We start from the raw sequence: 771038 nt of genomic DNA on the forward strand, positions 1-771038 counted from the left end.
CCAGCACTGATCCACCTTGTTGCTCTTTGGCCAGCGGAAGTGCTTCATCCCTATAATAATTCCATGAGTTTCTCCATTTGATGTAGTCTTCACGCATATTTTTATAGGCGGTTTCCAGTTCGATTTTATCCTGATAAAAGTTTTGCTCTGCAATCTGTCTATTTACTTGTGCTTCCTGTGTACGGCCTAATTCCGGCCCAAAAAACAGCGGAATTTGAATTCCTATTTGATATTGGAAGAAACCCGATTGCCCGGCTATTTCCTGCCTACCGTACTGACCCTGAAATTTGGGCAAAAATTCAGATTTTCGTTCTCTGGTAACCGCTTTGGCAACATCTATCCTTTGTTCCGAAACCTGCAGCAACGGATGATTTTCAAGCGACTCTACCAGAAAGTTTAAAGGTTCGTCTAAAGTTTCAACAGGCAAATCTGGTACATCATAGATTGTGTCACTAACGAACCATAGGTTTAAACGCTGTATTGATTTCAGGTAATCTCGGTACGATTGTTCCAGCTGTATTTTAACCTCATTCCCCTGATTTGAAGTAGCAAGATACTCCAGTTTAGAGGTAGCTTCTGTTTCATACCTGATTCGTGCTGCTCTTTCAATGTCTTCAAAAATTGAATCCATTTTCTTATATACCCGATACCTCTTTTTACTTGTATAAACTGAAGCCCAGGCCCTGCTTACTTCACGTTCCACTTCTAAGGTATTTAGTTCTAAAGCATTTTCAGCAAGGGCCACCCTTTCTTTCTGTAATTTCAAACGGGGAGCTATTCCAAAAACATCTATGCCTTGTTGTTGAACACCAATTTGGGTATAGATCCCATCAGAGCCATTTCCTACCTCTTCTTTTCCTGTAAAGATTTGGGTATTCCCAAAATCATAGGCGGTTTTACGCAATACTTCCTCACTTTCAATTTCAAGTTGGGCAGCTTTTAATTGTGGAAAGTTTTGGATTGCCATTTCTTTAGCCTCTTCCAAACTAATAGTTTGTAAAGAATCCTGTATTGGATTTTCCGATGACATTTCATCAGATTGTGCATTTACGGAAAAGGTTCCGCCTAACATCAAGCCAATTATCAAAATTGTGGCTAAAGATCGTGAATTGGAAGAACCAAGCTTGTTCTGTTCCTTTTTCTCTCGTCTCTTCTCTACAAATGTATAAAGGACAGGAAGAACAACCAGCGTAAGTAAGGTAGCTGTAAGCATGCCACCAATAACAACCGTAGCAAGGGGTCGTTGTACTTCAGCTCCTGCTGACGATGAAAAAGCCATCGGCAGAAATCCAAAAATATCTGTTGTTGCTGTTAACATAATGGGACGTATTCGTTCTTTGGTTCCTGTAAAAATTCTATCTTTTATACTGGTTACCCCTTCTTCTTTTAAGGAATTAAACCTGTTAATAAGCACCAGCCCGTTTAAAACGGCAACCCCAAACAATACAATGAAGCCTACACCAGCTGAAATACTAAACGGCATATCTCTTAACCAAAGAGCAAATATTCCTCCAATAGCCGCCAGTGGAATGGCTATATAGATCATAATTGATTGGGAAAAAGATTGGAGTGCAAAGTACAGAAGCACGAATATCAGAAATAGAGCGATGGGCACTACTATTTGTAAACGCCCTTTTGCTCTTTGAAGGTTTTCAAACTCCCCACCATAAGTAATGTAATATCCTGGAGGTAAATCTAACTCTTCATCCAATTTTTGCTGGATGTCATTTACCACAGATTCCACATCCCTCCCGCGGGCATTAACTCCCACATAGGTTCTTCTAAAGGTGTTATCCCTGGAAATTTGCATAGGACCCGGTACATAACTAATATCAGCTACTTCCTTAATCGGAACCTGGGTTCCATCCGGCAGATCTATATAGAGGGTACGTAAATCATCAATGCTTTGGCGGTGCGCCTCATCAAAACGTATTACCATATCAAACCGCTTTTCCCCTTCAAAGATCACTCCGGCCGTTCCTCCGGCAAAAGCTGCACTTATATAATCGTTAATCTTTTCAATGTCCAATCCATATTGCGCAATTTTTTTACGATTAAACCGCACCGTCATTTGTGGAAGACCAGATGTTCGTTCAGGGTTCACATCTCCTACGCCCGGTATAGTCTGTATTATTTCAGCCATTTTATCAGCTTTTTCAGCAAGAAGGTCTAAATCTTCGCCATATAATTTTACCGCAACATCTTCCCTGACCCCGGTAAGCAGTTCATTAAAACGAAGCTCTACAGGCTGGCTAAAAACCAGGTTGACTCCCGTAAGTTCTTCATTAAGTTTCTCTTTGATCTTTTCTATCAATTCCTCTTTAGAACTTGCCGAAGTCCAATTATCCATATCCTTCTCTAATACAATAAACATATCGGCAATATCCATAGGCATTGGATCAGTAGGGATATCGGCAACCCCAATCCTCGCTACGGCGGTTTCTACTTCCGGGAAATTCTCAAGAAGGATATCTTCTATTTTTGTGGAAACATCGATTGTTTCACTCAACCCACTTCCAGGCCTGATTAACGCCTGCATGGCGATATCCCCTTCATCAAGTTGAGGGACAAATTCCCCTCCCATTCTGGAAAAGATAAAACCGGCTACTATAAGTGAGACAACCGCAGACCCCAATACTATGAACTTCAATCTTAAAGCTCCTTTTAATAAAGGCATGTATCCTTTTTGAATCCCTCCAATAATTTTATCACTAACTTTTTCCAGCCAGCGTTCAAACTTTCCAAACCAGTTCTTTTTATTCTGAATTGGTTTCATAAATAAAGCAGACATCATAGGGACATAGGTAAGGCATAAGAAAATAGCACCTATCATGGCAAAACCAAAAGTAAATGCCATTGGCCGAAACATTTTCCCTTCTACCCCCGTTAGAAAAAGAATGGGCGCAAATACGATAAGAATGATAATTTGTCCAAAAAAGGCGGAACCCATCATCGTACTTCCGGCATCATAGGCTACTTCATCCATTTTAGCCTTATTAAATTTTATTTTGCCGGAACGCATCCGTTTTTGTATTTCATATACCGTACCCTCAATGATGATCACAGCACCGTCTATAATAATTCCAAAGTCAATAGCTCCCAAACTCATTAGATTGGCCCAGACATTAAATTGCTTCATTAATATAAAAGCAAAAAGAAGTGATAAAGGAATGGTAGTCGCTGTTATAAGTCCACCTCTTAAGCTACCTAATAGTATCACCAGGGCAAAAATCACGATTAAAGCACCTTCCAGAAGATTCTGGGTCACGGTACTCGTAGTTCTTTCAATTAAAACACTTCTGTCAAGGAAGGGTTCTATTGATAAACCTTCAGGCAAAGATTGTTCTACCGTCTCCATACGATCCTGAACATTTGCAATTACTTTATTAGGATTTGCACCTTTCAACATGAGCACCATACCGCCAACAGCTTCACGGCCGTCCTGGGTAAAAGCACCATAGCGTACCTGGCTACCAAACTGGACCTCTTCAGCTGCATCTCCAATTGTTACAGGTACTCCATTTTCATTCTTGATAACAATAGATTTTATATCATCTAGTGACCTGATTAAACCCTCACCACGGATAAAATTGGCCATATTATTTTTTTCTATATATGCACCGCCTGTATTAACATTATTTTTTTGCAGGGCATCGAAGACTTGGGAAATAGAAACGTTTAACGCATTCAGTTTTTCGGGATTAATGGCAATTTCATATTGTTTTATAGAGCCCCCAAATGAATTTACCTCTACTACACCTTCGACGAGGGTCATTTGACGCTTTACGATCCAATCCTGGATGGTACGCAATTCCGTAGGGGAATAAACAGTGTCATACTCTTTTTGGGGCTTTATCGTATATTGATAAATCTCACCCAAACCTGTAGTAATGGGCCCCATAGCGGGACTTCCAAATTTTTCAGGTATTTGGTCCCTGACTTCGTTCAGTTTTTCCTGAACCAGTTGACGGGGTTTGTAAATGCCCATATCGTCCTCAAAAACAATTGTAACCACGGAAAGGCCAAACCGGGAAACAGATCGTATTTCCGTAACCCCGGGCAGGTTCCCCATTGAGAGTTCTACAGGATAGGTTACAAATTGTTCAATATCTTCTGTTGCAAGATTAGGTGATTGGGTGATCACCTGAACCTGGTTGTTAGTAATATCTGGCACCGATCCCAGGTTGACGGTCATCATGGACCAAATACCCGTCCCTATCAGCGCTAAGGTAAGTAGTCCAATAATAAATTTATTATTAATGGAAAATGCGATTATCTTATTAATCATATAAATAAAAATTTAATTCAGTTAAAATTCTTGATAATAATTTTGTGCCTAACAAAATCTATCAATAGGACCAAGGATCTAGTATGAGAACCAGGATTTGGTCAAAAAAGGATATAATTATCCTTTAAAAAAACTGAATTAAACTTTTGGAGGATCTAAAAAGGAAAGAATAGGTTCTTCCACTGAGCTGTCAAAATGGACAAAGGCTTTTGATGGAATTTCAATAATCAAAGCCTTGAAATTTGAAGAACCGAAATCTACTGTATGCACATGGCAGCAATGGCAACTACAAAAAGGAGGGCATAAATCTGCTACTTTATCATGTGAATAGTCGATATCTAAATTCTGCGTAGCAACCACTGTTACTTCTGAATCAGAAATCACTTGTGAAGTGTCACTATCATTACAGGCTAATAAGTTAAGCCCGAATATATATAGAGATAATATGACAGCGATAATTTTCACACTACAAAGATAAAAAAAAATCAATGCACAGATTGTGCAAAAAGAATAGGAACAGATTTCAAAAGGTTTATCACATAATTTGATAATAATTTCAATTAAAAAATTACCAAGATCTTATACTGAAGAATTAGAACATTGTTTTTTAATAAGCTATTTAATGAAATAGAGAATTATACAAATCCTTCAAATTACTAAGTTACACTTCGAATGAGATAGGAAATATCCCCAAATAATGTTAATTAACATTATTTTCTATTCAAATTTGGCTTTCCAAAAATGTTGTACCTATGTTGTACCCAGTCCATAAAAAAAGGCCTTACATTTCTGTAAAGCCTTGTCATTGCTAGTAGCGGGAACTGGACTCGAACCAGTGACCTTCGGGTTATGAGTTTGATACTTGACACCACTAAAAAAACACAAAACCCTTTATAATCAATTGTTTTAAAGATATTTAATATTTTATAAATTAGAATAAAACCATCCAAAATTAAATTATTCTGTACCTATTCTGTACCCCTTTTTATTTTAATCGTATCTTTATATTATCTTTAAAGAAGGTATTATGGCAAGCATCAAAATTGTTCGACGAAGAAATAAACAAAGGAAAGACGGGACTGCTCCACTAGCACTAAGAATAAGCGAAAATTATAAAACAAATTATAAGTTTCTGGGACAGTATTTACTTGAAAAAGACTGGGACAAAGTTGCTGGAAAAGCCAAAAGATCCCATCCAAATCACAAAAAGCTAAATAACTTCTTGATGAAGAAGTTAACAGAAGCCAATGACCTATATTTTGATTCTAAAGATGATAGCATCACGCCCAAACAAGCTAAACAAAAACTGAAAGGACCTGGAGGCTCTAAATCATTTTTTTTAATTGCTGCTGAACGTGTTAAAAGTAAATATGACCGTGGAACTTTCTCAGTAGCTAAATCTGAGCTTTCTATATTATATAACATTGAAGAGTTTTTAGCGCTTAAATCCTCCTCCCCCAAAAAGAAAGTGATTGCAGATATACAACAAAGAAGAAAGGATAGGGTTAGCAAGTCTCGTAAAGGTGAATATTCCTTTATGGACGGCATTAATCATTTTAAGAAAAGTAAAACCTTAAAATTCCGGGATATAGATCAAGCGTTTATAGAGAAATATAAAACTTTTTGTTCAGTTTATCTCAATCAGAAAACGCGCACTATTACAAATCAATTAATTTTTATAAGAACTCTTTTTAATATTGCCATTAAAGATGGAATTGTTGCTTCTAAATTTTATCCGTTTGCAGGAGAAAAAGAAAAAATACGGATTGGTTCTGGCAACAAAATCGGTCTTACGATTAAAGAAATTGAAAAAATAGAATCATTGGAATTTGAATCTCAATCATCAATCTGGCATACACACAATGTATGGTTAATTGCTTTTTACTTTGCTGGAATACGCATCTCTGATGTGGTAAAATTAAAATGGTCAGATTTTAATGATAGTAGGCTTTACTATATTATGAATAAAAATGAAAAGCCTTTAAGTCTTAAGATTCCGGATAAAGCCAATACCATATTAAATTATTACAAAAAGAACCAAGCAGAAAATAACGGATATGTTTTTCCTTTCTTAAAAGATACAGATCCTAAAAATGAGGAAGATATTTTTCGAAAAACAAGAAATGCAACAAAGTTGTTTAATAAGTACTTGAAACGAATTGCCAGCCAATGTGGTATTAACAAGAATTTATCAAATCATATTGCCCGGCACAGTTTTGGAAATATTGCTGGAGATAAAATTCATCCATTAATGCTACAAAAATTGTATCGACACAGTGACCTAAAAACCACACTAAATTACCAAGCCAATTTTATTCATAAAGATGCTGATGATGCCTTGGATAGTGTAATAAATTTTTAGTTGATTTTTTTATTCTACATTAAGTCCATAAGTCGGCAGTATTCTGGAGAAGCACTAATTATCTCCACAATCTGGTCTGTTTTATTTTTATTTCTTTAAGTTCATTAGAACTTACAAACTAAGATGTGTTTCTTATTTTTATCATAGTATTCAGCTTTCCAATAATGAGGGTCATTAATCTCTCTGTATTCAATAGATTCAATTTTGTGAGTCAGAATGAAGGGACCTTTTAGAAAAATAATTATTGAATTTTTATCTGGCCAACCATTCGAAGTCTCAACCACCTTATTTCCTTTTTCTAATTCCTTATCCAAAATAATCTTTAAGGAATCACTGAATTTCAATATGTCATTTTGGTCTATCATCGTAACAAATTACCGCCAACGCTTTGTGTAAGGTGCCTATCCCAAAGGGTATGCACTATAATCCGTGTGTGGTGTCGTATTTTTTATTTTTTCAATTAGTTCTTTTCCAAAATCGGAACTCAACTCATCTGTCCATCCAGAATAATGGCAGTAATATAATTTGCCTGTTTGCTCCCCTTCTTTAATCGCAATAATTCCATCGTCAAATTCTGCTAGATGGTAGTAGATTCCTTTGCTCTTTACTAAAGAACAGCAGGTAGAATATTCAGATCCTCACAAACCTGAGCTACACTGCCTTTAGCATAACTTAATTCTACCGCTTTTTGCTTAAACTCTAAGGTCTAATGTTTGGCTTTACGTCTCATAATTGCTAAATTAATAACTAGCAATAATATTCATTCAACTTGGTGTCCAATCTAATGTAGTAATTCCATTTATAAATTGGTATGCCCTAAAAACTCAATCTGTATCACTCAATTATCCCCTAGCCTAACGGCCACTATTAAAATGTTCGCCTAAAAATAAACGGTTTAGTCAACAGGATCTTCATGCTAGGTCGTACCAACCACACGAAGACTTAGTTATAGTAAATACTTATTTTTTTCGCGTGTAGATTCTGTAATACCCAACATAATCGTCCATTACTATTGAGTCCTTACTGAAATATAGAATTTTCTCCGTCGTAGGTTTTTGATAATAAAATCCATCTTTTCTTTTCTTAATTGTTTTCATTTTCTTAGCAATCTCGATGTATTTATCATCTGGAGCTATTCTAAATTCCAGTCGAATTGCATTATTCTTTTCGTCATAGTACCAAGTCCCAACAGATTCGTTTAACGGATTAGAACTTTGATAAGTACCATCACCATTTAGAACATAATTGTCCCTATTTACTTTTTCCACACCATTAAATCCAGTTCTTTTTTTTAATCCCTCATGTTTGATTTCCGTAACTTTTTCTCCTGAATCATTTTGTAACTCGATAAAAGTCCATTCGCCAACTAAATCATCTTTTTTGATTTTTTGACTTAATGAGATTGTCGATGTAATTAGTAGTATTACAAGTGGAATTAGTTCCTTCATAATTTTATAAATGTCCTTGTATGTTTATTTCTCTTTTAGAGATAACTAATCTACCGTATTTTTAATTGATTTAAAAGCATTTATAGCGACATATATATAAATTCCAGTAATTTTTTTGGATCGGTTTACCCCTAAAAACTCAACCTATATTACTCTCAAAATCCCTCCTAGCCTAAAGATTACTATTAAAATTCTCCACAAAAAATTAAAAGCCCCATAACTGGAAGTAAAAAGGATCTTCATGTGAGTTCGTACCGACCACACGAAGAATTAGTTATTGGCAAGCGTTTTTATTTTTCTTTTCCATTCATTTAAAATTTCAAAAGTATTGTTGGGATTTAATGTGCTTGTAGAGTTAAGTCTTTGAAAATCAACATCTGGAAATTGATTTATTGAATATTGTTTAAGGAAATATTTCTGTGCCTTTCCTCCGTTAAATAAGACGGTTTTGATATTCATGTTTCTTTGAAAGAAGGAATGAAGGTCGTTCAATACTTCATTTTTAATTTTACTATCGCTGCTACCAGTTCTTTCACAACTTTCGATAATATCCCATAATCCAATTCCATTGTCAAGTAATAACTTGTATTTTTCTGTTTTTGGCTTTGCTCCAACAAGTTCGTAGAAATCGTGATTCGGTTTAAGCGTCCTGTATATTATATCCCAAAAATGATTCTTAGCATTTCCATAGTAGCAGTTTGCCTCAAGAGACTTTTCTCCAGGAATAGTTCCTAATATTAGAATTTCTGATTTTTTGTCCACTAAAGGTTTAAAAGAGTTAATCCGTGTCATTGGGTCTTTTTAAGTGCTTGCCAACATATGTATAAACCTATCGATAAGTTTATTTCTCTTTTAGCGATGACTAATCTAAAGGATTTTTAATTGTTTTAAAAGCATTTGTAGCTACATATTTAAAAATTCCATTAGCTTTTATAAATTGGTATGCCTTTAAAAACTCAACTTATATTACTCTCAACACTTCCCTAACCTAACGCCTACTATTAAAATGCTCCACAAAAAATAAGCTACCGCTTAACGCCAGTAAAAAGGATCTTCATGTGAGTTCGTACAGACCACACGAAGAATTAGTTATTGTATGCAGTTTTTATTCTACATCATATCTAGTTCCATCTTTATATATTATTGCTGATACATTATAAACTCTTTTAGCTCCAGGAATTATTTCTCCTTCCATATCTAATTTCTGACTAGTTTCCAGATCACAAATTATACTAGTTCCATTTGAAAAACTTAGATTTCTAGTTATTACCAGTTCTTGGAAATAATTATCTTTCATTTTAAAACTGAATGAGTTTTCATTATAGATAGCCTTCCAATTTGATCTATTTCTTCTTAGAACAGGAGAAACAATTTCTAACTCGACTTGTTCCAAATACTCATCTTCTATCTCAGCTTCTTCAATTATAAATTTATTAAAGTCTGCTCTAGGGACAATTTTCTCTTGCCCAATTGGTTCTAAATCCCTATCCAATTCTTGTGTTGAAACTTTACTAATTTTTTCTTCATTTAGTAGTGTATTGTAAAAGTTAGATTTAGATATTTTTATCTTATTTGTTTCAGCTAGTACAATTGATAAGTTCTCAATTATTAAAGTATTAGCTTGCGTATTTTCTGGATCATTATCTTCTAATTCTCTTTTTAATTTCTCTATTGACAACCTGAGTTCTTCCTTTTTCAGTTTTTCCAACTCAGCGTCAGTTTTTATAGAATCCCCAACTACATCTGATATTATAGTTGCTGAAATTCCTGCTAAAAACGCGCCTATATATTTTGCTTGTTTTTTATGCTTTAGAACGAACTTGTATATTTCCTTTATTCCACCTTCTTCTAAAGCATAGGCTTCAGTTACAACTTGTATATCTAATATTTTAGATACTTCTCCGATAATTTTTAAGAGCTCATTCTCTGCTTTATTTAAAGTGTAAGCATTCATTGAATGAGATTTATCACTTAAGTAATAATGGATTTGAAGTGCATCCGAATCTTCGTGGAATTCGATCATAAAATTTATGTTATAGTTAGTATTTTCTCAAAAATTGCATACAACGATAGCTATAAAAATAGTGTTTTTTTAGAACATTAGTTTTATAGCCTGTTAAGGGACTTTTTTTTCCAACAATTGGTTTTGGGAGTGCTTGGTAGGGAAAAAATCTCCCGTATTCAAATCGGTAAACAATTAAATAACATTTTTTCCAAGCTGCACACGGGGTATTTATAGCAATATACGTATAAATTCCAGTACTTTTTATAGATTGGTTTGCCCATAAACACTCAACCTCGATTACTCTCAACTCTCCCCTCGCCTAACGGCTACTATTAAAATGTTCGCCTAAAAATTAAAAACCATATGGCAGTAAAAAGGATCTTCATGTTAGGTCCTACCGACCACCCGAGGACTTAGTTATTGGGGCAGTAATATTTGTCTAGTTATTAAAATTCTATAAGGTCTAATTCCTCTAATCTTATTGCCATGGCAGTAGCAGAAACTTTAAATAAGTCTGCTATCGAAATAAAACTGTTATTTCGATATCTTTCCGTTGAAGCTAGTTTTAAAGCTAAACCTCTTAAATTCTTACACTCGCTTCTTAAATCTGATTCTGAGTTCTTGCTAAAATTAAATACAGACTCATCATTAATTATAAATTTGTTAGTCCCGAAAATTTCGTAAAATACTTTTCTTATAATATTTTCTGGCATTAAAAAGTAAGAAGAAAATTTATCCGCTTGATATTCTTGTAAATTCTTTCTCATATCAAATTTACTTCCATCAATGGGTCTATCTCTATGCATAATATTTTGTTTATGTAATAGAGCGTGTCCTAACTCGTGAGCAGCAGTAAAATTTCGGATATTTTGATCAAAGACTTTAGAAACCATAACTACCCTTTCATTTTGATTGATAATACCCGCAATACTTAATTCTAAATTTTCTGGATTTTCGATTTGATCTACTGCCGCAAACTTATATGCTAATGCTTTTTGCAAAATCTTACCTGGGTTTAAAGCTTTAATGGGATGATCGGGAATATTGTCAGGCCAAACTATTTTTCTATTAAGCCAAATCGTATTTTGTAAATCTCTAGCAGCTTTTTCAATATCATTGTCTGATAATTCCTTTTTACTCTTTAGTTTCTTAAGTAAAGTATCAATCTGGTTGTGAAAGTTTTCTTTTTCTCTTACTTCATTTTCTAGTGTTTCAATTTTCTTGTCAGCAATTTTTAAGACTCTGGTATATTCACTTTTGAGTTTTTTTGCTTCTTCATTTTTTTTAGAAGTCCAATCATATTCATCACTACCGAACGAAAGAAAATTTAGTTGTATAATTGATAAGCATCCTGCAATGCCTGCTACAGATCCGCTTAATGCTACTTGAGAATCACCTCTAGCAGATTGAAAACCTTTATCAAATACAAATTTTGCTATATCTGCTAATTCAATGCAGAGTTTACCAATATTTAACGGGATTTCTATTGATTCTTTTAATTCCTTTAATGCTAATCTAGCAAGTTTATGGTTTTCAAACGGATCTTTTTCTCTGTTTCGTTCTTCTCTTGCATTTATTGTTTTTCCGAATTGAATTGCATCCTCATTGAAAAGCCTTGTTAATTCGGGAAAAATCCTTTCCTTTATTCTAGTATCCATTTCCACCAACGTAGGATATGCCTCTTTATATTTTGACCTTCGTTTGATATCAATAGTTAAACTTATAACAGTCACTAATAATTTGGCTGATAACATACCTTGAAACGCTGCTGCACTTCCAGAACCAGGTTTATGACTTCCTGCTCCAAATTTTTCCAAAAGTTCATCTGTGGTTATTTCAAGTAAGTTGATCCGCATCACCCCCGATTATTTAGTTAAAAAACAAAAATAACACAAATTATTCAGTTAAAATACTAATGATTTATTTAAATATAACCACCAATAGTCTTGTTTCGCCAGTTGTTTGAGTAAAGAAAAAGGTTTATCGGTTTAGTATTGGTTTGTTGGTCAAGTTCAATATTTTCTTTCAACGCTGCCGCTTATTGGCGATTAACCGTCTTTGTTAGCCTTCGTATGGTAGTCCATAATTGTATTTGTAATAATTTCTATTTGATTTGGAATTGTATCTCGTTTTCCAAGCTTTTCATCATTTTCAAGTAGATTTTTTATAACCATTTGCTTTAAGCGAGGATACATACTTTGTCCTTTTCCACCCAATTTTTGGTGAAGTTGATCTAATAAGGAGTTTAAGTATTCATATCTTACTTCAGCACCTTTCAATATCATTCTATCAATTACATCTTTCAAATCTTGATCTGAAATTTTTAAAGTTTTTTCCTCATCAAACGGTTTATTGAAAATTGCTTTTGATTTTAATTTTTCAGACCCATAAAAATCTTGGATCATTCCTTTTAAATGCGATTCTTTGAAATAGAAGAAAAGTATTAATTCATCAATTAATATGGAATAGGGTGTTCTATAAAATGGTATACTATGTAAAAATGTATAATTCTCAATTGAATAATTAGCCGCCCTAAGCAATTTATATCCTATATTCTTCAGATCGGAATCATTATTATCCGGTTTTATATCGCCAATTTTGTCTTTTAAATATTTAGATAATATTCTTTGTAATCTATTTTCTTCTTTAGGTTTTAATTTAAAATCACTCTCGGGTTGAAGAGATAGTCTCCATATTACTGATGACCAAAAAACGAAAGCAATGAATCCATCTGAGAAGCTGGTATAATTTTCCTCATCTGTGATTTTTTTCTGGAAAATTTTAGAATATTCACTCTCTAAATTTGCTAATCTTGATTCGCAGTTTTTACAGAAAAAGTAATCAACAATTCCATCTATTTCATTCTCTTCTATCAGTTCATCAGTCACATCACCATAAATTTCCTCCAATTTTTCAGGAAGAATTGATTGTCCAAAATAAGATGTAGTTTCTTTCTCAGTTATTACAAATCCCATTTCTTTATCTCTATCTGTAGATCCTTCTTCATTATCAATTCTTTTCATCAGAAAGTGAGGAACTATGTGAGATCCGGTTTGATCAGCGTCTTTATTACAAATTAAACATTTTTCCATATGAAGGCTAACAGTCTCGGTTCGTATCGCCAATTGGCGGAGTAAGGGACACGGATTTGTCGGCTTAGTATTGGTTTATTGGTTAAGTTAATTATTTTCTTACTAGCGGTGCCGCTCATTGGCGATGAACCGTCTTTGTTACCTGCTTTTTAAATTTATTACGGAATTAATTGGGATTACGGAATCCGTTTACATCAATTTGTTCTCTATCTGCCAATGGTTCTAAATAAATTTCTTCATTCAAATAACATTCGGGTCCTTGTAAAAAGTTTCTATCTTGGTTGTAACCAATGAAATTTTCATTTATTAAATCACCTATATAATTTCCCCTGTGGTTATATAAAATATTATTATTCATTGTTCCACTTCTTCTTCCGTTTGAATTATAGAATGAACCGTTTTCAGATATCCATCCGTAAAATTCTCCTGAGATTTTCCAAAGTCCTGTCATTATTTAGTATTTATAGCGGCTAATATTTCAAATTGAATTCTGTTTTGATTTGTTGTACTTGATGCCTTTGAAGAAGAAGCTCCGGCATTAAAAACTTGAACTACAGTAACTTTACCTCCTAAATCATTTTTGTTCTCTTCATTTGTTGAAATAGCAATATCAAAATTGATTTTGGTGTATTGATCTCTAATTCCTTCAGAAGAATTTGATTTATCTTTTACGTAGGTATTTCCTTCCAGGATACCATCAGTAATTTGCTTTATAGTTTCTGAAATAAAATCTTTTAATTCCATTCTTTTTAAAATTTAAATTGCAGGTAACGGTTTAGGTTATGATCACGTTGCGGAAAAGTCCGCGAGGACTTTTCGGCGTTGGTCACTAATTTAGCAAATATCCTGGAATTTCCGATAGGAAATTCCGCCGCAATGGATTATAACCATTGTTACCTAATGTGCCGACACATTTTGCTTGGAACGTTCTGATTTTTTTCCGTTATGTTTTTTCAATTCCGCTTTGTTTTTGTCCGCTAATTTGAATTATTGTTTTGAAACGAAATTGTCATTTGCAAAAAAGTCAGCGTAATGCATTTTAAAATTCAAGCATCGTGATTTTAAGTCCGATTAGCTTTTTTTTAAATTTTTTCCGTCCTGCTTTTAAATCCACGTTCTGTTTTTCGAATCCATTTTTTTAAACCTGAATTTTGTCAATTGGACTTGAATTGTTTTTAAAAGCAAGATTTCTTAATTTTTTATCCGTTGTGAAATTCAGTCCGTTTTAATTTTCTTGGAAACGAAAAGTTCAAATTCCCTCTGAATTGTCATTTGCAAAAAAGTCAGTTTTATTCCGCCGTGATTTTTTTCGGAGGCATTTTAGGTAACTCGTTATATCCATTTAAAAGTAACCATATATTATAACTATTTTCTGGATATCAACACTATAAATATACTAACCTCGCGTATAGAAAAAATACGTTTTACCGTAAAATGGAGAAAAAAGATAATTATAATCAGGAGAAATCAAACTCGGGTAGATTACTATTTACTCTTATTATTTAGAGCCTCAGCAAATTGATCCATTTCAGTTTTTTTAATTGAATCATATATTTTTGCAAATTCGCTTAATGTGAACCCCATACCTTCAACTATAGAAGTTAAAGTCGAAAACCTGACATCACTCTTAGCGTTAAAATTATCTGAAACTGTTGCTTTTCTTAGATCAGCATTTGCTGAAATCTTACCATAGCTTTTTGCAAATTTAGTAGTATCGTCAAAATCCAAATCCTTAAAAAGTTTACTCTGTAAAAGCAATTTATTTAATGCTAAAGATGCCCTAAGTTTGATATGGTTAATTGCTTTTTCTTCCATAAATGCAATTAACTATAACTTAAAATATTTTTCGGTACGCTTTGGCGTACCGAAAAATTATTCTATATTTATCTCAGTTTATTATATTTGCGAAACTTCTTTAAGTAAAAAATATTAGAAGCATTCGCTTTGAATCTCGTACTAGAAAACTGGTAATTTTTAAGCACACGGGAAGATAAGCACGGATGCTCACGACCCCGGGGCGTGAGTGTCGCTTATTTGTGTGCAGGTATACCAGTACCTCTAGTACAATAAGTGAACCACGCCCTTTTTTATTTTCGCAAATCGGGCAGTTTCTCTTCAAAATTTTCAAAGTGATTTTCTATATTTTTTAAGTCTCGCAATCCCAAAACATACAGTTTTGGTTATCACATCTTATGTCTAATGGTAAGCTTGTTGCGGGACAGGCTAAAATGTATATCATCCCGTGGGTGCTGTTTACCCTATTTTGTACAGCGTGGGTTGGGAAAGCCTAAAAGGCTTTGGGAACATTGTTAGTATTGCAATTTCGGCTATAGGGAGCCGTCAGATCCTAGTCCTTTATCCAGAGGGTGGGAATTAATTTGATTTTAGCTTAGCATAAGCTTTTCCCAGTGAGATTGGCGTCTGGACGGGGAAGGCTTAAGCTTAAATAAAACATTGTTTCATTTAAATCACACGTAAAATTATGAAAAATAATTACCCGTGCCATACATACATGGCACTAATAATTATTGGCGGGCTACTCTTGTGCCTGCCCAAAGCTGCACATGCGGCAAGCCCTACTCCCCTGCTCTTGCTACAACAAGAAATTACCGGAACGGTAACAGATCAAAACGGTCTTCCCATTCCGGGCGTGAGCATTATTTTAAAAGATACCAAACGGGGTGTGGTCACGAACTTAGACGGTGAATATCGTATTACCGCTCCCGCAAACGCTACTTTGGTTTTTTCGTATATCGGCTATAAAACCCGGGAAGTACCCATAGACGGGCGAGAGGTAATCAATATTCAACTCGAAGATGATATCGCCGCCCTGGGCGAAGTGCAAATCAATGCTGGCTATTATAATACCACCAAAAGGGAAAGCACAGGGAATATTGCGAGGGTTACGGCCGAGGAAATCGAAAACCAGCCGGTCATTAGTCCGTTACAAGCCTTGCAGGGCAGAATGGCTGGGGTAGAGATTACCCCCGGGGGCAGCCACCCGGGAATGGCGGCTACTATACGAATTCGCGGAACAAACAGCTTACGACAAGAAGGCAATTACCCGTTATACATCATTGACGGTGTCCCGGTTAATCCTACTCCCATAGAAAGTAGTTCGTTAATGTCAAGCACCGGGATCGATCCCCTTAATAACCTTGACATTAACAATATTAAAAGTATAGAAATCTTAAAAGATGCCGATGCCACGGCCATTTACGGATCACGAGGGGCCAATGGGGTGATCCTAATTACCACAAAAATCGGGTATAACCAGGGCACCGGTTTAGATGTGAGACTGTATCATGGTGGTACTACAGCACCCCAGCGGTATGATTTATTAAATACCCAGCAATACCTCGCCGTAAGAAAAAAGGCTTTCGAAAATGATGGGGTTGAACCAACCGAACGTAATGCCTATGATTTGCTAATCTGGGATCAGGACAGGTATACCGACTGGCAGGATTTTTTATTTGGTGGCACTGCTGAAACCACCAATGCCAACCTTAACTTTTCTGGCGGAAATAACACCACCTCTTTTAGGTTTGGTACCTCCTATTTCTCCCAGGGCACCATCTATCCGGGAGACTATAACTATCATAAGATTACAGGCAATCTAAACCTGAATCACCGATCAGAAAATCAAAAATTCAACCTGAATTTATCATTAAATTATGGGGTGGATACCAATAAAATGGTTGGGAATGTAGGCTTTAATTCCACAACGGCAATCTTGCCCCCCAATGCGCCAGAAATTTTTAATGAAGATGGCTTCTTAGCCTGGGAGCAATGGGAAAGGGCAAATTTAGATAATCCTCTTAAGGGGTATTTTAATGAAAGCAATACACAAACCAATAATTTGATTTCCAATATTAGCTTGTCCTACGAAGTGATTAAGGGATTACAGTTAAAAGCCAATATGGGGTATACCTATTATGATGCCGGTGAGTTACGAAAGCAGCCTAAACGTTCATACAATCCTGCCGATGAAAACATTCATAGTTCATCACATTATAAAACCAATCGAACATCATGGATTATCGAACCGCAACTTATCTATAATACCAATATCAACCAATTAACCATCGAAGCTTTATTGGGAACTACCTTCCAGGAGAATAAAGATCAAATGGAGAACTTTCAGGGCAGGGGCTATGCATCTGAAGCCTTAATAGGAAATCTTGCTGCAGCAGAAAGTATAGTAAACGCAAGAACAGAAAATAACGATTATCGCTATAGCGCTATATTTTCAAGGCTTGGTTTCCATTGGGATAAAAAATACTTCCTGAATTTAACAGGAAGACGGGATGGATCTTCCAGATTTGGCCCGAGTAACCGATTTGCCAATTTTGGAGCCATTGGTATGGCCTGGATTTTTACTGAGGAACCGGTTATTAAAAACAGTCTTCCGTTTTTAAGCTTTGGAAAGTTAAGAGGAAGCTACGGAACTACTGGGAATGATCAAATAGGCGATTACGGATATTTAGATGCCTATGAAGCTACTACGGGAACGGGAGGACTTTATCCTACAGGACTGGCCAATCCAAATTATTCCTGGGAAGTCAATAAAAAGTTAGAAGTAGGCTTAGAACTAAGTTTTATAGAAAACAAGCTACATACCAGCCTGAGCTATTATCAAAATCGATCGTCTAACCAACTGGTAGGATACCCGCTACCGGCCATTACAGGATTTACCACCGTACAGGCAAATTTACCGGCAACCGTAGAAAACAGGGGCTGGGAAGTAGAAATTACAAGTCAAAATCTTGAAACTACCAATTTTAGATGGCAAACTTCCTTCAATATAAGCTTCCCTAAAAATGAACTGATAAGTTATCCAGATATTGAACAATCATCTTATGCCAATACGTATAGGATAGGCTATCCTTTGAATATTTCGCTTCTTTACGAATATACGGGTCTGGATCCAGAAACCGGATTTTATACCGTAAAAGATATTAATGAGGATGGAAGTTTGGATTATCAGGACCGATCAATCATCAAGGATCAAAACCGGAAATTTTATGGAGGGATTAATAATAGCTTTTCATTTAAAAACTTTTCTCTCCAGTTCTTATGGCAATTTGTAAAACAAGAAGGAAGGCAAACCCTATTTTCCGCAGGAAGACCCAGTAATACTTCTGTGGACGTATTATCTGCTTTGGAAGGAGATAGTAAATACCAGAAAATTTCTCAGTCTTCCCGGGCAAGCCAGGCCTATAATTATGTAATCAATACCGGTTTTCCTTTTGAGGATGCTTCTTTTCTTCGTTTAAAAACATTATCCCTTAGCTACAAGATCCCCAAAAAATTACTCAAACAAATTTCCATTAAAAATTGTCGCCTTTTTATGCATGGTCAAAACCTATGGACCTTAACTGATTTTACAGGTTTAGATCCTGAAATACCAAATTCGGGGATTGGAAATTTAAGATCGATTACTGGGGGGCTGGAAATTAACTTTTAAATAAAAATACAATGAAAATCAACACATATATCTTAAGGGGAATCCTAATAATAGGCCTGCTAAACCTTTGCGCCTGCGAAGAATTTGTAGAGGTAGCTCCTCCTAATAATAAACTTGTTAGCGAAGAGGTGTTTAACAGTGATGCCACGGCAAGAAGCGCCATGACCGGTATATATAACCAATTATTCCTTGCGGAATTTTCTAGTGGATCCAGGAGCAGTATTACCGTTTTATCCGGATTATCGGCAGATAACATACAAAATATCAATCCGAATGTGCTTACGCGTATGCAGTTTGAAAATAATGACCTGTTAGCAGATAATGAAAGTAACCTTGCGATATGGTCCAGTGCCTATTCTATCATCTATATGACCAATGCCATGCTGGAGGGGCTTGGAAACTCCTCCAATGTTTCTGCTGAATTGAGCGATCAACTAGAGGGGGAAGCTCGATTTATAAGAGCTTTTACGTATTTCTATCTAGTAAATCTGTATGGAGACCTGCCATTAATACTTAGTACAAATTATAAGGAGAACCAACTGGCTTCCCGTATGTCCAAAAATGACATCTACCTGCAAATCGTTAATGACCTTGAAGTCGCTATGGCTCTTCTACCATCTGAATATACCACTGGTGAACGAACACAGGTTAACAAATATGCAGCAATAGCACTTTCCGCACGTGTTCATCTGTTCCTAAAAGATTGGGAAAAAGCCATAGACCTAAGTGCTATGGTTATTGATGCGTCATCAACTTACGAATTACTCAATAACATAAACGACGTTTTCCTAGCTAACAGTAGAGAAGCTATATGGCAAATATCACCTATTGGAGGCGGGGGAGGATTAACGCAGACCAACGAAGGAAGCTTATTTATTATTCATCCCGTATTTTCATTCCTGGCCAGTATAAAATTAAGACCATCTTTTGCAACAACTTTTGAAGGAGAGGATTTAAGGTTTCAAAACTGGATAGGTTATCATGAAGGTGAAGATGCTTTTTTTGCCTATAAATACAAAATATGGAACAGTAGTGAATTTCCGATTGAAGAATATTCAATGGTCTTACGTTTTGCAGAACAATATCTGATAAGAGCAGAAGCATATGCGCAAACAGGCAATTTAGCTGAAGCCATTAAAGACATTGCTATTATTCAACAAAGAGCAGGGCTTTCTCCTGTATCTGAAACCAAACCCAATATATCCCAGGAGGAGCTCTTGAACCTGATCATGGAAGAACGCAGGAAAGAACTTTTTGCAGAGTGGGGACACCGATGGTTTGATCTAAAAAGAACCGATAACGCCGGTGGTAAGTTGTCTGATATAAAACCGCTTTGGGAGACTACAGATTTCCTATATCCCATTCCCTCAGAAGAAAGAAGAAAAAATCCTAACCTAAGTCAAAATGAAGGGTATTAAATCAAACATTATGGATTTTACATTTAAAATTTCATACTCGACAATACTCCTATTTTTAATTTCATACGGATTGACAGGGCAAACAAAAACAACGTATCAAAATAACCAACTTTCCCTGGATAGCCTTGTTCATTATGGTAAACTTGACAATGGCTTCACCTATTACATCAGGAAAAATCATACCGAAAAAAATCAGGTTGAAATGTACCTGGTCACCAAAGCAGGCATGTTTCATGAAGAAAATGATCAATTAGGCTATGCACATCTTATGGAGCACCTCGTATTTAAGGAGACTACACATTTCCCTAAGGTTAAGGAGTATTTTAGAAAAGTGGGGCGAAAAGCCCATGCGGGGACGCGTTATACGTATACCTATTACAATGTTGGATTAGCCACTGATGATACCATAGCGCTTGCCAATGGATTGCAACTCTTACGGGATTGGGCTCAAGACCTGGAATTTGATCAAAACTCTCTAAAAACCGAGCAGGGAGCCGTATTAGGAGAAATGAGAGTAAACAATCCCTATCGAGAATGGAAGTCTGATAAAATTAAAAGTCTGATCACGGAAGGGACAGGCTATAAGGAACAGGATTTAGATAAAATAAAACAAAGTACTAAAAATCTCCATAAACAGGCCTTTATCCGCTTTCACAATGATTGGTACCAACCGGAATTAGAAGCTGCTATTATTGTGGGTGATATTGATCCGGAAAAAATAGAATCGAGGATAAAAAACCTGTTTTCTAACTTAAAACCTTCCAAAAAGACGAAAAATCCACAAGATTGGGTTAGAAGGCAAAAGGCTAGGCTTTCCGGTAAAAATCGCTTTGCTACCACGATAGATACCATCTCCCCTGGTCTACAATTGGCAATCCTCTTTAACCAACCTAATTTTAGTGATCAAATAACAAGCAAAGAGGATTATCAACTCATGATCCAACAGGAATTTTATTGGCGGCTCGTGCAGGCGAAGCAGGAAGCACTGAAAAATCAGTATGCGCTTCCGTATTCCGATCTTTCAGTAAATTATTTACGTAACCGTATTGCTGCAGGCCAGATCGCATCTTCAAAAATGATGATTGATTTTGAACAAGGCGACCAAAATACAATAGAGGAAAAAATCAAATCTTCATTACTATTTTGGAAACGGTTTAATACTGGTTTTTCAGAAAATGAATTCCAAAAGGTCAAAGCACAATTGCTTAACAAATACACCAATAGGAGCGATAGATCCTCACAGGAATTGATCATGAAGTATCTTAATCATTTTGTGAATGGCACACTCGCACCGAATTCTGTCATAGAATCTCAACTACTATCGCAGATGATAAAAAAAACAAGTCTTGAAGACATTCAAAAATTTGTAAGCACGTATGCAAAGTTTACTGAAAATACCGATTTTCTATTTTTCAGGCATCCCAAGGCTCAAAAACCTAATTTTAATGTCCTGAAGCATCTCATCTCAACAATTGATACCATGAGTATCCCTATACTCCCCCCTGCTCCCGCAACAATAAATTCATTATCCAAATTCTATCCCTTAGATAGTATTTCCAGCGATAAAGAGGTTCAGGTTAAAAAGGACATTCTGGGGGTTTCCAGAATGACGTTAAATAATGGATTACATCTTATCTTAAAACCGACCAACCCCACCTCAGCAGCATTTAAAGATCAAATTAATATCACAGCCTTTAAGATCAATGAAGCTTCCCCCCTTCAGCGCAAAAATTATCTTTCTAATATGGCTTTTATTGATATGTTGAACTTTAGTGGTGCAGGTCCTTATTCCAGGTTTCAATTAGAAAAATTCAAGGATTCCAAAGGAATCAGTCTTCACTATAGGGCAGATAAAGACTGGCAACTTATTTCTGCCAAAAGTAATTCTAAAAATTTTAGTGAATTATTAAGTTTAGTAGTTCTTCAAAATACTCAGCCCAATTTTGTAGACTCAGATATACAATTATGGAAGTCTTCAACGGCAAAAAATCTTAAAGGATTTGGGATAAGGGGATCAACATATTTTATAGACCAGGCCATTGAAACTAAATGGTTTCCTGACATCCCAAAAATGCAATTAAAAGATCTTGCAGTAATTGATAAAAGCACCCTTATGGAAGCTGCTAATACCTGGACAAAAAACCTTACAGATTTTACTTTTATCGTTACCGGAGATTTTGAGGTGGATACGATCATCCCCATACTTAATCAAAAATTATCCGTTATCCCCGCTAGCACTATAAATCAAAATAAAGAAAGAAAAGGTGCCGCATTCCCATTCAAAAAAATGAAGGAAACCTTATACGAGAAGAATATAAATCAGGCTTATGTAAAATTATATTTCCCAGTGAAGATCAAAAATACTACAAAGAATAAAGCCTTGATCAACATAATATCTCAGGCATTATATGAGCGTATTTACGATCGACTTCGGGAAGGATGCTATGCACCCCTTGGCGGTGGGCAGTGGTTAGATGAAGAGAATAATTTATATGCTTTTAAAATTCAATTTGACAGCGAACTGGGAAATGAAACTAAAATGATTAAGGATGCCCTAGAAGAGTTTCAAAAATTAAAACAACAAGGTATTAATAAACAATGGTTAGAATTAGAAATTAAAACTGAGCTTAATCGCTATGAAAAATATTTTGACAGATTCGGATATGTTGATTTTTGGTCGGAATACCTTATGTTAAGCACTAAAGATAAAAAACAATATTTCAATAATATACTACGATATGGAACTTTAATGGAGCATTTTATTAATATTGAAGATGTGAACACAGCTGCTAAAAAATATTTAACTCAGGAAAATTATCAGCAATTCATTATTCTTCCTGAAGCATATCATCAAATGAATTAAAATAAAAAAGGGCATACCTTAATTCAGGTATGCCCTATTCTTCTTTAATTAAAGACCTTTTACAGTTCTATAGGATTGGGATCGGGAGATGCACTACTTTTTGGCTCGTCATCATTCATCTCGTCATAAACCTCGTAAGGCCCATTATCCCCATCCTGTACACGACAGGTAAACTCACCTTCTTCACAGGTCTGTTCGGGAATAGCAACCCAGGAGCCCCCTACCTGAATGTAATCATTTGCCTGAACATTTAGATCAGTCTTTGGACTAACGCTTGCAAAGGTCAATCCTATGGCAAAAATGATTGCCAACATCGGTAAAATTACTTTTAACTTTTTCATGATTTTATAATTTATTAGGTTAATAAATAGTGCCGTTTAACCAGGTAATCGGCTTCAAACCTGGATTATCGCGCAATAATATTTTGGGAGTGTTACTGGGAATGAAGAAAAGCATATACCTTTTTGTTTCTCAACTTCATTCTTCAAAACTCCATTAAATAATATTTTAATTCATTGATCATCAACAGTGTAAATATCATAAAAAATACATAGTCAAAAAGGAGGCAAACATGTCAAATCAGTATAAATTCATCCAAATTCTATGAATTCCGGGTGATTTTTTTATAAAACCTGGGAGTTACATGAGTTTCCTTTTTAAAACTCTTCGAAAAATGGGGGTAAGAACTAAAGCCCATCTTAATCGAAATTTCCTTTAGGGAGAGACTTGTATTTTCAATGAGTAGTTTGCATTGCCGGATGCGCTGCCGATTATAATATTGCATTGGTGTGCATCCAAAAATCTCTTTAAAACCGGTTTTAATTTTATATTCATTGGTATTAAAAAGCATAGCTAATTGATCTAGAGTTTTAGGGGGTTCATCCAAATGCTGTACAATATAGATATGGATTTCGTGAAATAACTTTTGATCCCATTTTGAAAATGTTTTGATTTCGGAATCTCTTGGTAATCCTGAGAAATCCTTCGAGGCATCCATAAGATAAGAAGTTACGATATATTTTCCCTCCTTTACCCTGGCTAACCTCGAGACAACCGTATATAAATTTATTTGTAATAGTTCATCAAAATGATACTCCAGAAGCATATGAAAAGATTGTTTTTTGGAGGCCATGAACTTCTTCATATTTTTCTGCCAGGTTGGCTGAAATTTCCTAACAAGTAGCTTAGAAAATGTGTTACCTAAAATAGTATTTGGATCTACTTCAATAGTATCAAGATGTTCATAGCTAAAATCAATCACCTTTAAATTTTTATCCAGTAGAAAGTTCACCGTGCGAATAAGCATAGCTTCGGTATTTCTATTTAGCCATAAAAATTGATGCCGCTTTCTATAAAGTTCTTCTGAAGTTTGATTGGCATAAGCATTGAGCCCTTCGAGCTCATCTTTGTGATCAGTGCGTTTAATTTGAAAGGCAAAATTACCTTTAGCGATTTCGGTAAGTATACGGTAGATTCCACGTAAATTTACCCTATTAAATTCACGTTCCATAATAGTAGGTTTTAATTAATATTTCATTGGGCGTAGGGTTCTAAAAAGCGTAAAGCATTGTTTTTATGTTTAAATAGCTGAGTTGGTATTTTGTGAGTAAGAGTTCTAAGATAGAACTCGGTAAGCCGAATAGCAATGGGAGATGTAGAATAAAGTGCCAAGGCCTTTATGAGCAGCGTACCTTCATGAACAAGGTAGTGCCGGGCTTCTGAATGCGACCCAATAACACCATCTAGATTACTAAAAACCGGATATTCCTTGTTCTGCTGAAACTCCATCCGGTCCCGAGCAATTCTTTTAGCAACTTTTAGGGTGACTATAAGATCAGGCTTATAATCTACAAAAAGAATACCATCACTAATCCAATATGTGCCGTACTTACCTTCAAACATAATTTGGGGATATTTTTGTTAAGTAGGTATTTTTTAAGGGAATATCTGGCAGAACCAGTTTATCATATCTCAAATATAAAAGATAAAATTCACTAAACACTTATACATTCAGGAAGTAAACTTGTGAATTTTATCAATTTGTGGCATTTTTTATGCTTATAACATCTAAAATCATAGAATTTAAGCTAATTTATTTCCAAATAAGAGTCCCTGGTATAATTTTCTTAAACAAAACCAAACTTGAAAAGAGCCCAACAACGATTTTATATATTTTCATTTACTACCAGCATGTTCCAAAAGGCGATGTCTACATTCAGCGAAAGAGTCGATAGCTTAATTCAATCAGGAAAAACCGATTTGACTAAGGCGGAGAATGGCATTAGCTTATGCATTAAAACTTTATCAAAACTGCAAAAGCAAGTCGATCAGAACGATTTCGATGACTTACAATCAGAGATCGAATTTTTCAGAAATATTAAGCCGCTCCCAATGAGCTATCTTATTTATTTCACCGAGGTAAGGTCTTGTGAATTGATGCTGCCAAAAGCGGGGAAATCTCATAAAATCCGATTCTTAGAGAAAGAGATCAAGAAAATCAATAAGTTCTTTTCGGCTAATAATAGTTTTGTGAATTATATGGAGCAAAACCATAACTACCTGGACTACGATTTCTTTAGTAGGAAAGGCAGAAGGGATTTTTCGTTTAGCCCCACCATTAACTATTATCAAAATCCCGAATTCTCAACCAGTCACGATATGCTTTGGTCGAAGGTACAGGCACTTTACCGTTACATCCATTATATTCGGGAAAAGTTAGAATTAATACAACCCGGAAGCAGTGGAGACTTCAGGGAACGACAACCCAATCTATTAGTTTGGTCCGGCTCAAAGATTTCTTTAGTAGAAATGATATACGCGCTTTATCATGCAGGAGACATTAATCATGGAACTACTGATCTTAAAACACTATGTTCTGCTTTTGAAGATATCTTTAACATTAAACTCGATAATTTTTACAAGACTTACGGTGAAATAAAAGCGAGAAAAGATCCTAGGGCCAAATACCTATATCTAATTGCAAGCAAACTAGAAGCCAAGATGCGAAAAGATGATGAAAAGTAATTTTCGAAGTAAACCGTTACTACGAAATAACTTTGCTGCATTAAATTTACCGAATATTTGTTCTCTCTATCTTCTATCCTACCCACAAATTGCAAAAATTCCTATCAACAATTATTAAATGTTAAATTTTCTCGTACTACGAAGAATATGGGGAACTATTTCCACAAAACAATTTCAACTTTATAGAACAATTATAAACCAGGTCAGGAACAAACAAATGCAATGTTCCAAACCATAAAATTTGTTCTATTATGCCAACAAGTATTATTACCACAGACGATCTTCGAGAATTCAAAATGGAATTACTCGATGATATCAAAAATCTCCTAGCCAAACAATCTTCCGGAAAAATCAAGAAGTATCTCAAATCTTCAGAGGTGATGGATTTACTTCAAATAAGTCCGGGAACACTTCAAAATTTACGGATTAATGGCACCCTACCCTATACCAAGGTAGGTGGCATTATTTATTATGATGTGGAAGAGATCCAAAAGGTGATGGAAGAAAATCGTGTACAGCACGATTTAAGTTCTTAAGTGATGAACTATATCAAGCTATTGAATTCGGCTTTTTCAGCGTTCTATTTTGATGACCGTTTAAATCCTACCCACATCAGCCTCTATATGGCACTGTTTCAGGAATGGAACAGTAGCCGTTTTGCAGATGAGTTTTTTGTGAACCGCAGGGATTTAATGCGCGCAGCTAAGATTGGTTCTAAATCTACTTATCATCGTTGCGTAACTGACCTTGACTCGTGGAATTACCTCACCTATTTCCCATCGAATAATCCCTATAAAGGCAGCAAAATTAAGATGTCCATTATCAGGACAAGTGATGAACCAGCTATGGGACACTACGATCCCAAATTAGAACAACTTGCGGAACAGTACCATCCCATACGTGAACTGGTAGTGAACCAGCACCGTCCCACCAGTGGACAAGCATTGGTATCTACTATAAACAATAACAAACAAGTAAACAATACTAAACAGCCAAAGGACAAGCAGGCAGTTTTGGATTTTTTTATTGAAAAAAATTATGATGCTGATGAAGGAAAAAAATTCTTCGACCATTATCAAACCAACAATTGGAAAACGAGCGATGGAAAACCGATACGTGATTGGCAGGCTCTAGCCAAAAACTGGATGGATCGAACTGAATTGTTTGACCAGAAAAACAAACCAAGCAAAAAACAAGCGTCCCATCCCGATAGCTATCGGGACGAGGACAACTTGCGAACCACTAAAACCAAAGACTATGGACAACCCCTCTAAAATAACCGAAGGTGGCATGGAATATTCGCTTGGTGAATTTGACGGTAAAAACATAATATACGATTTTCCGAAAATCTTGATTTACCTGAATGCAAAGGGGAAACTACTTTTCGGAAAAAGATTCAAGATTTATGAAGAGGATAAAAAGATACTTTTGAAATTATGCTCTTATTTTATCAAAGACCGTGAGTATTGCGACAAATTTAATATCGATTTAGAAAAAGGAATTCTTCTCTCTGGACCAGTGGGTTGTGGCAAAACCAGTTTAATGAAGCTGCTTCGCCATTTAGTTCCTTTCCAACGCCCCTATGAAATGATCCCTTGCCGTAATGTAAGTTTCAGTTTTAATCATTTAGGTTTCAAAACTATTGAAGAATATGGCAATACTAAATTCTTCTGCTTTGACGATCTGGGCGTAGAACCCGCCGGTAGGTTTTACGGAAAAGATTTGAATGTTATGGGAGAAGTGCTTTTATCTCGTTATGATTTATACTTGCAAACCAAACATAAAGTCAAGACTCACGCTACCACCAACCTAAACGCTGATGAACTTGAAGAACGTTACGGAAATCGAGTGCGAAGCCGGATGCGAGAACTATTTAATTTAATTGCTTTTGATAAAAAAAGCAACGACAAAAGAGTATGATAGATTCGAAAAAAATATTGTATTCAAATGGTAAAAACGATGAATGCCATACCCCTGCGTATGGAGTACTTCCAATTTTAGAATATATCCCTAAAGGCAAAATCATTTGGTGTCCTTTTGATACTAAAGATAGTTGGTTTGTCAAACTTATTTCTCTTCAAAGTCCAGTGGTATATTCCCATATTTCAAATGGAGAAAATTTTTATACCTACGAACCTAAGAATTGGGATATCCTTATCTCTAATCCACCCTTTACCAACAAACGTTTAATTTTTGAACGCGCCCTTTACTTCAAAAAACCTTTTGCTCTTTTAATGACCAATACTTGGCTAAATGATGCTGCTCCAAAGCAATTATTTAAAGAGAGGGATTTACAATTATTAATGTTTGATAAGCGCATGAAGTTCGACAACCGTAATAAAATTACTTTTAGCAGTAGTTATTTTTGTTGGAATTTTTTACCGAAGCAGATTGTTATGAAAACATTGAATAAAAACGATCTAAAACCCTAATATGGATTATGGTAATTCATTAAGAACATTAGAAAATCCCAAGAATTTATAGGGATGGGGGCGATTTAAACTATCATCACCAACCTTAATGATGATGAGAAGATGAACGCTACGGAAACAGCGTAAGCAGCCAAATGCAGCAGCTGTTTAAGTTAGTCGCGTTTTATAAAGAAGTAAAGACAAAAGTGTAGTATAAAATCTTAGAAATTACTGGTTTCAGGATGAAAAAAATTCTTTACCATTTTTTGGTCGCTCTCTTTGCCAATAGAATTTAAGGTTTCTCAAACCGGAAACCATACTTGCAATACATATTTAAAACCAGAAACAATGGATGATTGGTATACAAAATCATGCTGTGCAATTTCATTTCTTGAGTTTTTCCAAGGCTTTATTCGTTAACAACTGTCGAATCCTTAATTCTCGGAAATCTGGTTTCAATTTCATCTTGACCAAGGTGTATTCTTTGTCCGTAACTCTTTCCAACCCAATAGAAACAACAATTTAATTTTCTAGAGAGTATAGAAAATATATTCCTTTTATATAGGATTTCTTTTAGAGAGCTCTCAAAAAAAGATTTGTCATATTAGTGTCTTCAAAATATTAGATAAGCCATTGGTAATGAATATCCCTACAGGCATCCCCATAGGAATGTTCATAAAGAATTATTTGTACGTTTATCTTTTCTTTTTTAATCTTAAAAAATATTCTAGAGATTTTTTTTATTAAACAATTCTACGTTCCATCATTATTCCATTAAGTTCTTTATCCAGTTTTTTAAGCACAAAGCTCAGATGCTTAAAAAATCCTTTTGAGGGATGTAGCAAGTGGCTTTGATAAGTTTTTTTTGGATAATTCTGTTTTATTTTTTCAATCAAATATTTTGCTATCCTTTGATATTTGCACTTCTCCAGCAATCTAATAGTATTTTATTATTATTTTATCTTCCCTAACATGAATAGCGGTATACCCCGATGTTAAGACATTTATACTAGCCAGGTAATAAATTTTTGACATCTGTCAAATTTGGAATAATTTCTTCGTGAACCAGATGCGAAAATATTTCACGCTCTATGGCTTTATCCAAATTTATAATAAATTAATTATCGCATCTTTCTATGTTAAACACCCCGGCTGCTTTAAAATTTGGTGTGCTTTTTCATTGAACCTTTCTAATATGGATTTTTCATTCATTCTCGTCTCAAATTCAGTAAGGGAAATAAAGAGGTTATGTGGATTGGTTGTCACTTTAGATAATCATATTATTCATATTTTTTATTTCGATATTATTTTGGTTTTTATCTATAATTAAACATTTTAATTATATTTGTCCAATGAAAGACGATTTAGTTAAAGATCACATTATTAATTCTTCCGTGGCGGTATTTAAAAAATTGGGGTTTGATAAAGTCACAATGGATAATATTGCCAAAGCCGCAAATAAAGGTAGAAGCACACTCTACTATTACTTTAAAAACAAACATGAAGTTTTTGAGCAGGTGGCCGAAATGGAATACTTTTCTATAATAGAACCTGCCAAAGCGAAAATTAAAAAATCTAACACTATTGGAGAAAACCTACGGTTATATAATGAGATTAAACTCAAAAGTCTCATAAATAAAACCAAAGAGTATACTTTTTTGCTAGAAGACATTAAGCAAAACTTCAACATTGCTCATTCCCTATTTATGAAGTTAAGACATATAGAGAATAGTATTTTTCAAGAAATACTCACGTGGGCAATCCATAAAAAAGAAATCGCCCCCATTAGTCAGGAAAATATGCAATTTTTAGCAATGACTATGGTAACCGCCTATAGCGGTTTAGAAAAAGAAATGCTCCTTTACGGTTCCATAGAAAATATGTCAGTAAGGCTCGATTGGCTTGTCAATATTCTTATTAAAGGTTTAAAATACGATCAATAACTAAAATCCTCACAAATTAAAATTATAACATATGCGCAAGTTTCATTTCATCCTTTTGTTTTGTTTGGCAACGTTAACGCTTCAAAGTTGTAAAAAAGAAGAAAAAGAAAGGGAAATTCAACCCATCGAGGTTAAAACCGTAATGGTAGGCAACACTTCTTCTGAAGGTAGTGAAGCCCATTTTTCTGCCACTGGTAGAATTGCTGCCGATAAAAGTGTAAAACTAAGTTTTCAGGTTTCCGGAATCATTGAGCAGTTCCCGGTAAGTATGGGCGATTTTGTGCAAAAAGGAAGCCTAATTGCCAAAATAGATGGCACAGCCTATCAAAAACAGTATGAAGCAAGAAGAGCGCAGGCTGAAATGGCAAAAGACAATTACAATCGTGTAGCAGAAGTTTATAACAAAGGTAGTATTGCTGAAGTAAAAATGGTAGAAGCACGCTCCAATTACAAACAGGCAGAAGCAGCCGCACAAGCCAGCTACCAAAACGTAAAGTTTACCCGCATCACCGCTCCTTTTACCGGTTATATTGGTGAAAAAATGATGGAAACCGGAGATCTGGCATCACCCGGGCAACCCATCGTCGATTTTTTTGATATCGATAAGCTTAAAGCCATTATTCCTATTCCAGACGATCAGGTTAATCAATATCAAACCGGAGATAAAGCCATTGTGAAAATAGAAGTCTTGGATACTGTATATGAAGGTGAAATTACAGAAATATCCGTACAATCAGACAGCAACACCCCTAGCTATACCGCAAAAATTACCATTACTAATCAAAACAAAAAAATAAAACCCGGCATGGCCTGTACCGTTACACTTCCCGAAAAGGAAAAATCTTCAGAAGAAGCCTCTAACACTTTCATTGTTCCTGTAGAAACCGTATCGGTAACCGAAAAGAATGAAAATTTTGTCTATGTAGTCAATGAAAATAAGGCAGAACGACGCATTGTAAAAACCGGAAAACTATACAACAATGGCATCGCCATCACTGAAGGTTTACAGAAAGGAGATCAGCTTATCACATCAGGCTATCATAAGCTTACGCAGGACACTCCGGTTACTATTAAAAACAAACAATAAGTGCTTATTTTATGAAAAAACAAGGTTCTATGATAGAATGGGCAATGAAAAACAAGGCTTTTCCACTGGCATTAACTTTTATTTTTGTGCTGATTGGCTTGTTAGGGCTTTTCAATATGCCCCGTAACGAATTTCCTGAATTTACGATTCGGCAAGGATTGGTAATGGGGTTTTATCCCGGTGCCAATTCACAAGAAGTAGAGGAGCAGCTTACCGCTAAAGTTGAAAAGTTTCTCTTCAGCTATAATGAAGTAGACAAAGAAAAAACCTACTCCTATTCGCGAGAAGGCGAAATGTACATTTATGTAGAAGTAGCCGACCGTATAGGGCACAATGAAACTGAACAATTTTGGAACAAGCTTAAGAATGATCTATTAATCTTTCAGCAACGTAATGTTCCTCCGGGTGTTAAGGGAATTATAGTAAACAGTGATTTTGGAAGTACTGCCGCGATGATCCTGGCCGTAGAATCCAAAACCAGACCTTATAAAGACCTGCAAAAACACGTAGAAGAAATAGAAGATCAACTTCGGCAGCTGAAAGGGATGGCAAAAATTAGCCACTCTGGCGGATTTACCGAGCAAATTGCGGTTTACGTCGATCAAAATAAACTGGCACAATACGGCATTAGCCCGGGCACTTTAATGCAAAGCTTGCAATCGCAGGGAACCATAAGACCCAACGGAACTTTAGAGTCGCCTAGTTTTGACCGTCCTATAAACATGGAGGTGTTCCTTAAAAATGTGACCGATATTTCCAACCACATTGTAAGCACCGATCGGGACGGTCGTGTGATCCGTATAAAAGATATTGCAGAAGTAAAAAAGGAATACGAAGATCCAGACTCCTTTATTACCGCCAACGGAACCAAAGCGATGATCATCACGCTAGAGATGGCTTCCGGTAACAATATTGTACAATTTGGAGACCGAATTGATGAAAAACTCGACACCTTTAAAGAACAACTTCCGCAGGATATTGAGTTAAGAAAAATTGCAAACCAGCCCGAAGTAGTTCATCATTCCATAAGCTACTTCCTTAAAGAATTCGGCTTTGCCCTGGCAGGGGTAATTATTGTAACGCTACTGCTTTTACCTTTTCGTGTAGCTTCAGTTGCCGCAGCAACCATTCCTATTACCATTCTGGCCACCCTTGCTTTAATGTTTATGCTGGGAATGGAGCTGAATACTGTAACCTTAGCCGCCCTAATTATCGTGCTGGGAATTGTCGTAGATGATCCCATTGTGGTGATAGACAACCACGTAGAAAAACTAGATGAAGGGCAATCCGTTTGGAAAGCGGCCTTAAATAGTGCCAAAGAACTTTTTCCATCGGTATTTACAGCAACCCTTGCTATATCGGCCACTTTCCTGCCTTTAGTATTCTTTATGACGGGAACCGCGAAAGACTTTTTAAGTACCTTCCCCTATACCATAATGCTGGCATTATTCCTTTCGCTGGCCATTTCTGTATTATTAGTGCCCTTCTTCAATACCATATTCATTAAAAAAGGATTGCACCATAACAAAAAGGATGAAGACAAAGAGAAGAAAAAATCGATGCTAGAAAAGTTACAGCACTTTTTCGATAAGAGTGTTGAAAGCGCCATGAAGCATTATAAAATTACAGTAGGTATTGGTGTACTTTCTATAGTTGTAGGAGTATTCTTTTTCTCTAACCTATCGCAGGAATTGTTTCCGGTAATTGAAAGGAACCAGTTTGCAGTAGAAGTTTATCTTTCTAAAAACAGCAGTCTCGAGGAAACAGAAAAAGTAGTTAAAGCGTTTGAGAAGGTAATGGAAAAAGATGAGCGTATTCAAGACTATACCAGTTTTATAGGCGAAAGTTCTCCAAGATTTCATATGGTATATGCGCCTAACCTTCCTGCTAAAAACTACGCCCAAATTTTAGTGACCACTACCTCAGACGATGCTACGGAAGAGGTGTTAAAAGAATATGATAAAAAATATTCTGAAATGTTTACCAATGCGTATGTAAGGATGAAACAGCTGAATATGGTTGCCAAACCTGCGCAGGTAGAAGTGCGCCTTTTTGGTGATAATATTGACACCTTGAAAAGCTACGGAGATAAAATCATTGACCTGGCAAGAGAAACTCCGGAAACCATTTGGTCCAGAACCAATTATGGCGAAATGCAGCAAACCCTTACCATTGATATTGATGAAGCCGAAGCCTCACATCTAGGTTTAACCAGCGAAGATATTGCCAACACTATAGCAATGAATATGGAAGGCTTAAATGCCACACAGGTTTGGGATGGGGATTACGCTATTAACGTAAGAATAAAGGCTGAAGATCATAAAGATCAATCGGTTTCCAGCCTAAGGGAATTATCCATTATTTCACCTAACACCGGTAAAACAGTACCGCTACGTCAGGTAGCCAAAATAGCCCCGGGTTGGGAACAAGAACAAATTGTTAGACGTAACGGAATGCGCTGTTTAACGGTACGCGTAGATATCGAAAAAGGAGCCGTAGCTAATGTAGTATTAGGCAAGCTTCGTCCCAAAATAGAAGAAATGATGCTTCCCGATAGCATTACTGTAGACTATGGAGGCGAACACGAAATGAGTCAGGAAAACCTAATGCCTATGGGAATCTCATTATCCATAAGTGTACTTATTATTTTCCTCATCCTGCTTTGGCATTTTAGGGAATTTAAACAAGCCCTATTAAGTTTCATCACAATGCCACTTAGTATATTTGGTGCAGCCTTAGGGCTAATGTTAATGCAATATCCTTTTGGATTTACTTCCTTCTTAGGATTATTGGCACTTTGTGGGATCGTGGTAAGAAACGGTATTATTTTAATCGATTTTGCCAATGAATTAAGAGTCCATCACGACCATTCAGTTTACCAAGCTGCCGCACACGCCGCCAAACGAAGAATGCGTCCTATTTTCCTTACCTCCTCTGCCGCCGCTGTCGGAGTGACCCCAATGATTATTAGTAGGTCAAGTTTATGGGGACCATTAGGAACAGTTATCGCCTTTGGTTTAATGATGTCTATGATACTTACCCTATATGTTTTACCGGTATTATACTGGTTGTTCTTTAGGAACGAAAAAGACGAAGAGGAAAATGACAAAACAAAAGAAAATAATGCAAACGCCTAGAAATAGTATGAAAACGATATTCATAAAAAACAGTACACCCCTTGTCATTTGGTGTATGCTAAGTTTTTTGTCTTGCGGAAGTTTATTTGCGCAACAAAAACTGAATTTAGAAGAAGTTAAGGAAGCCGCATTATCGTACAGCCACGATATTAAAAACGGAAAAATAAGAATAGAACAGGCCGAAGCCGCCAAACAAGAAGCTATTGCCAATTATTTTCCCCAAGTGAGTGCTACAGGAATTGGTCTATATGGGTTTAAGGACTTTGTCCCGCCTATACCTGAAATGTTGCCCGATGGAATCGATAATTTTTATCAGGCCGGGGCAACAGCAACCGAAGTTGTTTATGCCGGTGGAAAAATAAGAAACTATAGCGCTTTGGCAAGTCTTCAGGCAGAAACCCGAACCATACAAGCCGAGCAGGCAACAGATTCGGTAATTCTAAATACCGAACAAAAATACTGGCAACTGGTACAGGTACAAGAACAACTTAAAGCCATACGCGCCAGTAAAATGTACCTGGACGAATTACTGAAGCAACAACAGGATTTGCTTTCAGCTGGACTTATCGCTAAAAATCAATTACTTCGGGTAAGGACCAACCGCAGTAGAGTACTTTTACAACAAAGCAAACTCGGCAATCAGCGTAAACTGGCATTACTTGATTTAGGGCTTTATGTAGGGAAAATTTACGATACAACCACCGTCGTTGCCGATACGTTAAAGCAAGTCACCCCACCCCGACTTAAATATCCTAAGCCCGATCTCGATTTTCAAAACAATAATAATTACAAGCTGCTTGAAAAATCGATAACCGCATCCCAATTGCAAACGAAGATTACAAAAGCCGACTTATTACCACAGGTTTCTGTGGGGGTAAACGCAGGTTATTTCGGGACGTTCAACGATGCGATTGACAGTCAGTTTATGCCGGTGGCCTTTGGGATGGTTAGCATTCCCATCTCCGATTGGTGGGGAGCCGGTCGCCATAAAGTGAAGCAAAAAGCACTGCAGGAAAAAATTGTGCAGAATAATTTTGAAGATCGCAAAGACGAGCTTAAAATAGGCATTATGAAGTCCTGGTACGACCTGATGGACGCCTATAAGCAAATTAATTATGCAAAGGACAATCTGGAGTATGCCAATGAGAACCTAAAGGTACAACGGGATAATTACAACAGCGGACTGAACAACCTTACGGATCTGTTAGACGCGCAACAACAAGAAGAATCGGCAGAAACCGAATACGCCAATGCCTATGCCAATTATAAGATTGCAGAATCAAAGTATTTGTTTGTAACGGATAATTTATAAAGTTAGTAAGGGATTAATGGTTATGCCAGTTTTCATATCATGATAATATTAATAAAATGTCCATCTTAAGCCTTATTTACCGATATTCAATTTTGAGGTTGTTTTTCAGGCAGGTAGTCTTTTGGTTAATAGCCTATTCCGTACTGTTGGTTATCCTTTATTATACGGCACAAATGGTAAACATGCCATTGGGCATCAATTGGAATATTAAATTTTCCAACCTTTTCCTTTTTTTTATGGCCTTTGGCTTTTTAACAGGTTCAGTACTTTCTTTAGTGGAAGGAATACTTAAAATATTACCGTTTAAAAGTAGGTCCCTGGCCTTTGATAGTTTGGTCAGGACCACTTTTTATTTTGTTGCCCTATGGCTTATTGTGATTATCATTAAAAATGTATTGAATAGCTATAGTTACTTATTTATAAGCGGATATCCGGCCACACCTTCAAATACAAGGAATTTTGATATCATTATCCTCACCTATACCTTGTTTATGATTTTTATTGTGAGCTTTATAAATGAAATGGTCAGTAAAAACAATCCCGGGTTTACCATGCCTTTGATTCTTGGCAAATACCGGTTCCCCCGGGAAGAAAACAGGGTTTTTATATTTCTGGATCTCAAAGGTTCTACCCATTTGGCCGAAGAACTTGGGCATCTCAAGTATAGTAGTTTTATCCAGGAAAGCATCATGGATGTCAACCAGATAGCCAAAAAGTTCAAGGCACATATCTATCAGTACGTTGGTGATGAGATCGTCTTGACATGGAAATTGGAACATTTCGATACATTGGATGCTATTAGATTTCTGTTTGCCGTGCATAAAAGACTTGAAAAAAGGGAAGAGCATTATACCTCTATCTATGCAACGGCACCGTTTTTTCGTGCCGGTGTGCACGAGGGGAAAGTTACGGCCATTGAAATTGGGGACCTAAAAAGGGAAATTGCCTTTCACGGTGACACCATGAATGTTTGTTCCAGAATACAGGGGCTCTGCAAGATTTTCAATAAAAAAATACTCATCTCCGGGCAAGTAAACCAAAACAAGGAAATTGCCCAGAATTTTAAAGTTACTCCCTTGGGACCACAAATGCTGGAAGGAAAGGAACATGTTGTAGAAGTATTTGCTGTTGAGGAGCGATAATGAGGAAGCCACCTTTTTATTTAAAATTTCAGAAAACAAAAGAAAGAAATCCATTCAGGCATGAACCCCACAATACCATTAAAATGTTTCCAATTATTGATTTTCAATCCTTCATAATATAACATGTTGCTAATAGTTTCATTAATAAAAAACAGATTGGCTACCTTCTATACAGTTTTGATCCAAATCATATAATGGTTATAGCTAAGGGATCTTTGTTCAAAAAGCACCCTATTTTCCATTTATAAGGATAATAACTGATAACCCAGATTCATCAGTTAATAAGCGTAAACGATGCCGATGACAAATAACATACGCTTTAAAAAGGCGATGCTAGATAAATTGCAATGGGATACTTACTTTTACTTCACCTATATACAAATGATTTTTTGGAAAATTTATATAGATTAAATTCCCTTTAGAACATTAACTCTAATAGTACGCTTACGTAAGGAAAACTGATCTACGGTTAAAAGGAAAAGCAGTCCTACTATAAATATAAGTCTAATTATTTCAAAAGTATTTTATAGGGAAGTTGAAATCGGATTATCCTTTCCTTTATTATAAAATATTAAAGTATACAAAAATAAATTCTGAGTTTTTAAGTAACTAATCTATATAAAAATGGCAACAGCTATATTTTACAGTATACCAGCCTAGAAAAAAATAAACATAGAGTAAATTGAAACGGATAAATTAGAGAATGATTACAGAGTGTAAAAAAACAAATCATTATTCAGTTTTTCTCTTAGATAAGTAAATAAGAGTATGTCTATTGCAAGTTAAGTAAATATATATCGTTTTCTAACTTTATTTGAGCTATAAAGTTTCAAAGGCGATATCAAATATCCCATATTTTTTAATGCAATTTATTCAGATGCACCGTTGTCTTTTCCGACGTGGCCAATATCAATAAGAATACGTTTTCTTGTTGCCGGTTCTTATCCAAAATCACACACATTTCTAGAAGCAAAATCACAAAACTGACGTTTTTGAGCATCTTTTTCCTTTCTACATTTCAAGTTATCAACAACCTACTTTCCAGATTTCATAAAATTTGATATGAAATAACACTATTAAAAATCAATTGATTATAAATGATATTTTATCAACAAATAATTGATTTACAGATATTTAAACAATAAAACCATTACTTTTCTCATAACGAAAACGAATCAAAAATTTAAACCGTTCCGTTATGAAAAAATCTATCTATCTGGCAAGCTTTCTTTCGCTTCTCTCAAATTCTCTTTTCGCACAAATTGGTGGTATTGAAGATTCCGTTGATGATGTATCCAATACCATTAGAACCATTTTCCCCATCATCCTAGGGGTCATTTTCTTGATCGGCTTTCTTTTTAACGCCGGCCATTTCTTCGGGGAAAATGCTGACCTCAAAAAAGGGATCACCCGTGTGCTCGTCTTTGTCCTTATTGCCGGTGCCGTAGTGGGCATTTTCACCTACCTCATTGGAATCGTAGTCTAAGTCGCTAAGCGACATTTGGCAGTTAATGAATCTGTTATGAAGAAGTTCGAGGTCTATAAAAACATCAGGAAAAGGGCAGTTATTTTTGGACTGCCCCTCTCCCTCTTTGCGGTGATGATAATATCCATCATAGCTTCTTTACTCATTATTATTTTCTCGTTCAGTTTTGGAATGATCATCGGCGTATTGGTTCTTAATACAGTCTTATATATCGCCCTGATAAGAATCATCAACAATCCCCAGGTCTTCCAGCTAGCGCGAACCTTCCCAAAAAGCATCAGTAACAAACGAAATTCCGGTCTCGATTATGAACACAATTAATCTTTCTACTTATCAGCCCATTGCGGATATCCAAGACAATATCCTATTTGCCAATAATGGCAATGTTGTGGTATGCTATAAAGGAAACCTACCAGAAATCTATTCCTTGTCTGAAAAGGATTTTGAGGATATGCACGGGGCTTGGTTTCAGGCATTAAAATCATTGCCTGTCGGTACCGTAGTTCACAAGCAAGATGTCTATCTCAAAAAGCAATATACCGCTGAAGAGCTTCCCTATACCACATTTTTGGAAAAAGCCACAAGCGATCATTTTAAAGGCCGAAAATATATCAACCACAACTGTTATCTCTTCTTTACCCTAACCAAAAATAAAGCGCTGAACAACTCTAAATATGTCAACCCTTTCCGCAAGGTCTCAAAAACGATAATTCAGGAATTAGATGACAATGTTCAGCATTTTATAAGTGCCGTAAGTGATTCCGTTTCCTTTATCAACAACAGTCGGAAAATGAAATTTTTTCCGCTTAACCCAAAGGAAATTCAAGCGATAACCAAAGAATATTTTAATGGCTTTAACAAAGGCTTTGACACCGATATTATTCTAGATAAGAAAAACGTCAACATCGGCGAAAACTATTTTGATGCCCTGGCCATCAACAGCGAACTGTGCTTTGGCGAAAGTGTACAGACTAGCAAAACCAATGATAAATTCACTTCAGACGATTTTGTATTTCACCAAGGGTTTATTGATGGCTTAGGGCTTACGCTAAACGAGAACCATATCGTTAACCAAATCCTGTATTTGGATGACAAACATAAATGGCGCAAGCTGCTTGATAAGAAAGTGGTAGAGCTTAACAAAAGCTCGAATTTCGGTTCGCAAAACAAAGTGGTGCTGGGTAAAATCCAGCACATCCTGGATCAGATCAATGCCGATGATAATGCCCGGATTATACGCGGACACTTAAACATCATTTTCTGGGACCGGGATGCCCGGAGCCTTGATAGAATTACCTCCAAAATAAAAACGGAATTTAAGGAACTGGATATTATTCCCTACTATCCACGGGGCGAAGAGCGGAAGAATTATATTCTGAACAGCTACTGCGGTTTTTCTTCTAATTTCTCCAATAACGATTTGTATGTAACGGATCTAAAACACGCGCTTTGCTTATTGATCAATAACAGCAATTACAAATCAGATTCCACCGGAATTATATTCAATGACCGTGAACATAACATTCCCGTGCTTAAAGATGTTTGGGACGAACAAAAAAAACGAATCAAGGCACGGAACTTTGCCATTTTTGCGCCAACCGGTGAGGGAAAATCCTTTTTGGCCAATAACATTCTGCGTCAATATTTTGAAAGCGGAGTACGCCTGGTCATTATCGATTTGGGTGGTTCTTATACTAAATTTGCCAAGCTTTATTCTGAACAATACACCGTACTCCGCTATGAAAGTGGAAAAAACCTGGGTATCAATCCATTTTACATCAGCGATACCAATGACCTGAGCCCGGAACGCTTGGAGGATTTATCGGTATTTCTCTTTGAACTCTTTGCTTCTGATTTAAAAGTAACCAAGGCACAATCGGTTGCCGTAAAAAAGATTCTACGTCATTATTACCATAGTATTTCTGAAAATCACTCGCTGAATGGTTTTTACAATTTTATTGAGAACAATCAAAAAAACCTCTTAAAGCAACTTAAAATCCATCCCGACTATTTCAACGTTACCAGCTTTTTACACGTAATGTCCGAGTACGTCGGCGATGGTCTATATAGCTTCCTTTTTGAAGTCAGTGAAGACCAGACCTATAAAATAGAAGATAAGCGTCTTATTGTATTTGAACTGGACGAAGTCAAGGACAATAAAGAAATCCTCTCCGTAATGCTCAAGCTGATTAAATCGGCCATTCAACGCACCATTTGGAAGAACCGTGCTGAAAAAGGGATTATTCTTTTTGATGAGTTTGCCAAGCAACTGAAGTTTGACAACGTACTGGAAAGCGTAGAATTTTATTATCAAGCCATTCGGAAACAAAATGGTGCAATCGGCATCATTCTGCAATCCATTAACCAGCTCCCGAACAGTTCCACTTCAGCAAGCATCCTTGAAAACACGCAGGTCATTTATAGCCTGAACAACGAGAAAGGCTATGGGGAACTAGTCAAACGGCTCAACCTCTCCAGCCATGATCTGAATCAGTTAAAATCTATCAAAAACAATCTTACCGGCCAAAGGAAATACACTGAAATGTTTATCAAAATTGGAAAAGAAAGCAACATTTTCCGCTTGGAAGTTCCCAAGGAAGTTTATGCCGCTTACTTGACCGACGGTAAGGAAAATGAAACCATAATGGCCACTTATAATAGAACAAATAATATGGAAGCCGCCATAAAAGAATTCATCGCTAAAACATAATACTATGAAGACAAAAATTTTAATCGTTGCAATAGCTCTGACCTTTATGATGCACAGCCGCGCTAAAGCCCAGGGAATGCCCGTCTATGATAACACCAACTTTGTAAGCTTGGTCAAACAACTTGTAGAATCCGGGAAGCAGACTGCTCAACTTATCAAGTCTGTGAAATTCCTGAAAGATGCAAAAGACAGGATTGAAAAGGTTTCCAGTGTAGTACGGCAACTTAGGGCTGTACAAGAGATTGGGCAAAACAATCAACGGCTCATTAACGTAATGCAAAATGATTTACAGGATATTTTAAACTCCCCGTATATCAAGCCGGATGAAATTTCCCGTGTCACAGCATCTTTTGAAAACATTGTCCAGAATTCTTTGGAAACAATGGATTTTATTGATCAAATCTTATCCAGCGATTACCTAAAAATGAGTGATGCCGAACGTGCCACCATATTAAAGCAGAAAGAAATGGAATCAAAGGAAATGGTCTCCGCTATCAGGGTAAAAACAAAACGTTATCGGGAGATTATTTCCTTTCGGAAGATGCAGGATAAAATCAATAACCGCCCACTAAGTGGGATTTAATAATACTTAAATGAAATGATGGGAGCTATAATAACTTTAAGTTTTGGTCTTGAATATGTGGATACTGTTTTTCAAACCATTCAAGACAGTGATTTTTCCCAATATACCATTGGCGGAATGAAAACCCTTGCTGTGCTTTTCTTCCTGATTAATATTTTAAAAAAATATAATGAGGGCGTGGCTAATAAAGACGGTTATACTTGGGGATTGAGCCCAGGGGAACTCGCTAAAAATTTTGCGGTGGTTATCCTCGTTATTTTCTCGACACAGGTATTAGGATTTTTTGACAGTATTCTTGTTTCCATTGAAAGTCAATATCGGGACACCGCTCCTGCTTTGCTCCCCTTGCAGATGCAGGATATTCCTATCGAAGAAGAAGTCAACCTTATAGATGCTGCTAAAAATGCAATGACATTGCTTTATGAAGCTTTAGTCACCCCACTTTATGGATTCAAGATACTCGCCTTTATCGGCGGGGTCATTTTATGGGTTCTTGATTTATTTATCTATCCGTTGTTCTTAGCGGAACGTTTTTTCCTTCTGGGAATAATGCAGGCGTTCTTTCCACTGGTAATTAGCCTGGCCGTATTTGAAAAGTTCCGTCCCCTGGCCTATACCTTTTTTAAACTATATGCTGCCGTTTATATGTTGGTGCCGGCGTTCTTCCTAGTCAATGTTTTTGTTAATGCACTTTATACGGAGATCAATACCAACTTTTGGACAAATCTATTTGGTACCGATACGGGAAGCGGATTTTTTGCCCCGGTGGTACAAATTGGAACCATAGGGTTTATTGTTTTTCTGAAGTTCAAACTGTACCGACGTGCCACCTCTTTCACTTTACGATTATTTACCGCCTAAAACAACTATGATGAAAACACCTTACAAGAATATTTACGCCGTCCTTAAAACAAATCGGTTCATTGTTTTGGCTGTTGTAATATGCTCTTTACTCTCCAGCTGTTTTGCCATTTGGATGGTATTTAACATCAACAAAAAAACCCTAAACAACGCTTTTGCCATCAATACCGATGGCAGTATCATTCCCTTGAAGCTAGTTAGTCAGAAAGAGAATTTTAAAGTAGAGGCTTTGGCGCATTTACAATTGTTCCATAATTATTTTTACAATATTGACGCAAGTAATTATGAAAAGAATTTAGAAAAGGCACTGTGGCTGGGCAATAGCTCAGTCGATAATCTATATCGTCAAAAAAAGGCAGGTGGTGTTTATAATCGACTGCTGCAATATTCCCTGGTTCAAAAAGTATTGAGTATCGATTCCCAAGTCGAAGAACAAAATGGAACTTATTCCTTCAAAACGGTTACTGTCTTTGAGATCAATAGGGGCTCGATCATCGACACGTATCAATTGATTTCTACTGGAAACCTGATGACCGTAGATCGAAACTTTCCCAACAATCCACACGGATTGCTCATCACCGATTATTTCGAAAAATCCCTTAAAAAATTAAATAATAAAAACCCATAATGGGCATTTAAAAGACAATAAATATGAAGCTTGAAAAAAATAAAATAGTCTTTGCGTCAGTACTCGCCGTAATGGTGCTTTTCCTGATCTCCTATTCTATGATGGTAATGGGCGATGATGAAAATGAGCATACTAATTTAAAAGAAACATCGGTTCCCGCACTGGAAGAAAACCAAAAGGAATACGATTCCAAACTGGATGCCATCAACGATCTAAAAGAAGTCCGGGAAACCAATGCACCCAGCATCTATGACGAAAAACTGATCGATTCCCTTGGCTTTTATGATGAAAGTCTACCAGAACGTGAAAAAGAACGTATCGTGGATAGCATCTACTCCGCAAGTGAAATTAAATATTCCGAAAGGGATTATCAGCATATTGGCGCTAGAGAAGCTGATGCCAAAGTGGAAAGGATAATTGATTCTACCGAAATAAAAGCGAAACAAAAAATTGCTGCTAAAGAAATGGGTCTGGAACATCAATTATTCTTTGCCTCAGATCCGAAAGAAAATGAAATTTCAGTTTCCGGCACTACCGATGAACTCATTTATGCGGTAGTGGATGGTGACCAGGTGGTCAAAGCTAATTCCCGTTTACGGATGCGCTTGACCAAAGCGGCGATCATTAGCAGCAAACACCTTCCACAAAATACGCCGGTTTACGGTTTTATTAGTTTTCAGCCCAACCGGGTATTGATCGAAATCGAAAACATCAAGCATTATCCAACCCAATTAAAAGCCTTTGACCTTCAAGATGGCAGTGAGGGGATTTATGTCGAAAACAACTTCCGCGCCCAGGTTTCCACCGAAGTTATTGGTGATATGGTGGATGACATCAATATTTCCGGGGTACCACAGGTCAGTGGTTTCAAAAAGATATTCCAGCGCAATAACCGAAACGTCAAGGTGACCGTAGTTAACAATTACAAACTCATCCTGAAACCTAAACTATAGACTCAAAACAACATTCAAACCTATTCTTATGAGGAATTTTATTTTTATCTCAATATACCTGTTTAGTACAATTCTCACTACAGCACAAACACCTTTTCGCCTTGATACCATTTATGCGAACGATCAAAAAAATGTAGCATTGTTCTTCCCAGAACCAATCCGTCAGGGAATAACAGGATCTGAAAACTTTGTCTTTACCTATAATCGTGAGAAAGGACAATATTTTGGATTGCTCCAGGCAAAACCCGGAAAAGAAAGTAATCTTCTGGTAGTGGGCAAAAACGGGACTGTTTTTTCGTATATTTTAAAGTATAGAAAAAAGCTGGATCGGCTGAATTACTTTATACCAACGTCTCAAAGTATCGGTAATGAAAAGCCCATTGCTCTTGATTCAACTACTATTGTTAAACGTGAAGTCAAAACAGATAATAGCACCTATTATTATAATAAATTTTGTTCTTATCTAATTGATCGAAAACAACGCATTGGTCGACTCAAAAAACGGAACGAAGGGATCGTTTTGAGTATTGAGAATATTGTTTTTGATAAGAAAGAGCTTTATTTCGTGATTCAGATTCAAAACAAATCTTCATTGGATTATGACCTCAACTTTTTGAAATTATCGGTGGAAACCAGAAAAAGGGGCAAAAAGAAGTCTTTACAACGGCTTTATCAAGAACCGGTTTTCAACTATAATTTACCGTCAAAAGTCAAAGAAAACGAAACTGTAAAATTGGTTTATGTACTGCCAAAATTTTCTATAAGTAATGACCGTAGAGCTGTTTTAGAGCTCAATGAGGAGAGTGGGGAACGGAACTTAAAATTAAAGATTTCGCATAGATTTATAAATAACCCAAATTAAACATTGTTATGAAAAAAATAGCAGTTTTTTCGTTAGTAGTCTTATTTCTCTCTTGTGCCGAAAAACAAAATTTATCTCCTTCAGAAACCGCCAAAATCGTAGCTGAAAGTTTTTATCACGGTGATAAGGCAACATTAAAAGAATATACAACAGAATCCGGATATTCAAATCTTTCCAGTGTACAGGAAATGTTTACCGAGGATAAAAATTCTGAACCTCATTTTAAGGTCGTGGATGAACAAAAAGAAGGTGAGGTAACCTGGATTAAATATTCAACATCCTTCGACCCGAAACCCGGTGTTTATAAATTGATCAAGGAAGATGGCTTATGGAAGGTTACACATAATGGGCCAAGGGATAAAGGCCCGTTTTAAATTAAACACGAATAGCTTAACCGTCCATTTAGTCTCCCTTACTTCATCAAATTCTTTTAGGAATTAGCGTGATTTATTAAATTTGTTCATTATATTTGAATGTTCATTGTCACTGAACAAAATTAAATAATGAACACACAGGACTATGTATCGCAATAACGACCTTATCCACGAGGCTGCTTCTAAACTGGAAGAACTAACTCAAGTTTCTATTCAGGTAGATAGCAATAGCACTGAATATGATGCGCTTTTGACTATAAATAACACACAATTTATAGTAGAGAACAAATCTGCTGTTCGGACATCTAACCAAGGATTTATCTTATCTCAACTAGAGGAATTGAAAAATAATAGTAGCAGACCTATTATTTTAATAGCTGAATATATTTCAAAAAAAGCAGCCCAGGAATTGAAGGAACGTGGTATTAATTATATCGATGTTGCCGGAAATGCATTTATAAAGCATAAAGATTTAACGATCTTCGTAGAAGGTCAAAAGAATACAAAGAAAGATAAGACAAATCAATCACGAGCTTTTCAAGAAACAGGGTTAAAAATTATTTTTCATTTATTAAATAAGCCCGAAAACCTCCAAGATTCTTACCGAAGAATTTCAGAAAAAGCTGATGTATCCATAGGATCAGTAAGCAATGTTATGGCCGAACTTGAAGCCTTAAATTACTTATTGAAAACAAGTAATAAACGTGTTCTTAAAAATAAAAGAGAACTATTAGAGCGTTGGGTAGTCGATTTTAATGCAACTCTTAGACCTCGAATTCTCAGAAAACGAATGCGTTTTATAAATGAGGAACAACTAAAAAACTGGCGCGCTATAGATTTACATTCAGAAAATGGTTCTATCCTTTGGGGAGGTGAACCAGGAGGAGCGCTTTATACAGATAATTTAAGACCTGAGCAATTCACCCTATTTACAGATTTAGAACTTTCTCAAGTCGCAAAAACACTACGTTTAATCCCAAGTGAAACCGGTACTGTTGAGATCTTACAAAAATTTTGGAAAGATAGCGACACTAACAACCAAGCAGCCCCCCCACTTTTAGTATATGCAGATTTAATAAACAGTGGCTATGGAAGAAATATCGAGACCGCAAAAAAAATACTAGAGAATGAGCTACAGTATATCTAGCGAGAAATTTACGCATCCACTATTGAAACCTATTCTGGTAGAACTTACAGAGTACTTCAAAGAAGCGGGTATTTCTTTTTTTGTGATCGGTGCTACCGCACGGGATATCATTATGGAACTGCACGATGCGCAGTCCGGTCGCTTAACCTACGATCTTGATATTGCAATTACAGTGGACGATTGGGAACAATGGTTAAATGTTGAACAGGAGCTTGTAAAGCTTGAAAATTTCACCAAAGATAAAGATCAAAAACAACGCTTTATCTACAAAGGCAAATTCCAATTAGATATTGTGCCTTTTGGAGAAATAATGAAAAAAGACCATAAAATATTTTGGCCTCCTAACGAAGAAATAGCAATGTCGGTGTTAGGTTTTACAGCTGCTGATGAAGCTGCACTACCAGTTCGCATAGACGACGAAACCGAAATCAAAATTGCGACTCTCAGCGGTATTTTCATTTTGAAAATAATCGCTTGGAAGGATCGCCACCAGCGTAACAATAAAGATGCAGATGATATAGGTTTTATTTTAGAAAACTACTTATCAATCCACGAAGAAAGAGCTGCGACCCATTATTATGATCCTGTATATAGCCAAGAACCATTCAAGAATACTACCGGAGGAGCGGTTCTTTTAGGAAAGGATAGTAAGGAATTATTAGAAAAACACACAGAAACAGTTGACTCTATTCTTAAAATCTTAAACGAAGAAATCGATAAAAAGGAAGAAAGTAAACTGATTAATCAAATAATAGAAACCCATAAATCCTTAAACTATGACGAAGTGCTACAATGCATTCAAAATATAGTTAATGGATTAAACGAAAAATAAATGACTCAAAATTCGCATTCTAAACTTATAGCTTTTATCTGGTCTATTGCAGACGATTGTTTACGCGATGTGTATGTACGCGGAAAATATCGTGATGTTATCCTACCAATGGTTGTTTTGCGCCGATTGGATGCTTTACTCGAACCATCGAAAAAAGAAGTAATGGACGAAGTCCAGTTTCAAACGGTAGAAGCAGGCTTTACAGAGCTAGAATCTGAAGGACTGAAAACGGCAGCTGGTTATGAGTTTTATAATACTAGCAAATGGACGCTTCAATTACTAAAAGATACTGCTTCCAATAATCAGAGCATTCTCTTGGCTAATTTTGAAGATTATATTCTAGGATTTAGCGATAATGTTAAGGAAATTATTTCAAAATTTAATTTGGTTCGCCAAATTAAACATATGGCCACCAAGGATGTATTACTCGATGTGCTGGAAAAATTCACCTCACCACGAATTAACTTAACTCCATTTGAGAAAGAAGATCCCGATGGTTATAAACTTCCCGCATTATCCAATTTGGGGATGGGATATGTGTTTGAGGAACTCATACGAAAATTCAACGAAGAAAATAACGAAGAAGCCGGAGAACACTTTACACCTCGTGAGGTAATTGAATTAATGACGCATTTGGTATTCGAACCCGTTAAGCACCAACTCCCTCCAGTAATGACTATTTACGACCCCGCCTGTGGCAGTGGCGGAATGCTCACGGAAAGTCAGAATTTCATCAAAGATGAAGCCGGTGCCATTCAAGCCAAAGGAGATGTCTATTTATTTGGAAAGGAAATCAATGACGAGACCTATGCTATTTGTAAAAGTGATATGATGATTAAGGGAAATGACCCTCAAAATATCAGATTAGGATCTACGCTTTCTACCGATGAATTTTCCAGAAAGAATTTCGACTTTATGCTCTCAAATCCGCCTTATGGAAAAAGCTGGGCCAGTGAGCAGAAATACATCAAAGACGGAAAGGATATTATCGACCCACGTTTTACCATTCAACTTTCCAATTATTGGCAAGAAACAGACACCGAAAAAGCTATCCCCAGAAGCAGCGATGGGCAATTATTGTTTTTGATGGAAATGGTGTCCAAAATGAAAAATCTAAAACAAAGTCCATTAGGAAGCCGAATTGCCAGTGTTCACAACGGCAGTAGTCTTTTTACCGGTGATGCAGGCAGTGGGGAAAGCAACATTAGACGTTATTTAATTGAAAATGATTTACTGGAAGCCATTGTGCAACTACCCAATAACCTATTTTACAATACGGGTATTACCACTTATATATGGTTGCTTAGCAATAATAAAACCAAAGAACGGCAAGGTAAAGTACAACTCATCGATGCGCAACCGCTTTACCAAAAACTGAGAAAAAACCTGGGTCAAAAAAATTGTGAATTTACCCCGGAACATATTACAGAAATCACGCAGACTTTTCTCAATTCAGAAGCAAGAGAAAGAGAGGAAGACGACCAATTGGCAAGCAAAATTTTCAACAATACAGATTTTGGGTATTATAAAGTGACTATTGAACGTCCCAAGCGCTTGCGATCTCAATTTACTTTAGAGGCTATTGAAAGTTTACGCTACTACAGCCAATTGCAAGAGCCAATGGAGTATGCATATAAAACCTTTGGTAAAAAGGTTTATACAGAATTGCCCAGTATTAAAACAGAAATCTTGAACTGGTGTGAGGCTAATGATATCAGTTTAAGCTCTAAAAAGAAAGCTCAGCTTACCGCAAAGAAAACTTGGGAAGATGCTAAATTCTTGGTAGATACCGCCACCAAATTATATGAGGCTATTGGAGACGCGGTGTTTATGGACTTTAACCATTTTTCAAAACAGGTCAATAAAGCACTCAAAAAATTGGAAATCAAACTAAGTAACGCTCAGAAAAAAGCCATTTTGGATGCGGTGAGTGTTTACGATCCTGAAGCCGAAAAAGTTATCAAAACCACCAAAATCTTAAAAGGTGAAAAACTGGAAAACCTTTGCGCCCATTTGGATTGCACCCCAGACCAACTCTCGCATTTCGGGTATTTCCCAAGCGGAAACAAAGGCACCTACACCATTTACGAGAGTGAAAGTGATTTACGGGATTATGAAAATGTTCCCTTAGATGAAACCGTTTATGATTACTTTTTACGGGAAGTTTCAACTCACGTGGAGGAAGCTTGGATAGATTTGGATAAAACCAAAATTGGATATGAAATTAGTTTCAACAAGTATTTCTATCAGCATAAAGCCTTACGCCCGCTTGATGAAATTGATAAAGACATACGCGAACTGGAAACCAAAAGTGAAGGCTTGATTATGGATATTTTAAACAGCGTGAACCTATGAAAACCTATCCGGCATATAAAGACAGTGGCGTAGATTGGCTGGGGAAAATTCCTAAACATTGGGAAATTAGAAGATTAGGAAGTCGTTTTAAAGAAAGAATAAAGTATCAGATATTGATTACGCTGCTTTATCAGTAACTAAAAGGGGAATAGTACCTCAGTTAGATACTGCTGCAAAATCAAAGGATAGTGATAATAGAAAACTAGTGAAGGCTGGAGACTTTGTAATTAATAGTAGATCTGATAGAAAAGGTTCTAGTGGTGTTTCTGAAAGTGACGGTTCTGTTTCTTTAATAAATATTGTAATGGAACCGAATGACATATTTGGCTCATTTTGTAATTATTTTTTAAAATCAAAAGCTTTCGTAGAAGAAAACTACCGAATAGGACACGGAATAGTCGCTGATTTATGGACGACTCGCTATGATGAAATGAAGAATATCATAATGGCATTTCCCCCAAAACCCGAACAACAAGCTATCGCCAATTTTTTAGATGAAACTTGCGAAAAATTGGACACCGTCGTAGCGCAAAAGGAAAAAATGATTGCCTTACTGAAAGAGCGTAAGCAAGCACTGATACAAAATGCAGTAACACGAGGTTTAAATAAAAACGTGCCGATGAAAGATTCGGGAGTAGATTGGATCGGTGAGATTCCTAAAAATTGGGAAGTGAAGCGATTGAAGTTTATATGTGTTTTAAATAAAGAGTCATTACCTGAAAACTTGAACAAAAAGCAAGAAATTAATTACGTGGATATTGGTAGTGTAACATTTGAAGATGGTATTCTTTCAACTGAATATTACCTTTTTCAAAATGCCCCTTCAAGAGCCAGAAAAGTTGCTAAAAATGGTGATACTATTGTCTCCACTGTAAGGACATACTTAAAAGCAATTGATTTTATCGATGAGAATAAATCCAAATATGTTTATTCTACAGGGTTTGCTATCTTAAGTCCAAACAAAAATATATTAAATAAATATTTATATAATCAAGTTAGAGCTGACGCATTTACAGAACAAGTTAGTTATAATTCTAAAGGGATGAGTTATCCCGCTATAAATAGTACAGATTTAGGTAGAATATGGGTTTGTGTTCCTTCCAAACAAGAGCAAGAAAAAATTGTCAATTACATAGACGCACAATCCCGAAAACTAGATCAAGCTGTTACCCAGCAAGAACAAGCTATTGTAAAATTAAAAGAATATAAGGCAAGTTTGATAGACAGTTGTGTATTGGGAAAAATTAAAGTGAGTTGAAATCTAAAATATAAAATTTATGACTAAAGTCGAGATCTACACTATTACACTTAGTGACAGCAAAACAAGCACCAAAATAAAACTGGAGCAAGAAATTACCGATAAGTTATACAAAGCTATGTTCTTAAAATTTCCTAATTACATTCACGAAGCTCCTCCAAAAGACACATACGGTGATATAGTGAAAGTATACGCAAAAGAAGAAAAATCTCAATGGAGTGGCAACTCTAAATATGGCCGGGTAAATGGGGTAATAGTAGTAGGTCGTGATAGAGATAAGGAATTGGCATTTAGTAACGCAGATAAATTAAAGACCAATGCAGGAAAAAAGGAAAAAGGCATATCTGTAGATAAAAGGCATTATTTCGATATTATTTTTCCTTTAAACAAATCAACCGCTTTTTTAGTATTAGAAAAAACAGATGGAAAATCTTATAAAAAGCACATCTTCTCATTATTGAAAAAATATATTCCAACGATTCAACCTGGATTAAAGGTCGAATTTGAAAAGTTTGTAGAAAAAGATCTTATCATTAACTTTTTGGGTAATGGTGATTATTCCCGATTAGAGTTTATAAGAAAAGAGGTTCCATCTGATTCGATGACAAGATACTTAGGCGATTACAAGAATAAAGGAAAATATACGGTAAAGACTGCTATTATTTCTGAAGATGACACTGATTTCCCTGATGAGTTAAAACAAGAGTTAGTTGATGCAGTAGAAAATAAACAAACTTACTTTTCCATACCGCAACTTGAACAATTAGGTTTTGAAGAAGGAAATACAAGCCTAAAAATCATAAGCGAATATAAAGGTAATAAACGAACTATAGACCTTTCTGACACTATGAAAATTCAACCTACTTATGAAATTGATTTAGAAGTTGAAGAAGATGGTTTCGTAGATTATTCAAAAATGAGAAAAGAAGTAAACAAACTTATTCAATCTTTCGATTTAGATATATTATAACGTGGAAAGTTTTAGCATCAAAAAATTGTGGAAAGCTTATTTAGCTCTTCTCTATAAAGATTCTAACAATCTGAAAGAGAGAATTGCTACACGTCTAGTTCTACCCTTAGGTGTGAGTTTCATTTTGTTATTTACTATAGAAAGTATTAGCGAGGTAAAAAATACTATTTCTGTCGTTTTATCAATTTTGATCGGTCTTTTGTTCAATTTTGTGAGTAGCTTTTCAGATCGAATTAGATCTGATCATTTAATCCAGAATGCTTCAGAAAAAATAAAAAGATTAAAACTTATTAGAGAAACATCTGATGGAGCATTTGTAACTATTTTTTTATCATTAATGGGATTAGGTATCCTACTGATAATAACTTTGACATCAGGTAATTTTATTCTTAGATATTTGAAAATTGACCAGTGGACAAATCTTTTTTTTAGTGGTATATGCTTAACACTTTTATATCAAATTTTTTTAATGTTGATCTATATGGTAAATAGACTTAGAAAATTAATTAAGGTAGATACAAAGCAAGAAGAACAATACTTAGAATCAAAACAAGAACAGGAAATAAACGATTTTGAAGAGTTTGAAGATTAGATGAACTATTTGGAAAGGATTTCTAATTTGACCTGAACTTCAGAAAACCATTTACAATGAACAACCAAACCAACGAACAAGCTTTAGAAGCTGCTATTCAAAAATGCTTAACCGGGGTTTCACTAGAAACACTCAAAGAAGAAGGCACTTCAGTTGCAGAAGCTAATGCAGTATATAGAACAAGAAACGGGTATTATAATGGAGACCGTTCGCATTTTGATTCAAAATATGCACTAGATACCGAGCGGTTTTGGGATTTTCTAGAAAGCACACAGGAAGAAGAACTCAATAAACTCAAACGTAGTAACGATTGGAAACTTAAAATCTTGCAACGTTTGGATCGCATTGTCAAAAAACAAGGGGTTCTGCACGTACTCAAAAAGGGTTTGGGAGTTGATGATGCACATTTTACCTTATTGTTTCCATTACCTTTAGGAAGTAGCAGTGCAAGAGTTGCTAAAGATTTCGACAGTAACCAATTTAGCGTAACCCGCCAAGTGCCGTATTCAGAAAGTAATCCGCGGGAAGAAATTGATATGGTAATTTTTGTCAATGGTTTACCGCTAATTACCCTTGAACTCAAAAATCAATGGACAGGTCAAAATGCACGCTTACACGGTCAAAACCAATACCGTAAGCAGCGTGATCCCAAAGAACCTTTACTCAATTTTGGACGCTGTCTTGTACATATGACCGCCGATACCGATGAAGTATTTATGACGACCAAGCTCAACAGCACAGATACATTTTTCTTACCTTTTAATCAGGGTTATGAAAATGGTAAAGGCAACCCGCCTAATCCTTTTGGTCATAAAACAGCCTATTTATGGGAAGAGGTATTTAAGCCAAAAAGCATAGCCAATATTATTCAGCACTTTGTGCGCTTAGATGGGAAGTCTAAAGACCCTATAAATAAACGTACTTTATTTTTTCCTAGATACCATCAAATGCGTGTGGTACGAAAAATTATGGCACACGTGAGCGAAAATGGAACGGGCTTCCGTTACCTTATTCAACATTCTGCTGGTTCGGGAAAATCAAATTCTATTACCTGGGCAGCTTACCAGTTGATAGAAGCCTATCCAGAAAACGAACAGGCGGCCGGTAAAAAAGCAATCGACAAACCTATTTTTGATTCTGTTATTGTCGTAACCGATAGACGTTTATTGGATCGACAGATTCGTGAAAACATTCGCAGTTTTTCGGAAGTCAAAAATATTGTAGCCCCTGCTTATTCCAGTCGGGGCCTGAAAGATAGCTTGGAGCAAGGTAAAAAGATCATTATTACTACGATTCAAAAATTCCCTTTTATCGTGGAAGGCATTTCTGATTTAAGTGATAAACGTTTTGCCGTGATTATTGATGAAGCACACAGTTCTCAATCGGGCACCACGGCAGATAACCTAAACCGGGCTATTGGGCAAGAATCAACCGAAGCAGAAGCCGAAGATGTTCAAGATAAAATAGCGCAAGTGATGCAATCCCGAAAGATGCAAACCAATGCTTCTTATTTAGCCTTTACAGCAACACCCAAAAACAGTACATTAGAAAAGTTTGGAATGCCACAAGAAGATGGCAGTTTTGAGCCTTTCGATTTGTATGCAATGAAACAAGCCATAGAAGAAGGTTTTATTTTAGACGTACTGAACAATTATACCACATTTAAAAGCTATTACCGTTTGACGAAGTCGGCAGAAGAAAATCCGATATTCGATACCAAAAAAGCCCAAAAGAAATTAAAAGCCTTTGTGGAAAAAGACCAGCAAACCATAGACACCAAAGCTGAAGTGATGCTGGATCATTTCACTAAGCATTTTGTGCAAAAGAAAAAATTAAAAGGAAAAGCCAAAGCGATGTTCGTGACTCAAAGTATTGAGTCTGCTGTTCGATATTTCAAAGCTATTCAACGTTTGTTGGAAGAGCGGGGAAACCCGTTTGGAGCCATCTGCGCTTTTTCAGGAGAAAAAGAAGTAGACGGCATTTCCTTAACCGAAGAATCCGTCAACAATCTACCTGCACATTTAGATACTGCCAAGTCATCTGATCCTGATTATATTCAGGACAAGATTGCGCGTTATTTTGATATGGACCATTACCGTATTTTGGTAGTCGCCAATAAATACCTCACAGGATTTGACCAACCAAAACTCTGCGCAATGTATGTAGATAAAAAACTGCAAGGCGTACTGGCTGTTCAAGCCTTATCTCGGTTAAACCGTTCTGCTCCAAAACTGGGAAAAAAGACAGAAGATATTTTTGTGTTGGACTTTTTCAATGACAAAGAGGATATAAAAAAAGCTTTTGACCCTTATTATACGGTAGCAACGTTAAGTAGTGCAACAGATGTAAATGTATTGCACGATGCTAAAATGATTCTGGATGAAGAAGGTGTTTACGAATGGTCTGAAGTGGAACTGTTCAACGACTTATTCTTTTCAAATGCAGATACGGAAACCTTGGGAGCCGCTTTGAGCAAACCTCAAGCCCGTTTTGATGTGGAATTGCAGTTAGAGCAAAAGCAAAAGGCGGATTATAAAATCAAAGCGCGGCAGTTTGTTAAAATTTATGGACAAGTGGCAGCACTATTGGATTTCAATAATCCGGAATGGGAAATGCTCTATTGGTTCCTAAAGTTCCTTATCCCTAAAATGATTGTCAAAGACCCCGATGAAGACGACTTGGACAAATTATTGGATGCCGTTGACTTAGCAACGTATGGGTTGGAACAGCGTGATAAAATAGGGGTGAAAATAGGTTTGGATGAAAGTGATTCAGAACTCGATCCGCAGAACTCAAGTATTCGCGGTGCTCACGGAGAAAATGAAGAAGATGAACTAGAAGCAATTATCAAAACTTTTAACGAACGTTATTTTCACGGTTGGGATGCTACCCCCGAGGAGCAAAGAGTTAAAATGCTAAGCTTGCAGAAATTTGTAGAAGCTCATCCAGACTTCGAAGAAAAGGTTAAACAAAACCCAGACGAGCAAAATAGCGATATTGCTTTACGTCGCATTATTCAGGAAGTGTTATCCAGACAAAGAAAAAATGAACTGGAACTCTATAAATTGCACACCCAAGATAGCGCCTTTCAACAAGCGTTTTTCGATACGCTGAAACGGATGGTTCAATTGGATGTACCGACAAATAAATGAAATCTAAAGTAATATCACATATTGGAAAGCGAGAAACCAATCAAGATCGAATATTGGCTGAGAAAATTGGTACTGATTCCTATCTCTATATAGTTGCAGACGGAATGGGAGGATATGATAATGGTGACATCGCTGCGGAAATGATTATTGATAGCTTGACTACTTTCCTATCCAATAGCGATCAATTTAACGTAAATGTCATCCAAAAGGCCATAAACAAAGCAAACTTAGCTTTACGCCAATACCAAGAACAACATCAATCAAAACTTGGATCTACCCTTGGCGGAATACTAATCTCAAAAAAAACCGCTAAGACGTTTTGGGTGGGAGATGTGAAAATTCTTCATTATTCAAAAGGTAAACTTTGCTTTGAAAGCAAATCACATAATCTGAGTAGTGAGCTCTCTGAAACTGACAATTCAAATGGTAGGGTAAATTTATCTAAATATAACCATCTTGTTACCCGTTCTATTCAAGGTGATGTTAAGAAATCTTTGCCTTCCTACCAAGAACTTCTATTGAATAAAGAAGACAAATTGTTTATTTGTTCGGATGGAGTCCACAACATCATCGATTCCCATACCTTACAATTCTTGTTCAATAATGAGGACTCAACCGATTCTCTGATAGATACTATTGAGCAAAGACTTCAAAAAGAAGCGAATGATAATGCTAGTTTAATTTTGATAGAAGGTTTTGATTGAGGTAAATTACATTCCTCAAAAATAAGTTAAAAATTTTCGGGACACAGTGCTTCCCGAATTCAAAAACCCCATAACAATAATTAAATTTACTACTCAAATATAGACCTCGCTTCTTCATAAATCCGCTCAAAATTAGTTTCCAGATCAGTCTGAGAAAACTGCTTTGATTCTTCAGGTAATCCCCTTTTAATCTTGGCTAATTTAAATTGTACTTTTTTGTCTTCTCCATCGGCGTAGGTTATAAATTCCCCTTGTTTTAAACGAAAGAAAACATCCGCCCTGATTTTTGGAATTTCTTTTTCACCAGTAGTAATCCGTGTATCAAAATCAAGGTTATGCCCACGGCTCACACTCTTTGTTGGGTCTTTTATAATCTCAAAAAAACGTTCATAATATTTTGCGGTGTCCGGGTCGTTGACCTTTCCAAAAAATTGATAGGAAAGATTGCTCAATATCGCCTTGCTTGCCTTATCTCCGTACATCATATCGTTCTGGATCTTATCCTGCATCACATAGACCGTAGAAATATTATAGCTCCGCAATGTTGCCGGAATACGATGCATATTCAATAATCGAATGGTAGGCGCTTCTTCCATAAGTAAAAAAGACGGTCTCTGACCGCGCACGCTCATTTGTTTGATGATAGTGTGGACAATAGTAGCAATCACCGGTGAATACGAAGTCTCAAATTTTGGATTGTTCACAATTGAAATTACCGCTGGATTTTCTTCACTATTGATATTGAGTGGGACTTCATCTGCCGACAAGGCCATAAAAATCCGTTGGGTACTGATACGCTTGAGTGCATTGGCCAAGGTACTTTTTACCCCAGCGGTCTGCCGTTCCGAATCCTTACCACTAATAAATGCATCTGCCATAGCCCGTGATGTCGTGTTAGTTTCCAAAAACTTTATCAGGCTATCGGTGTCCAGATACTGATAAATGGCAATTAAATGTGGCAGAGTGCAGAATTGGGGATAGGTCGTTTTGAGTTTCCAAATGAGTCCACCTATCAAACCTTCCGCAGCATCATTGAAAAATTTAGTTGTACCGCTTGTTCCCGATTCCCGTTGCTCCAGTAAGTTCTCGATAATTACCCGGGAAACCTCATTCACGCTTTCCTCATTCTCTAAATAGCGTGGAGCAATGGGATTAACTCGATGGATGATTCTATCAAAGGAAATCACCTTAAATGGAACATCCCCTTCCTTAAAAAGCGGATACGCCATTTCCGTCAGTTCAAAATCCTTATAATCGTGAATAATTCCACAAAAACCTTCTTTCCGGAAATGCTTTAAGAATCCATACACTACACTTTCGGTCTTTCCGCTTCCCGCAGAACCGATGATGGATGCCCCACGTTTAATATTATCCAGTTTGAAATCTCCGTTGGTAGTTTTAAAATCAACTTGGTACCTATGGTTACTATTTTTTGAGTTTTCCCTTTTATGCAAGAAAACATACAATGATGTGTTGATTAGCAAAAGCGGACAGGCCACATTCAACAATACTAAAATCAAATTATTGGAAGCTTGTAAAAAATAAGACAGTGCAAACAACAACAGGTTGTTTACCCAAAATGCATAGTTGGAAATCTTATACCCACCAAAAAACAACGCACTGGTCAGCCCAATGATGGAAAGAACGGTAAAGAGATGATCTACATACATACTATTTGAATTAAATTAAATACCAATGGAACTTGATTTGATGGCTACTTCCACGCCCCGGCGTAGGCGGTTAAAAGCTTTCATTGCCAATTGCGCTTGAGAAACCGGAATACTGGGCAGCATTGGAACACCACTTTCTCTCATCATTTTAAAAGCAATGGCCTTTTCATTGGTGGGCAATTTCATCAGCGTTGCAAAATAGACTTTCGGATTTTTAATGAAATCCTTTCTTGCTTTATAGGTCTCAGCGAAGTTTCGCTGGTAACCGAACGTCCTATCAAAAGTTTTTTCGCCACGTTCAAAAAACTGGTCACGGTCAAAACCACGTTTTACTTTCTTCCCGTGCATCTCGACTTCCGATGCCTTATGTTTACTCCCCGGAGAAAGACTAAACGTATTAGAAGCATCTTTCCGGCTTACAACGATATGGATATGGCTTTGGTTTCCCGCTTTTAGCATTCCCTGAACGATCCGCTTCCCATCCTGTTGATGGGGCGCCTCCCTTTCCAATTTGGAGATCTTTCGTTGTAGGGATTTAATTTCCCCCTCCCTACCCTGTGTTTTCAAGTGCCGGATCTCATTTTTAAGCTGAAGGATTTGAGTAGCATAGGGCTGGTTTTCTTTAATCTGCCAATCGGTTCCTTTAAAACTACGTTGGTGTTCTATTTTTGCGTAATACTTAATATCTTCAATACGAATAGGTCGTCCGTTGATTTCACGATTAAAGGAGGCTACATAATCCTTCATCAGTTCCCGGGTGTATCTTTTTAAATCTTCGCTGCTACTCTGCAATCGACTCAGCTCATATTTAGAAGGGCTGACCGTAATGGAATAAAATTTGGGTTCGGTCTTTTTGAGTTTAGCAGTGTTGCCATCAATTTCTTTGACTACTTCATCTGCGGAAATCTTATCCTCATATTGATTGAAAAAATGTTCCATTTCTGTAGGTTTCAAGCCTTCATTTTCTTTCTCCAGGTAACCGACAAAATCGCCTGAACTTTGTGAATAATTTCCTCCCATTTTTTGAGGTGTGATCGTGATGTACATAGCTCAAAAATTTAGTGTTCGTTATGATGGTTTTGCTTTTCCCGAAACCTTACTTTAGGTTGTTCTTCGGCATATTTCTTTTCCACAATCAAAGGTTTCTTTTTGGGTTCTTCTATTTCAAACAGCGATTGAATCATTGCTACAGTGGGTTTGGTTTGTGTCTTTTCCACGTCTCGCATTATGGCGATAACGGCATTAATTCTTTTTAAAAGTTTCGCTTCGATGGTCCTCCCCGTAGGTCCTAATTTTTCCTTTGGGGAGATCTCGTTATAGAAGAAAAAGTCGAGCATTGTTTCCAATGCTTCGGTGTGTGATTTGAAGTGTGTTTTTGAAAATTCCTGAAAACGTTTTGCCGTTTCATTTTTAAACCTAATGCCGATAAATGAGTCCATAGTTCGCCGATTTGTCGCAAATTATTCCCTAAAAATGGGCGTTTACAGGCCATTTGTCGCAAATTGTAGGAGGTTGGAAATTTTACATTTTTTCAAATTGCTGAATATCAATTATTTGAAAATAAAAAGGAGTGCTTAACATCGCATCGCGTGTTACCCTCTTGCTACTCCTTTTCGTCCCGCCCAGCGGGACAAAATTCCGTACAATCTGGCTCAAAGCCAATTGCCATTTTGAGGAAAATAATTTCCTGTTATGTTAATTTTCGATGGGCAGGGTTATCGGCGAAAGTCAAAAAATGGATAACCCTACGTAAAATTGAATGCTGAATTTCAGCTAACTAAAGATAATGATTTTTATGATATTAGAATTCATTAAATAAAAAAACACCACTAAAATATAGCGGTGTTTTATTCGTAATTTTTAAAATTCAAATGTTGAATACAAAAGTATAGGAATACAAATTCCGTATGGCTTCTTCTTCAATCATCGTTTCAAAACTGGTGTAATTTTCCTTGACGTATTTACGGATTTCATCCCCAAATTTTCGTTCCACATCTTTTTTAGAATCCTCTAAAAGTCGGTTTTGAGTTTCTTCGCTCAAGTCGGTAAAATTTAGATAAATCATAGCTTTCAATTTAAAGGATTCCGTTATCTGCAAAACTGTAGTAATCACCTTCAGGGGAAAGTATCAAATGATCTAAAACTTTGATATCAAACAACTCCCCAGCCTTTTTAATTTTTTGGGTCAGGCGTTTATCCGCTTCACTTGGTTTTAAAGTTCCACTCGGATGGTTATGTAATAAAATTACTGCGGTAGTGAGGCTCTTTAAGAGGACAGCAAATAAAATGCGGACATCCACTAAAGTACCGGTAATCCCCCCGTTGGAAACCTCATAAATCCCTTTGACTTTATTGGCATTATTGAGTAATAGTATTTTAAAGGTTTCGTGTAGTTCGATTGTTTCTTTGTTCCAATGGCTATAGGCTAAATCTGCCGCGCTTTGGGAACAGGTTATTTTGGGAAGTAAATTTGCTTTGGTGCTTCCGCTATAACTTATGGCTATTTCATTAACTTTGCTTTTCATTATTAGCTTATTTAAAGGGTTAATAATTAAAAGAGGGCGAAACTTTCGACGATGACGCCCTCTTTGCTTTTTAGGATTACTTATCGCTTTTGCTTCCTAGCAAAAGGATTTCATTGGCTTCAACCTCGGTTACATAGCGTTGGTTTCCGTCTTCGGTGGTATAGGTACGGGTTCGTAGTTTTCCCGTTAGGGCGATTTCCTTTCCTTTGCCTACATAATTTTCGATAATTTCAGCAGTCTTGCCCCAAGCTACAACCGTGTGCCAGTCGGTGGACTGTACTTTTTCACCCTTGTTGTTTTTGTAGTGTTCATTGGTAGCGATTGATAAACGGGCTACTTTTTTTCCGCTTTCAAGGTTGGTAATGGTCGGTTCTTGCCCAACGTTTCCGATTAACTGTACGTGATTTTTTAAAGTACTCATAACTAAGAAATTTAAAGATTAATAATACTATCTGAACCATTCAGAAAGTTTGCGTTTCTATTTTTTTGAAGTGATTTACTTATTATATCTTGAGCGTTTTCCTTTTTTGTTTTTTTGGTGCCGCCTCCTTTTTGATGTTTTTGTACGATTTCATAAGCTTCATTTTAGATTTACTTCCCATAGCGCCCTCGCTGTTACCTTTTTTTGTTGCTGATACATTTTCAATATTTGGAATTGATAAGGATTTATAAAAAGGAGGCACGACTGGCTTATGCAGTCCGTTCAACTTCCAAATGTTGGTATTTTGCTGTCAAAAAAAGGGAGGGACAGTGAGGGTACGGGAGTAGGTCTAAAGGCTTTTGTGAAGTACCAATACATAGGAAGCGGCACCAAATGATTAAATGGAATTCCAATTTAGCGGACTCCGTTCCCGATTTCGGATTGGAAATGCAGTGCTCCTTTCCAGTCACGATAGCTATTAGGGACGGCAAGAGTTAACAGAGTGGAAAGGAGAAATTGGTGATGGTGTCCAAGACTTTTTAGGGAAGCGCTACTGCCCGGAATGCAGCTTTTCGAGGAATGAAGGGGAATATGCTGAGTGAACTCAATAAAAGAATAATGCTTTATGGGCTAATTATACGCTATAGTGGAAAATATATGTAACAAATTCAATTGTCCTAAAAAAATACTTTTTTTGGCACAAAATTAAGCTCCTTATATTATTTGTTTCAATAACGTAAAATACTATTTACTTTTTTAAATATATTTGTAAAAAATATTTAACGTTATGCCTAGAAATAGCCTTATACTACTACCTAAAAACCAAAAGCTTTTACAAGCAGTAGGAGAAAATATCAAGTTGGCACGCTTACGCAGGAAACTAACGATGGATCAGGTTTCAGAGCGGGCAGGGATTTCCCGTCCTACACTTTCTTCCCTTGAAAAAGGAAGTCCTTCAATTTCTTTAGGTATTATTCTCCAGGTTTTATTAGTATTAGGATTGGAGAAGGATATATTGCTTTTGGCCAAAGATGATACATTGGGTAGAAAAATACAGGATGCCGATCTAACCGTTAAAGAACGTGGTCCAAAAAATACCAAGAAATAATGACACAGGAACGAAAAGAAATATTGGTATATGCGCATTGGGATGGAATTGAAGATCCATTCTTAATGGGGAGTTTATATGCTACGCCATCTAGAGGAAAAGAAATATTTTCCTTTGAATATGCTAAAGAATGGTTACAATCGGATTATGCCCAGATCATAGATCCAGATTTACAATTATTCGAAGGAGCCCAGTACCTGACTGATGAGAAATCCAATTTCGGTATTTTCTTGGATTCCTCACCTGATCGATGGGGTCGAGTTCTAATGATGCGTAAAGAGGCTGCTAAAGCTAGGAAAGAAGAACGCCGGCCTAACACTTTAATGGAATCGGATTACCTACTCGGAGTTTATGATAATAACAGAATGGGAGGACTTCGTTTTAAAACAACGTCCGATGGTGCATTTTTAGATGATGATGAAGCGATGGCAGCACCACCTTTCGCTGCACTTCGGGATCTTGAATTTGCCAGCTTACAACTAGAAAAAGAAGATGCCCCTGACAATCCAGAATACCTAAAATGGCTCAATATGCTAATGGCACCAGGATCTTCTTTGGGAGGTGCAAGACCCAAGGCAAACATTCGGGATACTGAAGGAAATTTATGGATTGCTAAATTCCCAAGTCAAAATGATCGTCAGGATATGGGCGCTTGGGAAATGCTTGCCTATCGGCTTGCCATTCAATCCGGTATTGAAATGGCACCGTCAAGGATACAAAAATTCTCACACCATCAACATACATTTCTAACACAACGATTTGATCGTAACAACGCTGGTACCCGTATTCACTTTGCTTCTGCAATGACCTTATTAGGATATACTGATGGAACGGACTATCAAGATGGGGTTAGTTATTTGGAGCTTGTGGAATTTTTGATGCAGAATGGAACTAACGTTGATAACGATCTCAAAAAATTATGGAGCCGCATTGTTTTTAATATAGCCATATCAAATACCGACGATCATCTTCGCAATCACGGATTCCTTTTGAGGGATTCGGGTTGGATACTTTCGCCGGCTTATGATATTAATCCAACCCCGAACGGTACTGGCTTGAAACTTAATATTTCAGAAACCGATAATGCGTTGGATTTTGACCTTGTACGAGAAGTAGCTCCATATTTTCGGTTAAAAGAAAAAGAGGCCGATGCTATTATCAATACAATTGGTCAGAATATAGCCCAATGGGAACAAATAGCGACGGATCTAGGTATTCCAAGAAACGAAATGGAATTAATGAAAAATGCATTTAAGTATTAAAATAGTTCATCCATACTATTTCTTGCTACAAAATAATATCATTTGAAATCAAGGGAAATGTCAAATTGAAAATGGGCTTATTCTGTACCTATTCTGTACCTATCGTAAAAAAGAAAGGCTTCACATTTCTGTGAAGCCTTGTCATTGCTAGTAGCGGGAACTGGACTCGAACCAGTGACCTTCGGGTTATGAGCCCGACGAGCTACCTACTGCTCTATCCCGCGATATATATTGTATAATATCTTATTTCAGTATGTTTCGATATCGCTTATTGCGTTATCGGGATGCAAATATACAACGCTTTTTTACTTCTCCAAAACTTTTTTTAAAAATTTATTGATCTCTTTTAGCTAAAATAAATTTCGATAGCTAATTTTCTATGGCTTCAAAGAACATCAAAAAAAATAACCTACTGACAGCAAACAAATTAAACAGTCTGATTATTGCTCAATATTTTCTGCTGCAAACTCCAGTAATTCCCCATCTTGAAAAGATACCGTAAACTCTATAGGATTACAGCAATTCTCGCAATCTTCAATATAGGTTTGGCGTCTTATCGAAGGATCTAAAAGTACTGAGATTTCCTCCCAGCAATACGGACATTGAAAAAAGTGCTCAAACATAATTAAAACTCAATATTTAGCAACTGGCCGGTTAATTGTAATAATTGAAGTTCGGCTAACTTTGCATCATATTTCGCTAAATTAAGACTCGTTTTGGCATCCAGCAAATTAATCTGTGCCTGTCTAAATTCAATAGACGAAATTTGCCCTAAGCGATACTGTTCTTCAGATCGGTTAAAATTATCCTGATTAGTGAGCACGTTTTCTTCCTGAACACGATAAATGTAAAGCTTATTCTCATAATTCCCCAAGGCATTAGCTATATCGCGTTCTACTTGTAATGCTATCTGTTTTTTTTGAAGTTGTTGATTTTCTTTATTGATTTTTGCATTCTGAATAGCCACGCTGGTTTGCCCTCCATCAAATAAATCCCAGGATAAATTAATCCCCGCAGAGAGGCCATCTGTAGTCGTGGTCGAACCCGGAAAAAATGCAGTAGCGGCACTAATATTCCTGTTCCAACCATAAGACCCCGTAAGTCCAACCGTAGGAAGATATCCAGATTTGCTTACTTTAATATCATAATCGCTAATAATGATGTTGCTTTGTGCTTGCAGCAAACTCACGTTATTGTAAGCTGATTGTTCTAAAAATGATTCGATTTGCAGCTGCGGAATAAAATCGACTAAAGTATCTACCTGAAATTCACGATTATTGATATCCCGGTTTAAGATCACATTTAAGTCCCTCTTGGTATTTTGTAATTGCTGACGGGTTTCAATAATATTGATACTATCTGTATTTACATCTACCTTCGCATTGAGTACCACCAGATTATTGGATTGCCCATATTCAAATTGATACTGGGCTCTTTTTACTCTCTCCTGGGAAATTTGAAGGGTTTCCTCTAACACCTCCATATTCTGGCTTAACCTGGCAACTTCATAATAAACGGTTAGTAGCTGAAGAATGGTATTTTCTATAGTTTCTCTGGCTTCTAATTGAGAAAGATTATATTGCTCTTTTAAACTTTTATAATTATAAAGCCTACCCAAACCATCAAAAAGAGTATAATCTAAATTTATTGAAGTACTGTAGGCTTCTCCTTCAATCCCCCTTTGATCTACATTTTCACCTCCTTCTGGCTCGGTAAGTCGGTCATTTAGGTCATAACTATATCCTCCTACAGCTCTTAGACTTGGTAAATAGCCAGAATTTAATATACTCTGATTATTTTCTGCAATGTCCACATTATTACTGGCTATTTTAATACCGAAATTACTTTCTAAAGCTCTGGAAATTACCTCTTCTTTAGTAAGCAGGGAATCCTGTAAAGGTTCCTGCGCGTTTGCTGAAAAAGATAGCCACCCGAAGAAAAAGACCGTAACATATATAATCTTAGTATTCATCTCTATTTTTTTCAGCTTCATGTAATTCTTTTATTGTTCGCTCTACAGACTCCCGTTCTACTCTTTCTCCGCTAGCAAGCCACTTAGTCTCTACTTTTATACGATTGGTAATTGATAATAATAAGGGCAGCAGGAAAAGGGTTAATAAAGTAGCAATCGCGATCCCATAACTAATGGAAATCGCCATTGGTTTTAAAAATTGCGCCTGTCTGCTCTTTTCTAAAAGCAAAGGCGCCATACCGGCAATGGTGGTTAAAGAGGTCAAGAAAATAGCTCTAAAGCGTGATTTACCGGCTTCGTAGATTGCCTCTTTAAATTTCAATCCATCCCGTAAATTACCATTGTACCTTCCTATAAGTACAAGTCCGTCATTAACCATAATTCCCACTAAGGCAATAATCCCCAAAGCTGAAAGCATATTGATAGGAAAATCATGAATCCAATGGCCCCATGCCACTCCAATTACACTAAAAGGAATCATAATCATTAAAAGCAAAGGCTGACTGTAACTTCTGAATGTAAATGCAATGGTTGCATAAATAAGAAAAAGAATAACAGGCAACACTGCACTAGCTGAACTTACCAGTTTTCCGGCTTCCCGATTCTGTCCTTCATAGGAAACACTCAAACTAGGATATTTTGCTAATAAATCTGGCATTACATTTTCCTGAATATCTGCCAAAATATCGGTAGAGCTTCCATTAGGATCTTCCATATCAGCACTTACCCTAATTTCACGCATCCCATCAAGGTGGCTTATCGATTCGGTGCCACGGATAATTTCATAATTCGCGATTTCATCAAATGGCACACGATTACCACTAGGAGTTACAATGCGCATATCATCCAAATCGTTTATTGAAGATCGATTTTCAAGATCATAACGCACCCAAACTCTAATCTCATCCTGCCCACGCTGAAAACGCTGTGCCTGTGTACCAAAAAAGCCATTTCTAACCTGTCGCATCACCTCAGCCAGATCCAATCCTAAAGCATACGCGTTCTCTTTTAAATGGATATTAATCTCTTTGATCCCTTTTGGATCACTATCACTAACATCCTTTAATAAAGGATTATTCTCAAAAATCGTTTTCAATTCTTCCTTCGCTGCTTCAAGTTCTTGAAGATTGTTTCCTAATAACGAAACCGAAACCGGAGATCCCCCAAAATTCCCTCCAGACCCAAAGGTTAGATTTTCCACTCCATAAACCGGTCCCACTTCATCACGTATAGCATTGGTGATTTCTGGAGCTCCAAAATCACGCTCTTCCCCTGGCAACAGGTTCACCTGTATAGAAGCTTTATTGTTCCCGGGCCCCACTCTTTTAATGGTGTTTTCAATAACCGATAGATTTCCGGTCTGCCGTTCGGTAAAATCTTTGTTTACGCGCCAGGCTGCTTCTTCAACCATAGTAATAATCGAGTCGGTTCTTTCAGGATTAACACCCTCAGGCATTAAAAGATCAATAGAAATCCTGTCACTGGCTACACTTGGGAATAAGGTAATTCTAATGATATTCCCCCCAATCGCTCCAAAGGTGAGAATTAAAACGGCTAATAAAATGCCAATACTCAGTATTTGCTGTTTAAGCACAAAATCTAAAGTAGGGGCATATAATTTATCACGAAGAAAAATCATGATCCGATCCCCTACTTTATTGATATCCCTCATTTTGCCGAAGAATTTTCCTATCGCTGTTTTAGGCTTAGGTGCATCACGTATTAAAGCCTTAGAATGAGCAATATGTGCTGGCAAAATAATAAGGGCTTCAATTAAAGAAACTACCAAGGTTAACATTACTACCGTTGAAACTTCACCAAAAAACTCTCCTATCCGGCTATCCAGAAAAAGAAAGCTGGCGAAGGCCAATATTGTAGTAATAATTGCTGAAATAATTGGCGGCACCACTTCAATAGTACCATCTAAAGCTGCTTTTATAGGGTTTTTTCCGCTTTCAAAATGCTGATAAATATTTTCTGAAATTACAATCCCATCATCCACCAGTATCCCAATAACGATAATCATCCCAAAAAGCGAAAGAACATTGATCGTTACATCGAATTGCTCTGCAAAAATGAACATTCCAAGAAATGCTACCGGCAAACCAAAAGCTACCCAAAAAGCCAATCGCGTATTTAAAAATAGGGAGAGAAAAAATAATACCAGCACAATGCCCATTATTCCGTTTTCTACCAGTAATTGCGTTCTTTCCTGTAACCGAATAGAGGAATCAAAAATCACATCTAACTGAACGTTACTGCTTTTGCGGTTATAATCTTCTATATATTCATTTACCTGGGCGGCGGCGGCAAGTAAATCTTCAGAATTGGTATTACTTATCGTAATATTTACACTCTGATTACCATTAAAAAAAGAAGCATTTGGTGTTTCTGAAAATTGATCTGAAACCCTGGCCACATCAGATAATCTAATAATTTCTCCGCTGGTTGTGGATTTTAAAACCAGATCCTGTAAATCTTCAGCGTAATAGGCTCGATTATTAGCTCTAATTAAATAATCTTCGCTGCTGGTTTTAATGGTTCCTCCCGTAGTTAATATATTAGCTCCCGAAACAGCTTGAGCCACTTCTTCAAAAGTGAGGTTATAGGCCAGAAGATCGTTTTCCCTAACTGCAATTTCAATCTCTTCTTCAGGGAAACCATCGATTTCAATCTGGGAAATCCCATCCATCATTCGCAAATCGTTTTCAATTTGCTCACTAATTCTTTTTAAGGTGACTAACGGAATTTTCTCTCCACTAATAGCAAAACGAATCGTAGGCCTTATGGACTCTTCTTTAGCTACGATTAAAGGCTCCATACCTGTTGGAAAGGTAGGAACACGATCTACTGCATTTTTCACCTCGGTAAGCATTACATCGATATTCTCGTCGCGCTCGATTTCTACCGTAATGGAGCCACCGCTTTCTCTAGCAACAGAGGTTACCCGTTCTATACCATCTAAACCTTTTAAATTATCTTCTATTTTAAGGATAATCCCTTCTTCAATTTCCTCTGGTGCCGATCCTGGGTAAGTGACATCAATATTTATCATTCGGCTTTCTTCCAATGGAAAAAACGAAGATTTTAAAGTAAAGGCCCCAATGGCTCCAAACAAAAGGAAAGCTATAATTACGATATTTACCGCAACTTCGTACTTAATAAAGTAGCTAATTAGTTTTCTCAAAGCTATTCGGTTTTTGCGGTATCCCTTATTTCTTCAGCATTTACCAGTTGGCCGGCATAAGCTCCAGGAACCGATGCAGCAAGCATCCTAGTACCATCTTCCAGGCCTTTTACCACAACCGTTTCTGTACTAAAATATACCGGATCTACTCTTACAAGATCTAACACACTATCTCTAACAATATAAACCTTAGAACGCTCTACCAGTAATTCCCTGGGGATTTCCAGTGCATTAGGCTCTTCCTTTGCATCAAGCATTGCTTCTAAATACATCCCTTCCTGAATGTCTTGTCCTTCTACACGAATAAATACCTGAATGGTTTGTGTCTCCAGATTTACTCTCCCATTAATTCGGCTTACCATACCGGTGTATTGCTTTGTTCTATCCAGGTTTTGAAGTTTAACCTCTTTCCCCACACTCAGCAAATCACTAAATTTCTTAGCAATAGAAACCTGCAATTCATACACTGAAGGATCGATAAATTCCCCTAATTTTTGCCCAGATCTAATTAGTGTCCCTTCTTTCACTAAAGCCTCGGTAAGAATACCGTCAAAAGGAGCTACATGGGTGTATTTCCTTAAACGCTCTTCCAGGTTTTTAATATTATAATAGGCAGAAACAATCCCACGCCCACTAATAAAATATTTTTCTTTATCGGTTTCAACCTCTGGAAGCGCAGGTACGGATTTATTGATATCGAAATTATTTAAATATTCCTGCCATTTTTCAAAGACCTCAGGATAATCTAAACGCAAATCGGGCATAATAGCAGTAATGCTGTTATACAAATCACTTTTAGCTGATTGTACGCTAGCCGCATATTCCGCAGCATCAATATTCAATAAAACCTGACCTTTTTTATATTGCTGCCCTGGTAAAAAATTATGCCTACTACTTCTAAAAATGCCCTGAACTTCAGAGTAAAGTTCAAGTTTTCGTAGCGCAGATACATTTCCATTAGCGGGAATACTAATGGGCACTGTATCATTTTTTACTGTTTTTACAAATACATTTTTTACAACTTTTTTTATTTTAGGATCTTCTTTTACATTACTATCGATGATCCATTTAGCTGCAAAGATGGCCCCGACGATTAGTAGGAGTCCAAGTGCTGAAAGAATTATTTTGCGTATATCCATAACTTATTTAATTGGACTCCTAAAACTCGTTAAAGTTTAATCGAATATCATAATTTTTTAAGAAATTAGCTAATCTCCTCTATTTCTAGCTGTAATTCTTCCCATTCTTGCATTAAACTTTTAAGATGCTTCTTCTTATCATTATAGCTGTCCAAAAAATTTGACTGAGCAATAGTTTTCTCATAATTGGTTGCTAGCTCCTGATCCTTCTTTTTTAACTCCTTTTCGATTTTGGAGATTTTAGACTCTATTTTACTTAATTTATTATGTAGCCCTTTTAATTTTTTTTGATCTTCATAGGATTGCTTTTCTGTAGCGATTTTTTTGGCTGCGGTTTTTGGAACTTTATCCCTTTTCTCTACTGCACGCATATCCTCAAGTTTACGCTGTTCCAGATAATAATCAATATCCCCTAAATACTCTTTTATTTTTTTATTTCTAAACTCGTAAACTGTACTGGTTAACCCCTGAAGGAAATCCCTGTCGTGAGAAACGATAATCAAAGTACCTTCAAAGTTTTTACAGGCTTCTTTAAGTACATTTTTCGATTTAATATCAAGATGGTTGGTAGGTTCATCCATCACCAAAACATTAAAAGGCTGCAATAGCATTTTACAAAGAGCCAGCCTGTTTCGTTCCCCTCCAGATAACACCTTCACTTTTTTATCCACTTCATCTCCGCGAAATAAAAATGATCCCAACATATCACGAACTTTAGCTCGATTACTCTCATTCGCAGCATCGACCATCGTATCATAAATACTTTTTTCCCCGTCTAAATAATCTGCCTGATTTTGAGCAAAATACCCCAACTGAACATTATGACCTAGTTTTAGATTCCCCGAATGAGAAATCTCATCGATGATAATTTTTGCCAATGTGGTTTTTCCCTGTCCGTTTTGCCCAACAAAAGCAATTTTACTACCTCGTTCTATAAGTAGATTAATATCCTCTAAAACCTGATGTTTCCCATAAGCTTTCCCCACGTGTTCCGCTTCTACCACCACTTTACCAGGTTGCACCGAAACCGGAAAACTGATATTCATTACTGCATTATCATCTTCATCAACTTCAATACGATTAACTTTATCCAACTTCTTTATTAAAGACTGCGCCATGGAGGCTTTAGAGGCCTTTGCTCTAAATTTTTCGATAAGTTTTTCTGTCTGCTCTATTTCTTTTTGCTGATTCTTTTGGGCTGCTAATTGCTGTGCTCTAAGCTCCCCCCTAAGCTCAAGATACTTAGAATAAGGCTTCTTGTAATCGTATATTCTTCCTAAAGAAATTTCTATGGTTCGGTTGGTCACGTTATCTAAAAACATCTTATCGTGAGAAACCAGAATCACACAGCCAGGATAAGAATTCAGAAAACTTTCTAACCAGATAATACTTTCAATATCCAGGTGGTTGGTGGGCTCATCCAGCAATAAAATATCATTATTTTGAAGCAAAAGCTTAGCAAGTTCTATCCTCATTCGCCATCCTCCTGAAAAAGTATCGGTAAGCTTTTCAAAATCCTCTCTTTTAAAACCAAGACCAAGTAAAACTTTTTCAGTATCGCCTTCGTAATTATAACCACCGATAATTTCGTATTGATGGGTCACATCGGTAAGTTCCTGAATTAATTCTGTATACGAATCACTTTCATAATCGGTACGTGTTGCTAATTGATGATTTATATCGTTCATTTTAGCCTCCAGCGACTTAATTTCTTCAAAAGCCTGATAAGCCTCATCCAAAACGTTACGTCCCTGTACAAAATCGATATCCTGCTTAAGGAATCCAATTCTTAAGTCTTTGTCTTTGGCGATTTGTCCGCTATCATATTCCTGTTCGCCAGCAATAATTTTTAGCATGGTAGATTTTCCCGCTCCGTTTTTACCTATAAGACCTATACGATCACCGGCACCTAAACGAAAACTAATTTCCTGAAATAAATATTCTCCTTGAAAAGAGACTGAAAGATTATGAATATTGAGCATTATTGTAACGAATGTAACTTAAGGTTCGTGCAAAGATGATTAAATTTGTAATGCAAAAAAAATATTATGAAATTCTTGAAAGGCACTAAGTTATACAGCATTCTTACAGGCACCTGTCCTGTATGCCAGGAGGAGAGCATGTATAAAGAGAAAAACCCTTTTAAATTGGGGCAAGTATACGAAATGCATGATCGTTGTTCGCACTGCGGAACCAAATATAAAATAGAGCCCTCTTTCTTTTACGGCGCAATGTACGTAAGCTATGCCGTTGGCGTAGCCTTTGCGGTTGCCGCTTTTATCATTGCTCATTATTTTCTAGGCGGTGGACTGCTTACTTCTTTTTTCGCTATTGTGGGAACACTAATTGTCTTTATGCCTATCATTATGCGTCTCTCAAGAAATATCTGGATTAATTTTTTCCTAAATTACGATAAAAATGCTGCTTCTAAAACGAAGCATCAAAATGATGATTTATAAAATTTCTTTTGAAAACGTGTAATATCGACTTCTGGTGGCAACGGAATTTCATCTTCAATAAAATTGAGAAGTTTTTCTGAAATTAAAGGTGCTATTAATACTCCACGGCTACCAAAACCATTGCAAACAAACAGGTGATGATACTCTGGATGATTCCCTACTAAAGGTCTACGATCTGAAGTGGCGGGCCTGATCCCGGCAACCTGATCCACTATTTCGTATTCACAGGTAATCAATTGATCTAAATCTTGCTGTAATTTTTCTTTTGCTTGTAAAGTTGGTTGCTGCGTTTTATCCTGATGATTGTAAGTGGCCCCAACTTTATATAAATTATTTCCCAGCGGAAGAATAAAAATCGATGACTTGACGGCTTGTTTTAATTGGAGAGCTGCTGATTTAATCACCAGATACTCCCCTTTGTTCCCTTGTAAAGGCAAATAATTGAAATAAGGATTGTTTACCATGCCAAATCCTTCGCAAAAAATAATATTTCTGGCCTCAGTACCATCATAAGAAACCGAATTCTCATTCAATTTCAGCTTATCATAATCGAAACGCTTATTTTTTAATAATTGATGTTTCTGAAGATGTTTCTTATAAGCGCTTACGAGTAAATTAGTATCTAAAGTACCCGTTTTCTCTACTTTCCCAAAGGAGAAATCGCCAGGAATAAATGGGTTAACCTGTCTGATAAGTTGTGTATTTAAAAATGGAGAAAGCCGAAAATTATCAGCAGCTTCAAACCAGTTATTTTGTTCTTCAACCGAATGGAATCTACGATAAATATTAAGAGGCTTAAGCAGATCTTTGCCAAGCTTTTTTTCCAGTTTTTCATAAAAGGGCACAGAATAACTTATTTGCTTATCGCCTTCCCACGCAAGGGTAAACCTTTTTAAAATCACTGGATTAAAAATACCTCCTGCTACTTTCGTAGAAGTTTGAGAATCATCTTCAAAAACAACAAAACTCCGTTTTCTTGCTTCCAAATGATTAGACAGTGCTATACCACTAAGTCCTAATCCAACAATAATATAATCCAGCATATATAATTTTTAGCAATGCAAAGTAAGAATAAAAAAAGCGCCCTTAAAAGGCGCTTTTCATATAGTTATTAAGAATCATATTTTAATAATTCCACATATCCTGTTCAAAATTACGGATTTGTTCTTTTATACGCTCAGATTCTAAAAGCTGCATAAAGCTGTTATCAACAATATAATCATTGATTTGTCGGTCTCCCTGCACATTATCCTCTTTATAGATTACAGAGTTAAACCTTCTGGAGTTTAAAAGCTGATCGTAAGAAACCGTAGTATTATTACCAATATAGGCTTTAGCTTTATAAAGTACTTCCCTTGCATCTGGATACCAAACCCAAAAAAGGTCTACAAGGTCATTTAGCTCTGAATCGTCAATAAAGTTAACATCTGGTGCACGAGGAGCTATACCTAAAATTCGGTATTTAAGCTCTGCCTGTCTCTTATCAAAATACCAGATTCCTCGAATCTTATATTCCTGTATATCTGCTGCACTTAAATCCCTGCGATCAATAAATTGCTCATCGACCTCCTGACCCGCGTTGTACTGCTCTATTCCATAATTAGTAGTATCTACCCTGGATAAGGTTGCTTGAATATCCTTTAATGTTCTTTTCTCTGTAAAATAAGAATCTGCATAAATATTCTCGATCTTCCCTTCTTTGATCGCTCTAACTAAAACATCATATAAGGATCTTCTATTAGCAGAAATGTTTAGTGTATCTACCGGATAGTACAAAGGAAAATTAACGCGCTCATCCAAATCAATAATCTCCCAGGTCCCTTTAGACCATAGCACATCACGATCATCTACATAGCCATATTCCAGGGGTTTCTCATCTGCGGCTTCTGTAAGCTCTGCATTTGTTGATTTCCCAATATCTTCTGGCTTTTTTGCATTTAAAATATTAGCTGTTTGCGACAAACCGGAAAAACCGATCAGCAAAAACAAACTATATATTATATATTTCCCTTTCATAATACTTTCCTTTTCTTAATTCGTAAGTTCTATAAAGACCGGAGCGATCTTTTTAAGCTTATAACCACTGTTGGTAGTTAATGAGGCATCAATATCAAATATCTGAACGGTTTCACCTCTACCTGCTCTACGTAATGCTGCTTTTGCAGCATTGTCCAATCTGTTTCCTCTAACTGTAACTGTAGGTTGTCCTGAAACTTTAAAGCTAAAGCCGGTAACTCTTAAACCAATATCAAAATCGAAATCTGGTAGCTCAGCTCCAACTTCAGAACCTTCTAAGCTATTTCGTTGCATTTTAACAGAACCGGTTTCCCTTCTTATTGATCCAACCGGACTTGGAATATCCTTAATCCTAAAAGTTGAACTAGAAGGATAGCTTTTTCCATCTATTGTTCCTGTAACATTAATCTTTACTTCTCTTTGCTGAAGTGTAGTTACATCCATTACATAACTACTTCCAGAAGTTCTGGATAAACCAGGTGCACTAGCTTGAACATTATTATCTGGGACACCAGCCATAGAAATAGTTAATGGGTTTTTAACCCCACGGTATAACACATTCATTTTATCAGCAGAAATTGTTGCTGAATTTGGTTTTGGAATCACTGCAAATTTTTGGTTAACCGGAACCTCTATAGGCTCTTCTCCTTCATTAAATATAAGTTTACCCGTAATGCTATGATCGCCGGCATTTCCCACAGGAACATTCAACACAACTTTCCCTCCCTGTAGCGAATAATCATTATCTGATAGCGTTCTACCATCTAATTTTAACTCTATTTTATTAGGTTTTGTGGTCTCATCACTTCTACCAAGCACAATTGCTCCATCAAAAGTTTCTCCCTGATAATAAGCAGATTTAGGAGCTTCTAATAAGGTGGTGTAATTGGTCATAGAAACTTCTTCTTGTAACTGCCCTGCTAACATTGCTGAAAGCACATCATTCTCTGTAGTTTTAATATCAGATTGTATCTGGGTTAATTGAGTAATAGAAGCTATTAAAGGAAAACCTTCAAAATTATACGTTAACCAGGGCTTTTTAGTCCCTTCGCTATCTTCGCGCTCACCAGTATTGAATTTACGCTCAATTTCATTGTTCAGGGTACTAAAACCCTCACCCAAAGTATTGATTACTCCTTCACGATATTCGTTAATTTTAGCTACAAATTCCTGTCCCTCTGGAGAAATCTTACCACCTTTAAAAAATTTCTCATCCAGAATATCTGTTTTATCCATCGCCTGATAATCCTGAGGATCATCTAAACTTGAGGTTAGATCATTTTTAACGCCTTGGATATAGGTGTCTAAATTCTGAGAAAGTTGATTTATCGTCTCAGCCTTTTGAGCTAACTCTGCATATTTTGCGGCTTGCTCATTAGCTTTAGATTTTAATCCCTGCATAGCAGCGACATTTCTCTGTTCAGTAGTGGCGTTAGATTCCTCTAACTTTTCATTCATAGAGCCAAAGGCTACCAAAACCTCTTTCGACATATTAAGTGCCATCATCGCGATGAACACCAAATACATCAGGTTGATCATTTTCTGCCTTGGGCTTTGTTTTCCTGATGCCATTTATTTTATATTCTAATTAGTTAATTATAAAGTCTAAAGATTATGCTCTTCTTTGACCGTGCATAGCAGTTAGCATACCACCATAAACACCATTCAAAGAAGCCAGGTTTTGGGTTAAAGAATCCATTTCGGCTTTAAGCTTACCAGCATTCTCTGCCACGGCTTTGTTAATTTCAGCCTGTCTGGAAGCCGATTCCACCTGAACTTTATATATACTATTTAGAGTTTCCATTTGAGTAGCAGCAGTAGTTAATTCCTGGCTGTATTTCTTCTGAGAAGCCATTGCATCTACGGTTGGTGCAATACCTTTAGCAGCACCTTCAAAATTTCGTATGCTATCTCCAAGACTTGTCATTAATGCAGCATCTACTTTTGCATCTCGCAACATATCATCTAGCTTTTTAGAAAGCATTCCCTGAGCGTCTTTAGTTTCTTCGATCACTACTTCTTTTTTTCTTGGAGAAGTAATCGCTGCACTTCCCTGGGCTAATTCTGGATAAACAAGGGACCAATCGTAACCTTCATCTACAGGTTCGAAAGCAGAAACGGTAAATACTAAAGCTTCTGTACATAATCCAAGGATTAACATTTCATTACCAAAAGGCCAGTGCATAATTTTAAAAAGCGCTCCAAGGATAACTACAGCCGCACCAAGACCGTATACCATATTCATAACTTTTGCTCTAGTTTTTGATTGTGCCATAATAAATAATTGCTAAGTTTTAAAGGTTTTTATTTAGGGGATATTGATTTATCTTAAAGGAGGTTGTTGGTTTAAAGGAACATCGTTACCTAAATAATCCTGTACCGTTCTAAAACCAATATAACTTCTTGCTGAATCTGCATATTCGTAATCTCTGGAAGAAACTTGTAAAAAGTAAGCTACATCTTTCCATGATCCTCCTCTAACTACTTTTCTTGGGTCTTCATAATTATTTACCGTTGGGTTCATAGAAGACATATAATCGTAAGATGCGGCATCATAAGATGAGTTTACCCATTCTGCAACGTTACCGGCCATATTGTACAATCCGTAACCATTAGGATCAAAAGATTTAGCTTCTACAGTATAAAGAGCCTGGTCTGCGGCATAGTCTCCTCTTAATGGCTTAAAGTTAGCCATAAAACAGCCCCGATCATTTTTTGTATAAGGACCTCCCCAAGGATAAGTCCCACCTTCTAAACCTCCACGAGCAGCATATTCCCATTCTGCTTCAGTAGGTAATCGATAATGGGGTACATTGCTATCCCCTCTGGATTTACGAAAATCATTATTGTATTTTGTTCTCCACTGCGCGAATGCCCTGGCTTGTTTCCAGGTCACTCCTACTACCGGGTAATCATCAAAAGCACTATGCCAAAAATAATCATTGTGCATAGGCTCATTGTAAGAGTAATTAAAATCTTTAATCCAAACAGCTGTATCTGGATATACTTCAACTACCTCGGTTTTCATATAATTACGACGTTCACCTTTTCCCTTTACCGCTGCTTCAACATCCATCCAACTGTACTTAAACTTTAGGTTTTTAACATCAATAGTTCTCGTACCGTTGTAAGCATCCTCCTGCGGAATATATAACTGATCCATCACTCTGGCATATGCCACATCCGGATAATCTTCGGTATCCCAAATAATGTCTACGTCTTTATTAAGTTTACGGTTTTCATAAGCATCCATTTCACTGCCTGTCCCATAAGTTTCAAGCATATACTCCTGATATGGCGTTAAATTCGATTCGTCTGCATCTGCAAAGGCATACTCACCAATTCCACTTGCTCCCGGAGTTGCGCCCTCAAGCTCAGCTTCCATCGCCAGCATTACGCGCACCACAGAATCCTTAACGTAATTTACAAATTGTCGATATTCTGCATTGGTAATTTCGGTTTCATCCATATAGAATGAGTTGACTGTAACCGTTTTTGGTGGGGCATTTAGTTGTCCTGCTATATCATCATCAGATTTCCCCATTATAAATGACCCTCCAGGCACTAAAACCATCCCAAAAGGCTCTTCAGGGTTCCATCTTTTTCCTTTCGCACCTACGAGCTGTCCCCTGTCATTACTTCCACAACTGTAGATTAAAGCAAGAACAGCAACTAGCGAAACAATTTTCTTCATAATACTTTTTAGGTTAAGACATCTCAATTTAAGGCAGTAAACCTATCTAATTATTTTCTAAAAAACAATAGTTTTAAGAAAATTACAATATAACCAGGCCTAGCCAAAATCTATTAAACTTCGTTTTTTCTTTTTGCTTTATACCATCTTTCTGGAATAACCTGATTACAGGCTTCCAAATAATCCTCCTCACTACAAGGTAATAACGTACTCCTTTTTAATTTAGTATTGCGATTAGCTACGTAGGGAATTTCAATCCACCAACGACCGCTAAGCGGACTTTTAAAAAATACAAGTACATCATCATCAACAGGCACCTGATACTTAACAAACTCTTGCTTAGCCGCTACCGTGTTTTCATTATTTCTATAATTTACACCTTCAGCAAAATACCAAATCATCTGTGCTAAAAGCATATTAGATAATTCCCCTAGTGCCGAATTATATTCAAACACACCAAAAGAACTTACCTTATCACTAAGTCCTGCATATCGTGAAATGGCACAAATCTCTTTTCCGTTAAACCCGTTTGGTGATTTAAAAACCGAACTTCCTAAAGAGCCTGCTTCGATACTATTTATATCTATACTCACCAGATTCGCGGCTCTCATTATAGGTTCTATTAAAGAAATATCATTGCTAATCTCACCCAACCGATAAGCATCAAAAAACAGCCTATCCATCAATTCTATTTCTTCCTGAGAATTAAAATAGGTTTGATAACCTATATTGGAATAATTAAAAAGGTTATAAGGCTCATTCACTATAATCTTGGACACATAAGATTTATTGGAGATTACCTGTTCTGCATCACCAAGGTCGAAACGGGCATCTACATTAACAAGGTTCACCATCTCATCTAGAGTATCATAAGCGCGATATTGCGCATAAATAAGATCCTGAGATCCTCCAAGAATCACCGGGATCACCTCCATTTTAACCAATGCAGCTACTGTTTTTTCTACTGCAAAATAGGTGTCTTTTACAGTATCGCCTTGCTGTATATCTCCTAAATCTGCAATATTTAAATGCCAATTCCCCGGAAACAAACCATAAAAGGCTTTTCTAATTCCATCAAAATTCAGCAAACTATCTTCATAAGATTCAGCTAAGCGATTTTCACGAATTCCAATAATAGCGATTTGCACATCACTAAGATCAGGAATCCCATTTAATACCGAATTAAATTTTGCTTTTGCACCTATGCTATGCTGACTTAAATTTTTAGCATAAGCAATCAACTCTTCACTTACAGGACTTAAAAAATCCAATTCCATTCAGTTACTTTTTGGATGTTTTTTTAGTTGTTTTCTTTGTTGTTTTTTTAGCCGCAGTTTTCTTTTTGGTCGTTTTTTTAGCAGCTTTTTTCTTTGGTGCTTTCTTGGCGATTATATCTTTGGCCTCTTCTAAGGTAATTTTTGTGGCATCAACAGTTTTAGGCAATTCTACTTTAGTCTTACCTTTTATCACATTAGATCTTCCCCATCTGGCTTTTTCAACTCTAATACCTTCGTCTTCCCAATGGTGAATTATTTTTTCACGTTCTTTACGTTTCTTATCTTCAATAAGTTCTACAATATCTTCATCAGAAAGATTATCGAAATCGTATTTTTTATTCACATTAATGAAAATACCGTTCCATTTTAGGTAAGGACCAAAACGCCCCACTCCTTTTTGAACCGGCTTATCTTCATATTCGTAAATTGGAGCGTCGGCTTTCTCTTTTTCTTTAATAAGTTCCATGGCCCGGTCAAAATCCACACTCATGGGATCTTCTCCTTTTTCTAAAGAGACATATTTTTTACCAAATCTTACATAAGGACCATAGCGGCCATTATTTACTTCAACTTTTTCTCCTTTATACTCACCGAGTTCTTTTGGAAGTTGAAAAAGATCCATCGCTTCCTCGTAAGTAATTGTATCTAAGGTTTGATCTGGACTTAAACTTGCAAATTTTGGCTTTTCATCATCCTCTACAGATCCTATCTGAACCATTGGCCCAAATTTTCCTAAGCGCACACTTACCGGCTTACCAGTCTCCGGATCTTCTCCTAAAATTCGTTCCCCTACTTCACGATCTGCGTTCTTGGCAACATCCTGAACATGTGGATGAAAATCAGTATAAAAATCCTTCATCATTTTTGTCCATTCCTCATTTCCTTCAGCAATATCATCAAAGCTTTGCTCTACTTTTGCGGTAAAGTTATAATCAAGGATATTTGAAAAATGATTAACTAAAAAGTCGTTTACTACTTTCCCTACTGCGGTTGGCACTAATTTACCTTTATCACTTCCCACGGTTTCTGTTAATTTCTTTTCAGATACTTTTCCGTTTTCCAGGGTAAATTGCGTGTATTCACGTTCTGTTCCATCCACAGAACCTTTTTCAATATAATTTCTATTCTGAATAGTAGAAATTGTAGGCGCGTAAGTAGACGGTCTACCAATTCCCAGTTCTTCTAATTTTTTAACTAAGGAAGCCTCGGTATATCTGTATGGCGGACGTGTAAAACGCTCTGTAGCATTAATAAAGATATTCTGGAGTTGTTCATTAACCTTCATATCAGGTAACATTCCGTTTTGTTCTTCAGAATCTTCGTCGTCACTGCCTTCTAAATAAACTTTTAAAAATCCTTCAAATTTCAGCACTTCTCCATTAGCGGTAAATACTTTATCGTGCTTATTAGCTTCAATCTTAACATTGGTACGTTCTAATTGCGCTTCAGACATTTGCGAGGCGATAGCACGTTTCCAGATCAATTCGTATAAACGTTGTTCATCGCGATCTGCCCTTACGCTGTGACTGGCAAAGTTTGTTGGACGTATTGCTTCGTGAGCTTCTTGCGCTCCCTTTGTTTTACCTTTAAATTGTCTTGATTTTGCATATTCTTCACCGTAAGCCTTTAAGATTTCGCGATGAGCACCTTTACGGGCATCATCAGAAAGATTTACACTATCGGTTCTCATATAAGTAATATGACCAGCTTCATAAAGACGTTGTGCTAAGGTCATGGTTTTACTTACTGAAAAATATAATTTTCTGGATGCCTCCTGTTGTAAGGTAGAAGTAGTAAACGGTGGAGCCGGAGATTTCTTAGCCGGTTTTTTTGTTAGATCGACCACCTTAAAATCGGCTCCTAAATTATCTTTTAAAAAGGCCTCTGCCTCTTCCTTGGTATCAAAGTTCTTAGGCAATTTAGCCCTAAACGTTTTACCCTCAGCGTTAGCAAATTCAGCATCAATCCTATAAGAAGCTTCTGGAGTAAAATCTTCAATCTCACGCTCACGCTCTACGATCAGTCTAACCGAAACACTTTGCACCCTTCCGGCAGAAAGACCTCCTTTTACCTTTCTCCACAATACCGGAGAAAGCTCATATCCCACAAGCCGATCTAAAACACGTCTTGCTTGTTGGGCATTTACAAGGTTATAATTAATCCCTCTTGGGTTTTCGATAGCATTTAAAATGGCAGATTTTGTGATCTCGTGAAAAACAATCCTTTTAGTGCGGTCGTCTTTTAATTTAAGTTCTTCTGCCAGGTGCCAGGCAATAGCTTCTCCTTCGCGATCCTCATCACTCGCTAGCCATACTGTTTCTGCATCCTTTGCTAAACCCTTAAGTTTTCTAACAACATCTTTTTTATCCTTAGATACAATATACTTAGGAGAAAAATCCCCTTCGGTGTCTACACCTAATTCTTTTGTTGGAAGGTCTGCGATGTGCCCAAAGCTAGAAGCCACCTTATAATCTTTCCCCAAAAACTTTTCAATCGTTTTTGCTTTGGCAGGAGACTCCACGATCACTAAATTTTTTGCCATAGTTTACATTTTTGTAAGTGCAAAAGTATATCAATTTTTTTTGAACCTGGTAAATGAAATATTAAATAGGTTTAAAAACAGAAGTATAATAGGCTATTATCCCCTTAATTTGAAAGCATTTTACACTAAAATCACATGCCCGCAACATTGCGGGCATGCAAAAATAAACCAAACATAAATAACAATCGTAATTAAGAAACTTAATAGATTGATTTTATTATCTTTACACCAGATTACAACTAGTGTTTACCCCGATCGACAATAGTCATGATTAGGCAGAGTTATTTCATAGGTGTTATATTCTTTTATTGACATTGTCAATAATGATCGGGGTTTTAAAGTTATTTTCGTTTTTCGAACTTTTAATTATCTTCCTTTTTTCCCAGAAAATCTATAATTTTTATTTCTAAAAAAACCGGATATCAGTTTGTTTACCGTCTTTTAGATACCCGGATTTAAAAAAGGTTGCGTAATTATTCTAAAAAAAATTACTGCCAGTTTGTCACAAGAAGCGTAAAGCTTATCTTTGCCACCTAATTACCTAAGCTTAGTATAGCATTATGGAGAAGATTATTGATGAAAAGCAGCAGGGAAACTCCCTGATTATGGAGCCAAAGACAGAAAATAAGCGAAAGCTTTTTATAGAATCTTATGGTTGCCAGATGAATTTTAGTGATAGTGAAATTGTAGCTTCTATCCTTTCTAAGGAAGGTTACAATACTACCCAACAACTGGAGGAAGCTGATTTGGTTTTGGTAAATACCTGCTCGATCAGGGAAAAGGCAGAACAAACTGTTAGAAAACGTCTTGAGAAGTATAACGCTGTAAAACGTATAAACCCGAATATGAAAGTTGGGGTTTTAGGTTGTATGGCTGAACGTTTAAAAAGTAAATTCCTAGAAGAAGAAAAAATCGTTGATCTTGTTGTTGGTCCTGATGCTTATAAAGACCTTCCTAACCTGATTAACGAAGTTGAAGAAGGTAGAAATGCGGTAAACGTTATTCTTTCTAAAGAAGAAACTTATGGAGATATTTCACCTGTGCGCCTACAAACAAATGGTGTTTCTGCTTTTGTTTCGATCACTCGAGGATGCGATAACATGTGTACCTTTTGTGTAGTGCCTTTTACACGTGGTAGAGAGCGTAGCCGTGATCCACAAAGTATTATCGAAGAAGTAAACGATCTGGCAAGCAGAGGATATAAAGAAATCACCTTACTTGGGCAAAATGTAGATAGTTATCTTTGGTATGGAGGTGGCCTTAAAAAAGATTTTAAAGATGCTACGCCAATGCAAAAAGCTACAGCAACAAGTTTTGCAAGCCTTTTAAAAATGGTTGCTGAAGCCCAGCCAAAAATGAGAATTCGATTTTCTACCTCTAACCCACAGGATATGACTTTAGATGTAATTGAAGTGATGGCCGCTCACCGCAATATCTGTAATTACATTCATTTACCAGTACAAAGCGGTAGCGATAAGATGCTTAAAAAGATGAACCGCCTACATACTCGTGAAGAATACTTTACATTAATTGATAATATCAAAAAACTAATCCCGGATTGTGGAATTTCGCATGATATTATAACCGGCTTTCCAACCGAGACAGAAGAAGATCATAAGGATACACTTTCTTTGATGCAATATGTAAAATATGATTTCGGATTTATGTTTGCGTATTCTGAAAGACCTGGAACCATGGCCGCCAGAAAATTTGAAGATGATGTTCCCGAAGAGACCAAAAAAAGAAGACTTACTGAGATTGTAAATCTTCAGCAGGAACATAGTAAATATAGAACCCAGCAATTTATTGGAAAAACAGTTGAAGTTCTTATCGAAAAGTCATCTAAAAAATCTGATGCTCATTGGAGCGGTAGAAATACGCAAAACACGGTTGTAGTTTTTCCTAAAGAAAACTATGAGGTTGGTGATTTTGTAAATGTAAAAATTAACGACTGTACCAGTGCAACTTTGATAGGAGAGCCGATAGGATACAGTGAGAATAATTAAAAAAGTTTTGTTTCAGTTTTAAGAACTATTCAATAACATTTAATACCGCATAACTTTAAATGGAATCAGTACAGGCCACCAAGCAACGTTTTGGAATTATAGGAGACGATCCAAAACTAAACAGGGCAATAGAAAAAGCAATACAGGTTTCCCCTACAGACATTTCGGTATTAGTAACCGGGGAAAGCGGTGTGGGGAAAGAAAGTATTCCTAAAATCGTACATTCATTATCACATCGCAAACATGGCAAATATATCGCCGTAAACTGCGGAGCTATTCCCGAGGGAACTATAGATAGCGAACTTTTTGGCCATGAGAAAGGCGCCTTTACCGGTGCAACCCAAACCCGTAGTGGTTATTTTGAAGTAGCCGACGGCGGAACCATTTTTCTTGATGAAGTAGGTGAATTGCCTCTCCCTACCCAGGTTAGACTTTTACGAGTTCTGGAAAACGGAGAATTCATTAAAGTAGGTTCATCCAAAGTTCAAAAAACAAACGTTCGGATTGTGGCGGCAACCAACATCAACATGTTCGAATCGATCAAAAAAGAAAAATTCAGGGAAGATCTTTATTATCGTTTAAGCACGGTCGAAATTCACTTACCGCCTTTAAGAGAACGTAAAGGTGATATTCATTTATTATTTAGAAAATTTGCTTCAGATTTTGCTCTAAAATATAAGATGCCAACCATCCGACTAGAAGATGATGCCGTACTTCTAATGCAAAAATATCACTGGGGGGGAAATATTCGTCAACTTAGGAATATTGCCGAACAAATTTCGGTTTTAGAGAAAGAACGCTCTATAAACGCCAAAGAATTAAAGGAGTATCTGCCAGATATGGGCAGCAATTTACCCGCGGTAATTTCAGATAAGAAAAAGGAGGCCGATTTTAGTAATGAACGAGAAATACTTTACAAGGTTCTTTTTGATATGAAAAATGACCTTAACGACCTGAAAAAACTTACCTTAAAATTAATGCAGGAAGGTAATTCTAAAGAAGTTAGGGATGAAAATGAAGGCCTTATCCAAAAAATTTACGGAAATGGAGATGAAGATGCTGAAGATTTTAACGTAGAGGATTTGGATGGTGATAATCTTGAAGTCCTGCAAATCCCGCAGCAGAGCAGCAGAGCTGAAAATGAACCACCAGAAAACCTTTCTGAAAAAGACAAATATCACTTCGCCGAAGAAATCCAGGAAGAAGAAACGCTTTCGCTGCAGGACAAAGAATTAGAACTGATTAAAAAATCGCTGGAACGCCATAACGGCAAACGTAAAGCAGCGGCTGAAGAATTGGGAATTAGCGAAAGAACCCTGTATCGCAAAATCAAACAATACAATTTGTAATTATAGAATTTCGTTTAAAAAAACAGAAATTCACGATCTATAACTATGAAGAAATTAGGCCTTATTTTATCGATTCTTAGCATTTTAACGCTGGCTTCCTGTGGGATTTACTCCTTTACAGGAGCCAGCACGGGAGATGCTAAAAGTTTTCAGGTAAATAATTTCCAAAACACGGCAGATTTAATTGAACCAGGAATTGAAAGAACCTTTAAACTAAACTTACAGGATTTAATTCAGAATCAAACCAACCTTACGTTAACAAATAATAATGCCGACCTCATTTTTGAAGGTGAAATTATCGATTATTACATCGCCCCTATGACGGCGACTGCACAAAACACTGCCGCTCAAAACCGATTAACCATTGCCGTACAGGTTAGGTATTATAATACATTAGAGCCGGAAAAAGATTTCGACAGACGTTTTTCGTTTTATTATGATTATCCGGCAGGACAACAATTGGTAGGCCCCACGCTAAATACGGCGATCGAAGAAATTTACGACAGAATTACCCAGGATATTTTCAATGCTGCTTTAACCGACTGGTAAAATAAGTGATGGATTTAAAAAATTTCACATATTTATTAGAACACCCCGAGGAAGTTTCTCCTCAGGAAACCCGTGAGTTAGAAGATATTCTAATGAATGCACCTTACTTTCAGGCAGCGCGTGCAATTCGGCTAAAAGGCTTAAAAGATGCCGATAGTCCTTCTTATAATTCGGCCTTACGAAAAACTGCAGCATATACTACCGACCGTGAAATTCTTTTTGAATATATAAGCTCTGCCAATTTTAACCAAAATCGCATAGCTCACCAGATAAAAAAACAAGACGAAAAACTGAATAATCTTGAGGTTTATGAACCTATAGAAGTTTTGGGGAGAAAGAGTATGGCCATGGGTGAGGCCATACAAATGAAACAAGACGAATCTGAAAAAGTGATGGATCCTGAACTTTTTGAACGTTTTAAAAACAAAAACAAGGAAGAGGAGAAAGAATTACCAGAGAACCAATTAAAGATAGGACAACCTTTACAATTCAATAATGCTGAGTCACATAGTTTTTCAGAATGGCTTAGGTTAACTTCAGCAAAACCTCTTAAACAACCTGGACAGCAAAAACCTGCTGAAAAAGAAAAGGAAGCTCCTGAAGATATTCAGAAGAAATTTGACATTATTGACCGTTTTATTTCGAAGAACCCGAAAATAAAACCGGCTAAATCTTCGCCTAGAGCCAGTACCCCAGATCTTTCTAACCCAGCTCCTGAAGCTTTGATGACAGAGACTTTAGCACGTGTTTACCTTGAACAAAAAAATTATAAAAAGGCAATTCAGGCCTATAAAATTTTAATTTTGAAAAATCCCGAAAAAAGTGGTTTCTTTGCAGACCAAATTCGGGCAATCGAAAAATTACAGGAAAATAATACAGATAAAGAATGAGCACATTCACAATTTTTTTAGTTTTAATAGTTATCGTAGCATTTTTGCTAGTGGTAGTGATCATGGTGCAAAACCCTAAAGGTGGAGGTTTATCCTCTTCTCTTGGTGGTGGCGGTCAACAAATTGGTGGCGTACAGAAAACAAACGACTTTTTAGACAAAAGTACCTGGACACTGGCAACCGCTTTATTAGTACTTATCCTAATTAGTAATGTTTCTATAATGGATGGTAATAATGGTTTTGGAGATTCTAAAATCTTTGATGAAGACGAAGTAGAAAATGCTTTACCTGAAGCCACTCCAGCTCCAGCACAGCAAAATGAACAAACTCAAACTGCTCCTGCTGCAGATAGCGCTCAGTAAAAAAATAAACCCATTTATAATAAAATGCCAGCTTGTCACAAAGCTGGCATTTTTTATTTATTAATGTCAGCTTTTTTTGAGTGGCATAATTTTCGAAATATTCAACAACGAATATTTAAAATTAATTAATCAAAATAAATTTAAAGAAAATGGGACTAAACATTAAACCGCTTTCAGACAGAGTTCTTATCGAGCCTGTAGCAGCTGAAACCAAGACAGCTTCAGGTATCTACATTCCAGAGACTGCTAAAGAAAAACCTCAAAGAGGAAAAGTTGTGGCAGTTGGCAAAGGAACTAAAGACCATGAGATGACTGTTAGTGTTGGTGACACAGTTCTTTATGGCAAATATGCCGGTACCGAACTTAAACTAGAAGGTACAGATTATCTTATCATGAGAGAAGACGATATTCTAGCAATCGTATAATTTCTTTCTCAAATTCAATTTAATTAAAATTAACCAATTTTTAGCTGAATTTTTCGGCTACTAAAATTTATAATACAATGGCAAAAGATATAAAATTTGACATCGAAGCACGTGACGGTATTAAGCGCGGTGTAGATGCTTTAGCAAACGCAGTAAAAGTAACTTTAGGACCAAAAGGTCGTAACGTAATTATCAGTAAATCTTTTGGTGCTCCAACCGTAACTAAAGATGGTGTTTCTGTAGCTAAGGAAATCGAATTAGAGGACGAGCTGGAGAACATGGGAGCTCAAATGGTAAAAGAAGTGGCTTCAAAAACTAATGATCTTGCCGGTGATGGTACTACTACCGCAACTGTTCTTGCGCAGGCAATCGTTAAGGAAGGCCTTAAAAACGTTGCTGCCGGTGCAAACCCAATGGATCTTAAAAGAGGAATCGATAAAGCAGTTGAAGCTTTAACGAAAAATCTTTCTGAACAAACTCAGGAAGTTGGTGATTCTTCAGAAAAAATTAAGCAGGTTGCTTCTATTTCAGCAAATAACGATGAACTTATTGGAGAATTGATTGCTGAAGCTTTTGGTAAAGTAGGTAAAGAAGGTGTTATTACTGTTGAAGAAGCTAAAGGTACCGATACTTACGTAGACGTAGTAGAAGGGATGCAGTTTGACAGAGGTTATCTTTCTCCTTACTTCGTAACTAACAGTGAGAAAATGACTGCGGACCTGGAAAATCCTTATATCCTTCTTTTCGACAAGAAAATATCTACCATGAAGGATTTAATGCCAATTCTAGAGCCGGTAGCACAATCTGGAAAACCGCTTTTAATCATTGCTGAGGATGTAGACGGGGAAGCATTGGCTACTTTAGTAGTAAACAAATTAAGAGGTTCTCTTAAAATCGCGGCTGTTAAAGCTCCAGGGTTTGGAGATCGTAGAAAAGCAATGTTAGAAGATATCGCTATCCTTACCGGTGGTACTGTAATTTCTGAAGAAAGAGGATTCTCTTTAGAAAATGCAACTATTGATATGCTTGGTACTGCAGAGAAAGTAGCTATCGATAAAGATAACACTACCGTTGTTAATGGTTCTGGTGACGATAACGCTATTAAAGAGCGTGTAAACCAAATCAAAGCACAGATTGAAACTACCACTTCAGATTACGACAAAGAAAAGCTACAAGAGCGTCTTGCTAAATTAGCCGGTGGTGTTGCAGTACTTTATGTAGGTGCAGCTTCAGAAGTCGAAATGAAAGAAAAGAAAGATCGTGTGGATGATGCACTTCATGCAACCCGTGCGGCGGTAGAAGAAGGTATCGTAGCCGGTGGTGGTGTAGCTTTAGTAAGAGCAAAAGCTGTTCTGGAAGCTATCAGCACAGAAAATGCAGATGAAGCAACAGGAATACAAATTGTAGCTCGTGCTATCGAATCTCCACTTAGAACAATAGTTGAAAATGCAGGTGGTGAAGGATCTGTGGTAATAAACAAGGTTCTTGAAGGTGATAAAGACTTTGGTTATGATGCCAAGACTGACACTTATGTAGATATGATGAAAGCTGGTATTATCGATCCTAAGAAAGTTACTCGTGTAGCTTTAGAGAACGCAGCTTCTGTATCAGGAATGATCTTAACTACAGAATGTGCGTTAATCGACATCAAAGAAGATAATGGTGGCGGAGGAATGCCACAAGGAATGGGTGGCGGTATGCCAGGAATGATGTAATCATCACTCATTAAAAAACAAAGCTGTCTTATTCGTTTAAGGCAGCTTTTTTTTATGCATAAATTGCAAAATACATATAAGAGAGACAATGCTTGAGAATCAGAAATCTCAAGATATGCTGCACAGAATTAAAAATAGAAAGATTGCTATTCAGGGAAAACTAAAATTTACCTGATATCTAAAAATAGGGAAACTATGTTAAAGCTTTTCAATGGTGAATCATTTACAGTTACAGTGAAACCGACATAACACACCCACTGAAATTAACGAGTTTCGTAAGGAAGAAATATTAGTATTTTTTAAGACTTTTTATTTAATGCAAAAAAGCACCTAAAAAGCCAGCCTTAAAATCACTCCAATCCATAATTATCTGAAAAACAACGATTGCCAGAATAATTAAAACTGCCGTTCTTAATTTTGCCTCTGGTTTTCCTTTCTGTTCCATATCCATATAAAAAACGTTTGGACTAGCTAAATTATAAAAAAATATTAATACTCACCAACAATTTGGCGTCCATGATAAGCACATGCACCGATACTTTTATGTATTTCGTCTAAATTTCCAATAGTTATCCTTCCGGCAGGCATGATTTCCAGCTTATTACCTGCGACAACTATCATCTTTTTTAAAATTGAAATTCCTTCTTTTGCAGTTGCTTTCCCTCCAGAACTAAGAATAGTTGATATCCCATTAATATGGGTTAATCCTTCAGTAGCTTTTAAAATATCAGGGGTCTCATCGATCGCTTTATGGATTACTATTTTTAACGGACTTGAATGTGCTGCCAGTGCAGCAATTCTTCCTAAATCCAATGTATTGTTTTCCTTTAAAATCCCAAAAACTACTCCCTCTACCCCTATCACTTTACAAAATTTGATATCCTGCATCATCTGATTAACTTCGGAAGCAGTATACACAAAATCGCCTCCGCGCGGACGAATCATTACTCTAATAGGAATTCTAAGTTGTTCTTTAGCTTTTCGTATAACATCCCTTTCCGGGGTAATACCATCCTGCGATAAATCTGCACATAGTTCTATTCGATCTGCACCCTGTTCTTCAGCTTTTAAAGCTTCATCTAAAGATTCTACACAGGCTTCTTTTATGAAACTGGTCATTTTTAAAGGATATAATTTAGTGTAAACCTAAGAAAATTAATCATTGTGTAAGTTGATCGCTAAAGATTCAGCATAAATTATAGTCATTCTGAACTTGTTTTAGGGCTTTATGGAATATTTCTCTGCCTTACCTTAAAGCCTGGAAGTAATTATCTGGATGTAACGCTGGTTTAATAGACACACGTATAAATGATTCTCTAAAAGGTAAATTTTAAAGTTGCTAAAACCTGTGATGGCCGTAATCGATAACTACTTTGTATGTAATAATATTGATTGTTACTGGCGTTTATAAATTGATCGGTATTCAGGATATTTCGCCAACTAATGTTTAAATCCATTTTTGGCTTCTCAAAAGTAAACTGATAGCTCAGGTTCACAAAATAATTATCTCCATTTTCAGATAAAGAATTGCCATAATATTCACTACTTACACTTAAATACTGATTATCCTTAGGATAAAAATAAAGATCTATGGTATGTTGCTGCGTTTCGATTTGCTGAAAATCACGCTCTCCAAAACCCGAAGTATAAGTCGAAAAATTTCCCGAGTAATTCGCAATTAACCAACTGGAAACTTCTGCATCGATGCTCCCTCTCAGATTAAAACTCTGTGTATTCACCTCAGCCAACGTATTGTTTAAAAGTTGCTGGCGTTTTGATAAGTTATAGGAGGCGTTCAATTTAAATGTTGTTTTTAATTTTCTAAAATATTTACTACCGCCAGCTTTAAAGCTATGATTATCGAAGCTATTATCTCGCACCACCGCTTCTAAAATCCTTGTTCCATTTTCACCAATATTAGAACTGTACAACAAGTTATTTTCAGAATAACTATAGGAATAAGACGTGTTTAAAAACAGTTGCTTTAAGGGATTTCGATAAGCTATCCCGCCGCTATAATATTGTCGTGTTTCTTCAGAAATTGGCGCGTTGTACCGATTTAAATTTCGATAATTATTCAATAAGAATCCATAATATAACTGCTGAAGTTCTCCAAAATCATAACTTAATCCTGCTGAAGCATTAGCATCCCAAAAGGCTGAAAGCTTTTTATTCACAGAAAATCTAGGCTCAAAAACCAATCGATCTAAACTTCTTTTTTCTTCAAAATTTCGGTCTTTAAGCTGAAAACTTTTAAATTGAAACGGCGTACTTAAATTTAAATTCCAGGTCTCATCCTTACTTTTAAACCTGAAAGAATTTTTAAAATAGACCGAAGATTCTACAAATTCGGTTCTGTTCTTAAAATCAGCATCTAAAACCTCTTCCCCATCTTCCAAAAAAATATCGGTATCTAATTGCTGATCTTGGATCGAAAACCCAAATTTGGGTGATATGGTAAATTTGCCAAGGGCCTTGGTAAACCCAGCCGAATTATCAGCATACATCTTCCTTGAAGAAACCTGTTGCTGAATTTCACCATAAGGATCACCATTATTAAAGATAGCTTCAAATTGTCCTGGTTGCACCAGTAGATCCTGATTAGTCTCTGTAAAACCGATATTAGAATTAAAAGTGATCAATTGTTTTCCAATAGTTCTAAGCAGGCGCATATCGTTTTTTATTCCGAAAAAAGGATTGTCCAGCCGTTGTTTGATTTTTGCATCGGGGCGATCTATCAAACCACGATTTGTATTCCAGGAACCGTTAAACTCTAATTGATCTTTCAGGTAATTTTTATCGGTATTATTCTCTAAGGTAAGTTGTCCTTCTAACTGGCTTACAAAAATATTATTACTGGTATTTTCGATTATATCGATTGTATCTGTAGGTGTAAAATAACGTGTTTGTGTACTTCCATCCTGCTTCTGATAATCATTCAGATAAGAAATATTTAGTTTTAAATCTATATCTTCTTTAACTCGTTGCAAAATGTTTGCTGAACCTAAATGTACGTTATTATCCAACCAGCGTTCTGCCGAAAATGGGGGTGGTGAGACATTTTGAATTGACAGCCAATCTGTTTTATCAATATTAAATTCATCTCCAAAAAAATTGATCGAAAAATTACGAATCTCGCCAGATACATCGCTTCCGGTATTATTACTTTGGTAGGTGACGATCGCCTGTCGCTTTTTAGTAAAGATCATTGGCGTCACCTTTGTTTGCCACAGCAAAGGCGCAGCACCCATCCCGGCGGTGGCCGTTCCGCTAATGCTAATATCCTTTTTAAGCTTTATATTTATCGAAGCGCGCTCTGAAAACTCAAGACTATCCAAAACTTTTACAGGCTGATGATTTTCCAGGATCTCGACTTTAGAAACTGCATCGGCCGAAAGATTATTATTGGCCAAATTATAACGCCCTTCTAATAAATCCAAACCTTCGATATAATACTTCTGGATTGGCTCATCTTTATAATAGATTTGACCATTTGGTCGAATATCGATTCCAGGTAACTTCTTTAAAATATCAGCAATCACCCGGTCGTTTTTATCTTTAAAAGCGTCTACCGAAAAACTGAGCGTATCGCCACGTTGCTGTAAAATTTCAGATTTCACAATGACTTCTTTCAAGGCTTCTGAAGAAGGCAAAAGTTTCACTTCTAATTGCTGCGCTTTATTCTGAATAGTTTCTTCGAACGTAGCAAAACCAATGTAAGAAACTTTTAAAGACAAGGATTCACCATCACTTTTCACAGCTATCTTAAATTTACCATCGGAGTCTGAAATTCCATAAGCCAGGATCGAAGAAACCGAATCTTTACTGATCATTACCGTTGCACCACTAAGTTTTTCATTATTATCGTCGAAAACCTGTCCGGTAATTTCAGTCTGAGAATAACCTGCAAAAACAACGAATATTGATAGTATTGTAAAGAGTATTTTTTTCATACTATTCCAGCTCTATAGGGTTATTTTCTTTCTCCAGCATTTCAGCAAAAGATTCGATGTATTTTTGGTGAACTTCTGGCGAAATAGTAATGTTTGGATTATTTATATAAGTAAAAGGATCCTTACGGTAACGAAGATTAGTTGCTTTTAACTCTGCCAGACTTGTTTTTATAAGCTGATTAAATTTGAGTTTAAAATCCTGTTTTGGCGATAGTTTTTTTAAACCGAAAAACTCAAAATTCCATTCATTTTCTACGTCAGAAATCTCTAGAATTAATCCCGGCAAGCCATTAAATTTATAAGGCCCGTCTGAAATTGGAACATCTGGAGTAAACCAGGCCACATAATCTCTCCCAGCAAAGTTTGTAATGGCTTTTTGGACTTTATACCCCTTTATTTCTTTGGTCTCAGTTTCTATTTGCCAATTGAAGATATTCTTATCCTGTCCAAAATAAAATCGATCTGAAGCAATTTGATGAACATAAAACAACCTATCGCTTTTTATTTCTTTTAAAATTTGATAATGAAAATTAGTCAAGGCATTTTGGGGTGTACTACCAGAGTTTCCCTTTACTTTTATTTCATCTTCAAAGTTTTGAGCTCTACTTATATAATACGAATAGTCTTTCCCCATATAAAGCATCATATATTCACTTTCTGGGTTAACAAGAGTAGAATCTAATTTAAAAGACAGCTTATATATTACTTCATAATCGAATTTTTCCTTTATGGTTCCCTGCGCTGAGATCCTAAAAGAGAAAAATATTAATATGAATAATAGTTTTAGTTTCATGATGAGTTTTGATTGATGAAGATGGTATTACTGGAGCTCAATAGGATTATTTCGCCTTTTATACTTTTTGGTTAGCTCCTTTCTTTGTTTAGCTTCATCTTCTTCGCTCCAACCAAATCTAATTCCTGCCTTCTGCATTGTTCCAATAGGATCACGATTATAATCGTTACGAACCTGGTCGAGTTCTTTTTGAGAAACTACTTTATAATCATCCAAATTCAATATTCTACTTACCGGTTTTTCTAATTCCTGAAATCTTGTCAAGCTAAAACGATATTGATTTTGTAAATCTGAAATTTCTAAAATAAGTCCCGGTAAACCACTAAACTTATAAGGGCCATCAGAGAATGGTAGCTCTGGCGCGAACCAGGCGATGTAATTTCTACCAGCAAAAGCACCTGTAGCTTTTTGAACCTTAAAGCCCAATATTTCTTTAGTTTCTGACTGAATTTCCCAATCGATCTGGTTTAGATCCTGCTTATATTTAAAACTGTATTGAAAAACCTTTTCGGCTAAAACAAGTTCACTATTCTGGTAATCTTTAAAGATCGTGTATTTAAAATCGGTCATTTGATTATACTGGTCCATCCTTACAACTTCAGGATTGGGCTTATTTTCTAAAGAATCTTTCATCGCTTGGCCTAAGCTGGAATATCTTGATCGCCCATCACCTAAATAAAGCACAACAGTTTCAGACTTTAAAGAATTTTCATCGGTAGAATCTTCCTGATACTCGAGTTGATAGGTGGCTTTATAATTAAACTTTGCTTGTGTTTGCTGCTGTGCTGAAATCTTAAAAGAAAAGAAGAGCAACATTAGACTTATTTTGAATTTCATAATGATTTTCGATTAAAAAATTTATTTTGTTTGAAGTTCAATTGGATTGTTACGATTTTTATGCGCTTCACTCAACTCTCTCTTAGCTTTAGCTTCATCATTCCATTCTATAGTGATGCCAGCATTATTCATTGCAGTAAGTGGATCTCTTTTATAATCATTACGAACCTGATCGAGCTCTTGCTGAGAAACTTCTTTATAATCGTCCAAATTCAATGTTTTAGGCACTAATTTTTCTAATTCCTGAAATGCTGAGAAAGTAAAGTGATAGTGATCCTGAAGATCCGAAATCTCCAAAATAAGTCCAGGCAAACCAGCAAATTTGTATGGCCCATCTGAAAATGGAAGCTCTGGCGAGAACCAGGCTTCATATTCTCTGCCGGCAAAAGAGCCTGAAGCTTTTTGAACTTTATATCCTAAAACTTCTTTAGTTTCCTGCTCTATTTCCCAGTTCATGAGATTTAAAGTCTGTTTATATTTCAGTTTATCCTTAAAAACTTTTTCGGCTAAAATAAGTTCGTTATCATTATGATTTTTGAAGATCTTATAGTGAAAATCGGTTTCTGGAGTTATACTTCTAATTCGATAAAACTCAGCCATACTTTTATTTGAAGGATCTAAAGTTTCGGTTAAAGAATCTTTAACTGCCTTACCCAAACTGGAATATCGAGACACGCCTTCTCCTAAATAAAGTACAACAGTCTCTGATTTTATTGAATTTTGATCGGTAGAATCTTCCTGATATTCGAGATTATAAGTCGCTTTATAGGAATATTGAATATCGGTTTTCTGGGCATAGAATATCACAGAAAAACACAGGAAAAAAGGCATCAGAATAGATTTCATAAAAGAAATTTTATCTAAGATGCCTTAAAAAAACTTACGAAACAATAAATCAACTAGTTTTTTAGTAATAAAACTAGAAAAATAAGTTAATTTACCGGAATTAGCATTCGATCTGTATTCCAGCCTTCTATGGAAATTTGAAGATCGTTCACTTCATTTCCTGCCGCTTCCAAAATGATTTCTCGGGTTGCTCCAGGAACTATGGAGAAATAGTTATCGTCGTAGAAAGTTGGTAAAATGCGTTCGCCCGTTTCCGAATTTTCTAAAGAGATTCGGTTAAAGAAAGAAACTGTATTATTTTCAGGATTAGTGATTTTCAGCATAAATTTATTCTCAGCGACTTTTTCAATTTCGGCTTCAACCTTGGTTTTGGCTAAATTCTGTAAACCAGAATACGTTCCCGAACTGTCCGGAATCCAATAGAAATTTTCATCTAAAACTTCCTGATCCTTGTTTCTGATATCTAATTTTAAAAACAAACCCTTTTCCGCAGCTAGCGTATCGATTTGCTTTTTTAGCGACAATATTTTTTTAGCACTAGAGCCTTCTATATAAGAAAAGACCTGGGTTACCGGCTTTTCATTTCCTTCCATATCGTACAGTTTAATGCCTAACATTAAATCATATTCGGCTTTAAAACCATTATTTACCATATAAACATCGCTACTAACAGGATTATACATGATATGCAATGGCTTGCTTCCTTCTCTAAGTCCAAATAAACAGGCATTAGGATCTAGATAGTAATCATACATCTGTCCGCGAAGTGCCGTCCAGGGATTCTGAGTTTTCCAGATGATCGAACCTGTATACCAATCCCACATATGTGCACTAAAACCTTCTATTAATGCACGATACTGATTGTAATTTACCAGCTGCGCCTTTTCAGCAAAATCAGCCATATCTTCTGGCGTTCCATAAGGTTCTAAAGAGTTTCCATAATCGATATATTTATGATAGGTCCAAACCGGGTCTTTTACGGCTTCAGTCCCATCATATTCTACGGGAACAGTATAATTTTCCTTGGGCAGAAAACGCTTCAAACTAACTTCATCCCCCGTACCTACAGAACCAACTTCAGAATTAAAAGGCCAGGTACGCTCTTCCCAAAAAGTCGAAATATTCTGAATGCCATACGGACCATCACCGTTCCCTCCTTTGAAATTATAAGACATCTCATCTGAATTGGAGTAATCGATAAACCAGCGTGTTCCATCTAACTCTGGCAAGATCGAATCTTTAATGGCAAACAAAATATCCTGCGGTGGCGTAATCTCATTACCACCACACCAAATAGCCAAGGATGCGTGATTTCGCATTAATTTTACCGCATCTGCTGCAGATTCGATAAACAACTCGTGATCATCTGGGTATTGCCTGCGCGTCCACTGATCGTCTTTTTTCTTGGGATCTACCCATCTACCATTACAATCACCAGACATCCAAAAATCCTGAATCACTAGCATCCCATATTTATCACAGACTTCATAAAATTCTGGTCGCTCTGGTAATGCTCCTCCCCAAATTCTTATAAGATTTAAATTCATATCACGGTGAAAGCGAATCTCGGCATCATAACGCTCTTTAGTGAAACGAAGCATCGCATCTGAGATGATCCAGTTTCCTCCCTTTATAAAAATAGGCTGACCGTTAACGAATATCTGCTTACTGCGTGTATGCGAATTCCATTCGGTTTGGATTTCGCGGATTCCTACTTTCAGCTTTTCTTTATCTGAAGTTTTATTTTTTATACTGAATTCAACTTCGGCATCATATAAGTTTTGTGCGCCATAACCTGAAGGCCACCAAAGTTTTGGATCTTCAATTTCGAATTCTGGAAGTGCTACCAGCATTTCTGTATTCGCCGCCAGGCTTACTTCCTTTTCGATAATTTGATCTGCAATTTTAAAAGACAGTGTTCCTTCAACCGTTTTTGAAGTGGGATTTTCAACTTCGGCAGTAAAAGCAATTTTAGCTGGCTTCTGCTTTTCTCCCGGAAGTCGTTTTTCAGGCACTTTGGTCACCACATGCGGATTTTTAAGATTTACTGCACCTGTTTTTTCGATAATTACTTTGTCCCAAATTCCGGTATTACGATCACGAATTGGCTGAATCCAATCCCAACCGGCAACGTATTGATGAGCAACACCACGTGCGATAGTTCCATCACCACCCTGGCCACCATTTGGATTGCCAACATGCGGTGCTGGGTAAACGATCACTGCAAGGCGATTTTGGCTATTTTTAGCAAGAAATTTTGTGATATTAAAACGCTTCCGAAGAAACATTCCTTTGTATTCTTCCTTGTTGACTTTCTTTCCGTTTAGAAAAATATCGACGCTATAATTTATCCCACGGAAATTTAACCAGACCTGCTCGCCTTTCTTTGCTTTCTCTTCGAAATCCTTTACAAACCAATAGGTATAAAAATCGCGGCCTACATCATAGATATCCGGAATTTCTTCGTTGTTCATCCCAAAAAATGGATCGGGAATTTCATCATTATTAAGTTGCGTGGTTAGGATTGTACCGGGTACAGTAGCATCTTTCCAATTATCTACAGCAAAAGATGTATTGGAGATCTCTTCTCCCCTGGCTGCTACTTCTTCCATAGAAATTGTTTTCCAACCCGAATTAAGCTCATAATTTTGCTGAGAAAATCCTGTAAATTGAATAAAACCTAATAAAAAATAGACGAGAATGTACTTTTTGCGCATAAGATTGACAATATTAAACATTGAAAATCTGCAATAAATATCAGCGTACAAATTTTTTTCGACAAACAACAGTCTCGAAGTGCTAAACGATTCTTAATAATTTAAGACAATAGTATTACACATTCTTAAAATAAAATCTAGTCTAGTTCTATGGGGTTATTCTTTTTTGCTAATCGCTCTCTATGTTTTTTGAGGTAATTCTTTTTATCATCACCTTCTAAACCTATCCGTATAACTTTACCACCTTCACCTACATAATTATTGATATAACTAATGGGGTCACTTTCATAGGTTGCGACTAAATCCATAAGTTCCTTCTTTTTAATTTCCTTATATTCCTCCGGAAAAATTTTATACGCTAAAGGAGTAGATAATTCTTCGAAACCTTTAAATTCAAAGACATATTCAGCATCGCTATCCTGTAGCTCCAAAATTAATCCGGGTAATCCTGAAAATTTATAGGGCCCATCTGTAAGCGGAATTTCCGGAGTGAACCACGCCGTATAATCACGCCCTGCAAAACTTATAGTTGCTTTTTGTGCCTGATACCCTGAGATTTCCTTGGTCTCAGCTTGTATCTCCCAATTTAATTGATCCATAGGCTGCGAATAATATAGTTTATCACTTATCAGCTTAATTCCGTACCCCATTTTATTATCTGATTTATCTTTAAACACACGATAATTAAATTCGGTCTTCGCGGCCTCCGTTTTACTTTTCCATCGTTCAGATCCAATATCGGCAAGGTTTACGTTAACAGACATAGAGTCTTTTAAAGCTGCTCCTTTACTTAAAAACAGAGATGATTCATTATTAGCAAAAAGCCACATAGTTTCTGATTTACTGGACTCCAGATCGGTAGAATCCAGTTTAAAAGTAAGCGTGTAGGTCACCCGGTAATTTAGGTCATCTTGAGCCTGAACCTCAAAAAAATTGAAGACTAAAAAACTTAAAGCAATGATAATTTTATTATTCATAAGCATAGTTGATTGATTTCTATCACAATATCTAATATTAAATCTAACCATGCAATTTTTAAACTATTTTTTTAGTAATAAAACTAATTTAATAGTAATAAATAGGATTATCGTCTTGTTCAGAAAATATTTATCTTCCCACCGATAATAAATCAAAAATGAACAGTAGTCTTAAACGCATAATTTTAATTGCCGGTCCATTAATTTTTGCAATATTTCAATTTTTGCAGCCACCCGAAGGAATGACGCCTGAAGCTTTTCATGTATTAGCCATAACGATTTGGATGGCCATTTGGTGGGTTACTGAAATTATCCCTATTGCTGCAAGTGCATTACTACCTATAGTGCTTTTTCCCTTAAGCGGAGCTTTGGATATTGGACTCACTACTGCTTCTTACGGCCATAAATATGTATTTTTATACATGGGTGGTTTTTTTATCGCTGTAGCTATTGAAAAATGGAATTTACACCGCCGAATTGCCCTAAACATCATCAATTTAATTGGTACTAACATCAAGTTTATCATTCTTGGATTTATGGTGGCTACCGCATTTTTATCGATGTGGATCTCGAATACCGCAACCTCTGTAATGATGTTACCAATTGGCACCGCGATAATTTCTCAGCTAAAAGACAATCCCCAAACCAGTGAAAACGAAAATAAGACCTTTGGGAAAGCACTCATGTTAGCTATCGCTTACAGTGCTTCTATTGGAGGAATTGGAACCTTAATCGGCACACCTCCAAACCTTGTTTTCGCTGGGATCGTAGAAGAATTATATGGAATTGAAATTAGCTTTGTTAAATGGGCGCTTTTGGGAATGCCCATCTCCATTCTGCTTTTATTTTTTTGCTGGAAATATATTACCAGCATCGCCTTTACGTTTAAACAAAAGGAATTTCCCGGTGGAAAAACCGAAATTAAAAGATTACTTACCGAATTAGGTAAAATAAGCACACAGGAAAAACGTATTCTTGTCGTTTTTGTATTTACTGCAGTGTGTTGGATTACCCGTTCATTTTTTCTCGAAAAATTTTTACCGAATATAGATGATACAATTATTGCCATGACGGCAGGCATATTATTATTCTTAATTCCGTCTGGAAAAAACAAAGAGAAACAAAAACAGCTGTTAACTTGGGAAGAAGCTGTAAAAATTCCATGGGGAATTATATTGCTTTTTGGCGGCGGGATGGCACTAGCAAAGGCTTTTAGCGATACGGGATTAGCAAACTGGATTGGCGAGCAACTGGTAAATCTTGAAAATTTACCGTTATTTTTACTCATCCTGATCTTAGTAGCATCTGTAAACTTTTTGACTGAAGTGACTTCTAACCTCGCGACAACCGCCATGCTATTACCCATTCTGGCACCCATGGCGCTAGCACTACACCTGCATCCTTATTTTTTAATGGTTGCCGCTACTTTAGCTGCCAGCTGCGCTTTTATGCTCCCTGTTGCCACACCGCCTAATGCGGTGGTATTTGGATCTGGCTACTTAAAAATTGCCGATATGATGAAAACAGGCTTTTGGTTAAATATCTTATCTATTTTAATCATCAGCCTGATCATTTATTTTGCTTTACCATTCATCTGGGACTTTGATCCTTATACCATCCCGAAAATCTTTAAATAGTTAACTAGCACGCTTCAATCTAAAATATTTGATCTTTTCCCTGTCATAGGTATAGGTGATATAAATTTCACCATTTTCCGTCTGAATTATGGCAGGGTAGCTGTATTCTCCTTTTTCTTGATTTTCTAATTTTAATATATCCTGCCAATGTTCACCGTCTTTTGAATAGGCAAGATAAAGCTTACTTCTACCTTCCCACCAATTATCACCACTTGCCATAGGATTATAAACCATCAGGAATCCGCCGTTTATAAGACTTACAGCATCGATACCCGAATTGGGGTTTGCCAATTCAGATTTACTGAAATCACTCCAGGTTTCTCCATTATCTATACTGGTGCTTTCTAAAACTGCATCCTGATCGCTTCTGAAAAAAGCTTTTAAATTTCCGTTTTGAAGCTGAACGATACTAGGCTGAATAACTTTATATGCTGAATTCTCGTTGACCGGAACTTTTCTCCAGGTTTTACCGTAATCATCTGAAATTTCCATATGTGCCTTCCAAATTTCACCATCCTGAAGTTCTTCGCTGGACGGACTTACAATTCGGCCATTTTTAAGCTGAATTGGCTTATTTTTTATAGGTCCAAGAATATCTTCAGGAAGCATTTTTTTCTCACTCCAGGTTTTCCCGTGATCTGTTGAAATTTTATAAGCACCCCACCAGGTTGAAGGAGAAGGGCCTATTTTATAGAATAAAAATAGTTTATTATTTGTTTTAAACAACACGGGATTCCAGGTAGGATAACTTAGTGTATCGCTTTGATAGCCAGTCGCTACTTTTTTAGGAGAGGACCAGCCGGATACTGTTTTTATACTGGTATAAATGCTAACATCGGGATGTCTTTCGTGCGTTCCGCCAAACCAGGCAGCGATTATATCACCGTTTTCCAACTCTTCAATAGTTGATGCATGAGCAGAAGGAAAACTAGCTTTCGTATAAATAAAACCAGAATCCAAAACTTTAAATTTCACGTTTTGCTGCGCACTTATCTTTAGACTAAAAAATACGACTAAAACAACAAATCTCGCTTTCATAATTCAGAAAAAGTAAACTTCCCCAGAACAATGGGGTATTATTATAACATTATTTTTTATTTCGAGGCATCCCGATAGCAGGACGGGAACGCAGTATTTCATCTCGATCATCGAGTAAAAAAAGGGAAGAGGTAAACTACTCCTCTTCCCTAACAATTGAAACAAACTTACACTTACTTAAAATTCAATTTTTATCTAAGCTTTTTTTTAAAAAAAAAGCAGGCATATCTTAAATTCCATTTTTAAAAAAAGGAAGGAGGATGGCGGTCCTCCTTCCACTGTCAAACAAACTATTCACTTTAAGTGAACTTACATGAAGACTTATTGAGACAAGCTGTCCAAAATCGGTTTCTCTAAACCTGAAATTGTCGATTTTGGGTCTTCATTTAGCTGCTCTAAAATTGTAATCGTATTTCCTTTCTCTTTTAACCAGCATCCCGGCAAATAAAGTGTTTGCTGCGGACCAACTTTCCAATAACGACCAAGATGATGACCATTTACGAAAACTATTCCTTTACCCCACTTTTGCATATCCAAAAATGTATCTCCTATTTCTTCTAGATCAAAATTGCCTGAATACAATACCGGTAACCCATTTTTGATTTCCTGCTCATTGCTTAACGCTGGCGCACTATCAAATGGAGCTTTGTACATCTCCCAACCACCAGAAATCTCGTAATCGTTAATACTTACCGCTTTAATAATTCCCTTTTTATTTTTGGTCATTTTTGCTCCATAATTAATACGCCCCATGTTCTCAACCAGGATTTCTAAAGTTCCGTTAAAAGGAATTTTAATATCCATTTCGTATTCATTATACATACGGTTTAGTTTCCCTACATATTTACCGTTCACATAGACTGTGGCATAATCCCGCAACCCGGGAATTTGCAACTTCCCGGTAATGGGCTGTGTAAATTTTTTACGATACAACACATAACCATAGCCCTGATCAAGTGCTTCAAAACTCATCGGCGCATCAGCTATCACAGGTTTCGATGCTTTGATAACATCGAGTGCACTTTGCTTTTTATTTAGTTTAATTTCTGGAATGGATATCACCGGAATTTGTTTTGGAATTTCAGGAATATCATATGCCACATATTCCTTCATCAATTTTCTAATTGCCCTATATTTTGGCGTTGCCCATCCGGCTTCAGAAATTGGTGCATCATAATCATAACTGGTGATATCAGGTTGTATATCATGATCGTCGTTATAATTGGCGCCACTGGTAAACCCAAAATTGGTTCCGCCATGCACCATATAAAAGTTAAAATCTACATCGTTCTTAAGATATACTTCCGTTTGCTTGGCAATTGCTTCGGCACTAATCTTATTAAACGGTTCTGCCCAGTGATCCAGCCATCCAGGATAGAACTCAGCAACCATATAAGGACCTTCTCCGTTGTGATATTCATTTACCGCTTTTTTAAGGTTGGCAACATTATTCTCTCCGTTTGCGGTGGGTAATACCCCGTCTATCGCTCCTCCCTTAAACAACCATGTTCCATCTGAGGTAAAAAAAGGACCGTCCAAACCAGAATCTTTGAGCATGTCAAAGATTTTTTGTTTGTAGGCTTTATGGTCTTCAGTTGAAATATCTTCTCGTTGTGCCACAAAAGACCCAAATTCATTTTCAGCCTGTACCATAATTACATTTCCTCCATTACTAGCCTGAAATGGTTTGACCTGAGTAGCAAACTCGTTAATATATGTACGACAGGAATCCAAAAAAGCCGGGTTATTTTGACGAATTTTAAGATCCGGGTTCTTTTGAAGCCACCACGGATAACCTCCAAATTCCCATTCGGCACACGCATAAGGTCCGGGGCGAAGAATTACGAACAGGCCTTCTTCTTTAGCCATTTTTATAAACTCCGGCAGATTTTTATTTCCTGAGGTCCAATCCCATTTTCCCGGTGCTGTATTATGGTAATTCCAAAAAACATAAGTATTCACAGCATTTAAACCTAAAGCTTTTATCATTTGCAGGCGATGCCGCCAATAAGCCTTTGGAATTCTAGCATAATGCATTTCTCCTGCATAAATGTGTATGGGCTCTCCTTTATACTTAAAATTACCATCTTCAATTTTAAAAACCTCATCTTGCGCCTGCGTCGTATTAACGGCAAGGCAAAAAAGAAGAATGAGTTTTGCTAAAAATCGCATCGACCTTAATAAATTTCAAGATTACTAATTACAGGGGTAGCTTTTGCTGCCTCAAACTCAATTTTAATCGCTGTCGTTTCTACGGAAGGAATTTCAAGTATTCTTTTGTAACCAATCGTAGTGCCTTCAGCAACTTGCTCCCATTCACCATCGATCATTGCTGCAATATGAAACTTTTCTACGCGTTGTCCTAATGCTATATTTTCCTGTAATAGTACAAAATTAACCGTTTTAGCAGAATCAAACATAATCTCTACGGAAGAGTCGATTATTCCCTCATCGGTCACCCAATAGGTATCGGCATTGTCATCAATTAAATTGGACGGAGCGTAAGCTTCTGACTTACCTCTATAATTACTTGCCGAAATTTTTGCATTTTTGGTTAAATTTTCAGCAAAAACACTATCAAGAATTTTTCGCATCCCTAACAAAGAAGCCACATCATTTTCATGAAACTGCCCTCTCTGATCTGGCGGAATATTAAGCAACAAAGTAGAACCTCTTCCTACGGATTGCAGATACGTCGTAAATAACTCTTTTGGCGACTTAACTAAAGAATCTTCTTCCTTATGATAAAACCAACCCGGGCGGATGGAAGTATTCACCTCAGCTGGAATCCAATCTGTACCATCTTCAGAGCCTGTTTGCAAAATATCCCCAATCCCTGGTTTCCCGGCATAAAGGGTATCTGGAGTTATGATATTCCAGTTTGTTGTTCCTCCTACCCCATCTTCGTTACCTACCCAACGCAAATCTGGACCGGCATCACTAAAAAATAATACTGCAGGCTGCATTTCTTCCACCATTGCCAAAGTTGTTGGCCAGTCGTAATAATTTTGTTTATCGATCCTACGTTCCTCATTAGCGCCGCCATAATATCCATCACCACCATTGGCGCCGTCAAACCACATCTCGAAGATATCACCGTAGTTTGTAAACACTTCTTTTAATTGATTGCGGTAATATTCTACATAGGATGCCTCACCATAATCCTCACGATTACGATCCCATGGTGAAAGATAAATACCGAATTTAAGACCATGCACTCTAGCCGATTCTGCAACCTCCTTTACTAAATCTCCCTTACCATCTTTATACGGTGAATTTGCGATATCATGTTCGGTATAATCTGAAGGGAAAAGCGCGAAACCATCATGATGCTTTGCCGTTAAGATCACTCCTTTAAAACCTGCTTTTTGCAATGTCTCCATCCATTGATCTACATCAAGGTCTGTTGGATTGAAAATTTCAGGAGATTCGTCTCCATATCCCCATTCCTTACCGGTAAACGTATTGGTTGTAAAATGAATAAATGCATTCATTTCCATATCATGCCAAGCCAGTTGTTCTTTACTTGGCGTTGGACCAATAGCCTGTGGTGCTTTTACTTCCTGTTTTTCCTGGCAGGCAAATAAAAGACTGGCCATACCAATAGTTGCAATAGTTTTATTTAGATTTTTAATCATATCTTTATTAATTTTCTATTGAAAATGCAATTCCTGAACTATTTTTTCTCGAACGAATTTCCTTCGGAAGGCTAATTTCTACTTTCCCATCTTTAAGTTTAAAATCAACTTTCTTTCCGGTTTCCAGTAACTTGATTTTAGCGTTTTCTGAAGGTAAATTTTTACTAAAACTTATAGTTTTTGGTAGAGATTCTCCATCTTCAAACATTGCTATAGCAAAAGTTTTCTTAGCATTTTGAGTAAAATAAATGTTCCCGTCCTGGTAATCATCAATGGCATGCGTATCATAGATTGCTTCTCCATTTTTATTCAGCCACACACCTATTTCTTCTAATTTTGCTACTACTTCCAGTGGTAAAGTACCGTCTGGTTGGGGGCCTACCCCCAGAAGCATATTTCCGCCCTTAGCTACCACTTCTACAAGATTTTGGATAACTTTGGTAGATGATTTAAAAGGATCGTTAGGCACATAGCCCCAGTTGTTACCTAATGGCAAACAACTTTCCCATGGATTATCTAATTTGGTTTCAGGAATCTTACGCTCTGGTGTTTGGTAATTCTCATAAGGTCCATGAACTGTACGGTCTGCAAAAATAATCCCTGGTTGCTTCTCTCTTGCCATTGCGGCTATTTTAGGCATATCGATCTCCTGACTAAAATCCGGAATTGGTGCTCCCCAGGCTCTAACTTCATCGTTTACGGTTTCTTTTGGTCGCACCCAACCGCCATCCAACCAAAGAATATCTACACTACCATAATCCGTCATTAACTCTTCTATCTGGTTATAAGTAAATTCTTTAAACTTGTTCCAACGCCAATCGTATTTCTCGATATCATAATTTGCGTTTCTATTAGGAGTAGCGTATTTATCCCACCAGAAATATTGCGAATGCCAATCGGGTTTAGAATAGTAAGCTCCAATCATAAAATCTTTTTTTCTAAAGGCTTCAAAAACATATTTTGCCACATTTGCCTTTGGATGATTTTGGAAAGGACCATTAGTGATCTTATAATCAGTTTGCTGGGTATCAAACATATTAAATCCATCGTGATGCTTGGTCGTAAAAACTACATACTTCATTCCGGCTGCTTCTGCAGCATCAGCCCAACTATCAGGATCAAAATTTACCGGATTAAAGATTTTATCTAAATTCCAGTACCATTTCTTATAATCATTATAGGCAATGGTGCTATCACGCTCTATCCAATCTTCAGAGCATAAGTTCCAGCTCTCCATAATTCCTGGCACAGCGTAAACGCCCCAGTGGATTAGCATTCCGAATTTTTGATCGCCCCATTTATCCAATTTCCCCAGAACCTTCGGATCTGAGGGAGCAATATATTCTTCAGAGCGACCATGTACACCGTGCTCGTCCTCTTCCTGTTTTTGCCCTTGCAGCGTCTGTACACTAATAAGAACTACCAGTACTAAAAATGATTTTAAGGTATTGAATTTCGACATTCGTGAGTTTATTTTTTATTTAGAAAGTATAATTGTTTCCGGAATTTTAAAAGTAGTTTCCAGTCGAATATCTTCAGACGAAGCACCGATCATCAACTTAAATTCTCCTGCCTGCACTTTTTGCTTCATTTCAGTATCAAATAGTGATAATTCCTTCGGAAGTAATTCGAATTGAACAGTTTTTGTTTCTCCTGCTTTTATGGAAACACGTTCAAATGCACGTAGCTGTTTTACCGGGCTAAGTACAGTACTCACCATATCACGAATGTAAAGCTGAATGACTTCATCACCATCGACTTTACTTGTATTAGATATTTTTAAACTGATTTCTATTTTAGTATTTCTCCCTTTCCCGGAAGTTGCCACTTTTAAATCTGAATACTTAAATTCTGAATAGCTTAAACCATACCCAAATGGATATAATGGTTTAGCATCGGTCTCTACATAATCTCTTCTATTTGGAAACCAGTAATTATAATACACCGGAATTTGTCCTAAAGACTTTGGTACTGAAACGGGTAATCTGCCTGCCGGGTTAAAATCACCGAAAATTACATCGGCAATAGCACTACCTCCTTCCTGACCTGGATACCAGGCGTCCAAAATTACAGGAACATTTTCTGCTGGCCAGTTAAGTAATAATGGGCGACCTTTTATCAAAACTAAAACGGTTGGCGTACCAGTTGCTACAACTGCCTGAAGCAACTCTAACTGTTTCCCCATTAAGTTAAGGGTAGAACGATCATATCCTTCGCCGCTTTCCATATCACTTAACACCTGATCTTCTTTGGAGGAAATGGTAGCCGCTCCTGTTTCTAAATATTCGGTTTTAAAATCTCTTGCGCTCGAACCTCCTAAAACCACAATAGCCACCTCTGCATTTTTTGCAGCTTCTACTGCAGCCGGAATATTAGTTTGGGTAGTGTCGCGAACGGCAGTTCCTTTTACGTATTCGATATTGGCATTCGGCATTTTATGCTGAATACCTTCTAGCACGGTGATTATATTTTCTTCGGACTGCGGAGCGGTGTAATCTCCTAACTGATTATATTGCATATCTGCATTAGACCCAATTACCGCAATGTTTTGTAATTCTTTATTTAATGGAAGTATATTGTCTTCATTCTTAAGCATTGTAATTGATTGGCGAGCAACTTCTCTAGCCAGCTCTATATGTTCTGAATTTCTAACAATTTTTTCAGCCTGTTTTTCATTGGCATAAGGATTTTCAAAAAGCCCTAATTTGAATTTCACAGTAAGAATTCGTCTTACAGCTTCATCGATTCGTTCTTCAGCAACTTTTCCGGCATTCACGGCATCAATCAAGGCATCATCATAACCATTTCCTCCCAAATCCACATCTACACCGGCATTCATCGCCATAGCTGCGGCATCTTCTTCAGTATCTACAATATGATGATCTCCTAAAAGCCCTTCAATACTTGCCAAATCTGAAATCACAAAACCTTTAAATCCCCATTTTTCCTTAAGAATATTTGTCAATAAATTTTTATGAGCCGTACTGGGAACACCATCAATCGAGCTATAAGCTGTCATTACCGACATCACTCCATTATCCACGGCTTCTTTTACCGGATACATATAATTTTGAAATAGATCACGTTGCCCTATGTGTACTGCAGCCCCATTATGTCCGCCTTCTGAAACTCCATAAGCCGCAAAATGTTTTAAAGTAGCAGCAACATGCTCATTAGACTTTAAATCACTTTCGTGGCTCCCCTGGAATCCTGTTACCATAGACTTTCCCATTTCAGCAATCAGGTAAGGATCTTCTCCAAAAGTTTCTTCTACTCGCGACCATCTGGGTTCTCTGGCAATATCGATAATTGGCCCATAAGCCGTATTACTTCCCTGTGCCCTAATTTCCTTGGCTATAACGTGAGCCATTTTTTTGATCAAATCGGGGTTCCAGGTACTCGCCTGACCTATCGCAGTTGGAAATACCGTAGTCCCTACTGCCATATGCCCATGCATCGCCTCTTCTTCTAATAATAATGGAATTCCTAAACGACTATTTTCAATAGCGTATTTTTGTATTGCATTGGTAATCTTTGCTGCTTCTTTTGGATGTAAACCGGTTTCTAAAGTTTTTTGTGTCCAGGGATCGGCTCTTAACAATCCCCATAAACCACCAATATGCCTGTTTTTGATTTCTTCTTTATAAAGTTCACTTAAGCTCGCCTTACTTCCTGCTTCTTTATTATACATTTTCCAACCAAGGGGCGTGGTTAGCTGACCAATTTTTTCTTCAAGCGTCATTAAAGAAATCAAGTTTTCTACTCTCTCCTTTATGCTAAGTTCACTGTTTTTGTAAGGCGCATTTTTAAGATCCTGAGCACTCAGGAAATTTGAAATCAGTAAAAAACCAAGGCAAAACTTTTTCATCAATTTTAAATTTTAAAAGGAAAACTGGTTGGCTATTCACCAACCAGTTTTCACCTAACTAAACAGAAACAATCGAAACGGTTGTTTTATTTTAATTTCTTTATCTATTCTTTCCAGATAAATTCTCCGTCTTCTATAGACCAGTCATTACCAAAAAAGCCGGAAAATTTCACAGCAGAGAGCCCTTGTTTTGGCATTTTTTCGTTAAATACCATAACATCAGGATAAAAAGTTCCGTTTTCCAGATAATCATTAGCATAAGCAGCATGCATACCTTCTATTCCCGTTGCACTTATAACTCCAATACTTGTGTTAGAATTCCCTTCTTTTGGATAAATAAAGTAAGTTCCATAATTGGATCCCCTTAATGTTTGAGTACCCAATTCTATCTTATTCTTAGAAACCTGAATTGGTGAATTTTTTAGCAATTTTTTCCAGGCAGTATTATTAGAACTATTCCCATAAAGAATAATATTTTGATCTTTAAAATCATTTAATTTAAAATCAGAATCCTTTACTAATTCAACATTCCCATTTGCCCGATACCAAAATTTCTCTGCATCAAACTTAGCACGGTTATAATACCATTCATTTTCTTCGTCGCTTCCTTTACTCGCATATACAAAAACCATGTTATTTCTAAATGCATCTTTGAAACCTCCGTATCGAAGGGGACTTTTTTGAAATGCATCTGGCTTTCCTGTAATTTGCCATTTGTTAGTAGCTTTTGAGAGGTAAACCTTATCTAGCGAAGCTAAAGCGATTGCATCTCCATCTATATAAACTTCAGATAAAGTATCCTGTGCCATTGCTTTTAAATCTATAGAAAGCACTTCTATATTTGAAGTCGCTATTTTAAATCCCTTTGAAGTTCGTTGAAACTTAAAATTACTAAGCTCGAAAGGATGTTCTTGTTGAAGAATACTTACAAAATGAGAACCTTTAGAAACTCCAGGTGAAGCGGTAGTAAAATTGATAGAGTTGATTTCACTGTCTTTTTTTATTTCTCTTCTATTGAAGAAATAAAAGATAGGAGGCCAGTCTACACTTTCGTCTCCAAACCAGTGTTCTCCTCCAGGGTATTCGTAATAGGCAAAGTCATTATGATACTTCCCTAACCTCTCCCGCATATCGCGTGCTAAAAAAGTAGGCACTACATTATCAGAATCACCATGTAAAATATAAACCCCAAAATGCAGGTAATTTTCTTTTAGCTCTAAGGTTCTACTTGTATTACCGGCGCGTTTAATGATATTGTTTAGCTGCTCTTCGGTAGTATTATTAAATTTTGGAGTTATTTTTTGTTTGAAATCGGTCAAGCTCATACCAAATCTTTGTTGAACTTGCTCATCATTTAAACTTCTCGTAAAACTATGTCTATAGTCCAATAAATCTGGATAACCTGCCGCAGGTGCAATGGCTGCAAACTTGTCGGGATAAGTAGCTCCAAGATACCATGTACCATGACCTCCCATTGAATGTCCCGTTAAATAGGTATGTTGCGAATCTGATTTATAGAGATTTGAAGCTTCTTCTAAAACTTCTAAGGCATCTAATCTGCCCCAATCTTCCCAGGCAAAACCAAAGGGTCTGCGATTGGTAGGCGCAACAATATGCCCCCAGTCTTTTTGTTTATATGCATTAGCCTGATTTACGGCTTCTACAGATGCCCCATGAACAGACAAGAACATGGCTTGATTATCTTTATCTCTCGTTAAAGATGGTGCCACGCTATAGTACTGAACGCTGTGATCTATATTGCTTAAAAATGTATTTTTATGATGATTGTATTTTGACTTTACATCTAAACTAATGCTTGTTGTATCAATTACAACATTGTTTTTGTCTTTTAAATAAAGAGTAGCCGTAACTGTTTCTCCTTCTTTTAAAACTGATGGATTTGGAATAAGAAAAGGTATTTTCCTGACATACGTTGGGGCTATAGATGCTATTTTTACCACTTCCGACATTCCTTTTAGCTTTACTTCAATCGAAGCCGAAGTAAAGAAATCATCTTCAGTATTAATAATTCTTATCGCTCCCCAAAGCGTTTTTTGTTCTTCTGAAATTAAATCTGGTAAGGTGAGATCCCTTACCGTAAATTCTACCGGCTTATAGGTTTTTAATATGCGAGCTCTGATTTTTGGAAACCTTCCTCCTGAAAGCAAAAATGTATTTTTGCCTTTCTTTAATGTTATTGGAATCAAATTCCAACCAAAATCGTAATGATCGCCTTCATGGGGCAATCCGTTTATAAGAGCATTTGTATGTCCGGAAGCTTCAAAAAGAACTGTTTTCTCTTCTTCTGAAGTATACTCCAGATATAAATAACCATTACGCCTTAAAAAAGGATCATTAAATTCACCATTTTCAGCAATAGTTATTTTTTCCCACTTTACAGGTTTTTCCTGGAAGCTATCATAAACTTCTTTTCCTTCATAAATATCAATACTGGAAATCCCACTTAAAAAATCTGCGAATACAGGATCATATTCTACTGAAGCATTACTAAAAGGTATCCCTTGTGTCTTTAATAGTAATCCCTCGTTAAATAAATGAATCACCTCTCCCTCACTAACATCATTTACTTTTTCCTTTCCAAAATATTCTACAATATTTCCTTCTCGCTGTTGAGAAAAATTTTTGGTTGTTGTAATAACCAGACATGCAAAAAATAGATTTCTAAAAAAGGTCATTTTGCTAATTAAGAAAGAGGTGATTATTTAAAATAAATCAAATTATTGTTCTACATCCCACCAAACACGTGTTGTTAAAAGGTCTGGACCTTGAGATTGTACCGCTGCATTATAATTTTCTGCATTGGTAGACTGTTCTGATGTCATATACGTTAATCTTCTGGGAATAGTTCCATTAGTTACGTTTCCAGGATAATTAACAGGAGTTAAATCTGGGAATCCACTTCTCCTCCAGTTAGAATAAGATTCTATTTCATTTAAGAAAGTAGCAGCCCAATATTGTGTATTAATTTGTTCTAGAGCATTTGCAGTATTGTAAGGATTTGCGGCAATATATGCATCAATTTCTGCATCAGATATCGTCGCTTCTGGCGAATACAATTCTAAATATTTCATAGCAGCTCTGATACCTGCATTATAATGAGTCTCTGCATCTCCTCCGGCAATTCCCCAACGATAGGCAGCTTCAGCCATCATAAACTCAACTTCCGCATAGGTTTGGAAAAACATCGGAGCCGCTTCACTTGTCATATAAAATCTATTTGGCTCGGAGTAATCATTAGTACTACTTTCACCAGTTAAGTCTTTTAGCAAACTAATATCCAAACCATTAGGAAGACCTCTTTGTGCCGTTGGATCCATTCGTTCTTCCTCAGACCTTGCATTATCATCTGCATCTGTTGCCGGTAAACTAGCATATATTGTTAAACGCGGATCGTTCTGTAAGAATTCGATAAATGTATCACTCATTCTCGGTGTACCATCTGCAGTAAATGTTTCTCCATTACCATTTTGAACTATTCCATTACCCTCTTCGTGCACCACATAGGCAATATCTGCATTAGATTCCATTACCCCACCTTCAATCGCTTTTTGAGCCCACTCCTGTGCAGCAGCCTCATCAACTTTGGTCATTCTCATAGCTAATCGTAACATTAAGCTATTTGCCCATTTTCTCCATTTTTCAATATCTCCTCCATAAAGAATATCTGCACTACCTAAAGAACTGCTTCCTCCAGTTTCAAAAATAGCTACAGATTCCTCAAGCTCATTTAACATATCTGCATAAATATCTTCCTGAGGATCATAAGCAGGTCTTAAGTCTCCATTTATAAAAGCTTTTCCTGCTTCAGAATAAGGAACATCTCCATATAAATCTGTCAGCTTCTGATATTCAAAAACACGTAGTGTCCTTACAATAGCATAATCTACAGAGCTAGAATCTCCAGCTTGTTCTAAGGTATATTTCATATCCTCGATAGACTTTACTGTTTGTGGATATTGCGCCGTCCAAAAAGCTTCCGCATAGGCTGTGTTTAATAAGTATTTATCTCCACTCCAGTACGTTTCAGTGTTCGCTATATGCTGTATCATGGTTGAAGAGTATATCAAGTTTGCTCTCCATGATTCATATCGTTGCCCAGAGGCGTAAAGAACTGCTGATGGAAACTTATAACCTAAATTCATCTCTGTTGCCTTTGTAGGATCTACATTTAACTCCTCAAAGCCCTCGTCGCATGATTGTAATACTAATACTCCAATCAGTAACATAAGTATATATATTCTATTTTTCATCAGTATTATCTTTAAAATTTAACGTTTAGATTAAGACCATAACTTCTACTAGTTGGCAAGCCAAACCTTTCTAAACCTCTTGCTCCTGTACTATTAAAAGATGATTCTGGATCTATATTTTCTGTTTCTCTTTTGATGAAGAATAAGTTTCTTCCTACTACAGAAATATTAGCGCTATTTATAAAGGTACGTTTTAACAAATCTCCTGGTAAACTATAACCTAAACTAAACTCTCTAAACTTAATAAAATCTGCATTCTGAATATGTTCTTCAGCGATTTCATAAAGTTTTTTGTAGTAAGAGTCTACATTACCGGGAGCAATAGTAGTTGAAAAATCTGCTCCTGATGCATCAAATCCTTGAACAGCGATACCATCTTCTCTACCAACAAGTGTATTTTTACTAGCACCATAGTAGTTAGCAAATGCGCTTGTTCCAGAATAAATATCTGCTCCAAACTTCGCATCAATAAGGAATGATAAATTCCAGTTCTTATACCTAAAATTATTGGTTAACCCCATAGTCCATGGCGCTATACCGTTACCAAGCACTTTTCTTGGACCCGTTGTTGGAGTACCATTACTATCATATTGGATTCTTCCTTGATCATCTCTAATATAAGATGTACCAAAAATAGCTCCATAAGGTTCCCCTACAATCGCTCCCGAAGAAACATTTGTTGCCTGAGCATTAGGTGGAAACAATGAATTCCCATCCTCATCAGTTTGTACGACTTCATTCTTATTGTATCCTAAATTATAAGACATATTCCAACTAAAGTTTTCATTTTTAATTGGAGAGCCTGTTAATAGTAGTTCTACACCTTCGTTAGTTAACTCCCCAATATTTATAACTGCAGAACTGTAACCAGAAGTATTAGAAAGACTTATGGGAACTATATCATCTGTAGTTTTATTAAAATAATAAGCAAAATCAATACCTACTCTACTATTAAACATCTTCAAATTAAGACCCACTTCATATTCTTTTTTGGAAAATGGCTTAAGTTCTTGGTTTGGTAATCCATCATTACTTATTCTTCCTAAAGGAACCGAAGATCCTTTGCCATTATAAGTATCAAAAATACCATATACTAAAGAAAGTTGATATGGATTTTGAGCTCCACCTCCGATATCGGAATAACCTGCTCTCAACTTCCCAAAAGTTATCCATTCTGGCATATCAAGTGCATCGCTAAAAACAAAACTAGAATTTACAGAAGGATAGAAATAACTGTTAGAGCTAGATTTTCCTGCAAGTGACAATGTAGAGAACCAGTCTTTTCTACCAGTTACGTTTAAAAATAAATAATCATCATAAGAAAACTCAGCTGTGAAATACAGTGAATTGATCTTATTTTGCTCAAATTTATAATCATAATTCTTATTGGTGACATTGTTAATATCTTCCAAACCAGGTATAACAAACTCTCTACCATTTAATGTTGTTGTTTCAAATTTTCTATCATTACTATTTGCTCCAACAATAACTTCAGTTTTAAACTTTTCAAAAGATTTATTAAATCCGAGCATTACATCTGCATCTACAACCTTCGAGATATAGGTATTCTCACTCATTGCTCCAAGAGGAATATAAGCCGTACCAAAAGGCTCTATTCCAGTAATTCTGGCTGTATATTGGTCTAACCCAGCTCTACCTAAGGCATAAAACCAATCGGTAACATCAAATCTAATAGTAGAAGAACCAATAAACCTGTTTTTTAAACTATTATTACTGAACTCATAAGCTGACCAGTAAGGGTTTTGATGATAGGTGCTACTAGAAATTCGGTTCTCTGTTCCGTCCTCATTAAACCAAGGTTTGTAATCCTCTACATTGATATTGGGAGGGGAAAGTACTACAGTAAAACTGGCATTACCTGGAGAATCTGAAAGTCTAGGTCTATTTTTTACATCTTCTAGGAAATATTTACCACTTACATCAAGGCTTAGTTTTTCAGCTAGTAAAACACCTCCATTAAGAGAAAATGACTTTCTATTCATCCCAGAATTTGGAGTCACATCTTCATTACTTAAATCTGTCGCAGAAAATCTAAAGTTATATCCTTCTCCAGATTTTGTAAGAGCAACAGTGTTTGTAATGGTATGTGCAGTTCTATAGAACCTGTCTAGATTATTTCCTTGGCTTACATAAGGTCTTTCAACTCCATCAAATTGTACAACATTGGAACCATCCAATCGACCACCCCAAGCTTGCATTCCTGCAGAAATAGCTTCTTGAGCGCTTTGAGGTGCTTCGCCATTCAGACCTTGTCCATATTGCTTTTGAAAATCATAAATATCAGACATTACAGTTTCTAATAAAACAGATCCGGTATACTGTACTCCAAATCCTTGTTGTCCTTTACCTGATTTCGTATTTATTAAGATTACACCATTTGATGCTCTAGAACCGTAAAGTGCTGCTGCTGCACCACCTTTTAAAACACTAACAGATTCAACATCATCTGGATTGATACTTGAAATACCATCACCAAAATCAGATCCTCCATATTGACCTGCAGAACCTAAGTTGCTATTATCAATAGGGATACCATCTACTATATATAAAGGTTGGTTATTACCAGCTAAAGTAGAAATACCTCGTATCAATACGTTACTTGTTCCTGCTGGACCCGTAGCAGCACCACTTACATTTAAACCGGCTACCTTACCTTGTAATGAATTAATCGCATTAATCTGCTTAACATCTGATAATTCATCGCCTCCTACTTCAGTTAATGCGTAACCTAAGGCTTTTTCTGAACGTTTAATCCCTAATGCAGTAACAACTACCTCGTCCAAGGCCTCGGTATCTGTTTGCATTTCAATATTCATTTCTCCAGAAGTGACAGCTACCTCCTGACTTGCATACCCCACCATGGAAAAAACCAAAGTGGCACCACTATCTACTGTAATAGAAAAATTTCCATCAAAATCTGTAGATGTCCCATTAGACGTACCTTTTTCCATGACTGTAACCCCCGGCAAAGGCATTCCTGTCTCTGCTTCAGTAATGAAACCTTCCACCTTTTGCTCCTGTGCAATTGCAAATTGAGTTAGTCCCAGTACAAGCAAAAACGAAAAAATAATTCTCTTAACCATACTTGTAATTAAATTTAGTTAGTACCCACAATTAGCAAGTGTAGTTTGCTAATTTTATCTTAAATGTTAGAAATAAGTTAAGTTTCTTAAAATAAAATCGACGGACAACACTTCTCAATAGCTAAACAACTTCTAATGAAAAATCGTTTTCGTTTATTTTATCAACTTTATTTTCACCTAAGTTAAAACAATTGATGAAAAAAATAAGCTATGTATTAAAGAAACTTTATTTTTTTAGGAAAGTTAATTTTACTTAAATCAAATAATGGTTTTGTGAACTTTGCACCATCTACTTCAATCTTAAGTTTTCCTTTAGAAATTGAATCCTTTACGATAATCAGTTCTGGATTCTCATAATAGTCCTGATTAAGGTGTAATATAATTTTATTGAATGTAGGAACCACAAATGTATATACTGGTTCTGCCGGAGTAATTGGATAAATCCCCATCATCGAATAAATCACCCAGGCACTCATGGTACCAGTATCATCATTACCGGGAATTCCATCAGATGCATTTTTATAATAGGTAGCGATTAACTCATGTATTTTTTCTGAAGCCTTATATTCTTTACCCTGAATAAAATTATAAAGATAACCGTAAGCAAAGTCAGGTTCATTAGCCATATCAAACTGATCCTTTTCGAAAAGCTCGTCTAAACGAGCTTCGAATTTCTTATTGCCACCCATCAATTTCTTAAGTCCGTTGATGTCGTGTGGCACCATAAATAAATATTGCCAGGCATTTCCTTCAATATAACCAGGATTGTGAGCAAAATTAGCTCCGGCTAAGGGATCAAATTCAGCAAACCAGCTACCATCACTATTTTTTGGCTGAATAAATTTTGTCTCCGGATTATACAATTTCTTATAAGACAATGAGCGCTTTAAAAATTGCTTATAATCTTCCTTTTTCCCTAATTTTTTAGCCAATTGAGCGATAGCATAATCTGCAATATTATACTCCTGAGTGGTAGATACAGGTCCAGGCACATCGCCGTCAACTCCTAAATAACCATTATCAATATACTCCTTCAAGCCTGGACGCAGCGGATTATTAGTAGTATCCAATGCGCTTTTTAGCATGGCGCCGTAGGCTTTTTCAACATCAAAATCGGTTAAACCACGTAAATACGTATCTGCTAAAACCACTGCAGCCGGATCACCGACCATTGTAAAGGTTTCAGTTGAGTTTAATTCCCATTTTGGCAACCATCCATTTTCATCATACATTTCTAACATCGACCTTACCATATCTAATTGTTCTTCGGGATACAGCAAACTCATTAGCTGGTGATAATTACGATAGGTATCCCATAAAGAAAAAGTGGTATAGCGTGTCCCGTCGGTTTTCCCGATTCTCCCGGTTGCAATTTCAGGATATTCACCGTTGAAATCATTTAAAGTGTTAGGATGAATTTGTGTATGATATAGAGCGGTATAAAAAATCGTTTTCTCATCCTCTGTACCACCTTCAACTTCTACAACCTGTAACTTTTTTTTCCAGGCTTGCTGAGTTTCTGCTAAAACTTCTTCGAAAGTTGCATCGCCAACTTCTTGTTCTAGATTTTCACGAGCATTTTCAATACTTACATAAGACACTCCAATTTTCACTTCAACTTCCTGCGGTGTTGCAAAATCATAAGTCATATATGCTCCAATACTATCCCCAACCACTTCTCTTGTAAAGCCTTTTTTGATTCGGGTTTTACCATTGTAACCCATCCATTGTGATTCTAGACCCTCGTATTTATAAGGCGTCTTCCAAACTCCAAAATCATCGGCCGGTTTAGAGAATTTTGCTACAAAATATACAGGGTATGCAGCTTCAGCATTGTTATAACAGAAACTTCCCACCATTCGCATACCTTCTATTTCATTAGGAGAAACCACACGAACCATAGCACCCTGTTCATTGGTTAAACCTAAACCCAAATTCAGTAACACATTCGATTTTCCCGCCGGAAATGAATACCGACTTACTCCTGCTCTCGTGCTTGCCGTAGCTTCGGCTTTTACATTATATTTATCTAATTTTGCGGAATAATATCCTGCTTCAGCTGTTTCTTCAGAATACGTTGTTCCGTAATCAACATGATTTGTTTTTAGCTCTCCTGTAGTTGGCATGGTAATAATCACACCAAGTTCGGGGCAACCAACTCCACTCATATTTACATGACTAAAACCGGTTAAAAACTGATTCTCATGCACGTATGGATTTGATAACCATTGACTATCTTTTTCCAGTGGGTTTAAATCTATTTTCCCGGCAACATTAAATGGCGATACACTTGCTATCCCTCTTGGGGCAATCGCCCCAGGATTAGTTGCGCCGTAATTTGAAGTTCCTATAAAAGGATTTACATAAGGAAGTGGATCAAAACTGGTTTGTGCCGAAGCCACCTGAACACTAATAAATACAACTACTGCTGAAAAAATATTTCTTACTAAAAACATCGAATATTATTTTATCTGAATTTCATCTAAAAACAACCATGCACCTCCTCCATTGGGAGTTTTTGCTAATGGTTCTACACTTACTCTAACAAACCGGATATTTTCCTGAAGCTCAAATCCCATCTTAAAATTGTCGATTTTTGCTCCCGGATTGGTTTGATAATCTCTTTTTAAGGAAGCTACCTCCTTAAAGTTTTTTCCATCTTTGGACACTTCCACTTTTAATTGCTGCGGAAAATAAATCCCTGTGCCCTGCTCTTCCAAACTTCCCACAATCACTTCACTAACGCTGGTCTCTTTTTCCAGATCAATCGTAATAATTGCAGGATTATTGATCCAACCCTGCCAACGGCCGTCTTTAAAATATTTACTTCCTTTTAAAACGTTTACAAGGGCTGTTTCTCCTGAAGAGGCATAATTTTGATTATAAGGATATTTATAAATAACCGGTTTTGCCACCGCCTTATGAAACTTAAAAGTTTTATCTAAAACCGCCCCCATCACTTTACCATTTTTAAAAACTGCAGCTTTAAGCTGAGTATCGGTATCAACTTTTATTTCATTTTCATATAAGTTCGATTCGGCATTTAATTCTTCTCCGTTTAAAGCATATCGAATTTCAGTATTTGGAAACTCAGATTTTAATTTGATCGTAATTTCTCCGGTTTCCAGATCAATATCAGATTCTGGTTGAACCGCATAAGCACTTTTTGCATAATTGATGCCCATCACTTCAAAACGCTCCATCATTTTACGTATTCTTACCGAGAAATCTTCCCAGTCTAACTTGTTTTCAGGACTCCAAACCACCTCGGCTAAAGCTGCTAATCTTGGAAACAACATATATTCTGAATGAGCCTCAGTCGGCACGTATTCTGCCCAAAGATTCGCCTGGCCTCCTAATACATGCTTCTTTTGTTTCACACTCATCGAATCTAAAACCGGACGAAATTCATACACTCGCTTTAAGGGCGTAAACGCATTAAAAGCAACAGGCTCATTATCCGGGCTTCCCTGATAATAATCAAAGTATAAATGGCTGGTTGGTGTCATAATCACATCGTGACCTGCAGCAGAAGCTTCCCATCCACCTTCAAAACCACGCCAACTCATTACGGTCGCTTCTTCAGGCAAACCTCCTTCTAAAATTTCGTCCCACCCAATAAGTGTTCTATCATTTTTATTTAAAAATTTCTCGATACGCTTCATAAAATAGCTTTGCAACTCATCTTCATCAGCAAGCCCTTCTTCTTTAATTCTGCGTTGGCAATCGGGACAGGTTTTCCAGTTAGTTTTAGTGGCCTCGTCACCACCAACATGAATATATTCTCCCGGAAATAATTGCATCACCTCACTCAGCACGTCTTCCAAAAATTCGAAAGTCGATTCTTTTCCTGCGCAATAAATATCTGTAATTGGCCAAACACCACCAGAAGGAACTGCAATGGGTTCTCCTGTACACGATAACCAAGGATACGAAGCAATAGCGCTCATTACGTGCGCCGGCATCTCGATTTCTGGAATTACCCTGATGCCTCTTTCCTGTGCGTAGGCTACAATTTCTTTAATATCCTCCTGCGTATAAAACCCACCAAACGTAGCTTTGGCATCTGGTTCGTTTTTGGTTCTCGCATTCCAGTGGCTATCTTCCTGATCAACTCTAAAGCCTCCGACTTCAGTTAATTTTGGATATTTTTTGATCTCAATTCTCCAACCCTGATCGTCGACTAAATGAAAATGAAACGTATTCAGTTTTAGAAATGCGAGTCGGTCGATATGTTTTTTAATGTATTCTTTTCCGAAGAAATGGCGGGAAACATCTAACATATTCCCACGATATGAATATTGTGGTGCATCGGTAATTTCAACATTAGGAATATACCACTCAATATCCGATACTTTTGAGCCACTTTCTATTTCCTTTGGAAGTAATTGTCTGATGGTTTCCATTCCATACACAAATCCTAGTTTGGAATTTGCTTCTAAAATCACATTTTCTGAAGTTACCTTAAGCTCATAAGCCTCTTTAGCAATTTCTGAATTTATTTTTAGCTGAATATTGTTTTCTGCATGAGCATCTATTGAAGTTTCCAGTTCAAATCCGGCAGCTCTTTTAAAAAGATCGTTTAAAATTGAAGAAACCGAGGCTAAACTATCTTGCGCAATGATGATTTTGGTACTATTAGTGACTTCAAAGCTTCCCTGATTAAGGTTTAAAGATTTTGGCTGAGGAATCAGCACCAACTCCTCTTTGGTAAATGAAGGATTTTCCTTTTCAGCGCAACCAAATGTTGAAAGCGCTATAAAAAGAAGTAAAATTTTAAACAATTTCATATCAGCAGGATTTTGAAAATAAAACGTATTTAGATTTACCGAATATTAATAGATTGTATTCGGTTTCGGAGTTTTTAAAACTTTATCTACTGGTTTTTTACTCATTTCGAATAACAACTCGCCTCCATCTACAATTTCATCATGCGTAATATAAGCACGATCCAGATCTTCTCCGTTTAACTTCACATTGGCCACAAACAGATTTCCGTCAGTGAAATTGGAGGTCTTGATATTGAATTTTTTACCGCCTGGTAGATTAATTTCAGCCGATTCAAATAACGGTGCACCCAACATATAAGTTCCCTGTGCTGCGTTTACAGGGTAAAAGCCCATCGAACTAAAGATATACCAGGAAGACATTTGCCCACAATCTTCATTCCCGCAGTGCCCGTTTGGTTCATTTTTATATTGTTCATTAAGGATTTGCCTAACCAGTTTCTGCGTTTCAGAAGGTTTACCGATATAATCATATAAATAGGCTACATGATGACTTGGTTCATTTCCATGTGCATACTGTCCAATCATTCCTGTACTAAAAATAGGCAACTTATCGTCTTCCGTAGGATGAAGAGAAAACATCGAATCCAATTTTTGCGTGAAGCGTTCTTCTCCACCGGTAGTTTTGATTAACCCCGGAATATCCTGTGGCACAAACCAGTAATATTGCCAGGCATTACTTTCACTAAAATAATCGGAGTAATCCTTGCTATTAAATCCTGCTATAAACTGACCATTTTTATCTTTTGCTCTAAAGAAGCTTGTCTTACTATCATAAGTGTTCTTCCAGTACCCAGAACGTTTTAAGAAATATTGATAATCGTCTTCTTTCCCCAAATCTTTGGCGAACATTGCAATACACCAATCGTCGTAAGCATATTCCAAAGTTTTAGAAACACTCCAATCGCCTTCCTTTTCTTCAGCGGGCACGTAGCCTTTTTCTGCAAAAACATCGATTTTTCTCGTGCTCGTCATTGCGCTGGCTTTGCAAGCTTCATAAGCCAGATTTGCATCAAAATCAAAACCTTTAAAATAAGCATCTACAATTACCGGAACCGAGTGATATCCTAACATCATATTGGTTTCATTTCCCTGCATCGACCAAACAGGCAATAATCCGGTTTCCTGGTAATGCGCCAACATCGATTTTATAAAATCTGGAACTCTTTCCTGCTGAATAATAGTATAAAGTGGATGTGCCGCCCTAAACGTATCCCAAAGTGAAAAGGTATCATAACGATTAAATCCGTTTGCATGTTCGATACTATCATTCGCACCTTTGTAATTTCCGTTAGGATCACTTAATAAAGTTGGTGCCAACATCGATTGGTACATCATGGTGTAAAACACCGATTTTTGATTGCTATCTGGTGTTTCTATCTTTATCTTCTGGAGTTCTTTTTCCCAAATATCATCCGCATTCTCACGATAGTTTTCAAAATTAAAATCAGGTGCTTCGGTTTCTAAACTGGCGTAAGCACCTTCTATATTTGCTGAAGACACTCCGGTTTTCACAACAATTTGTTCTTCTGAAGTTGTCTCGTAATTCAGGATGATTTTGGTGTTTTTAGCAGTGATTTCATTTGCTGGTACTTCTTCTCCACCTTCTAAAATCTCAAAATCCTTAAAAGCTTTAGAAAACTTCATTACAAAATACACTCGCTGGTCTTTTGCCCATCCCGTAGACTTTCGATAGCCCTCAATAACCGAATCATTGACGACTTTTATATGCGTATTGGTTGCTTTATCCCAGTTTAAAGCGTAACCAAGATCTACATGAATTTGAGACAGGGAATCTTTAGGAAATGTGAACCGCTGAATTCCGGTTCTTGGTGTTGCAGTGAGTTCTGCCTTAATATCATAATCTAAAAGCCGTACCGAATAATATCCCGGGGAAGCTACTTCCTTATCATGACTAAATGCAGAAAATGGTTTATGATTATTCTCTGGAATACGCTCAGAAAACTTACTGTTAGTTGGCATCACCAGAATATCATAAAGATCCCCGGCGCCAGTGCCTGTTAAGTGCATATGCGAAAATCCGGTAATAATAGAATCCTGATAAAAATATCCGGCTATACGATCCCAACCTCCAATACCAATATCAGGACTTAGCTGTACCATTCCGTAAGGTGTAGTGGCTCCCGGATAGGTATTCCCCGGTCCGTCTGTCCCTATAAACGGATTTACAAATGCTGTTAGTTTTTCATCTGATGTTGCACTGACTTTAGTTTCCTCTGTCTTGCAAGAAAAAATCATCAGTAATGCAGCTATTCCTAAGAATTTTAATTTCATTTTTTTAGCGGTTAGCTTTTAGCCTTCAGTTTTATTCTAAGTGATTAACTTTTTATACTTATATCTTAGAACCTAATCGAACTCCTTTCCTTTTTTCCTTAGGCATTCCTCTCCCTGCGGTCGTCGGATGCAATAAAAAGAAACAAAAAAGTCTAGGCTTATAAATCTTGAACTAAATTTATCCCTCAATCCTTAAATTTCAGAAACTCGACTACGTCTCAAACAGCCTGAAATTTTACGGAATTTTCGCTTCAAATTTCACGTTCAATTTTTGATAGGCCAGTTTTCATATCGATAATCCAATAATTCAGCATCAGATTAAACATATCCAAATGTTATCAAATTATCCTTCATCTATAGTATTATACTCGATTTTGTCATTTCGAGCGTAGTGAAACGGAGTCGAGAAATCTAATAATAGCCTGAGATTTCTCCATTACGCTGCGCTTCAGTGGCAATGACAGACCATTTCTATTATCTATAGAGAATTCATTCAAAACCGAATTTAGAAACTACTCTTCACTCGCCGCTTTCACTGCTTCCAGCTTCTCCTTGGTAAATGCCCCTCCATCAAAAAAAGACACTCCTTTAGCGCCGTTTGCTTTTGCCTGATTTATCGCTTCCGTAAGATCTTCAGGAGTCATTTCAGGAATATAAATTCCGGTGTGTAATTCAGTATTCTTGGCTTCTAAATCCTGTACTCCTTGTTTGGTTGCAAATCCAATCCAATCTAATTCTTCATTATAAAAATTGTTATAGATCATTGGTAATACATAATCAATATCCCATTTATCCCAACGCTGGCGCACCATATGATCAGCCATTTCTGGATAAGGGAATACTGCGGCACTAAGCTCTTTATTATTTTCATGAACAATTTTATAAGCATCATTCACAAGATCTCTAATCCTGTTTAATCGAAACTGCTTCCACTCCATATCAATTTGAGGGTCCTCTGTATCCCTAGGATCTTTGTGGTGCATTTCTTTAAACTTTGCAATACAAACATCACAGTAACAAAAATCGTATTCTGGCATTTCTGTAGTCTGCTCTAAATCGTATTTAGGCAATAAACCTATAGGAAGAAAAATATCCGGGAATCGTATATAATCCAAATGTACCGTTTCTACATCCTTAACTTTTGCAAGGCCTTCTACCAGGCTTAAAATATGATTTCTGGACTCTTCTCTGGTTGGACAAAGCCACTGATAATAATCTACGTAAGGACGATGATCAAAACAGGATTCGCCATTACGACTTACCTGGTACCACTCTGGATGTTGTAAGGCTACTTTGTCTCCCGGGCGGTTCACTGCCATAATCCATGCGTGAACTTCTAAACCTTCAGCTTTGGCAAGTGGTGTTAAACGAGAAAGTAATTCAGGATCGGTATCGGTATTAATCAACACGGCATCCAGCCCATTTTCTTTATATTTTTTAAATTCTTCAGTATAGGATTCATCTGTTCGGCTGGCATCTGCAGTAATCCACGTCCAGTATTTAAAATCTGAATCAGCATTAGTTTCGCTTTCAGTTCCTTCGCTAGCTTCGGCAGTATTAGCGTTAGCTTTTTGCATATTATCTAAACACGAAATGGTCGAAAAAGCGACCAATAACGAAAAAAGTAAAAATCTAAATTTCATACGATTAAGGTTTGTCTTGAAATTGCCCGTTTTGGGCAATAATTATTTGGTTAATTGAATAAACGATCCATCTTCTTTAATCAGGTATTTCTTTCCTGAAAAAGGACTTTCAACACTAAGATTATATCCTGAAGAATGGACTTCTATTTTCGGATTTAATTCTTTATTTAAAACAGAAACCGGCAAATCCTGAAGCTTTTCTACGGTATTTGCCCACTTTTGATGTTTTGAGTAATAATCTTTTTGCGCTCTGTATAAAGAATACATCGCCCAACGAATATGTTCGTCTTCCGGAATTTTAAATTCAATATTCTCTGAAGGCTTTTTATCACTAAAAAACACATAGCCCCAATGTTCGGGTTCATGCATATTAATCACACCTTGCGGCGACCAAACCCAGTTATATTCTGGTAGAAACCGGCCATTTTCATCTTTCTTTCTTGAATAATGACCATCTTTAAGATCATGATTCCAGTTTACACGAGAAAAATTAACACGCCAAAAATCATTCTGCGGAATTTTGCCATTGGCACTGGCTTCGGTTAAAACATCCCATGGCATAGCAATTTCTACTTCCCAGTATTGGTCTTTATCTGAAGCATCGTTTAAAGTGCCTTGAATATTCACAGCAGATTTAATTCCGTTAATATCCCAGTGATCAATCGCCGGACCGCCCTCACGATAAGCTTCAATAAGCATTAAATCCCAAACAGTATTCAAGGCATTTACCTCAAACTCTATATATTTTTGGGTATCCCCATCAGGATCAATAAAAACTTCGAAGTCGTTATTATAAAAAATTACCGTATCTCTTTGCTTTAAAGTAGCCCATATATGCGGTTCTTCTAATTTGGCGTAGATATAAAAATACTGATCGTCCCAAAGCATTTTTGCATTGGTTTTATACTTCGGGACTTTATCGCCTTCAATATCAATAAAATCAGCAGTCCATTTCGCCTCTTTCCAGCTAGATTCATCGGCTTTACCATCTATAACAATTTCTTCTGAAGTTTTATAAGATACGTAAGAACGCGGTGGCTCTTGTGCCAAAACATTTAGACAAAAAAGAGATCCGAAAATGGCTAAAATCGATTTCATTTTATAAACTGTTATTTTTTACAAAGTCTACTACTTCGCTAATTTTACCATAAGCAACACCTGTACAGGTATCAGCGGCCCCATAATACAAAGCTAACCTATCTTCTTCATGAGAATGTAATGCTGCACAAGGAAAAACCACATTTGGCACATCTCCGGTCAATTCATAAAGTTCTGCCGGAGCTAATAAATAAGGCTGCGAACGGTATTTTACTTTATCAGGTTCGTTTTCATCCAAAATGGCAGCACCTACCGAATATCTAAATCCATTACAAGTAGCGATAACACCGTGATAAAACAATAACCAACCTTCATCGGTTAAAATCGGCACGGGGCCGGCGCCGATTTTGGTGCATTGCCATGCACTTTTTTCAAACGGAGCTACTTTCATTACGCAACGATGCTCACCCCAGTATTTCATATCCGGGCTATAGCTAATGTAAATATCGCCAAATGGCGTATGCCCATTATCACTTGGGCGACTTAACATGGCATATTTACCATTGATTTTTTTAGGGAATAACACTCCGTTTCGGTTAAAGGGCAAAAAAGCATTTTCACATTGAAAAAATTCTTTAAAATCGAAGGTGTAAGCGATCCCAATAGTAGGGCCGTGATAACCATTACACCAAGTAATCCAGTATCGATCTTCTATAAAAGTTACCCTAGGATCGTATTTATAATCTGAATCGATCATTTGGGTATTCCCAGCCTGCATCTGGATTGGCTCGTGGTTAATATCCCAATTGATCCCATCTTTACTAAAACCGGCAAAAATATTCATTTGCACCGCTTTGTTATCACATCTAAAAACCCCGGCAAATCCATCTTCAAAAGGAACTACAGCACTATTAAAAATACTGTTTGAAGTAGGGATAGCATATCGATCGATAATAGGGTTCTCGCTATGTCTCCAAAGTACATCTTTACAATTTTCAGGTTTCTCCTGCCAAGGTATATTCTTCATCTTCTTCTTTTATTTTTATTCGAAAAATCGAGATTTTAGTGTTTTATCCCAACTATTAATCAGGTTATTTTATTATTTTCAACTATCGTCTGCACTGGTTTCAAGGTGCTTCACCTTATCCAGCCAGGTAAACTTCAATATCAAACTGCTTAACAGAAAAACCGCTAAGGTCACCCATGTTTTATTATAATCTCTCACCACTAAAAATATAGGTAACAGGATCATACTTGATTGCCAGATGATCCCAATAATACAATTGAACATATCCAGCCAAAAATCGTTATTTTTCTCTATCTGTTCTTCTGAATAATAATCCCTAACCGGCTTCCACCATCCCCAGGGATGTACATTGGTATAAAATGACTTTAAGGTGGCCATATCTGTAGGTTTGGTTAAGAATGTTCCCAGCAAAGATCCCAATACAGAAAACACCAAAATAATAGGGAATAAATAAATAGCTGGAATTTCTGAAAGCTCATGCATTAGCGTTCCTGCTTCTAAATTCGCTTTATTCTGATCTAAGAAAAACTGAAGTGTAGCAATGATCAAACCTGCCAACATTCCCCAAAAATATCCCCAGCCATTAAAACGCCACCAAACCCATTTTAAAAAGTTTGCGGCTACATACCCTCCATAAAGGGCACTGGTAATCCACAGGGTAATCGAGTTAATAGAATCTGCAAAAAAACCCATAATCACTCCCAGGGTAACCACTCCAAAAGAAGCGATGTGACTGGCTTTTACATAATGCCTATCTGAAGCCACGGGTTTAAAATATTTCTTATAAATATCATTCACAATATAAGCAGGCCCCGCATTTACAAAAGCTGAAAAAGTAGACATAAACGCGGCTAGCAATCCTGCCAGCAACAAACCTTTAATCCCAACCGGTACCCGGTTATTAATCACTTTTGGTAAAATAACCTCCAGGTCATTACCGGTAACCGCTCCTGCTTCAGCCATTTGTGGTGCGATAAAAGCCAATCCTATTAAAACAATCCCACCAATTAAAAGATAACGTGGAATAAATAGTACCAAATTGGTAAAACCACTCATATAAGCCGCATCTTTTACATTTCTGGTAGAAAGAATTCGTTGCATATCGTAACCCGGAGTTGGTCCGGCTACACTCGAAAAGAAACCTTTAAACAGCGTCATCCCGATAAAAGCACCAAACATTTTATATCCTTGTGTGTCTATAAGTCGGTTAAATTCCTGGTAATCCCCAGACCAAAAACCGGTAAGTTGATTGCCAAAAAACACATTTTTCCATTCTTCAGGGATAAGTTGATTAACCTCAACATCAGTAAATGCATAAAATGTATACCCTGCGACCAATACCCCGGCAAGTACCATAATTAAATATTGTAAAACCTCGGTAGTTACTACAGAGAACATTCCACCTTTAATGGTGTAAATCGTGGTAAAAAATATAATTAGTAAGGCGTAGGTCTGTTCTGAATTTAATAAGGTAGTTTGAGCAATAGTAAGGCTTACATCCCAGGGAAGGATTACCGTCATAAACTTACCGGCACCTTCAAAAAAATAGGCGATAAAACCTATAGATGCGACTACGGCAAAGATCGCTACGATTAAATGGGAAGCCCTGCCTGCTTTATCATCTCCAAAACGGGTAAGAATCCACTCTGATCCCGTCATTACTTTAGAGCGTCTAATCCAAACTGCCAGGAACATCATTACGAAGACCTGATTCCAGATAGGCCACATCCACATAAACATGAAGCTTTTCACCCCATATAAAAAAAGGATTCCTACCATCCAGGCGGTCCCGGAAACATCAAACATCCCTGACCCATTACTTAAGCCCAGGTAATACCACTTTATCGTTTTCCCTCCTAAAAAGTATGAATCCAGACCTGCGCTGGCTTTTTTAGAAACCCAAACTCCAACACCCAGGGTTAAAATAATATAAAGGATAATGATGGCTACATCTACTATATGCATTAATTCTGTTTATTTTTTGGCTACACCCCAGTTTTTATTCGGTTCGCTTCCCATCACAAACTCTAATGTGCCGCCGGCAAGAATCTGCTCGTGAGAAATTGTTGTAGTATTAAATTCTTTTCCGTTAAGCTTAGCTGATTGGATATAGAAATTTTCAGGAGATACATTTTCAGCTTTGATTACAAAAGTTCCACCATCTTGAAGATTAATCGTAGATTTTTCGAAAATAGGTGTGCCAATCTCATAGGTTGCACTTGCAGGACTAAAAGGGTATAATCCCATAGAACTCAAAACATACCATGCCGACATTTGCCCGGCATCCTCGTTTCCAGAAAGTCCGTTTGGTGTGATATTGTATTGCGTATTTAAAATCTCATGAACATAATATTGTGTTCTCCAGGGCTTCCCAGCTTTATTAAACAAGTAAGCGATATGATGACTTGGCTCGTTACCATGAGCATACTGCCCTATTAGTCCTGAAATATCTGCAGAAGTATGCTCTCCGGTAATTTCTGAACTTTCATTAAAAAGCTGCTCTAACTTTTCCGTGAATGGCTCGGTTCCTCCATGAAGTTCAATTAATCCTTGCGGATCATGAAGCACAAACCAGCTGTGTTGCCATGCATTTCCTTCAGTATAATCAGTATTTACACGATGTTGAGAATGCTTAGGATCAAATGGTAAATGCCATTCTCCTTTAGCAGACTTCCCTCTCATAAATCCGGTTTCGGGATCAAAAAGTTTTTTAAAACTTTCAGCTCTTTTAGAAAAATACTCGTAATCTTCCTGTTTACCTAATGCTTTGGCCATTTGTGCAACACACCAGTCATTATAAGCATATTCCAAGGTACTGGTTACCGATTCATTCCCTAAATCAAAAGGAATATACCCATATTCTTTCAATTCTTTAAGGCCACGCTGATCTTGCATCATGGTTGTTTTTAAAGCCTCAAAAGCACGCTCGGCATCAAATCCTTTTACCCCTTTAAAATAAGCTTCAACAATTACAGGAACCGAGTGGTATCCCGTCATAGTATTTGTTTCGTTTCCATAAAGCGTCCAAACCGGTAAAGATCCGCTTTCATCATAATAAGCAAGCATCGAATTGATAATATCTGGAACTTTATCGGGATCTGTAATAGTTAATAAAGGATTTTCTGCCCTAAAAGTATCCCAAAGTGACAGTGTAGAATAAGTTGTTCCATCAGCGCGGGAAATACTATCATTTTGCAATCGAAATTCACCATTTTTGTCACTAAATGTTACCGGTGATAATTTAGTATGATAAAGGGCAGTGTAAAAAATCTCTTTTAAAGAATCGATAGGAGTTTCTACTACAATGTCTGAAAGTGCCCCATTCCAGGTTTCTTTAGATTCTGATTTAATTCCTTCAAAATCGAAATTAGCATCACTGTCTAAATTTTCCTTTGCATTTTCTATGCTTACTGAAGATAATGCGACAGCAACCTGAAGTTTTTTATCTTTTTTATCAAAAAACAACTGTGCTGCAGTTTTTTTCCCATTAACTTCAGAAGCTTCAGAAAGCTTAGCTTCAGCATATAAATTAGAATTTATAACAGGTTTAGAGAATTTAGCTACAAAAAATACTTTCTGATTTTTGGCCCAACCTGTACTATGACGATAACCCGTAATAGTATTCTCGTTTTCTATTTTTATTGATGTTGATGTTGGCTCGTCCCAGTTGATAGCAAAACCAAGATCAATCACTACAGATTGCTCTTCTCCTTCTCCAAAGGTATAGTGGTGATAACCTGTTCTAAGAGATGAAGTAAGTTCTACGTTAATGTCAAAATCTTCTAAAAACAACTGGTAATAACCAGGTTTAGCAGTTTCGTTATCGTGAGAATATTTAGAGAGGTAAGGAATATCGTTCCTTTCTTTTACTGTTTTGGTTAAATCTATTTGTTTATTCACCGGCATAAAAAGAAGATCAGCAAGATCACCAATTCCGGTACCCGATAAATGCAAATGACCAAATCCCGCTACCAGTGAATCTGAATAGTGATATCCCGAACACCAGTCCCAACCACTTGTTCCATTATCGGGACTTACCTGCACCATCCCAAACGGGCGGCTGGCTCCCGGAAACGTGTGACCGTGACCACCGGTTCCTATAAAAGGGTTTACAATACCAACTAAATCTTCATTTTTTGAGGTTTCTTTTAGATTTTCTTCTCCTTCTTTTTTGCAGGATATTAAGAGTAAAAATGATGCAGTTATTATGCAAAATCGTTTTACCATAATCATTGATTTTTCGGATTTATTGTTGAGCCACCCCAACTTCTAAGCTAAATATTTATATATTCATCAACTATTAAAAAGATATTAGACCAATGACATATCTGAAAGGATAAACAACAAAATAGTTAATAAAAATATAAAAATTGGCTAGCACACATTCCATAAAAAATCTGTTTAAACTTTCAAGATTTGCAGATTATGAAATTAAGACTGTACACCATGTAATATTCTGGAGTATTTACTTTATTTTCAACACGTTAAGATGGGGCAGTTATTACGAAGATTATGCATTATCTATTAAAGGAAATCTTTTAGGCTTCCCAATACATATGTTCCTTTGCTATTTTACAATTTACTTCCTAATTCCTTCTTTTATTTATAAACGGCGATTTATTTTGTTTACGCTCTCATTGGTCATTACTATTTTTTGCATGGTAATCCTCAAATTTGAGCTTACTTATATTTTAATTAGTAATAACGTATGGCCAGAAGGTCCGGAAACTCATTCACTTACGGCTAACTACGTAATCCAGATGATGCTGGGGGAACTATATGTAATTTCATTTGTTACCGCTATTAAAATTACGATAGATTATATTTCTACCAACCAAAAAGCGGCAAAACTGGAACAATCCAAATTAGAAACCGAACTGCGTTTTTTACGTTCACAAATTTCACCACATTTTTTCTTCAATACCTTAAATAATATTTATGCGTTAACCTTAGAAAAATCAGACAAAGCTCCAGATGTCGTATTAAAACTCTCTGAGCTTATGCGGTATTTACTTTACGAGACAAAAAACAAACGACAAAGTCTGGAAAAAGAAATATTGTGCATCCAGAACTATCTTGATCTTGAGCGAATTCGCTACGGAGACAATTTGAATGTAGAAATGGAAATTTCTGGCGATATCTTAGGGAAAAAATTATCCCCAATGTTGCTTATCCCTTTTGTTGAAAATGCCTTTAAACATGGTGTAAACGAAAACATAGGAAATGTTTTTGTAAAGATCAAATTAAAAATTGAAGATGATTTTCTTTACTTTGAGGTCGCTAACTCTACGTCCCAAAAGCGAAAAATGAAACTCCCAAAAAAACTAAAGCCTTCTGGCGGAATAGGCATTAACAATGTAAAAAAGCGCCTGGAATTAGGCTACACCAAAGAAGAATACAAACTTGACATTGTTGAAAAAAACGGTCAATTTTTAATTCAATTAAAACTAAAACTAAAATGAGTCTTTCCTGTATCATAATTGATGATGAACCTTTAGCTATAAAGGTGATAAAAAACTATGTAGAACAGATAAAAGAGCTCTGCCTAAAGGAAACATTTACCAATGCGGTAGATAGTATGCATTATTTGCAGGAAAACGAAATCGATTTGCTCTTTTTAGATGTTAATATGCCACTTTTAGATGGATATAGCTTTTTAGAAAGTTTGCCTCATAAACCAAATGTAATAATTACCACTGCCCATGAAGAATATGCCGTAAAAGGATATGAATTAGAAGTACTTGATTTTTTAATAAAACCTATTCCCTTTCCCCGGTTTTTAAAAGCAGTCAATAAGGCTTTAAAATTAAAAAGTGAATTTCAGAATCCTTTAAAATCGACCGCTGAACCAGAACACATTTTTGTAAAAGTCGATAAAAAAAGAATGCGAAAAATCTACCTGAAAGATATCATGGTGATCGAAAGTTTAAAAGATTATATAAAAATTATTACCGCTACAGATAAACTTATCGTACATCAAACTTTAAGTAGCTTTACGGAAAGTTTACCACCGGATCAATTTATCAGAATTCATCGTTCCTACACCATCGCCATACCAAAAGTTGAAGCTATAGAAGGAAACAGCCTGGAGATTGGCGGTAGCCGCTATACTATTGGCCGTAGCTATATTAACGAAGCTAAAGATGCTATTTTAAAAAATGGGGATCAGGATTAATCCTGATCCTGTCTGGAACCCGATTTTAAAAAGTATTTGGGACTAACCCCGTATTTCTCCTTAAAAATTTTAGAAAAATAACTACGGTTATTTAAACCAATGGCCACCACAATCTCAGAGATATTTTTATCGGTATTCATTAGCATTTCTTTGGCAGCCTCCAATTTTCTATGCTGAATGTATTTGTTTACGGTAAGATCGTAAACATACTTAAAGCCTTCCTGAAGTTTATTTACGTTGGTTCCGGCCTCTTTGGCTAAAGCTTCCACGGTAAGATTACTCCCTAAGTCCCCTTCAATTCTTTTGGAAACATAATTCACTTTTTCGATATCCGATTTACGGAGAATTTGTGGCAGCTTATCTTCTGCTTCATCATCCTGATACTGGGCTATTTGAACCACCAACATTTCAAATGCCTTTCCTTCAAGGAAAATTGATCTCAAAAAACCGGTAAACTCTTTTGTTGCGATCTCTTCCATAAGATCAGCAGACTTTAAACTATAGTTGCCCTGATAAAAGAACTCTTTTTCAGAAACCTGATCTCTAAAAACCTCTTTAAGTTCTTCCTCTATCCCCTGAAACTGATAATTATCACGATGTGAAAAAATAGACCTGATAATTTCTAAACTTGAAACATGAGTTGCAACGTCTTTTTTAAAACTCAGTACATGCCCGTTATAACCACTACTGGACACAATAATATTCTGGAAACTGTCGATGGTATTTACCGTATTAGCATCTTCGAAACAATGATTTATACTCCCCTGAGAGCAAAAAATAAATTTTAATGGATGTATGCTATTTAAAGTGAAATGTATATCTATATCTTCATAGAACTTACAGTTATATGTGATAATACCAATACCCGAATCAAAGCTGGCTCCCCTAATATAACCTTCTCCTATACTTGAAGGAATTTTGAGAATAAGCTCTCCGGATCCATCGTTTACAGGAACATCAATACACTTAGAGATGTCTTTAATAATATCATTTACAGGTAAAGTATTAACGTCTATTCTCATAAAGTCTGCAGCGCTTTTAAAAACAAGCAGTTCGTGTAGTTACTAATTAATTGTCTATTTGCAAACGTTTAAATAAGCTTGCGACAGGTAAAATTAATATTTGAAGTTAATTATTTTTAACGATTTTTAAAGTTGTGCCTTATCAACTATTAGTTATGTGAAAAACGTTATTTATAATTAAAAACCAGCAATAATGCGGCATACTCCATAAAAAACAATCTTTATTTAATCTGCTAAACTGAACTTTTGCTTTTTGTTTTTGCCCTAATATACTTAAATTTAATTCAATATTAACATATGTGGTATGCTTTGATGGATGACATTTTAACAATTTTCTATAGATTTGGTTAATCTACACTTTTCACCCGGCTTAATTTCAATATTTTCTAACCCCTTTTCGCTTCGGAATTTTATATAGAAAAGCTATTCTTTAAAAATTAGATGACATAAATTGTATCTTTACATAAAACCTATTTTATGTCTAAAACATATTATGATCCTGCAGATTTAAGAAAGTTTGGTGAAATCACTGAATGGAGCGAAGAGCTTGGAAAAAAATTTTTCGATTATTACGGAAAAGTATTTGAAGAAGGCGCTCTTTCTGCCCGTGAAAAATCTTTGATTGCCCTGGCTGTATCTCATGTGGTTAAATGTCCTTATTGCATTGATGCCTACACCAAAGATGGCTTACAACGTGGTATCACTAAAGAAGAAATGATGGAGGCCGTGCATGCAGGAGCAGCTATAGAAAGTGGCGCGACTCTTGTACATGGTGTACAGATGATGAATAAGTATAAAAAGCTTAGCATGTAAACTTTTTAAGCAATACTGCATTGTTTCATCTGGCACAAATGACAAAACAATTATGATGTCTTTAAAATCCCTAAAAGCAAGAGAAGATGATTTATCCAGCCCACAACGGCAGCTGGAATTATTGAGTGAAGGTATTTTTGAAGAAGGAGAACTACCAACATTTAAAGATAAAATTGCCGAAAGTGGTCATTTTCCGCTTAAACCTAAAAAACTGGAAATCTTGCAACTCAATCTTGGTTACATGTGTAATCAGGTTTGCTCACATTGCCATGTAGATGCCGGGCCGGATCGCAAGGAAATCATGACCAAGGAAACTATGCTGCTGTGTCTGGAGGTGATCAAAAATACAGGAGCACATACTTTGGATCTCACAGGGGGCGCGCCAGAAATGAATCCTAATTTTAGATGGTTTGTAGAAGAAGCTTCAAAGGCAGGCATTAAAGATTTTATTGTACGATCTAATTTAACTATCATTTTAGCAAATAAAAAATTTCACGATCTCCCTAATTTCTTTAAAAAACATAATGTTCATGTAGTTTCTTCCTTACCTTTTTACAAACGGGAAAAAACGGACAAACAACGCGGAAATGGAGTTTTCGACAAATCCATAAAAGCACTTCAGCTCTTAAACGAAGTAGGGTACGCCCAACCGGACAGTGCTCTTAAATTAGATCTTGTCTATAATCCGTCAGGTGCATTTTTACCTACAAACCAGGCCGCAATGGAACATGATTTTAAAAAAGCGCTAAAAGAGGATTTTAATATCGATTTCAATAATTTGTTTGCGATCACCAATCTTCCTATAAGTCGATTTTTAGAATATTTAATCGCTTCAGAGAATTATGAAGATTACATGTATTCTTTGGTTGATGCTTATAATCCCGCTGCAGTAGAAAATGTAATGTGTACCAATACTATTTCGATCAGTTGGGATGGATGGCTTTACGATTGCGATTTTAACCAAATGCTTGATCTTAAAGTCAATTCTAAAGTAAAGCATATTAATGAGTACAACGAGGATCTGCTTAACGATAGAAACATTATCATTTCGCAGCATTGCTACGGATGTACTGCCGGGGCAGGAAGCAGCTGCCAGGGTTCTACTATTTAAGGCTTTTATCCTCAAATCAAGAAAATTATCTATGAGCTAGCCCATGAAGCTTTTCGCAGATTTTTTTTACAGGTCGCCCAATCCGGATAGCTATCTGAAAAACACCGTAGCTTTTATTCCCGATTATCACGTAAAAAAATAGCAATTTTAAATATCACCATTACAATTGCTTCTTTAAAACAGATTAAAAAGTGACAATAGGAGCTCCTATAAATTTCACACAAAATTAAAGGCGATTTTCATATAATCATAGTATCTTGCTGAGACTGTAAAAAAACTGAAGGCTTTTTTTAGCGTATTTATAAATCTAACCTTTATACTTAAAATATTATTTTTTGGGAGAAACAATTACTTCAAAAAATTTACTTTTAATCTTTACCCGCAATCCAGAATTTGGCAAAGTAAAAACCAGACTTGCCAGGGATATTGGCCATCAGGCGGCATTAGATATTTATAAATTTTTACTCGCACATACGGCGAAGATTTGTACTCCGCTAGATACCGAAAAAGCAGTTTATTATTCTGAGGAAATACCTAATAACGATCTTTGGAATGCTACAGTTTTTCAGAAGAAAAAACAGATTGGTGAAGATTTAGGCGAGCGTATGCAAAATGCATTTGCCGAAGGTTTCAATTTAGGATACTCAAAAATTATAATTATAGGATCAGATTTATACGATATCGAGACCAAAGATTTAGAGCAGGCATTTAAAGTATTAAACAATCATGAAATAGTTATTGGCCCAGCCGAAGATGGCGGGTATTATTTACTTGGAATGAAACAACTTCACCCAAAACTCTTTAAAAATAAAAACTGGGGTACCGCAACGGTACTGCAGGATACAATAAACGAACTTAAAAAATCAAATTATAAATTATTAGAAAAGCGGAATGATGTTGACCTGTATTCAGATATCAAGGATCATCCTGCTTTTATTCCATTTTTCAAGGTATGACAATGACAGATGCAATTCAGGAATCCACCGATTATTTAAAATCTAAAGGATTTGAAGCTCCCGAAATCGGAATCATTTTAGGAACCGGACTAGGGAAACTGGTGGATGAAATAGATATCGAGCACGAAGCCAGTTATAACCATATTCCTTATTTCCCTACTGCTACTGTAGAGTTTCATAAAGGAAAATTAATCTACGGTAGTCTGGAAGGAAAAAAAGTAGTGGTAATGCAGGGACGTTTCCACCTTTATGAAGGTTACACCTTACAGGATGTCACTTACCCGGTTAGGGTAATGAAGCGACTTGGAATTAAAAAATTACTGGTTTCTAATGCCGCTGGTTCTATTAATCTTGATTATAAAAAAGGCGAATTAATGTTAATCGACGATCATCTTAATTTCCAGGGAGGATCACCTTTAGCCTTTAAAGGGGTAGAAAAACTGGGAGAGCGTTTTGTAGATATGTCGCAACCTTACGACCCCAAAATGAATGCTACACTAGAAAAGATTGCAAAAAATAACCATATCAATTTACACAAAGGCATCTATGCTTCGGTTTTAGGCCCGCAATTAGAAACCAGAGCTGAATATCGATTCCTAAAAATAGCAGGAGCCGACGCCGTGGGAATGAGCACCGTTCCTGAGATTATTGTAGCCAACCATTTAAATATTCCGGTTTCCGCAGTTTCTGTAATTACAGATGAAGGAAATCCGGACGATTTAAAACCGGTAGATATTAGTGAGATTATAGCCATGGCCGAAAAAGCCGAACCACAAATGATTGTTCTTTTTAAAGAACTTATCAAAACGCTTTAATACATATGAGCAATTATTTAGAAACCACAAAGGATGTTTATAAAGATGCAGCGCTTACACCAGATGTTGGGCTTTGCTGCACTACAAATCCTATTTGGGAGTTACCGGGCTTAAAAATACCGAAGATCATGCAAGAAATGAATTACGGTTGCGGCAGCACGGTTCATGCTCGTGACCTTTCCAATAATCCGCGTATTCTATATGTTGGTGTTGGGGGAGGTATGGAATTATTACAATTCGCTTATTTTTCAAGACAGCCTTACGGAGTTATAGGCGTGGATGCCGTTGATGAAATGTTGGAAGCTTCCAGAAAAAATTTCAAAATTGCTAAAGAACAAAACGAATGGTTTAACCCAGATTTTGTGGATTTAAAAAAGGGAGATGCGCTTCATCTCCCGGTAAAAGATAATTCGGTTGATGTAGCCGCACAAAACTGCTTATTCAATATTTTTAAAGCTGAAGACCTTAAAAGAGCAATAGAAGAAATGTACCGTGTTTTGAAGCCAAATGGTAAACTTGTTATGAGTGATCCTACTTGCGAGCAGCAAATGAATGAAGAGCTACGAAATGATGAACGATTAAGAGCCTTATGTCTTAGCGGAAGTTTACCAATTAAAGACTACGTAAAAGCACTAACCGATGTTGGTTTTGGCACTATAGAGATTAGAGCCAGAAAGCCATACCGGATTCTGGATCCTAAACATTACCCAACTAAGGAATTGATTTATATCGAATCTATAGAAGTAGCGGCTATCAAAGACCCTATGCCAGAAGATGGTCCTTGCATTTTTACAGGAAAAGCAGCAATCTATTACGGAGAGAGCGACCATTTTGATGACAAAAAAGGACATATTCTTTTAAAAAATCAGCCTTTAGCGGTTTGTGACAAAACAGCAAAAGCTTTAAAAGATTTGGAACGAGATGATATTTTTATTAGCGAATCTACTTTTCACTACGATGGTGGAGGTTGTTGCTAAACACAAAATTTAAACTGAAAATTGCGCAGCATGAAAAATTACATTCTACTTAAGCGAATATTGATTATGGCCATTTTCCCTATTGGTTTAAGCAGCTGCGCCTTATTTTCAGCGGCAGGATTTTCCAGTAAAGGATTACCACACACCAATGTAAAAGGCGAATTAATTTCAACAATTTCTAACACTTCAACGAATATTGATCATTCTACCTGGCATAATTTACTACAAAAATATGTGGATGAAAAAGGTATGGTAAATTACAAAGGCTTCAAAAATGATCGAAAGGCATTTGATAAATACATAAAAATGCTTTCAGAAAACCGTCCAGATCATACCTGGTCTGTCCAGGAGCAACTATCGTATTATATCAACGCATACAACGCCAATACGGTAAAACTTGTTTTGGACAATTATCCCCTTAAATCTGTACAGAGTATCGATGGTGCTACCACCAAAGAATTTGTAAGTATGGGAACCAAACAAATTTCACTGGGCGCCTTAGAAAATAGTATTCTAAGAAGAATGAACGAGCCCCGGGTTAATTTTGCCATCTGCAAAGCAGCCATATCCAGCCCAAGACTGTTAAATGAAGCTTATACCGCTGATGCTATTAATGAACAACTGGAATATGCTACCCGGTCTTTTATCAATTCGCCTAAAAATATTATCAAACCAGAATCGGCTCAGCTTTCCAGACTTTTCGATTGGTACAGTGGTGATTTTACCGGTGGTAGTATCACTATTGGTGAATATATTAATCGCTACAGCGAGGTGAAAATGAAAAACTGGAATAACATTTCATTTAAAGAATATAACTGGAATTTGAACGAAAAGCAGTAAAATCTACTCTAACTTTTCGGAGTACTTGCTGTAATTCGACTTTAGGATTTTTTCTGCCATTTTATTTTGTGGGGTAAACTGGTCGTTTTGCTTTCCTCCGGCACGTTCATGATCGTGATGCCATTTCCAAAGAAAACCACCGGCAAACCATTTTTCCGGCCAAAACTCATCATAAATCACCTGTAATGCCTTTACCTGTAATTCTTCGTTTAAATATTCTGGAAGCTCATCTCCTCTTCTTCTAGAGGAAGCCAGCCACGGCTCTTTTGTTGCAAAATCCACATTTCTATACCCATATTCTGTAAACAGCACCTGCTTTTTAGTTGCTGAAGATAAATTTTGCAGCATTTTTTTATGTGATTCCCACCCCTTACTTAACTCAGCCTCTGTAGGATTTTCTTCTTCACTCACCGGAAAATAAGCATCGACACCAATAAAATCGAGTTGATCCCAAAACTGAAATTGGTCAACTTTATCCCAGTTTTCAGCATACGTGATCTTTCCTGAATATACATTGCGCACTTCAGCGATCATCTTTTGCCAAAATTCAGGTCTTTTTTCAGTAAAATTATAAAGCTCGGTTCCAATACAAAAAAGTGAAATTTGTCTTTGTTCGGCCAGTTCGGCATACAATAAGATATATTCCAGGTAGCTATTTTCAAAAGTTTGCCAATCTTTATCTGATGTCATATTAAGATCGCCGGTAAATTCATCATGCCAAATCCATATTTGAGGTTTAATCATCACCTTTAGCCCATTTCTCTGAAGTAACTGAATACTTTGTTGTACACCACCTACCCGTTCTCCCCACCACTGCCGCTTATTATTAAAATGCAACTCTGGACTTTTTAAATCTTCAAGAAAAGCAAAAGGCATCAAGGCTATAGTATTTGCATTTACATTTTTTAGCGGAAGAATATGCTCGATTTTTAGTGAATCCCGGGAGGCTACTAAACTTAATCCGTTATACTTTAGCTTCGGAAAATCTGGCTGGTAGCTACAAAAGATAAAAAGCAAGGAAACAATAGCCAACCAAAGTTTAGATTTCATTCAATTCTTTTTAATTTTCGAGTTATAATATAAAGTATATCAGTACTAATATCAATATTCGACAAAAATCTGGTTTGTTTTTAAATCGGGTTTCTACAATTTTAAGTTAAGATACTTCTTTATTTGCGACTAATTTTAAATATTACCCCGAAATTAGGGCTTGATTAATTAACACCATATTGGTTTTGAACCAAATTAAATTTCATTAAAATTATCAAGTAATATCTAAAGCATGGAGCATATTGTTATTTTAGGTAACGGAATTTCTGGAATTACCACGGCTCGCCACATTCGAAAGCGATCTGATAAAAAAATCACCGTAATTTCTGCAGAAAGTGATTACTTTTTCTCGCGTACCGCACTGATGTATGTATACATGGGTCACATGCAATGGAATCACTTAAAACCATATGAAGATTGGTTTTGGAAGAAAAACCGAATCGATCTAAAAACCGGTTGGGTACAGCAAATCGATTTTGCTCAAAAAACACTTCATTTTAAAAATGGTGAAACGCTTGATTATGATAAACTGGTTTTAGCAACCGGATCTATACCGAACAAATTTGGTTGGGAAGGTGAAAATCTAGAAGGTGCACAAGGATTAGTTTCTAAACAAGATCTAGAGTTACTGGAAAAAAATACCAAAAACTGTAAAAAAGCAGTTGTTGTAGGTGGCGGACTTATAGGTGTTGAGCTTGCTGAAATGCTTCGCACTCGTAATATTGCAGTTACGATGTTGGTTCGTGAAAAAGCTTTCTGGCATTCGGTATTACCTTTTGAAAATGCTAAGATGATTGCTGAACATATCAAATCTCATGGTATTGATTTACGAACAGAAACCGAACTCGATAAAATCATTCCTGATGAAAACGGAAGAGTAAAAGCCATCATGACTAAAAGCGGTGAACAAATCGATTGCCAGCTTGTAGGTTTATGCGCCGGTGTTCGACCAAAAATCGATTTTTTAAAAGATTCTGGTTTAGCAATCAACAAAGGAATTTTAGTAAACTCTTATTTAGAAACTAATATCCCCAATGTTTACGCTATTGGTGATTGTGCCGAGCAGCAGGAAGCGATTGGCCAGCGAAAACCAGTTGAAGCGGTTTGGTATACTGGCAGAATGATGGGCGAAACTCTAGCACTTACACTTACCGGAAAAAAATCTCGATATAATCCGGGAAATTGGTTTAATTCGGCTAAATTTTTTGATATCGAATATCAAACCTACGGTTGGGTATGGCCAAAACCTAAAGAAAACGAGCAGCATTTTCACTGGCAGCATAAAGATGGCACTAAAGCGATTACTATAAGTTTCGATAGATATACGAATCAGTTTTTAGGGATAAATACCTTCGGAATTGGAATGCGACATGAAGTTTTAGACCGTTGGCTTACTGAAAAACGAAAGATCAATTACGTTCTCGCCAATCTAAAACAAGCTAATTTTGATCCTGAATTTTATAATCGGCATGAGGCAACAATTTTCAAAAGTTTTAAATCAGTTTTAATGAAGCAAGAATAAGACTACGCGGCAAACCAAACCTCACAGGTTTCGTAAACCTGTGAGGTTTAAAAAACATCGATAAAAATGAAATATGAGCCATTACAATATAATAAGTTCTACCATATTTATAATAGAGGCAATAATGGTGAAAACATTTTTATTGAAGATAGAAATTACGCATTTTTCCTTTCATTGATTCAAAAATATATTTTACCAATCTCAGAAGTTCATGCATACTGCTTATTAAAAAATCATTTTCATCTATTAATTAAAACTCTAAACTTTGAAAATAAGATTCTTTATAAAAGCTTTTCAAATTTATTTAATGCCTATGCTAAAGCTATAAATAAAGCCTACGATAGAAATGGAAGTCTTTTTCAAGACAGATTTTCTAGAATTCAAATAAAAAATGATGAACACCTAAAACAACTAATTTTATATATTCATCTAAATCCATCACATCATGGGTTTACTACAAACTTTGAAAATTATAATTACTCTTCGTTTAATGCAATGATGTCTAAAGCAAAGACTCTTTTGAAAAGAGATGATGTTTTAGAACTTTTTGATGATAAATCCAATTTCAGATATATGCATTACAAACGACAGCAGGAAATCTTTGAGAAAAAGAGCGAATTATATTTAGAATAAAAACTAAAGGTCTCACGGGTTTTAAAAACCTGTGAAGCCTAAATAATATAAAATGAGCAACATCGAACATAATATGTCTATCACCGGGGATGCTCCAAAAAGCATTTCCACGATTCAAAAAATAGCAAGCGCCATTGGCCTTACCGGTTTATTGATCTTGGTTCTTGCGATCGCAAATTTTAATTTCCCGAATAAAAGCTTATTTCTAAGTTTATCTTTAGGAATGATCACCTTGGGAACGATGATTTTCTCTGTAGATGCCTATTGGGGAAAACATGCCGGGATCAAAAACGACGGCGTTTGGTTTAAATCGTTAAGCGGAAAAGGCTTTTGGGCCTGGATACTCGGCATTGGTCTCACCTTATTTTATGTAGTGTTATATTGGTTTCCGCAGTATTTGGGATTAAACAGCGAAAGTGCGAATACCGGAATCATCGCATTATTTGATCCGCTAAGTAAATTTATAAATGGGGGTCCGGCAAGCCAGTGGTTTGTTTACGGAACTTTATATACCGTTGCGATCTGGATATTCGGATTTAAATTTATACTGAAATATCGACATAATCGCTATGAAATTATAAGAACCTGCTCGGTGATGTTTTTTCAATTGGGATTTGCATTCTTAATTCCTGAAATTCTCGCCCGACTCAACAAACCTTATTTTGCGCCGGCAACGATCTGGCCATTGAATTATGATCTGTTCGCAGGCTATCGATTAGATTCATTTTTATCTGCCGGAAATTTAGGGGTTGCGATGCTAATTTTTGGGATTGTTTCGATCTTCGTCATTACTCCTATTCTCACCTATAAATACGGAAAACGTTGGTATTGTAGCTGGGTTTGTGGTTGTGGCGGTCTCGCTGAAACCGCCGGTGATCCCTTCAGGCAACTTTCTGATAAATCACAAAGAGCCTGGAAGATCGAACGTTGGGTCATTCATAGTGTATTGGTTTTTGTTACCGTAATGACCATCGCCGTAGTCTACTCCTATCTTGGTGAAAATGCCGATCGATTTTGGCTAACTAAAGATATTTTTCTCTGGGGAAGTGCCGGTTTCCTTACGTTATTTTTCGCACTGATCATGATCTTTAAACGCCACCAGTTACAAAAGGATGCGAAATACGGAGCGATTGGATATTTAGTGGTGATATTAGCGATTATTGGCATCAATTATTTTAGTGGAAACTGGAATATCTTTTTCTTCCCGGCCTATAAACTCCGCGAATGGTACGGCTTTTTAATTGGCGCGGCATTTTCTGGAGTCATAGGTGTTGGTTTTTACCCGATTTTTGGTAGCCGGGTATGGTGTCGTTACGGTTGCCCTATGGCCGCGATTCTTGGGATGCAACAAAAACTATTTTCAAAATTTAGAATTACAACCAATGGCGGACAGTGTATTAGCTGCGGAAATTGCTCTACCTATTGCGAAATGGGAATCGATGTTAGAGCCTACGCACAAAAAGGACAAAACATTGTGCGATCCAGTTGTGTAGGATGCGGAATCTGTTCAGCGGTTTGCCCCCGTGGCGTTTTAAAATTAGAAAACGGAAAAACGCAAGGCCGAATTAACGAAGATGAGGTATTGTTAGGTAACGATGTAAATCTATTGGATCTTCTGAATCAGAAAAGTAACTAATGGAAATTGTCGATCTTAGTCAGGAAATTTACGATAGCATGCCGGTTTACAAAGTCTTGCCGCAGGTAAGTATGAAAATGCATGCATCACACGAAGAATGGGAAGGCATCGAAAATCCTGAAAACCCAACCCCCAGCGTTTATTCGCTTAAGATGAGTGAACACACCGGTACGCATGTAGATGCATTAAACCATATGCGTAAAGAGGATAAAGGAAAATCGATCGATACCATGCCATTATCTACTTTTTATACTGAAGGGATTTGCCTGGACTTTTCAGCAAAAGGATTAAAAGAGATCATTACTTCCGAAGAAATAAAAAAGCAGCTTAAACTATCCAATCTCGACCTAAAGAAAGGCTATACTTTGTTGCTTTGTACCAATCATTATCAAAAACATTTTAATACTGAAAATTGGCCAAATGGCCCGGGAATTTCAGCAGAAGCTGCTCGCTGGCTTGGTGAACAAAAGATCGCTGCTTTTGGTGTAGAAACCATGTCGCCCGGCATACCCGGAATTTCCAACAAAGAGGTTCATCATATTTGCGGTGAGTTATCTTTTACGCATTACGAAAATATGATCAATCTGGATAAACTGGTTGGACGTGGGCGTTTCAGATTTATCGCCCTACCTTTGAAGATTCGCGGTGGCACAGGTTCTCCTGTTAGAGCCGTTGCGATTTTTGAATAGACGACAGCCTAGACCTCACAGGTTTCTAAAACCTGTGAGGTCTAAAGTAAAATCTGGAAATACTGTTTATACCCAAAAGACTTGAAGAAAAATTCAATCATAAAAGTTATTATCCCTGCATATAACGAAGCAGATTCGATTGCGAAAGTGATTGCTGAAATCCCCAATATCGTCGATGAAGTTATTGTGGTAAGCAATAATTCGACCGATGATACCGAGAAAAATGCTCAGACTGCCGGGGCGACCGTTCTTCAGGAAAAACGCAAAGGTTATGGTTATGCCTGCTTAAAAGGTATGGATTATATCGCTAATCAAAATTCAACTCCAGATATCATTGTTTTTCTGGATGGCGACTATAGCGATTATCCTTCAGAACTAACCAAAATTATTGCACCTATTCAGCAGAAAAATATCGACATGGTAATTGGAGCTAGAGTAAAAAAATGGAGAGAAGCCGGCTCAATGACTTTTCCTCAGATTTTTGGAAATTGGCTTGCTACTACTTTAATGCATTTATTTTTTGGAGCAAAATTTACTGATCTTGGTCCTTTTAGAGCAATAAAATACGAGAAACTGCTAAAGTTAAATATGCAGGACAAAACCTATGGCTGGACGATAGAAATGCAACTTAAAGCCTTAAAGCAGGATTTTACGTATGTAGAAGTACCGGTGCATTACAAAAACAGGATTGGCGTTTCTAAAGTTTCCGGAACGCTAAAAGGCGCTATCTTTGCAGGCGTAAAGATTTTAGGTTGGATATTCAAATATAGCTTTAAATAGATTGGATTTAGCGATTATCATAATATACACATTAGCCTTGTTGGTGATTTTCTTTTATAGTATTTCAGAATTGCAATTACTACTGAACTACTTAAAAGCAAAGAAAAGTATTGATAATGCTGAAAAATTCGATCTAAATAATCCTGCTGAAATCCCCAAAGTAACTATCCAGTTGCCACTTTACAACGAAATGTATGTGGTAGAACGATTACTACGGAATATCGCAAAAATCGATTATCCAAAGGACAAACTGGAAATTCAGGTATTAGATGATTCTACCGACGAATCGGTTATAAAAACCACTGAAATTATTGCCGAAATAAGACAACGTGGAATTGATATTCAGCATATTCAACGTGAAAATCGCAGCGGATTTAAAGCCGGTGCACTAAAAGAAGGATTGGAAATTGCCAAAGGAGAGTTTATAGCCATTTTCGATTCCGATTTTATGCCGAATCCAGATTGGCTTAAAAACACGGTTCCTTATTTTAAGAATCCTGAAATTGGCGTAGTGCAAACTCGCTGGGCGCATCTAAATCGTGATTATTCGCTGCTTACAAAAATCCAGGCTTTTGCTTTAGATTTTCATTTCATATTAGAACAAACCGGAAGAAATTTTGGGCGGCACTTCATTAATTTTAATGGCACGGCTGGGATCTGGCGCAAAGAATGTATTCTGGATGCCGGTAATTGGAGTGGTGACACCCTTACTGAAGACCTTGATCTAAGTTATCGTGCACAGCTTAAAAAATGGAAATTCAAATACCTGGAAGATGTTGAAACTCCGGCTGAACTTCCGGTAGTGATCAGCGCTGCACGCTCCCAACAATTTCGTTGGAATAAAGGTGCTGCTGAAAATTTCAGAAAAAACTATCGGAAATTGGTTAAAGAGCCTAGTGTTTCTTTCGGAACCAAATTTCATGGTTTTTTCCATTTACTGAATTCTAGTATGTTTTTAATTGTGCTATTACTGGGGATTTTAAGCGTTCCTGTATTATACATTAAAAACAACAATCCTGCATTTAGCTGGTATTTTAATGTACTGGCTGGATTTGGGATTAGCACCATTATTTTCTTTTGCTGCTATTTTGTTCCGTATGCCAAAATCCATGGTAAAAGTTTAAAATCATTCTTCAATTTTATGGGGATGTTCATCACTTTTTTCGCCGTAGCAATGGGGTTTTCGGTTCATAATTCTTTAGCGGTTTTAGAAGGGCATTTTGGTAAAAGATCAGAATTTATACGCACGCCAAAATTTAACGTCAACACATTTAAAGATTCCTGGAAGGGCAATAAATACTTATCGAATAAATTTTCTGAGAACATCCTTATCGAGGCCTTACTCTTTTTCTATTTTGCCTTTGCGATTTATAGTGCGTTTAAACTAAACGATTTTGGATTAGTCCTTTTCCATCTAATGCTTTTCGGTGGCTTTGGTTTTGTAGCTTTTAAGAGTATTTTTTCGAAGACTTAGGTTTTATTTTAGATCACTTTTCTCTTAGTACTTACCATTCATCTTAAACAGCTTAATTTAAATTCTTACCCCGATCTTAAAACCTCCCCAGTCTTCGGGATCACCCGATTTAAATTCTCGGCTCATCGAAGTTTGATAATATTCTATATAAAACAAGCCAGATTTAATCACTAAACCATAATAATATTGCGCTGTTAATCGATTTATATCACTAGTAGAAATGGTGTAAGGACTGTTTCTATTAAAAATTCCCCCTTGCAGTAAAGAATTATACCCAACAAGATTTGTCACCCCTTTACAGAATAAATAAATCTGAAATTTACTGTTTCGAGAATTCTCTTTAAGAGGAGACTTTACCAGTCCTAAAGTGGCACTTGCACCTAAATTCAAGTCTGTAAACAGGGTTCCAAATCTTACTCTAGACTCCCCGTAAAAAGAGAAATAATTATTAAGATTTAAAAGTAATTTTTCAATACCGATATTATAATTAATGATAACATCATCCCTGATTTGGTTATCCCAGCCCTGAGGTTTCCAATTTCCAGTAGCTTCATGTATCCATATTTGCCCAGCTCCTCCTAAGGATGATGGCCCCATAATCCCCAATAAAAAGGAAGATTTTAATCGCATACCTTTATCCTTCCAGTCACTAATCTTCATCGATTTCAAAACTAATGCCGAAGCATAAGGCCTATCCCCATATCTTATCTCCAAGTCACTAATAACATCTGGAGTAAAAGCAGAATGCTCTAATGCCAGTCCAAACTTATCTTTTGTACCTGACGTTCTTAAAAATAGATGATTAATTGGATTTCTTTCCATCCAAGGATGGAAAAACTCAAAATTTAAGCCTTGTGTATAATCGTCATCCGAGTACATGAAAAAATCATTATCATAATTTAGCCTGAAATAGCGATTCCCTTCAAAATCATGAATTACATCTGTTGAATTAATTTCTTGACTATAAAATACAATCGGAAATAGGAGTAATACTATATTCCAAGTATTTCGTATGCTAAACTTTTTTAGATTTCCTGTCAAATCAAAGAGTATGAAAAGTTTTAAAAGTTATAAAATTAAAATTAATTATTCTGTTTTTCTGAAATTTTGTAAGGGGATTAACCTATACATTTTCATTCGCTGGATTCAGAGTCCCCTATAATTTTCCCTATTTTCGCAATCCCTCTATAAATGCTAAGTTATTTTGATTAAATCCCTGAAACTTCATAAAATTCCATTGCTTTTATGTTTAACCGCAGCCGTTTTTTACTGGAGTTTTGCTTATGATCTTAATCGAGAAGATTTCCCAAAATTAATCACCCTTTATGCTGGTTTGTTTTTTCTGAGTTTTAAAGTTATTCAGCTTTTAAAAACACGGTTTTGGTTATTGGCTGGTATCGCTCTAATTTTTAGGTTAATTTTTATCCTAGCACTACCCAATCTTTCGCAGGACTTTTACCGGTTTATTTGGGACGGACGATTACTGGCCAACGGCATTAATCCCTATTTATCAACACCTGATTTATTAATGAAATCTGCTCATTTTGGTAGTATTTCTGAGGCGCAGGAACTGGTAAACGGGATGGGTAATTTAAGTGCTTCCAACTACACTAATTATCCACCACTAAACCAGTTGATTTTTGCAGTTGCCGGATGGATATCAGGAAATAGTATTCTTTTTTCAGTACTTATTTTTCGGTTTTTTATTGTTTTGTCTGAAGTTGGTATCCTTGTCTTCGGAAGAAAACTTTTAAAACAACTCGAGCTACCCGAATATTATATCTTCTGGTTTTTACTGAATCCTTTTGTAATTATTGAATGTACCGGCAACCTACATTTTGAAAGTGTCATGGGCTTTTTTATCCTCCTGAGTTTTTACTTTTTATGGAAACAAAAATGGATCATTTCAGCCATAGTTTTGGGCTTATCGGTTTCCGTAAAATTGCTTCCGCTTATGTTCTTACCCCTTTTTCTAAAGTTTTTCAGTAACAATAAAAACACTTCAGAAAGTAGCGAAAATCGAAGTTTCGCAGCTCAAATATCAGCTAATCTCAACGACCTAAAAACTATAAGATGGACTAATCTACTGAGTTATTATACTATTGTGATGCTTATAGTGATCCTAGGCTTTCTTCCATTTTACAATTCGGCTTTCCTGGCTAACTTTTCAAAAAGTATTGGGCTTTGGTTTCAAAAATTTGAGTTCAATGCGAGTATTTATTACGTCATTCGATGGATTGGTTTCCAAATAAAAGGCTACAACATTATCGCAGATACCGGTAGGATTCTTCCTGTAGCCACTTTTATCATTATCCTTATCATCAGTCTTTTTAGAAAAATAAGAAGCTTAAAATCGCTAATTTCGGGATGTGTTTTTGCGCTGTGCTTTTACTTTTTACTGTCTACCACTGTGCACCCCTGGTATATTTTGACCCCGTTATTGCTTTCGATATTTACAACATATCGATTCCCAATCGTCTGGTCTTTTGTAGCGATGCTAAGTTATTATGCCTACGGAAATGGGGATTTTCAGGAGAACTTATGGCTAATCACATTAGAATATGTTGTAGTTATTGGCTTTGCGATTACTGAAGTTTTCTTTCCGAAGAAATTAAGCTTTAGCCTTTTTTCCTGATTTATGGATAATAAAAAGATTACGGATATATACGATACCCCCAAAGAAATGAGCCGATAACAGCACTGGATCTGTCCTGAAACAGGCATACGTAAAAATAATGACAGAACCCGTTAAACTCATTATCCAGAAACCCCAGGGCAAGCTACTCTCATCATGCTGTTCTGAATACCACCACTGATAAACAAATCTCCCGGTATAAATAATTTGTCCTACCGTCCCCAAAATCACTAACCAAATGGCTATATTCTCTCCTGTAAATAATTTACTCCAATCCAATTCACTGAAAAACAAGAGATAACCTGCAATAACTATTGGAGATAAAATAACTGCGATTTTAAAGAAAATATTAGAAGGTTTCCATTGATCTTGAAGTTGCAAATTCCTAAAATAGATATAGTAAATAAGCGCCTGACCAATCATGATCGATAAATCTTTACGCAAATAACCGTAGACAAAGAAAAGTATAGCACCTAGTAAACTAAGTTGCCAGAAAAGTGTTGGTGTTTGAACTTTATTTTTTTTCTCTGAGAGTAACCATTGATTGACGAGACGGGCAGAAAAGCATAACTGCGCTAAAAAACCAATTCCATAAATTACCCACATGTTCATACACCAAAGGTTAAAACAAAAAGCTGTCCAAAATAAGCCAAATTAGGCTAAAGGACAGCTTTACTATATTGTAAATCTTTGTTAATACTTTTTGCTTGAAAAGTTAAACAAACTACATATCTAACAAATAGGCGAATATTAGTGGTGCTACAATTGTTGCGTCGCTCTCGATTATATGCTTTGGTGTGTTAATATCTAATTTACCCCAGGTAATTTTCTCGTTAGGTACGGCACCAGAGTAGGAACCATAACTTGTGGTAGAGTCTGAGATCTGGCAGAAATAACTCCAAAATGGCGTATCTGTTCTTTCCAGATCCTGATATAACATTGGAACCACACAAATTGGAAAATCTCCTGCGATTCCTCCTCCAATTTGAAAGAAACCAATTCCGTTTTTAGAATTTTCGGTATACCAGTCGGCTAAAAAGGTCATATACTCGATACCGGATTTCATGGTACTGGCTTTTAACTCACCTTTAATTACGTAAGATGCAAAAATGTTCCCCAGTGTACTATCTTCCCAACCCGGCACTACCATAGGCAAATTTTTCTCTGCCGCAGCATACATCCAGGAATCTTTAAGATCGATCTCATAATATTCTTCCAGAACCCCACTTAATAATAATTTATACAAAAACTCATGAGGGAGGTAACGTTCTCCTTTATCGTCTGCCTCTTTCCAGATTTTAAAAATATGTTCCTGAATTCTTCTAAAAGCCTCTTCCTCTGGAATACAGGTATCGGTAACACGGTTTAAGCCGCCTTCCAAAAGTTCCCATTCTTCTTTTGGCGTAAGATCGCGATAATTAGGTACTCGCTTGTAATGAGAGTGCGCCACAAGATTCATCACATCTTCTTCCAGGTTAGCACCGGTACAGGAAACAATCTGTACTTTATCCTGCCTAATCATTTCGGCAAAGATTTTACCAAGCTCAGCCGTACTCATGGCTCCTGCAAGAGAAACCAACATTTTACTACCGCCTTCTAATTGCTTTTCGTAATCTTTCGCCGCGTCAACAAGGGCTGCCGCATTAAAGTGTAAATAATATTTTTCTATGAATTGCGAAATCGCTCCTTTATTCATCGTCGTTTTCTTCGTTATAATTTTGATATTTGAACTTATAGCTTAGCATTTTGTAGTACAGTTTTGCCGCAAGAAAATCTGAAGACTTCTCATTTTTATTTGGACAAAGCTCTACAATATCAAAGCCAACTACATTCTTTTTCTTAAACATTAATTTTAAAAATTCTAAGGTCTCATACCAGAACAAACCTCCCGGCTCTGGTGTACCTGTAGAAGGCAAGATAGAAGGATCAAAAGCATCCAAATCTATGGTGATAAATACATTTGGCGTCATTTGACCAATAGCATCATCCATCCAGTCTTCGTAAAGATCATGACCAAAATACACCTGGTTCTCGTCCATGTGTTCGGTCTCTGAGATATCCATAGATCGAATTCCTACCTGAATAAGATTGGTTTTTTTACTTGCCTCATACATTGCACAGGCGTGATTGCATTTAGAACCTTCATATTCTGGTCTTAAATCGGCATGTGCATCTAATTGAACTACAGTAAGATCTTCAAAACTTTCATTAAAAGCCCTAATACTGCCAATAGAAATACTATGCTCCCCTCCAAAAAGCGTTACAAATTTTTCCTGAGCGATGTAATTTTTAGTGGTTTTATATACCGCCTCTACCATTTTCTCCGGTGATGAATTTTCGGTAACGGCTGGTGCTAAATACACTCCTTTTTTATAAACTTCAGATCTGGTTTCTATGTCATAGACTTCCATATTTTCTGAAGCTTCCAAAAATGCATCTGGACCTTTATCTGCGCCTTTTTGCCAGGTACTGGTACCATCATAAGGAACAGGAATTAATACCACCTTCGCCTCATCTATCCTGGCATATTTATCGGGTATACCGGCATAATTCTTTTTACTCATTTTAATCTAATTGGTTTAATAAGAAATAGTTGATTATTTTAAAGATATAAATTTTAGTTCTCATATTTAGTCATAGCCCAAAATATCTAACATATCTTCGGCTTTTTGCTGTTCACTAAATAATTTAGTGAATATCTTACCATTTTCGTCTTTATCGATGAGCACATGTTTTGGCTGTGGAATTAAACAGTGCTGTAAGCCTCCAAAACCTCCAATGGTTTGCTGGTAGGCTCCTGTATTAAAAAAGCCTATATACAGCGGCTTATCTTTTTTAAACTTAGGGAGATAAATCGCATTGGTATTTTGCTCGCTGTTATAATAATCATCACTATCACAGGTTAATCCCCCCAACAGTACGCGCTCGTACTCATCATTCCAGCGATTAATGGCCAGCATGACAAATTTTTTGCTAATTGCCCAGGTATCTGGTAATGTCGTAATGAAAGAGGAGTTGATCATATTCCATTTTTCACGATCGTTTTGCTGCTTTTGGTATAAGATTTCATAAATGGCACCACCACTTTCTCCTACGGTAAAACTTCCGAATTCGGTAAAAAGATTAGGCACTTCTACATCTGCCTCTTTGCAGGCCAGCTGAATCTGATTAATGATTTCTTCTACCATATACTGATAATCATAATCAAAAGCCAGTGAATTTTTGATAGGAAATCCTCCACCAATATTCAGGCTATCTAATGTAGGGCAAATTCTTTTAAGGTTAATATAAACCTTAAGACACTTATTAAGTTCGTTCCAGTAATAAGCAGTATCTCGAATCCCGGTATTGATAAAAAAGTGAAGCATTTTCAGATTCACCTTATCATTATCTTTTATTGATTGGTTGTAAAACGGTACAATATTTTTGTACCCAATCCCCAATCTAGAGGTATAGAATTCAAATTTCGGTTCTTCTTCAGAAGCAATTCTAATCCCTACTTCAAAATCGTCGTTTATGCGATCTTCTAGCAGGCTTAACTCTTCATAATTGTCAATAATGGGAATACAATTTTTATGTCCATTATTAATTAACCGGCCTATATTGGCCACATATTGATCTCGCTTAAATCCATTACAAATAACATAAGCATCGTCTTTCAGTTTTCCGGAAGCCTTTAATTTCTCAACGATATTAATATCGAAAGCTGACGAAGTTTCAATATGAATATCATTTTTAAGCGCTTCGTTCATTACATATTGAAAGTGCGAACTCTTTGTACAATAACAGTAATTATAAGTTCCCTTATAATCAAGGTTTTTCATGGCGGCTTTAAACCAGCCTTTTGCACGATTGATATTGTCTGAAATTTTTGGTAGATAAGTGAATTTTAATGGTGCGCCGTATTGCTTAACAAGCTCCATTAAATCAATATCATGAAATTGAAGCTCACTACCCTCTAATTTAAATTCCTCCTGAGGAAAGTAGTAAGTCTGATCGATTAAATCCCTGTACTTGGTATTCAATTTTATAAAAGTAGATTGGTTAAAAATTAAAAATTAGTTATTAATATCACAGCCTGAAAATTCAGATTGATAAAATATTGTTAAGAAAATTTATAATATACAAAAATTGAGATTTAGAATTACCTCTAAACCTAATGACTGCCTGAGTTGACAGATACCTGAAGAAAAAAATGTTTTTCAATCTAAAAACACTAAAAAATAAATCTATTAATTAAAAACTTTTGTCGCCGGATGCTTTTTAAATAATAGTTGCTACCACCCGTCACGAAACAGGTGGTAAATGTAAATAAAAAATTAATGGAAAAATTAAAAAACCAACTACAAATTTCCAAGGTTAATTACCTCTTGTTTGGTAAGGGTCCTAAACCTTCCTCGTGGTAAATCTTTTTTAGTTAACCCTCCATAAACCACTCGGTCCAGATTCAATATTTCGTAGCTTAAACTCTTAAATATCTTTTGTACAATATGAGGTTTTGTACTGGTAAGTTCCATTCCCACCTCAGTCTTAGGGCGATCTTTAACGTAACTTACATCCGTCACATTAATCTTTTTACTTTCAATATAAACGCCTTCCCTGATTTTCTCAAGATCATCTTGCGATAATGCATGATCCAATTTTATATGATAAATCTGCCGAATTCCGTTTTTAGGGTTAGCGAGTTTCTTGGCTAAAGCACCATCATTGGTAAATACCAACAAACCGGTTGTTTGGGTATCTAATTTACCAATAGGATCTAATTTAGATTTAGAAGCTTTCGCCATAATATCCATTACAGTTAATCCTCCTTTGTGTACACTTCCGGTTACAAAAACACCTTTAGATTTGTTAAGTACAAAATATTCCGGTTTATCTGGAGTAATACTTCGTCCGTCAAATTTTACCTCATCGGTTAATTGTACTTTATAGCCCATCTCGGTCACTACTTCGCCGTTTACCGAAACATTACCGGAAGCGATATAAATATCGGCATCCCTACGTGAGCAAATACCTGCATTAGCAATATATTTATTTAAACGCATTCCATCTTCACGCTTTTCCAAAGCAGTGTTTTTACGTTTTATGGGTGCATTACCACGAGCATACGATTTCTTACGACTGCTGCCGCCCTGTCTTCCACTAAATTTTTTCCCTGAAGAATTATCACTTCTGCTCATATCGCTAATTTTTTGCAAAGATACTGGTTCGTATCGATGTTAAAAAATGATTATCAAAAGATTTTGATTTATTTTAAAGTCAACTTACTAAAATCTAGGAATTTGCTTTTAGAACACTCTATTTAAAAGGGTATCAGGATCAATAAGTAAGATACTAAAAACCCCGGCTACAATAATAAATTTCAGGATATTGTGGAGTATCAGGTACTGCCACTTTGTTTTGCTGAAATAAAGAATCAACATAAATAATGTTAGTAAAAAAAAGCTGGCATAAAAATAATAATGCATATAGCCCACATTAAACTTTTGGGTAAGTAATAAGGTAGGAATGATAGAAATTAAGAATAAAATCCCTAAAAATAGCTTACTCCATTTTTCTCCATAAACAACAGGAATAGTATGATAATTTAGAGCCAGATCTCCCCTTATGTTTTCAAGGTCTTTTACCAGCTCCCGCATGGCAATCATCAAGAATAAAAATGCAGCGTGAATAAAAATCACCGTTTCAGTATTCCCATAATATACGAACACCGCAAAAAATGGAATGATGGCAATAACGGAAGCAACTAGGTTTCCCACAAAAAGAATTCTCTTTAAACGATGCGAATAAAACCAAATGGAAAAAATATACAGGGAAAAAAAAACAACGGTTTTAAAAGACACATAGCTGGCAAAAAATACCGCAAACATATTTAGTATAAAATATACCGAAAGTTTTGTTCGCTGTCCTACGATCCTGTCCAACATTGTTTTTTTGGGGCGATTTATCAGATCCTTCTCGCTATCGTAAAAGTTATTGATAATATACCCTGAAGCAATTACGCTTGCCGTACTTAAAATCAGGAAAAAAAGATTATCATCAAAAAAAACCTCACGCAACGGAAGATTTGGTGCAAGTATAAAAGCTGAAGCCAGGTATTGGGCAATAACGATCATCAAAATATTATAACCGCGTACCACAGAAAAGAGGCTTAGCATCTTAAGCAAAAAACGCTTATTCATTAGCGAAGCCATAGGCTATAATTTTTCAGATAAAATTAGAAGGTATATACCACCTCCAGATTGTAATCTTTTAGGGACTTTCTGGCTTTCTCGATATCTTCTGTAAATCCTAGAATATATCCTCCGCCTCCAGAACCACAAAGCTTCAGATAATAATCGTTGGTTTCGATACCCTGTTTCCAAAGCTTATGGAATTTAGACGGGATCATAGGTTTAAAGTTATCTAAAACTACGTGAGAAAGACTTTTTACATTTTTAAAAAGCGACTTCACATCTCCTTTTAGGAAATCTTCTACACAGGCATCTGTATGCTTTACGAACTGATTTTTAAGCATTTTCCTAAACGGCTCCTGCTTCATGTTTTCCATAAATATAGAAACCATAGGTGCCGTTTCTCCCGTAGAACCACTATCTAATAAAAACACCGCTCCGGTACCGTTTTCGGTTTGCGAAGGGATTCCAGCCGGCTCAATATTATCTTTGGAATTAATTAAAATAGGGATGCTTAAATAGCTGTTTAAAGGATCTAAACCAGAAGACTCACCATGAAAAAAGCTTTCCATTTTTCCAAAAATCTTCTTCAGCTTTAACAATTTGTCCCTGGTTAGGTTTTCTAAAACCGTAATTTTATCGGTAGCATATTTATCATAAATAGCAGCGACTAGAGCACCACTACTCCCCACACCGTAACCTTGAGGAATACTGGAATCAAAGTACATTCCTTTTTCGATATCTACTTCTAAAGTTACAATATCAAACTGTACCAGTTCAGGATGTTCTTTCTGAAGTGTGTTCAGGTAATTGGAAAAACGCCTTAAGTGCTCGTTAGATTCTTTTGCTTTTGCTGTAGGCTCTGCAGAAACTTTTAAAGCTCCGTTATAAAAATTGTAGGGGATTGATAATCCTTTGGAATCTTTTATAATTCCATATTCCCCAAACAATAAAATTTTCGAATAAAATAAAGGTCCTTTCATATACATTAGCCTTTTAGCATTCAGAAATTAAAAATTTGCATTATAGCCGTTTACTAGATAATCGAGATTAAATACTTCAAGGCTTAGCTCAAAATAAAAAAGTAATTTTCTAAACAATACCTCGTTGACTTACCCTGAGGCACTTAAGTAAATTTACAACTTTTTTGATCCTTTTCCAATTTCGTCACAAATATAGTGTCCATTTTCACAATAGACAACTAACTCGTTCTTAACAAATTCCAAAATTTCTTCTTTAAACTGAGAAGGATATAACATATGCACGTTTGCACCGGCATCTAAAGTGAAACAAACCGGAATTTTGCTTTCCTCACGCTTCTCCCAGATTTTATTAATAATCGCCAGCGTATTGGGTTTCATCAATAAAAAATAGGGATCACTGCTCATCATCATAGCATGCAACGTAAGTGCTTCACGTTCCACTATTTTAATAAATTGCTTTACATCTCCTTTTTCAAAAGCAGGAATCAAAGCACTTAAATGATCATGTGCCTGTTGAAACCTGGCCGCTGCAAAAGCATGCCCGTGCATTAGATCATGACCCACAGTGCTGCTCACTTGTTTTTTACCCTTATCAACAAGCAATATGGTATCCTGATAATCTTTAAAAACATCGGCAATTTTAAATGGATACTGAACGCCATAAGTATCACTACTTAACGGAATTTCCTGATGTTGTCCCCAAACTACAAGATCACCTCTTACACTTCTGCAAGCGCTACCGCTACCCAGCCTTGCCAAAAACGATGCCTTTTTATAAAAGAAATCATCTTCTGTTTCAGGGAATAAGCTTTTTTCCAGACTCATCACACAAAGTGCTAACGCACTCATCCCACTGGCCGACGAAGCAATTCCGCTACTATGTGGAAATGAATTATCAGAAACCACCTCAAACTTAAACTCTTCTAAATAAGAACAATATGGCAAAATTCGTTTAAAAAAAGAGACTATTTTAGGTTTAAAACTCTCTTTCTTAACGCCTTCAAAGATAACATCGAACTCGATTCCTCTCGAAGTAGTAGAATTATCAGAAACTTTAACATAGTTTAATCTGGTGGTGGTTTTACAATTTTTAAGAGTAAAGCTTATAGAGGGATTAGCAGGAATTTGATTTTCCTTTTTCCCCCAATATTTCACCAGAGCTATATTACTTGGGGCTTCCCAGCAAACCGATCCACTTTCTACAGCATTTTTCAAAGGTGCTGAGACAAACTCCTTATCAGGCATTTTTCTTTAGATTTTTAGCAAATATATACTTTTAAATTTTTCCCGATAAAAGATGCAAAATTCATTTTTTTTATTATTTTTAAAGTCAAACCTAACTTAACTAATGAATTCTAAGCTGCTTCTACGCAGCGTAACAGCTACCGCTGTTTGTCTGGTTTTTGGCTTTTTGGGAATAATTGCTCTTCAAAACGGACTGGACTCCTGGTATGCTGCGCTGCAAAAACCATGGTTTACACCGCCAGAATCTTTATTTGGGCCGGTTTGGACAATCATGTATATACTAATTGGAATTTCGGCAGGCCTAGTTTGGAACAAAGGCTTTTATCATAAATGGGTTAAAACTGCTCTTTATCATTTTGGGTTTATTTTGCTGCTTAATGCCTTTTGGTTTTTATTTTTCTTTGGATTACATGAACCCATGATCGCATTAATTGCTATAAGCGCGGTTTTTATAGTATTGCTTATTACTATCAGGTGGTTTAAAGTTGTTAGTGTTCTCTCAGCATATCTTCTTATACCTTATGCCGTTTGGGTCCTTTTCCTTATCGTTTTCACTTTTGAATTTTGGCGAATTAACTAATATCCCCGGCTATCGCTTTTGCCACCATATACCCACCAGTCCATGCATTTTGAAAATTAAATCCACCAGTAAGAGCATCGATATTCAATACCTCTCCGGCCAAATAAAGGCTTTTATATTTTTTACTACGAAAGCTTTTAAAATCGATTTCTTTTAAATCCACACCGCCTGCGGTTACAAATTCATCTTTAAAAGTACTTTTCCCATTTACAGTAAACTCTCCTTTAGTAAGTTGAAAAGCCAACTGATCTAACTGCGTCTTTGATACATTTGCCCAAACCTCATCTCCTGAAATAGCTGCAGCCGTTACCAATTTTACCCAAAGTCGCTTTGGGAGCTCAAATTGTGCATATTTCGATACTTTTTGTTTTGCTGAGGACTTTTTTATACTCCGCAATCCTTCTAAAATCGTATCTGGATTAAAACCCGGCACCCAATTCACAAAAATCGAAAATTGATAATCACAGTCATTTAACTCCCTTGCCCCCCAGGCCGAAAGCTTTAAAATTCCCGGACCGCTCATCCCCCAGTGAGTGATAAGAAGCGGGCCTTCACTTTCTAATCCAGAGTTTGGGATTTTCACTTCAGCAAACGTAGAGATACCAGCCAAATTTTTAATCCTTGTATCTTTGATATTAAAAGTAAACAACGAAGGGACTGCATTCACCATCTTATGCCCTAACTTTTTCAGAATATCCCACATTTTGGGGTTACTGCCCGTTGCAATCACCAGTTTATCGCATGTAAAATTAGTTTTTATACTTTCTATACACCAGTATTCGTTTTCTTTCCAAATATTTTTTACCGGCTGTCCGGTAAGTACTTCAATTCCCAAGCGCCGGGTTTCAGACAAAAAGCAATCAATAATGGTTTCAGAACTATCAGTAACCGGAAACATTCTTCCATCTTCCTCGGTCTTTAATTCTACACTTCGTTCTGCAAACCAGCCAATGGTATCGCCTGTCATAAAATGATGAAACGGTCCTAGCAGCTCTTTTTCTCCTCTTGGATAATTACGCGTTAAATCTTTCGGTATAAATTCGGCATGGGTCACGTTACAGCGCCCTCCTCCTGAAATTTTCACTTTAGATAACACGGTTTTGCCCCGCTCTAAAATGGCAATCTTTAATTCGGGATTAAAATTTGCCAGATTAATCGCGGTAAAAAAACCGGCTGCTCCACCTCCTACTACCAATACATCATAGTGCACCATACGCCTCTTTAAAACTAGTTTTAGTTATAATCGATCTGGAAAATCAGAGAAAATACCATCCACATCAAGACTTTTTAGTTTCTTAATCTTCTCTGGTTTATTTACGGTCCAAACATAAACTTTAATATCGTTTCGATGACAATCTGCGATAAAATCTCTGGTCACCATTTTGTAATAAGGATGTATAGAAAAAGCTTTTAAATGCCTTGCCTGTAAAAATGCCATACTAAGATCATTTTCGGTTAAGACGGCAACCGGAATTTCGGGATTCAAACTACGTAAACTCATTAATTCGTTAAAACTAAAACTGGAGATAAGAATTTTTGATTCCGGAAATTTTTGCAGGCATTTTAAAACCGGCTCGGCCGTCCCCTCTCCTTTTAGTTCGATATTTAAAATCACTTTATCCTGAATCAGTTCCAACACCTCGGATAAGGTTGGGATCTGATATCCCTCTCTGGTCCTAAACGATTTAATTTGCGCCAGGCTTTTATCGCTTACCACTCCATTTCCTGAAGTCGTATTACCAAGTTCCTCATCATGAATTACGACCAGTTCCCCGGTTTTGCAAAGATGCACATCAATCTCGATCATATCGACTTTAAGCAGCATCGCCTTTTTAATACTTTCGAGTGTGTTTTCTGCTACGTGGCCTTTTGCGCCACGATGTCCGATTTTTAAAGTTGCCATTTGTTTAGTCTGTTGTTAGTTAGTTTTATTCAAATAATTTTTAGTTCAAAAAATTAAAATCGGCATCCCTTTAGAAATGCTTAGGACAACTTAACATTTTTTTTGCCTCTACCATGATTAAATTGACTCGATTTCAAACTACTAAAATGCAAATTTTATGAATCAACCAAAAACCTTTCCGCAACAAGATCAAAAACAACCGGGGGATCAGCATAAAATGGATCCCCAACCCGTGGTGATCAGAGACTCTTACAAAGGCAGTGAAAAGCTGAAAGGGAAAAATGCATTAATTACCGGGGGAGATAGTGGTATAGGGCAAAGTGTGGCTGTACATTTTGCTCGCGAAGGTGCTAATATTGCCATTATCTATCTTGAGGAAGATGAAGATGCCCTGGAAACAAAAAAACTTATTGAAGCCGAAGGACAAGAGTGTTTTTTACTGGAAGGAGACATTAAAGACCCAGAATTTTGCAAAAAAGCGGTAAAGCACGTAGTAACAGAGTTTGGTGGTTTAGATATATTAATCAATAATGCGGCAGTTCAATTTCCCAAAGATTCTATTCAGGATATAAGCATTGATCAGTTAAAGGAAACTTTCGAAACCAATATTTATCCGTATTTCTATATTCTAAAAGAAGCACTACACCACTTAAAAGAAAATTCGACTATTGTTAATACCACTTCAGTCACTTCGTATCGTGGTAGTTCTCATTTGTTAGATTACGCCAGTACTAAAGGAGCCATCACCAGTTTCACAAGAAGTTTATCTTCGATGCTGGTTTCAAAAGGAATTAGGGTAAATGCTGTTGCTCCCGGACCAATATGGACACCTTTAATTCCGGCTACATTTGAAGATGTTACTAAATTTGGACAAAAAGTACCTATGGGTCGCGCCGGGCAACCGGGAGAAGTTGCTCCTGCCTATGTTTTCCTCGCCAGTGAAGATAGCAGTTATATCACCGGGCAAACCATTCATGTTAACGGAGGCGAATTAATAGGAGGATAATCATAAATTAAAATCAACAAAATGGAGAAATGGTTTGAAGCATCAGGCACAAGTTTAATTGCAATAGTACTTAGTGCCATAGGAATTTATATTACCGTAATAGTTTACACCAGAATCGCAGGAAAAAGAAGCTTTTCTAAAATGTCAAGCTTCGATTTTGCAATGACTATTGCCAGTGGAAGTATCTTGGCTTCAACCATTCTATTAAAGAATGTAAGTTTAATACAGGGCGCAGTTGGTTTATTGGTGGTTTATATTTTACAAATTGGTACCGCATTTTTAAGACGTTATCCTAAATTTCGAAAAATAACCGACAACGAGCCATTATTGCTTATGGAGGAAGGAAAGATTTTTCATGAAAATTTAAAGAAAGCCAGAGTAACCGAATCTGATCTGCGGGGAAAACTCAGGGAAGCCAACGTGATTCAACTTTCTGAAGTAAGAGCGGTTATTTTTGAAACAACCGGAGATGTCTCTGTACTCCACTCTAACCCGGATAAAAAATTAGAAGAATGGCTTATTAAAGATGTAAATCGAAATTAGTAATTTGCGCGTATAATTTTCATTTCGAAAAAATGTACCAGCCTCAACAGTATAAAAAGGATGACCCAGAATTTATCTTTAAGTTTATTCAAAATCATCCTTTTGCCACCATGGTCAGCCAATCAAATAACCTGATGGCAACGCATATTCCTGTTTTAGTTGAAGGTAGGGCGCAAAACTTTAAGCTCTATGCTCATATCGCTAATCATAATGAGCAACTAAAAACCTTAAAGGATGGTACCGAGATTCTACTGATTTTTCAGGGTACTCAGGGCTATGTAAGTTCTTCCTGGTATACCGAAAAAGACATTAGCACCTGGGATTATTCGGCAGTGCATATAAACGCTCGAATTAAAATTCAAACAACAAAAGAATTAGAAAATTCTTTAAAAAAGCTGGTCAATACTTTCGAAAATAAACAAAATTCACCTCTTTTTTATGACGAAATTCCACAGCAAATGCTGTTGGATCATTTACCGCTAATTACCGGATTTTGGGCTGAACCCTTTAAAATTAAAGGGATTGCAAAATTACACCAGGGCTATAAAAAAGAAGACATAAAATCTTCTATTGATCATTTAGAAAAAGGAGATTGGCAACAAAAATTACTTGCGAAAGATATTAAAGAAGAAAACGACTTATAGAAATCCCGTTATAACGCTTTATATTTCCTTTTTTCAATACTCCACTAATTCTCCATAAAGTTTCTCTTGTTGTCATGTAAACTTCAGATAGAGTTGTCCATCATTATAAAACTCTATATAATTCTCTAGCATCTTTTTCCGAAAAAAGTATATTTTCTGCGTTAAAAATCTTCTTAACTTTTAGATTTCCATTCTGATGAAATTTTTGGATCTGACCAATAGGCTAGTTTTGTCGATCTCCTGAAGACTGAGAAAACCAAATTTTGATGACAGTGCTAAAACTAAATATAAAATCGAATGCAATATACTTTAGAACCTATATAAGATACTCAAAACCAGAACAGCAAAAACTATACATTCTTTTTACGGTAGCGCATATTCAGCATTTCGATTGCCAGCGAAAAAAACACTGAAAAATAGATATAGCCTTTAGGCACATGATAATGCAAAGCTTCTACGATAAGCATTACTCCGATTAAAATTAAAAAACTTAAAGCTAAAATCTGGATTGTGGGATGATTGTTTACAAAATCACTTACCGCTTTAGCAAAAATCATCATTACTAAAATTGAAATAATAACTGCTATAATCATCAAAATCACCTGTGTAGTTAAACCAACCGCAGTTAAAATTGAGTCAAACGAAAAAATAATATCCAGCATTACAATTTGAGCAATAGCCAGATTAAAGGATTTTACTTTTATCTCCTTTTCAGTTTCGTGTTGCCCTTCAACTTTATGATGGATTTCCAATGTACTTTTTACCAAAAGGAAAAGCCCTCCAGCTAACAGAATAATATCTCTCCAACTCAAGTCAAAATCACCAAAAGTTAATACCGGTTTTGTTAATCCAATAATCCACGTAATCCCTAAAAGCAGCAGTACACGCGTAAGCATGGCTAGTGTAAGACCGCCAATTCTGGCTTTCTTTTGCTGGTGTTTTGGTAATTTACCGGCTACCAGCGAAATAAAAATGATATTATCAATACCAAGCACTATCTCCATAAATGTTAAGGTAAGCAAGGCTACCCAGGTATCTGCCTGTAGAAAAATTTCCATCTAAATAAATCAACTTGTTTATTGAAAATTAAATATTAAATCATTAAAAATAGATAAGAAAAGCTTAAAAATTAAGAAGCAATCGTCATACAATTTTATAGTTTGTCTTTCCTTAAAAGCAGGGAAATTTTTGGAACAATCTTAAAATAATTAAGGACTGCCATTACTATTCCCTTTTAACCTGTGATTAATATTTAGTTAATATCAGTAAAATGAATCTTCGCTATTTTTATTGAGTTATGAACCATAATTATGATAACTAACCTAATGAAAAGAAGATCTCTTTTAAAAGGACTTGGCGCAGCAGCTTTAACTCCTTCATTATCATTTATTCCCAAACCTAAAAAAGACACTCCTGTGTTACGCGTAGCACATATTACAGATGTTCATCTTAAAAATGATTTAGGAGCCCCTAAAAAGTTTGAGCGTTGCTTACATCATATTCAGCAACATTCGCCAAAAGTAGATCTTATTCTTAATGGTGGAGACATTGTTTTCGACATGAATAAGGAAAAACGAAGCGATATTGATGCTCAATGGAAATTAATGGAAATGATGATGAAAAATGAAAATGATATTCCGGTAAAATACTGTTTAGGCAATCACGATATTTGGTGGAATGAAGACTCTAAAAATGAGATTTTTTACGGAAAACAATACTCCCTCGATCGATTAGAACTAAAAGAGCCCTATTACAGCTTTAAGCAGAATGGTTGGAAATTCATTATCCTGGATAGCACTCATCAGGATATCGATGATACATGGTACATTGGTAAACTTGGAGATCGGCAAATGCAATGGTTAACAACCGAATTAAAGAATACTCCTAAAAAAACACCCATCGTGATCATGTCACACATCCCTATTTTAACCTCGGTCCTGATGATACAGGACAATGTAGTGAACCGTTGGGAATTTTTAGGAGGTGATATGCATACCGATTGCGCAGAACTAACTAATTTATTTTACGAGTACTCCAACATAAAACTTTGCCTTAGCGGTCATATACATATACGTGACAAAGTGGTATATAATGATGTCACTTATATTTGTGATGGGGCAGTAAGTGGAGCCTGGTGGGATGGTATTCGCCGACAAACCAAACCGGGGTATGGATTAATCGATCTTTATGCCGATGGTAGTTTTAATGAAAGCTATATTACCTATTAAAAAAGGTACCAGGAAATTTACCCTCTCTACTGATAAACCGAAACCAAGAACTTAACTATACAAGAGGTATAGACCGCAAGACCTTTTTTTAATTTCTGGCATTTTAGAAGATGCCGGGATAGGGTATTTTACCTTTTGGAGGCGATAATAAAAAAGCTCCACTTTTAGTGGAGCTTTTTTATTTTATCGATCACCAACGGTTGCGGCTAGATAACCAATGCCTTGCAAGACATCTTCCTTTTCTTCAAAATTCTTAATCATTAAAGTTTTATTGCTGATATCATATTTTTGATCAAATATTAAAAAAGCCTTTTCTAAAAACAGTGCAATGTAAAACTTCGATGGTCTATGTAAAAGTGCTGAGTTTATACTTATACCACTTTTATCAATATAAATAAATCGTTTTGAAAATGGTTTCCAATGAGAAGAAACTTTAATTTCGAAATTAGAATTTTTTAATCGTTTTAAAAATTCGGCTACAACATTCTCATTATAATGCTGATCTAAAAATCCCTTTAAATCTTCATAAAAATGAGCACTATTAATAATTTGATTAGAGCGAGATACCATATTATATACCTTTAGATGCGCTCCGGTATAGATTAGCTTCATAGTCCCTGTGAGTTAGTTTAGTAGATTCAAAATTAAACAGTTACCATAAACTTCTACAAAATTTAACATTAAAATTTCATCAATAAATTGATAATTGCAGATTTCCTATAAAATGCAATCTAAATATTCCGAATTAGAAATACGCCTCATAAAAAAGCTCCTAAAACTAGGAAGCCTGTAATTTATCATTAACTATTTTGTACGAATTTGTACACAATACAAGACGTCAATATAATCTGCTTTTCTAGCATCTACTTTTTGCTCTTCAGTAAAATACTAATCCTGGATTTTAATTTTCATTCCTCTCTGAAGAACTCTAATTTATCCAAATATCGTTAGTATGATCAACTATTCACACTTCAATTATTTTGATAAAAAGCTTTTATACATATTTCGTTTTACCCGGCGTAGGAATAGGATATTCACCATTTTCCATTGGCTGTGTTGGCGGAACACTATCCCAGTTTATTTCTTCAGGCATCAATATATGATTTGAGTTCATTGCCGCTTCCCAGGTGATTACTTGCCCGCTATAGGTCGCCATACGCCCTATTATTGCAGTCATAGTACTCTTAGCCCCATTTTCTGCATCACTTATCACCTCTCCATTTCGAATCGCGGCAAATAGCCGATCGTGCTCTACTTGATAGGGATTTGGATCATTTTCTCCTCTGTAGGTAAAAATATCGCTTCCTTTTATATCCGTAATTCTAGCCACACCGGCATCATTAGTTTCCACCTTTCCTTTGGTTCCCTGAAAAGCTTCCGCTACTTTAGACATCGTTCCCGGTTGGTGCCTACACTGACTTGAAATAACGGCACCACTCGGATAAGTAAATTCAACAAAATGATGATCAAAAATCTCTCCATGTTCAGGACCTTTTCTAACTTCTCTTCCTCCCATACCTTGTGCAGCAATAGGATATTCGCCTATAAACCAATTCGCAACATCGATGTTATGTATATGCTGTTCTAAAATATGATCTCCACACAACCAGTTAAAATAATACCAGTTCCTCATTTGATATTCCATCTCGGTTTGTTCTGGTTTTCTAGGATGTACCCAAACCCCGGCACTATTCCAATATACTTGTCCTGATACAATATCTCCAACCTTATCATCTCTTATTTGACTAGCAATTTCGATATAATTTTTTTGGTAGCGCCTTTGTAAACCTACTACTACATTTTGTTTATTTTCTTTAGCAATTTTCGCCATTTTAAGTACTTTCCTTATACCAGGAACATCGGTAGCTACAGGTTTTTCCATAAAAACATGCTTTCCTGCCTGTATAGCATACTCAAAATGGTGAGGCCTAAATCCAGGAGGTGTAGTTAAAATAACCACGTCTGCCAAATCTATTGCTTTCTTGTACGCATCGAAGCCTATAAACTGATGCTCCCCTTTTACATTAATTTTTGTAGTATCATCAAACTCTTCCTTTAAGGCTGTATAACTACTGTCCAAACGGTCTTTAAAAGCATCTGCCATTGCGACTAATTCTATATTATCATCTGCTTTCAGGGCCTGATTTGCTGCACCTGTTCCACGCCCGCCACAACCTACCAAAGCGAGTTTTAATTTTTTATCATTAAACACATTAAACATTGAATTTATAGTTGTTGAAGGCATCATTATACCTGCTGTTACAAGGGCACTATTCTTACAAAATTCCCTTCTGGAGTTTTTGTTATTTTGGTTATCGTATTTCATCATTTAATATTTTATAGTTTATTCTCCCCAGTATTTTTTTAGCTCCTGGGCTGAAGGAGGGTTAGGATCCCTTACTATTCTAAATCCAACGAATGGGGCGTCGGTATTCCACCATTTGCTTTTTGGAAATTGAGGATCTCTTCTTTTCCATTCTTTACTAGAAAAGAATCTCGCACTACTTCTTAATTTAAAAGCATCATCTTTATAGGACCCTCCTCTTACACTATTGGGATACACTGAAGTGGGGACGTTAAAGGGATTTTTACTAATTTTATCTGCGCTTTTATAATATTTTGGATCATAGGCATCGAGCGTCCACTCTGCAACATTTCCATAAACATCATAAAGCCCCCATGAATTTGGTTGCTTTTCTCCTACTTTGTGATAAGAAGCATCACTATTTGCCGCGTACCATGCGAAGTTTGCTAAAGCCATAGGATCTTCTCCAAAAAAATAAGATGAATTACTACCTGCTCTTGCAGCATACTCCCATTCAGCCTCCGTGGGCAGACGATAAAAATCACCTGTTTTTGCAGAGAGCCATTTACAAAATTGGGATGCTGCTAAATATGTTACATTTCCTACAGGAAGGTCTTTTCCTTTCCCCATACCCAAACTCATATCTACATACGGAATTGTAGCCCCCGACACTGCATCAATATCAACTTTAATGATATCTGATTTCTGAAATTCCTGATCCTCTATACTACGTTCCAAGTACAAATTATACAAATCCCAGGTGGTTTCGTATTTAGCCATCCAAAACTCATCTAATTGTACTTTATGGGGCGGTTTTTCCTCTTCTGGCGATTGTGTATTCCCTCCCATCACAAAAGTTCCGGCAGGAATTGCTATCATTTCTAGCTTAAGACTGGTTCCAGGAAAATCTAAGGTATAATCCTGTAGTTTGCTTTGTCCATAAAGAATGATGGATAAAAAGAAACAGAAAGTAAAAAAACAATATTTCTTCATACCTAAAAATCATCAGATACCTTATAGGCTTCTATAACTGCCAGCTCTCCTTGCTCGCCTTCTCCAGAGTTGCCGTGCTCCATCCCTATAATTCCTTTGTAGCCTTTTTGATGAATATATTTAAAAACATTATTATAATTAATTTCACCTGTAGTAGGCTCATTTCTACCTGGATTATCACCTACTTGAAAATAACCTATTTCATCCCAGCAAGCTTCTATATTGGGAAGTAGATTACCTTCCTGAATTTGCTGATGATAAACATCAAATAGAATCTTGCAGGATGGACTCGCTACCGCCTTACAAATTTGATAAGCCTGGGGGGATTCTGAGAGAAAGAGTCCTGGATGATCTCTAAAATTTAAAGGTTCTAATACCATCGTAATGTCATGAGGCTCTAAAATATCTGCAGCAAATTTTAAACTCTCAATCACATTGGCTGTTTGATATTGCATATGTTGACGAACATTTATATATCCGGGAACCACAGTCATCCATTTAGCATTTACTCGTTTAGCAACTTCTACCGACTCTTTTATTTCTTTTAAAAATTCTTCTCTAAGTGCCTTATCGCCATTCGTTAGATTAGGAGAGGTCCAATAAATTTTATGCGCAACAAAGACCCCCATTTCTATATTTCTCTTTTGCATTGTTGCAGCCATTTTCTCCTGTAATTCTATAGGCCTATCCTTCATTCCATTATCTTCAAAAGCTGTAAAGCCTTGATCTGCCATAAAATTTAGTTGGTCTATAACATCTTTTCCTGCTAAATTTTGAAACATGCCTAAATGGGGCGCATAATTTAAGTTGAATTGATGGGGCTCCTTTTCTTCTCGCAGTATATTGATATCACTCATTATTGTTTTAGGATATACACTTAAACCTCCAATACCTGCTAATGCCGAAATTTTCAAATTTTGCTTTACAAAATTTCTTCTATCCATGATTTATAAATTAATTTTAAGAATACAGCGACATTTAATAACCTGGGTTTTGAACCAGCAGATCGTTTCTATTCATTTCGTCTCTATGAATAGAAATAAAATACATTTTATCTAACCACTGACGATTTTCCACCCCTGGATTTAACTCAGCTGGAGTGTAGTTATAATTATAAGAGTCAGGATCGTAATGATATTGGGTTACGTTGGCTCCTGATTTTAAAGTAGCTCGTACTTCAATCGTTCTAATTTGCTTTCCAAATTTTTCCGGGGCAATCATCCACCGCCTAACATCATGAAACCGATGCTCTTCATAAGCCAATTCTATTCTTCTCTCATTGCGATAACGATTCATTAATTCCTCCCCAGTATCTGTGATTGGCGGCATTCCTGCACGGAATCTAATTTTATTGAGCCATTCTCTCGCCATATCTTCTCTACCTGTTTCTATTGCTGCCTCAATATAATTTAATACTGCCTCTGTATACCTAAACATAGGAAAAGGGATAGTTTGCCTGGTGTTTTGGTCTATAATTGCCGGATCGGGATCTATAAATTTGCGCATAGTATAACCGGTATAACTTCCATTCCAGTCCTCAATATCACTATTTCGGGTATCTAATCCCCAATACGTTACTTTTTCTCCATTATTATTAATGATTTCATACCTCCCTGTTTGTATTTCTCCATAGGGATCACTTCCTGCTACGTCACTTGTTCTTGGTTTCCAATCTGCGCCGTCATATAAAATTGACGCATAAAATCTGGGATCTCGATCCTGATAAGGATTACTTGCATGTTCCTGATTAGACCAACTAAAGGTTTCCCCTTCAATTGTCTCGTATGCATCTACTAAATCCTGGGTAGGGGTATTTCCGGACCAGTTATGGTAGCCATTAGGACCATTATATAGGTTTATATTAGCTCCTCCTTCATTTTTTTCGTCCACAAAATATCTTCCTAGAATGATTTCCTTACTTGCTTCGGCATCCGCAACGGCGCTTCCTCCCGCAAGTGAAGCGGCTATATAATTTGCTTCTCCTACTTCTGGAGATACTTTTTCCGATAGATCTAACTTATATCCTTCTCCCTCCTGAACTACTTCCTGTGCTGCGTTAAAAGCTAACTCCCAACGATTTGACTGACTTCCTGAAGTATACCCTAAATACTCCGGATTAGAGTACCCGGCTATTAATGAAGAATTTAAAGAGGCTGTTGTTATATCGTGTAAATCACTAGCTGCATATAATAAAACCCTTGCTTTCAAAGCTTTTGAAGCAAGACTACTGGTTCTACCATCACCTAAATTAGCTCCTTCTAACAAACTTGCTGCGGTTTCACAATCTTTCACAATAAATGCTATGAGCTCCTCAAAAGTAGCGCGCGGTACTGAATAATCTGCAGTACCTAGTTCGTATACAAAATCAATAATAGGTACTGCTCCATAATATCTCATTAGTTGTTGATAAAAGAAGGCTCTCATAAAATATGTTTCTCCCAGCATTACATCTATTTCATCTTGGGTAACATCACTTCCAAATGAAGGATTCTCCAGGTTCTCAATAGCGATATTAGTTGCTCTTATACGGCTATACATATCGCTCCAATTATAATTGTAGTTTATCCAACCTTGGTCGGCTGGATTACTTCTAGATTCTGTAATAGTGTTTATACCTCTCCCAGGATGTGTAAATAAGGCTTCATCGGTTAAAGATGCTTGCATTTGCTCATCAAAACCTCCTTGTCCAAAACCGTTATAAAGTTCTAACACAAAAGCTCTAGCAAGAGAAGGATCCCTCCATACCTCTCTATCTGTAACCTCATCTAGCGGTTTTGTGTTCACGAAATCATCATTACATCCGGTAAAAGAAACAACTGCTATCAGGGCTATAAGTAAATATTTTTTTATGTATCGTAAATGCTTCATGACTTTCTGAATTTTCTAATTAGAAATTAATACGTGCTCCTAGATTAATAATTTTGGATTGCGGATAATATTGCCCGATAGAATTTACCGCTTCTGGATCGAAAGATTCCATCCCCGTCCAGGTCACTAGGTTATATGCGCTTACATAAAGTCTAAAATTATTTATACCCACCTTATCTGCTAATTGTTGCGGAAGATTATATCCTAATTCAATATTTTTCAATCTTAAATAGTCCGTACTTTGTAACCAGTACGTATTACCAAATGAATAATATTGATTTCCCCGATCTGCTATTCTAGGGTGCGTACTACTTGGGTTATCAATAGTCCATCGGTTATCGTATACTTCTTTCAAATAGTTTCCTATAGATCCAGACTCATCTGCACCTACCCGTAATTCTCCTCCTGCGGCTCCCTGAAACAATACTGACAGATCAAAATCTTTATATTGAAAATTAAAATTTACGCCCCCTTGAAACGTGGGCTGTGTAGTTTTATCTCTTCTTACCTGATCATCTGGAGTAATAGCACCATCGCCATCATAATCTCTGTACTTCATATCACCAGGCCTAAGATTATTAGTTATAGCGCTATAATCGATAGTATTATTATCTATTTCTTCCTGTGTGGCAAACACTCCATCGTACTCATAATATAAGCCGGCATTAATCATTCGTCCAGTAGACCTTTGCCACTGGGGTGCGCCAGGTGCTTCATCCCAAAATACAATCTTGTTTTTAGCATATCCTCCATTAATACTAGCACTAAACATTAAGTCTCCAAATTGATTATTGTAGCCTAATTGAAAATCCCATCCCCGGTTTTCTACTTCTCCAATATTTTCTGCAGGAAGACTCATCCCTGTGGTTTGTGGTACCGAAGCATTTCTCCTCCATAATATACTACTCCGTTTATTAAGGAAGAGGTCTAACGTGAAATTCACTTTCCCCTCCCACATACGACCATCAAAACCAAGATTATAATTATTCGCAACTTCCCATGTTACTGCGGTATTGGGAACGCGAGTTTCAAATAAGGTTTGACTTAGCGCACTGCCTGTTACATAATTACTGAATCCATAAGTGGCGAAGTATTGATATTCTTGCAGCTCGTCATCATAATAAATATTATCATTTCCCATTTGTCCATAAGAAGCTCTTATTTTGAAGAAGTTGATTAGCTTAAGGTTCTCTTTCCAAAAATTCTCTTCAGAGACTCTCCATCCAATCATCACCCCTGGAAAAAAACCATATCTACTGTCCTCAGGAAACATATAACTTCCATCGTATCGCCAAAGAAATTCTGCTAAATATTTTTCTTTATAATTATAGCCAACCCGACCAAAATAATTTAGTCTTGCTCTTTCCCAGGCACGACCATCATTATCTTTTTCTGCATCCCCGCCTGCAAAAAGCTGATCTATTACGGTAGAAATAAAATATCGACGATAAGCACTAAAACTATCATTTCTAATAGTTTCTCTATTTACCCCGGCAAGAACATTAATTTGATGGAATCCAAATTTTCGCTCAAAATTTAAAACTCCTCCTAATAAGATATTGAGCTGATCCTGATTTCCCTGATTTAAATTTGGCTCTGCAGGACCTCTTTTCCCTCTTACAAGTTCTGGGGTACCATCATCGGTATATCCTCCCTGCCATGTATACAGATACCATGGTATTTCCCATCTTTTCGTTTGTTGAATATATTTATCGACAGCAGCTGTACCTGTAAACTTTAAACCTTTTACCCAAGGAATCTCTATATCTAATTGACCATTAGATTGAAAATAATATCTTCTATCTCTATCATAACCTGTTTGATCTGTAGTAATCACAACTGGGTTTTCTCCATACTCTATATCTGGTCCCGGCATGCCATTTGGCCAGTAGGCCGGCTGGGTTGGAGAACTACGCATTAACATTCTAAAAATGCTGGATGCCGGTTTGGTTGGATAATTACGATCTTCCTGCCTTCCCAGCACCCCTATTTTTGCAGTTATATAATCGTTAATTTTAGCATCCATATTTAACCTGATATCGTATTGCTTATAATTGGTAGCCGATTTTTTATAATAGGCATCCTGATTTTGATAACCAATAGTAGATAAGATCTTTAAATCTTCTGTTCCTCCTGTAATTTGTAAAGTATGTCTACTTTGTGTAGACCAGTCTTTTAAAGTTTCTGAGAACCAATCGGTGTCTGGATGAAACCAAGGATCGCTACCATCTTGAAACTGACGTATGTCCTCTGGTGAAAAGGGAGCTGTAACTTCGCCTCCAGATGGTCTTGTATAAACACCATCGCTCATAAAACCTGCATTAGCAGGACTCCATTCGCTCACGGGAAACTTATAAATTTCTAGCTCATTACGCATCATAGCGTATTGTGATGCATTGGCAAGATCAGGGATAACGGTGGGCTTTGAAAAACCTAAATTATAATCATAAGACAGTGATGTTTTCCCTACTTTTCCTCTTTTGGTAGTGACCAGGATAACCCCATTTGCTGCACGAGCTCCATAAATTGCTGCTGATGCATCTTTTAGTACTGAAATATCTTTAATATCTGCAGGGTTAAGTCTGCTAAAACCTCCTTGCCTATCCGGAATTCCATCAATAACTACCAGAGGGCTATTATCTCCAAAAGAATTACTCCCTCGAATACTAATGGTTGATCCATCATAACCAGGCTCACCACTATTCTGGGTGGCAACCACCCCGGGCATTCTTCCTGTTAATGCATTAGAAACGTTTAAAGTGGGGGACTTCGCTAATTCCTCACTACTAACGGTAGCAACAGCACCTGTAATTACTTCTCGCCGCTGTTCGCTATATCCCACTAATACAACTTCATCTAATTGTGCCTGGTCTTCCTCCATAAAAATCTCTATAGAAGTTTTACCCTCTAACCTCCTTTCCATGGTTTTAAAACCTATAAAAGAGAATACCAAAACTGCATCATTGGAAGACACGTTAAGTTTGAAATTTCCATCAAAATCCGTAACCGCTCCATTAGAAGTGCCTTTTTCAACAACACTCACACCGGGCATTGGTAACTGATCAGCCGAAGATTTAACAGTTCCGGTGATTTGAGTTTGAAATAAAGAACTTTCTAACTTGAGCGGTGAGGCAGAGAGTGACGAAAGCGCAAATAAACTGAATACGATAAACGCAAAAGGCTTGTACCTAATGCAAAGTTTTTTTTTCATTCGAAAATCTTTAATTGGTTAGCAATTCAATCGAAAACGTTTTCGTTCATAAATAAAAAACAGTCGGAATGACTATAAGAAAATTTAAAACAAACAACACTTAAAAGTGTGTTATCGAATATATAAATTAATTAACATTTATCAAAGAATTTATTAATTAAATACTAAAATAACACATAAACCTTATTTTCGACAATACTGCGCAACCTTCAAAGATCAGTTTTTTTTTTAAAGAATATGAGGGGACTCCTTCTGGAGATTAAAATTCTTGTTATGCATCTATAGACTATTCATCTTTAACTTTCTCAGATAAGACTTACAGTCTATAGTTATGTAATACAGATGTAATATGAATTGAAAATTTTCATCCAAATTCATATCATTTAGTTCCAAAAATTTGAATGATAAGTTTAAAAAAATACAATTAAATAGCTACTAGAAATATTTTGTGTCATAACTCATAATGTTATGAAAAATCAACCAATTTTCATGGAATCTCCCCATTTCGATAAGTTATATCCTAAAAATTGAAATTTTTTCACCTAAGTGCTTATTAGATTCCAGGTTTAGATTTCTTTTTTATAAGACCGATAAAATCTAAAAAATCTCTTATGCTCCAGTATCAGGCATAAGAGATTATATTATACTGAAAATCGATAAATTACAAATGAAATTTTTAAAGTAAATCTGTGTCTTTTTAGCAAGATTTATTTTAAAAATAATATCGATGCTAAAATTATATACTAGGCAATTCTGTACGAATTCGGTCCCAAAAACCAGGATTAAAGAGATAGGCAGCGCCTATCACCCCAACTTTTTCGGCTTCCGTAACAATTCTAATCTTGGTTTTTAGTTTCCCTTCAGCTATACAATCCTCAAGTATGTCCAGAAAATAAGATGAAGCTTTGGCGATATTTCCACCAATAAATAAAACATCTGTATCAAAAGCTTTAAGGTGTGGGTATAAAAATTCACATAAATTATTAGCAAAATCGGTAAATACCAGTTTCATATTTTCCGGATCACTATCAATAAGTTCTTTGACACCACAACCGGCAGTATCATTGCCGGTTAAACCTCCATAATGATTAATAAGCCAGCGTGTAGAAAAATAATCATCTGCAATACCGTCCTTAAAATCCTTATCCCATAAACAACCATTTTCAGGAACTCCGTTTCCGGTTATTAAAGGCACCTTATTCTTAAGAAAAGTAGCTCCAAATCCTGTACCCAGAGTAATTGCTATAGTATGATCTTCGTTTAAGTTTTCTAAGAGGTCGCTTCCTACTCCAAAAGAAGAAGCGTCGTTTAGAAATCGCAGCTTTATATTACTGTTTTGTATTTCCCTGGCTAGCCCATCGATGATCGAGACATTATAAAGACTTTCATACTTATCATTTCTTTCGTATTTACCAATCCCATTTGCATAGTCAAAAGGCCCGGGGATAGCTATCCCTACCCCAAGGAGATGATTACTGTTAAGATCTACTGCGTTTATCGAATTGTTTAAACAGGATGCCCACTGTTTTAAGATAACTTCTTTTGTAGATTTATTATCTATTTTTTGATTGTAATAACTGTTTTCTATTACCGAAAAAGAATCTAAGTCTATGGCTGCACTGGTGATATGAGTCCCCCCAATATCTGCACCTATGGCTATATTCATTTAATATAAATTTTCAAATTTATGTTCATCACCAATTTATAGAGATTTTCGCTCCTTCAGGATTATTTGCAAATTGTAAAAGTAAGGTTTTACTCTGTTGGTCATATTCGTAATGGATATCTGGTGATTTACGTAATGGATTATTATTTAATAAAATTGATTCTGGTTGCTGCGGAAGCAAAATCCTCATGCTATTGTTGGTATCAAGCGGACTCTTACAAACAAAAGAATATGATTTAGCATTTATTTCTTCATCATAAATCCTACTTGCTGAAGCCAAAACCTGTGGTTTATTTTTATCTTCTACACTATTAATATTGTATAAAAAGCTTTGCTCACCTGGCTTGGTGATCTTCTCTGAAATTACCGGAAGCTCAGGATCAAACAAATTAATATAACTTCCTGTAGTTATTACTGGCACCTTAGAGACACTTTCGTCTAAAGTTGCAATAAGCTCATAAACACCCCTAACCAGTTTAAAATTGTTTTTATATTGAAGCTTCTCCCCATTATTAACTTCCGCATAAGCGGTATTGATCGCATTCAGAAAAGTCTCATCCCCATTTTTATTAATCACAAAATCTTTTGGATTCTGCTTTATAAAATAAATCTTTCCTTTTCCTGCTTTGTAAACTTTATTATTCTCTGGATAATCTACATGCAACAAATCGGTTAAATGCTCTATCGGTTTTTTATAACTAAAATCACCTGTATTCCACCATTCTTCCACTTGCTGGTAAGGATCATTATCGGCACTCGTATACACTAAAACTCCGCCTTCCTTAATCCATTTGGCAAGATATTTATGCTCTTCTGGATTATTGGGCTTCATATTAGAATAACTAAGAATCAATATTTTTTTATTCTGAAGGCTAGATTTATAGCCCAGATTTTCCAGATGAACGGTTTCAACAGGAATCCCTCTTTTTAAAAGCGGAAAAGTCTGACCGTAAAAATTTGAAAAGTTAGGGTCTTCGTATCCGTCGTGATTTGGGAAGGTTTGAAACATTAAAGAATTACTCATTGCCACTGCAATTCCCTGATCTCCGCTTACCTTATTTTCAGAAACCTGGATATCGTTCAACGCATTTATCATAATCTGCATTTGCGTTGCATATGCTTTTGGAATAAGGATTTTCTTTTCTCTTCCTGCTACGCTATATGGCCTGGTATAAATTCGCTCTGGCCAAGGCATTACTTCATAATTGGCATTTCCCGGGTATAATAATTTCGCAACAAATGTCGCCTGATAATTCTTTTTATAGTCTTCCCAACTTTGATTGCGGTCTTCAATAGGATCGGTAAGAAAGAAAATTTTTCTATCGGTAGGTGCCGTCATCGAAACCATAGAACCGTATTCTAAAAAAGCATTTTCAAAGGTTCTTTCTTTCAAAATACCACTAAAATAATTTGGTGTTCTTGAAGTGCCTGTCCACACCTGGGCGATATACCCATCAATTCCTTCCAAAGAAGCCAAACTGGCTTCCGGACTCACAATATGCCATGCCGAATAATTTACCAGAGAATGCGTAGGAATATATACTTTTACATCAATTCCTTTGTCCTCACCATAAGACTTTGCAAACTTAGAAACCTCATCAATAGCATTATAATAAAGTTGATATTTCAATTTATTAGAAAGCCATGTACTTTCTGGTGATTCGTGTTGTGCCTGCCAGGGAAACCCATAATGATTTTCCCATTCTTTTTTAAACTGAGAACTATAACCTGCCCTCGTCCAGAATTCAGGTTCCTCTAAATAAATAGAGCTAATACCTGCGTCAATCACGGTCTTTATAATCGCATTCTTCATATAATCCAGGAAAGACGAATTTGGAACGATATAGGGAACATTTTTACCATGCCAAATAGTATCTCCACTTTGTTCTACCTGTCCTTCACCAAAATGAGTCTTCCCATCCCATTCTCCTAAAAAATAATCCTGATAAGAACCCCATGCTATTCCTGTCATAAAATGAGTAGCATATCCTCTATCCCTCCAGGATTTCACCCTGCTTAAAAATGTAGAAGAAGGATCATGATCTGAAGGATTGCCATTAACGCCATAAACGATAGCAATATCACTTCTAACGTCAATCTGTGGCAACCATTTACTACTGGTTTGAAAAGCGGTTTTAGCCTTAGGCACCACAGATGATTCTGTTTGCGCTATGACAATCGAAGGAAGTAAAATAGCCCAGCAAAAAAATTTTATTTTTAATAATGTTAAGAGCTTTTTCATTAGAAATGATTGATAATTAAGCTTATACTCCAACAGCTTCCGCTTTTAATTCTTACAGATCGTATTCTTTAGTCATAAATAAAATAAAGTTTCGAATATAATAAAACGTTTTAGCAAATTAAAACATTTTCGACGAATTATAGAAGTTGAATGCTTAACAACCTTTCTTAAACCATAAACAACTACGCTTTAATGCTTCTAAAAGAAGAATAGAAAATATTCATAAGAAAACAAAATACACTTAAATATCTATAACAATAACAACACAAGAGTAAATAAAATTTAAACAAAAGGTTAATAAAGTACAAAGTAATGATAATATTAAGTTAAAAATAAACCTGTTTTGTGATTAGATTAGCTGTTATTCCCAACACCTAAAATTTACAATATGCATCAAAAAAACAATTCTCAATCAATCCCCTTAATGTATAAGCAAAGGTTTTACCTTCTCTTTTTGCTATTTTTCATTACAGGAACAAGCATGTTTGCCCAAGATCAAATAATGGGAAAAATTATCGACAATAACGGTATGCCATTACTTGGCGCTACCGTTGTTGAGAAAGGAACCTCTAATGGTACACAATCTGATATGGATGGAAATTTCACCCTTCAGATTACTAATCCACAAAATGCTATTTTAGTGATTTCTTATGTAGGATTCTCTACCCAGGAAGTACCTATTAACGGAAAAAAAACTATTGAAATCACTTTAGAAGAAGATTCTGAAGCGCTTAGTGAGGTAGTCGTAACGGCTTTAGGAATTAAAAGTGAAAAAAGAGCTTTAGGATACGCCACTGCTGAAGTTGACGGTGGTAACTTAAGTTCGGTAAAAGCCACCAATAACTTTGTCAATGCCTTGAGCGGTAAAGTTGCAGGGGTGCAAATTTCCAGTGCTTCCAGCCAGCCTGGTAGCGGCGCTCGTATTGTGATTAGAGGCGGCTCTTCGATTACAGGAAATAACCAACCCCTTCTAGTGGTAAACGGTGTTCCTTTTGATGCGGCTAACGGAAGTAGCTCTTCCGGACTTGCGGATATCGATCCTAATTCGATAGAAAGTTTAAGTGTATTAAAAGGTGCGGCTGCATCAGCTTTATACGGCAGTGAAGCCGCCAATGGTGTAATATTGGTAACCACTAAATCTGGGACTTTCAACATGAAACCAGTTATAAGCCTTAGCAGTTCTATCAGTTTTGATGATATTTATGAAATCCCACTTCAGGACAAATGGTCACAGGGATATTGGCAAAATGACGATTGGGTGTATGTCGATGGAAACTCTTCTTTTACTTCAACCAGTTTTGGCCCTAGAATTTCAGATGTTCCTGGTGCACAATTATATGACCGCTGGGATATCTTTGAAACCGGAATCACGAACGAAAATAGTCTTAGCATTACCGGGGGTGGAGAGAAAGCCTCATACTATATTAGCTATAGTAACTTAAATAATAATGGTATATTATCTCCGCTTGAGTTCAGAAGAAACGCTATAAATGCCAACACTTCTTTTAAATTCACTCCAAAACTTACTGTTTCTTCAAACATCCTTTACACCACTCAAAAGAATGAACGACTTTTTGAGGATAGCTCCAACAGCTCTTTTATGAATACTTTGATGGCCACGCCTAATACTTGGAATCCCTATCCTATTTATGATGAAGATGGAAGCTTAAGATCTTATAGAGGTGGTTCCCGAGATCCTTATACCTGGGTATTGGACAATGTTGGCGCTACCAATGAAAGGGATCGTTTTGCCGGAACTTTTATTATCGAATATGAAATCCTGGACCATTTAAAATTTAGATCTGTAACAGGTATTAGCACCACAAGCGCCTATTCTAATTCCTTTTATAACCTTGGTGGTTATGCCTCTGTACAGGGAAGTTATAGCTCTTCAGAAAGATTTAGCCGTGATATCGAATCGACTGAAACGATAACCTACGACAACGATTTTGGTGATTTTGAAGTAAATGTCATGCTTGGCCATAATATTCAGGAAAATAAATGGAGAGGAAATTACTTTAACGGAAACGGACTGATCCTGCCTGGAATTTACAATTCCACCAATGTTAGTGGATATTCTGCTTATGATGACCGGGGAATGTTTAGATCCTATTCCTTTTTTGGACAGGCTATGCTAGGCTATAAAAAAATGCTTTATTATACTGTGACCGGTAGAAACGACTGGGCCTCCAGTTTAGCAGACAGTTTCTTTTACCCCAGCCACAGTTTAGGTCTCGTATTTACAGAACTTTTACCAAAAAATGATATTTTAAATTTCGGGAAATTTAGAGCCAGTTACGCAAAGGTAGGTTCTCCGGCTAATGCTTATGCAAGAAATAATCCACTGGTTTCTGCAGGTGGAGACGGAGTAATGTGGCCATTTAATGGTCAGAGAAGTTACTTATCGTCATCAAGAATTCCAAACAACAATCTTACAAACGAATTTAAAAGCGAAGTAGAGCTTGGGTTAGAGCTACGATTGCTAAAAAGTCGTTTAAATTTCGATATTTCTTATTATCATAACTGGAGTGAAAACCAAATTCTATCTGAACAATTTTTAGCTTCTACAGGGTATACTTATGGAACCGTAAATATTGGTGGAATTACTCATAAGGGACTTGAAGTTGGTATTAATGCTGTGCCAATCCAAACCGAATTCTTCAACTGGGATTTAAGCCTGAACTGGTCTAAAGATAACTCTAATGTAGATCGATTAGGTAGCAATAATGAGCCGATAAGTGTAGGTTCTTATGGTTACGCCATTGTAGACCAGCCTTACCCAGTTATTTATGGCCTTGGCTTTTTAAGAGACGATGAAGGCAGACTGGTTCTGGACGATACTCCTGGCTTAAGTTATGGCAGACCTCTTGCGGATAATAGCGGTAATCAGATTTTGGGACAAACAGCACCAGAATGGATTGGAAGTTTAAGAAACACTTTAAGCTATAAAAATCTTTCGCTAATGTTTCAATTTGATGTCTCTAAAGGTGGAAATCTGTATAGCCTTAATGATCATTACCTTACATATTACGGCATGGCAGCTCATCAAAATAATCGACCAGATGATAACATGACAACTTTCGATGGTGTTATGGGACATTACGATTCTGCTACTGGAGAAGTAGTGGTTACCAGTGAAACACCGCAGCCTACAAGATATGATCTTTACTATCAAACCGTAGCACAATCGGTTTTAGAAGATAACATCATGCCTAAAGATTACATCAAGCTTAGGGAGGTACAGCTTGCTTATAATCTGCCCAATAAACTGATTGCCAGCGCCGGTTTACAGGATGTGCAAATCGCTTTCTCAGGAAGAAATTTATGGAGAAGCTTTCACGATGACTTTGAAGGCCCAGATCCCGAAATTAATACCGATGGTATTACTAACGGAAATGGCTACCTAAGCTACAGCTTACCTACAACAAAAACATACTCACTTACCCTAACTGCAAAATTTTAAAATGAGAATTATGAACACGATACAACAACTATATAAAATTCGATTTTTAATAATTTTTAGCACCTTTTTTATAACTGGTTGCGAATCCTGGACAGATATCGATACCGATCCCGACAATATTACTGCCGGGCCAGCGATAACTGAAGATATAATGCTTATTGGAATAGAGGCCGAATGGGTTGAAACGGCCAACGAAAAATTCGAGACCTGGTATGGTTATCCAACATGGTTGTCCTGGTTTGCTATAGAAGGTTCTAATGCCATTGTAAATGTAGACCCGGGCTTTGGAAACGAAGTTTGGAACTCCTACTCTTATTCTTTAAAACACGCGGTAGAACTTCATGATTTTGCTGAACAAAACGGTAATACGTATTATCAGGGAATCGCAGGAGTTATTGCTGCACATCATTGGTTTTATATCGCCGATGTTTATGACCAGGCACCCTTAGAACAGGCCATGACCGGTTTAGAAAATCAGCAACCAGAACTGGCGACTCAGGAAGAATTATATGCCCACGCCAGTGCTCTCTTAGATGAAGCTATTAACCTTTTTAAAAATACCGATGGTGGTGAACTTTTACCGGGACAGGATGATTATATGCTAAACGGTGATATTGATCGTTGGGTGCGTTTTGCATATTCTTTAAAAGCCAGACAGGCTATGAGAAGAATTTATGCCCCGGGAGTAGACCAGGATGCGCAAATCTCTGCAATCCTTTCTTATCTGGAAAAAGGAATGACTTCTAATGAAGATAATGTAATGTGGCGACACCTTGAAGATCTGGCAAACGCCAACCCACTCTATAATTATATGACCAGAGCTTATAGTGGTGGTCGTGGATTGACTCCGGGAAACTTTCTTATCGATATGATGAATGCATATGAAGATCCCAGAAGGCCGATCATGTTTACCAATGCAGAGGCCGATCCGAATGGCTATATGGGTCATTTTGCAGGTGCAGCAGTTCAGGCAGGGAATAGACCAAGCCATTACAGATTCGATTACCTTTCTATGTCATACCCAGATCATATCATGCTTTATTCTGAATCTAAATTTTTAGAAGCTGAAGCCTATGCCTTCAGAAACGAATGGGAGTTAGCTGAGATCGCTATGAAAGAAGGAAATCGTGCCGATATGGAATATATGGAAGTACCCCAAGAACAAATTATAAGCTATAATGCACAACCTTCTTTAGATATGCCAACAAATCTTGAAGACGCTCAACAGCTGATCATTCAGCAAAAATACCTATCAAACATCTTTAGAACCGGGGAAACCTATTTTGATTATGTAAGGACCGGTTACCCAGAATTTGATTTTGAATATATGATACAAAATACCAACGCCAGTACCACTTTCGCCAGAAGATTTCCTTATCCATTAAATGAAATAGAGCGAAATCCAAACGTTCGCGCTGTTGGCCAACCCGATTGGTTTAACAAAGGGACCACCTGGGATAACAAAAACTAATTCGAAATTGCTAAATCTTTAAGCATGTACAAATTCAAAAAAACAAAAAGCTTTCTTTATGCTTTAATTATCTCTGTCCTTACACTCTGCTGCCAAAAAGCACTAGCTCAGGACGATAGTTTTGTACCCTGCCAGGTAATGCCCATGCTAATGACCAATCATCAGGCAGACATGGGTGACCTGGTACGCTATTACTCTCCCTCAAACGCTTATCGATGGGGAAGAATTTCAGATTCAGGTGGGTCTCAAGAAAGACGCGATCGCATTATAGTCCTAAATGAAAAATATCTGGCTGAATTAGATAAAATCAACTTTAGTGAACTTCCGCAAGAATGTAAAGTAGATTATATTTTATTTAAACGTGACCTTAAGCATGAGATTAATGAAGCCAAAAAACATGCTAAGATTTATACAGAAGTTAAAAGCTGGTTTCCGTTTTCAGAAAACATCTATCAATATCTAAAACGAAGACGAAGAGGCTATCAATTAGATGCTAAAGAAGTTGCCAAAAACTGGAATGCTTCAGCAAAACAAATAGACTCTTTACTTCCCCTTTTAAAAGAAGAACAATCGTTAGACAAAGACCAGGTTCAGGAAGCCGTTTTAGTCATCGAAGACCTAAAAAATTCAGCGGCAAATGTTTTTTCATTTTATAATAATTACGACCCCATGTTTACCTGGTGGGTTCCTACTACTTACAAAGCTTTAGATTCCAGCTTAGCAACGTTTAAAACTACTTTTGAAGCTAAATTAGAAAACAAACGTCCTGTTGATAAAAGTGGTATTATTGGTTATCCCGTGGGAAGAAATGAACTGGTAAAACAGTTAGAATACGAAATGATCCCATACACTCCTGAAGAACTTATAGAAATTGCTAATAAAGAGTTTGCCTGGTGCGATGCTGCACTTTTAAAAGCGGCAGAAGAAATGGGATTTGGAAAAGACTGGAAAGCTGCACAGGAAAAAGTTAAAAATGCTTATGTAGCTCCAGGACTGCAGCCTGAAGCCATGTTAAAGCTTTACAATGAATCTATTGCATTCTTAAAAGAAAAAGACCTTATTAGCGTACCGCCGTTAGCCGAAGAAACCTGGGGCATGCAAATGATGTCTCCAGAAAGACAATTGGTTAATCCATTTTTTACCGGCGGCACCAACATCACCATTTCTTATCCCACCAGCGGAATGACCTATGAGCAAAAAATGATGAGTATGCGTGGTAACAATCCGCATTTTTCCAAAGCTACTGTTCATCACGAATTAATTGCCGGTCACAATTTAGAAGGCTTTATGAACAACCGCTACAGAACCTATAGAAACTATCGCACCCCATTTTGGACAGAAGGTTGGTCTCTTTATTGGGAATTATTACTTTGGGATGAAGGCTTTCCAAGTGGCCCGGAAGACCGTATTGGAATGCTATTTTGGCATATGCACCGTTGCGCCCGGATTATCTTCTCCTTAAACTATCATTTAGGAAAATGGACTCCCCAGCAATGTATTGATTTTCTGATAGACCGTGTAGGCTTTGAGCCTGCGAATGCTGAAGGAGAAGTACGACGCTCTTTTATTGGAAGTTACCCCCCATTATATCAGTTAGCTTATCTAACCGGTGGCAGACAATTTTATGCCCTTAGAGAAGAGCTGGTAAAAACAGGTAAAATGACCAATAAAGAATTTCACGATAAAATCATGAGACTTAATTCTATGCCAATAGAAATGATAAGAGCGATCTTAACCGATCAGGAGCTTAAGGAAAATTTTAAAACCTCCTGGCAATTCTACGATTCGATCGACTAAGCTATTAATAATCAAAAATGCTTAATTAAACCAACCCGGAATATTGTTTATGTGACCTAAACAATTTTCCGGGTTATTTTTTGTATTAGCCCCTGTACTGAAATCAAACTCGATTTATCTTTAACTGCACATCTTAAAATTAGCGCATAAAAAAAGCCTCTCATTACAAGAGGCTTTTAACCTGTGCGGGCGGAGAGACTCGAACTCTCACACCTCGCGGCACTAGATCCTAAGTCTAGCGTACATTTGCCCAAACAGCACCAAAGCCACTCATTTTCAATTGATTATATAATATGTCATTTTCTTTGATATCATCTAATATCAATTGATTTCAATATTTGTTGTACCTATGTTGTACCCAGAGAAACTAATAAATTTGTATCTTTAGGAAAACTTCTTGGTAAACTAAACATTCAAAATTGAATGTTGTACCTATGTTGTACCTGATTTGGCTTTCGTACGCAAAACTAGGTCAATTATGTCATCAAACGCTAAAATAGTTCTTCGCAAAAAGCCTAATAAAGAAGGCTTGTATCCTCTTGCCATACGTATTACAAAAAATCGTCGCTCAACATACCAATATATAGGTCACTACATTGAATTGGAAGATTGGGATGAAAAGAATATTCGGGTTAAGAAATCACACATAAATTTCAAAACCTTGAACAATTTGTTATCCTTGAAACTTTCTGAATTAAACAATGCTCTTATTACGCTTCAATCCGAACAAAAAGATGCTTCTGCCAATCAAATTAAGAAGGAAATATATTCCTCCGGTATCAATGCTACATTCTTTGAATTAGCACAAGAACATCTTGACGATTTAGAAAGTACAGAAAAGCTAAATCGTTTATCTACTGATAAAGCGTGGTTGAGCTTTATTATAAAATATCACAATTCGAAACAATTGTCTTTTCAAGAAATTGATGAACGTTTTCTTAAAAAATTGATGTTAACTTTAAAAGTTAAGTACTCCCTGTCTGAAACCTCAATAATGAACATTTTGGTATTTGTAAGGCTATTATTTAACAGAGCAATTAAATACAAAATTGTAAGCAGAGAATTATATCCCTTCGGTGGCGATAAAATAAAAATCAAATTTCCTGAAACTACCAAAGTCGGACTAAATATTTTAGAGATTCAACAAATTGAAAATTTGATAAATCTCAAACCTTCTGAAATACATACTAGAAATGTTTGGCTTTTTAGTTTCAATTTTGCTGGTATGAGGGTTTCTGATGTTCTACGAACCAAATGGTCAGATATTTATGATAACAGGCTGCATTATAGAATGCATAAAAACGCAAAACTTCTATCATTAAAAATTCCTGAAAAAGTACTAAAGATTTTAGACCAATATAAAGATGATAAAAGAAGTGATGATGATTTTGTTTTCCCTGAATTGAAAAAGGCAGACCCTGAAAATGCGAAAGATTTATATAACAAGAGAAAAACTGCTACAAAGAGGTTTAATGACAATCTAAAATCAATCTCTAAAAAGGCTAAAATAAATAAGAAAATAACGATGCACATAGCACGGCATAGTTTTGGAAATATTGCTGGGGATGCCATTCATCCGTTAATGCTACAGAAATTATATCGCCATAGTGATTTGAAAACCACCTTGAACTATCAAGCCAATTTCATCCATAAAGAGGCAGATGATGCATTGGATAGTGTTATAAACTTTTGAGGAAATAAATAATTGAAGAGCGTATATTTTATTGCTATAAGTAGTTTAGCATATTCAAAATATCCGCTCTTTACGATTTTCAATTACAGATTTAATCTCTCCTAAATAGAAACTAATTTTTAATTGGATTTGCTAATTTTTGATTGAAGCATTTAACTAACATTTTATAAAGTTCTGGATGTTTCTTTTTGAGCAAATCTGGGCGCTCGAAGAAATATTCTGAAGCTACTGCAAAGAATTCTGCTTGGTTTGTACCACCATATTTTCTGATATCAGAATGGTTGTCGTTTATGGCTTCTATTTCCTTATGAATTAAATTCAGCCAAGGTATTGCATATTGATGTTCTAATAATCGCTCTGGAACGCCATCTGTTCTATCATCCAGCTTATCAATAAGGTGTACAAATTCGTGTATGCCTGTATTGCTTTTATCTGTTGTGTTTCTAAAACCGTGATACAATGCTTTTTTAGATAAAATCATTTGTTTCTCAAAACGTCCGTTCCCGACTATCCCACCAATATTGCGCGAGTTACCCTTACTGCTAAATTGCATATCTTCATTAAAATTATCTGGGTATAAGAGGATTCCACTTAAATTAGTGTAATGCCATTCTTTAAAGCCGAAAACAGGAATTACCGCACTTGCTGCAATTAAAATTTTGTCTAATTCTTCCAATTCAAACTGCACGCCATCTATATAAACCTCACTTAAAAACTGCATCATTTTTTGTTGAAAAACAAGTTGCCTGCCTTTTGAAAGATTTTTATAATAAAGAACATTCTCCATTAATAATTTGTGCCAATGCTCTGGAAATGGCTTTACGCTATGCCGTTTCTCTTTTCGATAAAAATGAATAGCAAACAGAAGAATCACAACCAAAATTAAAATATAAACCATATTATAGCGAGGTATTAATCTACACGTTCCGCTTTAAAGCCTACCTTTTGCAAGGTAGCCTTTACATCTTCTTCTGAAGCACCATCGCTTTCTATGGTTAAAATTTTATCAGGATTAGCGGTATCCACTTCCCAACTTTCGACACCTTCTTGCTTGTTTAAAAAAGGGGTCACTTTTGATACACAACCACCACAATTGATATTTGTTTTAAATTTTAAAGTTTTCATTGTATTTGAATTTATAATTAATATTAAAGTTTTACTCCTTTAAGCCTTAAACTATTTAGAACTACAGACACGCTACTGAAAGCCATTGCCATTCCTGCTATCATTGGGTCTAATAAGAACCCATTTACGGGATACAAAACGCCTGCTGCAATTGGAATACCAATGAGATTATAAATGAATGCCCAAAATAGATTCTGACGTATGCCCAACACCGTTCTTTTTGATAATTCCAGCGCTTTTGGGATGGATCGTAAATCTGATGTTATCAAGGTCATTTTTGCTACGTCCATCGCTATATCTGAACCTTTTCCCATTGCAATACTCACATTGGCTTGCGCCAAAGCCTGGGAATCATTAATACCATCGCCAACCATTGCGACTATCTTTCCGTCCGCCTGCAATTTTTCAACAAAAGCTGCCTTGTCCGAAGGCATTACTTCGCCTTGGTAATTTGTTATTCCGACTTGTTTTGCGACAGCAGATGCGGTTTTATTATTATCTCCTGTAAGCATACAAACCTCAATACCTCTTTCCTGAAGCGTTACTATGGCCTTTTCTGAAGTTTCCTTAATCTTGTCTGCAATGGCGAGTATCGCCAGCAATTGTTTTTCATTACCAAAGAATATGACCGTTTTAGCCTGCTCTTCGAGACTTTCTGCTGTTTGCATTAAAGAAGATTCAATTTCAATATTCTTTTCGACCATTAGTTTATGGTTACCCACATAATATTTTGAACCATTCTCTGATTGCGCCTTTACACCTTTTCCTGTAATACTTTCAAAAGAAGCAATTTCAGCTTGTTCAACCTTTTCATCTTTTAAATGGTTGACTACTGCTTCCGCCAAAGGATGTTCCGATTGTGCTTCTATAGCCAAAAGAATTTGCTTGTATTCATTTTGATTTTCAAGGTTATTCTTCCAAATTATATCAGTTACTAAGGGTTTTCCTTCGGTAATTGTACCCGTTTTATCAAGGATAATAGCATTCACTTTATAACCGAGTTCTAAACTTTCGGCATCCTTTATCAAAATATTATTTTCTGCGCCTTTACCAATTCCCACCATAATTGCGGTAGGTGTTGCCAAGCCCAATGCGCAAGGACAAGCGATAACCAACACGGCTACAGAGGTCAACAAAGCTTGTGAAAATGCGTTATCGCCACCAACTGACATCCAGACAATGAATGTAATGATAGAAATGACTAATACGACAGGAACAAATATTCCGGCAATCTTATCAACCAGCTTTTGAACCGGCGCCTTGCTTCCTTGAGCTTCCTGAACCATTTTAATGATTTGTGATAGTAAGGTTTCTCCACCTACTTTTTCGGCAGTAAATTGAAAGCTCCCTTTTTGATTTACCGTGCCTGCAAATACTTTTTCATCAGTTGATTTTTCTACTGGAACAGGTTCTCCCGTAATCATACTTTCATCTACATACGAGCTTCCCTTGGAAACTTCTCCATCCACAGGAATCTTTTCTCCGGGACGCACCAAAATGGTCTGGCCAACTTGCACGGATGAAATAGGAATTTCCTTTTCTTCTCCATTCTCAATGATTTTAAGGGTTTTAGGCTGAAGACCCATTAATTTTTTGATGGCTGAAGACGTATTGGATTTTGCCTTTTCTTCCAATAGTTTCCCCAAGGAAATAAAGGTTATAATTACCGTAGCCGCTTCATAATAAACGTGAGGTTCAATACCACGACTCAACCAAGATTCTGGAAAAAAGGTATTGAATACACTAAAGATAAAAGCGATTCCTGTGCTCAAAGCTACCAAGGTATCCATATTTGCTTTACCGTGTTTGGCTTGCTTGAAAGCATTGATGAAAAAGCTACGACCGAACCAAAAAAGAATTGGAAAAGTTAACACCAAAGAAATCCACTTACCTGGTTCCCATTGCATAAAAAACATTCCTAATACAAAAATGGGTAGCGTAAGTATAGCCGACCAGATAGTACGGCTTTTTATGTCCTGATAATGTTTTTGCTGAAGTTCTTGTTGTACTTCCGAAGGATTTTCTGTATCTATAATAATATCATAGCCTACCTCGCGAAGTGCATTTTGAAGTTGATTAGGACTCAACGCTTTGTCGTATTCCACAAGAACAGAACTATTAGCGAAATTGACGCTGGCATCAAACACTCCTTCTGTGTGTTTTAAAACAGATTCAACGCTCGCTGCACACGATGCGCAGGTCATTCCCGTAACAGGAAATGATTCTTTTATTCCCTGTTTTTGCTTCTTTTCTTTGGTTTCAAATATGTTGATTGTCTCCATAATCGTATTCATCTTAATACATCACAAATTTTAGGATTTAAAGTTTTTAATATATTACGTTATATGCTGAATGAATTGTAGAATTTGCTTGTTAAGGGTCACCAATATGTAATTTTCCCAAGTTTCCGATACAAACAAGATAACTTATACCCGATTTTTTATAAAACAAAAGACTACAATGTGAGTTGTAGCCTTTCGGAATTTGAGGTTGTTGCACCTCACTATAATGAATTGAGATAAGTTGTATTATTTTAAATATTCGTTACAAGCTTCCTCACATTTTCTACAGGCATCTGCACATTCTTGACAGTGTTTGTGGTCGTGCTTGGCACATACATCAGCGCATTTTTTACAGATATCACGGCATTGTTCTACCATACCTCTAACATCTTTATAATTTGACGCAAGCAAATTTGCTGTTGCACTACAGATTGCAGCACAAGCCCTATCAGTTCTTATACAATCTACCATCATCTTGACGTTTTCTTCGCCAAGACAAGCATCTGCACAGTAATTACAATGTGCTACACAATTGTTTAAAGCTTCGATTAATTTTGAATTTTTCATAAATATATTAGAATTTAAATTGTTAAAAATAGTCCACTACTATAGCGGATATTACTAAAGACAATTTAATGTATGTAATATCGTTTTTTGTTATAAAATATGCCGAATGATTTGTAAAATTTTCGGATTAACAGAATTTAACATCATATTTTATCCAAATATTTACGATTCTGATTTGTGCTTTTTTTAAACTGTGTAGGTGTCATTCCTGTAACCTTTTTAAATTGATTGCTTAAGTATGCAACACTACTATAATGAAGTTTAAATGCTATTTCACTCAAGGTTAATTCATCGTAAACTATAAGTTCTTTAACACGTTCAATTTTCTGGTTTATGATGTACTGCTCGAACGTAATATTTTCTACCGACGAAAAAAGTGAACTTAAATATTTGTAGTCCAAGTGAAGTTCGCCTGTAACAATATCTGCCCATTTGAAATCGAGCTCCTCGGAAGAATGATGGATTTTATCTACAACCAATGTTTTCATTTGTTCAATAAGTTGACTTTTACGGTCGTCAATCAAACTAAAACCTGAATTTTGAAGCGCTTTGGAAAGACTATTTTTTGTGTTGGGACTTAACGATGAAACTAATTTAACCTCCCCCAATTTTATAGAAACATACAGTATTTTAAGTTGTTCCAAAATATTGGAAACTGCTGAGATACATCTTGGGCAGACCATATTTTTAATATGGATAGTCTCATTCATATAGTACTTGTTTCAAAATAATTTTAATCCAGATTTGTATAGAGAATAATAAACGGCAGCTGTTGCAGCAACTACAAAAATCAATACTATCACAACTAAAGCTATAATTTTATCTTTTTTTGGAATATCACTTTTAGGCTGATGTTTCTTTCTGTCATTTTTTCTTCTATTTCTTCTACTCTCACTCATCCTCGTTCTCCTTCAAAAAATCAAGATGACTAATTTAAACTACCCAATTAAGTATAGTTTTAAACTATTGTACGGTTTCTGTTACTTCACCACAGTTTAGCATTGCTTGTCCGTAGTAGGGATTTTGTATTTCTTTTTCCGTGCTCAACCAATATGCGCCTTCATTATTATTTGCCATTGGACAAAAATCTATGTAAATTTCTTGGTTGATGCCAAACGCTTTCATTGCATTTATGAGGTGTGCTGAAAGACTGATAAAATGATTTCTCTGGGTTTTAATATCGGATGTCTGGGCAATTTCATTTGAGGAAGCCTTCAATTCTTTTTCAAGTTGCGCCCAGTGGTTATTCGCATTTTTATCCTTTAGCAAAGCAAGGTCAACTTGTGTTAAACTTTTCTGTAAGGTCTGTGCGGCCGTTTTTGCTTTTTCACTTTGGTCGTTTGTCAATGCTGTTTTAAGCATAATATAATCATCAAAAACTGTTTTGAGCTGCTCTTGGAATTTGGAAGCTACATCCATACGCTTGGCGGCATCAACTGTGTTGTTTAAATTTTCCATTCCCAAATGCCCTTCGTGACCTGTCATTGTTTTACCACCTGATGCATTCATCATAGATTTTTTTCCTTGTAACTGTGCAGCGGCATCTACGGTAAATGTTCCGTTGGTTACCACTTCATCGCCGTTAGAAAGCCCTTCGATAATGGTATAGTTCTCACCATTTTTCGTTCCCAAAGTCACTTCTTGCATTTCAAAAACGGGTTCATTGGGATTGGTCTTTACGTACACCAATGAGCGCTCGCCTGTCCACATTACTGCCGTTGCAGGTATGCTTATCGCAATTTCCATAGTATTGCCTTTTGTCATTGCCACTTTTGCGGTTACGAACATTCCTGGTTTTAATAGATTTTCCTTATTGTTCAATGTGGCGCGCACTGAAACAGTTCTGGACTTTGTATTCAAAGTAGGGTCGATAAATGAAACTGATGCTTCAAATTCTTTATTGGGATAAGCGTTACTAGTGATTGTTACCTTTTGACCTTCCTTTAGTTGCGAGATTTGTCTTTCGTAGGCGTCAAACATTGCCCAAACAGTACCCAAATCACTTACTTTAACAATGGGCTGGCCTTGTTTTACATAGTCGCCTTCTTCTGCCATTTTTTGGGAAACGGTGCCTGAAACAGTTGCATAAATCGGAAAATTTTCCCGCACCTTGCCAGAACTTTCTATTTGGTCTATTTGGCTTTCAGAAAGTTTCCACAATTTTAATTTGTTTCGAACTGCTTTGTATAAACCTGGTTGTGATTCTTTCAGGTCAGAAGCAGTTAAAAGTTCTTGTTGGGCAGCAACGAGCGTTGGTGCATAAATCGTTGCCAACAACTGTCCTTTTCGTACTTCTTCGCCCGTGAAATTGACATTCAACTTTTCAATACGTCCTTCAAAATAGCTTGCCTGTACCGCATTGGCTTCTTCGTTGGCCATTATTTTTCCGGAAAGTGTTATTTTGTTATCGTCGGTTCCTGAAATATTTCCTACAATTGTAGTTTGGATATTCGCCAGTGCCATTGCATTGTCGCTCATTTTTATTTCGTTCATTGCAAGCCCTTCCGCACCAGTTTCGGCGGGAATTAAATCCATACCGCATATTGGGCAGTCGCCAGGTTCTGGTTGCATAATCTGTGGGTGCATTGAACAGGTCCACATTTGATGTTCTTCGGAGTGGTTAACGTCTTCGCTCAAATCTGTTACTTTCTTGCTGTTTACGGAACCTTCCGCAGAAGGGCCAAAAAAGACATAGCCCAAGACCAATCCTATGGCTAAAATTGCGGTATAAATGATGTATTTTTTCATAGTATATTTTTTTATTTCTTTATAAAACCCAACAGATTTTAAGACCAGTTAGGTTTTGGTAATTATTATTATTCTGCTTGCAAACGCTTTATCATTGCTTTCATTTCTCCAATTTCTTTACGTTGTGCTTTGATAATATCATCAGCCAGTTTGCGCACTTCAGGGTCTTTGATATCGGCTCTTTCACTTGTTAAAATTGCAATTGAGTGATGGGGAATCATTGCTTTCATCCACAGAATATCGCCAATGATTGGGCTTTGTGCCCTAACCAAACCAAGTGCGCCTAAAAATAGCACCAAGCTACCTAATAAAATAGCGATGTTCTTTTTCTTGTTTTGATACATTTTCCGCATAAAAAACCACATTATTACTGCCATTGCTGCAATACCCAAACAACTCATATAGAATCTGGTTAAACTAAAATATACGTGGTCTAACGCATAACTATTTAGATACATCGTGATGTACATTGCAATAAAAGATGCGACAAGCATCAAAATAAATTTTGTGTAATTGCCTTTGTTTGTGTGTTGATTTGAATTTTTCATTGTTTTAGAGTTTTTGGTTATGATTTAATTATTTTCTTTTTTAATTTTCTAATGGTTGGCGAGGAGGTGTACCACAGCAGGAATCCGCTTAACACCGTAATCAATCCCAAGAGCGAAAACGCCCTTAATACAATGGTATTGAAATTGTCGCGCGTGTCATAATCCATTGTGTGGGTCATCCATAAAAAGTCGAACCAACGCCACGCTCGATGCCTTACAGTCTGGAATTTTCCGTCTGTTACCGAAACATAAGCATTAAGAGCTTCATCGGTATCATATGAAATAACATAGGCTGGCAATAGCTTTTCCCGATATTCGTGATAGTCGTCCACTTCGGTTATTTTTTCGATGTTGGCGACTTTCAAACCATCTTTCATATAGTTTTTGGCAACAGACAAGGCCTCTTCTTCCGTAATATTTTTTTTTGCTTTCCCAGTTTTTGCACTGTACAATTTTTGATTGTTTATCCAGTAATAAGGCTCGTTGTTGATGTCCCTAATTTCGATACTTCCAATGCCTTCAGGATTGTTTATTTGTGAAGGACTTATTAAATCATCAAAGGCTTTGGGCACGTAATCTAAATTACAGAATTGGTCACCGTGAATGTCGTCTATGTTTGTCCAACTGAAATACATTCCGCTAATGGTCCAAAACAGGAACTGTACCCCCAAAAAGAGCCCCAAATATCTGTGGGTCTTTCGTATTTTTAGTGCGGTTTTCCTTTTCACCATCTTTAAAGTTTTAACGAACGTAACCGCAAAGCGTTCATAATAACGGAAACTGAACTAAAGCTCATTGCCAAAGCCGCTATCATTGGTGATAATAACAACCCGAAAATAGGGAACAAAACACCTGCTGCGATTGGGATTCCTAAAATGTTATATCCTAAAGCCCAAAATAGGTTTTGCTTGATGTTACGCATTACACCGTCGCTCAATTCCCGTGCCTTGACAATACCGTGCAAATCGCCTTTTACCAAGGTTATCATTGCACTTTCAATGGCAACATCTGTTCCTGTTCCCATTGCGATACCAACATCACTTTTTGCCAAGGCTGGCGCATCATTGATGCCGTCGCCTGCCATTGCTACAACTTTTCCGCTGTTCTGTAATTTTTCTACTTCCTGAAGTTTGTTTTCGGGCAACATTCCTGCTTTAAAATCAGCAAGATTTAATTCTTTTGCGACCGCTTGGGCAGTATCGTGATTGTCGCCAGTAAGCATTATTACTGCGATACCTTTGTCTTGAAGTGCTTTGATCGCTTTGGCGCTGGTCGCCTTTATTTTGTCGCCAATGACAACATATCCCACAACTTTTGAATCGATGGATAGGTATGAAACTGTTTTTCCTTGCTTTTGAAAACTTTGTGCTTCGGTTTCCATTTCCGAAGTTAATTCAGCCTTGGCGTATGCCATCATTTTGGAATTCCCTAAATCCACTTTTTTCCCGTTGATGTTTCCTTCAACACCTTTTCCGGTAACTGCGCTAAACTTTTCAGCGCTCAAAAACTCAACATTCTTTTCTTTACCATATTTTACAGTTGCTTCGGCAAGCGGATGCTCGCTTTTGCTGTTTAGGGAAACGATGTATTGAAGCACTTCTTTTTCTGAAAAATTAGTTCCGAAGGCTCCGACTTTTTCAACCGTTGGTTTGCCTTCTGTTATGGTTCCTGTTTTATCGATAATAAGTGTATCCACCTTGTCCATTTTTTCCAAAGCTTCGGCATTTTTTATGAGCACACCATTTTGTGCGCCCTTACCAACACCGACCATAATGGACATTGGTGTTGCCAAGCCCAAGGCACAGGGACAGGCGATAATCAATACTGCAATTGCATTTACAAAGGCATAAACATAGACGGGTTCCGGACCAAAAATAGCCCAAACCACAAATGTGATAATGGAAATAAGGACAACTATGGGTACAAAATATCCCGAGACGGTATCCGCCAATTTTTGGATTGGTGCACGACTGCGACTGGCATTATTGACCATTTGGATAATTTGGGACAGTAGGGTATCTGCACCCACCTTTTCGGCTTTCATCAAAAAAGATTGGTTGCCGTTGATGGTGCCACTGGTAACTTTGTCATTTGCCGCTTTGTTTACGGGAATAGGTTCGCCTGTAATCATAGATTCATCGACCGTTGTACTACCTTCGGAAATCACGCCATCAACTGGAATTTTTTCGCCTGGTTTCACCCGTAGGATATCGCCCAATTTAATGCTATCAATCGTAACCTCTTCTTCCTTGCCATCTTTGACTAGTATGGCCTTGTTTGGCGCGAGCTTTAGCAATTCCTTTATTGCTGAATTGGTTTTGCCGTGGGCACGTGCTTCCAAAACCTGACCCAAGAGCACCAAGGTCAAAATAATAGTGGATACTTCATAATATACGTGAACGGCACCAGATTCTGTTTTGAACTGTGCCGGGAAAAAATCGGGAAAAAGCATACCGAATACGCTGAATAACCACGCTGCGCCAGCACCAATGCCGATTAGGGTAAACATATTGAGGTTCCAGGTTTTGATGCTTTTATAGGCACGTTCAAAGAACATCCACGTAGCATAAAACACCACAGGAATTGAAAGTGCAAGCTGAATCCAGTTCCAGTTTTTTTGCTTCATTACCGTATATAACGGATTATTCGGAATCATATCGCTCATTGCGATTAAGAAAATAGGTAAGGTAAAGGCGACTGCAATCCAGAATTTCTTGAGTAATTTGTTATAGGTCTTTTCTTCGGCTGAACTATCTGCTTCCATTGGGACTAAGTCCATCCCACAGATTGGGCAGGCTCCAGGTTCATCTTTTACAATTTCCGGGTGCATTGGGCAAGTCCATTGTTCAGAAGTTTTTGCAGATAAATTTTGCTCTTCAACTAAATCCATTCCGCAGACAGGACAGTCTCCAGTTTTTTCATATGTTTTGTCTCCCTCACAATGCATCGGACAGTAAAAAGTGCCAGTTCCTTTACCTTTAGGTTTTTCATTTTTTGCTTTCGTACTTCGACTACGCTCAGCATCAACTCCGGCGGTATCGTTTTGATGATGTCGCTCTCCAGATTTGTGGATAGAATAAGTACCACCTTCTTTTTTAAGGGCATCTTGGAATTTCTCAATAGGAATATGTGATTCCATTTCAATGGTAGCTTCAGCTTTTGCTAAATTCACAGTAGCCTTTGAGACACCTTTCACTTTGGAAAGTGTTCCTTCTACGTGATTTCGACAACCATTGCAGGTCATTCCGTGTATTTTATAGGTGTGTTTCATAGTATCTGTTATTTTTACATTTTCATTTGTTCTTTTTCACTGTTTTCCATTCCCATATTCATATTTCCGTCTTTATCTGTATGCGATTTCATAAAAATAAATTGAGAAAGAAAAATGAGGGCAATACCAATTGCAGCAACTATTAGTACAAATGGGTCGTTTACATATTTTAAATAGATAAATGCTGCCAAAATAACAACATCCAACAGTATGGCAATTATTGGAATAATCGGGTTGAATTTTACTTCCTTTTTCAAATATTTAAAAAGTCCCCAATGAATAGCAATGTCCATTATCAAATAGAAAATAGCACCAATGGAAGCTATGCGAGTTAAATCGAACAAAACAGTCAAAAGTATCGCTAAAGAAACAGTAAAAATCAGCGAAGGATTTTTAAGTTGCTTCATTCTGTTCATATCAGGAACTTGTTTCATATTGCTTAACATACCCAACATTCGCGAGGCAGAATATACGCTGGCAATTACACCGGAAACTGTTGCAACAATGGCTAGTAAAATAGTTAGCGTTGAACCCCATTCGCCAAATAGAGGTTTTGCTGCTGCTGCGAGAGCATAATCTTTTGCTATTATAATTTCTTCAATACTCAATCCGCCAGCAACCGATAATGCCAAAACAACATAGATAACCGTACAAACGATTATTGATATAATTATGGAACGCCCTACATTTTTATGAGGATTTTTTATATCGCCACCTTGATTGGTAATGGTCGTAAATCCTTTGTATGCAAGGATAGACAAGGCCAATGCGGCAATAAATCCAAAACCTTCAGGCAGGGATTGGCCATTGGCAGCACTATAAGTACCTGTGATTGTGGGTAAACCAGAAATAACCAATCCTGATATAGCAAGAACTGCAATACCCACTACTTTAATAATTGCAGTAATGGTAGCGGTAGTCTCAATAATCTTGTTACCCGAAATATTGATGATATATGCAGCAACAATAAGCAATACACCCAATGCAGATGCATAACCTTCATATCCTTGCGGAAACAGTCGTAACGCATACGCCCCAAAAGTACCTGCCACTAAACTTTCTGAGACAACCATTGATACATACATCAGCAAAGAAAATGAACCAGCAAGTGTACCTGGTAAATAGGCCTTTGTCAAAAATTTAGCAACACCTCCAGAAGAAGGATAGGCGTTTGAAAATTTAACATACGAATAGGAGCTAAAGCCTACTACAACTGCGCCTGCGATAAAAGCAATAGGAAATAAATCGCCGACTAATTCGGCTATCTGCCCCATTAAAACAAAAATACCTGCACCAATCATTACGCCTGTACCTAAAGATACAGAGCCTAATAATGAGAGCTTTTGGGTATTTATTTTTAATGGTTTCATCTCGAAATTTCTATTTAATCTGATTACAATATTGGTTGCGGGTCACTTTTTATATGTTATATATATGTTTCAAATTACCTTAATTTTTTTCGGATTGCCTCAGAAATATTTTCAGAGTAAACCCCATAAGCATCCACCAATAAGCCTTTTATTCCATTTTTGGAAGAAATGGCATATAGTACACTATTGTCATCTGTGCTACTCATTCCTTCAAAACGATGCATCTCGTCCACCTCAAAATCTTCTGGATGGAATTTCAACTTTAGAGCATTACATTCCAGATGTTTCTCTTTCAAATTGAAATCAACAGTGTAGCCTTTAGCCTGTAAATGAGCCATAGTTTCAGAAAGTGTATCGTAGCTTTTCATATTATAATAGTGCCCGACTTGGGAAGGAGTTTTAACTAATCAACAATGAAAAATTTTCCATTCCCTTCCCACATCAGGACTTATTTTATGTTCTCTTGGCCTGTTTTAAATATCATAAATACTCTTATCATTCTTTTTGAATATAGAAAACACATAGTTATTCCAATTTCAGCACCAATTGTGCAAATTGCACATTTATTGTTTTATCCAAACCTTGCATTAAAGAATCTAACCCCGTATCTGAAACCAAAACCTGTCCCGTTGCACTTATCAGACAAGACATATTTATGCCCTGTTCTATATGGGTAATGGTTGCTTTAAACTGTGATTTATAGGTTTCCCCTTGATATAAAACATCAACCAGCCAATTAAAATTGATAGGGTCGTGCCGTTTTGATAAAAAATCAACGGATGGAATAGTACCTGTAAACCGAAGAATTGCAGGTGCTTCCCCTTCTTGTATAATGGCATTTAATTCAGGAAGGTCTGTTACTAAAGTTTTAAGGTCTAGAACACCATTTACTACTTTAGAATTGTAATCAAGATATAGTGCCAGACTATGGCTTTCTGCCTTGATAGTCTTACCGTCCACCAAAGTCATCATCTCAATATGGCCATCATCGGTTCTATATATTTTTTGAGCCGAAACCTCGAAATATGTTATTAAAAGAACTGCGAACATCAATAGTTTAGTTTTCATAATGTTTATTGTTGCTAATTGTTTTCTATATAAAGTAAGTATAACCATAATCCGCAATTGCCAATTTCAAATCAAACTGATTTTGCTATTTTTTCCATAATTGTAAGGTCTGTACCAAATTTGCAAATCGCATCGCAATGCATCCTCAATTCAGAAAACAAAATATACTTTATATGCATCTTGGAATTTTTGATTACAGGTCGATTCAATTGATGTATGACGTCTTTTTCACGATGGTTTGGAATGATGATATAAAAAACCTCATCGCCATCGGAAATGCTGAAATATAAATCGGACAGTCTTAAAATTCCTGAATAGATACTGGTGCTTTTTTCAACCTCAAAAGCGGCTACTATATTATTGGTTCCCTTTTCAAACCAAAGCACATCAATGAGTTTAATGGTGGTTTGGGTTTCCTTATCGCAAGGAAGCGCTGGAAATGTTTTCATTGAAATGAACGAAAAACTTTGACCGCCAAAAGATTTACTTTTATCGTTGCTGGCAGGTGTAACGTCAAAACCAAGTGAAATGCCGATTTTCAATAAATGGTATTGCATTTCGTCGTGAAGTTTCTCTTCCTGCTTTTCTTCCTGAATTTCCCTTTGCCGTTTTACGATGTTTTTTTCAAATTTGACCCGTTCGGCCTCACTTAAATATTCGTCGTTACCTATGAGCATTTTTTGGGTGCCAATCTCGAAACACAATCCTGCAATTGCGCCTAAATCGTTTGACAGTTCCGTTTTGTTTTTAGTATTGGTTTCTATCAAGATTTCCCTGATTTTCAGATACTCCGTCCAACTTCCCAATTTCTTTTTATCCTTGAACAGAAAATTAAACCCATTTAGTATGGCCGTATTAAATGGTGGAAACCAAGTGGGATGCAAAAAATATAAAATACTTGCTACCGCTGGGCCGAGGCCTTTTACTTTGAGTGCATCCAACTTTACGATTTCCCTTACGACCTGTTCTTCCGTTTTGGCATTAATACAGTTTTCCAAAAATTGACCAAAAGCTATTTTATTGTCCTGATTTTCATAGATATCAGGAATGCGCAGTTTCGGCTTCCAATAAAAAGGATGCGCCACACCCGCAAAAACTTGCTTTTGCTCTGCAATGCTGCCCAACACAAATTCCAGACTGCTTTCCTTAAAATCGTTTGGGAAGGTTTTGTTTTTAATGTCCTCAATCACCTGCAAAACGCCTCTACGGATGGTTCTAAACGCCTTCAATCTCTGGTCATTGTCAACAAACCAAGTATTGTAAACACTTTCCGAGTCGGTTTTATATTGATGGATTATTTGAGGAAAATTGCTCATTGTTGCTGTTATTTCGTGTTTCTTGAAGAGGTATGTGTTTTGATGATTTTCCATTCGCCACCCATCTTTTTTAGGATAGACGTTGCCACGCCTTTTTTGCGAATCGTTCGTGTTTCACCTTTTTCATTTGGGTTAAGCACTATGGTATAAATGTAGGTTTCAGTAGTAAAAGCATAGGGCGCATCTACTTTGGCATCGATTTCATAATCAGAAAAGGTAAAACTTTTAAATTCGCCTAATTCTGGTCCAAGATGATGCTCAATGTAATGTGCATACGTGCCTTCGACTCCACCGGATTCAAATACTTCAGAATCTTCTGCAAATAAATTGAACGTGCCTTCAGTTGTCAAATTTTGAATGGCATCCTTGTAGGTTTTCATCACAGCAATAACCGCTTCCGTATCCGTCTTTGCTTTTGTTTCCTGTGCGTTGGATAAGCTGAAAGTAGCAATGAGAATTGTTACGAGTGCAATTGTTTTAATTGTTTTCATAATTTTAGTTTTTAAAGGTTATTTATTATCAACGTGTATTCTATTAATATTTGCAATGCCAAAGACAAGTACCAAAAAGCTCAAGAAAATTTCCATCATTACCAGCGTTTTTCCCGCAATTGAAATTGGTACAATATCGCCATATCCAACCGAGGAAAAAGTTATCAAGCTGAAATAGATAAATTCAAAAAATTGCAAGAAGAATGAACCATTGAGCGAAGTACTCTCTTTGAAATTTTCAGAATTCAAAATATATAACGCGTGATAATCAGTCGTGAATGAAAAAACAATCAAAACAATCAACACCGCAAATAAAGTTAGGACGTGCGCAAGCTGATGGCTTTCGCCTATTATTTTAGCCAATTGTATGAACGTAAGCCGAACGATAAAAATGGTCTTGATTAGAGCCAAAGCCACAATTAAAATAGGTCGCCATAGGCCATTATCATCTGCTTGTGCCCAAAATATATAACTCAGTGATATAGCGATAACCGCCGTTGCGGTAAGCAATACTTTTTTAAAGAGCTGTCCATAAAACCCATTGCCGTTTGATATATCATTTATAGTTTCTTTCACTATTGATTTTTTTAATACATTAATATTAGTTATATCATTGCAACACCAATAAATAAGTATTGATGCCTTGAAAGGATAGATGAAACTCTAGTGGCCACTCCATAAAAATATACATCCTGAAAATCCAGTATTTACAATAAGATTTTCTTTCACAAAATTTCTAGTGCCTAACAAGGGGGGACTAAAACCAACCATCAACATTGACCCTTCCCTAATTAGGGCTTTTTTTCTTGATATCTTTTTATATCATTTTAAGCTCAGTTTTTTACAGTATTCCCATATTGATATTTTGCAAATATTTTTGCCACCGCCTCCTTAATTTCCTTTTGCTTGTCGGTGGTATTTGCGTGCAGCACATCTGGCGCAAATCCTTGCCAGACTAATTGACGGCGTTTCATATCTATAAGTTCTATGACAACGCCACCTTCTTTGTGTTCTTGAGATGATTGGTAACCGCCATAATATCCATAACCGTAAGACCCGAAATGACCATAACCGTGACCATAAGAAGGAAAATAAGGGTAGCCACCACCTGTGTTTATATCTCTTGTCTGTACAACGATACGGGAATCTACCAATAAATCAGGATTGCTCTTATTCAAGACGTAGCCTTTATTTTCCATTTGTTCCTGAATGGCGCCTTTTAACCGTTTCTTTATCAATGTGTTGAAAAATAACGGTTCGTTTTCCTTGTCGCTGTCCATTTGAAAATCATCGGACCAGTAAAAGGTTTTGTAGGTTCCAAACTGTGCTTCTTGGTCATAATCGGTAACGATGGCCGAAGAAGTGACCGAACAACTTACTGCGGTAATGCTTATTAAAAGGCAGACTGCCAATTTTATTAATGTTCTCATAATCCATTTATTTAATTCAACAATCTATTTTATTTCTTCGTAAGTATTGCATCCACACTCAAGTCGTGCTTGTCATTAACTTTTATAAATACCAAACTTGGGCGTTCCAAATTATAATCGGTAATCAATAAAGACCAAGAAGCTGTTAATTGAATTGTATCTTCTGAAACAAGTTTCAACTCAATAGGAATGGTTATTTCCCGAGTAACTCCGGCAAGGGTGAAATCTCCCTTTGCGTTGAGCGTTTGTGTCGCTTTTTCTTCAAAATTAAAATCGTCCATAAATTTTCCTTCAAAAACAACATTGGGTTTTTTTTCCGCTTTTACCAGATCATACATATGTCCATCCCGTTTTTCATTATCTGTCTTTATGGATTTTACAGGAACCGAAAAGGTCAACGTGCCGTCCTTAAAACCTATGGTGCCCTGTAAATCATCAGATTTGCCGATATAGGAATTAAGTGGCATTTTTGCCTTAAAGGATGCGGTTCCTTCCTTTACTATATAATTTTGGGCCTTTATAGATACATTGCTTGAAAACAACAGTATTATTAACAAATAAATTAAGTTTTTACCCATTACTTTTTATTTTTCGACCATTCAATCCATTTGAGTATAACTCTTGATATGTCTTGGTCTCATTCTCATTGATTCGGCGGACAATATACTTTTTGTCGATACCCTTTCTATTTTCAATACCCATTGATTTTAGCAGTTCCTTAAAACCTTCGATGGTATTTTTATGATAGTTGGCAACTTTGGTTTTTTTATCTTTTACAACAATGGATGCAACTCGGGAAGGCACCATTGTGGTAATTCCCGTAGGGCAGGTATCCAAATTGCATTTTAGCGATTGCACACAGCCCAAGGCAAACATCATCCCTCTTGCGCTATAACAGGCATCTGCGCCGAGCGCCATCATTCTATAGATATCAAAAGCGGATATAATTTTACCAGCTGCCATTACTTTAATTTCATCTCGCAACCCATACTTTTTAAGAATGCCGTTTGCGAAATGGATGGCTTCAATTATTGGCATACCGGCCCAATGTAAGGATTCCATATGGGCAGCACCAGAGCCACCTTCGGCACCGTCAATGGCTATAAAGTCTGGGCAATTTTGCTTTTCGGCAAAGGTTTGAACCATTCTTTCAAACTCATCTTGTTGACCAATGCACAGCTTTATTCCCACAGGTTTTCCTTTAGAGAGTTTTCTCAATTTTCTAATGAAGCGTAGCATTTCAACGTCATTGTCGAATGCCGAATGAAAGGCTGGGGAATGAATTTCCGTTCCCTGCTCCACATCCCTGAATTTGGCAATTTCCTTTGTGTTCTTCTTTGCCGGCAAAATTGCCCCAAAGCCAGGTTTGGCACCTTGCGATATTTTTATTTCAATCATTTTCACTACATCGTTGGTTGCGATATCGGCGAATTTTTTGGCGTCAAAATTTCCTTCTGCATCACGACATCCAAAATAGCCTGTTCCAAACTGAAAGATAATATCTGCACCGTATTCTTGATGATAGGGTGTAAAGCCACCTTCGCCGGTGTTTTGAGCAAAACCTGCTATTTTCGCACCACCGTTAAAAGCAAGGGTAGCATTTTTGCTTATGGAACCAAAACTCATTCCCGCAAGGTTGAGAATGCTGGCAGAGTAAGGTTTTAAGCAGTGGGAACTTCCTATAAGAACTCTAAAGTCGTCATTGATTTGTTTTGCAGGATATGTGGAATGGGTAAACCACTCGCGCCCCACTTTGTCATACGGAATCTGTGTTCCAAAAGGTTGATTTATAAGCGCATCGGCAGCTCTTTTATAGACAATTTCCTTTTGAATTAAAGTAAAGGGTTGCCCTTCGGTACGGTTGAGCAATAATGTTTCCTGAATAACGTGGCGTTGCTCCTCAAGAAGATTTGTGATTCTACCAAGCAAAGGGTAGGTTCTCCTAATATTATTTGATTCTTGAAAATAGTCCACAAGACCGAGAACGAGTAAAGGAAGGATAATCAATCCAATCCACCACAAATGGGGATGCCAAAATACCATAACGATATATGCAGCAACTAAAAATATAGCGGTTATAATAAATCCTTTTCTCATTTTTCAGTATTAATGTGAATGTTCATCACTTTCTCCGTGACCTTCTTCGTTTTCGTTACCAAGATATTTCCCCTGTGGGCCAACTCCTTCAATATGCACGAGCTGTGAACCATAGTGTCCTGCCTGTGCTACTGAATATCCTGCAAAAGCCATAACTACAAATACCCCAATTTCAAAACCTCGCTTTAATTTGTACCAGAAGAGGCTTACTATTTTTAATAGGGCTGCCAAAGCACTTGCCCATAAAGTCCAATCTGCATATTTGTCGTGCAGTTCCAAGACCTTTTTTGCGGTTTCTGTAAGTCCTTCGGTATGTGGGTGCACCAGTGTACCTGCTACGTAAGCTCCGATAAATCCGAATCCTACTGTTAGTAAAATGACCCAATCCAGTGTGCGATTTAAAACGAACAGCTGGATGAGCTGTAACAAAACTGCCAATAAAAGCAGTACAATCGGGAAGTGTACAACTAATGGATGCAGATTAGGGAAATCGTCCAAACCGGCTTCAGTATGGTCTTGTGAGACAGAAATTGGACTGCTTGTTTCAAAAATAGAAAGTGATTTCTCATCCTTGATGTCGGTTTTAGTTTCAGAAACAATAAAATTACTATCAGCAAATACCGTCGAAAAACCTCCAAACAAGGCTAACATCAATACGGTGAAAATTATTTTTTTAGATTTCATTTTATATAGTTTTAAATTAATCACCTGTTAATTGCAAGATCAATACACCTATCACAATAATGGCTATAATGGCATAAATGGTATAATTGAACCATTTTTTGAAGCCACTTCTCTTTTGTTTGGTTTCGCTACCGGTTTTACAACAATCTTTCATCTGTTGATATTTATTTATTTTTAATTATCAGATGTAATTGGCCAATCAACATTTCGCTTGTTATCAACTTTTTTGTATGGCTCATTTCATACTATTTTATTTGTGCCTAATTAAGAGAAAGGGCTTCACTAACCAACCAAAAGTATGTGCCCTCTCTCTTATTAGGACTTAAATTTTTGCCTGACCTGGGAAGGAATTAACACTAACCATCAACATTGTTTTCCTTCCCACGACAGGACTTAATGACTACCCAAGATATCCCAGACATCTTATTTACTTCTGTTAACTAATAAACCAGAGCAACAAAAGATGCTTAGGGAAGGGATTACCTATTGAATAGTCTTTTGTATTTTGCCATATTTAAACTTCCTACTACCATATTATCGGTTTCTTACTTTGTTTATTTACACTCAATTATTTCCTTTTGCAATTAGGCTGTCCAATTCCATATACTTTTCTTTCATTAGGCTTAACGCAAAAGCTCCAGCAGAAGCTGTAAAGACTGAAAAGTCTAATGCTCCTTTTATTCCAGTGGAAAATGTCATTGAAAGCGCAAATAGTAGCAGTAAAAATCCACTCCATTTTGCGAACAATTCTGTTTTAAATCCAATTATCAAGAAGAATGCAAAAATAATTTCAGCTGCGGTTGCAATAATTCCGATTGTTGAAATTAATGAGTCCGGAATCCAAGGATTTATCTGTTGTGTGTAGTTAAGAAAATTATCCCAATTCCCCCACACAGAAACATCTTTGTTCCACAATCCAAATCTATCAGCTACTGCCGATAAAAATCCGATTGATATTGCAAGTCGCAAAAAGAGTTTGATTATTTTAGTCCTCATCTTTGATTATTGTTGGTTGCTTAATTCTCTTGATTTTGGTCAAAAGGATTACAACTTTACTGAATTGTCTTTTGAACTTTCCCACATTTAAGCATTTTGCTGCCATAGTAGGGGTTTTTTACTTCATTACTTGTACTTAACCAAGCACTTCCTTTATCGTACATTGGGCAAAATTGTTCATATAACGTGCTTTTTGTACCCGTAATAGCTACCATATCAGTAATATCCTTACTTAACGTTTTAAAGTGCTCGCGTTGGTGGTCTATCGCACTTTCAGAAATATGTTCTGCGTGCTCGGTAGCATCTTCTATGATATCGGCCAGCTCTTTTTGTTGTTCTTTTGAGTAACTACTCTTATCGAATTTTTTAAGAGAGGCTACCAATTTAGAACCTGATTGTGCCGCTTTCTTGGTGTCATCGCCTACCAAAGCATCTTTCAACATAAAATAATCGGCAAGAACCGTTTCTGCCGCTGGATTCATTTTGTCCATTTTCATTTTACTATGATCCATTTCCATTTCACCGTGCTTGTGGTTCATTTTTTCTTTTTCCTGGGCGTTGGTAAAAGAAACTGCTAACAATAGCATTACTGCTATACTCATTTTTAAATTTTTCATTTTTATTATTTTTAAATTATTGTTTATAAACTATCTTTTAATTGTGTGATAAAATTGATTAATTCTTCTGCCTCCGCTTCAGAAAACTTAGCATCTTTATGTATCAAAGTGTAAGAATCCAAAGGCATTTCTCCGCTTTCTATCTGTTTGATAATTGATCGAAGTTTACTTGATTTTCTTCGGCTTGAAAGCGAATCCCATTCGTTAAAATTAAGTTCGGCCTTGCCTTCTTTAATGTGGTCTTCCAAAAACCAAGCAGCGGGTTGAATCTTATTATACCAAGGATATTGCGTATTGTTACTGTGACAATCATAGCAGGATACCTGTAATTTTTTCTGAATAGTTTCAGGAACATTATGTACCAACATAAAATCAGTTTCGGGAACCGTATAACTTTGATTGCGTTCCGTGGGAATAAATTGAATCCCCACAAACCCTACCAGTGCTATTATTGCTATGATTTTTAAAATTTTCATTTAATTGATTTCCTTTTGCATTTCACCACAGGTCAACATTTTACTTCCATAATAAGGATTCTTAACGTCCTTGCTCATACTTAACCAATTACTACCTCCATCATACATTGGGCAGAATAGTTGATACAAGGTGTTTTCTGTACCGGTTATAGCAACCATATCTGTTACATCCTTACTTATGATTTTAAAATGTTCTCGCTGGTGTGCTATATCACTTTCTGAAATATGTTCTGCGTGTTCTGTGGCATCTTCCATAATATCCTTGAGTTCCTGTTGCTCACTATCTGAATAGCTGGATGCATCAAAATTTCCAAAAGTACTTGCAAGCGTTGCTCCCAATTCTTTTGCCTTATCATTGTCATCGCCTACAAGTGCATCTTTCAAGTTGAAATAATCTTTCAGGATTGCTTCTGCTTTTGCGTCTTGGTTGTCACTCATTGCCATATCATCTTTGTCATCCATAGACTCTTGGTACATCTCATTGCTCATAGGTGCAGCTGGTTCATCTTTTTTTCCGTCCTTACAGGATATAGCCGTAAGGGTTAAGGTCATTACTAAAATACCGACGGTCATTTTTAATTTTTTCATTTTAATTTCGATTTTAATAGTTAATATTTGATTTTAATTTATTGTTATACCTGTTTACACAGCTTAATTTTTTTTTACATAGTGCTATGTCTAACAGATTTTTGGATTGCTTCTTTTTTTTATTTCTTTGAGCCTATAGCCTGCTTAATTTCTTCATACTCCTCTTTGGTTATCTCTCCTTTAGCGTACCTTTCATCAAGGACATCCATAGCCTTTGAACTTTTAGTCCGCTTTATTTTCTTTCCTCCTGCATAGATGAAAACACCTAGAATAATAACACCGAAAATGGTTAAGAAATCCCAATTGTAGTCCATCGTTTTATTTTTTAGTCATTAAAATCTTAGTGATAATCCTCCACCTGCACCAAAACGGTTATCATAACTTCCCATCAATGAGAAATTTTTGGATAAAAGATATTCAACACCCGTACTCCAAGTAATCTCTTTTTTGAAATTATCTCCTTGAGGCAGGTCATCTACCCACCCAAAATCTGCTTGGTACTCGTACATCCCAAAAACAATAGTTCTAGGGAAAATGGTAATAGCACGGCTTAAGCTAATCTGCGGGCGTAGCTTACTATCCATCCTCACATCCAACGTAAATAAGTAGGGCGTAAGGTATCGTATCCCTGCTATAGCTGTTGTTGTTATTTCTTCAAGGCTATCCTCCATTTCGTTCTCGACATTTACACCGCCAAAAACGGTTAGATAATCATAGAGGTATCTATCGTAGGCAGCTTCAACCTCCATATTCCTGTTCCAACCATATTCGCCCCTCAAACTGAATTGGTTTCGGATATTTGAAGATATAAGGTTCAAAGTGGTCATATGTGATGCGGCATCTATCATTCCGTAGGAATAGAACTGGTCGGTCTCGTCAATAAGTTTAGATACGGGATATTCCTTCAACCTTGGATCCCTAGGGGTATCATAACTTACAATACGCGCCATACCTCCCATCATATGGTATAGAATATGACAATGGAAAAACCAATCGCCATATTCATCACCATAAAATTCAATGGTAACTTGTTTCATTGGTGGAACATTGACTGTGTGTTTTAAGGGTGAGTATTCCCCATTTTCGTTAATGACCCTAAAAAAATGACCGTGTAGGTGCATTGGGTGGTGCATCATAGTCAGGTTATTGAAGGTAATCCTAGTTACTTCGTCTCCCTTGATTTTTATTTTATCTGCTTCAGATAGAGGAACCCCATTCAAACTCCAGATATAGCGCTGCATATTCCCGGTAAGGTTTAATAGGATATCCGTTACAGGAACATCTGGGTCATAATTGGTCTTCTCCGGCGATTTCAAGTAGTCATAGTTATACTCTGAAAACATATTCATTCCCTGCATTCCATCTGCTTCGTCCATTTTCATATCATCCATTTGAGAGGCCTTTTTCATTTTGGTATCCATTTTTGTGTCCATCCCTGCCATTTTGGAATGGTCCATCTGCATTGAATCCTTTTTCATATCCATTTGCATTTCGTCCATTTTATGCTTCTTCATTTCCATACCCTTCATATTGGACTTGTCCATATTCATTGTACCCATATCCATATCTTTCATTCCTTCCATCTGCATTCCCCATTTTTCTTTCATCTCGTAACGCTCATCTTTGCCTGGTCGGAACTTTAAAGCGGGTGCACCCATTTTCATTTTCATTTTGGCCATTTGTTGCATCATCCCTATTTTATCAGGTTTGGATACATCGGGTGCAGCAACAATAGGTCCTTGGCCTAGGTATGCCGTTGCGGTACCAGAGCCGTCTTGGGCCATAATTTTATATTCCAGTTTGCCGTTCTCCGGTATGGTTACGATAAAATCATAGGTTTCAGCGACCCCTATAAATGTCTTGTTATGCTTAACCGGTACTACATCTTTACCGTCTGCCGAGACAAGCAAAGGGTCAGGGCCGCCAAAGGCCATCCAGAACGAAGTAGAAGCAGAGCCGTCTATAATGCGAAGGCGCACTTTTTCGCCAGGTTTAAACTCGGGGTACTCCACTTTTTCTTCTCCATTAATTAAGAACGCTGGGTAATACACATCTGCCACATCTGCACTTTCCATACGCTGTCTCCAAAAATTTAATTGCGCCCCAAATGCGCCCCTTGCAATTACTTGGTTAAGCGGCGTAGCTGTTCCTTTTCTTATATTGTACCATTCTGTACCTCGCTTTAAAAACCGAAGTACATCCCGCGGTTTTTCGTTGGTCCAGTCAGATAGTACCAAAACCTGCTCTTTATCATACTCCAAGGTTTTTTCTTTGGGCTGTATTACAATTGAGCCGTAAACACCGCTCTGTTCCTGCAACATTGTATGGGAATGGTACCAATAGGTGCCGTTTTGCTTTATTGCGAATTCATATTTTAGTGTTTTACCGGGTTCTATGGGCGGTGTAGAAAGGTAGGGTACCCCATCATAAAAATTGGGCAACAACAAGCCGTGCCAATGGATGGATGTCTCCACGCTCATTTCATTTTTTACATAGATTACTGCGTACTCCCCTTCGGTAAATTCGAGCGTTGGCCCTGGAATACCTCCGTTGACGGTCATCCCTTTTACTTCTTTACCGGCTTTATTAACCATTTCTTCCTTTAGGGTCAACGTGTATTCGTGAACGGGTAGATTATCGACATTACCTTCCACGGACTGTGCAGATGCTGTATAGGTACACAGTAACAAAAGAATAAATGCATAGCTTATTTTTTTCATAAGATTACTTTTTTTAAAATTAATATTGATTATGAGAAGTTTGTGTCATAATTATGGTTGTTATCTACCTTATTTGATCTAAAGGGTTTCTAATACTTTTTTGATTATTCTTATAATTAGTCAGACTCATACCAGTTTCACTTTTAAACAGCCTACTTAAATGATTTACATTACTGTAATCAAGCAGCTGACTTATCTCCGTAAAATTACCCTCTTGTAATTGAATCAGCTCTTTCACTCTTTCTATCTTGAGTTTTATAAAGTATTTTTCTATGGTAATATGCTCCGTAACAGAAAATATTTTACTGATTTTTGAGTACTCAAGGTTTAATTTACTTTCCAAATGCTTGGACAGCGTTTTATTTAATTGAAGTGGTAATTTTTGTAATAATTTAATAAGTTCAATTTTAACTTGCTCTACTAATTGCTGGTCTTGCGCCAGTAAAATTTCGAAACCATTGTTTTCTAAAACATTTTTTATATTTTCAAAATCATCTATAGATTTCTCTTCGTAAATAATAGAACCCAATTCAATATGCTTTAAGTGAATCCCTAATGTTTCAACATCACTCTGGATTGTTTTAATACAGCGATTACACACCATATTTTTTATAAATAATTTCTTTTCCATCCGGTTAGTTGATTAGGTAATTAACAATTGCAGATTGTGTGTAATACTTCTGTATCGATTCCACTTGATTTAACTGAAATTTGAGCTGTAACTCTTGGATATCCAGCACATCATTAAAATCAATGGTGCCCGTTTCATAGTTTTTAATGAGAATTTCTTCAGCATCTTCTGCTTGTTTCAGATTGTTCTCTTGTGTATTATATGCTATTCGTGCTTGGTTGCGTTGCGATATTGCTTTTGCGAAAGCGGATTCCAAAACATTCAATCGTTGTGCTTTTTGAGTCTCGATTTCTTGTTGGCGCAAGTCATTTTGCCTTGAAATAGATTTATACCGATTATTAAAAATGGGAATGGAAACTGAAACCATAGGCATTAGTATATCCTTTCCATTGTCTATTGGATTCATATCCGCTCGCTCGCTCACTGGTAGATAATCAACCCCAAAACCAAACATAGGTAATGCCTCACGCTGGTTGAGCAATTCAGATTGTGCTATAGATTCGTAGAGTTTATCATATTTAAGCAGTTCAGGATTAAGTGATAGTGCATCTCTACCAGATACGGCGTTTTCACTTGGAATTTCCATTAATGTGACCACATCAACCATCATAGTTCCATCACGATTGAGTAGCTTATTGAAGGTGATTTGTTCTGACCCAAATTCCTCTTCGAGCACCTCTTTTTGCTGTTGCAATTCATTTTGACGAATCTGTAATCTCAAAACGTCAACAGAAGATGCCTTGCCTACTTCAACCGATGTAAGGGCAAGACGCTCATAGGTTTCTAATAATTTAATGTTCTTATCGAGCACCCTTTGCTTTGCTTGTATTTCATACAAACGATAATAGGATTGAGCTACAGAAAGTGCCAGTTTTCTTTTGGCAATTATGATTTCCACATATTCAGCTTCAGCCATTGAGGCTGCATAATTTTCTCTTGCCGTTATGGTCCCGAACCAAGGCAACATTTGCTTAAAGCCAATACGTGCTCTCTGCGCCCCAACACGGGTCTCGGGCTCACTGACAAAGTACCCAGCACTCACTTCAGTATTAGGCAGCCAGTTTGCTTCGTTCACTTTTTCTTCGGCGATGTTATAGCGCAGTTCAAAGGCTTGAATCTCGGGGTTGTTAGATTGTGCCTCTTCAATGTATGATTGTAGTTGTTGCGCTTTCGCGAAAGCGGAAACAAACAAAAGACAGGTAATAATTTTTATATTTTTCATTTGTTTGCTCGTTTAAGTTGGTACTCTTTTTTCCAGCTATATAATACTGGTACTAAAAAGTAGGATGTAATATCTATAATCATCCCACCGAAAATGGGGATTGCCATAGGTATCATAATATCGCTTCCTTTTCCCGTAGAAGTAAGTACAGGTAAGAGTGCAAGCACGGTGGTAACAGTAGTCATCAAACACGGACGAATTCGCTTTCCAGCAGCTTCTAATGTGGCAAGTCGGATTCCTTTTTTATCATTGGGATTCTCTCTGTCAAAAGTTTGTGTGAGGTAGGTAGCCATAACTACACCATCATCTGTTGCGATACCAAAAAGCGCAATAAAGCCAACCCAGACAGCAACACTTAGATTGATGGTTTTCATATTGAACAAATCCCGCATATTCTCACCAAAAAAGCTGAAATTGAAGAACCAATCCTGACCGTAAAGCCAAATCATTATAAAGCCACCTGCAAAGGCAACTGCGATTCCTGTAAATACCATCAACGAGGTGGAAACAGAACGGAACTGGAAATACAGAATCAAGAAAATAATAAGCAATGCCAAAGGCACAACTACGGAAAGTGTTTTTTCTGCGCGCAGCTGATTTTCATACGTACCCGTAAAACGGTAATTAATACCTTGTGGCACAATCAAATCACCATTGTCTATTTTTTGTTGAATGAGCGCTTGGGCATTTTCGACCACATCAACTTCGGCAAAACCATCGAGTTTATCAAACAGTACATACCCTATCAAGAAGGTGTCCTCACTTTTTATGACCTGTGGACCTTGTTCATAACGTATGTCTACCAATTCGCTCAGTGGAACCGGACTTCCTTTCTCAACCGGAACATAAATATCTTTTAAATCTTCTGGGTTTGCACGCAACTCACGCGGATAGCGCACTCTTACTCCATACCGCTCACGACCTTCTACCGTTTGAGTAAGCGGCATACCGCCCACAGCTACCTGAAGTACTTCCTGAACATCCATTATGGAAATTCCATAGCGTGCCAATTGGTCTCGTTTTATATCAATTAGTAAATAGGGCTTGCCCACAATACGGTCTGCAAAGACAGCTTGTTCTTTTACACCTTCAGCTTGTTTTAAAATGTCTTCGAGCTGTAGACCAAAAGCTTCTATTGTTTTCAAGTCTGGCCCTTTAACTTTTATACCCATAGGCGCACGCATACCTGTTTGAAGCATTACGAGCCTTGTCTCGATAGGTTGTAGTTTTGGTGCAGAAGTCACCCCTGGAAATTTGGTCACTTTCACAATCTCATTCCAGATATCGTCTGGGCTGTCGATTTCTGGCCGCCAGTTTCGGTAATATTCACCGCTGCCGTCTTCAATTAAATCGTTATGGGTTGCATTTGTTTTTAGTTGCGAGGCCTCATAATTAGCGTCATCATCGATTTCATTATTTGGATTAATAATGAATTTATCATTTTTCAGAACAAATAAACCATCATCGTTTACGCGGTAGCGTTGTCTCTCGCCATTCTTGTTTCGCATATATTCAGACTTATACTGAATCACATTTTCATACATCGAGAGCGGCGCAGGGTCAAGAGCAGATTCTGTTCTACCCGATTTACCTACTACCGTTTCGATTTCAGGAATACTGGCTACGGCCATATCAAGCTGCTGTAACACACGCTTGTTTTCTTCAACACCTGCGTGTGGCAAGGATGTTGGCATTAACAGGAATGAGCCTTCGTTGAGCGATGGCATAAATTCTTTACCCGTGTTGCGCATTATTATGGCCCCTAAAATCAACACTGTGGTCGGAATTATTAAAAACAGTAATCGGTTTTGAAGTGCCCAACGTAATATAGTGTCGTAATATTTTTGGAAAATTGAAAACGCCCCCAGTAATCCGAAACAGATAATCGCAACAAAAATCAAGTTCATTATAATACCGCGGTCAAAACCTAGTGGTCGCCAGTATTCGGCTAGAAGGAAAACAATAGCAATACAAGAAATAACGATATGTATTAGATTGGCTCTTTTTGCCGTGATAATATCGCGTACACTCAAAATTGCAACGATTCCATAGGCAATTAATATAATACCCAACCAATAACCATAGAAGATGGCTGTGATACCAAGGACGATGAGAACAGCATTAATAATATATTTAGCGTGCTCCCTAATAGTACTCTTTTTGAAAAGGAATGCGGCAAATGGTGGTATCAAGAAAAGGGCGATAACCAAAGACGCCGTGAGCGCCATTGTCTTTGTAAATGCGAGTGGACGAAACAACTTTCCTTCAGCACCTATCATAGTGAATACAGGAATAAAACTGATAATGGTTGTTAATACTGCCGTTAAAATTGCACCAGAAACTTCAGCAGTTGCATTGTAGATGATTTCATTTGTGGTGTACTCGATTCCGCTTTCGCGAAAGCGTAATTTTTCATCTTCCAAATGCCGAATCATATTTTCGGCCAGTATAACGCCCACATCCACCATTGTACCTATAGCAATGGCAATCCCTGACAATGCTACAATATTTGCATCTACATCAAAAAGTTTCATTGCAATGAAAACCATTAATACTGCAACGGGTAACAAACCTGAAATTAAGATGGATGCGCGTAGGTTGAACACCATTACGATAATGACCAGAATGGTTATTAAGATTTCAAGCGTGAGTGCTTCATTAAGCGTGTGTAGGGTCTCTTGAATAAGCTGGGTACGGTCGTAAAAGGGGACAATGGTCACTTGTGAGGTGCGGCCATCTGCCAGAACTTTTGTTGGAAGCCCAGATGACAGTTCAGCGATTTGCTCTTTTACATTATTGATAACTTCCATAGGGTTGGCGCCATATCGCGCTACCACAACACCACCAACAACTTCGGCACCTTCTTTATCTAAAATACCACGACGAGTTTGCGGTCCCAAATGAACAGTTGCGATGTCTTTTATTCGGATAGACGTAAAATTCTCTGAAGTGACCACGGCATTTTCAATATCTGCAACGGATTTTACATAGCCCAAACCACGAACCAGATATTCGGCCTGATTGATTTCCAATGTTTGTGCACCAATATCTTGGTTGCTCTGCTTAACGGCTTTGACAATGGCACTTAATCCAATATTGTATTGGCGCATTTTCTCCGGGTCCACATCTACTTGATATTCCTGAACATAACCGCCGATAGACGCTACTTCGGAAACACCACTTGCCGATGACAATCCGTATTTCACATAATAATCCTGTATACTACGCAGTTCCTGTAAATCCCAACCACCGGTTACATTACCATCCTTGTCACGACCTTCTAGGGTGTACCAGAATATTTGTCCTAAACCTGTGGCATCAGGGCCCAAAGCTGGGTTAACGCCATCTGGCAGCAAGTTGGAAGGAAGCGAATTGAGTTTTTCGAGAATGCGACTACGTGACCAGTAAAACTCCACATCTTCTTCAAAAATGATATAGATACTGGAAAACCCAAACATAGAGGAACTACGAATAGTTTTCACGCCTGGAATACCTAGAAGCGAAGTTGTAAGTGGATACGTAATTTGGTCTTCAATATCCTGTGGCGAGCGCCCTTGCCATTTGGTAAAAACAATTTGTTGGTTTTCACCAATATCGGGAATGGCATCCACAGCTACAGGGTCAGTAGGCAAAATACCGGTCTCCCAATTAAAAGGTGCGTTTACAACGCCCCAACCGACGAACAAAGCTAATAGTAAAACAGCTACTAATTTATTTTCTATTAGAAATTTGATGCTTTTATTCAGCATAGAAATGATTATTAAGTAATTATAAATCTTGTTTAAAAGTGACAAACAAGCAGAAATGTCCAAAACAAATTAATGCAGGACTACAGTTCTAATTACTTAAAAATCAAATAAGGAAAGTCTGGTCTAAAACTTGAATATCCCTGACCAAGGGAGGAGGCGTATAATCTCTGTATGAATTTAAATCTTCTTGAGATTCGAAAAATAAGTGTATATAGGTATGGATAAAAGCAGCAACAAATAGTTGTTGGTCTTTATCTAATTTGTCGAACGATGTTTTTAAAGTATCTTGCCCTTCAACAATCACTTGTTCATCACTACAGCAATCTTTTTTAGAAATATCACACTCTGATGACTGCGATTGCTGTTGAACATCCATACCGCAAGTTTGAGCGTGACCAAATAATGAAGAGTCCACAAAAATATCTCCACAATAATGACTATCTACCGTAAATGATACGGTTGACAACAACACTAACAGTGCCATAGAGAATGTTGATATTTTAAAAAAGATTTTCTTCATTAATTTTACAAAAATACAAAATTTCAAGTAAATTTTCTTTATTTAACAAATAATTTTGATTTCATATGCAACATATTCTCCTAAATCTATATGAAAGATTATCTAATTTCTAGAAAAATGCCGAATACAAACCTGTTTTAAATTTATTATTAAGAATTGTTCTAAATAAGTTTGTTTTTTTAAATTTCATTTCTATTTTTGTCGCTGAAATAATCACTTACTTATATTAAGTCTAAATAAATTTAATGATGAAAAAAATGTTTTTTACCGCAATTATAGGAAGCCTTATTTTTGCTTCGTGTTCTTCTGATGATGAGCCGATTACTGAAACCTCAAACATTGAGGTGCCTTCAAACTACACCTTCGAAAGAGATGGACAATCCACAGTGGATTTTAGTGGCCAGACCACCCGAATTTTAATGGCTGAAGAAATCCTTAATTCCTTTACAGATTTCGAAAACACGACTGTGATATCCTTGCAGGCAATGTATGCACATCAGGAAGGGGACCTAGATTTTTCAGACGCTGCCTTAAATGCGTCAGATAAAAACGTACGCAGTAAAACGGCTGCGTCCCAAGATTATTTTAGCGCAAACACCACAGAAGCGGCAGCTATAAGAAACCTATTCGATAGCTATATTTCCGGTCAGGTCAATGAGGTATTCCCTAACAAGGATGTCCTAGCAGTCGCTGGCAGTGCCGGTCAACTTGCCGATGGGACAAAAACCCGGTATGTTAACGCTAAAGGACTTGTGTACAACCAAATGTTTGCAAAAAGCCTTATTGGGGCGCTGATGGCAGATCAGATGCTTAACAACTATCTCAGCATAGCTGTTCTTGATGCTGATAATAAAGTTGCGGACAACGACAATGGGATTACAGAGGATGGAGAGACCTTTACCACGATGGAACATAATTGGGACGAGGCCTATGGATACCTCTACGGAACATCCGTTGATGCAGCCAACCCGAATGTAACCATTGGGGGCGATGATAGTTTTTTGAATGATTATTTGGGCACAGTAAACGCAGACCCGGATTTTTCTACCATTGCTGCCGATATTTTTGATGCATTCAAATTGGGTCGTGCCGCGATAGTGGCAAAAGATTATACAGTACGGGATACCCAGGCTGCCATTATACGTCAAAAAATATCCGAGGTAATTGCCATACGTGCGGTATACTATTTACAACAAGGAAAAAATTTGCTTGCAAACGGTGATTTTGGCGCCGCATTCCAAAACCTTTCTGAGGGTTATGGGTTTGTTTTTAGCTTGCGTTTTACTAGAAACCAGAGTACAGATACTTCCTTCTTTAGCACAAGCGAAGTTGATGGTTTTACATCTGCTCTCTTGGCGGATGGACTCAATGGTTTTTGGGACCTTGAACCTTCAACACTGGACAGTATTACTGAAGCTATTGCCGCTAAATTTGACTTCACGGTCGAGCAAGCTGCCAGCGCAAATTAAATAAAAATTGAATTAGCCACATCAACCGATTTACCGCCGATGGAAAAATCGGTTGATTTAAAAAAAATAGTTATGAAACACTGGAAACTTTGGAGTTTTATTAGTATCGGACTGCTGATTGTAGCGTGTTCAAAAGATAATGGGAACGAAAACTTGCCACCGGCTAACAATAATTTTGATCGTGGCGCAATGCTTTTAAATTGGGCAGATAATATCATTGTCCCTGCATATACTTCTTTTAAAACAGAGGCCGAAAACCTGAACAATGCCGCAACGGTCTATTCAAATGAGCCTACAGAGGCAAGCCTACAGAGTTTGCGCGCCTCGTGGACAGCGGCCTACATTTCCTTTCAAAAGGTCTCTATGTTCGAAATAGGCAAGGCCGAAGAGTTACGGTACAGAAACCGACTGAATATTTATCCATCAAACACCCAAAAAATTGAAGATTTTGTAGCCACCGGTTCTTACGATCTGGCCTTGCCATCTACAATGGATGTACAGGGTTTCCCTGCTATAGATTATCTGATCAACGGTCTTGGAGCAACAGATACCGAAATTGTAAGTTTCTATACTACCAACGGCAATGCCCTGGGATATAAAAATTATCTCGGCACCCTTACGGAAACTATCCTGCAATTGACCACAACACTCTCGGTCTTTCCACTTCCGGCAGAACCTATTATGGATGCACCTCGTTTGATGTTATCCAGTTTAAAATTTCCTTTCGTGGTGGCAAAATTGACTTGATATTTGGCATTTCCACTTTTAGGCTCGTCCGTTTTATGTAAGAATACATACATTACTATATTAATTAATGTCAGAGGACAAACCAAATAAAGTGCTATTTGAAACAATGGTAATTGTTCATTTAAATAATACACAAAAGCACCAATCAATAGAAAATTGACGACAAATGCATATCTGCTTATCCGAAATATTCCATAAAAAACACTACTGGCCAAACCAATAATAAAAAGTACCGTTACGAGATTGTCCATTTGCATAGTTTTAGATTAGATTCCGATGGAACTCGATTTAATGGCCACTTCCGCACCACGTCGTAGCCTATTAAAAATTTTCATTGCCAATTGTGCTTGCGTGACCGGAATACTCGGCATTATTGGAATATTACTTTCACGCATTAATTTGAACGCAATCGCTTTTTCATTGGTGGGCAGTTTCATTAGTGAAGCAAAATAGATTTTCGGATTCTTGTTGAAATCCTTTCTTGCTTTATAAGTTTCAGCAAAGTTCCTTTGATAGCCAAAAGACTTGTCAAAAGTCTTTTCCGCTTTCTCAAAAAACCCATCCCTATCAAATCCCCGTTTTACCGTTTTACCATTTAATTCAACATCAGAAGCTTTGTATTTACTTCCTGGGGACAAAGAGAATTTATTGGAAGCATCCTTACGGCTCACAATAATATGGATATGACTTTGGTTTCCTGCTTTTGGCATTCCTTGTACGATTCGTTTTCCGTTCTGTTGGTGTGGGGCTTCTCTTTCGAGTTTCCCTATTTCTTTTTCCAATTTTTTCACATTCCCTTCTGCTCGTCCATCTTGCACATTTCGGATTTCAGTTTTTAGTTGAAGTATTTTTGTGGCATACGGTTGGTTTTCTTTTATCTGAAAGTCCGTTCCTTTAAAGGCTCTTTGGTGTTCAATTTTAGCATAGTATTTTATATCATCGATTGTAATGGGTCGCCCATTGATTTCGCGATTAAATGAAGCCACATAATCCTTCATAGTCTCACGGGTGTATTTTTGCAAATCCTCACTATGGTTCTGCAACCGTTTCAGTTCGTATTTAGATGGGCTTACGGTAATGGAATAAAACCGTGGTTCGTGCTTTTCGAGTTTTGCCGTATTGCCATCAATTTCCTTGACCACTTCCTCTGCTGAAATCTCGTCGCCGTATTGGTTAAAAAAATGTTCCATATCCTGCTGTTCCAGTCCTTGGTTTTCCTTCTCCAGATAACCCACAAAATCAGCCGAACTTTTAGAATAATTGCTTCCCATTTTTTGAGGTGTTATTGTTATGTACATAGCTTAAAATTTTAGAGGTCGTTATTAAGATTTTGCTTTTCGCGAAAGCGTACTTTCTTTTTTTCTTCGGCATATTTCTTTTCCACTATCAAAGGTTTTTTGCTTGGCTGTTCTGTCTCAAAAAGGGATTGAATCATTGCAACTGTAGGCTTGGTTTGGGTCTTTTCAACATCCCTCATTATAGCGATTACTGCATTGATTCTTTTCAGTAACTTGGCTTCGATGGTTCGTCCTGTCGGACCTAATTTTTCTTTTGGAGATATCTCATTGTAGAAGAAAAAATCAAGAATGGCTTCCATCGTTTCCGTATGTGTCTTGAAGTGCTTTTTTGAAAATTCCTGAAAACGTTTGGCAGTTTTCCTTTTGAACCTGATGGTGATGAATGAATCCATTTTCTTTCGCTTTTTTTTGTGTTTGACGTAAATCCATCCCTGTTTACAGACTGTGTGGGGGCATTTGACGCAAATCGAAGAAATTTATATAATCCATTAATTTTCAAGTATTTTAAAATCAATGGATTATACGCTAAAAGGAATATGTAACGTGGCTCTGCCCGTTACCCTCTTGCTATTCCTTTTCGTCACGCCAAAGCGTGACAAAAATTTCATACAATCTGGCTAAAAAGCCAATTGCCTTTTAGGAATCCGAAAATTCCTATATGTAAATTATAGATGGATATAGCTATCAGCGAAAGTTAAAAATGGGATAACTATATTAATTTATGTGTGCTGAATTTCAGCGAAATAAAGATACGCTTTTTTCTCGACTTGAAATTAATTGCATACAAAAACACCTCCAAAAATTTAGAGGTGCTTGACTATAAAATTTAGAAAATTAGATGTTAAATACAAACGTATAGGAATATAAATTTCGCAATGCTTCTTCCTCTATCATCGTTTCAAAACAGGTGTAATTTTCTCTTACGTATTTGCGAATATCGTCGCCAAATTTTCGTTCCACATCCTTTTTGGAATCTTCCAAAAGACGGTTTTGAGCCTCCTCGCTCAAGTCTGTAAAATTTAGATAAACCATAGCTTTAAATTTTAGTATTCGCTTGGTAACATCAACGTATCATTTACAAAAAATAACCGCAGTTCATCGAGCGGAAAATCAGTTACCCGATAACCGTGTTTTTCCAAAATATTGTTGTTGCCATCGCTGTATATTATCTCTGCTTCATAGCCTGTAAAATCCTGCTTATCTTCGGGCAATCTTTTGAAGTCTATGGTTACAAATTCGCTTCGGTTCATTAGACTTTTTGCAATTACGGAAGTGTCCGTAATGAGCCAAAAACAATCTGCTACATTGGCAAGATATTTTAGTCCGTCTGTAAAACGTGTTCTTAATAATGGGATTTGGTAGAACATTTCCGTTCCGTGAAAATGTTGCAATCCTTCTTTGATTTCGTTAACTTGTGCTTTCATTGTTATCTATTTTTATTAGTGGATAATTAAAAAGAGGGCGCAATTTTCGACGAGAACGTCCTCTTTAATTTTTATGGTTACTTACCATTTTAGACCCGAGCAAAAGAATTTCCCTTGCTACAACTTCGGTATAGTATCGTTTTTCGCCTTCCTTGGTTTCATAAGAGCGTTGTGCCAATTTGCCTTCAATAGCAATTTGTTTTCCTACTACTGCATATTTTTCAATAATTGTAGCGAGTTTTCCCCAAGCCACAACACTATGCCAATGGGTTTCAGATTGTTTTTCGCCTTTTGCATCCTTGTAATTTTCATTTGTAGCCATTGAGAACTGCGCCACAATTTTTCCATTTTCAAGATTTGTAACCTGTGGGTCTTGCCCAATGTTCCCGATTAACTGAACGTGATTTTTAATAGTTTTCATAATAAAAGTTTTAAAGATTATTAATAAAAAAGGGCGCAACTTTCGAGAGGTACGCCCTCTAAAATTTCAATGATTACTTATCATTCTTGCTTCCAAGCAAAAGGATTTCATTTGCTTCGATTTCGGTAACATATCGTTTGATACCCTCTTTGTCCTCGTAGCTTCGGGATTTCAATTTTCCCGTAACACCTACTTCCTTGCCTTTACCTACAAATTTTTCGATAATTTCGGCAGTCTTGCCCCAAGCCACAACGGTATGCCAATTGGTTTCTGTTTGTTTTTCGCCTTTGGCATCCTTGTAATACTCGTTAGTTGCGAGTGAAAAACGGGCTACTTTTTTACCGCTTTCAAGGTTTGTAATGGTTGGCTCTTGTCCAACGTTTCCGATTAACTGTACGTGATTTTTTAAAGTACTCATAATAAAATATTTAAAGATTAATTAAAATGCTATCTGAACTATTCAGACAGTTTATTGTTATATTTTTTGAAGTGATTTACTTATTATATCTTGAGCGTTTTCCTTTTTTGTTTTTTTTGGTGCCGCTTCCTTTTGTATGTTTTTGTAAGATTTCATAAGTTTTATTTTAGATTTACTTCCCATAGCGCCCTCGCTGTTACCTTTTTTTTGTTGCTGATACAGTTTCAAGATTTTGAATTGATAAGGACTTATAAAAAGTGAAGCGCAGCGTAACGGTTTATGCAGTCTGTTCAAGTTCAAAATGTTGGTATTTTGCTGGCAAAAAAAGGTTAGGGCAGCGAGGGTGCGGAAGTATTTCTAAAGACTTTGTGAAGTACAATAACATAGGAAGTGGCACCAAATGATTAAATGGAATTCCGATTTGGCGGACTCCGTTCACGATTTCGGATTGGGAATGAAGCGTCCCGTTCCAGCGCAGCGGAGCGGGTAAGCGGAATGGAAAGTAGAAATTGGGGATGGTGTCCAAGACTTTTGTAGGGAAGCTCTTTTCCCGGAATGTAGCTTTTCGCGGAATGTAGGGGAATGTGCTGAACGGGTTAAAAAAATTGAATTCGATAAAAGGTTAATATTACTTTGGTGAGTAGTTAACTCACTCTACAAAAAGTTCTTTCTGATTTTTAGATTAAACATTATTTAATAATATCTGGTAGTAAAAGGGATGCTTTTCTCTGTAGTACGCTAAATGACTTTCGCCACTATCGACATTATAATTTTCACTACTTAATTGATAATGTTCTTCTGCTTCTTGCAATGAAATGTCGGATTTTACAGCTGTATTTTTCATAATGTTAAAATTTTTGGTTAAACAATATTTGAGCAGAAACCAAACGGAAGCTAAAATCTTGGCTCAAAAGGAAACGGAATAAATAAGTGATGGAAGAAGCGTTGGCTTTATGCCGTAGTCTTTTGATGGAAGTATTTTACGAGTTTACCTTGCGTGTATATTGTATGATAATTAAGTTCCTTTTTAAAGCGGATTTGATTCTCGATTTTGGCTAGGGAATGTTGTGTTCCTTTCCAGCATAGGAAAGGGTTAACGAAATGGAAAGTCAAAATTGGGGATTGTGTCCAAGACCTGTGTAGGGAAGCTCTTTTCTTGGAATGTAGCTTTTCGCGAAATGCAGGGGAATGGGCTGAACGGATTTTATAAACTTATTCTTCTCTTGAAACAGAATTTAAAGCGGACTTAACTTGAAAGGTGTAGGTTGAAATGGAGTTTGACCACTTCCCGATTTTCTTGGGAATGAGTGGGCAAGTGGAAAGGAAATCGGAAGCTTTGGAGTTGTGTCTAAGACTTGTTTTAATGAAGCGCTTTGCCTGAAATATAGCTTTTTTGCGGAATGTAGGGGAATGGGCTGAATGATACTGGGAATGTAATTCTCTTGTTAAGTAGGGTAGAATTATAAAATTCTATTCATCTTCGGTTGCTAATAATTTACAGGCTCTATCAAGGATTTCTAATAATTCTTTCCAATTAAATATTCTCAATTTATCAAGTTCTTCGTCTTTAAGTATTAAATTATCGATTGATACCTTCAAATGATTTAAACTGTCAAAATCATCTGGAAACATATGTTTTAAACTCGAACTCTTATAGCGCTCTTGCATTGCTTTGGTAAAGTGTACTAATGTGCCATTACTAACTGAAGTTAAAACGATAAAGAGTTGTTCCCCATTTATATACTTTAAAAAATCTTTAGAATATTTCTTTGCCTCAAACAGTTGGTTTAAATTTTCAATATGTTCATTTTCGAGTAATTCCATCAATATATTGCTTTCTGAAGCTTCGGATTCCTCTCTAATGACTTTATGCACAGCAATAATTTTGTCTCGTATTGGTTGCATTTCAGGTATACTAACAGCAAAATGGGCTAAATTTTCAAAAACTCTATCGTTGATTTCCTTGCGCTTTGAAGCTAAATCCAAGCCTTTTGAAAGTATATTGTCGATTTCTTGCGATGTTTTTGCAATTAATCCATTCTGTGAAAAAAAATGATAAAAATTTGAGAGCCTATCATAATCATATATAGAATAAAGACCCTTTTCAGCATTCTGTAATACGTTTGCTACTAATTTTTCAAATTCATTTCCATCAATAGACCTAAAATCATAAGTAACGAGTCTCATAAATTCCAATACTTCTTCGGGATGTTCTTCGGGCTTTCTTTTTTCCAGTTCATCTTTTAAATTTTTAATATCAAGATACCCTGAAAGGATATAAGTGTAAATGCTTCCGTAAAATTGAAACTCGTTGATTCTACTTTCCACATACTTCAAATAGAATTTTTCAGCATAGGTTGGCTCTATCTCCGGTTCTTTTTTATCTTCTGGAAAGAAGCTATTCATTGGAACACTTTTACCTCTATTTTGATACCAAAAATAAGATGTATTTTCCAGTCCGTTGAAATCATTACTCTCATCAGATTTCAAATGACCTCTCTTGAACTCAATTGAAATAAGAGCTGTAAACAGAATAACCTCTTCTTGAAATTCCGAAGCTACATCTTTCAGACTTCCGTAAATTTTAAAAAGACTATCTAAAAAGAACGATATGATTCTCAAATTATATTCTTCATATTCAAAAAATATCCCGTAGATATAGTCTTTATTTTCCTTTAAAAATGTAAAATACTCATCTTCGATAGTATATGTTTTATAGAGAGTCGGAAGGACTTTTTCCAGTTCAGGTTCATAATTAAGTTCTCTGCCTATAACTTTTTCTTTTATCTTTAAATAATTGGCATTGTCATCAATTTTAATTGCATCAGCCAAGATTAGACATTTCAAGTTTTTGTGCTCTACGAAGTCATTAATAAAGCCGAATAATTCTTTTATAGGTATTTGGCATCTTTCAAGGTCATCAAAACAAATAACTTTATCATTAAATTTTAAGCCATCCAAAGTTACACCACTCAAAATATTACTGAAGTCAACCTTGAAAAACTTGGTTACGGTATTCCCTATGTTACCTGTTAGTCTTGCTATATTTTTTAAAGCTTTATTTTCAGGCTTTCCAAAAAAGGGAATTAATTTAATCATCAATTGCTGTTGCAACTGCTCTACGGTTTTCAATCCATTCAACGAAATATATAATGGCTTTAGCTCTTGTTTTTTTACCATTGCGTGCAGCGTTGTTTTCCAAAAAAATGTCTTGCCACTTCCCCAAGTACCATTAATAAGTAAAGCGTATTGTGTTGCTTCTTTCCTTAAATATTCTTTAAAAATCTCTTCAATATGTGCTGTTTGCATATTGTTTTGTGTTTAACTGTTTATTACTAATCTCGAATTTCTCTTGGTTTTTGCCATCCTACTCCTTTTAAACTGGTAACAATTCCACTGCCTTGTACCAGTAATAAAATATAGACTTATCCGGCTGGCGTTTCAATTTGTTCAAGTATGCCCATTCTACATTTTCAATAGTAAGTTCGCTTATACCTTGTCCTTCGTAATATTCAATTTCAGTAATTTCGGGTTGCAATAAAAGTGTATTCAAATAGGCTACTCTGGCCGAAGCTGCAAGAGCTTCCTCTATCCTGAAATTTCCTGTCATCAAAAACGCACTTCCAAAACTGCGTATGCCACGGTTTAATTCGTCAAACTTCTTTTTTGTTTCCTTGGTTGGATTGCGTTCCCTTTTGGCGATGATGGCACAGGTGTTTATGGAATCCCAAAGAACATCTGTTTCTTTGAGGTTTCTTTTGCCGAAATCTTTATCGGAACTACGATAGGATAGTTCCGCTTTCGAGAAAGCGGAAAAACTTGCCTTAACAATAGACATATCTGTAATGTTTTCAAACAACTTCCCTAAATCGAACAATTGCTTACAGATTTCCATTGTAAATAACTGGTCGCCCTTATAATATGGAATACCAATGGTCTCTGGCGCAAAAGCAGTAAGCTTATCGCCACAGATGGAATTTACCGATGGTGTTGTAATCGTCGTTGTAGTTCCAGCGACCGAAAGCCAAGATACTTCTATGGCAGATTCTATAAGTTCTGGATAATGCGGACTGTCAAAAAGAATGTCCAGCAGAATTGTTCCTGAAACATTCGGGTTGTAAACCGAGTCAAATTCAAAAGTATAATGTGCCTTTGGAACACCTTCTTTATAACTTCGACGCTCATTCAAGATGTGGCTTTTAAAATGTGAGTTGGCAACAACCGCATCGAGAATTTTTTTCAATGGGTCGCGTTTTACACTTGAAATGATATCAATGTCGATTGAAAACCGATTGCCTTCTTCAAGTAAGAGTACGAGCGATGTGCCGCCTTTAAAAACAAAATCAAGTCCTTCTATCTTTAGATGTTCTAATAAAGAGAATGCGTGAACCATTTTTTCCAAAATGGTCACATTAATGCCTTTATGTTCTTTTTTTGACCGAAAAATATCCAGCCACTCTTTTGTGAAGCTTTTGTTTTCAATCATTGATTATGTCCTCTAAAATATTCGGTATGTGGTTATTCATAAATTGCTTGATTTCCTGTTCTTTCTTTCGTCTTTTCGCATAGCTAAAGAACTTTGTGAAATTAATACTGTATCGCTCAAGTATTTTTTCATAAATATTTATGAGTTCAGAGCCTTGGTAAAAATGGTACAGGTTTTCATCGGCAAACAAGTCCACCATTATTTTTTCAAGCGTTGCAACTGGAACTACATTTTTTTTGTCTTTCAATTTACTTATCGGTGCTCTGGTGACGAGACGTTTTATGACCACGGGAACAGCACTCTCGGAAATGTAGAATTCAATTTCCTTGTCATCGGGATTCAAGAAAAAATCCATTTTCAAGGAATCATTTAGATAATAGTATAGTGATTCTGTAAATTCCTTTTCCACTTCTACTACAATCATTTGATTGGATACTTGATGCTGCGTAAATTCATTGAGCCATTGGTTTTCCCATATAGCATATTGGATTTCCTCAAATCGTTCATTGGTCTTACTTGCTATTTTTAGAACACTATCAGACAGTACTGGTCTATACTTGGGTTTATAGGATATAACATACAATCCACGACCAATAGTTTTGATGATGTCTTTTTTCTTCAGGTCGTAAATGCGCCAACTAAATGTACTTTCCTTCAAATCTGGTTCAAAGTCCAAATAGAACTGAAATAGCTCGTCCCTGTCAAAAGAACTTCGCTCCTTAAACGCTTCTATAAGCTTGTTTTCTATAATTTTTGGCATAATACAATATCAAAACTTTGCCAAAAATACAAAAAAGTGGCGAATATTTGAAAACTAATTATCGCCACTACATCAATAAAGTGGTAAATATTTGAAATGGTTATTTTTGGCTTTAATTAAATATCAACTAAAGTTGTCGCTTGAGGTAGTCTTAAAAGCGGACTTAACTTTAAAGGTAGATTGGGAATGAAGTGTTTTCCGCTTTTTTGGGGGGGTATAGCGTAGTGGAAATCTAAAATTTTGGAATTGTGTCCAAGACCTTTGTTAGTGAAGCTCTTTTCTCGAAATGTAGAGCAACGGAATGTAGGGGATTGTGCTGATTGGGATTATAAATGTAATGGCATAAAAAAACCTCCCTACCAAAGTAAGAAGGTGTTTTTGTTTTCAATTTAAACCGATTATTTATTTAAAATATGTCTTTTAACGATTGTTCCTAAATCTTTCTCCGAAAACCATATATCCTCTGGATGAAGGTGCATAACGGGTGCTTGTTCGCACTTGTTGTTGCAGTCCATATCGTCGACTTCTATTTTATCTTTTAGTTTATATTTCTTAATATAATAATCTAAAAGCTTTCCCTTTTTCTTTCGGCATTTTACGCCGTCGCATCGATAAATTACTGACTTATTATTTTTAGATTCTGCCATAATTCTATTTTTTGAGCTTAATTTTTTTTGGTCTTAAAAAAATAACCACCAGCACTAATAATACTAATGTTATAATACCACCATATAAAAAACTTTGATTGGGATATGTAGTTCCCAAAAAACCTGCCAATGGATATGCAAATGCCCACCAGAGATGTGAAAATGCAAAATGAGAACCATACACTTTACCTTGTTCTTCAACTGGAACTGTTTCTCCGATAAGTGTTTCGGATGGAATCTCCGCAAGGCTTTGACCAAGTCCCGCAATAATCCATACAATGAATAGCATTGAAAAATCGAGATAATTGGCAAAACTTATGGCCACCCCTAATATCAGAGCTCCAATAATAAGAGAGATACGTCTTGATTTGGATTTATCAATTGCTCCAGAAACAAAGGCTGCTACCATTGCGCCAATAGCGAAAGCTGCCATTATGATTCCATAGTCCTTATCTGTAAGTTCCAATCCACCTTTGACCAATACGATGGTGTTTACCAAAATAAGTGCGCCCGCAATCGCAGATACAAATTCAATGAATAATGCAAAGCGCACGTATTGATTGGAAAATAGTAATTTAATGCCTTTTAAAACATCTTGCCAAGTGGTTGGCTTTATTTTACCCTCGATTTCGTCTGGGACTACATCCAACTTACTTTTCGGAAGGCTTAACAATAAAATACCTGCTATCACAAAAGTAGCAGCATCGACAAAAAATATTTCCCTTGCACCCAACCAGATGGCTAAAATTCCTGCCAAGCCTGGCCCCAAAACTCCTAAAAGCTGATACGTGGCTGCTGATAAACCTATGGCTTGACGGTATATGGATTTATCTACAATCTGCGGAATAATAGCTCGATAGGTCGGACTAAAAAATGCGTTGAAAACATTCATAAGAAAAATGAGAACATAAATTTGCCATTCTTCAGTTACAAAAGGCAAACAGCCAACTATAACCATTCTTACAAAATGTGTGGTGTATAGTATTTTCTTTCGGCTAATCCTATCTGCTAATACGCCTGCAAAAGGCGAAAATATAATGAATGCAGTAACTCGTAAAGTAAGAGCTGTTGCCAATATGACCGCAGCCCTTTCTTCGCCGAACTGATATGCCAAAAGAGCCAACCCGACCCACGTAAAGGCATCGCCCAATAAACTTATGGTCTGTGCCAAATAAAGTTTTGCGAATAAACGATTACGTAAAGCTTGGAATGGTTCTAATAGTTTTGACAGTTTCATTAATTCTCTAAATATTAATTGAGTTCAAAAGTTTAATTTGTGCCTGCTGAATGGAAGGGTATTTCAATTGGGCGTAGAAATTGACCTTCCATTGCAGGACTTTAGGTTATAATGTATACTGACCTTTGAGCCTCAAGTTTACTGTTACATCTTCATTACTGGTATTTCTGAAAAACCAACCGTGTTTTCCTTCATAAGGGGCTAAAAAAGTGCCAACCATATTATGGGAATTTGAAATCGTATAGCTTTCAAAATAAACCTCTTTTACCTCCTCTTTTTGTTTTACCTCGCCGTGAAAATCAAAGTACAGTACTTCATTGTTTGCGGTTGTCCATTCATATTTCATTGTTCCGTATTTGAGCATATCTATTTTAAATTCTATGCCTTTTCCGGCCGGAACTATCACTGTAGTTTCATCCTCGCGTGCAGCTAATTGCTCTTCGGGTGCTGGAAAATCTGCCTCAACGGGTCGAGCGACATCGGGTCCCGACCCAGCTTTTTCGAGTTTTATTAATGGAAGATTTGATGTTGAGACCATCATTCCCAAATCATCAGTTTGATTGCTTTCAGGCACATAGAGTTTGCTAAACCCTAAAACTTTACCTGCTCCTGTTGGGTCTATACCATATTCCGCAGGTAATACTGCTACAACCAAAAGAAGTGCTCCAACAACTAATGCTATGACGGTTGCCTTTATAATTTTACTTTTTTCCAAGATTGGATGTTTCATTTCTGACATAATAATTTTTTTTTAAGATGTAAAATAGCCTGTTAATTGGAAGCCGAGCAATAAAAACCCTGCTGCCATAAGTGCTGTATTTGTAATTGTTGAAAATTTCATAAAACTGGGTTGTCTTCTCCAAATTGTAATAAGGATTAACACAACTGCCAAAGCAATAAATTGTCCTATTTCTACACCTATATTGAAACCAATTAGATTAGTAAAAAGGCCGTCTTTATCAAATTTAAATTCTTGCAGTTTACTGGCAAGACCAAAACCGTGAAACAGACCGAATATCAAAACTGCTGCTTTCGTGTTAGGTTGTTTGCCAAAGAAACGTTTGAAACCTCCCAAATTGTCGAATCCCTTATAAACAATGGATAGCGCAATGATAGCATCTATTAAGTATGCATTAATATTTATATCGGCTAAAACACCTAACAGTAACGTTGTACTATGGCCAATGGTAAAAAAGCTAACATATAAAAGCACTTCTTTCGGTTTATACAGAAAGAAAATAACGCCGACCAAAAATAGCAGATGGTCATAACCTGTAATCATATGTTTTGCTCCTATATAAAGAAAGGAGCCGAATGCCACGCCGCTGTTTCCTAATAAAAATGTTTGCGTGTCTTCATCTACTCCGTGAGCATACGCCATTGAAACAAATGCTCCACATAGAAAAAGAATGAGAAAGGCATATATTTTTTTGATTTTCATAGTTTACTTATTTAAATCCCATTGCACATTGCTGCACAATGGGACTTTGATTATTAATGGGCGTGCCCGTGGGATTTGACTTGTTGTATACTGTCCAATATTCGGTTTTCTTCCCTTACCATATTCAAGCTATCTTCCCTTTGGCTCATTTCTTCTGGGCTTAAGGTTGTTTCAATTTTTTGCTTCTCCATATTTTCAACTTTCTTGTTGTCCCTGCAAGATGCTAATAGGGTTAAGCTAATTGTTGCGATAAAAAGTACTTTTTTCATAATGTTTAATTTTTATTGTTATTGATTTTTAAATTATTCTTCTTCTTCAGAATTTCTTAATGCAGACAAGATGGAATAAGCGTTTTTAACAACAGGTTTAAAATTTTGAACAGTAGCGCCATCGGCAAAAGTTATGGCTGTATATCCTTCCTGCTCAATTCCTTTTTTAACCTGTTCTAACTTGAATGTATACCCATTTTCCGTTTCTTCGGTTTGAAGGATTACATAATCTTTCCCTTCATATTGGACAAGGGCTGCCGACGGAATCGCATTTTGCTTATTTGTACCGCTTTCTACCCAAGCTTTTACGTACATTCCCGGTAATAAGCCTTTTTGGTTTTCTTGTTTAATATGGCAATGAACTGGCGTCATACGGTCACTACCAGTCGCTTTTCCAATTATGAAAATCTCGGCAGTACGATTGAAGGTATTGTCATCAGAAAGCGAAAATTTAACGGTTTGGCCAATCTCCAGCTTTTCTAAATCTCTCTCAAAGGCGTTCAATGCCAAATGAATATCGTTTAAATCCACCAGTTCAAATAGCACATCCTGTGGGGAAACATAATCACCGATATTTACATTACTCGCTTTTATAAAACCTGAAATTGGTGCATAAAGATTTGCGGTTCGTGTTATATTACCATTTTGGACAGAACTTCTAATTATTCCCGCAAGGGCAAGCTGCTGTTCGTATGCCTTCACTCTTCCTTGTGTTATTTTATAATCTGAAGAAACCTGCTGAAATGTTTTTGCAGAATTGATGTCCTCCTCTCTCAATTTCTTTTGTCGATTAAATTCTTCTTCAAGAAATTGAAGTCTGCTCAAACTTTCCAAATAACCCTGTTGGATTTGGATAAATTCAGGATTCTCAATGGTTGCCAAGACTTGCCCTTTTTTAATTGCTTCACCAGGCAATCTGCCAGCCGTTTTTAAATAACCTCCTAAAGGTGCAGATACAGAAGCCATACTTTCAGGCTCTACATCTATGGTACCATTTAGTTTTATGATGTTACTTAAATTTCTCATTTCAATCGCACCGGTTTCAATTTCGGCAAGATTGTATTGGTCTTTGGTAAAAGTGATTTGTTTGATTCCAGTTGCAACGAGTTGTTCTTCTTTCATCGAAGATTCTTCGGAAGATTCCATTTTTTCGGAATCCTTATTGCCACAAGCCACCACCAATAGGGTGGATAAAATGAGCAGCGAAATTTTTGTATTGAATTTTATTTTCATCTTTTTTATGTTTTAATTTGATATCACAAGTTTTTTACAAGCCCAATAAGGCTTCGATTACTATGATGGACTGATTATATTGATATAGTGTGTTTAGATACTCTGTTTGGATACTATTCGCCAAAGTGAGGTTTTGCAAGTATTGCGTATAGGAAACATCACCGCTTTTAAAGCTCTTTTCTGAATTATCAATGATAAGTTCCGCTTGTGGCAGGGCTTCATTTTGATAGTAATCTAAAGTACCCTGAAGTTTGTAATATTCCTGCAATAAATTTTGAAGTTCCCCTTGCAATTGGGTTTTGTTCAACTCAATTTGAGATTGGGCAATATCCTCTTCGATTTTGGCCGCCTGAATTTTGGCTCGATGTCCACCAGGAAAAATGGGAATTGAAAGACCTACTTGAAAGAATGAAAATCGGTCATCGTCATTAAAATTTGAGTTTGCTAAACCGCTATTTTGACCCCCATTAAATGTTTGGCTATTATAACCGAACATAATATCTGGTAACACTTTATTCCTTTCTACATTGGTTTCTCGTTTTCTTACTTCCAACTGTTGTTTTAAATAAACGTAAAACGGGCTTTGCTCCACAGACTGCCTTTCAATATCTAAATCTATTTCACGACGAACCAATTCACTATCTGTAATAGTAATCTCATCGTTTGTGTTCAAAACTACCTGAAGTTGCTTTTCGGCGATTCTCATATCGGCTTCGTTTTGTTGAAGCTTGTTTTTTATTTGCATCGATTGCGTTGCCGAGGTTACACTTTCCAATTTTGTGGATTCGCCAGATTCATAACGCATCGAACTTGAACGGTTGAGATTGCCATATAGACTATCTTGACGCTGCAACAATTGTTTATTCTGCATTAAAAACACAACTCTGAAATAGGCAGCTTTTACATCCGCAATCAGGTCATTTTCTTCTATAACCTTTAGTTGTTTACTGCTACTAACTCTTGCTTTTGCGAGTTTAAACTGACTGGTATAAACCGTAGGAAAATTGATTCGCTGTGTAACTCCGTATTGATTATCCTTTACTTTTGGCGTATTAAATTCGCCATTTTGATATGTAAATTCTGTTCTGGGAATAGTTATAGCACCGTATTTTCCTTTTTCTTCAACCTCTATTTCATATTGAGCGATTTTAATACGGTTATTGTTTTTAAGTGCCATTTCAATAGCCTGCTGCAACGTAATTTCACGTTCTTGCACCATACTTGTTTCTTGTGCTTGTAGCTGCATTGCCGGAAAGAATAGACCAGCAATCACGATTAAAGTGGTAACAATTTTCTTACTTCTAAAATTGAATTTAGCCTTTCTATCAGTAAAATAAATATATAAGACTGGAAGAACGATTAGCGTTAATGCGGTCGCCGTAATCAATCCACCAATAACTACAGTTGCCAATGGGCGCTGTACCTCTGCACCTGATGAATTTGACAATGCCATAGGTAAAAAACCTAAAGCAGCTACGGTAGCTGTCATTAACACAGGTCTCAATCTCACACGAGTTCCTTTAATGACGCGTTCATAAATATCGCTTACACCTTCTTTATCAAGCCTGTTGAATTCAGCCACCAGTACGATTCCATTTAGAACTGCCACACCAAATAGGGCAATAAATCCGATTCCAGCTGAAATACTAAAAGGTAGGTCTCTTATGATTAGTGCAAAGACACCGCCTATCGCTGATAAAGGGATTGCCGTAAAAATGAGCAAACTTTGTTTCATTGAACCGAAAGTAAAAAACAGCAGTACTAAAATCAGCAACAATGCTATTGGTAAAGCAATTATTAACCGTTGATTAGCCTCTTGCAAGTTTTGAAATTGACCACCGTAGGTTACATAATAACCTGCTGGCATATCAACCTTCGAATTCATAATTTGCTTGATGTCCTCAATTATACTTTGTACATCCCTGTCACGTACATTGAAGCCAACAATAATTCGACGTTTGGCGTTGTCACGCTGAATCTGTACAGGTCCTGGTTCAAATGAAATGTTGGCCACCTGACTTAATGGAATTTGATTTCCCTGTGGTGTACTCACATACAAATTTTGTACATCGGTAATATCGGTTCGATAGTTCTTGTCCAACCGTACAACAAGGTCAAATCTACGTTCCCCTTCATAAACGAGTCCTGCCGAAGTACCCGCAAACGCAGTTTCGATAGCATTGTTTACATCCTCAATGTTCATTCCGTATTGAGAAATCTTATCACGGTTCATTTGGATATTAATCTGTGGTAGTCCAGTCACTTCTTCAACATACAAATCTTCAACACCTTCCACCGATTTTATTTTGCTCCCAACATTACCAGCCAAATCTGAAAGTATATTGAGGTCTTCGCCATAAATTTTGATGACAACATCCTGTTTAGCACCTGTTAAAAGTTCGTTGAAACGCATTTGTATGGGTTGTTGAAAACTAAAAGTAGCATTAGGGATAATGGACAGGGATTCTTTCATCACTGCTGCCAGTTCTTCTCTTCCGCTAGCTTTTGTCCATTCCGATTTTGGGCTTAAAATAACCATCATATCTCCTGCTTCAATGGGCATTGGGTCTGTTGGTATTTCCCCCGAACCAATCTTGTTTACAACTTGCTTCACTTCATCTGGATATTCACGTAATAATATGGTCTGCGCCTTTTGAGAAACATCAATCATCTGGTCGATGGAACTTCCAACAGGTACTCGGGTTTCAACCGCAAAATCTCCTTCGTCCAATTGCGGAATAAACTCACCACCCATATTGGCAAAAACTATTAGCGTTATAACAAATAATCCTATTGCCAATCCAAGTACCAATAGTTTTGTGCGTAAGGCAGCTTCTAAAATAGGTTGGTACATACGCTGAAAGAAATCCATCATTTTATCGGAAAAATTCCGTTTATGTTCCGTCTTGCGACCCAGTGCAAGGGCAGACATCATTGGAACGTAGGTAAGCGATAAAATCAGTGCTCCAAGAATAGCGAACATTACCGTTTGAGCCATTGGATGAAACATTTTTCCTGCAACTCCGCTCAAAGCCAAAATAGGCACATAAACTATTAGAATTATGATTTGCCCAAAGGCAGCGGAATTCATCATTTTTCCAGCAGAGTGCCTTACCTCGGTATCCATTTGTTTGGATGATAACTTTTCAACGCCTGCGTACTTCTTTTTACTGGTATGAATTCCAAACATCACAGATTCAACAACTATTACCGCCCCATCTACAATAAGACCAAAATCTATGGCGCCCAAACTCATTAGGTTTCCGGATACTCCAAAAAGGTTCATCATCGCGATTGCAAAAAGCATTGAGAGCGGAATGACCGAAGCAACTATCAAACCACCTCTTAAATTTCCAAGAAAGAGGATTAATACAAAAATTACTATCAATGCACCCTCTGTAAGATTAGTTGTTACAGTCCCTATTGCGCGGTCCACCAAACCTTTCCTATCTAGATAAGGCTCAATGGTTACGCCTTCGGGTAAAGTTTCTTTAATCTGTTCGATTTTAGCTTTTACATCATTGATAACTGCGGAAGAGTTTGCTCCCTTTAGCATCATTACAATTCCTGTAACAACCTCGCCTTCTCCATTTCGAGTCGCCGCTCCATAGCGCACACCGTGACCAAACTGCACTTTTGCAACATCCCTAATAAGTACAGGTGTCCCATTATTCAATTTAACAGCTATTTTCTCCAATTCTTGTAAATTGTTCACAAGTCCTTCGCTCCGAATAAAATAGGCATTAGGACCTTTATCTATATAAGCGCCACCCGTGTTTTGATTGTTTTTTTCCAGAGCGGTAAAAATATCTTCAATAGTAACATTCATACTTTGAAGTTTATCTGGGTCTATGGCAATTTCATATTGTTTCACTAACCCACCGAAACCACTCACTTCTGCAACTCCAGGTGTTCCCAATAGTTGTCTTTTGATAATCCAGTCTTGTATAGTTCTTAATTCGGTAGCATCATACTTATCTTCATATCCTTTTTCGGTATGAATTACATATTGATAAATTTCACCCAACCCTGTAGTTACGGGTCCCATTTCAGGTTTTCCGATGCCTTCAGGAATATCTTTGGCAGCCTGCGTTAATCGCTCTTGAACTTGCTGCCTTGCCCAATATAAGTCTACACTTTCCTCAAAAACAATAGTTACTATAGAAAGCCCGAATCGAGAAAAGGAACGCATCTCCTTAATACCAGGAATACTAACCATTGTTTGCTCTACGGGAAACGTAACTAATTGTTCTACTTCTTGTGCCGCTAAAGTGGGTGATATGGTAATAACCATAACTTGATTGTCTGTGATGTCTGGCACGGCATCTATGGGTAATTGTGTAAGCGAATATGAGCCCCATCCAATAAGTGCCAGCGTAAATAATCCGATAACAAGTTTGTTGTTTATCGAAAATGCAATGATTTTGTCTAACATTATATTTAAAATATTTTTAAGTCGTAAATAATAAAAATGAAAATACCATACAGGCTATCTATGGATTTGAGTTATACAAAACCAAGGATTAATTCTTGAAAAATAAATATGGTAAAATGGTAATTAAAGCGAAGCTTGCTATTACCAAAGCATAATAAATTTGCAGATACTATTAATATATCTGTCTAATTTTATTAAACTAAAGTGGGGTTAACAGGTAGGTGGGCCTCTTGAGTCGAGGGATGAAAGATAAGAATTGAAATAATTATTGGGCGGATAATAAACAGGCTGTTTACTATTTTGCCTATATTCAACTGAAAAAAATCCTTTAGTTTCAACAACACTCTCTAGAACATCCTTGTCAACAACGGTCTTTTTCTCGATTGTATTTCTTTCAAGTAAGACTATATCGCTGGACACCGTGGTATGGGTATGCATATCCATAACGAACCCAAAAAACCCGTAAGGTGAATCTTCTTTCTCTTGGGAACTATCATCGTGATGATTGTCCTCGCCAGTATGGGCAATATCTAAATGTGAATGAGAATCCTCGTGCTGATGGTGTAAATGCGGAAAAACTTGATGTAGCATCATTAGGCTAAACAAGCCTAGAAAGAAAAATGCCGCTATTTTATTTGGTTTTTGCATTAAATACAAAGATACCATTATTTTTTATTTGTGAAAATTAGCGTTCAACTAAGTTAATTAGGAATTTTTAAAACCGCTTTAAAAAAAGAAAAAATCCAGTTTAAGGTACTGGATGAACCTTTTGGCTTTATGCCATTGCATAGACTTCGTCGAACAGTTTTTTATCCAACCGTTCTTGTTGGCCAAAGCTTTTCTTCAAAACATTATGAAGTACTGAATTAAACGCATTGTAACCTAACCAAAGATTTGGTTCTTCATTGAGCAATAAGGCTTCATAGTTTAAGATTTCGATGACCTCACGAGATTTTTTCGACGGGTCGCTGTTCTTGTCGCTACATTCATATCTGAACAATTTCGTTCTGTCAAGAATTGCCTTAACAAATTCCTGTGTATCGATGATTTTAAATTCCTTCATCTTGTCGAATTTCTTGGTAATGGTGTAAAATTCGTTGTCCAGAAATTTATCAAAGAGATTGTTCAGTCGTGGCATAATAAGATGTGTATTGTTCTTACTGTGTTTTATAGAAAACTCGATTTCGGCTTGGGAAACGTGCAAACCATTGGAACATACTTCTCTATAAAATCCGAAGTGTCCAGAAGTCTTTTCACTACCGTCATACGAGTTTTTGAACCGTAGCATTGGCAGTATCACGTCCTTATCGTTCTTGACGGTAAACTGACTTTTATCGTCTATGATAAAGTCGGTAATGAACGACCTATCATTTTTGTTGATGGTGCGCTTGTGAAAGTTCAGTTGTGCATCCATCAACATTTCTTCAGTTTTCTTGAAGAACAATTGGTTTGGAATGTGTCCGTAACTGTTCGATACTACATTAACAATCTTCCCATTTGAAATGATGGCATTTTCAAGCCCTCGTCGGGATTCCATCTGTGTCAGAGTTTTTAAGGATTTCATTTCTGATGGAACAAAGATTTCATCCTGTTGCAAATTTTGTAAATACATAACTTTTGAATTTAGATTAAACAATATTTGAGCTTGACCAAAACGGAAGCTAAAATCTCAGCTCAAAAGGAAACGGAATAAATAAGCGTTGGGCAGTGCGTTGGCTTTATGCCGTAGTCTTTAGATGGGTGTATTTTACGAGTTTACCTTTGCGCTACTATTGATTGATTATTCTCTCTATTCCTTGACCATATTAACCAAGTGTCTATTATAAAAAAAGAAGAAGGACCAGCACGAATGCCAATCCTTCTTCAAACAACAAAAGCTACTGTTTCAATCCTTGAATTTGCTTTTCAAGAACTGTTATTCGCTCTTTCAAACGTTCCTCACGCTTGTTTCTTTTTTCGGCATATTCTTTTTCGATGCCATCAATCTTGGACTTGTAATAACCTTGCATCGCATTGTAGAATGAAATATTAGTCAAATTATTAACGTGATTGCTTTCGCCAAAATGCACTTGCTTTGTTAGGATATACCGTATCAACTTATGAAAGATTTCCTTTTTAAACTTCTTTTTGAAATTCTCAACAATCTCTTCATCTGTCATCTTTGATGTATTGCCCAATAAATTTGAAAAGAATCTTTGTCTTCCAACATAATCTACATTGTTTTCATACAACGTCAATGAGAACGCTACCATTTCATCCACCGAAAGTGTTTTCTTCGTATCAATGTATTTGGTGTCTCTAATCATCTCAACAACTTCTTCAAACTGCTTGTTGTTCTCTATTTGCTTCTTTCGGATTTCCCTTTCGTTGATTTTAATTATCTGTTCTTCAGGGGTGCAATCTGCCATTTTTCTGTTGGCCAATGGTGCGGAATACGTTGTCGATTCATTTTTGGACTGTTCAACAATCTTTATAAAGACTTCTTTGTGTCTGTATGTTTCAGGATGGAACACAATACCTTTTACAAATTCATTTTCTTTAGCTGAATTGTACTTTTCCAATTCTTTTTCGTAGTGCTGTAAGGCTTCATCCAGCTCTGCTTTGAATTCATCTTCAGAATAATCGTAATGTTGGTATTCTTTCTTGATGTCCTCAATTGTTGGCTTTATCGGATTTTCTATGATTTCACAATCATCCAGCAAATAGACTTTCAAACCGTTCTTTTCCAATTGTGAAATAATCAGCTGATTGTTTTCCTCGTCTGCCCAATACTGTCGTATTTCAGGAATTAACAGTATGTTCTCTTGTTTCGATTTTTCAATCAAATTAAAGAACGACTTGCTTTTCTTCGTTTCATAACAAGCTGATTTTGTACAGACCATTTTACCATCGCCGAACAGATTACCTTGATTTGCAGCATTGAACGGACATTCTACACAAGAGCCAGCTTTCAAAACCAATTTTTTATCAGCTACCTCAAAAGGTGCTTTCTCTAAATCATAGGTCTGGTCTTTTATCATCCTGTTTATCTGATGGGCACTAAAATCTTCGCCCATCGTTTCCAACAGCATCTGTTGTTCTTCAGGTTCGAAAAGTGCAACACCCGCACCTAACGAAATCGTCATTTCGCCATTACGGACGAAGTGTTTGAAACCTTCAATCAAACCAGCCAGTTTAAGTCGCTGTCTGATAAAGTTATCGGTTCTTCCCAACCGTTTTGCAATTTCGGTAGGCGCATATCTTTCGCTTAAATAAGCAATCGCCTCTGCTTCTTCGGTTGGCTCAACATCCTGTCTTTGTAGATTTTCGATGATTTGAATTTCCAGAACATCATTGTTCTTGTATTCCCAAACGATACACGGAATTGATTTCTTGTTGGCCAATTTACTGGCTCGATACCTCCGCTCCCCCATTACGATGATAAAATCGTTTCCAGATTTACGGACTGTAATAGGTTGCAGAACACCGTGCTTTTTGATACTTTCTGAAAGCTGCTTTAACGCATCCTCATTAAAAGTCTTCCTGGGCTGCATCGGGTCGGGAATGACCTTTGCAATTGATAGGTTCTCAATCTGAAGCCCAATCGCTTTTTGTGTCAATTTTTCTTTGACTTCTTTCTTGGCGGCCGTAATTTTTTTACCGCTCTTTCTTGTGGTACTCACTTTTGTTGTCATAATACTCAAATTTTAGATTAAACAATATTTGAGCAGAAACCAAACGGAAGATAAAATCTTGGCTCAAAAGGAAACGGAATAAATAAGCGTTGGAAAGAGCATTGGCTTTATGCCGTAGTCTTTTGATGGAAGTATTTTACGAGTTTAAATTGCGGTTATATTGTATGATAATAAACTCCCCCTTACGAAGTAATAAGGTTGCTATTTAGCAGAATTTATTATTTTACCAGAAAATTAATAGGGTTTAATAACAAATAGAAATATTTGACATCAATACAAATGTTGCCCTGAAATTAGCAAAATGTTGTACCTATGTTGTACCTGACATTTTTTTCGACATTTTTTTAAATGGAAAAAGCCGAAGATTTCTCTTCGGCTTTTGTACGGGCGGGGAGACTCGAACTCCCACACCTCGCGGCATCAGATCCTAAGTCTGACGTGTCTACCAATTCCACCACGCCCGCATTTTAATATTTTAACACTTTATATTTCGCTATGTCCTAAGTCTAGCGTGTCTACCAATTCCACCACGCCCGCAGGTTCAATAAAGTGCTTATCCTTTCGGTAAGCGGATGCAAATATAAACAAATCTTTCAATACACAAACAAGGTTCAAAAAAAATTTTGAAATTCTTACCTTTGAGTAATTTCAAAATCTAAACAAAATGGACAACGTTACATCTTATGTTGAAGAGCATAAGGATAGATTTGTCTCCGAACTTATTGATTTACTTAAAATTCCGTCGATAAGTGCCGATTCAAAATTTAAAAATGAAATGATCACCACTGCACAAGCAGTGAAAACACAATTGGAAAAAGCTGGCTGTGATCTCGTCGAAATATGCGATACTCCAGGACATCCTGTGGTTTATGGAGAAAAAATTATCGATAAAAACCTGCCAACCGTATTGGTTTACGGTCATTACGATGTTCAGCCCCCTGATCCTTTAGATCTTTGGAACTCCCCTCCTTTCGAGCCGGTAATCAAAAAAACCGAGCTACATCCAGACGGTGCCATTTTTGCCCGAGGCGCATGCGATGATAAAGGCCAAATGTACATGCATGTTAAGGCGCTGGAATACATGACCAAAACCAATCAGCTTCCATGCAATGTGAAATTTATGATTGAAGGTGAAGAAGAAGTTGGCAGTGAACATTTAGGCTGGTTTATCGAAAATAATATCGAAAAATTGCAAAATGATGTGATTCTGATTTCTGATACCAGTATGATCGCTAAAGATGTGCCTAGTATCACCACAGGATTACGAGGTCTTTCTTATATGGAAGTTGAGGTTACCGGCCCCAACCGTGATTTACATTCAGGATTATATGGCGGAACGGTGGGAAACCCGATCAATATTTTAAGCAAGATGATCGCTTCCCTTACCGATGAGAATAATCATATTACCATTCCTGGATTTTATGATGAGGTTGAAGAACTTTCTAAGAAAGAAAGGGAAAAAATGGCTGAAGCACCATACAATGAAAATGAGTATAAAAAGAAGTTGGATATAAATGATGTGTATGGCGAAGCAGGTTTCTCTACTTTGGAACGCGGTTCTATTCGACCAACACTGGATGTTAACGGAATTTGGGGTGGTTACATTGGCGAAGGTGCTAAAACAGTGTTACCATCTAAAGCCTTTGCTAAAATATCAATGCGTTTAGTACCAAACCAGGATTGGAAAAAAATATCTGAATTGTTTAAAAAGCATTTTGAAAGCCTGGCTCCAAAAGCAGTAACAGTAAAAGTAAATACACACCACGGTGGTTATGCCTACGTCACCCCTATTGATAATGATGCTTACAAAGCTGCTAGTAAAGCCTACGAAACAACTTTTGGAAAAACTCCAATTCCACAACGCAGTGGCGGTAGTATACCAATTGTTTCCCTTTTCGAAAAAGCCTTAAAAAGCAAGATTATTTTAATGGGCTTTGGCCAGGATACCGATGCGATCCATTCCCCAAATGAGCATTTTGGCATCTGGAATTACCTAAAAGGTATTGAAACCATTCCTTATTTCTATCAAAACTTTGCGGAGGCTAAAAAATAATTGCTGAAATCAGTTACGGAAAGAAGGCCGTCTAATTAAGCAGCGAGCTAGATATTAACAATAAACCTCTCTGATTTTCAACTTCTGTGAGGTTTATTGTTTTAAGCGTACTGAACTGAGGAAATTTATTTTACCAAATAAGAGTTTGAATAAAATTCAGCATTCAACTCCAGTAAAAATAGATTTTTCGACTCATACTGTACGTCCTAAATGGAACGAAGAGGTCTATTTTCAAGATATGGTTTACAGTTTACAGACATCAGCGGTCAGCTAAAATTAATTCAAAATTCAGCATTCAAATTTTAACATTTTCAGTCTGCTGAATTCTAACAGCGAAGCGATCTAATATCTAAATACTCAATACCAACCACTATCTAAATCTTCTCGATCAAATCTCCACGAATCGGCGAATAATTTTCGATATATTTTCGATCTACTTTTAAGCGATTGAAATAAGATTTTAATCCTTTTGCACTATTCATTTTTAGCTCATCCTGAATATGCATATGCAAATGAGGTTCACTGGAATTACCCGAATTCCCACATAATCCTAATAATTGTCCTTCTTCAACCCGCTCGCCTTCTTTTACCTGTATGGAATGCTTTTTAAAATGTGCCAGCCATAAATACTCATCCTTTTTTAGTTTGATCACTACCGTATTTCCGGTCACAAAATCCTGATTCATTTCGCCAGGGATATTATCATAAATCCCGTCTACCACCATTACCACTTCCCCGGCTGCAGGCGATAAAATTTCTTTTCCGAAAGCATAATATTGTTCATTACTGCTTCCATCACCTTCATATGTTTTAAGATCGTCGTTAATCATTAAGAAATCAAAAGCTCCGGTTTGTGCAGGATGCTCTACATGGTAATTATCTTCTTTAGTGTCGCCACCCCAAACCACATACCACTCGCCTTCAAAAGGTAAATCGAGCATCGTATCGGCTTCAGCAAGATTTGTTGACTTTCCATAGGGGGTAAATTTAAAACCCGTGATTTGTTTATTTTCTGAAAGTGCCAAACTAAACATAAATGCGCCTCGATCAAATTCTGTTGCATACATGCTATACGGCGGATTAAAACCTAGAAACTCGGAATCGATAATATTTCCTGCGGAACTGTTTAGATTCTTAAAAAATTCCTCAGTCTTTTCTAAGTTCAGCGCTTCTTTCATCTGGGTGGAATAGTTATCAAAAATCGCTTTATAATTATCCGAATTATATGCTGAAATTATTGACTCTTTTATCTCTTCGTAATCATTCTGATTTTGTCCAAAACTTAATTGAAAACCAAGCAAGAAGAATAAGAATAAAACTGCTTTACTCATTTTTTGTCATCTTTATATAGTTATCTACCAAATCTTCCATGAGCGTTAAGGTAACCGTTCCCTGCGATAAAATTATCCTGTGAAATTCTCGAATATCGAATGCTTCTCCTAAAATTTCTTCTGCCTTTTTACGTAATTCTTTAATCTTTAACTCTCCTATTTTGTAGGATAATGCCTGCCCCGGCCAGGAGATATAACGATCGATCTCGGTATTAATTTCATGTAAAGAAAGTGCCGTATTTTTAGTTAAAAATGCCACTGCTTTTTCCCGATTCCAGCCTTTGGCATGCATTCCGGTATCCACCACTAATCGACAGGCTCGCCATTGCTCATACGTTAGCTGTCCGAATTTTTGATACGGCGTCTCATAAATCCCCATTTCTTCACCTAAACTTTCGGCATACAATCCCCAGCCTTCTCCATAAGCCGATAGATAAAATCCGCGTCGAAATGTCGGAATACTATCCCCCAATTCGGCGTTTAAAGATATTTGCAAATGATGCCCAGGAACAGCTTCATGAAGCGCTAAAGCGGGTAATGCATACATTGGCCTACTTTCTAATTTATAGGTATTAATCCAAAAGTATCCAGGCTCGGTTGGGGAAGATGCCCCTTTATAGCGTCCTGCCGTATATTTTGGGGCGATAGCACTTGGAACCGGCGCTACCCCGTATGGTTTTCTGGGTAAAACTTTAAAAAATCGAGGTAGCTGTGCATCGATACGCTTCGTAATATCTCGCCCTTCCTTTAATAATTCCTTTCCGGTTTCGGCATAAAATTGATCGTCGGTTCTTAGAAATTCGATAAATTCATCAAAACTTCCATCAAATTCAACTTCATCAATAATCGCTTTCATTTCAGCGTTAATGCGCGCAACTTCCTTTAATCCGATCTCATGCACCTCATCGGCCGTAAGATCTAGCGTGGTATAATAGCGAATTCTGTTTTGATAATATTCGCGCCCATTAGCAATTTCAGAAACACCTATGCTTTTTCGCGTTTTTGGAAAATATTCGGTTTCAAAAAATTTCTTTATTCGTTTAAATTCTGGAATTACGTTTTCTTCTACCGCAATCTTAGCCGCTTTTAATACGGAATCTTTTTGCGTTTGCGTTAAGTTTTTAGGTAAATGCTGAAACGGACTGTAATAAAAGCTTTCTTTATAATTATCTACAATCTGATCATTATAAGTTGATTCATATCCATCAAAAATCACTAAAGGCTGAGTAATTCCCAGATTTAAACCTTCTCGCAACAATTCCAGGTTTTGATCAACATATTGCGGAATCGCATTGAGCTTTTTTAGATACCGTTTCACCTGTTCGTAATTATTTAACCGTCCAACATGATACGGTAAGCTTACATGAAATCCGGCATCTGAAAGCAAAGGATTTAAATAGGCTTTATATTGATATTGATCGACGCGCTCCTGAAGTTTAAACTTCATTAATTCGGCTGTGATTTTTTCGGTTTGTGAAAGATTTGATCTATCGAGTTTGTATAAATCATCAAGTAGTTTTTGAGCAAAATCGGCCTCGGATTTATAAAGTTCTTCTGTATGTAATCCTAAAGGATATTCAGCATAATCGTAAGCTTGATGTTGACTTTCGGCCTTAAGAATACTATCTAATTGCGCTGATGGGTTTTGTGCAGAAAAAGTATTCGTGAAAAATAAACAACATGAGAATAGCAGGAATTGTAGTTTCATCAATCTGGGATTTTTACAGCACCTAAGATAAGGAAATAAGATTTTAGGAGTTAGAATATAAACAAGACGAGAGAGGAAAGAACCACGAAATTTATTTTGAATTTTGAATGGCATTCCTGCCTTCGATCTCACATCAAATTCCTGATAGCGAAGGAAGCTCGAAATATTGACATTCGTTTCATCTTTCAAAAGTGTACAAATAAACCTCACAGGTTTCGAAAACCTGTGAGGTTTGCTCAATATTTTAAGTACTTAAGGTTAAAAATATTCCAAAAAGGTCTATTTTCTAAGCTCAAATATCCAGGAATCAGGACAAAATTTTGAATTAGATTTCTAATTAAAAATTGGTTATTGCTGATTGCTGAAAGCTAAAGGCTGCCTGCTAATTGATCTCTGTTTATTGAACTTTACCACTGCCTACTGAGACTACATACTGCGACTGCACACTGCTTTTGAAAACTGCCCACTGAAACCTAGTTCCCTCTAATTCTTTCAAACAATCCTTTCATCATTCTAGAAGCATCCCCGTAATCTTTTTTAACTTCGGTAGCGGTAAGTTCGCCATTTTTCACTTCAAGTTTATAGCTAAACACAAACCGGGAATCATTTCCGGTGGGATCTATCGTTCCAAAGCGCAAATCATTAAAGTATAGATCGCCATCCCTTTCAGTAATAGTATACCAACCTTTCGATATTTTTACGAGTCGGGCGAAATTTGGGTATTTTTCAATATCGCCTAATAAGTGATAATTCTTAGGATAGCGACGAAACTCTATGGGTTGGTCATCTAATATCGAATAAGTTCCTACCAAATAAGATTTCTCGGTAGCGACATTCGCTGTCCAGAGAATCGTATTAAACGGCGTAGGTTTCGTTTCTATTTCGTAATACGAAAGGTTTTGTTCTTTTAAAGCATCTTTAAATTCATAAAAAGTATAAAGCTTTAAAGGAATCGTAATACAAAGAAGGTAAAAACAACTTAGCTGTAACCCCATATAGTTCAGTTTTCTTCGGCTGATGGAATCTTTAGACCGAAAAGCCGCCAATACCGTGAAAAATAAAAACGGAAGTGTATAAAAAGGGTCGATCACAAAAATCGTTTTAAAAGCCAAACGAATATCCGCCGGCCAAAAAAGCTGCGTTCCCCAGGTGGTAAACATATCAAGAAGGGGGTGCGTAAAGAGCCCCCAAAACATTAGTTTAGACCATTCTTTCCAATCGACATCAGCTTTTCTTTCAATTTTAGAAATGATCCATCCGAAAATGGGTGCAAAAATCAGCGCAAAAAAGATAGAATGCGTAAATCCCCGGTGGATTTCGTTTGCCGTAATGGTGTCTGTAAAATTACTGGCAATCACATCCAAATCTGGAATAGTCCCTGCAATCGCCCCATAGAGCATTGCTTTGTTTCCTACTTTTCTACCTAAAACCACTTCGCCTACCGAAGCTCCTAACACAATCTGGGTTAATGAATCCATTAAATTAATTTTTCACCAATAATTCCTATTAAAAAACCCAAACTTGCTCCTAAAGAAGCGATATAATTCTTATCTAGTTTACTTTCTGGTATAATTTCCTGAATTAATAAATAAAGAATTCCACCACTGGCAAAGGTCATTAAGTGCGCAGTGAGATTAGGAAAATCACTTAATACAAAATGCCCCAAAAGCGCACCAAAAATCCCGCAAAAACTTAAAAAGAAAAAGATCACCAAGCTCTTTGTTACAGAATAACCGCTTTGCACCATATCACGAAAAGAGTTAAAAGCTTCAGGTAAATTTTGCAGACCTATAAAAACCGCAAGTAATGTGGCCATACTAGGATCAATAGCAAAAACAGCACCCAGAGCAATGGCCTCGGGAACAAAATCCATCATCATCGCTAAAAGTGTAGCAGTTTGACCTCCTTTTTTCGCCAAATATCTATCTATAAATAAAAAAAGTATTGTACCAAGTACAAAAGAAAAAGTCATACCGGACAGGCTCAATCGTTCCATCCCCGTTGGAATTAAAACCAATGCAATAGCAGATAAAATAATTCCTGAACCAAAAGACATAAAAAAATGAGTAATCTCGTATTTTACCGGAGACTCCTTAATGTGATGATTAAAAAAATTAGCCAAGAGACCGCCTAAAAAAACGGTAATTCCTGAAAAGCCTGAGTAAAGAATTAAGCTAGTTAACATACTATAAATCTATTCGTCTACAATCTCCATTTTTCGCAATAAAAACGAAGCATTCATATTTTGGCAAATTCCGTTCTTAAAGCGATAATCAAAATGAAGTTCGTCATTTATAATTTCTGCGTCAAAATAGTGGTTTTTTACCTGAGGTAATTCTGCGGTAATTTCGCAAAGGCTCAAATCGTGGGTAGCGATAATACCTGTAGAATGCGAACGTACCAGCTTACGAACAAACTTTTTAGAACCATTAGCTTTATCGGTACTGTTTGTTCCTTTTAGAATTTCGTCTAAAATTATAAAATATCGGTCTTGTTGTATACGATTTACGATATATTTAAGTCGTTTTAATTCAGAAAAGAAATACGATTCGTCATCGTTTAGCGAATCGCTGGTTCTCATACTGGTAATTAATTTTATAGGAGTATACTGGCAATTTTCAGCACATACAGGCAAACCAATATTACTCATTACAATTTGCAGAGAAACCGTTCTTAAAAACGTACTCTTCCCGGCCATGTTTGCTCCCGTAACAATAAAAAATTCTTTGTCATCGATATGAAAATCATTAGCCACACGTTTTTGTGGATGAAGTAATGGATGTGCTAATTGCGTTGCTGAAATTCCTTTTTCTACAGGATTTATCTTCGGAAAGCTGTACTCTGGATGATTAAACCTAAAATTCCCCAAAGAATTATAAGCATCGGTAATTTCGATTACTCCAAACCAGTTTTCAACCTGAAGTCCATAAGTTGCAATCCAATTTTCCAGTTTTAAGGACTGCCGCAGATCCCAAAGTAAAAATCCATTCCCGAAAATCCCGAACAACATATTATTACGCTGATCCAAAGCATCGATAGCCTTTGAAAATTCCCTAAAAATTTGTGATGCTTTTTTACTCTCCGTTCTAATTGCCTGTTTTTTGGCTGCCATTATTTCTGAAGAAAATTCCTCATTTTCCAGCATTCCCAGCAACTGATGATATTGGTGAAATGTATCCTGAATTTTAGAAACACTACCCGAAAGTAGATTAATCTTTTTCAGGTAAATTCCTGTAATTAAAATTCCAACAATTAACCATAATAATAACTGAAATTCACTTACAAAACCAAGTACATAGCCAATAATCATGGCAATGGATAAAATAGAAAACACCGGAGAAAGCCACTTTATAAATCTGGGAACAAAACGTTTATATTCTTTAAACCAGTTTACAATGGTAGTAGAAGATTCGGTTGTTTTCACCAAACTTGCCGTGGCACTAAATTCTTGTCGCCATTTAACTTTTTCAGCCAGTTCTTGTACTGCTTCCTGTTTTTGCTGGATACTTTCAATATCATTTGCCAATAAAATGCCCACCAGCTTTTTGGTGCCTTCGTAAAGTGCCGTTCTGTTTAAATACTGGAAAAAGGAACCTCTCCCAAATAGATCTATATCCTGTGCATAATCATGATTGGGAACTTCAAACTCACTGCCATCAGGCAAATCTTGAAATTGCCGCGATTGCATCACATCAATTTCGGTTTGATTCAACTTAATTATCGCTTTTTGCTTATCGCTTTTGTACTTAAGATCGCTGTGCCTGGACACCAGAAAAACAAAAAGCGCGATCCCGCCAATAATCGAAGAGATGATAACCTGGGTATTGCCCCAAAAAACATACACCAATAAACAAATCACTAAAAATACTGCCAAACGCAGTAAACTGGAGGCTAGCAATTTTTTAGCGAGTTTATCAGCTGCATGTTGATGAATTTCAATCTGTTTTTTATAAAAGTTGATGTGTTGTGCCATTATAATTGGTCGAATTCTTTTTTTTGTTTTTTCGTTAGGCTATTAACGATAAGATGATACGAATGGTCTGTAAGTTCAAAAATTAATTGGGATGGAATTTCACCATCCAAAATCATGGTGTTCCAATGTTGTTTATTCATGTGATATCCGGCTATGATTTTACCATCGTATTCTTCACGAAGTTCCAAAGCTCTTTCAGGATCACATTTCAAATTCACTCGTAATGGAACAGCGTCTAATGACACCAAAGCAAACATTTTCCCCATCACTTTAAAGACAAGGGTTTCAGGATCAAAAGGTAAATGCTCGGTAACCGCTTTTTTAGCCAGGCAATAATCTCTAAAGGTATCTATATCCATGCTGGTGATATTCGGAATTATTTCTTTTCGATCTTTTTTTGCTCGTCTTCCTCTAAAATCAAGGCCGAATAATCCAGTTTCCAACCTATGGTTTGTACAATATTTTCCATTAACAACACCGTATTTAAAGCATCTTTTCTTGCCTGTTCAAATAATGGAGATTCTGGAATTTTATCTACTATATGTTTTTTTGCATCACGATTTATATCCGTTAAATCTGAAGTTGTAAAAGGATTGGCCCAGCCTTCGCGCTTATCATAATATTTAAAATCGGTTTCTACAGTAAGCAATTCAGGTTCTGGAAAATTGGTAAGGATAATCTGCTTTTTCTCGTTGTCACTTTCCATCTTAATTTTACTAAGATCGAAGCCAACATGTGCCTTCGCGTTAATCAAAATAATTGCTTTCTTTTTTCCGAAAATAAGACTTATATATTTTTCCTTTAGATTTTCATAATGATAGATTTCAGAAAAATCGCCTTCCACCGTTATAAACTTACAAACACTCCTAATTTTTTCCATTAATACCACAGATTGTTCTTTGGTTTTTACCTTAGAACGATCTCTGTTAAACGCCGTAAAAATAAAGTACGCTGCAATGGCACCTGCTGCCAGCCCAATAAAAAGTAATTCCATATCCTACTTTCCGATTTCTCCCAAATGGGTGAATTTAAAACCTTTTTCGTATTTGAGTCCGTATCCTAAAATACAATCAAAAGCCGAATGAGAAAACAAAATTACACCTATTAATTGTAAAACCTGAAGATGAAGATAAAAGCCTATCTACCAAAACAAAATCGCTAAGCCTTGATGATGACATAAATTGTATAAAAACGAACCAATTTTAACATTGAAGACATAACCAATCGCACCGGTATCCGGTGCGAAAAACAAACCGATAAACCACCACCAGGAAAAGTCTAAAAAATAGAACGCAAAATGCCCAAACACAGTTTAGCCAGTTCTTCAAGCTTAAGTGTGGTTTTCATTTATTACTGAATTTTATACAACACAGGCTTAGAAGGCGCGGCATCATTTTCGAACGAAGCAATTTGCAAATTCAGAAAATAATCCCCGTCAGACACATGATTAGGAACATAAATCAGCTCTGTAATCGTAGCCTCAAAACGGGTATTTTTAGGATAGTTCCAAAAGGCTTTATGTGCTAGTAATTTTCCTTCATCTTTTTCTTTATCTACCGATGGCAGATCGATCAATAGATGCTTTATATTTAATTGCCGTATAAAAAGCATGGCTTCTTCAGATAAATATGGCCAGTTGGTATGCGAATATTTCTTGCTTCGTTTTTCGATATAATTTGGCAGTGTTCTTATCACTAAGGCCTCTGGACAGGAATCTTTAATTTGCTCTTTTAGTTTTGCTACGGAAATCACCTGATCCTCACTTTGAAGTTCTGGACTTACAGAGATCAATTTTACTTTAAAAAAGAAGTTTTTTAGGCTTTGGTTTATACTGAAAAACTCTTTACTGATATGTCCAACACATTCGGTATGCGTACCATGTGCATGTGGATTAAACTGAATATTATTAAAATTCACCGAAGCCCCTTCTGAAACTTTCCCTATAAAATCACCATCTCTAAAAGGCGTAATTTTAGGTGAATCCAAATACCATGCAATCGGGTTTTTATCGTCCCCACGCAAACTCAGCGATATATCGATAGGTTTTGAAAAATCGATCGCAAAACTTTCTCCTTCATACTGAATTTGTGCAAGCATAATTTGTAGTCTAAACTTCCTAATGTTTAAGTAAACTACCTCAGGACAAGCCCGTGAGGCATTTGTGTGAAAATCATATTTATTTCGAGGCAAGCCTCGGAGCATTTAATCTCGATTATCGAGTAAAATTAGCGATATTTTTTGAAGTTGGCAGCTGCAGTTTGCAGCTAACAATAAATTTGGCTAATTATTTAAATACGGGTGTTTCAAATATAATAGGCTACAGGAATTCTTCAATTATTTCACCCTATTGCACTTTACCCCTAGTTTACTGCGCGAATAAATGGTGTAACAAACTGTAATAATATTCTACTTACTTCTTACGAAATTCAAACTAAACCAAAAATGAAAACCAGTATCATCATGACTGCAAGTGCCGTTTTCTTAGCAGTTTTAGGACTTTTTATCTCTTTTCTACCAACTAAAATAATTGAATTTTTAAATATTGAACCCAACCTTATCACAGTACTGTTTTTGAAAATACTTAGTGCATTGTACCTGGGATTTGCAATCTTAAATTGGATGGCTAAAGGAACACTTATTGGTGGGATTTACAACAAACCGATTTCTTTTGGAAATTTAATGCATTTTGGTGTTGGTGCAGTTACTTTCTTTAAAATAGCGTTTGATATCGAACAACATCCAGAGATCTTTATTTCACTTACAGTTATCTATATACTTTTTGCGGCTGCTTTTATCTATATTTTTAGAACGAATCCGGCTGCAAGTAAAGAATAAGTGACTTCAAATGATTCAGATATTTTGAATAAAAATGCACCTCTAAAACCAATATTCTCAGATCTAATTTCTAACAGCGAAGCGATCTAAATCTTAATCGATATAAAATAAATCGGCAGCAATGCCGTCACTTAAAAAGGTTCCTTTTTCAGTAATATGCATCACGTTATTTTCAATTCTTAAAAACTCTTTTTCAAATAATACAACCGACTGTTCCTTTAAATATTCCAGATATTCTTTACCGAATTTTGACTCAACTTCAACCAGATCTACACCAAAATACGTTCGTAAGCGGGTCATAATATATTCGTTGTAACGATCGGTAATACTTAATTCTTCAACCTCCAAAGGCAGTTCAGACCTTTCGATAGCTTTTATGTAAAGCGTGTTATTTGCAATGTTCCATTTTCGGCTATTCCCGTCGTAAGAATGTGCAGAAGGACCAATGCCCAAATATGGTTTTCCTAACCAATAGGCGGTATTGTTTTGTGAAAAATAACCGGGTTTTCCATAATTTGAAAACTCATAATGCTCAAAGCCTGCATTTTTTAATACTGTTCTTAGAGTTTCAAAATGTTGTGCCGCAGCAGCATCGTCTACCGGCTTTATTTTTCCTTTTTCAATGAATTTCTGCAAAGCGGTATTAGGCTCGACTGTTAACGAATAGCTGGAAATATGAGGAATATCCAAATCCAGTAATATCTGAATATTCTTTTGCCAACGCTCGTTACTCATTCCGGGGATCCCATAAATTAAATCGACCGAAATATTATCGAATTTTGATCTGGCTAATTTTATAGAATTTAGTGCTTCTTCAGCATTATGGGCACGATTCATTAGTTTGAGATCTTCTTCAAAAAATGATTGCACCCCAATACTTAGTCGGTTGATTTTTGAATTGGCCAACTCATTTATTTTCTCTTCAGAAAGATCATCTGGATTGGCTTCCAGCGTAATTTCCGGATTTTCAGCAATGGTAAATTCAGTATAGATCGTTTTAAAAATGGCGGTTAATTCCTCTAAATTCAGCAAGCTAGGCGTACCACCACCAAAATAAATGGTTTTGATCGGTTCATTTGGCAGCTCGTTTTTACGAAGCACTAATTCATTTTGCAAAGCGCTTACCAGTTCACTTTTCTTCTTTAAAGAAGTTGAAAAATGAAAATCGCAGTAATGACAAGCCTGCTTACAAAATGGGATGTGAATGTAGATTCCGCTCATTTTTTAATTTGAAGATTTGGAAATGTGCTAATGGGATAATTAATTTTCAAATTGTTACATTATCAAATTACCGAATTTTGTCTGGATTTTGCTTGACAAACGCGTCCCAGCCAGTGTAACTTTTACCAATATTTGGTTGTCCAGAATTATAAAAATGGCAAACTGCAGCGGCAAGACCATCGGTAGAATCCAGGTTTTTAGGCAGGGATTTTAACTTCAGCATGCTTTGCAGCATTTTAGCGACCTGTTCTTTACTGGCATTTCCGTTTCCGGTTATGGCCATTTTTATTTTTTTTGGCAAATATTCGGTAATCGGGATTTCACGTGAAAGTCCTGCTGCCATCGCAACTCCCTGTGCTCTACCCAACTTTAGCATGGATTGTACATTTTTCCCAAAGAACGGCGCTTCAATAGCGATTTCATCGGGATGAAACGTATCAATAAGCTGTATGGTTCTTTCAAAGATCAATTTAAGTTTTACGTAGTGATCATCATACTTTTTTAGCTGAAGCTCATTCAGCTGCAAAAACTCCATATTCTTATTCTTCACCTTTATCAATCCAAACCCCATAATGGTGGTTCCAGGGTCGATTCCTAAAATGATCTTTTCGCTCAAATTCGTAAGTTTTTGACAAGGAAATTAAACTATTCCTCTTTTGCAAAGCTACGGAAATCTATCTTTGCGATAAATTACCACTCCGTTACCGAAACCTCACCGGTTCGGGAAAAAGAAAAAATGCTTATGTTGATATTTGTTGTTTTGATTGCACTTTCTTACGCTTCTTTAATGATTGCCTTAAAAAAAGGCTGGAGTAGATTAGAAACACCACTTTATGACTACGAAACTCCAGAAAACAGATTTTCTATCGTCATCCCATTTCGAAATGAAGCCGAAAATCTACCCGAATTACTTGAAAGTTTATTATTGCTGAATTATCCTTTAGAGCTTTTTGAAATTTTTTTGGTGAATGACGATTCTGCAGATGATTCCGAAAAAATTATTTCTGAATTTATCGAAAAGCAACCGCAATTTGATCTAAAAGTTATACAAAACAGTCGTAGTTCTAATTCCCCAAAAAAGGATGCGATAAAAACCGCTATCGAAATTTCTAAATTTGACTATATTCTTACCACCGATGCTGATTGTAAAATACCCCAAAACTGGTTACAAAGTTTTAATACTGAAATTATAAAAAGTAATCCAGCCATGATTGCTGCGCCGGTTACTATTGAAGTCAACACCCCCAAATTTGGTACTGCTTTCGAAGCTCTCGACTTTTTAAGTCTGCAAATTTCCGGGGCCGGGGCATTCGGACTTAATAGGGCATTTATGGCCAATGGCGCTAATCTTTGTTATAAAAAAGAAGTCTTTTTTAACCAAAATGGATTCGATGGAAATTCAGATATTGCCAGTGGTGACGATGTATTTTTACTCCAAAAATTTATAAAGCAACAATTAAAAGTTACTTTTCTTAAAGATAAATTTGTGGTGGTGACCACAAAACCGCTGAATAATTTTAAAAAAATGGTGCAGCAAAGGATTCGCTGGGCTTCAAAAACCTCGGCTTACACCAGTAATTTTGCTAAACTTATCGGCATAATTGTATTTATCATGAATCTGGCTTTTAGTTTAAGTTTACTTTTGGGTATTTTTAAACTGTTTCCTTTTCCATATTTTATGATCCTTTTTTTAGTAAAATTCAATGTAGACTTTGTTTTGCTATATAATGCAAGCCAGTTCTTTAAACAGGAGTCGTTAATGCGACATTATATGATAAGCAGTGTATTGCATCCTTTTTTTTCAGTTTATGTAGCATTTCTTTCGCTTTTCGGTGGTTATCAATGGAAAGGAAGAACGTTTAAGAGGTGAGTTTCACTTAGCAGTCACAGTTTGCATATTTCTATCTTCCGCTGCGCTTCAGTCGAAATTACTCCTTTTTAAATTTCAATATTCAGGATAAAAATTACATTGTCAGATTACTTAAAATCTAAAAACGAAGCGATCTAACTTCTAATACTTATTCCCTATATTTAACGAAAATCAACAATATGAATTATTACATCTTAACCTATCATCTGGTGGATTCTTATTTAGAAGAACGAGGAAAATATCGCGAAGAACATTTAGGAATGGCAAAAAAAGCCCAGGAAGCCGGAGAAATTATAATGGCAGGTGCGTTAGATAATCCTGCTGATAAAGCTGTTTTTATCTTTAAATCTGAATCTGAAGAAACCGCCAAGCATTTTGCTGAAAATGACCCATATTATAAAAACGGTCTCATCAAGCAATATTCGGTAAGAAAATGGAATGTGGTTATTGGTAGTGAGTAGTGAGTAGTGAGTAGTGAGTAGTGAGTAGTGAGTAGTGAGTAGTGAGTAGTGAGTAGTGAGTAGTGAGTAGTGAGTAGTGAAATTAAAAAACCAAATGTGAATCGTATGCTTTATTTAAAAAAAATTTACAGATTTCAACTTTAAAATTTAACCTTCAACACTGCCAACTTTCTACTGTAATTGCGAACTAAAATTACTCCGCTTTAATTACTATCGGCATTTTAAAAGCTGTAGAAACCGGAATTCCTCTTTTACTGGCTGGATAAATTTTAGGTAACGAATCGATACTTTCCCTTAGCCAGTTTTCTATTTTTGGTAATTGATTGGTCACTGTGCTATCTATGGCTGAAATAGAATCGATTTCTGGTTTTCCTTTTTTGGTGATTTCAAGGTAAATATAAATCGTATCGTCAATACTTTTACTAACTACCGGCTGTTGCTTTTCTAAATAAGCATAAATATTGTTGGCCACGGCTGTTTCAAAACAATTTCTGGCGGCAGTCAGTTCAGTTTCCTGCTGGCATTCTTCAAAAGCCGGATATTCATCGACTTCTTTCCAATTTAGAGACTTTGATTCCTGCTCTAAAACTTCTTCTGAAGAGATTTTTTTCGTCTCAAAATTGCAGGAAATAATTAATAATGCTAAAACTGGAAGTACTCTTCTTTTCATCAAATCTTCGGCTTGTAACTTCAAAAATAATCAAATTGCGCTTAACCCCAAGATTAGATGAATTTTATACTATTTTTTCTGGTTTGCCAGGTTTGTAGAATCATTTTCAACTTCTGCTAAAGAATCTTTTGAATTCGCTTTATCCAGTTTATCTTTTGCCATATGCTTTTTTTCTTTTAAATCGCTGATTCTGTTTTTAGTAAGATATAGCATATCTTTAGCTAAATAGTTGGAATCTTCTCCGTAATATTTATCCCAAAAGGTCTGATAATAATTTATTCGGGTATCCACATCTTTAAAATAATTATCGGCCGCGACCGCACGCTCATAAAGCGCTCGGGTATGATCTGGATTTTCTTTTAAGGTTTTTTGAAACCAATCGAATGCTTTTTTATACGCTTCCAGGTACTTATAAGTTAGGGCCAGGGAAAAATACTCGGCATCCATAGGCTGATCTTTGATTTTGATAGCCATTAATAAATGTTGTTCGGAATTCTGATAATCTTTCGTTAATGCATACATTTTTCCTAGTAAAAAGTGCGTAGAAGAGTTTCCCGGCTCATATAATAAGGCTTCTTTATAATTTTCAATGGCCTGATCAAAATTACCATCTTTATAATAGGCGTATGCCAATTTAGTATGAATAAACTCGCTACCCTGCCCTAATTTAATGATCTTCTCGTAATGCGGAATAGCCTCGTAAAAGACGGCCATTGCCGAATAGGTTTGCGCCGTTATTGAAAGTAATGATACATTATTTTCGTTTTTTGCCAGCCCCATTGCTGTATAAGCTAATGCCTGCTGATACTCCTTATTCCTAAGACTTTTTTTGGATAGTTTATATAAGGCATTTTGGTGAAACTGGTCATATTTATGAGTTTTTTTATATAAGTCTAAAGCAATGCTATCATTCCCCAATCGCTCGTTTGCCAAACCTCTTGAATAATAGAATTGCGCATTCTCAGGAAAACGAAGGCTTATTTTTTTATATAAACTATCAGCCTCCTTTAATTGATTTAGACTTAAAAGTGTTTCCCCATAATTTAAAGCCGTAATTACTCGGTTCGAATCCAAATCAAGGATTTTCCTATAGGTTTTTAACGCTTTTTTCTCTTCACTATTGGCTTTGTAATATTTAGCCAGATCTTTTAAAATTTTTACTGAAGAAGTATCTTCTTTTTCCATTAACAAAACCGCTTCCTCATACTTGCCTACGGCATATAAACTATCGGCAATTTTTGTATTGGACTGTGCGTAAATCGAAAGACTTACAAAAACAAAAAAAACAGTAATATTTAAACGCATAAATTATACTTTTAGATAAAACGGAAGCACCTGCTTTCGCTTTTCATATTCTGAAATAAGAGTATCTCGAAATTCCTGATTATTAAACATGAATAAATACATCGCTCCCCGCGCTTCCAAAAGACGCTGTTCCTGGTTTTCTGAAAACTGAATTTTATTTAAGTTTTTCATCCCTCTTACAAATTGGTCATAAAGATTATTTCCCTTCTGAAAATTCTCTAATATAGCAGCTACCGAAAAAGCTTCGATAAAAGGATGTTTAATTGATGGGTTCGCTGAATTACCATTTAAACCACCACAAACTTTTCCTTCATATCGGCCTTGTTCGTCTATTCCCTTGATATAAAAATACTTTGAAGCCACATCCGTTAATTGATCTATAGTAACTGTATCTATAAATTTTCCATTATTTATTTTCTCAGAAATTTTATCCATTAAATCCCCAAACTGGGCATCAGCATTTAAAAAACTGTAAAATTCCTTCTGGAGTGAAATACTATCTTCTATTCCCTTTACTTGTGAAAACTCACGAAAACCTGAATAATCTGTAAAAAGGTTTAATAAAATCACTTTGTTTTTCTCGGTAAGCATGTATAAAGGATCTGATTTCTTTAGTTTTTTGACGGTAGGCTTAGGAAATTTCTGGTTTCCAAATTCCAGCATTTCAACACCAAAGATCTTCTGGTAATTATCTCTAATATCAACCTGTTTACTTTGCGCCGACATGGTTTTTAAACAAAGAATCAGTACGACAAGAAGTAAGCCTCTCATTACATTTCTCCATTTAAAATAATTGGTAGCGAATAAATCACATTTACCTTTTCAGACTTATGTTCTCCCGGGATAAACTGCGGAAGCGCTTCTACAGCCTTAACCGCGGCCATTTCTAAAGCTTCACGATCATTGCCGGCATTAATCGCCCTTGCCCTTGCCGCTTCGACATTTCCTGAAACAGAAATTTTAAACTGAACAACAATTCGTTGCAGCTCTTTATTTTTCAGCTCCTCACTTAGATTTTTATTGATTTCGTCATCAACAAAATCGCTGATCTTTTGCACGGTACAATTTTTTTGGCCTGCTTCAGAAACATCTTCACAACCCTTAAAAAGGGGAATTTGATCTACCACTGCAAAAGGAATATCTATCGGCTGATTTTCGCTATTTTCAGTAATTCTTTCAGTGGTAACTGCTGTACTATTTTTGTTTGCTTTAGAAGTTGATATCGCTTCAGAAACTTTATTCCGAATCGTATTTGCTGAAACATTGGCCACAAAAACCAACATGGCAAAAGTTAACGGAATAGCTATTAAATATTGAAGTTTAGCCAAAGAACGGCTTTGTTTTTTTTGTATCATTTTGATGCGTTTTTTTAATGATGAATTATTAAGAAAATGGCTGGAAAAGATAAGATCTTCACTACCAAAATTTGCATTTAATAAATGCTGAAAATAGTTAGATTTCGAAGTCTTTTTTACCGACTCGTTATCTGCGAGATACTCGTGGATCATCGCAATTTTAGACTGGTAAACGTACACCAACGGATTAAACCAAAAAATAACCTTAAAAACCTCAAAGAACAGCAAATCCAGGCTATGTAATTGTTTGGCATGCACTTTTTCGTGCTCCAGGATCTGATCTCGCTCTGATGCTGAAAGCTCATTTCCCAGAAAAATGGTCTTAAAAAAGGTAAAAGCAGTTTTTGTTTGCGGTAACTCTATAATTCTAAATTGACCTTCAGTACTTTTAAGATTTTGTGTAAAAAGTGACTTCAATTTAAACAATTTCAGGCTTAAAAAGATTGCGCTTATCACAACTCCAATCACATAAGTTACCTCCCACCAGTCTATAAAATTTTGCTTCGAAATTATCGAATTTCGGCTGGCTTCTGATTTTATTTCAGGTGCGGTAATATCTAAAATCTTTTGCGCCCTAAAAGCGCTTAGCCTTTCTGGAGAAACCACATCATAAAAAAGATCGAATTTCAGTAAAGGTAAAATTAGCGACAAACTAAAAGAAAGCAGCAAATACCAGCGATTATAAGCAAAAAAAGTAGTTCGTTTTAAAATAATCTCGTACACCAGCCAGAATAAAAACTGGAACACGATCACCTGAACACAATACTGCAACATCCCTTAATTTTTAAATGAAAACTGCCTGAAAATGGGCAATTTTCTCATTCTTTTTCATATTATTTTGAAGCCTGCGCTTCTGGTGGCGGTGGCGGTGGCAAATCACTTACTGTTTCACCAACTGCTCCTGGAGTATCTCCCCCATTTTGAAACACTATAGGCAAGGAATAAACAACCCCAACAGCTTTTCCTCTTTGTTTACCTGGCTGCATTCTAGGAAGGCTATTTATAACACGTTTTGCTTCCATCTCTAGGTCTGGATGTGGTGCTCGAGCTTTAATTTCAGTAACATCTCCTGATGCATTGATTTTAAACTGTACGATCACACGAGTGATTTCTCCTTCATCTAAAATATCTTTACCTATGCCAGTATCAAAATTATTGACCACGTATTGTGTTATTTTTTCACTCATACAAGACTTACGCTCGTTGTTAGTTTTTAAATCTGCACAGCCGGGAAATACAGGAACTTCTTCGATAACCGCGAATGGAACATCATTGGTATCTGCCCACCCTCTAACTTCATATACTTTATTTTTCTCTTTGAAACTAGTCCCTTCCATTTTTTCTTCGACTGCTTGTAACACCTTTACTAGTTCGATCTTTTCATCTTCAGAAAGATTATCCTTATTTTGAATTTTTGAAATAAGATTATCGATATCTCCTGTTGGATCATCTGAGGATACATCACGTTCATCTGAACAGGATACGTAAATCAACATCATAGCCAGTACCGGTACTACCAGTAAAAACTTGAATTTTGCGATTGTTGTAGATTTATTTTTTTGTAACATAACTATTCGTTTTTTGATTAATGATTGATTAAAAAATTGATTGGTGAATGAGAGATTTTGAGTTTCAAAAGCACTGTTAAGCAACTGATTAAAATAATGCTTTTTAGAGGTTTTTTTTACGACTGCTTCATCGGCTATAAATTCGTGAAGTGCGGCTATTCTATTCTGAAAAAGATAAACTAAAGGATTAAAACAAACCAGCACTTTTAAGATCTCGAAAAACAATAGATCCAGGCTATGTTTTTGCGATACATGAATAAGCTCATGCTCCAAGATATGTTCGCGTTCTTTTGCTGAAATGTCGCTACCTAGAAATACAGTTTTTAAAAATGTAAATGCCATTCTGGAATTGGGAATTTCAACAATTTTAAAGTCTTTTTTATCTTCAGCTTTAAACTGAAATAACTTCCCTATAACTCGCCATCTTTTTAAGAATAAAACAAAGCTAGTAAAGCTACCCAGAGCATAAACTACCAACCACCAATTTACTGCCGCTGTCTTTTCAGCTTTAATATGTACTGTAGGCAATTGCTCTACTGTTGGCTGTTGAGTCCCTATAAAAACTTCGGGTAATTTTATGGTATTATTAATTGCCGTGACGGCAGATGCAGGTACAACTTCAGATAATGCAGTAAAACTTGCAAATGGCAATATTAAGGATAGTACAGGTGTTAGCAAGAGATACCAACGGTTCGCCGTAAAAAAAGTTTCTTTTTTTAGAAAAGATTCGTACACCAGTAAAAATACCAGTTGAAAAACTATAATCTGAATAATATACCGCCACATGATTATTTATCGTCTTTATTGATCTCTTTTAAAATGGCTTCTAGATCCTTAGTATCCATTTCGTTCTTTTTCATAAAAAAGGAAACCATGCTTTTAAAAGATCCATTAAAATAGTTATTGATAAGCTTGGTCATACTCTGGTCGCTATAGGTATCTTTCGCTACAACAGGAAAATAGATGTATCCTTTCCCCTTTTTACGATGATCTACAAATTCTTTGTTTTCCAAAATTCTTACAATGGTTGAAACGGTATTGTAAGCCGGTTTCGGCTCTGGCATCTCCTCGATTATTGTGGCAACATTGGCTTCTTTTAATTGCCAGAGAATTTGCATAATTTCTTCTTCTGCTTTTGTTAACTGCTTCATTCTTTATGTTATTAATAGAATCTCACTCAATTATCGATCCTTAAATACTATGCCTTTTAAGAAATAAAATTGTTGTAAAAAGACCACACTGCACCTGTTTTGATTGAAACTATATTATTGATTGATACTGCTAATATAAACTAATCATTTAGTTTAAACTAACCTATTAGTTGAAAAATTCAAACTTTAACATTTTATCCTTCTCCTTAAAACCAAACAAAGCCTTCTGTAAATTTTATTTTCATTCAACTTTAATAGAAAACTAACATAAATAGCTTGTAAAAGCACTATCTTGAAATTACAAATTATTAGATCTACAAATACCTGATATGAAAACTTTGCAAGACCCGAAGCAATTAGATTCGGCGATAAAAAATTTGGAAGAAATCCAATTAAAATTCAACAAAAATAAACCGCTTATTTTTCTAGACTTTGATGGCACCCTGGCGCCAATTGTAGAGAATCATGAAGATGCAGGGATGGATGATGAAACCAGAGAAATTGTGAAGCAACTTTCTAACAAATACGCTATTGCCGTGGTTAGTGGTCGTGGTTTAAGCGATGTGCGTAATAAAGTTGGACTCTCTGATATTTACTATGCCGGTAGCCACGGATTTGAAATTGCCGGGCCTAATAATTTTGAGAAAGATAATGAAGAGGCTAAAAAAATGCTCCCGGTTTTTACCCAAATCGAGCAAACACTCCGGCAGGAATTAAACAAGATAGACGGTGTTCGCTTTGAGCGGAAAAAGTTCACACTGGCGATCCATTATCGACAAGTAGCGGAAGAAAAGATTTCAGAATTTCACAATATCATAGAAAATGTGGTTGAAAATTATCCAGACTTGCATAAAGGCGATGGTAAAAAAGTGGTCGAAATAAAACCGAATATCGATTGGCATAAAGGCAAAGCAGTTAATTTTCTTCGCAAAGAATTAAGTACACATAAAAATCCATTTTCCATTTATCTGGGAGATGATACGACAGATGAGGATGCTTTTAGGGAAATGGAAAATGGCATTGGAATCCTTGTGGGGGAACATGGCAATGATTCGTACGCCGATTATCGTATTGAAAACATCGAAGAAGTAAAACAATGTTTAAGTGCGCTATTATAAGAATAGGTAATATTCTAAAAACATTTGAACTACACTAAAATTGAACAATTTTATTCATAATTTTTAATCATGACGATCCTTCTTATTAGTCTGTCAGTTATTTGTTTAGTCGTTGGTATTATTGGCAGCGTATTACCGGTTTTGCCAGGCGTACCCATTAGTTGGCTGGGATTGTTATTTTTTTACATTATCCCAGGCATCAGCATTGATTACTGGTTTTTAGGAATTACACTGATTGTTGCTATCGCAATCTACGTACTGCAAATTATGATTCCTGCCATGGGAACCAAAAAATACGGCGGTAGTAAAGCAGGAATGATTGGCACCACCATAGGTTTAATTGTTGGTATTTTCACCCCAATTCCTTTCGCGATTTTAATTGGTCCTTTTGTGGGTGCATTCATTGGTGAAATTGTAAATAAATCTGATTCTAAAACTGCTCTACGGGCAGCTTATGGTAGTTTTATAGGGTTTTTGGCTTCTACCTTTATGGAATTTATGGTAGCACTAATTTTCTTTATTCTTTTTATTTACAAAGGATGGAGCTATAGAGATTTCATTTTTAGTTATTAATCCTTAAATATATCTGGGGATAGCTACCCTAAATGTCGTTCCTTTACTTTCTTCTGAAGTTATTTCCATTTGCCCGCCCATTTCCAGTACCAAATGTCTAACCAGTTTTAACCCCAGTCCATAATGATCTTCACCAACCAAACCTTCTTTAGCCTGCATTGATGAATCCATTATATCGGCAATAGCTTCTGGCTGCAGAAAAGTCGATCCATCCTCAATCTCTACACTAAGCTTTGCCATATCTGAGGTTCCGCTATTTTTTAATCCAATCACTACTTTAATTTCTGAAACTTTACTTGCATAGATAATCGCATTAGAGATAAGATTACCGGAAATTTGGGTAATTTTTTGCCGTGAAAATTTTTGTTTATGATTTCCAGGCAATAAATCTATGCTTAGTGATACATTTTTAGATATTGCCAAACTACTATACAAGGCCAGTAACTTATTCTTTAGTTCGGTTATCGTAATACTTGCTTTTGCAAATTCCAGAAAGTCACTATTGTTTTTCTCTAAAATGCCACTAATAATATCCAGAAGTTCTGTACTACTTTGCCCAGAGAGATGAAGATACTGCTTTAAGACGGCAACTTCATCCTCATCTTCGGCAAGTTTACTTAACCCTAAAACTCCACTTACCGGTCCTCTAAGATCATATCCTAACTCTCGCTGTGCGGCATGCATGTCATGAAAACGGCGATTTACTTCGGCCATTTTTTTAATTCCTTCCAGTTTTTCAACAATTTCAGCGCCTATGAGTTTTAAAGACTGTTGCTGATCTTTATTTAATGTATGCCCAACCTCATCAATAATACAAAGCGCTCCAATCGCATTCCCTTCAGAAGTTCTTAACGGTACTCCAAAATAATATCCATACTTGTCATCCAGTGGTACATTAAACTTATCATTATCTCTAAAATTTTTGACTTCCAAAGACTCTTTCTCTCCGATGGTAAATTGACAAACCGATAATTCTCTACGCATAACTGTGGGATCCATTCCGTTCGCAGCAATGGACCACTGCCAGTAAGAATCTAAAATATTCACTAAAGAAAGTTCTGCTCCTGTGATACCAGAAGCTAGTTCCGTTAAATTTTTAAACATTTCCTGTAGGTTCTGGTAATCCAGATCTAGTTGAGAAACTTCGAGAATTCTTTTAAACTCGGCTTCAGAAGAATCGTTGGGTTCTATCATACATGTGGTTGAAAGTCAAAGTAAATTACGTATTTTCAATCACATAGACAATATAAATCTTTTTCAGCAGTGAAGAGGCTCGCTTTTGCTAAAATCAAAAATAGCATATGCAATCCTAACACTAGACGATATAAAAGTATATGTTAATTCGACTAAAATTAGCTAAGACTATAATTAACAAAGGTTTATACGCCAATATTTAAGATCATAGATTGTGTTCCATACTTTTACTTTAAACCAAAAAGACTATTATTATGAAAAAGAATGTGATTAAATTATCCGCACTGGCTATTGGTCTTACAGGTGTTGTAAGTTTGTCTTCTTGTAAGCATACAGAATCTGATAAAGAGGCTCCGTTAGCTGATAAAAGTGATATGGAAATAGAGCAAAATGAAAATACAGATAACTCTTATCCAGCGAATCCAACCGCAGAATATCTAGCTTATGTAGATCAATCTACGCTTGAACCTGGAGAAGACCTTCATACCAAAGAAGCTATAAATAAGTTAGCAGCAGCCGTTGAAGAAAAATCACAGAACCTTAAAGCGACTCCAAATGATAGCCTAACAGCTATAGTGCCTAATGTGGATGACAATATCGAAACAGATACTACAATTACGACAGATAGTTTTTATTCTAAAGGACATGTAGTTGTAAACGTACTGGAAAATCTACAAAAAGAAAACTTCCCAGAATTATCTGATGATATTAACGAATTAAAAGAAAGTTGGAACAAATTAGAAAAAGTAAAAAAAACAAATTATGGCGAAATGGCCGTAAATTCTTTTTTTAATAAAGCGGCAGATCTTTTAGAGGAAATGAATACAAACACTCCAGATGGGACAGTCTCTGCCAGTTACGTGGGTAGTGATTCCACTCAATACAGCACCAAAGGGGATACCATCAAAATGAAGAAGCAATAATTAACATCAAATAAATTTAAAGTTGTAAGGGTCGTCTTTAGGCGACCTTTTTTAGTGGATAAAAGTAAATAACCAATTTAAAATATACGGTGCTAATAAGGCCGTAATTAAACCATTAAAACACATCGCCAAACCGCTATAGGTTCCTGCAGAAATACTAATTTCAAAAGCTTTCGCCGTACCAATACCGTGAGCTGCTGTGCCTAAAGCGGCACCAATAGCTTTTTTATTTTTCACTCCAAGTTTTTTAAGCACTATAGATCCAAAAGCATTCCCCAGGATTCCGGTAATAATTACGATTCCCGCGGTAATCTCGGGAATACCTTCAAGAATTTTAGTGATTTCTATTGCAATAGGTGTAGTGACTGATTTAGCCACTAACGAGCGACTAATAATGTCTGGAGTACCACAAAGAATTAAAATTAGGATTACTGAAATCATACCAATTAAACCACCAACAAAAACCGCAATAAGAAAAACTTTTAGATCATTTTTCACTTCTTCTAGTTTCTCATATAGAAATACACCTAAAGCCACCACTGAAGGTCCTAAAAAAAAGCTAATGTATTTTGCGCCATTATTATAGGTTTCAAAATCGATATTAAACATCAGTAATACCACAATGATCAGTACCACCGAAACGAAAACCCTGTTGAAAAAGATTCGACCTATTCTCTCCTGCAGTTTCCCTGAAATAAAATAAGCTAAAAGAGTTAGCGTAACTCCGAATATAGGAAGGCAAAAAAAAACTGTCATTTTTTATCGAGTTTTTGATAAACCGCACCTGTCACATATAATGATAACAGTGTACTTAATAGCACTGCAATTGTCACCGGCATCCAGTACTCTGCAATTAGATTGGCGTAAACCATTAAGCCCACTCCGTAAGGTATAAAGAACACAACCAGATATTTCACTAAAAAATCGGAGGCTGGTTTTACATCTTTAAGCTTTATAAGCTTAAAAAATAAGGCAAGAAAAATAAGAAGCATCCCAATAATATTTCCTGCAACAGGAACGTCTAAAAAATAATGGATCAATTCCCCTAAAAATAAAAAGCAAAAAATATAGATTAAAGATTTAAGCATTATTCGTACAAATTGTTGACATCTGCATGATGCAATTCTACAAGAAAATCTGCTATTTTTTTAGTTACCGCTTCTATAAATTTTTGACCTTTTTTAGCTGTTGCATTTTTAGGGTTGCCTACTCCGGTATCTTTAGTAACTGCTCTCCATTGTCGCTGGCTACTTACCCATCCTTCTCTTAATCCCTTTATTTTATAATTTTTAGCACTGCCATCACCAGCTTCTTCTAACGGCAAAACAAGATCTGGTGCCAGATGCATCACTACCGATGTTTCTAGTTCCCCTGCATGATCACCAGGATCATCAAAATAGGCTTTAGCATCTAAAGCCTGAAACCAATTTAATGTACAGGTAAAAATAGTGGGAAATTCTATACTTAGTTCGCGTATCATTTGTTTAAAATGATTCCCGCCGTGGGAATTAAAAATAACCAGCTTATTGATTCCACTTCGATGCAATACCTGGGCTACATCTTTTAAAATCGCATATTGCGTAGAGGGATTTAAGTTCATACAAAAAGGAATGTCCATTTGCCCTGTATTAACACCAAAAGGAATAGTGGGAAGCAACAATACTTTAGCCCCTTGCTCCCAGGCTTTACGGCAGGTTTCTTTGGCCACGCCATGAGCTTCAATATTATCGGTAGCATAGGGTAAATGGTAATTATGAGCCTCTGTCGCTCCCCAGGGTAAAATAGCTATTTCGTAGTGTTCGTCTTTTACATTTTTCCAATTGGTTTCAGCAAGGATATAGGGTTTCATAGATTTCTTTTATTTTAAAAGAATGGGGAATAATCATAGTTTCTTTTATCCAACTTCCCCTTAAGATTGCTATTGAAACCGGATTTAAAACTATACCAGTTTAAAGAATCCTGATTAGACCATAAAACTTCTGATAAGGCAGGCAGTCTTGGTAACAAATGTTTAAAAGCCAATTCTTCTGAAAAAATATAGTCTGACCTTAAAGTTGCCTCTGCTCCTAAAATAGTAGAATGTTTTTGAAATGTCCTATGATAAAGATAAACATCCTTTGTGTTTAAATATCCTCCAAAGGATATTTGATCCTTATCTTTTTTCTTTGTAGGATATTTTGAAAAATCCAAAAAGTTTTGATTATCTAAAATAATAACATTCTTGTGTTTACCTGATTCCTTCTGAATATCCGCCATTAAAACCACTTGTGATCTTGATGTAACTGATACCGATGCTATGTCACCGATAATCATCTTTTTACCCGAGGTTTCACTCCAGTTTTTTAAATTATTAATAAAAAAATCATCCAAATCACTGGTCTTTTGAAAGCCTAGATTTTTTAATTCCTTATCCTCTATGTATTTAGAACGCGCCCCTAAACCCGAAACTTGTATATATTTAGAAGGAAACAAACCTTTTAGCTCATTAAAAACAGATTTAAAAAACAGTAAAGATTCAGAAGTAGGATAAATATAATTATCAAACTCTCCCCACTCTGTTTTCACATTATATTCCTTTTGGCCGCCCAGTCCGGGATAAGCTGCAAGGATTGCCGAAGCATGACCAGGAAAACTAATTTCAGGAATAATTTCTATATGCCTGTCCTTTGCATAATCCACTATTTCACGAATATCCTCCTGCGTATAAAAATGAAAGTATTCTTTACCATCACCTTTAAAAGGATTAAAATTTTTACCTTCGATTGTTTCTGCTCTTCTAGCTCCAATAGCAGTAAGTTCAGGATAGCTTTTTATTTCTATACGCCACCCCTGATCATCTGATAAATGCCAAATAAAATAGTTCATTTTATGCATGGCCAGCACATCGATATACTTCTTAATAAAATCAATAGAAAAAAAATGTCTGGAAACATCTAATTTCATACCGCGAAATAAAAATTTGGGAGAATCATAGATCTCACAGGTCGGCACAGTCATGTTGTTTCCTATTATCCCTCTTTTTACATAGATTATCAGTTTATTCTCTGAACCTGCATTTTCTTCTTCAGCAATATCTGGCATTAATTGCCTTAGCGTCTGAATTCCATAAAAAACGCCTTTTTCATTTTTGGCTACGATTTTTATATAATCCTTAGTAATCTTTAAACTATAACCTTCCTCCTCTTTCATTTTTCTATCTATCATTAAATAAATTCCATACTTATTTAAATGATCCATATCTTCATCTAAACGATATCGTATATTATTTGGTTGCCCTTTAAGAAAAGATAGCAGATAATAGGCCTCTGAAATTGTTTCTACAGCAGTATAAATTTTTGTTTTCGAATTCATTTGAAACTTCCCTTTTTCCATCTTAACGATAGAATCCGGAAGTGGAATTACTGCAAAATTTTTATCAGAATTGGACAAGTCAGCCAATACACGCTTCATGCCTTCATTTGGTTCTTCTTTATTCGCACATGAGGCCAAAACAAAAAGTAACATTATGAAAAAGTAATTTTTCATAGGGGTTTGAGGTAGAAAGATTAGGTTTCGGAAAATTACAACTTTGATATTGTAAAACTCACAAGGATATTTTAAAATTTGACAATTCTTCAGTAGTTTTCATAAGCTAAATTTTAAATTTGCAGCAAAACAAAGCATGTTCGATTTTATAATTATTGGGGCGGCGCAGGCCGGTCTTGCCATGGGCTATTATTTAAAAAAAGCGGGATATAATTTTCTTATTCTTGATAAAGAAGAGGAAATTGGCTCCTCATGGCTTAACCGCTGGGATTCCCTTAAATTATTTACGCCAACAGAGTTTAACCATTTACCCGGTATGGATTTTCCGGCCAAAAAGGGACATTATCCCTCTAAAACAGAAGTTGCGAATTACTTTAAAATCTATGCTGAAAAGTTCGAATTTCCGCTTCGGTTAAATACCCTTGTGACTTCAGTAAAAAAGGATAAATCTATATTCTTTATTGAAACAGAGCAACAACAAATTCAGGCTAAAAATGTAATTATAGCTACCGGGCCTTTTCATATCCCCTACACCCCGCCGTTTTATAAAAAATTAAGCCCTACCATAGTACAAATTCATAGTAATTATTATAAAAATCCAGAACAATTACAAAAAGGAAACACTCTGGTTGTGGGTGCCGGTGACTCTGGCTTCCAGATTCTAGATGAAATTTCAGCATTGGGACAGCAAACCTATTTTTCAGGAGCTACCAATGTAAAAGTACTTCCACAAGAATTTCTTGGTAAAACCTTATGGTGGTGGTTTAGTAAAACCGGATTTTTAAATTTCAGTAAAGATTCATGGATCGGAAAAAAAATAAATAAAAGCAGGCAACCTATTATTGGCACCGATGTAAAAGAAATTTTATCCAGACGAAATGTGGAAGCCGTAGGTAAAACCATCGATGCAGAAGAACAAATTATTTATACTGAAAAAAAAGAACTCACAGATATTAGCAATATTATTTGGGCAACCGGCTACCGACCAAATTTTAGCTGGATAGAGGGATTAGAGCTTACCAAAGAAGGTTATCCTAAACATAAACGTGGTATAAGCAATACCAAAGGTCTTTATTTTATAGGCCTCCCGTGGCTACATACCCGTGGATCTGCAACTTTGGGAGGCATTAAAAATGATGCTAAATATTTAATTGACTTTATAGAAAATTAAACTTCATGACGTTTATAATTTTCTGTAGGCAACACTAAAAATGGTATTTTTACATTGTAAGCTACCTCGTGTACCAGTGAGCTAAACAGCAGTTTTTCTATAAACGTATGTTTGTTTTTAACCATAACCAGCATTTCTACAGGGTTTTCTTTTTGGTATTCCTGCAAAGCATCCATCACGCTATCCCGGTTTATCCTTCCAAAAATATAACCATAATCATCAAAATATTTTTGGAGGGCTTCTTTAGATTTTTGCTGGTTCTCCTCCAGATCTTTACCAAAACTAACATTAAGAATATGAACTTTTGCTTCAAACTGCTCTACGATACTTTTTAAAAACCATAAATCGTACTCAGCAAAGTCTAGTTTCAAATCGTTTGGAAACAAGATGTTTTTTGGTTCTTTATAAGTAGCTCCCGCAGGGATAGCGAGTAAAGGGCACTTAGCCACTTTAATAGCATGAACAGTATTCGTACCAAAAATAAGTTCGCTTCCATCCTGAGCCCCTTCGGTTCCCATGATGATTAAATCTATAGTCTCTTGAGCAACACGATCTTTAATTTCTTCATGTAACATTTTAAAGGTGGAAACTAATTCGAATTCATGGAGCTTATTGGGAAATTCTTCCTCGATTTTCTTTAGAAATCGCGATAAATTTTTAATCGAATTCTCTTTATATACTCCATACAAACTACTATAAATAATAAAATCTGCATTATAAAGCGTATTAAGCAGAATAAATTTGGTTCTGGAATTTTTAAATAGTTGCAATGCGTACTGAATAGCATTGTAAGAATTATCAGAAAAATCAGTGGGTAAAAGCACAGTTCTCATAACGAATAATTTTATATCTAATTTACAAATATTAGCACCACCAAACTATGACATAGATCATAATCCACAGCTATCAAAGTTACCTGCTGAAAGCTGAAAAGCGATTAAAAAATTCGACAATTAACAGGGTATTATGAACAAGCATGGATTTTATCCTTAATTTTTGTAGACGCCAATATTATTTTAATGAAAAGGGAAAATATAGACACTAAAAATAAGCACAATCCTTTTAAGCTTTCAGCCAAAGGCTGGTGGGAAGTTATAAAAGAGGTGAAAAATGAAATTAGCGCAGATAAGGTAAGTATCGTTTCTGCCGGAGTTGCTTTTTACGCATTTTTAGCGGTTTTCCCCGCAATTATGGCATTAATCTCTTTATACGGATTAGCTACAGATCCACAGGAAATTCAGCGACAGATTAACGAACTCTCTGCCATGATGCCTCGCCAGGCCTTTGAAGTTTTACAACAACGAGTAGATGTGTTTTTACAAACCCATGGCGATCAATTAGGCTGGGGAACCGTATTTGGGATTATTTTTAGTATTTGGAGCGCTAATAAAGGTACAAACGGTTTGCTAACCGGTGTAGATATTGCCTACGACACCATAGAAAATCATAATATTTTTAAACAATACTTAATGGCATCAGTATTTACGATAGGCGGGCTTATCATGCTTATTTTAAGTATGATTTTAATCGTAGGATTTCCGGCATTGGTGCATAAAATAGGATTGCCTGCAAAATTAGAAGATTTAATAAGCTGGTCGCGCTGGCTGTTATTGGCTTTTTTGGTAAGTATTTTTTTATGCTTAGTATATAAATTTGCACCGGCCAGGCCAAAACCTACAACAAGATGGGTAATCCCCGGTGCCTTATTTTCTACTATTGTCTGGTTGGCTGCCTCTTACGGATTCTCTTTTTACGTAAGCAACTTTGGTAATTATGGCGAAGTCTATGGTTCTATCTCAGCAGTTGTTGTGCTTTTGCTTTGGTTATATATCACCTGTTTCATCATTTTATTAGGTGCCGAAATAAATACTGAAATCGTTGATTATCTTATCGCCGAGAAATTAGAAAAATGAAAACGATTAATTATATTATAAATAATTAAAGGTGTCAAAAAATAAAATATGTTAAATTAATGGTCACAAAAATAATAATTCATTAAATTACAGTATATTCTTTCTAATCTCAGTAATGATGAAAAATGATGCTTTTAATGAAACCCTCGTTGAATACCGCGTAGCTAATTTTGTTTTTGCAAATCATCTTAAGTATCAAAAAAACAAAAAGGGAAAATTGTTAAGTGATAAAAAACTGGATTGTAGAAGTTTTAAAGCAAAATTTCTGAAATTGAAAAAGTCAAAAGTTCCCAAACATTCCATTAGTGCCATTCCTGAAGTATATACCTGTGGTTATAAAGTGATCAAAAACACTTCCTGCATTTTAAATTAATTATAATTATTTTTGCGTTCAACTTTATCGGATTATCTTTAAACAAAAGTTGAATAATGAAAATTGCTGAAAAATTTAATCTATCTGAAAGACAGATCGATAGAATCATTGCTATGGCCTGGGAAGATCGTACGACTTTTGAGGCTATAGAATATCAATTTGGTCTTACCGAGAAAGATGTCATTAAATTTATGCAGGAGCAAATGCACCCTAAAAACTGGAAAAAATGGCGTGCAAGAGTGCAGGGTAGAAAAACAAAACACCAAAAACTTAGGAATTTTGAAACTGGACGTTTTAAAAGCAGCCGGCAACGCCCGATAACAGGTAACCGAATTTCTAAAAAGAAATATTAATCATCATGGCTCCAGAAAAAGATTATAACCTGTCTTCACTAGACCTTTTTTTAAATGAATCTTCAGAGCTTTTAAGCAATCTGCAGGTACAGCAATTGCATCCGTTGAGTAGTATGGATATTTTTGCTGATTACTCAGATAAAATAAAAGAACAGGCAAGACGTAAAACTGAAATGAAATCATTACAGAATTTTGCCGAAAAATTTAATTGGAATACTCCTTTAAATTTTATGCTGGAAAAGGATTATGAAGCGTTAATACTTACTCAAAAAGACCAGACCATAGTTTGGACAAACAAGGGTTTTAGCAGTATGACAGGATATCCTGCTAATTTTGCCAAAGGGAAAAAACCTAATTTCTTACAGGGTAAAAACACTTCTGCCATAACGAAAAAAAACATTAAAAATCTGGTGACTTCAGGTACTAACTTCTCTGAAGTTTTAGCCAACTATCGTAAAAACGGAGAGGAATATTTATGTAAAATCGATATTTCCCCATTAAAAATATCGAGCAACAAATCACACACTTTCTGGCGCTGGAAAAAGAAATTTATGAATATTGAAGAACGAATAGCAAAATCAACCACCAGTCTTTTTAAAGCGGTTTTTCCGAATACAACCAATCACTACGATACTCTTTTTGGGGGCACCGCCATGCAAATGATGGACGAGGTGGCTTTTATTACCGCAACAAGATTCAGTAGGCAGCGTATGGTAACCGTGAGTAGCGATCGTATAGATTTTAAAAAGCCAATTCCCGAAGGAACATTTGTAGAATTAATAGGAACAGTAACCAATGTAGGTAATTCCAGCTTAAAAGTAAGTGTAGAAATTTATATTGAAGAGATGTACTCTGATCAAAGGGAACAGGCAGTAAAGGGAGAATTTACCTTTGTGGCCATCGACGAGAATAAAAAACCTGTAAGTCTTAATATATAAATGAGGCTGTCCAAAAAATAATTTTAAGACAGCCTCATGATTTGGGACAAAAAAGTACTATTATTCTGTATAAAAATAAACGGCTGAAGCGCCAGATAAACTATTATTAATTTGTGGCGACCTGTTTCCACTTGAGGTGCTTACCTCAGAAAAAGCAAGGACTCTACCTCCACCATTAGCCACTTCAGCAATAAATACCGCATCATAGTTAGCATCGTAAGCAAGATTTACTGGATTTCCAAGATTGGTATTTCCGCCACTTACTCGCATTTGATCACCGATAGAAATCATTCCGCCATCCATCGTTGTATTAAACTTACTGTCAAAATTTGTAATCACATGAAAAGCACCATCAGAATCTGAGGCAGCATCGCCAATATCCGTCATTACCATAGTTCCGTCATCATAATCTAAACCGTGTGTTCTTACAATGCCTTCAACTTCTACAGTTTTTGTTGCTGAAACATTCATGTTGGTCATATAAGCTGAAGAAAAGTTGGTAAAAACCGCCAGTTTATTAGTCGTATCTACCACGGCATACAAATCGTCACCTATAAATTCGATTCCCAAAACTTTAAAATCTACCGTTACCACATTTCTTAATTGAAATCCAGAAGATGTTTTAGTATAAATAAAGAATCTCCCGTCCGCAGTCGTATCGTCTCCATCTACATCTGCATTATCGGCCACAACATAAATATTCCCGTTTACAGCAATATCACGCGGACTTTGCAGATCGGAAGAACTTGATAGATCAATATCTATATTCAGATCTACGCCGGTTTCCAATTTATCAATCCCTATATAACTTTCTAAACTAGTTGAAGAGCGAGAAACTATGGTAAAAGAATCATCTTCACCATCATAATAAATTCCCTCTGCATCGTCTGATGAGGTTTGGTAAGTAGTGGTTTCAGAGGTATTAATATCATAACGGGTTACAGAACCATTATGGCTTGTAGCATAAAGATGTGCCGTACTTGAAGGCCGCACTGGATTTTCACCCATTCCGTCATCATCACTACAGGAAAATATCATCGTTCCTGCTACTAACATAAAAATTGGTTTAATAAAATTTTTCATAATTAATCGAATTTATGTTCTCCCAATATTTACGCAAATATGCTAATTATAGTTTTACAAAAAATTCCACAAAAACCAACAGCAAACAATAAAAAACTAAAAAACAGATAGTTAACCAGCACCTTCCTATAATGTTTAACTTAGATTTATTAAAAGATTAAGATTGTTTTACCTGAGATTCGATAAAAAAATTGCGTCATTCATACTGGATAAAAGAAGTGTAAATCGATTTAAATGAATTGGAAGATTATATGATAGTAAAAGACAAAGTCGCTTTAATTACAGGAGCAAGCAGTGGCATAGGCAGAGCAATTGCAATTAAATTATCTGAAGAAGGATGTAAAATAGTTTTAGCCAGCAGAAATACAGAAAAACTTAAAGAAATTAAGCAGCATTTAGTGTCAGAAAGTATGGTTATAGAAATGGACGTAAGCCAGACCGAGAGTGTTGCCAAAGGCTTTAAAAAAGCAGTTGCAAAATTTAAAACTATAGATATTCTGGTAAATTCAGCCGGGGTAATGCCATTAACCTATTTAAAAAACCGCCATCTGGATGAATGGCTTCAAACCATCGAGGTAAATGTAAAAGGAACCCTTCGCTGTATACATGGCGCTTTACCTTATATGAAGCAAAACGAAGGTGGTCATATTATAAATATTTCTTCGGTAGATGGTAAAGAGGTATATCAAGGCGGTGCGATTTACGGTGCTTCAAAATCTGCCATCATTACTTTATCGAAGGCAATGCGCATGGAACTTTCTCCAGACTATAATATTAGAGTTACCTGTATCGAACCTGGCACAGTAGACACTGCTTTAAGAAATAATATTACAGACGAAGAATTACTGAACGACAAAAATTATAACGATGCTTCTGAACCTAAACTGGAAGCTAAAAATATTGCCGATGCCGTATTATATGCCCTATCCCAGCCCGATAGTGTAAACGTAAACGAGCTCCTTATAAAACCAACAGGTAAATCTTAAAAAAGTAACTCTGGGCAAACAAGCCTCAAGCTTAAAAAACAATTAAATTAAAACAAAAACTATAAATTCTATGAAAAACCAATTGAAAAAAACCGGAAAATGGGCCGTAGGTTATCTTGCAGCAAAAGCAGGAAAAAGAATCGTGGCTAAAAGCGGTATGGTAGGACTGGGTATTGGTGCTGTAGCAGGCTTAGGATATCTGGGCTATAAACTTTTTAAAACTAAAAAAGATCAAAATGATATAAGTCAAAATTATCATGAAATTAAAGGGGAAAAGAAAATTGTGGTTTAAAACTTAAAATTCTAGTAAACTACCTCGGGGCAAGCCCACGAGGCATTCGATAGGCACAAAATTTCAATTCCGAGGCAAGCCTCGGGGTATTAAACCCTTTGGCGGTGCCAATAAACCCGGTTCAATTCGAATCTGGATAAGACTTGATAATTACAAAACATCAATCATAAAAAAAGCCGGAAATTCCGGCTTTTTTTATGATTACTTTTTAAGCAATGATTGTATATTTATTAAAATAATCTGTTATAATGAAAAAAATCATACTGTTATTTGCAGGATTAAGCCTTTTAACGTCCTGCAAAAATACCAGCGAAAACCAGGATTCTAAAAAGGATAATCTCATTGTTTCTACAGAAAATGGTAAAGTTGAAGGTTTCCTAAACGAAGAAAATTCGGTTAGAAAATATTTCGGAATCCCTTTTGCTCAGCCTCCGGTGGGCGATTTACGGTGGAAGGCCCCACAGGATACAAAAAGTTGGAAAGATACCTTATCAACAAAAGAGTTTAAGCATAAACCGGTACAGGCTAATGTTTTTGGGGATATGAAATCCCGTTCCAACGGAATGAGCGAAGATTGTTTATACCTAAACGTATGGACTCCTAAAGAAGCCACTCAAGAAAAACTTCCGGTTCTGGTTTACTTTTATGGTGGCGGATTTGTAGCCGGTGATGCCTCAGAACCTCGCTACGATGGAGAAACCATGGCTAAAAAAGGAATGGTTGTAGTTACCGTAAATTATAGGTTAAACATTTTTGGTTTTATGGCCCATCCCGAACTTAGCGAAGAAGCTTCATATCATGCCTCGGGAAATTACGGATTATTAGATCAGCAAAAATCGCTGGAATGGGTACGCGATAATATTGCTGCTTTTGGAGGTGACCCTAAAAAAGTAACCATTGCGGGAGAATCTGCCGGCTCTATTTCGGTAAGCGCTCAAATGGCATCGCCACTCTCAAAAGATCTTATTCATGGCGCTATTGGTGAAAGTGGTGCTGCTATACACCCTACACTTGCACCGATTGCCTTAGAAGAAGCAGAAAAAACAGGACTTGATTTTGCAGAAAAAATTGGCGCTAAATCTCTGGCCGAGCTGAGAGCGATGAGTACCGATTCTATTTTTATGCTTTACCAGAACTCTGGAAGATATGGTTTTCCCACAGTGATCGATAATTACTTTTTACCAAAATCACTTCCTGAAATATTCGAAGCGAAAGAACAGGCCCAGGTTCCTTTACTTGTTGGCTGGAATTCTGCCGAAATTCCTGGGATGGCATTAATGCAAGGCTTAGAGAATACCCCCGAAAATTTTATAAAAAAGGTAAAAGAAATTTATCCTGAAGATTACAAAGAAGCATTGAATCTTTACCCGCATACTGATAAAGAAGAAGTACGCTACTCAGCAACCAAATTAGCCTCAGACCGTTTTATCGTATATAGTACCTGGAAATGGTTTGACCTACATCGCAAAAATTCTGAAACTTCTGTTTATCGTTATTTATATAGCAAATTAAGACCTAAACTAAAAGACCAGTCCAAACAACCTGGTCTTGCAGGTGGGACTCAGGAAAAAGATAAAAATACACCTGAAGCGCCAAAAGCCATTGGTGCTCCTCATGCCGCAGAAATTGAATATTTTATGGGTAATCTAGACCGGATAGAAGATTATTCCTGGACCGATGAAGACTACAAAGTTTCAGAAACTATTCAGGAATATTTAGCGAATTTTATTAAAACAGGAAGTCCAAATTCCGAAAATTTACCGGAATGGCCAAAGGCTGAGTCCAGTGATAAAACACCTCCCGTCATGATTCTGGATACCGAATCTAAAGCTGAGAATGCCAAAGATGATAATCGATTCCTGTTTTTAGATAAAAAGTACACCGAACAATAATTTTTATAGTCTTTTGTAAAAGTAAAAGCCCTCTATTTTAGAGGGCTTTTAGCATACTAATTATTCTTTCTTCTTTCACGTGCACGTCCTATCATTTTCTTGCGACGCTCTTCCTGTAATTTTTCAAACTTTGCGAATTGTTCCTCTGAAAGTAATTCTCTTAAATCTTCATTACGCTTTTCAGAAAGTTTACGCATCTCAGCAAACTTCTCTGATCGGTCACCATCGGCCTCACGCAACTCTTTTAAACCCTCCATAAAAGTGGTATTGATCACTTTGTACTGCGGCATTTGTTGTTCAGTAAGGCTAAGCGCAGCCATTTCTTCATCCTGCATTTTCTTTAAAGAGGCTTCAGACATTCTCCCCTGAGCAAACATTTGTGTTCCCACGAGCAATAATAAACCTAAAATTACTTTTTTCATGATGTAAACTGTTATTAAGTTCCTACAAATCTTTGACTCTTAAATAATTAATTAGTTTAAACTGATTATCTTAAATTAAGAAGGTTTTATCAATAACTATTGATAACACTTATCACATAATCCTTTAACAACAAGATTAGCATCAGTAGCTTTAAAACCTTTTGGAAGGCTAATATTAGGAATGGTTTGATCTGTTAAACACTGTGTTTCTCCACATTTAGAGCAATGAAAATGCAGATGCAATTTTTCGTTCGCCCCGTTTTCACCCGCTGTTTCTAAAGCAAATTTTGCAATACCGCTACCATCCTCGATTTTATGTACCAATCCTTTCTCTTCAAATAACTTTAAACTTCTAAAGAGCGTAGTGCGCTCTGTCTGGCCAAAAGCAGCTTCTATATCATTTAAACTCATCGCCAAAGATTCTTTTGCCATAAATTTATAAACCAGTAGCCGTACGGCAGTAGGCCGAATTCCCTTTGCTTTTAAAATAGTTTCAATTTCTTTCATAGCATTATTAGTGTGAATGGCCACCTTCTCCTTTATTCATTTCGGCCTGTAAATAATATGCATTATTTAAAGCAAATTTTACGTTTTTATCTTTTGGATTCATAAAGGTAATAGTTATCCAGTTGTTATCCTTTATTCCCGTTTTCACTTCTATAGGCGTAAAATACCACTTACCGTTATTTTCTTCCGTCTTAAAAATAAAATCCCGGTTATTTTCAGTAAAAATAGCTTCAGTTGGAATAGCCTCAATTAGATGATTGGTGGTAATGATTTTTCCGGTAAGGTACATCCCCGGGATTAAATTTTTGGGTTTGTTTTCAATTTCAGCATGAATATGCACTGCTTTCGGATTTTCTTCAAACACCCGTCCTACAGATATAATGTTTGCCATCATTTCTAAACCTGGCCTCGACTTTAAAGTCAATCGTACCTGTTGTCCTATTGCTACATTTTCAATGTCTTTTTCAAAAACCATTAAATCGGCATGAACATCTTCTACATTTAATATTTCAAAAAGTTCTGTTTGGGCAGAAACATATTGTCCGGTTTTCACTTTCACTTTTTCTACCGCACCGGTAATCGGACTCAAAATAGGGATTTTTTGCGCTAATTTTCCCTGCGCTACTTGAGCCGCATTAATATTCAATAAATGTAACTGTGCTTTTAATCCGTTCATCGTCTCTTTTGCATTCTGAAATTCGGTTGCAGTAACCTGAAAATTTTCTCCTGAAGCCACTCCGGCATCATAAAGCTTTTTCTGGCGCTCATATTCTTTTTCCTTAAGCTGAAATTGATTAAAAGCATTTAAAAATTTTGTTTGAATTGCCACAATATCAGGATGCGCAATATATGCCAGCACCTGTCCTTTTTTCACCTGCTGCCCCTCAATAACATTGATACTTTTAATAGTTGCACCATAAACGGTAGTAACCGATGCTTCGTTTTGTGGCGGCACCTCTAATTGCCCATTAGCAGTGAACGTTCCAGCCATATTCCTCTTTTTAACCGTACCCAATTTAATATTTAAAGCATCAAATTGAGATGTACTAATTTCAACGACGTTTAAAGCATGTGAATTTTCTTCAGATTCCTCGTTAATTTGAGTTTCTGCTTTATACTCAACATTATCTTTGGATGTTGTATTTCCGCAAGCTGCTAAAATGCCAAAAAGCAGCAAACTTAAAATTGTATTTAATTTCATTGTATTTTATAATTTCTGATTTTTAAATATCATTCCCCAGGTAAAATTTCATGTCGGCATAAGCCAGTAAATATGATTTCGCAGCTTCAATCGCATCCAGCTCGGTTCGCAAAGCTTCTTCTAGGTTTTGAATAAAAGCTACATAATCCAAAGCTCCTTCTTTATAAGCCAGCAATGCTCCTTTTCGCTGTTCTTTGGCCACCTTTAAAGCAGCTTTCTGATAATACTGCCAATTATCCTTCCAGCTTTCGTAATTTCGTTTTGCTTGTTGCAACTGTACTAAAAATTGCTGCTTTTTAAAATTTGCCTTTCGATTTACAATTTGGGTTTCAATCTTTGCAGCTCTTGCATCACCATAACTTTTACCACTTAAAAACGGAATAGAAACCCCTGCCTGATAGGTATAGAAACCATCCACCCCCTGTACTTCTTGTTTGGCATATTGCAAATTCAACTTTGGTAAAAATGCTGCTTTTTGTTTTTGCAGGTTTGCTGAAGCAACTTCTGTTTCCTGTTTTGCGGCCCTTAACATCGGATGGTTGTCAGCGCTATTCTCTTCGGAATATTGAAATGGTAGCAGCTGTATTGTCAAAGCAACAGTTTTATGATCCTTAGTACCCAGCCATAAGTTGAGCTCGCTTAAAGCATTAACATAAGCTGCTTTAAACTGTTGGGTCTTCATTCGAATTTGATTCCCCTTATTTTGGGCGTTTAATTTCTCTAATCTGGAAATGGCTTCCACTTCATAACGCAGCTCTACCGCTTCATTAAATTTTCCGTACATAGAGTCTAACTCTCTATACAGCAGAAACCTTCTTTTTGCAGCATAGGTTTTAGTCCATAATTTCCGAATTTGCCTGGCCACTTCAATTTTGGATAAATTCAGTTCATTTTCAGCTAATTTTAATTTTTCCTTTTGAAGTTTTAAGGCCGAAGCAATTCCGAAAACATCAATATTTTGTTGATTAACGCCTATTCTGGTATAAATTCCATTCCCATTTTTAAGCTCTTCGCCTCCGGTAAAAATGCTGGTTTTACCAAACTCCCAGGCATTCTTTTTTAAAGCTTCCTGCCTGTCTATTTGTAAGTACTTATTTTTTAATAGCGGATAATTTTGAAGCCCTAGTTCTACGGCTTCCTGCATATTTATTTCAGGAAGTACTTCATTTTGCTGAGCATTGGAAAAATTAGGAATTAAAATAGCTAAAAGCACTCCTACAGCAGTAATTTGGTCCTTTTTGATGCTCAAATTAAAAACACCTTCTTCTACCCACTTATACAAAACAGGTAAAACAAATAGGGTCAATAACGTAGAAGTTATTAAACCTCCAATCACCACCGTAGCTAACGGGCGTTGTACTTCGGCTCCTGCAGAACTGGAAAAAGCCATGGGTAAAAAACCAAGAACATCGGTAAGGGCAGTTAGTAAAATTGGCCGAATCCTTCGTTTTGTTCCCAGTAAAATTCGTTGCTGTAAATTGGCTGTTTTTCTCTCCGCTTTTAATTCATTTAAACTACCAATTAAAACGAGTCCGTTTAAAACGGCAACACCAAAAAGCACAATAAAACCAACGCCTGCCGATATACTAAATGGCATTCCGCGTAACCACAATGAGATAATCCCTCCAATGGCGGCCAGTGGTATCGCCATATAAATCATTAGAGTTTGCCTAAATGACTTTAAAGCAAAGTAGATAAGAATAAAAATAAGTAACAAGGCAATGGGCACTACTATTTGCAATCGCTGGCTTGCTCGCTCTAAATTCTCGAAAGCACCGCCATACCGTATAAAATATCCTGGTGGAAGATCAAAATTTGTCTCTAATTCTTGCTGAATGTCATGAACAACAGATTTTACATCACGGTCTCTGATATTAATCCCCACATAGGTTCTTCGATTGGTGTTATCCCGACTAATTTGCATAGGCCCCGGCTGATAACTGATATTGGCTAATTCTTCTAAAGGAACACTGCTGCCATCCGGTAAATTAATATACAATGCTTCTATATCTGATAACTCCCTGCGGTTTTCCTCGTCCAACCGAAGGACCAAATCAAATTTTCGCTCTCCCTCAAAAACAACTCCCGCTTTAGCCCCTGCAAAAGCCGTTTTTATCATTTTATTTACTTTTTCAATGTTTATTCCATAGCGAGCCATTCGAGCACGATCATAATCTATATTAATTTGCGGTAACCCGGCCGTCGCCTCTACTTTCATATCGGCAACGCCATCTATCCCGGCAATGATACCACCCATTTCCTGAGCCTTTGCTGCGAGAACATCTAAATCTTCACCATAAAGTTTTACGGCAATATCTTCCCTAATTCCGGTAAGCAATTCATTAAAACGCATTTCTACAGGCTGGGTAAATTCGTAGCTTACACCGGGAATTTCACTTATCGTATGCTTCATTTTTTTGATAAGTTCATCTTTATTATCGGCAGATGTCCATTCAGATTTTGGTTTTAAGATCACAAAACTATCGCCTATATCCATTGGCATAGGATCTGTTGGCACTTCAGAAACTCCAAACCGCGTTACTACCTGCTTTACTTCAGGAAAATTATTGAGCAGTAAATTTTCGATTTTTGTTGAAGTAGCAATTCCTTCATTAAGGGAGCTTCCAGGTTTTAAGATCACATGAAAAGCAAGGTCACCTTCATCTAGCTGCGGAATAAACTCGCCGCCCATTCGGCTAAAAAGATAACCAGCAAAAACCAGTAATAACAGTGCACAGGCTACAATACCTTTCGTTCCTTTTAGTGCTTTTTGAAGTAAAGGCTCATATTTTTCCTGGAGCCACAGTACTAATCGATCACCCCATCCTTTTTTATCAGACTTTTTATTTTTAAGAAAGAGTGCAGAGATCATAGGCACATAAGTAAGACAAAGGATCATGGCTCCCAACATGGCAAAGATGAAGGTAAGCGCCATGGGTTTAAACATTTTCCCTTCCACTCCTTCTAAAGCCAAAATGGGTAGAAAAACAATTAAAATAATGGCCTGACCAAAGAAAGCAGCATTCATCATTTTTTTAGATGATTTGCTCACCAGCTTATTTTTCTGGCTTTGATCGAGTTTTTGTTTTAAAGCTTTTTGGCTAAAGACAAAGACGGTACTTTCTACGATGATCACCGCACCGTCTACAATAATTCCAAAATCGATAGCTCCAAGGCTCATCAAATTGGCCCAAACATCAAAAATATTCATTAGGATAAACGCGAAAAACAGGGAAAGCGGAATAGTAGAAGCCACAATAAGACCTCCCCTAAAATTCCCGAGCAGGACCACTAAAACAAAAATCACAATAAGGCCTCCTTCCAGTAAATTATTTTTTACGGTAGCAGTAGTATTCGCTATTAATTCACTCCGGTCTAAAAAAGGTTTAATATGAACCCCTTCGGGTAAGGATTTTTCGATTTGTGAAATACGTTTTTTTACATTCTCAACAACTTCGTTAGAATTTGCTCCTTTCAGCATCAAAATGCTTCCGCCAATGGCTTCGCCTTTCCCGTTTTTAGTAAGTGCGCCATACCTAATGGCATTACCCATTTGCACCTTGGCAACATCACCAATGGTTATTGGGAATTTTTCATTTTTGATAATGATATTCTCGATATCATTTATCGAGGTGACCAGACCTTCTCCTCTAATAAAATTGGCACGGTGATTTTTCTCGATATAGGCTCCCCCAGTATTTTGATTATTCGACGTCAGTGCATTAAAAACTTCAGAAATCGTAACATCCATCGATCGTAAATGATCGGGATCTACAGCTACCTCGTATTGCTTTATTTTCCCCCCAATACTATTCACCTCTACAACACCTGGCACCATGGCAAACTGGCGTTTTACAATCCAATCCTGAATACTACGTAAACGGGTAACTGAATATTCAGCTTTAAATGTGGGATCAACTTCCAAAGTATATTGATAAATTTCACCCAAGCCAGTAGAAATGGGTCCCATAAATGGCTCTCCAAACCCTTCAGGTATTTCTTTTTTTACTTTAGAAAGTTGCTCGGCAACCAGCTGTCGTGGTAAATACGTACCTGCATCATCATTAAAAACAATAGTTACCACTGAAAGTCCGAATCGGGAAACCGACCGAATTTCTGTTACCTCAGGAAGATTCCCCATAGCCACTTCTACCGGATAAGTCACAAACTGTTCGATATCTTCGACCCCTAAACTTGGTGCCTGGGTAATTACCTGTATTTGATTATTGGTGATATCGGGCTGAGCATCTACAGGAACTTCCTGCATACTCCACAAACCGCCGGCAATAAGGACCAGCGTTAGCAACCCGACGATAAATTTATTATTGACAGAGAAGTCAATGATTTTATTAATCATCAGATGATATATTTTAAAATTTAGATATAATAAATGGAAAGAATCTTAACTCTTAAATTTTAAGCTTAGAATCTTCAAAAGATGGATATATAAATCCATGAATCTAAATTAAGCTTGTGGGGGTGGGATATATTTTGTGGTAAACTGTGAAGTTTCTTTATTCAGATAAATAAAAGCAGCATTTATAGTCATGGCCATCGCCTGCTCAAAAACCGGATCATTATTAACCATAATATGATTATGGCAGCAGTGGCACTGGCAAAAAGGAGAACATAAATCTACTGAAGCCTCATGATTGTTATGCTGCTCTACAATAAGATCATCATCTTCAAAATTGGTAGTCGCATCGGCACAAGGCATAAAGCTAAGTGATAAAAAAAGTACAGATAATATGATTCCTATAATTTTCACTTTACAAATATAAATCGCTTCTTATGCAATACCATTGCAATAAAAGAACTTTTTAAAAACAAATCGTTTGTATTAAAAATCATCGCACCTAAAAATCCCAAAATTTTTATAAAATCCTAGGTATACAAATCATATTCTGAGGCCACGCTCATTAATTTCTTTACCTTTAAAAGAAAACATCAACTATGAAATTTTTTATAAATAAACCCGAAAACGTTGTAAACGAATCCATAGAAGGTTTACTTACCGATCCTAAACTTACCAAACTGGATACTTTCCCTGAAGTTAGGGTAGTTACCCGAAAAGAAATTGACACCTCTAAAGTTGCCATTATTTCTGGTGGTGGTTCTGGTCATGAACCTATGCACGCCGGTTTTGTTGCCAAAGGAATGCTTACTGCTGCCGTTTGTGGAGATATTTTTGCATCCCCATCTGTAGATGCTGTACTAGCTGCCATTCTCGCGGTAAGTGGTGAAAAGGGATGTTTGCTAGTTATAAAAAATTATACCGGAGACCGATTAAACTTTGGACTGGCAGCTGAACAGGCCAGAGCGCTTGGCCATAAAGTGGAAACCGTTATTGTTGGTGATGATATAGCTTTAGGAGAAGATACACAACAACGCGGTCTTGCCGGCACTTTGTTGGTTCATAAAGTAGCGGGACAACTGGCCGAAGAAGGAAAATCTTTAGATGAAGTGACCAAAGCTGCAAAAAAAGTAGCAGAGAGTGCTATTTCTATAGGACTTTCACTTTCTGAAGGGCAAAAATTCAATAATCCTGAAGAATCGAGATTAGATAAATCTGAAGCTGAATTAGGTTTGGGTATTCACGGGGAGCCTGGCGTGGATGTCATTAAGATGGATGAGGCTGATGCCCTCGTAAAAAAGGCTGTCGATAAACTGAAAGAATACCTTCCTGATGAAAAACAAGACTATGTTTTGCTTTTTAATAATTTGGGAAGTGTTACCCCGCTCGAAATGAATTTACTGGTTCATAGCTTTGATAAAACCGATATTTCCGGCAGAGTAAAATACCTGGTGGGTCCTACTGCCATGACCACTTCTTTAAATATGAATGGTTTCTCGATAACGCTATTAAAATTAGATGAAGAAATCGAAAAAGCGCTCTTAGAAAAAACCGATACTCCCGAATGGCGAATTAGAGCTTATGGAAAACCGAGCAGCATTAAAAGTCCGGAACTACCTAAAACCATGCAATTTGAGCCTTCTGAAAATAAAAAGCATCAAAAAATTGTAGAAAACATCGCTGATTACCTCATCGAAATGGAAAAAGAGATGAACGATCTGGATGAAAAAGTTGGCGATGGTGATGCAGGGTCTACTTTTGCCGCAGCAGGTAAAAAATTTAAAAAGATCTCTGATGAATTGCCTTATGCTTCTACAGCTGAGTTATTTACCACTATCGGTCGCGTTTTAGCCCGGGAAACCGGGGGATCCAGCGGAGTGTTATTATCAATACTATTTACCAAAGCAGGGAGCAGCCTTGAAGAAGATGAAAATATAGGGAAAGCTTTATTAAACGGACTAGAAAAGATGAAATCTTTTGGTGGCGCTGAAAAAGGAGACCGAACCATGATCGATGCGATGCAACCTGCTTTTGAAGCCTTAAGCGAAGAAAAATCTATAAAAGATGCTGCGGAAGCTGCGCGAAAAGGAGCCGATGAAACCGCCAATATCACTAATACCAGTGCAGGACGTAGTTCTTATTTATCGGAATCCAGCCTAGAAGGAATTCCAGATCCCGGCGCTGAAATGGTAGCACGAGTGTTCGAAAAGCTAGTTGATATCGTATGAGATAAATATCCGGAAATCCTCAACGCCCAAAGGGTATAAAATGAAAAATTTAGCATTTGAAAGTATGCCTTGAGTATCAAATCCTTTGGCAGTGCTATAAAAAATCCGTTAGCAAAACTAACGGATTTTTCACTTTTACATAATATAATAAATCAATCATAATGAGCTCTCGTCTTCCAGTTCCAATAGCTATTGAAATTGATTCGGGGAAAAATAACTTTATTTAAATCTACGTGATAAAATCCTTAAATGAATTCAGAATAAGGTTTTAAACACTTTATACAATATCTTTTTGCTTTTTAAGCACTAAATTCTACTTTTTTAGATCCTGAAAGGAATGTGACTTTAACTTAAAAACATTCTTCTTTTTATCGAATTTCAGTTTAACAATTGCTGTTTTACGCGGGCTCACCTTTTCCTCAGAAAAATGCGTATGAAGTACATAATACAATGTATTTCTATTTTTGAACAGATCACCATGGCCCGGGCCATTCCTCCCGATATCTGCTGTTGATATTAACGGATTTGAGGCTGATTTTTTCCAGGGTCCAAAAGGACTTTTAGCCGTAGCAACACCAACTGAATAATCCGGGTTTCTAAAATCGTTCACCGAGTATAGCATGATATAGGTCTCTGCATTTCTAAAAACTGTTGGTCCTTCGCTTACCGGCCATTCGGCATTCGTGGTATTTTCCCAGGTTTCTTTAGCTGCAATACATTCTTTTAAAGTTTCAGGCTTTATCGCGCTAAGGTCTTCGGTCATTTCAGCAACAAAAATTCTGTTCCCAGCAGTTAATCTTACATGATATAGATATACTTTTCCATCATCAAAAAACACAAAAGGATCGATCTGCTTTACCGTAGCTTCTAAAGTTTTTCCTTTGTTTTTAAACGGGCCTAAAGGGCTATTGGCTGATGCTATGGCAATATTTTCGTTAGCAGTATACGCCATATAATAATGTCCATTTTGCTTAAAGACTTGTGGAGCCCAAAAACCCCTGGTGCCAAATGCATCTCCTTTTTTTAACGCATAGCCATCAGTCTTCCCTAAAGGACCTTCCCAGGTTTTCAGGTTTTTAGAAGTATACACTAGAAAACCTTCTCCGGGAATGCTATGATCTTCTTTTGTCCCGTATAAATAATAGATACCGTTTTCTTCGAATATCGTTGGATCTGCCAAAAGAATTTGTGAATTTTGGGCATATAATTGCAGTGAAAAAACAAAGCTTAAAAACAACCAAAAGCGGTTTATCATTTTATATTTTTTTGATCTGAATATTTCATCCTTAGCTTTTAAAAAAACCTTGATTATCAAATAAAATGGCATCAAAAATTAATTTGATGCCATCTCTCCTAAAAACGCTGCACCCGGAATTTACTCTTATCTAAAACCAACCGGGTACAGGCATCAACAAAAAAACTAACTGTAATGTAGATTACACGGTACTAACTGGGTTACAACTCCAGTATTCGATAAAATATCTTTTTATTTTTTATATAGTTTCCCTCTCATGAGTACTTAAAAGTATTCGTTGCAATGCTTTATTCGTGAACAAAAATATCTTCAGTTTTTAGTGTATTGCCATCTGGATCGATCACTTCAAGATTTAAACCTGAACCTCCTTCTCCCTGAAAATATTCTAATGCCATAGTATGATAACCTGCAGCTAACGGAATTTCAGCTTTTTTAAGTTCCATTCCATGAATACCATCATGATCTATAACCACTTTCCCATCAATACGTAATCGTACACCATCGTCTCCACTTAAACGAAAACCATAAATGCCCTGCTTAGCAACTTTCACAAATCCTTCAAATGTTAACGCATAGAAGTTTTCTCTTTTTCTTAATGCTGAAATTTTCAAAGATTTTGTTTCTCCGGAAGCCACTACTTCTTCCGAAGAAAAATCAGGTAATTTTTGCCATTCCCCTTGATAAAGCGAATAGTTAAGACCAGCTTTCATTGTAGCAGAAAGAGCTTTTGAAGCTTCTTGATAATGATCTACTTTTTCAAATTTCTTGCTGGTGATATAACTTTCTTTATCATCGGCTATAGCCCTGGCTTTTACCTGTGAAGATGCGGAAATTGTAAAGGGACCGGTATATTTTTTAGAAGATGAGTTGGGCTCGCTTCCGTCTAATGTATAATAGATCGCTTCGTCTTTTCTAGAAGTAAGACTTACTTCTAAATGGTCTACAAAAAGACTATGTGCTGCTTGTATACTTACCGGAGAGATCATTTTATCGGTATGAATATCATGCAAATAATCTACCGGGATTTTAATCACTTCTCGATCATAAGTTACCAGTCCGTTGACCTCTCCCTCTACATCCGAAACCTGCGTATAGACTACCGCACTGGCATCTTTATCTTCTTTCATTTCCCAAACTTTATCCCAAAGCTCGGTATAGGATTTTCTGAACTCTAAAGAATCGGCCATATTACGATAGCCCCAGTTAGATTCTTGCCAAAGGTGACCTTTTAACGGCAATCCAAGCCCTCCAAATTCACCAAGAACAGTCGCTCTATCGTCTTCAACTGGATAGACATCCGGGCCGGGATAGCTGTGCATATCTATAATATCACCTACATTATGATCTGTCCAACCACTGGCATTACTTACCAGCCTTGTTTCATCTAAACCTTCTACCCAATTGGTTAAACGTTCGGTATCATACTGGCCCCAGCCTTCGTTAAAAACTACCCACATTACGATACTTGGATAATTGTAAAGATCATTGATCATATTTTGAAATTCTGCCTCAAACTGATCTTTATCCGATTCTGTTAAGCGTTCCAGAAAGTCTGGATGAGGATAGGCCTGCGGCATATCCTGCCAAACCAGCATTCCCATTTTATCACACAGGTAATACCATCTCTGGCTTTCGGTTTTGGCATGCTTTCTAAGTAAATTAAAGCCCATTTTTTTAAAAGTTTCAATATCCCAGACATACGCATCTTCAGTGGGCGGCGTCATTAAACCATCAGGCCAGTATCCCTGGTCGAGTACGCCTACCTGAAAATAAGGCTTGTTATTCAGGAATATCTTCGTTTTATCTTTTTCTTTACCTAAACTAATTTTTCGCATGGCCACATAGCTTTCAAAACTATCGGTGGTTTCTTCGCCGTTTACCAGTTGTACCTTCAGATCGTATAAAAATGGATGCTCAGGACTCCATAGTTTAGCGTCTTTTATTTTTAAAGTAATCGCCTCTCCAGCACTCCCTTCAGCGGTTGCCACTTCAGAAGTTCCATCCATAAGGCTCAGTTTAATCATTCCTTCTACCTTATCTTCTGCAGTAAAACTTACTTCTCCTTTATCGATATCTGGACGGATTTTGAAGTTTTCGATATGGTTTCTGTTTAAGGGTTCCATCCATACACTTTGCCAAATTCCGGTTGTAGAAGTATAAAAAATACCTTCTGGCTCTCTTACCTGTTTCCCTACCGGTTGCAAACCATCGTTAGACGTATCGTGAACTTTCACGACTACTTCCTGTTCTTTCCCTTCTTTTAAGTATGGGGTGATATTAAAAGTAAAATGATCAAAAGCACCTTTGTGATCGCCAACTTTCTCACCATTTACATACACTTCTGTTTCATAATCTACCCCTTCAAAATTCAGCATAATTTCATCTCCCTTCCAGTCTTTTGGAATACTGACAAGCTTTCGATACACCAAATCATCTGAAGTTTTCATAATCCCTGATAAATAAGATTCTACCGCGAAAGGCACCAAAATCGAATCTTCTAAAGCTTCAGAAAAAGTAGTTTTATCGGTCTTTTCTAAACTTACTTCCCAATATCCATTTAGATTTTCCCAGTTTTCACGCTTTTGTATAGGTCTTGGATATTCTGGTAAAACATTTTGCGGATCTACCTTATTGGTCCAACGCGTAGTTAAGATCGCCTCTGGTTTATTCTGGTTATTTTCAGCTGCTTTTTTTTCATCCTTACAGCCTACACTAAGAATGCCTGCAAGTATAAATACAGCCGATTTTTTCAGTAAATTCATGTTATCTTGTTTATTTTTTTATGCTGAAATTCTAAAATTTCGATGTATATTTTTTATAAAATTATTCCCAGTTTTTAGCATTTTCACCTTCTCCAATCACCGGGAAAGCACTAATTCTTAACCTGGCAGCTCCCATTGGGACCAGTTCCACGGTTTCAATTGCTTCAGATGATTTCACAGGACTATCCTGAAGCTCTCCCGCCAAATCATATTGATCGATCGTCCAGTTTGGGATTTGTTTTGCTTTGGTTTTTAAAACCAATGGTGCATTATTTACCGTGAACGGAAAATTATTTGCCGGCCAGGATTTTTTAATCACCTCAAAAGAATCTTCAGGATTTTCGTTTAAGACCAAAGCGTAATTCCAGGGAGAATCCGGGTAAATCTCATACGAGGGCCATTTTGCCTGATCTACGCCTTCCTGCCATTTAGAATCCCAGATTGCGGTTTCATCACTTCGCTTTTCGATATATTTTTCATCGATTTTTAAGCTAAAGGTCAATGGTCCATAATCTACGCTTGCGCTGTTATGGTTTTTTTGCCATCGGCGGACTTTCAATTGCATCGGAAAAACAAGTGTAATTTGGTCCCCATCTTTCCAGTCACGGTTTAGCTTAATGTACTTCCCGGCTTCAGGAGTTGCTTCTATTTCTTCTCCATTCACTTTAACTGAAGCTTTTGTACACCAGCCCGGAATTCTGAAATACAATGGATATTCTTTATGTTCTTGCGAAGAAGTATGTATACTAAACTGCAACTGATCCTCAAATGGATATTTAGTTTCTGAAGTAATGCTGACCTCTTCCCCACCGGCAACTTTTGCCTTTACCGTACCTGGAGAATAAATTACCGCAGCCAAACCATTATCTGGTGTGGCCATCCAGAGATTTTCGATTAAATACGGCCAGCCCTGCCCGTGGTTATGCTGGCAACAACGGGAACTAAATGGATTCATCATTAAAAATGGTCCATCATTCATAATCCCTGGGCGATGATTTTTATCGTCATTTACCACCATATTTGGGCTCGTGATATAGCGTAATGATCTAAAATCGGGCATCATGGTTGCCGGAAAGGTATTAAATGCTACTTCCTCGGTATGATCTGCCCAAAAGGTATCCCCGGTAATTCTTATTAACTGTTCGTTACTGTTCATTTGCTCTACCACACCGCAGGTTTCGATTCCCTGTCTTGGATCATCGTAACCCGGTCTGGCATTTTCATCGGCTCCAAACATTCCGCCGGGAACCTGCCCAAAATGATCACGGATTATTTTAAAATCTTTATAAGTAGCCTCGAGGTCTTTTTTGTCATGGCTTAATTGTGAATACTGTGCCGGTTCTCTAAAAGCCTGCGCTACATTTACATTATGCCAGTCTACAAGATCACCAAACCAGTCTGGCCATTCTTTACCTTCTCGCGTTTCTTTCCAGTTATTTATTTCGTCTAAAGTATTGTCTCGCTTTCCCCAATCTGCTGTATTTCTATGAATTTTTTCTGCGAGTTCTAAAAGGAATTTATCTCCGGTACGATTATAAAGCCACATGACACTATATAAATTATCACCGCCTCGAATACGTTGCCAGTAATGACTTTTGCTTAAAAATTTTTCATCTGGAATTTCCAGCTGAAATTTAAAATAGTTCGTCATTAAATCAATTACTCTTTCATCCTGGCTATATTCATAGTAGGATTGCAAACAATACAACATGATCATGTTCGACCAGAAATCCTGAGTACCATCTTCTCCAAAACGCTTAGGGCCAAAATTTCCATCTTCACGTTGACTGGCAAGTGCTGCTTCTATCCAGGACTTGGTTTCTTCGATCATTTTTTGATCTTCCATGATATAAGCCATATTGCCGTAGCCTTTTAGCCAGTAAGGGACTTCTTCCCATCCCCAGGCGCCAGAGCCATCTTTGGAAAGCCAGGCATTATCTTCTTTTTGCAACCAGGCACTAATCTCACCAAGGTGACCATTTAAACCATCGGTCTGCCTTGATAGACACTCGGCTAACCAGCCTTTAGGTTTTACCGCTCCCACCGGAAGTTTTATAAAAACACTGGATTGTAAAGGCATACGATTGCCCCTATAAAATTGATTGGTTTTAGTAGTATCTGGAATATTTACTACTTCAGCAGTAAAAGAAGATTCAGCTTGCTCATCTTTTTTACAAGATATCAAGCCTGCTATTCCCAGAACAACTACTAAAGTTTTAAAATAGCCTCTCATTGTATGGTGGTGGTTAAATTGTCGGATGATTTTCGGATAAGATAAAAGGGATAGGCGAAGGCCTATTCCCATTTATCTTTTAATAGTTTGATATAATATCCTCCCACAACACTACGTGCCTGGAAACCTCTCTGATCACCGCTACTGGTATAGTGCCAGTCACTCATAGGTACCCGGTTTTTAGTTTCTACAGCGAATTTGTACATGGGATCTCCAAAATATCTAAAGCTTGTATCATCTCCTAAACTTGCCGTCCAGTATACCCAATCTGATTTTGTATAATCTGCACGGTTATCTAAAGGAAGTCCGTATTCATTTTGCTTCTTTTTGTAATAAGCCAGTTCGGTATCAAAAACTTCCTGTGGGAAAATTTCCAGATCCATCACTTTATCCCAAACCAGATTATACTTTTGGCTCCAGGTACTTTTATCATCATAAGTTAAGGCATAATGATCACCGGCATCAGCAAGTTCCATCCATTCTTTAGCCATATTTCTGGCTTTAGTGGTATATTCTTGGGCAACCGCTTTCTCCCCTAATTTGTCGGCCATATATCCATAACTTCCTACTCCCATAATTGCTTTTACCGCTAGATTAGCGTTACGTGCCAGGTGACCTGAAAAATCATCGGTAGATAACTGGTTGGCGGGATCTAAACCGGCTTCGGTTAAATACTTGGTCCACTCGGTTAAGCTCTCCCAGTGTTTTTTAGCATAGGATGCATCATCTTCGGCCATTACGATTGCCGCAGTTAATACTACCATATTCCCAGATTCTTCTACGGGCATATCTTCGCCATACGTTTGCCCGGTGGCAATTGGATATGTTCCTAAATCGTGTGCCGGAAATGGTTTTTTCCATTTTCCACTTTCAGAATAATAGAAAATTCCGTTAAGCATCCCTTTTAAAAGATCTGGATTATAAATTAGAAATAAAGGCGCCGATGGATACGTAACATCTACAGTATTTATCGAGCCATTACTAAAGTTTTCTTTAGAAAGAAAAAGGATTTCCCCGTCTGGACTTTTGGTTAATTTATGGGCAGCAATGGCCTGACGATAGGCAATTTCTAAAACTTCAGCATATTTTTTGCCTCCGGCTTTTACACCGTCCTCATATAGTTTTTCATTGAAATCTTCACACTTATCCAAAACATCATCGTATTCGGTATACGCTTTTTCCAATTCAGCTTCAATTGTATTTTTACCATCGATGTTCCACCATGGTCGTAGTTTATTTCCGAAGTAATTAATTGAGTAAATATCATCGTACCCAAGCATGACCATATATTCTTTTTCTCCGGAAATAGTCTCTTCAGCAAAAACAGTATTCAGCATTAAATTGGTGCCTTTAGCTTTTGTTTTCATATCCTTACCTGAAGCAAAATTTGCAGTAGCCTCTGAAGCTGCGGTAACTGACTGACTTGCATTTGCGGATTTAGGAACTGCGAAGTACATATATCCCCAATCGATCCTTAAATTATCGCCTTTTTTCTCTAATATTGGCTGCTCTACCGTACCGGCTTTTAAGAAATCCAAGTCTTTCGTACTTCCCTTTTCTGAAGTAACTTCCTGGCTGGATTCGTTTACGGCGATCGCTGACGCTGCTCCCAAATACACCTGAACTTTATGCGATTTGCCATCATTAGGCCTGGTTTTTACTGAAATGTAAGAAACCGGACGCGCCATAAGATCCAGATCATCCATGAGTAATGGAGAAGTAAATGTAAGATCTATAGCTATGCCACCGGCTTTTAGCTGATATTCGGTTTGAGTGGCTCGAAGATCAACAGCTGTTTGTTCTGCTACTAAAACCTTAGCTTTAGTTTCCTTAACTTCAACCAAGCCGGCATCAAGGAAACGTCCCCCGGCAGTATTTTTTACATGAATAGCTAAAACATTCCCCTTTTTCTTCAATTTTTGCTGAACAGCTTTGTCGATTTTTATGTAATCAAACTCGTGATTCCAGCCTTCTTTCTTGAAAATTTGTTCCCCGTTTAGATACACCACAACATTATCGTCATGATGAAGTTTTAGATATAATTCATCAAACTTGGTTGATTTTAAATCGAATGCTCTTCGGTACCAAAGATCATCGCTAGACCATTTTGTTTTATACTTACCGTTATCACCAAAAGGTGCTTTTTTAGATTTCCAGCTTTTGTCATTAAAATCTGGTTTCTCCCATCCTGATCCCGGATTGGACTCGCTGATCTTTACAGTATATGATTTATTGTTAGCAGCAGGTACTACCTCTTCGTAGTTTCTGGCCTCGCTACCTAAAAAACGGTAGGTTTTACCATCAACTTTTATAAGACCTACCAGGCTTTGATCGTTGCCAGTCCAGTGAACGGTAGTTGATTCATTAATTTTATCTCCAAAAGACCAGATACTAAAATTAGGGTCATGGGCAATTAAAGGATAGGCTGGTGCCTGTCGTTGCTGAGCGGTTATAAAACCACTAACCAGGAGGCTTAAGGCAAAAAGAAATCTTTGTTTCATCGTTAGGATTTTGATTCGTTTAATTATTTGTGGTGGAAAAATGATATTCGGATATGGTATGGTAGGTATCTCCCGGCTCTAAAATAATCGAGGGGAAATTTTCCTGATTCGGTGCATCTGGAAAATGCTGGGTTTCTAAAGCAAAAGCTGTTCTATAATCGTCCTTTACACCAGATTTAAAAGTGTTTTTACTTTGCATAAAGTTGCCGCTATAAAACTGCACTCCGGGTTCCTGTGTATACACATCCATAACAATTCCCGATTGATCTCCGGTAAAAGTTGCAGCGTGGTTCATCCCTTTATTTTTAGTGGTTTGTTGATCCGCATTTTTATCCTGGATCAATACAAAGTTATGATCATACCCACCGCCATTTTTAAGCTGATCGTTTTCAGTTTCAATTCGCTCGCCTATGGTATGAGCTTGAGTAAAATCAAACGGAGTACCTTTTACATCTTTCGACTCCCCCGAAGGAATTAGACCTGCATCTACCGGGGTAAACTGATTAGCAAAGATCTGTACCTTATGATCCAGAATGGCGCCACTACCCTCCCCATTTAAATTGAAAAAGGCATGGTTGGTGAGATTCACCGGTGTTGCTTTATCTGTCGTAGCTTCATATTCCATTAATATACTTTGATCATCCGTAACAGAATAGGTAACTTTTACCTCTAAATTACCGGGAAAACCCTCTTCCATATCCGGAGAATCATAAGTGAATACCAAGGTTTTATCATCTGGCTGCTTGGCCTCCCAAACGACATACTGAAAACCTTTGTTCCCTCCATGCAATGTATTCCCGTTATTATTTTTGGGAATCGAATATTCTGTTCCGTTTAAAGTAAACTTTCCTTTGGCAATACGGTTTCCTACACGGCCAATGGTCGCTCCAAAATAAGGTTCGGTAGCATTGGCAAAACCAGATACGCTATTCATCCCAACAACAACGTCGGTCATTTTACCCGTTTTATCCGGAACCCAAAGCCCAACAATTCTCCCGCCATAATTGGTAAAAGCAACTGCTATATCATCATTTTTAATCCAATACAGTTTTACTTCTTTTCCGTCGATAATGGTATCGAACTTTTCCTTTTCCAACCCGTAGAAATTCTCTGGATGATCCGCAATTTCGGCTACGCCCTTTTCATCTTCCGAAGGCTTCTCCTTACAAGCCAAAGCCAGTAAAACCAAGAATGTTGCTAAAAATGTATTTTTAACATTTCTCATTATTTAATAACGTTTATTACTTATTTATAAAATAAAAACTATAACCCATAAAAGCTAAATCCTTTTAGGCAATTTAAAATTATTAATTTAATAATGCTAATATTTTTAACGTATTTTTTACGCTTATTAATACTAGGCTGTCGATAAGGCTTGATAATACTGCAAAAAAACCTATTCTTTATTCAATTTCTTAATTAAATCTACTTCATCCTGACGGTAAGGAGTACCATCTTTTCTAAACACATCATGAAACCACTCGTTAGGTTCGCCTTGTTCTATTGGTGTATCCCAGGCAAATATGGTATTGGTCTTGCCATTAACCAGCCCCCAGTTAATTGCGCCAACATTTTCTTCTTTTAGCATGGGCAGGGTATTCGAAAAACGGCTATTTCTTGTTCTGGCCATATATTCAGTACAGATCATAGGCCGCCCATGTGACTTTAAAAGCTCGATTACCCTACGGTGCCATTCCGGACCTTCGTAATCATGATAGGTGATAATATCGGAATGCAGTGCCTGATAAGCATTTAAATCTTTTAATCCCCAGCTCCATAATCCTACAGATACGGGCTGGGAAGGGTTAATTTCCTTGGCCCAGGTAAACACCTTCTTTAGTAAAGCTAATGATTCATTGCCTTTATTATTATTTCCTGGTTCGTTGTATAAGTCCCATAACAGTATACGATCATCATCCGCAAAGGTTTTGATTATATCCTTTACATAGACTTCTAATTCTGCAAAATTGGATTCGTTTTTTGAAGCTGGGTAACCGGGATCCTGCATCCAACCAGAGTTATGGGTTCCTGTTTTTGGTGCGGGTTGCTTACCAATTTTTGGATCAGCCCCCCAAACATCGTCAAAAATCACCAATATCGTCTTGATGTTATGCTTGTCGGCAATTTCTAAATACGCATCTACACGATCTTTAAAGCCTTTTTTATCGGCTTTATAGGCCAGACTATGCAAGTAAACACGCATAGTATTGAATCCTATTCCCTCAGCATACCCTAACTCTCTATCGATGGTTTCAGGATCAAAGGTTTCTTCCTGCCACATCTCCAATTGATTAATGGCGGTACTTGGAATAAAATTAGCACCAGATATCCAATCATGTTTTTTATACCACTCGGCCGCTTTTTCTCGTGACCACCTATTCTTTAATACAATATCTTCCTGTTGGCCAAAGCTGTTTATCCCAATAAGAAGACTGATCAATAAAACTATTCTTTTCATTTGCTGTATATTGTTGTTATTCGAGTTCGTTTGTTATTCTTCGGAAGGAATTTCTAAGATGGTGTTCGTTGAAACCGGAGTCCCCAGATTTGGCGTTCCGTCTTTGTTCCAACTTATCTTTTGCATTCTTGGGGATCTTTTTCCGCCACAGCCATCTCCTGAATTATCATTGGCGTGATATAATATCCAATCTTCTTTCCCGTCTGGCGATTTAAAAAAGGAATTATGACCAGGAGCATACACTCCATTTTCTTTAGACCAGGCAAAAATAGGTTTCTTGTGTTTTTCCCAGTTATCAGGATCCATAAGATCTTCCCCTTTAAGCGCAAGTAATCCCAGAGTATAATAATCGGTCCAACAACCACTGCCGGAAAATACGATAAACACTTCTTCTCCATTGGATAAATATTGAGGACCTTCGTTTACCAGTACATGAGGCCCTCCTTCCCAACGGGTTTCCCAATCGTAAGTGGGGGTAGCGATTTTCTGTCTTTTTCCTTCCATCGTGGTTGGGTTTTTCATTTTTGCAATGAATAAATCCTGACGACCATTTTCATCGCCTTCCCAACCGGACCAGATCATGTATAACTGACCTTGATGCTTAAATACATTTCCATCGATTGCCCATTTATCTGAGGGAGTGGCCAGCTTTCCTTTAAATTTCCAGCTATTGTTCATAGGATTTCCCGAAGTGTTTTCCAGTACGTACATACGATGATTGTTATTATCACCATCGTCTGCAGCAAAATACACATACCAGTTCCCATCGATCATATGCACTTCTGGCGCCCATAATTCTTTAGAATACATGGTATTTTCAGGAGGCGTCCATATTGTTGTTTTTTCTGCTGTTTTTAGATGGGCCAGGTTTTTAGTCTTCCAAAGCACTAAACGGTTTTGTTGGGTATGAATGTAATAATAGTAACCTTCGTGGTAGGTGCTGTAGGGGTCGGCACCAGAGGCCAAGAGTGGATTGGTAAAGGTTTTTTGCTGTGCAAAACTTAGTCCGCAAACAAGTACCATCCACACACAAATAATGATTCTTAAACTTCTTTTCATTGTTGATGTTTAGAGAAGGAGGCTGCAGAGCAATTAAAGTGGCCCCGCAAGCTTCCTTAGGTTAACATGGGATTATAATTCTAATTTCACTGTTGGTGTAAATAAAAGATCTTCTATTCCTAGAATCTTAATCCCAACACGGGCAAAGATATAATCGCGATCATAATTTATTGGATTTGGAAGATTTACAGATAAATTAATATTATTAATATCTGAAAGATCTCCGGGGCCTTCCTGTACAATACCGTAAGATTCGCTATCATTATACCGATCACCATCATTTATATTGTATTCTGCCCAATTAGAAACTAACTCGGTTTTATTAAGATATAGGTTTACATATTCGATTCCCCTTCCATTATCTCCTGTTATGATCTGATCCAGATCTACGGAAGCATTCACTCTTCCTCCATTAAGGCTAATTTCTGAATTTTGAACGATATAATATGGGGTGACCTCAATATCCATCATAGTATCCCCATTTAAAGAAAAGAAAATGGTATCTCCGGCCTGTGCGCTTTGTTGCTGAGCGATCCATGGACCCTGACCGTTTACGAATTTTAGTTTATAATCACCATCAAAAAATCTCCCGCTATAAGAACCGTCCGGAGCAATATTTACATCAAGTGGTGCTAAAGCTCCAAAACCTGGTTGCCATAATTGGAATCTTACCTGGGACGGTCCTACCTCAATAGGCATTCCATCATAAACCACATTTCCCGTAAAGAAAGATTGTGGCTCTTCATAATTGTCAATCTCACAGGAAGCCAGACTTAAAACTAACCCCATGAATAATATATAATACTTCAATTTCATAATATTCGATTTTAGGTTATTGATTAGGGTTTCGAACAATTAGCGGATTATTAGTAAGTATATCCTGATTGATTTCAGAATAATAATTCCCTAATTGAAATCTATCAGCACCGGTTACCCGGTTTGGTTTTACAATCTTAAAGAGCCAGTCTCCATTGTTTGGATCTCCTGGATTAAAATATTTGTAAGGCCATAAACCGTAAGGCTGAGTTCTTCTTTTGGTAGCATCACCAATGTTTGAAAGCAAGTCATCCACTTCCATACTAATTCCATCCAATACCTTATCTGCAATTCTCCACCTTTTAAGATCGAAAAAATGAAGCCCTTCAAAAGCGAATTCTACATAACGCTCGTGTGCTATACGGTTAAAATTGATATCTGTTGCAGTTAATTCAGTAGTGATACCTGCTCTGCTTCTCACCCTGTTTATATAATTTGCAGCAAGCTCGTTTTGGCCAAGTTCAAATGCAGCTTCAGCAGCATTTAAAAGAACTTCAGCAAAACGATAACGTACAAACCAAACATCACTACGCACTCCGCGTTGCCCCGAACCCGCTTTTGGATCCTGATATTTTCTAATATAAAAACCTGTTTGTGCGGTAAACTCTACTCCATCGATTGGCCCATCAAAACCAACTACCTGGATAGGCCCGTCACTGCCCGGTACTTCTTTTTGCTGACCTCTTGAATCTCCACTTATAACCGTACCATCTTTAAGCTGAACGCCAGCCCAAATATCTGTTTCACGATCTTTAAAAGTTGATCCAGGAACAATTACAGTTCCCTCTAATCGCGCATCACGATTAGCAAAAAGGTCCTGGGGATCGTCATATAAAATATAATCACCACTTCCGTCCATTATTGGTAAGGGTTTATATTCTCCCTCTAAAGTTTCGAAAGACTGAACAAGATTTAAAGCAGGGTTTATTCTACCTCCTTCTTCTTCCTCTGCTCCAAATCTTGGCTGATTGGCAATAGTAAAACCGTGCGCTTTGCCACTTTGAAGCATAAAATCCTCTACAAAAATCACTTCAGGATTATTTGATTTATCGTAAAAAAGTGCTGCGAAGTTATTCGATAAATTTGCTTCATCTTTTAGATACAGACTATAATTTCCTGCATTTCCATCGATAATTTGTTGAGCTGCACTTAACGCCTGCTGATAATATCCATCTGCTCTCGAAGCTGGAATTCCTATTTCTCCTCCAGGCAAACTAACACTTGGTGTATTCTGACCATATTTTGCAATCGAACCCGCATAAAGCGCTGCCCTTGCTTTCATTGCTAAAGCAGCAGCTTTTGTTGCTCTAGATTTCACATCTGCACTTGCCGGAAGATCATTCATAACTTCTTCTGCTTCAGCAATTACAAAATCATAAACCTCAGCTTCCGTATTTCTAGGGAATCTTAAATAGGTCGCATCCCCACTAAAATCATAGGTTTTTGATTCTAAAATTATAGGTACACCTCCCATTCTTTTTACCATGGTGAAGTAGTAAGAAGCTCTTAAAAATCTACCTTCAGCCATAAATCGCGCTTGTTCTGAAGCTTCTAACTCGGTCGACTGTTCCAGGCGTTCAAGAAACAGGTTCATTTCCCGTATATATCCATAATCCCAGGTTCCCCAGGCGCCGTAGCCCCAGCCACCGTTCTGAAACTCACCGTATCTCCCGGCCTCAGACCAAAAAGCAACATTAAATTGTGCTAAGGATGACCAGTCTTCTACCGTTCCAAAATCATAATAGCGATTATATAAATCTGCCAATACAGAAAGTACCAGATCTGGTCGATTAAATGTCTCTTCCTGCCCTAAAATGTTAGTGGGCTCTCTATCCAGAAATTCTGAATCTGATGTACAGCTACCCAGTAAAGCAGAAAAACTTAATATGTATAGAAGTTTTTTCATTGTAGTTTGTTTTTTAGATTGAAATGTTAACACCAACGTTCACGAACTTGTTTTGCGGGTATTGCAATCCGTTTTCGTCAGATATTTCGGGATCAATTCCATATTCTTCAAGATTATCTATAGAGAACAGGTTATAAGCATTCACGTAAAATCTTGCTCTTTTTAAATTGATCTTGTCCAGAATGCTTTCTGGTAAGGCATAACCTAACTCCAGTGTACGAGCTCTTAAATAAGTAACATTATGTAGCCAGAAAGTAGAATTTCTATTATTACTATGCCCTCCATCGTTATAACGAATTGCCGGATATTTACCTGGGATCCATTCACTATTAATATCTAATGGATCTGCACGATGCCATCTATCTAGAAAAATAGTATTTAAAGCACCTTCATTTTGATAAGGCCATCTTTGTTCCCAGTTTTGATTCCATGAGTAACCTGAAGCTCCTGAAAAATCTGCAGAAAAATCAAATCCTTTGTAAGCAAGGTTTAAACTAAACCCAAAATTTACCATGGGATTATAGCTGTTATAACCAATTGGTTTTTCATCGTACCAACCAATTCTACCATCTCCATTGATATCCTCGTAAATAATATCTCCAGGTAATAAGGTACTATTCCCCTGTCCATCGATATCTACCGGATAATTATCAATTTCTTCCTGAGACTGGAACTGCCCGATGGCTTGCAAGCCCCAGAAAATATTGTTAAACCGATGTTCTCCTGAAGCTCTATATCTTTGGTACGAATTATCGAATCTTGGCTTGTAAGATTCCAGAAATTTACTCCTGGATAAAGAGGCATTACCAGAAACGGTTAAACTTACTTCTCCAAATTTCTTAGAATACGACAATGCCCCTTCGATACCATATTGTGCATCGCTATTTACGTTCTCATCTGGTAGGCCATAGCCAAGTTCGTTAGGAATAAGAATATCGTATTTTCTACCTCTTAAACCGGTTCTTTTACGGTAGAAGTAATCAAAAGATCCAGACAATTTATTGTTGAAAAGATAAAAGTCAGCTCCAATATCTGTAATTCTACTTTTAAACCAGGTTAGGTTGGTAATAGGCTGTCCTTTATCACGACTAGCGATAACCGCTTCCCCGTCTAAAATGGCCACGCCCTGATTATAATTATACCCAGTGAGATAGTCAAAAGCTCCAATATCAATATTATCATCCCCAAGCTCCCCATAGGAGGCCCTAAACTTTAGGTTATCCAGGACGCTGTTATTACCCATCAGATTTTGGAAGAACGTTTCTTCTGTAATTCGCCAACCTCCTGAAATTGAAGGAAAATAGCCTACCCGCTTATTGGGCGCAAATTTCCAGGAAGCATCTCTACGACCCGAAATATCAAGATAATATTTGTCTTTATAGTTGTAGCTCACTTTGACGATATAACCAATCCTGGCTTCTTCATTTTCTGAATCATCATATTGATCCATATCAGAAAAATAAATCAAAGGAAGAGTATTCGTACTTGGTACTGAGTGTACATACTGTCTTAAAAATCGGTTTTCTAATCGCTCTGCTATAAAAACGGCATCTACGGCATGATCTCCAAAATCCTTTTTATACTGTAATTGTCCCTGATAGGTTTTTCTAAAAACTTTCTCTGCCGTACGTTCTCTAAACGGGTTGGTACTGCCTCCGGTAACCTCGTAAGTATCATCATCTGGATTATAAGTATAGGCTTCGTAGGTATATTCGTGACCATTTTGAAAACGATCTGCGATATAATACGAATACATGCCTTTAAGCTTTAATCCATCTATAAATGGCATATCGTACTCCCCAGTAAAATTAGTTTGTAAAACCCTCCAGGTATCACGATAATATCCACCGGTCTTAAAATTATGAAGCCCCCAGTTGGTTTCGTTATGCCCAATATCATTTAGATATTCTGGATTATCATTGGCATAAGGACGTTCAAAAGGACGGTTCCTTAAAATGGCAAATCTTGGTAACCAGTAATCATCATATCCCGGGATTCCTGGATTTTCTTTCTTCTCTATCCTACCATTGATCTGAACACCTACTTTTAGACGGTCTGTAATATTTGCATCAACATTACTTTGAATATTATCTCGCATAAAGGTAAATTCGTCACCTAAAACAGACTCCTGATCCAAATGCGTTAAAGAGAGGTAATAATTAATATTTTCTGATCCTCCGCTTGCGCTAACATTAATGTTTTGCATAGGCGCATTCTTCTTAATAATAAAATCCTTCCAGTTAAAAGACTGATAGCCTCGTTCTTCACCAATTCTGTATCGTTCTAATTCTTCAGCAGTAATATCTGTAGATCCAAACTGATTAATTTCAGCTGCGGCTCTACCTAACATCCACTGGTAGGAATCATTTACACTTTCGGGAAACCGAGACCAGTTTTGCCAGCCTACGTACGCATTTATATTTACGGCACTCCGCGTTCCTCTTTTTACTTTTTGGTGGTAACCACCACCACTCCGTTTGCCGCCCTAACCCCATAAATAGCGGCCGAGGCATCTTTTAGCACCGTAATACTCGCGATATCATTAGGTGAAAGATTATTAAATTGACCGGCATCCTGTTGCACTCCGTCTATTACATATAATGGATCTCCCATATTACGAATTTGGATGGATGCACTTGCACCGGGACGTCCATCATTCATTCTAAAGCTTACTCCGGGAATTTTACCGGCAAGACCAGAAGAAACGGTCGCTCCTCCATGAACTTTTTCTATATCCTCACTGGTAATGTTTGAAATTGCACCGGTAATCGATTTTTTATCCTGAGAAGTATATCCGGTTATAAGTACTTCGTCCAGCCCCGCAACATCTTCTTCTAACTGGATATTTATTTCGGTACGTCCATCCACCTTAAGCGTTTTTGTCTTATATCCCAGATAACTAAATATAAGGGTGGCATCTGGAGCAACCTCTATACTGTAGTTTCCATCAAAATCGGTTGTGGTTCCTTTATTAGTCCCCTGAACAAGAACATTAATAAAAGGTAATGCTTCCTGCAATTCTCCGGCTGAGGTTATATTTCCTGTAACGGTAATTGTCTCTTGCGCAAAACCTTTTTGAACTACGCCAAACCACAACAGAAAAAATAGCAAAACAGGCTTTTTAAGTGTTTGTAAATTTTTTTTCATCGAATTTTCATTTTAAAAATGATTAAATAGTAGGTAAATAGATCTCTACAAATAGAAATCATGCGAAAACGATTTAGTTTTTTAATTCATTAATAATTATATATTCATATTTAGTATTTAATAAATAATAGAAGTGATTATTGAGATATTCAAAGTAGATTCTTTTTAAATAATTTTTATATGATATTTTGTTTCATTCTTTCATCCAAATTGTTCAAATTTTAAGATTTCCTTATAATTTCACCGAATTTGACACGATATGAAGTGATTTGAAACGAATAGTTGAATGATAATTCTTAATTTTCTCTAAAATTGAATGGGTTTGATGAAGAAAGTTTTATATGGAATAATTTGCAGCCTGTTTTTGACCAATTTGGCCACCACGCAGGAACTTTATTTTAAACACTACCAGGTTGAAAATGGATTAAGCCATAATTCTGTGATCACTATGTTACAGGATAAAAGAGGATTCTTATGGTTTGGTACAAAAGACGGCCTAAATCGCTTTGATGGTTATAACTTTAAATTGTTTCATCATAATAGCAAAGACGATAGAAGTATTGGCAGTAATTATATTCGTTGTCTTTATGAAGGAAAAAATTATTTATGGGTAGGTACCGACAATGGTCTTTTTAGATACGATAACCAAAAAGAAAGTTTTTGTGCCTTGTCCCCTGCTATTACCAAACCCATATTGGACATTGAGGCTGATAAAAACAACAATTTATGGTTTATCGCAGGAGGTACTTTATACTTTAAGCAGCAAGTGACCTTATCCAGCCTTAATCTTAAATCTTATGATGATTTCTATGCCATTTTGCTATCAAAAGATAGCAACCAAAATATTTGGGCGGCTTCAGGCGAAAATGTCTATCAATACTCCGAAGAAAGCAAAAATTTTAAACCAATAACTTTAGGTTTTGGCTCTATAGCGGACGATCTTCCTGTAATCATCACGGCTTTAAAAGGGATAAGTAAATCACATATGATTATTGGCACGCGTCACCATGGGGCATTCGTGTACGACATCAAAATGGGGACTACAAAAAAATTAATCAATAATTATAATGAACAGCTATACGTAAGGGATATCGTAGAAAAAGAAAACGGAACTATCTGGCTGGCCACAGAAAGCGGACTTCTGATCTATGACACCAAATCCAAAACATATTCAAATTTTAAAAAAAGCTATAACGACCCGTATTCATTAACCGATAATGCGCTTTATACGATGACAATAGATAAAGAGGGCGGTACATGGATAGGTAGTTATTTTGGCGGCGTAAATTATCTACCAAAAGAGTTTACACCCTTTAAGAAATATTTCCCTAAAGAGGGCGAAAATAGTATCAGCGGAAATGCCGTAAGAGAAATACACCAGGACAAGAATGGTGATTATTGGATAGGAACAGAAGATGCCGGCTTGAACAAACTAGATGCTAACACCGGTAAATTTCAAACTTTCACTCCTAAAAACTCGAACATTGCCCATTACAATATTCATGGAATTTTACCTTTAGATAATGAACTTTGGGTTGGCACTTTTGAACATGGCCTGGATGTATTCGACATCAATAGTAATCAAATAATTAGGCACTATGAGCAGGAAGAAGGCAACCCTTATAGTATTGGAAATAATTTTATCCTGGATATTTATAAAGGAAGAGACGACAGCGTTTATGTCATGGCTTCCCTGGGCATTTATACCTACAATCGCAAAAAAGATCATTTTAATCCCCTAAAAGGTTTTCCTCAGGATTTTCATTATGCCGCATTTTTAGAAAGTAAAGACGGAACTTTATGGGCCGCAACATATTGGGATGGTCTCTATTATTATAATCCCAAAACACAAAAAAAAGGCTATTTTAGATACGATGGGCAAGATTCTACCAGCATTAGCAGTAATGTGATTAATGGCATTTTTCAGGATTCCAAAGAAAATATTTGGATCACTACAGAAAATGGACTAAACCTCTATCAGCCCACTTCTAATGATTTTAAAAATTATAATACCAGGGATGGTCTTCCCAGCAATGTTAGCTATTCTATTTTAGAAGATGATGATGCCAGTTTATGGATTAGCACTTCAAACGGACTGGTGCATTTTAATCCTTCAAAAGAAAGTTTTAAAACTTACACTAAAGCAAATGGCCTATTAAGTGACCAGTTCAATTATAGTTCAGCTTATAAAAATAACGAAGGCCGAATGTTCTTTGGGAGCGTAAAAGGTTTAGTTAGTTTTCATCCAGATGAATTTATAAAAAACAATTACGATCCGCCGGTTTATATTACCAATCTTAGTATTAATAATGAATCCATAAAAGTAGGAGCTCAAAATTCTCCGCTGGAAAAATCGATTACTGAAACCTCAAAAATCATCTTAACTGCAGATCAATCTACTTTTAGCCTGGATTTTGCGTCACTTAGTTTTACAGCACCAGAAATGACCGAATATGCCTACCGCCTTATAGGGCTTAATGACAAATGGATACCACTAAAAACAAAGCATAGCGTAAATTTCACAGAGTTACCGTCAGGCAATTATATATTTCAGGTAAAAAGTACCAATAGTACAGGGGTAGAAAATAAAGAAACTGCCGCTTTAGAAATTGAAGTTCTTCCTCCCTTTTACTTTAGCAAACTGGCTATTTTCTTATACACTCTAGTATTCATACTACTTTTTGCTCTTTCCCTTAGATATTATCATTATAGGGTACAACGTAAAAATAACCGAAAGATTAAAGCATTTCAGGATGAAAAAGAAAAAGAAATTTATCAGTCTAAAATTGAGTTTTTCACGAACGTAGCCCACGAAATTCGTACCCCGCTAACACTTATCAAAACACCTTTAGAAAAGCTCATTGGCCAAACCAAAGACCAGCCGATAATGCAAAAAAGCCTTTCTATTATGGAAAAAAATACCGAAAGACTTATTAATCTGGTAAATGAATTGTTAGACTTTAGGAAAACAGAAATTGAAAATATAAAACTCACTTTTGTTGAAATTAACATTTCAGAGACGCTTAGGAACACTTATACCAGGTTTAGCGAGCTTATTCAGGAAAAAGCGGTAGATTTTAGGATGAAACTTCCGCAGGAAGAGGTGATGGCTTTTGTTGATGAAGAAGCTATAAAAAAAATTATGAGCAACCTCTTTAATAATGCGATTAAATATGCTAAAAATGAAGTGATCCTGAAGCTGGAAGTCACTGACTCCGAATTTATCTTAAAAGTACAAAACGATGGAAGTTTGATTCCGCAACACCTCAAAAAACGCATATTTGAACCCTTCTTTAGGACGGATGAAGTTTCCAATCAAACCGGTACAGGTATTGGCTTAAGCCTGGCTTACAGTTTAACCGAATTACACAGCGGGCAGCTCATCCTTGCCAATGAAGATACCCATTTAAACACCTTTATCTTAAAATTACCCCTTCGGCAAGAGCAGGAATTTAACTCGTATAAAAAGGAGCCAAAAGTTATCGAACGTCAGCAAGAAGAAATTCCACAGGAAGAAATTATAAACGACACGGCTGAAAACTCAGGAATATTAATCGTGGAAGATAATAGAGAGTTGCTAAAATTTATTGCTGATGATTTTAAAGAAGAATACGCCGTTTTTAAATCTACAAATGCAGAAACAGCTATCGAAATTCTCAAAAAAGAAAATATCTATTTAATCATCAGTGATGTGATGATGAATGGAATGGACGGATTTGAGTTTTGTGAATACGTAAAAACCAATTTAGAAACAAGCCACATACCTGTGATCCTGCTTACTGCCAAAAATGCCATGCAATCAAAAATTCAGGGCTTAGAAGCCGGTGCCGACGCTTATATCGAAAAACCGTTTTCTTTAGAATATCTAAAGGTACAGGTAAGCAATCTTATTGAAAACAGAAGGCATATTATGGAGTTCTATTCCAGCTCCCCGCTTTCGCACATTAAGAGTATTGCTCATACCAAAACCGATGAGAGGTTTATCAATAAACTTGAAAAGTTAATTTACGATAATCTCTCCGATCAAAACCTGAATGTAGACAGCCTTGCCGATATTATGAATATGAGTCGTTCTACCTTATACCGAAAGATCAAAGACCTTTCGAATTTAAGTCCCAATGAACTAATAAACATCGCTCGTTTAAAGAAGGCCGCCGAATTATTACAGTCTGGAGAATATAAGATCTATGAAATTTCTGAAATTGTGGGGTATAAATCACAAACCAGTTTTGGCCGAAATTTCCAAAAACAATTTAAAATGACCCCTAGCGAATATATGAATGGAAAACAGCCTATCGAAGAATAGGCTGTTTTCCACATAACTAAACTACCCCAAGGCAAACCAATGAGGCATTAATTAGAAATTTTTACTTTATCTCCAGGTATTTAATGTTGATTATCAAATAATTGCAACTTCAAAAAGATATTATTGCCAGCCACCGCCAAGACTACGATATAATTCTACATTCGCGATTAGCAATTGATTTTTAATATTGATTAAATTAAGTTCACTTTCCAAAGCGTCACTTTGTGCCGAGATCACTTCCAGATAATTGGCATAACCACCTTTAAAAAGCATTCCGGCATCTTTTAGTCCCTTTTGAGTAACCTCAATACGCTCTTGCGCAATAGCAAATTCTTCCTTTAGCTTCTCCATTTTTGCCAAAGAGTTAGAAACGTCTGCAATCGCTGTAATAAGGTCATCTTTAAAATCTAATTGAGCAATTTCCTTTTGGGATAAGGCGACATTATAATTGGTTTTTAGTTTTCTATTATTAAAAATTGGCTGAAAAATAGCGCCGTTTAACAAAGCAAAACCAGAGCCCACAGGATCAAAAAATTCTTCTAATTTAAACGAATTTAAACCCGCTGAAGCACCAATATTTAATGAAGGATACCGTAACGCATTGGCAACACCGGCATCGGCGTTAGCAGTGATAAGCTCATATTCAGACATGGCCACATCTGGACGGTTTTTAATTAATTCTAAAGGTACTCCTGAAGTATATCTCTCTTGAAATTCTATATCCTCGAAATCGGTATCAATTTGTATTTCTCTAGGGGAGCGTCCTAATAAACGGTTCAGCTTATTTTCCATAATCACATACTGACGCTCTAACTGCGGAATTAAAGTTTTGGCCTTTAACTTTTGTGATTTTGTTTGCTGAATGGCCAGCGAAGTAGACTCTCCTGCATCGTATTGCAACTGTACGATATTTAAAGTACTATCGCTTAGGGCATAGTTTTTCTGGGCAACCTCTATCTGCGATTTAAGCATTACAAGATTAAAATAGGTTGCAGCAACTTCTGAAATTAGCGAAGTTTGCACTGCTTTTTTAAACTCCTTACTCTTCATAAACTGCGCACGGGCCGCTTCTTTTTGCCAACGTAATTTCCCCCATACATCAATTTCCCAGTTGGCCTGCAAAGCAGAGGCATATTCTAAACGCTCGGTATAAAAGCTCTCCGGAGGATTTTCCCCATGGTTTCTTCTGGCACGATTAGAACCATAGTTATTAAAATTTTCAGAGTAATAATCCCTACGGTACTCTGCCGGTCTCGCATTTAAGGAGGGGAAAAAATTTGCCTTAGACTGCGCAAGTTCCTCCATTCCAATTTCCATGTTTTTCATGGCTTTTTGCAAATCGATATTGTTTACTAAAGCCGTATCGATTAGGTTTTGTAATGTCCTATCTGTAATATAATCTTTCCATGGAATTTCAGACATTGGGATGGTATCATTATTCACTTCGTTTGAATTTAGTGAATCTACAGCTAAGGTCTCCTCTTTCTTTCCTCCCGCATAAAATTCTGAGGAAACATCATCACCAAAATCCGGGCGCGTATATTCTTCTCCTACTTTACAACTCACCACAAAGATCATTGCAAAAGCCCCTAGAGCAGCTTTTACAAATCCTGCTGAAAGTTTTGATTTATTGTTTGAATTTATAGTTGAAAGAAAACTCGTTTTCATCTTCGTTTTTTTAATTGATTTTGGTTTACTCGGCATAACGTTCCAGATTCATTTTATCATGAAGTACCTGAAATACATAAGCCAAAACAGGAATTATAAAAATACCCAAAACAATTCCGCTTATCATTCCACCTGCAGTACCAATACTAACCGAGTGATTTCCCTGTGCTGATGAACCTTCGGCAAACATTAACGGTACTAATCCTACGGTAAATGCCAAAGACGTCATAATAATGGGCCTAATCCTTAATGCACTGGCCTCGATCACCGCATCGAAGGCGGTAAAACCTGCCCTTCGCTTTTGAGCTACAAACTCTACAATCAAAATAGAGTTCTTGGCCAGTAAACCAATAAGCATTATAATACCAATTTGGACATAAATATTATTGTCGATCCCTGCGATATTAATAGCTGTAAACACCCCAAAAATACCTACCGGCAATGACAACATTACGGCCAATGGTAATAAGAAGCTTTCGTACTGTGAAGCCAGAATAAAATATACCAGTAAGATGATGATGATAAACACAATAATCGTATCCCCGCCAGAATTCTTTTCTTCTAAACTCATACTCGTCCACTCATAACTTAAAGTAGCCGGAAGTTTCTTGGCGGTAAGATCTTCGATCATATTCATTACATCCCCGGTACTATATCCTTTTGCGGGAGTAACATTTATTTTTGCTGCATTATAAAGATTGTAACGGTTAACAACCTCTGGGCCGTAGGTTTGTTTAAGTTTTACAATCGTATTAACCGGCACCATTTCACCTTCATCATTTTTCACAAAAATACTATTAAATGATTCCGGGGATTCCCTAAACTGAATATCAGATTGCATGTAAACACCGTACTGTCTGCTAAACCGGTTAAAATCTCCCGGCTGAACCCTACCAAAGTAAGACTGGATAGTAAACATCATATCTTTTACGCTTACCCCCATGTTCTTTGCCTTTTCGTAATCTATATCCAAACGATATTGTGGGAAATTAGGATTGAACGACGTAAAGGCATTTTCAACTTCCTTCTGATTATTAAGGGTATTCATAAATTCATTTACAATCTGTCCAAAATCACCTAAATCACCATCAGCCCTATCTTGAAGCATAAACTGCACTCCGTCAAAATTACCAAACCCCTGTACGGTAGGCCTTGGATACATATTAAAATCGGTTTCCGGTATTTCATCTAATTTTGACAATAAATCTTTAATCACTGCCTGAATCTCATGGATTTCGCCACGATCATCTGCGGGGTTTAATTGCACATAAGCTAAACCAGAAGAAGGACTATTAGCATTGTCTACTACATTAAAACCAGATACTGTATTCACTCCTTTTACTGCGGGTTGCTGTTGCAATATCGAATCAGCTTTTCTTAAGGCAACATTTGTTCGATGCAATGAAGATCCCTCTGGCATTTTCATGGATAAAATCAGGAAGTTATCATCCTCTGTAGGAATAAATCCACTGGGCGTAATTTTAGATAAAAATACGGTTAGACCAATAATAACTGCCAAGGCTCCCAGACCAACCCATTTTCTATTTAAAATCCAACGAACGGCATTTAAATATTTTTGTGTAAAACGATCAAAGAAAGTGTCGAATTTCCTAAATCCTTTTCTACGTAACACTTTAGCCTTTCTAAACTGCCTGTAATTCGAAATTGCTCTTGCAATACCTCGTTTATCCTTTTTTCTATCTTTTTTCCCGAAGAAAATTTTACTTAGAACCGGTGTTAAAGTAAGCGCATTGATCGCAGAAATTAATACGGCAAATATAATTGTGTAAGCAAACTCCTGATAAAATACCCCTACAGGACCGCTTAAAAATCCAACCGGCACAAACACCGCTGCAATTACTACCGTAATCGAGATAATAGCTCCGGTAATCTCGTCCATTGCAGAACTTACGGCCTCTTTAACCGGCATTTTATGATGTGTCATTTTTTCGTGTATAGCCTCCATCACCACAATGGCATCATCTACCACAATACCAATAGCCAACACCAGGGAGAACATACTTAAAACATTCATCGAGGCCCCTATGATATTTAAGAAAAAGAAAGTACCTAATAAAGATGCCGGGATAGAAATTGCAGTAATTAAGGTTGCCCTAAAATCCTGAAGGAAAATAAAAACCACCAGGAAAACCAAAATAAAGGCTTCGACAAGGGTGTGTTCCACCTGACTCATCGATTCGTCGATCTGGTTTCTTACACTATAGGTGATTTCGTAATGTACATCATCTGGAAATAAACGTGACTGCTCTTCTAGGATCTCACGAATACGACTATCGATTTCCATTGCGTTGGCTCCATTTTGCTGTACGATATCTATGGTTACCGATGGTTTTCCGTTTAATCTATTCTCACTGGTATAATTAGAAGCACCAAATTCTACTCTTGCAATATCCCTTAAATGTAACGAGGTTTCATCTTTAGTTTTAATTACCAGATTTTCGTAATCTTCGGGCTGGCTAAATCGGCCATCGTGCTTCATGATAATTTCAAAAAGCTCTTCTGAATTTTCTCCGAATTTACCTGGTGCCGCCTCGAAGTTTTGATCTTTAATCTGATTATAAACATCACGTGGCGTTAACTGGTAAGAAGCCATTTTCTGCGGATTCAACCAAATTCTCATAGCGTAATCACGCTGTCTTAAAATAGAAGCTTCAGCAAGCCCGTCTACACGCTTTAATTCCCTACGAATATTAATTCTGGTAAATGCGTTTAAGAAGGTTTCGTCGTAAGTAGGATCATCACTATAAATATTGATCGTCATGATACTCCCTTTCATCCTTTTCGTCACCGATATCCCTGCTTCAGAAACTTCAGTTGGGATCATAGAAGTAATGGTAGAAATTCGGTTTTGAATATCGACAGCAGCCAGATCTGGATCTGTCCCGGGTTTAAAATAAACGGTTACACGCCCTCTACCCGAGTTGGTTGCGGTAGAATTCGCATAAGACATATTTTCTGTCCCGTTAATAGCCTCTTCAATAGGCAATAAAACAGATTTTGCTACAGTTTCAGCGTTACCTCCTGGATAATATACCTGTACACTAACACTGGGCGGAGCAATTTCCGGAAAACGTTCTACCGGTAAAGAGGTGATACTTGCCGCCCCGGCTAAAAGCAATATGATAGTGATAACCAGTGTAAGGACTGGCCTTTTTATTATTTTCTTAAACATGCAATTTTATTTGATTGGGTAGTTAAAGTGAGCTTATTCCTGAACCTGGGATAACAAACGGCCTCTTTCAATAGGCTTTACTTTAATGCCGTTGGCCAACTTATCCAAACCAGAAAGCACGATACGATCGTCTGGGGATAAACTTTTAGAACTTACGATATAATTATCTCCAGATCTTCCTTCAGTTATAATCTCTTTACGTTGTGCTATATTATTTTCATCTAAAACAAAAACGAATTTTTTATCCTGAATAAATGTTGTGGCACTTTGAGGTACTAAAATAGCTTTTGGATAAATTTCTTCCATTAAAATTTTACCAGTATTTCCCGATCTTAACAGAGTATCTGGGTTTTGGAATCTCGCCCTTAAAGTAATAGAACCAGTATTACGGTCGATTTGCCCAGAATTAGCATCTACCTTCCCGGTATGTTCGTAAACAGATCCGTCGGCTAAAACCAACTTTACCTTATTATTCATTTTATTGTAAAGAGTATCGTTTTTTGCTCTTTCGTAATACAAATAATCAGACTCGCTCATAGAGAAATACACATAAATATCATCTACTTTAGATAATATGGTAAGTGGTTTTTCATCTGTTTGCTTAACAACGTTACCTGGAGATTTAGGAATTCTTCCCATAAAGCCGCTTACGGGAGCTTTAATTGTGGTAAAATTGAGATTGATTCTCATATTGGCTGCCTGTGCCTGCGCTCTTTCTAAGGAAGATAAGGCTACCTGATAATCGGCTTCTACAGATTTCTTTCGTACTTCAGAAATCACTTCGTTATCAATTAGTGGTTGTAAACGGTCTAAATCACTTTTTGCTTTTTCGACTTTTGCTCTCTCTAAAGCTACATTGGCCATTGCGTTTTTATAATCTTCCATATAAGGCTGACTATTAACTTTAAATAATGGCTGTCCTTTTTCAACAAAATCACCTTCATCTACATAAATTTCTTCTAAAATCCCATCTACCTGAGGACGAATTTCTACTGTTTCAACTCCTTCTATAGAACCGATATATTCAAAACCTTTAGAGGCATTTTGCTCTTTAAGGGATACCACTGGCAGCGGTAATCCTTCATCCACCTTTTCTTCTTCCTTGCAGGAAGTAAGGCTTAAAAGAGTACATGAAATGAAAAGTATTGCAAATTTGTTCACCATTGAAAATTTATATTTCTTATCCATAAGTAGAGATTATTTCTGTTATGGATGTAACAATTTACATACCTTTTGATTTCAAACGTTCTCGTATATGATTTTTAATACTTTTTTATGAGTTTTTGGGGTATTCCGCACTTAGCACCACCACACAATTTGTTGATTAATGCCACACATTAAAGAGTCAGTACGTCTAACCCAAATTTTAAAATCATAGCCATTGAATACGGAAAGCCTTAAAAACAAAAAAGCCTCTTCCCGAATCAACGGAAAAAAGCTTCTCATTGGTATTCCCAAAGCTAAAAAGCCTTAAAAGGTTTACCTACAAGTTCCAATTTCTTGGAACAAACAACACAACTAAATTTTAAGATTCAAAAAATATTTTTTTTAAATCTACGAGTGACCTAAATCACCTATATTTTTGTTTTCCCTGTTTTAGGAATTTTTTTAACCTCTTATTAATTGTCGAAAATTAAACAATAATTAAAAAAAGGGCTGACAAATCTACAATCTAATTTTAAATTAAACAAATCTGCTATTAATGATAAATTTAGATATAATTAAATTATAGCTATTAACGTTTTATAGAAAACCGCGTCTAATCGTTGATGAAAAATAACCAAAAGATCATTCTAGATTTAAAGAAAGGCAAAACAACAAGCTTTAAAGAGATCTATTTTCTTTATTACGATAAACTTTTTCATATCTGCAAAAAATTCAATTTTAAAGTATTCACCCCACAAGATTTTATTCAGGAAACCTTTTTAAAAATCTACAAAAACAGGCATCAGTTAAAAGAAGATGTGCCGCTAGAAGCACAGATTATAGTGATTTGTAAAAACATTATTTTCAATCATCTTAACCGGGAGAAAAAAATAATTCCGCTTCAACCCGATTTTCTTAACAGTAAAATAGAAAACGACGAGCCGGAAAATGAGACCAACTTCAAAAAAGAAAAGCTACATAAATTAATAGAAGAACTTCCGGTTCAACAAAAAAAGATTTTCAAGTTACACAAAATCGACAATTATTCTTACCAGGAAATTGCTAGCCTTACCCAACTTTCACAAAAAACGATCGCCAACCATATTTACCTGGCAAATAATTTTATCCGAAAAAATATCAAAAAGGCTTAGGAACTTTTACGCACCCAATTGTATTGTATAAAAATGCTCAATATGATTTTCGAGATTTATAAATTAGATATTATCGAACAGGAGCGATTGGTTTATCTTTTAAAGGTACTGGCGTTCAATTTTTCAGATTGTGAAATTCATCCTTTTACTCTAGAAGATGAAATTTTAATTATTGTATCTTCTAAAACAGAAATTAAAGATCACTTTCTCACTAGCATTAAAAGCGAAGGATTTAATTGCGAACTACTTAAAGCTTCCTGATGAAGAAAAGCGAAATCGAAAAAAAATTCGATAAGTACTGGAAAGAAAATTCACCTGAAATTCCTTCCACCGAAAAAGAAAAGTCCTGGGAAAAATTCTCTAGTAATCATTTAAAACATCCTTATCCTAAAACCTCTACTTTCATAAAGTATGCTGCTGCTATTGCGATAATGGTGATTTTAGGAACTGGTTTTTACATCATAAATCGTATCAATCAACCAGTACAGCAAATTGCTTCCGTCATACATATTGAAAATCCAGGAAATAAACTTAAATTGATTTTTTTACCTGATAGTAGTGAAATTAGGCTTCAATCACATTCAAAAATCACTTATTCTAAAGACTATAGCAATAATCGGGAGGTTTCTTTGCAAGGAAATGCCTTTTTTAAAGTTAGAAAAGACAAAAATCATCCTTTTAAAGTGATTAATAACAAAACCATAACTACGGCTTTAGGAACGTCCTTTACCATTGCTGAAAATGAAATCCAGACGCGTGTGAAATTGCATGAAGGCAAAGTAAAAATGACTGTTCAGGGGCAATCTAAAAACTGGATTTTGTTACCGGGAGAAGAATTTATTCTTGAAGATGGAGCGACTAAGATCCAGCATTTCAAAAACCATATAGACTTTGAAAAAGAGAGTGTAAAAAACATCATTAGTTTTCTTGAGCAGGAATATGCATTTAAAATAGCTGTTCCAGAAGCTTTTTTAAGTAAACAAATCACACTGCGGATAAAGAAAGAAGAAGATATTGAGATCCCTCTAAAAATACTTGCAGAAATACACAATCTTAACTACAGCATAGATCGCTTCAATAACAAGGTGATCTTTAGAAAGCAAACGTCTGCACCAACCAATAATATTATTAAGAAATGAAATATTTTTTAATCTGTTTTATATGTATTTATGGCTTCGGCCTTAACTGCCAAAATCTCACCATAAAGATTGAAAAAGGGAATACGATGAATACGCTTAAAGATCAGATCGAAAAACAATCTGATTATAAACTGGCTTATGCCGAAGAAATTAGTTCTCAACTCACTTTTAATATCGAGATGGATTATGAAAACATCAGTATCAGCGATTTAATCAAAGAACTTAACCATAAACTTCCGCACGATTTTAAGGCGTTGGGTAATAATATTACAATAAAACCCCATGGAATCAAGATGGATACTCAGTCACCCCACACTCTTTCGGGAAGTATTTATGACGAGAATAATCAGCCTCTTTTTGGAGCCAGTATTACAGTTCAGAAACTTCAAAAAGGGACGACTACCGATGAGGAAGGCAAATTCTCACTGCAGCTTCCGCAGGGAAGACATGAAGTCACCATTAGCTTTTTAGGATATAATACCATTACTAAAATCATCTTACTTAATCGCGATATGGATTGGAGCCTTCAAATGCAACCTGGCGGTGAAACCTTAGAAGAAGTGATTATTGAACAAAATAATAAGGCGACAAATATTAAAAAACCCCAAATGAGCATGAACAGCCTTAGCATGAAAGAAATTAAGCAAATACCGGTAGCTTTGGGGGAACCCGATCCTTTAAAATCTTTACTTACACTGCCGGGAGTTACTAATGCAGGTGAAGGTTCGTCAGGATTTAATGTTCGTGGTGGCGCAGCAGATCAAAATCTAATCTTATTAGATAATGTTCCTATTTACAGTGACTCCCATCTTTTTGGATTTTTCTCGGTTTTTAACGCCGATGCGGTAAATTCCCTGGATCTTTATAAGGGGGGAATCCCTTCTAAGTACGGCGGCAGGGTTTCTTCTGTTCTAGATATTACCCAGAATAACGGGGATTATAAGGATTTTAAGTTTGAAGGTGGCGTGGGTTTAATTTCAAGTAAACTGAAAGTTGAAGGCCCCTTACAGCAAGACAAAGCTTCCTTTATGCTGGCAGGAAGGACCTCTTATGCTCACTTGTTTTTGCAACTTGCCGATAATGAAAACTCAGCTAAATTTTACGATCTTAATGCTAAACTGAACTATCAACTCAACGAAAATAACAGTCTGCATTTTTCAGGCTATTTAGGAAAAGATGTTTTTGATATTAGTGATAGTTTCTCCAGCAGATATGGAAATACCATGGGAAAGATAAACTGGAAACATCGTTTTACTAAAGATGTCACCAGCGATTTATCGATTTTCTATAGTGACTACCAATTTGGGCTCAATTTAAATACCCTTAGTTTTAATTGGGATAGCGGTATAGCAAGTTATGGATTAAAATATGGCTGGCAACATTACATATCAAAAGACGTTCAGCTTAATTACGGTATAGAGGCTACTTACTACGATTTTAATCCAGGTATATTAATCCCTAACAGTAGTGAATCTACCGTAAATTACAGGGAATTAGATCGTAAATATGCACTAGAACCCTCTGCCTATATTGATGTTAACCAAAAGATCGGAGATCACTTAGAAATACGATACGGTCTTAGATACAGCACATTTTACAGATACGGGCAACAAGAGGTAAATATTTATGAAAACAGCCCAGTAGAATACAATCCTGTTTATAATATTTATCAGGAAGGAACGCCTATAGGAACAAAATTTTATGGGTCTGGTGAAGTGATATCGAGCTTTAATAATTTAGAACCAAGAGCGGCATTATCATATATATTAAATGATGAATCCTCGATTAAAGCAAGTTACAACCGGATGGCGCAATACTTACATATTGTTTCTAACAGCCAGTCACCAACCCCGGTAAACATTTGGACGCCCAGTGGACCATTTATCCAACCTCAGATTTTAGATCAATACGCTTTAGGGTATTTTAGGAATTTTAACAATAATAGATACAGTCTGGAAACGGAAGCTTTTTATAAAAACATAAGTAACCGAATCGACTATGTAGACGGCGCCAATCTTATTGCTAATAATGATATCGAGCAGGTACTGTTAAACGGTAAAGCCAGGGCTTACGGATTAGAAGTATTACTTAGAAAAAACAGTGGTGATTTAACCGGTTGGATTTCTTATACCTTATCCCGTGCTGAACAAAAAACCGAAGGAAGGACTCCAAAAGAACCCGGGATCGCTAACGGTAACTGGTATTTATCTCCTTACGACAAATTGCATAACCTTAGTATTACCGGCAATTACGAGTATACTAAAAAGTGGTCTTTTAGTGCAAACTTTGCGCTACAATCGGGACAGCCGGTAACCTACCCAAACGGCTATTACGAATTTGGAGGCATCCCAGTGCCTAATTATTCTATAAGAAACGAAAATCGATTACCCCTCTATCATCATTTAGACCTTGCGGCAACGCTTACCCCAAAGCCTAACAGGGAGAAAAGTTGGAAAAGCTACTGGGTATTTAGTATTTACAATGTTTATAACAGAAAGAATGCAGCATCTATAAGATTTACTACCAACGATGATACCGGAATAAACGAAGCCAGAAGGTTATCGATTTTCGGTATTTTACCAAGCGTTTCTTATAATTTTAAGTTTTAACTCTATGAAATCTCTAATATCAACATATCCCCTACTTTATATTTTTATACTGCTGTTAATGTTTAGCACTTCTTCCTGCGAAGACGTTGTTGATGTGAATCTGGAACAAGGAGAGCCCAGACTGGTGGTAGATGCAGAAATTCTTTGGCTTTCGGGTGCTACTGGAGAAAATCAAACCATCTATCTTTCCAGACTAACCGATTATTACAATACTGAGGTCACTCGTGTTTCCGGAGCAACTGTAACCATTAAAAATGAAAATAATAAAATTTTCTATTTTACCGAAACCGAAACTCCAGGAAGCTACACCTGTACGAACTTTGATCCTGAAATAGGCGGCAATTATACCTTAAATGTTATTGTAGACGGAGAAGTGTATACAGCTACAGAAAGCTTAATCGCCTCTCCTGAAGTTACCCGAATCGAACAATATGAAGATGGCGGTTTTTTAGGAGAGGATAAGGAGGTTAGGTTTTATTATAATGATCCTGAAGAAGAAACCAATTTTTACCTGGCCGACTTTCAAAGCGATGTGCTTAATTTTCTGGAATATGATCTTTCCAGTGATGATTTTTTTAACGGCAATGAAATGTACCAAAATTTCTCTCATGAGGATCTGGAGCCCGGCAGTGAAATAGATATTACTTTTCGTGCAATTTCAGAGCAGTTTCATGATTATATGGAACTTATCCTGGAAAGCGCGGTGGCCAATCCGTTTGGCACTCCACCTGCAAACATTCGTGGTAATCTTGTAAACGAAACGAATCCTGAGAATTTTGCTTTTGGTTACTTCAGGTTATCACAGGGAATACGTTTTAGATATACCATACAATAGTGATATCGATTAAACATCAAAGGTGTATATTTCACTAAATAATTCCTATCCCGTACGTATTTTTAATTTCAGTCATTACAAAAGTACTGTGCGTACTGCCAATACTTTTTACTCCGCCAAGTTTATTAAATACAAAATCCTGGTAATGCTTCATATTTCTGGCATACACTTTCAGTAAAAAATCAAAATCTCCAGAAGTGTTATAACATTCCACAACCTCATCGATCTCCATAATATCGGCCACAAATTGATTGCCGATAGTCCTATCATGTTTTTTTAGCTTGATATTACAAAAAACAATAAATCCCTGATGCAGCTTTTCTGCATCCAAAATGGCAATATACTTTTTTATATACCCATTTTTCTCCAGTCTTTTTAATCGTTCAAAAACCGGAGAAGCAGATAAGTTTACTTGCTTTGCCAACTCTTTTACGGTAAAATTGGAATTATTGTGAAGTATTTTTAAAAGTTTAAGATCAACCTCATCTAAGTTTTCCATAGGATAATATTCTGTTTAAGATTGCAAATTAGCCAATTAAAAATACAATATTCCTAAAAACCACGCTTAAGAAGTTATTAAAACTGAATTTAAACTAAAGTTTAGATAAAAAAACCTCAATATATAACTTTGACCAATATAAAAACCTAAAAAATCATTATGTGTATTCACTCAACTATCCAAAACAAAACTGATATCGTAGGTAGTTTTTTACGTCCCGACCGCTTAAAGAAAGCCAGGGAACAATTCGCTAAAAAAGAGATTACGGCAGAGGAGCTAAAAAAGGTCGAAGACGAAGAAATTATCAACCTAGTCGAAAATCAAAAAAAAGCAGGACTTACAGCTTTATCTGATGGAGAATTTAGGCAAAGTTACGGGCATCTCGATTTCTTCTGGGGATTTGACGGTATTGAGCATTTTTTAAAAGATCAGGGCTACTTATTTCAGGGAGAAGAAACCAGAAAAGACTCTGCAAGATTATCGGGAAAATTAAAATTTAATCCTGATCATCCTGTATTTGAAAGTTTTTCATTCCTAAAAAAGCACTGTGGTAAAGATCATATCGCCAGGCAAAGCATTCCCGCCCCTGCACAGTTATATGCAGAACTGGTTAGAGGTGATAATGAAGATTATGTAAACAAATTTTATCCAGAAAGGCAAGCATTATTTCAAGATATCGCAGCAGCTTATCATCAAACTATTTTAAAATTATATGATTTGGGATGTCGCGATCTAAAGATTGATGACTGTACCTGGGCTATGCTATGTGATGCCAATTTCTGGAAAACTATGGCCGGTGAAGGTTATAACCGTGATGAGCTTAAAGAAACTTATCTCAAGTTAAACAATCTGGCCCTGGAGAATTTACCAGAAGATCTTCGATTATCAACCCATGTTTGCAGAGGAAATTATCATTCTACCTGGGCGGCTTCAGGTGGATACGAGCCGATAGCTGATACGCTTTTTGCAAAAGAAAACGTAGAAAACTTTTACCTGGAATTTGACGATGAACGTTCTGGAGATTTTAAGCCTTTAAGATTTGTCCCGAAGGATAAAAAAGTTGTTTTAGGATTACTTACCAGTAAAAATGCAACTTTAGAGAATAAGGAAGTAATTATAAATCGAATAAAAGAAGCGGCAGAATATGTAGATTTAGAGCGTTTAAGTTTGAGTCCGCAATGCGGTTTTGCTTCCACTGAAGAAGGAAATATCCTAACAGAGGAAGATCAATGGAAAAAAATAAAATTAATTAAAGAAATCTCTCAGGAAGTCTGGGCATAAGCCTTCAGAAACGGCTCAAAATTAAAGCTTCGTTTGTACTTACAGCGAGGCTTTTTTATTCAGAGAATATACCCTAAAACAAAAAAGATCACCACTAACCTAAATGTTAGTGTTAGTTTTTGATAGCATTAGAGACCATTATACTACAAGAATAAATAAAAAAATAATGAGCTTAATTGACGATTTAAAATGGCGTTATGCCACTAAAAAAATGAACGGGACGAAAGTACCCCAGGAAAAAATAGACTACATTTTAGAAGCTACTCGATTATCACCTTCTTCATCAGGTTTGCAACCTTATAAAGTGTTGGTAATTTCAGATAAAGCCTTATTAGAAAAAATAAAAGACATCGCCTGGAATCAAAATCAGGTTATTGACTGTTCTCATCTTCTTGTTTTTGTTGCATGGGACAAATATACCAACGAGCGTGTTTCTGAAGTTTTTAACTACACCATGGATCAGCGTGGGCTACCGCACAGCAATATGGACGATTACAAAGCTAACATTCTTAGCATTTATGAACCTCTAGGCCAGGAATGGCATGCACATCATGCTTCTAAGCAAAGTTATATTGCTTTTGCCATGGCCATTGCCGCAGCAGCCGAACAAAAAGTAGATACCACACCTATGGAAGGTTTCCTTAATGAGAAGCTGGATGAACTCTTACAACTAGAAGGCACAGGATATAAAAGTACCTTGCTATTACCATTAGGTTATCGTGAAGATGAAAATGACTGGTTAGTAAACATGAAAAAAGTAAGAACTCCTAAAGAGGATTTTATTACTGAAGTTAGCTTAGAAGACCTGAAATAAAAGATTGCTAAAATCCCCAATATTAAATTTAAGATCCTGTCAAAAATTGGCGGGATCTTTTGGTTTAAATCATTTTTTTAATAAAATTATTAAAAATTCAACTTATCTATATTGATGTAGCCACTTAATTTAAAAATTAGTTTTTTTGCATGTTTACCAAAATAAAGTATAAGCTAAAGAGCTATTATTAAAATAATTTATGTTAAAACATAAAAATTTATAATATTTGCCAAAAATTAACATTATTTAGACTACTATACCTAAGGATGATTGCGATGATGAATGTAAATCAGATGCTGATTGTACTAGCGAAGCTGATAAATGTAAGCCTCAAGACACAAGTAAGACATGTCCTGATAAAGGTACAATTAACATGTGTATGGGTATAATTTTTAATTAGAATTGGCAATCAAGTTACCAATACTTGGTAACTTGATTGCTTTTTATTTTAAGTATATTTTTAACAATTAATTATGCGAAAATTAATTCCTTTCATTTCAACATTACTACTAATTATTAATTTTGGCTGTAATATTCCAAAGCATAATCCAATGGATCACCCAGTAGTAGAACTATCATTGGTTCCGCAAACGACCCAAGATAAATTTTCTTTCCCAAAAAAATATTCCACATATCCAGTCTTTTCAACAGCTGAAATTTCAAAAAAATATTATCTCAATAAGCTTAAAAGTTTTAAGGGAATTCCAAAATTAGATACATTTTTATTGCAAACAGAGAGTTTTAAAACCGGTAAATTTTTTTTAGAAATTTCTTATTTTAGTGAAAAAAAAAAGAATTAAGTTTTTATAGAGACTCCTTAGAAATTTTTGATAATGAAAATTTGAATATTATTTCAGGTTTTAAAGGAAATGAACAAATAATTATCGCAGATTTAAATAACAATAAAGATTTTAGCGATGATCATATCTTCGAATTTTCTAAAGAGGAAAAAAAATTGATAAAAAATAAAGACTCGGTAGTTGAATATAAATATAATTCAAAAGGTTCAATATCAAATCAGGTATTTAAAAGGGATATTAAAATATATCCGGATCCAAATAGTTTTTATGCTCAATTTCTTAAAGATTCTTTAAACAAATCGTTAGCTACTTCGTTTGAGCTTATGGATTTAAGGAAAGGCCAATTAAAAATTGATACCTCAATTTATGATGTTGCTATGCAAGGATATGTTAAAAATAGGGTGTCAATTTCTGTGAAACCCATAAGCGTATTATTTTCAGATCAAGATACTGGTTTTAATGAAAATTTTTATTATTCAGTAGGGGATACGTTATTATTAGCAAATGATTTTTACAAAATCGATTCTGTCAGTAATAATCTTTCAAAATTACATTTTAGTTTAATAAAAAATATTGATGAGTATCGGGGTAAAAGATTAGGAGTAAAAATCAAAAATTACAATCTTACATCTTTAACAAATCATACTACTACCATTAAAGAATTTTCAGCTAATAAAAATTTCATCTTACTAGACTTCTGGGGCACTTGGTGTGTGCCATGTTTAAAATCATTACCTAATCTAAAAAAACTTCATCAGGATAATGAGGACGTTGCAGTCATTAGTATTGCATTGGATGAATCTATAGATGTTGTTAAGGATTTTTCCATAAAAAATAACATGGATTGGAATCATGCTTACGTTGACAGCAACAATAGGAAAGGTATAATAACGGATTTGAGGATAAAAGAATACCCAACATTTATTTTACTTGATAACAATCTCAAAATTCTGTACAGAGGTTCAAGTGAAGTTGCGTTAAAGAATATAGAAAAAATGTTGATAAGTAATAGTAGTTCTAAGACCTTAAATCATTAAATGAATATATTCCTTAATCAGAAAATTTCATATTGAAAAAATCATTCCCGTTTTACAAACAACCAGATAGTAAAGATTGTGGCCCTACCTGTTTACGAATAATTGCTAAATATTATGGTAAACTTATCACATTACAGGAGATTCGTTAGAAACCACACGAGTAGGTAGTAACCTACTTAAACTAAGTGATGCAGCTGAAAGCATAGGATTTAAATCCTTAGGGGTAAAATTTGATTTTGATAAACTGAAGGAAGCACCGCTCCCTCTTATAGCCCATTGGAACAAAAATCATTTTGTGGTAGTCTATAAAATAAAAAAGGATAAAATCTATATTTCTGATCCTTCTTATGGCTTAATCACCTGTAACAAAGAAGAATTTATATCTTGTTGGATTGGTAACAATGCTACAGAACATACTAAAGAAGGAATCGCCCCCAGAATCTAACGTTCAAAATAAAAAAATATGAGCTTTATACCATGCTCTAATTCAGTCCATAAAGGACAGTTGTATTTCTAAAGCTTAAAAATTCGTTTCATAGGGATCCATTTTTCGCCCTCATGAGCAAACGGGATGGCCTGTTGATAATTCCACATTAAATTTTCCCATTCCTGCACTTTTGGGTTATCAAGATCCATTTGTTTTTTAACCTCAGGATCAAAATCGGCTGAAGTTTCGGTAATCATAAAAAGGCGGTTTCCACATCGGTAAATTTCCATATCGGCAATGCCTGCCTCAAGAATACTTTTTTCTATTTCTGGCCAAATCTTTTGATGATAAGTTTCATACTCTTCAATAAGCCCGGCATCATTAATAAGATCACAGGCATAACAAAGTCTATTTAATTTCATAAGGTAGTTTCTAAATTATATTTTTTGTAAACATCCCTGCCATAAATACCGATAATTATAAAACAAACCAGCGGCAGAATAAACGAAAAATTGACTTCGGGGACACCTAAAATCTGAACGTCGGTATAGCCTGCGCCCCCCAGATCTAGAATTAATCCCTGCAGGGTAGGCATTAACGCACCTCCCACAATAGCCATCACCAAAAAAGCAGCACCAAATTTAGCATCTTCTCCCTGCCCCTCAAGTGCTATCCCGTAGATTGTGGGAAACATAATCGACATAAAGAAAGAAATAGAAACTAATGCGATTAAACCTATCATTCCCGGTACCAAAATCGTAATCAAGGTTGCGATAGAAGCACCCAGCGCAAAAAACAACAATAATTTACCGGAATCTATATACTTTAGTAAACCGGTTCCTACCCATCTACCAATAAGAAAAACCACAAGAGCGGCTATCCCATAATTGACCGCTTTGGTATTATCAATACCAAATGATTCTGCATACTGGTATAAATAGGTCCAGCACATAATCTGTGCTCCTACATAAAACGCCTGTGCGATAACTCCTCCAGTAAATTTACGTGACTTAAAAAGACGTTTAATTGCCCCCCATATCTTTACCTTGGTTTCCTGATGTGCATTTTGCGGCATATTCACAAGACTGATTACCAATAAAAAGCCTATTACCACAATCCCTAATAAAACATAAGGATCACGTATCACGGCCAGATCAGCTGTACGAACAACAGCCTTAGCTTCTTCCCCCAGCGTAGAATAAACCGTAGTCCCATCAGGTAACAGGTCATCTGATTGCAGGGAAGCTAGAATAAACTTCTGGGCAACAATCAGGCCCAACAGCGCGCCCATAGGATTAAAAGCCTGAGCAAGATTAAGACGTTGGGTCGCGGTTTTTTCGGCTCCCATAGACAGGATATATGGATTTGCCGTGGTTTCTAAAAAAGCCAGGCCAAAGGTTAAAATGTAAAGCGCAGCCAGAAAGAAACCAAACTCCTCATAGGCTGCGGCAGGATAAAAAAGTAATGCTCCTATAGCGTAAAGGCCAAGGCCAAGCAAAACTCCTTTTTTATAAGAAAAGCGGTTTACAAAAATTGCCGCCGGTAGTGCCATGGTAAAATAGCCACCGTAAAATGCAAGCTGTACGAGCGAAGCCTGAAAATTATCAAGCTCCAGTACTTTTTTAAAAGCAGAAACCATGGGGTTTGTGATATCGTTTGCGAAACCCCACAATGCAAATAAAGAAGTGATTAAGATGAATGGCAGTAGTACCGATTTGGCTACCACGGGCACTTTAGATTCTTTTTTTTCCATAAACTAGTTTTTAGCCGGAAGCAGTGCGCGATCCAGATGTACATACCCTCCATCAACAAAAATAAACTGACCGGTAGTATGTGAAGATTTTTCAGAAATGGTAAACAAAACCGTATCTGCAATTTCCTGAGTAGTGGTCATCCTGTTTTCAAAGGGAATGGTTTTCTTTATAGCTTTAAGTTTTTCGGCACCATCATCTAAGGTTTCAATCCAGTTTTCGTAAGCCGGTGTATAACTTTCAGCAATAATAAGCGCATTGCTACGGATGCCGTATTTAATTAAATCTACAGCCCATTCACGCGTTAATCCAAGCACCCCCCCTTTAGCTGCAGCATATCCTGAAGTTCCTCCCTGCCCGGTTATCGCTACTTTGGATCCCACGTTTAGAATATTACCCCTGCTTTTTTTCAATAAAGGCAAAGCATATTTAACAGTAGCGTAAAAGCTTACGAGATTCAGCTTAAGTGAATACATAAAATCTTCTACTGAGTCTTCGAGCGAAACGCCATCGTTCACTCCCACATTATTAATAATAGCATCAATGCGCCCGTAGTGCGCCGAAAGTTTTTCAATCGAAGTTTTAATTTGATCTGCATCAGACAAGTCGGTTTGGTAAAATTTACTATCTAATCCTTGTTCGCGCAGCTGACTTTCATATTCAAAACCGCGGGCATTTCGATCTAACAAAACCGGGATTGCTCCTTCTGACGCTAAAGCGAAAATAATATTATGACCTATGCTTCCTGGCATTCCGGCCGAACCGGTCACTACAATGATTTTATCTTTTAAATTTAAATTCATAACTTATATAGTATAAATGCGCTGGGCATTTTTATAGAAAAAAAGTTCGCGTTCCTCTTTAGAGAGCTGTCCGGCAAAATCCCTGGATACGTTTAAGACCTGGGCATAACTACCGGCAACCAGACATACCGGCCAGTCTGAACCATATACAATTCGTTGCGGACCAAATGCCTCCAATACCACATTTACGTATGGCATAAGATCAATGGTTTTCCAGGTTTTATAATCGGCTTCAGTGATCATTCCTGAAATTTTGCAACTTACATTTTCGTGTTTTGCGATAGCACGCATCAATAACGCCCAGGAGTCTATATACCCCTCCTTGATATAGGGTTTAGCCATATGATCAATTACGAATTGCTGCTCAGGAAATAATTTTATAAATTCAAGTACCGCCGGAAGCTGATGCGAAAAAACTAAAATCTCGTATACAGCACCCGTATTTTTCAATTTAGAAATACCATTTAAAAAAGATTTCCGAAGTAAAAAAGAATTATCCGGCTCTCCCTGTACCACGTGTCGATAGCCTTTCATCAAAGGCATTTCCGCATAATATTCCAACTCATTTTGTACAGAATCACTTTGAAAATCTACCCAACCTATGACTCCTTTTATAAAATCATGCTTATGGGCAAGGTTTAGTAAAAAACTATTTTCCTCAAGAGTTTGATCAGCCTGTACGGCAATACAACCTGTAATATCATGTTCTTTGTAAACCTGTTTTAAATCCTCTGGAAGGAAGTCGCGGCGTATTGCCGCCATCTCATCATCGATCCAGTCATGATTGACAGGATTGTAATACCAAAAATGTTGATGGGTGTCTATGATCATCGTACCAACTTATTCATTAAGTTCAACCAGAGCCTTGATTACATTATTCTCTGGAGCCATTAAAGTTTCAAAATCTGCAGGCAGGTCTTTAAAGTTAATGCGATGCGTGATATACTTCTTTGGGTTGATTTTCCCGCTTTTAATACTTTCGATCACATATTCAAAATCCTCTCGAGTTGCATTACGGCTACTCATAAGGGTTGATTCACGTTTATGGAATTCAGGATGACTAAAGACAAGTTCACCTTTTTGTAAACCTACCAGTACATATCGACCACCGTGTGCAAGATATTGAAAAGCATTATTCATCACCTTACGGTTACCTGTAGCATCAATGACGACGGTAGGCATATCACCATTGGTTAGTGCTGACAATCGCTCTATCACATTCTCATCCAAGGGATTTATCTTGGCCCAAACGCCCAGTTCATTCTTGCAAAAATCAAGACGATGTGTATTCACATCAAGCACGATCACTTGCGCCCCTACTTGTTGTGCAAACTGAATCAAGCCAATACCTATAGGCCCTGCTCCCATAACCAAAACCGTTTCTCCCGCTCTTACTCCTGCCCGGCGTATGCCATGAGCTGCGATTGCTAGTGGTTCTACCAGAGCAAGTTCATCAAAATCAAGACCTTCGCCATGTAACAAATAGGCATCGGGCACTACAACATACTCGGCCATGCCGCCATCTATATGCACCCCAAAAACCTGAATAGAACTACAGCAATTGGTTAATCCATTGCGGCAGGCCACACAAGTTCCGCAATTAAAATACGGAATAAAACTTACAGCATCTCCTTTTTTAAAACCTTTTGCTTTTCCAGACACATATTCTGCTGCAAGCTCGTGTCCTAAAACACGCGGATAATTAAAGTAAGGCTGTGTCCCGCCAAAGGCATGGATATCGGTACCACAAATCCCTATTTTACGAATCCGCAAAAGAGACTCTCCTTCTTTAGGCTGCGGCATATCCCCTTCTTTTAATAAAAATGTACCGGGTTCCTGACAAACAATATAATTCATGATTTTTCTTAAATATTAACTGATCTCCAAAGGGTTCGCATAAGATAGGTCTGACTGTTCCTGCGGAAAATAAACCTCGAGTCCCTCGGTGCTTTGCTTAAACTTTAGGTTTTTACCGCTACTTACCAGTTTTACTTTTTTAACTTGATTCTTGTGATATTGCGAACCTGATTTTAGCGATTTTATAATCACTTTTCCGTCGTCGGGCCAACTCATTACCGTAGCGTAGAGTTTATCTCCTTTAGTAACAAATCTAATATCCTGTGAAGTAAAGGCTTTGCCTTTACCTTCGTTAAAACCCTGAGCTGTTAACGCAGCTGCACTTTCCTGTTGAGGTCCTTCTCCAAAAATTTTCCACGGTCGGGTTCCATAAATGCTATCTCCATTTAAATTCATCCACACTCCTATTTCTTCAACAATAGCCCGCTCTAATTCATCAATACTTCCATCTCCCTTTACAGGGATATTAAGCATCAAATTACCGTTTTTACTTACCACGTCAATAAGACTATGAATAACCTGCTTAGCTGTTTTATAGCGCTTGTCGCGATAAACCCCTTTATCATAATGCCAGCTACCTATACAGGTATCGGTTTGCCAGGGTAAAGGTTCAATAGTATTACTCTGTCCTTTTTCAATATCCCACACCAATGCTTTGCGCTGCTCTTTATCCAGAATTTTACCGGTGATTACACTTTGCGGGTTGCCCTGCCTGTCAAGGCTTTTATTATACAGGTATGCTGCTATCTCAAGACCTACGTTACTCACCGGCCATAAAGGCAAAGCTGTATCATCAAAATATAATAGATCAGGATTAAATTTATCAATAAGCTCAATAGTACGATTGTAAAATTTTTCACAGTATTCATCAGAAGGTGGAGTAACACCATTCCCCCAGTTCCATTGACTGTGTATTTTCCCGTTATCATAACTATCTTCACTTAAAGGATGATTTTGTGCATACAATTCCTGTGGATCTATACCTTCCCACCAGGTTCCTTCCCCGTCCTCTAAGCGCAAATTACCATCATAGGGTACTCCCGCCAGAGGTCCGTTTTTATCTGCACGCTGGGAGGTTTCAAACCAACTCCAGGCATGAGCCGCATGTACACTTAAAGCAAAAGGGAGCCCCTCTTTACGGGCAGCTTTTTCCCAGCCGGCTATTATATCTTTTTGCGGCCCCATTTTAACAGAATTCCATTTAGGCTGATAGGTACTGTCCCACAAGTCAAGATTATCGTGATGATTGGCCATGGCCATAAAGTATTTAGCCCCGGCTTTTTTATAAAGACTCACCAGTTCTTGCGGATCCCAGTTATCTGCTTTCCAAACATTGATCACATCTTTAAAGCCAAATTTTGATGGATGCCCATAGTTTTCAAGATGTGACTTGTATTGCCAAGTTCCCTCCTGGTACATCCCTCTTGCATACCAATCTCCGGCTTCAGGCTCGCACTGAGGTCCCCAATGTGCCCACATCCCAAACTTGGCATCTCTAAACCAAGAGGGGGCTGTATATTTTGATAAAGAATCCCAATTGGGTAAAAAGGGCTCTCGTTCTTCTGTATTAAAAAAATTTGCGCTAGCCAGGTGTGGGCTTAAGTAAAGTCCGGCAGTAGCTAAACCTCCTAATTTGATTGCACTTCTACGTTTCATTTCCTATTTAAAAATTCTAAAATTTCCATTCCTCGAATTCATTCCATTATACATTTACGCTGCATCATCAAGAATTTCGTGACAAATCGCAAATTATTATACATATACACATAGCCTTTTGATAATATCAACAAGCTTATTCATCGAGTTGATCAACTCAAAAAACAAATAAATTCTGAAATCAAACGATTTCGTTAAAAATCTTATTTTTGATTCTAAAATCAAATATAAGTTTACTAAAAAGCAATTGTATTATACAAAAACGACTTATTTTTATTCAATTAAGATGAAGTTAATATTCATTATAATAGTAAAACCTTGAACAGTCAGCTATTTACACATTCATTTTCCCTGCTTAATGTTGATTATGTGCAACTTAACCATCGGTGGAATTATAAAAACATAATAAGCCCCTATTATAGACTATATTATATTGATGACGGTGAAGGAATTGTGTCAAATCCAGATGAAAAAATTAATTTAAAACCAGGTTACCTGTATTTGATACCAAGTTTCACCCTCTGCAATTTAAAATGCACTAACTTTTTGAGTCAGTATTTTTTACAGTTTTTTGAGGAATCCCCAGATGGAATATCCCTGTTTAAAGACAATAGAAGTATTATGGAGATTAAAGCGACTGCTCTGGATGTTTCTATTTTTAATAGAATTCTAAAAATAAATCCGGGTAGAGGCATTAACCGATCAGACAATCCGAAAATATATGAAAAGGAAGCTTATTATAAAGAATACAGAGCACTTAATAACAATATGAAACCTTCTGTTCGCTTTGAAAGTCAGGGGATTATTTTAATGCTGATATCGCGCTTTATTCAGTCTGTACGTTTTAAATCCCCAAAAAGCGAGAAAATCCCCTCTGTAGTACTTGATGCGATTAATTATATACAACTTAATCTCGGAAATTCCATTAGCATTAATGAGCTTGCTAAAAATGCTAACCAAAACAGAGATTACTTCTCAAGGGAATTTTTGAAACATACAGGCCAAAGACCCCTTTCATATATCCACGAAAAACGTATTGAAAGAGCGCAATATCTCATTGTCACCACCAATAAGACTTTACTGGATATTGCTATTGAAACCGGATTTAATAATCTACCTCATCTGACTAAAATTTTTAAAAAATACCTAAAAACCACGCCAGGAGCTTATAGGAAACAAAGCTTGCAGATTACCTGATTATGAAATTATTTAAGATAGATCGCAAAAATTACCAGGACAGTTCGTTTAGCATCAATAAAGTTACGGATGATCATTTTCTAAAAATATGGCACTTCCATCCAGAAATGGAACTGGTTTTAATTTTGGAAAGTACCGGCACCCGCTTTATAGGCGATTCTGTTTCCAAATTTTGTGCTGGTGAGATAATTCTTCTAGGACCAGATCTTCCTCATATGTGGTTAAATGATCCGGAATACTTTAAACCTAACAGCTCTTTAAAAGCCAGGGCCATTGCAATTCATTTTACAAAAGACTTTTTAGGAAAGGATTTTTTTTACAAAACTGAATTTCAAAAAATCAACCAACTTCTTAGAAAAGCAGAACTTGGCCTAAAGTTCAACAATATAAATCAAAAACTTTTAGATCGTCTTAAAACCTTAGATCAATTTTCCTCTTTTGAACGAACCCTCAGGTTTTTGGAAATCTTAAATGCATTATCCTACGAAAGCTTTTCTCAAATTTCAAGTAGCACCTATTTGAAAAATATTCAGTCTTCTAAAAATCAGGAATTAAATAAAGTCTATGAATACATTTTTAAGAATTTTAAAAATCAAATAGCCCTGGAGGATGTTGCTTCCCTAATCCCTATGAACACCTCTGCATTTAGCCGGTTTTTTAGTAAAGTCCATAAAAAAAGCTTTACCCGCTATCTTAATGAAATACGTATAGGATACGCTTGTAAAATGTTAATGGAACAATATTACCCTATTACTATAATCTGTTTTGAAAGTGGATTTAACAGCCTTTCTAATTTCAACAAACAGTTTAAAATTATTACCGGAAAAACCCCATCAGAATATGCCAATTATCACTCATCTAATTTATAAATCCATGAAATTGCAAAAAAAGTAGAAGGCACTGTAAAAAAAAGAGCAGTGGCGACTATGTTGGATCACTACATTTGAGAAAACTATCTTTTAATATACTCTAATGAATACCGATTTGCTTATTACCGGCTATGAAGTTGTAGACGTTCGCTTCCCCACCAGTCAGTTTCTTGACGGCTCAGATGCCATGAATCCCGATCCGGATTACTCTGCCGCTTATGTTATTTTAAAAACTTCACAAGATGATTTAGAGGGACACGGGCTCACCTTTACTATTGGTCGCGGTAACGAGCTTTGCGTAGCCGCCATCGACTCGATAATGCCTCTTATTCTTCATAAATCGCTAGCATCTTTTACTTCAAATATGGGTGCTTTTTGGAAAATGATTACCGGTGATAGTCAACTGCGCTGGTTAGGTCCCGAAAAAGGAGTGATTCATCTGGCCACAGGAGCTGTGGTAAATGCTGTTTGGGATTTATATGCTAAAGCGGAGGGCAAACCACTATGGAAACTGCTGGCCGATATGAGTCCGGAACAATTGGTCTCTTGCGTGGATTTCACTTATATTACTGATGCTATTACTCCTGCTGAAGCTACGGCGATGCTTAAAAAGATGGAAGCTACCAAGCAGGAACGTATAGATTACCTACTACAAAACGGTTATCCAGCCTACACCACCTCTGCTGGCTGGCTGGGGTACAGCGATGAAAAAATGCGCAAATTGTGCCGGGAAGCAAAAGCCGAAGGCTTTAAGCATATGAAGATTAAAGTAGGAAAAGACCTTAAAGATGATATGCGTCGAGCCCAGATTATTCGTGAAGAGATAGGCGACGACCTTAAATTAATGATGGACGCCAACCAGAAATGGGATGTAACCGAAGCCATCGCAAATATGGCTGAACTCAAGAAATTTAATCCCTGGTGGATTGAAGAACCTACCAGCCCTGACGATGTGCTGGGGCACGCCGCCATTGCAAAAGCCGTTGCTCCCATAAAAGTGGCAACTGGTGAGCACTGCCAGAACCGTGTGATCTTCAAACAACTGATGCAAGCAGGTGCCATCGAAATTTGCCAGATAGATAGCTGTAGACTGGCCGGGGTAAATGAAGTACTCGCCGTATTACTAATGGCTGCAAAATTTGAGATTCCCGTATGCCCGCATGCGGGTGGTGTTGGGCTATGTGAGTATGTACAGCATTTGTCTATGATTGATTTTATTGCTATAAGCGGCTCACTTGAAAATCGTATCATTGAATATGTAGATCATTTACATGAGCATTTCTTTGATCCGGTAGTGATTAAAAATGGTGCTTATATGCCCCCAAAAATGCCTGGCTACAGCATTACCATGAAACCTAACTCCTTAAATGATTATCAATTTCCTACAGGTAAAATCTGGCAGGAAATCACTAAAAATAAATAAGATTATGAAGAAACGAGCTTATATCACAACCTTGCTTTTCTTAAATCTCTATACGGCATTAGCCCAGGCTAGCTACAAACCTTCCGAAGCAAATCTGGAAAACAGAGCATGGTTTCAGGATGCCAAATTTGGGTTATTCATTCACTGGGGAGTATACAGCATTTTGGGGGACGGTGAGTGGGTTATGGAACAGCAAAAAATTCAAAAAGACCGGTATGAGCTACTCCCCTCTTTTTTTAACCCTCAGCAATTTGATGCTGAAGAACTGGTAAGTCTTGCCAAAGCTGCCGGCATGAAATACATCACTGTAACCACCAAACATCACGACGGCTTTGCTATGTATGACTCTCAGGTTTCAGACTACAATATTGTAGACGCAACACCTTATACTAAAGACGCGTTTAGATTACTGGAGCAAGCCTGTAAAAAAGCCGGAATTAAACTTTTTGCTTATTATTCGCAGGTTGACTGGCATCATCCCGATTATTTTCCGAGAGGCAAAACCGGTCACGGCTTAGGTAGAGAAGAATCAGGTGACTGGAATACTTATCTAAAGTATCAAAATGCCCAGATTAAAGAACTTGCCGAAAATTATGATATCGCAGGCTTTTGGTTTGACGGATATTGGGATCAAAACGATTTGAAAAAAGCAGATAAACCTTATCAGGAATTTGATTTAGAGAAAACCTATACAATTATTCATGATGTAGATTCGGGGTTACTTATAGGCAACAATCATCACTTATTACCTGTTGCAGGAGAAGACTTTCAGATGTTTGAAAAAGACCTTCCGGGAAAGAATACAGCTGGATTTAGTGAAGGTTCTCAAATAGGTAATCTACCCTTAGAAACTTGTGAAACCATAAATCATTCCTGGGGTTTCAACTTACAGGATGATCATCATAAATCTACAAAAGAACTCATACAGTACCTTATCAAAGCGGCTGGTAATAATGCTAATTTTCTTTTGAATATAGGACCTATGCCCAATGGAGCTATCCAGAAGGAGCATAAAGAACGCTTAAAAGAACTGGGAGCTTGGATGGATATAAATGGTGAAAGCATCTACAACACACGCGGCGGCGAATACCAGAATGAATATATGGTTTCCACTAAAAAGTCTAAAATTCTTTATTTGCATATTTTAGATAAAGAAGTAACATCTGTCTCTATACCTGAATTTAAAGACAAAATAAAAGATGTTGTATATTTTAGTGATGCTACGCCTGTAAATTATACCCTAAGAAAAGGAACGCTAAGTTTCGAAATCGATTCTGACTATCTCAATGACCTAGATACCATTATTAAAATAACTTTAAAATAAAAACATGTCGGCATTTCAATTAACAGGAAAAACAGCAATAATCACCGGAGGTGCCAGCGGTATTGGCCGTGCCATCGCACAGGTGTTCGCACAAAACGGAGCTCGAGTTCACATCTTGGATTTTAATGAGAAACAAGCTCAAGCTACTGTAGAAGCTTTTAAAGCAGAGAACTTAGAAGTTTATTACAATATATGCGATGTTTCAAATGCAGAGGAAGTACAACAAATTGTGGATGAGATTGCTATGCAACGTACGATTGACATTTTGGTGAACAACGCCGGCGTGGCTCATGTGGGAAATATTGAAAATACCACTGAAGCTGACCTGGACCGGATTTACGCCATCAATATAAAAGGTGTATATAATTGTGCCAAAGCAGCAATTAAACACATGAAGGGTAAAAGTGGCGTCATTATCAACATGGCTTCCATCGCTTCATCGGTAGGAATTTCAGATCGTTTTGCTTATTCGATGTCTAAAGGCGCTGTACTCACGATGACCTATTCTATCGCCAAAGATTACGTAGATGAAGGGATTCGCTGTAACAGCATCTCCCCTGCCCGTGTGCATACACCATTTGTGGATGGTTTTATCGAAAAAAATTATCCGGACAACCAGGAAGAGATGTTTGAAAAACTATCAAAAACCCAACCTTTGGGCCGTATGGGCAAACCGGTGGAAATTGCACATCTTGCTCTTTATTTGGCCTCTGATGAAGCTTCCTTCATCACCGGAACCGACTTCCCCATCGATGGAGGATTCATAAAATTAAATGGATAACTTTTTAAATAGAAGATTATGAAATTAATACGCTTCGGCGAAGCCGGAAAAGAAAAACCAGGAATACAATTAGATGCCGGCAAACGCATAGATATATCGGCTTTTGGTGAAGATTACACCGAAGCTTTCTTTGAAACTGATGGTCTTGACCGTCTCAAAGCCTGGTTAGAGAAAGAACAGGAAAATTGCCCTGAAGTTTCTCAGGAAACACGCCTGGGTGCACCTCTGGTAAGGCCCTCTAAAATTGTTTGTATTGGCCTTAACTATATCTCGCATGCAAAAGAAACCGGAATGGACGTGCCAAAAGAACCTATATTATTTTTTAAAGCAACTTCTGCTATTGTAGGTCCCAACGACGATGTCATTATACCCAAAGGAAGCGAAAAAACAGACTGGGAAGTGGAACTTGCTGTGGTCATCGGCAAAAAAGCCTCCTATGTAAGCGAAGAAGATGCCCTGGATTATGTGGCGGGTTATACGCTGCACAACGATTATAGCGAACGAGCCTTTCAAATAGAGCGCGCCGGCCAATGGGTTAAGGGAAAAAGCTGCGACACTTTTGCTCCTTTAGGCCCTTTTATCGCCACCAAAGATGAAATCAAAGATCCCAATAACCTCAACCTTTGGTTAAAACACAATGGCGAACAGCTACAAAACAGCAACACTTCAGACTTTGTATTTAATGTACAACAGGTAGTAAGTTATATCAGTCAGTTTATGAGCCTGCTTCCAGGAGATATCATTTCAACAGGTACGCCTTTTGGTGTGGGTATGGGTTTTAAACCGCCACGTTATTTAAAACCGGGTGATGTGGTTGAATTAGGTATTGAAGGCCTGGGAACTTCCAAACAAACTGCTAAAGCCTATACCTAATCTTTTTTAGATTGGTGTACATACATCAACTTAAAGTATAGATAAATAATCCTCGAGTAGCCATCCAAAAAATACTTGAGGATTATTTTAGATTTTCTTTAAAGAGTCAGCCTTTAAATTGAGTGGCTGTACTGCCAGTTCGTAACTGTAAAAGTTTAAATTCTTTTATAAAGGACTTTTCTTTTTAAAGCTATCATTTTCTCTTTTAGCTTTTATTCTTTAAACAGGCAACACTTTTGCCCATCGATTATAACCTTGTCAAAAAGAAGTCTTACCTTAAATAACCGTTAATAGAAGGATTATCCCGATCTGCTTCATAATCGAAAAAAATATACCCTATATTTTTTAATGAGCCATATACCTCACAAAGTTTACTTCCTGAATAATGGGTTTTATTTACAGTTTGGCTTGTGGCATTAAAAAAATCTTCGGTTATCAAAAAATAAGAATTGCTCTTAATGGGATTCTTTAATAATTGATGAGCTTCTATCACCGGTTTACCATACAATTTCTCAAAACCACCTATGGTATAAGTTGATATTTCCCCATAGTGAGCCACCAGTTTTAATGAAAGCTTAATTTCAAAACCATATTGTAAACTAAGCGTATTGACCTTATCACTAAAGGCTGATAGCATTTGCTCGTATTGCTTTTTAACCTGTTGCAAGGTGAGAGTAGATTTTTTATAAAAAAGGATCGCATCACCTTCTATTTCTGAAATCGTAAGATTTAGAATATTTTGATCGATTATCACCTGAAGCAGCTCAATAGTGATCTCTTTTCCTAAGGAAAAATCCATGGAATTAACAAAACTGGTAAAACCACTAATATCAGGAATAATAATTGTCCCCTCAAATGAATTGGACTTCACTCTAAATTCAGTATTCTTTAATGGCTTTATGATTCCTTTTTTATCCCCTTCCATAGTTAAATTTAGAAATTCTTTCTAGTATATAGGTTATTTTTCCCGGTTATTGCACCAAAGAAATAAACCGATCTTTCACTTCATCGCAAATGATCACCGAATTGTACGTACAGTTTTTAAGGGCTACCGGATCGAAACTGTAAATATTGATTTTATCGGGTTTAAATTCTTTGCACTGTAAGTGGGTATACATATTTAGTGCTGCCTTCGCACATGAATATCCTGTAAGATCATAATTGGAATAACAAAATGTCTCGTCATTCATCTTGGACAGATCTCCCAAGGCACTGGTTACATTTATTATTTTGGGAGCTTCACTTTTTTCCAGTAAAGGTTTCATTAACTGAATGATTCTTAAAATCGAAAAGAAGTTGATTTCAAACAAATATTTTACTTCACTAATATCCAACTGGTCAATTTTATGGCCAAAACCATTCACCGTCTCTGCATTATTGATCAGTAAATCCAGTTGTCCATATTCCTTTTTTATTTTATCTCTTAGATGTAAAAGGCTATGCTCTGAAGTAAAATCAACCAGGATAAGATCAAAATCCCTCACACTATTCCCCTCCTGCGAAAGTTTATTATAGCTTTCTTCGCCTGCTGCAATGATCACTTTATAATTCTGATGTAACAAAAGGTTAGCCATAGCTTTACCTAAGCCATTTCCTGCTTCTGTTAATACTGCAACTCTTTTCCTATCCATATCATACTACCTTTTTAACTTTACAAATTTACGAATGCTCCACAAGTAAAAATATTTTAGTTCCTTAATTATTCTGACTTTATGCTTTACCATTACGACTTTCTAAACTGATTAGGAGTTATTCCACTATGCTTTTTAAAAAAGCGGGTGAAATGAGTGGGCTCCTGAAAATTTAAACGATAAGAAATTTCTGCAATATCAAGCCCCGAATACTTCAGTAAACTTTTACTTTCATTAAATAGGCGTTCACTAATAATGTCCTTGGCCGTCTTACCTGTAAACTGCTTTAATGTAGTGGTTAGATAATTGGGGGTGATATTAAGTTTTTCCGCATAGTCTGTTACATTTTTGGTATCTAAATACATTTTATCAACCAATATTTCAAATTGATTCGTAATGGACTGCGGTCTGGATACATAATTATCTGTTCTGCTATTCTTTTCGAAAATCGCCTTGCAAAAATAAAGTAAAGAGACCAGCATACCTTCCAGCATTTTTTCCTGATAAGGATGTGGATTTCTGGAAACCGAATAAATACGCTCCATATCAAAGGATAAAGAACGGTACTCTTCTGATGATAACATCATAAAGTTATTCTCTGATATTTTTAGAAAAGGAAAATCATTAACCAAATCTGAAAAAGAATTGCCTAAAAACTCTTTTTTAAACATGATAAAATAGCCTTGTAGGTTTTTATCCCGAAACCAGGAAAAAAACTGCCCCGGCACCACAAAAAATAACGGATGTCCCTCCAAATTCAAAATATCGGTATTCAGGTTAAATTCTGTATCTCCAAAATTATTTAAAAGACCAATTTGATAAAAGCCCTGACGATAAGGGGGCATACAACGTCTTGTTGTAGGCTCCAGGCTATCGGCCTTAAAAATATCGAAATAAGGAATCTGACTCCTATGAGGAAAATCAATCGCTTCATAGTAGTCATTAAATGTATCAAAAACAGGGATGTTCCCTTTATCCATGAATTAACAATTCTTATAATTTGGGTAAACTCCGGTAACTATTTACCGTAATTCACAAATAATCAATGCTGATTTTATATGCTGAAATTAGTGTTTCCCGTCAGATTAGCGTTCAATAGTTTAAAAATAATATTTAATAACATTAGTGCTGACTTAATTTCATCTTTTCAAATTTAATTTTCAGTTCTTCATCAGAGATAATCTCCCAACCTCCGCCTAATGCTTTATATATAGCTATAAGCGAAGTTGCCGATGATATCTCACTCATCGCCAACGAATTTTCAGCAATAAGCAACGCATTGTCTGCACTTAGATAATCAATAAAGTTATCAAGGCCTGCATTAAATCTTTTCTGGGCAATTTCTGCAGCTTTAGCACTAGCCATTGAGGAATTTTTTAAAATCTCCCTTCTTTTCAGCTCATGAGAATAATTGCTCATACTGGTTTTTATTTCTTCTAAGCTTTCCAAAACCACTTTCTCATATTGCGCCAGGGCAGCCAGGGTTTCAGCATCATTTTTTCTTATTTGCTGTTTAACCCTGCCCAAATTAAAAGCGGCCCAGCTAATGCTTGGCAGCAGGCTCCAGGTAAAAGATTCCTTACTCCCGAAATTGGCAAAATCTACAGCAGAAAAACCTACAGATCCTCCAAATTCAATTTTTGGGTATAGATCCGCAACAGCGATATTATAGGCCGAGATCTTGACCTGAAGTACTGCTTCGGCTCTTCTTACATCTGGTCTGCGACGCAATAATTCCTTGACATTTCCCAGGTGTACTGATGCCGGTAAATCTGGCAAAGCCTGTTTGCCAATGATATCCCCAGAAAGCTTGCCGGGAATCTCACCGGTCAAAATGCTTAAACTATTTTTAAGTGCTTCTATCCTGGCTTCTAGCCGAGGAATACTTGCCCGGGTGCTTTCTAATTGCGCAAGAGCACGGGAGACATCAAGAGTATTACTGGTTCCCGCATCAGACAGTTTAAGGGTTAGATCGTACGTATCCTGCTGCCCCTTAAGGTTTCGTTGTGCGATATCCAGTAAATATTGTGTTCCCCGTAACTGTAGATAATTTGTAGCCACTTCAGCAAATATACGCAGATAAACGCCGTGCATATCAGCCAGCATCTGCTGATTATAAGCATAAGATCCTTTAACCCTATTGGAAACCCTTCCAAAAATATCTGTCTCCCAGACGGCATCCATACTTCCACTATACGTACTATAAGTAGGGTTCATACCCGGTACAAACACATTTTCTCCTAAACGGGTCCTGTTATAGGATCCATTCATTGTTACCACAGGCCAACGATCAAATTTACGTGCCTTTAATGAAGCTCTGGATGCTTCAAAATTTGCGACAGCAGTATTAATATCTAAATTATTGGTACGTGCTCTTTCAATCAGCGTATCCAAAACAGGGTCTTTAAACGCAGACCACCACCGCGTGATATGCTCCTGATCATTAAATATAGTATCCTGAAGTGCTTTGGTTAAATAATCATTATTCACCTTAACGGGATCAGCAACCTGATACGCTCGTTTTTGAATTCCACAGGAAACTAAAACCAATAAACTTACTATTACTATTAAATTTTTCATATCCTTTTTTACTCTTCCTTTGTTTTTTGATTCTCTAAACCTATTGTTCCATTACGGCGTTTAGTAGTCCATTTTCTGCCCAAATAATAGAATACCGGAGTCAGAAATATTCCAAAAATGGTCACACCTAGCATTCCGCTAAATACCGCAATTCCTAATGACACCCGAAGTTCTGCGCCAGCTCCGGTTGCTAGGGCCAGCGGTACTACCCCCAATATAAAGGCCATTGCGGTCATTAAAATGGGACGTAATCTCAGTTTTGAAGCTTCGATTACTGCTTTCTTTAGCTCCATTCCCTGTTCTTCCAGTTGTTTAGCAAACTCAACGATTAAAATAGCATTCTTACTTGCCAGACCTACCAAAACAACCAAACCTATCTGCACCATGATATTATTATCCAGTCCGGCGAGATCGATTCCCAAAATTGCGAATAACAAGACCATAGGCACTATAAATATGACGGCTAGTGGTAATATCAGGCTCTCAAACTGGGCGGCTAATAGTAAAAAGACGAATACCACAGCAAGGAAAAATGCAACACCTGCAGTATTTCCTGCCTGCTTCTCCTGATAAGCGATCTCAGTCCATTCAAATGAAACTCCATCGGGTAACACCTCGTTGGCTAATTGTTCCATTCGTTCAATAGCCTCTCCAGAGCTATAGCCTGGTGAAAAATCCCCGTTTAGAGAGGCTGAAGGATACAGGTTAAATCTTGGAATTCTTGAAGCTCCGGCAGTATTTTCATGACTGGCAATAGTCCCCATGGGAACCATTTGCCCATCACGGTTTCTGATCCGAATTTTATCAAGATCTTCCGGAGTTAAACGATTAGGGGAATCGGCCTGAGCGGTAACCTGAAATGTTCTTCCCAGATAATTGAACTCATTTACAAAAGCAGAACCCATATAAATTTCCAGAGATTGAAAAATATCCTGTACATTAATTCCCAGTTTTTCTGCTTTTACCCGGTCAATATCCAAAAATAACTGAGGTGTCTGGTTATTAAAAAACGTAAAAACATTACTTAAAACAGGATCCTGGTTAGCGGCCATTGCCAGTGTGTTGGTGGCTTCCAATAATTTTTCGGTTCCCAGATTGGCCCTGTCCTGAACCATCATTTTAAATCCTCCTGCATTCCCGATACCACTTACCGATGGCGGAGGAATCACCAACACCATGGCGTTGTCTATTTGCCCCACTTTTGCGCGAATGCTTCCCATAAGTTCGGTATAATCGATATTCTTATCGTTTCTTATATCGAAATCTTCAAGTACCTGAAAAACTACTGCTGAATTTGATGCTATCGTATTAGAAGTAGGATCAAATCCTGTAAAAGAAATTGCATTCGCTACCCCATCAATTTCCAGTGAGATATCAAGAACATCCTGTACAACAGCATCTGTCCTGGATAAAGATGATCCCGGGGGCAACTGTATCACCGTTATAAAATACTGTTGATCCATCGCAGGAATAAAACCTTTGGCCACTCTATTAAATTCGAATCCCGTAAAAGCTACAAGTCCAAAATAGACAATCATAACCAGCATGGCTGTTCTTACCAGTTTCTGAACCGATTTCCCATAATTATTGGAAAGGGAAATCATAAAATGGTTAAACTTGTCTCCTATAAAAACGAAAGGTCTTAACAAGATAAAAGGTTTTTTATCCGTTTTTTCTTCATGACGCATCAATAATGCAGCCATAGCAGGACTTAAGGTTAAGGATACGAATACAGAGATTGCCGTTGCCACCGCAATCGTCATCCCAAATTGTTTATAAAACTGTCCTGATATTCCTTCCAAAAAGGCCGTAGGTATAAACACCGCAATTAATACCAGACCGATGGCTACAAGTGCGCCTCCAACTTCATCCATGGTTTTTATAGCGGCTTCTTTTGGTGACAGGCCTTTGCTTAAATACCTCTCCATGTTCTCTACCACTACAATGGCATCATCTACTACAATCCCTATGGCAAGTACCAGCCCAAATAAGGTTAACGTATTTAGCGAAAAACCGATGGCCTGCATTACTGCAAAGGTTCCAATTAAGGAAACAGGTATGGCTAATATTGGTATAACGGCGGCCCGCCAAGATTGGAGAAATAGCAAAATAACAAAGATTACCAGTAAAATGGCTTCAAAAATTGTGTGATATACTTCGTCAATAGATTTCTGAATAAACTTTGTAGGGTTATAGGCGATATCATAATTAAGGTCTTCAGGAAAACGTTCTGAAAGTGTCTTCATTTTTTCCTGAATCTCATGAGCTGTTTCCAATGCATTTCCACCCGGTTGTTGAAAAACAGGCATCGCAATAGCAGGCTTTTTCCCCAGATAGCCTCGTGTGGTATAATTTTGGGCGCCCAGCTCTGCTCTCCCTATATCTTTTAGGCGTACAATACGCCCGTCATTATCTTTTATTATAACATCTTCAAATTGCTGTGGCGAAACAAGTTTTCCCTGAGTTTGAATATTAATTTCAAAGGCAGACTGATTTCCCGAAGGTAAAGTGTTCAAAGTTCCTCCTGCTATCTGAACATTCTGAGCTCTTAATGCTGCAACAACTTCAGCCGCAGTAAGATCAAGACTTGCGATTTTATCAGGATCCAGCCAGATGCGCATGGCGTATTCTGCTGCCCCAAAAAGTTGAATATCCCCAATTCCTTTAATACGGGCCAATTCGTCACGAAGCTGTAATACGGCATAATTTGCCATATAAGTTTGATCATAAGTCTCTTCTGGAGAATAAAGGTTGATTACCATAAGCATATCAGGAGAAACTTTTCTGGTGGTCACTCCCAGCCTTCTAACCGACTCCGGCAAACGCGGCTCTGCTATGGCTACACGGTTTTGCACCTGTACCTGTGCTTTATCCAAATCTGTCCCAAGCTTAAATGCTATTTGTACAATAACCCGACCATCTGCAGAAGACTGGGAAGTCATATAGATCATGTCTTCCACCCCATTAATCTCTTTTTCGATTGGAGCAGCAACGGTTTCAGATAAAGTTTTGGCATTGGCGCCGGGATAGCTTGCAACTACTTCAATGGTGGGGGGAGCTACATCCGGAAATTGTGAGGTGGGTAAGGACACATATGCCAAGCCACCAACGATAAGTATAAGCACACTTAGGACAGCGGCAAAAATAGGCCGCTTTATAAATATTTGACTGAATTTCATAGAATTTTAATTTTGGCGAAACACTCCCTTATTCTCTATTTGGTTTATAAAGTTTTAAGGGAATAGCTAATATCCAGCAAAGGATGTGATATGTTCTTAAATCATGCTGTTTCAAATCTTAGCAGTTGATCTAACGTATCGAATACTTACATGATTTGAGAGGTTGATTTATTTTTTTTGATCCGGTAAAGAGATGTCTACCACTTTTGGCGAAACCGGCATTCCAGGCCTTATCTTTTGAAGATTATTAATAATAAGTTGATCCTTTGGCTGAAGACCGCTACGAACAATACGTAAACCATTAGAATGTAATGGTCCTAAAGTAAGGTTTCGACTACTCACTTTATGTTCTTCATCTAACACATATACATATCTAAGGGACTGATTTGTTCCAATAATCTCGTCTGGGATCATAAGCGCCTTATGCTCTTCACTTCCAGAAATCCTGGCTTTTCCAAACATTCCAGGTTCCAGTAAGTGATCATTGTTATCCATAACGGCACGACTTTCTATCGTTCCCGATTGTTCATCTATTTCGTTATCCACAAAGTCTAATAATGCGGTGTGCATAAATTGTTCTTCATCAGAAAGTTTGATCATTACAGGTATCCCTTCAGATCTAGCATTGCCGCGCTTACCTTCTTTGGCCAGACGTACATATTTAAGATATTCCGATTCACTCTCGGTGAAATAAAAATGGATAGGACTGGTCGCGACGATTGTGGTGAGTAGGGTTGAATTTGCACTGCCACCATCGATGATGTTTCCTTCATTCACTTTATCCCTACTTACCAAACCTGAAATAGGCGCTTTTACTTCTGTAAATTCCAGATTTAATTTTGCATGATCCACACTGGCAGCTGCCAATTCTAAACTTGCCCTGGCATGAACAAAAGCTTGCTTACGGCGGTCATATTCTTCAGTGGATAATGCACCGGTTTCTTTTAAAGATTCAACTCTGTTGTAATTATCCTCGGCAGTTTTTAAACTGGCTAAAGCCTGCTCATAACCCGCTTTTGCCCTTTCTAGCTCAATACGAAACGGTCTTTGATCAATAACAAACAAAACCTGCCCTTTTTCTACCATTTGTCCATCACTAAAATTGACCTTTTCTAAAAAGCCACTTACCCTTGCACGAACCTCAACTCGATTACTAGCTTCAAAACGTCCTGAATATTCGTCCCATTCAGTGATTTTATCGTACACAGGCGTAGCAACCTGAACCTCTAGAGCAGAAGAATCAACCTGAGTTATATTTTCCTCCTCTTTTGTTGTAAATGCCAGGATGATCAATAAAACGATGATGCCGGAAATGGCAAAAAATCCAATTTTTTTAGTATTAAAATTTAAATTCATCATGGTGACTTTGATTTATATATTAGAATTTCGAAGCAAAATTAGGACAAGAGGTCACCTGATTAGTAACCAATACTTTTCCTAAAATGACCAAAATCTAATATTGTCTTATAATATGATGAATTATGTCATAACTTCTACCTTGCACTAATAACTGACAGCAGCTATATACTTAATTATTTGGTATCATAAGCAACTTTTTTATCCATTAACCTAAATGATAACTACCCCGGTTTTGGCACCAAAGACTAACATGCTTATTAAAAAAAACAGTATTTGTATATGGATAAACAGGCGCAACATACTCAAAATCAAAGTATATTCGTAAAGAAAGCAGTATATTGCTTTTATTTTGAACTAAAATTTATATGCTTTTTTATATCCGATCCTAAATGGAGGAGTATTGCACAGAAAAGTGCAAAGCCAATACCAATCCATTTGCTCAATGTCATACCCAGCCCAAATCCAAGATCACTATCATAAAAAATATAAGTAATCACTACACTGGTTATAAAGACTGCCGGTACGAGCGGAATCCAGTAATAATTCCCCTGCCTGTAAAGATAAGCCGTACCCGTCCACAGTGCAATAGCAGCCGTAACCTGATTCGCCCAGGAAAAATAACGCCATAACATATCGAAATCGACTACGGTAAGTAACAGAAAAGAAACTGCAAAAATTGGTATCGCAATCATAAACCGATTTTTAAGTTCTTTCTGCGGCCGTTTAATGTATTCTGCGACAATCATACGCGCCGCTCTAAATGAAGTATCCCCAGAGGTAATGGGTAATACGATAATTCCTATCACGGCAATAGTCCCGCCTATAGAACCCAGTATTATTGTAGCCAAATGGTTTACCACTAAACCGGGGCCACCATCTTGTATAAGCTGGTATATTTCCTGCTGGTCTGTTATTGTCATTGCCGCTGCCGCCCAGACCATAGCTATAACCCCTTCGGCGATCATCATCCCATAAAATACGTAACGCCCGTCCTTCTCATTATTAAGTGTTCTGGAAATTATAGGGGATTGTGTTGCATGAAATCCCGAAAGAGCTCCGCAGGATATGGTAAGAAAAATTAACGGATAATAGGGAATATTATCGGGGTGCAAATTTTCAAAATCAATTTCAGGTATGGAATTACTACTAAAAAATATTCCAATCCCAATACCCAGTGCACTTAATAAAAGCATAGCACCCAGAAAAGGGTATATGCGACCTATAATCTTATCAATAGGTAATATCGTAGCAATGGTATAATAAAGAAAAATTGCCGCTGTGATAAGCATTAGGGTTTGCTGGCTACCGTCTAATAATTCACTAATCATCTCTGATGGTGCTACTACAAACACGGTTCCTACCAGTAAAAGTAGCAATAAGGCAAAAAGGTTCACCAGATGACTAAAAGGTTTACCGATATATTTCGCCGCAAGCGCGGGAAGTTGCAAACCTTTGTTCCTTACCGATATCATTCCGGTAAGATAATCATGTACCCCACCCGCAAAAATACATCCCAGTACGATCCATAAAAAGGCTACCGGCCCGTAAAGTGCTCCAAGGATAGGCCCAAAAATGGGTCCCACACCAGCAATATTGAGCAATTGTATAAACGCATTTTTTTGCTTTTTTAGGGGTATAAAATCTACTCCATCGTTTTCGGTATGAGACGGAGTATCTTGCTCGTTGTCCCTAGCTCCAAATATTTTTTCTACGAATTTGCCATAAGTAAAATATCCCAGGATTAGTAAAAGGATAGAAACGATAAATGTGAACATGGATATAGCAGTATTTTAGTGCACAAAATAACCTTATATTTAGTCTCTTGCAAATACATTTAATTTTAAATTCCAGCGATAAAATTTAGAATAATCTCGAAAGAAGAAGATTAGGTAGTCCAAAAAGAGGCTATAGACAAGTTTACGATTTATATTCTTTAAAAATAATCTTATTTTTAAAGAATATTTAGAGTCTTTTAATAAAAAGATAAAGTGATTGATCATACATTGATAGTTTTCCCTATCAAATAGCTACGTATTTTTTGAGCCGAATAGACATTCTAATCGGCTCATGCTCATTATTTATAACTTCTATTTTTCTTTTGAAAGATAAAATATACAGAAAATACATATACTGCACTTAATACCAACAATCCAAAACTTGCTAATATTCCAAATGCACTATTTAATATACCCATTAATGGCGGAATAATCGCTCCCCCAACAACAGCCATAATCATTAATCCTGAAATTTCGTTTGCCCTGTTTGGTATTTGACTTATAGTTAAAGAAAAAACTAAAGGGAAAAGATTTCCAGAACTTAGTCCTATCAAGAAAATACTAACTTTTGTAAACGTAGGATTTGGTGAAAATATGAGGAATACTAAAAATAGTACAGTGCTTAGTGCAGACCATAGTAAGAATTTATAATTATCGATTTTACTAAGTAGCATTGCTCCACCAAAACGACTAATCATTAAAGAGGTAAAGTAAATGCTAATGCCAAGGGACGCATTTTCTAAAGAGACGCCAAACCTTTCTACTAAAAGATTTTGGATGTTTGTATTCATCCCCACATCAAGCCCCACAATTAAAAAAATAGCTAATACCATACTCAAGACAAAAGGATCCTTAAGTAATTTAATAGAGCTGGAAAAAGAAGCTTTGACCATCGACTCACTTTCTTCAATTGAGGTAAGACCAAGACCTATTCCTGTAAGAATTGAGATGATACCATAAACCAGAAAAACAAGCTTCCAATCTCCAAACAGGCTTACCATATATGTAACGATAATTGGACCAAAAAGAGAACTTAGTGCTTTGATAAACTGAGATAAACTCATAAAACTTGCAAACTTCTTATCACTTACCACATCTTTTAAAAGAGGATTAGAAGCAACCTGAATTATAGTATTACCTACTCCTAATAGAATAAAAGACCCTAATAGGGTAATATAGGTATATACGATAAAAGGAATAAACATACCTATACCTGTAAGCGCAATACCCGTTAATAATAATTTTCTTTTTCCGTAATTATGCTGTAGGATACCTATAGGTATAGAGAGAAAAAAGAACCAAATAAATACCATAGAAGGTATTAATTGAGCTGTTTCTGGAGAAAGATCAAAATCCCGTTGTGCATAGCCTGTACTTACTCCAACAATGTCGACAAACCCCATAACGACATAGGTAAATAAAACGGGGAATAAAGCTTTATAATTTAGTGTATTAGTTGCCATTACATCAGTTTTATTATTGGGGTTATCTCTTTGTAATAGTGATCATCTAATAAAATAGCACTACCAATAACAGCCGATTGTTCACCAAATTCCGATATTTCAATATTAATTTGAGGAAGTTGTTTGCTTAACGAGCTTTCAAAATATGGATAAGCTTTTGAGATATTGCCTCCTAAAACTAAAACCTCTGCATTAAACTTTTTCAAAAAAGGCGCTAAAAAAAGCCCCAGATCTTTTCCGAATTGATCCATAGTGTTTTGTGCAAATTCATCTTCTCTAGCCAGTTCAGAAATCCTACGGACATTCGTCACACTCTTACCTGTACGCTCTTTATAATCACGAAGAATCCCCCGAGTAGAAAAAAGCTCATCTGCTACTTTTCCTTTATACAATTGATTATATAAAAAGCCCCCCTTGGGCACCCTATCATCTTCAATTATAGGCTTGCCAGAGGCCAAAAAACTGGCCCCAAGCCCCGTTCCTAATGTAATGGCCACCACCCGCCTATAATCCCTGGCACATCCAATCATCGCTTCTGCAATCGAGAACGCAGTGGCATCATTTATAAATCGAATTTTAGAAGGATCAATTTTTAAGTGTCTTGCAAGTTCATTTCGGATATCCACCTTATAAAGGGCACTTAATTTATCTACATTTTCTATAAGACTTATACCGTTATAATAATCAAAAGGGCCAGGCATAGCAACACCAACACCTTCAACTTTAACATCTACCTTCTTCCTACAGGAATCAATGGCGCTAGCCCATGCCTCGATGATTTCATTTTTTGATCCCCTGGAATTTACTTTTCGGTAGATTAAACTGTCTGTAGCTATGGATTTACTGGTATGGTCATAAATACACGCAGTAATATGACTTCCCCCAATATCAACTCCTATACTATGCATTATTTTTTTAAGATTAATAGTTTAACTTTTACAGTGATACCTCAACTGTTATTTGATAAAGGCTTTTATAAGTTTTATAGGCTTATCGGTTAGATTTTCAATCGTATAGTTTCCTACAATAGCGGGCATTATAAAAGACTCTGCATAACTGAATAAAAAGCTCTTTTCCGAAGTCTTTATTAGCATTTTTTGCCCTTCTACCAGGCTTAAAATATGTGTTTTGTTCTCGGTATCTATATTTACTTTGGTATTTATTGTATAACGATGCACGTCGTATAAATGCTCGGAATGTGTAGCCAGATGTTCTAAGATATAATTCTTATTTTCCTCCAGAATCTCTGGTGATGCAATAAGTTCTTTAGCCACGCTTTCTCCAGAACGTTCGAAAACCAAATTATCCATTCCCCGTTCTATATTGATTGGTCTTGGCTTTCCATCCAGGTCTAACCTAAGCCAATCATACATTTTGAATGTATAAATGTATGGTGTAGAACTAATCTCTAAAACCAGATTATCTGTCCCAGAGCCATGTATTGTTCCCGGTGGGATTAAATAAAGGCCATGCTTTTTGGCATCAAAAGCCTGTACGTATTTAAGAATATCCAATTCTTTATTAAGCCGAACGCTTTCTTCCAAAGCATGTTGAAAACCAGATGGAGTGACCCCTTCCTGAAAACCTAAATAAACCTGTGCATTATTTTTTCTATCCAGTATGTAATAGGTTTCTTCCTGGGTAATATTTTCTCCGAAATGTTCCTTCATATATTGCTTTTGAGGATGACATTGAATGGATAGGTTTCCTCCATCAAAAGTGTCCAGAAAGTCAAAGCGTATAGGGAATTCGTACTGATAAGTTTCGAAATCATCACCAAGGATTTTACTACCTGCATGATACATCAAAAAGTCAAAAGAAAATTCTAGTAAATACCCGGAACTTTCAAAAATAACGCCGTTTTCGGGAACGATAAGTTCAAAGGACCAGGCATAATTGATCACATCTTCCGAAAGGCCTTTAATATGCTTTTCTATCCAGTGTCCTCCCCATGCACCGGGTTCGAACCATGGTCTAACTCTAATTGGATTTTTCACATATTCCTGAATGCCTTTTCTCCAATTATCCCCGGTCATCCAGGTTATTTCTATAGATCGTTGGCCATCGATCATAAAATCAATCCTATCCTTAAGAGCATTTTTATGTTTGTTTAGCACGACCCAATCCACAAAATAAAATCTTTTGTACATCTTTTTAGGATGAAAAGATTTTGAAGCTCCCAGGTTAAGTACTGCCCCCGCTCTAGAGCGGTACTGGATTTCATTCTTACTTACTTCCACAAAAAGATTCACTCCTTCCACTGGTACAAGTGCTGCTCCTGTTCCATAAAAAATAATTGGATTTTTACCCGTAGTTTTACTTAATGCTTCTAATTTAGAAGGATCAAAAAAATCAATCAAATCGAGGGTACTTAGCTTTCCAAATACCGGATCATCTCCACCTAAAAAAGGGGCTACCAGTGTATCGATCTCTTTTTCTTCTTTTAAAGCGTTTTCTACATTTATCCATTGGGCCTGGATATCCAGATTACTAAAGGCTTCGTTAAGTTGGTGCTTTACAGCTTCAAAAATCACCCCCACATAACCGTCTATTTTGAGTACCGGAATACCTACTAGCGACTTGGCTAACGAATCATACCCACAGTTAATGGTGCTATCACCAATATTAAAGGAAGGATAGATATTGTATCCTTCTCTTTCATCCTTGTCTTTAACCGGTAATTCGATTTGACTTGTTTCTCTAATTTCCCTTTTTAAATCAATCATTTTTTATTGGTTTTCGTAAATAGCAATTCTTCCAAAAGCTTCTACCAGGGCCGCCTGATGTAGCAACCAGTAAAATCTCCCTTCGTTGTTTCCAGACCAATCTTCATAAAACTGACCTTCGTTATTCCTGGCATTTTCCCATGCATAATCCATATTATCTTTAAATACCTCTACATAATCTTTAGTTTTGGAATCATATTGCGATAATTGAATATAAGCTGTAAGCAACTCTACATTAAACCATGAATCATTAGGAGGATAAAATATCCTTCCGTTAGTCACCTTTGTAAATTTAGAGTGGGCAGATCTAGCCGTAGTAACGGCTTCATCTAAATATTCCTGATCGTCACTGATTTCGTAAAGATTTACGGCAGACATTATCATCATGGCCGCATTGTATGTCCATTTTGTGGTATTTATTTGCTCAGACCCAATATTGATATCGTTCCAATATAAATTATCAGAAGGATCGCGAAGAGTGGTATACGTCCATTCATAAACCCTCTTGGCAAAAGTTAAATAGGCTTCATTATTGGTTAACTGATACATTTTTGAAGTCACATAAGCAGCATATGCACTGGTGTTGGCTGCTTTCATACAATTAGGACCGTTCGTACAGTTATCTGATTGTCCTTCAAACCAATATAAGCCACCCCCCATTCTGGAATCTTCTCCAGACATAATAAAGTCGGTAACTGTCTTCGCCCGCTCCAGATAAAAAGACTCGTTAGTAAGCTCATAGGCATTAATAAGCTCCATGGCTACGATTGCACTATCATCATAATAATGATCGGTAGCACCCCCAGAAACAGGGTAAGCCTGATAGGTAGGTAGATAATCACGATTGTCGTAATACTCTTCAAGTCCTGTAAATTGTTTATCTAAAATCTCACGATCATAGCCCAACTCATATAGAACGTTTCCTGCTGTGAGCATCCCTACATATGGCCAAAGATAACTATACTCCCGATCTCCGTTTTGTTCTGGAAAATTTTCTTTATATAAATCGCCTTTCTTATATAATTGCTGAATCATCTCGTAAGTGGCAAAAGCTTTTTCTTTGTAGCTCAATTCTTCACCCTCATCGGGATTTTCATTTTGTCCGTCATCACCCGGGTTGTCTACCATTTGGTCTTGTATGGAAGGTTCGCTGTTACAGCTAAAAACACTTAACAACATTAGGTAAATAACCCCTAATACTTTCGTTTTCATATTATTATTGGTTTAATTGAAATTCATGATAATAATGTTCTGCCTTGGGGTCAAAAACTATTCTCACCGTAAAAGCTTGTCCGTTAAATCGATCGGCAAATTTCCATGCCCCTTGCCAGTATTCTGCATCCGGCCCAAGAAAATATACATTATGATAATAGGCTGGTTCTCCTCCATTGGGCCTTGCATTATATGCATCGAGACCTGCTACCAAAGAGCCATTCATATCTGGATTATGAAAACTACCTATATATGATGTTTGATTTTCTCCTAAAGTAAAACTAAAGCGGTAGCGTTCTTCCTCCCATCCAAGCCAGGATGGTGCTTCTGGTGCTCCGGGAGTTAAAAATTCGAAATAGGCGTCATCGGCTTCAAAAGTATGATTCCCTATATAATTCAAATTCGCTTTTACCACCTGATTAGCAATAATATATAATTGAACATTCGATATTGGGGTAAAACTAATGGTGGATTGTGACAAATTCATTCTCACTCTGTACACTCCTTCTTCCAGATCAAAACTTGAAGCCTGGTCTCCTCCTCTAATTTTACCTTCTTCATTAATATAATAATAGCTTAAACCCTCGGCATTAAGCGAGTTGTTGTTTGCTATATGAAACTCGCCAGGGCTAAGCTTCGTAATCGATTCGAATACTCCTGGCTGGATGTTCTGATGCGGCAGCTCACTGGATATTTCTTTAAAGGCGATTGCGTTTTCAATATTCTCAGATTCTGTAGCCGATCCATAGATATACATATATTCCGGGAATATAGCCAATCCTTCCGGCCGGCTAAGTTGAACACTGGCCTGAGTATCAAAACGCAATCTGTTATAACTGCTTAACACTTCTACTGTCCATATAATTTCTCCGGTTTCAAGTTGAGCAATACCGGCCTGAGCAGCCATTACATTTAGGCGCGCAGCACTTGCTGTATAAGAGGAAGCACTACCACCATTATCTGATGTCGCTGCAAACAAAGGTTCGCTAAAATCGCCATCCTTTTCATCAAATAAAATACGGTAGCTCAAAGCTCCCCCATCTGCAGCTTTTGCCGGGGTCCAGGAAAAGCTAATTCGGTCGTCATTTTCAACATCTAATACAATTGTAGCGTTACTTTCGGGAAACACAAGATTTCCCATTTCAACGATCTCGGGATTTAGATCATAATCTTCCTCATCGCATGATGATAATGTACATACCAATAGCAGTACAATCATCATTCTATTTAATAATGCTTTCATTACCAGTTTGGGTTTTGAGTTAAGTTGTTATTGATATCTCTTTCACTTTGTGGAATGGGCCATAGATAGTGCCTGGAAGGATCAAATGTTCTTAAGCTAACTCTTATATATCCGTCATCTGCTGTAGATTCATCGGTTTTTATACCATGCGTCCAGCCTTCCAGAACATCTTCTGCAATTTTCCATCTGCGAATATCAAAGAATCTATGTCCGGCCTCAAAGGCTAATTCAATTCTGCGTTCGTTTCTTACAATTTCTCTTAATACGTCTTGATTAGTGCCCGGAAATTCTAAAGCAGCTCCCTGTAGTCCTGCACGTTCTCGAAGAGCACGGATAGTGGTATTCCAATCCTGCTCATTAAATTCTCCCAGTTCAATTTTAGCTTCGGCATAATTTAATAGTACCTCGGCATAACGAATTAAAATAAGGTTCAATCCCGAATTTGTTTGATTACGCGCCATAGGATCATAAAATTTATGCACATAATATCCGGTTGGAGTAGAATTAGAGGAATAATTTAAACCGTCTGGAGCAACTCCGGGAGCGGTATTGATCGTGACTTGATTTCCGTCGAAACCGGTCATTTGATAACCATCATAAATAATAGTGGCTTTTAATCGCGGATCCCTATTTTGGTAAGGGGCATCTTCATCATAATTTGCCATTGGATCATCGATAGCATACCCGTTAAGGGTAGGATAACTGTCTACCAGTTCCTGTAATGGCGAGAAGTTTGCATATCCTCCCAGACTAGGAGGAATCAATGAATATTGTATATTATGTTCTCTGTCTACCGGCACGTACTGCAAGCTTAAAATAATCTCGTTGGCAGTTTCATTTTCTGTTTTAAAAAGTGCTCCATAATCCGGAAATAAGGTGTATTCTCCTAAAAGTTCTTGAGCCAAACTTGCTGCCTCCTGATACTCTTCATGATATAAATGAATTCGAGATGTTAGCGCTATTGCTGCTCCCCTTGTGATCCTCCCATTCTCTTCGTTAGAATAGGTTCGTGGTAATTCCTCTATAGCCTGATTTAATTCGCTATAGATAAAAGACAATATAGTCGCTTCATCTGTTCTTTCTAAATTCAAAGATTCCTCGATGCTAATTTCATCAGTAATAAAAGGGACATCACCATAGAGTTCTGTCAAATAAAAATAATGTAACGCCCGAATAAATCTGGCCTGTCCTTTAAACGAAACACGTTGTTCTTCGGTAATTTCAGACACGTTATCAATATTATTAAAGAAGATATTCGTTCTGCGGATAGCTTCGTACCTACCAGACCAAACACCGGTCACCACACCATTGGTGGGCCCATAGCTCCCGCTGGCAATATTCCTGTACTCTTCTCTGCCTTTGGTATACGCATCGTCAGAAAGTGAATTCAGGAAAAGGTATTGGTCGGCATTCATGAGATCGGCATAGATTGCGTTTAAATAAACATTTGCATCCTCCTCTGTTTGCCAAAAGGTTAATTCACTTTGAGAATCATAAGGAGTAAGGTCCAGATCTGAACTACAGCTAACTTGCATAGCTATAGCTATAAGTATTATTATTCTTTTCATCATTTACCTTTTTAGAAATTGATATTTAATCCTAGTGAGAAAACTCTGGTTACGGGATATACACGACCGCTGGATCCAACACTTTCTGGATCTACGCCCAAATCATTTAACGGACTAAAAGTTAAGAGGTTTAAACCTGTTAAGTATAAGCGCGTACTTTCCAAACCAATATTATGTACTGCCGCATCGGGTAAAGTATATCCTATCTGAAGATTTTTAATTCTCAGGTATTGCGCGTCGTAGATATAAAAATCAGATTTAGCCGCATTATTTACTGATTCTGCACCTACTGTTAATCTGGGGTAAGAAGCATCTAAATTTTCTGGTGTCCAACGATCTAAATGACGCTCAAAAACGGGACCTTCATTGTTATTATGGAAAGCCTCTACGATTTCGCCACGAAGCCATTGTTGCCGTTTACCTACTCCCTGAATAAATACTGAAAAATCAAAACCATTCCAATCCATGGCATAAGTCGCTCCAAAAGTATATCGGGGAAAAGCATTTCCTAAGATGAATCTATCATTTTCATAATCAATCTCTCCGTCGCCATTACGATCTAAATATTTAATATCTCCCGGTTTTACATTTGATGAAAAAATAGGGGTAGCACTATTATTGATCTCTTCTTCTGAATTAAAAAATCCATCAGCTTTTAGGGCATAATAAGAGTTGATCGCATAGCCTTCCCTTAAAATCGTATTAACATCGAAACCATTGATAAACTCTCGTCCTCTTAGATCTTCTATTTCATTCCTATTATCAGAAATATTGAAATTAAAAGAATGGTTTACAGCACCCGTTTCAAACTGATAGTTCATGCTTAATTCCCATCCCCTGTTTCTCACAGAACCGGCATTTTGAAATGGTTGTCCCAAACCATAGGTTGCCGGAACAGGAAGCTGTAATAAAATATCTTCAGTAAGATTATCAAAAACCTCAAAAGTGACATCAAGCTTTCTTTTAAAAAACGATAAGTCTATCCCCAGGTTTTTCATAGTTGATGTTTCCCAGGTTCTATTTTGATTAGAAACCGAATAATAAGCTCCAGAAACACCTACACCTCCAAAACTATATACATTTCTACCGGTGCCCACTAAACTTTGGTAACCATATAGATCGCTAATATCCTGATTCCCTAATTGTCCCCATGAAGCTCTAATCTTTGCGAAAGAAACCACATCCTCTAAAGGAGTAAAGAAGTTTTCTTCACTTAAAATCCATCCGGCGGAAACCGATGGGAATACTCCCCAACGTTTTGCTTCAGCAAACCTTGAAGAACCATCATATCTTAAATTGGCTTTTAGCAAATACTTATCATCAAAAGTATATCCTATTTTACCAAAAACAGATTGAATAGCCCATTCATTTCCCGATCCATTTGCACTTTGCAAATCTCCTGCGTTATCGATAACTCCAAAATCATTACCAGGGATATCAATTCCTGTTACTCCAAAATATTCTTCTTTATATTTCTCTGATGAACCTCCCAGAAGCAAGTCGAAATCGTGCTTCTCTGCAAAGGTTTTAGTATATGTCGCTGTAATAAAGGGATTAAGATATAGGGACCTGTTATAACTATCTGTTACCGAATTTTGGTTGTTTCCTCCTCCCGGATAGGCAAATTCTATAGCCTTTCGAAACTGATGGGTTTTGTTACTGGTTATATTCCCTCCTAAAACTGCTTTAAGTACCAGATCTTCAATTGGCTTATACTCCAGACTAAAATTACCCAGAAATTCATCGTTTTGCGTATTGGTAACGCCTCCCTGCTCTAATTGCGCCAGTGGATTACTATTACTTCCACTCGATAAGGTGTAGTTTCCGTTTTCATCTACAATATTATAAATAGGCGGCATACGAACGGTTGGCTCTATAATCCACTCTTCAAAATAAGCATGATCTTTTATATCATTTCGGGCGAAAGACATTCGACCACCCATTTTGAATTTATCATTAATTTCTTTTTCTAAATTAATCCTGGCATTGTAACGTTGATAGCCGTAATCAGGACCTTTAAACAAGCTTTCCTGATCTAAGTATCCCAGAGAAACTAAATAATTTAGTCCATTATCAGCTCCGCTCATGGATAGGTTATGATTATTTTGCAAAGCGATATCCTTATAAATTTCCCGGTTCCAGTTTACATCCGGACCGTTTTCCTTAAAATTTAAAATCTGTTCTGGTGTAAAGGCCGGCGCCATACCTGAATTAATTAAAGCCTCATTTCTTAAGGTAGCATATTCCCAGGAGGAAGCAAATTTCGGGAAATTTGTAGGTTCCTGGATTCCAAACATGGTTTGATATGTAAAGCGTGGTTTCCCTTTTTTCCCATTTTTTGTAGTGACTAAAATAACGCCATTAGCCGCCCTGGATCCATATATAGCAGCCGATGCGGCATCTTTTAGTACACTTATGCTCTCAATATTACTGGGATTAATATTGTTTAAAGAACTAATCACTCCATCTACTACAATTAATGGTGTATTCCCGTTGATGGTACTAATTCCACGAATATTAATCTGCGGAATGGATCCCGGCTTAGAAGTAGTATTCTGGATAATCAAGCCCGAAGATTCCCCCTGTAACGCCTGATATGAGTTCGTTACCGGCTTTCCCTCTATAGCCTTTTCATCAATAGTACTTACCGCCCCAGTAAGATTGGCCCTTTTTTCGGTACCATAACCAACAACTACTACGTCGTCCAGTTGATTTAAATCACTTTCAAGCAAAATCTCATAATTTTGTTGATCAGCGCTTATAGCTACTTCCTTTGTCCGGTACCCCACAAAACTTACCACCAACACATTTTGGAGGTTAGGATCAACTCTTAGACTAAACTGGCCCTCAAAATCTGTAGTGGTACCATTATTAGTTCCTTTGATTATGACTGAAGCCCCTGGTAAAGCACCAGATTCATCACTCACTGTTCCTTTTATCTCGATCTCCTGCGAAAACGATTTATAAAAAAGAAGTAAAAAGAAAATCAGAATTACATGCGCATATTTATTTTTCATAATTAGCTACAATTAAGTTCATATGTCTATACATATTTAAATTATTAATTTTTCCAAGAATTATTCTGTCTTAAACAAATTTCGATTAGGTTGGTCTCCCATTACAAATTCCAGTGTTGCACCTTTTTTAAGCGTAGATAGCGGTACGCTATTTTCCTTTAAGGGTTCTCCATTAAGTTTCACTGATTGTACATAATAGTTATTTGGCTTATTATTCTTAGTTTCTATCACTATGCGATGGCCATAACCATTCTCAATCTGGATATTATCAAACATTGGGCTTCCAATTTGAAAAGATGGATTTGTCTCGGTAAGTCCCTTTACGTCAAACAACCCCATTGAAGACATCACATACCATGATCCAAGTTGTCCCTGATCTTCATCCTGACCGTAGCCGTATCCATGAATACCCTCTGTCCCGTAAAACTCATCACAAATTTTTCGCACCCATTTTTGGGTAAGCCAGGGATGATCGGTAAAATTAAACAACCAGGAGATATGTAGATTGGGTTGATTTCCCTGATTATAAAGGTATTTCACTCCTGCAAAGGCATCGATCTCTTCTCCGCCAAATTTTGTTTTTTCAGAAACGCTAAATATAGAATCCAGACGTTTTACAAATTTTTCTTCTCCCATCTTTGCCACTAACTCTTCTGGAGCGTGTGGCACATAAAAAGTATACTGCCAGGCGTTACCTTCCTGAAAACCTGCCCAGGGTTCAAAAGGATCAAATTCTTGCAAAAATTCTCCTGAGGCCAATTTAGGTCGAACAAAATCTATATGATCATCATAGACATTCTTCCAGTTATCTGAAAGTTTCATGAGCTCTTTATACTCCTTGTCTTTCCCTAAAGCTTTGGCAAACTGGGCTACGGCATAGCTACTATAACTATATTCCAAAGCATGAGAAACTGAAAAGCCAGATCCATTGGGATTGGTATCCCAACCTGGAACGTAGTTGATATACCCCTGATTCACAAATTGTCCAAGATCGGTTTTTCCAGCACCTTCATTTCTATTAAGGTATTTAGTTTCGTTTTCATATGCCGCCTTAAATGCCAATTCAACATCGTAATCTCGTATACCGGCCTGATATGCAGAAGCAATCACAAGACCTACAAAATTAGTCCCTACTCCCGAAACAAATTTTGAATTCGCAAGACCATCACCAAGCCATCCGGAATTCTTATAGACCAATAAATGACTCTGTACATAATCATTAAAATATTCTGGCCAGGCCAAAGCCCATAGCTGCGTTAAATTCCAATACGCACCCCAAACCGAATCTGTATTGTAAAATTTAAACTTAGGCTTCCCATTTTCATCCATAGGAATTTGCCCTATACTACCATCATTCTCTGGAAAAGCACCATTGATATCACTGGCAAGACCTCTACCCAAAAGGGCATGATATAAACCGGTATAAAATTTTGTTTTATTTTGCTTGGAGCTATCGGTAATTTTAATTTTACTTAACTCTTCAGCCCATATTTTCTCTGCTCTGTTTTTCGCTGTACTAAAATCAAGATCCTTAGCTTCTTTAGCAAAATTCAATCTTGCATTTTCAATTGAAGTATAAGAAAATCCTGTTTTAATCACGATCTCTTCTTTATCTTCGGTATTGAATTTTAGATATAATCCGGCTCCTTTCCCCTGTATTTCATTTTTATCTTCAACCACCTTTTCTGATTGAAACACGCCCGTTGCTACCGGTTTTTTATTTACCGAACCGGAAAAATACATTCGAACTTCGCCATTTGGCTGGTATTTTTTTACATATTCCGGATAGGTAATTACCCAACCCTCAATCGTATTTGTTGCTTTATCAAACCATACCTTAGCATCTTTTACTTCTCCACTCTCTCCCAGCTTATTACCGATATCAAAAATAAGATATGCACTATCGCTCTTAGGAAAGGTATATTTCTGGAATCCTACCCGCTCTGTAGCAGTAAGGGCTACATCGATATCGTAATCTTTTAATCGTACCTGATATGATCCCGGTCTTGCTATTTCATCATTTTTATCAAATCTTGACCTATAGCCCTCATCGGGATGTTCCAGACTACCCGGTGTGGTTTTTAGCTCTCCGGTCATCGCTGTAAATAAAAATCCTCCAATCTGAAATTCATGAAGATTAGCAAAACCTTCTATACTTTGATGGCGCTCATCATAGCCTACAGCCTCCCATCCCTGCTCGTTCCCATAACTACCGTTAGTAGACGGACCCAATTTTGCCATTCCAAACGGAACTGCAGCAGGAGTATAGAAGAACCAACGGCTATGTGCAGTACCTATATTAGGATCTACATATACGCTAACATCTGCTGTATCCTTTTCGTTCAAATTATTAGAAGTTGGATGCTTTCCACAGCTCATAACAATTAACAGAAGACCTATAAAAGTTATTTTATTCATTTTAGATATTAATTAGAAGTTGGATACCCAAGATATATTAAATAATACATTAATGTTCATATGTACAAACATATTTATAATATTTGAATTAATAAATATAATAAGGCTATTTTTTTCACATCCTACAAATATTAGATGTAAATATTTAACAAAATAGCACTTTAATACGCTTTTTAACGACTACTTTCTACTGTAAAGAAAAAGCTATCTGCTTTATAATAGCCTAAATTATACTCTATAGGACGTTCTCCCTGGTCGAAAACAAAGCGTTTTCTAAACAAGACTGGAGCATTCTCCTTTATCTGAAGTTTTTCACAAATCAAAGCTTTGGCTGCAGTGGCACTTATTTCTTCTTTGGAAATAGTAGCCACTACTGAATAGTCATGTTCCAGCATCTCATAAAGGGGTCGGGTAAAATCTTCTTCTCCGTTTAAACCAATTCTTGGATGAAAATAAGACACAAAATAAACAAAAGGCTCGTCGGGTTTACCTCTCACTCTTTCCATTTTCAATACTTTACGATTAAGGTCGATTTCAAAAAACTCGGCTAACTCATGATCTGCTTCTACCCAACTTAAATGCAGTTCATAGTTTTTAATAGGGATGCCTCTTAAACGCATTTCCTGAGAAAAACTCAGCCAGTTATTAGACTTAGAGCTTACGGGCTTTGGTGCTACTTTGGTTCCGGCTCTCTTTTTTCTTATCAAAAGCCCTTCAAAAACTAATTTTTTAATAGCCTGTCTTACAGTAGACCGTGAAATGGCTAACTTTTTTGAAAGCTCTACCTCGCTAGGGAGTATTTTCCCGTTTTTATATTCCTCTTCTTCAATAAGTTCACGTAACAATTCTTCTACTTGTGCATGAAGTGGTACAGGACTTTTATGGTCGATATTAAATTTCATATTTCTATCCATGGAATCAGAATACAATACTACTAATTTTTAATAAGTAATAATGTTTACACATAATCCAATTACAATAGATCAGTAGAGATCACTCCAATATAGTGTATAAATTAGAATAAAAAGCTTTTTGCCCTTTGCCGGTCTGGACGAGATTATATTTATAAATTCATATGCCTTTACAATTTAATTCAAACATTATAATCTCGTGATAGCAAAAGTTTTGAACTATCGATTAAATTACTCGTTCGGATTTTTTTAATCTCTTTGTCCTAGAGATTTTCTTGTAAGCTTCCTGTACAGACGCTACTGATAGATTCTATCCACCGATGCTCCTGGGTCATGCTCTTCTTCCATCCATTTTTTTAATTTAGTACCATATTCTTTTACCTTATCGGCATAAGCGGGATTTGTAGCAAGATTATTAAGTTCATAGGGGTCTTTTTCGAGATCATAAAATTCTAAAGAAGGTCGTCTTACAATGCGTTCTGACAATATTTTAGCCTGTTCTGAATGATTAGCCTTTTCTTTCCATGAAGCCCATACCACACCTTTTTCATTATCATTCATGGTGTATTTTATCTTGTATTCTCTTTCTGGAGTCAAATTTTCTATAAGCTTATATCTTTTGCTTCTTATACCCCGTATTGGATATGCTGGTCCTTCAGGAATATTATTATGAATCCCATAGGCGAAATCCCTATGAGATGCCGAGGAATTTTCTAAAACATCCAGAAAACTTTTCCCATCAAGCTTTTCAACAGGATCACCTCCAGCGATATCAATCAATGTGGGCAACATATCTTCATACTGTACAATGGCATCGGTCGAGGAATTGGCTTCTACTTTCTTATTCCATTTAACGATCATTGAACTTTTTTGTCCCTGATCCCAAAGTGTCCATTTACCTCCCGGAAATTTGGGGCCCTGTTCTCCTAAAAAGATAACGATAGTATTATCGTATTGCCCTTCATCTTTCAACATTTGCATAACATCTCCTACCTGATTATCAAGCTTGCGCACCTCTGCCAAATATTTAGTGTAATCTTCCCGGGTCTCAGGAGTATCCACATAATTTGGCGGAAGCACTAAACTATCGGCATTAAACTCACCCGGGTTACCCACAGTCCATGGTGCATGTGGGTTAATACTCATCACAAATAAACAAAAAGGGTCTGCCGAATTCCTTACCAGGGATCGAATGCCATTTAAAGAATAGTCATCGCTTAACGACACACAACTGGTTTCAAATCCCTCTATAATCTCAAAAGGATAAATAGATTTTGGCCGGGTACAATCATTTTTACCTGTTAGGGCCACTCTATACCCTAAATCGCCCAAATAATGACCTACACTTTTAATACTATCATACACATTTTTATGATTCTGAAACGCTCCATGACTCATTGGGTAGCGCCCTGTAAATAAGGAGGCCCTGGTAGGCACACACATGGCTTCCGAGCAAATCATATTGTTAAATTTCATTCCTTGATTTGCAAGCTCATCAATATTTTTAGTATTTATATTCTCACCTCCATAACAGCTAAGCTGCCCACTATCAAGGTCATCTGCCATGATAATGACAAAATTAGGCCGTAAATTCCCTTTAGACTGTTTGTTTACCTCCTGTCCTTTTAAATTACCGCCTATAAATAAAACAAAAACGCCTAAAAAAATTAAACTCGTTATTTTTAAAATTTTCGAACTCATAATTCATAATTTAAGCTCCACCTGTTTGGTCTCAGCATAGCCATATAAATGCTCCAATTTACTATTTTATCTTGAGATAAGTTATAGTCTAAAAGAAAGCGCTGTTTATCACTCGATGAGCATTTCCAATATTAGAAATATACCACAGTCTAAGGTATTGAGAAATGTAAAGCACTCCATAAAGCTTAGACTGCCTAAACCGGAGCAATTTAATTTGAATATAGTAGGAATAGAAGTTCTTATTCTTCATATTAAGACAATAAAAAAAGCGAAAGATCGATCTTTCGCTTTTCAATAATAATTGTTTAGGACTGGTTAAAATTTATAACCAATTCTGATATTTAAGGTATTTAAACGAGCTTTTATATCATCAAAATAATCATCACCAGAATAACGGTTTGTAGCTTCGAAAGCATACCTTGCATCAAGGAAAAAATGCTCATCAATATGGTATCCAACTCCAAAAGCAGCATCTAACCCAACAGTATTGATGTTTACATCCTCTAGAATGAAGTTAGCCTGAGGTCCCGCCTGAACAAAAAATCCCGAATCTTCAATATAATACTGTGCTAGTACTGGGACAGTAAGAAAACTGGTTTCTTTTATTCTCATATAATTTGCAGAAGGTCCTATATGCCAATTTCCATCTTTATACTATTTAATGCTAAAATCCAAGCTTAAGATTTATATGAAGTATTGATCCCCTACTCCATACAATTAAATCAACTTTTTAAGCTTTCAAAAAACTCCATTAGATTATCATCATGTTCCAGGTTCAATTTTTTTCGCAACCTGTATCTTGCTGTTTCTACTCCTCTAATAGAAATTCCTAATAATGGAGCAATATCCTTATTGGATAATTCCATTTTGATGAATGCTGATAGCCGTAATTCTTTTTTGGAAAGATTAGGGATTTTTTGTTTCAGGTTTGTAAAGAATTCATGGTGAACACTTTCAAAATTGCTATCAAAAACCTGCAAATATTGCTCATCAATATTGTTTCTGTGCATTTTCTTAAAGATCTCAAGAATCTTTTGATTGGATTGTTTATTTTTTGAAATCTGTTTAAGTTCCTTTAAATCTTCCTGAAGTTGATCGAAAAAATTCTTTTTATTAACTAATAGCATGGTGTAATTAGCTAATTCCTTACTTTTTTCAATAATATCTCGCTGTAGATGTTTTTTATCCCTTTCAATTTTCTCTTTATCCTGCTCTAATTTTAACTGATTAATTTCTAGCTGAAGTAATTTATTTGCTCGTTGTTCTTTAAGTATAGACTTTTGATTTTCTTTCTTTATTTTTCTCGCAAGCAATTGCTGTCCGGTTATAAGGAGTAATAGAAAAATTATTGCATAACCTACATAGGCCATACCACTTTGATACCATTTTGGGCGTATATAAAATTGATAAGAAGCGATTTTTGATTCGTTGCCCAATACGTTTTTACTTTTAACCTTAAACACATAATTACCAGGCGTTAATAAACTATATTCTTTAAAAGCTAAGTGTTGCCAACTCGACCAATCCTTATCTACATCTTCCAGCTTATAGCTAAATTTTATATTTTGATTATTCACCATAGATGGTGTGGCAAAAGAGAATTTTATACTATTTAAATTATTGGGAATTTCGACGATAGAATCTTTATCAACAGGAAGGTTTACAGTATTTTGATCCCTATAATAGGTAATCTTTGTAAAAAAAGTTTTCACCCCCTCTTGCCTAATGGTATTAGATAAATCATATAAGAATAATCCGTTATGGGTACCCACTAATAAGCTATTTTCCGATAAGGGCGTTATAGACTCCATTCCACGATTAAATGTCCCCTTGGTTTGAAGAAAAATATCACTTTGTATTTTGGGATTATTTGAATTTGTTAGAAAAAAACCCAGCTCATCATCCTGAACTACCCAAGTTTTATCTTTAGCATCAATAATTGTTCTGGGATTTCTTGTCGTATCTATGATCTTGTTAATGGGCTTATAAGGCTTAAATCTCTTGTCATACTCATCAAACTTATAAACTCCGTTATTCGTAGAAAATACTGTTTCATCCTGCCATTTAAATACATTAATATTGAATTTTGCAGGTAATCCGTTTTTCTCCGTAAAATGATCAATAGCAATCGCCCTTTCCAGTTGCTTATCCAAAGTTATCCTATACACTCCTTTATAACCATGACATATCCAAAATACATTGGGATTATGAGTTGCTAAAATATCCCTTGAAGATTCGTCGAAACCCTGTACTTTATTTCGAATGATCCAATTGCCATTTTCATTTTTGAGTATATAAATACCTTCATAGGTACACACTAGATATGTATTAGGATAGTTTTTAAGCTTAATAGTTTTCCAAACCCCATTAACACCACCTATTCTTTCAGAAGTAAAATCACGGGTAAGCTTAAACAGACCTTTATCATGATTAATAAAAAGTTCACCATTTAACTCATTAAAACTCCAGGCCTGGCCAGGGATATCATTTAATTTTTTAAATGAATTGGGATTGATGTTTTGATTCAACAAGTCTGAATAATATATCCCTTTATTGGTAGCCACATAAAAATAATCTTTATCCCAGTAGGTATCATAAACAGAAGCCTGATTAAAAATGGTGGTTCTTGGACTGTTATAATTAAGAAATTCCAGTCCGCTATCCAATAAAGCCCATACGTTACCATTACTTGTTTTATACAAGTTTAATACTGTTTTATCATTTGCACTGTTGATGGAACTTATGTGATATCCTGCCTCCTCTTTCTTTAATACTTTGATGCCCTGACTTAAAGTACCTAATAAAACACTGCTAGGATCTAACTTTAAGACTGAAATAATTTGATCATTAGAATCTTCGAAAATCGACTGTTTAAGACTTAAAGATTTTTGATTGGTTTCAAAAATTTTACCGTTTGAGGTAATGAGATCAAAATTATCAGATATATAAACAATGGAGTAATTATCAATAGCTTCTGCAGAAAAATATTCTGAAATCTGGTTTTTGTCCAAGTTTAATTCATAAAGTCCTTCATTAGCATCCTGAACAAAATATCTGTCCCCAACAAGAAAAGATTTTATAAACGAATTTTTAGAAGGAATTTGAGTAACATTCCCATTTTCTAAAACGAATAATTTTTTAAAACTTCTAAAAATAACGCGTTCCTTAATAACATCAATTTGCCAGATATTTTCAAAAGACACATTCTGTAATTGCAAACTTTCTTTTAGTGATATAAAACGATAATCGCCAAATTCGTTATGCTTTATATAACCTAATTCGTTATAACCTCCTGCATAAATAGTCCCATCCGCCCCTTTAGCCAAACTTCGCACCGAAGAAGAATTTGTTAAATGTACGGTCGTCCAGTGGCTACCGTCAAATATTAAAATTCCGTCGTTATTTCCAAAATACATCACCGCTTCGGCATCTTCGGTTACACTCCAAAACTGGGAGTCTGCATTAAAATCCTGCTGGCTATAATAATCGATATTCGGATTTTTAGACAGGTCTATTACTGGAACTGGGGATAAATTATTCTGAGCTGATATTGTATAATGATCACTAAAAACTCCATAAAATAAGAACAGAAATACTGTCAGATAATCAAAAACAAAGTCGTTAATCTTAAAATTTTCAGATTTCATGCATTAAAATTAACAAATACTGAATCAAAATTATATTTACAAAGCCTGCTAATATAGTTTTTACCAATTAAATAACGATAAAAATTAAAAAATAATTTACTGTTTAATAGTTATTTACAATAATTGAAGTAGTAAAAAAGTAATGTTAATTTAATGTGAAGTATTTGAAATGTATTATAAAATTTAAGCTTCAAAACATCGATTTATACTTTTCCATCATCATTTAAAACAAAATCGAAATCGTTATAGTCTATTGGTTTGATAAATTTCACTTGAAATCTATCAATAATGAAAACGATTGAAATCATTAAAATTTATAATATGGGATTAAAGAATTATTTACTTTTTTGTTTTTCCTTAATTGGATTTTATGCCTGGTCACAAAAAGAGATTACAGGAACAGTTAAAGAGGAAGCTACGGGCTTACCTATACCTGGTGTAAATGTTATTGTAAAAGGAACAGCGAACGGCGTGGTCACCGATTTTGACGGAAATTATAGTATTAATGCATCCTCTAACGACATTTTGGCTTTTTCTTATGTTGGTTTTTTATCTCAAGAAATTACGGTAGGTAATAAAACGAGTATAAATGTAAGTTTAGCAGAAAATGCCGAAGCCTTATCCGAAATTATAGTTATTGGCTACGGTGCTCAAAAAAGAGAGGATATTACCGGTGCAGTGGGGGTCATTAATGCTGATGAAACTTTTGAGGATCGGCCTAACAATGATTTGGGATCATTAATACAGGGACAGGCAGCCGGTGTTCAGGTTTTAAAAAGTTCTGGAAAACCTTCTGCAGGTTTTAATATTAGGGTACGTGGAACCAGTTCTATAGATGGTAATAGTGACCCATTATATGTGATTGATGGTGTTCCTACACAGGATACCCGCTCTTTAAACCCATCGGATATTGAAAGCATATCCATATTAAAAGATGCTTCATCTGCCGCTATCTATGGTGCGCAGGGAGCCAACGGTGTGGTTTTAATAACCACAAAACAGGGAAAATCTGAAAAGGCTGCATTTCAGTTTGATTCCTATGTCGGTATTTCTGAAGTATGGAAAACCCAAAAAGTTTTAAATGCAGAACAGTATCGCGATTTAATGACCGAATTAGGCAAAAACACTGATTGGAGCCAGTACAACCAAAATACAGATTGGCAGGATAAAATTTTTGAAGAAGGATTATCTCAAAATTATCAGTTAGCCGTTTCTGGAAATAATAACGGAACGCAATATTATATTTCGGGAGGTTACCTTAGTCAGGAAGGCGCGGTAAGAAGTGCTGAAATGGAACGTTATAGTTTTAAAACCAATTTATCCAAAGAAATAAATAGCTGGATAAAGATTGGTACCAATATCAATTACACCCATTATACAGATGTAGATGTGACCGATAATTCTGCGGTTAATCAAGGTGGGGTTTTATTAGGAGTATTAGCTACCCCTCCAAATATAGGGATATATAGAGAAGACGGTTCTTATACCAGTAACCCATTTCAGGATTGGGAAAATCCGTTTTCAAGCACAGATGCTGCAGATAGGAGATATAAAAACCAAAGATTATTGGGAAATATTTATACCGAAGTGAAATTCTTAAAAGACTTTACTTTTAAAACCAATTTCGGAATCGATTTTAATGCAGACCGTAATGATTATTTCCTGGATCCATTTACCACTAGTTACGGGCGTGCGACCAACGGTATTGGACGTTATAATACAAATATTAATAATTACTTTATATGGGACAATACCCTTAGATATAACCACAGCTTTGGGGATCATAAACTGGAAGCCCTTGTAGGGAGTGTTTTCCAGAAAAACCGATGGGAAAACAGTAGCATCGAAAGAAGAAATTTTGCCAGTGCAGAAATTACTACTCCGGGAGCCGGATCTGAAATCATAAGCGCGAATGCCGGCAAAAGCGAAAAAACAAATGCGTCGTTTATTTCCAGAATAAACTATGACTTCAAAAAAAGATACTTATTAACAGCCAATTTTAGAGCTGATGGCTCTAGTTCTTTTGGGCCTGCTAACAAATGGGGATATTTTCCATCCTTCTCTGCCGGATGGAGAATTTCCAGAGAGGCTTTCCTGGAAGATGTAGAAAATTTATCTGAACTAAAACTAAGAGCCGGCTGGGGGATCGTTGGTAACGACACCGGAGGTTATGCATATCTTGCAAGGGTAGGATCTGGAGGAAATTACCCTATTGGAGGGCAAACAATGCCGGGAACTTACCCCGTCACTATTGCGAATGACGATTTAAAATGGGAAGAATCTGAGCAAACGAATATCGGTATAGATTTAGGTTTATACAATGGGAATATTACCTTTTCTGTAGATGCATATTTAAAAAAGAACTACGACCTTCTTTTAAATAATCCGCTACCAACCGGAACCGGATTTAGTTCTGCCATCCAAAACGTAGGGGAAATTCAAAATAAAGGATTGGAATTTCAATTAAACACGGTAAACATAACTACAGATAATTTCTCGTGGACCACTTCTGCAAATCTTTCCTTAAACCGAAATGAGGCTAAATATATTGTTGGGCAGGTAATTACCCGAGGGGATGTGGCCAGTAGAGGTAATGTAAGTTTAATTAAAGAAGGAAAAGCCTTAGGTACATTTTACGGGTATCAATGGGGCGGTGTAGATCCACAAACAGGAGATGTTTATTACATCGATCAAAATGGCGAAAGTACATTTAATCCTACAGCAGATGATCGACGAATTATTGGCGACCCTAACCCAGATTTTATTTATAGTTTGGGGAATACGCTATCCTATAAAGATTTCAGTTTAAATATTTTCTTACAGGGATCTCAAGGGAATGATGTCTTTAATGCAACCCGTTTACAGATGGAAGCAATGGTAGACTCTAAAAACCAATTAGCTTCTGTAAATAATAGATGGAGACAACCGGGAGATATTACTAATATCCCAAGAGCTTTAGAAGGTGATACCAAAAACTCAAGACTTTCAACACACTATGTTGAGGATGGTTCATATTTAAGATTTAAAGCGGTAAGCTTAAGCTATAATCTTCCCGCACCACTGCTGAATAAATTGAATCTAAGCACATTGAAGCTCTATTTAACAGGCGAGAATTTAATTACGATTACAGATTATTCCGGTTTTGATCCTGAAGTTAATGCCTTTGGAGGCAATACAGCAGTACAGGGGGTAGACTTTGGTACCTATCCGCAAACCAGAAACGTAATTTTAGGAATGAATGTTAGATTTTAAAATTGATTATGATTATGAAAAATATAAAGCAATACATAATGATTTCATTAGTAGCAGGAACTTTGGTTTCCTGTAATGATGAACTGGACATAAAACCAATTTCTGAAGAAACAGCAGCCTCAGCCTACGCTACAGGTCCGCAAATACAGGCGGCATTAACAGGGGTGTATGAATCTTTTCAATCTTCAGATTATTATATCTGGGATAGGGTGATCTATCAGGATGTAAGATCGGATAATCACTATGCAGGTGGTGACAATCCCGAAATTTATCAATTTGACCGTATAGATATCACACCCACAAACGGCAGAATTTACGGGATGTGGGGAAATGTTTATAACGCCATATCCAAAGCCAATGTCGTTTTAGAAAATGCCCCCTTAGTAGAAAATAGAATCACCGAAGAAGAACGTGAACACATTTTAGGGCAGGCTTATTTTTTACGGGCTTATCATTATTTTACCCTTGTAAAAAATTTTGGTGATGTACCATTATACCTGGAGTTTATAAGCACTACCGACCCTTCGATGACTAGAAAACCAAGAGCCTCGGTAGACGAAGTGTATACCCAAATCATGGCCGATTTAGAGGAAGCTTTAACGCGCTTACCCGATGATTATGGTAATGACGCGAGCGTAAATAAAGCCAGAGCCACAAAAGGCGCAGCGAATGCACTTTTAGCCAAAGTTTATGCACAAATGCCAAATCCAGATTACAACAAAGTTTTAGAGCACACCAACGCAGTAATTAACAGCCCTGCAGGGTATACCCTACTCGCTAATTATGCCGAATTATTTGATGGAAATCATTATAATAATTCAGAATCTATTTTAGAAATTCAGTTTTTAGGAGGCGACGAAGGAAACTGGGCGCCACAAATGCAATTACCGCCTTCTATTAGTGGTGACAGCTGGAGAAAATTTGTCACTCCGTCTAAAGATTTAGTGGCGGCTTTTGATGCCGAAGGTGATAACATTCGTAAAAATGCAACCGTACTTTTTGAAAAAGTTTCCTGGATCGATGAGTATTGGGGAAATGCCCCTAACAGTAGTGTTGCTTTTGCATATAAATGGAAAAATGCCAGCGCCTGGGCAAGTGCAGATAACGAATACTTACTTCGCTTAGCCGATATCATATTACTAAAAGCCGAAGCTTTAAACGAATTAGGGCAAACAGACCAAGCTGTAGAACTAGTGAATATCATTAGAAATCGAGCTGAATTAGAGCCGCTAACTGCAGGAGAAACAGCCTCTCAAAATACAATGAGGGAAGCTATTTTAAAAGAGCGGCGATTAGAACTTGCTCAAGAAGCTAAACGTTGGGACGATTTAATTAGATATAACAAAGCTATTGAAGTTATGAATAGTGTAGATGATATCGATTTAAGTACTGGCCAACCGGTAAATTACAGTGTAACCGAAAAAGATCTGTTATTACCAATTCCCCAAAACGAGATCGATAGAAACCCTAATCTTACACAAAATCCTGGATACTAAAATGAAGAAGATATTAATAACTATAGTAATTGCAGCTACATTAATTGGCTGTTCAGATGATGATCAGAAAAGTTACCCGCCACCAACAACCGGTGGTAGCGGTAACGAAGTTGGAACGGCACAAATTTGGGTTACCAGTGGCGATGAGAGCAGGTTGCTTTCAGCACAAGATCATCTAAGTATTATTGATAATAAGGAGACATCATACCCTTCCATCACAATTAATGAAACTGAACAAATGCAGGAAATAGAAGGGTTCGGAGCAGCTTTAACCGGTTCTTCTGCTTATGTGATTAATAATTTAAGTACTGCACAAAAAAACAGTTTGCTTTCCGATTTGTTTGATGTAGAAAGTGGAGCGGGAATGAGTTATTTACGATTAACCATTGGAGCTTCAGATTTTTCCTTGGAAGATTTTACTTACGACGATATGCCGCAAGGACAGGAGGATCCTAACCTGGATAATTTTTCTATTGCCCATGATGAAATGCATGTAATTCCCGTAGCAAATGATATTTTAAGTATTAACCCGGAAGTAAAATTTATGGGAAGTCCTTGGAGTGCTCCTGCTTGGATGAAAGATAATGAAAGTTTATACGGAGGAAAATTAGAAGAACAATGGTATGCAACCTACGCCAATTATTTTGTTGAATACATTCAGGCTTTTGAAAATCATGGAATTCCAATTGATGCGATTACTCCACAAAATGAACCTCTACATACTTCAGGTTATCCAACCATGCGTATGGAAGCTCAGGAGCAAGCTAACTTTATAAAAAATGCATTAGGACCTGCTTTTGAAGGAGCAAATATTTCAACAAAAATTATTGCTTACGATCATAATTTTGATGAAGCAGGTTACCCAATGACCGTCTTAGGCGATGGAGAAGCTAATCCTTACGTCTCAGGCAGTGCATTTCACGCTTATGCCGGAGATGTTAGTGCGATGTCACAAGTTCACAATGCTTACCCAGACAAAGGACTTTATTTTACGGAAATTTCCGGAGGAGAATGGAGTATCGATTTTTCCAGCAACCTAAGATGGTATGTTCAGAATATTTTAATGGGTTCTACCAAAAACTGGTCTAAAAACGCTTTGTTTTGGAATTTGGCCCTCAATGAAAATCATGGACCTACCAATAATGGTTGCCAAGATTGTAGAGGAGTGGTTACCATTAATTCTTCAGGAGAAATAGAAAAAAATGAAGAATACTATGCGATAGCTCATTTTTCAAAATTTGTAAGACCGGGTGCACATCGAATTGGCTCTTCAAATTTTGATGATAATTCAGGCTTAGACGGTATTGCTTTTCAGAATCCTGATGGGAGTAAAGCATTAATAGTACTTAATGAAACTCCAACTTCAAAGACATTTTCTGTGATTATGGGAGAGAATAGATTTGATTATACCCTTTCTTCAGAAAGTGTAGCCACCATCACGTGGGAATAAAACTAAAAATTTAGAAAGATGAAAAAATATTATAGCTATATACTTATTTGTTTATCGGTTTTCGGGCTATTGAGCTGTGAAAATGATGATAACTTAGACCCTATTGGGAATTGGGAATTGTCTCAACCCGAATTAATTTCACCTGAAGAAGGAGAAGAACTATTGCTTCAGGAAGATCGGGCTAATGAAAAATTTTATTTTGAATGGCAAGAAGCGGTTTCTACTGCAGGATTTCAGGTTCGTTATGAACTTCAGATCGATACCTTAGGTAGCGAAGATCATGATTCACCAATTATCAGTGTGAAATCTGATAATAACGGAAAAGCAACTTCAGCAAGCATTCAGGCTTCAGATTTAGATTTAGCGTTATCCTACGCTGGTTATCCAGCTAATGAATCTTCAGAATTAGAATGGACGGTGGTAGCGATTTGTCAAGATACCAAAACTTATGCTACGAGAACCTTAAGTGTTACTCGATTTGAAAATGAATATGTTCCTAATCAATTGTTTATAGCTGGGAGTGCTACAGAAGTAGGGAATGATATTTCAGCAGCGATTCCTATGCGTAATTTACAAAATGCCTCAGGAGCGGCCACTTCTATTTTTGAAGCTTATACTTCTTTAGAAGCAGGGCAAACTTTTAGTATATATAGTCGCCAAGAATTGCCAGCACATATCTATGGAGGTGAAGAAGGAGTTATCGAGAAGAACGGAAACCCTATTGCAGTAGAAGAAAGCGGAGAATACAGAATTACCGTAAACTTAAACGATAATACCTATACGCTTTGGAAAATAGAGCATTGGAGTATTGTAGGAAGCGTTATTCCAAATGCTTGGGATGGTGACGAACCTTTGGAATATATGGGTAATGGTGTTTGGGAAACAACGATGTTTTTAACAGTACCAAATGGAGAAACAACCGGAGCTTTTGTTTTCAGGGCTAACCAAGATTGGGGGTATTTATTGAAGCGAATTCAGGGAACTTCCAATGAACTTTATATGGAGTCTCAAGCCGGTGAGGCAGGAATAAACATCGAAGATATTCCATTGAATAATTCTGGAGAATTTACCGTTACCTTAGATTTATCTGGCGATACCTACACTTATAATTTAGAGAGTAATTTAAGTGCTCCTTCAGAAACCCCTTCAAGTTTGTTTTTATTAGAAAACGGAACTTCGATTGCTCAATTCTCTTTAGAGGGTGATACGTTCACTTCAGCATACCTTCCATTACAAGCCGGAGTAAGTTATTCATTAAATAGTGCGGAAGATGGTACGGGTACTTCTTACTTCACCTCGAATATCATTGGCGCTACCGATAGCCCTGATGGTGATAGTGTTGCTGCCGGAATGTCCTTTGTAGAAGGAGCGGGTGAGTTTAGCGTAGATCATGATCAGGCGTATAAACTAACTTTTAATTTTGCAACAGGAAGTGGAAGTTGGCAATATTACAACCTTAAACTTTTCCATTGGGATCCAAGTAATTGGGATGGTCGTAATGAATTTGCAATGACTTATGTGCATCCTATGCAATTCACGACTACCCAAAATTTAGAAGCAGGATACAACCTAAAATTTAATTCGCCTTGGGACGTACAGTTTGGTACTCCTGAAGGTGGTGATAATTCGTTGATGAGTGGAGCGTTAGTAAATGGTGGTGGCGATTTAAACCCCATCACCCAATCAGGAAGCTATCAAGCTAATATCACTGTAGATACAACATACTCCAATGCAACTTTCGAAATTATAGCCGAATAAAAATTAATTTCCTTAAACTTTCCTAAGCAGATGACTTTAGCCAATCATCTGCTTAGGTATTTTACATAAACGATGAAAAAAATACTTCAACAATATACAGGAGTAGCTTTAGGATTTTTACTAATGGCCAGTATGCATTCTTGTAAAGATTCTAAAACAATTTCCTCAAAAGAAAAAAACAGACCCGTAGGTAAGGTTTATGTTACAACGCTCGATCAATCCCAATTATTAGCCGAAAGTGAACTTTATCAAACCCAAAGTAAAAGTTCAGAACAATTACCGGTCATCCAAATTAATCCAGGGAAAACCTATCAGAAAATGGATGGCTTTGGGTATACCTTAACCGGCGGTAGCGCGATGCATATCCACAACATGAAGGATGATGCACGTCACGCTTTATTAAAAGAATTATTTGGAAGAGATGCTAGTAGTATTGGAGTGAGCTATTTACGTATAAGTATTGGCGCTTCAGATTTAGACGAAGCACCATTTTCCTATGATGATTTAGCGGAAGGTGAAACCGATAAAAACCTCGAACATTTTTCTTTAGCAAACGATACACTTCATTTAATTCCGGTGCTAAAAGAAATTATTAAAATTCAGCCGAATATTAAAATTTTAGGTTCTCCTTGGTCACCACCAAAATGGATGAAAACCAATAACGATACTCGCGGTGGAAGCTTAAAAGAAGAATTTTACGATAGTTATGCCAGGTATTTTGTTAAATATATTGAAGCTATGAAGGCTGAAGGGATTACTATTGATGCAATTACGGTACAAAACGAACCTTTACATCCCGGTAACAATCCGAGTTTGTTAATGGAAGCCGAACAGCAAAAAGAATTTGTAAAAAATCATTTAGGACCGGTTTTCGAAGAAAATAATATCAACACCAAGATTATTGTTTACGACCATAATGCCGATCGTCCCGATTACCCTATCACGATTTTAAACGATTCGGTTGCCGCCCAATACATTGATGGTGCTGCTTTTCATTTATACGGTGGTGAAGTTGATGCCATTTCTAAAGTACACGAAGCGCACCCGGATAAAAATTTGTATTTCACCGAACAATGGGTAGGAGCTCCCGGTGATTTTGCCAAAGAAATGAATTGGCATACCGAAAATTTAATTATTGGGGCTACCAGAAACTGGTGTAAAACAGTTTTGGAGTGGAACCTTGCTGCCGACGAAAATCAAGAGCCCCATACCGATCGGGGTGGTTGTGATCGTTGTTTAGGCGCTATCACTATTAAAGGTGATAAAGTTATAAGAGAACCGGCATATTATATTATAGCTCAGGCTTCAAAATTTGTAACTCCGGGCTCTGTAAGAATTGAATCTAACCTACTCAAAGATTTACCAAATGTAGCTTTTAGGACTCCTAAAGGTACGATTGTAGTGATTGTACAGAATAAAAATAAAAAAGAACAATCGTTTCTGTTTCAATTAGAAAATGAAACCCTCGAAGTGAAATTACCAGCACAATCCGTTGGTACATATGTCATTTAAAAACCCCAAAAACTATAAACTTTATGAAATTAAATTCATTATTTCTAGGAGTATTTTTATGCTTAGGAAATTTAGTCCAAGCACAACTAAACAGTACCGTTCACGATAAAGAAATCGAGTCGTTAATCGATAAGATGACCATCGAAGAAAAAGTAGGGCAGATGACCCAAATTACTCTAGATGTCATCACTAAAGGAGAAGATATTTATTCCAGTTACGAACCTTTTGAATTAGATCAAGATTCGTTAAATAAAGCTTTGGTCGATTATCATATTGGTTCAGTTTTAAATACCGCTAATAACCGTGCCCTCACACCGCAAAAATGGTATTCCTTAATTAGTCAGATTCAAGAAACAGCCTTAAAAGATCGGTTAGAAATTCCCGTGTTATACGGAGTAGATATGATTCACGGTGCCACCTATACCGTGGGTGCAACCATGTTTCCACAGCAAATAGGGCAGGCTGCTACCAGAAATCGGGATTTAGTAAGAAGAGGCGCAGAAGTTACTGCTTACGAAACTAGAGCCAGTAGTATTTCGTGGAATTTTTCTCCGGTATTAGATTTAGGGATGGATCCTCGATTTCCTAGAATTTGGGAATCGTTTGGAGAAGATCCTTATTTAATTTCAGAATTAGGCGTAGAAATGATCAATGGTTATGAAGGGGAAGATAATGACCTTTCAAATCCTGAACACGTAGCTAGTTCACTGAAGCATTTTCTAGGCTATCACGCAGCCACTTCAGGAAAAGATAGAACACCTTCTTACATTCCAACTTCAGCATTACGCGAATATCATTTACCGGCTTTTAAAGCAGCGGTTGACGCCGGAGCACATACAGTAATGGTGAACAGTGGTATTATTAACGGAATTCCGGTACACGCTAATAAAAACTTATTGACTGGTTTGCTGAAAAATGAATTAAACTTTAAAGGTATAGTGGTAACCGATTGGGCAGATATTGAAAATTTAAATCGCCGGGATCGAATTGCTAAAGACGATAAAGAAGCAGTGATGATGGCGATAAATGCCGGAATTGATATGTCGATGGTTCCTTACAAATACGAAGTTTTTTACAATAGTTTGGTAGAATTGGTCAACGAAGGAAAAGTAAAAGAAGAACGAATTAATGATGCGGTACGAAGAATTTTACGGGTAAAATTTGCATTGAATTTATTTGAGCATCCTACCACAAATCCTAAAGATTATCCTGAATTTGGTAGTGAAGCATTTGAAAAAGCAGCTTACCATACCGCAGCAGAGTCGATTACCTTATTAAAAAACGAAGAAAATATTCTTCCTTTAAAAAAGAATACCAAGATTTTAGTCACTGGACCTAATGCTAATACTATGCGAACTTTAAATGGGGCGTGGACGTATTCTTGGCAAGGTGAAAAAACTCCGGAGTATGCGCAGGAATATAACACGATTTTCGAAGCGCTTCAGCAAAAAGGAAAGAAAAAGAATATTACCTATGTTCCCGGAGTTAGTTATAAAATGGACGGAAAATACTATGAGCAAGCTCCAGATCAGTTAGAAAAAGCGGTTGCAGAAGCTAAAAAAGCAGATGTAGTGATTTTATGTTTAGGAGAAAATACCTATACCGAAAAACCCGGAGACCTCAATGATTTATACTTAAACGAACATCAGATAGCATTAGCCAAAAAAGTAGCTGCTACCGGAACTCCTGTAATTTTAGTGTTGAATGAAGGCCGACCACGAATTATTAGTCATATTGAACCAGCTATGCAGGCGGTAGTGCAAACCTATTTGCCAGGAAATTTTGGGGGCGATGCGCTAGCCGATATTTTATATGGTGAGGTAAACCCTTCCGGGAAGTTGCCTTATACCTACCCACGCTATCCCAATGCTACAATTGGTTATATCCATAAACCTTCCGAAGAACAAAAGAAAGCCGAAGGGGTTTATAATTATGAAGCCGATTACAATCCACAATACCGGTTTGGTGATGGCTTAAGCTATACCACTTTTGACTATTCAGATTTAAAAATCAATAAAACCGAAATTGGAGTAGGAGAGGATTTGGAAATTTCTGTTAAAGTGACGAATACTGGAAATCGTAAAGGGAAAGAAGTGGTAGAGCTTTATACCTCAGATTTGTATGCCAGCAAAATCACACCCGATGTAAAACGCTTACGAAGGTTTACCAAAATAGAATTAGCCCCTAAAGAATCCAAAACCATCAACTTTATAATTTCTACCGATGATTTAAAATATGCCGATAACCATGGCGAGAGTATTTTGGAACCCGGAGAATTCAAAATTTTAATTAAAGATTTAGAAGAAAGCTTTTTGGTGAATTAGTTGTACCAAAAAAATCCATTAGAAAACGGGCAGATCTAAGAATCTGCCTCGTTTTATGGGATTGATGGGAATCAATCTCAAAAGTTGGGGTATACAATAAAAAAGCCTTTCATTACTGAAAGGCTTTTTGCAATCTTGCGATCTGGACGAGACTCGAACCAAACTCGTAAATATTTGATTATTAGCTATTTAATCGAAAAGATAATTCTATATACACCGAATTCAGCACCCTTTAACAAACTTTAACATTAATTCAAGTGAATTTTCGCTCATAATGTATAATTCGCCCACCCCCTTGTGGTTTCAAAATTCCTTTAGAAGCCATATCCTGTAATCTCGTGTGCCCGTCATTTAAGAATGATTAACTTCTTATGTTTCAAGACATAGTTTTGCAACACATGCTTTACTTAAAAATGTTCCATTGATGGCAATTTCCTCGATGTTAGGACACTCCAAAATCAATACTACTCAAATTTATTTAAAGTCTTTACCTACCAATATTTTAGATCAGTACCAAGAGGAAATGAATAAGGTTTTTAATTAATTGATGTAATACTACTTTCTCTATTTTTATAGCGATATATTATAAAAACTACAGCAATTATTTGAAGAATACTTGCCAATATCGAGCCTTCAAAACCAAAGTTGCCTCCGTTGAATAGATTAGGGGAATCTCTCGAGATTCTCAGTACTGAATACATACTTTGTCCACTTACATTAAATCCTAATAAACTCTGAAAAAAGTTCCAACTAAAATGTAATGCAATAGGCAACCAAAGATTTTTAGTATAAGCATAAGATATACCTAAAAAAATTCCGGCAATAAAAATATTGATCAATCCTAATAAACTTAAGTTAGGGTTGAAAGCATGTAATAACGAGAATATTAATGCTGTAATCACTAGTGCAAAATACTTACCAAAGGAATCCATTAGGTTTTTTTGAATATATCCTCTGCAAAAAATTTCTTCTTTAAGTGCCACAATAATGAATAATAACATAGCAATTAAAAACTCTTTGAAGTTCCAGTTTATAGTCTCAAGGCTAATCTCTCCCAGTGCTAATAAAATTCCAAAACCTAAAATTATGATCCCTGCTCCTAGAGCAAGACCAATTATAATATCCTTTGCTCTATTTTTTAAATGTAAACCAATGTCTACAAACCTTTCTTTATCCACCCTAAGTACGAAAATCCAGACAACAACTAAAGTACCTAAGAAAGAGAAAAATGAAATAATAAGTTTTTGGCTAGATGTTTTAACGCCTGTTTCAAGGGATTTTAATTCTATACCCAAAATGGAAGCTCCTATAATTTCAAAAACTCCAACTATAAATAAAAATGGAATTATAATTAATAAAATTCTTCCCCATCCAGGAAGTTTGCTATTTTGAGACATATAAAATAATTTAAAATTTATTTTCCTTTAAAAAGATATGCGCTCTTAAGCTTATATTGCTTCGAGGTATCTTTATCTATAATTCTTAATTCTACGATGTTATTATTATATAATAAGGACTGTGCACGACAAAAGTCTATATTGCTTTTTATAATTAATCCATTCACTGCAACAAGTTTCTGGCCGAGTTCAATTCCTATTTTTTGAGCTGGAGAATCTTCAATTAATGTAGATATGTATGCTGATTCATGTTGCGAATCAAATTTTACATGGACACCAAACATCTTATCCATAAAATCAATACTGTCCTTTGGAGATAATATAAGCTTATCATCTTTCCAGCTAATGGTTGTTTTAAATTTTTTAAAAAAACCTAAGCCCAGTAAGTTTAAATCACCCTTGCGAGAACTTGTAGGAAAATTATTTACTTCGAAGCTTGTATTTGAAAATTTCAATGTATCCAGTAAATAAATCTTTTCTTGAGCTACTGTTTTTGATTGCTCACCAAGACCATGTGATCCCTCTCCAAATATAGTTTTCGATCTTAGAATCAAAGAGTCTCTAATAATTAGATTTTCATTCAGACTTAGATGCCCACTATTCCCAAGATCTACAGACACTTCGATATCTTTCGATTTATGAGATATCCTTACCGGAATATGCAATTGATGTCCATAAGAGTTCTGTTCCAAATCGAACTGTAGATCTGAAGAAGAAATTTTTTGATCACTTAGCTCTTTGGTAACTATAAGTACTTGCTTTTCAAAATCAATTTGCCAAACCATATGCCTCATAACGCCAATTCCAATAATACCATAAGCATCCGGGCATTGATTATTAATTGAAGTAACCTGAAAATTAAGGTCGGTAAGTTTTAAGTTGCCTATCTCCAATTGATCGACCTCTTTAATTTCGGACCAAAAAAAGTTACCAGAAGATCCAAAGCTTGGGGTGTAGCCATTATCATTTAAATCGAAATCATCCTCAAAACGCTCGAAAACAACATTAGAAGCTCCGCTGTCTAAAATAAAAGGATAGGTCTTTTTTTCTTTCCCAGAACCTACATCAATGAGAATATGGCCGGAATTGGACAAACGAAATGGAATAGTGTCATGAGTTCCGTGAAATTCAAGTTTAGCATCAGATAACTCCGATAAACCTGAAGTAAAATAGAAAATAGAACCTATGAGTACAATGAGAACTAAAATGGTGGCAAAAAATCCCCATTTTAATATTTTGATTATAAATTTCACCTATCTTTAATTTAATCTATTTTTTATAGGGCATACTGTTCTATTATTGGAAATTGTTGCTTCCATAGTTGATAATATTTATCCCGTTTTTCGAATAAACTTTCATGGTTCCCTTCTTCAATTACTTTCCCTTCTTCCAGAACTACTATTTTGTCAGCATTAACTACGGTGCTCAATCTGTGGGCGATTATAATTATTGTTTTATTTTGTTTACGCAGTTCATCTATGGTATTTTGAATATAATTTTCAGAAGAACTATCTAAAGATGATGTAGCTTCATCTAATACTAATATCTCAGGATTTTTATAAAGGGCTCTGGCAATAGCAATACGTTGTTTTTGACCTCCAGAAAGGCTTGCTCCATTTTCACCGAGATAAGTATTGAATCCATTTGGCAATTTTTCAATAAAATCTATAATACCTATAGACTGACATATATTAATTATGCGTTGCATGTGAGGCTGAAATTCTCCAACCGCAATATTTTCAATAACATTACCCGCAAATAAATCTATTTTTTGAGGTACAACACTAACTAAATTTCTTAAACTTTCATTTTCGATATATTTTAAATCATTTTTTCCTATATAAATATGACCATTTTGTATAGGATAGATATTTTGCAATAATGAAATTAGTGTGCTTTTTCCAGATCCACTTTCTCCAACAATTGCTGTAATCTCGCCTTTTAATATATTTAAATTGAAATTTTTGAAAACATCTACCCGGCTACCATATCTAAAATCAACATTCTTAAACATGATATCACCAATCATATCAGGCTCCAATTTCATTTTATTTTCTGCTTCTTCCCTTTCTAAATCCATAATCTCGAAAAGACGATCTGCTGCTATTAAGGCATTTTGTATTTGTTTATTCGCCCCAATTAATTCGGCGACAGGACCTGTTAAATAGCCTACAATTGCATAAAAGGATAATAACTCTCCTGCGGTAATTTCCTGATTGATGACAAAATAGGAACCTGTCCAAAGCAAGATTATGGTAAAAACACGGGCAATAAACTGAGAGCCCGTAGAAGAGAATATACTATTTAAAGCAGATTTATAGCCTGTTTGGAGTAAACTTACAAAACGAGTTTCCGTTTTTATATTTGAAAAATCTTCAATCCCAAATCTCTTTATTGTACCTACGCTATTTAAGGATTCTACCAGCTGACTTTCTAAATCCGCTGATTTTTCCATAACATTACGTTCTACTTTCTTATTCAATTTATTGGTAATTAAATAAACTATGCCATAGAAAGGAATGATTAAGGTCATTATTAACGCCAGTTTCCAATAAAATGTAAACATTAGCGCAAAAGAAAAAATAACTATTAAAACGTTTACGGTTAAATTAAGCGCAACCCCATTTATAAAGTTTCTGATTTTTACAGCATCATTGATTCTTGAAATAATTTCCCCAACTCTCATGGTATCGAAAAACTGCTGTGGTAATTTTAATAAATGCTTATAATAACCAAGGATTAATCTGACATCAATTTGTTGTCCGGTTTTAACCAAAAAAACGTCTTTAAATATACTTATCACTATTTGCAATGCTAACAGAATAAGCATAATTATGCTTAAAAGATTAAGCAAATTGATATTACCACCTACCAGAACATAATCAGTAATTTTTTGAATATAAATGGATGTTGAAAAACCTAACAAAGTATAGACAAGAGCGCCAAAAAAAGCCTGAACAAGCACAAACTTATGGGGTTTTAATAGAAACCAAAATCGCTTAAAAACCGATACTTTTTCATTCCTCGATGTAAATTCCTCGTTAGGTAGTAGAAGTACTAAAACACCCGTCCACTCTTTTTTAAATTCCTCATGGGATTTTTTATGAAATTTCCCATCCCCGGGATCCATAATTTTCACATAAGATTTAGTGACCTCGTAAATAACCACATAATGCTGTAATCGTTCTTTTACGATTATATGAGCGATGGCAGGTTTGGGAATTTTATACAAACTATCAAAATCACCACGAACACCTTTAGCCTCAAAGCCTAATTTTTTAGCGGCTTCAAGTAACCCCAATACATTAGTTCCTTTTTTATCGGTACTAGCATATTGTCTTATACGGGCAATAGGTGTTTCTAATTTATAATGTGCAGAAATTGAAGCGAGACATGCAGCACCACAATCTGTAATGTCGTGCTGCTTTATAGTAATTTTTGGCATATTTTTTTAAATATTTCGCATAGATAGGAAAGTCCACTGCAGAATGTTTGCAGGGAATTATAAATATTGAATAAATGAATTGCTTAAAATTTCAATGGTATTCCTGAACGAAGTTAACAGGAATTTCCGCCTAATTAAAAAATGGCAATATTTATAAAAATTTTGATTATCCGTAATTTGTAATATTTCGTTTTTTCTTCCTTCCGGACTTGATCCGGAATCTCATACTGTAGTAAGAAACAAGCTATTGTAGTGAGACCGTGAATCAAGTTCAGGGTTACAAAACGTGATTATAATCTATTGCGGACATTCAATAAAAATTTAACACAAATCAGAATAATAAACGGCGGAGGATGAAATTATTTTAAAAAATTTGTAATGGCTATAAATTCAAAGTAAGATAAGGCATTTAGAATAAATTCAAGCACACATAAGATGTATGTCTATGCAAGCTTGGAATCCTAATAATATCATGCAAACGGGACAATATGAAATCCTATTTTTTGAAGTTCATTAAAATCAAGGTTAGTAAGGATTGTATAACTCATTAAGCATATAAAAAGTAAAGATAGAAAACCAGAAGTCACTTTAACCGCAGAGGTGTTGGTAATTTGGAAAGTATTATTATCATCATTAATAAATCTAAAGCCCTAAGATCAAAAAAAATCAAACTTTTGGGATTGAAATAGAAATGCATTATTATTACTTCATATAGCCACACTAATGTCCATCATATTCTCTACAGCACTGAGAATTTCCATCATAAGTGATTCTATTTATTAACTCAAAAGAGTTGTTGAAAAAAATTTGTATTCAAGTGCAGAATTATATCGTAACAGAAGTTCAAAAGTTTCTTTGAAAATAATATTTAGTACCTCTCCCACCACTTCCGTTTCGAAGACAAAGGCTCAGTTTTATATATTAATTTTGAAAAGTGATTTTCTCAGGAATGAAGTTTGCATTAAACTGTTTTAAACAAATTTTGAAAGCTTATTCTTTCTTCTAAATTAAAAGGGACTTATAATACTAGAGGATAAACGCTAAAGATCTTTACAGTATGTACCTGTCTAATTTATTTATTTCGTAAAAAAGAATTCAAACCTGAAAATTTGGTAACAAATAAGAGTATTATAAATATTATAACTCGGGAGTAAAAACTCCAAATTCCTCCTTCAAAACCATATGCTCCACCATTTAAATACTCTAATGAGTGAAAATTAGTGACGAATATACTGTAATAAGCACTCCCACTCATTGGGATACCAAAGAAAATTTGAGTATAGTTCCAACCAAAATGTAAGCCAAAAGGTAACCATATCTCTTTTGTTTTTACAAAAGCATAAGAATAAATAATACCTCCAAGAAAATGAGAAATCAATGCGATTATTGTAATATAAGAATTCCCTAAATGTACCAATGAAAAGATTAGGCTTCCAACCAGAATTGCAAGCCAATTAAGCTTAAATGCTTTAATTAAAAAAGTTAGCAAAACGAATCGAAAGATAACTTCCTCAAAAAAACCAGTTGCTATTGAGCTTAAAAATGGATGAATCAATAATGATATATCCTTACAACCTATAGTATAAATTGAGGCAAGCCCCAGTAATTTTTGCAAGAAAATATTTACTAGAATCGAAGCAAATGCTATAAATGAGCCAGCTAAAAAAAAAAATAATTTAGACTTCACTGTAATCTTTGCTTTCTTATGTACGTTTAGAGTCTTTTCAATTTAAATAAAAATAACAGGAGTCTCCTTAATTTTAACCTACCATTTGAAAAGCTAAAATAAGGAGAATCCTGTTAGAAGTCAATTCCTGACTCGTTTTATAATATACCTGGTCTATAAGGCATTCCACTCTCAATACGACGTGCCTGATCGTCAGCATATGATTGGAAAGCATAGCCTAAAAACTTAAACACGGCTTCAGTTACACCATCTCCCCCATTAATTTCCATTAGATTTTCCTCATTAAGAGTAGTCAAATTCATATCGTTTAATATTTTCATTTTTTGATTATTTAAAATTTTATCTTGCAGCTTTTGCAGCTTCCATTCCTTCTTTAAATGCTTCTACGTTGGCATCCCAATCAGCAACTACATTATATGCAAAAGTAGCCACGGCTGCTTGCCAAAGCCAAGAATAGCCTCCATTTATTTCTTTACTGTGTTCAGTGCTTAAGGATTGAACACCGAAACTTTCTAAATTTTTCATTAAAATTATAGTTTTAAATTAATAGATTTGATAAACATTTTCTGCGCAGAATGTTATTTGTTATAAAAGTAAGGTTGGTCACCGCACAAACCTTGCAGCGAAAAACTTTTTCCAGAAAAATAAGAACCAGCAAAAATTTCTGTCAACTCATTATCACTAATTACAGCAACTGAAATATTTACTTTTAGATCAAAACTATTGCAATAGTAGTAAGTCTTACTTCTTCTACTATAGCAAATATCTGCCTGATAATCTTTAAGCTGCTCTATCAAATTATATACAAGCCTTTCACTCACATTCATCTTATTTGAAATTTCCTTTGGAGAGCCTGTATTTTCCATTTCAATCATTTCATGTAATTGCTGCAAGCGCTCTAAATTTTTGATCGTTTTCATAGGTTAATTATAAGAATTGTGGTTATACATTAGCCGGATTTACCCAGTCATCTACTTTATCATATAATAATTGATATAGAGTCCTTTTTGTAATTAAGAAGCGAGAGGTAAAAGTCATTCCTTTCTTTAGCTCACCTTTTACTCCATTTTTAAGCTTTAAATGTTTCTCCTCAATTTTACACCTAATTTTAAATAATGGGGTATTATCCATAAGCTCAATATCCTTATTAATTTCCAAAATTTCACCATGAGCTAAACCCCATTGATTATAGTTATACGCGTCAATTTGAAATATCACCTGGTTGGTTTTATCAATTAAACCAATATCAGATGGAGATATATAACATTCAGCAATTAAGTCTGAAGAAGGTGAAATCTCAGCTAACTGTGTACCTTGGGATATAAAGCTTCCTTGCGATAAATATCGAGTATTCATCAAAGTACCAGTTACTGGAGCTGTAATAAAATACTGCGATTTATTTTGAAGAAGTTGCTTGGTATTACTTTGAATATCTTCTAACTTGTCATTATAACTTATTAATTGTGATTGCCACTTATTTTTTTGCTGACTTTTTAAAGTCTGTATATTACTCTTAGTTAGATTATACTCAGATTCTATATTTTCGAACTCAGAAGCTGCGATAACTCCCTTATTAAATAGTGTTTTATGACGTATAAACTTTTTCTCTAAACGATCAAGTTTCGTTTGAGCTTCTATAAGTAATTGTTCATATTCCAGAAAATCTGACCGATATTTATTAGATGAAATTCGAGAAAGAATCGGATTATTATAGGCTAAAAGATATCTCAGATCTTTTTGGTATTCTTTAATCTCTACTATTTGATCTCGAGAAAAACTGAGTTGTTCATCAATAATTGTACTTTCAATAAAAAGAAGGGTATCCCCTTTTTTTACAGTCTTATTATTCTCAATATTAGAATAGACAACTCTACCCGAGTTGATTGAACTGACACTACTTCTTTCTAAATTTGGTTTTATAATTCCTTGGCTGGAAGTATAAACATCAACTTTTATAAAAGGTAAGGAAACCAGACCACCAATTATTAAAAGAAGTAATAAACTATAAATTATTTTACTCTTTACAGTATGCCTGAATTTAAAAACCTCAGCAGTATTCTCTATAATTTCTTTCGGAAAAATTTTCACAAGTACCGGGATTTAGATTGATTCAACCTCTTTTTTGTAAGTTTAAACCTTAAAAAAAGGTTAAAAAGCTGATCGCAATCTAAAAAAACACAACACATCTTAAGCTTGATAAAACCACGTTATTAATGTGGTTTTACCACATTTAACAAATGAGTGAATCAAGTAAATAACGGTATACTTTGGTTTTGAGGGAGATATGTTTGTATTAATTTTTTTAGTATAGCTTTTAAAATGCGAGGCGATATATAACCACTCTTCCTAGCTTTTTCAAGCAATGCTTCATCTCCTCCTTGTTTAACGTACATAATCTCCTTTAGTCTTCTTTTTCGATCTTCTACCGCCCTTAGGGAAAGAGGAACATCAAGGGGATATATCTTTGGTTTTGGTACTTAAAATGCATATTTGCTTGCCAAAACTTATTTTAGAGATATACTTAGAATTGACAATATATTTATGGTGAATTCGTACGAAGTTTTCTGACAAGGCATCTTCGAAAGTTTTGAGGGTTTTAAAGGCACTTATACGCCTGTTATCGCACAAAACGAAATCAGTAGTGTTATTATCAGCTTCAAGATAAATGATATCATTAGTTTTTATTAAAGTGTAATCTTTATATGATTTCAAACAAATAGTCTTCTCCGAATTTTCCCGCTCCTTATTTAATAAAATTCCTAAAGCCGTTTTTCGCAATTCAGCTTCCTCTCCAGGTTTCAATAGAAAGTCATAAAATTTATTCTTTATAGCCATATATGCTTTTAGCATCTCTACAGAAAGTGCTACAAAAAGAATTTCTTTTCCGCTAAATTCCTGAACTTCTTTACAAAATGAATAGGGACTTCCATTGCAACATTGTTGATCAACATTTATAAATAAAATATCAGGATGATATTTTAGAATGGGGTTCATTGATTTCTCGAAACTTTCACTTAAACCGACACAGTGGTAATCATCGTACTCTCCAAATACTTCTTGGATCATACGTATCATATTCTTATCAGATTCTATTATATAGTAAGAAAGCAATCAGAAAGTTTTTTACAAAACTAGTCCTCACTTAGAAATGTTTACCTTGGTTTTATACCATAAATTATGTGGTTTTACCACATAATTTATTTAACCGTTCAATTGTAGTTCAGAGGCAATAATCCAATTCATTGATAGAATAGTTCTGCTAACAATAAATTGACTTCAAAATTTGTTAACTTTTAAATTCAGCTCATAATGTACACTTCGTCCACCTCCTTGAGGTTTCAAGATACCTTTAGAAGTCATATCCTGTAAATCTCGGGTGGCGGTGGCTTTTGAAGTTTTGGTTATTGATATATATTTCTTTGCAGTCATTCCTCCTTCAAAACCTTCAACACCTTTTTCGAACATTTTTAAGATCACTTTTAACTGGCGATCATTTAAATTCTCCCGATGTTGATCCAGAAATTTTGCTTTTTTTAGAATAAATCGAATAAATGCTTTAGCATTTTTCTGGGCGGTCAAGATAGTCTTACAGAAATAAACAATCCAATCCGTGATATTCAGAGAGCGCTGAGCCATTTTTAAGGCTTGGTAATACTCTGCTTTATTTTGTTCGATTGCAGTGGATATACTTAATACTAATACTCTACCTAAAGATTCCGAAAGACATTTATCAGCTATGGCTCTACCTATACGTCCATTTCCATCTTCAAAAGGATGTATCGTTTCAAAATACAAATGAGCGATAGCTGTTTTAATCAATGAACTTCTAATATCACTATTTTCAATATCAAATTCCTTGTACCAATGTATGAACTGTTTCATCTCCATAGGAACACGATGAGATGGAGGAGCTTCGTAATGAATTTCTTCTCTCCCGTATCTCCCTGATACTATAAGCATGGGTTCCTCTCCAGATTGATAAGTCCCTGCCTGATTATACCTGGATCTGCTAAATAACATCGCATGCCATCCCTTAATTAATCGCTCGCTTAGAGGTTCGGAAAAGTTTTCTCTTACCTCCACCATTAATTCTGCAATTCCCCTGGCATTGATATCTCTAATAGTAGCACCATCTTCAATACCCAATCGATTTTTGATCGATGACATTACATCCTGACGAATGTAATATTCCCCTTCAATCGCTGAAGTTTTAATGGCCTCATCGATCATAAATTGTATAATCGCATCTTGTCTAAAGTCAGAAGGCAGGCTATCTATAATCCCTTTGACTTCACCCGTCTCTGAAGCGAATTCAATCACAATATCATCGATAGCTTTCGACTTATAGTCAAAAGAAGGCCAATTTTCAAGTTGCCAGTTATACATATGAGCCAAATAAACACATTATTCGAATCAAATATATAGGTTTTTTTGAGCCGAATAATCAGAATAATCGGCTCATACTTCTTTATAAGCAATTGAAATCGATGAAGAACTTTAAACACATTACTATTAAAACCACACTATAATGTGATTTTTAAGAGAAAATTGAATAAGCTCTTCGAAAAAACTAAAAATACCACACTATAATGTGATTTTTTATGTATTTTTATATTGATCAGCAATAACTGGATTGATATCCATTATAAAGTGTGAAAAAAAGGGTATGAAGGAAAATAAAGAAAATTTTTCAAGTAATATGACAGCAATAAAAGACATTGGGCAAGCTTTACAAGAGCGACGTCATCATATGCATATTACCCAAAAACAATTAGCAGATATGGCGGATATTGGGATCAATACCCTTTATAAGATTGAAACGGGCCAGGCTAATCCTACAATTGAAAGTTTACAAAAAATAGCAGATGTTCTAGGTATGGAAATAAGTCTTCAGATCAAGAAAATATAAATCTTAAATGAGAAAGGCAAGGGTATTATACAAAGGCAAAGAGGCAGGAATTTTAACACAACAAGATAATGGTGATTTTAGCTTTCATTATCTCGATAGCTGGTTAGCCGATCCTGCAAATCCGTCCATAAGTCTGACCTTACCACGCACCCAGGAAGAATATCACGCAGAGCATTTATTTCCTTTTTTTTATCATATGCTTCCTGAAGGAGCAAATCGGCAAATGGTATGTACTATGAACCGTTTAGATTCTGATGATTACTTTGGAATCCTGCTAAATACTGCGAGATATGATACCGTAGGAGCCGTCACTATTCATAAAATAACAGCAGAATAATGAAAATTAATCATTGTCCAGGAACCCTGGCACCAGGATATCATACCTACAGCAGGAACTGTTTAAAACGTGTATTTGATGGACGTAAAGTTTCTCATATACTTCCATATGAAGCACCAAATTCCGATCAACCTAGTGATCAATTATTTCAGGATAATCAAAAGAGAATTTCAATATCTGGCGTGCAGGAGAAGTTTTCCGTACTCTTAGAAAAAAATAAATTAAGACTAATTCATGAGGAAGAACAAGGTACTTATATTTTAAAACCCATCCCGATGCATGGGAAAAAACGTGATCAAATGCCAGCAAATGAACACCTGACGATGCAAATTGCCCGGCAGGTATATGGTATTGAGACCGCAGAGAATGCGCTTATATTTTTTAAAAATGAAGCTCCGGCTTATATCACCAGGCGTTTTGATATAAATGCCGATGGTTCAAAAAAAGCAAAAGAAGATTTTGCGACCCTTGCTGGCAAAACACCACAAACTCATGGAGAGCATTATAAATATGAAGGCCATTATCTAGAGCTCTTTGACCTAATGAAAAAATTTTTACCCGCATATCGAGTTGAAGTTCCAAAACTCTTTAAGCTGTTAGTTTTCAATTATCTGTTTTCAAATGGAGACGCTCATTTAAAAAACTTTGCTGTTTTGGAAACACCATTGGGCGATCACCGCTTAAGTCCAGCCTATGATTTACTCAATACACGAATACATGTAGAGGATAGTGACTTTGCATTAGAAGATGGGCTGTTACCCAAACATTTAGCACAAACAACTACAGCCAATCAATTTAAAATACTAGCGCAGCAAGTAGAGCTCACAGATAAGCAATTTCATACGATCACGGAAGAGATGCTCAAAAATTCAGACAAGGTTATTACTTTCACCAAATCATCTCTTCTATCTGAAGCTACGCAAAGAAACTATATTCAAGATTACCAATATAGATTAAAGCAATTACAAAAAATTTACACATAAGAGAAAAACACACCATTATAAAAACTGGTAGTAATGCTGAACTTCATTATAGACCTAACCTCAAATAATAAGGAATGCTTATAAAAAAGAATGGCTTTAATTACTTCTCTTTCCACTTATTTCACTCTTATCATTTATTATTAGCCTCAAACTTGTTCATCTATGGAACACTGCTTTAAAGTTTCACCAGTTTTATTTCAACCGCCAAAAAATTTAAAAAATAAAAAAGTGTCAGTTTTGGATTTTTTTTTTAGTTTTTGCTTCTACCGTACTTCTTTCTTCAAAGTTAGAGCAATAGTGATTTTGAATAATATCTATTTAAAAGCACAGTACCGCTACTTGTCCACTGCCTGTTCATATATGAGACATGTTTAAAAAGGTTTATGTATTGTTTATTATTAACGTTTAATAAAAGAGACCAATTTTTGAACAGCAGCTGTCCAGAATTTGATCATTCCCTGTTCAATTTTTGATCAGCAAGGGTATCAAATCTGAACATGTTCACAACTGAGCCTATTTTTGGGCTACTAGAGGGATGGTATTGGAGATACCCCCAATGTTTAAGCTCTCGAACTAACTTATGATACGTTGTCCGGGAGCGTATTTTAGCCAATCCCCTTACCTGCTGACTATTGATCATCAAATTCCGGGGAAAATGCTTTTGATTCCACAGCTCAAAAAAGGCCAGGTATAAGCTACGATGTGATACGCCGATGCGATCATCTTTTGCAAATCTCCGAAGCACGGCATTAAGATGTCTTATATAATTTACCTCACTCATTTCTTTTGAATTTCTGTGGTAATAATCGTCTTCACTTCCCGGTATATTTTCTGAAAATTCGATTCCAATTCTTCCTGACTTACTTCATGTTTAGGAGTAGGCAGTTCTTTTGACCATTGGGGAGCTGCGAATTTCACTTTTCGATCTTTGCCATCTGAGAAGGTCACAAACTGTCCCGGTTTCAATCGAAAGAAAAGATCTGCCCTGATTTTAGCCACTTCACGTTCACTTTTGGTAGTTCGGGTATCAAAATTCAGATTATCACTTTTACTCACGCTAATACTCTTACGCTTTACAATCTCAAAGAAACTTTCGTAGTATTTCGCGGTTTCCGGATCATTCACCTTTCCGAAAAATTGGTAAGACAGATTACTCAGAATAGCTTTTCCTGCCTCCCTACCGTAGAGGATATCATTCTGGATCTTATCCTGGATCACATAAACGGTCGAAATATTATAGCTTCTTAGGGTGGCGGGAATACGTTGCATATTCAACAGCCGGATCGTAGAAGCCTCTTCCACAAGAATAAAAGATCCCAGGCGATCATGCACACTCATTTGTTTGGTGATACTATGAATAACGGTGGCGATGATGGGCGAATAGGCCGATTCAAATTTTGGATTATTCACTACGGAGATCACTCCCGGATTTTCTGCATTATTAATATCCAGGGGAATTTCATCTTCAGAAAGCACCATAAAGATCCGTTGGGTACTAATCTTTTTAAAAGCATTAGAAAGGGTACTTTTTACCGCTGCGGTCTGGCTTTCCGGCTCTACCCCATTAATAAAGGCATTGGCCATCGCCTTTGATGTAAAATTAGAACTCAACAATTCTATCAGTTCATAGGTGGTACATTGTTGGAATATGGCAATCATATGAGGAAGGGTACAATAATGAGGATAATCGGTTTTTAGTTTCCAGATCAGCCCTCCGATGATTCCTTCCGCAGCATCATTAAAAAACTTGGAACTGCCTGAATAACCACTTTCTTTTTTCTCCAATAAATTTTCCAGAAGCACCCTTGAAATCTCATTGACGCTTTCTTCATCCAGCATATACCGCGGAGCAATAGGATTCACTTTATGAAATACCCGATCAAAAGAAATCAGGTAAAAAGGGAGCTTACTTTCTTTAAATAAAGGATAGGCAATTCTGGAGAGTTCAAAATTTTTATAGTCATGGATAATTCCACTAAAGCTATGACGGCTAAAATGTTTAAGAAATTGCGCCACCACACTTTCAGTCTTTCCACTTCCAGCCGCACCGATAATGGACACCCCGCGACGAATATCTTTTAATTTCATGGAACCAGAAGAAAGAGGCATCCGAAAAGCATATTGTTTTTCCGGTTTTCCTGTCCCAACCTGGAATAATAATTCATATAGGAGTGCATTTATGATCATTAGGGGCATTACTATACGCGAGCCCACCAGCACTAGCATATCAAAATCAAAACCTTTTGAAAAGCTAATTAATAACAGGGTAAAAATATAGCCGAGATTAATCGCATTTCCCCATGGCGTATTTTTAAGCGAGAAGTAGAAGATAATCGCTGATCCAGCGATAAAAAAAATAAGGATATATAAATTAACAACCATAACAGATAGGTTTTAATAGCCGATAGAACTAGCTTTTATACCGGCTTCGATTATTTTTTTAAGTTGTTTATATGCAAACCCCACTTTACTTTGGGGCAGATGCAAAGCAGGCAATTGCATTCCTGCTTGTCGGATCATTTTAAAGGCAATTTTTTTCTCGTTAAGCCTGAGACGCCTTAAGGACAAAAAGTATTGTTTAGGATTTTTACTCAGTAGTTTTCGCGCTGAGTAGCTTTCCACATAATTTCGATTGTACTTAAACATCTTATCAAAAGCCATTTCCGAATGCTGAAAAAACCGATCCCGTTCAAATCCCCGTTTCACCAATTTCCCATGCATCTTTACTTCGGAAGCCTTATACTTACTCCCCGGAGACAAGCTATAGGAGTTGGAGGCATCTTTACGACTTACGATAATATGGATATGGCTTTGCAGGCCTTCCTTTTTCATTCCCGGTTCCACCATCTGTCCCCTAATCTTATAGGGAGCCTCCCGGATCAGCTTTTGAATCTCATTCTCAATTTTTTGAGTATTTCCGGAAATCTCTCCGCGTGCTACTTTTCGAAGCTCATTTTTAAGATGTGCTATTTGTTTTGCATAGGGTTTATTCTCCCGAATGGCAATATCATTAGTCTTGTAAGATCGTTCCTGTTCAATTTTCGCGAAATACTTAATATCATCAATAGAAACCGGGCGACCGTTTATTTCCCGATGAAAAGAACTCGCATATTCTTTCATGGCTTCCCGAACAAAAGCTTTAAGTTTTTCAGGATTGCTGTGAATATGTTGTAATTCATAACGGCTGGGATTAATAGTAATCGAATAATATTTAGGCTCTTTCAACTTTAGTTTATCTGTATTCCCATCAATCTCTTTAATCACCTGGAAAGGTTTGATCCCATCCTCGTGCTGATTAAAGAAAAACTCTTTTTCCGATAGATCTTTTCCCTGGTTTTCTTTTTCCAGATAGTTCACAAAATCCCCTGCACTTTGAGAAAAAGCGCCACCAAGTTTTTGAGGGGAGATGGTGATATACATATCAAAAGCTTCTTAAGATTTCCGTTTAATGGCTATTTTAAATTGTTCAAATTCCGTTCTGGGGATATTTAATTTCAGATAATCCGCTCCAAAGGCGTTGCCTTTAATTTCCACTTGTTGAAGCAGGTATTCCAAATCTTTCTGGGTGGCTTTTAAGGCCTCCTGCAACCGGGAGATTTCCAATTCCAATTGTTCCCGGCTTTGCTCACCCGTTGCAGTTTTTTTATTTTTTTCTTTGATTGATGCTGCTGGTAAGTTGCGACCTTCCAATAATAATTCCAGCATCAGGAATCCCGGTTTTGTTTGGGTCTTTTCAATATTTTTCAGGATAGCGATCACCGCATCAATTCTTTTCTTGATAAGTTGTTCAAGGCTCACTTTGGAGGGCACTAGAGTTTCAAAAGGCGAGAGGTTATTTTTCTCAAAAAAGTCTAGGATCAAATCCAAAGTTTGGGACTGATTCGAGTTATTTTTCTTTGAAAACTCCCGAAACCTATTCGCGGTATGAGCTTTCACTTGAAGTCTGGATTTTGCGGTCATGGCTACTCTTTTTAGTTTTAGTGGCTATCCTCTTCCTGTATTTTCGGGGGTTTTAAGAGTATTGTATCCATTGGGGTGGCTACTTTTCTGCTTTAAAATTTTCCAACACACCGAAAAACGGGCTTTTGACGCCTAATAAATCGAACAACACCGTGAAACGTGTTACCCTCTTGCTATTCGATTTCGTCCCGAACACGGGACAAAATTTTCATACGTATTGGTTTGCACCAAGCGCATTCTTGGAATAGCATTGAAAAATTCCCCGGCCAATTATGATCCGGGGAATACAAAAAAAGTGAAAGTCAAATCTGAAGATTAATGCTGCCGACAAAAAAACAGGATATCAACACTTTAATTTACAAAATATATAAATTCATATAACATGAATTCAACATTTGATTTACTATGAATTGGTGCTATTTGTAGTAAAATCAGGGAAATCTGAGAAATTCAAAAAATTACGGCGGCAGATTTTCAGTGTTCAGCAAGCAATACCCGATCAAAATTGAACATCAATTCAAGAATTTCAATTCATCAAAATACCTCAAAAAGATCAATTGTTTTTTCAAAAAGATTTACTCTTATGTCCAGTACCTTTTACTTTTTTAATGCACCATCTTTTATAACATCCTAATTGATAAAATTTAAAAAGTGAAGGCTTCTGAAGTGCAAGATCTTTTCCAAAGGACTATCAAAATTTCCTATGAAGATCGGATATCTATAAGAAGTAGAATTTTGATCAAGCGGACGTCATCAAAAAATTTCTAATGCAATGTAGCCTTTCGATTTTTCATCGGGGAGCGCAATGGAGGTCTAAATTTCTTCGATGGGGTCCAAGTTTTTTATAGTGAAGCGCTTTTCCCGAAATGAAGCTTTTGCGAAATGTAGTGGGAATGTGCTGCCCCCCTCCAGGTTTATTGTTTTTAATAGATCCGGCATAATAACTAGAAACTTAGTTATTTTAATAGTAAATCTTACGCTTATAAAAACTAAAATTTTAGTTTTGTTGCACCTAATCATTATTTCGTTAATTTGTATTAGCCTACAAAAATGGAATAATTCAAAAAGGGAGCTTTACGGCTCCCTTTATTTTTCTTAAGTAATTTAGTATTATAAAATTCCTTCATCCGCAAAACTCAGGTAATTTCCTTCGCTGTTAATGATCAGGTGATCCAGTAGTTTAATATCCAGAAAATCACAAGCTTTTTGAATTTTGGAGGTCAGTTTTTTATCGACCTGACTGGCCTGTAATTTCCCGGAGGGGTGATTATGGCAAACAATAATCGCGGTGGAAAGACTTTTCAGAATTAGTGCAAACATAATTCGTATATCTACTAAGGTCGCGTTAATTCCCCCGGTGGAGATCTGACAAATCCCTTTAACGATATTAGAATTATTAAGGAGCATTACTTTAAAAGATTCCTGTAGTTGAATTTCATTTTTATCCCAATTCGAATAGTAAATATTCGCTGCATCCTGGCAGCAGGTAATTTTGGGACAGTTAGAAATTGTTATCCGGTCTTTGTAACATAGTTTTATTTCGTTAACTTTCATAATGATAAGTTTTAATATTAGGGGTGTACATTCTGGTTAGGATACACCCCTTTTTTAATGATATTGATTAAATTTATAGATCTAAGCTTTAGGCTTAAGATTATCTCTCATAAAACAAGGATTAGAAAGACTTCTTGTCCTTGTTTTTCTAAGCCTTTTATTAATCCTTACTACCTAAGAGTAGAATTTCACTGACTAAAATTTCGGTCACATAGCGTTTATTACCTTCCTTATCTTCGTAGGATCTGGAAATCAGTTTCCCCTCGATAGCAATTTCCTTTCCTTTTGGCACATAGTTTTCGATAAGCTCGGCCTGTTTATTCCAAGCAACAAGGCTATGCCATTGGGTATCCTGAACGGATTCCCCTTTTTGGTTTCTGTAATGGTCATTGGTAGCAAGACTTAAACGCGCCACTTTTTTGGAGGATTCAAGATTGGTAATTTCAGGAGTGTTTCCCACATTTCCGATGAACTGAACTTTGTTTCTAATAGTACTCATAATAAAAAGATTTAGGAGTCTACCCCAAGGCAGACGGTTACACATAAATTGAACTAGTTTGAAAAAAATGATTTACTTATTATATCCGGAAGCGTTTTTCTTTCTTTTGATTTTTTAGTTTTCTTTCCGAATAGATATGTAGCTGTTGATTTCATATTGAACTTTTTTGATTTACTTCCCATAGTGCCGTATAGCTGTTATCTTTTTTTGATGCTTACACGATTCAATATTTTGGATTGATAAGTACTTATAAAAGCGAGTGTAGTGAGCGGCTTATGCAGTGCGGTTCAACTCCAAAATATTGGTGTTTTGCAACCCAAAAAAAGAACGCTAAGGGCAACTGAAGTGAATTAAAAACCGGGTAGGAAGAAACAGTAACATAGACGGAAGTGAAATTAAATGGAATTGAAGCATTCCTATATTAAATCTCATTACATAATACTAAAATTCTAATCCTGTAAGAATCATCGAAAAAACAGAGATAAGACCGTAAAGAATTGATAATAAAATAAATACTTATCTTTAGAGAAGCACCTCCACTTTTTATAACACTGTAGTCTTAGTCATTGGGTATGGAACTCACTTTCCTTCTTATCATTTTTATGGTCTTTTTCGTAGGTTCTGACTTTGTCATGAATGTGGCCATTCCAAGAATGAAAGGAAATTATGGAGAAAGAAGAGTTGCCGCAAAACTTCGAAGACTTCATAAAAGGGATTATATTGTGCTAAACAATATTCTTCTACAAACTGGGGATAGCAGTTCCCAAATAGACCATATCGTTATTTGTTCTTCAGGTATTTTTGTCATTGAAACAAAACATTATAAAGGTTGGATTCACGGACATCAAAAATCTGATTATTGGAGCCAGACCATTTTCAAGCATCATACCAAGTTTAAAAATCCCATTCGACAAAATTGGACTCATGTATTTGCTTTAAAAAAGTTTCATCCGAACTTTCAGAAACTAAAATACTATCCTATTGTTGTTTTTTCTGGACGTGCCCGTTTGAGAAATGTAACGTCAGAACTGCCTGTATTATATCGGTGGCAACTTATACGATACATTAGAACAGAAAATAATCAGAATCGATTATCACCAGACCAAAGGCTATGGATCGCAGAAACCATTAAATCCAAAAATTTAAAAAGAAGAAAAGATCGGAAAAATCATAACCGCAAGGTTAAAAGGGGGATTAAAGACCGTAAAATCAAGGCACATTTAAACATCTGTCCAAGGTGTCAAGGTGATTTATTGTTAAAAGAAGGGCGCTATGGTAACTTCTACGGGTGTTCTAATTACCCCAACTGCACTTACACCAAAAGCCTTAGATCGTAGTTGATTTTCAATGACCAAGCCTAAATATTTCTGTTCATCATAATTCCAGTTGTCTTCATCCTTCATACCTCAATGCCTAAAAAAAGGGAAGGTTTTTGTTGTATATGCTGCCTGCATTTAGTGAGTGCCATTGAGACCTCACCTTACGGGTGTACAAGCACCCTCATTTTTAATTTTAATCCACGATAAGTTCAATTCCGGCTTTTTCGGCCTTGTATTTTATTTTGGTCATCAGCTCATAATAATTCCAATTCCTTAAAACAAATCCGTCTTCTTTGGCGATTTCCATTTTATCTTCCTGATTTAATAAAATAAGTGTCCCGGCTTCATGTTTAATACAAAAATCAATAAGCTTTCGGCTGTATACATGCAAGCGGTTACTAACATAGTTTTTTTCTTTTTCGTGAAATCTCTCTACTGCTTTTGTTTTGCGTTTACGACCTTTTCCTGATCTACAATAGGCAGTAGCATTTTGCGCCCTTTTTAAAGCAGCCTGTATGGCTAGTCTTCTATATAAAAACTCTTCCCGACTGCCGATACTAAGTGTTGCTTTTCTGGATTTTACTATAATAGGATGTTCAAGGGATAAGGAAGCTTCTGCAATGACTTCTGGTTTTAGGTTATGCTTTTCTTTCGCGACTTCAAATACGGCCAACCAATAAATTTTTCCTTTATTCAACTGAATTTTAGAAGTACATAGCTTTATGTTTCCGGCTACTACCTGTTCCAGCAAGCTTCGTTTATCAGTATAATCCTTTCCTAAATAGGTTTTAAAAGGGATGGAAAATAGACGAAAGCAAAATGCTTTTTTTTCTTTTTTATAGGATAATCCATGAATACCTATCGTTCCAAATGGAAAAGGAATATCCCTTCTAAAATTTGCAAGCGAGCGCTCTCCCCTCCTATATTGTACCAAGTTTTTACTAAAATTATTCATGATATTATAATTCATATTGGCTAAAATGTTGGTTGGGACCTCACCTTTAAAACGATCAGATACCACCCGGTAGGTACAATTGCTCTTTGAACGATTGAGTATGCCGTCTTCAGCTTTTTTTTCATCCACCAGCCTATATCTTATACCTTCCGATAAATAAAAAAAGTCCTTAATCATTTCCTGAATATACTGGTGGGTAACAATAAGGTTACCCGCCCTATAGCTTCGGTTTTGCCAACGGTATAGGGTATCAAGAGCCTCTTTTCTTTCTTCTTTGTTAGGCGCATCCACCAGTAGCTGGATCTTTCGGGTGAGTTTTATAGTTTCTTTTCCCATGATTAAGCAGATTGTTGTTGTTTATGTTTGCTTTGTAAAAGCTTATAAGCAGTCATAAATTCCTTGTGGACTTCCTTTTGGGATAGTTGCAATTCTTCTGCAATAGCCGCAAAAGAATAGTGCATTTCATTCCGTAGCTGTAAGACTTTTTCTTGTTCCCTGGTTATTCTAGTATTTTTCTTTACTTGAATTTGATCAGGTTTTGAACCCAAATTGCTCCCTTGGTGAATAATCTTTTTAATATCGTCAATCGCTCTTTTTACCTCATTGCTGGTATAGGTAGTGCTTGTTCCCATAAGCTCAGCAATATTTTTATACTGAAAACCGTATTTTAAGCAGAGTTCAATTAGATATCTTCTTTCCGGCCTGAGTAAAGGAAAAACACACTTTATTCGGTCAAGAGCTTTTTGGTTGGCTTCCTGATCTTTTAGATGCTCATCTTCTGACTCCGGGTCATAGCCATGTATATATTCCTGGTAGTTCTCGTAATTATCCAAGCTGTTGATGTTCCGGTGAAAATTATTCCTGGGTCGGATATAGTAATAGCTACAATCCCGTTTCATCACATGAAGAAGGAAGTAGAGCATATGTTTAGGATCTTCTATATGATCTCTTTTCTCCCATAATTTTAGGAACGTATCCTGAAGAATGCTCTCAATAACAAATTCATCCTTAATTAACTGCTTCCCCATCCAAAAGAGCTTATGCTGATATCGGGCATAAATAAACTCCATGGCATCAGGATGCCCTTCTTTTAAAAGTTTAAACTCACGTTCCATAGCCAACAGTTTTTAATGTTGGATGGGATTTTCGAATAGGTACTGTACTAATAAATAGTAAGAGTATAGCGGTGTGGAGTATAGTTTTCATAATTTGCTGTGGTTTTGGTTGTCTTTAATTAGTTTATGAAACCATAGGCCTTCCCGAAAAAGCCGTTAAACTTAGGGAAAGGCTTATGCTTGAGGGAAGGCTTTCTGGCTTCTAGCCTAGACTAAATGGCTAATTCATTAAACGGTGGTTTGTTTCTTCTTATAGGTTTGGTTTTAAATCTCAAAGAATTTTACATGATAAATTCAATTATGAAATTATGGTTTAACGTAAAAGGCTGTACTTGTAGTTGTTGGATAAAGATATAAATAATTTCTTTTTTGTTGTAATATACACCAACAATATTTTTGATTTTTTTACTCATCTTAGGTGTAGAAAGGGCTAAGATGCAAAACGAGAAAGATAAAGTTGATTTTTTAATCCAATTTGGTTCTAATTTTGGTAAAATTAGAAAAATGAAAAACTTAAGTTTTAGGGCTCTTTCCCAAAAATGTGATTTAGACTACGCTGATCTTAATAAAATTGAGAAAGGAAAAAGGAATATTACTCTTACTACTATAGCTGAACTAGCAAGAGGACTCAATGTACATCCTAAAGAATTATTCGATTTTGATTTCACGCCTTAATTATGGCATAAAAATTATTGAATAATATTAAAGCAATCTTGAGTAACAATTTTAAAATCCCGCCTACCCCTTCATCTAAAAATCAAAATCTCCTTCTAGTTCTTAAAATATAACTGCTATAAAAAAGGTGACAAAAATGAATCTGCCACCTTGAATGTTTTCACAACGGAATAATCCTTATTGTGAATTGCTTTCAGAATTATAAACCAAATATACAAAACTTTTCTAAAGGCATTTATGGGAAACCGTAATCCAACTAAAAATTTTATTGTTAAATTTAAAATGTTAAAAAATTAAGAGAATGAAAAGAATTCTTGGATTGGATTTGGGTACGAACTCCATTGGCTGGGCATTGGTAAATGAAGCAGAAAACGAAAAAGAAATTTCAAAAATCATAAAGCTTGGGGTACGCGTTAATCCCTTGACAATTGATGAAAAAACCAATTTTGAAAAAGGTCGCCCGTTATCAACCAATGCAGACCGGACATTAAAACGAGGAGCTCGCCGTAATTTGCAACGCTATAAATTAAGAAGAGAAAATCTTATTGAAATTCTAATAGATAATCACATTATTACTAAAGAGACGCCGCTTACCGAAATAGGAAAAGGCACAACATACCAAACACTCTCTTTAAGAGCTAAGGCTGTAAGAGAGCGAATTGATTTAGAAGATTTTGCAAAAGTCCTTTTAGCCATCAATAAAAAAAGGGGGTATAAAAGTAGTAGAAAGGCTAGTAATGATGAAGAAGGACAAGCAATTGATGGAATGGCAATAGCAAAAGAACTCTACGAGCGAGGTATTACACCAGGACAATACGTTCTTGAATTGCTTGAAAATGATAGAAAATATATCCCGGATTTTTATCGCTCAGATTTAAAACAAGAATTCAATAAGATTTGGAACAATCAAAAAACATTTTACCCTGAAATTTTAACGGATGAATTATTTAAAGAATTAGATGGCAAAAATAAATCTCAAACTTGGGCGATTTGCCAAAAACCTTTTAATATAAAGGGAATCAAGCGTATTACAAAAGGAAGAGAAAAAACTATCGAAAACTATCATTGGAGAGTAAAAGGATTGTCGGGTAAGTTAAATTTAGAAAAACTAGCCATTATCTTACAAGAAATCAACAACGATATAAATCAATCAAGTGGTTATTTAGGGGGTATTTCAGATAAAAGTAAAAAGCTATACCTTAATAAAGAAACTGTAGGAGAATTCCTTTATAAACAAATAGCAAAAAATCCGCACACCTCACTCAAAAATCAGGTTTTCTATCGTCATGACTATTTAGATGAATTTGAACAAATTTGGAAAACCCAATCAAATTTCAATGCCAATTTAACAGATGAATTAAAACAAGAAATAAGAGATGTTATTATTTTCTATCAACGCAAAATAAAATCTCAAAAATCACTGATAAGCTTCTGCCAGTTTGAAAGTTGGGAACAAGAATATTTTGATAAAGAAACAGGGAAAACTAAAACAAGAACCGTGGGTAGACGTGTTATCCCTAAATCTTCACCCCTATTTCAAGAATTCAAGATATGGCAGAATCTAAATCATTTAGTATTTACAAATAGTGAAACCGATGAAAAGATTGAAATTAAAGAAGTGGAACAAGAAATACGAAAAGAACTTTTCGAGGAACTGAATCTACGGGGAGACTTAAACCCAAATGATCTCCTTAAAATCTTAAGATCTCAATTCAAAATTGGTAAGCTAAGTAATTGGAAATGCAATTTTGAAAAGATTGAAGGGAATAGAACAAATGCGGCACTTTTCAATATCTATCAAAAAATATCAGATTTTGAAGGCTATGGAATTGATTGGAATAAATCAAACGCAAAAAAAATTAGAAAGGAATTAAAAGCTACTTTTCCCGAAATAGGAATAGATGCTTCTATTTTAGAATTTGATGCTTACAAAAAACAACTTACCAACCAATCCAGCTATGAATTGTGGCATTTATTATATTCGGCTGAAGAAGATTTTAAAATTTCCGAACAGGATAAATTAATATACGGAAATTCTAGTGTTTCATTAAAGAAAAAGCTTCACCTAAAGTTTGGCTTCAATCCAGAATATGCAAAAATGCTGGCTAATTTATCTCTGATGTCGGACTACGGAAACTTATCTGCTAAGGCCATTAAAAAAATTCTCCCTTATTTAGAAGATGGTCATCTATATTCTGAAGCTTGTAGGTTAGCCGGTTATAATCATTCTAAAAGTTTGACAGCAGAAGAGTTAGAAAAATTTGAGCCAAAAGCTAAACTCGATTTACTTAAAAAGAATAGTCTTCGCAATCCTGTTGTCGAGAAAATTTTAAACCAAATGGTGAACGTCGTAAATCAAGTTATTGATACCTATGGAAAACCAGATGGCGTTAGGATAGAATTAGCTAGAGAATTGAAAAAATCAGCAAAAGAAAGAGCTGAAATGACTAAAGGGATTGCAGATGGTACTAGAAGAAATGAGGAAATCAAAAAGATCATAACTCAAAAATTTGGAATCCCAAATCCTACGAAGTCAGATTTAGTACGTTATCGACTATGGCAGGAACTAGAATCTAGAGGGTATAAAGACATATTTACCGACAAATATATAAGCCCAGATAAAATATTTTCAAGCGAAATAGATATAGAGCATATCATTCCAAAAGCATTGCTTTTTGATGACTCATTTTCAAATAAAACATTATCCTTTAGGAATGTTAACCTAAAAAAAGCAAACCGTACTGCTTTAGACTTTATCACACAAGATTATCAGTCAAATGTAGAAGCATACAAAGAACGTGTGGAAACTTGGAATAAGGATAACCATATTTCAAAAGGCAAGAGAAATAAACTACTAATGTCTCTCAAAGATATTCCTGATGGATTTATAGAGCGTGATCTAAGAAATAGCCAATATATAGCCCGCAAAGCGAAAAGGATGCTTTATGAAGTATTCCCAAATGAAGTTTTAGCTACTTCTGGAAGTATTACCGATAAGTTAAGAAGTGACTGGGATTTAATCAATGTAATGAAAGAGTTGAACCTGCCCAAATATAAAGCACTGGGGTTAACGGAATATGAAGAACGGCTTGATAAGGGAACGGAAGAACTATTTAAACACGAAGTAATAAAAGATTGGACAAAACGTAATGACCACAGGCATCACGCTATGGATGCATTAGCAGTTGCTTTCACCACACATAATCATATTCAATATATAAATAACCTCAATGCCAGAAAGGATATTACTCAGGACAATCATCCTATTATAAAAAATATTGAAAATCTTATTACAGAGGTAAATTCAAAAGGAAAACGTGTTTTCAAAGCACCTATGAGTAGTTTTCGTGAAAGCGCAAAAGAACAAATTGAAGCTATACTAGTAAGTTTTAAAAATAAAAATAAGGTTGTAACTAAAAATATAAACCAAACTAAAAAAGAAGGAGGATTTAATTACCAAAATGCCAAAACTCCCAGAGGTCAATTGCACAAAGAGACCATATATGGAAAGTCAAAACAACCACTAGAAAAACCTGTAAAAATAAATAATAGGTTTTGCAAGAAGCAGGTAGGTTTAATAATTAATTTTAAAGAGCAAGAAGCTGTATTGCACCACCTTAAAAAATACGATAATAACGAAAAAATAGCCTTTAGCAATAAAACCCTTAAAAGTGATCCTATCCAAGTTAATGGAAGTCCTCTTAGAGAAGTGAAGATTTTTGAAGAGATCTTCACGATTCGTAAAGATATAAATCCAGATAATTTTAAAACTCAAAAACATCTAGATAAAATTATTGATAAAGGCATTAAAGAGGTAATGAAGAAGCGTTTAGAAGAATACAATGGTGACTTTAAAACAGCTTTTTCAGATTTAGATAAAAATCCTATTTGGTTAAATCAATCTAAAGGCATAACCATCAAAAGAGCTACAATTTCAGGAGTTACCAATGCAGAACCTTTACATCAAGCCAAAGATCATTTAGGAAATATAATTTTGGACGATAACGGAAAAGAAATTCCTATTGATTATGTAAGTACAGGTAATAATCATCATGTAGCCATTTATCAAGATGAGAGTGGTAATCTTCAAGAAGAAGTAGTTTCTTTTTATGAGGCTGTTATACGTAAAAATCAAGACCAGCCAATTATAAAAAAACGGCATCCAAAAGGGTGGAAATTTTTGTTCACGATGAAGCAAAACGAAATGTTTGTTTTTTCTTCAGAAAATTTTAATCCGAGTGAGATTGATCTATTGGATGAAAAAAATGCTGCTATTATAAGCCCTAACTTATTTAGGGTTCAAAAAATTGCAACAAAAAATTATATGTTTAGGCATCACCTAGAAACAGAGGTCACCAATAATTTAGATTTTACGTATAGACATTTCCAAGCAACCGAATGGCTAAGAAATTTGTGTAAAGTTAGAATAGATCATATTGGCAGAATTGTACAAATAGGAGAATATTAAAAAGTAATGATTAAACGCACGTTGTTTTTCGGTAATCCGGCTTATTTAAGTACCAAAAATGAGCAATTAGTAGTTAATTTTCCTGAAGAGGAAAAGCAAGAAAAAACAATCCCTATTGAAGATTTGGGCTTTGTAGTATTAGAAAATCAACAAATTACCCTAACCAGTGGTTTGCTAATGAAGCTTGTGCAAAATAAAACGGCCGTCATCACCTGCGATAAACAACACCTGCCCTGCTCTTTGTTACAACCCTTAGTAGGGCATACCGAACAAACAGTGCGCTACCGGCATCAATTGGATGCCAGCATTCCCCTAAAAAAACAATTGTGGCAACAAACAGTAGCTTCAAAAATTAGCAATCAAGCTGCCCATTTAAAGTTTTTAGGCAAATACAGTCTAAAACTGGAACGCTGGAGTAAAGAGGTAAAAAGCGGAGATACCCAAAATCACGAAGCCATTGCTGCTGCCCATTATTTTCAGAATCTTTTCGATATTAAAGGTTTTAGCCGAAATCAAAAAGGCATTCCTCCTAACAATCTATTAAACTATGGTTATGCTATTTTAAGGGCTGTTGCAGCAAGAGCACTGGTAGCTAGCGGTATGCTTCCTTCGATTGGGATTTTTCATCATAACAAATACAATCCGTTTTCTTTAGCTGATGATGTTATGGAACCTTATCGCCCTTACGTAGATCTTATGGTCAATCAGATCGTAAACACCGGAGCAAATCTTGAAGAATTAAATACGAATATTAAATCTGAGCTTTTAACAATACCTGCTATGGATGTGAGTATCGATGGCAAAAAAAGTCCGTTAATGAATGCGATGAGCCGTACTACTAATAGTTTATACGAATGTTTTTATGGAAGTAGCCGGAAAATATTATACCCCGAGTTCGGTTAGCCGTAGCGGTGGCTGAGTGATTGTGACGAAGGAACAATTGTATCGAAGCCATAGCAGATGAAAAAGCGAAGTTAATGATAAAAGGATATACCTATATTTTATGTTGCAATGATGGAAGTTACTATACTGGTAGTACCAAAGATCTTGAAAAAAGATTAAGTGAGCATAATAATGGAACGGGAGCTAATTATACGGCTAAACGGTTACCGGTTACTTTACTTTATTACGAAGAATATAGCAGAATTGATCAGGCATTTTACAGAGAGAAACAACTACAAGGTTGGAGCAGAAAGAAAAAGGAAGCCTTAATGAGTGGAGCAAGCGAATTGTTACCGGGATTAGCAAAAAAGATTTACATAAAGAAAAATAGTTAACCGGCCGGACACTTCGATACGTTTGCTCAATGCAAACACTCCGTGACCTACATAGCAGCGGCGGCTGAGTGATTGCGACAAAGGAGCAATTATATCGAAGCCAAAGCGAAACCGGACACTTCGATACGATTTTTTCAAAATCACTCAGTGACCTAAGATAGAGTGGCGACTGAGTGAAATTCGGTAGAATCGAAGCCAAAGCGGATTTAAATAAATAATAAATAAACTAAAAACGATGCTTGAAAGCCGTTTTTCCAGATTAAACCAATATCGATGTATGTGGGTTCTTGTTTTTTTTGATCTACCAACTGAAACTCGTAGTGAACGTAAAGCAGCTACACGTTTTAGGAAACAATTATTGGATGATGGCTTTGGGATGTTTCAATTTTCTATTTATTCCAGGTTCTGCGCCAGTCGGGAAAATGCCGCGGTACATATAAAAAGAACAAAAAACAATCTTCCAAAAAAAGGAAAAGTCGCAGTAATGCAGATTACCGATAAACAGTTTGGAATGATAGAACTTTTTCATGGTCAGAAAGAAACTCTTCCAGAGATTCCGGACCAGCAATTAGAACTTTTTTAAATGCTAGGATTCATATTGCTAGAATTTAACCTTATTTAAAAAGATAAAAGACCTGCTTTTTTTAATTCTAAAAAAGCATTTAAAACACAGGATACCAGGTTTTTAAACCTGGTATCCTGTGAATCCAGTACTAAAAGTACAATTCTGAAAGCAATTCACAACCACTAATTTCCGCCAATTCACACAACATCGCCTGTGAATCCAGTACTAAAAGTACAATTCTGAAAGCAATTCACAACTATACCGCCCATTACGGAATCTAATAACATCCTGTGAATCCAGTACTAAAAGTACAATTCTGAAAGCAATTCACAACAGGGTAAAAGATATTAATACAAAAAACTGGCCTGTGAATCCAGTACTAAAAGTACAATTCTGAAAGCAATTCACAACCGGAAGGAGCAAGTAAAACGGCTGCATCAACCTGTGAATCCAGTACTAAAAGTACAATTCTGAAAGCAATTCACAACTTCTTTAGTGATATACATGTTACCAGCAATCCTGTGAATCCAGTACTAAAAGTACAATTCTGAAAGCAATTCACAACACGGGATTTACGAAGTTCAGCTTACCGTGACCTGTGAATCCAGTACTAAAAGTACAATTCTGAAAGCAATTCACAACTAGGCACTCCCATTGCTTTGCATATGTTCCCTGTGAATCCAGTACTAAAAGTACAATTCTGAAAGCAATTCACAACAAGCCCTTTATAAAACTTACCTCCCGAAGCCTGTGAATCCAGTACTAAAAGTACAATTCTGAAAGCAATTCACAACTTTGAGAAAGGTCTTTGTTTAATTCTCTTCCTGTGAATCCAGTACTAAAAGTACAATTCTGAAAGCAATTCACAACTTACTATGAACCGTTCCATAGCATCCGGGACCTGTGAATCCAGTACTAAAAGTACAATTCTGAAAGCAATTCACAACTAGGTTTTCATCCAAACACTTACGAGCATCCTGTGAATCCAGTACTAAAAGTACAATTCTGAAAGCAATTCACAACCAAGCCAGACCAATCCAATGATGATGAGGACCTGTGAATCCAGTACTAAAAGTACAATTCTGAAAGCAATTCACAACAAGGGATGCTGTTGTACAGAAAGCTTTGGTCCTGTGAATCCAGTACTAAAAGTACAATTCTGAAAGCAATTCACAACATTATCATATTCATATTCACCTTTCCTGTGAATCCAGTACTAAAAGTACAATTCTGAAAGCAATTCACAACATTATCATATTCATATTCATATTCACCTTTCCTGTGAATCCAGTACTAAAAGTACAATTCTGAAAGCAATTCACAACTAGAAAGCGTTGAGAAATGGAGAGTGATATCCTGTGAATCCAGTACTAAAAGTACAATTCTGAAAGCAATTCACAACACCTAGAGACCCGATGTTTGAGCGTTTCGGCCTGTGAATCCAGTACTAAAAGTACAATTCTGAAAGCAATTCACAACTTATACTCCTTTTGCTAATATCTCTATCTCCCTGTGAATCCAGTACTAAAAGTACAATTCTGAAAGCAATTCACAACTACTAATTCATCTTAGTGACAGCAATAGCCCCTGTGAATCCAGTACTAAAAGTACAATTCTGAAAGCAATTCACAACTACCCGACCTGAGCCAAAATTCAGATGATCCCTGTGAATCCAGTACTAAAAGTACAATTCTGAAAGCAATTCACAACTAAACTATCGAAGGGCCCGGGATGGACTACCTGTGAATCCAGTACTAAAAGTACAATTCTGAAAGCAATTCACAACCAGATTTTGATAGAAGTCTAAAAATTGTAGCCTGTGAATCCAGTACTAAAAGTACAATTCTGAAAGCAATTCACAACTCAATCCCTTTATCCTTACGCGGGTTTGATCCTGTGAATCCAGTACTAAAAGTACAATTCTGAAAGCAATTCACAACGCAACCTGAGCTGCAAAACCAATAAGTAAACCTGTGAATCCAGTACTAAAAGTACAATTCTGAAAGCAATTCACAACCGGTAAAAAAGCAAAAAGAATATTTCAATGCCTGTGAATCCAGTACTAAAAGTACAATTCTGAAAGCAATTCACAACAGGCAGTCCAACGCCCATCTTAGTAGCATCCCTGTGAATCCAGTACTAAAAGTACAATTCTGAAAGCAATTCACAACCAAAGCTGAATATACTTATCGATGATCGTGCCTGTGAATCCAGTACTAAAAGTACAATTCTGAAAGCAATTCACAACTGTCTCTTAGGGCTAGAGCATGGAAATTCACAACAACATACCACGGATCAATCTCAAAAGTTGGGTGTATAAGTTACAATAAAAAAGCCTTTCATTTCTGAAAGGCTTTTTGCAATCTTGCGGTCTGGACGAGACTCGAACTCGCGACCCCCTGCGTGACAGGCAGGTATTCTAACCAACTGAACTACCAGACCGTTGCGTTATTGCGAGGGCAAATATACTGCAGTTTTTCAATCACACAAACTTTTTTTCTCCTTTTTTTAATCTTTTTTTGACCTTGTTAAGCAAGCTTTTGTCTTTCAACAAAATAGGATTGCAAAATTTGATTAAAATTTTTGTTGATATCTACGGGAACATAACTAATACGGTACTTTGCACATTCCAACTTTAGATTTTTAAAGTAATTTTCGATCGCATTTTTATAATTTTCCTGAATATTTTCTGAATACAAATCGATTTCATCCCCGGTTTCTACATCAAAAAATCGTTTTGGGGTATTCGAAAAACCAAAACCTAACTCTTTTTCACTATCTAAAACATGAAATAAAACCACCTCATGCTTATTATATTTTAAATGACGTAAGGCTTCAAAGAGTGCTGTTTCCTCCTTATCGCTTTGAAACATATCAGTAAATAAAAATACTAAAGACCTTCTGTTTAATTTCTCTGCAATCTGGTGCAGATAAGTGTAAGTCTGCGTTCCTTTTTTTGTTCCCTCAGCATTTACCGCATTTTCTAAGGCATTAAGTAGTAAATGATGATGCCGTTCCCCGGCTCTTTCCGGTGCATAAAATTCAAATTCGTCACTATAAACACTTAAACCCACTGCATCGCGCTGTCGCTTTAGCATATTCATAATACAGGCCGAGGCCAGCGCCGAAAAACCAATTTTATTCAATTTTAAGAGACTTTGTTTCTTAAGGGAAGGGTAATGCATGGAAGCCGAATTATCGATGATTAAATGGCATCTTAAATTGGTTTCCTCTTCATATCGCTTGGTATACAGTTTATCGGTCTTGGCATAAAGCTTCCAATCGATATGCTTGGTACTTTCTCCCTGATTGTAAATTTTATGCTCAGCAAATTCCGCAGAAAAACCGTGAAACGGACTCTTATGCATCCCGGAAATATAGCCTTCTACAATTTGCCGGGCCAGAATTTCAAGATTTAGAAATCCCTCCGTTTGATGTACCTCTTGCTGTAGTTTCAAATTAAAAAGTTTTGTTGCTGGAAGATACGAAAACGAGTTGAAAGTTTATAGCCTACCTTTAGCAATAAGTAGTGAGTAGTGAGCAGTGAGCAGTGAGTAGTGAGTAGTGAATGGTGAACAGAAAAATTTTCAGTGAAAAGCAATTCAGAATTCAACATTTTATAATAATTATCTTGTCTCTTTTCTATATTCTATGTTCTAACAGCCAAGCGATTTCTATACTAACTAATAAATTCAAAAAAGATTTCTCCGCAAGGTCGAAATGACGATAGCGTTCAAAGTTGAAAAGTTTAAGGTTTAAAAGTCGCTGTATCACGAAGTCTGTTTTCAGTATACAGTTTACATCAAAGCTTTCAGCGCAAAAAAATTCAACATTCAACATTAAAATTTCAACACTTTCTCATGGCTCTTGATTCCTGATACTATAATCTATATTCTAACAGCCAAGTGATCTCGATACTAACTAATAAATTCAAAAAAGATCTCTCCGCAGGGTCGAAATGACGATAGCGTTCAAAGTTGAAAAGTTTAAGGTTTAAAAGTTGCTGTGTCAAGAAGTCTGTTTTCAATATACAGCTTATAGTATACAGTTTACATCATGACCTTGCCTGAATAAGGTTGCCTTTTTTCAAGTTAATAATTTATTTTAAATACTGGTCTTTGTTCAGTAGCTAAGCGCTGAACAAAGTTTAAAAATTCTTGTGGTTTCCTATTTTTCAGTGAACCATGTGGCCGCTCAAAATTATATAAATAAATGGCCTCTTCTACCAACTTTTGAGCTTGTTTAAGTGATATATTCATATTTTCGAAATTGATATACTCATTCTTAAGTATCCCATTTATAGACTCTGCATGGGCATTCTCCCAGGCTTTCCCTCCCATGCTAGGGGTGGTTGAATAGTGCTTATGGAGTTGTTCCATTTTGTCTGAACCATACTGGCTGCCCCTGTCTGAATGAAAAATAAGTTTTTTGCGTTCTTGATTGTCTAGACCTGCTACAGCCATCTTAAAGGCTGGAACAACGGTGTCCTCTGTGGTCATGTTGGCCGATAAGCTCCATCCTGTAATCATTCGGCTATAAACATCTAGCACCAGGGTAAGATAGTAATGGCATCCTATATAAACCGATATATAAGTTATGTCACTCACCAAGAGCCTGTTTTCTTTCTTTATTGTAGTGCCACTTATCAGGTTTGGATACCACCGCTTACCTGCATAGGTCGTACGGTGATGGCTTTTTATACGTGCTACCCTAAATCCATTGGCGAGAAGGATTGCTTCAAACCTATCCCTGCCTATCCTCTCGGGCTTGATCTGATCATAAAGCTTGCGACACCCCATATTCCTATGTTTCTTACGGATTTCTTGAGCAGATGCAATTACTTCCTGAGCAATCCCTGACAAGTGAGCCTGTTGTTTAACCCGCTTATAGTGAGCCTGCTTGGTTATCCCTAGCATGTTATATAATGCTGTCATGGAACCATTAAAACTTGACTTGTTCATTCGGAAATATTCTAGGACAGCCGTTTGTTCTTTTTTTCGATATCCTCCCCAGAACGTTCCGAAGCAAATTCAACGACCTTCTCCAGGTAATCAATTCGCATCTGTTTCTGACCAAGGGCTTGCTCAAGTTTCTTGATCTGATCTTGCAGTTCTTTGTTCTTTTTGCTCATACTTTTTTGTTCCACTATAACCCTGGTTTCGCTGCGGTAAAGATCGGAATATTTTCTGAGCCATTTGTAAACGGCGGTACGACTCACTCCGTAAACATTGGTGACATCCAAACCCCGGAGGTCACCCTGTTCGATTTTTTTCACTAAATCAAGTTTTAGCTCAACACTAAAAACCCGGCGTTGTTTACCTTTTTCCATTGTTTAAAAGTTTAAGAAAAAGGGCAACTTATTTCAGTCTTAGTCATCAAAGCTTTTAGCACAAAAAATTCAACATTCAACATTAAAAATTAATAGTTCTGCTTCAATTCCGCTGTCATTTCGAGCGCAATGGAATGAAGCCGAGAAATCTCAACCAAATAAAAGGTTTCTCCAGTTTACCACTATGGCTTCGATACGATTGCTCCTTCGTTGCAATCACTCAGCCGTCGCTAAATACTTCAAGGTTCAAAAGATGTTGTATCGAGAAGCTTTCTTTAGTACATTATACAGTATAAAGCCATTCAACATTCAACATTAAAATTTCAACACTTTCTCATGGTTCTTGAATCCTGATTCTCTACTCTATATTCTAAAAGACAAGTGATCTCGATACTAACCAATAACTACTAAATTCAAAAAACAAAAAACCCGGCAAAAGCCGGGTTCCGTATTATTCAAAAATCGTTTTGATTATAAAAGCTCGTTTAAAGCATCAGCATATGTGTTTTTAGGAGCAACACCTACCTGACGTCCTACTACTTCTCCGTTTTGGAAAATAAGTACGGTAGGGATATTTCTAACTCCGTATTTAGCAGCAAACTCCTGATTGGCATCTACATCAAGTTTTCCTACCACTGCTTTTCCTTCATACTCACCGCTAAGCTCTTCGATTACCGGTCCTACCATTCTACAAGGCCCGCACCATGCTGCCCAAAAATCTACCATTACCGGTTTATCACTTTTTAAAACTGTTTCTTCAAAGTTTGCGTCTGTTATTTCAATAGCCATAATCGTTATTTTTCTAGTAATTTAAAATCAATACGTAAAAGTAGTCATTTATTTTCGGAAACCTTACATCCCCAATATTGGATTTCGTTATACGCTGATTGTCAATAATTATCTGGCGGGCTCTTTCCCTTCGATTACATCTTCGGGAATGACCGGGCTTTTCGCGCTACACGGTAGCTTGCTGCAATCCCTGCCCGATTGTTACAGGCTTGCATTAATTTAACTTATAAACCACCTGCTGCGCTTCCAGGTTTTCCAGTAATTCCGGACAAATTTTTACTTTTTGGCGCTTGCTGGGCATATGTAGCTTTAATTGCTCTTTCATTTCATATACCACAAAATTCAGTTTATGATCCCCGCGATAACTTCTAAAAATATCTTTTAAAACCTCGATTTTCTCGTCCTTGAGTTCGTTGATATCTAATTGAATCGTAAGTTTTTTGGCATAAGTATCCATGATATCATGCAACAACTGGAAACTATTAAACTGAATCCTGGGTTCTCCTTTTTTGCCCGTATCTTTATTGGTCCAGCCTTCTTTGATAAAAGCTTTAATATGCACAAATGAATTAGGCACTAAAAAATGCCGGTTTTTAAGATACTCTTCCCCAAACATTCTAAATTCGTAAGATTCGTTATAATCTTCTACCGTAAACATCGCCCAGCCTTTTCCCATTTTAGACATCCTGTGTTGCACATCACTAATAACCCCACCAAAAGAGATCTCACGATTTACCACTTTTTCAAGCGCTCTAAAATCTGATAAACTACCGTTACAGAAATACTGGATTTCTTTCTTAAAATCATCTAGCGGGTGCCCGGAAATATAAATCCCTACCACTTCTTTCTCTCGTCGTAATTTCTCCATCGTTCCCCATTCTTCACAGGGTGGCACACTGGGCTCCGGAATTTGAACTTCGCTGGCTTCACCAAATAAACTAACCTGAGATGAATTCTCATTTTCCTGAAATTTAGCCGCAAATTTCACCACTTTCTCCAAAAAACTCATACCATCTCCTTCATCATGAAAATATTGCGCCCGGTGGGTTTCTTTAAAACAATCAAAACCTCCTGCCAGGGCAAGGTTTTCAAAAGCTTTTTTATTCGCAGCTCTTAAATCGATACGCTTAGCCATATCGAATATCGAACGGTATGGCCCGGCTTCCCCTTTTCGGTTTTCTACGATTGTGGCTACCGCACCGGCACCAACCCCTTTAATCGCTCCCATTCCAAATCGAACCGCATAATCTTTATTTACCGAGAATTTATAGTAAGATTCATTTACATCTGGACCAAGTACATTAAGCTTCATTCGCTTACATTCTTCCATAAAGAAGGTCACCTGCTTAATATCATTCATATTATTGGATAATACTGCCGCCATATATTCCGCAGGATAATGTGCTTTTAAATAGGCGGTTTGGTAAGCAATCCAGGCATAACAGGTAGAATGCGACTTGTTAAATGCATACGAAGCAAAAGCTTCCCAGTCTTTCCAGATTTTCTCTAAAACTTCAGTAGGGTGTCCTTTAGCTTCCCCACCTCCAATAAATTTCGGTTTTAATTGCGCTAAAAGGGCTACTAATTTTTTACCCATCGCTTTACGAAGCATATCGGCTTCACCTTTGGTAAACCCAGCCAGTTTTTGCGAGAGTAACATCACCTGCTCCTGATAGACCGTAATTCCATACGTCTCTTTTAGATATTCTTCCATATCCGGAAGGTCATAGCTAATCTCCTCGTCCCCATGCTTTCTGGCAATAAAGCTTGGAATATACTCCATTGGCCCAGGGCGATATAATGCATTCATCGCAATTAAATCGTCAAAAACCGTTGGTTTTAAGGCCTGCATGTGTTTCTGCATTCCGGGAGATTCATACTGAAATATCCCTACCGTTTCCCCACGTTGGAAAAGTTTATAGGTCTCTTCATCATCCAGCGGAAACTCATCAGGAACAAGGTCAATATTGTGTCTGCCTTTAACGATTTTGATGGTATCCTTGATCAGGGTTAATGTTTTTAACCCCAGAAAGTCCATTTTTAGCAGTCCGGCACTTTCTACAACCGAGTTATCAAACTGCGTTACATATAAATCGGAATCCTTTGCTACCGAAACCGGCACATAATTGGTAATATCACTGGGCGTAATAATTACCCCACAGGCATGAATCCCGGTATTTCTTACCGATCCTTCTAAAACACGGGCCTGATTTACGGTTTGTGCTTCAAGATCATCCCCTTCGGCAATATTTAAAAGTTCGTTGATACTATCTACTTCTTCACTTCGGAATTTCGCCTTTAGGGCCTTTTCATCCATCCCGAAGATCTTCCCTAACTTGGTATTAGGAATCAGCTTGGCAATCCTATCGGCATCACTAAGCGGCAAATCCAAAACCCTGGCGGTATCCCGAATCGAAGATTTTGCGGCCATGGTGCCATAAGTGATAATCTGCGCCACCTGATTGGCGCCATATTTACCAATTACATAATCCATAACCCGGCTACGCCCTTCATCATCAAAATCGATATCAATATCGGGCATACTCACACGATCCGGATTTAAGAAACGCTCAAAAAGCAAATCGTACTTAATAGGGTCTATATTGGTAATTCCTAAACAATAGGCTACTGCACTACCGGCAGCAGATCCCCTTCCCGGCCCCACCGAAACATCCAAATTCCTGGCTTCCCGAATAAAATCTTCTACAATAAGGAAATACCCCGGATATCCGGTATTTTCAATCACCGATAGCTCAAAGTCCAGTCGTTCTTTAATCGCTGGCGTGATTTCGCCATAACGCTCTTCTGCTCCCTTATAGGTGATATGTTTTAAATACGCATTTTCGCCTCGCTTACCTCCATCTACCTTATCTTCCTCTACCAAAAACTCTTCTGGAATGGTAAACGCAGGAAGAAGTACATCACGGGCCAACTCAAACGGCTCGATTTTATCAACGATCTCTTTGATATTCGATATCGCTTCAGGCAAATCTTTAAAGAGATTTTTCATCTCTTCTGCCGTCTTAAAATAATATTCCTGGTTTGGTAGGCCATAACGATAGCCCCTACCGCGACCAATTGGGGTTGCCTGTTTCTCACCATCTTTTACACACAATAAAATATCGTGCGCATTGGCATCGTCTTTTTTCCAGTAATAAGTATTATTGGTGGCGATTAATTTTATATCATGTTTTTTGGAAAACTCAATCAATACCTGGTTTACGCGATTTTCGTCTTCCTGATTATGGCGCATGATCTCTATATACAAATCATCACCAAACTCTTCTTTCCACCAAAGCAAGGCCTCTTCAGCCTGTTTTTCACCAACATTTAAAATCTTACTCGGCACTTCCCCATACAGGTTACCGGTAAGTACAATCACATCTTCTTTATACTGCTTTACAACCTCTTTATCGATCCTGGGCACATAATAGAATCCATCGGTATAGGCTTTTGACGACATTTTGGCCAGATTGTGATAGCCTTTTTTGTTTTTGGCCAACATCACCACCTGGTAACCGTTGTCTTTTCTGGATTTATCGGTGTGATTTTCACAAACAAAAAACTCACAACCAATAATTGCTTTTAATTCTTTGGCCTGTGCCGGCTCGCCGTTTGCTTCGGCTTCTTCATTTTTAGCCTGAACATTTTTATTATAGGCACCAACTTCTTTTACAAAATGAAAGGCCCCCATCATATTGGCATGATCGGTAAGCGCTACTGCCGGCATATTTTGCTCGCCTGCGGCATTTACAAGATCGGCAATACTTATGGTGGACTGTAATACCGAGAATTGCGAATGATTATGAAGATGAGCAAAAGGAACCTCATCTAATTTTTCAAGGTTTTCCTCAATCTCTTCTGTAGTGATCTCATCGGTTGGTTGTAATTTCTCCAACCTTTTTCGAATTGCTTCAGAAGCTTTCTTTAGATTTATATGTTTTAAACCAATGGGCTGAAACGGCTCTGGATTAGCTTCAATGTAATCTTCAAAATAACCGGGAGCGGCGTTTAATTCCTCTGCAGAATAGGATCTTTTTCTAACCAGTTCCAGAAAGCAGCGTGTTGTAGCCTCAACATCGGCCGTTGCATTGTGTGCTTCGCCAAAAGGCTCATCAAAAAGATATTCGTGTAACTCGGTAAGCGTGGGCAGTTTAAATTTTCCCCCACGACCACCGGGAATTCTACACATCTCGGCCGTTGTTTCTGTACAGGTATCCAAAACGGGAAGTTCCAGTAATTGGCTATCCATCCCGGCACGATGCAGCTCGGCTCCCATAATATTCACATCAAAACCAAGATTTTGCCCAACGATAAATTTGGTTTTCCCCAAAGCTTCGTTGAACTTCTCTAGCATTTCTTCCAGTGAAATCCCTTCTTCCCGGGCCAGGTCTGTTGAAATTCCGTGTACACGCTCAGCATCATAAGGAATATCAAAACCTTCCGGTCTTACCAGGTAATCCTGATGCTCTATAAGATTCCCCATCTCATCATGTAACTGCCATGCGATCTGTATACATCGTGGCCAGTTATCAGAATCGGTTAAAGGCGCATCCCAACGCTTTGGCAATCCGGTGGTTTCGGTATCAAAAATTAAATACATCAGCTTTTAGTTTAGTACCCTGCAATGAAGAAAAAGGGTAGTTCAGCAACATCTTATCTTGCAAAACTAAGCATAATTTAAGCTGAGAAAAAGTCTAATTTTAATCAGTTATTAACCATTGATTTTGCAGTTCACACCGTAGCCTTGCAGTTCGTCTGAAAAGATTTTAAGAATACGAAAGCTAAAAGTTTATTTGCGGTATAAGCCTAACTTTCTAATATTTACAATAATGAAAAAATCACTACTGCTATTTCTTGTTTTTCTAAGCTATATGCAATGCTTATCTCAATCAGATTTTAATCTTTCGCCTGAAGAGGAAAAAGAGGCCTGGAAATTGCTCATTCAAAAATTTTTTCCCGAGGGATTAAGTGATTTTAGGCATCCTGCAAAGTTTTATGACCCAATAGCCTATTATATAGTTAACCCGCAAGAACGTGACAGCCTTTTACTACAAAACATTATCGATCAGATTAACCCATTGATCCCCCAGCAGGTTTTTTACGCAAAGAACAGGGAAGATGCCAACTTTATAATCGAATTAGCAGCCTTACCTGAAAATGATTCTATACCACATATCAATTTAAACAACGTTGTAATCGGTAATCAAAATGGATATTATAACAATGAAATAGTTTCGCTTTATTATAATTTAGAATTGCCTGAAAATCGCCATTTAGAAATTATCAGGAACACTGCATTAGTGGGATTAATTTACCGCCGTTCTGGATATCAGCGCTTATTGACTTTGCAGCAGGAAAGCTTATTCATAAAAGAAAGCTTACATCTGTTTGAAGAAACTATAACCTTTCAATTAAATTCTCTAGATAGGTTTATCCTGAAAAAATTATACGCCAAAGATCTGGACGATCAGATACAGGACTTTCTAATAAAGGAATATGGTTATTGGACCTGGTTAAATTTCTTACTTGACGAAGGTGTATTACAAACTTTAAAATTGATTGTTTTCGTTTTTCTAATAATTGGCATAATGTTACTGCTTTACTGGCCTCTAATGCATATTATAAAAAGCAAGTATCAGATTATAAATTATGTATTTCACGGGATTTTTCTTTCATCTATTACTATAGCCTTGTTTTTACTTTACGGCTATTTAAAAGTTGTACCGCGTTATCAAATCGCTTCTGGCGCATCACTAGAAAAAATTAATTGGACAGTTATTTTTGGTATAATTGGTAACGGTTGTATAGTTTCGGTTTTGTTTTCCTTTACCCTATTTATTTTAGACCATTACATCCTTTCTAAATTCAGCAACCTACTTCATCGTGCGCTTATCAGAACTTTAAATTTTGTAATCGTTATCTCAATTGCCGCATCTTCCACTTTTATTACCACTAAAAATTTTACACTTACCTCTTTAACGATTCTTACAACCGGATCAATCGTACTATTTATTTTTTGTCTTTCACGAAGCATATTTTTCTATTTTAAAGAAAAAAACGAAAACCTGATTTTAGAAAAAGACCTTCAACTAAGCAGTTTATCAGCCTCGAAAGCTGAGGCTGAAGTCGCTTCACTCCATGCTCGTATCAATCCGCATTTTCTTTACAATTCCCTAAATTCTATTGCCGGGCTGGCGCATATTGATGCTGATAAAACCGAAAAAATGGCGCTTTCTTTATCCGATCTTTTTCGGCATAACCTCAACCGAAAAAACGAAGCTTTTTGTACTATTAAAGACGAAGTAGAGGCTGCAATCGCTTATATGGATATCGAACAAATACGTTTTGGGGTGCAACTTCAGTTTAATACTGAATTAGATGAATCGTTATATAATTATTTGATTCCGCGGAATATTATTCAGCCATTATTAGAAAATGCCATAAAACATGGAATTTCAAAATTAAACAAGCCAGGAAAAATTGAGCTCAGAATTATACAAAATGAGGATATGGTTGAGATTGCTGTTTATGATAACGGCCCTGACTTTAAAGAAGGAAGTATTTCGGGTTATGGATTACAAAGTATTTTTGATATTTTAAAGCTTACCTATAATAATGAGGCCACGCTAAACTGGGAAAACACACCTGAAAAAAGCGTCTGGATTAGTATTGATAAAAATGCTTTAATAAAAGAATAATATGAGCTTTAGAACTTTAATTATTGAAGACGAAGAACCGGCAAGATTAAGGCTCAGCAAGCTTTTGCAAAATTATCCTGATAAAATCGAGAATATCGGCTTTGCCAGAAATGGGGAAGACGGACTAGAAAAAATTAATGAATTAAAACCAGATCTTATTTTTTTAGATATTCAAATGCCGGGAATGAATGGTTTTGAAATGCTCTCTAAATTAAAACGCATTCCATTGATTATTTTTTGCACCGCTTACGACGAATATGCATTGCAGGCTTTTGAAACCAATAGTATTGATTATTTACTGAAACCGGTTAAACAAGAACGACTGGCAAAAGCAATATCGAAATTAGACAAATTTGTCCCCCATTTTAATAAAGCTGAAATTTTAGATTTTTTGGAAGCTATCGAAAAAAAAGAAGCTAAACCAAAACTTACCAGCATTAGTATAAAAACGGGAAAAAAGATTATTTTCCTGAAACTTAATAACATTCTATTTTTTAAAGCTAAAGATAAATACGTTAGTGTTTTTCTAAAAAACGGAGAAGAATATCTATGCGAACAAAGTTTGCAGCAACTTAGCGAAGAGTTACCAGAACGTTTTAGAAGAATACATAGAGCTATACTATTAAATTCTGATTATATAAAAGAGGTACATAGTTATTTTAATAGTCGCTTTGCTTTTGTACTGGAAGACAAAAACAGAACCAAATTAATTAGCGGCAGATCGTATCTCAAAGAAATAAAAGACTGGATAAAGGCATAAAAAAACCTCACGGTAATTGAAGCTAAACTCCTTTTCCGTGAGGCTTGTGATACGAACATTAAAACTACTACTACTTCAATCAAACATCTATCCGCATCTTAATCTATTTTCTTTTTCAGGCAATTTTTTAATTAGTCGTATTGATGCTCTAAAGATTTCACTTCATTTAAAGAAGCTACAATCGCATTTTTCTGTTTTAACAGGACATTTTGAGTAGAAGGCGGAATGCTAGTATCCTTTAGAATCTTTTCATATTCTTCCACAGCAATTTTTTCACCTCTTACCGCTTCTTCTAAAACTGCTTCTTCTTTATTGCCGGGCAAGGTGGTTTTCAGATTCATCCATGTACGATGGGCATCTGCTGCAAGGCTACTGCCTTTATCAGGATTTTCACCAAAATTTCGAATTTCAGCTTTTAGCTCATGTCCAAAATCATATCGTTCCTTGGCTCGCTCAGAAAAAAAAGCTTTCAGGTTCTCACTTTTTATATGCTCTGCAGCAAATTTATATCCCTTCTCTGCATCATAGTTTTTTTCTAACAGCTCATTTAGCTTCTCTGCAACCTCTTCTGAATATTTCATAACATTTTCTTTTCTTTCATAACTAGTATAAAATTACGATGCATTTATGGCCGCAACAACCTATTTAACAGGGTTTAGCACTAATTAACTGCTTTTAACTTATCGCCTAAATTGCATCTATATTTATTCCCAATTTTTTAGTATCTCATAAATAAAAATCTCAGTTTTTAATCTACCATAATATTTTTTAGCCAACCTCTTGTAAATTAGAAAAATGTAGTATCTTTGCAGCCTTATTAATAATAGGGGTCGGGAACCCCATAAATTAATTTTTATGCCTGTAAAAATCAGATTACAAAGACACGGTAAAAAAGGAAAACCTTTTTATTGGATCGTAGCCGCAGATGCGCGTGCTAAAAGAGATGGTAAATTCTTAGACAAATTAGGAATCTACAATCCAAACACTAACCCTGCTACTATAGAGTTAGATGTAGATGGAGCCGTAAAATGGTTACAGAATGGTGCACAGCCAACAGATACAGCTCGTGCTATTCTTTCTTACAAAGGTGCTTTATTAAAGAAACACCTTGCCGTTGGAGTTAGAAAAGGCGCTTTAACCGAAGAAGAAGCTGAGAAGAAATTCCAGGCTTGGCTAGAGGAAAAAGAAGGCAAGATCAACGACAAAAAAGAAAACCTTTCTAAAGCAGAGCAAGAAGCAAAAGATAAAGCTTTAGCTGCAGAGAAAGAAGTAAACGCTAAACGTGAAGCTGCCGCTGCAGAAGCTGCTGCTGTTACTGAAGAAGGCGAGCCAGAAGCTAATGTTGAAAAAGAAGTAGACGAAGCAACTGCAGAAGAAGCTAAAACTGAAGAAAAACAAGGTTAATTTCATAGCTGGCGATGACTAAAGAAGAATGTTTCTACTTAGGTAAAATCGTTAGCAAGTTTAGCTTTAAGGGTGAAGTGCTGATCAAATTAGATACAGACGAACCTGAATTGTACACAGAAATGGAATCAGTTTTTGTTGAATATAACAACAATCTGGTTCCATTTTTCTTTGAAAAAACCTCCCTGCACAAAAGTACCTTACTCCGTGCAAAAATTGAAGATATCGACTCTGAAGATGATGCAGAAGATATGATTGGTTGTGAGCTTTATCTTCCACTTACCCTACTCCCCGTATTGGATGACGACCAGTTTTATTACCACGAAATTATTGGCTTTAAAGTGATGGATGCGACTCATGGCGATATTGGAGAAATCACCTCAATAAACGATAGCACAGCCCAGGCGTTGTTCGAAATCAAGAAAGATGATAAAGAGATTCTTATTCCCATGAATGATGAATTTATCGAAGAAATCGACAAGCCCAACAAAACCATCCATCTTATCACTCCTGAAGGACTTATTGACCTGTATTTAGGATAAAGTTTAGACCGGTGCGCTTTTAGAATATAGAAAAGAGACAAAAGAAAAGAGATTCAAGAGTTAAGAATCTGGAATCAAGATTAAATATTTTGAATATAAAACCTTGAATCCTTTTTGATTGAATGGCTGAACGCTGTAAACAGTATACTGAGACCAGAATGCTTCGCTGCTAAATTTTAGAATACAGACTAAAAAATTTGAAGATGCGGTAATTTGATAATAGACTAATTAGTCCTTATTATCAAGAGAAAAATCGCGAAGAAGACCAGAGGAATATTTTGAATGCCGAATGTTATATTTTGAAGTTCCTTTTTAAAAATTTATTGTCACTTCGAGTGATTTCGAGGCACGAGAAATTGTATCGAGAAGTGCTTAGATGTTAGATTTTAAATCACCTCGCTGCTAAAAGTTAGAACATAGACTATTTGGGAATGTGATAATTTAATAATGCTTAAATGTGCTGATTTGGAAACAAAAATGAATAAAGAATCTTGACTTAAAATCTTGAGTTTTGCAACCTTCCTGCTACGGAAAAACAATAGTTATATTTAGATTTCTCGACTTCACTTCGTTGCGCTCGAAATGACTACTATTTACTAATTATTGCTCATCACTCAGCTTTCTAATACAAATTCTATATTTTTTCAACTCAATTATTCAAGAAAACGATTGGTCATTCCGAGCGAGGTACGAGTCGAGAAATCTCCTAAAATTTAACTTCATATCAATAAGAACGCCTCTCAAGAGCTATAGATTAGAGTGTCAAACTTTTAAATGAGACGGAAAAATAAAAAACCTCACAGTCCCGATAGCCATACGGGATAACCTGTGAGGTTTGTATGTATTAATTGATAAGCACTTTAGCTAAAAACTATCCTACAATATTTACAATCTTACCTGGTACCACGATCACTTTTTTAGGTGTTCTACCGTCCAATTGTTTTTGCGTACGCTCGTCTGCCATTACCGTTTTTTCAATGTCATCTTTACTCATATCCATTGGTAACTCCATCGTAAAACGCATTTTACCGTTAAATGAAATGGGATAATTTTTAGTGCTTTCTACTAAAAATTTCTCTTCAAACTCTGGATAGATAGCGGTTGAAATGGATTCGGAATGTCCAAGCTTACTCCATAATTCTTCAGCAATATGTGGAGCATACGGCGCTATTAAAACCGCTAAAGGTTCTAGAACTTCGCGACTATTACATTTTTGCGCGTTCAATTCGTTTACACAAATCATAAACGTAGAAACCGAGGTATTAAAACTGAAATTCTCGATATCTTCGGTTACTTTTTTAATGGTTTTATGCAGTGTTTTTAAAGAATCTGCCGAAGCTTTTTCCTCGGAAACTTCAAATTGGTCGTTGTTGAAATATAACTTCCAAAGTTTCTTCAAAAAGTTATGCACCCCGGTAATTCCGGCAGTATTCCATGGTTTTGCCTGATCGATAGGCCCAAGGAACATTTCGTACATACGTAATGTATCTGCGCCATAATCCTCACAAATATCATCTGGATTCACCACATTGTATTTAGACTTCGACATTTTTTCAACCTCACGACCTACAATATAAGCCCCGCTTTCTTCAGTAAGAAATTCCGCTTCCTTAAATTCCGGCCTCCAGTTTTTAAAAGTTTCAACATCTAATTCATCAGAAGCATTTACATATTCTACCGGAGCGTGAATAGCCTGTACCGATTTTACTTCACTAAGATTTTTAGAAACAAATTTGTTTTCTCCTTCAAGGCGATACACAAAAGCACTCGTCCCCAAAATCATTCCCTGGTTGATCAGCTTTTTAAAAGGTTCTTCAACTTTTAAATATCCGCGATCTTTTAAGAATTTAGTCCAGAATCTGGAATATAATAAATGCCCGGTGGCATGCTCGCTCCCGCCGATGTATAAATCTACATTTTCCCAATAATCCAGTGCAGCTTCCGAGGCAAAAACCTCATCGTTGCCGGCATCCATATAACGGAACAAATACCAGCTACTACCCGCCCAACCCGGCATGGTATTCAGCTCTAAAGGAAATATCGTTTCATCATCAATCTTATCATTACTCACCACTTTATTGGCTGCAGTATCCCAGGCCCAATTGGTAGCATTCCCTAATGGTGGTTCACCTGTTTCGGTTGGCAAATATTTTTCAACTTCAGGTAAATGCAATGGCAAATGCGCTACATCGATGATTTGGGGTAAGCCATTTACATAGTATACCGGGAATGGTTCCCCCCAATACCGCTGACGAGAAAATACGGCATCTCTTAAACGATAATTGGTTTTACCGTAGCCTGCACCTATTTCTTCTAACTTAAGAATGGCTTTTTGTAGCGCTTCTTTATATTCTAATCCGTTTAAAAAATCGGAATTAGCGATTACCGTTCCTTCTTTACCACTATGGGCCTCTTCAGAAATATCGGCGTTTTCAAAAATATCTTTTATAGGGATTTCAAAATGCTTTGCAAAATCATAATCCCGTTGATCTCCACATGGCACTGCCATTACCGCTCCCGTTCCGTAACCTGCCAACACATAATCACCAATCCAAATTGGCACTGGTTCTTTAGTAAACGGATGCTCTGCATACGCACCGGTAAAAGCTCCGGAAATCGTTTTTACATCGGCCATTCGCTCACGCTCACTTCGCTTTGCGGTCGCTTCAATATAAGCCTCTACTTCTTCACGCTGCGCATCGGTAGTTATTTCTTTTACTAACTCATGTTCTGGTGCAAGCGTCATAAACGTCACTCCAAAAATCGTATCTGGTCTAGTGGTGAACACCTTAATCCCCCTAGCCCCCGAAGGGGGAATATTGCTTTCGTTTTCCTGATCTGAATAATCCTTTAATTGTGCTAAATTATTACTGACTTGTTCAAGAATAACATCAATATCACCTAAAACTTCCTCATTTTTAAATCTTAAAACTTCGAAACCTCTGTCTGCAAGAATTTTTGTTCGCTCTTCATCATATTCTTTAGTCTCCTTATGAATTCCGCCATCGACTTCAATCACTAATTTCTTTGAAAGACAAACAAAATCTACAATAAAATCACCTATTAAGTGCTGTTGCCTAAATTTATAGCCGTCCAGTTGCTTATTCCTAAGTTGAGACCATAGCGCAGCTTCTGCTTCGGTTGGATTGTTTCTATTTTCTTTTGCCTTTTCAATTAGAAGATGGGAGTTATTGCCTCCCGTCATATAACCGGGTTTTGCTTTCTCTTCCCCTTTGGGGAAGGATAGGATGAGGAACTCTACTATAGCTCCAACCGATTTCCCGATCCAGTTACGCTGACTTTCTTTTAAACTGTCAGTCCAGTCCAGCTCTTCCAAGCCCTTAAGCAAACGCTCTGCAAAAGCAGAAATTCGCATGCTCCACTGTGTCATTTTCTTACGGATTACCGGATAACCGCCACGTTCTGAAACGCCGTTTACAATCTCGTCGTTCGCTAAAACCGTTCCTAATTGCGGACACCAGTTTACTTCGGTTTCCGCTAAATACGTTAATCTATATTTTAATAAAATTCGTTGTTTTTCTTCGGAAGAAAACTTGTTCCACTCCTCTGAAGAAAAATCTTCGATAGCATCATCACAAGCAGCATTTACCCGTGTATTCCCTTCGGAAGCAAAAATTGCTTCAAGTTCGGAAATCGCTCTTGATTTATTAGCTTCTAAATCGTACCAGGATTCAAATAACTCACTAAAAATCCATTGCGTCCATTTGTAATATTCCGGATTACTGGTACGCACTTCTCTACTCCAATCGAAACTAAACCCAATTTTATCTAATTGCTCACGATATCTCGCAATATTATCTTTGGTCGTGATGGCAGGATGTTGCCCGGTTTGAATGGCATATTGCTCAGCCGGCAGTCCAAAACTATCGTAACCTTGTGGATGTAATACATTAAAACCTTTATGGCGCTTATAGCGAGCATAAATATCACTGGCAATATAACCTAGCGGATGCCCCACATGCAAACCGGCGCCCGATGGATAAGGGAACATATCGAGTACGTAATATTTTGGTTTCTCTGAGGAGTTTAATGCTTTAAAAGTCTGGTTTTCTGCCCAATACTTTTGCCATTTGGCTTCAATGTCGTTGAAGTTGTAGTTCATTTTCTTTCTATTTCTGAACGTCCTAAACGGACTTTATTTTAATCGGAACTCGATAATTGAGATTAAATACTTAAGACCAGCCTCGCAATAAAAAAATCTTCTAATAAAAGTTTTATGGGCTTTTCTTAAGGTAATTTCCTGAATTCCGTAATTATCAATTGTTAACAATCGTGCAAATTTACAATTTTAAACCAGTTGGGAGCAATTAAGAATGGAAATAGGTTGCAGTTTGATTCGCTGTCAGCGCTTAACTATCAGCTTTTAGATTTCTCCATTTCCCTACGTTTCACCTGCCTGCCGGCGAGGCAGGGTCGAAACGAACATAATTTTCCAGAAGTGATTCATTCAAAATTCAGCATTCAACATTCAACATCACCACTCTTTTTTCCTGATTCTTGACTCCTCATTCCAATTCTAAATTCTAACCTCTAAAAGCGAAGCGGTCTAACTCCTTCTGGCTTCCTTTTCCATCGGTAACAATGCGCGATAAATAAATTCGTTCACCGGAGTTTCGATTCCTAATTTCTTGCCTTGTTCTACAATATAGCCGTTGAAATTTTCTAATTCTGAAGGTCGCCCCTCCATAATATCCCGCTGTGTAGAAGCGGTAGTCGTCATTTCCTGACCACTAATAAACTGGAATAATTGCGCTACATCCTCCTCATTAAAATCCACTCCTTTAGCCTGGGCAATCGCTTGAATTTCTAGTCCGGTTTTCTTTAAAATCTCCTGTAAATAATCATCTTGCCACATTTTACCAATACCTACACGGGTTAATCCACCTAAACCACTTACGGTTGCAATAAAGGCAAACTTTTTCCAGATGGCTTTATAAATATCATCTGGAACCATTGCTTTAATCCCCGCATCGTTAAAAATTTCATTCAGCTTTAAAGCTCGATCTGATTTTTCGTTATCCATTTCTCCAAAAATAATCTCGGGTTCCAAATAGAAATGATTAATGAGCCCGGGTTCTTCTTTTTTGCTATAAATTTTACAAAGACCAGCCAAAACATTCTTTTTAGAAATAACTTCCTGGAGCTTTTCCATATTATCGGCGCCATTTTGTAATGGTAATATCATAGTTTCTTCAGTAATAATCGATTTTAGCTTTTTTGCAGCATCTTTTATTTGCCAGGATTTTAGTCCTAAAATCACTAAATCTGGTCTTTCTATTTCGCTAATATCATCAGTTGCTTTTGCGGGTTGTATCACAAAATCACCGTTTATGCTATTCACACGAAGTCCGTTTTCTTTAATCGCCTTTAAATGTGCATTTCTGGCTATAAAAGTTACATCATGTCCTGCCTGTGCTAATCGACCACCAAAATAACCGCCAACTCCACCAGTACCGTAAATAAGAATTTTCATAGTTTCCGTTTTTCTTTTTCTATAGATTAATTAATTCAAAATTTTAATAGCATTTTCACAAAAATTGAATCTTATTCTTTCAAATTTACGCTTATCAGAATAATTCTTAAAGTTTGGGCGTTAAGAAAGTCTGGAAACCGTTTACTTTATTATTTTTACAAAAAATTGGTAGCTGTTTATGAGCACATCGTTTGAACGATATCAAAAGCGACGTTTAATTTCATCTTACTTTTCTGTAGTGCTAAGTATCGCACTGGTACTGTTTCTACTGGGAATGTTGGGTTTACTGGTATTAAATACCAAAAAAGTAGCCGATCATTTTAAGGAACAAATTGCAATCACCGTTTATTTTAATGATGATGCCAAAGAAGAGGCCATGCAGAATCTTACCAAAAGTTTAGACACTGCTTCGTATACAAGATCGGTAACTTTTGTATCTAAGGAAGAAGCTGCAAAGCAAACCAAAGAAGCCATTGGTGAAGATTTTATGGAATTTCTGGATTATAATCCGCTCCAAAACTCTATAGATGTGTATATGAATGCCGATTTTGTTTCTTCAGAAAAAGTAGAAGAAATTGCCGCCAAACTTTCAGAAAATAGTGCCGTAGACGAGGTTTCTTATGATAAGCCTTTAATTTCTTTGCTGAATAACAATCTTAAGAAAATTAGTTTTTGGGTGTTGATCGTTAGCGCTTTATTTACGTTTATAGCGGTTTTACTAATAAACAGCTCTATAAGGCTATCGGTTTACTCTAAGCGATTTACTATAAAAACGATGCAAATGGTGGGCGCCACTAAAGGCTTTATTCGCCGCCCATTTATCTGGAATAGTGTAAAATTAGGAATGATTGGTGCCATAGTAGCCCTTATAGGTATGGCAGCAGTAATTTACTATCTAAACAATAGTTTTGCCGAGCTAAACCTGCTTGCCGATAAAAAGATTATATTAGCTTTGTTTGGCGGTGTTTTTCTAACCGGGATTATTATCACCTGGTTAAGTACATTTTTCGCTACCACCAGATTTCTAAATTTAAAAACAGATGAGCTTTACTATTAAAGCTAAAATCATATAACATGAGCAATAACACCAAACCCCAACAACAGGATAAAAATTTTGTATTCGGTAAAAAGAATTACAAATTCATGTTTATCGGTCTGGCAGTAATCGCTTTAGGATTTATTTTGATGGCAGGTGGCGGTAGCGACGATCCTAATGAATTTAATGAAGCTGTTTATAATTTTCAGCGCATTCGCCTTGCCCCAACCATTGTTTTAATTGGTTTTGGCATTCAGGTTTATGCGATTTTAGTAAACCCACACAAAAAATAGAATTTGGATACTTTAGACGCCATCATCCTGGGAATAATTCAGGGATTAACTGAATTTTTACCCGTTTCTTCCAGCGGACATTTAGAATTAGGAAAAGCTATCTTAGGAGATAGCAGTCTTCCCGAAGAATCTATGATGTTTACCGTTGTACTTCATTTTGCTACGGCTTTAAGTACTATTGTCGTTTTTAGAAAAGATATATTTGATATTTTTAAAGGTCTTTTTCAGTTTAAATGGAACGAAGAAACTCAATTTTCAGCTAAGATTATTATCTCTATGATTCCGGCTGCCCTTATTGGTGTTTTCTTCGAAGATTATTTAGAAGAACTTTTTGGCGGAAGCGTAATTTTTGTTGGTTTTATGCTCATCATTACCGCTCTTTTACTATGGCTGGCAGATAAAGCAAAAGATACTGGTAAACCAGTATCTTTTATGAACGCTTTTGTAATTGGTGTTGCACAAGCCATCGCTATGCTACCGGGAATTTCACGAAGCGGTTCTACCATTTCGACTTCTGTACTTTTAGGCAACGATAAAACCAAAGCAGCACGTTTTTCATTTTTAATGGTAGTGCCGCTAATATTTGGTAAAATCGCTAAAGACCTATTAGATGGCAACATTACTGAAGAATCGGTTGGCGGTTCTCATCTCATTATAGGTTTTGTGGCCGCATTTTTATCCGGCCTTGTTGCCTGCACCTGGATGATCTCTTTAGTACGAAAAAGTAAACTTTCTTATTTCTCCATTTACTGCTTTATCGTAGGAATCTTTGCCATTGCCTTTGGGTATTTTGCTTAATTTATTCTGAACCTATAGCTGAAACGACTTAAATTTTCAACAAAAACTAAAATCATTACCCACGATCCTAAATTTGTATTTAAGTTTGAAGCTTTAAATAGATTTTGATATATGGATCATCCAATTATTACTGCAGAAGAATTTAAAACAGGGCAAATCTTACTTTTTGACAAGCCCTTAAACTGGACGTCTTTTCAGTTAGTGAATAAAGTACGATGGATGATTCGCAAAAGCTGTGATATTAAAAAGATTAAAGTAGGCCATGCAGGAACTTTGGATCCTTTAGCAACAGGACTTTTAATTATTTGCACGGGGAAATTCACTAAAAGAATACCAGAACTTCAGGGCCAAATTAAAGAATATACCGGTACTTTTTGCCTTGGGTCCACTACAGCTTCTTACGACCTGGAAACCGAAATCGACGAAACGTTCCCCATAGATCACATTACCGAAGAAAATATAGCAGAAACTACAAAAAGTTTTATTGGCGATATTGAACAATTGCCTCCGGTATTTTCTGCATTAAAAAAGGACGGAAAACGACTTTATGAATATGCCCGTAAAGGAGAGGAGGTTGAAATAAAACCAAGAACCATAAGTATTGAAGCATTTGAAACTGATGCTTCAGACTTTCCAGATATTAACTTTAGAGTAGTTTGTAGTAAAGGGACTTACATAAGAAGTCTTGCCCACGATTTCGGAAAAAAATTGAATAGCGGTGCGCACCTTTCTTCATTAAGAAGAACAAAAATTGGTGATTTTTCTATAGAAAACAGTTTAGGCCTTGATGATTTTGAAAAGCAATTACCAAGACCTGTTTCAGGTGCTTAAAAACGCTTACCTATAGTAATTCCTACACGCGGGTAAACTTCAATATCGTTACTATCACCAAACAACCTACCGGCACCGGCATAAATTTCACCTATATAATTATTACGGGTTAGTAATTTAAATCCTACAGCCGCCCCTAAACCAAAATTCGTTGTTTTTTTGTCGTACACACTTATGCTGTCTTCCCTATACTCCCCATTGTCATCATAATAATATTCATAGCGATTATAAATATCGCGGTAAGTTGCAATTGCCGAATTAGCCTCGATAAAAAAACCGGCATTCTTTTTCTTTCCAAAAAACAAACGATAATACGGACTCAAAATAAAACGTAATGACATATCCTCTGCGTTTTCCAAACCTATTGCTATCGAAGCACCAACACTACTGTTATCTTCCAAAAAGTATTCATAAGTAAGCTCTGGAACACCAGCAATAGACATGGCTAAATTGAATTTTAATTCCTGCTTGGTTTCATCTGAATCCTGCTCTTGCTGAGCATTAATAATCGAGGAAGTACACACAAAAAATAAGAGTAAAATTTTCTTCATTTTATTGATTGATGAATTGGTTAAATAATACGCAAAATATTAAATTACCAATGCATATCGCTATTATATTTTAAAATTTTATAAAATATGGTTTAATTTACACAAGACCTGCTAAATAAGTTTTACCATAAATACAATTTAAATAAAACTCTTAACTAAGCTATTGGAATATAAACTTTAAAAAATGCTAACTTCCATGCAAAATTACAAATAACGATCACGGTTTATAACACATGCAGTTTATAGAAAAACATAAAGCCTTACTCTTAACCACTTTGGTATTTTTAGTATTGTTTTTAGGGCTATACAACTGGCATTTGGGAAGTAGCGCAAGGAAAAGCCAGGAATTTTTGGTCGACCTGGATTCTTTCACCCAGTCTTTACAACAAGAAGAAGAGCAAACAGAACCTGAAAAAACAGCAAAGCAAACAAATTCTAAACCACAAACACATCGTGCTTTTGATCAAAATAATAAAGCCAGGGAAGCGAATTTCGATAAAAAGTTAAACGATATTTTCCAGAAAAATTCGGCTTCACAAACCGAAACCTCAGACAATAGCGAGAGCAATTCTTCTGGAGATTATGCGGTTGGAAAACCTGGAAAAAAAACACAAAAGCAATCTGATGGGGATAATTCGAACACTGCCACCTCTACTAAGCGTGGTAGCCTAAAGAACAGTTCTATTTCTTTTAATTTAAAGGGAAGAACGGCCGTAAACATTCCTAATCCTATTTATACCTGTAGTATTTCTGGTAAAATAGTCATCAATATCAAAGTGAACGAAAGTGGCCGTGTTATAGCCACATCATTTAATGAAGCCAGTTCTTCTACTGATAACAAATGCTTGGTAGAAAATGCGCTGCTTTATGCTTCTGAAGCGGTTTTTAGTGAACTCGCCGGGAGGGATAATCAGCCGGGAACGATTACTTATCAATTTAAACCTTAAAATTATGACTCAAAAACATAGATGCGGCTGGTGTTTAGGCGACGAATTATATGAAACCTATCATGATGAAGAATGGGGCGTACCGGTACATGATGATCAAAAATTATTTGAATTTCTAATTCTGGAAACTTTTCAGGCTGGCCTAAGCTGGATTACTATCTTAAGAAAACGAGAAAATTTCAGGAAGGCTTTTGATAATTTTGATTATAAAAAAGTAGCTGATTATTCCGAAGCAAAAATTCAGGAATTACTCCAGGATCCGGGGATTATTAGGAATAAATTAAAAGTGAGAAGTGCGGTTACCAATGCGCAGCTTTTTATGAAAATTCAGGATGAATTTGGCAGTTTTGACCAGTATATCTGGAGCTTTGTAGATCACACACCAATACAGAATAAAGTAAAAAATTACAAAGAAGCTCCGGCGACTACAGAAATTAGTGATAAACTAAGTAAAGACCTCAAAAAACGTGGATTCAAATTCGTGGGATCGACCGTAGTTTATGCGCATATGCAAGCTACCGGTATGGTAAATGATCACGAAACTTCCTGCTTCAGATATAAAGAAGTATAAAAAATTACCAAAATAAAGATTTTAACAACACTAATTAATTGATAAATCGTTATACTTGTATGATTTTTTAACAAAAAAGATTAAAAATCAATCATCATGAAATGTCATGGGCATGTAGCTTATCAACTTAATAAATTATTTACCCATCCCTATTTTCAAGCACCAACATTAATCACTCCATATTATCCAAAATAAATACTTCGTAAAAATGAATGTTTATAAAGTATTATTAGGTATCTCTACATTTTTACTATGTTTATTTTTTGGAATGATCATCTTTGGATATACTAGTATTACAGGCCCTGTACTTATTCTTTTCTTTTTAAATACGGCTTTAGCCTTTAGAGGATTTCCCAGCTTAAAAGGTTTCACTTTTACAACGATTATTTTTGCAGCAGTAACTACATCGATGTATTACCCGCAATATTTTATAGCTGTAGGAGATTTTAAATTAACCAATCTTATCACACCGCTTATCCAAATCATCATGTTTGGTATGGGAACTTCTATGAAGGCAAAAGACTTTGCCGCTGTGATAAAGACCCCCAAAGGAGTGGTTATTGGAGTTTTGGCACAGCTGGGCATTATGCCATTTATGGGATATATACTGGCAGTAGTTAGTGATTTTCCTACTGAAATTGCTGCAGGGATTATTCTTATTGGAAGCTCACCAAGTGGGATGGCTTCTAATGTTATGGCTTATCTAGCCAAAGCAAATCTTGCCCTCTCTATTAGTATAACCGCCATAGCCACATTAATGGCACCTTTATTAACCCCTTTATTAATGAAATTATTAGCCGGAGAATTCGTAGAAATTGATCTCTTGGGAATGATGTGGAATATTGTAAAGATGATCATCATACCTATTGGAGCTGGCTTATTATTCAATAAAATTTTTAAAGACAAAACTCGATGGCTTGATAAAGTTATGCCCATAATATCTATGCTAGGCATTGCTTTAATCATTGTAGTAATCACTGCTGCAGGCCGTGATAGCTTAATGGATATTGGGGCATTATTGATTTTGGTGGTTTTAATACACAATCTATTTGGATACCTTTTAGGATACTGGGTAGCAAGAGTATGTAAAATGTCAGAGCGCGATGCAAGGACTATAGCATTAGAAGTAGGAATGCAAAATGGCGGACTGGCATCGGGGATCGCTAATTCTTTAGGAAAAATAGCCACAATTGGACTGGCGCCGGCGGTTTTTGGACCGTTAATGAATATTACCGGTTCCATACTGGCTTCTTACTGGCACAAGAAAAATCCTGAAGAACCTAAAAGCAATACTAAAGAAATCGAAAATGATATCCCATAAAAGAATTTTGGAATGAAAAACCTTATTCTTTTTTATTTTAATTTTTAAAAAGAAAGCAAGAAAAACAATGAAAAAACAACCTGAAACTCATAACTATTGAGAGATACCAGATAGTTATAAATATTCAAGAAATTCCTTTCTGGAAATTTCTTCTGCCCCAAGACTTTCTAAATGATCTGTATGCACCTGGCAATCGATAAGTTTTACTCCGTTTTCCTGAAGTTTCCTTACCATACTTATAAAACCGTATTTAGAGGCATTGCTTACTTTTGCAAACATGCTCTCCCCACAAAAAAGCTTTTTATTTTTTAGATAAATCCCATATAAGCCTCCTACAATCTCCCCATCCTTCCAAACCTCGACAGATTGAGCGATTCCTTTTTTATTTAAACCGATATAAGCGGCCTTCATTTCTGGCGTGATCCAGGTACCCAGCTGTCCTTTTCGTTTGATTTTAGCACAGTTCTCTATTACCGTTTCAAATGCTTCGTTATAGGTAATTTTAAACGCTTTTTTTTTAAACAGCTGTTTCATGCTCTTTGAAACCTTTAATTTATGTGGAAATAAAACCATTCTGGGATCCGGGCACCACCATAAAATAGGCTGAGATTCATCGTACCAGGGAAAAATCCCTTTTGAATACGCTTCCATTAATCGGCTTTCAGTAAGTGATCCTCCAACAGCAAGTAATCCATCATCTGAAGTGTATCTAATATCTGGAAAGGGTTCAAATGGATTTAAAATTTGCAACATACAATGTTTTAGGATTAAGAAATGTACAAAAAGAAAAAAGCTTAGCACCCTAAAGAGGTACTAAGCTTTTCAAAAAAATTATATTCTAGGTTTAGAAAGGAAGATCGTCATAATCTTCATCTTTAAAATCCTGAGCGGGCTCAAAATGATCTTCTGGTGGTGGTACGTTTTGCCCCCCTGGTTGTGATGGCTGTAAATTTTCTATTCTCCATCCCTGGATAGAATTAAAATATTTGGTTTCTCCTTGTGGGCTTACCCATTCTCTACCACGAAGGTTAATCCCAACTTTCACCGGTTGCCCCACCTGATATGTATTTAATAAATCTGTTTTATCCTGAACAAACTCGATCATTAAATCCTGCGGATATTGCTCTTCTGTAGTGACTACCAATTCTCTCTTTCTAAAACCGTTACTTCCAAAAGTTTTGGTGTCTCCAATTAATTTAATCTTTCCTTGTACTTCCATCTTCGTTTAATAATTTGCTAGTAATAATTTCCACGCTTCTATCACCTTTCCTTTATCAAGCAATAATTGCGCCTGTTTATGAATTGCTTCTGTTTCTTTTGCGGCAATAATTTCGGTAAATAAATCGTCTTCAGAAACGTATAATTTCGATTCTTCCAAGCTCGGCAATTCTTCAACATTCCCTAATTTACCAAGATCATTACCGGTTAAAATAACACTCTGTCTAATTTCCTTCGGAATAGCATCTACACCAATCCCTAAAGTAGCAATCGGCTTTGGCACTTCAAACATGCCGTCCTTAGCCCTGGTGTACCAGTTACCGCCCATCCTGGCTACCTGATCGATCTTTACCTGATCTATATAGCCCTCTTCATCTAAAATCTCTTCTTTTATATGTGTTTTTATAACTTCACATACTACCAGATTTCCTGCGCCACCTTCCTGTCCCAGCTCGATAATTTCATTTACTTTACATTCAAACTGAACGGGAGATTCTGCCACCCTAAAAGGTTTTACAAGATCTGATGGCTGCATGCTCAATCCGGATTTCTCAAACTCATTTACACCTTCAGCATAATCAGTGCTGCTTAAGGACATTTGCTGCACCATCTTATAATCAACGATATTAATCACACATTCTTTAACCGTTTTAAGGTTTAAGAGCGTATGTTTAAGACTACCATCTTTCCCCCTTCTCACCGGAGAAAACACCAAAATTGGCGGATTAGCACTAAATACATTAAAAAAACTAAAAGGAGCCAAATTTGGCCTTCCTTCCACATCTAAAGTACTGGCAAAAGCAATAGGTCTTGGTCCTACCGCCCCGCTTAAATACCTGTAAAGAGCGCCAGAAGGCGATTCCTTAGAATCTATACTTAACATGCGTTGATTTTTCACAAAGGTAATAATTAGGAGATGGAATATAAAGATTGACCACACAATAATATTCACATTAAAACGCTTATATTTAACCCCTTTTAAAATAGAGAGGAACTCTTTATGAATTTTAGTGACGAACGAAAGTACAACCGCTGGTTTATCATATTTGCAGGATTAGCCGTAATTGTACTGGTTTTATGGAATACCACCATATTTTTTAACCGCCTTAAAGATGAAGAGCGCACCAAGATGAGTATTTGGGCTGAAGCTCTGCTGGAACTGGATCGCGCCGACAGTAACGAGAATTTGAGTCCGCTGATCCTTAATGTTCTTAATAGCAATACTAGTATTCCCACCTTGCAAACCGACGAGGAAGGAACTATTGTGTCTTCTCACTTTATCGATCCTGAAAAAATAGACACCCCTGAAAAAGCCGAAAATTACCTTAATCGCCTGAAGGCTGAAAACGAGCCTATAATTATGCATCTGGACCGATTTAGGACGCATAAGGTATATTATGGAAATTCCCCTGTATTAAATAGTTTAAAATATTATCCGCTGGGACTGGTTACCATTGGATTTTTGATTATAGGGGTCATTTACTTTTTTTACACCACCACCAAAAACAGCGAGCAAAATAAATTATGGGCAGGAATGGCAAAAGAAACGGCCCATCAGATAGGAACGCCGTTAAGTTCTTTAATTGGGTGGACTGAAATTTTAAAGCAGGAAAAAGTTAATGACGCTTATATTGTTGAGATGGAAAAAGACATACAGCGTTTACAAACCATTACCGAACGTTTTTCTAAAATTGGATCTGCACCGCTTCTGGAAGAAACCGATCTTGTTGAAGCGACCAGGCAAAGTTACCAGTATTTACAATCCAGAAGCTCTAAACTTATCGATTTTAATTTACAGGTTCCCAGAGAAAAAATTATTGTAAATCTAAATACGCAGTTATTCAGCTGGACTATCGAAAACCTGGTAAAAAACGCTATTGATGCGATGCGCGGTAAAGGAAAAATCACCATCGAAATCAGGCAAAATGATAAGCAGGTTTTTGTGTATGTTCATGATACGGGAAAAGGAATCGATAAAAACCGATTCAAAATTATTTTTGAACCCGGACAAACTACCAAAAAACGTGGCTGGGGACTTGGCTTATCCTTAGCGAAACGCATTGTAGAAGAATATCATGATGGCCGTATTAGAGTGGCTAAAAGTGAAATTGGCGAAGGCACTACTTTTGAAATCATGCTTAGAAAAAGCTCAGTACCTGCTTAATATTTCCCGAAGATCTTCTGGAATTGGCAGGGTTTTATTTTCACTAAAATCGTAAAAAACAGAGACATCATTTCCTAAAGCACAAAGCTGGTTTTGGTCATCAAAAATATGATGCTCAATTTTAAAACTTTTATTGCCTACTTCAGCAATCCGGGTCTTAACAATGGCACTCCCCGGGTAATATAAGGCTTTTTTAAAATCGCAATGCGTAGCAACCAGCATAGCTCCTTTGTTTTTTTCAGCATACATTTTATGCAACCCGGTGGCTTCCCATAGGTTCACCCTGCCAGATTGCATAAAACGCATAAAACTTAGGTTATTCACATGGCGATACATATCCAGGTCGCCCCAGTCTATCCTTAGTTTTAATTCAAGCTTAAAGGTTCCCAAACTTACAAGTTTACGTGGATAGATTCTGCCAGTTCCTTAAATTCATCATCAGTCATTTCGTAATGATTGGCAAAATTCATATCACTCATATCATTAAGCGGTATTAAATGTACGTGTGTATGTGGGACCTCAAGCCCTACTACAGCAACGCCTACCCGTTTACATGAAACTGTTTTCTCTAGCGCAAGGGCCACTTTTCTGGAAAAACGCATTAGCTCCATATACATCTGTTCTTCCATATCAAAAATATAATCTACTTCTTTCTTCGGAATACAGAGCGTATGCCCTTTACAATTTGGACGAATATCTAAAAATGCCAGAAACTGGCTATCCTCTGCTACTTTATAGGCAGGAATCTCTCCCTGAACTATCTTCGTAAATAAACTGGCCATAATTGATTGTTTTGATTAGTGCTATAAAATTAAAAATCCTTTTCTCAAATCACCGTTAAAGGATTAAGAAAAGGACTTTTATAAATCATAAAAGCGATTAAGGATAATTACTCCCTCCAAATCTCTAAAACTTCAAATTTCATAGTACCGCTTGGGACTGCAATATCAGCAACCTCACCTACCTTTTTACCCAACAGACCTTTACCAATAGGAGAGTCTACAGATATTTTTCCCGTTTTTAAGTCGGCTTCACTCTGAGCCACCAATTTATATTTAACCTCAGCACCATTATTCTGATTTTTAATTTTCACATGAGAATGAATCAAAACTTTAGAAGTATCTAATTGCGACTCATCAATAACCCGTGCGTTCGCAACCACTTCTTCTAATTTTGCTATTTTCATCTCTAAAAGTCCCTGCGCCTCTTTTGCAGCATCATATTCTGCATTTTCACTTAAGTCTCCTTTATCTCTGGCTTCTGCGATAGCTTCAGAAGCTCTTGGGCGCTCTACATCTTTAAGGTGATTTAATTCATCCCTTAATTTTTTTAGTCCTTCTGCAGTGTAATAAGATACTTTACTCATAACTTCGTCGTTTTTATAATTGGTAAAGGGCCTTTATTAAGAGGCCTTCTTCCAAAAAAATAATATGTTTTTAATGATTGTTTTTAATCTAATGAGCTATTAAAAGGCGATCGAATCAAGAACCTCGAGGCGAGCCCAAGCGGTATCAACCGGTAAACCCTTTTTATTATTTAGAGGCTAGCCATGGAGTATTTTCCTGTTGGCAATACCAATAAATTTTCAACTAAAGGAGATGTATAAAGTCCCGCGGTCTGACTGCGAACTTATTATTTGAAAGTTGCATGATCATTAGATTATTGTTTATTAATAAAAAAAATCCCACCTATAATGGGATTGATTCTAACAAATATAAGAAATTTACGTTTGTGATAAAAAAAGAAATTAAATGAAGCATTTTTTATTTTTTTGCCTGATAAGCATTTTAATTTCAGGCTGTTCCTCTAGTGATGATGGGCGCAATAATAATCCTAACCTGGTTGATATAAATTTTCAATACCGAATTAATATTGAATCCGCGGAATTTAATCAGCTTCAATTTCCGGGAAATCAGGTTCCCATTTACTACGAAGGTGTTGGAATTGGCGGAGTAGTTGTTTATAATGTAAATAATGATCTGTACCTGGCTTACGAACTTAGCGACCCTAATCATGTACCGGATCAAACTTGTCCGGGAATGACGATGAACGGAATAGAAGCCACCTGTAGTTGCGAAGGCAATGTTTATAATATTATTACCGGAGAACAGGTAGAGGGCGAGGGCGACTACGCCATGAAAGCCTATCGGGTTGAAAAAAATGGTAGGTTTCTTACCATTTCTAATTAACTATTTTCTAAAATTCCCAGGGGTAGCATCTGATGCTTTTTTAAAGAACTTGATAAAGTAAGAAGGATCCTCGAAGCCCAGGCACCAGGAAATTTCAGCAATATTCCAATTGGTATGTTTTAAAAGTGCTCTGGCTTCCAAAGAAATGCGTTCATTAAGAAGCAGGGAAGTGGTTTTTCCCGTAGTTTCCTTTAATACCCGGTTTAGATGATTTGCATGGATATTTAAGTGATACGCAAATTCACCGGCACTCTTTAATTTTATTTGTTGAAGTGGATTTTCAATAGGAAACTGCCGTTCTAGTAGTTCCATGAATAATGATGTAATTCTTTCTGAAGCTTTAGATTCGGTTTTATTACTCTCAAGTTTTGCCGGCTGTAATTTTAAGGCTTCATGAATTAGTTCAAAAACCAGATTCCGTAACAAATCATACTTATAATCGTAATCTGCACGAATTTCTAAAAACATTCTATCATATATAGCCAATATTCTATGAAAATCGGCATCTTTTAAAGACAATATTGGCGTACCGCTGCTCTGAAATACCGGATAGTCTTTAAAGTTCCCAAAGCCATTCATAAAATCTTCGGTAAAGACACAAAAAGCGCCTGTTTTTTCCTCAGAAAGTGGTTCCCAGTTATAGGGCACCTGTGGATTAGCCACCAAAAGCATATTTTCTTCTACCTTAAGCGTTTTATCAGCATAATGCACTACATTTTCACCAGAGATCAGGCTAATTTTATAATAATCTTTTCGGCTATAGGGCATTGCTTTAGTGGTTCCAAAATAATCACTTAACCGAAAAACATTAAATTGCCCTGTTTTTTGTAGAATATCGCTAGGAAGTTCCCCTAGTTTTTTCCGGTAAAAATCCTCTAAGCTCATTGTTTTTTCCATCATCCTAAAGATAAAAATTTAGAGAAAGTATTCCGTAGCAAAAGCACTACAGAATACTTTTCCTATATTCCTTATTACCAACTAAATATTCTGGCCGCCAGAAACTTCGATACGTTGGGCGTTTACCCATTTGGCATCTTCTGTACATAAAAAGGCAACAACGCCACCAATATCATCGGCCTGTCCTACGCGATCTAAAGCGATAGATTGTTTTACATGTTGGTTTACCTGTTTGTTATCACGCACCAAACCGCCACCAAAATCGGTTTCAATCGCTCCCGGTGCCACAGTATTTACTCTAATCCCCCGTTTACCAAATTCTTTGGCTTCGTATCTGGTTAAAGAGTCTATCCCTGCTTTCAAGGCCCCATAAACACTATAACCGGGCATGGTAAATCTGGCCAGACCAGAGCTGATATTTACAATGCCGCCACCATCATTTAAAATATCCAGTAATCTTTGCGTTAAAAAGAACACGCCTTTAAAGTGAATATTGGTTAAAAGATCAAAAGTTTCTTCGGAGGTTTCAGCGATTGGCTGATTAATTCCTATCCCGGCATTATTAACCAGAAAATCGATGTTTTCAGCCTTAAATTCAGATTGTAAAACCTGTTGAAGATTTCGTTTAAATTCGTCAAGACCTGAAACATTTGCAGTATCTAACTGAAGTGCCACAGCATGACAGCCAATTTTCTTAATTTCAGCAACAACTCTTTCAGCTTCTTCTTTTTTACTGTGATATGTGATCACGACATCCAGTCCTTTAGCTGCCGTTTTTAAAGCCATATCTTTACCCAGACCACGACTTCCTCCTGTAATCAATGCAATTTTTTTCCCTGTACTCATCATTTTTAATTTTAAATTCAAAGGCAAAATTAAATAAGTACTTCCCTGAATTTTAGAAGCGATCAAACCAAAAATGGTAAAATTCAAACAATAAAAAATGCCTGGAATTTTAGAAAATCCCAGGCATTAGTAACTAAGATAAATCTAACAAATTTAAAATCTTAGGGTAACTCCGGCTAAAAAATTTGTGGTGGCCTGTGGATAATATCCTGCACCGCCTAACGTCTCTACTCCGTTTGGCATCTCTGGATTTTCTATATCATAAGTGTAGAAGTATCCATTAGATACGTATTTTTCGCCAAAAATATTATTAACTAATCCTGTAAACACCACTTCTTTAAATAATGGAGGGGTGTCCCACACGTATCGTATATTAAAATCGTTTACAAAATAAGAATCCAGCTTAGATGTTTCTAACTCCAAATTACTCATATATTGCTCCCCTACATATTTGCTTAATAAATTTAACTGAAGATTTTTAATTGGAGAAAGCCTAATCATATTGCCGGCTACAACATTAGGGGAAAATGAAATTTCAGTATCTCCAAAATTTTGCCGAATGCCATCAAAAACTGCTACGAAGTCCTTATTTCTATTTCGGCTTATTGCAATATTAGGTCTTAAACTTAACCAGTCATTTACCCAGATCGTAGCATCTACCTCTAATCCCAGTCGGTAACTTTCTCCGCTGTTTTTTCTAATCGCAGCACCTTCTTCATCAATTTCCCCGGTTAACACTAATTGATCTTTATAGTTCATAAAATAAAGATTCGTGTTTACCTGAGTTTTTCCCGAATTAAAACGCCAGCCTAACTCGTAATCGACCAATTGTTCTTCGGTTGGAGCGACCTCTTCATTTTGAAAAGCATCTTCGTAATCAGATCGTGAGGGCTCACGATGCGCAACTGCCACAGATCCATATAGCTGACTTTTTTCATTAAACTGATAAGTAAAACCTCCTTTAGGATTAAAGAAATCGAAATTCGCATCGATAGGAAAATTGGCAACTTGCTGAGTGGGTCCATCCCCTTCGTAATTGATGGTTCTTAGCTGCAAATCACCATACACCGCAAACTTAGCGGTAATCGAAACCGTAGCTTTCCCATAGATATTAAAATCTGTTTTTACTGCATTGTTTTTATAAAACGGCTTGTAAGGATCATTGTTACGTGCAAATCTGGTATAAATTACCTCCCCAAAATGATCGCCGTCGTAGCGATTCCAACCACCTCCAACAATGGCATCTACCGTACTATTCTTATAATTTAAACTAAAAGTAGTGCCATAAAAATGATTATCCAGCCAGCTGGTATTCACCAAATCAGATGAAGTAATTTGTGCACCATCTGCGATGAAATTTGGTAATCCAAAATCAATGAGGCTGGCATCTTCTTCATACTCCTCGTAATATCCTCTCCCGTAAGTATAATGCAGTGCAAGATTAGATGACCAGTTTTTATTGAAAGTTTGGTTCCATAGCAACTGGTAATGATCCTGCTGGTAATTATCGGTTTGGTTATCGTAATACTTTACGTTGCCGTCTTCATCGGTATATTCACCAGCAGGATTATAGGTTCTGTCATTTTCTAAAGTTTCAGCATCCATCCCATACCAGGCCTGATACGTTCTTTCTTTCCCGCCAAACATCAATGCTTTTACCAAAGTACCCCCATCAATATAGCTTCCTTGCAAAAAGTAAGATTTAAGTTCTGATTCCGCCCTATCGATATAACCATCACTTTTAATCAATGAAGCTCGACCAGAAAACTCCCAATGATTATTAAATAAACCTGTGCTAAATTTAGCCGTATGCTTATGTGTATTATAAGAACCGTAGCTATTAGCTATTTCGGCCGAGGCTTCTTCATTATATCGATTGGTTAAAATATTGATACTAGCCCCAAATGCGCCGGCACCATTAGTAGAGGTTCCCACACCACGTTGTAACTGAATGTTCTCTGTAGATGATGCAAAATCGCCCAAGTTCACCCAGAAAGTTCCCTGACTTTCAGCATCATTATAAGGCACACCATTAATGGTAACATTTGTTCGTGTAGCATCACTACCTCGTACCCTGATCCCGGTATAACCAATTCCGTTTCCGGCATCTGTGGTCGTTACTACAGAGGGTAAATAATTCATTAATACAGGAATATCCTGCCCAAGATTTCGCTCGCCGATCTCTTCATTGGTTAAATTACTGTAGGTAATGGGCGAATCGGCGTCTACCCTAACAGACTGCAAGAACACTTCACTTAAAGCTTCCTCTAAACCACTAAGATCTACATCTAATACCTGATCTGACTTAAGATCGATCTCAAAAGATTTTCGATTTCCGTACACAAACTGAACTGTGTGTTTCCCTTCCTCTAAAGTAAGCTTGTATTCCCCGGAAGCATCTGTAAGTGTTCCTGATTTTTTGGTGGTGGTGTAGACCGAAACTCCGCTTAAAGGTTTTCCTTCCCGTGTCACTGTCCCTGAAATTTGATACTGCTGCGCCACCACTGCATAGCCAGAGAACAGCAATAAAAAACTGAATAATATATTTTTCATTCGTAAAAAATTTACGAATAAAAGGGGCCATTATTCCATTAAAAATTTGGTTAAAAAATAAATCCTGAATTTCTTCGATTCTAATTCCGAAGCCTATCCAGGAGTGCTGTAGTGCGCTTTGCACTTATCCCTTGGCAGCATTACCCGCCCAGGTTCATTGGGTATAATCTCAGCCCGAAGGGCACCCCTTATGAGATTTGCTGCAAATGTAGAACGCTTTTTTTGATTATGAACAATTATTGCAATTGATTTAAATGGTTTATTTTTGAGAAGCGCTAAAAACTATGCAAAACACTAAAAGATCGATTACCCTAAAAGTTGTTGCCGGCTACCTGCTTATTGCGGTCCTGGTGGTGGTGGCCGTTTGGTTTATTTATAACCGGGTAGTCATCTTTAGCCACATGGCGCAAAGCAATAGCAGTAACAATGAACAGCTTTTTTTAGTTAGTGAGCTTACCAGCGACCTATATGAGACTGAAAATGTGAGTCGAAGATTAATCCAAACCGGCACTAAAGAAGATATCGTTTTATACCAGGCACAACTGGATTCTATTAAAATGAATTTAGTTGAATTAGACGAGCAATATGCCGAAAATCAACTACATACTGAACTTGACAGCATTTATAAGCTTTTAGACCTAAAAACCGAAAACCTGGAAGCTTTAATCAATCTACGGGAAAAAGAACGCAACACCAATTACTACAAACAGGTAATGGAAGAGCTTAACCGGGTTAATGAAAGTTTTGAATCTAATCAGGGCTACGACGACAGATTTAATGATTTAGAACCTTACCAAAAAAGAGTCCTTGTAAAATGGCTGGAATATGCACGTGCAGATAATGCCCGATCATTGACCAATCAAACTGCAGATTCCTTAGTGAATTCTGTAAAAAAGGTATTAAACGATTTTCAAAAAGCTAATATTAAGTTTAGGCAAACCATCATCGAAAAGGAAAATGATTTGCTGGATAATGATATGGTACTTAACCAGCAACTTCGAAAAATCCTAGCCAATATTGAGAAAGACGAGCGGGAGGCTTCTTTAGAACGAACTGAAAAAGCACAGCAAACTTTAGAAGACACCGTTTCTATCATTATGGTTTCCGGAATTGTTTGTGTAATTGTAATCTTGCTGTTTTTAATGCTTATTATTCGTGATGTAAGGCGTAGCCAGCAATATCGTATTGAATTGGAAGAAGCCAAAAACTTCGCAGAAACCCTTCTAAAACGCCGGGAACAGCTTATGGCTGCTATAACGCACGATCTAAGGTCTCCTTTAAATACCGTGATTGGCTATTCTGAATTGATGAACAAAACACAGCTGGGTAATAAACAACGTCACTACCTAAGCCAGATCAATAAATCTTCAGATTTTATTCTCCATTTGGTAAACGATCTGTTGGATTTATCGAAACTTGAAGCCGGTAAAATGCTGGTAGAAAATTTACCATTCAATCCTAAAAAACTTATCAGCGATACCGTTCAGAATAACATCCCCGCAAATTTAAATAAAGACCTTGAGGTTATCATTGATATTTCTGAAGAGGCTGATGGGCAATATTCAAGCGACCCTTTCAGAATAAAACAAATTATTGCTAACCTGGTCACCAACGCCTGTAAGTTTACCGAAAAAGGCAACATAATAGTCTCGGCTGAAATTGAGACCAAAACAAAAGATATACAATACCTTATTATTAAAGTAAAAGATACCGGAATTGGAATTTCTAAAGAAAAGCAGGAAGTTATTTTCGAAGAATTTAGTCAGGAAAACAGCGGTATCGAAAAGAAATATGGTGGTACAGGCCTGGGCCTCACCATCACAAAAAGTCTTACTTCTTTGTTAAAAGGCGAAATTAGTTTACAAAGTGAACAGGGTAAGGGAAGTGAGTTTACCATTACCATCCCGGTCCAGAAATCTAAAAACCAAAAGAAACCAGTCCCAGAAAATCCACATCCTCCTACAGAAAAAACAGATAGTTTAGATTTGGGAAACAAAAAGGTTTTGGTGGTCGATGATGAACCGGCGCAATTGGCGTTAACTTTAGAATTCCTAAAAAATCATCTTTTAAAATTCGACACTGCTGAAAATGGTAAAAAAGCACTTGAGCTTCTCGGCAAAAATCAATATGATTTGATTCTTACCGATATCCAAATGCCAATTATGGATGGTTTTCAGTTAATGAATGCTATTAAAAAAGACAAAAACCTAAATAAAACTCCGGTTATTGCTTTATCCGGCCGTACAGATATGAAAGACGAAGTATACACCCTTACGGGTTTTACTGCTAAGCTTACCAAACCTTTTAAACCAAAGGATCTTCTACTTAGCATTAGTGAAGTTTTTAATGTTGAAACCAAAACTGAAGAAAAACCACTTATTCCAAAAAACGATTTTACACCTAAGCATAACGAGTTTTATAATTTGGAAGATATTTATATGTTTTCTGGCCAGGACAAAGAAGCTATGCATATTATCATTAAGGCGTTTTTAGAAAGTTCTCAAGAAAATATAGCGAAGATAAAATTTCACAAAAAAGACAAGAATTATGATGCTATAGGTCAAATAGCGCATAAAATGCTCCCTATGTTTAAACAAATGAGAATTACCCCTGTAATTCCTGTGTTAGAACGATTGGAAAAGAAAGTAGAGGTATGTGATACCGAAATTGATGAGTTAATACAACAATTACAAACAGTATTGCGAGAACTAGAAAACGAGGTTATAGTTTGATATTATATTGCTTAAGCTTGTTGTAAAGCGTTTTTCGGTCTATAGACAACATTCTGGCCGCCTTACTTTTATTACCTCCTGTTTTTTCTAAAGCTTCCAGGATTAGCTTCTCCTCGTTCTTATTTTTAAAAAGTCCGTAATCCTCTTCCCTTTTTTCAGCAGTCGCAATCTCGTGTGGTAAAACTTTCATTGGGATTAGTTTATCCTGTGTAAGTAATACGGCACGTTTTACCATATTTTTGAGCTCACGTAAATTTCCGGGCCAGGTATAATTTTTAAAAGCTTCAACCGCTTCATCGGTAAAACCAACAACTTCTTTCTCTAACTCGGCATTGGCTTCTTCTAAAAAATGATCTGCAAAAAGCATAAGATCCTCTTTACGATCTTTTAAAGAGGGAACTTTTATGGAAAACTCATTTAGACGATGGTATAAATCTTCTCTAAACTCTCCGTCCTTTACGGCCTGAGATAGATCTTCGTTGGTTGCGGTAACCACCCGAATATCAACTTCTATTTCTTTATTACTTCCCACCGGTTTAATTCGGCGTTCCTGCAGAGCCCTCAATAATTGCACCTGAAGCTCATAGCTAAGATTTCCTATTTCATCAAGGAATAATGTTCCGCCATTTGCTGCTTTAAAATGGCCTGTTTTATCGTTTATTGCCCCAGTAAATGAACCTTTAATATGACCAAAAAACTCACTGGAAGCAATCTCTTTAGGGATCGCTCCACAATCCACTGCGATAAAAGGAGCATCTTTACGCTTGCTTTGATAATGAATACTTTTAGCAACATTCTCTTTTCCGGTACCGCTCTCGCCGGTAATTAAAACCGACATATTGGTAGGTGCCACAAGCTCTATATAATCATTGAGTTTACGTGACGCATCACTAACTCCCTTAATATATTGAACACTGTCATCTACTTTTTTGCTTTTTTCGCTTGCTATTTTTCTTTTAGGTATTCCTTGCTCGACAATCTCGGTATTTAAAGCATTCTCTATAGTTTGTAAAATAGATTCGGGCCTAAATGGCTTACTTACATAATCAAAGGCACCGTCTTTCATTGCCTGCACAGCCATACTAATTTCCGCATAACTGGTCATTACAATTACCTGAGTAGAGGGATTATTGGATTTCACCTCTTTTAATATCTCTAAACCATCGTAATCTGGAAGCCGCACATCGGTAAGTACAAGATTAAATTCTGAATTAGCTATTAGTTTTAATGCATCCCCACCTGAAAAACAAAGCGCTGCTTCGTAACCTCTTTTAGATAGAAATGTTTTGAGCATGGTACCGAAAGGAACGTCGTCTTCTACTATGAGAATCTTTGGCATAATCTAATTTTAATAGAGGTCACAAATTTAGAAAAGATATAACCAAATTCTTACAAATAAAATATAAAAAAAAAAGAGGTCTTGAATAGACCTCTTTTTCATCTAAATTAGAATATAACCTAAAAGTTTACTCCCATTTTAAACGGTAGAACCGATTAGAAAAAATCGCCAAATTTAAGTAGTATTTTTCCAAACATTCCTATATGTGTTAGTTAGTAGTATTAAGATTGCCCTGAAAAATACTCACTAACCGGTTCTTTTTCCGTTGCCGCAAAGTTGGAATCTTTGTTTCTCGGCATCACTTTAACCTCGTAAAAAAATCCTTTTTTAACTGATTTTAAAATTAGTTACCATCAATAACTTCGTCTTCCTTAAGCCACTCTCCATCAGCGGTAGCATATACGGTTTTTACTTCACCATCACTAGCAATATTAAGTTTGTAAATCTTTTTATCATTCTCTAATTTCACCCAGGCTTCAGAAGCTACAGCGTTAAATTCTGTCATTGTAGCATCCTTAACTGGTTGTGGTAGAGCTAATACATCTATCATTTCGAAGCCAACAACTTCAGGAGCTACCTCAGCCTCTATCTCTTCTGTTGTTTCTTCCACAGGCTCTTGCTGTGCCCGCATGGTTTGGCTTGCAAAAAATAATCCTGCAACTGCCATTACTGATAAAATTGATTTTTTCATGAGTATAAGTTTTAGTAATAATTCTGTTTGTTATTTTTTCGTTTTGTTGGTTGTTTATAGTAAAGGAAAAATTATACCCAATTCAAGAGACCACACAAAACAGACTAATTATCAGTTATTTATATTAAAAAAAGATTTTTAAGCCTATGTCATTTTGTAGAAATTATGAGGCTTTAAGAATTAATTATGTAGAAATGATACGCAATCCATAACTACAGGAGAGTACTATCGGATCCTTCTTAAAAGTTTGTCAGAAAATGTTTCAAAAGAGGTATACGAAAATATAATATCAGCTTATGAAATCACCTAAGTGTGATCCATGGGTGTTTCATTTATTCGAAAATTATGTTATTGAAGTATGTAGATCCATAAATGGGATCGGAGGAGTAGTTAATCACGAGGATCGAGTAAAATTACGGGTGACTCAAAATGAAACAATGGGAATTCGCTCTAAAAAAAGAGGCCACCACAGCCTCTTTTTAATCCGAAAATCTAAATTATACAACAGCTATTTACTGCTGCGTTAGTTATTCAAAATCCTTCAATAACCCTAACTAATTAACTATTAGTCAAAACCATGCCATAACCAAAAACTAACAGAATATCCTCTAATCTCCTAAAATCAAATAACTTAAAAACTTTCATTTTTATATTTGATTTCACAAAACCGTAGAATTCTACACTTTTAATTCTACAGGTGTGTAATTTTTCTACAGTTTTATTTTAATGGATTTTTTCTACTCTGCTTTTTCTCTGCCTGAATCTTCTTTGCTCTCAGTCTTTTTAACTTCGCCATTTTACCCGGCTTTGTTTTTTTTCGGACTTTTGGAGCTTTTGTGCCAGTTTTAATCATTTCCAGAAACTGATTGATTACCGCACTTTTATTTTTATGTTGACTTCTGGAATTACCATTTTGAAGAATAAGGATATTGTCCTTAGTAATCCTTGTAGAAAAAGTATTTTGTAATCGCTCTTTCTGAATTTCAGTAAGTACGGAAGATGAGGCTATATTAAAATACAACTCGACTTTAGAGGCGGTTTTATTAACATGCTGCCCACCGGGGCCACTGCTTTTTACCGCTCTAAAATCGAGTTCTTTTATTAACTCTTCCTGATTAATCATTAACCGGTTGATGGCTTTCCTTTAAAAGATCTGCTACGGTTTTTACAGGATTAAAAGTGGTTACCGGTACTTCAACAAAGACCGTATTCCATTTAGCCATTGCCCCATTCCATAAACCTGGACGTTCTAAGGCCTTTAAAGGTTTTCCATCTTTTGTTTTATTCGCTATAAAACTCGTATTCGGATCTACATACTTCTCCAGATCGTAAGTATTTCCTTCGGGTTTTCTAACACTACAAACAATATCTACAGGATTAAAGTGTGTTGATTCTTTAACGAGTTTCACCTGCTCGGGGTTATCATCATCTATTTGCGCACCTTCAATAATTTGTAAAGAAATTTCACCATCTTCATCTTTTACTAGAAAAGGTCCTCCCCCAGGTTCTCCCTCATTTTTAACCATGCCGCAAACACGTAACGGGCGATCAAGTTTTTCAATATATTCTGCTGCCGATTCATCTCCTGAAAGGGATTTTACAAAAAGCTTCTGAGTCAGAAAATCAGAAGCATCCTTTAACACCTCCTCTGAAGGATCATTCTGTAACGCCTTGATTAAATTGAAGGTTTCATCTTTTAACTCGAGTAATTTTCCGGCAAGCATTTTTTTATAATCTGCAACGTCACCAAGGCTTTCCCATATCACAACATTATCTATATTTTTAATAAAAATGATATCTGCATCTTGATGGTTTAAGTTGTCAATCAAAGCTCCATGCCCTCCTGGACGGAAAAACATACTTCCCTCTTCTGTTCTAAATGGAGCGTTCTCTCCATCCACCGCAATAGTATCTGTCTTTGGATCCTGATAGGAATAAGAAACTTCGAATTTGGAACCTGTTTTTTCTTCAACTCTATTCTTAACTTTCTCAAATTCAGCCTCAAATTTATCTTTATCATCCTGGCCTACGGTAAAATGGGATTTTACCACTCCTTTACTTTCCGCATATTTTGCTGCTTCATAAAGATGTTCCTCAAAAGCGGTAACAACTACATTATCATATTTATGAAAAGGAACCAAACCTTTAGGCAGGTCGCTTAATCCAAGCCCCTTGGCATATAACACATTTTCAGCAATTAGCTTATTCTTTTCATCATCGCTAAGATTGTCGAAATCACTATTATCTTTCTTCGCAGCCTTTATCGCTTCAGTATAAAAAGGTAATTTTTCTATATGATTAAAGAATGTTCGAAGACTAGAATCACCTTTTTCATCCAGATACTCACGCAATTCTTGTTTATCTGGATTAAATTCATCTACGAAATTATGAAGTGCTTTAAACATTCTTGTCGCAGCTCCAGAAGCTGGAACAAATTTTAAAATATCCAGCTCTTCCTTCTTATGCTCATAGGCTCTTATATACTCCGTACGCTCTTCATCTGAAATAGCCGAAATACCATTACCAACGGTTGCTGCCTCCTGAATATCTACTTTAATATTTCCTCGCTTAAAAATTTCAACCTGTCGCTTTACCTCTTCAGTGGTTAAGCCCTTATCCTGAATTTGCAGAATGTCTGATTCGTTTAATTTCACGGTTCTGTTAGTTTTATTGTTAGTTGATTAATTGCTATATTCTATTTTGTAGCCTTTTTTTTGGACCACCTTCTAATTCACATAAGGTTTGATTGATTTTAAAGGAACATTAAATTTGAAGATTCTCGCTCCCATTTCACCCATGTTACCATTTTTAATTATAAAAGGCATAAGGAATGTGAATATACATTAAAAAATGCAGATTAACGGGGTCTATTAACGCATATTTAATAATTTTAAAATGAAATAAAGCTTTTCAAATGGCTATTTGACAGCACCTTAGAATAATTTGATTCTTATAAGTAATTAAATAAAAACCTACTCGTATTAACAATTGTTTGTATTTTAAAAAATCAAGGTTCACATTTTATGATGTTAACTTAATAGTTCCAGGTTCTATTATAAGTTCACATGACTCCCCAAGTTTCTTTTCCAAACCAAATATCCCTGAATGGCCAAAATGGTAAATATAATATATTGTAGAGAAAGCATTCCCAACCCTCTATACGCATAGAGCGGGACTGTAATAATATCTGCAAAAATCCAAAGTGTCCAGTTCTCTAATTTTTTAATCGCCATATACCACATTGCCGTAAAAAACACTCCAGAAGTAAAAATATCGATATAATTAACCATTTTTATTTCATAATCGAAGGCTCTATACACTAAATAAGTGACGATCATGGTAAGTAAAAACAGAGCAAATCCCACTAGTTTTTCTTTTGTATTAGTTCGGGTAATTGGCACAACCGGTTCACCATCTTTTTTACGCGCCCAGTTAATCCAGCCATATACGCTCATTACCGAATAATAAAAATTCATCATCATATCCCCGTAATATTCGGCTTTATACAATAAATAAACGGTAATTACAGTTGCAATAAGCCCGGTTGGGTATACCAGGAGATTTTCTTTTTTAGAATAATAAACACTTAAAATCCCAAAAATAAATACAACGGCCTCAAGAATTATATTAAAAGTTGAAGCATCTCTATAAGAATCAAGAAAAAAATCAGAGAGTTGTTCCATAGTTTCAAAAATCTGATTTTATCCAAACAATATTAATTATAGAAAATACTTTTAAAGCAATTTTTATTGGCTTCTTAAAAGACCTCATTAGATCAAAATTCTTTTTTTATTACTCAAATCTATACTTTGCATGATTTTCCAGTAAAATGAAATCTATAAAATAATCTATTCAAATTTAACATTATGATACTAATCAGCCCAACATTTAATAAGGAAAAATATGATGATAAAAAGGAAAAAGAAGAAAATGAAGAGGACAAAAAACTACATTTTACTGACAACCGTAACGAAGAATATCAACAAAAACATGTTAAAATTACGGTTATAAAAGAAACACCTCTTGCGCTAAACAAGAAGAAAACATACCTTTGGAATAAACAAGAACAATATTACAAACAATTATCTGAAAACACAAACAATTGTGAGTTTTTTTCAAAAAATCCCTACTCTTTACTTTAACCATGATTGAACGTTTAGAAATTGTACGCAAAAGAGAAGGCCTAAACAAAGCGGAATTTGAACGAAAGTTATCGAAGTCTAGTGGCTATCTTAATATGCTAAAGCGCCGTAATAGCTATCCAAGTGCAGAAGTAATTGCTAATTTTTCAAGAGCCTTCCCTCGATATAGCCTGGAGTGGCTTTTAACAAATGAAGGGCAAATGCTGCGGAGAATGCATGAATTCCCCAAAAAAAACCTAAAGAAAACTAACTATTATCATAGTAGTGAAGAAAAAATAGATAAGATCAGTAAAAATCAATCTGAGTTATTTCAGACTTTATTAAAAATAGAAAAACTACTTATACATCTTTTACAAAACCAATCATAAAATATCATTCATCATGTTACAGCCCCTAAAACTAATCTTCTTTTCCTTACTAATTACATCTTATTCATTAAGTGCACAATCACAACTTAAATCTGATATTAAAATATATAAAAACATCGGAATTATAAAAAACGCTACTGGCTGGGCATATAACAACCAGGAAAACAGCTGGACAGACCATCCCAATTATATTAAAAAAAATATAGCGGAAGAGGAACCTTCAACTCATAATAAAAGCACTACAATATCTAAAGCTTATCAAAATTTTGATTCTATTAATCTAAAAACGATAAATTATAAAAATCATTTTTATTACCTCTTGATCGTAAAATGTTTGGAAGGTAAATACACCTACCCTACACTCAAAAAAGATTGGAACTATCAATCTGAAACCAAAATTTTTATTTTTGAGGAAACAGATATAAACAATCTAAAAAGTCTAAACGATTATTTATGTATAACGACAAGCCGAAAAATAGTTATCACAAGTAAAATAGAAAATGACGAAGAATTTATCTCAAATATTAAACGGGAATTAATTAGGCTACCCAGTAAATCTTCAAAGAAATATACTTTTGTAATTCGCAAATTAGATAATGAATCTGTACATTTTTTACTCCCGCAGCGTTACGTAGAAGATCCTATAGAAACGATTCAAAATAAATACTTCGAAATTTCCTTGAAAGATTATTATAAATTCTTAGGTTTAAAAACACAGGATAAAAGTCTATACTAGATTGTTTTTCTTTAGCTCGTATTATTTTTATTTACTGAAAGATCGGTTTTTAGTAATTTGATGCATATTTTCATTAGCCCATTTTACCAGACTTTCAAGCTTTGGCAATAAACTTAACCCCAGATCTGTTAAAGAATATTCTACTTTTGGAGGAACCTGAGCATAAACCTTTCGGGTCACTAAACCATCGGTCTCTAGCTTTTTTAGCGTTACAGTAAGCATTTTTTGGGAAATACTCCCAATCATTTTTTGTAATTCATTAAAACGAAGAGTATCATAATTTCCCAAAATTAAAATAACCAAAGTAGACCATTTATCTCCAAAACGATCTAAGATATTTCGAACCGGACAATTTTCAGTTTCTGAAAAATTTATTTCATTTTTCATCATATATAACCTCTTGATTTTCAAAATTAATAACTTTCAGGTAACTAATTTACGTTCCTGAAACCTCTTGTCTAAAAGACAAAGATGCAATATCTTTACTTACCAAAAGTAACTAAATCTCTTTTAGTAATTAAATAAAATGAAATGAAAAAGACATTGATCACCGGTGCAACAGGAAGTTTAGGTCAACTTCTTGTAAGCGTTCTAAAGAGTAAAGCAGATGCAAGCAACATCGCTGTTTTAGTAAGAGATACTGCAAAGGATATTGTAAAAGAGTATGAATCGCAAGGTTTAGATATCAGAGTATCGGACTATGAAAATACTGACAAATTAAAAGTCGCTTTTGAAGGTATAGAGCAGGTCTTTTTAATTTCGGGTAGCGATCTTGATGCCCGCCTGCAACAACACAAAAATGTTATTGAAGCGGCTATAGCGGCCAACGTAAAACATATTTTCTACACCAGTTCAGTAAGAAAAACAGAAAGTAAAGATGCTCCGCTAGATGCTGTGATTAGCGGACATGCACAAACCGAAGAAGCGATTTTAAATTCTGGTTTAGATTACACAATCCTAAGACACAATCTTTATAGTGAAGTCGTGCCCATGTTTATTGGCGACAAAGAGCAGTTACTAAAAACAAAGGCTATTTACTTACCTACCGAAAACGGAAAAGTAGCATTTATCCCCAGAAAAGATTTTGCTGAAGCAGAAGCTAATATTGTTGTTTCTTCTGAAGATTACCGCAATAAAATATATGAGTTTAACGGAAGTACACTGTTTTCTTTCGAAGAAATTAGCGAAATCCTAACTGATATCTTAGGTGAGAAAATTGCTTATGTTTCCCCTAAAGTAGATGAATTTGAATCCCAAATGAAAACTGCCGGTTTACCAGATCCAATCGTTGGAATGTTAAGCATGTTTAGCCAGGGAATAGCCAATGGGGAATTTAATTTTGAAAAAACCGACATTGAAAAAGTACTCGGTAGAAAGTCCCAGTCTCTAAAAGATTTTTTGAGCCAAGTTTACGCTTAAATAACTATAAAATACTGAAAAGACGTCATCCTTTTTTGATAAGGGTGACGTTTTTATCTGATAAGCTTTCAGCTGTCAGCTCAAAACTATTCAAAATTGAAAAAAGTTGACAGTTCACGGCGAACGGTTTACAGCCAATCCAAAATTATCTGGATTCTCGAGTCTTGCGTTTGGATATGTACTTTCTACTTTTCACTTTCCTACTTTACAACGTCTACTTCTAGTCCAGTACTGAATACTAATTACTACTATTTAAATTCTCCATTTTCAAAAGCGGTCCCTATAACCACAAGATCTGCCCCGGCTTTATACGCCTTTTTAAGTTGCGTTGCATTTCGAATTCCTCCACCTACAATAAGCGGAATATTTAAATCCCTTTTCACTTCAGCGATTACTTTTTCTGAAACGGGAATTAAAGCTCCACTCCCAGCTTCCAGATAAACAAGTTGCTTTCCTAACATCGCACCAGCCAAAGCTGTGTTTCTAATTAACTCAATTTCATCTTGCTGAATAGGCTTCGTTTTACTTACTCGTGCCACGGCACTTTGATTGCCGCCGTCTAAGAGCAAATAGCCCGTTGGAATAATTTCCAGGCCTGCATTCAATAATTTAGGCACCGCTTTTATATGTTGTTCGATAAGATACTCAGGATTTCTTCCCGAAATTAAACTCAATAATAAAATCCCGTCTGCCTTTTCAGTAATCTGCTCTTTGTCCCCTGGAAATAAAATAACAGGTAAATTAGTTTTGGTTTTTATAAAATCTACGCAAACTTCAGATTGCGCTGTGGTCGCAGTACTACCTCCTACAAAAATATGGGTAACTGCTTCAGGTAGTTTTTCGATAAAATAGCTATAGTTTTCCGTAGCAAACTTTTCAGGGTCAATTAAAACCGCAAGTAGTTTTTTATTGATTTTCGATGCTTTAATAATGGCATCTAAAATTTTAGGCATCAATTTTAATTTAGCAAAAACGTATAAACACAGGTAAATCCTTCAAATTCCAGGAACTCCAGTTCATACTCGGTTTTTTCGCCTTCAAAAGTAACAGTTCCGCGGGTAACGGCGTCTTCAAAATCAAAATCTTTGATATAAATATGCTCTAAAAAACCCAATCCTGGCTGAGCATGAACTTTATAAATAGATTCCTTACTTCCCCAAACGATGGTTAATTTTCGAATAATTGCTTCTTCATTTGCAAGTGTATGATATTCCCTAAGCGGCGTAAATTTATTGGCGATCTTTATAATTTTATCACGTTGTTTTTCAATATCGATTCCTACCGGCTGGTTGCTCACAATAATTCCGGTAAAATTAAAAGAATGGGTAATCGAAATATACTGACCATCTTTAAGGTGTGGTTTTCCCAAATCATCATACCACAAATCCTGATCTACATAACCGGCTTCCGCCATAAGATGCCGAATACTCATAAAACCACGCCGATGAATTTCAGATTTCATTCCATCGACTCTCTTTGCACAGTGATTAGTTAAACTTATACCCTCACTTAGCCACTCCAAAGACTCTTCCACCTTCCAAATGAAGACTTTAGTTCCTTTTCGTGGTGTTATTGTTTTGAAAAGAGGCATGCCGGTTTATTAAATATTAATTACTTTTGCGCTATTAAATTACAGAATAATCAAATATAATAATATGTCTACGAACACAGTGCCTTATACGGCGTATAAAGTAAAAGATATTTCCCTTGCTGCATGGGGACGTAAAGAAATTGAACTGGCAGAAGCTGAAATGCCGGGATTAATGGCGCTTCGTGAAGAATATAAAGAAGAACAACCTCTTAAAGGTGCACGTATCGCTGGTTGTTTACACATGACAATACAAACTGCGGTACTTATTGAAACCTTAAAGGCCCTTGGTGCAGAAGTTACCTGGAGCTCCTGTAATATTTTCTCTACTCAGGATCAGGCTGCTGCTGCTATTGCAGAAGCTGGAATTCCTGTATACGCCTGGAAAGGAATGACAGAAGAGGAATTTGACTGGTGTATTGAACAGACACTCTTCTTTGGTGAAGATCGTAAACCATTAAATATGATTTTAGATGATGGTGGCGACTTGACCAATATGGTTTTGGATAAATATCCGGAACTGGCGAAAGATGTAAAAGGTCTTTCTGAAGAAACTACTACTGGAGTTCACCGTCTTTACGAGCGTATGAAAAACGGAACACTTCCTATGCCGGCCATTAACGTGAACGACTCGGTTACAAAATCGAAATTTGACAACAAATTTGGATGCCGTGAGAGTGCTGTAGATGCAATTCGTCGTGCTACCGATGTAATGTTAGCTGGTAAACGCGTTGTGGTTTGTGGTTATGGTGATGTTGGAAAAGGAACTGCAGCTTCTTTTAAAGGAACCGGTGCTATTATTACAGTTACTGAAGTGGATCCTATTTGCGCATTACAAGCAGCAATGGATGGTTTTGAAGTAAAACGTCTTGAAACTGTAGTAGAAAAAGCTGATATTGTAATTACTACAACAGGAAATAAAGATATCGTTCGTGGCGAGCACTTCCTAGCAATGAAAGATAAAACTATCGTATGTAATATTGGGCATTTTGATAACGAAATTGATGTTGCCTGGTTAAACAACAATTATGGTGAAACTAAAGATGAAATCAAACCACAGGTAGATAAGTACACTATCGATGGTAAAGATATCATTCTTCTTGCTGAAGGACGTTTAGTGAACTTAGGCTGTGCTACAGGGCATCCAAGTTTTGTAATGAGTAACTCATTTACAAACCAGACTTTAGCACAAATCGAACTTTGGAATAATACCGATAAGTATGAGAACAAAGTTTACATGTTACCTAAACATTTAGATGAAAAAGTAGCGGCTTTACACCTTGAAAAAATTGGTGTAGAATTAACGAAACTTAATGAAGACCAGGCTAAATATATTGGCGTTGAAGTTGAAGGTCCGTTCAAACCTGAATACTATAGATACTAGACTAGAGACTAGAATTATAGAAAAAATCCCGTTCATTGCTGAACGGGATTTTTTCTATAATTCTATAAATTTTTTACTCTACTAACTTATAATAAAGATAAGGTCCATCGCAAACTATCCAGCTATCATTTATCAGTTGGCTATCGGAGAAATGAAGATACTCCAATTTAGATTTTCTATTACAACTTGCTATTAAATCAGACTCTTCCAGATATTCGAGAATTATAAACTCGCGCTCATCAATTGAATAAGTACCTTCCGCAATAATCGTTTCATCTTCGATTTTGGATTTTTTTTGAAAAGTAAAGTCTTCATTAAAAATATAACTCTCAGCCTTACCTTCAACTTTTGTAACTTTAGCATTAGGGATCATTGCCGCTCGTGATGCGACTAATTTCCATTCCTGCGGAAAATTAGTTGCAGAGAAATCTACTACTGTAAACTTTTCCGGTTCCTGTTCATCTTTATCGCAAGAAATTAAAATGAGTGAGAATAGACAAAGCATAATAGTTACGATATTTTTCATAATGTATTTGATTTCTAATTAGATACAAAAAACAGCAAGAGGTTGCGTCTAAAATATGAATTCTTAGAATATTAATACTAACAGGTAATGATTGTTGTAATAAAGTTAATACTAGGTCTTCCTTTAGTTTCCAAATCTGTTTAGAGGCGTTAAAAAACTTTAAAGATTCATAATCTCAGGTTAAACCAGGAATATACACAAAAATTATCCAACCTGTAATCGTAGTTTAGAAGTTCAAAAAAAATAATTATGAAGAATTTTAAACACCTATTTTTAGCGGGCTTAACCACTATTACATTAGCCTCTTGTAGTGACGACGATGATGGAATAATCGACACCGATGACGGAATGGAAGTCGATGCTCCAATGTTATTTGCCACAACCCATTCTGGTAATATTGCTGGATACAATTTGGACACGGGAGATTCATATTCCCTAAGTTCTGATGCTAACGATGCTGAAGGTATCATTTACGATGATGATGCAGATGCATTAATTGTTGCTTCCCGAGATCCTTTAGAAATTCAGTATTATAGCGAAGTAAGCATGTGGGACGATACAGCTGATGAAGCAATGGCAGAATTTAAAAGCTCTAGCGATGTTATGAGCCCTCGTGATATCGCAATCTCAGGAAATATGGTTGTAATTTCTGATAATGCCGATATGAATGGTGACGATGATGATGCTCCAAACGGACGTTTCTTTATTTATACCAAAACGGCTGACGGAATGACCCTCAGAAATACCGTAAGCGTAGATTTTAATGTTTGGGGTATCGAGTTTGATGATGATAGACTTTATGCTGTAGTGGATAATACTAACATGTTAGCAAGTTTCGATAATTTCCTGTCTAATTCTGGCGACGGAATGGTAGAAGCGACTAAAATGATTGCACTAGAAGGTATTGAAAGAACACATGGTTTAGATTATGATGATGGTACGATGATCATGTCTGACATTGGTGATGCTGGCTCAGATGCTGATGGCGCACTACATATAATTAGAGATTTTGACACTAAATTTAATAATACCGAGGACGGAGAAATGCTAGCTGTAGGCAAACAGGTAAGAATTGCCGGCACCACCACAATGCTAGGAAACCCGGTAAACGTTTCTTATGATGAAGATTCTGGAATGATATACGTAGCCGAATTGGCTAACGGAGGCGGAAGAGTTCTTGCTTTTTCCGATGAAGATTCTGGAGATGCTACTCCTACTATCAATAATATGCTCAGCGGAGTTTCTGCCGTATATTTTGAAGACTAATTTTATATAATTCAGTATAAAAAATCTCGCTAATGCGAGGATTTTTTGTTTTATTACTTTATCCCAACCGAATCATACACCTGCACTCGCTTCCATAAATTCTCGGATTCTTCGATAAACTTTAAATGCGCTTTCTCTTTTTGATATTTATCCTGAATTTCTTTTGAGGGAAAACTTAGTATTAAAGAATAGGTAAAGGACCCATCGACCACTTCTCGCGGTGTTCCTGCCGGTTCTCCAATAAATTTGGTCTTCGCATACAAACTATTTTCCATGAATTTGTTTAAAGATTTTAGAAAATCGGCTCGATCCTGCTCGCTGTCTGGATTGTTAAGCCAAAAATAGACCACGTGGGTAAAGTTTTTATCAAATTCTCGTTGTTGATGTTCTTGCGCCTTCATAGTACTAAAAGTTAAGAAGAAAAAAAGTCCCAGCCCTATCTTAAAAATTGTTCTCATACTTATCCAAATTTCATTTTGCTTAAAAATACAATTTTAAAACTGAAAGATAGTCGTCCTTCGGAAAACAAAAAATGCCGGTAAACTAAATTTTACCGACATTTTTATTTAGAATCCAACATTTATTTTTCAGCCTCTACCGGCTTTTTTAATCGGCTTAAATCATGATAAAAGAAATTCTTTTCTCCGTTATCGTTCATAGAAACAAACAAACCATTGGGGAATTTATCTCCCAGGGAAGCCGTGGTTACTTCACAGCCATCGGTTTCTGTAGTTCCTAAATTCAGCGCATATTCAAAACTGTTATCTTCCCTATTAAAGAAATTAAATGTTCCTTGTTGCTGGTTAGAAACTATAATCTGCCCCTTTCCATCAGGATATGTAGAAATAGCAATGCCCTCGATATCATCTTTAAAATGTTCTGCGCCAAAAATGGCTATTTCTTTATTACCCATATCTGGCTCGGCATAATATTTACGAATACCATCGCCTTCATCAGAGCAATATACAAATCCGAGTTCATCGTCTACAGCAATTGCTTCGATTTCCTTTTTCCCACTAAACAATCCAAATTCCCGAACTAACTTTGGTGTAAATCCCTTTTCTGAAGGCACTAATTCGATCTGATGTAAATAGCCTTCTTTAGGCCCGTTTTTACGGCCAACGATAGCATAGGTCTTTCCAGATTGTGGTGATTTATAGATCGAAACCCCCATAGGCAAACTCATTTCGTTCTCCCGAGTATCCTGAAAGACCTTAAAACCACCATTATCAAGGGGCTTCATATCTGGCACCGAGAAAACTCTGATTTGTTCTCTTTCCCTTTCAGTAAAAATCATAATGTCTGTTACGGTACTATCAGAAAGTTTTACATCATACTCCACATCTACATTATTAGGGCGCTTAAAGTTTCTCATGGTTTTAGCTTCGATAACCTTTCCATCAAGATCGAAAGCGTAAATTGCACCATCGGTATCTTTATCGGTTCCAAAAACAATGCTTTCTTCAGGGTTTTCCCTGTTTACCCAAATTGCCGGATCATCGGTGTCATGTAATGTTTTTTCAGTAACCACATCTGGAGCGATTTCTGGTAATTGCTGGCCGCAAGAGGCTAACATTAGGCAAATTAGGATCGATTTTATTCTACTCATTATATTTTGTTTTAATTTCAAGTACCATCTTCAGGCGTACATGCCAATACTTAAAATTGTATATTTTTAAATTATTTTTTTACTGCAACACTTAGGCTCTAGTATAGATCATATTTAAGGCCAAAAGTTAAACGCTGGCTATAGTATTCCATTTGCATGGTACGATTAGAAACTCCCTGATAATAACGTAATGGCTGATTGGTGATATTATTAAGATTGGCGAAGATCCTCAAGTTTTTATTGATTGAATACGACATATTAAAATCTAAGAAGAACTGCTCGTCGTAATAACGATCCTGAAAAGCATTACCTCCTAACTCATCCAAATATGCATCAGAGAAATTAGCTGAAAGTCTTGCACTAAATCGCTTATCAGAATACGAAAGTGATCCGTTAAACATATTTGGCGAAGATCCAGGTAGCGATAATTCATCTTCCCTTAGGTCACCATCTTCGTTTCTAATGCCGTTTGCTTCAGAATGTAAGTACGTATAGTTAAGATAAATTCCAAAATTTTTAGCAAATCCAGGTAGAAAATTTAATTGTCTTTGAAAAGAAACCTCAGCGCCGTAGATATTGGCTTCATCACCGTTTAAAGGCTGAAAAAGATCGTAACCGGTCGCCTCATCTTTACTGATATAGGTGTATACAAAATCTTCGATATCTTTATAGAAAAGCCCTCCTGAAAGAATCCCAACAGACTTGAAATAATACTCAGCCATAAAATCAAAGTTCATCGAGGTTGAAGGATTCAAATCTGTATTCCCAACAGAGATTTCTTCATCCTCGTTATTTACTGCACGATAGGGCACCAGGTCGATATAATTTGGACGCGCTAAAGTATTGGTCCAGGCAAAACGAACTACAGTGTTGTCATTTAAATTATACTTAAAATGCACCCCGGGTAAGATATTTGTATAATTGCTCTCATCCCTTACAGGAGTAGCATCTTCAAAATCTCCATCTTCGTTAAAAATTAATTCGTTTCCTAAACTATTAATGTGAGTAGCTTCTAAACGTACACCTGCTAATATTGAAAGTTTTTCAGATAATTTTTGATTAGCCATTACGTAACCAGCATATACATTCTCTTCGGCTTCAAAATTCTCCTCAAGGTATTCCTCTGGTAAATCTTCACTGCTAAACTGACCTGAATTAAGATCTAAAGAACCTAAATATTCTGGTGACGTAAAGAATCCCGGCCGGTATTGCTGCCCAGCAAGAAAATCGTTTCCATCTTTTACGACAACCTCTGTTTGAGCCATATTTTCAAATCCATTTTCCGGCTCATATTCAAAGAAATTATTATCTCTTCGCTTGTTTTTAAAACGCCCTCTTACTCCAAATTTCACAATTCCAGAACCCTGATCAAACAAGTCGGCCGGCAATTCGATATTCGCGAATACATTAATATCTTCTTCTTCGGTATACTGATATTCTTCTGTTATTTCTTTTAACTCAAAATCTGAAGGAGAAGTAGCATTAACTGGAGTATGTAATGGTTTTTTAGGATTAGTTCCGTTATTTACCATATATTCGGCTTCCCAGCTAATATAGCGCTCGTTAGGCCGCTCTTCTGATGCCTTTGCGTAAGATCCCATCCAATCAAATTTCACATTACCAAATAAATGATCACCCCCCAGGGTATAATTTTGCATCCGCTGATCTTCCAATCTGCGATTCTGGATTCTTCCGCCAGGAATACCACCTTTGGTTTCTCTTTCTGCTTCCGCAGGAAAACGTACCAGATTACCATTAGTGATTGTAAAGTCTCCTTCACTGATATCTTCACCATCTAAAATTTCTGAAGCATAGGCAAAACGATTTTCACGATCGTCACGCCAGTTATACATCGACTTAAAATAAAGACTGTTGTTATCGTTAAAATCGTAATTTAAATTTGCCGAGAAACTTCTCCTAACCCGTTGTACTAAGTATTTTCTAATCTCGAAAGCGCTGGCATAAGGATTCACGTCTACCGATTCCAGAATATCATCTCCCTCTGCATCCTGCATTCCAGTATTGTACTCAAACTCATCAGACCATTCAGCTTCTACGTTATCAGATCCAAAATCATTATCATTAATAGAGGCCGAAACCATAAAACCTAACTTACCATCTTTAGTTCGATCGCCCACCAGAAAAGATCCGCTTAGAATTCGTTTATCGGTAATAAAATTAACACCTGATCCTAGGGTTGCCGCTAGCCTAAAATCCTCTGGCGCTGATCTGGTGACTAAATTTACAGATCCTCCAAGGGCATCGGCATCCATATCTGGGGTAACTGCTTTGCTTACTTCGATTGTCTGGATCATATCAGATGGGATAAGATCCATCTGCACATTACGGTTATCCCCTTCAGCAGAGGGAATACGGCTACCGTTTAGGGTTACTGAGTTAAGCTGCGGCGCCAAACCTCTTACAATAATGTTACGGGCTTCTCCCTGATCTACCTGCATAGTAATTCCGGGAATTCGCTTTACCGCATCCCCAATATTGGCATCCGGGAATTTACCAATTTGCTCTGTAGAAACAATATTGGTGATATTTGGCCTGTTTTTTTGCGCATTTAATGCTCGGGCCTGGGCACTTAAACCTCCTCCTAATAACTGTACTGTTTCTAAAGTTGTGGTAGAAGAATTTAGAACAAGATCAATATCTAAAGTTTGATTTGCAGTAACACTTACTTCTTTATTTAAATCTTTATATCCTAAATATTTTACCACTAAGGTATAAGCTCCTTCCGGTATTTCTACCAGGGTAAAATTACCGTCAAAGTCGGTTGTCGTTCCTTTATTAATCTCTGGAATCATCACTGCAGCACCCGGAACGTAAATTCCTGCTTCATCTGCAATATTTCCCTTAATTACGCCTGTTTGCGCTTGCAAAAAACTATAGTTTAGAGCTACAAAAAGCGTTACAAGTAAAAGTTTAAAGTAGTTTTTTCGATTCATTTTTTTGATTTTAAGAATACCCCAAAACTATATATTTCAACACTTTAGCTCTAAAAATAGGTAGCAACAAAGAGTTAACAAGTTGTTTTTTAACAGCTATATCAAGGCAACAATTAAGATTACTTTACATTACAGTAACTTTTTCTAAAAGGAGACCAGTTTTTCTAAAATTGAAGCATAAAATTCACTAATTCCTGCTTTGGTTCTATAGGTAGTTTTCGTCTTAATCGATACCGCGCCACCCGAACACTATCTGGAGTTACTCTTAAGATTGCCGCAATTTCCTTTGAGGATAAATTAAGCCGAAGCAACATCGCCAAACGTAACTCGGTTGAAGATAGTTTTGCTGTTGCACGTTTTGACAATTCTTTGATAAATTGCGGACGTATTTCCTGAAAGAAACTCATAAACTCCTCCCACTCCTGTTCTTCAGAAAGACTTTTATCCAATTCTTTCGCCAGGCTTTTAATTTTAGGAACCGGATCCATCGAGGAACGGGAGGCTAAATTTTGTAAAGTTGAAGAGGTTTCAGCTATCATTTTATTCTTTTGTGCCATATTCAGACTATATTTTGAAAGCGATGCTGTTTTCAACATAATTTCATCCTGAAGCTTTTTCTCTTCAATTGCTTTTCGATCTAATTCTAATTTCAGTAATTTTTGCTCATAAGCCTGAATTTTTGCCGATTCCTTCCGCTTTCTATTATAGAAGAAAAAAGAAATTCCGCTTAAAAGAATAAATAGAAAAACGCCAAAGATCAGCATATTCTGTTTGGCTTGGCTCACTTTATTTTCCTGTTTTAACAAAGCAATTTCAGATTCTTTTTGCCGCGTATCAAATATGGTTTGTAAGGTATTGAGCTGCTTAAAATTTTGCGAATAAAAGCCTTCTTCTTGCAATTGCTCATATATCACTCTGTGATCGTAAGCACTTTGATAGTCGCCCATTAAAGCATAAGTTTTTGCCAAATCTTTATGTGCACTTTCTAACTGATGACGATCTTCAAAAAGTTCAGCCAGTTTTAAAGCCCTGTTAGTAAACATCATTGCTTTCTCATAATCTCTCGTTTTTCGATATACATCACCAAGATTATTAAGGACATTTATTCGGCCTTTATGATTAAGTTCGCTAAAAATGGTATTCGATATGGTAAAAAACCGAAGGGCTTTTTCAAACTGTTCTAAATCTTCATATATGCTTCCTATATTTTCATTTACTATAGCGATACCCAAACGGTCTTTAGCTTCAGTATATAATTTTAAACTTTTATTTTGATGCTCCAGAGCTTTTAAGTAATTGCCTTCTTTTTCATAAGTGGTCCCCAAAAGACTTTCAGCCAGAGCAAGCTGCTCTTTTAATTTTTTCTTTTTAGAAATATTAATGCTTTCATTTAAGTATTCCCTGGATTTTAAATAGTTTTTTAAATTGATATAAGAAAGACCGATCTTATTCTTAATGCGTGCCTGCAATTCTGAGAAATCCTTATTTAATACCGAAAGTGCCTGATTGTACTGCTCAATAGCTTGCGTATTAATTTCTACTGAATGATAATAATCCCCAAGCTGAACAAATTTTTCAGCAATTTTATAGGTATTGCCCTCAGCTATAGCTTTATCAAGTTCTCCTTTATATTCAAAAAATATGGAGTCGTTTAGATGTGACCCTCCATTTTGAGCAATCCCCGAAACAATAAATAGAAAAAAGAACCACTTCAAAAATAATCTCATGTTTGATTATGGATTTATAAATCGACAAGCTAGCTTCTTAGTTTAAAAGAATGGTTAGGGAGATATTATAAAAAAGTAAACTTAAAAAAAGGAACAAACAGTAAAGTTCTCTGTATACCCAAATCTTTTTCTATCAAGTTTGTTAAGAAGTCACTATTCAATTTTGGCCATCAAGAAACAATCTTACAAAGAAAACTGTGGTAAAACCACAGTTTTTATGTGGTCTTACACAGGACTTATTAATGAGCCGTTTTTTAATTTCAAATTAAAAATTTAAGCTTTTTGCATTCTTATTTTATCATAGAAAACCATCAAACCACGATAAAAATCATTCAGGAAATCCTGGAAGAACAAGGTGAATATTATTGTATAGGAACAAGCGATGACTATGAAGAAGGAATGAACCTTATTTTAAAGCATCATCCGGACATGGTATTTATCAATATCGATCAGGTAGACATCAATACTCCAGATGTTTTTGCTTATTGCCGGGAAATGCAAAATTATATTACAAACAAGATATTTTTTATCGCTTTATCCAACGACGAGAGAAAAGCTTACCAGGCACTTAAAAATAAATTTTACGATTATATCATTAAACCTTTAAGGGAGCTTGATATTCGCAAAACGGCTATGCAGTTCTTAAAAGATCATAATGTATTGCCACCACAAACCTTATGCTTAAAATCCTATAAAGATTACACGATTTTAAAAATGAACGATATCCTCTTCTTAGAAGCCGATAACAATGCTACCGATTTTATTTTGGTTAGCGGAAAAAAGGTAAGTGCTTTTAAGACCCTAAAAACTTTTGAAGCTGTTTTACCCGCTATATTTATTAGAATCCACCATAGCTATATCGTTAACACCGATCATATTTCTAAGATTAGCTTTGGAAAGCTCAAATGCTCTTTACATCATAACAAGATACACCTTCCTTTCTCTAAATCGTATCGACACAACCTCGACTATTTGGAAAATGCATTAGAGCAAAATGCTGTTTCCTATAATTAATAGAGACAACAGTTATATTAAATCTTCAGTTGCTCATAAACCTAAAGTAATAACTCACAGACTTTACATAAAGACTAAATGCAAGTTATAAAATACAATAGAAGAAGGATTAACAGCTAGTTTTACCAAGGTTTACAACAGAAGCTTCTCATGGCAGAAAGGGCCTAACACCCAATCTCCAATCATGCATGATTAAACAAAACCAGGGCAACCTGAAAGTCAGGTTACCATATCGCCTATTGTTTAATTATAACATTTCAATTTATGAGAATCTTTACCAACATTCTAAGTTTAGCTTGCTTAATCGCTATCACATATTCTTGCAACCCCGAAGAACTTTCAACAGACAATATGATAAACGAAAAAGAAGTCCATGCCAATACAGGGCATGATGACGAATACACAGAAGACAGAAATGGTAATTAAAATAAAAAGGGGGTATTTTCATATACCCCCTTTTTTTATTTTATTTTCGTATCTACAAGCTCTATTGATTGATGCGGATATATAATCTATTTATAATTTTTATTTTACTTCTTTTAAATTCTTGTAAACAAGAACAAAAAGCAAATAATGACACATCTAAATTTGAGAACGGAAATATAAAAGAACTTCAAACAAAAAAGGATTTTAGAATAAGTGATACAGATAGCCTAAAAAAAGAAGAATTACTAAAATTGTCCTATAAATATATGCGGGCTCAAGATTCCGTTCAGTTTTTTTCAGTTAATAAAAAGGCCAGAAAGCTTTCCGAAAAACTTAGAGATACCAATGCAATTGCAGCATCCTACTGGGATTTGGGTCAATATTACTATAAAAAAGATATAAGAGATAGTGCCTACTATTATTTTAATGAGGCTAAAAAAAATTACATTAAAATAGGGGATCAAAGCAATGCGGCGAGGCTACTTCTAAATATGTCAGTTATTCAAAAGGATTTTAAGGATTATACAGGTAGTGAAGTGGCGTTAACTGAAGCTATTCAACTTTTAGAACCCTCAAAAAACCATAAACAATTATATGGAGCCTATAATAATCTGGGAATTCTATTTAAAGAACTAGAAGAATTTGATAGATCTCTTTATTATTATAATAAAGCGCTGAATTATTTACAAAAAGTTCAGACTAAAAATAAATTCCCTTCACTATGGAACAATATCGGTAATGTATATCTTGATAAAAAAGACTATAAAACGGCTATTTCTTATTTCAATAAGGGTTTAAATGAAGATGATAGCCTAAGATTCAAAGATCCGAAAATATATTCAATGCTTATTGATAATCGCGCTTTTGCGCAATGGCGAACAGCCGATACTTCTGGAGTTATAGAAGAATATAAATCAGCATTCAGGATACGTAAAGAAAATGACATTAAAGCGGGAATGACCATCAGTCAAATGAGAATCGCAAAATATTATTTAGCCAAAAAAGATTCTTCTACGGCCCTATCTTATGCTAAAGATGCTAGGGACCTTTCCATAAAAATTCAGGCCAATGAAAATTATCTTTCTTCTTTAAAATTATTATCAGAAATAGATGTTGAAAATGCCTTAAATTATACGCAAACCTATATTCAACTAAATGACAGTTTACAAAAAGAAGAAAGGACTGTTAGGAACAAATTTGCACGTATTCGTTTTGAAACCGACGAATATATTTCGGAAACCAAAAAATTAAACCAACGGGTAATACGGATTTCTATAATTGCCGGGATCATTATCATTATTGCTATATTGCTTTATATTATCAAAGACCAGCGTTCTAAAAACAAACTTATTCAGCAAAAACAACAGGCCAACCAGGAAATTTATAACCTTATCCTGGCACAACAAAAATATTACGAAGAAGGCAGGGAAAGAGAAAAACTTCACCTTTCCAGAGAACTGCATGATGGTGTGCTAGGTAAACTTTTTGGATTACGCTTAAGTCTCGATATTCTTAATGAAGAAGACTCCAGAGAGAGCAAGAATAATAGAAAAAAATATATCAATGAAATTGCGACAGTAGCAAAAGAGATAAGGGATATATCCCATAAGCTTAGTGAAAATAATTTTGTTGAAGTCAACTTTAAAGTCGTATTAGAGGAGCTTATAAATCAGCACAAAGTATATCAGTTTAATATTAATTTCGAAATTGATAATACTATAGACTGGAATAAAATTAGCAATAACATTAAAATTCATATCTATAGAATTTTACAGGAAGCTTTAGCCAATATTTATAAACACGCAAAAGCACACCACGTAAAAATTTCAATTTTTCAAAAACAGCACGATTTAAATGTAATTATTAAAGATGATGGAAAAGGCTTTGATAGCAATGAAACCGCAGGCATTGGTGTTAAAAACATGAAATCAAGAAGCAAATCTATAGGCGCAGCTTTTTCTATTGTTTCAAAAATAAACGAGGGGACGACTATTTCTGTTTCAGTCAAAATTTAAAATTATGCGAACTATTAAAATTTTACTTATTGACGATCACCCATTAATATTAGAGGGCTATCAAAATGTATTAAATAGATTGGAAATCGCGGACATTAAATTCGTAATAGAAACTTCAGATAATTGTGACCAGGCCTGGCAAAAAATTGTATCAGAAAATTATGATGTGGTATTTTTAGATATCAATTTCCCGGTAGCTGAAAATTCCAGATTTATTTCAGGAGAAGATTTGGGAGCTGAAATTAAAAAAGAATTTGGTAATAAAATAAAACTAGTAATCTTAACAGTTATAGAGGATCCTTTAAGGGTTCAGAATATTTTACGTAATGTAAATCCAGATGGATTCTTAGTAAAAGGAGAAACGAATTCAGAAGAACTCATTACCTGTCTTAAAAAAGTGATTACCTATCCTCCATTTTACGGAGCGACAATTTCTAAAATTTTACAATCAGGTGTTGTGAATCCTCAGGTTATTGATGAGATCGATCGGCAAATTCTTCATCAGCTTTCTTTGGGTACAAAAACCAAAGATATACCCCTACATGTTCATCTTTCCCTAAGGGCGGTAGAAGATCGAAAAAGAAGACTAAAAGAGATTATGGACGTTCAACAAGGAGGAAATAAAGCATTGCTTGAAAAAGCTAGGAAGAGTGGTTATATCTAGATAAAATTAAAAGAATATATAAAGAAAGTATAATTCGAAATCTGTTTTTGCAACACTACATTTTATAATTACCTATAGATACTAAGATTTTTTTCAAAGAATTATCAGGAGCTTAATAATACATATGAATATTCATAAATATAAAAAAGCCTTTCAGGAAATCCCGAAGGCTTTTTTATATTGTAATTCTACTAAATTTCTTAAGCCTCGAAAGGAACTATAGAAACATAAGACTTATTGTCTTTCTTTTTAGTGAATTTTACTACACCATCAATTTTTGCGTGCAAAGTATGATCTTTACCAGCATAAACATTTTCACCAGGATTGTGAGCAGTACCTCTTTGTCTAACAATGATGTTACCTGCTATCGCAGCCTGACCTCCAAAAATCTTCACTCCAAGACGTTTCGATTCTGATTCTCTACCGTTCTTGGAACTACCAACTCCTTTTTTATGTGCCATGTTATTGGGTTTTTAGTAAGTTAATAATTTAGCTTAAAGCTTCGATTAATTCAGCTTTTTTCATTGAAGAATATCCTTCAATCCCTTTCTCTTTAGCCATCTCTTTAAGCTCTGCTACAGTGTGCTTGCTTAAATCGTTATCGGCTTTTTTCTCTTCTTTCTTTTCAGCTTTGCTTTCAGAAGCTTTTTTACCACCTTTAGCAGTAATACTCTCGATTACAATCTCAGTTAAATACTGGCGGTGACCATTTTTAACTTTGTAACCCTTACGTCTTTTCTTTTTGAAAACAATTACTTTGTCTCCTTTAAGGTGACGATTAATCTTTGCCCCTACTAGAGCACCTTCTATAGCCGGGGCGCCAACAGTAATGTTGTCTCCGTCTCCTGTAAGAAGAACTTTATCAAAAGAAACGCTGTCTCCTTCTTCTCCTTCTAAACGGTGTACAAACACTTTTTGGTCTTTCGCAACTTTAAATTGCTGCCCTGCTATCTCTACAATTGCGTACATAGTGTCCTGTTAATTAATTACTTTCTAATTAAAATAGTCTCGCTTCTTCATAAAGCGGGTGCAAATATACTTCTAAATAATTAATTAGCAAAGGCTTCTGCTAAAATTGAATAATTTTTACTATTCAAGATTATATCCTACATCATAAATAGATAGTTTTTCCGAACTCCATTAACAATTCCTCCTTAAAAATTTAGGCTATTTAATTTAAGAGTTATTTCGCTGTACGTAACGATAGATTTACATGGTATGTTTTTTCCCTTCCGTAGTATTCCAGCTCTTTTTAAACAGTTGCATAAACGCAAGCGTTAGCGCAAAAGTTGTGGCAGCACCCATTGCATACACCGTAAATAGCACTACTCCTAATCCCGCCTGATACTGGCTTCTCCACATCGTAACAAACTGATCTAGAAAATCTGGATTTAGCTCACTGGCATAAATACCAAAGAAAATCGTAAATAAAGTGGTCGCAATGAATCCAGTGATAAGACCTGTTGTAAATCCTTCTCCATATTTAAATAATCCAGCATCATTGTTTCTCTTAGCCTTAATAGCCATCCAAATACCAAATCCCATAATTGCACAATTCAGGAAACTGAACAACGGATTAGTATGCAATCCTACTAGAGACAGTGCTAAAAAATAAACAATTAGACCTACAGCGATCATAATTCCAAACTTTGCGGGTATTCCAATATTTTTCATAATTCTTATTTTATCTCAATTTCACGAAAAACGATGAAAAACTATTCTAACAGGTTGTTAATTAGGATATTTAAAGACTTTATGTTAAAAAATTACCAAAATTTATTATTCTGAAATGTAACAAAATTGTAACTTGAGCCACTAATAACTTGCATAACTATAAACTATACACAATGATTAACAAACTAAAGCTAGCCGCTGGCGCTCTGCTATTAAGTGCTGTTGGCTTTTCCCAGGAGGTTGAATACACCGAGTATGATCTCGACAATGGGCTACACGTTATCTTACACCAGGACAATTCGGCTCCCGTAGTTACTACATCGGTAATGTATCACGTGGGTGGTAAAGATCGTGAAGATGGTCGTACCGGATTTGCACACTTTTTTGAACACCTTTTATTCGAAGGAACCGAAAACATTCCCAAAGGAAAATGGTTTGAAATTGTTAGTTCTCATGGCGGAAATAATAATGCTAACACTTCCAACGACAGAACTTATTATTACGAAACTTTTCCTTCAAATAATCTGGAATTAGGCTTATGGATGGAATCTGAGCGTATGATGCATCCCGTTATTAAACAAGAAGGAGTAGATACCCAGAACGAAGTTGTGAAGGAAGAGCGGAGAATGCGAATGGATAATTCTCCTTATGGTAACATTTTACCTGCTATGCAAAAAAACATGTTTAAAAAGCACCCTTATAAAGATCCTAATATTGGCTATATGGAAGATCTTGATGCAGCAACATTGCAGGAATTTAAAGACTATTTCGCCAAATATTATGTTCCTAACAATGCGGTTCTTGTAGTTGCCGGGGACATTGATATTAAAGAAACTAAAGATATGATCCAGGATTACTTTGGCCCTATTAAGGCAGGTGAAGAAGTAACCAGGGATTACCCAAAAGAAGAACCGATTACTGAAGAAATTCATGCTGAATTCTATGATCCAAATATCCAGATCCCTATGGCGATCACTGGCTATAGAACCCCAGAATTTGGCAACAAAGACTCGTATGTTTTAAATATGATCTCTACCTATTTAAGTGACGGTAAAAGTTCTAAACTCTATAAAAAGCTGGTAGACGAACAAAATATCGCCTTACAGGTAGGGGCTTTTAATCTGGAACAGGAAGACTACGGGATGTACCTTATATATGCCCTACCACAAGGTGAAACCAGCCTGGATAGCATTAACACTGAAATCGAAGACGAAATCACTAAACTTAGGAATGAATTAATTTCTGAGAGTGACTTCGAAAAACTTCAAAACAAAGCTGAAAACAGTTACGTAAATTCCAATTCAAGCATTGCCGGAATCGCAAACTCGCTAGCTAGAAATTATTTGCTTTATAAAGATACCAGTCTTATTAATGAGGAAATCGATATTTACAGAAATATCACCAGAGAGGATATTAAAGAAGTTGCCAACAAATATCTGAAACCAAACCAACGCGTAATCATCGATTACCTACCCGAAGAAAAGGAAGCGGAATAACACCAAATTAGACAAAACAATGAATAAAAATATATTAGCAATTGCAGTATTTCTTTTGGGAGCTGTAGGACTAAACGCTCAGGTTGATCGTAGTACCATGCCAGAGCCTGGCCCCGCCCCAAAAGTAAAAGTAGAAGAACCAGAAACCTTCGAGCTAAAAAACGGATTAACCGTAATGTTGGTAGAAAACCACAAACTACCAAGAGTTTCTATGTCACTAAGATTTGATAACCCTCCACATTCTGAAGGCCAAAAAGCCGGCGTAAGTGGCGTAATGGGAGAACTTTTAGGACAGGGAACCACCACTATGCCTAAAGACGAATTTAACGAACGTGTAGATTATTTAGGAGCAAGACTTAATATTTATTCAGGAGGAGCTTCGGCCAATACGCTTTCCAAGTATTTCCCTGAAATTCTTCACTTGATGGCAGATGGAGTTATAAACCCTAAATTCACAGAAGAAGAATTCGATAAAACTATCGCACGTACAAAAGATTACCTAAAAAGTAATGAAAAAGATGTGGCTTACAATGCCGCCAGAGTACGTTCAGCTTTAGCGTATGGAAAAGATCACCCTTATGGAGAATTCGAAACCCAGGAGAGCATAGGAAATCTTAGCCTTTCAGATGTTAAGAATTATTACCAAACCTGGTTTTCACCAGCAAATGCTTACCTGGTAATTGTAGGGGATGTAGATAAAAAAGAAGTAAAAAGCTTAGTAAAGAAAGAATTTTCAAAATGGAAAAAGACAGCAATTCCAGAAGTTAACATTCCTAAAGTTAAAAATGTAGCTCAAACTGAAATTAACTTTGTAGATATGCCAAACGCAGTACAAAGTGAGATCGCTTTGGTAAATACTGTGAATCTTCAGAAAAACCAGAAGGATTATTTCCCAGTAATGGTGGCCAACAAAATCTTAGGAGGCGGTGGTGAAGCGCGTCTTTTCCTTAACCTAAGAGAAGATAAAGGATATACTTACGGTGCGTACTCAAGAACCGGTAACGATAAATATGCAGCAACTTTCGTAGCAAGCGCTAGTGTTCGTAATGAGGTGACCGATAGCTCTGTTGTTGCATTTTTAGATGAAATCTATAGAATTAGAAACGAAAAAGTTTCTGAAACCGAACTAGCCAATGCTAAAGCAAAACTTACGGGAGATTTTGTGCTTAGCCTGGAGCAGCCTTCTACTATTGCAGGTTTTGCCATGGAAATCGAAACTGAAGATTTGGATAAAGATTTCTATAGAGAGTACCTTGAAAATATCGACGATGTAACCTTGGAAGATGTGCAGAGAGTAGCAAAGAAATATTTCCTTGCCGATCAATCCCGAATTGTAATTGCAGGAAAAGGAAGTGAAGTTGCCAATAAACTGGAAAACATGCAGTATAAAGGCAAATCTTTCCCAGTTAAGTATTACAGTAAATATGGTGAAGAAATTGAAAAGCCAGACTACAACAAAGCTTTAGACCCTTCGGTTACAGTAGAAACTGTTTACTCAGACTATATAGATGCTATTGGTGGCGCAGAAGCTGCTAAAGCCATAAACACTATAGCTTTCACTGCAACTACCTCTATCCAGGGACAGGAGTTAAGTTTAGAACAACGAAAAAGCAATGCTGGCAAATTCTATCAAACTGTTGCCGTTTCTGGAAACGTTATGCAAAAGCAGGTTTACAATGGTGAATCTGGATATATGGAAGTACAGGGGCAAAAAATGCCAATGAACGAAGAACAGATAAAAGCCGTAGCTGTAGAAGCCAATACGTTCCCAGAACTTAATGTAAGCGAAGATGCTAAAGTAACCGGAATTGAAAACATCGATGGTAGTGATGCTTACGCAGTAAAAGTAAGTGAAAGCACCACAAATTATTATGATGTAGAAAGCGGACTAAAAGTTAAAACAGTTACAACTGTTTCGCAAATGGGACAGACCATGAGCATTCCAACAACTTATAGTGATTATCAGGAAGTTGAAGGTATAAAAATGCCATTTACTATTTCCCAAAGCATGGGACCACAGTCTTTTGATCTTAAAGTTCAGGAGTACAAAATTAATGAAGGAGTACAAGATTCGGATTTCGAATAATCACGATTACTTATTATTATAATGTTAGATCAAAGCCGGCTTTTTAGTCGGCTTTTTTATTTCAGGCAAGCTTCCTTTTTCTTTTTATCGAAATTACTTTAGCCCGGTTGACAATCAGAACACCGGCTATCACAAGCATCGCAAAAATTAACTGATTTAAACTAAAAACCTCATCATCTAAAATTCCCCACCCCAGAGCTATAATTGGCATCGTATAAGTAACCGAACTGGTAAAAACAGGATTGGTAATTTGCACCAGCCGATTAAACATAATCATGGCTACACCAGTTCCCAAAAAACCCAAAATCGCTATAAAACCAACCGATTGCTGTAACTGGATATTGGATAGATTTTCATTAAAAAATCCAGACCAGACTAAAATTAATAAGGCAGGAACCAGTAATACCGTAAAACAGCCTGCAGTTACCGCAAGTGCAGAAATATCATTCAAATATCTTTTTAAAAGGTTTACGTTTACCGCATAACAAACAGCTGCCAAAACGCCTAATAATGAATATAGGTAATTTTCACTACCATTAAAACTGGCATTACTAAGGATAAGCCCAGCAGTACCTATTAAGCCTACAAACACACCTATAGCCTTGTTACCATTCATTTTATCCTGAAAAAATAATACTCCTAAAACAAGGGTCATTAACGGGGTAACTGCATTCAAAATTGAAGCGATCCCGCTACTAATCTTAGTTTCAGCAAAAGAAAAAAGAAAAATCGGAAAAAAAGAACCTACAAAACCGGAAACAACGATCCATTTCCATTGCGAGAATTTTAGATTAATGATTTTTTTAAAGCCTGCAAGGATCAAGAATAAAGCCGCAAAAATCACTCTAAAAGCACCAACCTGAAGCGGAGACAAACCTATCAATCCTTTTTTGATAAGAATAAAAGAACTTCCCCAGATTAAAGAGAGAATAAAAAGGTAAATCCATTTGATTTTTCCAGCCGCCATAGTTTTTAAATTTGCGGCAAAAATCAAAATTCTATATTAGAATCAAAATCTAAAATGAGAAAATTTACTGCCACCTAAGTGTTTCCATTAAATGTCTCATATCCTGCTTTATATAATCTGCTGCCGGATAGATAGAATCGTAATTAGGTTGCGTATTAAAATAAACCGCACCTGTTAAAAAATGCGTGGTACTATCGGTGATATAGAATTGCGCCTGTGATGCCGCATCTCCCTCTAGCTCATAAAACATACCGTAGACCTTATGAAGATCGTTGGTATAAATATCGCCTTCTATAGCATCGGCTTTTATAGTGTGTTCCAAAGGTAACTTTTGAGCATCTCTTAATAAGGAATCCAGATTATTCCTTACCGGTTGATAAGTAATAAAAATCGTTCCCTTTAAAAGCGGATAATCCAGGTTTAACCAACAAGCGTTTCTACTTTTAGACGGAGCAATTTCAGCTAATTGATTTTTCTCAAAAGTATAGGGGCAATTTAGGCGTATTGGCTGGTAGGCTGGCTGTGGATAACTTAAGGCCAGCATCGCTTTTGGCTTAGGCTTAACCTCATTCCCGCAGGATAACATCAAACAAAATATAAAAAATATCGCAGTATAGCCTAAATACCTCATACAGGTAAAATCGTCAATTTAATTTGCTTAATACGCCGATCATCAACAGCCTCGACTTTAAAATTATAATTCCCAAAATTAATAATTTCGTTTTGCTGCGGAAAATCGCCTGATATTTCCAGTAAAAAACCAGCTAAAGTTTCGGCTTCGCCTTTATTATCTTCAAATAAAGAAGCATCCTCTAATTTTATAATTTTATAAAAATCTTTAAGCGGGGTTCGACCTTCAAAAACAAAATTAAATTCATCCAATTTCGAATAAATTAAATCCTCATCATCAAACTCATCGCTAATATCCCCTACAATCTCTTCAATAATATCTTCAAGAGTAATCAACCCACTGGTGCCGCCATATTCATCTACAACAATCGCCAGATGGTTTTTCTTTTCCTTAAATTCATTTAAAAGATCATCCAGTTTTTTGTTTTCAGGAACAAAATAAGGTTCTCTTAGAAGGGATGTCCATTCAAAGTCACTGCGGTCCAGATAAGGCAATAAATCTTTGATGTATAAAATACCGGTTACATTATCGATATTTTCCTTATAAACCGGAATCCTGGAATATCCATTTTCAATAATTACGGGAATAATTTCTGCATAAGTATCTTCATCACTTATCGCAAAAACATCCATACGTGGACGCATGACCTGTTTGGTATCGGTATTTCCAAAAGAAACGATGCCTTTTAATATTTTCTGCTCTTCTTTGGTAGTATCCTCTTCACTGGTCAATTCTAAAGCTTGCGAAAGATGGTCTATACTTATAAAAGAACGTTGTTTCCCCAACTTCTCGTGCAAATACAAGGTAACGGCACGCATGGGAACACTTAAAGGAGAAAATAAAGAATCCAGTACATTTACCGGCTGCGCCATAAGATTAGAGAACTGTACATTATTACGGCTGGCATAAACTTTTGGTAGAATTTCACCAAAAAGCAAGATTAAAAAAGTTACCACTCCAACTTCAAAAATAAGCTTTAGGTTTAAGCCAAAAACTACCATATCAAACCCGCTAAACAACTCATCTGAAACCGAATCGAACAATAATACAATAGCGATGTTAATAAAGTTGTTAGCCACCAAAATGGTCGCAAGTAGTTTCTTGGGCTTCTCTAATAACTTTATAACAATCTCCTGAGACTTTGTTCTTTTATGACCATCCTCAGTCATAAAATCTGCCGGAGTTAATGAAAAGAATGCTACCTCTGCACCAGATATCATGGCAGAGCATAACAATAGCAGCAATAAAAAAATGAAGCTTATTACCTGGGTATAATCAAACGCGGCCCATAAAATTATACTGGGGGGTTCTGGATCCAAATGCAATAAATTTAGTTAGACTTAAAATGGTAAATCATCTTCTTCCTCATCATTACCATTAAATGGCTGACTGGCAAAATTATTATTATTTCCCGAAGAACCAGAATTACTGTTAGCATTATTACCCTGGTAATTTGAGGTGTTTTGCGTATTTTGATTGCTTTGCGAGTCGTAATTACCACCATTACTTTCTCCTTTAGGAGTTAAGAACGTAAACTCGGTACATTGAATTTCGGTAGAATAACGTTCCATCCCCTTATCATCTGTCCATTTACGGGTTTTAATCCTACCTTCAATATAAACCTTATCCCCTTTTTAAGGTATTTCTCGCAAACTTCAGCGGCTTTATTTCGCACAACAACATTGTGCCATTCGGTATTGTTTACACGTTCACCGGTGGTCCTATTGGTATATACTTCGTTCGTCGCTAATGGAAAACGGCCAATCGAGCCACCGCCCTCAAAATAATGCATCTTTACATCATCCCCGGTATGTCCTATAAGCATTACTTTGTTTAGCGTCCCTGTCATAAATATTTGTCTTTGATTCGTTTAAAACTTGTCTTTCTAAAATACAGAAAAAATCAATGTGATTGAAACTGAATTATAATAAAATTGAAAAGCTACAAAATTACAAGTTTTCTATGTCAATTTCATTAAGAAAATTCTGAATTAACACCGGCACGGGATATTCTTTTACTTTTTCTGCGGAAATTCCTCCTTTGGGCAGCTTTTGCACATCTACAAGCCAAAAACGTGCGTAAATATGTTGATGTGACAATTTATGGATAATAGGCTGATCGTTATAAAGACTCACTGAAGGATTTTTTGCTTCCATTAAATGCTGAAATTCATTATTCTCTTCAATAATTTTTGCTTCCTGAATATCAGATTTGGTTTCAATTAAAGGAAACTCGTACAAACCATACCATATTCCCTTGCCCTTTCTTTGTTGTAGCAGCGTTTTATTTTCTTCCGAAGAGAAAACCATATAATTAAAATATCGATTTTTAATTTTACCTTTCTTGATCTTAACCGGCAAATCACCAATCTTATCTTCCTTTAATGCTAAACAACTAGTATTAAAAGGACAGGAATCGCAAAGTGGATTTTTAGGCTTACACTGCAGCGCGCCAAACTCCATTAAAGCCTGATTGAAATTCGACGGATCTTTTTTATCCAAAAGCTCCATCGCTAAAGCTTTAAATTCTTTTACACCTTCAGTACTATTAATAGGAGTGTCTATATTAAAATATCGTGAAAGCACTCTATATACATTCCCATCTACCACCGCAACAGGTTCTTTATAACTTATCGAAGCTATGGCACTGGCCGTATAGTCGCCTACTCCCTTTAATTTTAAAAGTCCATTATAATCCTTGGGAAATTCACCGTTAAGTTCATAAGCTACGTGCTTTGCAGTAGCATGAAGGTTTCTTGCCCTGGAATAATACCCCAGTCCCTGCCACAATTTCATCACTTTATCCTGGGAAGCATCAGCAAGATCAAAAACACTTGGAAATTCCGCTATAAATTTGTTATAATAAGGTAACCCCTGCTCTATTCGCGTTTGCTGAAGCATGATTTCACTAAGCCAAATATTATAAGGATTAGTGGTTTCGCGCCAGGGCAGCTCACGTCTGGATTTTAAGTACCAGTTAATCAAAGTTTTAGAAAAATTCATAATTTAAAAAGTCTCTGCGCAATATAAATTCTTTATTCCGTTATTATTTAATGATTTAGGTTTGAAATATTGAATATATAATTCTTATATTTGCCCCCTTGAAAATTAAGAACCCCAATTTATAAATATTAAATAGCACGAAAATGACGAAAGCAGATATCGTAGCGAATATTTCGGAGAAATTAGGAATGGAAAAAGGTGATGTACAAGCTACAATAGAGACCTTTATGGAAGAGGTAAAATCTTCTTTAGAAAGTGGAGACAATGTTTATTTAAGAGGCTTTGGAAGCTTTGTTGTAAAAACAAGAGCTGAAAAAACAGGAAGAAACATTTCTAAAAACACAACTATTAAAATACCAGCTCACAACATTCCAGCGTTTAAGCCGGCGAAAATTTTCGTAGAGGGTGTAAAGAGTAATGTAGATGTAAAATAAGCTATCCAGGAATAAACTTCTGGAATAATGAAATAAATTTATTAATTAAAACGTAACACTATGCCAAGTGGTAAAAAAAGAAAAAGACATAAGGTAGCTACGCACAAGCGTAAGAAAAGAAGAAGAGCTAACCGCCACAAGAAAAAGTAGTTTTCATACTACTTTTTTTATTTAAAAGATTTTGTTTTAACAACAACGTTCTTTGACATCGAAATTTTAAGAAACCCTGATTTTTAATCAGAATGGATTTCTTAAAATTTCTTCAGGCTTCAAACACCTGTGATAAAATAATGTTTAATCCATCCCGAATTTTTCGGGCTTAAAAATCGAAATAGAGTGGACAAAGAATTAATTATACGGTCCGAATCCTCTGCTGTAGATTTTGCCTTATTAAAAGATGGAAAACTTATTGAACTCAACAAGGATGAAGACGACAACAATTTTAATGTTGGCGATATCATGATCGCCAAGATTAGAAAAGCTGTCCCCGGGTTAAATGCCGCATTTGTGAATGTTGGCTATACCAAAGATGGTTTTTTACACTATCACGATCTGGGCCCTCAGGTTTCATCCTTGCTAAAGTTCATAAAACGTGTAAGCACAGGTAAACTAAAAGATTATTCCTTAAAGAATTTTACTTTTGAAAAAGATATAGACAAAAATGGTAGTATTACCGATGTCTTAAAATCAAATCAGTCGCTACTGGTTCAAATCGTAAAAGAGCCAATATCCACCAAAGGTCCACGCATTAGCAGTGAATTATCCTTACCAGGAAGATATATCGTTCTAGTCCCTTTTTCTAACCGAATTTCGGTCTCTCAAAAGATCGAAAGCAAAGAAGAAAAAGATCGCTTAAAACGGCTTGTAAAAAGCATTAAACCTAAAGGTTTTGGCGTTATCGTAAGAACCGTAGCCGAAGGCAAAAAAGTAGCAGAGCTGGACAAAGACCTCCAAAATTTGATGGGTCGTTGGACAGCGATGTGTAAAAAATTGTATAAGCCTCATTATCCTTCAAAAGTTTTAGGAGAATTACATCGTGCATCTTCTTTATTAAGAGATGTATTTAACGACACTTTTACTTCTATTACAGTAGATGATGAGACACTTTACACACAAATTAAAGACTATGTGAGCGAAATCGCTCCTAGCAAAGAATCAATTGTAAAATTACATCAGTCCAATGTTCCAATTTTTGAAAAGTTCGGTATCGAAAGACAAATAAAAACTTCCTTTGGGCGCACTGTATCGATGAGTAAAGGCGCCTACCTGGTTATAGAGCATACAGAGGCCATGCACGTTATAGACGTGAACAGTGGTAATCGTTCTAACAAATCCAAAAACCAGGAAGATACGGCTTTAGAGGTTAATTTAATTAGTGCTACAGAAATCGCGCGCCAGTTAAGACTTCGCGACATGGGCGGCATTATTGTAGTCGATTTTATCGATATGGGGAAAGCTGAAAACCGCAAAACCCTTTTCGATCACCTTAAACAGGAAATGAGTGATGATCGTGCCAAGCACAAGATTCTCCCTCCCAGTAAATTTGGACTTATACAAATTACAAGACAACGCGTACGGCCAGAAATGAATATTAAGACCCGTGAGGAAAACCCAAACGGCGATGGTGAGATTGAGGCACCAATTATCTTAATACAAAAAATTAAAGCCGATTTAGAGCGCCTGATCAAGAAAAATCATAAAAAGATCACGCTATCAACGCACCCATTTATTTCAGCCTTTTTAACTAAAGGCTTTCCATCTCCCAGATCACAGTGGTTTTTTGACCATAAGCGATGGGTTAAAATTATACCAAGAGATGCTTACACGTATTTAGAATACCACTTTCACGATAAAGACGGGAAAGTGATACGATAAAACTAAAACGCCTTGCAATACTTTTTTGCAAGGCGTTTTTTTATACTCAATAAATAAATCTTTTAAGTCTACATTCTTATTAAAAAACATTCAATTATTGGCTAAAGGCTAAGAAATATTTCTTAACTATTTAACTATAGCAGGGATGCTTTTCGTCTAAATTTAATCCATTAACAACCTAATTTAATAAACAATGGAAAATTTACAAGATTTATTCAAACACCAGCTAAAGGACCTATACAGTGCTGAGACGCAACTCATCAAAGCGCTTCCTAAAATGGTTAAAGCGGCTAAAAATGAAAAGCTTAAGAAAGCTTTTCAGGATCATTTAGAAGAAACCAAAGAACATAAGGAGCGCTTATCAGAAATTTGCAAAGAATTAGGTATTAAACCAACCGGTGAAACCTGCAAAGCGATGAAAGGTCTTATTGAAGAGGCTGAAGACTTTCTAAAAGAAAAAACTACAGATGAAGTTAATGATGCCGGCATCATTGCAGATGCACAGCGAATTGAACATTATGAGATTTCTGGCTACGGAACAGTGGTTCGCTACGCCAAGGAATTAGGCTATAAAGAGCTTGCGAGCAAACTCCAGAAAACTCTTGATCAAGAGTACAACGCCGATAATACACTAGATAAACTGGCTGAAAAAAGGTTAAATAAAAAAGCAGTAGAATAAGATTTTCTTTTTAACAACTAACCAATCTACCGCCCCTAAAGGCGGTTTTTTATTTTAATGCAACCGCAAAAAAATTAGATTTGCAATATGAAATCATCTTCAATAAAAACCTACACCGTAAAAGAGGCTACCATAAAGCTCATGCAATTCTGCGCCTATCGGGAGAGGACCCACAATGAAGTTGAAGAGAAGCTGAAAAGCATGAATATGATTCCTGAAGCACAGGAACAAATTATTATGCACTTGATGCAGGAAAACTTTCTTAATGAAGAACGTTTTGCTAAAAGTTTTGCCCGAGGAAAATTCAGGATTAAAAAATGGGGAAAACGCAGAATTATAAATGAACTCAAAATTCGCGGAATTTCACCCAGAAATATTCAAACCGGACTTAAAGAAATTTCCGAAACTGATTATATGGCTACTTTTCACGAAATATCAGAAAAAAAATGGAGAACCTTAAAGGAGACTTCAGTAATTAAAAAGAAAAAAAAGTTAGCCGATTATTTACAATATCGCGGCTGGGAGAATCATTTAATTTTTGAAAAAGCTAATGAACTCGTTAAACCGGACGATTAAAAAAAGCTTTATAAAGCCTGTTAAAAAACATGGAAATTGTAAGGGCAATTAAACAACCCAGCAGCACACAGCCAGCTCTCTGCAAAGCAACAACCCAGGCGGTATCTGCTTTATCCTCATTAATTATTACAATAATAACTGCGGCCAGTGCAGATCGTATAGTGGGTTCTATTTTTAGAAAAATACCCAACGAAATGGTTAACGCCACACCTAAACAGAACATCACAACCTGAGGAATAGGCAAAAAATATACTGCAAGCCCCACAAAACTTCCTAAAAAATTAGCTTTAATCCTATTTAAAGCCAATTCACGGTCATTTTCCTGTGAAAAAACCAGTAAACAGGAAATAATACTCCAATAAAATGGATATTCTGGAAAAGATGCATATAAAGCATAGCAGGTGATCGTCCCAAGAACGCATTTTATAAGGTAAATGACTTCTGAAGCAGAAAGCCTATGATTTAATGGGATTTTCATTGCCCTGGAATTTAAGTTTCACTTCACTAACCAAGAGGGCACAGTATGGTATATACCGGAAATTTTTTACAATTTTGAGGCATTTTAATTCCATCTGCTATAGGAAAGGTACCAGAACATTACAGCTTTTGGAAAAGCCTAAAAAGGCTAAAAAGGCTAAAATACAGTATTACCAATACTTACCTAAACCATATCTTCTTTTAAAATTTAATTCAGAATACTACATTTGCCACCAACCCAGTTCCTAGATAAATTTTTCTGTATTTTCTATGGCCTTCTCATTCTTGTAATCAATCCATTTTTGCCCCCGCCATTTGCGCATATAATTATCAAAATTACGCATAATTACAAGATTATAAACAGCTTTCGAAAAGTTTAAAAAGGTACGTGGCGTCGCCCTTAAACTCATCGAAAAACCAGCCGTTAAATAAGTCATTTGGTGCCAATAGCCTTCTGGCATATACAGCGTTTCCCCGTGATTTAGTTCAGTCACAAAACCTTTAGCCTTTTTCAACGCCGGAAATCTTTCCAAGTCAGGAGCTGTAAAATCTATATCTTCCCTGGATATTAAAGCATGCGGAACTTTATAAAGGTATTTACTTTCTGAAGGTGGGTAAATAATACACTGCTTCTTACCATGAAAATGAAAATGAAGGATATTTGCAAAATCAATATCATAATGCATAAAAACCTTCGAATTTTTACCGCCAAAAAACAACATAGGTAGTTGCTTAATCATGCGTAATCCAAAATCCGGAAACATAAAATCGTTTTGTAAAGCAGGGACTTCTTTCATTAAATGATAAAGAAAAATCCTGTAATTCGTAGGTTTTGATTTAAGCAGATCGATATAATCTGCCATCTTCATCTCAGCGTGCGGTTGGTTAAATTTAAATTCTGAAGTTATAGGACGATCATCGTACAGCGGCACTACTTTTTCTCCGGCGATTTCTTTAATATAATCCAGATTCCATTTTTCAAATGCCGGCCAGTCCTCTATTAAATTTTCAATAACAACTGGCTTTTGTGGCCGAACATAATTTTTCACAAAATCTTCTTTGGAAATTCTCTTTACTCTTGGAATTTCTGCCAACTGCAAACCTCCGTACTTCATTACTCGATATTAGCCCATTTATGGGTATTTTTTATTGCTTTTTTATTCTTATAATCTATCCAGTCCTGCCCCTTAATCTTACGCATTAAATTGTCATAATTGCGCATAAACAAAAGATTATTTAAAACCTCTAAAACCTTACCGGGCGACCTTGGGAACGATCTTAAAGTGAGTGATAAACTTGGCGTTTCATATTTTATAAAGTGCCACCATTTGCTAGGCATAAACAAACCTTCCCCATGCCCAAGAAAAGCCTCTACACCTTTTGCTTTTGCCAGTGCCGGATAGGTATCAAAATCTGGGTTATCCATATTAATAATTTCCATACTCACGATGGAGTGTGGAACTTTATAAAGATATTTAGTTTGATCTGGAGGATATAATAATACCCGCTTTTTCCCCGCAAAATTAAAATGAAAATTATTGGCCAAATCCATATCGTAATGCATTACTACGCTAGAACCTTCTCCTCCTACAAATAAAACCGGCAGCTTTTTAAAGAACTTCACTCCAAGATCTGGATATTCAATATCCTCTAAAAGTTCCGGACAATTTTGTAAAAGATTAAAAAAGAACATCCGTAGATCTGAAGGTCCCTTTTCCAGAATATCAAAATATTCATCAATCGGTAACTTCTTGGCAGCGCCATGTGAATTTTGTCTCCCTTTTGCCGGAGTACTATCATACAGAGGTACTACGATATCGCCGGCTTTCTTTCTAAAATAATCAAAACTCCAGTTTTGATAAGCGGGCCAGGTTTTAGCCAGATCTTCAAAAATTACCGGTCGCTGCGGAATAAAATATTCCTGTTGAAATTCCTCTTTAGAAATTCCCTTCACCCTTGGCACTTCCTGAAGATCAAGTTTCATACTAAAATTAAGCTTTGGCTTTTGCCTTTTGTTTTTCTTCGGTTACTTTGTTTCGCTCTATGATATGCCCCGGTCTGGACCACTTTGGTTTTTCTCCAAGCGAATTATATTTAGAATCTGTAGCTTCTACTGTTTCTGGTTTCGATTTTTTAGTGAATGGTTTTTGAGGATTTAAGCCTAAAGCCTTGAACATTTGCATATCTTCACTAACATCTGGGTTTGGTGTAGTTAATAATTTATCACCGGCAAAAATTGAATTTGCCCCCGCAAAGAAACACATCGCCTGCCCTTCTCTACTCATCTGTGTACGCCCTGCAGATAATCTCACCTGCGTTTCTGGCATTACAATTCTAGTAGTGGCTACCATTCTTACCATTTCCCATATAGAAACCGGCGCTTGTTCTTCCATTGGTGTACCTTCAACCGGTACCAGCGCATTAATTGGTACAGACTCTGGCTGCGGATTTAAAGTTGAAAGCGCTACTAACATCCCGGCACGATCCTCTTCTTTCTCTCCCATCCCAATAATACCACCACTACAAACAGTAACATTGGTTTTTCGAACATTATCTATCGTTTCTAGGCGATCTTCAAAACCACGGGTAGAAATTACTTCTTTATAATACTCTTCTGAGGTATCTAAATTATGATTATAAGCATACAAGCCAGCTTCTGCTAATCGCTGTGCCTGGTTTTCGGTAAGCATTCCCAATGTACAACAAACTTCCATATCAAGTTTATTAATGGTACGTACCATTTCCAGCACATTATCAAACTCTGGCCCGTCTTTTACATTTCTCCAGGCCGCCCCCATACAAACACGGGAACTACCGGCAGATTTTGCACGTAAAGCCTGTGCTTTAACATGACTCACACTCATAAGGTCATTCCCTGCAATATCGGTATGATAACGAGCTGCCTGGGGGCAATAGCCACAATCTTCAGGACAGCCTCCGGTTTTTATAGAAAGTAAGGTAGAAACCTGTACAGTATTAGGATCATGATGTTTCCTATGAACCGTTGCTGCTTCGTAAAGCAGTTCCATTAAAGGTTTATTGTAAATCTCTAAGATTTCTTCTTTGGTCCAGTTATGTCTTGTCGCCATGAAAATAGATTTATTCAAAAATAATCAAACTTCGCTAAAAGATTAGCACGATATATTGCGCCTGTCAATAGGCTGAAAATTAAATTTTACTCGACTATCGAGATTAGATATTGCTACCCCAATAAACATAGGGACGCCTTAAAACAAAACCATTCTAAAAGCTCACCGTTTAGGGTTTACTTATTAAAATAGAAACGGCATTACCGCCAAAACCTACCGCATTTACCAAAATATGCTGTAATCGCATAGGTTTTTTACTAATATCGGAAAAAGGAACCGAAACAAACTCCTGATGCTTCAGCATTAACATTGCCAATTCCAGATTCAGGATTCCCGAAGTTGCAAACGTATGTCCAATTTTCCATTTATTAGAAGTCATCGCCGGTAAATTTTCCCCAAAAACAGCTTTTATCGCATTTACCTCCCCCAAATCTCCTTTTATGGTACCTGGAGCATGCATAACCACCGCATCAACTTCAGTAGGATCTAATTCTCCCATAGCCATTTTCATTGCATTTTGTATACATTTTCCATCTTCAGAAATGGAAACGCTATGCTTTAGTTTTTCTGCAGAATAACCTATCCCGGTAATTTTAGCAAGTGCTTTTGATGAAAATGAAGTTTCCAGACACAGTAATCCGGCACCTTCTCCCAAAACCATAGAGTTTCGATACTTATCTAGATTCAAAGCCTGGCAGGGATATGCTAAATCTTCTATAGCATACGTCTTAAGCGCTTTCATTTGTGCAATTGTAAACGGAGTTAAAGCCGCTTCACTTCCTCCGGCAATAAATTTTTCTGCCAAACCAGATTGCAGCCACGCAACAGCATTCAAAATGGAATGTAAGCCAGTAGAACAGGTTACACTATGTGAAAAATGAATGCCATCATTCTCCAAATCCTGTCCCACCCAGGATGAAATATTCCCTAGCGTCGTTGCCGGCGAAGCCTGTGTAGATGCTACCCTATTTTTGATAAATTCAGCATGAAATTTTTCAAAGAGACCAGTTGCCCCACGGGAGCTTCCGATATTGATGCCGATACTTTTTTCACTCTCCCAACCGGCGCGTTTTATCGCCTGTCTCGACGTATAAATCGCAAATAATACCGAAAGATCGAGCTTTCGATAATGTGTAGATTCGGTTCTTAATTTCTCAATTTCCGCGCTCAATTTTTCTGGCAGAAAAGCCGCAAAAGCTTCTTCGCCTTCAAAATCATACTTTTGTATAAAATGATGATTGCTTTTATAAGCTTCCCAAATTTCCTTATGATCTTCCCCTAAGGGAGAAATAGAAGCTGTGGAAGCGATATAAATTGGATTTTTAATCCCCCTGCCCCCCGAAGGGGGAACATTTTTAGTTGACATAATCATTCGTTAACTGAACAGTTTATAAAATTGATTATCAGTAATTTGTAATATTTCGTTGTTTTCGTCATTCCGGACTCGATCTGGAAACTTATACAATATTGAAAAAACTATTGCGATGAGACCCATGAATCGATTTCAGGATAATTATGATTCATTGCTGTCATTAATTTCAAAAAAAGAAGTTTAAAAATAAACTGATATCCATAAATTTTTAAGATTATTTCGGAAATACTTGGCATTAACGCATCTTCAAATCATCAAATTCTCATCAAGATATTTATTATTTTAATTCTAATAGCAAAGCAGTCTAAGCTCCAACTTCTAACTTAAAATCTGTCAAAAACCCCTTCAATCGTATCGTAAATCTTCTGCATTTCTTTATCTGAAGTGATATAAGGTGCGGTGATATAAATGGTATTTCCAAGGGGACGCAGATAAACGCCATTTTCCATAAAATATTCAAAAAGTTGATTTCTCACATTGCCATAACGTTCCATTTCTACATCAAGATCGAATGCAAAGATGATCCCCAAATGCCTAATATTAGTCACCTTTGGATGCTCTTTTATTTTAGCAGCAAAAATCTGATGTAGATTTTCAATCCGTTTAATATTATTCTGCATCTCTGGAGAGACCAACAATTCAACTCCGGCTAAAGCAGCAGCACAAGCTAAAGGGTTTGCACTATAAGTATGCCCATGAAACAATCCCTTTGCAATATCTTCAGAATAAAAAGCATTATAGATTTTTTGCGTACAGCTGGTCAACCCCATAGGTAACAAACCTGCCGTAAGTGCTTTAGACATGCAAACAATATCAGGCTTGATTTCGATATAATCTGAAGCAAAATATTTTCCTGTCTTTCCAAAACCCGTCATCACCTCATCAGCAACACATACAATATCATTTTCTTTACAAACTTTCAGGATTTGATTTAGCCCATCTGCATCATGAATTTTCATTGCTGCCGCTCCCTGAACTAGAGGTTCATAAATAAATCCTGCGATATTATTTTCTTTAATGAGTTGTTTTAGCAGCTCTAAAACTTCTGCATTATTCTCTCCTTTGGGGACTGGAATGCGTTTCACGGCAATAAAATGGTCCTGGAAAGCACCATTATAAACCGATAGTCCAGAAACAGACATCGCTCCAAAAGTATCGCCATGGAAACCTTCTTCAAAAGCCAGCATCACTTTACGATCATTCCCTAGATTATGATGATATTGCAAGGCCATTTTAATACCGATCTCGGTTGCTGTAGAGCCATTGTCATTAAAGAACATTTTTTGCTGGCCCTCAGGTAAAATCTTTATCAAAGCTTCAGAAAGTTCGACCGCCGGCAGATGCGTAAATCCGCTAAATACCACCTGATCCAAATTCTTCATTTGCATGGCCACGCGATCTGTAATGAAATCGTTGCAATGGCCATAAACACAAGTATACCAGGACGAAATTCCGTCGATATATTCCTTCCCATTTTCATCGTATAACCGGGCTCCTTTGGCTTTTGTAATCCCTAAAGCATCACCGGCAATTTTATGTTGGGTAAGCGGATGCCAAAGGTGCTTTTTATCTCGTTCAGCTAAATTTAACTTATCTTCCATCATTTACTTGTTCAGTTTCTCCCGAAATTTATCTGCATATTTTTTAATAATTTCAGCCGTAAACCCTTTCTCTTCTTCTACCCGGCCAATTACCGGCACTCCACTCATTTTATGGATAATATCTTCAGTGGTTTTATTTTCATTTCCACTGTAAATAATTCCGAAGCAATCTAACCCGCGACTAAACAATGCCTCTAAACTTAACAAGGTATGATTAATACTTCCCAGATAATGGCGTGATACCAAAATCACTTTATCGGTAGGTTGGATTAAATCGGCTATCGTCTGGGTTTCATTAAGGGGGACCAATAAACCACCGGCACCTTCTATCACCAAATTATTGTCGGTATTCGGACGAATTATATTTTTTGAATTAACTTCTACCCCATCGATTTCTGCTGCGGCATGCGGACTCATGGGTGTTTTAAGGGCAAAGGCATTGGGATGAAATTTAGTTTTTTCGTTACTGATTAAATCCTGAATTTTATGCGTATCTGAATATGCCAAATCCCCTGCCTGTATAGGTTTCCAGTAATCAGCTTCCAAAGCTTCAGTCACTATTGCCGAAATCATTGTTTTCCCGACTTCAGTACCTATACCGGTGATAAAATAAGATTCTTTCATTTCAAATTAAATTTCTTTTAGGGCATTCCTTAAAATACCTACAAGTGATTTTATTTCTTCTTTAGAATTGAAACTATGCAGGCAAAAACGAAGTCTTTCTTTTCCTTTTGGAACAGTAGGCGAAAGAATAGGTTTTACCAGATAGTTATATTCCTGAAATTTTGAAGCTATTTTTTTTACATTTTCGTTCCCAGGAATAATCGCACATTGGATAGCCGATTCACTTTCGATAAAATAATGATCAATTTTAGCTGATTTTAATTCGCTTTTAAAACATCTAATATTAGCTTTTAGTATCTCTAAAGCCGAATTTCCCTTCTCTAATTCCTGAAAAACGGCTAAAACCGTAGCTACAGCATGTGGTGGCAAGCCGGTAGTGTATACAAAACTGCGCGCATAGTTAAAAAGATAAGTTTTAAGGTTTTTACTACCAAAAATCACGGCGCCATGGGCGCCAATAGCTTTTCCAAAGGTATGGATCCTGGCAAAAATCTTATCTTGAAGCCGTAATTGGGTAACCAAACCCTGCCCGTGATCACCAAAAACCCCAGTACTATGTGCCTCATCCACTATGAGATAGAAATTATTTTCGTTGCATAAACTAGCTAATTGAAGTAAAGGGGCTAGATCGCCATCCATCGAAAAAACCGCTTCAGTTACGACATAAATCGAAGAATCTTCTTTAAAATCATGTCTTGACACTTTATCCTGTAGATCATCAATATCGTTATGCTTAAATTTATAAGCTTTAGCAGTGCTCATCGAAATGCCATCACGAATACTAGCATGAATCAATTCATCAAAAAAAATAAGATCTCCTTTTTGTGGCACAGAGGAGAAGAAACCAATATTGGCATCGTAACCCGAATTAAACATTAATGCAGCTTCAGTTTGATGAAATACTGCTAAAAAGTCTTCTGTAATTTGATATAATTGATGATTCCCGGAAATAAGTCGGCTACCGGTAGCTCCATTTTGCTTCAGATTATAGGTTTCGCAAAGTTTCTGAGCTTTAGAAAAGATAGCATGAGAACTGGCAAATCCCAGATAATCATTAGAGTAAAAATCAACATCTTCCCCAGCAATTTTTAATTCTCTAAGCGAATTATTCTGCACTCTTTTGTCTAGGCTTTTTATAAGCTTGGAAGGAAATCTTTTCATGTAGGCAAAATTACAAGTTTACCTGAATTTGCCCTTACAGATTGACGAAAATCGAGTTTTAAAGAGAAGGCTTATAACTTTAAAACTTATCAAAGTCTAAGTAAAACTATTACATTTTGGTGTGATCTATATTATCTTCTGGAGTATCGTCGATCTCGCTTTTTAAAACATGGGAATTTCTTTGATACTTTCCTTTAAGATCATCCATTTGTGATTTATCCCAAAGTTTATTGCCTATAAAATAAGAGGCACGCCCAATTAAATGCGCACCCACAGGAGCGGTTAAAAATAAGAATAGTACAATTACAAAAGTTCTGGAAGTTGTACTAAGATCGTAAAAATAAAAAGCCACACCACCCAACAATAAACCTACACCAAGTGTAGCTGCTTTGGTATTTACGGATATTCTTAAATAGGTGTCTGGCATCCGTATTAGACCTACCGCCGCTAATAAAACGAATAATGTTCCTAGTGTAATTACAATGCCTATAAATATATTCATTTCTTTTTGCTTCTTCGTTCTAAATAATAACTAAGGGCTACGGTGCTTAAAAATGCAATAAGCGCCAAAATCATCCCGGTATCCAGTAAAGTAGAACTCCCAGAAGTAATGGTATAAACACCAATAATACCAATTCCGGTAGTGATTAAAAGGTCCAGTGCAACAATCCTATCTGCAATGCTGGGACCTCTAAAGAACCTTACTAAAATAAGAATTACTGAAAAGGCCAGGATCGGCAATATTACTATTCTACAATATTCAGCTAAAGTCATTATTTTAAAATCTCTAAAATTCGTTTTTCAAAACCGTTTTTGATTCCGGCAATGAATTTCTCTTTATCTTTTATGTACATAGCATGTACATAAAGCACCTTCTTATCATTGGAAACATCTAAACTTAATGTCCCGGGAGTTAAGGTAATCATATTTGCCAAAAGTGTTATCCCTACATCACTTTGCACGGTTAACGGAACTTTTACAATACCCGGCGTCATATTAAGTTTTGGTGTCATCACTTCCCAGGCCACCTCTAAATTGGCTTTTACCAGTTCTTTTAGAAAAAACAATACAAAAAAGATAAGCTTTGGAACGATGGTAAAATACTTGGCTTTACCTGAACCTCTAGTGATTACCATTAAAATGATATAACTTACTATAAAGCCAAACAAATAGTTAGCAAAATGGAAATCACCGGTGAGTACTACCCACACAAATGTTAGAAGAATATTAGATAAAAACCTGTTTTTCATTGTTTCCCTCTTAACTATTGTTTAAAACCGTATCAATATACTGCTGACTATTCATTAGCTCATTTGCAATCCTGGAAGATAACACCTGAATATGCTCTGCCCCAAAACCGATATATAGTGATATTAAACTTAAAAATACAATAGGAAGAATAAATTCTGTTTTCCTTGCTTTACTAATATCACTAAAATACTCAAATTTAGGCTTTTCTGGAATCTCTTTTGCATCTTTCCAAAACACCTCTGCCCATAATTTTGCAATAATCACAAGGGTGATAAAACTGGCAAAGACAATAGCTGCCACCGTCCAGTAGTTCTGGGTTTTAAAACCTTCACCTATTAATGATATTTTAGGCCAGAAACCAGATAATGGCGGGATTCCTACCAAAGAAAATAACGGAATAAAAATCAACAAACTCAGCTTAGGGTAATTAGCATAAAAACCACCTAAAGCTCTCATACTGTTTGATGATTTTATTTTAAATATAAGTCCGCTTACCATAAACAGATTCGTTTTCACCATAATATCATGGATCAGGTAGAAAATGACTCCACTTATGGCGATTTCGGTAAACATGCCTAACCCCGCAATCATATAACCAATATGACAAATAATTAAATAGGAAAATACCTTACGAACATTATTCTGCACTAATGCACCTACCCCACCGCTAAAAATGGTTAGTATGGCCAGGACTAATAAAATATCGCCAAGAAAGACATCCCCCACAAAAATTAAGGTAAATACGCGTATTAAAGCATATACCCCAACCTTGGTTAATAAGCCTCCAAAAATAGCTGAAACCGCTGCGGGAGGTGTATGATAAGATGCAGGCAACCAGAAATACAATGGAAATATCGAAGCTTTGGTACCAAAACCAATTAAAAATAAAATGGCTGCAACTTCTACAAGTCCGCGATTTTCTACCGCGGCTACTTTACCGGCAAGATCGGCCATATTTAAAGAGCCGGTTAAACCATAAAGAACTGCGATTGCTGTTAGGAAAATGGTTGAAGCTAAAATATTAAGTGTAAAATATTTTACGGCTCCTTCCAACTGTGCTTTCTCACCACCAATGGTGATTAACACAAAGGAGCTGATAATGATAATTTCAAACCAAACATACAAATTGAATAAATCCCCGGTTAAAAAGGCCCCGGTTAACCCCAACAGTAAAAAATGAAATATTGGGAAATACCCAAATCGCAATCGATCTTTTATTACTGAACCTGCAGAAAATATTGAAACCGCCAACCCAGAAAGAGCCGTTAAAAGTACCAGGGTAACCGCCAGAGTATCGGCCACAAAAACAATCCCAAAAGGTGCATCCCAGTTACCGGCATTCACTTTCTGAGTTCCGTTTTCCCAAACGTAATAAAAAACATAACTTGAAAGTATTACAGCAATAATACTCCCGGTAATGCTTATCACTTTTTGGGCATTAATCTTATTCCAAAAAAACATCAGAACAATGCTTAGGAATAATTGAAATAATAATGGATATATGATTAATTGTTGCATCATGAATCTTCGTCGGTTGCGTTCATTTCGTCCAGATCATCTGTCCTTACCACCTTATGTGCTCTTTTTACCAGAATAATAGCAAAAGACTGTAATCCAAAACTAATTACAATAGCTGTTAATATAAGGGCCTGCGGAACAGGATCTGCATAAGCTTCCAAAAACACTTTAGAATTTTCAGGAATAATAGGCGGCAAACCTTTAGTAATTCTTCCTAACAGAAAGATTAAAAGGTTGGCACCGTTTCCTAATAGAATTATTCCGATAATAAGTTTTACAAAACTACGTCTTAAAATCATATAAATTCCAGACGCATAAAGTAAGCCTACTAAAATAGCTAATAATATCTCCATAATTAAGGCGCTTCAGAAATTGTAAAAATGATCGTTAGCGTTACCCCCACTACAACAAGATAAACCCCCATATCAAAAAACAATGCAGAACCAATACTTCCTAAAACAGGAACATGACCATGGTACCAAAGACCGGTCATAAATGGTTCTCCGGCAAAAATTATCGGGGAAAGACCGCTAAAAAACGACAAGGCCAATCCTACAGGCATTAAAAAGCCGGGATGAAATCTTAATAGGGATTTTGTATTTTTTAATCCTTTTGCAAAAGAATGCAACACAAAGGCAATTGCTGCTATTAATCCACCAACAAACCCACCTCCCGGGAGGTAGTGCCCTCTTAAAAGAATAAAAATGGAGAACAGTAATAATACCGGTAAAAGGTAATTAGATGCTGTTCTTAATATTATGGTTTTCATAAACTCTTAATTACTGAACTCTATCTGTTCTTTTTAATCTTAATTTCAACAATCCAAATACTCCGATGGCCGCAATGGTTAATACTGAAATTTCTATCATAGTATCCGCTCCCCTGAAATCTACCAAAATAACATTTACTACGTTTTTACCATGTGCCATGATATACGAATTTTTAGCATAAAAATCGCCAATTTCTGTATTTACAGGTTCAGAGAGCACTTCTAAAGCCAATACAGCAATCATCCCTCCAAAAAGCAGGGATAAAATACCATCTCGAATGCGCATCTTATGGTCCTGTATTTTAAGATATCTTGGTAAACGGTACAGCACCAGCACAAAGAGAATCACCGTTAAAGTATCTATAGAAAACTGTGTCATCGCTAAATCCGGCGCGCTATAAAACACAAATACAAGGCAAATAGTTAAACCTACAACCCCCATAGCTACAACTGCCGATAAACGACTGCTAGTAAAAACAGTAAATAATATTGCAATACACATGATAATAAAAACAACCAACTCATAAAAGCTAACAGTAGACAACATGGAAGAATCTATATCAAATTTTGTATTGCCTATCATGGTATACCCTACCATCCCGATAAGGAAAAAGATAATAATAAATACATAATTTCTTAAATAGCCGTTCTGAAATACGCGGGTCCAAAAAGAAGAAAGATGGGTAAAGCCGGTATTGAATTTCCCCATAAGGCTTTTAGGACTTGCAAACTCCAGTTTCCCTATAGCTGTTTCTAACTTTGCCGAAGGCTTTATTACAAAATAAAGTATAGTACCTACTGTAATGGTTACCAAACTTAATATAAATACGGTATTAAATCCATGCCATAAGGCTAAATGAATTTCTCCAGATTCCCCTCCTAAAGCAGCGACTACGGGTTTGATTAAAGAGCCTTCGATAATAAAAGGCATTATTCCAAAAACCAAACTCAAAACAGCTAATATAACAGGCGGTACCCACATCAATGCACCGGGCATTTTAGTATCTTTTAAATGATCTGGCAATTTACCCTGAAATGGCTTTATCCCGGCTACGAAACCTGCCCAAAGCAATAACATTTTTGTAATCACAATACCTACCAGCAGTATTGTGGCAATAATAGGGGCATGCATAGTTGCTTCGTAAGTAAGTTCTTTACCTAAGAAACCTATAGTAGGAGGAATCCCAGCACTGGATATTGCGGCAATAATTGCAGCAATTCCTACCGGCATCAAAACTTTACGTAAACCAGAAAGCACGGTTACATCACGTGTTCCTGTTTGATGATCGATAATTCCGGTGGTTAGGAATAAGGTTGCTTTATACAAAGCATGAACTATAATAAACACGGCCGCAGCTGTAAAAGATGCTGTTGTTCCCATACCTATCAGGAACATTAAAATTCCTAAAGCCGATATCGTTGAATATGCCAGTACGCCTTTAAGGTCTGTCCTGAACAGCGAATGTACCGCTGAATAAAGCATGGTCACACCTCCAACGATGATCAATGTGGTATTCCATATTTCCTCACCGCCAAGAACCGGTGTAAAACGCATAACCAAATAAATTCCTGCTTTTACCATGGTTGCAGAGTGCAAATAGGTAGAAACCGGCGTTGGTGCTTTCATAGCTCCGGGCAACCAAAAATGAAACGGGAATTGCGCCGATTTAGTAAAAGCAGCTCCAAATAATAAGATCACAGCAAGGGAATAATATTCATTCCCTTTTATTAATTCAGGAGACATATTTAGCATTTCTGCAATACTAAAAGTCCCCGTTATATTTCCTAAAACAATCACTCCAGCTAATAAAAACATTCCACCCAAACCAGTGATCCCCAGTGCGACTAATGCTGATTTTCTGGAAGCTTCCTGAGTGTTATTAAAACCTATTAAAAAGAACGAACTAATACTTGTAAGTTCCCAAAATATGAATAAACTAATCACATTATCAGAAAGCACCAAACCAAGCATTGCCGCCATAAATACACTTAAATAACCATAAAAGCGATCTAAATATTTATGATGATGTAAATAAGCCGAGGTATAAGCAAAAACCAGGAATCCAATCCCGGTAATCATAAGGCAAAATAACAATGAAAGTCCATCTAAAGTAAAACCAAGATTAACGCCAAAAGAAGGTACCCAGTTATAGCTTTCCCTTATTATATTTCCTCCCATAACTTCTGGAATAAACTGAAGAAAATATACAAAGAGTCCCAAAGGGATTAGGGAAGATAAAACAGCATACTTCCCTTTAAAAAACTTTCCTGCGAAAACTAAAAGTATTGCAAATAAAAATCCTAAAAGTATTGCTGATATCATAATTGGTTAAAAATCCGTTCCTCGCAAATATAATAGTTATTATTTAAGTTTTATGCGAATTATAAGCGTTAAATATAAGGAGTTCTACTGACTTTGCAATTTCTTAATGTTTCAAAGTGAGATATAGTAGTTTAGAAAACTTCTTAATAAGAAATGAAGAAAAATTCAATATAAAAGTTATCGAATAACAATAATTATTTATAATATTGTTATTATTAAACGATAATTATTTTCTCAATGAACCACCAATTCTTCTAAAAACGATTCTTGATATTTGCTTTATTTTTTCGGCTTTTTCCCTAATTGCGTTTTATTAGGACTGATAACCGATCTTTTAGCAGGCTCTGATATATCTTTTATTTCTACAGAAAAAATTCCCGAAAATATGAACGAATTCGCTTTATGGGGACTTATTATTCTAGAGCTCATTAAAACCGGCGCTTACATTTATGGCCTCTACGTGCTACGCAAATTAATTAGAAGCTTCTTCAGAAATAAGCTGTATACAAAATTGCAGATAGCATCTTTAAATCTTAGCGGAAGGTTAATTTGTTTATCTGTAATTCTTGGAGCAGTTTCTGAATTTCTAAAAAAGATGATACTAGATAATCGTATCACCTTAAATTTTGGGATGGAATTTTCTTTTAGTTCTTTTTGGATTATTCTTGCCTTTGGCATCTTTCTAATTTTTCTTGCCAAAGTATTCCAAAACGCGAGACAGCTTAAAAAGGAAAATGAACTTACAATCTAAGCAATGGCGATAATCATTAATCTCGACAAAATTCTGGAGCGCGAAGACATGAGGAGCAATGAACTTGCCAAAAAAATTGGAATTACTACAGCTAATCTTTCCATTCTCAAAACAGGTAAAGCCAAAGCTATACGATTTTCAACCTTAGAAGCGATTTGCGAAATATTGAATTGCCAGCCAGGAGACATTCTTGAGTATCAGGATGAAAAATAATTAATTACCTTTAACACTAAAATATACCTCATGCGTTTACTCTTCATTTTTCTATTCGTTTGTACGATTAGTTTTGCTCAGCAAAATAAATATCAAATCTCCTTTGAAAATGCTGTTCATCATGAAGTTAAAATCAACATCCAGTTTCCAGGAATAAAGACAGATACTTTCACTGTAAGGATGAGCAGATCTTCACCTGGGCGTTATGCGATTCACGAATTTGCTAAAAATGTTTATGGATTTAAAGCTACAGATAGTAAAGGAAAAGAACTAAAAGTCACACGACCAAACCCATATGCCTGGGCAGTAACCGGCCATGATGGAATTGTAAATATTGAATATATATTATTTGCCAATCGCGGTGACGGAACCTACTCCCAAATAGACCCAACACATGCGCATTTAAACATGCCCGCAACTTTTATGTTTGCTGAAGATTTACAGGAGAGACCTATAGAAATCACTTACAATACTGAAGCTATGCCCAACTGGAAAGTCGCCACTCAGTTAAAACATATTGAAGGAAACACCTTCAGCGCTCCAAATCTTCAGTATTTTATGGATAGCCCTACCGAGATTAGTAATTTTAGAATAAAAAGTTTTGAAATTGACGGTAAGAATGTACGCTTCGTTTTACATGATCCCAGCAGTGACGAGCTATTCAATGAATATTTCGAAAGAGTAAAAAAAATCGTCGAACAGGAAATGAAAGTATATGGTGAATTACCCGATTTTGATTATGGGGAGTATACTTTTTTGGCCTGTTACATCCCAAACGTTTCTGGCGATGGCATGGAACATCGTAATAGCACCATCTTAACTGATGTTGAGACTTTAGCCAATGGTGGAATGAAAGGTAATATCGGCACAGTTTCCCACGAATTTTTTCATGCCTGGAATGTAGAGCGCATACGTCCCCAATCATTAGAACCTTTCGATTTCACTGAAGCTAATATGAGTGGTGCGCTTTGGTTTGCGGAAGGATTTACAAGTTATTATACGAATCTTATCCTATGCCGAGCAGGAATTATCTCTGAAAATGATTATATCGATGGCTTAAATGGTAGTTTTAACTATGTTTGGAACTCTCCGGCGTTACAATATTTCAATCCAATTGAAATGAGTTATCAGGCGCCTTTTGTTGATGCCGCGACTTCCCTGGATCCCGTAAATCGAGAAAATACCTTTATTTCATATTATTCCTACGGTAGTGTTTTAGGCTTAGCTTTAGATCTGCATTTGCGAGATAAGGGTCTAAACCTTGATGATTTTATGAAGCTGGTTTGGCACTCTTATGGAAAACCTGAAGTACCATACGAGATTAAAGATATCGAAAACTTGTTAAAGCAATATGCCGGGGAAGACATTGCGAAAAATTTCTTTAACAAGTATATCTACAACAGCAATATGCCGGATTACAAGCAGCTTTTCGCAAATGTGGGAGTTGATTTATCAAGAAAGGCCAATGAGTCATTTTTAGATATTTCCGTAGAAAATTCTGAAAACGGACTGGTGATGACCAATAACCCTAAAATAGGAGCTCCCTCTTATAAAGCTGGCCTGGATAAAGGCGCTAACATTATTTCAATCAATACAATACCGGTAACAAGTGTAGAAGAATTTAATGAAATCACTTCAGAATTAAAACCTGGGCAAAAAATCAGCCTAAAATTCAGCAATTATGGTGAAGAAAAAACTGTTGAAGTTGGTGTGGATAAAAATCCATCTTACCAGATAAATATAGATCCTAAACCAAAGAAAAAAGCACTTAAAAATCGCGAAAATTGGCTTTCAGCAAAGTAAACTACCGTAAAGCGTTTAATCTTTATTATCAAGTAAAGTGGAGCTCATGGTTTACGGTTGGTGGTGTACCAATTTATATTTGAGCAGCCGTCAACTAAAATAAAAAAGCCTGTTGCGAAAACGACAGGCTTTTTTTATAATATTTCAGAATTAAGTTAGTCGGCTAAAATGATCGCTTTATTATCTTTCATTTCGAGCACACCTCCCTTAATAGGATAAAACAATTCTTTTCCTTCCTGTCTAAAATCTGAAGATAACTTTGAAGTTACATCAGTACTTGAAGTCGTTAGATTAATCTTCACCGTCCCGCTTGTTAAAGTAGAGACAATTGGTGCATGATTATTCAGCATCTGGAACTCACCTTCAATCCCAGGAACTTTAACCGCATCAATCTCGGCCTGAAAAACAACTGCTTCCGGAGTTACAATTTCTAAATACATAGTTATTAGTATTGCGTACTGATTATGGAGTAGTTAGTTATAACTTTTCATTATAACTAGCTATTCGATTTCACTACTATTTTATGATTCAGCTAGCATTTTCTCTCCAGCTTCAATAGCTTCTTCGATAGTTCCTTTAAGGTTAAAAGCTGCTTCAGGAAGATGATCTAACTCACCATCCATAATCATATTAAATCCTTTGATTGTGTCTTTAATATCTACCAACACCCCTTTAAGACCCGTAAACTGTTCTGCTACGTGGAATGGCTGAGAAAGGAAACGTTGTACACGTCTTGCACGTGATACCGCAAGTTTATCTTCTTCAGAAAGTTCTTCCATACCAAGAATCGCAATAATATCCTGTAATTCTTTGTAACGTTGTAATAACTCTTTTACGCGTTGCGCACAATCATAATGTTCTTTTCCTAAAATATCTGGAGTAAGAATTCTCGAAGTCGAATCTAAAGGATCTACTGCCGGATAAATACCTAACTCGGCAATCTTACGAGAAAGTACAGTTGTTGCATCCAGGTGAGCAAAAGTTGTTGCCGGAGCTGGATCGGTAAGGTCATCTGCAGGTACATAAACCGCCTGTACAGATGTAATCGAACCTTTTTTAGTTGAGGTAATTCTTTCCTGCATGGCTCCCATCTCTGTTGCCAAAGTTGGCTGATAACCTACCGCTGAAGGCATACGACCAAGAAGTGCCGAAACCTCTGAACCTGCCTGAGTAAAACGGAAAATATTATCTACGAAAAATAGTACATCTTTACCTTGAGCTTCCCCCGCACCATCACGGAAGTATTCTGCAATAGTAAGACCAGATAAGGCTACACGCGCACGTGCTCCCGGCGGCTCATTCATCTGTCCAAATACGAAAGTAGCCTTAGAACCTTTCATCACTTCCTTATCTACTTTTTTAAGATCCCATCCACCATTTTCCATAGAGTGCATAAAATCATCACCGTATTTAATAATACCAGATTCAAGCATCTCTCTAAGAAGGTCGTTACCTTCACGAGTACGCTCACCTACACCGGCAAATACAGAAAGACCACCGTGGCCTTTTGCAATATTGTTAATTAATTCCTGAATAAGTACTGTTTTACCTACCCCGGCACCACCAAACAATCCAATCTTACCACCTTTTGCATAAGGCTCGATAAGATCGATTACTTTAATCCCGGTAAATAAAACTTCAGTAGAAACAGATAGGTCTTCAAATTTTGGAGCTTCACGGTGAATTGGCAATCCAGCCTCACCAGCCTTTGGTAAATTCCCTAAACCATCAATAGCATCCCCAACTACGTTAAATAGACGCCCGTATATATCATTTCCAATTGGCATTTGTATAGGAGCTCCGGTAGATACAACCTCTACACCACGGCTAAGTCCATCTGTAGAATCCATAGAAATAGCTCTAACAGTATCTTCACCAATATGTGTTTGCACCTCTAATACCAAAATAGAACCATCTTTTCTGGTGATTTCCAAAGAGTCGTAAATCTTTGGCAATTCATTTTCTGAATCGAAGGAAACATCGACTACAGGGCCAATAACCTGGGCAACCTTACCTGTTACTTTAGACATTATTAATTTCTTTAATGTTTTTTATTTAAATCTATTTGCAACCTACCTCACTGATTTATAAATCTATAAATAAAAATCGGCCACAAATTTGGCTGCAAAGATAGTTTTTTCTTTATAATTTCATACTTCCAAAGAAATAACTTTTTTTAGAGCCTAAAAAGTCACTTCTTAGCAGGTAAAACCTCTTATAAAAATGAACCTGAGGGCAAGCCCCAGATTATTATTACGCTCTATACACGCTGCAATAAGAAATCATCACCTGGCATTTCCCTTATTCTACAGTTACCGATTTGGCCAGATTCCTTGGCTGATCTACATTTTTACCCAGCAGTACTGCTATATGATAAGAAAGCAACTGCAATGGTATTGTAGTTAATAAAGGCGTAAGAGCCTCGATTGTTTCAGGAATTTCGATCACATGATCTGCAAGTTCCTTAACTTCTACATCTCCTTCAGTAACTACGCTAATAATTTTGCCTTTTCTGGATTTTATCTCCTGGATATTACTCACAACCTTTTCGTAATGTCCTTTTCTAACAGCGATGACCACTACCGGCATTTCCTCATCGATCAGTGCGATTGGACCATGCTTCATTTCGGCTGCAGGATAACCTTCAGCATGGATATACGAAATTTCTTTAAGTTTTAAAGCCCCTTCAAGAGCCACAGGAAAATTATAGCCACGACCTAAGTAAATACAGTTCCTGGCGTCTTTATAAGTAGCAGCGATCTCCTTAATCACTTTATCCGATTGTAATAATTTTGCTACTTTTTTTGGAATAGCTTCCAACGCCTGTAAATGTAATCTAAAATCGGAGTTAGAAATTGTTCCTTTGTACTTCCCAAGCTTTAATGCCATTAAGGTTAATACCGTAATTTGTGTAGTAAAAGCCTTGGTAGAAGCCACACCAATTTCCGGCCCGGCATGAGTATAAGCACCTGCCATAGTCTCCCGAGAAATTGAAGATCCAACCACATTACAAACCCCAAAAACAAAAGCTCCTTTCTCCTTAGCTAACTTTATAGCCGCCATAGTATCTGCAGTTTCCCCACTTTGAGAAATAGCGATCACCACATCGTTTTCGGTAATTACAGGGTTCCTATATCTAAATTCTGAAGCGTATTCAACCTCTACAGGAATACGTGCCATGTCTTCAAAAATATATTCAGCAACTAAACCGGCATGCCAGGAAGTACCACATCCTACAATAAGAATACGATTGGCTTTTGCGATCCTATCAAGGTTATCATCTACCCCCGCCATCTTTATAATACCCTTATCAGCAAGTAAGCGACCCCGATAAGTATCACGAATAGCATTAGGCTGTTCGTAAATTTCTTTAAGCATAAAGTGATCATAACCACCTTTTTCAATCTGCTCTAAATTAAGCTGTAATTCATGAACGTAGGCATCTACTTCAGAGTCATTTAAAATTTTACGAACTTTTACCTCTTTACCTTGTCTTACTACAGCCATTTCTCCATCCTCAAGATAGATGGCATTGTTGGTGTAAGCGATAAACGGAGAAGCATCAGAGGCTATAAAGTATTCATTATCTCCAATACCTATAGCAAGGGGACTCCCTAACCTGGCTACCACTATTTCATCTGGCTTTCTTTTATCAAAAACAGCGATAGCATAGGCTCCAACTGTCTGATTTAAAGCAATTTGTACTGCTTTGCCTAATTTAACCCCTTCGTTCTTTATCACATCTTCTATAAGATTTACAAGAACCTCGGTATCGGTATCACTCTGAAAAGTGTAACCGCGTTTTTTTAATTCCTTTCGAAGGGCATCGTAATTTTCGATTATTCCGTTATGAATGATCGCCAGATTACCAGAATTTGATAAATGGGGATGTGAATTCACATCATTTGGTTCTCCATGGGTTGCCCATCGGGTATGCCCTATTCCTATAGAACCATTTGAGGTTATGGATTCCTGGACTTTTTTCTCCAGATGAACAACTTTTCCTTTGGTCTTACAAACTTTTAGAGCCTCCCCGTCATAAAGCGCTATACCAGCACTGTCATAACCACGGTACTCCAGTCGCTTTAAACCATTAATAACAACATCGTAAGCATTTCTATGCCCAATGTATCCTACTATTCCGCACATATAAGATTTGGGTTATAGGTCTGTCGCTGTATAGTATACCCTTAATTTAAGTCGTGTATCCTCGTTTGAAGCATTAGAACCATAAAAAACCACCCCTTCAGGAGTAATAGTAGAACTGGCAGGAACCATCTCTAAATTATTATCTCCAGAAAGTTCTGGTGTACTTTCCCTTACCGATACATTAGCAAGCTGCTCTATATTTGAAGTTATCACCACCCCAAGTCTTACATTCGTAGTACCATTTTCTATAAGGTTAATAACATGCTGTGTTATCCTTAAAGTGTATTTAGTTTCTCCGGTACTCTCATTTGTTTCAGGTAAAGAAGAAAAAATAGTTCTGGCATTCAGCGGATCATTTGACCTTGAATTAAGATCCCCATAATCAACTAAGACCGAATTATTATTAATATCATAAAGGTAAAGACGCTTTGGAGTAGTAGCACCGTTCATCAAATCCTTATTTATATAGAATTCGAGATTAGCTTCATTAACAATTAAATTCTCGGATTTTAAGTCTTCTAAATCTCCATCATTAAAAAGCTCAATCACTCCTATCATACCTTCACCGCCTTCAAGATAAAGATTTTCTGAATTACTACCAATATTTTCCTGCAATTCAGCAGGATATTCTCCTTCAAAGGTATTTACGATATTAGCACCAAAACGTATTCCCAGACTATCAATCGCTTTTTCAGCTATAGTTTCTCCCTCATCATTCTCTGTTTCGTCCTCATAAGAGTAATATAGCTTGATACCTGCATCACTTCTGGAAAAATCGAATAATATCATATTACCTGTATTGCCTCTAGGCTCAGCCTTAAACATCAATCCTCTAAAATAATCATAGAAATTACTCATACTGGATAGTTCGGCACTTCCCTCTTTATCCATAATTTTTTGCTGAAAATAATCCTTATTTAAATTAACCCTTAAAGCTGGAGCAGTATAAGTAGTATCTGCTTCGCCTTCATCATTTTCACCAATAAAGCGTATTCTATTTGGCGAAGGCACAAAATTTTCGTTCACATATATATTATCATCTGTAAGAAACTGCTCAAAAAGAGATTGTTGATCTGAATAATATTTTTGCGCTCTTTCAAAATCCTCTGAAGGGTCCAGATTATTTAAAAAATATCTTGATTCTCTAATACTCAATCTAAAGCCGCCACTCCCATAAATAGAATCCAACTCATATTCAGTCTCACCATCTTCAACCACTTCTGTACTAAAATAAGGCAGGTTTAGTATTACACTATCTAAAACCGCTCCTTCTGGAAACTCTGGAGAAGTGGTCCCCAATCGTACCTGAGATAAAACATTTGCTGTTTTCTGTCCAAAAACCGGATGATTATAAACCCCTAAAAGCTTCAGGTTTTGCACACTCTGACCAGAGCTAAAAGCAACATTGGTCTGAACAGATTTTAAATCTACCGTATAGGCATTAACATCATATTCCCTTAACTGTACACCTGCAGGATTCTCTATAATTTCCCCTCCAATAGTACTAAAATCTTCATCGCAAGATGCTAAAAGAAAAATAACAACAAATACTGTTGTTATTTTTAAAATCCCTTTATATAAATTCATGTAAATAAGAATTACTATTCCGCTAATATTTTTGTTGTGTAAAAATCCTGATAAGCCTGTGAGAATTCTTCTCTTGTTTTATACGGAAGTAATGGTTTATTAATTTTCTTTAGATAATCCAACAGGTTTTCTGGTAAGTCGTCACTACCAACAATAACAGCGTCTGAATTATCTGCAGCAGTTTTGGCTAAATTCACAAAACTAGGTTCCTTAAGGTGTTTAAGATCCCTTTTCTCCATACCGTCAAACAAGATTTTATCTCTCATCTCTTCATTTAACGTGCCATCAAAGTTTTCATTGTAAATAGAAGTCACAATTTTTGCATCTTTGAAAAGTGGCTCATTTCCGTAATAATGCCTTAAGTATAATGGGAGCATATAGGCTAACCAGCCATGTACGTGAATAATATCTGGAGACCAGTTTAATTTCTTAACTGTTTCAATCACACCTTTAGCAAAAAAGATGGCGCGCTCGTCATTATCGTCAAAGAGGTTTCCATCCTCATCAGATAAGGTTGCCTTTCTTTTAAAATAATCCTCATTATCAATAAAATAAACCTGCATTCTTTCTTTTGGGATAGAAGCAACTTTTATGATTAATGGCATATCTAAATCATTAATCACCATATTCATCCCAGAAAGCCTAATAACCTCATGTAGTTGGTGGCGTCGTTCATTTATATTACCAAATCTTGGCATAAAAATTCGAATTTGCCCTCCAATGTTATTCACCATTTTTGCGGCTTCAAAAGATGTGGATGATATTTCGGTTTCAGGTAAGTAAGGTATAACTTCAGACGAGACGTACAATATCCTCTTATCTTTCATATATTTTTTTCTTTAAAGTGCGGTTGCGAACAAAAAACACGCAAAATTACAAAATTTTATGCAGATTGCCAGAGATATATTAAGTTTGCACGCTGTTAATTTTAAATTACGATGCAGGTTTTTAAAGAAAAAGAACTTTTAAAGCAAAGCTTAGCTACAAAAAAGCGTACCGGTAAAACCATTGGTTTGGTACCAACTATGGGGGCTTTGCACGAAGGCCATTTACACCTTGTAAAAGAAGCCATTAAATCCTGCGATCAGGTTGTGGTAAGCATTTTTGTGAACCCCACACAATTCGATAAGCCTGAGGATCTGGAAAAATACCCCAGAAATTTGGAAAAAGATATTAATTTACTTCGAGAAGTTTCTGAAGAAATTTTTGTCTTTACCCCTAACGCTAATGAATTATATGGTGATTTCATCGTTTCTGAGCATTTTGATTTTGAAGGTCTGGATATCGTAATGGAAGGAAAACACAGGACAGGACATTTTGACGGGGTTGGCACCGTGGTTAAACTGCTCTTTAATACTGTGGAACCCGACAAAGCTTTCTTTGGCGAAAAAGATTATCAGCAATTACAAATTATTAGGAAACTTACAGAAATAGAACATCTCCCTGTAGAGATCATTGGCTGTCCTATCCTAAGAGAAGAATCGGGTCTTGCAAGGAGTAGCCGTAATGAGCGACTAAATGATTTGCAACGCGAAAAGGCTGCCTTTATCTTTGAAACCTTAAAAGAAACAAAAACGCTTTTTGGCACAAAAAGTGCAAATTATATAAATGATTGGGTCGAACAACAATTTAGAAATTATCCATTTTTAGAACTGGAATATTTCGAAATTTCCGATGCCAAAACATTAAAAAAATTAACCGAAAAAAGGGAGGGAGAGACCTATCGCGCCTTTATTGCTGCTTATGCAGGAGATATTAGGCTAATTGACAATCTTGCTCTCAATAACTAAAAATCATGCAAGTTCACGTAGTAAAATCTAAAATTCATCGTGTAAAAGTAACTGGTGCCGATCTAAATTATATTGGCAGCATCACCATCGACGAAGATTTGATGGACGCAGCCAATATCATTGAAGGTGAGAAAGTACAAATTGTTAACAACAATAATGGGGAGCGCTTAGAAACTTATGCCATACCGGGACCAAGAAACTCTGGCGAGATCACATTAAACGGTGCGGCAGCAAGAAAAGTAGCCAAAGGTGATGTACTTATCCTTATTTGTTATGCCATAATGGATTTTGAAGAAGCTAAGAGTTTTAAACCTGCCATTGTTTTCCCTAATGAAGAAAATAATTTGCTTAACTAATATTTGACTTTTTGAATACCAAGCTTAAAAAAATACTTAAAACTATTATTCCCCTTTTATTGGGGATTTTTTTAATCTGGTATAGTTACAACAGTGCAACACCGACTGAAAGAGCAGAACTTATTAGAAATATTAAAAAGGCTGATCCTTTTTGGGTAGGCCTTTCTTTGGTTTTAGGAACTCTTTCTCATCTCTCACGTGCTTACCGATGGAAGTTCATGCTGGAGCCTTTAGGCTACAAGCCTAAGTTTATAAATAGTTTTATGGCTTTAATGGCCGGATATCTGGCTAATTTAGGCATTCCAAGATCCGGGGAGTTCCTTAGGGCTGCTACGCTAAAAACCTATGAAGATATTCCTGTTGAAAAAGGATTTGGAACTATAATTTCTGAGCGACTTGCCGATTTAATTATTCTATTAAGCATTATTTCGCTTGCGGTAATTCTTCAAACCGATAACGTACTTACCTATTTTGCAGAGAATAACATTAATCCCATTTTCACAATAGGAGTTTTTGTAGTCTTAGTCATCCTAGGAACATTTAGCTTAATACTTATTAAAAAATCAAAACTTCCGCTACTTCGTAAAATTAAAGACTTTGCAAAAGGTTTGCTTGAAGGAATGCGCAGCATTTTAAAAATGCGGCAAAAATGGGCTTTTATATTTCATACCCTGTTTATCTGGATCATGTATGTAACGATGTTTTACGTAGCCACTTTTGCAATTCCTGAAACTACTAATGTAGGTTTTGGAGCCATTTTAGCCGCATTCGTGGTAGGTTCTTTTGCCATCTCGGTAACTAATGGCGGTATTGGTGTTTATCCTATTGCAATTGCTGGCGTCTTAACACTTTTTAGTATTTCCAGACAGGGTGGCGAAGCATTTGGCTGGGTTGTCTGGGCTTCCCAAACCTTCTTAAACCTTGTTCTAGGGGGACTTTCATTTATTTTCCTTCCAATCCTTAACAGAAGGAAATAATTATTTATATTGATCCTCGCTAAATAAACACCTATGATTAAAAAACTACTTTTAGCGGTAGTCATTATCTATCCGTGGATAATTTCTGCCCAAACCACCTATGAGACGATCTCTTCTGAAAAGCTTGGTACCAGCCGGGAAATTAAAATTCAGCTACCCAGAAATTACGAAGAAAACAAAGAAAAATTTTATCCCGTAATGCTAGTATTAGATGGCGATTACCTGTTTGAACCGGTTGCCGGGATGATCGATTATTACTCCTACTGGGAAGATGCTCCTGAGATGATTGTAATTGGTGTAAACCAGGGTCGTAGCCGTGAAGCCGACTCATATTATGATGAAGACCGTTATCTACCTAGCGAAAATGGTGCTGCTTTTTTTGAATTCTTGGGAATGGAATTAATGCAGAACATCGCAAACAAATATCGCGTGGCCCCTTTTCATGTAATCGTTGGCCATGATCTTACGGCTAACTTCATGAACTTTTATCTTTTAAAAGACAAACCGATTTTTGACGCCTACATCAATTTAAGTCCGGATTATGCCCCTAAAATGAATGTAAGATTAGGGGAGGTTTTTGAAAAAACCGATAAAAAAATATGGTATTACCTGGCCACGGGATCAGATGATATTCCGCAACTTCAGGAATCAATAAAAGCTTTTGACAGTCAGCTTCAAGAGGTCAATAATACACTTCTAAACTATAATTTTGATAACTTTGAAGGAGCTACCCATTACTCCCTGGTAGGAAAAGCAATTCCTTCAGCAATTGATAATATTTTTGAGATTTACAGGCCAATTTCACAAAAAGAATATCAAACAACATTACTTCAAACCAGTATAAGCCTTTCAGAATATTTACAAGATAAATACAATACGATCAACGAACTTTTTGGTCTTCAGAAACAAATTAGGCTAAATGATTTTTTGGCGATTAATCAGGCAATTGAAAAAACCAAACGTTGGGATGATTTTAAAGATCTAAGTAAAATGGCTGCAGAACATTATCCAAACACGATGCTAGCCACTTATTTTGAAGCCAGATGGGAAGAAGAAACCGGCAACCCGCAACGTGCCATGAAAACCTATCAAAAAGCCTATAGTCAAAAACCCATCTCTTTCTTAACAACAGATTATATGTTGGAAAGAGCCAATGAAATTAAAAAAGCCAACGGGTATTAATTATCTTTGTGGCTATGGCGAAGGTAAAAACAGCATATTATTGCCAAAATTGTGGCGCGCAGTATTCTAAATGGCAGGGACGTTGTAATTCTTGTGGAGACTGGAATACAATAGTTGAAGAGATTGTAGAGAAACCCGTTAAAAAAGACTGGACATCTTCCGCAAAAACCGAAGCGAAAAGAGCCGCTAAACCTTTGCGTTTAAATGAAATTGAAACTGCACCGCAATATCGCTGGAAAACCGGAAATAACGAATTAGATCGTGTTTTAGGAGGCGGACTTGTACCCGGCTCCTTAACACTTCTTGGCGGAGAACCAGGAATTGGAAAAAGCACACTATTACTTCAAATTTCATTAAGCTTTCCGTATAAGGTACTGTACGTTTCTGGAGAAGAAAGTCAGCAGCAAATCAAAATGAGAGCAGAGCGTATTGATCCAAATTCCACCAATTGCTATATTCTCACCGAAACCAAAACACAAAATATATTTAGGCAAATCGAAGAGGTTTCTCCTGAAGTAGTAATCATCGATTCGATACAAACATTGCATAGTGATTATATTGAAAGTGCTCCGGGAAGCATTTCCCAGATTCGTGAAACCACCTCTGAACTAATAAAATTTGCCAAAGAAAGTAATGTCCCTGTAATTTTGATTGGTCACATCACTAAAGAAGGGAGTATCGCAGGGCCAAAAGTTTTAGAGCACATGGTGGATACCGTACTCCAGTTTGAAGGTGATCGCAATCACGTTTACCGAATTTTGCGTTCTCACAAAAACCGATTTGGAAGCACCCATGAACTTGGAATTTATGAAATGCAAGGCAGCGGTTTGCGAGAAGTGAATAATCCTTCAGAAATATTAATCAGCAAAAATGACGAAGACCTAAGCGGCACCGCTATTGCCAGTACTTTAGAAGGGATGCGCCCACTAATGATCGAAATTCAGGCTTTGGTAAGCACCGCCGTATATGGAACTCCGCAACGATCTACTACGGGCTATAATGCCAAGCGATTAAATATGCTTTTAGCTGTTTTAGAGAAACGAGCGGGTTTTAAATTGGGTGCAAAAGATGTGTTCCTTAATATCACTGGCGGAATTAGTGTAGATGACCCTGCGATCGATCTTGCCGTTGTTGCCGCCATTTTGTCCTCCAACGAAGATATTTCGATAGAAAAGGACAGTTGCTTTGCCGCTGAAGTGGGTCTTGCCGGAGAAATTAGACCGGTAACCCGTGTAGACCAGCGAATTTTAGAAGCCGAAAAACTAGGGTTTGCCAGAATCATGATTTCCAAACAAAGTAAACTGCCAAAAGCTTCGTATAACATCCAGGTGATTAAAGTTTCCAAAATTGAAGATGTGGTGAGTCAGCTTTTTGCATAATTATGGCATAATTGCTGCTTTTAAAGATACACAATACGTAGCGAGTAATGCTGAAATTCTTAAACAGTAACACCCCAACTTTTTCTTAATCTCGAATATCGAGGAAAAAAATGAGAATTTGAATTTAAAGAAGAGCATATATTACCTCATTATAGCATTAATTTGCACCTCCTGTTCCCGCTTAAACAAAGCGACCGATTTTATTACAAATCCCAGTGCTAAAGAAATTTATAAACGGGATTACAATATATCAGATCAATTATTCTCGCTGTGGGAAGGACAAATTAAAATTGGTTTGCAGGATAGTTTAAAAATTGAATTGCCTTATGCCGAAAGTGGGAAGTTTATGCCCCGATCTTTTCCCGTATATGCCTACGAAATGAATTTAAATCCGGGAGAGGTTTTTAATTTAGAAATTTTCACCGATTCTGTAAATGATCTTGTTTTTATCGATTTTTACCGGATGACATTAGATAGCATTCAAAGTTTCAATAAAATTGAAAGTGCTGAAATTGACCAGAAAATGTTTCAATATGAAATTAAGGAATCTGGACTTTATAAAATAGTAATTCAGCCTGGGATAGAGACGCAATCCGACTTTGTACTGAAATTCAATAAAAAACCGGCCTATTTTTTCCCGGTAGCCGATGGAAAAAACAGTGCCATTCAGAGTTATTGGGGAGCTAAACGAGATGGCGGAGCCCGAAGTCATGAGGGAATAGATATTTTTGCTGACCGGGGGACTCCTGTACTTGCAGCCACCAACGGCCGTATTGGTTTTACCGGAGAAAAAGGTCTGGGTGGAAAACAGGTATGGTTACGAGATACAAAAAGAGGACAGTCTTTATATTACGCGCATTTGGATAGCATTTCAAAAACCTCTGGAAGTGTAAAAAAAGGAGACACTTTGGGTTTTGTTGGCAATACGGGAAATGCCAGAACCACCCCTCCGCACCTGCATTTTGGTATTTATAAGCGTGGCGCAATAAATCCGCTCTATTTTGTTTACCAGCATGAAAACTTCACACCAGAAATCACAGCATTCGATAAAAATTCGACCAGTTTACTTACAAAAAGTAGTGTCGCAAACCTTCGCAATCAGCCTAACACTTCAACCTCCCAAATTTTAGGACAGGCAAAAAATAAAGATACGCTTCAGCTTTTAGGGAAAACCGGTGATTGGTTTCATGTCCGACCTAAAAACAAAAGCGCATCTTTTGTTCATGAGAGTTTAGTGGCTCCGTTATAATTTAGCTCTTAGCTATTAGCGTTCAGCATATAAATTGTTTATAAACTAAAAATCCATCATTTCGAGAGAGGCCCGATTCGAGATGTTTCGTCTTGACTCTTGTTTCCTGAAGCGAAGCGTCTTTTTACTTTTTAATCGCTGAATATTTAAAATCCATACAGTTATTAAAATCATCTCCACATACCTCACATTTCCAAACTATTACATCGAAAAACTAGGATTAAAAACATCTTTGTTAGCTACTGGCAAAAATTACTAAGACGCCAAATATTCTTTAGCAGTCAATACTGGTAATTTCGAGTTTTTAAAATCTTTTCTATTTCTTGTTATTATTATTTCAATATCATTTTCAATTGCTGAATAATATTGCAATCCATCTTCAAAATCAGGAAAACTCTCGTCACTTAATGCTAATTCAATAATTTTATTATCCAAACTTAAAACTTCAACAAGTACTTTAAACTTTCTGAGAATTTCTCTGGCTTCCTTTAGTGATTTTAACTTGGTTAGAATGTAATTTGTATTTGCAAAAGTTAATGAAGAAATGCTTAGTTTTATTTCTTGTTTATCTGCCTGAGTAAATAGTTTTGCAGCTTCATTGTAAAATCCTTCTCTTTTTGAAAGTAAATCGATCACGATATTAGTATCTATTAATATTCTTTTCATTTATATTTTTCGATCAAATATTCTGTATAATCATCTTTTGGTTCGTAGTTCTCATCAACCGAGATGACACCGCTTAAACTTTTCACAAGTGGAGAAATTTCCAATTCTTTCTTTTCTTCTTTAGTTAAAGATCCAAGATAAGATTCTATTAATTTTGATAAACTAATATTATTGGCTTTTGCATATGTTTTTGCATTTTCTATAATGCCTTCACTGAGGCTTAATGTCAATTTTTTATCCATCATAAATTGCTTTACGTATAAATATATTTAATTATTACGTAAAATTTTAAAAAGATCTTGATTTTTTCCTTGTGCTAACGGCAATATGTCTTAAAACCTATTGTGACATGATTCACACATAGGACTAAAGTCTCCTTCCAGACCATTCCACTAAATAACTAGGATTAAAAATTCAGTATTCAAGCATTATTTGAGGTTCAGGATTTTTTAGACCATTCAATTTAAAAAGTTCCCTCTTTCTGGAGTTAAACCTTGAACTTTCAACTTTTCACTTTCAACTTTTATCTTAAGGTGCCGGATTTGGGTATTTTTCATGTACTTTTTCGATATCCTCCAACACTTCCGCAGAAAGCTCAAGATCGATACTTCCGATATTTTCCTTAAGTTGCTCCATTTTTATAGCACCAATAATATTGCTGGTTACAAAAGGCTGCTGATTCACAAAAGCCAACGCCATTTGGGTCATCGAAAGTTCATGTTTTACCGCAACTTCTTTATAGGCTTTGGTCGCCGCTACAGCTACTTCACCTGAATATCTTTTATACTGCGGAAATAAACTTAACCGTGTATTTTCTACAATTCCGTTAAGGTGTTTTCCAGAGAGCGTACCCATACCTAGTGGTGAATAAGGCAATAATCCAGCATTTTGACGATGAAGCACTTCGGTAAGGCCAATTTCGTCTTTTCGGTTTAATAAGCTATAGGGATTCTGAACCGTGATCATTTTCGGTAAATCATGAAGTCGGCTTTCCTCTAAAAACCTACTTAGTCCATAAGCAGTTTCATTGGATAACCCAATATGACGAATTTTACCTGCTTTCACCAGTTCCTGAAGATTCTCCAGAACTTCTTTAAAATTATCTTGCCATTTTTCATCTTCTTCATGTTTATAACCACGTTTCCCAAAGAAATTAGTATTACGCTCTGGCCAATGTAGTTGATATAAATCCAGATAATCGGTGTTTAAACGCTTTAAACTTTTATTCAAAGCATCGTTCAATGCTTCTTTACTAAAGCCCATATTTTCTCTAATATGAGAAACCATATCAGCAGGTCCGGCAACTTTAGAAGCCAAAACAATATCTTCTCGTCTCCCGGTTTTCTTTAGCCAGCTACCAATTATTTTTTCAGTACTTCCCTGCGTTTCTGGTTTTGCAGGTACCGAGTACATTTCAGCAGTATCTAGAAAATTTACCCCTTGATCCAGTGCGTAATCGATTTGCTCGTGTCCTTCAGCTTCAGTATTTTGTTCTCCCCAGGTCATCGTACCCAGGCAGATCTTACTTACTTTTATATCGGTATTTGGTAATGTAGTGTATTTCATTTTAAAAATTTTTAGAAAAAATAATCGCCGAAAATGGCGAATTTCAAACAAAGATTAAAAAAGAAATGTCCTTCTGAAAACTTCAAAAGGACATTTCAATATTATTAACTTTCTGCAGAAAATTAATTTTGATAAAGAAACATTAGTCTACTTCATTTAAAAGCTTCGTTACCTCATCTAATTTTGGCGTTAAGATTACCTCAATTCTTCGGTTCTTCGCTTTTCCTTCTGCAGTATCATTAGTTGCAACAGGAGCATATTCACCACGACCGGCAGCGGTTAAGTTTTGTGGATCGATATTACTGTTTTCTCTTAAAATCTGTACGATAGCTGTGGCTCTTTTTGTGGAAAGATCCCAGTTATCTTTTAACGGACCGTTACCACCATAAGGCACATTATCCGTATGGCCTTCTATTAATACGCTAATATCCGGATTTTGGGCCAAGACACTTCCTAACTGATTTACCGCCTGGCGACCATCAGCGTTCACCGCCCAGCTACCAGAATTAAAAAGTAACTTATTTTCCATAGAAACATATACTTTCCCATCGCGTTGTTCTACCGTAAGTCCTTTTCCTTCAAAATCGGTTAAAGCTTTTGAAATTGCATCTTTTAAAGCGTTCATTTTAGCATCTTTGGCCGCAATTAAGCCTTCCAGTTCGTCGATGCGTTGCGAACGTGCCGCTAAATCTTTCTGTAACTTTTCTAACCTGGCCTGCTCGGCTGCCAGCGTTTTCTCTTTCTCTTCAAGCTGTGCCAGTAACTCACGATTTTGGCGGGAATTTTCTGCAATTGCTGCTGAAGAATTTTTCTCTAAAGCATCATAAGAACTTTTCAGATTCTCGTAATTAGATTGCAGACTGGCCAGATCATTTTTAAGTTTATCCCTTTCTGCAGTTAAGCTTTCGTGTTCGGCTTTTAATTCCGCAAGCTCTTCATCAACACCTTTTAGTCGATCTAACTCGCTTTTTAATTCGCGGTTATCCCGTTTTAGATCGGCATGACGACTTTCCAGATCTTTATACACTTTTGAAGAAACACAGGAAGTAAGCATTAAAACACTTCCTGAAATGGCCAATAGGGTTCTTTTCATTGTTAATTTATTTAATTATTCAAGCTCTACTAATATAGGACAATGATCGCTATGATAGGCTTCTGGTAATATAACGGCACGTTTTAATTTTTCTTGTAAAGGTGCTGCAACTAAATTATAATCTATTCTCCAACCTTTGTTATTCGCCCTAGCATTGGCTCTATAACTCCACCAAGAATATTGATCGGGTTCATCATTAAAATACCTAAAACTGTCTATAAAACCACTTTTCATGAAATTATCAATCCATTCTCGCTCTACAGGTAAAAAACCAGACACATTTTTAAGTCGAACAGGATCATGAATATCTATTGCTTCGTGACAGATATTATAATCTCCACAAATAATCAGATTTGGAATTTGCTGTTTCAAACTATCAATATACTGCTGAAAATCATCCATATACTGAAGCTTATGCTCCAAACGATTAATATTTGTTCCTGAAGGCAAATATAAACTCATTACAGAAAAATCACCAAAATCGGCTCTTATGTTTCGGCCTTCATCATCCATATAATCGATACCTGTACCGTATTCTACATGATTAGGTTCGGTTTTACTTAAAATCGCTACTCCGCTATATCCTTTTTTCTTCGCGGGATACCAATATTGATAAGGGTAACCAGCATCGGTAAATTCCTCTAAATTTAATTGATCTGGCTGGGCTTTTATCTCCTGCAGGCACACCACATCTGGATTCGCCTGCTGTATCCAATCTAAAAAACCTTTTCTTATTGCCGCCCGTATTCCGTTTACGTTATAGGAAATTATTCTCATTTTTATTGATTTTGGGCAAAAATAAGGCCTTTAATTAGTTTTTCAGAATATCATAAACTATCATTTTACCAGAAGCTTGTTGCATTTCGATACCATAAGTTGTCTTTAATTCTGAATCTATCCCCACCGGGTAGGTTAAGGCTACTTTTTCAGAGAATTCTTCAACTGTTTCTTTATCATCAAATACGATAGCAATAACTCTTATAATAAGGATATTTAGCCTTTATTTGATTGAAATCCGGCGTCGCTATCACACAAGGAGCACAATCACCAACTTTCAAATCTTAGCTAAAAGTAAATACTAGTAAAAAGAACCATTTTTAAACATAAGCATCTATTTATTTTACGATAAACCGCTTCACTTTCCCTACTTTTCGAGTTCCAATACGTACCAGATAAACACCACGCGCAGCGTAAGACATATCTAAATCGTAAACATAACCATCACCAGTGTTTTCAACTTTATTTTCCAGCATTTTCTGCCCGAGTACATTATGCACTGTAATACGTAACGGCTCGGCAAAACTGGTTTCCAAAACAACGCGATAATGCCCCTTATATTCATCTAATACCATCAGTTCGGCATCGTTTAGGATAAAATCTTTGATATCTAAATTACTGTCTATAATATTTACCGAATAATCGTGAGTGGTCCCATACGTCATCACATCACAAGGACTATTTAAATCCCCTTCATATCGGGTATCACCTGCTCTAATCCTTAACAAATGTTGGCCCAAAGGTGCATTATCAGGAAGGTTAAAATCGAAAGCAAAAGAGGTATTTGGCTGAGTTAAGGCTTTTGAAGTAATTAATCGCTCATCATCATCAAACTCGCCATTATCATCTAAATCTATCCACATAGAAAATTTTTCTTCATCAGCTTCTGCCTGAAAATAAGTTTCTACGGTTACTGTAAAAGTCTGCTGAGAACGGTCTAAATTGGTTGAAGAACTTACAAAATCGCCATATCCATTATTACAGGGAATTCTTTCATTCAAAATATCGCCCAACTGAAAATAAGAAATCCCATCACCAAAATCACAGTCTGATCCCTCTGGGATACAATTAAGATTGGCTATGGAAGCTTCCTCTACATCATTAGAAGGATCAAAATCCTCCTGCAGACTGGTTCCCGAACTTAATCTATAACGTCCATCTACAGAAAGATTAGCGGTTTGCTGAAAATTATAAACTATGTTCGTTCCCACTTCAATAGTTCCCTGAAACTTTTCTTCTACCCGATTATTATTCCCTATTTGATACCAAACGGGAATATTGCTTTGCGGTTCACCCCCAAAATTTTCGATGGTTACGGATACCTCTTCATTTCTTCCAAGATTCTCTGAAGTTATTGGTGCATTAATAGAGGTCACCCCAACATCGCGAGGAGGCAGGTTTCTAATCACCCTGGTAATCGTATCGTTAGCCGGGTTTTGATCTCCATCCAAATTGGTTCGTACTGCAATTTCATAAGATCGTCCTATTTCGGAGAGATCGGCAGTTCTCGAAAAAGTAAAGTCTACAGAAGAAGCACCTTCAATACTCTCGGGATAAATTTCTGTAATGGTCTGACCGTTTAAATAATAACTTACAGGAATATCAGATTGAGTTCGTGCTCCAAAGTTTCTTATTTTTACCGTAATCTGCTCATTTGCACCCAGCGTTGCATCAACTGGAGATACAATTTCTGTAATCCCAACATCGCTTAATAAATCTGAAGCTACTCTAAAAACGCCTATATGGTTAAACCTGTCTTCCCCTTTAAAATATTCTGCATTATGCCAAAAAGTAATTCCATCTGCAGGGTCTACCGTTAAATGGGCATAATCCCCATACCTGGAACTGGGATTAGGACTTCGGCCTTCAACAAAACTCTGTTCTTCCAGCGTCATTATTCCCCGCTCATCATTGGCATATCTCCCGGTATACCTTATGGAAGGATAAACAGGATTGGCAGGACTATCATCTAAAACGGTAAAACCTAAACCTATATTTCCCTGGTCATCAATACCAATACTCCCGCTAAACCGGTCACTTTTATCGGGCGCATAAGTTCCTTCCTGATAAACGCTCCATTTACCGCCATCACTATTTTGGCGCAACTCATACCATCTAATCCCTGCATGCTCTGCCAAAGTGGGATCTACATCCACAACAAAATTCATAACTACCGAGTTATGATCTGGAAATCTTCGGTATTGGGTCATATACATCATGGTGGCCTGTAGCGCATCAATCTCTGGCCCATTTCCGGGTTGCGATAAGTTACTAAAAGCACCGCCGTCAAAAGTAGCAGTAAACGGTGACACTCCGCTCGCTAAACCTAATTCCTGCGATTCCTCTATGGTAGAGTTCTCTAAATTTTCCCAGTCTACATTTACCAGCCATATTTTTAAATGATCTTCTGGCACTCCGGCCCAGGCATCATCCTGAAGATAAATTATTGGGGCATTTCCTTTAGGCGGCATGGTGTTTCCCATCGCATTAAAACCAGCGGGACTATAAAAACCATTGGTTTCTATTCCAGGTAACGGAAAAGATACAAACTGAGCGGTTGCCCCCATTAACATTTGGTCACGCTCCATCACATAAATCACCTGATTCTCATCTGCAGTATTCGAATTCTTATTAGTAGTAATATAATACCCATCACTCCACACCGAAATTTTTGGATAATCTGGCAAAACACCATTGGTTGAAAAACGATACGTATACCAGCCATCGTTTACAGGATCAGGTCCGCGCGAAACAGCGATTAAGAAACTCTCTGGAGTATCGCTAAACTGACTTATTAAATAGCGATCTGCAAATTGATCGTAAACCACAATGGGATCACCCAAAGTTTCATTTTCAAACTCTCCACCAATACTCGCCAATGAAGCAGGAGGCATTAATAAATTCCCCTCTTTATCATAAATCGAAAAAGCAGAATTCCAAGCATTTAGATAATGATTTAAGCCGGCTACTCCAGTAGGATCTGAAGGTGTAGAACGTGTCCTTACCGCATCAAAATTTAGAATTGGCGCTTTGGATGGAATGCTTCCTTTTTTGCTTTGTAAGGCCGCATCAACTCCTTTTGGATATCCCTTTCCGGGTACAACTTTATTAATCCCACGATTTCTGGGGTTATAAATTTTATGTTCATCTTTAGGAGGTATCAATCTACTTTCTGAAATAGCTGCAGAAAAAAGCGCTTGAGCCGAATCTCGAAAAACAGGCTTAGCAATATTTCCTTGGGCATAAAAGTTTAGTTTGAAAAACAAAAATAGCAGTAGTAAAAAAAACAGTTTATTGTTCATCAGAGCATTTTAGATCGTCGCATATAATTCAAAATTAACGAATAATGAAGTATATCACCTAAAATAATTCAGCAATTACAGGTGAGTGGTAAAATCAAGCTCCTCGAGGAAAGACTTATGAAGTAAGAATTGGAAGAACTCTTTATAATTTTCCGGAATTCTAATAATCATCGGGTAGGTTACTATAACCTTTTTGACGAAAGAGATTGTCTTAAAAATAGCCAAAAACGACATTTCGAACCTTCCTCGCCAAGAGGCGGGTAGAGCGAAGCGGAACGGAGAAATCTTAATTTTAAAAATAAAATATAAAAGATCTCTCCACTCCAATCGAGGATAACGCCCTTTTCAATCAATATTCAAAATTTAAGATTTAGATCTTGATTTTTGAATGGTCTCGTACGTTGTAAACCATAAACTAATTAAGACAGAGCTGAAATTTCTATTTTGATTGGGATTTCTCCATTCCACTGACCTTCAGTCGAAATGATCTTGAATTAATTTTCCAATTTGGAAAATTAAAATAATAAGGACTTACTTTCTAACTTTAAAATACTCCTTGAAATTAATCTAATCCCGAGATCCCATAAATATTCCAACAAAATATAATAGGGTTGCTAAAGATCCCAAAGCAGCTACCACATAAGTTCTGGCTGCCCATTTAAGAGAATCCTGAGCGGCATCATGCTCCTGCCTTGTAAGCATGTTTTCGGTTTCTAACCAGGTCAAAGCACGGTTACTTGCATCGTATTCTACTGGCAGTGTTATAAAACTAAACAAGGTCCCTAGTCCAAAAAGCACAATCCCGATAAAAAAAATGGTAGGACCTAAAGTACTGGTATAAAGCAATACTAAACCGGCAAGTATTACCCATTGTGACAAATTAGAAGCGACACTTACTACAGGTACCAGTGCACTTCGCATTTTTAACCAACTGTACGATTTTGCATGTTGTACGGCATGCCCACATTCGTGTGCAGCCACTGCAGCCGCTGCAGCATTTCTTTGCGAGTACACCCCTTCACTTAGATTTACTGTTTTCTTATTCGGGTTGTAGTGATCTGAAAGCATCCCTGGAGTAGAGATTACTTTTACATCATAAATACCGTTATCACGTAACATTTTCTCGGCAATTTCTTTCCCACTCATTCCATTTTGCAGGTGCATTTTGGAATAATTCTTAAACTTGCTTTTAAGCTTATTGCTTACATACAGGCTCACGATAAACATGATTCCTGCTATCAAATAATATCCAATCATTTCTTATTTCTTTTTCAACTTTTATTATTTTAAAAATAACAAAAATCCAGCCATTTTAAATACAGACGACACTTTGGCAAGCATTTTAAATACTAAAATACTCTTAAGATTTAGAATTTTAATTGATAAGATTTTTCAAATTAAGATATTAGCTATATTTGCAGCACTCATCTTTAAAACTAGCCATGCAATACAAAAGAGTTCTTTTAAAATTATCTGGAGAAGCACTAATGGGAAACCGCCAATATGGTATCGATCCCGAAAGACTGGCAGAGTATGCCGAGGAAGTTAAATCTGTAACCAACCAGGGAGTAGAAGTAGCGATTGTAATTGGTGGAGGTAACATTTTTAGAGGAGTTGCCGGTGCTAGTCGCGGGATGGATCGTGTACAGGGTGACCACATGGGAATGCTAGCTACGGTAATTAACGGCCTGGCACTACAAAGCGCGCTTGAAGACGCCGGTATCCAAACCAGATTACAATCTGCAATTAAGATTAACGAAGTAGCCGAACCTTTTATACGAAGAAAAGCCATTAGGCACTTAGAAAAAGGGCGTGTTGTGATTTTTGGAGGAGGCACAGGAAATCCCTATTTTACAACAGATTCTGCCGCTGTGCTAAGAGCGATTGAAATAAAAGCCGACGTAATCTTAAAAGGGACACGGGTAGACGGAATTTACACTGCAGATCCCGAAAAAGATAAAAAAGCAACAAAATTTGATTTTATATCGTTTGACGACGTGATTAGAAAAGGGCTTAAGGTAATGGATACCACTGCATTTACCCTTAGCCAGGAAAACGAATTACCAATTATTGTTTTTGACATGAATACTCCTGGGAATTTAATGAAGGTAGTGACCGGGGAGAACGTAGGAACAAAAGTAAATTTATAAAACCAGAAGATACAGTTTAAATAACACACCATGGAAGAGGAAATTGAATTAATCATAGATTCTGCTGAAGAAGGGATGCAAAACGCAATCTCTCATCTTAATAAACAATTGCTAAATATTAGAGCGGGTAAGGCCAGCCCAAGTATGCTAGGAAGTGTAATGGTAGAATACTACGGTTCTTTAACCCCTTTAAATCAGGTTGCCAATGTAAACGCACCAGATGCCAGAACAATTTCTGTTCAGCCTTTCGAAAAAGGGAGTATTCCCAATATCGAAAAAGGAATTTTACAGGCTAACCTTGGCTTTAACCCAATGAATAATGGTGAAAGCGTAATTATTAGCGTACCACCTTTAACAGAAGAACGTCGTAAACAATTGGTAAAACAAGCTAAATCTGAAGCTGAAGATGCCAAAGTAGGGGTAAGAAACGACCGTAAAACTGCTAATAACGAATTAAAGAAAATTGAAGTTTCTGAAGATCTTCAAAAAAATGCAGAAGCAGATATCCAGGAGCTTACTGATAAATATATCGCCAAAATAGACCGCATTTTAGAAGCTAAAGAAAAAGAAATTATGACCATATAACTATGAAATTAATTTCTTTATATATAGTCAAATTGGGCTTACTTTTTACTGTTTGTAAGCAAGCCTAATTTGGCTTTTTTTGTGCATCATTGTTACAAACCATCACCAGGAATAATATATGCGATTAGTTTTCACCTTTGTTTTTATTATTACCGGTTTTCTTGCCAATGCACAACAAATCCCGGGAAAAGTAATCAATGCCATTACGGGAGAGGCTTTAGCCTATGCTAAAATAAGCCTGCCGCAGGATACGCCCATTTTATCCAAAAGAGACGGTAGCTTTCAGCTTAACCTTAATGGAAAGGAATCCTTAAAAATTTCGGTATCCTATCTGGGTTTTTATACCCGCGAGTTTACTATTTCGGAAAAAAATAAAAGCGTACTACTTCAACTTTATCCCGATTACGAAAAATTAAACACGGTTTACATTTCTTCCCCCAGAAATCCGGCAAATAAACTCATTGAAAAAGCTATTGAAAACAGGAAGATAAACGACCCTAAAAAGGCCTTAGAGGGCTTTACACATCAGTCTTATTCTAAGTTTCTTATTGATAATGATAAAAATCCTATCCAACTTGCTACCGACAGCACAAACAGCGAAATCGCAACAATCGTAAATACTGCTCGGGCTTATCTTTCAGAAAAAATCACCCTACATCACTTCAATCAAAAACAAGGTAACAAAGAAGAGGTTTTGGGTTTAAAAACTGCCGGCTTTAAAGAACCTGTTTATGAGGTATTAACCATGGATATTTATCCTACCTCATTTTATGAAGATGAGTACTCCATTTTTAAAACGGAATACGCCGGCCCCCTGGCAAAAAATGCCCTCAAAAATTATGAATATCGCATTTTAGATACTTTAAACACAACGCGTCCTTCATACCTGGTATACTTTAAACCTAAGCGCGAAAAAGTGGTACCTGGCCTGGAAGGAGTAATTTATCTTGATACGGTTAACTACGGTATTCAGAAAACCGAAGCACGGATAATTGGCGAAATCGATCTGGAAATTCATGAAGATTATGAGTTTAATCCTTCAGAAGAAGTTTGGCTGCTTCAAAAAAGAGATATCAAAATCAGACCAGGAAGCGGAGGAAAAGATATTTCGGTTTTTGGTGGAAATATTTCTTTAGGAACCATTCAGCGTAGACTATCCATTTCCAGTATCTTCGATAATGATCCTATCGATACGAACCTATACCTGGATGCCACTACGGTAAACTATAATTACCAACTCAACCTTAGCCCTCAAATAAAAGAAACTTCAGCAAAAATAGTAGTAGAGCCAAAAGCTAATGATCGTGAGCCATCTTTTTGGAGTGATAACCGCAAAGAACCCTATACCGCAAAAGACCAGGCTACTGCTATTTATGTAGATAGTATTATTAAAACCCGCAATATTGAACGAAAGATTCAAGTTAAAAAAGCCATGGCAAATGGCTATTATCCTTTAGCTTTTTGGGACTTGGAGCTAAGTAAGCTTTTTAAGTATAATAATTTTGAAGGTATTAGATTGGGTATCGGAGGAAAAACCAACGATCATATTTCGAACAAATTTAATATTGGCGGTTATTTCGTTTATGGTTTTGGAGACCAGAAAGCAAAATATAATATTAACACCAGCATTTATTTAAACAAATCAACAAACACCAACCTAAAATTAGGTTATACCAGGGATATCAAAGAAGTAGGAAGTTTTGATTATTTAAAAGCACCGCCAAAATTTTACTTGATAGAGCCCAGATTTGTTAATATTAATTTCTTCTATAATTATAAACAATATTATGCCGGTTTGGAGCATCGCATAATCCCACAATTATCTTCGGAAATACGTTTTAGCCAAACCAAAGTTTTTGACGTTAGGGACTATGTTTTTTTATACAACGGTAAACTCTATCCGGAATATACGGTAAGCACTGCGGGTATTTCATTTAGCTGGGAGCCATTTAACAATTATCTAAAAACTCCGGAAAGTGATATTTTAATTGAGCGGAATTATCCTAGAATAACAGCGCAAATTGATAAAGGCTTTGCCGATGTGGCCGAGGGTGATTTTAATTTTTTAAGAACCGGACTAAAATTAGAATATACGATTCGCAGATTAAATCTTTCCAGAACAGAATTTATTTTAGAAGGAAATTATGCTACCGGAACCTTACCATTAACGCACACTTTCCATGCTTATCCAAACTCATCAAGACAGGAAGCAGTTTTAAAACGATTTTCGATTGCAGGGAAAACCAGCTTCGAAACCATGTACTATAACGAATTTTATAGTGACCGTCTTGCTATGTTGCATATGAGACATCAATTAAGGCCTATAAAATTTTCCAGTTTCTTCCAACCTGAAATTGTATTGATAAGCCGCCATGCTATAGGGGATATAGGTCATAAAGACCGCCACCAGAACATCGATTTTAAAAGTCTGGACCAGGGCTACTCTGAAGTTGGACTGGAAATTAACAAAATAATCTCTGGCTTTGGGCTTTCTACCGCCTATCGTTATGGCGGATATCACCTACCTGGCTTTAGCCAAAATTTTGCACTTAAATTCACCTTAAACATTAAGTTTTAAATTAGCCGAGTTTAATTCTCAAAAACCTGATTTTTAGGTTGTCTTTTGTTACCTTTGCGCGCGCTTAAAAATTACGCATGTCTAAGATTTTTACCTTCGGCTTTTGGAATTCTGTTGCCCGCCTTATTTTACGTAACAGAATTATCATTATTTTACTCATTTTGGCCACTACCGTATTTTTTGCTTCACAGTGGAAAAATATGAGATTTTCTTTTACCGAAGCCAACTTACTCCCAGACGATCATGAGGTAAATCAGGAATATAATGCCTTTTTAGAAAAATTTGGTGAAGAAGGGAACCTGATCGTGATGGGAATAAAAGATTCTTCCCTTTTTACTGAAAAAAATTACCAGGCCTGGAAGGCATTAAATGATAGTCTGCAAAAATTCCCAGAGGTAGATTATGCCATTTCCATAGGAAATTTAAAAAAGCTTGAAAAATTTGAAGATCCCAAGCGCTTCCAGATGGTTCCTTTTATTACTGAAGCCAATCCTGATAGTCTTGAGCTGGCGAATTACGAAAACGAACTCTTTACCAAACTCCCGTTCTACGAAAACCTGGTATACAGTGCGCATTCTAATACCATTCAGTCTGCTTTATACCTCAATAAAGCAATTGTAAATTCTAAAGCCAGAAAAGATTTTGTGATCGATAACCTTGATCCTATGATCAAAAACTTCGAATCGCAAACCGGTATCGATGTGCGTGTTTCAGGGATGCCTTACATTCGGACACTGAATTCTCAAAATATAATTGATGAAATCGGACTCTTTATCGTTGCTGCTTTAGGAGTTACTTCTCTTATTTTTTTCTTCTTTTTCAGATCAGTAAGAGCAACGGTAATTTCTATGGTTACCGTATGTATTGGCGTAATGTGGGCTTTTGGAACTATTGGTTTACTACATTATGAAATTACGGTTTTAACGGCGCTTATCCCTCCGTTAATCATTGTAATTGGTATTCCTAACTGTATTTTCCTAATCAACAAATATCAGCAGGAAATACAAAAACACGGAAATCAGGCAAAATCCCTGCAACGTGTTATTGCTAAAGTTGGTAATGCCACCCTGATGACGAATATCACCACAGCTTCAGGATTCGCAACCTTTATTTTAACCGAAAGCAAGCTATTGAAAGAGTTTGGTATTGTTGCTTCCATTAATATCGTGGCCATCTTTATTCTTTCGCTGCTGATTATCCCGGTGATTTATAGCTATATGAAAATTCCAAAGTCTAAACACTTAAAGCACCTTAACAGGCAGTGGATAGGCAGCTTTGTTGGATGGATGGAGAAAATGGTTCGGAATCATCGAATAGCAGTATATTTTACCGCAGTCGGCCTTTTAGCTGTTAGCATTATCGGAATTTACAATATTCGGATTTCAGGAAGTCTTCTGGAAGATATGCCACAACAAGCCGACTTCTTTAAAGATGTAAAATTCTTTGAAGAGGAATTTGACGGAATTATGCCTTTAGAAATCGTAGTAGATACCAAAAGACCCCGTGGTGTATTAAAGTCTTCTACTTTAAAAAAATTAGAGCAACTTGAGGACCTAATTGCGGAAGAGCCTGAACTTTCACAACCCTTATCCATCACCCGACTGGTAAAATACAGTAAACAAGCTTATTATAACGGCAACCCCAAATATTATCAGTTACCCTCTTCACAAGAGCAAAATTTCATTTTACCGTATACCAAAAACATGAAGGGTAATGATAATCTGGTAAACACGTATATCGATTCTACCGGCCGATTTGCCAGGATTACCACTTTTATGAAGGATATAGGTACCGACAAAATGGAAAAAATAGAAGATAAGCTGTGGCCCAACATCCATAAAATTTTCCCTGAAGATCGCTATGAGGTGAGTATGACTGGTAAAGCCCTGGTTTTCCAGAAAGGAACAACCTATTTGGTACACAATCTTGTGCTCTCACTATCCTTGGCCATTGTGCTTATTGCTTTATTGATGGCCTGGATGTTTAGATCCTTCAGAATGATCTTGATTTCCTTAGTACCTAACCTTTTACCATTGCTAATTACGGCAGGAATGATGGGATTCTTAGGCGTACCTATCAAACCTTCTACTATTTTGGTATTTAGTATTGCCTTTGGAATATCTGTTGATGACACCATTCACTTTTTAGCCAAATATCGGCAGGAACTTAAAGCAAACGACTGGAAAATTAAACGCTCGGTTTATGCGGCACTCCGGGAAACCGGTGTAAGTATGTTTTATACATCGATCGTTTTATTCTTTGGATTCTCTGTCTTTATGATTAGTAGCTTTGGAGGTACCGTAGCCCTGGGCGGTCTGGTTTCGGCCACCTTACTTTTTGCCATGCTTTCTAACTTACTGTTATTACCATCCTTACTGCTTTCGCTGGAAAGAAGCATCGCAAACAAAGAAACTCTAAAGGAACCGTCAATGCGAATTATTGCCACGCCAGAAGATGAAGAAGAAATTTCTAAAGACGACGAAGAATACAAAAACCAGAAAAACAAAAACTAAAGCTTAGTCCTTAAAGGGAAAATTTTATATTTGTTTCTTTTCTAAATCTAAAATAAATGATACAGGCTAAAGTTGCTGAAATACTAGAAAGTGACCAGTTTTTACAGGAATTTAAAGTTAGCGGATGGGTACGTTCGTTTAGAAGTAATCGCTTTGTTGCGCTAAATGACGGATCGACCATTAATAACATTCAGTGTGTTATAGATTTTGAAAAATTTAATCCTGAAACATTAAAAAGAATTACCGTTGGTGCGGCCATTAGCGTAAAAGGTATTCTTAAAGAAAGTGAAGGAAAACAGCAACGCGTAGAAATTGATGTGAAAGCAGTAAGCATTCTTGGAGATGCGAATCCTGAAGAAGTGAAACTTACCATACTTTCCCCAAAGCGTCATAGTTTAGAAAAACTTCGAGAGCAGGCACATCTAAGAGTACGCACCAATACTTTTGGCGCTATCATGCGCGTTCGTTCAAAGCTATCTTTTGCAGTACATAGCTATTTTCAGCAAAATAATTTTTACTATGTGAATACCCCAATCATTACGGGTAGCGATGCGGAAGGAGCTGGAGAAATGTTTAAAGTGACCAACTTTGATCTTAAAAATCCACCCAAAAATGAGGATGGAAGCATAGATTACAAAAAAGATTTCTTTGGAAAAGAGACTAATCTTACGGTTTCTGGACAGTTAGAAGGAGAAACTTACGCTCTTGGCTTAGGCCAGATCTATACTTTTGGACCAACTTTTAGGGCTGAAAATTCGAATACCTCTCGTCACCTCGCTGAATTCTGGATGATTGAACCAGAGATCGCCTTTTGTGACCTGGACGGTAATATGGATCTTGCTGAAGATTTTATAAAATATGTGGTTAGCTATGTGCTTGAAAATTGCAAAGACGACCTTGAATTCTTAGAACAGCGCCTGGCCAATGAAGACAAGGCAAAACCTGCAGCCGAGCGAAGTGAAATGGGACTTATAGAGAAATTAAAGTTTGTTTTAGAAAACAACTTTAAACGTGTAAGTTATACCGAAGCTATAGATATTCTTAAAGACTCAAAACCGAATAAAAAGAAGAAATTCAAATATATTATTGAAGAATGGGGTGCAGACCTACAAAGTGAGCACGAACGTTATTTGGTAGAGAAGCATTTTAAATGCCCGGTAATTTTATTTGATTATCCCGCTAAAATCAAGGCATTTTACATGCGCTTAAATGAAGACGGAAAAACTGTTAGAGCTATGGATATCCTTTTCCCTGGAATTGGAGAAATCGTTGGTGGTTCTCAAAGAGAAGAGCGTTTAGATGTACTCAAAGAAAAGATGGCAGAATTAGGAATCGAGGAAAAAGAACTTTGGTGGTATTTAGACACCCGAAAATTTGGAACTTGTGTTCACAGTGGCTTTGGACTTGGTTTTGAACGTTTAGTACAATTTGTTACAGGAATGGGCAATATCAGAGATGTAATTCCTTTCCCAAGAACACCACAAAGCGCCGAATTTTAAAAACATTGTTTTTTTATATAAGATCAAACCTCACAGGCTTCAAAACCTGTGAGGTTTTTTCTTTAGAATACTATTGCTTATTTTACAGCATGAAAGAATCTAAATCATCCATCAAGACAATAAAAGCTTTTAATTTTATGTAAGTTATTGGTTTGATGGCTTCAGTATTTATTCTTTTAAGATTATCATTTTCACCGTTAATGCCGCTATACAAGGCTGGTATAATCCCATATCGTATAATCCTTGAAAATTAAAGAAATACATATTGTTCCACAGCTTTCGGAGAAAATTAGATTACAGGAATATGCTGCAAGCATATTTACATCGATCACTACCAGAAGTGCTGTTAAAAAAGCTATTAAAAAACAACAAATTTTAGTTGACGGCGAAATTGGACAAACCGGAGACTGGATTTTAGAGGGGCAGCAAATCGAATTGCTTCAGCCCCAAAAACAACAAAAAGTTTTCGAATTAAGACTTGAAGTTATTTACGAAGACGATCATATTGCCGTGATCAATAAACCTGCGGGGTATCCCACCAGTGGAAATTACCATAAAACCATAAAAAATGCTCTGCCTTTTAATCTACAAGCTTCAAAAGAAATAGACAAATTAGAAATTCCTCAACCGGCACATCGACTGGATAATCCAACAAGCGGGATTTTACTTTGTGCCAAAACAAACAAGGCTTTAATCGAATTAAACAGGCAATTTCAGGATAAAGAAATTCAAAAAACATATATAGCCATTGTTGAAGGATGCTTTCCAGAAGAACAACAAATATTTAATGACGAGATTGAAGAAAAACAAGCCACAACCGCAGTGAAACTTTTGGGAACAATAATGTTTAAAAGTGCCAAATTAAGCCTTTTAGAAGCAAAACCTTTAACCGGCAGAACGCATCAGATAAGAATACACCTGGCAAAAAACGGGTTCCCTATTTTAGGGGAAAATTTATACGGGTCTCCCGCTATACCCTTCAAAAAAGGTTTGTTTTTAACTTCAATCGCAGTGAATTTCAAACACCCAACAGGTTCTGCACAACAATATTTTAAGATTGATTTTCCGAAGAAATTCAAAAGATTTACAGACAATCTTGAGCATAGTTAACAAAATTTTACCACAATCATCTACTATGCCAAACTGCAATGAGCGAACATTTCCGTATTTTTGTGAGTAAAGGAAAATATTTTTATGCTAAAACAGCAATTAAATTTTAAGTTATCACAAAAGCTATCTCCGCAGCAAATCCAGTTGATGAAGCTTATTCAATTGCCCACACAGGCTTTTGAACAGCGTATTAAGCAGGAAATCGAGGAAAATCCCGCTTTAGAAACCGGGAAGGATGAGCAGCGCGATGAATATGACTATGAGGATGAATATGATAACAGAGATTCTGAAGCTGAATTCGACGATAATAACGAGATCGATGCAGAAGATATTAATGTTGATGAATATTTAAGTGATGATGAAATACCCAGCTATCGCTTACAGGCCAATAACTATAGTGCGGATGACGAAGAGAAACAAGTTCCTTATGCTGCCGGAACTTCGTTCACCCAGCACCTTAGAAATCAGTTAAACACCTTTAGATTTGATGATACCGAGTTTGAGATTGCTGAGTTTTTGGTAGGAAGTATTGATGAAAGCGGCTATATAAGGAGAAACATTCCTGACGTGGTCGATGACCTTGCCTTTACGCAAAATGTTTATACCGACGAACCAACTGTCGAAAAAGTCCTTAAAAAGGTTCAGGAATTAGATCCTGCAGGAGTTGGGGCACGTTCGCTTAAGGAATGTTTGCTAATTCAGCTAAAAAGAAAAGATCCCACCAGAGCAGTAACTTTAGCTTCAGATATCATAGAAGAATCTTTCGATCAGTTCAGTAAAAAACATTATACCAAACTGCTTTCGAAGCACGATATTTCTGAAGATGAACTTAGAGAAGCTATTGAAGTGATAAGTCACCTAAACCCAAAACCGGGTGGTGCTTATTCTGGAAATACTAGAATGGTAGAACATGTTATTCCAGACTTCACTATTAAAATTGTTGATGGGGATCTGGAGCTTAGCTTAAACGGAAGAAATGCTCCAGAGATGCATGTTTCCAGGGATTATAGCAATATGCTTAAAGGCTATAAAGAAAGTAAGAAAAAAACCAAGGAGCAGAAGGATGCCGTAATGTTTATTAAACAGAAGCTGGATGCGGCAAAGTGGTTTATTGAAGCCATAAAACAACGCCAGCAAACACTGATGGTTACCATGAGTTCAATTATGCATTATCAAAAAGAATATTTCTTGACGGGCGACGAGCGTAACCTTAGACCCATGATCTTAAAAGATATTGCTGATGAGATCGAAATGGATGTTTCAACCGTATCCAGAGTTGCCAATAGTAAATATGTGGATACTCCTTACGGCACCAAATTAATAAAAGAATTCTTCTCTGAATCCATGAAAAATGATCAGGGCGAAGACGTTTCTACCAGAGAAATAAAGAAAATCCTTGAAATGTCTATTGAAGAGGAAGATAAAAGAAGACCACTAACAGATGAGAAACTTGCGAAAGTCTTAAAAGACAAAGGTTATCCTATCGCAAGAAGAACAGTAGCCAAATACAGAGAACAATTAGACATTCCAGTAGCGCGCTTACGTAAAGAAATTTAATGAAAGGAATCCTTAAGCTGGCCTCATACGTTTTTCACCCTATTTGGATGCCATTTCTAGGGAGTTTATTATATTTTGAACTTACCCCAAGGTTTTTTCCTGAAGAGGTCATCAAAGCGAAATTATTAGCGATCTCGATTATTACTATTTTTATTCCGATCGTTTTCTTTTTTTTGCTAAAAAACCTGGGAAAGGTTACCAGTATGTCCCTATCCAAAGTAGAAGAGCGAAAATGGCCGCTTTTCTTTTTTGCCATACTTACACTAATGGTACTGAATCAAATTCTGGATCGTTATAATTATCCTGAAATTTACTTTTATTTTCTCGGCATCCTTGGAGCTGATATAATCGCTTATCTTTTTACTCTTTTTCGTATAAAAATAAGTTTACATATGATGGGACTGGCCGGTTTCACCATGTTTTTAATTGCATTTAGCCGCTATTTTCATATCAATTTAATATTGGCCACTTCAGGATTATTAATTGCCCTGGGATTAACCGCAAGCTCACGCTTATACTTTAAAGCGCATACTAACCTGGAATTAATTTTAGGCATTATAGCAGGTATTTTACCACAATTACTATTTTTCTATTACTGGTTATAAAATATAAAACATCAACCCAACCCGCAATGTAGAAACTCCAAAGGTCTCACCATCTACAGCGGCATTATCGAAAAATGGATTTAAGCTATAATAAATCTGAAAATTAAAAGTACTATATCCAAAAGTAAAACTAGTACCTAATCTAAAGCGTTCTAATTCTGGCACATCACTTTGCTTAACCACATTAGCATTCTGCCTAAAAACCGATCTAAAATGATAAATATAGCCTAGTTTTAGGCCCGCATAAATTCGCCAGAATTTGTAGGAGGAAAAAGTAGAAGTTCTCCATCGAAACTGGATAGGTGCCTCTACCAAAAAAGTGCTAAAGCGATTAGAATCATAATCGATATTATCTTGACTAAGATTCCTAAAAATAGTTTCTCCATTTTCATTTTCTCCTATAAAGAGATTTTGGCCAAAACTATCGAAAGCTAGTCCTAATCCCACACCTATACCGATATTTCTATTTTTATTAAAGGGAATATCACGAATAAACCCACCACTCAATCCGGCAGAAAAGCCGTTTTGATCCATAAATTGCGGTCGATCGGTAATAAAATTAAAAGTTAATCCAAAATAAAATTGATCTTCTCGATAACTGCTATCGATAACAGTAGGAATACTGTCTGCAAAAGCAGGGTTGGTTTCCTGCGCTTTGGCCTTACTACCTATGATCAAAATTAGAATTATAAGATACCAGTATCTCATGCTAAGGATAAAATTAAATTAAAACTAAACTACCTAAGGGAAAGCCTATATCGCATTTATTTGAAAATTACTTTTCATTTTGAAGTAGGCTTCAGAGCGTTTATTTAGAATTATAAAGTAAATATAAAAAAACATCCCATCCTGAAATCAGGATGGGATGTTTTTAAATAATTTCTAAACTACACTACTAATCGTTTGCTTTTGTAGCATCACCTTGTACGGTAGTATAGTTAATTTTAAGCGCTTCAGCTTTCCTTAGTTCTTGTTTAATATCTGAAACAAGCCCCATATTGGTTTCTTTATCCACCTTTAAAGCTGTAGTTAAATAAGGTATAAGCTCCTCTCTTTTACTATCTCTTTCAGAATAAATAAAAGATTGCACTTCGCTAACATCCGCAAACTTATCGTTCAATTGGATTCTTGCTTCAGTACCATATTTGTTTTGATATCTCTGGCTTGGTTTACCTGCGTATATATACATCACCAAATCCTTCTTATCAAGTTTTTCAACCTGATCTGCCGTTGGTAATGAATTCTGTACCATTAAGGTTGTTTCACGCATCGTTGTCGCTACCATAAAGAAAAACAGTAACATAAATACAATATCAGGTAACGACGCGGTGCTAATCGCAGGCAACTCTCCAGACTTTTTCTTTTTAAATTTAGACATAATAAATGTTCTATTAATTTATTTTAAAAAGGCTGTTAACCTCTATTTAGGCTCGGCTTCTGAAAGCTTTTGAGGAATCATATCTTTTATAGACTCGATTTTTTCCTTTAAAGATTCCTTTCTTGCGTCACCTGTTTTAGGATCGTTATACTCCGCTTCAAGTTCCACGAAAGTCGAACCATATAAACGTTTAGCTTCACGATTTCTTAATTCATTATAGGCAGCCACTAATTCGTTTTGTACTGCTATATATGTACCATATTCCGTACCTCGGTTATTTACTAAAGAAATTACCGCTTTTTGAGGATTTACCGATAAATCTGGATCTCCAGTTCCCTGGCAAAAGCTACAAGCTTCGCTTCCGCTTCCTCCGCCATTATCAAGAAAATCAAAAGCAGCCTTTCTAAGATCTTTCAGTTCCATTTCCTCTCCCTCTACCAACAAATCGTTGTTAGCATTCACAACTACTTCAAATACGTTACGCATTTTAAGTGTAGGCGGGTCAACTTCTTCTGGCTGCCATGGCGGAAGCTTTCTACTTATCCCCTTATCTGTCTCGATGGTAGTAGTTACCAGGAAGAAGATAAGAAGTAAGAAAGCGATGTCTGCCATAGATCCCGCATTTACTTCTGGTGATGATCTTCTAGCCATAGGTTCTTAACTTATTAATTTTTTAACTCCGGAAAATACCATTGCTAATATTGCCAGTGCAGCAAGAATATAGAAGCAAACTAAACCAGCTCCTACCCAATGTACTGTACCTGCAGATATAATATCTCCCTCTCTAGTGGTTACTTGTGTACCTGTTGTTACCAAATATGATACCAAAACAACTACAGCGAAAGAAACTATTCCAATTATTGTATTTTTAATGTTACCACGGAACAATCCTGCAATAACAAAGATCGCGACAAGTGCAATAACAACCGCTAGTACTAGATATGAAATCCACATCATTGGTTCCAGCACGCTGCTCTGAACATCTGCCGATGCCTCGATTGCATCGTCACCAGCAGCCAGGATTCTTCCTAAGAAGATAAGCCCTAGCACACCTATAACTAATGCAACATATTTTAAAATTTTATGTAAAGTCATAACTTTTATTAGTCAGGTCTTATTATACTCTCTTTTTGTTTTTGTAATCTACAAGCATATCGATTAAAAGAATAGAAGCATCTTCCATATCATTTACGATACTATCAATCTTAGCGATAATGTAATTGTAGAAAATCTGAAGGATAATTGCAACAATAAGTCCAAATACCGTAGTAAGAAGTGCTACTTTAATACCTCCAGCAACAAGAGACGGTTGCATATCACCGGCCGCTTCGATTCTATCAAAAGCTTCGATCATACCAATTACCGTACCCATAAACCCAAGCATAGGCGCAAGAGCGATAAATAAAGATACCCAAGAAACATTTTTTTCTAATTGTCCCATTTGCACACCACCGTAAGCAACTACTGCTTTCTCTGCAGATTCGATGCTTTCGTCAGCACGGTCAAGACCTTGATAATAGATAGAAGCTACAGGTCCTCTTGTATTTCTACATACTTCCTTAGCAGCCTCAATACCTCCGCTGTTTAAAGCTTCTTCTACGTTACGAGCTAATTTTTTCGTGTTTGTAGTGGCAAGGTTTAAATAGATAATTCTCTCAATGGCAATTGCCAAACCAAGAATAAGACATAAAAGTACGATACCCATAAATCCGGCACCACCTTCTATAAAACGTTTTTTTAATTCCTGATGAAAACCAAGTTCTTCGTCTGCATCAGCCGCCGCCGTAGCGCTTTCATCCTCCTGAACGAAAGTTGCTATCGTACCTGGCAATGTGTTTACCATGTTTGCCGCCTTAAGATTACCGGCACCTAACACCATAATCGCAGCGATTACCAAAATAGAAAATAATCTTTTCATTACTGTTTGTCTTAATTTAATTAGTTAAAGGGTTAAAGATATAAAAATAATTTTTTAATAAAAACACAAGCAGAGAGGAAGGGATTCGAACCCTCGATACGCTTTTGGCGTATACACACTTTCCAGGCGTGCGCCTTCGACCACTCGGCCACCTCTCTAGTTTAATGTTTAAAACGGTGCGCCAAATAACAAAAAAAAATGATCTCCGTCAAGTATGATTCGTTAATTTTACGACATTTCACCTCTCAACGAGGTTTCATATATAGTTTTAAAGACTTTATGTGTTAATTTTTTATCTAATAAATACATTAATTTCGCTACTGCAGCTTCGGTGGTGATATCTTTTCCAGATACAACACCTATTTTTTTCATAGCTACACTGGTTTCGTAATTTCCCATAGCGACGCTCCCACCGGCACACTGAGTAACATTTACTACCTTAAGGCCAGCGCTTATTTTTTCTTCCAACAAAGCTAAAAACCAGGCTTGTGTTGGCGCATTACCACTCCCATAAGTCTCTAAAATCAATCCTTTTAGATTTTTAAGACTTAAAATATGTGTTACTACCTCTTGGGTTATACCGGGAAACATCTTTAAAATTACAACATCTGTATTAAAACGAGAATGCAATTTTAACGGCTGTTTTCTACTTTGTTTCCAAAGACTTTTAGTATTTATAGATAAATGTACACCAGATTCTGCTAACGGAGGATAATTTAGCGAGGCAAATGCCTGAAAATGCTCCGCATTTATTTTAGTAGTCCTATTAGCCCGATATAATTTATATTCAAAATACAAACCTACTTCAGCAATCACAGGTTTCCCGTTTTTTTGTAAACCTGCAATTTGTATGCTGGTGATTAAATTTTCTTTGGCATCGGTTCTAAGGTCTCCTATAGGCAATTGGGAACCGGTAAAAATAACCGGCTTACTTAAGTTCTCAAACATAAAACTTAGTGCAGAAGCAGTATAAGACATCGTATCACTGCCATGCAATACTACAAAACCATCGTAAGTTTCATAACGCTCATAAATAATCGATGCTATTTTTCGCCACTCTTCCGGATTCATATCTGAAGAGTCTATGGGGTGCTCAAAACTAAGGGTTTCGATCTCATGCTCCAGGATATTTAATTCTGGAATATTTTGCAGGAGGTCATCAAAATTAAAGGGTTTTAAAGCACCAGTATCATAATCTTTGATCATACCAATAGTACCACCCGTATATAACAAAAGAATCTTAGTCTTCTTTATCATATAATCCTTCTCTGTTAATTACAGGATTTGCATACATTAAAAGGTAACTGTTTAGCTCGAGAGAATTTTTAAAATCCACACGGCGTTTAAGTCGTCTTTCAAAACGTCTTTTCTCCTTAAAAGTATATTTTGAGGCATAACGATCTGTATTATTTAGCAAATCATGAGCGATATAATTTGATGGCCAGAGTTTATAATTTTTATGAATCTCCTGATCTACTTTGCTGGCAATTACCTTTAGCTGCTCATTCACCGATCCAAAATCCTGACCGATTTCAGCAAACAAACTGGCATCCATTAAATCTCCGGCACTCACATGAATCCTGCCTTTAATACCTAAAATTCCCTGAATAATGGATTTAAAATCCTCATCGGGAGCTTTTACGTATTTTTCTTTCATTCTTTTCGAAAGAATTTCAGGCATTTTTAAAACATCCGTAGGATCAAACTCATACGATATCGAAATAGGCACAATCTTAAGTTTTCCAAAATAATCGGTAAGACTAAGATCGTCTTTTCCCATCCCAATCATCTTTAAAACACCTTGCTGCGTATAATCACTGCCATCTTTAGTTCTTCCTTCGCGCTGTGCCATCCATACAGAACGTTTATCTTCTAGAAGCATCTTCCTTATAAACGTTGATAATTCTATAGAACTCTTTAGCATTTCACGAGGACTCAGCTTTCTGCGCACCAGGAAATTCCTATTAAGCTTCGATAGTGCCATCAAAAAAGTTTTCTGCACTAAATTATCGCCTATCGCAGAAGCAGTCATGACGAGGTTGTGATTATACAAAGTGTAATTTAGCAAAGAAGTATCCAAAATAATATCACGGTGCGTAGATAAAAAGAAATAGGACTCCCCAGGTTTCAGTTTATCAAAACCACTATCGGTCACCCCATCGGTACTTTTCTCTATAATTTTCCCAACAGAATGATAGATTATTTTTGTTTGAAAATCGCGAATACTCTTACAGCTAAGAACAATATCCTTTATTTCTTCAGAAGTTTTTTCTGGAAACGTAAAATGAAGGAGCGCCTTCATCATTGGATGCTTGATGTAATGCTGAAGGGATTCCTGAACCTCCTTTTCGTTATAAAATCTTATCTCTTCAAAGTCTTGCACGTGTCTGGCTTATTATAGCAAATGAACAAAAAATTAACTAATTTCAGTTTAAATACCGAATATATCTTTTGAATTCTGCGTTGTGATTTTAGCAATTTCCTCTATAGGCTCGTCATAAATTTCCGCTAATTTTTCAGCAATTTTCGTAAGATAAGAGGATTCATTTCTTTTCCCTCTAAATGGCGTTGGAGCAAGATAAGGTGCATCGGTCTCTAAAACGATATGTTTTAAAGGAATTTGATCTAAAAACTTATCGATCTTGCCATTTTTAAATGTCACTACACCACCTATACCCAACTTAAGATTATAAGAGAGTGCTCTTTTAGCATCTGCTAAAGTACCTGTAAAACAGTGAAAAATCCCGAATAGATCATCGCCCTTCTCCTCTTCTAATATTTCAAAAACCTCCTCAAAAGCTTCACGGCAATGAATGACGATAGGTAATTTATATTTTTTAGCCAGCCTAATTTGATATTTAAAAGCTTCTTGCTGAATTTTAAGTGTACTCTTATCCCAGTACAAATCGATGCCAATTTCTCCTACCGCAATAAAACCTCTTTGCTGAAATTGATTTTCGATGAATTGAAGCTCTTTTTTATAATTCTCTTGTACATGTGTAGGATGCAATCCCATCATTAAGTATACATGATCCGGAAATGATTTTTCTAGATCATACATGCTCTTGGCATAAGTAGAATCGATTGCCGGAATAAAAAAGCGTTTAACCTTAGCATCTATTGCTCTTTGAATCATCTCTTCGCGATCTTCATCAAAAGATTCGCTATATAAATGTGTATGTGTATCTGTTAGTACCATATCTGCAAAAATAATTTATTTTGAAAACCTATCTTTGCTTTAAAACGGAAAAGAATGGCGAGTTTCAAGAAAATCCTGAAAGAAAAAGGATATAAAAGCATTAAATTTAAGTTTACCAAAACCAATCACCTGGAAATTAAGGCGAAAATCAACAATATTGAAGGTAATTTTATTTTGGATACCGGGGCTTCCAGTACCTGTGTAGGAATAGATAGCATATCATATTTTGATCTTTTGCCTGAAGACAGCGATATTAAAGCAGCTGGTGCAGGCGCCTCTAATATGCTCACCCAGATCTCGCAAAAAAACAGAATAGAAATCAGCGGCTGGAAAAAGAAAAAAGCAGACCTGGTTTTATTCGATCTTCGCCATGTAAACGAAGCCCTCTTGCAACACGATGCAGAGAAGGTTCACGGCATCATTGGGGCTGATATTCTAAAAAAAGGAAAGGCAATTATAGATTATAAATCGAAAAATTTATTTCTTAAATAGGGTATTTATCCCCTTTTGTATCTATTCAATTAAACATAGATTTGACCCCATCAATGTTAGATTTTATGTTTTTCCAAAAAAAGGATCATTTAAAAACGCATCCTGCAGCCTATATACTTATAGTTGCTGTGGTAGGCATTATATTTTTAAACATCCTGAATTTGGTTTATTCTTAACCCATTTTTACCCAACCAACCAAAATTTAAAAAGGGAAGCTTACGCTTCCCTTTTTTTATATGATGAACATGGAGAGAGAAATTTAAAGTTCTAAAGCTCTCTTCACATCGTTATCCATAAGTAATTCTTCCGGGTTCTCTACAGCTTCTTTTACAGCTACAAGGAAACCAACAGATTCTTTACCATCTACAATCCTATGATCATAAGAAAGGGCAACATACATCATTGGTCTGATTTCTACATGCCCGTCTATTGCCACAGGACGATCCACGATATTATGCATACCCAAAATACCACTTTGTGGAGGATTAATAATTGGGGTAGACATCATCGATCCAAAAACCCCTCCATTAGTGATAGTAAACGTACCGCCGGTCATTTCGTCCACAGTAATTTTACCGTCACGGGCTTTAAGAGCCAAACGTTTTACTTCCTCTTCTACACCTCTAAAGCTTAAGTTTTCAGCATTTCTAACTACTGGTACCATTAAGCCTTTTGGCCCGGAAACCGCAATACTAATATCTTTATAATCATATTTCACCTGGAAATCTCCATCGATCATAGAGTTAACATCAGGATACATTTCTAAAGCCCTAACCACGGCCAGTGTAAAGAAAGACATAAACCCTAAACTTACACCGTGCTTATCTTTAAACTCTTCTTTATATTTTTTTCTAAGTGCGTAAATAGCACTCATGTCTACTTCGTTAAAAGTAGTAAGCATAGCTGTCTCGCTTTTCGCAGCTACTAGACGCTCTGCAACTTTTCGTCTAAGCATCGACATTTTCTTACGAGATTCTCCTCGCTTTCCAGTTCCCGGAGTTCCCATAGAAGCTTTAGCCTGCACGGCGTCATCTTTTGTCACTCTTCCATCCTTACCGCTACCACTTACAGATTTAGGATCAATCCCTTTTTCATCTAAAATCTTTTTAGCCGCAGGAGAAGGACTTCCTTTTGCATAAGTATCATCCTGTTTTTGTGAAGGTGTCGAAGACTTTGAAGGCTCTTCGGTCTTTGCCGGTGCTTTATCACTATCCTCCTTGGATTCTTTCTTTTCCTGTTGTTCCTTCACCTCTTCTTCAGCAGATTCATCATCACCTCCACCAGGCTTCTCTGCTTCGGTATCGATTAAGCATACTACTTCACCAACAGCTACGGTGTCACCCTCTTCTGCTTTAAGCGTGATAATTCCGCTTGCCTCAGCAGGTAATTCTAAGGTAGCTTTATCACTATCGACTTCGGCAATTGCCTGATCTTTTTCAACGTAGTCCCCATCTTCTACCAACCATTCTGCGATTTCTACTTCGGTTATAGATTCACCGGGGGATGGAACTTTCATTTCTAAGGCCATGTTCTTCTTTTTTATTTTGCTTTCTGGTGGTATCCCAGAAAATTTATCCAAATTTAATTATTCTTCAGTTAATGATTTATCAAAAACACTGTCGATCACTCGCTGATGTCTTTTCTTGAAACGTACTGAACTACCAGCAGCAGGAGATCCATAGAATTTACGACTACAACATCTAAACTGCTTTGCTTCATCAATATGCATTAGCATATGCCCATACGCTCCCATATTTTTAGGTTCTTCCTGAGCCCAAACAACATCATCGGCATTTTTATATTTACTCATAATCGCCTTCATTTTCTCTACCGGAAGCGGGAATAACTGTTCCACTCTTACCAGTGCCACATCCTCACGTTCATTTTCTTCCTTATACTCTAAAAGATCGTAATAAAACTTACCGGTACAGAACACCAAAGTTTTAACTTTCTCTACATTAGCCGCAGGATCATCGATTAGCATCTGGAAAGAACCTTCAGCAAAATCTTCCTTGGTTGAAATCACTTTTGAGTGTCTTAATAAACTCTTAGGAGTAAAGATAATGAGTGGCTTCCTGAAACCAAACTTCATTTGTCTTCTTAGCAAATGAAACATGTTAGCTGGCGTCGTCACATCGGCAACAAACATATTATCTTTTGCACAAAGTTGAAGAAAACGCTCCATTCTTGCTGATGAATGTTCTGCTCCCTGGCCTTCATAGCCATGCGGCAGGAACATTACCAGTCCGTTTTGCAATTTCCACTTATCCTCTGCGGCAGAGATGTATTGATCGATCATAATCTGTGCGCCATTCACAAAATCCCCAAATTGCGCCTCCCAAATGGTTAGGGTATTTGGACTTGCCATAGCATAACCATAATCAAAGCCTACCACTCCGTATTCAGATAATGGAGAGTTATATATAAAGAAATCGCCTTCCCTTCCTTCAATATTGTTATGAAGGATAATTTCTTCTTCGCTATCTTCTACTTTTAGTACCGCATGACGGTGTGAAAACGTACCACGCTCGCTATCCTGACCACTAATTCTTATATTATAACCTTCAGCCATTAGAGTTCCATAGGCCAGATGTTCTCCCATAGACCAATCCAGCCTATTATCTTCAAAATACATTTGTTCACGTAAATTGATGATTTTCTCTATTTTACGTAAGAACTTTTTACCTTCAGGCAATTTAGAAATGGCTTTGGCAACGCGATCTAGCTCTTCCATTTTTACAGTCGTATCAACATCTTCCATCATGCGATCTTCCTGTACATTTTCGTAGCCACCCCATTCATCTTCCATAAAAGGTGTGATTCTGGTTGTGTCTTCCTTTCTGGAATCTTCTAGATCTTCTTCGAGCTTTTGCTTATAATCCTCTTCAAGTTTTTCGATGTAGGATTCATCTATCACCCCTGCTTTTATTAATTTTTCCGCATAAATATCTCTTGCATTTTTATGCTTTGCTATTGCTTTATAAAGTTTAGGCTGTGTAAATCTTGGCTCATCACCTTCATTGTGCCCGTATTTTCTATATCCTAATAGATCTATAAATACATCCCGCTTAAATTCCATTCTAAAATCTAACGCAAAAAGCACCGCATGCACAACAGCTTCTGCATCATCTGCATTTACATGAAGTACAGGAGATAGAGTTACTTTTGCAACATCGGTACAATAAGTAGAAGATCTTGCATCTAAATAATTTGTTGTAAAACCTATTTGATTATTTACAACGATATGAATAGTACCGGCATTCTCGTAACCATCTAACTTAGCCATTTGTACAACTTCGTATACAACACCCTGCGCAGCAACAGCAGCATCACCATGCACCAGGATTGGCAAAACTTTAGAGGGATCGCCGCTATATCTTCGATCTCTTTTAGCTCTGGCAATACCTTCTACTACCGGACCTACCGTTTCTAAATGAGAAGGGTTTGGCGCAATATTGATATTGATTTCCTTTCCGCTTTGGGTTTGGCGACAAGAAGTCCAACCCAAATGGTATTTTACATCACCATCAAAAATATCCTGTTCGTAATCCTTACCATCAAATTCGCTAAAGATATCTTTCGCAGATTTACCAAAGATATTTGTAAGTGTATTCAAACGACCACGGTGAGCCATACCCATTACAAAATCCTTAACGCCTTTTTCAGCAGCACCTTCAATCAAGGCATCTAATGCCGGAATTAAAGTCTCGCCTCCTTCTAAAGAGAATCGCTTTTGACCAACATATTTTCTATGTAAAAAACCTTCAAAAGAGACCGCTTCATTAAGCTTTCTAAGGATTTGTTTTTTCCTTTCCGAATCAAAATCCGGATGGTTTTCATTTACATTCAGTTTTTTCTGAATCCAATCAATTTCTTCAGGCTTTCGAATAAACATATACTCTACTCCAATAGCATCGCAATATATATTCTCCAGGTGCTGAATAATTTCTTTTAGTTTTTTGGGTCCAATACCTAAAATATCACCCGCACTAAAAGTAGTATCTAAATCCTCCTCACTTAAACCAAAATTCTCAATGTCAAGTCTTGGTTCGTAATGTCTTCTCTCCCTTACCGGGTTTGTTTTGGTAAATAAATGTCCGCGAGTACGATAACCATCAATAAGCCTTATAACCTGAAACTCCTTGTAAACATGCTCAGGCATTTCGCCTTCCTCAATCGATACAGGAGCTGATCCTAAAGTTTCTGATGAAACATCATTTTGCTCCATACCAAAATCAAAGCCCTGAAAAAAAGCTCTCCAACTGGGCTCTACACTATCAGGATATTGTAAATATTGATCGTATAATTCAGCAAAATATGCAGTATGCGCGGCATTTAGAAATGAAAATCTGTCCATAAGTGGAAACTAATGTTTCTATAAAGTGTAAAACACAGCAAAAATACAATTTTTACAAAAAACTGCTTGCAGCATTCAATAGTTTTATTTTATACATTAAAATAAATTTAACATAGTGATAAGGCCTCTTGAGCACCAAATCGCATAATCCATTACGAATATGATAATTTAAATTGGAAAGAGAATTAGAAAGAGATTAAAATTTAAATAAAACCAGATAATATAAGATCGTTTTAACTTTAGCAGCTTTTATTTTTAAAATCATCTAAAGATTACGAAATAATAAGCTTTGATATTTAAACTGTACGTTTCATTAACATGTTGCCAAAATCACGCAACGGCTTTTTCTTCTCTTCAGCGATAGAAATGTTTTCTAAAACATCAAAAGCCATAATGGTATATTTTTCGATCTCTTCTTTTGTTAATTTTGCAGCACCGCTTTTTTGAAAAATAGATTTTACGGTTTCGATCTTTCCAGAATTATCTTCGGGGCTTATAGAGTATAAATATTCTAACTGCCTGGCATCATCTTCAGCAGACACCTCTAGTGATTTTAGATATAAAAAGGTTTTCTTATTTTCGATAATATCACCCCCTACCTGTTTCCCAAAAGTTTTTGGATCACCAAAGGCATCCAAAAAGTCGTCCTGAAGCTGAAAAGCGATCCCTAAAAGCCTTCCAAATTGATAAATAGCTTTTTTACATTCTTCATCTACCTCAGCTACAATGGCGCCCATTTGTAAAGAAGCCCCTACCAGTACAGCGGTTTTATATTCGATCATCTTAAGGTAATCGTCTATACTTACATCATCCCTGGTTTCAAAATCTATATCGTATTGCTGCCCTTCACAAACTTCTATGGCTGTCTTGGTAAAAAGCTGTGCTAATTCTTTAAACGTATCTCCTTCATAATTCTCAAAAAGCTGGTAGGCATTTATAAGCATAGCATCCCCAGAAAGTATACCGGTATTCACATCCCATTTTTCGTGAACGGTTGCCTTCCCTCTTCGCAAAGGAGCATCGTCCATGATATCATCGTGAACCAGGGAAAAATTATGAAAAATCTCTATCGCCAGAGAAGCATCTAAGGCTTTTTTATAATCTTTATCAAAAATTTCTGTTGCCATTAAAACGAGTACGGGCCTTAATCTCTTTCCTCCCAACCCAAGAATATAAACCATTGGTTCATAAAGATTAGCAGGTTCTTTAATTGTGATTTTTTCCTTAAGATACTTTAAAAAAACCTCCCTATACTCTGAAATAGCCAGCATTAAAATAATTTTTCTGCTAAAATACCATAATTGGAATAATTTCAAATTTAATACGATTATTAAATATAACATAAACCATGGAAACTTTATTTGTTTTAAAAGTTTCCAGGATATACATTTGCAAAAATTTTAATGATTGAAAGAAACGATTTTACATATGGCAACCGAGATGTTTTTAGAATATGGTTTTAAAAGCGTCACTATGGATGATATTGCAGAAAAACTAGGCATCTCTAAAAAAACTATTTATGCCAACTACGCTACAAAAACCCTTTTAGTACAGGATGTAGCATTTAATATTTTAGAAACCATTCAAAAAAGTATTGCTGAAATAAAGAAGAAAGACCTTAATGCTATTGAGGAATTATTTGAGGTTAAAAAACAGATAAGGATATTTCTAAAAGATGAAAAAACATCTCCACAATTTCAACTCGAAAAATATTACCCTAAGATTTTTGCTAATGTAACCCGCAAAAAATCTGACCTTGTTTCCTGCAGCATAGAAGAAAATGTAACAAGAGGGATAAATGAAGGACTATTCCGTAAAGAAATTGATGTGAAATTTATTGCGAAACTCTATCATGAAGGGACTAACGCGATTAGAGACACCAGTATTTTTCCCGCAGAAAATTACAGCAAAGCAGATTTGTTTCAACTGTATATAGAATATCACGTGAGGGGAATTGCCACCAAAAAAGGATTAGAAATTTTAGAAGACCTATTAAATAACAATGAGACATCTACCCATTAAAAATTTACTAATGCTAATAGGCTTTATAAGCCTTTCATCCTACGCTCAGGAGACGAATGAAATTCCCGAATCCTATTCTTTTTCTTTAGAAGAAGCTATTCGATACGGATTAGCCCATAACGTAGAAGCCTTAAATGCGCAAAGGGACATCGCCATTTCCCTTAAGCAAAAATGGGAAATCATCGCACAGGGACTTCCACAATTAAGCGGCGCCGTAGACTACCAAAACTACATTAAACAACCCGTACAGTTGCTACCTGCCGAGATTACCGGTGGTGAGCCCGGTACGTTTATCCCGGTTACTTTTGGCACACAGCAAAGCATGAATGCCACGGCTACGTGGAACCAGATTATTTTTGATGGTTCCTATCTGGTAGGTATACAATCGGCCAAAACTCTACTTCAGATTACCGAAAATGCAAAAACAAAGACCGATCAGGAAGTTAAAAAAGGCATCATCAATGCCTACGGAAACGTGCTTCTAGCCGAAGAAAATGCAGCCATCCTTAAAAATAATGTGGAAAGCGTACAGCAGACTTACGATGAAACGAAACTAACTTTTGAAAATGGCCTGGCTGAAGAGGAAGATGTAGAACAATTAGAAATCACGCTTCTTACTTTAAAGAATAACCTGAACCGAAGTCAACGCATGGCTGATATCGCTTACGAAATGCTAAACATTACCTTGGGACTGCCGGTCGAGACCAATCTTACATTAACGGAAGAATTGGAAGAACTGGCCATACAATATTTTGATCTTTCGATCTTACAGGAAAACACTCCAGTAGAAGAGAATATCGACTTTAGAATTGCCAAAAACACGGCAGAATCTGCTGAGATTGAAGTGAAATTGGAAAAAGCAAAAGCCTTGCCTTCCCTTACCGGCTATGTAAATTATGGATACCAGGGATTTAGCGAGAAGTTTACTTTTTTAAATGATAATCAGGAATATTTCAATCAGTCCATTTTAGGTATAAGCTTAAATATCCCCATCTTTAGTAGTGGGATGCGTTCGGCAAGAACACAGCAAAAGAAAATTGCTTTAGAGCAGGCACTGGCCGATCTGGAATACACAAAAAACGAGGTGAAACAACAAATAAATTCGGCTAAAACAGAATATGAATATAGTCTCGACAATTATGAAGTTCAGAAAAAAAATCTGGATTTAGCCGAACGTATTGAAAATAAAAACAAAATAAAGTTCAAAGAAGGCGTTGCCAGCAGTTTCGAACTCAATGAGGCACAAAGACAATTATATACAGCACAACAGGACTACCTGCAATCTATGCTTAATGTAATCACTAGCAAAGTTGAGTTAGAGAATTTATTAGACACCACTAAATATGAAGAAAAAGAATAACTACCCCCGCCATATGAAAAAATTAGCAGCAATTTTAAGTGTTTCTCTTTTGTTAGCCGCCTGTGGTAACGAAAACAAAAAATCTGTAGACGACCTCATTGAAGAAGGTAACCTTAAGGAGATAAGAGCCAGAAAATCTGAATTAAGTAAAGAGCAAAGCGCAATAACTTCAGACATTAATAAACTGGATGAAGCTATAAATACATTAGATAAAAACAAAAACCTTAATCTGGTCACTGTAACAACTTTAAAAGACAGCACATTCGAACATTTTGCTGAAGTGCAGGGGAATGTTGCTACCGATGAGAATATTATTATTTATCCAGAATATTCCGGCATTTTAAAAAATGTATATGTCAAAGAAGGTGATCGTGTTAATAAAGGTCAGGTTCTGGCAAAAATCGATGATGGCGGATTATCAAGTCAGGTGGCACAGGCACAGGCACAGGCAACATTAGCCAAAACAACTTATGAACGCCAGAAAAGGCTATGGGAACAGAATATAGGATCTGAAATCCAGTTTTTAGAAGCAAAAACCAACTTTGAAGCTACCCAAAAAGCAGCGGAACAATTACAATCTCAACTTGCTAAAACTACGGTTACCGCCCCTTTTAGCGGTGTGATCGATAATATAATTAGCAATCAGGGAGAAGTTGTAAGCCCGGGACAAAGTCAGCTTTTCAGAATCATAAATCTTAATAATATGTATGTTGAGGCCGCGGTTCCTGAAAATTACCTCCCAAAAATTCAAAAAGGAACCTTTGTGAAGGTAATGATTAGCTCGGTAAACAAAGAATATGATGGCAAAGTTACAGACGTTGGAAGCAATATTAATGCGAACAACCGCACCTTTAGAGTAAAAATAGCCATCCCAAATCCTGATAAGCTTATACGCCCTAACCAAATTGCCACTATACTGCTTAATGATTATACAGCAGCATCTGCAATCACCATTCCTGAAAGCACCATACAAAAAAATGCAATGGGCGAAAGTCTGGTTTATACCTTAGAAAGAAAAACAGACAGCACCGGTGTAGCGCAGAAAAATGTCATCGAAACCGGTTACGTTTATAATAACATGATGGAAGTAACAGAAGGTCTATCGCCGGGTGAAATCCTAATTGTTGAAGGTAGCAAAAGTTTAAGAGACGGACAGGAAGTAAAAATCAGCAAAAAGTAACACATGAGCAATTTAGATAAAGAATTTAAGCTCTCCTCCTGGGCAATCGACAACAAAATGACGGTGTACGTTATTATTGCGATCATTATGCTGGGTGGTTTGCTTTCTTATTACGGGATGCCGCGGGAAGCATTTCCGGAAATCGTAGAAACTAAAATATACGTAAGTTCGGTAAACCCCGGAAACTCGGCTGAAGATGTAGAGAAGTTTATCACAGAACCTTTAGAGGAAGAGTTTAATAATATAGCCGGCATCAAGGAAATTACCTCGACCACCCTTCAGGATTATTCTATTGTTATTGTAGAGTTTGAAGAAGATATTAGTGTAGATGTCGCCAAAACAAAAGTAAAAGATAAGGTAGATTTAGTAAAAGCCGAAACTACCTGGCCTACTTTAGATAATGGAGCTAAAGTAGAACCTAACATTTTCGATCTTAATATTTCAGAAGAAATGCCTATTCTGAATATTAACTTGACCGGTGATTATCCCGTTCAGGAATTAAAGACTTATGCTGAATATCTTCAGGAAAAAATCGAATTACTTCCGCAGATAAAAGAGGCCAGTATTCGTGGTGCTGAGGATATGGAGGTTGAAATTGCCGTAGATGTCTACAAAATGTCTGCATCACAGGTAAGTTTCGATAATATTATAAATGCGGTAAGTATGGAAAACAAAACCATTTCTGCCGGAAATATTATTACCAGTGGTGTTGAAAAGAACATCAGGATCGTAGGAGAAATAAAGGATCCAAAAGAATTAGAAAACGTTATTGTAAAACGTGAAGGAGGAAATATCTTCCTTAAAGATATCGCTGAAATCAATTTTAAAGAGAAGGATCCAACAACATTTGCCAGAGAGTACGGGGAGCCTGTAGTCATGCTGGACATCAAAAAGCGTGGTGGAAAAAACATGATCGAAGCGGTAGAAGATATTAAAAAAATTATCGCTACAGAACAGGAAGATTATCTCCCAGAAAACCTTCATATTTCGTACTCTAACGATCAATCCACTCAAACGCAAACACAGGTAGACGACCTTGTAAATAACATCATCTTTGGGGTGATACTAGTGGTTTTGGTATTAATGTTTTTCTTAGGTTTTAGAAATGCACTTTTTGTTGGTTTAGCCATTCCACTTTCTATGTTCCTATCTTACATTGTACTTTCCAGCCTTGGCTTTACCCTAAACACCATGGTACTTTTCGCTCTGGTTATGGGGCTGGGAATGCTGGTAGATAACGGTATTGTTGTGGTAGAAAACGTATATACTTTAATGGACGAAGGGATGCCCAGAAGACAGGCGGCCAAGCAGGGTCTTGGAGAAATAGCATGGCCTATTATCGCTTCGACCGCAACCACTCTGGCTGCATTTTTCCCATTAGGACTTTGGCCCGGCACCATTGGTAAGTTTATGGTCATCTTTCCAATCACTTTATCTATTGTACTAGGCTCATCGCTGTTTGTAGCATTGATCATCAACTCGATGCTTACCTCAGAATTTATGAAAACCGAAGAGGAAGAGATCACCAAAAAGAAACTTATACGATTATCCCTAATATTGGGAGCATTAGGAATTGTTCTCTTATTAGGTGGTTTTTTACTGGACATAGGGGCTTTTAGAGGCATTGGAAATATTTTAATCCTTTTGGTTATATTACTATGGCTTTATAAGTATGTATTAACAAAAGCGATATCCTATTTTCAGTATACGGCTTTAAAAAAACTGGAAAACCGTTATGAGAATACATTAAAATATGCTCTAAGCGGTAAAAGAGCCTATGCGTTTTTCTTTGGCACCGTGATTATGCTAATCCTTTCTTTTATCCTAATTGGCGCAGTACAACCTAACGTATTGTTTTTTCCGGAAAATGAACCGAAACAGATTATCACTTATATCGAATATCCGGAAGGGACCGATATCCAAAAAACCAATCAACTCACTAAACAGGTTGAAAAAAGAATCTACGATGTCATCCAAAAATATAATGATGACGGCTACAATTATATGGTAGAGTCGGCTATTTCTCAGGTAGGTGAAGGTGCTGGAAACCCGCAGACCGATGGCGGCCAACAAAATGAAATGCCTCATAAGGGTAAAATCACTTTGTCTATGCGTGAATTTAATGAACGTAGAGGCGTAAGAAGTAGTGATGTAATGGAGGAAATCCGCGCAGCCGTTCACGGCTTTCCCGGGGCCTCGATTATCGTTGAGAAAGATGCTGCAGGCCCTCCTGCCGGTTACCCAATTAATATTGAAATTAAGGGCGAAGATTACGAAGAAATGCTGGCTGAAGCCGAAAATATGCGCTCCTATATTCAGAGATTGAGCATAGAAGGAATAGAAGAGCTAAAAATCGATGTTAATAAATCTAAATCTGAACTTGAAGTTATTGTAGACCGCAGAAAAGCAGGTCAACTTGGTGTTTCTACGGTCGCTGTTGGGCAAACCTTACGTAGGGCGATTTATGGGGAAGAAGTTTCTACCTATAAAGAAGGAGACGACGATTATGAAGTAAATGTGCGCTTCAACGAAAAATTTAGATACGATGAAAATGCGCTGTTCAATCAACCCATTACCTTTAGAGATCAAAATAATGGGCAATTGGTACAGGTTCCAATTTCAGCATTGGTAAATACTGAAGTTGCCTCCTCTTTCAGCTCGATCAAAAGAAAAGATCTAAAAAGAGTAATCACTGTTTATTCTAATGTGTTGGGTGATTATAATGCAAACGAAATTGTACAGCAATTAAAAACCGAACTTCAGAATTACGAATTACCAGAAGATATGAGTTTTGCCTTTACGGGCGAGCAGGAAGAACAGGCAGACAATATGGCGTTTTTATTAAAAGCCTTACTTATTGCTATAGGTGGAATTTTGTTGATTTTAGTAGCCCAATTTAACTCGATTTCCAAACCGATAATCATTATTAGTGCGGTAGTATTAAGTTTGGTGGGCGTATTTTTCGGATTAATTATTTTCCAGATGGACTTTGTGATTATCATGACCATGATGGGAATTATATCTCTGGCCGGTATTGTAGTGAATAATGCTATTGTTCTTATAGACTATACCCAAATACTTATAGACCGTAAGAAAAACGAACTTGGTTTAGAAGACGACGAGCTGCTTACAAGAGCACAATATTTTGATTGCATTGTACGTGGCGGTAAATCAAGGTTACGCCCCGTACTTTTAACAGCAATCACTACTGTTCTTGGATTAATACCATTAGCAATAGGATTAAATATTGACTTTTTTGGATTAATGATCGATTATGATCCACGTATTTATATAGGAGGAGATAATGTTATTTTCTGGGGACCTTTAGCCTGGACAGTGATTTTCGGACTGGTTTTCGCGACCTTCCTAACATTGATCGTTGTACCGGTCATGTTCTATCTTGTAAATCGTGCAAAGGTTAAAACCAGAGATAAAAAATTAGCCAGAAAAGAACAAAGACTGGCCAAAAGCTAAATATAAACTATGCCGGCATTTCTGGTATATTCATTATATTTAGAAAGTAAAAAAAGCCTCGATTGTCAAACAATCGAGGCTTTTTTATTAAACTAAAATCAATCTCTATTCTTCGTTTATTGCCAACGAAGATTTAGATGAAATATCATTTACTGATACGATTTGGTTAGACTTATATTCTACCTGCTTAATCTTATCACCTTCCCAAAAAAGCCATCTACCAGTTTTTGCACCATTGTTATATTCCGCGGATGCTGTCTTTTCACCGTTCTCGTTGTAAGAAACCCATTTTCCGTGGAGCTCCCCTTCCTTGTACGTACCTTCCTGCCTAATACTTCCGTCTTCATAATAATATGTTCCTTTTATTAAATCTCCCTGTTTTTCAAAAACAGGTTTTTTAATTCCGTTTTGTGCGATAGCTGCTCCTCCTATCATCATTAGTGCAGCAATCATTGTATTTTTTATCGTCTTCATTATGCTATCTATTAATCTTATAGTAACAAATATAATGCAAAATTTACATTAAAACAATAATTATGTAACATTAAATTAACATTAAACCTACAACACAATGAATTTCAATATTTTAATTAAAATTATTTAGTAACATTAAGTTTACATAGTGATTAATTTTAGTCTGTTTATTTACTCAAACCACATTTACTTATTACTTTTGCCCCACTAAAATTTTACGAAAACAACTATGTACAGAAGTCATACTTGCGGTGAGCTTAATTCTTCCAAAATCGGGAACGAGGTAACGCTTTCAGGATGGGTGCAAAAAATTAGAAATAAAGGTTTTATGGTCTGGGTGGATCTTCGTGATCGCTACGGAATTACCCAGCTTATTTTTGATGAAGAAAGATCTTCAGAAGATTTGATGAAGAAAGCTGCAACCCTGGGCCGCGAGTTTGTAATTCAGGTAAAAGGTGATGTGATAGAAAGGGAATCCAAAAACCCTAATATCGCCACAGGTGAGATTGAAGTTTTGGTAAAAGAACTTGCGATTTTAAACGCATCACTAACGCCACCTTTTACTATTGAAGAGGAGACCGATGGCGGTGAAGATCTAAGAATGAAGTATCGCTATCTTGATATTCGAAGAAATCCGGTGAAAAACAAACTGATTTTTAGACACAAAGTAGGGATGCAGGTTAGAAATTATTTATCTAACCAGGGATTTATTGAGGTTGAGACACCCTATCTTATTAAATCCACTCCTGAAGGTGCTCGTGATTTCGTAGTTCCAAGTAGAATGAATGAAGGGCAGTTTTATGCCTTACCACAGTCGCCACAAACTTTTAAGCAATTGCTTATGGTTGGAGGAATGGATAAATACTTCCAGATCGTAAAGTGTTTTAGAGATGAGGATTTAAGAGCCGATCGACAGCCAGAATTTACACAAATCGACTGTGAAATGGCTTTTGTGGAACAGGAGGACATACTAAATATCTTTGAAGGCTTAACTCGCCATCTGCTAAAAGAAATCAATAATATAACTATTGATGCCTTCCCACGCATGACTTATGATGAAGCAATGCGCAAATATGGTAATGACAAACCAGATATTCGCTTTGGGATGGAGTTTGCCGAGTTAGACGATATTGCAAAGAATAAAGGCTTTAATGTTTTCGATCAGCAAGAACTCGTTGTAGGTATCGCTGTTCCAGGAGCAGCTTCTTATACCCGAAAGCAAATCGATGCTTTGATTAGTTGGGTAAAACGCCCGCAAATTGGGGCAAACGGACTAGTTTGGGCTAAATACAACGATGATGGAAGCTTAAAATCTTCTGTAGATAAATTTTATACGGAAGAAAATCTAAAAGAATGGGCACAGGCCACGGGCGCAAAACCCGGCGATCTGATTTTAGTTATGGCTGGTGATGCCAATAAAACAAGATCTCAATTAAGTGCATTACGTATGCATCTTGGTAACGAACTAGGCCTTAGAAAGCCAGATGAATTTGCTCCGCTTTGGGTAATTGACTTCCCTTTACTAGAATGGGATGAAGAAACAGAACGTTACCATGCCATGCACCACCCATTTACGTCTCCTAAAGCTGAAGATATACCTCTTTTAGCTACCGATCCGGGAAAAGTAAGGGCTAATGCTTATGATCTCGTATTAAATGGTAATGAAATTGGTGGTGGTTCTATAAGAATTCACGATAAAGAAACACAATCTAAAATGTTTTCTCATTTAGGCTTTACTGAAGAAGAAGCTAAAGAGCAATTTGGATTCTTAATGAACGCTTTTCAATACGGTGCGCCACCACATGGTGGAATTGCATTTGGTTTTGATAGACTAACTGCCATTCTTGGTGGCCAGGAAACTATTCGGGACTTTATCGCTTTTCCAAAAAACAATGCCGGCCGCGACGTAATGATTGATGCTCCATCAAAATTAGATGAAAGCCAACTAAAAGAATTAAGCTTAAAACTGAATATTGAATAAAACTGAAATCCTGCTTTAGAGCAGGATTTTTTCGTAATATCCTAAAATTGGAGGTGTAGCAGATGTTTTTAAAAGCGGTTCCTGGATTACAAAAATTTTTACTGTGGAAGACAAAGCATCTTTCGCAACAGCAGTTCATTTTAATTCTTAGTGCTATCATTGGCTTTACGGCGGGTTTGGGTGCGGTTATTATAAAAAACTTAACCCATTTTATCCAAAACCTACTGGAGGGAAATTTAATTGCGAATTATCATCACGCATTCTATTTTATTTTCCCAATTATAGGTCTGGCCTTAACGGTGTTTATTATAAAAAAAATATTACGAAAACCAGTAGGGCATGGCATACCTTCTACACTATATGCCATTTCAAAAAGAAAGGGACTTATGCGTTCGTTCCAGATGTACGGTTCGATTCTAACAGCTCCGATAACCGTTGGTTTTGGTGGATCTGTAGGACTAGAGGGACCTACCGTTGCCACAGGGGCTTCTTTGGGATCTAACATTGCACGTTTATTTAGAATGAACCAAAGTGCCCGTACACTTTTAATAGGTTGTGCAGCCGCAGGAGCGATGTCTTCGATTTTTAAAGCGCCTATTGCCGCTATTATTTTTGCCATAGAAGTTTTTAGCTTAGATCTTACCCTGGTAAGCATGTTGCCATTACTTACAGCATCAGTATCAGCGATCTTAACTTCCTACTTTTTCTTCGGTTCAGATACCATTCTTCCTTTTGAACTTATGGACGATTTTACCATTTCAGAAGTACCATTTTATATGATCCTGGGCTGTATATGTGCATTAGGCTCGATGTACTTTACGGTGATCTATTTTAAAATACATACCATCTTCGGCAAAATTGAAAATAAATTCTTTAGGCTATTACTGGCAGGAGCAGGACTGGGAATTATCATATATTTTATTCCCCCGCTATATGGTGAAGGTTATGGGGTTATAAATAACCTTTTAGCCGAAAACTATATTCAGGCTTTAGGAACTAACTTTTTAAATGATTTTCTCGATAATATCTGGGTTGTGATTTTACTACTTGCAGGACTGGTAGTATTCAAAATCTTCGCAACCTCACTTACTTTCGCGGCAGGTGGTGTTGGCGGAATCTTTGCACCAGTACTTTTTATGGGAAGCGCCCTAGGACATTGTTTCGCTCTAGTAGTAAACCATCTAGGCATTACTAACGAGCCTATCTCCACCAGTAGTTTTACAATGGTAGGGATGGCAGGCTTAATGGCAGGGGTTTTACATGCACCCTTAACAGCTATCTTCCTTATCGCCGAATTAACCGGGGGATACGAACTTTTTGTACCATTAATGATCACTGCCTTAATATCATATATGATTACAAATACGGTGCAACCACATTCCGTCTATACTTTAGAATTGGCTCAACGTGGCGAACTTTTAACTCACGACAAAGATCAAACGGTATTAACCTTGCTTAATATTAACCAGATCATTGAAAAAAACTTTATTCCTTTAAATGTGAATATGAATTTAGGAGATGTTATTCACGAAGGTGTGATTAAGTCTTCACGAAACATTTTTCCTGTAATTGATAAAGAAGAAAATTTTATGGGAATTATTCTTTTAGATGATATACGGCCGATAATGTTTAAACAACATCTTTACGATGAAATTACCGTAAGCGATATTATGCAAAGGGCACCAGACATTATCGATCTGCAAAACGACAGTATGAAAACAATCATGAAAAAATTTCAGCATAGTGCCGCATGGAATCTCCCCGTTGTTAAAGATGACAAGTATGTTGGTTTTATTTCAAAATCAAAAATGCTCACCGCATACCGCCAGAAATTAATCGAGGTAACTGTTTAATAAAAAGAAGAGCGATGAAGATAGTGATGAAAATTTTAGTTATAGCGATTTTAATCGCCATAGCAGTAGGTTTCTATTTTAGAATTGCCGAAGAAGATATTGCAACAGGTGATAAGATTATAGGTATTGCCGTACTAACCGCATCATTTGTTTTAATGCCTATATTTTTAGTGGTACGATGGAGGGGTAAAAAGCTCGAAGACTACACTTTAAGCCCTGAGAATATGAAAAAAATGCGAGATAAAGGTATTGATTAATACCCCCAAAAAAATTGAAAAAATTTCAGAAAGTTTACCTATTATTCAACCAAGGTCTATAATATTATATTATGTTTGTACTTTATTAATTATTATTTTATTACAATGGAAGGTACAGTTAAATTTTTTAATGAGTCCAAAGGTTACGGATTCATAACCAACGACGACACAGGAAGAGACATCTTCGTTCACGTAACAGGGATCGACGGTGAGACTCTAAATGAGGGAGATAAAGTGGAGTACGTTGAGAAAGAAGGACGAAAAGGTCTTAATGCAGATCAGGTTCGTGTTATTGGATAGTGCATATAGATTAGATTATATATAGTATTCAAATGCCAAAGCCGCTCAGTGAGCGGCTTTTTTTATGCTATCTTGTATTTATTTTACCCGATAATGGAAATTAAACGCGCTGTTGCGGATAGTTATCGGGATATCTCGTTTTAAAAATTCTTGTTTAGATTATATGCTTTGTAGACTTGCCCTGAAGATACTTACTTCACTAATTGCGTTTTCACACCGCTAAGCATCGCTTCAGTTAAAGCCGCTATATCAAAATCATTAGACCATCCCCAATCTTCACGGGCTGCGCTATCATCTATCTTCGAAGGCCAGCTATCTGCAATATCCTGTCTAAAATCCGGATCATAAGAAATTTTAAATGCTGGGATATGCTTTTTAATTTCCTCAGCTAAAATTGCCGGTGTAAAGCTCATCGCTGCTAAATTATAAGATGATCTTATTTTAAGAGCTTCCGATGGAGCATTCATGATCGCTACTGTAGCTTTTATAGCATCTTCCATAAACATCATCGGTAAGGATGTTGAAGCATTAAGAAACGAGGTATATTCTCCTTGTTTAATAGCCTCATGAAAAATCTCTACGGCATAATCTGTAGTTCCCCCTCCCGGTAAAGTTTTATAACTAATTATACCTGGATAACGGATGCTACGTACGTCTACTCCATACTTTCTATGGTAATAACTACACCAGCGCTCGCCGGTTTGTTTACTTATACCATAAACGGTGGTAGGTTCCATAACCGTAGTTTGTGGCGTATTTTCTTTTGGAGTTGAAGGACCAAATACCGCTATACTTGAAGGCCAAAATACTTTTTTAATCTTTTTATCTTTTGCCAAATTTAATACATGGAACAATGAATCCATATTTAAAGCCCAGGCTTTCATTGGTGCTTTCTCTCCAGTTGCACTTAACATTGCCGCCATTAAATACACCTCTTGAATCTGGTGCTTTTCCACCAAACCGGCAATTTGCTCATAATTCATTGCATTAGCAATCTCAAAAGGTCCGCTAGCCATAAGCTCTTCACTTCCTTCTCGAATATCACTGGCAATAATTGCATCATTACCATGAATCTCACGGAGTTTTAAGCTAAGTTCGGTTCCTATTTGGCCACTGGCGCCAATAATTAAGATTTTTGCAGGCATACGCTTAAAAATTTTGTGCAAATATATTTATTTATTGCGAATAAAATTTGCTAAATCGTTTAATCTAACCCGATAATTATGTTATTTTTAAGAATGAAGAAAATATATGGCTTTAGTATTTTAATCGTTTACATTTGTAAAATCAAAATTTGATAATGAAGCGAGCAATTTTCGGAATACTATTGATGATTTTGGGCTCCTGCGTTCAGGATTCGGAAAAAGGAAAACCTGAAACTAAACCGCGGGACACCCCAGCTTTTACTCAAAAATTTGCTATAGAAACATCTATTTTACCTTTAGAAGCCTCCGCAAGAAAGCATGCCTCCAAATGGGCCGCTTACATTGTTTTGAATGAGGAGGTGAAACAGCTTCAAAACACATCGGTAAATTATTTAATCGATAATTCTTCTGCATGGGCTCAACTTATGGAAACATTACAAGCTACGCTACCGGATTCTTTAGCATCCAAGCCCGTAAACTCAAGATTAAGGGTACTTACTACAAAAGCTAAAATCCTGGAACAAAAATCCCATTTGCAAAGCATAAAACCGCAAGAGGTAAAAGAAATTGCCATAGAAATCCCTATGGATTTTAATAACCTTAATATTCAGCTTAACGAATTATTTATTGAAAGTATTGAAGATTTCGAGGCCGAATTAGATCGCCTGGTGGAAGAAAACCGCTTAAGACAGCAACAAAAAAGAGATAGCCTGGAAGCCACAACTCAAAATTAAATACTAGAGATTTATCGTATATTCCGCGAAAATACATCTCATGAAAAAACAACTAATCACTCTTATCTTATGCTATTTAGGTTGTGCAGGTTTTTCCCAAACAATGCCCTACCAATCCAACGCGAAACAAGCGAAAACAGAAATTTCTGATGTGATCGATCACTGGCATCAAGCTGCCGCCGAAGCAAATTTTAAAAATTATTTTCATCTAATGACTAAGGATGCCGTTTTTATTGGCACCGACGCTACTGAAAATTGGCAAATAGAAGAATTTAAAGCCTATGCCAAACCCCATTTTGAGAAAGGCAAAGCATGGGATTTCACTTCAGTACAAAGAAATATTTATCTGGCCAATACAAAGGGAATTGCCTGGTTTGACGAATTACTTGATACCCACATGGGCATTTGTAGAGGTTCTGGTGTAATGCAATATATCGATGGCAACTGGAAGATTGCCCACTATGTACTTTCTATTGAAATTCCAAATGAAAATATTGAAGAGATCACAAAGATCAAAAAAGACTTTGACACGAGAATCTTGCAGGCTTTAAAAACAAAAAACTAGGTTCTTTGTATTTTGTAACAAAAAATTCAAAAATGCGTCTGTTTTATTACATTAGCAAGGATTTTACAAACACACAAACATTAAATGAAAAAAATAACAAATGCAGTATGCTTGTCCCTATTAGGTGCCACTATAATTGGTTGTAAAGACGGGGAAAAGTCTACAAACACAGAAAAAGAAGAAATTCACGGGATCAATGTAGCCTATATGGATACTACAACAACACCCAAAAATGATTTTTTTCGCTATGTGAATGGTGCGTGGCTTGATGCTACAGAAATTCCCAGTGACCAGACTACCTGGGGCAGTTTCATGGAACTTCGTGAAACTACAGATGATGATGCCTTAGCATTATTAAATCAAGCTTCTAACAACGAGAACCTGGATGCAAACAGCGATCAGGCTAAAGCGGTAAATCTATACAAAACCATTATGGATACCGTGGCTCGCAACGAGCAAGGCGTTGCGCCAGTATTACCCTATTTAGAAAAAGTAAATAAAATTTCGAATAAAGAAGATTTACAGGCTTACTTAACAGAAATGTCTAAGTACGGCGGTGGTGGTTTCTTCTCTTTTGGGGTTAGTGCAGATGCTAAAAACAGTAACCAGAATGCAGCTTACCTTTACCCAGGCAGCCTGGGACTGCCAGATCGCGATTATTATATTGCAGACGACTCAGATTCTAAAGAGAAAAAAGCAAAGTATGAAGAACATATTGCCCGTATGATGCAGTTTCTAGATTACTCTAAAGAAGATGCTAAAGAATTCGCAAAAACAGTAGTCGAATTTGAGACCAAACTTGCTAAACCAAGATTAGATAAAGTAGAGCGTCGTGACGCACGTAAAACTTATAATCCAATGAGCGTGGCGGCTCTTCAAGAAATGGTACCGGCAATAGACTGGAATACTTATTTTGAAGAAATTGGCGCAGGCAAATTAGATACTATTATTGTTTCTCAGCCAGCCTATATGAAAGCCATGCAAGATCTTCTGGCACAAAATGATGTGGACACCTGGAAGAAGTATCTAACATGGACAGCATTTGATGCCGCTGCCGGAATGTTGTCTACAGATATCGAAACAGCCAACTGGGATTTTTACAGCAAAACTTTAAGAGGTGCTAAAGAACAACGCCCCAGAGACGAAAGAGCTTTAAGTACTGTAAATGGTACAGTAGGGGAAGCTTTAGGAAAACTATATGTAGAAAAACATTTCCCTCCAGAGGCTAAAGAAAAAGCTCAGGAAATGATCGCTAATGTAATTAAGGCTTACGAAAAGCGTATTAACAACCTCAGCTGGATGAGTGAAGACACCAAGAAAAAAGCGATTGAAAAACTAAATACCACCACTATTAAAGTAGGCTATCCAGACGAATGGGAAGATTATGGTGATTTAGAAATCTTAGGATCTAAAGATGGTTCTTATTTTCAAAACGTGATGAACGCCCGTAAATGGAGTACCGCTAAAAATATTGCAAAACTAGGAGAACCTGTAGATAAATCGGAGTGGTTTATGTCGCCGCAAACCGTTAACGCTTATTACAATCCAAGTTACAACGAGATTGTATTCCCAGCGGCTATTTTACAACCACCTTTTTATGATTACAAAGCAGATGCCGCTGTAAATTACGGGGGAATTGGTGCCGTAATTGGTCATGAGATTTCTCATGGGTTTGATGATAGCGGTGCTCGCTTTGATGCTGAAGGAAACCTGAACAACTGGTGGACCGATGAAGATCTTTCGCAGTTTGAAGGTCTTGGGAAAGATCTTGCCGACCAGTACAGTGCTATCGAAGTTTTGGACAGTACCTTTATTAATGGTGAATTTACACTAGGTGAAAATATCGGTGACCTTGGTGGTGTTAACGCTGCTTATGATGGTTTACAAATGCATCTGAAAGAACATGGTGATCCGGGAAAAATTGACGGATTTACACCAGAGCAACGTTTTTTCCTTTCCTGGGCAACCGTTTGGCGTACTAAAATGCGGGACGAAGCTTTAAAAAGCAGAATTAAAACAGATCCCCATTCTCCTGGAATGTATAGAGCTTATGTACCTTTGCAAAATATCGATGCATTTTATGAAGCTTTTGATATTAAAGAAGGAGATTCGATGTATGTTGCACCTGATGACCGCGTAAAAATCTGGTAAAATTTTTAAATCTATATTCAAAGCCTGGAGATATCTTCAGGCTTTTTTTATTTAAATTGTTTAATTTCACAATCTAATATTTAAAACCCTATGAAACGTTTATTTTTAGCTCTTTCCAGTCTGTTACTTTTATTTTCATGCACTAATGATGCAGAGGATTTTGATTGGCTTATTGGAGAATGGAAACGTGTAAATGCCGAAGAAGACTTTAAAACCTACGAAATATGGAAAAAAGATAAAAACTATTATTCGGGATTGGGCTATACGATGTTAGACGACGACACCATTTTTAAAGAAAATCTAAAACTGTTTAAAGAAAATGATGAATGGACACTACAGGTGACCGGCGTGAACGAAGCTCCTACTCCCTTTGTCCTTTCCGAATTAAAACCTGAATATTTTATAGCTGAAAATGACACGAATGAATTTCCAAAGAAAATCATTTATAAACTCCAAAATGATACCCTAAAAGCTAATGTTTCAACCACCGAATTTGATGTGGATTTTGAGTTTGTAGAAATTCAGAAATAGTAAATTGCCTTAAGTAAAAGTCATTTAGTTTTTTTAATTCTTGCAAGCCTCATGGTTAATCTTAATTTTAAATTAAAAGTTTCATTGATTTTAATCTGTCGATAAAATCGCATACTCAAAACTATCAGACCATCCACTTTTAAGAGGTAAAGATTTTCTTTTTCTACCTTCTTTTTTCATCCCCACTTTTTCTAAAACCTTAATACTACCAAAATTCTCAACAGCACAGCCAGCTTCAATTCGATGCAATCTTAACTCTTTGAATCCATATTGCACAATTTTTTTTAAAGCCTCTGTAGCATAGCCCTTATTCCAAAAATCAGGATGCAGTTTATACCAAACCTCGGCTTTTTGAAATTTCGGGCTCCCAGGTTTCAAGGCTATAAGACCAACAAAAGACTTCTCCTTTTTTAATTCAATCTTAAAAATGAGATCATTACCTCGTAACCACATTGCAAAAATTTTTTCTGTTTCTTTCAAATTTTCAGGACTTCCAAGAGTGTTAAACCTATCCACGTTTGGCAGAGAATGTAATTTGTGAATATTCAGAATATCAAAATTTGATATCGATATAAGTGATAATCTATCAGACGTTATTGCTGTCATCGTTAAATTCAGAAATAGTAAAAAGCATCCTCTATAAGTTCGATCCGGGTTCCTGCAACATTTTTGATAATTGCCACGATATCAAATCGAATTTCAGCATCCAGATCCTTTACCTCAGCATAATGATTCATCGCTAAAACCAAACGCTGAATTTGTCCGGTTTTTACAAAATCTTGAGGATTTCCAAAATGCGAAGTACTTCTGGTTTTTACCTCAACACCTACTAGAACTTTATCTTTAAAAGCTATAACATCAACTTCAGCTTTCTGAAATCGATAATTTTTCTCAAGAATTTTATAGCCTTTATCTTTTAAAAAAGCAATGGCCAGCCCTTCCCCCTTTTTCCCAAGTTCATTATGATCAGCCATAGTTTTAAAATTTTCTAAAGATAATGCTACTTCAAGAATACATATAACCAGGCGTTATTTCCTCCCGATAAGAAAATCTAAGATAATTAAAGCTTCTGTATCTTAATCACGGTACATGATTGTGGAAACTTTTAAATTTAAGGCTTTAATCTCCTCAGGAGAAGCATCGATCATTCGGTCTCCATAAAATTTATCGGCAATTCTACCTTCAGGATTTAAAAACACCCGGATATTTGAATCTTCTAATTTTCCGCCGTTCCAATCTACAGCGCCACTATAATCCCAGCCAAATCCGTAGAATTTAACCTCTTTTCCGTTTATTTTAGAAAGCTCATCATAAGTGGTTCCTATTTTAATTCCTGTCGCAGAACTCCATTTTCCGTTTTCAGAATAATTAATATCAAAAATAGATGTTTTAGCATTATCTTTCCAGGTAATTAAAATTTCATCTTTAGTCCCAGGATATAATATGGTATAAGGCCGCTCTACAGTCCCTTCTTCCATCATATCGTTACCATTTTCTGGATCGGCATCGCTGTACATTCCTAAAATCTGCTCGTAATTTTTATGTTGAAGGGATTCTATGGTATACTTATCGCTATTGATAGCTTTTTTACTTCCGCCACAAGCCACAACACTTATGACTACGAATAATAAAAGTATTTTTTTCATTTTTGGTTAGTTTTTACTGAAAATTAGTCTCCAGAAGACGATTTAAATTGCACAGATTGGTTATAAAAAAAGTAAAATAATTACATTGGCAATCGGCCGATCTTTTGAATTACTAAATTAGAAACAAATTGAAGGAGTACATGGTGTTTTGCAAGAATTTAACGCGTATTATAACGCAGTTGCTTACCTTTACGCCCTAAAATTCATCCTTACAAAAATGAAGGTGAGTTTTACAAAAAAATAGCCCATAAAATTGGGAAGATGAATCAAATCCCGGGAGAACCGGGTAAACTACCTCAGGGCAAACCATGAGGTAGTTATTAAAAAATTAATTATTATTTCGAGTTATCCCGATAACCAAAGGGACCGGAATATTTAATCTCGATTATCGAGTAAAAGTTAAAACAGAAAATGAGTAACACGCCAAAAAGATATACAATTACGGCAGCTTTGCCTTACACTAATGGGCCAATACATATTGGGCATCTATCGGGAGTTTACGTTCCGGCAGATATCTATTCCCGATTTTTAAGAATGCAAGGGCACGATGTAGCTTTTGTTTGCGGTAGCGACGAGCATGGAGTACCTATTACTATTAAGGCAAAAAAAGAAGGAGTTACTCCGCAGGATATCGTAGATAAGTATGACGAGATTATTAAGGACTCTTTTAATAACTTCGGAATTTCTTTTGATAACTACTCAAGAACATCTGCTGAAATTCATCATAAAACCGCTTCAGCATTCTTTAAAAAACTGTACGATGATGGGAAGTTTATTGAAGAAACTACCGAGCAACTTTATGATGCTGAGGCAAAGCAATTTCTTGCCGATCGTTTTGTAACCGGCACCTGCCCTAAATGTGGTAACGAAGAAGCTTATGGCGACCAGTGTGAAAGCTGCGGAACGTCGCTAAACGCAACAGATCTTATCAATCCAAAATCGGCAATTACAGGTGCTACGCCAACATTAAAAGAGACCAAACATTGGTTTTTACCCTTAGACCAATATGAAAGCTGGCTAAAAGAATGGATCCTTGAAGGACATAAATCTGATTGGAAACCCAATGTATACGGACAGGTAAAATCCTGGATCGATGATGGTTTACGTGCCCGAGCAGTCACCCGGGATCTGGATTGGGGTATCCCTGTACCAGTTGAAGGCGGCGAAGGAAAAGTATTGTACGTTTGGTTTGACGCACCTATTGGTTATATCTCTTCAACCAAAGAATGGGCTGCACGCGAAGGAAAAGACTGGGAGCCTTATTGGAAAGATCAAGATACCAAAATGGTTCATTTTATAGGAAAAGATAATATCGTTTTTCATTGTATCATCTTTCCAGTGATGCTTAAAGCACATGGCGATTATATTTTACCAGAAAACGTACCGGCTAACGAGTTTTTAAATCTAGAAGGTAAAAAATTATCGACTTCTAAAAACTGGGCGGTTTGGTTACATGAATATCTGGAAGATTTTCCTGGCCAGCAGGATGTATTGCGTTATGCATTAACCGCTAATGCGCCAGAAACAAAAGATAATGATTTTACCTGGAAAGATTTTCAGGCTAGAAATAACAATGAACTGGTAGCTATTTTTGGTAACTTTATTAATCGTGTAGTCGTTTTAACTAATAAATACTATAATGGTGAAGTTCCTACTCCGGCAGAATATTCTAAAGTAGACGAAGAAACTATCGCAGCTTTAAAAGCCTATCCTGCAGTAATCGCCAGCTCTATTGAAAAATACCGATTTAGAGAAGCTCAGGCTGAGTTAATGAATCTTGCCCGCCTAGGAAACAAGTATTTAGCTGACGAAGAACCATGGAAACTGGTAAAAACCGATGAAGAACGCACTAAAACCATTATGTATGTAGCACTACAAATCGCATCGGCACTGGCGACGCTTAGTGAACCATTTTTACCATTTACCTCTAATAAACTGAAAGAGATTTTAAAATTCAGTGCTGAAGAAAGGAATCTTAACGAAGGAGAACTTTCCCAGTGGAATAAAATCACCACTCGAGAAGCACTCCTGCCTTCTGGTCATATAATTGGCAAAGCTGAATTACTTTTCGCCAAAATTGAAGATGAAAAGATTGAAGTACAGCTACAAAAATTAGAAGCCTCTAAAGTGGCTAATGCTAAAGCAAGTGAAAGCGTAGAACCTCAAAAAGATACGGCTACTTTTGAAGATTTTACTAAAATGGATCTTCGAGTAGGAACCATTCTTGAAGCCAGCAAAATGCCTAAAACCAAAAAACTAATGGTTTTAAAAGTAGAGACCGGCTTAGACAAAAGAACTATTGTTTCTGGTATTGCAGAACATTTTAAAGCGGAAGAATTAATTGGTAAAAAGGTGACCGTTTTAGCGAATCTTGCCCCAAGGAAATTACGAGGTGTAGAAAGTGAAGGAATGATCTTACTTACTGAAAATGCTGAAGGCAAACTGGTTTTTGTAAACCCAGATGAAGATGGCGTAATAAATGGAGCGACAATAAACTAATGATATAAAGCGATAGCGCCTAACAGGCAACGCCAAGGATATGGGAAAAACTGCTTATTTTTATAAGGTTGCCCAACGCAATATTAAAGCAGATGCTAAAAACGTAAAAGTTTTACTCTACTCATTGATTATTGGCATTATTGCAGGTCTACTATCCTCTGCCTTTAGAATATGTATCTCTAAAATTGAAAATCTTAGAGAAAAACTGTATGGAAATTTCGATTTTTCTTTATCGCCAATTTTAGAAGGCATAGGACTAATTTTATTAATAATCGGGGCTATTCAAATAGCCCTTTTTTTAGTTAAAAAATTTGCCCCCGAAGCTGGCGGAAGCGGTATTCAGGAAATAGAGGGTGCTTTAGATGAAGTTAGGCCTACCCGTTGGAAACGAGTATTACCTGTAAAATTTATAGCCTCTATTTTCTCTTTGGGTAGTGGCATGCTTCTGGGAAGAGAAGGACCTACTGTTCAAATTGGAGCCAATGTAGGTAAAATGGTAAAAGAGCTCTTTAAACAGGAAGACGAACAAAACAATCCTCTTTTATCGGCAGGAGCGGCTGCAGGACTTGCAGGTGCTTTTAACGCTCCACTTTCAGGAATTGTTTTTGTTATTGAAGAAATGCACGGTCATTTTAAGTTCAATTTTTATTCAGTTGCAGCTATAATGATTGGATCAGGAACGTCAGATCTTATCGCCCGTTATTTAATCGGTGAAGATACAGCACTTTCTATTAAAATATTTAGCTCACCAGACATCAGTGAGATTTGGTTTTTTGGTTTATTAGGACTCCTATTTAGTTTTATAGGATACCTATTTAATAGTGCTTTATTAAAATCACTGGATCTTTTCGGTAAACTTAAAAATCCCATTTTAGTGTTTAGTATAGGTCTGGGAATTATAATCGCCATACTTAGTATTTACTTCCCGGATATGACGGGCGCAGGCTACAATACTATTAAAGATGTATTGGGGCATTCTTTTACCATATGGGTGCTCATAGTTATGTTCGTGGGGCGATTTATCCTTTCTATTTTAAGTTATAGCTCTGGAGTTCCCGGTGGTATTTTTGCACCCCTATTAAGTTTAGGAGCTATTTTAGGAATGATATTCGGATATACCATTCAGCATTTTAATCCACATTTAGTAAATGAAACGGGAGTATATGCTGTAGCCGGTATGGCGGCAATATTTGCTTCTACCGTTAGGGCTCCGCTTACCGGAATCATGCTGGCCATAGAAATCACTTCAAATTATGAGCTTACACTTCCATTGATAATTACAACAGTAACTGCTTCGGTCTTTACCGCATTTTTAGGAAATAAACCTATTTATACTTCTTTGCTAGAAAGAACAATACGTCATGCTAAACAAACGAAAGCTCAAATAGAGCAATCATGATCCTTTTAATTTTAAGGTGAAGTTCATTAGAAAACCTTAGAAATATTTACTAGACAAACCGGATGAAATGTTCAACTCCCGTACGAGATGAAATAAAAAAATAATGCCCTGCCAAGTTTAGCTTTAATAGGAATTTTAACTTGAAATAATATATTTGCAGCTTTTAATTTTAATAGCTTTAAACGTGAAAAAATTTTACACTCTCCTTTCTATTTTAATTTATTTTAGTTTTAATGTCCAAGGTCAAAACAGATATTTCGACCTTCCAAATGAACTAAAAGACAATAATCGTTCTATTGAAGAGGTTTTTACCATAACAAATGATGAAAATGGGAACTTAACCCTTTTTATAGATGATAACAAAACGTTTAATGCCTACATCTACAATAAAGAAGTAAAACAGGTAAACCAACTTAAATCTGATGGTTTACCGAATAAATATGACAACATAATAGGTTACGTTCAGAACGGAGAGGTAACCACATTGTTTCTACAGCATAGAAATAAAAGAAAATATGGAGCCATACAGTTTGATTTTTCAACCAGACAAACCAAAGAAATTGAGTTCGATTTCAAACTCAAAAAAGAAGCCTATATAGAAGCTTTAAGTAAAGACAATAAGCTGTATTTATTGACACTTGAAAAAAATTCATCGAACCTAAATATTTACACTTTTAATGGCCTAAAACAATCAAAGAATAAAATAAATCTAGATTTTGAATATAGAATCAAGGATATTCACTCAAAAGATCTTTATGAGATGCTACTGAGTCCCAATGGGATGAGTTCAAGTATAGAGGTTGAAAAAATTGATAATCAAGTCCCTATTAGTATAGAAATGGCCAGTGCAACTAATAAATTGTATAAAACTTTAAATGGCTTCGATCTTAGCCTGGATAAAAGTATTTTTGAAACCTTTATTATCTCTGTAAATCTAAAAAATTATACTGCCGAAATTAAACAATTTGAGAAACCAAAATATAGCTCACTTAATGATTATCACAGTAATTCTTTTCTATTAGATGATAATATTTATCAGGTAGTAGCGAATTCTAATGAATTATATTTTGAAGTAAAAAATAGAAACTCTAATGAGGTTCTTAAAAACATATTTCTCACTAAGGATGAAGAAATTAATTTTAAGAACACCCCGATTATTCAGGATAAAGAAGGAGATTGGTTTGCTCCGCATCGTGAACTGGAAAAAACGTCTAAATTTTTAAGAAAAATTGATAATGAGAATATAGGCGTTTCAGCTTTTAAAAATGATAATAAAAATATCATAACCATAGGAAGTTATATAGAAATAGCAGGAGGAGGTGCCCCTATGATGATGGGAATGCCAGGAATGGGTGGTATGCCTGGAATGCCATTGTATGTTTCAGGTAATTTTAGTTTATACGCCGGTGCTTACTTTTCATATACCAGAGGTAAATCTGTTCGCATAAAATGTTTGTTTGACCAAAATTTTGAACATATCGACGGGCCCGTTGAAGAAAATGTTTTCGACAAAATTAAGAAATTCACAGAAAAGCTTAAAAATAACGATACCGCAGAGAATGTGTTTAAATGGAATGATCATGTTTACTATGGGTATTACAACAAAGAAAATGAGTCCTACAGAATTACAAAATTCACAAATTAAAATAGTTTGTATCTTCTAATGAAAAATTTAATATTTATTCTTGTAATTATTGGTTCTATATTAAAAGTTAATTCACAAAAGTTACTTAGTGAGTTCCAGATCGATTTCAATAGAGAGGGTAGATACATTTTAGCGAATATGTATGCTTTCCAAAATAAGATTCAGAATCATACTTTATTACTTAGTCAGGAACAGGAATATTTACAATCCTTTATTCTATCTAATGATTTAAAATTGTTGAGTCATTCTTCTAAAGTCAAAATTCCAAATAAATATACAAATCCATTGACTTTTGAAGCTACAAAAGAAGATTACAAGATTCTAATCTCTGATGACAAATTCGAAAACTTCGGAGTCTTTTCAACTAATTTAGAAACTGGCAAAAGTGTATTTAGAGAAATCGACTTCAAGTTAAAAAAAGAAAAGTTTATCGCCTCTATTAACTGGAATGGTATACAATTGATTACAGTTTCAAATAAATCAAATAAACTTAATTTCTACAGTCTCAAAAATCTAAATACTCCTAAAACAATTTATATTCTACAGGAACTATTTAACAACAGAGACAAAAAAGTTTACTTATCAGAACTCATAGAAAATAGTTCGTTTATCGATATGGGTTTGCCTTCAAATATAATAGCTTCATCTAGCAATTTTAAATTGTACGAATCTCCAAACGGACTTTCAATTACACTTGATAATAGAAATTTGAATACAACAAAAATTGATATTAATTTAAATGAGTTAAATTATACTTTAAAGGAGTTCTTTCAACCTAACTTAACTTATGATAGTGGCCCGTCAAACTCTAATAGTTCTCTTTTAGACAATTACCTTTTGCAAATAGCAATGAATTCTGAAAATCTAGCTTTTCATATCAGAGACCTAAATAATTCATCCGCTGTAATCAAATCATACAATTTTAATAGCTCACAAAAAAATATCCCCTTTATTAATAAACCTCTTATACAGGACGGTGGACTTGCTTACCACAAAGAAATAGATTCTCCTGAAAGATTTTTAAAAAAAATTAAAAAAGGTCAAGTTGCAATTTTTGGTCATCTATTAAATAATGAATACCAAATATCTATAGGAGGTGTAACAGAGTTAAAAACTTTTAATACTACACCTCAGTTTGGAGCAGTTCCTATTTCCTTCGGTGAAAAAGAATTACATACCACGGGTGTATTTGATAACAATTTTAATCATCTTGAATCAGAAATAGCTCCCAACATATTAGTTAAAGCTTCTGCAATTCTAAACAACATAAAAACTCCTAAATCACAGGTTATTTTTAAAAATAAAAAATTAGATGTTTTAGGATATTATGATATTAACTCTAAAACTTATAAGCTTTTTAAGATCTAGATTTTACTTATTGTAATTTATGCTCAAAATTGCCTTCCACCCTATTTACAAACATCCATTACCAGAAGGGCATCGTTTTCCCATGGAGAAATACGATTTGCTACCTAAACAGCTTTTACATGAGGGTACTTGTGAACAACAACATTTTTTTGAGCCAAAACCAGCAGATCTGGAAGACATTCTTGCGGTGCATACCAAAGAATATGTCGAAAATTTAACGAACCTTACGCTGGATCGAAGAGCGATTAGAAAAACCGGATTCCCACTTTCTCAGGAACTGGTAGATCGTGAAATCATTATCGCCGGTGGTACTCTTGAAGGCTGTCAGTATGCTCTAGAAAATGGAATTTCAATGAATATTGCCGGTGGTACTCATCACGCTTACAGCGACCATGGCGAAGCCTTTTGCCTGTTGCACGATCAGGCAATTGCGGCAAGATATCTTCAGAAGAAAAAATTAGCTGAAAAAATACTGATTATCGATCTTGATGTCCATCAGGGAAATGGTACGGCTGAAATTTTTCAGAATGATAATTCGGTTTTTACCTTTTCGATGCATGGTAAAGGAAACTACCCTTTTAGAAAAGAAATTTCAGACCTGGATATCGAAGTTCCCGATGGCTCTAAAGATGAGTATTACCTAGAAACTTTAAAAGAAATACTACCCGATCTTATTGAAAAAGTACAACCAGATTTTATTTTTTATCTGTGCGGAGTAGATATTCTGGAAACCGATAAACTTGGCCGACTTGCCTGTAGCATTGAGGGGTGCAAAGAACGTGATCGTTTTGTATTGCAAACCTGTCGCGATCTTAAAATACCGGTACAATGTAGCATGGGTGGTGGCTATTCTCCTGAAATAAAAATAATCATCGAGGCACACGCCAATACCTATCGTTTGGCGCAAAATATCTATTTCTAGCTTGCTTTCAATTTCTTCATAAATTTAGCGAACTCCGCATCTAAATTCTCCCGGCAAAAGAAAAGATGCTTTTTATTATTCAGTAGTACTTCACTAGAAAACGCAAACCTAAGGCAAACTCAGTTCCTGCATTCTCGATTTGCAACAGCAAAAATATTTATACACCTCACAACACAGTGATAGCTGATTTATAATTAAAAACTAATTTTTTTTAAAATATATAAATTTTATTTACTAAATTTTGATGATTTATTTAATATAATGCGATTTTGAATAATAAAAAATCTAAAAAATACTGGCGCGAAAACATTAAATATCTAGTTATACTTTTAAGCATATGGTTTATGGTATCCTTTGGTGCGGGCATTCTATTTAAAGACTTTTTAAATCAATATAAGATTGGAGGTTTTAAACTAGGATTTTGGTTTGCACAACAAGGCTCTATTTATGTTTTTGTGGTCCTCATCTTTATTTACATACGATTGATGAATAAACTGGATAAAAAATATGGATATGCTGAATAATCAAACTTTACAATATTAACCCCCCCCCCTCAACTTAACATTACAAATATGGATGTACAATTATGGACCTGGATCTTGGTAGGTATTAGTTTTACGCTATATTTTGGTATAGCCATCTGGGCCCGGGCTTCTTCCACAAAAGATTTTTATATCGCCGGTGGTGGAGTTTCCCCATTAGCTAACGGAATGGCTACAGCTGCCGATTGGATGAGTGCCGCTTCTTTTATTTCTATGGCCGGACTTATATCTTTTAGCGGTTACGATGGGTCGGTTTATTTGATGGGCTGGACGGGTGGTTATGTTCTCCTTGCACTTTTGCTAGCCCCTTACCTAAGGAAGTTTGGAAAATTTACGGTACCCGATTTTATCGGCGACCGTTATTACTCTAATTCGGCACGAACCATTGCCATTATCTGTGCTTTAATTGTTTCGTTTACCTATGTGGCAGGACAGATGCGCGGCGTGGGAATTGTATTCTCTCAATTCTTACAGGTAGATATTACCAAAGGGGTACTTATTGGTATGGCTGTGGTATTGGTATTTGCTTTTTTAGGAGGAATGAAGGGCATCACTTACACGCAGGTTGCTCAATATTGTGTACTTATTTTTGCCTTTATGGTGCCTGCTATTTTTATTTCTATCCAGATGACGGGCAATCCTTTTCCGCAAATTGGAATGGGTGATAAGGTTGAAGACGGAACCTTTCTATTAGATAAATTAGATCAATTACATACCCAATTAGGATTTAAGGAATATACCAGCGGCACAAAATCTACATGGGATATTTTTGCCATTACCCTGGCTTTGATGGCAGGCACTTCTGGTTTACCCCATGTTATTGTTCGCTTTTTTACGGTTCCAAAAGTTAAAGATGCCCGAAAATCTGCAGGCTATGCTTTACTGCTTATTGCCATTTTATATACCACGGCACCGGCAGTTGCTGTTTTTGCCAGAACCAATTTAATAACAACGGTAAACGAAACAGCGTATAAGGATTTACCCGACTGGTTTAAAAATTGGGAAAATAGCGGCTTAATTTCGTGGACGGATAAAAACAACGACGGAAAGATCCAATATCGAAATTCTGAAGCTGTGGATGGGAAACCGCTTTTTACCGATAAAAGAGGAGCAAACGGTGAACGTATTATTAGCAATCCCAGTGCGGCTGAAAATGAATTATATGTAGATAAGGATATCATGGTTTTAGCCAATCCGGAGATTGCGCAATTGCCTAACTGGGTAATAGGTTTGGTCGCCGCCGGCGGACTTGCTGCTGCTTTATCTACCGCTGCCGGATTATTATTGGTGATTTCTACTTCTGTTTCTCACGATCTGGTAAAAAAACAATTGAAACCCAATATTTCAGATAAGGGCGAACTTATGATTGCGAGAATAAGCATATTAGTGGCTATTATTGTTGCAGGTTTCTTCGGGATTTATCCTCCCGGTTTTGTTGCTGCCGTCGTCGCCTTAGCTTTTGGATTGGCCGCAGCTTCTTTTTTCCCCGCTATTGTTTTAGGCATTTTCGATAAAAGAATGAATCGACAGGGCGCAGTTACCGGAATGATCGCCGGGACCAGCCTAATGCTATTTTATATGATCACTTATAAAACCGGACTTATAGGCATTATGGATCCGCTACCAGAAAGTGAATGGTGGTTTGGTACTTCGCCTGAAGGTTTTGGCATTATTGCCATGCTCCTTAATTTTATCCTGGCCATCGTTATTTCTAGACTTACACCTCCCCCACCAGAAAATGTACAGCAAATTGTTGAGGACATCAGGATTCCCAGCGGTGCCGGCGAGGCACAAATGCATTAAAAATCTAAAAATAAAACTCCGTTTTCTATGATTAAAAAAACGGAGTTTTTGATTTACACTAAAATCAATCCCAATTCGATCTACTTTCCTAACAGCAGGATTTCGTTGCATATAATTTCTGTAATATACCTTTTAGTACCTGTTTTATCTTCATAACTCCTACTGGTAAGTTTACCATCTATTGCGATTTCTTTTCCTTTAGGCACATAATTCTCGACCAAATCTGCCGTTTTCCCCCAGGCCACAAGGTTATGCCATTGGGTTTCAGAAACCTTCTCTCCTTTGGCATTTTTATAATACTCGTTGGTTGCAATAGAAAATTTCGCCAGTTTTTTACCTGATTCTAAATTTACAATTTCGGGCTCTGTGCCTACATGGCCAATCAATTTAACGCTGTTTCGTAAAGTGCTCATAACTATAGAATTTAATTGTAATTGAAAATCATTCGTTCATTTCAACCCTGCAAACATAGATGAGCATTAAAACTATATCCGTCTGTAAACTAATTGTTTTCGTATAGATACGTTTGTAAACGATTGAATTCGTTTGCAAACGACAAAATTTATTGAATATCGCTAGTAAACAATAGCTTAAGAATAAAAGCGTTTTATTTTTATCACTATTAAATTATCAATTGAAATCAAACCTTACTAAAAAGATAATTGGTGTTGTTAAGTATCTGGCCATTTATTATCTATCTATTAAAATGATCTGTTTTGGAATTCCCAAATTGCTGTTTATGCAATTTAGGATCTTGCATTATGAGTCATTTTTACCGCTAGTCGAAATATCTAAATATCAACACATGTGGTCTTTCTTTGGAAGGTCATATAATTACAATATCTTTATTGGTTTAGCTGAGCTATTGATAGGAATTTTAATCGTTTTTAGAAGAACAAGATTAATTGCTTTATTACTTTCCATTGGGATTTGCCTAAACATTCTCATATTAAATATAGAATTTGAAATTTACTTTGCCATTTCACATATAATCTTGGATCTTGTTCTAACTATCTTATTGTTATTTGAATATAGAAAAGATCTTTATAAATTTTTTATCCTTAATAGCGGTAAGTTTAAGACATCATTACTTCCGAAGAAAAAAGGATTCGTACATAAGCTTCCTTTTCTATATGTTTTAATGCTGCCCATTGGTTATGGCATATTTTCGTATAATATTAAATCTAAAGTAGACGACACGATTACTGGAAGTTATACGATTAAGGAGTTTAAGATTAACTATTCAGACATCAATATTACAAAAGGGAAATTAGGATCTGATCCCATGTTATTTTTAGAATATAATCAACAGGCGGTAATCTCTATTAATGATTCTATTTACTATGGCGCATATTCGATCTTTAAAAGAGAAATTAGAATGTATTTTGACCCTCCGGTAGATCAAATCAATTCGATCACAGGGCGCCTGGATAAAGAAAATTTCACCATAAATGGAGTGATGAATGACTCGATACCTGTTATGATCGATTTAAAAAGATTATCGGAAAAAGAAGATTATTTGAACAGCTTATATCATTAGTGACATAGAGGAACAGGTTCAACCGTATATGTTTATTGATTAAGTATTAAGCCACAGTTGGCCATGTACGATGTCACCATACCCTTTTTTACTCTATTAGAATTCTCCACATTTTATTCTAGAATAATAGCTGCTGTATAATTATAATCGTATTTATCCATAGGAGATGGTGTTACCTCATTACCTTCAAATGTTATACGGTAACATTTAGCGGAAGGATTTCTTTCGTTCGGAATTTCCCAATAGGTAACCAATTCATGTACAGCATCATCTCCAAATATATATGGGCACTTTATTTTGTACGTAAGCATTTCCTGTTTGGGACAATCGTCTATTGGTAAACCAAACTGATTTGTAAGGTAAGAATATTCATTATACCGGGACAACCCAAATGTGGGACGGTTAACATCTGGCTCAAAGCCAGGCCGGGCAGGAGCATTATAGATGTCATTATCCCAATTCCAACATGGTTCAGAAATAATAATATCTAAGGTATATAAAGCGTCTTTTACAGATCTTGAAGAGTCATTTAATTCAATTTCTTTAACTAAGTCATTTCCCGCAATATCCTGGAAACTTAAATATAAGTTGTAGCCTACAAACTCTGGTTCACTATGAAATGGGGGATCACAAGATGATAGTAGTATCAAAGTTACAATACTGAGTATTCTTAGCGTTTTCATAGTTTTCGTGATTTAAAAATATTAAAATCTTCACCTATCTATTGAAAATTATCAATCCATTAAGCTACATTATTTTTCTTATTGATGACATTTTTATTCTCGATAATTAAAGGGAATGAATTTCTATACTCTTTATAACTTAAATGAGATTTTTATTCTATCTAAGCCGCATATACAATTTTGAATAGCGATTTTTTTATATTGACATCATTGTTCATCAAAAACATGAATTAAGAATTCACAAAATGGAACTGCACATTCCTTCTGCTAATTTTTAATTTGAAAAAGTATATCCCAAAAATAATATTAAATTTAAAGCAAATACCTTAGAAGTTTAAGGCAATCAGGCGTTACTATTACCTACAATTGTAACATTTGTCTGTATAGCTTTAATATGGCTTGCTACTTTTTGCGCCAAAAAACCTTGGTATTCACAAATTGAAAACTATGAAAATCTCTATTGAAATTCCCGAAGCCTGTGGCGAAAACTGGGAACACATGACGGTTTCTCAGCTCGGGAAATTTTGCCAGGTTTGTGAAAAAGAAGTGATCGATTTCACAAATACTACAGATGACGAATTACTTCAAAAAATAAAAAGCGGACAAAAAATTTGTGGTAGATTTAAACAATCTCAGCTTTTTCGCGATTTAAAACCTAACAACTCTAAAACCAACTGGAAACAACTAGTTGTAGCAGCAGGATTTACTTCAGTTTTAGCAATCGCTGCGCCGGCAAATGCCCAAAAAACTTCAACTAAAACCGAACAACTAGAGAAAACTTCAGAAAAGAATTCCGAAGAAAAACATTCAATTTCAGCTAAAGATAGTATTGTAATTTCTGGCACCGTGACCGATGAAGAGGATCTTCCTATTCCTGGCGTACACATTAAGGTCTTAGATTCTAAAATCTTAACGCAAACCGATTTTGATGGGAATTTTATGATTGTTCTCGCTGCAAAAACTACCGCAAATAATCTTAAATTAGAGTTTACATCACTAGGCTATGAAACACAAGTTATAAATGCTGATTTAAAGTCTGAAAATTTAGATATCAAAATGAATACTTCAGAAACCATAACTACAGGAATTGTTGTTGTTGAAAAAACAAACCTACTTAGAAGAGTTGGCTACTTTTTCAAAAGATTATTTTAGCAGGACTATCTCTCTTTTTTATGAAAAATCTAAACAATTATATTGCCTCTTACCAGGCTCAGCTTCAAAAAGGCGATATTCTTATTGCTTACAAAGAGCTGGTTTCATTCGTTATGAAACTTAGGACAGATCTTAAGCGAGATTCTTCTTTTGATTATTCGGTTACCGGAATTTTGCATGGCTATCTGGATTATACGTATTTCTATTTTTCTAATGATTTTCTGAAAAGCAAAAAACTAAAATTCGGATTGGTCTTAAACCACCTCGAAATGCGATTTGAACTTTGGCTTTTGGGTAATACTGCTGAAATTCAGAAAAAATACTGGACATTCTTGAAGGAAACAAAATGGAATAAAAATCGCAAGGAAATGCCAGATTATTCAGTTTTAGAAGTGGTTTTAATCGAAACGCCCAACTTTGACGATCTCCCACTTTTACAAGAAAACATTGAAATCGAATTGAATAAAAATCTATTGGAAATCTCAACATTCTTGTATAAAAATACTAACTTTTAGACATAAAATAAAACTGAAATATGTCATTCAAAAATCATCATTACCTCATCGCCCTTATTATTCTTCTTTGTGCTTCCTGCAAAAATTCGGATAAAAATTTAGCTGAAAGCGCTTCTTTAGAAGAAGAGACGATTCCTACCCTGCAAAACAAACCAATTGATACCATTAACGCTAAAGCTATTTTAATTGGCAAAACAGATGCTCCCTATAACTTTAAATATTTTAATCTTTTAGTTCATACCGGTCTCTTTAACGAAGTATCAAACATCCAACAAGAAAATCATGGAGATTCGCTTTATGTCGAAATTCAGAAATTGTCTAAACCTCAAATAATCGACCTTATAGCTTTTGAGGAAGGAGGTTTACCTCCACTTTTTTCGCGATTTTTCATTACTCCCGGAGACAGTATTTTTATGGAAATTAAAAATCATAAAATCAGCTTTTCTGGTAAAAATGCGGCTCATTATAATTTCTTTCAGCAATTAGAAGAAACGGCAACCGGAAATTGGGGCGTTTTTAAGGGTGATTTTGATCAATACAAAAACGATAATACCAAGTTTTATAATCAGAAAAAGAAAATACTCGAAAATTATATAAAAGCTCATCCGGAAGTAAGCAAAGATTTTAAACAGCAAACCTATGCGGCATTAAAATACGAATATCTTCTCCATTTAATTTCCCCAAGAGATCATCAACTCTCAAATGGCACCTATCAAGGATCTGACTTGGATGAAGTCATTAATAAAATGCAGTTTGATGGTGAGGTAGCGATGTTCGATGCCAAGGAATATTTTGATACCATAAATTTTGAAGATGATTTTAACAGGCCAGAATTATTGTATAATGATTGTTTTAAAAGAACTCTCCCAAAGTATATCCATAGTGTTTTTGCAAACGCTGAAGTTCCTGGATATTCCATCGATAATTTTATAAACGAACGTGACTTTATAAAAAGCAATCTTGATAATGATCTCGAAAGCTTTGCTATAGCTCGACTTATTTACAACTATCACGAAGCCGGACTGGCGTTTGGACAAAAAGGAAAAACTTTAATTGAAGAACTAATTAACGATTATCGCGAAGAGTTCTCTAAAAAAGAAGATTACGTAAGCAAAATCAATGAAATTATTTTCGATCTAAACAGCATGGATTTTAAATTAAGCGAACAACTACTCGATGAGAAATTGATCAACTTAAAAGGAGATTCGATAAAACTGAAGGATATTTTTAAGAATGATCCTTCAAAATTTAAATTAATAGATAATTGGGCTAGTTGGTGCGCCCCTTGTATTGCTGAAATGCAAAAGTCTGATGAATACAATCCGATGCTAAAGGAAAAGGATATTTCAACCGTGTATATATCGGTCGACGAGGATCTGGAAAAATGGGAAGAAACGGTAAATCAGCTTGAAAATTACACCAATAAAGAACAACATTATCGTTTTGCCGACTTTAAAAAATCAAATTTAGCCCATGTTTTTCTGCAATTAGGGAAAACTAAAAATAGATATTCCATTCCTAAGTATACACTTATCAAGAACGACAGTATTATTCTTTCTACTAATTCCCCACGACCATCTAAACAGGAAGAATTTCTAAGCTTATTAGATTAGCATATGCTTTATTAAATGAATCCAGAAGAAGAAAATAGAAGGAAACGCGCAGAAGCAAATTTAAGCAAAACTGAAAATTTACAGTTCTTCATTTTACCATTTATAACTCCAAGAGCACGACATAAACCTACAGATGATTTTAGCCAATCACAGCTGGAACGTTTTAAAAAATACGGCTACGATACTAAACTAAAACAGGCTAACCAACTCATTATTTACGGAATTATATTTTGGATAGGTCTGGCTGCTTTTATTGGCTATCTTGTAAATAAATTTTCTTAATGCAGCTTTATTATTTAATTACCATAATAGGGATTGGGCTTTTTCTATTATTCAGATTTTTAAAGAAAAGATCTGAAAAGAAACGATTACAACAACTGGTAGAAAATTGGGGAAAAGCGAAAGATGAAAAATTCAATTTTAAAGAAGTTAAACGCTATTTTGATTCTAAGTTGCTTGTAGGCGATTTTCATCAAATCAACGATCAAACCGCAAAAGATCTGGATTTTGCAGCGCTTTTCATTCTTTTAGATCGTACCTCTTCTAAACCCGGGCAACAATATTTTTACAACCATCTACGGAATATTAATTCTGAAAATCAATTGAAGCGATTTTCGACATTTTCAGATACATTTTTAGAAGCTGAAAACGACCGCTTAAAAATTCAGTCGCAATTATCGAAACTGAATCATTATAATGCGTACGATTTTGTGCGGTTAATTACAGATGAACCCATGAAACGCCCAAAATGGATTGTTTGGGTATTTATTCTTAGTTTTTTATCGATTTTTAGCCTGATTGGTGGTTTCTTTTATCCAGTTTTATTCCTAATTATGCTTCCGGTTTTTATGACCAATATGGTTTTGCATTATCGCAATAAAAATAACCTCAACTATTATCTAAATGCTGTCCATCAGCTTAGCATCGCAATAAAAGCTGGCGATAAAATATCGAATTTCGGTAATATTAAAGCCTATTTTAAGGACTTGAGTTTTCTAGGGTCTGTAAAGAAAATTCAGTTTAAAACCTCGCTTATTGGCTTTGAGAATAAGATGAATGATGAGTTCGCTTTTTTGGGCTGGTTTTTCTTTGAGCTGCTAAAAATCACTTTTAATATTGAAATCCTGTTATTTTTCAGCTTTCTTAAGGACATCCAGCATAAAAAAACCGATATCGAAAAACTCTTTCGTTATATAGGAGAGATTGATTCCGCTATTGCTGTGGCTTCGATTAAAACAGAATATCAAGATCGCGTTTGCCAACCTTCTTTTAGTTTTAAAAAAGAGATCAAATTCGAAAAAATTTGGCATCCTCTAGTTAAAAATTGCATTACCAACGATTTAAGACTTTCAGAAAAAAGCATGCTTCTTACCGGTAGCAATATGTCCGGAAAAAGTACTTTTATTCGAACGGTAGCCATAAATACATTACTGGCCCAAACGATAAATATCTGTTTTGCCGAACATTTTACTGCTCCGTTTCTAAAGTTATATTCTTCAATAAGAATTACCGATAACCTAAGTAAAAAAACCAGTTACTACCTTGAGGAGGTACTGCAAATTAAAAAACTACTAGATTGTTCTAAAGAAGATATACCGAAATTATTTGTTTTAGATGAAATTTTTAAAGGAACAAATACTGAAGAGCGCATCGCAGCCGGGAAATCTATTTTATCCTACTTAAACATATCACAAAATATGGTAATGGTTTCTACCCATGATATTGAACTTACCGAAATGCTAACGCAAAACGATTTCGAACTGTATCATTTTAGTGAAAACATCCAAAACCAGACTTTAAACTTTGATCATAAATTAAAAGAAGGGCCGCTTAAAACAAAAAATGCGATCAAGATTTTAGAACTCTATAATTTCCCGGAACAGGTCATTACCGAAGCTACAAGGCTAAAAAACAGGACGAATTAATTTTCGACCCAACTGTAATACTGCCAGTTATCCCAGCTGGTAAGAGCTATCGATACCCCAGAATTCTTTTCGATATGCTGTGAAGAGAAATTATTTAAAACAACTGCTAATTTTTCAAAGTCCGATACCTCTGTATATTTAAAATATTTAGAGAGATGATTTACCCAATGTCCATCTGAAGTTTCTGCATAGGGAATCCTTCCATCTCCTTCAAATTCAAATTCTTCGAATGCCGGATTTTCTCTTAAGATCGACAAGAATTCATCATAAATATGTGTATTATCAGTATTTGTACCACATACAAAGGCAAATGAATGCTTGGGAAGTCTAAAGGTATCCTCGTATAAGGATGTGGTAAAACTTTTGCTTACAGCAGAAAAACTTACTTTTTCTTCATTAATTGATACGTCATATTCATCAAGTTTATTTCCGTTTATAAAAATGATTTTATTTACATCTAAAGGCAAATCGACCATAGTTCTGGCCGGTCCCATAGCTGTTAAACAAATGCCAGGTTCTACAATGGATTCAAACCTAATGATCAATGTTCGCTCATTCTTAAATTGAGATACTTCTACACCAAAATTCAAACAGCCATATATTTCTGTACTCCGTAATTCTAATTTTAATTCGGGTATTTGCACATCGTTACTTGTATAAATTTCCTTCGGCATAAAATCTATATCTGTTTCTATACTTACAGCTAGCATATATTCAGAATACTCAGTACTTCTTGTAGCTTCATCTCCGCTGGTACAACTAAAAAATAAAACAGTGGACCCTATAAAGATCAATTTTCTCATCCCTCTCATTTTTAACTAGATGCCAAATAAAATAATAGGTTGCGTTGAATAATGCGGGAGATATATAACGAAAAATAATTGTTAAAAGGCAAATCACATTAAACCATTTAGCTTTGCCGTAGTCTAATTACCAGATTAACTTCCTGGCATTTTACTTTTTTGTCCTGAATATAAAATTAATTTCTACCCCTAACTATGATAGCCAGGGAGTTAAATCGATTTATTCTTCTTTCTAAAATTGAGGTGATTCAGCATTGATCTGGTTCGCTATTAAAAATTCTTATTAAATTGAGCTCAAAAGCAAAACATACGATGAAAAAAATTTTCTCCCTACTGTGCATCGCCGTCATTTATTTTTCGGGGTTTGCGCAACAAAGCCCTAAAAAACTTACAACTGAAGATTACGAACAGGCCGCTAAATTTCTTGGGTTTAATACCTACAGATTAGTGGATAAAGCTAATGTAAGCCCTAATTGGTTAGCAGACGATAGTTTTTGGTATGAGATTCAGATTAATGGAGAACGCCAATATGTTCTGGTAGATCCAAAGAAAAAATCTAAGCGAACTTCTACTTCGCTTGAAGAATTACTTGGTAAAAAGCCAAAAGAAGAGCAAAGAGGATCATGGACAGAAGTAGCCTCCCCGGATGGATCTAAAGTAGTTTATATAAAAGACTGGAACCTTTGGATGCGCGATACCCAAACGGGTAAGGAAACGCAACTAACCCAAGATGGTGAAAAAAATTATGGCTATGCTACCGATAATGCGGGTTGGAAACATAGCGACAAACCTATTGTGCTTTGGAGCCCTGATTCTAAAAAGATTGCCACTTTTAGACAAGATCAGCGCCATGTAAGTGATATGTATCTGGTAGAGACCAAAGTTGGCGAACCAGAACTTCAGGAATGGAAATATCCAATTCCGCAAGATTCAGCCATCATTAAAATTGAACGCCTGATTATCGATACTGAAGATAACAAGATTACCAAGCTTAATATTCCTGCCGATGCAAGACGTGGTACACTTTGTGACGACATTGCCTGCGATGGCACTTTTGGTGATAACGAATGGGCCCCAGACTCAGAGACTTTAGCTTTTGCCTCGGTTTCCCGTGATCACAAAAAAGTTACGCTTCGTGTTGCCAATGTTGAAACTGGTGAAGTAAGAGATATTTTTACGGAAGAAACAGATACGCAATTCGAATCTGGACAAGGCTCTATAAACTGGCATTATTTACCAGAATCAGACGAAATTATATGGTACTCTGAGCGTGACGACTGGGGACATTTATACCTTTACGATCTTGAAACTGGTGAACTAAAAAACCAAATTACTAAAGGTGATTTTGTGGTAACCAGCCTGACCAAAGTAGACGAAGATAAAAAAATGTTGTACTTCTACGCGCAAGGAAAAGAAGAAGGCCGCGATCCTTATTTTAGACATTTTTACAGTATAAAGTTTAACGGAAAAGGGCTTAAACTTTTAACTCCTGAAAACGGCACACATAGCGTTTCGCTATCTCCTGACAACAAATACTTTGTTGATAATTATTCACAGCCTAACGTTCCCAATGTTGCGGTACTTAGGGATATTAAAGGCCGAAAAATAATGGATCTCGAAAAAGCCGATATTTCCCGCTTAGAAGCCATAGGCTGGCAGGCTCCAACACCGATCAAAGTAAAATCGGCTGATGAGAAATGGGATTTATACGGTTTAATGTTTACGCCTACAGATCTTGATGAATCTAAAAAATATCCGGTAGTAAATTACATTTATCCAGGCCCGCAAGGTGGCGGTGTTGGCAGTCGTTATTTCTCTCCTTCTCGTAGTGATCACCAGTCTTTGGCAGAGCTTGGTTTTATCGTAGTGGTGATCGATGGTAGTTGTAACCCGGGACGATCTAAATCTTTCCACGATGCCTGCTACGGAAATATGGGAAATAATACTTTAGAAGATCAGATAAGCGGATTAAAGCAATTAGCTGAAAAACACCCTTATATGGATTTAGACCGCGTGGGGGTTTGGGGACATTCTGGTGGTGGTTTTGCCACTGCGGATGCCATGTTCTCTTATCCTGAATTTTACAAAGTTGGAATTTCGGAATCAGGAAATCATGATAACAGAAACTATGAAGATGATTGGGGAGAAAGATATATAGGTCTTATTGAAGAAACCGAAAATGGAAAAACCAATTACGAGCTACAGGCCAACCAATATAATGCCGCAAATCTTCAAGGAGATTTGTTAATTGCACATGGTAATTTAGATGATAACGTACCTCCTTACAATTCGTATTTGGTGATCGATGCATTAATCAAAGCAAATAAAGATTTCGATTTGATCATTTTCCCAAATGCACGTCACGGCTACGGAATGGATAGTTACTATATGACCAGAAGAAGATGGGATTATTTTGTTGAAAACCTTATGGGTGCTGAACATCCAAAAGAGTTTAAAATTGAAATGCCAAAAAGAAGATAATTTGTTCTGAATTCAAAAAAATAGAAAAGCCGGTAGATCTAAGATTTACCGGCTTTTTGTATTTTTAAGACTAAGTTTAGTGAAATGAGTAAACTCAAAATCGCGGCTGGTTTTTCGCTGGCAGTAGCCTATATTATATTATTTTTTTACGTATTGTTGGACAGGAATGGTTCTGAACCTAAAGATTATATGTTATATATTTTTTGGTTTTTCGGAATTCTAAATGCAGGCACTAATATTTATTATGCAATTGAAAAGTCTATTAATAAATGGGTTACGATCCTATTTGTAATTACCTCGATAATCTGGATATTCCCATTTCTTCTAATCACTTATTTTGGTATTCCTTTCTTAATTATATACTTATTTATTGGCATTTACATTCAACTAAACCAAGTGACCAAAATTAACTCCTAAAATGAAAACTCATAACTACTCTATTAACCTCAACTGGACGGGAAACACAGGTGTTGGAACCAAAACTTATAAAGAATACGATAGGGATTATACATTTCAGGCAAAAGATAAAGCTTTAATAAAAGGCTCTTCCGATCCGTCTTTTTTAGGCAATCCCGAATTTTATAATCCAGAAGAACTTCTTCTTAGTTCTATCGCTTCCTGCCATATGCTTTGGTATCTTCATCTTTGCGCCAGCAACAATATTATTGTATTAGATTACAAAGATCAGCCTGAAGCTAGTATGATCGAAAATAAGGATGGTAGTGGGAAGTTTACCAAAGTTACTCTTTATCCTGAAATTACTTTAACGGATAAAAACATGCTTAAAAAAGCTGAAAAGCTCCATAAAGAAGCTAATAAATTCTGTTTTATCGCAAATTCATGTAACTTTCCCATTCATCATCAGGCAACTTATCATTTTTGAATATGGAAATAAAAGTCATCAATCAACGTAAATTTCAGCTTCTCGAAAATCACAAAATTATTTTAGAGCTTTACTATCCAAAATGGTGGTCTAATAATGCTGAAATTCGATACTTGGGAAAACGATTTGAAATTAGAGCAAAAGGTTTTTGGCAAACTAATTTTATAATTACCGAAAATCATCGTGAAATAGGATCGATTAAATTGAATTGGAACCAGAATTCAACTATAATTCTAAAAACAAAAGAACACAAAAAGCTAACCTATCATTTATCACAAGAGAGCATGTGGCATTCTAAGTTTGTGGTAAAAGCTAACGAAAGTCCAGTGCTGAAAATTCATGCTAAAAGCAATTGGAAAAAATTTTATCCAGATTTGCTATTGAATATCGAAAACGATCAGAAAACTAACGATTATAAATTGCTCATCGCTATAAGTGTTTATTTAATCAATAACCGTTTAAAATCTGCCGCTGCAGGAGCTTCTATTGCAGCCGTTTCATAATACAAAATCAAAAGGCTAATTATGACAATTTCAGCTTAAATTATTTTAGAAAAAGTCAAGAAATGTAAACCGGAAAACTTTTTTAAAATTTAGAGGCAAATCCTAGTAGCCGTTATCCTCTTTTGGTTTTGTATACAAAAAAATCAAATCTCAGCTACATCATCATAAGCGATGTAAGCTTTATTGATCACTCTAAAATTAGCGCTCTCATCGTTTACATTTTCGAAAGCAGCATAATCGATCCATACAAATCCATCTGAGCCCCAATTCTCTCCCCAGGAGTTTACTACCTTAAACGCATTATATTCATCTGAAAATCCAACCACCAGCATCGCATGGCAATCGCCATTTTCATAATCTACCACATGCTCGCGATAGGCCGTTAGCCCAAAACGATCTATCTTTCCAAATTCTGAAGATAAATACGCTCCAATAACAATAGGTTGTTGCCGCGTGATCAAAACCTTCATTTCGGCAAGCATATTTTCACCACTTAAACTCTTAAAATCTGAAATCCTGGCTGCGGCTGCCTGTGCTATTTGTGTTTCATTTGGTTGATCTGAACATCCGCTATCGTCGTAAGGGAAAAGTTCTAAAGAGCAAACACCAACTTCCTGTACAAGATCTAAAGTTTCTGCAATACTGGTGCCACCACAGTCCCCCATGGTTAATTGATTATAAGTAAAGGAAGGACTAAATGTTGTGGCTAAAGAATAAGATGCTCCACTTTCCTTCATCTCTTGATAAGATTTTAAATAATAGCTTACCGCCCATGAAGAACACGATCCCAACTGTCCCTGATCGCCAACTGGCGGTAAAAATTCAGAAAGATCGTATTCACCAGGCAAATCTTCAGGGATAGCGAGATTTTCTAAAATAGAATGCTCACCGGTAGAGTAATCTCCGGTTCCCTTACATTTCAGGCCTGTAGCAAATACCTCCCCTTCGTTTGTAACAAACTGGTTATCGTCTATTGGATCTGGCGTTTTTTCCTGCCTTGGCAGATTATCGTCCAGATCCTGATAACAGGAGGTTAATAATATTGGCACTACAAATATTAGTAATCTTAGATTTCTCATAAGCTTAAATTTGAGGAATAGAATAATTTGAGAATCACCTCATATCCTTGCGAACCGCTGTAACAAGTTTGGTTAGCTTCGTTAAATAAAATGAAATTCGGGGAAAATCATTTCTAAAATTAGTTAAATAACACACTCTTTAACAACTAATTAAAACTAGTCGATAATAATCATTTCTATTTTTAGCCATGAAATTTTTAGCAATCACAATTTTAAGTATTATGGCTTTAGGAAATATGAACGCACAGGATAATGATTCTTACCTTTGGGAGAACCGATTAGTCTTAATGCTTACCAATTCTATAGAAAATAGCGATTTTAAAGAACAGCTGGGCGAGTTTAGAAATAAAGAAGAAGAATTGGAAGATCGTAAAATTGTGGTGTATCAGGTCACTCCAAAAAAATATGCTACCGGAATTAGTGATACTCCCGACTGGAATAAAGGAGATAATTTCTACGAAAAGTTCAAAAAATCAAATACACCTTTCGAAATTATATTAATAGGTCTGGATGGAGGTACAAAAATGCGAAAAAAAGAGTTTATACCTGCCGATGAAATTTTTGAAAAAATTGATAGTATGCCGTTAAGAAGAGCAGAACTTAATGCACTCAAAAAATCCTGAAGTATTCCGTATAAAAATTTTATGTAAATTTAAAGAATCCGAAAATTTAACTATCCACAGGCTTAAATGTATTTGACTGTTTGGTAATTGGTATAGCAAAAAACAATATCTCAACTAATCATTTAAAATATATAAGAAGGTGGCAGTACGGGAGATAAATTATAAGCGGTTATAATAAAATAAACTGACTTATCCCCAAATAGCAAAAAGTAGAAATTAATTCTCCCCAATCTACTTTAGAGATAGAATAATTAACACGTTAATGTGTAGAAATTATTTAATTTCTTTGATTGCCTAACGACAATTATTGCTAAAACTAATTACTGATATTTATTAAATATAAGAATCAGTATGCTGTAGACAGAATTCACAAATCTAACTCCAAGCTACAGGATAATTTTTAGTAGAAAAATAAAATTTAAATGCTGTATTTTAAAAATTTAGCATCAAGCATTTGATTTTTAATTGATTAAATTTATGTCGATAAAAAAATGGATAAGTACTGTTTAGAATGTGGAGAAAAGCTGATTGGTAGAGTAGATAAAAAATTTTGCAGCGATTATTGCAGGAATTCATATCACAATAAGCTTAATAAAGATACCAAAAATTTAATGCGCAATATTAACAACATACTGCGTAAAAATTATAGAATACTGGAGAAACTCAATCCCGAAGAAAAAACAAAAACCAGCAAAACAAAATTGCTGGCTGAAGGTTTTAATTTTCAATATTTTACCAGTACCTACACCACTCAGGCGGGGAAAACGTATTATTTTATTTATAATCAGGGGTATTTACCTTTAGAAAATGAGGAGTTTTATGCACTGGTAAAACGAAACTAGCAATGCCAGTTTTGTGCCCTCAATTTTAATGCGGCACAAAGTATATCTTTTCTGCTTATCATTCCGATTAACTTTCCATTTTCCACTACCGGAAAACGTCGATAACTATTGTTATAGAACAATTGTGCACAATCAAAAATACTTAGGTTCTTATGAATCACAGCCACATCAGTGCTCATATAATTTTCTATTTTCATATCGCCAATGGGCATATTGAAATATCGGCTTTCTGAGATCTGTTTCATACAATCTGCATCAGAGATGATTCCAACCAGTTCGTAACGATCGTTTACGACCGGCGCACCAGAAATTTTATTTTTGAGCAATGCCTCCATTACCTCTGCGACATACTGATCTCTTTTAAAAGTGATTAATGAGCTTGTCATATAATCCTCTACCATAATTGGTGCGCTCTCTATTTTTACCGGAGCCGCACGCCTTCCCTGAAAACTTTTAATTCCCATAATTGTAAGATTTTGATTACTAACTACTTAAATATAATAAATTTTAATATCTTTTTAAAGTCTTCCGATTTATCTGGTTAGTTTTTAGAAGTATAGTATCTTTAATTTTCTGAAATTAAATGCCAATTAATGTCTAAAAATCTTCAAGCTCTCATTGCTTTACTACTTATAAGTTTTTACTGCTGGTTAAGTTACTATAGTCTTAAACCTTCGGGAATTCCTGAAGAAATTTCAGAAAATGAATTTTCTGTAGGCAAAGCTTTTCAACATGTAGAGAAAATTGGCGACTCGCCTCATTATTTAGGAAGTGCGGCACATAGTTCTGTAAGAAATTATATCGTTAACGAGCTCCAAAAACTAGGCTTAGAAGTACAAACCCAGGAGGATTTCGTGCTAAATGATGCCGCAATTCTTAGCCGACCACAAAATATTTTAACCCGAATCAAAGGGAGTGGAAACGGAGACGCACTCGTTTTAATGACACATTATGACAGTCAGCCACATTCTTCACACGGCGCCAGTGATGCCGGAAGCGGTGTTGCTACTATCCTTGAAGGTTTAAGAGCATTTATAGCTGAAGGGAATCCCCCTAAAAATGATCTTATCGTATTATTTACCGATGCGGAAGAAATCGGGCTTATGGGAGCCGAATTATTTGTAAGACAACCCTCCTGGGCAAAAGATGCAAGACTAGCCTTAAATTTTGAAGCCCGTGGTAGCGGTGGGAGTTCTTTTATGCTGTTAGAAACCAACGCAGGAAACGCTAAACTTATCAAAGCTTTTAAAGAAGCCCACGTTCCATATCCTACCACAAATTCTTTAGCTTACAGTGTTTATAAATTATTACCCAACGACACCGATCTTACGGTCCTAAGGGAGTCTGGAAATATCAACGGATTCAATTTTGCATTTATCGGTGATCATTTCGACTATCATACCGCTAACGACATTCCTGAAAACCTGGATTTAGAAACGCTGGCTCATCAGGGTGATTATCTAATGCCACTACTCCATTATTTCCAGGATGCAGATCTAAATCTGTTAAATTCAGACAACGATCTATTATATTTTAATCTTCCTTTTGGTCAATTTGTAACGTATCCTTTTGGTTGGATTATGCCTATGCTCATCCTGGCATTTATATTATTTTTCACTGTTGTAGGATATGGGATTTTTAAAAAGAAACTTAGTGTTAAGGCTATATTCAAAGGTTTTGTCCCTTATTTTTTAAGCCTGATTATTGGTGGACTTTTGGTATTTGGACTTTGGAAGTTTTGTCTTTACATCTACCCTGAATACTCTGAAATGCTGCATGGCTTTACCTACAATGGCTATAGTTATATTACTGCGGCCGTGTTATTGAGTTTGACCGTTGCCTTTTTTGTTTACCATAAATTTTATAATGAAGATAAAACCGCTTCTCAATTTGTAGCGTCCTTATTTTTATGGATACTCATCTGTGCTTTACTTGCTGTGGGTTTAAAAGGCGCTGCTTATTTTATAATTCCGGCTTATTTTGGTTTTATACAGTTGCTTTTAATGATGCATAAAAAGCAGCCTAATATTATCCTGAACACGATTTTAAGCTTACCGGCTTTATTCATTCTGTTTCCATTTATCCAGATGTTTCCGGTAGCTTTGGGTTTAAAAATGCTATTCCTTGCAGGTATTTTAAGTATCTTGTTATTTACGCTGTTTTTACCTGTTTTTGGCTATTTCGCCAAAAAAGATCTCCTCGCAGTATTGTTGTTCTTAGGCTTTAATGCCTTTATGTTTTATGCACATTTCACATCAGAATTTACTGCAGAAAGGCCAAAACCTAATAGCCTGGTGTATTTGTATGATGCTGATGAGGATAAAGCGAACTGGTACTCATATGATGAAATGCCCGATGAATGGACCAGAAAATATTTTGGAGAAGACCCGGTAATTTTAACGAATGCAGAAACAAAATTTAGCAGTAAGTATAACTCGGGTTTTACCTGGAGAAGCGATGCTCCAAAAATTGATATAAAATCACCAGAAATCATTCTTCAAAAAATTGATAGTTCCAATAACGAATTTCAATATTCGTTGAAAATTGCACCAAATCGTGACGCTAAAAGAATAGAGATTTATACGGAAAATATCACCGATTTTAATGATTTTAAAGTTAACGGATTACAAGCTGAAAACGTTAAATTGGGAGAAGAATCCTTTAATATGTTTACACGCCGATGGAAGAATCGCTTACTTAGCTATTATATTTCCAGTAAAGATACGCTTAGAATGAATTTCAGTTTAGATAAAACAAAGTCGGCCGAATTTATTTTATATGAATCCAGCTACGATCTTTTGGAAAATAAAGAGTTAGATGTTTCAAGGCGATCTGAAACGATGATCCCAAAACCATTTATTTTAAATGATGCAGTGATTTATAAGAAGAGGATTATGCTGAATCAATAGGCAATCGCAGTAAGCAGTTTTAAAATTAAAAACATTGACTGCTGAAAGCTTTACTTTAAAACGTAAGATAAGATACAAGATAAATTGAATTAAAAATGGCCTACCAAAAATTGACGTAAAAATTTGAAGTGAAAAATCCGTAAAATTTCAGGCTGTCTTAGGCGTAGTCGAGTTCCTGAAATTTAGGATTCGATCGATAAATTTCAGACAATTTTTATAAGCCTAGACTTTCCTGCCCGTCCGGCAGGCGGGTTTGTTTCTTTTTCAGTAATAGAAAAAGAAAATAGATAAAAATCTAAATAAATATGCAAATTTCAATATTAGGATGTGGTTGGTTAGGATTACCATTGGCCAAGAAACTGGTATACGATGGATATTCTCTAAAAGGATCAACCACCACACAACATAAAATGCACAAGCTTTCTGCAGAAGGCATTACTCCTTATCATTTAGAACTTTATGAAAGCGGAGTGCAGGGAGATATTCAATCTTTTTTGTCAGGCTCTGATATTCTTCTTATTGATATCCCGCCAGGATTACGAAAAAACCCTGAAATTAATTTCACTAAAAAGATCACTAATATTATTTCAAATATTGAATATTCAGGTATTAAAAAATTAATTTTTACAAGTTCTACCAGTGTTTATGAAGATCAGGAGGAATTCCCGGAATATACTGAAAACTCTAAACCTAATGGAACATCTGAAGCGGCAAAACAGCTGATAAACTGTGAAAATGCTTTGCAAAACAACCCTAATTTTAAAACGACCATCCTAAGGTTTGGTGGCTTAATAAGCGACGATAGGCACCCTATTACGATGCTTTCGGGTAGGACTGACATAAAAAATGGAGAAGCTCCTGTTAATTTAATTCGACGTGATGATTGTATCTCCTTAATTGCTACAATCCTCAAAAATGATGAATTTGGAACGGTATTTAACGCGGCGTATCCCGAGCATCCTAAAAAATCTGAATACTATACCAAAGAAGCAAAATCTAGAAATATAAAAGCCCCAGAATACGACAAAAATCGCCCTTCTAAAGGAAAAATAATTTCTTCAGTAAATTTGGATAAAATTGGGTTTGAGTTTAAATATGAGATTTAATGATTTTAGATGTTAGACCTTAGATATAAGATAAAAAACCTCACAGGTTTATCCCGTATAGCTATCGGGACTGTGAGGTTTGATACAACTTTCTTTATTTTTTTAAATTTCTCGCCTTAAGTCATTTCGACCGTAGCGGAAAAATCTCAATAAAATCCTTTCATTCTAAGCTTCTTCCACTTCTTCCTTCTTCTTTCTAAAATCTAAGGGTTGTAATACTTTTAGTGCTTTTTCTATCGAAGTTATCTTATCGAAGGTTAAGAGCAAACGCAGGCCATTTCTGGTTTTCTTTTCTTTCATCTTACAAGTTGTAGGATGCGACTGTACGTACTGCAATACTTTGGTAAAATTAGCTGTTTGGTAGAAACGCGATTGCTGATCGGCAATAAAATAGCCTATCAGTTTATTCTGCTTCATAATAATGCGTTCTAAGCCTATTTTAGAAGCGATCCACTTAATACGAACACTATTTAATAAATCGACGGCAGAAACCGGTAATTCGCCAAAACGATCGATTAATTCGGTTTCAAACTTTTCTAATTCTTCTTCGGTTTTTAATTCGTTCAGCTTGGTATATAAATTCAAACGCTCGGCGATGTTATTGATATAATCATCCGGGAATAGAATTTCAAAATCAGTATCGATCTGTGTTTCCTTCACAAAATCTTTATCTTCAATATCTTCTTCGTTATACAGCTCTTTAAATTCATTTTCCTTCAGCTCTTCAATAGCTTCCGCTAAAATCTTCTGATAGGTATCAAAACCAATTTCATTGATAAATCCGCTTTGTTCCCCGCCTAATAAATCTCCGGCACCACGAATTTCCAAATCTTTCATCGCGATATTGAATCCGCTTCCCAATTCAGAAAATTGCTCTAGAGCCGTCATTCGTTTACGCGCTTCTTCGGTCATTGCCGAATAAGGTGGCGTGATAAAATAACAGAAGGCTTTTTTATTGCTTCGTCCTACCCGACCTCGCATTTGGTGAAGATCAGACAGTCCGAAATTATTGGCGTTATTAATAAAAATAGTGTTGGCATTGGTCACATCCAATCCACTTTCAATAATCGTGGTAGAAACCAGCACATCAAATTCGCCATTAATAAAACTCAGCATTAATTTCTCCAGCTTCTTCCCTTCCATTTGTCCGTGACCAATGCCTACTTTCGCATCGGGCACCAAACGCTGAATCATGCCGGCAACTTCTTTGATGTTTTCAATGCGGTTATGAATGAAGAACACCTGTCCGCCTCGCTGAATTTCATATAACACCGCATCCCGAATGGTTTCTTCAGAAAAACGAATCACATTCGATTCGATTGGATATCGGTTAGGTGGCGGAGTGGTAATGGTCGATAAATCTCTTGCCGCCATCAAACTAAACTGAAGCGTACGCGGAATTGGGGTTGCCGTGAGTGTCAATGTATCGACATTTTCTTTGATGGTCTTCAGCTTATCTTTTACCGCTACTCCAAACTTTTGTTCTTCATCAACAATCAGCAGTCCAAGATCTTTAAATTTAACCGCCTTGTTTACTAATTGATGTGTTCCAATGATAATATCTACGCGACCGCTTTCCAGATCGGCTAGCGTTTCTCGGCGTTCTTTGGCGGTTCTAAATCTATTTAAGTAATCGACTGTTACGGGTAAATCTTTTAAACGCTCCGAAAAAGTTTGATGATGCTGAAAGGCCAAAATCGTCGTGGGCACTAAAACCGCAACTTGCTTCCCATTATCTACCGCTTTAAAGGCAGCGCGAATGGCTACTTCGGTCTTCCCAAAACCAACATCCCCACAAACCAATCGGTCCATTGGGCGTTCGTTTTCCATATCTTTTTTAACCGCTTCGGTCGCTGTACTTTGGTCTGGTGTATCTTCATAAATAAAAGAAGCTTCCAGTTCGTGTTGCAAATAAGAATCGGGACCGTACGCAAAACCTTTTTGCAAGCGGCGTTTCGCATATAATTCAATTAAATTATAGGCGATATGTTTTACGCGGGCTTTGGTCTTTTTCTTCAGGTTTTTCCAAGCATTACTACCTAACTTGAAGATTTTAGGTTCTTTCCCGTCTTTGCCGTTATATTTCGAGATTTTATGTAGGGAATGAATACTTAAATACAGGATATCGCGCTCTCCATAAATCAGTTTAATGGCTTCCTGTTTTTTGCCTTCTACATCTATTTTTTGCAATCCGCCAAACTTCCCAATTCCGTGATCAATGTGGGTTACATAATCACCTACGGTAAGGTTGGTCAATTCTTTTAGGGTAATTGCCTGCTTTTTGGCGTAGCCATTTTTAAGGCTGAATTTATGGTAACGCTCAAAAATTTGATGATCGGTATAACAAACATTTTTTGCCTGTTCATCAATAAATCCTTGAAATAAGGAAAGGACTACCGTTTTATACTTTACCTCTTTTTCCTGATCTTTAAAAATATCGTGGAAACGTTTGGCTTGCTGCTCGCTTCCGCAGAAAATATAATTGTTATATCCTTTTTCTTGATTTTCGATTAAATTGGCAATCAATAAATCGAATTGTTTGTTGAAGGAAGGTTGCGGCGTTACAAAGAAAACAATCTCTTTTTTCGGGTTTAGCAACGGATAATTGCTTAATTCTACCACCGAAAAATCAAGGATTTGTTTATGAATTAAGGAAGAGGTACAAAAAAGTGCTGCAGGTTCACTTTGCTTTATTTCTCCGGAAAGTTTTTGGAAAGCTTCTTCTGCCTTCTCAAAAAGTTTATCCATTTGCGCTGAAAAAAGATCGAGATTTTTAACGAATATCAAGGTATTTTCAGCGATATATTTTAAAAAGCTTTCTCTTACTTCATCGAGGTGTTTATTCTCGACATTGGGCATAATAGAAATCTTGTTCACCTTATCGGTAGAAAGTTGGGTTTCTACATCAAAACTCCTGATGCTATCTACCTCATCCCCAAAAAATTCGATTCGGTACGGCTCGTCATTACTAAAAGAAAATACATCAATAATCCCTCCTCGTACTGAAAATTCGCCGGGTTCTGTAACAAAATCTACTCGTTTGAACTTGTATTCAAACAAAACTTCATTTACAAAATCGATAGAAAGTTCGTCGTTCACTTTAATCTTCAGTGTACTTCTATCAAGTTCTTTTCGGGTAACTACTTTTTCAAAAAGCGCATCGGGATAAGTAACAATCACCGCCGGTTTCTTGCGCGAATTGATTCGGTTTAAGACCTCGGCACGCAAAAGCACATTGGCATTATCGGTTTCTTCAATTTGATAAGGCCTACGGTAACTGCCAGGATAGAACAACACATTATCCTCTCCGATTAACTGCTCCAAATCATTTAAGTGATATGCAGCCTCCTCTTTATCATTCAGAATTAATAAAAAAGGACGTTTGGCTTCTTTAAAAGCATTGGCCACCACAAAAGAAAGGGATGAGCCAATAAGACCTTTTAAATGAATTTTATCGGTGTTTTTTTCTGAAACGGCAATAGCGTCCCGCAATTCCTGCTGTTGCGGGGATTGTGCAAAACTTTGGGCGATAGTAGATGTACTCATTGGCGCAAAGATAATTGCAAAAGAAAAGCTTCACAACTGACTATGATATTTTTAACGTTGCTTTTAAAGTCATAAGTATTGCGTAGTTATTATGTCGTCAATATCTCTATTTTTTTCTCTATAGTCTATGTTACTATCTGATTCCTAAAAATAAAGCGATCTCAATCTCACTGCTAAATACAAACAAGATTGCAGTTTAATTTTACCATTTCCCTAACAAGCATTGCATTTCAAAATACTTAATTTCAAAAAAAAATCAATGTCTAACCACCAACTCGCTTTTCTATTAGCCAGGATTACTTTGGGAATCAATCTTTTCCTGCACGGATTTGTTCGAATCCCCAAACTGGAAGTCTTTGTAAACGGACTCACACAGGGTTTTGAAGGCACTATGCTTCCGCTCGTATTAGTAACAATCGTGGCCTACGCTATTCCTTTTATTGAGGTAGTACTGGGGATTTTTATTCTCTTAGGTATATATAGTAAAAAAGCACTGGCTGCCGCAGCTATTTTTATAATGCTACTCATTACCGGTTGTGCCTTTAAGGAAGATTGGAGCGCAATTGGTACACAAATGCTTTACGCGTTATTCATATTTTTTCTTTTGAAGAATCTGGAATATGAAGTTTGGACAGTGAAGAAGAGTAGGAATGATTAGTTAGAATTGAGTATTGAGATATGAGACGAGAGAATTTAGAGAAAAGATAGTACACTGACTAATTACTTGTCTATCATCTAAACTCTAAAAGCGAAATGGTCTAAAATCTAAAAACAAAAAAATGGATTATCAGCTAAAAGACAAAAAAGTATTTATTTCAGGATCAACTAAAGGCATTGGGCTGGCTACTGCGAAAACCCTGGCCAAAGAAGGTGCTGAAGTCGTCATTAACGGGCGATCACAAGAAAGTATGGAACAAGCGATCTCAAGCATTACTAGCGAAATCAACAGTGCTAAAATCTCTGGAATTGCCTGCGATTTTTCGAAAAAAGATCAAGTAGATAGCCTCATTGAAAAACTTGGCAAAGTCGATATTCTTATCAATAATGTGGGCATTTTTAATCCGAAAGACTTTTTTGAAATTCCCGATGAAGAATGGAAAGATTTTTATGAAGTAAATGTACTTAGTGGCGTTCGACTTTCGAAAGCTTTACTCCCAAAAATGTTAGCGCAAGATTGGGGAAGAATCATCTTTATTTCCAGTGAAAGTGGGTTGAACATTCCGGTAGAAATGATTCATTATGGAATGACCAAAACCGCACAACTTTCCATTTCTAGAGGAATTGCCGAAATTACCAAAGGCACTAATGTCACCGTCAATAGTGTTTTACCCGGCCCAACCTATTCTGAAGGCGTAAAAGATATGGTAGATGCCGAAAATAATGACAAAAAGGAAATAGAAAATGAGTTTTTTGAAACTCAGCGCCCCAGTTCATTAATCCAACGCTTTGCAGATCCGCAGGAAGTCGCCAATATGATTGCTTATGTTGCAAGTCCACTTTCCTCTGCAACCAATGGAGCAAGTTTACGGGTTGATGGCGGAGTGGTGAAGTATATTTAAGTAGTAATTGGTAATAAGAATTAGGTAGAGAGACAAGAGAAAATAGAGCATAGGTTATAGACTAAGAAATTTTGAAACAAGAATCAGGAACCAAGACAATGTTTAAATTGGCGTATCGAAAGCTTATCGTAAAATTTGAAATTAAGATAGCGTAAAATTTTAGGCTGTTTGAGCGAAGCGAGTTCCTAAAATTTAGCCATCGAATGATAAATTTAGATAAGTGTTCGTAAACCTAGATTTTTTTGTTTCTTTTTATTGCATCCGACGACTGCAGGGAGAGGAATGCATATGGAAAAAAGAAATAATAGAATGGCATCACCTATACTCTAATTTCTAAAAGCGAAGCGATCTATGATCTAACTTCTAATATCTAAAAATAATAACATGGGAATAGAAGAATTTGATGTTTTTGTAATCGGTACCGGAACTGCCGGAAAAGGCGTAGCCAAAGATTGCGCCGAAGCCGGCTGGAAAGTAGCCATAGCCGATAATCGAGAATATGGCGGCACCTGCCCCAATCGAGGTTGCGATCCAAAAAAGGTATTGGTAGGAATTACTGAAATTATCGAGCGTTCCCAGAATATGCTGGGATTGGGAATTTCTAAAATGCCCGAAGTAAACTGGGAAGATTTACAGAAATTCAAGTATAAATTTACAGGTGCTATTCCCGCAGCTACCGAAAAAGATTTGGCTGCTCTTGGCATCAAGATGTATCATCAATCTCCTAAATTTTTAGACGAAAACACGCTTTCGGTAGAAGGGAAAACGGTAAAGACCAAAAAAATCGTAATCGCCACTGGTAATAAACCAATGCCGCTTAAAATTCCGGGAGCAGAATTAATGCTGAATAGCGATGATTTCCTAGAATTGGAAAAGCTTCCTGAATCGATGATTTTTATTGGTGCCGGCTATATTGGGATGGAATTCGCTCATATTGCCGCTAGACTCGGTGTGGAAGTTACCGTGATCGATACCGAACCCAGACCACTTTCAAATTTTGATGAAGATATGGTGGCGCATCTTACCGAAGCTTCCGAAGCTATTGGTATCAAATTTATATTCAATGCGAAAGCTTCAAAAGTAGAAAAACTTAGGAAATACCTTCGGGTGACTGCAGAAACGAAAAACGGAGAAGAAATTTCTGCAAAAGCAGAACTGATTTTTAATACTGCCGGACGTGTCCCTTCCATTGACGAATTAGAATTAGAAAAAGGGAACGTAGCTTTTACCAATAAAGGAATTACCGTAAATGAGCATCTACAAAACACCAGCAATCCAAGTGTTTATGCTTGCGGAGATGTTTCCGATAGTGAAGGATTACCGCTTACACCACTTTCTTCCCAGGAATCGCGGGTGGTTTCAGCGAACCTTTTAGGGAAATATAATAAAACCGAAGCGCATTATCCACCGCAACCTTCTGTAGTGTTTACACTGCCCAACGTGGCCTCCGTAGGACTTTCAGAACAACAAGCTAAAGAAAGAGGATTTGATTATGTAGTAAAGCATAAATCGGTACCCAGCTGGTTCAATTCTAAGCGTATTGCCAATCAGCACTATGCGTTTAAAGTGATTAAAGACAAAGAAACCGAAAAAGTTCTTGGCGCTCATCTGGTAGGTCCAGATGCCGGAGAAATGATTAATATGTTTGTAATGGCAATGTGTGGCGGTCTTTCCTGCCACGACCTAAAAGCGATGATTTTTGCATACCCGACTTGGAGTAATGATATTAAGGGAATGACGTAGTTCAGTAGGCAGTAAACAGTCGCAGTAAGCAGTTTAAATAGAATTTAGATCGCTTCGCTGTTAGAAATTAGATTGCTTACGCTAGTTAGATTTTTTGAAATAAGTCTTTGACAAGAAATGAGGAAATAGAGTAGAGAGACAAGAACCAAGAAGTGTCACTTCGAGTGATTTCTTCTCTCGCCAAAATTCGACATTTCCAATCCTGATTCTTATGTTCTAAAATTAAAACTTATCAGGTTAAGGTCTCGTCAATGCGCAAAACCACTCGTCATGACATTCCACAGAATACATTTATTGATTTTCAAATTGTCTATTCCTAAGAGAATTTGTATCGAGAAGTAAACGGAAAACCTAACAGGAAACTACGTCATTTCGACTGAAGCGTAGCGGAACGGAGAAATCTTAATGTTCAAAAATACGGTACACAAGAGATCTCTCCGCGTAGGTCAAGATGACATCACTTTACACTCAAAATTCAGCATTTAAAATTCGACATTTTAATCCTTATTCCAGACTCTTGTGTCTTGATTCTATGTTCTTATGTTCTAAAAGCAAAACCTATCACATCTAGGTCTCGATACAATTTTGCTTCGTTTTACTGCACAAAACCACTCGACCTGACATTCCAACGAATAAGTTTATTGATTTTCAAATTGTCTATTCCTAAGAGAATTTGTATCGAGAAGTAAACGGAAAACCTAACAGGAAACTACGTCATTTCGACTGAAGCGTAGTGGAACGGAGAAATCTTAATGTTCAAAAATACTGTACACAAGAGATCTCTCCACTTCGGTCGAGATGACATCACTTTAACATTCAAAATTCAGCATTTAAAATTCAACATTTTAATCGTGATTCCTGTTTCTTGTGTCGTGATTCTATGTTCTTATTTTCTAAAAGCAAAACCTATCACATCTAGGTCTCTATACAATTTTGCTTCGTTTCACTGCACAAAACCACTCGACCTGACATTCCAACGAATAAGTTTATTCATTTTCAAATTGTCACATTAACACATCATCAAATTTTTTAACAGGCGAAGCCGTTCTAAAATCTAGCATTTAAGCCACTTCCGCCTGCTGTACAATTTCTAAAATTCGGCTTTCGCAAATCAATAAATCGGTTAAAAATTGGTTTTCTTTAATCAGCTTTTTAGAGAACAAATCCTTATAATAGTCAATGCCTTCTTCCAGATTTTGTGTAAATCGGGTGAACTTTTTTGCTTCCCGTCTATTTGAAAAATCGGTGCTCTCTGCCAATTCTTTTAAGTAATCGATGTACAATTGCAGCTCTTTAATAAACATATGCGGGCGATAGCCACTCAGCACATTTGTTCGCCCATAGATGTGATCGATCAATTCTTGTAGCGAATATTTACCCGAGAAATAGGCCAAATTAGGACCGGGACAAACGGTCACAAAATCCATTTTCTTTACAAAGGTGAAATCGTAGTTTTTAGCGACACTATTACACAAACCGGTACACAAGCACTCTTTTTGAAATAACAAATTGGCTTCCTTTGCCTTTTCAGCACTCGATAAATCGGAATGCTGAATTTGCTTCAGTTTCAATTTTTGGTATTTATGCGAAGCAGTACAAATCGGTTTTTCGGTAAATTCGGTATTCGCTTCTAATAATTTCTCGGGACACGAACTACCGGGTTTATTTCGTAAAAGATTTTTTCTTCGGAAGTCTTCTCCGCTAGCTCCCTTCAGGTAGTTAAACCGAACACCCAAGGGCGAACTGTGGCTCAAAACAATATCTTCTTCTTTTGATTGTTGAAGTTTCCCTAAGGTTTCAGAATCGACATTGGTTGCTTCCGGACACAGTAAAAACGGCGATCCCCAACCAGTCGCATCAGCCTGAAAATAATCTTTTAGCAAGGTATCTTCTTCAAAAGTACCTATCCCACCCTGAACGGTGATCTTTATTTCGGGAAATTCAGAAATTTTAGTTTCTTCACCAACAGCACTTCGGTAAAGTGCCGATAATTCAGAGTGTAATTGGGCTTTGTTCTGCTTAAATTCTTCCATTATCGGCCCTAGCAGATAACCATCGGTTGCAAAGGCGTGACCCCCGCAGTTTAGGCCGGATTCAATTCTGAATTCACTCACCCAGATTCCCCGTTTGGCGAGGTATTTTCCCTGAATTAAAGCCGAACGGTAATCGCTGACTTTTATAGCAATGGCTTTGCTGAAGTTACCGTTGTTATCGGGATGAAAGCTTTTAAAAGAGGATAGATAATTGAACAATCTTGGATTCATCCCAGCCGAAAAAACCAGGGTTGAATGCTCTAAATTGCTTTCTGCATACCCTTTTAAAGCCTGTAAAGCATCAGATCCATTTTCGATAACTTCTTTGTTGTCATCGATTTGATCGCTATCGATTTTTGTCATGATATTGACTTCAATCGCACCGGGTTTTACTTCATTTCGCAGTTCAGACTCCAGACTCTCTTTTTCTGAAGAATCCGTTAGCTGAAGAAATTTAAGGTACTTCTGTTTTAATTCAGACACTTCCGGCAGCATTTCAAAATACTTGGTGATTTCTGAAGTTCCTGAAAAAGCAGCGGTTTTCACCTCTTCTACTTTCTTTTTCACTTCTTCACTTATCAGATTCAGATAATCGGTAATCCGTTTAGCTCTATAATTGGGTTCCTTTTTGCTTATGGGCAGAAAAGGCTCGTTATTCAATTTGTAATAATACGCGCGCATTTTTTCGATAAGGTGATCTTCGATAATTGAAATGGAAGAGTTTATCCCAAAATGCGCCACTTTTACCGGCGTATCAATGGTGTAAGCAATGCCCATCACCGGAATATGAAACTGATGTGGGGATATGGCGTTTTTCATTCGTTTTAAGTTTAATCCCCAAAGATGAAAAGTAGCTAGCGTTTAAAATATGACATTTATCAGGTTTTGGGAGTTTAGTATTTAGAAATGAGATGTGAGATTTTAGAAACTAGCGTGTAGAGTATAGATGCTAGACTTTAGTGAGTAGTGGAAGTTAGTTAAAAGAATTCTACATTTTTAATCTTGGCTCTTGTGTCTGACTCTATATCCTAGGTCCTAAAAGACGAAGAGTATCAGATTGAGGTCTCGATACAATTTTGTTTCGTTTCACTACACAAAATCACTCGACCTGACATTCCAACCACTATATTTATTCGTTTTCAAATTAGCTAATCTCTAACTACAAATCAAATCATAACTTTCAGGTTAAAAAGATCTCTCCGCTTCGGTCGAGATGAACGCGTTTTTCTAATTTAAAACTCATCATTTTTAATCGTAATTCCTGGCTCTCTTGTCTTGATTCTATTTTCTATGCTCTAACAGCGAAGTATATCAGATTGAGGTTTCGGTACAATTTTGTTTCGTTTCACTACACAAAATCACTCGGCCTGACATTCCAACCACTACATTCATTCGTTTTCAAATTAGCTAATCTCTAACTACAAATCAAATCATAACTTCCAGGTTAAAAAGATCTCTCCGCTGCGGTCGAGATGAACGCGTTTTCTAATTTAAAACTCATCATTTTTAATCCTGATTCCTGGCTCTTGAATCTATAGTCTATACTCTAACAGCGAAGTGTATCAGATTGAGATTTCGATACAATTTTGTTTCGTGTCACTATACAAAATCACTCGACCTGACATTCCAACCACTACATTCATTCGTTTTCAAATTAGCTAATCTCCAACTACAAATCAAATCATAACTTCCAAGTTAAAAAGATCTATTCTCCGCTGCGGTCGAGATGAGCTCGTTTTTTCTAATTTAAAACTCAACATTTTTAATCCTGATTCCTGGCTCTTTTTTCTTGGTTCTATTTTATATACTCTAACAGCGAAGCGTATCAGATTGAGGTCTCGATACAATTTTGCTTCGTTTCACTATACAAAATCACTCGGCCTGACATTCCATCCACTACATTCATTCGTTTTCAAATTAGCTAATCTCTAACTACAAATCATAACTTTCAGGTTAAAAAGATCTCTCCGCTGCGGTCGAGATGAGCTCGTTTTTTCTAATTTAAAACTCAACATTTTTAATCCTGATTCCTGGCTCTTTTGTCTTGATTCTATTTTATATACTCTAACAGCGAAGTGTATCAGATTGAGATCTCGATACAATTTTGTTTCGTTTCACTACACAAAATCACTCGACCTGACATTCCAACGAATAAGTTTATCCATTTTCAAATTGTCACATTAACACATCATCAAATTTTCTAACAGCGAAGCGGTCTAAATTCTAATTACTAACTACTTGCTAATCATTCGGTACATTGGGTTTTGCTTTCGGTTAATAAAACCGTGATAAGCAGCGTTAAGACCGATTAAAATAGCGCCACCCAAGGCAACGTAAGCGATTAAAGTTTGGTCTTCAGAATGCCGCATATAAATGGCAAACAACGCCCATATCCCAACGACTGCGAACTCCCGCATACATCGGGTATAAATCATTACAATATTCAAAATCGCAGCGACAACAATCATTATAATCGTCCATTGTACTTCAGAGAAAATGCCTCCCTTCCATCCAATTTTAGCTAAATAGGCGGCGATATTCGCAATAGTCGCCACAGCAATCCATCCTGAATACAAACAAATAGGCCACCAGCTAAAAGCGATGATCTTTAAAGGCGCATCCCAACGTTCCATATTGGTATTTAGGATAATTTTGATGAGCGAAAACAGAATCAACAACATCAAAAAGATGGATAAGCCTGTGTATTCATACAACCAAACAATCACCCATAAAGCATTGGCAAGATTGGCTACAATAAACCAAAACTTTGTTTGTTGAAGAAACTGCAAATCGGTTTTTGGGCCGAAAGCCTGATAAAGCTGGTATCCTGAAAATGCCAGTAATCCTAAATAAATAATTCCCCAAATCGCAAAAGCATAATCGGCCGGCGTAAAAAGGTTGAAATATTCGTGACTTAGGCTTCCCATTGTATTTCCGTTAAGCTTTACGGCCTGCGTATAATAACTCACAAAAAGCGTGTTCATTACAGAAATAAAATTGAGAACAGCGAGCAGTTTTGGTTTCATAGTTTTTTATTATCGTTTTTGCTCTAAGGTTTTAAGCGTGTATATCCTTTTATAAAGCTACTAAAATATACGTTCCCAATTTAATTTATTACTTTCAGCATTTAATAAATTCATAAAATGAAGATCATTAAAGGACAGTTGGTTGATATCGAGAATCAAAGGATTTTTCCTGCAGAAGTTCACCTTAAAAATAAAAAGATCGTCGCAATTAGAGAATGTGAACATAATGAAAAGCAATTTATTATGCCTGGATTTATCGATGCACATATTCATATTGAAAGCTCGATGCTTGTCCCTTCTGAATTTGCTCGTGTAGCCAGTATTCATGGTACGGTAGCGACGGTTTCAGATCCGCACGAAATCGCCAATGTGCTTGGTATTGATGGGGTTAACTTTATGATCGAAAATGCTAAAAAAGTGCCTTTAAAATTCCATTTTGGAGCACCAAGTTGTGTCCCGGCGACTACTTTTGAAACGGCCGGAGCGGTAATCGATGCACAAGCGATTAAAGCGTTAATGCAGTCTCCTGATATATTTTATCTGGCAGAAATGATGAATTATCCCGGAGTTTTACATGACGATCCCGAGGTGTTGGAAAAAATAAAATGGGCGCAGCATTTTAAAAAACCTGTTGATGGGCATGCACCCGGACTTCGCGGAAAAGATGCCGAGAAATATGTAAAAGCAGGAATTAGTACCGATCACGAATGTTTTACCTACGAGGAGGCAAAAGAAAAATTAGAATTAGGAATGAACGTGATTATCAGGGAAGGTAGCGCCGCAAAAAACTTTGAAGCTCTTATCGATCTCTTACCCCACTATTACCATAGTATGATGTTTTGCTCTGACGATAAGCATCCAGACGATTTGGTTTTAGGACATATTAATCAGCTTTGTAAGCGGGCGGTGGCTAAAGGAATTGATATTTTTAAGGTTTTACAAGTAGCCTGTATTAATCCCGTAAAACATTATAACCTAAATGTTGGTTTGCTGAGAGAAGGTGACGCAGCCGACTTTATCGTAGTGAATGATCTCACTAATTTTAAAGTATTAAAAACTTATATCGACGGAGAAATTGTTGCCGAAAACGGCCAATCTCATATCCCATCTGTAGCTTTTAAAACACCCAATAATTTTAATATTACTGAAAAATCACCTAAAGACTTCCAATTAAAAGCCCAAACCGATTTGGTAAGAGTGATCGAAGCATTAGATGGTGAATTAATTTCTAATGAAATTGAAGGCAGCGCCATTTTAGAAGCGGGATCACTTTCCTCGAATATCAAGCATGATATTTTAAAAATTTCAGTGGTAAACCGCTATCAAGAAAAGTCTCCTTCTGTAGCATTTATTAAAAATTTCGGACTTAAAAAAGGAGCCATCGCAAGCTCGGTTGGGCATGATTCTCATAATATAATCGCAGTTGGAACTACTGATAAAGAAATTTGTAATGCCGTAAACCTCATCATTAAAAACAAAGGAGGGATTTGTGCTGTTAACGATGATAACGAAAAATCACTGCCATTACCAGTTGCTGGGATTATGAGCAACAAGGATGCATGGGAAACGGGAAAATTATACCAGGAAATAGACATAATGGCGAAAGATTTAGGAAGTACATTAAAAGCTCCGTTTATGACTTTGTCCTTTATGGCCTTATTAGTAATACCAGATCTTAAATTATCGGATAAAGGTTTATTTAGTGGTAAAAAATTTGAGTTTGTAAAGGTTGTTTTTTAAGCGGTTAGCCTTCAGCTATTTGCTCTTATTTCTAAGTATTGAAAATGTAACATTCAAATTATTTAATCTCGTTTCTTTACTACTTCTAGTTTGGGGTATCGGCAAATCGTAATAAATTGGTGTTAAGGTCGTTCCGTTTCGAGCGCTCTCGAAATTCATCTGAAATTATCGATTCTCAAATCACTGCTTCAAATATTAAAATATTCTTAAAAAAATAGATTTTTATTTTAGATCTGTAACATTTTAGATTTTGAGGCGTCTTTTAGGTAAACAATCATTTATCAATCATTAAATCATTCATCATGAAAAAATCAATTTTTACATTCGCCTTAGCACTTGTTCTTACTTCTGGAATTGCAACTGCATCTGAAGCTCATCCTTCTTTATCAAATTCATCTGAATATCCTGTTGAAAAACTAGCTGCGCTTAATTTAAACTCACTTTGCAAAGCCATAATTGCAGGCAATTATGATATGGTAACCCAGTTAATTCAAATGGGAGAAGACATCAACCAAAAATCTTTAGGAAAAACACCGGCAATGTATGCCGCTCGCTACAATAAAGCCGACATTTTATCGCTCTTGATTGAGAAAGGAGCTGATCTTTCTGTAAAGTCTGATCAGGAAAAGCAAACTGCTGAAGAATTTGCTGTGAACTCGAATGCAAAAGAAACCATCGAAGTCTTAAAAAAAGCAGGTAGAAAATAAGTCTTTTTAGTTAAAAGAAGTCAAAGTGCTATGTATCATAGCACTTTTTTTATTGTAATATTCCAGCAATAAGATGTTGTATTTTGGGAATCATTTCTTTTTCAAACCAGGGATTTTTAATCCGCCAAAACCGGTTTACCGGTGAAGGATGTGGCAATGGCAAGAACTCAGGTAAAAATTCATCAAAATTCGACACTTTTTCGGTTAAATTTTTATATCTGGATTTTGGCAAATAATAGTTAGAAGCATACGAGCCAATTAATATTTTAAGCTGTACACTTTCTAAGTGTTCAAAAACCTGATGATGCCAAAGTGGAGCACATTCTTTTCGTGGCGGTAAATCTCCGGTTTTACCCTTGCCGGGATAGCAAAAACCCATAGGAAGAATGGCAAAATTAGCAGGATTGTAGAAAGTTTCTTCACCTACATCAAGCCATTCTCGTAACTTTTTACCGCTTTGATCTTTCCAGGCAACCCCCGATTGATGTACCACGCGGCCAGGCGCCTGACTAATCAAAATAATCTTCGAATTTTTTACTGCTTCTATAATCGGTCGTGGCCCTAATGGCAAATGCTCCCGGCAAACATCGCAAGCGCGTATTTCCTTTAGCAAATCCTGCATTATTTATTTCCGGCTACAATAACTACAATTTCCCCTTTTGGTGGTTTTTGCGTGTAATGTTTTAAAACTTCTTCTGCAGTACCTCTTATAGTTTCTTCATGAAGTTTGGTGATTTCACGTGATACTGAAACCTGTCTATCAGCACCAAAATATTCTATAAAATGGCTTAATGTTTTTAATAATTTATGGGGCGATTCGTAAAAAATCATCGTTCGATTTTCTTCGGCAAGTAATTTTAATCGCGTTTGCCGCCCTTTTTTTACCGGTAGAAAACCTTCAAAAACAAATTTATCATTAGGCAGTCCACTATTTACCAATGCAGGCACAAAAGCTGTAGCTCCCGGTAAACAATCCACCTGAATCCCTGCTTCTACACAAGCACGCGTTAATAAAAATCCGGGATCCGAGATTGCCGGAGTGCCCGCATCACTTATCAAAGCAAAAGTTTCACCAGCCTGTAACCTACCTACCAGTTGATCTACCGTTTTATGCTCATTGTGCATATGATGGCTAAGCATTGGTGTAGCAATATCAAAATGCTTTAATAATTTACCGCTATTACGAGTATCTTCGGCAAGAATTAAATCCACCTCTTTTAAAACTTTGATAGCTCTAAAAGTAATATCTTCAAGATTGCCTATTGGAGTGGGAACCAAAAAAAGTTTTCCCATAAAATTATTGAAATTTATTAGCGATTATTTCTACAAATCGATCTTCGTACTGCTCTTTTCCTTCCCAGTTATTATAATCTGGTTTCACCACTAACTGAATGAATTTATAGGCTTCATCAAAATCGCTAAAGGTATTTAATTGGGAAAGGACACGATTATAATCGGCCGCATTCCCTGCAAATAAATGTTTTATATAAGCCAGGCGATCGTTTAGTCCTATACTTATTCCACTTTTTAATCGGTCATTAACCGATCTGGGCCTTTGTTCACTTTGGCGATTATTTAAGGGTTCAAAATCTGGAAGGTTATCGTAGTCTACGCCGATTTTCCTAAAATCATCGCTAGAATTTGAAGCTGGTTTAGGAGCTTCCGGATGCTCAATAGGTTTTGATTCCTCTTTTGTTTGTTCTTGTTGTGGAGTTATTTCCGTTTTTTGCTCCAGCTGTTTTTTTTCAGGTTCCGGCTCTGGCTGTTTAGGCTCAAATATTGGTGGTTCCGCAAAATGTTCTTCAGGAATTTCTGGATCCTTTAAAAGTTCAGGTTCATCCTGCTGGGGAGGTTCTGGTTGTTGAAAGGTGCTTTCCGGTGCTTTTGCCTGTTCCTGCTCTGTTTTCAAATGTGACCAGTCTTCATTAAGTGCATCCATTAAACGATCTAAACCTTCTGTCTCTGGTGGCATTTGTGCCACAATATCTTTAATTTTTTCTGTATTAGGCTCAGTTATCGCATCACTGTCATTAAACTCGGTTCCATCTGGCACGTAATAATTGCCTTCTTTATAACTTGTTTGCGATTGTGTTCTGGAAGGCTGGGGTTTAGATGGTGCGTAAGTATCCTCAGCATAACTCACTGTTTCTAAAGCCGGTTGCTCTTCTGTATTTTTATCTTCCAGATGAGCATATGTAAATTGTAATATGGTAAGTTTTTCATAAAGAATTTTAGCTTCTTGCTTAAGCTGATCGATTTGCTTCTCTGCATCTCCTTCTAAAATCTTTTGAGCCAGCTTTTTCAATTCAGCCTCTATAGTCTTCTTCATAACTTTAATAATTAGCCCTACGTACAGGGTTGGATTTTTAATAAATTTGTTCCACCTTTATAAAAAAGAGGTTATTTCCATTTCGATCTGAAAATTACAAAATGTTTCTCGAAAATACAGTAAATCACGAAGAGCAATTTGGCTGGATAGAGGTTATTTGCGGTAGTATGTTCTCTGGAAAGACCGAGGAACTTATCCGCCGACTTAAACGAGCCCAATTTGCTAAACAAAACGTTGAAATCTTTAAACCAGCTGTCGATACCCGATACGACGAGGAAATGGTGGTTTCTCATGATGCTAACGAAATTAGGTCTACCCCTGTACCTTCTGCATCCAATATTAGGCTATTGGCCGATGGTTGTGATGTAGTTGGAATAGACGAAGCTCAGTTTTTTGATGATGAAATTGTAAGCGTTTGTAACGATCTTGCTAATAGGGGAATCCGAGTTGTGGTTGCGGGCCTGGATATGGATTTTAAAGGAAATCCTTTTGGTCCCATGCCCAATCTTATGGCTACGGCAGAATATGTAACCAAAGTACATGCCGTTTGTACCCGTACCGGAAACCTTGCCCAATATAGCTACCGAAAAGCCATAAACGACGATTTGGTTTTTCTTGGCGAAACTGAAGAATACGAGCCTTTAAGCAGAGCAGCTTATTACAAAGCGATGAACCAGGAAAAAGTTAGAAGAATGAATGTGAAAGATGCCGAAGTGATAAAGCCTAACTTAAAAGAAAAAAATGCCTAAAGCCCAGGAAACGGTTCTAGAAATAGACCTTAAATCTTTAGAACACAATTACCAGTATTTACGTTCTAAAGTTGAACCAACGGTAAAAATGATGGCCGTTGTAAAAGCATTTGCCTATGGAAGCGATTCGGTTACCATTGCTGCTAAGCTTGAAAAAGCAGGGATCGATCATTTTGCAGTTGCTTATACTAAAGAAGGTGAAACACTTAGAGCTGGCGGAATAGAAAAGCCGGTTCTGGTTTTACATCCACAACCGCATAACTTAACGCTCCTTATCGATAACTGCCTTACGCCAAGTTTATACAGTAAGCACATTTTAACCGAATTTATTAAAACTGCCGAAGCATTAAAACTTAAGGAGTATCCCGTACACATTAACATCAATACAGGATTAAATCGATTGGGTTTTGGTTTAGAAGAAATTGATCAGGTCATCACCCTTTTTAAAAACACCCTGGCGGTGAGGCTGGTAGGAATATATTCCCATTTAGCAGCTAGCGAAGATCTTGCCGAAAAAGAATTCACTCAGGGCCAGATTGAGACTTTTAAAAAAGCTTCAGGAAAAATCTTAAAAGCTTTTGATCATAAAATCATGCGCCATTTATGCAATACTTCAGGGATTTTAAATTATCCTGAAGCTACTTTCGATATGGTACGTACAGGCATTGGTTTATACGGCTACGGAAATTCTGCTCAAGAAGATAAGAAATTAAAACCCGTAGGAACTTTAAAAACAATAATATCCCAGATTCATAATATCAAAGCCGAAGAAAGTGTTGGTTATAACCGCGCTTTTATAGCCAAAAGAGATACCACTACGGCAACTCTCCCAATTGGTCATGCAGATGGGATAAGCAGGATCTACGGAAAACAAAAAACCGCGGTACTGATTAATGATAAAGAAGCTCCGATAATTGGAAATGTATGTATGGACATGATTATGGTTGATGTAACAGGTATTGAATGTAAAGAAGGAGACCAGGTCATCATTTTTGGTAAAGAAAGGAGTGCCGAAAAATTAGCTAATAATGCAGGAACCATCTCTTATGAGCTCATTACTTCTATCTCACAAAGAGTTAAAAGACTTATAATTGATTAGAATCTAGTCGATTTTTCTGTATTATTATACTTAAATAACATTCAAATCTATTCTATGAGCTTTTATTCAGACTTCAAGAAGTTTATAATGAAAGGAGACATCGTTGCCCTTGCTACAGCTGTAGTGATGGGGGCGGCTTTTAAAACCATTGTAGACTCTGTTGTAAAAGATGTGATTACCCCAATTATTGGTGTACTTACGGGCGGGACCGATTTTACCCGAAAATTTATCGCTTTAGATGGCCAGGCTTATGCCAGCCTTGCAGAAGCACAGGAAGCTAAAGCCGCAGTGATCACCTATGGTAATCTAATACAGGCGATTATCAATTTTCTAATCGTTGCATTATTTATATTTTTGTTCTTAAGAGCATACGAAAAAACAAAGAAAAAAGAAGATCCAAAGCCTGTTGCAGCTCCAAAAGGTCCTACTCAGGAAGAGCTTTTAGCACAAATTAGGGATGAGCTTAAAAAGCAAAACGGCACTGCTACAGAATAATCGCAGGCTCTAAAAACACGTGCACCGCTATACTGCACATTTTATGTTAGCAATATGTTCATTAAACCCCTCTTGAAAAAGAGGGGTCTTCTTTTTAACAAATATCATAAATACGTTTAAAAAGATCATTTTATCTCAAAAAAAAGGATTATTAGATCGATAGATCCTAACAGGTATAATACATTTGTATCATAATTCAATTCAAAATTCTAAAACCATCTGCCAAAGCAGATAAAATTAATTAAAAATGAAAGTAGCAGTTGTTGGCGCTACCGGAATGGTAGGGCAGGTTATGTTAAAAGTACTAGCCGAAAGAGATTTTCCTATAACCGAATTATTACCGGTTGCATCAGAAAAATCTGTTGGAAAGAAAGTAACCTATAAGGATAAAGAGTACACTATTATTAGCCTTGCTGATGCTGTTGCTGCTAAACCAGAAATCGCTATTTTTTCTGCCGGTGGAGGGACATCATTAGAATGGGCACCAAAATTTGCCGAAAATGGAACTACCGTAGTAGATAACTCTTCAGCATGGAGAATGGATCCTACCAAAAAACTAGTTATTCCTGAAATTAACGCTTCTGAATTAACAAAAGAAGATAAGATTATCGCCAACCCTAACTGTTCTACAATTCAGTTATTAATGGCTTTAAAACCGCTACACGATAAATACACTATTAAACGCGCCGTAGTTTCTACTTACCAATCGATCACCGGGACCGGAGTAAAAGCGGTTCAGCAATTGGAAAACGAATACGAAGATAAAGAAGGTGAAATGGCTTATCCTTATCCAATTCATCGTAATGCTCTACCACATTGTGACGTTTTCCAGGATAATGGATACACTAAAGAAGAGATGAAACTTACCAATGAAACTAAAAAAATCTTAGGAGATGATTCTGTTTCGGTAACGGCTACTGCAATCCGCATTCCTGTTGTTGGGGGGCATAGTGAATCTGTAAATCTTGAGTTTGAAAATGATTTTGAAGAAAGTGAGGTTCGTAAAATTTTAAATGATTTCCCAGGTGTTACCGTTCAGGATAATCCAGATACCAACACCTATCCAATGCCAATTTATGCTGAAGGTAAAAATGATGTTTTTGTTGGTAGAATTCGTCGTGATTATTCGCAACCAAATTCACTTAACCTATGGGTTGTTGCAGATAATTTAAGAAAAGGAGCTGCAACTAACGCCGTTCAAATCGCAGAATATCTTATTGAAAATAAACTGGTTTAAGTTAATTTTTACCGGTACTATAATTTACGAGGTTGTTGTTTTCAGCAACCTCGTTTTTTATTTATAAATTTAGCATCTCCACAAAAATCTCACATTATGAAAAAAATCATCATTGGAGTTTTCACATTGGCTGCACTGGCATCCTGTAAAGACTCTGAAGAAAAAAACACAGAAAAAGATACTGCTTTGAATTTAAACTATCCTAAAACCAAAAAAGTAGATACCGTAACCGATTACTTTGGCACCAAAGTAAACGATCCTTACCGCTGGTTAGAAGATGATCGCAGCGAAGAAACCGAAGAATGGGTTAAAGCTGAAAACAAAGTTACCTTTGGATATTTAGATAAGATTCCGTTTAAAGATGACTTAAAAAAACGCCTCTCTGAAATATGGAATTATGAAAAAATCGGTGCCCCTTTTAAAGAAGGGGATTATACCTATTTTTCTAAAAATGACGGTTTACAAAACCAATATGTGATTTACCGTCGTAAAAATGAAAATGATAAACCAGAAGTTTTTCTTGATCCTAATAAATTTAGTGAAGATGGTACAACTTCTTTAAGTGGGTTAAGTTTTTCGGATAATGGAAAAATGGCGGCCTATAGCATTTCTGAAGGAGGAAGCGACTGGAGAAAAGTGATTATTTTGGATACTGAAACCAAAGAAGTTGCTGAAGACACCTTAAAAGACATTAAATTTAGCGGCATTTCATGGAAAGGCAACGAAGGTTTCTTTTATTCAAGTTACGAAAAACCTGAAGGTAGTGAACTTTCAGCCAAAACAGACCAGCACCGTTTATTTTATCACAAAATTGGTACACCGCAATCTGAAGACAAAATGATTTTTGGAGGTACTCCAGAGCAAAAGCATCGTTATGTAGGTGGTAGCGTAAGCGAAGACAATAAATATTTATTTATTTCAGCTCGAAATTCAACGTCTGGTGGGAAGCTTTTTATGATGGATCTTACGAAAAAGAATCCGGAATTAAATACTATTATCGACAATGAAGATACTGATACTTACGTGATCGAAAATGACGGTAGCAAACTTTATATCGTTACCAATCTTGATGCACCAAATCAACGAATAGTAACCGTAGATGCTGCAAATCCATCTCCAGAAAACTGGGAAGATTTTATCCCTGAAACCAAAAATGTACTTAGCCCCTCAACTGGTGGCGGTTATTTCTTCACCGAATATATGGTAGATGCTGTTTCCCAGGTAAAACAGTACGATTACGAAGGGAATCTTGTACGTGAGATCGAATTACCGGGATTAGGTTCGGCTGGCGGTTTTGGCGCTAAAAAAGATGCAGATACCCTATACTATTCATTTACAAATTATGTAACCCCCGGTACCATCTATAAGTACGATATTAAAGAAGGAACTTCCGAGGTGTATAATAAACCCAATATCAACTTCAATCCTGATAATTACGAAAGTCGTCAGGTATTTTACAAATCTAAAGACGGCACTAAAATTCCGATGATCATCACCGCTAAAAAAGACATTGAACTTAACGGTAAAAATCCTACAATACTATACGGATATGGCGGTTTCAACATCAGCTTAACTCCGTCTTTCAGCACCGCAAATGCCGTTTGGTTGGAACAAGGTGGTGTTTACGCTGTACCAAACCTTCGAGGCGGTGGAGAATACGGGCGTGAATGGCACGATGCAGGTACCAAAATGCAAAAGCAAAATGTATTTGACGATTTTATAGCCGCAGCAGAATATTTAATTGAAAACAATTACACTTCTAAGGATTACCTGGCTATTAGAGGTGGATCTAACGGTGGTTTACTGGTGGGTGCAACAATGACGCAGCGTCCAGATCTTATGAAGGTGGCTTTACCCGCTGTGGGGGTAATGGATATGTTACGCTATCATACGTTCACTGCCGGAGCCGGCTGGGCGTATGACTACGGAACTTCTGAGGACAGTAAAGAAATGTTCGATTATCTTTATAATTATTCGCCGGTTCACAATGTAAAAGAAGGCACTAAATATCCCGCAACTTTGATCACTACGGGAGACCATGATGACCGTGTGGTGCCTGCGCATTCTTTTAAGTTTGCAGCAGAACTACAGGAAAAACAAGCAGGAGATGCTCCAGTGCTTATTCGCATAGAAACCAAAGCAGGCCACGGAGCCGGTAAACCTACAAGCATGATCATTGATGAATATGCTGATATTTTTGGTTTCACCCTATACAACATGGGATTTGAGCAGCTCCCAAGTGAAAATACAGAGTTGAAAGATTAAATTTTTGAATCCCGATTAGGCTCATTATCCTGCTCCTACCTAAATACTGAAGGACAGGGATCTAAAAAAAAAGATTATTCCAAATTACGGATAATCAAACTATTACAAATATAAAAAAAGAACCCACCTGATTTTATTGAATTTTAAAATCAGGTGGTTTTTTTGTTTCCCGAAATTACAAATTTGGGTATCTTCAAACTTCCTAAAATAACACCTTATTATGCTGAAGTTAGAAAACGTATCTTTTGCTTACGAGAATGGAGAACAGGTTTTAGAAAACGTTAGTTTTACGGCTAAGCGAGGAGAGAACATCTCGATCATCGGAGAAAGTGGCTGCGGTAAAAGTACACTACTTCAGATTATTTACGGACTTCTGCATACAGAAGGTAAGGTGTTTTGGGGAGAACAAGAATTATTGGGACCTAATTTTAATCTTGTCCCCGGGGAAGATTTTATCAAATACCTGGCGCAGGATTTCGATTTGATGCTACCACTAAGTGTTGCCGATAATGTGGGGAAATATTTAAGCAATATGTATCCTGTAAAAAAGAAAAAGCGTATTCAGGAACTATTGGAAGTGGTAGAAATGGAAGATATGGCCAATAAGAAAACGAAACTCTTAAGTGGTGGCCAACAACAACGAGTTGCTCTTGCAAGGGCCCTTGCCAAAGAACCCGAAATGGTTTTACTGGATGAACCTTTTAGCCATATCGATCATTTCAGAAAAAATAATCTTCGGCGTAAAGTTTTTAAATACCTAAAAGAGCAAAATATTACCTGTATTATTGCCACTCACGATATTACCGATGCCCTGGCTTTTGCCGACACTACGATGGTTTTGAAAGATCATAATATTTATGCAAAAGCGACTCCGGAAGATTTATATAACAATCCGCCAAACAAATATGTTGCCTCTTTGTTTGGCGATGTGAATGAATTGATGTTAAAAGATATTGTTCAAAATGAGACTTCAACTAAAAAGATCATTCTTTATCCTGAAGAACTAAAAGTGAGCCGAAAATCACCAATTAAAGCTACTGTTATTACCTCTTATTTTAAGGGAAGTACGTATTTAATTGAAGCCGATCTTAACGGAAAAACTGTTTTTGCTGAACATCGCTCGGCTATTCCCAGCGGTGCTCACGTGTATTTTGTAATTTCTAAACCGCTAATCGAAAAGCGAAAAATATAATTAAAACGTATACCCTAAGCTTAGCTGAAAATTATTTTCTTTACCTTCAATTGTAAACGGATTTATATTGGGCGGAGTACCCAACTGATATTCTCGATCCAAAACATTAGAAAGGCCTATAACATATCTTGCGCTCACTGTAAAATCAGCAATATCTGCACCTAAATTAATTAAGGCCCCAAAGGCAACATTTTCATATTGACCTTTAATTAATTCAGTATTTGCAAGAAAACCTATTTGAGGACCAACACCAAGATGAACCGGAGCTACAGGATACCATTTTAAAAACACAGGAATATTTATATAATCTGCGTATTGATCTTTTATTCCTTCCCTGGAGTACAAAGCTTCGGTTTGCAATCCAAAAGACGAATTTAAATCAAGACCAGCAAAGGCTCCAAAATGAAAACCCGTCCCGTCGTCGTCACTAAACCGAAAGTCATTTGGATCATCTTCCAAAGTGATTTTAGTAAAATTGACACCAGCTTTTACACCAAAGGAAACTTGTGAAAACCCAGAAAGACAGCACATCAAAAAGAGGGTTAGCACACATTGATTTTTCATGGTAATTGATTGATAAATAACGCACTAATGTAATCTTTTTTTCAATCCACACTTAAAATATTATTCTTAATTCCGTTAAATTCAAACTCTTCTCCCTCAGTTTTCCCCATTAATAATCTGGCCACCGGAGAATTCCCTCCTACCGCATAAAAAGTTTCGTTCTTCAGTTCCATTTTTCCCGCCGGAATACTTATAAAATAATTAGAAGCCGAAGTTTTTACTAAACAGCCTAACTGAATACGTTTAGAAGCCTCCCTGCCTTTGGCCAACTTTAGCGTATCCTTCTGTTGTTTGAATTCTTTAAGCTGACTGGATAATTTATTCCATTCTTCACTCATCATTTCCCGGCCGGTCTCATATTTATCCCCGGCACTGTTTTTTCCTTCGCTCTCCATATCTTCTTCAAGATCTTTAAGTGATCTTAAAATACGCTGAATGCGAGATTCTACATACTCTTCACACATGGTGTACAAATGGTCTTTTGTCGTCAAAATATAGATGTTATTTTTTTACTTTTTTTGGTTTATTTAAATCAAATTCGCCATAAAACTTCATTTGCTGGGTGATCCAACTTTTTCTTTGGCTAATATAATTACTGGGCGGATTTGCGCGGTATGTCCGGGGATTTGGTAAGATTGCTGCAATTGCGGCAGCTTCAGACGGACTTAAATTTAATGCATCCTTACCAAACCAGCTTTGTGCAGCTGCTTGTGCACCATAAACCCCTTTTCCCATTTCAATACTATTTAAATAGACTTCCAGAATACGTTCTTTACTCCATAAAAACTCTATCAAAAAGGTAAAATAAGCCTCTAGCCCTTTACGGATATAATTCCTACCAGGCCATAGAAATGCATTTTTAGCGGTTTGCTGCGATATGGTACTCGCACCGCGAACGCGCTTTCCTTTTTTATTGTTTTCGATAGCTTTTTGAATCGCTTCAAAATCAAAACCATTATGATTTTCGAAATTTTGATCTTCGCTACAGATCACTGCCAGTTGCAGGTTTTTTGAAATCGCTTCAATAGGCACCCATTCATGTTTAATTTCTTCATCTGAATGTTCAAAATAGCGAATAGCCATCAGGGGTGTAAAAGGCAACGGAATCCATTTAAAAAGGAGAACGAGCAAAAAAGTGATTAAAAAAAACCATCCTATAACTTTTGCTATAAACCGAAATATTTTTTTTATCATTCGCTACTTTTTGCCAGTTCTTTTCCTACTAAACTTCCTATCGCTATTCCCATTCCTCCTAATTTTACCCCGTAAAAAACATTAGTCGATAATTGTCCTATTTCAGGTTTTTTATCGGCTCCCATTCCCATAATTCCGCTCCATCGCTGGTCGATCTCAAATTCCTGATTGGGCAAAATAGTCGTCTTTAACAGTGCTTCTAACTGCTGCTGAACAATTTGTGTCTGCCCAAATTGTATAGTTTCCTCTTCTTTTATATCCAAATTCCTACCACCACCAAAAAGCAACCTGTTATTAATATTCCTAAAATAATAAAACCCTTTATCTAAATGAAATGTACCTCTAATCTGGAGGTTCGCGATAGGTTTTGTTACTAAAACCTGAGCTCTTGCAGGTTTTACATCTGTTATCCCAAATTTAGAAGCAAAACCGTTTGTAGCGATAAATAACTTTCTACACTCCACCTCGAAAGTATCTGTTTTCACCACCACTTTATTCCCTAGATCTTCGAAATTTCGGACGGCAATATTATTCAAAATTCGGATACCTTTTTTATAAACTTTTCGTAATAATTCGCTCATCATTTTTCCGGTATCGATCTGCGACTCAAACGGACTAAAAATGAGCTTTTCAGCAGTATTTTTAAATCCGAATTTATTATCAGAAAGCGAAAAACAATTGCTCTCAAAAACTTCATGGAGTAATCGATTAATATTAGCTATTTCAGCCACGCATTCTTCAAAGAGGCTTTTGTCTTTTTCCAGAAAAACCTCATATCCGCCGTGATTTTTAAAACCGATTTCATCATCACCTAAATTCTTCCTCAGCAATTTTAAACCATTTACCCGTTTTTGAATTAGCGAAACAACTTCTTCTTCCGGTAATGTTTTAAGATCCTCTAAAATTTCAGAAAGGCTACCAAAACAGGCAAAACCGGCATTTTTAGTACTGGCGCCTTCAGGTAAAAGTCCTTTTTCAAGAATTAAAATACTAGCCCCAGGGTAGTCTTTATGCAATTGAAGCGCACAGTTTAACCCGGTAATGCCGCTACCTACAATTACAAAATCTACATCAGACAGCCAGCTTTTTTGCTCCCAATACGAAAAATTCATACTAAACATTTATAATCTGAAATTACATAAACTTTTATAATTTAAGTAAGAATTAAAGAAAACCATTCGTTAATTTCTAATAATACTGATAAAAAGATAAAATTAGGCAATAAAAAAAGCCTCGCAAAACGAGGCTTTTTTATATAATATCATTCAAATTATTCTTCTATGGGGTTCATTTTAAACCCTTCCATAAATGCGGTGGTATAATTCCCTGCCACATATCTTGGGTCGTCCATTAACTGTCGGTGAAAAGGAATGGTGGTTTTGATGCCCTCAATCACAAATTCATCTAATGCACGTTTCATTTTATTAATCGCTTCTTCACGGGTTTGTGCCGTAGTGATTAATTTAGCGATCATAGAATCGTAATATGGCGGAATAATGTACCCGCTATATACATGGGTATCCACACGAATCCCATGCCCTCCCGGGGTATGCAGAGTTTCAATTTTTCCCGGTGATGGTCTAAAGCCATTATAAGGATCTTCAGCATTTATTCTACACTCTATAGAATGTAATTGCGGCTCGTAATTCTTTCCTGAAATTGGAACACCTGCCGCTACTAAAATTTGCTCACGAATTAAATCGTAATCAATCACCTGCTCGGTAATTGGATGCTCTACCTGAATACGGGTATTCATCTCCATAAAGTAGAATTTACGATGTTTATCCACCAGGAATTCTACAGTTCCCGCTCCTTCATATTTAATATACTCTGCAGCTTTTACAGCTGCTTCTCCCATTTGTTTACGCAGCTTAGGCGTCATAAACGGAGAAGGAGTTTCTTCGGTTAATTTTTGATGACGACGTTGTACCGAACAATCTCTCTCAGAAAGGTGACAGGCTTTACCTGTTTGATCCCCAATAATCTGAATTTCGATATGGCGAGGCTCTTCGATAAGTTTCTCCATATACATGCCATCATTACCAAAAGCAGCTCCGGCCTCCTGTCTCGCAGAATCCCAGGCAGACTGCAAGTTTTCTTCTTTCCAAACAGCCCGCATTCCTTTACCACCGCCACCGGCAGTAGCTTTAAGCATTACAGGAAATCCTATTTCTTTCGCCAGTTTAAGGCATTCATCATAATCTTTTAAAATACCCTCTGAACCGGGTACGCAAGGTACTCCTGCAGCTTTCATCGTAGCTTTAGCAGTAGCTTTGTCCCCCATTTTGCTAATCATCTCTGCTGAAGCACCGATAAATTTAATATCATGCTCTTCACAAATTTTAGAAAACTTCGCATTTTCTGAAAGGAAACCATATCCTGGATGGATGGCATCAGCATTAGTTATTTCTGCTGCTGAAATAATATTCGCAATCTTTAAATACGATAAATTACTTTGAGGAGGACCTATACATACTGCCTCATCTGCGAATCTTACGTGAAGACTTTCTGCATCTGCAGTAGAATAAACCGCTACCGTTTTTATCCCCATCTCTTTACAAGTACGGATAATACGCATTGCGATCTCTCCCCTATTGGCAATTAATATTTTTTTAAACATACCTGTGGTTTTTATTTACAGGAAAAATATTCCTGTGCAAAAATTGGCAAGAATTAAGAAGGATCTACTAAAAATAAAGGCTGATCGAACTCTACGGGAGACGAATCGTCTACCAGTACTTTTACGATCTTACCAGAAACTTCACTTTCAATCTCGTTGAAAAGTTTCATAGCCTCTATCACACAAAGCACATCTCCTTCCTTGATAGTATCTCCAACTTCTGCAAAAACAGGTTTATCTGGTGAAGGTTTACGGTAAAAAGTTCCGATAATCGGAGATTTTACAGTAACATATTTAGAAGTATCTTCGGTTGGTTTAGCTTCTTCTTTAGGTGCAGCTGTTTCCTGCGGTGCAGGAGCAGGTGCCTGTTGTTGTACAGGCATTTGCGGTTGTACCTGTCCACCCATTGGCACTTGTTGCACAACTGTGGTTTCTTTTTCGTCTGAGCCCGTTCTAATAGTGATTTTCACATCACCGGTTTCCAGTTTTACCTCACTGGCACCAGACTTGGCAACAAACTTTATTAAATTCTGAATTTCTTTTAAATCCATAATAATAAGGGTGTTATTTAAGAATTATAAGCCCATTTAAGATACGTAGCTCCCCAAGTGAAACCACCTCCAAATGAAGCAAATATTAGATTATCTCCTTTTTTAAATTTTTTCTCGTAATCGCTAAGTAATAAAGGTAAGGTTGCGGAAGTTGTATTACCGTACCTTTCTATATTCATTAATACTTTTTCGTCTTCTACGCCCATTCTGTTGGCAGTGGCCCCAATAATTCTTTTATTCGCCTGGTGCGCAATTAACCAGTCTACATCTTGATTTGTTAGATGATTACGTTCCATAATCTGAGCGCTAACTCCAGACATATTAGATACAGCATATTTAAATACTGTTTTACCATCTTGCTTTACGTAATGTAATTTTTTAGCTATGGTTTCTTCAGAAGGAGGCAAAAGTGATCCTCCAGCTTCGATTCTTAAAGAATCCCTGCCAATAGAGTCACTACGCAGAATTTCATCCTGTAGGCCGTAACCTTCTTCGTTTGGTTCCATTAATACTGCGCCGGCACCATCACCAAAAATTATACAGGTCGTACGATCTGTATAATCTATAATCGAAGACATTTTATCTGCCCCTATGACTAATACTTTTTTATATCTACCCGACTCTATATAAGCAGCACCGGTAGACATAGCATATAAAAAGCCTGAACAGGCCGCCTGCAGATCATAAGAAAAGGCATTTATTGCTCCTATTTCTGAAGCTACATGAACTCCTGTTGCTGCCACCGGCATATCCGGAGTTGCTGTAGCAAGAATGACCATGTCGATTTCCTTAGGATCTAAACCTGTTTTATTGATAAGATCTTTAGCTGCCTGAATCCCTAAATATGAAGTTCCTTTATTAGGGTCTTTTAAAATTCTTCTTTCCTTAATTCCAGTTCGGGTAGTAATCCATTCGTCATTGGTTTCTACCATTTCTTCCAACATCTTGTTGGTTAACACATCTTCTGGCACATAGCCACCTACAGCTGTTATGGCTGCTGTGATTTTATTCATAGAATTGAATTTATACACCTTGTTTGCAGCTCGTTAGTGTACAAACAATTTGAGAAATGTACTAAAATTTCTGTAAACAGTGGTGCAAATTAAGGTCTTTTTGGGACTTAATCAACTAAAAACAAAAAACTCCCACGTTGTGAGAGTTTCTGTATATTTCTTTGAAGCCCTAATCAAAATTAAGCTTCTACTTCCTCAGTGTTATCAATTAACACCTGACCACGGTAATATAATTTACCTTCATGCCAGTGAGCTCTGTGATATAAGTGCGCCTCACCAGTAGTAGGATCTATACCTATTTGTGGTGCAGTTGCTTTATAATGAGTTCTCCTTTTATCCCTTCTGGTTTTAGATATCTTTCTCTTTGGATGTGCCATGGCTTACTATTATTTAATCGTTTAGTAAATTTTTTAATTTATCCCATCGGGGATCTATATCGTCCCCATCTTTTTTTTCTTTATTACCTAAGCTTAATTCCTCCAGTTTATCCAGCACATCAGATTTTAAAGTCCCATCTTCAACCCCGGGATGAATCTTTTTTGCTGGTACCGCAAGAACAATAAGTTCGTAAATATATTGTTGTACGTTGATCTCAAACTCTCCATGCGGAATTATAAGTAAATCTTCGTTATCATCATTAAACTCCTCCCCAAATTTGATCACCAAAAACAAACTGCTTTCTATTGGCTGATCATAAGGCTCATTTGTGATATCACAATTTACATTTACCGTTCCGGAAGCTTTAAAAGTAAGCTCCATCATGGTCGTCTTTTTATCGAATAACAGCTCAATTTTTACATCGGCGCTGTTAAACTCATCGTACTCAAAATGCTCAAAGAACTCATTGTCAATCTCGTACTCAAACTGGTGTTTCCCAAGCTTTAACCCCACAAAAGGGATCGTATAGGCTTTCATTTTCCTCATTTCGTCCTCAGTTTTGAGTTTTCGCCCTTTTACAAAGGCGGCTGCAAAGATAAAAAATAAAATCAACTAAAAGCTTTTTATAAACAAATTTTTGTTTATATCTTTTTACTCTGCTTTTTTAGTGGGTTTTTCGTGAGTTTTTTATATTCTTTTCTGCATTTATAAATATCAATTGCCTTAAAAACAGCTTCTTTAAAGGAATTAATATTAGCAGAATTGGTACCTGCAATCTCAAATGCAGTACCATGATCGGGAGAAGTTCTCACCTTGCTTAATCCTGCTGTAAAATTAACTCCCTGGCCAAAGGACAATGTTTTAAATGGGATTAAACCCTGATCGTGATACGAAGCAATCACGGCATCAAAATTCTTATAATTCTTTGACCCGAAAAAACTATCCGCAGAAAATGGCCCAAAAACCAATTCCCCATTTTCACGAATTTCATTTAAAGTCGGTTTTAATATCTCCTCATCCTCTTTCCCTATTACACCATTATCACCACTATGAGGATTAATACCTAACACAGCGATTTTAGGTTTTTGGATCCTAAAATCCTGCCTAAGCGTATGCTGGATAATAGCAATCTTCTTTTTTATTAATTCTGGAGTAATCACATTGGCGATATCTTTTAAGGCCACATGATCCGTTAATAATCCCACTTTAAGGGTATCGGTAATCATAAACATAAGGCTTTCCCCCTGTAGTTCTTTTGCCAGATAATCGGTATGTCCTGGGAAATTAAATTTATCAGACTGGATGGTATGTTTATTAATAGGTGCTGTGACCAAAGCATCAATTTCATCTTTCTTTAAAGCTTCAGTAGCGGCTTCTAATGATTTAAAAGCATACTCACCAACTTTTGAATCCTCTTCTCCAAAATTAATGGTTACACTTTCTTTCCAAACATTTACAATATTTACCTTGCCGTCTATGGCATGTTCTGCACTGTCAATTCCCTGAAAATTAATCGCCAGTTTATATTTTTTCTTTAAAAAAGTGATAATTTTGGTTGAAGCAAAAATTACAGGAGTACAAAAGTCCAGCATTCTGGAATCATCAAAAGTCTTCAGTACAATTTCACTTCCAATTCCGTTCAAATCACCTATACTAATTCCTACTTTTATCTTTTTAGGATGTTTCATACTTCCTTCGAATATATATTTTACTTTTACATACAAATGTAACCAATATTATAGAATCCATGTTTACCGGTATTGTAGAAGAAGTAGGAAAAATCAGGAAATTAGTTAAAGAAAGTACTAATCTTCATATAGAGATAGAAGCCAAAATGACACCTGAGTTAAAAATTGACCAGAGTGTTTCTCATAATGGGGTGTGCCTCACAGTAGTTTCTATTAAAGATCATCAGTATACCGTTACTGCAATTCAGGAAACTTTAAACAAAACCAACCTGAATGGTCTAGTAGAAGGTGATTCTGTGAATCTTGAACGAGGAATGAAACTTGGAGACCGACTTGACGGACACATAGTGCAGGGACATGTAGATCAAACTGCAAAGTGTACCGATGTTCAAGATATTGACGGTAGCTGGCAGTTTACTTTTGAATACGATCCTTCCTTAAATAATATTACGATAGAAAAAGGTTCTATCACCATAAACGGAGTAAGTCTAACCGTTGTTAATTCCGGTAGAAATTCATTCTCGGTTGCAATCATCCCTTATACTTTTGAAAATACTACGTTTAAGCAAATTGAAAAAGGAAGTACTGTAAACCTAGAGTTTGATGTAATAGGAAAATATGTAAAAAGAATTACTGAACTCTCGTAGAGTACGATCTAAATATATAAATTGCTCCAATAAATAATCCTCCGACCAAAAGAAAACTTAGATTGGAATCAATGGGAACATCTAATCCAGGGGGAGGAGGGTTTCCAGAAACACACTCTCCGTTGGTAGTACTGTCACAATATTCACCGGCATTACAAGTAGGAGGGCATTCTTGGGCTTGTGATAAAGCGCAAAAAAACAGAATAAATAATATTAAAAATCTCTTTTTCATATAACTTTTCCTACAGCACAATTTAATTTTTTTAAAAAAAATCTAAAACTTCTTTTCAATAAATTAACGTAAAACGCAAAGTAAAGGTTTTAATTTCTTTGCTAAATTATCTATAATTAATGATTCAATCAGATTTTTTCGTTGAAGATCAATAATTATCGCTTAAAACAAACTATTTCGGGTTCGCAAGCCTATTTATGATGAAAACAAGAAATTATTACAGGTATTTGAAAAAAGAGACCTGTGTTACTAGAAGATGAATCTATCTAAAGGAATGCTTTTTATTTAAAACAACAAACTTATCGCCGTACCTTTGTGCTCTTCACTATGAATTTGGATTTTGCCTTTATGTAACATCATAATTTGCTTACATAAACTTAAGCCAATACCACTACCATTCTTTTTGGTAGTGAAGAAAGGTACAAATATGGTTTCCTGAATTTCTGGCGGAATACCATTCCCATTGTCTATTACTTTTATCACCGTATACCCGTCGGTAGTAGATTTTGCAGTGACATAGATTTCCGGATTTTCAATATCCTGTATAGCATCCCGTGCATTCACAATCAAATTAATCAACACCTGTTCGATAAGATAACTATCAATTTTCACCTGCAATTGTGGATTAGAAAGATCAAAATTCAACGCGATATGCTTAGAAGCTAAAGAGGGCTTCATTAATCGTTCTATAGACGCAAAAAGATTTTCTACATATACATTACTACGGTTAATATGGGTAACCTTATTAAGACTACGATAGGTTTTGGCGAATTTCATTAAACCCTCGCTTCGTTTTTTAATACTCCCTATCGCTTCGTTTAAATCTGAAATATCCAAAGCATTTTCTTCTGGATTTTTTAGGTTCTCCCTTACCTGATATTGCAACGTATCGGCCAATGAAGAAATGGGTGCGATAGAATTCATAATCTCATGCGTCATGACACTCAATAACTTTTTCCAGGCTTCAGATTCATTTTGATTAAGGGTTTCATCGATATTCTGTAGTAAAATGATCTTAAAGGAATGTTCGTTTTCATAAAAAACCGTTTCAGAAACCAAAACTTTTAGCTTTTCGCCATTTACTTTAATACTTATGGAACTACCGGTAAAATGACTCATTTCAAAAATGGTCTCAAATAATTGCGGTTTTCTGCTTTTTAGAAACTTAATATTTTTGAAAGAAGGAATACTCAGCGTGCGCTTTATCGCTTCATTCGCCCAAAGTACGTCGCCGGTTTTTTGATGATAAGAAATAATCCCCACATCAACCATCTCTAATATTTTTTGTAGGTAGAGATATTGCGCCTCCTTATTCGAGTTGATCTCCCGAATCTTATCATTAATCAGGTTAAAGCCCTCATGAAGTCGAGCTAAATCTTCGGGGGCACCTTTGCTTACAAATCGTCTTGAAAAATCGTTGTATTTAACCGATTCAAAAAAATCGTCCATCGCCACAAAACGACGGGTTATAAATTTATACAGCTTATAAAAAATCACTAATGAAAGTATTCCCCCTCCAATAAGCAATACCATTTGATGCCTGCTAACCCCAAAAGCGATAGCTGCTAAACCCAGCGTTAAAAGCACCAATCGCAATAAAAGACCTAAAGTGTATTTTTTATAAGTCATATTTATTAAGTCTGCGATACAAAGCGGCCCTGGTAATTCCTAACTCTTTAGCCGATTTGGAAATGTTCCCTTTATTCTTGTCGATCACCTTCAAAATAGTTTGTTTTTCAACAGATTCGAGGTTGGTCTCCTGAATTCCGTTTGAAGTTGTTATCGATTTTTCTAATCCTGAAAACACTAAATCTTTCGCAGCCAGGGTATCACTATCAGCCATTATCACGGCTCTTTCTAAAACATACTGAAGCTCCCGAACATTTCCGGGAAAAGAATGCGATTTTAACTTACTAAAAAAGTCCTTATCAAAAGAAAATGGCCCTTTAAAATATTTCTCGGCATACATATCGGTAAAATATCTGCTAAGTAATGTGATATCGGCACCTCGATTTCGAAGTGGTGGCACCATAAGATCTACTGTATTAATACGGTAAATTAAATCTTTCCGAAACGTATTTTCATCAGCAAGATCACTCAGCTCTAAATTTGTAGCGCAGATTAACCTTATATCAATAGGAATAGTCTCATTGGATCCAAGCGGAGTTATCATTCGGTTTTGTAACACGGTAAGCAATCTTGCCTGTTGGCGCAAACTAATATTTCCTATTTCATCCAAAAAAAGTGTCCCACCATTAGCGGCTTCAAAACGTCCTTTACGATCCTCCCGCGCATCGGTAAAGGCGCCTTTTTTATATCCAAAAAGCTCACTTTCAAACAAACTTTCCGTCAGCGCACCTACATCTACTTTTACAAACGGCTTATTTTTCCGAAGCGATTGATCGTGGATTGCTCTCGCGACTAGGTCTTTACCGGTACCATTTTCTCCTAAAATCAATATATTGGCATCTGTAGGAGCTACTTTTCTAAGCTTTTCGAACACTGACTGCATTTCTTCGCTTTCACCAATAATTTTATTTCCGGCAGCAGTAGGTCGCGATAATTGAGGTTTTACCGACTTTTTTTCTACCAATGATTTTAAGGCTTCGATCATTTTTTGATTTTTCCATGGCTTTACCAAAAAATCTGAAGCTCCTTTTTTTAACGAACGTATAGCCAGATCGATATCGGCATAAGCGGTAATTAAAATCACATCTACTCTTTTATCGATCTGCTTAATCTTATTTAGCCAAAAAATTCCTTCATTACCAGTATTTACCACTCCGTTAAAATTCATATCCAGGATGATTACATCAAATTTCTCTTGCTCTAAAAGCGCGGTGATGTTATTCGGGTTCTTTTCGGTAACAACATTGCTCACCAAAGATTTCAGCATAATCCGCAACGCCGTTAACACATCGGGATCATCGTCTATAACCAGTATGTTCGCATTCTTCAATTGCATACCTACAATATTACGACTTTCTCTTTCCTATAAATAAAAATGACTTCAGAAATTTAATAGGATTCGAATCTGTTTTGTTATCGAACAGATAGTGTATTAAAACCGAACACTTTCTTTTTCTAAAAAACCATTAAAATACTGTAAATCAATAATCTATATTTTTGGCATCATTTTACCCTATTCTTAAGAGAATGTGAAAATTTCCCAATAATAAAAACAACACAAATAATAACTAATATCAATAGACAACATCAATCAAAATGGATATACCTATAAAAAAGAAACGATTTACTCCTCAAAAAATAGCCATGATAACAGGCGTGACACTTTTAGTAGGACTTATCGTTTTTGTATTACTCTCATCAAGTGGTAGCACCCGACTTAATGTTGAAAAAGAACGCATTAGTATTAACACTGTTAAAAAAGGCATCTTTCAAGAGAATATTCCGGTTAACGGCGTAGTGATGCCTATTACCACTATTTATTTGGATGCCTTAGAAGGTGGTCGCGTAGAGGAAAAATTTGTGGAGGACGGTGCAATGATGAAAAAAGGTGAACCTATTCTTCGATTATCAAATACCGACTTAGAATTAAGTCTGGTAAATCAGGAAACACAGGTTTATAATCTCCTTACTCAAATGCAACGCACACAAAATGCATCTCGGGAGAATACGATTGGCAAGCTTAACCAACTTACCGAAGTAAAAAGCAGCCTAAGAGAAGCCGAGAGAAGATATAAACTGAATAAAAAACTTTTTGAAAAAGGAGCGGTTGCTGAACAGGAATATTTAGAAACTCGTAATAATTACAACTATCAAAAAGACCGTTTAGCATTAACTGAAAGGGTGTTACAGCAAGATTCAATTTCTTCTAAACAAGAAAATGTGCAGGCAAGAGAATCATATGAAAAGACAAGAAAAGCCTTAGAATTAATGCGCAAAAAAGTAGAAGACCTTATCGTAAGAGCTCCGGTAGATGGCCAGCTGACTTCTTTAGACGCTGAAATAGGTCAGTCTAAATCGAAGGGCGAACGCCTGGGACAAATCGATGTGATTAGCGGATACAAAGTTCGCGTAGATGTAGATGAACATTATATTTCCCGAATTTACGCCGGGCAACAGGGAAGCTTTAATTTCGACGGAAAAAATTATACGCTGGAAATCAAAAAAGTCTATACGCAGGTAGCCAACGGAAGATTCCAGGTAGATATGACCTTTTTAGAAGAGGCTCCAGAGAAAATAAGAAGAGGGCAAACCTTGCAAATTAGAGTAGCCTTAAGTCAGGAAAAAGAAGCTGTTCTTATTCCTAAAGGAGGATTTTTTCAGGAAACCGGGGGGAACTGGATCTTTAAGGTAAGTGAAGATGGTAGTATTGCTTATAAAACCGATATCCAATTGGGTAGCCAAAACACAGAATATTACGAAGTACTTTCAGGTTTAGAACCAGGTGATCAGGTGATTACTTCAAGCTACAGCAATTATGAAGATATTCAGGAACTGGTGCTAAAAGACTAAATTCTCTAATTTTAAAACATAATTATTCAGGACTAATATATTCATCATGATAAAAATAACAGATCTCGAAAAGTTTTACCGTACAGACGAAGTACAGACCATTGCTATTAATAAGCTTTCTTTTGAGGTAAAAGAAGGAGAATTCGTCTCGGTTATGGGACCATCCGGTTGCGGAAAATCAACATTGCTTAATATTTTAGGACTTTTAGACGATCCTGATGGCGGTAGCTATATTTTTAATGGGATCGAAGTCGCCGGATTTAACGAGCGCAAAAGAGCTAATCTTAGAAAACACAATATAGGTTTTGTTTTCCAAAGCTTTAACCTGATTGATGAGCTTAGCGTTTTCGAAAATGTAGAACTTCCATTAATTTATACGGGCGTAAAACCTGCGGAGCGTAAAGAACGGGTGCACGAAGTTTTAGAGAAAATGCAAATTATGCACCGCCGTAAGCATTTCCCGCAACAACTATCGGGTGGACAGCAACAACGTGTTGCCGTTGCCCGTGCCGTTGTAAATAACCCCAAGCTGATTCTTGCCGATGAGCCTACCGGAAATCTGGATAGCAGTAACGGTAACGAGGTTATGGATTTACTTACCGAGCTTAACGCTGCCGGAACCACCATCATCATGGTTACCCACAGCGAACACGACGCAAAGTACAGTCATCGAATCATCAGAATGTTAGACGGCCAAAAAGTAACTGAGAACATCCTGGCCGAATATCAAAATTAGACGTTTAACGGGGTCATTCATCAATCCGATACTAATCGGGATCAAAATCATCTAATCTCTTATCATCAAAAGAGAATATTTTAAGCTGGGATCAACATTTTTGAAATATTCTAAGGGTATACATCAATCGTTATTCAAAACAAAAATTATGTTTAAAATTCATCTAAAATCGGCCTGGAGAAACCTTTGGAAATCCAAGTTTTATAATGGACTAAGTTTGCTGGGCTTATCATTGGGGCTTTGTGTGGCCATCTTTATCGCCGTATGGATTAAAGCCGAATTAAGTTATAACAAAATTGGTGATTCATCACATATTTATAGAGTTTCCAGTATCTTAAGCAGTGGCGAAAATTCGCAAACATGGGGCATATCTGTAGGACCTATAGCCTACTATGCCAAAAAAGAAGTGCCAGAAGTCGAAGATGCCGTTAGAATTCGGGATTTTTATGGCTATCGCATTTTTAGTAGTTCTTCTAATAAGTTTGAAGCCAAAGCTGGTGCTCTTACAGATCCCGAATTCTTTTCTTTTTTTGATCTAAAATTTATTGAAGGAAATTCATCCGCTCCTTTTTCAGGAAATAATTCGGTTATCATTACAAAAAAAGCCGCCCTAAAATATTTTGGAACTACAGAAGCTATGGGCAAAACCATCGCTGCCGATTATAAAGATAATTTTACCGTAACCGGAATCATTGAAGATATCCCAAAAAATTCAAGTTTAGATTACGAGCTGTTTTTTCCTTTATCGATTTTTTCTGAACAGTACGATGGCAACAGGTATTGGGAGTCGATGGATAGTGATTGGGGAAATTTCAACTTTCTCACGTTTCTTAAACTCAAAGAAAATGCTTCTCCAGAAAAAGTAGTTCAGAAACTAACCAAAATTCAGAAAGCAAAAGACAGGAATGCAATCCAGTCTGAAACCAAAGATGCCTACTATTTGCAACCTATCCAGCAAATGAACCTTTATAGTTACGGCGGAGAACCAACCCAGATTAAGACAGTACGTATCTTTGGGATCGTCCTGATACTTATACTGTGTATTGCCTGTATTAATTATGTCAATCTAAATACGGCCAGATCGATCCAAAGAGCCAAAGAAGTGAGTCTACGAAAACTCATTGGAGCCGAGAGGAAGCAACTTTTTACACAATTTATTATTGAATCGTGTATTTTCTTTTTATTAGCGATTGTCTTAGCAATGGGGCTAATCTATTTATTAGCCCCTTATTTTAACTCGGTTGCAGGAAAAGATATTGATTTCAATTTTCTTGAGCCAGAATTATGGGGAATGATCGGGATGGTGTTTGTTTCCACCTTAGTCGCCTCTTCCATTTACCCGGCAGTCTTATTATCTTCATTTAAACCGCTGGAAGCTATTAAAGGAAATGTGATCACTGGTGTTGGCGCAGGAACATTTAGAAAGGTATTGGTTTGCCTTCAGTTTTCATTCTCCGTAATTCTAATCATCAGCACCATTATTATCGGGAAGCAACTGGATTTTATCACCAGTAAAAACCCTGGTTACGATCGCTCACAAGTGTTTCATTTTGCCATGCCTCAGGAAATGCGCTCCCATAAAGAAGCCATTGTAAATCAGGTTAAGAATTTACCCAATATTGCTTCGGTTTCCTTTAGCAACAGTAACATCGTAAATAATGGAATGACTACCGGAGATACCAATTGGGATGGCAAAGATCCACAAAGCGATTTTATTGTTAATCCCATTGGTATTGATGAAGATTTTATCCCTATGATGAAAATGCAGCTTTTAGAAGGTGAAAATTTTAAAGGTCGCACAGAAGATTCTTTACATTTTATACTGAATGAAACTGCCGTTAAGCAAGCCGGGATAGAAGATCCTGTTGGTAAAAGCTTTGAACTTTGGGAAACCAAAGGCATCATTGCTGGAGTAGTAAAAGATTTCAATTTTGCTTCGATGAAAAATGAAATTGAACCTGCGGTGATGTATTATGACCCTGACCCTTATCGTATGTACATAAAAACCAAAGATGGTGATATTTCTGGAAGCATGGCGGCTATTGAAGAAATCTGGAATACCTATAACCCTGATTTTCCTTTTAATTACTCCTTTTTAGATAAGCAATACGAAACCATGTATCGCAATGATATTAGAACAGGTAAGCTTTTTAAAATATTTTCAATTTTAGCCATTTTTGTTTCTTGTTTAGGGCTTTTTGGACTAAGCACGTATACCGCTCAATTAAAAAAACGTGAAATAGGCATTCGAAAAGTTTTAGGAGCATCGGTGGCGCAAATTACCTCGTTACTCTCCAAAGACTTTTTAAAACTTATAAGCCTTTCATGCATTATCGCTATTCCAATTGGCTGGTATTTAATGCAATTCTGGCTACAAAACTTTGCTTATAAAACATCGCTAGATTGGTGGATTTTTGCCGGTGCCGGGATGCTAACCTTATTCATTGCACTACTAACAATTAGCTCCCAAGCCATTAAAGCGGCATTGGCAAACCCTGTAAAAAACATCAAAACTGAATAGTTATGCTAAAAAACTATATCAAAATCGCCTGGCGGAATATCTGGAAAAATAAAGGATTCAGCTTTCTTAATATTTTTGGTTTAGCCCTGGGAATGGCAGTCACCATGCTTATTCTTTTAATGGTTAACCATGAAAGAAATATGGATACCTTTCACAAAGATTTAGATCAGCTTTATGTTTTAGGGAACAAAGGCAAGTGGAACGATAAAACCGAAGTCTGGTTCTATACTCCAAAACCACTCGCTACTGCCATACAAAATAACTTCCCTGAAATTGAATTGACTTCAAGATTGTTGAATAGCAATGATTTACTTTTTAGTAAAGGAGAGAATAGTTTAATTCCTTCTGGAGCTTTTATAGATCCCCATTATTTAGAGATGTTTAGCTTTCCTTTAGTTGAAGGAAATTTAGCTACAGCTTTCAGTAACCCAATGAATATTGTCATAACTGAAGCAACGGCTAAAAAACTCTTTGGAAATAAAAAATCAATCGTAGGAGAAACCATTCAGGTAAATAACGATCAGCTTCTAACTGTAGGTGGTGTTTTAAAAAATCTTCCTAAAAACACACAATTTGATTTTGAATACTTACTTCCTTGGTCCTTACTTAAAAGAGTAGGTGGGGACGATAATAACTGGAAAAACAATTCGGTTTTAACCTTCGCGAAATTATCTGAGAAAACAACTCCAGAAAATTTCAGTAATAAAGTTAAAGATATTGCTAAAACCAGTACCAATGGGAATAATGATAACGAGATCATCATTCATAAAATCTCTGACTGGTGGTTGCGATCTAAATTCGAAAATGGAGAAATTGCTGGAGGGCGTATAGATACAGTTATACTCTTTACAGTTATTGCTTTATTTATTCTTCTAATTGCATGCATCAACTTTATGAATTTGAGCACGGCTAGGAGTGAGAAACGAGCAAAAGAAATTGGTGTTAGAAAAGTTGCCGGCGCTAATAGGGGAGCTCTTATATGGCAGTTTATTTCAGAGTCTGTTTTAATAGCAGGAATTGCGGGCATAATCGCCATTGGCATTACAATCATTACCATTCCTTATTTTAACAGCCTTTTAAAGTACCCTATATCAGTAGATATTTTTAATTCTCAATTCTGGATATTTACACTGTGTATCATTTTAATTACTGGTTTTATCGCTGGTAGTTACCCGGCATTTCTTCTTTCTTCTTTTAAGCCAATAGCTATTCTAAAAGGAAAATTACAACAAGACAAATCTGGATTTAATATTCGAAAGTTTTTGGTAGTATTTCAATTTAGTATTGCTATAATTTTAATTATAAGCACTTTAATCATCAACAAGCAAATTCAGTATGGCAAGGATCGGGAGAATGGCTACGATAAAAATAACCTGGTATTTCTTTACGAAGAAGGAGACATTGCTAAGAATATAAATTCGATAAAAAACGATCTTATTTCGGAAAATATAGCACAATCTGTAACTAGAACTTTTTCGCCTTTTACAGAAGGATGGAGTAATTCGTCTAGTATTGGTTGGGAGGGAAAGAGTCCAGATGATAATACGATCATCGATCGTACTTATACCGACGGAAACCTAATAGAAACCGGTGGACTAAAACTTGTGAAAGGACGCGATATTGATCCAAAAAAATACCCAACAGATTCTACTGCCATGTTATTAAATGAAGCCGCAGTTAAAGCAATGGGCTTTGAAGATCCTATCGGAAAAATTATAAAGGATAACAATAAAAATTGGCATGTGGTAGGTGTTGTAAAAGACTTTATAATACGATCCCCTTTTGAACCTATTTCGCCTATGATTATTGGTGGCCCTGCAGGTAATTTAAGCACTATAAATATTAGATACAATTCTAACCTAACTACAACCGATGCTCTTTCTAAGACTAAAGCGATATTTAAAAAATATAATCCAAATTATCCTTTTGAGTATCATTTTGTAGATGAGGATTATGCAAGCAAATTTTCGGAATCACAACGTACCGGAACACTTTCAGCCATATTTGCCTTTTTTACCATATTCATTTCATGTCTTGGTCTTTTAGGCTTAGCCGCATTCTTAGCTGAAAATCGAATTAAAGAGATTGGGATTCGTAAGGTTTTAGGAGCTTCAGTATTTTCTATTGTTCGATTATTATCCAAAGACTTTTTAATATTAATTATTATCTCTTGCGTCGTAGCATTTCCAATTGCTTTTTGGGCTATGGATAACTTCCTTTCAGATTACAATTACAGAGTTAATTTAGGCTTAGATGTATTCGTTATTGCTGGTCTTGGAGCTATCACACTTACATTACTGACGGTAAGCTCCCAAGCCATTAAAGCGGCACTGGCAAACCCTGTAAAAAACATCAAAACTGAATAGTCATGCTAAAAAACTATATCAAAATCGCCTGGCGGAATATCTGGAAGAATAAGCTTTTTTCAGCAATTAATATCATTAGTCTTGCGATAGGGTTCAGCGCCTCGTTTGTGATAGGCTTGATGGTTTATTATGATTTTACCTTTGATAAATTCCATAAGGATGGGGAGCGTACGTATCGCATCACCACACAATTTATAAGTCCTGACGGCACCGATCATTTTAGTGGTGTAAATGCCATGCTGGCCGATGCGTTAAAACAAAATGTGAGTGGTCTGGAAGGCGTGAGCTTTTTTTACACCTATGAGCCTTTAAAAGTGGAGGCACAAAGTGGAGAAAGGCTTTTCAAAAAGCCCAGGCATGTGATTTTTGCCGATAGTGGTTATTTTAACGTGATTGATTACGACTGGCTTGCTGGCGATAAATCAGGGAGTTTGCATGAACCTAACGCAGTGGTACTTACCCAGGAACGGGCCAAAAACTATTTCCCAAACACACCCGTAGAAAGCCTCATTGGCAAAACACTCATCTATAACGACTCCATACCTGCTAAAATAACTGGTGTTGTTGCCAATTTTGAGCAACGCAGTGATTTTGTTTTTCAGGAATTTATCTCCCTTCCTACGGCATTACAGTCAGATATCAAATCAACGGTGACCAATACCAACTGGGGCAGTTACAATTCCAGTGCACAAGTTGTGTTTAAGAGCCTTCCGGATGTTGCAATTGCAACGATTCAAAAGCAGTTGGACGAAATGAGTAAGTCGCATACTGATCAAGAAGATCTTGATGCTGGGGAATGGACGCGTTTTTACCCACAACCTTTAGATGAGCTTCATTTTGATACCCGCTACAGTACGTTTGACTATAGCGTTCCCCAGGCAAGTAAAAAGGTCTTGTCCAATTTAGCGATGGTAGCGCTGTTTCTGTTGCTTTTGGGATGTATTAACTTCATTAATTTAATGACGGCACAGGCTACACAACGAGCCCGTGAAATAGGTATTCGTAAGACTTTAGGAAGTTCAAAAAAACAACTGGTTTTTCAATTTCTAGGCGAGACCTTCCTCCTTACGCTATTAGCTGCATTGGTATCTGTGATTTTAGCTTTTTGGTTGTTGCGTGTTTTTTCAGCATTTATTCCACCTGGATTAAATTTTGAGCTTTTTGCAAACCCGTGGATCATTGCTGCCATGTTTGTGTTGATACTCGTGGTTACGCTGTTGTCTGGTATGTACCCGGCTTTTGTGCTCTCTGGTTTTAAACCGGTTTCCGTGTTGAAAAATCAGTTTGCTTCCCAGACATCTAATGGGGGTTTTAGAAAAGGCCTTACCGTTTTTCAGTTTGTAGTTGCTCAGGTTTTCATCATAGGGACACTTCTCGTGGGCAAGCAGATCAATTACCTGATGCATAAGGATATCGGGATCGCCGTAAACGATATTGCCTGCATTCCGCTTCCCTGGAACGATCCCGCTTTAAGCAAAAAGGAGCTTTTAAAAAACCGGCTGGCGACTATTGCCGAACTTTCCACGATTAGTTTGGCAGGACCTCCACCTGCATCTTTTTATATCAATTCAACAGTTGTGGATTTTATTAAGGATGGCGAAACTATTGAAGTCATACAGGAACAGCGTTTTGGGGATGCGTCCTATTTTGATCTGTATGGGTTAGAACTGCTGGCGGGTCGAAAACCCCTTAATGATACCATTAAAGAATATGTGATCAACGAGACCATGCTACACAAGTTGGGCTTTAAAGAACCTGCAGAAGCAATAGGGCAACGCTTGATGCAGGGAGAGAATGGCTATCCTATTGTGGGCGTCATGCGTGATTTTAACCACAAACCTTTAACCTCCCAGATACAGCCGGTAGTCTTTGTAGGGGACATCAGTCGAAACTGGTTTTCCCAATTTAGGATGATTCATTTTAAAATTCAACCTAAAACATCAGATCTGTCTGCTACCATTGCCAAAGTACAAGACATGTATAAATCGGTTTATCCTGATTCTGATTTTGAAATTCAGTTTATGGACGAGACCATAGCTAATTTTTATAAGTCGCAACAGCGCACCCAGAAACTCCTAAACTGGGCTACAGGCCTGGCTATTTTGATTAGCGTGTTAGGTCTGCTTGCCCTTGTGATTTATAATACAGAGCGGCGCATAAAAGAGATAGGGATTCGTAAAATACTGGGTGCCTCGTTACTTCAACTACAGGTCTTGTTGTGTAGGGACTTCTTAAAGCTTGTAGCCCTGGCTTTTGTTATTGCTACACCTATTGCTTATTGGAGGACCTCCGTTTGGTTAGAAGACTTTGCCTATAAAACCACTTTAAGTTGGTGGGTTTTTGCCTTAAGCGGACTGGGAATGATCGCTTTAGCCCTTGTGATTATTAGTTTTAAAACGATTAGGACTGCAATTCAAAACCCTGTAAACTCTTTAAGAAACGAATAGTCATGATCAGAAATCATATCAAAATCGCCTGGAGGAACCTGCTTAAAAACAGCACCTATTCTCTAATCAATATTATTGGCTTAACCATTGGTTTAGCTGCCTGTCTTGCCGTGACCACTGTAGTGATCGATGAATCTTCTTATGACCGATTTTGGACAAAAAAAGACCAGATTTTTAGACTGAATAGCACTTACAAGCTTAGTGCGGATAAACAGACTAAAACGACAAAGGCCTTTGAAGGATGGAAGATTGCGTTACCCGAAAATTTTCCTGAAGCTGAAAAAGTTTCTGGGATACATGTATTCACTGAAAATTTTAAGATAAGTAAGGACAATAGTATTCCGGTAAATGTATTAGAGACAGATAGTACTGCATGGGATATTTTGGATTTTAAAATAATTGCAGGTAATCCTAAAGAATTTCAGTTTGGTGTAGAGAATTTAGTGGTTTCAGAAAGTTTTAAAAACAAATATTTCCCAAACGAAGATATTGTAGGTAAAGAATTAAAAAATCAGCCTTCATATGGAGTAAAACCTAAATCCTATATCATTACCGGGCTAATCAAAGACATCCCAGATAATTCTATTTTTAAAGCTGATGTACTTCATATCAGTGATAGGCGAGAAGAAACTTTATTCAAAGAAGGCTACGGTACCTTTTCACAACTATTTCTGCTAACCAAAAAGGGAACAGATGCTAAAAAGCTTCAGGAAAAAGTAAACAAGTGGTATATCGAATTTTTCGATTCTAAAAATCCATATTTACTAGATTTTCAACCTGTTTATGATATTTATTTGAATTCAAGTTTCGACGAAAAAAACACAAATACGAGTGAGAAAAAGCTTTTAATCTTAGGTAGTATTGCTATTTTATTGCTATTAATAGCCTGTATTAACTACATCAATTTAACAACGGCAAGAGCTTCTTATCATGCTAGAAACACAGGAATTCGAAAGGTACTGGGTGCTAATAAATCCCATCTCATTCAGCAAAATTTAATCAATTCACTGTTGTTTTTCATTCTTTCGGGATGCCTGGCGCTAATAATATATCAAGTTTCTATTTCGTTGATCGAGAATTTTATAGGCCATTCCCTTACCAAGATATTCACTAAAGATATAAGCCTAATTTCAATTTATAGCTTAGCGATTTTAATATTAGGAATTTTCACAGGCTTGTATCCGGCTATTTTACTTTCTGGAGTGCGAGTAACTTCAGCATTAAAAAACAAAATTATAAAATCTGGTACACATCAAAATTATATTAGAAAAGGACTTGTCATAATCCAGTTTTCAGTCTCTGTTGTGGTCATCATTGCGATGATCGTGGTGGATAGGCAAGTAGAGTTATTGAAAAATAAAGATATAGGTTTTAATAAAAATAACCTTTTAGGAACTCAATATGTATCTTGGGAAGGCAAAGGTGAAAGTTTTAAAAATGAACTCGCCAATAGTCCTTATATCGAAAGTGTAAGCCTAAATGCATGGACTCCCGGAGAAACCGCCGGAAATATGACTAAATCTTTAGATGATCCTTTTAATCCCGGAAATAAAATTGAAATCTGGTATCTTTTTGGAGATGCAGATCTTGCAAAGACTTTAGGCCTGGAACTAAAACAAGGGCGTTTCCTTAATTCTGAATTTCCGGGTGACTTTTTAAATGAGGATTTGCAATTCTCTTCAGATTCTACCGATATCTATAAAATGGCAAATACCCCTGTTTTAATTACTGAAAATACCGCCAAATTATTTCCAGAAAACACGCTTAACCATGTATTTAAAGATCTAAATGCAAAACCGGTTGGTATTGTAAAGAACTTTAATAACGAATCACTTAGAACAGCAGGAAAACCTATAGTTATAAGAGCTATGGAATATGATGATTACGGTTCAATGTTGATGCGTATAAAACCTGGCTCTGAGGAAAAAGTTGTTGCCAAAATCAACGAATTATGGCAAGAATTTTATCCTTACAAACTTTTGGAAATCAATAATGTTTCAGACCTATTACAAAAACAATATGATGCCGAAACCAAACTTTTACAGTTTTTCAGCTTCTTTAGTGCGCTTAGTTTATTTCTGGCTGCCCTGGGTGTTTTTGGTTTGATCGTTCAGGTGACAGAGCAGCGCGTAAAAGAAATAGGGATTCGTAAAGTACTTGGCGCATCGGTACAATCTATCGTGATGCTATTCTCTAAAGACTTTTTAAAAACCATTGCTGTAGCCATTATTATAGCAATTCCAATTGGATGGTACGCCATGTTGCAATGGCTTCAGGATTATGCGTACCGCATAGAAATAAAATGGTGGGTTTTTGGCCTTGCAGCTTCCGTAGTAATAGGTATCGCTATGTTAACCGTTGGAATACAATCCGCAAAAAAAGCAATTATTAATCCTGCAAAAAGTTTAAAAACCGAATAGCCATGATCAGAAATCACATCAAAATAGCCTGGAGGAATCTACTTAAGAATAGCACCTATTCACTAATCAATATTATTGGGTTAACCATTGGTTTAGCTGCCTGCCTTGCCGTAACTACGGTAGTGATCGATGAATCTTCTTATGATCGATTTTGGACAAAAAAAGACCAGATTTTTAGAGTAAATACGATAAATACCCGAGACGGAGAACTTTTAGAAAAAAGAGATTACGCAATATCGGGAACTAATATCGCTTTAAAAGATTTCCCGGAAGTTGAGAGTATTGCTACAATCGATCAATTTGATACCTATTTTAGTTTTAGAAATATAATGGGAGAAGGCACAAAAACCAAAGTGATCCAAACCACTCCTTCGTTTTTGGACATTTTTGATGTTGAGATCACTTCAGGAAGTCCAAATAATTTAGTTGAAGGAACTCCAAACATTGTAATTTCAGAATCATTGGTAAAAAGATTTTTTAATGGTAGCAATCCGGTTGGTGAAATCATCAGAGATCTTCCTTCTTACAGCAATGAGCCTAACGAATATCTTATCACGGGGATTTTTAAGGATATTCCTGAAAACACACATCTAAGAGGGCAGGTGATTTATCTGCGTAAACCAATAAAAGAGGTACTTAATAAGCAGCAATTTGGCTTTGTTCAAAACTATTACGTAAGTCTGAAATACGATGTGGATAAAACAAAGTTTGAGGCGAAATTCAATAACTGGTATTCAAATTATACCGAAGCTGAACATCCAGATAAATTTGAGTTACAGCCTTTACAGGATATTTACCTAAAATCTGATTTTGCTGGTAACCAGACCTATAAAGGAAGTGCCCAAAAACTTTATATTTTGGGTGCGATAGCGATTTTATTATTGGTTATCGCCTGCATCAATTATATTAATCTAACTACTGCCAGAGCTTCTCATAAAATGCAGGAAACTGGTGTTAGGAAGGTTTTAGGAGCAGAACGCTTTCAGCTTATCTCACAATATTTAGCAGAATCTGGATTGTTTTTTCTTATTTCTGGTATTCTTGCTTTTGTGATCTATCAGCTAAGTTTACCGGGTATTGTAAGCTATATCGATCATCCTTTGGCGCTAACTTTCAGCAATTCTGCTTTATTATTTCTTTGTGCCATTTCATCGATTTTCGTCTTAAGCATTCTTACAGGCTTATATCCTGCGCTATTGATTTCAAGAATAAATCCTTTGGCTTCACTGCGTAAAAAATTTAGATCTAGCGGCACGGGCCAAACTCAGTTTGTAAGAAAAGGGCTTGTGATCTTTCAATTTTCAATTTCACTGGTTGTACTCATCGCTATGATTGTGGTAAACCAACAAGTAACACTTTTAAAATCTAAAGATATTGGGTTCGATGCTTCTAATCTTTTAAGCATTAAGTATAATACCTGGCAGAATAAAGGAGAGAGTTTTAAAGACGAATTACTTAAAAGCCCGTTTATAGAAAAAGCAAGTATTACTTCCTGGTTGCCCTCTTTTGGAGGTGGAAGTATGATGCGAAGAGTTGAAAGTCCGGATAATACTGGTATTGAAGTGGAAATCTGCTATATGTTCGCTGATACCGATCTAGCTGAAACACTAGGCCTGGAAATTGAAAAAGGAAGATTTTTAAGCAATGATTTTGGCGGTGATGCCCTGCCACAAAGTTTTTATGTTGAAATGGATTCGGTCAAAAAAGCTGAGTTGGAGAAAAGACCATCTCTAATTACCGCTCAGGCTGCAAAACTTTTAAAAGTTGATCAATTAAATGTTGCCAATAAAGATTTGGAAGCAATGCCTGTAGGCATTGTGAGCAATTTTAATAATGAAAATCTTAGAACCAGCGCAAAACCAATCGTAATTCAGGCTGATAAAAATCCAGATCGCGGAAGCCTACTAATGCGTATAAAACCCGGCTCTGAAGAAAAAGTTATAGCCAAAATCAACGAATTATGGAAAGAATTTTATCCTTACAAACTTTTGGAAATCAATAATGTTTCAGACCTATTACAAAAACAATATGATGCCGAAACCAAACTTTTACAGTTTTTCAGCTTCTTTAGTGCGCTTAGTTTATTTCTGGCTGCCCTGGGTGTTTTTGGTTTGATCGTTCAGGTGACAGAGCAGCGCGTAAAAGAAATAGGGATTCGTAAAGTACTTGGCGCATCGGTACAATCTATCGTGATGCTATTCTCTAAAGACTTTTTAAAAACCATTGCTGTAGCCATTATTATAGCAATTCCAATTGGATGGTATGCAATGCAGGAATGGCTTCAGGATTATGCACATCGCATAGAAATAAAATGGTGGGTTTTTGGCCTTGCAGCTTCCGTAGTAATAGGTATCGCTATGTTAACTGTGGGAATCCAATCTGCAAAAAAAGCATTCATCAATCCCGCAAAAAGCTTAAAAACGGAATAATTCATCACCCCATAATCATCGGGACAAACCTCATCAGTTATGCTTAGAAACTATTTAAAAATCGCCTGGCGGAATCTTCAAAAAGATAAGTCTTTATTCTTTTTAAACAGTTGTGGCCTTGCTATAGGTATTGCCAGTTGTTTATTGATAACTCTTTACGTTTGGGACGAACTTAGCTATGATCGTTATTATGATAATGCCGAGAATATCGCCAGGGTTGTGTTGCGGGGTAATGTAAACGGGGAAGAGCTTAACGAAGCTATGGTGGCAGCTCCTGTAGCCAAAACCTTTAAGGAAGACTTTCCACAAGTGAAGAATGCTACGCGCTTGAGTACGGTGTACAATCCGCAAATTCTGTATAACAATACGACTTTTGAAAATCTACGGGCGGCTTATGTAGATCCTAACTTCTTTGAAGTCTTCAGCTTCAAGTTTATAAAAGGGAACGCCAAAACAGCACTTAAAAACCCCAATAGCGTAGTGCTCACTTCTTCTGAAGCTAAAAAGTATTTTGGTACTGCAAACCCAATAGGAAAACGTATAAAATTTCAGGATATAGAACAAGATCTTGAAGTAACAGCAGTGCTCACAAATACCCCGCATAATACCCACTTGCAGTTTGATGTGTTTATCCCGATGCAGAATAAAAAAAGTAGTACTTCAAACTCCTGGGTGAATTCCGGTTTTGCGACCTACTTAGCCCTAAAGCCCGGTACGGACCTTGCGCAGTTAGAAGCCCAGGTCCCTTCTTGGATGAAGAAGTATATAAGCGACCAGGTACAGCAAGCCATAGGTATATCATACGAGGAGTTTCAAAAGAACAATAAGTTGGGATTGTTTTTACAACCGCTTACGGATATTCATCTGTACTCAGATTTTGCACCGAATACCGAGCTTTCCCCTTCCGGAGATATCAAATACGTGTATATTTTTAGTGCTATAGCACTATTTATGTTGCTTATCGCCTGCATAAATTTTATGAATCTGGCTACTGCAACCGCTACAAAACGCAGTCGGGAAGTAGGAATTAGAAAAGTACTGGGATCTGATAAAAAACAATTGGTAACACAGTTTTTAACCGAATCTTTACTCACAACTTCTTTTGCAACCTTTCTGGCAGCAGGTATTATAGCGCTTCTTTTACCAACATTTAATGACCTGGCGGGTAAAGAACTACAGTTTTTTAGCTTTTTAAATGTTCCAACTGTTCTTTTATTGTTGGCTTTTGTGATTGCGATTAGTTTGCTGGCAGGAGCCTATCCCGCATTTGTACTTTCTTCCTTTAAACCCTTAATGGCCCTTAAAAGTAAGTTTGCAAGTAGCGGAAGAAAAAACAGCTTAAGAAGTGGAATGGTGGTTTTTCAGTTTGTGATTTCGGCCGGGCTAATTCTGGCAACCCTTGTTGTCTACAAGCAAATGCAGTTCATTCAGCATAAAAATTAGGCTATAATAAAGATCAGGTAATCGTGTTGAGAGATGCTTATAAAATGGGTTCAGAAAAGGTGAATTCCTATAAGGATGAACTGCTTAGAAATCCGGGTATAGCCAGTGTAAGCAGGTCTGCTTTTGTTCCTGCGGGAGAAACAGACAATCACGTGCAAGGTATTTTTAAGAATAATGAGTATCTGAGGAAATTCTTTTTTTACGATGTAGATGAGCAATACTTACCTACGTTGGGATTAGAGCTCATTAAGGGGCGGAACTTTTCTGCGGAATTAAAAAATGAATCTAATAAAGCGATTATTAATGAAGAAGCCGCTAAAATTTTAGGCTTAGGAGATAACCCTGTCGGAAAAACATTTAAAAGAGCCGCAGATCCGGAAAATGAAGAATTTACGGTGATTGGTGTTATAAAAAATTTCCATTTTAAATCCTTACATAACGAGATCGATCCTTTGGTACTGGCATACAATCCCTATGGCGGATTAATTATAAAAACCAAAAATGCTGAGGTGAGTAAGATTCTCGATTTTGCTGAAAAAAAATGGTCAAAATTCAACTCGCAACAAGCCTTTACCTATTCTTTTTTAGACGAGTCTTTTGAAGAGACGTATCGCAATGAAAAAAGGATGGGCATCATCTTAAGCGCTTTTACGATGCTCACCATTTTTGTCGCGTGTTTAGGTTTATTCGGGCTAATCACATTCGCAACAGAACAACGCTTTAAAGAAATTGGGATTCGTAAAGTGCTAGGAGCCAATATCGGTGAAATAGTGGGAATGCTTGCCGCAGATTTCATCAAATTGATCTTTGTCGCTTTTTTAATTGCTTTTCCTTTGGGTTATTATGCTATGCAAAAATGGTTGCAGGATTTTGCCTATCGCATCGATTTGAATATATGGCAGTTTATACTGGCTGCTATCATCACATTAGCTATTGCATTAATCACCATCAGTTTTAAAAGTATAAAAGCCGCATTACAAAACCCGGTAAAATCTTTAAGGACGGAATAAATCATCTCCTGATAACTATCAGAACAAAACAATCAGCTATGCTTAGAACTTATATCAAAATCGCCTGGCGGAATATCTTAAAACACAAAGGATATTCAACGATCAACATCTTTGGTTTGTCGCTGGGTATGGCGGTAACGCTTATGATCGGGCTTTGGGTGGCAGACGAGCTCAATTACAACGATTATTATAAAAACAAGAATCAAATTGCGCAGGTTTATCAAAACATAAATTATAACGGTGAAATAGATACCGATAATGCAATTCCGCGTCCGCTTGAATTTGCTTTACGCGAAGAATTTAAAGACAAGTTCAAGAATATAAGCATGGCTTCCTGGGAAGGGGAGCGGTTTATGAAAGCAGATGCTAATACCCTGGTGATGCACGGGTATTCGGTACAACCAGAATTTGGGAATATCATTGATTTACAATTTATAAGTGGTCAATCTGGAGCATTGAATGATAGCAATTCATTATTACTTTCCCAAACCGCAGCAACCACCTTATTTGGTGATGAAGATCCAACAGGTAAAATGCTTACCGTTGACAATGAATATAAAATGATGGTTGCCGGTATTTTTAAAGACATCCCTGAGGGAAATGATTTTGCAGGTTTAGATTATTTAATGCCTTGGTCCCTGTACGCAAACCGAAGCTGGATAAAGAATGCCGCAGATCAATGGGGAAACGATTCTTTTCAGCTATTTGTAGAAGTCGCCGATGGGGTAAAGCTTAGCGAAGTTTCAAAATTAATCGCACCCTTAAAGAAGAATAGAGACCCTGAACAGGTAAAATACAATCCGGAGTTTTTCTTATGGCCTATGAACCGCTGGCATTTGTATACGCATTTTGATAATGGCCAACAAAACGGGGGACCTATAGAAAATGTGTGGCTGTTCGGTTGTATTGGTCTTGTGGTTTTGGTACTGGCGTGTATTAATTTTATGAACCTCAGTACAGCGCGTTCTGAAAAGCGGGCGATGGAAGTAGGCATTCGTAAAGCTATAGGCTCCTCAAAAAATCAACTCGTCAAGCAATTTTTAAGCGAATCCTTTCTGATCGTGATCCTGGCTTTTATACTAGCTGTGGGGCTGGTGCTGCTCTTTTTAAATTCCTTTAATGCAATATCCCACAAAAGCATTGATTTTCCTTGGGATAGCTTGGCTTTTTGGACCTCAACACTCGTGTTTATAAGTGTTACAGCGCTGATTTCAGGCAGCTATCCAGCCCTGTATTTGTCTTCATTTAAACCGGTAAAAGTTATAAAAGGAAGCTTTAAAGCGGGGAAAAGGGCTGCGCTACCTCGAAAAATTCTGGTAATCACACAGTTTAGTGTTTCTATAGCCTTGGTCATCGGCACTTTGATTGTGATGTCGCAGATCGAATTCAGCAAAAATAGACCTATAGGTTATGATACCAGCGGGCTGATACAGATACCGTTGCGGGGTGCTGAATTTTGGGGCAAAAGCGATATGATGCGTAATGCTTTTATAGCCTCTGGGGCAGTAACCGAAATGGCTTCTTCAAGCAGTCCTTCTACAGATGTATGGTCAACACGGTCTGGCATTAGCTGGGTGGGCAAACCTCAAGATTTTCAAGCAGATTTTAGCTACTCGATGGTTTCGTACGAGTATGCAGAAACCTTAGGCCTTGAGGTGATTTCAGGAAGGGGATTCTCCAGGGACTTTCCCTCAGACTCCAGTGCCGTACTCATTAACGAGTCTGCCGCCCGATATATGAATATGCAAAATCCTGTAGGTAAAATTTTAGCCACAGGTGAAAAGGGGGTTGACTATACCGAATATAAAATAGTAGGGGTTGTAAAGGATGTAATTGCACAGTCGCCGTATAATTTGGTAAAGCAGGCTGTCTATGCCTTTGATAAGTATCAAAGTGCGAGTTACTGGAGTTTAAGACTCAATCAAAACCAAAGTATGAGTAAAAACCTGGCTACCGTAGAAGCGGTTTACAAAAATTATTTTCCCGATGCTGCATTTTCCTATGATTTTGTAGATAAAGAGTATGCTAAAAAGTTTGCCACGGAAGAACGTATTGCGAGCCTGGCCAAAGTGTTTACGCTTCTTGCGATGCTTATTAGCTGCTTGGGCTTGTTTGGGTTAGCCTCTTTTGTAGCCGAACAGCGCACCAAAGAAATAGGAGTGCGAAAAGTGCTTGGTGCTTCAGTGCCTAATCTATGGCTCTTACTGTCTAAAGATTTTGTGGTGCTGGTAATTATCGCATTGCTCATCGCATCACCTATTGCTTTTTACCTGATGCAACAGTGGATTCAAAAATTTGCGTATAGAACCAATATTTCAATATGGGTTTTTGTAGCTGCAGGCGCAGGAGCCTTAGTGGTTACCCTATGTACGGTGAGCTTTCAGGCCATTAAAGCCGCAGTAGCTAATCCTGTAAAATCCCTAAGAACTGAATAAATCATCTCCCGATAACTATCGGGACAAAACAAAGAGTCATGTTTAAAAACTATATCAAAATAGCCTGGAGGAATATCTTAAGATACAAGACCAACAGCGTTCTCAATATCTTGGGGTTAACCATTGGTTTGGTATCGGTGATACTCATTGCCCTATATATTCAAAATGAACTGGATTACGATACGCAGTTTGATGCGGCTGCGCAGGTCTACCGGGTGAATATGAAAGGCAAAATGGGGGATAATGCGTTTTATGCGGGATACACGCCACCACCTGCGGGGGAAGCCTTGGTCGATCAATTTCCGGAAATTGAAAGTGCAACACGCATCTATCAACCTGATAATACCCAATTAGCCTATGAAAGTACTGCGGGTTCAAAAGTGTTTAATGAATCTGAAATCCTTGCCGTTGATCCCAATTTTCTCGAAGTCCTAAGCTATCCTTTACAAAAAGGGGATGCTGCAACCTGTTTACAAGAGCCCAATAGTATTGTGATTACGCCGCAAATCGCAAAGAAATATTTTGGGGATGCAAATCCTATGGGTAAAACATTAGAATACGGCGAGGAGAAGAAACCACTGAAAGTTACCGGTGTTTTTGAAGATTTAACCAGCTATCCGGCTTCGGTAAAATTTGATATACTGATGCCGGTGACTAATTTTAAAGATGTCACCTATTTCAATTGGAGTTGGGTATGGCTCAATATGGCTACCTATGTAAAACTCACGCCACAAGCCAGCCAAAATCCGGCAAGCCCCGCGCATCTGGAATCCCGATTTCCCGAGATGCTTAAGGTACAAGCAGCACCCGCCTTTGAGCGTATAGGACAACCTTTTGAGGAGTTTATAAAAAAGGGGAATTACTGGGAGTTGCACTTACAAGCCTTGTCAGATATTCATCTGTATTCTCAGGGAATTACCTCTTCCATAACCGAGCAGCACGATGTTAAAAACCTATACATATTGGGCATTATCGCCTTCTTTATTATCATTCTGGCCTGTGTGAATTTTATGAACCTATCTACTGTTCAAGCTGTAAAGCGTAGCAAGGAAGTAGGTATTCGTAAAGTGTTGGGTTCTCAGCGAAAACAGCTGATTAAGCAGTTTATGGCTGAAGTAGTTTGTTATACGTTTTGTGCTACACTACTGGCTTTTATCACGGTATTATTGATTCTGCCACTGTTTAACGGGTTGATTGGAAAAGAGCTTCAGGTTCAGGCATTTTTTAATGGAAATCTAATCTTGCTGATAACAGGTGTTGTGGTGCTTACTACGCTTTTAGCCGGAATATATCCTGCATTTTTTCTAACCTCCTTCAATCCTATACGGGCTTTAAAAGGAAAAGTAGGTAAAACCCCGCAATCTGGTTTTATTCGTAATGGGTTGGTTGTTTTTCAATTCTCCATAGCGATTACCTTGATCATTTGCACCCTAGTGGTGTTTAGTCAGTTGCGTTATACGCAGCAAAAAGATTTGGGTTTTGAGCACGATCAGGTTTTGGTCATCAATAATGCCGAAAGTTTGGGTAACAATCTGGCTAGTTTCAAAAAAGAACTTATCGCACTGGCCGGTGTAGAAGCAGCAAGCAGTTCGAGCGGGATGCTCACCCGTGGAAACTTCGGAGATTTTTACACACCCAAACCCACAGCAGATGAACCCAATATTGCAACTGATATTTCCCTGAGTTCGTATCTGGTAGACGATGCATTTATACCAACGCTGGATCTGGAAATCGTTGACGGGCGAGGCTTTGACAAACGCTTTAAAGATTCACTATCGGTTATACTTAATGAAACAGCAGCGGCTCAAATAGGTTGGGAGAACCCTATAGGAAAGCAAATACGCTATCCCGGTGGAAACATGGAATATTATACGGTAGTAGGTATTTTAAAAGATTTTAATCTGGAATCCCTACATACACCCATTCAGCCATTTGCCCTTTTTGCAGAAGAATCAAAGAGTTACGATACACGCACCACATTTATCAGTCTTAAAATATCCGGGGAGCATACCAGGCAGGTAATCGGTCAAGTGCAGGATTTATGGGAAGCTTACGTAGAAAGTAATCCGTTTGAATATTCGTTTCTGGATGAAGATTTAGCCTATGCCTATCAGGAAGATAAGCGGCTGGCTTCTTTATTTACGGTTTTTACCATATTGGCCATTTTTGTCGCTTGTCTGGGATTATTTGGGCTTATAGCCTTTACAGCGCAACAACGTAACAAAGAAATAGGGGTACGCAAAGTCTTAGGGGCAAATGTAAGCAGTATCGTAAAACTTTTGGCTACTAACTTTTTAAAGTTGGTTATGCTGTCATTAATCCTGGCTGCACCGGTAGCCTGGTTGGCAATGGATCGTTGGCTTCAGAATTTTGCGTATCGTATAGACATACCCATCTGGGCATTTTTAGCAGCAGGAGCTTTATCCTTGACTATTGCCCTATGTACCGTAAGCTTTCAGGCCATTAAAGCCGCAGTAGCTAACCCGGTAAAATCATTACGAATGGAATAAGCCCCCTAGCCCCCAAAGGGGGAATTAATAGCAGTAAGAATAGCAATAACAATAACACTAGATCATGTTTAAGAACTACATCAAAATCGCATGGCGGAATATCTGGAAAAGCAAGCTTTTTTCGGCAATCAACATCATCAGCCTCGCCATTGGCTTCAGCGCTTCATTTGTAATCGGCCTGATGGTGTATTATGATTTTACCTTTGATGATTTTCATAAGGATAGTGATCGCATATTTAGGATCACGACAACATTTAAAAGTCCAGAAGGCACTTTTGGAAATGCCGGTGTCACTGTCCCGCTCTATCAGGTGCTAAAGGAGGAAATCCCAGAGGTTGAAACAACTGCGGCTCTTTATACAGGTGGTTTTACGAATGTGATGAATCCTGGTAGTGGAAGCGTATTTAAAGACCCGGAATATACTGTTTTTACAAATCCTGAATATTTTAAAATATTCAACTATACGTGGATTGCAGGCTCTGCAGAAAATGCGCTACATAATCCAAATGAAGTGGTGCTTACCCAAAAAAGAGCACGTCAATATTTTCCTAAAACCAAACCTGAAAATATACTGGGGAAAGAGTTGGTTTATAATGATTCTATAGTGGCTAAAGTAACTGGAGTTGTAGCAAATTTAGATAAGCGAACAGATTTGATCTTTGAAGAATTTCTTTCAAGAGAAACGGCCAAAAAAACAGATATGGTAACCAGTGCATTTAGTGAGGAATGGGGTAGCACCTCAAACAGTGCGCAAATATTTGTAAAACTGGTATCCCCAAATGCAGCAACTGTACAGACTCAGTTAGATCAAATTGCCAAGAATCATCAATCAGAATACGATAAAAAATTTGATATAAGCCGAAGGTTTAATTTGCAAGCTTTAAAAGACCTGCATTTTGATACCGATTATGGTATTTTTAGTTTCAATAATTATACAGCAGACCGCTCTGTATTAATGGGCTTAGGTTTTATTGCCGGTTTTCTTCTTTTACTGGGGTGCGTCAATTTCATCAATCTTAATACTGCTCAGGCTTATCAACGGGCAAAAGAAATAGGCATTCGTAAGACCTTGGGAAGTTCAAAAAAACAACTAATCTCCCAATTTTTAGGTGAGACTTTTTTACTTACAGTTATAGCTGCGGTTATTTCGCTGGTTTTAGCTAGTTATTTGCTTAAGGTTTTTTCAGATTTCATTCCAGATGGTCTTGCATTCTCGCTGTTTAAGGAACCTGTAATTCTTCTATGCTGTATACTGCTACTCCTTGTGGTGACTTTATTATCTGGATTGTACCCGGCCTTTGTGCTTACGAGATTTAAGCCCTACCGCGTAATAAGGAGTACAGCTTCCTCTAATTCAGGAAAATCAAATTTGAGAAAATTCTTAACCGTCTTTCAATTTACCATAGCCCAGGTCTTTTTAATTGCGACTTTATTGGTAGGGAAGCAAATACGGTTTTTGATGAATGCAGATATGGGGTTTAAAACAGATGCTGTTGCGTATGTATCGCGTCCCTGGCAGTATAAAAGCGTTGATAAAAACGAACTCTTATTACAGAAGTTTGAGCATATACCGGGTATTGAAAAAAGCAGTTTAGGTGGAATGCCACCAGCTTCTTTTAGCACACATTCTTCTGGGGTAACTTTTCAAAATGAAGACCGGGAAATAAAGGTAGATCTTGAAATTTTATATGGAGACCTGTCTTATCTTGATGTTTATGGAATCCCCTTGATTGCCGGCAGAATACCGCTCAATGATACGATCAACGAATATGTGGTCAATGAGACTGCTTTAGAAGCTTTAGGATTTAAAGACCCAAAGGAGATCTTAGATAAGAATCTTAATATAAACAAAGAGAACTACCGCATTGTAGGGGTGATGCAAGATTTTAAGCAACGCTCGCTTAAGACTGGTGTTGAGCCTATGGTATTTGGAGGGGACACCGACAGGGGTTTTTGGAGTCAATTTAGAAATATTCATGTGACCTTACCAACACATGATTCCCAGTTGCTCAAGCAAACCTTAGCGCGCATAGAAGATGCTTATCAAGAGGTTTATCCCGGGGAAACTTTCGAAATCAAATTTATAGACGATACCATCGCGCGATTTTATGAGCGGGAAAAACGCCTTTCTACCTTATTAAATTGGGCTACGGGACTTTCTATTTTGATAAGTATTTTGGGCTTGTTGGGCTTGGTGATTCATACCGTTACGAGGCGCACCAAAGAAATAGGGGTTCGTAAAGTGCTGGGTGCAACAGTCGCTCAGCTCAATATGTTGCTATGCAAAGATTTTTTAAAATTAATAGCCCTTGCTTTCTTAATAGCCGTTCCGTTTGCGTGGTGGGGAATTCAAAATTGGCTTCAGGATTATGTCTTTAGAACCGAAATGAGCTGGTGGGTTTTTGCCTTAAGCGGACTAGGAATGATTACTCTGGCTCTTGTAATTATAAGTCTTAAAACGATTAGGACTGCTTCTAAAAACCCAGTAAAATCCTTAGGAACTGAATAAATCATCTCCCGATAACTATCGGGACAAAATAATTAATCATGTTTAAAAACTATATCAAAATCGCCTGGCGAAATCTCATCAAAGATAAAACCTTTACGGGCCTAAACATTTTTGGCTTATCCATCGCCTTTGCTGCTGCCATACTACTCAGTATCGCTTCAGTTTACGAACTTTCTTTTGATAATTTTCATGAGAATAAGGATCGTTTATTTATCTCTTATTTTATTTCACAAAACCCAGAGGGCGCAAAAGCTACTATAACGCAGCCGCTCGCCATGGCACCTACACTTAAAGAAGAAGTTCCTGGGATTAAATATACTAGCCGATACCGTGAAGCTTATAATCTGGTAAAAAAGGGAGAGAAAGAATTGCTATTAGATGTGGCTTTTTTGGACAACGATTATTTTAAGATGTTTTCTTTTCCCATTCGCTACGGAACAAAAAATAATTTGCTCGAACATCAAAACTCGGTGGTAGTCACTGCTGAAAGTGCTAAGAAAATCTTTGGAGAAATAAGTGTTATCGGCAAGACATTAGATATTCAGATGGGCGGTCAATTAAAACCATTTGTAGTTAGTGCTGTACTAAAAGACCTGCCTAAAAACACTAATGATAAGTTTAATATTGCTGTTTCTATCGAAAACATGCCGGATTATCAGGAAAATTTAAGCGAATGGGGAAATAGAAATCATCATGTATACGTACAATTAGAAAATGGTGTTGCCGTAACCAATTTTGAAAAAAATGCTCAAAAATTCACTAACCTTCACTTTAAAGGAGATATCGAAGATGCCGAGCGTGATGGCGCGCAACCAAATACCGAAGGAAACTTTAAAAAACTAAAGTTAATGCCGATTACCGATTGGCATTTTGTAAAAATTAAAAATCATCTTTTTGAAGTTTCCAGAAATTACCCTTACCTGATCTTTGGGATAGGAATGCTTATTATTCTAATTGCCAGCGTAAATTTCATTAATATGAGCATTGCCCGAAGCACAAAACGACTAAAAGAAATTGGCATGCGTAAAACACTAGGCGCTGCAAAAGCCCAGCTATTTATTCAATTTTGGGCAGAAAGCGTGTTTATTTTTCTTACTTCAGCAATTATTGGTTTACTGATAAGTCTTTTGGTCGCCGATCCTTTTCAGTCTTTATTTAGAGTTCCAGCTGAGTTCAGTAGTATCATAAATCCATCGATGATTCTGGGCTTTTTACTTATCCTGGCGATAATCACTTTAATCGCCGGTGGGTATCCTGCATTATTACTTTCAAAATTAAAAACTATTCAGTCACTAAAAGGAAAACTGGATATGAGTGGTAAAAATAGATTGCGAAACGTGCTGATGGTCTTTCAGTTTAGTATTGCCATTCTTTTGGTTACAGGAACTTTGGTGTTGTGGCAGCAATTACATTATATGCAGAATAAAAATTTAGGTTTCAATAAAGAACAAGTGATCGCATTTCCGCTTAACGGTAAAAAATCGGCCAGAGAATCTTTAAAATTACTACGGAATGAACTTCAGGATAATCCTAGTATTGTAAGCATTAGTGGTGCCGATAATATTTTGGGAATCGATGCTACGGGTTCCCGTTTTGAAAGTCAGATAGGATTTGAATATCAGGGTAGAAATATTAATACTAATGTACTAGCTGTAGATTATGATTATATAAAAACCTTAGACCTGAAACTGAAAGAAGGACGTGATTTTAACCGAAATTTTGCCACAGATAGTCTTAGCCTGATTATTAACGAATCAATGGCAAAACTGCTTCAGGAAGAAGAGCCTTTAAATAAAATGATCCCAATTGATGACAACAGGAATTATAAAATTATCGGGGTACTTAAAGATTATAACTTTCAGGATTTAAATAGAGAAATCGCTCCACTTACCATCTCTGTAGATCCAAACTGGGATCTTTATTATGCTTATATAAAAGTAGCTCCAAATACCGCTTCACAAACTTATGATGTGATAAAAGATGCCTGGGCTAACATAGAACCAAATGCCGAATTTGCTGCTTCTTTTCTTGATGAAAATATCGATCGCACCTTTAGAAATGAAAAACGATTAACTCGCATGATTACAAGCGGATCGATAATCGCTATTATTTTAAGTTGTATTGGGCTTTTTGCCATGTCCATCTTAGTAGTAACCCAACGTACGAAAGAAATTGGTGTTCGAAAAATTGTTGGCGCAGGAGTCACCAATATCACCTTGTTATTAACCAAAGATTTTTTAATCCTGGTGGGAATTGCTTTTGTGATCGCCACACCAATTGCCTGGTATTTTACCAACGAATGGCTACAAAATTATGTATTTAGAATTGAATTAAGCCTATGGTTTTTTATCGCGGCAGGTGTATTATCACTTTTAATTGCTGTTGCCACCATAAGTTTTAGAACTGTAAAAGCCGCGTTACAAAATCCGGTAAAATCATTACGAACAGAGTAAATTATCTTAAGTAAGCCCGCAAGGCATTTATTAGAAAATCATTTTTTATTTCGAGGCAAGACTCGGAGCATTTAATCTCGATTATCGAGTAAAATTTCATCATCATGTTCAGAAATTATATAAGACTAGCTTGGAGAAAAATTAAAGCCGATAGGCTCTTCTCTACTCTTAACATTCTTGGTCTTTCTATCGGGCTGGGAATTACTCTTTTACTATTTCTTTTTGTTTTTCACGAAAAAAGTTTCGATACGATGTATCCTAAAAAAGATCGTATTGTCCGGGTTTTGCTTCATACTACAAATCAGCAAATTTCTGAAACTTGGTGTGCGAGTCCGCCTGCCGTTGGGTCGGCATTTCAAAATGAAATACCTGAAATCGAAAAAACCGTTCGGTTTTATCATTATGCATTTGGCCAGCCTGCTTCCATTTCGGTTAATAATAAAGAACTGATTGAACCGCGATTTTTTTATGCCGATGAAGCTATAATTGATGTTTTTGATCTGGAATTTGTCCATGGAAATCCTAATACGGCTTTAGCTACACCAAATACGATCATTATTTCTGAAAGTAGCGCTAAAAGATATTTTGGAAATGATAACCCTATTGGAAAGCAGCTAAACTTAGAAAACTATAAGGATTTTGAGATTACCGGAGTTTTTAAAGATTTCCCAAATAACAGCACTATAGATTGTAATACTATTGCTTCATTTCAATCTACCAATTTTGCCAAAAATCCTACCTGGGACAATGCGAGCTTTGAAACATATGCATTACTTTCTAAAAATGCTGATCTACATTTGGTAGAAAAAAAGATTGCAGCGCTAATTAAAAAAGAGGTTAGAGACCTCTGGTACACCTTTTCTTTACAGCCATTCACTAAAGTCCATTTGTATTCGGCAAATTATTCTGATTCGTATAGTGCCCAAATTGGAAATATCGAAGAAGTACGAAATCTTAGCTTTTTAGCCATACTTATATTGATTATTGCCTGCATCAATTATATGAATTTGATTACTGCAAGATCACAAAAAAGACATAAAGATATTGGGATTAATAAAACGCTGGGAGCTTCTACAAAATCGATCATTTTACGTTTCTATGCTGAAACGGCCTTAATTACACTTATTTCTATCTCTTTTAGTATCATTTTGGCCATTATTGCAGTACCATTATTTAACCAGATCACAGGAATATCGCTAGATTACAGAAATTTATTTTCGCCGCAATTTATTATCAGCCTTTTTGTGATCTGGGCAGTAACCAGCCTTATTGCCGGTTCTTATCCTGCGCTGCATTTATCCCGAATTGCACCGCAGATAGTCGTAAAATCCGGGTTTAAATCTAAAACTTCAGGTTTATTGATTAGAAAAGGCCTGGTTATTTTTCAGTTCACAGCATCGATTATTTTGATTATTGGGGTTTTAGTCGTTTACCAACAAATAAACTTCATTAAAAACAGAGATTTAGGCTTTAATCCAGATAAAATTCTGGCTGTATCTATTGGAGCAGCAGAAAATAAAAACAGTATAAACAGCTTAAAAAATAAGCTTCAAAATTCATCGAATATCATTGGGGTAAGCAGTGCCCAGGGATTTCCGGGAGTAGATGTTAGCGGTAGAAATATTATTAATCCTCTTACCGGCAATAGTTATAATATTAAAACCAACAATGCAGATTCAGAAATAATAGACGTACTTAATCTAAAGTTACTGGCCGGCGAAAAACTTCCAGAAACAAAAGCTAAGAACGATAGTATTGTAGATGTGATATTGAATAAAAAAGCGGTTGATTTTTTAGGAATATCACCTGAAGAAGCTATTGGTAAAAAAGTAAAATTAAGCCTGGGAAATAATTCTTACGTTAAAGGGGTTGTAGATAATTTTAATTACTCGTCGCTTCGAGAAGGTATTGGCGCTTATGCATTTCATAATAATGCGACGCAAGAATTTCATAACTATCTCCTGGTAAAATTTCGCGGAAATGATATCAGCGGAGTAATTGAAGAAGTAAAGGAGGATTTTGAAGATTTTATCCCAAATTCGGCATTTCAGTATAGCTTTTTGGATAAAAATTTAGAACGGTTTTATGCATCAGAGCAAAGAATGGCAAGTATCGGACTTGCATTCTCAATACTTGCAGTCTTTATCGCCTGCCTAGGATTATTTGGACTTGCTGCTTTTACTGCGGAGCAGCGCTCTAAAGAAATTGGAATCCGAAAAGTTGTTGGTGCCAGTGTCTTTAAAATCACTAAATTATTATCCTTAGATTTTCTAATGTTAGTAGCCATTTCGCTGGTATTGGCATTCCCATTAGCAGCATGGCTTATGCATTCATGGCTACAAAATTTTGCGTACCGAATAAAGCTTAGCTGGATTGTATTTATAGTAGCCGGTATTATTGCCATAGTTATAGCTATTGCAACAGTGAGTTTTCACGCTATAAAAGCGGCTATGGCTAATCCTGTAAAATCTTTAAAAACAGAATAGATAAATTCAAACCTTACAGGTTGGTTTCAAAAAGCTGTAAGATTTGAAAATAATAATTTTTCAAAAAAATAAAAACATGTTATTAGAATTAGACCACATTTACAAATGGGTAACTACCGGCGGAAGAAGAACATTTCTCCTAAACGATTTAAGTCTTAAAGTTGAAGAAGGGGAATTCATTTCAATTATGGGGCCGTCAGGTTCCGGTAAATCTACCTTACTAAATGTTATCGGTATGTTAGATGGCTTTCAGGAAGGTGAATATAAATTTCTGGATGAAACCATTCATAATATGAAGGAAAAACATCGCTCTAAATTATACAAAGAATACATTGGTTTTGTATTTCAGCAATATCATCTTATCGACGAGCTTACCGTCTACGAAAACATCGAGACGCCGCTTTTATACAAAAGTGTAAAATCGAATGAACGTAAAGCACTGGTTGGTGATATGCTGGATCGCTTTAATATTGTAGGAAAAAAAGACCTTTTCCCAAATCAACTTAGCGGTGGCCAACAACAATTGGTAGGAATTGCGAGAGCATTAATTTCTAAACCCAAATTAATCCTTGCCGATGAGCCTACCGGAAACCTCAACTCCAAACAAAGCGACGAAATTATGCAGCTTTTTAAACAATTAAACGAAGAAGATGGGGTGACCATCATCCAGGCCACACACTCAGAAAGTAACGCAGCTTATGCCTCTAAAATCATCAATCTTTTAGACGGTAGTATCGCAAAATCTTAATATATGGACTTAAAATCATCAATCATCATACTCATCATTATTTGCCCATTTTTAGGTAGATCGCAACAAGATTCGGTCGTACTCAATCTGGAGCACTGTATCACTTTAGCTTTAAAAAATAATCCTGATCTAAAATCCCGAAAATTAAATTCAGAATCGGCCACTGTGAATTTTAAACAAAGTCGAAATGAATTTTTACCCAGCTTAAACGGAAGCATATCTGGCGGAATTACGAACGGGCGAAGTATCGACCCCTATTCTAATGATGTGATCGAACAACAACTGAATTACTCGAACGCCGGACTAAATCTTAACGCTATCGTTTTTGACGGATTTAGATTGCTAAACCAGTTAAAAAGGGATAAGCTGAATATTAAAGCTGCTGAAGCTGAAGTGCAGGAAGCACGTCAAAATCTTATTTTAGATGTCACCATGGCTTATCTGGGTATTTTAAACGCTGAAGATTTATTAGAACTCGCAGAAATCAGGCGCTTAAATACCCAAAGACAGCTGGATAGATTACAGAAATTAAATGAAGAAGGAAATGCAAATCCGGCAGAATTCAACAATATCAAAGGTCAATATTCGGCTGACGAAAACAGTGTTATTGATGCTGAAAACAATCTGAAACAATCGGTTTCTCAGCTAGCACTTTTACTAAATATTGATTACAAAGTTTTCCCAGAAGCGTATCATTCGCTTGAAGTTTATGAAAAGTACAATTTAAGTGCTGATCATGTTTTTAAAGAAGCGGTGCAAAACCTGGCTACCTTTAAAGCCCGGGAATTCCGAATTAAAGCTGCAGAAAAACAGGTGAAAATTGCCCGTTCCAATTATTATCCACAGGTTGGATTATTTGCGCAATTAAACACGAATTATTCCAGCACAGCACGTACGTTTACAGAAAATGGAAGTGAAATCGTTGAAACCGGGAGTTATATTCAGTATAATGGGCAATCGTTACCAGTACTGGCGAGCCAGATTCAGTATGCAACGGCCGATATTTCATTTTTAGATCAGTTTTCTAATAACCTCAATTCAGGTGTAGGGGTTTCTATAAGCATTCCTATCTTCAATGGATTCCGAGCTAAAAACAATGTCGAATTGCAAAAAATCAATCTAAAACAATCCGAAATTGAACTCGAAAGTACCAAAAATCAGTTTAGACAACGTATCATCCAGGTTCACGCTGATATGGAAACAGCTTACCAAAAATGGCAAAATTTAGAAGAACAGGTGGATGCCTATCAGGAAAGTTTTAGGGTTAATGAGATTCGATATAACGCTGGTGCTTCTACCATTGTAGAGTATATCGTAAGTAAAAACAGTTTAGACCAATCCAGAATTAACCTGGCTAATGCTAAATTTCAATATTTACTCCGAGTAAAAGTGATGGAATATTATCGCGGAAATATGGAAACGGGATCGTAGCTTTTAGTGAGCAATATTTATTAGATAATGTCATTACGACTGAAGCAGAAATCTCAAACTCAACATTCCAAAAGAGATCTCTCCACTTCGGTTGAGATGACAAAAACTCTCTGTCATTTCGAGCGTAACGAAGTGAAGTCGAGAATTCTCAAACTCAACATTCAAAAAGAGATCCCGCCACTACGGTTGAGACGACAAAACTCTCTGTCTTTTCGAGCGTAACGGAATGAAGTCGAGAATTCTCAATTTTAGTAAAAGACCATTCATAATTCAAAATTTTCCATACTTTTCAGTCTTAAAACAATCCTGTAAAATGCAATTAGAAACCAACCGACTCCAAATTGTAAGTTTTGAAGCCGAATTATTTATGCCGCTTTATCAACTGTTTTGTAAAAATGAAACCGTAATGCAGTCGGCTTTTAAAGGTAGAACACTTACCAAAAAGGAGTTTCTGGACATTTTAGCCAATGATTTTATTCTGAATGATACTGATAGCATAGGTTTTGTGTGCGTTCTGGATAAAACCACAGATGATTTTGTAGGTTTTACAGGCTTAATTCCGTGTGATTTTCTTGGAGATAAAAACGATCTGGAATTTGGTTTTGTACTGCATCAGGAGTATTGGGGAAAAGGTTTTGCTACCGAAATTGGACAATTCTGGATTGATTTTGCTAAAAATGAGCTTCAAAGACCTCGAATTTTGGCGGCTGCGAGCCCAAAAAATCATGCATCCATAAATGCTATTAAAAAACTTGGATTAACTGAAGTCAAAGAAATCGCTTCCGATGATCGTGGAACACGATTAGTATTTTTAAAAGAATTTTAAAAGCCGAGGCAAGTGCGCAAGGTAATTAATAGTAAACCTTTCTATAATTTTAGAGAATACTTAGTGATGACATTGCGAGTCAGGCACGGGATCCTAATTATAGGCTATCAAAATTCAATAAAAACATCGGTTTACATATTTCTAAAACAGCCTCTCAAAACTGAAAGGCTGTTTTATACTATTTTATCTTTATAATTCATATAAAACGGCACCGCCCTCAGGGAGTAATTCAATTTCTAATGTGCCGTTACTTTTGATTTTCGAGGTTTTATAGCCTGCTGTTTGATCTTTATTATCATAAAGATGTTTAACCTCTTTTCCTGCAAGCATAGGTAGCTCTAATGCTATTTTTCGCTGCTCTTTTGTGGCATTGCTAACCGCAACATACCACCGGTCACCTTTTCTACGTGCCAGGGCACAATAATCTTCAGGTTCTCCGCCAATGTAAATGGTTTCATCCCAGACCGTTGGTACTTCCTTTATAAAATCCAAAACATGATCCGGCTGCTCTTCCAGATTATTTGGAGTTAAACCGAAATGCTGAATTGGCGAAAAGTACAACACAGAAGTTGCCAGCTCAAAAGCATCTGTAGTACTTCTTATGGTGCCGTTTTTCTGCTCCCTGGACATTTTCTGATTTAAGAACACGGGGGCAAAATCCATTGCTCCAACCGCATTTCTTATAAAAGGTAATATTGTTGAATTTAAAGCATGTTTATCTAAAGCATCCTGACGGAAGATTAGATTTTCTGAAGCCAAAACAGCCTCTGAAGTCACATAATTTGGATACATTTTTTGCCAGCCTCTTGGAAGCGTACAACCGTGAAAAGTAATTCCCAGTCCGTAGTCATTAGCATCTGTCAAAATATCTTCATATAACTTCATGGTGGTTTGTTTGTCTCCTCCAAAGAAATCAATTTTCAAACCTTTCACACCTATTTTTTGCAGCCATTCCATTTCCTTTTTCCTGGCGATACTGGTATTCATTTTATCCTGTGGTGTTTGTGGTGCTTCATTCCAATAACCATTAGAATTATACCATAGCAGCACCTCTACATTTTTGGACCGGGCATATTTTACCAGTTTTTCCATTCTTTTGTGACCAATATTATTATCCCACCAGTTATCGATTAAAACATATTCAAATCCCAAACTCGAAGCCATATCGATATATTTAATCTGATCGTCATAATTAATACTGTTATCCTGCCAGACGATCCAGCTCCAGGCGGCTCGTCCCATTTTATAATCGATTGTAGGTTTATATTTTGGTTCTACCAAATCGAATGCTACGGTAGATTCTACAATTGGTTTTAAACTTTCCCCCAAAGTGATGGTTCGCCACGGCGTTTTTGCCGGCATAGCCATCGCTGCAAACGCATCACCAATACTGTTATTTTCTCCTTCCTGAGGAAATTCTACCGTAAAAACCCCATCTTGTGTGGATTCACTTAATCTACTGCCCGGATAACCTCCGTCTACCCCGGTTTCAGAAATCAAAACCCATCCTTTTTCACCTAATTTGAATAAAGCAGGAAATGTATATCCTACTCCGTAAGTTGATGGTTCTCCTAATTTTTCACCTAGGGTATACTCCTCTTCATAAGAGGGTTTAGTTTCCATCCAGCCCGTCATTGGTAATGCTTGCGGCGTAATATATGTAGTTGCATAATCTGGTAAATTAAAACCTGAAGCTTCTTCAAAAATCTTTACATTAGATCGCCCTGCTTTCGATTTTAGTGTATACGAATAAGCCACATCGCGATTAGAAACTCTAAAATAAACAAACAAGGTATCCTGATGCTCATTTATAAACTTCGAAACCAACTCGGTTGCTTTATAATCTACATGACTAACTTTAGCACGATCGAGATCGTATGAATTTTCGATCGTATTTACTTCAGCAGAAATAAATTTTAGTTGAGATGAAAAATCTCCTAACGAGGTCTTTAAACCTAAAGGTGAATCTTCTAAAAACTGCGCTTCGGCATAATGAATATCGTAAGATACTTTTCCGTTGTTTTCATGTACCTGCAATTGTATTTTTTGATCTGGACTTTTAATTTCTGCCACCTGTGCCTGTATCGCATTCGCAAAAATTAAACACCCTATAGAGAGAACAAATTTTACTGATTTCATTTTTATAATTAGAGTTAAATTGGAGGATAGTTTTATACTTAAATTGTTTTGGAAGATTTACTTTTTTGAAGATACTATAATTTTGTTTTTGCTATCATCTACTTCCAGCAAAGCAGGGATTCGAATATAATTCCCCCTGGCACCTACGCGATGACTATGAAGTGCCATTAACAACTTCCCTTCAAAGGTTTTAAACATCATCCCATGCCCAAAATTAGGCGGAGTAATGGGATCTTTTTCCTGGATCCAGGGACCGTCTAAAGTGCCGCTTTCAGAATAAGCTACTCCCTGAACATAATCTCCAAACACCCAGCTTGTCCAAATCATCCCTAATTTTCCGGTTTGTGTTTCGAACAAAAACGGGCCGTCAGTTACTTTATTTGGTTTTATTTTTCCATCTTCCGTGCGCTCTTTACTCCATGGGGAATCACTTGCTTTAAATAGCAATTCGCCTTCACCTATCGAACCACTTAGGTCGGGTTTTAGCTGGATTTTCTCTATCGTACCGTCCCAGTTTTGCAGCCATTCATAGCAATAAACCATATAAGGCTTATTATCTTTATCTATCCAGAAGGTTCCATCTAAAGTTGGTTTATCTGCCGGAAGATAGGTTTTATCTTCCATTGGTTTATAAGGACCCTCTGGCGAATCACTTACCAGAATATGGCTGGCACGACGTTCAATTTTATTGCCTTTCACCGTATCTATAATGACTTCACGATTGGTAAAGGTGGCAAAATAATAATATTTGTCTTTGAATTGATGAATTTCCGCTGCCCAGATCATCGGTCGCTTTCCCATCCACGAATCAGGATCGGTTTCTACCACCGTAAAAGGTCCATCCCAAAGTTTAAGATCCTTGCTCTTCCAGAGTTTACCGCCAGTACCCGTCATATAATAGGTTTGGGTGTTTTTATCTGCCAAAATAAAAGGATCACTAAGCCGAATAGAATCTATAGGGATAGCCGTTTGCACTTTTAGATTAGATTGAGCGAATAAGCCTGTCGAAAACAGAAAAAATAAGAACATCAATAACGCATGATTAATAGAGCTTCTTTTTGTTCTCATTTTTTAAGCATTTTAGATTGATGATTTTTGCTTATTTAAGATCTGATACAACGGTCACAATAGATCTTTCAGGAATAACAATATGGCTTTCACTATTCAAAGTATATGCTAAATCTTGATCTTTAGAAGTTGTATAGCTTTTAAAATTAACAATATCATTGTTATTCAGAGATTGTTTTATTTTGATTGCTTTTTCTTCAGAATTAATAATCACCAAAGTAACTTTAGATTTGGCTTTATTGATATAGGCTGAAGCAAGTAAAGAAGAATCTTTAGAAACCGAAGCTTTTATCCTTTTGCTATCAGGCTCAATAAATCTACTATAATTCCCTAAAACCCAAAGCATTTTACTCTCATAGAAATTACCGTCTTTTTTATTTTTATCAATATAAATTAATCCATCTTTATAATCATAGGGGGAAATTGCCATCCACCAATGCCATGCCGATGCATTAGCAATTGCCAAATCGCTATGAATTACTTTCGCCATATACAAAGCCGGATCTATACCAAGATCTCTTCCATTTCCTTCAATTTCGCCATTATTATCACCCAGAATACAATATTCAGACATCCAGAATTTAAGTCCTTCTACTGCTTTTAAAGATTCAGAAAGAGTCTCTCTTTCTTTTATCAATTTTTGATCTGGTGATGTTGTAAAATAACTATGTCCAGAAATGGTATGGCTAAGATTAGGTAAATTACCTATGTAATTTTTAGATTCAGAATTAAAAAATTCTGTGATCTGATTTCCTCTTCCTGGCCGATTATCTTCTCTGCTGAGGTAATTTATTTGTCCCGCTTCAGTAATATCTATTTTGGCCTTTATACCTTTTTTTGTTATTGCTGAATCCAGAACTTTTACAAAATCTGCAATTTCATGATTCCAAAAAGGAGTTCCCTCCTGCCCGGCATCAGCCCAATCCCATTGTGGCTCATTTAAAGGACTAATATAATCTACCTCTAATCCCATTTTTTCTAAACCAATAGCCGAATTGGTTAAATAAGTAGCAAAATTTTGAAACTCACTTTTATGCAAATTAGAAATCTGACCAGAAACACTATAGGCTTTGTTGTTTTTGGTAAACTCTACCGGTGGGCTATTGGAAAATAACAGCAGTTGATCTACCCCATAATCTTTAGCTTTTTGTGCAAACCAAACCTGGCCTTTTTGTTTTTGAAAGTTATAAGAACCATTCTTATTAAGAAAGGATTCCGCTCTACGCCATTCGTCTTTAATATCACTTTTCTCTGCCTGCTCACTACTGCCTGCTCCTAAATTAAATCGCCAAAGTGATAAACCAATTCCTTTAGGGTTACCCTCTAAATCTACCTCCTTACTAAAAAGTAAGGAGGCAATTTTTTCTTTTTTACTTTTTGGCCACAATCCTACAAACTGGCAGGACCATGCATCTGAGGCTCCAAAATTGTCTATGTTTTGGTAAACAACAGAGGTATCTATTTTAATTTGACAGACAATACTTGTAGCGTTTTCTACACTAGATTGCCCTAAACAGGAAAATCTGACCAGTAATAGGATTATAAAAATCCTATAGATCGATCTTTTGTGCATGGGTATAAATTAACTCGTTAGCCATCGAAGATTTAGCCCCAATCCGAACAAAAAGATAGCCTTCATCTCTTAAAGATTCTGGTATTTCTATAGCTACCGAATTACTTGTCCCAAACTCAAAACTTTCGAGTTCTATAACCTTATTAAAGTCGTTTATATTTCTATCCAAGAGAATATTCCTGCTAAGCATGATGCTTATTTCCTGAACGTTAGTATCTGCTACGATCTGATCAATTTGAAAGTTTGCACTCAAAGTTGATCCATTCATCTGAAAGTTTTCATTAGAGATATTGATATATGGTGTTACTGGCACATCTACCTGAGTATTTCCACTTACCTGCACTACAATAGTATCGTTTAATTGTGGCAACCAGGGATCGCCTCCACGGCGAACCAGTTTATATTCTCCTTCAAAAAGAGATACCGAATACGTACCATCCTGAGCAATAAATACAGGAATTAATTCATTCAAAGCATAACCATCCTGCCATATCTGGAATTCGGCACTATTAGATCTTACAGATATGGGTTCTCCCTGGTAGGTCACCTGTCCTTCCAGCATGGCTTTAGGAGCATCAAAATTATCTAATTCACAACCAGCAAGCACCATGCTTATGGATATAAGGCTGTATAATATATATTTTTTCATTACAAATAAGTTTTCGTTAAAGCTTAAAATTCTAGTGGAAAGGATTTCTAACCAGCTTTGGATTATTATTAAGAACTCCCTGATCTATCGAAGCGTAATAATTACCTAATCTAAACAGGCGAGCTCTTCTAAATCGGGTTGGTCTTATCTTGTTATAGATATAATGATTATTATCTGGGTGCCCGGGGCGTACTATTCTATACGGATATAAGCCATAAACAACCGCCTGTTCGCTATTCTCGTCTCCATCCCAAATTTCGTGTGCTATCCTCCAACGTTTTAAATCGAAAAAACGATGATCTTCAAAAGCCAGTTCTACACGACGCTCGTTACGTATATCATCCATAGTAAGGTTAGCAATACTATTCGCCGGAAAGCCGGCACGTTCTCTTAATGTATTTACATAGGCCGTAGCAGTTTCTACTTGCCCTAATTCGAATGCAGCCTCTGCTCCATTTAAGTAGATTTCCCCTAAACGGAACCATGGCCACCAATTTTCTGAAGCCACTCCTCTAGTACTCGCTCCTGAAGCATTACTCAAGAATTTGCGAATATAGAATCCTGTATTACTTACAAACTGTGCATTATCCTGCGGACCATCTGCACCCGTCCATAGTCCTCCATCACCGCTTCCGTCGGGAAAGCTATAAACACTTCCTAATCTTTGAGAAGTTTCATAAGAATATCCTGAACCATTCCACACCGCTACTCCTGCCTGTAAACTAACTTGTAGGCCTCTAAAAGAAGTTCCCGGATAAATAACAGTTCCATATAAACGAGCATCTTTATTGTCAAAAATACCGGTAAGCTCATCATACACTATAGGGCTACCGTCGGAATTAGTAATTCTTAATTCCCCATCACTACCATCCAAATAGTCAAAACTTTCCACCAGGTTTAAAGAAGGGGTAAGATTGGTGGGATATTCGTTGTCTTCGGTTAAGCTTCTTGGGATATTTTCGAAAGTAAAGCCATGAGTTTTTAAGCTGTTCTGAAAATCCTTGGCAAAAATCACCTCATTACTGGTTTTATCCATTAACATTTCATAGAAATTCATCCCCCTGTCTGGATTTGCATCGTATAAAGCGTAATTTCCGTTTTGTAAAATTTCATTAGAGGCTGCTAAAGATCTTGTATAAAATTCATTCGCTCTGCCTGCAGGAATCCCTACTTCTCCCCCTGGCAAAGTAATTGGATTATCCATTAAGTTATTATATTTAGCTAAAGAGCCAGCATATAACATTGATCTACTTTCTAAAGCTAAAGCTGTATAATAATTAGCTCGTGTCTGGCTGCCATTATTTCCGGAAAGATCATCTTTAATATCCTCTAATTCTGCATAAATAAAATCGTAAACCTCAGCTTCCGTAGATCTTGGAATTTGTAAGTATTCGGGATCCCCACTATAATCATAAATAAGCTGCTCGGTTACCAGTGGTACCCCACCCATACGTTTTACCATTTCGAAGTAAACAAAAGTTCTGATGAATCTAAGTTCTGCTCCAAAAAGATTTTTTTGTTCGACATCAATTTCAGTACTAAACTCTTCCAGGTTATCAAGAGCTAAATTAATATCCCTTATAAAACCATAATCCCAGTAGCGTCCGTAATCATAATTATATTGAAAATCATTCCTCCAGTTTTGATCGTTATGACCAGACCACATCGCGTCGTCTATCTCTGTCATTCCGCCAACATTAAATACCCCATGTAAACTTGGTAATCTATCATAATAGTTAGCAAGAAGTGATTTAATCAACTCAGGGTCATTCCATAATTGTTCATCGCCGATAATATTTTTGGGTTGACGTTCCAGGTATGCATCGTTATCACAGCTTATAACGCCTATAAAGCATGCAACTATTAAGATGCGTAAAATTGTATATTTCATAATAATATTTTAATAACCTCTATTAAAGTGAAAGATTTAAACCAACAACAATTGTTCTTTGTTGTGGATAAACTACTGAAGCATTTGCAGATATTTCTGGATCTATTTCGAAACCATTTACATTATCAAATGAAACCAGGTTAGAACCGGTTACATAAAAACGAAGTCTGTCTACATTTACTTTGGAAACCCATTCTTTAGGTAAAGTATAGCCCAGTTCAATATTTCTAAGTCTCAAAAACCATACATTAGTTAACCAGAAATCACTATTACGGTGGTTTGGCCCAACGTTTCCGTTACGTATAGCAGGATAACGTCCTGAAATCCATTCACTTTCAGGATCGTAAGGATCTGCTCTATGCCAACGATCTTCCAATAAATAAGCTGGAGAGTTTCCTCCTGCGTGAAATGGATTTCTTAGCTCATAGTTCTGATACCAGGATTGCATGGTAGCTCCTGCTAGATCTATAGCAAGGTCGATATTCTTCCAATTCATTGCGATCGTACCTCCATAAGATATCATTGGAGACCAGCTATCTGGGTAGCCAATAGGACGCTCGTCCATCCCATTAATCACACCGTCTTCGTTTACATCTTTGTAAATAAAGTCTCCAGGTAATAACGTCCGGTTATTTTGACCATCAATATTTATAGGGTAGTTTCTAATTTCTTCTTCATTTTGGAACCTTCCCACAACCTGATATCCCCACCAGATACCTCCCCAACGGTCTTCTGCAGAGTTTCTATATTCTGCCCAGGAGTTTCCAAAACGTGGTTTATAGGTTGAAATACTTTTGTATCTTGAATAAGTGAAGTTTCCACTAACAGAATAATTAAAGTCATTTATAGAACTTTTGTACGTAATTATTCCTTCAGCTCCATTATAACCATTCTCATTAAGATTTTCCTCTGGTAAAGTATATCCTACTTCACTTGGAAGTAAAACATCATACTTTGGTGCAGGAACACCGGTTCTCCTTATTCTAAAAACATCTGCCGTAACACTAAGTTTATTATCAAACATTGTTAGATCAATACCTATATTAGAATTGGTATTAGTTACCCATGATAAGTTTGTAATCGGTAAGTCTCTTGGCCGCAGTCCAGTAGTATAAGTTCCATCTAATACTGCACTTCCATTATCCCAGGTATATCCGCCTAAATAATCAAACATTCCCACTCCTTGTTCTTGGCCAGTTTCCCCGGTAGAAGCTCTAATTTTAAGATCGTCGATTACACCAGTAAGCGGTTCAAAAAACTTTTCATCTGAAATTCTCCAACCTAAAGAAATACCTGGAAAGAATCCCCAACGGTCTCCTTTGGGGTATAAATAGGATGCATCGTATCTTCCTAATAATTCGACAATGTATTTATCATCGTAGCTATAATTAAATTTACCAATATAGCCTACTCGTGCCTGATAGTTCCAACCATCTGCGAAGAAGTTTAATTGATTAAATTCTAATAGCGGTAAATAATCATTAGATGGGTTAGTTCCCATTTGTTGATAATCCTGTTCAAAATCAGAGCGTTCGTAAGCAGCCATCGCAGAAAATGAATGTTTATCGATCTTCTTGGCATAATCTAATTTTATTTGAGAGAATGTACTAATATCTTCCCGCTCTGCCTGATATCTCCAACCAGCGTCAGATCCTCCTGTAGCATTATAAGTATCGTTGGCTTCGTCGTAAGTAAATACATCATATCTGTATTGGAAGCCATCAAATTTATTATTACTGAAATTGTAAGAATAGGTTCCTCTTGCTTTTAAGCCGAAAGAAAATTCATATTCAGCATATAAGTTTACATTCAGGTTTCTGGCAAAGTTATCCTTATATCCTACAATATCCCTTTTAAATAACGCCGGATTTCTTGAAAAATCCCTGGTTTGATTAGGATATTCCGGATTATTATTAGCATACGGAGGGGTAGTTGGTAGATTACTAAACAAGCCTAATATTGCAGAAAAATAGCCATCACCTCCCGGCAAACCAACATCATTAGTTTCCTCTATTCTACCACTTATTTGTGTACCTACTTTTAATCTATCTGCTATCTGCGATTCGATATTAGCCTGTAAATTTGTTCGTTCATACGCGAAATCGTCCAATAAAGCTTCCTGATTTGTATTGGCCAATGATAGATAATAATTAGTTTTATCTGTTCCGCCTGATACACTTGCATTTACATGATACTGTGGAACATTATCTCTCATAACAAAATCATAATAATCGTAACTTTGATAACCAGGTAAGGTTCCCTCCTGCCATTTTTGTAATTCCTCTGGAGTAAAAACGGTATTTGGGTCACGACCTTCGTTTTGGGCTGCTTCTACAAGACCTCTGGTATATTGTGCTGCATTAGCAAGATCTGGAAATCTGGTAAGATTTTGCCAACCGGTATACCCATTAATACTAATCTTTGGCTGATCTGTCTTTCTTCCTTTTTTAGTGGTTACCAGTACAACACCGTTTGAAGCTCTCATTCCATACACCGCAGCAGAAGCATCCTTAAGAATAGTAATACTTTCTATATCTTCCGGGTTTAAAGAATTAAACATGTCGTTCCCTGAATTTCCGGTAGACTGCAACCAGTCGCGACCATTATCGCCGCCATAAGGGATCCCATCGATTACATAAAGAGGATTTCCCATATTTCGAATTTCCAAGGAAGCACCGCGACCCGGACGTGCATCCTGAGCTCTTACAGAAACCCCCTGAATTTTACCGGCCAACGCCCCAGCGGTAGTCGTTGAAGTTGTACGAGAAATATCATCAGATTTAATGGTACTAATGGCACCCGTTACATCCTTTTCTCTTTTGGTACCATATCCTACTACCACAACCTCATCCAATGCCTCTTCATTAGGTTGAAGGCTAATCTCGTAATAAGATTCGGTTGTTAATTCAATTTCCTTTTCTAAATATCCTATATAAGACACTAAAAGGATCTGATCTTTTCCCTCTTGAATACTAATTTCAAATTCACCATCAAAATTAGTAACTACTCCGTTAGAAGTACCTTTTAATAACACCGATGCTCCCGGTAAAGGTAAACCTGAGTTGTCCATTACCACACCAGAAATTTCTCGTTCCTGGGCGATAATAATTTGCGATAAAAGCGCAAAAAATAAAAAGCAAACTACTTTTAGCTTTTGCGATTGTAGTAAAATTTTATACATATAGTTAAAAATTTAATTGAAAATGACTCGTTATTTTTTTAATAACATCATCGAAAGAAAGAAATCGATTTCGATGATTATCATTTACAATATTCTCCATTTTTAACCTTTTCTAAAGGATAAGATTTGTCCAGAAAAAGGGTGTTTTCTAGCAAATTTTATTAATTCACCAATCTCAAGGGGGTATTTTCGGCATTCTCAAAATAAATAAAGGAGAAAATTAACATTTAATAAAAACTGAACTATAAAATGGAAGCGGAATCCTTTTCCTGCAATTTTCTAAATTCATTTTTAAAACCTGGGCAATAAACTTCCTATACGGAATAGAATACTTCTATTTAGCTATACATTCCTGAATTCATGTCTTTTTCTAACGTTTTTAAAGTGAAATGCTATAAGAAATGGTAAATGCATTTAGCATCGATTAAGTCAGAATTTCTATAAAAATCATAAGTGTTTTTTTTACATTTATAAAAATTTTGCTAAAATCGAATCTCTTATACATCAATAAGAAAACGATTTCGCAACATTCTAAAACCAGGACTATGAAGATGATAATTACTATTACTTTTTGTTTTTTAAACATAGTAGAGCCCCTATACTGCCAAGAAGCAATTGATAACGTACCCCGGCAAGCATTAAATTTTCATCTCCTAAATGTTGAAAATGGACTTTCGAGTAATTCTATAAATGATATTGTTCAGGATTCTTTAGGCTTTATATGGATCGCTACAGAGGACGGACTGAACAGGTACGACGGATCTGAATTTTTGAAGTTCAGAGAAAATACCGGATCCGATCAATATCAAATTGCAAATAATTCGGCACAGCGCTTAGCGTTTAAAGATCCCGAGGAACTTCTAATTGGTACTGATAAAGGCCTTAACGTATACAATACCCGTACAGGCCAAATGAAATTGATCAACCAAAAAGACGGATTACTTAATAATAGTATTAGTTCTATTTCTTTAACCTCTTCGGGAACTATTATTGTGGGTACCTATCGCGGCGGAATCCAACTATTCGATAAACATTATAAATTACAGAAAAAACACATCGATTATAGATCGATGACTTCCACAGAAATATCTTCATCACTTTTACAGCAGGATTCCATACTTTGGGTAGGCACTTTTAATAGCGGGCTAAATAAAATCGATTTCAAATCGGGGAAAGTCCTTAAAAAATATCAGTCGGAAAACAGTTTTTTAAACTCCTCGATCATTAACTGCTTATACGAAGATGATCAGCATAACCTTTGGATCGGAACACGATCTGGTATTTCAATAATCACCAGTACCGGTAAAAAAATTAATCTTCAAGAAAATTTAAGTGATAATGATATTCTATCCTTTCAGGAAGATAGAAAAGGTAATATTTGGATCGGAACACGAAATGGAGGACTAAATATTTTAAACAAATCTTTATTTTTTCAAAACCCCAACCAACCAATCATCAAAAAATTCTTACCGGAAAATGATGGCTCCAGTGTATATAACCGCTCTATCTATAAAATGAAGACCGATAAGGACGGCAAAGTTTGGATTGCCACTTCAACCGGTCTTAATTATGTAGACCCTGACGGAGAGATTGTTCATAATATTCAGCAAAAAGAAAAAAATGATAACTCCTTAATCCATAACCGCATTGGGACTTTGGCCAACGCATCTAACAACAATGTCTGGATTGGAACAGATGGTGGGGGTTTAGACCTGTACAATCCCGATTCAAAAAAATTCACTCACTATACACATCTTGAAGACAATCCTAAAAGTTTAAGCAACAACTATATTTTGTCCATACTGGAAGATAAGCAGGAAAGGGTTTGGATTGGCACCTATCTTGGCGGATTAAATAAGCTAGATAAGAATACTGGAGACTTTAAACACTACTTATTAGGTAAACCCAGTAATGGAAGTGATGTAAGGTCTATCTTTCAGGATCATAATGATAATATTTGGGTAGGCACCAATCAAGGCGGCTTATACCTTTACAACAACCGGGAAGATGAATTTGACTATGTCGAAATTCTTGGTAAGATTGATATTAGAGATATCGAAGAAGATGAAACCGGAAACCTTTGGTTAGGAACCTTTGGTACAGGGATCATTAAATTTGATCCTAAAACCAGTATTGCAGAATCTTTTAATTCTTCCAATACTAAAGGGATGACAAGTAACATTGTATTCGCTATTCATCCGGTCTCTAAAAATAAGATCATGGCCGGGACAAGGTATGGCGGCTTAATTTTATTAAATCCTGAATCTAAAAAAATTACCGTCTATACTGAAGAAGATGGACTTAGTAATAATACGATTACCGATATTGTTCAGGAAAATAAAGATTACATCTGGCTTTCTACCTACAGGGGGATTAATAGATTTAATCTTGAAAATGAAGAAATACTGGATATATCAAGCCTCAATAATATCCAAAAAGGAGGTTTTGGTGTTGGATGTCTTTTAATCTCTAACACAGGAACTATTTATGCCGGCGGCACCAATGGGGTGAATTATTTCAAACCCAAAGAGTTCTCTAAAAAAACCAAATCTTATCCTCTTATCCTTAAAGATCTTATCGTCTTAAATAAAAAGGTTTTTGCAAACGATGACAAAGACGCTATTTTAAAGTCTTCGCTCCCCTACCAGTCTTCCATTACTTTAGATCACAACGAAAATACATTTTCGATAGACTTTGCCGCTTTAAAATTTCCAGAGGCCAATAATATCGAGTATCTCTATAAACTAAAGGGTCATAACGAATTTTGGATTAAAACTCAGGGAGTAGGATCGGCTAATTTCACCAATGTTCCGCCGGGAACATATGAGTTAGAAATTAAAACCGATTCACCATATAGTACTAACACCTCAAAAATATTATCAATTACTATACTGCCCCCATTTTGGGCAACATTCCCTGCTTATATCCTTTATATTCTTGCTTTTAGCTTAATTATTTTTGTCATTGGAAAGTACTATTCAGACCGCTTAAAACTGAACAACTCCTTAATTTTTGAGAAAAAACAACGAAAATTAGAGCACGATCTTAACGAAGAGCGACTACGGTTTTTTACCGCATTTTCCCACGAGCTTAAAACGCCACTTACATTAATTATGGCGCCCGTAGAAAGTTTACTGGGGAAAGTAAATAAACAGGAAACTATAGAGCATCTCCATTTTATAAAGCGCAACGCCCAAAATTTGTACGGCCGCATAGATCGCCTGTTAGAATTTAGAAAAACAGAAGAAGGACTTAGCCAATTAATTATCGGGCAGCACAATCTTGAAAAACATATTGAGCAATGGACAAAAAATTATAAGCCCCTTGCTAAGGACAAAAAAATAAAGCTTTCGCTAAATATATTAACTCCGCTTAAAAAGTTTAAATGCGATTTAAACAAACTAGAAATCATATATAATAACCTGCTATCCAACGCTATTAAATACTCTAAATGGCAGGGAAAAGTAGCTATTGATGTTTTTATCGAAAACGAGAAACTTAAAATAAAAGTAAGCAATCAGGGAATTGGTATTAAGGAAGAAGATATTAATCAAATTTTTGATTGGTATTACCGGGCCGATAATAGTCTTAGAAAAAAAGGTTCGGGTATTGGATTAGCACTGTCAAAACGTTTTGCTGAACTGCATCAGGGCAGGATTCAGGTAAAAAGTGAAAGCAAGGGCATCACTCAATTTACACTAAGTATCCCTGCTAACCTGCAAATCAATAAACAACATACGCAGATTGAAGAAAAAGATCCCGAAAATAAACTGGCTAAAGAAAGTTTCCAACAACCGGTGATTCTTGATAAGAAAGAAAAACAACTGGCCGGTAAGAAAGACAAAGAAATTATTTTAATAATTGATGATAATCCTGAAATTCTAATGTATCTGGATAATATCCTTAAAGATGACTTTGACCTGATTCATTCGCACGACGGAGAGGATGGCATTAAAAAAGCCATAAAACATGTGCCCGATTTAATCCTGTCTGATGTGATGATGCCAAAACTAGACGGTATTCAATTATGCAATCAATTAAAAAAACATCATATCACCAGCCATGTTCCTATTATCTTATTAACGGCAAAAAGCAATACCGAAAGTATTTCTTCCGGGTTTTCAGAAGGGGCAGATGATTATGTTACCAAGCCATTTCATCCCAGCTTGCTAAAAACAAGAATAAAAGCCTTACTTGAAAATCGTAAAAAATTACAGGAGTTTTTATTGAACGGAAATTCAGGCGTACAACAACATTCATTCTCTGAAAAAACATCCGGAATTATTGATGCTGAAAAGCAATTTCTATTTAACATAGAAGAGCTTATTCTAACCGGCTGTCCTGAAACAAAAGTGAATACCGATTACCTGGTAAAGGAACTTGGGATGAGCAGAACTTCTTTATATCGCAAAATTAAAGCGATTACAGGGCAAAGTATCAATGAATTTATTCGTGATACTAAACTAAAAAAAGCAGCCAAACTTATTTATCAGGAAGATTATCTGGTCACTGAAGCCTCTTTCGAAGTAGGTTTTAGTAGCATAAAATATTTCAGGAAGGTATTTAAAGAAAAATACGGGTATAACCCGTCTGAATTCAAATCTGGTGCTGCACAGCTATAAAACATTTCACATGACGCGATAAAAGCTTAAGATTGTTAAAAATCGATAGAAAATTTGAGCTGGATTAATTCAAAATAAGGTGGTCTATAAATTTCATTGCCGTGAGCCCGAATTTAGCCTTTATACCCCAACCCGATCCTAAACGAGTTTTTGGTAATTTCCGGAGCGCCATTTTGTAGCTTCATATAAACCTCTATATGATTTTCAACCTAAAAATGATATAGATTCTAAAAACCGCACTCAGGAGTTTTGCCAGCATCCATTCAAGAAGAGGTTCTTTTAAGGTGAAGATGACTGCACTCATATTACGATAATACGAGCCTATTAAAACCTTCTAAAATCAATATTATACCCTTAACAACGAAACTAGAGATTAGGGATGTCATTTAGAAAAAGGCTTTTTTATATGCCAAATAAAATCAAAATTTAAGCGCTAAATCATTTTTTTTACCTCCCATAAACTATTTCACCTCCTTTATAAGCTTAGCCGATATCCTGTAGAAGTATAAAAAAATTCAATATATCGTATCAGTATTTCTCATAATGTATCAAAAAGCCCAAAAATTAAGATTTTTTTAAAGTTTGAACGGTATTAGTGATAGAATGACACAATTTGAACATTTCAAACGGAGCTAAAATTATAATTTGGACGAAAGATTAATGATTTATCAGTATTTAAACCTATAAATTATTAAATGTATTAATAACACGTAAAATAATTACAAATCAATTAAACGACGAACAGGCAAGCGGAATGGAAATAAATATCAGAATATGATAATCTATTCGATCCCATTTCACCAGAGCATGGGAAATACTACTCCCGTAGCATCACTCTGGTATAACAAACGGTAAAAGGAAATCGCAGTAAACTACCCCAGGAAAAATTCAATAATATACCAGCCAAACTTGCTCTATTTCCTGAATCCTAAAAGCTACCGAAATCGATTGAAATCTAATAAAACCTACATATAAACTAATCCATTATAAGTAAGTATATCAGAATGATCACGCAAAACAATCAAAATTAACCAAAGCTTAAAATATGAGAAAATTTTTACTTTTACTATGCTGCCTTTTTAGTATAGTGGCATCATCGCAAGATGCCATTACCATAACGGGAAAAGTGCTGGATGCCGAAACCCGAATGCCCATACCGGGAGCAAACATTATAGAAGTCGGAAAGAATAACGGCGCGATAACCAATTTTGACGGTAATTTTGAAATTGAGGTTTCCCCTACTTCAACATTAGAAATAAGCTATATAGGATACCTAACCAAAAGTGTTCCTGCGAATAAGGAGATAGATGAAATTTTACTAGAGGTAAATGCAGAGTCTCTAGATGATGTAGTGGTCGTAGGTTATGGAACCCAGAAAAAATATTCGGTTATTAGTTCGGTTTCAACAATAGAGCCCGAAGAATTACAAAACAGTTCTTCGCGATCTGTTAGTAATAATCTTGCTGGACGACTTGCAGGGGTTATCGCCGTACAGCGCTCTGGAGAACTGGGCTATGATAACGCCCAATTTTGGATACGGGGAATTTCATCTTTTGCCGGTAATTCTGCACCACTGGTACTGGTAGATGGCATTGAAAGATCGCTTAATAATATCGATCCGGCTGAAATAGCAACATTTTCGATATTAAAAGATGCTGCGGCCAGCGCCGTATATGGGGTTAGAGGTGCCAATGGTGTTATTTTGATTACAACTAAAAGAGGAAAAATTGGTAAACCTCAACTAAATGTAAGATATGAGCACAGTATTACCCAGCCGGTACACCTTCCAGAATTTGTTGGTGCCGTAGATTATTTGGAGTTATTCAATACTATTGCGCGTGAAGAAGGTACCACACCCCCGTTTTCAGAAGAAAGAATTGAAAACATAAGAGCGGGCAATGATCCGGATCTGTATCCAGATGTAAACTGGTTAGATGAGATCACCAAAGACTTTGCTTCAAACGACAGGGTAAATCTTACGATCTCTGGCGGAAGCGAACTGCTTCGTTATGCCTTTGTCGCTTCCTATTATAATGAACAGGGTATCATTGAAAGAGATCCATCACAGGAATGGGATTCTTCTCCTAATCTTGATCGTTACAATTTAAGGTCGAATGTTGACTTAAATGTTACTCCAACCACACTTTTCAGGGTTAGTATAGGAGGATATCTTCAGGATCTCAAAAGAGCTCCGCAATCTGTAGACGACTTATTCAATCTGGCTTTTGAAACACCACCATACCAGCATCCTATCCAATACTCATCAGGAGAAATACCGGTGCAACCAGAAAGATCAAATCCCTGGGCACTGGCCACACAAACCGGATATGAACGCCAAAGTGCGAGTAAACTGGAGTCTTTATTTTCGGTAGAACAAAAGTTAGATTTTCTATTAAAAGGTTTAAAAACAACCTTTAAGTTCTCGTTTGACCGTTATAATGCGAATAGTGTGACCCGAAGAAAAAATCCAGATTATTTCAACCCGGCTACGGGTAGGCTTGATGACGGTTCTTTAGATCTTACCATTTACAGCTACGGGCAGGATTTCCTTGGATATGAAACGGGATCTGATTGGGGAGACAAAGCGGTTTATATAGAGGGCCGACTGGAATACTCCAATAATTTTGGAGATGAAAACCAGGTAGATGGCCTATTATTATATAATCAGCGTAATTATGACAATGGCGATAGGTTACCCTATCGAAACCAGGGGTTCGCCGGTCGTTTATCATATTCCAAAAAAAGAAGGTATATCGCCGAGTTTAACTTTGGATACAATGGATCTGAAAACTTTGCTAAAGGAAAACGTTTTGGCTTTTTCCCATCGGTAGCGGCTGGATGGATTATTTCAGAGGAGCCCTTTATGGAAAAATTAAACGAGAGCATTTCTAATTTAAAAATAAGAGCCTCTTATGGTCTGGTAGGAAATGACCAGTTAAGCGGCCGACGTTTCCCATATATAACAACTATTAACGAGACCAACGGGTATAGATGGGGTGTTAATAATGATTATTATAGATCTGGAAGATGGGAAGGCGATTATGGTGTTCCAGACTTAACCTGGGAAACAGTAGCCAAAGCAAATTTAGGTATCGAACTTGGCTTATGGAATAGCATCAACTTAAGAGCTGATATCTTTAAAGAACAAAGAAGGGATATTTTCCAACAACGACGAACAGTACCGGGTTCTTCAGGCTTTGTAAACAATCCATGGGCCAATTACGGTAAAGTAGATAATCAGGGATTCGAATTATCGCTTGATGTTAACAAACAGTTTTCTCAAGACTTGTTTATTAAAGCCTGGGGAAACTTCAGTTATGCCCATAATGAAATCATCGAACAGGACGAACCAAAAGCCTTAATTGGTACCAGCAGATCTTCGACCGGCAAACCTGTCGGACAAATTTTTGGACTGGTGGACGACGGACTTTTCACAAATGAGGACTTTGAGAATATTGACGAAGGAATCTTAAAGGACGGAGTTCCCGAGCATACGTTTGGCCCGGTACGCCCCGGAGACATCAAATATAAAGATTTAAACGGGGACGGCAGGATAACCGGCCTGGACGAAACGGCTATAGGAGGAACTTACACTCCTGAAATCGTATATGGATTTGGAATCAATACCCAGTATAAAAATTTTGATATCGGGTTATTTTTCCAGGGGAATGCCAGAACAGATCGTATGATCGGGGGCCAGTATTTTATACCGGGTACGGGAGCCGCTGCTTTGGGTAACATTTATTCAAATGTAGATGATAGATGGACGGTTGAAAATCCCAGCCAGGATGTCTTCTGGCCCAGACTATCCAATCAAACCAATGCAAATAATGGCATGGCTTCTACCTGGTGGTTAAGGAATATGAGCATGTTACGTTTAAAAAATGCCGAAATAGGATATCTACTCCCTCAAAAGTTTATCGAAAAAGTAAATATGAAAACGGCCCGTTTTTATATAAGGGGTAATAACCTCCTGACTTTCTCCTCATTCGATCTTTGGGATCCGGAAATAGATACTTCTACAGGTTTCAGGTATCCGCCAATTCAGGCTTTCACCGCTGGAATCGATATCAATTTTTAATTAAAAAACGATAAAATGAAAAATATAACATATACGATAATCCTCATCATCTGCGTACTATCTTTTTCTTGTACCGATTATTTAGACAAGGCCCCGGAAGATCAGCTAACCCTTGAGAAGGTTTTTAATGATAAAACCAGGACCGAAGATTGGCTGGCGGGAATTTATTCCAGTGTGCCAGATCCATATTTTGCCATGCTTAAAGATATTGGATATGATGCTTTGGGCGATGATATGGCTCCCTCTACGGGATGGGAACAGTTTGGCTGGAACGTGATAGCCAAGCAAACAGGCAATTGGAGCCCCTCATCTTCCTGGGATAGTAATTACTGGGACATCCTACCCAAACGTATCAGGTCTGCTTTTATTTTTATAGAAAATGTTAGGCCGCTACCCTCCCAAAAGGTTACAGAAGAAGATGTTGAAAATATGAGAAATGAAGCCCGCTTCCTTGTCGCCTATTATTACTGGCTGTTGATAGAAGCTTATGGCCCCGTTCCATTTACTGATAAGATCGTTACGGCCGATGAGAACTTATTAAAAGAGCGAAGACCATTTGACGAAATCGTAGCCTGGATTGACAACGAGCTTAAAGAGGTTTCTAACGAATTACCCGATAGCTATTCCGATGGTTCAAAATTTGGTAGAGCGACCTCTGTAATGGCCCTGGCAGTAAGAGCAAGAATGTTATTATTTGCTGCCAGTCCTCTGGTTAATGGAAATAAAGATTATGATGGTTTTGTAAATAGCCTTGGTGAACCTTTATTTAATACAACGTATGATCCTCAAAAATGGGTTAAAGCTGCAGACGCATGCAAAGAATTAATTGACGTAGCCCATACCGCCGGTCATGACCTCTATTATGAGTATAATGAAGACGGATCAATAGACCCATTTCTTTCATATCAAAATATGATGTTTAGAAAGACAACAGATGGAAATAAAGAAATACTATTTGCCCGTCCGGATAATAATCACTGGGAATACGACAAGCATGCACAACCAAGAGGTACGGGAGGAAATGGCGGCCTTGGTGTCACTCAATCACTGGTAGATGCCTTCTTTATGGAGAATGGATTACCTATTGATGATCCTAATTCTGGTTATAAGGAAAAAGGATTTTCAGAAGAGGCCGAATATCGCAATACCAACTGGATAGAAGTTCAGGGAAATCAGGAGGGAAAAGAAGGACAGGTGACCTTGCCCGATACCTATAATATGTATACCCATCGTGAGCCTCGTTTCTATATCTCAGTGTTATATAACAGGGCCTGGTATAGAAGAGAGAACCGTACTACGCGATTTATGCTGGGGGAATGGGATGGTGGTCCAACCCACGATGCACCACAAAATGGGTATTTGGTTAGAAAAAAAGTACATCCAGATCATGATCCAAGGGCAGGAATCAATCCATATAGACCAGGAATTTTATATCGTTTAGGGGAAGCCTATCTAAATTATGCAGAAGCTTTAAACGAATCTGATCCTGGAAATCCGCAAATTCTGGAATATGTTAACCTTATACGAGAGCGAGCAGGAATTCCTGATCTTCCGGCAGGAATGACTCAAGCCCAAATGAAAGAAGCCATACGAAGGGAACGCAGGGTGGAATTAAACTGTGAATCGGGTATACGATATAGAGATATACGAAGATGGAAAATTGGTGAAGAAACACTAGACAGGGATTTTTATGGGATGAATTTCTTTGGTACCGAATATTGTGACGAAGAAAATAACCCCGATTGCTTCTTTCAAAGAACCGTTTATCAAACACGTAGGTTCTCTAAAAAGAACTACTGGGTTCCTATCCATCAAACGGAAATTGATATCAATCCCGATTTAGTTCAAAATCCGTTCTGGTAATTAAAAAACAATTAACAACTAAAAAATTATAAATAATCAAGTAAAGTAAATCGTTTTAGCTAATTTTTATATTTTTATAGTTCAGGATCAACCGATTTCCAGGTTGATCCGCTATTTAAAAATAAAACGAAATCCGAATACCCTAATTAAAACTAAAATCATGGACGACAAAAAAGAGAAAAAAACCTTCTCAAGAAGGAAGTTTATATCCCGAACCGCCACTGTTGCTGCCGGGATAAGCATTGTTCCAAGGCATGTTCTTGGAGGAGTTGGATATACGGCTCCCAGTGATGCGCTAAATATTGCAGGTATTGGCGTAGGCGGAATGGGAGCTGCTAACCTGGGAAATATAACTGGGCAAAATATTGTAGCCCTTGCAGATGTAGACTGGAAATATGCAGCCGGAACCTTTAACAGGTATCCCAAAGCTAAGAAGTATAAAGATTATCGAAAGATGTTCGATGATATGAGCAAAGATATTGATGCTGTTGTGATTGCCACTCCGGATCATACTCACGCGATAACAGCTGCAGATAGTATGAAATTAGGCAAGCATGTGTATCTTCAAAAGCCACTTACCCATTCTATTTATGAATCACGTTATTTAACCCAATTAGCAAAAGAAACTGGAGTAGCCACGCAAATGGGAAATCAGGGACATTCTGGTGAAGGCACTCGATTATTCGCCGAATGGATACAAAATGGCGAAATTGGCGACCCGATAGAAGCCCATTCCTGGACAAATCGCCCTATATGGCCCCAGGGACTGGAACGACCAAAAGAGCAACCTCCTGTTCCCGCTACCCTGGATTGGGATCTTTTTATCGGTCCTGCTAACTACAGACCTTACCATCCTTCGTATACCCCATGGAACTGGAGAGCATGGTGGGATTTTGGAACCGGCGCTTTAGGCGACATGGGATGTCACCTGATAGATCCGGTATATTTTGCCCTAAACCTGGGACAGCCTATCGCCTTTGAGGGAAGTTCTTCACAGGTCAATACTGAAAGTGCCCCTATAGCCGAAAAGGTGACCTACTACTTCCCGGAAAGAAAAAAGCTGAAAAACATAAAAATGCCCGAACTCAAATTTACCTGGTATGACGGCGGTTTATTACCAGAACGACCTGAAGGTATGATCCCTGGAAAAATCATGGGAGACGATGGCGGCGGAGCTATGGTTGTAGGAACTAAAGGAACCATTATTTGTAGTACTTACGGTCGTGATCCCTATATCGTAGGCAGGGAAAACGATCCTCCTAAGGTTAAAAAAACCATCCCACGTGTTTCTACCAGTCACGAAATGGATTGGGTTAGAGCCTGTAAAGAACCTAAGGGAAGCCGTACGGAAGCCAGTTCTAATTTTATGTATTCAGGACCGTTTAATGAAGTGGTGGTGATGGGAGATCTGGCCGTGCGTTTACAGGATTTAAAGAAAAAACTGGAATGGGATGCCGAAAAAATGGAAATCACCAATATCAATGATAACGAAGAAATTAGGGTGGTAACTTCTGATAAGTTTACCGTGGTAGAAGGGGATCCTAAATTCGATACCCAGTATGCCACAATTAATGCAAAACAGGCATCACAAGAGTATATCAAACATAATTACAGAGAAGGTTGGAAATTATCATAATAACAGGTTGTATATAAATATAAAAGAATGAAAAGAAAAATAAGCTCATCAGGAATTACAAAAACGATCAATTTGCAGTTGGCAGCGCTTTTTATATCAGGTACTGTGCTGATAGGCTGTGGAGAAAGCAAAAAGAAATCATCAGACGAAGAGACAGTCGATACGGCAGCAAATACTGAAGAAACAGTTGCGGCTACCTCTCCCAATCAACTATCTGAAAAAGAGAAAGAAGAGGGTTGGAAATTATTGTTTGACGGTAAAAGCACCGATGGTTGGCGAGGCTACCTTAAAGATTCTTTCCCTGAAAAAGGATGGATCATTGAAGACGGAGCCTTAAAAGTTCAGGGGGCAGGTACTGGAGAAGCCGGTAATGGAGGAGATATCATCTTTGATGAGGAATTTAAAGATTTTGAACTTTCCCTGGAATGGAAAATTTCGGAAGGAGGAAACAGCGGAATTTTTTATTTAGCAGAAGAGATAGAAGGAGAGCCTATTTTCACTTCGGCTCCTGAAATGCAGATTCTTGATAATGACAGGCATCCGGATGCCAAATTAGGTAAGGATGGCAACAGGCAGGCGGGCTCTTTATACGATTTAATACCTGCCAGACCACAAAATGCTAAACCTGTAGGAGAATGGAATAAAGTGTCTGTTCTTGTATACCGGGGAACTGTTGTACATACCCAAAACGGCGAAAATGTTGTGGAATATCACTTATGGACCGATGAATGGAAAGAAATGATTAAAGACAGTAAGTTTAAAGACTGGAAGAGTTTTCTAAATGCCGGAGGGGATGATAAAAAAGGCTATATCGGACTTCAGGATCATGGCGATGATGTATGGTTTAGAAATATAAAAATAAAAGAGCTATAAGAATCATAAACCGTTTATTATCATAAAATAGCAACACAAAAGCCTTACAGAAAATGTAAGGCTTTTGCATTTCAATGAAGTAGAAAAATAATCAATCCATATTCCAAATAGCTAAAAAACGTTCTTTAAACGCTAATGCTTCATCTTTAGAATGACCATCTTCAATATATAGCTTCATGGATAAGATTCTTTTTTGTCCACTGGGATGTGAGAACACTTCTCCTCCAAATATCTCCTGAAGTGTTTCAAAATCACCTTGAATCAATTTGAATTTTTCCGGCTTTTTAATATGAATCAAATGAATTGCGATCAGATCTGCCAGATACTCGGCTTTTTGATAGTCATTGGTGCTATTTCCCTTTGGAATAGTCGCTGCAAGATTAAATATCTTCGCCTGAGGTAGCGTTGCCATATGAGCTACTTCATGAGTAAGAGCAAAGAGCTGAATGGCTTCATTCTCTAAATCAATCAATCCCTGACTCACTTCTAAATAATCCGAAGCAGCACCCGCATCAATATTTACATCTTCAGCATTAATATGAATTTCTTGTGGAGGATTCACATCAGGAATATCCTTAAACAGCGGAATGACCGAATCTTTATATAAGCTTACCAGCTTTTCTTTTTTGGTTTCCGATTGGGACTCCGGATTGGATGAATCCTCATCATTGCTCTGATTTTCGGAATGATGCTCATCACAAGCCCATAAAATTCCGAGAAGGAGAAGCAAAAAGTATTTATTCATTCTTTCTATTTTATAAAAAAAGCAAGCATTCCAGGGGAATACTTGCTTTTTTTGCTATGGCTAATCTTTATTATTCTGCGTAGTAGGTAAAATTACTGGTATACGTTACTCCTGCCTCCGCATTAGAATATGATGATGAAACTGGGTAATCATCTGTATTGTACTCATAAGACAATTCCTCATCGGCCTCACTTCTAGTAATAGGATTATTGGTATTTACACCATCAATACTTGCCTTGATTGCAGCATAGGCAGCAGGATAAATACCTTTATATGGGTTATTCTTGTCATCATAAGTAGCTTCTACAGTGTTAGACTGGGCTGTACCTCTCACAAACTTGATAACATTGCCGTTATCATCATAAGTAAATGTTCTGATGTCATCTACAGTAGGTTCTTCTAACTGATGATTTGTTCTTTCTTCTCGTGCTAATAAATCTTGCTCATTATAACTGTATGTAAAGACATATTTTAAGGCATCATCTTCAAACTCTTCAGCCTTGGTGATTTTACCATCTTCATAAGTATACTCTGTTCTTCCTCCGTTGTGAGTTTTTTCGGTTACTTGATTTTTATCATCATAAATAAGGGTATACTCTACCGTATCAAAACCGTCAAATGTTGTATAACTATTTACAAATCCTGAAGTCTCGTCATACGTGTAGCTTGTAGTTTCTTCCAGAACAAAAAAGCTATAATCATCAACAGTGGTAACTGTTTTTAATCGAGAACCACTACCTACTTCTCCGCGTACGTTTACGGTTACCGTATATTCTTTTACAGAACCATCTTCTGCAGTAACGGTAAAAGTTTTGGCTTCACCATCCACAAAATCTACCTGTTCTCCAGATGCAGGAGTAATCGTTGCTCCTTCAGAAATAGCAATATTCGGAATGATATCTTCTAATGATGTTCCAAAAGGAACGCTTACAGTGATATTGGTACCAAGATCATAGTTAATATCGCTTTCATTAACATTATTAAACGTAAGACTGAAATCTGTAATTTCAGCCAATGAAGAAGGCTGTACAGCATTATCATCATCACTTGAGCAGGAGGTCAAGGCTATGGCGATAAAAGCAAAAATAATTGAGAATGTTTTTTTCATGATTAAATGTTTAAGGTGTTTAGGTTATCTTAGGTTTATATACTTAGGTAAGCTGCAAGATAAAATCAGCCCCACCCAAAAGTTTTTCAGATTATAAATCAGGATTATTAATAATGGCATCGTTGGGGAGCAAAAGCGTATACCGCTCATCTCCTTCTTCTAACGTATAGCTATTACCATTATAGGTTTTTCGTATTTCCGGTTGTGTGGTTCTTCTTAGGTCATTCCATCGATGTCCCTCAATGGCAAATTCTCTTCTACGTTCTTTTAAAATTTCGGTCAACAGGCTTTCATTATCCAGCGTATTTATAAAATCCTGATATGCAGAAAATCCAGATGGGGTATACCTGTTCTCCGCAAAATCAAGTAGTGTCTCTTTGGCACTATCCGTTTGATTTAAATGAGCGAGAGATTCAGCTATAATAAAGTATAACTCCGATGTCCTGTAACTCACTTTAAATTTATTTTGTGCACTTTTCTTAGAGTGATATCGGCCATCATTATACTGTTCAAAATAAAGCGAAAACCTCAAATCTGATTCCGGATCATAGGCTGCTATCAAATCATCAGATATACTTGCTTTTGCTACAAGCTCCAGATCAGCTATCTTTTCCAGGGCTAAAATGGATTCCACTGAGTTATATTCTGACGGCATTATGGATGCATTATCATTAAGATTTTGAATATCAGCTTTTATGCTTAATGCTTCTTTCGAAAAGGCTATGGCTTCTTCCCAGTCTTGTTGATACAAGGCTACCCGGGCCCGAAATGCCAGTACTGCTATTTTTGAAAATCTGTAATTTAGTCCTTCCTCCTGTTGGCTCACCTTCACTAAAGCTTGTGCTTGTTCAAGATCAGTCAAAATTTGTGTATAGACGTCTTCCAAAGATTTTTTTGGATAGGCTTTTTCGGCATCATACTCGGTAACTATAGGTACTGCCGGTTCTTCGTTTGTAGCATTCTTATCATAAGGTTTTGCGTATAAATTAACCAGTTCAAAATATTGCATGGATCTAAGTGCATAGGCCTCACCCACTAACTGGTCGATACTGTGTTGATCGCCTTCGATGTTATTCTGATTTTCTATAATATGATTACAGTAGAAAATAATAGTATAAAAACTGCCATATGGAAAAGATCTGGTAAGCGGACTCGCATTGCGATCATTCCATATAAAAATGTCTTCATATTGCTCAATTCCGGAAGCATTTGGATTTAATCGAAGCTCATCACTGCGATAGCTGGTTAGAATCTTACCAAGATTAGTGATCGAATATGCAGAAGTTAGAAAACTTCTATAATCTTCTACGCTTTTTGGAATGACCTGACCTACCGGTTGTACTTCCAAATAATCATCACAGGAAGTAAGGCCAATTATTAATGTAAAAAAGTAAAGTAGCTTTTTCATAGTACGGTGTTATAATCAGTATTATAAAGAGAGATTAAATCCTGCCGAGATAATTTTCGGAATAGGTTGTGCGTATAAGCTGCCATAAGTTTCAGGATCAAAGTACCCGTCGTAATCGGTTCCGATCACAAACATGTTTCGGGCCTCCAGATTAAAATTTAAACCTGAAATTCTCAGTTTTTCCAGTTGCTTCTTAGGGAGTGCATAGCTTAACCGAATACTACTAATTCGTATATAGGAAATATCTTTAAGCCATATATCCAGGTCTTTATAGGTATTGCCGGCATCGTAGGTATTGTACCAACTGTACAGCAGATTGGTATTGAATCCTGGCGAATTTGCTCCAATCAATGCAGGATATTTTCCTGTACCCGCTTTTAAAATATCCGTATTATAATTAGAACCCGGCTGAGCCTGAGTAGGGTTGTAAGTAGGCTCAGCTCTTACGGTTTGTTTAATATTGAAATTGGTTAAAACCCGAAGATCAAATTGTTTATACGAAAAGGTGTTTCTAAAACCACCGGTAAACTTTGGCATCCCATCGCCCGCGTAGGTATATAAGTTTCTGTGATTCTCTCGTGATAACTGACTTCCATCTACTCCTTCTTCCAGATTATAAAACTCTACCGCAGTTACTTTTCTTCCGTTTTTCCAGAATAATGGTAGGCCATTACTATCCAGCCCGGCTGTTTTAAGCGCAAAAATAGCCTTAACACTATAGCCTTTTAAAGAAGGCTTCAGGTTGTTTTCCGGTATTTCAATATCTTCAACCACACTTTTATTATGCGCGATATTCAGTCCGCTTGTCCATCTAAAATTCGGGGTGTTGATATTGGTGGTATTAATCGATAATTCATATCCCTTATTACTTACCGTAGCCCAGTTTGTACTTATAAAGTTATAACCGTTCTCCAGGGGAATCGATCGTAAACCTATTAGATCTGTACTCTTTCTGGAATAATAATCTCCGGTTAGAAAAACACGATTATTAAACAGGCTCAAATCAAAACCGATGTTAGAAGATGTCGTTTTTTCCCATCTCAGGTTAGGGTTAGGTGCATTGGTTGCTCGTATAGCTTCTTCATTGGTTCCCGGAAGTATCGAGACATTATTATATTGACCCACAACAAAAGGAGAAGTAGATTTATCGATATTTCCCTGCACCCCGTAAGAAGCTCTAAGTTTAAGCATATCTATAGCATCAATATTTGCCATAAAATCCTCCTTATCTAAATTCCATGAACCTGCAAAAGACCATATTGGCAGGTATCGATATTTAGGGTTTACACCAAATAAGTTAGAGCCATCATATCTTAAACTCCCAAATACGGTATATTTCCTGTCCAGTGTATAGGATGCAGTTCCATAAAATGATGCAAAAACATTCTCATTATAGGTCTTTTTATAGGTATCGAATAACGAATTCTTCAAAGCCAATTCATTAGTAATTGGAATGGTAGTGAGCGTATTCGAATTAAAACCGAATCCTTTGGTATGGATCTCAGTATGCTTGTTTTGTCTGAACTCGGTTCCTAACATCAGATCCAGCTCATGCCTTTTATTAAAAGTAGTGTTATAATTTGCGGTTGTTTTCCAGTTATACTGAAACACATCGGCGTTCCAGTTTTGGATAATTCCGCCTTCCGGCATATAATAATCATAGCCACCACTCACGCTGTATCTTGATTGCTGACGATATTTACGCGTATAATAACTGTTTTTATCGCTTACCTTTTCTGTACTATTAAAATCTAGTTGTAGCCCTAGTTGCGTAGAAAATTTTAAGTCCTCATTAAAATCATAATCAATATTAAAAATTGATTTCAATGAATTTGCTTTATACTCATGCGCTGTATTTCTTCGTTCTTCAAGAACATTATAATTAAGATTTAGATCTGAGCGTTCTACCAGATCCGGGTCATACACATAATTGCCGGCGGCATCGGTTAATCTAAGGTATGGATTGGCATGCCTGGCATAATACGCCGGGTTTGTATAAGCATCAGCCCCAGATATATAAGATGAAGTTCTGTTTTGGCTTCCAAATAAGGCCACCCCAACCTTTAATTTATCGGTAATCGAAAAATTATCTTTAAGGGTTATATTAAAACGCTTTTGACCAGTGCCAATAGTTGTTCCCTGTTCATCAAAAAGGCCGGCAGAGAAATAATAATCATTATTTTCACTACCTCCAGAGATACTAAGCGTATACTGCTGATTTACGGCCATTTGGTATAACTCCTTTCCCCAGTTGGTATTCACGTTTCTAAGCTCATTAATGGCGTTTTGAGCTGTTGAAGAAATGGCGTCGAACCCATTATTCTGAAAATTATCGTACTGATTATAATTATTTAAAATTCGGGCAACCGCTCCCCTGTTTTGCTGATAGGTAAGATCCGGTCTGCTAGCCAGGTAAAGTTCTAAATCTACCTTTTGCGAAGCATTCAATAAATTCAGTTTGCTAAAGTCTGGTCGTTGCGTCACAAATACATTGGCATTGGTATTTATACGCATTGCCCCTCTCTTACCTTTTTTACTGGTAATGACAATTACGCCATTTGCCGCACGGGCTCCATAAATTGAAGTAGCCGAGGCATCCTTCAACACGGTGATACTTTCTATATCTCCGGGATTTAATCCCGCGATAGGCGAAGATTGAAGATTATCAATATTATCTTTATCTCTAAAATCTTCCGGAATATCATCGCCCTGTAACGGAATTCCATCAAGTACCCATAGCGGATCTGAAGAACCATTTAGCGTAGCGATACCACGAATCGAAATTTTCGAGGCTGCACCGGGAGCACCCGTGGTAGGCTGTACCATTACCCCTGGTAACTGTCCGGTTAACATCTGGTCTACCGTTGCCACACCAGCCTGCTCAATTTCTGCTACATCAACCTTCGCATAAGCCGATGTCGCCTTCCTTTTTTCAATTTTCTGATATCCAGTGATAATAACCTCATCAAGATTCTCTGAACTTTCTTTTAGTGTGATCCTTAAATTTTTAGTGTTATTCCCAAGTTCAATGGTTTTAGATTCAAATCCCATATACGAAATCACCAGGGATTTAATATTAGGATCGACCCTTAGTTCAAAATTTCCATCAAAATCGGTGGTTGTCCCCAGCATAGCTCCCTGCAGGATACCTTTCTCGTCGGTTTGATTTCCAACCATTGAAGAGGATACGTAAACAGAAGCCCCGGCAATGGGCATTTCTGGTTTTCCTCCAACCACCGTACCGGTTACCAGAACCTGATCCTGGGCAATAAGTGCCAGTGGCATAAATATTAAAAAGTAGATTAATCTTTTCATTATCTAATTATTGAGATTGTATTCTATACGAGATATTAGATCTCTATAGTGTGCTTTAGTTAATTCGTCTCCTTTGTTTTTCTTCTTCTTAAGAAGCTTTAGTATTTTTTCCAGCGCATATCTTTTACTGGTACTGGCATCAGAAACCCTTGGGATATAAGAGAAATGAACATTTTTAAAATTCCTGTCGTCATCAGAAAGCGTATGTTCTTTGGTTTTCTTCAACAGCTCATTTCGATCTACCGTAAGTACGTCTACATAATTTTTCTGGGTAATTCTATCGAACCTGTTCAGATGCTTATTCTTTTTTGTGTTTTTGAAAATGGCTTCAAAAAGTCGATCAAAAAGGTATTCTTCGGTAAACACTTCTTTTTCATTCTTTGCAAGAATTTCATTTTCCGTGATTCGCATTAATCGGTCGGTTTTCAATAAAGCATAGATCATATTGGTCTGATAGATTCGCTGCATAGAAACCGGTGAGTAATAGCGTTCCCCATCGGGTGCATCCCTAACGGCAAAGACCTTATCAATCATAGCTGGCGTAAATAACCATTCCTGCGGAAGTATTGCATTTTGGATCACATACTCCAGCGCTTGTTTTTGCAGGTTTGCAGGAACCGGTTGGTAGCTTTCCTTGCCATCTCCATATACGGTATTATTAAGATAAAGACCTCCAATATTCGCCATCACATGTTTATTATAAAGCTCCCATTGATCGATAACCGACTTATATAATTTTGAAGCTTTATAATAATCCTGCCCTTCTTCACTGGTCCATTCCAGGATATTGGGCATTATTCGTTTAAGGTTTTTTAATCCATATTCACTGGCTTTTACGGCATTATCCCCAAGATCTTCACTTTGCGACCTGGGATCCACAATATCCATCTGCTGCGCACCATAGAAATACAATGGATCGTTTTCATGTTTACGGATCCATTGATTGGTAAGTGGTAACTCCTTATGCGCTGTTTCCGCTCCCGTCCATCGATATCCCCAGTCGATCGCATATTTGTCATAAACCCCAATTTTAGGCGTAATATCAACCACGCTATCCTCGGGCTGGGCTACATAATTAAATCGGGCATAATCCATGATCGAAGGAGCCGTCCCTCCCATTCTTGAGGTAAAACTTTTAGATCGTAACGAATCTACGGGGTAACTATAAGAAGCTCCCATATTGTGTTTAAGGCCAAAAGTATGTCCTACCTCATGAGAAGAAACAAAGCGTATGGCTTCTCCCATATGTTTTTCTGAAAATGTATTCGCCCTGGCATTTGCATCGATTACCCCGGTTTGCACGCGAATCCAGGAGTGCAGTCCTTTCATTAAGTTATGCCACCAAATAATATCCGACTCTAAAATTTCTCCACTTCTGGGATCAACTACAGAGGGTCCCATGGCGTTTTGTTGCTCTGAAGCGGCATAGGTAATCACAGAATACCGCACATCATCAATATCGAAGTCTTTATCCTCTGCTGAAGGGATTTTCACCTGTACGGCATTTTTAAAGCCCGCCTCTTCAAAGGCCACATTCCAGTCTAATACCCCCTGTTTTATAAAAGGCACCCACTGTTTTGGTGTAGAAGGATCTATAAAATAAACTATAGGTTCCTTTGGCTCTACAAGTACGCCCTGCTGATATTTATCGATATCTTCTTCTTTAGGTTCCAGCCTCCATCGGGTAATAAGCTTTCTGGATTCCACTTCTTGTTGGGCATCGGTAAAATATTCCATCGGGGTTGAAAAGTACCCGATTCGTTGATCTCCAAATCTAGGCTTCATTACCTTTTTAGGCAGCAGCACAATGTTTGTCGTTACTCCTATAGAAAGTGGTAAGGCAGCACTCCCACCTTCACTAACCGAAGTGGTAAGCAGGGATTTGGCAACGATATTTTCGGGAAATGCCTTTATCTCTTCGATAAGGGATAAATTGGTTTTAATACTCCCTCCAAGGCCGATATTGGCCAAAACATCACTAAAGCTTTTTTCTTTTCCGCTAAAAATTTTATTTACTTTAAAAACAGTCGACGTAGAATCGGTATTTTGGGTAGTGATATCGAATTCCTCGATAATCGACTCGCTAAAATTATCTTTTACCGATAAGGTAATGGCGGCATCTCCCGGAGATTGCACTCTGGGATTTATGGTTTTTGCCCATACTTTTTTACGTACAGTATCTTTATAGAATCGAACAAGTTTGGTCTCAAACGCCATCCCTTTATTTAGGCCATGCCCGTTTAAAGCATAGGGAACACTGGAGATCTTATTTACGATGAGTAAATCCTGAGACATTAAAGTGTCTGGTATTTCAAAATAATAATCATCTTCAATGGTATACACATTAAACAAGCCCTTTCTTACCTCCCCATCTTTTAAGAATTTTTCATAGCTCAGTTCGTCACTGTCCACGCTTGTAGAATCCTCTGCACTCTCTTTATTTTCCTCTTTTTTCTTATTATCCTTTTTTTCTTCCTGGGCATTAGCCGTTATTCCGGTACTTAGAAAAGCTACCAGCATCATTAGGGCCCAGTGGTGAATAGTTAAATTCAATAAGAATTTTTTCATGAAATAGATTATTTAAAGTTTAAATATCTATTTGCTTAAGTGTTAATAAAAACCAAATGGAGTGAACTCTTTAAAAAAAGGAGTGAAGTTTAGTATTAGGATAACAGAGGTAGTATACAAATAAATTTATCTTCTACTATTTTCGTTTTAAAGCTATCAACTTCGTAATAATTATAAATATTCTTTAAATAAGTTAAGCCTATTTTATGACCTTCAATATGTTCTTTCTTTTTGGGAGAATAATTATTGGTAACCGTAACATGGGTATTATTTATTTCTACTTCAATGTTTAAAGGATTGCTTTTTGTGATTTCATTATGCTTTATGGCATTTTCCACCAGGGTTTCTAAGGACAGTACGGGAATTTTTTTATAAAAAATCAACTCATCATCACTTTGGTTTACAATCGTAATATTTAAACTGTTTTTAAATCGGATTTTATGCAGAAAAATATATTGCTCCAGGAAGTCCAGTTCTTTTTTAAGGCTCGTTAGATTATCATCCCTGTTTTCCAGCAAATAGCGATATACATCTGCAAGTTGTAACACAAATTTTTGGGACAGATTGGGTTTGGATTCAATAAGATAGTGTAGCGAATTAAGCGTATTAAAAAGAAAATGGGGATTCATTTTCTTTTTAAGTTGATTTAGCTGCAGTACGGCATTTTCTCTTTGGTAATTTTCGTTGGCTATAGCCAGTTGTTCCTTTTCTTTCTGTACGCTTAAATTCTCGTTATATTCTTTTTTCAGCTGAAATCTTGCGATAAGCAGCAATGACATAAATGTGATAAAGGCCAGTAAACTAATCCAGGAAAAATAGCGCTGAACTTCTACAGTGGTATCCTGGAGATCAAACTTCACGAAATTAGCCACCACGATAAGGTCCTGATCTCCTATCATCACCTTGTCAAAATAGCGCACAATGTCCAATCCCAGATATTGCGAAATTCCGTTGTTTTTCAGCACCTCGTTATCAGATTGGTTTAGGATATCTGAAATAGCAAAGAAATCAAAATACGAGGGTATTTTTTTTCCAATATTGTCAACTTCGGGATGTAGCAGGCATATGCCATTTTTGTTGAAAACGGTGGTATAGGAATTTCGTTCCTTATATTTTTCTGAGTAGTATTTCCAAAACGCTTTTAAATCAACGTCATACCCCACAATCACAGTAGTGTCTTTATTTTTTTTAAAAACATAAGCCTTCCGGTTAAGTACTTTATCTTTAGAAATGATTATCGTATCCAAAGTTCCCTTTGCAGCGTCCAGCAGCATTTTTTTATTTGGAATGGAAGGCTCACTAAATTCGGCTTTCGGTCTTAAATGTTCCGTTTCCTGAACACCGCCAGGCGTGATGGTATATACATAACTACCGGAATTTACCGCGTTCGATAAAGCTAAATCACTTACAAAATTCAGTTTGTTGATTAAGGTGCTTAGGGGAACATCTGAAGCGTCTTCAATACTATTTTTAGCATAGTTTAAAAAACTGTTCAATTCTAGAAATTCAGAAGCTATAGTATTCTTTTTAGAATAAAGGTCTGTCTCTCTTACATCTTCCATCAGGCCTGAAGACACAGAGGTTATTTTTGGGGTAATTAAAGAGCTTCCTATAAAAAAGCCAATAATGATCAGAAGACTTAAATAGAAATATTTCTGATGTTTTCTAAACCGTCTTAAATAGTTAATAAGTTCCATTTTAATGATTTAACCACTCTTTAAAAGCGTTGATCGTCATTGAACTTATTAATATGGGGCCGCCACTGCCGGGAGACGGACTTAATTCTATTTTTAGGCGATTTTGGCTATATTTTACAATAGATTTTATGGCATTATGACTAATAATAAATTTCCTGTTGATTTTAAAAAACTCTTTTGGAGCCAGTTTATCTTCTAAATTTAGAATCGTACTATCATACAGATACACCTGGTTATCCCTGGTAAACAGGAATAAAGATTTATTCTCTGCCATAAAATAGGCGATTTCTTCACTTTTAATCGATATTAATTCTTCTCCCTGAGAGACCAGGAAACGATTTTGAATTTGTGGTGTTTGCAGATCCGGTAATGTTGTTTTAAGCCGTTCCAGTAAATTCTCTACATGATCAGATTCCTTTTTACTACCCACAAAGTTGATGTATTTTTCCAGGGCTTTGTCGAGTTTCTGCTTATTATAAGGCTTAAGTAGGTAATCAATGGCAAAAAACTGAAACGACTGTACCGCAAAATGATCAAAAGCGGTGGTGAAAATGATGGGAATTTGAATGTTTAAGGCATTAAAAATTTCAAAGCTTTCCCCATCTCCCAGGCTTATATCGCTAAAAATGAGATCACAGGAATTATTTGTAAACCATTCCTTTGCCTGTTTAATATTCTCTAACCTGGCCACTATTGTAATCTCGTATTTCGATTTTAACAATAAGCTTTCTAAGGATTCTGCCGCTAAATCTTCATCTTCAATAATTACGACTTTCATTGTAGGGATAACAGTCTTAAATGTTGATTTTTAGTACTCTATTTTAAAAAAACTAGGCAATATTACTAAAAACCAAGAAGGATAAATTCATTTTGATTGCTAATCTTTAGAGTTTTAAGAATATATCTTATTTTACTCGTTTACTTTTCATTTATCTCAATTTTAAGGATTTAAAAAACTATTTATTTAAATATGTTTAAAAAAACTGATATCCTTTAAAGTACCCCAAGCTCTCTTTTTATCCTGCAAGTTCAGGATACTATTGTAGCTTAAGGCCAACTATTGTACAGGCTACATGCATTTAGTGAGTGTTATTAAGAAACCTCAGCTTGCGGGTGTATAAGCATCCTCTTTATGGAGTTCAAACCACTATTATGGCGATGCTGACTTTAGGAGGATTATCTATTATGCATAGGTCAATTCATCATAATTACAATTCATTTCAGTAATTAAGCCTAGCACTAATTGTTGTATATGCGATTTGCATTTAGTGAGTGTCATTAAAAATCTAAACCTCACCTTACGGGTGTACAAGCACCCTCTTAATGGGGTTTAATCCACTATAAGTTCAATTCCGGCCTTTTCGGCCTTGTATTTTATTTTAGTCATCAGCTCATAATAATTCCAATTCCTTAAAACAAATCCGTTTTCATTTTTGGCGATTTCTATTTTATCTTCCTGGTTTAGCAAAATAAGCGTTCCGGCTTGATGTTTAATACAAAAATCAATAAGCTTTCGACTGTATACATGCAAGCGGTTACTTATATAGCCTTTTTCATGGTTATGGAATTTTTTCACTGCTTTTGTTTTACGTTTACGCCCTTTTCCCGGTCGGCAATAGGTAGCCCCGGTTTGCGTTCTTCTTCGAGCAGCCTGTATGGCTAACCTCCTGTATAAAAACTCTTCACGATTGCCAATACTCATTTTTTCCTTACCCGATTTTACCATAATAGGATATTCAAGCGATAAAGAAGCTTCTGCAATGACTTCCGGTTTTAGGCTATGCTTTTCTTTTTCAATTTCAAAGGTAGCCAGCATAAAGATCTTATTGTCTTTTAATTTGATGTGGGAAGTACACAGTTTGGTTTGCCCTGCTACTAACTTTTCCAACAACTTTTTCTTATCGGTATGATCCCTTCCTAAATACGTCTTTAGCGGGATCGAGAATAGTCGAAAACGAAAGGTACTTTTTTCCTTATCATAGGACAATCCATGAACTCCATCCCTATGAAAAGGAAAGGCCATATTTCTTTTGAAATTCATCACCGAGCGTTCTCCTCTCCAGTATTCCTCACGATAATAATTAAATGTCGTTATGATTTTCTTGTTCAGTGCATTTAAAATGAGGGTGGGTATTTCTCCTTTAAACCGATTGGATAATACCCGGTAAATGGAATTCATCCGGGAACGATTTAGGAGGCCTGCTTCATCTTTCTTTTCATCGACCAGTTTATATCTTATCCCTTCTGATAGATAAAAGAATTCCTTGATCATTTCCTGAATATACAGATGGGTTATAATAAGATTAGCCGCCCTATAGCTTCGATTTTGCCAGCGGTATAGCGTAACAAGCGCCTCCTTTCTTTCTTCTTTGGTAGGAGCATCCACCTTCAATTGAATGGTTCGGGTGAGCTGAATGGTTTCTTTTCCCATGCTTATGCCGATTGTTGTTGTTCGTGTTTTTGCTGCAGCAATCTATAGGCGGTCATAAATTCCTTATGCACTTCCTTTTGAGAAAGTTTCAGTTCTTTGGCTATAGCCGCAAAGGAGTACTGCTTTTCATTACGCAGTTGTAATAGCTTTTCCTGTTCCGCAGTCATCCTGCCCGGTAGTTTTACCGTAACCACCTTTTTTGGTTTGGTTTCCAAATTATTGCCTTGATGGATAATTTTTTTAATATCCTCGATGGCTCTTTTTACCTCGTAGCTGGTGTAAGCGGTACTGGTTCCCATAACCTGGGCAATGTTCTTATATTGAAAACCGTATGTTATGCAGAGTTCAATGAGACGACGTCTTTCAGCACTTAACAACGGAAAAACACGTCTTATCCGGTCGAAGGCTTTTTGGTCGGCTTCCTGATCCCGTAAATGTGGATCTTCTGAGTCCGGGTCAAATCCGTGCATATATTCCTGGTAGTCCGGAAAAAACTCCAGTCTGCCCATATTCCGGTGAAACTTATTCCTGGGGTGGCAATAGTAATAGGTACACTGGCGTTTCATCACATGAAGAAGGAAGTAGAGCATATGTTTAGGATCTTCTATATGATCTCTTTTCTCCCATAATTTTAGGAACGTATCCTGAAGAATGCTCTCGATAACAAATTCATCCTTAATTAACTGCTTCCCCATCCAAAAGAGCTTATGCTGATATCGGGCATAAATAAATTCCATGGCATCAGGATGCCCTTCTTTTAAAAGTTTAAACTCACGTTCCATAGCCAACAGTTTTTAATGTTGGATCGGATCTTCGAAAAGGGACTGTACTAATAAGTAATAGGAACCTAGCGGTGTGGAGTATAGTTTTCATAATTTATTGTGGTTTGTTTGTCTTTAACTAATTTGAAACCATAGGCCTTCCCAAAAAAGCCGTTAAACTTAGGGAAAGGCTTATATAGCTTAAGGGAAGGCTTTCTGGCTTCTAGCCTAGACTAAATGGCTAATTCATTAAACGCTGGTTTCTTCTTATAGGTTTGGTTTTATAATTATATCATTATTAAATCAAGTCTTATACTGGCCGAAAAGAATAGTGCTATAGAGTTTCTATTTACAATAGATGCTATATAAATGATTACATCATTGCTTAGTGATCTCAAATATAGTAAAAAACTAAAAAGGATACATATATGTATCCTTTTTTTGTTTTAGAAAATGTGACTTTTATCCTAATGTCAGATAAAAAGCTCATAACAGAGAAAAAAGCGCTAGGATCGAGAATTGCTGAACTCAGAAAAAAAGTTATTGATCCAAGCACAAATAAGCCTATTTCACAAGAAGAATTAGGATTGAGAACAGGAAACGCAAAAAAGACGATTGGTGAAATTGAAAGGGGGAATACTAATCCGACTTTTGAAACTTTATTTAAAATCGCTCGAGAATTAAAAGTTCCGATTATAGAACTATTTAATTATTCGAAATAAAGAGAAAATATCTTGAAATTGAAAGAGAAGGTAGTAAACTAACCAGTTATGACAGCAGAAGAAAAGTTCATCAACTCCGTTAAACATCGTTTAATGTTTATTGTATCGAAAATTGGGCTTGAATCTAAAATATAGTTCTTGATACAATTCTGCTTCGTTTCATAGCGAAAAATCACTCCTTTAGACTTGTATTGTTATTTTTATAGCAGTATTAACAAAGAAAAGAGAGCTGAACTCGGGTACACTAATATCGCTCAGAACATAAAGTTCATCGTTCGATTCAGACCCAAGTTCAGACTTTCATCAACAATCTCTAATAGAAATTCGGGATATAAGCCCATTATCAAGGAGTTGAGTTATTGATGAAATCCCTCTTATCTACAAAGCATTACAAAGTTATGAAAAGTATTTATGTAGGTATCGACATTAGTAAAAACACGTTGGATTTTTGTGTTAGATCTTCCGGTGTGGCAAGCTTTCACAAGATCGGCAACAAAACCAAAAGCATCCGCAAGCTTTTGAAAAGCATAGCCAAAATAGATTCCAAGGCTTTTATAGCCATGGAAAACACGGGGTATTATAACTATAACCTTTACCAAACCCTGAAAGGCTTTGATTTTAACGTCTATGTGATAGACCCCAAGCATATCAAAAGGAGTATCGGCCTGGTGCGCGGTAAGAACGATAAGGTAGATGCCAAGAGGATTGCCATATTCATTGAAAGGAACCATCAGGATTTTGAATGCTGGGAACCTTGCAGTGAAGCCATCAGGTCTTTAAAGATATTGATGGGCCAACGTAGATCAAAAATCAAGCAGCGCAAAGGGATCAAACAGCAAATGGCCGATTTAAAGGATATTGTATTTAATGGCAGTACCAGAAAACTGATCAAGATCAATCAAAAGGCCATCAAAGAACTGGATAGGCACATCCACGAAATAGAAACCTTGATCCGTGCCGAAATCAAATCGGACCCGGTTTTACAGGAACAGCTCAAAAGGATCAAGACCGTACCGGGCATAGGGGATGTTACCGCTTGGATGATCGCCATCAAAACCGAAGGCTTCCAACGTTTGACCGATCCAAGGAAGCTCGCCTGCTTTGCAGGGGTGGTACCCTTTGAGCAACAGAGCGGCACCAGCCTAAAAACCAGGCCCAGGGTATCGAAAATGGCAGATATGGCCTTGAAGTCCGTACTTCAGATGGCCGCTATGAGGGCGGTAAGGATGCAAAATGATCTGCAGGTATATTACCTAAGAAAAGTCGAAGAGGGCAAAAATAAAATGAGTGTTCTAAATGCGGTCAGGAACAAATTGTTACACATTGCTATGGCACTAATTAAAAACCAAACAAATTATAAAAACCGCTTGGAATTGTCATAGAAATCGAACGGACTAATTATTAAGGTTTAATCTAATTTATAAATAGTGCCTTTTTTATTAAAATAAGAACCGGTGATTTCTAAAATACAGTCCTCGCCAAAACCTGCATAGCCATAATATCCTTTTAACTTCACAAAAAAATCGGTGCCTTTAATTTCATATAAATCACCGGGACCATCGGCTAATTCTATTTCAAATTTACCCGTTTTTAAGTCGGTTCCGGTTTTTACAAAAATAAACTCAATTTCATTGCCGTCTTCATCTAAAGTATCGTCCTCCAATTCCTCTTTTTTATAAAATGCATCTACATCATAGTCATCTAAATCGTCTAAGGATTGTGCTGTGGTGATTGAGGTAATCAAAAAAGTAAGGATTAAAAGGATATTTTTCATTGGTTCGCTGTTTTATGGTAGCATCATACAAATTAAGGTATAACTAATTTCAACATTTTTTATTTCTATAATTTCGCTACTTTAATAAGTATTTATTCTTTGGTCTAGCTACCTTATAAATCAAGAAAACACAATCATATGGTTTACACTTGCCTTAGAAATGGCAACTACCGGTAAATTTTGCAATGATACCAAGTACCTGATTATGGTAAATCAATAATAAATAGATTAATAACGCCCAATTAAAGGTTTTAACTCAAGAGCTAATTCTTTCTCGAGTGCTGTGATCAAATATTTCATATCATTATCAAACACGATATATTTCACCTTAATATTTCCAAATCTGCTTACGTCGTACCAATGAAATAATTGCATGCTGGCGGTTTTTTCACTAACAGAATAACCCAAATGAGTTACCAACCTTCCCCAAAAATAGGTTTGAACCTTCCCCACATAAAGGGTGGTACTTTCTTTTGAAAAGTATTTTTTGAATGATGCCGTATTTCTGTAGTAAGGTTCTTTGTATTTCCACCTTACTTTTTCTACATATTTTTCATATTGTAATCTTATTTCTTTGTTTCTGCTAGAGGACTCCAATTCAAACCAATATAAAACCGGTTTTCTTATATTTTTTAATCTTTGAAAGATGTTTACGTGTTCTTCACAAGTAGTTATATTTCTAACTTTACAGTAATCCATATGGAAATAATTAGAATTTAACTCAATAACATTATTGCCTTCTTGCTCACAAAATCTCTTATGAGCTTTCTCTAGTGTTGCTTTTGCTTGCTTTAATGAATTTTCTACTATTTCATTCATATAAATCCTTTAACATCATTATTAATCTATGCACTCCACTCACCAAACTGTCCCTCAGCCTGTTCCATAATGTCCTGTAGGATTTCGTTGAGTTTCGTGATGCTTATTTTACCCCGGAGTTCTTTTTTAACCGCTAGGCGTATGCTGGCTTTGGCGTTCTCTTTTTTGGTCCAGTCTAATTGCAAATTGTTTTTTACGGCTTGAACCACGCCGTGTACAATGTCTTGAATAGGACCCTCTTCTTTGATGATCTCTTTTTTAGCTGCCAGAATATCGTAGAAGGCCAACTCTTCTTCACTCAAACCCAATTCTGCAATCCGAGTGTCTTCTTTCTGTAAATCTTTTGCACGCTCTACCAACTCGGCTATGGTGGCATAACTATCCAAAGCGTTGTTATGATAACGGTCAATAACCTTTTCCAGTTCTTCTTTAAGACTGGTGTACTTTTTTATGTTTTTATGCAGCCGCAGTTTGATCTCATCTTTTAAGATATTTTTGATGAGTTCTATTTTTAAAGCATTGCCATCTTTTTCTTGCTTGGCACCTAACAAAAAGGTATCGTCCAGAATGGCAATATCCGGTCGCTCAATACCGGCCATGGCAAATACATCTACGATGTCCTCACTTTCTATACTCTGGCTGATGAGTTCTTTTACCTTCTCTTTTTGCTCCCCACGGGTGGTGGTTACACTTTTGGCATTGCGTACCGCTTTACTCACATGTTGCACAAATAAGACATCTACTGCAGTATGTTGTATGGCCGACTGACTTTTTACGATTGACAACAAGCCGCTCATCGTTTTTTCGGCTTTCATAAAGTCCATAGAAGCTTCATCATCTTTAATGATGTGATTTAAAGCTGCTTTTACCAAAAGTACTTTATCGGCCTCCCGCAGACCTTTCCAATTGTGGTAATCTACGTGTTCCGGCAAGTAGGCGATACAGCTTTGCAGCTGATCAAAAAACAACTCTAAGGCCTGTTCCATATCTACTGTAGGCTTGCCTTTACCTCCACTTCCGGTATATTTAGAGGTGGCTGTTTTAAGATTATCGCCAATGCCTATGTAATCTACAATCACTCCGTTTTTCTTATCCTTAAATACCCGATTGGTACGGGTGATGGCCTGCATCAGGTTATGCCCACGCATAATTTTGTCTACATACATCGTATGTACACAAGGGGCGTCAAAACCAGTAAGCCACATATCTCTTACGATTACAATACGCAACGGGTCTTCCGGATTCTTAAAACGTTTCTTGAGTGCTTCGGTACTGTGCTTGGTTCGGAAATGCTCATTCCATGCCACAGGATCTTTACTGATGTTACCGGTCATCACTACGGCGATATCCGGGCAATCTTCCAGTTCCTTTAGCGCATCATACATCTTAACGCAGTTCCGCCTGCTCATACATACGATCATTGCTTTTCCGTCAAGGGTTGCAATACGCTTGGTATAATGACTTAAAATATCTTGTGAAATCTTAGCGACCCGATCTGCACTCCCTGCAGCATCTTCGATAGCCGCCCATTTTAAATTGGGGTTGTCTTCGTCTGCTTCGGTGATCGCATCAACCTCAGCATCTATATCTTCATTCCACAAATGCAGCTTAGCCAGACGGGGTTCGTAATAGATTTTTACGGTAGCATTATCCTCTTCGGCCTGGCGGATGTCGTAAATGTGAATCAGGTCTCCAAACACCTCCTGCGTATCGGCATCTTTGCTGTCTACAGGCGTACCGGTAAAGCCAATAAACGACGCATTGGGTAATGCCCTGCGCATATTACTGGCAAAGCCGTCCAGAAGTCCGTACTGCGTACGGTGGGCTTCATCTGCCATCACAATGATGTTTTCCCGCGTACTCAATACCGGATGCTCCAGTTCTTTTAACGTGTCCTCGGTACCGGTTTTAAGGCGGAACTTCTCAATGGTCGTAAAAATCACGCCACCGGCTCCCGCACTCAGCAATTTGCGTAAATCGGCTGTGGTATCTGCGTGTTGCACATCGCCTACCAGATCTTTAGCCAATACAAAGTTTTCATAAAGCTGAAAATCCAGATCACTACGGTCTACCTGCACCACAATGGTTGGGTTTTTAAACTGCTGCATACTGCGCAAAATGCCCGTATAGATCGCCATAAAAATACTCTTACCCGATCCTTGTGTATGCCAGACCACTCCAATACGCCCATTACCCACCGGCCGCACCGCTTTTTGTGCTGCTGCCACGGCGTAGCTTACGCCAAAATACTGATGGTACTTCGCTCCTTTTTTAATCAACGTACCGTTATGGTCTTCGTGAAAAATAAAGTTCTTGATGTAATCGAGAATACGCGCTTTAGGAAACAGCCCAAATAACAGGGTATGCATCTGGAAATCCTCATCGTTAAAGGTGGTTTTGCCGTCTATACTCTTCCAGGCTGCAAACCACTCTTGGCCGCTGCTGTACATCCCGTGTTGGGCTTCATTCCCATCGCTGATGATGGTTAATGCATTGTACTCAAACAGCTGCGGAATGTCTTTTTTATAATGTTGAATCTGGTTAAAAGCTTCTTTGATGTTGGTATGCTCATCATACCAGTTCTTCAGTTCAAAAACCACCAGCGGCAGGCCGTTGATATAAATGATGATGTCGGGGCGGCGTTTGTTTTTACCGGTAATGCTGAATTGATTGACCGCCCAAAAGTTGTTATTGTCGGGGTTCTCAAAATCGATGGGGTAGATATGCACAGCTTTTTCTGCACCGGTTGCATCTTCATACGGAAACTCAACCCCTTTAGTCAATTTTAAATGAAAATCCCGATTGCGGTGGTCTAAGTCTGCACCTATATTATGCGTAAACGAAGCAACGGCAAACTCCTGAATATCCTGTGGGATATGCGGGTATTGCCGGGCAATAAAGGCAGCCAACTCGTCTTTAAGCACCACGCTCACATTGTTTTGCGGCAAGCTAGTACCCAGCTTATGCGTATAGCCCAGATCTTCTAACCAGTCTATACAGGCCTGCTCAATATTTGCTTCTGTAGTCATAAATAATTATTTCCTTTCATTCCCGCGCAGGCGGGAATCTCATTAGCCCACCCAAATTTTTCAATACAAGCGAAAATCTCAACCCAACACTCTTCTTTTAAATTTCACCCTCCAACACTTCCTCCAAATCAAATTCGTTTAAACGGACTTCCCCGCTTACTAATTTAGGGAGTAAGGTATCTCTGAGTTGAGTTAAGGTCTGTTTTTGTTGAGTATTCATTTCTATTTTTCTAAATATTTTAGCAATTTGAACACTAAATAAATTGATAATTGATTTTTCTGGCTTGACCACTTTAATTCTGTGGACATCGTTTCTATTTAATGTAGGAACTGCTGAACCTGAATTAAACTCTTTTAAATCAATATTTTTTAAAACAAAAAATGCGTGATAAGGCGTACTGCTCCTATATTCTTTTATCCATAAAGAAGTATTTAGTGGCCAGAAATCTTCTGAAACAAAATATACATTTCCTAAAACTCCTGACCTTCCAGTGGTTACTCCTGGAGCTTCTACTTTATATTCATTATGATATGTTGATTTTCCACTTGCAGCATAAATAGGAACATTTCCTTCTATCCTCTTTTTCTTTGGTAAGTCAAAACCCCTCTGTAATACAAATAAATCTTCCAAATTAGCAACTACCCAACCCTCAGGAATCAACCCGAGTTCACTTTCTATAAACTTCCCATCCTGAAAGGGTCCAAAATCCACAAACCATTCTTTATACAGCGCCATGGCCATCTCTTCTAAGGTCTTATTGATGGCCAGGTTGTTTTCTATTTTGGCATCTATAGCCGAAAGGATGTTGGCTATGGCTTTTTGTTCTGGGAGGGGTGGGAGAACTACTGACATATTATTTATGTCCTCCTTACCAATGTTTTGCTGTGCTGATTGTGTTTGATTTGCTAATATTTGATTAAAGAAAAAATCAGACTTTAGGAATTGAAAAAAGTATTCCTTATTTAAAATATTTTCATTTAGTGGAATAAAATTACCTACGCGATAGTTTTGCAATACAATCTCATCAAAATTAAATCTAGCTACTTTACCTATGGTGGCACCAGTAAGTGCAATTAAAATATCACCTTTATTCAGAATAACTCTTTTAAATTCATCAATTCTATTAATATCTATGTAACTGCATGATGAGATATCTGCTATACCATCACCTTTTATTTGAGTGATTTTGAAAATCTTAATACCCTTATCAGTAAAATCATAATTTCGAAATTGATAGCCGTGCTTCAATTCTGCAACATTTCGAAAATCTACTACCTCCCAGTTTTCAGGAATTCTATTTAACGAGTTTAACATAATATCTTTTCCAGTTTTGGGGTATTAGTTTTTGGGTTGTTCTGAGATTAGTTTGAAATAGTGATTGGATTCCTTGGGTAGTAAGTTTTTACCTTCTTTAAAATCCTTTTCATTAAAGCTAAATTCAATTTCATTACCCTCAAGTTCCAATATTCGATTGAGTAAAAATGATAATCTATTATCAATTAAATGTTGAATACCCTCATCGGTTGTAGCCATAAATATGCTCAACTTCTCATCGAGAATTGTAAATTGAATATTAATAAAATTTTCTTGTGTATATAGTGATCGATTTTCTTGCCAATCGTTTTCTAGTTTTAAGAAGCTTGTTTCAAAGAAAAGCTGTTTTTTACCATGATATTCTTCTTGTGTATATTGAGGATCATTTCGCTGACTTTCAATTTTCTTTTTCATCAACTCCGATTTTTCAAAAGTGAAGAATATTACACCACGGTATTCTCTACGTCTATATAAATCAAAAAACTTTCGAAACTCCTTTATAGCTGGTCGATTAACTAACCCATGATCATTAACAAATTCAACAAATTCTCTTTTACTACCAAAATCATATTCTATTCCATCTGATAATGTAAAACCTTGAATCGACCAAGGTTCTATATTTATACTTTGTACGCAAAGGAGTTCAATATCTTGAGAGGTCCAAAATTCTTTAGTCAGCCTCACTATTTCACTTTTTATGCTGCCAATTTTACTTAGTTTTTGACCTAAGTGATAGAAGGTGTAATTATTATACCTCCATAGCTTATCTTGGTATTTCCCAAGAAAAGTCTTATAAATGTCTACGCTAGTTTTAAAAATGTATTCATCTTTTAACCCCCATAAATGATTATTCTGTTTTTCTTCCCATAAGGCGGTCAGCATTCTAATTCTTGTTTCAAGACTCAAAATTTTATTTTCAAATAAATAATTCTTAATTGTCATTTTTAGGCCATCTTGCTCAGATATATTTTGATCAATAAATCCTTGCACTTTTCTTCCTAATTCTTTGAACAGTGTATCTTCATACTGATTGTAATTATTTCTATTATCATATATATAGGCAAGGGTTTCAATAAGCGTTTTAAGTTCCGCTAATGAATCTGGTTTATAAAAGGTAATCCTATCTAATAATTGTGGTAGTTTATGAGACTCATATTTATCTTTAACAAGTTCCTTTAAAGCATCTCCACTATTATTAAATAAATCATGAAACTCATCATCTCCTAAATAATCTTCAAATAAACGCTGTTCAATTATCATATTGAAATTCGATAATTTCTTAATGCTTTTAGTATCTTTAGTTTCATTTTCTTCTCCAAATAAATAAGCCAAAGTCTTAATAATCAAAACTTTGTCATCATGGGAATAGCGAAAATAATGGTCGTCTTTACCATCTTCTAATTTAAAATCTTTATATAGTGAATATTTGTCCAAAATTTTATGATCAAAATTACTTTCATATCGAAAAAAATCAAGTAAATCATAACTGTTTTCCTGATTTTCATCATGTTCTAAAATGACCACATCCCTCTCTTTGTTATATTTTAAAAGCTTACTTTTATTTTCTTGTAAAATCTTTATAAAGTAAGGGTATTTTAATTTTAAATATATAAAATTGATAAGGTCCTTTAACTTTATAGCCTCTCCTGTGTAGGAATATTCAAGCGTTATTTGGTTTACTGCTCTTTTTACATCTCTTAAATTATGAATGTAATCATCAAATAAATTATGCTGATGATTTAAGGCTTCTTGAAGTTCAGTAGGAAATTCACTCCTAAACTGTTGAGTTTTTTCGGTAAGTAATTCTTTAAAAATGGTTCTCAAACTTTCTTTTCTTATAGCTGGTAAAAAGACCTCTAATTGAAAAAATTTATCTATAAACCTGGCATTAAGAATTTCTTGCTTTCCAGTAAGGAGCTTAACAATATATTCTTTATCCATAGCTACAAGAAAAATTACGTTAGTAAAATCTGCACTATTTCGTATCAATTTTAATACTTGTAATATTTCTTTAGCGTTTAAGCGATCTAAGTCATCTACAAAAACTATTATTTTTTTTCCGGTTTCTTTTAAGCGCTCATTAATGTCGTCATACATCTCTTTAGCCGAAGTCTTTTCAAAAGAAGTAATATGTTTTTCAAAAAAATTTAGATTAACTTTATTTTTGTACAGATCAACAAGCCTTTTAGAATATTCTAAAACTAAATTGGAGAGCTTCCCATTATAAGGCTTTAATTTACTACTTAAAGCTCTAAAAAACTCTTTTATAAGATCTTCTTCCTGATGATTTAGATAGGGTAGAAAATGTATTATGAGGTAATCATCCAATAAATCCTTATTGAATATTTGATTAAATCGCTCCTTATAAGATAGGTTTGGCTCAAATTTATCTAATAACATCTGGATAATGCTTGATTTACCATTACCCCAAGGACCAACAAGTCCAATTGTTAATGATTTTCTACTTTCTTGATTGATTAGAATTTGATAAAGTTTTTTTACCACTCGATCATATCCTAACAAATCTCTTTCATCCTTCTCCTTTGGATTATCTGAGGTTAAGCGATATTCTGGCAATAATTTTCGTTGGATCTTTTTTACAGGTTTGAGAAAAGAATAAAAATGAATTAATAAAAATATGCTTAATGGAATTACCATCAACCAGATATATTCAAAATTAGTATTTAATAAACCATGATAATTCCACTTATACTTTTCAGCTTCAAAAAAGAAATATAAGAGCAATACATTTATTGCTAACACACTATTAATTTGTGTATAAGATGCTTTGTAGACTCTGCGTCTAAATAAATAGATAAACCATAAGCTAAGGCAAAAAGAAGCTATAATAAAAAGAACATCTAATACAGGATTAGAAAAATCTTTAGGAACTAGTAAAACTTTATCTATTATAGAAACAATCCAAATCTCTTTAGCAAAAAAAACAACTACCAATATAAAAACTATTAGTACTCTGCGAGCTGTAAAGGTCTTTTCTATTTCCTCTAGGATTCTTTTCATTTAAAACTTCTCAAAATTGGCCAAAATCTCCTTTTGTAAACGATCTCCTTCTGCAAACTGCTGTTTTAACTGCTTTTGTAAGCTTTGCATTTTTTCTTCAAAAGGGATGCCGTCGTCTTCTACTGCTTCGGCACCTACATAAATACCGGGAGTGAGTTTGTAGTCTTGGTTTTGTACTTCTTCCAAAGTAGCGCTGTAGGAGAAGCCGTCGGTGTTTTTATACTCGTTATGAGACCCTGAAACAAGTTCAGGCTGACGTTCGGCGTCATTACGCCAGGCATGGTAGGTGTCGGTGATTTTGTTAATGTCCTGCTCGTTAAATACACGCAACTTGCGGCTTTCCATCGTTCCCATTTTACTGGTATCTATAAATAGGATTTCACCAGTACGTTTGCGGTGTATCCCATCTTTACCGTCGCGATTTTTACTCAGAATAAAAATACAAGCTGGGATTCCGGTGGTTAAGAACAGCTTGTCCGGTAGGCGCACAATACAGTCTACCATATTTTTTTCTACCATCAACTGGCGTACATTCTTTTCGCCTTTGTTGTTAGAGGTCATTGCGCCGTTTGCCATCACTACTGCCGCAGTACCTTTGTCGCTCAGGTGATGCCAAAAGGTTTGCATCCACATATAATTGGCATTCCCATCTGTAGTAAATTCTTCTTTGGGGCCAAAGAGTCTGGGATCATTCTCGGGTAAATCTTCGGGATGCCATTGGCTTACATTAAAAGGGGGGTTGACGATTATAAAGTCGGCCTTCAAATCAGGGAACTTATCTTGCAATAGCGAATCCCCCAAACGCACATCAAACGAAAGATCACGTAAAGCCAGGTTCATTTTACACAGTCGCAAAGTGCCGTCATAGCGCTCCTGCCCATAAATCGAGATGTTCTTTTTATCCCCGCCGTGGGCTTGTAAGAATTTCAGCGACTGTACAAACATCCCTCCCGACCCACAAGCGGCATCAAAGATCTTACCTTCATAGGGTTCAATAAGTTCTACCAAAAGCCGTACAATACTGCCCGGCGTAAAGAATTGCCCCGCACCCGAGCCTTCGGCAATTGCAAACTTACCAATGTAATATTCATAAACGCGACCTAAAATATCACTATCGGGGTTTTCCTTTTCGGAGAGTTTGGGATTCGATAATAAATTGATCAATCCCGCCACCTGTTTTGCCGTCAACTGACTTTTTACAAAAATACGGGGTAAAATTCCCTTAAGATCCGGTCTGTTGGCTGCAAGGGTTTCATCAAGTATATCAAACGCCTCGTCTACCAGCACTTTGATGTTATCCTGCTCGGCATTGTCCTGCAGGTATTGAAAAGTGGCTTTTTCGGGGATGATGTACACGTTTTTAGACAGGTATTCATCCGGGTCTTCTAAAACATAGTTTTGTTCCTCCTCATCTAACGTATAATAATCAGATGTCTGATCATTCAATTTCTTTTTAATCTCATCTTTTCGCATTTCATAACGCTCTGAGATATGTTTTAAAAAGATCAAGGGAAGTATATAGTCTTTATATTGATTTTCGGCTACAGCACCCCGAAGTTCGTTTGCTGCTTTCCAAAGTTCCTGCTCAAAATTGATGTCTGCCTTGGTAGTATTCTTTGCCATATTGAGTGTTGGAAATCCTTTTATTTTATTGTCAGATACTCAAAAATACAATTTACTATGGAATTTCTTAGCTTCTCTAAATAATTAAACTCCTTAAACTTGAAAAACTGTTTTTAATAAAAACCTTCCCGATAAAACTCTTCCCGTAACTCATAAGCTAATTGATTGATATAACGGAGATCCGGTTTTTCGGGTAAGTCGGATTTTTTAAAGGCCTCTTCCAGTTGAGCTTGTAGTTCATTTGCTTGAGCCAAAAGGGTTTCATAAGCAAATTTTCCGCTTTTAATTTCCAAAAGAAAATCGCGGTTGGGACGTTGTACGTTAATTTGTTTTTCTCTTGCAATTTCCAGCGCCATTTCTAACAATCTGAAGGTATGCATCATATTTTTAGCATCGTAGTGCTTTCCGTGGTTTTGGGTGGTTTGGTAGCGGTCTTCATTTCGATGCTTTACCCAATCCCAGTATTCTTTATATTCCTTGCAATAACTGGAATAGCCGTCTTTATTAAAGTAAAACAGCCCCTGCTGCTTTTCTTCTTTGGGAATAGCACTTAAACTAAGCTCGTTGGATTGCTCGTGCTGTATAATGCCTTTATAGCCTAACTGCTCACTGTAAAATAAGCCGTACATATCTTTCATATGTGGAATATTGATGAGTCCGCAGTATTCCTGTTTCCAGTTTTTTAAGGATAAATAATCCAGTAAGGGAATCGCTCCCTGTTCGTAATTTACATAACAGAAAGATAGGACGCTCTTGCGTTCTTTTTCCACCGGATTAACGATCTTTTTCTTTAGGCCTTTGGCTTTTTTTATCTGGGAAATGGCAAATTTCCCAAAGGTATTTTTACAAAGTTTCGATAGGATACGCTTGGCATCGATACGCTCTAATAGCGGATGTTTATAACGCACGGCAGATGGCGGCGTATTCAGCAGTTCTAAAATATTGGGATTATTCACCGAAAGTAACTCTAGGTAACGCCCCAATTCGTAATACACGATATCATTAGTAGCATTGCTCACTTGCGGGATATACTCTAATCCATAAAAATCTTTTTTGGGCAAGATAAACACGCCTTTTATATCGGTATCAGATGCCGGTGTATCTAACCCATAAGCTCTGCTTCCGCTAATACATTCTAAGATAATAAGCTTTTGCTGCTTTAAATCTTCAATCGTCATACCGGTGTACCATTGTTAGAAAGAACGCATCCAGCTCGTTAAAACTACCGTTGGAAGCCGGTAAGGATTTTCGCTGGGCTTCAGCACGTTCTACACAGGAATGCATCAATGCAAAGAGGGGCGCTTCTCCTTCGTGCAAATAGCTTTCACTTTGGACGGCTTTTAAGGCGATTAGTTCTTCAATCCTGTTAACAAGCTGTTTTTCTAAAGGTAAGCCTGCCAGCATTTTCCTAAATTCTATAGGCGGCATTTGTTCTTTTTCGACAATCCATTTACAGGCCATCGCCGAACGTAGGGCGTAAAAGAATTTTTTAAGTTTATAGCTTTCGGTACTTTCCAGCTCGTCCAGGAACTTTTTAGCCATGCTCAGGTAATGATGAATCGTGGCAATTCTGGAATACTGGGTAGTGGCCAATTGCTGAATTTCCTTTACAAAGTCTTTATCGGCTTTATAGATGATTGGGGACTGGATCCGTTCCAACAAAGGCGGATTGGACTTTTGGAGAAGTCGTAACGACTTGCGTATATCCCAGCCGGTGATATCAATCTCGTTATTCTCGAACATAAAATCCAGGCTATCCTTTTTCTCGGTCAGCGATAAATACCAGTCTTTGGGATGGATATAGATAATTCGGATATCAAAATCACTATCGGACGAAGGAAATCCCCAGGCACGGGAACCGGTCTCGCAGGCCAACAGAATTTTTATTTGATGTTCTTGCTCGATCCTTTCTAAATACTGACTAATTTTTTGATGCATTTCCATTATAAGTCCCGGTAGTTTATTTTTACTTGTTAGCCTGATAACTGATAACGAAAATAGGGAAAATCGGGGAATTTAAGGAGAGAGAATGGGAAGCAGCTGCATAAAAATAAGCTCGTATCATTCAGCGATTTATACTCATTTAGATTTTTACTGGAGCTATAAAATAGTGTTGTTGAAGGTACCTGGAATACAGAACAAATATGGTTTAAGCTTATTAGCGCAGGATTTATCCGCTAACCGAGATTACATGCGCTGGTGCCGATAGTTATCGGGATGTCTCGTTTTAAAAATTCCTTGTTCAAATTAAATGCTTCGTGGGCCTATCCCGAAGATCCTTACTTCTTGCCCGGTAAAATTCATTTGCTTTAAAGGCTTAATTGCTCTTTAAATAAGTAGGACTGCCTTCTTGAAATTTCCACTTCGTCTCCGGAATTCATTTCGATTTTTAGTTTTCCGTTAAACCAGGACACCACTTTTTTAACCTGATTGATATTGATTAGCTGCTGCCTGTTGGCTCTAAAAAAAATATCGTTTGGTAATTTTTCTTCGATTTTACCCAGGGATTTATAGATGAGTGGTTTATTGTTTTCAAAAAAAACACGGGTATAGTTTCCCACAATTTCAAACATAAAGATATCCTGAATCTTTACCAGCCAGCATTTTTCTCCGTCCTTTATAAAGATTTGCTTATCCAGGCGTAAAGCATTCTCATTTTTAGGATCTAAGGTTTCATTATGCCTCCCTTTTTCGAGCACTTTTTCTATAGACAGCGCAAAACGATTAGGGTTAATGGGTTTTAGTAAATAATCAAAGGTATTATACTCAAACGATTTGATCGCATATTCATCAAATGCGGTGGTAAAAATAGTTACGGGTACTTCATCTAACATTTCTAATAACTCAAACCCATCTTTCTCTGGCATATTGATATCCAGAAAAAGCAGATCTGGATTGCTTGCTGTGATCAAACTAAACCCCTCATCTACATTTGCGGCTTCGCCAATAAGTTCTATTTCTTTATGGGAATTTAGAAGTTCTTTTAGCTCGTTTCTAGCTAAACGAGAATCTTCAACAATAACTGCTTTTAAGGTTTTCATACTATTGGGATGTTAATTGAGGCTATCACTTTATGTTCTATCTCCTGTAAATTAAAGGTCGCTTTTTCACCATAGAGCAATGCCAGGCGCTGTTTTATATTTTCTAAACCCAGTTGAGTGCTCTTATGGCCGGTTCTTATTGTTCCCGTATTGGTCACTTTTATCTGTAATTGGCTATCTTTTATTAGCGTGGAAAGCACTATTAGCCCCCCTTCTTTTAAACTGGAGATTCCATGCTTAATGGCATTTTCGATAAGCATCTGTATAATCATAGGAGGGATTAATTTCGTTAAGGATGCTTTGTCTATATCTTCTTTAAAGATAAGACGATCCTCCAGCTGAATTTTGGAGATGGCAATAAAATTTCTAACCATATCTAATTCGTCTTCTAATGCTATAGCATCTACATTGCTTTTGGTTAAAGAATAGCGTAAGGTTTCTGATAGGCTGGTAAGCATATTTCTGGCTCTTGGAACATCTTCTAACATTAAACCACGAATATTATTTAGGCTGTTAAACATAAAATGCGGATTAATTTGTCCCTTAAGGGTATTTAATTGAGATTCTTTAAGATTAGATTCCAGTTTCAATCTAATCTCCCTGCTATTGTTAAGTTCCATTAGTCCTTTTATCGCCACATAGAATACCGTCCAAATCGTGAAATAGATAAAATAGTTCAGGATAAAAATCATATTGTTTTTTAAACCCTGAGAGGTATGTTCTAACACATCTGTCCTGTTATAAACATAGGTATATATAAGTTCTATATATACTTCGTAAACCAGGTAGAAAAGAACCGTCGTTGTTAACAGGAAGCCCAGGCTAATAAATAAGTGCTTTAACCGAATCGCATCAAATTGAATACATTTGTTTAAAAGCCTTTTTAACTGATGGGTGAAAAAAATGGATAACAGAATCACTACAGAAAAATCCAGAACAACCTGCCAGGCTTTTAATTGTAACTCGTTACTACCGGCCCAATAACTAAAAGCCATAACTCCCGACAGGAAGGACCAGAAAACAACCTGAATGATCCAGTAGGCTATTGTTTTTGAGTTCACGTGAATTAATTTCAAATAAGTGATGTTTCGGTGGTTGCTAAGTGATTTACCTGGGATTCTATTTCCTTTACTTCATTTTTGATTTTTTGAAACAGAAAATTACCCAATACGATAAAGAGATACGTAAATACCATAAAACCAAGTAATAAAAACAGATCTATATCTTTACCATATAGATAAGAAGGTGTTACAGTAAGTATCCAAATAAAGACAATGCCTGCTTCATATTTTTGCCGCTTTGCAAGGTATAATTTATACCTTTTTAGCTGAAGTTGAATGTTTTTATCATCAATAGTATAGTTTTTTAACCATAAATTATTGACGGTGTAGGCTATAAGCACTACAATACCTAAGGCCAGCGGAATGATATAGGTTACCTGTGCCCGCATTTGATATATTAATATTCCCGATAATACCATTAACATGATCGCGGAAATCTTTACGGATTCTGATGCCTTTAATAAATAGTTGAACTTTTCTACCGGTGTTTTTAGTGATTTTTTCATGTTGATTTTCTTTTAGTTGAATAGTGCTTGAATAATGAAATTCACGAATGCAATGATTAATACGAACATAACTGTTTGGTTTTTGATTGTGTTTAAAGGTAATCTGGCAATACTGAATAATAAGCCGAAATATGATAAGTGGTCAATTCTTTATGCTCTACGGAAATAACGGCACAACGTAAATTATCCCCGGGTAATGCGCCATTTATTAGAAAATCACTTTTTGTTTTGAAGTTTCCCGATTATCGAATAAAAGGGGCTTACATGAACATATCATGATAAGGCCTTTTTAATCAACCTATTGAAGGTGTTTCGCGAAAAATCCTAACATGGTTTTGTATAGGGCTATTTTATTTTCTTCGTGATGAAAACCGTGACCTTCGTTGTATTTAACCGTATAAGGCAGCTCAATACCATTGTGGCTAAAGTATATAAAATAGCGGTTTAATCGCTTAAACGAAACAAAATGAATAAATTAAAGGTCTATTATAATCCGAAAAAGTAGTGCGTAAAATCCCCTACTTTTCATATACAAGACCATTGGCTTTAATTTTTTATTAAGTGTTCGTAAACTAACAAGTTTACTTTTTTTAATTTTTGTAAACAGACATGTTAACTTATTTATATATTTGTAAATAAATACATTTACAAAATATTTTTTTTGTAAAGTTAAAAGATTACAAATATGAGAAACAAACACTCACTTTTAATAGAACAGTTAGACCAAAAACTGCAACCATTTGATCAAACTAAAAAAGCCCTGGTACCAGAACGTGGATGGATTAATACAATTCGGACCACGTTAAATATGACTATGGCCCAACTTGGGACCAAATTAAATATTACACGACAAGGCGTCAAAAATCTTGAAAAAAGTGAGGCTAATGGCACTATAACGTTAAATTCTCTTAGGGATGTATCTAATGCAATGGACCTAAAATTGGTTTATGCAATGGTTCCAAAGGATGGTACCATAAATGATTTAGTAAATGTAAAAGCAGAGAAATTGGCCCGAAGAATTGTGATGAGGACCAATCAAAATATGAAATTAGAGGACCAAGGAATTGAAGAAAAAAAATTAGCCAAAACCATACAAGAACTTGCTAATGAGATTAAGCGCGAGATGAGAAAATCACTATGGGACTAGAATTTGATTACAAAGATGGACAAACACCTTTAGATGATGATGAAAAGGAATCATCACCACAGAAAGCATCACGCAGAACCAATTTCTCTCAAAAAATTAAAATTAAAAATTCAGTTAAAAATTTAAAAGCAACGCTGGAGAAACTTCAAATTGTAAAATTTCACTTTAAATTTTAATTCTCAAAAACTCCTCTCCCACTTCGAAAAAGCAAACAAGAGCACTAAAACAACTGTCGATATCTGGAAAAAAAGGGAATAAAAGACTATTTTTATGGAGATATAAAGAGTTGGCAATAATTTATAGTTAATGTTCCTTAACGAAAACAAATTTCTTTAATTTGTAACAATGTTAGATAGAATTAAAATAGAAGGTTATAAATCAATCAGAAAATTAGAATTGGAATTGGAGCCAATTAATATATTGATTGGTTCTAATGGTGTTGGTAAATCTAATTTCATATCCTTTTTTAAACTTGTAAATAACATCTACGAACAAAGATTAAAACAATATTCATTAAAAAACGGTGCAGATAATCTATTATACTTTGGAAGAAAAAATACGAAGAACATAAAAGGGTATTTAAATTTTGGTAATAATGCGTATTCATTTATTCTAGAACCAAATAACGACGGAGGACTTTTTATCGTAGAAGAAAATAGCATTTATCATCCAGCACAAAATAATTGGTCATTTTGGAATAAAGATGTCCAAGAAAGTGGAATTAAAGATTCAAGTTCGATAAGAGATAGATACCTAAGGGAACATCTTGAAACTTATAAAATATATCATTTTCACGACACCAGTCCGAGCGCTCCACTAAGATCTCCAGCTAATATTAATGATAATAGAATTCTCAAAGAAGACGGCGGTAATTTACCGGCATATCTATATTTGTTACAAGAGAAGTTTCCTAAAAATTTCAAAAGAATAGAGAAAACAATTCAATCGGTAGCTCCTTTTTTTGGTAGTTTTAATTTGCAACCAGACAGATTAGATGAAACCAGAATTAAATTAGTTTGGAATGAAGAGAATCATGAGGATGATTATTTCGATGCTTCTCATTTGTCAGATGGTAGTTTACGTTTTATTGCATTAACAACTCTTTTATTACAACCGAATTTACCTAAAGTCATTATAATAGACGAACCTGAATTAGGCCTTCATCCCGTCGCTGTAAATAAATTGGCAGGTTTAATAAAATCAGCTTCTCAAAAAGATTGTCAAATAATAGTTTCAACACAATCAGTTAACCTGTTAAATAACTTTAAAGCAGAGGATATTATTACAGTTGACAAAGTTGAAAATCAATCAAGTTTTGCAAGGTTAGATCAAGATGGTCTAAAAGAATGGTTAGACGACTATTCAATAGGTGAATTGTGGGTTAAAAGTGTAATTCACGGACAACCTAAATGAAAAGACTTATAATCATAGTTGAAGGAGATACTGAGGAAGAATTCGTGAATTCCATTCTCCGACCGTATTTCTATTCCAAAGGTTTTTACCAAATTGATTGTTTTAAAATTAAACATTCCAAAGGAGGAATGTCAAAATATCGACATCTCAAAAAGGATATTCTAAATATAATTTATGAAAATAACGTTGTCGTTAGTACGCTCATAGATTTCTATGCTTTGCCCACAGACTTTCCTAAATTTGAGGATTCAAAGCAAATCCAGAATAAATCCGATAGAATAACCTTCCTTGAAAATGCAATAAAAAAAGAAGTAGAAGAATCTCAAAATGCCAACTTCCCAAATCTGATACCCTATATTCAACAACATGAATTTGAGGCATTAATTTTTAGCTCTATTAAAGGAATTGAAGAACTCTTTGAAAAGTCGGAGGCAAATTTCAAAGAGATTGAGAAAATAATACAAGCTTATCCCAATCCCGAAGACATCAATGATAATCCAAATACAGCTCCTTCCAAAAGATTAATTCAAAATATTAAAGGTTATAATAAAGTTATAGATGGGGTCTCAATAATTGAAGAAATTGGACTGCCTGAAATTCTAAATAAATGCTCGCGATTTAGAAACTGGATTGAAATTTTAGAAGATGCTTTAGGGGAATAAACTATTGCCAACAAAGACGGTTCACCGCAAATAACGGGTAGCTTGTTGAAAATTGTTATTTTAGAGACCAATTATTATTACTAATCCGACAAATCCGCGTCCCTACTCCCGCAACTTGCGAACCGCAAACCGTTGTAAACTAGAACTTATGAAGTCTAATAAAATTATTTATTAACCCAAAAAACCTGATTTGATTATAATTTATATTTTTTAGAAATCTTGTAACTTATTTAACAATTTAAAATAATTATTTTAAATTGTTAAATACAACTGAAAAATTTTAAAAATGGGAAACTCTTCATTTGGAGCTGGAGCAAAATGGGCCGCAGAACAAGCTGCAAAACGTCCGAATAAATTAGGTTTAATTTATGGTATAGCTGGCGGAATAGTTGTTGGTGTCGCTAGTTTATTTACAGCCCAAAAAATTAAAAAGAAAAAAATAAAGAATACTTGAAATTAGATTATCTCGAACAAGGCCATTTATATTAAACAGTACAAATGGCCTATTTTATTTAAAAATTTAAATTGATAAATATCTTATAGTAGTTCAATGAATTGCAAATACAACTACTCCATAATTTTTGACTTATTAAAAAATTGTGACCATCGTTCCAGTTTACACCAACGGTTATAATTCATTTCGGCGGGACCTTTGTACACCATTCTTTAACTGAAAACTGTGATTAAAATCTTAAACAAATAAACACGAATATGACTGCTACCGAATACCAAGATTATTTGACTCCTACAATGATAGAAAATTTTGGTGATTTAGAAGTTCAAAGTGAATGGAGAGCTTTTCAAGGTTTACCATATCAATATTGTCCGAGAGTTGATATTGCTGTTGGACCTTTTAATGTTGCTCCTAGTCCCAATCGAACTGAAGAATATAACCAGATTGTACGAAGAGATAATATTAGCGAATTCTTGAGAGAAATTTATAATCTACACATAGAGAACATTGGTGATGAATGGCTAAATGAGGTTAGAATTCCTGAATTTGAAAGAATAATCGAAAAGAATCAAAATGCGCGATGTCTAATTGCTATAGAAATTGAAAATAGTAGCACAAAAAAACATATAATGGGTAGTATGGTCAATGCTGCTTCACTAGGCAGAATTGGTATCGGAATCGCTTATAATGAAAGTGTATTAAGGACTTTTAGAAGAATGCTTAACTATATGGGATTTCTAAAACGAGTTGAAAAAAATACTTATGACACTACTAATTTTTTGATTGTAACAAAAGACCAATTTGAAGATATTGTAACTAAAAACTTAGATGAGGAATAATAAACAGTGTACAATCGAGTGGATGAGTACGCCAACAAATAACGGAGTGCACCCCTCACACTACCGTACGTACGCGGTTCATATACGGCGGTTCATCATCCATCTTTTCAATCACTCTTTACTCCAATTGAAACTATTCCATACTTTAAGTAATAGACTACACACTTTCTAAGGAATCGGCCACCCTTTAAAGAAAATCTATGCTCCTATTCTAATTTCCGAAAGGACAATGTTCAGTACTTCTCCATGTGTGAGACCTGTGCAATATTTTACACCTCGTCACTTTGAATACAACGACTTCGGCTGGCTTCAAAAGATTTTTAAATCTTTTCAGTTAAAGAATTACATAAATTTTCTTAAAAAACCTATTCATAACCACTCCACTCGATTTTATTTTAAAAATAAATCTCTCTATTTATAGATGGATAATACTTAATAAAATGTTGTACATATGTTGTACCCAAGAAGAAACAAAAAAGCCTTACATCTCTGTAAGGCTTGATTTTACTGGTGGTCCCACCTGGGCTCGAACCAGGGACCCCTTGATTATGAGTCAAGTGCTCTAACCAGCTGAGCTATAGGACCAGTCCATAAATTAATTATGGGTGCGCAAATTTAGATAAATCCCCGTTATACGCCAAACATTTTTTTAATTTACTCACCAATAAATATTTAATGTTTTGATACTAAATAACCTAGATACAATCCCACACGCTATAAAACCCTAAAACCCTTTTACAATATCCAGACAAGCCTCAGGAGATTATCGCCTTTTGTAGGTGTCAGGAAATGAGTTCAGCTAAAAAAATTAGCGGATTTCCTGGCAAAGTTCGATTAAAACTCCATTGGCATCCTTAGGATGCATAAAGGCCACCAGCTTGCTATCTGCTCCCTGTTTTGGTTGTTCATTTAAAAGTCGAAAGCCTTCGTTTTTTAATCTATTGATCTCTGCTTCGATATCATCTACCGCAAAAGCAATATGATGTATGCCCTCCCCTCTTTTCAGAATAGATTTTGCAATGGCACTATCGGCTGATGTTGCTGCAAGTAATTCGATCTTACTTTCCCCTATTTCAAAAAAAGAAGTATTTACCCCTTCGCTAAGTACGGCTTCGGTTTTATAATGTGGTTTTCCCATTACTGCCGCGTAGGTTTTAATGGCAGCTTCAAGATCACTCACGGCAATGCCTATATGTTCTATCTTTTTCATTTCAGTATATTTAATCTCGATTATCGAGCAAAGATGATACTAAAATAATTATTCTTATCTTCAATAAATCTACAGCTAAGTTTAAAGTACTATTTTTGCAACATGGAAACAAACAGACAGAAAAAAATAGGAGGCGTTTTGCAGAAAGATCTGGCAGAAATCTTAAATAACAATTTAAGGGATGCCGGGATCAATGGAATTTTAATTTCTGTTTCTAAAGTTAAAGTAACTACAGATCTTAGCATTGCCAAAGCCTATCTAAGCGTATTTCCGCAGAAACACGCCGGTGATATTTTAACCGAATTAAACGAAGTTAAATCTAAAATAAAACATCAAATGGCATTACGTACCAAAAATCAGCTACGTAAAATGCCCGATCTTAGCTTTTTTATCGACGACTCTTTAGAATATATCGAGAACATCGAAAAATCGATGAAAGGCGATGAGAACCCAATTAGCAATCCAGATCTATTAGACCGCAGGAAAAAGTCATAGCTTGAAATTCCCTTTTTACATCGCCAAACGCTACCTGTTTTCTAAAAGCAGTAATAATGCGATTAATATTATCACCATAATCGCTGCTATTGGCGTTTTTGCCGGTGCTTTTTCTTTATTTATAGTACTATCCGGATTCTCCGGACTTCGGGAATTTAGTCTTGCTTTTGCCAATGAGTTTGATCCCGACTTAAAAGTGATTCCTAAAACAGGGAAAACCATCACTTTTTCTAAAAATCTGGAAGAAGAATTCGCTAAAATCGATGGCATTGCAAACTATAGCAAAACAATCGAAGAACGGGTTTTCCTGGAATATAAAGAAAAAACAGCCTGGGCGTTTATAAAAGGGGTAGATGAAAGGTATCAACAGGTTACGGTTATCGACAGCTCTGTAGATGGCACCTGGTTTACCTCTTCTGAACCACAGGTGGTAATTGGTGCGGATATTTCCCGAAAACTAAATCCCGGGATTTTTAATTATAACCGACCTATGCGGTTAATAGTTCCTAAACCTGGAAAAGGACAGGTAACCAATCCTGCCGATGCTTTTAACCAAAAAAGTGTGGTGGTAAGTGGGATTTATAATATCAATTCAGACCTTAACGATAAATACGTTTTCTCGAATATCGCTTTTGCACAAAGCCTTTTAGATTTAGATAAAAACACCTACAGCGCCATAGAGGTTAAATTAACCGCGGAAGCTGACGCCGAAAAAGTAAAAGCCGCGATCTTGAAATTGTTTGGCAATTCGGTTGAAATACGAACCCGTGCGCAGCTTAACGATGTGCTCTACAAAATGCTAAATACCGAAAACCTTGCGGTATACCTGATTTTTACACTGGTTCTAATTATCGCATTGTTCAATGTGGTAGGATCGATTATTATGGTTATTCTCGATAAAAAAGAGAACATTAAAACCCTGCAAAGTCTGGGCGCGTCGCCAGGCCAAATCAAAAATATCTTCTTTACCCAGGGCATGTTAATGTGTAGTATTGGCGGGGCTATCGGACTTTTATGTGCGATCTTTCTTATCTACCTGCAAATGCAGTTTGATCTGGTAATGATTACCCCAAGCTTAGCTTATCCCGTAACTATTGAAATCAGTAATATTCTAACCGTCATCCTTACTATTGGTATACTTGGTTTATTTGCCTCTTTCCTCGCCGCAGGTCGCAGTAAAAAAGCTTTAGAAGAATAGTAACGAATGTTTATTCTCCTTCGTACATAGCAGGAGTAACATCTATATTAGTTATAAATTCACCATTTTTATCGAAATAGTTATAACTCATCGTGATTTTATGCTTTCTAAATTCTTTTAAATCAGAAGAAGTTTTTACACTTTTCGTAAGATTTGGTTTCATGTAGTTATTAAATTCTTCAGAATTTATTTCACTTTTTTCCAAATTCAATAAAGTATAGTGGTACTTAAAAATTTTATCTGAAACCGTCGAAGCACTATCCAGACGGGTATCCTCATCTATTTGCTGTGGAGAAATTTCATTAAGTTCTTGGGCAGCATCCTTAAGTTTATCCTCTAAATTAGCATCAAAAAATAAATATTGCACTGCAAAATAAGCCACAATAAAGGAAATCCCAAAGGTAATTCCTTTAATCACTTTTTGTTTGGTAGTTGTTTGTTCTTCTGTTTTCATATTATCCAATACTAACGGGTGGTTTAAATTTAAAAACTTCCATCCTGTTTATTCCTGATTCTCTCGTATATTTTCTAGACTTTCACTAAAAAAAGATTTCTCCATTTCGCTACGCTTCAGTCGAAATGACAACCTTTAGAATGCAATGTTTAAGGTTTAAAGTTCAAGGTTTTAAAGTTTTATCCAGCGTCTTGTAGATTCTAGATTCTAACAGTCTAGCAGGTCTATATTTAGAACTTTACAGTTTACGGTATACAGCAATCAGATTTCAGAAGTACATTCAAAATTCAGCATTTAAAATTCAACATTTTAATCTTGACTCCTGGTTCTTGCGTCTATTCTCTCTTTTCTAGGTTCTAACTAAAAAGATCTCTCCACAAGGTCGAGATGACACCTTTTGCGTTCAAAACTCAACATTTTAACCCTGACTCCTGGTTCTTGCTTCTTGTCTCTGACTTTTCTACTTTCTAACTTTGATACTTTCAACTTCTATTGATGTTTTTTCTTTTTTCCATTGACGAAAAAAGAAACAAAAAAGTCTAGGCTTACGAACCTTGCTCTAAATTGTACATTCGGAAGCTAAATTTTAGGAACTCGCTTCGCTCAAACAGCCTAAAATTTTAACGCTTCTCTCATTTTCAATTTCACGATCAATCTTCGATAGGCCATTACTAACTCAAAATTCAGCATTTAAAATTCAACATTTTAATCCTGAGTCTCGGGTCTTGTTTCTTTTGGTCTATTTTCCCTATTCTAATAGCGAAGCATCTAAATTTAGGATACAAATTATCATTTCCTAAGATTTTGTCATTTCGAGCGCAATGAAATGAAGTCGAGAAATCTCAATCAACTAGATTTCTCCATTTCGCTTCGCTTCAGTCGAAATGACAACCTTTGGAGTTCAATGTTTAAGGTTTAAAGTTCAAGGTTTCAAAAGTTATTGTATTGAGAAGTCTGTTTTCAGTATACAGTTTACATATACAGCCATTCAAAATTCAAAATTTTTGTCTTGTTTCCTGATTCTCTCGTCTATTCTCTCTTTTCTAGGTTCTAACTAAAAAGATCTCTCCACAAGGTCGAGATGACACCTTTTGCGTTCAAAACTCAACATTTTAACCCTGACTCCTGGTTCTTGCGTCTTGTCTCTGACTTTTCTACTTTCTAACTTTGATACTTTCAACTTCTATTGATGTTTTTTCTTTTTTCCATATGCATTCCTCTCCCTACAGTCGTCGGATGCAATAAAAAGAAACAAAAAAGTCTAGGCTTACGAACCTTGCTCTAAATTGTACATTCGGAAGCTAAATTTTAGGAACTCGCTTCGCTCAAACAGCCTAAAATTTTAACGCTTCTCTCATTTTCAATTTCACGAGCAATCTTCGATAGGCCATTACTAACTCAAAATTCAACATTGAGAATTCAACATTTTAATCCTGACTCTTGGCTCTTGCTTCTTTTGATCTATTTTCTCTACTCTAATAGCGGAGCATCTAAATTTAGGATACAAATTATCATTTCCGAAGATTTTGTCATTTCGAGCGCAATGAAATGAAGTCGAGAAATCTCAATCAACTAGATTTCTCCATTTCGCTATGCTTCAGTCGAAATGACAACCTTTAGAATGCTATGTTTAAGGTTCAAAAGTTGTTGTATCTAGAAGTCTGTTTTCAATATACAGTTTACATTGTACAGCCATTGAAAATTCAAAATTCAGCATTCAAAATTCAACATTTTAATCCAGACTCCTGGTTCTTGCGTCTTGTCTCTCACTTTTCTCTTTCCAACTTTGTACTTTCTAACTCAAACCTCAAACAAACTCATATCCCGCGAAATCTCTTTCAACCTCATCAAAAGCGGCAAAAACATCGGCAGCATCGTCGCTGGTGACCATTTTCATACGATATTCTTTAAAATGGGGTATGCCTTTAAAATAGTTGGTATAATGCCTTCTGGTTTCAAAAACTCCAAGCTTCTCCCCTTTCCAGTCGATCGACATCTGTAAATGCTTTCTTGCGGCCTCCACACGTTCCTGTAAAGTAGGTGGTGACAAATGCTCGCCGGTCTTAAAATAATGCTTTACTTCTCTAAAAAACCAGGGATTCCCAATACTAGCCCGACCGATCATGGCCCCGTCCAAACCATATTGATCACGCATTTCTACGGCTTTTTCAGGCGTATCTACATCTCCGTTTCCAAAAACCGGAATATGCATTCTGGGATTGTTTTTCACGTCGGCAATTGGTTTCCAGTCGGCCACACCTTTATACATCTGGGCTCTGGTTCTTCCGTGGATAGAAATCGCCTTACATCCAACATCCTGTAAGCGTTCAGCAACCTCCATAATCTTAATCGAATCGTGATCCCAGCCCAAACGCGTTTTTACGGTAATGGGTAAATTAGTATGCTTTACCATGGCTTTGGTTAAAGAAACCATCAAATCAACATCCTTTAGAATACCTGCACCGGCACCTTTAGAGACCACCTTTTTAACCGGGCAGCCAAAGTTAATATCGATAATATCAGGACCTGATTTTTCTACAATTTCAACAGATTCCAGCATTGATTCCAAATTCGCACCAAAAATCTGAATTCCTACCGGACGCTCTTTTTCATAAATATCCAGTTTCATCACACTTTTAGCCGCATCCCTAATCAAACCTTCAGAAGAGATAAATTCTGTATACACCACATCTGCACCCTGCTCCTTACATAAGGCTCTAAACGGTGGATCACTCACATCTTCCATCGGTGCTAAAAGCAATGGAAACTCTCCTACATCTATATCTCCTATTTTTGCCACAATCTTTTGATTTAGAAAGTGCAAAATTACTAAATAAGATTGAACAATTTAAAATTCAGCTAAACTACCTCTGGGTAAACCTCTGAGGCATTTCTTAGGAACAATTTTTTATTTCGAGATATCCAGATCCTGATAGCTATAGGGATCGGGAATCGAGCATTTCATCTCCACTATCGAGCAAAGCTTATTCCAATTCCTTTACAACATGTACAACATACTTCAGTAAGGTTTTTGGATACCATGCAATAATCAAGAACCTCGGGGAATTACCCCCTCAATGATGGATTAAAAGGATACCTTTGCACTGTTGAATGGACAACAAATTCTTCAGAAAAAAAGAAAGCAAAAATCAACAATTTCAGCAGCCATTGTTATGAGCTTTAAGTTGAAAATTCAAAAAATATCACCGAATAAAACGCTCCATAAGCAATTAATCTAACACCTGTCTTTCTTTAAGTCTGGTTTCTTCATCTGCATTAATGGCACGGTTATTATCGTTTAACCTGAAATTTCCAAAATTGTAACGCACTCCAAACGTTATTCTTCTGGTTTCAGAAATCGCATAGAATCCGTTATCCTGATTTAAATACTGGCTTTGCATCGGGATGTTCATGGTTCTCAGTATATCTTCAGCATTGATAGAAACCGAAATTTTATTATTCATAAAGGTTTTGCGGAGTCCCAAATCCAAACCAAACTGTGGATTCTCGTATTTATACGATCCCGCCAGAATATTAGGTAAAAAATACGTATTCACATTTCCGCTAAAGGTACCATCTCCACCAAAATAAAAATAGTTCCCAACATTAAGAAAAGCGCTAAAAGTATCGATTGTATAGGTTTCAGCAGCACTTTCCCTGGCGTAAATCTGGTTTTCCATATAAAACCCGGAAAGATAGCCATAGAGGTAATACCAATTGGTCACAAAATTAGCATAGGTAATATCCAGGCTAAATTGCTGGGTATAATCTAAGTTATCATTTACCGTTCTTAACAGCTGATTTTGGTTATCCTGAAATGATAAGACCGAAGGTGAATGATCTACCCTATCCCAGTATAAATCAAAAAACAATGCCCCTTTATAGGAATAATTAAATAATACTTTATTAGCAATTCCCGGTACTAAAGCAGGGTTTCCTTCTTTTACATTATTCTCGTTAATGTAGTATTGAAACGGATTTAAACTCTGAAACCGGGGACGTTCAATTCTCCGGTTATACTCCAGGCTTATCGAGCTTTCTTCTCCTAAACTTCGCATCGCGTAAAACGTGGGAAATAACTGAAAATAATCCTGATCGTTTACAAGTCCGTTTTGAGCCGAAATCCCGCTGATATCAGTATACTCTCCTCGTAAACCCGCTTTTAGGCTCCATTTTCCCAATTCTTTAGACGTGCTAAAATAAGCCGCATAGATATTCTCATCGTAATCCAAAGCATCCGAAAGTTCGTCTACCTGCAAAGCAAACGTGTTATTGTAAAAATCAAGGGCGCTATTCGAAGTAATTCCGGCATATTTTATTCCGGTTTCAACAGGAAGACTTCCCATGTTTGTGGTAATATCTACCTGACCCGTATAAATATCTGAGTTTTGCATGGCTCTGGTCATGATGATATTATTTCTAATCTCATCGCCATTGCCATAAAAATAAGTGGTGTTTAAATCCTGATCCTGATCTTTATCATAACGAATATAATTGACCTGAGCTGATAATTTAGCCCCGTTTTCTCCTAAGCTGGTTGAAAAATCAGCATTAAAAAGCATGTTTTTAGCTTCATTTTCCAGACGGCTATCGGTAGTAAATAAGGAATCTAAACTCCCGGAAGCACTGTAAATATCTGTTTGCCCGTTTAAATCTGAATCGTTCTTTGGAGTGAAATTTAAATTGGCACTCAGGCTTAAACTACTTTTTTCTGAAAGCGTAAAATCTAAAATCGTATTTAAACTATGAGCATAGTTTTTAGTATCACGCTCAAAATCCCCAAGCCAGGTAGAATTTTCTGAACCATCCGGCTCAAAATACGTCACATTGCTTTCGTCGTTTTTATAGATATTATTTGCGTTGAAGTTATAACTTGCAAAAGCATTTAGATTATTGGTTTTATAATACTGGCTGGTTCCCAAACTGTATTTAGGTAACACCGCAACAGTGTTTGAAGCATTTACACTTCCTTTATAACCAATCGATGGATTTTTGGACATTACAATATTTAAAATCGCACCGCTACCTTCAGCTTCATAGCGTGCCGGCGGCGTGGTAATCACCTCTACAGATTTTACATTTTCACCACTTAATCCAGAAAGTAACTGCTCTAATTCTGCGGTGGATAAATACACCTTGCGATCGTTGATATACACAGTTGCAGGACGGTTTTTTACCAGTAATTCACCCTGACTAACAATTACCCCCGGAGTACGTTTTAAAATTTCGTAAGTGTTTAAACTAGAGATAACCGAATTTTCCACATTAAATGAAATTCGGTCTATTTTTCGTTCAATTTTCGGCTTTCTGGCTTTTACGGTAACCTCATCTAAACTGTTACTGGTTTCCTGAAGTTCGATTTTCCCAAGATTAGTATTCCCTTCAACCTCAAAACGCTTTATATAATCTGCAAAACCTAAAAAACTGATTTTTAAGACATAGGGACGGTTTTCTATTTCCTCGAAGAGAAAACTCCCGTCATCTTCAGAAATCATTCCTTTTATTACCGAAACAGAATCTTTAGCATTTAACAAAACAACATTCGCAAAACTAACCGGCTGATTCTCTTTATCTACGATTTGCCCTCTAACCTGATTTTGCGAAAACACACGGTTAGGTATAAATACAATAAACGCTAAGAGTATTAAAGGTAGAAATGTTTTCATGAGTATGGTTAGTTTAGTTTGTTTAGCAAATATATAGTTTTGATCAGAAAAGAATAATCATTTCTCTATAACTTTACTTAAAATCAGGGGGATAAACTAAATAAAACCTACATAATAACAAGAACATTCCTGTCTTTAGTCGAAATATTATTTTTTTATAGCATCATATAACACCTGCTGAATTTGCGTGCGGGTATTTAAGCTGTAGAGCCGTGTATTGTCTCTTGTGGGTAAAACCCTGTTTGATAAAAACACAAAAAGCAAATCTTGTTTAGGATCCATCCAAACCATGGTTCCGGTAAAACCGGTATGCCCAAAACTAGCGGTACTGGCGTCTTTTGCGGTATTATTGTTAGGTCCCGCATATTCTAAATTAGGTTTATCAAAGCCTATGGCACGACGGTTATTATTATCAGGAAATTGTGTTTTGGTCCATTCCTTAAACGTAGCTTCTGTAATATAACGCTCTCCCCCGTATTCGCCCATATTCAAATACATTTGCATGAGTTTTGCCAGGTCGTTTGCATCAGAAAAAAGGCCGGCATTTGCTGAAACCCCACCCATCATTATCGCACCTTCATCATGCACACTCCCATGAATGGGTTTATGCCGAAAATCAAAATCACTTTCTGTAGGCACAATTCTGGCAAGTTCAAAGCTTTCCATTGGGCGATAACCTAAAGTTGTCGCTCCTAATTTCGAATAAAAATTATCTTTGAGGTACTTGCGATAATCTTCTCCGGTCAAGTTTTCTACAATCTGCGGAAGCAGGTAAAACGCGAGTCCGGAATATTTATATTCTGCTTTATCTTCTAAGGGAGACTTTTTTATGGCCTTATATATTTTCTTTTTGTAATTGCGGTGCAACCACATATTCTCACTTACTTTTACCGGAAAGCGGGCTGAAGAATCTTTTTTAAAGGTATTCCATTTATAACTTCCGTTTTTTCTTAAGGTATTTTGCCAGTATGCAATCCAGGGTTTAAACCTTGCCTGATGTGCAAATATTTGCCGAAACGGAATACCCGCTTTATTGGAATTTCTAAAATACGGCAGGTACTCATCAATCCCTTCTTCTAAACTGAACTTCCCCTCATCCTGTAATTTCATCAGGGCCGGTAAAGCTGAAGAAATCTTAGTTACCGAGGCCAGATCAAAAATATCTGATGTTTTTGTTTTTACCGTATCGCTGTATTTATGTAAGCCATAAGCCTTTTGAAATACGATCTTTTCATCTTTGGCCACTAAAACCACTCCGCCGGGAATCGCTTTGGCATCCATCGCCTGCTGCATTAGAGAATCTATCCCACTTGCTAAAAAATCTGCATTCATTCCTGCATCTTGAGGAGTGGTATAGGCAAATCTTATTTTTTCGGATGTTTCTAGACCATCACCGGCTTTAAATTTCTTTCCTACACTTACCGGTAGTTTTCCGTCTGCTTTAAATCCGCCAAAAATAAGTTGCGCTACTTTTTGTTCGGATAATTCAGAATCCTGGTAAGCTTCAATTAAAACCGCCGCATCTTCAATATTATCCATTTTATTTAAGGTATACGGATTTTTAAAAACGCTAAAAATCGTATGCTCGTTTTGGGCAATTTCAGCAATAAATTTTAAAACCGCATCAGAATACCGAATGACGTTTCTTGGGTATTTACTATGATCATGTAAACCGGCAATCACTACATTATAATCTTTTAATTTTTCTTTTACTGCAGAAATCTGGCTCGCGGTAGCTTTATCTTTAAGCTGAAAATGATCGATTTTGGTATACCACCCTAAATTTTCCTGAAAAGCTGTTTTCTTATCGGCGCCTATAGAAATACTGGCAATTTTTAACGTATCCAATCTTCGAAGCGGAATAAGTTCCTGATCGTTTTTTAAAACCGTAAGGGACTTTTCCACTAATTTCTGCTGAATATATTCAGCATACGAATTATTCAGCTCTTTATCGATATTGGCTGTTTTTAGCGGCTCATAATGGTTTAGACCTACCCATTGTTTTACGGCCAGTACTTTTCGGCATTTTTCATCGATAGCTGCCTGAGAAATGATACCCTGATCGATCGCTTTTCGAATTTCGGCAATTGCTTTAGGCACATCCTCGGTAAACTCTAACAAATCGTTCCCGGCAATGATCGCTTTTTTGTCTACCACTCCAGGTTCATTTCCAGTTGTCACCCCTTTCATGTTCATGGCATCTGTTACGATCAAACCTTTAAAGCCAAGTTTCTCTTTTAAAATTCCGCTGATGATCTTCTTAGATAAAGTAGAAGGAACACCACTGCTATCCAGGGCCGGAATATTTAAATGGGCGACCATCACACCACCAATCCCGGCATCGATTAATTTCTTAAACGGATACATCTCTAAGCTATCCAATCTTGTAAATGGATGGTTTATTTGTGGCAGCGCCTTATGCGAATCGGTATCGGTATCGCCATGCCCGGGAAAATGTTTGGCAGTGGTCAGGATTTTTTGATCCTGCATTCCTCTCATATACGCGATGCCTTTTTCGGCCACTTTTTCTTTATTCTCGCCAAAGCTTCGGTAATTAATCACCGGATTATTCGGGTTATTGTTCACATCTACAACGGGAGCAAAATTCATGTGCAAACCGGTTCGCTTAACCTGTCGCGCCACTTCTTCCCCCATCTTGTATAATAAGGTATCGTTCTGGATAGCACCTAATGCCATTTGATACGGGAAACTGATAGTATTATCCAATCGCATTCCCAAACCCCATTCAGCATCGATAGCGCCCAAAAGCGGCACTTTAGATACTAACTGATAATCGTTCATTAACTGCACCTGCTTTTTCGCCGTTCCCTGAAAAAAAATGAGTCCGCCTATTTTTTGCTCTTTAATGAGTTTTAAGATCGCTTCTTTATGTTTTAAATCCCTGTTAGAATAAGCCGCCACCATAATAAGTTGCGCAATGCGTTCATTAGGCGTTAAATCCTGCATTATAGAATCTACCCATTTACTATTGGTATACTCTAAAAATTCGGGCTGTTGTTGGGCATAGGAATTCAATTGGATTCCGCAGAAAACAATTAAGGTTAAAACGAGTTTCGTAAGGGAAAATAATCGCATTAGCTTGGGTTTAAACTTTGATATAAATTTTCTTTTTGTCTAAAATATAGGCAATAAGCCACATAAGTATTAAAAATAATAACGCATACAAAAGCGATGCATTATAAGGAGATAACCAGCTTAAAAATACATTTTGGTAAATCCAGCCTTTTAAGGAGGTATCGCCAATAAATATAAGTCCCATTGTTAACACTACCACACCGGAGAGCACAAAAATGAATAACGGATTTTTACCAAAAGGTTCAAAAAACCTGCTCCATGATTTAAATTCGGCGATTTCTAATATTCCTATAAGGGCGCCAAGAATTATAAAATCCCATCCGGTGCTTAGGATGACATAAGAACTGGTCCAGATTGGTTTATTAACAGGTAATATTACATCCCAGACCAGCGCGAGGCTAATCATTGCTAAACCGGCAATAACCAATTGGATAACCAGTTTTTTCTTATTTACACTTTGCTGGATAAACCTGCCGGCCAGATAACCAAATATCACATTGACTACCGCCGGAAGACAACTTAATAAACCTTCGGGATCAAAAGGAATTCCAAAACCATGATAAAGGTTTTCTTCATTAAACACCAAAAGATCAAATTTTAAAGCAGCGTTTGCTTCAAGACTATAGGGAGCGCTACCGCCAAAATACCATAATAAGAACCAGTACAACAACAGGATAAAAACCGATAAAACAACAAGCCATTTTTTCTTTAGAAACCGAATAGCGATTGCTGCCAGCAAATAACAAACAGCAATACGCTGTAAAACACCCATAATCCTAATATCCAGAATATTCTTTAGGATAAATTCTCCGTCTGTACGCCTAACAAAAGGATAATAGGAGAGCCCTAAACCAATAAGAAATATAATTGCCGCCCTTTTAAATGTTTTTGTCAGGAATTCAGGAGTACTCCACGAATTCATTTTTTTAAAACTAAAACTCATCGCATTCCCAACTACAAATAGAAAGGTAGGAAATACCAGATCTGTTAGTGTAAATCCATGCCAGGCAGCATGCTTAAAAGGCGCATAAATCGTAGCCCAACTTCCCGGATTATTTACCAGTATCATAAGGGCAACCGTCATTCCGCGCAGAATATCCAGGGATAAATAACGAGAGCGAGCCATAGATTTTAAAATAAAATAAACAATTATTGCTTTCTCTAAAAGTACAAAATTTAATTAAACAACCAATCTTTACTAAAATTTTACATTAAGTCTTTTGTAAACTAAATTTTTTATATACTTTTATTTTTCAGAAATTTAGTTCTTTGCAAAAAGAATTGAATTTTTAACGAAAGGCTAAAAGCTTTGTATTGTCCGACGTATATGAGTCTAAATTTACAGGATTTTCTAATAGAAGATGCTCAGTTAGAAGAAATGAGCAATGTTGAACGTAAAAAGGTTCATCAAAAAACAAGAATCATAAAACATATGTTTCTAAATGGTGATACCTCTAATGCTGAAATCTGTTCAAAATTTGGCATTAGCCTTCCAACCTCTATGGCGCTTATCAATCAGTTGCTGGATGATGGGATCGTAATTAAAAAAGGACGCGGAAAATCTGAAGGTGGTCGTAAACCCGATCTTTATGGATTAAAAGAGCATTCTTTTTTCGTGTTAAGTATCCATATAGAGCGCTTTAAGATTAAACTGGCCCTTATAGACAACAATCATAGTATTGTAAAAGAAGAGGTGCTTGAAACGCAAATTTCCCCAAATTCTAATATTGTAGATCTCTTATATGATTTTGCTGAAGCCTTTTTAAAAGCCTCGGAAATCGATCATAAAAAGATAATGGGCGTAGGTATTAGTATGCCAGGCCTGGTATCTTCTGAAGAAGGAAAAAACTTTACCTACTACCTTACCGAGCAGGATCCCGCTTCACTTAGAGATAAATTTGAAGATCGCTTTAAGAAGCCTGTTGCTATTTTAAACGATGCCAAAAGTGCTTCTTTAGCTGAATTTCATTTTGGACTCGCCAAAGAAAAAGAAAATGTACTGGTTATCTCGATGGATTGGGGTGTTGGTTTGGGTATTATTATGGGCGGAAAGATACAAACCGGTGTTTCCGGATTTGCCGGTGAATTTGGCCATATTCCAATGGTAGAAGATGGTACGCTTTGTCATTGCGGAAAAAGAGGATGCCTGGAAACCGAAGCCTCTGGTCTGGCGCTGGTTAGAAAAGTAAAAGAAGGCCTGGAGCAGGGACAAACTTCCGTATTAAATACGCTCTCGGATGAAGCACTCGAAAAACTCGAACCAGATACTATTGTAGAAGCCGCTAATAAAGGTGATCAATTTGCGATAAACTCGCTTTCTGAAATAGGCATAAGCCTGGGAAAAGGTATTGCTATTTTAATACAAATCTTTAACCCGGAACTTATCGTTCTTGAAGGAAAAATTGCAAAAGCCAAACAATTTATTACCACTCCTATTCAGCAATCCATGAACATTTATTGCATGATGCAGCTGAAGGAAAAAACGAATATAGAATTATCGAATCTTGGAAATAATTCCAGCCTGTATGGTGGTACCATTGCGGTTATGGATAGTATTTTCAGGAATCAGATTACAATGATAAAATCACATTTAAGTTAAAATAAATACTCATGGCCAGATTAAATCTCTTAGAAGAAACACGTTTTGAGAAGCTCCCTGTAAAAGTATATAAGGACGAGCAAGCCGCTTCTGTAAAAGTTGCAAAACGTATTGCTAAGATTATTAAAAAAAAGCAGGAAAAAGGAAAAAAAGCTGTTTTAGGTCTAGCAACCGGAGCGACTCCTGTAAAAGTTTATGAAGAGCTTATCCGACTTCATAAAGAAGAAGGGCTTAGCTTTAAAAACGTTATTACCTTTAATCTGGACGAATATTATCCCATGCAGCCGGATGAAAACCAGAGCTATGTAAAGTTCATGGACGAAAATCTGTTTAATCATGTGGATATCCCAAGAGAAAATATCAACATCCCGGATGGTACGCTAGAAAAAGATGCTATTGCTGAATTTTGCCTGGCTTATGAAAGAAAAATTACCGAAGTTGGTGGTTTAGACTTACAAATCCTTGGTATTGGTAGAACAGGGCATATTGGTTTTAACGAACCGGGATCTGCACCAAACAGTGGTACTCGTTTAGTTACACTGGATGATCTTACCAGGCGTGATGCCTCCCGTGATTTTGGGGGTAAAGAAAATGTACCTACCAAAGCCATCACGATGGGAATTGGCACCATCTTTAAAGCGCGTGAAATTATTTTAATGGCATGGAGCAAGAAAAAAGCACCCATCATTAAAAAAGCGGTTGAAGGTGAAATTTCTGGCAGTGTACCCGCCACCTACCTGCAGTTAAATGAGCATGTTGAGTTTATCTTGGATAAAGATGCTGCCTCAGAATTAACAAGATTCGATACCCCATGGTTAGTAAAAGACTGTAGCTGGGATAAAGAGCAAATTAAAAAAGCAGTAATATGGTTATCTAACGAGGTGGAAAAACCGATCCTGAAGTTAACCGACGAAGATTACAACAGTCACGGTATGGCACAACTGGCCACCGAAAAAGGACCGGCTTATAACATCAATATCGACGTATTTAACCAGTTACAACATACCATCACCGGTTGGCCTGGTGGTAAACCTAATGCTGATGATACCCAACGCCCGGAACGTGCCGAACCCGCTAAAAAGCGATCGATTATTTTTAGTCCGCATCCTGACGACGATGTAATTTCTATGGGAGGTACGTTTATTAGACTGGTAGATCAGGGACATGATGTTCATGTGGCTTACCAAACCTCTGGAAACACTGCAGTTTGGGATACCGATGTTTTACGTTATGTAGAATTTGCCATCGATTTTAATAAAAGTATTGGGGAAGACACCGCCAAACTTGAAGAAATTTACGAGAATATAAATACGTTTATTACCGAAAAACGTCCTAATGATATCGATCTTCGTGAAATCATGGATGTTAAAGGTTTTATACGTAAAACCGAAGCTATTGCCGGTGCGCGATATGCCGGTCTTGTAGATGAAAACATTCATTTTATGGCCTTACCGTTTTACGAAACAGGTAAAAAAGTAAAAAGCCCGGTAACTGAAGAAGACGTTAAGATTACGATGGAGCTACTTCAAAAAGTAAAACCTCATCAAATCTTTGCAGCTGGTGATTTTGCCGATCCTCATGGTACCCATATCGTTTGTTTCAACATTATTTTAGAGGCTATGAATCGTCTTCGTGAAACAGAAGAATGGACCAAAAACTGCTGGTTATGGATGTATAGAGGTGCATGGCAGGAATTTGATATCCACGATATCGAAATGGCCGTACCGCTTTCTCCACAAGAAGTAGCTAGAAAACGCGAAGCGATCTTTAAGCACCAGTCGCAAAAAGATACTCCGGTATTCCCCGGTGACGATGAACGCGAATTCTGGGTACGTGCCGAAGAAAGAAACAGCGAAACCGCAATGGCTTACCATAACCTGGGACTTGCCAATTACGAAGCTATTGAGGCTTTTGTTCGCTGGAAATTTTAGTACGCCTTTCACCAGGATTCCTTATTTTAGGAATAAAATGCGACAATGACATATTTTAGAAAAATTTTGATTTTAGGAGGTTTGGGTTTGTTGATCTCATGTTCTTCAAACCCTTACCGTACTACCAATAAAATATATAAGAAAAAGGCGAAAGCCTATGCTAAAGAACTTAGTAGATTCCCACTAGAGGAAAACCCTAATGATTCCGCACTCAATTACGGTGAGTATGCTGTGGGAACTACTAATTTCAACCTTAGACGACCCAATTTTGTAGTAATCCATCATACCGCACAGGATTCTACAATTCAAACCTTAAATACATTTACTATTCCCAGAACCCAGGTGAGCTCACACTACGTGATTGGTGATGACGGAGCGGTTTTTCATATGCTTAACAATTATTATCGTGCCTGGCATGGTGGTGTTGGGCAGTGGGGACATACTACCGATCTTAATTCGGCTTCTATAGGAATCGAACTCGATAATAACGGAAAAGAAGCCTTTTCTGAGGCTCAAATTTCAAGTTTACTGGATGTATTAAAACAACTCAAAGAAGACTATAAAATACCTGCGGCAAATTTCGTAGGGCATCTTGATATCGCTCCCGGCAGAAAAACTGATCCAAGCGCCGATTTTCCCTGGAAACGCCTCGCTGAAGAAGGCTACGGAATATGGTATGATGCCGAGCGTATCGAAAATATCCAGTTTGAGCACCAATTTTTTACAGAGAATCATCTGAAAATCGATAATATCAATCCTGCTTTTAAACAACGTATCCCGTTACTGGATCGATATCTATTTCCAGATGTGATCCCATCTGACTTTACCATCGCGGAAGCCTTAAGAATTATAGGTTATAACATTGATGATCTTGATGCCGCGATTAAAAGCTTTCAGATCCATTTTCTTCAGGAAAAAGACCATGTAAACGGAATTTTAAACGCTGAAGGAATAAAAATTCTTTATGATTTATATCAAAAATCGCTTTTGGAAGCACGAAGTTAGAAAACTGTAAACTTTCTGAATGAAGACCACAGCGCTGTTAGAATCTAGAAAATAGACCAAAAGAAGCAAGACCCGAGACTCAGGAACCAAGACAAAAATTTTGAATTTTGAATGCAAAAGGTGTCATCTCGACCTTGTGGAGAGATCTTTTTAGTTAGAACCTAGAAAAGAGAGAATAGACCCCAGACTCAGGAAACAAGATAAAAAATTTGAATTTTGAATGCTGAGTTTTGAATGGCTGTACAATGTAAACTGTATACTGAAAACAGACTTCTCGATACAATAACTTTTGAACCTTGAACTTTAAACCTTAAACATTGCATTCTGAAGGTTGTCATTTCGACTGAAGCGAAGCGAAATGGAGAAATCTTTTTTTAGTGAGAGTCTGGAATCTGGAAAATAGACAAGAGAATCTGGAATCAGGAAACAAGATTAAAATTTTGAATGTTAAATGTTGAATTTGGAATGACTTTTCAACGTACAACAACTTTTGAACTTTCTAACTTAAATTGTTGATTGAGATTTCTCGGCTTCATTTCATTGCGCTCGAAATGACAAAATCTTAGAAAATGATAATTTATATCCTAAATTTAGATGCTTCGCTATTAGAATAGGGAAAATAGATCAAAAGAAGCAATACGCAAGAACCAGGAGTCAGGGTTAAAATGTTGAATTTTCAATGGCTGTACAATGTAAACTGTATATTGAAAACAGACTTCTCGATACAACAACTTTGGAACCTTGAACCTTAAACATTGCATTCTAAAGGTTGTCATTTCGACTGAAGCGAAGCGAAATGGAGAAATCTAGTTGAGTGAGATTTCTCGACTTCATTTCATTGCGCTCGAAATGACAAAATCTTAGGAAATGATAATTTGTATCCTAAATTTAGATGCTTCGCTATTAGAATAGAGAAAATAGACCAAAAGAAGCAAGATTCAGGATTAAAATGTTGAATTTTGAATTAGTAATGGCCTATCGAAGATTGCTCGTGAAATTAAAAATGAGAGAAGCGTTAAAATTTTAGGCTGTTTGAGCGAAGCGAGTTCCTAAAATTTAGCTTCCGAATGTACAATTTAGAGCAAGGTTCGTAAGCCTAGACTTTTTTGTTTCTTTTTTCGTCAATGGAAAAAAGAAAAAACATCAATAGAATTTGGAAGTGAATAGTGAGAATCTAGAATCAGGAACCAACACAAAAATATTGAATTTTCAATGGCTGTACAATGTAAACTGTATATTGAAAACAGACTTCTCGATAAAACAACTTTTCAACCTTAGACATTGCATTCTAAAGGTGGTCATTTCGACTGAAGCGTAGCGAAATGGAGAAATCTAGTTGATTGAGATTTCTCGACTTCATTTCATTGCGCTCGAAATGACAAAATCTTAGGAAATGATAATTTGTATCCTAAATTTAGATGCTTCGCTATTAGAATAGGGAAAATAGACCAAAAGAAGCAAGAACCAAGAGTCAGGAACCAAGACAAAAATTTTGAATTTCGAATGCTGAGTTTTGAATAGCTTTACAATGTAAACTGTATACTGAAAACATACTTCTCGATACAATAACTTTTGAACCTTGAACTTTAAACCTTAAACATTGCATTCTAAAGGTGGTCATTTCGACTGAAGCGTAGCGAAATGGAGAAATCTTTTTTTTAGAATCTAGAATCTAGAATCTAGAGAATAGAAAATAGACAGGAGAATCAAGAATCAGGATTAAAATTTTGAATGTTGAATGTTGAATTTTGAATGATTTTTCACCGTACAACAACTTTTGAACTTTCAAACTTTTTACTTAAAAGAGACTTCTATATAGAACAACTTTTAAACTTTCTAACTTAAATTGTTGATTGAGATTTCTCGACTTCATTACATTTCGCTCGAAATGACAAAATCTTAGGAAATGATAATTTTTATCCTAATTTTTGCTGTAAACTATATATTGAAAACAGACTTCTTGATACAACAACTTTTCAACCTTAAACTTTTAAACTTTAAACGCTATTGTCCTCCCGGGCACTTCGATACGATTTCTTCGAAATCACTCAGTGACCTAAATTCAATACTGAAGTTGAAAGTACCAAAGTTAGAAAGTAGAAAAATCAGAGACAAGACAAAAATTTTGAATGTTGAATTATTTTGACTGCCGGTTTTTTCTGTTCACTATTCACTGTGACTAAGACTGAAATAAGTTGCCCTTTTTCTTAAACTTTTAAACAATGGAAAAAGGTAAACAACGCCGGGTTTTTAGTGTTGAGCTAAAACTTGATTTAGTGAAAAAAATCGAACAGGGTGACCTCCGGGTTTTGGATGTCACCAATGTTTACGGAGTGAGTCGTACCGCCGTTTACAAATGGCTCAGAAAATATTCCGATCTTTACCGCAGCGAAACCAGGGTTATAGTGGAACAAAAAAGTATGAGCAAAAAGAACAAAGAACTGCAAGATCAGATCAAGAAACTTGAGCAAGCCCTTGGTCAGAAACAGATGCGAATTGATTACCTGGAGAAGGTCGTTGAATTTGCTTCGGAACGTTCTGGGGAGGATATCGAAAAAAAGAACAAACGGCTGTCCTAGAATATTTCCGAATGAACAAGTCAAGTTTTAATGGTTCCATGACAGCATTATATAACATGCTAGGGATAACCAAGCAGGCTCACTATAAGCGGGTTAAACAACAGGCTCACTTGTCAGGGATTGCTCAGGAAGTAATTGCATCTGCTCAAGAAATCCGTAAGAAACATAGGAATATGGGGTGTCGCAAGCTTTATGATCAGATCAAGCCCGAGAGGATAGGCAGGGATAGGTTTGAAGCAATCCTTCTCGCCAATGGATTTAGGGTAGCACGTATAAAAAGCCATCACCGTACGACCTATGCAGGTAAGCGGTGGTATCCAAACCTGATAAGTGGCACTACAATAAAGAAAGAAAACAGGCTCTTGGTGAGTGACATAACTTATATATCGGTTTATATAGGATGCCATTACTATCTTACCCTGGTGCTAGATGTTTATAGCCGAATGATTACAGGATGGAGCTTATCGGCCAACATGACCACAGAGGACACCGTTGTTCCAGCCTTTAAGATGGCTGTAGCAGGTCTAGACAATCAAGAACGCAAAAAACTTATTTTTCATTCAGACAGGGGCAGCCAGTATGGTTCAGACAAAATGGAACAACTCCATAAGCACTATTCAACCACCCCTAGCATGGGAGGGAAAGCCTGGGAGAATGCCCATGCAGAGTCTATAAATGGGATACTTAAGAATGAGTATATCAATTTCGAAAATATGAATATATCACTTAAACAAGCTCAAAAGTTGGTAGAAGAGGCCATTTATTTATATAATTTTGAGCGGCCACATGGTTCACTGAAAAATAGGAAACCACAAGAATTTTTAAACTTTGTTCAGCGCTTAGCTACTGAACAAAGACCAGTATTTAAAATAAATTATTAACTTGAAAAAAGGCAACCTTATTCAGGCAAGGTCACTGTGCATCCAACGTATATTGTAAACTAAAAACCTCACAATCCCTTAAACTATCGGGACTGTGAGGTTTGTTTTATAGCTTCCTGGAGAACATATATAATTACGTTATTAGAAGAAAGCTGAACTTCTTAAGCCTTAACGCTTTGTTCTATTGTAATTTTAAATTCAACCTTGCAAACAAATAACGACCGCCTATACCAAACTGGGCGTTTCTGGGCCAGTCGAATCTTCCGCTACTTCGGTTATCCTCTATTCTATTTCTATCGGGATATAAATCGAATAAATTGTTAGCCCCCAAGGTTAAATTAATCGATTCTGAAAAGTTATAGCCTACCGAAAGATCGGTTACTACTTTTCCTGAATATACCTCTTGATTCGCCAATGTATTGGAAGGTTGTGTTACCTCACCAAAATACACATTCCGAAGGAAGAAATTAAAGTCTTCTACAGTAAGAACATTGGTTAAATTAATCTTCGTTCTGGGTACCGCTTCTTCTAAATAAATACGATTATCTTCAGAAAAATAGGTATCCAATTTATTTTGTAATAAAGGTGACGCATGAATATCGCCTACCCGTTGTGTCCTGGTAAAAGTTCCTGCAAGATCATTTTTCAACTTCCAGCCATTATCGAAATAGGTGTTTTGTGTAAGAACAATATCTAAACCTTTGGATTCGGTATCTATGGCATTCGCAAAAAAGGCTGCTGCTTCAGCATTCGCACTTCTAAGAATCTGACTAATTTCCGAATCCGGATCATCATCACTAAAACGTCCTGTATATACTACACGATCATCAATCGCTACAAAATAAGCATCGGCGGTAATGGTTAAATTGGCATCCGGGATTTTAGCGGTTATTCCTAAACTGGCACTTTTCGAGGTTTCTTCTTTTAAATCTGGAATGCCCAGCAATTTCGCCGCCCTACTATCATTAGAAAAAGTTCCTACCTGTACCGGATTTCCTTCATCATTAAAAACCGTAGAAGTAGAATTATAATAAATCTGGTGTAGCGAAGGTGCTCTAAAGCCTGTATTCACCGCTGCTCTTAAATTTATATTATCAGTAAGTTTATATCGGGAAGCTACTTTAAAATTTAAGGTAGATCCAAAATCTGAATAGTTTTCGAATCTTCCGGCAAAGGTGAGTAGCAAGTCTTTAGTTACATCGGCTTCAAAATCGGCATAGGCCGCTACACTATTTCGCTGTCTGGAGATAGCATTATCAGGACTAAAACCGGGAAAAACCTGTGCTCCTCCTGCTCTGGCATTTCCGAAGAAATCTGTAGTAGGTTGCTGGCTGGCATTGGTGATAACAGTGCCGTCCGCAGTATATTGCGCATAAGATTTTTCTTCCCCGGCAATGATATTATAATTTTCCAGGCGATACTCACCGCCAAAAGCAACATTAAAGCCTTCGAACAATTGTGGAAAAAACTGCGAAACATCAAGATTGGTCGTATTTTGAGAAAAAGAAAATCCGCCGGCATCAAAACTGGTAGGACTGGTACCTTCTAAAGAAGCATTAGAGGTATTGTCTATAAAATACATAAACTCATTTTCTCCCCAGGTATTACTAAAATCGACATCCCAATCGCCTACTTTACCACGTATTCCGGCAGCAAAAGATTTGTCACTGATTTTAGAGTTTATTTCTGGTAAAAACCCGTTGATATAATATGGGGTATAGGTACGGCTTTGATTGGGTAATCTATAAAATCCTGCCGCATTTCCTTTTCTGGAGCTTAGCCCACTAAACGCATAAAGCTCGGTTCCATTATCATCTAACGGTAGGGCAAAATTAGCGAATAAACGACCGCCACGTAAAGCAGACTGCCCTACTCTCATATTAAAATCAGATCGGTTTAAACCTCTTGCAGCCAATTCCTCTTCAGTTACATTTCTCCCTAACAGGTTTTGTAAGGTAGCCCGATCGTTCGCCTGAGCTATTTCATTTTTAAAATCAGCAGAAAAATAATCCACCTCTTGTGCATAATTCTGAATTTGCTGATTGGATAAACTGCTAAGATCTGCATTATCCTGATAGGCCTGCCACTCTACCGCATTATAAGCATTAAATATACTTCCTTCCCAGGCTTTCATGCGGTTATAAGCATCACGGTAATCAAAATCTCCTGAAAAGTTTATAAAACCACCTTTATCTCCTAACGGAATACCATAACTAGCGGCGACATTGATACTTTCACCATCCATACCGCCGGTTTGCTCATTGGCATTTCTGGATACATTAGCCCCGGTGGTTACATTAATATTAAGCGTATTCACCTCATCTTTCAAAACCACATTTATTACGCCGGCAATCGCATCAGATCCATACTGGGCAGCGGCTCCATCTCTTAGTACTTCAATTCTCTTGATTGCCGCAGCAGGTATTGCATTTAAATCGGTACCTACACTCCCTCTACCAAAAGTTCCGTTTACATTAATCAGGGAAGAGGTATGGCGACGTTTCCCATTAATCAATACCAAAACCTGATCGGGCCCTAAGCCTCGCAACGAAGCGGGATCGATATGGTCTGTTCCATCTGATAAAGATTGGGTTGTAGAGGTAAACGAGGGGGCTACATAATTAAGAATCTGGTTAACATTTACCTGGGGTACCGAGACCTGTAGCTCTTCTACATCCAAAACATCTACGGGTACGGCAGACTCGGTCACCGTCCTACTTCGATTCCTCGAACCTACCAGCACCACTTCTTCCAGGTTTGTACCGCTTACCAACTGCACGTTGATAGTGGTGGTGGTAATTTCTACCTCCTTTTTTTCGAAACCTACGAAGGTAAAAACAAGTGTTTGCCCTAATTCAGCTTTAATATTGAAATTTCCGTCGAAATCGGTAACCGTTCCGGTTTGTGTTCCTTTAAGCTGGATGGTCACTCCTGGTAAGGCTTGTGCATTCTCATCGGTGACATTTCCGGTAATACTTTCCTGTTGTGCGCTTAAGCTTAAACTTATTAGCAGGAAAAACAGGGTAAAAATTCTATTCATAGCGTTTTTGGTTTAGTAAATTACCTTAGGGCAACCCCAAAGGCATTTGTTTAGAAAATTATTTTTATTTCGAGGCATCTCGATTATCGAGTAGATCAATCAGAAACCTAGAGGAATTAAACCCTCAATGAGGGATTAAAAACCGATAGCGGTATCATCACCTCTAGGGTCGGCCCCTCCTTCTAAATTACCGTTGGGTAATACTTTTATCGCATCTACTTTACCGATAATCCTAGATTCTTTTTGATTAATTTTATATCCTTTTTGCTGCAGTTCTTGTATGGTCTCTTTTGCAAATCCTTCAGGCTCCATCATAATTTCGTCTGGCAACCACTGATGGTGAAAGCGTTTAGCTGAAACGGACTCCTGCATCGATAAATCGAACTCGGCAACATTTAAAAAGGTTTGTAACACTGAAGTAATAATGGTAGAACCTCCCGGAGATCCTACTACCATCCATAATTTCCCGTTTTTTTCAATAATTGTGGGTGTCATCGAACTCAGCATTCGTTTTTCCGGTTCAATCGCATTAGCTTCAGCTCCTACCAATCCAAACATATTAGGGACTCCTGGTTTTAGGCTGAAATCATTCATTTCATTATTCATAAAAAAGCCTAATTCAGGAATATATAATTTTGACCCATAGGCTCCGTTTAAAGTAGTAGTTACAGAAACAGCATTGCCCATCGCATCTACAATCGAATAATGGGTTGTTTCATTACTCTCATAACCGCTAATGGTACCATGTGTTATTGTTGAAGACGGCGTTGCCTGCTCAAAACTGAAATCCGACATTCTATCACTTAAATAAGCATCGGCTAATAAACTGTCCTGCGGTACATCATAAAAATCGGAATCTCCAAGGTAAAAACTCCTGTCGGCGTAGGCCCGGCGTTCTGCTTCGGTTAATACCTGTATGTATTTTGCCGAATTTGGTTGATATCCGGCTAATGGATAAGGCTCGATCATTTTTAAAATTTGTCCTAATACGATTCCACCACTAGAGGGAGGCGGCATCGAAATTATTTGATATTCTTTATAGGGAATACGAATAGGATCACGCCATTTGGCCTCGTATTTCAGTAAATCTTCTTCAGTGAGAATTCCGCCCCGCTGTTTAAGGAATTCCAGCATTTTTTTTCCTGTCTCACCAGCATAAAATTCGCTTCGTCCGTTGGCAACTATTCGCTTCAGGGTATGCGCTAAGGCTATATTTTTAATGGTATCCCCTTTTTTATAAGCTTTTGTATAAAGAGTCATATCCTGATTCACTTGCAGTAAAACATCACGATATTTTTGTAATCGCTCCTGCTGTTTTTGCGTCACAATCACTCCTTTTTCGGCTAATTCGATAACCGGTTGTACTATTTCCTGAATGGGTAAACTGCCAAATTTTTCATGTACTTTAAAAATTCCGGCAATGGTTCCCGGTACTCCCGATGCCATTGCCCCTAAGGTACTTTTACCTTCGATAACTTCGCCATTTTCGTCCAGATACATATTTTTTGAAGCAGCCAGAGGCGCTTTTTCGCGATAATCTAAACTTCCTGTGTTGCCATCAGCAGTACGATAGACCATAAAACCCCCACCTCCTAAATTACCGGCAAAAGGATAACTTACCGCCAGGGCCATTTCGGTAGCCACCATAGCATCGAAGGCATTTCCGCCTTTTTTCATGATATCGACGCCTATTTTGGAAGCTTCTCTTCTGGCAGAAACAAGCATTGCTTTTTCAGCCACTTCCCCGGTTTTATTTTTTTCTGTTGTTTCTGGTAATTTCGATTTACAGGAAACAAACAACAAACCCGATAGAATTACTAGGTTAATAGAAAACGAAATTTTAGTCATTTTAGATCTATGCTTAATTTAGAATCACAAAGAACTAAATTAAAATATGATTTAGGAAATGTAAAGAATAGAAATTATTGAAAAAGATATAAGGCCTATTGATACAGCATGATGAAATCTGAATCTAGATGGATATGTTTTTAGAAAATAGAGCAAAAGAAGCAAGAGCCGAGACTCAGGAAACAAGATAAAATGTTGAATTTTGAATGCTGAATTTTGAATTAATTTGTGCTGAAAGCTTTATGCTTACTGCTAATTAATTATTGATAATTGTAACCTGAGACTGCCTAGCTGAAAAAAGCTACTCCGTAAAAATATCCTCATCTTTTAAATATTGTAATCCTTTATCTTTTTCGTTTAGAATCCTTTTGGTACGCAGGTATCGGTTATAATTATATTCATCGAAATCTGTGGCAGTGGTATCCATGGTGCTGATATGTACATCGCCCATAGAATGTATAAATTTATGATCACCAATCCACATCCCTACGTGAATCACGCGTTCTTTAGTAGAATCTGTGGCAGGTCTTCCAAAAAACAATAAATCACCCGCAACAAGATTTTCGAAATTCCTGGTTGAATCTACTAAAACTCCGGTATGTACTTGTTGAGAAGCATCACGTGGAATCACCATTCCATTTAAAAAATATACCGTTTTGGTAAAACCGCTACAATCTACTCCTTTTGGCGAGGTACCGCCCCATAAATAAGGAAGGCCCATTAATTTTTCGCCGGTCATCACCAGTTCTTCACCATCAACATCTAAATCAGCTAACCAGGTTTTATAAGGTTTTGCATCTGTCTTTGGAACAAAAGCGCTTCTACCGTCTGGATAAGCAATCTCGTAGAAATTTCCTTGTTCAGCTGTCAGTTCTAAAATATCTCCGGCCACAAGGTCTGAAACCACCTCAGCATTATTTTTAGCCGATTTTAGCGATTTTCCGTAAGGATTCAGGTAAATTAACTTGTCCTTCGATTTCCAGTCAGCAAACTGTTCTTTGGTCATATTCTGGATACCACCATAATCTACCCAGGCCAAATACCCGTCTGGCGTTTGAATATAGTACCAGCTTCCCTGTTTTTTATACACTTTTACCGGCATTCCCAAGGTAGTTTGCGTTACCAGTTGCGCGGCATGGCGTGGTTCTTCGCGAAGATTCGCTACCGAAATTTTAATCACACCCATCGTTTGATTCTCTAAACCTTCAGCATCGGGTAAGGTCTGAATATTTGCAGTGTATTTTATGCCTTTTTGGTTTAGTGTATTTTCTAGATCTTTAGCGGCCTCAGGGAGGTTGGTTTCGCCTTCAATATTAAATCCGTCGGTTTCTTTTTTAGCTTCAAAATCGAATAAAGCTACCCTTCCATCGGGAGCATACACATTTTTTAAACTATCAATGACTACCTGCGCTTCGTTTTTTTCTTCAACAGTAGTTTCGGTTTTCTCATTACAACTTGCTAGCACTGCTGCTAAAACCAATGTCCAAAAACTATATTTTTTTATCTTCATTTTTACTGATTTTCAATCTATTCAAATTTAAACAATTTTACTCCAGTGCCATTTTCTGAAGGATAAATGACTTTTTCTGAAGTAATTTTTACACCCGTTGCGGTATCATTTTTTAAAAGCAAAGCACCATCCATATCTACATAATCCAACATGGGCGCGAGTTGCGCAATGGCTGAAATCCCAACGGTCGATTCGGTCATACAGCCTACCATGGTTTTTAATCCCAGGGCTTTTGCTTTTGCAATCATTCGTAAGGCAGGTGTAATTCCGCCACATTTTGTAAGTTTAATATTTACACCATGGAAATATTCGGCACACTTTTCAACATCACTTTCTACAATACAGCTTTCGTCGGCAATTACCGGTAAGGCAGAATTTTGATAGAGCAACTTCTGTCCTTCAAGATCATCTACCGCTAAAGGCTGCTCTAAAAACTCCACATTTAATTCTTTTAAAACATGGCTGTTTTCAATCGCCTGATAGGCTGCCCAGGCTACATTGGCATCGATCCTAAAAACCGAATTGGTATGCTTTCGAAGCTCTTTTATAATTTCGATATCATGATCGGTTCCTAACTTGATCTTGTATAATGGCCACGGAAAATCTTTAATCTTACGAATCATCTCTTCGGTTGAAGCAATTCCAATCGTATAACTTGTTTGCGGTACCTTGGCAGGATCTAAATTCCACAACTTATAAAGCGGTTGTTGCTTTCGCTTTCCATAAAGGTCATGCAACGCCATATCTAAGGCACATAACGCGAAAGTTTCGGTTTTTAATTCAGGATAAATTTTTTCCCATATGATTTCCGGAGGTTCTTCAATATGATTTTCGACAATTTGCTCCACTTTTTGTAAAGCCTTCATCATACTTTCTACCGTAACTCCGTAATACGAAGTTGCGGCCGCTTCCCCAAAACCGGTAACCCCATCGTGCGATACTGAAACTACCAAACTTGGCTGCACATCACGCGAAGCATGACTAATCCTAAAGGTGTCTTTTAACTGCAGTTGATATTGGTGATATTCGATCTTCATTTTTTAAGCTTATTCTAAAATAATTTCTTTAAAATCACTTTGATTTCCGGTACGGTCTACCGCCGTCATGCCTATTTTAGACAATTTTATTTTCTTTTCTCCTACCAGGTAGGAAAGCGTGGTTTTAAGTTCTGAAAACTGCGCTTTATTTAGGATTTTAAAATCCCATTTACTGCCTTCATACTGAAAATACAATACCCATCTAAAAACATCATTTTGATCGGGATGCTCCCAGGAAATTCTTAGTGTATTTCCATCAAGCTGAGTAAAAACTTCTGGTGATTTTGGTGCTTTATTATCCATCCACGGACTTGGCGGTACCAATGCCGGTTTTCTAAAATAACTTTCGGCTAAAGCTTTTTCAGTTTCTTTATCGTTCATCAGGGCTTTAAGATTCCAGAGTACGGCGCCAGGATCATCTGCCAGCATTCCCCGGGTAATCATTAGCTGATTAAACAATTCGTTCTCATAACCTTCTTCTTCGATAAGCCCGGCGTTTATCCCCGGCCAGATATGTCTATCTTTGGTATTTTCGCTTTCCCACCAGTGTAATAGCACCGGGAAACTCTGCGCAATCTGATCTGTTTTCCAGTATAACTGCGGAGTGAGATAATCTACCCAGCCTTCATTAATCCATTTTTTAGCATCGGCATATAGTTTTTCATACTGGTCATAACCGGCAATGGATTGTGGATACCCGGGACGCCAGATCCCAAACGGGCTAATTCCGAATTTCACAAAATTCTTCTCTTTTTTGACCACTTTGCCTACACGTGCAATAAAATCATCAACATTTTTACGACGCCAGTCTCCCCTACTTAATTTTCCGCCGGTATTTTTATAGGTATTCCATGTTTGATCGTCTGGGAAATCTTTGCCGCCGTTATAGCTATCGTATGGATAAAAATAATCGTCAAAATGAATACCATCTACATCGTATCGCTTTACCAGGTCTTCTACCACTGCAGTGGTACGATCCTGAACATCCTTACGAGCAGGATCCATCCAGTACATTCCGTTTTGTAGTTTCACGACCATCTCTGGATTGGTTTTTACAACGGAAGCTGCGCTGATTTCTCCCCCGGTGGTATGATAGGCCCGGTACGGATTTAACCAAACATGAAGTTCCATCCCGCGTTTATGGGCTTCGTTAATCCAAAAAGTAAGCGGATCGTAAAAAGGTTGAGGTGCTTTTCCCTGCTGCCCGGTTAAAAAATACGACCAGGATTCGATATCACTTTGGTATAAGGCATCGGCTTGTGGACGTACCTGAAAGATCACTGCATTATAATTATGATTCGCTAAAAAATCCAGTAATTTTATCGCTTCGCCCTGTTGCTGTGCGGTTGGCAAGCCAGAGCGTGACGGCCAGTTGATATTGGCTACTGTGGCAATCCACGCCGCCCTGAATTCAGCCACATCTAGTGGAGGTTCGCTTTTTATAATTTCTTCTTTTACCGTAACTTCTTCTGGTAATTCTTCTTTTGTGACCTCAGCAGGTTTTGTGGTATCAGGCTGTTCTTCCTTTTCTTCTACAGGCATTGGGTTCTCTACAACTTCTGGCTGATTTTTTGGCGTTGAAGATTGTACTGTTTGCTTCGTTTTACAGGAGGAAAAAAGCAGGGAAAATAATACTAATACTGCTGCTGAGTAGGAAATCGTAGTTTTCATAAAATTAAATAGGCATCGCACAATATTAAACAAAAGAAAGAGATATAGAAATGAATCTATTCTCTTTCTTGAGCAAACTAAACTGAAATTATCTATCCCTCCAGTAGTCAATATGACTTGAACCTGGATCTTCAGTATACGTCCCTCTTATCTGCGTGGTATAAACTCTTCCTAAACTTGCTAAAGTTAATCCATGCTCTAAAAACGACTCTGATTCCTGAGGATCGTAATCTGTTCCTGAAGGAAATACTTTAAAGGTGTAACTGCCCGGTGCTAACTCTGTATATTCTCCAGAACTTTTATAAGGTATTCCCTGTCCTAAAGAAATAACGCGGGCATCCTCTGCAGGCGAATTTTCAGTTGCTGGTACTGCTGCTCTAATGGCATAAACATCTACACTAAATGGAATATTTGCCATGGTATTCACAAATCTCCAGTAAATTAAATCGTGATTAGGTTCTGGTAAATTGTCCTTAATAAAGGCGATTTCATAATTCTCTGAAGTTCCTACCAGGTACGCCGAATAATGATTTTGTGCTTCTGTAGTAATACTTGTTGAGGCCAGGTTTTGTGCCTCTAAAGTTCTTACCTCCAATTCCCCACTGCCGGAAGGAATAACAGCATAAGCATTACTCGGATAAACTGAAGTATAGTCTAAAGCCTGTTCCTGGTCTTCACCAGAACTATTTTCCGCAGTTACTTTCTCATCATTAAAAAAGAATCCTGCATTTGGTGCGTCTTCTGCATGAAAAAAGAATTTCACGTAACTCATATCCTCAGCTACGGGTTCTGTAACCTCGGGAATGGCATTTTTTTCGCATCCCAGAACGAGTAAAGCTAAAAATGCTATGATTAAACAATTTGCTGATATTTTTCTCATAATCTTTTTTTATTCGTTGATACTAAACCAGGTTTCGTAAGTATGGTAATCTTCTTCAAAAGCATTTAATTTTTCCAGTGCCTCCTGATTCCACATATATTCTGAATTGTATCTTGGTCTTGCTCTATAAGCAGGATTCCCGTTATTAGCTTCAAACAAAGGATCTGGCAGCGTAAACCCCTGATAAACGGCTTCGCTTTCATCTTCTACACCTAAATCGTAGTGATATCTTCTCATATCAGACCAGGTTTCGAAGAACCCCCATCCCCAGGTCGCGATATATTTTTGAAGCATAATTTTTGAAAGTGTTAATCCAGCAGAGGTTTCGGGAAAAACAACATCACTACTTTCCATTAATGCTCTTCTTTGATCGTAAATTTCCTGGTCTGGCGAGTAGGGTCTGGCAAAATCTAAATGTGCATTTACGCCCTCTTTATAGGCTTCTAATGCTATTGCCATATCGCCAGCCAGGTAAGCTGCTTCAGATTTTATAAATTGTAATTGAGAAAAGGTCATTAGTGGAAATTGGGCATCATTATTAAAGAAATAAATTTGCGGTGAAGGATTACTGCCTCTATAGCCTACTTCATTCCAAAAGTTTTTAGGTACCATAGCAGCTTCAGCAGTTGTCCATTCGTTAATACCAACCTCTGGTGAAATTCCACGATATAATCCATCGGGCGAGGTAGCTAGCATTGATGTAATTCTGGGATCATTTAAATATTGTTCTTCCGCAGTAAAGACCGGATCCTGTCCTAATAAGTCGGGATCCTGAAATGCAGGATTGCTCCCGTTAAGTAATCCTAAAATAAATTTTGTTTGCCTGTAATAACCAATATTACCTCTTAGCGGCCCAAAGAAATTCGTGTTCGCGCTAACGGTTCCCTGGAATCTGATTAAAGCATTATCCTGATTACCCACAAGTGCCTGATCTACATACTCAATAACCTGCTGAGGATCATAACTGCTTTTATTGGTTAATCGATGCGCATTGATCGCTAAAAGTCCATAGGCCAGTTTTTTCCATCTTTCTTTATCTCCCTGATAAATTAAATCTGCTTCTGTTAATCCAGAATCTTCCGGACTTAAACCATCTGTTCTATCCAAACTTTCTATGCCTAGTAAAAGTAATCGCTGAATTTCTTCGTAGGCTACAGATTGCTCATCATAATCAAAAGTTCTTCTATCTGGATCGAATGCCTGAGTAACAATTACAGGACCGTGATAATCTGTAAGCATTTGCCAGCCAAAAGCTCTTAAGATATATCCTACTCCTACAAATCCATATTTCTCATTAAGTTCTCCACTTCTAATCATGTCTGAAAGGTTGTACCCCATACTCCAGTATACGGCTCTCCACAGTTGTGCATAAGAATCTGATAACGGATTAGAATGTAAGTTTAACGAATATGCATTCCCAGAGGTATACGCCCAGTTTTGGGTGTAAAAGCCTGTAAATCTTCCATCCCATTGTATAGCTACTGCAAGCTCTGATTCTATTTGAGGAAGAAAAAGTTCTGGTTGTAAAAGCGCATCTGGACCATTGGGATTGGTGTTTACATCCAGATAATCCTCGCAACTAATGCTGCATGTACCCATTAATAAAAGTAATGCTATATATATTCTATTTTTCATCTTTTTTTATTTTAAAATCCTGCTCTTATACCAATATTGTAACCTCTTGGTAAAGGAAAGTTACCATAATCAAGACCTACACCTCCAGCTCCTCCAACTGCAGCAGAGTTTCCGTTTCCTACCGGATCCAAACCAGAATAATTAGTTACCAAGAATAAATCTGTACCGGTTAAGAACACACTTGCATTTTTAAGAACATTGGTTTTTTTCAACAATTTGGAAGGGAAATTATAGGAGAAAGTGACATCCCGTAACCTCATCCAATTGATATCTTTTTCTATAAAACTTTGATAAGGATAAATTGCAGACCAATAGCTGGAATTTCTGGAAAGGTCTATTGGTATATTATTTTGAGTAGGGTTTGAAGTATTTTCGAGTCCGTCCTTTAAAACGCCGTCTACAATTCTTGGTGTTTCTCTATTCAATGTTCTTTTACTTAATCCTCTTGTGGTTAAATAATATTCCGTTGCATTGTATACGTCTCCGCCAACTCGAAAATCCAATAAGAAATCTAATGCAAATTGCTTGTATCTAAACGTATTAGAAAGGCCTATTCTAAAATCCGGATTGCGATCTCCTACGACTACCCATTCTTCAGTATTTAAAATTGGTAATCCTGAAGATGGGTTTACCAAAACTTCACCCGCTTCATTTCTTTGATAATCATATCCTGTGAAGGTAGTTAAAGGTCCGCCTACCCTGGATCCAACCCTAACATTTCCATAAAGCCAGGTATCTGAATTATAAAATTCTTCTACATCTGCCGGAAGACTTACTAACTCACTCCAGTTTTTGGTAAAGTTTGCCCTTATATCCCAGGAAAAATCTTTATTAAGAACAGGTGTTCCGTTTAATTGAAGTTCTATACCTTCATTTTTTATCTCTCCTGCATTAAAGGTCATTAACACAAAACCGGTAGCATAACTCAATCTCAGATTTTGTACAATCTGGTCTTCAGACTTCTTATTGAAATACGTTGCATCTAGACTTAATCTATTATTAAAAAATTTAAGTTCGGTTCCGAATTCATAAGATGTGGTCATCTCTGGCATTAAATTTAAACTTGGGCCGGTAAACCCGTATTTAAAACCTCCACCGGTTGTTTGTGCCGGTTCGTAATAAGGTCTTATACTATATGGACGCGCATCTTTACCTACCTGAGCGATAGATCCTCTTAACTTCCCATAGGTTAAAACATCGCTGTCTTTAAACATCCCTAATTCTGAGAAAATGAAACTTAAACCTGCAGATGGATAGAAGAAAGAGTTATTTTGTACGGGCAATGTAGAACTCCAGTCATTTCTTCCGGTTAATGTTAAAAATAGCAGGTCGTTATAGCCAATATTCAAGCTACCAAAAGCGCCTACTAATCTTCTTTCGGTTAAATTATTAAATGCTCTATGGGTTTCGAGATCTGTATTGTTGATAGACCAAAGATCTGGCGCCTGAAAATCCTGGCCACTGGCCGCAGCACTAAAAGTATTATAATCGTATACCGCACTTCCTAATTTAAAATCTATGCTTATATCTTTATCGAAAATTGTTTGAGTATGAAATTGTGCATAATATTGATACGTTAAATTTCTGGTCGTAATAAGTGCCTGATCAAACAAGCCACCATAATTTATCCCCGTATTTGATTCCGGATGTCTTACGATAGTATTTTTCTGGGTAAAATAATCCACTCCCACCTGTCCTACCATTCGAAGCCAATCTGTAGGTTCTGCTGTTACTCGAGTATTTAATTTATATCGATCTACTAAAGAATTAAATTGATTACTATTTACATTAAAAAAAGCATTTTCTACAGCATCTGCATATTCCGCATAATTACGACGATCACCTCCCTCTGTTAAATATACACTGGCATCATCTGTAGAAGGCCATAATAATAAATGTAACAAGGGCCCTCCACTACCTCTAAAAGCCTGTTCATTATCAGATCTTGTGTAATCAAAAGTTACATCTGCGGTTAGAAAATCTAAAAAGTTAGCTGTTACTGCTGAGGATAAATTTAGCTTGTCTAAACTTGTATTTGGTACAAAACCCTGAGCATTGGTATTTGAAGCAGAAACTCTATACTGTGTTTGTTCAGATCCTCCAGAAAGGGATATATTATGTTTTTGAGTGAAGGCATCCTGAAAAAAGTTCCCTATGTTATCGTAAAACCGGGTTCCCTCTGGATATTCAGCGCCAAAATAATATAAACTTTCATCAGCATCACTGGTAAACCCATTGGCTCCTCTACCATATTTTTGCTGAATTTCCGGATATTTAACGATTCGGTCTAATCTAAAACTATTACTATAATCTAGTTTACTAACCCCGGCTTTTCCTCTTTTTGTAGTGATCACAACAGCTCCAGAAGCAGCTTCTATTCCGTATAAAGCCGAAGCCTCAGGCCCTTTAAGGATAGTAATATTCTCAATATCCTCAGGATTAATATCTGCTCCCCTGTTGGTAAAATCGACCCCGCGATTGTTCAAAGCAGTTCCGCTATTTAATGACGAAGCAAATACGCCTGTAGAGGTTGTAGCGTTACTAATTGGTAAACCATCTACCACAAATAAGGGTTGGTTACTGCCGCTTAATGAGCTTATCCCCCTTATAACCATAGATGTTGAAGCTCCCGGTAGCCCTGAAGTTGAATTAATTTCTACCCCGGGAACCCTACCTGCCAGTGCATTAATAAAATTCTCTCGTTGTGTTTGCGCAACTGTTTCACCTTTAACTTCGGTTACTGCATAACCCAGTGCTTTTTTCTCCTGTTTGATTCCAAGGGCAGTTACGACCACCTCATCCAAACTTTCCCTGTCTACAGCCATCGTGACAAGAAATTCCCTTTTATCCCCAACTCTAAGTTCTTGTTTTTTAAAACCGACTGAAGAAAATACCAATACAACATCACTATCTGGAATAAATAGCGTAAAGTTTCCATCAAAATCGGTTACAGCACCCAAAGACGAATCTTTTACACGTACCGTAACCCCTGGAAGCGGAATTTTATCCTCATCCATTACTTTTCCTGATATTCCAATCTCTTGAGCCCAACCGGTAGCTGAAATCAGCAAAAGCATAAAGAAGAATGGTCTACATAGTTGTTCTTTCATAAAATTAAGTTAATAATTGGTTATCTAACAAACTTATCGTTTAAATATCTTAAATGCAATATTTAATTGCAATAAATTCAACAATTTAAAAGATTAAACCTGTAGTTTATCTATAATTGCGACTTTTTATTGCAAAATGATTGTGTTTCACATCAATAAGATCAGAAATAAATAAAAGTTTTTAACGTAATTTTTCAATATATCCTTAAGTTCGAAATTCATGATGATCCTAAATATGTTTATAAAAAAGGATGATGTTATTAGATGATTATTTCTCTATTTTAATAGCGAAGCATCTAAATTTAGGATACAAATTATCATTTCCGAAGATTTTGTCATTTCGAGCGCAATGAAATGAAGTCGAGAAATCTCAATCAACAATTTAAGTTAGAAAGTTTAAAAGTTGTTGTACGGTGAAAAGTCATTCCGAATTCAGCATTCAAAATTCAAAATTTTAATCCTGATTCCAGATTCTCACTAAAAAAAGATTTCTCCATTTCGCTTCGCTTCAGTCGAAATGACAACCTTTAGAATGCAATGTTTAAGGTTTAAGGTTTAAGGTTGAAAAGTTGACCTTGCCTGAATAAGGTTGCCTTTTTTCAAGTTAATAATTTATTTTAAATACTGGTCTTTGTTCAGTAGCTAAGCGCTGAACAAAGTTTAAAAATTCTTGTGGTTTCCTATTTTTCAGTGAACCATGTGGCCGCTCAAAATTATATAAATAAATGGCCTCTTCTACCAACTTTTGAGCTTGTTTAAGTGATATATTCATATTTTCGAAATTGATATACTCATTCTTAAGTATCCCATTTATAGACTCTGCATGGGCATTCTCCCAGGCTTTCCCTCCCATGCTAGGGGTGGTTGAATAGTGCTTATGGAGTTGTTCCATTTTGTCTGAACCATACTGGCTGCCCCTGTCTGAATGAAAAATAAGTTTTTTGCGTTCTTGATTGTCTAGACCTGCTACAGCCATCTTAAAGGCTGGAACAACGGTGTCCTCTGTGGTCATGTTGGCCGATAAGCTCCATCCTGTAATCATTCGGCTATAAACATCTAGCACCAGGGTAAGATAGTAATGGCATCCTATATAAACCGATATATAAGTTATGTCACTCACCAAGAGCCTGTTTTCTTTCTTTATTGTAGTGCCACTTATCAGGTTTGGATACCACCGCTTACCTGCATAGGTCGTACGGTGATGGCTTTTTATACGTGCTACCCTAAATCCATTGGCGAGAAGGATTGCTTCAAACCTATCCCTGCCTATCCTCTCGGGCTTGATCTGATCATAAAGCTTGCGACACCCCATATTCCTATGTTTCTTACGGATTTCTTGAGCAGATGCAATTACTTCCTGAGCAATCCCTGACAAGTGAGCCTGTTGTTTAACCCGCTTATAGTGAGCCTGCTTGGTTATCCCTAGCATGTTATATAATGCTGTCATGGAACCATTAAAACTTGACTTGTTCATTCGGAAATATTCTAGGACAGCCGTTTGTTCTTTTTTTCGATATCCTCCCCAGAACGTTCCGAAGCAAATTCAACGACCTTCTCCAGGTAATCAATTCGCATCTGTTTCTGACCAAGGGCTTGCTCAAGTTTCTTGATCTGATCTTGCAGTTCTTTGTTCTTTTTGCTCATACTTTTTTGTTCCACTATAACCCTGGTTTCGCTGCGGTAAAGATCGGAATATTTTCTGAGCCATTTGTAAACGGCGGTACGACTCACTCCGTACACATTGGTGACATCCAAAACTCGGAGGTCACCAATGTTCGATTTTTTTCACTAAATCAAGTTTTAGCTCAACACTAAAAACCCGGCGTTGTTTACCTTTTTCCATTGTTTAAAAGTTTAAGAAAAAGGGCAACTTATTTCAGTCTTAGTCAAGTTTTATCCTGCGTCTTGTAGATTCTAGATTCTAACAGCCAAGAGGTCTATATTTAGAAAGTTTACTGTTTACAGTATAGCGCAATCAGATTTCAGAAGTCAATTCAAAATTCAGCATTCAAAATTCAAAATTTTTGTCTTGGTTCCTGATTCTCAACTCTTGCTTCTTTCGGTCTATTTTCTCTATTCTAATAGCGGAGCATCTAAATTTAGGATACAAATTATCAATTACTCAGATTTTGTCATTTCGAGCGCAATGAAATGAAGTCGAGAAATCTCAATCAACAATTTAAGTTAGAAAGTTCAAAAGTTGTTGTACGGTGAAAAGTCATTCCAAATTTAACATTTAACATTCAAAATTTTAATCTTGTTTCCTGATTCCTGATTCTCTTGTCTATTTTCCAGATTCTAGATTCTCACTAAAAAAAGATTTCTCCATTTCGCTATGCTTCAGTCGAAATGACAACCTTTGGAATTCAATGTTCAAGGTTCAAAAGTTGTTGTATCGAGAAGTCTGTTTTCAATATATAGTTTACATTGTACAGCCATTCATAATTCGACATTCAAAATTCAACATTTTCCTCCGGCTTTGAAGTAGTGTCTGCTTTGGAGGTTTATAACTTTTTAGGAGTGGTTTTGAAATTTATAGCAGTTGCAGAGTTTCTAGCAAAAAACTATAAACACGGAATAAAATTCTATAAAGCAGGGTCATTTACTCATTAAATACTGAAGCAAAAAATCAGTACTTAAATAATCTGATAAGTCTATTAAAACATAAAGCTTGCCCAAAATTAATTAATCCTGAGCAAGCTTTATCACAATCTAACCTGAAAAAATTATTCTTCTACATCCCACCAAACCGGTGTGGTTAACCTAACTGCGGGATTGTTATCTGGCATATTTTCGTAATTTCTGTCTTCTTCATTATATTCATACATCATCGCTTGCAACCAGTCGTCTTCGTTTGGAAATAGACTAATGTTTACGTTATCCGGACGCTCCAAGCCAGGATAAATATCAGCACTATAATCCACTCTTCTAAAATCTACCCAGGTTTCTGGATTGAGCATATTGGCAATATATTTCTGAACAAAAATCTGGGAAAGATCAAAGTTAGCCTGGCCTATTTCAGTATCAATTTTAGTCATATAGGTTGTAATCTCTTCAGAAGAAACATTTAGTTTTTGAAGGTCTGCTTCTACACCGGTTTTATAAGCAGCATAGGCCCCAGCAATATCACCATTTCTAAATCTCGCTTCAGCTTCAATAAATTTCACTTCAGAATACGTCATCATATAAGTTGGTGAATCTGGCGAAGTATAAAATCCTCCATTCCCTAACGAATAATCGTCGGCAAGCTCAGCATCTACACCTGCACCGGTCTTCACTCCCTGATAGCCTCCGTTTACCGCCTCAGGAACAATGATAGACAGTCTTGGATCTTCAAATTCTTCCTCGATAGTTAATGGATCTTTAAGCAAGTTCACAAAAAACTCTGAGAAATAATCGAATCGTGTAGAACCATATCCATTCACGCTAAAAGGCTGATTATCATTCACGGCGGTTCCACCACCATAAGATATTAAAGCATTGTCCTGATTAGAGGCCAAACCATTTTGAGTTGCTTGGATTACAGCCTGGGGATCGTAGGCAAATTCACCGGACGACTTTTTGGTAAGATGGTTTAAATACCGTGCTTTTATAGAATAAGCAAAACGTTTCCATTGCGCAAGATCTCCATTGTAAAGAATATCACCCTCTGCAGCTTGCAGGGAAATTTCGCTGTCCATATCGAGTTCGGCAATTGCTTCATCCAATAGTGTAAAAATTAATTGATATACTTCTTGTTGTGATACAAATTCGGGTTCCAGCTCTATCGTTCTTTCGGGATTATAACTATCATCTGTAACTATAGAACCATATTGATCAGTAGCCATTCCAAAAAGATAAGCTCTTAGAATCTTTCCTACCGCCGTATAGTGAGGAGAATTATATTCTTCTCCCAGATAGATCAAATCTGCGGTATTAGGTAAAGCATAAACATACACGTTTTGCCATAAGAAATAACTTCCCGTGGTTAAAAACGTATTCCAGGATTCCGAATAATAGGCAGGCACATTTTGAGAACCATACTGTACCACACCCAGTACTTCTCTAGTCCCTCTGTACTGAGCGGTAGCTACCGTATTTTCTATAGCTCCCTCAATACGATATTGCGGCGCCAATCCAGTATTTGTTGGATTTGTTAGCGAATTATTTACGTCTAAATAGTCCTGGCAACTAAAAAATGTTGTGACAAAGCCTAAGAGGCAAAAATATTTATATCTCTTTTTCATGATTTTCTAAAATTTAAAGCGTATTCCTAAATCAAAACCTCTGGTATTTGGAGTTCCTAAATTATCAATCCCCACAGAGCCAGTACCCTGAACACCAGCACCAAAGGTATTTACCTCGGGATCTACACCACTATAATCTGTAATAGTAAAAAGGTTTCTTCCGGTAAGTGAAATTTGAGCGGAAGCAATATTGAGTTTTTCCAGAAAGTCTTTTGAAAAATTATAGGTTAAAGTTGCATATCTCAATCTTGTAAAAGAGGCATCTTCTATAAAATTTTCTGCGTCTTGAGAATAATACTGTTGATAATAGTCCATTTCAGTTACTTCCCTGGTGTTAGGGCTTCCATTTGCAGTTACACCTTCAACTAATCTAGTGCCGCCTGGATTTCTATTCAGTGTTTCATCTGCCAAGCCGTAAAATGCCAAAGCAGATTTAGTAGCATTATACGCTTCCTGCCCTTGTACTAAATCTAGTAAAAATGTGAAATCAAAGTTCTTGTAAGAAAGGGAATTGGTAATACCTAAAGTCCAATCTGGCAATCTGTTAACATCATCAAATATAACGGTTTCCAATTGAGGTAGGCCATTAGAACCAATTACAAGTTCTCCTGCATCAGTTCTTACCGCCCTGTAACCTCGCAATCCAAAAAGAGAACCACCAAGGATGGCAGCACCTGCTGCGCTATTCTGAAAAGTCCATGAATCAGAATTATATACCTCATCTAATTGCCCTGGAAGTCCTTTAACTTCATTTCTATTCACACCTAAGTTATAGGTCATATTCCACTGGAATTCATTTTGTCTCGGAAATATTTTTGCAGTTATTAAAGCTTCCAATCCTTTATTCACAATTTCTCCACCGTTAAGCGTTGCCAGGAATGTCCCGGAAGAAGGGGGAACCCTAATATCCTGCAATATTTGATCTGTAGATTGAGCGTAATACATTCCAAAATCTACAGCTAATCTATTCTGAAAAAAACGAGCGTCAAAACCTACTTCATAAGTATCTGTAAATTCTGGAACCAGTTCTGGATTTCCAACACCTAAACCACTAAAAGCATAGGCAGAGGTGGCCAAAGGATTAATATTTGTACTAACCAGTGTTTGTAATAAGCCTGGCGAAGGAGCATCTTTTCCGGCCTGAGCATAAGTAGCTCTTAATTTTAAATAAGAAAGACCATTATCTGAGGTTATATCATTACCGTTCTGTTCAAATATTTCAGTAATAATTGCAGAACCACCTATAGAAGGATAAAAGAAAGACCAATCCGACTGGGGTAAAGTGGAAGACCAATCATTTCTTCCGGTGACATTTAAAAAGAATGCATCTCGATATGACAATTTTAATTCCCCAAACACACCAATATTTCTTCTTCTTAAAATAACCTCGGTTACACTTTGATTTTCCTGTGCAACATTACTTATAGATGTAATCCCGGGAGCAAGAAATCCATTCCCATATGTATAAATGGAATGGTTTCGAACATCTTCCACTGTATTACCTACTAGAGCTTCTAACTCGAAATCTTCTGTTATCTCCTTTGTATAGCGTAGAATTAAATTAGAAGTAGTTCTCCTGAATTCTCTTTCAGACTGATTGATATAACCATCTGACCTATTTTCAATAAGAGATCCTTGCCCAATGACCATTTTATTAAATTCCCTGTAATAATCTGTACCTAGCTTATAGGATAGGTTGAAATCATTAAGAAAATCATAGCTCAAATTCAATATTCCTAATAAGCGATTTACTTTATTGTCGTTAGGACTATTTTCTAAACTCCAATAAGGATTATCAAATTGCTGATCACTATAAAAAGTAGATTGCGAACCATCTTCATTTAAGTAATCATTTATATCTACATTGACAGGATACGACAATAAACTATTAAAACTACTTCCTGAGACGCTTCCCTGCCGGGTACTGCCAATTTCAGTAACAATATAATTTGCCGAGGCGCCTATAGTTAAATTATCTGTAACATTAGAAGAAGTATTTATTTTAAATGAAGTTTTGTCATAACTGGTACTTTCAATAACCCCTTGCTGCGATAGATCTCCTATAGAAAGATACATTGTGCTATTCTTAGTACCTCCAGAGTAGCTAATATTGTGATCTTGAGTATATGCAGTTTTATAAAAATCCTTAATGTGGTCATAAACCTGTATTGCTGAAGATATTTGAGGTCCCCAGGTAAAGGGAGAGTCCGTATTATAATTAAATCCATCAGTACTTAAAATTTGCTGACCCTGCCCATATCTCTGTTGAACATCTGGTGTTCCTAAAATGTTATCTATGGAAAAAGTTCCTGAATAAGTAATACTACTAACGCCTGGTTTTCCGTTTTTCGTAGTAATCACCACGGCTCCATCAGCCGCCTGAATTCCATATAATGCCGCAGCCGCTGGTCCTTTAAGAACAGAAATACTTTCTATATCCTCGGGATTCAAATCGGCAGCCCGGTTAATACTTGCTACTGTAGTACTAGCACCAGTAGAGTTATCCATCGGGATACCATCTATTATAAAAAGCGGCTGATTATTACCAGTTATCGATGTTCCTCCTCTGATGAAAATACTGGCTGATGAACCTGGCGCCCCACCAGAATTGGTAATAGAAACTCCGGCTATTTTACCCTGCAAACCACTTACCACATTCTTCTGATTTCCTTCTTGTAGTTCTTCGGCTTTTATATCCTGAATGGCATATCCTAAGGATTTTTTGTTTCTCTCAATCCCAAAGGCAGTGACCACCACCTCGTTTAAACTCTCAGTATCAACTTCCATAGAAATATTCAAGGAAGTTCGATTTCCCACTGTTACTTCTTTGGTAGTAAAACCTATAGAGGAAAATACTATTACCACTCCATCAGTATCCGGTATAGATAAACTGAAGTTACCGTCAAAATCTGTAACTGTACCGATGTTCGAATTTTTTACCCGAACGTTCACTCCTGGAAGTGGAATTTGATCCTCATCCACAACCGTTCCTGAAATTTCTTTATCCTGTGCCCAAATTTGTATTGAAAACAATAAAAATAGGAACAAGACTGGTTTTTTGAATTGTCTTTTCATAGTAGTCCGTTAACAATTAGTTATGAAACAAACATATTATTAAAATTAAAAAAAAGCAATAAGAAACTGCATAAGTTCAATTTAAATGCAATTTATATGCTAATTAGATATAATTTATGCTATAAAAAATTGCAAAATATAAAATTTATATAATTTTACAGAAATTTAAATTTTTAACATTTTTTGTAGCTTAATAGGATTCTTAAACCAATACAAAAGACTTAATTAGTAATTTATAAATACATACCCCTAGATGAAAAAAAAAGAAAGACGCGAGATTATTCTTAACGAAGTTCATTTACATAATAGAGTATTGCTAAGTGATTTAACCAATATTCTTAATGTCTCTATGGATACTGTACGAAGGGATCTAATGGAATTAGATAAACACAAATTGCTCAAAAAGGTTCATGGCGGTGCAGTATCCAATGGTTTTAATATTCATTCTGATCAAAACCGGGAAATTTATGAATACGAAAACAAATCGATTATTGCCAAAAAAGGAATTTCGCTTTTAAATCATGGGGATGTTGTACTAATAACCGGCGGTTCTACCAATTTGGAATTGGCAAAATTGCTGCCACAAAAAATGAATCTTACATTCTTTACTCCCAGCCTTCCTATGGCAGTAGAATTACTTAATAATTCATCTATGCTAAGCGAAGTCCATTTAATCGGCGGTAAATTATCTAAAGGATCACAACTAGCTACCGGTGGAAATTCCATAAATACCTTAGCTGAAATTACTGCGGATATTTGCTTTTTAGGTACCGGTTATATGGATTTAGATAAAGGAATTACTGAAATTGACTGGGAAATTGCCCAGATGAAAAAAGCAATGGTCAATGCTTCCAGAAAAATCGTGTCGCTAAGTATTTCTAAGAAACTGGATACCATTAACCGGTATAAGATCTGTGATCTTACTCAGGTAGATACTCTGGTGACCGAGTTAGATCCTTCTGATAAAAGTCTTGAAAAATACCAAAAAGCAGGTTTAAAGCTACTTTAAACTAAATACCGTAATTTGATTTTATTTCAGTTCTTTTTGGTAATTCAGCAATACATTTCTTACACTACCGTGTTTCAGCAGTAAATCTTTTGCTTCGGTTTCCGGCACCTGGAGTTCATCCATAATCATTTGTGCACCGCGACCCACCAGTTTCTTGTTAGAAAGCTGCATGTCTACCATACGATTTCCCTTTACTCTGCCTAGTTTTATCATAGTACTGGTGGTAATCATATTTAAAACCATCTTTTGGGCGGTACCGGCTTTCATCCGGGTACTGCCGGTAACGAATTCAGGGCCGGTAACTACTTCGATAGGAAATTCTGAAGCCTCTCCCAAAGGGCTTCCACTACTACAGGCTACACATCCCGTGGAAATCCCACGTTTTCTGGCTTCTTTAATTCCTCCTATCACGTAAGGGGTTGTTCCAGAAGCAGCAATACCTACAAGCGTATCGTTTTCTGAAATTTGATATTTCTGAAGATCTTTCCAGGCCTGAGAAGTATCGTCTTCTGCATTTTCTACAGCATTTCTTAAAGCAGTGTCCCCACCTGCAATTAAGCCAATGACCATATCTGAAGTTACGCCAAAAGTCGGTGGACATTCTGAAGCATCTAATACCCCCAATCTCCCACTGGTGCCGGCACCAATATAAAATAACCGACCTCCTTTCTGCATGTTTTTAACAATGACATCTACCAGTTTTTCTATAGCCGGTAACTGGTTTTGTACATTTTTAGCAATTGTTTGATCTTCTTTGTTGATGTTTGCCAGCAATTGGGCTGTGCTCATCTTTTCAAGATCATTATATTTTGATTGCTTTTCGGTATCGGGTTGTTTACTCTCCATCACATCAAATTAACTCTCGCAAGTTCCGATTATTTTTCTACTGTTGAAAATACTCCTTTAATTTTTGTTGTATTCCATGGCACATCTGGGGTTTTATAAAAGTTAACACCCATATAAACCAGTCGTTTACCATGTATACCTAAACGTTTAACAAACTCCGTATAATCTTTCTTTTTAGGCGAAGACCATCCCACTTCTGCAACGGCAATACTTCGTGGCCAAAGACGATCGTCTGCGGTGGCATCGCTATGGACAAGCTCTGTCCAAAGGGCTCCCTCTACACCTATTGCTTTCTTATTTTCAGACACAAAATCGTATACGTTTTTTAAAGAAACTCCGTCTTTTTTACACCAGCTATACGTGTTTGGCTGATCGGGAATATTCCCGTGATCTAAATAGAAATTTTTACAAATCGATTCGATTATTCTGGTATCCACCACACTTTTGGTGGTTCCCGTCCAACGCTGACTAATAAACGAATCGTCTACCTTAGCCTGGGTAACTTCTTCCCAACCAATGGCTGTTTTACCGTTTTCACGTACTATTTTTTCAGCTTTTACTACAAATTCCTTATAGTGTTCATCTTCGATTTCATCTCCTCCAATATGAAGATAAGGCCCATCGGTAATTTTGGCAAGTTCGGCAATAACATCGTTTACAAAATCATAAACCACCGGCTTTTCCATACAAAACTTGCTCCACCCCACCTCGGTGCCATGAAAAGGCGCTGGTGGTGTCGCACGTATTGGATCCAGATTTTCGAAATTCTCGCAGCTTAATTCCGGATATCCCTGTAATGCGGCATAAG

General features: G+C 36.6%; 610 protein-coding genes, 5 tRNA genes, 6 pseudogenes and 1 CRISPR repeat array (1 of these 622 running past the window's edge). Of the genes and pseudogenes, 248 read left to right on the forward strand and 373 right to left on the reverse strand.

What is annotated here, in order from left to right; translation table 11 throughout:
• Together ZPR_RS19295 and ZPR_RS23150 are read right to left on the reverse strand one after the other, a co-directional pair.
• Positions 1-4288, reverse strand: the 5' portion of a protein-coding gene (locus ZPR_RS19295; protein WP_008613766.1) for a CusA/CzcA family heavy metal efflux RND transporter. The gene continues 146 nt to the left of window position 1, outside the view; only the first 4288 of its 4434 coding nucleotides appear in the window; its start codon is at positions 4286-4288; its stop codon lies beyond the left edge, outside the window.
• Positions 4289-4426: 138 nt separating this feature from the next.
• Positions 4427-4753, reverse strand: a complete 327-nt coding sequence (locus ZPR_RS23150) for a DUF6660 family protein (protein WP_225573949.1) — start codon at positions 4751-4753, stop codon at positions 4427-4429.
• A gap of 562 nt (positions 4754-5315) precedes the next feature.
• On the opposite strand from ZPR_RS23150, the gene ZPR_RS19300 reads away from it, so the two are divergent.
• Positions 5316-6650 carry a tyrosine-type recombinase/integrase gene (locus ZPR_RS19300; protein WP_013073465.1) on the forward strand — a complete coding sequence of 445 codons (1335 nt, stop codon included), beginning with the start codon at positions 5316-5318 and terminating at the stop codon, positions 6648-6650.
• Between the two features lie 104 nt (positions 6651-6754).
• On the opposite strand, the gene ZPR_RS19305 is transcribed toward ZPR_RS19300, so the two are convergent.
• From ZPR_RS19305 to ZPR_RS19345, 10 genes and pseudogenes are all read right to left on the reverse strand, one after another.
• Positions 6755-6964: a hypothetical protein gene (locus tag ZPR_RS19305; RefSeq protein ID WP_148211770.1), complete on the reverse strand. Its 210-nt coding sequence runs from the start codon at positions 6962-6964 to the stop codon at positions 6755-6757.
• Between the two features lie 296 nt (positions 6965-7260).
• A pseudogene (locus tag ZPR_RS23295) lies at positions 7261-7404 on the reverse strand (IS3-like element ISLbl1 family transposase); the annotation flags it as partial.
• 205 nt (positions 7405-7609) lie between these two features.
• Positions 7610-8098, reverse strand: coding sequence for a lipocalin-like domain-containing protein (locus tag ZPR_RS19310; RefSeq protein ID WP_013073466.1), 489 nt, complete (start codon positions 8096-8098; stop codon positions 7610-7612).
• A gap of 270 nt (positions 8099-8368) precedes the next feature.
• Entirely contained in the window at positions 8369-8890 is a 522-nt protein-coding gene (locus ZPR_RS19315; protein WP_013073467.1) for a DNA-deoxyinosine glycosylase, read from the reverse strand.
• A 313-nt stretch (positions 8891-9203) separates the two neighbouring features.
• Complete coding sequence (locus ZPR_RS19320) at positions 9204-10121, reverse strand: hypothetical protein (protein ID WP_013073468.1); 918 nt, start codon at positions 10119-10121, stop codon at positions 9204-9206.
• 428 nt (positions 10122-10549) lie between these two features.
• The gene (locus tag ZPR_RS19325) at positions 10550-11959 is read right to left on the reverse strand and encodes a cyclodeaminase/cyclohydrolase family protein (protein WP_013073469.1); all 1410 of its coding nucleotides are present in this window, start codon (positions 11957-11959) and stop codon (positions 10550-10552) included.
• A 192-nt stretch (positions 11960-12151) separates the two neighbouring features.
• On the reverse strand, positions 12152-13126 hold the full coding sequence (locus ZPR_RS19330; protein ID WP_013073470.1) for a hypothetical protein: 975 nt from the start codon (positions 13124-13126) through the stop codon (positions 12152-12154).
• Positions 13127-13361: 235 nt separating this feature from the next.
• On the reverse strand, positions 13362-13646 hold the full coding sequence (locus ZPR_RS19335) for a 4-fold beta flower protein (protein WP_013073471.1): 285 nt from the start codon (positions 13644-13646) through the stop codon (positions 13362-13364).
• On the reverse strand, positions 13646-13939 hold the full coding sequence (locus tag ZPR_RS19340; protein ID WP_013073472.1) for a hypothetical protein: 294 nt from the start codon (positions 13937-13939) through the stop codon (positions 13646-13648). Before ZPR_RS19340 ends, ZPR_RS19335 begins: the two co-directional genes overlap by 1 nt.
• A gap of 741 nt (positions 13940-14680) precedes the next feature.
• Complete coding sequence (locus ZPR_RS19345; protein ID WP_013073473.1) at positions 14681-15010, reverse strand: hypothetical protein; 330 nt, start codon at positions 15008-15010, stop codon at positions 14681-14683.
• 667 nt (positions 15011-15677) lie between these two features.
• Here ZPR_RS19345 and ZPR_RS19350 point away from each other — a divergent pair.
• Genes ZPR_RS19350 through ZPR_RS19360 form a run of 3 tightly spaced genes read left to right on the forward strand, consistent with a single transcriptional unit; the run spans position 15678 to position 22943 of the window.
• Positions 15678-18662 (forward strand): SusC/RagA family TonB-linked outer membrane protein, encoded by a 2985-nt coding sequence (locus ZPR_RS19350; RefSeq protein ID WP_041579177.1) that lies wholly within the window; start codon positions 15678-15680, stop codon positions 18660-18662.
• 11 nt (positions 18663-18673) lie between these two features.
• Positions 18674-20080, forward strand: a complete 1407-nt coding sequence (locus ZPR_RS19355; RefSeq protein ID WP_013073476.1) for a RagB/SusD family nutrient uptake outer membrane protein — start codon at positions 18674-18676, stop codon at positions 20078-20080.
• Positions 20081-20090: 10 nt separating this feature from the next.
• Entirely contained in the window at positions 20091-22943 is a 2853-nt protein-coding gene (locus ZPR_RS19360; RefSeq protein WP_013073477.1) for a M16 family metallopeptidase, read from the forward strand.
• A gap of 59 nt (positions 22944-23002) precedes the next feature.
• On the opposite strand, the gene ZPR_RS19365 is transcribed toward ZPR_RS19360, so the two are convergent.
• The 3 genes from ZPR_RS19365 to ZPR_RS19375 form a co-directional block, all read right to left on the reverse strand.
• Positions 23003-23284 carry a DUF6520 family protein gene (locus tag ZPR_RS19365; protein WP_013073478.1) on the reverse strand — a complete coding sequence of 94 codons (282 nt, stop codon included), beginning with the start codon at positions 23282-23284 and terminating at the stop codon, positions 23003-23005.
• A gap of 260 nt (positions 23285-23544) precedes the next feature.
• Positions 23545-24453 carry a helix-turn-helix domain-containing protein gene (locus ZPR_RS19370; protein WP_013073479.1) on the reverse strand — a complete coding sequence of 303 codons (909 nt, stop codon included), beginning with the start codon at positions 24451-24453 and terminating at the stop codon, positions 23545-23547.
• Between the two features lie 23 nt (positions 24454-24476).
• Entirely contained in the window at positions 24477-24845 is a 369-nt protein-coding gene (locus tag ZPR_RS19375; RefSeq protein ID WP_013073480.1) for a DUF7793 family protein, read from the reverse strand.
• 288 nt (positions 24846-25133) lie between these two features.
• Between ZPR_RS19375 and ZPR_RS19380 the strand changes: the two genes are divergently transcribed.
• The 27 genes from ZPR_RS19380 to ZPR_RS19505 all read left to right on the forward strand — a co-directional run bounded on the left by ZPR_RS19380 (position 25134) and on the right by ZPR_RS19505 (position 56466).
• Positions 25134-25967: an RteC domain-containing protein gene (locus ZPR_RS19380; protein ID WP_013073481.1), complete on the forward strand. Its 834-nt coding sequence runs from the start codon at positions 25134-25136 to the stop codon at positions 25965-25967.
• A gap of 251 nt (positions 25968-26218) precedes the next feature.
• On the forward strand, positions 26219-26503 hold the full coding sequence (locus ZPR_RS19385) for a helix-turn-helix domain-containing protein (protein WP_013073482.1): 285 nt from the start codon (positions 26219-26221) through the stop codon (positions 26501-26503).
• Between the two features lie 3 nt (positions 26504-26506).
• A complete protein-coding gene (locus tag ZPR_RS19390; protein ID WP_013073483.1) occupies positions 26507-27241 on the forward strand; it encodes a hypothetical protein in 735 nt (244 codons plus the stop codon).
• Positions 27225-27887 carry a P-loop NTPase family protein gene (locus ZPR_RS19395; RefSeq protein WP_013073484.1) on the forward strand — a complete coding sequence of 221 codons (663 nt, stop codon included), beginning with the start codon at positions 27225-27227 and terminating at the stop codon, positions 27885-27887. The genes ZPR_RS19390 and ZPR_RS19395 overlap by 17 nt, the downstream gene beginning before the upstream one ends.
• On the forward strand, positions 27884-28399 hold the full coding sequence (locus ZPR_RS19400) for a hypothetical protein (RefSeq protein WP_013073485.1): 516 nt from the start codon (positions 27884-27886) through the stop codon (positions 28397-28399). Before ZPR_RS19395 ends, ZPR_RS19400 begins: the two co-directional genes overlap by 4 nt.
• 1331 nt (positions 28400-29730) lie before the next feature.
• Positions 29731-30321 (forward strand): TetR/AcrR family transcriptional regulator, encoded by a 591-nt coding sequence (locus ZPR_RS19405; protein ID WP_013073487.1) that lies wholly within the window; start codon positions 29731-29733, stop codon positions 30319-30321.
• Positions 30322-30352: 31 nt separating this feature from the next.
• Positions 30353-31408, forward strand: coding sequence for an efflux RND transporter periplasmic adaptor subunit (locus tag ZPR_RS19410; RefSeq protein WP_041579180.1), 1056 nt, complete (start codon positions 30353-30355; stop codon positions 31406-31408).
• Positions 31409-31419: 11 nt separating this feature from the next.
• Positions 31420-34545 (forward strand): efflux RND transporter permease subunit, encoded by a 3126-nt coding sequence (locus ZPR_RS19415; protein ID WP_013073489.1) that lies wholly within the window; start codon positions 31420-31422, stop codon positions 34543-34545.
• A gap of 7 nt (positions 34546-34552) precedes the next feature.
• Complete coding sequence (locus tag ZPR_RS19420; protein WP_233421327.1) at positions 34553-35857, forward strand: TolC family protein; 1305 nt, start codon at positions 34553-34555, stop codon at positions 35855-35857.
• A 56-nt stretch (positions 35858-35913) separates the two neighbouring features.
• Positions 35914-36999 carry an adenylate/guanylate cyclase domain-containing protein gene (locus tag ZPR_RS19425; protein ID WP_013073491.1) on the forward strand — a complete coding sequence of 362 codons (1086 nt, stop codon included), beginning with the start codon at positions 35914-35916 and terminating at the stop codon, positions 36997-36999.
• A gap of 1198 nt (positions 37000-38197) precedes the next feature.
• The gene (locus tag ZPR_RS23155) at positions 38198-38485 is read left to right on the forward strand and encodes a hypothetical protein (RefSeq protein WP_072879957.1); all 288 of its coding nucleotides are present in this window, start codon (positions 38198-38200) and stop codon (positions 38483-38485) included.
• Between the two features lie 307 nt (positions 38486-38792).
• A complete protein-coding gene (locus ZPR_RS19435; RefSeq protein ID WP_013073495.1) occupies positions 38793-41195 on the forward strand; it encodes a TraG family conjugative transposon ATPase in 2403 nt (800 codons plus the stop codon).
• Between the two features lie 4 nt (positions 41196-41199).
• Complete coding sequence (locus ZPR_RS19440) at positions 41200-41778, forward strand: hypothetical protein (protein WP_013073496.1); 579 nt, start codon at positions 41200-41202, stop codon at positions 41776-41778.
• 18 nt (positions 41779-41796) lie between these two features.
• Complete coding sequence (locus ZPR_RS19445; RefSeq protein ID WP_041579184.1) at positions 41797-42639, forward strand: hypothetical protein; 843 nt, start codon at positions 41797-41799, stop codon at positions 42637-42639.
• 10 nt (positions 42640-42649) lie between these two features.
• Entirely contained in the window at positions 42650-43267 is a 618-nt protein-coding gene (locus ZPR_RS19450; protein WP_041579185.1) for a conjugal transfer protein TraK, read from the forward strand.
• A gap of 23 nt (positions 43268-43290) precedes the next feature.
• The gene (gene traM / locus ZPR_RS19455; RefSeq protein WP_013073499.1) at positions 43291-44220 is read left to right on the forward strand and encodes a conjugative transposon protein TraM; all 930 of its coding nucleotides are present in this window, start codon (positions 43291-43293) and stop codon (positions 44218-44220) included.
• A 28-nt stretch (positions 44221-44248) separates the two neighbouring features.
• On the forward strand, positions 44249-45082 hold the full coding sequence (locus ZPR_RS19460) for a DUF4138 domain-containing protein (protein ID WP_013073500.1): 834 nt from the start codon (positions 44249-44251) through the stop codon (positions 45080-45082).
• An 8-nt stretch (positions 45083-45090) separates the two neighbouring features.
• Entirely contained in the window at positions 45091-45456 is a 366-nt protein-coding gene (locus ZPR_RS19465) for a hypothetical protein (RefSeq protein WP_013073501.1), read from the forward strand.
• A 145-nt stretch (positions 45457-45601) separates the two neighbouring features.
• Positions 45602-46603, forward strand: a complete 1002-nt coding sequence (locus ZPR_RS19470) for a type IV toxin-antitoxin system AbiEi family antitoxin (RefSeq protein ID WP_013073502.1) — start codon at positions 45602-45604, stop codon at positions 46601-46603.
• Positions 46584-47435 carry a nucleotidyl transferase AbiEii/AbiGii toxin family protein gene (locus tag ZPR_RS19475; protein ID WP_041579186.1) on the forward strand — a complete coding sequence of 284 codons (852 nt, stop codon included), beginning with the start codon at positions 46584-46586 and terminating at the stop codon, positions 47433-47435. The genes ZPR_RS19470 and ZPR_RS19475 overlap by 20 nt, the downstream gene beginning before the upstream one ends.
• The gene (locus ZPR_RS19480) at positions 47436-49790 is read left to right on the forward strand and encodes a type I restriction-modification system subunit M (protein WP_013073504.1); all 2355 of its coding nucleotides are present in this window, start codon (positions 47436-47438) and stop codon (positions 49788-49790) included.
• Positions 49787-49927, forward strand: coding sequence for a hypothetical protein (locus tag ZPR_RS23505; protein WP_013073505.1), 141 nt, complete (start codon positions 49787-49789; stop codon positions 49925-49927). The genes ZPR_RS19480 and ZPR_RS23505 overlap by 4 nt, the downstream gene beginning before the upstream one ends.
• 68 nt (positions 49928-49995) lie before the next feature.
• The gene (locus ZPR_RS19485; RefSeq protein ID WP_013073506.1) at positions 49996-51048 is read left to right on the forward strand and encodes a restriction endonuclease subunit S; all 1053 of its coding nucleotides are present in this window, start codon (positions 49996-49998) and stop codon (positions 51046-51048) included.
• Positions 51049-51067: 19 nt separating this feature from the next.
• Positions 51068-52018: a hypothetical protein gene (locus ZPR_RS19490; RefSeq protein WP_013073507.1), complete on the forward strand. Its 951-nt coding sequence runs from the start codon at positions 51068-51070 to the stop codon at positions 52016-52018.
• Positions 52019-52043: 25 nt separating this feature from the next.
• Complete coding sequence (locus ZPR_RS19495; protein ID WP_148211771.1) at positions 52044-52610, forward strand: hypothetical protein; 567 nt, start codon at positions 52044-52046, stop codon at positions 52608-52610.
• 56 nt (positions 52611-52666) lie between these two features.
• A complete protein-coding gene (locus tag ZPR_RS19500; protein ID WP_013073509.1) occupies positions 52667-55762 on the forward strand; it encodes a type I restriction endonuclease subunit R in 3096 nt (1031 codons plus the stop codon).
• Positions 55759-56466 carry a PP2C family protein-serine/threonine phosphatase gene (locus ZPR_RS19505; protein WP_013073510.1) on the forward strand — a complete coding sequence of 236 codons (708 nt, stop codon included), beginning with the start codon at positions 55759-55761 and terminating at the stop codon, positions 56464-56466. The genes ZPR_RS19500 and ZPR_RS19505 overlap by 4 nt, the downstream gene beginning before the upstream one ends.
• Positions 56467-56555: 89 nt before the next feature.
• On the opposite strand, the gene ZPR_RS19510 is transcribed toward ZPR_RS19505, so the two are convergent.
• The 6 genes from ZPR_RS19510 to ZPR_RS19535 form a co-directional block, all read right to left on the reverse strand.
• Positions 56556-58136 carry a type IV secretory system conjugative DNA transfer family protein gene (locus ZPR_RS19510; protein WP_013073511.1) on the reverse strand — a complete coding sequence of 527 codons (1581 nt, stop codon included), beginning with the start codon at positions 58134-58136 and terminating at the stop codon, positions 56556-56558.
• A gap of 15 nt (positions 58137-58151) precedes the next feature.
• Positions 58152-59183, reverse strand: a complete 1032-nt coding sequence (gene mobB / locus ZPR_RS19515; protein ID WP_013073512.1) for a MobB family relaxase — start codon at positions 59181-59183, stop codon at positions 58152-58154.
• 11 nt (positions 59184-59194) lie between these two features.
• The gene (locus tag ZPR_RS19520; RefSeq protein ID WP_013073513.1) at positions 59195-59575 is read right to left on the reverse strand and encodes a BfmA/BtgA family mobilization protein; all 381 of its coding nucleotides are present in this window, start codon (positions 59573-59575) and stop codon (positions 59195-59197) included.
• Between the two features lie 428 nt (positions 59576-60003).
• Positions 60004-60201: a hypothetical protein gene (locus ZPR_RS19525; protein ID WP_013073514.1), complete on the reverse strand. Its 198-nt coding sequence runs from the start codon at positions 60199-60201 to the stop codon at positions 60004-60006.
• Between the two features lie 10 nt (positions 60202-60211).
• On the reverse strand, positions 60212-60661 hold the full coding sequence (locus ZPR_RS19530) for a JAB domain-containing protein (RefSeq protein WP_013073515.1): 450 nt from the start codon (positions 60659-60661) through the stop codon (positions 60212-60214).
• 76 nt (positions 60662-60737) lie between these two features.
• Complete coding sequence (locus ZPR_RS19535; RefSeq protein WP_013073516.1) at positions 60738-61082, reverse strand: single-stranded DNA-binding protein; 345 nt, start codon at positions 61080-61082, stop codon at positions 60738-60740.
• Positions 61083-61869: 787 nt separating this feature from the next.
• Here ZPR_RS19535 and ZPR_RS19545 point away from each other — a divergent pair.
• A complete protein-coding gene (locus ZPR_RS19545; RefSeq protein WP_041579188.1) occupies positions 61870-62190 on the forward strand; it encodes a helix-turn-helix domain-containing protein in 321 nt (106 codons plus the stop codon).
• A complete protein-coding gene (locus ZPR_RS19550; RefSeq protein WP_013073520.1) occupies positions 62190-63452 on the forward strand; it encodes a type II toxin-antitoxin system HipA family toxin in 1263 nt (420 codons plus the stop codon). The genes ZPR_RS19545 and ZPR_RS19550 overlap by 1 nt, the downstream gene beginning before the upstream one ends.
• 151 nt (positions 63453-63603) lie before the next feature.
• Here the strand turns inward: ZPR_RS19550 and ZPR_RS19555 are convergent.
• From ZPR_RS19555 to ZPR_RS19580, 6 genes are all read right to left on the reverse strand, one after another.
• Positions 63604-63676: transfer RNA gene (locus ZPR_RS19555), tRNA-Met, on the reverse strand.
• A gap of 216 nt (positions 63677-63892) precedes the next feature.
• On the reverse strand, positions 63893-64075 hold the full coding sequence (locus tag ZPR_RS19560; protein ID WP_013073521.1) for a CPXCG motif-containing cysteine-rich protein: 183 nt from the start codon (positions 64073-64075) through the stop codon (positions 63893-63895).
• A 2-nt stretch (positions 64076-64077) separates the two neighbouring features.
• Positions 64078-65424: a TolC family protein gene (locus ZPR_RS19565; protein ID WP_013073522.1), complete on the reverse strand. Its 1347-nt coding sequence runs from the start codon at positions 65422-65424 to the stop codon at positions 64078-64080.
• Positions 65414-68611, reverse strand: a complete 3198-nt coding sequence (locus ZPR_RS19570) for an efflux RND transporter permease subunit (RefSeq protein WP_013073523.1) — start codon at positions 68609-68611, stop codon at positions 65414-65416. The genes ZPR_RS19565 and ZPR_RS19570 overlap by 11 nt, the downstream gene beginning before the upstream one ends.
• Positions 68612-68613: 2 nt before the next feature.
• Positions 68614-69750: an efflux RND transporter periplasmic adaptor subunit gene (locus ZPR_RS19575; RefSeq protein ID WP_013073524.1), complete on the reverse strand. Its 1137-nt coding sequence runs from the start codon at positions 69748-69750 to the stop codon at positions 68614-68616.
• 65 nt (positions 69751-69815) lie between these two features.
• Positions 69816-71732 carry an ABC-F family ATP-binding cassette domain-containing protein gene (locus ZPR_RS19580; RefSeq protein WP_013073525.1) on the reverse strand — a complete coding sequence of 639 codons (1917 nt, stop codon included), beginning with the start codon at positions 71730-71732 and terminating at the stop codon, positions 69816-69818.
• Between the two features lie 66 nt (positions 71733-71798).
• Between ZPR_RS19580 and ZPR_RS19585 the strand changes: the two genes are divergently transcribed.
• A complete protein-coding gene (locus tag ZPR_RS19585) occupies positions 71799-72209 on the forward strand; it encodes a DUF983 domain-containing protein (RefSeq protein ID WP_041579190.1) in 411 nt (136 codons plus the stop codon).
• Here ZPR_RS19585 and ZPR_RS19590 read toward each other — a convergent pair.
• From ZPR_RS19590 to topA, 7 genes are all read right to left on the reverse strand, one after another.
• Positions 72191-73252, reverse strand: a complete 1062-nt coding sequence (locus ZPR_RS19590; RefSeq protein ID WP_013073527.1) for an NAD(P)/FAD-dependent oxidoreductase — start codon at positions 73250-73252, stop codon at positions 72191-72193. The genes ZPR_RS19585 and ZPR_RS19590 overlap by 19 nt on opposite strands.
• Before the next feature lie 82 nt (positions 73253-73334).
• A complete protein-coding gene (porN, locus tag ZPR_RS19595; RefSeq protein ID WP_013073528.1) occupies positions 73335-74225 on the reverse strand; it encodes a type IX secretion system ring subunit PorN/GldN in 891 nt (296 codons plus the stop codon).
• 15 nt (positions 74226-74240) lie between these two features.
• Positions 74241-75797, reverse strand: coding sequence for a type IX secretion system motor protein PorM/GldM (gene porM, locus ZPR_RS19600; RefSeq protein ID WP_013073529.1), 1557 nt, complete (start codon positions 75795-75797; stop codon positions 74241-74243).
• 40 nt (positions 75798-75837) lie between these two features.
• Positions 75838-76500 carry a type IX secretion system motor protein PorL/GldL gene (gene porL / locus ZPR_RS19605; RefSeq protein ID WP_013073530.1) on the reverse strand — a complete coding sequence of 221 codons (663 nt, stop codon included), beginning with the start codon at positions 76498-76500 and terminating at the stop codon, positions 75838-75840.
• A 48-nt stretch (positions 76501-76548) separates the two neighbouring features.
• Positions 76549-77919 carry a T9SS ring complex lipoprotein PorK/GldK gene (porK, locus tag ZPR_RS19610; RefSeq protein WP_013073531.1) on the reverse strand — a complete coding sequence of 457 codons (1371 nt, stop codon included), beginning with the start codon at positions 77917-77919 and terminating at the stop codon, positions 76549-76551.
• A 113-nt stretch (positions 77920-78032) separates the two neighbouring features.
• Entirely contained in the window at positions 78033-79196 is a 1164-nt protein-coding gene (locus ZPR_RS19615) for a formimidoylglutamase (RefSeq protein WP_013073532.1), read from the reverse strand.
• 4 nt (positions 79197-79200) lie between these two features.
• Complete coding sequence (gene topA / locus ZPR_RS19620) at positions 79201-81738, reverse strand: type I DNA topoisomerase (RefSeq protein ID WP_013073533.1); 2538 nt, start codon at positions 81736-81738, stop codon at positions 79201-79203.
• A 560-nt stretch (positions 81739-82298) separates the two neighbouring features.
• Here topA and miaB point away from each other — a divergent pair.
• The 7 genes from miaB (at position 82299) to groL (ending at position 89034) form a co-directional block, all read left to right on the forward strand.
• Positions 82299-83744, forward strand: coding sequence for a tRNA (N6-isopentenyl adenosine(37)-C2)-methylthiotransferase MiaB (gene miaB / locus ZPR_RS19625; RefSeq protein WP_013073534.1), 1446 nt, complete (start codon positions 82299-82301; stop codon positions 83742-83744).
• Between the two features lie 59 nt (positions 83745-83803).
• Positions 83804-85093, forward strand: a complete 1290-nt coding sequence (locus tag ZPR_RS19630) for a sigma-54-dependent Fis family transcriptional regulator (protein ID WP_013073535.1) — start codon at positions 83804-83806, stop codon at positions 85091-85093.
• A gap of 45 nt (positions 85094-85138) precedes the next feature.
• The gene (locus ZPR_RS19635; RefSeq protein WP_013073536.1) at positions 85139-85642 is read left to right on the forward strand and encodes an LptE family protein; all 504 of its coding nucleotides are present in this window, start codon (positions 85139-85141) and stop codon (positions 85640-85642) included.
• A gap of 8 nt (positions 85643-85650) precedes the next feature.
• Positions 85651-86532, forward strand: a complete 882-nt coding sequence (locus ZPR_RS19640) for a hypothetical protein (protein ID WP_013073537.1) — start codon at positions 85651-85653, stop codon at positions 86530-86532.
• A complete protein-coding gene (secG, locus tag ZPR_RS19645) occupies positions 86529-86894 on the forward strand; it encodes a preprotein translocase subunit SecG (RefSeq protein WP_041579205.1) in 366 nt (121 codons plus the stop codon). Before ZPR_RS19640 ends, secG begins: the two co-directional genes overlap by 4 nt.
• A 149-nt stretch (positions 86895-87043) precedes the next feature.
• Positions 87044-87319, forward strand: coding sequence for a co-chaperone GroES (locus ZPR_RS19650; protein ID WP_013073539.1), 276 nt, complete (start codon positions 87044-87046; stop codon positions 87317-87319).
• A gap of 77 nt (positions 87320-87396) precedes the next feature.
• The gene (groL, locus tag ZPR_RS19655) at positions 87397-89034 is read left to right on the forward strand and encodes a chaperonin GroEL (protein ID WP_013073540.1); all 1638 of its coding nucleotides are present in this window, start codon (positions 87397-87399) and stop codon (positions 89032-89034) included.
• Positions 89035-89347: 313 nt separating this feature from the next.
• Here groL and ZPR_RS23510 read toward each other — a convergent pair whose 3' ends face one another.
• The 8 genes from ZPR_RS23510 to ZPR_RS19690 form a co-directional block, all read right to left on the reverse strand.
• Positions 89348-89485 carry a hypothetical protein gene (locus tag ZPR_RS23510; protein ID WP_013073541.1) on the reverse strand — a complete coding sequence of 46 codons (138 nt, stop codon included), beginning with the start codon at positions 89483-89485 and terminating at the stop codon, positions 89348-89350.
• A gap of 38 nt (positions 89486-89523) precedes the next feature.
• On the reverse strand, positions 89524-90153 hold the full coding sequence (locus ZPR_RS19660) for a copper homeostasis protein CutC (protein ID WP_013073542.1): 630 nt from the start codon (positions 90151-90153) through the stop codon (positions 89524-89526).
• Between the two features lie 197 nt (positions 90154-90350).
• Entirely contained in the window at positions 90351-92987 is a 2637-nt protein-coding gene (locus tag ZPR_RS19665; protein ID WP_013073543.1) for a carboxypeptidase-like regulatory domain-containing protein, read from the reverse strand.
• A 1-nt stretch (position 92988) separates the two neighbouring features.
• Positions 92989-93780 carry a GLPGLI family protein gene (locus ZPR_RS19670; protein WP_013073544.1) on the reverse strand — a complete coding sequence of 264 codons (792 nt, stop codon included), beginning with the start codon at positions 93778-93780 and terminating at the stop codon, positions 92989-92991.
• Positions 93781-93807: 27 nt separating this feature from the next.
• Positions 93808-94617, reverse strand: a complete 810-nt coding sequence (locus ZPR_RS19675; RefSeq protein ID WP_041579208.1) for a GLPGLI family protein — start codon at positions 94615-94617, stop codon at positions 93808-93810.
• Positions 94618-94638: 21 nt separating this feature from the next.
• Positions 94639-95463 carry a GLPGLI family protein gene (locus tag ZPR_RS19680; protein ID WP_148211772.1) on the reverse strand — a complete coding sequence of 275 codons (825 nt, stop codon included), beginning with the start codon at positions 95461-95463 and terminating at the stop codon, positions 94639-94641.
• Between the two features lie 86 nt (positions 95464-95549).
• Positions 95550-98180 (reverse strand): glycoside hydrolase family 2 protein, encoded by a 2631-nt coding sequence (locus tag ZPR_RS19685; RefSeq protein ID WP_041580127.1) that lies wholly within the window; start codon positions 98178-98180, stop codon positions 95550-95552.
• A gap of 137 nt (positions 98181-98317) precedes the next feature.
• Entirely contained in the window at positions 98318-99157 is an 840-nt protein-coding gene (locus ZPR_RS19690) for a GLPGLI family protein (RefSeq protein WP_013073548.1), read from the reverse strand.
• A gap of 158 nt (positions 99158-99315) precedes the next feature.
• Between ZPR_RS19690 and ZPR_RS19695 the strand changes: the two genes are divergently transcribed.
• A complete protein-coding gene (locus ZPR_RS19695) occupies positions 99316-100794 on the forward strand; it encodes an SLC13 family permease (protein WP_013073549.1) in 1479 nt (492 codons plus the stop codon).
• Here ZPR_RS19695 and ZPR_RS19700 read toward each other — a convergent pair whose 3' ends face one another.
• From ZPR_RS19700 to ZPR_RS19775, 16 genes are all read right to left on the reverse strand, one after another.
• Positions 100795-101832 carry a sialidase family protein gene (locus tag ZPR_RS19700; protein WP_013073550.1) on the reverse strand — a complete coding sequence of 346 codons (1038 nt, stop codon included), beginning with the start codon at positions 101830-101832 and terminating at the stop codon, positions 100795-100797.
• 321 nt (positions 101833-102153) lie between these two features.
• Positions 102154-104004 (reverse strand): beta-galactosidase, encoded by a 1851-nt coding sequence (locus tag ZPR_RS19705; RefSeq protein ID WP_013073551.1) that lies wholly within the window; start codon positions 104002-104004, stop codon positions 102154-102156.
• A 5-nt stretch (positions 104005-104009) separates the two neighbouring features.
• Entirely contained in the window at positions 104010-105470 is a 1461-nt protein-coding gene (locus ZPR_RS19710; protein WP_013073552.1) for an alpha-L-fucosidase, read from the reverse strand.
• Positions 105471-105477: 7 nt separating this feature from the next.
• Positions 105478-106932 carry an alpha-L-fucosidase gene (locus tag ZPR_RS19715; protein ID WP_013073553.1) on the reverse strand — a complete coding sequence of 485 codons (1455 nt, stop codon included), beginning with the start codon at positions 106930-106932 and terminating at the stop codon, positions 105478-105480.
• 15 nt (positions 106933-106947) lie between these two features.
• On the reverse strand, positions 106948-109338 hold the full coding sequence (locus tag ZPR_RS19720; protein WP_013073554.1) for a glycoside hydrolase family 3 N-terminal domain-containing protein: 2391 nt from the start codon (positions 109336-109338) through the stop codon (positions 106948-106950).
• A gap of 104 nt (positions 109339-109442) precedes the next feature.
• The gene (locus ZPR_RS19725; RefSeq protein WP_013073555.1) at positions 109443-112034 is read right to left on the reverse strand and encodes a prolyl oligopeptidase family serine peptidase; all 2592 of its coding nucleotides are present in this window, start codon (positions 112032-112034) and stop codon (positions 109443-109445) included.
• 42 nt (positions 112035-112076) lie between these two features.
• On the reverse strand, positions 112077-113609 hold the full coding sequence (locus tag ZPR_RS19730) for a SusD/RagB family nutrient-binding outer membrane lipoprotein (RefSeq protein ID WP_049771493.1): 1533 nt from the start codon (positions 113607-113609) through the stop codon (positions 112077-112079).
• Positions 113610-113620: 11 nt separating this feature from the next.
• On the reverse strand, positions 113621-116713 hold the full coding sequence (locus tag ZPR_RS19735; RefSeq protein ID WP_041579214.1) for a SusC/RagA family TonB-linked outer membrane protein: 3093 nt from the start codon (positions 116711-116713) through the stop codon (positions 113621-113623).
• A gap of 215 nt (positions 116714-116928) precedes the next feature.
• Positions 116929-119169 carry a GH92 family glycosyl hydrolase gene (locus ZPR_RS19740; RefSeq protein WP_013073558.1) on the reverse strand — a complete coding sequence of 747 codons (2241 nt, stop codon included), beginning with the start codon at positions 119167-119169 and terminating at the stop codon, positions 116929-116931.
• 6 nt (positions 119170-119175) lie between these two features.
• Positions 119176-121503, reverse strand: coding sequence for a glycoside hydrolase family 20 protein (locus ZPR_RS19745; RefSeq protein ID WP_013073559.1), 2328 nt, complete (start codon positions 121501-121503; stop codon positions 119176-119178).
• A 45-nt stretch (positions 121504-121548) separates the two neighbouring features.
• On the reverse strand, positions 121549-123795 hold the full coding sequence (locus ZPR_RS19750; RefSeq protein WP_013073560.1) for a GH92 family glycosyl hydrolase: 2247 nt from the start codon (positions 123793-123795) through the stop codon (positions 121549-121551).
• A gap of 512 nt (positions 123796-124307) precedes the next feature.
• Entirely contained in the window at positions 124308-125438 is a 1131-nt protein-coding gene (locus ZPR_RS19755; RefSeq protein ID WP_013073561.1) for a family 10 glycosylhydrolase, read from the reverse strand.
• A 42-nt stretch (positions 125439-125480) separates the two neighbouring features.
• Positions 125481-126536, reverse strand: coding sequence for a carbohydrate-binding family 9-like protein (locus tag ZPR_RS19760; RefSeq protein ID WP_013073562.1), 1056 nt, complete (start codon positions 126534-126536; stop codon positions 125481-125483).
• A 1-nt stretch (position 126537) separates the two neighbouring features.
• On the reverse strand, positions 126538-127503 hold the full coding sequence (locus tag ZPR_RS19765; RefSeq protein ID WP_013073563.1) for a glycoside hydrolase family 130 protein: 966 nt from the start codon (positions 127501-127503) through the stop codon (positions 126538-126540).
• A 78-nt stretch (positions 127504-127581) separates the two neighbouring features.
• Positions 127582-129468 carry a sodium:solute symporter family protein gene (locus ZPR_RS19770; RefSeq protein ID WP_013073564.1) on the reverse strand — a complete coding sequence of 629 codons (1887 nt, stop codon included), beginning with the start codon at positions 129466-129468 and terminating at the stop codon, positions 127582-127584.
• A gap of 9 nt (positions 129469-129477) precedes the next feature.
• On the reverse strand, positions 129478-131736 hold the full coding sequence (locus tag ZPR_RS19775) for a GH92 family glycosyl hydrolase (protein ID WP_013073565.1): 2259 nt from the start codon (positions 131734-131736) through the stop codon (positions 129478-129480).
• Between the two features lie 137 nt (positions 131737-131873).
• Here ZPR_RS19775 and ZPR_RS19780 point away from each other — a divergent pair, with 137 nt between their 5' ends.
• Complete coding sequence (locus ZPR_RS19780) at positions 131874-132965, forward strand: sensor histidine kinase (RefSeq protein WP_148211774.1); 1092 nt, start codon at positions 131874-131876, stop codon at positions 132963-132965.
• Entirely contained in the window at positions 132962-133678 is a 717-nt protein-coding gene (locus tag ZPR_RS19785) for a LytR/AlgR family response regulator transcription factor (protein ID WP_013073567.1), read from the forward strand. Before ZPR_RS19780 ends, ZPR_RS19785 begins: the two co-directional genes overlap by 4 nt.
• On the opposite strand, the gene ZPR_RS19790 is transcribed toward ZPR_RS19785, so the two are convergent.
• Positions 133675-134700, reverse strand: a complete 1026-nt coding sequence (locus tag ZPR_RS19790) for a helix-turn-helix domain-containing protein (protein ID WP_013073568.1) — start codon at positions 134698-134700, stop codon at positions 133675-133677. The two genes, ZPR_RS19785 and ZPR_RS19790, sit on opposite strands and share 4 nt — an antisense overlap.
• Before the next feature lie 477 nt (positions 134701-135177).
• On the opposite strand from ZPR_RS19790, the gene ZPR_RS19795 reads away from it, so the two are divergent.
• The 6 genes from ZPR_RS19795 to ZPR_RS19820 all read left to right on the forward strand — a co-directional run bounded on the left by ZPR_RS19795 (position 135178) and on the right by ZPR_RS19820 (position 140212).
• Positions 135178-135513 carry an arsenosugar biosynthesis-associated peroxidase-like protein gene (locus ZPR_RS19795; RefSeq protein WP_013073569.1) on the forward strand — a complete coding sequence of 112 codons (336 nt, stop codon included), beginning with the start codon at positions 135178-135180 and terminating at the stop codon, positions 135511-135513.
• 55 nt (positions 135514-135568) lie between these two features.
• The gene (arsS, locus tag ZPR_RS19800; RefSeq protein ID WP_041579215.1) at positions 135569-136624 is read left to right on the forward strand and encodes an arsenosugar biosynthesis radical SAM (seleno)protein ArsS; all 1056 of its coding nucleotides are present in this window, start codon (positions 135569-135571) and stop codon (positions 136622-136624) included.
• A 335-nt stretch (positions 136625-136959) separates the two neighbouring features.
• Positions 136960-137580: a TIGR04282 family arsenosugar biosynthesis glycosyltransferase gene (locus ZPR_RS19805; RefSeq protein ID WP_013073571.1), complete on the forward strand. Its 621-nt coding sequence runs from the start codon at positions 136960-136962 to the stop codon at positions 137578-137580.
• A gap of 2 nt (positions 137581-137582) precedes the next feature.
• A complete protein-coding gene (locus ZPR_RS19810) occupies positions 137583-138395 on the forward strand; it encodes a purine-nucleoside phosphorylase (RefSeq protein ID WP_013073572.1) in 813 nt (270 codons plus the stop codon).
• A gap of 5 nt (positions 138396-138400) precedes the next feature.
• Positions 138401-139372 carry an arsenosugar biosynthesis arsenite methyltransferase ArsM gene (gene arsM, locus ZPR_RS19815; protein WP_013073573.1) on the forward strand — a complete coding sequence of 324 codons (972 nt, stop codon included), beginning with the start codon at positions 138401-138403 and terminating at the stop codon, positions 139370-139372.
• 30 nt (positions 139373-139402) lie between these two features.
• On the forward strand, positions 139403-140212 hold the full coding sequence (locus ZPR_RS19820; protein WP_041579216.1) for a DUF547 domain-containing protein: 810 nt from the start codon (positions 139403-139405) through the stop codon (positions 140210-140212).
• Positions 140213-140215: 3 nt separating this feature from the next.
• On the opposite strand, the gene ZPR_RS19825 is transcribed toward ZPR_RS19820, so the two are convergent.
• The gene (locus ZPR_RS19825; protein WP_013073575.1) at positions 140216-141262 is read right to left on the reverse strand and encodes a glycoside hydrolase family 113; all 1047 of its coding nucleotides are present in this window, start codon (positions 141260-141262) and stop codon (positions 140216-140218) included.
• Between the two features lie 232 nt (positions 141263-141494).
• Here ZPR_RS19825 and ZPR_RS19830 point away from each other — a divergent pair, with 232 nt between their 5' ends.
• From ZPR_RS19830 to ZPR_RS19855, 6 genes are all read left to right on the forward strand, one after another.
• Positions 141495-142784 (forward strand): NAD(P)/FAD-dependent oxidoreductase, encoded by a 1290-nt coding sequence (locus ZPR_RS19830; protein ID WP_013073576.1) that lies wholly within the window; start codon positions 141495-141497, stop codon positions 142782-142784.
• Between the two features lie 66 nt (positions 142785-142850).
• The gene (locus ZPR_RS19835) at positions 142851-143417 is read left to right on the forward strand and encodes a transposase (RefSeq protein ID WP_013073577.1); all 567 of its coding nucleotides are present in this window, start codon (positions 142851-142853) and stop codon (positions 143415-143417) included.
• 52 nt (positions 143418-143469) lie between these two features.
• Positions 143470-145053, forward strand: coding sequence for a 4Fe-4S binding protein (locus tag ZPR_RS19840; protein ID WP_041579217.1), 1584 nt, complete (start codon positions 143470-143472; stop codon positions 145051-145053).
• Positions 145053-145742, forward strand: a complete 690-nt coding sequence (locus ZPR_RS19845; RefSeq protein WP_013073579.1) for a cyclase family protein — start codon at positions 145053-145055, stop codon at positions 145740-145742. Before ZPR_RS19840 ends, ZPR_RS19845 begins: the two co-directional genes overlap by 1 nt.
• Positions 145743-145823: 81 nt before the next feature.
• Positions 145824-146522 carry a glycosyltransferase family 2 protein gene (locus ZPR_RS19850; protein WP_013073580.1) on the forward strand — a complete coding sequence of 233 codons (699 nt, stop codon included), beginning with the start codon at positions 145824-145826 and terminating at the stop codon, positions 146520-146522.
• A 1-nt stretch (position 146523) separates the two neighbouring features.
• Positions 146524-147996, forward strand: a complete 1473-nt coding sequence (locus ZPR_RS19855; protein ID WP_041579218.1) for a cellulose synthase family protein — start codon at positions 146524-146526, stop codon at positions 147994-147996.
• Between the two features lie 57 nt (positions 147997-148053).
• Here ZPR_RS19855 and ZPR_RS19860 read toward each other — a convergent pair whose 3' ends face one another.
• A complete protein-coding gene (locus ZPR_RS19860; RefSeq protein WP_049771494.1) occupies positions 148054-149037 on the reverse strand; it encodes a lipid A deacylase LpxR family protein in 984 nt (327 codons plus the stop codon).
• 163 nt (positions 149038-149200) lie between these two features.
• Between ZPR_RS19860 and ZPR_RS19865 the strand changes: the two genes are divergently transcribed.
• Positions 149201-150631, forward strand: coding sequence for an MptA/MptB family glycosyltransferase (locus tag ZPR_RS19865; RefSeq protein WP_013073583.1), 1431 nt, complete (start codon positions 149201-149203; stop codon positions 150629-150631).
• On the opposite strand, the gene ZPR_RS19870 is transcribed toward ZPR_RS19865, so the two are convergent.
• The 8 genes from ZPR_RS19870 to ZPR_RS19905 form a co-directional block, all read right to left on the reverse strand.
• Positions 150608-151243 carry a lipid-A-disaccharide synthase N-terminal domain-containing protein gene (locus ZPR_RS19870; protein ID WP_041579219.1) on the reverse strand — a complete coding sequence of 212 codons (636 nt, stop codon included), beginning with the start codon at positions 151241-151243 and terminating at the stop codon, positions 150608-150610. The genes ZPR_RS19865 and ZPR_RS19870 overlap by 24 nt on opposite strands.
• Positions 151244-151355: 112 nt before the next feature.
• Positions 151356-152327 carry a deoxyhypusine synthase family protein gene (locus ZPR_RS19875; protein ID WP_013073585.1) on the reverse strand — a complete coding sequence of 324 codons (972 nt, stop codon included), beginning with the start codon at positions 152325-152327 and terminating at the stop codon, positions 151356-151358.
• On the reverse strand, positions 152320-153195 hold the full coding sequence (speB, locus tag ZPR_RS19880) for an agmatinase (RefSeq protein ID WP_013073586.1): 876 nt from the start codon (positions 153193-153195) through the stop codon (positions 152320-152322). Before speB ends, ZPR_RS19875 begins: the two co-directional genes overlap by 8 nt.
• Positions 153196-153261: 66 nt before the next feature.
• Positions 153262-154656 carry an arginine decarboxylase gene (locus ZPR_RS19885; RefSeq protein ID WP_013073587.1) on the reverse strand — a complete coding sequence of 465 codons (1395 nt, stop codon included), beginning with the start codon at positions 154654-154656 and terminating at the stop codon, positions 153262-153264.
• Positions 154657-154974: 318 nt separating this feature from the next.
• Positions 154975-155811, reverse strand: a complete 837-nt coding sequence (locus ZPR_RS19890) for a pseudouridine synthase (RefSeq protein ID WP_041579220.1) — start codon at positions 155809-155811, stop codon at positions 154975-154977.
• A gap of 108 nt (positions 155812-155919) precedes the next feature.
• On the reverse strand, positions 155920-156825 hold the full coding sequence (locus ZPR_RS19895) for a geranylgeranylglycerol-phosphate geranylgeranyltransferase (RefSeq protein WP_013073589.1): 906 nt from the start codon (positions 156823-156825) through the stop codon (positions 155920-155922).
• A 23-nt stretch (positions 156826-156848) separates the two neighbouring features.
• Positions 156849-157787, reverse strand: a complete 939-nt coding sequence (locus tag ZPR_RS19900) for a mevalonate kinase family protein (protein WP_013073590.1) — start codon at positions 157785-157787, stop codon at positions 156849-156851.
• A 153-nt stretch (positions 157788-157940) separates the two neighbouring features.
• The gene (locus tag ZPR_RS19905) at positions 157941-159032 is read right to left on the reverse strand and encodes a diphosphomevalonate decarboxylase (protein WP_013073591.1); all 1092 of its coding nucleotides are present in this window, start codon (positions 159030-159032) and stop codon (positions 157941-157943) included.
• Between the two features lie 103 nt (positions 159033-159135).
• Here ZPR_RS19905 and ZPR_RS19910 point away from each other — a divergent pair, with 103 nt between their 5' ends.
• Entirely contained in the window at positions 159136-159612 is a 477-nt protein-coding gene (locus ZPR_RS19910) for a TspO/MBR family protein (RefSeq protein WP_013073592.1), read from the forward strand.
• On the opposite strand, the gene ZPR_RS19915 is transcribed toward ZPR_RS19910, so the two are convergent.
• Both ZPR_RS19915 and ZPR_RS19920 read right to left on the reverse strand, forming a co-directional pair.
• Entirely contained in the window at positions 159605-160825 is a 1221-nt protein-coding gene (locus tag ZPR_RS19915) for a BaiN/RdsA family NAD(P)/FAD-dependent oxidoreductase (protein WP_013073593.1), read from the reverse strand. The genes ZPR_RS19910 and ZPR_RS19915 overlap by 8 nt on opposite strands.
• Before the next feature lie 24 nt (positions 160826-160849).
• Positions 160850-161515, reverse strand: coding sequence for a glycerophosphodiester phosphodiesterase (locus ZPR_RS19920; RefSeq protein WP_013073594.1), 666 nt, complete (start codon positions 161513-161515; stop codon positions 160850-160852).
• Between the two features lie 157 nt (positions 161516-161672).
• Here ZPR_RS19920 and ZPR_RS19925 point away from each other — a divergent pair, with 157 nt between their 5' ends.
• The 3 genes from ZPR_RS19925 to ZPR_RS19935 are packed head-to-tail and all read left to right on the forward strand — an operon-like array spanning position 161673 to position 163708.
• Positions 161673-162521, forward strand: coding sequence for an SDR family oxidoreductase (locus ZPR_RS19925; RefSeq protein ID WP_013073595.1), 849 nt, complete (start codon positions 161673-161675; stop codon positions 162519-162521).
• Positions 162522-162542: 21 nt separating this feature from the next.
• Complete coding sequence (locus tag ZPR_RS19930; protein WP_013073596.1) at positions 162543-163064, forward strand: DUF421 domain-containing protein; 522 nt, start codon at positions 162543-162545, stop codon at positions 163062-163064.
• Positions 163065-163096: 32 nt separating this feature from the next.
• Entirely contained in the window at positions 163097-163708 is a 612-nt protein-coding gene (locus ZPR_RS19935) for an FMN-binding negative transcriptional regulator (protein WP_013073597.1), read from the forward strand.
• A 350-nt stretch (positions 163709-164058) separates the two neighbouring features.
• Here ZPR_RS19935 and ZPR_RS19940 read toward each other — a convergent pair whose 3' ends face one another.
• Positions 164059-164766 carry a TerC family protein gene (locus ZPR_RS19940; protein ID WP_013073598.1) on the reverse strand — a complete coding sequence of 236 codons (708 nt, stop codon included), beginning with the start codon at positions 164764-164766 and terminating at the stop codon, positions 164059-164061.
• 267 nt (positions 164767-165033) lie between these two features.
• Here ZPR_RS19940 and ZPR_RS19945 point away from each other — a divergent pair, with 267 nt between their 5' ends.
• Complete coding sequence (locus ZPR_RS19945; protein WP_013073599.1) at positions 165034-165936, forward strand: metallophosphoesterase family protein; 903 nt, start codon at positions 165034-165036, stop codon at positions 165934-165936.
• Positions 165937-166119: 183 nt separating this feature from the next.
• On the opposite strand, the gene ZPR_RS19950 is transcribed toward ZPR_RS19945, so the two are convergent.
• The 8 genes from ZPR_RS19950 to ZPR_RS19985 form a co-directional block, all read right to left on the reverse strand.
• On the reverse strand, positions 166120-166548 hold the full coding sequence (locus ZPR_RS19950) for a hypothetical protein (protein ID WP_013073600.1): 429 nt from the start codon (positions 166546-166548) through the stop codon (positions 166120-166122).
• A gap of 382 nt (positions 166549-166930) precedes the next feature.
• Positions 166931-168265, reverse strand: a complete 1335-nt coding sequence (locus tag ZPR_RS19955) for a Gfo/Idh/MocA family protein (RefSeq protein WP_013073601.1) — start codon at positions 168263-168265, stop codon at positions 166931-166933.
• A gap of 15 nt (positions 168266-168280) precedes the next feature.
• Complete coding sequence (locus ZPR_RS19960) at positions 168281-169234, reverse strand: formylglycine-generating enzyme family protein (protein ID WP_013073602.1); 954 nt, start codon at positions 169232-169234, stop codon at positions 168281-168283.
• 2 nt (positions 169235-169236) lie between these two features.
• A complete protein-coding gene (locus tag ZPR_RS19965; RefSeq protein ID WP_013073603.1) occupies positions 169237-170178 on the reverse strand; it encodes a hydroxypyruvate isomerase family protein in 942 nt (313 codons plus the stop codon).
• A 34-nt stretch (positions 170179-170212) separates the two neighbouring features.
• Entirely contained in the window at positions 170213-172102 is a 1890-nt protein-coding gene (locus ZPR_RS19970) for a RagB/SusD family nutrient uptake outer membrane protein (protein WP_013073604.1), read from the reverse strand.
• 19 nt (positions 172103-172121) lie between these two features.
• On the reverse strand, positions 172122-175313 hold the full coding sequence (locus ZPR_RS19975; RefSeq protein ID WP_013073605.1) for a SusC/RagA family TonB-linked outer membrane protein: 3192 nt from the start codon (positions 175311-175313) through the stop codon (positions 172122-172124).
• 736 nt (positions 175314-176049) lie between these two features.
• The gene (locus ZPR_RS19980; protein WP_013073606.1) at positions 176050-176979 is read right to left on the reverse strand and encodes an ROK family protein; all 930 of its coding nucleotides are present in this window, start codon (positions 176977-176979) and stop codon (positions 176050-176052) included.
• A 28-nt stretch (positions 176980-177007) separates the two neighbouring features.
• Positions 177008-179221, reverse strand: a complete 2214-nt coding sequence (locus ZPR_RS19985; RefSeq protein ID WP_041579224.1) for a hypothetical protein — start codon at positions 179219-179221, stop codon at positions 177008-177010.
• Between the two features lie 502 nt (positions 179222-179723).
• Here ZPR_RS19985 and ZPR_RS19990 point away from each other — a divergent pair.
• From ZPR_RS19990 to ZPR_RS20010, 4 genes are all read left to right on the forward strand, one after another.
• Positions 179724-182684: a SusC/RagA family TonB-linked outer membrane protein gene (locus tag ZPR_RS19990; protein WP_187288244.1), complete on the forward strand. Its 2961-nt coding sequence runs from the start codon at positions 179724-179726 to the stop codon at positions 182682-182684.
• A 10-nt stretch (positions 182685-182694) separates the two neighbouring features.
• A complete protein-coding gene (locus tag ZPR_RS19995) occupies positions 182695-184155 on the forward strand; it encodes a SusD/RagB family nutrient-binding outer membrane lipoprotein (protein ID WP_013073609.1) in 1461 nt (486 codons plus the stop codon).
• 24 nt (positions 184156-184179) lie between these two features.
• The gene (locus tag ZPR_RS20000) at positions 184180-185952 is read left to right on the forward strand and encodes a DUF885 family protein (protein ID WP_013073610.1); all 1773 of its coding nucleotides are present in this window, start codon (positions 184180-184182) and stop codon (positions 185950-185952) included.
• A gap of 478 nt (positions 185953-186430) precedes the next feature.
• The gene (locus ZPR_RS20010) at positions 186431-187645 is read left to right on the forward strand and encodes a site-specific integrase (protein WP_008610802.1); all 1215 of its coding nucleotides are present in this window, start codon (positions 186431-186433) and stop codon (positions 187643-187645) included.
• Between the two features lie 112 nt (positions 187646-187757).
• On the opposite strand, the gene ZPR_RS20015 is transcribed toward ZPR_RS20010, so the two are convergent.
• From ZPR_RS20015 to ZPR_RS20155, 31 genes are all read right to left on the reverse strand, one after another.
• Positions 187758-188543 (reverse strand): M90 family metallopeptidase, encoded by a 786-nt coding sequence (locus tag ZPR_RS20015; RefSeq protein WP_008610801.1) that lies wholly within the window; start codon positions 188541-188543, stop codon positions 187758-187760.
• Between the two features lie 14 nt (positions 188544-188557).
• A complete protein-coding gene (locus ZPR_RS20020) occupies positions 188558-188770 on the reverse strand; it encodes a heavy-metal-associated domain-containing protein (RefSeq protein ID WP_008610800.1) in 213 nt (70 codons plus the stop codon).
• A gap of 23 nt (positions 188771-188793) precedes the next feature.
• Positions 188794-191052, reverse strand: coding sequence for a heavy metal translocating P-type ATPase (locus ZPR_RS20025; protein WP_041579229.1), 2259 nt, complete (start codon positions 191050-191052; stop codon positions 188794-188796).
• A 246-nt stretch (positions 191053-191298) separates the two neighbouring features.
• Positions 191299-191619, reverse strand: coding sequence for a four-helix bundle copper-binding protein (locus tag ZPR_RS20030; RefSeq protein ID WP_028376588.1), 321 nt, complete (start codon positions 191617-191619; stop codon positions 191299-191301).
• Between the two features lie 143 nt (positions 191620-191762).
• Positions 191763-192329 carry a helix-turn-helix domain-containing protein gene (locus ZPR_RS20035; RefSeq protein ID WP_013073615.1) on the reverse strand — a complete coding sequence of 189 codons (567 nt, stop codon included), beginning with the start codon at positions 192327-192329 and terminating at the stop codon, positions 191763-191765.
• A gap of 12 nt (positions 192330-192341) precedes the next feature.
• Positions 192342-192518, reverse strand: a complete 177-nt coding sequence (locus ZPR_RS23515) for a hypothetical protein (protein ID WP_013073616.1) — start codon at positions 192516-192518, stop codon at positions 192342-192344.
• Between the two features lie 64 nt (positions 192519-192582).
• Positions 192583-194367 carry an efflux RND transporter periplasmic adaptor subunit gene (locus ZPR_RS20040; RefSeq protein ID WP_013073617.1) on the reverse strand — a complete coding sequence of 595 codons (1785 nt, stop codon included), beginning with the start codon at positions 194365-194367 and terminating at the stop codon, positions 192583-192585.
• Between the two features lie 68 nt (positions 194368-194435).
• Positions 194436-194915, reverse strand: a complete 480-nt coding sequence (locus tag ZPR_RS20045) for a DUF305 domain-containing protein (RefSeq protein WP_013073618.1) — start codon at positions 194913-194915, stop codon at positions 194436-194438.
• A gap of 17 nt (positions 194916-194932) precedes the next feature.
• Complete coding sequence (locus tag ZPR_RS20050) at positions 194933-195646, reverse strand: PepSY domain-containing protein (protein ID WP_028376590.1); 714 nt, start codon at positions 195644-195646, stop codon at positions 194933-194935.
• Positions 195647-195648: 2 nt separating this feature from the next.
• Entirely contained in the window at positions 195649-198186 is a 2538-nt protein-coding gene (locus ZPR_RS20055; RefSeq protein ID WP_028376591.1) for a heavy metal translocating P-type ATPase, read from the reverse strand.
• A gap of 14 nt (positions 198187-198200) precedes the next feature.
• The gene (locus ZPR_RS20060) at positions 198201-199556 is read right to left on the reverse strand and encodes an APC family permease (RefSeq protein WP_013073621.1); all 1356 of its coding nucleotides are present in this window, start codon (positions 199554-199556) and stop codon (positions 198201-198203) included.
• A gap of 74 nt (positions 199557-199630) precedes the next feature.
• The gene (locus tag ZPR_RS20065; RefSeq protein ID WP_013073622.1) at positions 199631-199924 is read right to left on the reverse strand and encodes a hypothetical protein; all 294 of its coding nucleotides are present in this window, start codon (positions 199922-199924) and stop codon (positions 199631-199633) included.
• Positions 199925-200081: 157 nt separating this feature from the next.
• The gene (locus ZPR_RS20070; protein ID WP_013073623.1) at positions 200082-200624 is read right to left on the reverse strand and encodes a hypothetical protein; all 543 of its coding nucleotides are present in this window, start codon (positions 200622-200624) and stop codon (positions 200082-200084) included.
• A 71-nt stretch (positions 200625-200695) separates the two neighbouring features.
• Positions 200696-201940: a hypothetical protein gene (locus ZPR_RS20075; RefSeq protein WP_013073624.1), complete on the reverse strand. Its 1245-nt coding sequence runs from the start codon at positions 201938-201940 to the stop codon at positions 200696-200698.
• Positions 201941-201948: 8 nt separating this feature from the next.
• A complete protein-coding gene (locus ZPR_RS20080; protein ID WP_013073625.1) occupies positions 201949-202431 on the reverse strand; it encodes a YybH family protein in 483 nt (160 codons plus the stop codon).
• Between the two features lie 18 nt (positions 202432-202449).
• The gene (locus tag ZPR_RS20085) at positions 202450-203007 is read right to left on the reverse strand and encodes a potassium channel family protein (protein ID WP_013073626.1); all 558 of its coding nucleotides are present in this window, start codon (positions 203005-203007) and stop codon (positions 202450-202452) included.
• Positions 203008-203264: 257 nt separating this feature from the next.
• Positions 203265-203861 (reverse strand): DUF4136 domain-containing protein, encoded by a 597-nt coding sequence (locus tag ZPR_RS20090; RefSeq protein ID WP_013073627.1) that lies wholly within the window; start codon positions 203859-203861, stop codon positions 203265-203267.
• Between the two features lie 29 nt (positions 203862-203890).
• Positions 203891-204439 carry a YceI family protein gene (locus tag ZPR_RS20095; RefSeq protein WP_013073628.1) on the reverse strand — a complete coding sequence of 183 codons (549 nt, stop codon included), beginning with the start codon at positions 204437-204439 and terminating at the stop codon, positions 203891-203893.
• Entirely contained in the window at positions 204432-205958 is a 1527-nt protein-coding gene (locus ZPR_RS20100; RefSeq protein WP_028376592.1) for an FMN-binding glutamate synthase family protein, read from the reverse strand. The genes ZPR_RS20095 and ZPR_RS20100 overlap by 8 nt, the downstream gene beginning before the upstream one ends.
• A 9-nt stretch (positions 205959-205967) precedes the next feature.
• On the reverse strand, positions 205968-206642 hold the full coding sequence (locus tag ZPR_RS20105; RefSeq protein ID WP_013073630.1) for a DUF2231 domain-containing protein: 675 nt from the start codon (positions 206640-206642) through the stop codon (positions 205968-205970).
• Positions 206643-206658: 16 nt separating this feature from the next.
• Positions 206659-206796 carry a hypothetical protein gene (locus tag ZPR_RS23520; RefSeq protein ID WP_008610782.1) on the reverse strand — a complete coding sequence of 46 codons (138 nt, stop codon included), beginning with the start codon at positions 206794-206796 and terminating at the stop codon, positions 206659-206661.
• 410 nt (positions 206797-207206) lie between these two features.
• Positions 207207-207638, reverse strand: a complete 432-nt coding sequence (locus tag ZPR_RS20110; RefSeq protein WP_008610780.1) for a hypothetical protein — start codon at positions 207636-207638, stop codon at positions 207207-207209.
• A 56-nt stretch (positions 207639-207694) separates the two neighbouring features.
• On the reverse strand, positions 207695-208255 hold the full coding sequence (locus tag ZPR_RS20115; protein ID WP_008610779.1) for a DUF3347 domain-containing protein: 561 nt from the start codon (positions 208253-208255) through the stop codon (positions 207695-207697).
• A 23-nt stretch (positions 208256-208278) separates the two neighbouring features.
• On the reverse strand, positions 208279-208731 hold the full coding sequence (locus ZPR_RS20120) for a heme-binding domain-containing protein (protein WP_013073632.1): 453 nt from the start codon (positions 208729-208731) through the stop codon (positions 208279-208281).
• On the reverse strand, positions 208732-209319 hold the full coding sequence (locus ZPR_RS20125; RefSeq protein WP_013073633.1) for a DUF3347 domain-containing protein: 588 nt from the start codon (positions 209317-209319) through the stop codon (positions 208732-208734).
• A 119-nt stretch (positions 209320-209438) separates the two neighbouring features.
• Positions 209439-209633: an SHOCT domain-containing protein gene (locus tag ZPR_RS20130; protein ID WP_013073634.1), complete on the reverse strand. Its 195-nt coding sequence runs from the start codon at positions 209631-209633 to the stop codon at positions 209439-209441.
• An 18-nt stretch (positions 209634-209651) separates the two neighbouring features.
• On the reverse strand, positions 209652-212039 hold the full coding sequence (locus ZPR_RS20135; protein ID WP_031427478.1) for a multicopper oxidase domain-containing protein: 2388 nt from the start codon (positions 212037-212039) through the stop codon (positions 209652-209654).
• Positions 212040-212103: 64 nt separating this feature from the next.
• Positions 212104-212670, reverse strand: coding sequence for a helix-turn-helix domain-containing protein (locus ZPR_RS20140; protein WP_008610774.1), 567 nt, complete (start codon positions 212668-212670; stop codon positions 212104-212106).
• A 4-nt stretch (positions 212671-212674) separates the two neighbouring features.
• The gene (locus ZPR_RS20145) at positions 212675-213892 is read right to left on the reverse strand and encodes a TolC family protein (protein ID WP_013073636.1); all 1218 of its coding nucleotides are present in this window, start codon (positions 213890-213892) and stop codon (positions 212675-212677) included.
• The gene (locus tag ZPR_RS20150; RefSeq protein ID WP_013073637.1) at positions 213889-217641 is read right to left on the reverse strand and encodes an efflux RND transporter permease subunit; all 3753 of its coding nucleotides are present in this window, start codon (positions 217639-217641) and stop codon (positions 213889-213891) included. Before ZPR_RS20150 ends, ZPR_RS20145 begins: the two co-directional genes overlap by 4 nt.
• 103 nt (positions 217642-217744) lie before the next feature.
• Positions 217745-218161, reverse strand: coding sequence for an HYC_CC_PP family protein (locus tag ZPR_RS20155; protein ID WP_013073638.1), 417 nt, complete (start codon positions 218159-218161; stop codon positions 217745-217747).
• 248 nt (positions 218162-218409) lie between these two features.
• On the opposite strand from ZPR_RS20155, the gene ZPR_RS20160 reads away from it, so the two are divergent.
• Complete coding sequence (locus ZPR_RS20160; RefSeq protein ID WP_031427476.1) at positions 218410-219630, forward strand: DUF4856 domain-containing protein; 1221 nt, start codon at positions 218410-218412, stop codon at positions 219628-219630.
• Between the two features lie 72 nt (positions 219631-219702).
• Positions 219703-220377 (forward strand): imelysin family protein, encoded by a 675-nt coding sequence (locus ZPR_RS20165; RefSeq protein ID WP_187288245.1) that lies wholly within the window; start codon positions 219703-219705, stop codon positions 220375-220377.
• 266 nt (positions 220378-220643) lie between these two features.
• On the opposite strand, the gene mobB (ZPR_RS20170) is transcribed toward ZPR_RS20165, so the two are convergent.
• The 22 genes from mobB (ZPR_RS20170) to ZPR_RS20265 all read right to left on the reverse strand — a co-directional run bounded on the left by mobB (ZPR_RS20170) (position 220644) and on the right by ZPR_RS20265 (position 242584).
• Entirely contained in the window at positions 220644-221675 is a 1032-nt protein-coding gene (gene mobB / locus ZPR_RS20170) for a MobB family relaxase (protein ID WP_008610766.1), read from the reverse strand.
• Positions 221676-221686: 11 nt separating this feature from the next.
• Positions 221687-222067 carry a BfmA/BtgA family mobilization protein gene (locus tag ZPR_RS20175; RefSeq protein WP_008610765.1) on the reverse strand — a complete coding sequence of 127 codons (381 nt, stop codon included), beginning with the start codon at positions 222065-222067 and terminating at the stop codon, positions 221687-221689.
• Positions 222068-222509: 442 nt separating this feature from the next.
• On the reverse strand, positions 222510-222707 hold the full coding sequence (locus ZPR_RS20180) for a hypothetical protein (RefSeq protein WP_008610764.1): 198 nt from the start codon (positions 222705-222707) through the stop codon (positions 222510-222512).
• Positions 222708-222718: 11 nt separating this feature from the next.
• Positions 222719-223099, reverse strand: a complete 381-nt coding sequence (locus ZPR_RS20185) for a DUF6876 family protein (protein ID WP_008610763.1) — start codon at positions 223097-223099, stop codon at positions 222719-222721.
• Between the two features lie 64 nt (positions 223100-223163).
• Positions 223164-223520, reverse strand: a complete 357-nt coding sequence (locus ZPR_RS20190) for a single-stranded DNA-binding protein (RefSeq protein ID WP_008610762.1) — start codon at positions 223518-223520, stop codon at positions 223164-223166.
• 73 nt (positions 223521-223593) lie between these two features.
• Positions 223594-223938: a single-stranded DNA-binding protein gene (locus tag ZPR_RS20195; RefSeq protein ID WP_008610761.1), complete on the reverse strand. Its 345-nt coding sequence runs from the start codon at positions 223936-223938 to the stop codon at positions 223594-223596.
• Positions 223939-223995: 57 nt separating this feature from the next.
• Positions 223996-224166 (reverse strand): hypothetical protein, encoded by a 171-nt coding sequence (locus ZPR_RS23525; protein WP_159106029.1) that lies wholly within the window; start codon positions 224164-224166, stop codon positions 223996-223998.
• 454 nt (positions 224167-224620) lie between these two features.
• The gene (locus ZPR_RS23530) at positions 224621-224782 is read right to left on the reverse strand and encodes a hypothetical protein (protein WP_008610760.1); all 162 of its coding nucleotides are present in this window, start codon (positions 224780-224782) and stop codon (positions 224621-224623) included.
• Between the two features lie 626 nt (positions 224783-225408).
• Entirely contained in the window at positions 225409-227247 is a 1839-nt protein-coding gene (locus tag ZPR_RS20200; RefSeq protein ID WP_008610759.1) for a P-loop NTPase fold protein, read from the reverse strand.
• Between the two features lie 67 nt (positions 227248-227314).
• Complete coding sequence (locus tag ZPR_RS20205; protein ID WP_013073644.1) at positions 227315-228424, reverse strand: nucleotidyl transferase AbiEii/AbiGii toxin family protein; 1110 nt, start codon at positions 228422-228424, stop codon at positions 227315-227317.
• Positions 228417-229184, reverse strand: coding sequence for a DUF6577 family protein (locus ZPR_RS20210; RefSeq protein ID WP_008610754.1), 768 nt, complete (start codon positions 229182-229184; stop codon positions 228417-228419). The genes ZPR_RS20205 and ZPR_RS20210 overlap by 8 nt, the downstream gene beginning before the upstream one ends.
• A gap of 398 nt (positions 229185-229582) precedes the next feature.
• Positions 229583-229831 (reverse strand): (2Fe-2S) ferredoxin domain-containing protein, encoded by a 249-nt coding sequence (locus ZPR_RS20215; RefSeq protein WP_008610753.1) that lies wholly within the window; start codon positions 229829-229831, stop codon positions 229583-229585.
• Between the two features lie 4 nt (positions 229832-229835).
• Positions 229836-231068, reverse strand: coding sequence for an MFS transporter (locus ZPR_RS20220; protein ID WP_008610752.1), 1233 nt, complete (start codon positions 231066-231068; stop codon positions 229836-229838).
• Between the two features lie 106 nt (positions 231069-231174).
• Positions 231175-231807 carry a hypothetical protein gene (locus tag ZPR_RS20225; RefSeq protein ID WP_008610751.1) on the reverse strand — a complete coding sequence of 211 codons (633 nt, stop codon included), beginning with the start codon at positions 231805-231807 and terminating at the stop codon, positions 231175-231177.
• 12 nt (positions 231808-231819) lie between these two features.
• A complete protein-coding gene (locus ZPR_RS20230; protein WP_008610750.1) occupies positions 231820-232509 on the reverse strand; it encodes a HupE/UreJ family protein in 690 nt (229 codons plus the stop codon).
• A gap of 53 nt (positions 232510-232562) precedes the next feature.
• Positions 232563-232778, reverse strand: coding sequence for a hypothetical protein (locus ZPR_RS20235; protein WP_008610749.1), 216 nt, complete (start codon positions 232776-232778; stop codon positions 232563-232565).
• A gap of 33 nt (positions 232779-232811) precedes the next feature.
• The gene (locus tag ZPR_RS20240; protein WP_008610748.1) at positions 232812-234011 is read right to left on the reverse strand and encodes an efflux RND transporter periplasmic adaptor subunit; all 1200 of its coding nucleotides are present in this window, start codon (positions 234009-234011) and stop codon (positions 232812-232814) included.
• A 34-nt stretch (positions 234012-234045) separates the two neighbouring features.
• Positions 234046-238446, reverse strand: coding sequence for a CusA/CzcA family heavy metal efflux RND transporter (locus ZPR_RS20245; RefSeq protein WP_008610747.1), 4401 nt, complete (start codon positions 238444-238446; stop codon positions 234046-234048).
• Between the two features lie 210 nt (positions 238447-238656).
• Positions 238657-239112: a hypothetical protein gene (locus tag ZPR_RS20250; protein ID WP_008610746.1), complete on the reverse strand. Its 456-nt coding sequence runs from the start codon at positions 239110-239112 to the stop codon at positions 238657-238659.
• A gap of 109 nt (positions 239113-239221) precedes the next feature.
• Positions 239222-240058: a DUF932 domain-containing protein gene (locus tag ZPR_RS20255; protein ID WP_008610745.1), complete on the reverse strand. Its 837-nt coding sequence runs from the start codon at positions 240056-240058 to the stop codon at positions 239222-239224.
• A 265-nt stretch (positions 240059-240323) separates the two neighbouring features.
• Positions 240324-242120 (reverse strand): ParB/RepB/Spo0J family partition protein, encoded by a 1797-nt coding sequence (locus ZPR_RS20260; protein WP_008610744.1) that lies wholly within the window; start codon positions 242118-242120, stop codon positions 240324-240326.
• Between the two features lie 382 nt (positions 242121-242502).
• Positions 242503-242584, reverse strand: a tRNA-Leu gene (locus ZPR_RS20265).
• Between the two features lie 200 nt (positions 242585-242784).
• On the opposite strand from ZPR_RS20265, the gene ZPR_RS20270 reads away from it, so the two are divergent.
• Positions 242785-244173, forward strand: coding sequence for a dipeptidase (locus tag ZPR_RS20270; RefSeq protein WP_013073648.1), 1389 nt, complete (start codon positions 242785-242787; stop codon positions 244171-244173).
• A 374-nt stretch (positions 244174-244547) separates the two neighbouring features.
• On the opposite strand, the gene ZPR_RS20275 is transcribed toward ZPR_RS20270, so the two are convergent.
• From ZPR_RS20275 to ZPR_RS20310, 9 genes and pseudogenes are all read right to left on the reverse strand, one after another.
• On the reverse strand, positions 244548-245504 hold the full coding sequence (locus ZPR_RS20275; RefSeq protein ID WP_013073649.1) for a peptidoglycan DD-metalloendopeptidase family protein: 957 nt from the start codon (positions 245502-245504) through the stop codon (positions 244548-244550).
• Positions 245497-247212: a DUF885 domain-containing protein gene (locus tag ZPR_RS20280; protein WP_013073650.1), complete on the reverse strand. Its 1716-nt coding sequence runs from the start codon at positions 247210-247212 to the stop codon at positions 245497-245499. Before ZPR_RS20280 ends, ZPR_RS20275 begins: the two co-directional genes overlap by 8 nt.
• A gap of 473 nt (positions 247213-247685) precedes the next feature.
• Positions 247686-248690 carry a metal-dependent hydrolase gene (locus ZPR_RS20285; protein ID WP_041579249.1) on the reverse strand — a complete coding sequence of 335 codons (1005 nt, stop codon included), beginning with the start codon at positions 248688-248690 and terminating at the stop codon, positions 247686-247688.
• Entirely contained in the window at positions 248690-249397 is a 708-nt protein-coding gene (locus tag ZPR_RS20290) for a ZIP family metal transporter (RefSeq protein WP_013073652.1), read from the reverse strand. The genes ZPR_RS20285 and ZPR_RS20290 overlap by 1 nt, the downstream gene beginning before the upstream one ends.
• Positions 249398-249406: 9 nt before the next feature.
• Complete coding sequence (locus tag ZPR_RS20295; protein ID WP_013073653.1) at positions 249407-251185, reverse strand: MutS-related protein; 1779 nt, start codon at positions 251183-251185, stop codon at positions 249407-249409.
• Positions 251185-251544, reverse strand: coding sequence for an MmcQ/YjbR family DNA-binding protein (locus ZPR_RS20300; RefSeq protein WP_013073654.1), 360 nt, complete (start codon positions 251542-251544; stop codon positions 251185-251187). Before ZPR_RS20300 ends, ZPR_RS20295 begins: the two co-directional genes overlap by 1 nt.
• A 17-nt stretch (positions 251545-251561) precedes the next feature.
• Positions 251562-252179 (reverse strand): DUF4230 domain-containing protein, encoded by a 618-nt coding sequence (locus tag ZPR_RS20305; protein WP_013073655.1) that lies wholly within the window; start codon positions 252177-252179, stop codon positions 251562-251564.
• Between the two features lie 3 nt (positions 252180-252182).
• A pseudogene (locus tag ZPR_RS23160) lies at positions 252183-252494 on the reverse strand (DUF4260 domain-containing protein).
• Between the two features lie 41 nt (positions 252495-252535).
• Positions 252536-253282 (reverse strand): cyclase family protein, encoded by a 747-nt coding sequence (locus tag ZPR_RS20310; RefSeq protein WP_013073657.1) that lies wholly within the window; start codon positions 253280-253282, stop codon positions 252536-252538.
• 345 nt (positions 253283-253627) lie between these two features.
• Here ZPR_RS20310 and ZPR_RS20315 point away from each other — a divergent pair, with 345 nt between their 5' ends.
• Positions 253628-254020: a hypothetical protein gene (locus tag ZPR_RS20315; RefSeq protein ID WP_013073658.1), complete on the forward strand. Its 393-nt coding sequence runs from the start codon at positions 253628-253630 to the stop codon at positions 254018-254020.
• Between the two features lie 93 nt (positions 254021-254113).
• On the opposite strand, the gene hemW is transcribed toward ZPR_RS20315, so the two are convergent.
• Positions 254114-255241, reverse strand: coding sequence for a radical SAM family heme chaperone HemW (gene hemW, locus ZPR_RS20320; RefSeq protein ID WP_013073659.1), 1128 nt, complete (start codon positions 255239-255241; stop codon positions 254114-254116).
• A 67-nt stretch (positions 255242-255308) separates the two neighbouring features.
• Positions 255309-255857 (reverse strand): crossover junction endodeoxyribonuclease RuvC, encoded by a 549-nt coding sequence (gene ruvC, locus ZPR_RS20325; protein WP_013073660.1) that lies wholly within the window; start codon positions 255855-255857, stop codon positions 255309-255311.
• 12 nt (positions 255858-255869) lie between these two features.
• Between ruvC and ZPR_RS20330 the strand changes: the two genes are divergently transcribed.
• The gene (locus tag ZPR_RS20330; RefSeq protein ID WP_013073661.1) at positions 255870-257111 is read left to right on the forward strand and encodes a glycosyltransferase; all 1242 of its coding nucleotides are present in this window, start codon (positions 255870-255872) and stop codon (positions 257109-257111) included.
• Positions 257112-257290: 179 nt separating this feature from the next.
• Positions 257291-257572 carry a YciI-like protein gene (locus tag ZPR_RS20335; protein ID WP_041579251.1) on the forward strand — a complete coding sequence of 94 codons (282 nt, stop codon included), beginning with the start codon at positions 257291-257293 and terminating at the stop codon, positions 257570-257572.
• Positions 257573-257765: 193 nt separating this feature from the next.
• Here ZPR_RS20335 and ZPR_RS20340 read toward each other — a convergent pair whose 3' ends face one another.
• The 6 genes from ZPR_RS20340 to ZPR_RS20365 all read right to left on the reverse strand — a co-directional run bounded on the left by ZPR_RS20340 (position 257766) and on the right by ZPR_RS20365 (position 263621).
• Complete coding sequence (locus ZPR_RS20340) at positions 257766-258242, reverse strand: hypothetical protein (protein ID WP_041579252.1); 477 nt, start codon at positions 258240-258242, stop codon at positions 257766-257768.
• A 69-nt stretch (positions 258243-258311) separates the two neighbouring features.
• Entirely contained in the window at positions 258312-259547 is a 1236-nt protein-coding gene (locus ZPR_RS20345; RefSeq protein WP_013073664.1) for a tetratricopeptide repeat protein, read from the reverse strand.
• A gap of 3 nt (positions 259548-259550) precedes the next feature.
• Positions 259551-260318 carry a hypothetical protein gene (locus tag ZPR_RS20350; protein WP_041579254.1) on the reverse strand — a complete coding sequence of 256 codons (768 nt, stop codon included), beginning with the start codon at positions 260316-260318 and terminating at the stop codon, positions 259551-259553.
• On the reverse strand, positions 260318-261676 hold the full coding sequence (locus ZPR_RS20355; RefSeq protein WP_013073666.1) for a M56 family metallopeptidase: 1359 nt from the start codon (positions 261674-261676) through the stop codon (positions 260318-260320). Before ZPR_RS20355 ends, ZPR_RS20350 begins: the two co-directional genes overlap by 1 nt.
• Positions 261677-261735: 59 nt before the next feature.
• Positions 261736-263256: a M56 family metallopeptidase gene (locus ZPR_RS20360; RefSeq protein WP_013073667.1), complete on the reverse strand. Its 1521-nt coding sequence runs from the start codon at positions 263254-263256 to the stop codon at positions 261736-261738.
• A 2-nt stretch (positions 263257-263258) separates the two neighbouring features.
• The gene (locus ZPR_RS20365; protein ID WP_013073668.1) at positions 263259-263621 is read right to left on the reverse strand and encodes a BlaI/MecI/CopY family transcriptional regulator; all 363 of its coding nucleotides are present in this window, start codon (positions 263619-263621) and stop codon (positions 263259-263261) included.
• Positions 263622-263950: 329 nt separating this feature from the next.
• Here ZPR_RS20365 and otsB point away from each other — a divergent pair, with 329 nt between their 5' ends.
• Positions 263951-264739, forward strand: coding sequence for a trehalose-phosphatase (gene otsB / locus ZPR_RS20370; RefSeq protein WP_013073669.1), 789 nt, complete (start codon positions 263951-263953; stop codon positions 264737-264739).
• Positions 264740-264808: 69 nt separating this feature from the next.
• The gene (locus ZPR_RS20375) at positions 264809-265312 is read left to right on the forward strand and encodes a DUF456 domain-containing protein (protein WP_013073670.1); all 504 of its coding nucleotides are present in this window, start codon (positions 264809-264811) and stop codon (positions 265310-265312) included.
• A gap of 3 nt (positions 265313-265315) precedes the next feature.
• Here the strand turns inward: ZPR_RS20375 and ZPR_RS20380 are convergent, their stop codons facing one another.
• On the reverse strand, positions 265316-266506 hold the full coding sequence (locus tag ZPR_RS20380; protein WP_013073671.1) for a GAF domain-containing sensor histidine kinase: 1191 nt from the start codon (positions 266504-266506) through the stop codon (positions 265316-265318).
• A 254-nt stretch (positions 266507-266760) separates the two neighbouring features.
• On the opposite strand from ZPR_RS20380, the gene ZPR_RS20385 reads away from it, so the two are divergent.
• The gene (locus tag ZPR_RS20385) at positions 266761-267429 is read left to right on the forward strand and encodes a hypothetical protein (protein WP_013073672.1); all 669 of its coding nucleotides are present in this window, start codon (positions 266761-266763) and stop codon (positions 267427-267429) included.
• A 51-nt stretch (positions 267430-267480) separates the two neighbouring features.
• Here the strand turns inward: ZPR_RS20385 and ZPR_RS20390 are convergent, their stop codons facing one another.
• Genes ZPR_RS20390 through ZPR_RS20405 form a run of 4 tightly spaced genes read right to left on the reverse strand, consistent with a single transcriptional unit; the run spans position 267481 to position 270933 of the window.
• The gene (locus ZPR_RS20390; RefSeq protein ID WP_041579256.1) at positions 267481-268185 is read right to left on the reverse strand and encodes an LrgB family protein; all 705 of its coding nucleotides are present in this window, start codon (positions 268183-268185) and stop codon (positions 267481-267483) included.
• Complete coding sequence (locus tag ZPR_RS20395; protein WP_013073674.1) at positions 268182-268517, reverse strand: CidA/LrgA family protein; 336 nt, start codon at positions 268515-268517, stop codon at positions 268182-268184. The genes ZPR_RS20390 and ZPR_RS20395 overlap by 4 nt, the downstream gene beginning before the upstream one ends.
• Positions 268517-269278, reverse strand: a complete 762-nt coding sequence (locus ZPR_RS20400) for a creatininase family protein (protein WP_013073675.1) — start codon at positions 269276-269278, stop codon at positions 268517-268519. The genes ZPR_RS20395 and ZPR_RS20400 overlap by 1 nt, the downstream gene beginning before the upstream one ends.
• A 14-nt stretch (positions 269279-269292) precedes the next feature.
• Positions 269293-270933: a beta-N-acetylhexosaminidase gene (locus ZPR_RS20405; protein WP_013073676.1), complete on the reverse strand. Its 1641-nt coding sequence runs from the start codon at positions 270931-270933 to the stop codon at positions 269293-269295.
• A gap of 157 nt (positions 270934-271090) precedes the next feature.
• On the opposite strand from ZPR_RS20405, the gene ZPR_RS20410 reads away from it, so the two are divergent.
• Complete coding sequence (locus ZPR_RS20410) at positions 271091-272125, forward strand: flavin-containing monooxygenase (RefSeq protein WP_013073677.1); 1035 nt, start codon at positions 271091-271093, stop codon at positions 272123-272125.
• Here the strand turns inward: ZPR_RS20410 and ZPR_RS20415 are convergent.
• Positions 272122-272958 (reverse strand): universal stress protein, encoded by an 837-nt coding sequence (locus ZPR_RS20415; protein ID WP_013073678.1) that lies wholly within the window; start codon positions 272956-272958, stop codon positions 272122-272124. The two genes, ZPR_RS20410 and ZPR_RS20415, sit on opposite strands and share 4 nt — an antisense overlap.
• Positions 272959-273144: 186 nt before the next feature.
• Here ZPR_RS20415 and ZPR_RS20420 point away from each other — a divergent pair, with 186 nt between their 5' ends.
• The 5 genes and pseudogenes from ZPR_RS20420 to ZPR_RS23810 all read left to right on the forward strand — a co-directional run bounded on the left by ZPR_RS20420 (position 273145) and on the right by ZPR_RS23810 (position 275702).
• The gene (locus ZPR_RS20420; protein WP_013073679.1) at positions 273145-274038 is read left to right on the forward strand and encodes a YihY/virulence factor BrkB family protein; all 894 of its coding nucleotides are present in this window, start codon (positions 273145-273147) and stop codon (positions 274036-274038) included.
• A gap of 115 nt (positions 274039-274153) precedes the next feature.
• Positions 274154-274411, forward strand: a complete 258-nt coding sequence (locus ZPR_RS20425; RefSeq protein ID WP_013073680.1) for a hypothetical protein — start codon at positions 274154-274156, stop codon at positions 274409-274411.
• Positions 274412-274467: 56 nt separating this feature from the next.
• Positions 274468-274764 carry a TIGR03643 family protein gene (locus tag ZPR_RS20430; protein WP_013073681.1) on the forward strand — a complete coding sequence of 99 codons (297 nt, stop codon included), beginning with the start codon at positions 274468-274470 and terminating at the stop codon, positions 274762-274764.
• A gap of 230 nt (positions 274765-274994) precedes the next feature.
• A pseudogene (locus ZPR_RS23805) lies at positions 274995-275270 on the forward strand (PAS domain-containing protein); the annotation flags it as partial.
• 45 nt (positions 275271-275315) lie between these two features.
• Positions 275316-275702 (forward strand): acyl-CoA thioesterase, encoded by a 387-nt coding sequence (locus ZPR_RS23810; protein ID WP_041580142.1) that lies wholly within the window; start codon positions 275316-275318, stop codon positions 275700-275702.
• Between the two features lie 60 nt (positions 275703-275762).
• On the opposite strand, the gene ZPR_RS20440 is transcribed toward ZPR_RS23810, so the two are convergent.
• Positions 275763-276785 carry a hypothetical protein gene (locus ZPR_RS20440; RefSeq protein ID WP_013073683.1) on the reverse strand — a complete coding sequence of 341 codons (1023 nt, stop codon included), beginning with the start codon at positions 276783-276785 and terminating at the stop codon, positions 275763-275765.
• Between the two features lie 251 nt (positions 276786-277036).
• On the opposite strand from ZPR_RS20440, the gene ZPR_RS20445 reads away from it, so the two are divergent.
• The 3 genes from ZPR_RS20445 to ZPR_RS20455 all read left to right on the forward strand — a co-directional run bounded on the left by ZPR_RS20445 (position 277037) and on the right by ZPR_RS20455 (position 279955).
• On the forward strand, positions 277037-277771 hold the full coding sequence (locus ZPR_RS20445; protein WP_013073684.1) for an SDR family oxidoreductase: 735 nt from the start codon (positions 277037-277039) through the stop codon (positions 277769-277771).
• Positions 277772-277841: 70 nt separating this feature from the next.
• The gene (locus ZPR_RS20450; RefSeq protein WP_013073685.1) at positions 277842-278063 is read left to right on the forward strand and encodes a hypothetical protein; all 222 of its coding nucleotides are present in this window, start codon (positions 277842-277844) and stop codon (positions 278061-278063) included.
• 248 nt (positions 278064-278311) lie between these two features.
• The gene (locus ZPR_RS20455) at positions 278312-279955 is read left to right on the forward strand and encodes a carboxylesterase/lipase family protein (RefSeq protein ID WP_013073686.1); all 1644 of its coding nucleotides are present in this window, start codon (positions 278312-278314) and stop codon (positions 279953-279955) included.
• Between the two features lie 56 nt (positions 279956-280011).
• On the opposite strand, the gene ZPR_RS20460 is transcribed toward ZPR_RS20455, so the two are convergent.
• The 5 genes from ZPR_RS20460 to ZPR_RS22735 all read right to left on the reverse strand — a co-directional run bounded on the left by ZPR_RS20460 (position 280012) and on the right by ZPR_RS22735 (position 286853).
• Positions 280012-280377, reverse strand: a complete 366-nt coding sequence (locus ZPR_RS20460; RefSeq protein WP_013073687.1) for a hypothetical protein — start codon at positions 280375-280377, stop codon at positions 280012-280014.
• 96 nt (positions 280378-280473) lie between these two features.
• Positions 280474-280884, reverse strand: a complete 411-nt coding sequence (locus tag ZPR_RS20465; protein WP_013073688.1) for a Fur family transcriptional regulator — start codon at positions 280882-280884, stop codon at positions 280474-280476.
• Positions 280885-280891: 7 nt separating this feature from the next.
• A complete protein-coding gene (locus ZPR_RS20470; protein ID WP_013073689.1) occupies positions 280892-282085 on the reverse strand; it encodes an efflux RND transporter periplasmic adaptor subunit in 1194 nt (397 codons plus the stop codon).
• A 22-nt stretch (positions 282086-282107) separates the two neighbouring features.
• Complete coding sequence (locus ZPR_RS20475) at positions 282108-286442, reverse strand: CusA/CzcA family heavy metal efflux RND transporter (RefSeq protein WP_041579261.1); 4335 nt, start codon at positions 286440-286442, stop codon at positions 282108-282110.
• 108 nt (positions 286443-286550) lie between these two features.
• The gene (locus ZPR_RS22735; protein WP_013073691.1) at positions 286551-286853 is read right to left on the reverse strand and encodes a DUF6660 family protein; all 303 of its coding nucleotides are present in this window, start codon (positions 286851-286853) and stop codon (positions 286551-286553) included.
• A 185-nt stretch (positions 286854-287038) separates the two neighbouring features.
• Here ZPR_RS22735 and ZPR_RS20485 point away from each other — a divergent pair, with 185 nt between their 5' ends.
• Positions 287039-288667, forward strand: a complete 1629-nt coding sequence (locus tag ZPR_RS20485; protein WP_013073693.1) for a dihydroxyacetone kinase subunit DhaK — start codon at positions 287039-287041, stop codon at positions 288665-288667.
• Between the two features lie 313 nt (positions 288668-288980).
• On the opposite strand, the gene ZPR_RS20490 is transcribed toward ZPR_RS20485, so the two are convergent.
• The 11 genes from ZPR_RS20490 to ZPR_RS23600 all read right to left on the reverse strand — a co-directional run bounded on the left by ZPR_RS20490 (position 288981) and on the right by ZPR_RS23600 (position 306804).
• On the reverse strand, positions 288981-289922 hold the full coding sequence (locus tag ZPR_RS20490) for a glycoside hydrolase family 43 protein (RefSeq protein WP_041580144.1): 942 nt from the start codon (positions 289920-289922) through the stop codon (positions 288981-288983).
• 287 nt (positions 289923-290209) lie between these two features.
• Positions 290210-292684 carry a glycoside hydrolase family 2 gene (locus ZPR_RS20495; RefSeq protein ID WP_013073695.1) on the reverse strand — a complete coding sequence of 825 codons (2475 nt, stop codon included), beginning with the start codon at positions 292682-292684 and terminating at the stop codon, positions 290210-290212.
• Positions 292685-292745: 61 nt separating this feature from the next.
• The gene (locus tag ZPR_RS20500; RefSeq protein WP_013073696.1) at positions 292746-294917 is read right to left on the reverse strand and encodes a beta-L-arabinofuranosidase domain-containing protein; all 2172 of its coding nucleotides are present in this window, start codon (positions 294915-294917) and stop codon (positions 292746-292748) included.
• Between the two features lie 62 nt (positions 294918-294979).
• Positions 294980-297418: a glutaminase family protein gene (locus ZPR_RS20505; protein ID WP_013073697.1), complete on the reverse strand. Its 2439-nt coding sequence runs from the start codon at positions 297416-297418 to the stop codon at positions 294980-294982.
• Positions 297419-297437: 19 nt separating this feature from the next.
• Positions 297438-298643, reverse strand: coding sequence for an aldose epimerase family protein (locus tag ZPR_RS20510; protein ID WP_013073698.1), 1206 nt, complete (start codon positions 298641-298643; stop codon positions 297438-297440).
• Between the two features lie 171 nt (positions 298644-298814).
• Positions 298815-299876 carry a cellulase family glycosylhydrolase gene (locus ZPR_RS20515; RefSeq protein WP_013073699.1) on the reverse strand — a complete coding sequence of 354 codons (1062 nt, stop codon included), beginning with the start codon at positions 299874-299876 and terminating at the stop codon, positions 298815-298817.
• A gap of 33 nt (positions 299877-299909) precedes the next feature.
• A complete protein-coding gene (locus tag ZPR_RS20520) occupies positions 299910-300935 on the reverse strand; it encodes a glycoside hydrolase family 43 protein (RefSeq protein ID WP_041579263.1) in 1026 nt (341 codons plus the stop codon).
• 72 nt (positions 300936-301007) lie between these two features.
• On the reverse strand, positions 301008-301751 hold the full coding sequence (locus tag ZPR_RS20525; RefSeq protein ID WP_041579264.1) for a DUF3823 domain-containing protein: 744 nt from the start codon (positions 301749-301751) through the stop codon (positions 301008-301010).
• 16 nt (positions 301752-301767) lie between these two features.
• Complete coding sequence (locus tag ZPR_RS20530; protein WP_041579265.1) at positions 301768-303657, reverse strand: RagB/SusD family nutrient uptake outer membrane protein; 1890 nt, start codon at positions 303655-303657, stop codon at positions 301768-301770.
• Positions 303658-303670: 13 nt separating this feature from the next.
• On the reverse strand, positions 303671-306076 hold the full coding sequence (locus tag ZPR_RS20535; RefSeq protein ID WP_201765825.1) for a SusC/RagA family TonB-linked outer membrane protein: 2406 nt from the start codon (positions 306074-306076) through the stop codon (positions 303671-303673).
• 26 nt (positions 306077-306102) lie between these two features.
• A complete protein-coding gene (locus ZPR_RS23600; protein ID WP_013073704.1) occupies positions 306103-306804 on the reverse strand; it encodes a TonB-dependent receptor plug domain-containing protein in 702 nt (233 codons plus the stop codon).
• 325 nt (positions 306805-307129) lie between these two features.
• On the opposite strand from ZPR_RS23600, the gene ZPR_RS20540 reads away from it, so the two are divergent.
• Positions 307130-311110 carry a hybrid sensor histidine kinase/response regulator transcription factor gene (locus ZPR_RS20540; protein WP_041580146.1) on the forward strand — a complete coding sequence of 1327 codons (3981 nt, stop codon included), beginning with the start codon at positions 307130-307132 and terminating at the stop codon, positions 311108-311110.
• 120 nt (positions 311111-311230) lie between these two features.
• Here ZPR_RS20540 and ZPR_RS20545 read toward each other — a convergent pair whose 3' ends face one another.
• The 3 genes from ZPR_RS20545 to ZPR_RS20555 are packed head-to-tail and all read right to left on the reverse strand — an operon-like array spanning position 311231 to position 317159.
• Positions 311231-312778 (reverse strand): TolC family protein, encoded by a 1548-nt coding sequence (locus tag ZPR_RS20545; protein ID WP_013073706.1) that lies wholly within the window; start codon positions 312776-312778, stop codon positions 311231-311233.
• A 25-nt stretch (positions 312779-312803) separates the two neighbouring features.
• Positions 312804-315971: an efflux RND transporter permease subunit gene (locus tag ZPR_RS20550; protein ID WP_041579267.1), complete on the reverse strand. Its 3168-nt coding sequence runs from the start codon at positions 315969-315971 to the stop codon at positions 312804-312806.
• A 33-nt stretch (positions 315972-316004) separates the two neighbouring features.
• Positions 316005-317159 (reverse strand): efflux RND transporter periplasmic adaptor subunit, encoded by a 1155-nt coding sequence (locus tag ZPR_RS20555; protein ID WP_013073708.1) that lies wholly within the window; start codon positions 317157-317159, stop codon positions 316005-316007.
• A gap of 581 nt (positions 317160-317740) precedes the next feature.
• Here ZPR_RS20555 and ZPR_RS20560 point away from each other — a divergent pair.
• From ZPR_RS20560 to ZPR_RS20580, 5 genes are read left to right on the forward strand one after another with little or no spacing between them, the layout of a single operon-like run.
• Entirely contained in the window at positions 317741-318268 is a 528-nt protein-coding gene (locus tag ZPR_RS20560) for an RNA polymerase sigma factor (RefSeq protein WP_013073709.1), read from the forward strand.
• Between the two features lie 42 nt (positions 318269-318310).
• A complete protein-coding gene (locus ZPR_RS20565) occupies positions 318311-318529 on the forward strand; it encodes a hypothetical protein (protein WP_013073710.1) in 219 nt (72 codons plus the stop codon).
• A complete protein-coding gene (locus ZPR_RS20570) occupies positions 318529-319407 on the forward strand; it encodes a FecR family protein (RefSeq protein WP_013073711.1) in 879 nt (292 codons plus the stop codon). Before ZPR_RS20565 ends, ZPR_RS20570 begins: the two co-directional genes overlap by 1 nt.
• Positions 319404-322016, forward strand: a complete 2613-nt coding sequence (locus tag ZPR_RS20575; protein WP_013073712.1) for a TonB-dependent receptor — start codon at positions 319404-319406, stop codon at positions 322014-322016. The genes ZPR_RS20570 and ZPR_RS20575 overlap by 4 nt, the downstream gene beginning before the upstream one ends.
• Before the next feature lie 4 nt (positions 322017-322020).
• Positions 322021-322851, forward strand: a complete 831-nt coding sequence (locus ZPR_RS20580; RefSeq protein WP_041579269.1) for a DUF4249 domain-containing protein — start codon at positions 322021-322023, stop codon at positions 322849-322851.
• A 34-nt stretch (positions 322852-322885) separates the two neighbouring features.
• Here ZPR_RS20580 and ZPR_RS20585 read toward each other — a convergent pair whose 3' ends face one another.
• Positions 322886-323350: an Lrp/AsnC family transcriptional regulator gene (locus ZPR_RS20585; RefSeq protein WP_013073714.1), complete on the reverse strand. Its 465-nt coding sequence runs from the start codon at positions 323348-323350 to the stop codon at positions 322886-322888.
• Positions 323351-323509: 159 nt separating this feature from the next.
• On the opposite strand from ZPR_RS20585, the gene ZPR_RS20590 reads away from it, so the two are divergent.
• The 5 genes and pseudogenes from ZPR_RS20590 to ZPR_RS20610 form a co-directional block, all read left to right on the forward strand.
• A complete protein-coding gene (locus tag ZPR_RS20590) occupies positions 323510-324631 on the forward strand; it encodes a 5-methyltetrahydropteroyltriglutamate--homocysteine S-methyltransferase (protein WP_013073715.1) in 1122 nt (373 codons plus the stop codon).
• 166 nt (positions 324632-324797) lie between these two features.
• Positions 324798-325445, forward strand: coding sequence for a nitroreductase family protein (locus tag ZPR_RS20595; protein WP_013073716.1), 648 nt, complete (start codon positions 324798-324800; stop codon positions 325443-325445).
• 473 nt (positions 325446-325918) lie between these two features.
• Positions 325919-326245 (forward strand): hypothetical protein, encoded by a 327-nt coding sequence (locus ZPR_RS20600; protein ID WP_041579270.1) that lies wholly within the window; start codon positions 325919-325921, stop codon positions 326243-326245.
• Between the two features lie 41 nt (positions 326246-326286).
• Positions 326287-327282, forward strand: a complete 996-nt coding sequence (locus tag ZPR_RS20605; protein ID WP_013073718.1) for a TlpA family protein disulfide reductase — start codon at positions 326287-326289, stop codon at positions 327280-327282.
• A gap of 32 nt (positions 327283-327314) precedes the next feature.
• Positions 327315-327715 (forward strand): annotated as a pseudogene (locus tag ZPR_RS20610) (cysteine peptidase family C39 domain-containing protein); the annotation flags it as partial.
• An 80-nt stretch (positions 327716-327795) separates the two neighbouring features.
• Here the strand turns inward: ZPR_RS20610 and ZPR_RS20615 are convergent.
• Genes ZPR_RS20615 through ZPR_RS20640 form a run of 6 tightly spaced genes read right to left on the reverse strand, consistent with a single transcriptional unit; the run spans position 327796 to position 333776 of the window.
• On the reverse strand, positions 327796-328131 hold the full coding sequence (locus ZPR_RS20615; protein ID WP_013073720.1) for an L-rhamnose mutarotase: 336 nt from the start codon (positions 328129-328131) through the stop codon (positions 327796-327798).
• Positions 328128-329462, reverse strand: a complete 1335-nt coding sequence (gene fucP, locus ZPR_RS20620) for an L-fucose:H+ symporter permease (protein WP_013073721.1) — start codon at positions 329460-329462, stop codon at positions 328128-328130. The genes ZPR_RS20615 and fucP overlap by 4 nt, the downstream gene beginning before the upstream one ends.
• 3 nt (positions 329463-329465) lie before the next feature.
• Complete coding sequence (locus tag ZPR_RS20625; RefSeq protein ID WP_013073722.1) at positions 329466-330263, reverse strand: SDR family oxidoreductase; 798 nt, start codon at positions 330261-330263, stop codon at positions 329466-329468.
• A 3-nt stretch (positions 330264-330266) separates the two neighbouring features.
• The gene (locus ZPR_RS20630) at positions 330267-331094 is read right to left on the reverse strand and encodes an amidohydrolase family protein (protein ID WP_013073723.1); all 828 of its coding nucleotides are present in this window, start codon (positions 331092-331094) and stop codon (positions 330267-330269) included.
• Between the two features lie 9 nt (positions 331095-331103).
• Entirely contained in the window at positions 331104-332120 is a 1017-nt protein-coding gene (locus ZPR_RS20635) for a zinc-binding alcohol dehydrogenase family protein (RefSeq protein WP_013073724.1), read from the reverse strand.
• Between the two features lie 15 nt (positions 332121-332135).
• Positions 332136-333776, reverse strand: a complete 1641-nt coding sequence (locus ZPR_RS20640; RefSeq protein ID WP_013073725.1) for an alpha-L-fucosidase — start codon at positions 333774-333776, stop codon at positions 332136-332138.
• A gap of 546 nt (positions 333777-334322) precedes the next feature.
• On the opposite strand from ZPR_RS20640, the gene ZPR_RS20645 reads away from it, so the two are divergent.
• From ZPR_RS20645 to ZPR_RS20670, 6 genes are all read left to right on the forward strand, one after another.
• Positions 334323-334973, forward strand: coding sequence for a helix-turn-helix domain-containing protein (locus tag ZPR_RS20645; protein ID WP_233421329.1), 651 nt, complete (start codon positions 334323-334325; stop codon positions 334971-334973).
• Positions 334974-334975: 2 nt separating this feature from the next.
• Positions 334976-335842, forward strand: coding sequence for an AraC family transcriptional regulator (locus tag ZPR_RS20650; RefSeq protein WP_013073727.1), 867 nt, complete (start codon positions 334976-334978; stop codon positions 335840-335842).
• A gap of 103 nt (positions 335843-335945) precedes the next feature.
• Complete coding sequence (locus ZPR_RS20655; RefSeq protein WP_013073728.1) at positions 335946-337265, forward strand: L-fuconate dehydratase; 1320 nt, start codon at positions 335946-335948, stop codon at positions 337263-337265.
• 4 nt (positions 337266-337269) lie between these two features.
• On the forward strand, positions 337270-338589 hold the full coding sequence (locus ZPR_RS20660; protein WP_013073729.1) for an alpha-L-fucosidase: 1320 nt from the start codon (positions 337270-337272) through the stop codon (positions 338587-338589).
• A 4-nt stretch (positions 338590-338593) separates the two neighbouring features.
• The gene (locus ZPR_RS20665; RefSeq protein WP_013073730.1) at positions 338594-339370 is read left to right on the forward strand and encodes an SDR family NAD(P)-dependent oxidoreductase; all 777 of its coding nucleotides are present in this window, start codon (positions 338594-338596) and stop codon (positions 339368-339370) included.
• Between the two features lie 18 nt (positions 339371-339388).
• Positions 339389-340243, forward strand: coding sequence for a fumarylacetoacetate hydrolase family protein (locus ZPR_RS20670; protein ID WP_013073731.1), 855 nt, complete (start codon positions 339389-339391; stop codon positions 340241-340243).
• Between the two features lie 271 nt (positions 340244-340514).
• Here the strand turns inward: ZPR_RS20670 and ZPR_RS20675 are convergent, their stop codons facing one another.
• The 19 genes from ZPR_RS20675 to ZPR_RS20765 all read right to left on the reverse strand — a co-directional run bounded on the left by ZPR_RS20675 (position 340515) and on the right by ZPR_RS20765 (position 370673).
• The gene (locus tag ZPR_RS20675; protein WP_013073732.1) at positions 340515-341168 is read right to left on the reverse strand and encodes a DUF2652 domain-containing protein; all 654 of its coding nucleotides are present in this window, start codon (positions 341166-341168) and stop codon (positions 340515-340517) included.
• A 46-nt stretch (positions 341169-341214) separates the two neighbouring features.
• Positions 341215-341874, reverse strand: coding sequence for an SDR family NAD(P)-dependent oxidoreductase (locus ZPR_RS20680; RefSeq protein WP_013073733.1), 660 nt, complete (start codon positions 341872-341874; stop codon positions 341215-341217).
• 92 nt (positions 341875-341966) lie between these two features.
• Positions 341967-342854 carry a helix-turn-helix domain-containing protein gene (locus tag ZPR_RS20685; protein ID WP_013073734.1) on the reverse strand — a complete coding sequence of 296 codons (888 nt, stop codon included), beginning with the start codon at positions 342852-342854 and terminating at the stop codon, positions 341967-341969.
• A 142-nt stretch (positions 342855-342996) separates the two neighbouring features.
• A complete protein-coding gene (locus ZPR_RS20690) occupies positions 342997-344454 on the reverse strand; it encodes an efflux transporter outer membrane subunit (RefSeq protein WP_013073735.1) in 1458 nt (485 codons plus the stop codon).
• A gap of 8 nt (positions 344455-344462) precedes the next feature.
• The gene (locus ZPR_RS20695; protein ID WP_041579273.1) at positions 344463-347633 is read right to left on the reverse strand and encodes an efflux RND transporter permease subunit; all 3171 of its coding nucleotides are present in this window, start codon (positions 347631-347633) and stop codon (positions 344463-344465) included.
• Positions 347634-347801: 168 nt separating this feature from the next.
• The gene (locus ZPR_RS20700) at positions 347802-348992 is read right to left on the reverse strand and encodes an efflux RND transporter periplasmic adaptor subunit (RefSeq protein WP_013073737.1); all 1191 of its coding nucleotides are present in this window, start codon (positions 348990-348992) and stop codon (positions 347802-347804) included.
• A 344-nt stretch (positions 348993-349336) separates the two neighbouring features.
• Positions 349337-350767 (reverse strand): carbon starvation CstA family protein, encoded by a 1431-nt coding sequence (locus tag ZPR_RS20705; RefSeq protein WP_013073738.1) that lies wholly within the window; start codon positions 350765-350767, stop codon positions 349337-349339.
• Positions 350768-351066: 299 nt separating this feature from the next.
• Positions 351067-352230: an MFS transporter gene (locus ZPR_RS20710; protein ID WP_013073739.1), complete on the reverse strand. Its 1164-nt coding sequence runs from the start codon at positions 352228-352230 to the stop codon at positions 351067-351069.
• On the reverse strand, positions 352230-353138 hold the full coding sequence (locus ZPR_RS20715; protein ID WP_013073740.1) for an ROK family protein: 909 nt from the start codon (positions 353136-353138) through the stop codon (positions 352230-352232). The genes ZPR_RS20710 and ZPR_RS20715 overlap by 1 nt, the downstream gene beginning before the upstream one ends.
• Positions 353139-353186: 48 nt before the next feature.
• Positions 353187-354956: a class I mannose-6-phosphate isomerase gene (locus tag ZPR_RS20720; protein WP_013073741.1), complete on the reverse strand. Its 1770-nt coding sequence runs from the start codon at positions 354954-354956 to the stop codon at positions 353187-353189.
• Positions 354957-354959: 3 nt separating this feature from the next.
• Entirely contained in the window at positions 354960-356168 is a 1209-nt protein-coding gene (locus ZPR_RS20725) for a glycoside hydrolase family 76 protein (protein ID WP_041579275.1), read from the reverse strand.
• A 4-nt stretch (positions 356169-356172) separates the two neighbouring features.
• Entirely contained in the window at positions 356173-357411 is a 1239-nt protein-coding gene (locus ZPR_RS20730; protein WP_013073743.1) for a SusE domain-containing protein, read from the reverse strand.
• On the reverse strand, positions 357411-358979 hold the full coding sequence (locus ZPR_RS20735; RefSeq protein WP_187288246.1) for a RagB/SusD family nutrient uptake outer membrane protein: 1569 nt from the start codon (positions 358977-358979) through the stop codon (positions 357411-357413). Before ZPR_RS20735 ends, ZPR_RS20730 begins: the two co-directional genes overlap by 1 nt.
• Before the next feature lie 11 nt (positions 358980-358990).
• The gene (locus ZPR_RS20740; protein WP_013073745.1) at positions 358991-361996 is read right to left on the reverse strand and encodes a SusC/RagA family TonB-linked outer membrane protein; all 3006 of its coding nucleotides are present in this window, start codon (positions 361994-361996) and stop codon (positions 358991-358993) included.
• Positions 361997-362056: 60 nt separating this feature from the next.
• Positions 362057-364414 carry a GH92 family glycosyl hydrolase gene (locus tag ZPR_RS20745; RefSeq protein WP_041579279.1) on the reverse strand — a complete coding sequence of 786 codons (2358 nt, stop codon included), beginning with the start codon at positions 364412-364414 and terminating at the stop codon, positions 362057-362059.
• Positions 364415-364587: 173 nt separating this feature from the next.
• Complete coding sequence (locus ZPR_RS20750) at positions 364588-365316, reverse strand: GntR family transcriptional regulator (RefSeq protein WP_041580157.1); 729 nt, start codon at positions 365314-365316, stop codon at positions 364588-364590.
• A 306-nt stretch (positions 365317-365622) separates the two neighbouring features.
• The gene (locus tag ZPR_RS20755) at positions 365623-367026 is read right to left on the reverse strand and encodes a sulfatase family protein (protein ID WP_013073748.1); all 1404 of its coding nucleotides are present in this window, start codon (positions 367024-367026) and stop codon (positions 365623-365625) included.
• A gap of 315 nt (positions 367027-367341) precedes the next feature.
• Positions 367342-367638, reverse strand: a complete 297-nt coding sequence (locus ZPR_RS20760; protein ID WP_013073749.1) for an outer membrane beta-barrel protein — start codon at positions 367636-367638, stop codon at positions 367342-367344.
• A 110-nt stretch (positions 367639-367748) separates the two neighbouring features.
• Positions 367749-370673 carry a triple tyrosine motif-containing protein gene (locus tag ZPR_RS20765; RefSeq protein WP_013073750.1) on the reverse strand — a complete coding sequence of 975 codons (2925 nt, stop codon included), beginning with the start codon at positions 370671-370673 and terminating at the stop codon, positions 367749-367751.
• Between the two features lie 288 nt (positions 370674-370961).
• Here ZPR_RS20765 and ZPR_RS20770 point away from each other — a divergent pair, with 288 nt between their 5' ends.
• The 7 genes and pseudogenes from ZPR_RS20770 to ZPR_RS23965 all read left to right on the forward strand — a co-directional run.
• A complete protein-coding gene (locus ZPR_RS20770; RefSeq protein WP_013073752.1) occupies positions 370962-373925 on the forward strand; it encodes a SusC/RagA family TonB-linked outer membrane protein in 2964 nt (987 codons plus the stop codon).
• 14 nt (positions 373926-373939) lie between these two features.
• Entirely contained in the window at positions 373940-375421 is a 1482-nt protein-coding gene (locus tag ZPR_RS20775; protein WP_041580160.1) for a RagB/SusD family nutrient uptake outer membrane protein, read from the forward strand.
• A 1-nt stretch (position 375422) separates the two neighbouring features.
• A complete protein-coding gene (locus ZPR_RS20780; RefSeq protein ID WP_013073754.1) occupies positions 375423-376871 on the forward strand; it encodes a glycoside hydrolase family 30 protein in 1449 nt (482 codons plus the stop codon).
• An 18-nt stretch (positions 376872-376889) separates the two neighbouring features.
• The gene (locus tag ZPR_RS20785) at positions 376890-378629 is read left to right on the forward strand and encodes a SusE domain-containing protein (protein ID WP_013073755.1); all 1740 of its coding nucleotides are present in this window, start codon (positions 376890-376892) and stop codon (positions 378627-378629) included.
• Positions 378630-378701: 72 nt separating this feature from the next.
• Positions 378702-380141 carry a glycoside hydrolase family 30 protein gene (locus ZPR_RS20790; protein WP_013073756.1) on the forward strand — a complete coding sequence of 480 codons (1440 nt, stop codon included), beginning with the start codon at positions 378702-378704 and terminating at the stop codon, positions 380139-380141.
• 23 nt (positions 380142-380164) lie between these two features.
• Positions 380165-382465 (forward strand): glycoside hydrolase family 3 N-terminal domain-containing protein, encoded by a 2301-nt coding sequence (locus ZPR_RS20795; RefSeq protein WP_013073757.1) that lies wholly within the window; start codon positions 380165-380167, stop codon positions 382463-382465.
• Positions 382466-382847: 382 nt separating this feature from the next.
• A pseudogene (locus ZPR_RS23965) lies at positions 382848-383009 on the forward strand (tyrosine-type recombinase/integrase); the annotation flags it as partial.
• Here ZPR_RS23965 and ZPR_RS20800 read toward each other — a convergent pair.
• From ZPR_RS20800 to ZPR_RS20845, 10 genes are all read right to left on the reverse strand, one after another.
• A complete protein-coding gene (locus ZPR_RS20800) occupies positions 383002-383862 on the reverse strand; it encodes a CPBP family intramembrane glutamic endopeptidase (protein ID WP_013073759.1) in 861 nt (286 codons plus the stop codon). The pseudogene ZPR_RS23965 and the gene ZPR_RS20800 sit on opposite strands and share 8 nt — an antisense overlap.
• A 17-nt stretch (positions 383863-383879) precedes the next feature.
• On the reverse strand, positions 383880-385115 hold the full coding sequence (locus ZPR_RS20805) for an aspartyl protease family protein (protein ID WP_013073760.1): 1236 nt from the start codon (positions 385113-385115) through the stop codon (positions 383880-383882).
• 23 nt (positions 385116-385138) lie between these two features.
• Positions 385139-387307, reverse strand: coding sequence for a peptidase domain-containing ABC transporter (locus ZPR_RS20810; protein ID WP_013073761.1), 2169 nt, complete (start codon positions 387305-387307; stop codon positions 385139-385141).
• Between the two features lie 1072 nt (positions 387308-388379).
• Positions 388380-388994, reverse strand: a complete 615-nt coding sequence (locus ZPR_RS20815; protein WP_013073762.1) for a CPBP family intramembrane glutamic endopeptidase — start codon at positions 388992-388994, stop codon at positions 388380-388382.
• Positions 388995-389131: 137 nt separating this feature from the next.
• Positions 389132-389296 carry a hypothetical protein gene (locus ZPR_RS23535; protein ID WP_187288247.1) on the reverse strand — a complete coding sequence of 55 codons (165 nt, stop codon included), beginning with the start codon at positions 389294-389296 and terminating at the stop codon, positions 389132-389134.
• 37 nt (positions 389297-389333) lie between these two features.
• Complete coding sequence (locus ZPR_RS20825) at positions 389334-389519, reverse strand: hypothetical protein (RefSeq protein WP_013073764.1); 186 nt, start codon at positions 389517-389519, stop codon at positions 389334-389336.
• A gap of 53 nt (positions 389520-389572) precedes the next feature.
• Positions 389573-389914 carry a helix-turn-helix domain-containing protein gene (locus ZPR_RS20830; RefSeq protein WP_013073765.1) on the reverse strand — a complete coding sequence of 114 codons (342 nt, stop codon included), beginning with the start codon at positions 389912-389914 and terminating at the stop codon, positions 389573-389575.
• A 22-nt stretch (positions 389915-389936) separates the two neighbouring features.
• On the reverse strand, positions 389937-391082 hold the full coding sequence (locus ZPR_RS20835) for an HlyD family secretion protein (protein WP_013073766.1): 1146 nt from the start codon (positions 391080-391082) through the stop codon (positions 389937-389939).
• Between the two features lie 360 nt (positions 391083-391442).
• Positions 391443-392060, reverse strand: coding sequence for a LytR/AlgR family response regulator transcription factor (locus ZPR_RS20840; RefSeq protein WP_187288248.1), 618 nt, complete (start codon positions 392058-392060; stop codon positions 391443-391445).
• 210 nt (positions 392061-392270) lie between these two features.
• Entirely contained in the window at positions 392271-393380 is a 1110-nt protein-coding gene (locus ZPR_RS20845; RefSeq protein WP_013073768.1) for a Fic family protein, read from the reverse strand.
• Positions 393381-393660: 280 nt separating this feature from the next.
• Between ZPR_RS20845 and ZPR_RS20850 the strand changes: the two genes are divergently transcribed.
• Genes ZPR_RS20850 through ZPR_RS20860 form a run of 3 tightly spaced genes read left to right on the forward strand, consistent with a single transcriptional unit; the run spans position 393661 to position 395223 of the window.
• Positions 393661-393903 carry a helix-turn-helix domain-containing protein gene (locus ZPR_RS20850; RefSeq protein WP_013073769.1) on the forward strand — a complete coding sequence of 81 codons (243 nt, stop codon included), beginning with the start codon at positions 393661-393663 and terminating at the stop codon, positions 393901-393903.
• 7 nt (positions 393904-393910) lie between these two features.
• Positions 393911-394240, forward strand: coding sequence for a HipA N-terminal domain-containing protein (locus ZPR_RS20855; RefSeq protein ID WP_013073770.1), 330 nt, complete (start codon positions 393911-393913; stop codon positions 394238-394240).
• The gene (locus tag ZPR_RS20860) at positions 394240-395223 is read left to right on the forward strand and encodes a type II toxin-antitoxin system HipA family toxin (protein ID WP_013073771.1); all 984 of its coding nucleotides are present in this window, start codon (positions 394240-394242) and stop codon (positions 395221-395223) included. The genes ZPR_RS20855 and ZPR_RS20860 overlap by 1 nt, the downstream gene beginning before the upstream one ends.
• A 777-nt stretch (positions 395224-396000) precedes the next feature.
• Here ZPR_RS20860 and ZPR_RS20870 read toward each other — a convergent pair.
• The 5 genes from ZPR_RS20870 to ZPR_RS20895 all read right to left on the reverse strand — a co-directional run bounded on the left by ZPR_RS20870 (position 396001) and on the right by ZPR_RS20895 (position 401236).
• On the reverse strand, positions 396001-397605 hold the full coding sequence (locus ZPR_RS20870; RefSeq protein WP_013073774.1) for a type IV secretory system conjugative DNA transfer family protein: 1605 nt from the start codon (positions 397603-397605) through the stop codon (positions 396001-396003).
• A gap of 12 nt (positions 397606-397617) precedes the next feature.
• A complete protein-coding gene (gene mobB, locus ZPR_RS20875; RefSeq protein WP_013073775.1) occupies positions 397618-398643 on the reverse strand; it encodes a MobB family relaxase in 1026 nt (341 codons plus the stop codon).
• Between the two features lie 12 nt (positions 398644-398655).
• Positions 398656-399183, reverse strand: a complete 528-nt coding sequence (locus ZPR_RS22740; protein ID WP_013073776.1) for a BfmA/BtgA family mobilization protein — start codon at positions 399181-399183, stop codon at positions 398656-398658.
• A gap of 1110 nt (positions 399184-400293) precedes the next feature.
• The gene (locus ZPR_RS20890) at positions 400294-400737 is read right to left on the reverse strand and encodes a JAB domain-containing protein (protein WP_013073778.1); all 444 of its coding nucleotides are present in this window, start codon (positions 400735-400737) and stop codon (positions 400294-400296) included.
• A 160-nt stretch (positions 400738-400897) separates the two neighbouring features.
• Positions 400898-401236 (reverse strand): single-stranded DNA-binding protein, encoded by a 339-nt coding sequence (locus ZPR_RS20895; RefSeq protein WP_041579300.1) that lies wholly within the window; start codon positions 401234-401236, stop codon positions 400898-400900.
• A 572-nt stretch (positions 401237-401808) separates the two neighbouring features.
• On the opposite strand from ZPR_RS20895, the gene ZPR_RS20900 reads away from it, so the two are divergent.
• A complete protein-coding gene (locus tag ZPR_RS20900) occupies positions 401809-402573 on the forward strand; it encodes an NERD domain-containing protein (RefSeq protein ID WP_013073780.1) in 765 nt (254 codons plus the stop codon).
• Positions 402574-402748: 175 nt separating this feature from the next.
• On the opposite strand, the gene ZPR_RS20905 is transcribed toward ZPR_RS20900, so the two are convergent.
• Both ZPR_RS20905 and ZPR_RS20910 read right to left on the reverse strand, forming a co-directional pair.
• On the reverse strand, positions 402749-403846 hold the full coding sequence (locus tag ZPR_RS20905) for a transposase (RefSeq protein WP_013073781.1): 1098 nt from the start codon (positions 403844-403846) through the stop codon (positions 402749-402751).
• Positions 403847-403848: 2 nt separating this feature from the next.
• Positions 403849-404625, reverse strand: a complete 777-nt coding sequence (locus ZPR_RS20910) for an RNA polymerase sigma factor (protein WP_013073782.1) — start codon at positions 404623-404625, stop codon at positions 403849-403851.
• Between the two features lie 435 nt (positions 404626-405060).
• Here ZPR_RS20910 and ZPR_RS20915 point away from each other — a divergent pair, with 435 nt between their 5' ends.
• The 5 genes from ZPR_RS20915 to cas2 all read left to right on the forward strand — a co-directional run bounded on the left by ZPR_RS20915 (position 405061) and on the right by cas2 (position 411628).
• The gene (locus ZPR_RS20915) at positions 405061-405300 is read left to right on the forward strand and encodes a helix-turn-helix domain-containing protein (RefSeq protein ID WP_013073783.1); all 240 of its coding nucleotides are present in this window, start codon (positions 405061-405063) and stop codon (positions 405298-405300) included.
• A 301-nt stretch (positions 405301-405601) separates the two neighbouring features.
• Positions 405602-409768 carry a type II CRISPR RNA-guided endonuclease Cas9 gene (gene cas9 / locus ZPR_RS20920; protein WP_013073784.1) on the forward strand — a complete coding sequence of 1389 codons (4167 nt, stop codon included), beginning with the start codon at positions 405602-405604 and terminating at the stop codon, positions 409766-409768.
• Positions 409769-409774: 6 nt separating this feature from the next.
• Positions 409775-410671: a type II CRISPR-associated endonuclease Cas1 gene (gene cas1 / locus ZPR_RS20925; RefSeq protein ID WP_013073785.1), complete on the forward strand. Its 897-nt coding sequence runs from the start codon at positions 409775-409777 to the stop codon at positions 410669-410671.
• Between the two features lie 74 nt (positions 410672-410745).
• A complete protein-coding gene (locus tag ZPR_RS20930; RefSeq protein ID WP_013073786.1) occupies positions 410746-411045 on the forward strand; it encodes a GIY-YIG nuclease family protein in 300 nt (99 codons plus the stop codon).
• 277 nt (positions 411046-411322) lie between these two features.
• Positions 411323-411628 carry a CRISPR-associated endonuclease Cas2 gene (cas2, locus tag ZPR_RS20935; RefSeq protein ID WP_233421330.1) on the forward strand — a complete coding sequence of 102 codons (306 nt, stop codon included), beginning with the start codon at positions 411323-411325 and terminating at the stop codon, positions 411626-411628.
• Between the two features lie 115 nt (positions 411629-411743).
• Positions 411744-413858: a CRISPR direct-repeat array (repeat unit 47 nt; unit sequence CCTGTGAATCCAGTACTAAAAGTACAATTCTGAAAGCAATTCACAAC).
• 120 nt (positions 413859-413978) lie between these two features.
• Here cas2 and ZPR_RS20940 read toward each other — a convergent pair.
• The 6 genes from ZPR_RS20940 to dnaE form a co-directional block, all read right to left on the reverse strand.
• Positions 413979-414052: transfer RNA gene (locus tag ZPR_RS20940), tRNA-Asp, on the reverse strand.
• Positions 414053-414138: 86 nt separating this feature from the next.
• Positions 414139-415068, reverse strand: a complete 930-nt coding sequence (locus tag ZPR_RS20945) for a DUF58 domain-containing protein (RefSeq protein WP_013073788.1) — start codon at positions 415066-415068, stop codon at positions 414139-414141.
• A gap of 633 nt (positions 415069-415701) precedes the next feature.
• Positions 415702-416571 (reverse strand): IS3 family transposase, encoded by an 870-nt coding sequence (locus tag ZPR_RS20950; RefSeq protein ID WP_013073789.1) that lies wholly within the window; start codon positions 416569-416571, stop codon positions 415702-415704.
• A gap of 11 nt (positions 416572-416582) precedes the next feature.
• The gene (locus ZPR_RS20955) at positions 416583-416939 is read right to left on the reverse strand and encodes a transposase (protein WP_013073790.1); all 357 of its coding nucleotides are present in this window, start codon (positions 416937-416939) and stop codon (positions 416583-416585) included.
• Between the two features lie 471 nt (positions 416940-417410).
• Complete coding sequence (gene trxA, locus ZPR_RS20960; RefSeq protein ID WP_013073791.1) at positions 417411-417728, reverse strand: thioredoxin; 318 nt, start codon at positions 417726-417728, stop codon at positions 417411-417413.
• A gap of 214 nt (positions 417729-417942) precedes the next feature.
• A complete protein-coding gene (gene dnaE, locus ZPR_RS20965) occupies positions 417943-422331 on the reverse strand; it encodes a DNA polymerase III subunit alpha (RefSeq protein WP_013073792.1) in 4389 nt (1462 codons plus the stop codon).
• 229 nt (positions 422332-422560) lie between these two features.
• Between dnaE and ZPR_RS22745 the strand changes: the two genes are divergently transcribed.
• Positions 422561-424429 carry a sensor histidine kinase gene (locus ZPR_RS22745; protein WP_013073793.1) on the forward strand — a complete coding sequence of 623 codons (1869 nt, stop codon included), beginning with the start codon at positions 422561-422563 and terminating at the stop codon, positions 424427-424429.
• A gap of 1 nt (position 424430) precedes the next feature.
• Complete coding sequence (locus tag ZPR_RS20975) at positions 424431-425189, forward strand: LytR/AlgR family response regulator transcription factor (RefSeq protein WP_013073794.1); 759 nt, start codon at positions 424431-424433, stop codon at positions 425187-425189.
• 131 nt (positions 425190-425320) lie between these two features.
• On the opposite strand, the gene ZPR_RS20980 is transcribed toward ZPR_RS20975, so the two are convergent.
• On the reverse strand, positions 425321-425770 hold the full coding sequence (locus ZPR_RS20980) for a ferritin-like domain-containing protein (protein WP_013073795.1): 450 nt from the start codon (positions 425768-425770) through the stop codon (positions 425321-425323).
• 274 nt (positions 425771-426044) lie between these two features.
• Between ZPR_RS20980 and ZPR_RS20985 the strand changes: the two genes are divergently transcribed.
• Together ZPR_RS20985 and rimM are read left to right on the forward strand one after the other, a co-directional pair.
• Positions 426045-426593: a 30S ribosomal protein S16 gene (locus tag ZPR_RS20985; protein WP_013073796.1), complete on the forward strand. Its 549-nt coding sequence runs from the start codon at positions 426045-426047 to the stop codon at positions 426591-426593.
• A 14-nt stretch (positions 426594-426607) separates the two neighbouring features.
• Positions 426608-427135: a ribosome maturation factor RimM gene (rimM, locus tag ZPR_RS20990; RefSeq protein ID WP_041579302.1), complete on the forward strand. Its 528-nt coding sequence runs from the start codon at positions 426608-426610 to the stop codon at positions 427133-427135.
• An 871-nt stretch (positions 427136-428006) separates the two neighbouring features.
• Here rimM and leuS read toward each other — a convergent pair.
• Both leuS and ZPR_RS21000 read right to left on the reverse strand, forming a co-directional pair.
• A complete protein-coding gene (gene leuS / locus ZPR_RS20995; protein WP_013073798.1) occupies positions 428007-431258 on the reverse strand; it encodes a leucine--tRNA ligase in 3252 nt (1083 codons plus the stop codon).
• A 444-nt stretch (positions 431259-431702) separates the two neighbouring features.
• Positions 431703-432629, reverse strand: a complete 927-nt coding sequence (locus ZPR_RS21000) for a ketopantoate reductase family protein (protein WP_013073799.1) — start codon at positions 432627-432629, stop codon at positions 431703-431705.
• Between the two features lie 178 nt (positions 432630-432807).
• Here ZPR_RS21000 and ZPR_RS21005 point away from each other — a divergent pair, with 178 nt between their 5' ends.
• From ZPR_RS21005 to truB, 4 genes are all read left to right on the forward strand, one after another.
• Positions 432808-433686 carry a cell division protein FtsX gene (locus ZPR_RS21005; protein WP_041579308.1) on the forward strand — a complete coding sequence of 293 codons (879 nt, stop codon included), beginning with the start codon at positions 432808-432810 and terminating at the stop codon, positions 433684-433686.
• 17 nt (positions 433687-433703) lie between these two features.
• Entirely contained in the window at positions 433704-433958 is a 255-nt protein-coding gene (locus ZPR_RS21010) for a DUF3098 domain-containing protein (protein WP_013073801.1), read from the forward strand.
• A 3-nt stretch (positions 433959-433961) separates the two neighbouring features.
• The gene (locus ZPR_RS21015; protein WP_013073802.1) at positions 433962-434756 is read left to right on the forward strand and encodes an undecaprenyl-diphosphate phosphatase; all 795 of its coding nucleotides are present in this window, start codon (positions 433962-433964) and stop codon (positions 434754-434756) included.
• 111 nt (positions 434757-434867) lie between these two features.
• Entirely contained in the window at positions 434868-435587 is a 720-nt protein-coding gene (gene truB / locus ZPR_RS21020) for a tRNA pseudouridine(55) synthase TruB (RefSeq protein ID WP_013073803.1), read from the forward strand.
• Here truB and ZPR_RS22750 read toward each other — a convergent pair.
• A complete protein-coding gene (locus ZPR_RS22750; RefSeq protein WP_013073804.1) occupies positions 435584-436138 on the reverse strand; it encodes a DUF3575 domain-containing protein in 555 nt (184 codons plus the stop codon). The two genes, truB and ZPR_RS22750, sit on opposite strands and share 4 nt — an antisense overlap.
• 233 nt (positions 436139-436371) lie before the next feature.
• Here ZPR_RS22750 and ZPR_RS21030 point away from each other — a divergent pair, with 233 nt between their 5' ends.
• The 3 genes from ZPR_RS21030 to ZPR_RS21040 all read left to right on the forward strand — a co-directional run bounded on the left by ZPR_RS21030 (position 436372) and on the right by ZPR_RS21040 (position 438977).
• On the forward strand, positions 436372-437085 hold the full coding sequence (locus tag ZPR_RS21030; RefSeq protein WP_013073805.1) for a hypothetical protein: 714 nt from the start codon (positions 436372-436374) through the stop codon (positions 437083-437085).
• A 4-nt stretch (positions 437086-437089) separates the two neighbouring features.
• Positions 437090-437656: a DNA-3-methyladenine glycosylase I gene (locus ZPR_RS21035; RefSeq protein WP_013073806.1), complete on the forward strand. Its 567-nt coding sequence runs from the start codon at positions 437090-437092 to the stop codon at positions 437654-437656.
• Between the two features lie 208 nt (positions 437657-437864).
• Positions 437865-438977, forward strand: coding sequence for a bile acid:sodium symporter family protein (locus ZPR_RS21040; protein WP_013073807.1), 1113 nt, complete (start codon positions 437865-437867; stop codon positions 438975-438977).
• A 114-nt stretch (positions 438978-439091) separates the two neighbouring features.
• On the opposite strand, the gene aat is transcribed toward ZPR_RS21040, so the two are convergent.
• The 3 genes from aat to ZPR_RS21055 all read right to left on the reverse strand — a co-directional run bounded on the left by aat (position 439092) and on the right by ZPR_RS21055 (position 441078).
• Positions 439092-439730 carry a leucyl/phenylalanyl-tRNA--protein transferase gene (aat, locus tag ZPR_RS21045; RefSeq protein WP_013073808.1) on the reverse strand — a complete coding sequence of 213 codons (639 nt, stop codon included), beginning with the start codon at positions 439728-439730 and terminating at the stop codon, positions 439092-439094.
• Positions 439731-439821: 91 nt separating this feature from the next.
• A complete protein-coding gene (locus tag ZPR_RS21050; RefSeq protein ID WP_013073809.1) occupies positions 439822-440196 on the reverse strand; it encodes a DUF3127 domain-containing protein in 375 nt (124 codons plus the stop codon).
• Positions 440197-440202: 6 nt separating this feature from the next.
• A complete protein-coding gene (locus tag ZPR_RS21055) occupies positions 440203-441078 on the reverse strand; it encodes a flavin reductase family protein (RefSeq protein WP_041579311.1) in 876 nt (291 codons plus the stop codon).
• Between the two features lie 117 nt (positions 441079-441195).
• Here ZPR_RS21055 and ZPR_RS21060 point away from each other — a divergent pair, with 117 nt between their 5' ends.
• On the forward strand, positions 441196-442359 hold the full coding sequence (locus ZPR_RS21060; RefSeq protein ID WP_013073811.1) for a sensor histidine kinase: 1164 nt from the start codon (positions 441196-441198) through the stop codon (positions 442357-442359).
• Here ZPR_RS21060 and ZPR_RS21065 read toward each other — a convergent pair.
• The 3 genes from ZPR_RS21065 to greA form a co-directional block, all read right to left on the reverse strand.
• Complete coding sequence (locus ZPR_RS21065; RefSeq protein WP_013073812.1) at positions 442345-442749, reverse strand: acyl-CoA thioesterase; 405 nt, start codon at positions 442747-442749, stop codon at positions 442345-442347. The two genes, ZPR_RS21060 and ZPR_RS21065, sit on opposite strands and share 15 nt — an antisense overlap.
• 2 nt (positions 442750-442751) lie before the next feature.
• A complete protein-coding gene (locus ZPR_RS21070) occupies positions 442752-443141 on the reverse strand; it encodes an HIT family protein (protein WP_013073813.1) in 390 nt (129 codons plus the stop codon).
• Between the two features lie 107 nt (positions 443142-443248).
• A complete protein-coding gene (greA, locus tag ZPR_RS21075; protein WP_013073814.1) occupies positions 443249-443725 on the reverse strand; it encodes a transcription elongation factor GreA in 477 nt (158 codons plus the stop codon).
• Positions 443726-444110: 385 nt separating this feature from the next.
• Between greA and ZPR_RS21080 the strand changes: the two genes are divergently transcribed.
• Positions 444111-444548 (forward strand): hypothetical protein, encoded by a 438-nt coding sequence (locus tag ZPR_RS21080; RefSeq protein ID WP_013073815.1) that lies wholly within the window; start codon positions 444111-444113, stop codon positions 444546-444548.
• Here ZPR_RS21080 and ZPR_RS21085 read toward each other — a convergent pair whose 3' ends face one another.
• The 3 genes from ZPR_RS21085 to ZPR_RS21095 all read right to left on the reverse strand — a co-directional run bounded on the left by ZPR_RS21085 (position 444549) and on the right by ZPR_RS21095 (position 448844).
• The gene (locus tag ZPR_RS21085) at positions 444549-445448 is read right to left on the reverse strand and encodes a helix-turn-helix domain-containing protein (RefSeq protein ID WP_013073816.1); all 900 of its coding nucleotides are present in this window, start codon (positions 445446-445448) and stop codon (positions 444549-444551) included.
• 78 nt (positions 445449-445526) lie between these two features.
• Positions 445527-446291: an SDR family NAD(P)-dependent oxidoreductase gene (locus tag ZPR_RS21090; protein WP_041580170.1), complete on the reverse strand. Its 765-nt coding sequence runs from the start codon at positions 446289-446291 to the stop codon at positions 445527-445529.
• 153 nt (positions 446292-446444) lie between these two features.
• Positions 446445-448844, reverse strand: coding sequence for a TonB-dependent receptor (locus ZPR_RS21095; RefSeq protein ID WP_013073818.1), 2400 nt, complete (start codon positions 448842-448844; stop codon positions 446445-446447).
• 284 nt (positions 448845-449128) lie between these two features.
• On the opposite strand from ZPR_RS21095, the gene ZPR_RS21100 reads away from it, so the two are divergent.
• The gene (locus ZPR_RS21100; protein WP_013073819.1) at positions 449129-451576 is read left to right on the forward strand and encodes an ATP-binding protein; all 2448 of its coding nucleotides are present in this window, start codon (positions 449129-449131) and stop codon (positions 451574-451576) included.
• Here the strand turns inward: ZPR_RS21100 and ZPR_RS21105 are convergent.
• The 5 genes from ZPR_RS21105 to pnuC form a co-directional block, all read right to left on the reverse strand.
• Positions 451566-452915 (reverse strand): sigma-54-dependent transcriptional regulator, encoded by a 1350-nt coding sequence (locus ZPR_RS21105; RefSeq protein WP_041579317.1) that lies wholly within the window; start codon positions 452913-452915, stop codon positions 451566-451568. The genes ZPR_RS21100 and ZPR_RS21105 overlap by 11 nt on opposite strands.
• 343 nt (positions 452916-453258) lie before the next feature.
• Positions 453259-453582 (reverse strand): hypothetical protein, encoded by a 324-nt coding sequence (locus ZPR_RS21110; RefSeq protein ID WP_148211776.1) that lies wholly within the window; start codon positions 453580-453582, stop codon positions 453259-453261.
• Between the two features lie 742 nt (positions 453583-454324).
• A complete protein-coding gene (arfB, locus tag ZPR_RS21115) occupies positions 454325-454729 on the reverse strand; it encodes an alternative ribosome rescue aminoacyl-tRNA hydrolase ArfB (protein ID WP_013073822.1) in 405 nt (134 codons plus the stop codon).
• On the reverse strand, positions 454722-456260 hold the full coding sequence (locus ZPR_RS21120) for a DUF4301 family protein (protein ID WP_013073823.1): 1539 nt from the start codon (positions 456258-456260) through the stop codon (positions 454722-454724). Before ZPR_RS21120 ends, arfB begins: the two co-directional genes overlap by 8 nt.
• Before the next feature lie 399 nt (positions 456261-456659).
• Positions 456660-457289 carry a nicotinamide riboside transporter PnuC gene (gene pnuC, locus ZPR_RS21125; RefSeq protein WP_013073824.1) on the reverse strand — a complete coding sequence of 210 codons (630 nt, stop codon included), beginning with the start codon at positions 457287-457289 and terminating at the stop codon, positions 456660-456662.
• 183 nt (positions 457290-457472) lie between these two features.
• Between pnuC and ZPR_RS21130 the strand changes: the two genes are divergently transcribed.
• From ZPR_RS21130 to ZPR_RS21140, 3 genes are read left to right on the forward strand one after another with little or no spacing between them, the layout of a single operon-like run.
• Positions 457473-457748, forward strand: a complete 276-nt coding sequence (locus ZPR_RS21130) for a hypothetical protein (protein WP_013073825.1) — start codon at positions 457473-457475, stop codon at positions 457746-457748.
• Between the two features lie 2 nt (positions 457749-457750).
• Positions 457751-458116, forward strand: a complete 366-nt coding sequence (locus tag ZPR_RS21135) for a helix-turn-helix domain-containing protein (protein WP_013073826.1) — start codon at positions 457751-457753, stop codon at positions 458114-458116.
• Between the two features lie 13 nt (positions 458117-458129).
• Positions 458130-458852, forward strand: coding sequence for a hypothetical protein (locus ZPR_RS21140; RefSeq protein ID WP_013073827.1), 723 nt, complete (start codon positions 458130-458132; stop codon positions 458850-458852).
• 27 nt (positions 458853-458879) lie between these two features.
• Here ZPR_RS21140 and ZPR_RS21145 read toward each other — a convergent pair whose 3' ends face one another.
• Positions 458880-459242, reverse strand: a complete 363-nt coding sequence (locus ZPR_RS21145) for a winged helix-turn-helix transcriptional regulator (protein ID WP_013073828.1) — start codon at positions 459240-459242, stop codon at positions 458880-458882.
• A gap of 141 nt (positions 459243-459383) precedes the next feature.
• Here ZPR_RS21145 and ZPR_RS21150 point away from each other — a divergent pair, with 141 nt between their 5' ends.
• Positions 459384-460271: an SDR family oxidoreductase gene (locus ZPR_RS21150; RefSeq protein ID WP_013073829.1), complete on the forward strand. Its 888-nt coding sequence runs from the start codon at positions 459384-459386 to the stop codon at positions 460269-460271.
• A gap of 248 nt (positions 460272-460519) precedes the next feature.
• Here ZPR_RS21150 and ZPR_RS21155 read toward each other — a convergent pair whose 3' ends face one another.
• The gene (locus ZPR_RS21155) at positions 460520-461224 is read right to left on the reverse strand and encodes a phosphoglycerol geranylgeranyltransferase (RefSeq protein ID WP_013073830.1); all 705 of its coding nucleotides are present in this window, start codon (positions 461222-461224) and stop codon (positions 460520-460522) included.
• Between the two features lie 5 nt (positions 461225-461229).
• Positions 461230-461862, reverse strand: a complete 633-nt coding sequence (locus ZPR_RS21160) for a 4'-phosphopantetheinyl transferase family protein (protein WP_041579321.1) — start codon at positions 461860-461862, stop codon at positions 461230-461232.
• Positions 461863-461926: 64 nt separating this feature from the next.
• Between ZPR_RS21160 and ahcY the strand changes: the two genes are divergently transcribed.
• Complete coding sequence (ahcY, locus tag ZPR_RS21165; RefSeq protein WP_041579323.1) at positions 461927-463243, forward strand: adenosylhomocysteinase; 1317 nt, start codon at positions 461927-461929, stop codon at positions 463241-463243.
• Positions 463244-463316: 73 nt separating this feature from the next.
• Here the strand turns inward: ahcY and ZPR_RS21170 are convergent, their stop codons facing one another.
• Positions 463317-463769, reverse strand: coding sequence for a hypothetical protein (locus ZPR_RS21170; protein WP_013073833.1), 453 nt, complete (start codon positions 463767-463769; stop codon positions 463317-463319).
• 249 nt (positions 463770-464018) lie between these two features.
• Between ZPR_RS21170 and ZPR_RS21175 the strand changes: the two genes are divergently transcribed.
• Positions 464019-465035: a hypothetical protein gene (locus ZPR_RS21175; RefSeq protein WP_013073834.1), complete on the forward strand. Its 1017-nt coding sequence runs from the start codon at positions 464019-464021 to the stop codon at positions 465033-465035.
• 53 nt (positions 465036-465088) lie between these two features.
• On the opposite strand, the gene ZPR_RS21180 is transcribed toward ZPR_RS21175, so the two are convergent.
• The 4 genes from ZPR_RS21180 to ZPR_RS21195 all read right to left on the reverse strand — a co-directional run bounded on the left by ZPR_RS21180 (position 465089) and on the right by ZPR_RS21195 (position 471325).
• Positions 465089-465493, reverse strand: a complete 405-nt coding sequence (locus tag ZPR_RS21180; protein ID WP_041579324.1) for a Dabb family protein — start codon at positions 465491-465493, stop codon at positions 465089-465091.
• Between the two features lie 122 nt (positions 465494-465615).
• Positions 465616-466644 (reverse strand): phytase, encoded by a 1029-nt coding sequence (locus ZPR_RS21185; RefSeq protein WP_041579326.1) that lies wholly within the window; start codon positions 466642-466644, stop codon positions 465616-465618.
• Positions 466645-466742: 98 nt separating this feature from the next.
• Entirely contained in the window at positions 466743-469598 is a 2856-nt protein-coding gene (locus ZPR_RS21190) for a TonB-dependent receptor (protein ID WP_013073837.1), read from the reverse strand.
• Between the two features lie 164 nt (positions 469599-469762).
• Positions 469763-471325, reverse strand: a complete 1563-nt coding sequence (locus ZPR_RS21195) for a tetratricopeptide repeat protein (protein ID WP_041579328.1) — start codon at positions 471323-471325, stop codon at positions 469763-469765.
• A 282-nt stretch (positions 471326-471607) separates the two neighbouring features.
• Between ZPR_RS21195 and ZPR_RS21200 the strand changes: the two genes are divergently transcribed.
• From ZPR_RS21200 to ZPR_RS21210, 3 genes are all read left to right on the forward strand, one after another.
• Complete coding sequence (locus ZPR_RS21200; protein WP_013073840.1) at positions 471608-472339, forward strand: LytR/AlgR family response regulator transcription factor; 732 nt, start codon at positions 471608-471610, stop codon at positions 472337-472339.
• Between the two features lie 497 nt (positions 472340-472836).
• A complete protein-coding gene (locus tag ZPR_RS21205) occupies positions 472837-474780 on the forward strand; it encodes an ATP-binding protein (RefSeq protein WP_013073841.1) in 1944 nt (647 codons plus the stop codon).
• A gap of 4 nt (positions 474781-474784) precedes the next feature.
• Positions 474785-475444 (forward strand): response regulator, encoded by a 660-nt coding sequence (locus ZPR_RS21210; RefSeq protein ID WP_013073842.1) that lies wholly within the window; start codon positions 474785-474787, stop codon positions 475442-475444.
• Between the two features lie 200 nt (positions 475445-475644).
• Here the strand turns inward: ZPR_RS21210 and rpmA are convergent, their stop codons facing one another.
• From rpmA to ZPR_RS21225, 3 genes are all read right to left on the reverse strand, one after another.
• Positions 475645-475905 carry a 50S ribosomal protein L27 gene (gene rpmA, locus ZPR_RS21215; RefSeq protein ID WP_013073843.1) on the reverse strand — a complete coding sequence of 87 codons (261 nt, stop codon included), beginning with the start codon at positions 475903-475905 and terminating at the stop codon, positions 475645-475647.
• Between the two features lie 28 nt (positions 475906-475933).
• Positions 475934-476413 carry a 50S ribosomal protein L21 gene (rplU, locus tag ZPR_RS21220; protein WP_013073844.1) on the reverse strand — a complete coding sequence of 160 codons (480 nt, stop codon included), beginning with the start codon at positions 476411-476413 and terminating at the stop codon, positions 475934-475936.
• A gap of 240 nt (positions 476414-476653) precedes the next feature.
• Positions 476654-477118 carry a DUF4199 domain-containing protein gene (locus ZPR_RS21225; protein ID WP_013073845.1) on the reverse strand — a complete coding sequence of 155 codons (465 nt, stop codon included), beginning with the start codon at positions 477116-477118 and terminating at the stop codon, positions 476654-476656.
• A gap of 173 nt (positions 477119-477291) precedes the next feature.
• Between ZPR_RS21225 and ZPR_RS21230 the strand changes: the two genes are divergently transcribed.
• Both ZPR_RS21230 and ZPR_RS21235 read left to right on the forward strand, forming a co-directional pair.
• Positions 477292-478614, forward strand: coding sequence for a M16 family metallopeptidase (locus ZPR_RS21230; RefSeq protein WP_013073846.1), 1323 nt, complete (start codon positions 477292-477294; stop codon positions 478612-478614).
• 19 nt (positions 478615-478633) lie between these two features.
• Positions 478634-480700 carry a M16 family metallopeptidase gene (locus ZPR_RS21235; protein WP_013073847.1) on the forward strand — a complete coding sequence of 689 codons (2067 nt, stop codon included), beginning with the start codon at positions 478634-478636 and terminating at the stop codon, positions 480698-480700.
• Positions 480701-480761: 61 nt separating this feature from the next.
• On the opposite strand, the gene ZPR_RS21240 is transcribed toward ZPR_RS21235, so the two are convergent.
• From ZPR_RS21240 to mutY, 5 genes and pseudogenes are all read right to left on the reverse strand, one after another.
• Positions 480762-481667 carry a DMT family transporter gene (locus ZPR_RS21240; protein ID WP_041580173.1) on the reverse strand — a complete coding sequence of 302 codons (906 nt, stop codon included), beginning with the start codon at positions 481665-481667 and terminating at the stop codon, positions 480762-480764.
• A 64-nt stretch (positions 481668-481731) separates the two neighbouring features.
• A complete protein-coding gene (gene gldD / locus ZPR_RS21245) occupies positions 481732-482298 on the reverse strand; it encodes a gliding motility lipoprotein GldD (protein ID WP_013073849.1) in 567 nt (188 codons plus the stop codon).
• On the reverse strand, positions 482295-483617 hold the full coding sequence (locus tag ZPR_RS21250) for a gliding motility-associated protein GldE (protein WP_013073850.1): 1323 nt from the start codon (positions 483615-483617) through the stop codon (positions 482295-482297). Before ZPR_RS21250 ends, gldD begins: the two co-directional genes overlap by 4 nt.
• 21 nt (positions 483618-483638) lie before the next feature.
• Positions 483639-484147 (reverse strand): annotated as a pseudogene (locus ZPR_RS21255) (single-stranded DNA-binding protein).
• A 100-nt stretch (positions 484148-484247) separates the two neighbouring features.
• Positions 484248-485300, reverse strand: coding sequence for an A/G-specific adenine glycosylase (gene mutY, locus ZPR_RS21260; RefSeq protein WP_013073852.1), 1053 nt, complete (start codon positions 485298-485300; stop codon positions 484248-484250).
• Between the two features lie 143 nt (positions 485301-485443).
• Here mutY and ZPR_RS21265 point away from each other — a divergent pair, with 143 nt between their 5' ends.
• The 4 genes from ZPR_RS21265 to ZPR_RS21280 all read left to right on the forward strand — a co-directional run bounded on the left by ZPR_RS21265 (position 485444) and on the right by ZPR_RS21280 (position 488864).
• On the forward strand, positions 485444-485734 hold the full coding sequence (locus ZPR_RS21265; protein WP_013073853.1) for an HU family DNA-binding protein: 291 nt from the start codon (positions 485444-485446) through the stop codon (positions 485732-485734).
• A gap of 336 nt (positions 485735-486070) precedes the next feature.
• On the forward strand, positions 486071-487609 hold the full coding sequence (locus tag ZPR_RS21270; RefSeq protein WP_013073854.1) for an Rne/Rng family ribonuclease: 1539 nt from the start codon (positions 486071-486073) through the stop codon (positions 487607-487609).
• A 193-nt stretch (positions 487610-487802) separates the two neighbouring features.
• Entirely contained in the window at positions 487803-488288 is a 486-nt protein-coding gene (locus ZPR_RS21275) for a YciE/YciF ferroxidase family protein (RefSeq protein WP_013073855.1), read from the forward strand.
• 87 nt (positions 488289-488375) lie between these two features.
• Entirely contained in the window at positions 488376-488864 is a 489-nt protein-coding gene (locus tag ZPR_RS21280; RefSeq protein WP_013073856.1) for a regulatory protein RecX, read from the forward strand.
• On the opposite strand, the gene ZPR_RS21285 is transcribed toward ZPR_RS21280, so the two are convergent.
• From ZPR_RS21285 to ZPR_RS21360, 15 genes are all read right to left on the reverse strand, one after another.
• A complete protein-coding gene (locus ZPR_RS21285; RefSeq protein WP_013073857.1) occupies positions 488848-489342 on the reverse strand; it encodes an FUSC family protein in 495 nt (164 codons plus the stop codon). The genes ZPR_RS21280 and ZPR_RS21285 overlap by 17 nt on opposite strands.
• Positions 489343-489586: 244 nt before the next feature.
• Positions 489587-490456, reverse strand: a complete 870-nt coding sequence (locus tag ZPR_RS21295; RefSeq protein ID WP_013073858.1) for a cupin-like domain-containing protein — start codon at positions 490454-490456, stop codon at positions 489587-489589.
• Entirely contained in the window at positions 490456-491325 is an 870-nt protein-coding gene (locus ZPR_RS21300) for a cupin-like domain-containing protein (protein ID WP_013073859.1), read from the reverse strand. The genes ZPR_RS21295 and ZPR_RS21300 overlap by 1 nt, the downstream gene beginning before the upstream one ends.
• A gap of 7 nt (positions 491326-491332) precedes the next feature.
• Positions 491333-492430 carry a biotin synthase BioB gene (bioB, locus tag ZPR_RS21305; RefSeq protein ID WP_013073860.1) on the reverse strand — a complete coding sequence of 366 codons (1098 nt, stop codon included), beginning with the start codon at positions 492428-492430 and terminating at the stop codon, positions 491333-491335.
• A 169-nt stretch (positions 492431-492599) separates the two neighbouring features.
• Entirely contained in the window at positions 492600-493796 is a 1197-nt protein-coding gene (locus ZPR_RS21310; protein ID WP_013073861.1) for a beta-ketoacyl synthase N-terminal-like domain-containing protein, read from the reverse strand.
• Between the two features lie 329 nt (positions 493797-494125).
• Complete coding sequence (gene bioA / locus ZPR_RS21315; RefSeq protein ID WP_013073862.1) at positions 494126-495403, reverse strand: adenosylmethionine--8-amino-7-oxononanoate transaminase; 1278 nt, start codon at positions 495401-495403, stop codon at positions 494126-494128.
• A 3-nt stretch (positions 495404-495406) separates the two neighbouring features.
• Positions 495407-496027: a dethiobiotin synthase gene (gene bioD, locus ZPR_RS21320; RefSeq protein WP_013073863.1), complete on the reverse strand. Its 621-nt coding sequence runs from the start codon at positions 496025-496027 to the stop codon at positions 495407-495409.
• Between the two features lie 6 nt (positions 496028-496033).
• Positions 496034-497188, reverse strand: coding sequence for an aminotransferase class I/II-fold pyridoxal phosphate-dependent enzyme (locus ZPR_RS21325; protein WP_013073864.1), 1155 nt, complete (start codon positions 497186-497188; stop codon positions 496034-496036).
• 109 nt (positions 497189-497297) lie between these two features.
• Entirely contained in the window at positions 497298-497690 is a 393-nt protein-coding gene (gene mnhG, locus ZPR_RS21330; protein ID WP_041579332.1) for a monovalent cation/H(+) antiporter subunit G, read from the reverse strand.
• Positions 497687-497962 (reverse strand): cation:proton antiporter, encoded by a 276-nt coding sequence (locus tag ZPR_RS21335; protein ID WP_041579334.1) that lies wholly within the window; start codon positions 497960-497962, stop codon positions 497687-497689. The genes mnhG and ZPR_RS21335 overlap by 4 nt, the downstream gene beginning before the upstream one ends.
• On the reverse strand, positions 497962-498438 hold the full coding sequence (locus ZPR_RS21340) for a Na+/H+ antiporter subunit E (RefSeq protein ID WP_041579335.1): 477 nt from the start codon (positions 498436-498438) through the stop codon (positions 497962-497964). Before ZPR_RS21340 ends, ZPR_RS21335 begins: the two co-directional genes overlap by 1 nt.
• A 10-nt stretch (positions 498439-498448) precedes the next feature.
• Positions 498449-499960 carry a proton-conducting transporter transmembrane domain-containing protein gene (locus ZPR_RS21345; RefSeq protein WP_041579337.1) on the reverse strand — a complete coding sequence of 504 codons (1512 nt, stop codon included), beginning with the start codon at positions 499958-499960 and terminating at the stop codon, positions 498449-498451.
• On the reverse strand, positions 499957-500310 hold the full coding sequence (locus ZPR_RS21350) for a Na+/H+ antiporter subunit C (RefSeq protein WP_013073869.1): 354 nt from the start codon (positions 500308-500310) through the stop codon (positions 499957-499959). Before ZPR_RS21350 ends, ZPR_RS21345 begins: the two co-directional genes overlap by 4 nt.
• 2 nt (positions 500311-500312) lie before the next feature.
• A complete protein-coding gene (locus ZPR_RS21355; protein WP_013073870.1) occupies positions 500313-500726 on the reverse strand; it encodes a Na+/H+ antiporter subunit B in 414 nt (137 codons plus the stop codon).
• A gap of 10 nt (positions 500727-500736) precedes the next feature.
• Positions 500737-503049, reverse strand: coding sequence for a putative monovalent cation/H+ antiporter subunit A (locus tag ZPR_RS21360; protein ID WP_013073871.1), 2313 nt, complete (start codon positions 503047-503049; stop codon positions 500737-500739).
• A gap of 274 nt (positions 503050-503323) precedes the next feature.
• Between ZPR_RS21360 and ZPR_RS21365 the strand changes: the two genes are divergently transcribed.
• The 3 genes from ZPR_RS21365 to ZPR_RS21375 are packed head-to-tail and all read left to right on the forward strand — an operon-like array spanning position 503324 to position 505816.
• Complete coding sequence (locus tag ZPR_RS21365; protein ID WP_013073872.1) at positions 503324-503800, forward strand: DUF2975 domain-containing protein; 477 nt, start codon at positions 503324-503326, stop codon at positions 503798-503800.
• A 3-nt stretch (positions 503801-503803) separates the two neighbouring features.
• On the forward strand, positions 503804-504013 hold the full coding sequence (locus ZPR_RS21370) for a helix-turn-helix domain-containing protein (protein WP_041579339.1): 210 nt from the start codon (positions 503804-503806) through the stop codon (positions 504011-504013).
• Positions 504014-504043: 30 nt separating this feature from the next.
• Positions 504044-505816 (forward strand): M61 family metallopeptidase, encoded by a 1773-nt coding sequence (locus tag ZPR_RS21375; protein ID WP_013073874.1) that lies wholly within the window; start codon positions 504044-504046, stop codon positions 505814-505816.
• A 155-nt stretch (positions 505817-505971) separates the two neighbouring features.
• Here ZPR_RS21375 and ZPR_RS21380 read toward each other — a convergent pair whose 3' ends face one another.
• The 5 genes from ZPR_RS21380 to ZPR_RS21400 all read right to left on the reverse strand — a co-directional run bounded on the left by ZPR_RS21380 (position 505972) and on the right by ZPR_RS21400 (position 512379).
• Positions 505972-506256 carry a F0F1 ATP synthase subunit delta/epsilon gene (locus tag ZPR_RS21380; protein ID WP_013073875.1) on the reverse strand — a complete coding sequence of 95 codons (285 nt, stop codon included), beginning with the start codon at positions 506254-506256 and terminating at the stop codon, positions 505972-505974.
• An 81-nt stretch (positions 506257-506337) separates the two neighbouring features.
• The gene (atpD, locus tag ZPR_RS21385; protein ID WP_013073876.1) at positions 506338-507846 is read right to left on the reverse strand and encodes a F0F1 ATP synthase subunit beta; all 1509 of its coding nucleotides are present in this window, start codon (positions 507844-507846) and stop codon (positions 506338-506340) included.
• Positions 507847-508117: 271 nt separating this feature from the next.
• Positions 508118-509965, reverse strand: a complete 1848-nt coding sequence (gene glmS / locus ZPR_RS21390; protein WP_013073877.1) for a glutamine--fructose-6-phosphate transaminase (isomerizing) — start codon at positions 509963-509965, stop codon at positions 508118-508120.
• 12 nt (positions 509966-509977) lie between these two features.
• Positions 509978-511552: a BamH family beta-barrel-assembly machinery protein gene (locus ZPR_RS21395; RefSeq protein WP_013073878.1), complete on the reverse strand. Its 1575-nt coding sequence runs from the start codon at positions 511550-511552 to the stop codon at positions 509978-509980.
• 14 nt (positions 511553-511566) lie between these two features.
• Entirely contained in the window at positions 511567-512379 is an 813-nt protein-coding gene (locus tag ZPR_RS21400; RefSeq protein ID WP_013073879.1) for a glycogen/starch synthase, read from the reverse strand.
• 111 nt (positions 512380-512490) lie between these two features.
• Here ZPR_RS21400 and panC point away from each other — a divergent pair, with 111 nt between their 5' ends.
• The 6 genes from panC (at position 512491) to ZPR_RS21430 (ending at position 518485) form a co-directional block, all read left to right on the forward strand.
• Positions 512491-513342 carry a pantoate--beta-alanine ligase gene (gene panC, locus ZPR_RS21405; protein ID WP_013073880.1) on the forward strand — a complete coding sequence of 284 codons (852 nt, stop codon included), beginning with the start codon at positions 512491-512493 and terminating at the stop codon, positions 513340-513342.
• Between the two features lie 5 nt (positions 513343-513347).
• Positions 513348-513698, forward strand: coding sequence for an aspartate 1-decarboxylase (gene panD / locus ZPR_RS21410; protein ID WP_013073881.1), 351 nt, complete (start codon positions 513348-513350; stop codon positions 513696-513698).
• An 11-nt stretch (positions 513699-513709) separates the two neighbouring features.
• Complete coding sequence (locus tag ZPR_RS21415) at positions 513710-514675, forward strand: lysylphosphatidylglycerol synthase transmembrane domain-containing protein (RefSeq protein ID WP_013073882.1); 966 nt, start codon at positions 513710-513712, stop codon at positions 514673-514675.
• Between the two features lie 33 nt (positions 514676-514708).
• Complete coding sequence (locus tag ZPR_RS21420; protein WP_013073883.1) at positions 514709-515857, forward strand: alpha/beta hydrolase; 1149 nt, start codon at positions 514709-514711, stop codon at positions 515855-515857.
• Positions 515858-515871: 14 nt separating this feature from the next.
• On the forward strand, positions 515872-517236 hold the full coding sequence (radA, locus tag ZPR_RS21425) for a DNA repair protein RadA (RefSeq protein WP_041579342.1): 1365 nt from the start codon (positions 515872-515874) through the stop codon (positions 517234-517236).
• Positions 517237-517354: 118 nt separating this feature from the next.
• Positions 517355-518485: a M23 family metallopeptidase gene (locus tag ZPR_RS21430; RefSeq protein WP_013073885.1), complete on the forward strand. Its 1131-nt coding sequence runs from the start codon at positions 517355-517357 to the stop codon at positions 518483-518485.
• A 255-nt stretch (positions 518486-518740) separates the two neighbouring features.
• Here the strand turns inward: ZPR_RS21430 and ZPR_RS21435 are convergent, their stop codons facing one another.
• From ZPR_RS21435 to ZPR_RS21465, 7 genes are all read right to left on the reverse strand, one after another.
• Positions 518741-519151: a type II toxin-antitoxin system VapC family toxin gene (locus ZPR_RS21435; protein ID WP_013073886.1), complete on the reverse strand. Its 411-nt coding sequence runs from the start codon at positions 519149-519151 to the stop codon at positions 518741-518743.
• Positions 519148-519393: a DUF6364 family protein gene (locus ZPR_RS21440; protein ID WP_041580175.1), complete on the reverse strand. Its 246-nt coding sequence runs from the start codon at positions 519391-519393 to the stop codon at positions 519148-519150. Before ZPR_RS21440 ends, ZPR_RS21435 begins: the two co-directional genes overlap by 4 nt.
• Positions 519394-519679: 286 nt before the next feature.
• Positions 519680-520717 (reverse strand): NADP(H)-dependent aldo-keto reductase, encoded by a 1038-nt coding sequence (locus ZPR_RS21445; protein WP_013073888.1) that lies wholly within the window; start codon positions 520715-520717, stop codon positions 519680-519682.
• A gap of 142 nt (positions 520718-520859) precedes the next feature.
• Complete coding sequence (locus ZPR_RS21450; protein ID WP_013073889.1) at positions 520860-521810, reverse strand: OmpA family protein; 951 nt, start codon at positions 521808-521810, stop codon at positions 520860-520862.
• Positions 521811-521825: 15 nt separating this feature from the next.
• Positions 521826-522587, reverse strand: coding sequence for an exodeoxyribonuclease III (locus ZPR_RS21455; RefSeq protein WP_013073890.1), 762 nt, complete (start codon positions 522585-522587; stop codon positions 521826-521828).
• Positions 522588-522925: 338 nt separating this feature from the next.
• The gene (locus ZPR_RS21460) at positions 522926-525889 is read right to left on the reverse strand and encodes a GEVED domain-containing protein (RefSeq protein WP_013073891.1); all 2964 of its coding nucleotides are present in this window, start codon (positions 525887-525889) and stop codon (positions 522926-522928) included.
• 567 nt (positions 525890-526456) lie between these two features.
• Entirely contained in the window at positions 526457-527146 is a 690-nt protein-coding gene (locus tag ZPR_RS21465; RefSeq protein WP_013073892.1) for a zinc metallopeptidase, read from the reverse strand.
• Positions 527147-527331: 185 nt separating this feature from the next.
• On the opposite strand from ZPR_RS21465, the gene pyrH reads away from it, so the two are divergent.
• The 8 genes from pyrH to ZPR_RS21505 all read left to right on the forward strand — a co-directional run bounded on the left by pyrH (position 527332) and on the right by ZPR_RS21505 (position 538486).
• Complete coding sequence (gene pyrH, locus ZPR_RS21470) at positions 527332-528039, forward strand: UMP kinase (protein WP_013073893.1); 708 nt, start codon at positions 527332-527334, stop codon at positions 528037-528039.
• A gap of 30 nt (positions 528040-528069) precedes the next feature.
• Positions 528070-528624, forward strand: a complete 555-nt coding sequence (gene frr, locus ZPR_RS21475; protein ID WP_013073894.1) for a ribosome recycling factor — start codon at positions 528070-528072, stop codon at positions 528622-528624.
• A gap of 118 nt (positions 528625-528742) precedes the next feature.
• A complete protein-coding gene (locus ZPR_RS21480) occupies positions 528743-531202 on the forward strand; it encodes a DUF5686 family protein (protein WP_013073895.1) in 2460 nt (819 codons plus the stop codon).
• Between the two features lie 77 nt (positions 531203-531279).
• Positions 531280-533715: an efflux RND transporter permease subunit gene (locus ZPR_RS21485; RefSeq protein WP_013073896.1), complete on the forward strand. Its 2436-nt coding sequence runs from the start codon at positions 531280-531282 to the stop codon at positions 533713-533715.
• A 56-nt stretch (positions 533716-533771) separates the two neighbouring features.
• Positions 533772-535214 carry an asparagine--tRNA ligase gene (gene asnS / locus ZPR_RS21490; RefSeq protein ID WP_013073897.1) on the forward strand — a complete coding sequence of 481 codons (1443 nt, stop codon included), beginning with the start codon at positions 533772-533774 and terminating at the stop codon, positions 535212-535214.
• A 243-nt stretch (positions 535215-535457) separates the two neighbouring features.
• Positions 535458-536324: an RluA family pseudouridine synthase gene (locus ZPR_RS21495; RefSeq protein WP_013073899.1), complete on the forward strand. Its 867-nt coding sequence runs from the start codon at positions 535458-535460 to the stop codon at positions 536322-536324.
• 84 nt (positions 536325-536408) lie between these two features.
• The gene (rpoN, locus tag ZPR_RS21500) at positions 536409-537881 is read left to right on the forward strand and encodes an RNA polymerase factor sigma-54 (RefSeq protein WP_013073900.1); all 1473 of its coding nucleotides are present in this window, start codon (positions 536409-536411) and stop codon (positions 537879-537881) included.
• Entirely contained in the window at positions 537881-538486 is a 606-nt protein-coding gene (locus ZPR_RS21505) for a hypothetical protein (protein WP_041579343.1), read from the forward strand. Before rpoN ends, ZPR_RS21505 begins: the two co-directional genes overlap by 1 nt.
• Here ZPR_RS21505 and ZPR_RS21510 read toward each other — a convergent pair.
• The 9 genes from ZPR_RS21510 to ZPR_RS21550 all read right to left on the reverse strand — a co-directional run bounded on the left by ZPR_RS21510 (position 538481) and on the right by ZPR_RS21550 (position 544981).
• Complete coding sequence (locus tag ZPR_RS21510; RefSeq protein ID WP_041579345.1) at positions 538481-539194, reverse strand: porin family protein; 714 nt, start codon at positions 539192-539194, stop codon at positions 538481-538483. The genes ZPR_RS21505 and ZPR_RS21510 overlap by 6 nt on opposite strands.
• Positions 539195-539381: 187 nt before the next feature.
• A complete protein-coding gene (locus ZPR_RS21515) occupies positions 539382-539864 on the reverse strand; it encodes an ExbD/TolR family protein (protein WP_013073903.1) in 483 nt (160 codons plus the stop codon).
• 42 nt (positions 539865-539906) lie between these two features.
• Positions 539907-540515, reverse strand: a complete 609-nt coding sequence (locus tag ZPR_RS21520; protein ID WP_013073904.1) for an ExbD/TolR family protein — start codon at positions 540513-540515, stop codon at positions 539907-539909.
• A gap of 6 nt (positions 540516-540521) precedes the next feature.
• Positions 540522-540959 (reverse strand): membrane protein, encoded by a 438-nt coding sequence (locus ZPR_RS21525; RefSeq protein WP_013073905.1) that lies wholly within the window; start codon positions 540957-540959, stop codon positions 540522-540524.
• Between the two features lie 22 nt (positions 540960-540981).
• Positions 540982-541782, reverse strand: coding sequence for a MotA/TolQ/ExbB proton channel family protein (locus ZPR_RS21530; RefSeq protein ID WP_013073906.1), 801 nt, complete (start codon positions 541780-541782; stop codon positions 540982-540984).
• Between the two features lie 70 nt (positions 541783-541852).
• Positions 541853-541940, reverse strand: a tRNA-Ser gene (locus ZPR_RS21535).
• Positions 541941-542010: 70 nt separating this feature from the next.
• Positions 542011-543039 carry an asparaginase gene (locus ZPR_RS21540; protein WP_041579347.1) on the reverse strand — a complete coding sequence of 343 codons (1029 nt, stop codon included), beginning with the start codon at positions 543037-543039 and terminating at the stop codon, positions 542011-542013.
• Positions 543023-544165: a lysophospholipid acyltransferase family protein gene (locus tag ZPR_RS21545; protein WP_013073908.1), complete on the reverse strand. Its 1143-nt coding sequence runs from the start codon at positions 544163-544165 to the stop codon at positions 543023-543025. The genes ZPR_RS21540 and ZPR_RS21545 overlap by 17 nt, the downstream gene beginning before the upstream one ends.
• Positions 544166-544213: 48 nt before the next feature.
• On the reverse strand, positions 544214-544981 hold the full coding sequence (locus ZPR_RS21550) for a TatD family hydrolase (RefSeq protein WP_013073909.1): 768 nt from the start codon (positions 544979-544981) through the stop codon (positions 544214-544216).
• 54 nt (positions 544982-545035) lie between these two features.
• Between ZPR_RS21550 and ZPR_RS21555 the strand changes: the two genes are divergently transcribed.
• Entirely contained in the window at positions 545036-545473 is a 438-nt protein-coding gene (locus ZPR_RS21555; protein WP_013073910.1) for a retropepsin-like aspartic protease, read from the forward strand.
• A 259-nt stretch (positions 545474-545732) separates the two neighbouring features.
• Here the strand turns inward: ZPR_RS21555 and odhB are convergent, their stop codons facing one another.
• From odhB to ZPR_RS21570, 3 genes are all read right to left on the reverse strand, one after another.
• Positions 545733-547001: a 2-oxoglutarate dehydrogenase complex dihydrolipoyllysine-residue succinyltransferase gene (odhB, locus tag ZPR_RS21560; protein ID WP_041580176.1), complete on the reverse strand. Its 1269-nt coding sequence runs from the start codon at positions 546999-547001 to the stop codon at positions 545733-545735.
• 57 nt (positions 547002-547058) lie between these two features.
• On the reverse strand, positions 547059-549830 hold the full coding sequence (locus ZPR_RS21565) for a 2-oxoglutarate dehydrogenase E1 component (protein ID WP_013073913.1): 2772 nt from the start codon (positions 549828-549830) through the stop codon (positions 547059-547061).
• 296 nt (positions 549831-550126) lie between these two features.
• On the reverse strand, positions 550127-551101 hold the full coding sequence (locus ZPR_RS21570; protein WP_013073914.1) for a polyprenyl synthetase family protein: 975 nt from the start codon (positions 551099-551101) through the stop codon (positions 550127-550129).
• A 136-nt stretch (positions 551102-551237) separates the two neighbouring features.
• Between ZPR_RS21570 and ZPR_RS21575 the strand changes: the two genes are divergently transcribed.
• Genes ZPR_RS21575 through ZPR_RS21590 form a run of 4 tightly spaced genes read left to right on the forward strand, consistent with a single transcriptional unit; the run spans position 551238 to position 557866 of the window.
• Positions 551238-551852: a TetR/AcrR family transcriptional regulator gene (locus ZPR_RS21575; protein WP_041579348.1), complete on the forward strand. Its 615-nt coding sequence runs from the start codon at positions 551238-551240 to the stop codon at positions 551850-551852.
• A 10-nt stretch (positions 551853-551862) separates the two neighbouring features.
• On the forward strand, positions 551863-553212 hold the full coding sequence (locus ZPR_RS21580) for a TolC family protein (RefSeq protein ID WP_013073917.1): 1350 nt from the start codon (positions 551863-551865) through the stop codon (positions 553210-553212).
• A 13-nt stretch (positions 553213-553225) separates the two neighbouring features.
• Entirely contained in the window at positions 553226-554392 is a 1167-nt protein-coding gene (locus ZPR_RS21585; protein WP_013073918.1) for an efflux RND transporter periplasmic adaptor subunit, read from the forward strand.
• 3 nt (positions 554393-554395) lie between these two features.
• On the forward strand, positions 554396-557866 hold the full coding sequence (locus ZPR_RS21590) for an efflux RND transporter permease subunit (RefSeq protein WP_013073919.1): 3471 nt from the start codon (positions 554396-554398) through the stop codon (positions 557864-557866).
• 105 nt (positions 557867-557971) lie between these two features.
• Here the strand turns inward: ZPR_RS21590 and ZPR_RS21595 are convergent, their stop codons facing one another.
• Positions 557972-558340, reverse strand: a complete 369-nt coding sequence (locus tag ZPR_RS21595; protein ID WP_013073920.1) for a toxin-antitoxin system YwqK family antitoxin — start codon at positions 558338-558340, stop codon at positions 557972-557974.
• 229 nt (positions 558341-558569) lie between these two features.
• On the opposite strand from ZPR_RS21595, the gene aspS reads away from it, so the two are divergent.
• The 4 genes from aspS to ZPR_RS21615 all read left to right on the forward strand — a co-directional run bounded on the left by aspS (position 558570) and on the right by ZPR_RS21615 (position 562731).
• Positions 558570-560321: an aspartate--tRNA ligase gene (gene aspS / locus ZPR_RS21600; protein ID WP_013073921.1), complete on the forward strand. Its 1752-nt coding sequence runs from the start codon at positions 558570-558572 to the stop codon at positions 560319-560321.
• 62 nt (positions 560322-560383) lie between these two features.
• Entirely contained in the window at positions 560384-562174 is a 1791-nt protein-coding gene (locus ZPR_RS21605) for a chloride channel protein (protein WP_013073922.1), read from the forward strand.
• Between the two features lie 14 nt (positions 562175-562188).
• Positions 562189-562431 (forward strand): hypothetical protein, encoded by a 243-nt coding sequence (locus ZPR_RS21610; protein WP_041579351.1) that lies wholly within the window; start codon positions 562189-562191, stop codon positions 562429-562431.
• Positions 562432-562536: 105 nt separating this feature from the next.
• Positions 562537-562731, forward strand: coding sequence for a cold-shock protein (locus ZPR_RS21615; protein ID WP_013073924.1), 195 nt, complete (start codon positions 562537-562539; stop codon positions 562729-562731).
• A 191-nt stretch (positions 562732-562922) separates the two neighbouring features.
• Here the strand turns inward: ZPR_RS21615 and ZPR_RS21620 are convergent, their stop codons facing one another.
• A complete protein-coding gene (locus ZPR_RS21620; RefSeq protein WP_013073925.1) occupies positions 562923-563876 on the reverse strand; it encodes an NAD-dependent epimerase/dehydratase family protein in 954 nt (317 codons plus the stop codon).
• A gap of 155 nt (positions 563877-564031) precedes the next feature.
• Here ZPR_RS21620 and ZPR_RS21625 point away from each other — a divergent pair, with 155 nt between their 5' ends.
• From ZPR_RS21625 to ZPR_RS21640, 4 genes are all read left to right on the forward strand, one after another.
• Positions 564032-564610, forward strand: coding sequence for a hypothetical protein (locus ZPR_RS21625; RefSeq protein ID WP_013073926.1), 579 nt, complete (start codon positions 564032-564034; stop codon positions 564608-564610).
• A gap of 40 nt (positions 564611-564650) precedes the next feature.
• The gene (locus tag ZPR_RS21630) at positions 564651-565175 is read left to right on the forward strand and encodes a nuclear transport factor 2 family protein (RefSeq protein WP_013073927.1); all 525 of its coding nucleotides are present in this window, start codon (positions 564651-564653) and stop codon (positions 565173-565175) included.
• A gap of 84 nt (positions 565176-565259) precedes the next feature.
• Positions 565260-567326, forward strand: a complete 2067-nt coding sequence (locus ZPR_RS21635; RefSeq protein WP_013073928.1) for a M13 family metallopeptidase — start codon at positions 565260-565262, stop codon at positions 567324-567326.
• 90 nt (positions 567327-567416) lie between these two features.
• Positions 567417-567857 (forward strand): DUF6265 family protein, encoded by a 441-nt coding sequence (locus ZPR_RS21640; protein WP_013073929.1) that lies wholly within the window; start codon positions 567417-567419, stop codon positions 567855-567857.
• A 90-nt stretch (positions 567858-567947) separates the two neighbouring features.
• Here ZPR_RS21640 and ZPR_RS21645 read toward each other — a convergent pair whose 3' ends face one another.
• From ZPR_RS21645 to ZPR_RS21655, 3 genes are all read right to left on the reverse strand, one after another.
• On the reverse strand, positions 567948-568463 hold the full coding sequence (locus tag ZPR_RS21645; RefSeq protein WP_041579355.1) for a GNAT family N-acetyltransferase: 516 nt from the start codon (positions 568461-568463) through the stop codon (positions 567948-567950).
• Positions 568464-568471: 8 nt separating this feature from the next.
• Positions 568472-568831 carry a YraN family protein gene (locus ZPR_RS21650; protein WP_013073931.1) on the reverse strand — a complete coding sequence of 120 codons (360 nt, stop codon included), beginning with the start codon at positions 568829-568831 and terminating at the stop codon, positions 568472-568474.
• Between the two features lie 102 nt (positions 568832-568933).
• A complete protein-coding gene (locus tag ZPR_RS21655) occupies positions 568934-569503 on the reverse strand; it encodes a hypothetical protein (protein WP_013073932.1) in 570 nt (189 codons plus the stop codon).
• Between the two features lie 411 nt (positions 569504-569914).
• On the opposite strand from ZPR_RS21655, the gene metG reads away from it, so the two are divergent.
• From metG to ZPR_RS21690, 7 genes are all read left to right on the forward strand, one after another.
• Complete coding sequence (gene metG / locus ZPR_RS21660) at positions 569915-572002, forward strand: methionine--tRNA ligase (protein ID WP_013073933.1); 2088 nt, start codon at positions 569915-569917, stop codon at positions 572000-572002.
• Positions 572003-572042: 40 nt separating this feature from the next.
• Positions 572043-573401 carry a H(+)/Cl(-) exchange transporter ClcA gene (gene clcA, locus ZPR_RS21665; protein WP_013073934.1) on the forward strand — a complete coding sequence of 453 codons (1359 nt, stop codon included), beginning with the start codon at positions 572043-572045 and terminating at the stop codon, positions 573399-573401.
• A gap of 184 nt (positions 573402-573585) precedes the next feature.
• A complete protein-coding gene (locus tag ZPR_RS21670) occupies positions 573586-575046 on the forward strand; it encodes a hypothetical protein (RefSeq protein WP_148211778.1) in 1461 nt (486 codons plus the stop codon).
• Between the two features lie 18 nt (positions 575047-575064).
• A complete protein-coding gene (locus tag ZPR_RS21675) occupies positions 575065-576414 on the forward strand; it encodes a hypothetical protein (RefSeq protein WP_013073936.1) in 1350 nt (449 codons plus the stop codon).
• 19 nt (positions 576415-576433) lie between these two features.
• Positions 576434-577336: a histone deacetylase family protein gene (locus ZPR_RS21680; RefSeq protein WP_041579357.1), complete on the forward strand. Its 903-nt coding sequence runs from the start codon at positions 576434-576436 to the stop codon at positions 577334-577336.
• Positions 577337-577605: 269 nt separating this feature from the next.
• Positions 577606-577860, forward strand: coding sequence for a DUF4212 domain-containing protein (locus ZPR_RS21685; RefSeq protein WP_083759800.1), 255 nt, complete (start codon positions 577606-577608; stop codon positions 577858-577860).
• Positions 577861-577908: 48 nt separating this feature from the next.
• Complete coding sequence (locus ZPR_RS21690; protein ID WP_013073939.1) at positions 577909-579681, forward strand: sodium:solute symporter family protein; 1773 nt, start codon at positions 577909-577911, stop codon at positions 579679-579681.
• An 80-nt stretch (positions 579682-579761) separates the two neighbouring features.
• Here the strand turns inward: ZPR_RS21690 and ZPR_RS21695 are convergent, their stop codons facing one another.
• Positions 579762-580094 carry a single-stranded DNA-binding protein gene (locus ZPR_RS21695; RefSeq protein WP_041579359.1) on the reverse strand — a complete coding sequence of 111 codons (333 nt, stop codon included), beginning with the start codon at positions 580092-580094 and terminating at the stop codon, positions 579762-579764.
• 392 nt (positions 580095-580486) lie between these two features.
• Between ZPR_RS21695 and ZPR_RS21700 the strand changes: the two genes are divergently transcribed.
• Positions 580487-581221 carry a hypothetical protein gene (locus tag ZPR_RS21700; RefSeq protein WP_233421331.1) on the forward strand — a complete coding sequence of 245 codons (735 nt, stop codon included), beginning with the start codon at positions 580487-580489 and terminating at the stop codon, positions 581219-581221.
• Between the two features lie 113 nt (positions 581222-581334).
• Here ZPR_RS21700 and ZPR_RS21705 read toward each other — a convergent pair whose 3' ends face one another.
• Positions 581335-581904, reverse strand: coding sequence for a hypothetical protein (locus tag ZPR_RS21705; protein WP_013073942.1), 570 nt, complete (start codon positions 581902-581904; stop codon positions 581335-581337).
• 447 nt (positions 581905-582351) lie between these two features.
• Here ZPR_RS21705 and ZPR_RS21710 point away from each other — a divergent pair, with 447 nt between their 5' ends.
• Genes ZPR_RS21710 through ZPR_RS21730 form a run of 5 tightly spaced genes read left to right on the forward strand, consistent with a single transcriptional unit; the run spans position 582352 to position 587109 of the window.
• Complete coding sequence (locus tag ZPR_RS21710; RefSeq protein WP_041579361.1) at positions 582352-583056, forward strand: carboxypeptidase-like regulatory domain-containing protein; 705 nt, start codon at positions 582352-582354, stop codon at positions 583054-583056.
• Positions 583057-583076: 20 nt separating this feature from the next.
• The gene (locus ZPR_RS21715; protein ID WP_013073944.1) at positions 583077-583571 is read left to right on the forward strand and encodes a DUF7000 family protein; all 495 of its coding nucleotides are present in this window, start codon (positions 583077-583079) and stop codon (positions 583569-583571) included.
• 20 nt (positions 583572-583591) lie between these two features.
• A complete protein-coding gene (locus ZPR_RS21720) occupies positions 583592-585184 on the forward strand; it encodes a TlpA family protein disulfide reductase (RefSeq protein WP_013073945.1) in 1593 nt (530 codons plus the stop codon).
• 15 nt (positions 585185-585199) lie between these two features.
• Positions 585200-585466, forward strand: a complete 267-nt coding sequence (locus ZPR_RS21725) for a hypothetical protein (protein ID WP_013073946.1) — start codon at positions 585200-585202, stop codon at positions 585464-585466.
• Positions 585466-587109, forward strand: coding sequence for a MutS-related protein (locus ZPR_RS21730; RefSeq protein WP_013073947.1), 1644 nt, complete (start codon positions 585466-585468; stop codon positions 587107-587109). The genes ZPR_RS21725 and ZPR_RS21730 overlap by 1 nt, the downstream gene beginning before the upstream one ends.
• On the opposite strand, the gene ZPR_RS21735 is transcribed toward ZPR_RS21730, so the two are convergent.
• Positions 587106-587912: a hypothetical protein gene (locus ZPR_RS21735; RefSeq protein WP_148211779.1), complete on the reverse strand. Its 807-nt coding sequence runs from the start codon at positions 587910-587912 to the stop codon at positions 587106-587108. The two genes, ZPR_RS21730 and ZPR_RS21735, sit on opposite strands and share 4 nt — an antisense overlap.
• A gap of 312 nt (positions 587913-588224) precedes the next feature.
• On the opposite strand from ZPR_RS21735, the gene ZPR_RS21740 reads away from it, so the two are divergent.
• From ZPR_RS21740 to ZPR_RS21755, 4 genes are all read left to right on the forward strand, one after another.
• Positions 588225-590393 carry a S9 family peptidase gene (locus tag ZPR_RS21740; protein ID WP_041579362.1) on the forward strand — a complete coding sequence of 723 codons (2169 nt, stop codon included), beginning with the start codon at positions 588225-588227 and terminating at the stop codon, positions 590391-590393.
• Positions 590394-590477: 84 nt separating this feature from the next.
• A complete protein-coding gene (locus ZPR_RS21745; RefSeq protein ID WP_041579364.1) occupies positions 590478-590810 on the forward strand; it encodes a hypothetical protein in 333 nt (110 codons plus the stop codon).
• Between the two features lies 1 nt (position 590811).
• Entirely contained in the window at positions 590812-591276 is a 465-nt protein-coding gene (locus tag ZPR_RS21750; RefSeq protein ID WP_013073951.1) for an OsmC family protein, read from the forward strand.
• Positions 591277-591278: 2 nt separating this feature from the next.
• On the forward strand, positions 591279-591779 hold the full coding sequence (locus tag ZPR_RS21755) for a hypothetical protein (RefSeq protein WP_013073952.1): 501 nt from the start codon (positions 591279-591281) through the stop codon (positions 591777-591779).
• Positions 591780-591922: 143 nt separating this feature from the next.
• Here ZPR_RS21755 and ZPR_RS21760 read toward each other — a convergent pair whose 3' ends face one another.
• The gene (locus ZPR_RS21760) at positions 591923-592858 is read right to left on the reverse strand and encodes a C1 family peptidase (RefSeq protein WP_041579366.1); all 936 of its coding nucleotides are present in this window, start codon (positions 592856-592858) and stop codon (positions 591923-591925) included.
• A 188-nt stretch (positions 592859-593046) separates the two neighbouring features.
• Between ZPR_RS21760 and ZPR_RS21765 the strand changes: the two genes are divergently transcribed.
• Both ZPR_RS21765 and ZPR_RS21770 read left to right on the forward strand, forming a co-directional pair.
• Complete coding sequence (locus tag ZPR_RS21765) at positions 593047-593481, forward strand: DUF4174 domain-containing protein (RefSeq protein ID WP_013073954.1); 435 nt, start codon at positions 593047-593049, stop codon at positions 593479-593481.
• A 491-nt stretch (positions 593482-593972) separates the two neighbouring features.
• A complete protein-coding gene (locus ZPR_RS21770; protein ID WP_013073955.1) occupies positions 593973-594323 on the forward strand; it encodes a hypothetical protein in 351 nt (116 codons plus the stop codon).
• On the opposite strand, the gene ZPR_RS21775 is transcribed toward ZPR_RS21770, so the two are convergent.
• Positions 594320-594787 carry a CBS domain-containing protein gene (locus ZPR_RS21775; protein ID WP_013073956.1) on the reverse strand — a complete coding sequence of 156 codons (468 nt, stop codon included), beginning with the start codon at positions 594785-594787 and terminating at the stop codon, positions 594320-594322. The genes ZPR_RS21770 and ZPR_RS21775 overlap by 4 nt on opposite strands.
• 129 nt (positions 594788-594916) lie before the next feature.
• Between ZPR_RS21775 and ZPR_RS21780 the strand changes: the two genes are divergently transcribed.
• Both ZPR_RS21780 and ZPR_RS21785 read left to right on the forward strand, forming a co-directional pair.
• Positions 594917-597232 (forward strand): M20/M25/M40 family metallo-hydrolase, encoded by a 2316-nt coding sequence (locus tag ZPR_RS21780; protein WP_013073957.1) that lies wholly within the window; start codon positions 594917-594919, stop codon positions 597230-597232.
• Between the two features lie 305 nt (positions 597233-597537).
• Positions 597538-598338 carry an NAD(P)H-binding protein gene (locus ZPR_RS21785; RefSeq protein ID WP_013073958.1) on the forward strand — a complete coding sequence of 267 codons (801 nt, stop codon included), beginning with the start codon at positions 597538-597540 and terminating at the stop codon, positions 598336-598338.
• A gap of 165 nt (positions 598339-598503) precedes the next feature.
• Here ZPR_RS21785 and mfd read toward each other — a convergent pair whose 3' ends face one another.
• Complete coding sequence (gene mfd / locus ZPR_RS21790) at positions 598504-601884, reverse strand: transcription-repair coupling factor (RefSeq protein WP_013073959.1); 3381 nt, start codon at positions 601882-601884, stop codon at positions 598504-598506.
• A 259-nt stretch (positions 601885-602143) separates the two neighbouring features.
• Here mfd and ZPR_RS21795 point away from each other — a divergent pair, with 259 nt between their 5' ends.
• From ZPR_RS21795 to ZPR_RS21805, 3 genes are all read left to right on the forward strand, one after another.
• Positions 602144-602542 (forward strand): DoxX family protein, encoded by a 399-nt coding sequence (locus ZPR_RS21795; protein ID WP_013073960.1) that lies wholly within the window; start codon positions 602144-602146, stop codon positions 602540-602542.
• 121 nt (positions 602543-602663) lie between these two features.
• Positions 602664-603443, forward strand: coding sequence for an SDR family NAD(P)-dependent oxidoreductase (locus ZPR_RS21800; protein WP_013073961.1), 780 nt, complete (start codon positions 602664-602666; stop codon positions 603441-603443).
• Positions 603444-603827: 384 nt separating this feature from the next.
• Positions 603828-605186, forward strand: coding sequence for a dihydrolipoyl dehydrogenase family protein (locus ZPR_RS21805; protein WP_013073962.1), 1359 nt, complete (start codon positions 603828-603830; stop codon positions 605184-605186).
• A gap of 1061 nt (positions 605187-606247) precedes the next feature.
• On the opposite strand, the gene ZPR_RS21810 is transcribed toward ZPR_RS21805, so the two are convergent.
• Positions 606248-608038, reverse strand: coding sequence for a hypothetical protein (locus ZPR_RS21810; RefSeq protein WP_013073963.1), 1791 nt, complete (start codon positions 608036-608038; stop codon positions 606248-606250).
• A 1415-nt stretch (positions 608039-609453) separates the two neighbouring features.
• Positions 609454-610245 (reverse strand): hypothetical protein, encoded by a 792-nt coding sequence (locus ZPR_RS21815; protein WP_013073964.1) that lies wholly within the window; start codon positions 610243-610245, stop codon positions 609454-609456.
• A gap of 117 nt (positions 610246-610362) precedes the next feature.
• Here ZPR_RS21815 and ade point away from each other — a divergent pair, with 117 nt between their 5' ends.
• Positions 610363-611985 (forward strand): adenine deaminase, encoded by a 1623-nt coding sequence (gene ade, locus ZPR_RS21820; protein WP_013073965.1) that lies wholly within the window; start codon positions 610363-610365, stop codon positions 611983-611985.
• 302 nt (positions 611986-612287) lie between these two features.
• Positions 612288-612692: an ankyrin repeat domain-containing protein gene (locus ZPR_RS21825; protein ID WP_013073966.1), complete on the forward strand. Its 405-nt coding sequence runs from the start codon at positions 612288-612290 to the stop codon at positions 612690-612692.
• 49 nt (positions 612693-612741) lie between these two features.
• Here the strand turns inward: ZPR_RS21825 and ZPR_RS21830 are convergent, their stop codons facing one another.
• From ZPR_RS21830 to ZPR_RS23540, 3 genes are read right to left on the reverse strand one after another with little or no spacing between them, the layout of a single operon-like run.
• Positions 612742-613314, reverse strand: a complete 573-nt coding sequence (locus tag ZPR_RS21830) for a uracil-DNA glycosylase family protein (RefSeq protein WP_013073967.1) — start codon at positions 613312-613314, stop codon at positions 612742-612744.
• Entirely contained in the window at positions 613314-613985 is a 672-nt protein-coding gene (gene rsmI / locus ZPR_RS21835) for a 16S rRNA (cytidine(1402)-2'-O)-methyltransferase (protein WP_013073968.1), read from the reverse strand. Before rsmI ends, ZPR_RS21830 begins: the two co-directional genes overlap by 1 nt.
• A gap of 4 nt (positions 613986-613989) precedes the next feature.
• On the reverse strand, positions 613990-615021 hold the full coding sequence (locus ZPR_RS23540) for a hypothetical protein (RefSeq protein WP_013073969.1): 1032 nt from the start codon (positions 615019-615021) through the stop codon (positions 613990-613992).
• 101 nt (positions 615022-615122) lie between these two features.
• Between ZPR_RS23540 and ZPR_RS21845 the strand changes: the two genes are divergently transcribed.
• The 6 genes from ZPR_RS21845 (at position 615123) to ZPR_RS21870 (ending at position 622058) form a co-directional block, all read left to right on the forward strand.
• On the forward strand, positions 615123-615770 hold the full coding sequence (locus tag ZPR_RS21845) for a thymidine kinase (RefSeq protein WP_013073970.1): 648 nt from the start codon (positions 615123-615125) through the stop codon (positions 615768-615770).
• Positions 615763-616869 (forward strand): alanine racemase, encoded by a 1107-nt coding sequence (gene alr, locus ZPR_RS21850; protein WP_013073971.1) that lies wholly within the window; start codon positions 615763-615765, stop codon positions 616867-616869. The genes ZPR_RS21845 and alr overlap by 8 nt, the downstream gene beginning before the upstream one ends.
• A 54-nt stretch (positions 616870-616923) precedes the next feature.
• Positions 616924-617364 carry a large conductance mechanosensitive channel protein MscL gene (gene mscL, locus ZPR_RS21855; protein WP_041579369.1) on the forward strand — a complete coding sequence of 147 codons (441 nt, stop codon included), beginning with the start codon at positions 616924-616926 and terminating at the stop codon, positions 617362-617364.
• Between the two features lie 247 nt (positions 617365-617611).
• Positions 617612-618601 (forward strand): aspartate-semialdehyde dehydrogenase, encoded by a 990-nt coding sequence (locus ZPR_RS21860; protein WP_013073973.1) that lies wholly within the window; start codon positions 617612-617614, stop codon positions 618599-618601.
• A 96-nt stretch (positions 618602-618697) separates the two neighbouring features.
• Positions 618698-620866, forward strand: a complete 2169-nt coding sequence (locus ZPR_RS21865) for a prolyl oligopeptidase family serine peptidase (protein ID WP_013073974.1) — start codon at positions 618698-618700, stop codon at positions 620864-620866.
• A 220-nt stretch (positions 620867-621086) separates the two neighbouring features.
• Complete coding sequence (locus ZPR_RS21870; RefSeq protein ID WP_013073975.1) at positions 621087-622058, forward strand: ABC transporter ATP-binding protein; 972 nt, start codon at positions 621087-621089, stop codon at positions 622056-622058.
• Here ZPR_RS21870 and ZPR_RS22760 read toward each other — a convergent pair whose 3' ends face one another.
• From ZPR_RS22760 to pdxA, 10 genes are all read right to left on the reverse strand, one after another.
• Complete coding sequence (locus ZPR_RS22760) at positions 622059-622622, reverse strand: porin family protein (protein WP_083759801.1); 564 nt, start codon at positions 622620-622622, stop codon at positions 622059-622061.
• 41 nt (positions 622623-622663) lie between these two features.
• Positions 622664-623113 (reverse strand): transcription elongation factor, encoded by a 450-nt coding sequence (locus ZPR_RS21880; protein ID WP_228249093.1) that lies wholly within the window; start codon positions 623111-623113, stop codon positions 622664-622666.
• A 10-nt stretch (positions 623114-623123) separates the two neighbouring features.
• Positions 623124-623816: a monofunctional biosynthetic peptidoglycan transglycosylase gene (mtgA, locus tag ZPR_RS21885; protein ID WP_013073978.1), complete on the reverse strand. Its 693-nt coding sequence runs from the start codon at positions 623814-623816 to the stop codon at positions 623124-623126.
• Complete coding sequence (locus ZPR_RS21890; protein ID WP_013073979.1) at positions 623813-624928, reverse strand: NAD(P)/FAD-dependent oxidoreductase; 1116 nt, start codon at positions 624926-624928, stop codon at positions 623813-623815. The genes mtgA and ZPR_RS21890 overlap by 4 nt, the downstream gene beginning before the upstream one ends.
• Before the next feature lie 158 nt (positions 624929-625086).
• On the reverse strand, positions 625087-626436 hold the full coding sequence (gene accC / locus ZPR_RS21895) for an acetyl-CoA carboxylase biotin carboxylase subunit (RefSeq protein WP_013073980.1): 1350 nt from the start codon (positions 626434-626436) through the stop codon (positions 625087-625089).
• A gap of 53 nt (positions 626437-626489) precedes the next feature.
• On the reverse strand, positions 626490-626987 hold the full coding sequence (gene accB, locus ZPR_RS21900; RefSeq protein ID WP_013073981.1) for an acetyl-CoA carboxylase biotin carboxyl carrier protein: 498 nt from the start codon (positions 626985-626987) through the stop codon (positions 626490-626492).
• A 17-nt stretch (positions 626988-627004) separates the two neighbouring features.
• On the reverse strand, positions 627005-628000 hold the full coding sequence (locus tag ZPR_RS21905; protein WP_013073982.1) for a beta-ketoacyl-ACP synthase III: 996 nt from the start codon (positions 627998-628000) through the stop codon (positions 627005-627007).
• 179 nt (positions 628001-628179) lie between these two features.
• A complete protein-coding gene (rpmF, locus tag ZPR_RS21910) occupies positions 628180-628377 on the reverse strand; it encodes a 50S ribosomal protein L32 (protein ID WP_013073983.1) in 198 nt (65 codons plus the stop codon).
• Positions 628378-628390: 13 nt separating this feature from the next.
• Entirely contained in the window at positions 628391-628924 is a 534-nt protein-coding gene (locus tag ZPR_RS21915) for a YceD family protein (protein WP_041580180.1), read from the reverse strand.
• A gap of 95 nt (positions 628925-629019) precedes the next feature.
• Entirely contained in the window at positions 629020-630066 is a 1047-nt protein-coding gene (pdxA, locus tag ZPR_RS21920) for a 4-hydroxythreonine-4-phosphate dehydrogenase PdxA (protein WP_041579370.1), read from the reverse strand.
• Between the two features lie 59 nt (positions 630067-630125).
• Here pdxA and ZPR_RS21925 point away from each other — a divergent pair, with 59 nt between their 5' ends.
• Complete coding sequence (locus tag ZPR_RS21925; protein WP_013073986.1) at positions 630126-630713, forward strand: riboflavin synthase; 588 nt, start codon at positions 630126-630128, stop codon at positions 630711-630713.
• A gap of 517 nt (positions 630714-631230) precedes the next feature.
• Here ZPR_RS21925 and ZPR_RS21930 read toward each other — a convergent pair.
• Both ZPR_RS21930 and ZPR_RS21935 read right to left on the reverse strand, forming a co-directional pair.
• Positions 631231-632574 (reverse strand): sensor histidine kinase, encoded by a 1344-nt coding sequence (locus ZPR_RS21930; RefSeq protein WP_013073988.1) that lies wholly within the window; start codon positions 632572-632574, stop codon positions 631231-631233.
• Entirely contained in the window at positions 632564-633910 is a 1347-nt protein-coding gene (locus ZPR_RS21935) for a sigma-54-dependent transcriptional regulator (RefSeq protein ID WP_013073989.1), read from the reverse strand. Before ZPR_RS21935 ends, ZPR_RS21930 begins: the two co-directional genes overlap by 11 nt.
• A 260-nt stretch (positions 633911-634170) precedes the next feature.
• Between ZPR_RS21935 and ZPR_RS21940 the strand changes: the two genes are divergently transcribed.
• The 17 genes from ZPR_RS21940 (at position 634171) to ZPR_RS22015 (ending at position 666194) form a co-directional block, all read left to right on the forward strand.
• Positions 634171-635424, forward strand: coding sequence for an efflux RND transporter periplasmic adaptor subunit (locus ZPR_RS21940; protein WP_013073990.1), 1254 nt, complete (start codon positions 634171-634173; stop codon positions 635422-635424).
• A 46-nt stretch (positions 635425-635470) separates the two neighbouring features.
• The gene (locus ZPR_RS21945) at positions 635471-636160 is read left to right on the forward strand and encodes an ABC transporter ATP-binding protein (RefSeq protein WP_013073991.1); all 690 of its coding nucleotides are present in this window, start codon (positions 635471-635473) and stop codon (positions 636158-636160) included.
• Between the two features lie 148 nt (positions 636161-636308).
• A complete protein-coding gene (locus tag ZPR_RS21950) occupies positions 636309-638681 on the forward strand; it encodes an ABC transporter permease (RefSeq protein WP_013073992.1) in 2373 nt (790 codons plus the stop codon).
• A 2-nt stretch (positions 638682-638683) separates the two neighbouring features.
• Positions 638684-641047: an ABC transporter permease gene (locus tag ZPR_RS21955; RefSeq protein WP_013073993.1), complete on the forward strand. Its 2364-nt coding sequence runs from the start codon at positions 638684-638686 to the stop codon at positions 641045-641047.
• 2 nt (positions 641048-641049) lie between these two features.
• Entirely contained in the window at positions 641050-643494 is a 2445-nt protein-coding gene (locus ZPR_RS21960; protein WP_013073994.1) for an ABC transporter permease, read from the forward strand.
• Positions 643495-643496: 2 nt separating this feature from the next.
• Positions 643497-645914 carry an ABC transporter permease gene (locus ZPR_RS21965; protein WP_013073995.1) on the forward strand — a complete coding sequence of 806 codons (2418 nt, stop codon included), beginning with the start codon at positions 643497-643499 and terminating at the stop codon, positions 645912-645914.
• 2 nt (positions 645915-645916) lie between these two features.
• On the forward strand, positions 645917-648343 hold the full coding sequence (locus ZPR_RS21970) for an ABC transporter permease (protein WP_013073996.1): 2427 nt from the start codon (positions 645917-645919) through the stop codon (positions 648341-648343).
• Between the two features lie 39 nt (positions 648344-648382).
• On the forward strand, positions 648383-649786 hold the full coding sequence (locus ZPR_RS23815; RefSeq protein ID WP_013073997.1) for an ABC transporter permease: 1404 nt from the start codon (positions 648383-648385) through the stop codon (positions 649784-649786).
• A 44-nt stretch (positions 649787-649830) separates the two neighbouring features.
• Entirely contained in the window at positions 649831-650796 is a 966-nt protein-coding gene (locus tag ZPR_RS23820; protein WP_233421332.1) for an ABC transporter permease, read from the forward strand.
• Positions 650797-650834: 38 nt separating this feature from the next.
• Positions 650835-653231, forward strand: coding sequence for an ABC transporter permease (locus tag ZPR_RS21980; protein WP_013073999.1), 2397 nt, complete (start codon positions 650835-650837; stop codon positions 653229-653231).
• 38 nt (positions 653232-653269) lie between these two features.
• Positions 653270-655741 carry an ABC transporter permease gene (locus ZPR_RS21985; protein ID WP_013074000.1) on the forward strand — a complete coding sequence of 824 codons (2472 nt, stop codon included), beginning with the start codon at positions 653270-653272 and terminating at the stop codon, positions 655739-655741.
• A gap of 64 nt (positions 655742-655805) precedes the next feature.
• Positions 655806-658250: an ABC transporter permease gene (locus ZPR_RS21990; protein ID WP_013074001.1), complete on the forward strand. Its 2445-nt coding sequence runs from the start codon at positions 655806-655808 to the stop codon at positions 658248-658250.
• Between the two features lie 38 nt (positions 658251-658288).
• Positions 658289-660703, forward strand: a complete 2415-nt coding sequence (locus ZPR_RS21995; protein WP_013074002.1) for an ABC transporter permease — start codon at positions 658289-658291, stop codon at positions 660701-660703.
• 104 nt (positions 660704-660807) lie between these two features.
• Entirely contained in the window at positions 660808-663189 is a 2382-nt protein-coding gene (locus ZPR_RS22000) for an ABC transporter permease (RefSeq protein WP_013074003.1), read from the forward strand.
• A gap of 76 nt (positions 663190-663265) precedes the next feature.
• Positions 663266-663937 (forward strand): ABC transporter ATP-binding protein, encoded by a 672-nt coding sequence (locus ZPR_RS22005; protein WP_013074004.1) that lies wholly within the window; start codon positions 663266-663268, stop codon positions 663935-663937.
• A 3-nt stretch (positions 663938-663940) separates the two neighbouring features.
• Complete coding sequence (locus ZPR_RS22010) at positions 663941-665368, forward strand: TolC family protein (RefSeq protein ID WP_013074005.1); 1428 nt, start codon at positions 663941-663943, stop codon at positions 665366-665368.
• A gap of 313 nt (positions 665369-665681) precedes the next feature.
• Positions 665682-666194: a GNAT family N-acetyltransferase gene (locus tag ZPR_RS22015; RefSeq protein WP_013074006.1), complete on the forward strand. Its 513-nt coding sequence runs from the start codon at positions 665682-665684 to the stop codon at positions 666192-666194.
• Between the two features lie 189 nt (positions 666195-666383).
• Here the strand turns inward: ZPR_RS22015 and ZPR_RS22020 are convergent, their stop codons facing one another.
• The 6 genes from ZPR_RS22020 to ZPR_RS22045 are packed head-to-tail and all read right to left on the reverse strand — an operon-like array spanning position 666384 to position 676695.
• On the reverse strand, positions 666384-668333 hold the full coding sequence (locus ZPR_RS22020) for a glycoside hydrolase family 97 protein (RefSeq protein ID WP_013074007.1): 1950 nt from the start codon (positions 668331-668333) through the stop codon (positions 666384-666386).
• Between the two features lie 57 nt (positions 668334-668390).
• Positions 668391-669401 carry a glycoside hydrolase family 43 protein gene (locus tag ZPR_RS22025; RefSeq protein WP_083759802.1) on the reverse strand — a complete coding sequence of 337 codons (1011 nt, stop codon included), beginning with the start codon at positions 669399-669401 and terminating at the stop codon, positions 668391-668393.
• 31 nt (positions 669402-669432) lie between these two features.
• Positions 669433-670974: a glycoside hydrolase gene (locus ZPR_RS22030; RefSeq protein ID WP_041579373.1), complete on the reverse strand. Its 1542-nt coding sequence runs from the start codon at positions 670972-670974 to the stop codon at positions 669433-669435.
• Positions 670952-671623, reverse strand: coding sequence for a DUF3823 domain-containing protein (locus ZPR_RS22035; protein ID WP_041579379.1), 672 nt, complete (start codon positions 671621-671623; stop codon positions 670952-670954). The genes ZPR_RS22030 and ZPR_RS22035 overlap by 23 nt, the downstream gene beginning before the upstream one ends.
• Before the next feature lie 31 nt (positions 671624-671654).
• A complete protein-coding gene (locus ZPR_RS22040; protein WP_013074011.1) occupies positions 671655-673514 on the reverse strand; it encodes a RagB/SusD family nutrient uptake outer membrane protein in 1860 nt (619 codons plus the stop codon).
• Between the two features lie 22 nt (positions 673515-673536).
• Entirely contained in the window at positions 673537-676695 is a 3159-nt protein-coding gene (locus ZPR_RS22045; RefSeq protein ID WP_013074012.1) for a SusC/RagA family TonB-linked outer membrane protein, read from the reverse strand.
• Positions 676696-677240: 545 nt separating this feature from the next.
• On the opposite strand from ZPR_RS22045, the gene ZPR_RS22050 reads away from it, so the two are divergent.
• From ZPR_RS22050 to ZPR_RS22070, 5 genes are all read left to right on the forward strand, one after another.
• Positions 677241-681317 carry a hybrid sensor histidine kinase/response regulator transcription factor gene (locus ZPR_RS22050; RefSeq protein WP_041579380.1) on the forward strand — a complete coding sequence of 1359 codons (4077 nt, stop codon included), beginning with the start codon at positions 677241-677243 and terminating at the stop codon, positions 681315-681317.
• 1045 nt (positions 681318-682362) lie between these two features.
• On the forward strand, positions 682363-685398 hold the full coding sequence (locus ZPR_RS22055) for a SusC/RagA family TonB-linked outer membrane protein (RefSeq protein ID WP_041579382.1): 3036 nt from the start codon (positions 682363-682365) through the stop codon (positions 685396-685398).
• A 15-nt stretch (positions 685399-685413) separates the two neighbouring features.
• A complete protein-coding gene (locus ZPR_RS22060) occupies positions 685414-687261 on the forward strand; it encodes a RagB/SusD family nutrient uptake outer membrane protein (RefSeq protein ID WP_013074016.1) in 1848 nt (615 codons plus the stop codon).
• A gap of 160 nt (positions 687262-687421) precedes the next feature.
• Positions 687422-688897: a Gfo/Idh/MocA family protein gene (locus tag ZPR_RS22065; protein WP_013074017.1), complete on the forward strand. Its 1476-nt coding sequence runs from the start codon at positions 687422-687424 to the stop codon at positions 688895-688897.
• Between the two features lie 27 nt (positions 688898-688924).
• A complete protein-coding gene (locus tag ZPR_RS22070) occupies positions 688925-689770 on the forward strand; it encodes a 3-keto-disaccharide hydrolase (protein WP_013074018.1) in 846 nt (281 codons plus the stop codon).
• A 91-nt stretch (positions 689771-689861) separates the two neighbouring features.
• Here the strand turns inward: ZPR_RS22070 and ZPR_RS22075 are convergent, their stop codons facing one another.
• The 9 genes from ZPR_RS22075 to ZPR_RS22115 all read right to left on the reverse strand — a co-directional run bounded on the left by ZPR_RS22075 (position 689862) and on the right by ZPR_RS22115 (position 703824).
• A complete protein-coding gene (locus ZPR_RS22075) occupies positions 689862-690515 on the reverse strand; it encodes a hypothetical protein (protein WP_013074019.1) in 654 nt (217 codons plus the stop codon).
• A gap of 70 nt (positions 690516-690585) precedes the next feature.
• A complete protein-coding gene (locus tag ZPR_RS22080) occupies positions 690586-691623 on the reverse strand; it encodes a hypothetical protein (RefSeq protein WP_013074020.1) in 1038 nt (345 codons plus the stop codon).
• Positions 691624-691714: 91 nt separating this feature from the next.
• On the reverse strand, positions 691715-693031 hold the full coding sequence (locus ZPR_RS22085; protein WP_013074021.1) for a RagB/SusD family nutrient uptake outer membrane protein: 1317 nt from the start codon (positions 693029-693031) through the stop codon (positions 691715-691717).
• A 21-nt stretch (positions 693032-693052) separates the two neighbouring features.
• Entirely contained in the window at positions 693053-696346 is a 3294-nt protein-coding gene (locus tag ZPR_RS22090) for a SusC/RagA family TonB-linked outer membrane protein (protein ID WP_041579384.1), read from the reverse strand.
• Between the two features lie 3 nt (positions 696347-696349).
• Positions 696350-698914, reverse strand: coding sequence for a zinc-dependent metalloprotease (locus tag ZPR_RS22095; protein ID WP_013074023.1), 2565 nt, complete (start codon positions 698912-698914; stop codon positions 696350-696352).
• 95 nt (positions 698915-699009) lie between these two features.
• A complete protein-coding gene (locus ZPR_RS22100) occupies positions 699010-700611 on the reverse strand; it encodes a sensor histidine kinase (protein WP_013074024.1) in 1602 nt (533 codons plus the stop codon).
• 1 nt (position 700612) lies between these two features.
• Positions 700613-701389, reverse strand: a complete 777-nt coding sequence (locus tag ZPR_RS22105) for a LytR/AlgR family response regulator transcription factor (protein ID WP_013074025.1) — start codon at positions 701387-701389, stop codon at positions 700613-700615.
• Between the two features lie 552 nt (positions 701390-701941).
• Positions 701942-703042 carry a hypothetical protein gene (locus ZPR_RS22110; RefSeq protein ID WP_013074026.1) on the reverse strand — a complete coding sequence of 367 codons (1101 nt, stop codon included), beginning with the start codon at positions 703040-703042 and terminating at the stop codon, positions 701942-701944.
• A gap of 2 nt (positions 703043-703044) precedes the next feature.
• Positions 703045-703824, reverse strand: a complete 780-nt coding sequence (locus tag ZPR_RS22115; RefSeq protein WP_013074027.1) for an RNA polymerase sigma factor — start codon at positions 703822-703824, stop codon at positions 703045-703047.
• Positions 703825-704273: 449 nt separating this feature from the next.
• On the opposite strand from ZPR_RS22115, the gene ZPR_RS22120 reads away from it, so the two are divergent.
• Both ZPR_RS22120 and ZPR_RS22125 read left to right on the forward strand, forming a co-directional pair.
• On the forward strand, positions 704274-704525 hold the full coding sequence (locus ZPR_RS22120; protein WP_041579386.1) for a helix-turn-helix domain-containing protein: 252 nt from the start codon (positions 704274-704276) through the stop codon (positions 704523-704525).
• A gap of 398 nt (positions 704526-704923) precedes the next feature.
• Positions 704924-705907: an IS110 family RNA-guided transposase gene (locus ZPR_RS22125; RefSeq protein ID WP_041578472.1), complete on the forward strand. Its 984-nt coding sequence runs from the start codon at positions 704924-704926 to the stop codon at positions 705905-705907.
• 26 nt (positions 705908-705933) lie between these two features.
• Here ZPR_RS22125 and ZPR_RS22130 read toward each other — a convergent pair whose 3' ends face one another.
• The 11 genes from ZPR_RS22130 to ZPR_RS22180 all read right to left on the reverse strand — a co-directional run bounded on the left by ZPR_RS22130 (position 705934) and on the right by ZPR_RS22180 (position 720714).
• On the reverse strand, positions 705934-706299 hold the full coding sequence (locus ZPR_RS22130; protein WP_013074029.1) for a hypothetical protein: 366 nt from the start codon (positions 706297-706299) through the stop codon (positions 705934-705936).
• Positions 706300-706527: 228 nt separating this feature from the next.
• Positions 706528-707118, reverse strand: coding sequence for a hypothetical protein (locus tag ZPR_RS22135; RefSeq protein WP_013074030.1), 591 nt, complete (start codon positions 707116-707118; stop codon positions 706528-706530).
• A 26-nt stretch (positions 707119-707144) separates the two neighbouring features.
• The gene (locus tag ZPR_RS22140; protein WP_013074031.1) at positions 707145-710147 is read right to left on the reverse strand and encodes a type I restriction endonuclease subunit R; all 3003 of its coding nucleotides are present in this window, start codon (positions 710145-710147) and stop codon (positions 707145-707147) included.
• Positions 710148-710244: 97 nt separating this feature from the next.
• Positions 710245-711462 (reverse strand): restriction endonuclease subunit S, encoded by a 1218-nt coding sequence (locus ZPR_RS22765; protein WP_013074032.1) that lies wholly within the window; start codon positions 711460-711462, stop codon positions 710245-710247.
• A 24-nt stretch (positions 711463-711486) separates the two neighbouring features.
• Entirely contained in the window at positions 711487-714483 is a 2997-nt protein-coding gene (locus tag ZPR_RS22150) for a KAP family P-loop NTPase fold protein (protein WP_013074033.1), read from the reverse strand.
• Positions 714484-716106 carry a type I restriction-modification system subunit M gene (locus ZPR_RS22155; protein WP_013074034.1) on the reverse strand — a complete coding sequence of 541 codons (1623 nt, stop codon included), beginning with the start codon at positions 716104-716106 and terminating at the stop codon, positions 714484-714486.
• A 113-nt stretch (positions 716107-716219) separates the two neighbouring features.
• Positions 716220-717284: a DNA polymerase beta superfamily protein gene (locus ZPR_RS22160; protein WP_013074035.1), complete on the reverse strand. Its 1065-nt coding sequence runs from the start codon at positions 717282-717284 to the stop codon at positions 716220-716222.
• The gene (locus tag ZPR_RS22165) at positions 717274-718050 is read right to left on the reverse strand and encodes a nucleotidyltransferase domain-containing protein (RefSeq protein WP_013074036.1); all 777 of its coding nucleotides are present in this window, start codon (positions 718048-718050) and stop codon (positions 717274-717276) included. Before ZPR_RS22165 ends, ZPR_RS22160 begins: the two co-directional genes overlap by 11 nt.
• 365 nt (positions 718051-718415) lie before the next feature.
• Positions 718416-719147 carry a LytR/AlgR family response regulator transcription factor gene (locus tag ZPR_RS22170; protein WP_013074038.1) on the reverse strand — a complete coding sequence of 244 codons (732 nt, stop codon included), beginning with the start codon at positions 719145-719147 and terminating at the stop codon, positions 718416-718418.
• On the reverse strand, positions 719144-720223 hold the full coding sequence (locus ZPR_RS22175; protein WP_233421333.1) for a sensor histidine kinase: 1080 nt from the start codon (positions 720221-720223) through the stop codon (positions 719144-719146). Before ZPR_RS22175 ends, ZPR_RS22170 begins: the two co-directional genes overlap by 4 nt.
• Positions 720220-720714: a hypothetical protein gene (locus ZPR_RS22180; RefSeq protein WP_013074040.1), complete on the reverse strand. Its 495-nt coding sequence runs from the start codon at positions 720712-720714 to the stop codon at positions 720220-720222. The genes ZPR_RS22175 and ZPR_RS22180 overlap by 4 nt, the downstream gene beginning before the upstream one ends.
• A 685-nt stretch (positions 720715-721399) precedes the next feature.
• Here ZPR_RS22180 and ZPR_RS22185 point away from each other — a divergent pair.
• From ZPR_RS22185 to ZPR_RS22205, 6 genes are all read left to right on the forward strand, one after another.
• Positions 721400-721861 (forward strand): mobile mystery protein A, encoded by a 462-nt coding sequence (locus ZPR_RS22185; protein ID WP_041579388.1) that lies wholly within the window; start codon positions 721400-721402, stop codon positions 721859-721861.
• Positions 721852-722037 carry a hypothetical protein gene (locus tag ZPR_RS22190; protein ID WP_013074042.1) on the forward strand — a complete coding sequence of 62 codons (186 nt, stop codon included), beginning with the start codon at positions 721852-721854 and terminating at the stop codon, positions 722035-722037. Before ZPR_RS22185 ends, ZPR_RS22190 begins: the two co-directional genes overlap by 10 nt.
• A 169-nt stretch (positions 722038-722206) precedes the next feature.
• The gene (locus tag ZPR_RS22195; RefSeq protein WP_013074043.1) at positions 722207-723274 is read left to right on the forward strand and encodes an AAA family ATPase; all 1068 of its coding nucleotides are present in this window, start codon (positions 722207-722209) and stop codon (positions 723272-723274) included.
• Positions 723271-723936, forward strand: coding sequence for a DUF4276 family protein (locus tag ZPR_RS22200; protein ID WP_013074044.1), 666 nt, complete (start codon positions 723271-723273; stop codon positions 723934-723936). The genes ZPR_RS22195 and ZPR_RS22200 overlap by 4 nt, the downstream gene beginning before the upstream one ends.
• Positions 723937-724222: 286 nt before the next feature.
• On the forward strand, positions 724223-724390 hold the full coding sequence (locus tag ZPR_RS23545) for a hypothetical protein (RefSeq protein ID WP_013074045.1): 168 nt from the start codon (positions 724223-724225) through the stop codon (positions 724388-724390).
• A gap of 257 nt (positions 724391-724647) precedes the next feature.
• Entirely contained in the window at positions 724648-725229 is a 582-nt protein-coding gene (locus ZPR_RS22205; protein ID WP_041579390.1) for a hypothetical protein, read from the forward strand.
• Positions 725230-725737: 508 nt separating this feature from the next.
• Here the strand turns inward: ZPR_RS22205 and ZPR_RS22210 are convergent.
• Positions 725738-725814: transfer RNA gene (locus ZPR_RS22210), tRNA-Ile, on the reverse strand.
• A gap of 223 nt (positions 725815-726037) precedes the next feature.
• Positions 726038-726439: a methylmalonyl-CoA epimerase gene (mce, locus tag ZPR_RS22215; RefSeq protein WP_013074047.1), complete on the reverse strand. Its 402-nt coding sequence runs from the start codon at positions 726437-726439 to the stop codon at positions 726038-726040.
• A 102-nt stretch (positions 726440-726541) separates the two neighbouring features.
• On the opposite strand from mce, the gene rbfA reads away from it, so the two are divergent.
• Positions 726542-726934: a 30S ribosome-binding factor RbfA gene (gene rbfA, locus ZPR_RS22220; RefSeq protein ID WP_013074048.1), complete on the forward strand. Its 393-nt coding sequence runs from the start codon at positions 726542-726544 to the stop codon at positions 726932-726934.
• Between the two features lies 1 nt (position 726935).
• Complete coding sequence (locus tag ZPR_RS22225) at positions 726936-728132, forward strand: ABC transporter permease (RefSeq protein WP_013074049.1); 1197 nt, start codon at positions 726936-726938, stop codon at positions 728130-728132.
• 10 nt (positions 728133-728142) lie between these two features.
• Here the strand turns inward: ZPR_RS22225 and ZPR_RS22230 are convergent, their stop codons facing one another.
• From ZPR_RS22230 to ZPR_RS22250, 5 genes are all read right to left on the reverse strand, one after another.
• Entirely contained in the window at positions 728143-728586 is a 444-nt protein-coding gene (locus ZPR_RS22230) for a hypothetical protein (protein ID WP_013074050.1), read from the reverse strand.
• A 1807-nt stretch (positions 728587-730393) separates the two neighbouring features.
• Positions 730394-731386, reverse strand: a complete 993-nt coding sequence (dusB, locus tag ZPR_RS22235; RefSeq protein WP_013074051.1) for a tRNA dihydrouridine synthase DusB — start codon at positions 731384-731386, stop codon at positions 730394-730396.
• Positions 731387-731816: 430 nt separating this feature from the next.
• Positions 731817-734252, reverse strand: a complete 2436-nt coding sequence (locus ZPR_RS22240) for an outer membrane beta-barrel protein (protein ID WP_083759803.1) — start codon at positions 734250-734252, stop codon at positions 731817-731819.
• Positions 734253-734399: 147 nt separating this feature from the next.
• The gene (locus tag ZPR_RS22245; protein ID WP_013074054.1) at positions 734400-737348 is read right to left on the reverse strand and encodes a serine hydrolase domain-containing protein; all 2949 of its coding nucleotides are present in this window, start codon (positions 737346-737348) and stop codon (positions 734400-734402) included.
• 10 nt (positions 737349-737358) lie between these two features.
• Complete coding sequence (locus ZPR_RS22250) at positions 737359-738474, reverse strand: acyltransferase family protein (protein WP_013074055.1); 1116 nt, start codon at positions 738472-738474, stop codon at positions 737359-737361.
• A 201-nt stretch (positions 738475-738675) separates the two neighbouring features.
• On the opposite strand from ZPR_RS22250, the gene ZPR_RS22255 reads away from it, so the two are divergent.
• The 5 genes from ZPR_RS22255 to ZPR_RS22275 all read left to right on the forward strand — a co-directional run bounded on the left by ZPR_RS22255 (position 738676) and on the right by ZPR_RS22275 (position 746343).
• Positions 738676-739947, forward strand: coding sequence for an ROK family transcriptional regulator (locus tag ZPR_RS22255; RefSeq protein ID WP_013074056.1), 1272 nt, complete (start codon positions 738676-738678; stop codon positions 739945-739947).
• 11 nt (positions 739948-739958) lie between these two features.
• The gene (gene nagB, locus ZPR_RS22260; protein WP_013074057.1) at positions 739959-741878 is read left to right on the forward strand and encodes a glucosamine-6-phosphate deaminase; all 1920 of its coding nucleotides are present in this window, start codon (positions 739959-739961) and stop codon (positions 741876-741878) included.
• Between the two features lie 45 nt (positions 741879-741923).
• Positions 741924-742883: an N-acetylmuramoyl-L-alanine amidase gene (locus ZPR_RS22265; RefSeq protein WP_013074058.1), complete on the forward strand. Its 960-nt coding sequence runs from the start codon at positions 741924-741926 to the stop codon at positions 742881-742883.
• Positions 742884-745105: 2222 nt separating this feature from the next.
• On the forward strand, positions 745106-745462 hold the full coding sequence (locus ZPR_RS22270) for a transposase (protein WP_013074059.1): 357 nt from the start codon (positions 745106-745108) through the stop codon (positions 745460-745462).
• Between the two features lie 11 nt (positions 745463-745473).
• Positions 745474-746343, forward strand: coding sequence for an IS3 family transposase (locus ZPR_RS22275; RefSeq protein ID WP_013073789.1), 870 nt, complete (start codon positions 745474-745476; stop codon positions 746341-746343).
• Positions 746344-746524: 181 nt separating this feature from the next.
• On the opposite strand, the gene ZPR_RS22280 is transcribed toward ZPR_RS22275, so the two are convergent.
• The 12 genes from ZPR_RS22280 to ZPR_RS22335 form a co-directional block, all read right to left on the reverse strand.
• Positions 746525-749383 carry a TonB-dependent receptor gene (locus ZPR_RS22280; RefSeq protein ID WP_013074060.1) on the reverse strand — a complete coding sequence of 953 codons (2859 nt, stop codon included), beginning with the start codon at positions 749381-749383 and terminating at the stop codon, positions 746525-746527.
• Between the two features lie 135 nt (positions 749384-749518).
• Positions 749519-751231 (reverse strand): gamma-glutamyltransferase, encoded by a 1713-nt coding sequence (gene ggt / locus ZPR_RS22285; protein WP_013074061.1) that lies wholly within the window; start codon positions 751229-751231, stop codon positions 749519-749521.
• 301 nt (positions 751232-751532) lie between these two features.
• Positions 751533-752741, reverse strand: coding sequence for an SH3 domain-containing C40 family peptidase (locus ZPR_RS22290; RefSeq protein WP_013074062.1), 1209 nt, complete (start codon positions 752739-752741; stop codon positions 751533-751535).
• 17 nt (positions 752742-752758) lie between these two features.
• The gene (locus ZPR_RS22295; protein ID WP_013074063.1) at positions 752759-753778 is read right to left on the reverse strand and encodes a dipeptide epimerase; all 1020 of its coding nucleotides are present in this window, start codon (positions 753776-753778) and stop codon (positions 752759-752761) included.
• Between the two features lie 9 nt (positions 753779-753787).
• Positions 753788-755449, reverse strand: coding sequence for a glycoside hydrolase family 10-like protein (locus ZPR_RS22300; RefSeq protein ID WP_013074064.1), 1662 nt, complete (start codon positions 755447-755449; stop codon positions 753788-753790).
• 88 nt (positions 755450-755537) lie between these two features.
• A complete protein-coding gene (locus tag ZPR_RS22305; protein ID WP_013074065.1) occupies positions 755538-756329 on the reverse strand; it encodes a DUF4397 domain-containing protein in 792 nt (263 codons plus the stop codon).
• Positions 756330-756338: 9 nt separating this feature from the next.
• Positions 756339-757964 carry a SusD/RagB family nutrient-binding outer membrane lipoprotein gene (locus ZPR_RS22310; protein WP_041579392.1) on the reverse strand — a complete coding sequence of 542 codons (1626 nt, stop codon included), beginning with the start codon at positions 757962-757964 and terminating at the stop codon, positions 756339-756341.
• An 11-nt stretch (positions 757965-757975) separates the two neighbouring features.
• Positions 757976-761074 carry a SusC/RagA family TonB-linked outer membrane protein gene (locus ZPR_RS22315; RefSeq protein WP_013074067.1) on the reverse strand — a complete coding sequence of 1033 codons (3099 nt, stop codon included), beginning with the start codon at positions 761072-761074 and terminating at the stop codon, positions 757976-757978.
• Between the two features lie 604 nt (positions 761075-761678).
• Positions 761679-762548: an IS3 family transposase gene (locus ZPR_RS22320; protein WP_013073789.1), complete on the reverse strand. Its 870-nt coding sequence runs from the start codon at positions 762546-762548 to the stop codon at positions 761679-761681.
• An 11-nt stretch (positions 762549-762559) separates the two neighbouring features.
• Entirely contained in the window at positions 762560-762805 is a 246-nt protein-coding gene (locus ZPR_RS22325; protein WP_148211781.1) for a transposase, read from the reverse strand.
• 995 nt (positions 762806-763800) lie between these two features.
• Positions 763801-765300, reverse strand: coding sequence for a SusD/RagB family nutrient-binding outer membrane lipoprotein (locus tag ZPR_RS22330; protein ID WP_013074070.1), 1500 nt, complete (start codon positions 765298-765300; stop codon positions 763801-763803).
• A 6-nt stretch (positions 765301-765306) separates the two neighbouring features.
• Complete coding sequence (locus ZPR_RS22335; RefSeq protein WP_013074071.1) at positions 765307-768375, reverse strand: SusC/RagA family TonB-linked outer membrane protein; 3069 nt, start codon at positions 768373-768375, stop codon at positions 765307-765309.
• 253 nt (positions 768376-768628) lie between these two features.
• On the opposite strand from ZPR_RS22335, the gene ZPR_RS22340 reads away from it, so the two are divergent.
• Positions 768629-769384 carry a DeoR/GlpR family DNA-binding transcription regulator gene (locus ZPR_RS22340; protein ID WP_013074072.1) on the forward strand — a complete coding sequence of 252 codons (756 nt, stop codon included), beginning with the start codon at positions 768629-768631 and terminating at the stop codon, positions 769382-769384.
• A 21-nt stretch (positions 769385-769405) separates the two neighbouring features.
• Here ZPR_RS22340 and murQ read toward each other — a convergent pair whose 3' ends face one another.
• Together murQ and ZPR_RS23550 are read right to left on the reverse strand one after the other, a co-directional pair.
• Positions 769406-770230, reverse strand: coding sequence for an N-acetylmuramic acid 6-phosphate etherase (gene murQ / locus ZPR_RS22345; RefSeq protein ID WP_013074073.1), 825 nt, complete (start codon positions 770228-770230; stop codon positions 769406-769408).
• A 29-nt stretch (positions 770231-770259) separates the two neighbouring features.
• On the reverse strand, positions 770260-770916 hold the full coding sequence (locus tag ZPR_RS23550) for a family 20 glycosylhydrolase (protein ID WP_049771503.1): 657 nt from the start codon (positions 770914-770916) through the stop codon (positions 770260-770262).
• Positions 770917-771038: the final 122 nt, after the last annotated feature.

The organism is Zunongwangia profunda SM-A87, from assembly GCF_000023465.1.
Taxonomy (GTDB): Bacteria; Bacteroidota; Bacteroidia; order Flavobacteriales; family Flavobacteriaceae; genus Zunongwangia; species Zunongwangia profunda.

Excerpts from the sequence above, each read along its gene's own strand:
- ZPR_RS19300 (WP_013073465.1), top strand. The coding sequence starts at position 5,316 with ATGGCAAGCATCAAAATTGTTCGACGAAGAAATAAACAAAGGAAAGAC.
- ZPR_RS19310 (WP_013073466.1), bottom strand. The coding sequence starts at position 8,098 with ATGAAGGAACTAATTCCACTTGTAATACTACTAATTACATCGACAATC.
- ZPR_RS19315 (WP_013073467.1), bottom strand. The coding sequence starts at position 8,890 with ATGACACGGATTAACTCTTTTAAACCTTTAGTGGACAAAAAATCAGAA.
- ZPR_RS19320 (WP_013073468.1), bottom strand. The coding sequence starts at position 10,121 with ATGATCGAATTCCACGAAGATTCGGATGCACTTCAAATCCATTATTAC.
- ZPR_RS19325 (WP_013073469.1), bottom strand. The coding sequence starts at position 11,959 with ATGCGGATCAACTTACTTGAAATAACCACAGATGAACTTTTGGAAAAA.
- ZPR_RS19330 (WP_013073470.1), bottom strand. The coding sequence starts at position 13,126 with ATGAAAAGAATTGATAATGAAGAAGGATCTACAGATAGAGATAAAGAA.
- ZPR_RS19335 (WP_013073471.1), bottom strand. The coding sequence starts at position 13,646 with ATGACAGGACTTTGGAAAATCTCAGGAGAATTTTACGGATGGATATCT.
- ZPR_RS19340 (WP_013073472.1), bottom strand. The coding sequence starts at position 13,939 with ATGGAATTAAAAGATTTTATTTCAGAAACTATAAAGCAAATTACTGAT.
- ZPR_RS19345 (WP_013073473.1), bottom strand. The coding sequence starts at position 15,010 with ATGGAAGAAAAAGCAATTAACCATATCAAACTTAGGGCATCTTTAGCA.
- ZPR_RS19350 (WP_041579177.1), top strand. The coding sequence starts at position 15,678 with ATGAAAAATAATTACCCGTGCCATACATACATGGCACTAATAATTATT.
- ZPR_RS19355 (WP_013073476.1), top strand. The coding sequence starts at position 18,674 with ATGAAAATCAACACATATATCTTAAGGGGAATCCTAATAATAGGCCTG.
- ZPR_RS19360 (WP_013073477.1), top strand. The coding sequence starts at position 20,091 with ATGGATTTTACATTTAAAATTTCATACTCGACAATACTCCTATTTTTA.
- ZPR_RS19365 (WP_013073478.1), bottom strand. The coding sequence starts at position 23,284 with ATGAAAAAGTTAAAAGTAATTTTACCGATGTTGGCAATCATTTTTGCC.
- ZPR_RS19370 (WP_013073479.1), bottom strand. The coding sequence starts at position 24,453 with ATGGAACGTGAATTTAATAGGGTAAATTTACGTGGAATCTACCGTATA.
- ZPR_RS19375 (WP_013073480.1), bottom strand. The coding sequence starts at position 24,845 with ATGTTTGAAGGTAAGTACGGCACATATTGGATTAGTGATGGTATTCTT.
- ZPR_RS19380 (WP_013073481.1), top strand. The coding sequence starts at position 25,134 with ATGTTCCAAAAGGCGATGTCTACATTCAGCGAAAGAGTCGATAGCTTA.
- ZPR_RS19385 (WP_013073482.1), top strand. The coding sequence starts at position 26,219 with ATGCCAACAAGTATTATTACCACAGACGATCTTCGAGAATTCAAAATG.
- ZPR_RS19390 (WP_013073483.1), top strand. The coding sequence starts at position 26,507 with ATGAACTATATCAAGCTATTGAATTCGGCTTTTTCAGCGTTCTATTTT.
- ZPR_RS19395 (WP_013073484.1), top strand. The coding sequence starts at position 27,225 with ATGGACAACCCCTCTAAAATAACCGAAGGTGGCATGGAATATTCGCTT.
- ZPR_RS19400 (WP_013073485.1), top strand. The coding sequence starts at position 27,884 with ATGATAGATTCGAAAAAAATATTGTATTCAAATGGTAAAAACGATGAA.
- ZPR_RS19405 (WP_013073487.1), top strand. The coding sequence starts at position 29,731 with ATGAAAGACGATTTAGTTAAAGATCACATTATTAATTCTTCCGTGGCG.
- ZPR_RS19410 (WP_041579180.1), top strand. The coding sequence starts at position 30,353 with ATGCGCAAGTTTCATTTCATCCTTTTGTTTTGTTTGGCAACGTTAACG.
- ZPR_RS19415 (WP_013073489.1), top strand. The coding sequence starts at position 31,420 with ATGAAAAAACAAGGTTCTATGATAGAATGGGCAATGAAAAACAAGGCT.
- ZPR_RS19420 (WP_233421327.1), top strand. The coding sequence starts at position 34,553 with ATGAAAACGATATTCATAAAAAACAGTACACCCCTTGTCATTTGGTGT.
- ZPR_RS19425 (WP_013073491.1), top strand. The coding sequence starts at position 35,914 with ATGTCCATCTTAAGCCTTATTTACCGATATTCAATTTTGAGGTTGTTT.
- ZPR_RS23155 (WP_072879957.1), top strand. The coding sequence starts at position 38,198 with ATGAAAAAATCTATCTATCTGGCAAGCTTTCTTTCGCTTCTCTCAAAT.
- ZPR_RS19435 (WP_013073495.1), top strand. The coding sequence starts at position 38,793 with ATGAACACAATTAATCTTTCTACTTATCAGCCCATTGCGGATATCCAA.
- ZPR_RS19440 (WP_013073496.1), top strand. The coding sequence starts at position 41,200 with ATGAAGACAAAAATTTTAATCGTTGCAATAGCTCTGACCTTTATGATG.
- ZPR_RS19445 (WP_041579184.1), top strand. The coding sequence starts at position 41,797 with ATGGGAGCTATAATAACTTTAAGTTTTGGTCTTGAATATGTGGATACT.
- ZPR_RS19450 (WP_041579185.1), top strand. The coding sequence starts at position 42,650 with ATGAAAACACCTTACAAGAATATTTACGCCGTCCTTAAAACAAATCGG.
- traM (WP_013073499.1), top strand. The coding sequence starts at position 43,291 with ATGAAGCTTGAAAAAAATAAAATAGTCTTTGCGTCAGTACTCGCCGTA.
- ZPR_RS19460 (WP_013073500.1), top strand. The coding sequence starts at position 44,249 with ATGAGGAATTTTATTTTTATCTCAATATACCTGTTTAGTACAATTCTC.
- ZPR_RS19465 (WP_013073501.1), top strand. The coding sequence starts at position 45,091 with ATGAAAAAAATAGCAGTTTTTTCGTTAGTAGTCTTATTTCTCTCTTGT.
- ZPR_RS19470 (WP_013073502.1), top strand. The coding sequence starts at position 45,602 with ATGTATCGCAATAACGACCTTATCCACGAGGCTGCTTCTAAACTGGAA.
- ZPR_RS19475 (WP_041579186.1), top strand. The coding sequence starts at position 46,584 with ATGAGCTACAGTATATCTAGCGAGAAATTTACGCATCCACTATTGAAA.
- ZPR_RS19480 (WP_013073504.1), top strand. The coding sequence starts at position 47,436 with ATGACTCAAAATTCGCATTCTAAACTTATAGCTTTTATCTGGTCTATT.
- ZPR_RS23505 (WP_013073505.1), top strand. The coding sequence starts at position 49,787 with ATGAAAACCTATCCGGCATATAAAGACAGTGGCGTAGATTGGCTGGGG.
- ZPR_RS19490 (WP_013073507.1), top strand. The coding sequence starts at position 51,068 with ATGACTAAAGTCGAGATCTACACTATTACACTTAGTGACAGCAAAACA.
- ZPR_RS19500 (WP_013073509.1), top strand. The coding sequence starts at position 52,667 with ATGAACAACCAAACCAACGAACAAGCTTTAGAAGCTGCTATTCAAAAA.
- ZPR_RS19505 (WP_013073510.1), top strand. The coding sequence starts at position 55,759 with ATGAAATCTAAAGTAATATCACATATTGGAAAGCGAGAAACCAATCAA.
- ZPR_RS19510 (WP_013073511.1), bottom strand. The coding sequence starts at position 58,136 with ATGTATGTAGATCATCTCTTTACCGTTCTTTCCATCATTGGGCTGACC.
- mobB (WP_013073512.1), bottom strand. The coding sequence starts at position 59,183 with ATGTACATCACGATCACACCTCAAAAAATGGGAGGAAATTATTCACAA.
- ZPR_RS19520 (WP_013073513.1), bottom strand. The coding sequence starts at position 59,575 with ATGGACTCATTTATCGGCATTAGGTTTAAAAATGAAACGGCAAAACGT.
- ZPR_RS19525 (WP_013073514.1), bottom strand. The coding sequence starts at position 60,201 with ATGATTTATCTAAATTTTACCGACTTGAGCGAAGAAACTCAAAACCGA.
- ZPR_RS19530 (WP_013073515.1), bottom strand. The coding sequence starts at position 60,661 with ATGAAAAGCAAAGTTAATGAAATAGCCATAAGTTATAGCGGAAGCACC.
- ZPR_RS19535 (WP_013073516.1), bottom strand. The coding sequence starts at position 61,082 with ATGAGTACTTTAAAAAATCACGTACAGTTAATCGGAAACGTTGGGCAA.
- ZPR_RS19545 (WP_041579188.1), top strand. The coding sequence starts at position 61,870 with ATGCCTAGAAATAGCCTTATACTACTACCTAAAAACCAAAAGCTTTTA.
- ZPR_RS19550 (WP_013073520.1), top strand. The coding sequence starts at position 62,190 with ATGACACAGGAACGAAAAGAAATATTGGTATATGCGCATTGGGATGGA.
- ZPR_RS19560 (WP_013073521.1), bottom strand. The coding sequence starts at position 64,075 with ATGTTTGAGCACTTTTTTCAATGTCCGTATTGCTGGGAGGAAATCTCA.
- ZPR_RS19565 (WP_013073522.1), bottom strand. The coding sequence starts at position 65,424 with ATGAATACTAAGATTATATATGTTACGGTCTTTTTCTTCGGGTGGCTA.
- ZPR_RS19575 (WP_013073524.1), bottom strand. The coding sequence starts at position 69,750 with ATGGATATACGCAAAATAATTCTTTCAGCACTTGGACTCCTACTAATC.
- ZPR_RS19580 (WP_013073525.1), bottom strand. The coding sequence starts at position 71,732 with ATGCTCAATATTCATAATCTTTCAGTCTCTTTTCAAGGAGAATATTTA.
- ZPR_RS19585 (WP_041579190.1), top strand. The coding sequence starts at position 71,799 with ATGAAATTCTTGAAAGGCACTAAGTTATACAGCATTCTTACAGGCACC.
- ZPR_RS19590 (WP_013073527.1), bottom strand. The coding sequence starts at position 73,252 with ATGCTGGATTATATTATTGTTGGATTAGGACTTAGTGGTATAGCACTG.
- porN (WP_013073528.1), bottom strand. The coding sequence starts at position 74,225 with ATGAAAGGGAAATATATAATATATAGTTTGTTTTTGCTGATCGGTTTT.
- porM (WP_013073529.1), bottom strand. The coding sequence starts at position 75,797 with ATGGCATCAGGAAAACAAAGCCCAAGGCAGAAAATGATCAACCTGATG.
- porL (WP_013073530.1), bottom strand. The coding sequence starts at position 76,500 with ATGGCACAATCAAAAACTAGAGCAAAAGTTATGAATATGGTATACGGT.
- porK (WP_013073531.1), bottom strand. The coding sequence starts at position 77,919 with ATGAAGAAAATTGTTTCGCTAGTTGCTGTTCTTGCTTTAATCTACAGT.
- ZPR_RS19615 (WP_013073532.1), bottom strand. The coding sequence starts at position 79,196 with ATGGAATTGGATTTTTTAAGTCCTGTAAGTGAAGAGTTGATTGCTTAT.
- topA (WP_013073533.1), bottom strand. The coding sequence starts at position 81,738 with ATGGCAAAAAATTTAGTGATCGTGGAGTCTCCTGCCAAAGCAAAAACG.
- miaB (WP_013073534.1), top strand. The coding sequence starts at position 82,299 with ATGGAGAAGATTATTGATGAAAAGCAGCAGGGAAACTCCCTGATTATG.
- ZPR_RS19630 (WP_013073535.1), top strand. The coding sequence starts at position 83,804 with ATGGAATCAGTACAGGCCACCAAGCAACGTTTTGGAATTATAGGAGAC.
- ZPR_RS19635 (WP_013073536.1), top strand. The coding sequence starts at position 85,139 with ATGAAGAAATTAGGCCTTATTTTATCGATTCTTAGCATTTTAACGCTG.
- ZPR_RS19640 (WP_013073537.1), top strand. The coding sequence starts at position 85,651 with ATGGATTTAAAAAATTTCACATATTTATTAGAACACCCCGAGGAAGTT.
- secG (WP_041579205.1), top strand. The coding sequence starts at position 86,529 with ATGAGCACATTCACAATTTTTTTAGTTTTAATAGTTATCGTAGCATTT.
- ZPR_RS19650 (WP_013073539.1), top strand. The coding sequence starts at position 87,044 with ATGGGACTAAACATTAAACCGCTTTCAGACAGAGTTCTTATCGAGCCT.
- groL (WP_013073540.1), top strand. The coding sequence starts at position 87,397 with ATGGCAAAAGATATAAAATTTGACATCGAAGCACGTGACGGTATTAAG.
- ZPR_RS23510 (WP_013073541.1), bottom strand. The coding sequence starts at position 89,485 with ATGGATATGGAACAGAAAGGAAAACCAGAGGCAAAATTAAGAACGGCA.
- ZPR_RS19660 (WP_013073542.1), bottom strand. The coding sequence starts at position 90,153 with ATGACCAGTTTCATAAAAGAAGCCTGTGTAGAATCTTTAGATGAAGCT.
- ZPR_RS19665 (WP_013073543.1), bottom strand. The coding sequence starts at position 92,987 with ATGAAAAAAATACTCTTTACAATACTATCAATATTCGTTGTTTTTGCA.
- ZPR_RS19670 (WP_013073544.1), bottom strand. The coding sequence starts at position 93,780 with ATGAAACTAAAACTATTATTCATATTAATATTTTTCTCTTTTAGGATC.
- ZPR_RS19675 (WP_041579208.1), bottom strand. The coding sequence starts at position 94,617 with ATGAAATTCAAAATAAGTCTAATGTTGCTCTTCTTTTCTTTTAAGATT.
- ZPR_RS19680 (WP_148211772.1), bottom strand. The coding sequence starts at position 95,463 with ATGAAATCTATTCTGATGCCTTTTTTCCTGTGTTTTTCTGTGATATTC.
- ZPR_RS19685 (WP_041580127.1), bottom strand. The coding sequence starts at position 98,180 with ATGCGCAAAAAGTACATTCTCGTCTATTTTTTATTAGGTTTTATTCAA.
- ZPR_RS19690 (WP_013073548.1), bottom strand. The coding sequence starts at position 99,157 with ATGAATAATAAAATTATCATTGCTTTAAGTTTTTTAGTCTTCAATTTT.
- ZPR_RS19695 (WP_013073549.1), top strand. The coding sequence starts at position 99,316 with ATGAACAGTAGTCTTAAACGCATAATTTTAATTGCCGGTCCATTAATT.
- ZPR_RS19700 (WP_013073550.1), bottom strand. The coding sequence starts at position 101,832 with ATGAAAGCGAGATTTGTTGTTTTAGTCGTATTTTTTAGTCTAAAGATA.
- ZPR_RS19705 (WP_013073551.1), bottom strand. The coding sequence starts at position 104,004 with ATGCGATTTTTAGCAAAACTCATTCTTCTTTTTTGCCTTGCCGTTAAT.
- ZPR_RS19710 (WP_013073552.1), bottom strand. The coding sequence starts at position 105,470 with ATGATTAAAAATCTAAATAAAACTATTGCAACTATTGGTATGGCCAGT.
- ZPR_RS19715 (WP_013073553.1), bottom strand. The coding sequence starts at position 106,932 with ATGTCGAAATTCAATACCTTAAAATCATTTTTAGTACTGGTAGTTCTT.
- ZPR_RS19720 (WP_013073554.1), bottom strand. The coding sequence starts at position 109,338 with ATGAAAAAGTTTTGCCTTGGTTTTTTACTGATTTCAAATTTCCTGAGT.
- ZPR_RS19725 (WP_013073555.1), bottom strand. The coding sequence starts at position 112,034 with ATGACCTTTTTTAGAAATCTATTTTTTGCATGTCTGGTTATTACAACA.
- ZPR_RS19730 (WP_049771493.1), bottom strand. The coding sequence starts at position 113,609 with ATGAAAAATAGAATATATATACTTATGTTACTGATTGGAGTATTAGTA.
- ZPR_RS19735 (WP_041579214.1), bottom strand. The coding sequence starts at position 116,713 with ATGGTTAAGAGAATTATTTTTTCGTTTTTGCTTGTACTGGGACTAACT.
- ZPR_RS19740 (WP_013073558.1), bottom strand. The coding sequence starts at position 119,169 with ATGTTTTTAGTAAGAAATATTTTTTCAGCAGTAGTTGTATTTATTAGT.
- ZPR_RS19745 (WP_013073559.1), bottom strand. The coding sequence starts at position 121,503 with ATGAAATTGTTTAAAATTTTACTTCTTTTTATAGCGCTTTCAACATTT.
- ZPR_RS19750 (WP_013073560.1), bottom strand. The coding sequence starts at position 123,795 with ATGAAATTAAAATTCTTAGGAATAGCTGCATTACTGATGATTTTTTCT.
- ZPR_RS19755 (WP_013073561.1), bottom strand. The coding sequence starts at position 125,438 with ATGAAATTTAGATTTTTACTTTTTTCGTTATTGGTCGCTTTTTCGACC.
- ZPR_RS19760 (WP_013073562.1), bottom strand. The coding sequence starts at position 126,536 with ATGAAATCGATTTTAGCCATTTTCGGATCTCTTTTTTGTCTAAATGTT.
- ZPR_RS19765 (WP_013073563.1), bottom strand. The coding sequence starts at position 127,503 with ATGAAGAATATACCTTGGCAGGAGAAACCTGAAAATTGTAAAGATGTA.
- ZPR_RS19770 (WP_013073564.1), bottom strand. The coding sequence starts at position 129,468 with ATGCATATAGTAGATGTAGCCATCATTATCCTTTATATTATTTTAACC.
- ZPR_RS19775 (WP_013073565.1), bottom strand. The coding sequence starts at position 131,736 with ATGATTATGGTAAAACGATTTTGCATAATAACTGCATCATTTTTACTC.
- ZPR_RS19785 (WP_013073567.1), top strand. The coding sequence starts at position 132,962 with ATGAGTCTTTCCTGTATCATAATTGATGATGAACCTTTAGCTATAAAG.
- ZPR_RS19790 (WP_013073568.1), bottom strand. The coding sequence starts at position 134,700 with ATGAGAATAGACGTTAATACTTTACCTGTAAATGATATTATTAAAGAC.
- ZPR_RS19795 (WP_013073569.1), top strand. The coding sequence starts at position 135,178 with ATGTCTAAAACATATTATGATCCTGCAGATTTAAGAAAGTTTGGTGAA.
- arsS (WP_041579215.1), top strand. The coding sequence starts at position 135,569 with ATGTCTTTAAAATCCCTAAAAGCAAGAGAAGATGATTTATCCAGCCCA.
- ZPR_RS19810 (WP_013073572.1), top strand. The coding sequence starts at position 137,583 with ATGACAGATGCAATTCAGGAATCCACCGATTATTTAAAATCTAAAGGA.
- arsM (WP_013073573.1), top strand. The coding sequence starts at position 138,401 with ATGAGCAATTATTTAGAAACCACAAAGGATGTTTATAAAGATGCAGCG.
- ZPR_RS19820 (WP_041579216.1), top strand. The coding sequence starts at position 139,403 with ATGAAAAATTACATTCTACTTAAGCGAATATTGATTATGGCCATTTTC.
- ZPR_RS19825 (WP_013073575.1), bottom strand. The coding sequence starts at position 141,262 with ATGAAATCTAAACTTTGGTTGGCTATTGTTTCCTTGCTTTTTATCTTT.
- ZPR_RS19830 (WP_013073576.1), top strand. The coding sequence starts at position 141,495 with ATGGAGCATATTGTTATTTTAGGTAACGGAATTTCTGGAATTACCACG.
- ZPR_RS19835 (WP_013073577.1), top strand. The coding sequence starts at position 142,851 with ATGAAATATGAGCCATTACAATATAATAAGTTCTACCATATTTATAAT.
- ZPR_RS19840 (WP_041579217.1), top strand. The coding sequence starts at position 143,470 with ATGAGCAACATCGAACATAATATGTCTATCACCGGGGATGCTCCAAAA.
- ZPR_RS19845 (WP_013073579.1), top strand. The coding sequence starts at position 145,053 with ATGGAAATTGTCGATCTTAGTCAGGAAATTTACGATAGCATGCCGGTT.
- ZPR_RS19870 (WP_041579219.1), bottom strand. The coding sequence starts at position 151,243 with ATGAACATGTGGGTAATTTATGGAATTGGTTTTTTAGCGCAGTTATGC.
- ZPR_RS19875 (WP_013073585.1), bottom strand. The coding sequence starts at position 152,327 with ATGAATAAAGGAGCGATTTCGCAATTCATAGAAAAATATTATTTACAC.
- speB (WP_013073586.1), bottom strand. The coding sequence starts at position 153,195 with ATGAGTAAAAAGAATTATGCCGGTATACCCGATAAATATGCCAGGATA.
- ZPR_RS19890 (WP_041579220.1), bottom strand. The coding sequence starts at position 155,811 with ATGAGCAGAAGTGATAATTCTTCAGGGAAAAAATTTAGTGGAAGACAG.
- ZPR_RS19895 (WP_013073589.1), bottom strand. The coding sequence starts at position 156,825 with ATGGCTTCGCTAATGAATAAGCGTTTTTTGCTTAAGATGCTAAGCCTC.
- ZPR_RS19900 (WP_013073590.1), bottom strand. The coding sequence starts at position 157,787 with ATGAAAGGACCTTTATTTTATTCGAAAATTTTATTGTTTGGGGAATAT.
- ZPR_RS19905 (WP_013073591.1), bottom strand. The coding sequence starts at position 159,032 with ATGCCTGATAAGGAGTTTGTCTCAGCACCTTTGAAAAATGCTGTAGAA.
- ZPR_RS19910 (WP_013073592.1), top strand. The coding sequence starts at position 159,136 with ATGAATTCTAAGCTGCTTCTACGCAGCGTAACAGCTACCGCTGTTTGT.
- ZPR_RS19915 (WP_013073593.1), bottom strand. The coding sequence starts at position 160,825 with ATGGTGCACTATGATGTATTGGTAGTAGGAGGTGGAGCAGCCGGTTTT.
- ZPR_RS19920 (WP_013073594.1), bottom strand. The coding sequence starts at position 161,515 with ATGGCAACTTTAAAAATCGGACATCGTGGCGCAAAAGGCCACGTAGCA.
- ZPR_RS19925 (WP_013073595.1), top strand. The coding sequence starts at position 161,673 with ATGAATCAACCAAAAACCTTTCCGCAACAAGATCAAAAACAACCGGGG.
- ZPR_RS19930 (WP_013073596.1), top strand. The coding sequence starts at position 162,543 with ATGGAGAAATGGTTTGAAGCATCAGGCACAAGTTTAATTGCAATAGTA.
- ZPR_RS19935 (WP_013073597.1), top strand. The coding sequence starts at position 163,097 with ATGTACCAGCCTCAACAGTATAAAAAGGATGACCCAGAATTTATCTTT.
- ZPR_RS19940 (WP_013073598.1), bottom strand. The coding sequence starts at position 164,766 with ATGGAAATTTTTCTACAGGCAGATACCTGGGTAGCCTTGCTTACCTTA.
- ZPR_RS19945 (WP_013073599.1), top strand. The coding sequence starts at position 165,034 with ATGAAAAGAAGATCTCTTTTAAAAGGACTTGGCGCAGCAGCTTTAACT.
- ZPR_RS19950 (WP_013073600.1), bottom strand. The coding sequence starts at position 166,548 with ATGAAGCTAATCTATACCGGAGCGCATCTAAAGGTATATAATATGGTA.
- ZPR_RS19955 (WP_013073601.1), bottom strand. The coding sequence starts at position 168,265 with ATGATGAAATACGATAACCAAAATAACAAAAACTCCAGAAGGGAATTT.
- ZPR_RS19960 (WP_013073602.1), bottom strand. The coding sequence starts at position 169,234 with ATGAAGAAATATTGTTTTTTTACTTTCTGTTTCTTTTTATCCATCATT.
- ZPR_RS19965 (WP_013073603.1), bottom strand. The coding sequence starts at position 170,178 with ATGGATAGAAGAAATTTTGTAAAGCAAAATTTGAAAATTTCGGCATTA.
- ZPR_RS19970 (WP_013073604.1), bottom strand. The coding sequence starts at position 172,102 with ATGAAGCATTTACGATACATAAAAAAATATTTACTTATAGCCCTGATA.
- ZPR_RS19975 (WP_013073605.1), bottom strand. The coding sequence starts at position 175,313 with ATGAAAAAAAAACTTTGCATTAGGTACAAGCCTTTTGCGTTTATCGTA.
- ZPR_RS19980 (WP_013073606.1), bottom strand. The coding sequence starts at position 176,979 with ATGAATATAGCCATAGGTGCAGATATTGGGGGGACTCATATCACCAGT.
- ZPR_RS19985 (WP_041579224.1), bottom strand. The coding sequence starts at position 179,221 with ATGAAAAAGCTCTTAACATTATTAAAAATAAAATTTTTTTGCTGGGCT.
- ZPR_RS19990 (WP_187288244.1), top strand. The coding sequence starts at position 179,724 with ATGGGAAAAATTATCGACAATAACGGTATGCCATTACTTGGCGCTACC.
- ZPR_RS19995 (WP_013073609.1), top strand. The coding sequence starts at position 182,695 with ATGAACACGATACAACAACTATATAAAATTCGATTTTTAATAATTTTT.
- ZPR_RS20000 (WP_013073610.1), top strand. The coding sequence starts at position 184,180 with ATGTACAAATTCAAAAAAACAAAAAGCTTTCTTTATGCTTTAATTATC.
- ZPR_RS20010 (WP_008610802.1), top strand. The coding sequence starts at position 186,431 with ATGTCATCAAACGCTAAAATAGTTCTTCGCAAAAAGCCTAATAAAGAA.
- ZPR_RS20015 (WP_008610801.1), bottom strand. The coding sequence starts at position 188,543 with ATGGTTTATATTTTAATTTTGGTTGTGATTCTTCTGTTTGCTATTCAT.
- ZPR_RS20020 (WP_008610800.1), bottom strand. The coding sequence starts at position 188,770 with ATGAAAACTTTAAAATTTAAAACAAATATCAATTGTGGTGGTTGTGTA.
- ZPR_RS20025 (WP_041579229.1), bottom strand. The coding sequence starts at position 191,052 with ATGGAGACAATCAACATATTTGAAACCAAAGAAAAGAAGCAAAAACAG.
- ZPR_RS20030 (WP_028376588.1), bottom strand. The coding sequence starts at position 191,619 with ATGAAAAATTCAAAATTAATCGAAGCTTTAAACAATTGTGTAGCACAT.
- ZPR_RS20035 (WP_013073615.1), bottom strand. The coding sequence starts at position 192,329 with ATGAATGAGACTATCCATATTAAAAATATGGTCTGCCCAAGATGTATC.
- ZPR_RS23515 (WP_013073616.1), bottom strand. The coding sequence starts at position 192,518 with ATGAGTGAGAGTAGAAGAAATAGAAGAAAAAATGACAGAAAGAAACAT.
- ZPR_RS20040 (WP_013073617.1), bottom strand. The coding sequence starts at position 194,367 with ATGAAAAAATACATCATTTATACCGCAATTTTAGCCATAGGATTGGTC.
- ZPR_RS20045 (WP_013073618.1), bottom strand. The coding sequence starts at position 194,915 with ATGAAAAATTCAAATCAACACACAAACAAAGGCAATTACACAAAATTT.
- ZPR_RS20050 (WP_028376590.1), bottom strand. The coding sequence starts at position 195,646 with ATGGTGAAAAGGAAAACCGCACTAAAAATACGAAAGACCCACAGATAT.
- ZPR_RS20055 (WP_028376591.1), bottom strand. The coding sequence starts at position 198,186 with ATGAAACACACCTATAAAATACACGGAATGACCTGCAATGGTTGTCGA.
- ZPR_RS20060 (WP_013073621.1), bottom strand. The coding sequence starts at position 199,556 with ATGAAACCATTAAAAATAAATACCCAAAAGCTCTCATTATTAGGCTCT.
- ZPR_RS20065 (WP_013073622.1), bottom strand. The coding sequence starts at position 199,924 with ATGAAAAGCTACGATACACTTTCTGAAACTATGGCTCATTTACAGGCT.
- ZPR_RS20070 (WP_013073623.1), bottom strand. The coding sequence starts at position 200,624 with ATGAAAACTAAACTATTGATGTTCGCAGTTCTTTTAATAACATATTTC.
- ZPR_RS20075 (WP_013073624.1), bottom strand. The coding sequence starts at position 201,940 with ATGAGCAATTTTCCTCAAATAATCCATCAATATAAAACCGACTCGGAA.
- ZPR_RS20080 (WP_013073625.1), bottom strand. The coding sequence starts at position 202,431 with ATGAAAACAATTAAAACAATTGCACTCGTAACAATTCTCATTGCTACT.
- ZPR_RS20090 (WP_013073627.1), bottom strand. The coding sequence starts at position 203,861 with ATGAGAACATTAATAAAATTGGCAGTCTGCCTTTTAATAAGCATTACC.
- ZPR_RS20095 (WP_013073628.1), bottom strand. The coding sequence starts at position 204,439 with ATGGGTAAAAACTTAATTTATTTGTTAATAATACTGTTGTTTTCAAGC.
- ZPR_RS20100 (WP_028376592.1), bottom strand. The coding sequence starts at position 205,958 with ATGAGAAAAGGATTTATTATAACCGCTATATTTTTAGTTGCTGCATAT.
- ZPR_RS20105 (WP_013073630.1), bottom strand. The coding sequence starts at position 206,642 with ATGAAATCTAAAAAAATAATTTTCACCGTATTGATGTTAGCCTTGTTT.
- ZPR_RS23520 (WP_008610782.1), bottom strand. The coding sequence starts at position 206,796 with ATGAAAGATTGTTGTAAAACCGGTAGCGAAACCAAACAAAAGAGAAGT.
- ZPR_RS20110 (WP_008610780.1), bottom strand. The coding sequence starts at position 207,638 with ATGAGGACTAAAATAATCAAACTCTTTTTGCGACTTGCAATATCAATC.
- ZPR_RS20115 (WP_008610779.1), bottom strand. The coding sequence starts at position 208,255 with ATGAAAAATTTAAAAATGAGTATAGCAGTAATGCTATTGTTAGCAGTT.
- ZPR_RS20120 (WP_013073632.1), bottom strand. The coding sequence starts at position 208,731 with ATGAAAATTTTAAAAATCATAGCAATAATAGCACTGGTAGGGTTTGTG.
- ZPR_RS20125 (WP_013073633.1), bottom strand. The coding sequence starts at position 209,319 with ATGAAAAAATTAAAAATGACCGTCGGTATTTTAGTAATGACCTTAACC.
- ZPR_RS20130 (WP_013073634.1), bottom strand. The coding sequence starts at position 209,633 with ATGGACTACAATTGGGATTTCTTAACCATTTTCGGTGTTATTATTCTA.
- ZPR_RS20135 (WP_031427478.1), bottom strand. The coding sequence starts at position 212,039 with ATGAAAAAAATAAGCTATGCATTTATTCTTTTGTTACTGTGTACCTAT.
- ZPR_RS20140 (WP_008610774.1), bottom strand. The coding sequence starts at position 212,670 with ATGGAAAAGAAATTATTTATAAAAAATATGGTGTGTAATCGCTGTATT.
- ZPR_RS20145 (WP_013073636.1), bottom strand. The coding sequence starts at position 213,892 with ATGAAAAATATAAAAATTATTACCTGTCTTTTGTTTGTTTCCGCTTTC.
- ZPR_RS20150 (WP_013073637.1), bottom strand. The coding sequence starts at position 217,641 with ATGCTGAATAAAAGCATCAAATTTCTAATAGAAAATAAATTAGTAGCT.
- ZPR_RS20155 (WP_013073638.1), bottom strand. The coding sequence starts at position 218,161 with ATGAAGAAAATCTTTTTTAAAATATCAACATTCTCTATGGCACTGTTA.
- ZPR_RS20160 (WP_031427476.1), top strand. The coding sequence starts at position 218,410 with ATGAAAAAAATGTTTTTTACCGCAATTATAGGAAGCCTTATTTTTGCT.
- ZPR_RS20165 (WP_187288245.1), top strand. The coding sequence starts at position 219,703 with ATGAAACACTGGAAACTTTGGAGTTTTATTAGTATCGGACTGCTGATT.
- mobB (WP_008610766.1), bottom strand. The coding sequence starts at position 221,675 with ATGTACATAACAATAACACCTCAAAAAATGGGAAGCAATTATTCTAAA.
- ZPR_RS20175 (WP_008610765.1), bottom strand. The coding sequence starts at position 222,067 with ATGGATTCATTCATCACCATCAGGTTCAAAAGGAAAACTGCCAAACGT.
- ZPR_RS20180 (WP_008610764.1), bottom strand. The coding sequence starts at position 222,707 with ATGGTTTATCTAAATTTTACAGACTTGAGCGAGGAGGCTCAAAACCGT.
- ZPR_RS20185 (WP_008610763.1), bottom strand. The coding sequence starts at position 223,099 with ATGAAAGCACAAGTTAACGAAATCAAAGAAGGATTGCAACATTTTCAC.
- ZPR_RS20190 (WP_008610762.1), bottom strand. The coding sequence starts at position 223,520 with ATGAAAACTATTAAAAATCACGTTCAGTTAATCGGGAACATTGGGCAA.
- ZPR_RS20195 (WP_008610761.1), bottom strand. The coding sequence starts at position 223,938 with ATGAGTACTTTAAAAAATCACGTACAGTTAATCGGAAACGTTGGACAA.
- ZPR_RS23530 (WP_008610760.1), bottom strand. The coding sequence starts at position 224,782 with ATGAAAAATACAGCTGTAAAATCCGACATTTCATTGCAAGAAGCAGAA.
- ZPR_RS20200 (WP_008610759.1), bottom strand. The coding sequence starts at position 227,247 with ATGCAAACAGCACATATTGAAGAGATTTTTAAAGAATATTTAAGGAAA.
- ZPR_RS20205 (WP_013073644.1), bottom strand. The coding sequence starts at position 228,424 with ATGATTGAAAACAAAAGCTTCACAAAAGAGTGGCTGGATATTTTTCGG.
- ZPR_RS20210 (WP_008610754.1), bottom strand. The coding sequence starts at position 229,184 with ATGCCAAAAATTATAGAAAACAAGCTTATAGAAGCGTTTAAGGAGCGA.
- ZPR_RS20215 (WP_008610753.1), bottom strand. The coding sequence starts at position 229,831 with ATGGCAGAATCTAAAAATAATAAGTCAGTAATTTATCGATGCGACGGC.
- ZPR_RS20220 (WP_008610752.1), bottom strand. The coding sequence starts at position 231,068 with ATGAAACTGTCAAAACTATTAGAACCATTCCAAGCTTTACGTAATCGT.
- ZPR_RS20225 (WP_008610751.1), bottom strand. The coding sequence starts at position 231,807 with ATGTCAGAAATGAAACATCCAATCTTGGAAAAAAGTAAAATTATAAAG.
- ZPR_RS20230 (WP_008610750.1), bottom strand. The coding sequence starts at position 232,509 with ATGAAAATCAAAAAAATATATGCCTTTCTCATTCTTTTTCTATGTGGA.
- ZPR_RS20235 (WP_008610749.1), bottom strand. The coding sequence starts at position 232,778 with ATGAAAAAAGTACTTTTTATCGCAACAATTAGCTTAACCCTATTAGCA.
- ZPR_RS20240 (WP_008610748.1), bottom strand. The coding sequence starts at position 234,011 with ATGAAAATAAAATTCAATACAAAAATTTCGCTGCTCATTTTATCCACC.
- ZPR_RS20245 (WP_008610747.1), bottom strand. The coding sequence starts at position 238,446 with ATGTTAGACAAAATCATTGCATTTTCGATAAACAACAAACTTGTTATC.
- ZPR_RS20250 (WP_008610746.1), bottom strand. The coding sequence starts at position 239,112 with ATGGTATCTTTGTATTTAATGCAAAAACCAAATAAAATAGCGGCATTT.
- ZPR_RS20255 (WP_008610745.1), bottom strand. The coding sequence starts at position 240,058 with ATGTATTTACAAAATTTGCAACAGGATGAAATCTTTGTTCCATCAGAA.
- ZPR_RS20260 (WP_008610744.1), bottom strand. The coding sequence starts at position 242,120 with ATGACAACAAAAGTGAGTACCACAAGAAAGAGCGGTAAAAAAATTACG.
- ZPR_RS20270 (WP_013073648.1), top strand. The coding sequence starts at position 242,785 with ATGGACAACGTTACATCTTATGTTGAAGAGCATAAGGATAGATTTGTC.
- ZPR_RS20275 (WP_013073649.1), bottom strand. The coding sequence starts at position 245,504 with ATGAGTAAAGCAGTTTTATTCTTATTCTTCTTGCTTGGTTTTCAATTA.
- ZPR_RS20280 (WP_013073650.1), bottom strand. The coding sequence starts at position 247,212 with ATGAAACTACAATTCCTGCTATTCTCATGTTGTTTATTTTTCACGAAT.
- ZPR_RS20285 (WP_041579249.1), bottom strand. The coding sequence starts at position 248,690 with ATGGATTCATTAACCCAGATTGTGTTAGGAGCTTCGGTAGGCGAAGTG.
- ZPR_RS20290 (WP_013073652.1), bottom strand. The coding sequence starts at position 249,397 with ATGTTAACTAGCTTAATTCTTTACTCAGGCTTTTCAGGAATTACCGTT.
- ZPR_RS20295 (WP_013073653.1), bottom strand. The coding sequence starts at position 251,185 with ATGGCACAACACATCAACTTTTATAAAAAACAGATTGAAATTCATCAA.
- ZPR_RS20300 (WP_013073654.1), bottom strand. The coding sequence starts at position 251,544 with ATGGATATAGATACCTTTAGAGATTATTGCCTGGCTAAAAAAGCGGTT.
- ZPR_RS20305 (WP_013073655.1), bottom strand. The coding sequence starts at position 252,179 with ATGGAATTACTTTTTATTGGGCTGGCAGCAGGTGCCATTGCAGCGTAC.
- ZPR_RS20310 (WP_013073657.1), bottom strand. The coding sequence starts at position 253,282 with ATGCTTGCACAAATTCAGTATGAAGGAGAAAGTTTTGCGATCGATTTT.
- ZPR_RS20315 (WP_013073658.1), top strand. The coding sequence starts at position 253,628 with ATGAAAACCAGTATCATCATGACTGCAAGTGCCGTTTTCTTAGCAGTT.
- hemW (WP_013073659.1), bottom strand. The coding sequence starts at position 255,241 with ATGAGCGGAATCTACATTCACATCCCATTTTGTAAGCAGGCTTGTCAT.
- ZPR_RS20335 (WP_041579251.1), top strand. The coding sequence starts at position 257,291 with ATGAATTATTACATCTTAACCTATCATCTGGTGGATTCTTATTTAGAA.
- ZPR_RS20340 (WP_041579252.1), bottom strand. The coding sequence starts at position 258,242 with ATGAAAAGAAGAGTACTTCCAGTTTTAGCATTATTAATTATTTCCTGC.
- ZPR_RS20345 (WP_013073664.1), bottom strand. The coding sequence starts at position 259,547 with ATGCGTTTAAATATTACTGTTTTTTTTGTTTTTGTAAGTCTTTCGATT.
- ZPR_RS20350 (WP_041579254.1), bottom strand. The coding sequence starts at position 260,318 with ATGAGAGGCTTACTTCTTGTCGTACTGATTCTTTGTTTAAAAACCATG.
- ZPR_RS20355 (WP_013073666.1), bottom strand. The coding sequence starts at position 261,676 with ATGTTGCAGTATTGTGTTCAGGTGATCGTGTTCCAGTTTTTATTCTGG.
- ZPR_RS20360 (WP_013073667.1), bottom strand. The coding sequence starts at position 263,256 with ATGTGGCGGTATATTATTCAGATTATAGTTTTTCAACTGGTATTTTTA.
- ZPR_RS20365 (WP_013073668.1), bottom strand. The coding sequence starts at position 263,621 with ATGAAGCAGTTAACAAAAGCAGAAGAAGAAATTATGCAAATTCTCTGG.
- otsB (WP_013073669.1), top strand. The coding sequence starts at position 263,951 with ATGAAAACTTTGCAAGACCCGAAGCAATTAGATTCGGCGATAAAAAAT.
- ZPR_RS20375 (WP_013073670.1), top strand. The coding sequence starts at position 264,809 with ATGACGATCCTTCTTATTAGTCTGTCAGTTATTTGTTTAGTCGTTGGT.
- ZPR_RS20380 (WP_013073671.1), bottom strand. The coding sequence starts at position 266,506 with ATGATAGAACCCAACGATTCTTCTGAAGCCGAGTTTAAAAGAATTCTC.
- ZPR_RS20385 (WP_013073672.1), top strand. The coding sequence starts at position 266,761 with ATGAAAAAGAATGTGATTAAATTATCCGCACTGGCTATTGGTCTTACA.
- ZPR_RS20390 (WP_041579256.1), bottom strand. The coding sequence starts at position 268,185 with ATGACAGTTTTTTTTTGCCTTCCTATATTCGGAGTTACGCTAACTCTT.
- ZPR_RS20395 (WP_013073674.1), bottom strand. The coding sequence starts at position 268,517 with ATGCTTAAATCTTTAATCTATATTTTTTGCTTTTTATTTTTAGGGGAA.
- ZPR_RS20400 (WP_013073675.1), bottom strand. The coding sequence starts at position 269,278 with ATGAAACCCTATATCCTTGCTGAAACCAATTGGAAAAATGTAAAAGAC.
- ZPR_RS20405 (WP_013073676.1), bottom strand. The coding sequence starts at position 270,933 with ATGTTACTTTTTGTTTTGGCCTCATGTGCGAATAAAGAAGAACCAAAT.
- ZPR_RS20410 (WP_013073677.1), top strand. The coding sequence starts at position 271,091 with ATGTTCGATTTTATAATTATTGGGGCGGCGCAGGCCGGTCTTGCCATG.
- ZPR_RS20415 (WP_013073678.1), bottom strand. The coding sequence starts at position 272,958 with ATGAGAACTGTGCTTTTACCCACTGATTTTTCTGATAATTCTTACAAT.
- ZPR_RS20420 (WP_013073679.1), top strand. The coding sequence starts at position 273,145 with ATGAAAAGGGAAAATATAGACACTAAAAATAAGCACAATCCTTTTAAG.
- ZPR_RS20425 (WP_013073680.1), top strand. The coding sequence starts at position 274,154 with ATGATGAAAAATGATGCTTTTAATGAAACCCTCGTTGAATACCGCGTA.
- ZPR_RS20430 (WP_013073681.1), top strand. The coding sequence starts at position 274,468 with ATGAAAATTGCTGAAAAATTTAATCTATCTGAAAGACAGATCGATAGA.
- ZPR_RS23810 (WP_041580142.1), top strand. The coding sequence starts at position 275,316 with ATGAATATTGAAGAACGAATAGCAAAATCAACCACCAGTCTTTTTAAA.
- ZPR_RS20440 (WP_013073683.1), bottom strand. The coding sequence starts at position 276,785 with ATGAAAAATTTTATTAAACCAATTTTTATGTTAGTAGCAGGAACGATG.
- ZPR_RS20445 (WP_013073684.1), top strand. The coding sequence starts at position 277,037 with ATGATAGTAAAAGACAAAGTCGCTTTAATTACAGGAGCAAGCAGTGGC.
- ZPR_RS20450 (WP_013073685.1), top strand. The coding sequence starts at position 277,842 with ATGAAAAACCAATTGAAAAAAACCGGAAAATGGGCCGTAGGTTATCTT.
- ZPR_RS20455 (WP_013073686.1), top strand. The coding sequence starts at position 278,312 with ATGAAAAAAATCATACTGTTATTTGCAGGATTAAGCCTTTTAACGTCC.
- ZPR_RS20460 (WP_013073687.1), bottom strand. The coding sequence starts at position 280,377 with ATGAAAAAAGTAATTTTAGGTTTATTATTGCTCGTGGGAACACAAATG.
- ZPR_RS20465 (WP_013073688.1), bottom strand. The coding sequence starts at position 280,884 with ATGAAAGAAATTGAAACTATTTTAAAAGCAAAGGGAATTCGGCCTACT.
- ZPR_RS20470 (WP_013073689.1), bottom strand. The coding sequence starts at position 282,085 with ATGAAATTAAATACAATTTTAAGTTTGCTGCTTTTTGGCATTTTAGCA.
- ZPR_RS20475 (WP_041579261.1), bottom strand. The coding sequence starts at position 286,442 with ATGATTAATAAAATCATTGACTTCTCTGTCAATAATAAATTTATCGTC.
- ZPR_RS20485 (WP_013073693.1), top strand. The coding sequence starts at position 287,039 with ATGAAATTTTTTATAAATAAACCCGAAAACGTTGTAAACGAATCCATA.
- ZPR_RS20490 (WP_041580144.1), bottom strand. The coding sequence starts at position 289,922 with ATGATAAACCGCTTTTGGTTGTTTTTAAGCTTTGTTTTTTCACTGCAA.
- ZPR_RS20495 (WP_013073695.1), bottom strand. The coding sequence starts at position 292,684 with ATGAATTTACTGAAAAAATCGGCTGTATTTATACTTGCAGGCATTCTT.
- ZPR_RS20500 (WP_013073696.1), bottom strand. The coding sequence starts at position 294,917 with ATGAGAGGCTATTTTAAAACTTTAGTAGTTGTTCTGGGAATAGCAGGC.
- ZPR_RS20505 (WP_013073697.1), bottom strand. The coding sequence starts at position 297,418 with ATGAAACAAAGATTTCTTTTTGCCTTAAGCCTCCTGGTTAGTGGTTTT.
- ZPR_RS20510 (WP_013073698.1), bottom strand. The coding sequence starts at position 298,643 with ATGAGAAATGTTAAAAATACATTTTTAGCAACATTCTTGGTTTTACTG.
- ZPR_RS20515 (WP_013073699.1), bottom strand. The coding sequence starts at position 299,876 with ATGAAAAGAATAGTTTTATTGATCAGTCTTCTTATTGGGATAAACAGC.
- ZPR_RS20520 (WP_041579263.1), bottom strand. The coding sequence starts at position 300,935 with ATGAAAAGAAGTTTAAGAATCATTATTTGTGTGTGGATGGTACTTGTT.
- ZPR_RS20525 (WP_041579264.1), bottom strand. The coding sequence starts at position 301,751 with ATGAAATTGAAGTATTATATATTATTCATGGGGTTAGTTTTAAGTCTG.
- ZPR_RS20530 (WP_041579265.1), bottom strand. The coding sequence starts at position 303,657 with ATGAAAAAACTTCTATACATATTAAGTTTTTCTGCTTTACTGGGTAGC.
- ZPR_RS23600 (WP_013073704.1), bottom strand. The coding sequence starts at position 306,804 with ATGAAAAAAAATTTACAAACACTTAAAAAGCCTGTTTTGCTATTTTTT.
- ZPR_RS20540 (WP_041580146.1), top strand. The coding sequence starts at position 307,130 with ATGAAGAAAGTTTTATATGGAATAATTTGCAGCCTGTTTTTGACCAAT.
- ZPR_RS20545 (WP_013073706.1), bottom strand. The coding sequence starts at position 312,778 with ATGAAAACGAGTTTTCTTTCAACTATAAATTCAAACAATAAATCAAAA.
- ZPR_RS20550 (WP_041579267.1), bottom strand. The coding sequence starts at position 315,971 with ATGTTTAAGAAAATAATAAAAAGGCCAGTCCTTACACTGGTTATCACT.
- ZPR_RS20555 (WP_013073708.1), bottom strand. The coding sequence starts at position 317,159 with ATGGATAAGAAATATAAATTTTCAATGGTGAACAAATTTGCAATACTT.
- ZPR_RS20560 (WP_013073709.1), top strand. The coding sequence starts at position 317,741 with ATGAAAAATAACCAAAAGATCATTCTAGATTTAAAGAAAGGCAAAACA.
- ZPR_RS20565 (WP_013073710.1), top strand. The coding sequence starts at position 318,311 with ATGATTTTCGAGATTTATAAATTAGATATTATCGAACAGGAGCGATTG.
- ZPR_RS20570 (WP_013073711.1), top strand. The coding sequence starts at position 318,529 with ATGAAGAAAAGCGAAATCGAAAAAAAATTCGATAAGTACTGGAAAGAA.
- ZPR_RS20575 (WP_013073712.1), top strand. The coding sequence starts at position 319,404 with ATGAAATATTTTTTAATCTGTTTTATATGTATTTATGGCTTCGGCCTT.
- ZPR_RS20580 (WP_041579269.1), top strand. The coding sequence starts at position 322,021 with ATGAAATCTCTAATATCAACATATCCCCTACTTTATATTTTTATACTG.
- ZPR_RS20585 (WP_013073714.1), bottom strand. The coding sequence starts at position 323,350 with ATGGAAAACTTAGATGAGGTTGATCTTAAACTTTTAAAAATACTTCAC.
- ZPR_RS20590 (WP_013073715.1), top strand. The coding sequence starts at position 323,510 with ATGTGTATTCACTCAACTATCCAAAACAAAACTGATATCGTAGGTAGT.
- ZPR_RS20595 (WP_013073716.1), top strand. The coding sequence starts at position 324,798 with ATGAGCTTAATTGACGATTTAAAATGGCGTTATGCCACTAAAAAAATG.
- ZPR_RS20600 (WP_041579270.1), top strand. The coding sequence starts at position 325,919 with ATGCGAAAATTAATTCCTTTCATTTCAACATTACTACTAATTATTAAT.
- ZPR_RS20615 (WP_013073720.1), bottom strand. The coding sequence starts at position 328,131 with ATGAAATTAAATAGACTTTGTTATGCCTGTGATCTTATTAATGATGCC.
- fucP (WP_013073721.1), bottom strand. The coding sequence starts at position 329,462 with ATGGAAAAAAAAGAATCTAAAGTGCCCGTGGTAGCCAAATCGGTACTA.
- ZPR_RS20625 (WP_013073722.1), bottom strand. The coding sequence starts at position 330,263 with ATGAATTTAAATTTAAAAGATAAAATCATTGTAGTGACCGGTTCGGCC.
- ZPR_RS20630 (WP_013073723.1), bottom strand. The coding sequence starts at position 331,094 with ATGATCATAGACACCCATCAACATTTTTGGTATTACAATCCTGTCAAT.
- ZPR_RS20635 (WP_013073724.1), bottom strand. The coding sequence starts at position 332,120 with ATGAATTATATTGTTTGTCAGGAACCCGGTACATTTTTATTAAAAGAA.
- ZPR_RS20640 (WP_013073725.1), bottom strand. The coding sequence starts at position 333,776 with ATGAAACGTAGAAGTGCAATCAAATTAGGAGGTTTAGCTACTGCCGGA.
- ZPR_RS20650 (WP_013073727.1), top strand. The coding sequence starts at position 334,976 with ATGAAATTATTTAAGATAGATCGCAAAAATTACCAGGACAGTTCGTTT.
- ZPR_RS20655 (WP_013073728.1), top strand. The coding sequence starts at position 335,946 with ATGAATACCGATTTGCTTATTACCGGCTATGAAGTTGTAGACGTTCGC.
- ZPR_RS20660 (WP_013073729.1), top strand. The coding sequence starts at position 337,270 with ATGAAGAAACGAGCTTATATCACAACCTTGCTTTTCTTAAATCTCTAT.
- ZPR_RS20665 (WP_013073730.1), top strand. The coding sequence starts at position 338,594 with ATGTCGGCATTTCAATTAACAGGAAAAACAGCAATAATCACCGGAGGT.
- ZPR_RS20670 (WP_013073731.1), top strand. The coding sequence starts at position 339,389 with ATGAAATTAATACGCTTCGGCGAAGCCGGAAAAGAAAAACCAGGAATA.
- ZPR_RS20675 (WP_013073732.1), bottom strand. The coding sequence starts at position 341,168 with ATGGAAGGGGATAAAAAAGGAATCATAAAGCCATTAAAGAATACTGAA.
- ZPR_RS20680 (WP_013073733.1), bottom strand. The coding sequence starts at position 341,874 with ATGGATAGGAAAAGAGTTGCAGTATTAACAGAAGCAGGAAATGGCTTA.
- ZPR_RS20685 (WP_013073734.1), bottom strand. The coding sequence starts at position 342,854 with ATGGATAAAGGGAACATCCCTGTTTTTGATACATTTAATGACTACTAT.
- ZPR_RS20690 (WP_013073735.1), bottom strand. The coding sequence starts at position 344,454 with ATGAAAAATTTAATAGTAATAGTAAGTTTATTGGTTTTAGTTTCCTGT.
- ZPR_RS20695 (WP_041579273.1), bottom strand. The coding sequence starts at position 347,633 with ATGAAATTCAGTCAAATATTTATAAAGCGGCCTATTTTTGCCGCTGTC.
- ZPR_RS20700 (WP_013073737.1), bottom strand. The coding sequence starts at position 348,992 with ATGATGAATTTAAATTTTAATACTAAAAAAATTGGATTTTTTGCCATT.
- ZPR_RS20705 (WP_013073738.1), bottom strand. The coding sequence starts at position 350,767 with ATGTTCACATTTATCGTTTCTATCCTTTTACTAATCCTGGGATATTTT.
- ZPR_RS20710 (WP_013073739.1), bottom strand. The coding sequence starts at position 352,230 with ATGGCAACTAATACACTAAATTATAAAGCTTTATTCCCCGTTTTATTT.
- ZPR_RS20715 (WP_013073740.1), bottom strand. The coding sequence starts at position 353,138 with ATGCATAGTATAGGAGTTGATATTGGGGGAAGTCATATTACTGCGTGT.
- ZPR_RS20720 (WP_013073741.1), bottom strand. The coding sequence starts at position 354,956 with ATGATTGATTTAAAAAGGGAAATTAGAGAAACAAGTCAAATCGAATTA.
- ZPR_RS20725 (WP_041579275.1), bottom strand. The coding sequence starts at position 356,168 with ATGAAAACGAAAGTATTAGGGGTTATTTACCTAATGTTGTTAAGTGTT.
- ZPR_RS20730 (WP_013073743.1), bottom strand. The coding sequence starts at position 357,411 with ATGAAAGCATTATTAAATAGAATGATGATTGTACTGCTATTGGTATGT.
- ZPR_RS20735 (WP_187288246.1), bottom strand. The coding sequence starts at position 358,979 with ATGAAAAGAATAATAATACTTATAGCTATAGCTATGCAAGTTAGCTGT.
- ZPR_RS20740 (WP_013073745.1), bottom strand. The coding sequence starts at position 361,996 with ATGAAAAATAAATATGCGCATGTAATTCTGATTTTCTTTTTACTTCTT.
- ZPR_RS20745 (WP_041579279.1), bottom strand. The coding sequence starts at position 364,414 with ATGAATAAAATAACTTTTATAGGTCTTCTGTTAATTGTTATGAGCTGT.
- ZPR_RS20750 (WP_041580157.1), bottom strand. The coding sequence starts at position 365,316 with ATGAAATTTAATATCGACCATAAAAGTCCTGTACCACTTCATGCACAA.
- ZPR_RS20755 (WP_013073748.1), bottom strand. The coding sequence starts at position 367,026 with ATGAGTTCGAAAATTTTAAAAATAACGAGTTTAATTTTTTTAGGCGTT.
- ZPR_RS20760 (WP_013073749.1), bottom strand. The coding sequence starts at position 367,638 with ATGAGAATAAAAGAAACCAGTTTTCTTACTGTCCCAGTACTAGCACAG.
- ZPR_RS20765 (WP_013073750.1), bottom strand. The coding sequence starts at position 370,673 with ATGAAATCTGAAAATTTTAAGATTAACGACTTTGTTTTTGATTATCTG.
- ZPR_RS20770 (WP_013073752.1), top strand. The coding sequence starts at position 370,962 with ATGAAAACGATTGAAATCATTAAAATTTATAATATGGGATTAAAGAAT.
- ZPR_RS20775 (WP_041580160.1), top strand. The coding sequence starts at position 373,940 with ATGAAAAATATAAAGCAATACATAATGATTTCATTAGTAGCAGGAACT.
- ZPR_RS20780 (WP_013073754.1), top strand. The coding sequence starts at position 375,423 with ATGAAGAAGATATTAATAACTATAGTAATTGCAGCTACATTAATTGGC.
- ZPR_RS20785 (WP_013073755.1), top strand. The coding sequence starts at position 376,890 with ATGAAAAAATATTATAGCTATATACTTATTTGTTTATCGGTTTTCGGG.
- ZPR_RS20790 (WP_013073756.1), top strand. The coding sequence starts at position 378,702 with ATGAAAAAAATACTTCAACAATATACAGGAGTAGCTTTAGGATTTTTA.
- ZPR_RS20795 (WP_013073757.1), top strand. The coding sequence starts at position 380,165 with ATGAAATTAAATTCATTATTTCTAGGAGTATTTTTATGCTTAGGAAAT.
- ZPR_RS20800 (WP_013073759.1), bottom strand. The coding sequence starts at position 383,862 with ATGTCTCAAAATAGCAAACTTCCTGGATGGGGAAGAATTTTATTAATT.
- ZPR_RS20810 (WP_013073761.1), bottom strand. The coding sequence starts at position 387,307 with ATGCCAAAAATTACTATAAAGCAGCACGACATTACAGATTGTGGTGCT.
- ZPR_RS23535 (WP_187288247.1), bottom strand. The coding sequence starts at position 389,296 with ATGAATTTGACTACTCTTAATGAGGAAAATCTAATGGAAATTAATGGG.
- ZPR_RS20825 (WP_013073764.1), bottom strand. The coding sequence starts at position 389,519 with ATGAAAAATTTAGAAAGTTTCGGTGTTCAATCCTTAAGCACTGAACAC.
- ZPR_RS20830 (WP_013073765.1), bottom strand. The coding sequence starts at position 389,914 with ATGAAAACGATCAAAAATTTAGAGCGCTTGCAGCAATTACATGAAATG.
- ZPR_RS20840 (WP_187288248.1), bottom strand. The coding sequence starts at position 392,060 with ATGATCCAAGAAGTATTTGGAGAGTACGATGATTACCACTGTGTCGGT.
- ZPR_RS20845 (WP_013073768.1), bottom strand. The coding sequence starts at position 393,380 with ATGTATAACTGGCAACTTGAAAATTGGCCTTCTTTTGACTATAAGTCG.
- ZPR_RS20850 (WP_013073769.1), top strand. The coding sequence starts at position 393,661 with ATGAAGGAAAATAAAGAAAATTTTTCAAGTAATATGACAGCAATAAAA.
- ZPR_RS20855 (WP_013073770.1), top strand. The coding sequence starts at position 393,911 with ATGAGAAAGGCAAGGGTATTATACAAAGGCAAAGAGGCAGGAATTTTA.
- ZPR_RS20860 (WP_013073771.1), top strand. The coding sequence starts at position 394,240 with ATGAAAATTAATCATTGTCCAGGAACCCTGGCACCAGGATATCATACC.
- ZPR_RS20870 (WP_013073774.1), bottom strand. The coding sequence starts at position 397,605 with ATGGTTGTTAATTTATATATCCTTATTTTTTTTATCGCTGGATCAGCG.
- mobB (WP_013073775.1), bottom strand. The coding sequence starts at position 398,643 with ATGTATATCACCATCTCCCCTCAAAAACTTGGTGGCGCTTTTTCTCAA.
- ZPR_RS22740 (WP_013073776.1), bottom strand. The coding sequence starts at position 399,183 with ATGACCGCAAAATCCAGACTTCAAGTGAAAGCTCATACCGCGAATAGG.
- ZPR_RS20890 (WP_013073778.1), bottom strand. The coding sequence starts at position 400,737 with ATGAAAGTTAACGAAATAAAACTATGTTACAAAGACCGGATAACAATT.
- ZPR_RS20895 (WP_041579300.1), bottom strand. The coding sequence starts at position 401,236 with ATGAGTACTATTAGAAACAAAGTTCAGTTCATCGGAAATGTGGGAAAC.
- ZPR_RS20900 (WP_013073780.1), top strand. The coding sequence starts at position 401,809 with ATGGAACTCACTTTCCTTCTTATCATTTTTATGGTCTTTTTCGTAGGT.
- ZPR_RS20905 (WP_013073781.1), bottom strand. The coding sequence starts at position 403,846 with ATGGGAAAAGAAACTATAAAACTCACCCGAAAGATCCAGCTACTGGTG.
- ZPR_RS20910 (WP_013073782.1), bottom strand. The coding sequence starts at position 404,625 with ATGGAACGTGAGTTTAAACTTTTAAAAGAAGGGCATCCTGATGCCATG.
- ZPR_RS20915 (WP_013073783.1), top strand. The coding sequence starts at position 405,061 with ATGCAAAACGAGAAAGATAAAGTTGATTTTTTAATCCAATTTGGTTCT.
- cas9 (WP_013073784.1), top strand. The coding sequence starts at position 405,602 with ATGAAAAGAATTCTTGGATTGGATTTGGGTACGAACTCCATTGGCTGG.
- cas1 (WP_013073785.1), top strand. The coding sequence starts at position 409,775 with ATGATTAAACGCACGTTGTTTTTCGGTAATCCGGCTTATTTAAGTACC.
- ZPR_RS20930 (WP_013073786.1), top strand. The coding sequence starts at position 410,746 with ATGATAAAAGGATATACCTATATTTTATGTTGCAATGATGGAAGTTAC.
- cas2 (WP_233421330.1), top strand. The coding sequence starts at position 411,323 with ATGTGGGTTCTTGTTTTTTTTGATCTACCAACTGAAACTCGTAGTGAA.
- ZPR_RS20950 (WP_013073789.1), bottom strand. The coding sequence starts at position 416,571 with ATGAACAAGTCAAGTTTTAATGGTTCCATGACAGCATTATATAACATG.
- ZPR_RS20955 (WP_013073790.1), bottom strand. The coding sequence starts at position 416,939 with ATGGAAAAAGGTAAACAACGCCGGGTTTTTAGTGTTGAGCTAAAACTT.
- trxA (WP_013073791.1), bottom strand. The coding sequence starts at position 417,728 with ATGGCTATTGAAATAACAGACGCAAACTTTGAAGAAACAGTTTTAAAA.
- dnaE (WP_013073792.1), bottom strand. The coding sequence starts at position 422,331 with ATGTATTTAATTTTTGATACCGAAACCACCGGATTGCCAAAGCGTTGG.
- ZPR_RS22745 (WP_013073793.1), top strand. The coding sequence starts at position 422,561 with ATGAAAAAATCACTACTGCTATTTCTTGTTTTTCTAAGCTATATGCAA.
- ZPR_RS20975 (WP_013073794.1), top strand. The coding sequence starts at position 424,431 with ATGAGCTTTAGAACTTTAATTATTGAAGACGAAGAACCGGCAAGATTA.
- ZPR_RS20980 (WP_013073795.1), bottom strand. The coding sequence starts at position 425,770 with ATGAAATATTCAGAAGAGGTTGCAGAGAAGCTAAATGAGCTGTTAGAA.
- ZPR_RS20985 (WP_013073796.1), top strand. The coding sequence starts at position 426,045 with ATGCCTGTAAAAATCAGATTACAAAGACACGGTAAAAAAGGAAAACCT.
- rimM (WP_041579302.1), top strand. The coding sequence starts at position 426,608 with ATGACTAAAGAAGAATGTTTCTACTTAGGTAAAATCGTTAGCAAGTTT.
- leuS (WP_013073798.1), bottom strand. The coding sequence starts at position 431,258 with ATGAACTACAACTTCAACGACATTGAAGCCAAATGGCAAAAGTATTGG.
- ZPR_RS21000 (WP_013073799.1), bottom strand. The coding sequence starts at position 432,629 with ATGAAAATTCTTATTTACGGTACTGGTGGAGTTGGCGGTTATTTTGGT.
- ZPR_RS21005 (WP_041579308.1), top strand. The coding sequence starts at position 432,808 with ATGAGCACATCGTTTGAACGATATCAAAAGCGACGTTTAATTTCATCT.
- ZPR_RS21010 (WP_013073801.1), top strand. The coding sequence starts at position 433,704 with ATGAGCAATAACACCAAACCCCAACAACAGGATAAAAATTTTGTATTC.
- truB (WP_013073803.1), top strand. The coding sequence starts at position 434,868 with ATGGATCATCCAATTATTACTGCAGAAGAATTTAAAACAGGGCAAATC.
- ZPR_RS22750 (WP_013073804.1), bottom strand. The coding sequence starts at position 436,138 with ATGAAGAAAATTTTACTCTTATTTTTTGTGTGTACTTCCTCGATTATT.
- ZPR_RS21030 (WP_013073805.1), top strand. The coding sequence starts at position 436,372 with ATGCAGTTTATAGAAAAACATAAAGCCTTACTCTTAACCACTTTGGTA.
- ZPR_RS21035 (WP_013073806.1), top strand. The coding sequence starts at position 437,090 with ATGACTCAAAAACATAGATGCGGCTGGTGTTTAGGCGACGAATTATAT.
- ZPR_RS21040 (WP_013073807.1), top strand. The coding sequence starts at position 437,865 with ATGAATGTTTATAAAGTATTATTAGGTATCTCTACATTTTTACTATGT.
- aat (WP_013073808.1), bottom strand. The coding sequence starts at position 439,730 with ATGTTGCAAATTTTAAATCCATTTGAACCCTTTCCAGATATTAGATAC.
- ZPR_RS21050 (WP_013073809.1), bottom strand. The coding sequence starts at position 440,196 with ATGGAAGTACAAGGAAAGATTAAATTAATTGGAGACACCAAAACTTTT.
- ZPR_RS21055 (WP_041579311.1), bottom strand. The coding sequence starts at position 441,078 with ATGTTAAGTATAGATTCTAAGGAATCGCCTTCTGGCGCTCTTTACAGG.
- ZPR_RS21060 (WP_013073811.1), top strand. The coding sequence starts at position 441,196 with ATGAATTTTAGTGACGAACGAAAGTACAACCGCTGGTTTATCATATTT.
- ZPR_RS21070 (WP_013073813.1), bottom strand. The coding sequence starts at position 443,141 with ATGGCCAGTTTATTTACGAAGATAGTTCAGGGAGAGATTCCTGCCTAT.
- greA (WP_013073814.1), bottom strand. The coding sequence starts at position 443,725 with ATGAGTAAAGTATCTTATTACACTGCAGAAGGACTAAAAAAATTAAGG.
- ZPR_RS21080 (WP_013073815.1), top strand. The coding sequence starts at position 444,111 with ATGAAGCATTTTTTATTTTTTTGCCTGATAAGCATTTTAATTTCAGGC.
- ZPR_RS21085 (WP_013073816.1), bottom strand. The coding sequence starts at position 445,448 with ATGATGGAAAAAACAATGAGCTTAGAGGATTTTTACCGGAAAAAACTA.
- ZPR_RS21090 (WP_041580170.1), bottom strand. The coding sequence starts at position 446,291 with ATGAGTACAGGGAAAAAAATTGCATTGATTACAGGAGGAAGTCGTGGT.
- ZPR_RS21095 (WP_013073818.1), bottom strand. The coding sequence starts at position 448,844 with ATGAAAAATATATTATTCAGTTTTTTATTGCTGTTCTCTGGCTATGCA.
- ZPR_RS21100 (WP_013073819.1), top strand. The coding sequence starts at position 449,129 with ATGCAAAACACTAAAAGATCGATTACCCTAAAAGTTGTTGCCGGCTAC.
- ZPR_RS21105 (WP_041579317.1), bottom strand. The coding sequence starts at position 452,915 with ATGCCAAAGATTCTCATAGTAGAAGACGACGTTCCTTTCGGTACCATG.
- ZPR_RS21110 (WP_148211776.1), bottom strand. The coding sequence starts at position 453,582 with ATGGCAGTTGCAGGATTATTTTTTGCAAGCCAAACCATGCGGGCACAG.
- arfB (WP_013073822.1), bottom strand. The coding sequence starts at position 454,729 with ATGATTAATCAGGAAGAGTTAATAAAAGAACTCGATTTTAGAGCGGTA.
- pnuC (WP_013073824.1), bottom strand. The coding sequence starts at position 457,289 with ATGGAACAACTCTCTGATTTTTTTCTTGATTCTTATAGAGATGCTTCA.
- ZPR_RS21130 (WP_013073825.1), top strand. The coding sequence starts at position 457,473 with ATGATACTAATCAGCCCAACATTTAATAAGGAAAAATATGATGATAAA.
- ZPR_RS21135 (WP_013073826.1), top strand. The coding sequence starts at position 457,751 with ATGATTGAACGTTTAGAAATTGTACGCAAAAGAGAAGGCCTAAACAAA.
- ZPR_RS21140 (WP_013073827.1), top strand. The coding sequence starts at position 458,130 with ATGTTACAGCCCCTAAAACTAATCTTCTTTTCCTTACTAATTACATCT.
- ZPR_RS21145 (WP_013073828.1), bottom strand. The coding sequence starts at position 459,242 with ATGATGAAAAATGAAATAAATTTTTCAGAAACTGAAAATTGTCCGGTT.
- ZPR_RS21150 (WP_013073829.1), top strand. The coding sequence starts at position 459,384 with ATGAAAAAGACATTGATCACCGGTGCAACAGGAAGTTTAGGTCAACTT.
- ZPR_RS21155 (WP_013073830.1), bottom strand. The coding sequence starts at position 461,224 with ATGCCTAAAATTTTAGATGCCATTATTAAAGCATCGAAAATCAATAAA.
- ZPR_RS21160 (WP_041579321.1), bottom strand. The coding sequence starts at position 461,862 with ATGCCTCTTTTCAAAACAATAACACCACGAAAAGGAACTAAAGTCTTC.
- ahcY (WP_041579323.1), top strand. The coding sequence starts at position 461,927 with ATGTCTACGAACACAGTGCCTTATACGGCGTATAAAGTAAAAGATATT.
- ZPR_RS21170 (WP_013073833.1), bottom strand. The coding sequence starts at position 463,769 with ATGAAAAATATCGTAACTATTATGCTTTGTCTATTCTCACTCATTTTA.
- ZPR_RS21175 (WP_013073834.1), top strand. The coding sequence starts at position 464,019 with ATGAAGAATTTTAAACACCTATTTTTAGCGGGCTTAACCACTATTACA.
- ZPR_RS21180 (WP_041579324.1), bottom strand. The coding sequence starts at position 465,493 with ATGAGAACAATTTTTAAGATAGGGCTGGGACTTTTTTTCTTCTTAACT.
- ZPR_RS21185 (WP_041579326.1), bottom strand. The coding sequence starts at position 466,644 with ATGAGTAGAATAAAATCGATCCTAATTTGCCTAATGTTAGCCTCTTGC.
- ZPR_RS21190 (WP_013073837.1), bottom strand. The coding sequence starts at position 469,598 with ATGAATCGAAAAAACTACTTTAAACTTTTACTTGTAACGCTTTTTGTA.
- ZPR_RS21195 (WP_041579328.1), bottom strand. The coding sequence starts at position 471,325 with ATGAGATTATTTTTGAAGTGGTTCTTTTTTCTATTTATTGTTTCGGGG.
- ZPR_RS21205 (WP_013073841.1), top strand. The coding sequence starts at position 472,837 with ATGCGGATATATAATCTATTTATAATTTTTATTTTACTTCTTTTAAAT.
- ZPR_RS21210 (WP_013073842.1), top strand. The coding sequence starts at position 474,785 with ATGCGAACTATTAAAATTTTACTTATTGACGATCACCCATTAATATTA.
- rpmA (WP_013073843.1), bottom strand. The coding sequence starts at position 475,905 with ATGGCACATAAAAAAGGAGTTGGTAGTTCCAAGAACGGTAGAGAATCA.
- rplU (WP_013073844.1), bottom strand. The coding sequence starts at position 476,413 with ATGTACGCAATTGTAGAGATAGCAGGGCAGCAATTTAAAGTTGCGAAA.
- ZPR_RS21225 (WP_013073845.1), bottom strand. The coding sequence starts at position 477,118 with ATGAAAAATATTGGAATACCCGCAAAGTTTGGAATTATGATCGCTGTA.
- ZPR_RS21230 (WP_013073846.1), top strand. The coding sequence starts at position 477,292 with ATGATTAACAAACTAAAGCTAGCCGCTGGCGCTCTGCTATTAAGTGCT.
- ZPR_RS21235 (WP_013073847.1), top strand. The coding sequence starts at position 478,634 with ATGAATAAAAATATATTAGCAATTGCAGTATTTCTTTTGGGAGCTGTA.
- ZPR_RS21240 (WP_041580173.1), bottom strand. The coding sequence starts at position 481,667 with ATGGCGGCTGGAAAAATCAAATGGATTTACCTTTTTATTCTCTCTTTA.
- gldD (WP_013073849.1), bottom strand. The coding sequence starts at position 482,298 with ATGAGGTATTTAGGCTATACTGCGATATTTTTTATATTTTGTTTGATG.
- mutY (WP_013073852.1), bottom strand. The coding sequence starts at position 485,300 with ATGAATTTTTCTAAAACTTTGATTAACTGGTACTTAAAATCCAGACGT.
- ZPR_RS21265 (WP_013073853.1), top strand. The coding sequence starts at position 485,444 with ATGACGAAAGCAGATATCGTAGCGAATATTTCGGAGAAATTAGGAATG.
- ZPR_RS21275 (WP_013073855.1), top strand. The coding sequence starts at position 487,803 with ATGGAAAATTTACAAGATTTATTCAAACACCAGCTAAAGGACCTATAC.
- ZPR_RS21280 (WP_013073856.1), top strand. The coding sequence starts at position 488,376 with ATGAAATCATCTTCAATAAAAACCTACACCGTAAAAGAGGCTACCATA.
- ZPR_RS21285 (WP_013073857.1), bottom strand. The coding sequence starts at position 489,342 with ATGAAAATCCCATTAAATCATAGGCTTTCTGCTTCAGAAGTCATTTAC.
- ZPR_RS21295 (WP_013073858.1), bottom strand. The coding sequence starts at position 490,456 with ATGAAGTACGGAGGTTTGCAGTTGGCAGAAATTCCAAGAGTAAAGAGA.
- ZPR_RS21300 (WP_013073859.1), bottom strand. The coding sequence starts at position 491,325 with ATGAAACTTGATCTTCAGGAAGTGCCAAGGGTGAAGGGAATTTCTAAA.
- bioB (WP_013073860.1), bottom strand. The coding sequence starts at position 492,430 with ATGGCGACAAGACATAACTGGACCAAAGAAGAAATCTTAGAGATTTAC.
- ZPR_RS21310 (WP_013073861.1), bottom strand. The coding sequence starts at position 493,796 with ATGTCAACTAAAAATGTTCCCCCTTCGGGGGGCAGGGGGATTAAAAAT.
- bioA (WP_013073862.1), bottom strand. The coding sequence starts at position 495,403 with ATGGAAGATAAGTTAAATTTAGCTGAACGAGATAAAAAGCACCTTTGG.
- bioD (WP_013073863.1), bottom strand. The coding sequence starts at position 496,027 with ATGAAAGAATCTTATTTTATCACCGGTATAGGTACTGAAGTCGGGAAA.
- ZPR_RS21325 (WP_013073864.1), bottom strand. The coding sequence starts at position 497,188 with ATGAAAAGATTTCCTTCCAAGCTTATAAAAAGCCTAGACAAAAGAGTG.
- mnhG (WP_041579332.1), bottom strand. The coding sequence starts at position 497,690 with ATGAATATATTTATAGGCATTGTAATTACACTAGGAACATTATTCGTT.
- ZPR_RS21335 (WP_041579334.1), bottom strand. The coding sequence starts at position 497,962 with ATGACTTTAGCTGAATATTGTAGAATAGTAATATTGCCGATCCTGGCC.
- ZPR_RS21340 (WP_041579335.1), bottom strand. The coding sequence starts at position 498,438 with ATGAAAAACAGGTTTTTATCTAATATTCTTCTAACATTTGTGTGGGTA.
- ZPR_RS21345 (WP_041579337.1), bottom strand. The coding sequence starts at position 499,960 with ATGATGCAACAATTAATCATATATCCATTATTATTTCAATTATTCCTA.
- ZPR_RS21350 (WP_013073869.1), bottom strand. The coding sequence starts at position 500,310 with ATGGAGATATTATTAGCTATTTTAGTAGGCTTACTTTATGCGTCTGGA.
- ZPR_RS21355 (WP_013073870.1), bottom strand. The coding sequence starts at position 500,726 with ATGAAAACCATAATATTAAGAACAGCATCTAATTACCTTTTACCGGTA.
- ZPR_RS21360 (WP_013073871.1), bottom strand. The coding sequence starts at position 503,049 with ATGATATCAGCAATACTTTTAGGATTTTTATTTGCAATACTTTTAGTT.
- ZPR_RS21370 (WP_041579339.1), top strand. The coding sequence starts at position 503,804 with ATGGCGATAATCATTAATCTCGACAAAATTCTGGAGCGCGAAGACATG.
- ZPR_RS21375 (WP_013073874.1), top strand. The coding sequence starts at position 504,044 with ATGCGTTTACTCTTCATTTTTCTATTCGTTTGTACGATTAGTTTTGCT.
- ZPR_RS21380 (WP_013073875.1), bottom strand. The coding sequence starts at position 506,256 with ATGTATTTAGAAATTGTAACTCCGGAAGCAGTTGTTTTTCAGGCCGAG.
- atpD (WP_013073876.1), bottom strand. The coding sequence starts at position 507,846 with ATGTCTAAAGTAACAGGTAAGGTTGCCCAGGTTATTGGCCCTGTAGTC.
- glmS (WP_013073877.1), bottom strand. The coding sequence starts at position 509,965 with ATGTGCGGAATAGTAGGATACATTGGGCATAGAAATGCTTACGATGTT.
- ZPR_RS21395 (WP_013073878.1), bottom strand. The coding sequence starts at position 511,552 with ATGAATTTATATAAAGGGATTTTAAAAATAACAACAGTATTTGTTGTT.
- ZPR_RS21400 (WP_013073879.1), bottom strand. The coding sequence starts at position 512,379 with ATGAAAGATAAGAGGATATTGTACGTCTCGTCTGAAGTTATACCTTAC.
- panC (WP_013073880.1), top strand. The coding sequence starts at position 512,491 with ATGCAGGTTTTTAAAGAAAAAGAACTTTTAAAGCAAAGCTTAGCTACA.
- panD (WP_013073881.1), top strand. The coding sequence starts at position 513,348 with ATGCAAGTTCACGTAGTAAAATCTAAAATTCATCGTGTAAAAGTAACT.
- ZPR_RS21420 (WP_013073883.1), top strand. The coding sequence starts at position 514,709 with ATGATTAAAAAACTACTTTTAGCGGTAGTCATTATCTATCCGTGGATA.
- radA (WP_041579342.1), top strand. The coding sequence starts at position 515,872 with ATGGCGAAGGTAAAAACAGCATATTATTGCCAAAATTGTGGCGCGCAG.
- ZPR_RS21435 (WP_013073886.1), bottom strand. The coding sequence starts at position 519,151 with ATGAAAAGAATATTAATAGATACTAATATCGTGATCGATTTACTTTCA.
- ZPR_RS21440 (WP_041580175.1), bottom strand. The coding sequence starts at position 519,393 with ATGGATAAAAAATTGACATTAAGCCTCAGTGAAGGCATTATAGAAAAT.
- ZPR_RS21445 (WP_013073888.1), bottom strand. The coding sequence starts at position 520,717 with ATGAAATACACTACATTACCAAATACCGATATAAAAGTAAGTAAGATC.
- ZPR_RS21450 (WP_013073889.1), bottom strand. The coding sequence starts at position 521,810 with ATGAAAAGAACCCTATTGGCCATTTCAGGAAGTGTTTTAATGCTTACT.
- ZPR_RS21455 (WP_013073890.1), bottom strand. The coding sequence starts at position 522,587 with ATGAGAATAATTTCCTATAACGTAAACGGAATACGGGCGGCAATAAGA.
- ZPR_RS21460 (WP_013073891.1), bottom strand. The coding sequence starts at position 525,889 with ATGAACAATAAACTGTTTTTTTTACTACTGCTATTTTTGTTTTTCAAA.
- ZPR_RS21465 (WP_013073892.1), bottom strand. The coding sequence starts at position 527,146 with ATGATTGGATATTATTTGATAGCAGGAATCATGTTTATCGTGAGCCTG.
- pyrH (WP_013073893.1), top strand. The coding sequence starts at position 527,332 with ATGCAATACAAAAGAGTTCTTTTAAAATTATCTGGAGAAGCACTAATG.
- frr (WP_013073894.1), top strand. The coding sequence starts at position 528,070 with ATGGAAGAGGAAATTGAATTAATCATAGATTCTGCTGAAGAAGGGATG.
- ZPR_RS21480 (WP_013073895.1), top strand. The coding sequence starts at position 528,743 with ATGCGATTAGTTTTCACCTTTGTTTTTATTATTACCGGTTTTCTTGCC.
- ZPR_RS21485 (WP_013073896.1), top strand. The coding sequence starts at position 531,280 with ATGTCTAAGATTTTTACCTTCGGCTTTTGGAATTCTGTTGCCCGCCTT.
- asnS (WP_013073897.1), top strand. The coding sequence starts at position 533,772 with ATGATACAGGCTAAAGTTGCTGAAATACTAGAAAGTGACCAGTTTTTA.
- rpoN (WP_013073900.1), top strand. The coding sequence starts at position 536,409 with ATGCTAAAACAGCAATTAAATTTTAAGTTATCACAAAAGCTATCTCCG.
- ZPR_RS21505 (WP_041579343.1), top strand. The coding sequence starts at position 537,881 with ATGAAAGGAATCCTTAAGCTGGCCTCATACGTTTTTCACCCTATTTGG.
- ZPR_RS21510 (WP_041579345.1), bottom strand. The coding sequence starts at position 539,194 with ATGAGATACTGGTATCTTATAATTCTAATTTTGATCATAGGTAGTAAG.
- ZPR_RS21515 (WP_013073903.1), bottom strand. The coding sequence starts at position 539,864 with ATGTCTAAATTTAAAAAGAAAAAGTCTGGAGAGTTGCCTGCGATTAGC.
- ZPR_RS21520 (WP_013073904.1), bottom strand. The coding sequence starts at position 540,515 with ATGGCTAGAAGATCATCACCAGAAGTAAATGCGGGATCTATGGCAGAC.
- ZPR_RS21525 (WP_013073905.1), bottom strand. The coding sequence starts at position 540,959 with ATGACTTTACATAAAATTTTAAAATATGTTGCATTAGTTATAGGTGTG.
- ZPR_RS21530 (WP_013073906.1), bottom strand. The coding sequence starts at position 541,782 with ATGAAAAGATTATTTTCTATTTTGGTAATCGCTGCGATTATGGTGTTA.
- ZPR_RS21540 (WP_041579347.1), bottom strand. The coding sequence starts at position 543,039 with ATGATAAAGAAGACTAAGATTCTTTTGTTATATACGGGTGGTACTATT.
- ZPR_RS21550 (WP_013073909.1), bottom strand. The coding sequence starts at position 544,981 with ATGGTACTAACAGATACACATACACATTTATATAGCGAATCTTTTGAT.
- ZPR_RS21555 (WP_013073910.1), top strand. The coding sequence starts at position 545,036 with ATGGCGAGTTTCAAGAAAATCCTGAAAGAAAAAGGATATAAAAGCATT.
- odhB (WP_041580176.1), bottom strand. The coding sequence starts at position 547,001 with ATGGCCTTAGAAATGAAAGTTCCATCCCCCGGTGAATCTATAACCGAA.
- ZPR_RS21565 (WP_013073913.1), bottom strand. The coding sequence starts at position 549,830 with ATGGACAGATTTTCATTTCTAAATGCCGCGCATACTGCATATTTTGCT.
- ZPR_RS21570 (WP_013073914.1), bottom strand. The coding sequence starts at position 551,101 with ATGCTGGCTATTTCAGAGTATAGGGAGGTTTTTTTAAAGTATCTTAAG.
- ZPR_RS21580 (WP_013073917.1), top strand. The coding sequence starts at position 551,863 with ATGCTAATAGGCTTTATAAGCCTTTCATCCTACGCTCAGGAGACGAAT.
- ZPR_RS21585 (WP_013073918.1), top strand. The coding sequence starts at position 553,226 with ATGAAAAAATTAGCAGCAATTTTAAGTGTTTCTCTTTTGTTAGCCGCC.
- ZPR_RS21590 (WP_013073919.1), top strand. The coding sequence starts at position 554,396 with ATGAGCAATTTAGATAAAGAATTTAAGCTCTCCTCCTGGGCAATCGAC.
- ZPR_RS21595 (WP_013073920.1), bottom strand. The coding sequence starts at position 558,340 with ATGAAGACGATAAAAAATACAATGATTGCTGCACTAATGATGATAGGA.
- aspS (WP_013073921.1), top strand. The coding sequence starts at position 558,570 with ATGTACAGAAGTCATACTTGCGGTGAGCTTAATTCTTCCAAAATCGGG.
- ZPR_RS21605 (WP_013073922.1), top strand. The coding sequence starts at position 560,384 with ATGTTTTTAAAAGCGGTTCCTGGATTACAAAAATTTTTACTGTGGAAG.
- ZPR_RS21610 (WP_041579351.1), top strand. The coding sequence starts at position 562,189 with ATGAAGATAGTGATGAAAATTTTAGTTATAGCGATTTTAATCGCCATA.
- ZPR_RS21615 (WP_013073924.1), top strand. The coding sequence starts at position 562,537 with ATGGAAGGTACAGTTAAATTTTTTAATGAGTCCAAAGGTTACGGATTC.
- ZPR_RS21620 (WP_013073925.1), bottom strand. The coding sequence starts at position 563,876 with ATGCCTGCAAAAATCTTAATTATTGGCGCCAGTGGCCAAATAGGAACC.
- ZPR_RS21625 (WP_013073926.1), top strand. The coding sequence starts at position 564,032 with ATGAAGCGAGCAATTTTCGGAATACTATTGATGATTTTGGGCTCCTGC.
- ZPR_RS21630 (WP_013073927.1), top strand. The coding sequence starts at position 564,651 with ATGAAAAAACAACTAATCACTCTTATCTTATGCTATTTAGGTTGTGCA.
- ZPR_RS21635 (WP_013073928.1), top strand. The coding sequence starts at position 565,260 with ATGAAAAAAATAACAAATGCAGTATGCTTGTCCCTATTAGGTGCCACT.
- ZPR_RS21640 (WP_013073929.1), top strand. The coding sequence starts at position 567,417 with ATGAAACGTTTATTTTTAGCTCTTTCCAGTCTGTTACTTTTATTTTCA.
- ZPR_RS21645 (WP_041579355.1), bottom strand. The coding sequence starts at position 568,463 with ATGACAGCAATAACGTCTGATAGATTATCACTTATATCGATATCAAAT.
- ZPR_RS21650 (WP_013073931.1), bottom strand. The coding sequence starts at position 568,831 with ATGGCTGATCATAATGAACTTGGGAAAAAGGGGGAAGGGCTGGCCATT.
- ZPR_RS21655 (WP_013073932.1), bottom strand. The coding sequence starts at position 569,503 with ATGAAAAAAATACTTTTATTATTCGTAGTCATAAGTGTTGTGGCTTGT.
- metG (WP_013073933.1), top strand. The coding sequence starts at position 569,915 with ATGAGTAACACGCCAAAAAGATATACAATTACGGCAGCTTTGCCTTAC.
- clcA (WP_013073934.1), top strand. The coding sequence starts at position 572,043 with ATGGGAAAAACTGCTTATTTTTATAAGGTTGCCCAACGCAATATTAAA.
- ZPR_RS21675 (WP_013073936.1), top strand. The coding sequence starts at position 575,065 with ATGAAAAATTTAATATTTATTCTTGTAATTATTGGTTCTATATTAAAA.
- ZPR_RS21680 (WP_041579357.1), top strand. The coding sequence starts at position 576,434 with ATGCTCAAAATTGCCTTCCACCCTATTTACAAACATCCATTACCAGAA.
- ZPR_RS21690 (WP_013073939.1), top strand. The coding sequence starts at position 577,909 with ATGGATGTACAATTATGGACCTGGATCTTGGTAGGTATTAGTTTTACG.
- ZPR_RS21695 (WP_041579359.1), bottom strand. The coding sequence starts at position 580,094 with ATGAGCACTTTACGAAACAGCGTTAAATTGATTGGCCATGTAGGCACA.
- ZPR_RS21700 (WP_233421331.1), top strand. The coding sequence starts at position 580,487 with ATGTGGTCTTTCTTTGGAAGGTCATATAATTACAATATCTTTATTGGT.
- ZPR_RS21705 (WP_013073942.1), bottom strand. The coding sequence starts at position 581,904 with ATGAAAACGCTAAGAATACTCAGTATTGTAACTTTGATACTACTATCA.
- ZPR_RS21710 (WP_041579361.1), top strand. The coding sequence starts at position 582,352 with ATGAAAATCTCTATTGAAATTCCCGAAGCCTGTGGCGAAAACTGGGAA.
- ZPR_RS21715 (WP_013073944.1), top strand. The coding sequence starts at position 583,077 with ATGAAAAATCTAAACAATTATATTGCCTCTTACCAGGCTCAGCTTCAA.
- ZPR_RS21720 (WP_013073945.1), top strand. The coding sequence starts at position 583,592 with ATGTCATTCAAAAATCATCATTACCTCATCGCCCTTATTATTCTTCTT.
- ZPR_RS21725 (WP_013073946.1), top strand. The coding sequence starts at position 585,200 with ATGAATCCAGAAGAAGAAAATAGAAGGAAACGCGCAGAAGCAAATTTA.
- ZPR_RS21730 (WP_013073947.1), top strand. The coding sequence starts at position 585,466 with ATGCAGCTTTATTATTTAATTACCATAATAGGGATTGGGCTTTTTCTA.
- ZPR_RS21735 (WP_148211779.1), bottom strand. The coding sequence starts at position 587,912 with ATGAGAAAATTGATCTTTATAGGGTCCACTGTTTTATTTTTTAGTTGT.
- ZPR_RS21740 (WP_041579362.1), top strand. The coding sequence starts at position 588,225 with ATGAAAAAAATTTTCTCCCTACTGTGCATCGCCGTCATTTATTTTTCG.
- ZPR_RS21745 (WP_041579364.1), top strand. The coding sequence starts at position 590,478 with ATGAGTAAACTCAAAATCGCGGCTGGTTTTTCGCTGGCAGTAGCCTAT.
- ZPR_RS21750 (WP_013073951.1), top strand. The coding sequence starts at position 590,812 with ATGAAAACTCATAACTACTCTATTAACCTCAACTGGACGGGAAACACA.
- ZPR_RS21755 (WP_013073952.1), top strand. The coding sequence starts at position 591,279 with ATGGAAATAAAAGTCATCAATCAACGTAAATTTCAGCTTCTCGAAAAT.
- ZPR_RS21760 (WP_041579366.1), bottom strand. The coding sequence starts at position 592,858 with ATGAGAAATCTAAGATTACTAATATTTGTAGTGCCAATATTATTAACC.
- ZPR_RS21765 (WP_013073954.1), top strand. The coding sequence starts at position 593,047 with ATGAAATTTTTAGCAATCACAATTTTAAGTATTATGGCTTTAGGAAAT.
- ZPR_RS21770 (WP_013073955.1), top strand. The coding sequence starts at position 593,973 with ATGGATAAGTACTGTTTAGAATGTGGAGAAAAGCTGATTGGTAGAGTA.
- ZPR_RS21775 (WP_013073956.1), bottom strand. The coding sequence starts at position 594,787 with ATGGGAATTAAAAGTTTTCAGGGAAGGCGTGCGGCTCCGGTAAAAATA.
- ZPR_RS21780 (WP_013073957.1), top strand. The coding sequence starts at position 594,917 with ATGTCTAAAAATCTTCAAGCTCTCATTGCTTTACTACTTATAAGTTTT.
- ZPR_RS21785 (WP_013073958.1), top strand. The coding sequence starts at position 597,538 with ATGCAAATTTCAATATTAGGATGTGGTTGGTTAGGATTACCATTGGCC.
- mfd (WP_013073959.1), bottom strand. The coding sequence starts at position 601,884 with ATGAGTACATCTACTATCGCCCAAAGTTTTGCACAATCCCCGCAACAG.
- ZPR_RS21795 (WP_013073960.1), top strand. The coding sequence starts at position 602,144 with ATGTCTAACCACCAACTCGCTTTTCTATTAGCCAGGATTACTTTGGGA.
- ZPR_RS21800 (WP_013073961.1), top strand. The coding sequence starts at position 602,664 with ATGGATTATCAGCTAAAAGACAAAAAAGTATTTATTTCAGGATCAACT.
- ZPR_RS21805 (WP_013073962.1), top strand. The coding sequence starts at position 603,828 with ATGGGAATAGAAGAATTTGATGTTTTTGTAATCGGTACCGGAACTGCC.
- ZPR_RS21810 (WP_013073963.1), bottom strand. The coding sequence starts at position 608,038 with ATGAAAAACGCCATATCCCCACATCAGTTTCATATTCCGGTGATGGGC.
- ZPR_RS21815 (WP_013073964.1), bottom strand. The coding sequence starts at position 610,245 with ATGAAACCAAAACTGCTCGCTGTTCTCAATTTTATTTCTGTAATGAAC.
- ade (WP_013073965.1), top strand. The coding sequence starts at position 610,363 with ATGAAGATCATTAAAGGACAGTTGGTTGATATCGAGAATCAAAGGATT.
- ZPR_RS21825 (WP_013073966.1), top strand. The coding sequence starts at position 612,288 with ATGAAAAAATCAATTTTTACATTCGCCTTAGCACTTGTTCTTACTTCT.
- ZPR_RS21830 (WP_013073967.1), bottom strand. The coding sequence starts at position 613,314 with ATGCAGGATTTGCTAAAGGAAATACGCGCTTGCGATGTTTGCCGGGAG.
- rsmI (WP_013073968.1), bottom strand. The coding sequence starts at position 613,985 with ATGGGAAAACTTTTTTTGGTTCCCACTCCAATAGGCAATCTTGAAGAT.
- ZPR_RS23540 (WP_013073969.1), bottom strand. The coding sequence starts at position 615,021 with ATGAAGAAGACTATAGAGGCTGAATTGAAAAAGCTGGCTCAAAAGATT.
- ZPR_RS21845 (WP_013073970.1), top strand. The coding sequence starts at position 615,123 with ATGTTTCTCGAAAATACAGTAAATCACGAAGAGCAATTTGGCTGGATA.
- alr (WP_013073971.1), top strand. The coding sequence starts at position 615,763 with ATGCCTAAAGCCCAGGAAACGGTTCTAGAAATAGACCTTAAATCTTTA.
- mscL (WP_041579369.1), top strand. The coding sequence starts at position 616,924 with ATGAGCTTTTATTCAGACTTCAAGAAGTTTATAATGAAAGGAGACATC.
- ZPR_RS21860 (WP_013073973.1), top strand. The coding sequence starts at position 617,612 with ATGAAAGTAGCAGTTGTTGGCGCTACCGGAATGGTAGGGCAGGTTATG.
- ZPR_RS21865 (WP_013073974.1), top strand. The coding sequence starts at position 618,698 with ATGAAAAAAATCATCATTGGAGTTTTCACATTGGCTGCACTGGCATCC.
- ZPR_RS21870 (WP_013073975.1), top strand. The coding sequence starts at position 621,087 with ATGCTGAAGTTAGAAAACGTATCTTTTGCTTACGAGAATGGAGAACAG.
- ZPR_RS22760 (WP_083759801.1), bottom strand. The coding sequence starts at position 622,622 with ATGAAAAATCAATGTGTGCTAACCCTCTTTTTGATGTGCTGTCTTTCT.
- mtgA (WP_013073978.1), bottom strand. The coding sequence starts at position 623,816 with ATGATAAAAAAAATATTTCGGTTTATAGCAAAAGTTATAGGATGGTTT.
- ZPR_RS21890 (WP_013073979.1), bottom strand. The coding sequence starts at position 624,928 with ATGAATTTTTCGTATTGGGAGCAAAAAAGCTGGCTGTCTGATGTAGAT.
- accC (WP_013073980.1), bottom strand. The coding sequence starts at position 626,436 with ATGTTTAAAAAAATATTAATTGCCAATAGGGGAGAGATCGCAATGCGT.
- accB (WP_013073981.1), bottom strand. The coding sequence starts at position 626,987 with ATGGATTTAAAAGAAATTCAGAATTTAATAAAGTTTGTTGCCAAGTCT.
- ZPR_RS21905 (WP_013073982.1), bottom strand. The coding sequence starts at position 628,000 with ATGAATAAAATCACAGCAGCCATAACAGCTGTAGGTGGCTATGTGCCA.
- rpmF (WP_013073983.1), bottom strand. The coding sequence starts at position 628,377 with ATGGCACATCCAAAGAGAAAGATATCTAAAACCAGAAGGGATAAAAGG.
- ZPR_RS21915 (WP_041580180.1), bottom strand. The coding sequence starts at position 628,924 with ATGAGGAAAATGAAAGCCTATACGATCCCTTTTGTGGGGTTAAAGCTT.
- pdxA (WP_041579370.1), bottom strand. The coding sequence starts at position 630,066 with ATGAAACATCCTAAAAAGATAAAAGTAGGAATTAGTATAGGTGATTTG.
- ZPR_RS21925 (WP_013073986.1), top strand. The coding sequence starts at position 630,126 with ATGTTTACCGGTATTGTAGAAGAAGTAGGAAAAATCAGGAAATTAGTT.
- ZPR_RS21930 (WP_013073988.1), bottom strand. The coding sequence starts at position 632,574 with ATGACTTATAAAAAATACACTTTAGGTCTTTTATTGCGATTGGTGCTT.
- ZPR_RS21935 (WP_013073989.1), bottom strand. The coding sequence starts at position 633,910 with ATGCAATTGAAGAATGCGAACATACTGGTTATAGACGATGATCCCGAT.
- ZPR_RS21940 (WP_013073990.1), top strand. The coding sequence starts at position 634,171 with ATGGATATACCTATAAAAAAGAAACGATTTACTCCTCAAAAAATAGCC.
- ZPR_RS21945 (WP_013073991.1), top strand. The coding sequence starts at position 635,471 with ATGATAAAAATAACAGATCTCGAAAAGTTTTACCGTACAGACGAAGTA.
- ZPR_RS21950 (WP_013073992.1), top strand. The coding sequence starts at position 636,309 with ATGTTTAAAATTCATCTAAAATCGGCCTGGAGAAACCTTTGGAAATCC.
- ZPR_RS21955 (WP_013073993.1), top strand. The coding sequence starts at position 638,684 with ATGCTAAAAAACTATATCAAAATCGCCTGGCGGAATATCTGGAAAAAT.
- ZPR_RS21960 (WP_013073994.1), top strand. The coding sequence starts at position 641,050 with ATGCTAAAAAACTATATCAAAATCGCCTGGCGGAATATCTGGAAGAAT.
- ZPR_RS21965 (WP_013073995.1), top strand. The coding sequence starts at position 643,497 with ATGATCAGAAATCATATCAAAATCGCCTGGAGGAACCTGCTTAAAAAC.
- ZPR_RS21970 (WP_013073996.1), top strand. The coding sequence starts at position 645,917 with ATGATCAGAAATCACATCAAAATAGCCTGGAGGAATCTACTTAAGAAT.
- ZPR_RS23815 (WP_013073997.1), top strand. The coding sequence starts at position 648,383 with ATGCTTAGAAACTATTTAAAAATCGCCTGGCGGAATCTTCAAAAAGAT.
- ZPR_RS23820 (WP_233421332.1), top strand. The coding sequence starts at position 649,831 with ATGGGTTCAGAAAAGGTGAATTCCTATAAGGATGAACTGCTTAGAAAT.
- ZPR_RS21980 (WP_013073999.1), top strand. The coding sequence starts at position 650,835 with ATGCTTAGAACTTATATCAAAATCGCCTGGCGGAATATCTTAAAACAC.
- ZPR_RS21985 (WP_013074000.1), top strand. The coding sequence starts at position 653,270 with ATGTTTAAAAACTATATCAAAATAGCCTGGAGGAATATCTTAAGATAC.
- ZPR_RS21990 (WP_013074001.1), top strand. The coding sequence starts at position 655,806 with ATGTTTAAGAACTACATCAAAATCGCATGGCGGAATATCTGGAAAAGC.
- ZPR_RS21995 (WP_013074002.1), top strand. The coding sequence starts at position 658,289 with ATGTTTAAAAACTATATCAAAATCGCCTGGCGAAATCTCATCAAAGAT.
- ZPR_RS22000 (WP_013074003.1), top strand. The coding sequence starts at position 660,808 with ATGTTCAGAAATTATATAAGACTAGCTTGGAGAAAAATTAAAGCCGAT.
- ZPR_RS22005 (WP_013074004.1), top strand. The coding sequence starts at position 663,266 with ATGTTATTAGAATTAGACCACATTTACAAATGGGTAACTACCGGCGGA.
- ZPR_RS22010 (WP_013074005.1), top strand. The coding sequence starts at position 663,941 with ATGGACTTAAAATCATCAATCATCATACTCATCATTATTTGCCCATTT.
- ZPR_RS22015 (WP_013074006.1), top strand. The coding sequence starts at position 665,682 with ATGCAATTAGAAACCAACCGACTCCAAATTGTAAGTTTTGAAGCCGAA.
- ZPR_RS22020 (WP_013074007.1), bottom strand. The coding sequence starts at position 668,333 with ATGAAATCAGTAAAATTTGTTCTCTCTATAGGGTGTTTAATTTTTGCG.
- ZPR_RS22025 (WP_083759802.1), bottom strand. The coding sequence starts at position 669,401 with ATGAGAACAAAAAGAAGCTCTATTAATCATGCGTTATTGATGTTCTTA.
- ZPR_RS22030 (WP_041579373.1), bottom strand. The coding sequence starts at position 670,974 with ATGCACAAAAGATCGATCTATAGGATTTTTATAATCCTATTACTGGTC.
- ZPR_RS22035 (WP_041579379.1), bottom strand. The coding sequence starts at position 671,623 with ATGAAAAAATATATATTATACAGCCTTATATCCATAAGCATGGTGCTT.
- ZPR_RS22040 (WP_013074011.1), bottom strand. The coding sequence starts at position 673,514 with ATGAAATATACAATTTTACGCATCTTAATAGTTGCATGCTTTATAGGC.
- ZPR_RS22045 (WP_013074012.1), bottom strand. The coding sequence starts at position 676,695 with ATGTATAAAATTTTACTACAATCGCAAAAGCTAAAAGTAGTTTGCTTT.
- ZPR_RS22050 (WP_041579380.1), top strand. The coding sequence starts at position 677,241 with ATGAAGATGATAATTACTATTACTTTTTGTTTTTTAAACATAGTAGAG.
- ZPR_RS22055 (WP_041579382.1), top strand. The coding sequence starts at position 682,363 with ATGAGAAAATTTTTACTTTTACTATGCTGCCTTTTTAGTATAGTGGCA.
- ZPR_RS22060 (WP_013074016.1), top strand. The coding sequence starts at position 685,414 with ATGAAAAATATAACATATACGATAATCCTCATCATCTGCGTACTATCT.
- ZPR_RS22065 (WP_013074017.1), top strand. The coding sequence starts at position 687,422 with ATGGACGACAAAAAAGAGAAAAAAACCTTCTCAAGAAGGAAGTTTATA.
- ZPR_RS22070 (WP_013074018.1), top strand. The coding sequence starts at position 688,925 with ATGAAAAGAAAAATAAGCTCATCAGGAATTACAAAAACGATCAATTTG.
- ZPR_RS22075 (WP_013074019.1), bottom strand. The coding sequence starts at position 690,515 with ATGAATAAATACTTTTTGCTTCTCCTTCTCGGAATTTTATGGGCTTGT.
- ZPR_RS22080 (WP_013074020.1), bottom strand. The coding sequence starts at position 691,623 with ATGAAAAAAACATTCTCAATTATTTTTGCTTTTATCGCCATAGCCTTG.
- ZPR_RS22085 (WP_013074021.1), bottom strand. The coding sequence starts at position 693,031 with ATGAAAAAGCTACTTTACTTTTTTACATTAATAATTGGCCTTACTTCC.
- ZPR_RS22090 (WP_041579384.1), bottom strand. The coding sequence starts at position 696,346 with ATGAAAAGATTAATCTACTTTTTAATATTTATGCCACTGGCACTTATT.
- ZPR_RS22095 (WP_013074023.1), bottom strand. The coding sequence starts at position 698,914 with ATGAAAAAATTCTTATTGAATTTAACTATTCACCACTGGGCCCTAATG.
- ZPR_RS22100 (WP_013074024.1), bottom strand. The coding sequence starts at position 700,611 with ATGGAACTTATTAACTATTTAAGACGGTTTAGAAAACATCAGAAATAT.
- ZPR_RS22105 (WP_013074025.1), bottom strand. The coding sequence starts at position 701,389 with ATGAAAGTCGTAATTATTGAAGATGAAGATTTAGCGGCAGAATCCTTA.
- ZPR_RS22110 (WP_013074026.1), bottom strand. The coding sequence starts at position 703,042 with ATGGGAAAAGAAACCATTCAGCTCACCCGAACCATTCAATTGAAGGTG.
- ZPR_RS22115 (WP_013074027.1), bottom strand. The coding sequence starts at position 703,824 with ATGGAACGTGAGTTTAAACTTTTAAAAGAAGGGCATCCTGATGCCATG.
- ZPR_RS22120 (WP_041579386.1), top strand. The coding sequence starts at position 704,274 with ATGTCAGATAAAAAGCTCATAACAGAGAAAAAAGCGCTAGGATCGAGA.
- ZPR_RS22125 (WP_041578472.1), top strand. The coding sequence starts at position 704,924 with ATGAAAAGTATTTATGTAGGTATCGACATTAGTAAAAACACGTTGGAT.
- ZPR_RS22130 (WP_013074029.1), bottom strand. The coding sequence starts at position 706,299 with ATGAAAAATATCCTTTTAATCCTTACTTTTTTGATTACCTCAATCACC.
- ZPR_RS22135 (WP_013074030.1), bottom strand. The coding sequence starts at position 707,118 with ATGAATGAAATAGTAGAAAATTCATTAAAGCAAGCAAAAGCAACACTA.
- ZPR_RS22140 (WP_013074031.1), bottom strand. The coding sequence starts at position 710,147 with ATGACTACAGAAGCAAATATTGAGCAGGCCTGTATAGACTGGTTAGAA.
- ZPR_RS22765 (WP_013074032.1), bottom strand. The coding sequence starts at position 711,462 with ATGTTAAACTCGTTAAATAGAATTCCTGAAAACTGGGAGGTAGTAGAT.
- ZPR_RS22150 (WP_013074033.1), bottom strand. The coding sequence starts at position 714,483 with ATGAAAAGAATCCTAGAGGAAATAGAAAAGACCTTTACAGCTCGCAGA.
- ZPR_RS22155 (WP_013074034.1), bottom strand. The coding sequence starts at position 716,106 with ATGGCAAAGAATACTACCAAGGCAGACATCAATTTTGAGCAGGAACTT.
- ZPR_RS22160 (WP_013074035.1), bottom strand. The coding sequence starts at position 717,284 with ATGACGATTGAAGATTTAAAGCAGCAAAAGCTTATTATCTTAGAATGT.
- ZPR_RS22165 (WP_013074036.1), bottom strand. The coding sequence starts at position 718,050 with ATGGAAATGCATCAAAAAATTAGTCAGTATTTAGAAAGGATCGAGCAA.
- ZPR_RS22170 (WP_013074038.1), bottom strand. The coding sequence starts at position 719,147 with ATGAAAACCTTAAAAGCAGTTATTGTTGAAGATTCTCGTTTAGCTAGA.
- ZPR_RS22180 (WP_013074040.1), bottom strand. The coding sequence starts at position 720,714 with ATGAAAAAATCACTAAAAACACCGGTAGAAAAGTTCAACTATTTATTA.
- ZPR_RS22185 (WP_041579388.1), top strand. The coding sequence starts at position 721,400 with ATGAGAAACAAACACTCACTTTTAATAGAACAGTTAGACCAAAAACTG.
- ZPR_RS22190 (WP_013074042.1), top strand. The coding sequence starts at position 721,852 with ATGGGACTAGAATTTGATTACAAAGATGGACAAACACCTTTAGATGAT.
- ZPR_RS22195 (WP_013074043.1), top strand. The coding sequence starts at position 722,207 with ATGTTAGATAGAATTAAAATAGAAGGTTATAAATCAATCAGAAAATTA.
- ZPR_RS22200 (WP_013074044.1), top strand. The coding sequence starts at position 723,271 with ATGAAAAGACTTATAATCATAGTTGAAGGAGATACTGAGGAAGAATTC.
- ZPR_RS23545 (WP_013074045.1), top strand. The coding sequence starts at position 724,223 with ATGGGAAACTCTTCATTTGGAGCTGGAGCAAAATGGGCCGCAGAACAA.
- ZPR_RS22205 (WP_041579390.1), top strand. The coding sequence starts at position 724,648 with ATGACTGCTACCGAATACCAAGATTATTTGACTCCTACAATGATAGAA.
- mce (WP_013074047.1), bottom strand. The coding sequence starts at position 726,439 with ATGAAAAAGATAGAACATATAGGCATTGCCGTGAGTGATCTTGAAGCT.
- rbfA (WP_013074048.1), top strand. The coding sequence starts at position 726,542 with ATGGAAACAAACAGACAGAAAAAAATAGGAGGCGTTTTGCAGAAAGAT.
- ZPR_RS22230 (WP_013074050.1), bottom strand. The coding sequence starts at position 728,586 with ATGAAAACAGAAGAACAAACAACTACCAAACAAAAAGTGATTAAAGGA.
- ZPR_RS22240 (WP_083759803.1), bottom strand. The coding sequence starts at position 734,252 with ATGAAAACATTTCTACCTTTAATACTCTTAGCGTTTATTGTATTTATA.
- ZPR_RS22245 (WP_013074054.1), bottom strand. The coding sequence starts at position 737,348 with ATGCGATTATTTTCCCTTACGAAACTCGTTTTAACCTTAATTGTTTTC.
- ZPR_RS22250 (WP_013074055.1), bottom strand. The coding sequence starts at position 738,474 with ATGGCTCGCTCTCGTTATTTATCCCTGGATATTCTGCGCGGAATGACG.
- ZPR_RS22255 (WP_013074056.1), top strand. The coding sequence starts at position 738,676 with ATGAGTCTAAATTTACAGGATTTTCTAATAGAAGATGCTCAGTTAGAA.
- nagB (WP_013074057.1), top strand. The coding sequence starts at position 739,959 with ATGGCCAGATTAAATCTCTTAGAAGAAACACGTTTTGAGAAGCTCCCT.
- ZPR_RS22265 (WP_013074058.1), top strand. The coding sequence starts at position 741,924 with ATGACATATTTTAGAAAAATTTTGATTTTAGGAGGTTTGGGTTTGTTG.
- ZPR_RS22270 (WP_013074059.1), top strand. The coding sequence starts at position 745,106 with ATGGAAAAAGGTAAACAACGCCGGGTTTTTAGTGTTGAGCTAAAACTT.
- ZPR_RS22275 (WP_013073789.1), top strand. The coding sequence starts at position 745,474 with ATGAACAAGTCAAGTTTTAATGGTTCCATGACAGCATTATATAACATG.
- ZPR_RS22280 (WP_013074060.1), bottom strand. The coding sequence starts at position 749,383 with ATGAATAGAATTTTTACCCTGTTTTTCCTGCTAATAAGTTTAAGCTTA.
- ggt (WP_013074061.1), bottom strand. The coding sequence starts at position 751,231 with ATGACTAAAATTTCGTTTTCTATTAACCTAGTAATTCTATCGGGTTTG.
- ZPR_RS22290 (WP_013074062.1), bottom strand. The coding sequence starts at position 752,741 with ATGAAGATAAAAAAATATAGTTTTTGGACATTGGTTTTAGCAGCAGTG.
- ZPR_RS22295 (WP_013074063.1), bottom strand. The coding sequence starts at position 753,778 with ATGAAGATCGAATATCACCAATATCAACTGCAGTTAAAAGACACCTTT.
- ZPR_RS22300 (WP_013074064.1), bottom strand. The coding sequence starts at position 755,449 with ATGAAAACTACGATTTCCTACTCAGCAGCAGTATTAGTATTATTTTCC.
- ZPR_RS22305 (WP_013074065.1), bottom strand. The coding sequence starts at position 756,329 with ATGAGAAAAATATCAGCAAATTGTTTAATCATAGCATTTTTAGCTTTA.
- ZPR_RS22310 (WP_041579392.1), bottom strand. The coding sequence starts at position 757,964 with ATGAAAAATAGAATATATATAGCATTACTTTTATTAATGGGTACATGC.
- ZPR_RS22315 (WP_013074067.1), bottom strand. The coding sequence starts at position 761,074 with ATGAAAGAACAACTATGTAGACCATTCTTCTTTATGCTTTTGCTGATT.
- ZPR_RS22320 (WP_013073789.1), bottom strand. The coding sequence starts at position 762,548 with ATGAACAAGTCAAGTTTTAATGGTTCCATGACAGCATTATATAACATG.
- ZPR_RS22330 (WP_013074070.1), bottom strand. The coding sequence starts at position 765,300 with ATGAAAAAGAGATATAAATATTTTTGCCTCTTAGGCTTTGTCACAACA.
- ZPR_RS22335 (WP_013074071.1), bottom strand. The coding sequence starts at position 768,375 with ATGAAAAGACAATTCAAAAAACCAGTCTTGTTCCTATTTTTATTGTTT.
- ZPR_RS22340 (WP_013074072.1), top strand. The coding sequence starts at position 768,629 with ATGAAAAAAAAAGAAAGACGCGAGATTATTCTTAACGAAGTTCATTTA.
- murQ (WP_013074073.1), bottom strand. The coding sequence starts at position 770,230 with ATGGAGAGTAAACAACCCGATACCGAAAAGCAATCAAAATATAATGAT.
- ZPR_RS23550 (WP_049771503.1), bottom strand. The coding sequence starts at position 770,916 with ATGGAAAAGCCGGTGGTTTATGATTTTGTAAACGATGTTATTGCCGAA.